Consider the following 887,470-nt stretch of genomic DNA (forward strand, 5'->3'; position numbering starts at 1 on the left):
GCAAGGGCCGCCGAGCGCTTGAGGCTTTCCAGAACGAAGGGCGCCACCGGCAGACGCAGCGACAGGGAGGTGCCGAAATCGCCTGACAGCACGCTGCTGAACCAGTGCCAGTATTGCACGAGCACCGGCTGGTCGGCGCCGAGCTGCCTGTTCAGCGCCGCGACGGCCTCGGCATCGGCGAACGGCCCGAGCATGAGGCGACCGACATCGCCGGGCAGAACCTGCCCGGCGAAGAATACCAGCATGCTGACCAGCCACAGCGTGAGCAGAAGCGAGGCTGCCCGCGCCGACACAGTGCGGCCGGTCAGCATCGGATTTTAGTGCCCGGAGTGGCTGGACGTCTCGCAATCATGCCTGGGCGAACGTCACGCGGTCGAGCAGCAGATGCGAGATCGCCGTGAAGCGGACGCCCTCGACCTTCGACGAGACGATGCGGCTGTATTGCGAGAAGTAGCTGATGATCAGCGGCGTCTCGTCCAGCAGCAAGGTCTGGATCTTGCCCGCGGCAAGGCGTTGCGCCTGAAGGTCGCGGGCCTTGCCGTATTCGAGCAGCAGCCCGTCATAGGCCGGGTTGTTGAAATGCGCGGCGTTCCAGGCGCCCGAACTCTTCAGCGTCGCGTTGAGGAAGATGTCGGGCGTGCCGCGATGTCCGAAATCGGTGATGCCGAGATTGGAATCGAGCCATGGCGACGAGCCGAACTTCGCCGAGCCATAATAGGCGTCCTGCGGCAGCACGTTGAGCTTGATGTCGATGCCGGCCTTCTTGGCGAAGTTCTGGATCAGCACCGCATAATCGGGAATGTCATAGGCGCGTTCGGTGGTCAGCGTCACCGGGAAGCCGTTCGGCACGCCGGCCTCGCCAAGCAGGCGCTTGGCCTCGGCGATGTCCTGCTTGCGCTGCGGCACCGACGGATCGGCCGAGGGGAAGATCGGCGCGAACGGGGTGTCGTTGCCGACGATGGCGCGGCCCTTGAGCAAGCCCTTGACCACCGCCTCGCGGTCGATGGTGAGCGCCAAGGCGCGGCGGATGCGCTTGTCGGTGAACGGCGCCTGGTCGGTCCGCAGATGCACCTCGTCATGCGAACTTGCCTGCACGCTGAGCAGCTTGAAGTTGGGATTGCCCTCGATCGCCAGTTCGAGCCGGGTCGTGCTCGGGATGACGTCGAGCTGGCCGGCCTGCAGCGCCAGCACCTGCGCCTGCTCGTCGTCGAAGAACTTGATCTCGACGCGGTCGGGCAGCGCCTTGTCGCCCCAATAGTCTGGGTTGCGCACGAAGCTGGCGCCCTGCTTGGGGCGGAAGGATTCGAGCTTGAACGGGCCGGTGCCGTTGAAATTCTTCTCGAAATCGCCGGCATAGTCGGCCGGCAGGATGACGGCATTGTAGACGTCGGACGAGACATAGAAGGGGAAGTTGCTGTTGGGCCCGTCGAGATCAAAGGCGACTGTCTGGTCGTCGACGACCTTGGCGCCGCCCTTGGACAGGATGCCCTTATAGGCAGACAAAGCGGACGAACCGCTGGCCGGATCGACCAGCCGCTCGAAGCTCGCCACCACATCCTTGGCGGTGACGGTGCGGCCGTCGTGGAATTTCACGCCCGGCCGCAATTTGAAGGTCCAGCGGCTGGCGGTCTCGTCGGCCTCCCACGACAGAGCGAGCTTGGGCTGCAGACCGTCCTTGGGATCGTCGAGGATGAGATATTCGCCGACCTGGCTGATGACGCCGATGCTGGCCGGATCGGTGATGGAGACGGGATCGATCGCCTTGGTCGGCTGTCCGAGCCCAACGCGGACCGTGCCGCCGGCGCCGGCAGCGCGCGCAGTGCCGAAACCAGCAAGTCCCTGCGAGGCGGCAAAGCCGGTGAGGCCGATCAAGGCTGCGTATTTCAGCAGATCGCGGCGCTTGAGGAAGCCGGCCTGGTGCTCATCGACGGCGACGTTCCAGATGTCGCCGGACAGATTGCGAAGCGTATCGATGTCGTTGCGTTTGGTCATTTTGAAACCCCTGTCTGAAATGACTGTTGAATGGCTTAAGCGACTGGTTCGCCGTCGAGATGGATGCGGTCGACGGCTTGCGGGTAAAAGGCGATGAGGCCCCTGATCTTGGGCATTTCGGCAATGGGATCGCGGTAGCTCCAGGCGACATCGGGGCTTACCGAGCCGTCGGCGCGCCGGCCCGACCAGTAGGAGGCGATGCCCTTGTAGGGACAGCGCGTCGTGCTGTCCGAAGCGACCAGCCGGTCGAGCCTGACATCGTCCGGGTGCAGGTAGAAACGCGTCGGTAGATGCGTTTCGAACAGCAGCACCGGGCGATGGCTGTCGGCGATCAGTTCGCCGTCGAACCAGATTTGGACGTGACTTGAACTCTGCAGCACATCGATGCGTGCGTATGGATCGCGGGCGTGGACGAAGACCTCTTCTTCCTCCTCGAACCATTGGTCGACCGCCTTCCAGGTGAAGGCGATACGCCCGGCCAGCGGCGACAGATTTTCATCCGGCGGCGCGACAAGCGACCAGGCCGCGTTGGGCGAAGCTTTTTCTCCCGTCTCCAGGTTCCAATAGGTGGTTTCGCCACCGACGGGATGGCGCTGGCTATGCTCGGACGGCTTTAAGAGCGAGCGGTCCACCGAGGAGGCCGGGAAGAAATAGATCGGCAGAAAATGGTTGGAGCGCAGCACCAGGACGTTGCGGCTGTCGGCGATGGTGCGGCCGGCGAATTTGACCCGAATGCGCTTGGGGCTGTGCAGAACATTGATGAGCTGCGGAGCCGTGGCTTCGCGGGGCTGAAGTTTTGGCGCTGCGGTCATATCAATTGCCCCAAGTCAGGATACGGCGCGCACATTGTCGCGCTGTTCGGCGAAGCGGTTGGCCGGCCGAGCCAGGCCGAAACGGTCACGCAGCGTCCCCGGCGCATATTCGGTGGGGAATACGCCGCGGCGCTGCAGTTCCGGCACGACCTGCTCGGCAAAATTCACCCAATCCTCCGGGAGCAGCGGGAACATCAGGTTGAAGCCGTCGGCGGCACCTGCCTCGAACCAGTCCTGCAGCTGATCGGCGATCTGGTTCGGTGTGCCGACGACGGTCGGCACCGAACCGCTGTTGGCGAGCTTGCGAGCGATCTCGCGCAGAGTGAGGTTCTGCTTCGACCATTCCTTGACGCGATTGAGCGAGGTGCGGCCGCCATTGAAGGTGCTCTCGTCCGGCAGCGGCGGCAGCGGGCCGTCCGGCGGATATACGGAGAGATCGACGCCGCTCCAGCTCGAGAGAAGGTCGATGCCGACCCTATCGGGAAGCAAGCTCTGCAGATACTCCTGCCGCTCGCGTCCCTCCGCTTCGGAAGCTGCGACGATCGGCAGGATGCCCGGCAGGATCTTGAAGCTCTCGGGCTTGCGACCGTAACGGGCGAGGCGCTCGTTGATGTCCTGCCTATAGTTGATGCCGTCTTCCTTGGTGCTGTAGATGGCAAAGTGCGCATCGGCATGCGCGGTAGCGAAATTCTTGCCGTCTTCGGACGAGCCGGCCTGGACGATCAGCGGATGGCCCTGCGGCGGGCGCGAGACATTGAGCGGTCCGCGCACCTTGAAGTGCGGGCCCTTGTGGTTGATCGCATGGACCTTGTCGGGATCGGCGAAATAGCCCGATGCCTTGTCGATAAGCAGGGCTTCGTCTTCCCAGCTGTCCCACAGTGCCTTGACGATATCGAGGAATTCGGTGGCGCGCTCATAGCGAAAGGCGTGCTCGATATTGCCGTCGCGGCCGAAATTGCGGGCCTCCTCGTCCATGGCCGACGTCACCACATTCCAAGACGCCCTGCCCTTGCTGATATGGTCGAGCGAGGCAAACATGCGGGCGACATTGTAGGGCTCGCTGTAGGAGCTCGAGGCGGTCGTGATGAGGCCGATATGCCTGGTCACGCCGGCAAGCGCCGACAACAGCGTCAGCGGTTCCAGGCGGGCATTGGCGTAATGGGCGACGCCGCTCTGTACGGAATCCCAGATCGCGACATGGTCGGCGACGAAGATCGTATCGATCCTGGCGCGCTCGGCAGACTGGACGAGATCGCGGTAGAAGTCGAAGTCGAGCACTTCGCGGCCGGGCGCGCGCGGATGGCGCCATGACATACGATGATCGCCCTGCGGGTTGAAGAAAAACGCGCTGAGGATCATGTGGTCGCGTGCCATGCCGGTCTCCTTGCAGAACTGCTCCAAGGGACCGTCGCGACGCCTCGACCGGCTGCGACAATCTCTCCTGAGCGATGAAAGGTAGATTGCGCTCCAGCTTAATTCGAGTAATTTTATAGAGATTGTGCGTTGCGAAAGCGGAAGCGATTGCCCTTGAAGGCCGCGCCGAAAGAAAGTGGTTTCAGCAAGACATGTCGTCATCGGTTCTGAACGTCGAGCAGCTCACCGTCGCCTATGATGGACGCCGGGGATCGCGTCCGGCCGTCAACGGCGTATCGCTCGCCATCGGCGAAGGCGAAGCGCTCGGCCTTGTCGGCGAGTCCGGATCGGGCAAGAGCTCGGTGGCTCTCGCTATTCTGCGCTATCTGCCGCGCAACGCCCGGATCGCCGCGTCGGCGCTCGAATTCCAGGGTCGCGAGATCCGCAGTCTCTCCGGCGAGCAGCTTCGCCGGCTAAGGGGCGATCGCATCGCGGCCGTCTACCAGCATCCAGGTGCGGCACTCAATCCGGCCATGACGATCGGCCGGCAGATCACCGAAACGATCATGCGGCATCGCCCGGTTCGGCAGGACGAAGCACGCACCCGCGCCGCCGAGCTGCTGAGCCGTGTCAGGGTGAGCAATCCGGAACGGGTGCTCGATCTCTATCCGCACGAATTGTCGGGCGGCATGCAGCAGCGCGCCAACATCGCGATTGCCATTGCGCTCGACCCGTCGCTGCTGGTGCTGGACGAGCCGACGACGGCGCTTGACGCCAGCGTCCAGTCCGAGATCGTCGCCATCCTGCAGGACTTGCGCCGCGATCACAAAACCAGCGTTCTGCTGATCAGCCATGACATCAACATGGTCCGCCGGGCCTGCGATCGGGTGGCCGTGATGCAGTCGGGGACTGTCGTCGAAAGCGGCATCGCCAACGATGTCTTCGAGAACCCTGTTCACGCGTACACCAAGGCGCTGATCGCCTCGATCCCGGCGCTCAACTTCACCAAGCGCGACGGCAGGCTGGCCGAGATGCACACAACCGGCCCGTCGAAGCCTGTCCGCAGCGATCAACCGGAAGCCGCGCGTCCGATCGCCGTCGCCTGCAAAGGCATCAGCCACGCCTTCGGCTCCCAGGCCGTCCTGCACGATATCGACCTGGAGATAGCCCAGGGCGAGACGTTCGGGCTGATCGGCGAATCCGGCTCCGGCAAGTCGACATTGGCAAGGATCGTGACTGGCCTCCAGACGCCGGACGCTGGGTCGGTCGAGCTGTTCGGCAGCACTGTCGCGCCGCGCGTCGAGAAAAGAAGCCTGAGCGAACGGCGCGACGTGCAGATGGTGTTCCAGTCACCCGACCGCACGCTCAATCCGCGCCAGCGGATCGGCAGGATCCTCGGCCGTCCGCTGCGGCGGCTCGCCGGCTTTAGCCGCAGCGAGGTGAAGCAGCGTGTCGGCGATCTCCTGGCCTCGGTTCGTCTTGCCGCTACGACCGTCGACCAGAAGCCGAGATCGCTGTCTGGTGGCCAGCGCCAACGGGCGGCGATTGCGCGCGCCTTTGCCGGCGTGCCGAAGCTCGTGGTGTTGGACGAGCCGACCTCTGCGCTCGACGTTTCCGTGCAGGCGACCGTGCTCAATTTGCTCAACGACCTGCAGCGCGACAAGGACACCACCTATCTGTTCATCAGCCACGACCTCAGGGTGGTGCGCTATATGGCCGACAGGATCGGCGTGCTCTATCGCGGCCGGCTGGTCGAGGCGGGGTCATCCGAGCAGATTTTCCGTGGCCCCAACCACCCCTACACGAAGCTGCTTCTGGCCGCCTCCTCGGATGAGACGGCGCCGAGGGCTCCGGCTCAGCTCGACGTCGCGGCACACGATGCCGAAACCTCCGGATGCTCCTTTGCCGCCCGCTGTCCTGTCGCGCTGCCCGATTGCCGAAAGGCGCAACCACCCGTCAGGCAGGCCGGCGACGGTCATCTGATCGCCTGCTGGAGAGACGGCGACGATCTCTGATCGCAAAGCGGGCCAGGCTGACCGACAAGCCTGCATTCGAAGAGATGTCCCCATATTGTGAAGGATTTCGGTGCCGTCCGCGCGCTGGACAATGTCTCGCTCGACGTCATGAGGGCGAGGCTTTTGGCCTGGTGGGTGACAATGGCGCTAGAACCGGCATCGCATCCTCCCATGTCAATTTGTAAGTTTTTGATACAAATTATCGTTTGAAACTTGGGTCAACAGATTCAGAACGCCGAACATTTTGTTACAATGCGCCCCGTTTGACCCTTTCAAATCGCATAAAAAATCTATTAGTATGGCAATCAAACAAATCGCGGAGGAAGACGTGCTGGTGTCGACCGATCTTCGGCCGAATGAAACGCGGGCCCTTGCGGCGCTGTTTCGTGCCGGCGCGTTGAGCCGGGCGGCGCTCGCACGCGATCTCGGCCTGACCCGGTCGACCACCGGCGCCCTGGTGCTGGGACTGATCGAAGCCGGTCTGGCGCGCGAGCGCTCGGATGAAGGGGATGACGAGCAGGACGGCGAGGGCCGGGTCGGCCGCCCCGGAATCCTTGTCGAGATCGAAGGCAATGGCGGCTTCTTCCTTGGCGCCTATATCGGCGTCAACTGGATCGCTGCCGTGGCTGTCGACCTTGCTGGCACGCAGCGTGCCGCAGCATCGAAGGCCTTTGCCGGCCCGGGTAGTACGCCTGCCGCTGCAGTCGCCATCATCGAGGAACTCGTTGGCGATGTCCGATCGCAATTGCCTGAGAGCACGCGCCCCTACGGGCTCAATGTCGCCGTGCCCGGCTTCCCCGCCGCTGATGGCGTCTCATACCATGCCACCATCCTTGGCTGGCACGGGGTCAATCTGGCTGAGCTTTTGGGCAACGCCTTTGGCGACGATTTTCCGATCCTGCTGGAAAACGATGCCAATGCCGTCGCTGTGGCCGAGACATACTGGGCGCAGCCGGGAAAGGACGATGAGGATGCGCTGATCATCCTGATCGAGAACGGCGTCGGCGGCGGCATCATCAATGCCGGCAGGCTGCATCGCGGCCGGCTCGGCGGCGCCGGCGAGATCGGTCATTTGCGCATTGGCGACGAAGGTTTTGTCTTCGACGCCAAGCGCCCGGGCCGGCTGGAATCATATGTCGGCAAGGATGCTTTGCTGGCGCGCTATTTGCACATAAGCGGGCGGCGCGCCGGCGTGGATGAGTTTGTCGCAGCGCTGGCCGGCGGCGATCCGGCAGCCGTCGCCACCGCGCGCGACTGGGCGCTGTGGTTCGGTCGCGGCCTGGCGACGCTTGCCTGCACCTTGCAGCCGGAGCGCATCATTCTCTCCGGCTCGGTCAATGCCATCTATCCCTTTGTCGCCGAACAGGTGGAAGCTTTCCTCTCGGACTTCCTGGCTGAAGGTTATCCCGTTCCCACGGTCGAACTGTCGCGCGTCGGCGCCGACGGTCCGGCATTGGGCGCTGCCTGTCTGCTGCATCAGGCAGCTTTGTCGGGCGATCCGCAATTTCAACTTCGCGGCCTCGCCGCGCGCTAATCAGGAGAGATTCCATGCCTCGCAAAGACGAAAAGCGGCTGCGTGTCGGCGTGCTCGGCTGCGGCCCGATTGCGCAGGCCGCGCATTTCGAATCCTGCACCAAGGCGCGCAACGCCGACCTCTATGCCATCTGCGATGTCGCCGACGATCTGCGCGACAGGATGGCCGCGACCTACGCGCCCGAAAAATCCTATGCCGACTACGGCCAGATGCTGGCCGATCCCGACCTCGATGCCGTCATCATCGCGACCTCGGACACGTTCCACGTCAAGGCCGCCGAACTGGCGCTGGATGCCGGCAAGCACGTGCTGTGCGAGAAGCCGCTGGGCGTTTCGGTCGAGGAAGTCGAAGGCTTGCGGGCCGCACTCGACAAGAGCGGCAAGGTGCTTCAGGTCGGCCATATGAAGCGCTTCGATCCAGGCATCCAGGCGGCAAAGGCCTTCGTAGATAACGAGATGGGCGAGCGTCTGGCATTCAAGGGCTGGTATTGCGACAGCACCCACCGCTACCCGATGACCGATGCGGTGCAGCCGCTCATCATCACCAGCGCCAAGGCACGCAAGCCCTCCGTCAATCCCAAGGCGGATCTGCGCCAGTATTATATGCTGGCGCATGGCAGCCATCTCATCGATACGGCGCGCCATCTGCACGGCCCAATCGAGGCGGTCGAGGCCCGGCTCACCGAGCGCTACGGCGCCTATTGCTGGTTCGTCACCACCATCTTCGCCGACGGGTCGGTCGGCCATCTCGACCTGACGGTTGCCGTGCGCATGGACTGGCACGAAGGGTTTCAGATCTACGGCCAGAACGGCAGCGTTCTCGCGAAGACCTATAACCCGTGGTACTACAAGAGCAGCGAGGTCGACATTTTCCGCGAGGCCGATGGCAGTTGGCACCGCACGCTTGGCGCGGATGGCCACTTCTATCGCCGGCAACTCGAAGGCTTTGCCGATGTCGTGCTGAATGGCGCGCCCATGGTTGGCGCCGGCATCGAGGACGGCATCGCCTCGGTCAGGGGCATGGCGGCCATAGCCCGCTCGGCCGCTGCCGGCGGACGCGCCGTCCGTCTGGCCGATGTCGACGGGGTCGTGTGATGCAGCTTGGGATTTTCGCCAAGACCTTCGCTGCCACCGGCGCCTTGCCGGTTCTGCGCGCGGTCGCGGACGCCGGCTACGCGGCGGCGCAGTTCAACATGGCGTGCCTAGGACTGCCGTCGATGCCGGACAGCATCGAGCCGGATGCGGCCCGGTCCGTCGCTGAGGCGAGCGGCGAGGCCGGCGTTTCGATCGCAGCAGTTTCGGGAACCTACAACATGATCCACCCGGATCGCTCGGTTCGCATCCAGGGACTCGCCCGGCTTGAGGTACTGGCCGAGTCATGCGCCGATATGGGCACCCGTCTGATTACGCTGTGCACCGGCACAAGGGATGCGCAGGATCAGTGGCGCTGGCATCCCGACAATGCAAGTGAGGCGGCATGGAGCGATCTGCGGATGGAGATGGAAGCGGCGATCGCGATTGCCGAGCGCTTCGACATCGAGCTTGGCATCGAACCGGAACTGGCCAATGTCCTCTCCAGCGCCCGGGCCGCACGCCGCCTGCTCGACGAAATGAACAGCAAGCGCCTGCGCATCGTGCTCGATCCGGCCAATCTGTTCGAAGTGGCAGACAGCGCGGAGCGTCATCGCCTCATCGACGAAGCCATCGATCTGCTGGCCGCCGAGATCGGCATGGCCCATGCCAAGGACCGCCATGCCGATGGCAGCTTTGCCGCGGCCGGACAGGGCGTGGTCGACTTCCCGCATTTCATCGGCCGCCTGAAGGCTGCCGGGTTCGACGGCCCCTTGATCACACATGGCCTGACAGAGGCCGAGGCGCCAGGTGTCGGCGCCTTTCTGCGCACCGTACTGGAAGAGAGCGAGCGCGCGTGAAAGAGACCTTCAGCCGCGATGGCGTCGATCTTGCCTACCGGGACGTCGGCGCCGGGCTTCCCGTCATCTTTCAGCACGGCCTAGGCGGCGACGACGCGCAGGTCGCCGACGTGTTTCCCGATCTGCCGGTGACCCGGCGGGTGACGCTCGAATGCCGGGGCCAGGGCGGATCCAGCTACGGGCCGGTCGAGCGGCTTTCGGTTGCGACGTTTGCCGAAGACGTCGAAGCGCTGGCCGACGCTCTCGGCATCGGCTCGGCCGTCGTCGGCGGCATCTCGATGGGTGCCGCACTGGCGCTGCGCCTGGCGGTGCACAAGCCGGCTCGTGTGCGGGCGCTGGTGCTCGCCCGACCAGCCTGGGTGTCAGAGCCTGCACCCGCCAATATGAGGCCCTATGCCGTGGTCGGCGATCTCCTGATGCGCCATTCGCCTGACGCCAGGCGTCTGTTCGATGACAGCGCAGTTGCCGCAGAGCTAGCGAGGCTGGCGCCGGACAATCTCGCCAGCCTGCAAGGCTTCTTCAATTGCCCGGACCCGGTTCTGTTCGGTAGGTTGCTGGTGGCGATCGCGGGCGATGGTCCGGGCGTGAGCGAGGCGGACATCCGCGCTATCGCGGTGCCGACCCTTGTCATCGGCCATGACCATGACCTCGTCCATCGACTGGACGACGCACAGACGCTGGCCGGGCTCATCCCGTCGGCCCGGCTTTGCACCATCACAGCCAAATCGCAGGATCGCGCCGCCTACCGGCGGGAATTCCGCGCCTGTCTTTCGGAGTTCCTGGAAGCGCTGGCGTGACGCATCAAACGATGGACGACACGATCGCCGTGGTCGAGATCGGCGGCACGTCGGTCAAGGTTGGCTTTGCCGACTACGGCATCCCGGTGGATTTTGCCCGCACCTACCCGACCGCGCAACTGCGCCAGGGCGCGCCTGTGGCGGGGTTGGCCGATGCGGTCACCGCAGCCTGCCGCGATGCCGGGCTCAAACCTGCACGGGTCGTTGCGACGGTGCCTGGGTTCATCGACCGCGACTTCGACACGGTGCTGCACACGGCCAACATTCCCGAGCTGAACGGCATCCGGCTGGGTACGGAACTGGCATCGCGGCTCCGCGTTCCCGTGCGGCTCGAACGCGACGTCGTGCTGCAATTGCTGGGTGAAAGCGTCGCCGGCGCAGTGAAGCGGCAAAAGGAGGTGCTGGCGGTCTATCTCGGCACCGGCATCGGTGCGGCCTATCTCGGCAAGGACGGCATTTTCAGGGGTGGCGGCTGGGCGCTCGAGATCGGCCACATGCCGATCTACCGGCCCGACGAAAGCGGTCCGCCAAACCGGGTCGAGACCTATGCCTCAGGGGCAACGCTCGTCGAACTCGCGACAGACTACGATATCCCGGTGGCCGATCTGTTTTCGGCGGCCGGGCAGCCGCCATCGCTGCGCGAATGGCTCGATGAGATCGTCTGGCAGCAGGCGGTGACCATCGCAACGGCAGCAGCCCTGTTTTCCCCGCAGACGATCCTGATCGGCGGCGGTATCGTCGACATGAAGGCCTATCCCCGCAAGGCGCTCAAGCAGCGCATCGCGGAGAGCCTGCCGCATTCGCTTGTTGTAGAGCCTCTGGACATACGCTGGGCGGCCCTGGGCTGGCAGGCGGCGATCCACGGCGCGGTGCTGCTCGGTACGGTATGATCGCCGTGGTTGCTGTCGGCGAAGGATTACTTGATCGTCTTCCCGTCCGCCCCAAACCGGTATGTCTTACCCGGCTCCGGCGTTGCATACAGCGTCGCACCTGGCTCGGCGTCGTAGACACCGAAAATGCGGACCGTGATCAGCCCGGCCTTTTCGCAGTCGAGATAGAGGTTGGTGTCGGCGCCGAGATGTTCGGCATGCACCACCGTTCCCTTCCACGCGCCGGACCTTGGATCCACGGTCAGATGCTCCGGCCGCACGCCGATCGTCTTGGCCGTCTCGCCCAATCTGGCGCCGTCGATGAAATTCATCTTCGGCGAGCCGATAAAGCCGGCGACGAACTCGTTTGCCGGCGAATTGTAGAGCTCCATCGGGCCGCCGATCTGTTCGATCTTTCCCGCATTGAGCACAACGATCTTGTCGGCCAGCGTCATCGCCTCGACCTGGTCGTGGGTGACGTAGATCATCGTCGCCTTCAGCCGGCGATGCAGCTGCGCGATCTCCAGCCGCGTGTTGACGCGAAGCGCTGCGTCCAGGTTCGACAGCGGCTCGTCGAAGAGGAACAGTTTTGGCTCGCGCACCACGGCGCGGCCGATGGCGACGCGCTGGCGCTGGCCGCCCGACAGCTCCGCCGGCCGCCGCTCGAGATAGGGTTCGAGCGACAGCATCGACGAGGCGACGCCGATGCGCCGCTCGATCTCCGGGGCGGGCGTGCCGGCCTGCTTGAGGCCGAGGCCCATATTGTTCTTCACCGTCAGATGCGGGTACAAGGCATAGGTCTGGAACACCATGGCGATGCCGCGTTTTGCCGGCGGCGTGGCGGAGACATCGGCGCCGTCGATCATCACCCTGCCGGAGGTCGAATCCTCCAGCCCGGCGATGACCCTGAGCAAGGTTGACTTGCCGCAGCCAGATGGGCCGACGAAGACGACGAATTCGCCGTCGGTCACTTCGAGGTTGATGCCTTTCAGCACCTCGACCGGCCCGAAGGCCTTCTTCACATTCTCGATTACCAGCGAGCCCACGGCTTCGTCCTTGTTCTAGAGTTTGCCCTACTAGAGCTTAACTGGGGCGCCGCTGCGCACGCTCTGATCGGCGGCAAGGCAGACGGCGAGCGATTTCACCGCGTCGTCCATGTGGCGGGTCAGGTCGATGTCTTCCCGGATCGCCTTCAGCACGAAGGCCTGTTCGAGGTCACAGAGGTCCTGGTGGCCGGGTTCGCCTTCCATGGACAGCATCTCGTCCGGCCTGGCGAACTTGCCGTCCGCGCCGGTCGCCGCACTGTGCAGGCGGATGGTCGAGGTCTTGGTGTGGGTGTCGATGTCGTCCGACTTCACACCTTCCTTCATGACGATCGACACGCAGCCATTGGGCGACATCACGTCCTTCACGAAGAACGCCGTTTCCGAAATCATCGGTCCCCAGGCAGCTTCGTACCAGCCGACCGAACCGTCATCGAACAGCACCTGCAGATGGCCGTAATTGTACATGGTCGGCGCGATTTCCTCGGTCAGCCGCAGCCCCATGCCGCGCACCTCGACCGGCTTGGCGTCGGTGATCTGCAGCATGACGTCGAGATAGTGCACGCCGCAATCGACGATTGGCGAGGTCGTCTGCATCAGTTGTTTATGCGTCTGCCAGGTCGGGCCTGACGATTGCTGGTTGAGGTTCATGCGAAACACGTAAGGGCCGCCGAGCTTGCGCGCCTCAGCGATCAGCCTGACCCAGGACGGGTGGTGGCGCAGGATGTAGCCGATCACCAATTTTCGGCCGTTGGCCTTGGCCGCGGCGACGACGCGCTTGGCGTCCGCCACCGTCGTTGCGAGCGGCTTCTCGACGAAGACGTGGCAGCCGGCCTCGAATGCCTTCACCGCATAGTCGGCATGGCTGTCGGAATAGGTGGCGATGCAGGCGACATCCGGCTTTTCATCGCGCAACGCGTCGTCGAAGGAGCGCCTGATGCCATAGCCCGACAGCCCGTCCGGTAACGGCACGTCGGAGCGGTTGATCAGGGCCGCGATCTCGAAGCCCGGATTAGTGTGGTAGGCCAGCGCATGGCTACGCCCCATGTTACCGAGGCCTGCGACGACGACGCGAAGGGGCGATTTAGAGGTCACCTAACTACTCCAGATGTTCCAGTTGTTCCTTCTGAGAGGGTGTCACCCCACCCGGCGCTTCGCGCCGACCTCCCCATCGAGGGGAGGTAGGACGTTGGCGCGAACACCCTCACTGCCAAAGAAGCTTCTCCGAAAGTCGCCCTTTGGCGGTCGTGAATGAAGCCACGACCTTTTACCTCCCCTTGATGGGGAGGTCGGCGCGCAGCGCCGGGTGGGGTGAAGGCTCCAGCAGAGATTTGTAGGGCTCCGCTCACTTGACGGCTCCGGATGTGATGCCGCGGATCAGCTGCCGCGAGAAGATGACGTAGAAGGTCAGCACCGGCATGATCGCCAGCGAGAGTGCGGCCAGGATGGCGTTCCAGTTGGTGACGAACTGGCCGAGGAACAACTGCGCGCCGAGCGTCACCGTCTTGGTCTCTTCCGACGGCGCCAGGATCAGCGGGAACCACAGATCGTTCCAGATCGGGATCATGGTGAAGACGGCGACCGTCGCCATCGACGGCCGCACCAGCGGCAGCACCAGCCGGAAGAAGATCGTGTATTCCGACAGGCCGTCGATGCGGCCGGCATTCTTCAGATCGTCGGACACCTGCTTCATGAATTCCGACAGGATGAAGACGGCCAGCGGCAGCCCCTGCGCGGTGTAGACCAGGATCAGCGCCGTCAGCGTGTTGACCAGCCCGCTCGCCACCATCAATTGCAGGATGGCGACGGTGCCGAGCCGGATCGGGATCATGATGCCGAGCGCGAGGTAAAGCCCCATCAGCGTGTTGCCGCGGAAGCGGTATTCCGAGAGCGCGAACGCCGCCATCGCGCCGAACAGAAGCACGAAGAACAGCGAGGCGACGGTGACGACCAGGCTGTTCTGGAAATAATGGATGAAGTCGCCCTGGCCGATCACCGTGGTGTAGCCGATCAGGTCGAAGGTTTTTGGCGTCGGCGGCGTCAGCGGCTCGCTGAAGATGCCGGCGCGAGATTTGAACGAGTTCATGATGACCAGGATCACCGGAAACAGCGCGATCGCCGTGTAGGTCAACAGGATCGCGTGGGCGCCGATGGTGCGGGGCAGCGAACGGGTGGCGGTGCTCATTGGAAGGTCTCCTGACGAGCGATGACTGTTGAGGTCGGCACCAAGGCACCCCCCTCTGTCCTGCCGGACATCTCCCCCGCAAGGGGGGAGATCAGATGCCGCGACTGCTTTCGCCAATCGCCAACGTTGCAAGACGAGCGGCAAGGCCAGAGCTGCCAATCTCCCCCCTTGCGGGGGAGATGGCCGGCAGGCCAGAGGGGGGTGTTCAAGCTCGACATCTCGCCCCTCAGAACTGGTAGCGACGCAGGCGCGTCTGGACGAGGAACAGGTAGACGCAGACGCCGCCGAGGATGATCAGGAACATCATCGTGGCGATCGCCGCGCCCATATTGGGATCGCCGGTCTGCAACTGAAAGCCGAAGAAGGCGCGGTAGAGGAAAGTGCCCAGAATATCGGTCGAATAGTTCGGGCCGGCGAGCGCCCCTTGCGCGGTGTAGATCAGGTCGAAGGCGTTGAAATTGCCGACGAAGGTCAGGATCGAGATGATGCCGATCGACGGCAGGATCAGCGGCAGCTTGATCTTCCAGAACTGCGACATGCCGGTGATGCCGTCACATTCGGCCGCCTCGATCACCTCTTCGGGGATCGACAAAAGGGCTGCATAGATCAGCATCATCGGGATGCCGACGAACTGCCACACCGAGATCAGGCTGAGCGCGGTCAGGGCATATTGTTCTTTGCCGAGCCACGGCGTGAACAGGCTTTTCAGGCCGACCAGATCCATCAGATGCGGCGCCACGCCCCACAACGGCGACAGGATCAGTTTCCAGGCGAAACCGACGATGACGAAGGACAGGATGGTCGGCACGAAGATCGCGGTGCGGTAGAAGGCGGCGAATCTCAGCCTCGGGCTGGACAGCAATGCCGCCAGCATGACACCGATCGGGTTCTGCACCACCATGTGGATGATGAAGAACCAGGTATTGTTCCGCAGCGCGTTCCAGAAGCCGACCGACCAGTTGGGGTCGCCGAACAACGTACGGAAATTGGTGAAACTGACGAACACCTGATGCTGATCGACATTGCGGAACAGCGACAGCTGCAGCGTGCCGGCGAGCGGCAGGATCATGATCGCCGTATAGACCAGCAGCGCCGGCGCCAGGAAGACGCCGATATGCCAGCGGAACGGTCGTTTCGGTCGTGTTTGTGCGGCCATGAGTGCGGTCCCCGCCGATCAGGTTTAGCAATGCCTTCGACGGCAGCGCTGCCCCTCACCCTTACCCTCTCCCCGTGAAGGACGGGGAGAAGGGGCGCCTGCGTTTCGGCTGATCCTTCTCCCCGTCACTATACGGGGAGAAGGTGCCGGCAGGCGGATGAGGGGCGGCGCCGTCGTTCGTAGTCGATGATGCTATCGAAAAACGCAGGGCCGTCCACTTGGGGCCCTGTCTGTCTCTGAGCTTACTTGCCCGGCTTGTACCAGCTGTCGAGGCCGTCCTGCAGCTTCTTGGCCGCAGCTTCCGGCGTGTCGGTGCCGTTGATGACGTTGGCCGATTCAACCCACGTCTCGTTTTCGAGGTTCGGCGTGCCGCGCGACAGGATCTGGTAGGTCGAGCGGATCGTCGACTTGCACTTGTCGCGCCAGGAGACGAATTCCTGCGCCAGCGGGTCTTCCATCTTCACCGGGGTGGAATTTAGGCTGAAGAAGCCCGGCAAAGCGTTGGCGTAGATGGTGGCGAAGTCCGGCGAGGCGACCCAGGACAGGAAGGTCTTGGCCGCGTCGGCATTCTTCGACGCCGCATTCAGGCCCATGCCGATATCGGTATGGTCGGAGATGTAGCAGGTGTCGCCGGCCTTCTCGACCGGCGGCGGGAAGGCGCCCATCTTGAACTGCGCCTGGGTGTTGAACAGGCCGATCTCCCACGATCCCGCCGGGTAGATGGCGGCGCGGCCAAGCGTGAACAGGTTCTGGCTGTCCGGATAGGTCTGGGCCTCGAAGCCGTCGCCGAGATAAGGCTTCCACTTGGCCAGTTCCTCATAGGGAGCAACCCAGTCCTTGTCGGTCAGCTTCTGGTCGCCCTTGATCAGCGCTGCGCGGCCCTCTTCGCCCTTCCAGTAGTTCGGACCGATGTTCTGATAGCCCATGGTCGCGGCTTCCCAGAGGTCCTTGGTGCCCATAGCCATCGGGATGTAGGTGCCGTCGGCCTTGATCTTGTCGAGCGCGGCGAAGAACTCGTCACGCGTCGTCGGCACCTTGAGGCCGAGCTTGTCGAAGGCGTCCTTGTTGTAGATGAAGCCGTGAATGACCGAGGCCATCGGGACGCAGAAGCTCGCCTTGCCATCGTCGGTCTGCCATGCCGCCTTGGCGACCGGTGAGAAGTTCTCCATGCCGGGCAGCGAAGACAGATCGGCAAGGTTGCCCTTCTTGAACAGTTCGAGCGATTTGTCGAACGGGCGGCAGGTGATCAGGTCGCCAGCCGAGCCGGCGGCGAGCTTGGCGCCGAGTGCGGCGTCATACTCGGTCGGCGCCGACGGTGCGAACACCACTTTGATGCCCGGGTTCTTGGCCTCAAAAGCCGGGATCAGCTTGTCCTTCCAGATGGCAAGGTCGTCGCCGCGCCAGCTTTCGATATTGAGCGTTACGTCATCGGCGTGAGCCAACCCGGCGGTGCCGAGAATGCTGGTGCCGAGAAGCAGTGCCGTCAGTAATCTCGTTGTCATGCTAGTCTCCCTGTTGACCTTTTTCAGGTTCGGTTTTGAGAACAGGGGCCTTCGCGCCCTTGTTCCCCTCGATCGCGGAAAGGGCCGGCCGCAGCTTCTGGCCGGTCCCTTCCAGTATCTTCTCGGCCGCAACGGCGTTGGCAGCGCCGGCGGCGAGCAGAATGGCTGTCTTGACGACGCCGCCGCTCGCTTCGAGCAGCCGCACGGCGTCTTGCCGGTCGCGGCCGCTGATAGCGGCGACGATGCGAGCCGCGCGGTCGCGCAGCTTGATGTTGTCGGCGGTGAGATTGACCATGTAGCCGTCATGGACATGGCCGAGATGGATGGCGGTAAGCGTCGACAGCATGTTGAGCGCGATCTTCTGGGCAGTGCCGGCGCCCATGCGCGTCGAGCCGGCAATCACCTCCGGTGGCGTCTCGAGCAGGATGGCGACGTCGGCCAGCCTGAGCAGGGGCGTGTCCTTGTTGTTGGCAATGGCGATGGTTGCCGCGCCCCGGCTGCGCGCATCCTTCAGCGCCTGCACCGCATAGGGCGTCGAGCCGCTGGCCGAAATCGCGATCAGGCAGTCGCCCTTGCCGATGCCGGCGCCGGCAATTGCCGTCGAGGCTTCGTCGGTGTCGTCTTCCGGTCCGCCGGCCAGGGTCTTGAAAGCGTCGTCGCCACCGGCGATGAGGATGGCGATGCGTTCGCGCTTGATGCCGAAGGTGCCGGGCAACTCCAGCGCGTCAGCCAGCGCCATCAGGCCGGAGCTGCCGGCCGCAGCATAGGCGAGCTTGCCGCCGCCGTTCAGCCGCCCGGCGATGATTTCGGCTGCGGCGGCGATGGCGGGAATGGCGTCGCGCACAGCCTTGGCGGCCTCGATCTGCGCATTGACCAAAGAAGAAAGGATGGCGTCCGGGGCCTGGATGTCCAGTCCCTCGGCATTGCTGTGAAGCGCTTCGGTGCGCGGTTCGGCCATCCCTGTCCCTCCGATGGAAGAACAATACCAAAAAAATACCACTTGTCCACACGCATTAACGAATTGCGAACTGGAAATCGTTGAGCCGGCGAAATTCCCGGGTTTTTCAACCTGATACGCCTTAATCTTTTTGAAACGGAATTAATCCCTTGGCTATTGGTATTTTATTGGTATTATCCGCCCGGAGGAGACATCGCGTGAAATTCGTGCTCGGTATCGACGGCGGCGGCACCAGCTGCAGGGCAGCCCTTGCGACAGGCGATGGCGTTGTCATTGGCCGTGCCAAAAGCGGCGCCGCCAACATCCGCACCGATCTCACCGGCGCTCGCACCCACATCGTCGAGGCTGCTCGTCAGGCCTTCATCGCCGCCGGGCAAGATCCGGACCTGATCCCGCAGACACCAGCCATTCTCGGCCTTGCCGGCGCCAATGTCGGCACCTACCGCCAGCAGCTTGAAGCAATCCTCCCGTTCAGCATCAGCCGCGTCGAGACGGACGCCGAGATCGCGCTCGAAGGGGCAGTCGGCTCTGGTGACGGCGCCATGGCCATCCTCGGCACCGGCACCGCCTATATGGCGCGCAAGGGCGGCACGTCGCGCGCCATCGGCGGCTGGGGCTTTCAGGTCGGTGATCAAGGCAGCGGCGCCCGGATCGGCCGCGACCTGCTGGAGCAGACGCTGCTCGCCCATGACGGCGTCCGGCCGCGCTCAGTCCTGACCGACAGCATGATGGGCATTTTCCGCAACAATCCCGAAGACGTGGTCGAGTTCACCACCAATGCCAAGCCCGGCGATTTCGGCGGCTTCGCGCCCAAGGTTTTCGAGCATGCCGAGAAGGGCGACAGCGTCGCCAACTGGATCGTGGACAAGTCGGTTGCCGATGTCGAGGAGTCGCTCCACGCGCTCGACCTCTCTGATGACGCCCCGCTCTGCCTGCTCGGCGGGCTGGCGCCGCTCTATGGGCCGCGCCTTTCCCAGCGCTACCAGGCGCTGGTGAAAGCGCCGCTCGACGATGCGCTGGGCGGCGCCGTGCAGATGGCGGCCCGCATCTTCGCCAAAGCGGAGGCGACGCGATGAGCGACGCCGCCGACCAGATCTTCGCCACGCTGAAGCAGTCGTCGCAGAGCGGCGCCCCGCTCTATCTGCAGCTCAGGAAAAGCATCGAGGACGCCGTCAATCGCGGCCTGATCGGGCCGGGCGATGCGCTGCCTTCCGAGCGCGACATCGCCACCAAGGCCGACATTTCGCGCGTCACCGTGCGCAAGGCGGTGCAGGATCTGGTCAAGGGCGGCATCCTCGTGCAGCGCCACGGCTCCGGCACCTTCGTCGCGCCGCGCATGGAGCGCGTCGAGCAGTCGCTCTCCAGGCTCACTTCATTTACCGAGGACATGGCAAGGCGCGGCATGGCGGTGCGTTCAGCCTGGCTCGATCGCGACCTCTACCCGCCCTCGCCCGACGAGATGATGGTGCTCGGCCTGTCGTCGAACGAGCTGGTGGCGCGCGTGGCGCGCCTGCGCATCGCAAACGACACGCCGCTGGCCATCGAGCGCGCCTCGTTGTCGGCCAGCGTGCTGCCGGATCCGGCCGGGATAGGCTCGTCACTCTATGCGGCGCTGCAACTGACCGGTAACCGGCCGGTGCGGGCGGTGCAGCGCATATCGGCCGCCAATCTCGGCGACGCCGATGCGCGTCTGCTCGAAGTGCCATCCGGCATTGCCGGCCTGCACATCGAACGCATTTCCTATCTCGCGAGCGGCAAGGTGATCGAGTTCACCCGCTCCATCTACCGCGGCGATGCCTATGATTTCGTCGCCGAATTGCGCCTGACAGGGCCGAGCGAAGAGGGCCGACCATGATCCCCAAGACCACCCATATGCGGCGCGAGATCGACGAAATTCCGCAAGCCGTCGCTCGCCTGCTCGATGGCTCGGCGGCGGTGCTGACCGAGGCCGGACGCGGCATTCGCGAGCGCGATCCGAGCTTCGTCGTTACCGTCGCGCGCGGTTCGTCCGACCATGCCGCCACCTTCATGAAATATGCCGTCGAACTGACCGCCGGCCTGGCCGTCGCTTCGGTCGGTCCATCGGTCGCCTCGATCTACGGCGCCAAGCTCAAGCTCGCCGGTTCGGCTTGCCTCGCCATCTCGCAATCCGGCAAAAGCCCTGATATCGTCGCCATGGCCGAGACGGCACGAGCCGGCGGTGCGCTCACCGTCGCCATCACCAACACCGCCGATTCGCCGCTGGCGCGGGCTTCGGATTTTGCCATCGACATTCTGGCCGGCCCCGAGCGCAGCGTCGCGGCGACCAAGACATTCGTCAATTCGGCGGTCGCCGGCCTGGCGCTGATGGCGCATTGCACCGGCGACGACAGACTGCTGGCCGCCCTTGCCCGCCTGCCCGAGCATTTCAGCAAGGCGATCGCCTGCGACTGGATGGCGCTGGCCGGCGCATTGGAGACACCGCAATCGCTGTTCATCCTGGGACGTGGCCCGTCGGCGGCGATGGCCAACGAGGCGGCGCTGAAATTCAAGGAGACCTGCGGCATGCATGCAGAGGCCTATAGCGCCGCCGAAGTCATGCACGGCCCGCTGGCCCTGGTCGGGCCAGGCTTCCCGGTGCTGGCGCTCGCCGCCCGCGATGCCTCCGAGCCGTCCGTGGCAGAGGCTGCCGACAACCTTGCCGGCAAGGGTGCAGCAGTTTTTGTAACCTCGGACAAAGCCAAGAGCGCGGCGCGGCTGCCGCATGTCGCCACCGGTCATCCCTTGACTGACCCGCTGACGCTGATCGTCTCCTTCTACGGCTTCGTCGAAGCCTTCGCCCGCCATCGCGGCCTCGATCCGGATGTACCGCGCAATCTGCGCAAGGTGACGGAAACCGTATGAGCGACCGTTTTGCCCTGACTGGCGCCCGAATTTTCGATGGCGACGACTGGCATGACAACGCCGCCCTTGTCGTGCACGGCGATGTGGTCGAAGGCATTCATCCCGTCGGCGCCATTCCGTCGGGCGTTGCCCGCATCGACGCCGGGGGCGGCATGCTGGTGCCGGGTTTTGTCGACCTGCAGGTCAATGGCGGCGGCGGCGTCATGCTCAACGACCATCCCGATGTCGCCTCGCTGGCAACAATCTGCCGGGCGCATGCGCCGTTCGGCACGACCGCACTGCTGCCGACGCTGATCACAGATACGCCTGACATCACCGCCGCGGCCATTGCCGCCGGCACCGGGGCGGCACGGCAAAAACTGCCGGGATTTCTCGGCCTGCATCTCGAAGGGCCGCATCTCTCCGTCGCCCGTAAGGGCGCGCATGAACCGGCGCTGATCCGGCCGATGACGGATGCGGATGAAGCGGCGCTGGTCGCGGCACGCAAAAACCTGCCGGTGCTGCTGACGACGATAGCGCCTGAATCCGTCGAGCCTGCCCGCGTTGCGGCCTTGGCCAAGGCCGGTGTGATTGTCAGCCTCGGCCATTCCGACACCGGCTACGCCACGGCCAGAGCCTTTGCCGATGCCGGCGCCAGCGTGGTCACACATCTGTTCAACGCCATGAGCCAGATCGGCAACCGTGAGCCGGGGCTGGCGGGTGCGGCCATCGACATAGGCAGTCTGTCGGCCGGGATCATCGCCGACGGCATCCATGTCGATCCCGCCACCATGGCAATCGCGCTGCGCGCCAAGCAGGGGCCGGGCAGGATCGTGCTGGTCACCGACGCCATGGCGACGATCGGCACCGACATGACGTCGTTCACCCTTAACGGCCGCATCATCTATCGCAAGGATGGCAGTCTGCGGCTGGCCGACGGCACGCTGGCCGGCGCCGATCTCGATATGATCTCGGCCGTCCGCTACATGCACAGGATCGTCGGGCTGGACCTGTCGGAAGCGTTGCGCATGGCCTCGCTCTATCCGGCGCAGGCGGTCGGCCAGGCCCACCGGCTCGGCCGCTTCGCCAATGGCACGGCTGCCGATATCGTCGCTCTGTCGGACGCCCTCGACGTCAACGGCGTCTGGATCGGCGGCGACAAGGTTTTTGCAGGCGCGGACAGTCCGCGCTAAAGTCCACCCATGCATGATGTCGACTGCGTTGTCGCCGGAGCCGGTGTTGTCGGCCTCGCCATTGCCCGCGCGCTGGCGCTGTCGGGCCGCGAGGTGCTGGTGGTCGAGAAGGCCGCAGCCATCGGCACGGGCACCAGTTCGCGCAATTCGGAAGTCATCCATGCCGGGCTTCATTATACGCCGGGCAGCCTGAAGGCCCGTCTCTGCGTCAACGGCCGCGAGCGTCTCTATGCCTATTGCCGCGAGCACGACGTCGCCCATCATCGCACCGGCAAACTGATCGTTGCCGTCCAACCCGAGCAGTTGGACAAACTGCAGGCGATCCAGATCAACGCGGCGCAATGCGGAGTCGGTGACCTCAAGCTTTTGACGCGCGCAGAGGCTGAAAGCCTGGAACCGGCGCTGAGCTGCGCCGGCGCGCTGCTGTCGCCGTCAACCGGCATCGTCGACAGCCAGGCGCTGATGCTGTCATTGCGTGGAGACGCGGAAGCGGCCGGCGCATCTTTCGCCTTGCTCACCGTTGTCTCAGGCGCGAGCATCGAAGCCGACGGCATCCGGATCGACACGCGCGACGCCGATGGCGAGGGTTTCACCTTGAAGACCGGCGCCTTCATCAACGCCGCCGGCCTCGACGCGCAGGCGCTCGCCGGCCGCATCGAAGGCCTCCCGCAAGACCGTGTTCCGCCGCTGTGGCTGGCGCGCGGCAATTATTTCGCGCTTTCCGGCCGCTCGCCCTTTTCGCGGCTGATCTATCCGGTGCCGGTCCATGGCGGCCTCGGCGTGCATCTGACCCTCGACATGTCGGGGAGCGCGCGCTTTGGCCCGGATGTCGAATGGATCGATCGCGTCGACTATACCGTCGATCCCGCACGAGGCGCTGCCTTCTACGACGAAATCAGGCGCTACTGGTCCGGCCTGGCGGACGGCGCCTTGCAACCGGCCTATGCCGGCGTCAGGCCGAAACTGTCCGGTCCGGGCCAGCCGCCCGCCGACTTCGTCATCCAGGGACCGGCTGACCACGGGGGCGGTCAGATCGTCAATCTGTTCGGCATCGAGAGCCCTGGCCTTACCGCCAGCCTCGCCATGGCAGAGCATGTCGTTGGGCTTTTATATCCGCAATGACGGACGTTTCCTGAAACGTCGGGCAGGCGCATACCATGAAACCTTTTGATATGGAGGTCGTTGTCGGGGCATATGTCCGAGGCAAAACCCAAATCGGAACCGACCGACGGTGTCGGAGCGCGCGATGCCACGAAGTCGCGCCGGGAAAAGCCGTCACGGCAAACGCGCGGAGATGGACCGCGCGAGGACACGCCGCGCGAGAAAAAAGCATCGACAGTGGAAGCCGCCTCCGAGCCCGTTGGCGAGGCTGCGCCGCCGCCGGATGCCGTCGAACCCGATCCCAAGCTGACGCCTGAGCAGGCCGAGCAGGCGCGCAAGAAATATCTGCTGCGGCGTTTCTGGATCAGCGGGCGCGGCTATTGGGGGAGGCATGGCGACAAGCTCGCCTGGCCTTTGACGATCGGAGTGCTGCTGCTGATCTGCATCAACATCGGTTTCCAGTATGGCATCAATGTCTGGAACCGCTCGATGTTCGATGCCCTCGAGCAGCGCAACGCCCGCACGGTCTATCTCCTCAGCGCCGTATTCGTGCCGCTGGTGATCTGCAGCGGCAGCCTTGTCGTCGCGCAGGTCTACCTGCGCATGACGATCCAGCGCCGCTGGCGTTCCTGGCTGACCACCGGGGTGGTCGCGCGCTGGCTGGCAAACGGCCGCTACTACCAGCTGAACCTCGTGGGCGGCGACCACCAGAACCCCGAGGCCCGCATGACCGAGGACCTGCGCATCGCCACCGAGTCGCCGGTCGATTTCACCGCCGGCGTCCTCAACGCGTTCCTGTCGGCCTCGACCTTTATCGTCGTGCTGTGGACCATCGGCGGCGCGCTCACCCTGCCGATCGGCGGCGAGAGCATCACCATTCCCGGCTTTCTGGTCATCACCGCGATCATCTATGCCGCCATCACCTCGACCTCGATGGTGGTCATCGGCCGCGATTTCGTCCAGCTCTCCGAGCGGAAGAACCAGGCGGAGGCCGAACTGCGTTACACGCTGACGCGCGTGCGCGAAAACGGCGAGAGCATCGCCTTGCTGGGAGGCGAGGACGAGGAGCGCAGCGGCATCGACAGAAATTTCGGCCACGTGCTGAGGCAATGGGCTCTGCTGACCGGACAGCACATGCGCACGGCGGCGGTGTCGCAGGGATCGAGCCTGTTTGCGCCGGTCGTGCCGATCCTTTTGTGCGCGCCAAAATTCCTCGAAGGCTCGATGACGCTTGGCGAGGTGATGCAGGCGGCGTCTGCCTTTGGCATCGTGCAAGGCGCGTTCGGCTGGCTGGTCGACAACTATCCGCGCCTCGCCGACTGGAACGCCTCCGCGCGGCGCATTGCCTCGCTGATGATGTCGCTAGACGGGCTCGAGCGCGCCGAGCAGAGCGATGCGCTCGGACGCATCAACCGAGGCGAAGCCGAAGACGGCGCCATCCTCAGCCTCGACAATCTTTCCGTGACACTCGACGACGGCACCTCCGTGGTCAAGGAAACCGAGGTCGTGATCGAGCCGGGCGAGCGGGTGCTGGTTTCAGGCGAATCCGGTTCAGGCAAGTCGACGCTGGTGCGGGCCGTCGCGGGCCTGTGGCCATGGGGCGGCGGCAGCGTCAATTTCCACACCGACAGGCGCCTGTTCATGCTGCCGCAACGCCCCTACATCCCTTCCGGAACGCTTCGCCGCGCGGTCGCCTATCCCGCGGCGGCGGACAAGTGGACCATCAAGCAAATCAAGGCTGCCCTCGACAAGGTGGGGCTTGGCTATCTCACCGGCAGGATCAAGGAAGAGGCGCCATGGGACCAGACGCTGTCGGGCGGCGAAAAGCAACGCCTCGCCTTCGCGCGCCTGCTGCTGCATCGCCCCGATATCGTGGTGCTGGATGAAGCGACTTCGGCGCTCGACGAGAAGAGCCAGGACACGATGATGTTGACGGTGATCCGCGAACTGCCTGACGTCACCATCATCAGCGTGGCGCATCGTGCGGAGCTCGAAGCCTTCCACAGCCGCAAGATCACCCTGGAGCGGCGCGAGGGCGGCGCCAAGCTCGTCAGCGACGTCGACCTCATCCCGCGCAAGCGCAAACGCAGCCTGCTGAACCGCGCTTTGTGGGGTTCCAGCACTCGGGTGAAAAAGCCGCGCAGGTAAAAGGCGCCACTGCCGAACCGCGAACAGATGTCCAGGCGAAGCGCTTGGGCAAAGACATTAGCCGGCTATGGATTAGCCGTAGAGACCCTTGTAGGTCTCGCGCAGCAGGTTCTTCTGCACCTTGCCCATCGTGTTGCGCGGCAGCTCATCGACGAAGATCACCTGCTTCGGGTGCTTGTATTTGGCCAGCTGGCCGGCAATGGCGCCAACGATCTCGGCCCCGGTGATCTGCGATGCCGGCGCCCGCACCACGACAGCGGTGACGCCTTCGCCGAAATCGGGATGGGCAATTCCGATGACGGCACTTTCCAAGACGCCGGCAACGGCGTCGATCTCGCTCTCGATCTCTTTGGGATAGATGTTGTAGCCGCCGGAGATAATGAGATCCTTGCCGCGGCCGACGATGTGGACGTAGCCGTCCGCGTCGATGATGCCGAGGTCGCCGGTGATGAAGAAGCCGTCCTTGCGAAACTCCGCCTTGGTTTTTTCCGGCATGCGCCAATAGCCGGAAAAGACATTCGGACCTTTGACCTCGATCATGCCGACTTCACCCTGGCCAAGCGCATCGCCGCTGTCAGGGTCGGCGATGCGCAGCGAAACGCCGGGCAGCGGGAAGCCGACCGTGCCGGCCCGACGCTCGCCCTCATAGGGGTTCGACGTGTTCATGTTGGTCTCGGTCATGCCGTAGCGCTCGAGAATGGCGTGGCCGGTGCGCTCGCGCCAGGCCTTGTGCGTTTCGGCGAGCAGCGGCGCCGAGCCGGAAACGAACAGGCGGATGTTCTTCGCCGCCTGGGCATCCAGCCCGTCCTGCTGCAGGAGCCTGGTATAGAAGGTCGGCACCCCCATCATCACTGTCGCGCGGGGCAAGAGCGAGACGATGCGGCCGGCGTCGAATTTCCGCTCGAACAGCATCGAGGCGCCGGCCATCAGGGTGACGTTGGTGGCGACGAACAAGCCGTGCGTATGGAAGATCGGCAACGCGTGGATCAGCACGTCATCCCCGGTGAAACGCCATTGCTCGACCAGCACGCGCGCATTGGAGGCCAGGTTTTCATGGCTGAGCATGGCGCCCTTGGAGCGTCCGGTGGTGCCGGATGTGTAAAGGATTGCGGCCAGATCGTCCGGCCCGCGCGCCACGGCGTCGAAATCCGTGGGCTGTTGTGCCGCCAGTGCGGTCAGCGAGCCCTCACCATTGCTGCCAAGCGTGACGGTGGCAGCACCCGACGCCTGCGCCAACGGCGCGATAGCGCCGGCGCGGGCCGGGTCGCAGACGACCAGCCGCGGCTCGGCATCCCCGAAGAAATAGCCGAGTTCGGCCAGCGTGTAGGCGGTGTTGAGCGGCAGGAAGACCGCGCCGGCGCGCAGGCAGGCGAGGTAAAGGAAAATGCATTCGGGGCTTTTTTCGACCTGCACGGCAACGCGGTCGCCAGGCTCGACGCCGAAATGCCTCAGCGCATGTGCCAGCTGTGCCGATTGCGCCAGCATGTCGCGATAGGCGATCGCGCGTCCGTCATCGGTCGCCATCAGGATGCGCTCGGAGGCTGAAATCCGGCTGCGGAACGCGTCGAACAGGTGATTGGTCATGCGCCTTCCCTAGAGCATGATGCCGAAAAGTGTGAAGCGGTTTTCGGAGGACATGCTCTACCCTTTGATTTAGCCGGATGATTTCAGGTCGATTCGGCCTGAAATCATCCGGCTCTAGCGCATGGCCTTGGAACAAAGGAAACGATTTCGCCTCCGTCCGGCAAAAACGTGAAATCGGGTTTGCCGCCGATCAGATGAAGGCAAGCGGACTTGGATAGCGGGCGATTTTGGATAGCGGGCGGATTTTGGATAGCGGACCGGAAGCGCTTCTATCTGCGGCTGCGCAGCGCCTTGGTGGCGCTCACGCGTGGATCGCCGCTGTCGTTGAAGCGCTCCATGCACATGGCTGCCGTCAGACGGTAGTGGTTGAGGAGGGCTTCAACGGCGCCGTCCGCATCGCCATCCACCGTGCGCTCCGCAATCAGCCGATGTTCACTGATTTCGTCGCGCTCGCTGCCGTCCTGGGAGATCAGCCGGTAACGGGAGGCCTGATCCGAAAGCTGGTCGCAAAAGCCGGTCAGCCAATGCGAGCGGCAGCCTGCGATCAGTGCCCGATGGAAGGCGCGGTGCAGCTTTTCCCATTCCGGATTGTTCGAGGACGGATCCTCCGGCAAGCGGCGCGGGGCACGCGCCAGGCGATGCAAGGCCAGCACGAGCTGCTCTTCCCATTCGCCGGTGCGGTTGGCAATGGATTCACGCAGCGCCCGCTCTTCCAGCCAGCAGCGGGTGCGCGTCAATTCCTCGAGTTCTGGGGCGCTGACCGGCATGATGAAGAAACCGCGCTGGTCGTGGCGGCCGAGCAGGCCTTCCGAAGCAAGTCGGTTGAGGGCCTCGCGAACCGGTGAGGCGCCGGCGCCGTAACGGGAAACCACCCATTCGACACGAAGCTTGCTTTCACTTTCAAACACGCCGCGCAGGAGATCGTCGCGAAGCTGTTGATAGACCGTACTAGCGAGTGTGCTCTTGGGTCCCGCGCCTTCGCTCACATCGGCAGATCCGTAGGTCAATACGACTCCTGTAGCTCTCCCATGCTCCGCTAGCCCGTTCGCGAAGCAAACGATTTCCCCTGTAAATTTACTGTAACTCCTAAGACATCCGCCCCTCAAGCGAAAGATCACGATATTCGACTTAAAGAGGAAGGTTGACCGCATCTTATCCGCCGGAAGTAACTAAAATCGTGAAAAACTTGTTCTTCTGAAGAAAGTTTGTCTGCCAGCATGGCAGGTGCCCTCGAGAAACAGCTTCGAGATCCCGAATACGGATAATTTTTTCTTAACGCGCGTCATGCCGCCGGATTGACCTCTCCCCGCATGCAGATCCCTTCGGCAGTTATCCACTAGATTTATGGGCCAAAACTAGTGCCGGATGCCGCGATCCTGTCGCTTGCCGCGATGCCCTTGCGGCTGCCACCCGTTGACGGCTTTTTGGGAGATCGAAGGATCAGGCAGGGAGATCAGGCCGAGGAGAACCTACCAGCCGGGAACTTGCCCTGGAACTGATGTCAGCCGGCAGCCCGGTCGGCCGCGGTTCGGATGGCTTCTATATTGGCCCGGTAGGCTTCGACGCTGCCGCCCTTGAAGATGGCGGCGCCTGCCACCAGCACATCGGCGCCGGCTGATGTGACCAGGGGGGCGGTTTCCGGCGACACGCCGCCGTCGACCTCGATGCGAATCGGCCGGTTGCCGATCAGCGCTTTCACCCGCTTGACCTTGTCGACCATGGCCGGGATGAAGGCCTGGCCGCCAAAGCCCGGATTGACGGTCATGATCAGGATCAGGTCGAGCCGGTCGAGCACATATTCGATCGCACTTTCCGGCGTCGCCGGATTGAGCGATACGCCGGCCTTCTTGCCGAGACCCTTGATGGTCTGAAGCGAGCGGTCGAGATGCGGTCCGGCCTCGGCATGCACGGTCATGCCGTCGCAGCCGGCATCGGCAAAGGCGGCCAGATAAGGATCGGCCGGCGCAATCATCAAATGGCAGTCGAAAAAGGCCTTGGTGCGGTTGCGGATGGCCTTGATCACCGGCGGGCCGAAGGTGATGTTGGGCACGAAATGCCCGTCCATCACGTCGAGATGGATCCAGTCGGCGCCGGCCGCCGTCACCGCCTCGACCTCGTCGCCGAGCTTCGAGAAATTCGACGCCAGCACCGATGGCGCGATCAGGGTCTTCCTGCTCATGATGCGGCCCCTTTGGGCGCCCTGTTTGCGGGCGCGGCCTTGACGACTGCTAGAGCAATTCCAAGAAAAGTGGGAACGGCTTTCCGTCCGGAATTGCGTGAAAACAAAGAGATAGAGCGGTTCGGCTTTTCCACCAAACGATGAACTGCTCTAGACCATGATCCCGGAAAGGGAAAGTCGGTATTTGCTGCGCCCGGCAGCGGGTTCGGCGAATACCTGGCCGCCCGATCGCCGCAGCGCGCCCAAGGAAAAACCCCGCCGGATCGCTCCGGCGGGGTTCTGAATTTTGACTCGTATCCAGATCCTATGGCTTGAAGTTGGCCGCCGGATCCCTTTGCGGCTGTACCTGCGTCTGCGGCGTGCGCTTCGGTATGAACTGCTGAAGGACACCTGGATTGAGCAACAGGGTCGGATCGAGCGACGGCTGCTGCCGGATCGCCCTGCAGTTCGGGAACCGACCAACCGTGCCTTCGGGGCAGCGCCGCTTGATGATCGGCACGCACTGGCCGCCGACCATCTGCGAGCCCGGGGCGCAGTCTCCCACCTGCGGCCTCGGCTTGCGGCATGCGCCGTCGATCACCTGGGTGCCGCGCGGGCAAACACACTCGCCGCGCTTGTTGTGCACCTGGCCGCGTATGTCGCACTGTTCCAGCACAGGCTTCTTCTGCCGGCAGGCATTGCCTTGCACCTCGGTACCCCGCGGGCAGACACAATTGCCGTTGGCGTCGTGGACCTGGCCGCGGATCGAGCACTGCTCGGGCTTCGGCCGGATCGGCCGGCAGACCTTGCCCCTGACTTCTGTGCCGTCCGGGCAGACGCAATCGCCATTGGCGTTTTGGATCTGACCACGGATCGAGCATTGTTCAGGCTTTGGCCGGATCGGCCGGCAGGCTCCATTGCGCACCTCTGTCCCACGCGGGCAGACACAATCGCCATCGGCGTCATGAACCTGGCCGCGTATGCCGCACTCCTCGGGCTTCTGCTTGTCGCGCACGCAGGCATTTGCCTGTCGGTCGAGATGCGTACCTTCCGGGCAGTAGCAGCCATTGCCGTCCGACGTCGGGACCGAACCGGGGATGGTGCAGCCAGGCTTGTCGGTCTTGATGCAAGCGCCGTTCTCAAGCTCGGTTCCGCGGGGGCAGACACAGCGTCCATCCTCGGTGCGGATCTGGCCCTTGAGCAGCACGCAGGGCCTTGGATCCTTTGGCTGGATGATGACGCCGCCGTCGGGCGAGCACTGGCCGTTGCGGAACGTCGTGCCTTCCGGACACACGCACCGACCGGCATCGTTCATGACGAACCCCGGCGAGCATTCCTTCTTCACCTCGCGCTTGATGGTGAAGGGATGGCAGGCATAGGCCTTGCCGCGATCGCCCTGGATATTGGTCAGGTCGCCGGGCAGTACGTCGCCGCCGCCTTGCACCCTGGTGTCGGGAGACAAGACCCCGACGCAGTTCTGGCCGCTGACGTTGCCCCGCAGATTGGCCAGGGGAGCGTCGGGAAGGACCACGGTGACCTTGTGCACATGGCTTTCCCCGGCGCCGAGCGTCAGGTTGGCAATGCAGGTCAACGGCAAGGTCGTCGGTTCGGGCGAGCAGCCGAAGGGCGGCTCGATCGAGGTGATCGCGACGCCTTGCAGCCGCCCCAGCCCGTCCACCCCGATCGCATCGCCGATGCGGACCGGACCGGAGAAGGCGGTCTGGCCATCATTGGTGATGGTGATCTCGAACGAGCAGGGTTGCCCGGGCTGGCACTCGGCATCGCCGGTCTTCTTGACGCTGATGGTGGACGTGCCGCCGCCCTTGGCGCAGGCCTGGCCGATAGGGTAGACGATATCGTCTCCAGGGGCCGGGCCATACGAGCCGCGTGCGCAGTTCTCGAACGCGCCATTGGCCGAGACCGTCACGTCGAAGTGCCTCGATGTTCCGGGAGTCATCACGGCGCCGGGAATCTGGCACGACAGCGCATTGGCCGGAACCGCTCCGCAGGCCCATTCCGCACCGTCGGGTGTGACGGTCTGGATCTGGACCGGCGCGCCACCCGATATCAGCGTGGCAGCATCGTTGACCCGCACCGGACCGGTGGGGGCAGAGGTGCCAAGGCTGATGACGGTGATGCGGCAGGAAACCACCGCCGCACCGGCGAGCGAGCCATTGCAGACCTTGGTGATGCGTAGGGTCGGCTTGCCGCCATTGGGATGACGGAAGCGTTCCTTGGCGCAGGCCTTGTTGTTGGTGAGGTCGACCTCACCGGGGACGGGCTTCAGCGCCGCGCAGTTCTCGACCGAATCCGACTGGTAGCCGGCCGGCATGACCGCCCTGACGACGATCGGCGTCGAGGCGCCCGGCATCAGCACGATGCCTGCATTGTCGCAGCGGAACTGGCCGGGACCGTTCGGTCCGCATGTCCAGGGCGGAGACGGGCCGAAGGTCGAAGAGGCCGGCGCGCCGCCCGGGTAATTGTCGATAACCGTCAGCGGCCCATTATAGGGGACGCTGCCATTGTTGATGATGTCGATCACGAAGTAGCAGATGCCGTCGGGTGTGCAGACCGGGATGCGGGCACGCTTCTTCAGGATCAGGTCGACCTTCTTGTCGACCGGGGGCCGGCAATCGCGGTCGCGGTCGCCACGCCGGCAGATCGGGATCGAGGCACAGCCGCGATCGTTCTGCTGGCTGCCGAACAGCGGCTTGCCGCTGGCGCCGTAATTATAGGTGGCGCAGTTGCGCAGCGCGCTGCCTTGCCAACCACCCGCCGGCTTGAAGCCGAGCTTGAGGTTGATGGAGGCCCCCGGATTGAGCGTGGTCACCGGATAGGTGCACGTCATCGGGGTCACGCCGGGCATGCATACCCAGGGCGGATTGGGCCCCGAATCCAGCGTCGAGCCGGCCGGCAGCGTCACCTCGTCGAGCACGATCTTGCCGTGATACGGCCCGTCGCCGACATTGGTGACCCGGATGGTGAAGTCGCAGCCGCCGCCCATCGTGCAACGCGTCACATCGGCGCGTTTCTCGACCTTGAGGTCCGGTTCCTTGTCCTTGGGCGGACATCTCAGGTCACGCGGGATGATGATGTCGATGGTCTGCGTGCAGCACAGGCCCCAACCCTCCTTCGGGCCGGCATAAGTCTCGATGCCGGTGACGATGAGGTGGATGACGTCGCCGGGCGATGCGCCGACGATCTTCCAGTTCAGCACACCGCCGCCCGCCGGCACCAATTGCGTGTCGGGGATGATGATGATGCCTGGGGTCGTCGTCGATACCTGCACCCATTTGCCGCCCATCTCCGGGCCGACAGGCATGTGGTAGATGAACGCGCCGCCGCCTTGCACGCAATCGACCGTGCCGCGCTCCACCTTGAAACATTCCCGGTCGGGAGGCGGAGGCCGCTTGTCACAGTTGGTGAGGTCGATCTTGATCGAGGTCTTGGCCCCGGTCTTGTAGTAGCCGTCGTCGGGCTTGCCCGGATCCTGCGACGGGATGATGGCCCCCGTGCCGACGCCCGGCGTCACCTTGATCATGCCCTGGTTGTCGACGATGGTCGGCGAAGGAAACGCCGCATGGTCGATCTTGGCGGTGATCTTGAAATTGATGACGCGTTCATTGCCAGCCCCAGCGCCGTCGAGATCGGTGGCGGAAATCCGGAAATCGGAAACCATTGCCGTATCGTTCGGATTAGCCGAGGTGCTGATTGTCGCACCCGGCAGCGGTCCGCCAGACGCATCCGTGCCGTCGCCGGACACGTTGACGTTGACGATCGCAAGACCGTGCGGAAGCTGATCCTTGAAGTCGAGTTGGAGTTTCTTCAGCCTGGCCGAAAAGCTTGGGTCGGCAAAGCCTTGCGGGTCGCCGCGCAGGCCAAAGCTCAGAGAGTAGACGACGTAGTCGCAGCTCCTCTGTGTGCCTGTTTTGGTGAAGAACGGCACGATCCGTTCCGGCCTCGGATTGACGATTTTTGAATTGTCGAGGTCGAGCCGCAGTTCCGGAGTGATCGGGACTGCATCTTCGGCGTGGCTTGCCACAGGGGTGAACATGGCGACCGCGATACCGGCCGCCATCAGCCAGCGCGCGCCGCGCCTGGCATATGACAGGGGTTTCATGATGGTCTCCATGACGGTTGGCTGCTTGCCGGTGGATTGACTGCTCTTCGCGGTCGGGGAAAGTGCGAGATTTTTCATCTTTCCCTCCTCAACGTTCGCAGCTGACGGCTGGGGTTCTGAGCGGCAGAGTCATCTTGCAGCAAGGGTAGTAGCCACCCTTGTCCTTGTCGGACTGCCTGTAGAAGCAAAGTCCAACATCGACTCTGTCGCCCGGAGAATGGCCGGTGATGTCGACCGTGTAAGGCTTGCCGTGAGCATGCGACTGGGGTGATGTCACCCCGACGCCTGGTGTCATGGACTGGACTTTGATCGAATCGCCGCCAAAGCCGGCATGGTCATGGAGATAGAGGTCGGCCTGGAGGCCGCGAGGCGTGCAGTAGAACTGAACATCCTCGACATCGATGCACGGAGGCAGATCGCCGGGCGGTGGGAAGCCCGGCGGATAGAACGGCGGCAGATAACCGCCGGGGATCTCTTCATAATAGCCGGCACGGCCGTCGCAGGGGTGCCAGACCTCGACGTCGCCGACATGGCCTTCCACTTCTGGGTCTTCGAAATAGCCGTCGAAGTCGACGAACCACGAGCCGAAAGGCGGCACGTTGGCCGGCTTGACCAACGGCGTCGGCGTGATCTGCACGCCGTGCACGGCAAGCGGCCCGCCGGCGGCGAGCTGGTCGGCAAGTGTCGGGTTGTCGCGCAGCTTGTCGCCGGTGTTGACCAGCGTGTCGGTGCACACGCCGGTGTCGAGATTGCCGTCGGCGTCATAGCCATATTGCAGGTCGAGCCCACCGGCCGACTGCCGGTTGCCTTGCGGGAAGCCGACCGCATATTCCTGCGGCTCTTCCACCCAGACCGATTCCGTCGCCGGATCGTCCGGGTTTTCGCGCCAGTAGCGGATGACCTCGCCCTTGCCGGAATCGGCGAACTGGCTGTAATCGTAGCGATTCTCGACCGGGCCGCGCTGCGCCAGATACATGAAGCCCTGGTTGTCGAAGGCGATGTCGGTGACGGCGTAGTCCTTGTCGGCCTTGACCGTCAGCTCCCAGCGCGGATCACCGGCAAAGCTGCCATCGCGGGCAATGCCAACCGACCAGATCTCGGCCTTTTCGCCGACCGAATAATAGAGCCGGCCGCCATGATAGGCGACGGACCAGACGCGGCGTTCGTCCTGCGTGTAGCCCCATGTGTCGGGGTCTTCCGAGTCGAAGGCAGCACCCTGTATGTCCATCACCGCACCGTCATCGGCGACGGGAGCCAGCCCATGCGCCGGCCGCCCGGCAACGCCGTGATCGAATGTGTCGATCAGCGTGCCGTTGGCGTCGAGGCGGTGGATGAAGCCCGTGTCGAGGTCGCTGGCGAAGAACTCGCGGTGATTGCTGTCGAAGCTGATGTCGCCGATGCCGGAACCGCTGTTGGTGTCAATGTCGGCGAATTTGGAGACCGCGCCGGTGATGCCGTCGATCTTCCAGATCGTGCCCGGACCGCCACCGCTTTCGGTGCCGAACTGGCCGTCCATGAAGACGGCGCCTGCGGTTCCGCGGCGCTGTCGCTCGGGCCGACCGTCGGCATCTTCGTCCGGGGTGACGATACGGATGCCGTGCAGCGAGGTCGCGCCGGCATAGAGGTTGGGGACGCCCGTGGGAACGCCGTCGCGCACACCGTCATCATAGGTAATGGCGAACACCTGGCCGATCTGTTCGGCCGTCACCTCGAAAGGCGGCGGCGTGTAGACGAGCTGGCCGGAAGCCGGTCCGCCGAGCGCCGAAACGTCGAAGACGCGCAAGGTGGCGCGCGTCGTGTCGATGAAGGTTTCGTCGACCGGGTCGACGCCGGGCGGCAGCCCCCCCCTTTCGGAATCGGCAGAGTCGAAATTGGGAATGACGGTGCCGGAAAATCCGGTGACCGCCATCGAGCCGGGATAGACGATCTGGGTTTCCTGCGCTTGGGCGGCTGTGCCCAACCAGAGCGTGGCGCTCAGCGCCAGGGCAAGCAAACCGCCGCCCAGATGGAGCGAACGGCGGAAACCGCTTGGAAACGACATGGACGCGCCGCGATCGCAGGACATAAAACTCCCCCCGAAGTTTTCGGGAGGAACATCCGGTCCGGCCGCGCGAAACAGGGCAAGGCGCGGCGTTCCGGCACGTTCGTCCCTGATCGAATTGTCTGCTTTCCTCATCTTCACGATACGCCTGCTCCTGCGCAGGGTCAACGGAATCAGCCGAAAGCCCAGCGCATCGACTCCATCCCGAAGGCGGTGGTCGCGCTGAGCTTGCGTTGGTCCCGGAGACCGTGGAGCCTCTGGGGTCCTGGTCATGGGGCATCCTTTCCGGCCCGCACCATGCGGCGCCTGGTCGTCAGTCGCCGGCTGGAGCAGAAAGGTTCATGCAAAACGGCGGCCGGGTCTGTCCGCCATTTCACAGAGGCGCGGCTAATTCCTTGTGTCAACTCAATGTGGAAAACAGTCTTGGCGCGCGAAAGACCGGCCGGCTTACTTACCGTCAGTGCCGGCTTCTGCTAGCGTCTTCCCAACCCTGGGGGGTATCATGACACGCAGGCACTTCGTTCTATTGCTGGCGGCGCTTTTTCCATGTGCGTTGCCGGTCCATCAATCCTTAGCCAAGACCTTGGTCTACTGCACCGAGGTTAGCCCCGATACGTTCGATCCCGCACTCGCCTCCGGATCCCGCGACGCCTCGGTCACCGCTCTCTACAACCGCATGGTCGAGTTCGAGCCCGGCACCACCAAGGTGCGCCCCGAGCGCATGGCCGAGACGCTGATCGCCTTTGTCCGCGGCTGAGCCGTTCACCAGATCCAGTCGCCTCTGCACAGCACCGACACCGCCTCGACGATACGGTTGAAGCTGGCGCGGGCCCGGCCAACCGTGTGCCTGGCCCGGAGATAGCCGTGCACCAGTCCCGGCTCCTCGAACCAGGTGGCATGGCCGCCGGCAGCGAGGACGCGGTCGCGATAGGCCTCGCCGTCCGACGACAGTGGGTCACACTCAGCGGTGATCAGCACTGTCGGTGGCAGGCCGGTAAAATCTGCGTCGGCCATTGGATACAAAGTGATGTCGCCGGTCCCATCGACGCCGCCGGTGCGGATATCCCTGTAGAAGTCGAGATCGCGCACCGTCAGCATCGGCGCTTCCGCATGCGTCAAATAGGAGCCTTGCGAACGGTCGCCGCCGAGGCCGGGATAGATCAGCACCTGGCCGATCGGCTTTTTGACATGGCTGCGCGTTGCGTGGGCGACAGCCGCGCAGAGATTGCCGCCGGCGCTGTCGCCGCAGAGCAAAATAGGGCAGTCGTAGTTCGAGGCCGCCCATTCGAAGGCATGCAGCGCATCGTCGAAGGCGGCAGGGTGCAGATGCTCTGGCGCCAGCCGGTAGCCGATGGAGACCACTTCGAAGCCGGTCCGGGCGCACAGCTCGGCGCAGACATCGTCATGGCTGTCCAGCCCACCGAGGATGAAGCCGCCGCCATGGATGTAAAGCACCATCGCGTCCCGGTTGGGTGAGGCAGAGCGATAGATGCGGATCGGGATGTCGTGGGCGGCAATGATTGTCGTTTCCGCCGTCACGCCATCGGGATAGCCGGCAAAAAACTCGCGGCACATCCTGTCATAGATCGCACGCTGTTGGGCGATGGTGTAGTCGATCGTGTCGGGAGGATAGTAGGAGTTGGTCTTCTCGATGAAGGCCCAGGTCTCGGCGTCGATGAGGGTTTTGTAGTCGGTCATGCAGCTCCTTTACCTCCCCCTTGATGGGGGAGGTCGCCGCGAAGCGGCGGGTGGGGGGTGGTGGCGCATCACCCCACCCCGGACCTTCGGTCCGACCCTCCCCATCGAGGGGAGGGTAAAGAGGCTACTTCCCCTTCCACACCGGGTCGCGCTTTTCCGCGAACGCACGAAACCCTTCCATATTGTCCTCCGAGCCATACAGCGCATCGACCGTCGCCAATTGCCGACGCGTCACGCGGTTCATCGCGTCCTGGAAGGTCAGCGCCTCGGCCACCCGCGCCGTCTCCTTGATCGCGGCAAACACCAGCGGCGGGCCGCTGGCGAGCAGCCGGGCGATCTCCCAGACGCGCTCCTCGAGCTTGTCCTTGGGCAGCACTTCGTTGACCAGGCCCCAGCGATGCGCTTCCGCCACATCCATCCAGCGGCCGGTGAGCAAGAGGTCCATGGCGACGTGATAGGGAATGCGCTTCGGCAACTTGATCGTCGCGGCATCCGCCAGCGTGCCGGCGCGGATTTCGGGCAGGGCGAAGGAGGAATGGTCGGAGGCGAAGATGAGGTCGCAGGACAGCGCCAATTCGAAGCCGCCGCCCACCGCCATGCCGTTGACGCAGGCGATCACCGGCTTGTTCATGTCGCGCAGCTCCTGCAGGCCGGCAAAGCCGCCGACGCCATAGTCGCCGTCGACCGCATCGCCACCGGCTGCTGCCTTCAAATCCCAGCCGGCGCAGAAGAACTTGTCGCCGGCGGTCTTGACGATGGCGACGCGCAGTTCCGGATCGTCGCGGAACGCCTTGAAGGTCTCGCCCATCAGCCGCGACGTTTTCAGGTCGATGGCGTTGGCCTTGGGCCGGTCGAGCGTGACCTCGAGGATGGTGCCTTCGCGGCGAGTTGAAATGACGTCAGACATTCTTCTTCTCTCCCAGCACCAGCAGCGCGTCGGCAATCCAGGCGCCCTTGCCTTCGGCGCAGACGATCAGCGGGTTGATGTCGAGTTCCTCGATCTCGCCGGCATTCTTCTGCACGAAGCCGGCAATGCCTGCGATGGCGTCGATGGCCGCGGCGACATCGGCCTTCGGCCGGCCGCGATAGCCCTCAAGCAGAGGGAACAGTTTCAGGCCGCGTAGCGCCGCCTCGATATCGTCGCGCGTTGCCGGCAGCATCAAGGTCACGCTGTCGCGCAACAGCTCGACCAGCACGCCGCCAGTTCCCAGCGTCATGACGGCGCCGAACATCGGGTCGCGGGTAAAGCCGACAATCAGCTCGGCGACGCCGTCGCGCACCATGCGCTCGACATAGAGCCCGGTGCCGAGCGGCAAGAGATCGTGCGCCGCGGTGCTGACGGATTCGGCGTCCTTGAGGTTAAGCCTGACAGCGCCGACCTCCGACTTGTGGGTGACGCCAAGCGCCTTCAACGCCACCGGGAAGCCGAGCGCCATCGACGAAATCACCGCTTCGACGGCATTGGCGGCGCGTTCGGCCTTCGGCACCGGCAAGCCGGCCTCGATCAGCCGCGCCTTGGCCTCGGCCTCATCAGGCGTGACATGGTCGCCTCCGGCCGCACCTGCAGCCGTGGTGTCGATCGGCTGCGCCTGCGGCTCGGCCCAGGCCCAGCCGATGAAGGCTGCCGCGCCTGCGGCGTCCATGGCCTCGGAAATGCCGAACAACGGCACCATGCCGCGCGCCATCAGTTCGGCGGTGTATTCCTCCGGCAGGTTCTCCGGCAGCGAGGAGACGATCGCACCATGCGCATTGTTGGTCTTCAGCGCCGATTCGAAGGCGCGCAGCGTCGCCCACCAGTCGGTGACCGAGCAGCGGTCGGGGCGTGGAAAGTCGAGCACCAGCATGTTGAGGTCGAAGCCGCCCGACACCATGGCGGTGAAGGTGGCGGTCATCGCCGGTTCGTTGTTCCAGATGAAGGTGTGATAGTCCAACGGGTTGGCGACCGCGACCAGCGGCCCGAGCGTCGATTTGACATGGGCGCGGTGCTTGCTGGTGAGCTCCGGGAAATTGACCCAGCGGCCTTCGGCGCTGTCGGCCATGACCGAGGCTTCGCCGCCGGAGCAGCTCATCGACGACAGACGATAGCCGGGCAGCGGCCCGGTGACATGCAGCAGCTTCAGCGCCTCGATGAAAGCGGGGATGGAATCGACGCGGGCAATTCCGAGCCGCCGCAGGAATGCGCCCGAGGCAGCGTCCGAGCCGGCCAGCGATGCCGTGTGCGAGACCGTCGCCTGCCGCGCCTGTTCGGAGCGACCGACCTTCATGGCGATGATCGGCTTCTTCAGTTCGCGCGCGCGCGCGGCCAGCTTCTCGAAGCCGGCTACCGAATCGAAGGCTTCGATGTGCAGGCCGAGCGAGGTGACGCGCTCATCCTCGATCAGGCCAAGCGCCATTTCGGAGAGGCCGGTCTGCGCCTGGTTGCCGGCGGTCATCAGGAAGGCGATCGGCAGGCCGCGCTTCTGCATCGTCATGTTGATGGCGATGTTGGAGGACTGGGTGATGATGGCGACGCCTTTGGCGCCTTCGGGCAGCCGGATGCCGCCATGCTGGTCGGGCCACAACAGCGCGCCATCGGCATAGTTGATCAGGCCGTAGCAGTTCGGCCCGATGATCGGCATCTGGCCGGCCGCGGCCACCAGTTCGGCCTGCAGCCGCTCGCCGTCGTCGTCATAGGCCTCGGTCTCGAGAAAGCCCGCGGCAAAACAGACGGCGCCGCCGGCGCCGCGCTCAGCCAGCGCCTTGATTACCTCGATGGTGAGATGCCGGTTGACGCCGACAAAGGCGGCGTCGGGCGCCCCGGGCAATTCGGCGACCGAGCGATAGGCCTTGCGGCCGGCGACCTCGTCCTTGTTCGGATGCACCGGCCAGATTTCGCCGACAAAGCCCATCTTGATCGATTGGGCGACGACGGCGGCGGCCTGGGCCCCGCCGAACACCGCGATGGATTTTGGGCGCAACAGACGCTCGAGCTTGTGCATGGGTTATGCCCCGAACGGGCGCAGCAGCGCCCGCGAAATGATGTGGCGCTGGATTTCCGACGTCCCTTCCCAGATGCGCTCGACGCGGGCGTCGCGCCAGATGCGTTCCAACGGCAGGTCGTCCATCAGCCCCATGCCACCATGGATCTGGATGGCTTCGTCGGCAACGAAGGCGAGCATTTCGGTAGCCTTCAGCTTCGCCATGGCCATGTCCTGATCGGTGACGGTGCCCTGATCGTACTTCCAGCCGGCTTCGAACACCATCAGGTCCGCCGCCTTCAATTCGGTCGCCATGTCGGCGAGTTTGAACGACACGCCCTGGAACTTGCCGATCTGCTGGCCGAACTGCTGGCGCTGCGCGGAATATTCGATGGCATGACCGAGCGCCCGCTCGGCGCGGCCGAGACAGGTGGCGCCGACCTGCAGGCGCGTGGCGCCGAGCCAGGAATTGGCGACGTCGAAGCCCTTGTGGACCTCACCCAGCACCTGGCTTGCCGGCAGGCGGCAATCGTCGAATTCGAGGATGGCGTTGGTGTAGCCGCGATGCGAGACGTTGCGGTAGCCGTCGCGCACGGTGAACCCCTTGGTGCCCTTGTCGACGAAGAAGGCGGTGATCTTCTTGCGCTTGCCGCGCGGCGTTTCTTCCTCGCCCGAAGCCATGAAACAAATCGCGAAATCGGCAAGATCGGCATGGGAGATGAAATGCTTGGTGCCGTTAAGGACCCAGTCGTGGCCGTCCTGCACCGCGGTCGCCTTCATGCCTCGCAGGTCGGAGCCGGCGCCGGGCTCGGTCATCGCCAGGCAGTCCCACTTCTCGCCGCGGATGCACGGGAACAGGTACTTTTCGCGCTGCTCGGGCGTGCCGGCGAGCAGGATGTTGGAGGGGCGCGCGACGCAGGTCCAGTGCAGCGCATAGTTGGCGCGGCCGAGTTCCTTCTCGTAGAGCAGCCAAGTCACCGTATCGAGGCCGGCGCCACCGACATCGGCCGGCATGTTGGCCGCATAGAGCCCCGCTTCGATTGCCTTGACCTTGATCTCCTCGATCAGCTCGCGGCGCAGCACGCCGGTGCGCTCGACCTCGCGTTCATGCGGGTAAAGCTCGTTCTCGACGAAAGCGCGCGTCGTCTCGACAATGAGCTTCTGTTCCTCCGACAGCCCGAAATCCATGGTCTTCAGCCCTTCTTCTTTTTCTTCGGTTTTTCCGCCTTCTTTACCGGCTTGGATGCCTTGGACTTCTCGGCGGCCCTGGATGCGGCCGGCTTCTTCGCCGCCAGCTTGGCCAATTGCCTGGTATAGTCCTTGTGCAAGGCGCCGGCGCCCCAGCCCTTGCCTTTGTTCTGTTTCGACAGAGCATCCATAATCGCGACCAGATTGTCGTCGCGGATCTTTTCCAGCTCACGGATCGACAGGCCATGCGCCTGGTCGTCCGACTGGGTGGCGATCAGATCAACCAGCTCGTCGTTGAACTCCGGGACGTCCATCAGCTTGGTCCACGGCCATTTCAGGCACGGCCCGAACTGCGCCATAAAGTGGCGCATGCCGGCCTCGCCGCCGGCGACGCGGTAGACCTGGAACATGCCCATCTGAGCCCAGCGCAGGCCGAAGCCATAGCGCATGATGTCGTCGAGTTCCTCAACGGTGCAGATGCCGTCCTTGATCAGCCACAGCGCCTCGCGCCACGCCGCCTCCAGCAGGCGGTCGCCGACAAAGGCCTCGATCTCCTTACGGATCACCACCGGCTTCATGCCGATCGAGGCATAGATTTCCTTGGCAACCTCGATCGCTTCGGGGAACGTCTGCTCGCCGCCGACGATCTCGACCAGCGGCAGCAGGTAGACCGGGTTGAAGGGATGTCCGACAACCAGACGCTCCGGATGCTTCTTCATCGCGACCTGCATGTCGGTCGGCTTGATGCCGGAGGTAGACGAGCCGACTATGGCGTTCGCCGGCGCATAAAGGTCGATCTCGGCCAGCACGCGGTGTTTGAGGTCGAGCCGCTCCGGCACGCTCTCCTGGATGAAATCGGCGTCGGCCACCGCCTCGGCGATGGTCTTGGCAAAGGTCAGTCTGCCTTCCCTGGGCAGGCCGCCTGGAACCATCTGCTTGTAGGCGCGGCGCGCGCCCTTCATCACTTCCGAGACCTTGCGCGATGCCTCCGGATCGGGATCGAAGATCGACACGTCGATGCCGTTGAGCAGCAGCCGCGCCACCCAGCCGGCGCCAATGACACCGCCGCCAATGGCGGCTGCCTTGTTGATGATGCTCATGGTCAGGCTCCGGTTCTTGTCTTGGCGGTTTCGGGGTCGATGAGAGGCACGCGCTCGCCGGAGCGGATCACGAAGGGGTCGTAGGCCTTGCGGGCGAAGACTTCGAGCACGAAGGGCCAGAAGAATTCGATCGGCAGCGTGTCGTAGTCCGGGTCGAAGCTCGACTGGTCCCAGCGTTCGCAAAACTGGTCGCAATCGTCGAAATAGGCATGGCCGGCGAAGCGGTCGCGAGCGTGGCGGTTGCCGCCGAGATGATGCGCGTAATAGAGCCGCTGGAAGTCGCCATGCTTTTCCACCACCCAGGTGCATTGCTCGCGCACGAAAGGTTTCAGGATCGAGGCGGCGTATTCGTCGTGATTGTAGGGAGCGTAGATGTCGCCGATGTCGTGCAGCAGCGCGCAGGCGATCCAGTCGGTGTCGGCGCCGTCACGCCAGGCCCGCGTCGCCGCCTGCAGCGAATGGCCGAGCCTGGTGATCTTGTAGCCCGACAGGCCTTCGTCGAGTTGCACCAGTGCGTCGAGCAGCCGCTCGCCGGTCCTGGCGGCATAGTCGATCTCATGGGCGGTCAGGAACTCATAGTCTTGCCTGTCGCCATCCTTCATCGCAGTGAATTTGACGGTAGCCATGATCCGCTCCCGTCTTAAGCAGCCGCTGCGATCGGCGCCCGCTTGGTGAGGTTGAGCTTCCTGCGCACTTCCTCGGGTCCCAGAATCCTGGCGCCGAGATTGGTGACGATGCTGGCGGCGCGCTCGACCAGTTGCGCATTGGTGGCCAGCACGCCCTTGTCGAGCCAGAGATTGTCTTCGAGACCGACGCGGACATTGCCGCCGGCGAGCACTGCAGCGGCTGCATAGGCCATCTGGTTGCGGCCGATGGCGAAGGCCGACCAGTTCCAGGTCGACGGCACGTTGTTAACCATGGCCATGAAGGTGTTGAGGTCGTCCGGCGCCCCCCACGGCACACCCATGCAGAGCTGCACCAGCGCGTCGGGATTCAAGACCTTTTCTTCGACCAGCTGCTTGGCGAACCAGAGGTGGCCGGTATCGAAGGCTTCGATCTCCGGCTTGACGCCGAGCGCCGTCATCATGCCGCCCATGGCGCGCAGCATGCCGGGCGTGTTGGTCATGACATAATCGGCCTCGGCGAAGTTCATGGTGCCGCAATCCAGCGTGCAGATTTCCGGCAGGCACTGGCGCACATGTTCCATGCGGTTGGTGGCGCCGCCCATGTCGGTGCCGTTTTCATTGAGCGGCAGCGGCGCTTCCGGTGAGCCGAACACCATGTCGCCGCCCATCCCGGCGGTCAGGTTCAGGATCACATCGACTTCTGCCGCGCGGATGCGGTCCGTCACTTCGCGGTAGAGATGGATATCGCGGCGCGGCTTGCCGGTCTCGGGGTCGCGGACATGGCAGTGGACGATGGCGGCACCGGCCTTGGCCGCATCGATCGCCGAATCGGCGATCTGCTTGGGCGAGCGTGGCACATGCGGGGAGCGGTCCTGCGAGCCGCCGGACCCGGTCACGGCACAGGTAATGAAAACCTCACGGTTCATCGCGAGCGGCATGGACATCTCCTCCCATAGAAACAGACCCAACAATGCCCGACTTGCCGGAAACTGTTTTGCGATTTACGAAGCTCTCATGATCAAGAGCGAAAAACCGACCATCTTTCGCGCCGAGCGATCGCCGCTCAAGGTGACGCTGCTGGTGTTTTCAGGCTCGTCCATCATGTGCGTGGCGTCGGCCGTCGACCCGCTGCGCGCCGCCAATCGCATTTCCGGCGAGACGCTGTTCGATTTCAAACTGGTCTCGGTCACCGGCGAGGCGCCGGTCACCACATGCGGCCTGCCGGTGGCGGTCAGGGGCCGCTTCGATGCGGCCGAGCCGACCGACGTGCTTGTCGTCGTCGCCGGCTTCGGCACCCAGAATTACGCGACATCGGCTCTGCTTTCCGGATTACGGCGAGCGGCCCGCGCGGCTCGCGCCTGCGGCGGCGTCGAGGCCGGCACATGGCTGGTGGCGCGCGCCGGCCTCCTCGAAGGCCGCAGCGCCACCACCCATTGGGAAGACATGGAGGATTTTTCCTCCGCCTTTCCCGGCGTCGACGTGCGTCCGGACCGCTACGTCATCGACGGACCGGTGTTCACCTCGGGCGGGGCGTCGCCGACCTTCGACCTGATGCTGCATCTGATCCGCACCCGGCTCGGCATGGCCGTCGCGCTCGATGTCGCCAGCGTCTTCATCTACGACCAGGCGCGCGCCGCGACCGACGCGCAGCCGCTGGTCTCGCTCGGCCGGCTCGACGGCTACGACCCGCGTCTGGCGCAGGCTATCCGGCTGATGGAATCGCATGTCGACCAGCCGCTGACCATCGACGCGGTGGCAAAACGCGCCGGGGTGACGGCGCGGACATTGGAGAGCATTTTTCGCAAGTCGATCGGCGAGACGCCGGGCGCATATTATCTCAGGCTGCGGCTGGGCGCGGCGCGGCGGCTGGTGGTCGACACGCGGATCGCCATGGCGGATATTGCCGGGCGGACGGGGTTCTCGTCCGCCGCGGCATTTTCCAGAGCGTTTTCAAGAGCGTTCGGCGAAGCCCCGGTCAGGCTGCGCCGAGGTTGATGCATGTCGCCCAAAAGTGTGTCGCGGTTTTGGGATAACGACATGCACAGACAAAGGGAGATCAGGCTGCGTTCTGTCGATCGCTGCCGGCGTCCATCTGCGAGCGCATCTGCCTCGCCAGACGGACTTCAAATCGGCTGCTGACAGCACGATCCCATTCGTTTTTCACGCTGTCGGTCGGCCGCGGCAGCGCCATCAGCCGGTCGATGATCGATCCGGTCTCGCCGGATGAGAGCAGGGCGTCGATTTCGCGTTCATGCTGCATATCGGTTCGCCTCCTTCCTTTTCACCCGCCACAACCGCATCCTTATACGAGATACGTGACGGCAGTTTGAAGGCAAGAGCGAGGTCATTGAGGGGCGCCAAAGGGCAAACCCTTGTCGTCGGATAGGGTCTTGCGCAAACCCCGTTCCGGGGCGGCCGGAATGTTATCCAGCCACCCTTGAGCACAACGAATCGGCTTTCCGCCCTCAGACGTAGCGGTTGACGATGTTTTCCAGCAACTCCTGGCGGCCGGAGCGTGGCTGCGGCTCGATCTTCTTCTTCACCACGCGCTCGGCGATGTCTTCCAGCGAGCGCTTGCCCGACAGCATCGCCTTGCCCTCGGCCGTGTTCCAACCGGCATAGCGCTCGGCCAGCGGACCCGACAGCGCCTTGTCCTCGACCATCTTCGCGGCTGCCTTGAGGCCTCGTGCGCAGGAATCCATGCCGCCGATATGGCCGATCAGCAGGTCCTGCGGGTCGAGCGACTGGCGGCGCAGCTTGGCGTCGAAATTGGTGCCGCCGGTCTTGAAGCCGCCGGCCTGCAACACCTGGTAATAGGCCAGCGCCATCTCCGGCACATTGTTGGGGAACTGGTCGGTGTCCCAGCCCGACTGGTAGTCGTTGCGGTTCATGTCGATCGAGCCGAAGACGCCGAGCGCATTGGCCAGCGCCAGCTCGTGTTCGAAGGAATGGCCGGCGAGAATCGCGTGGCCCTGCTCGATGTTAAGCTTCACTTCCTTCTCCAGCCCGAAGCGCTTGAGGAAACCGTAGACCGTGGCGACGTCGTAGTCGTACTGATGCTTGGTCGGCTCCTGCGGTTTCGGCTCGATCAGGATCGTGCCTTTGAAGCCAATCTTGTGCTTGTAGTCGACGACCAGGCTGAGGAAGCGCCCGGCCTGCTCCTGCTCGCGGGCAAGATCGGTGTTGAGCAGCGTTTCATAGCCCTCGCGCCCGCCCCACAGTACATAATTCTCGCCCTTCAGCCGCTTGGTGACGTCGATGCAGCTTTTCACCGTCGCCGCCGCATAGGCGAAGACATCCGGATCGGGATTGGTGGCGGCGCCCGACATGAAGCGGCGGTTGGAGAACAGGTTGGCCGTACCCCAGAGCAGCTTGACGCCGGTCTTCTTCATCTTGGCGGCAAAATAGTCGGCGATCTCGTCGAGCCGCGCGGCACTTTCGGAGAAATCCTTTCCTTCGGGCCGCACGTCGGCGTCGTGAAAGCAGAAATAGGGGGCGCCGAGCAGCGAGAACATCTCGAAGGCGACGTCGGCTTTCAGCTTGGCCAGTTCCATCGTGTCGACGCCGCCAGCCTTGGGAAACCAGGGCCGGTCGAAGGTCTGGCCGCCAAAGGGATCGCCGCCCGGCCAGGCGAAAGAATGCCAGTAGGCGACGGCGAAGCGCAGATGGTCTTCCAGCCGTTTGCCGGCCACCACCTCGTCGGGATTGTAGAAGCGGTAGGCCAGCGGGTTGATCGAATCCGGCCCCTCATACTTGATCGCTTTGATGTCGCCGAAAAATCCGCTGCTCATGATTTCTGTCCTCTCTCGAATAGTTCACCCTGATTACCTCAGGCGTAATTGGTTTCGCTCTCGCTTGGGGTGAAAAGCCTCGTGTCAAAGCCACTCAACGAAGGAGACAGACCATGACCGACCTCAACACGATCGCCCAGAACTACATCACCGCCTGGAACGAGGCCGATGCGGATCGCCGTGCCGAACTGCTCAAGGCCACCTTCACCGAAGACGTCAGCTACCGCGATCCGCTCATGCAGGGCGACGGCCACGCCGGCGTTGCTGGGCTGATCGACGGCGTACAGCAGCGCTTCGCCGGCTTCCGGTTCTCGCTGAGGGGCCAGCCGGACGGGTTTGGCGACCGCATCCGCTTCTCGTGGAACCTTGGGCCGGAAGGCGTGCCGTCGGTTATCGAAGGCACCGATATCGGTGTTATCGAAAATGGGCGCCTGAAGAGCGTCACCGGGTTTCTCGACAAGGTGCCGGCGCAGTGATCGATTAAGGGTGGCGCGAGACACCCCCCTCTGCCCTGCCGGGCATCTCCCCCGCAAGGAGGGAGATTGGCTGGCATCCACGCCTTCGCTAATCACCCACCTTACAAGACTGGCATACCCGCCGACGCTGCCGATCTCCCCCCTTGCGGGGGAGATGCCCGGCAGGGCAGAGGGGGGTGCCTCGCGCCGACTCACGCGGTCATGCCTTTGATCGCCGGGTATAGCGCCCGGTAGCGCTGGTACGCATCGGCATACGCCCCGCCAAGCGCAGCATCCGGCTCGATCGTCGCATCCGTCCTAGGCGCCGTGCACACCGCCAGCGGATCAGCCCCTGTCGCCGCGATCAGACCAAGCCTCGCCGCGCCAAAGGCAGCACCGAAATCGCCGTCGGCCGGAATGTCCACGGGCACCTGCAGCGCCGTAGCGATCGCCTTCAGCCAGTAGCGCGAGCGCGAGCCGCCGCCGATTGCCGTCACCCGCGTCAAATCCGTGCCGGCGGTCTTCAAGGCTTCGAGACTGTCGCGGAATGCGAAGGCGACGCCCTCGAGCACGGCCTGCGTCAGCACTGCGCGCCCGGATTCATGCGCCAGTCCGGTGAAGGACCCACGAATGGCGGAATCATTGTGCGGCGTGCGCTCGCCCGAGAGATAGGGCAGGAACGACACCCCGCTAGGCGCTTTCAGCACATCGCCAAGTTCGGCGGTCAATTCGCCGGCCTTCTTGCCTGAAATCTCCGACAGCCAGTTCAGCGAATCGGTCGCCGACAGGATGACGCCCATCTGGTGCCAGGTGTTTGGCAGCGCGTGACAGAAGGTGTGCACCGCGCTGGCCGGATTGGGCAAATAGGACGCGTTGGCGGCAAACAGCACGCCGGATGTGCCAAGCGACACGAAGGCATGGCCGGCGCCGACCGTGCCCATGCCGCAGGCCGAAGCAGCATTGTCGCCGGCGCCGCCGGCAACCGGGGTGCCCGATGCTATGCCCCAGCTGGCGGCCAGTTCGGCGCGCAAGGCGCCGGCCTTCTCCGTGCCTTCGACCAGCGACGGCATCTGCCTTTCGTCGAGCGATGTCGCCGCAAGCAATTCGGGGGACCAGCGCCGTTTGCCGACATCGAGCCAGGAGGTGCCGGCCGAGTCGGACATTTCTGAGATATGCTCGCCGGTCAGCCACAGCCGCAGGAAATCCTTCGGCAAAAGCACCTTCGCCACTTTGGCGAAGACGGAGGGCTCATTGTTCTTCACCCAGGCGAGTTTCGGCGCCGTGAAGCCGGGGAAGACGATGTTGCCGGTGAGTTGGCGAAAGCGAGGGTCGGCATCGAGCGCCGCGGCCTCGGCGTGGCTGCGCGTATCGTTCCACAGAATGCAGGGGCGCAGCACCTGGTCGCCGGCGTGGAGCAAGGTGGCGCCATGCATATGGCCGGAAAGGCCGATGCCTTTGACTGCGGCAAGCTCTTTCGGGTGCGAGGCTTTCAGCTCGGCAATGGCCGTCTCGCAGGCGCGGATCCAGTCGGCGGGGTTTTGTTCGGACCAGCCGGGATGCGGCCGCGATACGTCAAGCGAAGCATGGCCGGAGCCGATGATCTTCTGCCCGGCATCGATCAACAGCGCCTTGACGCCCGACGTGCCGAGATCGAGGCCGAGATACATGCATTCCTCCCATCGCCATTAATTTTTTCGGGTCTCGAAAAAATCTGGCTTGCCAGTTTTTAAAACAAGATCCGCCGCGGGTCAATTCTCTGACAAATTGGCGGCGCGTTGCGAAAACAGCGCCGACAGCGGACTGTCCGGCCGGACCAGTGCGCGCTCGGCCGTCAACGCCCAGGCAAGCGCCGTGTCGTCGGCGCGCAACGCCGCCTCGATCAGCGTGAGATCAATCACATCGCGCTGGGCGTGGCTGCCGCCAAAGCGATGGGCAATGGCGCGGATCGGTCGGATCAGGCGCACCGCTTCGCTATAATTGCCCTCGCCGAATGCCTTGATGCCTTCCGTCAGTGGCTGGCCGACATCCCGGGTAAAGGCGGCGTTGTCGTCGCTGCCGCGCATCGCCTCGTGCTGGGCTTCGAGCAAGATCTTGACCGGCGCTTCGAGACCGGCGCCGACGAATGCCATCATCGCATGCGCATCGTTGAAGGCGTAATTGCCGGCTCCAGCCTTCGGCGCCCAGTTGGCAGCGAGCGCTGCCCAGCGGTCGCCGACATCGACACCGCCGAGATAAAGCCGCCACAGGATCGCAGAGGCGTCGATCATGTTCAGCGCCAGCGTCGAACGCTCGCCATAGATCGGCCCGTCATAGAGCTTGAGCACCTCGTCGGTCTCGCCGAGATCGTAGTGGAACAGCGCCAGATGCCACCAATTATGCACCTGCAGGAAGCTTTCCTTCGTCCACGCCTCGGGGTCGGCGCGCATCCAGGCGATGCCGTCCCGTTGCCGGCTCTGCATCTCCATGACATGGGCGACCGCATGCTGCGCCCAGCCGTCTCGCGGCTCGATCTCGATCGCCTGTCGGCCGAAACTTTCGGCTCTGACATAGTCGCCCATCTCCTCGAGACCGAAGGCCTGCATACCGATAATGGCGTGATAACCTGGCATGCCGCTCTGCCAGGACGGTAGCGCGCGGCCGATACGGTCGCGCAGCATGCGGGCATTGCCGGTGAAGAAGTCGATCTGGTGGCCGACCTGCAACGCCACCGCGTCGAGCGGGTTGTCGATGGCGATATCTTCGAGCAGGCGCGCGGCGTCATGCCAGCGTCCCTCGGCAAGGTGGCCAAGGGCCGCCACATGCGCCTGTTCGCGCGGCGTCGCGGCAAGCGGCAGTGCCGCAGCATGGCATTCCTGGGCGACCGCCGTTGCCTCGCGTTCGGTGGCGAGGCCGAACAGATACCCCTTGAAGACATGCGCCATGACGAAACCGGGATCCGCCGATATGGCGCGGTCAACGGAGCCGACCGGGTCGCCGACGAAGCATTGCAATTCATGCACGGCCTGGCTGTAGGGTGAAAACCCGGCCTCGGTCGCGCCCGAAAACATTAGGCCGAATGGATCTCTTACTGCCATATCGGCCCTGATGCTCCGCAGTTCCTAATTGCCCGAGCGCATCGCCACCGTGGCGATCCCGGCGCCGACCAGCAGCGTGCCGCCGGTGCGGTTGAAGATGCGGATCGCCTTGGGGTTGCGTACGACGTTGCGGGCGCGCGCCGCGATCAGCGCGTAGCCGAAGGCATTGGCGAAGGCGAGCGCCAGGAAGGTCGCTTCGAAGATCAGCATCTGTGTCCAGAAATCGGCTTCCCGGTTGAGGAACTGCGGCAGGAAGGCGACGAAGAAGGTGATGCTCTTCGGGTTGAGTGCGGTGACCAGCCAGGCGTGCGCCATCATCTTGGCGGCCGAGACGGCATCTGTGCGTGGTTCGGCTTTGAGCGCGCCGCCGGCGCGAAACAGTTTTACCCCGAGATAGATCAGATAGCAGGCGCCGATCAGCTTCAGAATGGTGAACACGGTCGCCGACGCGGCCAGCAGCGCGCCGATGCCCAGCATCGACAGGGTCATGGCGGTGAAGTCGCCCAGCGCCACGCCGACGGCCATCGGCAAGGCGGTGCGCCAGCCCTGGCCCAGCGCATAGGACACGACCAGAAGAATGGTCGGGCCGGGAATGATGAGCAGAACGGTGGAGGCGGCGGCGAAGGCGGCCCAGTTTTCGAACGACATCTTTGTCTCCTTGAGCGCAAAGAAAAGGATAAATCCTCGTGTGCGGAGGAATGTAAAGAGCCCTCTCCCAAAAATGCACGGCGGACCATTTCGCCAGATCGCTGCGGCTATTGGCGGCACAGGCTTAAGACCGGTCGTTGGGCCTTCACCCTTTTTCAACCATGTTTGGCGAAACTGCCTGCTATCCGGCCGGACCGTGTTTCCCGCCGACAGCGTAGGGTTTGGGTGCATGCGTGAGTTGCCGCAGAATGTGACGCCGCCAGCAAATGGCGACGCAAACGAGACCGAACATCTCTATTCCCGCCGCTTCGTCCTGTCAGGGGCCGGCGCCATGACGCTGCTCGGCATGGCCGGCTGCAGCACTTCGACGCTCGAGCTGCCGCAATTCCAGCTGGATGACACGGTCACCGGCTCGGTGCGGCCGATCCGTCCGGCGATCAGCGTCGACAAGAACGTCACCGGCCCCGATGTCATGTACGCTTCGCTCAACGATGGCGGCTTCGAAGTGCCGGCGGTGCCCTATCAGAAGGTCAAGCCGGAGTTCCGCCGCCAGATCGTCGTCAACGAGACCGGCGAGGCGCCCGGCACGATTGTCGTCCATCTGCAGGAGCGAAAGCTCTATCTGGTGCAGGAGGGCGGCGACGCCATCCGCTACGGCGTCGGCATCGGCAAGGACGGCTTCCGCTGGTCCGGCCGCGCCAACATCCAGTACGGCAAGGAATGGCCGACCTGGACGCCGCCGCCGGAGATGATCCAGCGCAAGCCGGAACTGGTGAAATGGCAAAACGGCCAGCCCGGTGGCCTCACCAACCCGCTCGGCGCACGCGCCCTCTACATCTACCAGGACGGCAAGGACACCGGCTACCGCATACACGGTTCGCCGGAATGGGCGAGCATCGGCCAGGCGATGTCGTCGGGCTGCGTGCGCCTGATCAACCAGGATATCATCGACCTCTACAGCCGCGTTTCCAAGAAGAACCCGGTCGTGGTCGTCTGATCCTGTGCGGCGGTTTGGCGCCGCTGGAAACTCCCGTTGCGCGATGCGGCAAGCTAGGCCAAGGTGCCTTGAAAACCACAGCGCCGGGAGAGATCGAGCATGGCTGGAACGTTTGTCATCGCACAGGGCGGCGGCCCGACCGCCGTCATCAACCAGACGGTTGTCGGGGCCACGCTGGAAATCCGCAAGCGCCATCCCGGCGCCAAGGTGCTGGGCTCGCTCCACGGCGTGCGCGGCATTCGTGACGGCAACTATGTAGACCTCTCCGCCATCCCCGAGGACCGGCTGCGGCTGATCGCCGGCACGCCGAGTGCAGCCCTCGGCTCGACGCGCGACAAACCGGATGCCGCCTATTGCGAAGTCATCCTCAACGGGTTGAAGAAGGCCGGCGCCGACGCTTTCATCTACATCGGTGGCAACGACACGTCGGGCACGCAGCAGATTCTGACCGACGCCGCCGGCGGCAGCATTGCTTTCGTCCATGCGCCAAAAACCATCGACAACGACCTCGAGGAAAACGACCACACGCCGGGCTTCATCTCGGCGGCCGAATTCGTCGCCGGCGCCTTCCTGTCCGTCGATCTCGATTTCCGCGCATTGCCCGGCATCTATGTCGGCATCGTAATGGGTCGGCATGCCGGCTTCCTCACCGCGGCGGCTGCAGCCTGGCAGCTCGATCCCGACAGCGGCCCGCATCTGGTCTACGTGCCGGAACGGCCGTTCTCCGCCGCCGGTTTCATCGACGACGTGCGCGCCACGCTCGACCGCCACAAGCGTTGCATCGTCGCCGTCTCCGAAGGTGTCAGCACCGCCGACGGCAAGGCGCTGGTCGAAAGCCTGGTGCCGCCGGAGAAGCTCGAGCGCGACGCGCATGGCAACGTCAAACTGTCGGGCAGCGACCTGCCGTCAGCTCTGGAACGTGCGCTCGCCGAAGGCCTCCCGGGCAAGCGCGCCCGCGTCGATGCGCTTGGCTACATGCCGCGCGGCTATGTCGGCGCGATCAGCGCCGTCGACGCGCAGGAGGCTTTCGACGCCGGCGCCTTCGCGGTTGCCGTTGCCGGCGAAGGCGGTGGCTCGGTGGCGCTGCAATATGACGGCACGAAAACCGTGCTGAAGAAGGTGCCGCTGAAGAACGTCGCCGGCAAGACGCGCCATATGCCCGACGATTTCATGAAGCCCGATGTCAACCAGCTGTCGGAAGCGGGCATGGCTTACCTGAAGCGGCTGGTGCCGGAAAAATACAAGGTGGGAAAGCCCTTCGTCTGATGGGCGGCCGTTTTGGCGGCACCCGTTTTGGTGGCGAGCGCGTTGTCGGCGACTGGTTCGGCAAGACGATCATCGACGACCGCACGACGATGCTGACCGAGCCGTTCGTGCATGATTTCGTGCGCGCCAACATCTGGCATTTCAGGGGACGCGACGCCGACCTGCTGGTCGACACCGGCATGGGCATCTGCCCGCTGGCGCCTGAGATCGACACGCCCGAGGGCAAGCCGCTCATCGTTGTCGCCACCCACATCCATCTCGACCATGTCGGCTCGCTGCACGAGTTTCCGCTGCGCGCCGGGCCGCGGCACAGTGCCGAGCATTTCGAGACCATGAACGATCAGGTGACCTACGCCTACATGTTCAACAATCTCGACGGCGCCGTTTCGAAATTGCCGGCGCCGGGCTGGACGGCGGCCGACTACAAGATCCCGCCGGCGCCGCTGACGCGCACGCTGGACGAGGGCGACATCGTCGACCTCGGCGACCGGCAGTTCCGCGTCCTGCATCTGCCCGGACATTCGCCGGATTCGATCGCTTTGTTCGAAGAGACGGACGGGTTGTTCTTTGCCGGCGACGCCATCTACGATTCCATGCTGATCGACGACCTGCCGGATTCCTGCCGGCCTGATTATCGCCGTACCATGCAGCGGCTCCTCGATCTGCCTGTCCGTCTCGGCCATGGCGGCCATGGGCCGAGCTTCGACGGCAACCGGATGCGCGAGATCGCCACAACCTATCTCAGGCGCACCGAAGGCCGCTGACGACATTGTGATCGGAACCAGCGTGGCGCCGTGGTCGAGCGTCCGGACAAGGCAGCCGCCAATGCCGGCCTGCAGCCGGGCGACGTCATCGTCGCCGTCGACCAGTCGCCGGTGCGGAATGCGCGGCAAGCCAACCAGGCGATCGCCGAGGCCGGCAGATCGGGCCGGAAGTCGGTGCTGCTTTTGATCGATCGCGGCGACGCGCAAATCTTCGTCGCCGTATCCTTCGCCGCCGGTTGAGACATCATGGCAGGCTCGCCGGACCACCGACAGGCCTGCCGCACGGCCGCCGAAATTCCTGTTGCCCGCCGCGACATCTTCGAGAACATTACGGCAGGCCGGCAATGGCCTGCTAAAAACGGACAGTCAAATGGTCACTCGCGGTTTTTCCTCCGGTCGAAAGCCTCCGACGGAGACCGATGCGCGCATTCCGCCCGGTCAGTATCTCGAACAGGGCTTTCCGGTGCTGTCGGCGGGGCCGACGCCGCGCGTGCGCACCGAGGACTGGTCGTTCACGCTCAGGCACGGGCCACGCCCGATCAAGAAGTGGAACTGGGCCGAGTTCAACGCGCTGCCCTTGACCAAGATGACGCGCGACATCCATTGCGTTACCGCCTGGACCAAGTTCGATACCGCCTGGCAAGGCGTGCTGGTCGACGACATCCTTGCCGATGCCGGTATCGAAGCGCCGACCGGCTTCCTGCTGGCGCATGGCTATGACAGCTACACCACCAACGTGCCGGCCAAGGATCTCACCGCGGGGAAGGCGATGGTGGCGCTCCTTTATGAAGGCAAGCCGATCACTGCCGACCATGGCGGCCCGGCGCGGCTCCTGGTGCCGCATCTCTATTTCTGGAAATCGGCCAAATGGCTGAACGGGCTGCAGTTCACCGAGCGCGACGAGCCGGGCTTCTGGGAATTGCGCGGCTATCACATCTATGGCGACCCGTGGCGCGAGCAGCGCTATAGCGGCGATCCATGAGCGAAGCGCCGCAATCTCCCTGGCAGACGGCGAAAATCACCCGGATCGAAAAGCGGACGCCACGCGTCACCAGTTTCTTCTTCGCGCTGTCACGGCCATTCGCCTATCGCGCCGGACAGCATGTCGACGTCAGGCTGACGGCGCCTGACAGCTACCAGGCGCGCCGCTCCTATTCCATCGCCTCGGCGCCGGAGAGCGGCGCCACGATCGAGCTGGCGATCGAGAAGCTCGACGACGGTGAAGTCTCGCCCTTCTTCCACGACATCGCCGCGGTCGGTGACGAGATCGAACTGCGCGGGCCGCTCGGCGGCCATTTCGTCTGGTCCGATGGGGATGGCGGGCCGCTGCTTCTGGTCGGCGGCGGCTCCGGCGTGGTGCCGCTGATGGCGATGGTGCGGCATCGAACCTTGCGCAAATCGGCGGTGCCGGTGGCGCTGATGTTTTCGGTGCGGGTCTGGGACGAGGTGATCTTCCGCGACGAGCTGATCGGTCTCGGTGACCGCCGCGACGGGTTCGAGCTGGTGCTTACGCTGACGCGCGAGGCGGCACGGCGCCCGTCCGACTATTCGAGGCGCATCGACACGGCAATGGTCATGCAGGCGCTCACGCGGCTGCCGCGGCCGCCGGCGCTCGCCTTCGTCTGCGGGTCGAACACCTTCGTCTCGGCGGCTGCCCGGGCGCTGATCGACGCCGGCATACCAGCGGAAATCATCCGCACCGAGCGCTATGGCGTCTGAGAGGGCCACAGTGGTTCACCGTTTCATGGAGACAGCGAACCGCTCTCAGGCGGGTGAAAACCTTGCCGACAGCAATTGGAACGGCAGCGCGCCATAGGCGGCGACTTCGGCCTCATTGTCCCAGTTGCGGAACTGGCGCGATGGCCGTGCCTCGATCACCAGAGGCCGGCCGGTGTCGTCCACCGTTACCTTGCCGCGAAAGCGCAGCACACGTCCGCCGCCGGCGCGGCTGATCACCATGGAACGCAAGCGGGCGACGTGACCGCTGCCGGCATTGATTTCCATCTCGATGCGGCGGCGGACTGGCGGAACGACGATCCTGACGGTGACGTCCAGCATCATCTCTCCAGTCCTGTCCGGACGCGGCAGGGCCTGAGAAAGCGCGAACGGTTCCGGCGTCGCTCTTGCCTTGCGCAATGTCGGCCTGCCGCGCCAGACGGCAGCAGGCGTCGGATGCTGCAGTCGGCCCTTCTTGCGTTTCAGGCGCAACTGCTTGGCAAAGCCGCGCGACAGCCAGACGAGACCGCCGAAATCGGTGCGCGGCTTGGCCTGCAGCACCGAGGACCAGCGCGACAGGCCGGCGTGATCGGCGTTCGCAACCGTCCGTGCCAGTTCAGCCGGCGGCACTGCAATGCCGATTTCCAGGCTGAGGTAGGACAGCGCCACCGCCGCGGCTACGGCCAGGTGGCGCCTGGCGACGATATCGGCGAACACGTCCCAGTCGACCTCGTCGCCCTCGATGGCGACGGCGCAGTCGACCAGCCAGTCGCTGTGGGTGTGGGCATCGAGGCCGCCATGTGCGATGGCGAGCGCCATGCGGTCGGCCGGAGAGGGAACAAGCACGCGGACGCCATTGAAATCGGCTGACAGCGCCCGCTGCCAGATCGCCAGATCATCTTCCGCGCTTTGCTGCGACCCGTCATAAGCGAGCTGGTGCAGGTCGATGTCGCCGAAACTGCCCTTGAAAAAATTCATCGAACGCAAGGACGCCAGCCTGGTGCGCAGATATTGCGGACTGACGCCGGTGGCGATCTGCCAGTCGCGTTCGCTAAGCACATCGAAGGCGGCAATCATGGCCTGCGAGCGCACCAGTATGTCGATGTCATGCGCCACCCGGCCGCGCTGCGCCGACGCGTTGACGGCGATGCGGCTGGCGCCTTTGATAAGCATCACCGCGCAGCCGGCGTCGATCATGGCCTGTAGCGCCGGCTCGGCCTCGCGCGCAGCCAGTCGCGATTTGGTCCACAGCATCTTTTGCAGGCCGACAAGACGTGGATAGGCCGGATGCCCAGCGAGCTTGCGGCCGAACCTGTCGGAGATCGCGGCCAGCAGCCGATGCTCGCGGAAAGCAGCATGGTCGATATCGTTCTCGTCGAGCCAGCGCGCCGCATAGCCCCCGGCCGCCTCTTCATCGGGGAGCAATGCGGCCTTCAGCAACTGGTCGAGGCCGCCAGTGGGCCATGACCAACCATAGTCCGGAAACCGACGGCCGATACGGCGCATGGCATTGGCCATCAGTCGGCGCTCGCCTTTTTCGCTGCTCGCCTTTGCATGGCCAGCCTTACGACTTCGACATAACCGCGGTCGCGCACGGGGTCGCGTCCATAGGACATGCTGTCGGGCCGGATGCGGCGCAAGGTTAGGACATCGTCGAGCATGGCAAGCGCAAAGCCCGCCTCGCGGACACGGGCGATCCAGTCGACCATGTCGCCGCGACCGCCTTGCGGGTCGATGATCGGACCGACGGCCTCGGCTACCTCCCGGCGGATCATCATCGTCGTGCGCGACCAGCCCGCCACGGCCACGTCCTGTTGCACATCGGGCTTGTCATCGCGAAACGTCCGCCAGTGGGCAAAGACTCCTGCCGTCGCGGGAAACCGCTCGAAATGCTCCAGCTGCCTTTCGATCTTGGTCGGCAGCCACAGATCGTCCGCATCGAGCGTGGCGACGAAGGGCGTCGCCAGCGCGGCGATGCCCCTGGTGGTGGCGCTGCCTGGTCCGGCATTGTCCTGGCGCAACACCTGCACCGGCATGCCCAGCGCATTGACCACCGCGACCGTATCGTCGGTCGAGCCGTCATCGACGACGATTATGGCGTCGGGCTGGACCGTCTGGGCCGCGACCGATCGCAGCGTCTCGGCGATGGTGGCGGTCGCGTTGAAGGCCGGAATGACGACGCCGTAGCTGGCCATCACAGGAAACGCCAATTCGCAAGTTCCTTGAAATCGAAGATGCCGTCGACAGGGTGCAAGGAGCGGTCGGCCTCGCGCCGTTTCATCGACTTGTAGACGGCGCGCATGAATTCGCGAAAAGGAACATCGGCCTGCCTGGTCATGTTGCCGGGATGGCGCCGGTAATAGAGCGCAACAGTGTCGGGCATCGTGAATTTCGGCCCGCTTTCGAAAGTGCGCAGCAGATAGTCGGTGTCCTCGGCCTGGTGGAAATCCTCGTCGAAGCTGCCGATGCGTTCGACCAATCGCCGGACGAAGATGGCGGGAGACAGGTGAATGCCGCGAACCGTCACCGAGTGGCTGTCGGCTGTCGGCTCCAGCGTATCGTCATCTATGTCGTCGACCAGCGTCATGCGCGAATAGGTGAGCTCGAGGGTGCGGTCTGCGTCGAAACAGGCCAGATCCGCCTTGAAGCGGCCCGGCGGGGAAATGTCGTCGGAATCGAGAAACGATACCAGCCCGGTCTGCGGCAGCAATTGCCGCAAGCCCGCGTTGCGTGCCCGCGTCACCCCGGCATTCTGCTGCTGGAAAAGGCGAATGCACGGCGCCTCCGCGATCAGCGAGCGCATGACCGCCACCGAACTGTCGGTCGAACCGTCATCGATAACGATGATGTCGAGATCGGCGGCATCGCGCTGCCTCAGCAGCGAGCGCAGCGCCGAGCCGACATGGCGTTCGCGGTTGTAGACCGGCATGATCACGCTCAGCTTCACGCACGCATTCCAGGCTGTGATCTATTCATTCTTTCACCACTCTGCCGGGCGCTTGATCTCGAAAAGCCCCTCGACCGGGCGCCGCGACGGATCGGCCTTGCGCCGCCGCAAGGATTTCTGAATTACACGTAGGTATTCGCGCACCGCCACATCCCTTTGCTTGGTCAAATTGCCGGGGTGGCGCCGGTAGTATACCGCGACGGTGTCGGGAAAAATGTGCTTTGGGCTGGTTTCGAAAATGCGCAGCAGATAGTCGGCGTCTTCGCCCTGCCGGAACTCCTCGTCGAAAGCACCTGTACGGTCGATGAGTGCCCTGCGGAATATCCCGGCGCTAAGGCTGACGCCGCGCACGGTGGGACCTGCGCCGCCCGGTGCCGGCTGAAGGGCTTCGTCGTCCATGAGATCGACGCGCGTCATCAGCGAGTAGGTCAGCTCGAGCGCAGGGTCGGCCGCGAACAGGGGTAGGCCAGTCTTGAATCGTCCAGCCGGCGAGACGTCGTCCGAATCCAGGAACGACACCAGTTCGGTTTGCGGCAGCAACTGCCTCAGCCCTGTGTTGCGCGCGTTGGCCACGCCCTGGTTTGCCTGCTGGAACAGGCGGATGCACGACGCTTCCCGCATGATGGCGCGGACTGCTTCAACGGAGCTGTCCGTCGAGCCATCGTCGACAACGATGATATCGAGATCGGCATCGTCGCGTTGCCTGAGCAGGGACCGCAACGTCGAAACGACATAGATCTCCCGATTGCAGACCGGCACGATGACGCTCAACTTCATGCGGAGCCCCGAAGGACGAAATCCGCAATCGTGCCGGCGATCTCGCGCGGCTCGGTCCCCAGCGACAGCCGGTAGCATGGCAGATCGCGGGTAAGCTCGCTGAAAAAGCGAAAGCCCGCTTCCCGCTCGCCCGGCATCTGCACGATTCCTGACGGCGCGAGGGCGATCATGGCATCCTTGCGCGATATGGGCATGACCGAGCTTCTCGCACCTCCCCTGATATGGGGCACTATCAAAGCAATAATGTCCAGACTTGGAGGAGTTGGTCGAGGCGCGATCTCGTTGATGTGAAAGGCATGCTTGCCTTGCCAGTTCAGCGGTTGGTACGACTTTAGCCGCTCCTCCAGCTTCAGCCGCTTGAAGCCCTCCGGATCCTGCTTGAGCGTGGCAAACAGCGGATAGGCCGTCACCCCCCCGGTCCGGTCGATCAGCACATAGTCGTCGCCGACGCTATCGAGCCCATTGAGCAGGCCGGCGACGACTGTTCCCGATTTTCCGGCTCCCCCGGAGCCCGCCAGCAACACGCCCTTGCCATCGATGCCCAGCGTGCCGGCATGGGTAAGCCGCATGCCGCGCGCCGCATATTCCCAATGCAGGAAGGCGCGCAGCGGCGCCGCCTGTTCCCATGGCGGAAAGGCCTCGGCCGCCATCATCAGCTGCGCCCCGACATGGCGTTGCGGATCATGGAACTGCCAGAAATCGAGGTCATGATAGTAGCTGCCGCGCAATCCGGCCTCTTCCAGCCGGTTGGCAAAGGCATGATGGTTGTAATCGCCTCGGCCCCAGGTGGCCGGGGCGAGGACGCCATCGATGCCCGGGTGGGCGACGAAAATGCGGCAGCCGTCAGATGCAGACGGATTTTCCGGGGCCGGTATGAAGGCATGGCTCATGGCTTCCGCCAGCGTGCCATGGTCGAGGTGGACACTCAGCTCCAGTCCCGGCAACCGCACGCTGGCGGTAACGGGATAGAATGCGGCGGCGCTTTCCGCGGCCGCCAGCACATGGCGGGCATAATCCGGCAGGGTTTGCAGCGTGATCAAAGGCATGTGTTGGTTGTTCAGCGTCCAGAATTGCGCCGGGTCGCCTGATGCATGTCGCTCGGGGTGGCCCCGGTTTTGAGACGACGACATGCATAAAATCAGATCTAAACCGCGTCGCCTGAGTCCGTTCAAACGCGACGCGCTTTAGGGAAACGATTATGCCTGTTTCACCGCCGGCCAGCCGAGAGGTTCCTCGACCTCATGGATCGGGTCGACAATGATGAGATCGGCAAGGTCGTCATGGACATCGACCTTGAGCGGCTCATTGCTGGCAGCAAGCGCAGACGACAGCTCGCCCGAAAGCGGTTGTGCCGGTGTTTCGGCTGGCGCAAGCAACCCGAAATCGAGCAGTCGGGCAACGAAGCTTTCGAGGTCGGCCAGGCTTATTTTTGCGGCGCCCGCGGCAGCTCCGACCAGCGCTTCAGTGGCGACGCCGGACGACAAAGCCTGCCAGACCCGGCTGCCGGAATCGGAAAAGCCGAAATACTTACCGTTCGAAAGATCGAGAACGACGGCTTCGCCATCGAATGATTCGAAAACGATGTCCTTGCTTGCGACCGCGTAGACCCGCTGTTGCATCGCTCTGTCCCCCGTTCCATGCGCCCATGAAGGGATGCGCCGGTTTCACGGTCTGCCAGCCCTTCCTAAGTGCGTCTAAATCACTCGGCCTATGCTTGGCAAGACAAAGACCCGCGAACACAACGCCTGCGTCGGCGACCGTTGCGGTGATATCGGCGCCGCTCAAACCTCGATTTCGAGCGCCGACAACGGTTTCGAGCAGCAGGCAAGGATGAAACCGTCATCGATCTCGTGGTCGAGGATGCCTCCATTGTGGCTCATCTCGACTTCGCCGGAGACCTTCTTCACCTTGCAGGTGCCGCACAGGCCGAACTCGCAGGCGGCGGGAATCCGCACGCCCGAGCTGCGCGCGGTCTGCAGCACGGTCTGGCCGGCGACGCAGCCGGCATCGACCTCCGAAAGCGAGAAGCGGATCGGCGTCACGGCTTCGACAGGTGCAGCGATGCCGTCCTCGACCGGGGAGGCAAACGGCGCCGGAATTTCCTCCATCACAGGCGCGGCAAAGCTCTCCTGATGGTATTTCGTCATGTCGAAGCCGGCGGCATCCAGCATGCCGCGCACGGCGCGCATGAACGGATCGGGGCCGCAGCAGAAGATTTCGCGCTCGCGGAAATCCGGAGCCAGCAAGGGCAGCCGGATCGCGTCGATGCGCCCCATATGACCGTACCAGCCCTCGCGGCTGGAACGTTCCTCGATCATGAAGCCGAGCGACAGGCCGGGCATATGGCCGCCGAGCAGTTCGAGTTCCTTGCGGAAGATGATCTCTTCGGCACGCCGCGCGCAGTTGACGAAACCGACATCGGTCCATGGCGCGCAGTCGTTCAGCCAGCGCAGCATCGACATCATCGGCGTCACGCCGGAGCCGGCGGAAATGAACAGGTATTTGGCCGCCGGGTGGCTGTGCAACGAGAAGTCGCCGGCCGGTCCGTAGGCCTTGACATGCGAACCGGGCACCAGATTGTCGAACATCCAGCGCGTGCCGATGCTGCCGGCCTGCGCCTTGACCGTCACCGCGATCGAAAACGGCCGCGATGGCGACGACGACAGCGTATAGGTGCGCATCAGTGGCCCGTCCGGTGTCGGCAGTTCCAGCGTCAGGAACTGGCCCGGCTTGTAGCGGAACCAGGTCTGGTTGTCGGAGCGGAAGGTGAAGGTCTTGACGTCGGGCGCCTCGTCGCTGACGCCGATCACTTCCAGCACCTGCAGCCTATCGTTCCACGGCGCCATCTGGTCGAGATGGCGATAGAGCCCAAGATCCGTCATCGCATTCATCCTCTGGTCCCTCTTCGCCTGCTCCAGTTCACGCGACGCTGCGCAGCGCCGGCCGGCCGCCTTCGGCAAGGCGCGGGCCGATGAAGGCCGCGTACCATTCGACGAACTGGATCACGCCGCCCTCATGCAGCTCCGAATAGGGGCCGGGCTCATAGGCCGGCGACAGGATGCCGAAGGCGTTTTCCTCGACGATGCGGCGGTCCTGGTCGTTGGTCTCGGTCCAGACATGGGTGAGCTCCTCAAGGTTGTAGTCGACGCCCTCGACCGCATCCTTGTGCACCAGCCACTTGGTCGTCACCGCGGTTTGCGTGGCGCTGATCGGCAGCACCCGGAAGGTGACCGCATGGTCGATCAGGATGTGGTTCCAAGTCGTCGGATAGTGGTAGTGCATCAAGGTGCCGATGCGGTCGGCGGCAACAGTGTCGGACAGGTTCTTCGTCACCGCGCGCTTTCCCGACATCGTGTAGCTGACGGCATCGCGCAGCAGCGGCGCGCGGGTGGCGCGGTATTGCCCGGCCGGATCGATGCGGAACTTGCTCGGCAGGCCCGCCGCCTCGCATTTCGCCCAGTGCGCCAGCATCTCCGGATCGCTGTCGGCGCCCTGCACGCCGGTCACCGTCGGCGCTTCGGGGAATGTCTTGCACAGCTCTGGATGATTGCCGGCGCAGTGATAGCATTCGCGGTTGTTTTCCCAGACCAGCTTCCAGTTGCCCTTCTCGATGATGGTGCTCTCGAAGGCGACCTTGGCTTCATTCAGCCCGTGCGGCTTGAGGTAGGGCTCTATCATGGCGCGCATCGGCGCAAAGTCGGCAGGTTCTTTTGCCAGGCAGATGAAGATATAGCCGCCGACGCTCTCGCAGGCGACGGGCTTCAGGCCGAACTGGCTCTTGTCGAAACCGTCGGCCATCTGGCGGGCAAACAGCAGCCGGCCGTCAAGCTCGTAGGTCCACTGGTGATAGGGGCAGACAAGCTTTGCCGCCATGCCCTTCTCAGTGTTGCAGACACGGCTGCCGCGATGGCGGCAGGAATTGTGAAAGGCGTTGATGTTGCCCTTCTGGTCGCGGACCAGCACCACCGGATAATCGCCGATCTGCACGGTGATATAGCTGCCGGGCTTCGGCAGTTCGCAATCATGGCCGATGAACAGCCAGTCGCGATACCAGATAAGCTCCATGTCGAGCTTGAAATAGTCCGGGTCGGTGTAGAAGGGCTGTTCCAGCGAAAAGCCTTGCTTGCGGCCGTTCAGGAGCCTCAGCATGTCGTTGCGCGTATCCATAGTTCTGTCCTCGTGGGTTAAGGACTGAACTTGGTGGTGATGGAGGAAGGATCGGACGCAGGCCGGCGCGGCGCCGGACATGCACTATCCACCTCTTGACCGCCCACCGCGATCAGTCGAGTCTATGCATCTCGGGCTGGTTTCCGGGCTCTGGAGTTGTCCTTGCGGACCATCGCGACACCTTCCCAGGCTCTTGCCCAGTGGTCTCCCGTTGCGACTTCAACTCCACCACCGTTGCGGGGGCAGCGCCGGATTCTGACCGGCTTCCCAATTCTCCGCTGCGTCGTCACGAAGCGGCACCTGAGATGCCATCATCTAATCACGGCAGCGATCGCGACGTCGGCATGAAAGCGACATCATATCCATGCGGCGCGACACGCGCGGCATACGCCCCCCGCCGCCGGTCAAAGAGCTGAGACGTTTCTTGCGACGCCATCATCGCCGTTTCGAATCGCTGCGGATCCAGTTCCGATCGGGGGCAAAAAGGGCTCAACGGTATCGAAAAGTTACTATTAGCAATCTCTAATCGAACCGAACGGTTCGTTTCTGTTGACAATGCGTGCAGGACGGTGTGAACGACGGCCCGGAAACCGACACCGGAGCGAACCACTCGGTTCGACATAAGCAGCTGAAAACAATGCGATAAATGACCATAGAGGAACTTCCTGGCACAATTTCAAGGTGCAGGACCGTGGTCCACACGGAACAACTTCGTGATTGGAAACCAGCCTATGGCTTTCCCACATCGGGGCTGTCCGAACGACGCGAATTCCTCCCAAGACACGCCGCTAGACGGACAGACAAACTGGAGTACTAAAAATGAAAAAGATCATCCTCACTGCCGCAGCCGTTTTGGCGATCACCGGCAGCGCCTTCGCCGGTAGCGACAATTACGCTTCCAATGGTGCGAACCAGCCAGCCGTCTCGGTCGACAGCTCGTATACGGCTTCCATTCAGAAGCCGGCGCACGCTGACAAGCAGCCTGTCGTTCAGGGCGCCGACCGCGACCTCTACGGCAATCGCTGATCCCGACCAAAGAAGGGCGGCTAACCCGTCGCTCTCGGGATCCCAAAAAATTCAGGAGTATTTGAAATGAAAAAGATCATCCTTGCTGCCGCCGCCGTTTTGGCCATCTCCGGCAGCGCTTTCGCCGGCAGCGACAACTACGGTTCGAACGGCGCCAACCAGCCTGCGATTACGTCGACCGATAGTGGCCATACGGCTTCGGTTGAGAAGTCGGCTCCAGCCGAGCAGGCGCCTGCCCACGGTGCCGACCGTAACCTTTTCGGCCGCTAAAAGCCGGTTTCCAGCACGTGGCGGGCTTATCCGCTGCAGCTGGCGGCATCAGAAAAATTCAGGAGACTAAAATGAAGAAGATTGTTCTTGCCACCGCAGCCGTTCTGGCTGTTTCGAGCGCTGCCTTTGCCGGCAGCGACAATTATGGCTCCAATGGCGCCAACCAGCCGGCCGCTGCCGTCGACACCACCCGCACTTCGTCGACCGGCACCAACTCGGCGGTCTACAAGCTGCTGAACTCGTCGAACGACCAACAGAAGTTCGTTCCTCAGAGCAGCGACAGGGATCGGTTCGGCAACAACTAACAGCCGAAGCTTAAAAAAGAGCGGCGGGCCTGGCCCGCCGCTCTTTTTTCATGCCTGTACGACGCAGCTATCTCAAGCCGCCTTCACTTCCACCGGCTTGAGCGAGAAGGAGTGCCCATCGGCGTCGAAGATGTGCAGGTCCCCGGCATCCGCGGTCAGTCGCAGCTTTGCCCCGCGCTTGACCTCGACATTGCCGGGCAGCTTGGTCACCAACGGCAGGTCAGCGCGGCCGATATCGACATAGACAAGCTGCACCTCGCCGAGTTGCTCGACATAGTCCACCACGCCCTCGAAAAGATATTCCGCGCCGGTGGCGGCCGACAGATCCTCCGGCCGCACGCCGAAGCTGACTGCCGCACCCTTTGCTGACGCCGGCGTTGCGATCGGCACCGTTGCCTTGCGGCCGCCGACATGGCTGACGATTGTCGGGTTGCCCGTCCTGTCGATTGTCGCCGGCAGGATGTTCATGGCCGGCGAGCCGATGAACTGGGCAACGAACAGATTGCCGGGCTTCTTGTAGAGGTCCATCGGCGTGCCGACCTGCTCGATATGGCCATCCTTCAGCACGACGATGCGGTCAGCCAGCGTCATCGCCTCGACCTGATCGTGGGTGACGTAGATCATGGTCGTGGCAGGCATCGATTCCTTCAGCTTGGCGATCTCGATGCGGGTGGCGACGCGCAGCGCCGCGTCGAGGTTCGACAGCGGCTCGTCGAACAGGAACACTTTCGGGTTGCGCACGATGGCCCGGCCGATGGCGACGCGCTGGCGCTGGCCGCCCGACATGGCCTTGGGCAGGCGGTCGAGATATTTGGTCAGCTGCAGGATTTCGGCGGCCTGCCGCACCCGCTTGTCGATCTCGGCCTTGCTTTCCTTGCCGATCTTCATCGAGAAGGCCATGTTGTCGTAGACGGTCATGTGCGGATAGAGCGCATAGGACTGGAACACCATGGCAATGCCGCGCTTGGAAGGCGGCACGTCGTTCACCACCTCGCCGGCGATCTTCAGCTCGCCGGAGGTGATCTCCTCAAGCCCGGCGATGGACCGCAGCAAGGTCGACTTGCCGCAACCCGACGGGCCGACGAAGACGATGAACTCGCCCGACTTTATGTCGAGGTCGATGCCGTGGAGAATGTGCAGATTGCCGTATGATTTCTTCACCTGTCTCAGCGTGACATCGGCCATAATTTCCTCCCAGTGATTTCCCTAGAGAACCTGGATTTCCTCAAAAAATCCAGTTTCGTCAAAAACTCAGTCGATGCGCCCGAACCAGGCGCCGTAGCCGCCGAGGCGGATGGAACCTGTGCCGGATTGTCCCGAAAAACCGTGCCCGGCCAATGGCAGCAGCGCCTGACCACCGAGATCGACCTCGGCCGGCTTGCTGGCCAGATTGAAGACGCAGACGATCTGCTCATTGCCCTCACGGCGGGTGAAGGCGACGGTGTCGCCCTCGCTTTCGATGAACTCGATGTCGCCTTTGGCCAGGGCCGGATGCTGGCGGCGGAAACCGAGAAAGCGCCGGTAGTGCTCGAGCAGCGAGGCCGCGTCGCCCTGCTGAACATTGACCGCTTGCGACAAGTGCTTGCCCGGCACCGGCAGCCAGGGCTTGGCCGTCGAAAAGCCGGCATTGCTGGCGGTTGCATCCCACACCATCGGCGTGCGGCAGCCGTCGCGGCCCTTGAATTCGGGCCAGAAGCGAATGCCGTAGGGGTCCTGCAGATCCTCGAACTGCAACTCGGCTTCGCCAAGCCCAAGCTCCTCTCCCTGATAGAGGCAGACCGAACCGCGCAGCGACATCAGCAGCGCCGAGATAACCTTCAGATAGGCGGCCGGGTCGGCCTCGTCGGCGGCCCAGCGCGAGGCCGGACGCATCACGTCGTGGTTGGAAAAGGCCCAGCACGACCAGCCGTCGCTGGCGACCTTGCCGAAGGCTTCCAGCACCTGGCGCACCTTGGCGGCGCTGATCTTTTCCGGCGCCAGGAAATCGAAGGAATAGCACATGTGGACGCGTTTGCCGCCGGCGGTGTAGGCGGCGACCACTTCCAGCCCACGCTGCGAATCGCCGACTTCGCCGACCGCGGCGGCCGCCGGATATTCGTCGAGCAGCGCCCGGAACCGTTCGAGGAAGGCAAGGTTTTCCGGCCGGCTCTTGTCGTAGATATGGTCCTGGTAGTTGTAGGGATTGACCGCAGGTGCTGTCTGGTCGTTGCGCTCTTCGGGCGGCAGCGGCGGATTGTTCTCCAGCCCCTGGCTGTGGAAGTAGAAATTGATGGTGTCGAGGCGGAAGCCGTCGACGCCGCGCTCCAGCCAGAAGCGGGTGACGTCGAGCAGCGCGTCCTGGACTTCCAGATTGTGGAAGTTGAGGTCCGGCTGCTCGGACAGGAAATTATGCAGATAATATTGCTGGCGGCTGGTGTCCCACTGCCAGGCCGAGCCGCCGAAGATCGACAGCCAGTTGTTGGGCGGCGTGCCGTCCGGCCTGGCGTCGGCCCAGACATACCAGTCGGCCTTGGGATTGCTACGGCTGGCGCGGCTCTCCTTGAACCATGGATGGTTGTCGGCGGTGTGCGACAGCACCTCGTCGATCATCACCTTGAGGCCGAGGTGATGGGCTTCCGCAACCAGCGCGTCGAAATCGGCGAGCGTCCCGAACATCGGGTCGACGTCGCAATAGTCCGAGACGTCGTAGCCGAAATCCTTCATCGGCGACTTGAAGAAGGGCGAAATCCAGATGGCGTCGACGCCGAGCGAGGCGATGTAGGGCAGCCTGCGGATGATGCCCTTGAGGTCGCCGATGCCGTCGCCATTGGAGTCCTGATAGGAGCGCGGATAGATCTGGTAGATCACCGCGCCCCGCCACCAGTCGCGATCGACGGCGAGATCGGGCTTCGAGGTCGCCTTCAAAGCGGCTTGCATAAGTCTCAACCTCCTTTGACCGAGCCGGCCAGCAGCCCGCGGACGAAATAGCGCTGCAGCGAGAAGAACACGATCAGCGGCACGATAATGGTGACGAAGGCCGATGTCGTCAGGATTTCCCAGTCGCCGCCGCGCGAGCCGAGCAGTGCGTTGAGCTTCGCGGTCAGCACGATCTGATCCCCTTCGGTACCGAGGAAAACCATTGCCACCAATAAGTCGTTCCACACCCACAGGAACTGGAAGATTGCAAAGGACGCCAGCACCGGGAAGGACAGCGGCAGCACGATCTTGACGAAGATTTCGAAATCGCTGGCGCCATCTATGCGCGCCGATTCCATGATCTCGCGCGGCAGGCCGGCAATATAGCTGCGCAGGAGATAGATGGCGAAGGGCAGGCCGAAGCCGGTATGCGCCAGCCAGATGCCGAGATAGGTTTTCGACGGCACACCGAAGAAGATGCCGACGCCGTTGTAGATCTTCAAAAGCGGGATCAAGGACATCTGCAGCGGCACGACCAGCAGGCCGATGATTGTGGCGATCAGCAAGGCGCGGCCGGGAAAACGCATCCACGCCAATGCATAGGCGGCGAAGGCGGCGATCAGGATCGGGATGACCGTCGCCGGGATGGTAACGGTCAGCGAGTTTATGAACGAGCGGCCGATGCCCTCCGAAAACAGCACGGTCTTGTAATTGTCGGTGGTGAATTTCGGTGGCGCCGACGAGGCGTAATAGACGCGCTGGCCACGGTCGCCTTCGAAAGCCTTGGGCGAACTCATGACGAACGTGCCGTCGGCATTGAGCTGCAAGGTCACGCCGTCGCCGAGATCGGCAGTGGTGCCGGCCGGATATTGCGTCGGTGCCGCCGACTTGACGCCGAAGGCGCTGATGTTGCGCGCAGCACCGTCGCCGAAGATGTTGCCGGCAAGCACGAACTTGCCGTCCTTCTCGACCTGCGCCGAGGCCGGCGGCAGGCGGCCAGCTTCAGTCTGGCTGGAGCTGGAGAACGAGTTCCACCAGCCCGAGGCGATGATCTGGTCCTTGTCGCGCAGCGACGAGACCAGGATGCCGAGCGTCGGCACGGTCCAGATGGCGACGAAGAGGAGCACGGCGATGTGGACGCCGAAGCGGCTGGCAAAGGACTTCCCGGTCGCGACGGCCATCTCAATGTCCTCCCGTCTCTTTGTTCGCCTGGCGGATGTTCCAGACCATGATCGGGATGACCGCGATCATGATGATGATGGCGATGGTGGCGCCGCGGCCGAAATCGCCGCCGCCGCGGAACATCCAGTCGAACATCAGATTGGCCAGCACCTGGCTGTTCCACTGGCCATTGGTCATGGTCAGCACGATGTCGAACACTTTCAGCACCAGGATGGTGATCGTCGTCCAGACCACGGCGATGGTGCCCCAGATCTGCGGCACCATGATCTTCCAGAAGATCTGGAACGGATTGGCGCCGTCGATGACCGCGGCTTCAAGCGTCTCTTCGGGGATGCCGCGCAACGCCGAAGACAGGATGACCATGGCAAAGCCGGTCTGGATCCAGATCAGGATGATCATCAGGAAGAAATTGTTCCAGAACGGCAGCGATATCCAGACCTGCGGCTGGCCGCCGAAATACTGGATGATGGCGTTGAGCAGGCCGATCTGCGTCTGGCCCTCGCCGCGATATTCGTAGATGAATTTCCAGATCACGCTGGCGCCGACGAAGGAGATCGCCAGCGGCAGGAAGATCAGGCTCTTGGCGATTGTGCCCCACCAGATCTTGTCCGTGAGCACGGCGATTATCAACCCTAGAAAGGTGCAGGCGGCGGGCACCACCGCCAGCCAGATGATGTTATTCAGGATCGAGTTGCGGAACTCGCGGTCGCCGAACGCCCATTCATAGTTGGCGAAGCCGACAAAATGCTGGCCGCCGCGGTCGAGGAAGGACAGCCAGAGCGTCGCCACCACCGGATAGATCAGGTAGACGGTGAGGATGATCATCGCCGGGCCGACGAACAGCCACGGACGGACCAGTCCTTGCCGGCGCAGATTGTCGATGGCCGCAGCCCCGGCCACGCCGCGCGACGGGAATATCAGGTCGACCAGCTTGTTGGCGCCCCAGAAATAGGCGACGCAGCCGCCGACGCCGATGATGATGACAAAAATGGCCGATAAGATCTGAGCAGCCATGGGTCCCTCTTCCCTGCGCATGATCGGCCGGGCCTTGAACAGCCCTGGCGATGTGGCTCTGCGCCGATTTAAGTTATTCTGAAACGAACGAACGCAAATCGGTCCGGCGTAAGGCGCCGGTCGGATCCGGGCCATAGCGGCCCGGACCCAGTCTGTGGAGGAAGTCCTGAATTTGCCGCCAAAGCGGCTGATTACTTGGCAGTGGTTACTTGCCAGCTGACTGCTTGCCAGCTGACTACTTGATAGCGTCCCAGCTCTTCTGGATGTCGGTGGCGACATCCTGCGCCGACTTGCCGCCGACCAGATCGATCATGCCGGTCCAGAAGGCGCCGGCGCCGATCTTGCCCGGCATCAGGTCCGAACCGTCGAAGCGGAAGGTCGAGGCATTGGCGAGGATATCGCCCTGCTTCTTCAGCGCGTCGCTGGCATAGGCATCCTTGTTGACCGACTTGAGCGGCGTGACGAAGCCGCCCTGGGCCATCCAGATTTCATGTGCCAGCGGCATTTTCAGGAATTCGATGAACGCGCGTGCACCCTTCGAATCCTTGGTGATCATGGCCAGCGTGCCGGCGCCGAGCACAGGCGTGCCCAGCTCGGGCTTGGATGCATAGGGCGGGAAGTAGAAGAAGTCGGCGTCCTGTCCAACCTTTGTGCCTTCCGGGAAGAAGGTCGGGATGAACGATGCCTGATGGTGCAGGTAGCATTTCGGCGGCACCGAGAAGAGGCCCTTCGGGCTGTCGCGGAAGTCGGTCGCGGCAACCGCCTTGGCCCCACCGTCGACCATCTTGTCGTCGGTCGCGATCTTGCCGAAAATGTCGATGGCGTTGACCACCGCCGGATCGTTGAACGGGATCTCGTTCTTTACCCACTTGTCATACACGTCGGGCGCCTGGGTGCGCAGCATGATGTCTTCGACCCAGTCGGTCGCCGGCCAGCCGGTAGCGCCGCCTGAGCCGAGGCCGATGCACCACGGCGTGCCGCCGTCGGCGATGATCTTCTTCTCGAGGTCGGCGAGCTCTTCCTGGGTCTTGGGAACCTTGTAGCCGGCTTCCTCGAAATTGTCGGGCGAATACCAGACCAGCGATTTCACGTCGGCCTTGTAGGGGAAGGCGAAGAAGCCCGGCTTGCCGTCCTTGTCCTTGAAGGTGCCGAGATCGACCCATGACTGGCCGGCGCCGTAATTGTCCTTGATCCATTTGGCGGTGTCGTCGCCCAGCGGCGTCAAAAGGCCCTTGGACGCCAGATCCTGGATCAGGCCCGGCTGCGGCAGTACGGCGATATTGGGCGGGCTGCCGGCCTGGGTATCGATGACGATCTGCTGTTCGTAATTTTCCGACGAGGAGTATTTGATCTCGGCGCCGGTGGCTTCCTGAAAATATTCGAGAACAGTGCGGATGAGGCCTTCGTCCTCGCCGCGCCAAGGCCCGAAGATGGTCAGCGTCTCGCCCTTGAGATCGACCTTCTTCAGCTCTTCGTAATTGGCCCAGTTGAAGCGCTTGTCTTCCCCGGGCTTGAACTTCAGTTCGGCTTGCGCCGGCAGGGACAAGGCGAGCGTGGCAAACGCTGCGCCAAGCAGAAGCATCTTCTTCATCGGTATTCCTCCCAGTGTGGACACATACACCCGGGCGGAACCTCCATTCCGCCCGCCGACGCTGCAGGACTGTGACTCGTTCAGAAAGGAACCGCAACCTTTCGAAGAGTCTTCCAAAGCGCTTTGGTCTTTTTGATCTCGCCATTGAATCGGCTGGAAGTCAAGAGGGCGGTGGGCTAATCGATTTAATTGCGGGCCGCAAGACTTGGTAAAGTGCACTGCAGCACAGTTTTACGGCGGTGCAGCACCGTATTAAGCTTCAAACTGGCCGGACCAGTGCGTATGGTCGACCAGCTCGGCCGCGCCCTTGTGGCGCCGCGTGGCTTCAAAATTAAAAGCGCTTTGAGGCTTGGAGGCCTGCCAGTGAACCTGAAGCAGCTCTCTCATATGCTGGCCCTGTCGCAGACAACGGTAAGCCGTGCGCTTAACGGCTATCCCGAGGTCAACGAGGAAACCCGCCGGCGTGTGGTGGATGCCGCCAAGCGCCACGGCTACCGGCCCAACCCGAGCGCGCGCCGGCTGGCGACCGGCAAGACGGGCATGATCGGGTATGTGCTGCCGACGGGCGCCTCCGTCGACATCGACCCGCATTTCGTCGAGTTCCTGTCGGGTCTCGGCGACTATGCCCGCTCGCACGAGCTCGACCTGGTGCTGTCGCCGGCCGATGCCGACGACCAGGAAACCACCTATCGCCGCATCGTCGCCAACCGCCAGGTCGACGCCGTCTACATCTCCTCGCCGCGCCCGGCCGACCGGCGGGTGGCGCTGGTCAACACGCTCGGCATTCCCTTCATCGTCCATGGCCGCAGCGAAGGCTTCGATTTCGACTACCCCTTCACCGACATCGACAATGAGGGCGGCTTCCACGACGCCGCCCGGCTGCTGGTTCAGCTCGGCCACCGCCGGCTGGCGCTGATCAATGGCGACGACCGCGAGACCTTCGCCATCCACCGCGAGCGCGGCATGCGCAGGGCGCTGGCCGCGAGCGGCCTGACGCTCGGCGAGCGCCATGTCTGTTCACTCACCATGACCGAGGAGAACGGCTACCGCGCCGCCAGGCGCCTGCTCGAACAGAGCGAGCGGCCGACGGCGATCGCCTGCTCCAGCCTGATCATGTCGCTCGGCGTCGTGCGCGCGGTGCGCGACCTTGGCCTGACCATTCCCGGCGACCTGTCGTTGATTGCCCATGACGACGTCTTTCCATGGCTGAAGCCGGAGAATTTTTCCGTGCCGCTGTCGACGACGCGCTCGTCGATCCGCCTCGCCGGCGCCCGCATCGCCGAACGCCTGGCAGCGCGCATTTCCGGCTTGGAAGAAGGGGCGCGGGGCGAGGTCTGGCCTGTCGACCTGGTGGTGAGAGGCTCGGTCGCCGGCGCGCCGGTTTAGGGATTAATCCAATTGCTCCGCTGGGCAAGTTCACCCATGTGGATGTTGCCCGCAGATAGATTGACTTCGTTGGGACAACGGTCTGCCTGGACCTGTCCTTGATTTGGCTTCGAGTGGGTGGCAACCAGTAAGCCAGAGCCATCAACCAGTCCTCAGGGTGCGCCACTTGCCCATATTCCCGTTCTCCGAAACGGATCCAATCCGGCATCCTGGCCCACCGCCGAAAACGTCGGAGGTGGTCATTGTCGGTGGCGGCATCATCGGTGTGACGACGGCGCTTTTCCTGGCACAGCGGAACATCCCGGTGACGCTGCTGGAAAAAGGACGCATTGCGGCCGAACAGTCGTCCCGCAATTGGGGCTGGATCCGAAAGCAGGGACGCGACGCCGACGAGTTGCCCATCGTCATAGAGGCTATTCGCCTGTGGCGGCAACTGGCTGAGGAATGCGGCGAGGACATCGGCCTGACCCAGACAGGTGTGACCTACCTGGCGAAGACCGACAAGGACATGGCCGGCTTCGAAGCATTCATGAAGATCGCTGCGACGCATGCGCTCGACACCCGTCTCCTGGATGCAGACGAAACCGCGGCACTCATCAAAGGCATGTCGCGCAAATTCAAGGGCGCGATGACGACGCCCTCCGACATGCGGGCGGAGCCTTGGCTGGCGGTGCCCGCACTTGCCCGGCTCGCCGCGCGAAAAGGCGTCAAAATCGTCGAGAATTGTGCGGCGCGAACCCTCGAAATCTCAGGCGGCAAGATCAAGGGCGTGTGGACCGAGGCGGGGTATGTCGAGGCCTCCAGCGTGCTGGTCGCCGGCGGCGCCTGGTCATCTCTGTTCTTGCGCAGACACGGCATCTCCATCCCCCAGCTCAGCGTCAGAGTAACCGCAGCCGCAACGGAGCCCATGCCTGAGGTCTATGCAGGTGCGGCCGCCGACGAACACATCGCGTTCCGGCGCAGGCAGGATGGCGGATATACGCTCGCCGCGGGCGGCAGCCATTTGCTTTACCTGGGGCCTGACGCATTCCGGCACGCCACCAATTACCTTCCCGCCCTCAGGGACAATCCGTTCGGGACACGCTACTTTCCGTTCGCCCCGTCAGGCTACCCTGACGCCTGGTCGACGCCGCGCGATTGGGCGCCGGATTCCGTCAGTCCTTTCGAAAAAATGCGGGTGCTGAACCCGCCCCCTGAACGAGCCGGGCTGCGTTCCATAGAACGCAATTTCGGACGTCTTTTTCCACAGCTCGAAACAGTTCGCCTGAAGGCAGGCTGGGGCGGCATGATCGACGCCATGCCGGACGTCGTCCCCATCGTGGATCATGTGCAGGCCGTCGGCGGTCTTTTCGTCGCGACGGGAATGAGCGGTCACGGCTTCGGTATCGGGCCTGGCATAGGCCGGGTCGTTGCCGACATGATCCAGGGAAACCAGACCGGGCACGACCTCAGCCGCTTCCGGCTGTCGCGCTTCCATGATGGCAGCCCTGTTCGGCTGGGTCCGGCGCTCTGAATTGGGTGGCGCGAAATTCGCCCGGTTTACTTGTTCGCCGCCGCCTTCGTATCCAGCAGCCCATAACCGAAATCATTGTCCCGTCCCTTCGGACCGAGATCCCTGGCGGTGGCGGCCAGCGCCTTTTCGATATCGTCGGCCGAGCGCTCGGGTGAGGCGTGGATCAGGTTGGCGATTGCGCCGGACACGATCGCGGCGGCAAATGAGGTGCCGGTGACGACGTCAGAGCCGGCGCCGCTCGGCGCCACCATCTCGACGCCGGGCGCCGAGATGAAGACATAAGCGCCGCGATTGGCCTGCTGCATCAGCCCGTCCTTGGCGTCGGTGGCGGTGACCGCGATCACGCCGTCATAGGCGGCGGGGTAGCCATAGGGCGCTTTCGGCCCGTTGTTGCCGGCAGCAGCGACCAGGATGATGCCGAGCCCGCGCGCATTGCGGCAGGCGGTGGCGAGCAGATCGTTCTTGGGGCCGACGAAACTCATATTGATGATGCTGACATTCTGGTCCGCCGCCCAGTCGAGCGCCGACAGGATGACATCCATGGTCGACCTGCCGTCCTCGAAGGCGCGGGCGTGATAGATCCTGGCGCCGGGCGCCATGCCTTCGAGCGCGCCGACGCCGGCGATCAGCCCGTCGACCGAGGTACCGTGGTCACGCTTTTCGACCGGCACGTTGGGCATGGCGTCGAACTGGTCGGCAATGACGCCGGACAGCGCCGGATTGGTGTCGTCTATGCCGGTGTCGATGACGGCGATGCGCACGTTTTCGCCACTGGCTTGCTTGTTGTCGAGCTGAATGCGCTCGAAGGCATAGTTGACGATGCCGGCCGCCTGCTGCAGCGAATAGACATGGTTGGGCTCGCGCCGCAGGGTGCGGCCATCGGCGGCCAGTTGCGCCAGCACGGTGCCGACCGGGCGACCGTCGGGGATGCCGAAGCGCACCAGCGTGGTGCCGAGCAGCCGCGACTGGCGCTGCGAGCGCACTTCGAGGCCGAAGGAGGCAGCTATCTGCTGGACGGCGCCGACGTCGCCGTCGACGGTCACCAGCACCTCGTCGGGCACGAACTCGCCGGCGATGGCACGCCTGGGAGCGGTCGCGACAAGATCGGTCGGCGAAACGATGGGGCCACCGGCAGGCGGTCCGGCCTGCGTGTCGGCCGGCGGCGCTGACGGCCGTGGCGTCGGCACGGGCGCCGCGGCAGCGGGTGGATTGGGAAACAGGTCGACGATCAGGGCCGGAAGGGTAACAGCACCTTGCTCTCCGGCGCCCGCACCGCCCTTGGCGTCATTGCCGTCTTTCGGGCAGTCGGCGGCCGTCGCTCCGGTCGCGCCGGTGCAGTCGGTTTTCGTCCGACCGGCATTGGGATCATTGGTCTGCGCCGACGCAGGCACGGCGGCGATTGTCATCGCCGCCGCCAGGATCGCCGCAAATCGAGTGACCGCCTTAGCTGCCATCAACCGGTTTCCTTCCCTCGATCACAGTTTCCGCGAAAGGCTGGGCGGCAATAAGGCCGACGAGCTTGGCATAGTCTGCTCCGGTCTTGGCCGGGATGGCGATACGGAAGACACCCGAGGCGGTCGGCCCGCCGGCGATCTTCAGCCCGTTCTGGTCGAGGAAGACAGCGATGTCGGACATCTTCGCGTCCGGCTTGAACTTGATCAGGGCGAACGGCAGTTTCGCCAACTCGTCCTCGGCCCCGGCAATCTCGAAATCATTACCCTTGCCGCCGGTCTGCACGTAGGACTGCACCACGACCAACGCCAGCAAGACAGCGGCCGCCGCCCAGGCGACACCGACCGGCACCGCCATGACACGGCCGAGCGCCTGCGACAGCCAGGAACGGCCCGCCGGCGCGCGGACCGGTCCGGCTTCGGCGTCAAGCGCCCTGGCAAAGCGGCTGAGCGCATCGGCCGGTGGCCGGATCGCTTCGTTGGCGGCGGTGGCGCCGGAGAATTCCGCCTCAGCCTCGCCAAGCGCCGCCGTCGCCGCCGGATCGCTCGCCAGCCATTCCTCGACGGCTTCGAGGTCCGAGCCTTCCAGCGAGCCGTTCAGGTAGAACGGCAGCAGCGTTTCCATTTCGTCACGGCGTGACATTTTTCCAGCGGCGCTCATATCTTCAGGATTGCTCATGGCCACCCCCTGTCGTAACCGGCGGCCTTGAGGGCTTCGCCGAGTTTCTTGCGGGCGTAGAACATTCGGGTCTTGACGGTGGCGACCGGGATGCCGAGCACCTCGCCGATCTCCGTCACCGACTGTCCATGGTAATAGGCAAGGTCGACCACCGAGCGGTGTTCCTCCGGCAAGGCATCGACGAAGCGCCGCAAGGCGGCGCCCTTGTCTTCCTTCATGGTGGCGACTTCCGGCGTGTCGGCGCCATCGGGAACCTGCGCCGCATCGTCGTCATCGATCCAGTCTTCTTTTTTCTTGCGCAGCATCGACAGCGCCTTGAAGCGGGCGATGCCGAGCAGCCATGTCGAGACTTCCGAGCGCCCTTCGAAACCGGGCGCCTGGCGCCACAGCTCAAGAAAGACCTCGTTTGCGATATCGTCGGCCATCATTTCCGATCCCGTCTGGCGCACCACGAAGCGGTAGACCCGCGCGTGGTGACGCATGAACAGCAGCCGAACAGCGGCACGGTCGCCCTTCGCGACCCGGTCGACAAGCGCGCGATCAGTCTCGGTCGCTGCCGTCATGGCCGGTCGAGCCGCCTGGCTCCTGTCTGCTCTGTCGCCGATAGGTTCAAAAAGGTTCATCCTTCCGCCAAGGAATTTTGGCGAAGCTAACCGAAGAGAGGGAGTGTTGCCAGAGCGTCTCCCTTCTCCCCGTCACTATACGGGGAGAAGGTGCCGGCAGGCGGATGAGGGGCGGCGCCGGCGTTGGGGTATTTATTTTGATGTTAGCGCTGCCCCTCACCCTTACCCTCTCCCCGTATAGCGACGGGGAGAGGGGGTAGCGAACGGCGGGACCTCCGTCACCCCAAAAACGGCTTAGCCTTCATGGTCTCCGGCACCGGCACACCCAGCCGCTTCAGCACCGTCGGCGCCAGTTGCAGCTGATCAAGCAGCGTGTCCGGATCCGGCCCTTTGCCGGCTCCGAAATAATACAGCGCGAAATCCTGCATTTCATCGTCACGGCCGCCATGATGGCCGCGGTCTGTCTGGCCGTGGTCGGCGGTTACGATCACCTCGTAACCGGCCTGCCGCCAGCCCGGCAGGAAGGCTGCCAGCATGCCGTCCATCGCATAGCAGGCATGGTCCATTTCGTGGCAGTCATGGCCGAAGCGATGGCCCATCGAATCCAGCGTGCAGGTGTGCAGGATCCCGTAGTCGATGGCGTGGCGCCGGGTCAGCTGGGTCAGTGTCGCAAACAAATCGACATCGCTCGGCGTCATCTGGTTGCGCAAATTGTAGCCGGTCATGGTGTGGAAGCGGCCATGCGCGATCGGTCCGTTGGGCTCGTCATACTCCATGTCCTCGACCAGATCGAACGGATAGGAACGAAAGAATTCCGACCAGTAGGAATGCGTCACCGCGCCGGTCTTGCCGCCGGCCTTGCTGACCTCGGAGAAAATATCCGGCTTGTTGACGAGAAAACGGTTCTCGTTGGATAGGATGCCGTGCTCCTGCGGCGAAACCCCGGTGTGGATCGAGGCATAGCAGCAGGCCGAGGTCGACGGCAGCACCGAGCGCATCTTCCACACCTGCGCCTCGCCCGACTGCACCCAGCCCTCGAGATTGCCCATCAGCCGGCGCCAGTTCCGGTAGGGCACGCCGTCGAGAATGATGAGCAGCAGTTTGGTCTTGAGCGCCATGGGCGGCTCCGGAAAGCTTTTGCCGTTGAAGGAAGTTTTCGCGACAAAGGCCGCGAATTCCCTACTAATTCCCCGCGCTCGCCATGCGCCGTCCCTTGATCGCCTTTTCCAGCCAGCCGATCTCCATCTCGGGAACGGACGACAGCAGCAGGTCGGTATAGGCGTCGAAGGGCGGCGTCAGCACCTTGCTCTTGGCGCCATAGCGCACCACCTCGCCGCGGTACATCACCGCGATCGAATCGGCGATCGACTTCACCGTCGCCAGATCGTGGGTGATAAAGAGGTAGGCGACCTTCTCGTGCTGCTGCAGGTTGAGCAGCAGCTTGAGAATGCCGTTGGCCACCAGCGGGTCGAGCGCCGATGTCACCTCGTCGCAGATGATCAGCTTGGGCTTGGCGGCGAGCGAGCGGGCGATACAGACGCGCTGTTTCTGGCCTCCGGAGAGTTCGGCCGGATAACGATCGAGAAAGCCCTTGCCCATCTCGATCTCGTCGAGCAGTTCGGCGACGCGCTTGTCGCGCTCGCGGCCGCGTATGCCGAAGTAGAATTCCAGCGGCCGGCCAATGATGGTGCCGACGGTCTGGCGCGGGTTCATCGCCACGTCGGCCATCTGATAGATCATCTGCAACTGGCGCAGATCCTCCTTCGGCCGGTCGGCAAGCCGGTTGGCGAGCGGCCTGCCATCGAAGGTGACGGTGCCTTCCTCGGGCGGCAACAGCCCGGTGATAGCGCGCGCCAGCGTCGACTTGCCAGAGCCGGATTCACCGACGACCGCCAGCGTCTGTCCCGGATAGATCTCGACCGAGACGTTCTTCAGCACCTTGACGTGGCTGCCGCCGTAAGCGGCGGTGACGTTCTTGACCGACAGGAACGGCGCGGCGCCGGGCTTCTGCTCGGCATGCTCGATCTCATGCACCGAGACCAGCGCATTGGTGTATTCCTGGCGCGGCTCCTTGATGATCTGGCGAGTGCCGCCCCATTCGACCAGCCTGCCATGGCGCAGCACCATGATCTCGTCCGAGACCTGGGCGACGACGGCAAGATCGTGGGTAATGTAGAGCGCCGCGACATGGGTGTCGCGGATGGCGTCCTTGATCGCCGCCAGCACGTCGATCTGCGTCGTCACGTCGAGCGCCGTGGTCGGCTCGTCGAAGACGATCAGGTCAGGTTCCGAACACAGCGCCATAGCCGTCATCACGCGCTGCAATTGGCCGCCTGAGACCTGGTGCGGGAAGCGTTCGCCGATGATTTCGGGGTTTGGCAGGCTGAGCTTCTTGAACAACGCCACGGCACGTTTCTCGGCCTCGGCGCGTGTCGCCGTGCCGTGCAGCAGCGTTGCTTCCACCACCTGGTCCATCAGCTTGTGCGCCGGATTGAAGGCCGCGGCCGCCGACTGCGCGACATAGCAGACCTCGCGGCCGCGCAATTTGCGGAAACCTTCCTTGCCGCCCTTGAGAATATCGCGGCCGTTGAGCAGCACCTCTCCGCCGGTGATGCGCACGCCGCCACGGCCATAGCCCATCGACGACAGGCCGATGGTCGACTTGCCGGCGCCGGACTCGCCGATCAGGCCGAGCACCTTGCCCTTTTCCAGCGTCAGCGAGACATCGTGGACCAAAACGATGTTCTTCGGCGCCTCGCCGGGCGGAAACACTGTCGCTTCGATGCGCAGATTGCGGATATCGAGCAGCAGGCCGGGCTTTGCTTTTGTGTCAGCCATCACCCGCGTCCTCCCTTCAGGCTTGTCGTGCGGTTGAGCACCCAGTCGGCGACCAGATTGACCGAAATCGCCAGTGCTGCGATCGCCGCGGCGGGGATGAGTGCCGCCCCGATACCGAAGACGATGCCGTCCTTGTTTTCCTTGACCATGCCGCCCCAGTCGGCATCCGGCGGTTGCACGCCAAGGCCGAGAAAGGACAGCGTCGACAAGAACAGCACCGCGTAGATGAAGCGCAGGCCAAGTTCCGAGACCAGCGGCGACAGCGCGTTGGGCAGGATCTCGCGGAAGATGATCCAGCCGCTGCCTTCGCCCCGCAGCTTGGCGGCCTCGACATAATCCATGACGTTGATGTCGACGGCCACCGCGCGCGACAGCCGGTAGACGCGGGTCGAGTCGAGGACGCCCATCACCAGGATCAGCGTCACCAGATTGGTCGGCAGCACCGAAAGCACGACGAGCGCCATGATCAGGGTCGGGATCGACATCAGCAGATCGACAAGGCGCGACAGAAGCGTGTCGAACCAGCCGCCGAACACCGCCGCCGAAAAGCCGAGGATGGCGCCAAGCGAGAATGACAGCGCGGTGGCCAGCACCGCAATGAACAGCGTGATGCGAGCGCCGTAGATCATGCGCGACAGAAGATCACGGCCGAGATTGTCGGTGCCCAGCCAATGCGCTGCGGACATCGGTTCCCAAGGAACGTCGCTGACAATCTCGGCATTGCCGTGTGGTGCGATCCATGGCGCGAAGACAGCCGCCACGACGAACATCGTCGTCAGTACGATGCCAATCAGCGCGGGAATGGGGATGCGTTTGATATCGAGCATGCCCGCCGCCTATTTCGGATGTCTGAGGCGCGGATTGGCGACAATCGCCCCGATGTCCGCGATGATGTTGAGAGTGATGTAGACAGCGGCAAAGATCAGGCCGACGGCCTGCACCACCGGCACGTCGCGCTTGGTGACGTGGTCGACCAGATATTGCCCCATGCCGGGATAGACGAAGATCACCTCGACCACGACGACGCCGACGATGAGGTAGGCGAGGTTGAGCATGACGACATTGATGATCGGCGCGATGGCGTTGGGGAAAGCATGCTTGCGGATGACGTTGAAGGCCGACAGGCCTTTCAGTTCAGCCGTCTCGACATAGGCCGACTGCATGACGTTGAGGATGGCCGCGCGGGTCATGCGCATCATATGCGCCAGCACAACCAGCGTCAGCGCGGCGGCCGGCAACGCGATCGCCTGCATACGCTCGCCGAACGGCATGCCGTCATAGACCGTGGAAATGGCCGGGAACCATTGATACTTCACGGCAAAGAAGTAGACGAGCACATAGCCGATGAAGAATTCCGGGAAGGAGGTCGAGGCGAGCGCCAGGCCGGAGATCAGCTTGTCGACCCAACCGTTGCGGTAACGCACGGCGATCAGGCCGAGGATGATCGCCAGCGGCACGGCCACGACCGCCGCCCAGAAGGCGAGAAACAGCGTGTTCCACAGCCGCCCCTTGATCGAGGTCGCGATATCCTGGCCGCTCGACATCGCCGTGCCGAGGTCGCCGGTGAGTGCACCGCCGAGCCAATGGAAATACCTGATGTAAGCCGGCTGATTGAGGCCGAGCTGCTCGCGCAAATTGGCGAGCGATTCCGGCGTCGCCGACTGTCCGAGAATGGCTTGCGCGACGTCGCCGGGCAGGATCTGGGTGCCGGCGAAGATCAGGACCGAAACGGCCAGCAAGAGGACGATGCCCAGCGCAACGCGCTGGGCCACAAGTTTCACGACGGGTGAGGACATATCCGCAAAGCCGGGCTCAGGCTTCGAGCCAGCACTTCGCCAGCGCGTAGCCGTTCATCAGCTCCTGATGCGGATCGTCGACCCAGCCGCCGACCTTGGCGCCTGTCGCATCGATGAACTGATTGAACATCGGCAGGATCAGGCCGCCCTCGTCGCGCACCAGCACGGCCATGTCGTGGTACATCTGCTTGCGCTTGGTCTCGTCGAGTTCGGCGCGTGCGGCCAGCACCAGCTTGTCGAAGTCCGGACGCTTGAAACGGGTGTCGTTCCAGTCGGCGGTCGACAGATAGGCGGTCGAGTACATCTGGTCCTGGGTCGATCGGCCGCCCCAATAGGAGGCGCAGAAGGGCTGCTTGTTCCAGACCTCGTTCCAGTACCCGTCGCCGGGCTCGCGCTTGAGCTCGATCTTGATGCCGGCCTTGGCCGCGCTCTGCTGGAAGAGCTGCGAGGCGTCGACCGCGCCCGGGAAGGCGACGTCGGAGGTGCGCAGCAGCACGGTGCCGTCATGGCCCGACTTCTTGTAGTGGAACTTGGCCTTGTCGGGATCATATTTGCGCTGCTCGATCTCGGAAAACAGCGGATAGGACGAATTGATCGGGAAGTCGTTGCCGAGCGAGCCGTAGCCGCGCAGCACCTTGTTCAGCATCTCCTCACGGTCGATCGCGAGCTTCAGCGCCATGCGCAGGTCGCTGTTGTCGAAGGGCGCGGTGTTGCAATGCATGATGAAGACATAGTGGCCGGGGCCGGCATGGTTGCGGATGGTGACGCCCGGTACACGCTTGATCAGGTCGACGATCTTCGGCTCGACGCGGTTGATCATGTTGACCTGGCCGCCCTGCAGGGCCGCCGTGCGCGCGGTCGCGTCGTTGATAACGATGATCTCGATCTGGTCGGCATGGCCCATCTTGTCGGCCTGCCAGTAATTGGCGAAGCGCTCGCCGCCATGGCGCACGCCGGGCTCGTTGGTGGTGACCTTGTAGGGTCCTGCCGAGATGCCGGCATCCGCCTTGTCCTTGCCGCCGTTGGGCTGGACGATGAGGTGGTAGTCGCTGAGGAGATAGGGAAGGTCGGCGTTGGCCTCCTTCAGCGTCAGGACGACTTCCTTGCCACTGGCTTTGATGCTGTCGATGCCCTTCATGTAGCCCAGCGCGCCGGACTTCGACTTTTCATCAGAATGGCGCTCGAGCGTTGCCGCCACATCCTCAGCGGTCACCGTCTTGCCGTTGTGGAATTCGACGCCGTCGCGGATTTTCAGCGTCCACACCTTGGCGTCGTCCGACGAGCCGATCTCTTCGGCGATGCGGTTCTCGAGTTTGCCTTCCGGAGACAGCTCGACGATCAGTTCGCCCCACATCTTGCCAAAGGCGAACGGCACTTGCGTCATGAACAAAGCCGGGTCCAGGCTGTTCGTGGATTCGCCGCCGACGAGGCCGGCCTTCAGCGTGCCGCCCTTGACCGGGCCTTCCGCGCGAGCCGCACTGGAAAGCAGCATATTGGCGAAGGGCGCTGTGACGCCGAGTGCTGCGGCGCGGCCGAGGAAATCACGACGGCTCAGCTTGCCGGACGCAACGCGCCGGCTCAGATATTCGAGTTCGTTGGACATTTGAGTTCCTCACTCTGTTGGTTCGACCTTATGGTCGTTTTTTGCTTGTTGTTACCAAAGGGATATTGACCGGAAGGCAAAGCCGTAAGCAAGACGGAATGCGACATGCCGTGGCGTAAATCGTGCGTCGCAACTGGACCAGTCGGGTCGACGCTCAGAGCAGGTCGCGCGGGATCGTCTCTTCGAAATCGCGTTCGAAAACCAGCGTTTCGCCCTCATAGGCTTCGATTCTGGCGCTGACGATGAAGTTTTGCGCATCGCAGCGCATTTCAGCCGACGTCTCGGTGCGCACCGACCATCCGTTTCGCGACAAGGTCTGCGTCCAGTGCGTGCGACCCGAGGCAGACAGCGGGTCGTCGGGGTGGATCGTCCAGCTCTCGCGGGCAATGCTGCCATTGGCCAGTCCATGCGCGAGATCGCGCACTTCTCCGAAATCATCCGTGATCGACAGCGTGACGATGCCGGTCTTCTCATCGCGATCGACGTGACGCTCGGAATTCGCTGCACGAACTGTCGCGGTTGCCCAGGGTGTTGCGCCTTCGGGAGACTGGAACGAGGTCTCGTCGGCTTTTGCGAGCGGGCGCAGCGGCAGCCTCAGCGTCGCCGCTGAAAGGTCGAGCCGCACCGGCTCCGGCGACGGCCAGATCATCGGCCAGTAAGCATTGGAAACCGCGATGCGCAGGCGGTGTCCGGCCGGCACGCGGTAGGCGCACTGGTCGAGAATAACGCGCGCCGAAACCGTTTCGCCCGGCACCAGCGCTTGCGGCTGTTCGTGCGAAGAACGATGCGTCAGGTTGAGCACGCCGTAGGAGATCAGTTCCGAGGCGCCGTCGGGGTGCACGTCGCACAGCCGCACCGCGATGTTCGCCTGCGGGCGATCGGACGACACCCGGATGAGAAGCTCCGGCGCGCCGACGATGTCGAGTGCCTCGGCAAGCACAGGCTGATCGAAGCAGACGGACAGCGCGTCGTCCGGGCGCTGGTCGCCCGGCAGTTCCGGGCCAAAGGTGAAGGGAAAATATTCGCCGCCGGCGAGCCCGCAGCTTTGCGGGGTCGCCACGATCGCCGGCCTGACGCCGTCAGCAATGAGTTCGATCGCCCCGACCTTGATGTTGGGAGACGGCCATTCCTGTTCGGCCACCCAACGGCCCGGCCGCTCCGGGTGCCAGCGCGCCGGCCGCACACTGTCCATGACATAGGCGCGGTAGTCCGGGTCGGCCTCCACGCCGGTCTCGACGCCCTTCAACCAGCTGTCCCACCAGCGCAACGCCTCCTGCAGGAAGCCGATGGCGGGTTTGGGTTCGGCATAATGCGGGTATTTGTGGATCCATGGCCCGACAATGCCCTTCACCGGCGCCTGGATGTTGGTGACCAGATGCGAAATCGTGTTGCGGTAGCCGTCATGCCAGCCGCCGATCGACAGCACGGCGGCTTTGACCGCGGAGAAATCCTCGCAGATCGAACCGCGTTTCCAATAGGCGTCGCGATGCTGATGGCTGAGCCAGAGCGGCAGAAGGAAAGACTGGTTCTCCAGCCGCGTCAGCCAGAGGTCGCGCCAGCGATTGTCGCCAGCAATCAGCGGATCCGGCGGTCGCGACGAATAGGACAACATGGTCGAGGCCCAGCCGAAATTTTCCGTCAAAAGGCAGCCGCCCTTGTAGTGGATGTCGTCGGCGTAGCGGTCGACGGTCGAGCACAGGCTGATCACCGCCTTCAGCGCCGGCGGCTGCTTGGCCGCCACCTGCAGGCAGTTGAAGCCGCCCCAGGAAATGCCCATCATGCCGACACTGCCATTGCACCAGGGCTGTGCTGCCGCCCAGGCAATCACATCGCAGGCGTCCTGCAATTCCTGCTCGGAATATTCGTCGTCCATCAGACCTTCGGAATCGCCATTGCCGCGCATGTCGACGCGGATCGAGGCGTAGCCGTGGCCGGCAAAATAGGGATGCGTCAGTTGATCGCGAAAGATGGTGCCGTCGCGCTTGCGATAGGGCAGGTGCTCGAGGATCGCCGGCACCGGATCGCTGCTGGCGTCCTCCGGCATCCAAACCCGCGCCGACAGCCGGCAACCATCCGGCATGACGATGCCCATATCGGGGAATTCGACGACCTTGCGGGGAAATTCGGTGATGGTTTTCATGCGATGCTCCAGGATGTCAGTGACGCATGAAGCGGGCATGTCATGAAGTCAAACGGGCGACGGCCGGTGTCGCCGCGACGACGCCACGATATGTAGCCCGATTGTTTTGCCCTGATGTTGCAGGATATAATTAATGATTACATTTATTAACTGAACCCAACGTGATGAGGATGGTTTCGCCTGAATCGTTTGGGATGAGCCAAAGCGCGTGACGAACCTCGACAGCCGGGGTCTCGATTTTGCCGAACTCGATATTGAGTTTTTTGCGACTTCAACCGTCCTTCCAGCCAAGGCCGACCGGTTCAAGGCGATTGGCGAATTCGGAGAGATCATCCTGGCCGTGATTTTCAAGCCGCTTGGTTCGAAGGCGATTCGGTGATCTCGATGCGCCGTGCCAGCCGAAAGGAAAGGTCAGTATATGAACAATCCTAAATCGCGTGTTCGACCGCTTACCGATGCGGAGGAAGTGGAAATTCAAAGACAAATTGTTGATGATCCCGACGATGCGGAGACGACAGACGAACAGTTGGCGCAAGCCAGGCCTTTCGCGGAAGTGTTTCCAGAACTTTTCGAGAGCATAAGGCGTGCTCGTGGCCGGCCAGCCGTGGAGAAGCCTAAGCAAGTCGTGTCCATCCGTCTGGATCAGGATGTCATCAGTAAATTCAAGGCGACCGGCAAGGGCTGGCAGGCCAGGATCAACGAGGTGCTGAAAAACGCGAAGGTAGGCTAGGCAATCCGCGTCAGTTCAGCGGAATGTCGTTTTCGGACTTGCGCGCCTGATAAGCGGCGGACAGTTCGTCGTAGCGGGTGGAAATATTGCCGATCCTTGCCTCAAGCCGGCCGCGCTCGGCCTCGGGCAGCGCCCGCACCAGCCTGCGAATGGAAAAACTCTTCCAATAAGCGTTCTCGGCATTGTAGCCGCCGGGATCAAGAGTGAAGACCTCTTTCAGGATTTTCAGATCGTGCGGGATCGCAAAGCTGTCGCGTGAATCCTCGTGGCTGAAGAGGTAGTAGAAATTGTCGAAGCCGGTCCAGGTGATCGCCGACAGGCAGAGCGAGCAGGGCTCATGCGTGGCGATGAAGATGGCGTCCTTGGTGTCGACGCGCTCGGCTTTCGGCATTTCATAGAAACGCTTCAGGCAGTGCACCTCGCCATGCCAGAGCGGATTTTCCATCTCGTTGTTGGTTTCGGCCAGCACCAGCGAGCGGTCGCCCTTCCGCAGGATGGCGGCGCCGAACAGCTTGTTCCCATGGGCCACGCCCTCTGCCGTTTTCGGCACGATGTCGTGCTCGATGACATCGAGCAGGCGGTCGATCAGCGATATGTCGGTCATTTCTCAGGTCTCGTTGGGGAGATGGATTTCGTAGGGGTGCGAGAAATGGAACTCTTCGAGGTTGGAGCCGTCACCGCCGCGGTCGACGATGACGAAATCCTGCGCTTCGCCGAGCGGCGTCAGCACGCCGTGCCAGAGATTGCGCGGATAGTTGACGCCTTGCCCGGGTGCGGTGATGAAGGCGTGCGGCTCGCCCGGACCGTCCTTGCCGTCATGGCAGACGACGACCAGGAAAGGCCGCGGTGACAGCGGGATGAACGCCTGGCTGCCTAAGGGATGGCGCTCGACCATGGTCAGCTTCAGCGGCAGGTCGTAAGGCGTGCCGCGCGCCATCGAGATCAGCACGCAGGCATTCGGTCCCGCGGCTTCAGCGGTGGCGAGATTGTGGTAGCGCTCGGTCTTGCCGCCATTGATCGGGTAGTGATTGCCGCCGCCCATGTCGATGACATCGCCGAAGCCGGCAAAGCTTTCGCGGGTCAGCGGCCGCGCTGTGATGCGGGTCACCGCGCGCGACCGCCAATGCCCGCCCCGCCGAGCTTGGCGTGCCGGTTGACGTCCTTGTAAAGGAGATAGCGGAATTTGCCTGGGCCGCCCGCGTAGCAGGCCTGCGGGCAGAAGGCGCGCAGCCACATGAAGTCGCCGGCCTCGACCTCGACCCAGTCCTGGTTGAGGCGGTAGACCGCCTTGCCTTCCAAGACATAGAGCCCGTGCTCCATGACATGCGTCTCGGCAAACGGGATGACGGCGCCGGGCTCGAGCGTGACGATGGTGACATGCATGTCGTGGCGCATGTCGGCCGGATCGACGAAACGGGTCGTCGCCCAGCGGCCCTCGGTGCCGGGCATCGGCGTCGGCGCCACTTGCTGGTCACTGCTGAACAGGGCTTCCGGCGCGTCGATGCCGTCGACGGCCTCATAGGCCTTCCTGATCCAGTGGAAGCGTACGGCGTCGCGACCTTCGTTGCGCACCGTCCAGCCGCTGGCCGGCGGCAGGAAGGCAAAACCGCCGGCTTGAAGCACGTGCTTCTTGCCGGCCAGCGAAACGGTCAACTCGCCCTCGACCACGAACAGCACGCCCTCGGCGCCGGCGTCCGGCTCGGGCCGGTCGCTGCCGCCGCCAGGCAGGATCTCGACGATGTACTGCGAAAATGTCTCGGCGAAACCCGAAAGCGGCCTGGCGATGATCCAGGCCCTGGTCTCGTCCCAGAACGGCAGTGGGCTGGTGACGATGTCCTGCATCACTCCCTTCGGTATGACGGCATAGGCCTCGGTGAAGACGGCGCGGCCGGTCAAAAGCTCAGTTTGGCCGGGATGGCCGCCATGCGGTGCATAATAGGTTTTCTGGTCAGTCTTGATCATATCCATTGGGTCCTGACCCCTCAGTCATTTCATTAGAGCGGGAGCATGTCTTTCAGGCGGAGCAGCGCGATGCGCTCGACCTGTTTGCAGGAGGTATCGAGTTCTACGCCACGGCTGTTGCCGATGCGCGCCTCGAACTCGGCGAGGATCTCCTCCTTGGTCTTGCCCCGCACCGCGATGATGAAGGGAAAGCCGAAGGTGGTGACGTAAGCGGCGTTGAGCTTGGAAAACAGCTCGCGCTCCTTGTCGGTCAGCGCGTCGAGGCCGGCGGAGGCCTGCTCGCGTGTGGATTCCGCAGTGAGGCGTCTCGCTTCGGCCAGTTTGCCAGCGAGATCGGGATGGGCGTTGAGGACGCCGATCCGCTCGGTTTCGCTGGCGGCGCGGAAGACGCGGCAGAGCGCATTGTGCAGGCCGCCGGCGCTGTCATGCGCCGGCCCAAGCTCCAGCTCATAGGCACGTTCGGCGATCCAGGGCGAATGTTCGAACACGCCGCCGAAAGTGTCGACGAAGGTTTCGAACTCCATCTTCGACGGCTTGAGCGCCGCCGGCTGGTAGGGGTGGTTCTTCTGCCAGTGCCTGGCGATATCGATCCGCCGCGCCAGCCAGACCTTGTCGTGCGATTTCACATAGTCGACGAAGCGCTTCAGCGCCGCCACCCGACCAGGACGTCCGACGAGGCGGCAATGCAGGCCGATGTTCATCATCCGCGGCCGGCCCGCTTTGCCCTCGGCAAAGAGCGTGTCGAAACTGTCCTTCAAATAGGCGAAGAACTGGTCGCCGGAATTGAATCCCTGCGGCGTGGCGAAACGCATGTCGTTGGCATCGAGCGTGTAGGGGATGACGAGTTGCGCGCCGCCGCTGTGCTCGAACCAGTAGGGCAGTTCGTCGTCATAAGTGTCCGACACATAGTCGAAGCCGCCCTCTTCGGCCACCAACCGCACCGTATTGACCGAGGTGCGGCCGGTGTACCAGCCGGTCGGCCGTCGGCCCGTCACCTCGTAGTGCAGCTTGATCGCCGCTTCGAGGTCGCGGCGCTCGTCCTCGGCGCTGTGGTCGCGGTAGTCGATCCATTTCAGGCCGTGCGAGGCCATTTCCCAGCCGGCCTCCTGCATCGCCGCCACCTGGTCGGGCGACCGGGCTAATGCTGAGGCGACCCCATAGCAGGTCACCGGCACTTGCGCCTCGCTGAACAGGCGCAGCAGCCGCCAGAAGCCTGCCCGCGCGCCATATTCGTAGATCGATTCCATGTTCCAGTGGCGCAGGCCGACCCAGGGCGCGGCGCCGACGATTTCCGACAGGAAGGCTTCCGAGGCCTTGTCGCCGTGCAGCACGCAGTTCTCGCCGCCTTCCTCGTAGTTGACGACGAATTGGACGGCCACATGCGCACCGCCCGGCCATTTCGGATCCGGCGGATTGGCTCCGTAGCCGCGCATGTCTCTAGAGTAACGCATTGCCCCTCCCCGCCGGACGCTGCCGGAAGTTGTGATCAGGATAGTCGAAAGGGTTGCTCGCGCATTCCCCCGAAATTTTTGAAAGTGTTTTTGTGCCACTCCGCTCGACCGGGACTTATGCATCGCCTTTAATTGGCGCACAATTCACTGCTTTGTTCGGCTGTATCGGAAATGGGAGGCGCCAGTGGCAGAAACGTCGAAAGCCGATGGCGGACGTCTGACGACGCATGTGCTCGACACCGCGACCGGCAAGCCGGCGGCGGGCCTGTCGATCGCGCTTTATCATCTTGAGAGCGACGCGCGGATACATTTGAAGACCGTCGTCACAAATGCCGACGGCCGCTGCGATGCGCCGCTGCTGGCAGGAGCGGAATTCCGCCTCGGCGAATACGAACTGGTGTTCGCCGCCGGTGACTATCTACGCGGCCAGGGCACCAAACTGCCGGAACCGGCCTTCCTCGACAGTGTGCCGATCCGCTTCGGCATGGCGGAATCCGTGCATTATCATGTGCCGTTGCTTATCTCTCCTTATGGCTACTCGACCTACAGGGGGAGCTGACGCATGGCCAAGATCACAATACGCAACGAGATCCGCTTCATCCTCAATGGCAGGGATGTCGCGCTGTCGTCGGTGGCGCCCGACGCGACCTTGCTCGACTGGCTGCGGCTCGACCGCTCGCTGCGCGGCACCAAGGAAGGCTGCGCCGAGGGCGATTGCGGCGCCTGCACGGTCCTGGTCGGAAAATTGTCCGCCGGCAAGCTGGTTTATGAAAGCGTCAACGCCTGCATCCGTTTCCTCGGTTCGCTCGACGGCACCCATGTCGTCACCGTCGAGCATCTGCGCGGCGCGCCTGGCCAATTGCATCCGGTGCAGCAGGCGATGGTCGATTTCCACGCTTCGCAATGCGGCTTCTGCACGCCGGGCTTCGTCATGTCGCTCTACGGCTTGTGGATGAAGTCGCCGGACCCGTCGAATGCGGCGATCGAGAAGGCCTTGCAAGGCAATCTTTGCCGCTGCACCGGCTATGAGGCAATCATGCGCGCCGCGCGTGCCATCTCCAGCTACGGCAAGGCGGCGAAGGATCCGCTGGCGGCCGAGCGCAAGGCGATCACCGCCAGGCTCGAGGCTATGCATGACGGTGCCCGCGTCGAAATCGGCGCCGGCAAGCTGAGGTTGGTCGTCCCGGCCAACGCCGATGATTTCGCCGCTGTACTGGATAAGGAACCCGACGCCACTGTTGTCGCCGGCTCGACCGACGTCGGCCTGTGGGTCACCAAGCACATGCGCGACATCTCACCGGTAGTCTTCATCGGCAATCTCGAGGGGCTGTGCGCGATCTCCGAAGACAATGACGTCATCACCATCGGCGCCGGCGTTACCTACACCGACGCCTTCGCGACACTGGCCAAGCGCATCCCCGCGCTCGGGCCATTGTTCGACCGCATCGGCGGCGAACAGGTACGAAACATGGGCACCATCGGCGGCAACATCGCCAATGGCTCGCCGATCGGCGACACGCCGCCGCCCCTGATCGCGCTTGGTGCGCAACTGACGCTGCGCCGCGGCAAGAAGCGGCGCACCATCGCGCTCGAGGATTTCTTCATCGCCTATGGCAAGCAGGACCGGCAGCCAGGCGAATTCGTCGAGGCCGTGCACGTTCCCGTGCCGGCCAAGGGCACGAAGTTTGCCGTCTACAAGATCACCAAGCGCCGCGACGAGGACATCACCGCAGCCCTTGGCGCCTTTTTCCTCGACTTGGCCAAGGACGGAACCGTGGCCGATATATGCATCGCCTATGGCGGCATGGCGGCCACCCCGAAGCGGGCTTTCGGTGTCGAAAAAGCGCTGCTCGGCAAGCCGTGGACGGAGACAACGGTGGAAGCGGCCATGGCTGAATATGCCGGCGATTTCACCCCGCTGACCGATATGCGGGCATCGGCCGAGTACCGGGCGCTGGCGGCCAGGAACCTGCTGCTGCGCTTTTTTGCCGAAACCAGCGGCAGCAAGGCGCCGTTCCAGGTGTCACGCAACGAGGCGGCCTGATGAACAAGCACGCCTCTCCAGATCTCAAGGCGCAGAAGATTTCCGGTGGCGTCGCCGCCGACCAGCGCCACGATTCCGCGCACAAGCATGTCAGCGGCAGCGCGGTCTATATCGACGATATGCCGGAACCGGCGGGCATGCTGCATGGCTGCCTCGGCCTGTCCACGGCGACGCATGCGACGATCAGCAAAATGGATCTGTCGGCGGTGCGCGCGGCGCCGGGCGTCGTCGATGTGCTGACGGCCAAGGACGTTCCGGGCGAAAATGACATTTCGCCGACCGGTCGACACGACGAGCCGGTGCTGGCCGACGACAAGGTGCAGTTTTATGGTCAGCCGATCTTCTGCGTTATTGCCAAGACGCGCGAACAGGCGCGCCGCGCCACCCGGCTGGCCAAGGTCGAATACAGTCCATTGCCTTTCGTCACCGACATTGGCGATCTCGACCCCCGCAAGGACAAGCTGGTCACGCCGCCGCTCACGCTGAAGCGTGGCGATGCCGCTGCCGCGATCAAGGCGGCGCCCCGCCGGCTGAAGGGCAAGATGCGCATCGGCGGCCAAGAGCATTTCTATCTCGAAGGCCATATCGCAGTGGCCATTCCCGGCGAGGACCAGGACGTCACCATCTATTCCTCGACCCAGCATCCGAGCGAAGTCCAGCATATGGTCAGCCATGCGCTGGGCGTGCCGAGCAATGCCATCACGGTGGAAATCCGCCGTATGGGCGGTGGCTTCGGCGGGAAGGAGACGCAAGGCAACCAGTTTGCGGCATTGGCGGCGATCGCCGCCAAGAAACACCATCGCGCGGTCAAGATTCGGCCCGACCGTGACGACGACATGATTGCCACCGGCAAGCGCCATGACTTCCTCGTCGACTACGAAGTAGGTTTCGACGACGCCGGCAACATTCTTGGCGTCGACTTCATGTTCGCGGCGCGTTGCGGCTTTTCATCGGACCTGTCCGGCCCGGTCACCGACCGCGCGCTGTTCCATTGCGATAACACCTATTTCTGGCCGGCGGTGCATGCGCAATCGGCGCCGCTTTACACCAACACCGTGTCGAACACGGCGTTTCGCGGCTTCGGCGGCCCGCAAGGGATGGTCGGTGCCGAACGCGTCATCGACGAGGTTGCCTTTGCCGTCGGCAAGGACCCGCTCGAAATCCGCAAGCAGAATTTTTATGGCACCAGTGGTGATAAAGACGGGGGCCGCAACGTCACCCCGTATCACCAGACGGTCGAGGACAACATCATCCACCGCATCGTCGCCGAGCTGGAGGCGAGCGCCGACTATGCGGGGCGCCGCCGCATCATCCAGGCCTTCAACGCCAACAGCCGCTTCATCAAGCGCGGCCTGGCGCTGACGCCGGTCAAATTCGGCATCTCTTTCACGGCCACCCACTACAACCAGGCCGGCGCGCTGGTGCATGTCTACACCGACGGTTCGGTGCATCTGAATCACGGCGGCACCGAGATGGGGCAAGGCCTCTACGTCAAGGTGGCGCAGGTGGTGGCGGAAGAGTTCCAGATCGACCTCGACCAGGTCAAGATCACCGCGACGACCACCGGCAAGGTGCCGAACACTTCGGCCACCGCGGCGTCGTCCGGCACCGACCTCAACGGCATGGCGGCGCAGAACGGCGCCCGCCAGATCAAGGAACGGCTGACCGACTTCGCCGCCGAAAAATACCAGGTGCCGCGCGAGCAGGTGCTTTTCCTGCCCAACCGGGTGCGCATCGGCAATCAGGAGATCGCCTTCACCGACCTCGTCAAGCAGGCCTATATGGCCCGCATCCAACTGTCGGCGGCGGGTTTTTACAAGACGCCGAAAATCCACTGGAACCGTGACAAGGGCGAGGGCCGTCCGTTCTATTATTTCGCCTATGGCGCCTCGTGCTCGGAAGTCTCGGTCGACACGTTGACCGGCGAATATGTCGTCGAGCGCACCGACATATTGCATGACACCGGCCGCTCGCTGAACCGCGCCATCGATCTCGGCCAGATCGAGGGCGGCTTCATCCAGGGTATGGGCTGGCTGACGACGGAGGAACTGTGGTGGGACGACAAGGGCCGGCTGCGCACGCACGCGCCGTCGACCTATAAGATCCCGCTCGCGTCCGACCGGCCGAAGATATTCAACGTCACGCTGGCCGACTGGCCGGAGGCCAACGAGCCGACGGTGCACCGTTCCAAGGCGGTCGGCGAACCGCCCTTCCCGCTCGGCATGTCTGTGCTGCATGCGCTGTCGGACGCGGTGGCAAGTGTGGCCGATCATAAGGTCTGTCCGCGTCTCGACGCTCCTGCAACACCAGAACGGGTGCTGATGGCGATCGAACGGCTGAAGGGTGAAGCCAAGAATAGCGCCTGACTCTGACCTGGATTCTGGCAAAACGTGCAATTCAGACTGAAAAACCCTATATTTCCCGTACGGGAATGCGAAATATGAAGTCGAAAGTGCAAAGCCTCAGAGCTTTTCTCGCCAGCGCCGACCGGTTTGCCTTGGTCGAAGTGGCCAGTACCAAGGGCTCGACCCCCCGCGAGAAGGGCGCCTTCATGCTCGTCTCGCAGGCGGCGACTTTTGGCACGATCGGCGGCGGTCAGCTCGAGTACATCGCGATCGACAAGGCGAGGCAGATGGTGGGGTCTTCACCCTCCCCCTTGTGGGGAGGGTCGGCCGGCGAAGCCGGCCGGGGTGGGGGTGCGGACGATCGTGCCAAGCCACCCCGTTTCGCTGACGCCGCCACACGGCGTCCGCTCACCGACCCTCCCCACAAGGGGGAGGGTAAAGAAGCCCGCATCGGCTTCGACGAAGTCTGCGCCACGCTTGACGTGCCGCTAGGCCCCGAGATCGGCCAGTGCTGCGGCGGGCGCGTCGAAGTCTTGATCCGTGTCGTCGATGCCGCGCTTACTGCCGAGCTGATCGCGGCCGCAGAAGCCGAGGAAGCCCACCTGCCGCATGTCTATATCTTCGGCGGCGGCCATGTCGGCCGGGCGCTGGCCTCGACTGTTGCACTTCTTCCCGTGCGTGGTGTCGTCATCGAGACGCGGGCCGAAGCGCTGGAAGGCATGCCGGAAACCGTCGAGACGCGGCTGACGCCGATGCCCGAGGCCGAGGTGCGAAACGCCCCCGCCGGCACCGCCTTCGCCATCCTCACCCACGACCATGCGCTGGATTTCCTCATCGTCGCCGAAGCGCTGAAGCGCGACGACGCGGCCTATGTCGGCATGATCGGCTCGAAAACCAAGAGAGCGACGTTCAGGAACTGGTTCCTGAAATCGGCTGAGGGTACGGAGGCTGAGTTCGCCCGCCTCGTCTCGCCGATCGGCGGCGATGCGGTCAAGGACAAGCGCCCACCGGTCATAGCTGCGCTGGCCGCGGCCGAGATCATGACGGCGCTGGTCGCGCACGGCGCGGCACCGGCGGTAAGCCAGCAGGCGCGGCAAGGCCAAGAGGTAGCCGGCTAATCTTTTTTATCCGACCGCTTCAGGCCAAGATGATCTCGCAAGGTGCTGCCTTCGTATTCCCGACGGAACAGTCCGCGTCGCTGCAGTTCCGGCACCACCAGCGTGGCAAAGGCATCGAGCTCGCCGGGGAAGTATGACGGCATGACGTTGAAGCCGTCCGCGCCGCCGCCCTCGAACCGCGCCTGCAATTCGTCAGCGATCCGCGCCGGCGTGCCGACGATACGCCAATGGCCACGTGCGCCGGCGAAATGGCGCGCAAGCTGGCGGATCGACAGGCCGTCGCGGCGCGATTGTTGGATGACCAGCGCCTGGCGGCTTTTCATGCCCTCGGTCTCCGGCAGTTCGGGCATCGGTCCGTCGATCGGATAGCTCCCGAGATCGGAGATGCTGAGATAGCTGGACAGTAGCGCCACGCCGACATCGTCGGGGATCAGCGCCTGCAATTCCTCCTGTTTCTCCCGCGCTTCGGCCTCGGTGTCTGCCACCACCGGGGAGACGCCGGGCATGATCTTGATGTCGTCGGGTTCCCGCCCATAGCCCGCCATACGGCCCTTGAGGTCGTCGTAAAAGGCCTTGGCTTCCTCGAGGGTCTGCGCCGCCGTGAACACGACGTCGGCGGTGCGGGCGGCAAGGTCGCGGCCGACATCCGAGGCGCCGGCCTGCACCATCACCGGCGCGCCCTGCGGCGAGCGCGGCAGGTCGAGCGAGTCGCGCACCGAAAAGCTCTGGCCGTTGTGACCGTGAAAGCCGCTGCCTTGCCAAAGTCCTGATACCACCTCGGCGAATTCGCGCGCCCGCTCGTAGCGGTCGGCATGCGGTTTCAGGCCCGTCGCGCCGAAATTGGCGGCTTCGATGGGACTGGCCGACGTCACCAGGTTCCAGCCAGCCCGGCCACCACTCAGATGATCGATCGAGAGAAAGGTGCGCGCCAGCCCATAGGGCTCGTTGTAGCTGGTCGAGGCCGTCGAAACGAGGCCGATGCGGCTGGTCTGGACGGCGAGCGCGGACAGCAGGCTGATCGGCTCGAAGCCGATCGAGCGTGAGGTCTGGCTGGCGATGCCGACATTGGCTTCGCGCAGGCCGGCGGCGTCCTCGCAGAACACCATGTCGAACTTCGCCGCTTCCGCCGTGCGCGCCAGCCGGATGTAATGATCGATGTCGATGCCTGCCGTGACATGCGCCTTGGGGTGACGCCAGGCGGCGATGTGGTGGCCCGTCGCCCACAGGAAGGCGCCAAGCTTCATCTGGCGGGTCATTGCGCTCCTCCGGCAAGTCTGAGATGCGAACGCAAGGTGGTGCCGGGATAATCCGGTCGGACGAGGCTGCGGCGCTGCAATTCCGGCAGCACGCGGCCGATGAAACCGTCAATCGCGGCAGGCGGTATTGCGATGTTGAACCCGTCGCAGCTTTGCGAGCTGAACAATGTTTCGAGCGCGTTGGCAGCGACATCTGCGCCAACGTTCAGCAGCAGCTTGACCGCACCCGGATCGCGTCCGCAGGCCACAACGCGGCGCTTGAGATCGTCATGGCGCGCCTTGGCGTCCTCTGTGGGTCTGTCCAGCAGGACGACATCGGCGGTGCGGGCGGCGATATCCAGGTCGGCCTCGGACAGGCCGGACAGCACCAGCACCGGCGTATCCTGCGGCGAGCGCGCGACGTTCAGCGGCCCGCGCACGGAGAAAAATTCGCCCTTGTGGTCGAGCAGGTGCATTTTTTCGGGATCGTGGAAGCGGCCGCCGATCTTGTCGAACAGCAGCGCGTCGGCATCCCAGCCCTGCCACAGGCGCTGAACGATGCCGATGTATTCCTGCGTGCGGCGGCGGAACACATCGTCGGAAAATCCATCCGGCCGGCTGAAATTGGCGGCTTCCCGTGGCGCCTGCGCCATGGTCGCGTGCCAGCCGGCGCGGCCATGGCTGATGATGTCGAGCGAAGCAAAACGGCGCGCCAGATTGTACGGCTGGTGAGCCACCGTCGAGGCTGCAGCGACAAGGCCGATCCGACTTGTCACCGTCGCCAGCGCCGCCAGCAAGGTCGTCGCTTCGAAAGAACTCGACCCGGCGCTGTTCGGCGCGGAATCATCGAGGACAATCATGTCCAGCCCCGCCGCTTCCGCTTGCTTGGCAAAGCCGGCCAGGTCGCTAAACCCGAGCGGCTGCCCGGAAGTAATGTTGAGCGAAACGGCAAGATGCATTGTGGCTTGCTGGTCAGTCGGCATGGGACCATCGATCATAGGGCGGCGTATGCGAACCTAAGGTCACCTGCTTGTAAGACAACCCTGGCGACTGGGCCAACAGCCCCTCACTTGCCGGCCAGCAAATCCTTGATCAGCCGCTGGCAACGCTCGGCCATGAAGTCGAGCAACAGCCGCACCTTTGGATCCTGCAGCTTCTTGTGCGGATAGACGGCGGCGAACTGCACCGGCGTTGGCGGCGTGCTGGCCAGGATGACCTGCAGCCGCCGGTCGCGGATGAAGGGTTCGACCTCGAAGCGCGGCTTGTTGATGATGCCGCGGCCCGACAGCGCCCAGCCGGTCAGCACATCGCCATCGTCGGTGTCGTAGGGGCCGTGCACCTCGAATTTCTGCGGGCCGGACGGCGTCTGCAGCGTCCAGACATATTCGCGCGCCCCGGAATAGCGCAGCATCAGGCAGTCGTGCTTCTTGCCGATCAGCTCCTGTGGCTCCACCGGCTCGCCGCGCGCTTCGAGATATTTCGGTGCCGCCACCAGCACGCGTTCACATTCCATGATGCCGCGCATCCGCAGGCTGGAATCCTCGATGATGCCGAGCTTGAAGGCGACGTCGATGCCTTCCTTCATGATGTCGATATTGTGGTCGGAGAGCCTCAGCCGCACCTCGATATCGGGGTATTTGTCGTGGAAATCCGGAATGCCCGACGCCACCAGCCGCCGTCCGAGGCCGAGCGGTGCGGTCACCTTGATGGTGCCGCGCGGTTGGCCGGAAAGCGCCGAAACCGCGGCTTCCGCCTCGGTGATCGCCTCCAGCACCTGCTTGGCGCCGGAGTAGAACACCGTGCCATGCTCCGTCGGCATCAATTGCCGTGTCGTGCGGTTGAACAGCCGCACGCCGAGGTGTTTTTCCAGCTCCTTGATGCGGTTGGAGGCGACCGCCGGCGAAATGCGCATGTCGCGGCCTGCCGCCGAGAGATTACCAAGCTCGACGACGCGGACGAAGACGGCGATGTTGTCGAGATAGGCCATTCGTGGCTGTTTATGTGGCGGCGTACGTGGTCAGCCTAGTATTTTCCATTTTTTTTTGAAAGTCATCGTACACCTCGCCTCTTTTCGTTTGCGCCCCACACCGTAAAGTCAGCCGATCGGCAGGGACGATTTCACATGATGGATTTCGCGATTTTCTGGGACTGGCTGAGTTTCGCCGTGCGCTGGCTGCACGTCGTCACCGGCATCGCCTGGATCGGCTCGTCCTTCTATTTCGTCGCGCTCGACCTTGGCCTGCGCCAGCGCCCCGGCATGCCGGTCGGCGCATTCGGCGAGGAATGGCAGGTGCATGGCGGCGGCTTCTACCACGTCCAGAAATATCTGGTGGCGCCGGCCGAAATGCCGGAACACCTGACCTGGTTCAAATGGGAATCCTACGCCACCTGGCTGTCCGGCTTCGCCATGCTGTGCGTGGTCTACTATGCCGGCGCCGACCTGTTCCTGATCGACCCCAATGTTCTGTCCATGTCGGTTCCCGTGGGCATCCTGCTGTCGATGGCGACGATCGGCGTCGGCTGGGTTGTCTACGATCTGCTCTGCCGGTCGCCGCTCGGCAAAAGTGACACCGGACTGATGCTGGTGCTCTATGGCGTTCTGGTGTTCATCGCCTGGGGTCTGACGCATCTGTTCACCGGCCGCGCCGCTTTCCTGCATCTGGGCGCCATCACCGCCACTATCATGTCGGCCAATGTCTTCATGGTGATTATTCCAAACCAGAAGATCGTCGTCGCCGACCTGATTGCCGGCCGAAAGCCCGACCCGAAATACGGCAAGATCGCCAAGCAGCGCTCGCTGCACAACAACTACCTGACGCTGCCCGTGCTGTTCCTGATGCTGTCGAACCACTATCCGCTGGCGTTTGCGACGGAGTTCAACTGGGTCATCGCCTCGCTGGTGTTCATCATCGGCGTCTTGATCCGGCACTATTTCAACACCGTGCATAAGCGTGCCGGCAACCCCCACTGGACCTGGATGGCGGCTGCGGTGCTATTCGTCATCATCATGTGGCTGTCGACAGCGCCGAAAATACTGACCGGCGAGCCCAAGGCATCCGCCGCGGCCGAAGTCTATATCGCCTCGTCGCATTTCCCGGCGGTGCGCGACACCGTGCTTGGCCGCTGCTCGATGTGCCATACGGCCGAGCCGGTCTATGAAGGCATCTACCATGCGCCGAAGGGCGTGATGCTCGACACCGACGCCAGCATTGCCGAGCATGCGCGTGAAATCTATTTGCAGGCCGGGCGCAGCCACGCCATGCCGCCCGCCAACGTCACCCAGATCAGCGACAAGGAACGGGCGCTGCTGGTCGCCTGGTTCGAAGGCGCAGGGAAATAGGGATGACCTCCACACTTCTGCGCGGCCGCACCCTAAGTTTTTTGCGCTGGCCCGAAGCCATCGACGACCATGCCGCCTGGCGCTATGAGGAGGATGGCGGCCTGCTGATCCGCGACGGCCGGATCGTTGCCGTGGGCAGCTACACGGAAGTCGAAAAGCAAGCGGGCGACGGTGCGAAAAAGATCGATCATCGGCCGCATCTGCTGCTGCCCGGCTTCATCGATGCGCATGCGCATTTCCCGCAGATGCAGGTCATTGCCTCCTACGGCGCCGAACTGCTCGACTGGCTGAACACCTACACCTTTCCCGAAGAGACCAAATTCGCCAACGCCCAGCATGGCCGCCGCATCGCCCGGCTGTTCCTGGACGAGATGGTGCGCCACGGCACGACGACGGTCGCCGCCTACTGCTCGGTGCACAAGGCGTCTGCCGAAGCGTTCTTTGCCGAATCGCATGCGCGCGGCATGCTCAACATTGCCGGCAAGGTGATGATGGACCGCAATGCGCCGGCAGGCGTGCTCGACACGCCGCAATCCGGCTATGACGATACGAAGGCGCTGATTGCGGAATGGCACGGCAAGGGCCGCCAGCTTTATGCGATCACGCCGCGCTTCGCCATCACCTCCTCGCCCGAGCAGCTGGAGATGGCCGGCACGCTCTGCCGCGAAAACCCCGACCTCCACATGCAGACGCATCTGTCGGAAAACCACGCCGAAATCGCCTTCACGCAAAAACTCTATCCGCAGGCGCGCGACTACACCGATGTCTACGAGCAGTATGGCCTGCTGGGGCCAAAGAGCCTGTTCGGCCACTGCATCCATCTCTCGGAACGAGAGGCCGATGCGCTGTCGGACTCAGGCTCGGTGGCGGTGTTCTGCCCGACCTCGAACCTGTTCCTCGGCTCCGGCCTGTTCGACTACCAGCGCTTTCGTCGCCGCGACAAGCCGCTCAGGATCGCTGCCGCCACCGATGTCGGCGGCGGCACCAACTATTCGATGCTGCGCACTATGGACGAGGGCTACAAGGTGATTGCGCTGAATGGCGAAAAGCTGAACCCGTTCCAGTCCTTCTGGCAGATAACGCGTGGCAATGCCGAGGCGCTGTCTGTGGCGGACAAGGTCGGCACGCTGGATAAAGGCACCGACGCGGACATCACCGTGCTCGACGCCCGCGCCACGCCGGCGATGCGGCTGAGGATGGAGACTGTGGAGACGCTGGCGGAGGAGCTGTTCCTGCTGCAGACATTGGGCGACGACCGCGCGGTGCGCGAGGTCTATGTTGCGGGGCGGCCGGCCAAGATCGATATGATCGTGGGGTAGGACCCATCATCCGCGCGGGACAAGATGATGATTGCGCCTGGTTGCCAAGTGGTTCCCCCACTCCGTCGCCGCTTCGCGGCGCCACCTCTCCCCCCTCCGGAGGGAGAGGAAGGGAGCCTTTGCTTCGGAGGACGGGCGCCGGTTCGGACAGCTTGGCGCCCTTCCTCTACCCCGTCGATCGGGGGAGAGGTGTCGAGAGAAGCTCGACGGAGTGGGGGTCGACCCTGGCGGGGCAAGACCACCACCGCGACGAGACCTTGACCGGGCGGAGCTTGTCGTACACACGATTTGTGACTGACTTCGGAGAACAAAATGGCCGCTGCCGACGACATCGCTCTGATCCAGAAACAGGAAGAGACGCTGGTCTTCCCGGCCTTCGACGAGGCCGTCGCCTTCAAGGTCGGCGCGGCGATCCGCGAGCGGGCGCTGGCCGAAAAGCTGCCCATCATTGTCGATATCAGGCTGTGGGATCGGCCGCTGTTTTATGCCGCGATGCCCGGTTCAAACGCCTCCAACCCCGACTGGGCACGACGCAAGATCAATGTGGTCAAGCGCTACCTCAGGAGCACCTATCGTCTGGTGCTGGAACAGCAGCGACCGGACCGCACCTTCAAGGTCGGCGAGGGGCTGGATATTGCTGATTACGTACTGGCCGGCGGCGGGTTTCCGGTGACTGTAAAGGGGGCTGGCGTGATCGGCGTCATCGCCGTCTCCGGCCTGCCGGAACGCCAGGACCACGGCGTCGTCGTCGATGCACTGTGCGATCATCTCGGCGTTGATCGGACACAATTGGCGCTGCCGCCGGAAGATAAATCGTGACGCTAGCGCTGCCCCTCATCCGCCTGCCGGCACCTTCTCCCCGTATAGTGACGGGGAGAAGAGAAGCACCCCAACGCCGGCGAACCCCTCTCCCCGTCTCTATACGGGGAGAGGGTAAGGGTGAGGGGCGGCGCCGGCTTTTCGGAAGCTCGCAAACCGCGGATGGCGGCCAATTATGACCGTGCTCGACCCAAAATCCTTTCTCATCTCGATCTTCAATGCCGCTGTTGCCGCTGCCGATCCGGAACGAACGATCAGGGATCACCTTCCGGCCAAGCCGAAGGGCCGCACCATCGTCATCGGCGCCGGCAAGGGCTCGGCGCAGATGGCCGCCGCGTTCGAGAAGGTGTGGGATGGCCCAATCGAAGGGCTGGTCGTCACCCGCTACGGCTATGGCGCCAAATGCGAGCGCATCGAAATCATCGAGGCGGCACATCCGGTGCCGGACGCTGCCGGTCTTGAGGCGTCGCGGCGCCTGCTCGAAAAGGTGCAAAGGCTGACTGCGGACGACCTGGTAGTGGCGCTGATATCGGGCGGAGGATCGGCGCTGCTGCCGTCGCCTGCCGCTGGCCTGACGCTCGCCGACGAAATCGCCGTCAACGAGGCGCTGCTCGCCTCCGGCGCGCCGATCGCGGCCATGAACACCATCCGCAAGCATGTCTCAACCATCAAGGGCGGCCGGCTGGCAGCTGCCGCCTGGCCGGCCAAACTGGTATCACTGGTTGTCTGTGACATTCCCGGCGACAACCCGGCCCTGGTGGCCTCCGGCCCGACCGTGCCCGACTCCGGCAACCGCGCCGATGCGCTGGCCTCGATAGCGGCCTATGGCATGAAGCTGCCCGACGCCGTCATGGCGCACATCAACTCGCCAGAGGCCGATGCGCCAGATACGGATGACCAGCGCTTTTCACGCAATGAAGTGCACCTGATCGCCTCGGCTGGCGTATCGCTGGAAGCGGCAGCCGCTGAGGCAAAACGGCAAAGCATCGAAGCCGTCATCCTCTCCGATTCCATCGAGGGCGAGGCGCGCGAGGTCGGTGGCGTGCATGCAGCCATTGCGCGCGAAGTGGCGACGCGCAACCGGCCGTTCCAAAAGCCGGTGCTGATCCTGTCCGGCGGCGAGACGACCGTGACTTTGCGGGCCCCTGTTGACGGAAAAAGGGGCAAGGGCGGCCGCAACTCCGAATTCCTGCTCGCCTTTGCCATCGGCATCAGCGGCGCGGAAGGTATTCATGCACTGGCCGCCGATACCGACGGCATCGATGGCTCGGAAGACAATGCCGGCGCCTTTGCCGATGGCTCGACCGTCTCGCGCATGCGTGCCGCCGGCATCGACGCCAAGGCGATGCTGGCCGGCAACAATGCCTGGACGGCGTTCAACGCGATCGGCGATCTGTTCGTGCCGGGGCCGACGGGTACGAATGTGAATGATCTGAGGGCAATCCTGATCAGTTAATTCGGCCGTGGCGGCCGAAGTTTCCAACGTTGGATTCACGACCGTGAAGCCACTCAGCTTCGTCATCCCTGGGCGAAGCAGGAGCGAAGCTCCTTGTTCCGCCCGCGGATGACGATGTCGCTGAGGCTTTCGCTCATCTCACGACCCCATCAGCCGCTTCACCTCTTTCATATCCTTTAGGAACCGCTCGCGCTCAGCCTCCTTGTCCGTCGGCTCGTGAATGCGCAGGATAAAGGACGGGTGGATGGTGATGAACACGCGCAAGCCATCCTCGCGTTCGATCAACTGGCCGCGCATTTTCGTCACGGCAATGGCCTTGCCCAGCAGCGACAACGCCGCCGTTGCCCCAAGCGCCACGGCGAGGTCCGGCTTGATCAGCTCAAGCTCCCGGCCGATCCACCAGCGGCAGGCCTGGACTTCGCCGGTATTTGGCTTCGAGTGGATGCGGCGCTTGCCGCGCGGCTCGAACTTGAAGTGCTTGACGGCGTTGGTGACGTAGACTTTTTGCCGGTCGACGCCTGCGTCATCGAGAATTGCATCGAACACTTTGCCCGCTGGCCCGACAAAAGGTTTGCCGGCGAGATCTTCCTGATCGCCAGGTTGTTCGCCGACGAAGACCACTTTGGCGTCATCCGGCCCCTCGCCGAACACGGTCTGTGTCGCGTCGCGCCAGAGCGGGCAGCGACGACAACCCTTTGCAGCCTCGCGCAAATCGGAAATCGTCTTGGCATCGTCTTCATCCGGCGCCTCGGCCGGCTCGGGCTTCGGCCAATGTCTTGCCTGCAGCTTGGCGTGGTGCGGCGCCGGCGTCGTCGGTTGTCTGGCAATCATGGCTATAGCGGCCTCGTCCGCTCCTGCGATCAGATCTGGAATGAGCGAGGCCTCGGGAAGGTTCCGCCAATATTTCTTCGGCATCTCCTTCTGCATCGCCTTCACCTTGAGCCGCGCCGGGTTGAAGATGTTCTGGAAATAGGTCAGCCACAACGCCTCGGTGTCGTCCTGATCGGGTGCATCGCCCTTGGCCGCACCCGGGCCGATCGCCAGCCTTTCGCCATTCCAGTCGGCGGAGGCATAGGGCGTCAGGACGGTCCAGCGCATGCCGGTGAACCGCCGGACGAAGAAATCCGCGTTGCGCTCGACAATGAAATGCTCCGGCTCGAACCAGGCGACGTAGCGCTCGTCCTCGCCGTAGCCGATCTTCCGGAAGCGTACGAAGGCATGCATCTTATGGCTGTCGCGCCGCACCGCCTTTTCCATGGCTTCGAGCCGCCTGGTGTCGGGATCGGATGCGATCGCCAGCAGTTTCGGCTCGGTGCGCAGGCGACAAAGCATCCAGTAGAGAAAGGCAAACCGGCCGGGGTCGGAGTGGCAGAAGGCGGTTTCGGCATGGGCGATGAACTCGCGCGGGACGGTAAGCTGCGCGCCCTCTGGCACCGCCGGCAAGGCATCTCGAGGATCATTGGCGTCGGACCCGACACCCCAACTAATATCCTCAGGCCGGACCTCATTCAGCGTCAGACGCCGTGCCGCATCGCGCCAACCGGCGAAATCGGTCTGGCTCGCTAGCCGGACAGTGTATCGGGCAAGGTCGAGCTGGGCCGGCTGCATGGTCAAAACAGCGACAGTTGTTCGCAGGACTTTACGATCGTATCGCGCAGGCCTGTCTTGTCGGTGAGTCCGCCCGGCGACCAGCCTTCGGCGATGATGAAGGGCCTCAGCTTGGCGATCGAATGGCAGATCCGTCCGACATCTTCCAGCCGCATACGTCGGTGGCGGCGGGTTTCAAGGATCTTCGCCACCACCTTGGTGCCCAGACCCGGAACCCGCAGCAGCGCTTCCCGATCGGCGCGGTTGATGTCGACGGGAAACCTCGCCCGATTGCGCAAAGCCCAGGCGAGCTTGGGGTCAATGGCGAGATCGAGCATGCCGTCGCTGCTGCCGGCGAGGATTTCCGGCTGCGAAAAGCCGTAGAAGCGCATCAGCCAGTCGGCCTGATAGAGCCGGTGCTCGCGCATCAGCGGCGGTTTCTGGAGCGGCAGCGACGATGACGAATCCGGGATCGGGCTGAAGGCGGAGTAATAGACGCGCCGCAGATGGTAGCTGCCATAGAGCCGCGCACTGGAGTGCAAGATACCGTCGTCGGATGTCTTGTCGGCGCCGACGATCATCTGCGTCGACTGACCTCCGGGCGCAAAGCGTTCGCGCTTCTTGGTCCGCAACGTCGGCTCGGCCTTTTCCTCCATCTTCCGGCGCAGGTTCGCCATGGAAAGCCGGATCGTTTGCGGCTTCTTCTCCGGCGCCAGTTTCTTCACGCCCTCATCGGTCGGCAGTTCGACATTGATAGACAGCCGGTCGGCGTAGAGCCCGGCCTGCTCGACCAGTTCGGCCGAGCTTTCCGGAATGGTCTTCAGATGAATATAGCCGGAGAATTTTTCGTCCAGCCGCAGCCGCCGCGCCACCTCCACCATCTCGGCCATGGTCTCGTCCGGGGAGCGGATGACTCCTGAGGACAGGAAGAGGCCCTCGATGTAGTTGCGCCGATAAAAGTCCATGGTCAGCTTCACCACCTCGTCGATGCTAAAGCGGGCGCGGCGCACATTCGATGACGAGCGGTTCATGCAGTAGCTGCAATCGTAAATGCAGAAATTGGTGAGCAGGATTTTCAGGAGCGAAATGCAGCGGCCATCCGGCGCGTAGGAATGGCAGATGCCCATGCCTTCTGTGGAGCCGATACCGCCGGATTGGAGCGAATCCTTCTTCGCCGAGCCGGACGAAGCACAGGAGGCGTCGTATTTGGCGGCGTCAGACAGGATTGCCAGCTTTTCACGGACGGTGGGCGCGCTCATCCGTTCATGATATGTTCTTGAAGGCTGCAGCGCCACCTCATTTGATGCAGGCGGCGAAAAAGTGATCGCCGCCCGCCGTCAGGGCAATCAGAGACCGTTTCGAAATTCGCTCTGGCGAGTCATATGGTGGTGGTTTCGAGAACCGAAGCGCAGCGGACATTTGGTCCGTGAGCATCGGAAGCGCAGAAACCACCATCGATGGCCGCCGGAGTAGAATTTCGAAACGGTCTCTCAGACCTCGTGCAGGTAGAGGTGGTAGTCCAGCTCGCTCACCGTACGCGCGACGCGCAGATACTCCGACTGCTTGATCGCCACGAAGGTGCGATGCAGATCCTCGCCAAGCGCCTCTTTCAGGAAGCTCGAGGCCCGCGCCGCCTCGATCGCGGCGCGCCAGTCGACCGGCATGGTCGTGCGCGTGACAGCGGCTTCATAGCCATTCCCAGTGGTTTCAGGGCCGGGGTCGAGGCCTTCGTCCAGACCCTTGATGATGCCGGCCAGCACCGTTGCCGCGATCAGGTAGGGATTGGCGTCGACGCCCGACGGCCGGTGCTCGATGCGCCGGTTCTTGGCGTCGCCGGCCGGCACGCGCAGCGCCACCGAACGGTTGTTGACGCCCCAGGTCGGCGCCACCGGCGCATAGGACTGCGAGACGAAGCGCCGCCAGGAATTGGCGTGCGGCGCAAACACCAGCATCGATTCGGCCATGGTCTGGATCAGCCCGCCGAGCCCCTGCAGCAGCGGCAGCGACCAGCTTTCGCCGCCGGCTTCGGCAAAAACGTTGCGGCCGTTCTTGTCCTGCAGCGAAACATGGAAATGCATGCCGGAGCCGGCATATTTTTCGATCGGCTTGGCCATGAAGCAGGCGGTAACACCATGGCGGCGCGCCTGCGCCCGCACCAGCCGCTTCAACATGACGAGGTCGTCGGCCGCCCGCATGACATCCTTGCGGTAATTCAGCGTCAGCTCGTACTGGCCGGGCGCGTATTCCGAAATCACCGTTTCGGCCGGAATGCCTTGCGCCTTAGCCGCGGCATAGATGTCGGAAAACAACGGCTCCATGCCGTGCAGATGGTCGACGGAATAGACTTCCGTCTTGGCCGAGCGGCGGCCGTCGAGCACGGCGTCCGCCGGTTTTACCTTGCCGTCGGCGTCACGCTCATTGGCAAGCAGGAAAAATTCGAGTTCGAAGGCGCCGGCGGGATAGAGGCCCTTGGCCGCCAAGATGTCGACCTGCCTGGCCAGCGCCAGCCGTGGGTCCGACGACATAGGCTGTCCCTCGAGATGGTACATCGCCATCAGCAACTGGCCGCGCGGCGGGTTCGTGCCGTAAAGCGGCACCAGCGTGCCGGGGATCGGCCATGCCCTGAGATCGCCGTCTCCAGTCGTCCAGATCAGCCCGGTTTCGTGCACATCCTCGCCGGTGATGTCGAGGCCGAGGATCGAGATCGGCATGTGGCGGCCGCCCTCGAAGATGCTTTTCAGCTCATGCCGGCGCACGATCTTGCCGCGGCCGACCCCGTTGGCGTCGGTCAAGACGATATCGAAGGCTTCGATTTCGGGATGGGCGTCGAGAAAGGCTTGCGCCTCGGCGGGCGTCGAGCCCGAAGGTGAAGTCATGATTAGTGTACTCGAGTTTGGCTTGGCAGCTTGTCTCATGCCGTCAGCCTTGCCGCAACCGTGGCGAAGGCGGTGATCAGCCGGTTGACCTGGGCGCCGGTGGTGGCCGGTGAGATCAGCATCATGTTGTGAAAGGGCGCGATCAGCACGCCCTGGTTGACCAGCGCGACATGGATAGCCGCCTCAAGCTCCGGCGCATGGGCAGTCTCGGCTTCGGCGCCGTTCCTGAGCGGGCCAGGGGCGCAGATGAACTCGACGCGGGCGCCGACGCGGGCGACATGCCAGGGCAGATTGTAGCGATCGATGACGCCGGTCAGCCCGGCATCGAGCCGCAGGGCGAGGCGATCCATCCGGGCATAATTCTCCTGCGTCATCACCTCTTCGAGCGTTGCGCGCATGGCTGCGAACTGCAGCGGGTTCGCCGACAGCGTCGTGCCCATGCCGGAATAGCCCGGCTCCTTGGTTCGGTTGTAGTCGGCATAGCGCGAGGCGACCTCGTCGCTCATGCCCCACACGCTTGCCGGCACGCCACCGGCGATCGGCTTGCCCAGCACGAAAAGGTCGGGCTGCAGCCCGAATTTTCTGGTGTAGCCCCCTGGGCCGGTCGAGATGGTGTGGGTCTCGTCGATCAGCAGCAGCGTTCCTGCCGCGCGCGTCAGTTTGCGCAACGCGTCGTGAAAACCCGGATCGGGCAGCACCATGCAGGAATTTGTCAGCACCGGCTCAGCAATGACGCAGGCGACATCCTTGTCCTTGAGCGCTGCTTGCAGCGCGGCGACATCGTTGAACTCGATGACCTTCGCCATCTTGGTCAGGTCGCGAAACTCACCCGCCAGCCCCGGCCGATTCACGGGCTTGCCGTCGACCATCCGGACCATCGTCTCGTCGACCGAGCCGTGATAGCAGCCGTTGAAGACCAGGATCTTTTCGCGGCCGGTGACGGCGCGGGCGACGCGCAGCGCGAAGCGGTTGGCGTCGGTGGCGGTGGTGGCGATCTGCCAGAACGGCAGACCGAAACGCTGTGTGATCAGCGGCCCGATGGCCAGCGCATCTTCCGAAGGCAGCATATAGGTCAGGCCGCGCCCGGCCTGGCGGCGGATGGCGCGCGCCACCGGCGGCGGCGAATGGCCGAACATCGAGCCGGTGTCACCGAGGCAGAAATCGTCCAGCCTGTTGCCGTCGATATCCGTGATGGCGGCGCCCTTGGCGCTTTCGACCAGGATCGGGAATGGCGTCGGCCAGTCGTTCATCCAGTGCATCGGCACACCGCCGAAGAAGCCTGGCAGGCCGTTACCGACCTTGGCCTGCGATTTCGGCCGCGCCTTGCGGAAGGTGTTCGCCTCGCTTGTCCGCAATGCAGCGATGCGGTCACGGCTGATACCGTCGATGGATGCTTTTGAACTGTTCGTGCTGTGCATGAAATCCCTCTCGGCCGGCACACTACCCAATTGGCGACGGCAACCGCAATTGGCCGTGTTGGTGCCCTGCATTGGGTCAGCAGCAAGTTCGGCAGACTTGACCTTCCGGCGCAGTCGGGCGCCAATGCGATCGGGTCTGTGGTTTGGGGAGAAAAATGCGGACGATCATCTGCGCTATTGCGCTACTCTTGTCGGCCGCTGCGGCTTCCGCATCGGGCGGCGTCTGGTGTTCCGTCGATGACAAAGCGGTGCAATTCGAGGTCGGCGCCGGGGTCACCAGAGGTATGGGCGGCCCGACCTTCAATTTTCGCGGCGATCTCGAGATACTTGGCCGGCCGGAAGGCGACAGTCTGCGCAAGACCGTCTTCGAGGATTCCGACCTCACCCAGTACTGGCTGGACGACAAGGAGTTGCGGCTGAACGTCTACCACGAGCATCAGCTCGGAGATAAATTCAACTCTGTCGAACTGACGATCCTGACCAAGACCAGTGACGAGGGCGTCTATGACGGCCGGTACACGCTTGCCGTCTACGACAACGCCGCCGACACGGAACAGGACGGCAAGCCGAAAGAATTGACCGGCAAGGTGTCGTGCGGAGCCGAATAGGTCACGCCGAGATATCGATGACGCCGCAGTCGCCGGCGGCACTGCCGAAGGCGACCCGGCGCTCTTCCTTATCCCACATCATCGCGGTGATGGCGCCCTTGCCCGGGCGGCGCAACAGCACCTCTTTGGCATCGGTAAAGCGCACCGCCATGACCATGCCGTCATCATAGCCGACGGCGACGACATCCTGGCTCGGATGGCAGGCAACCGATGTCACCATGGCGTTGCCGCGCGTGCCGAGCTCCAGCGGCGCCTTGCCCATCGGGCCGTCCTTGCCCGAAAACGGCCAGACGATCGCCGCCGGCGCGCCGGAACTCGCCAGCCATTTGCCCTTCACGCTCCACGACAGGCTTTTGACCTTGCCGGGATAGCCGGTCATGCGCATGTGCTTGCCGTCGGCGAGCTTCCAGCCATGCAGCGCGTTTTCCTGCATGGTGGTGACGAGGAAGGCGCCATCCGGCGAGAAGGTGACGCCGGTATGGGCACCGGCCCATTCCAGCTCCACCGGCTTGCCCTCGGCGGCCGGGAAATGCAGCGTCGCGCCATTGTAGCGGGCGACGCCGAAGCGTATGCCCTTGGGGGAGAAGGCCAGCCCCTCGACCGAACGCGGATGGGCAAACTCTTTGGTCTTGCCGTCGGCAAAGCGCACGAACGCAGTCTTGCCTGTGGCATAGGCGATAGCGCCTTGCGGCCCGGCGGCGACGCTGGTGATCCACTTCTTGCCGGCGCTCGCCAATTCGCCGACGGTGCCACCTGCGGTGACAGCAAAAATCTTGCCGTCCTCGCCGCCGGTGATCAGGCGGTCGTTGGCGGCGTCATGGAACGTGGAGAGCAGGCCGTCATTGGCCTGAATTGCCTTGTGGCCGTTGTCGAGCCTATGAACTGTCCCATCGGCCAGCGCAAAATGCGGCACGTTGTCGAGGAAGACGGCGGCAAGGCAGTGACCTTCCAGGTCGAGGGGAGCAACTGTGGGCATCAGGACCATTCCAATGAAGCTGTCACCACTCCCGGGAAGCCATTGAGGCGGCCAGGCCTGGCGTCAACCTTCCCCTTTGTGGGAGAAGGTGGATCGGCGCGCAGCGCCGAGACGGATGAGGGGTGTTGGACGGATCGCCGTCGGTGCCGAGCTGGAGCACCCCTCATCCGACCTCGCTTCGCGAGGCCACCTACTCCCACAAGGGGAGAAGGAAGAGCGGGCAGCGCTAGCGCCATAGAGTCCGGAAATCAAGCCGCCTGGCAGGCGTCAAAGCTCTTCTTCAGCCGTTCGGCGTCAAGCTCGCGGCCGATGAACACCAGCCGGCTCTCATGCTTTTCGCCGTCTTTCCAGGCGCGCTGGTGGTCGCCTTCGATGATCATGTGCACGCCTTGGATGACATAGCGCTCGTCGTCGCCCTTGAGCGCGATGATGCCTTTCAGCCGCAGGATGTTGGGACCTTCCATCTGAGTGATCTTCTCGATCCACGGGAAGAATTTCTTCGGGTCCATCTCGCCGCCGCGCAGCGACACCGACTGCACGGTCACGTCATGGATGTCGGAGGGATGCGCGTGATCGTGATGATGATGGTCGTGATCATGGTCGTGGTGATCGTGGTCGTGATCATGGTGGTCGTGATCATGATCGTGCGCCTCGAGAAAATGCGGATCGTTTTCCAATGCGCGCGACAGGTCGAAGGCGCCGCGGTCGAGCACTTCCGACAGCGCCACGCCGGCGCGCGTCGTGCGGTGGATCCTGGCCGCCGGGTTGATGGCGCGGATGGTGGCTTCGACCTTGGCCAGCTCTTCGGGCGTCACCAGATCGGTCTTGTTCAGCACGACAACATCGGCGAAGGCGATCTGGTCCTCGGCTTCCTTGGAATCCTTCAACCTGAGCGGCAGGTGCTTGGCGTCGACCAGGGCCACGACAGCGTCGAGTTTGGTCTTGGAGCGCACGTCGTCGTCCATGAAGAAGGTCTGCGCCACCGGCACAGGATCGGCGAGGCCGGTGGTCTCGACGACGATGGCGTCGAAGCGGCCGGGACGGCGCATCAAGCCTTCGACGACGCGGATCAGGTCGCCGCGCACCGTGCAGCAGACGCAGCCATTGTTCATTTCGTAGATTTCCTCGTCGGATTCCACGATCAAATCATTGTCGATGCCGATCTCGCCGAATTCATTGACGATGACGGCATAACGCTTGCCATGGTTTTCCGACAGGATGCGGTTGAGCAGCGTCGTCTTGCCGGCGCCGAGATAGCCGGTGAGAACGGTCACGGGGATTTGCGTCTGTGCTTCGCTCATATCTTGCCTCGAAATGGCTGGGCCACGGAATTGCGGGCCGCAAGAAGGGATTGTTGGCCTGATATAGGATGTGTGCCGGCCTTTTGCACGAGGCAAACCGCCTGGGTGTTTGACCCAGGATTGACGAAGCGGATGGGTAGACCCGAGAGGCCGAGTGCGAGGGATGCCGACCATCAACGTGTTGCCGGAAACGCCTCTTCGTTGACCTGTGCTAAGCCGCGCCGCGTCAAACCGTTACAATCGCCTTGGCGGAAACTCGTTTGTCATCTAACTGAAATAAACATCTGGCATCACCATTTCGAGCACCACAAATGCTTGCCGGCAAAGCTGTTTCAAAAGCCGGAATCTTTTTGATCGTCGATTGCCAAACGGCCGGCTGCGTCTATGCTGCACGCACCGGTACGGCCGAAGAGGGATCACCATGGCCAAGGCGGACAAGACTGCAACGATGAGCCGGCTGCATTCGGCGGCAAGGCTGGCAAGGACCGCGCTGGCGGCGCGGCTTCTGGCGCACGGCTTCTATGCCGGCCAGGACCAGATCATGCTGACGCTCGACCGCGAGGACGGCCAGACGCCCGGCAATCTCGCCGGCCGCCTCGGCGTTCGCCCGCCGACCATCACCAAGACCATCAACCGGCTGCAGGCCCAGGGCTTTTTGGAAAAGCGCGCCTCTTCCGCGGATGCACGCCAGGCGCATATCTTTCTCACCGACACCGGCCGCGAGATCATCCACGCCATCGAGAAGTCGGTGAAGAAGACCGAGAAGCAGGCGTTGAAGGGCCTCGACAAGAAAGAACAGAAGACGCTGTTCAAGCTGCTCGCCCGCATCGAGGCCAATTTGTCGAACGAGGAGCTGGTGCTTGTCGACGACGATGGCGACATCGACGATTGATCTTCCTGACCTAGGCGGCTACCGAAGGCCCGCGCACCAGGGTCGACCAGCGGCCGGGCGTCAGGCCGAATGCTTTCTTGAAATGCCTGTTGAAATGGCTCTGGTCGCTGAAGCCGGCGCCAACGGCAATCTCGGCCAGCGGCTCGCCCACCTCGATCATCCGTCTTGCCTTTTGCAGCCGGCGCATCAGCAGGAACCGATGCGGGCTGGTGGAATAGGTCGCGCGAAAATGGCGTGACAGCGCATAGCGGTCGAGCCCGGTGACGGCTTCCAGCTCATCGGAACGAACGGACCGCTCGGCATTCTCCTCGAGATAGCCGCGCGCCAGCGCTGCCGCACGCGAGGCCGACTTCCCCATCGGCTTTGCTTTCTGTCCCGCATGACGCCCCAGATGCTGCGCCAGCTCCGCAACGAAATCGGCGACGAACAGCTCGTCCAGTTCCTCATCGAGCGGCGACAGGGCCGAAAGCAGCGTGCCACGCAAGGCAGGATCGCTGACCACAGCATCCCTGACGAAAGGCAGCGGCGCGCCGTCGAGGCAGTCGAGCAGCAGTGAGGGTTCCAGATAGAGGATCCGGTAGCGCAGACCATCCTCGGTCCCGGCGCCGCCATCGTGCACTTCGTCGGGATGCAGCACGATAACCTGGCCGGGCAGGCTGTGGTTGACAGTGCCCCTGTAGTGGAAGCGCTGCACACCGGAAAGCGTCACGCCGACGGCAAGCGTATCATGACGGTGTAGGTCGAAGGCGTTGCCATGGAAATGCGCCTCGATGCGCTCGATGCCGGTGCTGCCTGGCGCCGAGACGATCCGGTCTTCATCCGCGCACGAACGTCCAAGACCCTGTGTCGCCTCACCGTCTAGATCGTGCGTCATCACCTATCCCTGCCCTTCATGGGCGTGCTCCGGAGTCCTCATTTTGGTGTTCGATACGAAATTTGCAATCGTGCTGCGGGACGATCTCGCCGTCTGGCAAAAGCTCAACGTCACGGCCTTCCTGACCAGCGGCGTCGTCGCGCAATTCCCCGACATTATCGGCGAACCCTACCGCGACCGCGCCGGCAACCTTTACAATCCTCTGTCGATCCAGCCGGTCATCGTGCTTTCGGCCGATGGGCCGACGCTCAACTCCATCCACCGGAAGGCGCTGGAGCGGGGCGTGACGGCGTCAGCCTATGTCGAGGAGATGTTTGCCACCGGCTTCGATGCGGCCAACCGCGCCGTCTTCGCCGAGTTCGGCCCTGAGGACGCCAAGATCGTCGGCATCGCGCTGCGTGCCGACAAGAAACTCGTCGACAAGATCACCAAGGGCGCCCGCATGCACGCCTAATTCAGCAGGAAGCGTGTAACGGCGCTCATGAATTCAGTCGGCCGCTCGACGTTCAGCATATGGACGCCCGGAAGCAGTGTAAGCGTGGCGCCGGGGATGCTGGCTGCGATCGCCTCGCTGTGGCTTGCCAGCGTTACCTTGTCGTCTTCTCCACCGATCACCAGAGTGGGGGCGGTAATGAGGGAGACAGTCCGGCGCAGATCGCAATCGCGTACGGCGGCGAAGCATCCCGCGAGACCTTGGGGCGGCGTCGCCAGGACCATCGCGCGGAACGCGTCGACGGTTTCGTTTGGGCCGGCAAGCATCGAGGCGGGAAACCAGTTGTGCATGAACATGTCCGCGGCGGCCGACATGTTGCTCGCAGCAAGGACAGTACGGATCTGCTCGTCAAAGTAAGAAGCCGGCCCGAGATGTGGCGAGGTGTTGGAAAGGATGAGACGCTCGATGCGGTCCGGGGCATGGATACCCAGCCACTGCCCTACGAAGCCGCCCAGCGACAGCCCGCAGAAATGCACGCGGGCGATCTGAAGCGCATCCAGCAACTCAAGGACGTCGCGGCCCAGCCGATCGAGCGAATAGGCTCCGGCCGGAGCATCGGAACTGCCGTGGCCGCGCAGATCATAGCGCAGCACCCGGAAAGATCCGGCAAATTCCGCAAGCTGCCGGTCCCACATATGCAGGTTCGTCGCAATGGAATTCGAGAGCACAAGCACAGGGCCGGCCCCCGCCAGCTGATAGGCGATCCGGCAGCCGTCGCCCGTCGTAAAATAAAGCGTGTCAGTCATCTGGTCCTCATCTCACCCTGGCGAAAGGAGTTCGATGCTCCCGCCGCCCTTTGAATGAGCCACCCTAGGCCTCGTAATTATCCAGGAAAATTACTATGATTGGACAATCTCAGTAGGTTTTGGCGATAATGAATGGTCTGAAACTCCACGACCTACGGTGCTTTGACGCCGTGGCAAGCGAGGGCAGCTTCCAGGCGGCCGCCCTTGCCTTGAACCGATCGCATCCATCCGTCTTCGCCGCTGTCGCACGCCTCGAGCAGTTGCTCGGGCTCACACTTCTCGACCGCAGCGGATATCGGGTGGGGCTGACGGAGGCGGGCCGCGAGTTTCACGCGCGAGCGCAGCTGACATTGCGCGAGCTCGACCATCTGCGAACCTATGCGGGCCAGTTGGCGAGTGGCGAGGAGACGGTCCTGCGTGTCGTCATGGGTGATCTCTGCCCGCGACCGCAAATCCTGCGTATGCTCAGCGGCTTCTTTGCCGAACGCACCGGGACACGCCTGCACCTGGAGTACGAGGCGGTCGGCGGTCCGCTCGAACGGTTGACGGAAGGCTCGGCTGACCTCATCTTCCATCGCGCGGATCCTTCCGATCCGCATCTCGAGCGGATCGATCTCTGCGCGGTGCCCCTCGTGCCGGTGGTGGCGCCTGGGTTCCTTCCGTTCGCGCCTGGCCGCGAGATTGCGCCGGAGCAGATGCGGCCCTTCACCCAGTGCGTGATCCGCGACACGGCGCGGCGGCCAGCGCCGGAGAGCTATTTCCTCATCGACGGTGCGCATCAGTGCTCGGCGCCGGATCATCTGATGAAGAAGGAACTGATCCTTCACGGACTGGCCTGGGGCCATCTGCCGGCATGGCTGATCGAGGACGAACTGCGGGATAGGAGGCTGATCTCGATCGCTGGTGCACATCTGCCCGGCCGGACGGAGATCCTGGCGGCGGTGCGCCGGCGCGACCGACCGCATGGACCCGTCGCCGAGGCGTTGTGGCTTCATCTCCAGGCGCAAGTGGCATCCGACGGCAAAGCACCGGATGTCAGAACGTCGCAGCGGAACGCAAAGCGCCTTAGCTGGCATCGGATCGGCCTGCGCTGAACCTGTCTCAGACGCCTGTTGTGCCAGTCGCTTTTGGCTTGCCGGGCGCAGGCGATTGCCGCAAAGGTTAAGCGTTGATCCTCCCTGCCCGGCCTGACATTTGAACGTTCCCGCAAAATCAGACGAAAGCGCAACGCCGCCCGCGGCGATGCTGTTCATGCTTTCGACCTATGTCTTTTTCACCTTTCTCGACACCTCGAGCAAATATCTGGTGCTGGCCGGCGTCTCGGCGCTGATCGTCGCCTGGGCCCGCTTCACCGTCCATGTCCTGCTTGTCGGCGTCTTCCTGCGCGGCTGGCGCGAGCCGTCGCGCTTCCGCGCCAACAATTTGCCGGCCCACATCCTGCGCGGCGGTCTGCTGTTCGGCTCGACCATGTGCAACGTCATGGCGCTCAAAACGCTTCAACTGGCCGAGACCACCTCGATCTACTTCTTCGGGCCGATGGTGATCACCGCCCTTGCCGGACCGCTGCTTGGTGAATGGGCCGGCTGGCGGCGCTGGCTGGCAATCCTGTCGGGCTTTGTCGGCGTGCTCGTCATTACAAGGCCGGGCATCGGCGTGTTCGGCATCGGCCATCTTTTCGCGCTCGGCTCGATGCTGTCGAACAGTTTTTACGTCATCATGACGCGGCGGATGTCAGCCAGCGAAACCTCGGAAAGCCTGATCCTGTTTTCGGCGCTGGCGCCGGCCGTGCTGCTTCTGCCGATGCTGCCGTTCTCGCATGGGCTGCCGCAGGATGGCTGGCACTGGTTCATACTGGTGATGCTGGGCGTGTTCGGCGCCGGCGGCCACTGGCTGCTGGTGCAGGCCTACCGCCTGGCGACCACCACGGCGCTGGCGCCGTACCCCTATTCGCAGATGGTCTGGATGATCCTGTCCGGCTGGATCATCTTCCACCAGTTCCCCGACCGCTGGACGCTGGTGGGTGCTGCCATCATCGTCGCCAGCGGCCTTTACATCATCCATCGCGAGCACCGTTTGCGGCTGCGCAATCGCACGACCGTCGATGCCGAGGCGGAGGCGCTGGCGAAAAAACTTTGATTTGCTCCGAATCCGATGGCATAACGCCGCATTTAAAAAATTTTAAAAAAACTCGGGGAGCGAAGGGCTGGCACAAAAGATCAAGCTTTCGACGATCGCGGATGCGCTTGGCGTGTCCACGGCCACGGTCTCCCTCGCCTTGCGCGACAGCCCGCTGGTCGCCGGCGCCACGCGTGACCGCATCAAGGAACATGCGCGGGCCATCGGGTATATCTACAACCGCCGCGCCGCCTCACTGCGCACCTCGCGCTCGGGCATTGTCGGTGTCGTCGTGCACGACATCATGAACCCGTTCTTCGCCGAGATCCTGCGCTCGATCGAAAGCGAACTCGATCGCAGCCGGCAGACCTTCATCCTGTCCAACCATTATGACCAGTTGGAAAAGCAACGCACCTTCATCGATACGCTGCTGCAGCTTGGCGCCGACGGCGTCATCATGTCGCCGGCCATCGGCACGCCGGCTTCCGACATCGTCATGGCCGAGGAAAACGGCCTGCCGGCGGTGCTGATCGCACGCAGCGTGGAAGGCGCCGACGTGCCGGTGTTTCGTGGTGACGATGCCTATGGCACGGCACTTGCCACCAATCATCTGATCTCGCTCGGGCACAAGCGCATCGCCATGATCGGCGGCACCGACCAGACCTCGACAGGGCGCGACCGCTACCAGGGCTATCTCAACGCCATGGAGGCCGCCGGGCTTGAGGTCAGGCCGTCCTGGCGCATCGCCGGGCCGCGCACCAAGCAGGGCGGATTCGAGGCGGCTGGACAGTTTTTGGCACTTAAAGACAAGCCAACCGCCGCTTGCTGCTGGAATGATCTGGTCGCCATCGGCCTGATGAACGGCATTGCCCGCGCCGGCCTGGTGCCGGGCGCCGACATCTCGGTCACCGGCTATGACGATCTCGAGGAGGCGGCAATCGCGACACCGGCGCTCACCACAGTCTGGAATGGCCAGCGAGAGGTCGGCCGCCGTGCCGCCAGCGCGCTGCTCGACAAGCTGAACGGACAGGCGGTACGGCCGTCACAGGAACTGATCAAGCCGGAACTGCATGTGCGCCAGTCGACCGGCAAGCCGGTGGAGCGTGAATGACCAAGACTGATGCGTTGCAGACCGTCGCCGTTCTGGTGCCGGGACATTTCAACGACCATGCGGTCGAGCGCATCGACCGCACCTTCAAGCGGGTCAAGATAGAGCGAGCCGATCCCGCCCTGGTCACCGAGGAGATGCGCCATGACGTGCGCGCCATTGCGTCCTTTGCCGGCGTCAATGCGGCATTGATGGATGCATTGCCCAACCTCGAACTCATCGCCTCCTTCGGCGTCGGCTATGATTCGGTCGATGCCGGCCATGCGGCCAAGAAAAACATCATGGTCACCAACACCCCCGATGTTTTGACCGAGGAGGTCGCCGACACCACGATCGGCCTTTTGCTCAACACCGTGCGTGAACTTTACAACGCCGAGAAATGGCTGCGCGACGGCAGTTGGGTGAAGAAGGGCAACTATCCCCTGAGCCGGCTGACCTTGCGCGGTCGGCATGTCGGCATTTTCGGCATGGGCCGCATCGGCCTTGCCATTGCGCGCCGGCTGGAAGCGTTCGGGCTGCCGGTGGCCTACCACAACAGGCGCAAGGTCGAAGGTCTGGCTTATGAATACCACCCGACGCTGAAGGGCCTTGCCGAAGCGGTCGATACGCTGATTTCCGTAGTGCCGGGCGGCGCTTCCACGGAGAAGGCGGTCAATGCCGAAATCCTGGCGGCGCTTGGCGCCAACGGCGTTTTCGTCAACATCGGCCGTGGCAGCACGGTCGACGAGGCAGACCTCGCCGCAGCGCTTGCCAACGGCACCATCGCCGCGGCCGGGCTCGATGTTTTCGCCGATGAACCGAATGTGCCCAAGGCTTTGCTGGAGGCGCCCAACACCTCGCTTTTGCCCCATGTCGGTTCGGCCTCGCACCACACGCGCCGCGCCATGGCGGATCTGTGCGTCGACAATCTGGTATCCTGGTTCAGCGAGCGCCGGCCACTGACCCCGGTGCCGGAGACGGCGCAAGTCAAGCCACGAAGCTGAGCGGCTGTCTGCCACACTCGTTAACGTCGGCTTAACGCTTTGGAATCATTCTGCATCTGCGCCGGGGGGCGCGGAGTGCAAGATGACGAAACTTCCGGCATTGATTGCGGCAGCGGCACTTTTCGCCGGCTTTCAGCTGTTTCACGGCGGCAGCAGTGAAAGTTCGGCCAATGAAGCAAGGCCGGCAACCACCTTCAGGCTGGTCGCCAATGGCGACGAAGGCGACTGCGCGGTTAGCCGCGGCGCCGCGATTGACGATGGCCTGTCGCTGTTGACCGTGGCGCCGAACTGCCGCGGGCTGCTGCCGGGGATCGAGCGGGCAAAATTCTGGCGAGAGGGCGAGGACGGCACGATCGCGTTCAGCGCCGACGGCACCGACCCGATCGTCACCTTCTCGGTTGCGGATGGCGACGGCTACGAATCCTACGCTCCGGCCACGCCGCTGCTTTCGCTGGCGACAACCGGCGAACGGGATCAATCCGCCGGCAATTGATCGTCGGGATTTATTCCGCCGCCGCCCGCGCGCCGGCCTTCGCCGCCGCATGCAGGCGCACCGCATCGCCGAAGGCGCGGAAGATCTTGGCCGAGTTGCCGTCCGACTTGACCCAGTATTCGGGGTGCCATTGCACGCCGACGGCGAAGGCGCGGGCGTCCTTCACCGAAACTGCCTCCACCGTGCCGTCGCCGGCAACCGCCTCGACCTGCAGCTTCGAGCCGAGCCGGTCGATGCCTTGGCGGTGCAGCGAGTTGACCTTGATGTCGCCGGCGCCAAACACGCCGGCCAGGCAGCTGCCCGGCTTGATCGAAATGGTCTGGTGAATGGCGAAGCGTTCGTCCTGGTTGTCGCTCACCGGCGCGCGATGGTCGAGCGAGCCTTCGCGCTCCTGGATCTCGGTGCCAAGCGTGCCGCCCAGCGCAACGTTCAACTCCTGGATGCCGCGGCAGATGGCAAGCAGCGGCACGCCGCGCTCGATCGCCTTGCGGATTAGCGGCAGCGTGGTGGAATCGCGCGCCGGGTCGTAGGGGCCGTTGGCTTCGCTGGCGTCGCCGCCATAGAGCGATGGATGCACGTTGGACTTCGAGCCAGTGACCATGACACCGTCGACCGAAGACAACAGCTCGTCGAAGTCGAGCCGGTCACCGAATGACGGCACCAAAAGCGGGAACACGCCGGCGCCGGAAAGTGCTGCCTCGATATATTGCTGCGGGACGGCATGCCAGGTGTAGTTGTCGAACTGACGGACGTCGGTTGATATGGCGACGAGCGGCTGGTGCATTTTGGGTCCGGATTCCATTTGGCGCGAAGCGAATAGCTATTGTGCCTGCAAAATAGGCGATCCGAAGGCGCTTTTCCATGGCAAGTTTCGCCATCTCGCATGGGCCACGCGGCGAACGTTAGACTATAGTTGCAGGCTGGCCGGCCGGCCCGCGGATTTGTCGCCAGCGCCGCCGTCAAATCCCGCCACCATGCTGGACTCGACCTTTTGCCCGTGTATTGTTTCGGGCAAATCGATACCGGACGTGAGGAGATGTCCCTGATATCGGTTGTTGGTCCAATAGGGAGGAACTGCATGGATCGTCGTTCATTCATCCGCAAGGCCGGGGTCACCGGCGTGGGCGCAGCGGCGGCTGCCGCTACGCTAGCCGCACCGGCAATCGCCCAGTCCAATCCGAAAGTGACGTGGCGGTTGGCGTCATCCTTTCCCAAGTCACTCGATACGATCTATGGCGGCGCCGAAGTCTTCTCCAAGATGCTGTCTGAGGCGACGGACGGCAATTTCCAGGTCCAGGTCTTCGCCTCCGGCGAACTCGTGCCCGGCCTGCAGGCCGCCGACGCCACCACTGCCGGCACCGTCGAGGCCTGCCACACGGTGTCATACTATTATTGGGGCAAGGACCCGACATGGGCGCTCGGTGCGGCGGTGCCGTTCTCGCTCAACGCGCGCGGCATGAACGCCTGGCACTATCATGGCGGCGGCATCGACCTGTTCAACGAGTTTCTTGCCACGCAGGGTCTTTTCGGCCTGCCCGGCGGCAACACCGGCGTGCAGATGGGCGGCTGGTTCCGCAAGGAGATCAACACCGTCGCCGACCTGTCCGGCCTCAAGATGCGCATCGGCGGCTTTGCCGGCAAAGTGGTGCAGAAGCTCGGCGTCGTGCCGCAGCAGATCGCCGGTGGCGACATCTATCCGGCGCTGGAAAAAGGCACGATCGACGCCGCCGAATGGGTCGGCCCCTATGACGACGAGAAGCTCGGCTTCTACAAGGTCGCGCCCTACTACTATTATCCCGGCTGGTGGGAAGGCGGCCCGACCGTCCATCTCTTGTTCAACAAGGCCAAGTACGAGGAGCTGTCGCCCGCCTACAAGTCGCTTGTGCACACCGCCGCGCAGGCGGCGGACGCCAACATGCTGCAGAAATACGATTTTCTCAATCCTGCGGCGGTGAAGCGGCTGGTGGCCGGCGGCGCGAAATTGCGCCCGTTCAGCCAGGACATCATGGCCGCCTGTTTCGAGAAGGCCAATGAGGTCTACACCGAAATGGAAGCCACCAACGCACCGTTCAAGAAGATCTGGGACTCGATCAAGGGCTTCCGCAAGGAGCACTATCTGTGGGCGCAGGTGGCCGAGTACAATTACGACACCTTCATGATGGTCCAGCAGCGCAACGGCAAACTGTAGGCTGGGATCTGTCCCTTCTCCCCGTCACTATACGGGGAGAAGGTCCCGGCAGGTGGATGAGGGGCGGCGCAAACTTCGGCGATCGATCGCCTTGGGCTTGGTAGCCGCCCCGAAATTATAGCTTATTTTTCCGAGCGTTGACGCTACCCCTCACCTGCCTGCCGGCATCCTGTCCCCGTATAGTGACGGGAGAGGGGCGCGGTCATCGCCGTTTCGCCAATCGCCAACGCCGCAGGATTGAGGCTGCCCTTCATTCCATGCCCGGCACCACCAACACCTTGACCTCGCCGGGCGCTGCCGGATTGGCGATCACCGAGGCGGCTTCCTCCAGGCCGACCTGCCTTGAGATGAGCTTGTCGATCTCGATTGCGCCGGACGCGACAAGGTCCGCCGCCCGCCTGTGGGTGAAGGGGTTGATGAACGAGCCGAGAACCTTCAGTTCGCGAAACAGGATGTCGAACGGTTCGAAGGGCACTTTCACGCCTTGCGGCATCACGCCGACGATCACCACCGAGCCGCCGGACTTCGCCAGCCGCATCGATTGTTCGACGGTATCGGGGACACCGGCGCATTCGAGCACCACGTCGGCCCCGCCGGGCACAAGACCGGCTGGGCCGGCGATCGCCTCGATCGGGTCGACCGCGTTTGGGTCGACCGTCGCCGTTGCACCGAGTTCTTCAGCGAGCGCCCGGCGGGAGGCCTGCCGCGTCGACAGGATGATGGTCGCCGCTCCTGCGAGCCTCGCCAATTGCACGGTAAGCAGGCCGATGACGCCGCCACCAAGCACCACCACGGCAGCGCCGGGTCTGATTCCGGCGAGGTCGACAGCGTGCAGGCAGCAGGCCAGCGGCTCGCAGAAGGCGCCATGCGTTGGCTTGAGGTTCGCAGGCAGAAGAAAGGCCTGGCTCTGCGGCATCACGACGTAGTCGGCGAAGCCGCCGTCGCGATGGATGCCGATGGCCCTGAGATTGCTGCACAAATTGACCCGGCCAGCCCGACAATGACTGCAGCGTCCGCAGAAGATGTTGGGATCGCCGGTAACACGGTCACCGATGGCGATGCCGGAAACCGCATCACCGACAGCCTCCACGATGCCGCAGAATTCGTGACCAAGCGTCACCGGCGGGCTCGAAGGGAATTCGCCGTGGAGGAGGTGACGGTCGGTGCCGCAAACGCCGCAGGCTTCGACGCGCACCAGAACGTCCTGCGGTCCCGCAACAGGCTTGTCGACCTCCCGTAGCGCAATGCTGCCCACGGCTTCCAGGCGCACGGCTCTCATGACATCCTCACTCAGGTTCTCAGTGTTCACACATCAGTTGAAGTTCGGCGGCTGCGACAGGTCGGTCGCCGGCGCCGCCGGCTTGGCGGGCGGCGTCTCGCCGAAATTCGGCGGCTGCGAGAGATCGTTCGACGGTGGCGCCGCGGGTGATGGGCCACCGTTGGCTGGTGGTGGTGTGCCGAGAGGCGCAAGGCCTGGCATATCAGGCAAGTTGATCTCGATCGTTCCCGGATCGACGGCCGCACCCTTGTAGCGCATGACCATTTGCGGGAAGGCGATGGTCAGCCCGATCATGATCACCTGGATGCAGACGAAGGGCACGGCGCCCCAATAGATCTGGCCGGTGGTCACCGGCGCGATCTGCTTGCCGGTGAGGCGATCGAGATAGGGCACGCGCGCGGCGACCGAGCGCAGGTAGAACAGCGCAAAGCCGAAAGGCGGGTGCATGAAGGAGGTCTGCATGTTGACGCCGAGCAGCACGCCGAACCAGATCAGGTCGATGCCGAGCTTATCGGCTGCCGGCGCCAAAAGCGGCACGATGATGAAGGCGAGCTCGAAGAAATCGAGGAAGAAGGCGAGCACGAAGACCAGGATGTTGACGCCGATCAGGAAGCCGACTTCGCCGCCCGGCAGCGACGTCAACAAATGCTCGACCCAGACGTGGCCGTTGACGCCGTAGAAGGTCAGCGAGAACACCCGCGCGCCGATCAGGATGAACAGCACGAAGGAGGAAAGCCTGGTCGTCGAAGCCAGCGCCTGCTTGATGACCTCCAGCGACAACCGCCCCTTCATTGCCGCCATCGCCAGGGCGCCAACCGCGCCCATGGCGCCGCCCTCCGTCGGGGTTGCGATGCCGAGGAAGATGGTGCCCAGCACCAGGAAGATCAGTGCCAGAGGCGGGATCAAAACGATGATCACCTGCTGCGCCAGCCTGGACATCATGTTGATGTTCAGGCCCTTGTCGGCGATCGCCACGATATAGATCAGGATCACGCCGATGCTGGCGCCAAGGATATCGGCATTGTCGCCATGCGCCGGCGCAAGGTAGCGATAGGCCGCATAGGAAGCCGCGACTGCCACCAGCAGTGCCGCGAGCAGCGACAGCACGCCGTGGCCAAGCGTGCGGGCCGCCAGCGGCAACGCCGGCATCGAGTTCGGCCGGACGACCGACATGATCAGGATGTAGAGCGTGTAAAGGCCGGTCAGCACCAGGCCGGGGATCAGCGCGCCGGCATACATGTCGCCGACCGAACGGCCGAGCTGGTCGGCCAGAACGATCAGCACCAGCGACGGCGGGATGATCTGGGCGAGTGTGCCGGATGCCGCGATGACGCCCGACGCCAGTCGTCGGTCATAGCCGTAGCGCAGCATGATCGGCAGCGAGATCAGGCCCATGGCGATGACCGAAGCCGCGACCACGCCCGTGGTCGCGGCAAGCAGCGCGCCGACGAAAATCACCGCATAGGCAAGGCCGCCGCGAACCGGGCCGAACAGCTGGCCGATCGTGTCGAGCAGGTCCTCGGCCATGCCCGATCGTTCCAGCACGATGCCCATGAAGGTGAAGAACGGGATTGCCAAGAGCGTGTCGTTCGACATCACCCGGCTGCCGTAGAAATTGTCGGGCAGCGCATGCAGCAGCGGCCACGCCAGGTTGATCGAGCCGCCCGAATAGGGCGACAGCACGACACCGATGAAGAAGAACATCAGGCCGTTGGCGGCGAGCGAGAAAGCGACGGGGTAGCCGATCAGCAGGAAGATGATCAGCGAAGCGAACATGATCGGCGCCATGTTCTGGGCGATGAACTCGATCATGGGCGCGCCTCCTGGGCGAGCGCCTTGGCTTCTTCGGCAAGGGCTTTCGCCTCGAGCTCGGCCTGTTCGTGCACCGAGATGAACGGATTGGGATCGTCCATGTCGCCGCGCATGATGGCGATCTTCTTGATGATCTCGGAGATGCCCTGCAGCGCCAGCAGAAAGAAGCCGACGAGCAGGATCGCCTTGGCCGGCCAGATGATCAGGCCGCCGGAATTGTTCGACATTTCGCCGCTGCGGAACGACAGCGACACGTAGGGTATAAAATAGATCACCATCAGCGTCACGAACGGCATCAGGAAGAAGACATGGCCGAGCAGGTCGATCCAGTGCTGCACGCGGCGCGACCACATGCCGTAGACGATGTCGATGCGGATATGGTCGTTCTGTTTCAGCGTGTAGGCGGCGGCCAGCATGAAGGCGGCGCCGAACAGGTACCACTGCAGTTCCAGCCAGGCATTCGACGAGACGTCGAAGACCTTGCGGATGATGGCATTGGCGGCGCTGACCAGGATTGCCAGCAGGATCAGCCACGATATCCACCGGCCGATGAACTCGTTCATACGGTCGATCGTTCTGGATAGAGCGAGCAGCCCTGCCATGCATTTCCTCCCTGAGGTCGAAGGCGCGCCGGCTCCCCTATTTTCCGTCGCGCCGCTGTGGCCCAACGGTATGCCGTGCGTGGTTCGGCGGGTCAACATGGCATGGGCGCGATCAACGCCGTCGTGACGGGAGGCAGGGGATAAGTGCCGACCGGCTGCTGCGTCATGCAACCAAAGTCTGACAGCGGATGCGGCGATCAGGCGATCTTCTGCTGGTCGCGGCCGGGACCGATCAGCACAAGTGCCGCGACCAGGAACAGATACATCCAGCCATCGCGCCATTCGATCGGGAAATAGCCGGCCCATAGCGACTCCGCCATGCCGAAGGCGGCCGCACCGAGCGCGGCCCGAGGCGGAGAGATATAGCCGCCCACCGCCGTCACGAACAGGATTTTCAGCCCGTAGACGAGGCCGGAGCCGAAGCTGACATTGCCGTAGTAAAGGGCGGCCATGATTCCGGCCAGCGCGGCGCAGAAACCGCCGAACAGCACCGCATGCCGGAACACTGCGCGCACGTCCACGCCGCACATGGCAGCCGCTTTGGGATCGTCGGAGACGGCGCGCCAGCGGCGGCCGAAGCCCGAGCGGGCAAACGCCCATGCAGCGAGCATGATTGCCGCCAGAACCACCGCGCAATCGATGAGCTGGATCAGCGTCAGCGTCGCCTGGAAGCCGGCATCCTGAGCAAAAACGATGGGCTGCGCCAGCATCGGCGGCAGCCACCAATCATGCGTGTCGGCGGCGATACGGCTTGCTTCCGACAGCACCAGCAGGATGCCGAGCGTCGTCACCACAATGGCATTGGGCGTGCGGTCGGCCAGCGGTTCGAAGACGCTGCGCGACAGCACGTGGCCGATCAGCGCGGCATAAAGGAAAGCCGTGACGACGCCGAGCACCACTGCCGCCAGCAAGGTCAGCCACAATACCTGATAGCCGAAGGCCACGGTCAGGATCATCGTCTGGCCGCAAAAGGCGAACAGCGCGCCATAGGCGAGATTGGTCCGGTGCAGGATGCCATTGGTCAGCACGTAGCCGAAGGCAAGCAGCGCATAGAGCGCGCCGGAATGCAGCCCGTTCAGCACCTGCTGGAAGAAATAGAGCATAGACAGCTTTCCGGGCGCCGGAGCCCGCGCCAAGGTTTGCATCGTAAAATCTAACTTGTCAAACGCGATTTATCGGTTAGATTTCTGATATGACAGTATCTTGGAGCCCACATCGCTTCACCGGCGGCATTCTTGCGCTCGATACGGCCAACACCGTGGTGTTGCGCAACGATCCGGAAAAGACTTTCGACCGTTTTGCCGATCCGGCCGAGATCGCGCGCTTCGCCAACGCCGCAACCGGCTTTCGCGGTGCCGAGCTTGGCGGCAGACCGCTAGAGGCGACCTCGCCGGACAGCATCGCGCCGGTGGTGCTGGCGATCCGCGAGACGACCGACCGCCTGTTTCGCGGCGCGGTGTCGAAAGGTGCGCTTGCCGCCGGCGACCTCGCCGCTTTTCTCAAGGCCTGCGCCAACGGCCTCGATCGGAGCCCTGCCGAAATCGGCGCACCGGGTAGACCGTTCGGCGATCCATCGACGCCGATCGCGTTCGAGGCGGCGCTGGCGGTTTCGGCCTTGTCGCTGCTGCGCGACGACACGGTCGCCAGGCTCAGGATCTGTCCCAATTGCCGCTGGCTGTTTCTCGACAGGAGCCGCAATTCCAGCCGCCTTTGGTGCGATATGGCTGTGTGCGGCAACCGCCAGAAAGCAAGCCGTCACTATCGCCGCCGCACGGCGGCACATGAGGTCAACAATGCTTAGGGTTGTTTTTCGTTCAATCCTTGTCGGTGCTGCGCTCATTGCAGCCGTTGCGCTTGGCGCCTGCCGCGACACCGGCGGCGACGGCAAGCTGTTCGAGGTTTCCGGCAAGGTCGTCGTCTTCAACTACCGTCTCGCCCGGGCGACCTATGTCGTGACGCTGCGGCCCCTGCAGCCGATGGGCGAAGGCCAGGTGGCGGTCGCCAGTTTCCAGAATCCGGCCGGCGGCCCTCCCCTGGTAGTCGAGCAGAAGGTCTGGCCGAAGCTCGACAAGGTCAGCCTGGAGAGCCCGGCGCTCACCTGCATCGTCAAGGACAAACCCTATGCGATCTCCATCAGCATCAGGGGTCCTGACGGCACGTTCCTGCAGAAGATCGACACGACGCTGATGTCGAGCGAGGACCAGTCGATCCTTCCCGACCGGCCGCTGGTGGTCGACCAGCTCTATACGGCCAATCCCGATCTTGCCGGCCATCCCGACGGCAAGCTGCCGGGTGAGCCGAAGCCGGATTGCTCGAAAGGCTGACGCGTCTTTGCCGGGCGCGACTGCGTGGAAATTTTCGGTCGCCGGACAACCGCCGCGGACCGATTTCGTGCCGGATACGCGACGGCAGCGGATCGTTCGTTGCGCTTTGCCTGGCACTTTCGATTTCGTTTGACCTGCCTTGCAAGCGGAGAAAGACTGCGCCATCTCACTCCTACGTTGGCTGCGCGCCCCCCGGTGCTGCCTCCGCCGAGGAAATGCCTGATGACGCTGCACGACGTCGCGCTCGACGACAAGTTCGATCTCGGTAAGGAGCGCATCTTCCTGTCCGGCGCACAGGCGGTCATCCGCATGCTTTTGATGCAGCGCGAGCGCGACCGCCGGGCCGGCCTCAACACGGCCGGCTTCGTGTCCGGTTATCGCGGCTCGCCGCTCGGCGGCCTCGATATGCAGCTGTGGCGGGCGAAAAAGCAGCTGGCGCAGGCCGACATCGTTTTCCAGCCCGGCCTCAACGAGGAGCTTGCCGCCACCGCCTGCTGGGGCTCTCAGCAGACGGAATTGCTGGGCGAAGGCAAGCATGACGGGGTATTTTCGGTCTGGTACGGCAAGGGTCCGGGCGTCGACCGCTCCGGCGACGTTTTCCGCCACGCCAACCTCGCGGGATCGTCGAAGTATGGCGGCGTGCTTGCGCTGATGGGCGACGACCATATGGCCGAATCATCGACCAATGCGCACGCCACCGAATTCCTGTTCGTCGACACCATGGTGCCGATCCTCAACCCGGCCGGCGTTCAGGAGATCATCGACTACGGCCTCTACGGCTTTGCCATGTCGCGCTTCGCCGGCACCTGGGCGGCTATCAAATGCGTCAAGGACAACATCGAATCCACGGCCTCCGTCGATGCCGCGCTCGAGCGCCTGAACATCGTCGTGCCGGAGTTCGATATGCCGCCCGGCGGCCTCAACATCCGCGATGAGATCGACATGCTCGGCCAGGAGGAGCGGCTGCATGAATACAAGCGCGCCGCTGCATCCGCCTTCATCCATGCCAACGGCCTGAACCGCATCGTCTATTCGGGCGGCCGCGCGCCGAAGCTCGGTATCATCACGCTCGGCAAGAGCTATCTCGATGTCCGCCAGGCGCTGGAAGACATCGGCATCGACGAGGCCGCCGCCGGCCGCATCGGCATCCGCCTGTTCAAGGTCGGTTGCCCATGGCCGCTCGACCTGCAGCATATCGCCGAATTCGCCCGCGGCCTCGACACCATCGTCGTCGTCGAGGAGAAGCGCTCGCTGATCGAGGTGCAACTGCGCGAAAACCTCTACGGCACCGCCACCCAGCCGATGATCGTCGGCAAGAAGGACGAGCGCGGCGACTGGCTGTTCCCGGCCAAGGGCGCGCTCGACCCCAACGAGATCGCCATTGCGCTGGGCGAGCGCATCCTGCGCACAATCGGCCCTTCGGAAGAGATCACTGCCAAGGTGGCAAAGCTGCGCCAGTTCCAGGCGATGCTTGCCGACACCAGCGATATCGGTTCGCGCACGCCGTTCTTCTGCTCCGGCTGCCCGCACAATTCCTCGACCAAGGTGCCGGTCGGCTCGATCGCCGCCGCCGGTATCGGCTGCCATTTCATGGCGCTGTGGATGGACCGCAACACGGTCGGCTTCACCGCCATGGGCGGCGAGGGCGCACAATGGGTCGGCCAGGCGCCATTCTCCAAGCGCGGCCACATTTTCCAGAATCTCGGCGACGGGACCTACAATCACTCCGGCACGCTGGCGATCCGCTTCGCGCTGTCGACCGATGCCAACATCACCTACAAGATCCTCTACAACGACGCCGTCGCCATGACCGGCGGCCAGCCGCATGAGGGCGGCCTGACTGTCGACATGATCGCCAGGCAGGTGCGCGCCGAAGGCGTCGAGCGCATCGCCATCGTCACCGACGAGCCGGACAAATATGCGGGGAAGGCCGAATTCCCCTTCGGCGCCACCATCCACCACCGCGACGACCTCGACCTCGTCCAGCGCGAGCTGCGCGACGTCAAGGGCGTCTCGGTGCTGCTCTACGACCAGACCTGCGCCGCCGAAAAGCGCCGCCGCCGCAAGCGCGGCACCTTCCCGGATCCCGACAAGCGGGTCTTCATCAACGAACTGGTCTGCGAGGGCTGCGGCGATTGCGGGGTGCAATCGAACTGCGTCTCGATCCAGCCGGTCGAAACCGAGTTCGGCCGCAAGCGCAGAATAGACCAGTCGAGCTGCAACAAGGACTTCTCCTGCGTCAACGGCTTCTGCCCGTCCTTCGTCACCGTGCACGGCGCCAAGATCAGGAAGGCCGAAGGCATTGCCGGGCGCTCAGACCCGCTTGACGGCGTGCCGGTGCCAGCCGAATTCCCGCTCAGTAGCGAGGGTTGGGCGGCGATCATCGACGGCGTCGGCGGCACCGGCGTCGTCACCATAGGTGCTGTGCTCGGTATGGCCGCCCATCTCGAGGACAAGGGCTGCGGCATGATCGACATGGCCGGCCTCGCCCAGAAGGGCGGTTCGGTGTTCACCCATGTCCGCATCGCCCGCACGCCGGACGACATCCACGCGATCCGCGTTTCGGCCGGCAAGGCCGACCTGGTACTCGGCTGCGACCTTGTCGTGTCCGGCGCCAAGAAGGTGCTTGGCGCGGTGCGCGAAGGCCATACCATCTTCCTTGCCAACACCGCCGAGATCATGCCTGGCGAGTTCGCCCGCTCGGCCGATTTCTCGCTGCCCATCGAGCGCCTGAAGAAGGCGATCCGCGCTGCCGCTGGCGACGACAAGACGCATTTCTTCGACGCGACGGGCACCGCCACCCAATTGTTCGGCAATTCGCTCGGCGCCAACATGTTCATGCTCGGCTTCGCTTTCCAGCATGGCGGGCTGCCGCTGTCCGCGCAAGCCGTTGAAAGAGCGATTGAATTGAATGGCGAGGCGGTGGCGATGAACATCGCCGCCTTCCGCTGGGGCCGGCGCGCCGCGCATCAGCCGGAGTTTGTGCGCGGCCTCATCGCGCAACCGAGCAAGGCCACTGAGATCGCCGAGACGCTGGACGATATCATCGCCCGCCGCGTCGCTTTCCTCTCTGCCTATCAGAATGCCGCCTATGGCAGGCGCTATGTCGAGCGGCTGGCGGTCCTGCGTGCCGCCGAGGCAAAGGCCGTGCCCGGCTCGACCGCGGTGACCGAGGCAGCCGCCAAAAATCTGTTCAAGCTGATGGCGATCAAGGACGAATACGAGGTGGCGCGGCTCTACACTGACGGCTCCTTCGCTATGGAGCTGTCAAAACAGTTCCAGAGCTACGAAAAGCTCGAATTTCATCTGGCGCCGCCGATCATGGGCAGGCGCGGCAATGACGGCAAGCCGAGGAAATCGAGCTTCGGCCCGTGGATGATGAAGGGTTTTCGCCTGCTGGCGGCGCTGAAAGGCCTGCGCGGCACGGCCTTCGACGTGTTCGGCTACAGCACTGAGCGGCGCATCGAGCGGCAGCTTCTGGCCCGCTATGAGGCCGATCTGGAGCTTGTCGCCAAAGCACTTGCGCCAGGCAGGATCGAGGCCGCCATCGCCCTTGTCTCGGTGCCGGCGCTCATTCGCGGCTACGGCCATGTCAGGCAAGCCAGCGCCGAAAAGGCGGCGGATGAACGAAATCGCCTTCTTGAACGATTCAAGTTGCCGGTGCAGCCAAGCGCATTACAAGCCGCTGAGTAGCCAAAAGGGCCGGAAAAACAGGCCCTTCAGCGCGAGCTAAAGGTTTTTTAATGGGACTATGCCAAGGCTGTGGTTCAGTTGGGCGCCAGTAATGGGCAGAACAAAGACCGATAACATCCCTGTGGATGTTTATATCCAGTTTGTGCGCTCGTTGTTCGACAACGCGCATATGCTGGTCATTGGCGCGCTTTGCCACGCAACCGCCAGCCTTATGGTCTATTGGCGCAACGGCCAGCCTGTCTTCCTGGTTCTTGCCGGAGCACTGCTTGGCATCGGCGTTTGGCGGTATTTCAGCTTGCGGCGGTTCCATCGCCTGGGTGGTTCCATCCACGATGCCTTGGATGCGACACGATGGGAGCGCGAATATATCCTGAACGGCAGCATCCAGGGGCTGATGCTGGGCCTGTTCTGCTTCATTTCGATCTATGTCTACTCGGATGCGTATGCCGAGATCGCAGCGCTCGCCATAACGCTTGGCTCTCTGGTCACGGTCGTAGGCCGAAACTACGGCTCGCCCCGCATGGTCACGATCTTCGCGGTAACCTTCGTCGGGCCGATCGCAGCAGCCCTTATCCTCAGGTTTGACATCCCCAGTGTCGTGCTTGGGCTGCTCATCATCCCGTTCATGTTCATCATCAAGGGCAGTGCCGACCATGTGCGCAACGTGCTGTTCTCGGCCGTGGTCGGGCATAAGCAGGCGAGGCAAATCGCGCAGCGCTTCAACCGCGCACTCAACACCATGTCGCATGGCCTGGTTATGCTCGGACCCGACGGCAAGGTCGTGGTCGGCAATGCCGAAGCAGCGCATCTGATGTCGCTGCGCTCGCCCGACCAGCTGCTCGGGCGGTCGATCCATTCGCTGCTCCTGCGCGGCGTTGCGGGCGGCATGCTGGCGCCGAAAGACTGCCGCTATGTCGAAGCGCAGCTGACGCGCGCGTTGCGCGAAGGCCGTGACCGCAAGGTGCTGGTCTCCTTCTCCAATGGCCAGCACTACGAGTTCTCGGCCCGCGAGGGCAATCAGGACCTCGGCGTCATCACCTTCGAGGACGTCACCGCCCGCGTCGAGTCCGAAGAAAAGATCCGCTTCATGGCGCGCTATGACAGCCTCACCGGCCTGCCGAACCGCGCCTATTTCCATGAGCTCGTCGGCGAGGCCATGGCGTCGGGCAGCCGCGACCGGCTGTGCGCCCTGGCGGTGCTCGATCTCGACGATTTCAAGAGCGTCAACGACACACTTGGCCATCCGGTCGGCGATGGGCTGATCTATGCCGTTGCCGAGCGACTGGCGGCCGTCGCCGGGCAAGGCGTCAATGTCAGCCGCTTCGGCGGCGACGAGTTCATGATCTTCTTCGACCGCGTCGAGGATGAAAGCCATCTGACCGGCCTGCTCGACCAGATCTTTGCCGATCTGCAGGGCGAAGTCGATGTCGCCGGTCACAGCCTGCGCATCCAGGCAAGCGCGGGCACCGTGCTGTCCAGGGTCGAGGACACCGATGTCGACGCCATGATCGTCAAGGCGGATCTGGCGCTCTACAAGGCCAAGGAACTCGGCAAGAACAACTGGCGACTGTTCGAGGCGGCGATGGATGCGGCGTTCCGCAACCGCCAGATGATGAAGGCCGACCTGCGCACGGCGGTCGAAGGCAAGGCGCTGCGGGTGGTCTATCAGCCCATCGTGGCGATGAACACCATGCGCATCGCCAGCTGCGAGGCGCTGTGCCGCTGGGATCATCCCGACCTCGGGCCGGTTTCGCCCAGCGTCTTCATTCCGCTGGCCGAAGAAATGGGCATCATTTCCGAGATCAGCACCTTCGTGCTGGCGGCTGCCTGCGCCGAATGCGCCAAATGGCCCGCACAGACCAGCGTCTCGGTCAACCTTTCGGCCAAGGATTTCCGCAGCCGCGACGTCGTCCAGAAGGTTCGCGACGCGCTTGCCACTTCGGGGCTCGCCGCCGGCCGCCTCGAGATCGAAGTCACCGAAACCGCGCTGCTCGACGACAAATCGCTGACGCGCCAGTATATCGAGGAACTGAAGCAGCTTGGCGTGCGCATCGCGCTCGACGATTTCGGCACCGGCTATTCAAGCCTGAGCTACCTCCACAAGCTGCCGCTCGACAAGATCAAGATCGACCGTTCGTTCCTGATGGACGTGACCCAGAACAAGCGTTCGCTCGACTTGTTGAAGGGCATCGTGGACCTGACCCGCGTGCTCGGGCTGACCGTCACCATCGAAGGTGTGGAAACGTTCGAACAGCTGAAGATCCTGGTGCATTCGGTGAAACCCGACCTCGTCCAGGGCTTCCTCTTCGGCGCAGCTCTCAGCGCGTCCGGCATCGAAACGATGTCCAGTGTGACCTGGCCCTTCGCCGCGGAATTGCGGCCCGTCGCCAAACTCGCGACCACATGAAGCCCAACCTTTAAATCGCGCTTGGAAGCCGTCAAAAAAGCTGTGAATTGCCAAAACGTTAACCTATTGTTAACGTTAATATTCGGTAAACACAGACGATTAGAGTTTCATCTTCTTGTTCATTCGGTCGTCCGGTATGGTTTAGTTGCGACGGCACGAGGGTAACAATGGAAACTCAGCTAGCAGGTATGCCTCTGGTGGCTTCTAGGGCCACCGCTCAGTCTCCTTCGGTGTTTTCTCGTCATATCATGGACGTCCTGGAGCACGTCGAGTATCGCCTTTGCGACGGTGCCGAGGATTTGGAAGCCATCTATCGACTTCGCTACAAATCCTACCTTCATGCTGGCATGGTGAAGCCCGATGCCTCGCGTATGGTAAAGGACGACTTCGACGATCTGCGCAATTCCTACCGATTTGGCGTGTTCTTCGATGGTGTTCTGGTCAGCACCATCAGAATCCACTACGCCTGCGCGAAATACCCTGTTTCCCCCAGCACGGCCGTGTTCGGCGACACGCTGGCGCGGCGGCTGGCAGTTGGCGAGACGTTCGTCGATCCAAGCCGTTTCGCTGCCGATATCGAGTGGTCGACCAGCCTGCGCGTGCTGCCCTACGTGACGCTCAGGCTTGCGGTCGTAGCTTGCAGCCACTTCAAACCGACATATTGCCTGACGGCGGTCAAGGAAGAGCATGCCGGCTTCTATCATCGCATCTTCCGTTCCGAGCAGGCGGTGCCCCCCCGCATCTATCCCGGTCTCACCGTTCCCGTGCATCTGTTCCAGTCGAAGTGCTCCGAAAACATGCAGGCGACGCTGGATCGCTTCCCGTTCTTCAACTCCACGGCGTTCGAGCAGCGCATGCTCTTCCAACGCCCCAAGAGCGGCGAACTCGCACCGCTAACCATCCTGCCCACCGCCAAGTTTTTCCGCGAAGCCGCCTGACACCACTGAAGCCTGCGCAATTTGGCACGCGAGCTCTGGAGCTTTCCCGCCGCTTCCGCGTTCTGGATGACGCCGACGCGGCCATAGAAAGGAACCGACATGCATATTCCCGAGCTCGCGCTTACCCCGCTGATCTCGCTGATTGCCGGCGTGCTGATCCTGGTGATGCCGCGGCTGCTCAACTACATCGTCGCGCTCTATCTGATCGTCATTGGGCTGCTCGGGCTGTTTCCGCATCTGGCCGGTTGAAGCGCAAACCCTTAACGTTCGACGCCAGGCCGGCGACAAGAGCCCATACCGCCGGCTTTCAACATTCTTTGAGGCTGTTGTCGCTGGTCGTGCGGCAATAGCGCCATTGCTCTTGGCCTGGCTTTTCGCTATGTGCCTCAAAGATGTCTTCGAAGGGGTATTCCTATGGCTGATCACACGCCGACCGGTCCTGTCGAACTGGGCGCGAAGATGGACTATGCCGAACATGACCGCACCTATCATGGCTTTCTGGCGCTGGCCAAATACGGCTCGCTGTTCTGCGGCGCCCTGCTCCTGGCCATGGCTTTCGGCTTCTTCGCAGGCGGCTTCTTCTCCGCGACCATCCTGTTCGTGCTGATCCTCGCCCTCGGCGCCTTCATTCTCCGATAGTCTCTTCAGACCCTTGCCAAGGGCGTAGCCGGACATCCGGCCGCACTCTTTCGCAAAGCCGCACTCTTGCGCAAACAGGTTCCAGCCGAAAGGATCATGCGGTGGGACAGACGGTTTTCATCCCTCGCGAGCTCGATGCCAGCGAGCCTCGTGTCGCGGCCTCGCCCGATACCGTGAAGCGGCTGGCGGCGCTGGGCTTCGACGTCACCGTCGAGACGGGCGCCGGCACCAGGTCGCGCATTCCCGATGAGGAGTTCGCCAAGGCGGGCGCCGCGATCGGCAAGGCTTCGGATGCGAGCCGGGCGGATGTGGTGCTGAAGGTGCGCCGGCCGACCAACGCCGAGCTGAAGGGCTACAAATCGGGTGCGGCGGTCATCGCCATCATGGATCCCTACGGCAATGATGCCGCGGTCGCGGCGCTTGCCGAGGCTGGGGTCACCGCCTTCTCGATGGAATTCATGCCGCGCATCACCCGCGCCCAGTCGATGGACGTGCTGTCGTCGCAGGCCAATCTCGCCGGCTACCAGGCCGTGATCGACGGCGCATCGGAGTATGACCGCGCGCTGCCGATGATGATGACGGCGGCCGGCACCGTGCCGGCAGCGAAGATCTTCATTATGGGCGTCGGCGTTGCCGGCCTGCAGGCGATCGCCACGGCGCGCCGTCTCGGCGCCGTCGTCACCGCCACCGACGTTCGTCCCGCCGCCAAGGAACAGGTGGCGTCGCTCGGCGCAAAGTTCCTCGCCGTCGAGGACGAGGAGTTCAAGGCGGCCGAGACCGCCGGCGGCTACGCCAAGGAAATGTCGAAGGAGTATCAGGCCAAGCAGGCAGCGCTCACCGCTGAGCACATCGCCAAGCAGGACATCGTCATCACCACGGCGCTGATCCCCGGCCGTCCGGCGCCGAAGCTGGTGTCGGCGGCGATGGTCGCCTCGATGAAGCCGGGCTCGGTGATCGTCGACCTCGCCGTCGAGCGCGGCGGCAATGTCGAAGGCGCAGTTGCAGGCCAGGTGGTGACCACGGCCAATGGCGTGAAAATCGTCGGCCACCTCAACGTGCCCGGCCGCGTCGCCGCATCGGCCTCGCTGCTCTACGCCAGGAACCTGTTCGCCTTCCTCGAGACGCTGGTCGACAAGACCAGCAAGACGCTCGCCATCAACCGCGAAGACGATCTGGTCAAGGCGACGATGCTGACCGACGCTGGCCGCGTGGTGCATCCGGCCTTCGCCAAGGCGGCGGAACAGCCCCATGTCGAACCGGCGGCCATTCCGGCGGAGACCATGGTGGCTGATGCCACGCCGAAGAAGGCTGCACCGAAAAAGGCGTCCGACAAAGCCACTGCCGGCAAGTCCGCCGCCAAGCCGAAGGGGATCGCGTGATGGATCAGACCTTGCAGAAAGCCCTCGATCAGCTCGACCAGGCAAGTGCCGCCGTCCGGCTGGCTGTGCAGAACCTGGCCAACGCGCCCGGTGGCGCCGATGCGGCGGGCGATGCCGCGCACGCACTGTCCGGCGGCGCCATCGATCCCTTCGTCTTCCGCTTCGCCATCTTCGTACTTGCGATCTTCGTCGGATACTACGTCGTCTGGTCGGTGACGCCGGCGCTGCACACGCCGCTGATGGCGGTCACCAACGCCATCTCCTCGGTCATCGTCGTCGGCGCGCTGCTGGCCGTCGGCATCTCGGCCTCCGGCATTGCCACCGGCTTCGGCTTCGTCGCGCTGATGCTGGTCTCGGTCAACATCTTTGGCGGCTTCCTGGTCACCCAGCGCATGCTGGCCATGTACAAGAAGAAGGACCGATAGAGAGCCATGAACGCCAACTTCGCGTCCTTCCTCTACCTGGTCTCCGGCGTCCTGTTCATCATGGCGCTTCGCGGCCTATCGCATCCGACCACCAGCCGCCAAGGCAATCTCTACGGCATGATCGGCATGGGCATTGCCATCGCCACCACGCTGGCGCTGGCGACTCCGTCCGCCGGGCGCTTCGGCCTGATCGTGCTTGGTCTGGCCATCGGCGGCGGCGTCGGCGCCGTTACAGCGCGCCGCATCGCCATGACGTCGATGCCGCAGCTGGTCGCCGCCTTCCACTCGCTGGTCGGCCTTGCCGCCGTCATGGTCGCGGCAGCCGCCATCTACGCGCCGGAAAGTTTCGGCATCGGCACGAATGGCGACATCCACGCCCAGGCGCTGATCGAGATGAGCCTTGGCGTTGCCATCGGCGCCATCACTTTCACCGGCTCCGTCATCGCCTTCCTCAAGCTCGATGGCCGCATGTCGGGCAAGCCGATCATGATCGGCGGCCGTCACATCATCAACGCGGTCCTCGGCATCGCGCTGATCGTGCTGATCGTGCTTCTGGTCACCACCGAGGCCAAGCTGGTGTTCTGGCTGATCGTCGCGGCGTCGCTGGCGCTCGGCGTCCTCTTGATCATCCCGATCGGCGGCGCCGACATGCCGGTAGTCGTCTCGATGCTGAATTCTTATTCCGGCTGGGCCGCCGCGGCACTCGGCTTCACGCTTGGCAATCTGGCGTTGATCATCACCGGCGCGCTGGTCGGCTCGTCCGGCGCCATCCTGTCCTACATCATGTGCAAGGGCATGAACCGGTCGTTCATCTCGGTCATCCTCGGCGGCTTCGGCGGCGAGACCGCGGCGGTTGCCGATGACGGCATCGAACGCACGGTCAAGCAGGGCTCGGCCGACGACGCTGCCTATCTGATGATGAACGCACAGAAGGTCATCATCGTGCCGGGCTACGGCATGGCGGTCGCCCAGGCCCAGCACGCGCTGCGCGAAATGGCCGACAAGCTCAAGGCCAATGGCGTGGATGTCAAATACGCCATCCACCCCGTGGCCGGCCGCATGCCCGGCCACATGAACGTGCTGCTCGCCGAAGCCAATGTTCCCTATGACGAAGTGTTCGAACTGGAAGACATCAACTCCGAGTTCGCGCAGGCCGATGTCGCCTATGTCATCGGCGCCAACGACGTCACCAATCCGTCCGCCCGCGACGACAAGTCGTCGCCGATCTACGGCATGCCGATCCTCGACGTCGACAAGGCCCGCACCTGCCTGTTCGTCAAGCGCTCGCTCGGCTCGGGCTACGCCGGCATTGACAACACGCTGTTCTACAAGGACGGCACCATGATGCTGCTCGGCGACGCCAAGAAGATGACCGAGGAAATCGTCAAGGCGATGGATCACTGATCCCGCCGCAACCTTCCACTGGAAGGTTGTCGGTCCATCATCGGAAACAAAAAAGCCCGGTTCGACCGGACTTTTCTATGTTGAAGACCGGTTCAGCGGCTGGTCAGGAAAACCGCTTCCTCGTCGTCGCGCTGCCTGCCGCCCAGTGCTGCCGCAGCGCTGGCGATGAAGGCGCCGATAACCAGCGACAGGGCGCCAAGCAGTGCGAAGGTGGCGCTGCCTTTCCGGGCGGCGTCGGCGGCCTGCTTGGCCTTGACCTTGGCGTCCTCGACCCTGGCCACCAGGGCGTCGACACGCGCCTTGGCGTCAGCCTCGGAAAGCCCGGTGCGGGCGGCGACGAGCTGCGACAGATAGGTCTTGTCGTCAGCCGAAATTTCGCCTGCCGCCGCACTGGCGATGAGGATGCGCGAAGCCTGCCCGGCCGCAGCCGCATCGCTGTCCGGATTGGCCGCCGCGAGCCTGGCGGCATCAGCCGGACGGAACAGCGTATCCACGAGATAGGATGTCGCATTGTCGGTCGGTGCGCTGCCGGCATTGGCGGACGCGCCGGCCGAAGCACCCATGGCGGCGCCCGAGCCAACAGTAGAAGCCGCCTGCACGCCTGAACCAAGCACTGCCGACAGCGCCGACCCGAGAATGCCGACGACCAGCAATGTCGCCAGCGCCCAGGCGAGGAGGCCGTGCGCGGTGTCACGGAAATAGACCTCGTCGGTGTGGATGCCGACCCATTTGGTGCGCAGGCGTCCGGCAAGATAGCCACCGACCCCGGAGGACAGCCATTGCACGATGATGAGCCAGATGGCGCCGGACACCGCGAAGGTGGTCAGCGAGGCACTGGCGCCGGACCACGGCGAGACCATGGTCAGCCCCAGCCCCGAACCGAGCAGCATGAGGATGAAGGTCAGCGTCGAGGCCGCGAAGGCGCCGGCGATGATCGGACCCCAGCTGACGGCCGGGGCGGAGGATTCTGTTGAGGCGGATACGTCGACAGCCGATACGGTGGACTGCATCGACGCCTCCTACCGTACGAACAGCATGATGAGAATGATGATCGGGATCGGAATACCGAGCAACCAGAGCAAAATACCGCGTCCCATAAAGAGCCTCCCTGCGAGAAATTGATCGATGTCGTCACAATGTTCCTGAGCGATTTCCGTTCCGAAGGGCAATGAAATGATTTGCTTGCCGGGAACGGAACTATTTTCCGCGCGGCCCGAGGCACGACTGCGAAACTGTGGATTGGTTCACGGAGTTCCACATGGGCTGCCGTGTATTGTTGGCTCGGTGAGCCGGGGGTAGCATGAGCGATCCCGCCGTCGGATGTCGTCAACGGAGACGCTGATGCCCAAGACTGTCGCATCGCTGGCTTACAAAAAGGCGCAGCCCGGCCAGGCGGTGGTGATCGTGCACGGCATGGGCGAGCAGCGGCCGATGGGTACGCTGAGGGGATTCGTCCAGGCGGTCTGGAGCAGCGATCCCACCCGTGCTCCACCCTACGCCCAGATTCCCGATCCGGCCGTTTCCGGCGCCACGATCAACCAGAGCTGGATCACGCCCGACAGCCGGACCAAGTCACACGAGCTGCGCCGCATCACCACGCCCTACGACGTCGATGGCCGCCGTACCGATTTCTACGAGCTTTATTGGGCCGACATCACGCAAGGCACGACGCGCGGCAGGCTGGCCGCCTGGGTTACGAACCTGTTGTGGCGCAAGCCCGCCGACATTCCGCTCGACGCCCGCAAGCTTTACGTCGCCACACTTCTGATCGTTATCGTCATTCTGGGCGCAGCACTCGTGCTGGCAACATCGGTCTGGCAACAGGCCGTTACCTTGACGACCGGCCTGATGATCACCACCCTCGCTTCTTTTGTCATCTGGGCGGTGGATCAGTTCGCCCTGCCCTATTTCGGTGACGTCGCCGCTTATGTGCGCGCCGAGGCGGCGACGATCGAGAAGCGTGCGCTGATCCGCGACCGCGGCCTGACGTTGCTCAAGACGCTGATGAAGGACGATGCTTACGACCGCATCGTGCTAGTCTCGCACAGCCTGGGGTCGATCATCGCCTATGATTTGCTGCAGATCCTGTGGGCCGAGTTCCGGCCGCGAAGGCTGGAAGCGGTCCGCGACAAGGCCAAACTGGCGGCGGTCGAGGCCATCGACAAGGCAACGCTCGGCTCTGATGGGTCAGCGTGGCCAAAGAACCTTGAAGACCTCGCCGGGTTCCGGCGCGGCCAATGGGCGCTCTACCAGCAGCTTCGGGCCAAGGACGCCGACCACCCGCTGCCCTGGAAGATCAGCGATTTCGTCACGCTTGGCAGTCCGCTCTCCCACAGCGAATTCCTGGTGACCTACAATCTCGCGGAATTCAGGCGTGGCCTTGCCGAGCGCCTGTTCTCGGCCTGCCCGCCGATTGCCGATGACGGGCGCCCCGGCGGCACCGTGCTTTACCGGGAAGGACACAGCCAAGGCAAGGCGCAGCGCGCAGTGCATCATGGCGCGGTGTTTGCGGCAACGCGCTGGACCAACGTCTACGACCGCGGCAATGGCTGGGCGACAGGCGATCCGATTTCCGGTCCGATGACGGAAAACTTCGGCCCCGGTGTGGAGAACATCCAGATCGAGCTTCGCAGCTCACTTGGCCGTATCTTCACGCACACGCTTTATTGGTCATCGACGGCAAACGGCGTTGAAATCGCCCCGCCGGCGGGCACCGCGCCGCGCTCGCATCTGCAAGTGCTGCGCGACGTGGTGGACCTCGGGCGAAAGCTGGAACCAAAGGCCTGACCCCGGAGTGGAGCTTCGGCGGCAAGGCCCCCGCCATCAAATGTCCAGATTGGCCACCGACAGCGCATTGTCCTGGATGAATTCGCGCCGCGGCTCGACCTCGTCGCCCATCAGCCGCGAGAACAAGCTGTCAGCATCGGTTGCGTCATTCACCTTGACCTGCAGCAGCGAGCGCACATTCGGGTCGAGCGTGGTTTCCCAGAGCTGCTCGGCGTTCATCTCGCCGAGGCCCTTGTAGCGCTGCATAGTCAGGCCCTTGCGGCCGGTCGCAAACACCGCGTTGAGCAGCGCCAGCGGCCCCGAAATGGTTTCGGAGACATCCTTGCGGCGCAGCACCGGCGGCTCGCCATAAACCTCCATGAGGCGCGGAGCATAGCGGTCGAGCTGGCGTGCGTCGGCTGAATTTATCAGCCCGGCATCGAGCTGCGCGAATTCCTTGACGCTGCGCACCGTGCGTTCGAACACGTAGCCGCCGACGCCTTCATTGGAGGTCGACAGCCGGCCGGTCCAGCCGCGCTCGGTGTCCTCGGCGATGATGTCGAGGCGCTGGGCGACGCGTTCGGCCATGGCGTTGGCGCGGCCGAGATCGTTCAGCACATCGGCATTGAGCGCACCGGCGATCGCCGCCTGTTCGACCACACCCCTGTTGTATCGCGTATGCAGCCCGTTGATGAGCTGGCGTACTGCCAGTGCATCGTCGATCGAGCCGCGCAGATCCTGTCCGGCCCGCGCCTCGCCGGAGGCAAGCGTCAGCGACGCCTCTTCCAGCCCGGAGCCGATCAGGAATTCCTCGAAGGCGCTCTCGTCCTTGATGTATTGCGAGCTTTTTCCGCGCGTCACTTTGTAGAGCGGCGGCTGGGCGATGTAGAGATGGCCGCGCTCGATCAGCTCCGGCATCTGGCGGAAGAAGAAGGTGAGCAGCAAGGTCCTGATATGGGCGCCGTCGACGTCGGCGTCGGTCATCAGGATGATCTTGTGGTAGCGCAATTTGTCGGCGTTGAACTCGTCCTTGCCGATCGAGGTGCCGAGCGCGGTGATCAGCGTGCCGATCATCTCGGAGCCTAGCATGCGGTCGAAGCGGGCGCGCTCGACATTGAGGATCTTGCCGCGCAGCGGCAGGATCGCCTGGTTCTGGCGCGAACGGCCGCCCTTGGCGGAGCCGCCGGCCGAGTCACCCTCGACGATGAAGATTTCGGATTTCGCCGGGTCGCGTTCCTGGCAGTCGGCAAGCTTGCCGGGCAGAGAGGTGACGCCGAGCGAGCTTTTGCGGGTGATGTCGCGGGCCTTGCGCGCGGCTTCACGCGCCGCGGCCGCCTGGATCACCTTGTCGATGACCACCTTGCCCTCGGTCGGGTGTTCTTCCAGCCATGTGCCAAGCGCCTCGTTGACCAGGCCTTCGACCACGGGCCGCACCTCTGACGAGACCAGCTTGTCCTTGGTCTGCGAGGAGAATTTCGGGTCGGGCACCTTGACCGACAGCACCGCCGTCAGGCCTTCGCGGCAGTCGTCGCCGATCAGCGCCACCTTTTCCTTCTTGGTCAGGCCCGACGATTCGCCATAGCCGGTGATCTGGCGCGTCAGCGCGCCACGGAAGCCGGCCAGATGGGTGCCGCCATCGCGCTGCGGGATGTTGTTGGTGAAGGCCAGCACGTTCTCGTGGTAGCTGTCGTTCCACCACATCGCCACTTCGACGGTGATGCCGTCGCGCTCGGCCTTGATGGCGATCGGCTTGTCGATCAGCGGTTTCTTGACCCGGTCGAGATATTTGACGAACTCTTCCAGGCCGCCATCATAGTGCAGTTCGTGGCGCACGAGATCGGCATGGCGGGCATCGGTCAAAATGATGCGCACCCCGGAATTCAGGAAGGCGAGCTCGCGCAGCCGGTGCTCCAGCGTGCCGAAGTCGAATTCGACCATGGTGAAGGTTTCGGACGACGGAAAGAAGGTGATCTCGGAACCGCTGCGGCCCTCATAGGTGCCGGGCTGCTTGTTCTGCTCATAGCTGCCGGTGGCCTTGAGCGGCGCATCGGCATTGCCATGCGTGAAGCTCATCTCGAAAATCTGGCCGTTGCGGCGGATTTTCAGCTTCAGCCAAGCCGACAGCGCATTGACCACCGAGACGCCGACGCCGTGCAGGCCGCCAGACACCTTGTAGGAATTCTGGTCGAATTTGCCGCCGGCATGCAGCTGCGTCATGATCACTTCGGCCGCCGAAATGCCTTCGCCAGTGTGAATATCGGTCGGAATCCCGCGGCCATTGTCGATAACGGTGACCGAACCGTCGGGATTAAGCGTCACCGTGACCAGGTCGGCATGGCCGGCCAGCGCCTCGTCGATGGCGTTGTCGACCACCTCATAGACCATGTGATGCAGGCCCGAGCCGTCGTCGGTATCGCCGATATACATGCCCGGCCGCTTGCGGACAGCGTCCAACCCCTTCAAAACCTTGATGGAATCGGCGCCGTATTCGGCCTCAGCGCCGTTGGCGTTGTCGCTTTGATCGCTCATGAAAACCTGTCTGATTGATGCCGCATGCTCAGCGCGAAAAAATGGCTTCGAATCACGCCGCTTTGATGTCCTAGATATAGGCGCAAAAGGCGGTTTTTCCAAGGTTTGCGGGCATTTCAGGGCTGAATCCCGAGCTGGCAGCCGGCTATTTTTTCGCGGCTTTCAATTTGGCCAGAAGACGGCGCAGATATTTGATCGTGGGTTTGTCCCTCGGCGCCAGTTTGCCTGTGCGGTCAAGCTCCAGCGTCAGGTCTAGCGCCTGCGACAACACAGCCTTCGGATTCTTCGCCACATAGGCATAGTTGATGTAGGCCTGTACCAGATCGAATTGCCAGATCGCATTGTCCGGATCGGACAGGGCCAACCGCTGGCGGATGGCCAGGCTGGCTTCGAAGGCCTTCTTCGAGCCCTCATAGTGGCGCTGCTTGGTCTCCAGCAGGCCTATTTCCTCGAACGTGATCGACAGGTCGCGCTGCCAGTCGGAATTGCCCGGGTCGAGCTTTGCCAACCGGTCGGCAATGACGAGACTGTCCTGGTAGTTCTGCAAAGCACCGGCGATATCGCCCTGGGCATCAAACACGCCGGCAATTTTTTCCAGACAGACTGACAGGTCGCGCTGCCAATCGGTGTTGCCTGGGTCGCTGGCGGCAAGGTCTCGCGCCGTGGCCAGCGCCTGCTGGTAGGCCTCCAACGCGAGTGGCCAGTCCTTCTGGTCGCCGTAAGCATTGCCGATCTTGGCGTAACCGACCGACAGGTCGCGCTTCAAATCGGTGTCGTTTGAGTCGCGGCGCACCAGCGCTTCGGCGATTATTTGGCTCTTGTTGTAGGCGTCGAGCGCGCCCGCAGCGTCGCCACGCTCGCGCAGGACGTCGCCGATCCTGGTGTAGCTGACGGAGACGGCGCGCTGATGCCTGGGGTCGTCGGGGTTGTTCTGCGCCAGCGCCAGCCGAATTCTCAGGCTCTCTTCGAATGCAGTCTGGGCGCCATCCAGCTGGCCGGCGGTGCGGGCAAGACCGCCGATTTCGTCGTAGGTAATGGTCAGGTCGCGCAGCAGATAGACGCTGTTCGGCTCGGCATCGGCCAATTGCTGCTTGATGAACAGGCTTTGCTGGTAGGCTTGGGCTGCCGCACCCACATCGCCTTGCGTGGCCAGCACATTGCCGATCTTGTCATGGGCCATGGCGAGATCGCCGAGCCAGTCCTTCTTGTCCGGCACGTTTGTGGTCAGGCCCTGCAACATGTCCCTGGCCGCCTCATAGTTTTGCAGGGAGGCCGGCAGATCGCCTTGCGCCATCTTGATGTTGGCGAACTTGATATGGCCGATGGCGAGGTCGCGCTTGACGCTGGGATCGGTTTCCTGACGTGACCGCTGCTCGAGATTGGCGACCAGCGCCGCAAAGGCGCGGCCGGCGGCGTCGGTGTTGCCGACCGTTGTGTAGAGGATGCCGAGCTCTTCCAGCGTGCGGCTTTGGCGGTCGGCCTGTTCCAGGCTGAGCGAGGTCTGCCCGGCTTCGCCATAGAGCGCCAGCACCGTTTCATAGTCCTTGATGGCGGTTGCATAGTCCAGGGTGGCACGCGCCGCGCCGCCCGAGAGAAATCGCGTCGCGGCTTCGGACAGGGTGCGGCTGACGAAATTGGCCTTCAACGCCTGGCGCGAGACATTGTCGACGTCGGCGGCCTTGGCGAGGATCACGCGTGCACCATCGAAAGCGCCGAGCGCCAACTGTTCCTCGGCCTGGCGGCGCAGTTCGGTCACCTGCGGGTCGTCGGCGGCCAGCGTCTTCATCTCGCCGCGCACCTTGACGAAGGCGTCGGCGGCCTCGCGCAATTTGGCGTCCAGGCTTTCGCCGGAGAGATGGCTGGTGTCGGAACTGATCAGCGCGCCATAGAGCGGCGCCAGCGGCATGTCGGCATCGGTGGCGACCCGTTCGACCGCGCCGCGCATTTCCGGCGTCACATCGGCCATGGCAAGCAACAGCCGCTCGCGCTCCGGCAGTTGTTCCTTGGCCGCCGAGGCGAAGAACAGCTTCGGCAGCCCGCTCTCGACGTAGGGCAGCTGTTTTCCGCGCGAAAGGTCGTAGACCTCCTGCTGCACCAGCGTCAGCACCGAGCGGATTTCGAGCCCGTCGGCGCCGAGGTATTTGATCAGCGCCGCTGTAAAGGGCGAATTCGCACCGGTACCGTCGGCAGCCGTCTCGCCGGGCGCCGCCGAAAAGGCGAACAGGATGTTTTCCGCCTTGCCGACGCGTCCGAGGCCCGGCTTGATCTTGTCCACCAGGTCCTTGATCAGCGATGTGGCGCCACGCCCGTCGCCGTTGCCGCCTGTGAACGGATCGCTGCGGCAGGCGTCGAGCACGATCAGCCCGACCTTCGCCGTGGCGGCAACCGCATCGCGCACTTCCTCCAGCGGCAGGCTGGTCTTCTCCAGCTGGTCGAGCGAGGAGGCATCGGCATCGACCGGCAGAAGACGGTTGTCGCCGGAGATTTCGACGCCATGGCCGGAGAAATACACCAGCGCCACGTCGGCGCCCATGGCGTCCTCGCGAAAATCGTCGAGAGCCCGGCGCATGCGCCTGAGATCACGATTGGTCTCGACCACGACCTCGAAGCCGAGCTTCTTCAGCGCCGCTTCCATCGCCTCGCCGTCGTTGACCGGATTGGAGAGCTTCCGCACCAGCCGGTAGTCGTCCTCGGCAATGACCAACGCCACGCGCCGCTCCGCCACCGCTGTGGCGGTGGTCGCAAGCATCAACAGCAAGGCAAACAACAGGCGCAAATCGAACCGCCCCCGGCTCAGTCACCTGCCGACCATTCCACCTCTTTATGGCATGAGCAAGCCGGGGCCGGCTGCGTTACGCAGCCCGCATCGGCTTCAGCGCCCCGCTCCAGCGCGAGAGCTCGTCCAGCATGGTCTTGGTCCCACCCTCTACCTGCTCACTAGCCTGGAAGGAGCCGTCGCTCTCCAGCAGTTTCTGATACATCGGCAGCGCGACGCCTTCCGAGATGGGCATGACGCCCACCGCGGTCAGCAGTGGCTTCAGCGCCTGCGCGGCGCGCAGGCCTCCGGAAACCCCGCCATAGCTGAAGATGGCGGCAGGTTTGTATTTCCATTCGCGCGATAGATAATCGATCGCGTTGACGATCGCCGGAGCGACGAAATAATTGTATTCCGGCGCCACGAAGACAAAGGCGTCGGCGGCGTCGATTGCCTTCGACCAGGCCTTCGTATGGTCCTTCTCGTATTTGCCGAGTTTCGGATGGTGCGGTTCGTCCAGAACCGGCAGCTGGAATGCGGCAATGTCGGTCAGCACTGGTTCGAATTTGCCGTGCTCGCGGGCAAAATCCTCCAGCCAGTGGGCGAAGACCGGCCCGGCGCGGCCCGGCCGCGTGCTGCCGATTATGATGTTCAGCTTGTGCTTCAAGCGGACTCTCCTGGGCGATTGGCAGTAGCTGTTGGTAACTGTCACCTATGGCAGAGTGTCCAACCGGACAAGCCGCAACCGTTTCACCGGCGGTCACGATCCGATGAACACACCGTCTGTCGGGCACACCGGGCGCTGCAGCGTTTCAGTTTGCCGTTCGGTCACATGGACGCCCGGATTTCCAGCCACTACATCTGAGCTATCAGCGGAGCACCTCATGGACACGCAGCCCGTCCCCTTCGTGCCGTCGGCGCCCAAGCCGCGCACGACGCCGCCTTCGACGCTGGAGATGATGCGGATCGTCTACCGCAATCCGCTCGAACTGTGGGGCGAGCACACCTACAACGAGCCCTGGATTTCGGCGAATGGCGTCGGCGGGCATCTGATCGTCGCCAACGATCCCGGCCTTATCCGTCACGTGCTGATCGACAACGCCAAGAACTACAAGATGGCGACGGTGCGCCAGATGATCCTGCGACCGATCTTGCGCGACGGGCTGTTGACCGCCGAAGGCGAGGTGTGGAAGCGCTCGCGCAAGGCGATGGCGCCGGTGTTCACGCCGCGGCATATCTTCGGCTTCGCCGAGCCGATGCTGCGCCGCACGATGCAGTTCGTCGCCCGCTATGACGAAGGCGGCATGACCGATGTCGCCCATGACATGACGCTGCTCACCTACGATATCCTGGCCGAGACGCTGTTTTCGGGCGAGATTGCGGGCGAGCCCGGCAGTTTCGCGCAGGAGATCGACCGCCTGTTCGAGACCATGGGCCGCGTCGATCCGCTCGACCTGTTGCGCGCGCCCGAATGGCTGCCGCGGCTGACCCGCATCCGCGGCCGCAAGACCATGGCCTATTTCCGCAAGATCGTCACCGATACGGTCAAGATGCGCGAGGAGCGGCTGAAGCGCGACCCCGACACCGCGCCGCAGGATTTCCTGACGCTTCTGCTGCGCGCCGAAGGCCCCGACGGGCTGACGCGGGCGGAAGTCGAGGACAACATCATCACCTTCATCGGCGCCGGCCACGAGACCACCGCGCGGGCACTGGGCTGGACGATCTACTGCCTCGCCGAAGCGCCGTGGGAGCGCGAAAAGGTCGAGCGCGAGATCGAGGCCGTGCTGGCGCGCGAACCCGACCCAACGAAATGGCTCGAGGCAATGCCGTTCACCCGCGCCGCCTTCGAGGAGGCGCTGCGGCTTTATCCGCCGGCGCCGTCGATCAACCGCGAGCCGATCGAGACGGAGACCTGGAACGATCTGGTGCTCCCCAAGCGCGCGGCCGTACTGGTGATGCCTTGGGTCGTCCACCGCCACAGAAAACTGTGGGACATGCCCGACGCCTTCATGCCCGAACGCTTCCATCCGGGAAACCGCGAGAAGATCGACCGCTTCCAGTATCTGCCGTTCGGCGCCGGTCCGCGCATCTGCATCGGCGCCAGCTTCGCCATGCAGGAGGCGATCATTGCGCTGGCCATCATGCTGTCGCGCTTCCGCTTCGATGTGACCGCCGAGACCAAGCCGTGGCCGGTGCAGAAACTGACGACACAGCCGCAGGGCGGCCTGCCGATGCAGGTCACGCGGCGCGTTTAACGGCGCAACGCCTTGTTACGCGATCCCGGCAGGCTTGCGCTGGAACTGGCCTGCGGCGCGGAAGCGCCAGAGATAGCTGGGCAGGATTGTGCCGATAGACTGCGGCTGGATGTCGAGGCCGGCAAGGTTCCGGTTGGCCTTGTTGGCCTCCTCCGACACAATATTGGGCTGGCGCAGCAGCAGCACCTGGTCCTTGGTCAGCAACGGGTTGGGCAGCAGGCCGACGATCGAGGCCTGCAGATTGGCCATCCACCACGGCACCGGCACCAGGAGCCGCTTGCGCTCGATGACGGTGAGCAGCTCTTCCATGCACTGCTTGAAGGTGAGCACTTGCGGCCCGCCGAGTTCATAGATCTGGCCGCCCTTGATCTTGCCCTCGACCGAACGCGCCACTGCTTCGGCGACATCGCCGACATAGACCGGCTGGAACTTGGTCTGGCCGCCGCCGATCAGCGGCAGCACCGGCGAATAGCGCGCCATGTCGGCGAAGCGGTTGAAGAAACTGTCCTCAGGTCCGAAATTGATCGACGGTCGGAAGATGACGGCGTCCGGGATCGTTTCCAGCACGGCCTTTTCGCCGAGCGCCTTGGTGCGCGCATAGTCGGACTCGGCGTTGAGGTCGGCGCCAAGCGCCGAGATGTGGGTGAGCCCTGCGCCGACCGAGCGTGCGGCTTCGGCGACGGCGCGGGCGCCGAATTCGTGCACGGTGTTGAATTTCTGCCGGCCGCTTTCATGCGGGATGGCGACCAGATTGATGACATGGTCGGCGCCCTGCACGGCGCGGTCGACGGACCAGCGCACGCGCACATTGGCCTGCACCGGCTGGATCTGGCCGACATTGCCGAGCGGCTGCAGATGTCCCGCCAGATCGGGCCGGCGCACCGCCACCCTGATGCGGTAGCCGCGCTTGGCCAGCGCCCGCACGATGTGGCGGCCGACGAAGCCGGAGCCGCCGAAGACGACCACGAGCTTGGGGATCTGCAGGATTTCGGTCATGGCTGGCTCCGGCGCTCGAAAGCTTGGCTGAAGCCGTTTCATAGTCCGTTTTGGGCCAAAGGCAAAGGGTGACGCGTCGTCGCTGCCCCCCTCTTATGGACCCTTCAGAACGCCTTGCCGAGGCGCGCGTCGACCGACTGGCGGTTGCCGCCGCGGATAACGAAGAACAGCAGGATCGCCGCCCATAGAAGCGACTTTTCAGCGCCGGAAAAGCCCTGGCCGACAGTGATCCAGTGGAACCAGACGGTGACCAGCAGCACGATCATGCCGGCAAAGGCGGCGGGCCGAGTCAACAGGCCGATGGCGATCAGAATGCCGCCGAAGAATTCGGTGCAGGACACAAGCAGCGACCAGAACGCGCCGGGATAGAAGCCGAGGCCTTCGACCATCTCGGCGGCGCCGAAAGGATTGGTGATCTTCTGCGAGCCGTGAATGGTGAGAAACCCGCCGGCGACGACGCGCAGAAGGGTTTCGGCGCCATCATGCAGCGACGAATACAGGCGGCCAAACACCGGAACGATAAGTTTGCCCCGGGAAGCGTCGGTGGTTGCGGACATCGTAGCTCCTGTTGTTGTGACGATCCCTTGCAAACGCCCGATGGTTCCGGCAAGTCAAGTTCACAAAAGTTAACTGCCGCCATCATGTTTTAGCACACAGAGCACGAACGCAGAAAACCCCGCCGAAGCGGGGTTTTCCGGGTGACGCAACGGTCGAGACAGAGCGCAACGGGGCGGATAAGCTGAGACGGCATACGCCCGCCCGGGCCCTAAACGCATCCGACAGAAGACACCGACCGGGCAAACCCGACCCGGCAGCTATTGGTCGTTGCGATCGGTAGAAAGGTTCAGCCAGGTCGCGTAAAAATCCGTTGTCGCAGGACTGCTTCAGCCCGAATAGCGCTCGGCGAATTCGGAAATGCGCTGCACCACGGCTTTGGGGGCATTGATGCCGCGCGCCTGCGCCTTCTCGGCCGCTTCGGCCCGCGCCCGGCCCGGCACGTGCACGCCAAAGCGCCGGCGCAGCCGGTCGAGCTGGTCCTTCATGCGTTGCTCGAAATCCGGGTCGAGCAGCTTGGGCTCGACGGCGAGCACGAACAGGCCGGTTCCCGGGCTGTCCGGTCCGCCGGAGAACCAGGGCGCGTCGAGCGACCAGTTGGCGCCCGACAGGCCAGCCGCCAGCACTTCGACCATCAGCGCGATGTTGGCGCCACGCTGGCCGCCGAAGGCCAGCATGGCGCCCTTCATGGCAGCGGCCGGATCGGTGGTCGGATTGCCGCTGGCGTCCAGCGCCCAGCCTTCGGGGATCTTCTTGCCGTCCTCGGCCGCCTTGCGGATGTTGACGAAGGCGGTGGCGCTCGACGACTGGTCGATGACCAGCGGCGCGCCATCGGCGGCGGGTGCCGCAAACGACATCGGGTTGGTGCAATAGACCGGCTTGACCGAGCCCGAGCCTGCCAGCACCGCCGGCCCGTTGGTGGCGGCGAAGGAGACCAATCCCAGCTGCGCCAGACGCCCGGTGAAATAGCCTAGTGCGCCGCACGTATAAGCGTTCTTCTGCGAGAAGATGGCGACGCCGAACAGCTTTGCCGCCTTGGCGAGGTCGTCGATGGTGCGGTCGAAGCCGGTATGGGCGAGGCCGCCACGCGCATCGGAGAGATAGACGGCGAGCGCCGGCCTGGTGATCACCGGATCGGCATTGCCGTCGATGCGGCCGGCTTCCAGCGCTTCGAGGTAATCGATGAAATGGGTCAGCCCGACGGTCGAAAGCCCTTCCGCCTCGGCGGCAATGATCGAGGCGGTGAGCGACCGCGCCGCCTCCTCATTGGCGCCGGCGCCGAGCGCCGCCATCCGGCACAGCCCTGTTGCCTGGTCGAGAGAGAGTTGCATGGTGCGGACCCGATTGGTGGTGAGAGTGAGTAGGGAGTAGTCAGTAGGGAGTAGCGAAAGCAAGCGGTTTCCCGGTCATATGCTGACTACTCACTACTGCCTGCTCACTATTCCCTAGCCCACCTTGTTCGGTATGCGCGCCTCGATCTTGCTGAATGCAAACACCAGTATGCCGGTGATGATCATGTAGATCAGCGCCAAAAGCAGCAAGGGTTCGTAGGTGAGATAGGTGTCCTGCCGGACCTTGGACGAGACGGCGAAGATGTCGATGACGCTGATCGTCGCTACCAGCGGCGTCGACTTCAGCTGCAGCACGGTTTCGCCGGTCAGCGTCGGCAGCGCCCGGTAGATGGCCTGCGGCAGCCAGATGCGGCGGAAAATCTTCCAGCGGCTCATGCCGAAGGCGCGGGCTGCCTCGAGCTGCCCCTTCGGCACGCCGGCAAAGGCGCCGCGCATCACCTCGCCCTCATAGCCGGCGAAGGACAAGGTCAACGCCAGCACGCCATAGGGCCAGGCTTGCCTGAGATACGGCCACATCCAGGATTCGCGAATCCACGGATATTGCGGAAACAGCGAGCCCAGCCCGTAATAGAGCAGCCATAGCTGGATCAGCAGCGGCGTGCCCCTGATGACGGTGCAGAATGTCCTGGCGGGGGCGGAAAGCCAGAACGGGCCGGCGGCCTGCGCCAGCCCGAGCGGCACGGCGAGCAGGAAGCCGAGAAAGCAGGTGACGGCCAGGATCCACAGCGACCGCCAGATGCCGAGAAGCCCCATTTCGTAATATTGCGGCAGCCAATCCCAGCGCATGAAGAAGGCTGCGCCGAAAACCAGCGCGATCGCGACCAGGATCAGCACGATGCGATGCGGCTGCAGCCACAGCGACGTGCGCGCGGCAGCGTTGATGATGGTCGCTTCTCCGGCCATCAGCGCGCATCCTTGAGCGACGGCATACCGCGCCGCGACCAGGCCTCGACGCGGCCGATGAGCAGGTTGGAGACCAGCGACAAGATGAGATAGAGCACGCCCGCGGCGAAAAAGAAGGTGAAATAGGCTTTGGTGACCCCCGCAGCCTGCCGCGTCGCCAGCGCCAGCTCGTAAAAGCCGACGACCGCCAGAAGGGCCGTATCCTTGGTGGCGATCAGCCACAGATTGGCGAGCCCGGGTATGGCGAAGGGCAGCATCGCCGGCAAGGTGATGCGCCGCAGCATGAGCCCGGGTGACATGCCATAGGCGCGGGCGGCTTCGATCTGGCCCTGCGGTATGGCTAGGATGGCGCCGCGGATCACTTCGGTCGAATAGGCACCCTGGACAAAGCCGAGCACGGCGATGCCCGCGGCAAGGCCGCTGATGTCGACGCGCTGGTAGCCCATTGCCGTCAGCGCCTGGTTGATCAGGTCCGTCCCGGCATAATAGAGCAGCAGGATCAGCACCAGTTCGGGCACGGCGCGCACGATGGTGGTGTAAACCGCCAGCAGGTCGCGCACGACAGGACCGCCGTAAAGCTTGCCAAAGGCGCCACCGGTGCCGATCAGAAGACCGAGGACCGTGGCGCCGAGCGCGATCTCGATCGAATGGAGCAGCCCAAGCAACAGCGTGCCGCCCCAGCCCGGCGGATTGGGCGAGAGAAGTTCTATGATGCCGGCCGCCGAGGCCGAAAGAAGTGCGTCGATCAGCGTCGCCCCCGGATTGCTGGGTCCAACCACCGCCGACGGCAGCGCCGGCGGCAAGCATGTCTGGGAAAGGTCGGGCAGGAGGGGCATGGCGTTGGCGCCATGCCCCTCAGCTCATGCGAGGATCGTCAGTTCGACTGCGCGCCGCCACCACCGTAAATGTCGAAATCGAAGTATTTCTTCGATATCTCGTCATATTTGCCGTTCGAGCGGATCGCCTTGATGCCGGCGTTGATCTTGGCCTTAAGGTCGGTGTCTTCCTTGCGCACGCCGGCGCCCACGCCCGGTCCGAGCACTTCATCGTCCGGAGCCACCATGCCCTTCAGATCGCAGCAGGCCTTGCCCTGGTCCGACTTCAGGAATGCGTCGAGCGCGATCGAATCCGCCTGGACGGCGTCGAGGCGGCCTGCGGCCAGATCGTTGTTGGCTTCGTCCTGCGTCTGGTATTCCTTGATCTCGGCGGCCGTGGGGCCGAAATGCTTCTTGGCATAGGCCGAATGGGTGGTCGACACCTGCACCCCGAGCACTTTGCCCTTGAGATCGTCCGGCGTGGCGCCGAATTTCTGGTCCTTCGGCCCGATGATGGCGGTCGGCGTGTTGTAGTACTTATCCGAGAAGTCGATGGTCTTCTCGCGTTCGGCGGTGATCGACATCGAACTGGCGATGACGTCGATCTTCTTGGTCGTCAGCGCCGGGATGATGCCGTCCCAGGCGACAGGCGTGATGACGCAGTCGAGCTTCTCCTCGGCGCAGACGGCGTCGATGAACTCGATTTCCCAGCCAACCCATTTGCCGGAAGCGTCCGGCGAGGTGAAGGGCGGATAGGGCTCGGCGGCGACGCCGATCTTGACCGGATCGGCCTTGGCCACGCCCATGGCGGCGACGCCGAGCAGCAGCGCTGCGGCGAATGTTTTCAGAACAGTCTTCATGTCACGACTCCCAGTTTGTTGTTGGTTCCCGGTTTTCTTCCGTCCCGGCTTGTCCTAGCCGATGTTGCGGATGAACTGCTTCAGCCTTTCGGATTTCGGTGCGCCGAATATCTGCTCCGGCGGCCCCTCTTCCTCGACCAGCCCGTTGCAGAGGTAGACGACATGGGTCGCGACCTCGCGGGCGAATTTCATTTCATGCGTGACCAGCACCATGGTGCGGCCCTCGCGCGCCAGGTCGCCGATCACCTTCAGCACCTCGCCAACCAGCTCCGGGTCGAGCGCCGAGGTCGGCTCGTCGAACAGCATGACGCGCGGGTTGATGGCCAGGGCGCGGGCGATCGCCGCGCGCTGCTGCTGACCGCCGGAGAGATAGGCCGGATAGACGTCGCGCTTTTCGGCGAGGCCGACGCGCGCCAAAAGCTTTTCGGCTTCCCTGATCGCCACGTCGCGCCTTACGCCCAGAACATGCACCGGAACCTCGATGACGTTCTCGATCAGCGTCATGTGGCTCCACAGGTTGAAGTTCTGGAACACCATGCCGAGCTTGGCGCGGATGCGTTCGATCTGCCGGCGGTCGGCGGGCACGGTGTGGCCGTGGCTGTCGGCCTTGAGTTTGATCTCCTCGCCATTGACGCGGATGATGCCGCTGGTCGGGTTTTCCAGGCAGTTGATGCAGCGCAGCAGCGTCGACTTGCCGGAACCCGAGCCGCCGATAATGGCGATCACTTCGCCGTGGCGCGCCGACAGCGAAACGCCTTTCAGCACATGCAGCTGGCCGAATTTCTTGTGCAGGTTCTCGACATGGATGGCTTCGGCGGCGCCGTCCTGCGCCTTGCCGGATTGGACTGCGGCGGTTCCCGCCGCGCTCACCGGGGAACCTCTGCCACAGGGTCCACGGCAGATCGTCGAACGTCTATCCGGCTAATCAACATACGCTGTAATGCCCACTCCAGACTTCAGCATGGACCCAACAGCGCGAGCCCGTCAATCCCGCTCATTACGGCACTTGCGGCCTTATTGTGCAAGTGTATAAATAGCCTCCGATGAAATTTTTTCCATTTTTTTCACCTTGAACACGGCATTGAAAAGGGCACTGATGAGCGCTTTCGGATCACAATCCATGGCGGCGCCGTTGCGGCGCGTGCTGATGCGGTCGGCGGCCAATGCCATGCGCGGTGCCGACCGGGCTACCTGGCACTATGGCCCGGGTTTCGACCCGGCGAAAGCGGCGGCGCAGCACGCGGCTCTCGCTGAGCTGGTGGCGGCGTCCGGCGCCGAAATCGAATGGATCGATGACAAGGCCGACGGGCTGTCGGATTCCGTATTCACCCACGACCCGTCGCTGATGACCGACCGCGGCGCGCTGATCCTGTCCATGGGCAAGCCATTGCGCGCCCGGGAGCCATCGCTGCATGAGGAAACCTACACACGCCTGGGTATTCCCATCCTCGGCCGCGTCCAGGCTCCCGGCCAGGTAGAAGGCGGCGATTGCGTATGGCTGGATGCCAGCACGCTGGTGATCGGGCGCGGGGTGCGCTCCAACCAGGAAGGCATACAGCAGGTTTCCAATCTGCTGACGCCGCTCGGCATTTCCGTCTACGGTTTCGATCTGCCGCTGTGGCAGGGCGAGGAGGCGTGCCTGCATCTGATGTCGGTGATCAGCCCGCTGGCCGACGACCTGGCCCTGGTCTATTCACCGCTTTTGCCGGCGCCGTTCTATCAGTTGCTGAAGGCGCGCGGCATCCGGCTGGTGGAAGGCGACGCCGAAGAGTTTGCCGCGTCCAACGGCCTCAGCCTGAACGTGCTGCCGACCAGCCCGCACAAGGTCATTGCCGTCGCCGGCTTTCCCAAGACCAGGGCCGCGATGGAAGCCGCCGGCTGCACGGTTCAAATCTTCGAGGCGGATGCCCTCTGCATCGCCTGCGAAGGTGGGCCGACATGCCTGACGCGGCCCATCCTGCGGCAATGAATGAGCGCCGCAAGTTCCGCCGCGAGGGCGAGGAGCGGCGGCGGCAGGATCTGATTGACGCGACCCTGGACAGCGTGGCCGAACATGGGCTGGAGGGCGCCAGCCTGCGCACCATCGCACTGCGCGCCGGTGTCACCGCCGGGCTGATCCGGCACTATTTCCCCGGCAAGGAAGACTTGCTGCAGGAAACGTACGCGGCGCTGATGGGCCGCATGACCGAGCGGGCGAAGGCGGCATTGCTCATGGAAGACGCCTCGCCGCGCCAGCGCCTTGCGGCCTTCGTTACCGCCAACCTCAACGCGCCGATCATCGATGCACGCGTGTTTTCGCTGTGGGCAACCTTCATCGGCCGCGCCGGCGCGGATCCGAGCCTGGCTCGCGCCCACCGCGAAGGCTATCTTGGCTTTCGCAACGAGGTGGAAGCAGTCGTTGCCGAAGTGCTCGGCGCCGAGCAGCGCAGGCCAAACGCAAATGAACTGCGCCGCCATGCCATTGCCATCAACGCGATCATCGACGGGCTCTGGATCGAAGGCTGTCTGGCCGCAGAGATGTTCTCGCCTGGCGAATTGGCGGCGATCGGCGTCAAAGCCATAGAGGCCGAGCTCGGCCTCGCGCCGCAAAAGGGAGAGAAGCTATGACCACCATCGGCGAAGCGCTGATCACGCTGCTCGAAGCGCATGGCGTCGACACCGTTTTCGGCATTCCTGGCGTCCACACTGTCGAGCTTTACCGCGGGCTGGCGCGTTCAAAGATACGCCATGTCACGCCGCGTCACGAACAGGGCGCCGGCTTCATGGCCGACGGCTATGCCCGTGCCAGCGGCCGGCCGGGCGTTGCCTTTGTCATCACCGGACCGGGGCTGACCAACACCATCACCGCAATGGGCCAGGCGCGCGCCGATTCGGTGCCGATGCTGGTGATTTCGGGCGTCAACGCGATGCCGACGCTGGGAAAGGGGCTGGGCTTCCTGCACGAACTGCCGGACCAGCGCGGCATGATGGAGAAGGTGGCGCTGTTTTCGCAACGTGTCACCGAGGCCAGCGAATTGCCTGGCGCTTTGGCGCGGGCCTTCGCGCTGTTTTCGTCGTCGCGGCCGGGCCCCGTCCATATCGAGATCCCGACCGACGTCATGGTCAAACCGGCCGACGGCATCGCTGCTTCGCTCACCAATGCAGCGCCGCCGGCGCCGGATGGCGCGGCAATTGCCGAGGCAGCCAAACTGATCGCAGCCGCGCGCCGACCGCTGATCCTTGCCGGTGGCGGCGCCAAGCGCGCCGAACAGCCACTGCAGCGCCTGGCCGAGCGGCTCGGCGCACCTGTCGTCCAGACCGCCAATGCGCGCGGTCTGCTGCACGCGCATCCGCTTTGCGTGCCGGCCAGCCCCAGCCTGAAGGCGGTGCGTGCGCTGATGGCAGACGCCGATCTGGTCATCGCCGCCGGCACCGAATTCGGCCCGACCGACTATGACGGTTACAGCGACGGCGGATTCGTGCTGCCCGCCAATCTGATCCGCATCGATATCGGCGCGGACCAGCTCGCCCGCCGCCCGGTGAGCGTCGGCATCCAGGCCGATTGCGCGGAGGCGCTTGGTGCACTGCTAGGCGCGCTCCATCCTGATCATGCCGCAGCGAAGGACGGCGAGAGCCGCGCAGCCGCGTCGAGAAAGGCGGCCTTTGCCGAGCTCAGCCCGGCCTATGCCGCGCAGGTGCGTGCGGTGGAAACCATCCGCGACGCACTGCCGGGCGCCGTCATCGTCGGCGATTCCACGCAGCCGATCTACGCCGCCAATCTCTATTACGACCATGACCGGCCAGGCAGCTGGTTCAACGCCGCCACCGGTTTCGGCGCGCTCGGCTACGGGCCGCCGGCGGCGATCGGCGCAGCGCTCGCCATGCCCGGCGTGCCGGTGGTTTGCCTGACCGGCGACGGCGGCTTTCAGTTCACCTTGCCGGAGCTGGGCGCGGCGCTCGATGCACCCGCACCGGTCATCTTCGTCGTCTGGAACAACAGAGGCTATCGCGAGATCGAAACGTCGATGCTCGATGTCGGCGTCGAGCCGATCGGCGTGTCCCCGGCGCCGCCGGATTTCTGCAAGCTGGCCGAGGCCTATGGTATATCAGCCGAGCGGCTTGCCGGTACTGCCGGTCTCGCCGATGCGCTCAAGCGCGCACGCGCAACCAGACTGCCGCACGTCATCGAAATCACCATCGACTGACGCCTGGCCGCGCGCCGTACGTCCATGCGCGGGGGTCGGAAGGGGCGGTCGGCGGCTTCGAGCGATGCAAAGACGCAACAACTGCCATGTCGAGATGTCGGTTGAGTGATCGTGCAAAAGGCGCGACGCTCTGCGTCGGCGCGGCACGACAAGCGACATAATATAAGAAACGACAGGAGCGTCCAGGATGACGGAAACAGTTCAGGGCAAGCATATCGTGGTGACCGGTGGCACCGGGGCGCTGGGTGCCGCGGTCGTCGGCAAATTGCTGGCGGACGGCGCGATCTGCCATGTGCCCAATGCCCACGCGTCGGCCCCCTCGCATTTCCCCTTCGCGGCCCATGATCGCGTCCGGCTGGCGCATAATGTCGATCTCGCCGATCCTGCCAAGGTCGATGCCTTCTATGACAGCGTCCCCGAATTGTGGGCCTCCATCCATCTGGCCGGCGGCTTTGCCGCAGCCCCGGTCGAGAAGATCGAATCTGCATCCTTTGCCGAAATGATGGACACCAACGCCCGCACCGCCTTTCTGTGCTGCCGCGCGGCGGTGCGCTCCATGCTGGGCTCGAACACAGCGGGCCGCATCGTCAATGTCACGGCGCGTGCTGGGCTCGACCCGCGCCGTGGCGCCGGCATGGTCGCCTATGCCGCCAGCAAAGCGGCGGTGGCAGCGATGACCGTGGCGATGGCGGAAGAGCTGAAGCACAAAGGCATACTGGTCAACGCGGTGGCGCCCTCGACGCTCGATACGCCGGCCAATCGCGCCGACATGCCGGACGCCGATTTCGGCAAATGGGTCAGCCTCGAAGCCGCCGCCGAGGCAATCGCCTATCTGGCATCACCGGCCAATCTGGCGATGAACGGCACGCTGGTGCCGCTCTACGGCCGCGCCTGAAGTTCCGCCGCGCAGAGCGGCTCATTTGGCTTGGCTTCCCGATGGCGGCCTTTGCCGACCTCGCCTGATCTACAGCGGAGGTTGGCCATTCAATCATGGCGACCGCCGACGCCTCCACGGCATTAGAAGGCCTGCGACTACGTCAGGTTCGAGACGCCCGCTTCCACGACCTCGACTGCGTCGCCGATGGCGATCGCGCCGGCGTTGTTGGGAATGGCATTCTGGCCGAAGATGATGCCGCCCTTGGCGGAGCGGTGGAGTTTGCCAAGCGTCTGCAACGGCTCGCGCGGGTCCGGCTGCTCGCCGCTCAACGGATCTCGGGTGGTGATGACGCAGCGCGAGCAGGGCTTTGCGATCCGCAACTCCACCGTGCCGATGCGGATCGTCTTCCAGCTGTCTTCAGGCCATGCGCCTTCTGCGTCGACGACGATGTTTGGCCGGAACCGCGCCATCTCGATGGGCCTGGCAAGATGGCTGTTCAGATGGTTCAGCGAGCCCGTCGTGGCGATCAGCAGCGGAAAACCGTCGGCAAAGCCGACGTAATCGCCAGGCTGGCCGAATTCCGCATCGACCGGCCGGTTTCGCGGATCGTCGAAATAGACGAGATCGACGGGCCGGCCAAGAATAGCCGAGAGATATGCACCGGCGGCCGGATCGCCCGGCCGCGCGGCAGCCATATCCTTCCAGATCTTGACTTGCCGGAGCGTGGTGCCGGGAGCCGGAGCCTCGACGAAGTGCGAGCCATGCCTGTCATGTTTCAACAGGATGCCCGTTCCGCGATGCTCGACGTCGATCGTCGTCATATCAGGTATCTGGCGAATGGTGAGGAACTGCCCATCCTTGTCGACGACCATCCAGCGGCGGTCGCCTTCCATGCCCATTGTCTCGATGTCGGCGCTCGGCACGGCATGGCCGCGCAGGCTCTTGACCGGATAGCGATAGAGTTCGACGACCTTCATCCCGCATGCTTCTCCGTTGACCGAAGGGCCGGACTTCCGTGTTTACGTCTGCAACGACGGCCGAGCCTACAACCGCGCGTGTGGAATTGAAGGGGTTGCACAGTCTTAGTCTAGTGCCAATCGCGCAGCCGAGCATGAAAAACCCGCGAGCCTTGCGGCCCGCGGGTTTTCTTGTTCAGGCTGCGCGCGAGGCGCAGCCGAGGCTTACGCTTGCGCGAAGCGGCTTACGCGCTGCGCGCAAAGCGGCTTAGCTGCCCTGCTTCTTCAGCGCGGCGCCAAGGATGTCGCCCAGCGAAGCGCCGGAGTCGGTAGAGCCGTACTGTGCGACGGCTTCCTTCTCTTCGGCGATTTCCAGCGCCTTGATCGAGACCTGCAGCTTGCGGGTCTTCTTGTCGAAGGCGATGACGCGGGCGTCCAGCTTCTGGCCGACCGAGAAGCGCTCGGGGCGCTGCTCGTCACGGTCACGGCTGAGGTCGTTGCGCTTGATGAAGGTCTCTATGCCGCTGTCGACCAGCCGCACTTCCAGGCCGCCATCCTTGATGCCGGTGACTTCGCAGGTGACGACCGCGTTCTTGCGCAGTTCGCCTGAAGTCGCCGCTTCGCCGACCGTATCCTTGGCCAGCTGCTTGATGCCGAGCGAGATGCGCTCCTTGTCGATGTCGACGTCGAGCACCTGCGCCTTGACCATGTCGCCGCGATTGTACTCTTCGATGACCTGCTCGCCTGGACGGGTCCAGTCGAGGTCCGAGAGGTGCACCATGCCGTCCACGTCGCCTTCAAGGCCGATGAACAGGCCGAACTCGGTCTTGTTCTTGACCTCGCCCTCGACCTGGCTGCCGACCGGATGGCTCGCGGCAAAAGCCTGCCACGGATTCTCGAGCGTCTGCTTGAGGCCGAGCGAGATGCGGCGCTTGGCCGGATCGACCTCGAGCACGACCACGTCGACTTCCTGCGTCGTCGACAGGATCTTGCCGGGGTGCACGTTCTTCTTGGTCCACGACATTTCCGAAACGTGGATGAGGCCTTCGATGCCCGGCTCCAGCTCGACGAACGCGCCGTAGTCGGTGATGTTGGTGACGGTACCCTTGATCTTCTTGCCGATCGGGAACTTGGTGCCGATCTCGGACCACGGATCGCTCTCGAGCTGCTTCATGCCGAGCGAGATGCGGTGGGTTTCCTGGTTGATGCGGATGATCTGCACCTTGACCGTCTGACCGATGTTGAGGATCTCGGTCGGGTGGTTGACGCGGCGCCATGCCATGTCGGTGACATGCAGCAGGCCATCGATGCCGCCGAGGTCGACGAACGCACCGTAATCGGTGATGTTCTTGACGACGCCTTCGACAACCTGGCCTTCTTCGAGGTTCTGCACGATTTCCGAACGCTGTTCGGCGCGGCTTTCCTCGAGCACGGTGCGGCGCGACACCACGATGTTGCCGCGGCGGCGATCCATCTTGAGGATCTCGAAGGGCTGCGGGTTGTGCATCAGCGGAGAGACATCGCGGATCGGGCGGATATCGACCTGGCTGCGCGGCAGGAAGGCCACGGCGCCGTCGAGGTCGACGGTGAAGCCGCCCTTGACCTGGTTGAAGATGACGCCTTCGACGCGCTCACCCTTGGTGAACTTCTCTTCGAGCTTGACCCAGCTCTCTTCGCGGCGGGCCTTGTCGCGCGACAGGACGGCTTCGCCCAGCGCGTTTTCGATGCGCTCGACCATGACCTCGACCGTGTCGCCGACCTTGAGCGTCGAGTCCTTGCCCTTGACGCCGAATTCCTTCAGCGGCACGCGGCCTTCGACCTTGAGGCCGACATCGATGATGGCCATGTCTTTTTCGATCGCCAGGATCGTGCCCTTGACGACCTGACCTTCGCCGGAGTGGCCGGCGGTAAATGATTCTTCGAGCAGGCTCGCGAAATCGTCGCGAGTGGGATTTGCAGCTGACATATTTTCTCCTGGAGTGCCCCGCATCTCTTGCGGGACGGGCGCCGTGGGTTAGCGTTGCGTTGGCCTGCCGGCGTTCCGGGCTACAAAAGCCCTGGGCCGCCTAAGCGGCAATTCCGGCGCATGAAGAATGCTGGCAGGCTGGTTCGTGCCCGATATGGGTATTTTCTTCGCTTCCGGCAATCGGTGGAGCGGGAAAACCCTGGATCAGGCTTTGTCTCTCTTGGCCAGGGCGTCGTCGATGATCGCTTTGGCCGCTAGAAACGCGGCCTCTATAGCCATTTCGGAGGTATCAAGCAAGTGCGCGTCCGCCGCCGGCTTCAGCGGCGAGTCGGCGCGGCCCATGTCGCGCTCGTCGCGGCGCACAATATCGGCAAGGATTTCGGCGAAATCGGCGGTGCCGCCGATGCTTTCGATCTCGGCCAGCCGGCGCTGCGCCCGCACTTCGGCGCTCGCCGTCACATAGAGCTTTATGTCGGCGTCAGGGCACACGACCGTGCCGATGTCGCGCCCGTCGAGCACCGCGCCTGGCGGTGTCCTGGCGAAATCGCGCTGCTTTTCGACCAGGATGCGCCGGACGGTAGGGTAAATCGCGACCTTCGAGGCCGCCTCGCCAACCGCATGCGCCGACAGCACCGCACGGTCGAGCTTTGCCAGATCGACCTGGCGTGCGGCGGTTTCGGCTGCCGAGACATTGTCGAGTGGCAGCGCGTGCCGGATCAACGCATAGGCGACGGCGCGGTAGGTGAGGCCGGTGTCGAGCAGATTGAGGCGGTAGTGGTCGGCGAGCCGCCGGGCCAGCGTGCCTTTGCCTGCGCCGGCGGGGCCGTCGATGGCGATGGTGAAGGTTGGGGTCATTGTAGGGCCGACGAGAGACGCGATGAACACGACAAGCGCCGCGATCCTTCCCACCCCCCTCTGTCCTGCCGGACATCTCCCCCGCAAGGGGGGAGATTGGCGGCTTTGGCGCTCCGCTCAATTTTGCAACGTTGGTGATTGGCGAAAGCCAAGAAGATAGCTGATCTCCCCCCTTGCGGGGGAGATGTCCGGCAGGACAGAGGGGGGTGCTGTCCCGCAAGCGTTCCAGTTCGGCTCAAGCCCATCAACCTACCCGATCTCCGCGCCCAGCCCCGTCATCAGCCCTATGAACTCCGGGAAGCTCGTCGCGATCATGGCGGCGTCGTCGATGGTCACCGGCTTTTCCGTTGCCAGCCCCATTACCAGGAAGCTCATGGCGATACGATGGTCGAGATGCGTCTGCACCGTCGTGTCCTGGCCATTGGGATGGCCGCCCAGCCCCTTGCCGCCGGGCTTTCCGCGCACCGCGAGCGAAGCTTCGCCTTCGGTGCAGTCGACGCCGTTGAGCTTCAGCCCATTGGCAACCGCTGCCAGTCGGTCGGATTCCTTCACCCGCAACTCTTCCAGCCCCTGCATAAGCGTCTCGCCCTCGGCGAAGCTCGCAGCAACAGCCAGCACCGGGTATTCGTCGATCATAGACGGCGCCCGCTCGGGCGGCACGGTGACGCCCTTGAGCTCGGAGTAGCGCACGCGCAGATCGGCGACATCCTCGCCGCCGGCATTGCGCGGGTTCAAGATGTCGATCTGGCCGCCCATTTCCTGCAGCGTTAAAAGCAGCCCGGTGCGGGTCGGGTTCATCAGCACGTTCTCGATGACGATGTCCGAACCCGGCACGATCAGCGCCGCGACCAGCGGGAAGCCGGCCGAGGAGGGGTCGCCGGGCACGGCGATGGTCTGCCCCGTCAATTTGACCTGGCCCTCGATGAAGATGTGGCGCACGCCGCGCTCGTCGGTCTCGACCGAGAGATTGGCGCCAAATCCCCTAAGCATCTTTTCGGTATGATCGCGCGTCATCACCGGCTCGATCACGGTGGTGATGCCGGGCGTGTTTAGGCCTGCCAGCAGCACGGCCGACTTCACCTGCGCCGAGGCCATCGGCACGCGGTAGGTAATGGGTGCGGCGTGTTTCGGCCCATGCAGCGTGATCGGCATGCGGTCGCCCGGCGTCGCCTTCAGCACCTGCACGCCCATTTGGCGCAAGGGTTCGAGCACGCGGCCCATCGGCCGTCCCGACAGCGATGCGTCGCCGATGAAGGTCGTTTCCATGTCGTAAGTGCCGACGAGGCCCATTGTGAGGCGGGAGCCGGTGCCGGCATTGCCGAAATCGAGCGGGCCTTCCGGCTGCAGCAGCGCGCCATTTCCGGTGCCGCGGATCACCCACTCGGCGCCGCGCTTCTCGATATGCGCGCCCATCGCCTTCATGGCGGCCGCCGTGCGCATCACATCCTCGCCTTCGAGCAGGCCGGTGACGCGGGTTTCGCCGGAGGCAAGGCCGCCGAACATCATGGAACGGTGCGAAATCGACTTGTCGCCCGGCACGCGAGCGGTGCCGGAAAGGGCGGATGATTTGCGGGCGGTGGCCGGCTTGGCAGCGGCGGCGTGAGACATGGAATTTCCCTGGACGGAATGCCGGCGCACCGGCGCTTTTCATTTGTTGCGGCGGTCTCGTATCACGGCGGGCACGAATGGTCATCCCCATGGTCGTCGCTTGGCGCGAGGCCTTTCAGTGCTTGGTTTTGTGACGCCGGCTTTTCGCTTTGACAGCGCGGTAAACTGTGGTTAAGGGGACCACTCTTTTACTGACGAGGCTTGACGTGGCAAAAAACGAACTTGGCACAAAGCGTGTCGACCCTGAAACGGGCCGAAAATTCTACGACCTGAACAAGGACCCTATCGTCTCGCCCTATACGGGCAAGACGTATCCGCGTTCCTATTTCGAGGACGGCAAGATCGCCGCCCTCGAAGAGGAAGAGGAAGTGGCCGAGAAGGAAGTGGACGCCGAGGAAGAAGAAGGCGTTGAAGTCGTCTCGCTTGAAGAGGCCGACGAAGACGTCAAGGCCGGCGACGAGCTTCCCGACCTGGGCGACGACGAGGACGATGTCGATCTAGGCGACGATGAGGACGATACTTTCCTTGCCGACGAAGAGGAAGAAGACGACGACGTCGCCGACATGATCGGCGTCGGCGACGACGACGACGAAGTCTAGGAACGCTTCGAACGCATGCATTTAGCGGCGTTGACGGGCTATGACGAAAAAGCGGCCCTCGAAGGCTTGATCTTCAGGGAAGGCGGGGTTAGAAGCCGCCTGCACTAAACGGCGCGGTCCTGAAACCCGCGCCGGACCTCTCGCCGGCAACGGCGACGGCTGACTGCCGGAGTGGGGCCATAGCTCAGTTGGGAGAGCGCTTGAATGGCATTCAAGAGGTCGTCGGTTCGATCCCGATTGGCTCCACCAAACAGTCTGCAATGTTTCCATGCATTTAGCATCGCGGCCGGGTTAACGCTGCTACTGTGATCAGTTCCGGGGCACCGCAGGGGCACCCCAGCGTTTCACGTCGGCGGATTCCACTGCGAGCACACTTTGCCGACAGGTGTGGCTTCCTAGCTACATACAGAGTTGCAGGCGTATTCTACTAGGTACTTGACATTGCGCTGGGGATTCCAATGAAGGCATTTTTTTTCGCTTCACTTATCGCGCTTTCGGTGACCGCGCCGGCAATCGCCGCCGACACCATTACTGCTCCTGTGGACACCCCTGAATGGACCTGGCAAGGACCATACGCTGGTATCTTCGGCGCGGGGACGCTGGAACACTATAAGATACATGAGCCGAACATTGGCGCCGGTGCTACCCACAGCCCCGGCTCGGCAACAATCGGCGGCTTCGCGGGCTATAACTTCCAGTCCGGCACGATTGTCTACGGCCTCGAAGGCGAGCTTGGGTATCGTTTCAAAAAGAACACCTTCAACGACATTCCAGGACCAGGCGTCCTCGACGCATCCACCGGGTTGTTCGGCTCTGTAAAGGGTCGAGTCGGCATGGACATGGGCGCGTACATGCCGTTCGTCACTGCGGGTGTAACCGCGGCGAAGTTGAAGACGTTCTATCCAGGTGGCGACGCGGAGCGTGATGCTACCTTGGTCGGCGGCATCGCTGGGGCAGGTTTAGACGTCGCGCTCACCCATAACGTGTTCTTGCGCGGAGAGTACGATTTCTCCTTCTTTGGGAAGAAGTCACTAGAATACTGCGGCGGCGGGTGCACACTTGAACACACTCTTCAGACGCACGACTTCCGCGTCGGCGTCGCGATGAAATTCTAAATGTTGAGAGGCTCTAGCTGGTTTCCGTCTCCGGGACTTGCCTAGACACAAGCGGTCGGACTCTCCCGAGGGGGGCGCGACAAATCACGGGAAGCCCGTCGCTTAGCTGCGATGGGCTTTTTCATGCCTGCGCTTGTAAGTCATAAGGATGTGGTGGCGATTGAGGGGCGAACACATTAGACCAACCTAAATGGTTCCATAAACTCTGCTGTACCGGTTGCGGCAGTTAGCCACGCTTGGGAGTCGAAACTAAGTTTTGTTGCACCTCGTTCATCGGCGAAGGGCTCGGGGTGGATTAATCAGACAAATGGCAGATGCATTGATTGCGGAGCTCAGGGCGAGCCCACCGCGTGACCGACGCCGCCCGTCATTCATTCCCTCCAGATTGGAACGCGGTTGATCTTAATCGCGATCAGGCGGCGGATGCGAAGGCCCACTGCCTCGCGGCCAGTCGGTGAGAACGCTTCGACATTGAGCGTTCCATGGTCTTTGCCGTTTTCGCATTTCATTCGATGCGCCAGGGAGTCTACGTCAACATCGCCGAAAATCTGAATCAAGTCATCGGGGAAGTAGTTGTGCAGCCGCTTGCAATAGCGGCACTGGATGCGCACTAGCCGCCGTCCATCGTTCAGGTTGGACAGCGGGTAGTCTCGTCGTTTCGGCGCATAGGTCTCGGGCATGCCCTGAAATGAGGAACTTATTCCCGTCGGGTCAAGGGTCTCTTGACTCTTTTGTTCTCATTTTGTTCACTGATGGAAAAACAGAGACAGAGCCATGCAACCGATCATTGCGACCGAGGCCGAGCAGCCTGAGATTTGCGCCACGATAATGCGCGAGCGCCCTGCCATCCGCAGGGAACGCAAGAGAGCCTTCGCGCGTCACTGATATGGTTACGCGCAGCCGCAGCATCCCGGCCCCGTCAGTCATCGACCAGAAATGGCCACACCAGGTCGCGCTGCCTGATGACCTCTGCACCGATCGGAACCGGACCACGATCCACGACTACTGTCAGAAGCGTGGAATGACTTTCCAAATCAGGCACGTGCAAGCGGTTTGGCCAAACGGCAAATACGAGGAATATCGATTGCACTGCTTCGCGGATCCAGCCGAAGCAAAGGCATTCCTCGACCATTTTCGAGGCGAGCCCTTTGATGCGAAGCGGGATCGGGAGAACGGCAAGATACGCGGCGTCTGGCGCCGCAGCGACGAGTATAGGAGAATTCTCGACCTTGGCCCGCTCAGCGTGCCTGAACTCCTGCGCAATTGAGACAGAGCCATGTGCGGACGTTACACCAAATATCTGTCGTGGTCGGAAATCCACCGGCTCTACAGACTGACTTCGCCTGCGGAGACAGGCCGCAACGACGAGCCGCGATACAACATTGCGCCTACACAGGATGTGCCGTTCGTCACCGCTGGCGAAGATGGCAATCATAAGCTCCGCGAAGGGCGCTGGTGGCTGGTTCCTTTCTGGGCAAAGGAAATGCCCAAGGCGGCGATGTTCAATGCCAGGATTGAGGGCGTCGACACGGCGCCCGCCTTCCGCGACGCCTTCAAGTCCAAGCGCTGCCTCATCCCTGCCGATGGCTTCTACGAGTGGACGATATCGCCAGCCGACGGCAAGAAAGACCCTTGGCACATCTACCAGCCAGGCCACGCGCCTTTCTCGTTCGCCGGGCTTTGGGCTTACAATTCCAATCTCGACATAACCAGCTGCACCATCATCACCGAGCCCGCCGCAGAACCGATGAAGCAGTTGCATGATCGGCAGCCTCTCATTCTCGACCCGGCCTACTATGACGCCTGGCTGGACCCGGCGACGCCCAAGGACAGCCTCAAGGACATTCTCAGCCACGACATCGACGGTCAGCTGCAGTTCAACCGCGTTGGACGTGAGGTGAACACGAGCGCCGTCAACAAATTGCCCAACGACCATCCCGGCCTGGTCGGGCCGATCAACCCGTTATGAGCGACGAACCGAGCCGGCTTGCCGAAGGGATGACCGTGATTCCGCGCGATCGACGACGCGTTGACAATCATGCGTGCGAGCACCCGGGCTGCGGTGAGGATGGAGGCTTCGGCTTCGCCCGACCGAGGCAGCCATCGCATTGGTTCTGCATGAAGCATCGCGACGACGGCGAGCGATACCTATAAGCGCATCAATATCGCTACCTCATACGGTGACTAAGCGTGGAATGTGGCAACTTCACCGCAGGCACATGTGAGCTTGCGCACGTAGAGTTGGTTCATTAGAGAGGTCTCAAAGACAAGGGACCAACACATGACCGACGAAGACAACCAAGCTGTCGAACTGGCGGAACTTACAGCGGACGTCGTTTCCGCATACGTAGCCAATAACCCACTACCGGTTGCCAACTTGCCCGACCTGATTGCATCTGTGCACGCTTCATTGTCAGGTTTGAGCAGCCAAATCGCACCGGCTGCGAAAGAGCTTGTGCCTGCGGCAAATCCAAAAAAGTCTGTGTTCCCGGATTACATCATCAGCCTGGAAGGCGGCCGGAAATTCCAGTCTATGAAACGCCACCTTGGCCTACTTGGCATGACACCCGACGAATACCGTGAGAAGTGGGGCTTGTCTCGCGATTACCCCATGGTCGCGCCGAACTACGCCGCGAAGCGATCGGCCCTTGCGAAGGCGTCTGGTCTAGGTCGGAAGGCTGAGGTTAAGGCGCCGGCGAAACGGGCGAAGAAGGCGTAGTTCGAACCCCACCTGACGCTACGTCAAGAATCAGGTATCGCTAGAGCCGCGGCGGATCTGATTTTACCGCCCGGCCGGCGCTGATCAGGCAATGCTCCCATTGCGGCGCCGGCCATCTTCGCTGGCGGCGATCGGAGCGCCTCGCGCCACAATGGGCAACTGTTCGGCTACCCATTTTCGAGAAACTTCCTGCCGCGAACACTCATTCGGTCAAGCCGGGATCAAAGTGCACCACAGCATCGACAAGCGTTCGATATAGGCTGTCAACTTCTTCGTCGATCTCTTCGCGCCTGATCCCCAGCGCTTTAGCGTCGGCATACATCTTGTGTGTGAGTTCACTTATCGAGACGGCATCGGCGTGAGCCGTCTCGGGAACATTGTTGCCGATCCAGCGATCGAGGAAGTTGATGCCACGCGTGCTCATGAAGACTTAAGCCCCATCAGGCGCTTAGGTTCCGGCTGTTCGGTCGCTAGGTCATAGACTAGGCTGTCCGCAGTCGCCGAAGTTGCTTTTGACCTTCAACCAAGCCGCACGTCGGCCCCAATCACCATGAATTGGCTTCGCATCAAAATCCTTGTGTGAGATGTAAAGGCATTAGCCGCGATGAGGGGCCGGCGATGCCGTTGGGACGTTACCGTGGGGTATTCGAACCCGAGGATCTCGACTTGCTTCAGCGGGTGCTCGACAAACTGTGCGGCGAGCGCGGGATAGATCGAGACGACAGCGACCAAAGGGAAGTCCTGGCTTGGGGAGTCATCCTCCTTTTTCAGAATGGCATTACCGACGAGGCGGAACTGCTCCAGGCGTGCCGGTTGCGCTGACCGCTAACGCCCGCCATTGAGAAGCCGTGCCTCACGAAGTAGCGAATTCCAGTCGGTGCCAATCAGTTCGATGAGCTGACGTGATTGCTCTACCGAAATACCTGTCTCTTTCGCCAACCGCGCAGCGAGTGCTTCCACCTTCATTCCCTGACGCAGTTTTTCCATGAGCCTGCTCCGCAACCCGAACTGGTTTGCGGCAACAAGGTTCCCGGACCTCCATCTCACCATCTGCCCTGGCGGCTAATCTTTTTGCGCATCCGCGACGCTATTGCCGTCGCGTTGACGTTGACGAAGGCGCTTCAGCAGTTCGCGTGAGGCTTGGATCGCCCTGCGCGATTGATCCATGTTCTGGCGAAACGTGGCGCGTTCCTCCATGGACTTCTGCCACTTCAGCAAGGTGGCCGTAGTCGCAGTAGCGGCTTGAGCGATTTCTATGGGCGTTGCAACCATCGCATCCTCCCAAAAGGCAATGGCAAACGCCATCTTTATAGGCCCGCCGAAACCTTTTCTTCAATCAAAAACGACCGTACAGATTCATACGCCAAATGGCTATTCGGCGGGCCGCTCGACGGCGGCTTCGTCGACCTCGGCTTCCATCTCGTCGCTGACAGTTCACCGTCGAAGCCTTGTAGCCACACGTCGGCATGCTCCTGCCAGTAAGGCGGCGCGGCGCGCTCCTTGCTATCCTTCTGCGCCTGCGCGCCATACATCCATGCATAGGTGGCGCGCTCCTGATCTTTCTTAGCCACGGCCATCTCTGTCGTCCTCTCGAAAATCTTGCAACGACGCGTGCCGCAAATCTTCCTCACCACGCAAGTGCTTCACGCGGCCGATGATGCCGGGCTTAACCCACTGTGTCGCCGGCCGCTTCACGCCCTTCGGCGCCGGCCCAGCGTGCTCTTGGACGCGCTTCCATAGCCGTTCGCGGATTGCCCGGCTGGAGTTGATGAACGCTGAGCCGACATACTGCCCCGTCTTCCGGTCGGCCATCAGCGCAAAGGCCGGCTTGCCGGGTTCACGCTCGACGCCAAGCAAATCGTATTCTTCCACCATGTAGCTTTTCACCTTCAGCCAGGCGGTCGACCGGCCGCTGCGGTATTTGCTATCGCGGCGCTTCGACACCATGCCCTCGATGCCCGCCTCGTCGATCAGGTGGAATATGGCTTTGGCATCACCAGGCAGGGCCTGGCTGAACTGGATACGGTCATCCGGCGAGATGAGGCCTTCCAGGATTTCGCGTCGGTCTTCGAGATCCATGTCCCGCAGATCGTGACCGTTCAAGTGGAGGAGATCGAAGGCGACGAAGTAGAGGTCATGCTGGCGGCTGGTGATGGCTTTGCGCAGCGCCTGATAGTCCGAAAGGCCAGCTTCGTTGAGCACGACTATCTCGCCGTCAAGGATGGCGCTCTCGACGCCGAGCCGCTTTGCCGCGCCGGCCAGATCGCGATATTTTGCCGTCCAATTGTGGCCGTTGCGCGTGAAGATGCGCACGTCATGATCGATGATGATTTGGCTGCGGTAGCCGTCGAACTTGACTTCGTGAATCCATTCGTCGCCTTCGGGAGGCTTCTCGACCAAGGTCGGCAGCAAAGGCTCGACGAACTTTAGACGCATGAACTCACCCGCACCCGGCGATTCAATTAGCTTGTGCTGAAATGGTTCCGAAACAGGAAACCGGCTTTTGGTGCAACAAACACGCTAACTGAACGTTGCTCGATATTCGCAGGAGGAATCGATGGCCGATGACAAGAGCAAACGGGATTTTCGCGATCGGGACCGTGTCTCAGCCGACGAGGATTATGAAGTTGAATATTTCGCAACAAAGACCGGCATCACACCCCAGCAGGTCAAAGAGTTGATTGCGAAGCACGGCAACCAACGCGAGACGTTGGAGCGGGAAGCCAAGGCGCTGCGGAAACAATGACCAGGCTATCTGATCTCGGCAGACCACTGATCGGGCATGGCACTAAGCAGCTATATAACGGGCTGTAAGCTTTCTGGTCCATGATTCCGGGGCTCTGTTGCCCGTAATCGATGTTCCTTGGGCCGCACAAAAAGCCCGCCAGCGTGAGCCAGCGGGCAGTCGGTCTGGATGTAGACCACGACCGGCGGGTAGGTCCCCCTTCAGCTGGCTGGCTTACCAGCCACCGTTCTCTAGGGCTCCCTTAAGATCTACGCCTGCTAACGTCATCACATCGAGCGCGCGAGTGGCCGGCGATGGGATTGTTTCCCACGTACCCCTCGGATCATTGTGCAGCGGAAAGTGGAACAGCGAGGAGCGCGTACTGGCAGGCACATACCTCATCATTTCGTGCATGTTCTGATCGGGATAGATGTCGCGCATAAGCATCTGGCGTTCATAGTGGAGCCATTCTGAATATGCGCGCAAAAGCTCATCTCGCGGAACGTCAAGCTGAGCCAAGTCGGCGGAGGGTGGCGGCGAAACAGGTTTCTGTTCACCCGCTATTCGCCGGATGTCGGCTGCGATCGAGACGTAGGCGTCGTTCTCAGCGAGGTTCTCAAGACCAAGCCTATCGCCGGCCCTGATCTTCACCATCACGCCTTCCAACGTGTACGCTTCAACAGCGAGGATTTGCATCCCGATCCCCCACTCTTCGTCACAGGCTCTCTGAAACTCGGCTTCTTTGTCATCGTAGCTGACCGCCGAATACGCCTGAGTACGTTTTCGGCTGTAATCGTCCCAGACGGCTTGAATTGCGCAACGTTCATCATCGATCCTGGCTTGCCATTCAGCGACTGGCGCGGGCTGCCATGCCTTGCCGCCCGTAACGTCGCCGAACGTCGCCGCCTTGAGGGCTGACTGATGCATCTCCCAAAGGCCGTCAGGCATAGCTGGTGCTTTCCAATCCGTTGGATGAAGGGGACGCGGACCGCAGGTCTTTTCGGCCTTCTTTCCGAGGCGCCTTTGCGCTCGCTCGATTTTTTTCATGCGGTCGGTCGCCAACTTCATCGTCGCTTCCAATTGGAATAACTGGGCGTCGGGGTGCGAAGCAATATCCGAGACTTCACCCTTGGCCTCCGCCCGTTGAGAGACACTTACGACGGCCAACGCAGTGGCTGCTGCAACCGATGAAGCAAGAATTGCGCGACGATCAACATGCTGGTTCATAAAACGCTCCTGTACTGATGGTTGGTCTAGGCATGGTCTGACTGCGCGCGAACTCCAGCGCACCAGCAGTTCACGTACGAAGCCGAAACGTTGTGGATTGCGGGGATAACAAGGCAAACCTTCGGCGGGCGCCCGAACTGCGACTTGCGACATGGCCATCTCCCTAATGGTGATATTTACACCATTAATGGTAATCCCATAGCCTATTTGATGTCAACCGCTTTTGGTGATAAAAACACCATATGAAGCCAGTTCAATGTCGCATGGGGCGCGCAGCCCTCAATTGGAGCACTCTTGACCTCGCCAAAGCGGCGGGCGTCGGAGGGAATACAGTCAATAGGTTTGAAGCCGGCCAAGATGCTCGCCTAAGCAGCGTCAACAAGATGCAAGCTGCGTTGGAGGCGGCGGGAGTGCTCTTCATACCAGAGAATGGCGGTGGCGCAGGCGTTCGCCTTCGCGACAAGCCCTGATTTTATAGTTTGATGTCTGGATCGGCTTTGCTCCGGGGGGACTTCACCGGAGGCTTCTTTGTTTTCTTTCGAGCGGCCGTCCTCGGGACGCTGGCTTGGCGGCTGATCCTATTGGCTTCTGCAAGGCGCTTTCGGGTCGCATCCCGCGTTCTTACAATGTCGTTGACGCCGTCCATCATCTCCGAGCGGCCGCGTTGCTCCTGTGTGTTCTGGCCAACTAAGCGAGAGGCGGTGACTTGAAGAGCGCCGCGCAGAATTGTCTCTCTGGCATGCTCACGTTCCCATGCCTCGTCATTTCCACCGGAGTAGCTATCGCGCCTGATCGAGAGCGCTTGCTCGATTTCCCAACTGGCAGGCCAATGCCCGACCATCTCCCGGTAATGTCGAAACGCTTCAACGACCGCGCCGCACTGCTCACTGATTTCATATGATTTGCCGGCGCCGCGAACGGTTCGGATGATGTTGGCTGCCAACTCTCTCAGCGGCCACCCGATCTCGCGTTTTGCGGATTCCCTGTCGATGTCGCGCTGACTGTTCTCGACGGCTAGTCGCAAGTGTGATTTTCGGTCGTCGTCACCGTTCATTTTTACCCCGACTCAGAGCTGCGGAAGCGTATCAAGGATGCAGTGATACTGCAGACTCTCGCTCCGTTGCCGTCAAAGTACCCTGGAGCACGGCGGAGCGGCCAGAAAGGGTGGCGCCAAGTTCGAAGGGTTTTGCGTTCAGCAAAAATGGGACACTCGCACCGGGCGGTACAACGACAGATCTCTTTCGAACGTTCCCGCTGAAGTCTATTTTGTACTCCACCAAGAAGTTGTCATCGCTGTTTATCGATACGGTGACCGTAGCCCCGACCGTGGGGGAGATGACCACATCGCCACCGAGCGGGTGGGCTATCCCCGGCCCTCCGGCAACAAAATCGGAACTCTTGTCAGCAAAGTGCGTGCCGAAAAACTGCGTCGTTCCGAAGGCCGGGTCATTGGGATGCAGGGAGTAGCTGATCAGAAGGAACTCGCAATGCAGTTGGTAAGGCAGCAGTGGGCTGTCGAATGGCGTATTCACTGAAGTTTGCCCCATCCAAACTCGTTGCTGCGATTGATCAACTATCGCTTACGTTGCTGGGGTGGGCAAGCGGCATCATGCCGATAATTAGGTTCAGTCGAAACCTCAAACCCACGGCCGCCTTCTTCATGATGTGCATGGACGTGATCGGCGTTCGGCAAGTCAGCTTCGACGTGTAGGGCTTAGGCCCTCTTCCAGCTAATTCGGACGACTTCGCTTTTCGCAAGTTTGTTGACCCTTACGTGATAGAGATTTTGGACCACCTCAATCGGCATGTCGGTCAGAGCGCCATTAAGCTCTCGTCTAGCCTTTAAAGACTTAGGCAAAGCGTCAATGGGGAATTCTAGAACGATGTGCATGGACATAAAGTTGTAATTTGGCGCCTGGAAACGCATCGCAGGCAGATCAACATTGTGCTCATCTAGGTATGAGAGGCTTGTTCTTCTTTTAACCAGCCTCTTCCTGAGAAAATGCGGCAAATCATCGTAGTTTCTGCTTACGAAGTAGTTCGGTATAAGCGGCATGTACCACATGCTGGGTAGAGGCTTGTTGAAGAGTTGCAGAAGCTCGATCCCGTCCCCCTCCATCTTGTTTAACTCGATTTCGGAAGTAAGGGGAAACGCCTCGCAATAAACGTCGGCTTTCATTGAATCAAGGACAAGCGTTCCATAATCTGGAGAATGTATTGTTCTGTAGGACGTGACGTTTGGGTGGTTTGCGCGAAGGACGAACGTGCCCTCTACTATAGTCTTGCTCCATTCATTATTGGCTAGCGTAGCCTTTATATCGGCGCTCAAAATGGTAACTGGCCTGTTGCGGTTATAAAACGTTAATGTGACAACGTAGAAACCGCAAAACAAGAGAAACGCCAGAAGCCAACGCATGGCAAAGCTTTGCGTCATCTCTGGATGGAAAAGAGAAATTAAAATCTGAGTTAGGCCGATCTTTTCGTCAAATATGGCTGGATATAATATTCCAATCCCGCCACCCAATATCAGTACGCCGCTGAAAAGCGTAGAAAGCCTAGTCCACATGAATCAAAAACCCCCGCCTTTGAGCGAGGGTTTTGATATCATCTTTCAGATCAGTAGTCGAACGGCTTTGCCGCGCGGTACTAGATTGTATCCTTGGATCTCAACATGGGTATGCCTCCTAAAGGCTTCGCATTTCCGATTGTGAACCGCAATGGTTGATAAACGGTCTAGGCCGAAAATGGTTTCGTTTCTATGCCCTGTTTCACACGGGCTCGCAATAGCCTCGGGAAATCAAGAGCGGTATGCCATGATATGTAGGGCTATCCGACCGATGCGACAACGTCGCTAACAATGGTAAACATCATCATATTTGGCGAGTTTGCTCCAAGCCATTAACCGCGCAACAGCCGCCCGGCCGACTGCCGGGCTTCATCTATCAACGCGGCGACAGCTTGCCGGCTGGCTATTGCGTCACACGTGAACCGGCCGTTTTTGTACATCCCATGGGCAGCGCCGCGTGGCGCGCCGCCGCCGGCGCCATGAAAGCGACAAACGCTCCATCAACGCTTTGCCGGGTCTGGAGTGCCTATGTGCCGAAGATGCGCCGACCCTGGGCGGAAACATGAACCATGAGCTGACCCAAGGTCTTGGGCTGCCCCGGCACCAGCCGGATGATGAAAACACCATCGCCATCCGGGTCTGCGCCCTCAGATAGCAGCATTGAACGCGCCGCCGCTTCCTCCTGGTCGTTCGCGACGAGGTGGATTTTTCCTAGCCTGACTTCCGGTGGGGACACCAGAGCCTCCAGCTTCTTCAGGCGCAGCGTTGGGGTCATCACCTCGCTCCTAGCTTGGCTTCGAGTGCATCGAGGCGGGCAGCTATGTCCCCTGCCTCGATTGCCTTCCTTTGAACGTCCAGCAATCCAGCGATGATGGCGCCCTCTTCGGGAGATATCTCACCATCGGCCACCTGGCGATTGATCGACGCCATCGCAGCGGGCAGGTCTGCAGCTCCGGTCACCACAGGCAGATCGAACTGCACTCGCGCGCCTTTGCGGGGAGGCCATATCCGGTCAAGAATTGGCCTGGCGGCCACCGCATCGCCTTCCTTTGCCTTTTCTATCATGGCACGCACAATGGCCTCGGCCTCACCTTCGGCAAGAGCCTCCAGGGCGACCAGTGCGGCAGGGCGAGAACCTAAGGGCCTTCCTTTGGGGTTGCCTGACTGGCCCGGTTTGAACTTGCTCACATGCTCACCTGTTCAAAGGACTGTTTTGGCAGGGTCAATGCTTGACGACGCCGAGTTGATGGATGCCGATCGCCATTAGGTCCGCAAGGGCGTCTATGGCCTTGGTGAGGAGGTCTTGGCCCATGGCGCGATATAGGCCCGCGCCTTCATGGTCCCCCCGCTCTCTACATGCCTCCGCCAATGCGTGGCAGCCTTGGCTGTACGCGATGTAGTTGAACAGATCGGTCTCGGTTGCCGCCGTGCACGTGAAGACATCCGAAAGGCTCTGTGCAAGCTCCTCGTCCATCTCCGCTGATGCAGCTTGCATCCGGCCTTCTACAAAGTGCCTGTAGTTACCAAGAGTTGGAATGGTCATCGGTCTTTCGCTTTCGTCGTTTCCCGCCTATCTTGCGAGGATGGACATCGATCACAATCCTAAGGAGCGGCGCACTGCCAACACTATCTGGTGGGTGCTCTGGCCGATCATCGGGCTGTTATGGGCTAGCAACCTGTATTTCGGTCTCATCGATAAAATGTCGGTGCTGCTCGGGCTTGGGACAGGGGCCGTTCTTGCAACATGGGCCATCGAGATTACGGGCAACAGAGCCCCGGAATCATGGACCAGAAAGCCTCCCCGCTCCTGATGCATTCAGTCTCGTCAAAACAGTGCTGAGAGCAGCCCTACGGGTTGCTGAATTGACGTTCTGGCTGGTTCCTGCCCGCAACAGCATCCGCGCGGCAGTCGGGTCTGTTTCCATGAGAGCGCGCGAGAGTTGCGTAAGCACCGTTGGCGGCAATCCTCGCGACTCGTTTAGAGCCTTAGTAACTGCCGTCACGACAGCGGCCACAGGCCGGCCATGCAGCAGATTGGTCATGATCGACGGGTCGAACTTGTTCATATCTGCGGCGTCAGCAAGATTGTCGGCTGTTTTTGATCCACCAAGAGCCGAATTGGCTGTCTCAAACATGCGCTGCTCGCGGGCTATGCGCGTTCCCATGCGGTCGGCCTGGCCGGGAACAGCAAACGCGGGAAATTCTTGCCCAGTCTTCTCCGTCATCAGCATTCGCGCTTTGTTGGTCGTTGGCGAGATCGAAGAGCTTTCGACCTTGGCAATCATCGGGTCAACGTAGCCTGCACGAAAGGCGTTTTGCTCATCCGGGTTCATGCCGCCGAAAGTCTGGATGTTATCAGCTGCGCGAGTACGGCCAGAGGCAGCACCAGTGCCAGTGTCAACGGCATCAATCACGCGGCTTTGCGCCCTGAAAGTGTCATTCGCCTGCCTATAGCCTGGCGAGGCCTGTTCCAAAGCGGCATCGAGGCGGCTGTTGATCTGCGAGAGTAAGCGGACCTGATTGTTCCTGCCGGCGCGCTGCGCTGCCGATATCTGATCGGCGATATCCTGCTTGGCCCGCAAGACGGAGTTGAAGTCCGTGATCTGTGACTTGCCATCAGTCAAAAGTGACTGCGCACGGCGCACGGCGCCTTCAAGGCTATCATCGGCAATGCCAGAGCCCGGATTTGCCATGCGGGTTATACCTGGCGTCAGAACATCATTTGCAGCCGAGATTGCACCGGAAACATCGACTGGACCGGCACTATCGCGGGCAGCAGGATAGTTCACATCGGCAGAGGCAGCCCGCTGACCAGTCAGTGACGCCGTGCGCTGCGCAGCGGTGTCAGGGGCGCCGAAGCCTTCCGCGAGCGTGTTGCTCAACCTTTCGCCCTGGCCCATCTGGCGGGCCTGTAGCGTCTCGATAAGCGCCTGTCTTCCGTCGTTTGGATTGCGGGCTGCAGTGGACAGCATGCGCTGCCCGGCATTGCCCATTGCGTCAGCCACCGTGAACATGCCCTGGTTGTCTTGCTGGGCCGCTTGGAGCCGTGCCGCAATTTCATCCGCAGTTGATCCGGAACGGCGCAATCCCTCCCCTAGAGCAGCGTTTGCATACTGCTGAGGGCGCAGCCGAGCCATGATAGGAGCGACCAGCGGCTTCAATGCAGCAGATACACCGGCGATAGCATAAGGAGCGGCGGCACCAAGTCCAAGCCCGGCCGCTCCACCCACTCCGGCGCCCATGGCGCGGCTTTGCGCGTCCGTGCCATTGCCAGCGCCGTTGATACTGCCAAGAATTGCACCATCAGCCGCACCACCCATGGCGAGACGCGATAGCGGTACGGAAAGTTCGCCCACTCTCGGTGCCGCCGCACGGGCCAGAAACGAGAGCCCGCTCTTAGCCAGGGCTGCACCGCCCGCAACGCCCGCGCCGACCATTCCAGCATCGTACGACTTCCAATTGTCGTCATAGGCCTTCTGTTGATTGGCGCGAACTTCCTTGAGGACATCGGAGAAGTTCCGGCCCTTGCCGCCGGGGAGTTTGTCTAGGAGGTAGCCGATGCCGGCCGTGCCTTCGTCGCCAAATCCCATAGTGGCCATATCAGCCGCGCCCATGACCGCCGAGCCAGCCTTACCGTATTTCTGGACCTCGCCGGTCTGCGGGTCATAACCGGGAACGCCAGGATTAAACGCAGGCACGCCTTGCGGCTGGTTGGTGGTTGGATCAACCTTCGGCTGGTCCTGCGAAGCCCGCATCGCGGCTTCGGCAAGAGCGATAGCGCGCTGTTGTTCGATGGTCATTGCCATAGCTTGCGCTGCTCCGGCGTCATGAATTTCCAGAGTTTTGGATCGCCATCATAGGTGTGAGGCGGGGCATCGGCGGCTGCAGGCTGCTGACCTTGCGCTGCTGGCGCGGATGGTGCGCCACCCGCCTGGTGCTGCGCACGGGCCACGCCAGTCTTGATCACATCCTCAAGGTCAGTAATGGCCTGCAGGTAGTCCTGATCGCTCAGGCGCTGGTTGCCAAGCCGCGAGATGGCATTCGTGGCCTTTGCGCCTTCGATGTCCGTGATGGCGCCACCGCCCTTGAGAGACTGGAAGGCCTGCAGGAATGTTTGTCCCTTGGTCTGATCCACCAAGGATTGAAAATCGACCTGCTCGGACGTGCGCGACGGGATCAGTCCCTCGATGAAGCCAGTCGAGCCTTCACGGCCAGGGTGGTTCTTCATCTTGTCCAGCGTATCCAGAATCTGGTTGGCGTTCTGCTCAACGCGCGGGAGATCGAACGCGGCAGCGCCCTGTGCGGTGCCTTGCGCAGTTTGCGAAGCAGCGCCGGCGAGATCCTTCGGGATGCGCCCGACAGGCTGGCGGGTGATGGGGTCAAGCAATATCCATTCGGTGCCAGCATCGAGTTTGATAGGCGTTTTCGAGAGCGTCACGCCCGGAGGCATTTGTGACTTGACGACTTTGCCATCCTTACCGAGCTGAAGCAGCGCCGGATTGCCCTGGTCATCGACGCCAAACTGCGGCTGGAGACCTAGCTCGGCATTGCCACCCCTTGCCTGCGGGAGATTGCCCGTCAGGATGAAATCACGGCCATCAGGCGTATTCGGGTCAAGCCCGTATTGCTGCGCAGCCTGAGCGCGTTGATCGAACGCGGTTGCTCCGCCGCCGCCTTGGGCTCGCTTCAGCAGGTACTGCTGCAACGCCGGCTTGCTCGACGCAAACATGGTAGCCGTGCCTTCGTCCATGCCCTGCTGCCTCAGCCAGGAAATGGTCAGGTTCTTTCCGGCATCCTGCGGATTGAGCAGATTGGACAGAAACCCGCCGATGCCACCGCCTGAAGGTGCCTGGGATGCCATAGGGGCGGGCTGTGGGGCGCTTTGCGGCATTGGCTGGGCTTGTGGAGCCTGCTGGGGCATCGGCGCCTGCTGCTGGCCCTGAGGCGCGGCAAGCCCCTGAAAGAGCGCAGCCGGGTTCGCATGGTCGCCAACCTGCTGTGCAGGTGCGCCGGCCATGGCAAGCTGGTTCGGAGCCTGCTGAGAGCCGCCGGGGTTCAACAGCGAGGCTAGGATTTCCTGAAGCGTCATGCCCATGCCCTCACGACAAGCTTCCAACTGGCGTTGGTGATGGTCAAAATAAAGGACCCGTCTGCTGATAGGATTCGCCACGGGGAAGCGGCAAATTGGAGGTTCATGTTCGTGGCGTCTGGGGTGAACGTAACTCCACGAGCTGTGGTGTCCGTGGTCGACATGTTAGAGCCGAGGGGCACTTCTGCACCGGCAATGTACCCACCATCGGTCGTGATGCACTTCAGAAACACCGCCGTAAGTTTCGGGACAGCGCCGAGGCTGTGGGGAAGCGCTAAGGTGCCGCTGTTTGTGATGGTCTGCTGGGCGCTTTCGAACGACGCGGTAAACGGCAAAGTTGCCCACGCCGGGGCCGTCGCTCCGGCATTCATCAGCAGGGCTTGTGAAGCTGTGCCCTTGGCACGACGCGCCCACGTTCCTGCGCCGCTCGCATAGATGATATCGCCCGCAACAGCAGTGCCAATGCCCGACAAAGCCGTGAGGACCGCTGAGGCTGCCTGATAGACGCTCGACAGGGCGGCAATCGCAGTAGCGATGCCTCCGGTGACGAATGCAGTGGTGGCGATCGAAGTGTCATTGTCGCCTGCGATAGGCGTGGGTGCGGTCGGGTTGCCCGTAAAGACAGGGCTGGCCAGAGTCGCGAAAACCGTCAAATCGGCTGGCGTCGGATTGACCAGCACCCAGCCGCCGGCAGCGCCATTGACCGCTTCCGAGTAGTTGACCAGATAGATGCCGTCAGCCTGAATTTCGGCCCCGGCAAGCGGGCTATCACCGGCAGAGGTCATCTTGCGGATGGACTTCGCGCCGATGCCGTTGACGTTGAGCGTGGCCGCCGCCGTATTGTCCAGCGCCGCCCGGAAGGCGAGATATCGTCCATTGACGTTCGTGGTGAAAGCGGAATTGGTTGTGACTGTGAGGGCATTGGCCGTACCACCCGCAACCAGCGAGCCGCCCATGTCTTTCACAATTTCGGCATTGCGACCCATGATGGCACGGGCGCTATTGTTTACGGTGCTGGGAAACTGACCCTCCGCCCAATTGATGCCGGAATCGGAATTGGCATTGCTTGCCGGGGTCGTGCTCCAGTCGAAAATGCTTGACACTATAGGCCCCCTGCTTGCTGCACCATGGAGGCCTGCGCGGTACAATTTGGCGTCATGGCAGCCAGGGCCGCCCGTGAATCGATGACGCTGAAGCCAAACCCGCTAGGGAGAGGTTCGATGCCTGGCAGAGTGCCGGCGCGCGCATCGGCCACGATTGAACCGATCGCACGGCATTCAGCCCTGTGAAGGCGCCAAAGCTGCATGAGGGTCATCGGAGGGGCTTGTAAAAACGACATGCTATGCGGCCGCCCGCTGTGAGGCTTCGGTGGTCGCTTCGCGAATGTATTCTGACAGCGTAAGCCCCCGCTTCGAAGCTGCAACACGAAGGGCGTGCTTCTCTTCGGGCGAGACACGAAGCCGGATATTTTCGATCATCGCTGCGCTGAGGCGCATGAGTAATCTCCTGTAAATGACACGTTGGAGATTATCAGCGCTGGCTATTGTTGGCGTTCCGCATCATCGGCAATGTCCGACATAATCCGCATGGCCAAATACTGGTCGTCATGATAGCGTCACTGACCGCTTGGAGGGGGAAACAATGAAACGCCTGTTAATTGCGCTTGTGCTGTTGTCGTCAACTTCTCTTGCCCATGCCGCGTGCTTTGGAAGCGACGCGTTCAAGACCTGCACGGACAACAGTGGCAATTCTTACAACGTCCAGCACTATGGAAACACAACCAACGTCACCGGCTATAATTCGAACACCGGATCAAACTGGTCTCAGAACAGCACCTCATTTGGAAACACCACCGTCACGAACGGCACCGCTGCGGACGGCAACTCCTGGAACATGCAGCAGCAAAGGGTCGGAAACTCGACGTTCTACTCTGGCACAGACTCTGATGGGAACGCTTTCAGCGGCTCATGTGGTCCATACGGCTGCAACTGAGAACCCCTTGGACATTGCCGCTACGCCGAACCTTGTTCTTTGTACCGGCTAAGCGCAGCGGCATCGCCCGCCGCGACGATGGATAGTCCCGTCGGATCAACCCGCCACGGCGCTTTGCTATGAAGTTGCTTGCCTATCCCATACCGTTTGCACCACCTGGCAACCGTGTCGGGTGAAACTCCGGCGATGCCAGCGGCCTGCTGAAGCGTGAGCGTCTTTGGCCTATCCATGACGGCCTCCGTCCAGCGCAGCGGCCTTTTCCGCCAGATAGGTCGCGATGCTGATAGAGCGAACCGGCGAGGCCGAGCCGAATGTGCCGGTTAGCTTGGAATGGGGCGCTGCAGCCCTCGCATCGACCGGTTTCGGCGGACAAAGCGTCCGTTGGATCTTCAGCAGGGCCGGGAATAGCGGTTCCAGGCGATGCGGCATCTTCTTCCCCTGCCGGCCAAGGCTCTTGGCCAGCCAAAGCGCCTGGCGTTCGCTCTTGAGGGCGCCGACATCGACGCCGTGTCTACGGAGCCAATCCCGTAGAGGGTAAAGCTGTTCGGGCCATTGGTAGGCGCGGCTATCTTTGCTTCCTGCCTTGAGGTCGTAGAGCGCTGCCGTTGAAGGCTTGCGCCCTTTCTTCCCTCCAGAGCCCCTTGCCGACGATGAGGGAACGCCTTCGTTCGGGATTTTGACGGTCTCAGTAAAAGTCTCTCTTTCAGTTTTGTTTCGGTCTCCCTCTCGGTCTCTGTCTGTGTCTAGTCTCTGTCTCTGTATATCGGAGAGCTTGGAAAGGGCTTTCATAGCGCTATGCCCTCCGGCCATTGAGGAACTGAGATCCAGCGAGTCTGTCGTTGGCACCGGAGAGGGCTATCGAAGCACTTGCCGACACGTTCTTGCTCTCTTCGTGTTCTTCAAGCTCGATCTCGGCCGCCTCGCGGACTAGATCGCTATCCAGCTCTGAAATGAGCCGCCTGACGCCTTGGCGATGTTTCACGTTGGTCGTCGGGTTGTGGCGAAACCAACGAGCGATGAAATATTCAAACGTCGCTGCATCATGGACAATGAAGTCGCCGACGAGCGGCGCTCGCGCGGTCTCCAGGCGGTCGACAGACCAATTCAGATCCGCTGCGGCATAGGCGTCGGGGAGCCTGAAGCACCCCGCGCTTGATTGATGCTCACACGAGAGCAGGAACAGGTAAAACAGCCTGGAGTCATCCATTTCGAGGCTGCGGAACCTAGGCGAGCGCCAAACCTTCGGGCTGATCTTGGAATACTCGCGCATCTCAGCCTCCCCCAATCCGATCGGAAACTGACTTGAGGAATTGCAGGCGCTCGTTGTAGCCCTGGATGGCCGCTTCCCGCAGATCCGCCACGACTTCGGAGGAGAAAACCGCATCCCCGCCCATGATCGAAACGATTGATGCGGCCGTCTCTGCGATGCCTCCCGGACCGTGGTAAACGCCCGCACATATATCGGCATCAGCCACAAGCTTGGCGAAGCTTCGTGCCGACTCTCTGACAAAAGGGTCATTGGGCATCATGCTGCTGCCCTCGCCGTTTCGCTGTCCTCGATGATTGCCACATGCGACCGGAGCACGTAGCGCGCATGCGAGCCTGCATATGGGCCAGCGTGGGTCTCGTGGACGGTGTCAATTACGAGGCCGAACTTGTGCTTCAGGTCGTGAACGTACGCGCTCCACCGAGGCGCCGGCTGTTCAATGGGTGTGCATCCTCGATCGCCAGCCTCGATTAGCCTCCGAAGGCACCACGCTTCCCGGCCGTAAATCGTCATGGGTTCGCCATCGGGCATAACCCTGGCGCGAACCCAGATCTTGTCCTTAGTGCGGCTCATGACGCACCTCCCAAACCGGAGAGAGTGCAAACAACGCGCGCCGTTTCGATTCGAAGCCGAAAACGGGTGGTCAGCTTCGCTGCGGCGTAATCGAAGCTTGTTGCGATATCGCCGGCTTTTTGGTAATCCTGAGGCACCACACCTTTCGAGACTACCGAGCCGCAGGCCAGCCAGCCTGCGGTTTCATTTTTTGGGGTCATGGCCGCACCTCACGCAGCCACTGAAGTTGATTTGCGGCGGTTGCCTTCCATCCAAGCGTCTAGGTCGGTTGTGCTGTAGACCACCGTGCGGCCGAGCTTGATGTACTCGGGGCCGTCACCGGTCAGTCTGAGCTTTTCGAGCGTGGACACTGAGAGTCCGACATGGAGGGCCGCACCATCGGTGCGGAGCCTGCGGGCGTCTTGAGTATTAGTGTTCATTTCGTTCTCCGTGCAACGCCGCGAAGGAGCGGCTAACACGATGAAATTGAACGGGATTTCGCCATTTTGTTAGAGAAAAGAACGGGAAAGAGCGGGCGCCCACTTTGTGGCCTTACAGCCCGTTATATACCTGCTTAGTGCCCGCTAATTCCCGACATTTCCCTTATTGCCTTTCTTATTGTCTTCGGATCGGGCCTGAGCGGGGACTTGGCTACGTTCTCAGCGTAATCATGCAAGTCGCCCGTTCGCTGGTCTTCTGTCATGTGGGCCGGGGGAATCCCTCCATGCCTCTCATATAGCCAGTTCTCAATTAGCCCATACTGGCCGGTGCGTCGCTTCCTCTGGGGGGGCGCCGCTATCGCGACCGCCCCGGGTAATATTGGCGCATTCAAAGCAGTCTTGAACCGATCGAGACTATCCCGGGTCACGAAAATGAGGTGATTGTCTTTCGGACCGCTTCCAAATGGGTTCATTGGCATCTGGCAAAATGTAAACCGCCCAAATGCCTGCTCCGTGCTCCAGTCTGTCGGCTTCACCGGTTCTGAAAATCCGCCGCCAATCAGTGGCCGAAGAACCGACACCAATGCCCCCCCGGCGATTCCGTCACGGATCTTGTTCTGGACTGTGAGAAACCTGGCCCAGGAATCATTTCTCTCCGCGTCGATATCGTGCGCCATCGCGCAACCAATGCGCCATACCTCGTCGTTGAAATCATAGGTCTTGCCTTTGTAGGCATGCGTAGACACTTCGATCGCTATCGGCGGGCTCCTGCTCAAGAGTAGGCGGCGAACTGCCTCGCGCTCCCAAGCCTTCGCTGAGGAAGCGCTACATTTTGGAAAGCTGATCGGTGCGGGCAGCTGCTGGCCTTTGGCGTCCGTCTTGTACTCAAGCCAAAGGTCGTATCGCTCAAGGGGGGTAAGGGGTTCCGAGCCGGTCCAATCATCAGCAAACAACGCTTCCCCGGTCTCATCAACAGCCGCAGCCAAAAACACATTGCTACCGCCGTAGTCGCGAGGCCATGCCTGCTTTGCGATCCAAAACGTCTGCCAGTCTTCCATCGCTGCACCTTTCGCGCGATGCACCTTCAGGACCGCAGGGAAACCGGTGGTGCTGCGCCGGCTTGTCGGATGGCCGTCCTATCCCTGCGGGTTCTGCCTTACCCCTTAGCGGGGTGAAGTTTCACGACGTTCTCTGTCACCGACGGAGTAGCATCGCCTAGAGCTTCAGATATTCTCTTGCCGATAGCATTTGAAGCCTTGCGCAACGGGTCGGCTTCAAGATGCGCATAGCGTTCTGTCGTGCGCGATTGCGTATGGCCAAGCAACTTGCCGACGATCGGCAGGCCAAGATTGGCGCCGACGCCTATTGAGGCATGGGTGTGCCGCAAATCGTGGATGCGGACCCTAAAACCCGGATTGTCGGCCTGAGCAGCCAAGCCAGCGCGCTTGCGGATCATCAGCCACGGTCGCTTGAGGTCGGCACGTGGCCTACTTTCCATCTTGCCGTTCTTGAGCTTTCTAGGTTTGCCCGGGATGACGTAGCGGTCGATCCTCAACAGTTCAGACAAAACCATCTGTGCCGGCGCGTTCAAGATGATGGTCTTCTGGCCGGTCTTGCTATCGGGCAGGAGCAGGAGACCGCGCTCAAGGTCAACCATCTCCCATGTGAGGTGAAGGATTTCGCGCAGCCTGGCGCCGGTCAGGATGAACAACCGCAGAGCGGCGGCCGATGCCGGGTCTAGCTTGATCAGCCGATTGCCGGCCTTGGGGGCGTGTTTGATCTTTTTCGCGGGGTCCGGCTCCCAAGGAATGCCAACGGTCTCAGCTTCTCGGATAGCGGACCCGAGCCGCAGGATTTCTTCCGACGACAGGAACCGCTCCCGCTTGGCCTCCCGATATTTGGCGATGCCGGCAGCTGGGTTTTCCATCTTAGGCAGAACCTTGCCCTTGATCGCCCAGCCGTACATTGAGCTGACAACGTCGCGTACCCGGTTCGCGGTCGTCGGCTTTGCCTTCATGCTGATGTGCAGTCCGGCAATATCGCTCGGGGTCACTGCTACTGCCTTGCGAGTTCCGAACTGCGGCACCGCATAAGCGTTGAGCATATGGGCGTACTGAGCGTGGGTGTTCGCCTTCTTCAGGGCTTCGATATGATGCAGGAACGCATCCGCCAGTTTGGCAAACGTGATGGCGCCGCGTTCCTCGGCTCTATCGCGTGAAGGGTCTTGTCCCTTGACGACAGAGGCCAGGAGGTCTTTGGCCACGTCGCGGGCTTGGTCTGGCGTCACCTTGCCAACCTTGGCAATTGTCACGCGCTTGACCGGGGCCGAGCGGCCGGTGCCGGCACGATAGCGGACGATATAGGACATGCCGCCAGTGGCGCGCACACGAAGGCCAAACCCGATCAACTCGCTATCGAACACATAGAAGTCTGTGCCGTTCGGCTTCGTGGCGTCCACCACGCGCTTCGTGATTTTGACTGACTTGGCGCCTTCGGACATACTGTGCCACCACTTAGAGGGTCGGGGCACCGCCAGGGCACCATAAAATAGGAAACCCGGCGATGCTTGCGGAAACACCGTAGCTGATTTGCGTTGAAAACAATAGCTTTCCGGATACTAGCTGCAACGAACGGAAGCAGAACGAAAGAAAGGCCCTATGAATGGCATTCAAGAGGTCGTCGGTTCGATCCCGATTGGCTCCACCAAACAGTCTTTTTCCGACGCTCGGTTTCGCGGCATTCGTGCTTGTCGCCTGCCAGTCGGCGCCTGAACCATCATCGCCGCCGCCAACGCCCGCACCTCAGCCCATGGCGCCTGCCGCGATCTCTGCTCCTGATGGTGCGGCGGTCCTCGATCCATCCGTGCGGGTTATGCCGCCCGGCGAAGGCGTCCCGGCCAAGTATGTCGCGTTTTCCGGCATATGGGGCGGACAGCTGGACGGGATGTATGACGGCAAGCTCGCCGTGCTGACGATTACGCGCGGCGGCAATGTCACCGCCACCTATGCCTGGGGCGATGTCGCCGACAACAAACCGGGCGTGGCCGACGGCGAAGGCAAGATTTTCGGCAACACGTTGAAACTGCGGCGTCTTCCCAATGGCGCGGACGTCAGCGCGGTCATTCAGGCGGACGGAACGCTGGCCGTCACCTATGGGCTTGCCGACCGAACCTATACGGGCACGTTCACCAAGCAATAATTGCGAGAGCTAATCTTCCGGGGGAGCCACGGCTGGCCCCTTCCCCGATCAGTGCAGGCCGAATTCGCGCAGCAGTTCTTCGCGATAGCGCACGAAGCGGCTCTCGCTGCGCTCGCGCGGGCGTGGCAGGTCGATGTCGATCAACCGCGCCGCGCCGCCTTTCTCCTTGGGCAGGATCAGCACCCGGTCGGCAAGATAGATCGCCTCCTCCAGATCGTGGGTGACCATCACCATGGTGACGTTCTCCTCGCTCCAGATGCGCGCCAGTTCCTCCTGCATGCCGATCTTGGTCATGGCGTCCAGCGCCCCCAGCGGCTCGTCGAGCAGAAGGATCTCGGGCTGCACGGTGAGCGCCCGGGCGATGCCGACGCGCTGCGCCATGCCGCCGGAAAGCTGGCTCGGAAAAGCATCGGCGAATTCGGCAAGGCCGACCAGGGCGACGTAGAAGCGGGCGCGTTCCTCGGCCTGCCTCTTGGGAACACCGCGCACTTCGAGGCCGAACGCGACATTGCCGAGCACGCTCAGCCACGGCAGCAGCCGCGGCTCCTGGAAGATCACGGCACGCTCGGCGCCGACGCCATGCACCGGCTGGCCGTCGATCGCGACACCGCCGCTGTCGGCCGCCTCCAGTCCGGCCAGAATACGCAGCAACGTGGTCTTGCCGGAGCCGCTGGCGCCGACAATGACCAGGCATTCCCCCGAACGAATGTCGAGGTTGAGCGTCCGCAGCACGGCAAGCTGGCGCCCGCCGAGGCTGAAGGATTTGGACAGGTCGCGGATCGAGACCTCCCCGCCGCGGTTGGAACCGGTCATCTCATCTCTCAGCTATTTCAGAGCTCAGTTGATCTTGGTTTCGCCGGGCCGGTACAGGATGTCGGCGGCTTTCAGCTTGCCCTTGGCCAGACGGCCGTCGCGCTCCAGCACGGCGACCCAGAAGTCGATGTCGCGGTCGGTCGCCTGCGCACCTTCGCGCAGACCAAAGCCGGTCCAGTAGCGGGCGAGATCGCCGTTTTCACCGCGCTTGTCGAGGATAGTGGCCAGCACCTTGCGGGCTTCGTCCGGGTTCTGGCGCGACCAGTCCGAGGCGCGCGCCGACTGTTCGACGAAGTTGCGCGCCGCATCCGGGTTGGCGGCAATGAAGTCGCGCCTGAGTACGACGAAGCCGCCGGCGAGTTCGCCGAGCACCTGCGTGTCGTCGAACACGCCGCGCACGCCGCCATTGGCGACCAGCGCGCCGGCAAAGGTCGCCTGCCAGTAGCCGAGGCCGGCAATGTCGACCTGGCGCGAGCGCAGCGTCTGCTCAAGCTGCGGGCCGGGCACGACAATGAGGTTGGCGGCGGTCGGCGGCAGGCCGACGCTGTGCAGGGCCTCACGCACCGTATAGTCGAGATGAGCGCCGAGCGTGTTGACAGAGATGGTCTTGCCGGCAATGTCGGCGATCGATTTGATCGGGCTGTCTTCCAGCACGTAGAAGACGCTCTTCACATCCTTGTTGATGCCGTTGCTCGGATACGCCGCGACGAAGTCGTTGCCGCCCGAGATCGAGTTGATCACCGCTGCGGTGGCGGCCGAGCCGATGTCGACGCTGCCGGAAGACAGCGCAAACAGCGATTCCGGTCCACCCGAGGAATAGCCGACATTCTCCAACTCGACGCCGAGCCCTTTGAAGTAGCCGAGCTCGTCGGCCATCTCGTGCGGGGAGATGCTGCCACGGCTGGCGAGGTAGCGGAACTTGACGGCTGCGGCTTGCGCAAAGGCCAGGCGCGGCAGGCCGGCGGCGATGAGGCCGGCGGCAAGCGGCGCGCCGGCAAGCAGCGAACGGCGGGTGATTTTCATGATCGGGTCCTTGTGAGGTAAACGGTGAGGGGCGGACTGCTCAGTTGACAGGATTGCTCCAGCGACAGAGCCGCCGCTGCAGGGTGACCAATGCCTGGTTGGCGATCAGGCCAAGCCCGGCGAGGATGACGATTGCCGCAAACATCAGCGGGATCTGGAAATTGTACTGCGCGTTCATCACCTGGAAGCCGATGCCCTTGTTGGCACCTATCATCTCGGACGCGATCAGCAGCAGCAGCGCCGTGGTGGCGCTCAGCCGCAAGCCGACGAAGATCGACGGCACGGCGCCCGGCAGTACGACGCGGCGAAACACGGTGAGCCGGCTCGCACCATAGACGCGCGCCATTTCAAGCAGCTTGGGATCGACTTCCTTGACGCCGCTGGTGGTATTGAGCAGCAGCGGAAACAGCGTCGCCCAGAAGATGACGAAGATCTTCGAGGTCTCGCCAAGTCCCAAGAGCAGGATGAACACCGGGTAGAGCGCCAGTGCAGAGGTCTGCCGGAACACCTGCAGGATCGGATCGAGCGCGGTTTCGACCGGGCGCACCTGGCCCATGAACAGGCCGAGCGGAATGGCGACGGCCACGGCTGCGGCAAAGGCGATGCCGGCGCGCTGCAGGCTGATGGCGATGTCGCCGAGCAGGCTGCCGCCGGCAAGCCCCTTCCAGAGCGCTTCGACGATCATGTCGATCGGCGGCAGCACCGCCGCGTTGACCCATCCGACGCTGCTCGCCACCTGCCAGAGCGCCAGGAAGCCGGCAAGCACGCCGTAGCGCTTCAGGAAGCGAACAGCAGCCCGGCCGCCGAGGCGCAGAAAGTCGGTGCCGAGCCCGGTTTCGCCACCACTGCGGCGAACCGTGATTTGCCGATCGATGTGCTGCAACGTCATTGCTTCACCCCTTCGATGCCAAGGTCATTCGGCGGCAAGGACGGTCGAGCGGGCGACGGTCCATGGATTTTCCGGGCGCCTGAGACCGAGATTCTCGCGCAGCGTGCGGCCTTCGTAAGCCGTGCGGAACAGGCCGCGCCGCTGCAGCTCGGGAATGACCAGGTCGACGAAATCGTCGAGCGCGCCGGGCAGCCAGGGCGGCAGGATGTTGAAGCCGTCGGCCGCCTCGCTGGTGAACCATTCCTCCAGCTGATCGGCGACCTGCGTGACGCTGCCGACGATGGTGTAGTGGCCGCGCGCCGTCGCTACCCATTGGTAAAGCTGGCGGATGCTGAAATTGTGCTCGTCGGCAATCTGCCGGATCAGCGCCTGGCGGCTTTTCATGCCTTCGGTTTCCTTGCTCGGCGGCAACGGGCCGTCGAGCGGATAGCCCCTGATGTCGAGCGTCTGGCCGGCCAGCCCGTTGAGCAGGGCGACACCGTCCTCGGGCAGGATAAGGTCGTTAAGCTGTTGGTATTTGGCACGGGCCTCGTCCTCGGTGCGGCCGACGAAGGGCGCGACGCCCGGCATGATCAGCACCTGGTCGGGATCGCGGCCGACTTCAGCCACGCGCGCCTTGATGTCGCGGTAGAATTCCTGCGCCGTCTCGAGCTTCTGATGGGCCGTGAAGATGACCTCGGCCGAGTGCGCGGCAAGCCCACGGCCGTCTTCCGACTGCCCCGCTTGTACGACAACCGGATGTCCTTGCACCGGGCGCGGCACGTTGAGCGGACCCTTGACGCTGAAATGCTCGCCCTTGTGGTCGATGTCGTGCAATCTGTCCTTGTCGTAGAAACGGCCCGACTGCTTGTCGCGGATGAAGGCGTCATCCTCCCAGCTGTCCCACAGCGCCTTGACCGTCTCGACATGCTCATGCGCCCTGGCATAGCGCTCGGCATGGCTGGGCTGGACGTCGCGGTTGAAATTGCGTGCCGTTTCGTCGCCGGCCGAGGTCACCACGTTCCAGCCGGCGCGGCCGTTCGACAACAGGTCGAGCGAAGCGAATTTGCGCGCCAGCGTGTAAGGCTCCTCATAAGTGGTGGACGCCGTTGCGATGAAGCCGAGATGCGTCGTCAGCGGCGCCAGCGCCGCAAACAGCGTCACCGGCTCGAAACCGGCGATCTTGGCATTGCCGCCCTCGCGGGCGCCGAGGCCGACGGTCAGGTTGTCGGCCAGGAAATAGGCGTCGAACAGGCCGCGCTCGGCGGTCAGCGCCAGTTGCTTGTGGAACTCGAAATTGGTGGCGCCGTCGGCCGGCGCATCGGGATGACGCCAGGCGGCGATATGCTGCCCGCCGCCGGGCAGGAAGGCGCCGAGCTTGATCTGCCGCGGCCTGCTATCGGACTTGCTGGCTCGAGTCATTGCAGGCGTCCTTCTGGTCTATGCGGGATGGACTATTGCGTCGCGGATCGTGGTTTCAGGCGGCAAGGACGACGCTGTAGGGCACGCCGGCCACCCGGCATGCCTCGGCGACCGCCTGCCGGGCTCGCGCCTTGACTGCCTCTGACACCAGCACGCCATCTGCAAAGTCCTTGTCCGAGGCGTAGATCGCGGTCGGCAGGGTCTGCGCCTCGAAGAAGCCGAACAACGGCCGCAACTGGTGTTCGACGACAAGCGAATGACGCTCGCCGCCGCCTGTTGCCGCCAGGATGATCGGCTTGCCGCGAAGCGACGACGGGTCGAGCAGGTCGAAGAAGTGCTTGAACAGCCCGGTGTAGCTGCCCTTGAAGGTCGGGGAGCCGACCACCAGCACGTCGGCGCCGAGCAGCTGCTCGATAATACCGCGCGCCGCCGGATCGAGATCGCCAAGCTGTCTTGCAGGCGCAAAGGACGGGCCGAGATCCTCGATGTCGAAAACGCTCAAAGCCGAGCCGGCCCGGCTCGCCACCTCACCGGCGATGTGGCTGACGAATGCCTTCGTCTTGGACGGACGGGTCAGGTTGCCGGACAACCCCACCACCAGCTTTTTTGACATCCGAGGCTCCTTCTCGCAGACGCACTATCCGCATTAAGCCTACCGATTTTGTAGAATTAAATGAGCGAGAAGATTTCAAAACCGGGCTCTGAAGCGAATGGAGTTTGCGGTACATCGCCTTTGGTTGGTTCATTTGGCCCCAAAAGCGCCGCGGCAGATGCTGACGCGGTCGCGCAAGGCATCGCCGGGGACCATGGCCTTGGTCCTTTGCGCACCGATGGGTATCGTTGCGAAACCGTCAAGGGGCGGCGGCATTGACACTGCGTTGTGTGAGTGTCGATTGAACCCGATCGCGTGGGCGACGAAGTAGGCAACTGGAATCAAAGAACAGGATGCGCGCATGAAAAAGATCGGCTTTCTTTCCTTCGGCCATTGGTCGCCCTCGTCGCAATCGCAGACGCGCTCGGCGTCCGACGCGCTGCTGCAGTCGATCGACCTGGCCGTCGCCGCCGAGGAGCTGGGCGCGGACGGCGCCTATTTCCGCGTCCATCATTTTGCCCGCCAGCTCGCTTCGCCGTTTCCGCTTCTGGCCGCGGTCGGCGCCCGCACCAGCCGCATCGAGATCGGCACCGCCGTCATCGACATGCGCTATGAGAATCCGCTGTATATGGCCGAGGATGCGGGTGCTGCCGACCTGATCGCCGGTGGCCGGCTGCAGCTTGGCATCAGCCGCGGTTCGCCGGAGCAGGTGATCGACGGCTGGCGCTACTTCGGCTACGTGCCGCAGGACGGCAAAAGCGATGCCGACATGGCGCGCAACCATGCCGAGGTGTTTCTGGACGTGCTGCGCGGCGAAGGTTTCGCGCAACCCAATCCGCGGCCGATGTTCCCCAATCCTCCGGGAATGCTGCGGCTCGAGCCATTCTCGGCCGGCCTGCGCGACCGGATCTGGTGGGGTGCCGCTACCAACGCCACCGCCGAATGGGCGGGCAAGCTCGGCATGAACCTGCAAAGTTCAACGCTGAAGTTCGATGAGAGCGGCCAGCCGCTCCACATCCAGCAGGCCGAACAGATCCGCGCTTATCGCGCGGCGTGGAAGGAGGCCGGCCATGCGCGCGAGCCGCGCGTGTCGGTCAGCCGCAGCATCTTTGCGCTGGTGAACGACCGCGACCGCGCCTATTTCGGCGGCGGCAGCAGCGAAGATCATTTCGGCTATATCGAGCCTGAGAAGCTTGCCGTCTTCGGCCGCTCCTATGCCGCGGAGCCCGATGTGCTGATCGATCAGCTGAAAGAGGACGAAGCGATCGCCGAGGCCGACACGCTGCTTCTGACCGTCCCCAACCAGCTCGGCGTCGAGTACAACGCCCACTTCATCGAGGCGATCCTGAAGCACGTCGCGCCGGCTCTCGGCTGGCGCTGACAAGAGGCGCCAGCCGCCGGGGAAACAAAGAGATTGAGCGTTTCGCCGGCAAACGGTGAAACGCTCAAGAGAAGAGATGGCTAAACATCCGCCTTGAAGGTCTGCTTCTGCTGGCCGAGCCCCTCGATGCCCAGTTCCACCACATCGCCAGCCTTCAAGAACACCGGCGGCTTCATGCCCAGCCCAACGCCGGGCGGGGTGCCGGTGGAGATGATGTCGCCAGGATGCAGCGACATGAACTGGCTGAGATAGGAAACGAGATAGGCGACGCCGTAGACCATGGTCCTGGTCGAGCCGTTCTGCATCGTCTTGCCGTTGACCGTCAGCCACATTTTGAGGTTCTGCGGATCGGCAACCTCGTCCTTGGTGACAAGCCACGGCCCGGTCGGACCGAACGTGTCGCAGCTCTTGCCCTTGGTCCACTGGCCCTGGCGCTCGGCCTGGAAGGCTCGCTCGGACACGTCATGGGCAACGGCATAGCCGGCGACATAATCCAGCGCCTCGGCTTCGCTGACATATTTGGCTTTTCTGCCGATGACCACGGCGAGTTCAACCTCCCAGTCGGTCTTTTCCGAACCGCGCGGGATCAGCACATCATCGTCGGGGCCGACAATGGCCGAACTCGCCTTCATGAAGATGATCGGCTCCGGCGGCACGGTGGCGCCGGTTTCGGAGGCATGATCGGAATAATTCAGGCCGATGCAGATGAACTTGCCCGTGCCGGCGACGCAGGCGCCGAGGCGCGGCTTGCCGGAAACCACCGGCAGCGACTTCGGATCGAGCTTCGACAATGTCTCGAGCGATGCCGGATCGAGCGCCTTGCCGGCAATGTCGGCGACATGACCTGAAAGATCGCGGATCGTGCCATCCGCATCGAGCAGGCCGGGGCGTTCGTTCCCTATCTCGCCATAGCGCAGCAGTTTCATCTTGCTCTCCAAATTGTGGCCCAAGGCCGTTTTCAAAACTCGCTCCGCCAAGCGATGACTGGGCGGACTCTGGCTATCGGACCCGACCTGGGGCAAGCCGGACTTTAGAACTGTTCGAGCCTGGACCTGCGGATCAAGGCTATTGCTCAGATCGACCAGCCGCCGTCGATATTATAGGCCTGCCCTGAGGTGTACGTGGCACCGGCCAGATAAACCGCAAGATCGGCGATTTCCTCGGGCGTGCCGAGACGGCCCATCGGCTGGCGGGCGATGAAGGCCGCCCGGGCGGCGTCATAGTCGCCCTGCGCATGCATGCGGTCCTGCAGCGACGGGCTTTCGACTGTGCCGGGGCAGATGGCGTTGCAGCGAATGCCCTTGGCGACATAGTCGGCGGCGACCGCCTTGGTCAGGCCGATCACGGCCGCCTTGGTGACGCCATAGGCGAAACGGCTGGGCACACCCTTGCCGGCGCCGGCGACGGACGACATGTTGATGATCGAGCCATCGCCGCGCTCCAGCATGCCGGGCAGCACAGCCCGAATGGTGCGGATCATGGCCCGGACATTGAGATTGAAGGCGAAGTCGAGATCGGCATCCTTCATCTCGAGGATCGAGCCGGAATGAACGAAGCCGGCGCAGTTGAACAGCACGTCGACGCGGCCGATTTCGGCGAAGCCCGATGTCACGGCATCATCGTTGAGGACGTCGAGCTTGCGGGTCTTGATGCCGGAGGTCTTGGCGAGTTCGGCCAGCAGCGCCTCGTTGATGTCGGTGGCGTGCACGATGGCACCTGCCTTGGCGAAGGCCAATGCGCTCGCTCTGCCGATGCCTTGTGCCGCCGCGGTGACGACAACGACCTTGCCTGCCAGATCCGCCATGCGTTTCTCCTCGCCCTCTTTGGCCACTGCTCGGCCCGATTTACTGCCGGCTGACTGGGGCGTCCTGTGCCAGACAGGCGCGACTATGCGGCCTGCACAATCCATCAGTCCTTAAATAACAAATGTTTTTTCTGGTTAAAGAACACATGTCCAAGCGTCAAGCCCGAACGCGATCACCTTCGCGACGGCTGATGTAATGCACATCGCTTGCTCTGATGCAACAACATGTATGACAACCGGACAAGAGTCACGCTGCCATGGTTCACTCAAGCACAGCGCGCTTCGGCGGCATTAGTCGCCGTATGGCACCCAGACGTTCTTCACTTCGACGGCGCGGCGCAGCAGGGCATCGCCGGCGGCCTCGTCGGACGCCCAGTCGAGGCTGCGGCCGTTGCCGGTCCAGACGCGCTTGAGATTGCCGACGGAATCGGCCTCCGCTTTGGCGCAAGTGTCGGCATCGGCAAACAGCCAGAGCCCGTCGACATCGTCATGCTTGGCCAGCACGCCGGCAAGCTCCGCCGTGCGGCCGGTGACGATGTTGATGGCGCCTGCCGGAACGTCGGAATATTCGATCACCTGGTAGAGATCGGTGGCAAGCAGCGGGTATTTTTCCGACGGCACGGCCACCACCGTGTTGCCCATGGCAAGCGCAGGTGCGATCAGGGAGATCAAGCCGAGCAGCGGCGCGCTGTCCGGGGCGACGATGCCGAGGACGCCGACCGGCTCGTGCAAAGCGAGCGTGACGGCGCGGGCCGGTGGCTGATGCACCCTGCCCTCATACTTGTCGGCAAGGCCGGCATAGAGGAACAGGCGCTCGATCGATTGTTCCACTTCCTCCCGCGCGGCCTTGGCGTTGGCGCCGGTCAGTTCGGTCAAGCGTGCGGTAAACTCGCCGGCACGGCCGGACAGATTTTCGGCGAGATAATAGAGCACCTGGGAGCGATTGTAGGCGGTCGCCTCCGGCCACGCCTTGCAGGCGCGGGCGGCGGCAACGGCGTCGCGGATGTCCTTGCGGCTGCCGAGACCGACTTCGCCGGCGAGCTTGCCCTTGGCAGTGGCTATCGCCAGCGAATAATTGCCGTCGGGCCGCACCTGCTTGCCGCCGATGAACAGCTTTGCGGTACGATCGATGGCGCCGCCATCCGATTGCTCGACCGGCTGCGCCGAAGACGCCGTCGGCTTGATCACGGGACCAAGCGGCAGTTTCACCGACAGATATTCGAACATGCCCTCGCGGCCGCCTTCACGGCCAAAACCGCTTTCGCGGTAGCCGCCGAAGCCGCAGGCTGCATCGAACATGTTGGTGCCGTTGACCCAGACGACGCCGGCCTTCAGCTGCGGCGCGACATGCAGCGCGAGATTGATGTTTTCGCTCCACACCGAGGCGGCCAGCCCATAGCGCGTGTTGTTGGCAAGCTCGATCGCTTCCTCGGTGTTGCGGAAGGTCATGGTGGCCAGAACCGGACCGAACACCTCTTCCTGCGCCAATATATTTGCCGGCGAAACACCGGTGGCGAGCGTCGGCAGGTGGTAGTAGCCGGAAGACGGCAGCACCGCGTCGGGCTGCCAGCAGACGGCGCCCTGTCTGGCGCCTTCGGCGACCAGGCCCTTGACGCGGTCGAGCTGTGTGGCGTCGACCAGCGGTCCGATATCGGTGTTCTTGTCGAGCGGGCTGCCGACGCGAAGCCGGCTCATCCTGACCTTGACCTTTGCGATCAACGCGTCGGCAATGCCTTCCTGCACCAGAAGCCGCGAGCCTGCGCAGCAGACCTGGCCCTGGTTGAACCAGATGCCGTCGACCAGTCCTTCGACGGCGCTGTCGAGATCGGCGTCCTCGAAGACGATGAAGGCCGATTTGCCGCCAAGCTCCAATGACAGCTTCTTGCCCGATCCAGCCGTGGCTTTCCTGATGATCTTGCCGACCTCCGAAGAGCCGGTGAAGGCGATCTTCTGGATGCCGGGATGGTTGACGATGGCGACGCCCGCTTCCGGCCCGCCCTGGACGATGTTGACGACGCCCTTGGGCACGCCGGCACGCTCGCAGATCTCGGCAAACAGGATGGCGGTGAGCGGCGTGAACTCGGCCGGCTTCAGCACCACCGTGCAGCCGGCGGCGAGCGCCGGCGCAATCTTCCAGGCCAGCATCAGCAGCGGGAAATTCCATGGGATGATCTGGCCGACGACGCCGACACCCTTGTGGCCTGGGAAATCCTTGTCCAGCGCCTGTGCCCAGCCGGCATGATGGATGAAATGGCGGATGGCCAGCGGCACGTCGATGTCGCGGCTTTCGCGGATCGGCTTGCCGTTGTCGATTGACTCAAGCACTGCGAACAGGCGCTGATGACGCTGCATCGCGCGGCCAATGGCGTAAAGCACTTTTGCGCGCTGGTAGCCCGAGGATGCCGACCATTTCGGTAAGGCCCTGGTGGCTGCGGCGACGGCTGCGTCGATATCGGCGGCGCCGGCATCGGAGATCTTGGCCAGCAGCTTGCCGGATGAGGGTTCGCTGGTCTCGAAGGTCTTGCCGCCGCCTGCTGCCTTCCAGCCGCCGTCGATGAACAGCGCCTTGCCGAAATCGCGTCCGGCAAGCCAGGCATCGGCCTCGGTGCGGGCTTCCGGCGCCGGGCCGTATTCCATGGCGTGATAGCGTTCGAGAATGTTCATGACGCGCTCCAGATAATCGTCTTGGCAGGCGCTCTGTGGCGCCCCCCTCTGTCCTGCCGGACATCTCCCCCACAAGGAGGGAGATTAGCCTTCGCGCCTGTCGGCTCTGAAACGTCGACAATTGGCGAAATCGCCGACGTTAGCCAATCTCTCCCCAATCGGGGGAGATGTCCGGCAGGACAGAGGGAGGCGCGAAGGAACTCGACGTTCAAGGCCTTCTCCGCCTCACGCCATCGCGTGGCGGTGATTGGCCGAATAATGCCCGGTCAGATGGTGCTCGAGCTGGCGCTCGATGTCGGTGAGCAGGCTCGAGGCGCCGAAGCGGAACAGGTCTGGCTCCAGCCATGGCCGGCCGAGCTCCTCCTTCATCAGCACCAGCCAGTCGAGCGAAGCCTTGGCTGTAGAGATGCCGCCGGCCGGCTTGAAGCCGATGAGAAAGCCGGTCTCCTCGAAATAGGCTCGGATGGCGCGCACCATGGCGAGGCCGACGGGCAGCGTGGCGTTGACGCTTTCCTTGCCGGTCGAGGTCTTGATGAAATCGGCGCCCGCCATCATCGCCACCATCGAGGCCAGCATGACATTTCGCAGCGTGGCGAGGTCGCCGGTGCCGAGGATAACCTTGAGATGCGCATCACCGCAGGCTTCGCGCATCGAGACGATCTCGTTGTAGAGCTCCTGCCATTTGGCGCCGAAGACGAGGCCGCGCGGGATGACGACGTCGATCTCGTCGGCGCCGTCGCGCACCGAAGCCTCGATCTCCTGCAGGCGGGTCGACAGCGGCGCAAGGCCGTGCGGGAAAGCGGTGGAAACGGCGGCGACATGGATGCCGGTGCCGCGCACGGCATCAACAGCCGTCGCGACGAATGGATAATAGACGCAGACCGCCGCCGGGCGGATTTTTTCGCCCTCGATGCCAAGCCCCTCGACGATGTCGCGGCGGAACGGGTTGATCGCCTTGGCGCACAGGCGGCGGACGCGCTCTTCGGTGTCGTTGGAATTCAGCGTCGTCAAATCCATGCAGGAGACGGCGCGCAGCAGCCATGCCGCCTGGTTGTCGGCCTTGATCGAACGACGCTTGGTCAGGCTGGCGACGCGGCGCTCCAGCGCCGAGCGATTGACCGAGCGCACCGATTCCATGAAGCCGAGATCGAGCCGCATGCCGGTGTTGCGGGCGATGCCATGCGATTGCGGAACGGGCGTGTTGGCTGCGGCACGCGCCGGCAGCGGCGTGACCTTGGACCCGCCGAGATCGGCTTCGCGGATTGTGCTGCTCATCTCCTGCCCTTTCGCTCGACGATTTTACGTCGTGGTGCGTGTCGTTGCTCCCGGACCGCATGGCGGCTTTAGGCGACGCACACCGAAGATAGCCCGTGAAGCATCGCTTCACGAGTCCTTCAAGCGGTCATAGCGGAAAAAGGCGGCGAAAGCAGCTGAATTTTGACCGCATGGTCAAAATTCCAATCGAGAAGCAGGCGCCGAGGCGCCTGCTGATGTCAGCCGACGAAAGCGCGCTCGACGACGAAGGTCGAGGGATGGCTGAGCGAGCCCTCATGGAAGCCGAGGCTTTCGGCCATTTCCTTGACGTCCTTCAGCATATGCATCGAGCCGCAGATCATGATGCGGTCCGTCTCCGGATTGAGCTTCTCGATGCCGAGGTCGGCGTAGAACTTGCCCGAGCCGATCAGCGCCGTGATGCGGCCCATGCACGCCGATTCTTCGCGGGTCGTCGAATTGTAGAGGGTGACGCGGCCGCCGGTCAGTTCGCCGATCAGGGGATCGTTCTCGAGCGCGGCCACCAGTTCCTGGCCATAGGTCAGTTCGGCATTGTCGCGGCAGGTGTGGGTCAGGATGACCTGATCGAATTTTTCGTAGGTATCGGGGTCGCGCAGAAGGCTGGCGAAGGGCGCAATGCCGGTGCCGGTCGAGATCATGAACAGGCGCTTTGCCGGGGTCAGCGCGTCGACAACCAGCGTGCCGGTCGACTTCTGGCGCATGATGACGGTGTCGCCGACCTGGATCTTCTGCAGTTCGGAGGTCAGCGGACCATCCGGCACCTTGATCGAGAAGAATTCCAGCTCCTCGTCCCAGGCCGGGCTGGCGACCGAATAGGCGCGGTACACCGGCTTTTCGGCATTGGGCAGACCGATCATTACGAACTCGCCGGAGCGGAAGCGCAACGACTGCGGGCGGGTGATGCGGAACGAGAACAGGCGGTCGGTGTAATGCTTCACCGAGACGACGGTTTCGGCATAGACATTGGCCGGAATCGGAAACTGCAGCGGACGGGCGCCGGCTGTGTTGAGTGCGGATGTGGTGTTCATCAATCCAACTCTGTCTTGCCCACGCCTGTGCGGGCGCCAAACCGTTTCCTGCGCGCCCAGACCATTCAGGTCCCGGCGAGCCGTTCACACACTCCAAAGCAGTGAGCTCTTGTGTCCCAAATTTATTAGTATACAAACGATATTTGTGTCAAGATACCACGCTAAAACAGCTTTCCAAACTGCGGCATATTCGTAGTTCCGCCATTTCGGATTTCGACAATGAAAGAGAATTTTTCGGTGCAACAACCGGATTCCCTGGGTCACGTCGTTGCCGGCATCGATGTTGGCGGAACCTTCACCGACCTCATTTTGATCGACGGCAAAGATGGCGGAAAGGTGCATATCGCCAAGACGCCGACCACCGTCGACAACCAGGCGTTCGGCGTGGTTTCAGCGCTGGGCGCCACCGGCTTTGCCATAGACGGCATCGACCTCATCGTGCATGGCACGACCACCACCACCAATGCGGTGCTGGAACGCCGGCTGGCGAAAACCGGCATGATCACCACACGCGGTTTTCGCGACGTGATCGAGCTTGGCCGCCGCACACGGCCGCAGCCCTATGGCATGACCGGAAGCTTCGTTCCGATCATCCCGCGTGATCTCAGGCTGGAAGTTTCGGAGCGCGTCGAGGCGTCGGGCGCGGTGCGCACGGCGCTCGACGAGGCCGAGATGCGCGACGCCGTGAAGACGCTGATCGCGGCCGGCTGCGAGTCCCTCGTCATCCATTTCCTGCATTCCTACGCCAATCCTGGACATGAGCGGCGCGCGGCCGAAATCGCCGCCGAGCTTTGGCCGAACGGCTACATCACGACTGGCCATGCGCTGCTGTCGGAAGCCCGCGAATTCGAGCGCGGCGTTACCGCCGCGGTCAACGCCTCGGTGCAGCCGATCCTCGAGCGTTATGTCGAGCGGCTGCGCAAGGAATTGGCCGCCAAGGGCTATGCCCGCGACTTCCTGATCATGAACGGCAATGGCGGCATGATCTCGGCCCGTTTCGTCACGCGCGAGTCGGCCAAGACCGTGATGTCCGGCCCGGCCTCCGGCGTCATCGCCGCCGCCTATACGGGCAAGCGCGCCGGCTTTGAAAACCTCGTCACCTACGACATGGGCGGCACCTCGACCGATGTGGCGCTGATCCGCAACGCCGAGCCGGCGGTCTCCAACGAGATCGAGATCGAATATGCGATGCCGATCCATGTGCCGATGGTGGCGGTGCATACGGTCGGCGCCGGCGGCGGCTCGATCGCGCGCGTTGATGCGGCCGGCCTGATCCAGATCGGCCCGGAAAGTGCCGGCGCCAATCCCGGTCCGATCTGCTACGGCCGCGGCGGCTTGGAGCCGACCATCACCGATGCCAATCTGGTGCTGGGACGGCTGGCGCCGAAAAAACTGCTGGCGGTCGAAAATCCGGTCACCGTCGAGCGCGTCACCGGCATTTTCGAGAACAGAATAGGCAAGGCCACCGGCCTCTCCGGCGTCGAGGCGGCGGGTGCAATCCTGCGGCTCGGCAACATGAAAATGGCCGGCGCCATCCGCATGGTCTCGGTGTCGCGCGGCCATGATCCGCGCGATTTCGCGCTGTTCGCCTTCGGTGGCGCCGGGCCGCTGCATGCCTCCGCCCTGGCGCGCGAACTCGGCCTGCCCCGTGTGCTGGTGCCGGCGCGTCCGGGCATCACCAATGCGCTCGGCTGCGTCGTGGCCGATCTGCGCCATGACTTCGTCAACACCATCAACCAGCCGGTCGCCGTGCTCGATGAAGCCAGGCTTCGCGAGGTGCTGGAACGTCACCGCGGGGAAGGCGAGGAACTGATCGGCAAGGAAGCGGTGAAGCCGGAAACGATCCGCGTCACGCACTCTGCCGACATGCAGTTCGTCGGCCAAACCCACATCATCAACGTGGCGCTGCCGTCTTCATCGGTGACAAGGCAAGAGTTGCAGGCGCTGTTCGAAAAAGCCTATTTCGCCCGCTTCAAGGTCGAGTTGCCGGAGATCCGCGCCAATCTGGTCAACCTCAACACGTCGGTGACGGGCGTGCGGCCGGCGATCGACCTGTCACGGCTGATCGACCCGGCCGGACGTACAAAGACGCTAGACGAGGCGCTGCGCGAAACAAGGCCTGTCTGGTACGCAGGGCGCTGGCACGATACGCCGATATACGCACGCGAAAAGTTGCCGCCCGATGCCGTCATCGAAGGGCCGGCGATCCTCGAACAGATGGACGCCACCACCGTGCTCGAACCCGGCGACCGCGCAAGATCGGACGCCGACGGCAACATCATCATCGATATCGGCGAGGCCTGAGATGCAAAAGCTCGACGCCATCACGCTTTCGGTCCTGCAGGCAGCCTTGCAGCAGGTCTGCGACGAGATGGATCTTACTTTCTCCCGCGCTGCCTTCTCGCCTGTCATCGCCGAAGCAAATGACCGCTCCGACGGCATCTACTCCGCCGTCGACGGCTCGTTGATCGCACAAGGCAGCCAGGGCCTGCCGGTGTTCGTCGGCGTCATGCAGTATTCGACCAGGACTGTGATCGAGATGATCGCCAACGGCCGCTGCCTGCCGCCTGAGCCGGGCGACATCTATATCGTCAACGATCCTTATCTCGGCGGCACACATCTCATGGACGTGCGCTTCGCCATGCCGGCCTACCGCGACGGCAAGATATTTTGCTGGCTATCGAATACCGGCCACTGGCCCGATATCGGTGGCTCGGTGCCGGGCGGCTTCTCCGCCTCCGCCACAGCCGTCGAGCAGGAAGGCCTGCGGCTGCCGCCGGTCAAGCTGTTCAAGAAGGGCGTGCTCGACACCGAAATCTACGCCATCATCTGCTCCAACATCCGCGTCGCCGACCAGCGCATCGGCGATATAAGAGCGCAGGCCGCAGCACTGCTGATCGGTCAGGACCGGCTCAATGGAATCCTCGATCGTTACGGCGACGAAACTGTCGTCGGGGCGATCGCCGAACTGCGTCGCCGCGCCGCCGAGCAGATGCGCGCCAACATCTCCGCCATTCCCGACGGCACATACAGTTCGAAGGCCTTTGTCGACTCGGACGGCGTGGTCAACGAACCGCTGACCATCGCGCTCGCCGTCGAGAAGCAGGGCGACACGCTGACCTTCGATTTTACCGGCTCGTCAAAACCATGCGCGGGGCCGATGAACAGCGTGCTGGCGACGACATTGTCGTCGGTCTATCTCGCCATGCGCCATATTTTCCCTGATGTGCCGATCAGCGCCGGCGCTTTCGAGCCCCTGATCGTCAAGCGGCCGGAAGGCACGTTCCTCGACGCCAAATACCCGCGTCCCGTCTCCGGCTGTGCGGCTGAAGTCTCGCAGCGCATCGCCGAGGCGGTGTTCGCGGCGATGGTGCAGGCGCTGCCGGAAAAGGTGACGGCCGCGCCCGCCGGCTCCAGCGGCAATTTCGCGCTGGGCGGCAACGATCCGGCGCGCGGCCGCGACTATGTGATGTATCAGATCTCCGGCGGCGGCTATGGCGGCAATTCAGGCCATGACGGCCTGACCAATGGCTGCTCGACCATCGGCATTTCCAAATCGCCGCCGGTCGAGATCATGGAGCAGGCGTTTCCTGTGCTCTACCGCCACTATGCCTTGCGCGAAGGCTCGGGCGGCGCCGGCAAGCAGCGCGGCGGCTTCGGCCTCGCCTATGAGGTCGAGATCTTGCGAGGCGAAGCGCGCGCGTCCTTCGTCATGGACCATGGCCGTTTCGGCCCGCAGGGCGCGCTCGGCGGCAAGGACGGCGCGGTGAACACGGTGACCGTGTTCCGCGACGGCGAGGCACATGTGCCGCCGCATCTGTCCAAGGAACAGGACATCGCGCTCAAGGCCGGCGACCGCGTGAGGGTCGGCACGCCCGGGGGCGGCGGCTATGGTGATCCGCGTGAGCGCGACCCGAAACTGGTCGCCGAAGACATCAGGCTTGGTTACTACACCGTTGAACAAGCCAAAGAGCTGTTCGGAACCTGACAGCCGACAGGCCCGAGCCGCGTCAGGTTTGCAGCTTGGCCTTCAGCGCATCGGCGAATTTTTGCGCGATCTTCTTGAAGCCGGCGGGATCGGGATGCAGTTCGTTGGCCCAGTCGGCCACCTTCAACGTTCCCTGCGTGTCGACCAGATGGAAATTGTTGTTGGGATCGTCGGCCAGGCGCTTCACCACATCGCGGAACGCCGCCAGCGCGTCGTGAACGATGACCGTGCCCTTGGCGACCGTCCAGTTGCAGAAATCGAGCGACGGTTTCAGCCACGGGCCGACACAGGACGGATGCGCTCCGTTCGGGATCGGAAAATCATAGCAATGGCCAAAGATCGGCACGCCTGGCGCGACGCGGTCGCGCAGCGCGAACAAATCGAGATAGCAGGCCTCGACCATGCCGAGCGCCTTGGTGAAGCGGTTCTTGTTCAGCCCGGGGGCGTGGCCGTCATTGAAGTCGAGGAAGATGCAGAACTGGTCGCCGGCAATGTCGTTGCCACCGGCAGAGAACAGGATGGCATCGGGCTTGCCGTCCAGCCAGTTGGCCTTGTTGCGCAGGGCGGCGATCATGCGCTGCTGCTTGGGCAGCGACATCTCGTCGGTCGCCGCATCGCCATGATGGGCAAGGTTGAGGATGGTCGGCGGCATCGAGCCGATGCGGCGCAGCTGCGCGATCACGTCGGTGTCGACGAACGGAAAGCCGTTGCCGGTGAGCGGATAGTCGAACCAGGAATCGCCCTGCGCCAGCATCACCAGCGGCCGGTTGGCGACGGCCGCCTCGAGATTGCCGGCGCTTTCCCTTGCGGTTTCGAGCCGCTCGATGTTGGCCTGGTGAACCTTGATGCGCTTGGCGATGTCGTCGTCTATGCGCCGCTGCGCGGCTTCCTGCACGAATTCCTGCTGGTCCATCCCCAGGTCCCTCCCACGACCGTCTACTTCGAGCTGAACATGCGCCCATGTCCATGATCGGTCTGTAATTTAGATCACAGTAAGATTCCTGGGGAAGGACGGCTTGCCGCGCCGTGATCGCCGCAGAGCATGTCGTTTCCGTCTCCGTGGGGCCTGCAAAAGACCATAGACTTCTATCCTTGTTTTCGCGCAATTCCGGACGGGAAACCGCCAACACCTTCCCTGGAATTGCTTAGTCAACGGAGATCAGGAACATGCGTCTTTTCGGTCGTTTCGTGCTTGCCGCTTCCGCCGCCCTGCTGCTTGGGACCGGTGCTGCCTCCGCCGAGAAACTCAGGATCGGGACCGAGGGCGCCTATCCGCCTTTCAACTATGCCAATTCGGACGGCACGCTGGGCGGCTTCGACATCGACCTCGGCAAGGCGCTGTGTGCCGAGATGAAGGCCGAGTGCGAATTCTCCGTACAGGATTTCGATGGTTCCATTCCGGCGCTGCAGGCCGGCAAGTTCGACGCCATCATCAACATCACCATCACGCCGGAACGGGCCGAGAAGGTCGAGTTCACCCACAAATATTACCAGACGCCGCCGGCCATCGCCGTGCCGAAGGATTCGACCATCGCCGGCACATCGCCGGACGATCTGAAGGGCAAGGTGCTGGGCGTGCAGAGCGCAACCATCCACCAGAATTTCGCCGAGCAGAAATACTCCGGCTCGACCGTGAAAGCCTATCCGACGGGCGACGACGCCCGCACCGACATGGCCAATGGCCGGCTCGACGCGATGATGGACGGCTCGATCATCCTGACCGAATGGCTGAAGAAGCCCGATGGCGCCTGCTGCAAATTGCTCGGCACGCTGACCGCCGATCCGGCCATTCACGGCCCCGGCGTCGGCATCGCCCTGCAAAAGGGCAACAAGGAACTTGCCGACAAGTTCAATGCCGCAATCGAGGCGCTGCGCGCCAACGGCAAGTACAAGGAAATCAACGACAAGTACTTCGCCTTCGACGTCTACGGGGGTTAATCCCTCAGCCAACCCGACCTCGGCAGCGCCACCCGGCGCTGCCGTTTTCATGCAGGACGGAGAAGTTTCGTGGTTGAGCGGCGCTCCCCTTTCTACAACAGCATCGTCGGCCTGGGCGCGACGATGGGCCGGGTCGGCGGCGAGTTCGTCTCGGCCAAAACTTATTCCGGCATCGCCGACGAGCACCTGAACACGCGCAAAAATGTCGGCGTGCAGGATCTCAGCACCATGGGCAAGATGGACATCAAGGGGCCGGAAGCCGAGGCGCTGGTCAACCACGTCATCGTCAACGATGCCGCCGCGATGAAGCCCGGCCAGGTGCGCTATTCCACCGTCTGCCGCGACGATGGCGGCATCATGGACGACCTCACCGTGTTTCGGCTGGCATCAGAGCATTTCATGCTGGTGACCGGCTCGGTCAACCGACTGAAGATGCTGCCCTGGCTGCAGCATCATGCTGAAGCGCGAAAGGCCTATGTCACCGACATTACGGCGGCCGTCGCCTTTCCGACGATACAGGGGCCGCGTTCACGCGAGCTGCTGAAAGCACTGGTTTCGGATGCCGATCTCGATGAGTTGAAACGCTGGGCGTTCACTTCAGGGCGCGTCGGCGAGACCAAAGTCCTGATCTCACGCACCGGGGTGACCGGCGAGCTCGGCTTCGAACTGTTCGTGCCGGCGGACGAGGCCACTTCCGTCTGGGACGCGCTGATGCGGACCGGTAGCGATTTCGGCCTGAAGCCATACGGCGCGCTGGCCATGTTCACGCTCGGGCTGGAAAAGGCCTATCCGGCGCATGGCATCGACATGGACGAGAGCCGTACGCCCTTCCATGTCGGGCTCGATCGCTGGATCAAGTTCGACAAGGGCGAGTTCATCGGCCGCGAGGCATTGCTCACAATTCGCGGCAAGGGGCTCGACGAACGCTGGACCGGGCTGATTCTCGACGGTGACAAGCCGGCCGCGACGGATGCCAGGGTTTTCGCCGACGGCGAGGATGCCGGCGTCGTCACCTACAGCGATCACGGCTATTCCTTAGGCAAAGTTCTGGCGACGGCGCATTTGCGGCTGCCGTTCACCGCCATCGGAACCGAGCTCAGCATCGACATCGACGGCAAGCCGACACGGGCGGTGGTGGCGCCGATGCCGTTCTTCGATCCCGAAGGCGCGAGGCTGCGCGCCTGATTGCTCAGGCCAACTTTGCCAGCAGCCGCATAAAGGTGGCCGCTTCCTTGGCGGTCAGCGGCGCCAGCGTTTCCTGGGTGATGGCGCGGGCCAACGGGATCAGCCGTTCGATCGCCTCGCGTCCCTCTGGCGTGAGGTTGACCAGCAGCCGCCTCTTGTCGACCTCGTGCTTGGTCAGGTCTACTAGGCCTCGCGCCTTCAGCCGGTCGATGACGCCCTTGACCGTCGCCGCATCCATGGCGATCAGCGTGCCCAACTGGTTCTGCGAGGTCTCGCCGACATCGTGCAGCTTGGCAAGTGCAGCGAATTGCGGCGGCGTCAGGTCGCTGATCTGGGCGGCAAAGATCGAGACATGGCGCTGATGCGCCTTGCGCAGGATGAAGCCGACCTGCTCCTGCAGGCGGTAGTCATGTTCGTCGGGCTCTTCGGCCTCGACCAGTTTCAGCAGATTGTCCCCGCCGCTCATCGCAAGCCATCCCAGACCTTGATGTCGCCTGCAGCCAGGCCGCCCATGCGGTCATGCACGCGCGGGCCGCAGCTCATGGCGAGGCAAAACAGGATTTCGTTGGCACGCGGCCCGTCGCTGAGGCCGACCTCCATGGCGTCGAAATGGCTGCGGACATAGGCGGCGTTGGTGTGGCCGAGCGGCACGTCAAGCCGCGAGCCGAAGGCGCCGACCTTGGTTGCCGACGGCACGATCGCCTTGGCGTCGCCCAGCCGCTCGCGCATGGCGTAGCCGCCAGGAACGTGCCACAGCGCGCCGTGCTCCAGCTCCCCCGACGAGCCGACAATGGTGCCCTTGCCGTAGGCGTCGATCTGCTTGATGTCGCCGCCCAATGCGGCAATGAGCTTGTCGGTGAGCAGCAGGCCAAGCGGCTTCAGATCGTCCATGGCGCTCTGCAGTTCTTCGACGTAGCGGCCGGCGAACGGGTTCTTCACCAGCGCCACGGCCGCCGCGCGGCGGCGCGGCGCAGCTGCGACCGGGCCGCCATCGTGAAAAATCTCTTCGGTCAGAACCGCGATCTTGCGGATCGGAAACTCAGGCATGGGCAACTTCCTTCCCTGGATTTTTGTTGGGCGCGGCAAGCGCCATGGAACCACTGATGCGGGCTTCCCCACCTAGAAACAGCGCCGATGCGGCAATCAGGCCGCGCCGGCGAAAATCTTCGGCGACGGCAAGGCCATTGTCCAGCGCCCGCTCCACATCGCCACGCGCGAGCATGCCGACGGCTTGTGTCACCAGCCGCGCGCCGAGATCGCTGTCGGGCGCCAAGTCCTGCGCGGGAATGCGCTTGATGGCGGGATTGCCGGGCAGGTCGACGGCGTTGGCAATGAGTGTCGCGGCCGCATCGGCCTCGGCGCCGGTGTGCGCCAGCACGGTGACGGCGTCGGCAATGCCAAGCGAGAACGAACGGCCGCGCCAGCCGCTGGTGGCGACGCCGCGCACGCCGTCCGCCGAGCGAATGGTGAGGCGGTCGGCCATGCCGTTGCCGGTGCCGGCGATCGCCAGGTTCATCGACTGGCCCTTGCCGATATGGAGGGCGCTGTCGCCGCCATTGTTGACATAGGCCCGGTCGAGCTTGCGACCGGCAAGCAATGCCGAGAGCATTTCGTCGGCTACCGATCCGGCGACGGCGGCCATCGGCGTGATGAAGCATTCCGCCAAGGGCATGACGGCTGCTTCCATGCGCCGCGCCGTCGGGCCGGCGAAGGTGCGCGGCGCCAGGAAAAATGCCGGCAGCCGCAATTCGGGAAGCTCCTCGACCAACTCGATCAGGATCGTCTGGAAGCGCTCGATCGCCTGATCGTAGGCGGCACGACACTCAGCCGCCTCACCAAAGGCTTCGACGATCAGGTCGATCGGCCCGTGGTTGAGGTGCAGCCGCTTACCGTCCTGCAGCCAGTGGACTTGCGGGCCTTGCATCAAGAGGCCCCGTTCGAGCCGACGCGGCGCAATTGCGCGAGCGGCGGCCATGGGTTTTGAGCCTCGGCGGCTGAGCCGCGACGCGGGTTGAGATACTCGCCGCCTTTGGCAACGATATCCTCGACGCTTCGTATCTCGGCCTCGTAGCCGCCCAGCCGGACATAGTCGTCGCGACGCAGCGTGAATTCGATCGGCGCCACCAGTGCCGGGGTCGGGACATAACCGAACGCGCCTTCCGGCACGCGCATGACGTCGACCATCAGCGTGATGCCGCCGCCCGGCCAGACATAGACCGGCGCGCCGCCAACGGTAACATAGGTCTTCAAGCCCTGCACCGAGCGGGTGAGATTGACCGGGTTTTCGGTGACGCCGGCGCGCAGCGAACCGCCGGCGCCGCCGATGAACAGCACGGTGCAGAGCGCCGGCTCGCAATTGTCCTCGATCAGGCCGACCGATTTCTGCAGCCGCTCGGGGAACGGTTTTTCAACCGGCTTCAACTCGTCGTCGAGTTCGTAATAGGCGAACTGCTCGCCGGTGGTCGACACCATCAGCAGCGACAGGCCGGGGCGGGCGCCCTTCTTGGCGTTCCATCCGCCGAGGATCGACAGCGGGTCGGAAATCGAGGTGCCGCCCCAGCCAAGGCCGGGCTCGGAGACCTTGAAATAGCGGCCCGGCGTCGAGCGGCGGCCGATGATCTTGATGCCGGTGTCCTGCCAGCCCAGCACCTTGCCGGCCTGATGCTCGGAGACAACGCCGGTGATATGGTCGTCGACCACCACCACCTCGTCGACTAGGCCGCGCCATTGCGTGGCGAACATGCCGATCGTGGCCGAGCCGCAGCCGACCCGCATACGGTGTTCCTGCTTGCCGTCGATGACAGGTGGTTTGCCGGCTTCGACGATGATGGTGGCGCCGCCATCGATGGTCAGTTCGACCGGCTTGCGATTGCACAGACTGAGCATCGCGTCACAGGTTGCCCGGCCTTCGGCCTTGGAGCCGCCGGTCAGATGATGCACGCCGCCCAGCGACAGCATCTGCGAGCCATACTCGCCTGTCGTGACGTGGCCGATCGGCTCGCCTTGCGCGCGCACGATTGCCGTTTCGGGACCGAGATGGCGGTCGGTGTCGATCTTCACCTTGACGCCGCAGTACGAAAAAATGCCTTCGGTGACCACGGTCACCAGATCGACGCCCTCGACCTCCTGGCTGACGATGAAGGGGGCCGGCTTGTAGTCGGGATAGGTGGTGCCGGCGCCGATCGCAGTGACGAAGCGGCGGCCGGTGTTGACCAGTTCGCCGTCCCATTGCTCGCCCTCGGCGGTGAAGGGCACGACCGCGGCGCCACTCTCTGCCGCATGGTCGAGGATGGTCAGCGGGTCCATACGCACGATGCGGCCACCGACATTGCCGTAGCGGTCGCAGGCGCCGGTGCGGCCATCGGCGATGTAGCACATCACCGGACAGGCATCGCAGCGGATCTTTTCCGCCACCAGCTTTTCGCCCGGATCGTGGGTTTCGAAGCGTTCGGCAAGCTCGCTCATCGGCGTGCCTCCTTGTCGCGGATGCCATCTTGTTCGCGGATGGCGGCGCGGATGCGCGTCGGCGTCGCCGGAACCTTGGTGATGAGAACGCCGGTGGCGTGGCGTATGGCGTTGAGGATGGCGGGTGCGGTCGGGATCAGCACATGCTCGCCCAGGCCCTTGGCGCCGAACGGTCCCTCCGGATCGGGAACCTCGATCAATATGTGCTCGATCTCAGGCACATCGCCGATGGTCGGGATGAGATAGTCGTGCAAATTCTCGGTGCGACCGGGGATGTATTCCTCCATCAGCGCCATGCCGATGCCTTGCGCGATGCCGCCTTCGATCTGGCCTTCGACCAGCAGCGGGTTGATAGCCTTGCCGACATCGTGCGCGGCGGTGATTTTCAAGAGCTTCACCGTGCCGAGCTTGAGGTCGACCTCGAGTTCGGCGATCTGCGCGCCATAGCCGTAGACGGCGTAAGGCTTGCCCTGGCCCTTGGCATCGAGCGGCAGCGTCGGCGGATCGTAGGTCTCCTCGGCGCGGAAGACGTAGCCGTCCGCATCGACATCCAGGGCGGGGAGATCGATGCGCCGAGTGGCTTCGCCCTCACGAATGACGATCGCCGGGCCGTCCAATTGCAGGGCCGCGTTCTCCGAGACATTGGCAAAGCGCAGGATCTTTTCGCGCAAGGCGCGGCCGGCTTTTTCGGCCGCCTTGCCGGTGACAAAAGTCTGGCGCGAGGCCGATGTTTTGCCGGCGTCCGGGCTGATCGCGGTGTCGGCGCTTCTCAGCTTGAATTTTTCCAGCGGCAGGCCAAGTGCGTCGGCGCAGATCTGGGCAATGACGGTGTTGGAGCCCTGGCCGATATCGACGGCGCCCTGATGCAGGATGACCTCCCCCTCTGGCGAGATACCGACCCTTATGGTCGACGGATTGGGCAGCGAGGTGTTGCCGCAGCCATACCAGCAGGACGCGATGCCGACGCCGCGCTTTTTGCTCGTATTGGCATTGTTGAATGTATCTGCGTCGGCCGTCGCGCGAGCCCAATGCGGCCGCAAGGAGTCGAGGCACTCGAATATGCCGACGCCCGACTCCAGTCGCTGTCCGGTAACCGTTTCGGATCCGTTCCGAAGGCAGTTCTTCAGCCGAAAATCGAGCCGGTCCATGCCAAGCTTGCCGGCGAGCTCATCATAGAGCGTCTCCTGCATGATCGTCGCCTGCGGCACGCCGAAGCCACGGAAGGCGCCGGAAATCGGCCCGTGGGTGTGGATGGCGCGGCCTTCGGCGCGGTAGTTCGGCGTCGCATAGGGACCGGAGGCATGCACCGGCACGCGGTTGGCGACGGTCGGGCCCCAGCTGGCATAGGCGCCGGTGTTGAAATCGCCTGTGAAGACCATGCCGGTGACATGGCCCTCGGCATCTACGCCGATGGTCGCCTTCATCTCGGCGGGATGTCGCTTGGTGGTCGACATCATCGATTCGGTGCGGGTGTAGGCAAGCGCCGCCGGCCGGCCGGTCTTCAGCGCCACAAGGCCGATGAGCGGCTGCAGTGAAACGTCCAGTTTCGAGCCGAAGCCGCCGCCGGTCGCGGCCGGCACGATGCGCACCTTGTCGACGGCAAGACCGAGCACCTTCGCCGTTTCGTCGCGGTCCATATAGGGGGCCTGGGTGCAGGCGACGACGACCAGCGTGTCGTCGTCCATGTAGGCATGGCCGGCTTCCGGCTCGATGTAGGCGTGCTCGACATAGGAGGTGTCGATGGCACCGGACACTGTGAAGGCAGCCTCGCCAAGCGCCGCCTCGGGGTCGCCGCGCTCGACAAAGCCCTTGGTCAACAAATTGGCCGGGCGGTTCGCGTGGATGAGCGCCGCCCCTTCTGCCTCCGCGTCGCCGGGCTGCAGAAAATGCGGCAGCTCGGTCCAGCGGACCGGGAAATCCTGGAGGTCGAGATCGAGCATGGCCTCGCGCTCGCCGGCGACCAGCGCCACTGCCTCGCCGCGCAGCCGCGCAAAGCCTTCGGCCAGCGCCGGCTGGTCGGCAAACGGACCGATGACGCCGAAACAGTTTTTTCCCGGAATGTCGGCGGCGGTGAAGACGCCGACGATGCCGGGATGCGACTTCACCCAGCCCTCCAGGTCGCCGAAGGCGAAGCCGGCATGATAATGCGGCGAGCGGACCACCAGCACGGCCAGCGCATCGGCGGGAAAGGCATCGGCGCCGAATTTTTCAGCGCCGGTGACTTTTGGCACGCCGTCGAGCCGGACCGGGGAGGCGCCTACAGCATTCCCTGTGGTTGGCATTCTACGTTCAAAGTTGAATTCCAACGAATGACGTTGGCGCTGCCCCTCACCCTTACCCTCTCCCCGTGAAGAACGGGGAGCGGGGAGCGTCGGCGCTGGAGCACTTCCCTTCTCCCCGTCACTATACGGGGTGAAGGTGCCGGCAGGCGGATGAGGGGCAGCGCCGTCGGTCGACGTCTCGAACCGTCCCGCATCCATCACTGCCGCGATGATCTTTCTGTAGCCGGTGCAACGGCAGAGGATGCCGCCCAGCGCATCCTGCACCTCGGTCTCGGTCGGATTCGGCGTGCCATCCAGCAGCGCCGTTGCCGCGACCAGCAGCGCCGGCGTGCAGATGCCGCATTGCGCGGCGCCATGCGCCAGGAAAGACGCCTGCAGCGCCGAGAGAAGGCCATCGGCGAGGCCTTCGACGGTCGTTACGGACGTCCCGGCTGCGGAGGCCGCCGGCATCAGGCAGGCGCAGACGGCGTCGCCGTCGACCAGCACCGTGCAGGCGCCGCAATCGCCGGCATCGCAGCCGACCTTGGTGCCGGTCAGCTGCAATTCATCGCGCAACACCTGCGACAGCCGGCGCAACGGCGGCACATTGACCGAGACGGCGCCGCCATTGACCGCGAAGACGATGTCTACGCGCTCGGGGCCGAAACCCGGCACGAGATCAGGCAGGGCTTCAATCATCTCGGAGTGGCTCATGCCGCCACCATGCTGTTGTCGTTCGTCAGCCCGCAAGCCCCCAGCACGGCGCGGGCGACAAGCTCGCGCGCTGCGTCGAGCCGGTATTCGGCGCTGCCGCGCACGTCGGCAATCGGCGAGAGCTCGGCCATCGGCGCGGACAGGAGCGCATCGGCGAGTGCCGGGCCGACAGGCTTGCCCACCAGCACGGCTTCGACAGCGGCGAGCCGCCTGGCGACGGCCGAGCAGGACCCGACCGCGACAGCGGCTTCCATGACTATGCCACTCTCGGCAACGAGGCGCGCCGCCACCATGGCGATGGAGATGACGAGGTAGCGCCGCGCACCGAGCTTGACGAAGGCCGACGTGCCGGCAGAGGCCCGCTTCGTGATGCGGATGCCGGTGACCAGTTCGCCCGGCAGCAAAGCGGTGCGGCGGTTGCCGAGAATGAACTCCTGCAGCGGCAGATGACGCGTCGCGGCTGCAGAGCGCAGCTCGACCTCGGCGTCCAGCACCAGCAGTCCCGGAACGCCATCGGCGGCAGGCGAAGCATTGCAGAGATTGCCGGCGATCGAGGCGACATTCTGGATCTGCAGGGAGCCCACTTCGCGCGCGGCGTGCTTCAGCGCATCGAAAGCCGCCGGCAATGGATGGCGGACAAGGTCGGTCCAGGTGGTGCGGGCGCCCAAAACCCAATGGGTTTCGGTCTCGGCAATGCCGCGCAGCGAGACCAGGCCGTTAATATCGAGAACATTGTCGCGGAACGGTTTGGCGCCCTGCGCCGGATAGAAATCGGTGCCGCCGGCAAGCACGCGCCAGGCGCCCTCGCCCAGCAGAGCGAGCGCCTCGTCGAGCGTGGCGGGTTTCGCGTAACGGATCACCCTTTGCCTTCCAAAAAAATAGGCCTTCCCATTGGGGCCTTCAAAGGTGGGGACTTCCCGAACCCCGCCAGTGTCTGATCAGGCCAAATTCATTCGTATGCAAATGATATCAAGCTGGCGGAAATTGTCAAAGCCGGAGTTTAAGGGAACCCGGCCGCCATGCATTTGTTACGTCCGCGCACGATCCCCAAAAATCGGAATCGATTTTCGGAAAGGATCCTGCGCAAGGTAAAGTGCTACAGCGTCCTTTGCGCGTCCGAAGGGGACGCGCGGCGCTGTAGGAGGTTGACGCAGGCGGCCATCCGGTCAAGTTTCTGCATCCGGTCGCGTCAGCGGCGTATTTCACTCGATCCCCCGTTCGAGACGTAGAAGAGGAGAGGCGCCATGGCCGACGAAGCGCTTGTTGTCATTGACCTGCAAAACGACTTCTGCCCCGGCGGCGCGCTGGCGGTTGCCGGCGGCGACGAAATCGTGCCGCTGGTCAACGATCTGATCCGGCATGCCGAGCATGTCGTGCTGACGCAGGACTGGCACCCGGCCGGACATTCGAGCTTTGCCTCCAGCCATCCGGGGGCGCAGCCCTTCAGCGCAATCGAGATGCCCTATGGGCCGCAGACGCTGTGGCCGGACCATTGCATCCAGGGCAGCCTCGGCTCGGATTTTCACTCGGGGCTCGCCTGGACCAAGGCCGAGCTGGTGATCCGCAAGGGATTTCGCCCTGATATCGACAGCTACTCCGCCTTCTTCGAGAACGACCACAAGACGCCGACGGGGCTCGCCGGCTACCTCAAGGAGCGCAGCATCGACAGTGTGACCCTGGTTGGCCTGGCGACCGACTTCTGCGTTGCCTTTTCGGCCCTCGACGCGGTCAAGCAAGGCTTCAAGACGACGGTGCGGCTCGACGCGTGCCGCGGCATCGATCTAAACGGTTCGGTCGAGGCGATGCTGAAGAGGATGCGCGATGCCGGGGTGAAGCTCGAAGACCCGATCTCGGAGTGACTGGATCGTGACGCATCGAGGGGGCTGCACACAGTTGGGGAAGGCTTTCGCGGCAGGTGTACTCGCTTCCGCTGCGTCTCCGCAAATGGCCTTCGCGGCCGAGGCCCGCGGCCTGCCCGATGCTGCCATGTCGCTGTGGTGGGCGCTGCCTTTCGCCGGCCTGCTGCTCTCGATCGCCACCGGACCGCTGCTGTTCCACCATGTCTGGGAGCATCATTACGGCAAGATCGCCGCCGGCTGGGCAGCGCTGGCGATCATCCCCCTGATGGTTGCATTCGGCGTTCCGGTAGCCGGCGAAGCCGTGCTGCACACGCTGCTCACCGAATACATGTCGTTCATTATCCTGCTGTTCGCGCTCTACACCATTTCGGGCGGCATCCTTGTGGCCGGCAACATCCATGGCACGCCGCTGGTCAATGCCGGGCTGCTGCTCGTCGGGGCAATGCTGGCCTCGGTGATCGGCACCACCGGCGCCTCGATGATCCTGATCCGGCCGATGCTGCGCGCCAACGACAACCGGCAGTTCAACGCCCATGTCGTCATCTTCTTCATCTTCCTGGTGTCCAACATCGGCGGCTCGCTGACGCCCTTGGGCGACCCGCCATTGTTCGTCGGCTTCCTGCGCGGCGTCGACTTCTTCTGGACGACGGCGAACCTCTGGCGCGAGACGCTGTTTACCGGCGGCCTGGTGCTGCTTGTCTTCCTGGCCATCGACATCATGCTGCATCGCCGTGAAGGCGGCGCGCCGAAGATCAAGGATCCGACGCCGGATACGAAGGTGCGTCTGCGCGGCCTGGCCAATCTGCCGCTGCTGGCTGGCGTCATCGCCGCCATCCTGCTGTCGGCAGCGTGGAAGCCGGGCGTGAGCTTTTCAGTGCTGGGCGTCAGCCTCGAATTGCAGAACCTGGCGCGCGACGCCATCATCCTGGGGCTCGCCGGACTGTCGCTTGTCGTTTCCCTCAAGAGCCATCGCGAGGCGAACGGCTTCACCTGGGGCCCGATCGCGGAGGTGGCAAAACTGTTTGCCGGCATCTTCGTCTGCATCGTGCCGGTCATCGCCATCCTTCGCGCCGGCCATGACGGGGCGCTGGCGCCGCTGGTCGCGCTGGTGACGTCACCCACCGGCCAGCCCAATGATCTCGCCTATTTCTGGCTGACCGGCGGGCTGTCGTCCTTCCTCGACAATGCGCCGACCTATCTGGTGTTCTTCGAACTCGCAGGCGGCGACGCGCGGCACCTGATGACGGAGGCGGCCTCGACGCTGGCTGCCATTTCGGCCGGCGCGGTGTTCATGGGCGCCAACACCTATATCGGCAATGCCCCCAACTTCATGGTCTACGCCATCGCCCGGCATCGCGGCGTGAAAATGCCGGGCTTCTTCGGCTACATGGCGTGGTCGGGCGTGGTGCTGATCCCGATATTTCTGATTACAGGTTTTGTCTTCTTTGCGTGATGCGAAGGGCGCTGGGCCCTTACCTACCCCGTGTGGGGAGGTCGGACCGAAGGTCCGGGTGGGGGTCGGTGCCGCCCCCACCCGGCTGCTTCGCAGCCACTTGTCGGGGCGAGCCACGGGTCTCGCCCGTCCTTCGGACCCCCACAAGGGGGAGGGTAATCTTAGCCGACGCCCACATATCGGCGCACCGCCGACGGATCGGCGCGAAGCTGTTCGACATCCACCGTCTCGCGGTTACGGCCGTTTTCGATGAAGCAGACGCGGTCGGCGACGGACAGCACGGCGTCGACGCGCTGTTCGACCAGAATGGTGGAGACACCTAGCTCACGCAGCTTCACCACCGTCTCGCGGATCTTGGCGATCATCGACGGCATCAGCCCCTCCGTCGGCTCGTCTAGCAACAGCACCTGCGGCTCAAGGCAAAGCGCACGGGCCATGGCCAGCATCTGCTGCTCGCCGCCGGACAAAGTGCCGGAGCGCTGGCGCAGCCGCTGGCGCAGCAGCGGGAAGAGATCGAGCACGCTTTCGCGCGTCGCTCTGCCCTTGCCGCGCGCCATCAGACCGATCTCGATGTTTTCCGCCACCGTCATCTCGGCGAACAGCCGCCTGCCTTGCGGTACATAGGCGACGCCGGCCTTGGGCACCTCATGCGCCGGCAGGCCGGTCAACTCCTTGCCGGCGAGCCGGATCGAGCCGGCGCTCGACGGAACCAGCCCCATGATCGCTTTCAGCGCCGTCGTCTTGCCGGCGCCGTTGCGACCGAACAGGCACAGCACCTCGCCCTTGTTGAGCACGAGATCAAGCTCGTAGAGCACCTGGACCTCGCCATAGAAGCAATCGAGCCTGGAGATGGTCAACGCTTCAGTCTCGTGGGCCTCAGTCTTGGGGGCTTCGCTCATGGCGCCGTCCCCAGATAGGCTTCCTGCACCTGTGTGTTGGCGCGAACCTGTTCGGGCGTGCCTTCGGCCAGGATCCTGCCGGCGTTGAAGACGGTGATGCGGTCGGCCAGCTGCATGACGACCGGCATGTTGTGCTCGATCAGGAGCACGGTGGCGCTCTTGGCAATCTCGCGCACCAGTCCGATGAAATTGTCGATCTCGCTGTCGGCCAGCCCCTGCGTCGGCTCGTCGAGGATCAAAAGCCGCGGCTTAAGCGCCAGGCCCATCGCGACTTCCAGCAGGCGCTGGTGGCCGTAGGAAAGCTGGCCGGCCGGCATATGGGCGCGGCCGGCAAGTCCGGTGCGTTCCAGCGCGGCCATGACGCCGGTGCGCACCGCACCTTTCGAGCGGCCATCGGTCAGCGTGCGCTGCACCGGCAACGCGACATTATCGTAGGCAGAGAGGTTGGCGAAGACGCTGGTGATCTGGAAGGTGTAGGCGATGCCCCGGCGCACCCTGAGATAGGCCGGCTGGCTGGTGATGTCGGCGCCGTCGAAGACGATCATGCCGGACGATGGCTGAATGCGGCCGCTGACCAGGCTGACGAAGGTGGTTTTGCCGGCGCCATTGGGGCCGATGACGGCGCGGATCTCGCCCGGCATCAGCTGAAAATCGACACCATCGACGGCGCGCAGGCCGCCGAAACTGCGCGCCAGGCCTTTGGTGGTCAGCAACGGCATCATGGGAGCCACCCGAGCCAGCGCTGGCGGATGGTGCCCAGAATGCCTTTGGGGAAAAACAGCACCAGCAGGATGAGCGCAATACCGACGATCAGGAGATAGGCGGAGGTGTAGCCGCTGGCGGTGTCGATGACATAGTACATGAACACCGTGCCGAGCAGCGCGCCCAGCGTCGTGGCGGCGCCGCCGAGCAGCACCCAGAGCAGCGGCAGGATGGAATACTGCACCGAGGCAAAGCTCGAGCCGACATAGCCGAACAGCAGCGCATAGGCCGCACCCGAGGCGGCGCAGATGGTGCCGGAGACGACGACGGCGATCAGCTTGTTGGAGAAGGTGTCGTAGCCCAGCATTTTCGTGCGCTCCTCGTTCTCGCGCACCGCGACCAGCACGCGGCCATAGCGGGAGCGGACGATGGCGAGGGTGATCAGCAGCACGACCGAGAACAGCGCCAGCGCGCTCATGTAGCGCACGGTCGGGTTGGTTAGGTCGAGCGATGTCGCGCCGAAGGCCAGAACCCGCGCCGGCTGCGGCACGACCAGACCCTGGTCGCCGCCGGTCCAGGCGGCGAAATAGAGGATGACGAGGTAAAACACCTGCGCGAACATCATGGTGACGATCATGAAGGCGACGCCGGTGGTGCGCAGCGCCAGCAGGCCGATCACCAGTGCCAGCAGCGCGCCGCAGGCGATGCCGGCGAGGAAAGCCAAAGGCACGCTCCAGCCGAGATGGATGACCGCGAGACCAGCGCCATAGAGCCCGGCGGCGAAGAACATGGCGTGGCCGAGGCTGAGCAGGCCGACATAGCCGAACAGCATGTTGTAGCCCATGGCGAACACCGCCAGCACCATGATTCGGGCCAGCAGGCCATGATGGTAGTCGGGCAGGACGAAGCTCAGCGCAAACAGTAGCGCGATGACGCCGAGATGCAATGCATAGGCTTTTGCCGGCGAAGCTTCGCTCATCGCGACGCCTGCCCGAACAGGCCCTGCGGCCGGAATACCAGCACCATGGCCACCAGCAGCGTGGCGATGATCTTGGCCAAAGTCGGCGAAAAGAACACCGAGATGATGCCGTCGGACAGGCCGATCAGCACGGCGGCGACGACGGTGCCGCGCAGCGAGCCGAGGCCGCCGATGATGACGACGATGAAGGACAACAGCAGCGGGTCCTGTCCCATCAGATAATGCGCCTGACTGATCGGCACGATCAGCACGGCGGCGATGGCCGCCAGCATGGCGCCGAGCCCGAAGACGCCGGCATAGACGCGGTCGACCGGAATGCCGAAGGCCTGCGCCGTCTCGCTGTCATATTGGGTGGCGCGCATGATGAGGCCGATCTTGGTGCGCGTCAGCACCAGCCAGGTGGCGATGAGCAGAAGGGCCGAAGCGGCAATGATCGACAGCTTGTAGCCGGAATAGCCGAACCAGGGCAAAAGGATGCGGTAGCTGAAGGGCGGCTCCACCGGGCGGGCTTCCGGGCCATAGAAGCTCAACGCCAGCTGCTGGATGATGTAGAGCATGCCGATCGTGGCGACGATGGTGGCTTCCGGATTGTAATTGAGCCGGCGCAGCACAAGCCGCTCGGCGACCAGCGCAATGGCGCCGACAATCAGCGGCGCAATCACCAGCGCCGCCAGGAAGCCGAGCGTGGGATGGCCGGGTATCGCCGTCGAGATCGCCCAGGCCAGCACCGCGCCCAGCATGAAGAACTCGCCATGGGCGACGTTGACGACGCGCATGACGCCGAACACCAGCGACAGCCCAAGCGCCGTCAGCGCCAACACGGCGGAGGTGACAAGGCCTTCGAGGGCGGCGAGGAGGAGATGGGGTCCGAAATGCATTCAGGGCGCCCTTACCCTCCCCTTGTGGGGAGGGTGACCGCGCAGCGGTCGGGTGGGGGTTGGGCACGGGCCGTCGCGACCCCCACCCCGTCTCGCAAGCTTCGCAAAAGTGCGAAGCTTGCGTGCCGACCCTCCCCACAAGGGGGAGGGTAAGGCGCCTCACAGCGCCTGCGTCGTATAATCCCCTTCGGCCTCGTAAAGCCCGTCCTCGATCTTGGTCTTGTGGACGACATTCAGCTTGCCACCTTCGACCTTGGAGATGTTCTGGATGCCAAAACACTGGTGGATCTTGCCGTTGAAGGTCTTCGGCCCCTGCGGATGCTCCGGCCCTTCGGCGAATTCGGTCAGCGCCTCGGTCGCCTCGACCAGCTTGGCGCGGTCTTCCGGGCCCTTGTAGCCGGCGTCTTCCATCGCCTTCTTGACGACATAGAGCGTCTCCCAGCAGCCGAACATGTGGGCGGCGGTGGAGACGTCCTTGGGGTCGCCAACGGCAGCGCCATTTTCGTCGATGCCAACGGCGGCGCGGTAGGCTTTCTGCGCGGCCGAGTCATTGGCCTGGGCATAGCGCGGCGAGCCTTCCCAGAAATGGCTGCCGTCCAGGAATTCGAGGCCGGGGCTGTTGATGTCGGTGGCTTCGAGCGAATCGATGAAGCCGAACAGCTGCGGCCGGTTGGAGCCGTAGAACTCGCCGAGTTCCTTGACGAAGGTGAGCACGGCCGGGCCGACCATCACGTGGTAGATGACTTCGGTCTCGGCGGGTATCTGCGGGAAGTATTTCGTGAAAGACGACTCTGTCGGCGGGATGGCGATCTGGGCGATGACCTCGGCGCCTTGCGCCTTCAGCGCCGGCGGCAGGTAGTCGCGATGGTCGTAGCCGAAGGCGAAATCCGGGAAGATCTGCGTCACCTTCTTGCCGGCATTGGCCGCGATCCACGGCGCCATCGACTGGATCTGGCTCTTCACATCGGTGATGCCAGGCTGGAAGACGTAGCGGTTGAGCTTGGTCGAAGCGACGTGGTGGCCTTCGCTGACGACGAAATACGGGATCTTGTTTTCGCCGGCGGCCGGCGCCGAGCCGATCACCACATGCGAGAACAGCGTGCCGAAGACGATGTCGGTCTTGTGCTGGGTGGCGAACTTGCCGACCACCTCGGCGCCACGGCCGGGATCGGTGCCGTCATCCTCGATCACCAGTTCGACAGGTCGGCCATTGATGCCGCCGGCGTCGTTGATCGCCTTGACCGCGGCGGCACTGGTCTTTTCATACCAGCGGCCATAGGCGGCGCCGATGCCGGTGCGGTGCGACTGGAAGCCGATCTTGATTGGCGCCGAACTCTGCGCCTGGCTGTAGCGGACGAAGCCGGGCGCGAGCGTCAGCCCGGCGCCGGCGGCGAGACCTTTCAGCGCGGTGCGGCGGCTAAGGGTGGATTTGGAGAGATCGAAAAACCCATTCTTGTCAGTCACGGCAGTTCCCCTGTTTTTGAGTTTTGACTGTCTGTAACGAGGCAAGGCCACTCCCTTGCAGGAGGGGCAGAAATTGCATGTGTACAAACTAAATCACCAAAGCACAGAGCTTGCAAGCGGGCTTTCCGCAAAGGCATGTGGATCAGCTTGTCTCATCCGGCCGTCGGCGTGGCAAGCAACCACAGGCCGAAGATCGTGTAGGCAATCATCAGCATGGTGAGCGGCAACTGGCTGAGGGCGGCGCGCGATGGCACCTGGTGCAGTCGCCAGGCCAGTCCATGGGCAACGAGCACCGCCAGCATGTGCCCGGCGATGATGATGCCGGCCTGCAGGTTCCACAGCCACCAGGCGGAGTGGGCCCCGGCGACGATGCCGGCCTCGATCTGCATGTCGGCGGCGCCGAACAGGTTCCATCCCAGCGCGAACGGGTCGGACAAAGCGGCAATCGCATACTGGCCGTCGACCAGCAGCGCCGTCAGATAGTGCGCGACATGATAGGCGAGCGCGATCGGTACGATCGACCAGATCAGCAGCCCGGCGGCCTCGCCGTGGGAATGTCGGCTGCCGGCAAGGCGCTGGCCGAGTATGACGGCCAGCAGGAATGCCGCCGCGAGCAGGACGAAGGTCAGCACGAGGCCAAAGCTGCTTATGCCGATGAGCGCCGTGCGGCCGGGATATTCCAGCGGGTTGATGCCGAACAGGCCGAGCCAGAAGAAGGTTTTCGACAGGCCGTCGAAGGACACCGATGACAGGCTGAGCAGCAGGACGGCCATACCGCTTGCCGGCAGGGGCGCTGCGCCGAGCAGTTTTGAGCCCGGCCAGCAGAGAGCGAGGCGACCGTGTTCATCGCGCTCGACGATGGCGAAACGAGCCACCATGGCGAAAAAGATCGTCAGGAATTCGCCGCGCCGGCTCCAATCGCGGTAGCCAAAGGCGAGCATGGCGATGAAGGTAAGCAACCAGTAGAGGCCAGCGACATAGGCAAGCCGCGCCGGGTCGTCGGGCGCCGGGTAGATCAGTTCGAACCAGGCGAAGGCGAAGAACAGGATAACGGCCGGCCAGCGGCCGAGCCATGAAGGCAAACGCGATTTCTGTCCCTCACCGCCACGAAGCTTGAACAGGCGGCTTACGATCCGCCACGGGCCATACCATGGATTCAGCCACGACCAGAGATCGCCGAACAGGCCTTGGGCGATGGCAAGGCCGACCCAGAGCAGCGTCCAGATGATCAGGGGCAGCGGATTGGAGAGCGGGTCGCGGCTGCCGAACAGGCCGGCGGCGACGAGGGTTGCGAAGCCGGCAAAGGAGATGAGGCTGATGATTGTGCGGGCGGTGTCGGCGAATGGGAAGAGCGGCAGGCGGCGGCGCCAGAAGCGGTCGAGGGTTGCGGGTGGCAGCAGGGCGAGGACGAGGAAGCTGAGGGCGACGGCGAGCGCGCCGCCGGCGATGTAGTAGCCGGTGGGCAGGAGGAGGACGTGGCCGCGGTCGGAGGCGTGGGCGAAGGCAGGGTTGGGGAGGAGTGTGAGGGTGGGGGAGCAGGCGACATATGTCAGCCTGATGCGATCCTTCACACCCCCCTCTGGCCTGCCGGCCATCTCCCCCGCAAGGGGGGAGATTGGATGTCGCCGGGGCTTTCGCCAACTTTCAAGGGTAAAGAAAGAGGCGCGGTACTCGACGCTGCCAATCTCCCCCCTTGCGGGGGAGATGTCCGGCAGGACAGAGGGGGGTGGGCGGGAACTCACGCTATCGCGATTTCCATTTCGTCCAGCAAGGCACCCGCCGACCCTCAAACCTTGACCAGCTGCTCCACGCGGTCCTTCGCCCCAAAAATCCGGAGATAGCGCTCGATCTCCTTCTTGTCGCCCGTCGCTTTCGCCGGATTGTCCGACAGCTTCACCGCCGGCCGGCCATTGGCCTCCGTCACCTTACAGACCAGCGATATCGCATCCAGGCTGTTGGTTTCGGTCGGCGCGCAGCCTTCGAAATCGTTGGTGAGGTTGGTGCCCCAGCCGAAGGACATGCGCACCTTGCCCTTGAAGTGCCTGTAGGTCTCCTCGATGGTCTCGACCTCGAGCCCGTCGGAGAAAATCAGCAGCTTCTGCCTGGGGTCCTTGCCCTTCTCGCGCCACCAGTCGATGATTTTTTCGCCGCCTTCGATCGGCGGCGCACTGTCGGGGCGGAAGCCGGTCCAGTCGGCGACCCAGTCCGGCGCGTCGCGCAGGAAGGATGCGGTGCCGAAAGCGTCGGGCAGCACGATCAGCAGGTTGCCGCCATAATAACGCTGCCAGTCCTGCAGCACCTTGTAGGGCGATTCCTTCAATTCCTTTTCCGACTTGGCAAGGGCGGCAAAAACCATCGGCAGTTCATGCGCGTTGGTGCCGAGCGCTTCGAGGTCGTTGTCCATGGCCAGCAGCACGTTGGAGGTGCCGGTGAAGGCTTCGCCAATACCTTCTTTGAGCGCCTCGACGCACCAGCGCTGCCACAGGAAGGAATGGCGGCGGCGGGTGCCGAAATCGGAGATGCGGATGCCGGGCAGCGCCTTCAAGCGTTCGGTCTTGGCCCACATCTTCCCCTTGGCGCGTGCATAGAGCACGTCAAGCGCGAAGGGACCGAAGGCGCGCATGGCGGCGCGGGAGCGAAGCTCATTGATGATCGCCAGCGCCGGGATTTCCCACAGCGTAGTGTACATCCAGGGGCCACTGAAGGAGAGCTCGTACTGCCCGTCGCGCTTGGAGAGCTCGTAGTCGGGCAGCCGAAAACCTTCCAGCCAGGCGAGGAATTCCGGCTCGAAGATCTGCTTGCGGCCATAGAAATTGTTACCGCCAAGCCAGATCATCTCCTTTTTGGAGAAGCGCAGCGTGCGGGCATGGTCGAGCTGGTCGCGCAATTCGCCTTCGTCGATGTCGTCGGCCAGGCGCACCGAGGTGGTGCGGTTGATCAGCGAAAAGGTGGCGTCGACCTTGGGGTACATGCCCCAGATCATCTGCAGCATCAGAAGCTTGTAGAAATCGGTGTCGAGCAGGCTGCGGACGATCGGGTCCAGCTTCCAGGTGTGGTTGTAGACGCGCCGCGCTATATCGGTTCTTGCCATGTCCTGCCGTCGCCTTCGCTGCTCACGTCTTCTTACGCAATTCCGGACGGGAAACCGCCGCACAGTTTTCCTGGAATTGCCGGGCAAGAGCTTATTAGCATTGAATTTTTGAAAGCGCTTCCCGCTTTCCGGGCTGGCCCGACAAAAAGCAGTCGCTCCGGTCCAGCCTCAACTCTTGGCGCCCACCACCCGCAGCGCCGGACGCTTCCGGCGGCTGCCGATGCGGCCGGCCACCGGCGCGTCGGCCCGGCTGTCGGCCTGTTCCTTTTCGGCAAACAGCCAGTCGACGAACAATTGCACGATCGGCGCCGAACGCATCTCGTTGCGGCAGACGACGTAGAAATCGTCGACTGCCGGCACCGACAGGCTGAACGGCGCCACCAGCAGGCCCCTGGCGAGCAGCATGCTGGCGGTGACGGAATCACCGAGCGCCACGCCATGTCCGTGCACCGCGGCTTCGATCGCCGTACGGGCGTCGCCGAGATGGTGGCGGCGGCCACGTTCGAGGTCGAGCCCATCGGCGGCGGCCAGCCAGGTGTGCCATTCGCGGCCATCATCGCCATGCAGGATGACATGGCCAGCAAGATCCCGGCAGATGCGGAGCGGCCGGTTGTTGATCAGCGTCGGACTGACCACCGGGAACAGTTCGAGGCCCGACCATTTGCGCATCCAGCAATCGGTCCAGCTGCCGTCGCCATAGAGCACGCAGACATCGACCTGTGGGGCGCGGATGTCCTTGGGGTCGTTGGACGGGATCAGCGTCAGCCTGATGTCGGGGTATTGCGCCATGAAGCTGCCGAGCCGCGGCGTCATCCATAGAAGCAGCAGCGCCGGCACGCAGGACACCGACAGTGTACCGGCGCTGGCTGGCCTGGTCATGCGCTGGGTGGCGGCGGCGATGCCGTCGAAGGCGGTCGAGACCGCCGGCAGCAATTCGGCGCCGTGCGGGGTGAGCTTTACCCGCTGTCCGGTGCGTTCGAACAGTTTTACGCCGAGTGATTGCTCGAGCGCCTTGATCTGGTGGCTGATCGCGCCGTGGGTGACGTTGAGCTCACTCGCCGCCTTGGTCAGCGAGGCATGCCGCGCCGTCGCCTCGAAGGCGCGCAAGGGATTCAAGGGGGGCAGACGCTTGGCCATGAGCAACCGGATACTCTGTGAGATTTTCTCACAATCAGCACCGTAACAATATCAATTGATTTTTCAATGCGGCTGCCGGACACTTTGGCAGGTCAACAGCATTAATGACGTGAAATCTACAGGCAGCCAGCGGGACAGCGACCCGGCCGGATGATGGTCAGTTTGCAGACGCTGCCGCATGCACCAGCCCGGCAGGAGGAGACCGACATGGGTTATGACAGAGGCAAGCTCGACGCGCTGCGCCGCAAATATGGCGAGAGCCATGGCGGCGAGATGTTCGACCCGAAGTTCCGCAAGGTCGCCGACAAGATCTTCTCCAAGAGCGGCACCCGACTCGCGCCCTATGCCGGCATCCCGACCTTCCTCGCCGCGCCCTACCGTGAAATCGCTGCCGACAATCCGGATTTCGGCGATTTGCAGGTGGCGATCATCGGCGTGCCGATGGATCTCGGCGTCACCAACCGGCCCGGCTCGCGCTTCGGGCCAAGGGCGCTGCGCGCCATCGAGCGCATAGGCCCCTACAATCATGTGCTGGAATGCGCGCCGACGCATGAGCTTCGCGTCGCCGACATCGGCGATACGCCGTTCCGCAGCCGTTACCGGCTGGAGATCAGCCACGAGGATATCGAGCGCCGCACCAACCAGATCGTCGATGCCGGCGTGCTGCCGCTCTCGGTCGGAGGCGACCACTCGATCAGCCATCCGATCCTGAAGGCGGTCGGCAAGAAGGCGCCGGTCGGCATGATCCACATCGACGCTCATTGCGACACAAGCGGGCTGTTCGACATGACCAAGTTCCATCATGGCGGACCGTTCCGCAACGCGGTGCTGGACGGCGTGCTCGACCCCACCCGCACCATCCAGATCGGCATCCGCGGCTCGGCGGAGTATCTGTGGGAGTTCACCTATGAATCCGGCATGACGGTCGTGCATGCCGAAGAGGTGACGGGTCTCGGCATTCCGGCCATCATCGAGAAGGCGCGCAGAATAGTCGGCGACGGCCCGACCTACATTTCCTTCGACGTCGACAGTGTCGATCCGGCCTTCGCGCCGGGTACCGGCACGCCGGAAATAGGCGGCCTGACGACGCGCGAGGTGCTCGAACTGCTGCGCGGCTTGAAAGGCCTCAACATTGTCGGCGGCGATGTCGTCGAGGTGGCGCCGCAATATGACGCGACCACCAACACCGCCCATGTCGGCGCCCAGGTCCTGTTCGAGATCCTGAGCCTGATGGTGTTCAGCCCGGCGATCACCGGCAAGGGGGCCTGACGGATTTCACATGCAAAGGCGGCCGCCGCGCTGGAGCCGGCGGCCGTTTCCAAAACAAACAAGCTTCCAGAAGGGGAATACCAATGACAATCCATATGAAATCAACTATCGCCGCTGCGCTGATGCTCGCCGGCCTCGGCTTCGCCTCCCAGGCCAATGCCGATGCCGTCGACGACATCACCAAGGCCGGCGCCATCAATGTCGGCATCTTCTCCGACTTTCCGCCCTTCTCCTCGGCCAGCGCCGATATGAGCATCAAGGGTTACGACGTCGACGTCGCGCAGGCGATCGCCGATTCACTTAAGGTGAAGCTCAATCTGGTCAGCGTCACCGGCCAGAACCGCATCCCGTATCTCACCGACAAGCGCGTCGATATCCTGATGAGCGTCGGCTATTCCAAGGAGCGCGAGGAGGTCATCGATTTCGCCGCCGCCTATGCGCCCTATTACATCGCCGTCATCGGTCCGGCAGCGCTTTCGATCAAAGGCAAGGAAGATCTCGCCGACAAGTCGATCGCCGTCAATCGCGGCACGCTGGAGGATACGTCGCTGACCGAAGCGGCGCCGGCATCGGCCGACATCAAGCGCTTCGACAACTACAATTCCGTCATCCAGGCCTTCATCTCGGGCCAGACCCAGCTGATGGTGGTCGGCAATGATGTCGGCGCCCAGGTGCTGGCCAAGCAGGACGCGCTGAAGCCGGAGCAGAAGTTCCAGCTTCTGACCTCGCCTTCGCATATCGGCCTCAACAAGAAAGAGGACCGGCTGAAGACGGCGGTCAATGATGCGGTTGCCAAGATGCTGGCCGACGGCAAGCTCGATGAGAGCTCGAAGGCCTGGCTGAAGACGCCGCTCAATCCCGACAACCTCAAGGATTGAGTTCTCGTGGCCTTTGCCTGGCTCCCAGGCGCTGTGGGCGACATCGCGCGCGGCGCGGCCACGACGATCCTGTTGATCGTCGTGACCACGCTCGTGGGCACGCTGCTCAGCATCCTGGGCGCTGCCGGCCGGCGCAACGGCCCGGTATTCGTGAAGCGCGCCATCGCGATCTATGTCGAGGTGATGCGCAACACGCCGTTCCTGGTGCAGCTGTTCTTCATCTTCTTCGGCCTGCCCAGCCTCGGCATAAGGCTCGATCCGATCCTCGCCGCCATGCTGGCAATGACGCTCAACATGGCGGCCTACACAATTGAAATCGTCGGCGCCGGTCTCGATGCCGTGCCCGGCGGACAGACGGAAGCCGCCTTGGCACTCGGGCTTCGGCCACGCCAGGTGTTTGTCAAGATCGTGCTGCCGCAGGCGCTCAAGGTGATCTACCCGGCGCTGACCAGCCAGATCGTCATCATGATGCTGGAATCGGCCGTGGTGTCGCAGATCGCCGTGCGCGAGCTGACCTATGAGGCCGACATGCTGCAAGCCCGCACCTTCCGGTCCTTCGAAACCTATTTCGTCGTGACCCTGGTCTACCTCGTCCTGTCCATGGCCTTGCGCCGGCTGCTGGTCACAGGCGGGCGCCGCGTGTTGGGGGCAGGAGTCACATGATCGAATTCACCTTCTGGGACATCGTTCGCAATCTGCTGCTCGCCGCCCGCTGGACGGTGCTGTTGTCGCTGGCCGCCTTCGTCGGCGGGGCGCTGGTCGGGCTGATCGTGCTGTTCTTCAGGATCGCAGAGAATAAATGGAGCCAGCGGGTCGCTTCGGGCTACATCGCCCTGTTCCAGGGAACGCCGCTGTTGATGCAGCTGTTCCTGATGTTCTTCGGCCTGCCGATGCTCGGCCTGCGCATCGAGCCATGGACGGCAGCAGTGCTCGGCCTGACCTTCTTCGCCAGCGCCTATCTGGCCGAGATCTGGCGCAGCGGCGTCGATGCGCTGCCGCGCGGACAGTGGGATGCCGGCGCCAGCCTCGGTCTGCACCGCCTGCAGGAGCTCAGGCTGATCATCCTGCCGCAGGCGTTCTCGATCACAAGGGCGCCGATCGTCGGCTTCCTGGTGCAGTTGATCAAATCGACGGCGCTGACCTCGATCATCGGCTTCGAGGAGTTGGTCAGAACCTCCAACGCCATCAACAACGCCACCTTCGAACCGTTCAAGGTCTACGGGCTGGTGGCGCTGATCTTCTTCGTCATGTGCTTTCCACTGACGCAATACGCCCGTACGCTCGAACAACGAGCGGCGGCCCACTGACGCCAGGCGGCGACAGTGCGTGAAGGGAACCTGCCGGAATAGAACGGCATCAACTGAGGAGAAACCAGATGAACAGACTGATTGGAAAATCCCTGACACGGCGCGGCGTGCTTGGTGCGGGCCTCGCTACAGCCGGCGTGCTCGCCATGCCGTCGATCCTGCGCGCGCAGGACAAGTCGCTGAAGGTCGGCGTCTATGGCGGCTATTTCAAGAAATCCTTCGACGAGCACGTCTTCCCCGATTTCACCAAGGCCACCGGCATTGCAGTGGAATCGGTCGCCGAGCCGACCGGCGAAGCCTGGCTGGTGCAGCTCGAACAAGCGTCCAAGGCCGGCCAGGCGCCGGCCGACCTTTCGATGATGTCGCAGACCTCGACGCTGAAGGGCCAGTCGACCGAATTGTGGACGCCGCTCGATACGTCGAAGTTCAAGCACTACAACGACCTCTTGCCGCGCTTCGTCAACAAATATCCGGATGGCCGGGTCGCCGGCATCGGCGCCGTCGCCTGGTGGATCACGCTGGTCTCCAACACCGACGTCTACAAGGATGCGCCGACCTCATGGGAGACTCTGTGGGACAAGGCCAATGAGGACAAGCTTGGCCTTCTGGCACTTGCCTCGAACTCGTTCCTGCTCGAAGTGACAGCCAAGACCTTCATGAGCGGCACCAATGCGCTCGACACCGAGGACGGACTGAACAAGGCGTTCGAAAAGCTCGCCGAGCTCAAGCCGAATGTCCGGCTGTGGTATCGCGACGAGGCGCAGTTCGAGCAGGCGCTGAAGTCGGGCGAGATCCCGATGGGCCAGTATTATCACGACGTCACCGGCCTCGCGGTCGCCGACGGCTTCCATGTCCGCTCGACCTTCCCGAAGGAAGGCGGCATCCAGGACTCCGGCAATTGGGTGCTGTCGCGCGCCTCGACCAAGGTCGACGAGGCGCATGCCTTCATCGACTATATGAGCCAGCCGTCGATGCAGGGCCTGATGTCGCGCAAGGTCGGAACCACGCCGACGCTGAAGAAAGAGGTGCTCGACCTCAAGCCGGAAGAGTTCGCAGCCGTGTCGTCGGATATCGATCCGATCATCCCGCGCTACGACCTCTATACGTCGAAGGCCGACTGGATCAACCAGAAGTGGACCGAGCTGATCGTCGGCTGAGCCGCCCGTTCCGCTTGAAAACTGATCGGCCGCCGGATTTCCTCCGGCGGCCATTTCCTGGAATTGCTCCAGCGCACAGCCTGAGAGGGATGAGCATGTCCGGACTAGATATCAACGCCGTCACCAAAAAATTCGGCAACTTCGCCGCCGTCGACAATGTCCAGCTCAACGTGCCGCATGGCACGTTCGTGTGTCTGCTCGGCCCATCGGGCTGCGGCAAGACCACGCTGCTGCGCATGATTGCCGGACTGGAGGAGCCGACCAGCGGCGCCATCGTGCTCGACGGCGAGGACATCACGCCTTTGCCGACGCACAAGCGCAATCTCGGCATGGTGTTCCAGTCGCTGGCCCTGTTTCCGCATCTCTCTGTTGGCGACAACATCGCCTATGCGCTGCGCATTCGCGGCGCCTCGAAGGAGGAGCAGAAGAAGCGCGTCGACGAGTTGCTGGGCCTCATCCATCTGACCGGCTTTGCCGACCGCCCGGTGGCCAAACTGTCGGGCGGTCAGCGCCAGCGCGTGGCAATTGCACGGGCCTTGGCGCTGTCGCCGAAACTGTTCCTGCTCGACGAGCCGCTGTCGGCGCTCGACGCCAAACTGCGCGAGGCCATGCAGGTGGAACTGCGCCAGTTGCAGCAGCGGTTGGGCATCACCACCATCGTCGTCACCCACGACCAGCGCGAAGCCATGACCATGGCCGACCTGGTCGTCGTCATGGGCCACGGCAGAATCCTGCAGGCGGCGCCGCCGATCGAGATCTACCGCAAGCCGGCCGACGCCTTCGTCGCCGACTTCATCGGCATCACCAATCTGCTGCCGGCCGAGATCGACAGCACCGGGCGTACCACCATTCTGGGCACAGCCATTCCAGGTCTTGCCATGCCGGCGGGTCAGACCAAAGCGTCTGTTTCGGTCCGCCCGGAGGACGTGCATCTGGGCAGCCCCGGCGGCTCGGCCATTACCGGCGAGGTGAGTTTCGTTCGCGATCTCGGCGGCACCATCGAGACCTTCGTCGACGTCGGCGGTACCAGCATCATTGCGGTAACGACGCCGCGCGAGCGGCATGACGTGCCGGTCGGCGCCAAGGTCGGCGTAACATTGCCACCGGCAAGCTGCGTGGTGCTCGGCGCATGAGACGCGAACCCCCGAAGTCGATAGCCGACTACACGCCGCTGTTCTTTCCGGCGCTGATGCTGGTCGTCTTCTTCGTCGTGCCGTTCTCGACGATGATCGCGGTCAGCTTCTTCAAACGCAACCCGTCCGGTTTCTACACGCCGGACTTCGTGTTCGACAATTACGCCCGCTTCCTGTCGGTGTTCTTCGGCGGCGTGCTCGGCTTTTCGCTGATGCTGGCGGTGCTGGTCGCCGTCTGCTGCGTCGCCATCGCCTTCCCCTTCACCTACCTTTTGACCCGTCGGCCGCGCCGCGTGCAGACGCTGTGGCTGGTCGGTCTGTTATCGGTGCTATCGCTGTCTGAGGTCATCATCGGCTTTGCCTGGTCGACGCTGTTTTCGCGCACCGCCGGCATCACCAATTTGTTCGTGGCGATCGGGCTGATGGACAAGCCGGTGGCGCTGCTGCCGACCTTTGGCGCGGTGCTGACCGGCATGGTCTACCAGGCGCTGCCCTATACGATCCTGGTGCTGTACCCCGCCCTCGTGCGCCTCGACCCGACATTGCTCGAGGCAGCGCGCACGCTCGGCGCCTCGCCGATCCGCGCCTTCTTCAACGTCGTCGCGCCGGCGCTCCGCAACACCATCGTGGCGACGCTGATCATGGTCTTCGTGTTCGCCCTCGGCTCCTATCTGCTGCCGCAGATTCTGGGACGGCCTCAACACTGGACGCTGTCGGTGTTGATCACCGACCAGGCGATCTACCAGTCCAACATGCCGTTCGCGGCCGCAATGGCGGTGTTCCTGGTGCTGATCTCGCTGGCGCTGGTCGGATTGACACTGCTCGTCGGACGAAGGGAGAACGCCCTATGACCGCGACCTTGCTGCGCCGTGTCTATTTCACCATCGTCGCGCTGTTCCTGGCGGCGCCGCTGATCGTCGTCGCCGGCGTGTCGGTCAATTCGCGCCAGGAGCTCTCCTTCCCGCCGGTCGGTTTCTCGCTCGCCTGGTACGCCCAGATCTTCACCGATCCGGAATGGCGGCTGGCGCTGATCCATTCGGTGACGCTGGCCGTCTGCTCGGCGGCCATTGCCGTGGCGGTCGCGCTGCCGCTGGCTTGGTTCCTGTGGCGGCGCATCGCGCCATGGGCGAACATTTTTCAGGTGCTGGGCCTCGCGCCCTTCATCCTGCCGCCGGTCATCACCGCGCTCGGCTTCCTCTCCTTCTGGGCGACGGTCGGGCTGTTCGGCCAGTTCTTCACCGCCATAATCAGCCACGCCATCTTCTTCGTGACGCTGCCGCTGGTGACGCTGTCGCTCGGCTTTGCCTCGATCGACCGCTCGCTGGTCGAGGCCGCGGCGACCATGGGCGCCGATGACCGCACAGTGCTGAAAACCGTGGTGCTGCCGTTGATCCTGCCCTACCTCGTCTCGGGCTACGCCTTCGCCTTCGTCTTGTCGCTCAACGAATACATCGTCGCCTACATGACGATCGGCTTCACCACCGAGACGCTGCCCATCAAGATCTTCAACGCGCTGCGCTATGGCTACACGCCGACCATGGCTTCGGTGTCGGTGTTCTTCGTCGCGGTGGCGGCACTGGTGTTCGGCTCGATCGCCAGGTTCGGCGATATTCGCAGATTGCTCGGCGCGATGTCGTCCGACGGGAGCTGAGCGCAATCATTCTAAGTAACAGCACCAGTACAGCACCCCTCGATCGCTGCTCAGACCACCAATGCCATGAAGGTGTTGAGTGCACCCTATGCACTCGCGCAGGCGGCAGCTTCGCGCCTCATCTCGGACTCAGGGGTGAACCTAAGTGCTCCTCGAAAGCGGACAACTGACTTCTTCGCCCGACTATTCGCCAGGGTCGAACTCACCTTTGAACAAGACCGTCTCCACCGGCCCGAGGGGATTGACGATCCGGCTCTCCAGGACTTCGACAAGTTTGCGTCCGACACCCGCTATGTCCACGAAATGAACGCCGATCTTCGCAGGCAAGAAACGTGACAGCCGCGTGCTGTCCCGAGTGACAATGTGGATGTCACTCCCTGGCGCGAGACCTCTTCTGCCAAGAGCGTGTAGTGCCCCCAAAAGGCCCAGTTCGTTGGCGCAAGCCAAGCCCGTCGGCGGATCTGACCAGGCCAGCATGCGATCGAACCAGGCTGCGCTCGATTCCATGGTGAACATTCCATGACCGATCAGCGACTGGTCGATCGGAATACCAGCCTCGGCCATTGCCCTTCCATACCCGGAAAGACGCATGGCACTCGCCTGGTCGCCCGGAACGAGAAGTTGCAGCGCAATGCGTCGGCAGCCCTTGTCCACGAGCCGCCGGGTCGCCTCGTAGGCAATCTGTTCATTGTCGATGTCGACATAAGGATATGCTGTATCCAGGTCAGTTCTTCCAAACGCGACGAATGGCATGCCTCTATCCAGCAATAGCTTAACGCGTGGATCACCCGAGACCATGCGCGTGATAATCAGTCCGTCTGTGCTGCCCGCCTGAAGCTGTCGCTGCACACTCTCGATGGGGTCATCATCGGGCGTGGTGGAGTAGATGGATAGACTATAACCCGCTTGCCGCGCCGCCAGCGTCATGCCTTCGATTAACGGAAGCTTCAACAGATCGGACAGATGATCTTGTGTTTCCATCGGGTAGATTGCTGTCATCGTCAGCGTGCGGCCAGTTTTGAGCGCGAAGCCATGATGATTTGGCACATAGCCGACCCGCTGCGCCACTTCCTTGACGCGAGCGATGGTGGCGGGATGAACCTCCGGCCCATCCTTCAGCGCGCGGGATACCGTGGTCACCGAAAGGGAAAGTTCCGCCGCGATCTGTTTCAGGTTGGTCATGTCGCCCGACCTCATTTGCGAAAGCGCCGGCTGATTTGCTGACTTCCACTACGTGACCGAATTCCACCTCACGGTCAATCCAAGCTCTCGCTAAAGCAGCTTGACTCTCCTGCAATTGAATGCAATCGTAACGTTACGATTGGCAAAAATTGGCCATTTTTAGCGCGTCTCAACAAATTCTAGGGAGGAGAACCTATGTCTTGGTTACGCATTTCCTTGGCGGCATTCGCATTCTCGGCCGCCGTGCCGGTCTATGCCCAATCAGTCACCATCACGACCGCGGGCGGCGATTATGGCAACGCCATGAAGGAAGCCATGTGGGGCCCCGCTGCAAAAGAGCTTGGCTATGATGTCGGCGAGGAGACCCTCAGCGACGGCTTGGCCGCCCTGAAGATGCAGGTTACCTCGGGCGCGGTCACAACCGACGTCATTCACCTGGGCTCACCGGAGGGCGCGCAGGCCGCCGCACAGTCGCTGCTGGAGCCGCTCGACTACACGATCATCGACCCAAAGGCCGTGCCGGACGGCGCAAAGTCCGACTACTGCTATCCATTCGACTCCTATGGCACCGTCTTGTCGTGGAACACCAAGACCTATGGCGAAAACCCGCCGAAGACATGGGCGGAGTTCTGGGACGTTGCCAAATTCCCCGGCCGTCGTGCGCTGCGTGCCAATGCCCAGGACTCGATCGAGATCGCGCTGCTCTCCGATGGCGTAGCACCGGCGGACGTCTATCCCGTTCTCAGCACGCCAGAGGGTCTGGATCGCGCTATCAAGCGGCTCGAAGCACTCAAGCCGAATGTCGCCGTTTGGTGGACCTCGGGAGCGCAGTCGGCGCAGTTGCTGAAAGATGGTGAGGCGGATTTGGTCGTTACCTGGAACGGGCGGGCCCAAACCGTAAAAGCAGATGGCGGCGCGGCCGACTACACGTTCAAGGGTTCCGTCATTGGCACCGACTGTCTTGCGGTGCCGAAAGGGGCGCCGAACAAGGAAGCAGCTATGAAGCTCATCGCAGCGATGACACAGCCCGCGCGCGTGGCGAAGCTGACCGACTTCATAGCCTATGGCCCAGTCAATCCTGCTGGCTATGAGGGTGGCCTTATCCCCGAGGACCGTCTCAAGACGCTGGCGACCGCGCCTGAAAATGCCGGCACTTCGGTGTTTTCGAATTCAGAATGGTGGGTCAGGAATGGCGAGGCTGCCCAAAAAGCCTTCGATGAGATGATGGCCCGCTGAGTCTCAGCTCTAAGGCTTGAGCACATGATGAAGTCGCTCCCGATCACCATCGACAGCGTGCGCAAGACCTATGGATCTTACGTCGCGCTGGACGATGTCTCGCTCGACATTCGGGCTGGCGAATTCCTCACGCTGCTGGGGCCATCGGGATCGGGCAAGACCACGCTGCTCATGGCTCTGGCCGGCTTTGTCCGGCCCGATCGAGGTAAACTCTTGTTGGGCGATCGCGACATTACCCGCCTGGCCCCGAACAGGCGCAACATCGGCATAGTCTTCCAGAACTACGCCCTGTTTCCCCACATGAACGTTCTGGCAAATGTTGAGTATCCGCTGGTGCTGCGCAAGGTACCGAAAGCCGAGGCCCGCCAGCGGGCGCTCGACACTTTGGACCGCGTGAAGCTCGAAGGTTTGGCGGAGCGCAACATTGCCGCATTGTCCGGCGGCCAGCGCCAGCGGGTTGCGTTGGCGCGGGCGATCGTCTTCGAGCCGCGCGTGATGCTGATGGACGAGCCGTTGTCGGCGCTCGACAAGAATTTGCGCGAAACCATGCAGTACGAGATCCGGCGTCTGCACGATGATCTGGGGATCACCACGATTTATGTGACGCATGACCAGCGCGAAGCACTGATCATGTCAGACCGGGTCGCGGTGATGAATTCCGGCCGTATTCAGCAGATCGACACGCCACAGCGGATTTATGATCATCCATCGACCCGCTTTGTCGCGGGGTTCATGGGTGAGGCCAACATTGTGGCCCCGGGCGCGGTGCGCAGAATAGACGGCGCCGATGCATCAAGCGAAGCTCTGATGATCCGCGCCGAAAGCTTCCATCTTGATGCGAAGCTCGTCGGGCGAGACGGGGTGGCGCTCGAGGGAACGCTGCGCGCCAAGGCGTTTCGCGGCGAGAACTGGCTTTTGACGCTGGCGCTTGACGGCGGGCAAGAGATTCTTGTCTGCGTTCCGGCGGCGATGGCCAGCGGCTGCGGCGAGCTTGCGACCGGTCAGCGAGTGACCGCATATGCACCGGCAGCGAAAGTTCACGCGATACCGGGAGCAGGAGCGTGACCGTCATCGCCGATCCTGCGCTCGCGGCAGACGCACGACGCGAGCGGCGGTTCTTCCTGTCGCTTTCAGTGCCCGCGCTTTTGATCGTTGGGCTGGCGGCGATCCTGCCCATCGTCTGGATTATCCGGCAATCCTTCCTCACCACAGCGGGTGAATACACCGTCGGCAACTACGAGAAAGTGCTTTCGAGCGGACTGACATGGTCGGCACTCGTCACCACCCTTGAGCTGTCCGTGGGCACGCTGGCGATCTGCATTCTACTCGGTACCCCCTTGGCGCTCGCCCTGGCCAGCACCAGACCAAGGGTGGCCAATTTGCTGATGGCCTTCGTTATGCTGCCGTTGTGGACCTCCATTCTGGTGCGCACCTATGGCTGGCTCGTTCTGTTGCGACGCGATGGCCTGATCAACGCGGCTTTGACCGGTTCAGGCCTGACAGCTGAGCCCTTGCCGCTGGTCTACAACTTAACGGGAACGCTCATCGGCATGGTTCACTACATGCTGCCGCTCTTCCTGCTGCCCGTTTATGCGGCGATGCGCGATATCGATGCAAACCTCGTTCGCGCGTCGGCGAGCATGGGCGCCACGCTCGGACAAACGATCCGCACGGTCATTCTGCCGCTTTCGGCCGGCGGCATCTTCTCGGGTTCGATCATCGTCTTCATTTACACCATAGGGTTCTTCATCACGCCCGCGGTGCTTGGCGGCGGCAAGGTAAACCCTCTTTCCACCCGGATCGAGCGCACGCTATCGACCTTCCAGGATTGGGGCTCGGCGAGCGTCCTGGGCATCCTGCTCCTCGTACTAATGGCGTTGGTGGGGGTGATGTTCCTGGCTGCGCGGCGGCTGATTGCCGGACGCAGCATCGGCACAGCCCATGCTTGAAGCCTATCCAGATAGCAGGCTGGCCCGCATCCTCCTGTGGAGCTTTTGCGCGGTCGTTATGGCGTTCCTGATGCTGCCGACGCTCGTCGTCGTGCCGCTCTCTTTTTCGGCGTCCAATCTTTTGGAGTTCCCGCCGCGCGCATACTCGTTGCGCTGGTACGAGGCTTTCTTCGGTTCGGCGGCATGGATGGCCGCACTCAGGACGAGCCTGATCCTTGGCACATTGACGGCGATGATCGCAGTGCCCCTGGGGCTGCTGGCCTGCATTTCGATAAATCGGCTCGGCGGAAAGGCCGCCATTGCCATTCAGGGTATTCTGCTAACCCCTTCTATCGTGCCGGGAATCCTGCTCGCGATTGGTCTCTTCTTTGTTCTGGCGGCCCAACGTCTGGTCGGAACGCTGTTCGGTGTCCTGGTCGGACATGTGGTGCTGGCCATTCCGGTCGCCTGCATTGTGTTGGTGCCCGCCTTGGCCCGCTTTGACTGGAACCAGGTTCAGGCGGCGCGCAGCCTGGGCGCAAACTGGGCAAGAGCCATTGGCGGAATAATTGTCCCCCAACTTCGGATAAGTCTGTTGTCGGCCACGCTGATGGCCTTCCTGACCTCGCTCGATGAATCCGTCATTTCGATTTTCGTCGCGAGTGGTCAAAACAGCACGCTGCCGAAGCTCATGTTCCTGTCCCTGCGCGATCAGATCGACCCGACCATTGCGGCGATTTCGACCTTGTGGACCGTCATCGTCGTGGTCGTTGTCCTCGTCGTGACCCTTCGCCAAAAATCCTGACCGAGATTGGAAACATGCCCAACAATCATCATGCAGCCGACGATCTGGCGGATCATTCAACGGACATACCCCAGGTGGGGTTGGCGATCATCACCGGCTCGGCGAATTGGGGTCTCGCCTTTCCGGAAGATGTCGAAGTCGATGGCGTCCGCACCTTGCAACGAGACATGAGTTTCGAAACCCCTTTCGGTCCCAGCGACAATTGGAAACTGCTCGAATTCGATGCATCTATTACCGTCGAGGGCAAAACGAAACGTGCCCTGTGCATGTATTCGCACGGCAATCCCCGAGACCATATCGACCATTCCTGTCATCGCCGCGCGTTCTGGGTCTTGATGAAAGCGGGTGTAAGGCAAGTGCTGGCCTGCTCGACCGTTGGCGCCGTCAACAAGGCGATCCAGCCCGGCGACATAGTCGTAAACGCCGATATCATCGAACTGTCGCAGACCCCGTTTTCACTTCTGCCTGGCCGCCAGAGCTTCGACTGCTCGGGCAAGCAGATCGTATGTCCAAGATGTGCGGCGTTGTTGGCCGAGACCGCCCGGCGCCATTGGCCAGCCGAATGCCGCGTCCATGGCATCGAGCAGCAGTTGGTGGCTGCCCACTGCTACGGGCCGCGACTGACAACTCCCGCCGAAGCTCTGGCGTATCGAAACATGGGAGCGGACGTGCTCAACCATTCGATCGCCCCTGAGGCCACCTTATCGCGCGAGATCGGCGCCTGTTTCGTGCCCCTGGCGTTCGTCACGGCCGGCTTCAACGACTATATGGACCGCGAGCGCCAGAAATTGCTGCAGGAGCACGTGCTGCCGAGCCTCTCTATGACAGCCTCGCGGGTTGCGCTGGAGACCGCGGCGCGACTTCCGGCCAATCCGGAATGCTCTTGCCACGGCTTGAAGTCGCCCCAACCGGCAGAGCGTTCTACCCGGTTCTGAAAAGCAGCGAGAGTTCTGGGATCGTTCACTCGCAACGATGCTCGCGTCGAACTGAGAGTCCGCTTTTGAAGATCCCACGCCCGAAGCGTTCGGCCGCTTCCGGTCCAAAAGGCGACACCAGACATCTGCTCTGCAGTGACTGCTTCGGGCAGCTGGCGGACCGCTTGGTGCGCCATTAATGGCTGAAGACAAGCGGTGGCGCTATCCGATCCCGCCGCAGCCAGCGCGCCAGGAGCAGCACCGCCACCACGGCCAGACCTGACGCCAGGCCGATCCAGATGCCCACGCCGTGCAGGCCGAAATGGAAGGCGAGCAGCACGCCGAGCGGCAGGCCGATGCCCCAATAGCCGATGGCGGCATAGATCATCGGCACCTTGGTGTCGTGCAGGCCGCGCAGCATGCCGGCGGCAACGGCCTGCGCGCCGTCAAAGATCTGGAACAGCGCGGCAAAGGCCAGGAACGACACGGCCAGCGCGATCATCCTGGCATTGGCCGGAGCGGCCATGTCGATGAAGGCGCTGATCAACAGATGCGGCCACAGCACCATCACCAGCGCCATCAGCGCCATGGACGAGACGCCGATGACGAAGGCGGTCCAGCCGGCGCGCGAAACGCCTGCCGGATTGCCTGCGCCATGGGCCAGCCCGACGCGCACGGTGACGGCCTGGTTGAGGCCGAGCGGCACCATGAAGGAGATCGAGGCGATCTGGATGGCGATGGCGTGCGCGGCCAGCGAATCCGCATCGATCAGGCCCATCAGCAGGGCTGCCGCGTTGAAGATCGTCACCTCGAAGGCGAGGATGCCGGCGATCGGCATGCCGAGCCGCAGCAGACCCTTGAAACGCGGCCAGTCGGAGCGCCAAAAGCGGCCGAACAGGCGGTAGCGGCGGAACTTCTTCTCCAGCATCACCACGGCTGCCAGGCCGCAGAACATCAGCGTGCTCGACAGCGTCGTCGCCAGCCCCGAACCGGCAATGCCCATCGAGGTGACGCCGAGATTGCCGAACATGAACACCCAGTTGAAGAAGGCGTTGCAGGCGACGGCGACGAAGACGATGATCAGCGCCCAGCCCGGCCGCTCCAGCGCCGAGATGAAGGAACGCAGCACGATATAGCCGTAGAAAGGCAGCACCGCCCATTCCAGCCAGCGCAGATAGATGCCGGCCTGGTGGGCGAGCGCCGGCTCCTGGCCCATGGCCAGCAGAATGGCCTCGCCATGCCACAGCACGATCCAGATCGGGATCGAGATCAGGATCGCCAGCCACAGGCCCTGGCGCACGGTACGGCGCAAATCGCGCACCGAATAGCGGCGGCGGCCAAGCTCGGTGGCGATCATCGGCGAGGTCGCCAGCATCAGGCCGAGGCCGAAGATCAGCGGCATGAAATAGAGGTTGGCGCCGAGCGCGCCGCTGGCCAGCGTGTCCGCGCCCAGACGCCCCATCATCATGACGTCGGTGGCGGTCATCGCGGTCTGGCCGAGATTGGTGAGCACCATCGGCCAGGCCAGCGCCAGCGTCGCCCTGATTTCCTGACGCCAAAGATTTTCCGGCGCACGAGCGCCGGCTTCGATCGCAGACATTGTCCTGCTCTTTCCGATTGCGGCGCGTCGGCAACGAGGCCGGAAGCCGCACTTCCAAACGGCAAAACCTTCGGTTTCGCAGCGTTTGCGTCGTTCTATTGGACGAAATGCGGCATGAAGGCAAGGGAGGACGGGCAGCCGGCGATTGAGCCAGAGGCGGGAACCCTCCTATCCGGCTGCCTTTGGATCAACCGATGCTTTCGCCGCCGTCGATCACCAGCGCCTGGCCGGTCATGAAGGATGAGCGGTCCGAGACGAGGAACAGGATCGCTTCGGCGATCTCTTCGGCGCTCGCCCAGCGCCCCATCGGGATCTTGGTGCGGACATAGGTCTCGATCGCCTCGCGGCCGCCCATCTGGGCGATGAACGGTTCGTTGAAGGGGGTGTCGACCCAGCCGGGGCAGAGCGCGTTGACGCGCACATTGTGCCGGGCATAGTCGAGCGACATCTGCCTGGTCATCGCCACCACGGCATGTTTGGACGTGGCATAGGCGATCATCTCGCGGTCGTAGAAGACGCCCGAATTCGAAGCCGTGTTGAGGATGACGCCGCCGCCTTGCGCGACCATTGCCGGCATGACCAGCCGCGCGGCCAGAAACTGCGCCCGTACATTGATGCGCCATGACGCATCCATACCATCGACCTCGACCTCGGTCAGCGTGCCGCCGACCTGGATGCCGGCGTGATTGTGCAGAATGTCGATGCGGCCATACTTGCCGAGAGTGCCTGTGATGAGCTTCTCGACCGCGGCGTCGTCAGAGACGTCGGTGACAATCGCCTCGGCCTGCCCGCCCACTGCCCGGATGTCCGCCGCTGTCGTCTCGCCGCTGGTCTTATCCCGGTCGGCGATGACCACCACAGCGCCTTCGCTGGCCATGATCATGGCGCCGGCGCGGCCGATGCCGGAACCGGCGCCCGTCACCACGGCGATGCGGTCTCTAAGGATCATGAATTTGTCTTTCAGCTGGATGGCTTGTTCAGTTTGACGGCTGGCGCTGGCGCAGCTGCCATTGGGCAAGCACCACCAGAAGAACCGAGGCGACGAGCACGATGGTGGCGATGGCGTTGATTTCCGGCGTCACGCCGCGCCGGATCGAGGCGAAGACATAGATCGGCAGCGTCGTCTGCGCGCCGGCGACGAAGAAGGCGACGATGAAATCGTCGAAGGAGAAGGTGAAGGCGAGCAGGAAACCGGCGACCACAGCCGGCATGATCTGCGGCAGCACGATCGAGCGAAACGTCGTCAGCGGCGTGGCGTAGAGATCGCTCGAGGCCTCGACCAGGTTGCGGTCGAGGCTGGCGAGACGCGTGCCGACGATTATCGTCACCAACGCCATCGAAAACAGGCCGTGGGCGGCGATGATCGATCCATAGCCGAGCGACAGGCGCGGCGGCTGGTCGTTTGGCCAGATCGAGGCGAGGAACGGGTTGAGCACGCCAAACAGCTGGACCAGCGCGACAAGCGTCGAGATGCCGATGACGACGCCGGGAACGACGATCGCGGCACCCATCAGCGCGTCGAAGACGGCGCGGGTTCTGAGCCCGACCCGCGCCAGGCCGAGTGCCGCCGCCGTGCCGCACACCGCCGCCAGAAGGGCGCTGGTGGTGGCGATGAACAGGCTGTTCTTCAACGCCTCGACCAGGAACGGGTTCGACAGCGCCGTGCCGTACCACTGCACCGAAAAGCCGGTGAACTCGCTGGCATGGCGGCCGGCGTTGAAGGAAAACAGCACGACCAGCGCGATCGGCAGATAGAGGAAGGCGAAGACGGCTGTGACGAAGGCGCGCATCAGATCAGATCCACCCTGCGGGCGCCCGACACCCGTGTCGAAATGCGGTTTGCCGCGATCAGCACCACCACCGAAACCGCCACCAGCGTGATGGCGATGGCCGATCCGAACGGCCAGTTGCGCGACTGCAGGAACAGGTCGACCAGCGCATTGCCGATGAAGAACACCTTGCCGCCGCCAAGCAGCGTCGGGATCAGGTATTCTCCGAGCAGCAGGATCATGACCAGCGAGAAGCCGGTCATCACGCCCGGCAGCGACAGCTTCAGCGTCACTCCCAGAAAGGTTGAGAGCGGGGTCGCGCCGAGATCGGCGGAGGCTTCCAGCAGCCTTCGGTCGAGCCGCTCGAGACTGACATAGATCGGCAGGATCATGAGGGGCAAATAGCCATAGACGATACCGAGCAGCACGGCGCCCGGCGTGTTGATCAACCTGACATCCTCGATGCCGACAAAGGCCAGCAGTGCGGGAATGCCGCGTCCGCCCAGAATGTACATCCAGGCATAGGTGCGCATCAAAAGGCTGGTCCAAAAGGGAATGACGACGAGCGCAAGCAGGATCAGTCGCCAGCGTTGCGGCGCCTTCAGGGCGAGGTAGTAGGCAACCGGGTAGGCGACGAGCAGACAGGCAAGCGCGCCCACCGGCGCCAGCATCATCGTGTTCCAGAAAGCAGTCGCCCGCGCCGGAAGATTGGCATACTGCGCCAGCGTGAAGGCGGCCTGATAGCCGCCCTCCGGCGCCCGCTCGCCGACGCTGAACACGGCAATGGCGATGAACGGCAGCACAAGGAACACCACCAGCCACGCCGTGGCCGGTGCGAGCAGCAGCGCCGTCAGAAAATTGTGCCGAAATCTGTTGCCGTGCATTGAACCGCCCCGAGGCCGGCGGACCTAGGCCCGCCGGTTTTCCGTTTGCGTCAGGTCGGCATCAGGCCGACTTGAAGCGCGCCATCAGCTCGGCGCGGCCGGGATCGGTCAGCGTCGCCGCTGCACCGAATTCCAGCGGTGTCAACAGGTCGGCCGCCGGGTAAAGGATCGGATTGTCGAGCACTTCCTTGGGCAGCAGTTTGTTGACCCGCGCGTCGGTCGAGGGCGCGCCATTGGCGAGATGCTCCTTCACAGCAACCTCCGGGGTCATCAGATAATTGAGCAAGGCATAGCCGGCCGGCTTGTTCGGCGCGTCCTTCGGGATGGCGTAGAAATCGGTCCAGATTTCGCCGCCCTCCTTGCCCAGCACATAGGCGATCTCTGGAATATCGCGATGCAGCTGTGCGCCATCATTCGTCCAGCACATGGTCATCCAGGCGTCGCCCGCCCGCATGCCCGGCTGGTAGTCCGAAGAGACCGCGAACAGATGCGGCTTGACCTTGAGCAGCAGTTCCTCGGCCTTGGCGAGTTCGTCCTGCTTCAGCGAGTTGAAGGAATAGCCGTAATATTTCAGCGCGTTGCCGATGGTGGTCAGCTGGTAGTCATGCACCATGGTGCGGCCATCGCCCTCAGCCATGGCGACGTCCCAGAATTCCTTCCAGCTCGTCATCGGCTTGGCCAGCTTCTTGGTGTTGACGGCAAAGCCCGTGGTGCCCCAGTTCTTCGGCACCGCGTAGGTCGTGCCGTCGATCGTGCCTTCCGAGGTGAAGCGCGGGTCCTCCTGGGAGCCGTCGAAATTCGGCAGCTTGGCCATATCGAGCGGATCGATGATGCCGAGCTTCTTGTAGGTCGAGATCGTGTAGTTGGTCGGCACGAACAGGCTCCAGCCCGAGGCGCCGGCCTGCAGCTTGGCCAGCATCTCCTCATTGGAGCCGAACACGTTGACCTCGACGGCGACGCCGGTGTCCTTCTTGAAATTCTCGAAGGTCTGCGGGTCGTGATAGTTCGGCCAGGTGGCGATCGACATGCGGTCGCCGAGGTTTTCGGCGGCGAAGGCCGGCGTCGGCATGATGCCGAGCTCGCGCGCCATCACCGCGGTTGCGATGCCAAGGCCGGTGAGGCCGAGGAAGTCGCGGCGGCCGATCGAGCCGCGCTTCAGGCGCATCAGCTGGTCGACGAAGTTCTCAGGGCTAATCGGCAGTCCGTCACGATATGATTTCGACATTTTTTGCTACCCTCTGGTTGGTCCCGTTGTTCTTGGTCTCCGGAAACGCCAGCGGCGTCCCGGAGGCAAAGCCGATGGCGACGGGTTCACCCGGCTTGAAGAGGTTGCCATGGCCGATCACATGGTCGGCCTTGGCCAGCAGCGTTCCGATGCCCTGCACCTCGATGGCGTATTCCGCCGTTGAGCCCAAGAAGATCCGGTTGCGTACGATGCCCTTGAAAGGGCTGCCTTTGGTGGCGCCGAGGCTTAGCGATTCAGGACGCAGGCTGACAGAAACGGTCTCGCCCTGCTGCAAGGCGGTTCGTTTGCGCGCGGCAATGACGGTTCCGTCCGCCAGCGCCACATTGACAAGATCGCCTGTATGCCCGGCAACCTTGCCGCTCAACAGATTGGTCTTGCCGACGAAGTCGGCGACGAACAGGTCGGCCGGCTCGTCATAGATCTCGCTTGGTTGCCCGAGCTGTACGATGCGGCCGCCGTTCATGACGCAGACGAAGTCGCTCATCGACAGCGCCTCCTCCTGGTCGTGGGTGACCAGCACGAAGGTGATGCCGATCTCGCGCTGCAGGTTCTGCAACTCGATCTGCATGTCGGTGCGCAGTTTCTTGTCGAGGGCCGCCAGCGGCTCGTCGAGCAACAGCACGGCCGGCTTGTTGACCAGTGCGCGCGCCAGCGCGACGCGCTGCTGCTGGCCGCCGGACAGTTCGTGGATCTTGCGGCCGCCATAGCCGGCGAGCCGCACCATTTCGAGCGCCTCGCCGGCGCGACGGCCGATTTCCTGCGACGACAGGCGTGGCCGTGCCTGGCGCAGCCCGTAGGATACATTGGCTTCGACATCGAGGTGCGGAAACAGCGCATATTGCTGGAACACCATGTTGACCGGGCGGCGATAGGGCGGTGTGCCGGCCATGTCTTGGCCGCGGATGAACACCTGGCCTTCGCTCGGCTGCTCGAAGCCGCCGATCATGCGCAGGCATGTGGTCTTGCCGCAGCCGGACGGTCCGAGAAGGGCGACAAAGGCGGAGGGCGGCACAGCCAGATCGATGCCGCTGACAGCGGTCACGGCGCCATAGCGCTTGGTGACGCCGCGAAACTCGATGTCGGGCACTGCGGTCAAAGTGCTGGCTCCAGCAACAGGGCTATTTCAGGACGCTACCAGAGCCGATGGCGGCTAGTATATACCTCGCAGGTGGTATATCTGATCTATTTTCTCGTTTGAGGGGGTATAGGTTGAGTGCGTCCCGCAGCGACGAATACAGCCGGCTCGCAGCCCTTGTCGCGGCAACGCGAGAGACCAGCGGCGAAATGTTCGGCCAGGCAATGGTCGATTGGCTGAGCCAGCATGTCAGCTTCGACCACTGCGTTATCTTCGGCTATCGCGGCGCATCGCGACCGCCGCTGCTGTTCGAAACCTTCTCGCCGGCCGAGAGCCATGTCTTCGTCACGCTCTATCAGGAAGGACCTTATCTGCTCGACCCATTTCATCACGCGGCGGTGGAGCGCAAGGAGGGGTTCTGGCGCATGCGCGAGCTGGCGCCCGACCGCTTCTATGCCAGCGAGTATTTTCGCACCTACTATAGCCAGACAAGGCTGGCCGAGGAGGTCGGCTTCTTCGTGCCGCTGCCCGGCAAGGATGCGCTGGTGCTGTCGCTGATGCGATTGCACGCCTCGGGTCCCTTCGGCACCGCCGATGCCAGGCTGCTGCGCGACATGGCGCCGGCGGTCATCAACTTCGCCCGGTTGCGCTGGCCCGCACTTTCGGCCGAGGAGCAGGACGAAGCGGAGCAGGGCGAGACGATCGCCGCCGTCAACGAGTTCGACCGCGCCCACATTTGGGAAAGCCTGTCGCTGACCCCGCGCGAAAAGCATGTCGTCGATCTGGTGCTGCAGGGGCATTCCACCGAGTCGATCGCGAGAGCCATGCGCATCGTACCGGGAACGGTGAAGGTTCACCGCCGCAACATCCATCGCAAACTCGGCGTCAAATCCCAGGCCGGGCTGTTCGCCCGCTTCATTGAGATCATCGAGAGCCGGCGTTGAAATCGCTGAGGCAGACATCGTTCACTTGCGGGCGACAGACTGCTACGGATTACCCGAAACCAGTCGCTTCCTCATACGCCCCGGAGAGCAGACGATGGCATTCAGGCGCAGAAAGAACACGGCCGCGATCCCTCGCACGGTGCCGGCTTTCGAGCACATCGTCACCGAGGCGAGCGACAGTTTCCTGTGGCGGCTCGACGACTATCCCTGGGAGCGCAATGTCTGGAATTTTCATCCGGAATACGAGATCCATCTCCTGCGGAAGTCTTCCGGGGTCGCGCTGGTCGGCGATCACATCGGCGAATTCGGGCCGGGCTACCTGAGCATCGTCGGCGGCGGGCTGCCGCATGACTGGGTGACATCGGTGCAACCCGGCGAGCTGATCGAAGGACGCGACATCGTGCTGCAATTCGATCCGCAGCGGCTGCGCGGCTCGGCGGGACTGCTGCCGGAGCTGCGCGAACTGGAACCGTTCCTGGAGCGATCGCTGCGCGGCATCGTCTTCCATGGCCGCGCCGCGCTCGACGGCGCTGCGCTGATGGAACGGATGGGCACCGTGCACGGGCTCGCCCGGTTTTGCCTCTTCCTCGAACTGGTCGATCTGCTGGCCAGGACAGACGAATACGAGCTTTTGTCCTCGCCGGATTTCTCACCCGCGCTCGACGCAACCTCGCTGGACATCATCCAGCGCACGCTGACCTATCTCTTCCAGCATTTCGCCGAGGATCTGAAGCTGCCGGAGGCGGCGGAGCTGGCCGGGATGAGCGAAAGCACGTTTTCGCGCTTCTTCCAGAAGAACACCGGCAACAGTTTCAGCGACCACATCGCCAAGCTCCGGCTCTGGCAAGCCTGCAAGCTGCTGGCGGACACCGATATTCCGATCACCGACATCTGCTTCCAGGTCGGCTACATGAACATCTCCAACTTCAACCGCGCCTTCCTGCGCAAGCACCGGATGACGCCGTCATCCTACCGCAAGCTGTCGAAGCAGCGGATGACGATGCGCGCCTGAAAACCGGCCTTCCTCACTCCATCGGTACTCATGTGACAGAGGCCGTGCAGGCGGGCCGGATTTTGCAGCGCACAATGCATAAAAGTACAGGTCTGCTGCAACGGGGCTTCTAGCGCGGCCTTTAGCAACTCCTCATTTTGGCGATGGGTGGCTTGTCGCTCGGGCGATGGCGAGGATCGCGCAACCGAAGACTTCCGCTTCCTGCGACTGTTCCTGGAGGAGAAAATCAATGAAACCAATTCGGCTCGCTGCGAGCATAAGCGCAGCTTTCATGCTTACCACGACCCTCTCGACCATGGCGCTGGCGGCGCCGGTCTGCTCGGCGCCGGTCAAGGTGCTGGCGCAACCGCGTGACGGGCTGACGCTGCTGGAGGCGTCCAAGGACGAGTTCCAGAAACTGGCCGGCGCCAGCTTCCAGATCGACTATCTCAACGAGAACGACCGCCGGGCGAAATCGCGCGCCGATGCGTCCACGGTGGGCAACTACAACGTCTACTATGTCGACGAAGCCAATGTCGCGCTGTTCGCCTCGTCGAAATGGATCGTGCCGCTCACCGACTATTACCCGGCTGACTACGACTACGCCGATTTCGACCCGGGCCGGCAGAAGGTCGCCACCTATGACGGCAAGGTGTGGTTCGCGCCGCTGACCGGCGGCGGCGACCTGATGGTCTACCGCAAGGACATTCTGGAAGCCGCCGGCATCCAGCCGCCGAAGACGCTGGACGAGTTGATCGCCGACGTGCCGAAGCTGACTGATCCCGACAAGGGCATGTACGGCATCGCGCTGCGCGGCGCGCGTGGCTCGGGCGCCAATGTCTGGCGCTGGATGCCGTTCTTCAAGGCCTATGGCGGAAAATGGTTCGACGGTGACAAGCCGGCTTTCAACTCCGAGGCCGCGGTCAAAGCGACCGAGACCTATCTTAAACTGTTCAAGGATTCAGCGCCCGGCACGCAGACCGGCAGCTGGGATGAATCGACCGGCGCCTTCCTGTCGGGCCAGGTTGCCATCTTGGTCGAATCGACGCCGCTGTCGGGCATGGCGGTCGACCCGACGACCTCGCAAGTGGTCGGCAAGATCGGCTTCCTGCCGCCGCCCTCGCCACTGACCGGCGGCGGCTACGGCCACGGCCTCGCCATCGCCGCCAAGGCCAATGCCGATGACGCCGCGAAGCAATGCGCCGGCCTGTTCATCGCCTGGGCGACGTCGAAGGAGAACGAGAAGCGCCGGCTCGACGCGCACCAGTTCGGCGAGCTCAACCGCACCAGCGTGCTGTCCAGCAAGGAGTTCGCCGACATCTATGGCGCCGATCTCGGCCAGGCGCTTGCCGATACCGGCAAGGTGACGGCGGTGAACTTCTGGCAGGATCCGCGCTGGCCGGATCTCGGCGACCGCTGGGGCATCATCCTGGAAGAGCTGGTCACCGGCACGCGCACCGACGTCAAGGGCGGCCTCGACGAACTCGAGGCCTACGCCAACGAGCTGGTGAAGAAGAAGTAATCCTCCCGCCCGCGGCGCGCGGTCCACGGCATTCGACCGGATGCCGGGACCTGTGCGCCGCGGGTTCTCCCCAAAAAGGCACAGCCCGAGGATAGGCAATGCGCCGACGCTCTTCCCTGCCCGTGACGTTTCTGGTTCCGACGCTCGCCATTCTTCTGGTGCTGTCGATGGTGCCGACGCTGTACGCCATCGTCATTGCGCTGCAGAACCGCGAGCTGAGCTCGTCGGACTATTCCTGGGTCTGGCTGTCGAACTTCATCGACCTGTTCGCCGACCGGCGTTTCCTCAACGCGGTCTGGGTTTCGGTGAAGTGGGAAATCGTCACCGTGGTGGCGACGATGATGGTGGCGATCGGGCTCGGCGTGCTGATGTTCGAAGTAGCGTCGCCGCGGCTGCGCAACATCTACTGCCTGCTGTTCATCATCCCGGTGCTGTTGCCGCGTGTCTCGGCGGCCTTCGTGTGGAAGTTTGCCTATCATCCGCTCTACGGCATCGCCACCTATCCCTACAGACTGATCACCGGCGGGCTGATCTTCGACCCGCTGTCGAAGCCGTCGACGGCCCTGTTTGCCGTCGCCTCGGTCGATGTCTGGCAGTGGGGACTGTTCTTCGCGGTCATCGTGCTGAAGCTTCTGGAGACCTTGCCGCCGCAGCCGATCGAAGCGGCGCGGCTCGACCACGCCAAACGCTGGCAGATCCATGCCTATGTGACCTTGCCTATGCTGAAGGCGCCGCTGATCAGCCTGATGTTCGTCAAGATGATCGAATCGCTGCGCTCCTTCGACCTGATTTATGTGATGACGCGCGGCGGGCCGGGCGTGGCGACCGAGACGCTCGACATGTACGCCTTCTCGCAAGGCTTCATCGAATCCGGCAAGGTGTCCTATGCCTCGGCCATGGCGGTGCTGATGATGATCGCGACTGTCATCACCTTCACCATGCTGTGGAAGCGGGTGCAGGCATGAGGCCGTATCGCATGAGACCGGGCCGCCTCATCGGCAAGATCATCCTAGCCTTCGCCGGCTTCATGGCGGTGTTTCCGCTCGCCTGGACGGCGGTCAATTCGCTGAAGAACAATGTCGACATCATCACCCGCGTGCCGCGCCTGGTGTTTACCCCGACCTTCGACAATATCAGCTACATCATCGGCCGCGACAGCGTCATGACCGGTCTCTATAACTCGGTCATTTCCTGCGGCGTCGCCGTGCTGATCGGCGTCATGCTCGGCCTTCCGGCAGCCTATGCGGTGGCGCGCTATCCCAATCGCTTCGCTGGCGACATCCAGTTCTTCGTGTTGTCGCTGCGCTTCCTGCCCCCGGTGGCGGTCGCCATTCCGCTGATGGTGATCTGGCTGCAGATCGGGCTCTACGACACCTTGCCGGCGCTGATCGTCACCTATTCGCTGCTCACCATCTCGGTGATCATGTGGCTCGCCATTCCCGCCTTCCAGGCCGTGCCGAAGGAAATCGAGGAAGCCGCTTTCGTCGACGGCTACGGCGCTTACTCGGTGTTCTGGCGCATTGCGCTGCCGGTAGCGGCGCGCTCGCTGATCGGCGCCGTCGCCTTCAGCTTCGTGCTGGTGTGGAACGAATTCCTGATCGCGCTGATGCTGTCCAGTTCCAACGCCAAGACATTGCCGATCGTCGCTTCCGAACTTTCACAGCAAGGCATGAACGTGCCGTGGGGAATCCTCAACGCCTCGGTCGTGCTGTTGTCGCTACCGCCGCTGCTGTTCCTCGGCGTGCTCAGCGGCTTCCTGAATTCCGTTTTCCGGCAAAAAAAGACTTGATGCGAGGACTTACCTATGCGGGCACTGGTGCTTGAGAAAAAAGGCGAACTGTCGCTGCGCGAGATCGCGCTGCCGCTCGACGTCGGACCGGGCGATGTCAAGATCGCCATCCACACGGTCGGCGTCTGCGGCAGCGACGTGCACTATTACACCCATGGCGCCATCGGCAGCTATGTCGTGCGGGCCCCGATGGTGCTCGGCCACGAAGCCGCGGGAACGATCGTCGAGATCGGCGCCAATGTCGGCACGCTGAAGGTCGGCGACCGCGTCTGCATGGAGCCGGGCGTGCCGAACCTGTCGTCGCGCGCGACCAGGCTCGGCATCTACAATGTCGACCCTGACGTCTCCTTCTGGGCGACGCCGCCTGTGCATGGCGTGCTGGCGCCCTATGCCGTGCACCCGGCCGCCTTCACCTACAGACTGCCGGACAATGTCACCTTCGCCGAAGGCGCGATGGTCGAACCCTTTGCCATCGGCATGCAGGCGGCGCGCCGCGCCCGCATCGTGCCTGGCGACGTCGCCGTCGTCGTCGGCTGCGGCCCGATCGGCATCATGATCGCGCTGGCGGCGCTGGCCGGCGGCTGCTCGAAGGTGCTGATCTCCGATTTTTCCGCACCCAAGCTCAAGATTGCCGCGCAATATCCCGGCATCGTGCCGGTCAATATAGGTGAGCAATCGCTGGTCGACGCAGTCTCCGCCGCGACCGACAATTGGGGCGCGGATATCGTGTTCGAGGCGAGCGGCAGCCCGAAGGCATTCTCCGACCTGTTCGATGTCGTGCGGCCGGGCGGCGCGGTGGTGCTGGTCGGACTGCCGGTCGAACCGGTCAGCCTCAACGTTCCGGCGGCGATCTCCAAGGAAGTGCGCATCGAGACGGTGTTCCGTTACGCCAACATCTTCGACCGCGCGCTGCAGCTGATCGCCTCGGGGAAGGTCGACCTCAAGCCGCTGATCACCGGCACTTATGATTTCTCGGACAGCATCGAGGCCTTCGAGCGGGCGGCGCAAGGCAAGCCGCAAGACGTCAAGCTGCAAATCCTTCTTACCGGCGAGAAGGGCTGACCATGTCCGCGATCGTTTGCTCCCATGTCGACAAGGCTTACGGCGCCACTACCGTCATTCGAGACCTCAATCTCTCGATCGAGGAGCACGAATTCGTCGTATTCCTCGGCCCGTCCGGCTGCGGCAAGTCGACCTTGCTCAGGATGCTGGCCGGACTGGAGGATATCAGCGGCGGGGAAGTGTCGATCGGCGGCAAAGTGGTCAACGATCTCGAGCCCGGCGAGCGCGGCATTGCCATGGTTTTCCAGAACTATGCGCTCTACCCGCATATGACGATCTTCGACAATATCGCCTTTGGGCTCAAGCGACAGAAAGTGCCCCCGGCCGAGATCCGGAAGCGGGTCGAGGCGGTGGCAACGACGCTCGGCCTCGAACCTTACCTCGCCCGCAAGCCGACCGAACTTTCCGGCGGCCAGCAGCAGCGCGTGGCGATTGCGCGCGCCATGATCAAGACGCCGAAAGTGTTCCTGTTCGACGAGCCGCTGTCGAATCTCGACGCCAAACTTCGCAACCATATGCGGGTCGAAATCGCCCGCCTGCACCAGTCGCTGAAGACCACTACCGTCTATGTCACCCACGACCAGCTCGAAGCGATGACGCTGGCCGACCGGATAGTGCTGCTCAGGGATGGCGTCATCGAACAGATCGGCTCGCCTGCGGAGATCTATCGCCAGCCGGGCAATCTGTTCGTCGCCGGCTTCATCGGTACGCCGAACATGAATTTCATCGACGTGGCCGTCGGGCGGAAGGACGAACGCTGGACGCTGACAGGCGGCGGCTCGACCTTCTTCATAGAAGGCCTGGGCTTCGATCTGCGCGGCGTCCATCGCGCCGTGCTTGGAATCCGACCGCCGGACCTGAAGACCGCCGGTGCTCAGAGCATCAATCTTCTGCAAGGCACCGCCGACCTCATCGAGTTCCACGGCAATGACGCGCTGGTGACGTTCGCCTGCGGCGGCAAGGAGGTCGGCGCGTTGGTATCGGCCCGCGAATGCCCGGCGTTGCGCGCGCCTGTGCGCTACACATTCGAGGAGGAGAGCGTGCATCTGTTCGACGCGGCGACCGGCGCATCCTTGCGCCGGCGAGAGGAGGCCTAGATTTGGTACGCAATTCCGGACGGAAAACCGTTTCACGCTTTTCCTGGAATTGCTCTAGTTGATGGCGTCGAGCGCCTGCCGCTGGCGGTGCATTTCGAGGAAGATCCTGTAGTCGCGGTCGAAGCGGCCTGACGCGGTCGGGTTCGAGGTGCGCGCCCTGCCGCCTTGCTGCATGGCGACGCAGGCGGCATTCAGGTCCGGGAACAGGCCAGCGGCAGTGGCGGCGACCATGCCGGTGCCGAGCAGAACGGCTTCGTCGGCCAGCGGCTCGATCACCGCGCAGCCGGTGGCGTCGGCATAGAGCTCCATCAGCAACGGGTTCTTGGTGTGGCCGCCGGTGACATGCAGCGTGTCTATGAGATAGCCGTTCTCGTTCAGCGCCTCCAGCACATGGCGCACGCCGAGCGCGATGCCGACGGCGGTGCGCCAATACAGCTTGCACAGACTGTCGAAGGAGGAATCCAGCGTCAGCCCGCTGACCACACCGACCGCATGCGGATCGGCAAGCGGCGAGCGGTTGCCATGGAAATCCGGCAGCACATGCAGCCTTGCCGCCAGCTTGTCACCTTCGGTGCTGCGCAGTTCGGCGACGCGCCTGGCGATTTTTGCATGCATGGCCGCGTCCGGCTCGCCGCCGGCGCCGTGCCAGCGGATGATATGGTCGAGCAGCGCACCGGTCGCCGACTGGCCGCCTTCCGACAGCCAGAGTTTTGGCAGTGCGGCGCCATAGTATGGACCCCAGACGCCGGCGAAAGGCTGCGGGTCGGGCGACATCGCCATGACGCAGGACGAGGTGCCGGCGATCAATGCCAGATGGCGGCCGATATTCTGCTCGTCGCCAGCAAAGCCGCCGAGCACGCCAAGCGCGCCGGCATAGGCATCGATGACGCCGGCGCCGACCCGACAGTTTTCGCTCAAGCCCAACTCCGCCGCCGCTTCAGGGGTGAGCGTGCCGATGTCTGCGCCGACAGCACTTGCCTTCTCCGGCAGGCTGCCGTGTTCGAACAGATCGCCAAGCCCGACCCTGTCGAAGAAGTCACGGCGCCAGCCGGTTTCCTCATGCGCCAGATAGGTCCATTTGGCGGTCAGCGTGCATTGCGAGCGCGCCAGCGACCCGGTCGCCTTCCAGGTCAGGAAATCGGTGAGGTCGAATAGGTAGCCGGCTTCATGCCAAGTTCCCGGCAGATTGCGCTTCAGCCACATCAGCTTCGGCGTCGCCATTTCCGGCGACATGACGCCACCGATATAGTCGAGTACGGCGTGGCCGCTATCGGTGCATTCATCTGCCTCGGCGATGGCGCGATGGTCGAGCCAGACGATGGTGTCCCAGCGCCGTTCGCCCGTCACCGAGACGCTGAGCTGGCCGGCATTCCTGTCCAGCACCACCAGCGAGCAGGTGGCGTCGAACGACATGCCGACAATATCGTCGGCTGACACACCGGCCTTTTCGCGCGCGGCACGCACCGCGATGCAGACCGCCGACCAGATATCCTGCGAATTGTGCTCGGCGTGATCGGCCTTCGGCTGGTTCATGACGATCGGATGCTCGGCGCGTCCGAGCAAGGTGCCTGACGTATCGAGAATGCCCGCGCGGGCGCTCCCGGTGCCGACATCGACCGCGCAAACGAAGCTTTTCGTCAAGATGCCTTTACTCTCGCTCCCTAGAGCCGGATGATTTCAGGTCTGTTCGACCCGAAATCTGAATCCGTCTCTAAATCAAAGAAGTAGAGCATGATGTCGTTCCGAAAACCGATTCACACTTTTCGGCATCATGCTCTAGCCTGCAATCAGATCGGGCAATTGCAGCATGTCCGCGAATATAAAGTCCGGTTCACTCGACGCAAGCCGCGCTTTCAAGGCCGGGTTGCCGGCGTGCGAACCGCCGGTGAAAGCAAAGACGCGCATGCCGGCCGCACGCGCCGCTGCGATGCCGGCAGGGCTGTCCTCGATTACGATGCAATTACCGGGATGCGCGCCCATGGCGGCGGCGGCATGGAGAAAAAGATCCGGCGCCGGCTTGCCGCGCGCGACCATGGCGGCACTGAACAGATGCGGCTCGAGCAGGCCGAGCAGACCGGTGACGTCGAGCGCGTAGCGTATCCGGTCGAGCGTGCCGGAGGAAGCGACGCAGCAGGGTACGCCCAGCCTCGGCAGGATGTCGCTGATGCCGGGAATCGGCTTCAACTCCTCGCGGAATTTGCGCATCAGTTCGACGCGCATGTCGGTCAGATGCACGTCGGTGATGTCGATGGTGAAATCGCGAAGAAGTATCTCGCGCACGCTCTTCATGCTCTTGCCTAGGAAATGCTCGTAGGCGGTATCTTCGCTGACCGAGCCCCCGGCGGCAGAGATCATGCCGAGCAGAGCCGAAACCGACAGCGCCTCGCTGTCGACCAGCACGCCGTCACAGTCGAAGATGACCAGTTCGGGCGTCATTGCGGCTGGCGTCAGAGCTTGCCGGAGATGTAGCGCGTCAGCGTCGCGCGCGTGCCATTCGCCCACAAGACGTTGAGCGCATGGGCAAAGGCCTCGGCGAACGGCGCCGAGCGGCCGACACCGCCATAGATATCCTCCATCGCAAGCCAGGCACCGGGCTTATCCTTCGCCGCCTTCGCGCTTGCCTGCAGCCGGTCCCAACTCGGGTCGTTGGCCTCTATGACCGCGCCGCTGTCTGTGGTGCCGAAACAGTAGCGGCACCACAGCGCGGACTCGAGCGCCAGACCCGCGACGCCTTTGCCGGCCTTCAGCCGGTCGGCAATGGTCGGGATGATGAATTTCGGCTGCCGGTTGGAACCGTCGAGGCAAAGCCGACGGATGGTGTCGCCGATCTTCGGGTTGGAAAAGCGGTGCTCGATGAGCTGGTAATAATCCTCCAGCACGGTGTCCGGCACCGGCGGCACCGTCGGGATGATCTCGTCATGCTCGAGCTTGGCGAGGAAGCCGCGCACCAGCGGCTCCTGCATCGCCTCATGGACGAAATGGATGTCCATCAACCCTGCGGGATAAGCGATCGTGGCATGACCGCCATTGAGGATGCGGATCTTCATCAGCTCATAGGGCGCGACATCCCTCACGAATTGCACACCGACCTTTTCCAGCGGCGGGCGGCCGTCGGTGAAACGGTCTTCCAGCACCCATTGCCTGAACGGCTCGCAGAACACCGGCCAGTTGTCCTCGAGGCCGAACTCGGTGGCGAGAATGCCGCGCTCGCGGTCGGAGGTGGCGGGGGTGATGCGGTCGACCATGCCGTTGGGAAAGGCGACATTGTCGCTGACCCAGTTTGCCAGATCCTCATCGATCAGCCGGGCCAGCCCAATGACGCCATCCGAGGTGACATGGCCATTGTGAGGGATGTTGTCGCAGGACATGACGGTGAACGGCACGATGCCGTCGGCCCGGCGGCGCATCAGGCCCGCAAGGATGAGGCCGAACACCGTCTTCGGCGTCGTGCCTGCCTGTGCGTCGGCGACGATGTCGGGGTGGGTCGGGTTGAACTTGCCGGAGGCCGGATCGATGAAATAACCGCCTTCCGTGATGGTCAGCGAGACGATCTTGATCGCCGGATCGGCGAGCTGGTCGATGATGGCATCGGCATCGCCGGGCGTCAGGAAGTCGATCATGACGCCGGTGACGCGGGCGCTCATATGGTCGGAATCCTGCTCGACCACGGTGGTCAGCCAGTCCTGCTCCTGCAGCTTGGAACGGCCGATTTTTTCGCCCTCGAAGACCCCGGCGCCGACCAGCGCCCAGTCATGGCCGATGCCTGAATTGAAGAGATCGTCGAGGTAGACCGCCTGATGCGAGCGATGGAAATTGCCGACGCCGAAATGGACGATACCGGGTTTGAGCCTGGAGCGATCATATCTGGGACCGGCGACCTTGGCGGGGAGTTCCGAGAGGATCGAGGAGGAGAGTTTCACGGTCATTTTTTTACCCTTTTGGCCGGGCTGCGGCCTTCGTGATCCCGGCCCATCAACTCATCCATTGGCCGCCATCGACATTGTAGGTCTGGGCGACGATGTATTCGGCGTCGTCGCTGGCCAGGAATACCGCCATGCCGGTCAGGTCCTCCGGCTTGCCCATGCGGCCATAGGGCACGCCCTCACCGACCAGCCGCCTCTTCTCGCCTTTCGGCCGGTTCTCATATTTGGCGAACAGCGCATCGACCTCATCCCACATATCGCTGTCGACGACGCCGGGCGCGATGCCATTGACGTTGATGCGGTGCTTGATCAGATCGAGCCCGGCGGACTGGGTCAGCGAAATCACCGCGGCCTTGGTGGCGCAATAGACGGCGACCAGCGGCTCGCCGCGGCGTCCTGCCTGGCTGGCGATGTTGATGATCTTGCCGCCCTTGCCCCTTGCGATCATCGAACGCGCCGCTGCCTGCAGCATGAACAAGGTGCCGCCGACGTTGACGGAGAACAGGCTGTCGTAGCTTGCTTTGGTGATCTCGACGATCGGCGCCAGGTCGAACAAGGCAGCGTTGTTGATCAGTATGTCGAGGCCGCCGGTCTTTGTTTCGACCGCCTTGACCGCCGCCTGGATCGAAGCGAGGTCGCTGACGTCGAGCCTGACCGGATAGGCGTCGGCGCCAATCTCGGCGGCCGTCTTTTCGGCAGCCGCCAGATTGATATCGGCAATGGCCACCGTGGCGCCCTCGCGCGTATAGGCTTCGGCAAAAGCCCTGCCGATGCCGCGCGCGGATCCGGTGATCAGCGCCGATTTGCCTTTCAGTCTCACTGCGTCAGCGCCTTTCCGTCGGGGCCGAAGCGATGCATGCGGACCTTGTCCGGCGTCAAATAGATGGTGTCGCCGTGGCGTACGGCCAGTTCGCCATCGGCGCGTACCGTCAGCGGACCGACGCCGTCGGCCTGGACATGCAGGAAGGTGTCGGAGCCCAGATGCTCGGCGACGCCGACAAGGGCTTTCCAGTCACCCGCGGTGGTCGATATCCCCATATGCTCAGGACGAATGCCGATGGTCTTGGCGTTGTATTTGGCCGCCGGCGCACCTTCGATCAGGTTCATTTTCGGCGAACCGATGAAGCCCGCCACGAACAGGTTCTTCGGCGACTTGTAGAGTTCCATCGGCGAGCCGACCTGTTCGATGTTGCCGGCGTTGAGCACGACGATTTTGTCGGCCATGGTCATGGCTTCGATCTGGTCGTGGGTGACGTAGACCATCGTCGTCTTGAGCTGATGGTGCAGCTCGCTGATTTCGAGCCGCATGGTGCCGCGCAGTGCGGCATCGAGGTTGGACAGCGGCTCGTCGAACAGGAATGCCGAGGGCTGGCGCACGATGGCGCGGCCGATGGCGACGCGTTGCCGCTGGCCGCCGGAGAGCTGGCCGGGCCGGCGTTCGAGATAGTTGGTGAGGTTGAGGACCCGGGCTGCGTCCTTCACCTTCTTGTCGATCGTCGCCACATCCTCGCCCGCCATCTTCAGCGGGAAGCCGATGTTCTTGGCCACCGTCATATGCGGATAGAGCGCATAAGACTGGAATACCATGGCCAGCTTGCGCTTGGCCGGCGCCTCGCCGGTGACGTCACGGCCATCGATGTTGATGGTGCCCCCGCTGGTGTCCTCGAGCCCGGCGATAAGGCGCAGCAACGTGGACTTGCCGCAACCCGACGGCCCGACGAAGACAACGAACTCGCCATTCTCGATGACCAGGTCGAGGCCTGGAATGATGACCGTCGATCCGAAATGCTTGGAGACGTTCTTGAGCGTGATGTTTCCCATGGTTTCCTCCCCGAGGGGTTATTTGGCCGGATTGCTTCAGGCAACGTCCGTTATTTTACCGCGCCGAATGTCAGGCCGCGCACCAGCTGCTTCTGGCTGAACCAGCCCATGATCAGGATGGGGGCGATGGCCAGCGTCGAGGCCGCCGAAAGCTTGGCCCAGAACAGGCCTTGCGGGCTTGAGAACGAACTGATGAAGGCCGTCAGCGGCGCCGCCTCGGTGGTGGTCAGGCGGATGGTCCAGAACGCTTCGTTCCACGCCAGGATGATGTTGAGCAGCATGGTCGATGCGATGCCCGGCACGGCCATGGGGGTCAGCACATAGACGATCTCGCCCCACAGGGTGGCGCCGTCCATGCGTGCCGCCTCCAGGATTTCGCCGGGGATTTCGCGGAAGTAGGTGTAGAGCATCCAGATCACGATGGGCAGGTTGATCAGCATCAGCATGATCATCAGGCCGATGCGGCTGTCGAGCAGTCCGGCATCGCGGAAGATGAGGTAGATCGGGAACAGCACGGCAACCGCCGGCATCATCTTGGTCGAGAGCATCCACATCAGGATGTCCTTGGTCCACTTGCCCGGCGAGAAGGCCATCGACCAGGCGGCCGGAACCGCGACTATCAGGGCCAGGATGGTCGAGCCGACCGAGAGCAGCACCGAGTTGAAGAAGAACTTGAAGTAGCCGCTCTGCGCCTGGACCTCGGTATAGCTCTCGAACGTCCCCGACGGGATCAGCGCGAAGCCCTGGATGGCCTCCTGCTCCGACTTGAACGAGGTGATGATCGTGTAGAGGATCGGGAAGAAGATCAGCAGCGCGACGATCCAGGCGGCGCCTGTCGCAATGACCTTGTGTTGGGTGGTGACTGCACGTGCCATCGTATCCTCCCTTACTTGTCCAGGTTCTTGCCCACCGCGCGCATGGCGAAGAAGGCGACGATGTTGGCGAGAATGACGGCGATGACACCGCCGGCCGATGCCTGGCCGATTTTGAACTCCAGCAATGCCTTCTGGTAGACGAGGAAGGGCAGGTTGGTGGAGGCATAGCCGGGTCCGCCATTGGTGGTGACCAGGATCTCGGCATAGACCGACAGCAGGAAGATGGTCTGGATCAGGATGACGACGGTGATGGCGCGCGACATGTGCGGCAGCGTCAGATAGATGAAGCGGCTGACGAAGCCGGCGCCGTCCATCTCGGCGGCTTCCTTCTGCTCGCCGTCGAGCGACTGCAATGCGGTCAGCAGGATCAGCGTGGCGAAGGGAAGCCATTGCCAGGCGACGATGATGATGATGGCCAGCATCGGATGCTGCCCGAACCAGTCGATCGGTTGAGCCCCGAAGAAGCGCGCAATGTCGGCAAAGACGCCGTATTGCGGGTGCATGATCATGTTCTTCCAGACAAGTGCAGCCACCGGCGGCATGACGAAGAACGGAGAGATGACGAGGATGCGGACGATCCCCTGTCCCCACATCGGCTGATCGATCAACAGCGCCAGCATGATGCCGCCGATCACGGTGATCAGCAGCACGCTGCCGACCAGGACGAGCGTGTTCAGGATCGATTGCAGGAATGCCGGGTTGGAATAGAACAGCGAGTAGTTCGAGAACCAGACGAAGCCGTCGCGGATCGGGTTCAGCGGATTGTATTGCTGGAAGGAGAACCAAAAGGTGATGACCAGCGGCACGATCATCCAGACGAACAGCAACACGACGGACGGCGCCATCATGAAGCGGGCAAGCGAACGGGTCTGCTGAGTAGCCATGACGGTCACCCTTCACTAGTCGGACTGAATTTTCACAGCGGGGAAAAAGCGGCCGCCCGAACTGGGACTCGGGCGGCCATCGCCGGTCAGGAGGCGACCGGCGTTCGGCACCGGGAGGAGCCTTACTTGATATAACCGCCTTCGGTCATGGTCGCCGTGGCGGCGTCCTGCGCCTGCTTGAGCGCGTCGTCTACGCTGGTCTGGCCGGCGAGCGCCGCCGAGAACAGCTGGCCAACGGTTGTGCCGAGGCCCTGGAACTCAGGAATGGCGACGAACTGCACACCGACATAGGGCACCGGCTTGACCGTCGGATGCGCCGGATCGGCGGCATTGATCGAGTCCAGCGTCATCTTGGCGAACGGGGCCGCCTTCTGGTACTCGGGATTGGCGTAGAGCGAGGAACGCGTTCCCGGAGGAACGTTGGCCCAGCCTTCCTTGGAAGCGACCAGTTCGGCATAGTGCTTGCTCGTCGCCCATGAGACGAACTTCTGGGCGGATTCCGCCTTCTGCGTGCCTGCGGGGATCGCCAGCGACCATGCCCAGAGCCAGTTGGCGCGCTTGCCGAGGCCATTGTCCGGCGCCAAAGCATAACCGACCTTGTCGGCCACCTTCGAGGCCTTCGGATCCGAGACGAAGGACGCCGCCACGGTGGCGTCGATCCACATGCCGCACTTGCCTTGCTGGAACAGAGCCAGATTCTCGTTGAAGCCGTTGGACGAAGCGCCTTCCGGACCGTCGGCCTTCATCAGGTCGACATAGAACTGCAGTGTGTTCTTCCATTCCGGCTGGTCGAACTGCGGCTTCCAGTTCTCGTCGAACCAGCGGGCGCCAAACGAGTTGGACATGGCCGTCAGGAACGCCGTGTTCTCGCCCCAGCCGGCCTTGCCGCGCAGGCATACGCCGTTCACGCCATTGGCGCGGTCGGTCATCTTGTCGGCGGCCTGCTTAATGAAGTCCCAGGTCGGGGCATCGGGCATGGTCAGCCCGGCCTTCTCGATCAGGTCCTTGCGGTACATGACGAACGAGCTTTCGCCGTAGAAGGGCGCGGCATAGAGCTTGCCGTCGACCGACAGGCCGCCGGCGATGGCCGGGATGATGTCCTTGGCGTCATAGTCGTCGCCGAGCTTGTCGAGCGGCAACAGCCAGTTCTGCTTGGCCCAGATCGGAACCTCGTAGGTGCCGATGGTCATAACGTCATACTGGCCGCCCTTGGTGGCGATGTCGGTGGTGACGCGCTCGCGCAGCACGTTCTCTTCGAGCGTGACCCAGTTGAGCGTGACGTCGGGGTTAGCCTTGGTGAAGTCGTCGGTCAGCTTCTGCATGCGGACCATGTCGCCATTGTTGACGGTGGCGATGGTGATGGATTCGGCATGCGCGGCAAAAGCGAAAGCGCTGGCCGACAACAAGCCCAAAGTGAGCGTGCGCAGTTTCATCAAATTCCTCCCATGAACCAAGATGAGCATTTGCCTTGGTAATGGGCAATTACTCACTTGGCATAAATTATGTCAAGCCAGATTCGATGCTGCAGCGCAGCACGCAAGGCGGAGCGCGGCGTTGCGCGCGTAGAGGATATTGAATGGATTTGGGAAGCTGTTTGCACGGGATGTGAGAGCGGGTTGATGCCGACCCATCGCAACCCAATCATGGCGCCAAGGGAGCGATAGGGCCCAGCCCGTCAACCGTGGGACGGGTAGCTTCCGACGGAATATTCGAAAACCCTGCCGTCGCGTGTTTGCTTGGCTCTGGTCAGCACTTCCGTCACCTGGATCCAGCTGGGCTCGTCCTTGCGCAGCCTAACTTCCCGGCCGATTGCCTTCACGGCAGCTTGAAACGGCGTAAATGCTTCGATCACCTGCGTCGTGCGCACGGTGTTGTTTTCGATTTCTTCGACGCGATAGACTTTCATCAGCCGGCTGATCGACCCTGTTTCAATCTGTAGACGATTGATCCTGCTCAATTGGGTCGTCACAAGCACAAGCCTATGCCGGGCGAGTGATATCGACAGCGTTTTTGTCAAGCTTGGTTAACCGGGTGGCCCGATCGCAGCTGTTTGTCCGCGAAAGCGAGCATTCGTCGCGGATCCATGGCTCGCTTTGCATCTCGGAAATCAATCCGCGAGTCGCTCGCCCTCAGGCGCAGGCGATCTCGGCCAGGATCCAGTCCCGGAAGGCTTTTATCTTCGGCACGTTGCGACGCGCCGTCGGGTAGACCAGCCAATAGGCGTGGCCGTCGTCGCCGACCAGGTCGAAGGGCTGGATCAGGCGGCCGGCGGCGAGCTCGGTCTTGAACAATGCGGTGGTCAGGATCGCCACACCATGGCCGGCGATGGCCGCGTTCGCCTCATAGGCCTGCGCGCCCATGCTGGTGCCGGTGCGCCTGGCAAGTTCGTCCGCCGGGACGCCGGCAAGGGCGAACCATTCCCGCCACCAGATGTCGCCGGGATCGAGAATGGGCAGCTTGAACAGGTCGGCGGGTTCGTGGACGCCACCTATGGTGGCAGCGAGTGCCGGGCTCAGCACCGGGGTGAAATCGGCCTTGAACAAAAGATGGGTCTCCACTCCAGGCCACTTGCCGCTGCCGGAGCGGATAGCGATGTCCATGTCCTCGCGGGCAAAATCGATCACCCTGTTCGAGGTATCGACGCGCACCGCCAGCGACGGATGCGCGACCTGGAAGGAGCCGAGGTGCTGCGCCAGCCAGTTCGAGGCAAAGGTCAGCAGCGTCGAGACGCACAGCACACCATCGGCGCCCCCACGCGCGGCGGAATAGGCGCTTGAGAGCAGGCTGAACGCCTCGCTGACGGCGGGCGCCAGGCGCTGGCCGGGTTCGGTCAGCACAATCTGGCGCGGCTGGCGCAGGAACAGCGGCGAACCGATGCGCTCTTCCAGAAGCTTGATCTGATAGCTGGCGGCGGCCTGCGTCATGCCGAGTTCCTGCGCGGCCTTGGTGAAGGAGAGATGCCGCGCGACGGCTTCGAACACTCTGATGGCCTGCAGCGGCGGCAACTGGGCGAGCTGTGGTGCCTTGAGATCGGGCATAAGCCCTCCTTATGGGTCTTGATCGACGTTTGATTGGAAGCCGGAGCCGATCAGACTGATATTTGGTGTCGAGGAACAATCCAGTTCAAGCATAGCGGAGGCTGAAGATCATGACCACGGTACAGGAAAAGCTGCATTCGGCCCCGGCGCGGAGCTGGTTTTCCGTGCTGGCGCACGAATTTTCCCTGCTGGTACGCCGCCGCCGCAGCTATGTCGACGTCAGGGAATTGTCGCCGCATCTGCAGCGCGACATGGGTTTCCTCGATGGAAATGATGTTTGCGGACGGCACAAATAGCAGTGCCGATTTTATCACCAGATCAGGCGCCGTCGAGTAGGGCCGTGGCGGTCCGCTCGTCGGTGATGAGGCCATTGACCAGCCGGCGGTTCACAGCGGCCAGGATGCCCGGCAATTTGCGCTCGCCCATGGCGAGCGCAATGACCAGCGACTTTTCGCGTGACGGCAAGGCTGCCGACGATACCCGGTCGTTGGTGATGCCCTCGATCATGCGGCCTTCCCGATCGAACACCCAGCCGACGATCTCGGCGACGCCGCCAGCCTTTTGCAACGCCTTCAGCTCGCTTTCCGAGATAAAACCGTCCTCGTAGAGCGGCGCCTTCGGGCCGAGATCGCCGATGCCGACAAAGGTCACGTCGGCTTCCGCGGCCAGCGCCAGCGTCGGTTGGATCATCGGCTGGGCAAGCAGCATCTCGCGCTCTTCCGGCGACGAGGCGATGACCGGCAGCGGCATCGGGAACGAGCGCGCCTTGACCCGGTCGGCCATGGTGAAGATGACGTTGTAGAAGGCGGCCGAACCGTCGGGCGAGATGTTGCCGGTCAAGGACACAACCTTGTGCTGCGAGCATTCCATCGGCGGCAATTGCTCGATCGCCGCCTTCAGCGTGCGGCCGGTGCCGATGGCCAAGACGATGGGCGTCGGTGACCGCAGCCGCCGCTCGATCTCGGCCGCGGCCGCCTCGGCAATGCCGATCGTGGTCGAGGATGAGGTTGGATCGCTCGGCACCACTTCGACGAGGTCGAGCGCGAAGCGTGACTTCAGTCTAGCTGCGAGATCAAGGCAATTGGCGATCGGGTGATCGACGCGAACCTTGATCAGCCCCTCCGACACCGCCAGCGACACCAGCCGCTGCGCCGTCTGCCGGGAAATGCCGAGCGTGGCGGCGATCTGGTCCTGGGTGTTGCCGGCAACATAATAAAGCCAGCCGGCGCGCGCTGCCTCGTCCAGCCTGCTGCTGCCGCCGTCTTGCCGCGAATTCAAAATGTGCCTCCAGCCCTGCCCCTTTGCCCGCCCTTAGGCGAAGCGTCATAGTCTTGCAGGGAATGTGTCGGCGCGCAATTGTCTATCGGCAGGGCAATTGCTTGCTGCTTCGATCCGGCCGCCGCGCGGCAACCAACCCAGCGAAAATCGCCAGCGGACGGGCTCGGCGGTTTATCTCCTGATACAAACGCTTTAAGGGGATCGGCAAAGGAGCCTCGCATGACGCCGAAAGCGGTTTTCTGGGATATGGACGGCACGCTGGTCGACAGCGAGCCGCTGCATGAGGCGGCCTTGGTGGCGGCGCTGCGCAGCGTCGGTATCACGCCGCCGGCCGACCTGCATGAGCGGGTGCTGGGCGTCGCCGCCGCACCGGTCTACGAGATGCTGCGCAGCGAGTTCGGCCTCGACCTGCCCTTCGACGACTGGATCGTGCGCAAATACGATCACTACATGCCGATGGCCGAGACGCTGAAGCCGCGCCCCGGCGCGATCGAAGTGTTCAACGAATTGCGCGCGCTCGGCGTGCAGCAGGCGGTGGTGTCCAATTCCGACCGGGTGATCGTCGATGCAAATCTGAGCGCCGTCGGCCTGATCTATCCCGGCATGCGCACGATCAGCCGAAACGACGTGCGCGAAGGCAAGCCGCATCCCGAACCGTTCCTGCGCGCCGCATGGCTGGCCGGCGTCGATCCTTCAGACGCGGTGGCCGTCGACGACAGCGTTACCGGCGCCACATCAGGCCTGGCCGCGGGGATGCGGACGATCTTCTGGCCGGAAGCGCCGATGGCAGGACCGAAGGGCGCTGTCGTGATCAACAGTGCGGAAGAGTTGCGGGCTCAGTTGGGACTCTGAGTGAGCCTATGAACGTCGGCGCTGCCCCTCATCCCCCTGGCGGGACCTTCTCCCCGTGAACGGGGAGAAGGGTGAACTCATTCAGCTGCGGTACACCGGCTCTTCGTCGTCGAGGATCGCCTTCAGCTCGGCGAGGTGACGCTCCGCCTGGCCGGGATAGTCGTCCATTTCGCTGGCGGCCTTTTCGGCAATGGCGTCGGACAGCGTGCGCAGCGGACGGCCGGTCCACAGCGCCTTGATGTAGGTCTCGGCGGCGCGTTCGAAATAGAACATGCGGTTGAAGGCGTCGGCGACGGTGTCGCCGATGACCATGACGCCGTGATTGCCCATCACCATCACCTTGACCTTAGGGTCGGTGAGCAGTTGCGAGCAGCGCTCGCCCTCTTCCTCGAAGGCCAGCCCGCCATAATGGGCGTCGACGACGTGGCGGTTGAAGAACATGGCCGAGTTCTGATCGATCGGCGGCAGGGTCGAGTCGGCCAGCGATGCAAGCACGGTGGCATGAATGGAATGCACATGCATGGTGCAGCGCGCATGCGGCACGTTGCGGTGAATGGCGCCGTGCAGGCCCCAGGCGGTAGGGTCAGGGGCGTTGGGACTGGTCAGCGTCTCGGGATCGTTGGCGTCGATCAGCAAAAGGTCGCTCGCCTTGATGCGCGAGAAATGCACCTGGTTGGGGTTCATCAGGAATTTGCTGCCGTCCTCGTTGACCGACAGCGAGAAGTGGTTGGCCACCGCCTCATGCATGTTGAGCCGCGCCGTCCAGCGGAAGGCGGCGGCAAGGTCGACGCGCTCCTCATAATAGGGCAGGTTGGTCAGCGTTTCCTTTTGCAGGCGGGCGATGCTCATCCGAAAACCTCCGTTTTTAAGAGAATGCCGCGCTCGGCCGTGGCCAGCAACCGCAAACTGCTGGGGCAGGCTGTCTTCGCATTGTCCGTTGTCCCAAAACCGCTACGCACTTTTGGGCGACATGCATTACGCCGCCGAGCGGGCCGACTGCAGCCCGCCATGTTCGACGATGAAGTCGATGACTTCCTGCAGGCCCTTGCCGCGCGACAGGTCGGTGAAACCGAACGGGCGCTTGCCGCGCATGCGGGCGGCATCGCTCTCCATGACATCGAGGTTGACGTTCACATAGGGCGCCAGATCGCTCTTGTTGATGACCAGGAAATCGGAACGGGTGATCGCCGGCCCGCCCTTCCTGGGGATTTCCTCGCCCTGGCAGACCGAGATGACATAGAGGGTCAGGTCGGCGAGGTCGGGCGAGAAGGTGGCGGCAAGATTGTCGCCGCCGGATTCGATGAAGACGATGTCGAGGTCGGGGAATTTCCTGTTCAGTCCGGCGATCGCCTGCAAATTGATCGAGGCGTCCTCACGGATGGCGGTGTGCGGGCAGCCGCCGGTCTCCACGCCGACGATGCGGTCCTCAGGCAGCGCCTGCAGGCGGGCCAGCATCATGGCGTCTTCCTTGGTGTAGATGTCGTTGGTGACGACGGCGATGGAGAAATCGTCGCGCAGCGCCTTGCAGAGCTTCTCGGTGAGCGTCGTCTTGCCGGAGCCGACGGGACCGCCGATGCCGATACGCAGGGGACCGTTGGCCTGAGTCATAGCGAAAAATCCGTCATGCCGAAAACTCCGTGATGGCGAGGATGGCGAAGCTGAGCCCGATCAACAGGCAGAGCGGCGAATAGAAGCTGACATCGAGCCGCGCAAAAGGCTGTTCCGGCGCCAGACGGCGCCACCACGGCGTGAAGCCGGCAATGCCGCGGCCGAGGAAGACCAGCCCTATGAGCAGCGCTGTGGCGGCAAGGCCTTCCCTTGGAAAGGGGGTGGCGAAGACCCCGGTCAGCGCCAGCGGCCACAGGGTTGCGAGGCACAGGCACGCGGCAACGGCGAGACAGGCAAACGGCGTCGGCATCTCGTCGACGCCGCGAAAGCCGACGACGGCGTGGGCGCAGGAGACGCCGTCCCTGCCCGGCCAGATGCCGCCAAGGCCCCAATAGACATGCAGCGCGGTGATCAGCAGCAGGACGGCCGAGAGGGCGAAGGCGAGGACGATCATGAGCGGAACAGCCTGGAATACTGCGTCTCGTGCTTCATCGCCATGATGTCGGAGATGAAGGCGCAGCCGCCGAGATCGTCCAATGTCGAGCCGGCGGCGCGCGCGGCCGTCGACAGCGCCAACGGCTCGAAGCCGGCGAGCAAGGCCATAGCGTCCGTCTGGCCGACGATTCCGAGTCGGATCGCCGCCTGGACGAGGTTGGAGAAGAAGGCCTGCAGGAAGGCCGACATCGCGTCCTGAAGCGCGATGCCGTTGCCGCCGGCAACGGCGCCGACGGCGACACAGTAGGCGCATTCGGCCGGCAGGCGGCCCAACACCGGATTCGCCCAAGCCGCTGCCGCTTTCAGGAAGGCGGCGCCTTGCAGCATGGTTTCGGTGTGACGCTCACGCGAGCCGGCCAGCGCTTCGGCGAGATCGGCAATTTCATGGAGATCGCCGCCGTCGCGGGCGCGGCGCCAGGCTTCCGTGAAGAGCACGGCGTCGTTCCAGCCCGAGCCCATCTCGACCAGCGTCTCCAGCCAGAAGGCGAGGCTGGCGGTATCGGCAACCAGCCCGTCTTGCCCGGCGCGTTCGAGGCCATGGCTGTAGGCAAAGCCGCCGACCGGAAAGGCCGGCGACAGCCACGCCATGAGCCGCAGCAAAGCGATGCCGGATGGCTGGTCAGTCATGATCGTGATGGTGCCCGTCATGGGAATGGCTGTGCGAATGCGACTCGCTGTGTGCGTGGGAACGTCCATCATGGGAATGCGCTTCGGCGTGCGCATGCGCATGGCCATGATCGTGACCATGCGCACCTTGGGCGGAATAGGCGCCGCGCACCGGCTTGAACGGTTCGGAGACTTCGCGGACCGTGGCGCCCAGCCCTTCCAGCATAGCCTTGATGACATGGTCGCGCAGGATCAGGATGCGGCCGGGCTCGATCGCTGCCGCCAGATGGCGGTTGCCGATATGCCAGGCAAGCTCCGTCAGATGCACCGCATCGCGGGCGCGGATATCATAGACCTCTTCGGGTGCCGCGGTGATCTCGACCTGGCCGCCATCCTCCAGCACCAGCCGGTCGCCATCGTTCAAGGTCACGGGCTCGGGCAGATCGACCAGCACCTTGCTGCCGTCGGCAAGCTCAATGGCGCGGCGGCGCAAATGACGCTCGTCATGGGGCAGGACGGCACGGCCGGATGGCGGCGTAGTTCCGGCAGTGCCGGCAGGCACCACCGAGACGGCCCGGGGGAACTTGGTGAAGTCGGTGTTCAGGTTGAGTTTCATCGCATGGCTCCACCGTTAGCCTGGGCTCTCGCACGGGCAGGCCGCGCCAGGACGCGGTCGAAATACGCGTTGACGCGCTCGGATTCGATCGGAAATTTTCCGGCGCGGGCCCAGCCGCCCATGTCGCCCAACAGCACGTCGACGGCGGAAAACCGGTCGCCCAGCGCAAACTCCCGATCCCCCAGCCGGCCGTCGAGCGCCTTGGCCTCCGAGGCGAAATCGTAGGCGGCGGCGGGGCCGACATCGACCCGCACGTCCTTCGGCAACAGGAAGCGGTGGCGCAGCTTGTTCCACAGCGGCGCTTCGAACTCGGACTGGGCAAAATGCATCCAGGAATCCATTTCGGCGCGTCCGGCCACACCTGGATTGGCGCCCATGCCTTTGTCGGCGTGCTTGTCGGCGAGATAGACGCAGATTGCCGCCGAATCAGTCACCGTCAGTTCGCCATCGATCAGGATCGGCACCTTGCCCGACGGGTTGAGCGCATAGGCTTCGGGCGAACGCAATTTGACCTCGACGAATTCATAGGGCTGCCCGAGTTCCTCGAGCATCCACAGAACGCGGCTGACGCGGGATCCACGCGATCCGATGGCCTTGTACATGGTTGAACCCTCTTTCCTGCGACCCTAAACCATAGCCACTGTTCAGACGATGGTGTCGAAGAGCCGCAGGATGAACGATATCTGATAGATCAGCGTGCCGGCGACGAATGCGATGTGGAAGCGGCGGTCACGCACCAGTATGGCGGCGATGCACAACACCACGAAAACCGGCGTTCGGAACAGATATTCATTGCCGTAGCGGGCGAAATGCTCGGGACCCTTCAGCAGCGTGTCGACGACGTCGAGCAGATAGGTCGTCGCCAGCAGGCCGAAGAACCAGCCACGGCGTGAATAGAAGAAATCCTCGTAGCTGGTGTAGTCGAGCATCGAATCCGGAAACAGCAGCGCGCACAGCAGGAACAGCGTGATGGCGTAGAAGATCAGGAACAGGTACTTGCCGAAAGTCCAGACCTCTATGGTGTAGAGGCCGAACTCCCACCACCAGAAATGCACCAGCAGCAACAGCATGGAGGCGACCCAGCCGAGGTGCACGGGATAGAGCCTGTACTGGCCGGGATGCTGGACGATTCGCGCCACCCCCGACAGCAGGCGAGCGACGCCAAGTCCGATCACCATGCCCATGACGATGCGGATATGCGGGAAGATGTCGTGGGCGGAGGCTATTTCGGTGACCATGACCTGCTACGCGGTTCTTTGAGCCGCATATTGCGGTGGGACCGACCGGGTCGCAACGGAATTTGCCGGGTCGATCAAATCGCCCCTCGCCTCAAAACAGGAAATACCGCTGCGCCATCGGTAGCACGCTTGCCGGCTCGCAGGTCAGTAGCTCGCCATCGGCGCGCACCTCGTAAGTCTCCGGGTCGACTTCGACATGCGGCGTAGCGTCGTTGAGCACCATCGAATGCTTGCCGATGCCGCCACGGGTGTTTTCCACGGCCACGAACTGCTTGTCGACGCCGAGCCGGCCATGCAGGCCTGAGTCCAGAGCCGCCTTGGAAACGAACGTCACCGACGAGTTGGTCCTGGCCTTGCCATAGGCGCCGAACATCGGGCGGTAGTGCATCGGCTGCGGTGTCGGGATAGAGGCGTTTGGGTCGCCCATCGGGGCTGCGGCTATCATGCCGCCGATCAGCACCATGTCCGGTTTGACGCCGAAGAAGGCTGGGTTCCACAGCACCAGATCGGCGCGCTTGCCGACCGCGATCGAACCGATGTCCCTGGACAGGCCATGCGCGATGGCCGGGTTGATGGTGTATTTGGCGATGTAGCGGCGGACGCGGAAATTGTCGTTGTTGCCGGTCTCCTGCGGCAATGACCCGCGCTGGCGCTTCATCTTGTCGGCGGTCTGCCAGGTGCGGATCGCCACCTCGCCGACACGGCCCATGGCCTGCGAGTCCGACGAGATGATCGAGAAGGCGCCGATATCGTGCAGAATGTCTTCCGCCGCGATGGTCTCCTTGCGGATGCGGCTTTCGGCAAAGGCGATGTCTTCAGGGATCGACGGCGACAGATGGTGGCAGACCATCAGCATGTCGAGATGCTCGGCCAGCGTGTTGACGGTGTAGGGCCGGGTCGGGTTGGTCGAAGACGGAATGACGTTGGGCAAGCCGCAGACCTTGATGATATCGGGCGCATGGCCGCCGCCGGCACCCTCGGTGTGGAAGGCGTGGATGGTGCGGCCCTTGATGGCGGCGACGGTGTTCTCGACAAAGCCGGATTCGTTCAGCGTATCGGTGTGGATCATCACCTGCACGTCGTAATCGTCGGCAACCGACAGGCAGCAGTCGATGGCCGCCGGCGTCGTGCCCCAGTCCTCGTGCAGCTTCAGCGAGCAGGCGCCGCCCAGCACCATTTCCTCCAGCGCTGCCGGCAGCGAGGCGTTGCCCTTGCCGGACAGGCCGATGTTCATCGGGAAAGCGTCGAAGGACTGGATCATGCGCGCCATGTGCCAGGGTCCAGGCGTGCAGGTGGTGGCCAGCGTGCCATGCGCCGGGCCGGTGCCGCCGCCGAGCATGGTGGTGATGCCCGACATCAGCGCTTCGTCGATCTGCTGCGGGCAGATGAAGTGGATGTGCGCGTCGAAGCCGCCGGCGGTCAGGATCTTGCCCTCGCCCGCGATGATCTCTGTACCGGGGCCGATGACGATGGTGACGCCGTCCTGCGTGTCGGGATTGCCGGCCTTGCCGATCGCCGCGATGCGGCCGTCCCTGAGACCGATGTCGGCCTTGAAGATGCCGGCCGTGGCATCGACCACCAGCGCGTTGGTGATGACCGTGTCGACCGCGCCGCCGGCGCGCGACACCTGGCTCTGGCCCATGCCGTCGCGGATGACCTTGCCGCCGCCGAATTTCACCTCCTCGCCATGGACGGTGAGGTCCTTTTCGACCTCGATAAACAGCTCGGTGTCGGCCAAGCGCACTCTGTCGCCGACCGTCGCGCCATACATCTGCGCGTAGGCGGCGCGGGTAATTCTAGCCATCAGTCAATGCTCCCCAAACGAGAGGCCGGCCGCAGCCGAACTCCACATCGTCGCCATCCAATGGTCATGCAATGACCCGCCCGGCGACACCTTCTGATCCCATTTGGCCGTTGAGGTGGCCGTGCCACCCCAAACCGCCCGTTTGCCAAACCCTTGGCCAAATCGATGAAAGGAAAATACATGCGCAAAATCATCGTTCTTGCAGCCGCCGCCACGCTGGCCTCCGCAACCGTAGCCGGCGCCCAGCAGCAGCCCACGCCGCAACCGAAGCCGGCAGCGCCCAGCGCTCAGCCGGCGGCGCCGGCGATCCAGAAGGTCAACATCGTCGATATCAGCGAATTGCCCAAAGCCACCCAGACGCAGGTCAATCAGGTGATCGCCCAGCGTGGCGATGCCGGGCTGCAGAAACTGCGCTCTTCGATCGACGCGACGCCGCAGATCAAGTCGGCGCTCGAAGCCAAGGGGCTCACCTCGGCACAGGTGGTCGCCGCCAGCATGACCACCGATGGCGCGCTGACCCTTGTCACCAAGAAGGCAAGCTGAAAGAAGCGCTTGGCGGGCCGGCACCCGGCCCGCCAGCCCACAGGGAACCTTCGCCCGACAGGAGGCGTTTCGTCCCTTTGGCGCCGAACGGCGTTGCACAGAAAAGTCCACCAGGAGCGAGCAATGCCTGTCTTTGCCGACACCAGATGGCTCCAGAGCCTTGCTGCCTGCGCATTTCTCGCAGCTTTCGGCCCGCAAGCCGCGCAAGGTCTTGAAAGCGCTGACGCCGTCAACCGGGCCGACACCGTCAACAGGATCGTCGGCTCCGATGTCCGGCAGGAGGAGGCGCGGACGGAACCACAGACCAACAAGATCATCACCGCGATCGAGCGGACGCGTGAGAACATCGGCGCCGTGCGCAAGACGTCCAAGCTCGATACTGTGGATATCGTCTTCCTCACCGACGCGGCGCGCAGCGAAGGCGGCCCGCCGCCGGCCGTCGAGAGCAAGGTCGAACAGCATCAGGACGACATTGCGGAACTGCGCAAGGAGATCGACGCCAACGCCTTGCTGTTCAACGCCATCGATTCGCGGCGCGTGCTTACGGAAGACGTCCTTGCGGTGGAATTCGACGGCTCGGCAAGAATCGTCATCTACGCGGCGGCCAGGCCGTCGAACTGACCTCAGGGCGCTCGACCCCGTCGATCTCACAGCCTGCCCATGATCTTCTGCTGAAAACCGTAGACCTCGCGTTTTCCTCCGAACGGCACCAGCGTGACGTCCCGCTCTTGTCCCGGTTCGAAGCGCATCGCGGTGCCGGCGGCAATGTCCAGACGCATGCCGCGCGCTTTGTCGCGGTCGAATTTCAACCCCTCATTGGTCTCGAAGAAATGGTAGTGGCTGCCGACCTGGATCGGCCGGTCGCCGCTGTTGGCGACCTTCAGCGTCACCGTCGGCAGCCCCTTGTTGAGCTCGATGTCGCCGCTTGCGGTGATGATTTCGCCGGGAATCATCGTTAGCCTCACAAAACGCCGAAGACCAGGCCGCCGCCGACTGCAGCACAAGCGGCGCCAGCGGCGCGGGCAAGCCCGCGAAAGCGCATGCCGAGGCCAAGGCCGGCAGCGATGCCCATGGCATGGAGAAGTGCGGTGGCAACGGCAAAGCCGGCCATATAGTCAAGTCCACCGGCATTTTCCGGCACTTCGGTGCCGTGGGCATGGCCATGGAACAGCGCGAACAGGCCGATGATGGCGACTCCGGCCGAGACCGGCAGATCGACCGCCAACGCCACCAGCAAGCCAAGCGCGACGACGGAGGCAAGGATGCCCGGTTCGACGAAAGGCACCGGCACGTGGAGCATGCCGAGCGCGCCGCCGACCAGCATGACGCCGACAAAGGCCAGCGGCCAGGCCCAGATTGCCTTGCCGCCCTTGAGCGCCGCCCACAGGCCGACGGCTACCATGACGGTCATATGGTCGAGGCCGGACAGCGGATGCGCGAAGCCCGCCGCGAAGGACGAGGTCGTGCCGATGCCGACATGGGCATAGGCGGGCATCGCCGCCGCCAGCAGCAGGATCGCTGCAAGCGTGGTGCGTTTGGTTGAAGCAGAGATCATCGGTCTTCCCTTCGAAGTCACGAAAACAATCACGCAGCCTTGCGCGGGCCGCAGCCCTCGGCCTTGAGCACGCGTTGGGTCGAGGCCGGATATTTCACCAGTTTCTCCACTGGGCGGATCGGGCGTGCGGAAAAATTGCCGCCGCAGTTCGGGCAGACGCCGCCCAGCACATGTTCAGCGCAGTCAGCGCAGAAGGTGCATTCAAAGGTGCAGATCAGCGCGTCCGCCGCTTCCGGCGGCAGGTCCTTGTCGCAGCATTCGCAATTCGGTCGCAGCTCCAGCATCGTTTTCTCCTCACCTGATCGGTTCGTGAACGGTCACCAGCTTGGTGCCGTCGGGAAAGGTCGCCTCGACCTGCACGTCGTGGATCATCTCGGCGATGCCTTCCATCACCTGCGCGCGGGTGATGACATGGGCGCCGGCCTCCATCAGTTCGGCGACCGGGCGGCCGTCGCGGGCGCCCTCGACGACGAAATCGGTGATCAGCGCGATCGCTTCGGGGTGATTGAGCTTGACGCCGCGTTCCAGCCGCTTGCGCGCCACGATCGCCGCCATGGCGATGAGCAGCTTGTCCTTTTCACGCGGCGTCAGGTTCATGCGCTTTCCTGGATTTGGCCTGTATTTGGCTCAGAGTGACCATAATTTGGGCAGACCCGCCCGCCCGTTGAGCAGTTCGACGAGCGGAACCAGCCGCTTGCGCAGCTGATAGCCGTCCTCGGCAAACAGCCTCGCAAGAAGCTTGCCAGATTTTTTGACGCTCCAGGCGCTGGCATCGCCGTCGGCGCCGACGATGTCGCGGGCCGGATCGAGCAAGGCTTCGGCCTGCGGCGAGACCATCAGCAGCGTCGCAGCGGCAATGGCGCCGCCGGCGACCGCCGGGCGGCCAAGTGCCGCCGCGATAGCCGGCCCGATGCGGAAATCCTCGGCATGAACGAGCGCACCATCCTGGCGGACACGCCAACGGTCGTGGAAATGGCCGTGCGCGGCCTCTTCGCCCATGGCGAGGCGGCCGAATATGGTGGCTTCAAGCAGCAATGCCTCGGCGCCTGCGGCAAGCTCGACCTCGAGCGTGCGGGCAAAGGCCGAGCGGTCGAAGACGATGGTTTCCTGGGGCAGCCAGGCGATACGCCCGCCCGCGCCGACGCTGAGCTTCACCCGAACTTCGGCGCGGTCGCTAGCGGCACGATAGATCTTTTCGCAGGCCTGGGTGGTTATCGAGGCGGAGGCACCTGGCCCGACATCGATTTCCCAGCCGAGCCGATCGCCGCCGGTCAGACCGCCGGCGGTGTTGATGAGCACGGCTTCGAGCGGATCGGCCGCAACGGCCGGCATGCGGATTTTGGCCGAGCCGTCCTGATAGAGGCGCAAAAGCCGGGTGCGTCCATCCCTGACGCCGCACGCAAGCCGGGCCGCCCCGGCCGCGCGCTGGGCCGGAAGAGCTGGGATCAAGACATGCTGCAACGTATCCACGGCGCTAACGTTAAGCACTCCCGGCGCTTTGTCGATATGGTGCTTGTTGATATAGCTTGTTGCTTGACAGCGTTTCCGTTTCTATAGAGGGAGCCTCTTTGGAACGGTCATGCTGCGCCTGGCGGGTTTTTGAAGGCGACGGCGATTTCAGTCCAGGCAACAGGGGCGCCAACCAATCGGCACCGCGACGTTATAAAATTGGGGAAGGAATCGAATGGCTGACGAGCTGGCAACGGAAATCATCGCCAAGATCAGGGCACATGCGGAGCCCGGTGGCGAAGAGATCACCACCAATACGGAATTGACCGCGCTTGGCATCCATTCCCTGGAACTGACCGAGATCATCTTCGATCTCGAGGAGCAGTACGGCATCGAGATCGAGATGAACACGGTCGATGCCTGGAGCAATCTCAAGAATGTCGGCGATATGGTTGAGGCTGTTCGCGCGCTGATTGCGAAAAAAGCCTGAGCTGAATGCAAAAGCGCGTCGTCATTACCGGCATCGGCGGCATATGCGGGCTCGGCGCCAATGCGCCTGCAATCTGGAACGAAATGCGGGCCGGCCGATCGGCCATCGGTCAAATCAGCAATCCCGGTTTGCATGATCTGAAGGTCAAGGTCGGCTGCGAAATCAAGACGCTGCCCGACCATGGCATCAGCCACAAGCAGACCGTGTCGATGGACCGCTTCAGCCTTTTGGCGACGATTGCCGCGCGCGAAGCCATGCAGCATGCCGGCCTGACATCGAATGAAGCAACCACCTACCGGATGGGCGCGGTTGTCGGCGTCGGCGTCTGCGGCTGGGAGGCGATCGAGGAGAACTACCGCGCCATCCTGGTCGACGGCAAGAACCGGGCCGGCATCTTCACCGTGCCAAAAGTGATGCCGAGTGCGGCGTCCGGCCATGTCAGTATGAATCTCGGCCTGCGCGGGCCGGTGTTCGGCGTCACTTCGGCCTGCTCCTCGTCCAATCACGCCTTTGCCTCGGCGGTCGACCAGATCCGGCTCGGCCGCGCCGATGTCATGGTCGCCGGCGGCACCGACGCGCCGCTGCTCTGGGGCATCCTGAAAGGCTGGGAAGCCCTGCGGGTGCTGGCGCCCGATACCTGCCGGCCGTTCTCAGCCGATCGCCAGGGCCTGTCGCTCGGCGAAGGTGCTGGAATGGCGGTGCTGGAAACCTATGAACACGCCATGGCGCGAGGCGCTACCATTCTGGCCGAATTTGCCGGCGCCGGCCTTTCCGCCGACGCTTCCGATATCGTCGCGCCGACAGTCGAGGGACCGACGGCGGCGATGCGCGCCTGCCTGGCGGACGCCGGGCTCAATCCCGAGGACGTCGATTATCTCAACGCCCACGGCACCGGCACCAAGGCCAACGACCAGATCGAGACGGCGGCAATCAAGCGCGTCTTCGGCGACCATGCCTATAAGCTGTCGGTGTCGTCGACCAAGTCGATGCATGCCCATTGCCTCGGCGCCTCGGGCGGCCTGGAAATGATCGCCTGCGTGATGGCGATCCGCGAAGGCATCGTGCCGCCGACGGCCAATTTCCGGCAGGCCGACCCCGACTGCGATCTCGACATCACGCCGAATGTGGCGCGCGAGCGCAAGGTGCGCGCGGCGATCAGCAACGGTTTTGCCTTCGGCGGCACCAATGCCGTGGTGGCGTTCAAGGCGGTCTGACGGCAAGCGACTGGCCCTGAGCGACTGGCCCTGAATGACTGCGAAGACGGTGTGTGCACCGTCGGCCGGTTGATCGGCAAAGACGCCGAGGATAATCCTTCGCAACACGCCAGATGGCGCGATACCGCGCCAAATTCCCGACCGGAGCTTTCGATGACCGACCTGTCCGCCTTTCCGATCACCAAGCGCTGGCCGGCCAGCCACCCCGACCGCCTGCAGCTCTATTCCGCGACGACGCCGAATGGCGTGAAAGTCTCGATCGCGCTGGAAGAACTCGGCCTGCCCTACGAGGCGCATCTGGTGGATATCGGCAAGGACCAGAGCTGGACGCAGGAATTCCTGTCGCTGAACCCGAACGGCAAGATACCTGCGATCATCGACCCCGACGGTCCAGGCGGCAAGCCGCTCGGCCTGTTCGAATCCGGCGCCATCCTGCTCTACCTCACCGACAACACCGGCAAGCTGATCCCTGCCGATCCGGCGCGGCGCTACGAGACCATCCAATGGGTGTTCTTCCAGATGGCGGCGATCGGACCGATTTTCGGACAGGTCGGGTTTTTCAACAAATTCGCCGGGCGCGAGATCGCCGACAAGCGGCCGCTGGATCGCTACCGCAATGAATCGCGGCGGCTGATCGGGGTGCTGGAGACGCGGCTGAAGGGTCGAACCTGGATCATGGACGACGACTATACGATCGCCGACATTTCGATGCTGGGCTGGGTGCGCAATCTGATCGGCTTCTACGAGGCGCGCGAACTCGTCGGCTTCGACGACTTCCCCACCGTCGCGGCATGGCTGGAGCGCGGGCTGGCGCGGCCCGCGGTGCAGCGCGGCCTGACCATTCCCGCCAGGAATTGACCTCGGCCAGCCGAAGCAGCCGGGTCTATTTCGCCTTGGCCTTGCTTTTCGAGCCGCCCTTGCCGATGACGGACGCAGCGAGCGACGCAGCGCCCCTGGCTGTCGCCGCCACCGCACCAGCGGCGACATTGGCGGTCGCCTTGACGGTGCGCATCGCGCCGCCGGCCACCGAGCCGCTGCTTGCCGGCTTCTTGGGTTTGGCGGTTTTCGCCGTCACCTTTGCCGTCGCCACCGGTTCTACCTTCTTTGGCGCCGCTTTGCCGAAAGCCGGCTTTGCGTCCTTGGACCGCTCGGCGATCGCCGGGCCGGCGCCTGCCTTCGCCTGCGTGGCCTTTGCCTGCCTGGCTTTGGGTTGAGCGGTCTTGCTCTTGGCGGGTGTTTTTGCCTTGGTTGCCATCTGACGGTTCCCTCACGGCGGCACGATTGCCGATGAGAGATAACGACCTGAAAGTCTTAAGGTTCCCGTTCCGAAGTCCAGCGAACTATGCGGGATCGCCAACAACCAGGTCGGCGGACCTGCGACGGCCGAGCACGCGATCGATGTTGGGCATGTCGTTGGAAGCGATCCAAGCGCGGGCGTCTTCGTCGGAGCGGCCATGCTCGTGCCAGCGCACCAGAAGGCGGCGCTCGAGTTCGGCACGCGGCACATCGACAAAGATGGTGAAGTCGAACAGCGGCGCCAGCCGCGACCACGGCTCCTCGTCCAGCAGGAGGTAATTGCCTTCGACCAGGATGAACTTGGTCTCGGCGGCAACGATGGAGGCGGCGGCGCGCGACAATTCCATGCTGCGGTCGAACACCGGAATGGCGATGTCTGGCTCGCCCGAACGGATGCGCTTCAACAGCGTCTCGAAGCCGGCGAAGTCGAAAGTCTCCGGCGCGCCCTTTCTTGACCGCAGGCCGCGCTGGTCGAGCACGATGTCATCATAGTGGAAGCCGTCCATCGGCACGACTTCAGCCGCGCCCTCCGGCAACAGATCATGCAGGCCGGCCGAGAGCGTCGACTTGCCGGCGCCGGGCGGGCCGGCAATGGCGACGATGAAGCGTTTCGCCTTGCCGGCGCGCTTGAAGATGGTGGCGGCGAGATGGGCGATTTCGGACATTGGGCGCTTCCAGCTATGCTTTGCATCTTGTCGGCAGTTTGAGGAAATTTCAAACCGCGATTTGGGCAATCTCACGACATCCGCCACGTCAGCGCCGCCCCTCGTCGCCCTGCCGGTGTCCAGCCGATAGATGGGTAACACTTCTCCCCCTATGCGTCCGCCGCAGCGCCAAGCAGATTGGTTGGCGCGGCGGTGCGGCGGACAAGCTCCATGTGCCGTGTGTCGAGGATGCCGGCAGGCAGGTGAGGGGCAGGGCCAGCGTTCGAAAATCAGCCGGGCTGGCCGATCCGCAGGAAATCGCTGTCGAACCTGACATCGCGGGTCGAACCATCGGCTCCGGTGAGATGCATGTGACCTGAGGCTGTCCCGATAGCGCGCGGCGGCTCGCCGTTTGCCTGCGGCAGCGCGCCGATGACATGGCGGAAGGAGACTTCGCCGCCGAGGGTAAAAGCGGTCGCGATCCCTTCGCGCTTCAGCCAATTGTCGTCGATCGATGCGGCATGGCCGATGGCGGCGCGGCCGTCCTCGATGCCGAGCACGCCGCGATGGCGGCTGCTCCACGGCGCGTAGTCGCGGCCGCCATTGCTGAACCACAGCATGGTGACCGGAAGCTCCGCCGGGTTCTTCAGCACCAGCACCAGATCCTGTTCGGCCCGGCGCGCCAGCGCCGTCCAGCCCGGACCGTCATGATCGGCTTCGACCAGGGTGATGAAATCCTCGCGCTCATCCTCCATGCGGTAGTCGGTGAGATCGAGCGTGCCGCCGCCAGTGGCTGGAAAGCGCGTCAGATCGGTCGAGCGGGCGGGATAGGAAAGCTTGAAGCGACCGCGGGCCGGATCGGGCTCCAGCGGTGCGTCCAGTGTCCCGGCAAAGCGCTTCGGCGAAAAGGCCAGCCGGCCGCCATCGCGCATCGCCGCCATCGGATGGTGGGCGGCGGAGACAGCGCCGGAACCGCCGGAAAAGACATGCTCCTGATAGAGGAAGGGATGACTGTTGCGGAGCGTGAAGATCTTGTCGACCGTCGCGCCCATCACCGTGCGGCGCAACCGGAAGACGGCCCGCCAGCCGTCGGATATCGCTTCGCTGGCGGTGACATCCCAGGCGCTGTTGGCCGGCCAGCCATGCAGCGGTGCGGCCTCGATGTCGCTGGCCGAAAACGGTGCGCATAGGAAATCGCCAGACAGCCGCACCGTGCCTTGAGGCAGATCCGGCGGCAGCGTCTCGCCGGCATCGATCCAGGGCGCGCGGTGCAGCGGCTTCAGCTGGCGGCCATCGCTGTCGACCGTCATTTCGGCGATATGGCCGACAGTGAGATCGAGCGTGACCGAAATGCCCTTTGCCTTGATCGTGACCGTATCCATCCGCGCACCTGCTGATTCTGATGGCAGCGAACAAACCCGCTCCGCGACGGATGCGCAAGCACAGCGACCGGCATTTTGCATCAGGGCGATTTTTACCCTCCCCCTTGTGGGGAGGGTCGGCGAGCGATCGGAGCGAAGCGGAGATCGATCGACGGGGTGGGGGTAGCGCCCTACAAGGACCCCCACCCCGATCCGCTACGCGGATCGACCCTCCCCACAAGGGGGAGGGTGGACGCCTACTGCCGCTTATACTCGCGCACCGGCGACTTGGTGCCGTCGGTGTAGGTGACCTGCACCGCCATCGAAGTCACGTTGTCGGCGACCTTGAAGTAAGGCTGGTAGTCATAAGGAATGGCGTACGGGTCCTTCTTGTCGCAAGGCGGCAGCTTGATCTCCTTGTCGAGCGCCGTGCCGTTCAAGCTGTAGCGCACCTCCTTGATGCCGCAGCGGAATGACAGCATCTGGGAGAAATAGACCAGGCCGTGATTGCCGCTGGCGTCGAAGGCGATCCACGACGTCCAGAACTGGTCGAGGATCTGTTTGTTGCCCTGTTGCAGCGCCGCGTCCGGATCGAAACTTATGTCGAACGGCCCGGTCTCGCGGCCCCTGAGATCGAGATATTTGACCCCGATGGTGGTGGCCGTGGTGCTGTCGGGCAATTCGAAGCTCGGATTGGGCATCGGCTTGCCGGTGCGCTGGTCGTTCATCGCCATCAGCCCGGTGTCGGTGAACGGACCTGACACACCCATGCGCCAGGAAATGCCGGTCGCGGCCTCGGGCAGCGAGATGGAGATCGTCCAGCCGGCATTGGAGCGCATCGGCGTCAGCGTCGGGGCAAAGCGTGCTGGGTCGAGCACGTCGCCAAGCGCCGTCAGGCGGGTACGGCTGCGGTCGAGCCAGTCGGCGAGCTGCGTCTGGTCGACGAAATATTTGAGCAGCCCGCCTTCCTTTTCATAGGAGACGAACTTGGTCAGCGCCTCGGCCTCGCTGCGCTTGTCGGACAGCGACTGGACGCCGAGGCGATCCTCGGAAAACTCCTGCGCGAGCAGGTAATAGGCCGGTGCGAAATCCGGATTGGCCGCGATGAAGGCGTTGAGCTTGTCGAGACGTTGGGCATCGTCGAACTGCAGGATATGGACCAGCTTGATCGACAGCGCCTTGGCCTTGTCGGCCAGGGCGCCGAACACTTCGCGGGCGCCGGCCTTGCCGTCCTGCACGCGCAGCAGGGTGGCGAAGCGTGTGTAGGGATCGACGGCGTCGACGTCGAAACCGGCGACAGCGAGATAGGAGCGCCGCGCATTCAGCATGTCGCCGGAAAGCTCGTAGACGCGGGCATTGTGGTAGAATTCGTCCGGCCGCTTCGGCTCGGCGATCGTCCCGCCCTGCGCGGCCAATGCGGCAAAGCCCTTGGCGATGGTGTCGATCGAGGCGGCGATCTGCTCGGTGGTCGCCTGAAGCTTGTCCGCCTGCTCGGCCTGTTTCTGCTGGCCGGCAGCGAGCGTTTCGGTCGTCTGCTTGACCGCCTCTACCGACTTTTGCGTCTGCGCGCCCTGCTCAGCCTGCTGCTGCTGGGTCGACGCAATTTCCTCGGTCTTCTTCGCCACCGCGTCGGTCGATTGCTTGACCTGGTCGACCGCCAGCTTCGTCTCGGTTACCGTTTGCTCGATCCTGGCCACCCTGGCCGAGACGATGCCCATCTGCTGCTGCAACTGGGCGATGGCCGGCACCAGGCCGGCGATCACACCGTTCTGCGAATTGGTCTGCTGCTGCAGGCCATAGACGCCGCCGGCGACGGCGGCAGCGCTGGTGGCAAAGATCAGCGCCGGCAGCGCCTTGGCGGCCAGCACCAGCCGCAGAACGATGGCAATGGCGATGATGGCTGCGGCAACCGAAGCGACCAGCGCGATATAGGCGGCGAACGGCGCCAGCGGATTGAGGATGTCGGAAGCAGCGCCGCCGATGAAAGCGACGCTGCCGGCCCATTTGCCGGTGCGGCTGAGCGAAGCCCTGATAAGAGATGGCGCAGCCGCGCCGATGTCACCGGTCATTGTCAAATCCCCCAAGCAATTGCCGCCTCTATAGCAGCACCGCGACCCCGCAGGCAAAACAGGACAGGAAGCAGGCGATTTCGGGCGGGTGGGCGGATGTCGAGGTTGCCGTTTCAGCGCCGATGATTGGCGAAGCCGAAGCGACATCTGATCTCCCCCCTTGCGGGGGAGATTGGCAGCGTCATCGGCAGCTCCGCCGTTAACCAAATGGACGAACACAATGGGTTAGGCTAGGTTCCGGCCCTCTCAGCAACGCCGGACTTGCCTTGCCAAACTTCCATTTCCCCTCCCTCATACAAAAATTCGTCGCGGCCTTGCTGCTGCTCGTCTTCGTTGCCGGCTGCAGCACCACCGCGCCGCCCGACAGCGTGCTGGCGGTGCCGGCGCCGCAGGAGAAATATGCCGCCATCGTAATCGATGCCGGCAGTGGCAAGACGCTGTTCGAGGTCAGTTCGAGGGCGCAACGCTATCCGGCGTCGCTGACCAAGATGATGACGCTCTACCTGCTGTTCGAGGCGCTGGAGTCCGGCCGTGTCTCGAAGGAAACGCAGATCCCGGTCTCCGACAATGCCGCCCGGCAGCCGCCGACCAAATTGCGCTTCAAGCGCGGCGAGAGCATCGATGTCGATTCGGCGATCCGGGCGATCGTTGTCAAGTCGGCCAATGACGTGGCGGTGGCGGTGGGCGAATATCTCGGCGGCTCGGAGAACCAGTTCGCCGCCATGATGACCTCGAAGGCGCGCCAGATCGGCATGAGCAGCACCGTCTTCCGCAATGCCTCCGGCCTGCCCGACGATGGCCAGCACACATCGGCGCGCGACATGGCGACGCTGGGGATGGCGCTGCGCGCCCGCTTCCCGCAGCAGTTCCACTATTTCTCCGAAAGCGACTTCATGTTCCGCGGCCGGCTGGTGCGCGGCCACAACGACATGCTCGGCCGGGTGCGCGGCGTCGACGGCGTCAAGACCGGCTATATCAGGGCATCCGGTTACAATATCGTCACGTCCTACAATGCCGACGGCCGGCATCTGATCGTGGTGGTGATGGGCGCCGACAGCGCTAGGCAGCGCAACGACCATGTCGAAGCGCTGATCCAGCGCAGTCTGTCGCCCGCCATGGCCGATACGAAGACGCGGCTGATGTTTGCGGGAGATCAGCCGGCCGCGTCGCCCGGCCTGCCGCCGCCTGGTTTGCCGGCGCAGGGGTCGCAGTTGCCCGGTTTACCGCCGCAATAGAACCCGTCGTTGGGTGGAGGAACTCTGAAACGCCGGCGGGACAGCACCCCCCTCTGGCCTGCCGGCCATCTCCCCCTCAAGTGGGGAGATTAGCAGCTTCGGCGTCTCGCCTCTTTTTCGTGTTTGGCGAAGCCATGGCGACATCTGATCTCCCCCCTTGAGGGGGAGATGTCCGGCAGGACAGAGGGGGGTCGTGAAGGATCGCTGCCTCATCTTAACTCTGCAGCAGGCGCGACCTCCGTCGGCAACAGCACTTCGGCGGTCTGGTTGCCGAGCAGCAGGCGAGCGAGGCCCCGGGGGGCTGCGCCGCCACAGGCAATTGCAGCAGGCATTCATCACAAGCGCTTGCACAAGCCCCCAATCTTCACCGCCACAGTGGCTATGCCGCCTCGCCTTGGCGTATCGTGGGCGCGACAGCAGGAGCCGGCATCATGAGCCCAAACCCATCCGAACAGGCCGACAATGAAAACGACAGCGGCGGCGAGTATTTCGAGGCGCCGACCGACCACGACGCCGAGCTGGTGGCCGACGAGGCGCTGGAAGCGCCCGATGTGCCGGACTCCGAACCCCATGGCCGCCTGAAGCCGAAGCGGAAACCATCGGCGATATCGGGCCGCAAATTCCGCAAGCGCGACCTGGTGCGCATCGACGACCTGCGGCCAAGCCTGGCCGACCGCATCCGCTCCGACCATCCCGACCTGCCGCGCGGCGCCCGCATCAGCCGCGAAGAGCTCGGCCGCTATCGCATGCGCTACATGGAGGAGTTGCTGCAGCAGGAGCATGGCGAATTCTCCGAGCTCGACCGCCAGGTGGTCGAATCGATCGCCAGGCAGGACACGATTTCGGAAAACTCGGAAGAGGAGTTCGAGGAGCACCGCTCGTTCGCCGACCGCGTCTCCGACAACATGGCGGCTTTCGGCGGCAGCTGGTGGTTCCTGATCTCGTTCGGCAGCGTGCTTGCGGTGTGGATCGGCATCAATTTGATCGCGGGCGTGAGCAGCGCCTTCGACCCCTACCCCTTTATCCTGCTCAACCTGCTGCTCTCCTGCATCGCCGCCATCCAGGCGCCGATCATCATGATGAGCCAGAGACGGACGGAGGCCAAGGATCGCCTGCGCTCGTTCAACGACTACCGGGTCAACCTGAAAGCCGAGCTGGAAGTGCGCCATTTGCACGAAAAGCTCGACTATCTGATCTCGCGCCAATGGACGCGGCTGGCTGAAATGCAGCAGATGCAGCTGGATGCGATGCACGAACTGACCGGCGCGAAGAAGGCGAAGCGGGCGCCGCGCAGGGTGCGCAGGCGGGTGGCGAAGGTGGAGGTGGCGGGGTGAGTCCCGGGCTGAGGCTGCAGGGCGGACGCGAAGTTGCCAAGCCGCGCGACGTGGCTTCGAAAATATCGCCACGCCAATTGCCCGTTGAAGCCCGGCGCGGCTTCCGCTAAGAAGCCGTGGCTGGCCGGCCTATCGGCTGGTTCGTTTTCAGGTTCCTTGAAGGCACCCGTAGCTCAGCTGGATAGAGCGCTGCCCTCCGAAGGCAGAGGTCACAGGTTCGAATCCTGTCGGGTGCGCCAACTTACCGATGCATTACAATAGCTCAGATAACCCTAAAGCGCGTCGCGCTGAAACGGATTCATGCGACGCGCTTTAAAGTCTTTGTTTAATGCATGTCGTTGTCCCACAACCGCGGCACTTCTGGGCGACATGCATGAGTGCCCGGGTCTAGGCACGGGCGATCAGTCGATATTCGGTGTTATTGGCGCGTCGATTACCACTTCCGCCCGTTCAGTCAGACGCTATGCTGCTGACCGTGACACCAAGGCGCGCGTTCCGTTCGTGATGAAGCAAAGTCAACACCGCTTGCATGAGCGGATGACCATTCGCGGCCACCTCGAACCCGCGTCCTTCCTGCCCTGGATCATGCGCCATGCGGCCAAGCTCGGTCTCGCGCACCACATCGCTCATGCAAGCACCGATCGCATCGAACTCGATATTGCCGGTGCGGCGGAACTGATCGACATGATGGAGATGGGATGTTCGCTTGGGCCCATTGAAGTCTGGGTCGAGACGATCGACCGCGCGCCTGTCGAGCAAAAAAACATATAGCTTTGCGTGTGGTTACCCTCCGTTTGCACTTAATTTAATCAATATTGCAATTGCGAAATAATTATGCATACGTCAGCCGCATCGAGCGGTTCGCCAACTCCTTGCGCCGGCATCTCTCTGGTCGGGAAACAGTAGTATCAGTACGGAAAGTAAGGTCATGCTGTCCGACAAGACGGACACCTGGGTGCCGGTCGCCCTTTCCCAGGATCTGCCAACAGGACAGGTAATGCCGGGGCGGACGCCCGCCGGTCCCATTGCCCTCTGGCGAAGCCAATCGGGGCGCTTGGCGGCATCGGCGGATCGCTGTCCGCATCGCGGCATGCGCCTCTCCCATGGCTTCGTGCGCGGCGAGGCGCTCTCCTGCATCTATCACGGCTGGACCTATTCGCAGGCCGGTCAGTGCCTGCGCATTCCTGCCCATCCCAGCCTCACGCCGCCGGAGACGATTCGCGTTGCGACCCGGTTGGTCGAAGAGGCCGGCGGGATCATCTGGGTCGCTGATGGAGAGCCTGATGGCAACCCACCCCTTTTTGAGGGTTACGTGCCGCTCCGTTCATTGACGGCCCGTGCCGGACATTCGGCGCTCTCGGTCGCTGCCGGTACGAAGGCCACCGTTGAAGGATACGTCTGGCAGGCACCCGGCGCGCCGGCAATTCGCCTGCTGCCTATCCCGCAGGAAGCCGGCGAGACGCTGATCCACGTCCTTGTTCCAGCCGATTGCGATGCGTCCGAGCGCATCGCCGCCTCGCGAGCCGCCGAGAGCCTTCGGCGCATGGCCGAAGGGATCGAGGCGAAAGGGGCTGTGCCATGATCGACGATGCGATGCGCGACGAATGGTATCCGGTCGGGCTTTTCAGCCGGCTCGACCGCTATGGGCGCGAGACCACCCTGATGGACGAGCGGATCAAGGTTGCGCTCGACGCCAATGGCGCGGCGAAAGTGACAGGCGAAAACGGGCGCGTGCTGCCGGTTTCGGTGCGCTATGGCCATATCTGGTCGTCGCTCGGCGAACCGAAGAAACCGGTCTTTCCGATTCCCGAGGCAGACCAGCCCGGGCGCCGCTTCGTCGATGTCGGCGTGGTGCGGGTGCGCTGCTCGCCGCTCCGTGCCGTCGAGAACTTCCTCGACATCGCACACTTCCCCTTCGTCCATACCGACATCCTCGGCTCGGAGCCACATACCGAGGTCGAAAACTACAAGGTCGATATCCGCGAGGAAGAGGATGAGGTCTGGGCGACCCAGGTGAAGTTCTACCAGCCGCAGGCGGCGAAATCCGCGAGCGGAGGTATCACGACGGAATACATGTACCGCGTGCCGGCTCCGACCTGCTCAGTCCTCTACAAGACCTGCCCGCCGCGCCCGGGCGAATGGGATGTGATTGCGCTATTCGTCCAGCCGCTTGCCGAGGATCTCTGCGACGTCTGGCCGTGGATGGCGCTTTTTGATGACGAGACGCCACAGACCGACCTCATCCATTTCCAGCAGACGATTTTCCTGCAGGACCGCTCGATCCTCGAAAACCAGATCCCGCGTCTTTTGCCGCTCGATCCCGGCATGGAAATCCCGACGCGCGCCGACCTGACCTCGGTCGCCTATCGCCGCTGGCTGAAGCGCCACAATTATACCTACGGCGCGCAATTGGTGGCACAATGAAGCTTTACGACTACATCCTCTCCCCAAGTTGCTACAAGGTGCGCCTGATGGCGATGCTGTCAGGTGTGAAGCTCGAAATCCGCCCGGTCGACTTCCATCCCGGCGCCGAGCATCGCGGCCCCGAGCTTATGGCGCTTAATCCGGGAGGCTCCATCCCGATCCTTGAAGACGGCGACCTAATCCTGACCGAGTCTTCCGCCATGCTTGGCTATCTCGCCGCGAAGGCAGCACCGGCCTGGCTCGGCAGCGGCGCCCCCAAGGAGACGGCGCGCCTCCAGCAATGGCTTTTCTTCTCGCACAGGCTGACCGCCAACCTCGGCGGCGCGCGCCTGCATGAGATGCTGCTGCGCCCCGGTGACATCGGTGCGCTTCAGGCAAATGGCATAGCGGCACTACGTGAGCTGGAAGCCGGCCTCTTCGAACAAAAAATGCGTGGCGATCGGTTTCTCGCATCCGACCGGCCGACGATTGCCGACATTGCTTGCTTTCCCTATGTCGCGCTCGCGCCCGACGGTGGCGTTTCCCTCGATCCGTATCCCACGATCCGGCTCTGGTCGCGAGCGCTCCGCAGCCTCGACAATTTCATCGAGATGCCCGGTATCCACCGGCTGCACGAGTTGAAGCCCGAACCGCGACCCATACCGGACGAGGCGTGAGGTGACCGGCTATCTCCTGAAGAATTGCGCAGCGGTCATCACCGACGAGGGCAGGGGTCCGAGCGTCCGGCGCAATGTCGATGTGCTGACGAATGGCCCGCAGATCGAGGCAATCGGGCAAGGCCTGCACAGAAGCGAGTTGCCGGCCGGTACTATCGTGCAGGACGCCGACGGCTGGTTCGTCTATCCCGGCCTCGTCAACACGCACCATCACTTCTTTCAGTGCTTTGTGCGCAACCGTGCCGACCTCGACTGGACGAAGCTGTCGGTCATCGAATGGCTCGACCGGATCTATCCGATCTTCTCCCGGCTCAACGAGGATTGTTTCTACCACGCCTCGATCACGGCGATGGCAGAGTTGATAAAGCACGGTTGCACGACGGCCTTCGACCACCAGTACAATTTTCCGCTCCATGCCGGAAAACGGCTCATCGACCGGCAGTTCGAAGCGGCCGACCTTCTCGGCATGCGTTTCCACGCCGGCCGCGGCGGCAACACGCTGCCAAAATCGGAAGGCTCGACCATTCCAGACGAGATGCTGGAGACCACGGACGAATTCATTGCCGACTGCGCACGCCTCATCGACACTTATCACGACACCGGTCCCTTCAGCATGCGTCAGGTCGTGGTCGCTCCCTGCCAGCCGGTCAACTGCTACCGCGAGACCTTCGTGGAATCGGTTTCGCTGGCGCGTGATCGCGGGGTGCGGATGCACACCCATGTCGGCGAGGGCGAAAGCCCGATCATCGAGGCCCGCCATGGCATGCGTACGGTGGACTATCTCGAGGACCTCGGATTTGCCGGCCGAGACACTTTCTATGCCCATTGCTGGGAGCTGACGCATGACGAACTGCGGCTGATGGCGGCGAGCGGCACCGGTGTCTCGCATTGCCCGGAGCCGGTCTATCTGGTGGGTGCGGAGGTGACTGATATTCCCGCCATGTCCGCCTTTGGCCTGCGCGTCGGTCTCGGCTGCGACGGTGCTGCCTCGAACGACAATTCCAACCTCATGCACTGCATCCATTCCGCCTACATGCTGCAATGCCTGGCGGCCTCGACGCGCGCTCATCCCGTGCCTGCGCCGGTCGATTTCCTCGGCTATGCGACAACGGGCGGGGCCGCGCTTCTGGGCCGCAATGACATCGGCCGACTGTCGCCCGGCATGGCCGCCGACCTCTTCGCGATCGACACGCGCCGCATGGATTATGTCGGCACGCGCCACGATCCATTGAGCCTGATCGCCAAGGTCGGCATCGGCATGCCCACCGACATGACCATGATCAACGGCCGCATCGTCTGGGAGAAGGGTGCGTTTACCGGGCTGAACGAGACCCGGCTTGCTGCGGACGCGGAAGCCGCTTTTGCCGCGGTGGAATTCTAACAACTTAAGACAGGGGAACTGACATGCTGAACTATCTGACCCGCAGAACTCTGATGAAGGGCCTTGCCGCGACAGGGCTTGCCGGCGCGCTTGGCAGCCGTCCCGCCTTTGCGGCCGACGAGCCGCTCGGTATCACGCTCGTGCTCCCGTCGCCGGTCGGCGATGTCGGCTGGGGCCATGCGCTCGCCGCCGGGCTCGAGCCGGTCAAGGCCGCGTACGGCGACAAGGTGAAGATCACCGTCATCGAGAACATCGCCGAAGGGCCGGACGCCGACCGGATCATGAACAAGACCGTCGTCGACGGCAACAAGTTCCTGATCGCCGGCTCATTCGGCTACCAGAATGGTGCATTACAGATCGCCCGCCGCGATCCTGGGGTCACCGTGCTGCATGCCTCCGGCTTCCAGACCGCGCCGAATTTCTCGCCCTTCGCGGCGAAGTATTTCCAGGGCACTTACCTGCTCGGCATAGCCGCCGCGGCTCTTTCCAAGACCGGCAAGCTCGGCTCCGTCTCGGCCTTCGCCATTCCGGAGCTGATCACCTCGATCAACGCATTCACGCTCGGCGCACAGACTGTAAATCCCGATATCGAGGTATCGGTCGTCTGGGTGAACTCCTGGTTCGACCCGGCCAAGGAACAGGAAGCCGCCAAGGCGCTGATGGCACAGAACTGCGACGTGATCTTCTCGAACGCGCAGGACACACCCTCCGTGATCTCGGCCTGCGAGGAGGCTGGCGTCTACGCGTTCAACCTCAATTCGTCGATGAAGAAATATGCGCCGAAGAAATATCTCGGCTGCATCGCGACGGACTGGTCGCCCTTCTTCAAGGCTTCCGTGGATGCCCATCTCGCCGGAACTTTCAAGGGCGCCAACACCTTCCTCGGCGTCGCGGAAAAGGTGGTGGAGGTCGTGGACTGGAACTCAGATATCCCAGCCGACACGATGACGAAGATCAAGGAAGTGGCGGCGAAGATCGCCGACGGCAGCTTCTCGCCCTTCACAGGTCCAATCACCAAGGCCGACGGCAGCGAAGCCGCCGCCGCCGGTGCGACGATAGCGGATCCCGAGATCGTCGCGATGGACTGGCACGTCAAGGGTGTCACCACACCACTGCCGAAGTAAGTCATGACCCCGCCCCTTCTGTCGCTCCGCGGCATCTCGAAGAGCTACGGCCAGATCCGGGCTAACGAAGCCATCGATCTGGACGTGGCGCCCCAATCGATCCATGCGATTCTCGGGGAGAATGGGGCGGGCAAATCGACGCTGATGAAGCTCATCTATGGCGTTGAACAGCCGGACGAAGGCACCGTCGTCTGGAACGGAGAGCCTCTGCGCCTTGCCTCGCCCGCTGAGGCACGGCGCAGGGGCATCGGCATGGTCTTTCAGCATTTCTCGCTGTTCGAGACGCTGACTGTCGTCGAGAACATCCAGCTCGTCGTCCCCGGCGGCAAGGCGGAGCTGGCGGGGCGCATCCGCAGCCTCGGCCAGGATTTTGGCCTTGAAGTAGATCCTCTCGCCGATGTGCACGCGCTCTCGGTCGGCGAACGGCAGCGGGTGGAGATCATCCGCTGCCTGATGACGGACCCGAAGCTGCTCATTCTCGACGAGCCGACCTCGGTCTTGCCGCCGCAGGCGGTGAAGAAGCTGTTCGACACGCTCAGGCGCCTTCGCGACCGCGGCGTGTCCATCCTGTTCATCTCGCACAAACTGGAGGAAATTCGCACGATCTGTGACCAGGCGACCGTCCTGCGTGGAGGGCGCGTTATCGGCACCGTCGACCCACGCGACTATGATGCGCACGACCTCGCCCGGATGATGATCGGCCGCGACATGCCCGAGGTGATGCCCGCGTTGGCCATGCCCGAGGGGGAGAAGCGGCTGGAAATAATCGGCATGGACTACACGCCGGACGACCCCTTTGCCACGCCGCTCTCCGGCATCAGCCTCACGGTACGATCAGGCGAGATCCTTGGCATAGCCGGAATATCGGGCAATGGCCAAGGCGAGCTTGCCGCGCTCATCTCGGGCGAAGCGATGCTGCTGAAGGAACAACGCGACCGGATTTACATGATGGGCCGCGACGTAGGCACACTCGATGCGGCCGCGCGCAGGAGATTTGGCTTCGCCTTCGTGCCCGAAGACCGGCTGGGACGCGGCGCGGTCCCTGAAATGTCGCTCGTGCTCAACACCGTTCTTACCGCCCATCCTTTCGATCTCGTGAGGCGCGGCCTCATCAACAGCGCCGCAGCGACGGCTTTTACCAGCGAATGCATCCGTCAGTACGACGTCCGCGCCTCCGGCCCGCATGCCGAAGCGGGCTCGCTGTCCGGCGGCAACTTGCAGAAATTCATCGTCGGTCGCGAGATGATGCTGTCGCCAAAACTGCTTTTCGTGGCGCAGCCGACCTGGGGTGTAGACATTGGCGCTGCATCCGCCATCAGAAGGCGGCTCATCGCGTTGCGCAACCTGGGCGTGGCGATCCTCGTAATTTCCGAGGAACTCGAGGAACTTTTCGAACTCTGCGATTTCATCCAGGTGCTCCATCATGGAATGCTGAGTCCGCCTCTGGTCACGCGGGACACGCGCCCCGAAGACATCGGCAGATACATGATCGGAGCACATGCCTCGCCAGAGAAGGTTCCTGCATGAGCTTTTGGGCCGCGCCGTTCCTCCCCGCGCTCGTCCGCCGGGAGCATGCCTCGCTCGTCGCGGCCATGCTGGCCCCGGCTGTCGCGCTTGGCATGGCGATCATCCTCAATCTGGGCCTTTATGTGCTGATAGGCCGAGATCCGGCGGCCGTCCTGTACGCGATGCTTCTCGAGCCGTTCCTCTCCTGGGCATCGTTTGCGGAGGTGCTGCTGAAGGCGGGGCCCCTTCTCCTCATTGCTCAGGGGCTGGCGATCGGTTTCCGCGCAAAAGTGTTCAACATCGGCGCGGAGGGCCAGTTTATCCTGGGCGCTATTTTCGCCTCGGCGATCCCCGTCTGGTTTCCGCAGGCGACCGGGCAGTGGATCTGGCCGCTGATGCTGCTTCTCGGTGCCCTCGGCGGTGCGCTTTGGGCATCTATCACCGCCTTCTGGCGCGTCAGGCTCAATGCGAACGAGATCCTGGTCTCCTTGATGCTGAGCCTCGTTGCGGCGCAAGTCCTCAACTACCTGCTGCTCGGCCCATGGAAGGACCCGGCCGGCTTCAATTTCCCACAATCCGTCATGTTTCAGAACGACGCGATGGTGCCGACCCTGATCACCGGTACCCGAGTCAACGTCTCGCTGCTCATCACACTTGCGCTCTCGCTGGTGGCCTGGGTTTTCATGCAGCGAAGCTTCATGGGGTATAAGCTCAAGGTCGGCGGCCTTGCCCCGCGCGCGGCCGGTTACGCCGGCTTCAGCGAAGGGCGTGCGATTTGGCTATCGCTTCTGATTGGTGGCTTGGCGGCGGGACTGGCAGGCGCCGCGGAAGTCGCGGGTCCGCTCGGCCAGCTGCAGCGCTCGATCTCGACCGGCTACGGTTATGCGGCCATAATTGTCGCCTATCTCGGCGGCTTGCATCCAGTCGGCATCATCTTTTCCGCGCTCTTTATGGCTGTCCTCTATATCGGCGGCGACAATGCGATGGTGTCGGCAAACCTGCCGATCGCCGCCGTCCGCGTCTTCCAAGGCAGCTTGCTGCTCGCCTATCTCGGTGCTGTGGCCTTCGTGCGCTACCGCGTCGAGTGGCGCCGCCCCCATCACCTGAGCCAGCCATGAACGCCGTCGAGTTCATTATTTCGGGCATGCTCGCAGCGGCAACCCCCTTTCTCCTTGCCGCACTCGGCGAGTTGGTGGTCGAGCGCGCCGGTGTTCTTAACCTCGGCGTAGAGGGCCTGATGGCCCTCGGCGCGGTGCTCGCGTTCATCGTCGTCTACCACGGCGGTGGACACCTGCTGGGGTTCGTTGCCGCCGGCCTCGGTAGCGCCGTCCTGTCCCTCGTCTTTGCAGTGCTGGCACTCGGATTCCGGGCAAACCAGGTCGCGACAGGCCTTGCGATCGGCATTCTCGGCCAAGGCCTTTCGGCGCTGTTCGGCAAAAGCTACGAGAGCTTGACGGTGAAGGGGCTCCCGAAACTTGTCTTTCCCGGCCTCTCGGAAATCCCGGTAGTCGGCAGGCTGTTTGTCCAGGACGTCGTCGTATGGCTTTCCCTTGCCGTGACGTTTGCGATCTGGGCGATGTTTGCCTATACGAGAGTCGGCCTTGTCGTGAGGGCAATCGGCGAGAATCCCAAGGCAGCCCACGCCATCGGCTATCCGGTCATCGCTATCCGTGTCGCGGCCATAGCTTTTGGTGGCATGATGGCGGGTTTTGCCGGCGCCTATGCGGCGGCGGTGTACACGCCCCTTTGGGCGGACGGTATGATTGCCGGACGTGGCTGGATCGCGATCGCACTCGTTGTCTTTGGTACGTGGCTCGCTGGCCGCATCTTCCTGGGTGCCTGCCTCTTCGGCGCGGTTTCGCTGATGAGCCTCGCCGCCCAGGCGACCGGTCTGGACCTGCCATCGCAACTGCTTTCCAGCCTTCCCTATCTCGTTACGATCGTCGTGCTCGGTGTCATCTCGGCGGACCGCCGCTTGCTCAGGCTGAACGGTGTCGCCTCGCTTGGCGAACCCTTCGAACGTTAGCCGGGATGCAAAGTGGATTTGCGAAACTCGACGTAAGTTGAAGAGATTCGAAACGCCAGCGGACGATCGGCATCCGATCCAAAGGGCAGAAACGCCAAACGGGGCGAAGGTATGCCCGCAAGGGTAGCGCTGACGCCGTCGACTGCGAGCAGCGGAACGATGTGGCGCACAACGCGCCCGACATCGGTGGAGATCGTCGCGGGTTTCTTGGATCGTCCCCTTTTCTGCAGTACGAGCCCCATTCTCGAGGGTCCATTCTCCACCGCAGCCTAGGGAAGCGGCGTCGCAAGATGGCCTGAGGCATGCGCCCGGCAAATTCCCGCATGCGAGCACTCGTCCTGCCTGTCTAAGGTTCCGAGTCTAAACGCAAATCCTCGATTTTTTCCGCCAATTCTAAAATATATATTCCGATCGCCGCAAGCAGCCATAACAACGATTTCCAATACAACCTATTCTCGCAGAAACTAAAAACGCTACACTCGCGTAATCATATTGGTAACGGATGCTGTTCAACCTGCGTACAGGCAACCAGCACGGGGAGCGTCATTATGGATTTCTTTAAAAGTTTAACAAAGGCCTTGGCCGGTGGCGCTGTTGCCGTGGCTTTGTGCTTTCCGGCTGGCGCGGGCGGGCTCAGTGTGGGCATCGGCGGCAGCGGTGGGGTGGGTGTTTCGGTCGGCGGCAGTGGCGGCGGGCTTGGCGTCGGTGTCTCGGTCGGCGGGAGCAAGGGCGTCAATGCCGGAGCGACGGTCGGAGGCACCAGCGGCACCCCCGCCAGTGTCGGCGCCTCGGTTGGCAGCGGCGTTACCGCCGGCGCCGGCGTATCGGTCGGCACGGGCGTCGGGGTCGGGGTCGGCGCAACCGTCGGCAGCAGTGTCGGGGTCGGCGCCGGGGTCGGGGTGGGCAGTGGAGTGACGGCCGGGGTCGGCGTCGGCATTGGCACACAGACAACGTCCACCAGCCCCAGGGATCCCAACACGCCGGCGGTGCCGACGCGACCGGCGGTGGTTGCCATCAGCGCCATGTCGGCCGGCCAGATCGCCAAGATGAAGAAACGCTGCGCCAGCGTGCTCAGCGGCAAGGGCACCTACGACCGGGACCTGAAGGAGCTCTGCCGGATATTGGCGCGGCGCTGAGTACCGCAACATCGCATGTGCCGTGGGGCATCAGTCTCTCAGCCAGCCCCAATGCCGCAAGGTGGCGGGCATTCTTAGGGAGAGAGCTTTGCCGAGCGGTTCAGCGTTTCGCGGAAAGGCGGAACCGGTCAGGCTGTGCGCTTTCATCGGCGGCATTCTGCATGGCTTGGTCACCGAGCCGAAGGAAGCGCGCCGCCCGGTTGCGGCCTTAATCTGACCTCTGCCGTCCGTCCGGTCACCCGTTTGGGCCGGCTCGAAGATTCGCCTCTGGCCTTTTGTATCACCCGCTCTAGCTGCTTTGTGTTAGGCTCGTCATGTTAGCCTTGTCTTGCTGATGGAGGTTTTGATGGATCGGCGATCATTCTTGACAGCATTGTTCGGCGTTGCGGGGGCCGCGGCGCTTGCTACCGCGGTTCGGCCTCTCGAGGCCGTGGCCGGGGTTCCCAATATCGGTAACGGCATTCTCGATGAACTCGACAAGCAGGATGCCAATTCGTTTGATGACGACGAAGGCCCGGGCGATGTCGAGCAGATATCGCATCGGCGATGGCACCATCGTCGCCACCACAGGCGGCATGTCTGGAGACGGCACTGCCGCACGTTCTGGCGGCATGGCCGGTTACGCCGGCGCTGCTATCGCAGGCGCTCCTTCGTCGTCTTGCGGTTCTAACCGCGGCACGTTCCCGGATAGACCCTGCCCTGAGGCGCAAACACCAAACAGACCCATCCCGATTTGCATCGGGATGGGCTGGTTCAGCTTTATCCAGCCACAGCTGCCACCGAATCCCGCTGCACCAGCGGGCATTCCAGCTTGGTGATTGGATAGCGGCCGCGGCCGGGAGGCGCCGGCACTTCGAGCTGTTCGATCGCCCATTGGCCCATCGCCATGTGCGGCAGGATCGATGTCGTCAGCGGCGGGAACAGATGGCGGGCGATCTCCTCGTCGTCATAGCCGACGACGGAGATGTCCTGCGGGATGTGCAGGCCCGCCTCCTTCAGCGCTTCGTAGCAGCCGATGGCTGTGCGGTCGTTCTGGCAGAAGATGGCGGTCGGGCGCTCCTTCAGCGCCAAAAGCTTCACGGTCGCGGCATAGCCGGCGCTCGCCGACCAGTCGCCCTCGACCACCAGTTCGGGATCGAACGGGATGTCGGCGGTGGCGAGCGCTCTGCGGTAGCCTTTCAGCCGGTCCTGCGCGGCCTGCATCCACGGCTCGCCGGTGATGGTAGCGATGCGGCGGTGGCCGTGGCCGATCAGATGCCGGGTCGAGTTCTGGCCGCCGGCGATCTCGGACGGCACCACGGCCGGGAAGGCATAATCGGCCGTGTAGCAGTTGAGCAGGATGACCGGGATGTCGAGGCCGTAGAGGAAGTCCGGCGCCGTGATCTCGCGGGTGAAGATGGTCATGTAGATCAGCGCCGAGATGCCGCGCCTGGTGAGCGCCGCAATGGCGCGCGGCTCCATGACGGCGTCGCTCATCGTCTGCGCCACGAGCAACACATTGCCGGCGTTCCACGACGCCTGGCGCGCGCCCTCGATGGCGACAACGGCTTCCGGGCTTGTCGCCAGCTGGTCGACAGCGAAACCGATGACACCGTCAAGTCCATCGAAGGCGGGAACAGGTTTGCGCAGCGCCGAGAAGGCGGGTGCTGCGTAGCCGAGCGAGCGCGCGGCGTCGATCACCCGCTCGCGCGTCTGCTGCGACAGCCGGATGCCGGGCGAATCGTTGAGCACGAAAGAGACGGTCGCCTGCGAGCAACCGGCTGCCCTGGCAATGTCGGTCATGGTGACGCGGCCGCCCTTGGCAGCTCTCGCCGGCGCCTTGCGCCGCTTCGCCGTGTCGTCCGGATCCCTCGTCTCGCTCATGGCATTGCGTCCCAATCCCCAGCCTGTCTAGTCGCAAGCCTGCCACACCGACAAGATGGTGTCGCGCCGTCGACCAATGGAAATAGTCGAAGGCGTTTATCTTTATTAGCAGCTTTGAAGTTCGCCGCCATGCCGCTTCGGGCCGCGTGAAATTCGAGGACTGCAAGGCATCTGCTTGCGCGAAGCCGTGCTGCACCTGTTCGGGCAAATTAGACCTAGGGCCACCCCCGAGTGTCCGCGCGAGACCTCTGCTAATAGTGTTTACTAATACAAAACGACGCTGTAACGTCAATCCGCCGTGTCCGGTCAGGTGGGACCCGTGCGGCGAGAAGTGCACGTGAACGGCCCGATGGTGAGCGGGGTTTGCCTCCGCAAGCCTGGTCTCGGACATGTGATATGTCAGACAAATCAGACTATTTACGAGCACGGGATGAGTCTCTAAAGTCCGTGATCGCGACCGACGACGCCATTCTTCAGCGCCGGGAACCCCTGAGGAGGAGGGCGTCCAAATCGCGAGCGGCAAGTCAGTGAATGCAAGATCGGTTCAGTCCGACGACTGAGCCAAAACGGGAGGTTGAACATGAAATCCTTGATACGACATGCATCCGTGGCCACCGCAGCCCTGCTGCTCGGCCTGACCGCGACAGCCATTGCGCGCGCCGACGACAAACCGACGCTGGCCTTCGTCGTCAACGGCGCTTCCGATTTCTGGAAGGCCGCCGAAGCCGGCGTCAAGAAGGCGCAGGCCGAATTGCCCGACTACAATCTCGAACTCAAATATCCCGAGCAGTCCTCGGTCGCCATCCAGCAGCGGCTGATGGACGATCTGGTGACCGCCGGCGTCAAGGGCATCATGGTCTCGGCCGTCGACCCCAAGACCTCGACCGACGGCCTGAACAAGATCGCGTCGGAAACGGCGCTGTTCACCACCGACTCCGATGCCCCGCAGACCAAGCGCGTCGCCTATATCGGCTCGTCCAATGTCGACGCCGGCAAGCAGGCGGCCGAGATCGCCAAGAAGGCGATGCCGGACGGCGGCAAATGCCTCGGCTTCGTCGGCCTGCTCGGCGCCGACAATGCCAAGGAGCGCATCCAGGGCATGAAGGACGGCCTCGCCGGCAGCAAGATCGAACTGGTGGACGTGCGCGGCGACGACATCGACCAGGCGCGCGCCAAGAAGAATGTCGAGGACGCGCTGGTCGCCAGCCCCGACATCACCTGCATGGTCGGCTTCTATTCCTACAACACGCCGCGCATCTATGAAGCGCTGCGCGACGCCGGCAAGCTCGGCTCGATCACCGTCGTCGGCTTCGATGACGATCCGATCACGTTGGGCGGCGTCAAGGAAGGCACCGTGGCGGCCACCGTCGTGCAGCAGCCCTTCGAATGGGCCTATCAGGGCATGAAGCTGATGGCCGCCTATCTCAAGGGCGACAAATCAGGCATTCCGGAAGGCGGCCTGATCATCATCCCGACCAAGATCATCGGTAAGGACGATGTCGACACCTATGCCGCCAATCTGAAGGCGATGTCCGGAAACTGAGACCACGAGCAGTTGCGCCGGCTCAGGGTTCGCCTTGAGCCGGCGATCGTGTTGACGGGTCGGCCAAGGCCCGTCAGTCTGTAGCCCACCGGCTGCTGGCAAGCCTGATCAAATATGGCGTGATGAATTATTCCGACCCATCTATCGTCGCAACCACCCCGTTCCTCGGCCTCGAGAACGTGCGCAAGACCTATCCGGGCGTGGTGGCGCTGGACGGCTTTTCCATGGAAGTCAGGCCGGGCGAGGTGATCGGCCTGGTCGGCGAAAACGGCGCCGGCAAGTCGACCTTGATGAAGATCCTCGGCGGCGTCACCAGGCCGGACAGCGGCGCCATCACCGTCGACGGCGTTGCGCATGACGGGCTCACCGTCGAAGGCAGCCTGGGGTCGGGCATCGCCTTCGTCCACCAGGAACTCAATCTGTTCGAAAACCTCGATGTTGCCGCCAATATCTTCTTCGGCCGCGAGCCGTTGCGCGGCGGGCCGCTGAGATTGGTCGACCGCGCCAAGCTGCGCGAAATGGTGGCGCCGCTGCTAAAGCGCGTCGGCGCCAATTTCTCCGCCGATACGCCGGTTGCCTCGCTGTCGCTGGCGCAGCAGCAGATGGTCGAGATCGCCAAGGCACTGTCGATCAAGGCGCGGCTGGTGATCCTCGACGAGCCGACGTCGAGCCTGCCGCTCGCCGAAACCGACAAGCTGCTCGACGTCATCAAGGCGCTGAAGGCCGATGGCATCAGCGTCATCTTCATTTCGCACCGGCTGCATGAGGTCGAGCGCGTCGCCGACCGCGTCGTGGTGCTGCGCGACGGCATGCTGGCTGGCACCTTGCCGAAGAGCGCCATCAACCACGACCAGATGGTCAAGCTGATGATCGGCCGCATGCTGAAGGAGCGCGAGAAGGCCTCCGAGGCGGCTCGGGCGCCGGGCGCCACTGCGCTCTCGGCCAAAGCCATCCGCACCCCCGCCTACCCTGCCCGGCCGGTCGACCTCGACATCAGGCGCGGTGAAATCCTCGGCCTCGCCGGCCTTGTCGGCTCCGGCCGCACCGAACTGGCGCGGGTGTTCTTCGGCATCGACAGCACGCTTGGCGGTGGGCTCGAACTCGACGGCAAGCCGCTTGTGCTGGGTTCGGCGGCCGATGCGGTCGCGCATGGCATTTTTCTGGTTCCGGAAGACCGCAAGCTGACCGGCATTTTGCTTGACCTGTCGATCGCGCAGAACATCTCGCTGCCCAACCTGCCGGCGCATGCGAAGCGTCGACTGGTGTCGGCAAGCGCCGAGACCGCCACCGCCGAGAAGCAGAAGAGCAATCTCGGCATCAAGGCGCCGTCGGTGCAGACGCGAACCGGCACGCTGTCGGGCGGCAACCAGCAGAAGGTGGTGCTGGGCAAATGGCTGGCGATGAACCCGAAGGTGATGATCCTCGATGAGCCTACGCGCGGCATCGATATCGGCGCCAAGGCCGAGATTTACGGGCTGATGCGAGCCTTGGCCGATGCCGGCGTCGCCGTGCTGATGATCTCCAGCGACATGGAAGAGGTGATCGGCGTGTCCGACCGCATCGCCGTCATGCATGAGGGCCAGATCTCGGGCATTCTCGACAAGGAACAATTCAGCCAGGAAAACGTGCTGTTGCTGGCGGTCGGCAAGCCGGCAAACTAGCGGGCTTCAGGCGATTGCCGGTCCGGCGCATTGGGGAGAAGACGATGAGCAAAAAAGATCTCGGCCTGCTGATCCTGATCCTGGTGGTCGGCGCCGTGGTGACCGCCATCAACCCGCGCTTCCTTTTACCGATCAACCTCGCCAACACCTCGAACCTGATCGGCCTGTTTGGGATCCTCGCCATCGGCCAGGCCTTCGTCATCATCACCGGCGGCATCGAATTGTCGGTGGGATCGCTGGTGGCGCTGCTCGGCACGCTGTTCATCGATTTCATCGCCGTGCGCGACATGCCATGGCCGGTGGCGCTGCCGCTGATCCTGGTGCTGGGCGGCATCATCGGGCTGGCGCATGGCTGGCTGATCACAAGGCTGAAATTGCAGCCCTTCGTGGTGACGCTGTGCGGCCTTTTGATCTATCGCGGGGTCGCCCGTTTCTATACCGCCGACGGCACCGCCGGCTTCGCCTTCGGCCAGAATTTTCCCGAGCTCGAATTCCTCACTGCGGGCCGCAGCTATGGCGTGCCCAACAGCTTCATCGCACTGATCGTCATTTCGATCGTCATGTGGGTGGTGCTGCACCGCTCGGTGTTCGGACGCTACCTCTATGCCATCGGCAAGAACGAAGAGGCGGCGAAATATTCAGGAATTCGCACCGGCCGTGTCGTCATGGCCGCCTATGTCATCTGCGGCGTGCTGACGGCGCTGTCGGCGATCTATTTCGCCATGTACACGCGCTCGATCTCGCCGGCCAGCCACGGCCAGTTCTACGAACTCTACGCCATTGCCGCCGCCGTTCTCGGCGGCTTCTCGCTGCGCGGCGGCGAAGGCTCGCTGGTCGGCGTCATCCTGGGCACCGTGCTGCTGCAGGAGTTGCAGAACCTGGTCAATCTGCTCGGCATCCCGTCCTCGCTCAACTTCGCGGTGATGGGCGGCGTGATCCTGATCGGCGTGCTGGTCGACCAGCAATGGGGCGTGTTCCGCGCAAGGCGGCTGATGCTCGATGCCAGCCGCAAGACTGTCGCGGCGGAGTAGCGCTACATCACGCCGGATATATCCGAGAAGGCCATCGCCTTGCGCAGCACCTCGACGAAGCGTTCTCCGGCGGCTTCGCGCTGGCCGCCGTTGTCGATGGAGGTGACACCGGGTCCGGACAAAGCGACATTGGCGCTGCGGGCGAGCCGAGCCAGCACTTCGCCGCGCGATTCGCGGCCGCGCTGGGCGAGACGCTCGGCGAGGATTTCCGGCGAAGCGGTGATCTCGACGACAGCCAGATTGGCATAGCGCTCCCGCAGCACCGGGATGACTGCGCGCGAGACATTGGCCACGGCGACATGGCCATTGGCTATCGACCAGTCGACATCGGCCGGGATGCCATAGCGCAGGCCGTGCGCCTCCCAGGAAATGGCGAAAGCGCCGTCGGCCTGGGCCTCGGCAAAGGCGGCGTCGGCCAGCGTGTCGTGATCCTCGCTTGCGGCGTCGCTCGGCCTGGTGATGACCCGGCGGACGAACTCCAGCCTCGTCTCGTCGGCAAACAAGGTGCGGGCATAGCCGATTACCGTATCCTTGCCGGCGCCGCTCGGGCCGACGACGGCGACAAACACGCCGTTGCGGAGCGGAAAGGCCTCGCTGCTGAGTTCGCGGTCGATCGACGCCGAGACCATCAGGCGACCCGGCGCCCTTGGCGCCAGACAGTGCGCACGACCGGCACATGGTCGTCGACCCGCACACGCACCAGATCGGCGCGGCGGCCCTGTTCGATGACGCCGCGGTCGTTGAGGCCGATCGCCTCGGCCGGATTCTTCGACACCATCGCAACCGCCTGCGGCAGGGAAATGCCCTCGACGACGTCGCCGAGGAAGAAGGCCGACTGGATCAGGCTGAAGGGAATGTAGTCGGACGACAATATGTCGAGCAGGCCGTCGCCGGCCAGCGTGCGGGCCGAGACATTGCCCGAATGCGAGGAGCCGCGCATGACGTTGGGCGCGCCCATCAGTACGCCGAGCCCGGCATCCTTCGAGGCCTTGGCGGCTTCCAGCGTGGTCGGGAATTCCGCGACGCGCACGCCCTGCTCGATCGCTTCGTCGACATGGCCCGATGTGGCGTCGTCATGGCTCGCCAGCACAATGCCCCGCTCGTTGCAGGCGGCTGATATCGCCACCCGGTTCGGTCCCGAATTCTTCGCTGATTCCGACATCCGCTTTTCGCAGAACAATTGGAAGTCGCGATCGGTCAGCTTCAGCTTGCGCTGGTAGTAATAGGCGTAGGTCTCGAGATTGACGAACTGGCGCTGTCCCGGCGCATGGTCCATCAGCGAGGCCAGTTTGACCCGCTCGTCGCCATCGAAATTGGCGAAAGCCCGCAAGCAATCCGGCGCCGAGACCTCGCAGCGCAGGTGCAGGAAATGATCGGCCCGCAATCGGTCTTTCGCGACGCTGTCCTCGATCGCATCGGCCAGCTTGCGGATATCGTCGGAGGTAAGGTCGGCGTCCTCGTCCATGCCGACGCGCAAGGCGTCGAGGACGGTGGTGATGCCGGCGGTGGCCACCTGCGCGTCATGGGCAAGGACGGCGGCGATCGGGTTCCAGCGCACTTTCGGCCGCGGCGCATAGTGGCCTTCGAGATGGTCGGTGTGCAGTTCGACCAGGCCGGGAATGATGTAGTCGCCGCCCATATCCTCGCCAGCCATGTTCCCGCCGGTGTGGCCGGTGCCGGCGTCGATGCCGGAGATAAAACCGTCGCGCAGCACGAGCGACCCTTCGACGATCTCGTCGGCAAGCACGATGCGGGCGTTGTGGAGAACAGTTTCGGCGGTCATTCAGGCAGTCCTTGCTTACTCGGACGAATTGCGGTCAGGCGGTTTTTCGGGCAGCGCGGCGGCCGAGCGCATGATGCGAAAGCACCATGAACGGAGCGCCCGGTTCGGTTTCGACGAACAGCGTCAGCGCATCCACCAGCACCGGCTGCTGCAGCACATCGGCGAACAGGCTGTCAATTGCCGCGCGCAGACGTTGGCTTTCCTGCGGCCCGGCCCGGCCGGACAGTGTCATGTGGAAGCGAAAGGTCTCAAACACATAGGGATAGCCCCACTGGCAGAGATTGCGGAACTCGGCCGGCTTCAGCGAATCCGGGCTGCGCCGCTCGATCTCGGCCTCGGTGAGCGGCGCGCGAAAACGGTCGAAGCTAAGCACGACATCATCGGCGAAACGGTTGAGCGGCGGCAGCGGGCCTTCCGGCAGCAAAGCGAAGAAACCATCGATCTGGCTGACGACCAGGCGCGGGATGGTGACCGTCGGCGTTGCTTCGGCAAAGGCGTCCAGCGCCGCGCGCAACGAGCTTTCAGTTTCGTTGGCGGCCAACCGGAAGGGCGCTTTCAGCGTCGCATGAAAACCGTAGCGCCGCGCCGATGCGGTGTGAAAGGCGACTTCGGCCGCCGACAGCTCGCCCACCGCCTCGACCGGCCTGGTGGCGGCGCCAAAGGGGTCGCGACCCAGCCAGTTGGCGGCGATCCGCGCCAGCGGCTCGTCCTGCATCGGGGTGAAATAGATGGCGTAGCGCATCGAAAATCCTCGTCAGCCCGCTGCCATAGGTGATTTCCATGACGGATTGACGAAGCTTATGCGGGTTTTCGAAGGCAAATCGACCCCGCAGGTCCTTAGCCGACGATTTTTCGCTGCTGGACCAACAGCTTCCGCCGCAAGCGAAGGCCGATCAGGCCTTCATCAGCCACTCGTGCTCGGGCGCGTTGTGGAACTTCCACGTCCGCTTCGGCCCGGCCATGACGTTAAGGTAATAGAGGTCGTAGCCGTGACAGGCCGCGCACGGATGATAGCCCTTGGGCACCAGCACGACATCGCCGTCCTCGATCGCCATCGCCTCGTCCAGTTCGCGGGCGCCCGACTTGTCGGCGTCGGTGTAGACCCGCTGGAAGGCAAAGCCCTGCGGCGGGTTGAGGCGGTGGTAATAGGTTTCCTCAAGATAGGATTCGGCAGGGAGATTGTCCTGGTCGTGCTTGTGCGGCGGGTAGCTCGATGTGTGGCCGCCGGGCGTGATGACCTCGACCACCAGCAGCGAGTCGGCGGGCTTGCCCTCGGGCAATATGTTGGTGACGTAGCGCGTGTTGGTGCCTTTGCCCCGAGTCTCCTGGCCGAGGTCGTCGGGTGCGATGACGCGAACGGGCAAGCCGCCGCCCAGGCCCGGCGCCGAGCAGACCGCGAGTTCGAGATCGGTGTCGGCGGTGACCGACCAGTCCGAACCCTCCGGGATATAGACCGACCACGGCTTGCCCTCGAAGGGCGACATGCGCTCGCCGAGCAGGCCGAGTTCCCGGCCGCCGGCCTTTGCCGTGCCCTTGCCGGTGACGAACACCAGGCAGACTTCGCGATCCTGCGTCTTGCCGGATGCGGTCTCGCCCGGCTTCAGCCGGTGCAGGTCGAAGCCGACATAGGTCCATCCGGCGCTGTTGGGCGTGACATGCGCGACGCGGCCATGGCCCTTGTCGGCTTTGACGAGCAGTTTCGACATGTTTTGTCTCCTATCGCAAGTCTTCGAGGTCGGCCTCTCAACTTCGTCATCCTAGGGCGAAGCAGGAGCGAAGCTCCGTCGCGAAGACCCTAGGATGACGAAGCGAGGGACATTCCGGCAATCACCGACGTAGGCGATACGCCAGGTGTCGAGTGTCCGACCCGCAAGCTCTTCCGAGCCGCGGCCGCTTCATTCCTTCGGTTCGGCGTCCGCCTTCGCTTCGCCGGTCTTCGGTCGATCAGGCGCAGCCTTGCTCTCCTCCACCGGCTTGTAAAGATAGAAGAACTGCCACACCGCGTAGGCAGCAAAGCCGAGCGCGATGACACCCCAGAACGGCGTGCCGGAGGCGACTTCTATTCCCGCCCAGATCACGCAGACGGCGACGACGGCAACGCGCCGCCACAGCGGCCGGAAGAACGGGTGCTCGTAATCCTTCATCGGATCGCCTCAGGCATTGGGAAAGCCTTGCGTTTCCACCGTGTAGCCGGCCGCCGTCATCACCCGCATCAGCTCCTTGTAACCCACTTGGGCCATCTTCAGCGGCGGGTTCTTCTTCGGGTCCTGCTCGGCCTCGACGACGAACCAGCCTTCATAGCCATGGTCGGCGAAGCGCTGCACGATGGCGCCGAAATCGAGCGAACCGTCGCCAGGCACCGTGAAGGCACCGAGCGCCACGGCGTCGAGAAAGGACTGCTTCGTGCGGTCGAGCCCGTCGATCACGCCCATGCGCACATCCTTCACATGGACATGGCTGATGCGCTTGTGGTGGTTGTCGATGGCGCGCAGCACATCGCCACCGGCAAAGGCGAGATGCCCTGCATCGAGCAGCAACGGAATGCCTTCGCCGGAATGGCGCATGAAGGCATCGAGCTCCGGCTCGGTCTCGACCACCGCCGCCATGTGATGGTGATAGGACAGCGGCATGCCTTGCTCTGCGCACCATTCGCCGAACTCGGTGAGGCGCCTGGCATAGGCCTTCATTTCGTCGTTCGACAATTTCGGCTTGGTGGCGAGAGGCTTGGAGCGATCACCCTGGATCGAGCGGCCGACCTCGCCATAGACGATGCAAGGCGCATTCACCGCCTTGAACAGGTCGATCATCGGCTGGATGCGATCCCTGTTCTTGCCCATATCCTCATCGACCAGCGTGCCGGAGAACCAGCCGCCGCACAGCGTCACGTCGGCCTTTTTCAGGATCGGCAGCATGATTTCGGGGTCGTTTGGGAAACGCCGGCCCATTTCCATGCCGGTGAAGCCGGCAGAGCGCGACTGGCGCAGGCACTCTTCCAGCGAGACGTCGTCGCTGAGTTCGGCAAGATCATCGTTCCACCACGCAATGGGGGACATGCCCAGTTTGGCTTTCAAGTTTTAGCTCCGGTTTCTTGTTCACCCTCCCGTTGTGGGGAGGGTCGCTGCGAAGCAGCGGGGTGGGGTGCGGCGCCAGACCCCCACCCGGACCTTCGGTCCGACCTCCCCACAAGGGGGAGGTAGGGGGCAGCGCTGACTTAGCATCAATCGCCAATAGTCTGCATCTGCCGCTTTTCGTCATAGGCCTTGCGGGCTGCGTTGACCTGCGGCCGTGCGGAGACTTCCGGCACCGCGACATCCCACCAATGGCCGCCGGCATCGGTGGAAATCAGCGGGTCGGTGTCGATGACCAGCACGGTGGTGCGGTCGTTGGTTTTCGACTTTTGCAGCGCGGTCTCCAGGCCGGTGATCGACGGCACCTTCTCGGCAATAGCGCCCATGCTGGCCGCATGCGCGGCGAAGTCGATGTCGGGCAGGATCTCGTGGCGCGCGTCCTTCAAGAGGTTGTTGAAGTTGGCGCCGCCGGTGGCCATCTGCAGCCGGTTGATGCAGCCATAACCCCTGTTGTCGAGCACCACGATGGTCAGCTTCAGGCCAAGCATCACCGACGTGGCGATTTCGGAATTCATCATGAGGTAAGAGCCGTCCCCGACCATGACGACTATCTCCTGGTCGGGCTTGGCCATCTTGGCGCCGAGCCCGCCGGCAATCTCGTAGCCCATGGTCGAGAAGCCATATTCGCCATGGTACGAGCCGGGCGCGCCTGCCTGCCAGAGCTTGTGCAACTCGCCCGGCAAACCGCCCGACGCATTCAGCAGCGTCACGCCTGAGCCCAGGGCGCGCTGCACGGCGCCGATCACCTGCGCGTCCGAAGGGAAGGCGGCGTTGGTCGACGCCGTCACCTTGCCGGCGTCAACCTGCCAGGCCTTCTTGCCGGCAGCCGAATTGTCCGTCCAAGTCGCCGGTGCTTTCCAGCTCCCCAGCGCCGCACCCAGTTCGACAAGCCCTTCGGCCGCATCGGCGACCAGCGGCAGCGCGCGGTGCTTGCCGGCGTCGAAAGGCTGGACGTTGAGCCCGATAATGGTCTTGCCGGAATTCTTGAACAGCGCCCACGAGCCGGTGGTGAAATCCTGCAGGCGCGTGCCGATGGCGAGCACGACATCGGCTTCCTCGGCCAGCCGGTTGGCGGCCGAGGTGCCGGTAACGCCGACCGCCGCCATGTTGAGCGGATGCGTGTCGGGCAGCGAGGACTTGCCGCCCTGCGTCTCGCAGACCGGAATGCCGGCGCTCTCGGCGAATTTCGCCAGTTCATCCGAAGCCTGCGAATACAGCACGCCGCCGCCGGCGATGATCAGCGGCTTCTTCGCGCCCTTCAGCGCCGCAACCGCAGCGGCAAGCTCGTTCCGGTCCGGACGCGGCCGGCGCTGGTGCCAGACGCGCTCGGCGAAAAAGCTCTCGGGATAGTCATAGGCCTCGGCCTGCACGTCCTGGCAGAGCGACAGCGTCACCGGGCCGCATTCCGCGGGATCGGTCAGCACCTGCATGGTCCGCGCCAATGCCGGGATGATCTGCTCGGGACGGGTGATGCGGTCGAAATAGCGCGACACCGGACGGAAGCAGTCATTGACCGTCGCGGTGCCGTCGGAAAAGTCCTCGGCCTGCTGCAGCACCGGATCGGGGATGCGGTTGGCGAAGACATCGCCCGGCAAAAACAGGACGGGCAACCTGTTTACGTGGGCGAGCGCCGCCGCCGTCACCATGTTGAGCGCACCGGGGCCGATCGAAGAGGTCGCGGCCATGAAGCGGCGGCGGAAATTGGCCTTGCCATAGGCGATCGCCGCATGCGCCATCGCCTGCTCATTGTGGGCGCGGAAGGTCGGCAATTCGTCGCGCTGCTGGTACAGCGCCTCGCCGATGCCGGCGACATTGCCGTGACCGAAGATCGCCCAGACACCGCCGAAGATGGGCACTCGTCTGCCGTCGATCTCGGTCATCTGCTTGCTGAGAAAGCGGGTCAGCGCCTGCGCCATCGTCAGGCGGATTGTCTTGCTCATGGTGTTTTCCTCCGCAGTCCTCTTGCCGCGCCTTTATGCTGCTTTACGGCCACGCGCGGCAAGCCACGCTTCGGTCAACTGTTCGAAGCGCGCGGCCATGTCGGCGATAGCCTCGTCATCCGTCATCTTGCCGGCCAGCCATTGTTCCGCGGCGTGGACGAAGATGGTGCGGCCGACGGCAAAGCCCTTGACGATCGGCGCCTTGGCGGTGGCGGCAAAGGCCGCTTCCAGTTCGTCCTGCGGCGCTTCGAGACCCAGCAGCACGACGCCGCGGCACCACGGATCATGCTTCAGGATCACCGCTTCGATCTTGGCCCAGGCGCCGGCCGACGCCTGCGGTTCGAGCTTCCACCAGTCCGGCTTGATGCCAAGCGCATAGAGTTCTTCCAGGGCGCGCGGGATCGTCGTGTCATCGAGCTTGCCGTGCTTGCCGGCGATGATCTCGACCAGAAGCTCCCGGCCGACCTTCCGCGCGGCTTCGAACAGCGAGCGCAGCTTCTGCTGCTGCTCTTCCTTGAGCGCTGCCGGATCGTCGGGGTGATAGAAGCACAGGCATTTGATGCAGTGGTCGACCGGCCATTCCACCAGTTGCGAGCCGATGTCCTGCGAGAACTCGAAGCGCAGCGGCCGCGAGCCCGGCAGTTCGACGGGACGGCCGAGCCAGGCAAAGGGGTGGCGGGCGAATTCGAACATCGCTTCGCGGCCATGCTTCTCGTCGATCAGCATGCCATAGCCGTCGCGGCCGGCGGCGACTTTCGCCGCGGCCTTGACCGCCAGCACCTTGAAATCGCGGATGCGCGCCGGATCGGCGCCGGTCTTTGCCGCGACGTCCTCAAGCTGCACACGGTGGTCGCAGGCGAGCGCCATCATCGAGGGGATATCGCGGCGGCGGGTCGTCGCCCAATGGATGTGGTTGATCGCCTCGTCCTTGCGCAACGCTAAGTGCTTGCTGCCGTTCTTGAGGAAGAACTGCAATTCCTCGAAGGTCGGATATTCCGGCGCGCAGAGCAGCCGCGACACGGCGAAGGCGCCGCAGGCATTGGCCCAGGTCGCCGCCGTCGCGTGGTCTTCGCCACCCAGCCAGCCGCGCAGGAAACCGGACATGAAGGCATCGCCCGCGCCCAGCACATTATAGATCTCGATCGGAAAGCCCTTGCCGACGACACCGTCTTCCAGATCGTCGCTGATCGGCCCGTCATAGACGATGCAACCCATGGCGCCGCGCTTCAAGACGATGGTCGCCGAGGACAGAGCGCGGATGGTCTTCAACGCACTCAGGCAATCGTCGGCGCCCGAGGCGATCATGATCTCTTCCTCGGTGCCGACGATGAGATCGCAATCGGGCAGCACCGTCTTCAGCTGGGCCGAGACGCGGTCGGATTTGACATAGCGCTCAAAACCTTCGGCATGGCCGGCGAGCCCCCAGAGGTTGGGGCGGTAGTCGATGTCGAACACCACCTTGCCGCCCTTGGCCTTGATGATGCGGATCGCCTTGCGCTGGGCGGCGTCGCTGTTGGGCCGGGAAAAATGCGTGCCGGTGACGACGATCGAGCGGGCCGAGGCGATGAAGGCTTCATTGATATCTTCTTCGGCGAGCGCCATGTCGGCGCAGTCGCTGCGATAAAAGATCATCGGCGAGACGCCTTCGCTCTCGACCGAAAGCAGCACCAGAGCCGTCAGCCGTTCCTTGTCGGTCTTCAGCCCGTCGACATTGACGCCTTCGCGGCTGAGCTGTTCGCGGATGAAGCGGCCCATCTGCTCGTCACCGACGCGGGTGAGCAGCGCCGAGCGCAGGCCGAGCCTGGCCGTACCGACGGAGATATTGGCCGGGCAGCCGCCGACCGATTTGGCAAAGGAGCCGATGTCCTCCAGTCGCGAGCCGATCTGCTGGCCGTAAAGGTCGACGGAAGCGCGACCGATGGTGATGACATCGAGCGTCGCCTGTTTGGCGTCCATGGCTTCGCTCATTGGAACCTCCCGTCGGTCTTGTTGTCTTGAGCAACGTAGTTGGGGGACACGCGCGAGCGGCAGCGTGGCGCCGGGAATATGAAATAATAATTCCAATCTATAGTCAATATGGAATGAGCATTCCTTCCGGGAATTCGAGCGCCCGGCGCCGGCCTAGGCTTTGCGCTTCTTGCCCGTGCTGCGCCGCTTCTCGCCGACGCCGACGGTGAGCGCCATGGCCAGCGCCATGGTGGCCGACAGCGAGCGGAAGCCGGCAAAATCGGCCTCGGCAACCTCGAACCAGACCTTGGCGAACTGCGCTAGTGGCGAAAACGAACTGTCGGTGATGGCGATGATCGGCACGCCCTGTTCGGAAATGGTGCGGGCCTCCTCGATGGTGGCCGGCGCATAGGGCGAGAAACTGATGGCAATGACGGCGTCCGCCGGGGTGGCGAAGGCGACCATCTCGGCATTGAGGCCGGCGGCGGATTCGATCAGCTGGTTGCGGATCTTCAGCTTGCCCAAGGCATAGGCAATGTAGCTCGCCACCGGGTAGGAGCGGCGCTTGGCCAGGACATAGATGGTCTCGGCCTTGGCCAGCAGCGAGATCGCGTCTTCCAGATGCGCCTCGTCCAGCGTTCGCGAAATATCGTTGAGCGAAGTGCTGGCGGCGGCGACGAAGCCGTCGAAGATGGCTCGGTGTCCAGCACCCGCATCGGCCTTGGCGCGCAGCGCCTGCAGGCGTTCGTCATAAGAGGAATTGCGCTCGCGCAGCCGCTCGCGAAACACCTGCTGCAGGCTGGTGAAGCCGTCAAAGCCTAGTTGCTGGGCAAAGCGGATCAAGGTGGACGGCTGCACGCCCGCCGAAGCGGCGATGCTGGCGGCGGTGCCGAAGGCGATGTCATCGGGATTGTCGAGCGCATAGGCGGCGATCTGGGCGATGCGCTTGGGCAAGGTTTCACGGCGATCGAGGATCGTGGCGCGCAGCGTCTCGAAGTCGCGAGGTACCCGTTCGTCCATCGTCGCCCCGTCCAAGCTCACTTAAAGCGCGTCGCGGTGAAACGGATTCGTGCGATGCGCTTTAAGTCTTTGTTTTGATGCATGCCGTTGTCCCAGAACCGCGGCACACTTCTGGGCGACATGCATTAGAGCATGATGCCGAAAAGTGTGCAGCGGTTTTCGGACGACATCATGCTCTCTTTAACTCAAGTGACGTCCTCTCTGCCCCATCATAGCGAGCCTGCGCAAGAAGGCCATAAAAAATGAGGCAGACATTCCATTCGGAGAAGAAATGGACTAATTCATCCATCGATCGCTTCAGTTATTGGGAGAAAGAAATGGTCGGCGTTGGTCTTATCGGCACGGGTTTCATGGGCAAATGCCACGCCATTGCGTGGAGCGCCGTCGGCGCCGTCTTTCCCGATGTCGCCAAGCCGAAGCTGGTCCATCTCGGCGAGGTCAACGAGGAGCTGGCCAAGCGCAAGGCCGGTGAGTTCGGCTTCGCCAAGGCGTCGGGCGACTGGCGTGCCGTCGTCAACGACCCCGAGGTCGATATCGTCTCGCTGACCACGCCCAATCAGTTCCATCCGGAGATGGCCATCGCTATTCTCGAAGCCGGCAAGCATCTGTGGTGCGAGAAGCCGATGGCGCCGAGCTTTGCCGAAGCAGCGGCGATGGCGGCCGCGGCGAAGAAGTCCGGCAAGGTCGCAGCGCTTGGCTACAACTACATACAGAGCCCGGCCATCCGCCACATCGGCGCGCTGCTCGAGGAAAAGATCATCGGCGAGGTCAACCATCTGCGCATCGAGATGGACGAGGACTTCATGGCCGACCCCGAAGCGCTGTTCTTCTGGAAGCATGAGGCCGCATCCGGCTATGGCGCGCTCGACGATTTCGCCGTGCATCCGCTGTCGCTGGTCTCGACACTGTTCGGCCGCGTCGCAAAAGTCATCTGCGACATGGCCAAGCCCTATGCCGACCGCAAGCTGGCCGGCGGCGGCCGCCGTGCGGTGGAGACCTACGACATCGCCAGCGTTTTGATGCATCTGGAAAACGGCATTGCCGGCACGCTGCTGGTCAACCGCTCGGCCTGGGGCCGCAAGGGCCGCATCGCCATACAGATTTTCGGCTCCAAGGGATCGATCCTGTTCGACCAGGAGCGGATGAACGAAATCCAGCTCTACGTCACCGCCGATCGCCCGACCGAACAGGGCTACCGCACCATATTGGTGGCGCCGCACCACAAGCCTTACGACGCCTTCCTCCCGGCGCCGGGCCATGGGCTCGGTTTCAACGACCTCAAGATCATCGAGTGCCACGAATTGCTGACGCGGCTTGCCGGCAAGCCGGCACGGGTCATCGAATTTGCCGAAGGGCTGGAGATCGAGCGCACCGTGCACGCGATGGCGAGGTCGTTCGAGGAGAAGCGCTGGGTGGATGTGCGGTAAGATCCGCTTCAGCCGCCAGCGACAGCGTTCGCCTCCCAGCCACTGACCCAGACCTGCCGCAGGCGATCGCCTTCGCCCTTGAAGCGCAGCCCGGTCGCCCGGCAATTCGCGATGCGGTCGCTGCGGAAATTGCGGATGGCCTGGCGCAATTCGCACCAGGCGACGATGTTGGCGGTCTCTGAATAGTAGATCAGCGCGATCGGACGGATCAGCCGCTCGGAGGCGCGGCAGATTTCGTCGCGATAGGACAGGTCGAGCTTTTCCTCGTCGCGGATTGCGCGGCGCACCAGCGCCAGATCGATGGTGCCGATTGCCGGTGCAGCGAACCCCCAGACATGCAGTGCGTTGGCGTCGAACGCCTGGCGCAACGGCGGCGGCACGGCGCCGGCGATCTTGGCGCTGACGCGCTTGGCCGCCTGCTTGAGCTCGCTGTCTCCCGTGCGCTCCAGCAGCGCCAGCGACAGGACGATCGCCTCCATCTCCTCGATCGAAAACATCAGCGGCGGCAGGTCGAAGCCGGGCCGCAATATATAACCGATACCGCGCCCGCCTGCGATCGGCACGCGCATTGCCTGCAGTGCGGCGATGTCGCGATAGATCGAACGCATCGTGACTTCCAGCTGCCCGGCGATCATGGCTGCCGTCACCGGCTGCCGCGCCAGCCGCAGGATCTGGATAATCTCGAACAGCCGCGACGCCTTGCGCATTTCCTCTCCCTGATGAACGCTACTGACACATCCCCGTCAGTTGGGATGATTTATTGGACTGCCTATCGGGTTGAAAATCAACAAATTCCTCCACGGCACCCCAGCAGGAAGCGACAGGCAACTGACATGAGCTACGCGGAAAATCTCTGGCTGTTCTTTATCCTGCTGTCCGGCATCATCATCGTACCCGGGATGGACATGCTGTTCGTGCTTGCCAATGCGCTCACCGGCGGCCGCGACCGGGGCCTCGCCGCCACCGGTGGCATCATGGTCGGCGGCATCGTGCACACGCTGAACGGCGCCATCGGCGTCGGCCTGCTGATGCATTTCGTACCGATCCTGTACAAGCCGCTGCTGATAGCCGGCGCCGCCTACATGGCCTTCATCGGCATCTCGCTGATGCGCAGTTCCATCACCGTCGGCCATGACGGGCCCGCCGGCAGCCGTACGGCCTGGAAGGCCTTTCGCCAGGGACTGGTGACCTGCCTGATCAACCCGAAGGCCTATCTCTTCATATTTGCCGTCTATCCGCAGTTCCTGAAGCCGGATTACGGCCCGATCTGGATGCAGGCGACGGTCATGGGCTTGCTGACGGTGGCGACTCAGGCCGCGATCTATGGCGGGCTCGCCATCACCGCCGGCCGCAGCCGCAATCTGCTGGTGGCCAATCCGCGGACGACCGCGTTTGCGGGCCGGGCGGCCGGACTGCTGCTGTTTGCGGTCTCGGTGTTCACGGCATGGGAGGGGTTGAGGGCGGCGTGATCCCGATCAAGCGATGACGCCGCGTTTCTTCGCCTCGGCGCTGCGCTTGCGGATCACTGTCCCGGTCTTTTCGTCGTCGAGGGCGGCAGCAACCCGTCCCGGAGATCGATGACGTCATGACCGCCTCACGCTCTCGCCCAAGACGACGAGAAGCTCGTCCAATTGCTCGAACGTCTCGCCCATCGCATCCGCCGCCCCGGTACCGGCCGCGTCGAGAGCCTCCTTCGAGGGATAGAGTTCGTGCATGACCAGCAGCGTATTGCCACCCTTTTCCTCGAAGGTCAGCGTGGTGACGGGTCCACCGTCACCACCTTCGTCATTGGTCCAGACAAGGCGTGAGTGCGGTGTCACTTCGATATACCTGCCGAAGAATTCGTGAAGGTCCGAGGCGTCGTGGCCGAACACCAGGCGGTACGTGCCTCCGGTACGAGCATCCATCTCACATGAACGCAGGAACATGCCCATCGACTTCGGCACCCACCACTGCTTGAACAGCTCGGGCTTCGTCCACGCCTCGAACACGATGCGCGCCGGAGCGTTGACTGTTCGCGTGACGACCAGCTCGCGCTCGGACTTCCGTTCGACCGTCGTGCGGTTGTTCGTGGGCTCACTCTCGGTTCTTTGGCGCATCGGCTTTCTCCTTCCGTTTCAATTCCTCGACAACCTTGTCCAACTCGTTGAAGCGTGCGTCCCAGAGCAGGCGGTGCCGCTCGATCCAGGCCGCCTCTTCCTCCAGTCCGCGCAGGCCGAGCTTGCAGGTCCGCACGCGGCCAACCTTCTGCGTGGTGACGAGCCCCGCCTGCTCCAGGACGCCGACGTGCTTCTTCATGCCCGTGAGGGTCATGTGGAACTTTCCGGCAAGCTCGGTGATCGAAGCGTCTGCGCGTCCGAGCTGCTCCAGAACGCCACGCCGGGTGGCGTCCGAGAGCGCGGCGAACGAGGAATCCAAGTCGGTATACTGAACCATACGGTTCAGTATTTAGCAGACCGGTTGCCGGGGTGCAAGGGGAGCCGCAGCGTCCTTCCCGCGCATCGCCTCGTATCAGGCGGCGCCCGGCCGGTTCTCCATCATGGCGCGGCGGGCTGAGCGGCGCCATTCTACGGCGCCGGCGAGGCCGTGCAGCACCGTCTCTGTGGTCGCCCAGTCGATGCAGCCATCTGTGATGCTCTGGCCATAGACGAGCGGCTTGCCGGGCACGACATCCTGACGGCCGGCAACGAGATTGCTCTCGATCATGAGGCCGATGATGCGTTCGTCGCCCGCCGCGACCTGACCGGCGACATCCGCCGCCACCTTGGGCTGGTTCTCCGGCTTCTTGGCCGAGTTGGCGTGGCTGACATCGATCATCAGACGGGGGGCGACGCCGATGCGGGCAAGTTCGACCGAGGCCGCCTCGACGCTCGCCGCATCGTAATTCGGCTGAACGCCGCCGCGCAGGATGACGTGGCAGTCCTCATTGCCGGTAGTAGTCGCAATGCCGCTGCGTCCGCCCTTGGTCACCGCCATGAAATGATGCGGCTGGGCGGCGGATTTCACCGCCTCGGCGGCGATCCTGAGATTGCCGTCGGTGCCGTTCTTGAAGCCGACCGGGCAGGACAGGCCGGAAGCCAGTTCGCGGTGGATCTGGCTCTCGGTGGTGCGCGCGCCGATGGCGCCCCAGGCGACGAGGTCGGCAATGTATTGCGGCGTCGTCATGTCGAGAAATTCGGTGGCCGAGGGCAGGCCGAGATTGTTGACCGCCGACAGCACGTTGCGCGCCATCCGCAGCCCCTTGTCGATGTTAAAGCTGCCGTCGAGATCGGGATCGTTGATAAGGCCCTTCCAGCCGACAGTCGTGCGCGGCTTTTCGAAATAGACCCGCATGACGATCTCCAACCGGTCGGACAGGGTCTCGCGCAGCGCCACTAGCCGGCTGGCATAGTCAACGGCCGCGACCGGGTCGTGGATCGAACACGGGCCGACGATGACAAGCAGCCGGTCGTCGGTGCCGTTCAAGATGGCATGGGTGGCGTTGCGTGATGCGCTCACGGTGCGCGTTGCCGTCAGCGTGCGCGGGATCTCCCGCATCACCTCGTCCGGCGTACTCAATTCTCGGATTTCCTTGACCCGAAGATCGTCTGTGGTGGTCAACACGGCTTTCTGCTCCTGTTTTTAGGAGACCTGCCGGCTGATACAAAAAAGCCGCCAGGTCTGGCGGCTGTTCGGACTTGTTGCTGCAATCTTCAGATCGAGCGCAATCCTCCCGCCGCCAGCGAGCTCGTAAAGTACCAATAGGTGGCGGTCAGGTTGATCATGAGGTTCATATAGTCGATGCCGAGGCGCTTGTCACGTGGGGTATGCGGAGACAATTCGGGATTGGCCGAATCCTCGCGATTTCGTCATCCCTGGGCGGAGCAGGAGCGAAGCTCCGTCGCGGAGACCCTGGGATCCATTCCGTGACCTGGGCCGTGGAGTGCGGCAGAGCAGAATTCTGGACCGTAGCAGCGCTCTGAAGTCGCGGCATGGATCCTCGGGTCTGCGCTGCGTCGCCACGCTCCTTGCTCCGCCCGTGGATGACGAAGTGCCGGCGGTTCGCCAATCGCCAACACGTATAACGCGGAGCGGCTCATGCGGTCCAGGGATCGAAGAGTTCAAGCCCAAAGCCTTCGAAATCTTTCGTATTGCACGTTGCCAAGGTGAGCTCGTGCGCAATCGCAGTGGCTGCGATCAGGCCGTCCATCGACGACAGACCACGACCGCGGCGCTTCGCAAGACCCATCAGGTCGCCCCAGGCCAAGGCAACCGCATCGTCCACCGGCAAAACCCGCTGTTCGAAGCGCTGGGGCAGGTCCCGGGCGAGCGATTCGGCCAGCGCCTCGCGTTTGCGGCCCTCATCCATCAGAGAGACGCCGCGCCGGATCTCGGCGATCGACACTACGCTGATGAAGGAGCGGTCCTCATCAAGCTCGTCCAGCCAGCCCAGGACACGTGCGTCAGGCGCTGGCCTCGTCACCTCGGACAGGACATTCGTGTCGAGCAGCAGTCTCACTGCGGCAGGTCACGCGGTTCGTCGCGCTGACGTTCAAGCTCGAGATCGGCGCCGCGCAGCGGCGAGTCCAGCAGGAACTCGGCAAGCGTACCCTTGCGTGCGATCTTGCGCTGCCATTCCTCGGCCGAGACGACAACCACGCTTGGTTTGCCGTTCTTGGTGATCGTCTGCGGCAAGGACTGTGCGCGCTCGATGACCTCGGAGAGCCGGGCTTTTGCCCCGGCAACCGTCCAGTTGGTGTCTTTGGATGACGTTAGCATCGCATGCTCGTGACTAGCCTGACTATCAGGACTATGTGGGAATGGCGATGTTGCTGCAACAGGGTTTGAGGCTACTCCGGCGAGGTCCCCGCGACGTTCTGGTCGTAGTCAACCAGCGAGCCGGTCATGACACCGGATTGCGGGCTGGCCATGTAGCTGATCAGCCGCGCCAGTTGGTCGGGCTTCACCAGTTGGCCCATGGGCTGGCCGGCCTCTGCCTTTGCCAGCCAGTCGTCGGAGGCACCGTGCCATTTCTTCTGCACGATGTCCTCGCCCTCGGTGTCCATCCAGCCCGGCAGCACGGCGTTGCAGCGGATGCGGTTGAAACGATAGGCGTTGGCGACGTTCTTGGTCAGCGTCGCCAGCGCGCCCTTGCTCGAGGAATAGGGCGCAAGGAACGACTGGCCGCAATGTGCCGACATCGACAGCACGTTGACGATCGAGCCCGGCGCCTTCTTGTCCAGCAGATGCGCCACCACGCCCTGCATCAGGAAGAAGGGACCACGCACATTGGTGTGGAAAATCTGGTCGAAGGTCTCCTCGGAGGTTTCGACCAGCGACCCGCGCGCGGAGGTGGCTGCGGCGTTGACCAGCGCGTTGATGGTGCCGAAATGCGAGACGGCGGTGGCGACGGCACGCTTGCAGTCGGCCACCTTCGAAACGTCGGCGCTGATGAAGATCGCGTCGACGCCGGCCTTCTTGAAGTGGGCGACCGCCTTGTCGCCCTTCTCCTGCGAGCGGCCGATGAGCGCCAGCGCTTTGCAGCCCTCGTCGGCCAGCGCTTCGGCGACGGCAAAGCCGATGCCTTGCGCGCCGCCGGTGACGATGGCGCGCGTCTTCGAATTGCGATCGGCGGATGTGCTCATCGCTCTGCTCCTGTGCCTTGGTTCCGGTTCTTACTTGTCGAGACGGACGGTCTTGCCCGATGTCGCCGACTTCAGCGCGGCATCGGCCAGTTTTAGCGCCACGAGGCCGTCGGCGCCGCTCGGCGATGCCTTCTTGCCCGAGGTTGCAGCAGTGATGAAAGCGGCAATCTCGATGGCGTAGGCGTCGAGATAGCGGGTCATGAAGAAGTCGTGCAGCGGCGGGCGCGTATAGCCCTTCTCATTGGCGACCTCGATCGACACCGGCCGCTGGTTCTCGGCGGCGACCATGCCCTTGGAGCCATGCACCTCGATGCGCTGGTCGTAGCCATAGGTGGCGCGGCGCGAATTGGAGATGACGGCCTGCTTGCCGGACGCGGTTTCGAGGATGACGCTGACCGAATCGAAATCGCCGGCCTCACCGATCTTCTCGTCGACCAGAACCGAGGCATGGGCGCTGACCGCGACCACCTCTTCGCCGAGCAGGAAGCGCGCCATGTCGAAATCGTGGATGGTCATGTCGCGAAAGATGCCGCCCGAGCGCTTGATGTAGTCGACCGGCGGCGCACCTGGATCGCGCGAAGTGATGGTGACCATCTCGACCTTGCCGATCGCGCCGTCGTCGATCGCCTTGCGCACGGCGGCGAAATGCGGATCGAAGCGGCGGTTGAAACCGACCATCAGCGTCGCCTTGGCCTTGTCGACCACGGCAAGGCATTTCTCGACACGCTTGACGTCGAGGTCGATCGGCTTCTCGCAGAAGATCGCCTTGCCGGCCTTGGCGAAACGCTCGATCAGATCGGCATGGGTGTCGGTCGGCGTGCAGATGACCACGGCGTCGACGTCCTTGGCCTTCTCGATCGCGTCGATGGTGCGCACTTCGGCGCCATAGGCGGTTGCCAACTCGGTCGCCGCCTTTTCAAAAGCGTCGGCAACGGCCACCAGTCTGGCCTGCGGGTTGGAGCCGACGGCGCGGGCATGGACCTTGCCGATGCGGCCGGCACCGAGGAGGGCGAAACGAACAGTCATGGGGTATTTCCTCTAGGGGGATGGGTTCGAGAGAGTTGTGTCTCCACCTTCCTTTTGAGAAAGGTGGCAAGATAATTTTTCGAGCACGCCAGAAAACAGGATGACCATCCTGTTCAGGCCGCGAGTTCCGCCTCCCCGGTCTTGGCGCCGGTGATGTAGGAGACGATGTCGTTGCCGTCGGTGTTTTCCTTGCGCAGGTTGGCGACGATGCGGCCGCGCCGGAAGACGACGATACGGTCGCACAGGTCGAACACCTGGCGCATGTTGTGGCTGATCAGGATCAGCGGTTCGCCATTGTCCTTCAGCGTGCGGATGATGTTTTCGACCTGCGCGGTCTCCTGCACGCCAAGGGCTGCCGTCGGCTCGTCCATGATGATCAGCTTGGAGGCGAAGGTCGCCGTCCTGGCGATGGCAACGCACTGGCGCTGGCCGCCCGACATGTGGCGGATGGTGTTGGAGAGGTTGGGGATTTTCACTGCCGTGCGGATCAGCGCCGCCTCGGTCGCCTTGCGCATGTATTTGCGGTCGAGGATCGAGAACGGCCCGAGATTGAACAGCACCTTTTCGCGGCCGAGGAACAGGTTCGACGGCACGTCGAGATCGTCGGCCAGCGCCAGATTCTGGAACACGGTCTCGATGCCCGCCGTGCGCGCTTCGATCGGCCCGGCAAAATTCACTTCCCTGCCGTCGAACCAGATCTGGCCGCTGGTGCGTTGCTCGACGGCGGTGATCTGGCGCACGAAGGTGGATTTGCCGGCGCCATTGTCGCCCATGATGGCGACATGCTCGCCCTTGCGCAGCTCGAAATTCGCGCCTTCCAGCGCATGGACGCCGCCATAGCGTTTGGTCAGGTTTTCGGTCTTCAGGACGATGTCTGTCGTGGAGATATCTGGCATGGTCAAGCCCTCAATGCCCGCATGCGCTGGCGCCATTGGTCGAGAACGACCGCGCCGACGATGATCACGCCCTTGACCATCTCCTGATAGTAGGCGTCGAGGCGCAGGAAGGTGAAGCCGGAAATTATGACGCCGAAGATCAGCGAGCCGATCACGGTGCCGACGATCGAGCCGCGGCCGCCCGACAAAGAGACGCCGCCGATGACCGCCATGGCGATGGCGTCGAGCTCGTACATGAGGCCCATGCCGGACTGTGCTGTCAGGTTCTTGGAGGAGAGCACGACGGCGGCCAGCGCGGCGAGGATGCCGGCAATGACATAGACGAGGATCTTGTGGTTGGCGATCTTGATGCCCGACATGCGCGCGGCATCCTCGTTGGAGCCGATGGCGTAGCAGTGCTTGCCGTAGCGTGTGTAGGTCATGATCAGCTGGAACAGCACCGCCAGCGACAGGAAGATGATGACCGGCATCAGGCCCTTGCCGATACCAGCGAAACTTTCGGTCGGAAACGAGATCGGCTGACCCTTGGACCACCATTTGGCAATGCCGCGCGCGGTCACCATCATGCCGAGCGTGGCGATGAACGGCGGAATGCGCGTGTATGCAATCAAGGAGCCGTTGACGAGACCGGCGAGCAGACCGCAGCCGATGGCGACCAGTACCGGCACGATGACCGGCAGGTCGGTCCAGCCTTGCGCCAGGAACATCGCCTTGGGGTTGGGGTTACCGTTGACCGTCGCCACCTGGGCAAAACTCATGGCGATCATGGCGGTGGCGCCGACGATCGAGCCCGAGGACAAGTCGATGCCGCCGCAAATGATCACCTGAGTGACGCCGATGGCGATGATGCCGACGATCGACACCTGCAGGATGATGATCTGCAGGCGGGCCTCATTGAAGATCCCGGCGACGTTGTCGCGCGTGTTGAACAGGAAGCTGTCGCCAAGAAAGATGCGGCCGATCAGTTCGAAGATGACGACCAGAATGACCAGCGCCAGGAAGACGTTGAATTCGGCCGGCCATGTCCGCCTCTTCGCGTCATAGCTGACCCCGCCGACGCCATGAGATGTCTGTGACATGCCTTGTCCTCCGTGAGGCCGCATTTGCCCTTCCGCCCCTCAGGGCGGTGGGGGAAACGGGAGCGGCGCGGTTGCGCCGCTCTCTTGTTTGTTTGTCGCAATTCCGGACGGAAAACCGCTTCACACTTTTTCCTGGAATTGCTTACGCGTGAGTTGCCGGCTCAGTTCTTCTTCAGGAACTTGTCGATGTTGGCCGGCGTAACCAGCTGGAAGGGCACGTAGACCTTGTGCTCGACCTTCTCGCCCTTGGCGAGCTTCAGTGCCGCGTCGAGCGCGCCGGCGCCCTGGCCGGCCGCATCCTGGAACACGGTGGCATCGAGGTCGCCGGCCTGCATGGCGGCAAGCGCGTCCTGCGTGGCGTCGACACCGCCGACGACGACCGTCTTCATGTCGATGTTGGCGGCCTTCATCGCCTGGATGGCGCCGATGGCGCTTTCGTCATTGTTGGCGATGACGCCGTCGAACGGCTTGCCGGTTGACAGCCAGTTGGTCATCAGGTTCTGCGCTTCGTCGCGGTTCCAGTTCGAAGTCTGCTTGTCGATGATCTTGATGAAGCTGCACTCCGGCGTGGCGATCACCTCTTCGATGTCCTTGGTGCGCTGCACGGCGGCCTGGTTGGAAAGCTCGCCCATGATGACATAGACATTGGCTTCCTTCTTGCCGGCCTCGGTGAACAGGCGGCAGACTTCCTTGGTCTCGAGCGTGCCGGAATCGGCCTCGTTCGACGCGACGAAGGCCTGGTTGTCCGGCAGCGTGTCGACATTGACCGGCTGGCGGTTGACATAGACCAACGGGATCTTGGCGGCTGCGGCGGCGTCCGACATCGCCTGCGTGGCCGAGGTATCGACCGGGTTGACGATGATGGCGTCGACGCCCGAGGCGGCGAAGTTCTTGATCTGGTCGAGCTGCTTGGCGACGTCGTTCTGCGCGTCCTCGACCTGCAGTTCCACGCCGCTCATGCCCTTGGCCTGCTCGATCATGCCGTTGCGCAGCACGGTGAGGAAGTTGTCGTCGAACTTGGCCATCGACACGCCGACCTTGGCGGCAAAAGCGGACGAACTCATCAGCGCCGCAAAGGCGACGCCCAAAATCAGTTTCTTCATTGTGTTTCTCCTCCACATTGGTGTCCGGCTGCACCGATCTACCCGGAATCCCCGATAGCCCGAGGAATCTCTCCCTGATGCCTTCCTGTTCCGTATGGCGTTTTGTCCAAGGGATGGAACGCCAGGCTCCCAGTTTGAAACAGATGTTCCGGAACGAAAGAACCAAAATACCAATCTGATGAAATATTTATTCCATTTTTTCGCGAGACGTCAAGAGCGATTCCTAAGTCGGAAAGCGGATTTTCGGTCGCCGCGCCGCAATTTCACGTCGAATCGAGGCCGACAGCGGCCCAGGCCGAGTCTGAAGGCAGAATCTGATAGATTCTATCATCGCCGGAGAGCCCGCGCCGAACGGGTCGGCGCGGCAACGCGTTAGATATTTTCCGGCAGATAGATGTCGAAGGGCAGAAAGGTCTGGCCCGGCGCGTTGGCGGCGCCGGCCTCGATGGAATGCGCCATCAGGTCGACAAGCTCGCGGCACAAGGCGGCGAGCGGCGTCGAGATCACCATTGTCAGGATGTTGTCGGCGAGTGCCGCGCGCGATTCGGCGTTGATCTCGTTGCAGACGACCACCGGCATGTTTGCGGGCTTCGCTGCGCGCAGCGCCGACACCGCGCCTTCCATGCCGCCGCCGGCGACATAGCAGCCGGCAAGATCCGGATACCGCACCAGGAGATCGATCATCGCATCGTGGGTGACCTGGTTGGCTTCCAGATTGACCAGCGTTTCCATCACCGTGAAGTCCGGCGCATGTTCGCGGAAGAAGGAGCGAAATCCGATCTCGCGCAGTTCATGGCCGTGGAAGCGATGACTGCCGACGAAAAGGGCGACCTTGCCGGGGTTCTTTGCCGCCCTGGCGATCATCCAGGCCGCGGTGCGACCGACCTTGCGATTGTCGAGGCCGACATATCCCTCACGGATGCCAGCGGCAAAGTCGGACAGCAGCGAGAAGACAGGTTGCCCCCTCGCTTTCAGCGACTCCACGACCGCCGTCAGCGTCGGATGGTCCGGACCGACAACGGCGATTGCTCTGGATTTCGCTGCCAGCTTGCGCATCTGGGCGGCGATCTCGTCGGCGGCTAGCGAGCTGGCGAAATCGATGGTGGCGACGCCGCGGAAGCGCTGCGATTGCGAGACCGCCATTTCTAGCTCCCTCGCGAAATCGCCGTAAAAAACATCATTGCCCCGCAGCAGCAGAAAGCCGAGGCGGTATTCCGGCAATTCCTGGCGCATGCGCCGCTTGATCAGCCCGGCGGCGTGGTAGCCGATGCCGGTCGCCGCCTCATAGACGCGGCGCGCGGTTTCCTCGCGCACCGGCAGCCGGTTGTTCAGCACCCTGTCGACAGTGGCGACGCTAACGCCGGAGATGCGCGCCAGATCGGTGATGGTTGGCCGTTTTGCCATGACTGTCCCGCATGAGTGCCTGCAACTGCTTACATCGTTCTGATGGAAAATGATAGAAACTATCTTTGTGATATTGAGACTATCACCGCATGGCGCTATTTTGCGCTCGGACACAGGCGCCTGTAATGGACATATCCGTCCTGACGGATGCTGTGGCCGACGGAGGCAGCCCCTATGGAAGCGACACTATCCACACCACCGTCCCGGCGCGACTACAGCCTGATCGGCCGCGATTCCAAGCTCGCCGTCGAGACCGGCCTGTCGGCGGCCGAGTGGTATCACACCGATATTCCGCGCAAGCAGATGAAGGAGCTGATGCAGCGCTCCGATGGGCCGGCGATCCGCGACACCACGATCTGGCTCGCCGCGCTGATCCTGAGTGCCGCCGGCGGCGCCTGGTTCTGGGGCAGCTGGTGGTGCGTGCCGTTCTTCTTCGTCTATGGCGTCCTCTACGGCTCGTCCACCGATTCACGCTGGCACGAATGCGGCCATGGCACTGCCTTCCGCACGCAGTGGATGAACGACGCGGTCTACCAGATCGCCTGCTTCATGATCATGCGCAATCCGGTGACCTGGCGCTGGAGCCACACCCGCCACCACACCGACACCATCATCGTCGGCCGCGACCCGGAAATCTCCGTTATGCGGCCGCCGGATCTGTTCCGGGTCGCGCTTGGCTTTATCGGCGTGCTGGATGCCTGGCATGCGATGTCGGACATGCTGCGCAATGCCGCCGGCAATATCAGCGCGGCGGAAAAGACTTTTATCCCCGAACAGGAGCAGCCTAAAGCCATTCGCATCGCCCGCATCTGGACGGCGATCTATGCCGTGACGATCGCGCTGGCGCTTTATTTCGGTTCATGGCTGCCGCTGATGCTGGTCGGGCTGCCCCGGCTCTACGGCGCCTGGCATCATGTCATGGTCGGCCTGCTGCAGCATGGCGGGCTCGCGGAAAATGTCATCGACCACCGGCTGAACAGCCGCACCGTCTACATGAACCCGGTCAGCCGCTTCATCTACTGGAACATGAACTATCACGTCGAACACCACATGTTCCCGATGGTGCCCTATCATGCGCTGCCTAAACTGCATGCGCTGATCAAGCACGATCTGCCGGCGCCGACGCCGTCGATCCTGGCCGGCTATCGTGAGATGATCCCGGCCTTTTTGCGCCAGCTGCGCAACGAGGACTATTTCCTCAAGCGCGAACTGCCGCCAACGGCGCGGCCCTATCGCGAGGAACTCCACAACGACGCCGTCGCCGCCGCGGCGGAATGATCGCGCGATTAAGCTTTTGTTTTGACGCAACTCCGAACGGAAAACCGCAACGCACTTTTCCTGGAATTGCTTTTGGGAGGAACACATGAGCGACTGGATCGAAGCCTGTGCTGCCGGCGACATCGACGAAGAAGATGTGATGCGCTTCGACCATGGCGGCCGCACCTTCGCCATCTATCGCAGCCCTGACGACGATTATTTCGCCACGGATGGCCTGTGCACGCACGAAAAGGTGCATCTGGCCGACGGGCTGGTGATGGACGACATCATCGAGTGCCCCAAGCACAATGGCCGCTTCAATTACAAGACGGGGGCGGCACGGGGCGCGCCGGTTTGCGTCAATCTCGCCACCTATCCGGTAAAGGTCGAGGCCGGCAAAGTGCTGATCCAGATCGGATAGGACCATGCAGGCGGGAATGGTCATCATTGGCGCCGGCGAGTGCGGCGGGCGGGCAGCGCTGACACTGCGCGAACTGGGCTATGACGGGCCGGTGACGCTGGTGGGTGACGAACCCCATCTGCCCTATGAGCGGCCGCCCCTGTCCAAGGACGCAATGACGAGCGACGCGGCCGAGATCAAGACGATCGCCAGCGACGAAATTCTGGCCGAGAAATCGATCCGGCATATCCATTCCGTTCAAGCGGTGGCGATCGACCGCCCGGCGCATATGGTGCGGCTGTCGGACGGTTCGGCCCTGGCCTACGACAAGCTGCTGCTGGCGACCGGCTCGACACCGCGCAAGCTGCCGATGCCGGGATTGGGGTCGCGCTGCGTCTACCTCCGCACCTTTGCCGACGCGCTGGCCATTCGCGCCCACCTCAGCCCGGCAAACCGCATCGCCATCATTGGTGGTGGCTTTATCGGCCTGGAGCTCGCCGCTTCGGCGCGCAAGCTCGGGGCCAGCGTCACGGTCATTGAGGCGCAGCCGCGCATCCTCATGCGCGGGGTGCCGGCGGAGATCGCTGAAATCATCCATCAGGCGCATGAGGCCGAAGGCGTGACCGTGCTCACCGGTCAGGGCATCGCTGATATCGCCGACGACGGCGCTGAGGTGCACATCATGCTCGCCGATGGGCAGGACATCGTCGCCGATCTCGCCGTCATCGGCATCGGCGCCGTGCCGGTGACCGGGCTTGCCGCGGAAGCGGGCCTGACCGTCGATAACGGCATCGCCGTCAATGGCGAACTCCAAACAATCGATCCCGACATCTTCGCCGCCGGCGATTGCTGCTCGTTTCCGCTCGCTGTCTATGCTGGCCGGCGGGTGCGGCTGGAAGCCTGGCGCAATGCGCAGGAACAGGGTGCGCTGGCCGCGAAGAACATGCTGGGCGCCCGCGAAGCGCATGCCGCGGTGCCATGGTTCTGGTCGGATCAGTATGGTTTGTCGCTGCAGATCGCCGGCCTTTCGGACGAGGGCAAAAGCACGGTCCGCCGCGATCTCGGCGACGGTGCTTTTATTCTGTTTCATCTGGCCGAGGATGGCAGGCTGGTGGCGGCGAGCGGCCTCGGTACGGGCAATGCCGTGGCGCGCGACATCAGGCTGGCCGAGATGCTGATCGCGAAACGGGCACAGCCGGCGCCGGAGGCGTTGGGGTCGCCGGATGTGAAGCTGAAGTCGTTGCTGGCAGCGTGAAGGGCTGACTTACCCTCCCCCTTGTGGGGAGGGTCGCTGCGAAGCAGCGGGGTGGGGGTGCGGCACCGGCCCCCACCCGGACCTGCGGTCCGACCTCCCCACAAAGGGGGAGGTAGACGGCTGAGCTAAGCCCGCTAAAACAGCGCCTTCAGCTCGTCCAGCTTGTCGTTGACCAGCCAGCCGTAATAATTCTCCTCGGGCAGTTTGACCGTCTCACCCGCCGCGCGGCGCTTGTCGTTCTCTGCTTTCAGCGCATAGGCGCGCTGCTCGGGATTGCCGACATTGTAGAGCGTGGCGGTCAGCCCCGGATTGCCTGAGATGTCGAAGCCGGCAATGTTTTTGTAGGCGTCGATCGACTTCCTGATCGTCGCTGCGACGTAGGGCAATGTCAGATCCGGATCCATGATGGTCTTGTAGACCCCATTGGGATCGCCGACATCGAGTTCGGGCAGCCCCGACACCTTGTGCACGAGATCGCTCATCTGCAGCGCGGTCAGCGGGTTGAGCTGGCCGAGGCCAAAGGTCTGGCCGGCATAATAGGGCTGGAAGAAGGTTGCGCCGAAGCGGTCGTTGGGAAAGCTTGTGCCGCCGACGGTCTTGCCGCGGAAGGAGCGGTTCCACACCTGTTCGCGGCATTCCCACAGGTCGTAGCTGTCCGACATCGTGCATTTCTTGAATTCCGGCCGTTGCACGAAATCGGTGATGTCCTCGCCGTCATAGGCGAAGGACAGCTTGCTGGAGAGGTAGGAAATCGCCTTGACGTAGTAGGTCTGCAGCCGGTCGTAGGCGTCGACATTGTAGGTGTGCTCGCCGACGATGGCGCCGACGATGTGCAAAGGATTGATGCCGTAAGCGGCAGAGGCCTTCCTGATCTTGGCGCGCAGTTCGGCGTCGTTCTGAAGCAAGGCGTAGACCTTGCGGTATTTGGCCTGGAAGGTGGTGTTGGTCGCCTGGGTGCGGCGGCTCGAGGCGCCCGGTATGTCAGGTTGCACGGCATTGCGGTTGCCCGCCGGCACCAATGTCGCCGCGTCAGCCGCGAACAGCGTCGCCGCCAGCGTCAAGCCGAGAATGAGCAGGATCAGTTTTTTCATGCGCCGCCGCCTAGAGAATTGCCGCGCAAATTAGGTAAAGCTCCCGGTCGAGTCGAGAGCGCCCTTGCAGCCAGCAAGACGAAAGGTGGCCGCATGATACCATCCGGCCACACACGATGATGTTTGCCGGAAACTGTTGCCTAAGCATCGGCCCAAAAATCGAAACCGATTTTTGGAAAGTCCGATGCGTCGATTCAATACTGTTAGAGCGACCTTTGCGCGTCCAAAGGACGCGCGGCGCTCTAATACCGGCGCCGGATGAACCGGCGCCCTCGTTTAAAGGATGAATCGCGACAAATCTGTGTTTCGCGAGAGGTCGCCGACATGCTTTTCCACATAGGCGGCATCGATGGCGACGCTGGTGCCGTTGCGGTCGGGCGCGTCGTAGGAGATCTCGTCTAGCACGCGCTCCATCACCGTCTGCAGGCGTCTCGCTCCGATGTTTTCGACGCTAGCGTTAAGGTCGACAGCGATGCCGGCCAGCGAATCGATGGCATCGTCGGTGAAGGTGAGGTCGACGCCTTCGGTCTTCATCAGCGCGATATACTGCTTGATGAGGCTGGCCTCGGTCTCGGTGAGGATGCGAATGAAATCGTCCTTCTCCAGCGCCCGCAACTCGACACGGATCGGCAGGCGGCCCTGCAATTCCGGCAACAGGTCGGACGGCTTGGAGACATGGAAGGCGCCCGAGGCGATGAACAGTATGTGGTCGGTCTTCAACGGTCCGTATTTGGTCGCCACCGTCGTGCCTTCGATCAGCGGCAGCAGGTCGCGCTGCACGCCTTCGCGCGAGACGCCGGCGCCCATGCCGCCTTCGCGCGAGGCGATCTTGTCGATCTCGTCGAGGAAGACGATGCCGTCATTTTCGGTCGCGTCGAGCGCCCGGCGCACCACCTCGTCCTGGTCGAGCAGCTTGTCGGACTCGTCGTTGACCAACAGCGCGTAGGACTCCTTGACCGTCGTCTTGCGCGCCTTGGTCTTCTTGCCACCCATCGCCTTCGACAGCATGTCGTTGATGTTGAGCACGCCGATATTGGCGCCCGGCATGCCGGGGATCTCGAAGCCGGGCATGCCGCCGGTGCCGGTGTCGGCAACCTCGATCTCGATCTCCTTGTCATCGAGCTCGCCGTCGCGCAGCTTCTTGCGGAAGGAATCGCGGGTCGCCGGGCTCGCCGTCTTGCCGACCAGGGCTTCCAGCACGCGCTCCTCGGCATTGAGGTGCGCGCGCGCCTTCACGTCCTCGCGCATCTTCTCGCGCACCAGGCCGATGGCGATCTCGACCAGGTCGCGGATGATCTGCTCGACATCGCGGCCGACATAGCCGACTTCGGTGAACTTGGTGGCCTCGACCTTGACGAAAGGCGCACCGGCGAGCCGCGCCAGGCGGCGCGAGATCTCGGTCTTGCCGACGCCGGTCGGGCCGATCATCAGGATGTTCTTCGGCATCACCTCTTCGCGCATCTGGCCTTCCAGCTGCTGGCGGCGCCAGCGGTTGCGCAAGGCAATGGCCACGGCGCGCTTGGCGTCCTTCTGGCCGATGATGAAGCGGTCGAGTTCCGAAACGATTTCACGGGGAGAGAAGGTGGTCATATCACTGAATTCCACTTTGCCACTGCTTGATGGACTCGAACGGATGCAGCAGCATGATCACGTTGAGCGTCAGATTGTCCCGGATGAGGTAGCCGACACCCAGTTCGAAGATGAGGGCGAGGCCGACGACCACCCATATAGGTAGCTTTCTGGCCATCACAAACCCCAGCACCATGGCCAGCGTGTCGGACACCGAATTGATGATCGAGTCGCCATAGTAATCCAGCGAAATGGTGCCGGCGCGGTAGCGCTCGATGATGAACGGGCTGTTTTCCAGGAGTTCCCAGCCGCCCTCGATGACGACGGCGAATGCCAGGCGCAGACCGATTGGCGAGCGCGGGAACAGGAACCAGGCCAAGGCGTAGAACAGGAAGCCGTGGATGATGTGCGAGAACGTGTACCAGTCGGAAATATGCTGGGAATTCTCCGAACTGTTCACCACACCGTGCCAGAGTTTGACATAACCGCAGGTGCAGATCGGCGTGCGGCCCATGCCGTAAAGCGCGCCGGCCTGGAAGATGAGCAGAGCGAGCACGAGCAGAAGCCCCATCCGCCAGCTGTCTTCGTAGGCCGAGTAATTTTTGGCAGTGCCCGGTGTCGCCATCAACTCATTCCCCTTCTTCCGCGTCGCTCTCTTCGGCATCGACGGCCATCAGCACGACGTCCCCATATCTAGAGTGTCTGCGATCGATAGCCCTGAAGCCCGCTTTTTCATAGGCGCGGATGGCGCGGCCATTGTCGGGATGCGGATCGATGATGACGCGTGGCGCGCCTTCCTCGAACAGTTGCTCGACGAATTGCCTGACGATCGCCGAGCCATGACCTCTGCCGACCAGGTCCGGCACGCCGATCGACAGGTCGATGCCGAGCGTGCCAAACGGCTGGTCGGCATAGGGATGGCCGTCTTCCAGATGCGGATCGTAGCTCTGCAGATAGGCAATCGGCCTGCCGTCGAGCTCGACGATCAGCGGCTCTACAGAAATAGAGTCGATGTGCTCCCGGATTTCGGCGATTTCCGTCTCCGGATCGTCCCACCATTCGGCGACATGCGGCTCGGCCAGCCAGCCGGCGATCATCGGCAGGTCTTTTTCGGTAACCGGTCGAAAATCATAGAGCACCGGCGGGTTAGCCGGCATCGAGCGTTTCGACAACAAAGTTGTTGTTGGTATAGACGCAAATGTCGGAGGCGATCTGCATCGCCTTGCGGGCGATCTCCTCGGCATCCTTGTCGCTGTCCATCAGCGCGCGGGCAGCGGCCAGCGCATAGTTGCCGCCGGAACCGATGGCCATGACGCCGAATTCGGGCTCCAGCACGTCGCCGGTGCCGGTGAGCGCCAGCGAAACCGACTTGTCGGCCACCAGCATCATCGCTTCCAGCCGGCGCAGATAACGGTCGGTGCGCCAGTCCTTGGCGAGCTCGACGCAGGCGCGCGTCAACTGGTCGGGATATTGTTCGAGCTTGGCTTCCAGCCGCTCCAGAAGGGTGAAAGCATCCGCCGTGGCGCCGGCGAAACCCGCAATGACATTGCCGCCTTTGCCGATGCGGCGCACCTTTTTGGCGTTGCCTTTCATGATGGTCTGGCCAAGGCTGACCTGGCCGTCGCCGGCGATCACCACCTTGTTGCCCTTGCGCACCGTCACGATGGTCGTGGCGTGCATGCTCAGTTCATTCGACATTTTTAGCTCCGATTCGCGCGATCCCGATAAGGCGATTGGCGCGCGGTACGAGTGATTTCGATCGGCCATATGTATGCATGGGGCGGGTGATTGCAAACGGCGTCCGCCATGGCCGGTGGCTGTCCGCATCGCAACTGGCAATCGCCGGATCATGCTGCTAGAAGGCTTTCGTTTTCAAGCAAATGACAGCTTGGAACCCCGTCTTGAGTTTCGAACCCCTCAGCCAAGGACAAGGTCATGGCGTCCCGTTCCGCCGAAGTCAGCCGCAAGACCAAGGAAACCGAGATCAGCGTCTCGGTCCATGTCGACGGCACCGGAAAATCCGACATGTCGAGCGGCGTCGGCTTCTTCGACCACATGCTGGACCAGCTGTCGCGCCACTCGCTGATCGACATCACGGTGAAGGCCAAGGGCGACCTGCACATTGACGACCACCACACGGTCGAGGACACCGGCATTGCGATCGGCCAGGCGCTGGCCAAGGCGCTGGGCGAGCGGCGCGGCATCATGCGCTACGCCTCTGTCGACCTTGCCATGGACGAGACGCTGACGCGGGCCGCGATCGACGTGTCGGGCCGTCCGTTCCTGGTCTGGAATGTCGCCTTCTCGTCGCCCAAGATCGGCACGTTCGACACCGAACTGGTGCGTGAATTCTTCCAGGCGCTGGCGCAGAATGCCGGTATCACGCTGCATGTCACCAATCATTATGGCGCCAACAATCACCATATTGCCGAGACCTGCTTCAAGGCGGTGGCGCGCGCGCTGCGTTTCGCACTGGAGCGCGACCCGCGCCAGCCGGAAGCGGTTCCCTCCACCAAGGGATCTCTGAAAGGGTAGGCTGATGGCCATCTATGTCGTGATGGAACCGCCAGGCCGCACCGAGGCGGCCGACGCAACCGTTTTGGTCCGCGACGGTTTTTCCTGGCTGGCTTTCCTGGTGGCGCCGCTGTGGCTCGCCTGGCACAGGCTGTGGATCGAGGCGGCGCTCGCCTTCGTCGCCATGGGGCTCATCTCGGTGCTCGGCCAATGGCTGGGACTGGACTGGGCCGGCTCCGCACTGTCTTTACTGGTCTCGCTCTATATCGGGCTGGAAGGCCAAGGGCTGCGGATCGCAGCGCTGCGCCGCCGCGGCTGGCATGAATGGGGCGTCGTCGAAGCCGACAATCCTGACGATGCCGACATCCGCCAGACACTGGACGCCCAGGCGCTTGCCGACGAGCCGGCGCCGCTGCCGCGCATCGTGCCGGACGCCAGCCTGGCCCGGCCGACGCAGACCGGGCTGACGCTGGGCCTGAGCCATACGCCGGGAAAAGCCTGAGATGCGGGTTGCCATCATCGATTACGGGTCGGGCAATCTGCGCTCGGCCACCAAGGCCTTCGAGCGCGCCGCGCATGAAGCCGGCATTGCCGCTGCCATTGAGCTAACCGCCGACGCCGAGCGGGTGCGCAGCGCCGACCGAATCGTTTTGCCCGGCGTCGGCGCCTATGCCGATTGCGCGGCGGGCCTGCGCGGCGTCGCCGGCATGTGGGAAGCGGTGGAAGAGGTAGCGATCGCCAAGGCGCGGCCGTTCCTCGGCATCTGCGTCGGCATGCAGCTGATGTCGCAGCGCGGCCTGGAAAAGACCGTGACCAAGGGCTTCGGCTGGATTGCCGGCGACGTCAAGGAGATCACGCCCGCCGATCCGGCACTGAAGATCCCGCAAATCGGCTGGAACACCATCGATCTGGAGCGCAAGCACCCGCTGTTTTCGGGTATTGCGACCGGGCCTAAGGGTCTGCACGCCTATTTCGTTCATTCCTACCATCTCGACGCGACAAGGCCGGACGAAGTGCTGGCCGTCGCCGATTATGGCGGCCCGGTAACGGCGGCGGTCGCGCGCGGTAACCTTGCCGGCACGCAATTCCATCCGGAAAAGAGCCAGGCGCTCGGCCTGGCACTGATCACCAACTTCCTGCGCTGGAGGCCTTGAGATGAGCAAGAAGGGCTACTGGATGGCGATGGTCGATGTGACCGATCCGGAAAACTATCCGAAATACATCGCCGCCAACAAAGCGGCGTTCGACAAATACGGCGCGAAATTCCTGACGCGAGGCGGTCAGTCGTCAAGCCCGGAAGGGCCATCCGGCAATCGCCATGTGATCGTCGAGTTCGAAAGCTACGAGGTCGCGCTGGCTTGCTTCCATTCTCCCGAATACCAGGCAGCGCTGAAATTCCGGCGCGCTTATTCGACCTCGCATTTCGCCATTGTGGAGGGGGTCTGAACGGTGATCCTGTTTCCGGCCATCGACCTCAAGGACGGCAAGTGCGTGCGGCTGAAGCACGGCGATATGGCGACCGCGACCATCTACAATGACGACCCTGCGGCCCAGGCCAAGGCCTTCGAAGAGCAAGGGTTTGAATGGCTGCATGTCGTCGACCTCAACGGCGCCTTCAAGGGCCAGAGCGTCAACAGCGCGGCGGTCGGCGCCATCCTCAAGGCGACGAAAAACCCGGTGCAGCTCGGCGGCGGCATCCGCACGCTGGCGCAGATCGAGGACTGGCTCGACCGCGGGCTGGCCCGCGTCATCCTCGGCACGGTGGCGGTGCGCGATCCCGACCTGGTCCGGGAAGCCTGCAAGGAATTTCCTGGAAAGATCGCCGTGGGCATCGACGCCAAGGACGGCAAGGTGGCGGTCGAAGGCTGGGCCGAGGCCTCCAGCCTCGGCGTCATCGAACTGGCGCGGAAATTCGAAGGCGCCGGCGTTGCCGCCATTATCTACACCGATATCGACCGCGACGGCGTTCTGACCGGCATCAACTGGGATGCCACGATCGATCTCGCCGACGCGGTGTCGATCCCGGTCATCGCCTCGGGCGGGCTGGCCTCGATCGCCGACATCGTGCGCATGACCATGCCCGACGCAAAGAAACTCGAAGGCGCCATCTCCGGCCGCGCGCTCTATGACGGGCGCATCGATCCGGCCGAGGCGCTTGCGGTGCTGCAGGGCAAGGCGATGGAGACCCGGCCGTGAAAATCTCCATCATCCTGGCCTCCTATGACAGCGGCCACTATCACGGCGGCATGGGCCGAGGCCCGGATGCACTCATCGCCGGCGGGCTTGTCGACGCGCTGACGCTCTCCGGGCATGACGTCGTCGTCACCGATATCGGCAGGGTTGGCGACGAACAGCAGCGCGAGATCGCCACCGGCTTTGCCGTGTGCGGTGCCCTCTCCGGCGAGGTCCGCATCGCCATAGACCGCGGCCGGTTTCCCATCGTGCTGGCCGGCAATTGCCTGACATCGGCCGGTGCGGTTGCCGGCGAGGATGCCGATGCGATCATCTGGGCCGACCAGCATGGCGATCTCAACACCCCGGAGACGTCCATCTTCGGCTTTCTCGATGGCATGGCGCTGGCCACGGTTCTCGGCCTGTGCTGGAAGCCGATGGCCTCGGCCATCCCCGGCTTCAGGCCGATCGATCCGGCGCGCTGCGTGCTGGTCAACGCGCGCGATCTCGATCCGGCCGAAACGGAGCTGCTGAAGACGTTGCCGGTCATCCGCACCGAATGCCCGGACTGGGCCACGGCGTGCGGCAGGCTGAAGGCGCCGGATGCGAAGCGGGTGCACCTGCATCTCGATCTCGACGTGCACGACCCCGGGGCGCTGCAGGCCAACCGTTACACCACGCCCGGCGGCCCGGAGCCGAAACAGCTGCGCCAGGCTGTCTGCGGCATGGCCGGCCTGCTGCCGATTTCCGGCATCACCATTTCCGCCTACGATCCGGCGTTCGATGCGCAGGCCGAGGTTCCGCCGCTGGTCGGCGAACTGCTCAGCGAGTTGCTGGCGACGATGGAGAAGGGCTGATGCTGAAGGCCCGAGTCATCCCTTGCCTCGACGTCAAGAACGGCCGCGTCGTCAAGGGCGTCAATTTCGTCGACCTCATCGATGCCGGTGATCCGGTCGAGGCGGCCAAAGCCTATGACGCGGCCGGCGCTGACGAGCTTTGCTTTCTCGATATCACCGCGTCGTCCGACAACCGTGAAACCATCTTCGACGTCGTCGCCCGCACCGCCGAACAATGCTTCATGCCGCTGACCGTCGGCGGCGGCGTGCGCCAGGTGGCCGATATTCGCAAACTGTTGCTGGCCGGCGCCGACAAGGTGTCGATCAACACTGCGGCGGTGAAGAACCCGGATTTCGTCGCCGAAGCCGCCGACAAGTTCGGCAACCAGTGTATTGTCGTCGCCATCGACGCCAAGAGGGTGTCGGCGCCAAATGAGGCCGACCGCTGGGAGATCTTCACCCACGGTGGCCGCGAAAAGACCGGCATCGATGCGGTCGAGTTCGCGCGAAAAATGGTCGATCGCGGCGCTGGCGAGATCCTGCTGACCTCAATGGACCGCGACGGCACCAAGGCCGGTTTCGACATTGCGCTGACCCGCGCGATAGCGGATGCGGTGCGCGCGCCGGTGATCGCGTCGGGCGGAGTCGGCACGCTCGATCATCTGGTCGAGGGCATTCGCGACGGCCATGCCGGCGCCGTGCTCGCCGCCTCGATCTTCCATTTCGGCACTTACACGATTACGGAAGCCAAGGCGCATATGGCCGAGGCCGGGCTGCCGATGCGGCTGGACTATCCGGTTCAATCCACTCCACAAAGGCTGTAGACTGCGCCATGGCTGAATTTTCGCTGTCCGATCTGGAAACGATCATTGGCGAACGCGCCCGTTCCGGCGACCCGGACTCGTGGACGGCAAAACTGTTCGCCAAAGGCATCGACAAGGCGGCGCAGAAGCTTGGTGAAGAGGCAGTCGAGACGGTGATTGCCGCCGTCAAAGGCGACAAAAATGCCCTCGTTTCCGAAAGTGCCGATCTCATATATCATTGGCTCGTCGTGCTTGGCATGGCCGGCGTTTCGCTGGGCGAGGTGCTGAAGGAGCTTGAGGGCCGTACCGGCCGTTCGGGCGTCACTGAAAAGGCATCCCGGCCGAAAGGCTGACCGCGAGAGCCGGATGATTTCGGGCCGAGGCCTTAAATCTGAATCCGTCTCTAAATTGATAGAGGGGAGCATGATGTCGCCCGAAAACCGCTTCACACTTTTCGGCCTCATGCTCTAGAGGGCAGGAAACTCGATGGACCAGCTCGCTCCGACCGAGAAATATTCCCCCTATCGTTTCTTCTCGGCCGAGCAATGGTCGAACTTCCGCGCCGACACGCCGATGACGCTGGGCGAAGACGAGATCAACCGTCTGCGCTCACTGAACGATCCGGTCGACCTGGAAGAAGTCAAGCGCATCTATCTGTCGCTCTCGCGGCTGCTTTCGGCGCATGTCGAGGCCAGCCAGTTGCTGTTTCGCCAGCGCCAGGCCTTCTTCAACGCGCTGGATGTGGTCAAGACACCGTTCATCATCGGCATTGCCGGTTCGGTTGCGGTCGGCAAATCGACCACGGCGCGCGTGCTGAAGGAGCTTCTGGCGCGCTGGCCGTCGAGCCCCAAGGTCGATCTCATCACCACCGACGGGTTCCTGCTGCCCAACAAGGTGTTGCGACGCGACAATCTGATGGAGCGCAAGGGCTTTCCCGACAGCTACGATGTCGGTGCGCTGCTGCGTTTCCTCTCGGGCATCAAGTCGGCCCAGCGCAATGTCCGCGCGCCCGTCTATTCGCATTTGACCTATGACGTCATTCCCGGCGAGTTCGTCACCATCGACCGGCCAGACATTCTGATCTTCGAAGGCATCAACGTTCTGCAACCCGGCAAATTGCCGAAGGACGGCAAGATAGTGCCGTTCCTGTCGGATTTCTTCGATTTCGCCATTTATATCGACGCCGACGAAAAGCTGATCCACCAATGGTACATCGCCCGCTTCATGCGCCTGCGCGAGACGGCCTTCCGCAATCCGGACTCCTTCTTCCACCGCTATTCGCAGCTTTCGGAAGACGCCGCGCGTGCCATTGCGGAAGGCTTGTGGGCCAACATCAACCTGAAAAACCTGCGCGAGAACATCGTGCCGACACGGGCGCGGGCCGACCTCATCCTGCGCAAGGGCGCCAATCATCTGGTCGAGGAAGTGGCGCTCAGGAAACTGTGACCGCCGCCTCCGGGCTGGTCGCGATATCGGCCGATTGCGTATCCTGCGCCGGTCGCCGGACGTAGCGCCGGTCGGCCGGGACGAGTTTGCGCGCCGCGACATAGACAATCACCGAGACAGCAGCTGCGGCATAGCCGTCGATTGCATAGTGCCACGCCAGATAAACCGAGCTGACGGCAACAAAGGCCACATAGACAAACGCTACAGCGCCGAGACGGCGATTGTACTCCCATGCAAAAAGTGCGTTGAGCATCGCCAAGCCGACATGCACGCTGGGAAAGGCCGAAATGCCTGACGCGAAACCGGTCTGCCTGGCCTCATGAAGCCTCCACAAATATTGCTGGTAGGAAACAGCGGAATTGGAGGATTCGGCGCCGCGGGCCAGGAATGCGAGCTGTTCGCCAAACCGCGCCGTGTCGCCCGTGACCATCCCGTAAAACGCCGGACCAGCCGACAGGAACAGTCCAGCCAATATGTTGCCGACGACGATCCAAACCACCATGAAGCAGATGACATAGCGCGTTCGAACCGACGCCGTCCGGGGCGATGTCGCGACGAAGAACAAGGCGCCAAAATTGAGGACAAACCAGAATACGTTGTAATTCCACTCGATGGCAGCCCGCACGAAATCGTTTTTGGCCACCAGATAGAGCCAGCGCCACGGATCGGCGCCGAAATGCAGGAACGCATCGATGTCGGCATGCAGCACGTCAAATGGAAAGCCGTCCTGCCAGACCGGCATTCCGTTCTTCACCGAGGTGAATGTGCCTTGAAAGATCATGAGCGCCATGAGGAGGCATAGACCCGAGAGCGAATATGCCAGCCGCGATGTCGAGAACACATATTTCGCCGCCAGACGGCGCCTGATGTCGGTGCGATGTATAAGCAGGCTTATGTCAACAATAATGGCGAAGGTCGGCAGCATCAGGCCGTTCAACAATATCCACCGCCCGAAATATATCGAATACGCGCTGCGGTCGGCCGCGCCTATTGCATACAGAAAAACCAGTCCGGCCAATGTGTAGACGACGATGAACAGATAAACGCCTGAATCCCGGCGAATCAGCGGGATCGCTTGTTTGATGACTGCCCACAACTGACGGAAAACCACACTGCTCTTTGTCATTGTCCCGAGCCGACGTTGCAATGCCCGGGCACTTTATAAGGAAAATCTGTAGAATCGGTTAGTGCTGTGCGAGGACGCGCTCGCTCAAGAACGTGTCGTCATTCGCCAGCCCCAATTTGCCACAGCCCCACCAGATGGCGAGCGCCGCGGCAATGCCGACAATTCCGTCCACGGCATAGTGCCACCCGAGGTGAATCGAGCCGAAGAACAACAAGACGCCAAAGGCCAGCATGGCGTGACCGAACCTGCGATCAATTGAGTACGCGACAGCCACAAACAGCGCCGCCTGCGCGTTGTGCATGCTGGGCATGGCCGAAATGCCACCGGGCAAATCGACACGGCCAGTATAGACCTCCCAAAGAAAATCCTGTGTCAAGGATGACGACAGCGGATAGATCGAGGCAACCTCGTCGAGATAGCGCATCAGATCGGCATATGGCGAGGGTGCGCCCGGCACCATTTCCGCAAAGTAACAAGGTCCTGCCGAGGAGAACAACGTTGCTATGACCAGGCCGATCAGGATCCACGAAATGACCGTCGCCCGCCAGTAGCGAAGGCGGATCCGCTCAGGCACGCGCGGACTGACAAGCAACCCCACCCAGAACAAGAACACCAGCAGCATCCACAGAGTGTACACTATGTCCAACAGGCGAGTTACCCAAGGCATGCCGACGACCGGCTGAATGATTTGCCACGCCTGATTCCCACCCAGGAGATTTGCATCCCAGTGGGAGAAAGTTTCGTCCCACTGGAAGGGGGCGACAATCGGAATCATCATTTTGTTGTAGAGGAATCATGAAGAGAGCCAACACGACGCTAGCGCAGAAACCCCGCGCAAGGGTATTCGACATGCCTCCGAGGGAAGCGACCGCGATGCTGACTGGTGACCCATGGCGACCCTGAACGAGCGCGCAGGAACCAACCACGGCAACAAGGATAGAGCCCAGCAAAGGCAAAAAGCGCACAATTCGACCGGTATATTCAACAATATGGGGCAGGATCGAATCGCCCCTGATTGTCGCGATGAGAAAGGTCAACACGACAAATGCGAAGATCATTGCACTGCGGCGGCCCTCACGCGCGAGCCATGCGGGAAACCGGTCCACATGCGAAGGACTTTGCACGATTTCAGAGGAAGCCATAGGAACGGCCCCAATCTTTTTGAGAACATTCCTTTGTGTCGCACCTATACTTTAACAAACAGTAAGTCGAAGAATACCTCTACTGCTCCAGGGTACGGTTGACCCGCCGCAGCGTCAGATTGATCCGGCCGCCATTTTTCAGCAGCGCCGAGGTCGACGGATAGATGCGGTCGACGCCGTGGAAGCAGAGCCGGCCTTCGCCGCCGAGCACGACGACGTCGCCGCTTTTCAGGCGGAACGATTTGGTACCGCCGTCGCGTGTGGCCCCCCTGCCCGTCACTTGGCCGACCCGGAACAGGCAATCGTCGCCAAGTGACACCGAGACCACTGGGGCCGAGAAATCGGCTTCGTCGCGATCCTGGTGCAGACCCATTTTGGCGTCCTGCGTATAGAAATTGACCAGGCAGGCCTCCGGCGGATTCGGATAGGCGGCGACCTCCCGCCACAATTGCAGCAGCGCGTCCGGGATCGGCGGCCATGGCTCTCCGGTGAGTGGGTGCGTTGGCTGGTAGCGATAGCCCAGCTCCTTGTCGGTGACCCAGCCGAGCGTGCCGCAATTGGTCATGCGCACGCTCATCTCCTTGCCGGTCCGCGGCATCGCCGGCACGTACAGCGGCGCCCGCTGTACAATTGTCCTCACCTCTTCGACCAGCGCTTCCTGCGCCGCGCGGGACAGATAACCAGGCAAGTGGCGGACGCCTTTGGGCAGAACGAGCATGACTTCGCCTCCGGTTGATACTGAAACCATGCCACCGCCAATCAGAAACGGCGACCCGAAAGCCACCGTTGTCGGCCTCCCTTTCTGTGGCAATGGCGAAACCTTGCGGCTGCGGCAGGGGAGGCCGCTTTATGCGCAGTCGGCGCGGTCCTTAGTCGTTCTCTACCCGGCCGCGCAGCTTTTTGATCGTGCCGCGCCCTGCCTTGCTTTGCAGCCGCCGCTCCACCGAGCCTTTCGACGGCCTGGTCTTCTTGCGCGGCGGCGGCGGCGGTTCCGCGGCCTTGGCGACCAGCGCCGTCAGCCTTGCCCGGGCATCGGCCCGGTTCTGCTCCTGGGTGCGGAAGCGGCCGGCCTCGATGACGATGACGCCGTCCTTGGTGGCGCGCTGGCCGGCGAGCTTGATCGTGCGCGCGCGCACGCGTTCGGACAGGCCAGCTGCATTGGCGGCGTCGAAGCGCAATTGGACGGCGGTCGCCACCTTGTTGACGTTCTGGCCGCCGGGACCCGACGAGCGGATGAAATCCTCGTGCAGGTCGCCCGGATGGATTACGGCTTCGTCTGATATGATGATGTCGTCGATAGGCATGCCGCAGTCATGGCGCGGCGGACCAAAAAAGAAAAGGCCCGATCGAGACCGCGCCTTTCAAGGATGCTTCGGTGAAGATGCCTGGACTATTCCGCAGCTTCCTGCAGGCGGGGTGCTGCGCCGAGCACGACGGCATCGACATGGCTCTCGAATTTCTCGAAGTTGACGGCGAACATGCCGACCAATCGCGCTGCCTGCCGGTCATAGGCTGCCTTGTCGGCCCAGGTCGAACGCGGGTCGAGAATGGCGCTCTCGACGCCAGGCACAGCAACCGGCACCTCGAAGCCGAAATTGGCGTCAGTGCGGAAACCGGACGCCTTCAGCGAACCGTCAAGCGCTGCGGCCAGCAAGGCGCGCGTCGCCTTGATCGGCATGCGCTTGCCGGTGCCGTAGGCGCCGCCGGTCCAGCCGGTGTTGACCAGCCAGCAATCGGCGCCGTGGCGGGCGATCAGCTCGCGCAGCAGATTGCCGTATTCCTTGGGGTGGCGCGGCATGAACGGGGCGCCGAAGCAGGTCGAGAAGGTCGCTTCCGGCTCGGTAACGCCCTTCTCGGTGCCGGCCACCTTGGCGGTGTAGCCGGAGAGGAAGTGATACATCGCCTGCGCCGGGGTCAGCCGTGCGATCGGCGGCATGATGCCGAAGGCATCGGCGGTCAGCATGATGATGTTTTTCGGGTGGCTGGCCCGTCCGCTCTTCGAGGCATTGGGGATGAAATCCAGCGGATAGGCGCAGCGCGTGTTTTCGGTGAGCCGGCCGTCGTTGAAGTCCGGCACGCGGTCGGCGTCGAGCACGACATTTTCCAGCACCGTGCCGAAGCGCTGCGTGGTGGCGAAAATCTCCGGCTCGGCCTCGGCCGACAGCCGGATCGTCTTGGCGTAGCAGCCGCCTTCGAAGTTGAAGATGCCGTGCGGTCCCCAGCCGTGCTCGTCGTCGCCGATGAGCGTACGTGACGGATCGGCCGACAGCGTCGTCTTGCCCGTCCCGGAAAGCCCGAAGAAGATCGCCGCGTCGCCGGCCGCGCCCTCATTGGCCGAGCAGTGCATCGGCATGACGCCCTTTTCCGGCAGCAGATAGTTGAGCATGGTGAACACCGATTTCTTCATCTCGCCGGCATAGGAAGTGCCGCCGATGAGCACGATCTTGCGGGTGAGATCGACCGCAATCACCGTTTCGGTGCGGCTGCCGTGGCGGGCCGGATCGGCGCGGAAGGACGGCAGGTCGATGATCGTCATCTCCGGCAAGAAACCCTCGAGCTCGGCGGCCTGCGGGCGGATCAAAAGATTGCGGATGAACAGCGAGTGCCAGGCGAATTCGGTGATGACCCGCGTCGGCAGCTTCAGCTCGGCATCGGCGCCGCCGACGAGGTCCTGCACATAGAGATCGCTATTCGCGGCGTGGACAAGGAAATCGGCGAGCAGCATTTCGAACTGGCCCGCCGAAATCGCCTTGTTGTTGTCCCACCAGACATGGGGCTCGGTGGCGCCATCGCGGACGACAAACTTGTCCTTGGGCGAGCGGCCAGTGTGCTGGCCGGTCTCGGCAAGCAGCGCGCCGCCGGCGGTCAACCGGCCCTCGCCACGACGGATCGCTGCCTCATAAAGGGCGGCCGCACCAAAATTATAATGCACCGTGCCGGTGGTTTTCAGGCCGATACGATCGATCGCGCAAGCAGAATTGCGTTTGCCGACTTCCGACATCAAGGGTCCCTTCTTCTGGATTCGCCGCACTTTGCCGGCGCGTTTCCGGCGAGCCCGCGTTAGGGGCTGAGACGGTGAGAACCAGAAAACTCGAATGATATCAAATCATTAATCGATTTAAAAATTTTGAAAGTTGTTTAAATCGTTTATATGTGCAAAAAATCACGGTGGTTGCCCAAAGGATTGGCACACAGTGTTCGTCCAACCCGTGTAGAGGTTCCGATGGGGCCGCCGGCAAGCCGTCCGCGACAGCGGGTGGAGCCTGTGCCACATTTTGTACCTAATTTGTCCTGCAAAAGCCCCTTCTCTAAGACAGAAGGGACAGCTCATGAGGGAGCCGCTTGAAATGGCAACAATCGCGCTTGTCGATGACGACCGCAACATTCTGACATCGGTGTCGATCGCCCTCGAGTCCGAGGGGTATCGCGTCGAGACCTACACGGATGGTGCGTCGGCGCTGGAAGGCCTGGCGGCGCGGCCGCCGAATCTCGCCATCCTCGACATCAAGATGCCGCGCATGGACGGCATGGAGCTGTTGCGCCGGATGCGGCAGAAGTCCGACCTGCCGGTGATCTTCCTGACCTCGAAGGACGATGAGATCGATGAGCTTTTCGGCCTCAAGATGGGCGCCGACGATTTCATCCGCAAACCGTTCTCGCAGCGCCTGCTGGTCGAGCGGGTGCGCGCCGTGCTGCGCCGCGCCAGCGCCCGCGAAGCTGCGGCAAAGGCGCCCAGCCAGCAGGCCCGTTCGCTGGAACGCGGCCAGCTCGTCATGGACCAGGAACGCCATACCTGCACCTGGAAGGGCGAGCCGGTGACGCTGACGGTCACCGAATTTCTCATCCTGCACTCGTTGGCGCAGCGCCCAGGCGTGGTAAAAAGCCGTGATGCGCTGATGGATTCCGCCTATGATGAGCAGGTCTATGTCGACGACCGCACCATCGATAGCCACATCAAGCGGCTGCGCAAGAAGTTCAAAGCCGTCGATGACGACTTCGAAATGATCGAAACCCTTTACGGAGTCGGATACCGGTTCCGCGAAGCTTGAGTTGATGCATGTCGCCCAAAAGTGGTCGCGGTTTTTGGGACGACGACATGCATAAAACCAAAGACTAGGCGGGAGCTGCTATTCGATGGCAGTGGATGTACAGCGGAGCAGACGAACGAGCGCTGTCAGGCGGTCGCGGATTCTGCCCGCATTCCTGTCGAGGTTGACGGTGCCGATGCGCCGCTTCCTCGGCCACCACATCTTTTCCAGCCTGACCCGGCGCATCCTGTTCCTCAACCTGGCCGGCCTCGCCGTGCTGGTCACCGGCATCCTCTATCTCAACACCTTCCGCGACGGGCTGATCGACGCCCGCGTCGAAAGCCTGATGACGCAGGGCGAGATCATCGCCGGCGCCATTGCCGCGTCGGCAACGGTCGAGACCGATTCGATCAGCATCGATCCGGAAAAACTGCTCGAACTGCAGGCCGGTGAAAGCCTGGGGCCGGGCTCCGACCAGCTCGACAATCTGGATTTCCCGATCAACCCCGAGCGCGTCGCGCCGGTGCTGCGGCGGCTGATTTCGCCGACGCGCACCCGGGCCCGCATCTATGACCGCGACGCCAATCTGCTGCTCGATTCGCGCCATCTCTACTCGCGCGGCCAGATCCTGCGCTACGACCTGCCTCCGGTCGAGGACGAGCAGCCGGATATGCTGGAGCGCGTGCAGAAATTCGTCTTCGACTTCTTCCGCAACAAGGACCTGCCCGTCTACCATGAGCAGCCCGGCGGCAACGGTGCGGCCTTCCCGGAAGTGGTCAAGGCGCTGACCGGCAGTCCGTCGACGATCGTGCGGGTGAGCGAACAGGGCGAGCAGATCGTTTCGGTGGCGGTGCCGATCCAGCGCTTCCGCGCCGTTCTCGGCGTGCTGATGCTGTCGACGGAAGGCGGCGACATCGACAAGATCGTCGCCGCCGAGCGCAAGGCTATTTTGCGCGTGTTCGGCATCGCCGCCCTGGTCACCGCCATCCTGTCGATGCTGCTCGCATCCACCATCGCCAATCCGCTGCGCCGGCTATCGGCGGCGGCAGTGCGGGTGCGGCGCGGCGTCAAGAGCCGCGAGGAGATCCCCGACTTTTCCGACCGCCAGGACGAGATCGGCAATTTGTCGGTCGCAGTGCGCGACATGACCAATGCGCTCTATGCCCGCATCGAGGCGATCGAAAGCTTCGCCGCCGATGTCTCGCACGAGCTGAAGAACCCGCTGACCTCGCTGCGCAGCGCGGTGGAGACCTTGCCGCTTGCCAAGAACGACAATTCACGCGGCAGGCTGATGGAGATCATCCAGCACGATGTCCGGCGTCTCGACCGGCTGATCACCGACATTTCCGATGCCTCGCGCCTAGACGCCGAACTGGCGCGTGAGGATGCCGCCACGGTCGATTTGAAGAAATTCATCACCGATCTCGTCGCCGTGTCGCGCGAAGCGACGCGCAACAAAAAGGCTGTCGAGATCGAATTCAAGGCCGCCAAGCTGCCGCAAGGCGTCAAAGGCTATTTCGTCACCGGCCATGATCTGAGGATCGGCCAGGTCATCACCAATCTGATCGAGAATGCCCGCTCCTTCGTGCCGGAGGACCACGGCCATATCGCCATTTCCCTGGCACGCTCGGGCAAGGTCAACATCGTCACCGTCGACGACAACGGCCCCGGAATCCGCGCCGACGCCATCGACCGCATCTTCGAGCGCTTCTACACCGACCGCCCGGCCGGCGAGGCGTTCGGCCAGAATTCGGGGCTTGGCCTGTCGATATCCAGGCAGATCGTCGAAGCCCATGGCGGCACGCTGACCGCCGAGAACATCCCCGGCACCAAGCCCGGCGACATCAAGGGCGCGCGCTTCGTCGTTACGCTGCCGGCCGAAGGCTGATCGCGGCTGCGCATGCCCGATCCCACCGCGGAACCCGAGAACATCCATGCCACCGCAGTCCTGATTGGCGAGCGGGGCGTCCTGATCACCGGGCCGTCCGGCTCGGGCAAGACAACGCTGGCGCTGGCGCTCATCGACCATTTCAGCCGGCTCGGGCTGTTTGCGCGGCTGATCGGCGACGACCAGCTGTTTGTCGCGGCGCGTTTCGGGCGGCTGGTCTGCCATGCGCCCGCCAGCATTGCCGGCCTCGCAGAGGTGCCCGGACTTGGTCCGAAGCCGCTTTTGTTCCAATCTGTGGGAGTCATCGACCTTACGATCCAGCTGGTTGCCGCTAACGCTGTGGAGCGTTTCCAGGAAGAGTCGAGCGCGACCATTGCCGGCTGTGTGGTGCCGCGCATCGACCTCGTTCAGCGCAACGTCACTGCGGCTTTGCCGGCGGTAATGGCGCGGCTGGCGATTGCGCCTTTCGTATGATCCGCCGCCGGTTTTTTGCTGCAATGCGTCAAATTGGCCATGGCCGACGCAATTTTGGGCTTGTCAACGCGCCGCGCGTCGACAAGATAGCGCTCCCGCCGCCTGGGATGGCCGGCGAGCATAAAAAGCGCCTGTGAAGCGGCGATGACGGGAGCCACCATAGAATGATCGGACTCGTGCTTGTAACGCACGGTCAACTGGCCGCCGAGTTCCGCCATGCCGTGGAACATGTCGTGGGGCCACAAGACAATTTCGAAACCGTGGCAATCGGCGCCGATGACGATATGGAGCAGCGTCGGCGCGATATCGTCGACGCCGTCGGCCGCGTCGACACCGGGACCGGCGTCATCGTTCTGACCGATATGTTCGGCGGCACGCCTTCCAACCTCGCCATTTCGGTGATGGAATCCGGTCGCACCGAGGTCATCGCCGGCATGAACCTGCCGATGCTGATCAAGCTGTCGTCGATCCGCAAGGGCGACAACATGGCGACCGCGCTCGACGAGGCGCAGGCCGCGGGGCGCAAATACATCAACGTCGCAAGTCAGCTGCTGAGCAGCAAATGAACGCGCTGTCGCCCGGTGAGATCGTGCGCGAGTTCCCGATCGTCAACCAGCGCGGCCTGCATGCGCGCGCCTCGGCGAAGTTCGTCCAGGTCGCCAGCGGCTTCGACGCCACCGTCCATGTCGAGAAGGATGGTCTCAAGGTCGGCGGCACCTCGATCATGGGGCTGATGATGCTGGCGGCGAGCCCCGGTTATTCGATCCGCGTCACAGCCAGCGGCGCTGAAGCCGCAGCGGCGATGGACGCGCTGGAGCAGCTGGTCGCCTCGCGCTTCGGCGAAGAGTGCTGAAGCTCTTTTTTGTTTGAGCATGATCTTGTCCGAAACCGGCTTCCACTTTTCGGGATCATGCTCCGCAAACACATGCGCGCATAAAGATTTCTTTATATCCCATTGTCGTCTTGGCGGCGATCTGCTAGTCAGGCCGGCATTCCGCGCCCTTCGACGCGCCGTGTGGCGCAGGCGCATTCTGAAGACAAATCGCACCGGAGCACTGCCATGACAGGTAGCAAGGACTATGTGGTTGCCGACATCTCGCTTGCCGGCTGGGGCCGCAAGGAACTCGATATCGCCGAAACCGAAATGCCGGGCCTGATGGCCTGCCGCGAAGAATTCGGCGACAAGAAGCCGTTGAAAGGTGCGCGCATCACCGGCTCGCTGCACATGACCATCCAGACGGCGGTGCTGATCGAGACGCTGAAGGCGCTTGGCGCCGATATCCGCTGGGCCTCGTGCAACATCTTCTCGACCCAGGACCATGCGGCCGCGGCCATCGCCGAGGCCGGTATCCCGGTGTTCGCCGTCAAGGGCGAGTCGCTCGAGGAGTACTGGGACTATACCGACAGGATCTTCCAGTGGGCCGATGGCGGCCTCTCCAACATGATCCTCGATGATGGCGGCGACGCCACCATGTACATACTGATCGGCGCCCGCGCCGAAGCCGGCGAGGACGTGCTGTCCAACCCGCAGAGCGAGGAAGAGGAATACTTCTACGCCCAGGTCAAGAAGCGCCTGAAGGCCTCGCCCGGCTTCTTCACCAAGCAGAAGGAAGCCATTCGCGGCGTCACCGAAGAGACGACCACGGGTGTCAACCGGCTATACCAGCTGCAGAAGAAGGGTCTGCTGCCGTTCCCGGCGATCAACGTCAACGACTCGGTCACCAAGTCGAAGTTCGACAACAAATATGGCTGCAAGGAATCGCTGGTCGACGGCATCCGCCGCGGCACCGACACCATGATGGCCGGCAAGGTTGCGGTCGTCTGCGGCTATGGCGACGTCGGCAAGGGCTCGTCGGCTTCGCTCAAGGGCGCCGGCGCCCGCGTCAAGGTCACGGAAGTCGATCCGATCTGCGCGCTGCAGGCGGCGATGGACGGCTTTGAAGTCGTCACGCTGGAAGATGCCGCACCAACCGCCGACATCGTCATCACCACCACCGGCAACAAGGATGTCGTCACCCTCGACCACATGCGCTCGATGAAGGACATGGTGATCGTCGGCAATATCGGCCACTTCGACAATGAGATCCAGGTCGCGTCGCTGCGCAACCTGCAATGGACCAACGTCAAGCCGCAGGTCGACATGATAACCTTCCCGGACGGCAAGCGGATGATCCTGCTGTCCGAGGGGCGCCTGCTCAACCTCGGCAACGCGACCGGTCATCCGAGCTTCGTGATGTCGGCTTCGTTCACCAATCAGGTGCTGGCGCAGATCGAGCTCTACACCAAGCCCGGCCAGTACCAGAACCAGGTCTATGTGCTGCCCAAGCACCTCGACGAGAAGGTGGCGCGTCTGCATCTCGATAAGCTTGGAGCCCGCTTGACCGAACTTTCCGGCGAACAGGCCGCCTATATCGGCGTGACCCCGCAGGGTCCGTTCAAGCCGGAACACTACCGCTATTAGCCAAAGCGGCGTTTACCACTAGATATTGAAGCCGGGCGATTGACTTTTCGTCCGGCTTCTTTTTTGCGCGGATGATTCTTCACGCCGATTCCAGCACGCGCTATTGTGCTGATTCGTGGGCCGGGGACGAGGCTGGCGTACGCATCGAGAGCATGATTCGAACCGAAGGACCGCGTCAGCGAAAAGTGGGAAGCGGTTTTCGGAAAAGATCATGCTCTTTAGAAAAGAGTTAGGTCAGAAGGGCGTTTCCATCAAACGTGATCCTGATCTAGGCGGTCTTGCATTCAGGCGGCGAAGAGGACCAAGGCATGCCGGGGGAAAACCCGCCTCGCGCGGGATCGGCCGTTTCCGGCGGCCATGACGATTCCGATAGCAATGGCTCCGTCACGACAGGCGGTGGCCTGAAGAGGCGCGTCGGCGCCCGCACCGCCGGCTTTCTTGCCACCTCAGCTCTTGCCGGCCCGCTCACCTCGTTTGCCGCCCATGCCGAGCCGGCCATTGCGCAGAAGGCCGGACTGTCGGTCAGCGCGGTCGAAGTCATCCAGCTCGCCATGTTCGTCGGCGTCATGGGCGCGGCACTGGTCTCGGCCATCTTCCTGATCCGCGAAAGAGCCCGCACCTCGGCGCAGAATGTCGAACTCAGAGCCCGCATTGCCGACATCAATGCGGCGCTGCAGCGCTCCGAGGCGCTGCTCAATCTGCGTGACCAGCGCGTCATCGTCTGGGCGTCGGAGAACAAGAAGCCGGAGCTGATTGGCACGCTGCCGCTGGAAAGCGGTGCGCCGGACGACCGTGCAGCCTTCCTCGCCTTCGGCCGCTGGCTGATGCCGCGCTCGGCGGCGGCGCTCGAAAATGCCGTCGCTGGTCTGCGCGAGAAAGCGAAACCCTTTGATCTCGTGATCGAATCGCAGGCCGGGGCGCCGCTTGAAGTGCATGGCCGCAAGAGCGCCGCGCATGTGCTGGTGCGCTTCGTCTCGCTGTCGGAGACGCAGCGAAGCCAGGCCAGGCTGAAGATCGAGAACCAGCGGCTGGCCGCCGACTACGAGACGATGATCGGCCTGCTCGACGCCTTGCCGATGCCGGCCTGGCTGCGCGCCACCGACGGGCGGCTGAAATGGGTCAACCGTGCCTATGCCGGAGCGGTTGAGGCACCGAACGCCGAGACCGCGGTGCGCGAAGCCAAGGAATTCCTCGGCGCCCAGGCGCGCGAACAGATCGCCGCGCAGCACAAATCGCGCCCAATCTTCGAACAAACGCTGTCGACAGTGATCGAGGGCGACCGCCGCGTGTTCGCCGTCACCGACTTCGCCGGTGCCGACGGCTCGGCCGGCCTTGCCTGCGACACCAGCGCCACCGAAACCATTCGCGGCGAATATGAGCGCACGGTGCGCAGCCATGCCGACACGCTCGACCAGCTCAACACGGCGGTGGCGATCTTCGATGCCAACGAGAAGTTGCGCTTCTTCAACCAGGCGTTCCAGAAACTGTGGGGGCTGGACCCGGGCTTCCTGCACAGCGCGCCCGACAATGCGCTGCTGCTCGACCGGCTGCGCAGCGAAGGCAAGATCGCCGAGCAGCCGGAATGGCGGCGCTGGAAAGAAGGCCTGCTTGGTGCCTACCGCGCGGTGGAATCGCAAGAGCATTGGTGGCATCTGCCCGACGGCAAGACCATCCGCGTGGTGGCCAACCCGCAGCCGAAGGGCGGCGTGACCTGGGTGTTCGAGAACCTGACCGAGAAGATGGACCTGGAAAGCCGCTACCAGACGGCGGTGCGGGTCCAGGGCGAAACGCTCGACAATCTGGCCGAAGGCGTCGCCGTGTTCGGTCCCGATGGGCGGCTGCGCCTGTCGAACCCAGCCTTTGTCGCGCTGTGGGGACTGAGCCAGGATGTGATCAAGCCCAACGTCCATGTCTCGGCGATCCGCGATCTCAGCGACCAGCGCGCCGTCGACAGCCCGTGGGGCGGGTTCGTCGCCGCCATCACCGGTTTCGACGACGAGCGCCGCGACCGCCATGGCCAGACCGAACTGAAGAACGGCACAGTGCTCAGCTACGCCGTCATCCCGCTGCCCAACGGCCAGGTGATGATGACCTTTGTGGACGTCACCGACAGCGTCAATGTCGAGCGCGCGCTGAAGGACAAGAACGAAGCGCTGCAGAAATCCGACCAGCTGAAGAACGAGTTCGTGCAGCATGTCTCCTACGAGCTGCGCTCGCCGCTGACCAACATCATCGGCTTCACCGAGCTTCTGTCGCTGCCGGCGACCGGGCCGCTCAGCCCAAAGCAGCGCGAATATGTCGAGCATGTCGGCTCGTCATCCTCGGTGCTGCTCACCATCGTCAACGACATACTCGACCTCGCCACCGTCGACGCCGGCATCATGCAGCTCGACATTTCGGAAGTAAGCGTCGAGCGCACCATCGAGGCCGCGGCCGAACTGGTCGCCGACCGGCTGCAAGAGCATTCGATCAAGCTCCGGATCGACGCCGCTGCGGCGCCGAAGAGTTTTCACGGCGACGAGACCCGGGTTCGCCAGATCCTCTACAATCTGCTCAGCAACGCCGCCAATTACGCGCCGGAGGCGAGCACTATCACGCTTGCCTGCCGGCATTTGGAGCAAGGTGTGGAATTCTCCGTCCATGACAACGGCCCCGGCATGCCGCCGGACCTGCTCGATTCGGTGTTCCGCCGCTTCGAGCCGCGCACCAATGGCGGGCGCCGGCGCGGTGCGGGCTTAGGCCTGTCGATCGTCAAGAGCTTTGTCGAGCTGCACGGCGGCAGCGTGCGCATCGAGACCGGCAAGGACAAGGGCACCACCGTCATCTGCACCTTCCCCGATGCACCGTCGGGCATCCGCGCCGCGGCCGAGTAGCGCGCTCGATGACCGTTGTTGTGCTGGAGCGTTTTCTCGCCGACGAGGCTGCGACCGCAAGGCTCGGCGAGGACCTGGCCATGGCGCTGCGGCCGGGCGACGTGCTGGCGCTCAAGGGCGATCTCGGCGCCGGCAAGTCGACGCTGGCGCGGGCCCTGATCAGGGCGCTGGCCGACGATGCCGGCATCGATGTGCCGAGCCCTACCTTCACCTTGGTGCAAAGCTACGACACGCGCATCCCCGTGCACCATTTCGATCTCTATCGCCTGTCCTCGGCCGGCGAGATGGACGAGCTGGGTTTCGACGAGGCGCTGCTGCAGGGCGCTGCCCTTGTCGAGTGGCCGGAACGGGCGGAGGCCGCTCTGCCCAGGACGTCGATCTGGATCGAACTCGTCCATCAGGGCGAAGGCCGCCTGGCGAAACTATCGGGCCAAGGCGTTGCCTTCAAACGCGTGGCCCGATCGCTGGCGATGCGCGATTTCCTCAAAACGGCCGGTTGGGGCGACGCCGCGCGGCGCCATTTCGTCGGCGACGCCTCGGCGCGCTCCTATGAGATCGTCTCGCGCGCCGGCCTTGCGCCGCGCGTGCTGATGAATTCGCCGCGGCTGGTGCTGGGGCCGCCGGTGCGCGACGGCAAGCCCTATGCCGTGATCGCCCACACCGCGCAGTCGGTCACCGCCTTCGTCGCCATCGACAAGGCGCTGCTGGCGCAAGGTGTCAGTGTCCCAAAAATCCATGCCGAGGATCTCGAGCAAGGGTTTCTGCTGCTGGAGCATCTGGGCTCGGAAGGTTTTCTCGACGGCAATGGTGAGCCGGCGGCCGAGCGCTACACGGCAGCAGCCGAATTGCTGGCCATGATGCATGGCAAGACCTGGCTGCAGCGCATGGAAGCCGTCCCAGGCGTCTTCCACGAGGTGCCGCCCTTCGATCGCGACGCCATGCTGATCGAAGCCGATCTCTTGGTCGATTGGTATGTGCCGATGGTGACCGGCAGCCCGGCAAGCGAGGCTTTACGCGCCGGCTATCACAGGGAATGGAACGCGGTTCTCGATCGGCTGGACACACAGGAATACACGCTGATGCTGCGCGACTTCCATTCGCCCAACATCATCTGGCGCGGTGACCGCAAAGGCCACGACCGCCTCGGCATCGTCGACGTCCAGGACGCGCTGATGGGTCCGGCGGCCTATGACGTTGCGTCGCTGGCCATGGATGCCCGCGTCACCGTTTCGCCTGATATCGAGCAGCGGACCGTGGACGCCTATGTCGCTGCGCGCCACGCCGCCGGCGGCTTCGATGAGGACGCCTTCCGCGCGGCCTATGCGATCATGGCGGCGCAGCGCAATTCGAAGATCCTCGGCATTTTCGTGCGGCTCGAAAAGCGCGACGGCAAGCCCTATTATCTCCGACACCTGCCGCGCATCCGCGATTATCTCAGGCGGGCGCTGGCGCACCCGGCGCTGGCTCAGCTGAAGGAGTTTTACATGGCACATGGCCTGCTGGAGGAACGGCTCCCGTGACCTTGACCACAGCGATGGTGCTGGCGGCGGGTCTTGGCAAGCGCATGCGGCCGATCACCGACACCATGCCGAAGCCGCTGGTGCGGATCGCCGGCAGGACCTTGCTCGACTGGGGGCTGGACAGTCTCGAAGCGGCCGGCGTCGAGAAAGCCATCGTCAACGTGCACTATCTGCCGGACCAGATCGTCGCCCATATCGCCCACAGGCGGGCGCCAAAGATCGTCATTTCCGACGAGCGCGACGCACTGCTGAATTCGGCGGGTGGCATCGTCAAGGCATTGCCGCTGCTGGGCAGCGACCCCTTCTACATCATCAACGCCGATACGTTCTGGATCGACAGCGGCCAGCCCAGCCTCGAGCGCCTTGCCCTTGCATGGGACGGCGCGAAAATGGATATTCTGCTGATGCTTACCGATCTCGACTCGGCCACCGGACACGGTGTCGGCACGGATTTCCTGATGGCGCCGGATGGCGGCCTGCGGCGCTCGAAAGGCGATCCGGCCGGGTTGATCTATGCCGGAGCGGCAATCGTCAATCCCGCCATCTTCAGGGATGCGCCGGCCGGGGCGCATTCGCTCAACACCCATTTCGACAAGGCAATCGCCTCTGGCCGTCTGTTCGGCATGCAGATGCGCGGAAGCTGGATCACCGTCGGCACTCCCGACGCCATTCCGCAGGCGGAAGCGGCCGCCGCCGAAGCTCTCGCGAAGGTGGTATGAGCGGCGCGCGCCGCGTTCTTTCGATCCCGCCCGGAGCGCCATTCCTGCCGACTCTGGCCGAGGCCTTGCTGGCCGGACGGCTGGTGCCCGGCTTCCGGTTCGACGGCGATCCGCTGGCGCTGGCTGATGTCACCATCTATGTGCCGACACGGCGCGCGGCCCGTGCGCTGCGCGGCGCTTTTGTCGACGCGCTTTCGGGACCGGAGGGGAGCCGCCGTTCGGCGATCCTGCCGGTCATCCGCCCGCTCGGAGAGTTCGACGAGGACGAAGCCGCCTTCGACGCCGGCACGCCGACCGAGCTTGAAATGGCGCCGCCGATCGCAGCCATCGAACGCCTGCTGCTACTGGCGCCGCTGGTGCGGGCCTGGAAGCGCACCTTGCCGGCGCATGTCCTTGATATGTTCAACGAAGAGATCGTCGTGCCGGCCTCCGCCGCCGATGCGATCTGGCTGGCGCGTGACCTCGCCCGGCTGATGGACGAGATCGAAACCGAAGGCACGGACTGGACCAGGCTTGCCGATCTGGTCACCGGCAATCTTGCCGGATGGTGGCTTGTGACGCTCGATTTCCTCCGTATCGTCACCGAGGCCTGGCCGAAATTACTGGAGGAGCGCGACCGCTCCAACCCGGCCGCGCACCGCAATGCGCTGATCCGGCGCGAGGCGAAGCGGCTGGAACGCAACCCGCCCAAAGGCCCGGTGATCGCCGCCGGCTCGACGGGCTCTATTCCCGCCACGGCCGAACTGCTTGCCACGGTCGCCAGCCTGCCCAACGGCGCCGTGGTGCTGCCCGGGCTCGATGGGATGCTGGACGAACCGTCTTTTGCCGCGATTGGGGCGCCCGGTGCGCGGCCGGCACTGCTTGGCCACCCGCAATACGGCATGGCCAAGCTGATCGGCAAGATTGGCGTGCTGCGTGGCGATGTCGAGGAAGTGGTCTCCGCCGAGCCCGCACTGGCGCTCCGCGCGGCCCTTGTCGGCGAGGCGCTGCGGCCGGCCGAGACCACGGAATTATGGGCCGAGACCCGCATATGCTTCAACGCCGTAGACATCGCCGAGGCCTTCGCCGACGTGACGCTGGTCGAAGCCGCCAGCGAACGCGACGAGGCGGCGGCGATCGCCATCGCGCTGAAAACCGCCGTGGAACAGCCGGGGCACAGGGCAGCGCTCGTTACCGGCGACCGCGGGCTGGCGCGGCGCGTCTCGGCCGAGCTGTTGCGCTTCGGTGTGATCGCTGACGATTCCGGCGGCACGCCGCTCGCCAACACGCCTGCAGCCAGCCTGCTGCGGCTCACACTTCACGCGGTATTCCGGCCCGGCGATCCCGTCGGCCTTTTGTCGCTGCTCAAGCATCCGCTGCTCGGGCTCGGACTTGAGCGCACCGGCGTGCGCCATGCCGCCGAGCTCATCGAACTCGTGGCGCTGCGCGGCGGCACCGGACGCCCCGACATCGCCGCCTTGCCAGCACTGTTCGAGGAGCGTCTCGCCGGGCTGAGCGGGGACAAGCGCCAGCCCTTCTGGTTTTCGCGCCTGAGCGTGCGCGGCATCGACGATGCCCGCGATATGCTGAGCCGGCTTGTGACGGCACTGGCGCCGCTGACCGCCTTTCGCGGTGAAGAGAATGCCGATCTTGTCGCGTTGACCAGAGCGAGCGTCGCCGCGCTGGAAAATCTCGGCCGCACGGCGGAGGGCAGCCTGGCTGAATTTTATGCCGGCGACGCCGGCGAGAAACTCGCCGAGCTGCTGCGCGGTGTGGTCGCGGCCTCGGCGTCGTTCGACTTCCCGGCCGACGAATGGCCTGATGTGATGGACGCGCTGGTAGCACCGGAAACGGTCAAGCCCGGGCAAGGCACCGACCGCAACATCGCCATTTGGGGGGCGCTGGAAGCGCGGCTGCAGAATGTCGACACGATGGTCATTGGCGGGCTGAACGAGGGCGTGTGGCCACGCAAGCCGGAAAGCGATCGCTTCATGTCGCGGTTGATGAAGACCGGCATCGATCTCGAGCCGCCGGAGCGCCGTATCGGCCTTGCCGCCCACGACTTCCAGATGGCGATGGGGGCGAAAAAGGTGGTGCTGACGCGCTCCGCCCGAGCCGGCGACGCACCGGCGGTGCCGTCGCGCTGGCTGCAGCGCATCCTCACCTTCATCGGCAAGGATCCGGCGGCCGCATTGCGCGGGCGCGGCGACGAATTGCTTGCCTGGGCGCGCGCGCTCGATGCCGGCGAGCGGCAGCATTTCGCGCCGCGACCGCAGCCGAAACCGCCGCTGAGCATGCGGCCGCAGCATTTCTCGGTGACTGAGATCGAGACGCTGCGCCGCGACCCCTATGCAGTCTATGCCAAGCGTATTCTGAGCCTTCTGCCGCTCGAGCCGGTGATCCGCGACCCCGGCGCGGCCGAGCGCGGCACGCTGTTTCATGACATCCTGCATCTGTTCTCGACAGAGATAGCGGATCCCCGTGCGCCCGAAGCTCTGGAACGCCTCATCGCTGCCGGCCGGACCTGCTTTGCCGAGATCGCCCTGCCCGCCGATGTCGAGGCTGTGTGGTGGCCGCGCTTCGAAAAGCTTGCCGCCAACATCATCGAATGGGAGCGCGGCCGCGCTCCCGCCGTCGCTCGGCGGCATGCCGAGGAGCGCGCCGAAAAAACCGCTGTCGGCCGCACCGGCGTGACGCTGTCCGGCTATGCCGACCGCGTCGACCTTTTGGCCGGTGGCATGGCCGACATTCTCGACTACAAGACCGGCTCGTCCCCGTCCAAGGCGCAGGCCCACACGCTGCTGGCGCCACAGCTGGCGCTCGAAGGGGCGCTGCTCCGGCGCGGCGCCTTCAAGGGGCTTGGCGCGCGCGAGCCCTCCCAGCTTGCATTTGTGCGGCTGAAGCCGAATGGCGAAGTGTTCGAGGAATCCATCCTCGACTACAACCGCCAGCCCCGGACCGCCGAAGACCTCGCCGAGGAGGCCTGGGCGCGGCTGGAAAAGCTGCTGGTCCATTATGCCGATCCAACGACCGGCTACCTGTCGCGGGCGCTGCCGTTTCGCGAGGGCGAGAGCGATGGCGATTACGACCATCTGGCGCGCGTGCTCGAATGGTCGGCCGGCGGCGACAGCGATGACGAGGCGGGGGAGACATGAAAAAAGCCTATCCCATCCCCAGCGAAACCGCCGCCAGCCAGGCGCGCGCTTCCGACCCGAAGAACTCGGCCTGGGTGTCGGCCAATGCCGGCTCGGGCAAGACGCATGTGCTGGCCCAGCGCGTCATCCGGCTGCTGCTCAACGGCACCGATCCGTCGAAGATCCTGTGCCTGACCTATACGCGGGCGGCCGCCGCCAACATGTCGAACCGCGTGTTCTCGACCCTGTCGGAATGGACGGCGCTCGGCGATGCCGAGCTTGCCACAAAGATTGAGGCGGTGGACGGCCGCCGGCCCGACCGCGACACGATGCGGCGGGCGCGCCGGCTGTTTGCCGAAGCGCTGGAAACGCCGGGCGGGCTGAAAATCCAGACCATCCACGCCTTCTGCGAATCGGTGCTGCACCAGTTCCCGCTGGAGGCCAACATCCCGGCGCATTTCGAAATGCTCGATCCGCAGATGGAGGCCTCGCTGTTTGCCGGCGCCCGCCGCGACATGATTTCGGGCACGTCAGCCGGAGACGCCGGACTGGCCGAGGCCTTTGCCACCGTGCTGGAGCGCGGCGGCGAACACGGACTCGATGCGCTGCTCGCCGAAATCGTGCGCAAGCGCGACGGCTTACGCGGCTTCATCGATGCGGTCCGGCGCGACGGCGGCGGCTTTCAGGCCCTGTTCGACGAATTCCATTTTCGCCCCGGGCAGAGCGCCGAAGACATAGCGGCATCGGTATGGCCGCTGCCGGGTTTCCTGCCGGACTTCTTTGCAGTGTTCGCCAGTGCCGCCGAGGCCACCGACGCCCGCACCGTGCTCAACAATCTCTTGCCCTATGCCCGCTTGGCCTTTGCCGAGACGGACCCGACCCGCCGGCTGCAGATGCTCGGCAAAGCCTTTCTCAAGGCCGATGGCGACCCCTATGATCCCTCAAAGTTGTTCAAGAAGGCGCTGCTCGGCCGGCTGCCCGACCTTCCCGAGCGCTATCTGGCGGCCGTCAAGGCGATAACAGACGTCTCCGACCGGCTGGCGCTGTTCCGGATGCTGGTAGGCACGGTCGCGGCGTTGACCATAGCCGACTGGCTGATCGTGCGGTACGAGCGCCTGAAGCGCAGCCGCGGCTTTCTCGACTTCAACGACCTCATCACCCGCACCGTCAACCTTCTGGCGCGGCCGGATGCCGGACCCTGGGTGCAGTACAAGCTCGACCAGGGTATCGACCACATCCTGCTCGACGAGGCGCAGGACACCAGCCCCGACCAATGGGAGGTGGTGAAGCGGCTGGCGGAGGAGTTCTTTGCCGGCCACGGCCAGCGCGGCACGACCAATCGCACGGTGTTCGCCGTCGGCGACGAAAAGCAGTCGATCTATTCCTTTCAGGGTGCCGCGCCGGATTCCTTCGCCGACAGCCGGCTCTTGTTTTCCGGACGCGTGAACGCCGCCAATGCTTCGTTTGCCGACCTGAAACTGACCTGGTCGTTCCGGTCGACCGACGACGTGCTTGCCGCCGTCGACCGCGTCTTTGCCGATCCGGGCGTGCGGCGCGGCATCAGCCATGACCCCGATCCGCTCGACCACAAGGCGATCCGCAACGACGCGCCTGGCTATGTCGAGGTCTGGCCGTCGCTCGGCGCTGACGCCGTCGAGGAGCCCGACGACTGGACGTTGCCGGTCAATCATGCCAGCGCGCCGGCTGTGCGGGTGGCCGAGCACGTGGCTGCGACCATCCAGACCTGGCTCAAGGACCGCGAGATCATCGAGGGCAAGGGACGCAGGCTGAGGGCCGGCGACATTCTTGTGCTGGTGCGCAAGCGCGACCGCTTCGTCCATGCGCTGTCGCGCGCGCTGAAGGACCGCGATATTCCCGTCGCCGGCGCCGACCGGCTGAGCCTGCCCGGCCACATCGCGGTCAAGGACCTGATCGCACTCGGCCATTTCCTCATCCAGCCGCAGGATGACCTGTCGCTCGCCGCCGTGCTGCGCAGCCCGGTTTTCGACGTGTCGGAGGAGACGCTTTTTACGCTTGGCGCCGGACGGCCAGCCGGAACATCGCTGATCGCCTCATTACGCCAGCATGCTGGCGACAATACCGCGCTGACCGATGTCGTTGCCCGGCTCGACGGCTGGGCCAACGAGGCGGCGTTCCGGCCGGTGTTCGAATTCTACGCCGGGGTGCTGGCGCGCGACGGCCTGCGCAAGAAGATGATCGCCCGGCTCGGCCCGGAGGCCGGCGATATTCTCGACGAGTTCCTGAGCTTCTGTCTGGCCGAAGAACGCACCGGCTTGCCGGGGCTGGAGGCTTTCCTGGCGACGCTGGAAAACACCGGCCCGGAGATCAAGCGCGAGATGGACCAGACGCGCGACGAGGTCCGCGTCATGACCGTGCATGCCGCCAAGGGCCTGGAAGCGCCTGTTGTCTTCCTGGTCGATGGCGGTTCGGCGCCGTTCAGCGACCAGCATCTGCCGCGGCTCATGCCGTTCGACGCTTCGGGCCGCAATTTCGACGGCAAGGGCTATCTCTGGCGCTCAGCCGCCGATGTCGCCAACGGCTTCTCAAAGGCAGCCTCGGCCAGGGCGCGGGAGCTTGCCGACGACGAATACCGGCGGCTGCTCTATGTCGGCATGACACGCGCCGAGGACCGGTTGATCGTCTGCGGCTATCACGGCAAGCGTCAGCCCAGCACCGGCACCTGGCATTCGATCGTCAGCCGCGCGCTGACAGGTGCACCCGAAAGCACCGAGCGCCGCCACCCCGCCAGCAGCGGGCCGGTGCATCGTTTCGTCATGACCAAGCTTCCGCCGGTGGCGCAGGCGGCAGCCGACGAGTCGCGGCTGCCGCAACAGGTGCTGCCGCTGCCGGTGGGCTTGTTCCGGCCCTTGCCGCCTTACGAAGATCTGCCGCGCCCGCTGTCGCCGTCCGGCGCGTCGGCGCTGATCGACGAGGGCAAGGAAGCTGTTGTCGATACCCGCTCGCCGGTGCTGGACGGCGAGGCGGAGCCGGGCTTTGCGGTGATGCGCGGGCTGGCGCTGCACAAATTGCTGCAGATGCTGCCCGGCTTCCCCGAGGATGAACGGCAAGCTGTGGCGTTGCGATATCTCAACCGTGCCGGCGCCGACTGGCCCAAGGCCGAGCGTAACAAGGCGCTGGCCTCGGTGATGGCGATCTTTGGGGATGTGCGCTTTGCCGAGCTGTTCTCACCCAGTTCCCGCGCCGAGGTGGCGGTGATGGGTAGCCTCGAAGTCAAAGGCAGATTGCGCTCGATCTCGGGCAAGATCGATCGGCTGGCGGTGATGCCCGAGCGCGTATCGATCGTCGACTACAAGACCAACCGGCCGGCGCCAGCCTCGCTGGCGCAGGTGCCGCCGGCCTATGTCCTGCAGCTGGCGCTCTACCGCGCGCTGCTCGAGCCGCTTTACCCCGGCCGCGTGGTGACGGCGGCGCTGCTGTTCACCGAGGCGCCGAGGCTGATCGAACTCCCGGCGCAGGCGATGGACGACGCCCTTGCCCGACTCACGGGAGCGTGACACAAGTTCTGCTTGAAGAAGGGCAGCTCAACCACCACATTTGGTGCGAGATAAGTTTCGAAAGGATTTTCGCATGGCCACCGTCAAGGTCGACAAGAGCAATTTCCAGGCCGATGTGCTCAACGCCTCGCAGCCCGTCGTCGTGGATTTCTGGGCCGAATGGTGCGGCCCCTGCAAGATGATCGGTCCGTCGCTGGAAGAGATCGCCAATGAGCTCGGCGACAAGATCAAGATCGCCAAGCTGAACATCGACGAGAACCCCGAGCTTGCCGCCCAGTTCGGCGTGCGCTCGATCCCGACGCTGATGATCTTCAAGGGCGGCGAAGTCGCCGACATGAAGGTCGGCGCCGCGCCGAAGACCGCGCTGTCGCACTGGATCAATGGCAGCCTCGCCTGATCTGGCTTTGTTTTGATGCATGTCGTCCTCCCAAAACCGGGACCACTTTTGGGCGACCTGCATTAGTTCCCGAGATCGAAGCCCGGCCCTCGCGCCGGGCTTTTTCTTTGGCGTCATCGCCCGGCCGCCTCTGGCCCTCGCATCGGCGCACTCCATGTCATCTGCTTGAGGCAGGACAGGGAGAAACAGAATGACCGGATCCGCCAAGGCCACCGTCTTCATCGACAATGAGCGCGTCATCGTCACCGAATACCGCTTCCAGCCCGGCGACAACACCGGCTGGCACCGGCATGGCCATGACTACGTCGTGGTGCCGCTGATGGACGGCAAGGTGAAGCTGGTGACCAAGGACGGCGAGAGTTTTGCTGAAATGAAGAAGGGCGCGCCCTACTTCCGCAAGGAAGGCGTCGAGCACGACGTCATCAGCGCCAATGACGGCGAATACGCCTTCATCGAGATCGAGCTGAAATAGGCCTCAGACTGGTGCCGCGGCCGCCGATGTCTATTTAGTTTGAGCCACGGTTTTTTTGGCCTGCCTAGGCTTGCCGGGCTTCCGTCCGGTCGCGGGCTTCAGGACCTGCCCATATCCCTCTATAGCGCCCGTATACACACGATAGAGAAACGTCTCTCGGCTTACGAAATACGCGACACTGGGCTGGCCGGATGCATCATTGGGGCGCGTCGGTCTGTGGGCCACTCGAACAATTGGGTGCGGTGGCTCGATGGCTCCCGGTAACATCACATGATCGCCGACCCGCGGAGCATATTCAAATATCAGCTCCTCCGGCGGGTCGTTGTCGACGGTAACAAGACACTTCACAACCATTCGAGCTTGCCTCCATGCTTCGCCAAGCATATCGGGGCTTCTGCCCGAGGGGCAACCGCCCGATAGATTCCCCGGGCCAAAATACTACCAGTCGGCGATGCGATCCCCGCCGGTGAATTGCGCGCTTTTTGCGGTGTATTCGAACAGCTCGATCTTCACGCCGTTGGGGTCGCGGATCCAGGCCTGAAACGTGTCGTCGCAGGCATGCTTCTTGGCCGTGATATCAATGCCTTTCGACTTGATGTGGGCGATCGCCGCATCGATGTTTTCCACCTCAAGGCAGAAATGGTTGATCTGGTTGAGCTCGCTATGGCTGGTGCCGTCCTTCTGGAACACCTCGACATGGCTGCGATCGCCGCAATTGAGGTAGAAGCCGAACACCTTTCCGTGGCGCAGGAAGTTGAACTGCGTGTCGAGGCCGAGCACGTCGCGGTAGAAGGCCCGCGTCGCTTCCAGATCATGCGCGAAGATGCAGACATGGGCGAGTTGCTTGACCTTGATCATGATGGGCTCCTCGCAGTGAAATGGCTTCAGGTTGGCGGCGTGCCGTTTTCGGCCAGCACCGCGCCGGCGAGATATAACGACCCCCCGATCAGGATGCGTGGCGCCGGCCCGTCCCAGGTGTCGCGCAGCAGCATCAGCGCACTGGCGACGGAACTGACCGGTTCGGCCGTGAGGCCGGCTTCGGTCGCCCGCACCGCCAGCTCGTCATTCGGCACGCCGGCATCGCTCATGCTCACCGGCACGGTGTAGACGTGCCGAGCCAGGCCCTTGAAGGCGTGGAAGTAGCCGCTCTGGTCCTTGGTGTTGATCATGCCGGAGATCAGAAACAGCGGCCGCGGGTTCTTTTCCTCCTGCTCGGCCAGCGCCTCGGCAATGACCATGCCGGCGCCCGGATTGTGGCCGCCGTCGAGCCAGATGTCGGCGCCCTTGGGCGCCAGCTCCATCAGCCGGCCCTGTACCAGTTTCTGCATGCGGCCCGGCCATGCGACGCTCGCCATCGCCTTCTCAGTGGCGCGATGACTGATTTCGAAACCGGTGGCCTTGACGGCGGCAATCGCTGCCGCCGCATTGGCGAACTGGTGGCGCCCGGGCAGGCGCGGTGGCGGCAGGTCCATCAGCCCGTCCTCATCCTGATAGACCATGCGGCCGTTTTCCTCGAAGGCGAGAAAATCCTGGCCGTAGACGAAGGTCGGGCAATCCAGCCGCTCGGCGGTTTCGATCAGCACTTGCAGCGCCGTCTCGCTCTCCTGCGCGCCGATGACCACCGGGCAGCCGCGCTTCATGATGCCGGCCTTTTCGGCGGCGATCAGTTCGACCCGGTCGCCGAGATAGGCTTCGTGATCCATCGACACCGGCATGATCACCGACACCGCCGGCCGGGCAACGACATTGGTGGCGTCGAAGCGGCCGCCAAGGCCGACCTCGATGATGGCGGCGGCAGCCGGATGCTCGGAAAACAGGATGAAGGTGACGGCGGTTAGGATTTCGAAGACGGTGATCTTCTGGCCGGCATTGGCCCGGGCGACGCGGGCGATGGCCTCGGCGAAGGTCTCGTCGTCGACCAGCCGGCCGCCGCCCTCGGCCGCCAGCCGGTAGCGCTCGGCCCAGTTCACCAGATGCGGCGAAGTGTGGACATGGACAAGGTGGCCGCCGGCTTCGAGCAGCGCGCGCGAAAAGGCCGCGCACGAGCCCTTACCGTTGGTGCCGGCGATATGGATGACCGGCGGCAGCCGCTCCTGCGGATTGCCGAGGCGTTCGAGCAGCCTTGTGATGCGGTCGAGCGAAAGGTCGAAGCCTTTCGGATGCAGCGCCATCAGGGCTTCGATTTCACGATCTGCGGCAAGCGTTGTCATGAGCGAATCCTACGCATGCGCGCAGGTGCACGCAATCGCGGTTTGCGGCCAGAAATGTCGCGTCAGGCTTGCGGGCGGGCTTCCGTCGGGATGACCGACGGCGGCAGGATTTCCGGCTCCAGCGGCTTTTGCTCCTGCGGCAGTTTGAGCAGGATTTTCAACAGCCGTGAAATCGTCTCGCGCAGTTCCAGCCGCGACACCACCATATCGACCATGCCGTGCTCCATCAGATATTCGGAGCGCTGGAAACCGTCCGGCAGTTTCTCCCGGATGGTCTGCTCGATGACGCGCGGGCCGGCAAAGCCGATCAGCGCGCCGGGCTCGGCAATGTGGACGTCTCCCAGCATGGCGTAGGAGGCGGTAACGCCGCCGGTGGTCGGGTTGGTCAAGACGACGATGTATGGCAGGCCGGCTTCCTTCAGCCGGTCGACGCCGATCGTCGTGCGCGGTAACTGCATCAGGGACAGAATGCCTTCCTGCATGCGCGCGCCACCGGAGGCGGCAAACAGGATCAGCGGCCGCTTGCGCTGCAAGGCGACCTCGAAACCGTGCACAATGGCGTCACCCGCGGCCATGCCGAGCGAGCCGCCCATGAAGGCGAAATCCTGCACCGTCACCACAACCGGCAGGCCTTTGACCGTGCCCAGCGCGTTGATGATGGCGTCTTCCAGGCCGGTCTTGGCCTTGGCGTCCTTCAGCCGGTCCGTGTAGCGCTTCTCGTCGCGGAACTTGAGCGGGTCCTGCATGACCTTGGGGTTCTCAAGCTGCTCGTATTTGCCGTCGTCGAGGAAGAATTTCAGCCGTTCCTTGGCCGAAATCTTCATGTGATGGCCCGATGACGGGATGACGAACTGGTTGGATTCCAGGTCCTTGTGAAACACCATCTCGCCGGTCTCGGGATCCTTGATCCAGAGATTCTCGGGCATGTCGGTGCGCCGACCGAGCATCGAATTGATCCTCGGGCGAACGTAATTGGTGATCCAGTTCATCGCTTCGGCTCCTGTCCTGACGAAGAGTTGGCTCGTGCATGTCGCCCAAAAGTGGGAACCGGTTTTGGGATAACGACTTGCACAAGGCCTAAGTAGGGAAACTATTCGGCAGCAGCAAGGCGGGCCGAACGCACGCCCTGAGACAGTCCGCTGACCAGGGTGGCGACGGCCTCGGCCGGGTCGGCGGTCTTCTCGCCCTTCGGTCCCAACACATTGGCGACCGCGTTGACGATCGCGGTGCCGACGACGACGCCATCGGCATTGGCGCCGATAATGCGCGCCTGCTCGGCGGTCTTGACGCCGAAGCCGACGCAGACCGGCAGATTGGTGTGGCCCTTGATGCGCTTGACCGCGGCGGCAACCTTGCCGGTGTCGGCCAAAGCCGAGCCGGTGATGCCGGTCATCGACACGTAATAGACGAAGCCCGACGTATTCTGCAGCACCTTGGGCAGGCGCTTGTCGTCGGTGGTCGGCGTTGCCAAGCGGATGAAGTTGATGCCGGCCTTCAGCGCCGGAATGCAGAGTTCTTCGTCCATCTCCGGTGGCAGGTCGACGACGATCAGCCCGTCAATGCCGCTGGCGATGGCGTCCTTGAGGAAGCGATCGACACCGTAGATGTAGATCGGGTTGTAGTAGCCCATCAGCACGATCGGCGTTTCATTGTCGGTGGCGCGGAAATCAGCCGCCGTCTTCAGCGTCTTGACCAGGGTCTGGCCACCTTTCAGCGCCCGCAGGCCAGCGGCCTGGATCGCCGGTCCATCGGCCATCGGATCGGAAAACGGCATGCCCATTTCAATGATGTCGGCGCCGGCCTTGGGCAGCGCCTTCATGATCGACAAAGCGGTGTCATAGTCGGGGTCGCCGCTCATGAAATAGGTGACGAGCGCCGGGCGGCCCTCGGCTTTCAGTTTTGCCATGCGGCGGTCGATGCGGGTCACCATGATCAGATCTCCATGCCCAGCATCGAGGCCACTGTGTGCACATCCTTGTCGCCGCGTCCCGACAGGTTGACGATGACGATCTGGTCCTTGTCCATATCAGGCACGATCTTCACCGCATGCGCGATGGCGTGGGCGGATTCCAGCGCCGGGATGATGCCTTCGACGCGCGTCGTCAGCTTGAAGGCTTCCAGCGCCTCGTCGTCGAGGATCGGCACATATTCGACGCGGCCGGAATCGCGCAGCCAGGAATGTTCGGGGCCGACGCCGGGATAGTCGAGGCCGGCTGAGATCGAATGGCCGTCGAGGATCTGGCCGTCGGCGTTCTGCAAGAGATAGGTGCGGTTGCCGTGCAGCACGCCGGGCGCGCCGGCATTCATCGAGGCGCAATGCTCGATGCCGTCAAGGCCGCGGCCGCCGGCTTCGATGCCGATGATGCGGACTTCTTTGTCATCCAGGAACGGATGGAACAGGCCGATGGCGTTCGAGCCGCCGCCGACAGCCGCGATGATGGTGTCGGGTAGCCGGCCTTCCTGTTCGAGGATCTGGGCGCGCGCCTCGATGCCGATCACCGACTGGAAGTCGCGCACCAGCTCCGGATAGGGATGCGGGCCGGCGGCAGTGCCGATCAGGTAATAAGTGTCCTCGACATTGGTGACCCAGTCGCGCAACGCTTCGTTCATGGCGTCCTTCAGCGTGCCGTGACCGGCGGTCACCGGCCGCACTTCGGCGCCGAGCAGCTTCATGCGGAAGACGTTGGGGCTTTGGCGGGCGACATCGGTGGCGCCCATATAAACGACGCAGGGAAAGCCGAAGCGCGCCGCGACCGTGGCCGCGGCAACGCCGTGCTGACCAGCGCCCGTCTCGGCGATGATGCGCTTCTTGCCCATGCGCTTGGCGAGCAGGATCTGGCCGAGGCAGTTGTTGATCTTGTGCGAACCGGTGTGGTTCAAATCCTCGCGCTTGAAGTAGACTTTGGCGCCGCCCCCGAGGCCCTTCGCCGAGGAAACCTCACGAAGGTGTTTTGTGAGCCCTTCGGCGAAATACAGCTTTGATGGCCGACCGGCATAATGGGTCGACAGGTCGGTCAGTTCGGCCTTGAAGTCCGGATCGTTCTTGACCTCGTTCCAGTGCCGTTCGAGGTCGAGGATCAGCGGCATCAGCGTCTCGGCCACGAAGCGGCCCCCGAAGATGCCGAACATGCCCTGTTCGTCGGGTCCCGTGCGGAAGGAATTGGGTGTCGCCGGCTTGTTCATCGCCGATCTCCTGGTCTTGGTTCTGAGCATGTCTTATCGGAAAACCGGTTCCCACTTCTCCGGAACATGCTCGGGTTCGAAAGAAGTGCCTCAGGCAGCGCGGTCGTCGCGCGCGGCCCTGACGGCCCGGAAGAACTGCTCGATCAGCGCCGGATCCTTGACGCCCGGGCCGCTTTCCACCCCCGACGAAATGTCTATCGCGGGCGGATTGGCTGATATCAGGGCGTCGCCGATATTGGCGGCGTTGAGCCCACCGGAAAGCATGTAATCGAGCCCGGCGTCAAGGCCGGCCAGGATGCGCCAGTCAAAGGCGACGCCATTGCCGCCCGGAAGTTGCGAGCCCTTTGGTGGCTTGGCATCGAACATGAAGCGATCGGCAACGCCGATGAACGGCTTTAGCCGCTCGAGATCGGCTACCTCACTGACGGAGAACACCTTCATGACAGGCAGGCCGTAGCGAGCTTTCACCTCGGCCACCCGCTCGGGCGTCTCCGTGCCGTGCAACTGCAGCATGTCGGGGCGCATCTTTGCGACGATCTCATCCAGGAACGCGTCATCGGCATCGACCGTCACGGCGACCGCCCTGGCCTTGCCGATTGCCGCCTCGCGCAGGCGGCCGGCTGCCGCAGGCTCGACATAGCGCGGGCTTTTAGCAAAGAAGATGAAGCCGACATGGCTGGCGCCGCCGGCCAGGGCCGCGGCCATTGCCTCATCGGTCTTCAATCCACAGATCTTGATATCGAGCGCCATGGCGCGGGGCTTGGCACGAAACCGGCCAAGAGTCGAGAAAAAGCATGCTGTTTGCCGGCAACGCCAAAGGCGCTACCTATTGATGGGAGAAGGAAGGCGGAGCAGACGAATGGCCGACCAGAGCATAGCCGAACTCAGGCAGAAGATCGCGCAAGCGCGCGACGTCATCGCCCATCTGATGCAAAAGGCCGCCTTCGACGGGGCGGAAGCGCACCGGGTCCTGGATTATTTCGGCAGCGATGCGTTCGAGCAGAATTTCCTGCCATGGCCGCGCCATGGCGACGAAGGGCTGCGGCCTGAAGAGCTTAATGCGGCCAATGATGATTGAGCGCGGCGCTGGCGCAGGCTAATCGAACACAATCGCCTGCAATGCCCCACCATTCCGCTTCAGCCAGTCCTTGCAGCGGTCGGTGTCGGGGCAGAGCTGCTCGCACAGTTTCCAGAATTTCGGGCCGTGGTTCATCTCCTTGAGATGCGCCACCTCATGCGCGACCAAGTAGTTTATCACCGGCGTCGGCGCCATCATGATGCGCCATGAGAAGGACAAATTGCCGTCGGAAGTGCAGGAGCCCCAGCGGCTCGACGTGTCCTTGAAGCGGATCGCCTTGGCGCGCTTGCCGATGGCCTCGGTATGCTTGACCACCAGCTTCTCGATGTCCTTCTTGGCCTCACGCTTGAGGAAATCGGCGATGCGGCGCGGCAAATGTATCCGCTCGCCATGGACGATCAGCAGCGGACCGCGCTCGTCGCGCGACACGGTGACGGTGCCGCGTTTCGACGGTTCGTGGACGATGCGATGCGCGACGCCGCGTATCGGGATCTTGATGCCGGGGCGCACTTGCGGCCGTGTCGGCACCTTGGCCAGACGCTGCTCCAGCCAGTCCTGGTGGCGGTGAAGGAATTTCTCCACCTCGCCGCGGCGCAAGCCCGGCGGCACGGTGATGCGCAGCCCCTGGCCGCCCGAATCGATGCGCAGCGTCAGCCGCCGTGCGCGGGCGCTCTCGACGATCCTGAGCGGCAGTGTGCGGCCGGCAACGACGTGCTCTCGCTCTTCGACAGGCGAGGGTTTTGGTTTGGTCAGGTTGCGGAAAAAGCCGAAGGACATGGCTGAACGATACGCGATTCGAGGAAAACGACCAGAACAAAAAAGAAACGGCGCCGCTCGCGCGACGCCGTCCATCATGCCAAGGCCTGTCTTAGAGCGCCGCGCGTCTCTGACGCGCAAAGGACGCTGTAGCACTCTAATTCGGCGCATGAACCTTTCCGAAAATCGGTTTCGATTTTCGGGGTCATGCGCGCAGCCTCAGTCGTCAAGCAGGTTCGGGCCCTTGCGCTTGGGCGTCGCGGGCTTGGCCGTTTCGGCCGAGCCTGTCTTTGCAGGCGCTGTCGACTTGTTGCGGTTGGCCATGAAGCGGTCGAACTCGTCCTGGTCCTTGGCGCGGCGCAATTCGCGGGCGTACTCATCGAACTCGCTCAGCATCTCATCGAGCTTGCGACGCTCTTCGGCGAGGCGTTCGAGTTCCTTCTCGCGCCAGTCGTCGAAAGCGACATTGCCGGTGCGGGCCGAACCGTGGCCCCAGCGCGCGGCCTTGTCGGAACCGCGACGGCAGCCGGCGAAGATGCCGTCGGTGGCCCGGTTGACGTCGCGCTTGAAGCCGTCAAGCCGGTCGCCCCAGATGATGTAGGCGAGCATGGCGAAGCCAAGCGGCCAGAACACCATGAAGCCGATCACCATCAGCGCGATGGTCGCCGGCGTCCAGGCCGGGCGGATCAATGCGGATGTGTTCATTTTCTCCCATTCCTTCGGTTGGAGACAGCCAAGAGCGGCTGCGTGGATTCGAAATGGGATGAGAAAAACGGCGATTCAAGACAACGTCCGCCAAAACCGGACAAGGTCCTGAATCGATTATCGCTTTTTGACCGCTTCGAGGAAAAGCACGACCAGGCCGGCGACCAAGCCCCAGAAGGCGGCGCCAACGCCGAACAAAGTCAGCCCCGACGCGGTGACAACGAAGGTGACAGTAGCCGCCATGCGCTGGTCCTCGTCCTTGAGCGCGATCGCCAGCGCGTTGGCCAGCGACCCCATCAACGCCAGGCCGGCCACCAGCACGATCAGGCTTTGCGGCAGCACTGCGAAGATCGCCACCAGCGAGGCGCCGAAAACCGCGAAGATCAGATAGGCAAGTGCATAGAAGGGTCCGGTCTTCCAGCGCTCGGCCGGGTCGGGATGGACGTCCGGCCCGGTGCAGATCGCCGCAGAGATCGCGGCCAGATTGGTGGTCGAGCCGCCAAACGGCGCCGACAGCAGCGAGAACAGGCCGGTGACGCCGATCAGCGGGCCGGGTTCGGGGTGATAGCCGGCGGCGCGCAAGACGGCGAGACCCGACAGGTTCTGCGACGCCATGGTGACGAGGTAGAGCGGCAGCGCCAGGCCGATGACAGCTGCGGCGCTGAAATGCGGGGCAATCAGCGTCAGCGTCGACAGTTCCGGCGCCGGCAGTCCGCCGACGCGGCCTGTCAGGAAGGCGGCGATGCCGCCGCCGATCAGCACCGCCAGCACCGACAGCGCCGGGTTGAACAGGCGAATGACGAAGAAGGCCGCGATCAGCGGCAGGATCAACCAGGGGTCGACCGGAATGGTCTTGACGGCATTGAGCGCGAAGGTGACGACGATGCCGGCCAGCATGCCGGACGCGACCGACGTCGGTATCCTTGATATAAGCTGGGTCAGCGGCTTGAACAGGCCGGTGGCGATCAACATTAGGCCGGTGACGATGAAGGCGCCGACCGCATCGGCCATGGTAAAGCCGCTCGATGCCGCCATCAGCGCCAGGCCTGGTGTCGACCAGGCGGTGATGATGGGCATTTTCGTGCGCCAGGACAGCCACAGGCATTCGATCGCCATCGCCACGCACACTGCTGTCACCCAGCTCGCGGTCTCGGCCTGGGTGGCGCCAACCGCCTTGGCGGCGGCAATGACGACGGCGAGCGTGCCGCCGAAGCCGACGATTGCCGCGACAAAGGCGGATATCGGGATGGAAATGCGCATTCTTGCCTACCCCGCCCGCTGAACCATGTCGCCCACCGCCCTCAGCAGCATGTCGAGATCCTGCGGCCGCGACAGGCGGTGGTCGCCGTCGGGAATGAGCGACAAGGTGACGTCGTCGGCTGGCAGCAGCGAGACCAGCTTCAGCGCATGGCTTGCCGGCACGTCGGCGTCGGCCAGACCCTGCAGGATGTGGACCGGGCAATGGGTATCGATCGGCCCGGTCATGACCCGGTTCGCCCTGCCGTCCTCGATCAGCGCGCTTGTGTAGATGTAAGGCTCGGCGGAATAGTCCGAAGGTTCTTCGAAAAAGCCTTTCTCCCGGAGGTCGCGCCTCTGTTCCTCCGTCAGAGCCGGCTCGACCAGCTCGGCGGTGAAATCCGGCGCCGGCGCGAGCAGCACCAGGCCAACCACATTGCTGTCGCCCGCCTTGCGCATTTCCTGCACCATGCGCAGCGCGATCCAGGCGCCCATCGACGAGCCGACCAGGATTTGCTTGCCCTCGGTGAAACGCCGGAAGGCGGCGAGGCTCTCGCCAAGCCATTTCGAGATGGTGCCGTCGGCAAAGGCGCCGCCGGATTCGCCATGGCCGGAATAGTCGTGGCGCAGATATGCGCGGCCTTCCCTGGCCGCCCAATCCGACAACGTTTGCGCCTTCGTGCCCAGCATGTCGGATTTGTAGCCGCCGAGCCAGACGACGCCGGGCGTTGCGCCCGAGGAATGGCGAACCGCGATATCAATGCCGTCGACATCCAGTAGGGTTGGGGTGGTCGCGGTCATGGCTGTGGATCAATCCTGGTTCTGGGGGCCTGATTGTGGGAGCCTGATTTTACTCGCCGGTCTTTTGACACAGGCACAGGCGAGGCGGAAAGTGCTCGCGACATCCTTTGTTTGGTGCAGGCCTGCGATCAGGGTGATTTTCTGTCAGCGCTGTGCTATTGACTCCGCCCGCGCGCTCACCACATTGGCGCGTCCTGAACATTCTAGATTGAAACCCTGAACGAAACGGCCAAGGAGACCACGACCATTCGCAGACCTTTCAAAGCAGCGGCGCCCACCAAAGATGGCCCGCGCTCCAACCGTGATATCCGGGTTCCCCGGGTCCAGCTGATCGACGCCGATGGCCAGAACCGCGGCGATATTTCCATCAACGACGCATTGCTGCTCGCCGAAGAGGCAGGGCTCGATCTGGTCGAGATCTCGCCCAATGCGGTGCCGCCTGTCGTCAAAATTCTCGATCTCGGCAAATTGAAATACGCCAACCAGAAGAAGGCGGCCGAGGCGCGCAAGAACCAGAAGGTCATCGAGATCAAGGAGATCAAGATGCGCCCGAACATCGACAGCCATGACTACGAAACCAAGATGAAGGCCGTGCGGCGCTTTTTCGAGGAAGGCGACAAGGTCAAGCTGACGCTGCGCTTCCGCGGCCGCGAGATGGCGCATATGGAACTCGGCATGCAGCTCCTGAACAAGGTGCGCGAGGAGACGGCTACCATCGCCAAGGTCGAAGCCGAGCCGAAGCTGGAAGGCCGCCAGATGATGATGGTGCTGGCGCCGCGCTAGATCAGTTCGGGCGTTGCGCTCTAAATCCGCCTGAATCCTGTCTCATGGCGTCCCGGCGATCGGCGGGACGCCGATTCTCCTGTCCAGACGCCGCGATCGCCGGCAAAGCTTCTCGACGATCGGATTCCCGACATGGCCAATGAAATCAACCCTGCGCCCATCAAGGAGCTGGGCGGCTACCAGCACATGCGCCGCATGGTCCTTGCGGTGCTGGTGGTGGTGCTGTTTGCGGCACTGCTGTTCGGCCAGTCGACCTTCCCGCCCGATACCCCGGTGCATGAAACGATCGAGATGGTCGGCGTGCTGCTGATCTTCCTTGGCGTCGTAGGCCGCTTGTGGTCGACACTCTATATCGGCGGGCGCAAATCCTCCGAAGTGGTCACCGGCGGACCCTATTCGATCACCCGCAATCCGCTCTACGTGTTCTCGACCGTTGCCGCCGCCGGCGTCGGGGCGCAGATCGGCTCGTTCTCCGGCATCGTCCTGTTTGCGCTTTTGTGCGCCGGCGCCTTCCACATCGTCATCCTGCGCGAGGAACGGTATCTCAAGGAGGTTCTCGGCGCGCCCTACACAGCCTATCTGGCGCGGGTGCCGCGTTTCTTCCCCAAGCTGTCGCTCTACCAGGAAGGCGACACCGGCAGCTTCAAGCCGCGCCTCTTGCTGACCACCTTGCTCGACGGGCTGGTGTTTCTGGTGGCGTTGCCGGTGTTCGAGACCATCGATGGCGCCCAGCAATCGGGTATACTCCCGGTGCTGTTCAGGCTCCCCTAGGTAGGCTGATATTCAGGTGAGGCCGACCTGCAAACGGCCGATCCCTGCGCTTCCGGTGTTCACGTACTTAAGTACGCTCCGCTCCGGTTCTCGGCATCAGCCGTTTTCGGCTCGGCCTGACCTGAATCTCGACCCACCTATCGGAGCCCAGGCTTGCACCGTGAATTAAGACAGAGCGTCGCAGCCGCTCGGGTGTTGCGCGCCAGCCCGCTTTGAAGTATAGGACCGCCGTTCCAAGAAAACCGCCCGGCAGGGCATGCCGTGGCGGTTTCATTTGCTTTTCGGGCTTTTGGTCCGCCCGAAGCGAACAAGAAGCGCGATTGTGCGCCACCAATACGGAGTAGCAAAATGCCCAAGATGAAGACCAAATCGGCCGCCAAGAAGCGGTTCAAGATCACAGGTACGGGTAAAGTCCTGTCGGCTGCGGCCGGCAAGCGTCACGGCATGATCAAGCGTTCCAACAAGTTCATTCGAAATGCCCGCGGCACGATGGTTCTGGCTGAACCGGATGGCAAGAAGGTCATCAAGAATTTTCTGCCGAACGGCCTCTGAGCATTCGGTTTCAGGAACAGCGTTTAAGGAGATCATGACATGGCACGCGTAAAAAGAGGCGTCACCTCGCACGCCAAGCACAAGAAGGTCCTGAAAGCCGCGAAAGGCTTCTACGGCCGCCGCAAGAACACCATTCGCATCGCCAAGCAGGCGGTCGAAAAGTCGATGCAGTATGCGTATCGCGACCGCAAGAACCGCAAGCGCTCGTTCCGCGCGCTGTGGATCCAGCGCATCAACGCCGCGACGCACGAGCATGGCCTGACCTATGGCCGCTTCATCGACGGCCTCAACAAGTCCGGTATCGAGATCGATCGCAAGATCCTGTCCGACATGGCCATCCATGAACCGCAGGCGTTCGCCGCACTCGTGGCCAAGGCCAAGGTCGCGCTCGAATATCTGAAGAACACCACCCCGAATGCTTTTGAAAGCGCTGTCGCCTAAGACCAGCGCTTCCCAGCATTCGCAATTCTGATTGGGGAACCCGCGCTGGCACGGCTGGCGCGGGTTTTTCTTATGGCTGAACTTTCAACTTGAAAGTGACTTTCACCTCAAAGTTGACTCCCAACACAGCGAGTTTGACCGTGAACGACATAGCTACCGGCTTGGATACTCTCGAAAACTCCCTGATGGCCGACGTCGCGTCGGCCGCCGATGAGGCTGCTATCGAAGCCGTGCGCGTCGCGGCTCTCGGCAAAAAGGGGTCGATCTCGGAATTGCTGAAGACACTGGGCGCGATGAGCGCCGAGGAGCGCCAGGTCAAGGGCCCCGCGATCAACGGCCTGAAGAACCGCGTCACCGAAGCGCTGACGACACGCAAGGTCGAGCTGAAGGATGTGGCGGTCACGGCGCGCCTTGCCGCCGAGACGGTCGACGTGACGCTGCCGGTGCGGCAATCGCCGGCCGAGCGCGGCCGCATCCATCCGATCAGCCAGGTCATCGACGAGATCGCGGCGATCTTCGGCGATCTCGGCTTTGCCATCGCAGAAGGTCCCGATGTCGAGAGCGACTATTACAATTTCACCGCGCTGAATTTCCCCGAAGGGCATCCGGCGCGCGAGATGCACGATACCTTCTTTTTCCAGCCGGACGAAAAGGGCGAGCGCAAGCTGTTGCGCACGCACACCTCGCCGGTACAGATCCGCACCATGGAGAAGCAGAAGCCGCCGATCCGCATCGTCATTCCCGGCAAGACCTACCGGCAGGATTCCGACGCTACCCACTCGCCGATGTTCCATCAGGTCGAGGGGCTGGTGATCGACAAATCGGCCAATGTCGCCAACATGAAGTGGGTGCTGGAAGAATTCTGCAAGGCTTTCTTCGAGGTGCCGCAGGTCAAGATGCGCTTCCGGCCGTCCTTTTTCCCGTTCACCGAGCCCAGCCTCGAGGTCGACATCCAGTGCGACCGCTCGCGGCCCGGCGAAGTGCGATTCGGCGAAGGCTCCGACTGGATGGAGATCCTCGGCTGCGGCATGGTCCACCCCAATGTGCTGCGCGCCGGCGGGCTCGATCCCGACGAATATCAGGGCTTTGCCTGGGGCATGGGCATCGACCGCATCGCCATGCTGAAATACGGCATGCCGGACCTGCGCGCCTTCTTCGACGCCGATGTGCGCTGGCTGTCGCATTACGGTTTCAGGCCGCTCGACATGCCGACGCTGTTCGGAGGTCTTTCCGCATGACGGCGCCGCACACGGGTGGCTGCCGCTGCGGCGCGGTACGGTTCGAGGCATCAGTCGAACCGCACCATATCAGCTATTGCCATTGCGGCGATTGCCGGCGCGCCAGCGGCGCGCCGGTGTCGGCCTTTGTCGGCTTCCTGACCGAGCAGGTGGCTTTCACCGGCAAGGCGCTGAAGATGTACGAGAACGGGCCGGTGACGCGCTCGTTCTGCGGCATTTGCGGCTCGCCTATCGCCTATGTCGACGAGCGGCTGGAAGACCACATCTATTTCATGCTGGGCGCCATGGACATGCCGGCCTATTTCCGGCCGACGCACCATGCCTATGTGCGCGAGCAGCTGCCCTTCGTGCATATGCCCGACGACTTGCCGCGCCATTTGAAGACAAGCGTACCCAGACCCGATGGACAAGGTCCGGGCGGGTACAGACAAAACGGAACATAGTGATGAAACTCACCCTTTCCTGGCTCAAGGATCATCTCGACACCGACGCCACGCTCGACGAGATCGTCGAGAGGCTGACCTCGATCGGCCTCGAAGTCGAGCATGTCGACGACAAGGCCGGCCTGAAGCCGTTCGTCATCGCCAAGGTGCTGACGGCGGTGCAGCATCCCGACGCCGACCGGCTGCGGGTGCTGACCGTCGACACCGGCAATGGCGCAGCCCCTGTCCAGGTGGTGTGCGGTGCGCCGAATGCCCGCGCCGGCTTGATCGGCGCCTTCGCCGCGCCCGGCGCCTATGTGCCCGGTATCGACGTGACGCTGACCGTCGGCAAGATCCGGGGCGTCGAGAGCCATGGCATGATGTGTTCCGAGCGCGAGCTGGAGCTGTCGGATGAGCACAATGGCATTATCGACCTGCCGGCCGATGCGCCTGTCGGCACCAGCTTCGCGGCTTACGCGCATCTCGACGATCCGGTGATCGAGATCAATCTGACGCCGAACCGGCCGGATGCGACCAGCATTTACGGCGTCGCCCGGGACCTGGCGGCAAGCGGGCTTGGCCGGCTCAAGACCGCGCCGGTCGAAGCGGTCCTTGGCAAAGGTGAAACGCCGGTCAAGGTGACCATCGAGGCGCCGGAGCTCTGCCCCGGTTTCGCGCTGCGCCTGGTGAAAGGCGTGAAGAACGGGCCGTCGCCGAAATGGCTGCAGCAAAGGCTGATCGCCATCGGCTTGCGCCCGATCAGCGCGCTGGTCGACATCACCAACTACGTCACCTTCGACCGTGGCCGGCCGCTGCATGTGTTCGATGCCAAGAAGGTCGCCGGCAATCTCGTCGTGCGCCGCGCACGCGACGGCGAGAAGGTGCTGGCGCTTGACGGGCGCGAATACACGCTGACGCCGCAGATCTGCGTGATCGCCGACGACAATGGCGTCGAATCGATCGCCGGTGTCATGGGCGGCGAGCATTCCGGCTGCGACGAGAACACCACGGACGTGCTGATCGAATCCGCTCTTTGGGATCCGATCACCACGGCCCGCACCGGCCGTACGCTCGGCATCATCACCGATGCCCGTTACCGTTTCGAGCGTGGCGTCGACCCGGAATTCATTGTGCCCGGCGTCGAGCTGGCGACAAAGCTGGTGCTGGAGTTCTGCGGCGGAGAGCCGACCGAGACGGAGGTGGTCGGCTATGCCGGCTACAAGCCGAAGATCGTTTCCTTCCCGATCTCGGAAGTGAAGCGGCTGACCGGCATCGAGGTGCCGAAGGCGGAAAGCCTCGACATCCTGACCCGCCTCGGCTTCAAGCCGTCAGGCTCGGGCGACGTCGTCGATGTCGCTGTGCCGTCCTGGCGTCCTGACGTCGACGGCAAGGCCGACCTGGTCGAGGAAGTGATGCGCATCCACGGCGTCGACAACATCGCGCCGCAGCCGCTCGGCGCGCATGACGCGGTCAACTCCAAGATACTGACGACGCTGCAGGTTCGCACCCGCACTGCCAAGCGCTCGCTCGCCGTGCGGGGCATGCTGGAGGTTCTCACCTGGTCGTTCATCCCGGCCAAACACGCCGAACTGTTCGGCGGCGGCCAGACGGCGCTGAAGCTCGCTAATCCGATTGCAGCCGACATGTCCGATATGCGGCCCTCGTTGTTGCCCGGCCTGATCGTCGCCGCGCAGCGCAATGCCGACAAGGGCATCGGCGATGTCGCGCTGTTCGAGGTCTCCGGTACCTATGAGGGCGACGGCCCCGACCAGCAGCGGCGCGTTGCCGCCGGTGTGCGCCGCGGCACCGCCAAGCTCGACGGTTCCGGCCGCAGTTGGGCCGGCAATTCCGGTCCGGTCGGCGTGTTCGACGCCAAAGCCGACGCGATTGCAGCGCTGGAAGCCTGCGGCGCGCCGGTCGACAGGCTGCAGATCGAGCCAGGCGGTCCGGCCTGGTATCATCCCGGCCGCTCCGGCACGATCAAGCTCGGCCCGAAGACAGTGCTCGGCACCTTCGGCGAGTTCCACCCGAAGACGCTGGAGGGGTTGGACGTTTCCGGACCGATCTGCGGTTTCGAGGTCTATATCGACGCCGTGCCCGAGCCGAAGGCCAAGCCGACGAAAACCAAGCCAAAGCTGGAGCTGTCCGCCTTCCAGGCGGTGAAGCGCGACTTTGCTTTCGTCGTCGACAAGACGGTGGAGGCCGGCGCGCTGGTGCGCGCGGCGCTCGCCGCCGACAAGAAGCTGGTCACCGGCGTTTCGGTGTTCGATGTGTTCGAGGGGGCATCTCTCGGGACCGCCAAGAAGTCGATTGCCATCGAAGTATCTATCCAGCCGGTTGAAAAGACGCTCACCGACGAGGATTTCGAGGCGCTGGCCAAGCGCATCGTCGACAATGTCGGCAAGCAAACGGGCGGCATGCTGAGAACGTAGAGCGGCTAACGCCGCCCTACGTATTTCGACTTCACGCAATTCTTAGGGAAAGCGCGTCTTAGGGAAAGCGCGGCGCGCTTTCCCAGTAAAACCGCTACACACTTTTCCTGGAATTGCTTCTGAGGATTGCCGGCAGTTGCGAATCGCTCTCCAAAGGGCGATGGACCATCTGCGCTATTCCGGTCTGCCGTTCGAAGCCCAGCGCGAAGCGTTTCTCCCCATGGTGTTGGCGGATGCGCTCGTCAGCGACGCGCTGGAGCGGGCCCGCACGCTGGCGTTGCCGGACTGGCTGGTGGTGTCCGGCGCGCTCTACAACAGCGTCTGGAACCACCTGACCGGCAAGGCGCCGGGCTACGGCATCAAGGATGTCGATCTCTTCTACTTCGATGACAGCGACCTGTCCTACGAGGCCGAGGACGCGGTCATCCGTCGAGCCGCGCAGCATTTCGAGGGGCTGGCTCTGCCGGCCGAGGTGCGCAACCAGGCACGGGTGCATCTGTGGTATCCGCAGAAATTCGGCCAGCCCTGCCCGCGCTATACGAGTTCCAGCGAGTCGGTGAGCTATTTTGCTTCGAAGACGCATGCGGTCGGGGTGCGATACGATGCCGATGGGCAGCTTGAGGTCGTGGCGCCGTTCGGGCTGGATGACCTCTTCGCGTTTCGCATCACGCCCAACCGGCTGATGGATAACAGGCGCACGCATGAGGCCAAGGGGGCGAGGGCGAAGGCGTGCTGGCCGGAGATTACGGTGGTGCCGTGGTGAGACTTACCCTCCCCGTTGTGGGGAGGGTCGGCTCGCTGTCGCAGCGAGGCGGAGACAGAGAGACGGGGTGGGGGTGCGCCTCACGAGGACCCCCACCCCGATCCGCTTCGCGGATCGACCCTCCCCACAAGGGGGAGGGTAAAGGCACTCACCCATTCACCAGCGCCAACAGCTCCTCCGTATAGCGCTTGCCAACCACCTTGTCCGGCGACAGCGCATCGCCGATCGCCGCGACCTCAGCCGCGCTCAGCTCGATCCCGACCGCCGCCGTGTTCTGCTCGAGATGGCGTATCTTTCTTGCGCCGGGGATCGGCACGATGAAGTCGCCCTGGTGCAGCACCCAGGCCAGCGCCAGCTGGGCCGAGGTGACGCCTTTTTCCACCGCCAGCTTTTCCAGCGTCGCAACGACCTTGGCATTAGCGGCCATGGCGTCGGCCTGGAAACGCGGCAAGGTCCGGCGCCAGTCGTCGTCGCTGAGGGCCTCGGGCTTGGCGATGGTGCCGGTGAGCAGGCCGCGACCGAGCGGGCTGTAGGGGACGAAGCCGATGCCGAGTTCGCGGCAGACATCGAACACTTCGTCTTCGGGGTCGCGGCTCCAGAGCGAATATTCACTCTGCACGGCAGCGATCGGATGCACGGCGTGCGCCCGGCGGATGGTGGTGGCACTGACCTCCGACAGGCCCAGCGCCCGCACCTTGCCGTCGCGCACCAGTTCCGCCATGGCGCCGACCGTGTCCTCTATCGGCACGCCGGGATCGACGCGGTGCTGGTAGTAGAGGTCGATGACATCGGTATCGAGCCGTTTCAGCGAGGCTTCCGCCACTGCCTTGACGTGCTCCGGGCGGGTCGACGCCAACCATACGTTCGAGGCCTGAGCCTTCCTCGGAAATCTTGAAGCCGAATTTGGTGGCGATCGTCACCCTGTCGCGCACCGGCTTCAACGCCTTGCCGAGAAGGATTTCGTTCTCAAAGGGACCATAGACTTCAGCGGTGTCGAAAAACGTCACGCCGATCTCGACAGCGCGGCGCAGCGTGGCGATTGCGTCCGCCTCGGCCTGACCGCCATAGGCGAAGCTCATGCCCATGCAGCCGAGGCCGACGGGGAAGACTTCGAGTTCAGTACCAAGTTTGCGGGTTTTCATGGCGCGTCTCCTTGTTGCGATGAAAGAGAGATAGCGCTTGGCTTTACGTTCGATAATTGGCTGTCATTCGCACGGGCTGTTCTATAAAATAGAGCAATGAACCGAGCGCATCTTTCTCAACTCGCTGTACTGGCAACAGTCGCCCAATGCGGCAGTTTTCGTGGCGCGGCGCGCGAACTGGCCATAGCGCCCTCGGCAGTGAGCCATGCCGTGTCCAGCCTGGAGGCGCGGCTCGGCGTGCGGCTTTTGGCGCGCAGCACCCGCAGCGTAGCGCCAACGGAAGAGGGCGCGCAGTTGCTCGAACGGCTGCGGCCGGCGCTGTCCGAGATCGATCTGGCGCTGGAAACGGCTATCGAGGCGCGCGACCGGCCGGCCGGGAACCTGCGGCTGACCGTGCCGCGCACCGCGGCCCACCTGGCATTGACGCCCAGGCTCGGCGGCTTTGCCGCGGCCTATCCTGACATCGTGCTGGAAATCGTCATCGAGGATCGCTTCACCGACGTCGTCGAAGGCGGCTTCGATGCCGGCGTGCGGCTCGGTGAGAGCCTGCAGCGCGACATGATCGCGGTGCGCATCGGACCGGACCTTCGCGGCGCCGTGGTCGGCGCGCCATGCTATTTCGCGACCATGCCAAGACCCCGCCATCCGCGCGATCTTGCCGACCACCGCTGCATCCGCTTCCGTTTTTCCAGCGGCATTCTTTACCGCTGGGAATTCGAGAAGGATGGCGAAGAGATCGAGATCGCGGCGCAAGGGCCGCTGATCCTCGACGAAGACCATCTGATCGCCCAGGCGGCGGTCGACGGCGCTGGGCTCGCCTTCGTCTTCGACGATTATGTGCGCGCGCCGCTCGCCGACGGTCGCTTGATCCGCGTGCTGGAAGACTGGTGTCCGCCCTTCGACGGTTTCTTCGTCTACTACCCCAGCCGCCGCCAGATGCGCCCGGCGCTGCGGGCGTTTGTGGATTTCTTCAAGGTCGGTGCTTAGCCACCTCCCCCTTGTGGGGAGGGTCGATCCGCGTAGCGGATCGGGGTGGGATCTTCGTAGGGCGCTACCCCCCACCCCGTCGCTTCGCGCCGACCCTCCCCACAAGGGGAGGGTGGAAGAAAGCCCAGCTGCCATTCGTTCACCAACCATGCCGGCATTCATCACCAACAACTCAACCCGCTACGGCTGGGCGGCGATCGTCCTCCACTGGCTGATCGGCATCCTGTTCATCGGCCAGTTCATGCTCGGCTTCATCATGGTGCGGTTGACCAGCCAGCGCACCGCCTTCGAGCTGATCCAGCTGCACAAATCCTTCGGCTTCCTGCTGCTCGGCCTCCTCATCCTGCGCATTGCCTGGCGGCTCGGCAATGCGGCCCCGGCCTTGCCGGCCTCGGTCGGAGGGCTGGAGCGTCGGACGGCGCCGCTGGCGCATCTGGCACTTTATGGCTTCCAGCTCGCGGTGCCGCTGTCCGGCTGGGCACTGGTTTCGGTGTCGATGCTGGAGATCCCCAGCATGCCGTTCAACCTTTTCGTGATGCCGAACCTGCCGCTCGGCGTGTCCGATGCGGCGGAAAACTTCTGGGCGGTAGCACACTGGTATCTCGCCTATGCCGGCATTGCCTTGGTCGCGCTGCATGCGCTGGCGGCGCTGCGGCATCATTTCTGGCTGCGCGACAGCGTGCTCACGCGCATGATCACGCCTTCGTCAGATCAGGACATGGAATAGGGCGCGCCGCGCATTCGTTCATTGGGGTGAGGGCGCAACACTTCGCTTGCCCCAGAAGGACAAAACCCATGTATGCGCGCATCTTCGGATTGGCGGCTGTTGCCGCTTGCCTTGCCATGCCTGTCTCCGCCGCTGTGGACCTCGGCGACGCCGCCGGCAGCTACACGGTCAACCCGGCCAGCTCCAGCATTCGCTTCTCCATCGGCAAGGTCGGTGGCGGCGGCCTCGACGGCGCCTTTGGCCGCTTCAAGGGCTCTATCCGCATCGACAACAGCGATGTCGGCCGTTCCGCGGTCAACTTCACCATCTATCCCGAAAGCGTCGGCACCGGCCAGGGCCGCATCGACGCCTTCCTGCGCTCCGATGCGGTGTTCGACGTGGCCAACAGCCCCGAAATCCAGTTCCGCTCGACCAGCGTAACCCGAACCAGCGACACCACGGCGCTGGTCAGCGGCCGGCTGACGGCGCGCGGCAAGACGTTTGCGGAAAAGTTCACTGCCGAGCTCGGCGGGCTGAAGGGTGGCGTCATTAAATTCCACGTCACCGGCAAGGTGCTGCGCTCCCGCTACGGCATGGATGTCGGCACGCCGATCTATTCGAATATTGTCGATTTCGACATGACGCTGACGGGCAAGCGAGGCTAGCAGGACCAGCGATCCGCATTGGCTTTTCCCGCAATTTCGGGCAAACCTCTTCGCCTGTAAATCGATAGGAGAAGCCTGATGTTCCGATGGGGTGTTTTGTCGACGGCCAAGATCGGCCGCGAGCAATTGTTGCCGGCAATCGTCGAGGCCGAGAATGGCGTTTTGTCCGCGATCGCCAGCCGCGACCTGTCGAAGGCCGAGGCCCTGGGCGAGCGGTTCGGCGCCAGGCATGCCTTTGGTTCGTATGAGGAGCTGCTCGCTTCGAAAGACGTCGACGGCGTCTACATCCCGCTGCCGACCTCGCAGCATGTCGAATGGACGGCCAAGGCCATCGAAGCGGGAAAACATGTGCTGGTGGAGAAGCCGCTGGCGCTCGACGCCAAGGACATCGCGCCGCTGATCAAGCTGCGCGACAGCAAGAAGGTGCTGGTCTGCGAGGCCTTCATGGTCATCTACCACCCGCAATGGATCAAGGTGCGCGATCTCATCGCCGATGGCGCCATCGGCCGGCTGCGCCATGTGCAGGGCGCCTTCTCCTATTACAATGTCGATCCCACCAACATGCGCAACCAGCTCGATCTCGGCGGCGGCGCGCTGCCTGATATCGGCGTCTATCCGACGGTGTCGACGCGGTTTTCGAGCGGCAAGGAGCCGCTGCGCGTGCAGGCGACGATCGAGCGCGACAAGAAATTCGGCACCGACATCTATTCCTCGATCCGCGCCGATTTCGGCGATTTCGAACTGTCCTTCTATCTGTCGACGCAGATGGCGGCGCGGCAGGTGATGGTGTTCCACGGCGAGAAGGGTTTCATCGAGGTGTTCTCGCCGTTCAATGCCGGGCTCTACGACCATCACCGCATCGAATTGCACAACCAGAACCACACCGAGGCGCAGGTGTTCCGCTTTCCCGGCACGCAACAGTACCGGCGCGAGGTCGAGACGTTTGCCAGGGCGGCACAGGGCGGCAAGGAGCGTATCTTCACGCTGGAGGAGTCCGTACTCAACCAGAAGGTCATCGACGCCATCTTCCGCGCCGGTGCCAAGGAAGACTGGGAGGCCGTCTGATACACCAATCTTAGCCGGTAATTTCATGGGAGAAGGGCATTGTGCATGCGGACGCTCCTTTCCTATTGGACTGACGATCTCACGCGCCTCTGAGCGTCAGGTGCAAGGTCTCGGCGAAGCGATCGGGATAGGGCGCAAAGCCCATATGGTCGCCGGGGAAGGCGGCGCGCTTGCTGCCGAGCCTGTCGGCCAGCGCCTTGCCCATGCCGTCGATCGGCTGGCCGATGGACTCTTCGCCGATGCCGACCACGACCGGGCGGCCGCGCAGCGCCTCGATATCAGGACGGTAGAGCGACAGCGGCATGACGCCATGCGCCAGCCAGTATTCGAAATGCCGCTGACCCTGGCAAAGGTCTCGGCCTCCTCGGGCGACGGTTCGAACGAAGGCGGTCCGTCCTGCGGCCCGGCTTCATCCTGACCCGGCCCTTCCGACAGGCTGTTCTCGCTGAAGAATTTCTGCATCGCCGCCTCGACACCCTGGCTGCGATAGGTGTCGTGCAGGTCGCGCATGCCGGCCAGTGACGGCGACGGGTCGTGGAGCAGCATCATGCTGGGCGGCTCATGCGCCACCAGTGCACGAACCCGGCCGGGATGGCGGGCGGCGAGGTTGAGCCCGATCTGGGCGCCGCCGCTGGTGCCGAACACATAGGCCGGTCCGGCGCCAAGCGCCTCGATCAATCGCGCGGCATCGTCGCCATGGACATCGAGGTCCTGCTCTTGCGGCTCTCCGTCGAAGGTGCTGCGCGAATTGCCGCGCGGATCATAGGCGACCACCGTGTAGCGGTCGGCGAGGTGGCCCGCGACATCGGCGAAGACGCCGGCGTCCTGCGGTCCGCCGGGGATTATCAACAGTACGGGGCCGGAACCGCGCATCTCATAATAGAGGCTGGCGCCCGGTACTTTCAGCGTCGACGTTTGGGGGGTCATGTCCATCTCTCCTGTTGTTCTCATGTCAAAGTTCGGCTTTGCGCCGGGTCCGATCATTTGCCGGTCACAACCATGCGGTTGCCCTCGCTGTCGCGGAATTCGGCGACCGTGCGGCCCCGCTGCCAAGGCGCTTCCTGCGGCTCGGTGATGATTTCGACGCCGCGCGCCTTCAGGCCCGCGACCGTTGCCTCGACATCGCCATCAACGAGCACCAGCACGGGCTCAGTGCCCGGCGTGTCATCGGGGCGTTTGACGAAATGCAAATTGGTGACGGCGCCGGGAAATGTCAGCTCGATCCAGCGCCAGCCGCTGTCGCCCATCAGCTGGTCCTCCGCCACCTGGCAAGCAAGATGTCCGGTGTAGAAGGCCTTGGCGCGGTCCTGGTCGAACACCGGCAATTCGGCAAACTGGATGTGCATGATGGGTCTCTCCTGCTCCTGGACGGCTGCCGCGCAGCCGTCGACGGGAAAGACGATCCGGACGATCGAAAAGATTCGCCGGGCGACGAATCTTTTCGAGGCCGCGAAACGTCTTCTCCGTGCAGAGTTGAAAATAGGAGACGACAATGGGCTACAATCTCATCCGCTACGGCGTGAAGGACGAAAGCATCGCCGAGAACCGTATGCTGGTTGCACAGGTGTTCGAGGCACTCGACGACACGAAGCCGCAATCCGTGCGCTACCTCGTCCTGGAACTGGAGAATGGCGAGTTCATCCATCTTGTCAGCCAGGATGGCGACGGCCTGACGGGGCTCGCAGCCTTCAAGGCCTTCAGCGCCGATCATGCCGGACGCCGCTCGACGCCGCTTGCCAGATCGCCGGCAAAGATCGTCGGCAATTATCGTATGCTGGCCGGCGAGGTCGTGCCGGCTTGAATGCAAAGACCGGCATTTTGGGAACGGACAGGATGAACACAGCAAAACTCGACCGCGTTGCCCTGGAGGCGATGCTCGGCTCCTTGCGACCGAAGCTGCACCGCTACTGCGCCCGCATGGCCGGCTCGGTGATCGATGGCGAGGACATCGTCCAGGAGACACTGATCAAGGCACTGCAGGCCATCGACGGCGACGCCGCGGTCGAGCGTCCGGAGCAATGGCTGTTCCGCATAGCCCACAATGCCGCGCAGGATCATCTGCGCCGGCGCCAGCGGGAGCAGGCGCGCATGAGCGAGACCGACATGACGACGATCGAAGACCCCTCCGCAAGCGCCGATGCGAGGCTCGCCACCGCCGCCAGCCTGCGAAGCTTCATGCAGCTGGCAACAGTGCAGCGCAGCGCCGTGATCCTTGTCGACGTGCTTGGCCTCAGCCTGCACGAAACCTGCGAAGTGTCCGGCGCGACGCTGGCCGCGACCAAGGCAGCGCTGCATCGCGGGCGGTCGCAGCTGCGCCTGCTGGCGTCACAGGACGAGCAGGCGCCTGCCCCAAAACTCGACGCCGGTGACGAGCGGCGCCTGCGCCGCTATGTCGACCTGTTCAACGCGCGCGACTTCGACGCCGTGCGCGCGTTGATCGCCGAGGACATCCAGCTTGAAGTCGTCAATCGCACCCGCATGCGCGGCAAGGCGCAGGTTTCCAACTATTTCGGCAATTACGACCGTGTCCAGGATTGGGCGCTGTCGCTCGGCTTCGTCGACGGCAGGCCGGCCATCCTGATCCGCAGCCCGCAAGCGGGAGATGACGCCGTGCGCGGCTTCATGCTGGTCGAATGGCAGGATGGAAAGGTCAGCCATATCCGCGATTTCCGCTACGCGCCCTATTGCCTTGCCGATGCGGACATCCGCTTCATCGACGAGTAAGCATCGGCCAGAGAGCGCGGGCTTCGCGCCTCAGGCGAGGCTTTGCAAATTGGCGTCCTGCAGCTTGGAGCCGGCGAGCAAGGCCTCGAGCACCTGCTTCTTGAGCGACAGGCACTGCGAACGGGCAAGCTTTGCGATGGCCGAGACTTCGGCCAGTTCGCAGGCAAGCACCAACTCCTTCTGCTGGCCGATGATCGCTTGCGTGAAGTCGCGCGATTTGAAGCCGAGATGGAGGACACGCTCCGACTGGTCGAGCGTTTGGTCGAGCAGGCGAACTAGGCGCAGATTGCCGGAGAGTTCAGCCAGGGCCAGGCGAAAGGCGCGGTCGGCCGCTAGAAAGGCGACATGGCTGCGCAGCGTCTCCGGCTTCAGCACCTTCTGCGCCGCCAGCCTGATGTCGTCGAGCCCGCGTTCGGTGAGGTTTGCCGCGGCCACCCGGAACACTTCCGGTTCGATCAGGCTGCGGAGGTCGAAGATCTCGTTGACGTCGCGCAGGCTAAGCGGTGCAATGACATAACCGCGGCGCGGCTCGCTCTTGATCAGCCCTTCCTGCGTGAGGCGGGCCAAAGCCGAGCGGATCGTCGCCTTCCTGATCTGGTAGCGGTCGCCGATCTGCTTTTCGGTCAGGCTTTCGCCGGGTTGCAGGACGCAGGCGACGATGTCGCTCTTCAGCTGCTCATAAGCTTCCTCGCTGCGCAATATGTCGGCGGTCGACGGCGCCTTGACGGCGGACGGTGACACTGATTTCGGAAGAGCCATATCTGCCTGCCCGTTTGGTCTGCCCGCGTGGTCTGACCGCGTAGTCTGCTTGCCCGTTTCGACCATCCGGTTGACGGGTCTGCCGGCATTCGCTAGCCTGAGCATCTCAGTTGTATTGGCTGAGCTTCCCAATGGAGATGACGAGAAATGTCTCTTGCCGCCAACTCGCCTCTCTACGCCGTAACCGCCGATATCGTCAACGCAGCCAAAGGTGCTCATGCCTTCGAACGGGTCAAGGCGGTGCTGCGCGAACACACCGATCGCTTCCATGCATCAGGCGTGCTCGCGCATGAGGAAGACGACGATGAGGTGCTGCTGCATGCCAGCCCTGACTTGACCATCTACCACATCACGCTGTCGCCCGGCCTGCAGTACCCGCCGCACAACCATCTGATGGATGCGCTGATCGGCATCTACAAGGGCAGCGAGACCAACTTCATCTATCCCGTCGACGGCAGCGAGATCGATGCGCCGGAACGCCACGACATCGCGGCGCCCGCGGTGGTGCACATGACCCCTGATACCGTGCACGCGGTGGCCAACACCGGCATCGCCCGCTCAGGCGCGCTGCATGTCTATCTCGGCAATCTGACCGAGACCCACCGCCACATGTGGAGCCCGGGCAGCACCCACGCCGAGCCGTTTGACAATGAGCGGTATCTGGCTGGAGCGAGGCCTATTGGGCCCTGATCCGGGAAAGGCGGAAGAAAAGTGAGCGTGCTGCGCGGCGGCGTGAATGAGCATTCAGCGTCGCTGCGCCCAGATAACGGTCGCCGCGTACTCTCCCGTTTCAAGAACATCGCAGCGCGTTTATAGCGCAGTCAGGCTGACGACTGGGGTAATAAATGAAGAAGCCCGGAATAGGCGGCGTCCAGTTCTCCAGCACTCGGATGAGGCGGTGCTCGGCAACGTGTTCCGCGACCTGCTCTTCATATGCGAGCCCAAGACCGGCTAGCGGATCGCAGGAAATCGCAGATTCGGCGGAAATGGCGCGCCCGAAGAGATTCGAACTCCTGACCCCCAGATTCGTAGTCTGGTGCTCTATCCAGCTGAGCTACGGGCGCGCAACAGGCCATGCTTTACATAGCCCCGCTAACCGATCCTGACGACCGGCCGCGACAAGACGTGTTCCCTAGCGACTGAATTTCCGAAAAGCAAGCCAATCCGGCAAAAGTTTTGTCGCAGCTGCTTTCGACGGTGCCGATCAAAGGGGTGCTGAGATTCAGCTCAGTCCGGCTTCGGCTGAATATCAATACAGCTCAGGCAGGGCGGCGCAGGCCGTTGCGGGCCTGGTCGAGGCGGACCGGCTGGTCGGGGATGGTGACGGCGAAGGTGGTGCGGCCGCCGATCGATTCGACCAGTTCCACCGTGCCGCCATGGGCGCGGATCAGCTCGTGCGCGATGGCCAGGCCAAGGCCGGTGCCGCCGCTGCGGGCCGAGCCTCGAAACGCCGCGAACAGGTTTTCTCGCGCCTTCGCCGGCAGGCCGGGACCGGTGTCGGTGACAATGATGCGGCTTACGCTGCCTATGCGCTCGGCCGATACGGCGAGCCGGCGCACCAGCGCGCTCTCGGCGTCGGCCGCCATCGCCTGCACCGCGTTTCGGCACAGATTGGTGAGCACGCGAAACAGCTGGTCGGAATCGGCATCGACCTCGAAGGCGAGCTCGACGGCATTGACGAATTCGATGCCGTCCTCGATGTCGAGCAGGCCGTGGACGTCGTCGACCAGCTGGCGCAGCCGCAAGCGGCGGCGTGAGGGCGCCGGCTCCTGTGTGCGGCCATAGTGGAGCACACCTTCGGAATAGGAGACGGCTCGGTCGAGCGCGCGCAACAGCTTTGGCGCGAAGGCCTGCACCGTCGGGTCCTTGACCAGGCGCAAGCGGTCCGACATCAGCTGCGCCGAGGCCAGGATGTTGCGCATGTCGTGGTTGATCTTGGAGACGGCGAGGCCAAGATCGGCAAGGTGCTTCTGCTCCGACAGCATCTTTTGCAGCCGTTCCTGCATCTGCGACAGTTCGCGCTCGGCAACGCCGATCTCGTCGGCGCGGGCGGCCGGGTGGATGATGCGCCCTGGATCGTCGGGCGCCTCGGAGAAGGACAGCATCGAGCGCGTCATGGTGCGGATCGGGCCGATCATGATCAGGTCAATCGCGGCATAGACCAGCATTGCGGTGAACAACGAGATCAGCAGCGAGACGAAGGCGACGTTGCGCGAATAGCGCAGCATGGCGTTGCGCAGGGAATAGTCGGGCATGATCAGCTCGAATTCCTTGTCGCTGTCGCCGACCGGGCCGAACACCCTGAGCATGCGCTTGCCGCCGAAGAACAGCGTATCCAGCGCCCCGGTCATGCCCTTGATCATGCCGACATTGGCGATGTCGATATGCTCGTCGACCTGCGGCGGCATCTCGGCCACCACCAGCAGGCGCGACACGCCGCCGTCGCGCACCGCGATCGCCTTGGCGCCGATTGCCATCAGCACGTCGTTCTGGGCGGCGCGGGAGAGCGAATTGGGCTCGCCCTGCACCAGCACGATCGACACCGCGGCAGCGGTGCTTAGCCGCTCCTTCAGCCAGGCCAGGCGGTAGCTGGCGATCCAGGGCAGGAAAATGAGGACTTCGGCCAGGAGCACGAAGACAATGGTGAGCAAGAGCAGCTTGGTCGACAGGCCGCGCGCCAAGGGCACTGAACGATTGGGCACCGAACGGCTCGCAACCGGGCGAACGGTCGCCGGGCTGGCATCGGCTGTCGCCGGGCCGCTCCCTTCATCCGCTGATGCAACTTCGCTCATTAAGGCCTGTCTTCACAAACGCTTGATCGGTTGAGATTAGGTGATTGCGGCTTTTTTGCCAATTTCATCCTTCGTTGGACGATGGTGCCAGCAATAAAAGACCGCCTCGAACTGGGTGTTCGCGCTGCGACGAACTGACGTTCGCGATGCGACGAACTCATAGTTCGCGCTGCGACGAACTGGCGTTCGCGCTGGATTGACTCCCAAAACCCTTCTTTCTATAAGCCGCTCACGCTCGGGCCATTCGTCCCGGCGCGGTTTCGATCGCGCCAATGCCGGCCCGGCAAAGCTCCTGTTACACTGTGACAGAATCAAGAAGGGCCGCACCCCGCGGTATTAAAACAAATGAAGCGTACCTACCAACCGTCCAAACTCGTCCGCAAACGCCGGCACGGTTTCCGTGCTCGCATGGCCACCAAGGGTGGTCGCGGCGTCGTCGCAGCTCGCCGCAACCGCGGCCGCAAGCGGCTCAGCGCCTGAACGGAAGACGAGATCGTTGCCCGCAACCGGCAAGCCAGTGGGACCAAACCCCAAGCGGCTTCTGAAACGTGCGGAATTCCTGGCCGTCCGCCGCGGTGAAAAGCGGCGCGGGCGGCTTTTTCTCGTTGAAGTTCTCGACCGCAAAGACGGTCTGCCGCCGCGCGTCGGCTTCACCGTCACCAAGAAGGTCGGCAATGCGGTTGTCCGCAACCGCGTCAGGCGGCGGCTGAAAGAAGCCGTGCGCACCCATGCCGCAAGTGACATGGCGCCCGGCAATGACTATGTCATCGTCGGGCGTGAAGACGTGCTCACCATTCCGTTCGGCCAGTTGAAGGCCGAACTCTCCCGCCGTCTCAGCGGAACACGATAGGCCAAGGGCTTTCGATGGAAAACAACCGGAACTTCTACATCACCATCGTCTTGTCGGTGCTGATCCTCGGGCTGTGGCAATATTTCTATGTGCTGCCGCGCAGCGAACAGCAGCGCGAGGCGGCCCGCATCGAAGAGCAGCGGGCGGCGGAGCAGAAGAAGGCGGCCGAGGCCGCCAACCCCGGCGGCACGCCGGCGCCCGCAGCGCCCGGCGCCATTCCAAACGCGCCCGGCACCTATGTCACGACGCCGGAAGGCCGCGCGCAGGAAGTGGCCAAGACGGCCCGCGTCAACATCGACACGCCGAGCCTGTCGGGCTCGATCAACCTCACCGGCGCCCGCCTCGACGACCTAAAGCTCAAGCACTATACCGAGACGGTCGACAAGACATCGCCGCAGATCCAGCTGCTCAATCCGCAGGCGCTGCCCACCGGCTATTATGCCGAGATCGGCTTTGTCGGCAGCGACACGACCGGCACGGTGCCGGGCCCGGAAACGGTCTGGAGCGTCGACGGCAATGCGACGCTGACGCCGGCGACGCCAGTGACGCTGACCTTCACCAACGACAAGGGCCTGACCTTCAAGCGCACGATCTCCGTCGACGGCGACTACATGTTCACCGTTTCCGATGCGGTGCAGAATTCAGGCTCGACCCCCGTCACGCTGTCCAATTACGGCCGCGTCATCCGTTTCGACAAGCCGGCCGTCGCCAGCTCCTATGTGCTGCATGAAGGCCTGATCGGCGTCACGGGAACCGAAGGCCTGCAGGAGCACAAATACGCCGACATCGAGAAGAACAAGCTCTATACGCCGAGCAAATCGACCGATGGCTGGCTTGGCATCACCGACAAATATTGGGCGGTCACCCTGGTGCCGACCGAGAAGCAGCCCTTCCAGCCGCACTATGCCTATTACGACAATGGCCGCCCGCGCTACCAGTCGGACTTCCTCACCGACCCGATCACCATTGCCGCCGGGCAGTCGGCGACGGTCGAGACCGAGATCTTCGCCGGCGCCAAGGAAGTCAACAAGATCAACGCCTACGCCCAGGATCGCCAGATCAGGCTGTTCGACCGGCTGATCGATTGGGGGTGGTTCATCTGGATCACCAAGCCGATGTTCTACCTGATCGACACGCTGTACAAATTCTTCGGCAATTTCGGTCTGGCCATCCTTGCCACCACCGTCGTCGTCAAAACCCTCTTCTTCCCGCTCGCCAACAAATCCTATGCGTCGATGGCGAACATGAAGAAGGTGCAGCCCAAGATGCTCGAGATCCGCGAGAAATACGCGGACGACAAGATGAAGCAGCAACAGGCGATGATGGAGCTGTACAAGACCGAGAAGATCAATCCGCTCGCCGGCTGCTGGCCGGTGGCACTGCAGATCCCGGTGTTCTTCTCGCTCTACAAGGTGCTCTACATCACCATCGAGATGCGGCACGCGCCGTTCTTCGGCTGGATCCAGGATTTGGCCGCGCCCGATCCGACCTCGGTCTTCAACCTGTTCGGCCTGCTGCCCTTCGCGCCACCGGCATTCCTGCCGCATATGGGCGCCTGGGCGGTGGTCATGGGCATCACCATGTTCCTGCAGATGCGCATGAACCCGACGCCGCCGGATCCGACGCAAGCGCAGATCTTCACCTGGATGCCGGTGATCTTCACCTTCATGATGGGCAGCTTCCCGGCCGGCCTCGTCATCTACTGGGCCTGGAACAACACGCTGTCGATCCTGCAGCAGGGCGTGATCATGAAGCGCCAGGGCGCCAAGATCGAATTGTGGGACAATCTGACGGCATTGTTCCGAAAGAAACCCTCGCCGGCTGAATAGAAGGCGCTATTCCGGCAATCAAAGCCCCGGCTCGTCCGGGGTTTTTGTGGACGAGGCGCGCATCACGTTCCCGTGAGGCGCGAAACTTGCGGCGTGCAACCGGCGTGGCTGCTGCTTGTACCGCCAAGGCCGATCAACACCGATCAGCCCTAATCCGAAGACCGCTGTTTTTGATCCGTGACCCCGTCATGTCCATCGCGGGGATGCGGCTCGTGGGATGGGCATTCGCCTTTAAGTATCTGTTATTATTATTGTTTTTACTCTGCATCGAAACTTTCCCGCAATCGCCGCGTAACTCTTCCCGACAATCGAATCAACAATTGTCGCACCAGAAGGGTTCTCCAATGGCAAAGTCCATCCTCAAGGCATTATGCTTTTCCGCCGGCCTGGCTCTATCGGGCCTCGCAGCGACGACGGCCTATACGCTCGCCAATCCCGCCGTTGGCGGCGCTGCGATGCTGACCTCCAAGAACATCGTCGAGAACGCCCTCAACTCGCCGATCCACAAGACGCTGGTTGCCGCCGTCAAGGCCGCCGGCCTGGTCGACACGCTGGAAAGCGCGGGACCCTTCACGGTGTTTGCGCCGACCGATTCCGCCTTCAAGAAACTGCCGGCCGGCACCGTCGCCACGCTGGTGAAGCCCGAAAACAAGGACAAGCTGACCAAGATCCTGACCGCCCATGTCGTGGCCGGAAAGATCTCGGCCAAGGAGATGATGACCAAGGCCAAGGCGATGGGCGGCAAGTATGAGATGAAGACCGTTAGCGGCGACACGCTGATCGCCGAGGTCAAGGGCGGCTCGCTCTACATCGTCGACGAGTCCGGCGGCGCCGCCAAGGTGAGGGTCGCCGACGTCAACCAGTCGAACGGCGTCATCCACGTCGTCAACAAGGTGCTGTTGCCGAAGTAACGGCTTTACGCAACAGGGAATGACGGCGGGCTGCGACGGGCTTTCTCGGTCTGCCTTCCCCACCTCACGAGGAGGTGCCATTCTTTTGAAGCCGTCTTCGACACCACCGGGGTCCTGCTTGTCCTTCGCAGGGCCCCGTTCTTTTGGGTTTCAGGGCGCCTTAGCCGACGGCGGCGGTCGACCTGATCGTGATCTGCCGCGGCACGAACTGAACATCGAAGCCCAGCAGGGCTCGCTCATCGGGCGATTGGTGCTATAGGGCGGATCACGCCATCTAGAATGGCGGCTTTAATTTGCGCCACTCTCGACGGATCTCGCCATGGACGGACCCAACCCAGACATCAAACACCCGATCCCGATGCACACCCGCGTCGGCTTCCTCAAGCCCCTGGTCACCGCGCCGAGTATCGAGATCGGCGAGTTCACCTACTATGACGATCCTGACGGACCGGACAAATTCGCCGAGCGATGCGTGCTGCATCATTATCCCTTCATCGGCGACAAGCTGATCATCGGCAAGTTCTGCGCCATCGCCGAGGGCGCGCGCTTCATCATGAACGGCGCCAACCATGCCATGTCCGGCTTTTCCACCTATCCGTTCAACATTTTCGGCCATGGCTGGGAGCAAGGCTTCGACCCGAAGACGTGGTCGCAGGAACTGCGCGGCGATACGGTGGTCGGCAATGATGTATGGATCGGCATGGATGCGGTGATCATGCCCGGCGTGTCGGTCGGCAATGGCGCCATCGTGGCGGCGAAATCGGTGGTGACGCATGACGTGCCGGCCTATGCGATCGTCGCCGGCAATGCGGCAAAGGTGGTGAAGATGCGTTTCGACGACAGGACGGTCAGGCGGCTGCTTTCCGTGGCGTGGTGGAACTGGCCGGTGGACAAGATCGGCCGCAACCTCAACGCCATTCGGGGCGCCGATATTTCCAGGCTGGAGGCAGCGATTTGAACGCGCTGGGCAACACCGTCATCGGCACCGACCTGTTCACCAAGGGGTGGATCTTCATCCGCGGCGTGCCGGCGATGAAGTTCCTGCCGCCGGAGGGGCCGCCTGAGATCGCCTTTGCCGGCCGCTCCAATGTCGGCAAGTCGTCGCTGATCAATGCGCTCGTCGGCCATAACGGGCTGGCGCGCACCTCCAACACGCCGGGCCGCACGCAGGAGCTCAACTATTTCGTGCCGGGCGGGTTTTCCGGCGAAGGCACCGACCTGCCGCCAATGGCGCTGGTCGACATGCCGGGCTACGGCTATGCCAGCGCGCCGAAGGAAAAGGTGGACGACTGGACCAAGCTGGTCTTCGACTATCTCAAGGGCCGCGTGACGCTGAAGCGGGTCTATGTGCTAATCGATTCCCGGCATGGCATCAAATCCAAGGACGACGAGGTGCTGTCGCTGCTCGACAAGGCGGCGGTGTCCTACCAGATCGTGCTGACCAAGACCGACAAGATCAAGGCCGCCGGCGTGCCGCGGCTGGTCGAAGAGACATTACTGAAGATCAAGAAGCGACCGGCGGCGTTTCCGTTCGTGCTCGCCACGTCGTCGGAAAAGGGCGAGGGTCTGGACGAACTGCGCGCGGCGATCGTGCTGGCGGCCAATGGCGGTTAAAAGCAACTCCGGGAAAAGTGTGAAGCGGTTTTCCGTCCGGAGTTGCGAAAAAAGACCTTTGGCTAACTAGGCCTTTGCCTTGGACTTCGCCTCGAGCGCGATCATCTGATGGCTTTCTTCCTCGGCAAGCTTTTCGGTGCCGTAGGACTTCAGGAACAGGCTGACGCCCGACCGCACGATGTGGTCGATTTCATCCTGGCTCGGCGCCTTGGTGCGGTAGGCGAAGATGCACTGGCGAAACAGGCCGGCGAGGCACAGTTCGGTGAATTGATAGGCGGCAAGATCGACATCATCGATCTTGAGCAGGCCGCGTTCGATGGCTGCATTGAGGAACTTGACCACCTTGTCGTGGCCGCGTTTGGGGCCGCGTTCGTAAAACCGCGCGCCCATGTCCGGTATCCTGTCGGAGGCGCCGATCACGGTGCGTTGCGCCTGGATGACCTTGGCCGAGGTGATCTTCATCGACAGCACCTTGCCGAATTTCACCAGCGTCTGGCGCAGATCGTCGGCGCGGTCGAGCATGTCGTACATGTTCTTGAAGATGGTGCCGCGCTCTTCCTCGATCAGCGCCTCGAACAGCTCTTCCTTGTTGGCGAAGTAGACATAGATCGTGCCCTTGGAGACGCCAGCCTCGCGGGTAATGTCGTTCATCGACGCCGCTTCGAAGCCCTTGTCGATGAACACGCGCCGCGCGCCCTCGATGATCTGGCTGCGCTTGACCGGATCCTGGCCCGCCGCCGGGCGGCCGCGACGCGCACTATCCAGCACATCGCACGGATCATTTTCGACGTCGGGTAACGTGTCGGCCATTAAAGTCACACCTCGCGAAATAATTCGAACCGAGCGGTTCGATTGCTCTTGATATGGGCCTGCTTTAGCGCTATGTCAACGTTCGCATCGAACCGAACGGTTCAGTATAACACATTTTCCTTATGTAGCTACGGTAGCGAGATATCATGTCCTCGAACACGCCAACCACCGCCGAAGTCCGCCCCTTTCCCAACGCCAAGGTCTCGCCGGTTATCGAAGCGCCGGAAGCGCCCATCAAGCCTGCCGCCGAAGTTTTGGCCGAGGTGCCGGCCAAGAAGAAGCGGTCGGCTCGCTCGTTCATGCTGCCGATCATCGGCCTCGCTCTGCTCAGCGCCGGCGCCTGGTATGGCTATAATTACTGGACCGACGGCCGGTTCCTGATCTCGACCGACGATGCCTATGTCCAGGCCGACATGTCGTTCGTCTCGCCGAAGATTTCCGGCTATGTCGATCAAGTCAAGGTCTCGGAGAACCAGCAGGTCAAGGCCGGCGATCCGCTGCTGACGATCGACGACGGCGACTACAGAATAGCCGTTGCCCAGGCGGAGGCGCAGATCGCCACGCTGGCCAAGACGCTCGACCGTATCGACGCGCAGACCAAGGCGGCGCAAGCTTCGCTGCAACAGGCGCAGGCGCAGAAGGTCGCCGACCAGGCGGCAGCCGACAACGCCGCTCGCGCCCAGCAGCGCGCCGCGCAACTGGTCAAGACGCATGTCGGCACACAGGCGCAACTGGACGATGCCCAGACCGCTCTCGACCAGGCCAATGCAGCCCTCGTCGGCGCCGACGCGCAGATTGCAGCCGCACAGGCCAATATCGGCGTGTTCGAAGCGCAGCGCGCCGAATCGGCCAGCACGCTGGCTTCGCTGCGGCTGAACCGCGACAAGGCCGCGCGCGATCTGTCCTTCACCGTGCTCAAGGCGCCTTATGACGGCGTCGTCGGCAACCGCTCGGTCGAGCAGGGCGACCTCGTCAGCCCCGGCCAGAAGCTCGCCGTCGTGGTGCCGCTGGACAAGCTCTACATCGTTGCCAACTTCAAGGAGACGCAGCTGGCCAAGCTGGTGCCCGGCGAGAAGGTGCGGGTCTCGGTGGACGCCACGGACGGCCATGATTTCGAAGGCACGGTGTCGTCGCTGGCGCCGGCTTCGGGTGCGGTGTTCTCGCTGCTGCCGCCGGAAAATGCCACCGGCAACTTCACCAAGGTGGTGCAGCGCATCCCGGTTCGCATCGACGTGCCGGCCGATGTGCTGAAGGCCGGCAGGCTGCGCGCCGGCCTGAGCGTCGTCGTCGCCGTCGACAGCCGCACGGCTCCGGCCGCGGCGAACTGAGCGGCCGCAAGGGGATAACGCCATGGCAACCGCAACCATAACAGCAGGAGCGGCCCCTGCCATGCCGGCGGTACCGACGACCATCTCGACGCGCCGCCTCATCGCCTTCCTGGCGATGGTGTTCGGCATGTTCATGGCGATCCTCGACATCCAGATCGTCTCAGCCTCGCTGGCCGAGATCCAGGCCGGCCTCAGCGCCAGTTCCGATGAAATCCCATGGGTGCAGACCGCCTATCTGATCGCCGAAGTGGTGATGATCCCGCTGTCGGGCTTCCTCAGCCGGATGCTGTCGACGCGCGTGCTGTTTGCAGGCGCCGCGGCCGGCTTCACGGCGGCCAGCGCGCTGGCCGCGACCGCCACCAACATCGACCAGATGATCGTCTACCGAGCCATCCAGGGCTTTATCGGCGGCGGCATGATCCCGAGCGTTTTCGCCGCCGCCTTCACCATCTTCCCCCCGTCGCGCCGCGCCATGGTGTCGCCGATGATCGGCCTGGTGGCGACGCTGGCGCCGACCATCGGCCCGACCGTCGGCGGCTATATCAGCCATGCCATGTCGTGGCACTGGCTGTTCCTCATCAATGTCATTCCAGGCATTCTGGTGACGGTCACGACCTGGACCCTGATCGATTTCGACAAGCCCAATCTCGGCCTGTTCAGCAAGTTCGACTGGTGGGGCCTTGCCGGCATGGCGGCGTTTCTCGGCTGCATGGAATATGTGCTCGAGGAAGGTCCGAACCATGACTGGCTGCAGGAACAGGCCGTGTTCATGTGCGCCATCATCATGGTTGTCGGTGCGGCGCTGTTCTTCTGGCGTGCCTTCACCGCCGAGGAGCCGATCGTCGATCTCAGGGCCTTCACCAACGTCAATTTCGCCTTCGGTTCGCTGTTCTCCTTCGTTATCGGCATCGGCCTGTACGGTCTGACCTATCTCTACCCGGTGTTCCTCGGACGCATCCGCGGCTACGATTCCTTGATGATCGGCGAAGCCCTGTTCGTCAGCGGCCTGGCGATGTTCGTCACTGCGCCGATTTCCGGCATCCTGTCGAGCAAGATGGATTTGCGCATCATGATGATGATCGGGCTGTTCGGTTTCGCTGCCGGCACATGGTGGATGACGCATCTGACCGCCGACTGGGATTTCTGGGAATTGCTGATCCCGCAGATCCTGCGCGGCAGCTCGATGATGCTGTGCATGGTGCCGATCAACAACATTGCGCTCGGCACCTTGCCGCCGGACCGGCTGAAGAACGCGTCGGGCCTGTTCAACCTGACCCGCAACCTCGGCGGTGCGGTCGGCCTTGCCGTCATCAACACCGTGCTGATCGATCGCAGCGCCTTCCACTACGCCAGGCTGGCCGAGCATGTGGAATGGGGCAGTGCGGCGGCGCAGACCAAGCTGCAGAACATGACGCTCGACTTCCAGCAGACTCCCGGCCTCGACGCCACCAAGGCGGCGATCTCCAAACTGTCGGGCATGGTCCAGCAGCAGGCGTCGCTGCTGTCGTTCATGGACGTGTTCACCATGCTGACCGTGCTGTTCGCGACCATGGCGGTCTTCACCCTGGTCATCGCCAAGCCGGCGCCGCCCGCGGGCAGCGGTGGCGGAGGCCATTGAGCGCGCCGGATCCCCCGCCTGGCGCCCTCATGTGTGACCCCGGAAATCACCCCCGATTTCCGGGGTCACGCTTAAGCATCGATCGTTGTCAAGCTCCTTGGTCGAGGCGGCCCAAACCATTTGGTCAGCGAGTCGGTTAGCCCGGCTGCTTCAGGGCCGCCGACCCAGGCCACATAACCGTCAGGCCGGACCAGCACTGCGCGTGGGGCTTCGACTGCCCCCAGCACCGGAAGCTCCCATGCGCCATCGTAGCTGGCGTCGACCAGCTGAATCCGCTCCACCCACTGGCCGATACCAAAAGCGCCGGGCTCACCAAGATTAAGCAGCAGCGGCCGAGCGTCGTGCAGCAGGGCGAAAACCGGCAGCGGACCGGCAGCGGTGACGAGGTCGAGATCCGGCATGCGACGCCCCAGCAGCGGATGCCCCTCGCCAAGATCGTAGTGGATGTCCAGGCCGGACAACATGCCGGCAAAACGCTTGCGCGGCTCTTCCATGCCGAGAAGTTCCGACACTGTATCGCGCAGCGCCTTGGTGCGCTCGTCTTCGCGACGGAGCACGACCGACGCCATGGTGTTTTTCATCACACGCGCGGCAATCGGGTGGCGCTCTGCCTGGTAGCTGTCGAGCAGGCTTTCGGGCGCAGTTTTCCTGACCACTTGGGCGAGCTTCCAGCCCAGATTGACCGCGTCCTGCACGCCGGTCTGCAGCCCCTGTCCACCGTCCGGTGGATGCACGTGCGCGGCGTCGCCTGCCAGCAGCACCCGCCCCTTGCGGTATGAGGCTGCCTGCCGGGTCATGTCGGTGAAGCGGGCCAGCGATGTTGGATTGTGGACGCCGTAATCGGTGCCGTAGACGGCAATGAGCGCCTCGCTGAGCTCATGCAATGTGGGCACGCCGCCGGCCCCGACCTCGCGTTCGGTCACCAGCACCCGCACCGTACCGTCTTCCAGTCTGCTGAGGCCGTGAATTCCGATGGCATCGCGGTGGATACCCCATTGCGGCTCTTCCGTTACCTCGATCTCGGCGATCAAATTGCTGGTTGTCGGCTCGGAACCGGGGAACTCGATGCCCGCCGCCTTGCGCACGAGGCTTCTGCCGCCGTCGCAGCCGACGAGATAATCGGCACGAAGCGACCCGCCATCGCTCAGCGCGACATCGACGCCGCCGCCATCCTGCACCAAGCCTGTCACCTCGCGGCCACGGTAGAACGTGACGCCAAGCTCCTCGACCCAGTCAGCAAGGATGCGCTCTATGTGCTTTTGCCACAGCGCCAGCCCGTAATTGTGGCGGGTGGGGAAGTCGCTGATATCAAGCGAAACGCCGACGAAGCCTGCGACCTGTGCGGTCTGGCCTTGCGACAGGAACCGATCGGCAATGCCGCGCTGGTCGAAGATCTCGATGGTGCGCGAATGCAGGCCGCCCGAGCGCGCGCCGGCGAGGTCCTGGTTCTCGCGCCGCTCGACGATGGCGACATCGATGCCGGCCAGGGAAAGCTCGCCGGCCAGCATCAACCCGGTCGGGCCGCCGCCGGCGATCACCACGGAATGGGATATTCGCGGCCGGTCCGCATCAACACCGTCGGTCGATTTGGCGGTCGATTTGGGCTCGCCGTCGCGAGCCCGTGCTTCAGTTCGTTGCATAGGTTCTGGCCCTCTCGTTAAGGGCTGCGGAATCTACGCATAAAAAGCCGTCTGCCAATTCTTGAAGTTGACTGTTTTCGCCCCATTTCAAGAGATAGGAGGCGGTCGTCACACCGGCGCCAAATCCCCAATCCCGCTAAAAGACGCCGAACGGTCAGGCAGTGGCCGGCTTGAAGCTGAGCGCCACGCCGTTGATGCAATGGCGCAGGCCGGTCGGCGCCGGGCCATCGTCGAAGACATGGCCGAGATGGCCGCCACAGCGGCGGCAGTGGACCTCGGTACGCGTCATGCCGAGCGAACGGTCCTCGGTCTTGCCGACGGCGTTGGCAATCTCCTGCCAGAAGCTCGGCCAGCCGGTGCCGGATTCGAACTTGGTCTCCGAGGAATAGACCGGCAGGTCGCAGCCGGCGCAGGCGAAAATGCCCTTGCGGTGCTCGTTGAGCAGCGGGCTGGTGCCGGGATATTCGGTGCCTTCCTTGCGCAGCACATTGAAGGCTTCATCCGACAGGATGGCGTGCCACTCGGCGTCGGTCTTGGTGACCTCGAAGGTTTCGGCAGCTCTGGCGGACTGGGTTCCGCCCAAGCGTAGCGTTGCCAAGGCGCCGGCGACGGCCGCAAAGGCGACGCCACTCAAAAGCAAGTCGCGACGGTGCATGACGGAAATCCTCCTGCGGATCATTTTGCCAGATTTGGCCGCCACTGGAAAATCAAAAGCCGGTGACGGTTGCCCTGCAAACCGAACGCTCCAAACCGGCTCCGCGTTTTGTGGCGGACGGCGTGGAGCGCTCGGAAGATTGCGCGGCCCGCGAAGGGGGAGCCGCGCAATCAGAGAGCTTACCGCCTGTTCGTCGGCGGCAGGGGCTTTGTTACATCTTCGGCAGCAGGACCTTGTCGATGACGTGGATGACGCCGTTCGACTGCTCGACATCGGCGATCGTGACATTGGCGACATTGCCGTTCTCGTCGGCTACGGTGACCTTGCCGCCATCGGCCTTGAGCGACAGCTCGCAGCCGCCGACCGTCTTGACCTTGTGGGTGCCGCCATCGGCCTTGGCCATCGAGGCGACATCGGCGCCCATCGCCTTGGCGCCGATGACATGGCAGGTCAGGATCTTGGTGAGCTTGTCCTTGTTCTCGGGCTTGAGCAGCGACTCGACCGTGCCAGCCGGAAGCGCGGCGAAGGCCTCATTGGTCGGCGCGAAGACGGTGAACGGGCCGGCGCCCTGCAGCGTCTCGATCAGGCCGGCAGCCTTGACGGCGGCGACCAGTGTCGTGTGATCCTTCGAATTGACGGCGTTCTCGACGATGTTCTTGTTGGCGTACATGGCGGCGCCGCCAACCATCGGATTCTCGGCATAGGCGATTGTGGCGAGGGCGGAGACGGCAATGGTACCGGCGAGCAAAAGGGTGGCGATTCTACGCATAGTGTTCGAACTCCTCGGGGTTATTGTTTCCTCTTTCGGAACAGAGGAGATACGAAATAGAACTGCCTGAGTTTCCGCGCGCCGGGAAAAATTTCCTTTATTTTGTCGGCGAATTAATCTCCCAGATCGAACCTCTAATCTCCAGCAGCGTATCCAAAACGAAAACAGCGGAAGATGTACTTCCGCTGTCTTCATTGTCACGTCATGGTTTTACGATCTATCAGATGCCCTTCAGGTCGCCCGCGGCAACGACCGGTCCGGTCGGCTGTCCCGTCGTCGAACCGCCCGTCGGCTCGACGCTGACAGCAAGCACGGCGCCTTGCGCCAGCTTCTGCTGCACGGCCGGGGTAACCGGGATATGGGCGACCTGGCCGGCGGGGATGACGCCCATCGAGACCGGCGCATTCTTGCCTTCGATCATCCACAGTTCGAAGTCCTTGCCGGCGGCGCGTTCGCCCGAAACCAGCGACAGGCCGACATCGCGGCGGGAAGCGTCGTAGACGACAAGGTATTTGACATCGCTGCCTTCGGCAGCCAGCGAGGCGACGAGGCGCTCCTGCGGCACGACGACCGGCGACCTGACGTAAGGCACGGCGACATAGAGCACCAGGGCCGCGAGAGCCGCTGCGGTGAGGCCGCGCCAGAAGCTAAGGCTGGACCACAGGCTGCCGCTCGGGGCCGTCGTCGACGCCGCGGTGGAGGAGAACAGCCGGCGATCGATAGCCGGCTTGATGGTGGCCGGCGGCTGTACCTCAGCATAAGCGGCAGCCATCGGCGAGAGGTTTACTTCCCAGGAATCGACGAGACGGGCAAAGCCGGTCTCCGCGTCGATGCGTCCGGAGGCTATCTGGCGCTCATCCGCCGGCAGCACGCCGAGAACGTATTCGGCTGCGAGCAGGTCGTCGCCTCCACGTTCCGGTCCATTTTCTTCTGCCAGGGTCATCTTTCCAGACATTCTCTAAGTTTCAACAGGCTGCGGCGCAGCCATGTCCGCATCGTGTTGAGCGGAACCTTGTGACGTTCCGCGAGCTCGGCGTAACTTTCGCCGTTCAAATAAGCACCCCGAACGGCTTGCGCCCGGTCTTGTTCCAACTCTTCAAGGCACTGATAGATGCGCTCGGATTCACCGCCCGCAACAACCATAGCCTCTGGCCCCGGACCGGGGTCAGCCACGTCGAGCGCGGCATCGATATCGGCAGCGGGCTTGCGTCGCGACCGGATGCGATCAATCGCATGATTGCGTGCTATGGCCACCAGCCAGGAGATTGGGCTTAGATCGGAAACAGCGAAACGGTCCGCCTTCGTCCACACTTTGACGAAGACCTCTTGCAGCGCTTCTTCCGCATCTCCGCGATCCTTCAATACACGAAGGCACACGCCGAAAAGTTTCGCACTGGTTTGCCGGTAAAGCAGATCGAACGCAGTCCGATCCTTCATCGAGGTCCGGACAATCAGGGTGGAGATATCCTGCGGCGTCATACGGACAAGCTAAGCGATCACGATTTATTTGCAAAGGCAGAAATCTTGTTGTCCACGCAATCGATGTCCGCGCCCGATCGCCAGTAATCGCCGGTCGGTTGCCAAGGAAATCGGCTGTCGTTAGCCTCCCGCAGATAGGGGAACAGCAATGTCGGCCGAACGGATGCTGTGGGAGAACGATGCGACCGGCTTGGCAGAGCTGTTGCACAGAGGCGAGATCTCGCCGCCAGACCTTGTCGATGCTGCGATCGCGCGCGCCGAGGCAACCCGATCATTGCGCATCCGCCGCTTGCCTGAGGCGCCATGGACCCGAAGGGGGCCGACGAGCTCATCGAAAACCTGCTCGACAAATTGCATTTGACCCGTCTCTTGGAGATCAGATCCTTGTTTGGGCAATTGATGGACAAGAGCCTGTGGTTCACCACTGGCCGGCGATCCAGAATGTCAGCGGCCAGCCGTCGATCGCGCTGCCGGTCCATGTCACCGATGCCGGCCTGCCGCTCGGCATCCAGGCCGTCGGCCGCCCCGGCGACGAGCAGGACGCTTTTGTCGCTTGCTGCGCAGATGGAGAAGGTTTCCGGGTGGCTGACGCGGCGGGCGCCGCTCAAGGTGCCGGCCTGATCCGGCAGATTTCATCATCGTGATAGCAAAGCTGTTTGCGGCCTGGGCCAATTCCCGCTAAGACGCCGCCGTCCTTACCCACATCCAGGGAACCATGCCGATGACGGAGATCACCGCCACCGCCGAAATGCAGGCCGCCCTGCTCTCGCGGGCCCTGCCCTATATGCAGCGCTACGAGCACAAGACGGTGGTGGTGAAATATGGCGGTCATGCCATGGGCGATATCGAGCTCGGCAAGGCTTTCGCCCGTGACATCGCGCTGCTGAAGCAGTCCGGCGTCAACCCGATCGTCGTCCATGGCGGCGGGCCGCAGATCGGCGCCATGCTGGCCAAGATGGGCATCGAATCCAAGTTCGAAGGCGGACTGCGCGTCACGGATCAGAAGACGGTCGAAATCGTCGAGATGGTGCTGGCCGGTTCGATCAACAAGGAGATCGTCGCGCTGATCAACGCCGAGGGCGAATGGGCGATCGGCCTGTGCGGCAAGGACGGCAACATGGTGTTCGCCGAAAAGGCGCGCAAGACCATGATCGACCCGGATTCCAACATCGAGCGTGTGCTCGATCTCGGTTTCGTCGGCGAACCGGTCGAAGTCGACCGCACCCTGCTCGACCTGCTGGCGCGCTCCGAAATGATCCCGGTGCTGGCGCCGGTGGCGCCCGGCCGCGATGGCCATACCTACAACATCAATGCCGACACCTTCGCCGGCGCCATCGCCGGCGCCTGCCAGGCGACGCGCCTTTTGTTCCTGACCGACGTGCCCGGCGTGCTCGACAAGAACAAGAAGCTGATCGACGAGCTGACGGTGGCCGAAGCCAAGGCGCTGATCAAGGACGGCACGGTGTCGGGCGGCATGATCCCCAAAGTCGAGACCTGCATCGAGGCGATCGAGCGCGGCGTCGAAGGCGTCGTCATCCTCAACGGCAAGACGCCGCATGCGGTGCTTCTGGAACTGTTCACCGAACACGGCGCCGGCACGCTAATCGTGCCCTGATCGGCAACTGGCTTGGCGGCCAGTTGGTCGGCTGGCCAGCCCTTAGGCAGGCTGGGGCAGGCGCGCGATGACCTTTATCTCGAAGTCGAAGCCGGCTAACCAGTTGACGCCGACCGCCGTCCAATTGGTGTAGGGCGGTTCACCGAACACCTTCAGCCGAACGGCATCGATCACGGGCCATTGCGTTGCCGGATCGGTGTGGAAGGTGGTCACGTCGACTATATCGTCGAACGTGGCGCCCGCTGCTTTCAGCACTGCCGCGAGATTGTCGAAGGCAAGCTGGACCTGCTTTTCGAAGACAGGTTCGGGCGACCCGTCCTCGCGGCTGCCGACCTGGCCCGAGACAAACAAAAGATCGCCCGATCGGATTGCAGCAGAATAGCGATTGATCTCGTAGAGAGCCTGCCTGCCGGCAGGAAAGATCGCGTCACGTTTGGTCATTTTCACTCCATTGTCCGGGACACTCACATACGTCCCGTATGCATGAGGTGGGTACATACGCCGCGTATGTCAATACGCATACGGTACGTATCTATGAATGGCAGCGAGCCGGTCAGGTGCCGGCCGAGATCGCGACAGCCGCTTCGGCCGGCTTGAGCGGCGGGCGCATGACGACCATGGATTCCTCATCGGCATCCTGCGGCGCGCCCCAGAACTCAGCCAGCGTCGGACCATCCTTGAGGCGGCGGTCGCGGGCCAGGAAACCCCAGACCTCGCGGAACCACACGCGGCGGCCCATTTGGGTGTACCAGCGCATCGAATGGCGCTGTTCGGGATCGGGGTGGAAGAGAATGCGCGCCAGCGCCTTCGGCCGCGACTGCACCGCGACCTCGATCAGCTTGACCGAGAAGAACAGCATCCACGGTTTCAGCCGGGTCATCTGCAGCACCTGGTGCTTGTAGTCCCACAGCCGGGCATCCGTCTGGATCACCTTGCGGTCCTTGGCGATGCGGAAGAACGGCGTCCAGCGGTGCGGCGTGACATAGAGCGCCTGGATCTGGTCGGGGTCGTAGGCAAGCAGCTGGCGAAAGCCGCGCCACAGATCGCGAAAGGTCTCATCCTCGAACCCCGCCACCCAGGTCGCCATGGACAGTATGCCATGCTGGCGGAGCAGCCGGATCGCCTCGCGGTCGGATGAGGTGCTGCCGCCCTTGCGGATCAGTTGAAGCGTCTGCTGGTCGGTGTTTTCCATGCCGAGCAGCCAGCGGATGACGCCGGCCTTGCGATAGAGGTGCAGGATGTCGGCATCGCGCACGATGTCGTCGGCCCGGGTCGAGCCGACGATCAGCACCGGCACGTTCTCGGCGATCAGCGCATCGAGAAAGGCGCGCCAAACCTTCTTCGATACGGTCGGGTTTTCGTCGGCGAGGTTGATCAGTTCGACGCCGTGCTGGCGGTGCAGCCAGGCAATCTCCTGCGCAAATTTTTTGGGGTCGCGGTGCCGCCAGCGGGTCCAGAAACCGCGCTGGCCGCAATAGTTGCACAGATGCGGACAGCCCCGCGAAAACTGCATGACCACGGCGCGCTTGCCGCCCCAATAGCTGTAGCGGCGGTGATCGATCAGCTCCCAGCCGACGCGGTACTCGTCCAGATTGGCAGTGGTCCCGGCCGGCCGCGTCGCGAAGGGGCGGCCGAGATCGTCGCGATAGGCGATACCCGCGACATCGCCCAGCGGCCGGCGATTGTCCAGTGCCACGACCAGGGCAAGGATGGTTGCCTCGCCCTCGCCGCGCACGATGAAGTCGAAGACATCGCTCGCCGCCAATATGTCGCGCCAGTGATAGGTCGGGAACACGCCGCCATAGATCACCAGCGTCGCCGGCTCGAGCGCCTTGACCATGCGGGCGATCGCGAGCGCGGTGGGATGCGCCGAGGTCGAGCCGGAGTGGCCGATCAGGATGCAATCGGGCTGGCCGCTGAGCGCATCGCGCACCAGAGTTTCCAACGGCATCGGCCCGAATTCGGCATCGACCAGCCGGACTTTATGGCCGGCGTCGATAAGCGGGCCGCCCAGTGCCAGCAGGCCGAGCGGTGGCAGATGGTCATCGGGCACGCGGCTGCCGATGGCGGTGTGCGGCGGATTGATCAGCACGATGTTCATGACGGACCTTTGAGCGACGGTCCGCATGGCGTAGCCGGCGTTTCAGTTTCGCATTTGGGCTCCGTTCAGCAGTTTGCGTGCAGCTTTTCCGCAGAAATGGCGGTGCGTGTCCTACCGCCTGAGGTGGGCGAGCGGCACGTGGCCCGGGCCCTTGATGTTCTGCAGCACCAGCTGGGTGTGAACGTCGCGCACGCCGGCAAGGCGCATCAGGCGGTGCATGACGAAGGCGTTGAGTTCGTCGACCGACGGCACCATGACGTGCAGCAGGAAATCGTGGTCGCCGGTCATCGTCCAGCATGACGACACTTCGTCCATGCGTTGCACGGCGGCGATGAAGGTTTCGGGCGAACCGTCGCTGTGGCTGGTGAGCCGCACCTGGATGAACACCTCGACCATCAGGCCGACGGCGCGGCGGTTGAGCACGGCGGCAAAGCCCTTGATGATGCCGGCCTCCTGCAGCGCCTCGAAGCGGCGGGCGCAAGGCGTCGTCGACAGGCCGATCTCCTGCGCCAGTTCGGACACGGGCTTGCGTCCATCGCGCTGAAGCACATCCAGCATCTTGATCTCGAAATCGTCGAACTGAGGCATTTTCACTCTCTTTCAGCTTCTGCTTGGTGATTTTTACCTCAAATCATGGACCCAAGCCATCATCAAAGCTGAATTGCCTCGCCGGCCGCCGCTAGACTCTGCGGACAGATTCAAGTGTCACGATCAGGGGAGAAGAACCATGACGACGATGAGCGTTGCCGAATATGCCCGTGATTGCGCGGCGCAAGGCCTGCGTGGCGACTATTCAGTGTGCCGTTCCGATTTCACCGTGGCGCAGGGCTATGATTACAGCGCCGACGAACAGGCGGTGTGGCGCACGCTGTGCGACCGGCAGACCAAGCTGACGCAGAAGCTGGCGCACCATTCCTATCTCGATGGCGTCGCCGCACTCGGCCTGCTCGACAAGATCCCGGATTTCGGCGCGGTCTCAGACAGGCTGCGCAAGCTGACCGGCTGGGAAATCGTCGCCGTGCCTGGCCTCATCCCGGCCGCGCCCTTCTTCGACCATCTCGCCAACCGGCGCTTTCCGGTGACCAACTGGCTGCGCACCAAGGACGAGCTCGACTACATCGTCGAACCCGACATGTTCCACGACTTCTTCGGCCATGTGCCCATCCTGACACAGCCGGTGTTTGCCGACTTCATGCAGATGTATGGCGAAAAGGCTGAGAGCGTGATTGCGCTGGGCGGTGACGAGATGATCACCCGGCTCTACTGGTACACCGCCGAATACGGGCTGATACAGGAGGAGGGCCAGAAGCTGAAAGCTTTCGGCGCCGGGCTGATGTCGTCGTTCACCGAATTGCAGTTCGCCGTCGCGAGCCCGGACGCGCACCACGTGCCCTTCGACCTCGAAACGGTAATGCGCACCGGTTACGAGATCGACAAGTTCCAGCGCGCTTATTTCGTGCTGCCGTCCTTCGACGTGCTGCGCGATGCGTTCCGGACCGCCGATTTCAAGGCGATCGTTGCCCGCCGCAAGGGGCAGCCGACCCTGGATCCAGCGACGGTTTAGCAAATCCTGAAGGGTTTGCGCGGCACCTATCCCCACCCTTAATCCTCCCCACAAGGGGGAGGGAGATCTCGTTGGCGCTGATTTCCGAGGGTTTCGACACCAAGGCATGGGTAGCGCCGGCAGCAATCCTGTCGCGCCGTTCGCTTTTTTGACATCAGACGGTAATGACTTCGTCACACCGTGGATGACTTCGTCACACCGTGATTACTTTGGTCAGATGGTCGCCTAGCCGGCAGGCAAGTGCGGTGATTGTCGTCGTCGGGTTGCATTCGCCCGACGTGCAGAACACCGACGAGCCGCCGACATAGAGATTGTCCATGCCGTGCACCTTGCAGTTGGCGTCGACCACGCTCTTGGTGATATCGGTGCCCATGCGCGTGCCGCCCATGTGGTGGTGGCCGGCCAGTTCCTCATCCGTCGGGTAGTCCTCGCCATTGGTCAGCCAGTCCATGATGCGGACGCGGCCGAGGTCCTTCTCGATCAGCGTCGTTCCGAACAGCTTGAGCCCCTCGAGGATGGTGCGGCGCTCCAACGGCGACTTCTTCCAGTGCAGCTCGATGCGCGGCACGCCGGCACGGTCGACATCGGTCTTCGACAATTCGATATGGTTCGAGGCCAGCGGCGCCTGTTCCCAGGCGACGTAGAGCTGGGCGGCGCAGCGCAGGTTCTGGCTGAGCTGGTAGGCGATCCATTCGGCGGCCTCGGGCGCGGTGCAGGCGAGGTCGGCAATCAGGCTCTTGACGCCGGCATAGGGCGTCTCGATCAGGCGTATGCCGAAATTCATGATCTGCAGCCGCTCCATGGCGGCGAGCGTCGGCGAGAAGAACGCCTCGTTGACGGCATCAACCTCGAACTCCCTGTAATCGGCCAGGATGGCATTGCCGCCCTCGAAGGTCGGGTGCTCCATCCAGTAGCGGCCAAGTGCCGTGGCGTTCGGCACCACGCCGCCATTCGAGCGCTGGTTCGACCATAGAAGCAGCCGCGAATTCTCCAGCCCGCCGGCGCAGACGATGAAACAATCGGCGCTGAAGGCGCCGGCATCCTTGCCGTTCGACCACAGCCTGGCGCCGGTCACTCGTTTGCCGTCCCCGGCAAGTTCGGTGGCATAGGTGTTGAGCACGAGCGCTATGTTCTTGCTCTTGTCGAGCTCGTCGGAGAATTTCTCGCCAAAGCGCACGGCCGGGCTCTTGATCAGCTGCACCCAGCGTATGTCGTCTGAAATCGGCACATCGGGCTTGAAGTCGGGAAGCTCGAGTATGTCGTGCACCTCGGACAGATAGGGCTCGATGTCGGTCCGGGCGATTGGCCAGCCGGTGTCCGGCGCCCATGCCTTGGGCTCAAAGTCCTGCTTGTCGAGCACGCGGCACCAGCCGGCCCAGTGGTTCGACGACCCGCCCATGAAGCGCAGCCGGGTGATGTCGAGATCGAAATATTGATCGCCGACCGTGGAGCCGCGGTAGAAATCCTGCGACTCGTCGCTGAATTCGCGTGCGCCGGCCTCCAGCACCACGACCGGAATGCCGGCGGCGCCGAGCTTTCTGGCAATGGTGGTGCCGGCCGGCCCGGAGCCGAGAATGCAGACCTTGGGCTTGAAATCCGAGGCTCGAAACGCCTCATAGCTGTCGAAGATCATGCCAGGTCGCTCCGCTTCAGGATCCAGCCATTGACCACGACGATCTCGTCGGGATCGGACGGGGGGCGGTCGCTGTCAGGCTGCTTGCGAAAAAGCTGTAGCGCCGGCATCGCAATCAGCGCCTGCACGATGGTGCGGCGCGATATTTTCCTGATGAAGAAACTCATGACACGTCTCTGGATGGGGGCTTCGATCCACGCATGGCGTTCCCTGAACGGCACACGTACCGGCCAGACATGCCATTCCCGTGCCAAGCCTTGCCTATAAACGAGTTACAACCCGGTAAACGGCGCAGTTGCGTGGAAACAATGTTGGCGATCCGTTAACAGCCCCACCACCAACACCTCAGGCAGCTTCGGAAATATCCCGGTCTAGGATCGACAAATTGCGGCCGCGGTGCTTCGCCTCGTAGAGCCGGCGGTCGGCGGCGCGCATCAGGTCCGAGACATCGGCATCTTGCGCACAGGTGATGCCGCCGATCGAGACGGTCAGCGGCACCGTGCGCTCGTCGACCGGACGAAAGCGGACCAGCTCGACTTCACGGCGGATGCGCTCGGCCACGCGCCGGGCTTCGGCTTCCGTAGCGCCGACCAGGAAGGCGCCGAACTCCTCACCGCCAATGCGGCCGAGCACGTCGCCGCTGCGGACGCCGCGCTCGATGGCGCTGGCGATCAACACCAGTGCGTCATCGCCGGTCAGATGGCCGAAACTGTCGTTGATCGCCTTGAAATGGTCGGCGTCGATGATCAGCAGCGCGCCGCGATCGGATTTGCGCCGCGAGCCGTCCAACGCGGCAAAGAAGCTCTCGCGGTTGAGCATGCCGGTCATGTCGTCGCGGCTCGCCTTCGCCGACAGGCGCCGATGCGCGGCGGCGAGCTGGGCATGCGCGCGGGCGAGATCGCGATGCGCGTTTTTCAGTCGGTCGCTCTGCCAGAAGGTGCTGGCGCAGGCGATCCAGGCGAGCGCCAGCGGGCACACCGTCGATGTCAGCCAGACAGTGCGGTCGACCGGAAAACCCATGGCGGGAACGATGATCAGCGTCAGCAAAAGCGAGATGGCTACCGAGCCGAATGCGACCGCGGCGGACTTTAAGACTATGCGACTCATCGCTGGCTCCCACTGAACCGTCTCTGTGCCAGCAAGCCCTGAAGGCCACCTTTCCGTGATGGCTAAAATTTGAATGGTGAGCCCATTTTTTACAACTCTAGATGCACATAGGTTGTGGATAAGCTCTACATCAGAAAGGGGTTCGAACGGCAGATATTTCATGCCATAAGGACGCCATGACCACGCTGCCCGATCCCGCCCGCTTCGCCCATGTCACCGACTGGGTGTTCGACCTCGACAACACGCTTTATCCGCACCATTCGAATCTGTTTTCGCAGATCGACGTCAAGATGACGGCCTATGTCGGAGAACTGCTCACGCTGCCGCGCGAGGAAGCGCGCAAGCTGCAGAAGGAACTCTATCAGGAATATGGCACGACGCTGAACGGGCTGATGACGCGTCACGGCATCGACCCCGACGACTTTCTCGAAAAGGTGCATGATATCGACTATTCGTGGCTGGTGCCGGATCCGGTGCTGGGCACCGCCATCCGCCAGCTGCCCGGCCGCAAGTTCATCTTCACCAATGGCGACCGCAGGCACGCCGAGCGCACCGCGCGCCAGCTCGGCATACTCGACCATTTCGACGACATTTTCGATATCGTCGCCGCCGGGCTGACGCCGAAGCCGTCGCGGCAGACCTATGAGAAGTTTGCCGAACTGCACGCCGTCACCGGACACAATGCGGTGATGTTCGAGGATCTCGCCCGCAACCTCGAGGTGCCGAAATCACTGGGCATGACCACGGTGCTGGTGGTGCCGCGCAATTTCGAGCCGACCTTTGCCGAGATCTGGGAACGCGATCCGGCCAATGAGGACGACGTCGATTTCGTCACCGACGATCTCGCGACGTTTCTGACGGGGATAGTGGAGGGGGTAGAGGAATTGAGGAGCTGAAGAATTGAAGAACTGGTGAAAGGGAGACCGATCCGGACCTCCTTTTCCTCAATTCTTCAGTTCTTCAATTCCCGGTTCCCCTACTCCCCCAACTTGTAGAAGCGGCTGATGATCCCCCAGGCCTCGTCGGCGGTGTCGACAAAGTCGATGATATCCTGGTCGCCGGGCGTGATGGTGCCTTGTTCGGCCAGGAAATCGAGGTCGATCGCGCGCTGCCAGAACGCCTTGCCGAACAGGATCACCGGCACGCGCTCCATGCGGCCGGTCTGGATCAGCGTCAGCGTCTCGAAGAATTCGTCCATGGTGCCGAAGCCGCCCGGAAACACCGCGACGGCCTTGGCGCGCATGACGAAATGCATCTTGCGGATGGCGAAATAGTGGAAGTTGAAGCACAGCTCCGGGGTCACATAGGCGTTCGGCGCCTGCTCGTGCGGCAGGACGATGTTGAGGCCGATCGACGGCGCGCCGACATCGTCGGCGCCGCGATTTCCCGCCTCCATGACGCCTGGACCGCCGCCGGTGACGACGACGAATTCGCGGTAGTAGGACGTGGCCGATTGCTGTGAGCAGAGGCGGGCGAATTTGCGCGCCTCCTCGTAATATTTGCTGTTTTCCTCGAGGTTTTTCTTCTGCGTCTCGTTCTTGGCGGCCCAGGCCTCGCCGCCGGGCTCGGGAATACGCGCGCCGCCGAACAGGATGACCGTCGAGCGGATGCCGCGCTCGGCCAGGATCATTTCGGGCTTCAAGAGCTCAAGCTGCAAGCGCACAGCGCGCAATTCCCGGCGCGTCATGAAGTCGGGATCGTTCCAGGCCAGCCGGTAGGTTTCGGCGCGCGTCTGCGGCGTGTCGGGAACGCTTTTCGAGCGCTCCAGATCCTCGTCCGAATGCGGCAGCGGCGTCCATCCCGCCTTTTCCATAGGAGTCATATGCTTTCTACCCGTCCCAACAGTTCACTTGCGCCGTCCCATGGCGCACGCGCGATTGACCCCCAATACGCCTTAACATAGGGTCCGCGCGACTTTCAAAACAAGGTTAAGGCCGACGGCCTTAACAGCGTGGTAACGGAGCGAATTCATGTCGAAGCCTGATCTGGCCAGCCTCGAAAAGACGATCGAGAAGGCCTTCGAGGAGCGCGACACGATTTCGACCGCGACCCGGGGCGAAACGCGCGACGCCATCCAGTCCTCACTCGACCTGCTCGACCGTGGCATCGTGCGCGTTGCCGAGCGCCAGGCCGATGGCAAATGGCATGTCAACCAATGGCTGAAGAAGGCGGTGCTGCTCTCGTTCCGGCTCTATCCGATGGAGATCATCAAGGGCGGCCCCGGCCAGGCGGTCTGGTGGGACAAGGTGGCGTCGAAGTTCGACGGCTGGAGCGCGGTCGATTTCGAGAAGGCAGGCTTCCGCGCCGTGCCGTCTTCGATCGTGCGCCGCTCGGCCTATGTCGCGCCGGGCGCGGTGCTGATGCCGTCCTTCGTCAATGTCGGCGCCTATGTCGACAGCGGCACCATGGTCGACACCTGGGCCTCGGTCGGCTCCTGCGCCCAGATCGGCAAGAATGTGCACCTCTCGGGCGGCGTCGGCATCGGCGGGGTGCTGGAGCCGATGCAGGCCGGCCCAACCATCATCGAGGACAATTGCTTCATCGGCGCGCGCTCCGAAGTGGTCGAGGGCTGCATCGTGCGCGAAGGCTCGGTGCTCGGAATGGGTGTGTTCATCGGCCAGTCGACCAAGATCGTCGACCGCGCCACCGGCGAAGTGTTTTATGGCGAGGTGCCGCCGAATTCGGTCGTCGTCGCCGGCTCGATGCCGGGCAAGGCCTTTCCGAACAACGAGCCGGGCCCTGGCCTCTACTGCGCCGTCATCGTCAAGCGCGTCGATGCCAAGACCCGGTCGAAAACCTCGATCAACGAACTGCTGCGTGATTGATCCTGTCCGAGCAACCAGAGCGCTCCAGATTGCCCAACACACCACCACTTCCCTGGCTTTTCTTCAGCCTCTCAGGGCGCGTCAGCCCAAGTGCCTACGTGCTCGCCGGGCTGCTGCTGGTGCTTGCACAGTTTTTCCCGCTCTACCAGTTGTCGAGACTGGAACCCGGCACCGCAACCAGCCAGAACTGGGCACTTGTGTTCTGGGTCGTTTTGCTGATCTCGACATGGTCGAGCTTTGCGGTAACCGCAAAGCGGTTTCATGATTTCGGCAAGCCGACTTATTACGCGTTGATCTCTCTTATCATCGGCCCCATTCTTCTCATCGTTCTAGCGTGTTTCCGCGGTGACCCCGGTCCGAACCGCTACGGCAAACGCAGCAACGCGCCGGCTGAACCATGAGCGCCGACCGGATATCTCGCCATGCGCTACCGCACGCTTGATCCGAAACTGATCATCGACACCGCCGAGCGGCTGGAAGAGCGCGTCGCCGAGCGTTTTCCCGATGCCGGCCTGCGCGGCGTCGCCGCCGAACTGGTGTCGCTGTCGCGCGACCTGGCCAAGGCGGCGCAGGCGCTGGAAGCGCCGATCTGGTGGCTGCGCGGCGCCATCGTTGCCGCTGTTGCCGCCGGCGCGCTGATCTTCCTATTCGTCGGCACCATCCTGCCGCTCATCCATATCTCGCAGGCCGACGATGCGGTGCAGTCGGTGCAAGGCATCGAAGCCACGATCAACATGATGATCCTTGCCGTGCTCGGCCTGCTGGCGCTGATCCGCACCGAGGAGCGCATCAAGCGCAAGCGGGTGTTTCGCCAGTTGCATGGGTTGAGATCGCTGATCCATGTCATCGACATGCACCAGCTGACCAAGGATCCGGCAGCATTGTCCGCCAATTTCAGGCCGACCGCGCATTCGCCGGCTCGCATCACCAATGCCGCCGACCTGGCGCGCTACCTCGACTATTGCTCGGAAATGCTGTCGATCACCGGCAAGATCGCGGCGCTGTTTGCGCAGTCGGTCAATGACGATGTGGTCATCGACGGCGTCAACGACGTCGAGAACCTGGCGTCCAACCTGTCGCGCAAGATCTGGCAGAAGATCACGCTGATCGAGAACCACCCGGCGGCGCAGCCCCTGCCGGCGCCAGGCCCGGCGAGCAAAGCGCCGGCTCCGAGGCGCGCACCAAAGCTGTGACGCGGCGGGCCCACGCGCCTGTTTTCGGGCTATGCGGGCCAAGGCCCGAGGCTCGCGGCAAGTAGACTATCCAGTGACGGCTTCCGGCGTCAGCCCGGGTGAGCCGCGCTTTTCCCGCTCGGCCTGCCGCACCAGCGCGGTGACCCGCTTCAGCAGAGGCGCCGGCGTGCCGGCCTTTTCGGCGAGGCTCAGGACGGCCCCCTGCAGGTCACCGATCTCGGTCGGCCGACCGCGCTGGAGGTCGTCCCACATCGACGAGCGCGCCTGCGGGTCGATCGCGAGCATGCGGCGGGCGACCAGCCGGAACAGCCAGTCCGGCAGCCGGAGCAGTTTCGGCAGCAGGCCGGGACGCAAGCCGCCGATCCGCGCCGGCGCGATATGTAACGCCTTCATCGCCGCCAGGGCCTCGTCGATCTGACCGGCCAGGATCCGCCGCCAGCGGCGGTCGGCAAGTTCGCTCGCCAGCGGCAGGCCGGACAAGGCGACAAGCGCGTTGTTGAGGTTGATCAGCAGCTTGCCCCACTGAACGGCTTTCATGTCGGGATGGGTTTCCACGCCAAGCCCTTCGACATCGAGAAGGCCGGCAAGGCCGGTCACGCCAACTTCGATCATGACCTTGCCGTCGCTGGCGCGATGCACGTGAAGCGGCAAATTGCCTATGGCCGACTGGACGACATTGAACGGCACCATGCCGGCGAGCACAGTCCGTCCACCGAGCCCGGCGCGTAACCGGTCGGCATTGCCGACGCCGTTCTGCAGGCTGACCACCACGACATCGCCGCGCGCATGTCCGGCAACAAGCGACGCCATCTCGTCGGTAGCGCCGTTCTTGACCGTCACCAGCACCACGTCGGCGCTGGCGAGGGCAGCGGCGGGATCGGTGGTGACGGACTCCGGCCGGATGGATCGGTCGCGACCATCGACATCGGTGATGCGCAGGCCACCGCCCAGCAAGGCCGTCGCGATGCCTGGCCGCGCCAAAAACACCACCTTGAGTCCGGCCAGCGCCAGGCAACCGCCGACATAGCAGCCGATGCTGCCGGCGCCGGCAATGACGATGGTCTTTTCGGCGTTGGCCATGCGATTATCTCGTGTTGGCCTGCACTATACGACAGGAAAACCATAATGTCGGCGGCAGGACCGGTCCTCATCTCTGGCCGTGACAGGCCTTTCGCTTTCGACTATCGCTTTGCCCATGAAACTGCCGACCGATCCCGCCGCCAACCTCGCGACCCTCATACGCTGCGCCTCCGTAACGCCCGCCGAGGGCGGCGCGCTGGCTGCCCTGGAAGGCATGCTGAAGCCGCTCGGCTTTTCCGTCGAACGCCCTGTGTTTTCCGAAGACGGCACCCCCGACATCGAGAACCTCTACGCGCGTCGCTCCGGCAACGGGCCGCATCTGATGTTTGCCGGCCATACCGACGTGGTGCCGGCGGGCGACGAGGCGTCGTGGACGCATCCGCCCTTCGCCGCCGAGATCGCCAAGGGCGAGATGTATGGCCGCGGCGCCGTCGACATGAAGGGCGGCATCGCCTGTTTCATCGCCGCCGTGGCGCGCCATGTCGAGAAAAAGGGTGGTCCGAAAGGCTCGGTCTCGCTGCTGATTACCGGCGACGAGGAGGGGCCGGCGATCAACGGGACGACAAAACTGCTCGACTGGGCGGCGGCCAAGGGCGAGAGATGGGACGCCGCGATCGTTGGCGAGCCGACCAATCCGGACACGCTCGGCGACATGATCAAGATCGGCCGGCGTGGCTCGATGTCGGGCAGTGTCACGGTCAACGGCCGCCAGGGCCATGTCGCCTATCCATTGCTCGCCGACAATCCGGTGCGCGGCCTGATCAGCCTGGTCGACGCCTTGCTGTCGCCCGTCTTCGACAAGGGCACGAAGGATTTTCAGCCGACCAATCTGGAAGTGACCTCGATCGATGTCGGCAACCCGGCGACCAATGTCATTCCGGCCAAGGCGACAGCCACCTTCAACATCCGCTTCAACGACACATGGACTGCCGAGACGGTGCAGGCCGAGATCCATAACCGCCTCGACCAGGCGGCGAAGCGCAAGAAATACCGGACCGGCAAGACGCCGGTCGACTACGAGCTGATCTGGCGCGACCGGCCGAGCCATGTCTTCCTGACGCGCGACGACAAGCTGATCGAGACGCTGCGCGGGTCGATCAAGGCGACAGTCGGCAAGGAGCCGGCGCTGTCCACCTCGGGCGGAACCTCGGATGCGCGTTTCATCAAGGACTATTGCCCGGTGGTCGAGTTCGGCCTGGTCGGCAAGACCATGCACATGGTCGACGAGCGCGTCGCACTGGCCGACCTCGAGACGCTGACCCAAATCTACCAGCGCTTCATCGATGACTGGTTCGAGCAGGGCTGATCATGCTTTCGGTTGACGAGACCTCTTCATCGCTTAACGGCGCCTGGCGGCTGATGCTCGGAAAGGCCGACGGCTTGCGGCTGCTCGACCTTTCGGCGGACGGCTTCTGGAATTCCTTCTTCGCCATCGTCGTCGCCGCGCCGGCGATGATCGTCGGGTGGGTCGGCACGGCCAACGAGATCGGCGATCCCAATGCGTTCGCCGGTCGGCTGGGCATGTTGGTTCGCCTGGCGACCGTCGACCTCGGCTCGTGGCTGCTGCCCCTGTTTGTGCTTGCCCTGGTCGCATCGCGCGCCGGCATTGGCGACCGCTTCGTCCACTATGTCGTCGCCAGCAACTGGGCGTCGGCGATCACCGCCTGGATGCTGCTGCCTTCAGCGCTGATCAGGCTTTTCCTGCCGTCCGGCAACCCGGTTGCCGAATTGGTGTGGCTGGTTCTGGTGGTGCTTTCGCTGGTACTCTCCTGGCGGATGACCAACGCCGCGATCGGCAAGGGCGCGGCTGTCGGCAGCGCCGTGTTCGCAGGCATGTTGGTGGTGTCTCTGGCCGTGTTGTTCGGCCTGGTGGCGCTGCTCGGCATCACTGTGCCGACCGCCGCTCCGGCCTAGAACTTTTCCGGATAGTCTACACCGACGAGAAAAAGCCCGTCGGGCGGCGCCACCTGGCCGCAGGCGGCGCGGTCTTGCGCCGCGAGCGCGGCCTTGAGGTCGGCGGCGGTCCAGCCGCCGTCGCCGACGCGTTTCAGCGAACCGACCATGGAGCGCACCTGGTTGTGCAGGAAAGAGCGCGCCGAGGCCCTGACTTCGATCAGGTCGCCCTGGCGGCTTACATCGAGCAGCTCCAGCGTCCGCACCGGACTGTTGGCCTGGCATTGCGTCGAGCGGAAGGTGGTAAAGTCATGTCGGCCGAGCAGGACTTGCGCCGCTTCGTGCATGGCGTCCGCATCGAGCCGCTTCGGCACCCACCAGACCTTGCCCTTTTCCATCGCTGCAGGCGCGCGCCGGTTGAGGATGCGGTAGAGATAGTGCCGTCCGCTGGCCGAGAAACGGGCGTCGAACTCATTGGGGACAACCGTCGCCTGCAGGATGGCGATGCGCGCGCCTGCCGCCTGCAGGTGCGCGTTGACGGCGTCGCGCACCTTGTCGTTTGGCCATGCCTTGGCGAGGTCGACATGCGCCACCTGGGCGGTCGCATGCACCCCGGCGTCGGTGCGGCCGGCGGCGCGTATCCGCACCGCCTCACCGCAGAATTTCTCGATCGCCTGCTCTATCGCCTGCTGCACCGAAGGCTGATCCGCCTGGTGTTGCCAGCCGGCGAAAAGGCTGCCGTCATATTCGATATCGAGACGAAAACGCGGCATACACCCTTCGTTCAGGCGGCGAGTGCGGTAAAGGCCTGGGCGTAGACCAGTTTGCCTTTTTCGGGTGCGTCACCCCAGGCCAGCGCCTGCAGCGCTTCGCCCTGATATTCGCTCTCGAACTTTTCGGCGCGCGCATGGCTGTAGCCGAAGCGGCCGTAATAGGCCGGATCGCCCAACACAACGGCGAGCGTCTCGCCGCCATCCCTGAGGCGGATATGCGCCTCGCGGATCAGCGCACCGCCAATGCCCGAGCCGTGGAACGAAGGTTCCACCGCCAACGGCGCCAGCGCCACGGCTGCGAACTGCTTGCCGCCGTTCTGGACGAACAGCCTGGAAAACAGGATGTGGCCGACCACCTGGCCGTCTTCTTCCGCCACCAGTTCGACAACGGCGTCGCCGCCGGTGACCAGAGCGTCGACCAGCCCGGCCTCCGCCTGCTGGCCGAATGCGTGTTCCTCGACCAGGCGTATGGCCTCGCGGTCCCGCGGCGTCGCGCCGCGTATCGACATCATGCTCATGAGAACTTCATTCCTTTTTCGATCTTGGCCCCGCGCAGAAACTCCTGCGCGGCAGCAGGCTTTCCGCCCGCCCGTTGAACTTCGACCAGCCTGACCGCGCCCGACCCGCAGGCGACCGTCAGCCGGTCATCGAGAATTCCTCCCGACTCGCCCATGCTTTCAGAAAGCGTGCCTTCAGAAAGCGTCGAGCGAAGCAGTTTCAGCCGTTCCGTGCGGCCGCCGATGTCGGCCTCGCACCAGGCGCCCGGGAATGGGGACAGGCCGCGAATGTGATTGTGGACCTCCGCAGCCGGGCGCGTCCAGTCCACACGTGTCTCCGACTTATCGATTTTCCTGGCGTAGGTCACCCTGTCAGCCGCCTGCAAAGTCGATGCCAGGGTATTTGTCTCCAATCGGGACAGCGCTTCCACCATCAGCGTGGCAGCAATATTCATCAAGCGGTCGTGCAGATCGCCGGCCGTCATGTCGGGCTCTATGGCGCATTTTTCAACCAGTGCCACCGGACCGGTGTCCAGGCCCTCTTCCATGCGCATCACCATCATGCCGGTTTCGACGTCGCCGGCCATAATGGCGCGCTGGATGGGAGCTGCACCACGCCAACGCGGCAAAAGCGAGGCGTGGCCGTTGAGGCAGCCGAGGCGCGGAGCCTCCAGAATACCCTTCGGCAACAGCAAACCATACGCGACGACGACCGCGACATCGGCACGCAACGCATGGAAAGCAGCTTGCTCGGCCTCGCCCTTCAGCGACAGCGGCGTGCGCACTTCGATGCCCAGCCGCTCAGCCTCGCGCTGCACCGGCGACGGTTTCAGCTCCAGCCCGCGGCGGCCCGCGGCGCGCGGCGGCTGGGTGTAGACGGCTGCTATCTCGTGCCCGGCCTCGGCAATCGCGCGCAGCACCGGCACCGAAAACTCCGGCGTGCCCATGAAGATGACGCGAAGCGGCATCTTCCCTATCCCACCAGCTTGCCCGGCGCCTTGTCCTTGGCGAGCTTCTTGAACTTCTTGACCACCATGTCGCGCTTCAGCTTCGAGATGTGGTCGATGAACAGCACACCGTTGAGATGGTCGATCTCGTGCTGCAGGCAGGTCGCCATCAGGCCTTCGGCCTCGATCTCCTGCAGCTTGCCGTCGCGGTCGAGATATTTCACGCGCACCGAGGCGGGACGCTCGACCTCGGCGTAATAGTCCGGGATCGACAGGCAGCCTTCCTCGTAGACCGAGCGAGCGTCGGCGCTTTCGAGGATTTCGGGATTGATGAAGACATGCGGCGCCGGCGGCTCGTCTTCCTTGGCGAGGTCGATGACCAGCATGCGCAGCGGCTCGCCGATCTGGATTGCGGCCAAGCCGATGCCCGGCGCATCATACATCGTCGCCAGCATGTCGTCGGCCAGTTTGCGCAAAGGCGCGTCGACGCGTTCGACCGGTTTGGAAACCTGGCGCAGGATAGGATCGGGAAGGATGATGAGCGGCTTGATCGACATGGCGCCTCACCTAAAACGTCGCAGGAGAAGCGTCAACCGGTGCGAATCGGTCTCGTTCACGTTTTGATCTGTGCCAGGTCTGCGAATCGGCTATGCTGGCGGGATGAACGACCTGAGCACCATCCTTTCCGAACCCGTTGCCCGGCTTGGCGCCACGACGATCACGCTCGGCCATGCACTGGCCCTCGGCGCGCTGGTGTTTCTCGGCCTGTTCCTGGCGCTTGTCGTGGCGCTGTGGCGATCGGCCAAGGCGCGCACCATCGCCGCGGCGGAAGCCGCCGACCACGCCCGCGACGCCGAGGCGCGGATGGCCGGCATTTTGCAAAGCCAGGCCGAGATGCAGGGCCGCATGGGCGCCATCGCCGACGTGTTCGGCGCAAGGCAGGCCGAACTCAACCAGTCGATCGGCCAGCGCCTCGACGCCATGACCGGCAGGCTCGGTCAAACCATGACCGAACAGACCAAATCGACGCATGAGAGCCTCGCCAAACTGCAGGAACGGCTGGCGGTCATCGACACCGCGCAAGGCAACATCCAGTCGCTGGCCGGCCAGGTCGTGCAATTGCAGGCGATCCTGTCCAACAAGCAGACGCGCGGCGCCTTCGGCCAGTCGCGCATGGAGGCGATCGTCGCCGACGGCCTTCCGATGGGCGCCTACGAGTTCCAGGCAACGCTGTCAAACGGCAGCCGTCCCGACTGCCTGGTCAGGATGCCGAACGGTGCGCCGCAGCTTGCCATCGACGCCAAGTTTCCGCTGGAAGCCTGGAACGCCATCCGCGCCGCCGATGGCGCCGAACAACAGAAGATCGCGGCCCAGGCTTTCCGCCGCGACATCGAAATTCACGTCCGCGATATCTCGGAAAAATACCTGATCCAGGGCGAGACGCAGGACACCGCCTTCATGTTCGTGCCGTCGGAATCGGTGTTCGCCGAAATCCACGAGAATTTCGACGCCGTGGTCCAGAAGGCGCACCGGGCGCGTGTCATCATCGTCTCGCCGTCGCTTTTGATGCTGTCGATCCAGGTCATCCAGGCCATCCTCAAGGACGCCCGCATGCGCGAACAGGCGCATCTGATCCAGGGCGAGGTGATCCGGCTGATGGAGGACGTCGCGCGCGTCGACGAACGCGTGCGCCGGTTGCAGACGCATTTTGGCCAGTCGGCCAAGGATATCGACGAGATACTGGTGTCGACGTCGAAGGTGACCAAGCGCGGCCAAAAGATCGAAGCGCTGGAGTTTGGCGAAAGCGAAGCCGAAGTGCGCGGTGGCGGCCCCGCCAAGGCCGAAGCCGGGGTGCGGGTGGCGGATTCCAAGACGGGGCAGCTCAGGCTACGTGTCGTCGAAGGCGACGATTAAAGCGCGTCGCGCTGAACGGATTCATACAACGCGCTTTAAAAGTCTTTGTTTTGATGCATGTCGTTGTCCCAGAACCGCGGCACACTTCTGGGCGCCATGCATTAGACCGTAGCCACGATCACGTGCGCCTGGATCTTGGCCGCAACCTCGCCGCTGCCGTGTCTGGCTGCAATCACGGACGCGGCGTGATCGGTTGCGGCTTCCAGTTTTCCTCTAGCCTCGATTTCGTTGCGAAGCGGAGTTCCCTGGCAATAGGCAACCGCCGGAAGGAGCGGCGAGGAGGCACGGCTTTGTTCGGCCCTCGTGTCGATCACCACACGGGAGAAACCTGCGGCTTCCAACTCGCCGCGGATCAATGCAGTGTCATTGTAGCCGTGCGGCGTGCGGGCGAGAAAGCGGGGCGGATCGTTCGGAAAAATCTCCGCAAGAGCATTCGTCACATCATTGGCGAATACATTCTCTTCGATGCGATCCCACACGTTGAACAGGAAATGGCCGCCGGTCTTCAGGACCCGCTTTGCTTCGCGATAGCCGGCGGCTCGGTCGGGAAAGAACATCGCGCCGAACTGACAGCAAACGAGATCGAAAGCCGCATCTTCGAACGGCAGCGCCAGAGCATCCGCCTGACGCCATTGTATGCGACTGTCGGGAGCTTGTCGCGAGGCCGCGTAGTCGAGCATAGGCTGGTTCAGGTCGGTCACGACATAGCTTGCGCCCGGAGACAGTTTTGGAGCCAATGCGCGGGTGACAACGCCGGTGCCGGCGGCGACTTCCAGGACGGCGCCGGGCGACAAGGACGCTGCCCGTCGTGCCAAATCCACGGCGAACGGCTCGAAGATCAACGGCACCATGTAGCGGTCGTAGTTTTCCGGAATCGAGCCGGCAAACACTTTGTCCGTTTCCGACATTGCTATCCCCGCCATCCGTTTGATGGGTAGCCTAGCACATTATTGGCTGGTTTGGGCCGCGTTTAACCGGGAGGCAGGTGCTACTGCGCCTCTACGATGCTTACGCCCTCGAATTCCGGAAGCCAGTGCAGGGCCGATCGGTGCCATTTCTGTTGGGTCGGAACGAGATCCTCGCGTTGCCGCGCGGTCCCCGCCCTGATCCCATAGACCTTCGGCCCGTCGCCAACCGACGTTGCGTAAAGATGCGAACCGCAGTCGCCGCAGAACGCCTGGGCACGCTTGGCGCCGCTCGATCCCGTCTTGATATAAACCTTCGGTGTGCCCTTTGTGATCCTATAATGATCCTCAGGCGCGGGAACAGTGACACGAAAGGCGGTACCGGTCAGTTGCTGGCAGTCGGTGCAATGACAGATTGAGGTCTTTTCCGGGTCGACGTCTGCTTCATAAGTTATGGCGCCGCAATGGCACCCACCATCGATTTTCATGGTTGATTCTCCGAAATCCGTCGGGTGATCTTAGCGGGACCAGGCGATGGGACCAACGGTGCACTGCTGGTCCAGAACTAGTCCGACGCCGCCTCGACCTGCTTGCGCCGGTGCTCCCACGTTCCGGTCGTCTGCGGCTTGACGAACAGTCTGGTGATCTCCGGCATTTCTTTTTTCAAGAGCGCCTCGATGCGCTCGACACAGGCTTCGATCTCAGGCGCCGTCAGATGGTCCTCGAATTCGATGCTCAGCCCAGCGACGATCTGTTGCGGGCCGAGATGGACGGTGAGAACGCCGTTGGCCCGCTGCACTGCCGGATCCTGCTGGGCGCTGGCCAGCACCTTGGCCTGCACTTCCGGCGAGGCGGGCTCACCGATGAGCAATCCCTTGCTTTCGCTCGCCAGAAAGATGGCGGTGGCGCCGAGGATCATCGCGATGCCGATCGAGGCGACGCCGTCGAGTTCGGGCATGTCGAGGAGTTCGGCCGCCAATATGCCGGCGAAGGCGACGAACAGACCGAGCAGGGCGGCGCTGTCCTCGAACAGGATCGTGTAGACGCTCGGATCCTTGCTCGATTGCACGGCCTGCAGCCAGCCTTGGTTGCCCTTCTGCTGGCGGAACTCCTTCAGCGCCACGTACCAGGAGCTGCCCTCGAACAGCATTGAGAGGCCCAGCACAATGTAGTTGATTTTGGGATTGGCGACCGGCTCAGGCGCCATGATGTGGACAACGCCTTCATAGAAGGACACGCCGGCGCCGAGCGCAAAGACGAGCAGGGCGACAATGAAGCTCCAGAAATACAGCTCGCGGCCATGGCCGAGCGGATGCGTGCGGTCCGGCGGACGGGCGGCGCGGTGCATGCCGTAGAGCAGCAGCCCGCCATTGCCGGTATCCACCAGCGAGTGCACGCCTTCCGACAGCATCGCCGAGCTGCCGGTGAAGAAGGCGGCGACGAATTTGGTAACAGCAATAGCTAGATTACCGGCGAGCGCCGCGTAGATGACCGTCTTCGGCCCGGCATGTGCTGCCATGCTGTCCCTCCAAGGAACCTGATGTAACGCCCCTGAGCTCCACAGGCATCACAACGCACGAATCGCCCGGTCGTTCAGGGTCTTGTAGGCCAGCTTGCGAAAAGACGCCCCTATTCGATGATCTCGTCCGTCCACACCTTGAAACCAGCCAGCGTGCCCGGTCCGAAGATGTGGGTGAGCGGCACGTCGGCGGCGTCGCGGCCCGACGCGATCAGGATGCGGCCGATGCGCGGCGAATTGTTGCGTGGATCGAAGACATGCCAGCGGCCGCCGAGATAGACCTCCATCCAGGCTGCGAAATCCATGCTCGCCCAAGGTTTGGGCAGGCCGATGTCGCTGATGTAGCCGGTGCAGTAGCGGGTCGGGATATTGAGCGCACGGCAGAAGGTGACCGCAAGGTGGGCAAAGTCGCGGCAGACGCCGCTTTGCTCGCGATAGGCTTCGGCCGCGGTGCGCGTCGGTCGGGCATTGCCGTAGCTGAAGACGATGTGGTTGTGGACGAAATCACAGACCGCCTGGACGCGGGCAATACCGAGCGGAGTGTGCCCGAACAGCCGCCAGGCTTCGCTGGCCAGCAGATCGCTCTCGCAAAAGCGGCTGGGCAACAGGAACAGCAATGTGTCCGACGGCAGGTCGCGCACCTCATGCTGCCAGGCCATCAGGTCGCCCATCTCGAAGGTACCGGGGTCGCGGATTACCGAATCGGTGCCGAAGGTGAAGCGTCCGGGCGGGGCGACGAAACGGTTGCACCAATTGCCGAAACTGTCGCGGTAGCTCTGGATCGGCACCGGCGGGTTGGAGGTCAGGAAATCCGGGCGCTCGAGATCGGAGGCCCTGGAGTAGTGGACGTTGAGCATCGCGATGAGCGGCGTTTCCTGCGGAAAATCGAAACTCATCTCGCTGCCGATGCGGATTCGCATTGTCGTCCTGACCGCACTTCCTGATCATCGCCGGGCGAAGGCATGGCCGATGCTGCAGTGCGAAGGCAACCATGGCACGGACCGGAATGGTTTACGAGCAAATTAGAAACCGGTTGAAAGCGGCCCGCCGGCGCCGGCGACGGACGCCCGCCCCCTTGCAGTCCGGCGTTTCTCTTGTTTCACTTGGCCTCCCAGCAACTGGAGGAACGAATCATGGCTAAAGGTGCGATGAAGGCGGGCAAGGAAGCTCGCAAGCCGAAAAAAGACGCCAAGAAGCCCGCCGCGGCTCCGGCACTCAAGGCGCCGCCCGTCAAGGCGATGAGGCTCAAGGAAAAGTAAGCCCGCCTTAGGTCGTCAATATCTTGGGACGGTTGAGATCCGGGCAAACCGTTTCGGCGCAGATTTTGACGCCGGCGGCATGAACGATGCTGCCGGCGTTTTGTTGATCGGACCGGCGCAGCCGCTTATACCGAAGCGGCGAGGACGACCTCGCGCCTTTCTCAAAAGTCCGGCCGGGACGGCCCGCCATGCTCATGGAATGGAGTGCATCCCGATGTCGTGGATTTTTCTGTTTTTCGCTGGTCTGTTCGAAATCGGCTGGGCGATCGGCCTCAAATACACCGACGGCTTCTCGAAGCCGTTGCCGACGGTGCTAACCGTCGCCTCGATGATCATCAGCCTGGGCCTGCTTGGCCTGGCGCTGAAGACGCTGCCCGTCGGCACGGCCTATGCGGTGTGGACCGGCATCGGCACGGTCGGCACGGCGCTGCTTGGCATCTGGCTGCTGGGCGAGCCTGCGACGGCCATCCGGCTCGCCTGCATTGCGCTCATCGTCTGCGGCATTATGGGGCTGAAGCTCGCCGCCTGAGCTCCGAGGCATCAAACCCTTAAATTAGGCAAACGCCTTCAGGGCCGCTGCAAGGCGACCCTGATGTCCGATCGTTTCGATCGAAGCGTTAGCGGGCGGAGAAGCCCGGAGGCGTCCTGCCGGTACGCTGCTTGCGCGCCGCATAGCGTGCGTCGCGCTTGGCCTTGCGTTCGGCTTCGTCGGCCAGCAAACGGGCGATGCGCTCGTTTTCTTCGGCTTCCTTGATCTTCGCTTCAGCCTGCGCTGCCTCTTCGGCCGCAATACGCGCCGCTTCGGCTGCTGCCTCGCGCTCGGCCTTCTCGACCGCCTCGCGTGCCAGCTTTTCCTGCTTCAGCCTGGCCTTTTCGGCCTCGCGTATCTCGCGAGCCTCAAGAATCGCCTTGCGTTCGGCCTGTTTGGCCAGAACCGCAGGATCATCAGCCGCCGGCTTTGACTTGAAGCGCTCCAGAAGCGCCTTCTTTGCCTCGTTCGCGGCATTGCGCCGCTCGAAAATGTCTTTTTCCCTGTAGATAGCCAAGTCCACTTCCCTGAAGTCAATTCGCGACGCTTACATACGCGCGAAAACCGAGAGTTCAAGCGCCAAAACGGTATGCCAGCCATGAAAGTTTATGCTGTTGCAGCCGGGAGACGCGTTTTCCCTGAAACAAAGCCGGCCGAAACCGACATGCACTGTTCACCATCCGCCCCTCTGGCGGCCGGGGCGGCTCGCCGCTACCTCTAGCGGCAAATCAGAACATTTGGATGACATGCCATGGAACTCGGTCTCTACACTTTCGCCGACGTCAGCCCGGAGCCCGGCCCCGGCGCGATCGGCCCGCATCAGCGACTACGCAATCTGATCGAGGAGGTCGAGCTGGCCGACCAGGTCGGCCTCGACGTCTTTGGTCTGGGCGAACATCACCGCCCCGACTATGCCGCGTCCGCGCCGGTGGTGGCGCTGGCCGCTGCCGCCGAACGCACCAAGCGCATCAAGCTGACCAGCGCGGTCACCGTGCTGTCCTCCGACGATCCGGTGCGCGTCTTCCAGCAGTTCGCAACGCTCGACCTTTTGTCGGGCGGCCGGGCCGAGATCATGGCCGGGCGCGGCTCGTTCATCGAATCCTTCCCGCTGTTCGGCTACAATCTCGAGGACTATGACGAGTTGTTCGCCGAAAAGCTCGATTTGCTGCTGGCCATACGCGACAGCGTCAAAGTCACCTGGTCCGGCAATCTGCGCGCGTCGATCAATGACCGCGGCGTCTATCCGCGGCCGCTGCAGGACAAATTGCCGATCTGGATCGCAATAGGTGGAACGCCGCAATCTGCGGCGCGCGCGGGCGTGCTCGGTTTGCCGCTGGCACTGGCCATCATCGGCGGCGAGCCGGCGCGGTTTGCACCGCTGTTCGACATTTATCGCGATGCCGCAAGGCGGGCCGGTACCGACCCCTCGGGCCTTGCCACCAGCATCAATGTGCACGGCTTCATCGCCGGCACCACTGAACAGGCGGCCGACGATTTCTATGGCCCGCAGGCCGAAGTGATGAACCGCATCGGCCGCGAGCGCGGCTGGGGCCCGACCTCGCGGGCGCATTTCGATCAGTCGCGTGGTCCGAACGGCGCGCTGTTCGTCGGCGATCCGGAGCAGGTGGCGGAAAAGATCGTCGCCCAGCACAAGATCTTCAACAATGACCGCTTCCTGCTGCAGATGGCGATCGGCGCCATGCCGCACGCCAAGATCATGAAGGCGATCGAACTGTACGGCACCAAGGTGGCGCCGATCGTACGCAAGGAGACCGCCAAGCCCGGCGTCGCCGTCGCAGCGCCAGCCGCCTGAGCGACGGGCGGCCCGGATTGAGGGCCTTGCCGGCTAACGGAACCTTGGGCTTGCAGAGGCGTTTCCGTCAGGGGAAAGCACCAATTGCGGTGCGCCGCTGAGGGAAAATCATGAAAGCCGAACCCGCCGCTTTGGGTGCTGGCCTTGCCGAGACCGAAGAGGCGAGAGTTGTGGCGCGTGCCGACACGCATCTGATGCGTTCGCTGCTCATCGGGATCTTCCTGTTCATGGCCATCTACGCGCTGTATTTCGCGCGTGCTTTCTTCATGCCGGTCATCCTCGCCTTCCTGCTGACGCTGACGCTGACACCAATCGTGCGCTTCCTGCGCAAGCGCGGCATTCCGGAAGTGGTTTCGGCGACAATGTTGGTCGTGCTGTCGATCTGCGTCTTCGGCGTTGCCGGCTATCTGCTCAGCGGCCCGGTCATCGACCTTCTCAACAACACCTCGTCGATCGGCCAACAACTTACCGAACGGCTGGCGCAATTGCGGCGTCCGCTCGAGAGGATCATGCAGATCTCGCATCAGATCGAACAGATGACGGAGACCTCGCAGGAGCCGGGCATCCAGAAGGTGGCGATGGCGCAGTCCGGCGTCCTGTCGGCCGCCGCCAGCAACGTCCTGTCGGCGGGGACAAGCCTGACCATCATCTTCGTGCTGTCACTGTTCCTGCTGGCGTCGGGCACGATGTTCTATGAGAAGATCATCCAGTCCTTCGCCAGCCTCAGCGAGAAGAAGCGGGCCTTGCGCGTCGTCTATGACGTCGAGCGCGAAATCTCGCATTATCTGCTCACCGTCACCGTCATCAATGCCGGTCTCGGCGCGGTTATCGGCCTTGGCCTGTGGGCGCTCGGCATGCCCAACCCGCTCGTCTGGGGAACGATGGCGGCGCTGCTCAACTTCCTGCCCTATGTCGGCGCGCTGATCACCATCGTGCTGGTCAGCGTCATTGCGATGATCAGCTTCGACTCGATCACCTACGCCCTTTTGGCGCCGGGCTTCGTGCTTTTGTGCGACATCGTCGAAGGCCAGTTCGTTACGCCGATGGTTGTCGGCCGACGCCTCGAGATCAACGCCGTGGCGATCTTCATCGCCATCGCCTTCTGGTCTTGGCTTTGGGGCTTTGTCGGCGCGCTGATGGCGGTGCCGCTGCTGGTCGTCGTCAAAGTGTTCTGCGATCATTTCGATGGCCTCAGCCATGTCGGCAATTTTCTCGCCGCACAGCAGACGGCCGTGGTGGAGGAGGAAGCGGCCGAAGAGAACGGAAAGGCCGCGCCATAAGCTTGCCGCGCCTGTCCGTCATCCCGCATTTGTTGTCTTCAGGCGGAGTGCCTATATCGAGCCGGTCAAGCCGGACCCTGCGATGAACGATGCCTCCTTCGACCTCGATTCCTATTTCGACCGCATCGGCTATCGCGGTCCGATCGATGCGTCGCTCGACACGCTGAGCGCGCTGCATCGCCAGCATCCGCAGGCGATCCCGTTCGAGAATCTGGACCCGTTGCTTGGTGCCAGCTCGACATCGTCATTCCCGACCGCGCCTTCGAAACCAGGGTCAGGCAGTTGAACATCGTAAAGGCTTGAGGCCCATGACCGCACTTTCCGTTCTCGACCTGTCGCCGATCGTCGAAGGCAGCGACGCCTCGCAATCGCTGGCAAATTCGCTCGACCTGGCCCGCCATGCCGAGCGGCTCGGCTACAGGCGCTACTGGCTGGCCGAGCACCACAACATGCCGGGCATCGCCAGCGCGGCGACCGCCGTGGTCATCGCCCATGTCGCAGGCGGCACCAAGACCATCCGCGTTGGCGCCGGTGGCATCATGCTGCCCAACCATGCGCCGCTGGTGATTGCCGAGCAGTTCGGCACGCTGGCGGCACTGCACCCCGGCCGCATCGACCTCGGCCTCGGCCGCGCGCCCGGCACCGATATGGGAACAGCGCGCGCGCTGCGCCGCAATCTCGAGGCGTCAGACAATTTCCCCCAGGATGTCGTCGAGCTGATGGGCTATTTCCAGCCGGCCGCGGAAGGCCAGCGTATCCACGCCGTGCCCGGCGAAGGCCAGAAGGTGCCGGTCTGGATCCTCGGTTCCAGCCTCTATGGCGCGCAGCTCGCCGCCATGCTCGGCCTGCCCTATGCGTTTGCCTCGCATTTCGCGCCGGCCGAACTCGACCATGCGCTGGAGATCTACCGTTCGCGCTTCCAGCCTTCGGAACAGCTGGACAAGCCCTATGTCATGCTCGGCCTCAACGTTTTCGCCGCACCGACCGATGGAGAGGCCAAACTGCTGTTCACCTCGTTGCAGCAGGCCTTCGTCAATCTGCGCACGGGGCGGGCCGGCCGCCTGCCGCCGCCGGTCGAGGGCTATGACCAGACGCTCGAGCCGATGGCAAAAACCATGATTTCGCAGGCGCTGTCCTGCGCCGTCGTCGGCTCCCCCGAAACCGTCCGGCAAGGCATAGACGCGTTCGTGCGCCGCACCGGCGCAGACGAGCTGATGGTGACCGCGCAGATCTTCGACCATGCGGCACGCGTGCGCTCGTTCGAAATCCTGGCCGAGGCGCATAAATCGCTGTCGCAGGCCGCGTGACGCTTTTGCCTGTGTCTGCTGTGGGCAGGCGCCTTCCTCAGCCAGGAGCCGCCTCTCTCACGCATAGGTGACGTTTTCTTGTGGTTTCGAAGCCCTGACTGGGCGCTTCGCCGGGGGATCGCGCAGATCCTGGGGTTTTGAGCGCGGTTTGAGCACATCCGGGCCGCCGGGCGGCTGTTCAAAGGCGCCAAGCGCGGCGCGGTGGATGCCATGCGCAGAATGCTTGCGCCCGATGCCGCCTGTTCTTATATACGCGCCAAGCCGCCCAGTGCCGGAATGCCGGTTGCCGGAGCGGAATTTCTTGTGAACAGGGGCTTTCGTCGGAACGCCTTACGGGTCCTGAGAGCCTGCTTAGCGGAGAGACTAGAAAAATGGCAAAAGTAATCGGTATCGATCTCGGCACCACCAACTCCTGCATCGCCATCATGGATGGCAAGGAGCCCAAGGTCATTGAAAATGCGGAAGGCGCGCGCACGACGCCTTCCATCGTCGCCATCTCGGGCGACGGCGAACGTCTCGTCGGCCAGCCGGCCAAGCGCCAGGCGGTCACCAATCCTGAAAACACCATCTTCGCGGTCAAGCGCCTGATCGGCCGCCGCTATGACGACCCGGTGACGGAGAAGGACAAGAAGCTTGTCCCCTACAAGATCGTCAAGGGCGACAATGGCGATGCCTGGGTCGAGGCCGGCGGCAAGAAGCAGTCGCCCAGCCAGATCTCGGCCATGATCCTGCAGAAGATGAAGGAAACGGCGGAGGCCTATCTCGGCGAGAAGGTCGAGAAGGCGGTCATCACCGTTCCGGCCTATTTCAATGACGCCCAGCGCCAGGCCACCAAGGACGCCGGCAAGATCGCCGGCCTTGAGGTGCTGCGCATCATCAACGAGCCGACGGCTGCAGCACTTGCCTACGGCCTCGACAAGAAGGATGGCAAGACCATTGCCGTCTATGACCTTGGCGGCGGCACGTTCGACATTTCGGTGCTCGAAATCGGCGACGGCGTGTTCGAAGTGAAGTCGACCAATGGCGACACCTTCCTCGGCGGCGAGGATTTCGACATGCGTCTCGTCGAATACCTGGCGGCCGAGTTCAAGAAGGAACAGGGCATCGACCTGAAGAACGACAAGCTTGCGCTGCAGCGCCTCAAGGAGGCGGCTGAAAAGGCCAAAATCGAGCTGTCGTCGACGACGCAGACCGAAATCAACCTGCCCTTCATCACCGCCGACGCGACCGGCCCCAAGCACCTGACACTGAAGCTGACCCGTGCCAAGTTCGAGCAGCTGGTCGACGATCTCGTCCAGCGCACCATCGAGCCCTGCAAGGCAGCGCTCAAGGATGCCGGGCTGAAGGCTGGCGAGATCGACGAAGTGGTCCTGGTCGGCGGCATGACCCGCATGCCCAAGATCCAGGAGATCGTGAAGCAGTTCTTCGGCAAGGAGCCGCACAAGGGCGTCAACCCGGATGAGGTCGTCGCACTCGGCGCCGCAATCCAGGCCGGCGTGCTGCAGGGCGACGTGAAGGACGTGCTGCTGCTCGACGTGACGCCGCTGTCGCTCGGCATCGAGACGCTGGGTGGCGTGTTTACCCGCCTGATCGAACGCAACACGACCATCCCGACCAAGAAGAGCCAGGTGTTCTCGACCGCTGAAGACAGTCAGTCGGCCGTGACCATCCGCGTCTTCCAGGGCGAGCGTGAAATGGCTGCCGACAACAAGGCGCTCGGCCAGTTCGACCTGGTCGGCATTCCGCCGGCGCCGCGCGGCGTGCCGCAGATCGAGGTCACTTTCGACATCGACGCCAACGGCATCGTCAACGTTTCGGCCAAGGACAAGGGCACCGGCAAGGAGCACCAGATCCGCATCCAGGCCTCTGGTGGCCTTTCGGACGCCGACATCGAGAAGATGGTCAAGGACGCCGAAGCCAATGCCGAGACCGACAAGCAGCGGCGCGCCTTGGTCGAGGCCCGCAACCAGGCCGAGGCGCTGGTGCACTCCTCCGAGAAGTCGCTGAAAGAATATGGCGACAAGGTTTCGGAAACCGAGCGCACGGCGATATCGGAGGCTATCACGGCGCTGAAGGCTGCTGCCGAAGGCGACGATGCCGCCGACATCGAGGCCAAGTCGCAGACGCTTGCCGAAGCATCCATGAAGCTCGGCCAGGCCATGTACGAAGCTTCGCAGAAGGAAGCGGCGGAAGCCGACGCCAAGGCGGACGCGGCCAAGGATAGCGATGTGGTCGACGCCGATTTCGAGGAAATCGACGAAAACGACGAGAAGAAGAAGTCGGCCTGACCGGTTGACGGCAAATAAAGCGGAAAGCCCGGCGCAAAGCCGGGCTTTTTTGCAACCCTCGCTGAAAAAGTGCGGGCCTTGCCGAAAAAGTCACTGAAAAACACAGGCACAAGCGCGCCGGCCCTAGCATCCGGGCAGCACCGCTCCTAAATCGAGACAACGTGCCGGCAAACGACGCAACATGCATCAAGACGTTGAGCATCCGGACTGCGGGAAAAGATGAAAGCTGATTTCTACGAGACGCTGGGCGTGCAAAAGGGCGCCGACGAGAAGGAGCTCAAGAGCGCTTTCCGCAAGCTGGCCATGCAGTTCCATCCCGACCGCAATCCCGGCGATCACTCATGCGAGCATAAGTTCAAGGAAATCAACGAAGCCTACGAAACGCTGAAGGACCCGCAGAAGCGCGCGGCCTATGACCGTTTCGGTCACGCCGCCTTCGAGCAGGGCGGCATGAATGGCGGCGCGCAAGGTTTTGGCGCCGGCGGCTTCGCCGACATTTTCGAAGATATTTTCGGCGACATGATGGGCGGGCGCCAGCGCCGCTCGTCGGGCGGCCGCGAACGCGGCGCCGATTTGCGCTACAATATGGAAATCACGCTGGAAGAAGCGTTTGCCGGCAAGACCGCGCAAATCCGCGTGCCGGCCTCGATCTCATGCACGGAATGCTCCGGGACCGGCGCCAAGCCCGGCACCCAGCCGGTGACCTGCTCGATGTGCCATGGCCACGGCAAGGTACGAGCGACGCAAGGCTTCTTCTCGATCGAGCGTACCTGCCCGCAATGCCAAGGCCGCGGCCAGACGATCAAGGACCCGTGCCCGAAATGCGCCGGCCAGGGCCGCGTCACCGAGGAACGCTCGCTGTCGGTCAATATCCCGGCCGGCATCGAGGACGGCACCCGCATCCGGCTTGCCAATGAGGGCGAGGCGGGCCTGCGCGGCGGCCCATCGGGCGACCTCTATATTTTCCTGGCGGTGAAGCCGCATGAATTCTTCCAGCGCGACGGCGCCGATCTCTACTGCAAGGTGCCGATATCGATGACGACGGCCGCCCTTGGCGGCTCGTTCGAGGTGACGACGCTGGACGGCAGTCAGACCAAGGTGAAAGTGACCGAAGGCACGCAGAACGGCCGCCAGTTCCGCCTCAAGGGCAAGGGCATGCCGGTGCTGCGCCAGCCCAATGTCGGCGACCTCTATATCCAGACCGCGGTCGAAACGCCGCAAAACCTGTCGCGCCGCCAGCGCGAGTTGCTGGAAGAGTTCGAGCAGCTGTCGTCGAAGGACAATTCGCCCCAGTCGAGCGGCTTTTTCGCCCGCATGAAGGACTTTTTCGAATCCTTCGGCGAGCACTGAACCCAAGCCAAGGCCGCCACGCTTCCCAAACGTCATCAACATCTTATGCCAGATCGCGCCTTGCCTTGGACCTGTTAGCTGCTAAGTAGCGTTCGGGGAGTGTTGAGGAGAACTTGCATGGCACGTGGTCCGGGATTGCGGAAGGCGCTGGCGGAAAAGTTCGACGACGAACTCAAATTCTTCAAAGGCTGGATCGACAAGCCGAAGTCGGTCGGTTCGATCGTGCCGACAAGCTCCGTCACCGCCCGCAAGATGGCTTCCATCGTCAATCCGAAGTCCGGCCTGCCGGTGCTTGAAGTCGGCCCCGGCACAGGCGTCATCACGCGTGCAATCCTCGCCCAGGGCGTTAAGCCCGAAAACCTCTACGCGGTCGAATATTCCACCGATTTCGTGCGCCATCTGCGCCAGCTCTATCCCGGCGTCAACGTCATCGAGGGCGATGCCTTCAATCTCAACGCCACGCTTGGCGAGAAGAGCGGTATGGTTTTCGATTCCGTCGTCTCCGGCGTGCCGCTGCTCAATTTCCCGGTCGCACAGCGGATCGCCTATATTGAAAGCCTGCTAGACCGCATCCCGGTTGGACGGCCGATCGTGCAGCTGACCTATGGGCCGTTGTCGCCGATCCCGCCCGGCCGCGGCAATTACACGGTCAAGCATTTCGACTTCATCTTCCGCAACATCCCGCCGACGCAGCTGTGGATCTACCGGCGCGAAGCGCATTAGCTGGTATTGGGGGCGGGAGAAGTCTCTGGCGCCTTGTAGAGGATCGACGTCTCCCGAAGGAAGCTCGATTGAGGGTCGATCCTTGACTGTTATCCGCCTCGCAAACTCGTGGCGACCTCTCTGATCGCCGCGCACATGGCCCGCACGGCCGTTGCTTCGGCGCTGCTGGAGAACAGAAGCAGCAGAGGCCGACGCGCACGCGGCTCCAGAGGACGCCTCGCGACGGTTCGCTGCCAATCGGCCGGAAACGCCAGGCCTGGCGCAATCGACAAACCGCGCCCGGCCCCAACCAGAGCAAGCAGCGCCGCCATATCGCTCGCCGACAGGATGACAACTGGCGCAACGCCAAAATCCTGGAACAATTCGGCAAGCATTGGTCCGCAGCCGCCGCTCGACATGATGAATGGCTGGCCGTCGAGAGCGCGGATCGGAAATGACCCGCCTTGGACTGAGTTCTTTTGCGATGACGCTACAAAGAGTTCGTCGTCGACAAGTTCCTCGGCTTGGCAATTGCCGGCGATGTAGGACAGTCCAATATCGGCGGCACCGCGATCGACCCACTCCGCCACCTCGGTATCCGTGCCCAAGAGCAGTTCGACAGCAAGCTCCGGGTGCCGGACGGAAGTAATGTTCAACGCATATGGAGCAATCTTTACCGAGGCGCTGCTGACCAGCGCGAGCCGTACTCTGCCTTTGATGGAGTGTTCCCGTAGGCCGACAAGACGGCCTAAAGCATGCAAAGCGGCGCGCGCCGCGTCCAAAGCCGCCTCGCCGGTTGCGGTGAAAGCGACACCGCGCCGATCACGTATGACGAGGGGCGCGCCAACGATCTCCTCCAGCGCCTTCATTGCATGGCTTATGGCCGATTGAGAAAGACAGAGCCGCTCGGCGGTTTTGGTGAAGCTGCGCGTCTCGCTGAGCGATGTCAGGACGCGCACCATCGTGATGTTGATATTAGCTTTGTTCATGGCTGCCGAAATATCTTTCATTTCGCTCATATTAAAGAGCGCTGTAGGTTTTGTGAAGGTGAGGGAAACGACCCTCGAAATCGCGGCGAGCGGCTTCCTGGCCTCTCTGGCATGCAGGCGTGCGGTACGACGAGCCTGAAATTGGAGCTTCGCATGAGCTACCTTCCGCAATTCCTGACACTTGCTTCAGTGTTCCTGCTCGGCGCCATGAGCCCAGGACCCGATTTTGTAGCCGTGACTTCCCATGCGCTGATCAGCCGTCGCGCGGGGTTCCATGTGGCGCTTGGCATTGCCGCAGCGGTCATGGTGTGGGCGGCTCTCGCGATGTGTGGCCTGGGCCTCGTACTGACGCAGATTGCATGGGCTCACCTTGCCGTCCGGATCGCCGGTGCCGTGTATCTCGGTTACCTGGGCAGCAAGATCCTTTTGTCGGCTTGGCAGGCGCAGCCACCGCTGGCCGTCAGTGGCGCAGAGACTACGGCTCCTTGGCGAAGCGGCTTCGTTGTCGGAATTACAAATCCGAAGACGGCCGCCTTCTTCGCGAGCCTGTTCATATCGGTATTGCCGATGCAGGCTCCGATCTGGGTCCAGGCAGTGTCGCTGGCCATAATCGGGCTGGTCGCGATGGCGTGGTTTGGGCTTGTCGCGCTAATGTTCTCCACAAGAACGGTTCGGGCGGTATATGGCAGCGTCCGCAGGCCGATAGATGCCTTGCTCGGAGTTGCACTCATCGCGCTGAGTGCAAGAATTGCGGTCACCCACTAGCAATAGCCCAGCTGCTCGGCACACCTTCGCGCGCCTGCCCCCCGATCGTTTCCGTTTTTTGAGCCAGTGCGTTGATTTGCGCAGCCTCTGGCTGTACCTGTCCGGGAACAAGAGTGGCCAATGGCTGTGATCGCGAAAATCCTCGTCTTCGCCGGCTCGGTGCGCAGCGGCGCCTTCAGCGGCAGGACCGCCGATGTGGCGCAGAAGGAGCTGGCCATGCAAGGCGCCGAGGTGACGCGCATTTCGCTGGCCGACTATCCGCTGCCGATCATCGACGAGGACCTCGAAAAGGAAAAAGGCGTTCCCGACAACGCCGTGAAGCTCGGCCGGCTGATCGCCGCCCATGACGGGCTGCTGATCGCGACGCCGGAATATAATGGCTCGATCCCGCCACTGCTCAAGAACACGATCGACTGGGTAAGCCGGGTGCGCCTCGATGGCGGCTGGCCGGTGAGGCCGCTTGTCGGCAAGGTCGCCGGCCTGTGCTCGTCTTCCAACGGACATTTCGCCGGGATCCGCTGCATCAACCATCTGCGCGCCGTGCTGGTGCGCTGCCAGTTGGAGATGGTGACGCCGGAATGCTCGGTATCCGATGGCGGCAGTGCCTTCGACGGCGACGGCAATTTCAGGGATGAGAGACTGACCAAATCGATGGAGCACCTATGCCGCACGCTGATCGAAACCTCGCGCATGCTGTCGACCCGGACCGGGGCATGATTTCCACAGCCATGCAGGCCCATACCATGAGAGAAAGGCTGATCGTCGGCCTCGACGTGCCGACGGTGAAAGAGGCCGAACAGGCGGTGCAGGAGCTCGACGGCGTCGTCTCCTTCTACAAGATCGGCTATCAGCTGGCCTTCGCCGGCGGGCTCGACTTCGCCAGGGAGTTGGCCAGCGGCGGCACGAAAATCTTCCTCGACATGAAGCTGCTCGACATCGACCACACGGTGGCGAAGGGTGTCGAGAACATCGTGCGCATGGGCATGACCATGCTGACCATCCACGCCTATCCCAAGGCGATGCGAGCCGCGGTGGAGGCCGCCAGGGGCAGCGACCTCTGCCTGCTGGCGGTCAGCGTGCTGACCTCGATGGACGAGCAGGACGTGATCGACGCCGGCTATGAATACGACCCTCACACGCTGGTGCTGAGACGCGCCGAACAGGCGCTGCATGCCGGCATGGGCGGCGTCGTCTGCTCGGCCGAGGAGGCGGAAGCGGTGCGCCGCATCGTCGGACCCGACCTGGCGGTGGTGACACCGGGGATACGGCCCAAGGGCAGCGACCATGGCGACCAGAAACGCGTGGTGACGCCCGGCCAGGCGATCCGCAACGGCTCCAGCCATCTTGTTGTGGGCCGGCCAATCGTGGCGGCAAGCGACAGGCGCGCGGCGGCGGAAGTCATACTGGAAGAGATGCGCGCCGCGTAACGAGGAGAAGAAAATGCCCAAGGGATACTGGATAGCCCGCGTCGATGTGCGCGACGCCGAAGGCTACAAGGACTATGTCGCTGCCGCCAAGCTCGCTTTCGACCGTTTCGACGTGAAGTTCCTTGCCCGTGGCGGTGAGCATGAAAAGGCCGAGGGGCCTGGCCGCGCCCGCAATGTCATTATCGAGTTCGAATCGCTCAGCGCGGCGCACGATTGCTACCACTCGCCGGAGTACCAGCGCGCCGTCGCCATCCGTCAGAAAGTAGCCGATGGCGAGATCGTGCTGGTCGAGGGTATCTGACGCGCGAAGCTGCTCTGCTCAGTGCGGCGCTTCCTCCTGCGCCAGCACCTCCAGTTGATGGCGGTGCCCCGACAGCTCATAGCCGACAACGGTGACGGCCGGCGCTAGCGTGAGTAAGATGAGGCAGACCGCCATGTCGACGCCGGCAAGGGCGGCGATGATGGCAAGTGCGACGACCGCAGCCGTTCCCGCCAGCAGCCAGACATGGAGGGGATCGAAGCGCTGGACGAGATAATAAAAATACAGCGCGTACATCGCCCCCAGGAACACGCCTAGCGGAATGGCGACCGAGAGCAGGGTCGCTACCGGGCCGATATGGGCCTTGTGCTCGATGAAATAGGCCGCGACATGCAGCCCGGCGCCGGTGGCGACGATGGCCGCCACGATCAGCATCTGGCCATAGCCCCAGACAAAAGAGCGATTGCGGTGCTGGTGCAGCACCGTCCCCGAGGGCAGCATGTAGTAGACCCACCACATGCCGAAGGTGAGACCCATTCCGGCAATGCCGATCAAGGCGGCATCGAGGTTCCAGCCCTGCTCCTCGACCGCGGCCGACAGCGTCGCCAGCGTGCCGACCACCCCTTCGCCCAGCGCGATGATGGCGAACAGGCTGTAGCGCTCGGCGACGTGATGCGCGTGCCAGGGCGTGCCGCCATCCCGGCGTTCGGCGATGACCGGTCCGGCAAGCTCGATGAGAAGCAGGACCGCGCCGAAGGCCAGGCTCGTCGCCAGCGAGAAATCGACGAGGATCTGCACCACCCAGCCGATCTGGGCGATCGCGATGGCGATGGCATAGGTGAGACAGGCACGCCGCCGCCCAAGGTCCTGCCGCGCCGCGCGCAGCCATTGGAAGATCATGGCGACGCGCATGATGACGTAGCCCAGCACCATGACCGAATTGTTGAGGTGTTCGCCATGCTCGATCGAGGCGAACATGCGCGGCAGGCCGATGGCCAGCACCAGCACGCCGATCATCTGCACCATGGTGACGAGGCGGAAGATCCAATCGTCGGTGTCATAGGCGGAGGAAAACCAGGAGAAATTGATCCACGCCCAGCAGATCGCGAAGCTGGCAAAGCCGAAGCCGATCAGCGCCGCCGCGTAGTGGCCCTCGGCCAAGGCATGCGCCAGTTGCGACGAGGCAAGGCTGAAGGCGGTGACGAAGGTCAGATCGAACAGCAGCTCGAGCGGCGTGGCGACGCGATGCGCCTCATGCGGATCGCGCCCGGCCATGCGCCTTATGTGATGATGGAGGGAGCTTGCTGGTGTGCTCATCGCGCGGCCTTGCCTGAGGACTGTCCCGCGACACTAAAGGTGGAGCAAAAGCCGTCAAGGCGCGGTAGGTCGTGCCGGTCCCCGCGGCCTTTCAGATCGCCTGTCGGTTCAGTCGGTTCGCCGCCGTCTCGGCAACCGCATCGGCCAGCGTCATGCTCCATTGCAGCCGGCAATAGGCGCGGAAATCGAAGCAGGGCAGGCCGGGACAGACTTCGAACTCGATGAGGTGGGCATGATCGGTGGCCTCGACCCTGAAATCGATGGAAAACACGTCGCGCAGGCCAAGTCCGCTGACCAGCCGCTCGGCGATGCGGCGGATGGTTGCCGCGGCTGCCGGCTGGGTGTCGGCAACCGCCTCCAGCACCGGCTCGCTGTATAGTCCAGCCGCCTTGGCGGCCTCGCCGGTGTCGCCGTAGAGCGCCATCGAGTCCGCCATGGTCTGGAAATCGCCGCCGGAGTCGACGAACGCAATGCCGAGCGCTTCCGCCCCGGCATCCGTTTGCAGCCCAAGGAAGCTGGCGCGGACATTGCGACCGCCGACATAGGGCTGGACGACGACATCGTCGCGATAAGCGGCATAGACCCGCCGGCTAAGCTCCAGCGCATGGGCCAGGTCGTTGCAGCGTGAATCCGGCCAGATGCCTACCTTGGAGCCGAGCCGGTTCGGCTTGACGAACCAGCCGGCTTCCGAAGCTGGCGGGGCGGCCAGCCAGCGGCCGTCGCGGGCCAGGCCTGCCTGCGGCGCCGGCAGGCCGAGCGCGCAAAGCACGGCGCCGGAGCGGAACTTGTCCTGGCAAAGCGCGAACAGCGCATCGTCGGCTCCGATGGTTCTAAGCCCATTCAGCCTGGCAAGTGCGGGCGCTGCAGCACCGCGGAAATAGGCAATGCCGTCGGTCAGCGTCCAGACAAGCGTGGTTGCGGGATCGGCCTTCGCCAGCGCGCTTGACGCATCGTCGAGTGCAACCGGCATGAAGGCGAGGCCGCGCCGCCCGCAAGCGGCGGTGATTTCATCGAATTCGGGCGCGAGATCGGTCGATTGCGCCAGATAGGACGAGATTTCCAGGGCGCGCTCGGCGGGAAAGCCGTCGGCGACCAGCCGGTCGAGACAGGCCTTTTCCGGCTCATGGACGAGGATCAGGGTCGGGCGCGGCATGGATCAGGACCTTCGGTGGTGTTGTCCCACCATGGCATGGCCCCTGCTTCAGACTTGCGCGAAACCGACCGAGCCGGACGCCTGCGCGACAGCGCTCAGGCGATGACCACGCGCGGCTCGAAGCGGCCGTTGACGGGGATGTCGAGCAGGAAGGTCATGCCGGCCTGTGGGTCGAGCTTGCGCTGCTTGTCGTCCTTGCCTTTCCAGGCCGAGGTCACCGCCAGCCGACCGGCCTTGGCCCCGACAAAGGCCGGGCACGAGGACTGCCCCGCCGGCACGGCAATTTCGCGCAACAATGTGCCATCTGGCGAATAGGCCTTGACCGCCTTGCCGCCCCAGACGGCGTTCCACAGCACGCCGTCGCGATCAACGACCGAGCCGTCGACAAAGCCCTTGGACGAGCGATGGTCGACGAACACTTTGGACTCGCCGACCGGCAGGCCAGTCGCCGGATCGCAGGCGACCCGCATCAAGAGGCCGGTCGAGGTATCGGTGTAATAGGCAATCGAGCCGTCTTCGGAAAAACAGATCGAATTCGATACTGTGATGCCGGTGTAAAGCGTGCGCAATTCGCCCTTGAAGAACCAGTAGATGGCGCCGGCGCCCTTCTCCTCACCCTTGCCCATCGTGCCGACCCAGAAGGCGCCGCACGGATGGACGCGCGAATCGTTGGAGCGGGTCAGCGCATTGTCGGCCTCGATAGGCGTATGCAGCGTCAGCTTGCCGGTCGAGACGTCGCGGACATGCAGGCCGGTCTCGGTGGCGATGAGCTGGCGATTGTCGTCGATAATGGCGATGGCGCTGGCCATCTGGCCGAGCTCATGGACCTTCCGCGCGCTGGACGTGACACCCTGCTCCAGCAAAAGCCCGTTGACGATGTCGAACCAGAACAGCGTGTCGGTGGCGGGATCGTAGCTCGGCCCCTCGCCGAGTTCACAGACATGGTCCGAAAAAACCGAAACCTTGTCCATCATGCCGCTCCGCCGAAGGCCGCATCCCAGGCCGTCACCGCCGCCTGCGCGCGCGAGGCCACCTCGTCGACGCTGATGCCGGGTTTGAACAGGCTGGAGCCAAGACCAAAAGCAGTCACCCCAGCGGCTTTGTAGCCGGCAAAGTCTTTGTCGGAAACGCCGCCGACGGCGCCGACCACGGTATCGGCCGGCAGCACGGCCCGCATGGCCGAAATGCCGCTAGGCCCGAGCACGCTTGCCGGGAAGAATTTGAGCGCCGAAGCCCCAAGCCTAATCGCCTGAAAAGCTTCGGTGGGGGTGAACACGCCTGGCATCGTCACCATGCCATGGTGCATGGCGCGGGCCATGACGTCGGCATCGATGTTGGGGCTGACCAGCAGCCGCCCGCCGGCCTTGGCCAAGGTGTCGACATCGGCTGAAGTCAGCACCGTGCCGGCGCCGACCAGCGTTGTCTTGGGCAAAGCGGTGACAATGCTGGCGATCGATGAAAACGGCTCCGGCGAATTGAGCGGCACCTCGATGGCTTCGATGCCGGCGTCAAACAGCGCCTGGCCGATGGCAACCGCCTCGCTGGGTTTGAGGCCGCGCAGAATGGCGACAAGACCACGCTTGAGCTTCGGGAAGGGGGCGGTCTGGGTCACGCTGTCACTCCACTCTGGTGAGTCATTTGGCGATCATGCCATTTTCCCGCGCTGCCTCGATAAGGCCGGCACGCACCGCCTCGTCGGCGTCGACCGTCCTGACGGCAAGCCCTGCAAGGTCTAGCGCCTGGCGGTAGAGGGCTGCTAGCGAGCCGGACGCAACCAGCACGATTGCGGTGGTGCTTTCGCCATAGCGGCGGCCCGCCGAGGCGATCTCGCCGCCGATCAGCAGGCCGGACAGGCAAGCGGCGGCATCGTCGGCCTTGAGGTTCTGCAGCAGGCCGGCGGCGCGGATCGAGAACAGCCGCGAGGTGACATCGCCGCCCTCGGCCAAAGCCTTGCGGCACCATTCCTGGAAGAACGGATTGTCCGGAATGACCGGCTTCGGGCTCTCGCCCAGCGAATGGCGCAGGATCGAGTGAGTGGCCAGCACCGAAAACAGCTCGCCGGTCGGCCAGGTGCAGAAGCCGTCGACCGCGCCGTCTTCGACCAGAACCCATTTCGAATGGGTGCCGGGCATGCAGACGAGATGGCGACCTTTTGCCGGCAAACCGGCGCCGGCAAGCTGGGTTTCCTCGCCGCGCATTACGTCCGGCGCATCTTCCAGGCGCTGCGCCAGGCCAGGCACGATGCGGATGTCGCGGCTCTGGCCGGGAATGCGGGCGGCCCCCGCGAGGATGGCACTGAGCGGCGCCGGCACGGTGACGTAAGGCGCTTCCAGCCAACCCTGGCGCGAGCCGGCCATGCCGCAGATGATGACCGGCAGTGTGTCAGGTGCGCCGAGCGCCGCCAGATGGCCCTCGAGGATGATCGAAAAGCCTTTTTGCTGCGCGGTGATCAACCCATCATCGCCGCGACGCTCGGCAAGCACCCCGCCCGCCTCGTCGACCAGCCAGACCCGCATGCGGGTCGTGCCCCAGTCGACGGCGGCGACTGCCGGCGTGCCTTTTGCCGGATTTTGATTCACCGGGCTCACAGGAAACCCCCGTCGACGATCAACATCTGCGCCGTCAGCATACGTGAGGCGTCGGAGGCCAGGAACAGCACTGTGCCGACGATGTCGTCGGGCTGCATGACCTGCTTGATGCATTGCTTGGCGACATGGGCGGCGAGCCTCTCCTCGGTGACCCAGAGTTCCCGCTGCCGCTCGGTGATCACCCAGCCCGGCGCAATCGCATTGACGCGGATGCCGTCGACCCCAAGCTTGCCCGCGAGACCTTTGGTGAGGCCGAGTATGCCGGCCTTGGCGGCGGTGTAGGCCGGCATATCGGGGTGGTTGATGAGATAGGAGGTTGAGGTGAAGTTGATGATCGAACCGCCGCCGGCCCGCTTCATGCCCGGCGCGACCGCCTGTGCGGTGAAGAAATGCGGGCGCAGATTGACGGCGAGATTGTTGTCCCAGAACTCGACGGTAACGTCGGCGACCTCGTGGCGTTCGTCCCAGGCGGCATTGTTGACCAGCACGGTGACGTCGCCATGCGCCTCAGCCGCTTTGGCGGCCGAAGCGCGCAACGCCTCGACGTCACGCAAATCGGTCTTGAGGTAGAGCGGTCGCCGGCCAAGTTCTTTTTCGACGCGGTCGGCAAGCAGCGTGCTTAGGCCATCGGCGATGTCGATGAAGGCGACATGGGCGCCCTGGCGAACGAAGCCCTCGGTCAGTGCCGCACCAATTCCGGAACCGCCGCCGGTGATCAGCACCGAGGCTCCCCTGAGGTCGGCAAAATCGGCCGATGGCATCATATTTTTCTCTCCCGATCCGGTCGGCGCGCATCCTATCCAGCCAAGTCCGGGGAGCAAGGGCGAAAACGGCGATTTGTTTGGCTTATGTCAGACAAAAGGACGCAAGATGGCGGCCACAGTCGATCTTGGCTCGCACCGCTGACTTGCTCGACGCAGGCAAGACCGCCGGTCAGACTGCCTTGGCGTAGAGGGCGCCGCGATAGGAATCGCGGAGGTAGCCGAGCGTGGCGTCGGCGTCGACCGGTTTGCCGAAGAGATAGCCCTGGCCGCCGGCGCAGCCGAACTGGACGAGGCGGTCGGCCTGCGCCTCCTCCTCGATGCCTTCGGCGACGACATCCATGCCGAGCCCTTCGCACATGGCCAGAATGGCGCGGATGATGTGTTCCGACGGGCGGTCGTCGAGGATCGAGGAGACGAAGGCGCGGTCGATCTTGAGCTTGTCGAAATGGAATTCGCGCAAGCGGCCGAGCGAGGACTGGCCGGTGCCGAAATCGTCGAGCGAGACTCGGATGCCGACGCGACGCAGGTCCTCGACGATCTTCTCGGCCGAGGCCGGATCGTTCATCAGGCCGGTTTCGGTGATCTCGATCTCCAGCCGTCGCGGATCGAAGCCGGTGCGGTCGAGGATCGACAATATGTGCAGGCCGGTGTTCTGGTCGACGAGTTGCGAGGGCGACAGGTTGAAGGACAGGAACAGGTCCTTCGGCCAGCTGCGCGCCGCTTCGGTCGCCTTGCGCAGCACCAGCTGCGATAGCGGGCCGATGATGCCGCGCTCTTCGGCGATCGGGATGAACACGGTCGGCGGCACCACGCCGAGGTCGCGATCGGTCCAGCGCGCCAGCGTCTCGAAGCCGATGGTGCGGCGGGTGGTCAAATCGACGATGGGCTGGAAATGCGGTTCGACCTCACCGGCCGAGACGGCACGGCGCAGCGCCTGTTCGATGCGGGTGACGCGCTTGGCCGCCTCTTCCATTTCGCGGGTGTAGACGACGACCCGGCCACGGCCCGAACGCTTGGCGTGGTAGAGCGCCGTTTCGGCCTTGTTGACGAGGATTTCCGTGGTTTCGTCGCCGGAATAAAAGAGCGAGCAGCCGACCGAGGCCGAAAGCCTGGCGGTGCGTTCGCCGACATCGTAGGGCGCCGACAGGATTTCGATCATCATGCGCGACTTCTCGGCCGCCGCTTCCTCCGAGAACACCATCGGATACAGGAAGGCGAATTCGTCGGCGCCGATGCGGCAGACCGTAGAGTGGCTGTCCATCGAGGCGCGCAGCCGCATCGCCACCTGGATCAATATGTCGTCGCCGGCCTTGTGGCCGAACAGATCGTTGATCGGCTTGAAGCCGTCGAGGTCGAGAATGCCGACCGTGAACGGCGCGGGATCGTCTGCACGGTCGCTGATCAGGCGATCGACCTTGTCGAAGAAGCGGCGATGGTTGCCAAGCCCGGTCAGCGCATCGGTGAACGCCAGATCCGAGTTTTCCCTGCTTGCCTGCCCGGTGCCAAACGTCGTTTGCATCGGTATCCCTGTTTGTGACGCCCGAAATTTAGGCTGAGACTGGCAGCAAAGCGTTTAGGAAGCGTATCGCGAAATCGATTTTTCGCTGGCGAATGATGCTTTAGCGGACGCGGTAGAGTTCGACCGGGGTTCCGCGCGTTTCGGCCACCGGTTCGAGCCAATCGGGGACGCTTCCCTGCATCAGCCTGGCCAGGAAGCCTTGCGGCGCCTTGGCGGCAAGCATCTTGCTTTCGGCGCTGCCGCGGCAGAGCGCCATCAGGCCGACGTGGTGAGCCGCCGCGATCATCCTCGCCTGGTCCGCCGATCCGAGGAAGGCATCGAGCGCAAGCAGGTCGCCGGCGATGTTGCGATGATAGGGGCCGGCAAAGACGCGGTGCCCGGAATAGGCCAGGATGGGCGAGCCGAGATTGGAAATGGCAAGCACCGTGGTGTCCGGCAGCCGGGCCAACGCCGCGAAGGAGGCCTTGCGCTCGCAGGACGGATCGCTGTCGGTGTCCTGTGCCTCGACCGAGACCTTGTTGGCCTCGAATACGCTCGACGTCGCGGCGGCAGCACCGGCCCAGACGGCATTCACCGACACCACCCAGACCGCCGCCATGCGCAGCGATACGCTGCGCGCAGGGCTGATCCTCGCCCGTTCGCGCCAGCTTGCGATCCAGGCCGACAGCGGGATGGCGGCAAAGGCGATCGAGAATGTCGAGCCGCGGACCTGCCAGGCGCTGACGATGAAGGCGCCGACCAGCAAGGCGCCGACGAGGCTGTCCTGGCGGCGCCATGGTCCGCGCAGGCGAAGCGCCATCAGCGCGATCGCCACCAGCGGCGTGACATAGCGCGCCGCCAGCGAGGCCGGCTCATTGACGGCAATACTGAACAGCGACTGCGCCTCGTCGATGTGATCGAGCCACAATTCCTTGAGGCGCGGATCGAGGTTTGCGTAGGGAGCCGCAAGGCATTGCGGAAACAGCGCCACGACGACGGCGCCCAGCACAAGCGCGAGCAGGCTAAGCGAGATCAGGCGGCGGCTGGCCGTGCCATTGGACACCGTGAGCGACGTCACGGCGGCAAGCCCCAGTCCGGCGATTGCCGCCACCACGAACTGCACAGCCGAGAAGGCATCGCACTGCGGCTGGCCCATGGCCGATGGCGGGATGGTGGTGACGAAGACGAGGGCTGAAACCCCGGCAAAGCCGAGACCGAAATCCCTGGCGATCCGGCGTTCGCCGCCGGGATCGACGACGAACAGCAAGGCGATGCAGGCGCCGATGGTGGCGACATAGGGCGCGGTTTCCATGCCGACGGCCAGCGTCAGGGCCGCGCACAGGCCGGAAATCAGCGCCGCCCAGCGACGCGCCGGCGCCTCGAGCAGCAGGCTGAGGCTGGCCATGGTCAGCGTCAGCTGGACATTGTGATGATCGAGCGCACCCGGCAAGAAAATGCCGATGAAATGCAGCGCCGCCGCGCCGATGACGATAGCGGGCAGCACGGCGCCGACGCCGGCGAAGCTGCGTGCCGCACGGGCCGTAAAAAACACCGCCAGGCAAAACAGCAGCGACGGCCACAGCACCTGTGCGATCGCTTCGGCCATGGCCATGCTGCCGGTCAGCGCCGAGGCGGCGAGGATGATGGCGGCGAGCGGTGCGTCGACCAGCCGCGACCAGTGCATGACGAAACCGCCTTCCGGCCCCATCCTGTACTGATGCAGGTCGAACCAGCCCTGGCCGGCCAGCATGTCGCGAACCTCGACCAGCCGCAGCAGGCTGTCATTGTCGCCGCCGGCATTGCTCAATTCGCGAAAGCCCGTGGCGGCATTGACGGCCAGCACCACCAGCATGGCAAGCAGCGCCAGCGTCATATCGGACTTCCAGGAGGAAGCACCCGCCTTGGCTGCGTTCATCATCATGACCTTCGTCGGAAAGACTGCGGCCTTAAACCTAGCCTTAACAGCTTCAATAAATAGTAAAGTCGCCTGAGCGAGGCCGCATATGAGCGCGGCCGGAGGCTCCGCCGGGCGTCGGGAGACGGAAATGCCGCACGAAGTCCGCCATGAGCCGGCCATTGCCGTGCTCCTGCCTTGCTACAATGAGGAACTGACCATCGCCGAGGTGGTGCGGCGCTTTCGCGAGACGCTGCCATCGGCCGACATCTATGTCTATGACAACAATTCCAGGGATTTGACCGCGCTCAAGGCGCGCGCAGCGGGCGCCATCGTCGTCCGCGAGCCGCGCCAGGGCAAGGGCAATGTCGTGCGGCGCATGTTCGCCGACATCGATGCGGACATCTATCTGATGGCCGATGGCGACGGCACCTATGCGCCGGAAGATGCCTCGCTGCTGATCAACATCCTGCAGACCGAGCGCTGCGACATGGTGGTTGGCACCAGGCGCGGCGTCACCGACGATGCCGGCCGTTCCGGCCATGCCTTCGGCAACCGCATCTTCAACAGCCTCTACAAGCGGCTGTTCGGCGCCGACTTCACCGACATCTTCTCCGGCTACCGCGTCTTCTCGAGGCGTTTCGTCAAGAGCTTTCCCGCGGTTTCCGGCGGCTTCGAGATCGAGACCGAAATGTCGGTGCATGCCTCGCAGCTCAAACTGCCGGTGAGCGAGATCGCGCTCGATTATGGCCGCCGGCCTGAGGGATCGTCGTCGAAGCTGTCGACCTATCGCGACGGCGCCAGGATCCTGTGGATGTTCGCCATGCTGATGAAGGAAACGCAGCCGCTGCGCTTCTTCGGCGCCTTCGCGATTTTCTTCCTGGCGTCGAGCCTTGCCCTGATGACGCCGGTGCTGATCGAATTCGCCCAGACCGGCCTCGTGCCGCGCATGCCGACCTGGGTGCTGTCGGTCGGCCTGCTGCTGCTCTCGATGCTTGCGATGGTGACCGGACTGATCCTCGATTCGGTATCGCGCGGACGCGCCGAGCAGAAACGCATTTTCTATCTCTCGGTTCCGTCGGGCCGGGTCGAACGGCGCGAACGCACGAGCGAAACAGCGAAGGCCGAACCGGGCAAGACGCCCCGGGCCGCCTGAGGCCGTGAGCCGGCTCGCCCGCTTCGTCCTGGCCGGCGGCGTTGGTTTCGTCGCCGATGCCGCGGTGCTCTGGCTGCTCTTGGCGGTGACGCCGCTCGGTCCCTTCGTCGCCCGTGTCCTGTCGATCGGCTTTGCGCTGTGCGTCACCTGGCAGATCAACCGGCACCTGACCTTTTCGCCGTCGAGCCGCGGCGTGGCGCAGGAGGGCGCGCGCTATGGCGGCGTCGGCATCGCCACCAGCATTGTCAACTATCTCGTCTACTGCGCCATCCTGTTCGCGCTGCCGGCAATGCCGCCGCTGGCGGCACTTGCCGTCGCCTCGCTGGTCGCCATGGCGCTGTCCTTCCTCGGTTACTCCCGGCTGGTCTTCGACCGGTAAAGGTCTGGGCCAAGCAAGCGCGATTGGCAGAAGCCGCCAAGTTCCGTATATCGGCGACTTGCCTTGCCGCAATTCCGGACGGAAAACCGCTACGCACTTTTCCTGGACTTGCTCGACCCGCTGGAGACCAAAAGATGACCCTGAAGATCGCCGTCCAGATGGACCATGTCTCCACCGTCTCGATTGCCGGCGACACGTCTTTTGCGCTGTCGCTGGAGGCGCAGCGGCGCGGCCACCAATTGTTCCACTACACGCCCGACCGGCTGTCGATGCTGGGCGGCAAGGTGTTTGCCCGCATCGAAGAGATGAAGCTCCGCGACGAGAAGGGCAATCATTATACGCTGGGCGACAAGGTGCGCACCGACCTGTCGGAGATGGATGTGATCCTGCTGCGCCAGGATCCGCCCTTCGACATGAATTACATCACCACCACGCACATTCTGGAGCGCATTCGCCCGAAGACGTTGGTCGTCAACGACCCGGCCTGGGTGCGCAACAGCCCGGAAAAGATCTTCGTCACCGAATTCCCCGATCTGATGCCCGAAACGCTGATCACCAAGGATCCCCAGGAGGTCGCGGCGTTCAGAAAAGAGTTCGGCGACATCATCGTCAAGCCGCTCTACGGCAATGGCGGCGCCGGCATCTTCCATCTCAAGGAGGGCGACCGCAACCTCGCCTCACTGCTCGAAATGTTCGCCCAGCTGTCACGCGAGCCCTATATCGTCCAGCGCTATCTCAAGGATGTGCGCAAGGGGGACAAGCGCATCATCCTGATCGACGGCGAGGCGGTCGGCGCCATCAACCGCGTGCCGGCCGACCACGATTCCCGCTCCAACATGCATGTCGGCGGCCGCGCCGAAAAGACCGAGCTGACGCAACGCGAACGCGAAATCTGCGCCCGCATCGGCCCGTCCCTGAAAGAACGCGGCTTCATCCTGGTCGGCATCGACGTGATCGGCGACTACATGACCGAGATCAACGTGACCTCGCCAACCGGCGTGCGCGAAGTGCAACGCTTCGGCGGCGCGGATATTGCAAGCCTGTTCTGGGACGCGGTGGAGGCGAAGCGGCGGAATTTGGCCGCGTAGTGTGCGTTGCTACGGAGAACTTTGGTGGGTCCAGAGAAGCATCGAAAGATGCTCTTTATCGGGTAAGACTGCCGAGCAAGCGGCTCATCAAATCAAACTATGTCCCGGAAGCGCCGAGGCCTCAGTTTCGGAGGAAGGAGACCGATAAGTCTGGTCTGCAATTTTCGCTGAGGTGTTGCCCAGTCTTTCAGCAGAAAACCCGCATCGGAGTTCTTTTCCAGCAATGCAAAAGCCGCAGACAGTCCGATCAGGTCGACCAAGGTCCTGCGCATTGAGTGGCGGGAGATTAAATGCGCCAGTCCCGGCGCCACTTCGCACCAACGATTGGCCAGTGCCCGCCGTATCGCTATTTCAGTATCAGGCGACATCCTGCCGAGGCCAACTCCGGTACCCAGGATGCGCCCGTCCGCCCAGCCATTGCCGCCGTGAAGCCGATAACTGCCAAGAGCCCGCCCAATCCTCACGGTTCCGCCGATCATATGGGCGGCACGAGCCATATAACCATCGGCACATATCCTTATTTCGTCCGGATCGGATGGACGCATGATTTCAAGCGGAGCTCGACGAAACATCATCCCCGATGTGGTTGACCAAAACCAACCCACGGTACCCCGATCAATAAATAATAATGTCGGGTCAGCTTCGGTGTCGACATGCAGGTAGCCGCTCATTTTCGGCATCGATCGCGGGTCGTTCAGGTGGAATACGGGATGACCGCCCGCAAGCAGGTTGCCGGCCGTATCTATCACCACCTCATCGGAGCTCGACATTGCCGCGATACGGGTTTGGTTGAGATGCGCTCTCACATGGCATTCTATGAAGTCAGGATGCCAAGCATCGTCACCGTCAAGAAACGAGATCAGGGGCCCGGCTGTCGCGTCAAGCCCGGTCATCATTGCTGTCAACTGCCCGCCATTTTGCAGTCGGGGCAGAAAGCGGAAACGACTGTCGCCAAGCTGGGACAGACACTCTTCAATCCTTCGGCGGGAACCGTCGGTCGAAAAATCATCGACCACCACGCATTCGAACGCAGTGTATGTCTGCGCCGCTACGGATCGGATCGCAGTGTCGATGAATGCCTCTTGATTGAAACAGCCTACGCAAACGGATACGGTTGGTAGCGCGATGTGAGAACCAGCTCCGCTTGGGACGATGTTTTCTTTCAAGAGGCGCTTCTCCGTACACCAGATTTGATCGCCTGAGATATTCCGTCGATCAACTGGCGGTGTTTCTTTGCCAGATTTCTCTCTATCGAAGCGAGTTTTTCTCCGCACTCAAGATCGCAATTGCCGCATGTTGACCCTACAGCACGGGTATCGCCCTCCTACCAAATTCGAGATTGTCAGAGCCATGCTGCGTCATGGCCACAACCTCAGAAAAGGGCACCCTTCCGCGAAGTCGCAACCTGCTCTTCAGGCCAGTTTGCTGTCGGACGATCCGTTCATATCTATTCGGGAATGTCCGGTACGCCGCTCGGACTAGCAAGTCATATGCCTTTCCGTCCACGCAGCCACCGCGCCTGGTTTCTCATCTCGCCAACCTGGTCCATCGAAAACAGTGCTAGCGTCAAAACCATCCGGACCTATGCCGTTCTGCATAGACTCAAGAACCCCCGTCACTCGCTAATCTTCCTATCCAACACTCAGGCAGAGGCTGATCTGTTGAACCAGTCCGGCGAGGCCGCCGTCCTGCACAACAAGACGTCAACAACCTCCGAACACATATTCAGGCCTCTCGATGACGTCCCTGTAGAATTTGATGCAATCTACAATGCGCAGCTGGCTCCGTGGAAGCGCCATGACTTGTCGCTTGGCATCCAGCGTTGCGCATTTGTCTTCTATCGAGATTCAAGCGGATCCTCCACGACGGAGTCGGAAAGAGCGCGAATAAATCGGCATAGGGAGCTCGCGCCGCATCACGTCTTTATCAACGAGTTTGACGGCACCGGCAAGCCTGTCCGATTGGCACCGGCTCAGGTGAACACGCATCTAAATCGTGCAGCCGTGGGAATCTGTCTCTCTCACCTGGAAGGACCAATGTTCGCAAGCACGGAATATCTTCTCGCGGGGCTTCCAGTGGTCACGACGCCGAACCATGGCGGCCGAGACCTTTATCTGGATGATGACTATTCGCTTACAGTTCCACCCGATCCTCGATCCATCGCGGAGGCTGTCTTAGCGCTGAAGGAGCGACGAATTCCCCGGGATTACATTCGTTCGCAAACTTTGAAACGAATCGAACGAGACCGCGGGCGGTTCATAGACCTTGTAAACGAGATTTTTCTGGAGAGCGGCTCTTCGCGCCGGATCGCCCTGCCTTGGCCTTTCAGATATCCTGTCATGGAGTGGCTTCCACCGCAGGTCGCGATCGATCGATCGCTTTCAGGTTCGGTCGATGCCTTCATCACCGCTTAGAAGCAACACCCTCAGATTGCCGAAGGGCCTAGGCGCTTGTTAACGCGGTCGAGGAGGCGGAGCAGCCGTTCCATTTGGCTTAACCATCTTCCGTTTTTGCAACCGGCACAGCGCGCTGCAACCACGATCGCATGTTCCTGTAATGTTCTTGCCTTGGCCTGAAATCTATGGTTGTCTTGTCCCTGACTTCGCTCGCGGTCTGAACCACGAGGCCGAGGCGAGCTGATATCCGGGGGCAGAGCAAGATGGTGGCGCGGGTTCGCACGGTTGCTTTCCAGGGCATCGAGGCCGTACCGGTCGATGTCCAGGTGATGATCGCGCCGGGCAAGGTCGGCATGCAGATTGTCGGCCTGGCCGACAAGGCGGTGGCCGAAAGCCGCGAGCGGGTGCAGGCGGCGCTGCACGCTTCGGGCCTGTCGATGCCGTCGAAGAAGGTGACGGTCAAGCTGGCGCCTGCCGACCTGCCCAAGGAAGGGAGCCATTACGACCTGCCGATCGCGCTCGGCCTGATGGCGGCACTCGGCGCCATTCCGGGCGATATGCTGGCGTCTTATGTCGTGCTGGGTGAATTGTCGCTCGACGGCACCATTGCCGCGGTGGCCGGCGCGCTGCCGGCGGCGATCGGCGCCAATGCCGAGGGAAAAGGCCTGATCTGCCCGTTCGGCTGCGGGCCGGAAGCGGCCTGGGCGGGCAAGGATTTCGACATATTGGCGCCGCGCAGCCTGATTGCCATCGCCAATCATTTTCGCGGCACGCAGGTGCTGTCGCGGCCCGAGCCCGGCATCCATGTCTCGGCCCGCGACCTGCCCGACCTTTCCGACATCAAGGGCCAGGAAAGCGCCAAGCGGGCGCTGGAAGTGGCGGCGGCCGGCGGCCACAATCTGTTCATGCTGTGTACAAAAGACCCTCGCCTCATCAAGGCCTTCTCAAGCCGCACTTAGGCCCCGTCTCACGTCCTCGACATACCACTGGACAGCCAGCCACGGATCATTTTTCAAGTCCGCCGCTGTAGCCTTGGCTTGGTCTTCACCCTGCGCGTTTCTGACATCCCGCAGGAAGTCGCCCTGCCATGCTGCTACCGCTGCCCCTAGATTGGTGAAGTCAACTTCCATGCTGGTCTGCTCCTAATTTGTGCCACCCCAACACGGCGCAGCCCGACAGACATAGGGGCGGCCCGTCAGACGGGTCAATTCAAATAAATTCAATGCGTTAGCGGAACTGTTCCCTTAGCGGAGACGTCGCCCCAGTGGAGCGATTTCTGTCCCAAAGGACCCGCCCCGACACACCTCTTGGGGCGGCACATCGGGGGCAGGGAAGGTCATCGTTCATTCGTCTCCTTGGTTGTTGAGTGCAGTTCTGATCCGCTGGGCATGCTCCGCGATGGCCTTCCAATCGCCCCTGACGACCAGCGAGCGGATAGCCGGAAGGTCCGCCTCGTCACAGCAGTCGAGGTAGTCGCTGAGGGTGAGCCCGACAGGTGCCAAGCATTCGCTCGTCATGCGGTTCTCAAATGCCTTCACGGTCGCGTCGAGGGTCTGCTGATCAACCCCGACGACGTTTGCGTCGAGCGTCCCGTCAAGGGTGAACTTGGCCACGATCAGTTCCGCCGTGTCGCGGTCCACTGTCTCGTTGAACGTCGTGATCGCCTGATCTGCAATCGCCTCGATCTCGGCAGGGTCGGCGGTGTCGAGGTCTAACGCCTCGTCGGCCTCGCCAGCCTTGTCATCCACGGTAGGCAACGGAGCGGCATCGACCGCCCCGTCACTCTCGGCCCCCGTGGTTACCTGAAACCCCGTGGTGCCGCGTAGCCACGGGCAGCCAACCCGTCAACCACGGCCCTGTTGAACTCTGCCTGCGTGATCTGCCCGACCTCGGCCATGTCCTTGGCCTGCTGGTAAGAGACCTCGATACCGCCGAGAACCTTGACCGTTGTCTTCTCGATCTCAGCCATGGGCGGCACAACCCCGACGTCCTGAGACCGGATTGCGCCTTGGGTCTTCACGCCCATGCGCTGGGCGGCGATTTGCTGGTTGAACTTGGACATCGACAGTTCGACAGCGCGGTCAATTTCTTCCTGCTTGGCCCGCCCTGTCGCCTCGGCAGCAACCGCGTGCTGCTTGGCCTTGTCAGCTTCTGCTTGTGCTTCCTGAGCCCGGAACATGGCCTGAGCCACGAGGGTGTTGTCGGTCTGGTACTTGTTCGGGTTGTCGTCATACTGGGTCATGTTATTCGTTCCTTCTGGTCGTCGTTGGTCGCCCCGGCGCGTCATTGCTCCAAGGTGCGGTAGGTTTGGTGGTGGGGTGGTGGTGGTGGCGCTATGCCCGACGGGTGAACCCGTAGGTGTCCTGTGCCGTAGAGCCCTCAGGATGCGCGTTAGGTGTGGCTGTGGTTGACGGTCGGGAAACGCCGTCGCTGCCTCCGGCGACCCCTCCGCGCGGCGCTGTGTGGCTGGGTCTCATCGACACCTCGGCTATGCGTCGGGCACGGGCCACAGCCTCCAGTTCGGGATAGCCATAGACCTCGAAACATCGCTCGGCAGCCGTGCAGAAATCGTCGGTCCAAATGATGCCGATCCCCGCGAGCCTTCGGTCGAGCTTGGTGGTCGTTTCCCAGTCGTCGGCCTTGATCCACTCGACCAAGGCAAGGGCCGCTTCTCGTGTCGGATAGGTCGCCACCCAGTCCCGCCGCCTGATGTCATCGAACGTCATGCCCGGTCGCCCTTGGCGGTCATCCGGCCCATTCGGTAGAGATACGCAATCGGTGACCCCTCGGGGTTCTCGATCTCGTCCACCGCGAACGGGTCGAGGGTGCCCATGGCAACCAGCCGGTCAATCGTCTGATGGTATTGCTTGACGTCGGTCGGGCTCATTGTCCGCCACTCATCCTTGCTCGGCTGGACCACGATGCCTTGCGCTATCATTCGTCTCGATTTCCTTCGCTCCTGTGCTGCTTTCAGTGACTTCGTTCGGCGCATCTTGGCGCGCTGTGAAAGGGCCTCGTCGGGTATCACCCGCTGGCCCGGTAGTCGGTCGAGCGTCAACCGCTCCCGACCTCCACGCTCGGCTCTGTCGTCATGGCCGTGCTTGTGCCGCTTGCCCCGCCTGTCCTCGTCCTGGCGGACCTTGGCCTCGGCAATCTTGCCTGCAACCATCTGGTCCCAATCGGCCTTGGTGAAGCTCTCGGACGTGGTGGAGGTCATGACCAAGAACAGCACTTCCCTGTTGGTCAGCCCTGCGGGGTCGTCATGCGCCTGCATGATCTGGAACGCGGTCGCGCAATAGACGCAACTGCCGATCTCACTCACCAGCCCCTGCCAACCTCGCACATGGTCATGCTCAATGGTCGAGATGCCGTCGGGATGCTGGTCGAGGTATTGCGCCATGAACGCCGTAACGGTCTCATGGGTGACGTATCGGTCTACGTGGTCGTTCGGGTCCCATCCGGGCAACCGCAGCGTGACCAACGCTTTCTCATCTGGGTTCATTGTCTCCTTTCGATGCCGGTCGTAGGCCTAAGTTCGTCTTAGCCCATTCTGGGTGCAGGATGGTGCAGAACTTCACTCATCCGACCTCAACGATTTCAATTACTTAGACGCTATTTTGGGGCATGTTTCCGGCCCAATACATGAAATTTCTGGGAGCAGCTTCTCAGGCAAACGGATCGGGCACTCTAGCTGTCACCTTATCCGCCCCTTCGCGAACTATTTCCGCCGCCATCCGACGATAAGTGTCGAATGTCAGGGTCTTGTGAAGGTTGTCGATAAACTCGACCGCCTTCTGAATGTCCCGCAGCACCTGTTCATTCTTCATGGTGTCCTCATCAAGCTGTAGCTCTTCTCCATCTTCATTGTCGAACGGCTTCATGCCCTCATTCTCTTGCTCAAATAACGCTCGGCACGTCTTCGGGCTCACCTCTTTAAGCCACTTCCAGAATGTCCTGTCAGCGCACCCTCCGATCTCCCTGCGGATCACTTCGGATGACTTGAATGGCTGCCTTTTGTGTCGCCCGCCACGCGCGCCTGCCTCCCGGTGAAGCCCTGCCTTGATGTAGCGTTTCAGCAGGGCTTTCTTCTCGCTCGGCTTCAGCGGGATACCGTGGTGAAGGTTCGCCTTGCCGGCCTCGACAAGCCGCGCCTCATGGTCCCGCTCAGGCACCACGCGGGCCTCGATATGGGTCCTTCCAGCTCGCTTGGCCGCTGCCACGCGGTGGAACCCGTCGACCAGCCAGAAGGTGACCCCGCCGCCTTCCCTGACGATTTCCTCAACGTCCACAGGCGGGAACCCTCGAGCAACGTGATCGTCCTGCCCTGTGAACGTCTCGATCACGCCGGCATACTCCCTGACCTTGGCCGGAGATGTCTTGGTCCTGATCTGGGTCCGCTCTCCGTCGAGGAGGTCGTCAACCACCATGTCGGCAATCGGGATCGTTCTGACGTCCCCAGCGCTCACTTGACCCACACGTCATTGGGCTCCTCGGTCTCGCCCATGAGCCACGCTCTATTGGCCCATGCCATGGTCTCGCCGGTGCCTGGGTAGGTGTCGCTGATCGCGTCTCGTATTGGGTCCCTTGAGCCAGCCCCGACATGGCCTTGAACGGCCTTCTTGATGGTCCTCAGGTAGGGCAGATTGCCTTGGTCTTCGCTCATGTTTCGTCGCTTCCTTTCTGCGTTAAATGGTCTTCGGTTGAACCTGTCCCCCTTGAAACACACGGATAGGCAGACACGCGTCTGAACATTCCGCGATGCCTGCGAAGCCTCCGCGCCTCATCAAGACCGACCACCCCGAACGCGGAGCGCGAACGCTTTGCGGCGACACCTTCAGACGCGCTCGGAAGGAGCAACGAGGGTGCCTGTCGGGTCTGCTACAGGATGGTCGGTCTGGGTGAAGAGCGTTGCGTAGGTGCTAGTCGGTGGGTTATTCGAAATCGCCACGGCAGAGCGCGCGTATTTGCGTTCCGTAGCTAGTGGAAGGGGTATGGCCCGAAGGGAGCAAATCGCCTTCGTAGTCCTCGTGGAGGCCTTATTCGGCTGCCTGCCTCGCAAGGATGCGGCTGACAGTCTTCATGTCCATACGGACCGCAGCGCCAATCTTATTGAAGCTCGCTCCGTCGTTGCGCATCGCGACCATCTTGGCGAGGGTGGCCTGCTCTGCCCCGTTCGGCACCAGCCGTTTGTCCTTGCCCTCTCCCACGACATCAAACCCGAAAGGCTTCTTGCCGCCGTTATAGAGGCCCCGAGAGGCCATGCTCCGCTTAACGTCCCTGATGCGTTCCCTTATGCGGTCTCGCTCGTTCTCGGCCACGGCTGACAGGATCGTGAACACCAGCTTGGAGATGCCGTTCCCACACACGTCGCCACCAAGGTCCAGCATGTGCAACTCGACCTTGGAACCCTTCAGCTCCTCCAGCGTCACAAGCGCATCGGTCGCGTTGCGAAACATGCGGTCGAGCTTTGGGGTAATGATGATGTCGGCAGACGCTGTCCCGGCCAACATCCGCTGACCCTCTGGGCGGTCGGCCAACGGGATGGACCCAGACACGCCGGCTTCAACGAAAGTCTCCGTAATGGTCCAGCCCTTCATCATCGCGTAGCCTTCGATGGCTCGCTTTTGGGTCTCAAGGCTCTCGCCTGAGTTGGCCTGCTCAAAGGTCGAAACGCGGCAGTACCCATAGACATTCATGGCTCATCCTTATGGCTGTGCAGTAGCAATGCCATAAACTACCCAATGCCATAGACGAAATCAAGGGGTTGGTGAGGCCGGATGCGTCGGGGCTGTTGCCCTGTGGTAGTGGAAGGCTCAGTCGTCCGCGCCGCTGGTCTGGGCTCTTCGATAGAACCTGACCGGGTACGGGGGGTCGGCGCGCGTGCCTGTTATCCGATCACCCTCGGACATTTTTTTCTGGAAGATTTGGCGATGATGCCGGAACCCGTCGCGCCTCGGCAAGTCCAATGGTATGCCTTGGGTTGCCCAGCAAGGGAGTTCGTCGATGAACCTTCCACAAATCTATCTGCAGCCCACAGCCACAATCGTCTCTGCCTTTCTGGGCTTCTTCTTTGGTGCCTTGTTCAACCACTATCTTTCAAACCGAAGAAAGCAGCGCGAAACAGACGAGGGTGTGGTGGCGTTGATCCAGACTGTGATAGCAGACCTGGGTTCTATTTCGCTGCAAGTCGCGATTGTCCGAGACATTCTCGCAGTTAGGGCAGGCGTCAAGAAAAGCGTCACTCTAGGGGAAGAAAGCGCGTTTGACTTTACGCTGCTGACCCTCAAGAACATGGATTTCTCTCATTCAAAGTACTTCATCCAGCGAATGCCTATGATCGGCTGGGAAACGTTGTCCGCCGTGTTGAGCCAGTATCGGGATGCGCAAGCGATGACGGCCATGGCCCTACAAGCGGTGGAGGGGCAAGTCGAATTAAAGACGTTCCTCGACAGCTTCGACGGATTTAACCAAGACGCTCACATGATCGAGAACAACCTGTTCCTACTTCAGGTAAAATTCCTCAATCGCTCCGACTACAGAGCCCACAAGAGGCAGTACTATAAGGACTTTCACTCTGCCTTAGCTGACGGCAGGACCCCCGACATCAGTAAGGAGCGGCTCGACAAGGCGTTCAATCGCAGGTGGCCGTTTGGATGACTTCGACGCCTGCTCGGCCTCCTCATTTGCCCTTGGTGGCTTTCTCAGCAGCCTTCCTCCGCCGCTCTTCAATGGCGGCGAATTTCTCGGGGCCAATGTTCAAGACCAGTTCCTGCAACTCTTTCCTTTCTGTGATCGCCCAACTCACAATCAAGCTGGCCAGACGAAACAGGGTCGACACGGTCTTTGCGTCATCGGAACCGTAGAGCCTTCCGCCATGCAGTGCCTCATTTCCCGTGAGCCTGACAACGTCCATTGCCACCGTGACCGGCGTCGGAATGCCCTGCCGCTCAAGTTCCACTATGGCATCCTCGAATGTGTCCTTGCCGGCGACCGTCTTACAGAGCCCTTCGATACACATTCGGAGCAGGGCAGCCGCCGCCCTCGGGCTTGCGCTGGCGATTGCCGCCGCTTCTTCAAAGTCCTTTCGTACCTCTGCTGGCAAATCCTCAGGAACCTGATGGGCAATCGCCTGAGACGGATAGACCAATTGGCCCTCGAACCACAGACACTTGGCACTGCATGCGTCACAGGTCGAAAGGCCAAGATCGGTGATCATTGCGTCCATCGCCACATAGCCGTTGATGGTCTTCTTCGCGTTCTTTTTGAACACGCCCGTCCAGATTTGCGCAGCAACAACGCTGCACCGTGGACACTTGAACTTCTTCCCGTTGAACTCGGGCTTGTAGTCGGCCAGAACGCCGGGATTGCGAAGCCCGCTGACTACAGCTTCTTGGGGCGGCGACGATGGAAGATTGGCCATTACTTTACCTCAACTACAAGCAGCACTGTGCGCTAAGGAGAGGTCCCGTGCAATCATCGGAAGGCGTTCTCAACCATCCTCCCTCGGCCACGCGTACATGACCCCGGTCGTCTCCCCCGGAGCATGCTTCCAGTGGAACACAAGGTGCCCGCTCGGCCAGTCCACCTCGACCTTGCTGAAGAGTTGCCTCAGGGTCGCGTTAATAAGCGCCACGTTTCGCGGCTCCTCGGCCTCAGTCGCATCTACAAACTGCGCCGCAGTCACCTGAACGCGGTTCGTCAGGGTGTCCGCTATGCGCCGCTCAAGGCCTGCAATGGTGCGGCGAATGTCCTCCCGCGCTGCTTCGTTCTGCCTGAGGCGGTCGAGCAATGCCGGCGAGTGCCCCGTCTGGCCAATGGCCGCGACTACGTTCTCAATCTCGTCACTCACCGCCATGTCCAGATTGTTCGCCCCCTCCAGCTCCATTTGCAAAGCTCCCTCCGTGGCTGGTAGCGATGCGTTCAGCCATCCGGCCTTGTCGATGATCGCTGCCTCAACGTCCTCAATGCGGACCTGTCGGTATTCGCAACCGGCTCCAGCCTTGGCCGTGGTGCAAACCAAGTAAGGCCTCCCACCCTTCTTGCCGCCCTTGTTGACACGGGTCATCGTCGCCCCACACTTCGGGCACTTAGCTAGACCCGCAAGGATGTTCGCCATGGCGCTGCTGCCCTCCCTGACGCTCCTCCCGCTGGATAGGGCGTTGACCCTCTCGAACACCTCATGGTCGACCACGGCAGGGAAATACCCTTCCACGGTCTCGGTTGGAATGCGCCGCTTCTTACCTCCCACGGTCTCGACGCGGTGGGGTGTGAATGCTCCGATGGTCGAGGCGTCGGCCAGCATCTTCTTGATGTAGCTCCGGTGCCAATGACTGCCACGGCCAAACATCGGGACACCTTCCCTGTTGAACGCCTCGGCAATCGCGTGCTGCCCCCTGCCTGCCAACGTCATGTCAAAGACCCGGCGCACGACCTCGGCCCGCTCTGGTACGAGGTCAAAACCCGTCTCGTCCTCCCTGAGGCGGAGCCATCCGGGGCATAGCGCAGACAACGGCTTGGTGGCCGCATTGCGCCGTTTGTTGGCCCATGCCTCCCCGACGCGCCGGCCCTTCTTGGCGCTCTCCTCGTTCGCCCTGGCTGCCACCAGAAGGGCGACCATGAGCGCCGTAGGGTCATCGTCCAGAACGGCCTCGGTGTAGACGCGCCCATCATCGAGCGTGACCACCGTGATCCCGGCCTCGCAAATCCGCTCCAGCACCTTGACGGCCTTGCGTGGCTTCTGCCGGCTCAGACGGTCGAGACTTTCAACGAGGAGGTAGCTCCCCGCCTTGATGTCCTGATACTCGACGGCAGCGAGGAACTCGCCCAGACGCCCTGTCTCTTCGTTCGCGCCCTTGAAGGCAGACACGCCAAGGTCTCGAAACGTCAGCTTGTCGTCGAGGTCGAGCCCGTGAAGCGCGGCGTATCGTGCTGCCCCTTCCGTCTGTCGCCTCAAGCTGTCGCCACGCTCTTGCTCCGGCGTCGAGAAACGGACGTAGGAGTAGGCTTTGGGTCGGTTGGTGAGCGGGGCGCGGGGCGCGTGTTTCGTCATGGGCTGGGCCTTACAAGAGTGAGGGTCCTCTGTCCATAACATGTTGATGGTCGGGCCTCCCGGCTCGGGAAAATCGATGCTGGCGCAGAGGCTGCCTTCAATTCTGCCGCCACTGGCACCGAAGGAACTTCTTGAAGTCTCGATGATCGCCTCGGTGGCCGGCGAGCTCGGCGAAGGCAAGCTCACCGACCGGCGGCCGTTCCGCGCCCCGCACCATTCGGCCTCGATGGCGGCAATGGTCGGCGGCGGCATCAGGGCGCGGCCGGGCGAAGTATCGCTTGCCCATAACGGCGTGCTGTTCCTCGACGAGTTTCCCGAATTCACGCCGCAGACCTTGGATGCGCTGCGCCAACCGCTGGAGACCGGCGACTGCATGATCGCGCGCGCCAACCACCGCGTCACCTATCCAGCGCGCATCCAGCTGGTGGCGGCGATGAACCCGTGCCGTTGCGGCATGGCCGGCGAGCCCGGCTATCGCTGCCTGCGCGGCGAACGCTGCCGCACCGATTACCAGGCGCGCATTTCCGGCCCGTTGCTCGACCGCATCGACCTCAGGATCGAGGTACCGGCGGTCTCGGCCGCCGACCTGATCCGGCCCGACCGAGCGGAGAAAAGTGCAGCCGTCGCCCAGCGCGTGGCGCGCGCCCGCACCATCCAGCGCGAACGCTTCGAGCGGCTCGGCGTCACCAGCGCGACCACCAACGCGCATTGTTCGCCATCCGTTATCGAGGACATCGCGATGCCGGATGCCGCCGGCCTGTCGCTGTTGAAGGACGCCAGCGAAAAGCTCGGCTTTTCGGCACGCGCCTATCACCGGGTGCTGAAAGTCGCGCGCACGCTGGCCGATCTCGAAGCCAGAGAAACCGTCGGCCGCATTCACCTGGCCGAGGCGATTTCCTACCGCATGATGTCGGAGCGGGTGGCGCAGGCGGCGTAACGCTCCTCCTTGAGGGGAAGGTGGCCCCGAAGCGGCAGGGTGGGGGTCGCCGAAGAATGGTCGATCTTTTTGGAGCCGAGCCGAGAAAGGGCCTCTGCAATGACATTGCTTGTAGTGTCGTCCGAAGGGAGTCGCCGCACTTCACGCAGGACCCCACCCGGCCCTTCGGGCCACCCTCCCCTCAAGGGGGAGGGAAACGCAGGCGCTAATTCGCCCGCTCTTTCGCCTTCAGCTCCAGCCGCCGTGTGTGCAGCACCGGTTCCGTATAGCCATTCGGCTGTTCGCGGCCTCTAAACACCAGGTCGCAGGCGGCCTGGAAGGCGATTGAAGCGTCGAAGTCGGTGGCCATCGGGCGGTAGAGCGGGTCGCCGACATTTTGGAGGTCGACGATCGCTGCCATGCGCCGCAGCGAATCCATCACCTGAATTTCGGAGCAAACCTTGTGGTGCAGCCAGTTGGCGATGTGCTGCGAGGAGATGCGCAGCGTGGCGCGGTCTTCCATCAGGCCGACATCGTTGATGTCGGGCACTTTCGAGCAGCCGACGCCCTGGTCGATCCAGCGCACGACATAGCCCAGAATGCCTTGCGCATTGTTGTCGAGCTCGCGCTGGATCTCGTCGGGGGTCCAGTTCGGCCGCACCGCCACCGGCACCGACAATATATCATCGAGCTTCGCCTTCGGCCGGCTCTTCAGCGCCGCCTGGACGGCATGGACATCGACCTTGTGATAGTGCGTGGCGTGCAACGTCGCCGCCGTCGGCGACGGCACCCAGGCGGTGTTGGCGCCGGCCTTGGGATGCGCGATCTTCTGTTCCAGCATCGCCGCCATCAGATCGGGCATCGCCCACATGCCCTTGCCGATCTGGGCATGGCCGGCCAGCCCGCATTCGAGCCCGGCGTCGACATTCCACGCCTCGTAGGCGGAGATCCAGGCGGCCTGCTTCATGTCGCCCTTGCGGATCATCGGCCCGGCTTCCATCGAGGTGTGGATCTCGTCGCCGGTGCGGTCGAGGAAGCCGGTGTTGATGAACACGACGCGTTCCTTGGCGGCGCGGATCGCCTCCTTGAGGTTGACGGTGGTGCGCCGCTCCTCGTCCATGATGCCCATCTTGATGGTGTTTGCCGCCATACCGAGCAGCGCTTCGACGCGGTCGAAAATCTCGACTGCGAAGGCGACTTCCTCCGGCCCATGCATCTTCGGCTTCACCACATACATCGAGCCCGCGCGGGAATTCATCCGACGCCCGTTGGCGCCGACATCGTGCAGCGCGATCAGCGCCGTCATCGCCGCATCCAAGATGCCTTCCGGCACCTCGTTGCCATCGCGGTCGAGGATGGCCGGATTGGTCATGAGGTGACCGACGTTTCGCACCAGCATCAGCGAGCGGCCAGGCAAGCTCAGCGCGCCACCACTGGGCGCGGTCCAGGCGCGGTCCGGATTGAGCTTGCGCGTGAAGGTTTTGCCGCCCTTGCTGATTTCCTCCGCCAGATCGCCCTTCATCAGGCCGAGCCAGTTGCGGTAGACGATGACCTTGTCCTCGGCATCCACCGCCGCGACCGAATCCTCGCAGTCCTGGATGGTGGTCAGCGCCGATTCCAGGATCACGTCGGCAATGCCGGCCGGGTCGGTGCGGCCGATCTGGTTGGTGCGGTCGATGAGGATCTCGATGTGCAGGCCGTTCTGGACCAGCAGGATGGCTTCCGGGTTGGCGCCGTCGCCGCGGTAGCCGGCAAATTGTTTCGGGTTGGCCAGTGTGGTGCCGCCGGCGCCGGCGCCGAGCCGCAAGGTGCCACCCGAAACCGTCAGCCCGTTCACGCCGGCCCATTTGCCCGAGGTGAGCGGCACGGACTCGTCCAGAAAACTCTTCGCCCAGGCAACCACCTTGGCGCCGCGCACGGGGTTGAAGCTTTTACCCTTCTCGGCGCCACCGGTCTCGGCAATGGCGTCGGTGCCGTAGAGCGCATCGTAGAGCGAGCCCCAGCGGGCATTGGCGGCGTTGATCGCATAACGCGCATTCATCACCGGCACCACCAGCTGCGGCCCGGCAACGGTGGCGATCTCGGGGTCGACATTGTCGGTCGACACGGAAAAGGCCGGCCCTTCGGGCACGAGATAGCCGATCTCACGCAAGAAGCTTTTGTAGGTCTCCATATCGATGGGCGCGCCATTGGCGCGGTGCCAGGCGTCGATCTGTTCCTGCATGGCGTCGCGTTTGGCCAACAACGCCCGGTTCTTCGGCGCGAGATCATGGACGATAGCCGAAAAGCCGTTCCAGAAGGCGTCGGCGGCAATGCCGGTACCCGGCAGCGCTTCGCCGACAAAGTCATGCAGTTCGCGGGCAATCCGCAATCCGGCGATCTCGACGCGATCGGTCATCAGGGCTTCTCCAGATGAAAGGCTTTGCGGCCTTTGGCATGTCAGGGGTGAAGGGTCAATTCAGCTTAGGGTGAAGGCGGGGAATTTGAAGCTGCTGATCTCTCCCCAAGGGGACCCCAAGGGGGGAGATTACCTAAACCGCAATCCTCGGCCGACCCGATGCAACCGCCACCACATGCGCTTCGATAAACATCCGTTGGGCCTCAACGGTAGACACCTTGAACTCGGTCGAAACGTCGATCTCGGCATTATCCGTGCCGGCATCCTTCGCCCGCTCGGCTACGATCGCCCGCACATCAGCCTCCGCTGCCGCGATCGCCTTGGCCTCGTCCGTGAAGTCGCGCACCGTTTGCCCCGACGCGACCCGGAACAAACCTTCCTTGGGCTGGCTGACGCGGGCTTCGGCCGAGACGCGGACCTGGCCGACGACGGCGCCGAGCGCGTTGGCGACGTCGGTATCCTCCGGCACCACGCACTCATTACCGACCAGCTCGGCCAAGCCGGCATAGTGCAGCGGCGCCGAGGCGCCGAGGCCAATGACCGGACGATCGAGCGCGACGCTGAGCCTTGCGATGCCGGGATGGGAATCGACGGCGCGCTGCACCAGCGCGTGCGCGACGGTGGCTGCACCATCCAGCCCATCCTCGGCAAAGGCTGTCTCCAGAATGTATTCGGCCGACCAGCGCGTGAGCGTCAGCAGCACGCGTTCGGAAATCACCTCCGGAGACGGCGCGATGTACTGGCCTCGCCCATCACGCTTGCGGGCAAACAGTTCGGCCCCGAGCCGGGCCGCAAGCGGGTCCCAGTTGGCCTGCTTGCCCAGCACATGGGCGGCATCCGAGGGGGTGAAGCCCGAGATATGCACCAGCCCGCGCGACACCAGCCGGTTTAGCGTCGCGTTCTGGGCGTTCGAGGTCAGCAGCCTATCGATGGCGAGCGGCACAGCGCCGATCTGCTCGTAGAGCTTTGCCTCGGGCGCGGTCAGGCCGGCGGCGAGCCGGTCCGGCACGCCGGTGCGCAGCGCGAAGCGGCCATCCATGCGGCCGGGGTTGGGCGCCCTGAGCTGGCGCTCGAGCTCCGATGTCACGGAAACACCATGCATCATGCCGGCCAGCGCCAGCGGCACCAGGCGGCGCGGCCCGAGCAGGATTTTCGGGTTGAGCGCGCCATCTTCCAGTGCCACCTCGGAATCGCCGCCGAGGCCGAAAGTGCGCATGGCGACCGCCTCGACCATGGTGCGGAAGCCGCCGACAGTGGCGCCTTCGGGATCGAGCCGAGGACGGCCGCCGTCGAGCACGGCGACATCGGTGGTGGTGCCGCCAATGTCGGACACCATGGCGTTGTCCAGGCCCGTCATGTGGCGGGCGCCGACCAGGCTGGCGGCCGGGCCGGACAGGATGGTCTCGATCGGCCGCTGGCGGGCAAACGCCGCCGAAACCAGCGCGCCATCGCCGCGCACCACCATCAGGGGGGCTACGATGTTGCGGGCCTCCAAAAATCCTTCGGTTGCCGCCACCAGCCGGTCGATCATCGAGATCAGCCTGGCGTTGAGCAAGGTGGTGAGCGCGCGGCGCGGGCCGCCGAGCTTGGCCGACAATTCGTGGCTGGCGGTGACCGGCAGGCCGGTCTTTTCGCGGATGAAGTCGCGCGCGGCGAGTTCATGCGCCGGGTTGCGGGTGGCGAAATAGGCGCAGACGGCAAAGCCCGACACCGAGGCGCCGAGTTCAGGGATCGCCGCTTCCAGATCCGACAGATCGAGCTTGGCCGCATTGCCGTGCACGTCATGGCCGCCCGGACAAAACACCACCGGATCGGTGCCGAGCGCGGTCTTCAGCCCGTCGCGCGCAAGGTCGGCCCCGGTAAAGCCGATCATGATGAGCGCCACACGCCCACCCTGGCCCTCGACCAGCGCATTGGTGGCGAGCGTCGTCGACATCGACACGAGTTTGATGGCGGCCGGATCAGTGGCCGATTTATCCAGCACCGCATCGACCGCGCCGGAAATGCCGACGGCAAGATCGTGCCGCGTCGTCAGCGCCTTGGCCTTGGCCAGCACCTTGCCTTTTGGCCCGCCTTGTTCCGACCACAGCACGGCATCGGTATAGGTGCCACCGGTGTCAATACCGAGGAACAGGGGTTTTGGCTTGGCGGTCATTTCTGGCGGTCCGGAATTCTGCTCCCCGCCCTTAGCCGATACGGCCCGGCGGATAAAGGCGGGAGAGGTGGGCCAGTTTGACCTCGTCGCCGCTCATGCCCGTCAAACTTTGTAACGGTCACATTTTTTCATTGGTGCGTGGCCTGCCTTTGCGTGCACCATGCTCCGAACTCATCGCTTTCAGGACTTCGCCATGACCACGCTTCCCGGCATCGCCGACATCCATGCCGCCGCCGCGCGGCTCTCCGGCCTGATCGCCGAAACGACCTTGATCGAATCGCTGGAACTCAACAAGCGCTTCGGCGGCCGCATCCTGTTCAAGCCGGAGACGCTGCAGCGCACCGGCTCGTTCAAGTTCCGCGGCGCCTACAACAAACTGTCTTCGCTGAGCGAAGAAGAGCGCAGCCGCGGCGTCGTCGCCTTCTCCTCCGGCAACCATGCTCAGGGCGTCGCCGCGGCGGCTGCCATGTTCGGCGTCAAGGCGGTCATTGCCATGCCGGCCGACGCGCCGGCGATGAAGATCGCCAATGTCCGCAAGATGGGCGCCGAAGTGGTGCCGTTCGACCGCTTTCGCGACGACCGCATGACGGTGGTGCGACCCTACATGGACAAGGGCATGGTGCTGGTGCCTCCTTTCGACGATCCGGCCATCATCGCCGGCCAGGGCACGATCGGTCTCGAACTGATGCGCCAGGCAAAAGCGCTCGGCGTCAGCCTCGACGCGGTCGTCATTCCCTGTGGAGGCGGCGGCCTGACGAGCGGCATTTCGATCGCCGTCAAGGATGCCTCGCCGGCCACGGCAGTCTGGGCCGTTGAGCCCGAGCATTTCGACGACACCCGCCGCTCGCTGATCGAGGGAAAAAGGGTTTCCAACGAGCCCGGCCACAGTTCGATCTGCGATGCCATCCTCACCGCAGAGCCCGGTGCCATCACCTTCGAGATCAACCGCAAGAACCTCGCCGGCGCCATCGCCGTCTCCGACAAGGCGGCCGCACAGGCGGTGCGCGACGCCATGGCCTATCTCAAGCTGGTGGTCGAACCCGGCGGCTGCGTGGCGCTGGCGGCGCTCTCGTCAGGCGAGATCGAACTGTCGGGCAAATGCGTCGCCGTCGTGCTGTCAGGCGGCAATGTCGATTTCACCACCTATGCCGAGATCATGGCCGCGGCCTGAGAACCGATATGGCAGACGCTGAGATAAGGGCGGCTCTCGATCGCCATTGGGCTGCCTCCGATGCCAATGATCTCGAGACGGAGCATCAGATCTATCGCGAGGACGCGGTGCTCGATTATCCGCAATCAGGCGAGCGCATCAGCGGACGGCACAACATCCAGTCGTCGCGCGCCACGCAGCCCAACCGGAAGCGCTTTGCCGTGCGGCGGATCACCGGGTCAGGCGACCTCTGGATCACCGAATATGTCCTGACCTATGACGGGATTCCGTCCTATACGGTGAGCATCATGGAGTTCGTCGATGGCAAAGTGGTTCGCGAGACCCAGTATTTCGGCGATCCGTTCGAGCCGGGGCAGTCGCGCGCAATGGGTCGAACGGATACCTTGAAACACGGCGGCGGTAGCATGACCGGCCACCATCCGCTCGATCGTGCCGAACTGCCTGATGATACGGCCGATCTCGCCCGCTATCTCATCGGCAAGCTCGTGGTGCGGGAGCTGCCGGAAGGCATCGTCAGCGGCCGTATCGTCGAGACCGAGGCCTATGTCACCGGCGACGCCGCCGGGCACGGCTATCGCGGCATGACGCCGCGCAACCGTTCGCTGTTCCTCGGGCCCGGACACGCCTACGTCTACCTCGCCTATGGGGTCTCCTGGATGCTCAATGTCTCGAGCGAGGGGCCGGGCACCGGCACCGGCGTGCTGATCCGGGCGCTGGAGCCGCTCGAAGGCATCGCCATCATGCGGCTGAACCGGGGCGTGGAGCGCCTGCGCGACCTGGCGCGCGGGCCGGGGCGGCTCGCCCAGGCATTGCGGATCGACCGTTCGCTGGACGGCCTCGATCTGTGCCGCCAAGGCCCGCTATGGCTGGCAGCCGACGAGCATCAGGCCAGCGACATCGGCCAAGGCATCCGCATCGGCATCACGAAGGATGCGGACCGCCCGCTGCGGTTCTATGTCAGGGGCAGCCCGTTCGTCAGCGGTCCGCGATCGCTCAATTCCTGAACGCTCAGTCGAGCGTGCGCCTGAACCGCACCAATGCGACGCCGGCAAACAAGGCCACGAACCCGACCAGCCAGGCGATCTCGCCCGCAACCGCCGGCAGTTCGGCGCCCTTCAGCATCACCGCGCGGGTGATGCGCAGAAAATGCGTCAGCGGGAAAATGTCGCCGAAGGTCTGCGCCCAGCCCGGCATGCCGCGATAGGGGAACATGAAGCCGGACAGCAGGATCGACGGCAGGAAGAAGAAGAAGGTCAGCTGCAGCGCCTGCATCTGCGTGCGGGCGATGGTCGAGATGGTGTAGCCAAGCAGCACCAGCGCCAGCACGAACACCAATACGGCTGTAAGCAGCAGCGACATGGAACCGGTGAAGGGGATGGCGAACAAGAGCTTCGACGCCGCCAGCACCACCACCACCTGGACGCCACCGACCACAAGATAGGGCAGCACCTTGCCCAGCATGATCTCGAACGGGCTGGACGGCATGGCGAGCAGGTTTTCCATCGTGCCGCGCTCGGTCTCGCGGGTCAGTGCGATCGAGGTCATCATCACCAGGGTCATCTGCAGGATGACGCCGAGCAGGCCGGGCACGATGTTGTATTGCGAGATGCCTTCCGGATTGTAGCGCTGGTGCACCACCACATCGAGCTGGCCCCTGGCGGCCTCACTCGCCGCCTCCTGCATGCCTTGCGCCCGAAGCAGCGCCTGGCTGGCCACTTTGCTTAGCGTCGAGATGGCGCCGCTGGCGGCGGCCGGGTCGGTGGCGTCGGCCTCGATGAGTATCTGCGGATTGTCGCCGCGCTCCACCCGGCGGCCGAAATCGGCCGGGATGGTGACGACGAAGGCGACATCGCCGCGCGCCATCAGGAATTCGGCAGCCTCGGCACTTTGCGCAACATGGTCGAAGCGGTAGTAGCCGGTCGTCTGCAGGGCCGCGACAATGGCGCGGGTGTAGGGGTCATTGCTGGTCGCCACCAGTGCGGCAGGCAGGCTTTTGGGATCGTTGTTGATGGCGTAGCCGAACAGCACCAGCTGCAAAAGCGGCACGCCCAGCATCATGGCGAAGGTGATGCGGTCGCGCCGCATCTGGATGAATTCCTTGATCAGCAGCGCACCGAGCCTGGCGAAGGAGAAGACGCTGTTCATGCCATATTGTCCTTCGAGCCGGACATGAACTGGATGAAGACGTCCTCGAGGCTGGTCTCGCCGGGTTTTACGCTGACGCCCTTGTGCTCCTTCTCGACATCGGCGAGCGCCTTTTCGAGCTTTGCCTTGTCGGAGCCGACGACATGCAGCGTCGCGCCGAACGGCGCCACCTGGTCGACGCCGGGCCGGTCCCTGAGTGCATCGGCGACCTGGTCGAGGCGCGGTCCCTGCAGCACGAAGGTGGTCAGACCGGCATTCGTCACCACCTCGTCCACCGTGCCGGTGGCCAGCATCTTGCCGTAGGAGATGTAGCTGATGCGGTGGCAGCGCTCGGCCTCGTCCATGTAGTGGGTGGACACCAGCACGGTCAGACCGCCGCTCGCCAGCCGGTGGATCTCGTCCCAGAATTCGCGCCGCGCCTTCGGATCGACGCCGGCGGTCGGCTCGTCGAGCAGCAGCAGCTTCGGCTTGTGCATGATGCAGGCGGCCAGTGCCAGCCGCTGCTTCCAGCCGCCCGACAGCGTGCCGGCGAGCTGGTTGCGGCGGCTCGTGAGGCCAAGCTCTTCCAGCGTTTTCGACACATGCTCCTCGACCGGCTTCAGTCGGTAGAGCCGCGCCACGAATTCGAGATTCTCGCCGATCGTCAAATCCTCGTAGAACGAGAATTTCTGCGTCATGTAGCCGACTTCGCGCTTGATGCGGAGCGACTCGGTGCGGATGTTGAAACCCAGAACCGTACCTTCGCCCTCGTCGGGCGTCAGCAGGCCGCACATGATGCGGATGGTCGTCGTCTTGCCGGACCCGTTGGGCCCGAGAAAGCCGACGATCTCGCCCTCGGCCACCGTCATCGTCACATGGTCGACGACAGTCTTGTCGCCGAAGCGCTTGACCAGCCCATGAACGTCGATGGCGTTCATTTTGCGGAGGCCGCCAGCTCGACATCGACGATCTGTCCCGGCTGCAGCGCTTGCGCCTTGCCCTCAGGCCGCGCCTCGACGAGGTAGACCAGCTTCTGCCGGTTCTCGAGCGAGTAGATCACCGGCGGGGTGAATTCCGGGTCGGGCGAGACATAGCTGACGCGCGCCTTCACCTCCGGCCCGCAGCCGTCGCAATGGACGACAAGCAGCGTGCCGACCTTGATCGACGAGAACGCACTTTCCGGGACATAGACGCTGAGCTTTACCGCACCGTCCGGCAACATCGAAATGACAGGCGCGGTCGGACCGGCGGTGTCGCCGGGATTGCGGATGACGTCATTGATGCGGCCGGGCGAGGGTGCCGCCAGCACGCGCTTCGACAGCCGCCACTCAGACTGCTTCAACGCCGACTGCGCCTGTTTGACCTGATTGTCTGCCGCCTTGATCGTTTCGGGACGCGCAGGCAGACCGCCGACGGCAAGGTTGGCCTGCGCCTGGCCGACCTGCGCATTGGCGGTCTCCAGCGTCGCGGCGGCGGTGTCGTAGTCGGCCTGCGTGCCGGCGCCACGCTTGAACAGGTCGGCGGCGCGGTCGTATTTGCGCTTGGCATCCGTGGCCTGGGCCTTGGCCATGTCGACCTCGGCCTTCAGCACCGCGATCTCCTCCGGCCGCTTGCCGATCTGCAGGTCGGCAAGCTGCGCCTGCGCCTGGGCGAGCGCGGCCCCTGCCTGGGCGACGGCGATTTTTGCGTCGGCGCTTTCGAGAGTCACCACCGGCGTGCCTGATACAACACGGTCGCCGCGCTTGACCGCGACGGTCTCGACCTGCGCCACCTCGATCGGAGCCAGCAAGACATAGTCGCCCTCGACATAGCCGACGGCAAGCGGCGCTGCCGGCGCGCAGGCGCCGAACAGCTTGGCCGCGAGAGGCAGGGAACAGAGAAAACTCATCGCTTGCCCTCCTTGCGGGCGACCGGATTGCGGGCCGCCAGTATGGCGCCAAGATTGCCTGTCACCGCCGCCACCACCTTGGCGGCCTCGGTGTTGCCGATCTCGCGCCAGCCCATACGACGCATCACTGCTTCGCGACCGATGCGGAAATAGATGACCTGGCCGATCAGCGTGAAGACCACGAGCTTGGTGGCCTCGCTTTCGGCCGGCTCGCCCGTCGCCTGTTCCCAGATCTGGCAGAGGCGGCGATGCGTCGGTTCGAACACCCCGTCATAGATGCGGTCGAGTGCGGCGGTCGGATGCGTCAATTCCCTAAGTACAAATTGTACGATATCGCCAGCTTCCGGTCTGGCTACGATAAACGCCACCATCGCTTCCAGCGCGGCGAACAATTGTGCCCTCGCCGCCTCCGGGCCGGCTTGACCCGGCAATTGCGTGCCGCCGAGCGCCTGGCCGGCAACCGACTGGATGGTTTCGACGATGTGGTCGGCGGCGGCCGCGCGCAACCCTTCCTTGCCGCCGAAATGATAGGCGATCGAGCCGATGTTGGCCTTGGCCTCGGCGGCGATCTCACGCGTCGACGTGCCGTCGAACCCTTGCCGTCCGAACAGCTTGAGCGCCGAAAGCACGAGTGCGGCGCGCGTCTGCTCTGCGGGGGATGTCTCCTGGCGGGGCGTTTTATCGGCTACGGTTTTGATCATGCTGGGCACTTAATCAATCGATTGATTAAAGTCAAATTGATTATCCGCGGCGGCTTGCCATGTCGGGCCGCAGACGCTTTAGTGGGCGGCCATGGGCAAGGAAGTCGAACGCAAGTTCCTGGTCTCCAGCGCCGAATGGCTGGAAATGGCCGAGGCGAATATACGCATTCGCCAGTTCTATCTTGCCGCAACACCCGGCCGCACCGTGCGCGTGCGCATCAGCGACGGCAGTTCGGCGAAGCTGACGCTTAAATTCGGCAGCAAGATCCGCGAGCGTGACGAATACGAATATGAAATTCCACTGGCGGACGCAGAGGAGATGCTGGCCTTCGCCATCGGACATGTCATCGAGAAGACACGCCACCATGTTAGGCATCGCGGCTATCTCTACGAAGTCGATGTTTTCGGCGGGATTCTAGCCGGCCTTGTGGTGGCCGAACTGGAGACGCCGGAGGATGTACCTGACGAAATGCTGCCTGATTGGCTCGGCCGCGAAGTGACCGGCGAGCAGAGATTTTACAACGCGTCGCTCGCCCTAGAGCCGGATGATTTTAGGTCGGGTCGACCTAAAATCGGAATCCGGCTCTAAATCAAAAGAGATGGAGCATGATGTCGTCCGAAAACCGCTTCACACTTTTCGGCATCATGCTCTAGGGGGATTCCGGAGATCGCCGCATGAGCTTTCGCATCGATCCGCGCCTGTCGCTGACCGGCGAGGTCAGGCGTATCCTTGGCGAGGAGATCGGCAAGGCGCTTGCCCATCTGGCCGTCGCGCGCGACCAGCCGGAGCAGGCATTGCACAAATGCCGCAAGCGGCTGAAGAGCGCGCGCGCCTTGCTGCGGCTGGTCCGTTCCGGAAATGAAACATTCTGTCGGACTGAGAACCAATGCTACCGTCAGGTGGCGGCGCTGCTTGCCGGGCCGCGCGAGGCGACCGCTCTGGTCGAGACCGTCGACCGGCTGGCAGCCGCCTTTCCCGAGCAGGTTGCCGGCGGCGGCCTCGACAGCGTGCGCGACCGGCTGATTGCCCGCCAGCATGAAATGCATGCCGGCGCCGGCCTCGACGCCGCCATAGGCGCGGCCACCGCCGCCTGCGAGGAAGGCCTCATCAGGATAGAGCGGCTGCTGCTCCCCGATCTGCCTGAGCATGCAGCCGATGTGCTTGCGGAAGGCGCTCGCAAGACCTTGCGCCGTGCCAGGAAGGCGCTGGACCGGGCGGGATCGCGCGGCGAAGCAGAGGATTTCCACGATCTGCGCAAGGCTGCCAAGACCCACTCGATGCATTTGTCGCTGCTCGGCCGGCTGTGGCCGACGCCGATCAAGGTGCGGCGCAAGGCAGTTGATGAACTTGGCGAAAAACTCGGCGAACTGCACGACGTCTTCGTCATGCGCGTGTTGCTCGAGGCCGACGGTGAGCCGCTCGGCGATGCGCAGGACACAAGGCTTCTTGGCAAGCTTTTGAAGCGCTCGGAAAAAAGCCTGAAGAAGAGCTGCCTCGCCGGAGCGGCCGAGCTGTTCGGCGACAGCCCCAAGCGCTCGACAAAGAAACTCGCGCGCAATGCGCGCGACGACCTCGCCGGCCCGGTATTGTCGAAAGAGGTCCCGGTCGGTTGATCATGGCCGAGGACGTCACCTCGTGCTAGTCACACTTTACCATGACCGCGCCGCGCGACACGCTTCTCGACCGACTTGGCCGCTGGCTTGCCGGCCGGCTGCAGGACGAATCCTCGGGCTATGAGCCCTACACGCCGTCCGACGCCGAGACGTTGCGGCGCACGCTCGAGCCCGGCGACATCCTGCTCATCGAAGGCAACCAGAAGATCTCGGCGGCGATCAAATACCTGACCCAGTCGACCTGGTCGCATGCGGCCTTCTATATCGGCGATGCCTTGTCCGAGCCGGAGGACGGATCGGAACGGCGTCGGCTGATCGAAGTGACGCTCGGCGAAGGCTGTGTCGCCGTGCCGCTGTCGCGCTACCGCACCTACAACACCCGTATCTGCCGGGCGAGCGGGCTGACCCCGGAAGACCGCGACCATGTCGTCGCCTTCATGATCGGCAAGCTCGGCCTGAAATACGATCTCAAGAACATTTTCGACATGCTGCGCTTTTTCCTGCCGACGCCGCCGGTGCCGGTGCGCTGGCGCCGCCGCATGCTGGCTTTCGGTTCCGGCGATCCGACGCGCGCCATTTGCTCGACGCTGATCGCCGAAGCCTATGGCGAGATCCGCTACCCGATCCTGCCCGAGATCACCCGCGCGCCCGGCCGCGCCTCGGCGCAGTCGAACTATTCGCGCCGCGAAATCCTGCACATCCGCCACCACTCGCTTTACACGCCGCGCGACTTCGACCTGTCGCCCTTCTTCCGCATCGTGAAACCGACGCTGGAATTTGGTTTCGACTACAGGGCGGTGACCTGGGAAGATAGGGCCGCTGAGGCGAAGGCCGCCGAATAGCAACCATTCAAACCGGCGCCGGTGGCGAGTGGCGCCCTATGAGATCATTCGAGACAGTGTCGATGATCTCAGCGGAAAGCGTCGGATCGGGCACGACGCGGGAGAGGATCACCGATCCGACCATTTCCGCTAGGAATGCGATCGCGGCACTCCGCTTCGCGGCCGGGTCGCTTCCCGGCAGGAGTGAAATGATCAACGCGACATAATTGCTGACGATGCTTCCGAAGAACGATCGAAGCGCTGGATCGTCGTGCCGGGCGGCATCGGCCGCCAGTGCGGTGAGGCTGCATCCGTGCCCCGGATTGTCGCGATGATGGTCCGAGATGTAGTGGCGCACGAGCGTCTCAAACGGAGTATCGGTCGAAGCGAGCCGGGCGGATAGATCGGCGCTCATGTCACTGAAGGCCCGCTGCATGGCCTGAACGATGAGGTCGTCCTTCGACTTGAATTGTCGGTAGAAGCCTCCGTGGGTAAGCCCGGCCGCGCTCATCAGATCGGCAATGCCGATCCCGTCGATCCCTTGTTCGCGGAAGAGCTTTGCGGCGGTATCGATGACCCGCTCTCGATTTAACTCGACCATCTCCTTGCTCACCTTCACGACCGCATCCTCTCCTATTGATGATGATCGACATATAAGACGTGGCGGAGGCGCTTGACAATGATTATGGCGGTCATTATCACCTAATGATTACGATCATAATCATTAGGCAGGAAAGTTGAGATGACACAAGTTCAGTCGCGCGCCGAGAAGATCGCGCTGATCACCGGCGCTTCGGGTGGCATCGGGCATGCGGCCGGACTTGCGCTCATCCGGGCGGGGTATCGCGTGTTCGGCACCAGCCGCCGAGCTGCGCCCAACGAAGTGCGTCAGGGCATTCACATGGTCCCTTGCGACGTCACCGATGATGGGTCCGTCAGAGACGCCATCAAGCAAGTTGTCGCCCTCGCCGGCCGGATCGACGTACTGGTAAACAATGCGGGCCGCAGCCTGATCGGCGGCGCCGAGGAATCATCGGTCGCTCAAGCCCAAAGCCTGTTCGACATAAATGTCTTCGGCATCGTTCGCATGACCAATGAAGTGCTGCCCATCATGCGCAGACAGGGCGAGGGCCGGATCATCAACATCAGTTCGGTGTCCGGTTTCCTGCCGGGGCCATTCACCGCCCTCTACACCGCCACCAAACACGCAGTCGAAGGATATTCCGAGTCGCTCGATCACGAACTTCGAACGTTCGGCATCAGGGTTTCCCTTGTCGAGCCCGCCTTCACCCGCACCGGACTGGAAGAGAACGCCGAACAGCCTGACCGGATTTCCGGCGTCTACGAACAGGGGCGCTCAGCCATGAATTCGACCTGGCGCAACAGAATCGCGAGCGGCGATCCGGTGGAAGCCGTGGCCGACAAAGTGGTACAGGCAGCCACCGAAAAGACGCCGAGCATGCGCTATACGCCTGGCAAAACGGCAGGCCGTCTTCGCTTCATGCGGCGCTTCGTGCCCGAAAACATGTTCGACAAGAGCTTCCGCAAGCAGATGGGCGTGGCCGATTGATCTAAAATCACGGCATCGCCAGGCCAGTCCGGCAGGCGAGCCTCCTTTCGCCGAGGAGCGACGAATGAAGTCCTATTTGTGCAAATATATTCCGCCGCGTTCCGACTTTCTGGCAACGATGACCACCGATGAGGAAGAGTGGATGAAGGAGCACGGAGCATTCCTGGATGACCTGCTTGAAAAGAGGCTTATCGTCGCGCACGGCCCCGTGATGGACCCGGCTGGCGGTTATGGGGTGTCGCTCTACCGGATTGCCGATGATCTGGACATAGAGGCGATCACCTCGGAGGACCCGATCGTGAAGAATGGCGCCGGGCACTACGAACACCATCCGATGCTGCATTTGAAAACGCACGGCTAACCATTTCGACCAAACCGCATCGATGCGGCAGCGAAAGTCGCTCTCGAACGGGCCAGCTTTGCGCACGCTGGCGGGCGCGATCCTGTCGAGGTTTCTGGCGTCCATCCTGCCGAGGTGCAGGCGTCTCACATGGCGGCCTGCATCACGCCGAAACCGCGATGGCGCCCTGGTTTTCGGCCCTGTGTTCGACCCAGACATGGACCGGTTCGTCCCGGCCGCGGATGCTCACCGGCCCATGATCGCGCGCATTCAACCGTGTCGTTGGCGATTCCGCCTTCGCGGCCTCAATCAGTCGTGACCCAAAGCAAATATTCGCCTGAAGTTCCCGGCAGAGCGCCTGCAAACGGCTGGCGACGTTGACGGTGTCGCCCACCACCGCGAAGGACAGGTTGCGCTCGCTGCCGACCGCGCCGAGGACGACGGCGCCATATTGTGCACCGATCCGAACGTCCAGCGGCGGATATCCCCTGGACACACGCTGGACATTCCAGTCTTCGATAGCGGCGATCATCGCTTCAGCGCACCGGATGGCCCGGGTTGCGTCGTCATGGCTGGCTTGCGGAACCCCGAAGGTCGCCATGATGCAATCGCCGATATAGTTGTCGACGGTGCCATGGTGGTCGAAAACGACCTGCTCCATGCGACGGTGGAACTGACGCAGTAGTTCGAACACTGCTTCGGCCGGATGATCCTCGGAATAGTGTGTGAAGCCGACGATGTCGGCGAACAGCACCGCGATATCCTGCCGGCGGACCGGACCGAAGGGCTCGTCATCCGAGGCGAGCTGGTCGACGACATTGGGCGAAAAATGCCGGGCGAGATTGGCGCGGGCGCGCTCTGCCTTGACATAGTCTTCCGACAGATGCCGGGAACGGGAGACGACCAGCGCCATGATCGCGCCGATAATCAGGACAACCAACACATTGGTCGCCTGCGCGAACGTATCGACGAAATTGGGGTTGAGATAGAGATTCAGTCGCTCTGTCATCGGCAGCGAATAGAGGTTCGTTGCCGGAATGACGGTTCCCGCATGCAAAACCACCCATCCCACCCCGATCGTCCACGTCAAGGCCGCGAGCGCGCCGAGATAGAGCGCCAATCGCGTCGAAAGGGTCAGCGCGCCTAGGCATACGAAAATCAGCAGGAATTTGAAGCTGCCCTCGCGCAGTTGCATCGCAGCCGGCGCGACCTCGAGGGAAAACGGGTTGGGCGTTACCAGCAGAACGGTCAACAGAATGATGTCCAGCGTACCGACGAGGTAACCGATCCACCATGGCGCGTTGCGACGGCGCGCAAAGCGAAACTGGATCAGGCCGACGAGCTGGAACAGCGCTAGGCCCGCCAGCACGAAGAGCAGCGAGGCCTCCCAGCGGCTGATCAAGGAAAAGAAGCAGGAGATCACGGCGAGCGATGCCGTGCGCGCCCAGAACTGCAATGCAGCACCCTGGCGTTCTGCGCGCTCCCGCAAATTTTTCAGGCGCGAATAGCGGCGAAGTTCAAGTGTTGGCGCGGTCGGCATAGGATCACTTCGATTTTGCGGGGACGGTCACGCATTCGGCAAACCCGCCCCGTACAGTCTGGCAAATCAGCGCGCGAACTCTATCATGGTTTCGTTTTTGAAACGCGGCTGGCGCGTCAAGCCGGCAACGGGCGGCGTCCCTTTGCCGGAGCGGTGGGCCGGTCGGACGCACCGGCATCCCTGGGGTGCGGGCCGATCGGCATGATCGCCGGAAACGGGGTTGCGCCAAAAGCAAATGTCCATTTGTAGCCGGTCAGCCCGTCTTCCGGCGTCGTGTGCTGGTCGTGATGGGCGAGCAGTTTGGCGCGCTCGGCCAGTTCCTCCGCCTCGCGCTTCACCATCTCCGCCGTCTCCGGCCGCATCCGCCTGGAGAAAGAGACGAAGGTCGCTTCCCGCTCCAGATGGGTGATCGCCCAGCCGATGAAATTCTTGTTTGTCATCTCGAATAGCGGCCTGAGCGGCCCTTCGAAATTCCACTGGATCGGTGTGTCGACCAGCAGCCGTGCCGACAACCCGCTGCCCAGCGCAATGAGGCCGAGCGCTTCGAGATCGCGCAGATAGAGGAACATCGACGCTTCGCTCAAGCCTTGCGAGCGCATGACGCCCTCGGGCGTAAATTTCTCCGACAGCATGACGAAGATGAACAGCAGCGCCGGCCGTCCCGCAAGCTTGCGCTCGACCTCCGGCGCGATGCGGTTGACCGGTCCCGGCCCCCGGTTCATCGACCCCAGCACGTTTTCCAGCTCGACGCCGGCGGCAGCGCAGATCCCGACGAGACGGTCGAGCTTGCAGTTGCGCTCGTGGAAGATGCGCTTGACCGTCGGCTCGGAAACGCCCATCCGCCCGGCAAGCTCACGATACGTGACGCCCTTGGCCTTCAGCGTCCGCTTCAGCGCCTCGAAGATCAGGCTGTTCATGGAATGCACCTCTTTTGCGCCATTTCGTATCGGTTTCCGATACTAGCTCGAATCGTCCTTCCGGAAAGTATCGAAACTCCTAGCTCTCCGCCATCCATCACAGGAGACCTGGCCATGAAAACCCTCATCCCCTCTATTTGTCTCGCCGCCTTCGCTATCGCGCTCGTGCCTGCGGCCGAGGCCGCCGAACTCTGGCGCGCATCGGGCTTCGAGCAACCGGAATCGGCGCTGTTCGATGCCGCCAACCACCGCATCATCGTCTCCAACATCGTCGGCAATCCCGGTGAAGCCGACGGCAACGGCTATCTCTCGGTGCTATCGCTGGACGGCAAGGTCGTTAGCCGGCACTGGACCGCCGGCATGGATGCACCGAAGGGCTCGGCGATCTCCGGCGGCAAGCTCTACGTCGCCGACATCACCAAGGTGCGCATCGTCGATCTCGCCAGCGGCAAGCTCATCTCGACCATCGATGTGCCCGGCGCCGTTTTCCTCAATGACGTGACATCGGACAGTTCGGGCAAGGTTTATGTCACCGACATGCTTGCCGATGCGATCTACCGCATTGACGGCGACAAGCCGGAACTTTTCGTGAAGGATGCGAAGCTCGCCGCACCCAACGGCATCTTTGCCGATCGCGACCGGCTGATCGTGGCGTCCTGGGGCAAGGGCATCAAGCCGGACTTCAGCACTGCCGCGCCCGGGGGCCTGCTGTCGGTCGATCTCGCGACGAAAGCCGTGACGCCGCTGCCTGGCGCACAAAACTTTGCCGACCTTGATGGCGTCGTCGCCATCGGCGACAGCATCTACGCCACCGCCTACATGACCGGCAGGCTCTATCGCTACAAGGTTGGCGGCACGCCGGAGGCTGTGGCGCAGTTCAAGCGGGGTAGCGCCGACATCGGCACCGACGGCAAATCCGTGATCTATGTGCCGCTGATGAACGAAGGCGAGATCGCGGTGCTGAGCCTGGACTGACGGCGCACACTTGCCGGCTCAGCCAGCGGGCGCGGCTTTGAGTTGCGCCCGCGCATCCTTGATCGAAGCGGCAAAGGTCACCAGCGGCCGCTTGACCCCGTGGTTGATCAGCATGCGCCGTGTCTGCGCCGAGGCGCCGGCGATGATGAAACGCACCCCGGCGCGCTTCGCCTTGTGTGCCGCGCCCTCGATGACATTGGCCGCGGTGGAATCGAAGAACGGCACCGCCGAACAATCGAGGATGAAGTTCTTGCGCTGGTCGGCGATGCGGTCGAGCACCGTGCCGACAGTCGAGGCGGCGCCGAAGAAGAAGGCGCCGGAGATGCGATAGACGACGGTGTCGGCGTCGCTTGCCTCGCTTGCATCGTAGGCGCGGCCGCTGCTGTCGGCGACATCGTCCTGCACCAGCGGCAAATCCGCCTCCACGGCGATCGACTTGGCCATACGATCGATGAACAGGATCGAGCCTAGCGCGAAACCGACGACGATGCCTTCGGTGAGGTCGCGGAAGACGACGATCAGGAAGGTTGCCATCAGCACCAGGGCGTCGCCGCGCGAAGCGCGCAGCAACGTGGCGAAGGCCTGCTTCTCGAACATGTTCCAGCAGACAACCGCCAGCACACCCGCAAGGGCGGCAAGCGGGATGTAGCTGGCCAGCGGTGCGGCCACCAGCATGAAGACCAGCAGAAAAAGCGAATGCAGCATGCCGGAAACCGGCCCATGCGCGCCGGCCCGCACATTGGTGGCGGTGCGGGCGATGGTGCCGGTGGTGCAGATGCCGCCGAACAGGGCAGACGCGATGTTGGCAAAGCCTTGCGCCACCAGTTCGCAATTGGAACGGTGACGCCGCCCGGTCATGCCATCGGCGACCACGGCCGAGAGCAGCGATTCGATGGCGCCGAGCAGCGCAAAAGCCACCGCATCCGGCAGCACCGCAAGCGCCTTGTCGAGGTTGAGTGCCGGCAGTGCCGGCAACGGCAGGCTGCGCGGAATGCCGCCATAGCGGGTGCCGATCGTTTCCGCCGGCAGCGAAAGCAGCGCCACGACAAGGGAGGCCAGTCCGACGGCGATCAGCATGCCCGGCCAGCCGGGCCGCCAGCGCTTCACCCCGACGATGGTGGCGATGGTCAGCGCCGCCACCAGCGTTGCCGAGATATTGAGCGTGCCGGCCGCGTGGCCGATCGCCATCAGCTTCGGCAGCAGCGGCCCGGGCTCCGGCCCGGCAAGCCTCAGCCCGAACAGTTCGACGATCTGGCCGGAGAAGATGATGACTGCGATGCCGGCGGTGAAGCCGACCGTCACCGGGTAAGGGATGAATTTGATATAGGTTCCGAGCCGGAGATAGCCGATGGCGAGCAGGAAGATGCCGGCCATCATCGTCGCCAGCAGCAGTCCGTCAACGCCTTCGCGCTGCACCGTCGCCGCCACCAGCACGATGAAGGCGCCGGCCGGGCCGCCGATCTGGAAGCGGCTGCCGCCGAGCGCCGAGACGATGAAGCCGCCGACAATGGCCGTGAACAGGCCGCGCTCCGGCGTCACGCCCGAAGCAATCGCAATCGCCATCGACAGCGGCAACGCGACAATAGCGACGGTCAGCCCGGCCATGAAGTCGGCCTTGAACTGCGGCAGGCGGTAACCTTCGCGCCAGACCGTCACCAGCTTGGGCGTGAACAGCTCTGAAAATGTCGGCTTTGCCGACTTCTGGGCCGGTTGATGCACTGCCCGCCGGATCTGATCCATGGACTGCCTTCCGCTTGCGTGAAGGCGGCGGGATCGTCGGCAGGACTGTCGGCGGTCGCCGTCGCGACTATATGCCGGCTCAGCCTTGCGGGTTCGGCGGCGCGACCGGCTTGAGGCGCACGCCCCGGCCGCCGCGCTCGCTGGTCTGGTTCTCGCCGATGAGCTCCACCCCGGCCTCGTCGAGAGCCTGGATAACCTTCATCAGCGTATCGACCACACCCCTGACCACGCCGTCACTCGCTTCCATGCGCTGGATTGTCGGAAGCGAAACGCCGGCACGCTCGGCGAGTGTCTTCTGATCGATGCCGGCCAGCGCCCTCGCGGCGCGCATCTGGGCGGCAGTGATCATCGGTCGGAACCCCCGTCTGAGTCTGCGGAGACGACGTGTAATACAATCATAGTGATGTTTCAACCATCATAAAGCATACATGAAACATGATCTCCTCACAAAGCCGGATGGCGGGATACGGGATGAGCATGCTACGTTAACCGCCTTGGCTCTTTGGCGGGGAAATATCAGTTGAAGATTTTCAGGACCTTGACGACGTCGGCAGCCTTGCTGTCGGCGGTTTTTCTGCTGGCAGGCTGCGGACACGGGCTGATCAACCGGCTGATTTGAATGTCGCTCCGGATCGTCAATCTTCGGGCTCGTTGCCACCGGCCACCGCCTTGTTCCGCTGCAGCATTCGCGCCGCCAGCCAGCACAGCGTCGCCCAGGTGAAGCCGGCGCACCATCCCGCCAGCACGTCGGAAGGCCAGTGGACGCCGAGATAGACGCGGCTGACGCCGACCAGCAGCGTTACCAGCACCGCCAGGCTGAGGACATAGATTTTCGTCGTTCGTCCCGGCAGGAAGCGCGCTGCCAGCGAGCCCAGCGTGAGATAGGTCACCGCCGACAGCATGGCGTGGCCGCTGGGAAACGACAGCGACGTCTCGTTGGCCAGGTGCGAGACAAGATCGGGGCGCGGCCGGTCGATGCCGGCCTTGAGCAAGGTCGACAGCAGCTGCCCGCCAGCCACCGCGACAAAGATCAGCAGCGCCGTCCTCGGCCTACGGATCAGCAGGAGGTAGACGATCACCGCCGTTACGATCAGCACCAGCACGCTGGAGCTGCCGAGGCTGGTGATGTCGCGCATCGCGCCTTCCAGCCATGCCGGGCCGACGGGAACATCCGGCTGACCCACTTTTCGGAAAGCGAGCAGGATCTCAGTATCGAAAGCGTGCGGCGTGGTGGCCCGCGCCACCTCCATCAGTTCCTCGAAGCCCCACAGCCCGGCGGCTATCACCAGCCCGGCCAGCAGCACCGGAAATTCAAGCCAGTTGGTGAACGCACGCGGGGTCTTCATCGGATTACAGTCGCCCCTGCAGGTAAGGCCCGAGCGAGATCAGCACCACCGCCGCGATGGCCAGCACGATGCCGGTCGCCTGCAAGGCATTGACGCGTTCGCCGAAGAACACCAGCGCCACCACATTGACCGCCACCAGCTGGATCACCGCCGACAGGCTGAACGACACCGACATGCCGAACTCACGAACCAGCCGCAGCATCATCAGATTGCCCGCCGTATAGAGCGCCAGTGTCAGCACGATCTTGCCAAGGCTTGGCGCCAGCCCCCATTGCTTGGCCGCGATGGCCGCCAGCAGGAAGATCACCGTCGAAATGACGAGCTGCGCCAGTCCCCAGAAACTCACTTTTGTGCCTCGCTGTCCTTTGTGGCAGCTCTTGTTTCGCAAGCGTGGCGGCACGTCAAGCAGACTGCGGCGGAACAGGCCACGGCCGAGGTGCTGAATGAATGGCAGCGCGATCGCGGTCTGACTGCCACGCTCGGTCGGATTCGTGCAAACCCAGGCAGCTGCGCTCAAGCATTAGAAAAGAATGGACTTTTAAACATGGCGTCCTACGTCTTCTGGAGGAGACTGCGATGCCAAAGTCCGTCTATGACCGTGGCCTGCTGAAACCCGACGACATCGCCAGGCTGCAACGCGTGTTCGACGAAGCCTGCCGCAGGCGCGACGTGCATCCCGATTCCGCGGATGCGCGGGAGATCGCGCTGAACCTGCTTGCGCTGCACAATGCCGGCATGGTCGAGGAAGATATGCTTATGGAAACCGTGGGTTTCCGCCGGTTGGAGCCGAAATCAGCCTGAGGCCTGCAAGGCGGCCTGGAGCAATTCCAGAAAAGTGTGAAGCGGTTTCCGTCCGGAATTGGGTAAAAAACAAAGGCCTCTAGCCGGCGCGCTGCACGACGGCCACATTCATCTCTGCCCTCAGCCTGAAGCCGATGGACTCGTACAACCGGACCGCGCCGGCATTGCTGGCATAGGCATGCAGGTAGGGAATTTCGCCGCGCGCAAAAATTCGGTTGGCCACGAACACCGACAGCAGCCGGCCGAGGCCGCTGCCGCGAAATTCGGGATGCGAGCAGACGCCGCTGAGTTCGCTGTAGCCGGGCTGCTTCATGCGCTCGCCGGCCATCCCCGCCAGCCGGCCGCCGATCTTCACGCCCCAGAACTCGCCGAGGCTCAGCGCCTTGAGCGTGAACGGGCCGGGCTTGGTCAGTGACGCCAAAGCAAGCATCTCGGCCGCGTCGTCCTGCGTCAGCTGCTGCACACGCTCGTCCGACACGGAAGGCAATGGCGCCTCGGCAACCATCTGAACGCCGAAGGCGGTCACGGTCGCGGTCAGTTCCGGCGGCAAGGCAATGGGGTCCGCCTGGAGCATGAACACGCTCTGACCTGCAGGAATGAGGCTTGCGAGCGCCTGCAGGCTCTCAGCGCCGTCTGCCCCGGAAGCCGCGAAGGGGACGATCGAGGAGGGATAGCGCCTGGCGAGCCTGTCGCCATACGCAAAGATCCGATGCCGCGTGTCGAGCGCGCTCCAGACCGGACGATCGAGGACATGGCTCATGGCGCAGCATCCTGCTTCACACGACGATCGAGCGGGGCCGCCGCCAGGCCGTCCTCCATTGCCGAGAGTTGTTCGAGAAGCGGCCCTGCAAGGCCTTTGCACAAGTCGGCAACGGCGTTCTCGATGCGCGGCCAAACGTTCCGCTTCGCCTTGTCGACCAGGCGCTGGCCGTTCGCGGTCAGCGAGATCATCCTGCGGCGCTGGTCGTCGTCCGATGGCGCGGCCTCGACCAGCCCCAACTCGGCCAGCAGCGCCACGCTGCGCGTCACCCCCGGCTGGGTGATCCCCAGTGACTGCGCCAGTTCGCCGACAGGCAGCGGCCCAAGCCGGTCGAGCGCGGCCAGCAGAGGATACTGGCTGGACTGCACCGGCACCTCCAGCCCATCGAGCATGCGCTGCGTATCGGCCTGCAACTGCTCGCCGATGCGCTTCAGCCTGCTGCCGAGGGTGAGATAGCCAAGGGATCGAATGATGTCTTCCATGGGTGGTCCGTCTCCTGGATAAGTATAACATGTTATATAATAATGCAATGAACGAGTTCAAGCGCCTGTTTTGGAAGTTGGCCGCAAGCATCTCAACTTCGTCGTCCTTGGGCGAAGCAGGAGCGAAGCTCCGTCGCGGAGACCCAGGGGTCATGCCTTGGCCGTGGAAGCAGCGGAGCAGAACCTGCAACGCAGCGTAGCTCAGAAGTCACGGCATGGATCCTCGGGTCTGCGCCGCGTCGCTACGCTCCTTGCTTCGCCCGTGGATGACGACGGGATCGGCGTTTCAGCCAATCGCCAGGATATTCGATCCCGTCTTGCAGATGCGTTGAACCACCAGTCCGCGCCACAGCAGCAGCCCGAAGTGCGGTGGTTCTCCGTCCAGAAGCGCTCGTCTACAACCCCTTGGCGATCTGACGGGCAATCGCTTCGGCCTGCAGGCCGGCGCTGTGAAAATAGCTGGTCAGGCTTGGCCGCATGCCAATGAACCACAGGCCGGGCTGGCCGCTCGGGATGCCGCCATTGGCCTTCGGCACGCCCTTGGCGTCGAGCACGCCGAGATCGCCCAGCATGGCCTCCAGGCCGGTGCGATAGCCGGTTGCCGCAATCACCACATCCGGCTCGAGCACCGTGCCGTCGTTCAGCCGCACGCCAGCGCCTTCGAAAGCCGCCACCGGCGCCACCACCGAAATCCATCCGGCCTTCAGCGCGGCGACGGCGCCGTCATCAACGGCAATCGCGATCTGCTCGACACCGAGCCGGCTGGCGCCGCCCTTCGGCGCTGGCGGCAGGCCGAAGCGGGTGAGGTCGCCGAACACCAGCCGCTGCGTCGCGGCAATCGCGGCATCGGCAATCCAAGTCGGCAGCATCGCCATGAAACCGCCGAAGCGCGCCACCGCGACCTTGCCGATCCGCTTCGGCATCAGTGACGGACCCTGCCTGGCTGACAACCAGATGGCCTTGGTGTCGGCACGGGCGAGGTGGTTGAGCACGTCGAAGCCGGAATTTCCGGCCCCGACCACCAGCACGCTTTTGCCCACATAGTCCTGCGCTGTGCCGAAATCGGCGGCGTGGACAAGTTTGCCAGTGAAAGTCGCCTTGCCTTGCCAGTCCGGCGTCCATGGCAAGCGGTCGCGGCCGGTGGCGACGATGACATTGCGGGCGCTCAGCGTTTCCCGGCCCGTATGGACGAGCCAGCCATTGCCTCTGCGTTCGATCCGCTCGACGGCGGTGCCGAATTCGACCCTTATGCCGCGCCCGCGGGCAAAATCCTCGAGATAACCGACGATGGCATCCTTGTTCGGAAAGGCGGCGGTGCGTGGCGGATAGGCAAGGCCGGGCAGGGCCGACAGCGCGCGATGCGTGTTGAGGGTCAGCTTCTCGTGCCGCCGTCGCCACGGTTCGGCGATCCGCGGCTCCTTTTCAAGCACGACGACCCGCACGCCGCGCCGGCCAAGCGCGTCGGCGGCCGCCAGCCCCGCCGCTCCGGCGCCAATGACGATAACCGTATCGTCGAGTCCTTTCGGCCCCAGGACGATAGGCATCGTTTCGCTTGTCGCAGCCGCCATTCGGTCGAGATTTCCTTTCAGGTGCGCCATGGGGACCCGTCCTATATGGCACGTCCCATATGGCACAGGGGCGATATGATCGATAATGAGGTCGCGTCAATGCGACTGATTCGAGGCCTTGGGGGCAAGCCTCTGTTTATCATCGGCACGCGGAAGCTCGACCATGCCCTCCTTGCGCATCTTTCTCGACAGACTGCTGGAGGGCGCCGCAGCCAAGGTGCCGCGCCAGGATTTTTCGCATGTCGAGCGGCTGGCGCTTGTCCGCCGGCACGGCGACTTCTCGCTGGCCTATTCGACCGCCGTGCAGCAAAAACTGTCCTATTTCGGCGACGCCGACGGCTACATCGCCTTCGGCACCAAGATGAAGCACCATTTCGCGCTCGGTGACCCGGTCGCCCATCCGGCCGATCGGCCCGACTATATCAGGCGCTTTGTCGAAGCCGCCGACAGCCCGTGGTTCGTGCAGATCGGCGAACCGACGGCGCGCGTTCTGGCAGGGCTCGGCTACCAGGTCAACCGCCTCGGCGTCGACACGCGGCTGGAGCTGCCGGCTCACGATTTTTCCGGCAAGCGCAACGAAACCGTGCGCTATTCCGAACGCTGGCTCTTGAAGAAGGGGTTTTCCTTTGGCGAAGGAGCGGTCTATCTCGACGAGGTCCAGCGCCTGTCACAGAACTGGCGGGCCGACCGCATCGTCAAGCGCTGGGAGATGGCGTTCCTCAACCGCCCCTTTGCCGATCATCTCGGCATCGATATGCGCCGTTTCGTGCTCTACAGCCCGGAAGGCGAGCTCGTCGCTCTGCTCGATTTCGATCCGATGTTCCGGGATGGCAAGGTGATCGGCTACACCACCTCGTTCAAGCGCAAGCACATCGATGCCTCGCCGCATGCCGAAATCGGGCTGACCAAATTCGCCGTCGACCGGTTTCGCAATGAGGGCATTTCGGTCGTCACGCTCGGCCTGTCGCCGATGCTCGATGTCGGAGCCAACAGCTTTGCCGAATCGAGCTTCTGGCGCAACGCCTTCGAGCGGGCCTATGAGTCGCCCTGGGTCAACCGCAGCAAGTTCAACCTCAAGGGCCAGGCGGCGTTCAAGCGCCGCTTCCATGGCGTCGAAGAACCGACCTACATCGCCTTCCGCGAGGGCAGGCTGATCGAGATGCTGGGGTTGCTGCGCCTCATCAAGGCGATCTAGCAAGAAGCGTGGCGGCCAACGTGGCCAATTTGCCCCCAGCAAAACTGTTGATTTGACCGGCGCACGGGCGATCGCCTATTTGCATGTCGCTCAAAAGTGGTCCCGGTTTTGAGCAAACGACATGCATAAGAACAAAGACCTAATGCGCGTCGCCTGAGTCCGTTCAAACGCGACGCGCTTTAGAGCGGCAGGGTCAGTTGCGCAGCCGGTAGCCGGTGCGGAAGATCCAGGCGACGATGGCGATGCAGATGGCGAGGAACACCATCGTCATGCCCAGGCTGACGGCGACCGAGACATCGGAGTTGCCGTAAAAGCTCCAGCGGAAACCGCTGATCAGGTAGACGACCGGGTTGAACAGCGTCACCGTGCGCCAGGTCTCGGGCAGCATGTTGATCGAATAGAAGCTGCCGCCGAGGAAGGTCAGCGGCGTGATGATCAACAGCGGCACCAGCTGCAATTGCTCGAAGCTTTTCGCCCAGATGCCGATGATGAAGCCGAACAGGCTGAAGGTCACCGCCGTCAAGACAAGGAAGGCCAGCATCCAGAACGGATGCTGGATGGTGAGCGGCACGAACAGCGAGGCCGTCGCCAGGATGATCAAGCCGAGGATGATCGACTTGGTCGCGGCGCCGCCGACATAGGCGATGACGATCTCCAGATACGACACCGGCGCCGACAAGAGCTCGTAGATGGAGCCGACGAATTTCGGGAAATAGATGGCAAAGGAGGCGTTGGAGATCGACTGCGTCAACAGTGAGAGCATGATCAGGCCGGGCACGATGAAGGCGCCGTAGCTGATGCCGTCGATCTCGGTGATGCGCGAGCCGATGGCCGAGCCGAAGACGACGAAATAAAGCGATGTCGAGATCACCGGCGAGACGATGCTCTGCAGCACGGTGCGGAACGCACGCGCCATCTCGACCCGGTAGATCGCCCATACTGCTCGCCAATTCATGGCTCTTGCCTCAATAGATTGACGAAGATCTCCTCGAGCGAGCTGTTTTGCGTGTCCATGTCGCGGAACTGGATGCCTGCCGTCTCGAGTTCGCGCAGCAGCGATGCGACGCCGGGGCGTTCGCTCTGGTTGTCATAGGTGTAGGTCAGCTGTGTGCCATCGTCCGACAGCTCCAACGCGTAGTGCGAGAATGCACCGGGAATGGCGGTGAGCGGGTTGCGCAATTCGACGATCAGGCGCTTGCGGCCGAGCTTGCGCATCAGTTCGGCCTTGCCCTCGACCAGGATGATCTCGCCGCGGTTGATGACACCGACACGGTCGGCCATCGCCTCGGCCTCTTCGATATAGTGCGTGGTGAGGATGATGGTGACGCCATCGTCGCGCAGCCGCCGCACCATCGCCCACATGTCCTGGCGCAGTTCGACGTCGACGCCGGCCGTGGGTTCATCGAGGAACAGGATGCGCGGCTCATGTGACAGCGCCTTTGCAATCATCAGCCGCCGCTTCATGCCGCCCGACAGCGTGATCGCCTTGGCGTCCTTCTTGTCCCACAACGACAAGTCGCGCAGCACCTTTTCGACGAAGCCCGGATTGGGCGGCTTGCCAAACAGGCCGCGACTGTAGGTGACGGTTGCCCAGACGCTCTCGAACGCGTCGATGGTCAGCTCCTGCGGCACCAGCCCGATCAGGCTGCGCGCGGCGCGGTAGTCTCGGTTGATGTCGTGGCCGTCGACGGTCACCGTTCCCGACGAACGGTTGACGATGCCGCAGACGATCGAGATCAGCGTCGTCTTGCCGGCGCCGTTCGGCCCCAGCAGCGCGAAAATCTCGCCGCGTTCGATGTCGAGGTTGATTTCCTTCAGCGCCTTGAAGCCGGTGGCGTAGGTCTTGGTGACCCCGGAAATCGAAATGATGGAAGGCAAATTCGTGGAAGACATGAGGCCGAAAACGACTGTTTGAAAGAGGCGGGGATTATTATTGCGCTGAATGTCGGTGCGCACGGCGCGAAGTCAATGCCGCTGCTGACAATTGTGGACAAACGTTCCCCTTTTGCCGTTTCGTATGGGGGTATCGGGGCACTGACGGATTGATCCCATCTGCTGCGACAACGCGCCCCGCGTGACGCCAAGCCGCTTTGACCGGACCGCATCCGCCGCCTATTCTGCGCCAACAAACAGCAGCCGGAGCCCGCATGGACCCGCTCATCCTGTCGCGAATGCAGTTCGGGGCGAATATCTCGTTCCACATCCTGTTTCCGACCATCACGATTGCGCTTGGCTGGGTGCTGCTGTTCTTCAAGCTCCGCTACAACGCCACCGGCGATTCCGCCTGGATGCGCGCTTATTTCACCTGGGTAAAGGTGTTCGCGCTGTCCTTCGCCATGGGCGTGGTCTCGGGCGTCACCATGAGCTTCCAGTTCGGCACCAACTGGCCGGGCTATATGGAGCATGTAGGCAACATCGCCGGGCCGCTGCTTGCCTACGAGATCCTCACCGCCTTCTTCCTCGAAGCGGCCTTCCTCGGCATCATGCTGTTCGGCTTCCGCCGCGTCTCCAACCGCGTCCACACGCTGGCGACGGTGTTGGTCGCCGGCGGCACCACGCTGTCGGCCTTCTGGATCATCGCGCTGAACTCCTGGATGCAGACGCCGGCCGGCTTCGAGATGATCGACGGCAAGGCGCATCCCGTCGACTGGTGGGCGATCGTCTTCAACCCGTCCATGCCCTACCGTCTGACGCATATGCTGCTTGCCTCCGGCCTGACGGTGTCGTTCCTGATCGCCGGCCTGTCGGCGCTGCGCTACCTCACCGGCGACCGGTCGGAATCGATGTGGAAGGCGCTGCGCACCGGCGTCTTCACCGCCGCCATCCTGATCCCGATCCAGATCTTCGCCGGCGACCAGCACGGGCTGAATACGCTGGAGCACCAGCCGCAGAAGATCGCCGCCATGGAGGCGAACTGGAATACCGGCCCCAACGTGCCGCTGGTGCTGTTTGCGCTGCCCGACGAGGCGGCGAAGGAAAACAAATTCGAGATCGCCATTCCCGACGGCGCCAGCCTGGTGCTGCGCCATTCCACCAGCGGTATGGTGCCGGGGCTCAACGACTATCCCGGCCTGCATCCGCCGGTCTTCCCGGTGTTCTGGGGCTTCCGCATCATGGTCGGCACCGGCATTTTGATGCTCATCGTCTCGTGGTCGGCGACCTTCTTCCTCAAGCGCCGCCACAGCCTGCCCAAGCCGCTGGCCATGCTGATGGTGCCGATGGCGCTCTCCGGCTGGCTGGCGACGCTGGCCGGCTGGTACACCACCGAAATCGGCCGCCAGCCCTGGCTGGTCACCGGCGTGCTGAAAACCGCCGACGCTATCGGCCCGGTCGCCGGCAGCCATGTCGCGCTGACGCTCGCCATCTATCTCATCCTCTATGTGCTGCTGCTGATCGCCTATCTTGGCGTGCTGGTGCACCTGGCGCTGAAGGCCGCCAAGGACGGCGATACCTCGCCGCTGCCGGGCGTCATGAAGACGGCGATGTCGCAACCGGCCGCAGCGGAGTGAGGAATGGTCCGCGTAGCGGACGAAAAGCCAACGATTTGGCTTTCCGAATGACGAACGCCCGGAGCCATAGCGAAGGGCAGAACCGTTGATGAGAGGGATGACAGACCGATGAGCTTCGACTGGCCAACCGCGCTGCCCCTGATCTTCGCCGGCCTGATGGGCCTCGCCATCCTGATCTACGTCATTCTCGACGGTTTCGATCTCGGCATCGGCATCCTGTTCTCGGTCGCCGAAGATGCCGAGCAGGACACCATGATCGCGGCAATAGGCCCGTTCTGGGATGCCAACGAGACCTGGCTGGTGCTGGCCGTCGGCCTGCTCCTGGTCGCCTTTCCGCTGGCGCATGGCGTCATCCTCACCGCGCTCTACATTCCGGTCTTCGTGCTTTTGGTTGGCCTCATCCTGCGCGGCGTCGCCTTCGATTTCCGCGCCAAGGTGCCCGCCGGCAAGAAGCATCGCTGGAACCGCATTTTCTTCCTCGGTTCCGTCATCGCCTCGCTGGCGCAAGGCTATATGCTCGGCGTCTATGTGCTCGGCCTCGATGTCGGTTTTGGCGGCACCGCTTTCGGGGCGCTGGTGGCGCTCTGCCTGTCGGCGGCCTATGCAGCGATGGGCGCGGCCTGGGTCATCTACAAGACCGAGGGCGAATTGCAGAGGAAGGCGGTGGCCTGGCTGCGCACGGCCCTTGTGCTGACCGCGCTCGGCATGGCGGCGGTGTCGCTGGCGACCCCATTCGCCAGTCCGCGTATCTTCGCCAAATGGTTCGTCTGGCCCGAAATGCTCTATCTGTCGCCGCTGCCGATCCTGTCGGCGCTGCTGTTCCTGTGGCTGTGGCGGCAGACCTTCCATCTGCCCAAGCCCGACGATCGCCACGCGCTGCGGCCGTTCCTGACGCTCGCCGCCATCTTCGCGCTCGGCTTTGCCGGGCTTGCCTGGTCGTTCTACCCCTTCGTGGTGCCCGACAGGCTGACCATCTGGCAGGCGGCGTCGGCGACGGAAAGCCTGGCCATCATCCTCGCCGGCACGGTGGTCGTGCTGCCGGTGATCATCTTCTATTCGTTCTATGCGTATCGGGTGTTCGGGGGCAAGGCGACGGATCTGACGTATGATTGAGGGGAGCTGATCTCCCCCCTTGAGGGGGAGATGGCCGGCAGGCCAGAGGGGGTCGCCGCGCGTGGAGCGCTAACCTTCTTCTGCCGCAGGAGGTCGCGTCCGGTCGGACCGACCCCCTCTGTCGCCTCCGGCGACATCCCCCCTCGAGGGGGGAGATTAGGTGCTCAGCTCTTCCCCGCCAGCACGAGCACCGGCTTCTCGCTATACAACCCCGGGAACAGCGCCTTCAAATTCGCCACCTTGGGCAGGTCGTTGTAGACGATGTAGGGGTAGGTCGGGTTCAGCGTCAGAAAGTCCTGGTGATATTCCTCGGCCGGATAGAAGGTTTTGCCCGTCTCCAGCGTGGTGACGATCGGCTTGGCAAACACCTTGGCCTGGTCGAGCTGGGCGATGTAGCTCTGGGCGATCTTCTGCTGCTCGCCATTCTCGGCAAAGATGGTCGAGCGGTACTGGGTGCCCGAGTCCGGCCCTTGATAGTTCAGCTGCGTCGGGTTGTGGGCGACCGAGAAATAGACCTGCAGCAGCTGGCCGTAGGTCACCTTGGACGGATCGTAGGTGATCTCGACCGATTCGGCGTGGCCGGTGCGGCCGCTGCCGACCGTTTCGTAGACGGCGTTATCCTTGGCGCCGCCGGTGTAGCCGGAGACGGCCTTGGTCACGCCCTTGACGTGCTGGAACACGCCCTGCACGCCCCAGAAGCAGCCGCCGGCGAAGATAGCCTTCTCGCTGCCGCTGGCGGCCTTCTCGTCCATTGCCGGCGGCGGGATGACCACCGCGTCCTCGGCCGAACGCGCCGGGCTCTGCCAGAAGGCGGCCGCGGCGGCGGCGACGATGAGCGCGGCAAGCGCGCTCTTGAAGATCGGCGTTCTCGTCCTTGCAATGCCGGTCATGTCTGATCTCCTTGATGGTGGCGAAGACTATACGACAGAACGTCCCGCCTGGTTTCTCAAATTGCCGTGCCATGGCCCGGCCACTGTGCGGCCGGGCCATGGGATCAAGTCTTATTGCGCGGGCGCCATGGCGTCCGCCGGCTTCATCGCATCCGTTGCGGGTTTCATGGCATCGGCCGGCTTCATGGCGTCGGTGGCGGGTTTCATCGCATTCGTCGCCATTGGGTCGGCTGGCTTCATGGCATCGGTCGCCGGCGCCATGGCATCGGTAGCGGGCTTCATCGCCTCGGTTGCCATCGCCGGCTTCATGGCGCTGGTCGCGTCTTCGGCGCGGGCGCCGGCGGCGAAGGCGGTCATCGAAAGCGCAAAGGCGAGTGCGGTCAGGATCTTGGTCATGATGGTATTTCCTCCTTGAAGAGGGCGCGCGGATGCGGGCCCGGTTATGCCGCGCTAGCGGCGTTGCGTAGAAAAAGAATCAGTCGGCGGCTGCAGCCAGGATCGGCCCACCACCCGGCGACTGCACCAGCACCGCGGTGCTCAGCCCGCCGCTTGCCGCCGGCAGCGGCAGTGTGGTGGCGTCGCCGCTCCAGCTGCCGAGTTTCTCCAGCGAGTGCACGACATTGGCATGCGGCAGCGTGCGCCCGGTATTCTCGCCGCGCGCCACCGGCACTTCGATGACGCCCTTGTTGTAGCGGACCAGCCAGACATCGGCGCGGCCGGCCGGCGCGGAACCGGCGCCGATGCTGATCTTGCCGCCGTCGAGCGACAGCGTCGGCCCGTTCGTGTGACCGCTCGCGGAAATCAGCTGCTCGATCTCGCCGGGCGCTGCACCCACCGCATCGGCACCGCCATTGACCACGACCTGCGGCGTGAACGGGCCGGAGCGGCCGAGCGACGGCTCATAGCGCACCTGGCGCTGGGTAAATTCCTCGCGGCCGAAAATGTCCTTCCAGCCGAGATAGTCCCAGTAGGTGACGTTGAACGACAGCGCCAGAACGCCCGGCTCGTCCTTGACCTTGATCAGATTGGCATTGGCCGGCGGGCAAGACGAACAGCCCTGGCTGGTGAACAATTCGACCACGGTGAGCGGCTGGGCGAAGGCGGTGCCGCCAAGCATCATCAGCGCGGCGCCTACGGCAGCCAGCATGCCGGCGCGTTTTGGGTTAAGTCCAGTCATCGGGGGTCTCCGTTGCGGCGGGTTCATCCCACACTTCGCCGCTGCCCGAGGCTTCGTTACATGGTTCACCGCTTCGTGATTGGGGGCGGACGCGTCGTTGCCTTCTCCCCTTGTGGGAGAAGGTGGATCGGCGCGAAGCGCCGAGACGGATGAGGGGTGTTCCAGCGGAGTGAGACGTTGGTTAATCTAACGTCATGCCACATCAGCCCGTTCGCTCCTGCCAAACGAAACTTTGCCCATTCGCTCCGACGTGAAATGACGGAGGCGGAAGACAAACTGTGGCACGAACTACGTGACCGCAGGCTCGATCGGATCAAATTTCGGCGCCAAGTTCCTGTTGGAAAATACGTCGCCGATTTCGCTTGTCTTGAATCACTCCTCATCATCGAGATCGATGGGAGTCAGCATGCGGACTCAGAGTCAGACCAGGCCCGTAGAACGGAACTGGAGGCGAGAGGCTTTCGTGTGTTGCGCTTTTGGAACGACGATGTCCTGAAAGACATGGACAGCGTCTGCACCACGAAAATCGCTTATGTAAGGGATGTCAGTTTGCAGCCATGGCGGTGAAAGAACGCCGGCGTCAAGCTGGAACACCCCTCATCCGTCTCGGCGCTGCGCGCCGATCCACCTTCTCCCACAAAGGGAGAAGGCAAGGGCACCGCCACCGCCCGCTTGCCCCTGCAACCCGCCCCTGCTAAAGCGCGCGCCATGAGCACGCCTCTCGACCACATCCGCAATTTCTCCATCGTCGCCCATATCGACCATGGCAAATCCACGCTTGCCGACCGGCTGATCCAGTCCACCGGCGGGCTGGAGCTGCGCGACATGAAGGAGCAGGTGCTGGACTCGATGGACATTGAGCGCGAGCGCGGCATCACCATCAAGGCGCAGACGGTGCGGCTGAAATACCGCGCCAACAATGGCGAGGACTATATCCTCAACCTGATCGACACGCCCGGCCATGTCGACTTCGCCTATGAAGTGTCGCGCTCGCTGGCCGCCTGCGAGGGTTCGCTGCTGGTCGTCGACGCCTCACAGGGAGTCGAGGCGCAGACGCTGGCCAATGTCTACCAGGCCATCGACAACAACCACGAGATCGTCGTGGTGCTGAACAAGGTCGACCTGCCGGCCGCCGAGCCCGAGCGCATCCGCGAGCAGGTCGAGGAGGTCATCGGCATCGATGCCTCCAACGCCGTGCTGATCTCGGCCAAGACCGGTCTCGGCATTCCCGATGTGCTCGAAGCCATCGTCCACCAATTGCCGCCGCCGCGCGAGGGCGATGCGTCAGCACCGCTGAAGGCCATGCTGGTCGACAGCTGGTACGACGCCTATCTCGGCGTCATCGTTCTGGTGCGCATCATCGACGGCGTGCTGAAAAAGGGTGCGACCATCCGCATGATGGGTACCGGCGCAAAACATCTGGTCGAGCGCACCGGCGTGTTCACGCCCGCCCGCATCAATGTCGACGAGCTCGGCCCCGGCGAGTTCGGCTTCTTCACCGGCTCGATCAAGGAAGTGGCCGACACACGCGTCGGCGACACCATCACCGAGGACAAGCGCCAGACCGCGCACGCGCTGCCCGGCTTCAAGCCGGCGCAGCCGGTGGTGTTTTGCGGCCTGTTCCCGGTCGACGCCGCCGATTTCGAGGATCTGCGCGCCGCCGTCGGCAAATTGCGCCTCAACGACGCCAGCTTCTCCTATGAAATGGAGACCAGTGCCGCGCTCGGCTTCGGCTATCGCTGCGGCTTCCTCGGTCTGCTGCACCTGGAAATCATCCAGGAGCGGCTGGAGCGCGAGTTCAACCTCGACCTGATCGCCACGGCGCCGTCCGTCGTCTACCGGCTGCTGCTCACCGACGGCTCGACGAAGGAGCTGCACAACCCCGCCGACATGCCTGACGTGGTGAAAATCTCGGCCATCGAGGAGCCGTGGATCCGCGCCACCATCCTGACGCCCGACGACTATCTCGGCGGCATCCTGAAGCTTTGCCAGGACCGGCGCGGCATCCAGGCCGACCTCTCCTATGTCGGCAAGCGCGCCATGCTGATCTACGACCTGCCGCTCAACGAAGTCGTGTTCGATTTCTACGACCGGCTGAAGTCGATCTCCAAGGGCTACGCCTCCTTCGACTATCACCTGACCGACTACAAGGAAGGCGATTTGGTGAAGATGTCGATCCTGGTCAATGAGGAGCCGGTCGACGCGCTGTCCATGCTGGTCCACCGCACCGCGGCGGAAAAGCGCGGCCGCCAGATGTGCGAGAAGCTGAAGGAGCTGATCCCGAACCACCTCTTCAAGATCCCGATCCAGGCCGCCATCGGCGGCAAGGTCATCGCCCGCGAAACCATCTCGGCGCTGCGCAAGGACGTGACCGCGAAGTGCTACGGCGGCGACGTGTCCCGCAAGCGCAAGCTGCTCGACAAGCAGAAAGAGGGCAAGAAGCGGATGCGGCAGTTCGGCAAGGTGGATATCCCGCAGGAGGCGTTTATTCAGGCGCTTAAGATGGGCGACTAGTAGTCCTCACCCCACAGATTGACGAATAGTCAAATTCAGTTCAGTTTGTTCAAGGGGGTGACCATGTCGATCAAGCCATTCTTAAAATGGGCTGGTGGAAAGCGTTGGCTGGCGAAGCGGGATAGCTTTCAGATTTCTCAATATTCTGGACGATATTTTGAGCCGTTCCTCGGAGGAGGAGCGATCTATTTCGCCCACAGCCCCAAGAGGGCAGTGCTGTCCGACCTAAATAGTAGGTTGATCGATGCGTACACCGCCATTCGCGAGAATTGGGGCAAGGTACAGTGCCTTCTAAATTCACACCAGAAAGCACACAGTTCCGAATATTATTACGGCGAAAGAAGTAGGCAAGCATCCGATTTATTTGATCGAGCTGCTCAGTTTCTATATCTGAACAGAGCGTGCTGGAACGGCCTCTATAGAGAAAACCTGAAAGGGGAATTTAACGTCCCAATAGGCACGAAACAGAAGATTGTTTTTGAGGACGACGATTTCGCAAAAGTATCAGAACTCCTGAAAGGAGCTGATATAATTTGCAGCGACTTTGAAGCCGTTGTGGATTTAGCGACGGATGGGGACTTTTTATTTATTGACCCGCCGTACACGACAGCCCACAATATGAATGGATTTGTGAAATACAATGAAAAGATCTTCTCTTGGGAAGATCAAGTAAGGCTGAGTCAAGCTCTAAGACGGGCCGCGGAGCGGGGGGCTGAGTTTTTGATGACGAACGCGAACCATCAATCTATTTTGGATTTGTATCATGACTTTGAATCATTTGTAACTCTGCCTCGGCAGTCCGTTATTTCAGGCTCGTCGCGGGGCAGGCAGATCACAACCGAAGTGTTGATAAAGAGCTATGAAGATCCGAGCTGAGCATTGGCTGAAGGCCTTGTATAGGGCCGATAGAGAGACCTGGTCTAACTCTATCAAAGAAGTTGTTACGATAGGACTAGTGTCGCTGATGCCGCTAATTTTGGCGGCGTTTGCCGTATACCTGAGGTATCTTATAGAGCATCCCGAACCGTCAAAGGAATTTCCTCCGCTGGGATTTTGGGAGGTACTCTCGACCACATTGTTTAATGGGCAATTGCTGTTTTATGCCATGTCATTTGTTGCGGCCGTGGTGTGGTATTCGTCGGCGGACCTAAAGAGGGACTTTCCGCTTAGAATTTACTTTTGGCTTATATCTCTGGCATTCTGTGTTGTTTGCGCGACAGTGATTGGTATCGATCCGACCTCGAACAAGATAGCCATCGGGCCGGTAAAGGTGACATCAATTGTTGTGTATCTGACGTCTGCAGTGCTCTACCTGTTGATACTTATGTTTCGGCAACTGGATCCGGCAGATGTCGATAGGGACTTTAGAGACGGCGAGGATGAAACCGAGCGGAGTTTACGCGAGCTCCGGGAGAGCGCGAAATGATTCGCGAAAGTTCAAAGTCGCTCGCCGTTCCTGTTGTGAGGGTGACCCAACCAATCGGCGACTTCTACGTGGGTGCGATCGGGTCTCGCGACTTATTTGAGATAACCTATTTCGACATCAGAAAGATTTTGATTGAAGACGGACTCGATACCTATTTGGGAATTCAACGGCAGTTGAACCCAAAACGGGTAGACGAAATTCGGCAGTATGTGCGTTCAGCCGACGCGACGTTCCCAACGGCCGTTATTCTAGCTGTGCCAGAAAATTGCGTGGAATTGTCTCCCGTAGAGAAGAATGGCGATAGATTTTTTAATATGAAACTGTCTAATTTTCCCGCCCCGGAAAGTGAGGATGAGCGGATCCTATATAGGCAAATTGCCCGCGTGATTGATGGGCAGCATCGTATTGCGGGCCTTGAGAAGTATCCGGAAACAAACTTCGAGGTAAACGTCTCGATATTTGTCGGCGCGGACATTGCGGACCAGGCGAATATTTTTGCGACTGTCAATATCAACCAGAATAAGGTTAATCGGAGTCTCGTGTACGACCTGTTCGAGTACAGTAAATCGAGGAGTCCGGAGAAGACGTGCCACAATATCGCAGTGGCACTCGATAGAACCGAGGGGAGCCCGTTCTATAAAAGAATCAAGCGTCTGGGTATCGCCACCGAAGGCAGATACAATGAGACACTTTCGCAGGCTACGGTTGTGCAGGGTGTGTTGCAGTACATTTGCGCCAACCGCATACAGATCTTACAAGATCGCGATATCGGCAGACGCGGAAATCGCTGGCCCCGCGTCACTCCTCAAGAGGCGGAGAAGCTTGTTCTAAGACCGATGTTTGTAGAAGAGCGAGACGGTGAGATTGCTAATCTAATTTGGGAATATTTTAGTGCCGTTCAACAAAGATGGCCTACCGCTTGGGGGAATTCCGGTCGAGGGATCATGTTGAATAAAACGAACGGATTTGATGCGCTGATGCGTTTCTTCAGGAACGCATACCTGCACGTCACCTCACCGGGGAGTCCTGCAAAAAAGGACGATTTTCTGGCCATATTTTCAAGAGTTAAGCTAACCGACGATGATTTTAACATAGAGAGATATGTGCCAGGCACATCTGGGTCTGCAAAGTTATATAGAGATCTTCGTGAGACGTCTGGAATTGCCTACTAGCCGAATGGCTGCCGATGGCTATCGTGAAGCTATTTTCGCCTGACGCTCTGGTTGCCGCGATGCGCCCTTGCCGACCTCGGCGCCGCTGCCCGCCGCCGGCTATCCGTTCCTTGGTGCTGACGTTTGCCGGGTGGATCTGGGCCTTGCTGAAGACGCCGGGTGATTGACGCGATCTGGCGGCTGGCGCCGCTGCGCTAATCTCCCCCCTTGAGGGGGAGATGTCACCGAAGGCGACAGAGGGGGTCGCCTCGCGTGAAGTGCTAGCTTCGATCTGCGGCAACAAGGTTGAGCCCAGTCGGACCGCCCCCCTCTGGCCTGCCGGCCATCTCCCCCTCAAGGAGGGAGATTACCCGCTCGACCGCCTCGCGTCGCTTCTCCGCTCATGCTCTAGTTCCCGTCTCCGATTCGGGATCCCATCATGCTCCGCCTCACCCTTGCCGCCCTGCTCATCGCCACCCCGGCGCATGCCGCCGATATGGCGTTCTTCGTCAAGAACCTGCGCAGCCAGGCGGTGGCGGTGGAACTGTTCAGCCATGACCGCAAGATGTCGTGGCCGGGCGGCGACCAGGTGTTTCTGATCGAGCCGAGCTCGCAGAAATCGGTGCCGATCTCGTGCAATTCGGGCGAGAGTATCTGCTATGGCGCCTGGGTGAACGGCAATGATGCGGTCTCCGCCGGGGTCGGGCCGGATAATGACCAGCCGTGCGATACATGCTGCTTCATCTGCGTGGAGAAGACGACCGAGACGATCGATCTGGTGGAGTGAGGGGCGGGGTGCCGAGCTGCTAATCTCCCCCTTCGTGGGGGAGATGTCCGGCAGGACAGAGGGGGGCGCGAAGGATCGCCAGCGTATGGATCAGCAAGCCTAAAATTGAAATGACGCGGCTGCAGGAATGAGAGGTCGGCGGGACAGCGCCCCCCTCTGCCTTGCCAGGCATCTCCCCCGCGAGGGGGGAGATCAGCAGTTCCGCCCTTCGCCAATCACCCCAAAATCAGTCAGCCGCTCCCCTTCAATGTCAGCCGCCATCATGCGATGCTGGCCCCCTCGGCCGGGGGGCCGATTGCCTCGGGGGAACACCATGTCTTTCACTTGTCTGCGCCGCGTCGTCGTCGCGCTGTCGCTTGCGGCGCTGTTTGCGCCGGCGGCTCACGCCGCCGACATCACCTTCGCCGTCAAGAACAGCCATCCCAACGCCATGCGCCTCGAGCTCTACAGCCAGGACCGCGACTATGTCTGGCCGGGCAACGACAAGGATTTCTATCTCGACGACGGCGAGACCAAGCAGATCCCGGTGTCGTGCGACGAGGGCGAGTCCATCTGCTACGGCGCCTGGGTCGACGGCGACGAGGGAACCTATTGGGGCGTCGGCCCCAACAACAAGGAAAAATGCGAGGATTGCTGCTACACCTGCAATGGCGGCGAGACGGAGGAAATTGAACTGACGCCGTAGGAAGTACAGCCAATCTCCCCCCAAGTGGGGGAGATGTCCGGCAGGACAGAGGGGGGCGCCATAGAGCGCAAGCCTCGGCAACCACCGAGCATCGTAATGCCGCACACGCCTCTACCGCCTCGACATCGCGCAAACGCCAGATCGATGCGCAAAGTCCTGACGCCAGCCGAACTCAAGCTCTGGAACGAACTTCGTGCCCACCGGCTGATGGGGCTTGGCTTCCGGCGACAATTTCCGATTGCCGCCTACCTCGTCGATTTCGCTTGCCCGGAGAAGAACCTGGTCATCGAAGTCGATGGCTCCCAGCATGCGGACGCCGGCGCGGCTGCCGGTGATGAAACGCGGACATCGCACCTCGAACAAGATGGCTGGACCGTCCTGCGGTTCTGGAATGACGACGTCATCCGCGACGTCGACAATGTCTGCCAGCATATTGTGATTGCGGCTGGGCTTGGCGGCGCATCCTGAACGGTGCCGGTGCTGGGCTTTAGGCAGGGAAAGGTCGGCGGGACAGCGCACCCCTCTGGCCTGCCGGCCATCTCCCCCACGAGGGGGGAGATCGGATTTCGCCTTGGCTTTCGCCAGTTATCCCATCAACGCCCTCTGCCGCTTCGGGCCGCCCGCCTTGCGCCAGGAATTGAACCGGTGCGTCGCGGCGGCAAACGAGATCTTCATCTGCTGGGCGACCGAATAGCGCGACTTGCCTTCGTCGAACAGGCGGTAGCAGCATTCGACGCCCTCCTCGGTCAGCTTGCCGTCGGGCGCCTTGTTGTGCGGATTGGCGGGGTCGAATTTTTCGACTTGCTGTTCGACCAGGCCTTTCAGCCGCTGCAAATCGGCCTCGATGCTGGCGATCAGATCGAGGACGGGTTTCGGATCGAAGTGGTCGTGCGGCTTTGCCGTCATCTTGCTCATGCCTTTCGCTTGCGTGTCGCGACAATATAGGTGAACATTTGCCGATAATGAAGAGCGCGTTGCAATCCGGCGCTTCAACATTTCTTGACTGGTGATTGACCGCGGAGACTGCAGCGCCTAGTTTAGAATTGTTCTAAACTGGGGTGAATTTCTCATGCTTTCCCGTGTCTTCGGTTTCGGCCGCCGTCCTTTCGAAACGCTGTCGGAACAGGAGATCCTGGCGCTGGCAATTTCGTCCGAAGAGGATGACGGGCGCATCTACCGCGCCTATGCCGACGGGCTGGCGGACAGTTTTCCGCAATCGGCGAAAGTGTTCGAGGTGATGGCGGAGGAGGAGGACGGGCATCGTGATTCCCTGATCGAGCTCTACCGCAAGCGTTTCGGCGAGCGCATTCCGCTGCTGCGCCGCGAGCACGTGAAAGGCTATTACGAGCGCAAGCCCGACTGGCTGGTGCGGCCGCTGGGCATCGAGCATGTGCGCCGCCAAGCCGAAGAGATGGAGCGGCAGGCCTATCGCTTCTATGTGGAGGCGGCCAAGCGCACCAGCGACGCCTCGACCCGAAAACTGCTCAACGACCTTGCAGCGGCCGAGCAAAGCCATGAGAATTCGGCGCATCGGCTGGAGCAGAAACTTGTGCCGGGCGAGGTGAAGGACGAGGAAGCCAGCGCCGAGCAGCGCCAGTTCATCCTGACCTATGTGCAGCCGGGACTGGCCGGGCTGATGGACGGCTCGGTGTCGACACTGGCGCCGATCTTTGCCGCCGCGTTTGCCACGCACGACACCTGGCAGACGCTGCTGGTCGGCCTCGCCGCCTCGATCGGCGCCGGCATTTCGATGGGCTTTACCGAAGTCGCTTCGGACGACGGCAAGCTGTCGGGGCGTGGCTCGCCCATCAAGCGCGGCCTGACTGTCGGCATCATGACGACGCTGGGTGGCCTCGGCCACGCGCTGCCTTACATCATCCCGCATTTCTGGACGGCGACGGCGGTGGCGGCCGTGGTGGTGTTCTTCGAATTGTGGGCGATCGCCTTCGTGCAGAACCGCTACATGCAAACCCCGTTCCTGCGCGCGGCGTTTCAGGTGGTGCTGGGCGGGGCGCTGGTGTTTGCGGCCGGGGTGCTGATCGGGAATGCGTGAGCGCCAAGCGCCCCCTCACCCAGCCTCCGCTTCGCTCGGCTGACCTCTCCCCGAGGGGAGAGGAGATTTTCGAAGCCTGCGCCAGTCTCTTCTCCCCAGCGGGGAGAAGGTGGCCGCGAAGCGGCCGGATGAGGGGGCCTGGCGCGACGCCGATACCTAGTCACCCATTCACCGCCCTGCTATCCTCTGGCGCCTCGTCCCTCTCCGTCAGCCCGTAATCCCGCACCACATGCGCAATCCGCAGCCGGTAGCCGGCAAATATTCCGCCGCGGCCCGCATGCTGCGCCTGCCGGTGCTCTTCCGTGTTGCGCCAGGCTTTCACCGCTTCCTCGTCGCGCCAGAAGGACAGTGACAGGACCCGGTTGGGATCGCCCAGGCTCTGGAAGCGCTCGATCGAGATGAAACCGTCTATGCCGTCGAGCAGCGGCCGCAGTTCGGCAGCGATGCCGAGATAGGCATCGCGCTTTCCCTCAGCCGGTTGCACCTCGAAGATGACAGCGATCATATCTCCTCCTTGACCGCGGTCTGGAACAGCTGCCGCGGTCCATGCGGCCCCGACACCAGCTTCAGGAAGATGCGGTCCTCTTTCAAGATGAACTTTTCGCGGCGGGCGAATTCGTAATTGGCCTTGCCCGCCGGATCCGCGGCGAGACGGGCGCGATATGCTTCGTAGGCGGCGAGGCTGTCGATGCTGTAGGCGGCGTAGGCGGTGGTGGCCGAGCCCTCATGCGGGGCGTAGTAGCCGATCAGATCGGCGCCGCAGCGCGGGATCGCCTGGCCCCAGGCCTTGGCATATTGCTCGAAGGCCGGCTTGCCGAACGGGTCGATCTCATAGCGGATGAAGCAGGTGATGGTCATCGTGATCTCCTTGGGTTTCGCATCGATAGTTCGAGCGGCGTCGAAACGTTGTGCCGCAGGGTCTGCTAAGCAAAAGCGCTGGCGGTCAGGCCTGCCAGAAGGATTTTGCGCATTCGCGGCGCACATCCTCACGGGTCAGGCCGAGATCGCGCAGCAGATGGTCGTTGACCTCCGCGAGGTCTAGCCGCTGCAGATGGCGGTCGTACCAGCGGGCGAGAAGCCGCCGTTGCAGCCAGGTGACGAACGGGAACGGCCGGCAGCTGGCGAGTGGGGCGGAAGCGGTTGGCATCGGCGTTCTCCTTGATCCCGCCCGACAATAATGCTTATCTGACGAGAATGCTTCGATGGAGGCCTAACTATGCGTGAAGGACCCGACATTGCCCGCATCGCCAGCCTGGTCGGCGATCCGGCGCGGGCAAACATGCTGAATGCGCTGATGGGCGGCACGGCTTTGACGGCGAGCGAACTGGCGCTGGAGGCCGGCGTCTCGCTGCCGACGGCGTCCTCGCATCTGTCGAAACTGATGGAGGGCGGGCTTTTAACTTTGGCCAGCCAGGGACGGCATCGCTATTACGGCCTCGCCGGGCCGCAGGTTGCCGGCATGATCGAGGCCATCACCGGGGTGGCCGAAGCGGTTGGTCCCAAGCGCGTGCGGCCCGGCCCGCGCGACGGCGCCATGCGCGTCGCCCGCGTCTGCTATGACCATCTCGCCGGCGAGCAGGCGGTGGCGATGCTGGACCGGCTCGTCGCGCGCGGCATCCTGTTGCGCGACGACAATGAGACCAAGCTCGGGGAGATCAGGCCGGGGCAGATCCGGCTCGGGCCGTCGGCGGCGTCGCATTTTTCCGCCCTCGGCATCGATGTCGGCGCCAGGCCGCGCCGGCCGGTCTGCCGCGCCTGCCTCGACTGGAGCGTGCGCCGCTCGCACCTTGCGGGAACGCTGGGCGCGGCTATTCTGGACAAGATCCTGGCGGAGAAATGGGCAAGGCGGGAGAAGGACAGCCGCGCGGTGGTGTTTTCACCGCCGGGGAAGCAGGCGTTCGAGCGGGTGTTTTTGGCGTAGAGGTTCGGCAGCGCTAATTGGGCGACGCTGGCGGGACAGCACCCCCCTCTGTCCTGCCGGACAGAGGGGGGTGTGACGGAACGCTTGCGTAGCAGGTGAGGCGCGCGACGCTCACCCCCACTTCAGCACCTTCGCCTGCTCGAAGAAATCCGCCCACGGATCGGCCTTCTCCAACTCCTTCAGCGTCGTCTTGTCGCCGATCGGGAAGGAATTCGGCGCCAACCCTTTTTCAACCTTCGCCCACGTTACCGGCACCGACACCGTCGCGCCCTTCTTGGCGCGGGAAGAGTAGGGCGCGACGGTCGTCGAGCCCCTGCCGTTGCGCAGATAGTCGACGAAGATTTTTCCCGTGCGCGCCTTTTTCGACAGCGTCGCGGTGTAGCGGTCGGGCGCGGCCTGCTCCAGCGCCTTGGCGAAATCATGCGAGAAGGTTTTGACCGCCTCCCAATCCGCCGACGGCTTCAGCGGCACCAGCACGTGATAGCCCTTGCCGCCTGACGGCTTGACGAAGTTCGGCAGCGACAGATCGTCAAGCTTGCCCCTGATGTCGAGCGCGGCCTCGCGCACCGCCTTGACGTCGACGCCTTCATCGGGATCGAGATCGAAGATGATCTGATCCGGCTTTTCCAGCTCCTCGATCTTGCAGCCCCAGATGTGGACCTCGACCACGCCATACTGGACCAGAGCGGCAAGGCCGTCGAAATCGCGGATGAACAGGATTTCCTCGCCATCGGTCGGGTCCTTCATCCGGGCAATCTTGTCGCTCATGCCGGCCGAAGCATGTTTCTGGAAGAAGCGCGGGCCGCCGATGCCATCCGGCGCCCGGACCAGGCTGAGCGGCCGATTGACGACGAACTGCTCCATGCGCGGCCAGACCAGCGCGTAGTGTTCGAGCAAGTCCTGCTTGGATATTTTTTCCTCGGGCCACAGCAGCTTGTCGGGATGGGATAGTTTTACGCTGGTCGTGATCGTCGCGGGCGCCTTAGCCCCGGCGGCCTTGCCGGCGCCGCCTGCCGCCGGCTTTGCCTTGTTTGCCGCCTTCGATGGCTTTTCCTGCACGACTTCCTCCCCCGGCTTGTCCTCGCGCAGTCCCTGGAACGACGCGTGGCGTATTATACGGTCCGAGGTCCAGCTGCGGAACTCCACTTCGCCGACAAGTTCGGGCCTGACCCAGACCAAACCCTTGCCCTTTGGCACCGCGGCGGCAAACGGCGAGGCGTCTGCCTTCAGCGCATCGAGTTTTTTCTTCAAATCGGTGGCGCTCCTGGCTGTGAAGCCCGTGCCGACGCGGCCGGCATAGTGGAGCTTGCCGCCCTCGTGGTAGCCGACCAGCAGCGAACGCAGGCCGCGGCCGGTCTTGTCCGAGGGCAGATACCCGCCGATGACGAATTCCTGGCGGGCCGTGCATTTCGACTTCACCCAGCTTGGGCCACGGCCGCTGCGGTAGGGCGCATCGGCGCGCTTGGAGACGATGCCTTCAAGGCCCATGCGGCAGGCGTGCTGCAGCATGATCTTGCCCGGTTCCGCGAAATGGTCGCTGAAGCGAACAGCGGCATTTTCGGCTGTCTCGCCGAGCAGCTCCTGCAGCGCCTGCTTGCGCTCGACCAGCGGCTCGCGGCGCAAATCCTTGCCGTCAAGCCGCATCAGGTCGAACACATAGTAGGTGAAGCGGTCGGTTCGATTGGCGGAGAGATCCTGCTGCAGCAGCGAGAAGGACGAAACGCCGCTGTCGGCGAGCACGACGATCTCGCCATCGATGATGGCGTCGCTGCATTTCAGCTGGGCGAGTTCCGCGACGATCTCGGGGCCGAATTTCCCCGTCCAGTCGAGGCCGGTGCGGGTCAGCAGCCGCACCTCCGTGCCGGCGATCTGCGCCTGCATGCGGTACCCGTCGAACTTCACCTCATGCAGCCAGTCCTCGCCGGGCGGCGCCTCGCGCTCCAGCGTCGCCAGCTGCGGCTCGACGAAGTCGAGGCGCTTGCCGGCTTTCGCCTTGCTGGATGCCGCGGGCTTGTTGGAGTGCCAGACCTTCGGCTTCTTGCCGTCGGCGGTCTTGCCTTCCGCGACCTCTTCGATGGTCAGGCCGGACTTCACCGATTTCGGTGCGTCCTTCAGGATATCGTCGCCGGGGCGGGCGGCGGCATCGTCGGATTTGATCAGCAGCCAGTTGTCGCGCTTTTCGCCCGGGCGGGGTCTTAACCTGACCAGATGCCACCGCCCATTCAGCTTCTGGCCGTTGAGTTCGAAGTCGATATGGCCCTTTTTCATCGCCTTGGCGGGGTCGATCTCTGGCGTCCATGTGCCTTCGTCCCAGACGATGACGGTGCCGCCGCCATACTCGCCCTTGGGAATGGTGCCCTCGAAGCCGGCATAGTCGATCGGGTGGTCCTCGACATGCACGGCCAGCCGCTTTTCGTGCGGGTCGAGGCTCGGGCCTCGCGTCACCGCCCAGCTCCACAACACGCCCTCATGCTCGAGGCGGAAATCATAGTGCAGCCTGGTCGCGTCGTGCTTCTGGACGACGAAGATGCCGCCGGGCTGCTTGCCGCGCGCGACCTTGCCCGCCGGCTCGGCCGTCTTCTTGAAATCGCGTTTGGACTGATATTGTTCGAGGTTGGCCACGGCGCCGACCCTCAAGCCGACTTGCGCTTGGGCGCAGAAGCTTTCGCCTTGCCGCTTTTTGCCGCCGGCTTGGCCTTCTTCGCCGAGCCTTCCGCCTGGCCGCCATCGGACAGGCTCTTCTTTAGCGCGTCGAACAGATTGACGACATTGGACGGCTTGGGCGCGGCCTGCGCTTTCGGAGCCTTCTTTCCGGCCTTCTTGGCGCGGATCAGTTCGAGCAGCGCGTCCTCATACTTGTCCTCGAATGTCGACGGATCGAACTTCCCCTTCTTCTTGTCGATGATGCGTTCGGCCATATCGGTCATCTCCTGGTCGGTCTTCACCGCCTTGATGTCGCCGAAGATGCTCTCCGGCTCCCGCACCGTGTTGCCGTAGCGCAAGGTGGTCAGCACCATGCCTTTGCCGCGCGGCTCGATGACCACGGGCCGCTCGCGGCTATAGAGCACGACGCGCGCCAGCCCGGCCATCTTCTTGTCCGCCATGGCATCGCGAATGACGGCAAAGGCCTCCTCCGACACCTTGTCGGCGGGCGTGACATAATAGGGCGTGTCGAGATAGATCTGCTCTATCGAGGCTTTGTCGACGAAGCCGTCCAGCGCCATCGTGTGCGAGGACTCGATCTGCACCGCTTCGATCTCTTCGTCCTCGATATGGACGAACTCACCGGGGCTCACCTCATAGCCCCTGATCTCGTCGCCATCGCCCAGCGGCTTGCCGGTTTCAGAATCGACATAGATGCGCTTGACCGTGTTGCCGGTCTTGCGGTTGAGCACCCGGAACGAAACTTTTTCGGCGTGGGTGACGACGTTGGTCAGTTCGACAGCGCAGGTGACCAGCGACAGTTTCAGATAGCCCTTCCAGGCGGGGCGAGGTGCCATGGCGAACTCCTGCGCGATGCGGTTCAAGCGAGAACGGGCAAGGCCCGTTCCGGTTCCGGGCGCGCAACCAGGGGCATTTCGGCAGCGAGCATGGAAATTTCGAGAGGCTCGCCAAATCTGAAACAGAACCGCGCCCAAGCGACATCCAGACGAAACATATGTGATGCAAAAGTCACAATGCCGGAAATGGCGACGAACCACACCGAAAGACCCCCAAACAGCCGCATTCCGGCCACGAAGCATGGGGTTTTCGACCAAAGATTAACATCGTGTTCACCGACTATTCACGCCTCGACACTATGATCCCCGCAATCGGACGGGACATCCGAAAATCGGGACAGGGACTTGAGTAAAATGAAATTCTGGGGCCACATCGCCGGCTATGCCGCCGCCATCCGCGAGTTCATCGCGCCGACCTATCGGCCGGAGCGCTACTACATGCGCGGCCCGGGTCCGGCCTGCGCCCGTCGCGGCAGCTCGCTCGGCGCGCATTGATCATGACATTCGAAACGCGTCACGACAGCCGGATCTGCAGACCGGAGGCCGATCCCCGCGCAACCACCTATCGCGCCGAGCGCCCCGCGCTGGCCGCGAGAAGCCGTGCGACAACGCCGCGGCTTTGATCCCGCTGCCGGCGGGCTTAGTGTCTGAAGACACAAGCTGCCGGACGTCCCGTGACTTCTTCTCCTGAACCCTTCGATGCCAGCCAGCCATTGATCGTTTTCGACGGCGTCTGCGTGCTGTGCTCGGGCTTCGTACGCACGGTGGTCGGGCTCGACCGCAAAAACCGCTTCCGCTTCGCCACGGCGCAGTCGCCCTTCGGCGAGGCGCTGTTCCAGAGATACGGGCTGCGCACCGACAGCTACGAGACCAATCTGGTCCTTGTCGGCGGCGCTCCCTTCATGCGGCTGGACAGTTTCATCGCGGTGATGGCCGAACTGGGCTGGCCGTGGCGGGCGGCGAAAGCGCTGCTGCTCATCCCGCGCCCCTTGCGTGACTGGCTCTACGAACGCATCGCCAAAAACCGCTACGCCATGTTCGGCCGCAAGGACAGTTGCGAGATCCTGTCCGCCGCGATACGTGCGCGCGTGATCGGCTAATCACATGTCACCCAAAAGTGACCTCGGTTCCGGGAACGACATACGCAAAAAGAGCGGCGCGATGAGGCTTCTGGTCGTTGGCGGCTATGGCATTTTCGGCGGCCGCATCGTGCAATTGCTGGAGAGCGAGCCACGCCTGTCCTGCTCGTCGCCGGGCGCTCACTGGCCAGAGCCGAGGCCTTGTGCAACGCCCGCACCGGCGCGGCGGCGCCGCTCGTGCCGGCGCGCTTCGATCGCAACGGCGACCTCGCGCAAGGCCGGCCTGTTCGTTCGCGCCTCAGTCCGGCAGCGCCGCGACGGCGACGATCTCGATGACGATGTCTGCCTGGGCAAGCGCTGCGACGCCGATTACCTCCGAAGGCGGCGGATTGTTGTCGCTGCAATGCTTCGGACAATGCTCGGCGAAAAACGCGTCCAGCACGTCGAGACGAAAATTAGGCGAGCTGAGGACGCCGCCGTCGGGAAATGGCCCTTTGACGAAAAAGGTCAGCCTGATGAGATGGTCGAGCCCGCTGCCAAGTTCTTCCAGATCCGATTTGATGTTGCCGAGAACTTCCCGCCACTGCGCCGCGGCATCGCCGGCGAAGCCGCCACCCTTCTTGCCGGCCGGATCGTAGTCAGCCGATGTCGCGGTGTTGCCGCAGAGATAGACGGTGCCTTTCGCACCGCTGACGACCGTGCCTTTGCCCCATGGCATCAACCGGCCGTTCTTGAATTTCTTGTGGGTCACGAGTTCCATTCTCTTCTCCCATGCCTCGTGTGACGTGCCCGCCAACGACAGAGGATAGTGCTGTGCGGAGCCACGGCCAGTCCGCTGCCGGTCATCCGCCAGCAGACGGAGGAACATCTGGTCCTTGCGAAATCTCCTGGCGGAGGCGAAAGTTTTTTCTGAAGCCTGTCGAAATCGGCCGCCGCCGCGCGACATACGTCTGGCCCCGCTAGGACGCGGCCTTCGAAACCACGGGAGAAGACCCATGCGATACATGCTTTTGATCAACAGCGACGAAGCCGCGCAGGCGAACACGCCAATCGAGAAGGCTCAGCAGATGAGCGCAGCATATGCCGCCTATACCGAAGCGTTGAAGAAATCCGGCGCATGGCTCGCCGGCGAACGGTTGCGCCCGACCCAGGCGACCACCTCGGTGCGGATCACAGACGGCAAGACCAACGTGATCGACGGCCCCTATGCCGACACCAAGGAGCAGCTTGCCGGCTTCTACATGATCGAGGCGGCCGATATCGATACCGCCATCGACTGGGCGGCGCGCTGTCCGGCGGCGAGCGCCGGCACGGTCGAGTTGCGGCCGATCTGGGAAATGGCCGACTACATGCCCAAGAAATGAAACCGTGATGGACAATCGCCCGGAGATCGCGCGGGCGGCGGCCGAAGCGGCCGCCCGGCAGAGTTACGGCAAGCTGGTCGCCTGGCTAGCGGCGCGCACCCGCGACGTGGCCGGCGCCGAGGACGCGCTGGCCGAGGCCTTTGCCGCGGCGCTTGAGCGCTGGCCACAGACCGGCGTGCCTGAGAAGCCTGAGGCATGGCTGCTGGCCGTCGCGCGCCGCCGTGGCGTCGATGCGGTGCGCCGTCGGCTGACCAGCGAGGCGAGCCGCGACCATCTCAAGCTGATGGCCGAGGAGATGGAGGCGAGCATGGAAGACGAAGACCTGCCCGACGAACGTCTCAGGCTGATGTTTGCCTGTGCGCATCCGGCGATCGAAGCCAGCGTGCGGGCGCCGCTGATCCTGCAGACCATTCTGGGTTTCGACGCGGCGACGATCGCCTCGGCCTTCCTGGTTTCGCCGGCGACGATGGGCCAGCGTCTGGTGCGCGCCAAGAGCCGCATCCGCGAGATCGGCATTCCGTTCCGCGTGCCGGATCGCGCCGAACTCGGCGAGCGGCTGGGAACGGTGCTGGAAGCGATCTACGCGGCTTTCGCCGAAGGCTGGACCGACCCGGCAGGGACCGAGACGAGAGCGCGCAATCTGGCGACCGAAGGCATCTGGCTCGGGCGGCTGGTGGCATCGCTGATGCCGGACGAACCGGAAGCGCTCGGCCTGCTGGCGCTGATGCTGTTTGCCGAGGCGCGCCGCCCGGCGCGGCGCGATGCGGCTGGAGATTATGTGCCGCTCGCCGAACAGGATTGCCGTCTTTGGGATCACGCGCTGATCGACGAAGCCGAGGCGCTGCTGGGCCACGCCGCCACCATGAGCGTCATCGGCCGCTACCAGCTCGAAGCGGCGGTACAATCGGTGCATGCGACGCGGCGACGGACCGGCCAAACCGATTGGGCGGCGATCCGTAACTTCTACGATGCGCTGTCGGCGATATCAGGCTCGCCGGTGATTTCGATCAACCGCGCCGTGGCGATTGCCGAGGCCGAAGGGGCGGCGGCAGGACTGGCGGCGCTCTACGTGCTGGGCGACGACAAGCGGCTCAACGACTATCAGCCTTATTGGGCCGCTCGCGCCGGCCTGCTGGCCAGGCTCGGCAATGCGGCGCAAGCGGTCGAAGCCTATGACCGGGCGATCGGCCTTGAACGCGACCCCGCCGTGCGCCGCTTCCTGCAGGCGAAACGGGCGATCCTGCGAAATTGAAGCGTCCGTTCAGGCCGGCCACATCTCATGCGTGGTGTTGAGCCGTTTCATCAGCGGATGCGCGCGCAGCGCCGACCATAAGCGTTCGATGTTCGGCCAGTCGGCTCGCGCCTTGTCCATATCGGGGTGCCAGGCCACCAGCATGACGAGGTAGACGTCGGCCAGCGACATCGCGTCGCCGACCAGCCAGCCGCGCCCCTCGAGGGCTGCATCGACAATGGCGAAGCCGCGGTCCATCTCGGCAATGGCTGCCTGCTTGACGGCTTTCTTGCCGTCGGCATCGGTGGTGTAGCGATGGGCATAGTAGAGGCGCAGGATGGCGGGGTAGAGCACCGATGACATGAACGCCATCCAGCGCAGGAAACCGGCGCGATCCGGCGATCCCGCGGCCGGCGCCAGACCCGCCTCCGGATGGCGCTCGGCAAGCAGGATGCAGATCGCCGCCGATTCGGTTATCGATTGACCGTTGGGCAAGGTCAGCACCGGAACCTGGTTCAACGGGCTGATGTCGAGGAAAGCCGGGTCCGGCGGATCCTTCTTCGGCACGTCGATCTGGTCGAATTGCGCGTTTGCCAGCGCCAATGCGGCCTCGACGACGAAACCGCCACTGCCTGGGCGCGTGTAAAGTCTGTACATGAATGTCCTCCCCGGCCCACGCGGGCCGTTGGAGATTTGCACCGGCAGAGCGCCGCGCTCAAGCGGGTCGGTGCGGTGCCACGCGGTATTTTGTGCGGTCCAGACGGGAGCAAGCGCTGGAGATGTCGGCGGACAGAGGGGGTGACGGACCGCTACCTATCCGTCCTTCCCGCTCCGCGAAAACTAAGCTCCCAGCCCGTCGAACAGGATCGTCGACAGATAGCGCTCGGCGAAGGACGGGATGATCACCACCAGGTTCTTGCCCTTGTTCTCCGGCCGCGACCCGACGGCGATGGCGGCCTGCAGGGCAGCGCCCGACGAGATGCCGACCGGCACGCCTTCAAGGCGGGCGACGAGGCGGGCGTTGGCGACCGAATCCTCGTTGGAGACCTTGACGATCTCGTCATAGATCGAGGTGTCGAGGATCTTGGGCGCAAAGCCGGCGCCGATGCCTTGGATCTTGTGCGGGCCGGGCTGGCCGCCCGACAGCACCGGCGAGGCCTCCGGCTCGACGGCGACGACATGCACCGAGGGCTTGCGTTGCTTCAGCACCTGGCCGACGCCGGTGATCGTGCCGCCGGTACCGATGCCGGCGACGAAGATGTCGACCCCGCCATCGGTGTCGTTCCAGATCTCCTCGGCGGTGGTGCGGCGGTGGATCTCCGGGTTGGCCGGGTTTTCGAACTGCTGCGGGATGACGGCGTCAGGCAGGGTGGCGGCCAATTCGTCGGCCTTGGCGATGGCGCCCTTCATGCCTTTCGGCCCTTCCGTCAGCACCAGTTCGGCGCCGAGCAGCGCCAGCATCTTGCGGCGCTCCACCGACATGGTTTCGGGCATGGTCAGGATCAGCTTGTAGCCCTTGGCGGCAGCGGCGAAGGCGAGCGCGATACCGGTATTCCCGGAGGTCGGCTCGATCAGCGTCGTCTTGCCGGGTTTGATCCGGCCCGACGCTTCCAGCGCCTCGATCATCGAAACGCCGATGCGGTCCTTGACCGAGGCGATCGGATTGAAGAATTCGAGCTTGGCAAGAAGGTTGGCAACTACGCCCTTCTCCTTGGCGAACTTGTCGAGCCGCACCAGCGGCGTGTCGCCGATCGTCTCGGTGATCGAGTTGTAGACACGGCCGCGGCCGGGCACGCGCGCGGAAGGCTTGTTCATTGGTTTCGCTCCCAAATCAGATCAGGCAATTGGCGTCGGCGGACAGAATAAGGCTTTCGCCCGCGCAAGATAGGCTGCCGGCCGAAAATATCGAGTGGGCCGCTTGCTGAAAACGCTTGCCTTCCGAAGCCGCATTTCCGGATGGACCGATCGGCGGAATGAATTGCCTGAACCGATCTACTGACGTGCGGCAATGGCTGCGGCCGCGCCCACCATGAAGCCAGCGGCGGTGCGGTTCAGCGCCTTCAGCGCGCGCGGCGATTTCAGGAACCAGCGCGCCTTGGCGGCCAGCGCCAGATAGGGCACAAGCACCACGAAGAGCACGATAACGGTGAGCGCGACCAGGATGCCATAGTCGGCGAGCGTGATGGTCTTCAGGTCGACGATGGTCGGCGTGATGGCGAGGTAGAAGACCATCGTCTTCGGGTTGCCCAGCGTGACGGTGAGGCCGGCAAGGAAGCTCGATACCAGGCCGCCCTTGCCTTTCCTGGCCTCGACAGTCTCGGGCGTGATCCCGGCCGTCCAGAAACGCCAGCCGAGGAAGGCGAGATAGGCGACGCCCAGCCATTTGATGACGAGAAACACCATGCCGAAGCTTTGCGCGACAAAGGCAAGGCCGAGCACCACTGCGGTGAGATAAATGAGGTCGCCGAGCATCAGGCCGAACGACATCGCCAGCGACGAGCGGAAGCCGGATCCGAGCGCCCGCGCCACAAGCGCGGTGACGCCGGGGCCGGGAATGGCGGCGGCGATGCCCAGCGCAGCACTATAGGCAAGGAAGCCGGTGAGGGTCATGACGGTCGCACCTCCTGAGCCGCTCTGATGCCATGAAAGCCTGCAACGGCAAAACGGATTCGATTGCGCCAAGCAGGACATGAACGCCGGTCATCCTCGCCTGAAAGCGAGAGATGGTTCACTTACGCCCCGAAGGCGGTCGGCTATCTCGCATGGCTCCGAACGGCAGGAGCACCCATGTTAGCCAAAAGACTTCACATCCAGCTCATGAAGTGGATGCCCAACAACTATTCCGAAGCACGCGGTCATGTCCACGAGCTGGAATGGTATCTGTGGTTCGAGGGGCGTCAGGCTTTCAGCCTGTTCGACAAGGGCGATAGCGATGTCGTTCCGCAGACTGGATATTTTACCGACAGCCGGGACCCTGGCGCTCACCCCATTCGTCCGATGATCTATCCGCTGGTCGTCAACAACCGGTTCAAGGTGCGACTGGTGGCGATGGAGCGTGACGGACCGCAAAAGATAGACCCCGACGACACCGCCAAAGGCGAATTCTACATCGACCTCGACACCAAATATCCGCCGGTCTCCGACTGGCGCATCATCGCTGCCGATCCGCGCAACACCGACCTCAACGTGGAAGCGTCGTTCCAGCTGCAATGGCTGGACTATGTAGATACCGCCGAGATTGCCGAGGATGGCCCGCCACGCATCATCGACAAGTCCAACTATCCCTATCCCTGGGGCGCCAATGTGATGGTGTTCGAGCACTGGCTCGGGCTTGGCCGCAAGGCGCCGCTCAAACTCATCGACCCGAACCGCGCTTCGCGCCGCGAATACTGGATGATCAATGGCAATGCGGCCCGGCGCATGGTGCAGGACCTCTATCGCTTCAACGTCAACCAGCTTGGCGTCGCCAACGACACCATCAGCAGTGTTTACGTGCCGAAGCTCAATGCCGGCCACGTCACGGTGACGCTTTACGAACACGATTTCAGCGACGGCCGCTTCGCGCAAGGGGCGAAGAAGTCCTTCGGCTCGGTCGGCCTCTTCAATCTCAGGGATACCGGTTTCGATGACCGTGTCTCATCGGCCGAGGTGATCCATACCTATCCCAAGGTGATCCATCGGGACGTACATTAGGGCCGGTTGCGCAGTTCGCCGGCTCAGGACGGGCCGTCGACATGGGTGATGCGCCAGATGGTGCCGTTGCCATCCTCGGTGACGATAAGCGCACCGTCCCTGGCCACCGCGACGCCGACCGGCCGGCCCCAGACGGCGTCGTCGGAGAGGACGAAGCCGGTGATGAAATCCTGGTACTCGCCGGTCGGCTTGCCGTCGCTGAATCTCAGCCGCACCACCTTGTAGCCGGTCCTCATACCACGGTTCCAGGAGCCGTGCAGGGCGACGAAGGCGTCATCCTTGTACTCTGCCGGGAAATTGCCGCCGTCATAGAAGGCGATGTTGAGCGGCGCCGAATGCGCCTGCATCAGCACGTCGGGCACGGTGACCGAGCCGGCGAGGTCTGGGCGCGCGCCCTCGTGACGCGGGTCCTCGTTGGCGCCGATATAATACCAGGGCCAGCCATAGAAGGCGCCGTCCTTGACTGAGGTGGCATATTCGAACGGCACATCGTCGCCGAGACCGTCGCGCTCGTTGACGACACACCACAGCGCGCCGGTGGCCGGTTGCACGGTCATGCCCGAACAATTGCGCAGGCCGGTAGCGAGGATGCGGCCATTCTTGCCGTCGGGGCCGAAGGCCAGCACGTCGGCACGGCCATCCTCGGAACCCCAGGTGGCGCCGAGTGGCTGTGATTTTGCCCAGGCGTCAAGGCCGCCCTTCGGTGCCTTCTGCATGCCCTCCGCGACGTTCGATCCGGAGCCGACCGAGAGATACAGCGTCTTCCCGTCCGGCGAGAAGGCGATATCGCGGGTCCAGTGGCCGCCGGTAGGGATGTCGGAGACAATCGTCTCCGGTTCGCCGAAGGCTTTAAGGTCGCCGTCGCGATAGGCGTAGCGGACCACGCTGTCGTTGTTGGCGACGTAGACCCATTGCGGCTTGTCGCCAGGCGGGTAGAAGGCGATGCCATAGGGCTGGTTGAGATTGTCGGCAAAAATGCCCTCTTCGGCCGGCTTCGCGCTACCCTTGGCCAGCCGATAGACGCGGATCTGGTTGGCGTCACTGTCGGCGACGAACAGGTCGCCGTTCGGCGCCACGCGCACGACCCGCGGATTGGAAATGCCGGAAGCAACCAGTTCGGCCGAAAACCCAGGCAGCAGGACGGGCTTCGCGCCCTCGGGCCGATCGCCAAGGCCGGCGCTGTTGGAGGCGGATTCGGTGATGTTGGGTCTTTTCAGATCATCCGGCCTAATCAGCCGGCGCACACCTGGCTTGTCGGCCTTCCAGTCGCCGAAAGCGTCCTTGCCGGTCAGCAGCAGTTGATCAGCCTGCTGGGCGAAGGCGCTGGTGGCCAGAAGCAGGGCAAGGCCTGCGAAGCCGGCAATCCGGATCATGCTGTTCTCCTCGAACTCGCGCCGGTCGGCGCGTCACGACAAGGGAGATATTGTGCGGCCGCCGCAAAAGAGAAGCGTGCGCGCGCAGATTCGACGAGAGAACCGCTCAACTTTCCTCTTCGACGTCCAGATCGTCGTCGAGACGCTTTTCCAATGCGACGAGATCTTCCGGCAGCGGCAAGCCCATGGCGCGCATTTCGCGCAGTTTTTCGCGCAGCTGCTCCTGGATTTCGTGCTCGTCCTCCGGCTGGTTGACCATTTCTTCGAGCAGCATGCTGATCTGGGCCTTGAACGATTCAAGCGCCATTCTGCGCCCTCCTTTACGGTGATCCCGGCTTCGGAATTATCTTAACATCCGGGTAATCAATTGCGCCGTGTAGTCGACCATAGGCACGATGCGGGCATAATTCAGCCTGGTCGGGCCGATGACGCCGAGCGCGCCGACGACGCGGGCGTCCTTGTCGCGGTAAGGCGCCACGACCAGCGACGAGCCGGAGAGCGAGAACAGCTTGTTTTCCGAGCCGATGAAGATCCGCACGCCGGGGCCGTCCTCGGCGAGGTCGAGCAGCTGGATCAGCCCGTCCTGCGTCTCCAGATCCTCGAACAGGTGGCGCAGCAATTCGATATCGGCCTGGGCGGTGACGTTTTCGAGCAAATTGGCGCGGCCGCGCACGATAAGGCGCGCCGGCAGGCCGCTGTCGGCGCCGGCCCACACCGCCAGGCCTTTCTCGACCAGGTCCTGCGACAACGTGTCCAGCGCTGCCCTGGTCTCGTCCTTGATGCGGGCGATCTCGATGCGCGCCTCGGCGAGCGTGCGGCCCCTGATATGGGCGTTGAGGAAGTTGGAGGCCTCGTGCAGCTGCGAGACGGTGATGCCGGCCGGCAGGTCGACGACGCGGTTCTCGACATCGCCATTCTGCGACACCATCACCGCCAGCGCCTTGGTCGGCTCGAGCTGGATGAACTCGATGTGCTTCAGCGCCACCTCGTTCTTGGTGGCGAGCACCAGGCCGGCGCCGCGCGACATGCCCGACAGCATCTGGCTGGCCTCGGTCAGCATGTGTTCCAGCGTCGCGCCCGAGCCGGAGGCGCGCACCTGCGCCTCGATGACCCGGCGTTCCTCGTCGGAGAGATCGCCAAGCTCCATGAAGGCATCGACGAAGAAGCGCAGGCCGGTCTGGGTCGGCAGGCGCCCGGCCGAGATGTGCGGGGCATAGATCAGGCCGAGATGCTCGAGGTCGCTCATCACGTTGCGGATGGTGGCCGGCGACAGCGACGACGGCAGGATGCGCGACAGGCTGCGCGATCCCACAGGCTCACCGTCCTTCAGATAGGATTCGACGATGCGCCGGAAAATGTCGCGCGAACGCATGTCGAGCGATTGCAGCGCGGGCGCCAGCAGACTGGGTTCGGTGACTGCCTTGGTCATTCGAGCCAAAAACCTCCGGCCCAAGGATATAGACTTCCATCGCCGCCGCGCAACCCGGCGTCGCACTTGCGATCGCCCCAGCGTCTGTGCCGGGGCCTTTTCCTTTGCGCCATGGGCTGCATGCGTCTACAAGCCGCCGACGCAACCATAAAAGAACAGAAAGAGGCCTCGATGCGCCCTTCCAAACGCCAAGCCGACGAAATGCGCGCCATCTCCTTCGAGCGCGGCGTCTCCAAACACGCCGAAGGCTCGTGCCTGGTGAAATTCGGCGACACGCATGTGTTGTGCACGGCGAGCCTGGAGGAAAAGGTGCCGGGCTGGATGCGCAATTCCGGCAAGGGCTGGGTGACGGCGGAATACGGCATGCTGCCGCGTTCGACCGGCGAGCGCATGCGCCGTGAAGCTTCGGCCGGCAAGCAAGGCGGCCGCACGCTCGAAATCCAGCGGCTGATCGGCCGCTCCTTGCGCGCCGTTGTCGACCTGCAGGCACTGGGCGAACAGCAGATCACCGTCGACTGCGACGTCATCCAGGCCGATGGCGGCACCCGCACGGCCTCGATCACCGGCGGCTGGGTGGCGCTCTACGATTGCCTGCGCTGGATGGAAGCGCGGCAGATGGCCAGCGTTGCCAAGGTGCTGAAGGACCATGTCGCGGCAATTTCCTGCGGCATCCACGACGGCAAGCCGGTCATCGACCTCGACTATATCGAGGATTCGTCTGCCGGCACCGACGCCAATTTCGTCATGACCGGCAAGGGCGGCATCGTCGAGATCCAGGGCACCGCCGAGGGCGAGCCGTTCTCGGAAGGTCAGTTCGCGGAGCTGATGGGGTTGGCCAAGAAGGGCATTCAGCGGCTGGTGAGCTTGCAGCAGATGGCTGTGGCCTGATTGAATTTAACGTGATGACGTCGGCGATCCTTCACACCCCCCTCTGGCCTGCCGGCCATCTCCCCCGCAAGGGGGGAGATCAGAGGTCGCTGCCGTTTTCGCCAACCATCAACGTTGAGACGCCGCCAGCGGAACTGCCAATCTCCCCCCTTGCGGGGGAGATGCCCGGCAGGGCAGAGGGGGGTGCCTGATGCAACCCTCCGCTATTCTTGAGTCAGCGCTTTACGTCACGGATCTCGCCGCTGCCGAGACCTTCTACTCCGATGTCCTCGGCCTCCCTCTCCTCGGCAAGGTCGACGGCCGCCATCTCTTCTTCCGCTGCGGCCCGGGCGTGCTGCTCATCTTCAACGCCGAAGCCACCAAAATCCCGCCGGCGCCCGATGCGCGGCTGAAAGTGCCGCCGCATGGCACGGTCGGCGAGGGCCATCTCTGCTTTGCCGCAAGTGAGGATGAACTCGCACAGTGGAAGGCGCAACTTGAGGCGAAAAACATCGCCATCGAAAGCGAATTCGAATGGCCGCAGGGCGGGCGCTCGATCTACATACGCGACCCCTCGGGCAATTCGATCGAATTCGCCGAGCCAAGGATCTGGGGCCTTTGATGCATTCTCTCGATGGAAAGAAGATCGTCGTTGCCAGCCACAATGAAGGCAAGCTGCGCGAATTCGCCGATTTGATGGGTCCGTTCGGCTTCGAGGCGAAGTCGGCCAAGGACTACGGCCTGCCGGAACCGGAGGAGACCGGCACCACCTTCGAGGAAAACGCCTACATCAAGGCCTTCGCCGCGGCTAAGGCGACCGGCCTGCCGGCGCTGTCGGACGATTCGGGCCTGTGCGTCGACGCGCTCGACGGCGCCCCCGGCGTCTACACCGCCAATTGGGCCGAAGCTCCCGATGGCAGCCGCGACTTCGGGATGGCCATGCAGCGCACCGAAGTGGCCTTGCAGGAGGTCGGCGCCGCCAAGCCAGCGCAGCGCAAGGGGCGGTTCGTCGCCGTCATCTGCCTGGCCTTCCCCAATGGCGAGGCTGAATATTATCGCGGCGAAGCTGAGGGAACGCTGGTGTGGCCGCCGCGCGGCGAACTGGGCTTCGGCTACGACCCGGTGTTTTTGCCCGACGGTTTCGACAAGACGTTCGGCGAGATGAGCGCTGAGGAAAAACACGGCTGGAAGCCCGGTCAGCCGACGGCGCTGTCGCACCGCGCCCGCGCCTTCCAGAAATTCGCCCGCGCCAGGTTAGGCTCAGCTTAATGTCGCTGGACCGCAGCCCGGGCTTCGGGGTCTACATCCATTGGCCGTTCTGCGCGGCCAAATGCCCGTATTGCGACTTCAACAGCCATGTCCGTCACCAGCCGGTCGACCAGGAGCGCTTTGCCCGCGCCTTCGAGAACGAGCTGAAGACCATGAGCGAGCGGACCGGGCCGCGCGAAGTGACCAGTATCTTTCTCGGCGGCGGCACACCGTCGCTGATGCAGCCGCAGACGGTGGCGGCGGTGCTGGACGCCGTGGCGAAGAACTGGACGGTGCCCGACGGCATCGAGGTGACGCTGGAAGCCAATCCGTCCTCGGTCGAGGCCGAGCGATTTCGCGGCTACCGCGCCGCCGGCGTCAACCGTGTGTCGCTCGGCGTGCAGGCGCTGAACGACAAGGATCTGCGCTTCCTCGGCCGGCTGCACAATGTCGACGAGGCGCTGCATGCAATTGGCCTGGCACGGGACATATTCCCAAGACTTTCCTTCGACCTGATCTACGCCCGCCCCGGCCAGACGCTGGATGACTGGCAGGCGGAGCTCGAACAGGCGATCGGCCATGCCGCCGACCATCTGTCGCTCTACCAGCTGACCATCGAGGAAGGCACGCCGTTCCATGCCCTTCATGCGGCGAACAAATTCATCATCCCCGATAATGACCGGGCCGCCGATCTCTATGCGCTGACGCAGGAGATCACCGCAGCGCATGGCCTGCCGGCCTATGAGATTTCCAACCACGCCAGGCCGGGCGCCGAGAGCCGGCACAATCTGACCTATTGGCGCTATGGCGAATATGTCGGCGTCGGACCGGGCGCGCATGGCCGCTTTATCGAGAACGGCCACCGCACCGTGACGATCGCCGAGCGGATGCCGGAGACCTGGGCCAATCTGGTGGAGGCCAGGGGCCATGGCGTCACCGGCGGCGAGATCCTGACGCGCTCCGAAGAGGCCGACGAGTTCCTGCTGATGGGGCTGAGGTTGGCCGAAGGCATCGACCTTTCCCGCTACGAGGCGTTTTCCGGGCGCGGCCTGTCGAGCGCCCGGCTGACCGTGCTGCAGGATGAGGGGCTGGTGGCGCCGATCGGCAATGCCAGGCTACGCGCCACGCCAGCCGGCATGATCGTGCTCGATGCCGTGGTGGCGGATTTGGCGCGGTGAGCCCACAGGGCAAATGGCCGGGCTGTTGGACGATTTATCGGCTTGAGCAAGGATGTTAGAAAGTCGACTTGTTGAACCGCTGGCGTGCCAGCGCCGCATCCGAGGTGACTCCTGCGATGACGTTCCTGATCCACGAGACCTTGATGACATTGAACACGGATGATGTGTTCGAGTTTGGATTGACCGAAATCTTGAGATCTCCAGAGCAAGACGACCTCTTTGAGGCTCAGGCGATTTTCATCAGGAACGCAACGGTCACATCGAAACTAAAATTGACCCACTTGAGCGAATTCAGCGTTGTCCTCAGTTTCATAACATATATTGGAAATAAGCTTCGCGGAATCGCCAAGGATGAGTTGCTCGAGTTTGATCTGAATGGACTCACATTTGATCAGTACATCCCTCTCAGCAAAAATCTGCGTAAGATCTGGGGTGAGTAGTCGGTGAAGAACGTCCTGTTCGTCTGCAGCCAGAACCGCTTGCGCAGCCCGACCGCCGAGCAGGTGTTCTCCAAACGTAGGGATATCGAGGTCGAGTCGGCCGGCACCAATCACGATGCAGACACGCCGCTGACGCATGAACTGGTCGCCTGGGCCGACATCGTCTTCGTGATGGAAAAAGCGCACCGCACCAAGCTGCAGAAGAATTCAAGGAGAGCCTGAAGAAGGCCCGCGTCATCTGCCTCGACATCCCGGATGACTACGGATCCATGGATCCGGAGTTGATCGACCTTCTGAAGGCACGGGCTTCGCGATATCTCGATTGAACTATGGGGGCTTCGCAACCACGCGTTCGTCATCCTCGAGTCTGCGCCGCGTCGCTTCGCTCCTTGCTCGCCCGTGATGACGAAGTGAGGGTGGTCCTCGCCAATCGCGAAGGTCAAGCGTCGTGCTTGAAGCGGCGCTTGCCGCGGTGTTTCTCGGCATGCGCCTCTCCGGTCCGGGCCGGCTTGGCGTCGCTCTTGTCCCGGCGGACGCTGTTCTGGTCGTTCATCGGATGCGGCGGCGCGCCTTCGCGGGCGCTCTTCGTTTCAAGACGGGTGATGAAGATATCGAAACGATTGGGCATCGTACGGTCAGTGCTCCGTCGTGCTGTCCGGTTTGTTGTCCGAAAGCCTGACATTCGTCGGCAAGGCGGTGGCCGCCCGACTGGCCAGGCCGGTGTCGCTTTCGGCGAGCGCACGCTTGCCCTTTCGCGCAGTGAAGCGCTTGCGCTCGGCATAATAGGGCTCGAAAACGTCCTGCAATTCCAGGCTGTCCATCCTGTCCTCCTCCTCAAGAGACTCAGGTATTCAATCCGCCAGCCACGCTTTCGTTCCCCACTGTGGCAAAGACATGGCCGCCGGGTTACATCGGCGTCAGGTTTGGCTCGACGTTCGGGATTTTGCAACCCGGCGCGCGCCGTGCCAAACAGGGCGAAATGGAGAGACCCCGGTGACCGGCGAGAAGCGCAGCTATGTGATTGGGCAGACCGAGGTCGCAGTCCGGCCGCTGGCGCCGGCGCTGTATCTGGTGGCGACGCCGATCGGCAACCTCTCCGACATCACGCTGCGCGCCTTGGAAACGCTGGCTGCCGCCGACATAGTCGCCTGCGAGGACACCCGCGTCTCACGCGTGCTGCTCGACCGCTACGGCATCCGCAGGCGCACAACCGCCTATCACGAACACAATGCCGGCGAGGCGGGACCGAAGCTGATCGCGGCACTCGAGGCCGGGCAGAGCGTGGCGCTGATTTCGGATGCCGGCACGCCGCTGATCTCCGACCCAGGCTACCGGCTGGTCGGCGAAGCGCTGGAGCGCGGCCTGCGCGTGGTGCCGATCCCCGGCCCATCGGCGCCGCTGGCGGCGCTGACGGCGTCGGGCCTGCCGTCCGACGCCTTCCTGTTTGCCGGGTTTCTGCCGGTGAAATCAGGGCAGCGGATGACAAAGCTGGAAACGTTCAGGGCGGTGCCGGCAACGCTGATCTTCTTCGAGTCGCCACGCCGGCTGGCCGAAACGCTGGTCGCCATGGTCGAGGCGTTGGGCGGCGCGCGCAAGGCCGCCATCGGCCGCGAGCTGACCAAGACTTTCGAAGAGATGCGGACGGGAACGCTGCAGGCGCTGGCCGATCATTATGCGGCGGCCGATACGCCGAAGGGCGAAATCGTCATCTGCGTCGGGCCCGCCGAGATCAAGGCCGACCAACCGGCCGACATCGACAGGCTGCTGCTGTCGCTGGCCGCCGAAATGCCGGCGTCCAAGGCGGCGGCGGAGGCGGCGAAGATGACCGGCGGGCAGAAGCAGGCGCTTTACCGGCGGCTGCTGGAACTCAGGGATGCGGTTGGAGAAGGTGAAGGTGGCTGAGCGCCCGGCCGCCAGCCGCCAAAAAGCCTATCGGCGCGGCCATCGCGGCGAGTGGCTGGCGGCAGCGGCGCTGATGCTGAAAGGTTATCGCATCCTCGCCCGCCGGCATCGCACCCGCTTCGGCGAGATCGACCTGATCGCCAGGCGCGGCGACCTGGTGCTGTTCGTCGAGGTCAAGGCGCGGCGCACGCTGATGGAAGCGATGGAGGCGATCGGCCACGAATCGGAGCGCCGCATCGAGGGCGCCGCCGACATCTGGCTGTCGCGGCAGCCGGACTACGGCAGATTGTCGATGCGCTTCGACATGATCGCGGTGCTGCCCTGGCGCTGGCCGGTGCATGTCGAGAACGCGTTTTTTGGGAGGAGTTAGCGGCCTTTACCCTCCCCCTTGTGGGGAGGGTCGGTGAGCAAGCGACGCGACGCGTCGTTGGCGAAACGGGGCGAGGGTGTGGCGCCCCCACCCCGATCCGCTTTGCGGATCGACTGACCGGGGCGAGCCGCCTGTCTCGCCCGTCCTTCGGACCCCCACAAGGGGGAGGGTAAAGCTCACCCCCAGATCATCAGCGCCACCAACCCCACAGTGCCCACCACCAGGCGCCACCAGCCGAAGAGCGAGTAGCCGTTGCGCGAGACGTAATCGAGCAGGAAGCGCACGACGATCAGCGCGGTAACGAAGGCGGCGATGAAGCCGATGGCGATGATCGGCAGGTCGGCGCTGCTCAGCACGTTGCGGTTCTTGAACAGGTCGAAGGCGAAGGCGCCGACCATGGTCGGGATGGCGAGGAAGAAGGAGAATTCCGCCGCCGCGCGCTTGTCGACGCCCAGCAGCAGCGCGCCGACGATGGTCGAGCCGGAGCGCGACGTCCCGGGGATCAGCGACAGGCACTGGAACAGGCCGATCTGCAGGTAAAGCCTTGTCGGGAAGCGCTCGACGTCGCGGTAGACCGGCTGCAGCTTCATGCGGTCGACGACCAGCAGCACGACGCCGCCGACGATCAGCATGATGCAGATCAGCCTTGGCGATTCGAACAGCACCGTCTTGATGAAATCATGCGCCAGCGCGCCGATGATGGCGGCCGGCAGGAAGGCAATCAGGATGCCGAGGACGAAATGCCGCGTCAGCCGGTCATGCGGCAGGTCGAGCAGCATCTGCCACAGGCGGCGGAAATAGACGCTGAGGATCGCCAGGATGGCGCCCAGCTGGATCAGGATCTCAAAAGCCTTGCCGGTGGAATGGAAGCCGAGGAAATGGCCGGCGAGCAGGATATGGCCGGTCGAGGAGACCGGGATGAACTCGGTCAGCCCCTCCAGCAGGCCGAGCAGCAGGGCTTCGACAATGGTATGGCTATCCATATGGCAACCTCGGCATTCAAGGGACGGAAGGAAACGGCTGGCAAAAGGGCTTGCTTGTCACGGCGCGGAAGTCCCCCTATAGGTCGCAGCACCGTGACGGCCGCATGACGGGCCGCCAAGACTTACCGGTGCGGACGGCGATTCGCCAGTGCGCCTTAATATCGCGGAATCATGCTGACGCTTTTCCATCACCCGATGTTCGCCACCTGCCGCTTCGTGCGCCTCGCCTTCGGCGAATATGGCGAGGAGCTGGCGCTGATCGAGGAAAAACCGTGGACGCGGCGCAAGGAGTTTTTGGCGCTGAACCCGGCCGGCACCTTGCCTATCCTGCTGGCCGAAGGCGACGTGCCGATCGTCGGCGCCATGGTGATCGCTGAATATCTCGACGAAACACGTGGTGTCCTGAAGCGCGACAAGCGCCTGTTTGCGGAAGACCCGATGCAGCGCGCCGAAATCCGCCGCCTGACCGACTGGTATCTCAACAAGGCCGAGAGCGAAGTGACCCGGCATCTGGTGCGCGAGCGCGTGCTGAAGCCGGTGATGCCGGAAACGGCGGGCGGCGGTTCCCCCGATTCGGCGGCGATCCGCGCAGCGCGCGCCAACATTCGCCAGCACATGAAGTACACCAACTGGCTGGCCGGCACCCGTCATTGGCTGGCCGGCAGCAAGGTCACCTATGCCGACCTGGCGGCAGCGGCGACGCTGTCGGTGCTGGATTATCTCGGCGAGATCGATTGGCGCGAGCATGCCGCGGCGCGCGAATGGTACACGCGGGTGAAATCGCGGCCGTCGTTCCGGCCGCTGCTCTCCGACCGGGTGCGCGGCCTGTCGCCGGTGTCGCATTATGCGGACCTCGACTTCTAGAAGCCAAACCCTGCGCGCGCTAGTCGACGCCGAGGCGCGGCGCGCCGGCTTCGATGCGGTTGCCGTCACCACGCCCGATGCGATCCCGCTGGCGCCAGCCAGATTGGCCGAATTCGTCGCCGATGGTTTTCACGGTTCGATGGCGTGGATTGCGGAGACGCTTCAACGCCGTAGCGAGCCTTCGACGCTGTGGCCCGAGGTGCGCTCGATCGTCGTGCTGGCAATGAATTACGGCCCCGACCACGATCCGCGTGCGCTGCAGGCAAGGCGCGATCGCGGCGCGATCTCGGTCTATGCGCAAAACCGCGACTATCACGAGGTGATGAAGGGCCGGCTGAAGGAGATCGCCGGCAAGATCGTCGCGCGGGCCGGCGGCGACGTGAAGGTTTTCGTCGATACGGCGCCCGTGATGGAAAAGCCGCTGGCTGAGGCCGCCGGGCTCGGCTGGCAAGGCAAGCATACCAATCTGGTCAGCCGCGAGCACGGCTCCTGGCTGTTTCTCGGCACCATCTTCACCACGGCTGAGCTCACGCCCGATGCGACCGAGGTAGACCATTGCGGTTCCTGCCGCGCCTGTCTCGACGCCTGCCCGACCGATGCCTTTCCGGCGCCCTATCGGCTCGATGCCAGGCGCTGCATCTCCTACCTGACCATCGAGAACAAGGGGCCGATCCCGCAAGAATTCCGCGAAAAGATCGGCAACCGCATCTATGGCTGCGACGATTGTCTCGCCGCCTGCCCGTGGAACAAGTTTGCCCGCGCCGCTTCGGAAGCCAAGCTTGCTGCCCGCGACGAACTGCGCGAGCCGCCGCTGGGCGAGCTGTTGCAGCTGGACGACACGGCGTTCCGGTCTTTCTTCTCGGGCTCGCCGATCAAACGCATCGGCCGCGACCGCTTTGTCCGCAACGTGCTGACCGCCGCCGGCAATTCCGGCGATGTTTCGCTGGCCGGCCCGGTGCGCGCCCTCCTTGGCGACGCCTCGCCGCTGGTGCGCGGCGCGGCGATCTGGGCGCTGGCGCGGCTGGTGCCGGCCGCCGAATTCAACAGGCAGGCGGCGATCTACTCGAACACTGAAACCGACACGACAGTGCGGGGCGAATGGCTGTCCGTATTGCCAATTGAGGCGCACGCATGAGCGAAAAACAGGTTTTTATCTTTGGCGCCGGCTATTCGGGCAAAGCCTTTGCACGGGCCAATGCGGGCTGGCACGGTTTGCGCACTACGAATACCCCCACCCCTAACCCCTCCCCACAAGGGGGAGGGGAACTCGCGGAAGCGCCTACCTTCGCAGACCCAGCGACTGGGATCGGTAAGAGCGCGCGGCAACGTTCCCTCCCCCTTGTGGGGAGGGGTAGTGTGGGCGCCCCTCTTCACAAGAATCTCATTTTTGGCACCACGCGCTCATTGGAAAAATTCGACGCGCTGCGGCAGGTCGGCATCGCGCCGCTGCTGTTCGACGGCGCCCTGACCCCTGAAATCGGCGATGCGCTGGAAAAGACCACCCATCTCGTCGTCTCGGTGGCACCGGAGGAGGCCGGCGACCCTGTGCTTCTCGCCGCGCGCAAGGCGATCGAGGCGATGCCGGCGCTTCGCTGGATCGGCTATCTCTCGACCGTCGGCGTCTATGGCAATTATGACGGTGCCTGGGTCGATGAAACGGCCGAATGCCGGCCGGTGTCGAAACGCTCGTCGATGCGAGTGGCGGCCGAGCGGGGCTGGCTGCAGCTTGGACTCGAGACCGGCAAGCCGGTGGCCATCCTGCGGCTTTCCGGCATTTACGGGCCGGGTCGCAACGCGCTGGTCAATCTGGAAAACGGCACGGCCAGGCGGCTGGTCAAGCCCGACCAGGTGTTCAACCGCATCCATTGCGACGACATCGCCGGCGCGCTCTGGCACCTCATCGGTGGCAATAGAGGCGGCATTTTCAACATCACCGATGACGAGCCGGCGCCGCCGCAGGATGTCGTCACCTATGCCGCTTCGCTGATGGGCGTCGAGCCGCCGCCGGAGATTCCTTTCGAGACCGCCCAACTTTCGCCCATGGCGCGGTCCTTCTATGGCGAGAACAAGCGCGTCGCCAACGCCGCGATCAAGGCAGCGGGCTACCGGTTCCGCTATCCGGACTACCGCCAGGCGTTCGATCGGATGTGGGCCGACGGCAGCTGGCGCGACGGCGAGCCGCGCAGCCCGATGAAGGTAGATAATCGAAACGCGAGCCCGAGGGTGATATGATTCGATTGTGTTGCGGACTTTTGCAGTGGGGTTCATGACGATTTCGATGCGATCCTTGACCGGCAGACGGCCGTTCCTGACGGCGGCGCTGGCGGTCGTGGCGCTGGCCGGGCTGGTGGCGGGCGCAATCACGGCCGAGCCACGGGCAAAAGACCTGTTCGGCGCCAAGAAGCTGCCGGCGGTGGCTGCGGCGCAATCCTTCGGCTTCTATTCAAAGGGCTGCTTCACCGGCGGCGTCGCCATTCCGATGGACGGCCAGAACTGGGAGGTGATGCGTCCCTCGCGCAACCGGCGCTGGGGTCATCCAACGATGATCGCGCTGATCGAGAAACTGTCGCGCGATGCCGCCGCCGACGGCTGGCCGGGGCTTCTGATCGGCGACATTTCGCAGCCGCGCGGCGGCCCGATGCTGACCGGGCACGCCTCGCACCAGATCGGCCTCGACGCCGACATCTGGCTGACGCCGATGCCCGACCGCAAGCTTACGACCCAGGAGCGCGAAAACATCAGCGCCACGCTGATGGTCGACGACAAGACGCATCTGGTGAAGGACAGGCTGTGGAAGCCGATACATACCAAGCTGTTGAAGCGCGCCGCGAGCTATCCGGAAGTCGAGCGCATCCTGGTCAATCCAGGCATCAAGAAGAAGCTGTGCGACACCGTCACCGGCGACCGTACCTGGCTGAGAAAAATCCGGCCGTTCTGGGGCCATGACTATCATTTCCACATCCGCATCGGCTGCCAGCCGGGTTCGTCCAACTGCAAGGGACAGGAAGCGACGCCCGACGATGACGGCTGCGGCAAGCCGCTGGCCTGGTGGTTTACCGAGGAGCCGTGGCGCCCCAACAAGAACCCGGATGCGCCCAAGGCGCGCGACCTGATGACGATGGCGAACCTGCCGAAACAATGCCAGTTCGTGCTCGACCAGCCCGACGCGGACTCGGCGGAAGCCGTCACCTATCGCGGCGGCGGCGTGCCGATCGCCGCCAGGGCGCCGGAACCCGACGCGCCTCCGCCCATAGCGGGCAATGCGGGCGGCTTGCCTGGCGCAGCCAACGCATTCACCGCCACGCCGGAGATCGGCATTCCCCTGCCGAGGCGACGGCCGCCGGCAAACGTCGGACAGTGATGGCGAACTGACGCTTTCCCTTTCCGGGGCCATGCGCTAGTCAATCGACTGAAAACCGGGCGATTGAAAACCGGGCGCTTGAAACGGTCGCAACGGCGCCGCAAAGGGGACGAGCAAGAGCATGTCAGGCGACGACGACACCGCGTTGCGGTTTCCAGTGCTGATCGGCGACATCGGCGGCACCAATGCGCGCTTTTCGATCGTGCTCGACGCAAATTCGGAAGCCGGTGAGCCGCATATCGTGCAAACCGCCAATTTCGCCACCATCGACGAGGCGATCCAGGCGGCGGTGCTGGACCGCTCCTCCATCCGGCCGAATTCGGCAGTGCTGGCCATCGCCGGACCAGTCGATGGCGACGAGATCCCGCTTACCAATTGTCCCTGGGTGGTGAAGCCGAAGCAGATGTTTGCCAATCTGGGCCTGGGCGACATCGTCGTGCTCAACGATTTCGAGGCGCAGGCGCTGGCCGTCGTGGCGCTCGGCGAAGAGCACATGGAAAAGATCGGCGGCGGCACGCCGGAGGAGAATGCCGGGCGTGTCGTGCTCGGTCCCGGCACCGGCCTCGGCGTCGCCGGGTTGGTTCATGCCCTCCATCACTGGATACCGGTGCCTGGCGAAGGCGGCCACATGGATATCGGTCCGCGGACGCCGCGCGATTTCGAGGTGTTCCCGCATATCGAAAAGCTGGACGGCCGCATTTCGGGCGAGCAGATCCTGTGCGGGCGCGGTCTGGTCAATGTCTACCGGGCGGCCGCCAAGGCCGACGGCAAGCCGGCGCCGTTCACCACGCCGGCCGAAATCACCGGGGCGGCGCTGGCCAAGACCGACCCGGTTGCCGAGGAAGCGCTGGCGCTGTTCGTCACCTGCCTCGGCCGCACCGCCGGCGACCTCGCGCTGGTGTTCATGAGCCGCGGCGGCGTGTTTTTGACCGGCGGCATCGCGCAAAAGATCGTGCCCGCGCTGAAGGAAGGCAATTTCCGCGCCGCCTTCGAGGACAAGGCGCCGCACAGCGCGCTGATGGCCTCGATGCCGGTCTATGTCATCACCCACCCGCTGGCGGCACTTCTGGGCCTTGCCGCCTATGCCCGCAACCCTTCGCTGTTCGGCGTCCAGACCGCGGGGCGGCGCTGGCGGGCATGATCCATTTCGTCCCGAAAACGGGTATTTTCTTGGAAATGGCTGCCGCTTTCGTGACCCCAACCTCGGGCCGCGACGAAGTTTCGCCATAGGCAAGCCGTAGCCGGGGCGCTAAGAGGGGCCGAATTCCAGCCTGGCATCCCTAGGGCCGGATGATTTCAGATCGAATCGACCTGAAATCTGAATCCGGCTCTAAATCAAAGAGATAGAGCATGATGTCGTCCGAAAACCGCTTCACACTTTTCGGCATCATGCTCTAGCAAACCACGAAGCGCCCGCGATTTGACCGCTCAAAGTCCACTCAAACTGAAAGTCCAGCCAGCTGAGGTCACTGCGGTGCTGCGCCGCATCCTGGCCGAAAACGGTAGTGAATATCGCTGGACCTATGTCGTTGCCGTCGGCTGCCTGCTGATTGTTTCCGCCACCACCGCCTTCACGGCGTGGATCATGGCCCCGATGATCAACGAGATCTTCTACGAACGACGCGGCGACATGATCGTCTGGATCTGCGCCGGGTTCATGGCCGCCTCCGTGCTGCGCGGCTTCGCCGGTTACGGCCAGGCGGTCGCGTTGGCCAAGATCGGCAACAATCTGGTCGCCCGCTACCAGAAGCGCAGCTTCGACCACCTGATGAAGCTCGGCGTCGACTTCTTCAACGATACGCGTTCCGGTCGGCTGGCGGCACAGGTCAACGAGAATGTCGGCGGCGTTCGCGATCTGCTGTCGCTGACGCTGACCTCCATCAGCCGCGACGCGGTCTCGCTGATCGCCCTCGTCGGCGTCATGATCTACCAGGATCCGGTGTTGTCGCTCAGCTCGCTGCTGATCGGGCCGCCGCTGATCTGGGCCGTCGTCTACATCACCCGCCGATTGCGGCGCATCAACCGGGAATCGGTGCTGATCAACTCGCGGCTGAACGGGTCCGTACAGGAGGCCACGCAAGGCATCGCCATCGTCAAGGCCTTCACCCTGGAAGCCGAGCTGGCGCGCCGGATCGGCATCATGGCCGATACGGCCGAGCAGCGTAACAACAAGATCGCCCGGGTCGCGGAGCGGCTGTCGCCGATTTCCGAGATTTTGGGCGGTCTCGCCATTACCTCCGTCCTTGCCTATTCCGGCTACCGGGCGCTGGTGCTCGGACAACCACCAGGCGCTGTGTTTTCCTTCATCACCGCGCTGATCATGGCCTACGATCCGGCACGGCGCCTGGCTCGTACGCAGGTCGGTATGGAACGTGCCCTGGTCAACGCCCGGATGATTTACGAGCTGCTCGACCTGGAGCCTAAACAGGGCGATGCGCCCGACGCGGTCGAAGCCAGGATCACCACCGGCGAGGTTCGCTTCGACAATGTGACGTTCGGCTACAGCGCCGACATGCCGGTGATCAGGAACCTGAGTTTCACCGCCGCGGCCGGCAAGGTTACGGCGGTGGTCGGGGCCTCGGGTGCCGGCAAGACGACGCTCGTGGCGCTGCTGCAGCGCTTCTACGATGTCGACAAGGGTTCGATCGAGATCGATGGCCAGGACATTTCCAAAGTCACCAAGCACTCGCTGCGCGGCTCGATCGCCTATGTCTCGCAGGCGCCCTATCTGTTCGAAGGCAGCATACGCGACAACATCCGTTTTGGCCGACTTTCGGCGACCGACGCCGAGATCGAGCGGGCGGCGGTGCTGGCGGCGGCCGACGAGTTCATCCGTCAGCAGCCGCAGGGCTACGACACGCCCGTCGGCGAGGGCGGCTCGACCCTTTCCGGCGGCCAGCGCCAGCGCGTCTCGATTGCGCGGGCGATCGTGCGCAATGCGCCGATCCTTTTGCTCGACGAGGCGACCTCGGCGCTGGACAACGAGGCCGAAGCCCGCGTCCAGGAAGCGCTGACCCATGTGATGGAAGGGCGCACCACCATCGTCATCGCGCACCGCCTGTCGACGGTCGTCAACGCCGACCACATCATCGTACTTGAAGAGGGCCGCTTGGTCGAGGAAGGCAACCATGCCAGGCTGATGGCCGATCCGCACAGCGTCTATGCCCGCTTCCACCGCGTGCAGGGCAAGAGCGGGTTGGGGCTTGTCGACGACGCCCAGCCAATCCAAACTCCGGCATAGCCGCGCCAGCAAGGCGATCGGGAGAACAGCATGAGCGAATCCGGCGAAATGGGCTTGGTCGTGGTGGGGGCGGCCGGCCGCATGGGCCAGACGCTGATCCGCGCCATCCATTCGATCCCCGGCGCCCGCGTCGTCGGCGCGGTCGAACGAACCGGATCGCCCTATCTCGGCAGGGATGCGGGCGAGCTTGCCGGCATCGGCATCATCAATGTGACGGTCGGCGACGATCCGCTGCCGGTGTTCGCCAAGGCCGACGGCGTGCTCGATTTCACCATGCCGGCAGCCACCGTCGAATTCGCAGGCTATGCCGCGCAGGCACGCATTGCCCATGTCATCGGCACCACCGGCTGCTCGGCGGAAGACGACGCCAGGATCGAGGCCGCGGCCCGCCACGCGACGATCGTCAAATCCGGCAATATGAGCCTCGGCGTCAATCTTCTGGCGGTGCTGGTCGAGCAGGCCGCGCGCGCGCTCGGTCCAGAGGATTTCGACATCGAGATCCTCGAAATGCATCACAAGCACAAGGTCGACGCGCCGTCGGGCACCGCCTTGCTGCTCGGCGAAGCGGCGGCGGCGGGACGCGGCATTTCCCTTGCCGGCAACGATGTGCGGTCACGCGACGGCCATACCGGCGTGCGCAAGCCAGGAACGATCGGCTTTGCCAGCCTGCGCGGTGGCTCGGTGGTCGGCGACCACAGCGTCATCCTGGCCGGAACCGGCGAGCGCATCATGCTGTCGCACCATGCCGAGGACCGCGCCATCTTTGCCCGCGGCGCGGTCAAGGCCGCGCTCTGGGCGCGCGGTAAAAAGCCCGGACTTTATTCCATGCGGGACGTGCTCGGCTTGAGCTAAACTATCCATAATTTTGAAGGAGCAAACATGTCGGGAACTCTCGTGCTCGTGCGCCACGGCCAGAGCGAATGGAACCTGAAGAACCTGTTCACCGGCTGGCGCGATGTCGACCTTACCGAGCAGGGCCACAAGGAGGCCAAGGAAGCCGGCCAGAAGCTCAAGGCACGCGGCTTGAAATTCGACATTGCCTTCACCTCGGCGCTGATCCGGGCGCAGAAAACCTGCCAGCACATTCTCGACGCGGTCGGCCAGAGCGATTTGAAGACGATCCGCGACCAGGCGCTGAACGAGCGCGACTACGGCGACCTCTCCGGTCTCAACAAGGATGACGCGCGTCAGAAGTGGGGCGAAGAGCAGGTGCACATCTGGCGCCGCTCCTACGACGTGCCGCCGCCCGGCGGCGAAAGCCTGAAGGACACCGGCGCCCGCGTCTGGCCCTATTATCTTCACGACATGCAGTCGCATGTGCTGAAAGGCGGCACCGTGCTGGTCGCCGCGCATGGCAATTCGCTGCGCGCACTGATCATGGCGCTGGACGGCAAGAGCGGCGAGGAGATCGTCAAGCTCGAGCTCGGCACCGGCGTGCCGGTGATCTACAAGCTCAACGCCGATTCCACTGTGGCGTCGAAGGACGTGCTGGAGGGGTGAGGTTTTCGGCCAACTCATTCGCCGAGTCGGCGCTGCCCCTCATTGCCCTGCCGGGCAGTTCTCCCGGTGTAGTGACGGGGAGAAAGGGCTGGCCGCAGCCTCGGCGCTCTTCTTGTGACGCAGGTGACCGGCGAAAATCATCGATGAGAGCGCCCCTCTCCCCGTCACTGTGCGGGGAGAGGATGCCGGCAGGCAGGTGAGGGGCGGCGTTGACCCCCGGGAAACTAAGCCGGCAGGCTGCGGCCCTCGAAAAAGCGCGTTGACACATATCGTTTGCCCGCTTACATGAGCCCGCACCAGCCCAGATGGCGGAATTGGTAGACGCGCACGGTTCAGGTCCGTGTTCCGCAAGGAGTGGAGGTTCGAGTCCTCTTCTGGGCACCAAATTCCCGTTTCGGATAAGTCCGAAATGATTTAGACGCGAAGCAAAAAAGCCCGGTTCCCGGGCTTTTTTGCTGATGGATGACAGATAGTCCAGCGGAGGGTCAATGCGGCGGGCGAACCGCTTTCATTGCTTCTTCTTCGAGTGTCTGGAGCTTCTCCCGAATCTCCTCCGGCTCGGCATGCTCCAAGCCGACGACATCGTTTCTGGTCTCATTCAGCGAAACGATAATCTCATCAAGCTTGGCGTGAATGGCGGCCGTGTCGCGGTAACCCTGGATCAGCACAACGCCGGTGATCACGATGGCCGCTACCGACAATGCGTAGGTGACCACATTGGTCAGGCCGAATGGCACCAACGCAGTACAGAGCAGCATGGCTACAAGAAGGACATAGAAGCCCGGTGGCCGGGATAGAAAGTCGCCCATCACAAACAGGAAGCGATTCATATCCAGGCCGCGGTCAAAAATGCCACGAGTGCGGTGACGGCTACGCAAATTGGAATTGCCGCGAGTAAGGCAGCTTCCAGGACCCAAGTTTCCTTGTCGCTAAACATCAGACATCCTCCCGTTGAGAAAAGGCTGCCCGTAGACTTTCACAGGGCAGCCACAGCCCGCCGCTCCAGACCGGAGCGGCGGGCTCGCGCGTTATTCGATGATCTGCACGACCTTGCGCGTGTCGGGATCGACGAGAACCGCATGATCTCCGACAACCGTATACTTGTAGCGGACATCCGGAACGTCGATTGCGTGGAGCTCGACAGTGTCTGGAAGTGCCGTGCCGACATTGAGTTCGACGCCGAGCAAACTGACTGAGGCCAGCTTCTGCTTATGGATATATTCGCGAATGACCGTCTGTTGTTCGGGCTTGAGAACAATAACATCCTCGGCAAACGAGGTGCCGATGCCCGCCATAAGGACGAGGGCGCCGGCGGCGCTGACGAAATATCTGGTCATGGGAATTTCCTTTCATAGGTCAGTTTGAAGGCGTGGATACGACCAGATCAGCCGCCACTCGCAGGGGCTGGGGCAGGTGCCGCAGGCTTTGCGGGTGCAGCCGGAGCTTCCACCTTTGGCGCTTCAACCTTGACGTTGATATCCTTGCCGCCGTCGCCGCGGATATTGATGACGCCGGTAAAAATAAGCAACACTACGACCGCAATAAGTGCAAGAACAACAGCAATCGCAGTGCCGCCGCCACCCCCAGAATTAACAACAGTTGGGCCGTCGGCCATGTGTTCCTCTCCTGTTTTATTTAGTTGCATTTGGGAAACGCCTGCCCCGCTTGAACGTTCCGCCTCGGGACTTGGGTCTTAGCTGATATCCGACTTTGGTCTGGTTCGCCGCGGACTGAAGTCACAGGAACAATCTGGCTGATCTCAAGTTCGGTCCCTCGGCGAACAGGCGTGGTGCCGTCGCCGGATTACGCGAGGAGAAAACCATGAAAATCCACTTTGCAAGTGCCGCTGCAGGCTTGTTGCTTTTGGCTGGGGTCGGCGCCGCCGCAGCTCAGGATGTCGTCATCACACCGGAGCAGGATACGGTCGTCCGCGAATACGTAAAAAAGCAGCCGCTGGCTTCGGTGAAGATCCCGGGCGTGGAGCTGAACGTCGGCAGTGCCTTGCCTGATACGGTCGAGCTGCACGAAGTTCCCAACGTCAAATACCGCTACGTCGTGGTCGACAACCGCACCGTCCTGGTCGATCCCAGCACCCGGAAAATTGTGAAGGTCTACGACTGATCGAATAGCTGCCGCCCGCCGCCGGCCATGGCGGCGGGCAGCGGATTTCACATTGCGCTCCAGGATGATCGAAGATGATCGATCACGTCGAGACATCGCCAGCCCTTGATACCCGCCTGGGTTCTCTCAGGGCGAGAATGCGCGATGCGCGCATAACAGAGGCCGACATGAAGACCTTTCAGAAAGTCGCATCCATCATGGTTGGCGGCAGTGGCCGCATCAGCGGCGATGACCTGATTGCAGCGTCGTTCGTCCTCGAGGACCAGCCGGAAGGCTTGTGAGGCGGAGTACTCACGTGTGCAGGCTCCCGCAACGCTGATCCCAAGTGTTCTGGTGCTGAACACATTCCTGCTACGGGCCGGCGTCGAAGGCGTGCCCGCTGGCGAGGTCGCGTCGCGCTCAAGCATCGTCCAGAACACCATGTCGCCGCATGTGACGATACTCGGCCATGCTAGCCGATGCGGGCGCCATAGAAAATCACCGTGGCCGGCAGAACCGGGCAGGCCGGTCCAGAGCGTCGCCACGCCTATGGTCAGAAATGTCACCGAGGCCAGTTTGGTGCAGATCGGATGATGGTAGCGAGCGATCGCCATATCGACCGTACGGGCGCCGGCCTGGGAAGGACCCACCAGCGCGCCGCCGCGCCCAGCGTGGTCGGCGCGCTGTTTGCCCTGCAACGCGGGGCTATGCGGCGTGCTCGCACAAGTTAGCTCCAACTTGAGGCACGGCGTGAAGTCTCGGTGCTTGCCCCCACGATGGCGAGGTACGAAGTCAAAAAGCGGTCAATGTGATTAGCGATCTACAGTCGACTTCAGCCGCCTTCGGATGATAGCGCCGCAATCACGAGATTTGTCGATAATAATCGATATTAGGCTGTATTCGCGACTATCCCTCATAGTGGGCGATTAGATAAAATTGATATGATATCCCAGATTTGAGGAGATCGATCCACTCGGGCCGGCATCAGCATGATTGAACCGCAGCTACCGCAAGTTGACAGCGATCATCGGGCGGATCTGGTTTTGTACGAAGTCTTAATACGTCTCACCTAAGGTCCAACTTTGACTTCGGGAGCGCGACGTTCGACAGACATATCTCCGCAGGTTACATTCGCCAGTCAGACAGCGCTCCGCACTCGAATGGATGTCTCTGAATGCCGGGCCTCACGCCTTCACGACCGCACCCGAGAACCTTGGGATGGATGGGCACGACAGCGCTCGCCATGGGTGGCAGCAATCAAAGCCTGTTTCTGATTGCCGCCCTTTTTGTCGGCCAGGGGAATATTCCCGGTCAAGGAAGCGCTGCGGTTCCTTTGCTCGTTGTTGGTCTGCTTCTAAGCTGGGCCGCCGCGCCTGCGTGGACCGAATTGGTTCTCATGTGGCCAAACCGCGTCGGCGGTATCTCTGCAGCGTGCGCCGAAGCCTTCCGACCTTACAGTCCCGTTCTCTCGGCTCTGACGGGCACCTGCTATTGGTGGGGTTGGGTGCCGACCTGCGGACTGACAGCGGTTCTTTCAGCGTCTGCAATACAGCAATGGTACCTGCCGGGCCTCCCCGTGGAGGCGGTCGCCTGCGGGCTCATCGCATTCTTTACGGCGGTCAACCTGTGTGGAATCAAGTGGGTGGTCCAACTGGCGATCCCGATCGCCACTGCCTCCGCGACGCTTGCGTTTCTCTCATCCCTCGTCCCGGTCATCAGTGGCTCGGTCGACTGGCGGCAGGCGACGGATTTTGCCCTGACCAGCCCGTTTACCGGCCTGTTCGGCGATATCACGTCGGTGATGGCGGGACTGTACCTGATCGGGTTTGCCGCACCGGCATTTGAGGCTGCAGCCTGCCATGTTGGCGAAACCATCGATCCCAACCGCAACATTCCTCTGGCGATGTGGGCCAGCGCCGCAATGGCCGGCGTCTATTTCCTGGTCCTGCCGGTTGTCTGGCTGGGTGTGCTCGGGCCGGAGCCGCTCGGCACCGACCTCGCCATAGCTCTCGGGCCCACCTTTGCGCCCTTGTTGGGGAGTTTCGGCAAGGCGGCCGCCATCTGGCTCATCATGCTGAACATGTTCCATGGAACGTTGCAGCCATTGGCAGGCGCCGCGCGGACCCTTGCGCAGCTGAGCGAAGACGGCCTGCTGCCGAGCTTCCTGGCCAGGCGCACCTCAACAGATTGTCCCTGGGCGGCAACGCTGCTCACAGCTGCCGCGGCAATCGGCTTCATGCTGTGCGGGTATCCGCTCTGGATGATCGCCGCGGCCAATTTTACGTACCTGATCAGCATCTGCATGCCAAATATCGCAGTCTGGCTCTTGCGCCGTGATAGTCCCGAAGCCGAGCGACCCTTCCGGGCTCCCAGGGGAACGATCATCCTTGGCGTAGGCGCGGCTGCAATATGGCTGTTGACCGCCATACTGGGATTTCAGCAATTTGGCCTTCCTACCGTCCTGTTCGGTCTGGCTTTGGCATATTCGGGTGCTGCGCTCTACGCCTGGCGCACGATGGAGGATCGATACGCACTCGGTCTACCCTTGCTGCCACATACGCTTCACCTGAAGCTTACCGGAGCCATGCTTTTTGTGCTCGTGCTTGACGGTGCCGGCTATTTCCTGGCGATCGGCAGCGTTCCCCAAGGCGACACTTCATTGGTCGCCGCGCTGGAGGACATTTTTGTCGTTGTCGCGCTGCTGACCATCAGCGTTGGCCTGATCTTGCCGGGAATGATCACCCATTCGGCGACCGAGGTGAGCAACGCGGCAAAGCGTCTGACATCCGGAACGCTGAAGGATTTCTCTCTCGCCATGGTCGCCCTGGGGCGGGGAGACCTCGCGGCGGCGCATGCCTCCGTGAATATCATGCCGGTTACGGTAAACTCTCGTGACGAACTTGGAGAGATGGCCGAAAGCTTCAACCTGCTCCAGGACAAGGTGAGGGAAGCCGCCCACGGCCTGGACGACGCGCGCGAGAACATGAACGTAGCGCGCACCGAACTGATGGCACGGCACGAGGAAATCGCGCATCTCGCGCACCACGATCCGCTTACCGGCCTGGCGAACCGAGCCGCGCTTGCAGCACACCTGGCCACGACGCTCGAGCGTGCAAAAGCAACGCACGCCAGCTTTGCCGTCTTCAGCATCGACCTTGACCATTTTAAAGAGGCGAACGACGTTTTCGGGCACGCCGCCGGCGACGATCTGCTTTGCACCATTTCCCGGCGTCTCCAAACCGCGGCGCCTGAGGCCTTTATCGCGCGCATGGGCGGCGACGAATTCACGGTTGTCCTGGCCATGGATGACCGGTCCGCGAGTGCCAAGGATGTTGCGGACCGTCTGTTCGAATCGGCGGCAGGCAAATTCGAAATCCGGGGCCAGCACATTTCGATCGGGGTGAGCATCGGGGCGGCGATCTATCCGAAAGACGGAGAGAATGCAGCGGCGCTGATGGCAAATGCCGACGCAGCGCTCTACCGGGCCAAGGCGGACGGTCGTCGGATGGTGCAATTCTTCGATCCTGAGATGGATAAGCGGCTAAGAGAGCGCTACGCCTTGCAGCGAGATTTGCGCTCTGCGGTCGCCCATGGCGAACTTGTGCTTCATTATCAGCCGCAAGCCAGGATGGACGGCGAAATCTTCGGCTTCGAGGCACTCGCCCGATGGCACCATCCAAAGCATGGGCTCATCTCCCCAAACGCGTTTGTCTCGCTTGCCGAACAGGATGGCACGATCGTTGAGATAGGTGAATGGACGCTCAGGCAGGCGTGCAGAGACGCGGCCTCCTGGCCCTCACCGCTGCAGATCGCCGTCAACCTCTCTCCCGTGCAGTTCCGTTTCGGGGATCTGGTAGGCCTCGTTCATTCTATCCTCTACGAGACCGGCCTTGCTCCGGGGCGGCTGGAACTGGAAATCACGGAAGGGGTTCTCATCCGCGACCGGGCAACTGCCTTGTCGGTTTTGCGGAGGTTGAAGGCGTTGGGCGTCAGGGTCTCGATGGATGATTTTGGCACCGGGTATGCCTCGCTGTCCTCGCTGCAGGCGTTTCCATTCGACAAGATCAAGATCGATCGCAGTTTTGTTTCGGGTGTCGGTTCGAATGTCCAATCGGCCGCCATCGTGCGCACGATACTCAGCCTGGGGAATGCGCTGGCCTTGCCTGTCATCGCGGAGGGTGTCGAAACAGAGGACGAGCGTGCCTTCCTGATGAAGGAAGGATGTCCCGAAATCCAAGGATATCTGGTGGGGCGCCCGCATCCGATAGCGCTCTACAAAGATGTGACGAATGGGATTTCGCCAGGATCTGCCTTCGGGGAGCCCAAGGATACCACCGCACCTCAGGCGCTTGGCGTAACGCGATAGCCCGGCGCCGACCGTCGGCGCGCTGCTCTTGCAGCATACTGGTGAGCGAGGACTGCTGGCGGTACTGCTCGGGCTCGCCCTTATAAAGGTCGCACTTGTCGGCGCACTGTTTGCCTTGCAGCTCGGGGCCATGCGAAGCATCCGCACCAGCTGGCGCGGGAGCCACCTCCCCTTCCGGCCAGTCCCCCAACAAACCACTTCAAACCCGGCCGTCTCGGCGCTACGCTCGCACCTATGGCCCCACCCACCCAGCCGATCACCGTCACCCGCCGCGACCAGATGTTTCCCATCCTGGGCGACGCCGATATCGAGCGCATGCGCCGGTTCGGCGAGGCGAGTTCCTATGCCGCCGGCGAGCATATCGTCACCGCCGGCACCGTGGCGCCGGGGCTGATCGTCATCCTGTCGGGCACGGTCGATATCACCCAGGATGTCAGGCCCGGCCGGCGCGAGACCATCGTCACTCATGGTCCCGGCAATTTCATCGGCGAGCTGGCGCAGCTTTCCAGCCGGCCGTCGCTGGTCAATGCGGAGGCGGCCGAGCCGGTCGAGGCCTTCGTCATCCCCTCGCAGCGGCTGCGCGACCTGATGGTGCAGGAGGCAAGCCTTGGCGAGCGGATCATGCGGGCGCTGATCCTGCGCCGCGTCGGGCTCCTGGAAAGCGGCAGCAGTGGACCGATCGTCGTAGGCCCGGCCGGCAACGGCGATACGCTGCGGCTGCAGGGATTTCTGCGCCGCAGCGGCCAGCCGCACCGCGCGCTCGATTCCGACAGCGACCCGTGCGCCAAGACGCTGATTGAGCATTTTCATGTTGACCCGCACCATCTGCCGATCGTGCTCTGCCCCAACGGCAAGCTGATGCACAATCCCGGCGAAACCGAACTTGCCCGCTGCATCGGCCTGCTGCGGCCGATCGATCCCGACATGGTCTATGACGTCGCCATTGTCGGCGCCGGGCCGGCGGGGCTGGCGGCCGCGGTCTATGCGGCATCCGAAGGGCTGTCGACCATCGTGCTCGATTGCCGCGCCTTCGGCGGCCAGGCCGGCGCCTCCGCGCGCATCGAGAACTATCTGGGTTTCCCCACCGGCATTTCCGGCATGGCGCTGATGGCGCGCGCCTACAACCAGGCGCAGAAATTCGGCGTCGAAATAGTCATCCCCGACGAGGCCAAGCTGCTCGGTGCAGCAGGCGAGGGCTACACGCTTACCGTCGGCGACGGTGAAAGCCTGCGCGCACGCACGGTGGTGATCGCCAGCGGCGCCCGCTACCGCCGCCTCGACATCGCCAAGCTGGCCGAGTTCGAGGGCACGTCGGTGCATTACTGGGCCTCGCCGATCGAAGCGCGGCTATGCACAGGGCAAGAAGTGGCGCTGGTCGGCGCCGGCAATTCGGCGGGGCAGGCGGCGGTCTATCTCGCCAGCCAGGTGCGCAAGGTGACGATGCTGGCGCGCCGCGGCGGCCTCAGGGAAACCATGTCGCGCTATCTGGTCGAGCGTATCGAGGCGCAACCCAACATCGAGGTGCTTGGCGAGACCGAGATCGAGGCGCTGGAAGGCGAAGGCGGCAATCTCACCCAGTTGCGCTGGCGCAACCCCGGCGGCGTCGAGATGCGGCCGATCCAGCATCTCTTCCTGTTCATCGGCGCCGACCCCAACACCGATTGGCTGGCTGGGTGCGATATCGCGCTCGACGCCAGGGGTTTCGTGCGCACCGGCTCCGACATAGCGGCGGGCCCGATGGAGACCAGCCGCAGCGGCGTGTTCGCCATCGGCGACGTGCGCGCAGGCTCGGTCAAGCGGGTCGCCGCCGCCGTCGGCGAAGGCGCCCAGGTGGTGGCTGCCTTGCACGCCTATCTCGCGCGACCCAACGCAGCAGCGCCCGAACTGGCCAGGAGAGCATAATGGATGAATGCAAACACACGCGCGACATCAAGACGGTGACGCCGAGCGCGCTCGGTTGCGAGGAGTGCCTGAAGAGCGGCTCGATGTGGGTGCATCTCAGGCTGTGCCGCACCTGCGGCCATGTCGGCTGCTGCGACGACTCGCCCAACCGCCACGCCACCAAGCATTTCCACGCCACCAAACACGCTATCATCGAAGGCTACGACCCGCCGGAAGGCTGGGCCTGGTGCTTTGTCGACGAGGCGTTCATCGACCTGGAAGGCGACGTGACGCCGCAGAACGGCCCGATCCCGAAGTTTTTCTGAGGCGGCCGTTCCCGGGCAGGCAAGCCGACGGCCGCGCCGCTATTTCACCGAGCCCGTAACCGTGCGGTCGAGGGCGTCGGAACTGTGGTCGTTGCCGGCAAGAGCGGCAATGACCAGAAGGCTGGCGACGACCGGAACGAACAGGATGGCCACGCGGGCCTGCACATAAAAAATGGCGCGCCATTCGCTGCGCTTTTCCGGGTTGTTGTCCATCACACTCACTCTCGCCATGCCTCCCCGGGGCGGGACATAGCGGCCAAGGGTTAAGCAAAGGCTGCTGAATGTGTTAACGCGCGGCGGATTGGGATTTAATCTCGACGGTCAGCGCCGCCCCTCATTGTCATCGGTACGCATCCGGTACGCCTACCCCCGCAACGCCTGCTCCAGATCGGCGATCAGATCATCGCCATCCTCTATCCCCGCCGACAACCGCACCAGCGAATCCGAAATGCCGATCGCGGCGCGCTTTTCGGCCGGGATCGAGCCGTGCGTCATCAGCGCCGGGTGTTCGATCAGGCTTTCGACGCCGCCGAGGCTTTCAGCCAGCGTGAACAGTTGCGTCCGTTCGAGGAAGCGTTTGGTGCCGGCGAGGTCGCGGTCGAGGTCCACCGAGATCATGCCGCCAAAGGCATGCATCTGCTGGACGGCGATGGCGTGCTGCGGATGGCTGGCCAGGCCGGGATAGACGACGCGGCGCACATCTTTTCGCGCCTCCAGCCACTGCGCAATCTTCAGGCCGTTCGTGGAATGCCGCTCCATCCTGAGCGCCAGTGTCTTGATGCCGCGCAGCGCGAGAAAACTGTCGAAGGGACCGGAGATGGCTCCGATGGCGTTCTGCAGGAATTTCAGCTGGGCGGCGAGATCCTTGTTGTCGCCGACGATGGCGACGCCGCCGACCATGTCGGAATGGCCGTTGAGATATTTCGTCGTCGAGTGCACGACGATGTCGATGCCGAGTTCCAGCGGCCGCTGGATGTAGGGGCTGCAGAACGTGTTGTCGGCGACCGTCAATACGCCCTTGCGCCTGGCGAGTGCCGCAACGCCTTCGAGGTCGACGATACGCAGCAGCGGATTGGTCGGAGTTTCGACCCAGAGCAGTTTTGTCTCCGGGCGAATCGCTGCTTCCACCGCCGCCAGATCGGTGAAGTCCACAAAACTCACCTGCAGATTGGCCGAGCGCTTGCGCACCCGCTCCATCAGCCGGAACGAGCCGCCATAGATGTCGTCGGTGGCGACGATATGGGCGCCGCTGTCGAGCAGCTCGAGCACGGTCGAGATCGCCGCCAGGCCGGAAGCAAAGGCAAAGGCCGCCGAGCCGCTCTCGAGATCGGCCACCGCGCGCTCGAAGGCAAAGCGGGTCGGGTTCTGGCTGCGGGCGTACTCAAACCCCTTGTGCACGCCGGGCGACTGCTGGCCATAGGTCGAGGTCGCGTAGATCGGCACCATCACCGCGCCGGTCAGCGGGTCATGGCTCTGGCCGCCATGGATGGTGCGCGTGGAAAAAGCCAGGCGGTTCTTGCCCGATGGGGATGTTTCAGCAGTCATCGTGCGCGCCTCAAATGGTTGATCAGGTCGATACGGGTTATCAGGCCGACGAACTCGTCGCCATCGAAGATGATGGCGACCTCGTTGCGGTCGAACACCGGCAGCAGCGCATCCAGCGTCTGGCTGGCCTGCAGCGTGTGCAGATTGGAGGTCATGGCGGTGCGCACCGGGGCGTTGAAGCGGTCCCAGCGGCCGTCATAGGGGCCGTCGACCTTGGCCAATATATCGCCCTCATCGATAATGCCGACCAGCTTGCCGTTGTCCAGCACCGGCAGCTGCGAGACATCGGAGCGGCGCATGCGGCCATAGGCGTTGAGCAGGCTTTCGTCGGGGCCGACATAAACGGTGTCGCCGGTGCGGTGCGAGCGCATGACGAGGTCGCGCAGATCGCCATGCTGTTCCTGTTCGGCCAGCCCCTGCTCGGCCAGCCAGAAATCGTCGAACACCTTGGACAGATATTTGTTGCCGCTGTCGCAGACGAAGGTGACGACGCGTTTTGCTGTCGTCTGCTCGCGGCAATAGCGAAGCGCGGCCGACAGCAGCGTGCCGGAAGACGAGCCGGCGAGAATGCCTTCCTTCGAAAGCAGGTCCCGCACGGCCAGCATGCTCTGCTTGTCTGGGATGGAATAGGCTTTCCTGACCAGCGACAGATCGGCATTGGGCGGCACAAAATCCTCGCCGATGCCTTCGACGGTCCAGCTGCCGGCCTCTTCCATCTTGCCGGTCTTGATCAGCGGCGCCAGCACCGATCCGACGGGATCGGCCAGCACCATTTCGGTCTTCGGCGATGTTCTGGCGAAGTAGCGGCCAAGCCCGGTCAGCGTGCCGCCGGAGCCGACGCCGACGACCACGGCGTCGAGGTCGCCGTCGAGCTGGGCAAGGATTTCCGGTCCGGTGGTGGTCTCATGCGCCTCGGGGTTGGCCGGGTTGGCGAACTGGTTGGCGTAGAAGGCGCCGGGCGTTTCCGATGCGATCTTCTCGGCCATGTCCTGGTAATATTCGGCATGGCCCTTGCCGACATCGGAGCGCGTCATGCGCACTTCGGCGCCGAGCGCGCGCAGATGCTGGATCTTTTCGCGCGACATCTTGTCGGGCACGACGAGGATGATGCGGTAGCCCTTGGGGATGCCGACCTGGGCGAGGCCGAGGCCGGTATTCCCGGCGGTCGCCTCGACGATGGTGCCGCCGCGCTTGAGCTTGCCTTCCTTCTCGGCCGCGGCAATCATTGACAGCGCAATGCGGTCCTTGATCGAGCCGCCTGGATTCTGGCTTTCGAGCTTGATGAACAGCCGGCACTTGCCGGTGTCGAATTTGGTCAGTTCGACCACCGGCGTCTGGCCGATGAGGTCGAGCACCGAGGCGTAGGGCGGACGCAGGCGGGATAACGCGCCGTCCGAACTGCCTGGCGCAGCTTTTCCGTGCTCGCTCATATCGATGTGCTCCCTTGAACAAGCGACCGCCTCGGGGGCAGAGCGGCAGCGTAGCTTCTTTTCCGGCCGTTTGCAGTCGGAATGAAGGTAGATCGTGCCAATCAACCGGCGAGAGGGGGAATGGAATTCCAGTTTTAGGCCGGCTTTGGACTCAAGCCCAACACCCTCCGTAGCGATCCTTCCCACCCCCCTCTGAGGGGCGTGCTATCCCGCCGACGTCAACAGCTTTACCCCAGCAGCTGCTTGCTCAGCCTAGCGCATTGCACGCGGATGTCGGGGATGGCGTCGATCTCGAAGAAGGTGCCGCGGGTCAGCGGCCCGACGGCGAGGATCTTGGCCGATGCGGTGCCGTCGCCGGCGATGATTTCGCACTTGGCCGTTACATCGAGGCCAAGCCGCAGCGGGTCGGGCCGCGCCAGGCCGCGGTCGACCAGCGAGCGCACGACGCTGTTCGACGTCGTCGAGATGTCGCGGGCGATGCCGGTGCAATCATAGATGCGGGCGACCTGCAGCGTTTCCAGCGCCTTTGTGTGGCGAGACTGGATGCCGACGGTGAATCCATCGCCAGCCTCGATGCCGACGACACGGCCGGCGACCGGGCGGATGCGGCCGGTGCGCACCGCTTCGGTGACGCGGGCATGCACCTCGGGCGCCAGCCGATGGCGATGGATGTCCCACCAGGCCTTGGTGTGCTCAACGAAGCGGCGCTTGGCCGAGGACGGCCAGTTCTGCCAGATCTTCTGATTGAAGGGTCGCAGCCCATCGACGACGTCGCGCCAGTCGATGCCGGCCTTCTGGTTTTCGCGGATCAGATCGCGGAACCAGCCGACGAAATAGGAGAGCTGCGTGCCGAGCGGAATGTCGGCGACGTCGAGCTTGATCGGGTTGCCCTTGCGGTGCGGCGACGGCAGCAGCCCGCGCCGCGATACGGCGACGATCTCGCCGCGATGGCCGCGCTGCTCGAGCGACAGGAAGGCATCGACCATGCTGAGCCCGGTGCCCAGCACCAGCACGCGGGCTTCAGGATCGAGCGCGGTGTCGGCCTCGGTGCCCATACGGATGGCGTGGCCCTGGCCGGCGCCGGGCTGCTCGTCATGGCCGGTGGCAAGCACCGCCAGATGCGCGACGACGCTGGTGCCGTTGGCCAGCACCACTTCGACACCGGACGATGTCGGCGAGATCGACAGGCTTTCCTCGCGAATCAGCCTGAGACGGCCGGTTTCCTTTTCGCGCGCTTCGAGCTCGTCGAGCACTTCCTTGAGGTAGCGGGCATAGACGCTGCGCGGTGCATAGAAGGGTGTCTGCGGCGTCTGTTCCTGGCTTATCAGGCCGCGCCCCTGCAACCAGCGCCAGAAATTCAGGGGATCGTCGGCATAGGCGCTCATCCCCGCAGCGCTGACATTCAGCACGTGCGCCGACAAAAGCGTCGAATAGGCGATGCCCTGGCCGAAATGCGGACGCTTTTCGATCAGCGTGACGCGAAGGTCCGGGTTGGGCGACTTCAGCAGATGCGCGGCCAACACGACGCCGCTGGCGCCGCCACCGACGATGATGATCGAGCTGCGGATGATCGAATTGGCGCGCGCGACGCTCATGCGAGCACGCTCAGGATCAGGCGGGGACCTTTTGCGCCGGCGCAAGCTCGTCGATGTCCCTCGCGACCGGAAGGTCGTCGAGGACGATGTCGCGCATCTCGGCCAGCGTGCGCTGGTCGAGCACCTCGGCGATCGCCTGCCGGACCTCGAGCATCAGATGTCGGACTTGGCATGTCGCCTCATTGCAGTCTTCACAGCGCTGATACTGAGTGCGGCTGGCGCAGGGGATGGGCGCCAGCGGTCCGTCGAGGACGCGCACGACATGGCCGACCTTGATCTCGTCGGCCGGGCGCGCCAAGCGATAGCCGCCATCCTTGCCCTTGCGGCTCTGGACGAAACCGGCATTGCGCAATTCGCCCAGAATGGCGTCGAGGAATTTCTTCGGGATGTTGTTGCCGCTGGCGATGTCGCCGACGAAGGCGAGCTGTCCCACCGGCAGATGCGCCAGATGGACCAGCGCCTTGAGGCCGTACTTGCCTTTTTTGGTGAGCATAGACCGAATGTTTCTCTGTCAGGCGATGGCCCAAACCATCGGTTGCGAAACGCCTGACGTGCCTCCCCGCCGCGTGCAAGCTGGCTTCGACACATAAATTCTACTGACATGATATACAAGCCGAGAAACCTTGATTTTGCTTCGTTTTCACGCCGCAGGGGCCACTTTAGCAAGGCTTTGTGCCGTTACGGTCACAGCCAGCCGCGAGCGATTGCGGCGATGAACGGCGGCTCCTGCTCCCAATGTCGATAAGATTACTATACTTACCCTCGAACACGCGGAACGTGTTTTCAAATCAACCGTCTTTTACAGCATGGATTTGCGCCATTTGGGGCTTTGCCGGGAATTTTGGGTCGCAGCCCGCGGATCGGCGAACATGACTCCCGACAACTCGGGCGCCGCCCTGCGCCCGATATCAGGACGCCGCCTTGCCGCTCTGAGACCGGGCGGCCTTGGCGGCCACCGGCACGCCGCTTGACCGCAGCATCCAGCGGTGGCCGTCGCTGCGGAAGTCGGTGAGGCTCAACGGCTCGACATCGATCCTGCGGCAGGCCGCAAGCGGCGCGCCGAGCGCCAAATCAGGCCTCTTCCGTAGGGAGGATTGGCAGAACCACCAACTCTTCAGCGCCTTTCGGGCGCCGTTTGCGTTTGTGCACGGTTCGACACGGGCCGGTCACCGCGCCCGCATCAGCCGGTGGTTTTTTTCTAACAAGTGCTTCTTGCTTGGAAGGATTTAACTCTACAAGAATGATAGAATTAGCTGACTATGAACAGGCATCCGGTTTTCTCATTTTCATGGAGCCTTTCATGTCCAGCATTTCGCGACGCATTGTCCTCCTGTCGTCGGCAGCTTTGGCGGGTGCGGCCTTCCTCGGCCCGGCCCAGGCGCAGGACCTCAACATCACCATCGGCTACCAGACGGTGGTCGAACCTTCCAAAGTAGCGCAGGCCGACGGCGCCTATGAAAAGGCGACCAAGGCCACGATCGACTGGCGCAAATTCGATTCCGGCGCCGATGTCATCGCCGCCGTCGCATCCGGTTCGGTCGATATCGGCTATGTCGGCTCGAGTCCGCTGGCCGCGGCCGCCAGCCGCGAACTGCCGATCCAGACCATCTTTGTCGTCGGCCTGATCGGCCAGTCCGAGGCGCTGGTCGCGCGCAACGGATCCGGCATCGAGAAGATCGCCGACCTCGCCGGCAAGAAGGTGGCGGTGCCGTTCGTGTCGACCACGCATTACAGCCTGCTTGCCGCGCTGAAGCACGAAAACGTCGACCCGAAGTCGGTCGAAATCCTTAATCTCAGGCCACCGGAAATAGCCGCCGCCTTCGCCCGCGGCGACATAGACGCGGCCTATGTCTGGGATCCGGCGCTCGGCCAGATCAAGACGACAGGCAAGGTGGTGCTGGATTCCTCGCAGGTTGCCGCCTGGGGCGCGCCGACCTTCGACGCCTGGATCGTGCGCACCGACTTCGCCGAAAAGAACCCGGACGCCGTGCGCGATTTCGTCAAGGTGACCGGCGAATCCTATGCCCAGTTCCTGGCCAAGCCCGAGGCATGGTCGGTTTCGTCGCCGGAAGCGGCCAAGATCGCCAAGATCACCGGCGCCAAACTGGAAGAGGTGCCGCAGCTCCTCAAGGGTTACGTCTTCCCGACATTGGAAGAGCAGGCTTCCGACAAATTCCTCGGCGGCGGCACGGTCAAGGCGATCGAGGCAGCTTCGGCCTTCCTCAAGGAGCAGGGCAAGATCGACGCCGTGCTGCCCGACTATTCGAAATACGTGTCGTCGAAATACGTGACCGAGGCTCTGGCCTCGAACTGATCTTCAGTTTTACGCAATTCCGGACGGAAAACCGCTTCACACTTTTCCTGGAATTGCTCTGAACACGCGCGGTTTCCTCTTCCCTGACGCCGCGTGCTGCCTGTCCCGGATCCGCTCAACGAGGGCCGGGGCAGGCTGATTTTCTTCCGGAGCCCCTTTTCATGCCGCATCTCGTACTCCACCCGCATCTCGTACTCGACAAGGTCTCGGTTCACTATGACGGCCAGGCAGCGCCGGCGGTCGACCGAGTTTCCATCGATGTCGCCAAGGGCGATTTCGTCGTGCTGGTCGGCCGCTCCGGCTGCGGCAAGACCTCGCTGCTCAATGTCGCCGCCGGCCTGGTCGAGCCTGCGCGCGGGGTCGCCACGATCGGCGGCAGGCCGATCACCGGCCCAGGCTCCGACCGGGCGGTCGTGTTCCAGAACGATGCGCTGTTTCCCTGGCTGACGGCCCGTGAAAACGTCGCCTTTGCGCTCAGGCTGCGCGGCGTGCCGCAAGCCGAGCGGGCGCGCCGCGCCGACCAGTTGCTGGCGCTGGTCAAGCTTGACGGCGTCGGCGACAAACGCATCTGGGAATTGTCCGGCGGCATGCGCCAGCGCGTCGGACTCGCCCGTGCACTCGCCGCCGAACCGGAATTCCTGCTGCTCGACGAACCGCTCGGCGCACTCGATGCGCTGACGCGCGAGCGCATGCAGACGACGCTGCTCGACCTGTGGACCGCAAGCCGGGTCGGCGTGCTGATGGTCACGCACGGCATCGAGGAGGCGCTGGTGCTGGCCACAAGCATCGTCGTTTTGGCGCCCGGACCGGGCCGCGTGGTGCGGACATTCGAGACCGGTTTCAGCCGGCGCTATGCCGCAGGCGAGCCGATCCGCGCCATCAAGGCCGATCCAGTCTTTGCCGCGGCGCGCGGCGAGCTGACCGATGCGATCTTCGAAGGAGAGGCGGCATGAGCGTCACCTCCTACAGCGAGCGGCCGGCCACCGGGACCGGCGAGGCCGATGCCATTTCGGTGCCGTGGTCGCGGCCGGTGCGGAAGCGGCGCGGGGTTTCCTCGCGGGCGATCAGCGCCGTCACCATCCTGGTCGTGCTGGCGGCATGGGCGCTGTCTGCGCGCCTGCAACTGGTGTCGCCGGTGTTCCTGCCGTCGCCCGCTGCCGTGTGGACCAAGTTCATCGTGGTGATCAAGGACGGCTTCGTCGACGCGACTTTGCTCCAGCACATCGTCGCCAGCCTCGGCCGCGTGTTCGCGGCGCTGCTCGCGGCCATCGTCATCGGCGTTCCGGTTGGGCTGGCTATGGGCATTTCGACGGTCGGGCGCGGCATCTTCGATCCCTTGCTCGAATTTTTGCGGCCGATCCCGCCGCTCGCCTATCTGCCGCTGGTCATCATCTGGTTCGGCATCGGCGAGCCGTCAAAGATCCTGGTGATCGCCATTGCCATGCTGGCGCCCGTGGCGCTGTCGACGGCCTCGGGCGTGCGCGGTGTCTCAAAGGAGCGCATCGATGCGGCCCGTTCGCTTGGTGCGACGCAGCGCCAAGTGGTGCGCCATGTCATCCTGCCCAGCGCGCTGCCGTCGATCCTCACCGGCCTGCGCATCGCGCTCGGCGCCGGCTGGTCGACGCTGGTTGCAGCCGAGCTGGTGGCGGCAACGCGCGGCCTCGGCTTCATGATCCAGTCGGCCGCCCAGTTCCTGGTCACCGATGTCGTGGTGATGGGAATAGTGGTGATCGCGACAATAGCCTTCGTGCTGGAATTCATCATCCGCCGGATCGAGCGTCAGCTGGTTCCGTGGGCGGGAAAGGAATGACAACAAGTTTCTGCCGGTTTGACCGGCTGCTTCCCTTCGCAGCACGGCGACCGCCGATCCGGAACAGAAGGAGTGATGTCATGACCCAGTCCACCGCGGTGCTGTTCGCCCACCTCGGCAACTGGCTGCTCGCCTGGCGGGAGAACTCGTCGTCGCAGCCGCAACCGAAATCGCCGGCCCCGGTGCAACTCGACGCCGAACGCGACCGCCTGCCGCCACGCGACGAGGGATTTTACTGGGCCTGGCAGTATTGGTCGCAGTGAGGTGATGGTGATTAGCGCCAGCCTTCGCGATTTCGTCATCCTAGGGCGAAGCAAGGAGCGAAGCGACGCGGCGCAGACCCTAGGATCCATGCCGAGACGCTGATGCTACGCTCCAGGGGAGCAACAAACCGGGCGCCTACCACCCGGTTCCGCGAAACAGCTCAAACCACTCCGGATTGGCCTTCTCTATCAGTTCGATCTTCCACTGTCTCGGCCATCGCTTCAGCGACTTCTCGCGTTGAATGGCATCGGTGATGTCGAAGAATTCCTCATACCAGACCAGCCGTTGAACACCGTAGCGGCTGGTGAAGCCTGCGCCCTGGCCGGATTTGTGTTCAGGCATGCGGCGGGCGAGATCGTTGGTGACGCCGATGTAGATCGTGCCGCGTTTTTGGCTTGCAGTCATGTAGACGTAGCCGGTCATGGTTTCAGGGTATCGAGCCTCGGTCCGCGCACAAGCGACATTCTGATCCGTTCCACTCTACGGCAAACGTCACGGCATGGATCCTAGGGTCTGCGCCGCGTCGCTTCGCTCCTTGCTTCGCCCTAGGATGACGAGCGCTGGGTTCTGAAGAAAATATTTCCACGTCAAGCAACCAACTCGCAAAATCGTTTCTCTACTAAATTTATAGACCTACCTAGCCTTGTCTCTCATCCACGGCAGGGAGCCCTTCCCGGCGCCGGTTCGCAGCGAAGGAAGAGGGATCATGTTCAGCCTGACCAGACGCGTTTTCGGCCTTGGCCTTTTGGCGGCGGGCATTGCTGCCTCGCTCAGTGCCTCGGCGCAGGAGTTGAAGCAGCTCAACATCGGCTATCAGAAGACCGGCCTGCCGGTCATCGCCCGGCAGCAGCAGGTGATCGAGAAGGCGCTGAGCGACAAGGGTGTCGCGGTGAAATGGGTCGAATTCACCGCCGGCCCGCCGCTGGTCGAGGCGCTCAATGTCGGCGCCATCGATGTCGGCTGGACCGGCGACGCACCGCCAATCTTCGGCCAGTCGGCCGGCGCCAACATCGTCTATGCGGCGGCACTGCCGGCCAATGGCGACGGCGAAGCGATCTTCGTCAAGCCGGCATCGCCGATCCAGTCGCTCGCCGACCTCAAGGGAAAGCGCATCGGCGTCGGCAAAGGCACCAGCGCGCACAATCTGCTGGTCGCGGCACTCGAAAAAGCAAACATCCCCTTCGACCAGATCACCCCGGTCTATCTCAGCCCGGCCGATGCTGCGGCGGCTTTCGCCAGCGACCAGATCGATGCCTGGGCGGTCTGGGATCCGTTCTACGCCATCGCCGAGACACGCTACCAGCCGCGCGTGCTGGCGCGCTCCAGCGAGGTGCTGAAGGTGAACACCTATTTCCTCGCCAACAAGGATTTCGCCAAGGCGCATCCGGAGACGATCGCCACGACGATATCGGCGCTCGGCGTGGCGGCGAAATGGGCGGACGCGAACCGCGACAAGGTTGCCGCGGCGCTGCATGAGGTGACCGGCGTGCCGCTCGATGCACAGACGATCGCGGCCAACCGCACCAAATTCGGCATCTTCCCGATCACCGACGAGATCATCGCCGGCCAGCAGGCGACAGCCGATCGCTTCTACAAGCTCAAGCTGATCCCGAACGCGGTGCGCATCTCCGACGCCGTGTGGACCGCACCGGGCAATTGAACTTTCTTGTGTGGCGCCGGGCGGAAAACGCCCGGCGCCTTTGCCGTTTCAAGCTTCAGGGATTTCGCCATGACCGCTTCATCAAGCCCGCAAGCCGGCCCGCTCGATTTCTTCTGGTTCATCCCGACGCATGGCGACGGCTCCTATCTCGGCTCCGAACAGCAGCAGCGGCCGCCGGAGTTCGCTTACTTCAAGGAGATCGCACAGGCCGTCGACCGGCTCGGCTTTCCCGGCGTGCTTTTGCCGACCGGGCAGAATTGCGAGGATTCCTGGATCACCGCCTCCGGCCTTGCAGCGCTGACGGAAAAGCTCAAATTCCTGGTGGCGCTACGGCCCGGCGTGACGTTGCCCACCTTCGCGGCGCGCCAGACGGCGGCGCTCGACCGGCTGAGCAATGGCCGCCTGCTGCTCAATGTCGTGGTCGGCGGCAACCCGACCGAGCTTGCCGGCGATGGCGTGTTCCTGCCGCATGACGAGCGCTATGCGCAGGCGCAAGAGTTCCTGACCATCTGGCGCGCCCTGGTGTCGGGCGAGAGCGTCAACTTCAACGGCAAATATTACCGCGTCGACAATGGCCGCCTTGACCTTCTGCCGCAACAGGAGCGGCCGCCGCTCTATTTCGGCGGCTCGTCCGATGCCGGCCAGGAGCTCGCCGCCGATCTCGTCGATATGTACCTGACCTGGGGCGAGCCGCCGGCGCAGGTGGCGGAAAAACTCAGCGCGGCGCGCAAAAAGGCTGAACGGCGCGGCCGCAAACTGCGTTTCGGCATCAGGCTTCATTTCATCGTGCGCGAGACCGAGGAAGAGGCCTGGCGCGCCGCCGACCGGCTGATCAGCCACGTCACCGATGCCCAGATCGAAAATGCCCAGGCCCGCTTCACCAGGGAGATGGACTCTGTGGGACAGCGGCGCATGGCCGAACTGCATGGCGGCCGCCGCGACAGGCTGGTGGTTTCGCCCAATCTGTGGGCCGGCGTCGGCCTGGTGCGCGGCGGCGCCGGCACAGCTTTGGTCGGCTCGCCCGAGCAGATCGTCGAGCGCATCCGCGAGTATCAGGCGATCGGCATCGACACCATCATCGGCTCCGGCTACCCGCATCTCGAGGAAGCCTACCGCGTCGCCGAGCTTCTGTTCCCGCGTCTCGGCCTGGGCACCAGGCGGGCACGGGCGCATGAGAACATCGCCAATGAATTCGCCGTCGGCTTCCACGGCGCCAACCGCCTTCAGGCGTCGTCATGAGCCTGGCTCAACGGGTCAAACAGAACGGCATCGGCTGGCTGCTGCCGGCGTTGGTCATAATTGGCTGGGAAGCCGCCAGCCGCGCCGGCGTGATGCCCGCCAATGTGCTGCCGGCGCCGAGCGCGGTGGCCGAGGCCTTCTGGCGGCTGACGCTGTCGGGCGAGCTGATACAGAACATCAGCGTCAGCACGCTGCGCGCGCTGGCCGGCTTTGCCATCGGCGGCTCGATCGGCTTTGCACTCGGCCTTGCCAACGGGCTGTCGGCGCTCAGCCGCGGCCTGACCGACACGACGCTGCAGATGATCCGCAACATCCCGCATCTGGCGCTGATCCCGCTGGTCATCCTGTGGTTCGGCATCGACGAGGAAGCAAAACTGTTCCTGGTGGCGCTCGGCGTGTTCTTCCCGATCTACGTCAACACGCTGCTCGGCATCCAGAGCGTCGACCCGCATCTGGTCGAGATGGGCCGGGTCTACGGCATGGACCGCCGCGCGTTGTTTTTTCAGGTGATCCTGCCCGGCGCGCTGCCGGCGATCTTCGTCGGCCTGCGCTATGCGCTGGGCATCATGTGGCTGACGCTGATCGTTGCCGAAACCATCTCGGCCAGTTCCGGCCTCGGCTACATGGCCATGCAGGCACGCGAATTCCTGCTGATCGATGTGGTCGTGCTGTCGATCCTGATCTATGCGCTGCTCGGCAAGCTTGCCGACAGCTTCGCCCGCCTGCTCGAGCGGCTGTCACTCGGCTGGCATCCCGCCTTCCAGAACGCCTGAGGGTTCGATGCCAACCGCCAGCCTGACCGCCATCCGTTCCTTCGTCGCCGCGCCGGAACCGTCACGGCCGGAGGAGGCCGTCGACAGGCAGCGCGCCTTTGCCTTCAAGGGCGTGAAAAAGCGCTTTGGCGACAAGGTCGTGCTCGACGGCATCGATCTCGACGTGCCCGTCGGACAGTTCGTTGCCGTCATCGGCAAGAGCGGCTGCGGCAAGAGTACGCTGTTGCGGCTGCTGGCCGGGCTCGATCGGCCAACCGCTGGATCCCTTACATTCGGGCCGGAGGCGAAGGCCGGCGCCGGCGAAGAGAGCCGCTTCATGTTCCAGGAGCCGCGGCTGCTGCCCTGGGCCAGCGTGGTGAAAAACGTCGAGGTCGGGCTGACCGGGCTTGCCACCGGTGCGGAAGCCAGGCGGCGCGCGCTCGCCATCCTGGGTGAAGTCGCCCTCGCCGACCGCGCCGACGAATGGCCCTCGGTGCTGTCGGGCGGCCAGAAGCAGCGCGTGGCGCTGGCGCGCGCCCTGATCGGCCAGCCTCGGATCCTGGCGCTCGACGAGCCGCTCGGCGCGCTCGATGCGCTGACCCGCATCGAAATGCAGCAGCTTCTGGAACGCATCTGGCTGGAGCAAAAATTCACCGCCGTGCTGGTCACGCATGACGTCGCCGAGGCGGTTGCGCTCGCCGACCGGGTGGTGGTGATCGAAGACGGCCGCATCGCGCTCGATCTCGACGTGTCGGTGGCGCGGCCGCGCCGGCGCGGTTCGGTCGAGCTTGCCAGGCTGGAGGGCAGGATTCTGGATCAGCTGTTCGGGTAGTGCTGTCGCGGGCAGGGCATTCTATCCGAACCGGATAGATCGGTAACAGAATGGACCGGCAATATGGGGTGGCTGTTTTCTTGCTCGCCGGGTTGGCCCTGTTTGCGACTGCGGGTTTGACCAGCGCCTTCCCCCACTCCGTCACCGCTTCGCGGCGCCACCTCTCCCCCCTCCGGAGGGAGAGGAAGGGAGCCAGGCCGCATAAGTTCGCGCCCCTGCAAGGCTCGCGCCCTTCCTCTCCCCCGTCGATCGGGGAGAGGTGTCGAGCGAAGCTCGACGGAGTGGGGGTCGATCTGTGGCGGTCGACTTTCGTCGCAACTCACCCCGGCGAACGGCTCGCCCATACCAGCCCGGCGAAACCGACCAGCATGGTCACGATGCCGATATAGAGCCATTGCGACTGGCCGGTCATGAAACTGCCGCCGACCACGCCAATGCCTTGCAGCGACCACAGCGCGCCGATGGCCAGTACGATCAGAGCCAGCAGATACTTGAACAGTCTCATCGTTGGAATCCCTTTTCAAAGTCGATCGTCACTGCGCCATGACCGTGATGACAGAGCGAAAGGACGGCGCCCAATCGCGCTCTCTTCTACTTGTACTATAACGTCCTGCCTTGCTCACGGAATCTGTGAAACAGCTCGCAATATCGCTGGCGATACGGCCGCGCCACACGAAAGATGCCTGACAAACTGTTTCCCAGCGACTCCAAACGTGTGCCGGTGCCACGGAACTGCCCGATGCTTGCCGCATTTCCCGCCTTATTCGGCACTTAACGGCTGGGGTCTGTCGAAAACGGAGCCAATCCCCCCAACATGAAGAAAACAAACCAGACCGCGCTTGTCGCGGTAACGATCGCGGCTGGCCTAATGGTCGGTGCATCCGCCTCCTCCGCCGCTGGCCAGTGCGGCCGCGCCTCCTGGTACGCACTGCATTCCAGGACCGCCAATGGCGAACGCATGAACCCGTCGGCGCTGACCGCCGCGCACCGCAGCCTGCCTTTCGGCACCAAGTTGAAAGTGACCAACCAGAATAATGGCCGCAGCGTCATCGTGCGCATCAACGACCGCGGCCCGTTCATCAAAGGGCGCGTGCTCGATCTGTCCAAGGGCGCCGCCGGCCAACTCGGCTTCATCGGCTCCGGCCATACCTCGGTGTGCATGGCGCGCGTCTAGATCTGTCCAAGTCCGGCCCGATCGGGCCGGACGCATCCTGCCCCGTTGTCCAACAGCCTTGCATTTTGCAGTGCACATTGAGCCGGCTCCAGCCGCCCAACGCGGTTTCTCAAGGCCTTGGACGAAAGATTGGCATATGTCACGCCACGTGACGTATTGCATCGCAGCAATATCTTGTTAACCTCCGCGCGAGACATTCAAGGCTCGGCGCTGTCCGTCGTCCCTTCGGTCACGGCAGCTGCGGAGTACCTGATGTTCTACCAGCTCTACGAAATGAACCATGCCGCCCTGCAGCCCGCGCGGCTTTATGCCGATGCAGTGCGGCTGTTCTACACCAACCCGCTCAATCCGTTTTCGCATACGCCGTGGGGCCGCTCGGTCGCCGCCACCGCCGAACTGTTCGAGCGCACGACGCGCCGCTACAGCAAGCCGCATTTCGGCCTGAGCAAGACCGTGGTCGACTGGAAGAGCGTCGAGGTCAGCGAAAAGACGGTGTGGTCGAAGCCGTTCTGCAATCTTACCCGCTTCGAGCGGTCGGTGCCCGCCGGGCGAAAGGCCGACCCCAAGCTTCTCATTGTGGCGCCGATGTCGGGCCATTATGCGACGCTGCTGCGCGGCACGGTCGAGGCGATGCTGCCCTATGCCGACGTGCACATCACCGACTGGGTCGATGCCCGCATGGTACCGGTGACTGACGGCCATTTCGACCTCGACGATTATATCGACTACATCATCGACATGCTGCATGCGCTGGGGCCGGACACCCATGTGATGGCGGTGTGCCAGCCTTCGGTGCCGGTGCTGGCAGCGGTGGCGCTGATGGAAAAGCGCGGCGATCCCTTCGTGCCCTCGACCATGACCTTGATGGGCGGGCCGATCGACACCCGCCGCAATCCGACCGCGGTCAATCTTCTGGCCAAGGAAAAGGGCATCGACTGGTTCCGCGACAACGTCATCATGCACGCGCCCTGGCCGGTGCCGGGCTTCGGCCGCGAAGTCTATCCGGGCTTCCTGCAGCTGTCGGGCTTCATGAGCATGAACCTCGACCGGCACATCACCGCCCACAAGGACTTCTTCATGCACCTGGTCAAGCATGACGGCGACAGTGCCGAGAAGCACCGCGATTTCTACGACGAATATCTGGCGGTGATGGACCTGACGGCGGAATTCTATCTGCAGACCGTCGACACGGTGTTCGTGCGCCATGCGCTGCCCAAGGGCGAGATGACGCATCGCGGCGAGGTGGTCGACACCAAGGCGATCCGCAATGTCGCGCTGTTCACGGTCGAAGGCGAGAACGACGACATTTCCGGCCTCGGCCAGACCCAGGCCGCGCATGATCTCTGCCCCAACATCCCGGCTGACCGGCATGCGCATTACATGCAGCCGGCCGTCGGCCATTACGGCGTCTTCAACGGGTCGCGATTCCGCTCGGAAATCGTTCCGCGCATCGTCGATTTCATCACAAGCTACGGCCGCCAAACACGCGTAGCGGTGAAACCCAAGCTGGTCCGCTCCGCCAAAAGCTGAGGCTCGATCCAGCTGCAGAGTGCATTGCCCGCAGCAGCGGGGCGATTTTGCGCGCCACAGGCGTTCTGTTGCACAATAGACGCTGTTGGGCGGGCGCGGGTAACCATGCCGAAGAATCTGGCTCCCCCGATAATTGACACGGAGTGTAAATCCCCTTTAACCTTTCGTTAACAACAAGGGCGAACGGGGACAATGACTTCCTCACCGATAGCACGGACGCTGCGCTTGTGGGCGGCAGCAGGGCTGGCGATCTCTGCGTGCGGGGCAGTGCCGGCACTTGCAGGCGGCGCCATGGCGACGGGCGGCATGACCTCGCAGCCGATCGGCCACTATGATTTCTGTAAAACCCAGCCCGGCGAATGCTCGATCCGGCCGAGCAACCTCAACCCCGCCGCGATGACCGACGCCTTCATGCGCAAGCTGATCAACGTGACGTCAAGGGTCAACGCCGCCGTAAAGCCGATGAGCGACTACGACATCTATGGCAAGGACGAGGTCTGGGCCTATCCCGACAAGGGCGTCGGCGATTGCGAAGACTATGTGCTGGAAAAGCGCCGCCAGCTCTCGCGCTCTGGCGTGTCGCTGGCCGATCTCTTGATCACCGTCGTGCGCAAGCCGGACGGCGAAGGCCATGCCGTGCTGACCGTGCGCACCGACAAGGGCGACTACGTCCTCGACAATCTGACCGACAAGGTGAAGATCTGGGACGCCACCGGCTATCGCTTCCTCAAGCGGCAGGCCATCGACAACACCGGCCGCTGGGTCTCGATCCGCGGCGGCCAGCAGGTACTGGTCGGCGCGGTTCAGTAAGGACACGACGCTTTCGCGCGCCATCTTCAGGATGAGTCAGCGCCGCCCCTCATCAACGCTGCGGAATAGGTGCCGGCGCAGCGGCTATCTCCCTTCCCCCGTCACTACGGGGAGAAGGTGCCGGCAGGCGGATGAGGGCAGCGCTGCCCTCGAAATCTTATCTCTCGAAACGCCTCCTCAAAAAATTTCGCTACCTGCGTGAACCAAACCGTCTCCAGCGGCGACACACAGCCGTAAACAGAAACCCAACCATGGAGACTTCAAATGACTGCTTTCCTGCGTAATGCTTTCCTCGCCGCCATCGCGGTATCGTCCCTGGCCGGATCCGCTATGGCCGACCAGACCGGCTGCGCCAAGAACAACCAGTGGGGCAATCGCTGTTGCGATCTCACCTCGGACTGCCTGGGTGGCGGTCGCGGCGGCGATCATGACAGCACTGGCGGCCGTGGCGGCCAGGCCGGCGCGAAGTAATCTCGCTATATGCCCGCTGGCTAACGGCCGGCGGGCATCGCCTTAGGATGAAATGCCGGCGCTATTGATGAGCATTCGTGGCCTTGGCGCCGCCCTACTTACGCCGCTCCAGTGCCGCCCGGATCGAGCCGGTGATGCGGGCAAGCTCGGCTTCGTCCAGCTTCTCGATGTTTTCGGCCAACAGATTGGCCAACTCGGTGGCAGCAGGACTGAGGCCGGACGTATCGAGTCTCACCCGCGGATGTGAGGCCTCGGCCAGACGCGCCAGCTCTTCGGCATCGTCCCAGATGACGTTGAAATAGCCGATGATCTTCTGGATCAGCGTCCAGGTCGGCGCGCCGCGGCGGCCATGTTCCAGCGCCGACAGATAGGCGGCGCTGACTCCGATCGCCTGCGCCATGTCCTTCTGGCGCAAGCCGCGCTCGGCTCGAAGCGCCCGCAGTTTTTCGCCGAACGGCGTCATCAGCGGGTTCGCCTGAGCCGAACGTAGAGCGCGCCCGAACCGCCGTGGTTGCGGGCGGCGTGATCGTGGCTGGAGACCAGCGGCCGGAAGGCAGGCGTCGACAACCAGGCAGGCACGGCGCGCCGCAAGACGCCGTCGCCGCCCGACGATGACCCTTTTCCCGTAATGACGAGGACATAGCGGACCCCGCCGGCATGGGCCCGGTGCAGGAACGAAAACAGCAGCGAATAGGCCTCGTCCTGGGTCATGCCATGCAGATCGACGCGGCCTTCGATCGGCAGCCGGCCCTTCTTCAGCTTGTCCAATGTCGGCTCGTCCAGCGCGTGCGATACATGCTGCGCCTTCGGCTTGGCGGCGAGGACCGGACCGACAGCGACTGGCGTCTGTGCCGGCTTGGGGTCGACGACAATGTCGGGAATCTCGACCGCAGTCCGGCCCTTCAACGGTCGGGCGGTGCGCGCCACCAGGTTCCACAGCACCCGGTCGTCTTCATTGAGTTTATCGGGGCGCTTGTTCATCGATTCGATTCCGAAACGAGAGCGCGTGGAACCAAGGCATAGAAATCGGCCGCATTGCGAACCACGCCGGCGATCTCGCCGGCCGCATCGCCGGAGCCGGCGAACAGATCGCCCCGCGCCGGTCCGGTGATGGCCGAACCGGTGTCCTGCGCAATCATCAGCCGCCGGAACGGTTTTCCATCGAAGGCGGTCAGCGACGGAGCGTCGATGTAGAAGGGGGTGCCGAATGTGTGCAGCAGCCGGTCGACCGCGAGCGAACGGCCGGGCGTCAACGGCACCTTGGCGGCGGCGATAGGACCGAGTGCGGCATCGTCGACATCGGCTTCGCGAAAGAAGATGTAGGAGCCGTTCTGCAAGAGGATCTCGTCGACGCGATCCGGATGCGCCCTGAACCAGGCGCGGATAGACTGCATCGTCACTTTTTCCAGTGGGATTTCGCCGAGTTCGGCGAGAATCTTCCCCGGACCGCTGAAACGTTGGCCGGATTTGGCGGCGTAGGTGACGCGGCAAAGCCGGCCGTCCGTCATCTTCAGCCTGGCCGCACCTTGCACATGGATGAAGAAGACGTCGACCTTGTCGGCAAGCCAGGCGATTTCCAGGCCTTGGCCGGCCAGCGCGCCTCTCTCGATCTCACTGCGGTCGAAATACTCCACCAGGCCCTGCGGCGTATCGCGGGCGAAGGCGAGATAGTCGTCCATGCCCTTGGGGCGGTTGGCGTCATCGATGTCGACGAGGTCGGCCGGTCGCGCCAGAAGCGGCACGGTGAATTCATCCGTGCGCACTGGTGAGGCCTCGGCCTCCGGCTCGTAGAAGCCGGTGACCAGGCCGAGGTTTTCGGATCGAATCTGGACCGGGGCGAAATGGCGCTCGAAAAAAGCCTTGGCCGCCGACCGATTCGCCGGCGAAACGGTGCGCGCCTCGTCATAGGCGCCGGCAAACGCGTTGAACCGGACGCCCAACGAACCGGTGCGGTAGGGCTTGTTCAGGACATGAAAGGCCGAACGGCGGAAGGCTTCGAAAGCGGGCAGATGGTCATCGGAATTCCAACCGGGAAGATCATCGAAGGACTTTTCCACGAAAAGCGGCGAGAGCGACACCTCAGCCTCGCCACTGCCGATGTTTGCCTGCATGTCGCTATCCCAAAAAAGCTGCCCGCACCGGGCGACATGCATAGGCTCAGTCTTCTTCCTCGGTGGCGACCAGCTTCCAGTTCGGATCGCGCGAGCGTGTGTCGCGGGCGAAGGTCCAGACATCCTTGACCTCGGCCACCGTCTCGGGATCGCCATCGATGACGGCACCCGCCTTGTCGCGGGTCGCCGAAATCAGTTCGCTCACGATGCGTAGCGTGATGTGGGCCTCGCCGCCCTTCATCTCGGCCGAGACGATGTCGGCCTTGTCGATGCCGACGAAGGAGGACTGGATCTTTTCGGCTTTCGCCTCGCGGTCGCCAATCGCGGCAACGAAGCCGTCAAAAACCTCGCGCGACAACAGGTTCTTCAGCGTTTTGCGGTCGCCATCGGCATAGGCCATGACGATCATCTCATAAGCCATCTTGGCGCCGTCGACGAAGACTTTGGGGTCGAAGGAGGGATCATTATCCTTGATCGCGCGCAGGCCCTTGTTGAGGTCGGTGTCGGGCTTGGCGAAGGCATCGATGGCCGCATAGGTCTCGGCAGCCGTCTCGCCCGGCATGCGCTTGCGCGGCAGCGAAACCACATTTTCGGGCTTCTGGGTCGCGTCCTTCTCGGTGCGGCTGGCCGTGTACGGATCGAAGGGCGGGCGCTCGCTGCCCGTGCGGCGGCCAAGCACGTTGCGCAGCTGGAAAAAGATCACCACCGCCGCAATCAGAAAGAAAATGGTGCCGAAGTCGAAGAATCCCATATCTTTCGCCAATCAATCCCTGACCTGGCCGGGACCGCCAGCCAATCCGGGCTGCGGTCGCATGGCGTTAAACATGCAAAGCATATAGAACGCATGGCGCAATCATTCAAATCAAAGGCAGGCATACCTATCTAACGGCCTCAGTGCCAGCGGCGATTATGCGCCGCCCGGCAAACATGGAAACGATCGGTCAAGATTTGCGCATTTCCTTCCTTCCTCTGTTCCTGCTTGCGCTGCCGCTGCTGGAAATCGCCGGTTTCGTCATTGTCGGCCGCGAGGTCGGGGCGCTCGCCACGGTCGGCCTGGTGCTGGCTTCAAGCATTGCCGGCGTGCTTCTGCTCCGGCACCAGGGTTTTGGTGTCATGGCGCGGGTCCGCGCCGAGATGGCCGGCGGCGGCGACCCCAGCCGCCAGCTCGCGCATGGCGCCATGATCGTGGTCGCCGCCATCCTGTTGATCATCCCCGGCTTCATTACCGATATTATCGGCCTGCTGCTGTTCCTGCCGCCGGTGCGCGACCTTGCCTGGCGCAGGCTCAAGGGCCGCATCGTCGTCGCGACCGATTTCACCGCCGGCGGTTTTCGCCGCAGGTCGCGCGACAAGGTCATCGACCTCGACGACGGCGACTATTCGCGCGAGGACGATTTCAAGCGCGGTCCCGACCATAACTCGCCGTGGCGCCGCCTGAAGGACGACTGAACGTCACCTTGCCAACGACTGACTATTGACCCCTTCCGGCCTGAAGGCGGCAAACCTTGTCTTGTCTTGCCGACCATGCTAGCCAACGCCCGATTTCAATTCGGTCAGCGCTGCTGTCCAGGCAAAAGGAACAAGGCTCATGGCCAGCAAAGATGACGCGCCGGTCGGCGCCGCCAACGGCAACGGCGAAACGGCGCAGCCGTCGCTCAACGTGCTTGCCCAGTATGTGAAGGACCTGTCCTTCGAAAGCCCCGGCGCGCCGAACTCGCTGCGCGGCCGCGACAAGGCCCCAGGCATTGCGATCAACGTCAATGTCAATGCCAACCCGCTCTCCGACAAGCAGTTCGACGTCAATCTGACCTTGAACGCTAAGGCGTCCTTCGACCAGGAAGTGCTGTTCAATGTCGAACTGGTCTATGGCGGCGTCTTCGCCATCGCCGGCTTCCCGCAGGAGCACATGCTGCCGATCCTGTTCATCGAATGCCCGCGGCTTTTGTTCCCGTTCGCCCGCCAGATCATCGCCGAAGCCACCCGCAATGGCGGCTTCCCGCCCCTGATGCTCGACCCGATCGATTTCGCCCAGATGTTCCAGCAGAAGCTGGCCGAGGACCAGGCGGCATCCAAGGTCAAGGTGAGCTGAACGCAAGCGTCGCGCGCATGAATTGAAAGTCCGGCTTCGTGCCGGGTTTTGTATACTGAGATGCTGGCGGGACAGCACCCCCCTCTGCCTTGCCAGGCATCTCCCCCTCAAGGGGGGAGATTGGCCGTCATCGCGACCTTCGCCAACTTTAGAGGTTGCAGGAATGGGCTGGAGCGGCGAAGCTGCTGATCTCCCCCCTTGAGGGGGAGATGGCCGGCAGGCCAGAGAGGGGTGTGACGGAACGCTACCTCCGCGATCCGTTCACCCCGCCGCCACCTTCAGCCACAGCGCCTTTTCACCGAGCGTCGCCACCAGCCCCGCATGCGCCGCTCGCTCGCCTTCAGTCAGGCGCGGCGGCAGGGCGATTGGCCTGGCGGCGATCGAGATGTCGATGTCGGCAACGTCGCCATTGCTGTTGAGCTGCACCACGACCGCGTCGAGGACAAGTGCGGCCTGCTTTCCGCCGATGAGTTCGATGTAGACTTCGGCCAGGAGCTCGGAATCGAGCAGCGCGCCGTGCTTGGTGCGGTGGCCGTTGTCGATGCCGTAGCGGCGGCAGAGCGCGTCGAGCGAATTGGGGCCCATCGGATGCTTGCGCCGCGCCAGCGCCAGCGTGTCAACGACGCGCCCGGTGTCTATGGCCGGCTGGCCGAGCCGCCCGAATTCCGTGTTGAGGAAGCCGATGTCGAAATTGGCGTTGTGGGCGACGAGCTTGGCGCCGTCGGTGAAGGCGAGCCATTCCTCGGCGATTTCGGCAAAGGTCGGCTTGCCGACGAGGTCGGCGGCGCTGATGCCGTGCACGGCTTGCGCCTCGACATGGACGGCGCGCCCCTGCGGATTGATGAATTTGTGGAAGGTGCGGCCGGTCGGGAAGCGGTTCACCAGCTCGACGCCACCAAGCTCGATGATGCGGTCGTCGCGCATGTCGAGTCCGGTGGTTTCGGTATCGAAAATGATCTCACGCATAGAATCAACCCACTCCTGGAGGAGTAGAATCATGGAGCGGAACAAAATGGCAATGAGTAATGCCGACAGCCTGCCGTCAGGAGCCTGATGGGCGCGACTTATCCCCCAGGAGTTAGCAGGCGAGCTCAGCGTCCTGAGAGCTCGGCAATGATCGCGCCCACCGCGGCGCGGGCGGCGTCCATGCCTTCACCGGTGTCGATCACGAAATCGGCCTGCCGGCGTTTTTCGGCATCGGGCACCTGCTTGGCCAGGATGGCCGCCAGCTTTTCCTCACTCATGTCAGGACGCGCCAGCACGCGGGCGCGCTGGATATCGGCCGGCGCGGTGACGACGACGACCTTGTCGACACGGGTGCGGCCGCCGGTTTCGAACAGCAGCGGAATGTCGAGCACGACGAGCGGCGCGCCGGCGGCGCGGTGCCTTGCCAGAAAGGCATCGGCATCGGCCCGCACCAGCGGATGGACGATCGCCTCCAATGTCTTCAGCGCAGCAGCGTTGCCGAGCACGCGGCGCGCCAACTCGGTGCGGTCGACCGAACCGGCAATCACGGTGCCGGGAAAGGCCGCCTCGACGAGAGGTGCTGCCTTGCCGGCATAGAGGCGATGCACGGTCTCGTCGGAGTCATGCACCGGCACGCCGGCGTCGACGAACATTTTCGCCGTCGTCGACTTGCCCATGCCGATCGATCCGGTGAGGCCGAGCACGGTCATCATTTGGCGCCCATCATTTGCGACCCATCATTTGGCGAGGATGTCGGCGACGATCATCTGTCGCAACTCAGGCGTGACCTGCGGCATCTTGCCGAACCAGCGTTCGAAACCGGGCACAGCCTGGTGCAACAGCATGCCGAGCCCGTCGACCGTCTTCAAATTTCTCGCGCGGGCAGCGGCAAGCAGCGGTGTTTCCAGCGGCACATAGACGATGTCTGCGACAATGGCGTGAGCTGGCAGGCCGGCCGGATCGGCGGCCAGCGTCGCATCGCCATGCATGCCAAGTGCCGTCGTGTTGATCAGCAAGCCGGCATCGCCAAGCAAGTCGCCGACCGCGCCATGCGCCGAGACGCCGGCCCCGAAGCGGTCGGCGAGTTCTTGCGCCCGCGCCAATGTGCGGTTGACGATGCGGATATCTTTGATGCCGCGCACTTTAAGCGCGTGGATGACCGCGCGCGACGCGCCACCGGCGCCGAGCACCACGGCCGGAGCGTTTCTCTCCCAGCCCCGGGCATGCTCGTCGAGATTGCCGGCAAAGCCGATCCAGTCCGAATTGCCGCCCCACAGCACGCCGTCGTCCAGCCACAGCATGTTGACCGCGCCGATCATCTCCGCCGCCTCGTCGCGGCGCTCGACCCGGGCGAAGGCGACTTCCTTGTGTGGAATGGTGACGTTGCCGCCCTGATAGCCATTGGCCTGGAGGGAAGAGAGGAACTCGGGAAAATCGGCCGGCGCGACATCGATCGCATGATAGCTGCCGTCGATGCCGTATGTGTTCAGCCAATAGCCGTGGATCTTCGGCGAGCGCGAATGCGCGATCGGATGGCCGGTGACGAAAGCTTTTTTCTCAACCATCGATGGCTCCGAGCGCACGCAATTCCGCCAGCACCGGTAACAGCGGCAGGCCGACAATGGTGAAATAATCCCCTTCGATCTTTTCGAACAGCTGGATGCCTTCGCCCTCGATCTGGTAGGCGCCGACGCTCGACAACGCCTTGGCGCCGACGCGGGCCAGGTGCCGGCCGACGAAGGCCGGATCGAGCTTGCGCATGGTAAGGCTGGCGATGCCGACATGGCGCCACAGCACCTTGCCGTTGCGGCAGAGCACGGCGGCGCTGTTCAGCTGATGCGTCTTGCCTGACAGCGCCAACAGATGGCGGCGGGCGCCTTCCATGTCGGCCGGCTTGTGGAACACTTCATCTCCCAGTGACAAAGTCTGGTCGCAGCCGAGCACCAAGGCGCCCGATCTGCGTTCGCTGACCTCGGTCGCCTTGGCTTCGGCGAGTATCAGGGCGACATCTTCCGGCGACACACCGCTGTCCTGCAACGGCGCCTCGAGCGCACGCTCGTCGACATCGGCAGGCACCGCTTCGATGCCGAGCCTGGCATTGATGAGCATTGCTTTGCGGAACGGGCTGCCGGAGGCGAGGATGATTTTTTCGGTCATGGGTTCTGGGCCTGGTCGATAGTGGTTGATTGGGGCAGGAGGTCGCGTTGCCATCCCATCATCTATTCTTCCCCCGCAGGGCAACAATGGCTGCCGCGGTCTCTTCGATCGAGCGGCGGCTGACGTCTATCATCGGCCAATTGTGGCGGGTGCAGATCTGGCGGGCATAGGCGAGCTCTTCGGCGATCGAGGCACGGTCGACATAGTCGGTCGCTTCGTAGGTGCTGCTGTTGCCGAGCACGCGGTTCTGCCGGACATGCGAGATGCGTTCGGCGGTGGCGATCAGCCCGACGATCAGCGGCTTGGTGGCAGCGACCAGGCTTTCGGGCACCGGCACGCCGAGCACGATCGGGATGTTGGCGGTCTTGATGCCGCGGTTGGCGAGATAGATGCTGGTCGGCGTCTTCGATGTCCTGGAAATGCCGATCAGCACCACATCCGCGTCGTCCATATTGAGCGGCAGCTGGCCGTCATCATGCTCCATGGTGAAATTGAGTGCGTCGATACGGTGGAAATAATCGGCGTCGAGCACATGCTGGGCGCCGACGCGGCGGCCGGCCGGCGTGCCAAGATAGGACTGGAAGACGGTGAGGACCGGCTCCAGCACCGAAACACAGGGCAGCCCCATGGTGGCGCAGCGCTCGTCAATGCCGCGCGCCAGCTTCTGGTCGACGACGGTGTAGAGGATGATGCCCGGTTCCTCCTCTATGTCCTCGAAGACTTTCGCCACCTGCTTTTCGGTGCGGATGAGCGGATAGATATGCTCGATGGCTCGCGCATCCTTATATTGCGCCGAGGCGGCTCGGCCGGCCGCCAGCAGCGTCTCGCCGGTGGCGTCGGAAATCAGGTGCAGATGAAAGAAGCTCTGGGGTTTGTTCACAGGGGGCGCCTCAGGCTGTGGGCTTGTGTGGATAAATAGGGACCGCAAAGGCGACCGGCTGGAGGCGACTGTATCAGAAGGCCAGTTGTCCACAATTCGATGCGCTGTCAGCTCCACGGTGCGGCTGGGGACAAATCTGGGGACGGGCGTTTTTGCCAGCGCTTCATCCACAGAGGCGGTTTTTCAGCGGCTACGTCAAACCATTGACTCCAGTGATGGAATCCTGGTCATCCACACTCTTTGCCAATCCGGCGGTAGAAACACGCGACAAAATGCTGGCTGGCCTTTTCCAGGGCAAAGCGGGACAGGTGACAACCACCGATACCAACAGACTCTTAGAATCAGAAGATTCTAGAAATAGACTATTTAATTTTAGAGAAGGCAGGGAAGAGAGCGCTCAATGCCCGAGAACCGCATCGTGCTGGACGTGCTGAGAGGCGAGGCAGTGTTTCCGCCGCCGCTCTGGATGATGCGCCAGGCCGGGCGCTATCTGCCGGAGTACCGCGAGACCAGAAAGCGCGCCGGGTCCTTTCTCGATCTTTGCTACAATCCTGATCTGGCCGTCGAGGTGACGCTGCAGCCGATCGAGCGCTTCGGCTTCGATGCCTCGATCCTGTTCTCGGACATTCTGGTCGTGCCGCATGCGCTTGGGCGCGATGTCCGCTTCGAGGAGGGCCGCGGGCCGCTGCTGACGCCAATCACTGCAGCTCAGATTTCGGCTCTCAACGGCGAAACGTTTCACGTGAATCTCGAACCCGTCTACGAGACGGTTCGCCGGCTGCGTGCAAGATTGCCTGACGAGACCACGCTGATCGGCTTCTGCGGCGCGCCGTGGACGGTGGCGACCTACATGATCGCTGGCCACGGCACACCCGACCAAGCGCCGGCGCGGCTGTTTGCCTATCGCAAACCGACGGCCTTCAAGCATCTCCTGAAAGTGCTCGCCGACCACTCCGCGGCCTATTTGATCCGCCAGATCGAAGCCGGTGCCGACGTGGTGCAGATTTTCGATTCGTGGTCCGGCGTGCTTGATGATGCGTCTTTCGATCAGTTCTGCGTGCAGCCGGTGGCGGAGATCGTCAGGCAGGTTCGTGCGGTTCATCCCGATGTTCCGATCATAGGTTTTCCCAAGGGCGCCGGCGCCCGCTACGAGACCTATCGTGAGAAGACCGGTGTCACGGGGCTGGGGATCGACTGGACCGTACCCCTGGCGGCGGCGAACGAACTGCAGCGCTCGGGTGCGGTCCAGGGCAACCTCGATCCCTTGCGGCTCGTGGCCGGCGGCAAAGCCCTGTCGGACGGCGTCGATGCGATCCTCAAGGCGCTGGGCGACGGACCGCTGATCTTCAATCTCGGCCATGGCATTACGCCGGAGACGCCGGTGGCGCATGTCGAGGCGATGGTGAAGCAGGTGCGGAGCGCGACACGCTGATGGCTCAATCGGAAAATACGGGCGGCAACAGCACTCGTGGGGCGATGATGCGCATGACCATCGGCATCGGAGTGCTGGTTGTTCTCACCGCACTTTTGTTTTTCTTTGCGCCTGAGGGTTTCTATCCCTGGGCGAAGGCAATCCATATCCTGGCCGTCATCTCCTGGATGGCCGGCATGCTCTATCTGCCGCGATTGCTGGTCTACCACGCCGACGCAGAGAAGGGGTCCGTCCAATCGGAGACCTTCAAGGTGATGGAGCGGCGTCTGCTGCGCGGCATCATCAATCCGGCGATGATCGTCACCTGGGTGTTCGGGCTTTGGCTTGCCTGGAAAGTGTTTGGCTTTCACGGCGGCTGGCTGCACGCCAAGATAGGCTTGGTGCTGTTGCTGTCGGGCGTGCATGGCTATCTGGCCGGTGCTGTCAGGAAATTCGCCGAGGACCGCAATGAAAAACCGGCGCGGCACTGGCGAATCGTCAACGAGATCCCCACATTGCTGATGATCGCCATCGTCATCCTGGTTGTCGTCAAGCCGTTCTAGGCCCATTTCGGTCGACAAAACGCAGCTTGCTCTTTCCCCCGACCGACGATAAAAGACGGGTCTTCCTTCCCGTCATGCGCCGCCCTTGATTGCTTTCGGCCGCGCCCGGCATTTATCGCATCCAGCCGATATATTTTCCCCAAAGCAGATTCAGAGTCCGTCTATGCAAGAAATGAAACTCGCAGAGTTCAAGAACAAGAAGCCGCCAGAGCTGATCGCCTATGCCGAATCGCTCGAAGTGGAAAACGCCAGCGTCATGCGCAAGCAGGAACTGATGTTTGCCATCCTGAAGAAACTGGCCGCCCAGGACGTCGAGATCATCGGCGATGGTGTGGTCGAGTTGTTGCAGGACGGTTTCGGCTTCCTGCGCTCAGCCAACGCCAATTATCTGCCGGGTCCCGACGATATCTACATCTCGCCCTCGCAGATCCGCCGCTTCTCCTTGAAGACCGGCGATACCGTCGAAGGGCCGATCCGCAGCCCAAAAGAGGGCGAGCGCTATTTCGCCCTTCTCAAGGTCAACACGATCAATTTCGACGATCCCGAAAAGATCCGTCACAAGATCCATTTCGACAATCTGACGCCGCTCTATCCGACCAAGCGGCTGAAGATGGAGATCGACAATCCGACCGGCAAGGACATCTCGTCGCGGGTGATCGACCTGGTGGCGCCGATCGGCAAGGGACAGCGCGCGCTCATCAACGCGCAGCCGCGTACCGGTAAAACGGTGCTGATGCAGAATATCGCCCACTCGATCACGGCCAATCATCCGGAATGCTATCTGATCGTACTTCTGATCGACGAACGGCCAGAAGAAGTGACCGACATGCAGCGTTCGGTGAAGGGCGAGGTTGTGTCCTCGACCTTTGACGAACCGGCGGTGCGCCACGTCCAGGTCGCCGAAATGGTCATCGAAAAGGCCAAGCGCCTGGTCGAGCATGGCCGCGACGTCGTTATTCTGCTCGATTCGATCACCCGCCTCGGCCGTGCCTACAACACCGTTGTGCCGTCCTCCGGCAAGGTGCTGACCGGCGGTGTCGACGCCAACGCGCTGCAGCGGCCGAAGCGCTTCTTCGGCGCGGCCCGCAACATCGAGGAAGGCGGCTCGTTGACCATCATCGCCACCGCGCTGATCGACACCGGCAGCCGCATGGACGAAGTCATCTTCGAAGAGTTCAAGGGCACCGGCAACTGCGAAATCCAGCTCGACCGCAAGGTCGCCGACAAGCGCATCTACCCGGCCATGGACATTTTGAAGTCCGGCACCCGCAAGGAGGACCTGCTGGTCTCCAAGCAGGATCTGCAGAAGATCTTCGTCCTGCGCCGCATCCTGGCGCCGATGGGAACCACCGACGCGATCGAGTTCCTGATAGACAAGCTGAAGCAGACCAAGACCAACGCCGATTTCTTCGATTCAATGAACACGTAAGCAGTTTCACCGGATCATCGGTCATGCATGAAACCCCGTTCCGGGAAACCGGGACGGGGTTTTTCATTGCGGGGGCAAACAGGTCGCATTTCCGACAGGGCGTGGCCTTGGGCGGCAATTTCCATCGCCGTCGTCATGCGAGTAATCCCGTCTCGAAGATCGGAGGCCGCATGAAGAAAACAATCCCGACCCTGATCGGCTTCTCGGCCATTCTGACATGGTCGTTCCTGGCGCTGCTTTCGACTGCGGCTGGACCGATTCCGCCCTTTCAGCTGGCGGCGATGACGTTTCTGCTTGGCGGGTTGGCCGGCGCGTCGAGCTGGCTTGTCCGTCCGGCGGCGACCAAGTCGCTGCGCCAGCCGTGGCAGGTCTGGGCGCTCGGCACAGCGGGGCTGTGCATCTATCACTGCGCCTATTTCTTCGCCATCCAGTCGGCGCCGCCGGTCGAGGTCAGCCTGATCGCCTATCTCTGGCCGTTGCTGATCGTCGTCTTTGCCGCCTTCCTGCCTGGAGAAAAGCTTAGGGCCCATCACGTCGCCGGCGTCGTGCTCGGCCTTGCCGGCGCCATTGTGGTGATCACCAAGGGCGGCACGATCGGACTGGCCAATGGTGTGATGAAGGGGCATGTCATCGCGCTGTTCTGCGCTTTCATCTGGGCCGGCTATTCGGTTTTATCGCGCCGCTTTGGCAAGGTGCCGACCGATGTCGTCGCCGGTTACTGCTTCATCACGGCTGCGGTCGCCTTGGTGCTGCACCTGACGCTTGAGGCTACCGTCTGGCCACAGACGGCGACGCAGTGGAGCGCCATCGTCATCTTGGGCGTAATACCGCTAGGCGCCGGCTTTTACGCCTGGGACTATGGCTGCAAGCACGGCGACATCATGATCCTCGGCGCCCTCTCCTACGCGGCGCCCCTCTTCTCGGTCATCGTGCTTCTGCTGGCAGGCTTTGGTGTGTTTCACTGGTCGGTGGCTGTTGCTTGCATCCTGATCACGGTCGGAGCGGTGGTCGCGGCCAAGGATTTGCTGTTCGCGCCGCGGCCGCTAGCCATTGATGTGACGCGGCTTCCTTCGGCCTTGGACGGAAACACGGGTTGAGCTACCGGCGTCGCAGCAGCGGCTCGGTTCCTACGGATCCGGCCCCACGGGCAGGATAGCCGGTACATAGCTCCGGTCTGCCGGTCTGCGGCCGGATGCCACTGGCCAATGTTAAGTCGATTCGCATCCGTTCCGATCGCGGAGACGATCGACGTGACGCGGGTCGGGATTTCCGATTCGCAACCGGAACGAGGCTTGCCTCATGAGGAGGTGGGCTCCAGCTTCACGGTTCCGGGCCAGGAACAGGCATTACGATGCCGGCCTGCCGTAGGGCTTGCTGGCCCGCCCAGAACTGCTTGGCGTCGGGATTAGGACCCGCCTGCTCGCACATGGATGACGAGGCGGCTATACAGATTTGGTAATGTCCGGCCGCTCCTCGCGATCGACCTTGATATTGACGAACAGCCGGTTCATGACGGCCGCGACACTGTGGGATTGTCGACCGGACAGCTAGGCGACCGGTGAGAAGGGCAAATGATTTCAGGCGATTCGATCGTTGCGCTTTCCAGCGGGCGCCTGCCCGCCGGCATCGCTGTCATCCGCATTTCCGGACCGAAGACTCGATTCGTCGTCGAAACGGTTGCCGGTGGTAAGGTCAAGGACCGGGTTGCAACCCTGCGCAAGCTCCGAACGGTGGACGGTTCGCTTATCGACAACGGCCTGGTGCTGTTTTTTCCTGGGCCGAACAGTTTTATCGGCGAGGATGTCGCCGAGTTCCACGTCCATGGCAGCCGCGCCGTCGCCAGCAAGATGCTGGAGATCATTGCCGGGTTTGACGGCGTGCGTCATGCGGAACCTGGTGAATTTACGCGCCGGGCTCTTCTCAACGGCAAGCTGGATCTGGTCGAGACGGAGGCGTTGGCCGATCTGGTCAACGCCGAAACCGAAGCGCAGCGGCGCTTTGCCGTGCAGAATGCCGAAGGAGTGCAAAGCGAACTCTATCTTGGCTGGCGCCGTTGGCTGATCCATGCACGGGCGATGATCGAGGCGGAAATCGACTTCGCCGACGAAGACGACGTGCCCGGTTCGGTTTCGGACACGGTTTGGTCCGATGTGCGCGCAATGGTGGGCGAGATCGGCCGGCATGTCGATGGCTTCCATGCCGCCGAGATCATCCGTGACGGGTTTGAGGTTGTCATCCTCGGTGCACCGAACGCCGGAAAATCTAGCCTTTTCAATGCGCTGGCCAGGCGTGAGGCGGCGATTGTTACCGACGAACCCGGCACGACGCGGGATTTGCTCGAAGTGGTGCTGGATCTCCACGGAGTGCGGGTCAGGGTAACCGACACCGCGGGCCTGCGCGAGGCGCCCGGCAAGATCGAAGCGATCGGTATCGAAAAGGCGCGGGCCAAGGCGCACACGGCTGACCTAGTGCTGTTGCTGGAAGATCTGGCGGACCCGACTGCGATCGGCAACATGCCTGTCGACGCCCCGGCCTTGAGAATCGGCACCAAGGTCGATCTCTTGAAAGGTTCGCCGCGATTGGAGGCCTATGATGCGTTGATCTCGACGGTGGACGGCACTGGTTTGGCTGAACTCCTGGCCGAGATCGGCAGGCGCGCCGCGGCTGCTATCGGCGATGCCGGTGACATCCTGCCGTCTCGGTTGCGGCATGTGGAGCTGCTCAATGAGACCAGGCACTTTCTGATCTCGGCTTTGTCCGGGCAAGAGCGCGGCCAGGAGCTACGGGCAGAGGAGCTGCGTCTTGCGGCGGACCGGCTTGGCCGGATTGTCGGCGCGGTGGATGTCGAGGACCTGCTGGACGTGATCTTTTCGCAGTTTTGCATTGGCAAGTGACTCACGTGAAACATGACGGGGCGCTGGTATGAGTGACTCACGTGAGACATAGGGGGGCCGCCAAGTGCGTTTCACGTGAAACGAGACGGTTGGCAAAAGGGCAAGTGGCCGAAAGCCTGCACCGCCCCTCATTGTCCCCGTTCATGGGGAGAAGATGCCGGAAGGTAGATAAGGGGCAGCGCCAAACGAGGCTTCGCTGCTCCCATGACTCACGTGAAACACCTCTGCGACTTTCAGCACTCCGGTCCACGTGAACGAATCAACCTGCAATCCTTGACAGCGTCCTCTCGTGGGGACATGTGTCGGGAAACTCTGAATCTGGAAGGGACAATGATCGATCACTATGATGTGGTTGTGGTGGGCGGCGGCCATGCCGGGTGCGAGGCTGCGAGCGCTGCCGCGCGCGCCGGCGCCAAGACCGCGCTGGTCACGCTGCGCTTTGACACGATCGGTGTCATGTCCTGCAATCCGGCGATCGGCGGCCTCGGGAAGGGCCATCTGGTGCGTGAGATCGACGCCATGGACGGGCTGATGGGCCGCATCGCCGATGCTGCCGGTATCCAATTCCGCCTGCTCAATCGCCGCAAAGGCCCTGCCGTGCGCGGGCCGCGCACGCAGGCCGACCGCAAGCTGTATCGGCTGGCTATGCAGGAAGCGATTCGGCAACACAACGGTCTCGACGTCGTCGAAGGCGAGGTACTGGACTTCGACATCGTGGATGGACGCATCGCCGCTGTGCTCCTGGCCGACGGGCGCCGGTTGGCTTGCGGCGCCGTGGTGCTGACCACCGGCACCTTTCTTCGCGGTCTTATTCACATTGGCGACAGGAAGATTGTCGCCGGGCGGATGAACGAGCAGGCGAGCCTTGGCCTGTCGGCGACGATGAGCCGCGCCGGTTTCGCGCTTGGACGGCTGAAGACCGGCACGCCGCCGCGGCTCGATGGCCGCACCATCGACTGGGCGTCGCTGGAAAGCCAGGCGGCCGACGAACATCCAGTGCCGTTCTCGCTGCTCACCGACACAATCAAGAATCCGCAAATCCATTGCGGCATCACGCGTACGACGCCGGCGACGCACGAGTTGATCCGCGCCAATCTCGACCGCTCCGCCATGTATTCCGGCTCGATCGAAGGCGTAGGTCCACGTTACTGCCCGTCGATCGAAGACAAGATCGTCAAGTTCGGCGATCGAGAAGGTCATCAGATATTCCTGGAGCCGGAAGGGCTGGACGATGACACCGTCTACCCCAATGGCATCTCGACCTCCCTGCCCGAAGACGTTCAACTCGACATTCTGAAGACGATCCCGGGCCTGGAACGCGCGACCATGCTGCAGCCCGGCTACGCCATCGAATATGACCACGTCGATCCGCGCGAGCTCGAGCCGACGCTTGAGGCCAAACGTATTGCGGGGCTTTTCCTAGCCGGTCAGATCAACGGCACCACCGGTTATGAAGAAGCCGGAGCGCAGGGCCTGCTCGCCGGGCTCAACGCCGCGCGCAAGGCGGCGGCCGACGACCAAATCGTGCTCAGCCGCACCGAAGCCTATATCGGTGTGATGGTCGACGACCTCACCAGCCGCGGCATTGCCGAGCCCTACCGCATGTTCACTTCGCGGGCGGAGTTTCGCTTATCGCTGCGCGCCGACAATGCCGATGAAAGGCTTACGCCTCTGGCAAATCGGCTTGGTATCGTGTCGCCGGAGCGGACGCAGCGGTTCAATCAAGTCACACAGGATCTTGATAGGGCGCGCGAACTCGCAGTTGCGACGACGATGACGCCCAACGAAGCGGCGCGGCACGGGCTGGAGATCAACAGGGACGGCGTGCGCCGCTCCGCTTATGAATTGCTCGCTCATCCCGGCGTCGATATAGCCTGGCTGGCCCGTGTTGCGCCGGCCTTTGGCGCAATCGACGTCAAAACCGCTGAGCGGCTCGAAACGGAAGCGAAATATTCGGTTTACCTTGATCGCCAGCAGGCGGATGTCGGACAGATCCGCCGCGAGGAAAGCCGGTTGATCCCGCCGTCGGTGGATTTCGCCGATGTTCCCGGCCTGTCCAACGAGCTGAAGCAGAAGATGCTAACGCGTCAGCCGCGTTCGATCGCTGACGCGCAGCGTATGGAAGGCATGACGCCGGCGGCGCTGGCAATCATCGTCGCGCACGTCCGCAACGCTGAATCGGCCGCGCAAAGGGCCGTTGCGTGAGCGCTGCCTCATGGGCGAGCCTGCAACAGGCCGCGGGACCGGTTTCACGTGAAACATTCGATCGGTTGGTGACGTTCGAACAGTTGTTCCTGAAATGGAACCGCAGCATCAATCTGGCCGCGCCGTCGACGCTGGACGATGTCTGGGGCCGCCATATTCTGGACAGCGCGCAGCTGGCCCGAATCGCCCCGCAGGCCAAACGCTGGGCCGATCTTGGTTCGGGCGGCGGTTTTCCGGGCCTGGTAATGGCCTTCTTGCTGGGCGAGCGCGACGGCGCGTCGATCGATCTGGTCGAGAGCAACCGCAAGAAAGCATCGTTTTTGCAGGCGGTCATTGGCCAGTTCGGTTTGCCGGCACGGGTCGTCGCCCGGCGCATCGACGACAGCTATGCGCTTGTTTCCGCACCGGAAATCATCACGGCGCGGGCGCTTGCCGCGCTGCCGGCGCTGCTCGATCTGTCGGCGCCGTGGCTGACCAAGGGATCGCGGGCGCTGTTCCACAAAGGCCGGGATTACCGCTCCGAGGTGGAAGAAAGCACTCACCGCTGGGCTTTCGATCTGGTAGAACATCCGAGCATGACCGACGCCCATGGCGTCATCCTCGAAGTGACCGATCTGCAGACTGCGTAAGCTCTCCTTCGCAACCTTGGCGACGCAATGAATACCTGGCCCACATGAATACCTGGCACAGACCCATGAAAACCGGACCTCGCATCATCACCGTCGCCAACCAGAAGGGCGGCGTCGGCAAGACAACCACCGCCATCAATCTGGCCACGGCGCTGGCCGCGATCGGCGAAAAGGTGCTGATCGTCGATCTCGACCCGCAAGGCAATGCCTCGACGGGTCTCGGTATCGACCGCAAGGACCGCACCGTCTCCTCCTACGATGTGCTGACCGGCGAACTGGGCCTGGAAGAGGCGGCCATTCCAACGGCGGTGCCCGGCCTGTCGATCGTGCCGTCGACGCTCGATCTGCTCGGCATCGAGATGGAAATCGCCTCGGCGCCGGATCGCGTGCTCAAGCTGCGCAACGCGCTGCGCGCCGCCACCGAGCGCGGTGCGCCGTTCGGCTATGTGCTGATCGACTGCCCGCCCTCGCTCAACCTTTTGACTTTGAATTCAATGGCGGCAGCCGATTCTGTTCTTGTGCCGCTGCAGTGCGAGTTCTTCGCGCTGGAAGGGCTAAGCCAACTCCTGGAAACGGTGGAGCAGGTGCGCCGTTCGATCAATCCGGACCTGATCATCCAGGGCATCGTGCTGACCATGTATGACGGCCGCAACAACCTCGCCAACCAGGTGGTTCAGGACGTGCGGGCACATATGGGCGACAAGGTCTACGAGACCATCATTCCTAGGAATGTGCGAGTGTCCGAGGCGCCCTCCTATGGCAAGCCGGCGATCCTCTATGACCTGAAATGCTCCGGCAGCCAAGCCTATCTGCAATTGGCATCCGAAGTGATCCGCCGCGAGCGAAAATTGCGCGCTGCATGATTAGGCAGGCTCGATAAACAAAGCGATCCGGCACCGAAACGATGAATTTGGAATTGAGATGAGCGACGACCTTTCGAGAAAGAGACTGGGCCGCGGACTGGCGGCGCTGATCGGCGAGATCGATCGCCCGGCAGCGACCGAAAAGCCGGGCTTGAATGCCGACGGCAAGGTGCCGATAGAGTTTCTGAGCCCGAACCCGAAAAACCCGCGCCGGCATTTCGGCGACGCCGATCTGACGGATCTCGCGCAATCGATCCGCGAACATGGCGTCGTGCAGCCGGTAGTGGCGCGGCCTTCGCCGACGCAGGCCGGGCGCTACGAGATCATCGCCGGCGAGCGCCGCTGGCGGGCGGCGCAGCGCGCCGGGCTGACCGAGATCCCGATCATCGTGCGCGACGTCAACGACCGCACAGCGCTGGAACTGGCGATCATAGAAAACGTCCAGCGCACCGATCTCAACCCGGTCGAGGAGGCGCTCGGCTACCAGCAGTTGATCGACGACCACGGCTACACACAGGCCGACCTCGGCAATGTCATCGGCAAGAGCCGCAGCCACGTCGCCAACACGCTCAGGCTGTTGAAGCTGCCCGACGTAATCCGCGACATGCTGGTCGACGGCGTGCTGTCGGCCGGCCATGCCCGGACGCTGGTGACGGCGCAGGATCCCGCCGGGCTAGCCAAGCAGATCGTCGAAGAAGGGCTTTCGGTGCGCCAGGCCGAGGCGCTGGCGCAGATGCCGGCGGGCGGCACGCCGCCCAAGGCAAAACCAGCACACGGCGCATCGGGCAAGGATGCCGACACGCTGGCGCTGGAAAGGCTGATGACCAACACGATCGGCATGATCGTGACCATCGAGCACAAGGGCAAAGGCGGCGCGATCCGCGTGGACTACCGCAGTCTGGAGCAGCTCGACGAGCTATGCCGGCGGTTGAAGGATGAGCGGTAGAGGGTTGGGGCTGCGCCATATTTAGCCGGCGAATGAAGTTCTGGCTTAGGATGAAGAAAGGGCTTGGCGGTTGCCGGCCCTTCTTTTTATTGGCGATTGCCGAAGGGATCGAACTGCTGATCTCCCCCCTTGAGGGGGAGATGGCCGGCAGGCCAGAAGGGTCGTCTCCCATCAAGCGCCGACCTCGTTTGTCGTTGCGAAAGGCGCCAGCGCTCCACGCGCCGCGACCCCCTCTGTCGCCTTTGGCGACATCTCCCCCTCAAGGGAGGAGATCACCGCTGCGCCAGCCTCGCGCTCTCCACCGCAATGGCGAGCAGCGCCTGCCGCGCCAGCGCTTCCGACAAATCCGGCCTGCGCCTGGTCTGCAGCACGGCAGATTGCAGCCGGTTCAGCGCGCGGCTGAGCGCCTCGACGTTCCAGCGCTCCAGCGCCTTCTCCACCAGCTTGCGCCGCGAGAAAAACACCGGCGGACGGGCGCCGGCCACTGCCGAGGCGGCGTTGCGGCCGGCGGTGTCCATCTGGCCGCGCATGACCTGAAGCTGCTGCAGCTGCCGCATCGCCGAGGACAGTACCAGGAAAGGAAGGCCGCCGGACAGGCAGTGGCGGGTGAAGGCGGTGTCGAAGTCACCGATCCTGCCCTCCAGCACAGCATCGACCGCGTCGTCGAAGGAGGCGCCGGAGACGTCGCCGGACATCGCTCTTACGTCGTCGAGGCTGATGTCCTTCTGGCCGTGGGCATAAAGCACCAGTTTTTCGATCTCGCCGCGTGAGGCCAACCGGTCGCCGCCGAGATTGCGGCGCAGCGCCTGGCGTGCGTCGAGCGCCATCGACATGCCGGCCTTGCGCAACTCGTCGTCGATGACGCTGTCGATGTCGCGGGCTTCATCGGCGTAGCAAGGCAGCGCCATGGCGGTGTCGGCGGCCTCGACGATCGCGCGCAGTCCGACGCCCTTTTTCAGGTCGCCGGCCTCGATGAGAATGATGGCGTCGCGCGCGGGCTCCGCGGTCAGCGCCTTGACGTCCTCAGCCAGCGGCTTCTGGCCGCTGGCGTTGCGCACCCACAGAAGCCGCCGGTCGGAGAACATCGGCACGGTGCGGGCTTCGTCCAGCAGCCGGCCCTGGTCGCGATCGACCTCCGCGCCGTCGAGCCGTACGACGGAAAACGGATCGTCGAGCGGCAGGCCGGTTTTCGCGGCAAAGGTTTTGGCCCGCTCGGCGACCAAGCCGCGGTCGGGTCCGTAAAGCAGGACGATCGATATGCGCGCGTCAGGCTTCGCCAGCCACGAATCGACCTCGTATCCTTTTTTCTGCGCCATGGAGGGTGGTTAGCATGATGCGGTCGCTGAGTGAACGTTCTCCAAAGCGTTCGAGACCTTGGCGTGTCCAGCCGATAGATGGGTAACACTTTGAACCGGATACATAGGTGACACTTCTCTCCCCCTATGCGTCCGCCGCAGCGCCAAGCGGATTGGTTGGCGCGGCGCTGCGGCGGACAAGCTTCATGTGCCGTGTGTCGATGATGCCGAGCGGGTGGGCATGGAATGAGAGTGTCCATTGTCCGTCTTCGGTCTCCAACGCAGCGACCGGTTCGCCCGCCAGCGCTTGCGAGACATATATGAAGCCGCCATTCCATCGGATCTCGCCATTGTGGCGCACGCGGCGGACCGAGGCCTCGGCCGGATAGACGGGCTCGGGTGGTGTCCTGGGCATGGCGCGCTGTGAGGACCGGTAGTGCTGGGCGGGCGTATCCATGCCCAGCGCCTCATGGGGACGTTCCTCATTGTAGCTGTGGCGGAAGGTCTCGAAGGCCTGGCCCTGTGCCGTTCGGTCGGCTTCCGGTGCCTCGGCCATCGGCAGCATGGTCAGGTGAAAGCGCTCGTGACGTCCGTTCTGCTGTGGCCTGCCGGGTGCGATCCGCTCCAAGGTGATGCCGAGCTTGATGAAGCGCACGACAAGCGGCGTCAGCCCGGTGACGCCGGCCGATGCGAAGGGCGGGCCATTGTCGCTTCTGAAGCGATCCGGCAGGCCATGCTCTTCAAACAGCCGTTCGAACACCGGCCAGGCTTCGCTATCGGCCGTCGACCCCGTCGCTTCGAGCGCCAGAAGATAGCGGCTCGACGCATCCATCACCGTCAAGGGTTCGCAACGCCAGCCGTCGCGGGTCCGGAACCAGCCCTTGTGATCGCCAGTCCACACCGCGTTCGGTTCTTGCGGCTGTGGCCAGGGTCCATTGCCGCAGGCCCGCAGGCGGGGTCGCTTGCGGGCGCGGACAAGCCCATGCCGCGCAAGGATCGCGCCGACCGTCGAGGCTGAAGGCCACATGAACTCGGGAGCCGTGCGACGATCTTCTTTGGACCCCAAAGCGGATGCAGCTCCTTGGCCGCCACAATCCGCTCAACCAGATCCTGAGCTGTCGCCCGGCCATGATTGAGCGGGGCTCGCGGCAGGTCGTGCAAACCCTCAGGCCCAAACGTCCGATAGCGTCCTAGCCATTTGTAGCCGTTCTTGCGTGAGATCCCGTAGGCCGCACAAAGCGCAACCATCGTCTCATCCCCAGAAAGACACTCCACAACAAACCGTAGCCGCTCGTCCATGATGCCAGTCTCTCGCCAAACCATCGCCGGTCCTCCGGCGGACAAGAAAACTGTCACCCATGCTATCGGTCCATTCTGTTACCTATCTATCCGGTTCGGACACGTCTCCCTTCCTCTCCCTCCGGAGGGGGGAGAGGTGGCTCGGCGAAGCCGAGACGGAGTGGGGGAGCCACGTGGCAATCGCCGCGAACGGACAAAGGAAGGGCTATCTCAAGCATTGCCTAGCGCCCAAGGGTCGACCCCCACTCCGTCGAGCTTCGCTCGACACCTCTCCCCCGAACACGGGGAGAGGAAAGCGCCAGTTCGCCGACCTTGATGCGTTCATCTCTCCCGGAGGCCGTGAAGTGACTATCTGCTGGAAATCCTGCAAAACTTTGCGCCTAATTGCGCGCCGCTCCCCAACATCGACAAGAAATTTCGCCGACATATCTGCATCTTGCGGTCGCCTGCCGGCCGTGACGCCGGATGGGTTGCGGCGCCCCATGAATTGGCGCTGTGCCGGGCGCGCGGATGTGCAAATATCGACGCCAGGCAAATGGGAGGACCATGGTCATGACCGATGCTGGGATGTTGCGGTTTCATGTGCCGGAGCCGGAAGTGCGGCCGGGCGGAACGCCCGACTTCTCCAACGTGCCGATCCCCAAGGCCGGCTCGGTGCCGCGACCGGACATCGATGTCGATCCGCGCACCATCCGCGACATGGCGTTTTCGATCATCCGTGTGCTCAACCGCACCGGTGAGGCGGTCGGGCCGTGGGCCGGGCTGCTCACCGACGAGGAGCTGCTCGAGGGGTTGCGCCACATGATGACGCTGCGCAGCTTCGATGCGCGCATGCAGATGGCGCAGCGCCAGGGCAAGACCTCGTTCTACATGCAGCATCTGGGCGAAGAGGCGGTGAGCTGCGCTTTCCGCAAGGCGCTGGCGCCAGGCGACATGAATTTCCCGACCTATCGGCAAGCCGGCCTGCTCATCGCCGACGGCTATCCGATGGTCACGATGATGAACCAGATCTATTCCAACGAGGCCGATCCGCTCAAAGGGCGGCAGCTGCCGATCATGTATTCGTCGAAGGAGCATGGCTTCTTCTCGATCTCCGGCAATCTGGCGACGCAATACATCCAGGCGGTCGGCTGGGCGATGGCTTCCGCTATCAGCAACGATTCGAAAATCGCGGCGGCGTGGATCGGCGACGGCTCGACGGCCGAATCCGATTTCCATTCCGCACTGGTGTTCGCCTCGACCTACAAGGCGCCGGTCATCCTCAACGTCGTCAACAACCAGTGGGCGATCTCGACGTTTCAAGGCATTGCGCGTGGCGGCTCCGGCACCTTTGCCGCGCGCGGCCTCGGCTTCGGCATTCCGGCGCTGCGCGTCGACGGCAATGATTATCTCGCCGTGCATGCCGTGGCCAAATGGGCGGCGGAGCGGGCGCGGCAGAATCTCGGGCCGACGCTGATCGAATATGTCACCTACCGTGCCGGCGCGCATTCGAGCTCGGACGATCCGTCGGCCTATCGGCCGAAGACGGAATCCGACGCCTGGCCGCTCGGCGATCCGGTGATGCGGCTGAAGAACCATCTGATCCAACGCGGCGTCTGGTCGGACGAGCGTCACGCCCAGGCCGAAGCGGAAATCCTCGAGACGGTGATCGCGGCGCAGAAGGAAGCTGAAGGCCACGGCACGCTGCATGCGGGCGGCAAGCCGTCGACGCGCGAGATGTTCGAGGGCGTGTTTGCCGAGATGCCGCCGCATCTCAGGCGCCAGCGCCAGCAGGCGGGAGTCTGACCATGCCGAGACGGACCATGATCGAGGCGATCCGCGACGCCATGGACGTGTCGATGGCGCGCGACGAACGCGTCATCGTCTATGGCGAGGATGTCGGCTTCTTCGGGGGTGTCTTCCGCTGCACGGCAGGCCTGCAAGCGAAGTACGGCAAGAGCCGCTGCTTCGATGCGCCGATCAACGAATCCGGCATTGTCGGCTCCGCCATCGGCATGGCCGCCTATGGGCTGAAACCATGCGTGGAAATTCAGTTTGCCGACTACATGTACCCGGCTTACGACCAGCTGACGCAGGAAGCAGCACGCCTGCGCTACCGCTCGAACGGCGATTTCACCTGCCCGATCGTTGTCCGCATGCCGACCGGCGGCGGCATTTTTGGCGGCCAGACGCACAGCCAGAGCCCGGAAGCGCTGTTCACCCATGTGTCGGGGCTGAAGACGGTGGTGCCGTCCAATCCTCATGATGCCAAGGGGCTGCTGATCGCGGCGATCGAGGATCCCGATCCGGTGATTTTTCTGGAGCCGAAGCGGCTCTATAACGGACCGTTCGATGGCCATCACGACCGACCGGTGACGCCATGGTCGAAGCATGAACTGGGCGAGGTCGCCGACGGCCATTACACGGTGCCGCTCGGCAAGGCGGCGATCCGCCGGGCGGGCTCGGCCGTCACCGTGCTCGCCTACGGCACCATGGTCTATGTCGCGCAGGCGGCCGTGGAAGAAACCGGCATCGATGCCGAGATCATCGATTTGCGGACCCTGCTGCCGCTCGATCTCGACGCGATAGTCGCTTCGGTGAAGAAGACCGGACGCTGCGTCGTCGTGCACGAGGCGACACTGACCTCCGGCTTCGGCGCCGAGCTGTCGGCGCTGGTGCAGGGAAATTGTTTCTACCATCTGGAAGCGCCGGTGGCGCGCGTCACCGGTTGGGACACGCCCTACCCGCATGCGCAGGAATGGGATTATTTCCCGGGGCCGGCCCGTGTCGGCCGCGCGCTTCTCGAAACCATGGGAGCCTAGGGATGGGCGAACACATCATCAAGCTGCCGGATGTCGGTGAAGGCGTCGCCGAGGCCGAACTTGTGGAATGGCACGTCAAGGTCGGCGACCTCGTGCGCGAGGACGCTTTGCTCGCCGCCGTGATGACCGACAAGGCGACGGTGGAAATACCTTCGCCGGTCGATGGCGAGATCCTGTGGCTGGGCGCCGAGATCGGCGACACGGTGGCGATCGGCTCGCCCATCGTGCGGCTGAAAGTGGCGGGGGAGGGCAATGTCGCCGAAGGCTCGAAATCGTCAGAGGTCACGGCGGCACCGACCCCCACCCCTGCCGGGGCGAGCCACGGGTCTCGCCCGTCCTCCGGACCCCCACAAGAGGGAGGCGTTTCGGCCACGAAATCCGACGCCAAGTCGCCACCACCTGCACCAGCAGCCAAAAGCGCACGGGCAGCTGAGACTGAATCCCCCTCCCCCTTGTGGGGAGGGGCTAAGGGTGGGGGTGCTGCGCCGACATCTAAAGGTGCGGCACCCTCCGGCGCGCCGCGCCCGGAGGGCGAAAAGCCCCTGGCGTCGCCCGCCATCCGGCTCAGGGCGAAGGAGGCGGGGATCGATCTGCGCCAGGTGTCGGGTACCGGCCCTGCCGGCCGCATCAGCCACGAGGATATCGAGGCCTTTCTCGCGCGCGGGCCGCAGGTAGCGAAGGCGTCGGGTCTGGCGCGCAATGACAGCGTCGAGGATATCAAGGTCATCGGACTGCGGCGCAAGATCGCCGAAAAAATGTCGCTGGCGAAGTCACGCATCCCGCACATCACCTATGTCGAGGAGATCGACGTCACAGCACTTGAGGAGTTGCGCGCGGCGCTCAACAAGGAAAAGCGCAAGGGTGTGGAGAGGCCGAAGCTGACGCTGCTGCCGTTCCTGATGCGGGCGATGGTCAAGGCGATTGCCGACCAGCCCAACATCAACGCGCTGTTCGACGACGAGGGCGGCATCATCCATCAGCATGGCGGCGTCCATATCGGCATTGCCGCGCAGACGCCGTCGGGCCTGGTGGTGCCGGTGGTCAAGCACGCCGAGGCGCGCGACCTCTGGGATTGCGCGGCCGAGCTCAACCGCCTGGCCGAAGCGGCGAAGTCCGGCACGGCCAGCCGCGACGAGCTGTCGGGATCGACCATCACCATCACCTCGCTCGGCGCCATGGGCGGCGTGGCGACGACGCCGGTCATCAATCATCCTGAGGTGGCGATCGTCGGCGTCAACAAGATGATGGTGCGGCCGGTGTGGGACGGCACCCAGTTCATCCCGCGCAAGATGATGAACCTGTCATCGAGCTTCGATCACCGGGTGGTCGACGGCTGGGATGCGGCGGTGTTTGTGCAGCGGATCAAGGCGCTGATTGAGACGCCAGCGCTGATATTTGTGGATTGAGGGGCGGAACAAGCGAGATGACGGCGGGACAGCGCCCCCCTCTGCCTTACCAGGCATCTCCCCCACAAGGGGGGAGATTGGACGTCACGCAGGGTTTCGCCAATCTCCCTCGTTGCAGCAATGAGCGAAGCGAAGAAGCTGCTGATCTCCCCCCTCGTGGGGGAGATGACCGGCAGGACAGAGGGGGCGCGAAGGATCGCGACGGAACATCCCCTCGCATCAAAGGGTCACGCCATGAAAGAAATCTCCTGCAAGCTGCTGGTCATCGGCGCCGGGCCCGGCGGCTACGTCTGCGCTATCCGTGCCGGCCAGCTCGGCATCGATACGGTGATCGTTGAAGCCGGCAAACCGGGCGGCACCTGTCTCAATGTCGGCTGCATCCCGTCCAAGGCGATGATCCATGCGGCGGAAGAGTTCGAGAAAGTGTCGCACATGGCCGGGGGCGACAGCCCGCTCGGAATTTCGGTGGCGGCGCCCGTGCTCGATCTTAACAAGACCGTTGCATGGAAGGACGGCATTGTTAGCCGGCTGACCGGGGGCGTTGCCGGGCTGCTGAAGAAGGCCAAGGTCAAGACCGTCTATGGCTGGGCGACGTTCCGCGACGGCAAGACCGTCGCGGTCGAGACCGAGACCGGCACCCAGATCATCCGCGCCGAAACGGTTGTGATCGCCACCGGCTCGGCGACGGTGGAACTGCCGTTCCTGCCGTTCGGCGGCCCGGTGATTTCATCCACAGAAGCGCTGGCTCTCGCCGAGGTGCCGAAAAAGCTCGCCGTGGTCGGCGGCGGCTATATCGGGCTGGAACTCGGCATGGCGTTCGCCAAAATGGGCGCCGCGGTGACCGTGGTCGAGGCGCTGCCGCGCGTGCTGGCGCAGTATGATGCGGAACTGACCCGGCCGGTGGTGAAACGGCTGGCCCAGCTCGGCGTCGAGGTGATGCTTGGCGCCAAGGCCAAGGGGGTCAAGGGCGACGCGCTGCTGGTCGAGACCGCGGACGGCAAGAGCACCAAAATCGCGGCAGACAAGATCCTGGTCACGGTCGGCCGCAAGCCGGTGACGGAGGGCTGGGGCCTCGATCAGATCGATCTCGACATGGCCGGCAAGTTCATCAAGATCGACGACCAGTGCCGCACCTCGATGCGCGGCATCTATGCCATTGGCGACGTCACCGGCGAGCCGATGCTGGCGCACCGGGCGATGGCGCAAGGCGAAATGGTGGCCGAGATCGTCGCCGGCCACAAGCGCAGCTGGGACAAGCGCTCGATCCCGGCCGTCTGCTTCACCGATCCGGAGCTGGTGACGGCAGGGCTAACGCCGGAGGAGGCGAAGGCTTCAGGCGAAATCAAGATCGGCCAGTTCCCCTTCGCCGCCAACGGCCGGGCGATGACGAAACTCGGCGAGGACGGGTTTGTTCGTGTTGTCGCCCGCGCGGACAACCATCTGGTGCTGGGCATCCAGGCGGTCGGGCAAGGCGTGTCGGAACTGGCGGCGGCGTTCGGCCTGGCGCTGGAAATGGGCGCGCGGCTGGAGGATATCGCCGGCACCATCCATGCGCATCCGACGCAGGGCGAGGGGTTCCAGGAAGCCGCGCTGAAGGCGCTGGGCCACGCGCTGCATATTTGAGGTGCGCTTACCCTCCCCCTTGTGGGGAGGGTCGATCCGCGTAGCGCAGCGGGGTGGGGGTCCTCGCCAACCGTCGGCGCTCACCCCCACCCCGTCTCGCCATCTCCGCTTCGCTCCGATTGCGCGCCGACCCTCCCCACAAGGGGGAGGGTGAAGTAGCTCAGCTTGCCAGCCGGCTTACCATCTCGTGCTGCGCATAAGCGCGCCCAAAACGATTGGCGAGAAACGCATCCAGCGCGATGTTTTCCTGCTTGACGAAGCCGGTCGCCGGCAAGGTGCCGTCGGCCAGCATGTCGAGCACGGCGCAGATGCCGGAGGCGGTGGTGATCTGGATTGCGCTGCGCACCTGGTTGCCGATGCGCTGCGAATAGATCTTGTTGGCGTAGGTTTCCTGCAGCAGGCGGCCATTGCGGCGGCCCGAGACGGTGACGAAGACGATGACCACATCCTGCAGCGTTGCCGGCAGGGCGCTCTCGAAGATATCCTTCAGCACGTCGCGGCGGTGGCGCAGGCCGAGGTCGTTGAGCAGCGCCTTCATGATCGCCGCGTGGCCGGGATAGCGGATGGTGCGGTAGTTCAGCGTGCGCACCTTGCCCTTCAGCGTCTCGGCCAGCGTGCCGAGACCGCCGGAGGTGTTGAAGGCCTCATAGGTGACGCCGTCGAGCGAGAACTCTTCGCGCTCCTCCAGCGGCGGCACCTCGATCAGCTCGCCCTCGACGATCGCCTCGCAGGGTTCGCAATATTCGTTGATGACGCCGTCGGTGCTCCAGGTCAGATTGTAGTTCAGCGCATTGGACGGGTATTGCGGCAGCGCACCGACGCGCATGCGAACGCTTTCCAACGTGTCGAAGCGGCTGGCGAGATCATTGGCGACGATCGAGATGAAGCCCGGCGCAAGGCCGCATTGCGGAATGAAGGCGCTCTTGCCCGAACGCGCCAGTTCCTTGACGCGGCGGGTCGAGACGACGTCCTCGGTCAAATCGAGATAGTGCACGCCGGTGGCGGCCGCGGCCTCGGCGATGCGAGAGGTCAAATGGAAGGGGGCGGCGCTCAGCACGGCGAAGGCGCCGGCAAGCGCGGCCTCGAGTGCGCCCGGCGCTGCGATATCGAGCTCCAGCCCCTCGACGCCGGCGGGAAGTTCGGCCGCGGCAAGCTGCGCCGCCGCGCGGTCGACAACGGTGACGTGGTAGTCGCCGCTGTCGGCGAGCATGCCTGCAATGGTCGAGCCGATCTTGCCGGCGCCGACGACGATGATTTTCTTCATGACCTTGCCCCTCGTGAAAACTCTTTGGCCCAGACCGCCGCGCGGTGGACGCGATGCCTTCAAGAATCGCAGCTTGCCTGTCGAAAGGAAGCGTGGGATCGTCCGAAATGAACCCTGCAATTGAACGATACGCCGACGAGGTTCGTCGAAATGCTCAGTGACGCCGAACAAAAACTGCTTTCCCTGCTACGCGCCAATGCCCGCGCGTCGACCACTGAGCTGGCGCGCCAGCTCGGCGTTTCGCGCACGACAGTGCAGAGCCGGATCGAGCGGCTGGAACAGCGCGGCATCATCACCGGCTATGGCGTGCGGATGGCGCCGGACTACGAGCAGGGGCTTGTGCGGGCGCATGTGCTGCTCACCGTCACGCCCAAGCTCGCCGACAAGGTGGTGCGGGCGCTGCAGGCGCTGCCGCCGGTACGGACGCTGCACTCGGTGAGCGGCAATTTCGACATGATCGTCATCGTCGACGCGCCGTCGATCAGGGATCTGGATGCGTTGCTGGACGAGATCGGCGCGATGGACGGGGTCGAGCGGACGTCGTCGTCGATTATTTTGTCGACACGGATCGATCGGTAGGTGGAACGCATGAGCCGCTAATCTCCCCCGTGCGGGCATAGGCGCTAAGATAGCTTTGGCATGGACTGAAACTTGCGCTTTCGTGGTGGCTCACGCCAGCGATATCGCAAGGCACGGAGATTGTGGCGCAGGGTTGCCAAGGGAGGTTGAGCGAAGATCGCTGCGATCAGAGAGGCGACGATCTGGCGGGTGGCGCGCCACAGCAGCGGGCGCCCGTCGCTCAAGGGGGAGAGACACCCAACTCCTGCGAGAGGGGTTCGGTCACGAGCGCGATGAGGAAGTGTGCAAGGATCCAAGGCTTTGCGATCCTTGGGTCTTTGGCGGGAGGAGAGCGCAGCCCGATCAGGCTCTTCAGGCGCTTGAAGGCGAGCTCGATGCGCCAGCGCATGCGGTAGAGCTTGAGGACCGTATCGGCGGGAAACTCCTCCCGGTCAAGCGAGGTCACAAGCAGAACGAAGCCGGCCGCAATCAGCGTCTGCGGTTGAACCTTGTTGCCCTTGGCCCTGGCTTCCTTGTTGATTTTGCGCCGCGCTTCTTGTGCCGCGGCCTCGGATTTGCGCAAGGCGATCAGGCGCATCTTCACAGGCTCGCCCTTCTTGAGTGCCAGCCGGGCAGGCGTTTCGCAGACTTCCTCCCGGCAGCTCTCCAGGTAGCCGATGAGATCGAACGCCCTGCCGTTGGCGTCGAGCCATCGCGCGTTTTTCCACGACGCGCGCACAACAACATCGCCGCCTTGCGCCATCACCTTGGCGATCCGCTCGGCCTGCAGATAGGCGCGGTCACCGATGCGGATCTCGCCCGCCACCACCGGCACGCGGTCGATCAGCTCGGCCTCGCTCTGGTCGGTGATCTCGATGAAGTCGAACTGCTCGCGCTCAAGCTCGAAGGCGCAGTGCATGCGCCAAAGACCATTGTTCTTCTTCTCATACGCACCGGCCTTGGCAACCGCTGTCGCATCGAGGATGCGAACCAGTCGGCCTTTGGCCAAACCTGCATCCTCGCGCTTCAAAAGGTGCCCAATCAACTGCTGCAGCCATGGTCCTGCATTGCGCAGCCGGCCGAGCAACGCCACGTCCGAAATGTCGGCAATCCCGCTCGCCGCCGCCCAGGCCACGACGCCCCGCATGCCAACCTTGCCAAGGCAGTAAGCCAGTGTCAGGCGCAACAGATCGCTCGCCGACCTGACGCCCCGCGGGCGCAGGAACGCCTTCGTCTCGCGGGCACTTCCTGCGATCAACTCTTCGCCGCCCAGAAGCTCAATCGTCTCGGCCCAGCCGTCATCAACAAGCGATTCGTGTGTCATCGCAGTGTAGAATCACACCCGATTCCGCAGGGCAATACCTATCTTAGCGCCTATGCCCACAGGGGGGAGATGGCCGGCAGGCCAGAGGGGGTCGGTTCGACTGGGCTCGGCCTACCTGCCGCTGCAGAAGGAGGTTAGCGCTCCACGCGAGGCGACCCCCTCTGTCGCCTTCGGCGACATCTCCCCCTCAAGGGGGGAGATAAGCTGCTAAGCCCGCCGCCTTTCCGGCCCGCTATCCAGCCACGCCACATCCTCCGCCGACAGCCTGATATCCAGCGCCTTCAAACTGTCCTCCAACTCGTCCAGCGTGCGCGGGCCGATCAACGGCACCGACGGAAAGGGCTGCGCCAGCACATAGGCGAGCGCGATATGGATCGGACTTTTGCCCAGGCGCTGCGCCAGCTCCATGGCGCGGTCGCGGCGGCCAAAGTTCTTCTCGGAATACCAGACCCGCACCAGCTCCTCATTGTCCTGCTTGTCGCGGCCGGCGCGGTCGGTGAAGAAGCCGCGGCCCTGGCTCGACCAGGCGAAGTTGGGCATCTGCCTTTTCGTCAGCCAGGATTTCCAGTCGTCGGTCGACGAGGTGATGCAGCCGGCCCAGATCGGCTCCAGCATCTCGGCCAGCGAGAAATTGTTGGAGAGCACGCCGGGCTTCTGCTTGCCGGTGCGCTCGGCATAGGCAATCGCCTCGTCCATGCGCGCCATCGTCCAGTTCGAGCCGCCGAACGGGCCACGGATGCGGCCGGCCTTGACCTCGGCGTCCATGGCATCGACGAATTCGCCGACCGGCACATCCGGGTTGTCGCGGTGCATGAAATAGAGGTCGACATGGTCGGTCTGCAGCCGGTCCAACGACTGGGCGAGCTGCTTGCCGATGACATCGGGATAGCAGAGCGGCGAGTGCGCGCCCTTGGCGATGATCACCGACTGCTCGCGCACGCCGCGATTCCTGAGCCACTGGCCAAGCAGCGTTTCGGTGTAGCCGGCGCCGTAGACATAGCCGGTATCGAACAGATTGCCGCCGGTCTCGAAGAAGGCGTCGAGCAGGATTGCGCCCGACGAGAAGGTGCGGAAATCCTCGAAGCCGAGCGCCACCACGGAGGCCGGCTTCGACAGGCCCGGAATCTTGCGCTTGCCAATGGCCGTGCCGCCGGTGCGCAGCGGCCGGCCCGAAAGGGTGTTGGTTCGCTTAGCCGGCTTTTCGATCTCATATTCGAGCCCGACGGCAGCGCGCCATTTGTCGAGCACACGCAGCGTGCCGAGACTGTCGGCCCAGCCCATGCCCGGCCAGGCGAATTCCTGTTTGCCGGCCAGGATCGCCTCGCCGGCTGCATCGACCTCGAAGGAATAGAGATGGCGGGTTTCGTTGACGCTGATGGTCTGGCTCGTGTCGTCGGCGAGAATTACATCGATCCGGCCAAGGCCGCCATCGCGGTTGCCGCCGCCGGCGAACCAGAAATCCGGCACTTCGATGCGGCCCTTGGTGCCGAGGATGCGCAGCACATTGTCCTGTTTGAGCGAGATGCTGCAGGATACCTCGGCGACGATGCCACCGGGAAAATGCAGCAGCGCCGAGGCCCATTCGTCGACGCCGGACTTGCCGAGATGGGCGGTGCCGACAACCTTGTCCGGCTCGGCGAAGGGTTTTCCAGTCGCAGCCCCGGCAATCAGCCGCACCATCGAGACGGGATAGCCGCCGACATCGAGGATGCCGCCGCCGGCGAGATCGTTGGCGTAGAGCCGGTGCTCGGGCATGAAGCCCGGCATGGCGAAGCCGAAGCTCGACTTCATCAGCCTGACATCGCCGATGACGCCCGACTTGATGAGTTCCACCAGCTTCGCCGTCTGCGGGTGCAGCCGGTACATGAACGCTTCGCCGAGGAAGGTGCCGGCCTTGCGCGCAGCATGGATCATGGCGTCGGCCTCGAAGGCGGTCAGCGCCAGCGGCTTTTCGCACAGCACATGCTTGCCGGCTTCCGCCGCCTTGATTGCCCATTCGGCATGGCCGGGATGCGGGATGGCGATATAGACGGCGTCGACCTCGGGGTCAGCGAGCAGCGCGTCGTAACCGTCGAGGATGCGGGCGCCGGGAAACGTCTCGGCCAGGCCTGCCTTGCCGGGATTGCGGGCGCCGAGCGCCACGATCGTGCCGGTGCGCGAGCCTGCCACGCCGCGGGCGAACGCTTTGGCGATGTCGCCGGGCCCGAGTACCCCCCAGCGGATGGGCGCGGTTGCAGTCATGGTCATTCTCCTTGCATAGCTGGAAGGTCAGCGCAGCCGCTGGCCGTTTTCATCGAACAGATAGGATTTGCGGATGGACACGGTGATCGCCTGGGTGTCGGGGACCTTTGCCGCGTCGCGCTGGATCACCAGGTCTTCGCCATGGGCGGTCCTGGCATAGATGAAGCTGGTGCCGCCGAGATGCTCGACCACGTCGATGCCGACGGTGAGGTCGGCGTCGCCTTCGCCGCCATTGCCGAAATGTTCGGGCCGCACGCCGACAATGACCTTGGCTCCTGTTTGCGGCACGGCGCCGGTCAACGGTTGCATAATGCGGGTCATTTCCTCGCCCACCAGCTCGACGGTGACGCTGCTCATGTTGCGCCCGACGACGCGGCCCTTGATGAAATTCATCTTCGGCGAGCCTACAAAGCCGGCGACGAACTGGTTGTCGGGATTGTCGTAGAGATCGAGCGGCCTGCCGATCTGCTCGACATGGCCACCGCGCAGCACGACGATCCGGTCGGCCAGCGTCATCGCCTCGGTCTGGTCGTGGGTGACATAGATCATCGTTGTGCCGAGTTCCTTGTGCAGGCGCGAGATCTCGACCCGCATCTGGACGCGCAGCTCGGCGTCGAGATTGCTCAACGGCTCGTCGAACAGGAAGACTTGCGGTTCGCGCACGATGGCGCGGCCAATGGCGACGCGTTGGCGCTGGCCGCCGGACAATTGCCTCGGCCGCCGCGCCATCAACTCTGTGATGCGCAGGATTTCGGAGGCCCGCTTCACCCGCCGCTCGGTGTCCTCCTTGGGGTTGCCGGTCATCCTGAGACCAAAGCTCAGATTCTGCTCCACGCTCATGTGCGGGTAGAGCGCGTAGGACTGGAACACCATGGCGATGCCGCGCTCGGCCGGCCCGACATCGTTCATCACCTTGCCGCCAATGGCGATCTCGCCGCCGCTGATATCCTCCAGCCCGGCGATCATCCTGAGCAGCGTCGATTTTCCACAACCCGACGGGCCGACAAAGACGACGAACTCGCCATCGGCGATATCGATGTTGGCGCCATGGATGATCTCATAGACGCCGAAGCGTTTTACGACATTGGTGAGGGTGACTGCCGCCATATCGCTGTTGTCCCTACTTGACGGCACCGGCGGCGATGCCGGCGATGAAATGGCGCTGCAGCAGCACGAAGACGACCAGCATCGGTACGGTCAGCATGACGGCGCCGGCCATGATGCCGCCCCATGAGACCTTGGTCAGGCCGATCAGCGTGCCGAGCGCCACAGGGGCCGTCATCGCGCCGGGCTGGCTGTTGATCAAAAGCGGCCAGAGATAATTGTTCCACGAGGCTAGGAACAGGATGATGGCGAGTGCGGCCAGCATCGGCCGCGCCAGCGGCAAAGCGACGAACAGGAAGATACGCCATTCCTTGACGCCCTCGACACGTGCCGCGTCGAAAAGGTCGGCCGGCATCATCGAGAAAGCCTGGCGCATGAACAGCACGCCCAGCGAATTGAACAAGGGTGGCACGATCAACGCAATCCAGGTGTTGGCGAGCTGGAAGTCGCGCGCCACCATGATGAATTGCGGGATCAGCACCACCGCATAGGGCAGCGTGATGGTGCCGAGGATGATCGCCACCACCGCGCCCTTGCCGAAGAACTGATAGCGGGCGAGCGCCCAGCCGGCCATCGAGGTCAGCAGCACCGAGAAGAAGGTGTAGGTCACCGCCACCGCCACCGAAATGCCGATGGCGCCGACGAAATTGGTGTCGCGCTGCAGGTTGTTGAAATTGTCGACGAAATTGCCGTGCGGCAGAAGCTCGATGCCGGGGCTGAAAATGCCGTTGTCGGGCATGGTCGAAAACACCACCATCATCCATAGCGGAAACAGCCAGATCACCGCCAGCGGCGTCAGGACCAGATGCAGCAGGACGCTGCGGCCGAGCCGGCGTTGCGACAGCGAACTCATTTCGGCTCTCTTGTTAGCCACAGCTGCACCAGCGTGATGGCGATGGCCAGCCCCGCCATGGTGTAGGCGACGGCCGAGGCGTAGCCGAAATTGAGCGAGCGAAAACCCTGGCGGTAGAGCAGCAGGCCAAGCGTCTCGGTGCCGCCGCCGGGGCCGCCGCGCTCCGTGATCAGGAACGGCTCGGTGAACAGCTGCATCGTGCCGATGATCGACAGCACGGCGCAAAACACGATGACCGGCTTGAGCAGCGGCAGCGTTATGTAGAAGAACTGCTTGAGCTTGCTGACGCGGTCGAGCGTCGCTGCTTCATAGACATCCTCGGGGATCGACTGCAGGCCGGCGAGCAGGATGATGGCGTTGTAGCCGGCCCAGCGCCAGGTCACCGCGATCATGATCAGCGCCATGGCCGGGGTGACGTTGGAGAACCAGTCGATCTTGGCCAGGCCGATGCCGGCGAGCAGCTTGTTGATGATGCCGAAATCGAGATTGAACATCAGCCGGAACACGGCGGAATAGGCGACCTCGCCGACCACCACCGGAGCGAAGAAGGCGAAGCGGTAGAGGCCACGTGCTTTCAGCAGCGGCGAGTTCAGCAGCACCGCCATGACGATCGCCAGCGAGATCATCACCGGCACCTGGATGACGAGGATGAGCAGCGTGTTCTTCAGCGCGTTGAAGAAAGCGGGGTCGCCGATCAGGCGGCCCCAGTTGAATGTCGGCGCAAAGCGCCAGGGCACCGTGCGCGTCGCCTGGAAGGAAATCATGAACGAGGAGATGATCGGCCACACCCAGAAGATGGCGAAGATCAGGAGGTAGGGCGTGAGGAAGCGATAGGCCGTGGCGTTCTGGTAGCGCATGGTTCCTCCTCCTTCCTCTTTCCCGGCTGATATCCGGCGTGTTGTTAGCCGGCGGACGCCGCCGGCGATTGGCGAACTGTTGGGCGAGAGCGTCCCCCTCTCCGTCACTATACGGGAGAGGATGCCGGCAGGCAGGTGAGGGGCAGCGCCAACGGTCCGGCAAATTGCCCTATATCTGGCCCGCCAGCATCACCGCCTTGGTCACTTGATCGGCAGTCCCGTCGCCGAAGCGATCTGGCTGGCGGCGTCGTCGAGGGCGGCCTTGGCATCGGGATAGCCGCCGCCGAGATATTTGGTCTGCACGGCGCGCATGATGATTTCGGCGTCGCTCTGGAACGGCGTGCCGCGGCTCGGCACCACCTTGGGCAGCGTGGCGAGAATGTCCTTCCACACTGCCTGGCCGCCCCAATAGGGCAGGCCTTGCGAGACATAGGGATCGTCGAGCGCCGAGATCAGTGACGGCACCAGGCCGAAATCCCTGAGCATGGTGATCTGGCCTTCATTGGTCTCGAGCGTGTATTTCAGATAGGCGTAGGCGGCCTCCTTGTTCTTCGAGGCCGAGGTGATGGCGAGCGACGAGCCTCCGAGATTGGCGGCGCGCGGGCCGTCGGCGGTCAGGCTCGGCATCAGATAGACACCCCATTTGCCGTTTTCGCCGGCGGATTCGGTGCGGATGGTGCCCTCATACCAGCCGCCATAGACCTGGGTGGCGACGGTGCCGGCGGTGTTGTTGGTGATCTTGGTGCCCCAGTCGGCCGACGAGATGATGCCGGCGTCCTTCATGTCCTTGATCTTGGCCAGCGTGTCGACGCATTTCGGCTGGTTGACGGTGATCGACTGCCCATCGGCGGCGAAATAGCCGCAGCCCTGTTCGTTGGAAATCATGCGGAAGAATTCGGTGTCGCCGTTGAAATCGGCATTGGTCATGGTGACGCCGGGATTGGCGGCCTGGACCTTCTTGCCGGCGGCGATGAAATCGTCCCAGGTCTTGATCGAGGCCGGATCGACCCCGGCCTTCTCGTAGAAGTCGCGGCGGTAGAAGGCGGCGACCGGGCCGGAATCCCACGGCATGGCATAGGCCTTGTCGCCGACCTCCAATTCGGTGCGCTTGAAATCCGGGAATTTCTTCTGGTCGTCGGCGGTGTAGCCCAGCGTGTGCAAATCGACGAAGCAATCGGGGAACTGGCTCCAGTAGTTCTCGGCCTCGCCGTTTTCGATCGAGACGATATCGGGCAGGCCGACGCCGCCGGCCGCACAGCCGGCGATCGACTTGTCATAGGTCGGCTGGTTGCCGAGATCCTGAACGGTGACCTTGACGTCGGGATACTGCTTGTTGAAGCCGGCCACCGTCGCCTTCAGCGACGAAGCGGCGATATTCCAGCTCCAGATCGTGATTTCGCCGGACTGCGCCAAAGCCGGGCCTGAGCCCAGGCCAAGCGCCAGCGCGGCACAGATCAGTGTCGTGCGCATTGAAATCCTCCCATTTCATTTGCTCTCTCTTCGCGAGCATGGCTAGACTAGGCGGCGCGGAAGGCTTGTCCCTGACAACGGGAATAAAAGATGGGCGGAAAGTAAGATGCCGGAACGGCCGTTTTACCAGCCTGGCGCCAGCAGCGTCGAAGGCCTGCCGATGGCTTTGCAGATGTTTCACAACCATCCGCTGGTGATGCTGAAGCCGCATTGGCATGCCCAGGTCGAGGTCAATTTCATCGTCCGCGGCAGCGTGCACTACCGCATGAACGAGCACGAGATCGCGCTCACGGCGGGCGACATGTGCCTGTTCTGGGGCGGGCTGCCGCACCAGATGGACGATCTCTCCGACGACGCCATCTATGCCGGCGCGCATCTGCCGCTGGTGCATTTCTTCCGCCTGCACCTGCCGACGGATGTCCGCCACCGGCTGATGACCGGCGCCACGCTGGTGACATCGGCGACCGACCAGGCCGACCATCACAATTTCGAACGCTGGAACCGCTATTTCCGCTCGGGCGATCCGGCGATAACCGAGCACGCCGTGAACGAGCTGCTGCTGCGGTTGGAGCGGGTGCGCTTCGAGCCCTACCGGCTGGTGCCGGAAACCGCCATCGGCCAGGAACCCGGCGGCCCGTTCGACCAGCAATCGCTGCGCAATGTCGGTCGCATGTGCGACTTCATCGCCGAGAATTTCCTCTACGACATAGACTGCGTCGACATCGCGGCGGCGGCCGACATCCATCCCAAATACGCCATGAGCATTTTCAAGAAGTCGACCGGCATGACGCTCAACGAATATATGAACCTGCTGCGGCTGAGCTATGCGCAGGCGCTTTTGATGCATGAAGACGCCAATGTGCTGCGCGTCGCCATGGATTCAGGCTTCGGCTCGCTCAGCGCCTTCAACAAATCCTTCCGCAAGCTGGCGGGGATGTCGCCCTCGGATTTTCGCCGGGGTGCGGTGGGCCGGTAGGTTCAACGGTCGTCTTGATCAACCCGCAGCCGTTCGGGTGGAAACATGTGCAAGGCTAATCGCGACCACCTTTGTCGACTGCGATCATCAACTTGGAGAATTGTCAGCGACTTCGCGTTTCATGAGCGCCTTCCCCCACTCCGTCGCTGCTTCGCTCGACGGAGTGGGGTCGACCTGGCTCTGGCGTTGTCATTTCAAGCCGGGACCGGTGCCCTCCGCCCGAGGAAACCCGACAATTACCGCCAGCCCAGGCCGGCGATCCTCCAGCGCAATCGTTGCACCATGCAGGTCGGCGATTGCCCGCACCAGGCTGAGGCCAAGGCCGCTGCCGGGCGTGGTGCGGCTGGAGTCGAGCCGGTAGAGCCGCTGGAACACTTTTTCGCGCTCCTGCGCCGGGATGCCGGGGCCATTGTCGGCGACCTCAGCCAGAATGCGGTCGCCTTGCCGCCGCACCGATAGAAGGATTGCCGTGCCATCGGGGCAATGCCGCAGCGCGTTCTCAACCAGATTGGCAAACAATTGCGTCAGCAGGTCGCGGTCGCCGTGGACCAGGCATGGCGTGCCGTGGACGATCGTGGCCGACAGCGACTTGCCGTCATCCTCGGCGACACCGGCGTAGATTTCGGCAATGGCATCGATGACGCCGGTGAGGTCGAGATCGACAAAGCGCGCCTTGCGGGCGCCGGCCTCGATCTGGGCAATACGCAACAGCGCATCGAAAGTATCGTTGATCTGCAGGCTTTCCCCACGTGCCTCCGCCAGCTCATCGGCAACGGCCTCACCCCGCGCGGTCCTGTCGGCCGCAGCTTCCAAAATCATCTGCAGCCGGTTGAGCGGCGTCTTCAGATCATGCGCGATGTCGGCGCTGACCTGGCGCATGCCGTCCACCAGCGCCGCCAGCCGCTCCAGCGCGGCGTTGACCTGGCGCGAGACGCCGTCAATGTCGTCGCCATTGCCGAGCAGTGGAATGCGGGCGTCGAGCCGGCCGTTGGAGACATCGTCCATGGTGGTGGCAATGCCGTCGAGGCGACGCTGCACACGCGACGCCAGCAAGGCGCCGCCAGCCACCGCCAGCCCTGAAATGATCAGGGTGGCCCAGCCGAAGTTCATCAAAACGATGCGTTCCAGCTCCTCGGTTTCGGAAAGCGAAAAGGCAATTGTCAGGCTGTTGGGCCCGACCGAACCGGTCCAGGCGCGGTACATAGTGTCCGGCGCAACGCCTGGCAGGGAAGCGGCAAAATCGGAAAAGCCATCCGGAAGGTCGGCGGCGGTGAAATTCCCGGCCAGGCGATTGCCGGCGGGATCGGTGAGCGAGAACAGCTGTTCCTTGCTCGGGCTGAGCGCGGCGTGGCTGTCGACTGCCGAAACCAGATCCTCCCGGTCGTTTCCGGCATAGGTCACCGCCACGACCGAATAGGTCTCCTTGACCGACTGGTCGAGCTGCTCGGCAAGATCCGCGCTCATCAGCTGGTAGACGATGGCGCCTGACAGGATGAAGGCGAGCACGAACAGCAAGGCGAAGGTCAGGGCCAGCCGAAACGGCGTGCTGCGCAGCAGGCGAGAGCCTGTCTCAGTCATAGTGCGTTTCAGTCATTGCAAGCTTCAGTCATGGCAAGTTTCTGTCATGCCGCGCCTCAGTCGTGAACACTGTAGCCAGTGCTGCGCACGGTGTGGATCAACGCGGTTTCGAACGGCCTGTCGATCTTGGCGCGCAGCCGGCTGATATGGGTTTCGACGACGCTGGTCTTGGGGTCGAAGTGAAAATCCCAGACCCGTTCCAGAAGCATGGTGCGGGTGATGACGCGGCCCTCGCCGCGCATCAGCACTTCGAGCAGGCTGAATTCGCGCGGCTGCAGGTCGATCGCCTGGCCCTGCCTGGTGACGCGGCGCTGGATCAGGTCCATTTCGAGGTCGGCGATGCGCAGCGTCGTCTTCAGCTCCTGCACCGCAGGGCGACGGCCGAGCGCGTTGATGCGGGCGAGCAGTTCGGAAAAGGCGAATGGCTTGACGAGATAGTCGTCGCCGCCGGCCTCGAGCCCTTCAACCCTGTCGTCGACGCCGCCGACCGAGGTCAGAAAGATCGCCGGCGTACGCACGCCCGCTGCCCGCACCGCCTTGATCATCGACAGGCCGTCGAGGCCGGGCAGCATGCGGTCGACGACGATCACGTCATAGGCGTCGCGTGTCGCGGCAAACAGCGCGTCGCGGCCATCGCGCCTGAGGTCGCAGATATGGCCTGCCTCGCCAAGGCCCTTGACGACATAGTCGGCGGTGCGTGGGTCGTCCTCGACAAGGAGAAGTCGCATCGTTGTTCCGATCGTTGGCGATTGAGCAGTTCCCGGCTCTCGAACCTTATCCGGTTGCGACAACAGGTCGACCACCAAGCACCCAGCCTTGCGGCTTTTTCTTGGCGGCAGATCGCTCCGCTCAGCAGGTTGCTCAAAGGGACATTGACACTCGAAAGCTGCGCTCTAGCGTGCGACACATCCGGTTACGCAATCATTAGGCTAATCGAGTCAGGGGACAAGAAATGACGACGATTGCCGATGTCGCGCGCCATGCCGGAGTGTCGGTCGCAACCGTCTCGCATGTGATGAACCGCACGCGCCATGTCGAGCCTGAGACGGCCGAGCGCGTGCATTCGGCCATCGCCGCCTTGCGCTACAGCCCGAACACGCTGGCGCGCAGCCTGAGGCGCGGCGAGACCAAGACCATCGGCCTGCTGCTGCCGGACAATTCCAACCCGTTCTTCGCCGGCGTGGCGCGCCAGATCGAGGATGCCGGCTTCCTTGCCGGCTATACTGTGATCCTGTGCAACTCCGACGGCAGCGCCGAGAAGGAGGAGCGCTACCTCCAGGTGCTGATGGCCAAGCAGATCGACGGGCTGATCTTCGCCGGCTCGTCGGATCATGCGCGGGTGTTCTCCAGCCTTCTGCCCGGCGTCCCGGCGGTGCTGCTCGACCGCGAGATCCATTCGGTCAATGTCGATTCGGTGCTGGTCGATCACGATCATGGCGGCTATCTCGCCGGCCGCTATCTGGCCGGGCTCGGCCACGAGAAGATCGGCGTCATCGGCGGCCCGCGCGATTCCAGCTCCAGCCCGGCCCGCCTGCGCGGCTTCGCCAGGGCGCTGCAGGAAGCCGGCCTCGACCTGCCGCCGGCCTCGGTGGTGGATTCCGACTACCACTTCGCCGGCGGCCGCACGGCGATGGAGCGGCTGATGGCGCAGGCGCCGGGGATCACGGCGCTGTTTGCCTGCAACGATCTGATGGCCATGGGCGCGCTGACAGTGCTGCGCGGGCGCGGATTGCGGGTCCCCGGCGACATGTCGATGATCGGCTTCGACGACATCCCCTATGCCGTCACCACCTGGCCGCCGCTGACGACGATCGCACAGCCGGTCGAGAAGATCGGCACCCGCGCCGTCAGCCTGCTGCTCGAGCGGGTTGCCGAGCCTGCGGCGCATTCGCGCCGCGAAGTGCTCACCCCGGTGCTCGTCGAACGGGAGAGCTGCGCGCCGTTGAGCGGCTGAAGTCCCTCAGGCGGCGGCCGGCTGCAGCGCTGCCCTGAGCAGCATGCCGAAGAGGTCGCGCGGCTCGTCGGGATCGGCGAGCAGGTCGAGCTCCTCGTAGAGGCCGGTGGCCTGAAGCTGGTCTCTGACATAGCGCAGCGCGGAAAAATCCTCGGTGGCGAAGCCGACGGAATCGAACAAGGTGATCTGTTCCGCCGTCTTGCGGCCTTCCGCCTTGCCGGTCATCACCTGCCACAACTCGGTCACCGGATGGTCGGCGTGGAGCTGCTGGATTTCGCCCTCGATGCGCGTCTGCGGCGAGAACTCGACGAAGATGTCGGAGCGCAAAAGGATGTCGCGGTGCAGTTCCGTCTTGCCGGGGCAGTCGCCGCCGACCGCGTTGATGTGCACGCCGGAACCGACCATGTTGTCGGTCAGAATGGTGGCGGACAGCTTGTCGGCGGTCACCGTGGTGATGATGTCGACGCCTTCCACAGCATCCTGGCCGGTCGCGCAGATGGTGATGTCAAAGCCTTTGCCGGCGAGGTTGCGGGCGCATTTCTCGGAAGCCGAGCGGTCGATGTCGTAGAGCCGCAGCCGGTCGATGCCGAGCAGCGCTTTGAAGGCGACAGCCTGGAATTCGGACTGGGCGCCATTGCCGATGATGGCCATCGAGCGCGCGCCTTTCGGCGCCAGATATTTGGCCGCGACAGCGGAGGTCGCCGCGGTGCGCAGCGCCGTCAGGATCGTCATTTCGGTGAGCAGCATCGGATAGCCGGAGCCGACATCGGCGAGCACGCCGAAGGCGGTGACGGTCTGGCGCCCCTCGCGCATGTTCTTGGGATGGCCGTTGACATATTTGAAGCCGTATAGCCGGCCGTCGCTGGTCGGCATCAGTTCGATGACGCCGTCATGGCTGTGCGAGGCGATGCGCGGCGTCTTGTCGAACAGCTCCCAGCGGCGAAAATCCTCCTCGATATAGGCGGCGAGTTCGGTGAGGAACCGCTCGACGCCGATGGTCAGCACCAGCTTCATCATGCGGTCGACGCTGACGAAGGGGACGATGGCAAGGCGGGAAGGCTGGGTCATGCAATGCTTCCGGAATGGCTGCGGGTCGGGCGGTCCATGATGCGCCGGCCCATCAGGCTGGCGGCGAGGTCGACAATCAGCGTGGCGGTGCGGCCGCGCTCGTCGAGGAACGGGTTGAGCTCGACCAGATCAAGGCTGGAGACCAGGCCGCTGTCGGACAGCATCTCCATCACCAGGTGCGCCTCGCGGAAGGTGGCGCCGCCGGGCACGGTGGTGCCGACGGCCGGCGCGATGGAGGGGTCGAGGAAGTCGACGTCGAGGCTGACATGCAGCAGGCCGTTTTCCTTTTCGACGATGGCCAGGAAGGCGCGCAGCAAAGGTGCGACGCCGTGCTCGTCAATGGTGCGCATGTCGTGCACGGTAACCCCCGCTTCGCTCAGCGCCCGGCGCTCCGCCGGATCGACGCTGCGCAGGCCCATGACGCAGATGTGGGCAGGGTCGACGGCGACAGGCAGGTCCGGGAAATAACCGTTGAAGCCCGGCCGGCCGCTGGCATAGGCGAGCGGCACGCCGTGCAGATTGCCGCTGACGGTGGTATCGAGCGTGTGGAAATCGGGATGTGCGTCGAGCCACAGCACGAAGAGCGGCCGGCCGCGTTCGGCGGCGCGGCGGGCTATGCCCGACACCGTGCCGGCCGATATCGCGTGGTCGCCGCCAAGGAAGATCGGCATGGCGTTCCGCGAAGCCGCATAGGCGGTCTCGGCTATCGCCGCCGTCCAGGCGGAAATCTCCGGTAGGGCCTTCAGCGCGAGATTGCCATGGACGATTGCGCGCACGGCGGCCGGTTGCACCGCGCCCCAGTCCTCGACCTCGTGGCCAAGTTCCGACAGCACCGAGACAAGCCCGGCCGTGCGCAGCGCGCTTGGCCCCATCTCGCATCCCATCCTGCCGGCGCCGTCCTGCACCGGCGCGCCAACGATCCTGCAGCGCATGTTTCTTGTTGTCCTTGTAAATTGATTGGGCGGTTGATGCGTGGAATGAACCATCCCGGCCCGGCAGTATGAACAGGCGAAATTGGCATTTCGAGAAGAATGATTTATCAATCCGATAAGTCAGTTTGGTCAAAGTGGATAGAATCATGGACTTGCTCGACGAAAGGCTGGTCACGCTGCTCAGGCATGATGCCCGGCGCAGCATCTCCGATCTCGCGGTCGATCTCGGGGTGTCGCGCGCCACGGTCAGGGCGCGCATGGAGCGGCTGGAAAAAACGGGCGAGATCATCGGCTACACGGTGGTGCTGCGCGCCGACGCGGTCGACCAGCGGATACGCGGCGTGATGATGATCGAGATCGAGGGCCATGCCGCCGACCGCGTGGTCCGGGCGCTCGGCGGCCTCGCCGAGGTTTCGACCATTCACACCACCAATGGCCGCTGGGACCTGGTGGTCGAACTCGGAACGGCGTCGCTCACCGATTTCGACGCGGTGCTTAGGCGGATACGGCTCATCCCGGGGATAACCGGCAGCGAGACAAGTCTGCTGCTGGCGACGCCGCGCACCACAAGGGCAAGGTTGGCGTAGCCGTCGTTCCGGCCGGCGTGTTCACGCAAAGCTTTGTGACGGATCTGGCGAATGGGTCGCCTGCCTGCGAAATCTCATTGAGGGCGGAGCTATCCTCCACGTGACGGAGGAAGCCGGCATGACGCGAGATTGCACCAGCTTGAACGGTGCAAGGACCGGATGCTTGCCACAGGCCAAGGCTGATGGCAGGATAAAAGGCCGCAACGTGCGGCCTCTGGCGGCCGTTGTGTTTCGATGGATTATGAAGCATTTTCCCAAGGTGCGGGTTCTCCTCACAATGTGCGGCAGCCTCGTTTCGCCTTGGTCGCCCTTGATTTTTCGCAATGTGCGCTTTGCCTGCCTCAGGCGGCAGGGCATTTAATTCCACGGGGTCAAGCCTCATGACAGAGATTTGTGCTCGGGCCGTCTATCGTCGGCGAAGACAAGGCATGGCGCCACAATCAGCGCCCCTGGCATTCGTGACCTGGTGAAGAATGCCGTTGCGTACCTCTCGCCCCCATGTTTCAAAACAGGTCGATAGACCCGTGAGAATGGTTTCGAAGCCTGCGGGGCTGCCCACGGTCCGGCGAGAATTCTAAAAGACGTTCACAATGACACAGCACGCAAAAGACGCACGAATTCTCATGTACAGCCACGACACGTTCGGGCTCGGCCATCTGCAGCGCTGCCGAACGATCGCGCATTCGCTGGTCGGGGATTTCCGCGGACTTCAGGTGCTAATCATTTCGGGCGCCACCATCGCCGGCGCCTTCGACTACCGCGCCCGCGTCGACTTCGTGAAGATCCCCAGCGTCATCAAGCTGCGAAACGGCGAATACACCTCGCTGGAAAAGGACATCGATCTGCACGAGACGCTAAGGATGCGGCAGTCGATTATCCGCCACACGGCCGAGAGCTTCCGGCCGGATATCTTCATCGTCGACAAGGAACCGCTGGGGCTGCGCGGAGAGATCGAGGATACGCTGTCCTACCTCAAGACGCGGGGCACCACGCTCGTGCTTGGCCTGCGCGAGGTGATGGACGCGCCGCATTTGCTCGAAGCGGAGTGGGCACGCAGGGATGTGATGCGCAAGATCGGCCTGTTCTACGACAAGGTCTGGGTCTATGGCCCGCCGGATTTCTACGATCCGCTGACCGGCCTGGAGGTGCCGCCGGCGGTCAGGGCAAAGATGAAGTTCGTCGGTTTCCTGCAACGGAGCCTGCAGCAGAACCAGTTGCCCGGCCACCGGCCCGAGGGCGACTATATCCTGGTTACCACCGGTGGCGGCGGTGACGGCGCCGACCTGATCCACAACGTCATCGAGGCCTATCAGCAGGATCCGCTATTGCAGCACCGGGCGCTGATCGTCCTTGGGCCCTACATGCCGGCGCGCAAGCGCAACAAGCTGGTCAGGAAAGGGGCCAAGATCCCCTACGTCAAGATCATCGAATTCGACAACCGCATGGAAGAGCTGATTGCCGGCGCCAAGGCGGTGGTGGCGATGGGCGGTTACAACACCTATTGCGAGATACTGTCTTTCGACAAGCCGGCGCTGATCGTGCCGCGCGTCACGCCGCGCGAGGAACAGCTGATCCGGGCACGGCGCGCAGCCGAACTCGGCCTCATCGAGATGCTTTTGCCCGAGGAGGCCGAGGATGCCCAGCGGTTTGCCGATGCGCTGCAGGTTTTGCCGGGCCGGCCCCGCCCATCGCAGAGCAATGCGCATCTGACTCTGGAAGGGCTGCCTCATATTTCCGAAATCGTCGCGGAACTGCTCGACCGGCGGGCCGGCCATCACCTTTCGGTCATTGAAGGCATGAACTGAGTTGCAACACCGCAAGATCGTCGTGGTTCTGAAGGGCTACCCGCGGCTGTCGGAAACCTTCATCGCGCAGGAGCTGCTCGGTCTGGAGCGTGCGGGGTTCGACCTGATACTTTTCGCGCTCAGGCGGCCGACCGACGCAAAACGTCATCCCGTGCATGATGAGATCAAGGCCCCCGTCCACTATCTACCGGAATATCTGCACAGAGAGCCGCTGCGCGTGGTTCGGTCGCTGTTTGCCTGTCTGCCGCGGCCTGGGTTCTGGCGCGCGCTCAAATCGCTGGCTGCCGATATCCGCCGCGACTTTACCCGCAATCGCGCGCGCCGCTTCGGGCAAGCGCTCGTGTTGGCCGCCGAATGGCCGCAAGACGCGGGATGGCTGCATGCCCATTTCGCGCACACGCCGGCATCTGTGACGCGCTATGCCAGCCAGCTTCGTGGCTTGCCCTGGAGCTGCTCAGCCCATGCCAAGGACATCTGGACGTCGGCGGACTGGGATCTGGCCGGCAAGCTTTCCTCGGCGCGCTGGACGGTCACGTGCACGAAAACCGGCTTCGACCATCTGAAAAAACTCGCCAACGGCAGTTCGTCCGTGCATCTGAGCTATCATGGGCTCGACCTTGACCGCTTCGGCAGTTTCGGCGAGGCGCGAAAACAGCGTGACGGCTCGGCGCCGGCCGAACCGGTCATGATCTTGAGTGTCGGACGCGCCGTTGAAAAGAAAGGCTATGATACATTGCTGGAGGCTCTTGCCCTCTTGCCTGGCGATCTGGCGTGGTGTTTCGAGCATATCGGTGGCGGCGAGGAACTGAAACGGCTGAAGGCGCTGGCGCAAAGGCTCGGGCTGGAGGGGCGCGTTTCCTGGAAAGGCGCGCTGGCGCAGGAGGAGGTGCTTGAGCACTACCGCAGCGCCGACATCTTCGCTTTGGCCTGCAGGATCACCGCGGATGGCGACCGGGACGGCCTGCCGAATGTTCTGGTGGAGGCGGCCAGCCAGCGGCTTGCCTGCGTGTCGACCGATATTTCCGGCGTGCCGGAGCTTTTATCGTCGGATGAAACCGGGCTGCTGATTCCCTCGGAAAACCCGACTGCCCTGGCACAGGCGCTGGAGCGCCTGATCCGCGATCCCGTCCTGCGCGTCCGCCTCGGCGACGCCGCGGAGCGGCGCGTGCGAAGCAATTTCGATCATGTGGCAGGCATTGGACAGCTCAAGGAACTGTTCGAGCGGGAGTGGCGGGCCGCCGAATGAAGCGGCTGCGCGCTTTCTTCTATGTTCAGCACCTGCTCGGCATCGGCCATCTCGCGCGCGCCAGCCGCATTGCGGCGGCTCTGGTCGATGACGGGTTCGACGTCACCGTCGTGACCGGCGGAGCGCCGATCGCGGGATTTCCGGGATCGGGTGTAAAATCCGTGACCCTGCCGCCTGTCACCTCCGGTGACGAAGGATTTTCCGGACTTGTCGACCTGCAGGGCAAAGCCATCGACGATGATTTCAAGACGCGGCGCTCAGAGATGCTGCTGCAGGCTTTCCGGGATTACAGGCCCGACATCGTCATTATCGAGGCGTTTCCCTTTGGACGCCGGCAGATGCGTTTCGAACTCTTGCCACTGATCGAGGCCATCGAAGCGACATCGCCCAGACCGCTGCTGGCGGCGTCCGTCCGCGACATCCTTCAGGAGCGCGTGAAGCCGAGCCGAAACGAAGAAACGGTCGATATCGTCAACAGGCATTTCGATCTTGTCATGGTCCATGGCGATCCGGCTTTCGCAACCATCGACAAGACATTTCCGCTGGCTGGGGCGATCAGGGCCGAGGTCGCCTACACCGGGCTCGTTGCCGCGCCGCCGGCGCAAGCGGCCTCAGAGCGCTTCGACGTTCTGGTGTCGGTTGGCGGCGGGGCGGCCGGAAAGAGCCTTGTCAGATCCACCGTCGCGGCGGCGCGAAGTGCCGATAACGCCTGGACATGGTGTTTGATCACCGGCCCAAACCTGCCGAAGGACGAGTTTGACGCGATTTCACGCGATGCCTCCCCACGCCTGTCCATCTTCCGGTTCCGCGGGGATTTCGCCAGCCTGCTGACCGGCGCCCGCCTGTCGGTCTCGCAGGCGGGTTACAACACGGTCTGCGATGTCATGCGCGCGGGGTGTCGCTCGCTGCTCGTTCCATTTGCAGCCGGCGGGGAAACCGAGCAGACGCGTCGCGCTCTGATGCTCGAAGAGCTCGGTCTTGCAACGGTGCTGACGGAACAGGACCTGACGCCTGAAGGTCTGGCGCATGCGATCGAGCAGGCGCTTGCCGGACCGCCGCCAGCCGCGCATCGTCTCGATCTGGAAGGGGCGCGGCGCTCGGCGCAAATCCTGCGCGAGCGCTTCAAACAGCTCCGATCAGCATGAAGCGTGTATAATTTTTTGTCGGCAATTCGCCGGAGAACCTGATCTGCCGCAGCGCCGCCATGGCTTCGAAGGCCGCAAGTGACGCCACGCAGTTGATGTGCGTCGGCTCGCTGAAATAATCGTTCGACTGCAGCAGCACGTTCGTACCCCGCGGAAGCAGGGCAAGCCAGGCGCTGAGATCGGCTATGTGTTCGCAGCTCGTATTGACCACCAGGTCAGGCCCGCCGGCGGCATAGTCGAGTGTGTACATATCTGCCGTCAGCGCTTGAAACCGCTCGCCGGCTTGCCGGTTGAGTGTCCGGGCGACCGCGCCGACTTCGGGATCGATGTCGATGCTGTCGATCGCCGCGATGTCGAAGCGGGCGTCGTTGAAAAGCATCGCCGGCAATACGCCGTACCATCCACCCAGAACCCATATGCGTTCGAACCGGCCGCCGCAGCTTTCGAACAGCCTGTCGAGCGCCCACATCTTGCAGGCGACCTGCTTGTGGTTGAAGGCATTGGCGATATCGGCCTGCGGATGCTTGGCGATGACGCGCGCCAGCCCGGCCACGAGAGGGTGGTCGACATAGGCGGCAATTCCCCGCGTGAGGTCCAGGGCTTGCTCATGCCCATCCATGCCGGCATTGCGTGGTTGCGTGACATCCATCATATTCGTCTTCTATGTTGGGATTTCGGGCGACACAACGCAATCTTGCCTCATGCAAGGCTGTTCGACTTGCGGACGCGATTGTGCCGCAAGCCGTTTCGCCATTGCCCGGAGGAGGCCGATTGCATTTGTCCGGACCATCGGCATCCATCCGCCTGGCGCGCAGCTGCCGCTTCGAGCTCGTCGTTGGCGGCGAAGACATGGCCGATACACCATTCGCCAGCAGGTGCCTTTACATTCCGCATCCTTCAAACTGACAATCGCATATGGAAACCAGCCTAGCCCGCTATATCTGGACGCACACCAGGAAGCAGCAGCTCTGGATATTGATGATCGTCGTGCTTTCGATGGTCCCGTATTTCATGTCGTTCGACCTGCCGAAGCTGATCGTCAACGGCCCGATCCAGGGCAAGGGGTTCGAGCAACCGGGCGCGACCCTGCCATTCATGAGGTTGCACTATAACCTGCCGTTCATCGGCGAGGTTCAGTTCTTCTCCGGTTTTCAACTGGACCGCACGTCGACGCTGCTTGCGCTCAGCCTTGTTTTCCTCTTGCTGGTCGTCATCAACGGCTTGTTCAAGCTCTACATCAACACTTACAAGGGCCGGCTCGGCGAACGCATGCTGCGGCGTATTCGTTTCGATCTGGTCGATCGTGTGCTGCGGTTTCCGCCGATTTACTTCAAGCGGGTGAAATCCGCCGAAGTGGCGACCATGGTGAAGGACGAGGTGGAGCCGCTGGGCGGCTTCATCGGCGATGCCTTCCTGCAGCCGGTGCTGCTCGGCGGCCAGGCGTTGACGGCCATGCTGTTCATCATGGTCCAGAACGTCTGGCTCGGAATGATAGCGGTCGTGATCGTGGCGATCCAGATTGTGCTTATCCCGCGAATGCGGCGGCGGCTGCTCGTGCTGGGGCGCCAGCGGCAGTTGACGGCGCGCGCGCTGTCGGGCCGAGTTGGCGAAATCGTTGACGGCATCGGCGCGGTTCACGTCCACGATACGTCGAATTACGAGCGCGCCGACATAGCAGCCCGGCTCGGGCTCATCTTCAAAATCCGCTTCGATCTTTACCAATGGAAATTCATGGTAAAGTTCCTCAACAATTTTCTCGCGCAGCTCACGCCCTTTCTGTTCTACATGATCGGTGGCTATCTGGTCATCCAGGGGCGGCTGGATGTCGGCCAGCTCGTGGCCGTGATTGGCGCCTACAAGGACTTGCCCGGACCGATGAAGGAACTGATCGACTGGGATCAGGACCGGCAGGATGTCCAGGTCAAATATCAGCAGGTCGTCGAACAGTTCACCGTCGAGAATATCATCGCGCCGGAAATCGGAGCACTGACGATCGACGATCCCGATCCGATGACCAAGCCGCTGTCGGCGGTCAGCCTGTCGATAGCCGACGATGGCGGCGCAATGCTCCTCAATCGCATCTCGCTCGAGGTCAAGCCCGGTGAGACGGTGGCGCTGGTCAGCACCGCAACAGGGGGAGCGGAGGCGCTTGCGGAAGCCTTTGCGCGGCTGACCTGGCCGGACAGCGGAAGGATCGTTTCGGGCTCCGATGACTTGCTCGATCTCCCCGAAGCCGTGACCGGCCGGCGCATGTCCTACGCTTCGTCGGATGTTTTCCTGTTCCAGGCAAGCCTGCGCGACAATTTGCTCTACGGGTTGAAGCATGCGCCGCTGACATCGGTGACATATGACGGCGCCGCGGCGGACCAGCACCGTTGGAATATCGACGAGGCGCGCCGGTCGGGCAATCCGGATCTCGATATCCGCAGCGACTGGATCAACTATGCCTCCGCCGGCGCCACCGGCCCGCACGACCTCTTTGAAGCCGTGCGCCGGGTGCTCGACGCGGTTCTTCTGTCGCGCGACATTCTGGATCTAGGCTTGCGCTCTTCGGCCGACCTCAAGCGCCACACGAAGCTTGCCGGGCGGATCGTCGAATTGCGTGCGGCGCTGCGAACCCGGTTGGAGGAAGAAGGCCTGAGCGCGCTGGTGGTTCCTTTTGAACCGGGCGCCTACAACAAGGAAGCGACGATCGGCCAGAACCTGCTCTTCGGCGCTGCGGCCGGCCCCGAACTGGCTCACAAGGCACTCGCGTCCAATCCCTATTTTGCTTCCGTGCTGAAGCAAGCCGGCCTCGACCGCACGCTCTACGAAATGGGCATGGAGATCGCCGAACAGGCGATCGAGCTGTTTGCCGACCTGCCGCCCGAACACCAGTTCTTCCAGCAGCTCGCCTTCATGAGCGCCGAGGAGATACCCGCCTACGAAACCTTGCTGCAACGGCTCAAGAATCGCCCCTACGATGCGGTTTCGGAGAACGACCGCGCCATGATGGTCACCTTAAGCTTTGCCTATATCGAGCCCCGGCATCGCTTCGGCCTGTTGACCGACGAGCTGATGAGCAAGATCATCGCTGCACGCAACCAGTTCTATGAAAACCTGCCGGCCGAGCTGCAGGAAGCTGTCGAACGGTTTGACCCTAGCAAATACATCGCCGCGGCCACCGTCATGGACAATGTCCTGTTCGGGCGTGTCGGCAACAACCATCCCGACGCGCCGGACCGCATTCGCTCCATCGTCTATGATATTCTTGACGAACTGGGGCTTTATGCGGAGCTTCTGGATGTCGGCCTGGACTTCAACGTCGGCGCCGCCGGCAGGCGGCTGACCGGCGGACAGCGACAGAAGCTCGATGTTGCCCGCGCCTTGCTCAAGCGTCCCGATTTTCTCATTCTCAATCGGCCGCTGTCGGCGCTCGACCAGCGCGTGCAGGACAAGGTGCTGCGAAATGTGCTCGACGAAGCCAGACGCGACGGCCATTCGCCGGCAATTGTGTGGGTGGTGACGAATCCGGCAATGGCGGCGATGTTCGATCGGGTTGTGGTCTTTGACTCAGGCCAATTGGTGGAAGACGGAACACACGAGACACTCTTGGCGGGAAACGGTATCTTCAAGGAACTTGTGTCATAGTCTGGCAAACGCGAATTCAGGAAGGTTTGCGACAATGCTGCTCAAGGATGAAGTTGGAATGCTGCAACGCGTTCCCTTGTTCTCTGGCATCGAGCCGACAAAGCTCAAGCTGCTCGCGTTCACGTCCGATCGCGTGAACTACAGTGCCGGCCAGATTCTTTTCCGGCAGGGCGACGAGGCAGACGCCGCCTATGTCATCCTTTCAGGCAGCGCGGATATTCTGGTCGATTCCGACAATGGCCCGATCAAAGTTGCCGAATTGCTGCCAAATTCGATCGTTGGCGAGATCGCCATATTGTGCAACAGCTCCCGTACTGCCACCGTCAAAGCGGCAAGTGAGTTGGAGGCCTTGAGAATCCGCAAGGACCATTTCCTGAGGCTTATGAAGGAGTTTCCCGAAATGACCATCGAGATATTGCGGGTTCTTGCCGATCGGCTAAGCAGTACGACCGCCGACCTGATCGACGCACGAACCGCCGAGAGCGATTCACAGTTGCACTGAAGCGGCGAGCCGCTCTGTCTCTTTGTTTTGATGCAGTTCCGGAACCGTGTCACACTTTCCTGGAACTACTCTGGCAGCAGTTGGTTGGCTACGATGGGCGAAAGGGTGCATGGACGACGATTTCTTCCTTGTCAGGTTTTGGGGCGTGCGCGGCAGCATTGCGGTATCGGGGCCAGAATTTGCTCGCTATGGCGGCAACACGATCTGCATCGAGATGCAATGCGGCAAGCATACGCTTCTGTTCGACGCGGGCTCCGGCCTGCGGCCTGCCGGCAAGACGCTTCGGGCGGCGGGCGTCACCGATTTCGACCTGTTTTTCACCCATTGCCACTACGACCACGTCATCGGGCTGCCGGCTTTCAAGCCTATTTATGAACGAGGGATCAAAGTTACGCTTTGGTCCGGGCATCTCGCTGGACGCATGACGACGCGGCAGATGGTCGATGAATTCATTCGGCCGCCATGGTTTCCGGTGACACTCGGTGTCTGCAAGGCGAGCCTCGACTGCCGCGATTTCGCATCCGGAGACGTGCTTCGGCCACGCGAAGGGGTGGTGGTCCGAACCGGTAGTCTTGCCCATCCGGGCGGCTGCATCGGCTACCGGGTCGAATGGGGTGGCCGCGTCGTGGCGGTCATCACAGACACCGAGCACGAGCCGGGCAAACTTGATCCGGCGGTGCTCGGCCTGATCGAGAATGCCGACCTCGTCATTTACGATTGCACCTACACCGAGGAGGAAATGGAGCGCTACCGCGGCAACGGGCACTCGACATGGCAACAGGGCGTCAAGCTCTGCGAGGCGGCCGGCGCGCGCGGGCTTGCGCTGTTTCACCACGATCCGGCACGCACCGACGATGAGCTGGACGAGATGGAGAAACTGGCCAAAGACAGATTTGCACGCGCTTTTGCGGCGCGGGATGGCCAGACGCTCACATTTCCAGTCTTGCACAAAAAGCGCTGAGCTATTTTCCGGCGCTGCGTTCTGTCAGTGTGCTGATCGGAAGCCATGCGCAGCCTTCTGCCCGCGCGGTGATCGTGAACAGCCGTTCGAGGAAAAGCCAGGCCGATTCATCATGGACGAGATGGTGGGTGAGCAGGCCGACCGGTTCGCCGCCGCCGAATGCACGCTGCAATTGCGCGACGATGGCCTGAACCAACAGACCATGATCGCGGCAGCCGCGCGTGCCATGCCAATCCATGATGTCGACATTGCTGTTGATGACCGCCAGGGAAGCCGGCCTTGGCGGCCCGAACACCGACAATGCCGCAAATCCTATCGATCCGAGGTCGGGTACCAGGCCGACATCGATCCGGTTCCAGGGCGGCACCAGCATCGGAACCGCACGTGCGCCGTGCAGGCCGGTTACACGCGACAGCCCGCCGGCCAGCTCATCCAGCACCACCTCGCGTGGCCGATGCGCGCCGAGCTCCTGCTTTTTTTGACCCTCGGGCGCATGATTTCGGTGCGCCCAGCCATGAATGGCGACCGTGGCATGCGGCGCGGCGTCAAGCCGGACGACAAGCTTCCCGTCGGTCTGGGCCGGAATGACGGCCAGAGTGACCGGAACCGCGAAGTCACCGGTGAGGTCGAGCAACCGATCGAGCGCCGGCGTCGGATCCACGGCGTCATCGTCGCGCAGCCAGAACTCTGCCTTGCGGCCCGCCCGTTGCCGGTGCGCCAGCTCGTCCACCAGGGGCTGCCAAGTCGGGTCGGATGTCATGACAACGGGATCATCTTGAGAAGTTCCGCAAGACGGGCCTTTGCAGCACCGAGAGAGCGTTCTTCGAGAACGAAACGTCTGGCTTGTGCAGCCATGATGGTTCTTTCGTCATTATTGGCCAGAAGCCTTGCAATGGCGGAAGCGAACGCCGCCACATCGCCCGGCGGGGTGAGAAACCCGGTCTGGCCATGCCGCACAACCTCCGGCACGCCGGCAATGTCCTGAGCCACCACCGGAAGGCCGGCGGCCTGTGCTTCAAGATAGGCAATGCCATAGGCCTCGCCGTAACCCGGCCAGACGTAGATTCCCCCGCGATAGAGGACATCCGGCACGGCGACCGGCTCAATCGCGCCAAGCCATTCGATACGGTCGGCGGGCAAGCCGGCGAATTGCGCCTTTACCTCGTCACGGGCAGGTCCGTCCCCGACGACCGACAGCGTCCAGGGGAGGTGGCCGATCAACCCGAGCGCCTGCGCCAGCATGCGATAGCTCAAGACCTTGTCGCCCGGGCGCATCATGGCCACGGTCACGAGGCGCGTCGGATAATCCAGTACCGGCATTTCGTGGAATGCCGATGTGTCGATGAAGGGTGAAAGCATACCGAGAGCGGCGTGGGGAACAGCATCCGCCAGCCCCTGGCGATCCCTTTGCGTGAAGCAGATGTTCAGCGCCGCCTGCTCGATGGCTCGCGCCACCAATGCCTGGCTATCGGCCCACGAACCGGCGTTGCGCCGTTCGGAATAGGAGGCTTCGGCCGTCACATAGGGGACGGCAAAGGCCAACGCCAGCTCGGGCCCGATCAGGTCGGGCGCCTTGTAGTAGGGATGATAGGAGAACCAGAGATCGGGCTTGCCTTCACGGTCCCAAAGCCTTGTCAGTCGCGCGGCTTCGTCCCGGGCCTCGATCATGAGCGCATCGAAACTTTTCGGTTCCGGCTGGCGTAGATAGAAGCGCAACTCCGATGCCAGTTCGACGCTATGCCCGCCATGCTGCAGCGCCCGGACCAGCATCCGTGCCATCTGGCGGTCGCCGGAGACAACGGGATGATTGGGCGACTTCAGCGGGGCGTAGAAGGCAATTCGCATCGCGCGATCCTATCATCGCAAAGCCTGCCCAAGTCAATTTCGAGGCGTGATCGACTTCACCTTCAAGCGCTGGAATGTGCTATCTGATGCTTATGGAAACAGCTGTCGCGTCCGACCCGTTCGTCGCTTCTTTGCCGGTCTTCGCAAAGTTCGAAAGCGTTGCCGATATCGACAACTATCGGCCTCTCCCCGATGGCTGGGCGCTGGCCACCGCCGACATCGTCGGCTCGACCAAGGCGATCGAGGCCGGGCGCTACAAAATCGTCAATATGGCCGGCGCCAGCGTCATTTCGGCGCTTCTCAACGCGCTGGGCCGGCAAGATCTTCCCTTCGTCTTCGGCGGCGACGGCGCGCTCGTGGCGTTTCCCGGCTCGGCGCTGGAGATCGCCCGTATCGCGCTGGCTTCTGTCCAGAGATGGGTGGCGGACGAACTGGACCTGACCTTGCGTGCCGCAATCGTGCCGATAAAGGACATAAGAGCGCAAGGCCTCGACGTTCGCGTGGCGAGGTTCCAGGCCTCCGAAGCAGCCTTCTATGCCATGTTCGCCGGCGGTGGCGGCAGTTGGGCGGAAGCCGAAATGAAAGCCGGGCGCTACCGCGTCGACCCCGCCCCGGCCGGCGCGCGGCCGGATCTGACCGGCCTCTCCTGCCGCTGGAACCCGATCGAAGCCCGGCATGGCGAAATTGTCTCGATCATAGCCGTGCCCGGGGCATCGCGCGACTTGCGTGGTTTCCAGTTTCTGGCTTCCGACATCATCGCCCTTGCCGGCAGGCAGGAGCGCGATGGCCACCCGGTGCCGGTGGACGGTCCGGCCTATAGTCTCTTGCCCGCCGGTCTCGATGTCGAGGCACGGGCCACGGCGCCGCCGGGGCGGCGGTGGCTGGCCAAGCTGTGGGTGATCTTCCTGATGACGCTTACGGCCGTCACCGACAAATTGGGCTGGACGATCGGCGGTTTCGACCCGAAGGTCTACAAGCGCGAGGTGGCCAGCAATTCGGATTTCCGCAAGTTCGACGACGGCTTGAAGATGACCATCGACGTCGACGCGGATGTGTTGCAGCGGATCGAGAACCGGCTGAAACAAGCGGAAGAGGCCGGCATCTGCAACTATGGCCTGCACCGCCAGAAGTCGGCCTTGATGACATGCCTCGTCATCTCGCCGCTGCAGCGCGATCATGTTCACTTCATCGATGGCGCCGCCGGCGGCTATGCAATGGCTGCCGCAAGCCTGAAGGCGAAGGCGCCGGTCTGATGACGGCTTGGGGAATCGATGTTCAGCAATGCGCCGCGGCCATGGTTCTTGGGACCCGGCGAGCCCGACGGTGCCTGAGCCGACCAATTATTTGCGCGATGTCAGGATCGGGATTGCACTTCGCCGGCAGCCTCGCCACATAGTGTTGCAGGTGATTTGTGCGGTCGACGTCTGCTTGCTTCCTGCAAGGACAGTCATTCGGGATATTCTTCGCCGGCTTCTGCCCCCGAAGCCGGTTTCATTGACTTCGAGAATTTTGCGGATCAAAGGAGATGGCTCGTCTTCGACGGGTTTCGAGATAGCATGAGCACAGCGCAAACAGAAATTTCCAACATTCTCATGGATAAGGTTGCCGATTGGCTGACCCAATCGGCGCTGGCGGGCGACGACCTGGAAACATTGGTCAAGGGTTTTTGTGAACGGCTGGCTGCTGCCGGCCTGCCGCTGAAGCGGGTGCATTTGAGCTTTTCGATGCTGCATCCGCTTTATGACGCGCTCGGTTTCACCTGGATTCGCGGCCAAGGCCTGGAAGTGGAAGGCTTCCGGAGTGAGAACGGCGTCCATTCCGACAGATTCCTGACCAGCCCATACTACCATCTGCTCAGCAACAAGCTCGACCATCTGCGGCGCCGGCTCGACCCGTCGGTGCGGTCGGAGTTTCCTGTTTTCGATGAGCTCAGGCTTATGGGCGTCACCGATTACATGGCTTTCGTCCATCCCTTCAACGGCGATACAAGTCAGGGCATGTTGGGGTCCTGGTCCACCGACAGTGCTTCAGGCTTCAGCGACAGCATGATTTCGGCGCTGCTGCGGATCCAGAACCATCTCGCTATAGCAAGCAAGATGGCGGTGCTCACCAAGCTCGCCGACAACATGATGACCACGTATCTCGGCGGTGACGCCGGCAGGCGCGTGCTGGACGGCCAGATCAAGCGCGGCGAGGGCGACACAATCCGGGCCGCGCTGGTGATGGGCGATATGCGCGGGTCGACAAGGCTCGCCGAAACCTCCGGCCGCGAAGTCTATATCGATACGCTGAACCAGTTTTTCGATGCCATCGCAGCACCTTTCAATCGCAAAGGCGGGCAGATCATGAGTTTCCTGGGGGATGGATTCATTGCCGTCTACCCCTGCGAAAGGCACCGGGCGCAGTCAGAGATCGCCTGCCAGGCTGCTCTTGCGGCTGCGCACAAGGCCAGCATGCGCATGATGGAGCTCAATCTGCGCAGAAAAGAGCAAGGACTGGGCGACATAAAATTTGGTATCGGCCTTCATGTCGGCAATGTGATGTTCGGCAATGTCGGGCTTACCGACCGACTCACATTCTCCGTCTTCGGCTCGGCTGTAAACGAGGTCCAGCGTCTCCAGACCCTGACTAAGAAATATCCGCACAGCGTTCTCGCCAGCAAGGACTTCGCCGGCTATTGCGGGGCCAACAGCTGGCTGACGCTCGGCGAGGAGGAACTGGCGGGCAGCAAGCAGAAGCTGACGGTGCTTTCACCCGATCTGTCGGGTGCTCTCGCACTCGATGAAGACGCTGCGCTGCAGCCGTTTCACGATCGGATATCGGACGCCGAGCAGGTCATGCTGCTTCATCGCGATGCCGCGCGGCTGTCGGCGGGCGACCGGAGGAAGCTCCAGTAGTCACCACCATCCGATCTGGACGCCCTGGTATGCTGTCCGGCCGCCGGTCGCCGGGGAATTCGTTTCGAATCCAAGTTGCTCTGCGCTGACAATGCGCTAGTCTTGCTTTTTGGGGCCGGTCGGGAGGCGCCAGATTGGGGCTGGTGTGGGAATGGATGCAGGCGTTGATCTGCTGCGGATCGAGGATGTTGGCATCTCTTTTGCCATTGTCGGGGGACCGTTGCATGCCGTCAGGCGGGCAAATCTTCGCGTCCTGCCCGGCAAGGTCACCGCACTTGTCGGTGAGTCCGGTTCCGGAAAATCGGTTCTCAGCCAGGCCGTGATGGGCATCTTGCCGAACACGGCCCATGTTCGCGGCCGTATCCTGTTTTCCGATCCCAAAAAGCCCGGCACGACGCAGGATATCCTGCAGATGCCGCGAGACGGACCCGAAATCCGGGCGTTGAGAGGCAGCCGCATCGGCAAGATCTTTCAGGAGCCGATGACATCGCTGTCGCCGCTGCACACGATCGGCAACCAGGTCAGCGAATCCCTGCAGATTCATACGTGCATGGATCGGACGGAGCGCAAGGCACGGACCGAGGAAATGCTCGGGCTCGTCGGGTTTCCCAATCCCAAGCGCGCCTACGACATGTATCCGTTCGAACTTTCGGGAGGATTGCGGCAACGCGCCATGATAGCCATGGCGCTTATCTGCCGGCCCGCTCTGTTGATCGCCGATGAGCCGACGACGGCGTTGGACGTCACCATCCAGGCGCAAATCCTGCAATTGCTTCGTGGGCTCCAGACCAAGCTCAACATGGCAATGCTGCTGATCACGCACGACCTCGGCGTGGTCGCCAATGTCGCCGACGAGGTGGTCGTCATGTACCATGGCGAGATCATGGAAGCGGGCCCTGTGGAGGCAATATTCCGCCGGCCAGGCCACCCTTACCTGAAGGGCCTGATGGCAGCCGTTCCGCATTTCGACCTGAAGCCTGGCGAAAGACTGAAGGCGCTCCGCGAGGTGCCGGTGAATGTCGGGACCCTGCTGGGCAAGCAGACGGCGCCGGAAGCGAAAGGGCCGGACGACATTCTGCTGTCGGTCAGGGATCTGAAAAAGGTCTACACCATCCGCAACTCCGGATGGTTCAGCGGGAGCCATCAGACCTCTGTTCGCGCCGTGGACGGCGTCAGCTTCGACATCAGGCGAGGTGAGTGCCTGGGCCTGGTTGGCGAAAGCGGTTGCGGCAAAACCACCGTCAGCAAGATCCTGATGCGGGCCGTCACCCCTACCGGTGGCTCCGTGATCTTCAACGGCCGCGACGGACCGATCGACGTCCTGGAAGCCGAGGGAGACGCCCTGCGCTTGCTGCGCGCGAAACTCCAGATGGTCTTCCAGGATCCGGTTTCGTCACTTTCGCCACGCATGACAGTGGAAAACATCTTGAGCGAGCCGCTGGAAATCCATCAACGTGGCAATGCTGCGTCCCGGCTAGCCACGGTCAAGAGCCTGATGCAGGCAATCGGGCTCGATCCGCGCTTCATCCAGCGCTATCCCCACAGCTTCTCCGGCGGGCAGCGTCAGCGTATCGGCATCGCGCGCGCGTTGGCGCTGGGGCCTGAACTGCTGATCTGCGACGAGCCGGTTTCGGCGCTCGATGTCTCCGTGCAGGCGCAGATCCTGAACCTTCTGAAGGACCTGCAGAAGGAACTGGGCCTGACCTACCTGTTCATATCCCACAATCTGGCGGTGGTGGACTACATGGCGGACCGCATCGCGGTGATGTGCGGCGGGCGTATCGTCGAGCTTGCACCGCGCGAAATTCTGCTCAGGAAACCGATCCACCCCTACACGCGCTCGCTGCTCGCCGCAGTCCCCTTCCCCGATCTCGACCGGCCGATGGATTTCAAGACGCTGAAGCTCGGCGGCGCTTCCGACACCAGCGCATGGGGCCCGCAATTCCGCGACGAGGGCGAAGAGGATATGCTGTCGCCGCTCGATCTCGGCGGCGGCCATCTCGTGCTGGCCCGACGTTCGGCCGATGTCAGCGAGTTACGCCATTGATCAGCCGCCGCACTGTCCTTGGTCTCATGGCTTCGGCATTTCTGCCGGGCACGGCGCGCGCCGGCGATCTGGAGCCGGATTTTCTTCAGCCGCAGCTGAAAGCCAGGGCTCTGCCGCCACTCGCGGAGCGCCTGCCCAAAAGCCCGCGCGCGTTGAACCTCGCGGCGATGGGCCGGCAGCCCGGCCAGTATGGCGGCACGCTGCGTACGATCATCGGCAGCCAGAAAGATATCCGGATGATGACGATCTACGGGTATTCCCGGCTGGTCGGCTATGACGAAAAGCTTAACTTTCAGGCCGACATTCTCGAAAGTTTCGACGTAAAGGATGATCGCGTCTTCACGTTCAAGATTCGTGAAGGCCATAAATGGTCAGACGGCAGCCTGCTGACGCCGGAGGATTTTCGTTATTGCTGGGAAGATGTCTGGCTGAACGATGAGCTTTCGCAAGGGGGGCTCGCCCCTGCCCTGCTGGCGGACGGCAAGCCGCCACGTTTCGAGATCGTCGATCCGTTGACGGTGCGCTACAGTTGGGACGCGCCCAATCCCGACTTCCTGCCCAAACTTGCCGCTGCTTCGCCGACACCGCTTGTTTTGCCAGCCGCCTATCTCAAGCAGTTCCACAAGAAATATCAGGATCCATTCCGGCTCGCCGGCCTGATGAAGGAGAACCGGACCGCAAAATGGACGCTGCTGCACATCCGCATGTCGCGGCAGTATCGCCCGGAGAACCCGGATCTGCCGACACTCGACCCCTGGCAGAACCGGACCAAGCCGCCGGCCGAGCAGTTCATCTTCGAGCGCAACCCGTTCTTTCATCGAACAGACGAGAACGGCCGGCAACTGCCCTATGTCGACCGGATCATCATGAATGTCAGCTCGTCGGCGATCATCTCCGCCAAGACCGGTGCGGGCGAGAGCGACCTGCAATGCATGGGAATCGACTTCAGCGACTACTCCTTCCTGAAGGACGCGGAGAAGCGCTACCCGGTGAAGATGCATCTGTGGAAACGCACACAGGGTTCGCGGCTGGCGCTCATGCCCAATCTGAATTGTGCCGACCCGGTGTGGCGTGGCCTTTTGCGTGACGTGCGCGTGCGCCGCGCACTTTCGCTCGCTGTAGACAGGCGCGAGATCAACATGGCCGTCTTCTACGGATTGGCGCAGGAAAGCGCCGATACGGTCTTGCCGGAGAGCCCGCTCTACCGGCCGGAATTCGCGAAAGCCTGGGTCGCCCACGATCCCGACCAGGCCAATGCACTGCTTGACGAGGTCGGGCTTCAGGCCCGTGACGATGACGGCCTGCGGCTACTTCCCGATGGACGCCCGGCGCAGATCATCGTGGAAACGGCCGGCGAAAGCACGCTGGAAACCGATGCGCTCGAACTCATCACCGATCACTGGCGCAAGATAGGCATCGCTTTGTTCATCCGGACTTCGCAGCGCGACATCTTCCGCAGCCGCGCGCTTGGTGGCCAGATCCTGATGTCGATGTCGTCGGGCATCGACAATGGCGTGCCGACCGCCGACATGAATCCATACCAGCTGGCCCCCACCATCGACGACCAGCTGCAATGGCCGCTCTGGGGCGCTTACTATCTGTCGCATGGCAAGATGGGTGAGGCGCCCGATGTTCCTGAAGTGGTCGAGTTGATGGCTTTGCTCAAGCGCTGGAACGGATCGACCCAATCCAGCGAGCGCGCCGAAATCTGGAACTCGATGCTGTCGATCTACACCGATCAGGTGTTCTCTATCGGTACGGTGAACGAAACACTTCAGCCGATTCTGGTATCCTCGCGGCTGCGCAACCTGCCTGACAAAGCACTCTACGGCTACGACCCGACCTCCTATTTCGGTGTCTACATGCCGGACACATTCTGGCTTGGAGGCTCCTGAGCGTGCTTCGATATCTTGTCTGGCGCATCGCCGTGATGGTTCCAACGCTGCTGGTCATATCGGCGCTTGTGTTCACCATCATCGAACTTCCACCGGGCGACTATTTCGACAGCTATGTCGCCGAGCTTCGGGCCCAGGGCGAAGCGGTGGATTCCGACCGCATCCAGATGATGCGCAAGGAATATGGTTTCGACCAGCCGCCGGTCATTCGCTACTTCTACTGGGTGGGCGGGATGCTGCACGGCGATTTCGGCTATTCCTTCGAATATGAGCTGCCGGTTCGCGACGTCGTCGGCGACCGAATGTGGCTGACCGTGCTGGTTTCCTTCGTCACGATCATCTTCACCTGGCTCATCGCCTTTCCGATAGGCATGTACTCCGCCACGCATCAATACAGCTGGGGCGACTACGGCCTGACTTTCTTCGGCCTTCTCGGCCTTGCCATTCCGAATTTCATGCTGGCGCTGATCCTGATGTATTTCGCCAACATCTGGTTCGGCACGTCCATCGGCCACCTCATGGACCAGCAATATCTCGGCGAGCCGATGAGCTGGGCCAAGGCGAAGTCGATCCTCGCCCATCTCTGGATCCCGGTCCTGATCATCGGCACCGGCGGCACGGCGAGCATGATCCGGCGGCTGCGCGCCAATCTGCTCGACGAACTGCACAAGCAATATGTCGTGACGGCGCGCGCCAAGGGCCTGCATCCGTTCAAGGCGCTGGTCAAATATCCGCTGCGCATGGCGCTCAATTTCTTCATTTCCGACATCGGCTCGATCCTGCCGGCCATCATCTCCGGCGCTGAGATCACGGCTATCGTTTTGTCTTTGGAAACGACCGGGCCGATGCTGATCAAGGCGCTGCAAAGCCAGGATATGTATCTGGCAGGGTCATTCCTGATGTTCCTTGCCTTCCTGACGGTTATCGGCGTGCTGATTTCCGACCTGGCGCTGGCGCTGCTTGATCCACGAATTCGTTTGCAGGGTGGCAGCACCAAATGAAGCAGGACTCGCCGCTGCCCGCTCCGGGTGCTCCACTGCAACACTACATTTCCGGCGCGCCCTTCGACCTGCAGTCGGTCGAGGCGATGACGCCGGAGCAATCGAAGGTCTTTCAGGCATCGCAGTTGCGGCTGATGTGGTGGAAATTCCGCAAACACCGGCTTGCGCTTATATCCGGCATATTCCTGGCAGTGCTGTATTCCGGGATACTGATCTGCGAGTTCCTGGCGCCCTACAATCTGCACTCGCGCAACATGGACTACATCTATGCGCCCCCGCAGCACGTGCATCTGTTCCACAATGGCGAGTTCGTCGGGCCGTTCGTCTATGGCCGCCAGATGACGCTGGATATGGACACGCTCAAGCGGAACTACATCGAGAAGCACGACGATGTTCAGCGGCTCCGTTTCTTCTGCAAGGGCGACACTTATCGGTTCTGGGGCCTGATCGAAGGTGACAGGCATTTTGTCTGTCCTGCCGAAAACGGGCAGCTGTTTCTGGCCGGCACCGACAGGCTGGGGCGCGACGTGCTCTCGCGCATGATCTATGGCGCACGCATTTCACTGACTATCGGCCTCGTCGGCATCAGTTTCAGCTTCCTGCTCGGCATCGTCATCGGCGGGCTGGCCGGCTATCACGGCGGTATCTTCGACCTGATCGTCCAACGGATAATCGAAGTCCTGCAATCGATTCCCAGCATTCCGCTATGGCTGGCCCTGGCGGCGATCATGCCGATAACCTGGAGTCCGATCCTGATCTATTTCGGCATCACCGTCATCCTCGGGCTGCTCGACTGGACCGGACTGGCGCGGGCCGTGCGTTCAAAGCTTCTGGCCTTGCGCGAGGAGGATTACGTTCTGGCCGCGCAGTTGATGGGCGCCGGGAGCAGCCGCATCATCAGGCGGCATCTCATTCCCGGCTTCATGTCGCATCTGATCGCGACGGCGACGCTCTCCATCCCTGGCATGATCCTGGGCGAAACGGCGCTGAGCTTCCTCGGGCTCGGCCTGAGGGCGCCGATAACCAGCTGGGGCATCCTGCTCACCGAGGCGCGCAGCGTCAGCGTGATCGCGTTCTATCCATGGCTGCTTTTGCCGATGCTGCCGGTCATCCTCGTCATCATGGCGTTCAACTTCCTCGGCGACGGCTTGCGGGACGCCGCAGACCCCTACAAGTGATATCGCTGTTCCACCGCGCGGCCTGCCGAACACTCCACCCGGTATGACGCTTGTCGGCGGCCGGTTGCGTTATTGCAGGGTTCGTCGTTCGCCTTTATATGCAGCAAGCCTCGATCGGGGCTGCTGGTTCAGGACACACAATCGCATATGAGTCGCCTCGATAATTTCATCAGCAGGATGACCGCGCAGCGCGACATTCTCAATCGAATCTGCCCCGAGGTGGCGAAGATGGAGGGGCTTGTGCTTGAACTCGGCCTCGGCAATGGCCGGACATTCCACCATCTGCGCGAGCTTCTGCCCGGGCGCCGGATCGTGGTGTTCGACCGCGAAGTTGGCGCGCACACTAGCTCAATTCCCGAAGCTGAAAACCTCGTGCTCGGCGAAATACGCGAGACGGGCCGCAAGTTCATTGGCATCGAAGCCGCCCTTGTTCATGCCGACATCGGCACCGGCTATGACGATCGCGATGCAGTGACCGCTACCTGGCTTCCCGATCTGATTGCGAGCCTGCTTCGCGTCGGCGGCTTCGCGGTCAGTGGCACGCCGCTCGATCACCCGCTGCTGCAACACCTCCCGGCGCCCACTTCGGAGCCCGCCGACCGTTATTTCCTCTGCAAGCGCGTGTGAGCGGCAGAGAACTCTTCAGGGGATCGTATAAACCGCAATCTCCCGCTCGATGCCGCGCAGCGAGACCTCGTGCGGCACGGGCGTCAGCGCGTTCCTGTGCAACAGATCGGCGGTGAGATTATCGTCGACCACCGCACGCGTGGCGAAGATCGCCTGTGCGTTGGCGAGGTTCTGGACCCGCGAAGCAATGTTGACCGTCTGGCCGAAATAATCCTGCCGCTCGTTCATGGACACGGCTATGCAGGGGCCGGCATGAACACCGATCTTGAGCAGAAGGTCCTCGCGCCCGCTTTTGTCATTGAGCGCCCGCATGGCGTCGCGCATCCGCAGCGCCGCGGCAATCGCACGGTCAGGCGTCGCGAAGGTCGCCATCACCGCATCGCCGATCGTCTTCACAACCGCGCCTGCCTCCGCCGCGACGATCTCGTGCAGAACCTGGAAATGCTCGCGCACGAGATCGAAGGCTGAAAGATCGCCCACCCGCTCGTAAAGCTCGGTCGATCCGCGCAGATCGGTGAACAGGAAGGTCAGGCTGGTGATCTTCAGGCGCTGGTTGATGTCGAGCGTATCCGTGCGATAGAGATCCCGGAACGTCTGGTTGGTGAGCAGGCGCTTGGCGGTCACGAAGGGCCGGCGCTTGCCCAGGAAATCATGCAATACCGGGCAGGCGATGAAGACCGTCGGCAGCACGCGCGTGTCGGTCCTGTTTTCCAGCGAAATGCGCAATGGGCCGGGCTGCATCTCCAGCGTCTGGCTCTGGACATGGTCGCGGTCGAAGGCCAGAGAGAGGTTTCGCCGCTCTTTTGCCGGTTCGCCCTTCGCGTCGATGAACTGGGCCGAATGCGTGACCGGCTCGAAGACGATGATAAATTGGGGCGGAAGCTGGATGTGCAGAACCGCCTTTTCACCGGGCGCAAGCTCGATATCTTCCAGCGAGAACGCTTCCATCTTTTCCGCCAGATCCTCGTCCGGCAGATCGGCCCCGGACGCCCAGTAGATCTGGCGGTAATATTCCACCAACGGCAGTTCGTGTGGATTGTGGGCGGCAATCCTGCGCACACGGGGACTGACGGTGAATGTCACCTCGACCATCTCGTCGAGTGTCGGCGAATAGCCCTGGGAGCACAGCGCGCAGGTGTATTCGTCCTTCTGCATGGTTTTCAGCGTGGCGTTGGTGTCGAGCACGCCGCCACAGCCGGGGCACAGAACATTCCAGGAAATGTCGAAGATGCCCACCCGCGCCGCATGGAGAAAGGCGCTTATGGTGCATTCCTCGTCGAGGCCATGCTTGCTGGCGAAGGCCAGCGCATTGATGCGGCAAAGTTCGCGGTCCTTGCCCTCGGCGATGGTTTGCCGGATTGCGTCGATTGCCTGCGGATCGACATCGGTCGATTGCCGCAGAAGCGAGAACAGATCCTGAGCTTCGGTCATCGTGCAGGCTCCGGAAATTGCGCCGTTAGGGCATGATGCCGAAAAGTGTGAAGCGGTTTTCGGACGACATCATGCTCTATTTCCTGATTTAGAGGCGGATTCAGATTTCAGGTCGGACAGACCTGAAATCATCCGGCTCTAGGCGTGTTGGCCGGACCGATCTTCGACCCGAACGCTCCATCATACTGCGAAATGGACCGTACGGCCATTCGAATGGACAAGCCTGGTGACAGGTCAATTTCCATTTGTTGAATTCCAAACTATGATAGCCCATGGGGCATTCATCTCTGGGGTTTTCTCCATGCCGACACGCGACAACCCGCCGTTTCCGGCGGCCCTGCGCCTTTTCTCGGCGGGGGTCATCATCGTCCTGATCGTCGGGGCCGGCCTGTTTTTCGCGCCCGCGCTGGTCAAGCCGCGCTGGCCCTGGGCCGTCACGCCGTTCAATGCCCGCTTCCTCGGCGGCTTCTACACCGCCGAAATGGCAGTGATGGCGGCGCTGCTGGTCTGGAATCGCTGGTCGCCCGGCAGGCTCGTGCTGGTCATGGCCTTCATCTTCACCGTCATCGTGTCGGCGGCTTCGTTCATCAACCTTGGCTATTTCAACTTCGAGCGCAAAGCCCCCTGGCTCTGGTTTCTGGTCTATCTTGCGTCAGCCGCGGTATCCGGGCTGTTCCTGTGGCTGGCAAGGGCTCGCCCTTCTGCAAAAGGCGTGATCTTGAACTCCGCATGGCGCGCCTACCTACCGGCGGAAATGGCAGTCCTGGGGCTCTACGGCGTCGGCCTGTTGCTGTTTCCCCTGACATTCGGTGGCTTCTGGCCATGGCCGATCGATGCTTTTCACGCCCAGGTCTACAGCGCCATCTTCCTCGCCGGCGCCGGCGGTACCTATCTCGTCTGGAGAAGTGCACCGCGTGAGGAATTGCTGGTGCTCGGCCTGGCGCAGTTTCTGGTTGGCCTGCTTGCTGTTCTTGGCCTCTTCATCACCGACGCTGCCGTGCACCGGATCGACTGGACGGCGGCCGGGACATTGTGCTGGCTCGCCCTTTTCGGCTGGATCGGCATCAGCGGTATCCTCAAACTCTGCGCCGCCCCCCGGCATTTTGCCGCGCAATCGGCATAGGTCGCAGAGACGGCTGGATTTTCAGGTGACGTCCGGTGCATCGTGCCGGGCATATTGCCTCTGTCGCTTTGTTCTGACGCAATTCCGGACGGAAAACCGCTCACACTTTTCCTGAAATTGCGTTAGGCGGGAAAGCCATGACCAGCACGACCTCCTTATCCGAGAAAATCCAGCCGCAGCTCCGGGCCGTCCGGCCAAGCGATGCCGAGGCGCTGTGCGCTATCTTCAATATGCCGGGGTTCCGCTGGGGCACGCTCAGGATGCCGTTCGAGATGGTGGAGCAGGTGGAGCGGCGCATCGCCAAGTCCGGCCCGGAAACCACCTGGATCGTTGCGGAGCTGGACGGCAAGGTTGTCGGCCATGGCAGCCTGGTCGCGCAGGGTTCGCCGCGCCGCTCGCATATCGGCGAGATCAATATCGGCCTTGACGATGGCTTTGTCGGCAGAGGCATCGGCTCTGCCATCCTTGGCGCGCTGCTTGACGTGGCCGACAACTGGCGCGCCCTGAAGCGGGTCGAGTTGACTGTCTATGCCGACAACGAACCGGCCATCCGTCTCTACACAAGCCACGGCTTCGAGGTCGAGGGACGGCATGTGAAGGCCGGTTTTACCGACGGGCAGTACCACGACCTCCTGAGCATGGCCCGGCTGCGGTTCTGATGACCGCCGTCCCTGCCCCTGCGCCTCCGGTGGACATTTTGGCCGTGCTGTCGCTGCTCTGCCCGGAGGTCGTGCGTGACATCGAGCAGAACTGGAATGCGCCGGTTTCCGATTATGCCCGCCATCTGTGGCGGCCGGTGGCAAGGCCTGGATCGGCCCCGTCGATCGCTGCCCGCTCGATCCTGCGCGACGTCCTGCAGCAGCGCCTCGGTGCGATCATGCAGCCCGAAGCGATCGACAAGGCCCTCGACGAATTCGACCACAGACCGGTTATCCAGTCCGGCCTGCACTGCCTGCTTCTGATGGATCGCATCACCTTCGATGCCCTGCTGCTTGCCTGGCTCGGCGCGGTCGAAAACGGGCTGTCGGCTTTTTTCGGCTTCATGGGAACGACGATGACCATGGAGACAACCGGCCGGGAGGGGCCGGGATGGCTCGATGTCGGCGACGACAAGGTCAATTTGTTTGGCATGGGGCGCCACAAACTGTGCCGCAAAAGCGCCTGCGCGGCCGGTCCCGTTACCCTCAACGGGCGCGCGCTCGAAACGGTGGGCAATGAGACGGATGCCAGAAGCTGGCTGGGCACGCTGCTTGCCAGCCAGGGCAAGGTATTTGCAACAGCCGCCGATGCGCTGACAGAACTCAACGAGGATTTGGTCGCCGATTGGGATCGTTCCGGCATGGCCCGGCCGGTTTTCGTCGATGATAGGCTGGCCGCGACTGTCGTGGCGCGGCATCTGGAAGATGAAGGCAGCCTCCTTTCCAGGCTGCTCCTCGAGCCCGCAAGGCGCCGGCGTCTCGACCATGCCTTGCAAGAAGCCGCATCGGGCCCATTTGGCAGGTTCCTGCCCAATGCCACGGCCTATTTCTGGGGCATCCGCGAGCAGCGCGTGCGCAAGCTCGTCCTCGAGAACGGGCGGCTGATCGAGCCTGACAGGCCGCATGGTCTTTCCATCCCGTTCGAGCGGCCGCATCTCCAGCAGGCACTGCTGGACGGCATGCTTTTGCCGGACTTGTTCCTGATGTTCCTTGCCCTTGCCATATTGCCGCGCGTGCGGGTTGTGGGCGGCCTGAGACAGATTGGCTATGTCGCGCTTTTCCACTCGATCCTGCTGGCTGCGCTGGATGAACACGCGCCAGAAGAGCGCGATCTGGCCGCCGAGCTGCAGGTTCGGGAAAATGCCTGGGGCATGCGGGTCATCGATGAAAAGATCTCGGTCCGCGAGCAGCTTGCCGGCCTGCCGGAAGGGGCGCTCTTCCCGGACCTGCTCCGGCAATACCGGTTGCGGACATTTGCCGAGACGACCGACGACCTGAAACCGGTTCGCGAAAACCCCCGATGGCGCAAGATCGGCCGGGCCTCACGCCTCTGATCCGGCCGGGCTTTAGCCCGTCATTGCACCACACCGGCCTTGCGGAGCCCCTCGACCATGAGTTCGAAATCGGCAGGGTTCTTGTAAGGCAAGACCTTGCGGCGGTGTTCCAGCGAATAGGCGGGATTGACGCGAAGCAGGTCCTGCCATGCCGTATGGGCCTCCTCCAGACGGCCCAGATGGCCGTAGGTGGCGGCCAGAAGCGCGCGCGAGAGGTCGGTGACAGCGTTGCGAGCCAGCCGTTGCAGCAACAGGTCGACCGCCTCTTCGTACCTTCCCAGTTGAAACGATGCCAAAGCCTGGAAGTGCAGAAGCACATCCGGGAAGTATGGATTCAAGGTCTTTCCCCGGGCGAAACTCTCTAGCGCCTCCGCGGGTCTACCCGAATAATACAGCGCCTCGCCGCGGGCGACGTGCGCTTCGGCGAAGTTCGGATTGAGGGCTATCGCGCGCTCCACCTCGCCGATGGCCTCATCGTGCCGTCGTGTGTAAAGCTTGGCCGATGCCAGCGCCCAGTGCGCCCAGGGATCGCTGTCATCCAGCGTTACCGCTCGCGTTGCTGCCTCTTCCGCTTGCGCCATCGAGTCCGACGCACCCCACCTGTTGAGGTAATCGAGCCCGTACGTGAGGGCTAGGAAAGCGTGGGCAGAGGCAAATTTCGGGTCCAGTTCGATGGCCCGCTGCAAGAGCTCGCGGGCCGCGACGTTCGTGTCCTTCGTCAGCCGGTGCCATAGCTCCCGGCCCCGCAGGAAACAGTCATACGCCTCCGGGTTGCGCTGGTGTTCGGGCGCCAGCCGCAGACGGTCATCCTCGGTCAGATTGAGCGCCAGTGCACCGACGATGTGCTGCGTCACGTCATCCTGCACGGCGAAAATGTCGGTCAGATCGCGATCGAACCGCTCCGCCCAAAGATGGCCGCCTGAGATTGCATCGATGAGCTGCGCGGTGATGCGTACCTTGTTCCCCGACTTGCGTACGCTGCCTTCAAGGACATAGCGCACGCCGAGCTTCGTGCCGACATCCTGCACATGGACGTTCTGGCCCTTGAAGATGAAGGACGAATTGCGAGCGATGACGAAGAGCTGTGACAGTTTGGACAGCGCCGTGATGATGTCTTCGGAGATGCCGTCGGCGAAGTAGTCCTGTTCGGCATCACCGCTCATATTGGCGAACGGCAGCACGGCGATCGACAGTTTCGGCGGCGCTGCCGCAGCCGGAGGGCTCGTCGGGGTTTGCGAGGTCACGGCCACCTTGGCCCCGGCGCCGACCTGCAGCGAATACACCCGGATCGGCTCGGCGATGTTCTTGAGCTGTGTGCTGCCGAGATCGCTGACCGAGAGGTCAAGCCTGGCCTTGACCTGGCGATAGGCATCCTCGGACAGGCAGATGGCGCCGGGCGCCGCAACGCCCTCCAGACGCGAGGCGATGTTGACGCCGTCACCCATCAGGTCGCCATCGCTCTCTTCGACCACGTCGCCCAGATGGATGCCGATCCTGAACTCGATGCGGCGCTCCTGCGGTACGCCGGCATTGCGCTCAACCATACCGTTTTGAATCTCAACGGCGCAGCGCACGGCATCGACCACACTGCGAAACTCAACCAGTGCCCCATCTCCGGTACGCTTGATAACCCGCCCGTGGTGCACTGCAATGATCGGATCGATCAGGTCGCTGCGCAGTGCCCGCAACCGCGCCAAGGTACGATCTTCGTCCGCGCTCGCGAGCCGGCTGTATCCGACCACATCTGCAGCCAGGATTGCGGCCAGCTTACGGTTCTCGCTCATGGGTCGCCTCCTCATCTCCATCATAGCAGGAAGACGGCGGGACGAGGGAATTTTCGCAAATCACGGCCACGCGGCCACGCTACCGGCAGCGCTCTGACACCAGCCCACGCGGATGCCATTTGCGCTGCCGCACCGACCAGTTCGGTGTTTATCCGAGCACGGCCTCGACAGTGGCGACAAAGTCATCGAGCGAGCGGTCGCCGCGAATCTCGATGCGCGGAAGGTCGATGAGATCGCTATCGAGGTCCGCCGGCCCGTGTTTGCGGCCGAAGCCTATTCGATAGCCGCACTCCCTGGCCAGCCGGCCAAGCCGTCGGTCGGTGACGGAGAAGGGTGCCGCGAACGCCGTGGTTGGCCGACCGGTCCACCGTTCGATGAACATACGAGAGCGCAGGAGCTCGGCGGCCAGGTCAGCGCTCGACAGACCATCTATGGCGCGATGCGTCGCCATGTGGCTGCCGAAGAAGGCGCCTTCGGCAGCGAGGCGTCGCACCGTCCCGGCGCCCATAAGCGGCGTCGGCGGACCGATGTCGGTGTCCCACTTTGCACTTTCGCCCACCAGGTCCGTCACCAGGAACACTTCCGCAGTCAGGTCGTTGGCGCGCAAGATCGGCCAGGCACGGTCGGCGAAGTTCTGGAAGCCGTCATCGAAGGTGATGAGCACCGGGCGGCCGACGAAAGGCTGACGGTTGGCGATGGAGGCTTCCAGCTGCTCGGAGCCAATGGCGTGAAAGCCATTGGCGCGCAGCCATCCCATCTGGCTGGCGAATGCGGCGGGCGTGAGCCGAAAGCGAGCGAGCGCGGCCGGACCTTCATCGGCAACGCCGTGATACATGAGGACAGGGATATGCTGGTGCTGCTCGTTACGTGCGACGTCGCGGCGCAAGGCTCGCGCCCCACCCCAGACGATATTTCGCGCGACGCCGATTTCGATGGGCGCGCGGATCGGCACATGATCGATCACCGGGTCCGTCGCCACATCGCCCGGCGATAGGCGGCGGAAGCGGTCTATGCGGTAGAGCTCGGTCTGGATCGATTGCTCGAAGACGAGGCCTTCGGTCGCTGCTAGTGTCTCGGAGATCGCCTGGGCACCGAATGTATTCCAGTCGAAGCCCGTCTTTTCGACATTGTCACGCAGCACGAATGCGTGTGCGCTGATGAAGCTGCCGCCAGGCGCCAACGCCTCGGCGAATTTCCTGGCGATGCGCCGTAGCTCGGCGAGGTCATCCAAGTAGTAGAGCACTTCCGAACAGACGATCAGATCCATCTCACCCGGCAGCGTGTCGGCAGCGAAATCGAGTACGCCGAACTCGACATTCGGCTGATCGTTGCATCGGGCGCGGGCTCGCTCGACGGCTATGGCGGAAATGTCGGTTGCGGCCAGATGGCTCACACGCGGAGCCAGCTGCCGCGTGAAGTGGCCCTCCGCGCAGGCCAGTTCAAGCGCCCGCCCGATGGGACCGGGAGGCAGGATTTCGAGCTGGCGCTCGTATTTCTCCTGCTCATAGGACGAACCGTAGTTCCACGGATCCTCGGTCGCGAAATAGCTGTTCCAGAACGCCGTGCGATCCTTGTCGTGCTTGTCCGCGACCCGTGCGCGGCGCGGCGCAACAGGCTCTGACGGTTCAGCGCTCGACCGAACCAGGTCATGCGCCTGTGCGGCCAATTGCGCGAGTTTGCCGAAGTGGCTGTCCTGATCGGGCTCGTTTCCCGCCATGGCAAACGATGCCTCGGCTGCAGGCGTGTTTGACGTGGTCGCGCCGCCCTTTTGCGGTGCAGGCGATCCTCCCGCAAGCCGCTCAGCAGGCACTACATCCAGGATCAATTCAATCCAATGATCGCTTGTCACCGTCCCGAGTGCACCGAACTGCACTACAGCCTCGATCCGGCCATCCAGCATCAGATGGGCATAGATCTGATCGATGCCTTCCGGCAGTTCGGTCGGGGTCGGATTGCGAGCGTCGACGCGAATTCCGAGCGTTCGCGCCAGCCTGCGCGGCGTGGCAAGATCGTCGGGTTCGAGAAGCATTTGCTCAAGCTGGTACTGGACGCGGCGAGCTGCTGCGGGATTGTCCCAGATCGTGCCGAGTTCGATGATCAACGCGGTGGTTGCGCTGCCGAACCTCGCCCATCCGGCAGCCAATTGCGCCGGCACCGACAGGCTTCCTGCCATGAGGCCATCGAAGATTACCTTGGCAATCTCATGCGCCCACTTGCGTCCCGCCGGGAGTGCGCGCAGGGGCTGCGGGTCGATCAAGCGCGAGCCTGAGCCGCATTCGGACGCGGCGTTCCGCAACGCCAGCCAAGCAAGCGCTTCGGATGCGGTGCCGCCTTTCGCCGAAATTGAACCCGAGGGATTGTGCGCCACGCCGTCTTACCTGCGCCTGGTTCTGAGGGAGAACAAGTGTCCCGCAACGCGCTTACATCGCCGGTCTGGAAAAAGCAAAAGGCGCCCCGAAAGGCGCCTCTTCATCGCTTGATTCCCCTAGAGGAAACTGGAGCGGGTGAAGCGATTCGAACGCTCGACCCCAACCTTGGCAAGGTTGTGCTCTACCCCTGAGCTACACCCGCTCACACGGCCCTTTGGCCGCAAGCCGGGCCTATATGGCTGAAGAGCGCGGCGATTGCAACAGGGAAATGACGGGCTTTTTGGTCGCGCCAAATCGCTTGGCGGAACCTTGTCGGCCACGCGGGTGGTTCATCGACTTCCCGCATGACGGTCTTGTCTCGGCGGCATCATTGGCCGTAAACGGCTTTGCCGCGCGCCGATACAGGGGAAGACCACCAATGCCGAAGACCGAAGCCGAGCTTTTCGCCTTTCTTGCCGATCTCGGCATATCAGTGTCGACCGTGCGCCATCCGCCGCTCTATACGGTGGCCGATTCGCAGTCGCTGCGCGGCGAGATACCGGGCGGGCACACGAAAAATCTGTTTCTCAAGGACAAGAAGGACAATTTCTTCCTGGTCAGCGTCGGCGAGGAGGCGGTGGTCGACCTGAAGCAGATCCACACGATCATCGGCGCCGCCGGCCGGGTGTCGTTCGGCAAGCCGGAGATGCTGATGGAGCTGCTCGGTGTCATTCCGGGCGCGGTCACCGTGTTCGGGCTGATCAACGACACCGAAAGACGGGTCAAGGTGGTGCTCGACCAGGATTTGATGGCACATGCGACAGTCAACGCGCATCCGCTGACCAATGAGGCGACGACGTCGATCGCGTCCGCCGACCTCATCAGATTCGTCGAGGCAACCGGACATGATGCTGCTATCTTGAAAGTCTCGGCTTGATCGCCACATGGATGGCGAAAACTGACCTCTAGTTAAGGACGTCGCGCTGCTCCGCTGGGCGCGACCGGAAGGGCGACGACATGAGCGACAACAACAATCCGTTTGGCGGCCAATTCGGCGGCAATTCGGGCCAATACACCACTTCCGCGCAATATGGCGGCGCCGAGCCGGCCAAGTCGGCACTTGGCTCGACACCCGGCGCAGCACCTGCCGCTGGTGAGCTGATCAAGGACACCACGACCGCCACTTTCGCCGCCGACGTTATCCAGGAATCGCGCAAACAGCCGGTACTGGTCGATTTCTGGGCGCCGTGGTGCGGGCCCTGCAAGCAGCTCACGCCGCTTCTGGAAAAGGCGATCAAGGCCGCCGGCGGCAAGGTCAAGCTGGTCAAGATGAACATTGACGATCATCCCTCGATCGCCGGCCAGCTCGGCATCCAATCGATCCCGGCGGTCATCGCCTTCAAGGACGGCCAGCCTGTCGACGGCTTCATGGGCGCCATCCCCGAGAGTCAGATTGCCGAGTTCATCACCAAGGTCGGCGGCAAGGGCAATGGCGCGCCGCCCGTCGCCGAAGCACTGGCCGCGGCGGCGGAAGCGCATGCGGCGGGCGATGCGCAGACCGCAGCCGACATTTACGACGCCATCCTGGCGCAGGCGCCGGAGACGATCGAGGCGATTGCCGGGCTGGGCGAGCTTCTGTTCGAGGCCGGCGACAGCGACGGCGCCGAGGCGCTGCTGGCAACGGCGCCGGAGGCCAAGAAGAATGCGCCGGCACTTGCCGCGCTGCGTGCCAAGATGACGCTGGCTGCGGAAGCGGCAGCACTTGGCAATCCAGCTGAATTCGAGCAGCGACTGGCCGCCAATCCCGGCGACCACCAGGCGCGTTTCGACCTCGCCATGATCCAGAACGCCAAGGGCGAGCGCCATGCGGCGGCCGACAATCTTCTGGCGATTATAAAAGCCGACCGGACGTGGAACGAGGACGGCGCCAGGGCGCAGCTGCTGAAACTGTTCGAGGCCTGGGGCATGACCGACGAGGCGACGCTGGCGGCACGGCGCAAATTGTCGTCGCTGCTGTTTTCCTGAGCCGTTTGCCGGCCAAATTGCCGGGGCGTGGCTGTCGGGCCTTGCGGTCGGCGGCCGCCGCGCCAGATTAGGCCGATAACATCGCGCCCGAAGCGGGTCGGAGGAGTGAAGGTGCAGGTCGGAAACGCATTTTACCGGGTCGGCAAGGATCTGCCGGCAACCATTCCGGTGTTTCCGCTTGCCGGCGCGCTGCTGCTGCCGGGCGGGCGCATGCCGCTCAACATTTTCGAGCCGCGCTACCTGCAGATGGTGGATGAGGCGATCGCCGGCGCGCGGCTGATCGGCATCGTCCAGCCCAGCCTCAATGGCGCGTTGCGCGCCGACGGGGAGCCGGAACTGTGCAATGTCGGCTGCGCCGGGCGCATCATCTCGATGGCCGAGAGCGGCGACGGCCGCTATCTGGTTTCGCTGCAGGGCGTCTGCCGTTTCCGCATCACCAGCGAATTGCCGGTGAAGACGCCTTTCCGGCAATGCAAGCTGGCGCCGTTCCTCACCGATCTTGCCGAAGACCAGGCGGCAAGCGAGGTCGACCGGCCGGCGCTGTTGAAAGCGTTTCGCGCTTATCTGCAGGCCAACGATCTCGAAGCCGATTGGGAAAGCGTCAGCCGCGCCGAGAACACCATGCTGGTCAATGCGCTGTCGATGATGGCGCCCTACGGACCGGCCGAGAAACAGGCGCTGCTGGAGGCGCCCGACCTGAAAGCCCGCGCGGAGACGCTGATCGCGATCACCGAAATGGCGCTGGCGCGCGAGAATGAGGACTTTGGCTCCAGCCTGCAATAAGGGCTGAGCCGATGGCTGAAGGGGGATCCAATGGCTGCGGATGGGCGTGACGGCAAGTCGGTCAATGTCGATCCAAAATTGCTGGAGCTGCTGGCCTGCCCGCTGACCAAGGGGCCGCTGGCCTGGGACCCGGTGCGCGGCGAGTTGATCTCGCGGCTTGCCAAGCTCGCTTATCCCGTGCGCGACGGCATCCCGATCATGCTGCCCTCGGAGGCGCGGACTATTTCGGCGGAAGACGTGCTGTCGCCGCCGCGATTGGGTGGGCCGGGCTGAAGGGCCAGGGGTGGTTCAAACGGACCTCAGCCTAAGAAGCCATTCTGTTGGCGATCCTTCGCGCCCCCCTCTGCCCTTGCCGGCATTAATGTCATGGGCTCCCGACCGCCCTGCACTTGCCTACTGAAAATTCCGCCCCTTGGGCATGACCCTTTCAGCTTTGTCCGAGAGGGTGGCAATGTCGGGCCGGGCAGCCGGCGTCATCTCTTCCAGCAGCACCGTCAGCCACGGCGTCAAATCCTCGATCTTCTCGGCGACGATGTGGATGACGTCGGATTCCGACTGCAGCTTGCCGGTGACCTTGACGAAGCGCGCGCCCATGACGATGGGCCGGAAACGGGTAAAGGTCCGCTCCCAGAAAATGACGTTGGCGACGGCCTTGTCGTCTTCCAGCGTCAGGAAGATCGCATTGCCCTTGCCGGGCCGCTGCCGCACCAGCACCAGGCCGGCGACCGAGACCCGCCTGCCGTCGCGCACCGAGCCGAGATTGGCATTGGGAATGACGCCGGCGCGGTCGAGCCGCTCGCGCAGGAAGGCGACCGGATGCGCCTTCAGCGACAGGCCGAGCGCGCGGTAGTCGTGGATGACGTGCTCGCCGAGCGGCATTGTCGGCAGTTTTGTCTCGGGCTCGAGTTCGCGCAGCCGGATCGCCGGCTGGTCGAACAGCGGCAGCCGTTCGGCGGCGCTCTTGCCATCCAGCGCGCGCACCGCCCACAAGGCTTCACGACGGTCGAGGCCGAGCGAGCGGAAGGCGTCAGCCTGCGCCAGTCTTTCGATTTCGCCGACATCGAGGCCCGAGCGCAGCCACACATCCCTGACGCTTGTATAGCCGGCGCCGCGCCGCGCGGTGAAAGCTTCCATACGCTTCTCGGCCAAGCCCTTGATCTGACGGAAGCCAAGCCGGACGGCGTACCGGGTCTTGATGACACCGCGCATTTCGGCATGGCGCCCCAGGATGCGGCCCGGATCGAATTGGGCTTTCTCCAGGGTGCAGTCCCAGTCGGAAAAATTGACGTCGACGTCGCGGATATCGACGCCATGGTCGCGCGCGTCGCGCACCAGCTGGGCCGGCTGGTAAAACCCCATCGGCTGCGAATTCAGGATCGCGGCGCAGAACACGTCGGGATAAAAGGTCTTGAACCAGCAGGAGGCATAGACGAGCAAAGCGAAGGAGGCGGCGTGGCTTTCGGGAAAGCCGTATTCGCCGAAGCCTTCGATCTGCTTGAAGCAGCGCTCGGCGAAGTCCTTGGTGTATCCCTTGCCGACCATGCCGTCGATCATGCGCTGGCGGTAATTGCCGATGGTGCCGGTGCGCTTGAAGGTGGCCATGGCGCGGCGTAGTTCGTCCGCCTCGCCCGGCCTGAAGCCGCCGGCGACGATTGCAATATTCATCGCCTGTTCCTGAAACAGCGGCACGCCGAGTGTCTTCTTGAGAATAGCCTCCAGCTCTGGCTTTTGATATTCAGCCGCTTCCTTGCCCTGCCGACGGCGCAGATAGGGGTGCACCATGTCGCCCTGGATCGGGCCGGGCCGCACGATCGCCACCTCGATGACCAGGTCGTAGAATTCGCGCGGGCGTAGACGCGGCAGCATCGACATCTGCGCGCGCGATTCGATCTGGAAGACGCCGAGCGTGTCGGCGCGGCAGATCATGTCGTACACGTCGTTCTCTTCCGGCGGCAGGGTGGCCAGCACATAGGGTCGGCCGTAATCATCCCGGGCCTTCGGATAATGGTCGGTGAGCAAGGTGAAGGCGCGCTTCAGGCAGGTCAGCATGCCAAGCGCCAGAATATCCACCTTCAGGATCTTCACCGCGTCGAGATCGTCCTTATCCCACTCGACCATCTTGCGCGCCTCCATCGCCGTCTTGACGATGGGGACGATCTCGTCGAGCCGGTCGCGGGTAATGACGAAGCCGCCGACATGCTGCGACAGATGCCGGGGAAAGCCCATGATCTCGTTGGCGTGGGCGATCACGTGACGGGTCGAGGTCTCGTTGCGGTCGAGGCCGCCGGCATGCGCCTCCTTCTCGCCGAGCTCCGAGGTCGACCAGCCCCAGATCGAACTGGAGAGCGCAATGCGGACATCGTCCGATAGGCCCATGGCCTTGGCCACCTCGCGCAGCGCCGAGCGGCCGCGATAGCTGATGACGGCGGCAGCCAGCGCGGTGCGCTTGGCGCTGTATTTGGAGTAGATGTACTGGATCACCTCCTCACGCCGCTCATGCTCGAAATCGACGTCGATGTCGGGCGGCTCGTTGCGCTCCTCGGAAATGAAGCGCTCGAACAACGTGTCGATGCGCTCGGGGCCGACCTCGGTGATGCCGATGCAGTAGCAGACGATCGAGTTGGCGGCCGAGCCTCTGCCCTGGCACAGAATGCCCTCATTGCGGGCGAACTGGACGATGTCGTAAACGGTCAGGAAATAGCGCGCATAATTCAGACGCTCGATCAGAGCGAGCTCCTCACTGATGCGCTGCAAGACGGAAGCGGGGACGCCCGCCGGATAGCGCGTGGCGGCCCCCTCCCTGGCCAGACGCTCTAGCTCGGCCTGCGGCCCAAGCCCTGATTGCGTCGGCTCGTCGGGATAATTGTACTGGAGGTCGCTGAGCGAGAAGGTCAGTTCGCCGGCAAAGCGCAGCGTCTCGGCCAGCGCCGGTGGATGGCGGCGGAAGAGACGGGCCATTTCCAGCGGCGGCTTCAGATGGCGCTCGGCGTTGGCCGTCAGCTCCAGCCCGACCTCGGCGACCGGCAAATTGAGGCGGATGGCGGTGAGCACATCTTGCAGCGAGCGGCGCTCGGCGCTGTGATAAAGCACGTCGTTGGTCGCCATCAGCGGCACGCCGGCGATGTCCGCCATGCCCGCCGCCTGCTCGATGCGGAAACGGTCATTGCCGCGATAATCCGGCGCCATGCCTAGCCGCAAATTAGCGCCGAAACGGTCTTTCAGTTGACGGACCAATGCCAGGGGATCGTCGGCATTCGCCGAGAGATCCGGCAGCACCGCCAGCGACAGCAGGTCGCCCCATTCGAGCAGGTCGCTGCGCTGGAGAAGGGTCGCGCCCTTCTCGTTTTCATCGCGCAAATTGGCTTGCGTCAGCATGCGGCAGAGATGGCCCCAGCCCTTGCGGTTCTGCGGATAGGCGAGAATGTCCGGCGTGCCGTCGCCGAACACCAGGCGGCAACCGGGGTGATAGGCGAGCTTCTCGACCTTGGCCTGCTGCCAGGCGCGCACGACGCCGGCCACCGTGTTGCGGTCTGCCAGTCCGATCGAGGAAAAGCCGAGGAATTTGGCCGCCACCACCAGCTCCTCCGGCTTGGAGGCGCCGCGCAGGAAGGAGAAGTTCGACTGGATGCCGAATTCCGCATAGGGGATGACGGTCAGCGCGTTCATGCGAAGACCCCATGCATGAACCAGCGCGGCGGCACCTGCGGGTTGCCATAGAGGCCTTGCCGGTAGAGCCAGTAGCGGCGGCCGTCGGCATCCTCGATCCGGAAATAGTCACGCGTCGATGTGAGCGGATCGCTTGACGTTTCACGCCACCATTCCGGCGCGATGCGTTCCGGCCCCTCGGCGCGCGCGACCCGGTAGAGCGCGCGGCGCCAGCGGAAATTCATCGGCGGACCCTCAGGCATTTCGGTGGCCGGCACCTCGATCGGCTCGGGCGAACGGAACAGCCGGATCGGCCGTTCCGGCGGGAAGATGGTTGCGCGCGGCGCGTCTTTCGAGCCCGGCTTCCTGAGCGGTGTTTTGCGTTGTGGCGCTTCCGAGAACGGGATGGTGGCGATGGCGCGCTCCGGCAGATGGCTCTCGAGGGCGACCGGTTTCAGCACCGCACTGTCGCCGAGCCTGGCGCGGATGCGGTCGGCAAAGAGTGCCATGTCGGCGCCGTCATCCTCGGTCTCGCCGGTCAAATCGGCCTGCTGCATGTCGAAGCCGGCGGCCGCCAGCACCGAAAGCCGCACCAGGTCGAAGCCGTAGCCGGCATCGATGTCCTGTTCGAGCGCGGCCAGCCGCTCATGGAACAGGCGCTGGATAAGCTTGGGTTCGCGCAACGGTCGCGAGGTACCGACAGCGATGCGGCTGACGGCGCCGTCGACGCGAAACAACAGCAGCGCCAGCATCCTTGCGCCCTCGCCGCGGCGTTCGAGATCGGCCTTCAGCGTCACCGCCAGCAAGAGCACCAGCCGTTCGATCTCGGCGGTCAGCACGACCGGCTCGGCCAGGTGGCGTTCGACCGAAAGCGGGGCCACGGGCAGGCGCGGCGATACCGCCTCGTCGAGACGGCCGAGCGCCTGGTCGAGCCGCAACAGCAAGGTCGCGCCGAAGCGACGGGCGAGCGGCGCGCGCGGCGCTGCCATGATCGCGCCGGCGGTCCGCAGGCCGACGCTTTCCAAGCTGGCGCGGATATCGGCTTCGATGCGCAGTGCCGCCAGCGGCAAGGGGGCGAGCAGCGCTTCCTCCTCGCCGGAGACAACGATGCGGTTGCCGCAGAAGCGCGCCGCCGCCCAGGCTGCACCCGGCGTCGCGGCCAACCCGGCGCGGACATCGAAACCCTGCTGGAAAAACCGCGCAAGGATGTCGTCCAGCATGGCGCGCTCGCCGCCGAACAGATGCGTGCAGCCGGTGACGTCGAGATAAAGGCCATCAGTACCGTCGAGCGCCACCAGCGGCGTATAGCGATCGCACCAGTCGGCGAGGCCTTCGAGCAGCCGGCGATCGGCGTCCGGATCGGCCTCGACGATGTCGATCGAGGGATGCATGGCGCGCGCATCGGCAATGCCCATGCCAGGCTTCAGATGCAGCGCCTCAGCCCGCTCGTCGAGGGCCGATATGCGCTGGGCGTTGCGGTCGCGATGGCTGATCACGAGCGGTGGGTGAGATGGCGGCAGATGATCCGAAGGCCGGGAACGCCACGACCGTCCCAGGCGCTGGCGCAGGATCCGTTCTGCCGCCAGATGCGGGAACCACAGCGACAGAATTCTCTGCCCGTTTTTCGCGGGGCTTTCTTTCTTCGAATGCGTGTTCATCGGGATTCCACTCCAGTGTGAATTGTCCAGGCAGAGCGGTGCGGCTCTTGCCGATGCTGACGGTGAAGGCAGGCCGGCCGATCGAGCCGGCGAGCGACCCGGCGATCGTCCGGCGGCTCGCCGCTGGTGCAGCCGACACGATGAGGCGCACCGGGGCGGCGGTCGGCTCGGCTTCGCCGGCCTGGCGCAGCAGGAACACCGGCCGGCCGGCGTTTTGGGCGCGCGCGTGCAGCCGGCGCGTCGCGGTGAGGTCGAGCCGCTGCGGGCTGCCACGGATTTCGAGGATGATTGCGGCGAGCGCCGTCATCTTCGCGGCCTCCTCGGCTACCCACAGCGCATCGGTGAGTTTCGGCGCCTCGGAAAACAGCAATTGCTCCGGTGCGATACCGAAAATGCCCTGCAATCCCCTGGCATAGGGAAAGCCGGCCTCGCGAAAAATCTCCGATGTGCCGATCCACAGCACGGGCAAGGGCTGGCCCTTGAGGATCAGGCTGACAAGCGACAGCACAAAGCCGGCGACGGCCCCGGCATTGCGGGTCTCAAGGCCATGGATTTCGCTCAAGGCGGCTTTCGGAAGGCCGCCGCTGAGGGCCGCATCGAGGCGCTCGACGCCGGTGGCCAGGAAAGCATCCGGCGAAGCCACGGCAAGCCCGCGCCGGATGATGGTGACATCGGCATCGGGTTCAGGCGCGGCGTCGAGACCGCCGCCAGGACCCGCGCGCAGCCCCTCGCCAGCCGGCGCGGCCAGGCGCTCGGGCAGCGTTCCCTCGATCTTCGCGATCTGGCGGCGCAGGGCAAAAACAGTCTCCCGCGCCACGGCTGATGTCGCCATGACGGTCAATTTCTCTCACAACTGTTCCTGTTATGTTCCTATAGATTCCAGAGGGTGCCGGAAGAGTCAAGCGGAGTCAGAAGGAATTTATTCCTTGATCAAAGGTGACGAGGCCAACCTTGGACTTTGGTCGCAGCCATTCGGCGCAAAGAAACAGTCATTGGCCAGGTACCCGGTCCATTTGCCGAGTCCGGAGGGAAAGCCTATATGCCGGATCAAAGGACAAAGCATGGCCCGCATCTACAAGACCCGCACCTGGCACGATGAACTCTCGCCTTCGATCGAGGAGATCGAGTTTCTGGCGCTGGAGGCGTACGCACATCTGCCCGACGATTTTCGCAAGCTGACCGGCGAGATCGTCATCATGATCGCCGAATTCCCGACCGACGAGATCATGGACGATCTGTCGCTGGAGACACCGTTTGATCTGCTTGGCCTGTTCGAGGGCCGCGGCATCGCCGAGCGCTGGAACCCGCAGACCGGCGAAGGCCCGAACCGCATCACCCTCTACCGCCGCGCCATCCTCGACTATTGGGCCGAAAACGAAGAGACGCTGGGCGACATCGTCACCCACGTGCTGATCCACGAGATCGGCCACCATTTCGGCCTGTCGGACGACGATATGGAAAAGCTTGAAGAGGCGGCGGAGTAAGGCTGTGCGATATTCAGGTGGCGAGCCTGCTTGTGAAATTATACAAGTTTTGATATAAAGTCTGTATGCCGACCAAGCGACTGGAGTTTCTTGGAGATTCTCTTGCCAAGCTCCGGGCTTTTCCAGAGGCGGTGCGCAAGGAAACGGGCGTTCAACTGCACAAGGTTCAACTCGGATTTGAGCCAAGCGATTGGAAGCCGATGACGACGATAGGCCTAGGCGTACGGGAAATCCGTGTCCGAGACGATGCTGGCGCGTTCCGGGTGCTTTACGTCGCCAGCATAGGTGACGCCGTCTTTGTCTTGCACGCCTTCCAGAAGAAGACGCAACAGACGGCGAAACGAGACTTGGCTCTTGCCGCATCGCGGTTCAGGCAAATTCAGTGAGACATGCTCATGGAACGTCAAAGCTTTGAAAATGTCTGGGATGCGCTGGAAGACACCCCGGCTCAGTCCGCCAACATGACTATGCGCTCCAATTTGCTGATCGCGATCGAACAGCGGGTGCGGAGTTGGGACGTTACCCAAGCCGAAGCAGCCAACCGGCTCGGGATTACCCAGCCACGCCTTAGCGATCTTCTGCGGGGCAGGATCGCGAATTTTAGTCTGGACACCTTGATCAATCTGGCCACACAGGCCGGACTTACAGTGCGTCTTGATATTGCCGAGGCAGCCTAGCGCTGTCTTAGACAGGCTGGCAAAGCTCGCCTACCAATCACTCAGCTTCGTATCCGGCCCGTATTCCTGGCCGTCGATATCCTTCACCACCGCCTGGCCGCAGCGCATCGATTTGGTCTTCTTGTCATAGGCGTAGGTCGGTGAGCCGTACAGGTGCCAGCCCTTGTTCAGCGCCGCGGTGACCTTGTGGCAGAAGGTTGAATCGTCGGGGGCGGACAGAAAGCGGTAAAGTCTCATGGGTCAGATCCTGTCGTGAGTTCGTCTTTTCGGGGCGGATCATGCGCCGATGGCGGCGGCCTTCGCCAGCAGTTTTTCGGCTTGCACCAGGTGCAGCCGTTCGACCATCCTGCCATCCAGCGCAATCACGCCCTTGCCGGCATTTTCGGGCAAGGCGAAAGCCTCTTTCACCGCGTGCGCCTCGGCCAAGGCTTCGGGCGCGGGCGCAAAGGCGCGGTTGGCGGTTTCGATCTGGGCGGGGTGGATCAGCGTCTTGCCGTCGAACCCCATGGCGGCGGCTTCCGTGCATTCGCGCGCAAACGCGTCGAGGTCGCGAAAATCGTTGGAGACGCCGTCGAGTATGTCGATGCCGCCGGCCCGCGCCGCCAGCACCATCTGCATCAGCCAAGGCACGAGGTAGCGCCGATCAGGCGTCGCCAGAATGCCGGTTTCCTTGACCAGATCGTTCGTTCCGGCAACGAAACAATTTAGCCGCGAAGCGCGATCGCGGCCGAGTTCGGCAATGGCGCCGATATTGAGCATGGCCTTGGGCGTCTCGATCATCGCCCAGAGCTTGACGCTGTCGGGGGCAAAATTGTCGTCGAGCACGTCGCCGACTTCGAGGATATCGCGCGGCGTGGCGACCTTGGACAACAGGATGCCGTCGGGCTCGAATTTCGCCGCGGTCAGCAGGTCATCGTTGCCCCATTCGCTGGACAGCGCGTTGACGCGCACGATCATCTCGCAGCGGCGTTTCGGTCGGCTGGCGAAAATGCCGGCCAGTTTGTCCCGCGCGGCGATCTTGTCTGAGGGCGCGACGGCGTCTTCGAGGTCGATGATCACGGCATCGCAGGCCAGCGTCGCGATCCTGGCCAGCGCCTTGTCGTTGGAGGCGGGGACGTAAAGCACCGAGCGGCGCGGGCGGTAAGGTTCGCTTGTCATGGCCGATCTATGCCGCGTGGGGGCGGGTGAGGCAAGCGTCCGACCGGTACCTGATGACGAGCCAACTGCGAAAGCTTGCGCTGCCCCGCCCGTCCCGCAGCAGTTGCGGAAGGGGGGCCTTTCCTCTCCCCCGTCGATCGGGGGAGAGGTGTCGAGCGAAGCTCGACGGAGTGGGGGTCGACCCATGCGCTCAGTGCCCTTCCGATGTCCGTTCGCGGCGACTGCCAGGTGGTTCCCCCACTCCGTCTCGGCTTCGCCGAGCCACCTCTCCCCCCTCCGGAGGGAGAGGAAAGGAGCCTGGCTGGGACAGCGCCAACGTCCGGAAAGATGGGGGGGGGAGCGCCCCGGCCGTAAGCACAGGTCCTGCACGAAAACTGCACATCCCTGCGGAAAACCTCCTCCGCTCCGCCCCGCCGTTTCCATGCGAGCCCGCGACAACAGCGGCATGCAACAGCGAAACGCTCACCTTTGGTCCTTGCCCTATCGCCTGCGCAGCGAAAGCTGGTGGTTGGTCGATCCGCCCCGGGCGGCGGCCCGCCCTTACCTGGAAGCGAGCCTGCTCCCTTTTATCCGCCCACCGGCCGAGCGGACCCAGCCCATCAGGAAAATCCGCGCATGACATCGTTTGCAAGCTTTTCCAGCCGCTTCGGCATCGCCGTCCTGCTCGTGGCGCTGGCGGATTTTTTCTTTTACGGCCAGCCCGCCGGGATCACGGTGCTGCTGTTTGCCATCCTGATCGCCGGCGCGGTGGTCGCTGTGCATCCTGCCGCACTGAATTCCACCCGACCCTGGCTCAAGCCGGCCGCTTTGTTCGTCGCGCTGCTGCCGCTGGCCGAGAACGTCAGCCCGCTGTCGGTGGCGATAGCTGTCGTGGCGCTGGTGGTGTTTGCGCTGTCCCTGTCCGGGCGGCTGCGGCACGGCATCGCCCGCATTGCCGGCCAGGTCGCGCTGTTCCTGCTGGCGGCGCCGCTGCGCCTTATCCGTGACTTTTTCCAATGGCGCCGCACGGTGCGCCGGCTTGGCGGCCGCCGCATCCACCTGGCGTCCATCATCGTCTGGGTCATGCCGGTGACGCTGGGCGCGGTGTTCCTGCTTTTGTTCGGCACCGCCAATCCGGTCATCGAATACTGGCTGTCGCTGATCGACCTGATGAAGCTGCTCGATCTCATCCAGCTGGCGCGGATCGTCTTCTGGCTGTTCGTGCTCGCCGGCGTCTGGGCTTTCCTGCGGCCTCGCCTGCCGCGCTTGCTGCGCCGACCCCCACGCCGCCTTCCACCTTTGGCGCCGCCTGCAGCCGTGGCCGCACCGGCCGCGACAAAATCCGCCACGACGATCGAGGCCGTCGTCTTCGGCAAGGCCGCGATCTTGCGCGCGCTGATCGTCTTCAATGCCCTGTTTGCGCTGCAGACCGGGCTCGACGCCGCCTATCTCTGGGGCGGGGTCGCCCTTCCCGACGGGTTGAGCTATGCCGCTTATGCGCATCGCGGCGCCTATCCGCTGATCGCCACCGCGCTGCTGGCCGCCGGCTTCGTGCTGGCGGCGCTGCGGCCGGGCAGCGAAACGTCAAGCGATCCGCTGATCCGCCGACTGGTCTATGCCTGGGTGGCGCAGAACATCGTGCTGGTCATTTCGTCGATTCTCAGGCTCGATCTCTATATCGGCGTCTATGCACTGACCTACTGGCGCATCGCGGCTTTCGTCTGGATGGGGTTGGTGGCGTCAGGGCTTGTACTGATCATTGCCCGCATCGCGCTTGGAAAATCCAACGAATGGCTGCTCTCCGCCAATCTTGCGACGCTATCGGCGACGCTTTATGCCTGCTGCTTCATCAACTTCGCCGCAATGATCGCCAATTTCAATGTCGACCATTCCCTTGAAATGACCGGCGACGGCACGCCTATCGATACCGAATATCTGCGCTCGCTCGGCGCTGCCGCCATGCCGGCGCTGGACCGCCTCTACATGCACCAATTCGGAAACCAAACCACCTATCTGGCCGACCAAATGATGATCGACGACACTATCGCCGAGCAGAAGCAGTGGCGCGCCTGGAGCTTTCGCGGCTGGAGGCTCGTGCAGGTTCTCGACAAGAGAGGTCCGCTCGTGCTTCCTCCACCTACCCAGCCCTCGCAACCTTCAGTGCCGGACCGTTAGATCCATGCCGCATCAGATCCTGGTCGCCGACGACGATCCGCACATACGCGAGATCATCTGCTTTGCGCTGGAGAGGGCCGGGATGAAGACGCAGGCCGTCGCTGACGGCGCAGCCGCCCTGCAGGCGATCGAAGGCCGCGAGCCCGACCTCGTCGTGCTCGATATCGGCATGCCGGAGATGGACGGGCTGGAAGTCTGCCGGCGGCTGAGGCAGCGCTCCGATGTGCCGATACTGTTCCTGTCGGCGCGAGACGAGGAGATCGATCGCATCCTCGGGCTCGAAATGGGCGGCGACGACTATGTGACGAAACCGTTCAGCCCGCGCGAGCTGGTGGCGCGCGTCAACGTCATCCTGCGTCGCGCCCGCCCGCTGGCGCCGGATCCGGCCGATGACAGGGCCTTTGCGCATGGCAAGCTCAGCCTGGTGCCGGCCAGCCACGGCGCCAGTTTCGACGGCAAGGCGCTGGCGCTGACGGCGATCGAATTCTCGATCCTGAAAGGATTTCTGGCGCGGCCGGCGCATGTGCTGGGGCGCGACCTGGTGGTCGCTAGCGCCTATGCCGCCAACATCCATGTCGCCGACCGTACCGTCGACAGCCACATCCGCAACATCCGCGCCAAGCTGGCGGCGGCAGGCTGTCTCGACGCCATCGAAACCGTGCATGGCGTCGGTTTCCGGCTTGGCCGATGCGGCGCCTGAGCGACGCCAAATGGATCGGCACCAAATGGCGGCCAAGGCTGGCCACGGTGGTCCTCGCCATCCTCATCATGGTGCTGGCGCTGCCGCTGGTCGGCCTGTTCTTCTTCCGGCTTTATGAAAACCAGCTGATCCGCCAGACCGAGGGCGAGTTGATCGCGCAAGGCGCCGTCATCGCCGCCATCTATGCGCAGAATATCAGTGACGCCGCCATTGCCCCGGAGAAGCTTGGGGTGCCGATGCAGGCTGACAGCGGCGAAGCCAGCCGCGGCGACGACACGCCTTACCAGCCGATCGAGCCGAGCCTCGATCTCGCTTCCGACTATCTGCTGCCGACCCGGCCCGCCGGCATTGCCGCCGCCACCGATCCAGCCTTCACGGCCATCGGCGCGCGACTGTCCGGCATTCTCGACACGACGCAAAAAACCACGCTGGCCGGCTTCCGGCTGCTCGATCCCAAGGGCGTCGTCATTGCCGGGCGCGACGAGGTCGGACTATCCCTGGCCAATGTCGAGGAGGTGCGCGAGGCCCTTGCCGGCCGCTATGCCAGCGCATTGAGGCAACGAATCCCCGATCAGCCGCCGCCGCCGCTCTATTCGGTCAGCCGCGGCACGAAAGTTCGCGTCTTTGTCGCCATGCCGATCGCGGTCGACGGCCATGTCGCCGGCGTGATCTACCTGTCTCGAACGCCGAACAACATCGTCAAGCATCTCTATGGCGAACGCGGCAAGGTGACGCTGGCGGCCATCGCCATGCTCTCTGGCACGCTGCTGATCGCGCTGGTGTTCCTGCGCACCGTGAGCCGGCCGATCTACGCGCTGATGGAGCGCACGAGGCGCATCGCCGCCGGCGACCGCGACGCGATCCGGCCGCTCGACCATCACGGCACGCGCGAAATGGCCGAGCTGTCCGCCGCCTTCCTCGACATGGCGGAAAAGCTGCAGGCGCGCTCCGACTCGATCCAGACCTTTGCCACCCATGTCTCGCACGAGCTCAAATCGCCGCTGACGGCGATCCAGGGCGCGGCCGAACTCTTGCGCGATTCCGGCGAGGCGATGGACGCGGCAGAGCGCAAGCGGTTTTCCGGCAACATCGTCAACGATGCCGGAAGGCTCAATCTGCTGGTACGGCGCCTGCTCGATCTGGCGCGCGCGGAAAACCTGGCGCCGAGCGGCGAAAGCACATCGCTCGATGCGGCGCTGGCATTGCTGCCGGTCGATGGCCGGCTGGCGGTCAACATTGAGGCGGGTGGCGAAATCGGCCTGCGGATATCAGCCGAGAATGCGGCGATCGTGCTTGCCAATCTGATCGACAATTCGGCCAGGCACGGAGCCACCCAGGTTCTTCTCTCTGCGGCCACCGCCGACGGCAAGGCGACCGTTGCGGTCAGCGATGACGGCGCCGGTATTTCGCCGAGCAACAGGGCCCGCATTTTCGAGCCGTTCTTCACCACGCGCCGTGAGTCCGGCGGCACCGGCATGGGCCTCGGCATCGTGCTGGCCCTCCTGAAAGCGCATGATGGCACGATCGCGCTGGTTGACTCCGGACGCGGCACGCGCTTCGAGATCATTGTGCCGGCGGCGTGAAGCATACCGGCGGCCGGATCGGAGAAAACGTGCGCTACGACATTGTCATCATCGGCGGGGCCATCGTCGGCTCCTCTGTCGCCTATTATCTGCGCGAGGAAGGCTTTACCGGCTCGATTGCGCTGATCGAACGCGATCCGCAATTCGCCCATGCGGCAACGACGCTGTCCATGGCCTCGATCCGTCAGCAATTCTCGATCCCGGAAAACATCCGGCTGTCGCAGTTCACGCTAAACCTGTTCCGGCGGCTGAAGGAGACCTTCGGCGCCGATGCCGATATCGGCTTTCGCGAGGGCGGCTATCTGATCCTGGCCGGCGAGGCCGGGCTGCCGATCCTGAAAGCCAATCACGAAGCGCAGGTCGCAGAGGGCGCCGACATTCTGCTCGAGGATGCCGACCAGCTGGCAAAGCGTTTTTCCTGGCTGTCGACGGAAGGCATCAGCGCCGGCGCCTTCGGCCGCACCGGCGAGGGCTGGTTCGACGCGCATGCCATGCTGACGCTGTTTCGCAAGGCATTGCGTGACAGACAAGTCGATTTCATCGCCGCCGATGTCACCGGCATCGAGCGCCAGGCCAACCGCGTTACCGGCGTGCGCCTCGACATTGGCGAAAAGCTGGAAGCCGGCATCGTCGTCAACGCCGCTGGTCCAAACGCCGGCAAGATCGCCGCTCTTGCCGGGCTCGCGCTGCCGGTCGAGCCGCGCAAGCGCAATGTCTTCGTCTTCGAGGCGCGGGAAAAATACGCCGACATGCCGCTGCTGGTCGATCCCTCCGGCATCTATGTCAGGCCGGAAGGCTCGGTCTATCTCACCGGCGGCGCCGAACCGGAGGAGGGCGATGGCCCCGCCGACCCCAGGGATTTCGACGTCGACTGGCCGCTGTTCGAAGAGGTGATCTGGCCCGTGCTGGCAACCCGCATCCCCGCCTTCGAGGCGATCAAGCCGACCCGCGCCTGGGCAGGCCATTACGACTACAACACGCTCGACCAGAACGCCGTGATCGGGCCGCATCCAGAGGTCGGCAATTTCATCTTCGCCAACGGATTTTCCGGCCACGGCCTGCAACAGGCGCCGGCGGTCGGCAAGGCGCTGGCGGAGTTGTTGGTGCATGGCGGGTATCGGACGGTGGATTGCTCGGCGTTTGGGTACGCCAGAGTGGCTGAGGGAAGGGCGTTTCGGGAATTGAACGTGATTTGAGGCGGCAAAAGCTCACTGTCGAGTTCCCGCCCACCCCCTCTGCCCTGCCGGGCATCTCCCCCGCAAGCGGGGAGATTGGCAGCTTCGGCGAAGGCGCCATTCTTGCAACGTCGGCGATTGGCGAAAGCGGTCGCGGCATCTGATCTCCCCCCTTGCGGGGGAGATGGCCGGCAGGCCAGAGGGGGGTGCTGTCCCGCGAGAGTCTAAGCAACCATCGCACTGACAGCCATCGCGTTGCCCAGCGCATGCCCGTTGGCCGTATTGTCAAAAATCCCCCACACCTCGGCGCCGGAATCTGCTGCTGCTTCCACTTGCCGCGCAAACCGGTCGAGCGTTTCGGCATCGTAACCCGAATAGTAGATCCGCGGCGCGCCGTGCCAGCGGAAATAGGCAAGGCCGGGCCAGCCACCTGGCCCTGCTGCCTCCGGAACCGAAGCCGGGTCGGCGGCGACCCGTGCGACCTGGTGACCGGCCAGCAGTGCGTCCGCCTCGGCACCGAACCAGGTGGGATGGCGCGGCTCGCATGCCAGCCTTGCCCGGATACGCCTGCCCAACATGTCGAAGAAGCCGCCGGCGACCTCCGGCTCGAAGGGCAAGCTCGGCGGCAGCTGCACCAGAAGCACGCTCAGCTTTTCGCCGAGACCTTCGACCTGCCCGAGAAAGTCCTCTGTCAGCCCCTCGCAATCGGCGAGGCGATGATCATGGGTCATGTTCTTCGGTGCCTTGACCGCGAAGCGGAAGTGCTCCGGCACGGCGTGCGCCCAGCGCTCATAGGTCTCGCGGCGGTGCGGCTTGTAGAACGTGGTGTCGATCTCGACGGCCGGAAAGCGTTTTCCGTAACGTTCGAGATGCGAACCGGATTGCGGAAAGTCAGCCTTGTATCGAGACGGAATTCCCCAGCCGGCGGTGCCTATCAGAGATCGGCGATTTCCCATCCTGCGGATTTGGACCGGATGAAGCGCGGGTCAAGGGCGACAAAGGAGGCGTTGCTCCGCGGTGTCCTGAACACCGTTCCGCATTGCCGAGAACCTTGCCCGCCTTGACTGCCCAACCCGATCGGCAATTGCGCTCGACGCTCGTCAGCCCTCGCGGGAGAACCAGAACGCGTCGGCCATTCGCGTCATGCCGATACGCTCATAGAAGCCGACGGCGTCGGGCATCGAGATCAGGCTGATGGCGACCGAAGGCCCAAGCTGCCGGCGGGCCGCGTCCATCAGGCCCTTGCCGATGCCGAGGCCTTGCGCAGATTGGGATACGGCGAGCTCTGAGACATAGCACACCCAGGAAAAGTCGGTGATGGCCCTGATAACGCCTATCAGCGGCCTGCCTTCGATGTCGAGCCGCGCCGTCAGCACCAGGTTCGCGGCCGAAAGCATCGCCTGCAGCCGGGCGTCGTCATCGACGGGGCGTGTTTCGCCGAGCGTGGATTCGACCAGCACGCGGCGGAATTCGGCGACGTCGAGCTCAGGCTCCCGGGCATAGATAATCTTCGATTGTGCGGTCATGGGCGTAAGGTGCACCAACGGCAGCTGGTTTTAAAGACAGTGCCGCGCCGATCTTTCGATCGGGGCCGCGCACCAACAGTTGCCTTTTATTTGCCGGCGGCTTTGTGTAAACCGGGCGCCAGCAAACCCTGACGCAACGAATTATCGATCAAGAACGGGCAAAAGCCATGGAAAAATTCACCAAGCTCACCGGCGTCGCCGCACCGATGCCGATCGTCAATGTCGACACCGACATGATCATCCCCAAGGATTATCTCAAGACGATCAAGCGCACCGGGCTCGGCAGCGGCCTGTTCGCCGAAATGCGCTACAAGGACGATGGCTCGGAAAACCCCGACTTCGTGCTCAACAAGCCAGCCTACCGCAAGGCGCAGATCCTGGTCGCCGGCGACAATTTCGGCTGCGGTTCGAGCCGCGAACACGCGCCGTGGGCGCTGCTCGATTTCGGCATTCGCTGCGTCATCTCGACGTCGTTCGCCGACATTTTCTACAACAACTGCTTCAAGAACGGCATCCTGCCGATCACCGTCAGCCCCGAAGACCTGGAGAAGCTGATGGACGACGCCTCGCGCGGCTCCAATGCGACGGTGTCGGTCGACCTCGAGGCCAAGGAAATCCGCGGCCCCGACGGCGGCGTGGTCACCTTCGACCTCGACGACTTCAAGCGCCACTGCCTGCTGAACGGTCTCGACGATATCGGCCTGACCATGGAGAAGGCCGGCGCCATCGCCTCGTTCGAGAAGAAGAACGCTGCCGAGCGTCCTTGGGCCTGAGTGGTACGAGATGGCCCGGCCGCCACAAAGCCGGGTTCGTGGCGGCTGAACGGAGGGGACAGTCATGACACGTTTTCTTCTTGCCGGCGCCTGCGCGCTGGCGTGGATGCTGATGCCGGTGGCCGGCGCGCAAGCACAGACCGACACGGTCCTCGTGCCGGCAGAAGATCCGTCCGCCGCCGATCCGGGCGCGTCGAGCAATGCGGCCCTGGCGGACGATGACAGCCAGGGGCCGGTCCCGTTCGAGGGCGGGCAGCTGACCATTACCGAGCCAGAGCAGGATGGCGAAAAGGTGCTGGCCTATGACGGCAAGCAGCTGGCCAGCAATTACGACGTGTTCTTCGACAGAACAGTCAAGGTCGGCGGCGTCAACGTGGCGCTGGTCGATGTTGGCGACGGCGGCAACCAGTGCGGCCCGGCCAAGGTCATCGTCTGGAAACCGGAAGGCGGCGAGATACAAAGCCTCAAGGTCGAACAGGACGAATGCGGCGCGCCGCCGGCGGCGGTGGCCGACAACGCCATCTATTTCGTGCCGTATCTGTTGCCGGGCGATACGAAGCAAGCGCTGCAATGGTCGCCCAGCGATGGGCTGACGATCTCGGGCGACCTGACCTACGCGCCGGAGCCGGGTACGGACTGGAAGGACGTCGATCCGGCCAAATACCAGAACATCATCGACGCCTTCCACAATGAGGCCGTCTACAAGGCGGCGCAGACGCTGCTCGGCGACACCATGCCCGACATGGCGACCAGCCTGCTGGTCGGCGGCGGCACCGAAAAGACGGCGTCGGGCGCCTTCTACGCCACCGGCTGCGTGCCGCACGCATGCGGCAGCAATGACGGTTTCATGGCGGTCGACCCGGCCAAGCACACGCTCTACTTCGCCCGGCGCGGCGACAATGGCGAGCCGCAGGCGTGGCCTGACGTGAAGACCTGGCCTGCGGATGTGAAGGAAGCAATGGACAAGGCGCAGGAGTCGGGGAACTAGAGTTCGCGGCAGCGCGGCGAACACTCGGTGTTCATGCTTGTTTCGTCGCGATCCGTCACACGCCCCTCTGCCCTGCCGGGCATCTCCCCCTCAAGGGGGGAGATCAGACGTCACTCTGGCTTTCGCCAATCGCAAATGTGGAAAGCGAGAAAGGCGTCCGAACTGCTAATCTCCCGCCTTGAGGGGAGATGGCCGGCAGGCCAGAGGGGGGTGCTGTCCCGCCGACGACCAAGATTTGCACCTGACTTGGCCCATGGCCTAGCCGGCCCTTTCCCTGCAAAGTGTCCGAAACCACAGCGAGGCTCCATGCGCACACTCATCTCCACCGGTTCGCCCTTCGAAAAAACCGCCGGCTATTCGCGCGCGGTGGTGCAGGGCGACTGGTGCTTCGTGTCGGGAACGACCGGCTACGACTATGCGACGATGACCATGCCGGAAACGGTGGAGGCGCAGACGCGCAATTGCCTGGCGACCATCGCGGAGGCGCTGAGGGATGGCGGCTTCGACATGGCCGATGTGGTGCGGGCGCATTACTACATCACAGACCGGGCCATCGTGGACGTCGTCTTCCCCATCCTCGGCGAGGCTTTCGGCGAGATCAGGCCGGCGGCGACGATGATCGTGTGCCAGCTCAACAAGCCGGAAATGAAGATCGAGATCGAAGTCACGGCGCTGCGGCGCACGGCTTGAGGAGGCCAAAGCCATGACGGTCCGGCGCATCGTAGCCAATATCGGGACGCAGGACGCGGCGGCGGCGAAACGCTTCTATCAGGACGTGCTTGGCCTCGATGTGCTGATGGATCAGGGCTGGATCGTCACCTACGGGTCCGACGAACGGATGCAGGTGCAGATCAGCTTCATGGCCCAGGGCGGCTCCGGCACGCCGGTGCCGGACCTCTCCATCGAGGTCGACGATGTCGATGCGGCGCTGCAAGGCATGAGGGCCGCCGGCTTTGCCATCGAATACGGTCCGGCCGACGAGCCGTGGGGCGTACGGCGGTTTTATGTGCGCGATCCGTTCGGCCGGTTGGTGAATATTTTGTCGCACAAGTGATTTGTTCCTCTCCCCCGCCTCTGGCCACGGCGAGGAACCCAGGTCTTGAGAGGCGGGCGCCGTCGTAGCGTTCTTCATCCCCTTGCGCCGCAAGCTCTTGGCGTTTAGCAAGGCCGCGGTTTCTCCAAACAGCATCGGACGGTTCTCCATGGCTTCGAAAAATCTTCTCCTGCTCGCCGGCGACGGCATCGGCCCCGAGGCGATGGCCGAGGTGAAGAAGCTGATCGCGGCCATGAACGCAAAGCTCGGCAGCGGTTTTGCCACTGATGAAGGCTTGGTCGGCGGCTGTGCCTACGACGCGCATGGCGCGGCGATTTCGGATGGCGACATGGCAAAGGCGATGGCTGCGGACGCCGTGCTGTTCGGCGCCGTCGGCGGGCCGAAATGGGACAAGGTGCCTTACGAGGTGCGTCCCGAGGCCGGGTTGCTACGGCTGCGCAAGGATATGGAGCTGTTCGCCAATCTCCGGCCCGCCATCTGCTATCCGGCGCTGGCCGCGTCGTCCTCGCTGAAGCAGGAAGTCGTCGAGGGCCTCGACATATTGATCGTGCGCGAGCTTACCGGCGGAGTCTATTTCGGCGAGCCGAAGCAGATCATCGATCTCGGCAACGGCCAGAAGCGCGGCATCGACACGCAGGTCTACGACACGTTCGAGATCGAGCGCATTTCCGGCGTCGCTTTTGAGCTGGCGCGCACGCGCAAGAACCACGTGACATCGATGGAAAAGCGCAACGTGATGAAATCCGGGGTGCTGTGGAACGAGGTCGTCACCCAGACCCACGCAGCCAGATATGCCGACGTCAAGCTCGACCACATGCTGGCCGATGCCGGCGGCATGCAGCTGGTGCGCTGGCCAAAGCAGTTCGACGTCATCGTCACCGACAATCTGTTCGGCGACATGCTGTCCGACATCGCCGCCATGCTGACCGGATCGATCGGCATGCTGCCGTCGGCCTCGCTCGGCGCGCCCGATGTGAAGACCAGCAAGCGCAAGGCGCTGTACGAGCCGGTGCATGGCTCGGCGCCCGACATTGCGGGACAGGGCATCGCCAACCCGATCGCCATGATCGCGTCGTTTGCCATGTGCCTGCGCTACTCCTTCGGCATGGTCGATGAGGCCGACAAGCTCGAAGGCGCCATAGCCGCCGTGCTCGACGACGGGCTGCGGACGAAGGATATTTTGTCCGAGGGCATGACCGAAGTCGGCACTGTCGCAATGGGCGATGCCATCATCGCCAAGTTCCTGGCTTAGCGGCCGACTCAGCGGATCTCGCCGGCCAGCCGTTTCAGCAGGCCGACGAGTTGCGCCTCATCCACGGTTGAGAAAAAAGCAGCGTCGGCGGCTTCGACGGCGACGATAGCGCGCTGGACTGCGGCCGTCCCCGTCGTGGAGACGCGGATCACCTTGGCGCGGGAATCCCGCGGGTCGGTGTCCCGCACAATCAGTCCCTTTGCCTCAAGCCGGGCGACGACGTCCGACGTCATCTTCACCTCGGTGCCGGCCTGGGCGGCGAGTTGGACCTGGTTGGGCGGCTCGCCATAGCGGCCGAGCCACATCGCCGAAGCCAGCAGCACGAACTGGACATGGGTAAGGTCAAGCGGGGCCAGCGCCGCCGTCATGACGCGCTGCCAGCGCATGGTGGTTCGCCAGAGCAGCAAGCCGGGGCTCTCGGATGGTCCGCTGAAGCGCGTGTTCAGATCCCCTTGATCAGCCACCGTTCGCCAACACCATTGCCTGCTCGAACAGTTTGGCCATCGAAGTGTCGAAATCGCCGCTGATCTGCGGCCCGAGCTCTGGTCCGACCTCGGCGGCCGATGGGCCGGAAATCTCGAGGCGATGAGTCACTTGAGTGCCACCCTCGACCGGCGTCAGCGTATGCCTGAACAGCAGTTTCGTGTCGCCGAACGAGGTCTCGTCGGCATAGGTTACAGCGTCGACGAGGTCGACGATCGTCGATTGGAAGGTGTCCTGCCCGACGGGCGTTACAGAGACGCGGGTGCCCTTGGCGAACGGGCCGTGCAGCACGAAGGTATCGGACCCTTCGTAGGTGAGGCGGCCTTCGTGCAGCGCCTTGAGCGCGTTCCAGATGGCCTGCGCCGAAAGGGGGGAAATTGCGGTGTACTCGTTGGTCCACATTTGTCTTGGCTCCATCATCCGTTTTCGATCGTCGATTTGATGATTGCACAGATTATCTGTGCACAGACTAAATGGCAAGAGAAATATTTCGTTCGTTCGGTCAAAACAGCAGCTGCCTTCCCGGCTGCGACCTAAGCCATTGTTATAGCACGGCTGTCCGCAAACAGCCGGCTGCTCATTTCTTGGTGCGGGTCTAGGCTCCGCCTCCTCTAGGCACCGGCCCCCACTGGTTTTCGTGGGCCTGGGTCGGGATCAATCCGAGTATCAGCGCGAGGATCAGCGTAGCCGGAGCGAACATGAAGGTGATTGCGAAGTAAGGTATTAACAGCCAGCCGGTCAGGCCGATGTCGTGCAAGCGGCGCACGACGAGCCCGACCCAGGGCAGGAACGTCGCTAGCCAAAACAGCCCCCAGACGCCGATCATCACAATCGGCCAGTTGCCGGCATCGAAATTGCCGACGGCCTGGTCGGCGAGGGCGCCGGCAATTCCGACCAGGATGAAGCTGACGGTCCAGAACAGGCAGTAGCCCCAGAATTCCTTGCGGCGGGCGCGTTCGGCGAAGTTGATGTAGTTGCGCGTCACGCCTCGCCAGAAATAACCCGGCAGTCCGCTATCGCGAACCGCGCCGTCTTCCGCCAGGCGGCCGAAATGCTGTGGGGCGGCTGAAGCGGCAGCCGCCTTGGGCGGCGCGGCGCTTGCCGCTGGCGCAGCGGTGGCGGGACTGGCGGGCTGGGCGCGGATTGAAAAAACGTCGCGCGCCTGACCGCTTGCCGGCAGAAACTCGACCACAGCGCCGTTCGCGATCACGGTATCACGGCGCAGTTCCTCGCGCGCGAAGGTGTAGCGGTTGCCGTCCGCCCCGGTGATGAAGCCGAAACCCTGGGCCTCGTCATAGTGAAGAACTTCGCCGCGCATTTAGCCTCGCCCCCGTGCAGGCACAGACTGTTCAAAGTTGCGGCGGACTGCAAGGGGGTGGACGAAATGGAGGGCAAACGGTTCAGGCATGAGTTGCTTTATTTTCCGGTGCGTTGGCGCTGCCCCTCACCTGCCTGCCGGCATCCTCTCCCGTATAGTGACGGGGAGAGGGGTCGCTGTTATCGACGATTCCGCCAATCACCAACGCTGCAAGAAGAGCGCCAAGGCTGCGGTCCGCCCTTTCTCCCGTCACTATACGGGGAGAAATGCCCGGCAGGGCAATGAGGGGCAGCGCCTGCATTTGTAATTGGCCGATAAGAGCCTCAAACCGGCCGCTTCTTCGGCTTCTTGTTCTTCGGCGGTCCCGCCTTGTCGAATTTCGGTTTCCCGGCCCAAGGCTTTGCATCGCCGGCGGGCCGTTCCCGCTTCTCGAATTTCGGCTTGTGTGCGCTTTGCGGCGCCTCGAACGGGCGCTTGCCGCGATGCGGCTTCTTGTCGGGCTTCGGCGCCTGGTAGCCGGCCCGCGACAGGTCGGGCGTGCCGTCCAGGCGCTTCACCGCAATGTTGCCCTGCAATTTCTTGTCGGGGCCGACGGCGGCGAGGAAGCGATCGGCCCAGTCGGCCGCGATCTGCACGTAGGTCTCATCCTGCTGCATCTTGATGGAGCCGATCTCGCGCTTGGAGATGTTGCCGGTGCGGCACAGCATCGGGATCAGCCAGCGCGGCTCGGCATTTTGCTTGCGCCCGATCGACAGCGAGAACCAGACACTGTCGCCGAAGTCGTCGCGCCGGCTTGGCGCTTCATCGCGGCGCTCGAATTTTTCGCCCGCCGGTTTGTCACGCGAAGGCGTGAACGGTGCGACATCCGTAAGCTCCTCGGGCGCCGAGCGGCTGGCGCGGCATTGGCGCACGAAGGCGGCCGCAATCTGTTCGGCGCCATGCCTGGCCAGAAGCGTGTCGACGAAACCGCGCTCGTCCTCGGCTACCGGCTCGTCGAAGACTGGATCGGCAAGGATGCGCTCGTCATCGCGCTTGATCACGTCGTCGGCCGAGGGCGGGCTCGCCCATGTCGCCTTCAGCCCTGCATTCTGCAGCAGGCGCTCGGTGCGCTTGCGGGCGCCGTTGGGCACGATCAGCGCGCTGACACCCTTGCGGCCGGCGCGGCCGGTACGGCCGCTGCGATGCAGCAGCGTTTCGGGATTGGTCGGCAGATCGGCATGGATGACCAGTTCGAGATTGGGCAGGTCGATGCCGCGCGCGGCGACATCCGTGGCGATGCAGACTTTGGCGCGTCCGTCGCGCATCGCCTGCAGCGCGTGGGTGCGTTCGTTCTGGCTGAGCTCGCCCGACAATGCGACGACGGAAAAATTGCGGTTGTTGAAGCGTGCCGTCAGATGATTGACGGCGGCGCGGGTGTTGCAGAACACCAGCGCGTTCTTCGCCTCGTAAAAGCGCAGCACGTTGATGATGGCGTTCTCGCGGTCGGGATAGGCGACATTCAGCGCCCGGTATTCGATATCGAGATGCTGCTTTTCCTCGCCGCCGGCCGAGATGCGTACGGCGTCGCGCTGATAGCCTTGCGCCAGCGTGGCGATCGAGCGCGGCACGGTGGCCGAAAACATCAGCGTGCGGCGCTGAGCCGGTGCGGCATCGAGGATGAATTCGAGGTCCTCGCGAAAGCCGAGGTCGAGCATCTCGTCGGCCTCGTCCAGCACCACGGCTTTCAGCGCCGACATGTCGAGGGAGTTGCGGGTGATGTGGTCGCGCAGGCGGCCGGGCGTGCCGACGACGATGTGGGCGCCGCGCTCCAGCACGCGCCGTTCGGAGCGCATGTCCATGCCGCCGACACAGGACGCGACGGTGGCGCCGGTCGGCGCGTAGAGCCATTGCAGTTCGCGCATCACCTGCAGAGCGAGCTCGCGTGTCGGCGCCACGGCCAGCGCCAGCGGTGCGCCAGCCTGGTCAAAACGTTCGGCGCTGCCCAGAAGGGTCGGCGCCAAAGCGAGGCCGAAGGCGACGGTCTTGCCGGAGCCGGTCTGCGCCGACACCAGAGCGTCGGACTCGCCGAGCTCCAGCACCGCCTTCTGCACCGGCGTCAGCTCGGTATAGCCGCGTTTTTCCAGCGCCTCTGCCAGCGCAGGAACAATAGCTTCGAAATTGGACATCTCACTCTTTCGGAATTCAGGGTCTGGGCTCATCATGGAGCACATGCCGGGGCTGACGCACGCCAGCCAAACACTATTTGGGCGTTCGTACTTCTTGCGGCCGCTATTGTACAGAGCAGGCGTGTGCCTCCCGCAATTGACTCCTGACGCAAACCGCGTAAAAGCCGGCATCGAACGGGATCATTTTCGATGCGCGGCCTTCTGATGGCTCTTCTTGCATTCGACTTCCCCGGCCACAATCATGGGGCCGGGCGCGTTGGCGCGTCTTACCGTTCCAGCAAAACTATGGCCAAAACCACCACCAAAACGGTGTGATTCCCTTGGCCTAACCACCCTCTCCCGGGTCCGGCCTGGGGGACGAAACCCGCATTGGCCGGCGGGTTTTCTCCAAAAACCAAGCGGAGAGGGACAGGAGATTTCTGATGAGTTTCAAGGTTGCGGTAGTCGGCGCCACGGGCAATGTGGGTCGCGAAATGCTCAACATACTGGAAGAGCGCGGCTTTCCGGTAAGCGAAGTCGTGGCGCTGGCCTCGCGGCGCAGCCAGGGCACCGAAGTGTCGTTCGGCGACCGTTCGCTGAAGGTCAAGACGCTCGACCAGTATGATTTTTCCGACACCGACATCTGCATCATGTCGGCCGGGGGCAACGTCTCGAAGGAGTGGTCGCCGAAGATCGGCAAGCAGGGCTGCGTCGTCATCGATAACTCGTCGGCCTTCCGCTATGATCAGGACGTGCCGCTGATCGTGCCGGAAGTGAACCCGGATGCGATCTCGCTGTTCACCCGCAAGAACATCATCGCCAATCCGAACTGCTCGACGGCGCAGCTGGTCGTGGCGCTGAAGCCGCTGCACGATGTCGCCACCATCAAGCGCGTCGTCGTCGCCACCTATCAATCGGTATCCGGCGCCGGCAAGGAAGGCATGGACGAACTCTTTACACAGACCCGCGCGGTGTTCGTCGCCGATGGCGTCGAGGTCAAGAAGTTCACCAAGCGCATCGCCTTCAACGTCATTCCGCATATCGACGTCTTCCTCGACGACGGCTCGACCAAGGAAGAGTGGAAGATGGTCGCCGAGACCAAGAAGATGCTCGACCCCAAGATCAAGCTGACGGCGACCTGTGTGCGCGTGCCGGTGTTCATCGGCCATTCCGAAGCCGTCAACATCGAGTTCGAAAAGCCGATCACCGCCGACGAGGCGCGCGATATCCTGCGCGAAGCGCCGGGCTGCCAGGTCTTGGACAAGCGCGAGGATGGCGGCTACATCACGCCGCTGGAATCGGCCGGCGAGGACGCCACCTTCATCTCGCGCATCCGCGAGGATTCGACCATCGACAACGGCCTGTCGATGTGGATCGTCTCCGACAATCTGCGCAAGGGCGCGGCGCTCAACGCGGTGCAGATCGCCGAGCTTCTGGTCGAGCGCGGCCTGATCCAGCCGAAGAAGAAGGCGGCATAGTTTATTCGCTCACGGGCCGTATCGCCGCTGCCGCGGCGGGCCCTCCGCGGGGGCGCCGGAAAGCCGGCGGCCCGCAGTCGCGGGCTCGGCCTTCGGCCGAAGCCTTCCTTCTCCCCGTTCACGGGGAGAAGGTCCCGGCAGGGGGATGAGGGCAGCGCTGACCTCTGTTGAGAAACGCCTTTGAACGATCCCACCAAAATCGTGCTGCGACCCGCCACGGCTTTGGATGCCGCGACCATCGCCATTGTCATGCGGGCCGCACTTGGCTCGTTCTCCTGGATGCCGGTCATCCACACGCCGGATGAGGATCTTGCCTTCATCCGCGAGATCGTGCTGTCCCGCCAGCAGGTGACGGTCGCCGAGGCCGGCACCGGCATTGTCGGCTTCATTGCCCTGAGCGGCGATTGGGTGGAACAGCTCTATCTCGACCCCGCCTGGACGGGGCAAGGCATAGGCAGCCGGCTGCTGGTGCAAGCGACCGCCGCGCTACGGATCGTTAAACTGCATTGCTTCCAGGCCAACACCGGCGCGCGTCGCTTCTACGAGCGCCATGGCTTTCGCCCCGAGGCGTTCGGCGCGGGCACCACCAACGAAGAAGGCCTGCCGGATATTCTCTACGTGCGTCGAGCTTGATATTCAGCCGGCGTTATCCTTGGCCAGTTGGCGCAATAACTCCATCGCTTCCTCGGCCCGCTCAGCGGGCACGAACAGATGGTCATGATAGAAAGCAGAGACCGGATTGACGCCCATGCCGGCGGCGGCCAGCCGGGCGGTGATGGCGGCGAGGAAGCCGACGGCTTCTAGCGAGGAGTGGACGTTCAGGGTGATCATGCGGCAGCGGAACGAAGCGGTCAGCCCGGCCGCCCGTGCCGCGTCCTCGGTCACGATCAGTGTCACACCCTCGCGCTCGCGAAAGACCATCACGGGATCGAGGCCTGCCTGCCGGCTGATTCCAGGTGTGAGCGTAGCGAACACGTAGACGTCCGGCAGCAGTTCCGGCGTCATCGCCGCCAGCAGCTTTTTCAGATCAGTCTCGCCGGCCATTCGCTCGTCTCTCGCCCAGCCCTATCAATAGCCGTGACTGGTGGATGTCGATAGTCCGTCAAGGTGGAGGGACAGCGCCCCCCTCTGCCCTGCCGGGCATCTCCCCCGCAAGGAGGGAGATCGGCGGTTTCGATGCTCCGCTCATTCATGGAACATTGCCGGAGCGGTCGAGCGTGTAATCTCCCCCCTTGCGGGGGAGATGGCCGGCAGGCCAGAGGGGGGTGTGAAGGATCGCCACGCAGCGGCTTTTGCTTGCTGCTACCCAAAAAGAATCCGCACCCTGTAGGATCGCCGCCCCATCGCTCGTCCTTGGTCCGAAGCCAGCAAACGGCTCGAACCACTTAGGAGGGAACACCCGTGAGTATTTCTCAAACCATGCCCGTCTCGTCGGGCGCCCTGTGGACCGGCCGCGTGCTCAGCGGCCTCATCATCCTGTTCATGATCTTCGATGGCGTCATCAAGCTGCCGCCGCTCGATGTCGTCACCCAGACCATGGTGTCGCTCGGCTGGCCGGCCGATGTCAATGTCGCGCGCACGCTCGGCATTATCGGGCTGATCTCGACCGCGCTCTATGCGCTGCCCCGCACCTCGGTGCTCGGTGCCATCCTGCTCACCGGCTATCTCGGCGGCGCCATCGCCACAAATATGCGCGTCGGCAGCCCGTTGTTTTCGCACACGCTGTTTAGCGTCTATCTCGGCATCATCCTGTGGGGCGGTCTCTATCTGCGCGACCCAAGCGTGCGCGCCCTGATCCCGTTCAGCCGTTAAGCGAGGAGAAAAACATGCTCAGCACCATTCTCATCCTCCTGGTCGTCATCATCGCCGCCGTGCTCATCAATGCGGCGACGAGGTCGAATGATTTCGTCACCGCCCGCACCGCCAGCATCAAGGCCGCGCCGGAAGCGATCTTTCCGCTGATCAACAATTTCAAGCACTGGCCGGAGTGTCACCCTACGAAAAGCTCGACCCCGAGATGAAGCGCACGCTGTCGGGCGCTGATGCCGGCAAGGGCGCCGCCTACGCCTGGGAAGGCAATGCCAAGGCCGGCAAGGGACGCATGGAGATCGTCAATTCCGTGCCATCCTCGCTGGTGTCGCTGAAGCTCGACTTCGAGAAGCCGTTCCGGGCCAACAACAGCGTCGACTTCACCCTGAAGCCCTCGGGCGACACCACCGCAGTCACCTGGGCAATGCGCGGCAGCCGGCCCTTCATTGCCAAGCTTTTGGGCCTCTTCATGAATTTCGATACGCTGATCGGCAAGGATTTCGAGGCTGGCCTCGCCAATCTGAAGAAGGCCACTGAAAGGTAAAACGTCCTGCATTTCAACAAGCTCGGCGGCGGTCGTTACGAATGTGACAGGCACGCGCACCGGGATCTCTCACGTCTTCGGGATCAAATCAGCTGTCTGGGAGTTAGAGCCGTGGCGGCGAGGACGGCGATCCGCGTGAGAGAGGAACGACAATGAAAAAAGCGATGATCATTCTGGTACTGGCGACCGCACTGGGTGCGTGCTCGCAAACCGAAAAGGGTGCCGCGGTCGGCGGTCTCGGCGGCGCGGCGGTTGGCGCAGCTGTGGCAAGTGATCCGGTTCAGGGCGCCGTCGTCGGCGGCGCCGTCGGCGCCGTAGCCGGCGCGCTGATCGGCCGTGCCAGCGAAAGCGGTCAATGTCGCTACCGCGGCCGCAACGGGCGCACCTATATCGCCAGCTGCCCCGACGGTTATTGAACACAGCCAGGTCCAACATCGGAAACCGGCGGCTATAGATCGCCGGTTTCGCTGTTGCCCAAGGCAGCTGGACCATGGCTGCCTGCGCTACTGCAATCCCCGGATATGCTCCCAAGCCAGGCGGCCCAGGCGTGTGTCGGCGTCGTCATTGCCGCCATGGGCGTGCAGCCCCGAGCGCGGCGTGTTTTCGCCCGGCAGCAGAATGCGGTGGCCGGCGTCGGGCACTGAGACGAGGCAGGTGGTCATTGCTGTGTCCTGGCGACGCCGAACGATCGACTGGGCAAAATCCAGCGATGGCCATAGCGCGTCGTCGCCGCCCGCAACCAGAACAATGTCGGCTGAAATAGCTTCGGCGGGAATGGCAGCCTTGGCCGCTGCGTCCTTGAAGGTTTGCAAGGCACGTAGGAAGAGCCCCCGGTAGGACACCAGACCATGGACATACTCAGCGTTCCAAGCGGGATTGCTTGGGACAAACGGCAACGGAATCCCTCGAGCGTCCACGACGATCGTTCCGGCCAGCTGACGCCGTCGCGGCCCGGCCCGATATTGCCCCAGACCACCGATGTCGGGCTGATCGCAACCACGAGGCCGATGCGTGGATCGTGAGCCGCCGCAAGCAGGGAGGCCTCGGCGCCTTTCGAGGTCCCGACATAGACGATGCGCCGGCATCCCATCTGGACAAGATAGTCGGTCGCCGCGAAAAACGTTTCGAGCGGGATCTCGCAAATGCCGGGCACCTGACCTTCGCCGTCAAACCATTGCAGCGCGAGAGCGGATGCTCCTTCCTTGGCAAAAGAGCCGGGCGCGGGTGACGTCGATGCGGCCGCTCGATCCGCTGAGCACGACGACGCCTGTCGTGGCGCCGGCGCATCGCAACAGCGTTCCGGCTACGCCGCCGAAAAGGGTCTCTTCCGTGACGGTCCGCTCAGTCATCTTTCGTTCGAACGCATATGACATCGCCGCACATTAGCAAAACGGCGGGCACAGGCCCGCCGTTTTGTCGATGCGATGACGCGATGCTTATTCGGCGGTGGCGGCTTCCGCTTCGGCCGGGGCTGCAGCAGCGGCGGCAACGGCGGCGGCAGCGTCTTCCTGGGCCTTCTTCAGCAGAGAGGCGCGTTCCTGCGCCTTCTTGCCGGGCTCGGCCTTCTTCGGGTTGGAGCGGGCTTCGCGCTTGAGGAGGCCGGCCTCATCGAGGAAGCGCAGCACGCGGTCGGTCGGCTGAGCGCCGTGCGACAGCCAATGCTTGACGCGGTCGGCGTCGACCTTGACGCGCTCGCCGTCCTTGGGCAGCAGCGGGTTCCACGAGCCGATCGACTCGATGAACCGGCCGTCGCGCGGCGAACGGGCGTCGGCAATGACGACGTGGTAGTAAGGGCGCTTCTTCGAGCCCGCACGGGCCAGTCTGATCTTCAAGGGCATTTCATTTCTCCTAAATTTCTGATTTCAGTGTTGGGTTAATGGCTTTGTCTGGTGCAGGTCGTTGTCCCAAAACCGCTGCGCACTTTTGGGCGACATGCACTTTGTTAGCCGGTTTTGCTTGCGCCGTTGGACGCGGCGATCTGCTCGTGATGGCGGATCACTTCGCGGACGACGAAGTTGAGGAATTTTTCCGCGAAATCGGGGTCGAGATGAGCGTCCTTCGCCAGCTGGCGAAGGCGGGTGATCTGCTCCTGCTCGCGCGCCGGGTCGGCGGGCGGCAGGCCATGCTCGGCCTTGAGCACGCCGACCGCCTTGGTGCAGCGGAAGCGCTCGGCCAGCATATGAATGAGGGCGGCGTCGATGTTGTCGATCGAGGCGCGATAGCCGGCCAGGATGGTGCGTGCGTCGGCCATGTCTTTTTCTTCGTTCATAGCGTCCTCACTTCTTCTTGCCGAGGCCGGGCAGACCACCGCCGCCAAGGCCGGGAAGCTTCATGCCGCCGGGCAGACCGGGCAGGCCACCGCCGCTCGGGGCGGGCAGGCCCTTCATGCCGCCAAGGCCGGGCATCTGCTTCTGCAAGGCTTCGAGTTGCTTGGGATCCATCTTGGATAGGTCGGGCATGCCGCCACCCATCATGCCGCCGGGGCCACCCGGCATCATGCCGCCGAGGCCCATCTTGGAGGCAAGGCCGCCCATCATGCCGCGCATCAGGCCGCCGCCTTTGCCCTTGCCGCCCATCGCCTTCATCATGTCGGCCATGCCGCGATGCATTTTCAAGAGCTTGTTGATCTCGGCCGCATCCGTGCCTGAGCCGGCGGCGATGCGCTTCTTGCGCGAATGTTTCAGCATGTCCGGATTGGCGCGCTCGGCCTTGGTCATCGACGAGATGATGGCGAGCTGGCGGCCGAACATCTTGTCGTCGAGGCCGGCGGCGGCCATCTGGTCCTTCATTTTGCCCATGCCGGGCATCATGCCCATGATGCCGCCCATGCCGCCCATTTTCGACATTTGCTGAAGCTGGCCGGCAAGGTCGTTCAGGTCGAACTTGCCCGACTGCATCTTCTTGGCCATCGCCGCCGCCTGCTCGGCGTCGATGTGTTCGGCGGCCTTTTCGACCAGCGAGACGATGTCGCCCATGCCAAGGATGCGGTCTGCAATACGCTTGGGGTGGAATTCCTCCAGCCCGTCCATCTTTTCGCCGGTGCCGATCAGCTTGATCGGCTTGCCGGTGACGGCGCGCATCGAAAGCGCGGCACCGCCACGGCCGTCGCCGTCCATGCGAGTCAGCACCAGGCCGGTGATGCCGACGCGCTCATCGAAGCTTTTGGCAAGGTTGACGGCGTCCTGGCCGGTCAGCGAATCCGCGACCAGCAGGATTTCGTGCGGGCTCGACACCTTCTTGATGTCGGCCATCTCCACCATCAGCGGCTCGTCAATATGGGTGCGGCCGGCGGTGTCGAGGATGACGACGTCATGACCGCCGAGCTTGGCTGCCTGGACGGCGCGCCTGGCGATGTCGACCGGGTTCTGGCCGGCAATGACAGGCAGCGTCGCGACTTTGACCTGCTCGCCGAGCTGGCGCAGCTGCTCTTGTGCCGCGGGCCGCCGCGTGTCGAGCGAGGCCATCAGAACCTTCTTGTTCTGGCGCTCGGTCAGGCGCTTGGCGATCTTGGCCGAGCTCGTCGTCTTGCCGGAGCCCTGCAGGCCGACCATCATGATGACGACCGGCGCCGGCGCATTGAGGTCGATGGCGACGCCCTCGGCGCCGAGCATGTCGACCAGCTCGTCATGGACGATCTTGACGACCATCTGTCCGGGCTTGATCGACTTGACGACGGCGGCGCCGACGGCCTTTTCGCGCACCTTGTCGGTGAAGGAACGCACCACTTCCAGCGCAACGTCCGCCTCGAGCAGCGCACGGCGCACCTCGCGCAACGCCGCCGAGACATCAGCCTCCGACAGCGCGCCGCGGCCTGTCAGGCCGTTCAGGATGGAGCCAAGGCGCTCCTGAAGTGATTCAAACATTGGTCAACCCGCCGCGCGAGAGCGCCTTGGATTCATGGTGATCCCTGTCGGGCCGATGGCCCTCCACGCCTCTTGTGCGCTCCTGCAGCGATTCAAACATTCCGTTTCCTTTTTCTCAGGCACCCCGATGGTGCCCGAGAGGTAGTGCGTTCGCGCCGCTCATCCAAGCAAAGCTCAAAACCAAAAAGCACCCGGGGGCGCTCAGCGCTGCCGGGTGTTGGCCTCCAGGATCTGTTTACAGCACCCACCTCAAAAGGTTTTGGCGTCCTGGTCGGCTTGCTCGGAGGGATACTCGTCGCGGATTTCGGGGCTGTAGACAGGAAATCGGCCGAAGAGTCAAGACAAGGGCGGCTTCCCGGTCTCTGGATCGGTCCCTGTTTAGTTCACCCTGCATCCCGAGGGTCGGCCGTAACCTTCAGCGGCGAGCGCGGGTGCAGAAGCAGCAGGATCGTCAGCAAGGTGCAGACGATACCGATGGCGGCGATGATGACGGCATCCGTCGTCGTCCAGTCCGGACCTTCTAGCGGCTTGGCGTTGAACAGGGCGAAGGAATTGTAGTTCTCCTGATGCGAGATCAGCAGGAAGCCGGTGAGATTGTTGCCGAGATGGGCGCCGAAGGCGGCGCCGAGATTGCCGGTGACATAAACCACCAGCGTCAACAGCAAGGCGAAGGCGGCGATCGAGGCCAGCACGCAGGCGTCGATGGCGGGGGTCGAGCCCGGGCTCCAATGCAAGGAGGTGAACAGCAAAGCGGGCAATAGCGCCCACACGTAAGGGCTCTCGAAGCGCCTGGCCAGGCCGCGCAGCAGATATCCGCGAAACAGCATCTCCTCGGACGAGGTCTGCAGCAGGGTCAGCGCCACGATCGGGAGCAGGAACAGCAGCCAGGTCGACAGGTTGATCGTGCCGCGGGCGATTTCGGGCTGTAGCCAGTAGAGCAGGATTTCGGAAAGCGCCGATGTGATCAGCACCGCGACCAGGCCCTTGAGGAAGCCCGACAAGGACACGCGGCGACTGGCGCCGAAAAGCGCCGAGAGCGGCTCGCCATGGACGAAACGCATGGCAAGCCAGAGGCCGAGCCAGATGCCGGTAAACGAGGTGAGTGCGGTGAGTATGCCGATGGGCGAGGCCAGAAAGCCCTGAAGCGGCCCGCGCGGATCGTCCGGCAATACATGCCAGACGATCGCGACATAGGTGCCGCCAAGCACCACAACCAGGGTGATCGCCACCCAGAACAGGACGACGACCGCCGTTCCAATTATCAGCCGCGGCAGGTTCGTCTTTTCGGTGGCCGTGTTGCTATAGCGCTCGAAGGCGGCTGGATCTGATATCACGCGAGTTCCTCTGCCGAACGCATCGGGTCGCATGATCTAGGGGATCGTCGGCTCTCGCGCAATTGCTGCTGTTCAGCGACCCTTTTGCCGCCCTCAGCCTCGGCAGGAGGGCGGCACGAGTTCACTTGTCATTCTTTCCAGGCAAAATCAGCGCACGACGTACATGATGCGCCGTGTCTGCGGGTCGACCAGCGCCTGCTGGCCATTCACATAGACGTAGCGGTAGCGGTAGTCGGGGATTTCGCGCAGTTCGACCGTGTCGGGCAAGGTGGCACCGGTCACCACCTCGCCCTCGAGATAGACAGGATCGAGCCGGTGCGTGCTGACATAGGTGCCGACTTCCGCCGGTGGCCTGTCGATGGCGTCGACGGGGCCGTCGTCGGACAGAATCGCACCGGTATAGGTATCGGGATAATCATCCTGCGGCGGTGTAACCACGGTGATGGCGGCGTCGGCGGGGCGGCGTGTCAGAACGACCCGGTTGCCGCCGAAATCGGCCGTGACATAGTCGGAATAGACCCAGCCTTGGCCTCCGGCTTCGGCAATGGTGCACCATTTGCTGTTTTCGATGCAGCCATTGAGCGTCGCCGACTGGCCGGCGGCGAGCACGCCGATCACAGGATATTGCGGGCCGGGGCCGGCGCGCACATTAAGATCGGTGACGGCCGAGACGGCGGTATCGGCGAGTGCCGCACCCGACATCGCGACAAGCGCCCCGGCGACGGCCGGAAACAATATGCGTCTCATGGTTTCTCTCCCTTTCATGGTCCCTCGCGACACCAAACGAAACCAGAACGCATGCGTTCCGGCTAAAATACCGACGCCAGCTCACGATTTGTTCCGGTTTCTTTCGGCAAACCAGTCAAAAGCTCATGCACGAAGCTGAGTTTCTGCGCCGTCACGTCCGAAATGACGAAGGGATAAAGGTCGGGCAGGCCCATGCAGCGGTTGATCGAGTTGGAGGCTTCCGAGAGTACCAGCCAGCGGGCGAGAATCTTTTCGAACGGCTCGGGCACGGCGTCAGGTTCCGCGGGCGCCGCCTGCAACCGGCCGCCGGTGTCGCCTTGCGGCAGCACATTGGTCTCCATCGTCTCAAGCTGGCCGAGTGGAAAATTCAGCGCGTGCACCATCTCCAGCGTGTCGGTGATGTGGAGATGGTGCGCCCAGGTCTCGGCCCAGTCTTCCCATGGATGCGACGTCGCATAGGCGGAGATGTGGTTCTGCTGCCAGTCGGGCGCAGCGCCATTGGCGTAATAGGCTTTCAGCGCCTGCTCGTAGTCGGGGCGTTCGTCGCCGAACAGCGCCCGGAAGGCATCGAGCCGTTGCGGCTCGTCGCGGATCAGCCGGTCCCAGTAGTAATGGCCAAGCTCATGACGGAAATGACCGAGCAGCGTGCGGTAATTTTCGCCCATCTCGACGCGACGCCGCTCGCGCTCGGCCGAGTCCGCCTCGGCGACGTTGAGCGTGATCAGGCCGTTGTCGTGGCCGGTAAGGATGCGTTCGCCGCCGGGACCGCCGCCGATCGGATCGGCAATGAAGTCGAAGGCGAGGCCGATTTCGTCGCCGTGCTTGTGCTTGGGCGCGACCGGAAGGCCGAAGGCGAGCAGCGAATAGACGGCGCGCTTCTTGGCCGCCTCGACGCGAATCCAGCGGCGGCGGTTGCCGTCGACGGAGAGGTCGGGGATCAGCTGGTTCAGCACGCAGGCGCGGCAGTAGGTATGACCCGGTTCGGCCATCCAGTTGCAGGCGCATTCATCCGCATTGGTGCAGTGGAAGATGCCGTCGACGTCAGACAAGGCAAAGCGCGCATGCTCGGGATCGTAAAGCACGAGACTCCCGCAATTCAGGCACTGCGCATTCTCGAAGTAGAGGCGGTGGCCGCAATGCGGGCAGTCGAACAGTTTCATGTCGATCTCGATGTGTCAGGCGTTGGCGTATGGCGTCAGAGGAGGAATATGGTGCGGAGCGGCGCCTCGCCCAAACGCCCGCCACGGGCCGCCGTTCCATGCCCCCGTCACCTCTTTTTACCCGAGCAGCGAATTCGCCTGCCCGGCGCCGGGCGTTTCGGCCACAATAAGCACTTGATCGTAAGCAAATTCCGCTGCATTGGCCAGGGTAGCGCCGGGGGTACGGTGACAATGGCGCGTTTCGCTGGCAAGTTCGCAACCGGGACGTGATTCAGGCAATCAGGAGAGAAAGCATGGCATTGCTTGCCAAGGGAAAGATTATTGCTGCCGCGGTGGTCGCGGTACTCGCGCTGGCGACGGGCGCGCAGGCGGCGGCCAGCTGCGGCAAGACCGGCGCGGGCTTCGAAGCGTGGAAGCAGGACTTTGCCGCGCAGGCCAGGTCCGAAGGTGTCGGCGGGAAGGGTCTGGCTGCTCTGGCCGGTGCCAGCTACGCGACAAAGACAATCTCCGTCGACCGCGCCATCCACAAGGCTTTCAGCGGTTCGGTGGACGCCTTCATGAAGCGTCGTGGCGGGGCTGCGATCATTTCCAGGGGCCGTGCGCTGAAGAAGTCGAATGCGGCGATGTTCGACAGGATCGAGAGCAATTACGGCGTGTCGCCGGGCGTGTTGCTGGCCATCTGGGGCATGGAAACCGGCTTCGGAGCCTCCCTGGGCAACCAGAACACGGTCTCCGCCATTCTGACACTTGCCTATGATTGCCGTCGCCCGGGGTTCTTTTACCCGCACGCCATTGCGGCGCTGAAGCTGGTCGATCGCGGCGCGCTCAGCGCCTCGTCGGTCGGCGCTGCGCATGGCGAGATCGGCCATACGCAGTTCCTGCCCGGCAATGTCCTGAAGTATGGCGTCGGCAACGGAAATCTGCGCGACAAGGCGACGGCCTTGGCTTCGACGGCCAACTTTCTCAAGGCTCATGGCTGGCGGGCGGGTGCGAGCGCGAGTGCGAATATGGGGGCCATCGCCGGCTGGAATTCCGCCAGCGTCTACCAGCAGGCCATCGCCCAGATCGCCGACGCGATCGACGGCGGCTGATAGAAATATCCAGATCGAAGAACGGAAAGCCCGGCCATGCGCCGGACTTTTCTGCAAGGACTGGAGCTTTTGGCGTTCAAACCGTTCAGCAGCCGAGCGGCTACCCGCCTTTTATGACCTTCCAGATGTCCGTGGACTGGTCGAACTGGAGGCGGTTTATGTCGGAGAAGGTCAGCCGGCCGCTCTTCATGGCATCGGCAAGGCGGCGGCACAGCAGTGGCGGCATGCGCTCCAGGGAAACGCCCATAAAAGCGGCGATCTCGTGTTTGGCCGATATATTCGATATGGCCACCTTGGTGATGCAGCGATCGAATGCCGCCTCGGGATCCTGTTTCACTTGCTCCTGCCCAGTCTGGCAACCGGCCAGCATGACGACCATTGCAGGCAGGGCCACAAACCACGGCTTCATTGTCAGCTGCCCCCATCGATTGTGAGGAGGCTAGATAAGGGCCCGAAAAGATCAAGCAGGAAAAGCACTGAGTTCTTTGCCGCCGCTCTATTTCTTTGTTTTTACGCAGTTACGGACGAAGTCGGGCATGCTCTTTCTCGAATTGCTCGATCGTTGGCGCAAATGCCGGCTGAGCGACTGGGCTCTCAATAATGTGCGTAGCCGCTCAACGGGCACTTCTGGGAAATAGGAACCTCGAAGGCGCCTTCAGTACCTTTGCAGCTCCGGAATTTGGAGTTGCGCAGCACCGGCGCGGCCCTGGCAGCCGCCTTTGACTTGCCCTTGATGACCAGCCATATCTCGGTCGGCAGGTCTAGCTGCACTCTGTTCAAATCGGAGTAGCTGATCCGCCCGCTGCGTACTCCTTCGGTGATGCGCTGGCAGAACAGGGCCGGCATGCGCTCCTGCGAGACGCCCATGAAAGAGGCGATTTCGTGCTTGAACGTGATGCTCCATAGATGGACGGCGGAGATGCACCCGTCCTGCTCGCGTTTTGCGGCCGCCTGCGAGGACTGGCACCCGGTAAAGACGATGGCCGCCGCAAGCAGGAGAAAAATGGCGTTTTTCACGATCAGAATCCCTCTGTCCCGCGAAGGAATTTAGATTAGGCTTTTAAAAGGTCAAACGGAATCCATGTCAGCCAGCTTGGCCTCTTATATTAGAGGTACCAAATAAAAACCCTGCGTGACCGCCGGGTTTTCCTGGAATAGTAGTTGGGCTCAACCCTTGCGGTTGCGCGCGGCCAGCGTCCTCAGCCGCAGCGCGTTGAGGCGGATGAAGCCGGCGGCGTCCTTCTGGTCGTAGGCGCCGCGGTCATCCTCGAAGGTGACCAGCGCGTCGGAATAGAGCGTCTTCTTGGATTTGCGGCCGGTGACCATGACATTGCCCTTGTAGAGTTTCAGGCGCACCGTGCCTTCGACGTCTTCCTGGCTCTTGTCGATCATCGCCTGGAGCATCAGCCGCTCGGGCGAGAACCAGAAGCCGTTGTAGATCAGCTCGGCGTAGCGCGGCATGAACTCGTCCTTGAGGTGGCCGGCGCCGCGGTCGAGCGTGATCGATTCGATGGCGCGGTGGGCGACGATCAGGATGGTGCCGCCGGGGGTCTCGTAGACGCCGCGCGATTTCATGCCGACGAAGCGGTTCTCGACCAGATCGAGCCGGCCGATGCCGTTGTCGCGGCCAAGATCGTTAAGCGCCGTCAGCATGGCGGCCGGCGACAGCTTCTTGCCGTTCAGTGCAATCGGATCGCCCTTCAAAAATTCGATCTCGATCTCGGTGACCTTGTCCGGCGCGTCCATCGGCGAGACGGTGCGCTGATGGACGAATTCCGGCGGCTCGTTCCACGGGTCTTCCAGCACCTTGCCCTCGGAAGAGGAGTGCAGAAGGTTGGCGTCGACCGAGAACGGCGCCTCCCCCCGCTTGTCCTTGGCCACCGGGATCTGGTGCTGCTCGGCGAAGTTGATCAGGTCGGTGCGCGACTTGAACGACCAGTCGCGCCATGGCGCGATGACCTTGATGTCGGGATTCAGCGCATAGGCCGACAGCTCGAAACGCACCTGGTCGTTGCCCTTGCCGGTGGCGCCGTGCGCAATGGCATCGGCGCCGACCTCCTGGGCGATCTCGACCAGGTGCTTGGAAATCAACGGGCGGGCGATCGAGGTGCCGAGCAGGTAGGTGCCTTCATAGACGGCGTTGGCGCGAAACATCGGGAAGACGAAATCCGAGACGAATTCCTCGCGCACATCGACGACGCGGATATCCTTGATGCCCATCATCTCAGCCTTCTGGCGCGCCGGCTCCAGCTCGCCACCCTGGCCGAGATCGGCGGTGAAGGTGACGACTTCGGCGCCGAGCTCGGTCTGCAGCCATTTCAGGATGATGGAGGTGTCGAGACCGCCGGAATAGGCGAGCACGACCTTCTTGACGTCTTTTGTCTTGGGCATTGCTGGGGACATTTTGGCGGTTCCGCGCGTGAGTTTCGCGGGCGAGGTATCACGGCATTTCCGGCCAGCGCAAGGGATAACGGGCGCCGGCCGCCGCAGCCGCTGGACCAGATGCGACGCCAGTCAGTTGCTGGCGTGAGCGGGGAGGCTGCGTTATAGACCGACGATCATTCGCCAGGGGCCACCGATGTCCTTCATTCCCGACACCACAACACTGATCCAGTTCGCCATCGCCACCATGATCCTGGCGATCACGCCGGGGCCGGATATGACGCTGTTCGTCTCGCGAACACTGAGCCAGGGCCGCGCCGCCGGCTTTGCCTCGCTGGCGGGTGCTCTGTTCGGCACGCTGATCCATACAACTTTGGTGGCGGTCGGCATCTCGGCGCTGATCGTCGCCTCGCCGATGGCCTTCCTGGTGCTGAAAATCTTCGGCGCCGCCTATCTGGTGTTCCTGGCCTGGCAGGCGATGACCAAGGGCTCGGCGTTTTCACCGCAGAAGAAGAACGGGCCGCAGATTTCGCTGTTCCGCAGCTGGGCCGCCGGACTCGGCGTCAATTTGCTCAACCCGAAGATCATCCTGTTCTTCATGACGTTTCTGCCGCAGTTCGTCTCGGCTCACGATCCGAACGCGCCGGGAAAACTGTTCTCCCTCGGCCTCATGTTCATCGTGCTGTCGATCCCTGTGACGGCGCCGATGGTGTTTGCCGCGGAAAGGTTTTCGGCGGCGATGAAGGCCAGCCCGCGCGTAACGCGGGTCGTCGACTATCTCTTTGCCGGTGTGTTTTCGGCCTTCGCGCTCAAGATCCTGACCGCTCAGGCGAAGTAGCGGCCTGCCACCAGCTTCCGGCCCAGCGGCCGGCGCTTAGCCAGTAGAAGATGCCGCCGACCATGCCGCAGCCGATCACCGCGGCGATGGCGCGCGGTTCGGTGACGTCGAAATCCACGTTCTGGTGGACGAAGCCGAGGAAGGCCGCGGCCACCAAGCCGCCCGCGAGTGCATAGAACAGCCAGTCGCGGCGGCTGAGGACCTCGGAGATCAGGATTGCGACCACCGCCGGTATGAAAGCGAAATAGGCGACAAACAGCGCCACGAACGGGATCGAAAAATACAGCGCCGCGGCCACCGCTGGGTGCGCATCGTCCGGCATATAACCGACGGAAGCCAGGAACAACACGTTGAGAAAGGCGCTCGCCGCCAATGAGGCGACGACATAGCCGAACAGGATGACAGCGAAACGGAGGATATAGGCGAAGAGGCGGCTCACGCCTCGCCATGCCCCGCAATCATCATGGCTTCCAGCGCCAGGCGGTCGACCTTGCGCATGCGTTCGGATTCGGATTTGAGCTGCCCGCAGGCGGCCAGGATGTCGCGGCCGCGCGGCGTGCGGATCGGCGAGGCATAGCCGGCATTGTTGATGTAGTCGGCAAACTTCTCGATCGTCTCCCAGTCCGAGCACTGATAGTTGGTGCCCGGCCACGGGTTGAACGGGATCAGATTGATCTTGGCCGGAATGCCTTTGAGCAGCTTGATCAGCCCCTTGGCGTCCTCGATGGAATCGTTGACGTCCTTCAGCATCACATATTCGAAGGTGATGCGCTTGGCGTTGGACAGGCCGGGATAGGCGCGGCAGGCCTCGATCAGTTCCTTCAGCGGATACTTCTTGTTGATCGGCACAAGCAGGTCGCGCAGATCGTCATTGGTGGCGTGCAGCGAGATCGCCAGCATGACCCCTATCTCCTCGCCGGTGCGGAAGATCTCGGGCACCACGCCGGAGGTCGAGAGCGTAATGCGGCGCTTCGACAGCGACAGTCCGTCGCCGTCGGAGGCAATCAGCAGCGCCTTCTTCACCGCCTCGAAATTGTAGAGCGGCTCGCCCATGCCCATCATGACGACGTTGGAGACTTTTCTGCCCTCGGCAGGGACGATGGCGCCGTCGGGTGTGTCGCGGTCGGGGAAATCGCCGAGCCGGTCGCGGGCGGTGAGCAATTGCGCCAGGATCTCTTCCGCCGTCAAATTGCGCACCAGCTTCTGCGTGCCGGTGTGGCAGAACGAACAGGTCAGCGTGCAGCCGACCTGCGAGGAGATGCAGAGCGTGCCGCGGCCTTCTTCGGGGATGTAGACGGTCTCGATCTCGACGGGACGGCCGGCACCGCGCGGCGGAAAGCGGAACAGCCACTTGCGCGTGCCGTCGAAGGAAATCTGCTCCTCGACGATTTCGGGCCGGGCGACGGTAAAATGCTTGTCGAGTTCGGCGCGCAGATCCTTGGAGATGTTGAACATGCCGGCAAAATCGGAGACGCCGCGCACATACATCCAGTGCCAGAGCTGCTGGGCGCGCATTTTCGCCTGGCGCTCGGGCACGATGCCGGCACTGACAAGGGCTTCACCGAGCTCGGCCCGGGTCAGGCCGATCAGCGACGGCTTCTCGGGCGTGGCGCGAGCGCGCAACGCGTCGCGTGCGCCCTCAGTGGTGAGATCGAAGGAAAGGGTCATATCAGCGCCAATATAAGCGAATTGCGGCCGATTTCATCCATCGTGCCGAAAAGAAGCGCGGCGCATAGCACAGGTTGCGGCGAGAGTCATGCGGCGGGAACCGCGCTAGCCTACTTGCACTTGGCGATCGACGTCAGCGCGGCCGAGATGCCTTTCAGCGAAAACACATAGGTCGTCGGATTGCCGCGGCCAGACTTCGCCGAGACCTTCATGTCGGTGCCGGTCTTCATGGCGGCGATCAGCACCGGCTCTTCGGCGGCGTTCTCGACCCAGGCCGACTTGCCGCGGGTGAACATCGAGAACGTCTTCTTGTCGATGGTGACGGTGGCCTTGGAGCCTTCCTGGAATGTGTAGCCGGCGATGAATTGCGGCTCGTAGGACACTTGCTGGCCCGGCCGCTGGCTGACGAAGAAGAACATGTCGCCGTGATCGAGCGTCGGCGGCTGCTTGTCGGTCGGCACGGTGAGCACATAGCAGACCTTGCCGCCCTGCGCCTGGTAGCTGTAGGTGCCCCAGGCATTGTGCTGGCCGATCTTGGTCGCCTGCTGCGCCAGCGCCGGCGCGGCAAAAGCCACCAGGACCAGGCTCGAGACTAGTGCAATCAATCCGCGCATCGCTTTTCCCGTATTCCAAATGGTGCGGGGCAGGCCGGCTTGGCGTCCTGCCCGTCGCTTCATTTTGATTTAATCTGGGTTACCAAACGGTGAATTTCCCTCGGAAAAGGACATTCACCCATGGAAACCACCGCCATTTCCGCGCCGCTTCTTGAAAAAACGGCTTTCGCAATGTCCCTGCGGCGACTTGGAGGCCACGAAAGCGGCAAGAGTTTGACTTTTCGAACGGCCGCAGCGGAACCCGAAGCCAAGCCGCTATCGTCCTGTTTGAGCGGAGGATTTCTTCTGAACCCAGTTGCCAACGCGACGCCGATTCAGCTCTTGTCGGCGATCGCCTCCTTGGCGGCCTTGCGGTGCGCAGGGGTGATATGGGCGCTTACCGCGGAGATCGCGGCGGTCAGCACGGCGATGTCGTCGGTGAAGCCGAGGCCGAAGACGAAATCGGGTATGACATCGACCGGCAGCACGAAATAGCCAAGCGCTGCCAGCAATATGCCCTTGGCACGCAAAGGCGTCTTCCTGTCGAGCGCGCAATAATAGCCGGCGACGACCTCTTCCATGAACGGAATCTGCCGGGCGGCCTTCTTGGCCGTGCGCCAGAATTTGGCGCGCACTTCACTCTCGTCGCCGAGCTCGCTGCCGAAGCCGAAGAAATCAAAACCGGGCTGCTGCGCCATCAATCCTCTCCTTGCCGGCCGTCGCGCTACGCGTTGCGCGCGGCCGCCACGGAAAATGTGGTGAAAGTCCCGGTCCACTGCAAGAGGATGGCGCCGATTTGGCGTTGCCGCCCCAGCGTTCAGCCGCCTGCACACCCATTCATCTTCTTGGCCAGCGCGATGTCGAGCGCAGTGACACCGCCGGCATCATGGGTGTTGAGCGTCACGTCGACAGTCTTGTAGACGTTCGACCAGTCGGGATGATGGTCCATCTTCTCGGCGGCCAGCGCAACGCGGGTCATGAAGGCGAAGGCTTCGGAAAAATTCTTGAAGTCGAAGCTGCGCTTGATGGAGGCGCCATCGGCTGCCTGCGACCAGCCGGGCAGTTCGGCCAGTGCGGCGGCGATGGCGTCCTTGCTGAGTTTTTCTCTCGTCATGATGATTTCCCGTGCTATCCCAGTTATTGACCCTCACCATAATGCAAGTCGCCCAAAAGTCCTTTGCGTTTTGGGCTTCCAAATGCACGAACGGCGCATATCGAATGAGCGTAAAGCCGATAAATTCCATACTCTTCGTCTGCCTCGGCAACATCTGCCGCTCACCCCTGGCCGAAGGCGTGATTCGCGCCGTGCTGGCGGAACGCGGCCGCGACATGGTGCTGGACGACATCGTGCTGGACTCTGCGGCGACCGGCGGCTGGAACCTCGGCGAAGCGCCCGACCCGCGCTCGATCGCGATTGCGGCCCGCCACGGCCTCGACATATCAGGGCAGCGGGCACGCAAGGTCAGGCCGGAGGATTTTTCGCGCTTCGACCTGATCCTCGGCATGGATCGGCAAAATGTCCGCGACCTCAAGGCGTTGGCGCCGGCCGGTGCGCGGGAACGTATTCATCTCTTGGCAGAGTTTGCGCAGGGCAAAACCCGCGACGTGCCGGATCCCTATTATGACGGGGCCGAAGCGTTCGCTTCGGTCTACCGCATGATCCGCGAAGCGTCGGAGGCGCTGGCGACGAGATTGGTGGCGCGGGCGTCGACGCCGGAGAGCGGCCACGCCTCCTCGACAATGTAGGGACCGCCGCCGACCGAATCGCGCGACGACATCAGCACGAAGCGGCCGACGCGAAACGGTAGCGTCGCAAAATTGCCGCGCGCCGACAGGTACTGGGCGACGTCGAGCGGGCTCGAATTGCGCAAGCGTGCCAGCGTAACATGCGGGGTGAACTTGCGCGGGTCGGCGGGCAGGCCGAGCCGCTGGCAGATGCGGTCGATTTCGCTCTGCAGCGCCGAAAGGTCGGGCGAGGCGAAGACGCCGGCCCAGACGGCGTGCGGCTTCTTCTGGCCGAAAGCGCCAACTCCGGACAGGGTGAGCGAGAAGGATGGGCGGTGCACCCGGTCGAGCGCGTTGGCGATTTCGTCGGCGATATGGCCTTCGACGTCGCCGATGAAGCGCAGCGTCAGATGGTAGTTTTCGACATCGATCCAGCGGGCTCCGGGCAGGCCGCCCCTGAGCAGGGACAGCGAAAGAGCGGCGTCACGCGGTATTTCGAGGGCGGTGAAAAGACGCGGCATGGTGAGCCTCCCTTCCTCGAATCGAACTGTGCCCCTAGCGAATCATCGATAGTCAAACGGGGCAAGTGGTTTGTTGGTTGCAGGCATTTTTACGAACAGGCGCCTCCAAGCGATGAATAAGCACTATTGCCGTGCCGCTTCGGCGCTTGCATTACCCAGATGCTGCATATGCTCTTCGAGCGCAGCATGAATGACTCGGGTCATCGGCAGCCCGGTCTTTTGTTTCAAAGTTCGCGCGAGGCGAACGCCGCGTTATTCTCGTCAGGCCGGCGTTCAACCGCCACCCTGAACTGCCGCAACAGCCTTCTCCACGGCGGGCAGGATGCGCTCGACCATCACTGCGACGCCCTTCGGATTGGGATGCAGGCCGTCCTCCAACTGCAGGCCGGACTGTGCGGCGACGCCATCGAGAAAAAACGGATAGAGCGGCACATCGTATTTCGCGGCCAGCTTTGGATAGATCGCATCGAAGGCGTTCTGGTAGTCGGCGCCGAGATTGGGAGCGGCGCGCATGCCGGCCAAAAGCACCGCGATCTTGCGCGCTTTCAGCTTCGCCAGCATGTCGTCCAGGTTCTTTTCCGTAATGCTGGGCGAGACGCCGCGCAGCATGTCGTTGGCGCCGAGTTCGAGGATAACCAGCCTTGTCCCATTCGGCACCGACCAGTCAAGCCGCGCCAAGCCGCCGCTCGAGGTGTCGCCTGAAACGCCGGCGTTGGCTACGGTGACGTCATGGCCTTTGGCCCGCAGCGCAGCTTGCAATTTGTCGGTAAAGCCATCGCCAGGCCCGAGGCCGAAACCGGCCATCAGGCTGTCGCCGAAGCCGACGATGGTGAACGTCTCGGCGCGCACGGACGAAATGGCGCCGCAAAGGGTGACGAAAAGGACGAGCCCTGCGGCATTCAAGCGTTTGAAAGATATCTTGCGTTTGAAAGACATGTGGCAGGCCCCATATACCCGAGGAATTCTTCCGGCGACGGCTTCCGGCAAGCAGAGCCTTCATCCTGATATAGGACGCTTTAATTGTGACAGAAGCCGTCATCGCGCTGAAAGACATATCCCTGACCCTTGGCCAAGGGGCTTCGTCCGTGCATGTGCTGAAAGGCGTCAGCCTTGACGTGACGCGCGGCGAGGCGACCGGCATCGTCGGCCCTTCGGGGTCCGGCAAGTCGACCTTGCTGATGGTGCTTGCCGGGCTGGAGCAGGTCGATTCGGGGACGGTGCGGATCGCCGGCGAATTGCTGAACGGCAAAAGCGAGGACGAGATCGCATCGTTTCGGGGCCGAAACATCGGCATCGTCTTCCAGTCGTTCCATCTCATTCCCAACATGACGGCGCTCGAAAATGTCGCGGTGCCGCTGGAACTGGCCGGCCATGCCGATCCGTTCGGCGTCGCCGCGCGGGAGTTGGCGGCCGTCGGCTTGAGCGACCGCGTCACCCACTATCCGGGCGAGCTGTCCGGCGGCGAACAGCAGCGCGTGGCGATCGCCCGCGCGCTGGCGCCGTCGCCGCGCATTCTCATCGCCGACGAGCCGACCGGCAATCTCGACCAGGCGACGGGGCGGCAGGTTGCCGACCTTTTGTTCGCCAAGGCGGCCGAGCGCGGCATGACCTTGGTGCTGGTCACGCACGATCCGGCCCTTGCGGCGCGCTGCTCGCGCCAGGTGTCGATGCGCTCGGGCCGCATCGAGGATGCGCCGGTAGCGCAGGTCAAGGTGCCGGCCTGATGCCACTGTCGCAGACGCTGAAGCTCGCGTTCCGCTTCTCGCTGCGCGAGATGCGCGGCGGGTTGTCGGGTTTCCTGATCTTCCTTGCCTGCATTGCGCTCGGCGTCGCTGCAATCGGCGGGGTCAATTCGGTGGCGCAGGCGATCACCGCAGGCGTTGCAGACCAGGGCCAGACGCTGCTTGGCGGCGACTTGCGCTTCCAGCTCAACCAGCGCGATGCGACGCCAGCCGAAAGCACCTTCCTCGACCGCCTCGGCACTGTGTCGCACAGCGCCAATATGCGCTCGATGGCGCGGCTGGATGACGGCTCCGACCAGGCGTTGGTTGAGGCCAAGGCCGTCGACGACGCCTATCCGCTCTATGGCGCGCTCGAGACCGCGCCGCAGCTTGGCAGAAAGGATTTGTTCGGCGAGAAATCAGGCGTCTTTGGCGCCGCCGCGCCCGACCTGTTGTTCGACCGGCTGAATGTGGAGATCGGTGACCGGCTGAAGGTCGGCAGCGCGACATTCGAATTGCGGGCCAGGCTGGTGAGCGAACCGGATGCGGTGTCGGACGGTTTCGGCTTCGCGCCGCGGCTGATGGTCTCGACGCAAGGGCTTGGCGCGTCCGGCCTGATCCAGCCGGGCAGCCTGGTCGAGAATGCCTACAAGGTTCGGCTGCCGGCCGGTGCCGGCGAGGCCGATCTCAAAGCCATCCAGGATCGGGCGGCGAGCGATTTCCCTGAATCCGGCTGGTCGATCCGCACGCGTTCCAATGCGGCGCCGGCGCTGTCGGCCAACATCGAGCGCTTCTCGCAATTCCTGACGCTGGTCGGGCTGACGGCGCTGGTGGTCGGCGGCGTCGGCGTTGCCAATGCGGTGCGCGCCTATCTCGACGGCAAGCGCGGCGTCATCGCCACCTTCAAGAGCCTTGGCGCCTCGGGCGGCTTCGTCTTCACCGTCTATCTCGTGCAAATCCTGATGATCGCCGGCCTCGGCATCGCGCTTGGCCTCATCCTCGGCGCCGCCATGCCGTTTGCGGCGAGTGCGGCGCTTCAGTCGGTCATTCCGGTGCCGGCGCAAGGCGGTCTCTATCCGGACGCGCTGGCTATGGCGGCGCTGTTCGGGCTGCTGGTGACGCTGGCTTTCGCGCTGTTGCCGCTCGGCCGCGCCCGCGATGTGCCGGCGACCGCTTTGTTTCGCGAAATGGGGTTCGAGGGCCGCGGTTTTCCGCGCCTGCCCTATCTCACGGCGGCAGTCGGTATCGCGCTCGCTTTGGCGGCGCTCGCCATCCTGTTTTCCGGCGACCGGCGCATCGCCACGATCTTCGTCGGCGCGACGATCTTTGCCTTTCTGGTGTTGCGCCTGGTCGGTGCGCTGGTGCAGTGGGTGGCGCGCAAAAGCCCGCGTGTGCGCTCGGTCGCGCTCAGGCTCGCCATCGGCAACATCCACCGGCCCGGCGCGCTGACGCCGTCCGTCGTGCTGTCGCTGGGCCTCGGGCTGACGCTTTTGGTGACGCTGGCGCTGATCGACGGCAATCTCAGGCAGCAGATCTCCGGCAGTCTGCCGGAACGGGCGCCGAATTTCTTCTTCGTCGACATCCAGAATAGCGAGGTCGATGCCTTCTCGACACTGATCGGCAAAGAGGCGCCGAAGGGAACGCTGGTCAAGGTGCCGATGCTGCGCGGCCGGGTGATGGCGCTGAACGGCGTTAGTGTCGACAAGGCCAATGTGCCATCGGAAGGCGCCTGGGTGCTGCGCGGCGATCGCGGCCTGACCTACGACGCCAAACAGCCGGCCAATGCGACATTGACCGAGGGCAGCTGGTGGCCGGAGAACTACAGCGGCGAACCGCTGGTCTCGTTCTCCAACGATGAAGGCAAGGCGCTCGGCCTGAAGCTTGGCGATACCGTCACCGTCAATGTGCTCGGACGCAATGTGACGGCCAGGATCGCCAATTTCCGAGAGGTGCAATGGGAGACGATGGGCATCAATTTCGTCATGGTGTTCTCGCCCAGCACCTTTGCCGGCGCCCCGCATGGCTGGCTGGCGACGCTGACCGAAAAGGATGCCACGGCAGCAGAGGATGCCCGCCTGCTCAACGCCGTCACCCGCGCCTTCCCGGCGGTGACGACAGTTCGGGTCAAGGACGCGCTCGACGTCGTCAACCGGCTGGTCGGCCAGCTCGGCACGGCGATCCGGGCCGCGGCCGGCGTGGCGCTGATCGCTTCGGTGCTGGTGCTGGCCGGCGCGCTCGCCGCGGGAAATCGCGCCCGCATCCACGATGCCGTGGTGCTGAAGACGCTGGGCGCCACGAGGCGCACGCTGATCGCGGCGTTTTCGCTGGAATACATGCTGATCGGCCTGGCCACCGCGGTGTTTGCGTTGGCTGCCGGCGGCATCGCCGCCTGGTACATCGTTGCCCGCATCATGACGTTGCCGTCGCATTTCATGCCGGAGGTGGCAGTGGCGACCTTGGTGTTTGCGCTGGTGATCACGGTCGGCATCGGCCTTGCCGGCACCTGGCGGGTGCTCGGGCACAAGGCGGCGCCGGTGCTGCGCGACCTCTAGGCCCCAAGCGGCAAGGTTGGCCGAATCTGCGGTTTCCGATTAAATCTTGGTAATGTGCAGTCATGGAAGCCCAAGAAAACCGGCTTCCTGCGATTCACCAAGCGTTGCAGCCTGTTACGGTCTTGTTCTTGACGTCAAGAACCATCATATTTCGCCACAGGCATGCTGGAGCCCCGCCAGCGGCGCCCAGGTCCGAAAGGGCCTGACACCGTACGGGGCAGAAGCAACAGAGGATTCCAATGGCTGAGCCCATTCGCAACTACCAGACTTCGGCCGTGCCGGGCGCGCGCGCCGACATCGACCAAGGCCTGCGCACTTACATGCTCAAGGTCTACAATTTGATGGGGCTTGGCCTCCTCATCACCGGCGTCGCCGCCTGGGGCGCTTTCCAGCTCGCCGTCACCGGCGACGGACAGCTGACCGCTTTCGGCACGCTGATCTATGCCAGCGCCTTCCGCTGGGTGGTCATCCTGGCTCCGCTCGCCGCCGTCTTCTTCCTGTCGTTCAGGATCCAGTCGATGAGCGTGGCCGCGGCGCAAACCACCTTCTGGGTCTATTCGGGCCTGGTCGGCCTGTCGCTGTCGACCATCTTCCTGGTCTACACCGGCGCCTCGATCACCCAGACCTTCTTTGCCACGGCGGCCGCCTTCGGCGCGCTGTCGCTCTACGGCTACACGACCAAGCGCGACCTTTCGGCCTTCGGCTCGTTCCTGGTCATGGGCGTGGTCGGCCTGGTGATCGCCATGCTGATCAACATCTTCCTGCAGTCGTCGGCGCTCGGCTTCGCCATCTCGGCGATCGGCGTGCTGATCTTCGCCGGCCTCACCGCCTACGACACGCAGACCATCAAGGAAATGTACTACGAAGGCGATCAGGCCGACGTTGCCGGCCGCAAGGCGATCATGGGCGCGTTGAGGCTATATCTCGACTTCATCAACCTGTTCATGTTCCTGCTGCAGTTCATGGGCGATCGCCGCTAGGCGGTCTTCCCATCAGGCAACTGGACCAGCTGATATCAAGAGGGCGGCCCAACGGCCGCCCTTTTCTTTTGTGCCGGCCTTTGCTGTCATGGAGGCAGAAATTATGAGCACTATTTCCATCCGCGCGGCCTTGGAAGGCGACCTCGGCCGAATCACCGAGATCTACGCTGACGCCGTGACGCATGGCACCGCGAGCTATGAGCTGGAGCCGCCCAGCCGCACTGAGATGGGTACGCGCTTCGACAGCCTGACGGTGGGGGGCTTTCCCTATCTGGTGGCGGAACGAGGTGGCGCGCTGCTCGGCTACGCCTATGCCGGCGCGTTCCGGCCGCGCCCGGCCTACCGCTTCATCGTAGAGGATTCCGTCTATGTCGCGCCTGATGCGAAGGGCCAGGGCGTCGGGCTGCTGCTGATGCAGGCGCTGATTGAAGCCTGCCGTATGGCGGACTTTCGCCAGATCGTCGCGGTGATCGGCGACGGCCATGCAGACAGCGCCTCGGTGCGGCTGCATGAAAAGCTCGGCTTTCGCCATTCCGGTCGCCTGGAAGGCTCCGGCTACAAGCATGGGCGCTGGCTTGACACGGTGTTCATGCAGCTGTCGCTGAATGGCGGCGTAACGGTTCCGCCCGATCCGCATTCGCTGCCGGAGCGGAAGTTTCGTGAGAGCCTGAGGAGGGGGAATTGAGGAGTTGAAGAACTGAAGAATTGAGGATTTGAATAGCTGAGAACAAACCCGGCGGTATTTCGACCGTTACATCCTCTTTTTTCAATTCTTCAGTTCTTCAATTCCCCAATTCTCAATTAGGCCTGGACAATCTTCAGCTTAGCATCGAAGACGTTGAGCACGCGACCGAGTTCCTGGCCGCGCTTGAGGATTCGGCCGCCGGCGGCGATGACGGCGAAGGCGCCTTGCCGGCGCGCCAGTTTCGGATCCTTGACGATCTGGAACAGCGGCACTTCGCTGGCCCGGCGGAAGACTGAAAACACAGCCCGATCAGACAGATGATCGATGGCATAGTCGCGCCATTCGTTGGCGGCGACCATGCGTCCGTACAGCCTCAGGATCTCGTCGAGTTCACGCCGGTCGAAACGGACCGGCTGGTCGAGGCGTTCGCGTCGCGCCTCGTGCAGCGGGATCAATATTGCGGATGCGTCCCCATCCTCCGTCCCACCGCTGCGATCGGTCATCCCGCGATCCCTTTGAAAATGAATCTCGCTTGCAGAAGTTGGCGTGTTCGCCGTGGAATTGCAAGGCCCGGCTAACCATCCCGGGACTGCGCTGTTTTCGCAACGTCCAGTCACTTTTATAAAACGCGGTGTTTGAATTGGTGATGCCTCGCCACATTTCCGCCTTTTTTTATCCGCGCTCATGCCCCAATGTCCGACGAATTTACCGGCGTTGCCTGAGACGGTTCGGTCCGGCACCGGCTCGTAAACCCCAAGCCCCCCGCCCACGGGTCTGCGTCGGATCGAACCAACCTCGGACTTTCCTCAGGGAGAGACCGGGTGCGACGATCCCAAAACCTAAATGACCGACGTCAGAAGCAAGCTGACGTCGGTTTTTTTGTTTTTGGCTGCTTGAAGAATTTGCCGGAGGCTGCGGTGCCCAGTTTGCGGGCGCATCCCCTCACCCGGATTGCCAGCCGAATTGCAACAGCAATTCGGGCCAATCCGACCTCCCCCGAGCGGAGAGGAGTTCGCGCCAGCGCTGATTCAGCCCCTTCTCCCCTCGGGGAGAAGGTGGCCGAGAGCGGCCGGATGAGGGGGCCTCTTAAGGCTTGTGAATAAACGCAGCGCCCAGAATAGGGCCCGGCAGGCCGTCCTTGCCGACCGACTGCAGCAGCACGGCGCAGCCGCCTTTCTTGGCGATCTCCGTCATCGGCAATTCGTAGCGCTGCGCCTTGCCGTGCCACATGCCGGCGGTCTGGATGCCGGTGACGGCGTTCCAGTAGGTCATGCTGCGGCCGGTGTTCTCGCCCTTGGCGATGGTCACCGTCTGCGGTGGTTCGAAATAGACGATGACGACATGGGCGTCGCTGGGGCCGCTACCGGCGTCGCCGGCATCGATCATGACGCGATCGCTGGTGCGGCTGACCTTGACGCTGACCCGCATGCCTTCACCGGATTTCTCCATGCGGGCAAGCGCGCCGTCGACCTCCTTGCGGCTGGCGCCGTTGACATGGCTGCGACCATTGATGACGGCTTGCGGCGTGTAGACGGAGCGGGTGCCGAAGGCGCGCATATAGTCATATTGCCGGTCGGTATTGTCCTTGCTGCTCAGCGTGTCCTGCCAGCCGAGATAGTCCCAGTAATTGACGTGGTAGGCGAGCGCGACGACGTTGTCCTTGGCCGCCAGTTCGGCAAAGAACGCGTCCGCCGGCGGGCAGGAATTGCAGCCCTGGCTGGTGAACAGCTCGACCACGCCCAAGGGCCTGTCAATCTGCGGTTTGTCGGTCTGGGTCGTTCCCGATTCCTCGGCGAACCCGGTACCGGCAAGCGCCGAGAAGGCCAGCGCAAAAGCCGCAAGCCGCAGAGGGTGTCGAGGTGCCATGATCGTTCCGATTCCCGCCGGTGACGCCGGCCTTGTTCTGGTTGCCCAGATTTGTGGCAGAAGCGACAGTCAACGGGAAGTCACGTTGCGGTGAAATTTTTGCTGCCGCAACCATGGGTATGGCCCCTACAGGCGGAGCACTTCACCGCCCGGTTCGATCGGGAGCATGGCATCATGAGCGTGGGGCAGATCTTGCTGAGCCCAGCCGGTTTTTACTCCTGTCGTACAGGGCGGAGCTTCGATCGGGTCGGGCAATGCTTTGGAAAGGCTGGGAGTAGGGAGTAGGGAGTAGGGAGTAGGGAGTAGGGAGTAGGGAGTAGGGAGTAGGGAGTAGGGAGTAGGGAGTAGGGAGTAGGGGGATGTCGTTCCCCGCTACCGCCCAATCCCTACTGCCTAAGCCCTGGCCGCTACGCGGCCAGATCGCGCAGCACGTATTGCAAAATGCCGCCATTCTTGAAGTAATCGAGTTCGTCCAGCGTATCGATGCGGCAGATGATCGGCACGTTCTTCACGGTGCCGTCGCCATAAGTCACCTTGGCGATCATCGTCTGGCGTGGCTTGATGGTGCTTATGCCGTCGATCTCGACCAGCTCGTCACCCTTGAGGTTGAGCGAGGCCCATGAGGTGCCTTCCTCGAAGACGAAGGGGATGACGCCCATGCCGACTAGGTTGGAGCGATGGATGCGCTCGAAGGACTGGGCGATGACGGCACGGACACCGAGGAGATTCGTTCCTTTAGCTGCCCAGTCGCGCGAGGAGCCGTTGCCGTATTCGACGCCGGCGAAGATGACCAGCGGCACGCCTTCCTTTTTGTATCTCATCGCCGCGTCGTAGATCGATTCCTCTTCCTTCGACGGGTAGTGGATGGTGTAGCCGCCCTCGCGGCCGTTCTCGCCCAGCATGTGGTTGCGGATGCGGATGTTGGCGAAGGTGCCGCGCATCATCACCTCATGGTTGCCGCGCCTTGTGCCGTACTGGTTGAAGTCGGCAACGCCGACGCCATGGTCGGTGAGGTATTTGCCGGCCGGGGAAGCGGCCTTGATCGAACCCGCCGGTGAGATGTGATCGGTGGTGATCTTGTCGCCGAACAGGCCGAGCACGCGCGCGCCCTTGATGTCGCCGATCTTGCCGAAACCGGAGGTCATGCCGGCGAAATAGGGCGGGTTCTGCACATAGGTCGAGTTGTCGTCCCAGGCATAGGTCTGGCCTTCCGGCGCCTTGACGTTCTGCCAGTATTCGTCGCCCTTGAAGACGTCGGCATATTTGCGGGCGAACAGCTCACGTGTGACGTTCTTCTCGATGAACTCCTGGATCTCGGCCGAACTCGGCCAGATATCCCTGAGATAGACCGGCTTGCCGTCACGGCCTTCGCCGATTGGCTCGGTGGTCAGGTCCTTGGTGACGGTGCCGGCCAAAGCATGGGCTACCACCAGCGGCGGCGACGCCAGATAGTTCGCCTGCACGTCAGGCGAAACGCGGCCTTCGAAATTGCGGTTGCCGGAGAGCACCGCGGCGGCGATCAGGCCCTTATCGTTGATGGTCTTGGAGATCGGCGCTGGCAACGGGCCCGAATTGCCGATGCAGGTGGTGCAGCCGAAACCAACCAGGTTGAAGCCGATCTGGTCGAGCTCCTTCTGCAGGCCGGACTTTTCCAGATATTCGGCGACCACCTGGCTGCCCGGCGCCAGCGAGGTCTTCACCCACGGCTTCTGCTTGAGGCCGAGCCGGTTGGCGTTGCGCGCCAAGAGGCCGGCGCCGATCAGCACGCTCGGGTTGGAGGTGTTGGTGCAGGACGTGATGGCGGCAATGACGACATCGCCATGACCGAGATCATGGTCGGTGCCTTCGACGGCATAGCGCTTGTGGATTTCGGCAGCCTTCTTGTACTCGGTCTCCATCGCCTTGGCGAAGCCGGCCGGAATGCCTTCGAGCGGAACGCGGCCTTCGGGGCGCTTGGGACCTGCCATCGACGGCACGACGCTGTCGAGCTCGAGTTCGAGCAGGTCAGTGAAGACAGGGTCGGCCGAGCCGGCGTCACGCCACATGCCTTGCGCCTTGGAATAGGCCTCGACCAGGGCGATGCGGCTTTCCTCGCGGCCCGACATTGTGAGGTAGCGGATGGTCTCGCCGTCGACCGGGAAGAAGCCGCAGGTGGCGCCATATTCGGGCGCCATGTTGCCGATGGTGGCGCGGTCGGCCAGCGTCATGTTGGACAGGCCCGGGCCGAAGAACTCGACGAACTTGCCGACGACGCCCTTCTTGCGCAGCATCTGGGTGACGGTCAGTACGAGGTCGGTGGCGGTGATGCCCTCCCTGAGCTTGCCGGTAAGGCGGAAGCCGATGACTTCGGGCAACAGCATGGAAACCGGCTGGCCGAGCATCGCCGCCTCGGCCTCGATACCGCCGACGCCCCAGCCGAGCACGCCAAGGCCGTTGATCATAGTGGTGTGCGAATCGGTGCCGACGCAGGTGTCGGGATAGGCGGTCGTTTCGCCGTCTTCCGTGTTGGTCCAGACGACCTGACCGAGATATTCGAGGTTGACCTGATGGCAGATGCCGGTGCCGGGCGGCACGACGCGAAAATTGCGGAACGCCTGCTGGCCCCATTTCAGGAATTTATAGCGCTCTTCGTTGCGCTCATATTCGAGCTCGACATTCCTGGCAAAGGCCAGTGGCGTGCCGAATTCGTCGACGATGACGGAGTGGTCGATGACGAGGTCGACCGGCACCAGCGGATTGATCTTCTGCGGATCGCCGCCGAGCGCCTTGAGGCCGTCGCGCATGGCGGCCAAGTCGACCACCGCCGGGACGCCGGTGAAATCCTGCATCAGGACACGCGCGGGGCGATAGGCGATCTCGACGCCGGCGGTGCCCTTGTCGGTCAGCCAGCCGGCAACAGCCTGGATAGAGTCCTTGGTGACGGAGCGGCCGTCTTCATTGCGCAAAAGGTTTTCCAGCAGCACCTTCATCGAATAAGGCAGCTGGGCAATGCCGGTGAGGCCGTTCCTCTCGGCCTCGACCAGATTGTAATAGACATAGTCCGCGCCACCCACGGTGAGGGTGCGGCGGCAATTGAAACTGTCGAGGGATTTTGACACGTGCGGTCCGTCCTTGTCTGTTCAGCCTGAAAGGGAACGGACGCCGATGGGCATGCAATCACGCGCAAAGGTGCGGGTACGGCCATTTCCGCTGTCCGTTCCCAGCCAACCCGAGCCGTTCAAGGCGGCGCGTGCGCTGGTTCGGCGCAAATTCTGTTCCCGTGCCGACCGCTGGCACGGATGTCCCGCATATAGAGAATTTTCTGGAATAGTTCTAGACAGTTGCGGAGCAAATTTGTGCGATGCGGCAGCTATCGCGCGGTAAAGTTTTCGGGACGGGCAGGCATGCGGCTGATTGCCGAAAATCTGGGCGGCGAACGCGGCGGCGAGACGGTCTTTTCCGGCATCGGTTTTGCGCTCGACAAGGGCCAGGTGCTGGTCGTCACCGGGCCGAACGGCTCGGGCAAATCGACGCTGCTCAGGGTCATCGCCGGGCTGCTGCCGAAGGCGCAAGGCGATGTGCGCATCGAGGGCGGCGAGAGGTTTCCGACGATCGCTTCGGCGGTCCACTATCTCGGCCACCTCAATGCAATGAAGACGGCGCTCAGCGTGGCGGAGAATCTGCGCTTCTGGCGCGATTTCAACGGCGACGGGCAGTCGGGTGTGGGGGAGGCGCTGGAGACGGTTGGTCTCGGCGGCATCGGCCATCTGCCTTTCGGATATTTGTCGACCGGGCAAAGGCGGCGGGCGGCGATTGCGAAATTGCTGGTCAGTCATAAGCCGCTGTGGCTGCTGGATGAGCCGACGGCTGGGCTGGACAAGGCCTCGGAGGCGCGGTTTGCGGGGCTGATGACGAGGCATTGCGCGGAGGGCGGGATTATTGTCGCGGCGACGCATTTGCCACTGGGATTGGATGGGGCGAAGGAATTGAGGATGGGAGCAATAGGGTGATGTCGGCATTCCCGCCCACCCCCCTCTGCCCTACCGGGCATCTCCCCCGCAGGGGGGGAGATCAGATGTCATGCCGGCTTTCGCCAATCACCGGCATTGAAAAAGAGGCGTCAGCAACGGAACTGCCAATCTCCCCCCTTGCGGGGGAGATGTCCGGGAGGACAGAGGGGGGGGTGAAGGAACGCCACCTTCGGCAAGATGGCGATCAAACCGCAGGCGCGGCTCGCCAATGCTAGCCCTCTTCCTGCGCGACGTCCGTCTCTCAATCCGTGCCGGGGGCGGGGCGCTCACCGGCGTCATCTTCTTCCTCGCCGTCATCGCCACCATCCCCTTCGGTGTCGGACCGGACCTGAAGCTGCTCGCCCGCATCGGTCCGGCGATCCTTTGGATCGGCGCTCTGCTCGCCTGCCTGCTCGGCCTCGACCGGCTGTTTCAGGCCGATCGCGAAGACGGTTCTCTCGATCTTCTGGTGCTCGGCAATGACCGCCACATGCTGGCGCTGACGGTGCTGGTGAAGTGCCTGGCGCACTGGATGGGCAGCGTTCTGCCGCTGGTGGTCGCCGCTCCTCTGCTCGGCCTGTTCATGAACATGGAGCCGCTCAGCATCGGCGCCACCGCGCTCACGCTGCTGGTCGGCACGCCGGCGATCACTTTCATCGGCGCGGTCGGGGCGGCGGTGGCGGTGGCGCTGCCGCGTGGCGGGCTGCTGATCTCGGTGCTGGTGCTGCCGCTGACCATCCCGGTGCTGATCTTCGGGGTGTCGGCGAGCTACGGCGCGGTGGCCGATCCTGATCCATTCCTGCAGCCCTTCCTCATCCTTGCCGCGCTGACGCTGTTTCTTGCCGTGCTGGGTCCGGTGGCGGCAGCACTGGCGCTGCGGCATGGAACGGATTGATATGACCGCTGCGGCGCGACGATCAATTGCGAAGCTCCAGCCGCAAAGCTAAGAAAGCCGCAAAGCCATGGGAAGGCCATGATCGAGCACGACGAAGTGACGGTGGAAGGGGAGCGAAGCGCATGAGTGCACACGCACTCTATGTCGCGGCCGCCTATGGCATTACGGTGATCGTGCTGGCCGGGCTGATCGGCTGGATCCTGCTCGACCAGCGGACCCGCAAGCGCGAACTGGCAGACCTCGAAGCGGCCGGCGTGCGGCGTCGCTCGGACAAAGCCGGTACTGGGGCCAGCACTGGGGCCAGCAAGCCATGAGCACGGAAAGCGAAACGCCGGCGTCGCCGCGCCGCCGCCTGATCGTGCTGTTGCCGCTGCTGGTTTTTCTCGGCCTCGCCGGATTGTTCCTGTCGCAGCTTTTGTCGGGACGCGACGAGGCGGCAGTGCCGTCGGCGCTGATCGGCCTGCCTGCACCGCAGACCAACCTGCCGGCGATGGAAGGGTCAAACCTGCCCGGGCTGGATTCAAAAGCCTTCGCCGGCAAGGTAACGCTGGTCAACGTCTTTGCATCGTGGTGCGCGCCGTGCCGGGAAGAACATCCGGTGCTCTTGCAGCTGTCGCAGGACAAGCGCTTCGTCATGGCCGCGCTAAACTACAAGGACCAAGCGCAAAACGCGCGCCGGTTCCTTGGTGATCTCGGCAATCCGTTCCAGGCGATAGGTGTCGACGAGGCCGGCCGCACGGCCATCGACTGGGGCGTCTACGGCGTGCCGGAAACCTTCGTCATCGGCAAGGACGGCAAGATTGCCTACAAGCATGTCGGGCCGCTGACAGGGGAGTCGGCGAGGGATGTTCTGTTGCCGCAGATTGAAAAGGCGCTCGCGGCACCGGGCTGACGTTGGCGCCATGCCCCCTCATCGGGCCGCTACGCGGCCCCCTCCTCCCCGTGGGGGAGAAGAGGGAAGCATCGGCACAGGCTAGCTCCTCTCCCCGAGGGGAGAGGTCGGATGCCCGAATTGCTCATGCAATTCGGTTTGGCAATCCGGGTGAGGGGCGGTGCCCCGCTGACGTCTGAAATGCTCAGCCGTAGATCTGCTTGTGAACCTGGTAGAGCATTTCCGAGCGGTCGGCGCGCAGGTCGGCCAGATCGCGGCTCGTCAGGTTTTCGATTTCCGCGACGAGGCGGTTGTAGTGGCGGCGCTTGGCCATGGAGGAGCGCGCGCGGGAGAAGAGGTTGTCAAAAGCCATAGCAAGGGTCCTTTCGTGCCGCATATCAGCGGTGAATTTGTTCCTCCCTTGGTCGTTCGCACCATGACATAGGAATGGTGCGATGCAAAAAGAAGATGTTGCAATGCACCATTGCACAGGGCGCATAGCGGGTTAATACAGCGCTACAGCACCATAAACGGCCGGACAGGCTGGCGGGCCATGCCGGCCGGGCACCTTTTGTCTTACAAATTGCGCCTGCGCCACCTTGCCATCGCGCCCGCAGGCTGGCTTGATCCGCGCGTCACGTGATGCCCGGAGGAAATGCATGGCGACCGCAGACTATTACGAAATTCTCGATCCACGTTTCGCGCGGCTGTTCAACGGCAACGCCCAGGTGGAAAAGCTGTTTACCGGATGTCAGTGGGCGGAAGGACCGGCCTGGTTCGCCGCCGGCCGCTATGTCGTCTGGTCCGACATCCCCAACAACCGCATGCTGCGCTATGACGAGACCGACGGCAATGTCAGCGTGTTCCGTCAGCCCTCCGGCAATTCCAACGGCAACACCGTCGACCGCCAGGGCCGACTGGTGACGTGCGAGCATTCCGGCCGCCGCGTGAGCCGTACCGAGCATGACGGCTCGATCACCACCATCGCGGCCGAATGGAAAGGCAAGCGGCTGAATTCGCCCAATGACGCGGTCGTGAAATCCGACGGCTCGATCTGGTTCACCGATCCGAGCTATGGCATCGACACCGACTATGAGGGCGACAAGGCCGAAAGCGAGATCGGCGCTTGCAATGTCTACCGGGTCGATGCGGATACGGGCGAGGTCGAGGCCGTCATCACCGACATGGTCCGGCCGAACGGGCTTGCCTTTTCACTGGATGAAAGCCAGCTCTATGTCGTCGACACCGGCCGCACCCATGGCGCGCAGAACCCCGCGCATATGCGGGTCTTCAACGTCGGCAAGCACGGCAAGAAGGTCTCGGGCGGGAAGGTGTTCGCTGACTGCACGGCCGGCCTATTCGACGGCTTCCGGCTCGACGAGGCCGGCCGCATCTGGACCAGTGCCGCCGACGGCATCCATTGCTACGATCCCGACGGCACGCTGATCGGCAAGGTCAAGGTGCCGGAAGTGACCGCCAATTGCGTGTTCGGCGGCAACAAGCTGAACTGCCTCTACATCGCCGGCACCACGTCGCTCTACATGGTGCGGCTGATGGTGAACGGAGCGAAGACGTATTGAGGCTGCTGGAAACGCTTCTCTGGCGGCCCTTGATGGCGTTTCTGCGCATGTCCGCGGCGCCTGTTGCGCGGCGGCCGCCGGAACGACCGACAAGCGATTCGCCGGAGCGGATTTCGGAGCCGCGGCGCGGCGCTATCAGACACAATTCAAGGGGAGGACATCATGCCATTCGTCAACATCCGCATCGTCAAGGAAGTGATCGCCGCTGATCCCGCTGGCAAGAAGGCCGACATTGCCAAAAAGGTCACGGCGGCCATCATGGACGCCACCGGGCTTAGCAATGACGACGTCTGGGTGGTGTTCGAAGAGGTCAACGCGCGCGACTGGTATGTCGGTGTGACCGATGTCGAGACGTTGCGGAAGGGGTAGCACAGCGGCACGTTGGGGTGCGCCGCCCCCTTTCGTTCGTCATCCTAGGGTCTGCGCCGCGTCGCTTCGCTCCTTGCTCCGCCCTAGGATGACGAGGCAACGTTTGCGCGTATAAAACTCGCGAAAACCTGCACCGCTTCGCGCATGGCCCGCAGGTTCTCGTCCTCTCCCAGGATCGCTTCTATCTCCGGCGGTTTCTTGCCGAGCAGGGCAATCTCCAGAACCGCATTCTCACAAAGCGCGAACGACATGGTGCGCATGATCTCGGCCAGCGCGGCGCGGGCATAGAGCGAGCGCGCGGAGGCGTGGGCCAGCATGGCGGGCTTGCCGACGGCGGCGTCGCGCGAGACCAGCCAGTCGAGCGCGTTTTTCATGCCGCCGGGCACGCCATGGGCATATTCGGGGCAGGAGACGATGATGCCGTCGACGCTGGTGACGACCTCGATCAGCCGCATGGCCTCGGCCGGTGTGCGCTCGCCTTCGTCATCCGGGTTGAAGATCGGCAGCAGGCCGAGCCCGTCATACACAGTTACGCGGCAATTCGAAGGCGCGTTCGCGGACAGCGCCGCCAGCAGCGCCGAATTGGTCGAGGCGGCGCGCAGGCTGCCGGAGATGGCGAGGAGTTCGATCAAGGGCAAACAGGGCTAGCGAAAACCGGCAAAGGACCGCAATGGCGAATCGTACCCGAAATCTACCACAGGGTCTTGCTGTAGGCTTCGTCCAGCGAGCGGTCGAAATCGTCGGCAGTTTCGGCATGCGCCATCTGATCGGACAGGATCTGACCGAGCGTCGGCAACGTCGCGCGGTCGTGCCAGCTGTCCGGCTTCCACAATTCGGAGCACATGAAGGCCTTGGCGCAGTGCATGTAAGCGGCCTTGACGCTCACCACGACGACGCTTTGCGGTTGCTTGCCGTCGACGGTGAGGCGCTCGCGCAAACCGGCATCGACGGTTATGCGGGCGTCGCCATTGATGCGCAGCGTCTCGTTCATGCCGGGGATAAGAAAAAGCAGCCCGACCGAAGGGTTGAGCAGGATGTTTTCCAGCGTATCCAGCCGGTTGTTGCCGGGCCGGTCGGGAATGGCGATGGTCTTGTCGTCAAGGACAAGGGCGAAGCCGGGCCTGTCGCCTTTCGGCGTCACGTCGGCATTGCCTGCGCCGTCGGAAGAACCGATCAGCACGAAAGGGCTCTTGCCGATGAAAGAGCGGTAGTGGCCGTCGAGCGCCCTGAGTTCCTTGCGCATCGAGGTGTCGGTCGGCCGCGGCGTCTTGTAGATCGTCCTCAGTTCATCGCGCGTGGTAACGAATTCCATGGCCGTCTCCGTTTATTCGGGCGCAATTCCGGACGGAAAACCGCTTCACACTTTTCCTGGAATTGCTCTACTTGCCGGCTTCTTCCACCTTCTCGGTCTTATCCTCGATCGAATGGTGCAGGATCAGCGGCATCTGGCTGAAGGTGAACAACAGGGTGATCGGCATGATGCCCCAGACCTTGAAGGTAACCCAGAAGTCGGTGGAAAAATTCCGCCACACCACTTCATTGGCAAGAGCCAGGAACAGGAAGAACAGGCCCCAGCGGAAAGTCAGCTTGCGCCAGCCTTCGGCATCGAGGCGAAAGGCCGAATCGAAGACATAGCCGAGCAGCGATCGGCCGAAATACAGACCGCCGAGCAGCACGCCGCCGAACAGGGTGTTGACGATGGTCGGCTTCATCTTGATGAACACGTCGTCCTGCAGATAGAGCGTCAGCGCGCCGAAGATGAAGACGACGACGCCCGAGACCATCGGCATGATCGGCAAGGTGCGCAGCAGCAGCCAGGAGGCGATCAGCGCGATCGCCGTCGCCGCCATGAAAAGGCCGGTGGCGACGAAGATCGGCCCGCCGAATTCGGCCAGGACAGGAAATTTCTGCACCAGCCAGGCGCCGCGTGCATTGGCGAAGAAGAACACCATCAGCGGCCCGAGTTCCAGCACCAGCTTGAGCAGCGGATTGACGCTTTCTTTCTTCTTTCGCGGATCGGACGGGTCGCGTTCGAGGATGGGTGAGTTCATGACTTCCTTCTGACGCATGATCTTGTCCAAAAAGCCGTCAGCTCTTCGGGATCATTGCCTGTTACGCTACGCCGGCGATCGCCCTGGCGAATTCGCCGGCCGAGAATGGTTCGAGGTCGTCGACCTGTTCGCCGACGCCGATGAAGTAGACCGGCAGTTTGTGCTTTGCCGCGATCGCGACCAGAATACCGCCGCGCGCCGTGCCGTCCAGCTTGGTCATCACCAGGCCGTTGACGCCGGCGACATTGCGGAAGATCTCGACCTGATTGAGCGCATTCTGGCCGGTGGTGGCGTCGACCGTCTGCAGCACGGTATGCGGCGCTTCCGGATCGAGCTTGCCCAGCACGCGCACGATCTTTTCCAGCTCCGCCATCAGTTCGGTCTTGTTTTGCAGCCGGCCGGCGGTGTCGATGATCAGCACGTCGGAGCCGGCCTCCTTGGCGCGTTCGAAAGCGTCGTAGGCGAGGCCGGCGGCATCCGCGCCTATCTTCGAGGCGATGACCGGCGACTTCGTCCTCTCGCCCCAGATCTTCAGCTGCTCGATGGCTGCAGCGCGAAAGGTATCGCCGGCGGCCAGCATCACCGACAGGCCACCATCGGTAAGTTTGGCGGCGAGCTTGCCGATGGTCGTGGTCTTGCCGGTGCCGTTGACGCCGACCACCAGAATGACATGCGGCTTGTGCGACAGGTCGAGCTCCAGCGGCATGGCGACATGGGCCAGCACCTTCTCCACCTCGGCCGCCATGATGGTGCGGACATCCGCGTCGGAGACATCCTTGCCATAGCGGCTGGCGGCGAGCGCATCGGTGACGCGCAAGGCTGTTTCCATGCCGAGATCGGCGCGGATCAGCACGTCTTCGAGGTCCTGTAGCGTCTCTTCGTCGAGCTTTCGCTTGGTGAAGACGCCGGCAATGTTGCCGGTGAGTTCTTTCGAGGAGCGGGCAAGCCCGTCGCGCATGCGCTGGAACCAGGAGCGTCGCGGCGCCGGTTCGGGCGCCTTTTGCGGCTCGGCTTTCTGCTCGACCTTTTTGGTGACGGTGACTTTGCCGGGAGCTGGTTTTGACTGTGGCGAAGGTTGCGCGGCCGGCGCGGGCGCTAGCTCGGCAACGATGGTCTTGGCTTCGACCGGCGCGGGTACAGCTTCAACCGACGTGCGCTTTACCTCCCCCTTGATGGGGGAGGTCCCAAGCGAAGCTTGGGGGTGAGGGTGATTTGCGCTGGCGTCGGCGCCATCACCCCACCCCGCCGCTTCGCGTCGACCCTCCCCATCGAGGGGAGGGTGGGGCGCCTCGTCCTTCTCCCCGTGGCTATACGGGGAGAAGGTGCCGGCAGGCGGGGCGGCGCTGACCTCTGAGGTAGGCTGTGCGGGAGGCGCGGACGGTTGCGGCACTTCGATCGGCGCTGGTGCTTCGGCCGGCTCCTCGGCAGGCGTTGGTACTTCAACGGGGGCCGGTTCCGGCTGCCTCTCCGGGCGCGCTGGTTCAACCTCCGGCTTGGCCGGTGCGGCCGGAACTTCTTGCGGCTGCGGTTCGGGCGCGGGCTTCGGAACAGCCGGCGGCGCGGGAACTTCCTCGGGCTCCGGCGGCTCGGCAGGCGTCTCAGGTTCGGGGGCTTCTTCCGGCGCGGGCTCCGGCAACGGTTCCGGCTCGGATGGGACGACCGGTTCCGGCGCGGGCGGGATGGTCGGCGCGGGTTCGGGCTTCGGTTCTTCTGGCGCCGACTGCGGCGCAGGCTTTACCTCCCCCTCGATGGGGGAGGCCACAAGCGAAGCTTGGGGGTGAGTGGCGCCGGCGTCGGCGCTCTCACCCCTCTCCGCCACTTCGTGGCGACCCTCCCCATCGAGGGGAGGGTGGGGCGTCGGCGGCTCGGGCTCCTCGCGCTTCAAGAACTCCGGAACGACCTGCTCGGCCGCCGGCTTCAGCGCCTCAAGCGCATCCCATTTGATCGGCGGCAGGGGAGCGGTTTCGTCGATGCGCTCCTCGACGCCTTCCTTCTTGCCGAACGAAAATATGTTCTTGAAAAAACCGGCCATGCTTCAATCGTCTCAGGCGGCGCGGGCAGTGAGGGGCGAGGCTATCAGGCGCGCCCCATCATGGCCGGTGATGTCTGCCTCGACGATCTCGCCCGGCGCGCCTGTGCCTAGCGCGGCAAGCGTGAACCCTTCGGTGCGGCCGAGGCCGTCGCGCTCGACCAGGATCGACTGGCGCGTTCCCGGGAGCGACGACAAATGGCGGCGATAGGCGGCCTCGCCGACGGCGCGCAGCTGGGCCGCGCGCTGCTTGACCAATTCGCGGCGGACCTGCGGCATGCGCGCGGCGGGCGTGCCTTCGCGCGGCGAAAACGGGAAGACATGCAGGTGCGTCAGCCCACATTCCTCGACGATCTTTATCGAATTCTGAAACATTTCCTCGGTCTCGGTCGGGAAGCCGGCGATGATGTCGGCGCCGAAGACGATTTCGGGGCGCAGCTTGCGCACATCCTCGCAGAAGCGGATCGACTGGTCGCGCAAATGCCTGCGCTTCATGCGCTTCAGGATCATGTCGTCACCTGATTGCAGCGACAGATGCAGATGCGGCATCAGCCTGGGCTCGGTGGCGATGGCGTCCAGCAGATCGTCGTCGGCTTCGATCGAATCGATGGAGGACAGCCGCAGCCGCTTCACGTCAGGCACCTGCTTCAGGATGGTCTTCACCAGCTTTCCCAGCTTCGGCGCGCCCGGCAGGTCGGCGCCGAAAGAGGTCATGTCGACGCCGGTCAGCACGATCTCGGCATAGCCGTTGCCGGCCAGACGCTTGACCTGCTCGACCACGGCGCCCATCGGCACCGAGCGCGAATTGCCGCGGCCGTAGGGGATGATGCAGAAGGTGCAGCGGTGGTCGCAGCCATTCTGCACCTGCACGAAAGCGCGCGCCCGGCCCTCGATGGCGTCCACCATATGACCGGCGGTCTCGCGCACCGAGAAAATGTCGTTGACGCGCGCCTTCTCGGTGTCGTTGACGCCGAAATCCGGCAGCGCGCGGTAGGAGTTGGCCTTCAGCTTCTCTTCGTTGCCAAGCACGAGGTCGACCTCGTCCATGGCGGCAAAATTCTGCGGTTCGGTTTGCGCGGCGCAGCCGGTGACGATGATGCGCGCCGCCGGATTTTCGCGGCGGGCCCTTCTGATCGACTGCCTGGCCTGGCGCACCGCTTCGGCGGTGACGGCGCAGGTGTTGAAGATAATGGCGCCGCCTTTGAGCGCGCCGAGACCTGCGCTTTCGGCCTCGCGGCGCATCACTTCGGATTCATAGGTGTTGAGACGGCAGCCAAAGGTGACGACGTCTATGCCTTGGGAGTTGGGGCCCTTGGTATCGGCAAGTGCAGACATCAGGCCGCGCTTTCGGTGTCGCGGGCCCAGGTGCCGGTCGACGGATCGAAATTGCCGGAAAACTCCCATTCGGCAGCGCCGGTCAGGATGACGTGGTCGTCGTCGCGCCATTCCACATGCAGCGAGCCGCCGCCGGGCGTCATCAGCGTAACGCTGCGGCCGGTGCGCCGGGTGCGGGCAGCGGCGACGACGGAAGCGCAAGCGGCCGAGCCGCAAGCCTTGGTCAGGCCGGCGCCGCGCTCCCAGGTGCGGATGATCATCGTCTCCGGCGACGTTACCTGGGCGATGGTGATGTTGGCGCGCTCGGGGAAGATCGGATGGTTTTCGAGCAGCGGGCCGAAACGCTCGAGTTCGTAGGACCAGACATCGTTGTCGACCCAGAAGATAGCGTGAGGGTTGCCCATCGAGAGAGCCGAAGGCGAATGCAGCACCGGCGCGTCGATGGGGCCGATCTGCAACTCGATCATGCGGGTGTCGCGGAATTCCTCGGCCAGCGGAATGTCCTGCCAGCCAAAGCGCGGAGTGCCCATGTCGACCGAGATGGTGCCGTCGGCATGTTCGACGGCGTTGAGGATGCCGGCGCGGGTCTCGAAGGTGAAAGTCTTCTGGCCGGTTTCGGCGGCCAGCGCCTGGACGACACAGCGCATGCCGTTGCCGCAGGCCTGCGCGCCCGAGCCGTCGGAATTCAAGATGTCGATGTAAAAGGCGGTGCCCGGCGTGCGCGAATCGTGGACCGCCATGATCTGGTCGAACCTGGTCGCCGCATCGGCGTTCAGCGCGACAGCCGACGCCGCCGTGACCCTATCGGCACGGCCACGCATGTCGGCGACGATGATTTCGTTGCCGATGCCGTTCATCTTGGCGAAGGGGGCAGTGCCTGCCATGATCTGAGGTAATTTCCTGTACGTTTCGCCGCTATATGGCGGAAACGGGCGGGAATTACCAGTGTGGGCTGCGTTTAGGTTACCGCGAAAACGCCGAGCACGATCAGCAGGAAGATGACGAGAACGATGCCGATCAGCACGCGCGCGCCGGTGGCGGCGGCACCGGCCAGCGCCGGCATGCCGAGCAGGCTGGCGGCGGCAGCAACGATGAGAAGAATGATGATCCATTTGATCATGGACAATGCCTCGCAAATTGACTGGCCTGCAGCCGGCTTAAGAACGCATCTGCGGCGCTCTGGTTCCGTTGCCGCGATGCTCTTTCCGACTGGGCGCGCTATTCGGCAATCTCGAAGTCGGTCGTGAAAGGCGCCGCCTTTTGCGAGTTCTCGTCATGCATGAGGAAATCCGCTCGGTATTTGCCGGGGGGAACGCCATCCAGGGAGACGTTTAATTTGAAGAACATCTCTCGGTTATGCGAGCGCGAGGCGAGCTGGACCCGGCCAAGCTTTTCGACGGTTCCCAGCTTCTCGCCCGACTGGGAAAGCACGGTAAGGTCAACGTAAAGCGCGATCTGGTTGTTGCCGAGCCCATCCGAGCCGTAGCCGTAACCGACCGGCTCCATATAAAGCACAATCTCTTCGCCCGGCTTGTAGACATGGTTCGGGCGCTCGGCGTAGGCGCCGAACCCGCTGGCCGACATGATATGCTTCACATTTTGCACGCCAAGCGGCATCGCTTGCCACAGAGCGTCCTCGGCGCTGCGGAATTTGTCCAGCGCGCCGGCGCCATCACCCGCCTGCAGTGCCTTTTCGGCTTCAGCGGCGCGATCGGTGATTTCACCCGCGAAAGCGGCCGGCGTCGAAATTACCAGCGCGATCAAAACTGCCAAGATTGATTTCATCTGTTCCCCCTGTTGCGATAGACCATCGGCTAAAATGGCAGTGCCGTAAACGGCCAAATGCAGACTCCAGCCGCGCTCGATCTCGGGAACGTCCCAAACCTCGCCCGGACGCAAGGCGCGAAACCGCTCACGCGCCAGGCCTTGCGCCTCAAGCGCTTCAGTCAGTTTTGCGCCGGCAGTTGCGCTCGACCGCCGATGCGCCGACCTGCTGCGGGCTCCGGTGCCGCTTTCGCAACCAATGTACCGGTTGGAACCGCGCTAGAGCGAAGACATGCCTTTTGTCCGCCAGCCATTTTGCGACAAATTTACAACAATTCGTGGTGCAAACCCTATTTTAACCATATCGGGTTGAAATTTCGCCACCTTCTCCATCTTGGTGAGGGGTGAGATTGTGCGGACGGCTTCCCCCCCCCCAGCCGGATCCGACGGAGGTTTGAATGATTTTTTCGAGAAGCGGGCTGATGGCCGTATCGCTGGCAGCGCTCGTTGCGAGCGGCTGTTCGACCTCGCGTTTTTCATCGATGGATGACCAGCAGCCCGCCCCGCTGCAGCCCGCGCCCGCCGGCACGGTGAGCGGAAGCCAACTGCCGCCCCCGGCAGCGCCGGGCACCACCGACCCATCGCAATTCCCGACCGCGCCGGCAGGCGCGCAGGTCGCCTCGCTGCCGCCGGACGGATCGGCGCCGGCCGGAGCCTCCGACCTTACCGCTGCGAGCGTTGCCGGCGTCTGGAACGCCAGCGTGTCCGGACAGAGCTGCAAGGTGGCGACGCCGCAGACCAAATTCGGCGCCGGCTTCCGCGCCGGGCCGCTGCATTGCCCGCCGCCCATCGACGGCATCAAATCGTGGAACGTCGCCGGCAAGCAGCTGACGCTCTATGACGAGAATGGCGGCACGCTGGCGCGGCTCTATTCCTCGGGCGGTTCGAAATTCGACGGCCAGACTACCAACGGCTTGCCGATATCGCTTACAAGGTAGGCAGGGTATGCTGATATTCAGGTGAGGCCGGCCTGCGAACGGCGGCTTCCTGCGCTTCCGGTGCGTACTTAAGTACGCTCCGCTCCGGTTCTCAGGAGCCACCATTCTCGGCTCGGCCTGACCTGAACCGCAACACACCCTGATCTTTCCTGGAGCAATCCGCTCAAAGTAAGTGACGTGACCGATGCATCTGCGTGACGGCCTCCAGACCCATGCGACCGTCAGGCAGCGCTACGACCATCTGGTCGCAACCGGCGCCATCGAGCGCGATCCTGCGCAGGAGCGCATCGCCGCCGCGCTCGACCGGCTGACCGACGAGATCTCGGTCAAGCGGCTGGCGCACAAGTCGAGCGCGCTCGGCTGGCTGTTTGCCCGCAAGCGCGAGACGCGCGAGGTCGTCAAGGGCCTCTACATTCATGGCGGCGTCGGTCGCGGCAAGACCATGCTGATGGATATGTTCTTCGAGCTGTTGCCGGTCAGGCGCAAGCGCCGCGTTCATTTCAACGACTTCATGGCCGATGTGCAGGACCGCATCCAGAAGCACCGGCAGGCGCGCAAGAACGGCGACGTCAAGGAGGACGACCCGATCCCGCCGGTCGCGCTTCAGCTTGCCGAACAGGCCTGGGTGCTGTGCTTCGATGAGTTTTCGGTCACCGACATTGCCGATGCGATGGTCCTGTCGCGGCTGTTTTCGGCGCTGTTCGCCAATGGCGTGGTTCTGGTCGCCACCTCGAATGTCGCGCCGCAGGACCTTTATCGCGACGGGCTGAACCGCCAGCTTTTCCTGCCCTTCATCAGCATTCTCGAGCGCCACGCCCATGTGCTGACGCTTGATGCCGACAAGGACTACAGGCTGGAAAAGCTCGCCCGCACGCCGGTTTATGTCACCCCGGCGGATGCCGAAGCCGACCGTGTGCTCGACGAGGCCTGGCAGGCGATGACGCGTGGAGCGCTGACGGCCGAGACCTCGCTGACGCTCAAGGGGCGGCAAGTGAGGATACCGGCTGCCGCCGGGGATGCAGCGCGGTTTTCCTTCGCCGACCTCTGCGAAAAGCCGCTCGGCGCACGCGATTTCCTGGCCATTGCCGGCCGCTTCTCGACCGTCTTCATCGATCACGTGCCGGTGCTGGGCGAAGGCAAGCGCAACGAGGCCAAGCGCTTCATCCTGTTGATCGACACGCTCTACGATCATCACACGCGGCTGGTGGTGAGCGCTGAGGCTCCCCCGCCTGAGCTTTACACGGCCAGGCGCGGCGTCGAGGTGTTCGAATTCGAACGCACCGCCTCGCGGCTGATCGAGATGCAAAGCCGCGACTGGCTGGAGGACTGGGCGGAACGGCAGAAGGACAACGCGGAAGCGCAGGTCTGAGGGTTCCAAGAGGTCATTATGTAGTGATCCTTCGCCCCCCCCTCTGTCCTGCCGGACATCTCCCCCACACGGGGGGAGATTGGCGGTTTCGGCGCTCCGCTCATTCCTGCGGCCATTGGAGATTGGCGAAAGGTCGCGTGACGTCCGGTCTCCCCTCTCGTGGGGGAGATGCCTGGCAAGGCAGAGGGGGGGCGCTGTCCCGCCGACGCCTAAAGCTCGTACACATACATCACAAACGACTCCGCCGGCCCATGCACCTCCTCGCGCGATTCATAAAGCGAGCGCGCTGGAACATTGTCCGGTTCGGTGCCGACCCAGGCTTCGCCGCATCCCTGCTCGCGGCCGAGCGCGAACATGGCGTCGAGCATCTTTCGCGCGATGCCATGGCGCTGGAAGGCCGGCGAGACGCCGACTTCGTCGATGTAGAGTTCGGTCACCTTGTCGGGATGGCGGTGGATGATGGCAGCGCATTGGCCGACGACGACGCCGTCTGCCAGCGCGACAATCATTAAATGACCCGGCGAGGCGAGGTAAGCGGCAAGCCTGTCGGCCCGCACCGGCTCGTCGAACACGTCTTCGGCGATGCGCTTCACAAGGGCGTCATCGCCTGGACAGAGTCTTCTGATTTCCGCGTTCATTGTATAAAACCTCTCAAGTCGGCCTACAAACCTTGACGTTTACGTAAGTCCCAATGTTTCTAACCGATTGAAATCATTCACCCGAAAATAATCGATTGAATATATTTTCCACCGGGGCTACTGGATGCGGCGAAATCTAGCTGAGACCATAGCATTCCGGCCTCTTCCTCGACGCCGTCAACAGATCGCCAGGGATTTTGGGCGTCGTCACAGACAAAGGGAAAATTTCCTCACATGGCACGCAACAAGATAGCGCTCATCGGCTCCGGCATGATCGGCGGCACGCTCGCTCACATGATCGGCCTCAAGGACCTCGGCGACGTGGTGCTGTTCGATATTGCCGAGGGCATTCCGCAAGGCAAGGGGCTCGATATCGCGCAGTCGTCGCCGGTCGACGGTTTTGATTCCCGGCTGACCGGCGTCAATGATTATGCCGGCATCGAGGGCGCCGACGTTTGCATCGTCACCGCGGGCGTGCCGCGCAAGCCAGGCATGAGCCGCGACGATCTGCTGGGCATCAACCTCAAGGTCATGGAACAGGTCGGCGCCGGGCTGAAGAAATATGCACCCAAGGCCTTCGTCATCTGCATCACCAACCCGCTCGACGCCATGGTCTGGGCGCTGCAGAAGTTTTCCGGCCTGCCCAAGACCCATGTCGTCGGCATGGCCGGCGTGCTCGACAGCGCGCGCTTCCGCTATTTCCTCGCCGAGGAATTCAAGGTCTCGGTCGAGGACGTTACCGCCTTCGTGCTCGGCGGCCACGGCGATTCCATGGTGCCGATGATCCGCTACTCCACTGTGTCAGGCATTCCGTTGCCCGATCTCATCAAGATGGGCTGGACCTCGAAGGAAAAGCTCGACCAGATCGTCCAGCGCACCCGCGACGGCGGCGCCGAGATCGTCGGTCTGCTCAAGACCGGCTCGGCCTTCTACGCGCCAGCCGCCTCGGCGATCTCGATGGCCGAATCCTACCTCAAGGACAAGAAGCGCGTGCTGCCTTGCGCGGCGCATCTCTCGGGCCAGTATGGCGTCAAGGGCACCTATGTCGGCGTTCCCGTTGTGATCGGCGCCGGCGGCGTCGAGCGCATCATCGAGATCGACCTCAACAAGGCCGAGCAGAAGATGTTCGACGCTTCGGTGGCGACAGTGCAGGGCCTGACCGAGGCTTGCGTCAAGATCGCCCCGCACCTCGCCTCGAAGTAATCCCCCAAAGCAGCCGATCCGGAGACCATCCAGATGAACATCCATGAATATCAAGGCAAGGCGCTGCTGAAGTCGTTTGGTGCGCCGGTGGCCGAAGGCGTGCCGGTGTTCAAGGCAAGCGAGGCGGAAGCCGCGGCACAAGCGCTGCCCGGCCCGCTCTATGTGGTGAAGAGCCAGATCCACGCCGGTGGCCGCGGCAAGGGGAAGTTCAAGGAACTGTCGCCCGACGCAAAGGGCGGCGTGCGGCTGGCTAAGTCGGTTGCCGAAGTCGTTGCCAACGCCAATGAGATGCTCGGCCACACGCTGGTGACCAAGCAGACCGGCCCCGCCGGCAAGCAGGTCAACCGTCTTTATATCGAGGACGGCGCCGACATCGAGCGCGAGCTTTATCTGTCGATCCTGGTCGACCGCTCGGTCGGCCGCATCGCTTTCGTCGTCTCGACCGAGGGCGGCATGGACATTGAAGGCGTCGCCCACGACACACCGGACAAGATCATCACCCGCGCCATCGATCCGCTGGCCGGCGTGACGACCATCGACGTCGACATATTGGTGGAAGCGCTGGGACTAAACGGCGATGCCGCCAAGGATGCCGGCACGCTGTTCCCGATCCTCTACAAGGCCTTTGTCGAGAAGGACATGAGCCTGCTCGAGGTCAACCCGCTGATCGTGATGAAAAACGGCCCCCTGCGCGTGCTGGACGCCAAGGTGTCGTTCGACAACAACGCGCTGTTTCGCCACCCCGAACTGATGGAATTGCGCGACACCACCGAAGAGGACGAGAAGGAGATCGAGGCGTCGAAATACGACCTCGCCTATGTCGCGCTCGACGGCAATATCGGCTGCATGGTCAACGGCGCCGGCCTTGCCATGGCGACGATGGACATCATCAAGCTCTACGGCGCCGAACCCGCCAACTTCCTCGATGTCGGCGGTGGCGCGTCGAAGGAGAAGGTGACGGCGGCGTTCAAGATCATCACCCGGGATCCGGCGGTCAAAGGCATTTTGATCAACATCTTCGGCGGCATCATGAAGTGCGACATCATCGCCGAGGGCGTGATTGCCGCGGTCAAGGAAGTCGGCCTGGAAGTGCCGTTGGTGGTGCGCCTCGAAGGCACAAACGCCGAACTCGGCAAGAAGATCATCAACGACAGCGGCCTCAACGTCGTGTCGGCCGACGATCTCGACGACGCAGCCAAGAAGATCGTGGCGGCGGTGAAGGGCTGAAGGCGAATGCCTCCGAGCAAGATAAACCTGGTCGAGGCGGCGGATCGAACGATCACCAAGGTCTTCGATCCGCATATCGCCGGCGACGTCAATGACAGCCAGGCGAAGGTCGCCAAGTTCGGCGAGACCTTCGACTGGCATGCACATGAGCATGAGGACGAGGCCTTTCTCGTGCTGCGCGGACGCATCGCCATCGATTTTCGCGACGGTCCGGTCGAGCTCGGCGAGGGCGACTTCATCGTCGTGCCAAGGGGTGTCGAGCACCGGCCGCGGTCGCTGACCGCCGAGCCCGTGGTGCTGATGTTCGAGCCGGCAACGACGCTCAACACCGGCAATGCCAAGAGCGACCTCACCGTCACCGACCTGAAGCGGCTCTGACCATGAACGCGGCTTCCTTTTCCTCGCTCTCGGCCGATCACCAGCGCCTGCAGGCGCTGGTCGGCGCGTGGCGCGGCGAGGAAGAGGTGGCGGAAACGCAATGGGCCGATGGCGGCACGGCGACGTCGGAGGTGCTGGCGGAGGCGCAGTTCGGCGGCCTGTTCGTGGTGCAGCGCTATCGCCAGCGCCGCGACGGCACGGTCTCGTTCGGGTCGCACTCAGTGTTCGGCTTCGACCAGCCAAACAGCCTCGTCACCATGCATCAGTTCGATTCCATGGGTTTTATGCCGGCCTCGCCGGCCACAGGTGCATGGAACGGCGCAGAACTGATTCTGGAGCGGTCATCGCCGCGCGGCTCAGCGCGCGTGACGTATATTTTCGACACTCCCGATGCCTACCGGATGCGACTGCATTTCAAACCTGCCGGCAGCGACAGCTGGCAAGACATGGTGAGCGGCGTCTACCGGCGCGTTTCGCCTTCCTCGATCAACGGTTTTTAGAAAAGGGCTCCGATGTCCATTCTCATCGACAAGAACACCAAGGTGCTGGTTCAGGGCCTGACCGGCAAGACCGGCACGTTCCACACCGAGCAGGCCTTGGCCTATCACGGCACCAGGATGGTCGGCGGCATCCATCCCAAGAAGGGTGGCGAGACCTGGACCGGCGCCAAGGGCGAAAACCTGCCGATCTTCGGTTCCGTTGCCGAGGGCAAGGAAAAGACCGGCGCCAATGCCTCGGTGGTCTATGTGCCGCCGGCGGGCGCCGCCGAAGCCATCCTCGAAGCCATCGAAGCCGAGATCCCGCTGATCGTCTGCATCACCGAAGGCATTCCGGTGATGGACATGGTTAGGGTCAAGGCGCGGCTCGACCGCTCGACCTCGCGGCTGATCGGCCCGAACTGCCCCGGCGTGCTCACCCCCGACGAATGCAAGATCGGTATCATGCCCGGCAACATCTTCCGCAAGGGCTCGGTCGGCGTTGTTTCGCGCTCGGGAACGCTTACCTATGAGGCAGTGTTCCAGACCACCAATGTCGGCCTCGGCCAGACCACCGCCGTCGGTATCGGCGGCGACCCCGTCAAAGGCACCGAGTTCATCGACATGCTCGAAATGTTCCTCGCCGACGACGAGACCAAGTCGATCATCATGATCGGCGAGATCGGCGGTTCGGCCGAGGAAGACGCCGCGCAGTTCCTCAAGGACGAGGCCAAGCGCGGCCGCAGGAAACCGATGGCCGGCTTCATCGCCGGGCGCACCGCGCCGGCCGGTCGCACCATGGGCCATGCGGGCGCGGTCATATCCGGCGGCAAGGGCGGCGCGGAAGACAAGATCGCGGCGATGGAATCGGCCGGCATTAAAGTATCGTCATCGCCGGCGCGTCTGGGCACGACGCTGGTCGAGGCGATCAAGGCCAAGTGAGTAGCGAGTAGTGAATAGCGAATAGGGAAAAGAGAGTAACGGCGCGACCCGGGAAAAATCCCTACTCGCTATTCGCTACTCACTATTCGCTTTTGAAAAGGAGACGGAGCCAGGCTCCGCGGACAAAAATGGCAAGACAAGATCAGGCCAACGACCAATTTTCGCTCACCTCTTTCCTGTATGGCGGCAATGCCGACTATATCGACGCGCTGTACGCCTCCTATGAGGATGATCCAGAGTCGGTAAACCCCGAATGGCAGGACTTCTTCGCCGGGCTGAAGGACGACGCCGGCGATGTGCGCAAGAACGCCAAGGGCGCTTCCTGGGCAAAGCCGTCCTGGCCGCTGCAGGCCAATGGCGAACTGGTGTCGGCGCTCGACGGCAATTGGGGCATCGTCGAGAAGCATCTGGAAAAGAAGGTCAAGGACAAGGCGGTCACCAATGGCGTCGTGCTGTCGGATGCCGACGTGCATCAGGCGACGCGCGATTCGGTGCGCGCCATCATGATGATCCGCGCCTTCCGCATGCGCGGCCATCTGCACGCCAATCTCGACCCGCTCGGCATCGCCAAGCCGCTTGAGGACTATAACGAACTGTCGCCGGAAAATTACGGTTTTACCGCAGCCGACTACGACCGGCCGATCTTCCTCGACAATGTGCTCGGCCTCGAATTCGGCACCATCCGGCAGATGCTGGAGATCCTGACCCGCACCTATTGCTCGACGCTCGGTGTCGAGTTCATGCACATTTCCGATCCCGAGGAGAAGGCCTGGATCCAGGCGCGCATCGAGGGTGCCGACAAGGAGATTTCCTTCACCGCTACGGGAAAAAAAGCGATCCTGCAGAAGCTGGTCGAGGCCGAAGGCTTCGAGCAGTTCATCGATGTCAAGTACAAGGGTACCAAGCGCTTCGGCCTCGATGGCAGCGAAGGCCTGATCCCGGCGCTGGAGCAGATCATCAAGCGCGGCGGCCAGCTCGGCATGAAGGAGATCGTGCTCGGCATGGCGCATCGCGGCCGGCTGAACGTGCTGTCCCAGGTGATGGCCAAACCGCATCGCGCCATCTTCCACGAATTCAAGGGCGGCTCGGCCGCTCCTGACGAGGTCGAGGGCTCGGGCGACGTCAAGTACCATCTCGGCGCCTCGTCGGACCGCGAATTCGACGGCAACAAGGTGCATCTGTCGCTGACCGCCAATCCCTCGCATCTGGAAATCGTCGATCCGGTTGTGATGGGCAAGGCGCGCGCCAAGCAGGACTATCTGTTCGGCCGCAGCCGCGAGGAGATCGTGCCGCTGGAAGAGCGCGCCAAGGTGCTGCCGCTGCTTCTGCATGGCGATGCCGCCTTTGCCGGCCAAGGTGTGATTGCCGAAATCCTCGGCCTGTCGGGGTTGCGCGGCCACCGCGTCGCCGGCACGCTGCATTTCATCATCAACAACCAGATCGGCTTCACCACCAATCCGCGCTTCTCGCGCTCGTCGCCCTATCCGTCCGACGTCGCCAAGATGATCGAGGCGCCGATCTTCCACGTCAATGGCGACGACCCGGAAGCGGTGGTGCATGCCACCAAGGTGGCGATCGAATTTCGCATGAAGTTCCACAAGCCGGTGGTGGTGGACATGTTCTGCTATCGCCGCTTCGGCCACAATGAGGGCGACGAACCGGCCTTCACGCAGCCGATCATGTACGCCAACATCCGCAACCACAAGACGACGGTGCAGATCTATGGCGACCGGCTGATCGCCGAGGGCCATATCAGCCAGGCCGAACTCGACAAGATGAAGGCCGACTGGCGCGCCCATCTGGAGTCCGAATGGGAAGTCGGCCAGCACTACAAGCCCAACAAGGCCGACTGGCTGGACGGCGCCTGGTCTGGTTTGCGCACCGCCGACAACCAGGACGAACAGCGCCGCGGCAAGACCGCCGTGCCGGTCAAGGTGCTGAAGGACATCGGCAAGAAACTGACCGAGGTGCCGAAAGGTTTCGAGGCGCACAAGACCATCATCCGCTTCCTCGAAAACCGCCGCCAGGCGATCGACTCCGGCGAAGGCATCGACTGGTCGACGGCCGAGGCGCTGGCCTTCGGCGCCATCCTGCTCGACGGCAATCCGATCCGGCTCTCCGGCCAGGATTCAGAACGCGGCACCTTCTCGCAGCGCCATTCCGTGCTCTACGACCAGCGCGACGAGACCCGCTACATCCCGCTCAACAATCTCTCGGCCGCACAGGCCGGCTACGAAGTCATCAACTCGATGCTGTCGGAAGAGGCGGTGCTCGGCTTCGAGTATGGCTACAGCCTGGCCGAGCCTAAGGCGCTGACGCTCTGGGAAGCGCAGTTCGGCGATTTCGCCAACGGCGCCCAGGTGGTGTTCGACCAGTTTATCTCGTCGGGCGAGCGCAAGTGGCTGCGCATGTCGGGCCTGGTCTGCCTGCTGCCGCATGGCTATGAGGGCCAGGGGCCGGAACATTCCTCGGCCCGGCTCGAGCGTTTCCTGCAGCTCTGCGCCGAAGACAATATGCAAGTCGCCAACTGCACCACGCCGGCAAACTACTTCCACATATTGCGCCGGCAACTGAAGCGCGACTTCCGCAAGCCGCTGATCCTGATGACGCCGAAGTCGCTGCTGCGCCACAAGCGGGCAGTGTCGACGCTGCCGGAGATTTCGGGCGAAAGCTCGTTCCACCGGCTGTTGTGGGACGACGCCCAGCTGTTGCAGAACCAGGCGATCAAGCTCACCAAGGATTCCAAAATCCGCCGCGTCGTGCTGTGCTCGGGCAAGGTCTATTACGACCTGTACGAGGAACGCGAGAAGCGCGGCATCAACGACATCTATCTCTTGCGCGTCGAACAGCTCTATCCGTTCCCGGCCAAGGCGCTGATCACCGAACTGTCGCGCTTCCGCAATGCCGAGATGGTGTGGTGCCAGGAGGAACCCAAGAATATGGGCGCCTGGTCGTTCATCGATCCGTATCTGGAATGGGTGCTGGCGCATATCGACGCCAAGCACCAGCGGGTGCGCTATACCGGACGTCCTGCGGCGGCATCGCCGGCGACCGGCTTGATGTCGAAGCATTTGGCGCAGCTCGCCGCCCTGCTCGAAGACGCGCTCGGCGAATAGAACAAACCCGGCGAATAGAACAGACAGAGAAGAAACGGAACAGGCACAATGGCTACCGAAATCCGCGTTCCCACTCTCGGCGAATCCGTCACCGAGGCGACCATAGGCAAGTGGTTCAAGAAGGTCGGCGATGCCATTGCCGTCGACGAGCCGCTGGTCGAGCTCGAAACCGACAAGGTGACGGTGGAGGTGCCTGCCGCCGCCGCCGGCACGCTGGGCGAGATCACCGCCAAGGAAGGCGAGACCGTCGGCGTCGGCGCGTTGCTGGGTTCGATCTCGGCAGGCGTCGCCACGGCCGCCCCGGCGTCCAAGCAGGAGACCAAGCCGCAAGCTGTGTCGCAGGCGTCGAGCCCCGACGCGGCACATACGACCAAGCAGGCCGCGGCCGAGACCGCCAAGATAGCCGGCGATGCCGGGCCGGTCGAGCCGCGCACAATGCCGCCGGCGCCAGCTGCCGCAAAGCTGATCGCCGAGAACAATCTGTCGGTCGACCAGGTTTCTGGCTCGGGCAAGCGCGGCCAGGTGCTGAAGGGCGACGTGCTCGACGCGATTTCCAAGGGCGCGCCGTCGCAGCCGGCCGAAATTCCGAAGGCCGCACCGGCTCCGGTCGCCGTGCGTGCGCCGTCCTCGGGCGACGATGCGTCGCGCGAGGAGCGCGTGCGCATGACCAAGCTGCGCCAGACCATTGCGCGCCGGCTCAAGGAAGCGCAGTCGACCGCCGCCATGCTGACCACCTTCAACGAGGTCGACATGTCGGCGGTGATGGCGCTCAGGACCAAGTACAAGGACATCTTCGAGAAGAAGCACGGCGTGAAGCTCGGCTTCATGGGCTTCTTCACCAAAGCGGTTACGCACGCATTGAAGGAAATCCCCTCGGTCAATGCCGAGATCGACGGCACCGACATCATCTTCAAGAACTATGCCCATATCGGCGTTGCCGTCGGCACCGAAAAGGGTCTCGTCGTGCCAGTGGTGCGCAATGCCGACCAAATGTCGATTGCCGAGATCGAAAAGGATATCGGCCGGCTGGGCATTGCCGCGCGGGACGGCAAGCTGTCGGTCGCCGACATGCAGGGTGGTACGTTCACCATCTCCAATGGCGGCGTTTACGGCTCACTGATGTCGACGCCGATCCTCAATGCGCCGCAGTCCGGCATTTTGGGCATGCACAAGATCCAGGACCGGCCGGTCGTGGTCGGCGGCCAGATCGTGATCCGGCCGATGATGTACTTGGCGCTGAGCTACGATCACCGTATCGTCGACGGCAAGGAAGCCGTGACCTTCCTGGTCCGCGTCAAGGATAGCCTGGAGGATCCCGAACGGCTGGTGCTCGATCTGTGAGTGATCCGGGATGGCCGAGCCCGCCCAGCCGATCGACCTGTTCGAACTCCTGACGACTGGCCGCGCGGGTCCTCTCGAACTCGGCAAAAGCAGCCGTGAGGCGGTTCGACAACTGATCGACGCGGAGGATGTGCGGGTGGACGGTCATTATCGCCACGGGGACACGGAGTCCGCGTGGTGTATCTATGGCGCCAATTGCGAATTCTTCTTCAGCCCCGATTTTCGCTTGCGATCGATCAGCGTCGAGCCTTCCAAGACCGCCTTGGCACTCAATGGCATGATGGCGACCTGGCGCGGCGATTTCGAACTCAATCTGGGAAGACATCCAACCATTCTGGCTGGCAACGACCCGATTGCATTTCACGCGTTGCCGAAAGCGCTGCAGGTCCTGAACAAGCCTGAGTTCAATTGGGCAATCGGTGGCGGCGATGAGCGCGACATCTATATCGAACTGTCGGAAGGCTCCCGCTATTTGACCCTCAAGTATGAGATCAACACCATTCCGGTGGACGGGGATGCGAAAATTGTCTTTGAGATAGATTACTTTCTAGCAGCGGTCTTCCTTGTCGACCGGGATGTTCAGGGCGACGAATGACAATCCGGTCCTTCCGCATTTCGCAGCGTGTTCTGGCCCTGTCGCTAGCAGCAGCGGTGGCGACGCCGATCCCCGCACACGCCGCCTGCCCTCTGGCCCTTGCCGTTTATGGCGATGCCGAGAGCGAGGCCGGCATTGATTTCCGGCCGACGACGGATGCGGTCACCGTCACCAACTCGTTCAAGATGGTGCTCGACAAGGGCATCGTTCTCGACGGCATCGTCATGTGGACATCGGGCGTTTCGCGGCCGCACGGATCGCTGATGTACAAATGCCCGACCGGCGACGTCACCGGTGACGAGCTTGCCGGCTGCACGGTGTGGCAGGGTGTCGTCTACAGCGCCGACGACAAGGGCAACATTGCGCTGTTGGCAGCCGAAAGCACGGACGCGCCGCAGAGCCTGATCTTCCCCGATCTCGGCCCGTCGCTGCAGATGTCGTCGGCCTTCGGTCCGAAAGGCTTCTCGAAACTGCCGTGGGATGTGTTTCTGCTGAAGGGCTGCCAGGAATGAGTGCATCGCAAAAAGTGCTTCTGGTCACCGGCGGCAGCCGCGGCATTGGTGCGGCCACTTGCCGGCTTGCGGCGAAGGCCGGCTACCGCGTCGCGGTCAACTATGCCGCAAACGAGGCCGCGGCCCAGGCGCTGGTCGCCGAGATCGAGGTCGGTGGCGGTGAAGCGATAGCGGTCAAGGGCGATGTCGGCGTCGAGGCTGACATCGTCGCCGTGTTCGAAGCCGTCGATAGCGCCTATGGCCGGCTCGACGCCCTGGTCAACAATGCCGGAATCGTCGACGTCAAGGCGCGCGTCGATGAGATGAGCCTGGCGCGGCTGGAGCGCATGATGCGCATCAACGTCATCGGCTCGTTCCTGTGCGCGCGCGAAGCGGTCAAACGCATGTCGAGCAAGCATGGCGGCCAGGGCGGCGCCATCGTCAATATATCGTCGGCGGCGTCGCTACACGGCTCGCCCGGCGAATATGCCGACTATGCAGCGTCCAAGGCGGCGATCGACACTTTTACGCTCGGCCTGGCGCGCGAAGTCGCGACCGAAGGCGTGCGCGTCAACGCGATACGGCCGGGCATCATCGACACCGAGATCCACGCCTCGGGCGGCCAGCCGGACCGGGTCGAGCGGTTCCGCGACATGCTGCCGATGAAACGCGCCGGCACGGCCGATGAAGTCGCGCATGCGGTTCTCTATCTTTTGTCGGATGAGGCGTCCTATACGACGGGCGCGATCCTGAATGTCAGCGGCGGCCGCTGAAGGCCACAAATCAAAGGGATAAAGCATGATGTTCTCCGAAAACCGCTTCACACTTTTCGGCATCATCCTCTAGGCAAGAAGGACACCCATCATGGCTTATGACGTCGTTATCATCGGATCGGGACCGGGCGGCTATGTCTGCGCCATCAAGGCGGCGCAGCTCGGGCTGAAGGTCGCGGTGGTCGAGAAGAACGCGACCTTCGGCGGCACTTGCCTCAACATCGGCTGCATCCCGTCCAAGGCGCTGCTTTATGCCTCGGAGATGTTCGCCGAAGCGGGCCATTCCTTCGATACGCTGGGCGTCGAGATACCGGCGCCGAAACTCAATCTGAAGAAGATGATGGCGCACAAGGATGCGACCGTTTCGGCCAACGTCAACGGCGTCGCCTTCCTGTTCAAGAAGAACAAGATCGACTCGTTCCGCGGCACCGGCAAGGTGGTCGCCGCCGGCAAAGTGTCGGTGTCGGGCGAGGACGGCAAGGTCGAGGAGATCGAGACCAAGAACATCGTCATTGCCACCGGCTCCGATGTCGCCGGCATTCCCGGCGTCAAGGTCGGCATCGACGAGAAGGTGATCCTGTCGTCGACCGGAGCGCTGTCGCTGGAGAAAGTGCCTGGCCATCTGGTGGTGGTCGGCGGCGGCGTCATCGGGCTGGAGCTTGGCTCGGTATGGGCGCGGCTCGGCGCCAAGGTCACCGTGGTTGAATTCCTCGACACCATCCTGGGCGGCATGGACGGCGAGGTTTCCAAGCAGTTCCAACGCCTGCTTTCGAAGCAGGGTTTCGAGTTCAAGCTCGGCGCCAAGGTGACCGGCGTTGCCAAGGCCAAGAAGGGCGCGACCGTCACCTTCGAACCGGTCAAGGGCGGGGCGGCCGAGACCATCGAGGCCGACGCGGTGCTGATCTCGACCGGACGCCGCGCATATTCGGACAGCCTTGGACTGAAGGAAGCCGGCGTCGAGGTCGACGAGCGCGGCCGGGTCAAGATCGACAGCCATCTCAGGACAAACGTCGCCGGCATCTACGCCATCGGCGATGTCATCGCCGGACCGATGCTGGCGCACAAAGCCGAGGACGAAGGCGTGGCGGTGGCCGAGACCATTGCCGGCCAGGCCGGCCATGTGAACTACGACGTCATCCCGAGCGTCGTCTACACCAGCCCGGAAATCGCTTCGGTCGGCAAGACAGAGGAAGAGCTGAGGAAGGCCGGCATCGAATACAAAACCGGCAAATTCCCGTTCACCGCCAACGGCCGCGCGCGCGCCATGCTGCACACAGACGGCTTCGTGAAGATCCTCGCCGACAAAGCCAGCGACCGCGTGCTCGGCGTCCACATTGTCGGCTTCGGCGCCGGCGAGATGATTCATGAGGCGGCGGTGCTGATGGAATTCGGCGGCTCATCCGAAGACCTCGCCCGCACCTGCCACGCGCATCCGACAATGTCGGAAGCGGTCAAGGAAGCGGCGCTGGCGACGTTCTTCAAGCCGATCCATATTTAGGGAAACGCTGGAGGGACAGCACCCCCCTGTGTCCTGCCGGCCAATCTCCCCCTCAAGGGGGGAGATTGGACTTCACCGCCGCGTCGCGAGCTTTCAAGTTTCTCACGTTTCTAACCCGGCGCTGTTCGTGAGACAGCCGATCTCCCCCTTGAGGAGAGATGTCCGGCAGCACAGAGGGGCGGTGAAGAATTCGCGACGCTCGCTGATAGGCACCCAAACAAAACGGCCCGCTTTTCAGCGGGCCGTTCTTGGTTGGAATCAAGATGCCAGATCAGTTGGCCAGATTATGGGCTCGGCGCCGGAGCAGGCGCGGGCGCCGGGGCTGGCGCAGGAGCCGGTGCGGGCGCAGGGGCTGGTGCGGGAGCCGGTTCGGCGGGCTTCATCGGCTCAGCCGGTGCAGGTGCGGGCGCCGGTGTGCTGGCTGCCGGCGGCTCTGCGGGCGCAGGATGTTCGCCGCTTCTGCCGAAAACATAGTACGCGACAATCGCAAGGATGACGACGACCAGCGCAATCAGCCAGCCGCTGCCACCACCCGACCTGGGCGCTGGATCGTTAGGGTTCGCCATAAAAGTGTCCTCCGTGGATGAAAAGCATCAATCAACACCCCTCAACGCGCAACCGTTGAACGGGTTCATACTAGGCCTTCAAATTGACGAACGCAGGAAAATTCTGATTCGCAACCGCTTGTTGGCCTGTATTTCCCCCGCAAAATCAATCACGAACGAGGTAGAACGAGCTTAGCTGGCCTTTTCCGCCAAAAATAGGGCCAACCGCCTCCGCTTTGCGAATCAGTTGCGCACCGCACAGAGCCGGCTTACGTGATTCGGTATTCAAGACGGGCGCTGCTCAGTCGACGGCGGTGACGGTATAGCCGGCCTTGCGAAAATCCTCGACCAGGCCTTCGGGGCCGGGAAGATGCATGGCGCCGACGGCCATGAAGGCATTGCCCTTGGCCAGGATCCGTGCGGCATGGTCGGCCATGACCTTGTTGCGGCCGGTGATCATCGTCCGGTCGAATTCGGCGTAACCTGCGTCGTCTTCGTCGGGCGAGATCGAACGCAACAGCGGCCAGAAGGTGCCGGTGTCGCCGCGCTGGTAAAGCACGATCATGGTTTCGTTGATGTCGTTTATCTTGTCGCCGAGCTTCAGGGTCTCGACCAGCCCCTTGATGTGGAACGCAAGCGGCAGCGAGGCCATGGCGCGCAGCTGGCTGGCTGCGGTCTCCAACCCTTCCACCGGCTTGCCATTAGCCTTGGCGTCCTGCGCCAGCTTGACGTCGAGAACCGGTGCGCCGCCTGCCTGACGGGCGACCTCACAGACCGGCAGCGCGACCATGGCCGACAGCAGCCACGGCTTCATCTTGGAGACGCTCGCCGGCGGAATGCCGCGCGCATCGAGCCCTTTGTTCACCACCGCCGCATCCTCCGCCGACAACAGCGACGACAACGTCGTGTTGTCGGTGAACATCATCAGCTCGGGTTCCTTGAGCATGGCCTCCATCATCTTCTGCTTGTCGAGCACGTCGGTGGTCTCGATGATGATGGTGCCGGCAGCGTCATAGGCTTTCCTGGCTGCCGGCGGCAGAGTGGTCACGCGCGGGTCGGTCATGTGCATGGTGCCGAACAGGAAGGATGGCTTTTCGCCTGATTTCTCCAGCTTCCACAACAGGCCCTTGCCGTTCAGCGTCGCTGCTGCTTCCGTCTCGATCCTGGAATAGGTGGCGGGGTCTTCCTTCTGCAGGGCCGACAGCAGATCGGCGCCGGCGCAGGCCGGGGCTTCGGCATGCGCCCTGCCCATGGCAAGCAGCAGCACGATGAGGAAAGACAGGAAAAACAGGGCGTTGAGCGCGACGAGCAGCTTCAGCGACACAAGGGCGGCGCGGTCGGCGATGGCAAGGGCGCGTTTCATGGTGCGGTTCTAGGACTGAAAAGCGGCGAAACGGTTAACCGACGTGGGGAAATTGTCCTGGACTAATACAGTGTCACGCGCGGGGATGGGCGGATTCGTAAATCTCGAGCAGTCTTGCGGTGTCGACGCCGGTATAGACCTGCGTCGTTGACAGGCTGGCGTGGCCGAGCAGTTCCTGGATGGTGCGCAGGTCGCCGCCGCGCCCGAGCAGATGGGTGGCGAAGGAATGGCGCAACGCGTGCGGCGTCGCGGTGTCGGGCAGGTTCAGCGCCGAGCGCAGCCTGGCCATGTCGCGCTGGACGATGGCCGGGTTGAGCGGCCCGCCGCGGGCGCCGCGAAACAGCAGGCCCTTGGGATCGAGATGATAGGGACACAGTTTTCGGTATTCGGCGATTGCCCTGAGCGCCACCGGCAGCACCGGCACCAGCCGTGTCTTGCCACCCTTGCCGGTGACGCGCAGCACGGTGTCGGCTTCCGATGCCAGGTCGGCGGCGCTGAGGCCCAGCGCTTCGGAAATGCGCAGGCCCGATCCATAAAGCAGCGTCAGCACGGCGGCGTTGCGGGCGGCGATCCAGGGCTCTTCAGCCAGCTGGCCTTCCACCGACACGACATGTTTGGCATCGCTGGCGGTCAGCGGCTTGGGCAGCGATTTCGGCTGGCGCGGCGCGCGCAACGCAGCGGCACCGGCGGCATTGGCGAGACCGCGCCGTTCGAGGAAGCGCAGCAGCGAGCGGATGCCGGCGAGGCCGCGTCCGAGCGTGCGGGCGCCGGCGCCGGCGTTGCGCCGCGCGGCAAGAAAGCCGCGCAGATCGGCCGGGCGCAGAGTGGCGATGTCGGAAAGACCAGGCGAGCCGCCGCAATGCCCTGTGAGGAAATGCAGGAACTGGCGCGTGTCGCGCTCATAGGCTTCGACGGTCGCCGGCGCCAGCCGGCGCTCGCGCGCCAGCATCTTCAGCCAGCTTTCGCGCGCTGCCTGGAGGTCGGGTTTTGCCGGGATGAGAAATTCCTGCATGCCGCCATTGTCAGGCAGCCGGGTTAGGAAGCGGTGAAGAACCTGTCATTGAAATGGCCACGGGCGATCATTGAAATGACGCCGGTAGGGCGTTAGAGCAGGGCAAAGGATATCAGCCATGTCGAAGCCCCAGAACCCCGTGCAAATGGCCGTGATCGGCGCCGCCCACGGCATCAAGGGCGAATTGCGGGTGAAGACTTTCACTGGCGAGCCGATGGCGCTGGCCGATTATGGGCCGCTCTATGCCAAGGACGGCCGCGCCTTCCAGATCATCGACATCAGGCCCGCCAACACCGTCGTGGTGGTGCGCTTCAAGGGCATTGCCGATCGCAATGCCGCCGAGGCGCTGGCCGGAACCGAGCTGTTCGTCGACCGCTCGATGCTGCCCGACGATGGCGAGGAGGACGAATTCTACCACGCCGATCTCGTCGGACTTGAAGTCCGCGACGATAAGGGCGCGGTCATCGGCAAGGTGGTGGCGGTGCATAATTTCGGCGGCGGCGACATTCTCGACGTTACCCTCGGCGGGCGCAAAGGCGTGCTGATCCCGTTCACCCAGGCCGCCGTGCCTCAGGTTTCGATCGCCGAAGGTTTTCTCCGCGTCGACCCGGCAGCCGCCGGCCTTGTCGAGGATGAGGATGGCGACGCGCCGCGCGAAGAAGATTTCGACGCGAAGGGCCGACCGCGCGGGCCGCGCGAAGCCGGAGGCAACCGGTGACGTTCAAGGCTTCGGTGCTGACGCTCTATCCCGAGATGTTTCCGGGCGGGCTAGGCCTGTCGCTGGCCGGACGGGCGCTCGAAGTCGGGACATGGTCGCTGGAAGCTATCCAGATCCGCGACTTCGCCAGCGATCGCCATCACACCGTCGACGACACGCCGGCCGGCGGTGGCGCCGGCATGGTGATGCGCGCCGATGTGCTGGCCAAGGCGATCGACCACACGTCGCCGGCGGGCGATCCGCGGCCGCGTTTGCTGATGAGCCCGCGTGGAAAGCCGCTGACGCAGGCGCACGTGCGCGAACTGGCTGGCGGGCCAGGCGCCGTCATCGTTTGCGGCCGGTTCGAGGGCGTCGACCAGCGGCTGATCGAGGCGCGTGGACTGGAAGAGGTCTCCATCGGCGATTTCATCCTGTCGGGCGGCGAGCCGGCGGCGCTCGTACTGCTCGACGCCGTTGTGCGGCTGTTGCCCGGCGTCATGGGCAATGCGGTGTCGGGCGAGGAAGAAAGTTTCGAGAACGGCCTGCTCGAACACCCGCATTACACGCGGCCACAGGAGTTCGAAGGCCGCCCCATCCCCGACGTGCTGGTCTCCGGTAATCACAAGAAGATCGCCGCGTGGCGGCGCGCCGAGTCCGAGAAGCTGACCAGGGAGCGCCGGCCGGATTTGCTCGCCGCTCAGCCCTTGGCAAAATAGTAGACGGCGAGAAACAGGCCGACGGCGATGACGAAGCCGCGTACTGCGTTTTGCGGCACGCGCTTGGCGATCCAGACGCCGGCATAGCCGCCGAGCGCGCCGCCGGGGATCATGACGATTGCCTGAGGCCAGGCAACAACGCCGCCGGAAACGAAGACCAGTATGGCAACGGCGGCGATGACCACGGCCAGCATGTTCTTCAGCGCGTTCAGCCGGTGATAGTCGCCGGATTGCGTCAGGCCGAGCGTCGCCAGCATCATGACGCCCATGCCGGCGCCGAAGAAGCCGCCATAGATGGCGGTAGCGAACTGCGCCAGCGAACCGGCCAGAGAGCCGACCGTGGCTTCATGCCCAGGCTTCGGCGTTGGTTTCAGCCACGGCCCGGCGGCGAACAAGGCGGTTGCGGCCAGCAGCAGCCACGGCACGAGGGCGCGGAACGACGGATTTGAGAGCGCCAGCAGGATGAGCGCACCAGCCAGCGCGCCCAAAGCCGAGATCAGGCAAAGCAGCAGCGCGCCGCGCCAGAAATGCTTGATGTCGGTCCAGTAAGCCAGCGTCGAGGTGATGTAACCGGGAAACTGCGTTACCGAGGACGTGGCGTTGGCGACGATCGGCGGCAGGCCGGCCAGCGTCATGGCGCCGAAGGTTATGAAGGTGCCGCCGCCGGCAACCGCGTTGACGGCGCCTGACAGAAAACCCGCGAGGAAGAGCAGGACTGCGTCGAAAACAGACATTGTGAGGCCGCCGGACAAGTGTGCTGCTCCCGGATTAGGAAGCTTGAAGGGCCGGCGCAACCCTGCACTGGACGATTGCGTGGTGGCATGCGACCAAAAAAGACAGGGCCAAGGCGTGACAAGTCAGTGAAATAGCTGTATGTGCCCGCCCGTACTGGCGAGAAAAATCTCCCGGACCCGTCAACAATGACGGTGTAGTCGCCCCTGCCCAATGTTTCGAAGACAAGATGTCTCGGGGACAAAGGGCATAGCCGAGCGGTCAATGGAACTGCAAGGCGAGTGTCGGACGCTCTGACTGTCGGAAGAACAAGAAGTGGACTATTGAGATGGATATCATCCGTCAGCTCGAGGCCGAACAGGCCGCCAAGATCGAAGCCAAGCGCAAGCTTCCCGAATTTCAGCCCGGCGACACCGTGCGCGTCCAGGTCCGCGTGACCGAAGGCACCCGCACCCGCGTCCAGGCCTATGAGGGCGTCGTCATCGCCCGCGCCGGCGCCGGCTTCCAGGAAAATTTCACCGTCCGCAAGATCTCCTACGGCGAAGGCGTCGAGCGCGTTTTCCCGGTCTACTCGCCGATGGTCGAAGGCGTCGAGATCGTGCGCCGCGGCAAGGTGCGCCGCGCCAAGCTCTATTATTTGCGCGACCGTCGCGGCAAGTCGGCCCGTATTTCGGAAAACACCGGCGTGCGCGCCCGCAAGCTGAACGATGAGGAGCGCGACGCGCTGAACGCTGAGAAGGCCCGCATCGAGGCCGAGAAGGTCGCCGCCGTGCAGGCGCTGGCAGCCGAGAAGGCCGCGCAGGAAGCCGCCGAGAAGAAGGCCGTCGACGAAGCCGCCAAGGCCGCCGACGAGGCTGCAAAGGCGGCGGAAGCGACCCCGGCCGAATAAACCTGGTCCAAGGATTTTGAAAAGGCGGCTTCGGCCGCCTTTTTTCGTTTCACCAGACTGTGAACGATTGCCGGCCGAGAGTTTGGCCATGGCTGTTGACTCGAATTATCTTGTACACTAAATGATAGTGTAACAAATAAAATGGAGAACTGACATGGCACTCTACACCACACAGGCTCGCGTCACCGGCGGCCGCGCCGGCCACGGCGAGACCAGCGACGGCCTGCTGAAGGTCGACCTCGCTTTGCCGAAGGAGCTCGGCGGACAGGGTGGCGCCACCAATCCCGAGCAGCTGTTCGCGGTCGGCTATGCCGCCTGCTTCGAAAGCGCCATCCGCTTCGTCGCGCGCAAGCAGAAGCTGCCGCTGGACGATGCGGCGGTGAGCGCCACCGTCAGCCTGCTTCCCAATGGTGAAGGCTTCAAACTTGGTGTCGCACTGGCCGCGGAGACCAAAGGCCTTGATCAGGCTGCGGCGGAAGCGCTTGTATCGGCAGCGCATCAGATTTGCCCCTATTCCAATGCGATCAAAGGCAATATCGAGGTGGCGCTTTCGACCGTGGCGCTTCCGGCAAAGGCAGCATGACGACGAAGACCGAAACCAGGGCCAGCGAAGTCCCGGCGGACACCGCCGGGAGGATCGCCGTTCCGCGCCTCGACCAGCAGCTCTGCTTCGCGCTCTATTCGGCGAGCGGGCTGATGACCAAGCTCTATCGGCCGCTGCTTGACCCGCTCGGCCTGACCTATCCGCAATATCTGGCGATGCTGGCGCTGTGGCAGCGTGCGCCGAGCACGGTCGGCGAACTCGGCGAGGCGCTGGGGCTGGATTCGGCGACATTGACGCCTCTGCTCAAGCGGATGGAAGCGGCTGGTCTCGTCACCCGCCGTCGCGATCCAGCCGACGAGCGCCGCGTGCTGGTCGAACCGACTGCCAAGGGCCAGGCGCTGCGCGCCCGCATCAAGGACGTATCCGCAGGCCTTGCCTGCGCCATGCCGCTGGAAGTCGAGGAGCTGAAGTCGCTGCACCGGACCTTGACCGGATTTGTCGCCAAGCTGCGTGAGGCTACGTCACCATCCTGATCCGTCATCTGACGGGTTCCCGTGTCCAGGAGGGGCCTGGTTTGCCGGCGGCGCAATCACGGAATAAATTCCGACCACGGGGCGTTCTAAAACCGCGTTGGTTGAAGGCATTGGAATCCGCTTTCACCGGACGCTGAGCACCGGACCGGCTTGCAAGCCGTCTGCGGACGGCTAAAGTCGCGCCTGGATTTTCATGCGAGCCCGGCTGCAAGCGGGCTTCTCATCCTGGAGCGTGTCATGACCAAATCGAAGCTGCTGCTGGCCGCCCTCGCGGCCTGTTTCCTCGCGCCCGTCGCTGCATGGGCGGCCGATGCGCTGCCCGATCTCGGCGGCAAGAAGGTCGTGGTGGTGACGGAAAACGCCTATCCGCCGTTGCAGTTCATCGACGCCAAGACCGGCAAGCAGATCGGCTGGGAGTATGACGCGATGGACGAAATCGCCAAGCGGCTGAACTTCAAGGTGGAGTACCAGAACACCTCCTGGGACGCGATGATCCAGGCGGTTTCCGACAACCAGTACAACATTGGCATGACCGGCATCACCATCAAGGACGACCGAAAGGAGAAGGTCGATTTCTCCGACCCCTATATGCGTTCGGAGCAGTTCATGCTGGTGCGCGCCGATGAAAGCCGCTTCACCGACGCCAAGACCTTCGCCGCCTTCAAGGACGGGTTGATCGGCGCGCAGGCCGGAACGACGCCGTTCTACACCGCCGTCTACAGCGTGCTCGACGGCAATGAGCAGAACCCGCGCATCAAGCAGTTCGAGACCTTCGGCGCTTCGGTGCAGGCACTGAAATCCGGCGACGTCGATGTCGTCCTGACCGACGGCACCGCCGGCAAAGGCTATGTCGATGCCTCCGGCGGCAAGCTCAAGCTGATCGGCGGCCCGCTCGGCACCGAGGATTTTGGCTTCATCTTCCCGAAGGGCTCGGACCTGGTGAAGCCGGTCAACGCGGCGATCGCGGCGCTGAAGGCCGACGGCACGATCGAGGCGCTCAACAAGAAGTGGTTTCTCGACTACAAGATGGGGCAGTGATGTCCGACTCCTTACCCTCCCCCTTGTGGGGAGGGTCGATCCGCGAAGCGGAGCGGGGTGGGGGTGCCAGCGCCGGCGCTTTGTCACCACCCCCACCCCGGCTCACCAGCTTTGCGATGCAAAGCTTGTTCGCCGACCCTCCCCACAAGGGGGAGGGTGAAGCGCCCTGATGGCCACGCCCCACGCCTCAACCCCAAAATCCGATTTCCCCTGGTGGCTTGCCGCCGCGATCGCGCTCGCCGTCGTCGCTGCGCTCTCCATTGCCGCCAGCGATCTCTACGCCCAGGTTTTTGCCACCGTCGCCAAAGGCATCGGCATCACCATTCTTGTCACCGTGGTCGCCTTCGCGCTGGCTTCCGCCGTCGGGCTCGGCATTGCGCTGATGGGGTTGTCGGGGTCGCGTTGGCTCAAGCAGATCGCTCGTTTCTATGTCGAGATCATCCGCGGCGTGCCGATCCTGGTGCTGTTGTTCTGGATCGCCTTCGCCGGCGCGCCGGCCTTCGTGGCTGCGTGGAATGCGCTGACCGCGCCGCTGCAAAACGCCGGCTATCTCGGCGAGCTTTTGGTGCGCGACGTGTCGCTGTTGTGGCGTGCGATCATGGCGCTGACCATCGGTTATTCCGCCTTCATCTCCGAGGTCTTCCGCGCCGGCATCCAGTCGGTCGAGAAAGGCCAGATCGAGGCTGCCAAGGCGCTCGGGCTGACGCGCACGCAGCGCTTCCGGCTGATCGTGTTCCCACAGGCGATCCGCACCATCCTGCCGCCGCTCGGCAATGACTTCGTTGCCATGGTCAAGGATTCCTCGCTGGTCTCGGTGCTCGGCGTCGCCGACATCACGCAGATGGGCAAGATCTACGCCGCCGGCTCGTTCCGCTTCTTCGAGACCTATTCGATCGTCGCCTATATCTATCTCATCCTCACCGTCAGCCTGTCGCTGGCGCTGCGGGGGCTGGAGCAACGACTGCGGCGGGCGCAGCAGGAATAGAAGTCCGACGCGGGCACGGCTACGATCGCGGAGGACAGGATTCCGGAGGATGCAGGCGATGACGATCGACAAGGCCAATGCGGCGCTGGGTACCGTCTATTCGGCCGATACGCCGGAAGGGCTGGCCAAGGCCTATGCAGACTGGGCCGCGACCTATGACGGCGAGACCGCTTCGCTCGGCTATCTGCTGCCGTTCCTGATCACCGCCTGGGTGGCGCGCCATGTGAAGGTGGGTGAAGGCCCGCTGCTCGACGCCGGCTGCGGCACCGGCCTGTCAGGCCCGTCATTGAAGGCGCTGGGTTATCACGACATTGCCGGCCTCGACCTCTCCGACGACATGCTGAAGATCGCCGGCAGCCGCAATGCCTATGGCGATCTGAAGCAGGCCATGCTCGGCGGGCCGCTACCCTGGCCGGACGGGCATTTCCGCGCCTTCTTCTCGACTGGCGTGTTCACCATCGGCCATGCGCCGGCGTCCGGCCTGCACGAGCTTGTCCGCATCACCAGGAAAGGCGGCCACGCCATCTTCACCGTGCGCGACCAGGTTTTCGAAAGCGGCGGCTTCCAGGACGTGTTCGACGGGCTGGAACGGGCCGGGAAATGGCAGCCGGTCGAGCAAAGCCCATGGTTCCGCTGCTATGCGATCGCCGAGCCGGATGCGTTGGTAAAGACTTTTGTGTTCGAGGTGCTTTGAGCGCCGCCCTCTTCGCCTTCTCTCACAAGGGGAGAAGCGAAAACACGCCGCAATTGCCGAAAACCGAAAACATTGGTATGAGCCACGCCATGGAAGAGCTTTTTGGCGATCCGGCCTATAAGGGTTTCGTGCTGCAGGACCGAAAACGCCTGCCGTCGCGTTTCTCTTCGCGCATTTCCGGCGCGCTCACCAGCCGACTTAGCTAAGCCGCTTTCGCCGGGCCGAAGGCTTCGGCGCGTCTGCCCTTCCCCTTTTTGCAAATCGACGGATTTACGCACATGAGCGCACCGCGCACCCTCTACGACAAGATTTTCGACGACCATGTCGTCGATCGCCAGGATGATGGCACCTGTCTGCTCTACATCGACCGCCATCTCGTCCATGAAGTGACCAGCCCGCAGGCCTTCGAAGGTCTGCGCATGACCGGCAGAAAAGTCCGGCATCCGGAAAAGACGCTGGCCGTGGTCGATCATAATGTCTCGACCTCGCCGGAGCGCAAATTCGGCATCAAGAACGAGGAAAGCCGCATCCAGGTCGAGGCGCTGGCCAGGAACGCTAGGGATTTCGGCGTCGAATATTACTCCGAAAACGATATCCGCCAGGGCATCGTCCACATCATCGGGCCGGAGCAGGGCTTCACGCTGCCCGGCATGACCATCGTCTGCGGCGACAGCCACACCTCGACGCATGGCGCCTTCGGCGCATTGGCACATGGCATCGGCACCTCCGAGGTCGAGCATGTGCTGGCGACCCAGACGCTGATCCAGCGCAAGGCCAAGAACATGCTGGTGCGTGTCGATGGCCAGTTACCGGAAGGCGTCACCGCCAAGGACATTATCCTCGCCATCATCGGCGAGATCGGCACCGCCGGCGGCACCGGCTATGTCATCGAATATGCCGGTGAGGCGATCCGCGCGCTGTCGATGGAAGGCCGCATGACGATCTGCAACATGTCGATCGAGGGCGGCGCGCGCGCCGGCCTGATCGCGGCCGACGAAACCACCTTCGCCTATGTCAAGGGCAAGCCGCGCGCGCCGAAGGGCGCGTCGTGGGACGCCGCGCTCGAATACTGGAAGACGCTGCAGTCCGACGAGGGCGCGCATTTCGACAAGGTGATCGTGCTCGACGCGGCCAAGCTGCCGCCGATCGTCTCCTGGGGTTCCTCGCCCGAGGACGTCGTTTCGGTGCAGGGCGTCGTTCCCAATCCGGAAGAGATCACGGACGAGAACAAGCGGACGTCAAAGATCCGCGCGCTCGACTATATGGGGCTGACGCCGGGCACGAAGATCACCGACATCACGCTCGACCGCGTCTTCATCGGCTCCTGCACCAATGGCCGCATCGAGGATCTGCGTGCGGTGGCCAAGGTGGTCGAAGGCAAGACGGTGAGTGCGCATGTCGATGCGATGATCGTGCCGGGCTCCGGTCTGGTCAAGGAACAGGCGGAGGCCGAGGGTCTCGACAAGATCTTCATTGCCGCCGGTTTCGACTGGCGCGAGCCGGGCTGCTCGATGTGCCTGGCCATGAACGACGACCGGCTGAAGCCGCATGAGCGCTGCGCCTCGACCTCGAACCGCAATTTCGAAGGCCGGCAGGGCTTCAAGGGCCGCACCCATCTGGTATCGCCGGCCATGGCGGCGGCGGCGGCGATCGCCGGCCATTTCGTCGACATCCGCGACTGGAAATAGCGCAGACTGGTTCAAGCCTGATCTGAGCGTATGCAAAACCCCGAACGGCAACACCGTTCGGGGTTTTGTTTAAAGCGCGCCGCTCTAAGACCCTTGGGGTATTATGCCCTAGCCGGCACGCCGGATGATTTCATGAAATTCCTCCCGGCTGCCGGGTTCGTCGGCCGCGACCACCAGCGCCAGTTCGCGCTCGTCGAAGATCTTGAACCACTCGTCCCATTCGACCAGCTCGTAGCCGCCTGCGTTGACCGGGCGTTCAGGCTGATCCTGGTCCTGATAGGCGTGCTGGCCGAAGACGAGCCTCAGCAACGGCTGCGTTCCGGTTTCGGGCGATACATCGACGATCGCCGGAAATCCGGCGCGCCCTGCGGCCCATGAGCGAATTGCTTCGTGATCGGTCAGCGTGATCGTGTCGGCCATGAACAACTTCTCCTTGATTGCTGTCAGGAAACGCCGGCCTCAGGTCCCGGTTCCGTGCACCAGCTTCATGAGTGGCGACTTGCATATTCGTCCCGGCTTAACCGCTTGTTGGGGCTTGCGCTCTAAGGTCTTCCCGGACGTCAAGCGGGAAGTCACCGTCCTTTGGACACCGGCCTGTTCATAGCGCTGCTCAATCCGACGATCGCGCTGGCGCTCGGCGCGGCGTTCCTCGTGCTATGGTTCTATCAGCGCCACCGGCCCTATCTGGCTGTGCTCGGCACGAGCTATTGCGTGTCCGCGCCCGGCTTCCTGCTGCAGTATTTCACGCTGCCCGGCGGCATGGTGCTGACCAAGCTGGTCTCCAACCTCTGCTTCACGCTCGCCGCCTGCTGCCTCGTCGGTGCGATCATCTCGCGCTACGGCAGGCGCGTGCCCTATATCGCGATCGGCATTCTGGCGGGTGGCGGGATGGTCGCATTCTGCTGGTTCCTGTTCGTCCAGCCGGACTTAACTTGGCGCATCCTGTCGATCAATTTCGGCTTTGGCGGCCTCAGCCTGCTGGTCGCCGCCGAGCTGCGCGCCGTGCGCAAGAACGGCCCGACGGAAAAAATCCTGTTCGTACTGTCGCTGCTGTCCGGGCTGAACTTCATCGGCCGCACGCTGCTCGTCGTCATCTCGCACGGGCCGTTCACCAGCTATGACGGGTTTTATGGCTCGTCCTACTGGACGACGGCGCTTTTGACGCACGCGTTGCTGTCGTTGCTGATCGCGCTCTGCCTGTTCTCGGCAGCTGCGCTCGACGTGATGAAGGCGCTGAAGACCGAGACGCACACCGATCCGCTGTCTGGCCTGCTCAACCGCAGGGGTTTCGAGGAGCGCGCCTTGCTGGTGCTGCAGCATTGCGCTGTTACCAAGGTGCCGGTCGCGCTGGTGCTGGCCGATCTCGATCACTTCAAGGCGCTCAACGACAAATACGGACATGCCGCGGGCGACCAGGTGATCGCCGACTTCGCCGCCAAGCTTCGCGCGGCCGCCGGCACGCGTGCGGTTGCCGGCCGCATCGGCGGCGAGGAGTTCGCCGTGCTTCTGTCGCTGAGCGATCTTGCCACGGCGCGGCTGTTTGCCGAAGCCGTGCGCACGCACTATTCGGCCGGCAGTGTCGACGGGTTGCCGCCGGGCACCAGGGTGACCGCGAGCTTCGGCGTCGCGGCGCGCACCGGCGACGAAGGGCTGGAGCCGCTGATGCGGCGCGCCGACGAAGCGCTCTACAAGGCCAAGAAGAACGGCCGCGACAGTGTGCGATTGTCCTATGAGCGGGCGGAAACGGTGTTCATCCCGGATACAGGCAGCGTCGGTTAGCGTCTCGCTTAAACGGCCTCTCGGCCGTGCCGGATCATCAGCGGCAAGGGCTGAGGTTGGGCATTTCGCCATCGGAGAGGCCGTACATATAGGAGCGGCCCTTCACGAACACCGGCGGCTGGTAGCAGCCACGCCTGGAGATGTGATCCGCCTCGTCTTCATAAAGGACTTCCGGTTCCGCTTCCGGCTGCCCGGCGCTGGTGTAGTCGGACAATTTCTTGGCCAGCCTGCCTTGGCCGACAATGATGCGCTTGTAGCCGGCGGCGCTGTCGATGACGAGATTGCCCAGGGAATCGGCATAGACGCGGTCATGATGGCGCGACCAGGCCATTGCCGGGGCGGCGAAGCCGAGACTGGCTGTCGCCAGCACAAGCGCCGCAAGGCGCGCTCTTCCTGAATTCGAAAGCATGGTGTCCTCTCTGCTGTGGACCCGATCGAATCGGAAATTAACCTTTTCTTAACCTTTGTTAAGAGGGCAGGCGCATCCGGCGGCGATCTCTCGCCAAACATGGTTAATATCCGACGGGATGGAAAACCCGGGCGTCATCATTCGGCCATGCTTGCCCGCACCATCGGCCGCGACGCACACAACTACGCTGACGTCGGGTGAGCTTGATCTTGGTGGAACATCGCGGCTAGTTAGCCGCGCAGGAGGACAGCATATGGCGTTACGCCGGACGTTTCGGGTGACGCTGTTGTCGATCCCTTTGCTGACTGCCGCAGCCTGCGTGCCGCAGAACGGCGCGCCGACGGCGGTGAATACCGTACCACCCACTGTCGCGCCCGCGCCGGCTCAGCAGTCCGCCGCACCTGTGGCGCCCCCGGCTTCCGCAACGGCTCCGACAGCACCTGCCGCACCTTCAGCCAAGATCGTCACCGATCTTACCGCGCCGCGGTCTGCTGTCGGCACGGCAACTTACAGATGCGGCAATGGCGGCATGATCACCATCCAGAACCTCGGCACGGCGTTGCGTGTTGTCAGGCCCGACGGCACGACCGAGGAGTTTGCCGCATCACCCGCCAACCAGTCCAGCCGCTACCAGGAAGCCGCGTCGCATGACGCAATCGTGATCGACGCGCGCGAGGCGCTGGTGATGAAGAGGGGCTCGACACCACAGACCTGCAAACGATAGCCTGGCGTCGATTGCAAAGGAAATGCCGCACTGCAGCGAACGGTGCGCCGGCTTTCGACGGCGGCCAAATCGATTGAAGCGAAACAGCAGCCTTTTGTCAGACTAAATGACGTTTTCAAAACGATTTTCCGGCTTTGACGCGGTGCAAAAAGAGCATTAGAAACCGGCTGTCTGAAGTCATATATCGAGGCGGTGAGTGCCGCTTTCCACCGCGGCTCCGGACATCGAACTGGGGCAGCCATGAGCAAATCACCAGCCACCCGAACCGCCAGACGTGAACGGCCGCTCTCGCCGCACCTGACGATTTACCGCCCACCGATCACCATGACGATGTCGATCATTCACCGCATCACTGGCGGGGCGCTGTATTTCGGCACGCTGCTGGTCGCCGCGTGGCTGATGGCGGCGGCGAGTTCGCAAGGCGCTTTCGATTGGATCAACTGGGCCTTCGGCACCTGGCTCGGCCGGCTCATCCTGTTCGGCTACACCTGGGCGCTGATGCACCACATGCTGGGCGGCGTGCGCCACCTCGTCTGGGACACCGGCGCCGGGCTGGAGAAACACACGGCATCGAAGATCGCCTGGGCGACCCTCGCCGGTTCCATCCTGCTCACGCTGCTGATCTGGGTCGCCGGCTACATGGCGCGGGGAACCTTGTGATGAGCGGCACGAACAACAACGATATGCGCACGCCGCTGGCCAAGGTCCGCGGTCTGGGCTCGGCCCGCGAAGGCACCGGGCATTTCTGGCGACAGCGGCTGACGGCCTTTGCCAACATCCCGCTGATACTGTTCTTCGTCGGGTTCCTGATCGCGCTCAATGGCGCCGGCTTCGCCGAGGTGCGGGCGGCGCTCGCCAGTCCGTTCGTGGCGCTGGTGTTGGCGCTGGTGCTCGTTTCCGGTCTCACCCATATGCGTGTCGGCATGCAGGTCATTATCGAGGATTACGTGCATGCCGAAGGCATGAAGCTGGCGCTGATCGCACTCAGCACGTTTTTCACCATCGCGGTCGGCGTCGCCTCGATCTTCGCCCTGCTCAAACTGGCATTCGGAGGCTGATTTGGCCAAGGACGCGAAATCGGCCACCGGCTATACCTTTGTCGACCACAAGTTCGACGTGGTGGTCGTCGGCGCCGGCGGCGCCGGCCTGCGCGCCACGCTCGGCATGGCCGAGCAGGGCCTGCGCACGGCCTGCATCACCAAAGTGTTCCCGACCCGCTCGCACACGGTGGCGGCACAAGGCGGCATTGCCGCGTCGCTGTCCAACATGGGTCCGGACTCCTGGCAGTGGCACATGTACGACACCGTCAAGGGTTCGGACTGGCTGGGCGACGTCGACGCCATGGAATATCTGGTGCGCGAGGCACCGGCGGCGGTCTACGAGCTCGAGCATTACGGCGTGCCGTTCTCGCGCACCGAAGAGGGCAAGATCTACCAGCGGCCGTTCGGCGGACACATGATGAATTATGGCGACGGCCCGCCGGTGCAGCGCACCTGTGCTGCCGCCGACCGCACCGGTCACGCCATCCTGCACACGCTCTACGGCCAGTCGCTGAAGAACAATGCACAGTTCTTCATCGAGTATTTTGCGCTCGACCTGATCATGGAACCGGACGGCACCTGCACCGGCGTCGTCGCCTGGAACCTCGACGACGGCACTATCCATCGCTTCTCCGCCAAGATGGTGGTGCTGGCGACCGGCGGATATGGCCGCGCCTATTTCTCGGCGACGTCGGCGCACACCTGTACAGGCGACGGCGGCGGCATGGCGGCACGGGCCGGCTTCCCGTTGCAGGATATGGAGTTCGTGCAGTTTCATCCGACCGGCATCTACGGCGCCGGCTGCCTGATCACCGAAGGCGCGCGCGGCGAGGGCGGCTATCTCGTCAATTCCGAGGGCGAGCGCTTCATGGAGCGCTACGCGCCGTCGGCCAAGGACCTGGCCTCGCGCGACGTCGTCTCGCGTTGCATGACGCTGGAGATCCGCGAAGGCCGCGGGGTCGGCAAGAACAAGGACCATATCTTCCTGCATCTCGACCATCTCGATCCGGCCGTGCTGCATGAGCGGCTGCCGGGCATTTCGGAATCGGCCAGGATTTTCGCCGGCGTCGACCTGACCAAGGAGCCGATCCCCGTGCTGCCGACGGTGCACTACAATATGGGCGGCGTGCCGACCAATTACTGGGGCGAGGTGCTGAACCCGACTGTCGAGAATCCTGACCGGGTGTCACCCGGGCTGATGGCGGTCGGCGAGGCCGGCTGTGCCTCCGTGCACGGCGCCAACCGGCTGGGCTCGAACTCGCTGATCGATCTGGTGGTGTTCGGCCGCGCCGCCGCAATCCGCGCCGGCCAGGTCATCGACCGCAATTCGGCGATCCCTTCGCCCAACGAAGCCTCGGTCGAAAACATCATGGACCGCTTCGACCGGCTGCGCCACGCCAATGGCTCGACGCCAACCGCCGTTCTGCGTGAGAAAATGCAGAAGGCGATGCAGGAAGACGCCGCCGTGTTCCGCACACAGGAGTCGCTCGAAAACGGCTGCAAGCGCATTTCGCAGATATGGACCGAGCTCAAGGACCTGAAAGTCTCCGACCGCTCGATGATCTGGAATTCCGACCTGGTCGAGACGCTGGAGCTGGAAAATCTGATGGCCAACGCCATCACCACGGTCTACGGCGCCGAGGCGCGCAAGGAGAGCCGCGGCGCGCATGCGCGCGAAGATTTTTCGGCCCGAGACGACATTATCTGGCGCAAGCATACGCTGGCCCGGCTAAGCGAGGACGGCCAGGTGAGCCTCAGCTATCGTCCCGTGCACACCGAGCCGCTGGTGGCGGAAAAGGACGGCGGCATCAGTCTTGCCAAGATCGCGCCGAAGGCCAGGGTATACTGACCATGGTGCCGAAGCCCGTCATCCGAAAGGATCTGAGGTAATGGTCGAACTCACGCTTCCCAAGAACTCCAAGGTGCAGCCGGGCAAGACCTGGCCGAAGCCGGAGGGCGCCACCAACCTGCGGGAATACCGCATCTACCGCTGGTCGCCCGACGATGACGAGAACCCGCGCATCGACACCTATTTCGTCGACATGGACGATTGCGGGCCGATGGTGCTCGACGCGCTGCTCTGGATCAAGAACAAGATCGATCCGACGCTTGCCTTGCGCCGCTCATGCCGCGAAGGCATTTGCGGCTCCTGCGCCATGAACATCGATGGCTCCAACACGCTGGCCTGCACCAAGGGCTGCGACGACATTTCCGGCGCCGTCAAGGTCTACCCGCTGCCGCATATGCAGGTGGTCAAGGATCTGGTGCCCGACCTCACCAATTTCTACGCCCAGCACGCCTCGATCCAGCCATGGCTGAAGACAGTGTCGCCAGAGCCGGCCAAGGAATGGCTGCAGAGCCATGAGGATCGCGAAAAGCTCGACGGGCTCTACGAGTGCATCCTGTGCGCCTGCTGCTCGACCTCGTGCCCGAGCTATTGGTGGAACGGCGACCGCTATCTCGGCCCGGCGACGTTGCTGCAGGCCTATCGCTGGCTGATCGACAGCCGCGACGAAGCCACGGGCGAACGGCTCGACGATCTCGAAGACCCGTTCCGGCTCTACCGCTGCCACACCATCATGAACTGCGCCCAGACCTGCCCGAAGGGGCTCAACCCGGCCAAGGCGATTGCCGAGATCAAGAAGATGATGGTGGAGCGGCGGGTTTAGTTGAGGCGAGTTCGCTCGCGGCAATCTCGAACGCGGCGATCCTTCGCGCGCCCCTCTGTCCTGCCGGACATCTCCCCCACGGGTGGGGAGATATCCGGTAGGACAGAGAGGTGGGCGCTGTCTCGCCGGCGCTAGAAAGGATACTCAACCCAATGAGCGAAGAGCTTCCAATCCTTAATCCGATCGAAGTCCGTGTGCTCGGCTGCCTGATCGAGAAGAAGGAGCTGACGCCGGATGTCTATCCGCTGACGCTGAATGCAGCACTTGCAGCCGCCAACCAGAAGACGGCGCGCGAGCCTGTGATGGCGCTCGAGCCGACAGAGGTGCATCGGACGCTGAAGCTGCTCGAGCAGAAGGGGCTGGTGCGTCAGATGTTCGGCTCGCGCGTCGAGCGCTATGAGCATCAGATGGCGCAGCGCTTCTCGCTGACGAGGCCGCAGACTGCGGTGATCGGCCTGCTTTTGCTGCGCGGGCCGCAGACGGCGCATGAGTTGCTGGCGCGAGCTGAGCGCATGGCGCGGTTTTCGTCGATCGAAGACCTGCGCGCTGAACTCGACATGCTGATCGGCCGCCGACCGCCGCTGATCCAGGAAATACCGCGCGGGCCAGGCCAGCGCGAGGACCGCTACGTGCATCTGCTCGCAGGACCGGTGGACGTCGCGGCGTTATCGGTGCAGCGGAGCGCGCCGGCCTTGCCTGCTTCCGACCTGGAAGCGAGATTGGAGGCTCTGGAGCAGGAAGTCGCAGCCCTTCGCGCCCGGCTTGATGCGCTGGGCGCCTAATAGTTATCCGAGACGTTGGTGGGACAGCACCCCCCTCTGGCCTGCCGGCCATCTCCCCCTCAAGTGGGGAGATCAGATGTCACGCCGGCCTTCGCCAATCACGAACGTCGAAAGAAAGTGCCAGCTACCGAGCTTCCAATCTCCCCGGGAGATGCCCGGCAGGGCAGAGGGGGGCGCGAAGAATCGCTACCCCGGGCAAAATCGGCGGATCACCCCAGCTTCGCGTCGAGCGACACTGCGATGGCCCCCAGTGCCTTCGAAACCGGGCACTCCGCCTTGGCCTTCTCGGCCAGTTCCTTGAACTTCGCCGCATCAATGCCCGGCACCTTGCCGATCAGGGTGATGGCGCTGCCGGTGATGCCGGTGCCGGGCACCAGCGTCACCACCGCCTTGGCGTCGAGCTCGGTGGCGGGCGTGCCGTTCTCGGCCAGGAAATGCGACAGCTGCATGGCGTAGCAGCCGGCGTGTGCCGCCGCGATCAACTCTTCGGGATTGGTGCCGGATTTGCCGCTCTCGTCCTCGAAGCGAGCCTTGAACGAATAGGGCGTGCCCTTCAAGGTGCCGCTCTGGCTGTCGAGCGTGCCCGTGCCCTCCTTCAGATTGCCTTTCCAGACGGCGTTTGCGGTACGGTCCATAGAATTCTCCTTGATTACAGCGACAGCGCCGGCCACGCGGCGTTCCCTCCAACTATAGCGCGGCGGCAGGGGAAGACCACCGCGCTGTTTCGGCCGGATGCGACGCCGGCGTGCCCTGCAAATTTTTCTGAAAAAATGTGCGTGCAAAAATGTCGACTTGCATCGGCGCCGGCCGTCCTGCGAGCGTCCACGGATTCTCGTGGCGGATGGAGATCCAAGATGAACAATCTGTTTTCTGCCCATTGGAACGACGCCGACAAAAGCGCGCGTCTACACGAGATCGAGTGCTCGCGACCTTCCGGCTTCGGCCGGCTGCTTGCTGCGGTCGCCGTGATCGGCATTGCGGTCTGCGTGCTCGACCACGCTGCTGCCGGCAAGGATGCCGCCGGCGCCGTGATCACCTATGGTTCGTCACAGCAAGGGAGCTGGAAATGAAATATGTCTGTCTGGTCTACGGCGAGGAAAAGGACCTCCATGCCATGACGCCTGAGCGTCTGGCCAAGCTCGACGCCGATTCGATGGCCTATGACCGGTCATTGGACCAGCAAGGCAAGCTGATCATCGCGCAGGCGCTGCAATCGGTGAAGACGTCGAAGACGGTGCGGCGGCGCCAAGGCAAGCGGCTGATCACTGACGGTCCGTTTGCCGAAACCAAGGAGCAGTTGCTTGGTTTCGTCATGATCGAAGCCGACACTCTCGACAAGGCGCTGGAGATCGCCGGCAAAATTCCGCTGGCTGAAATCGGCACCGTCGAAGTCAGGGCGATCTACGACGTGCCGGGGTCATAGGCGGCGGCGACGTCATGCAGGCCGGCGGATCATATCCGCCGCCTTCTCGGCGATCATCACCACTGGCGAGGCGGTGTTGCCGGAGACGATGCGCGGCATGATCGACGCGTCGATGATCCGCAGCCCCTCGATACCGGTCACGCGCAGGTCCGGGCTGACGACGGCGCGGTCATCGATGCCCATCCGGCAGGTGCCGACCGGGTGGAAGATGGTCGTGGCGATCGAGCCGATCTGGTGCAGCAGGTCCTCGTCCGACTGGTGGGCGAGACCAGGCAGGATTTCTTCCGGATGGAAGCCGGCAAGAGCCTTGGCGGTCATGATGCTGCGCGCCTGGCGCACCGAACGCAGCGCGATCTCGCGGTCGCGCGCCGTAGAGAGGTAGTTCAGCCGGATCTCCGGCTGCACGGCCAGCTCGCGCGTCGTAGCGTGCACCGAGCCGACGCTCTCGGGCCGCAGATTGCAGACCGACATGGTGATTGCCGGGAACGGGTGCAGCGGGTCGCCCAGCCGGTCGGTAGACAAGGGCTGGACGTGGTACTCCAGGTCCGGCGTCGCCATCGACGGATCGGATTTCGAGAACATGCCGAACTGGCTCGGCGCCATCGACATCGGTCCCGAGCGGCCAAAGGCATATTGCAGCGCGATCTTCGCCTTGCCGCTCAGGCTGTTGGCTAGCGTGTTGAGCGTCAGCGCCGACGACACTTTGTAGACAGTGCGGATCTGCAGATGGTCCTGAAGGTTCTCGCCGACATCGGGGCTGGCGTGAACCACATCGATGCCGAGCGCGGCGAGGCGATCCGGCTCGCCGACCCCGGAAAGCTCCAGCAGTTTCGGCGTGTTGATCGAGCCGGCGGTCAGCAGCACCTCGCTCCTGGCCTTTGCCTCGATGGTTTGGCCGCCGACGCGATAACAAACGCCGATAGCACGCTTGCCCTCGAACAACACCGTCTCGACATGCGCGTTGACGACCAGCCTGAGGTTCGGCCGTCGCAGCGCCGGGCGCAAGAATGCCTTGGCTGTGTTCCAGCGCACGCCCTTGCTCTGGTTGACTTCGAAGAAGCCGGACCCCTCATTGTCGCCGTCGTTAAAATCCTCGCGCGGCATGATGCCGAATTCCTTGGCCGCCTCCTGCACGGTGTTCAGGATCGGCCACGACAGGCGTTGCCGCGCCACTTTCCATTCGCCGCGGGAGCCATGCAGCTCGGTCTTGCCGCCATGATGGTCCTCGGATTTGAGGAAGTAGGGCAGCACATCGTCCCAGCCCCAGCCGACATTGCCCATCTGCCGCCAGCCATCGTAGTCCGCCGCCTGGCCGCGCATGTAGATCATGCCGTTGACCGAGGTGCAGCCGCCCAGCACCTTGCCGCGGGGATAGACCAGCGAGCGGCCGTTCAGGCCGGCTTCGGGGGCAGTCTTCATCATCCAGTCGGTGCGCGGATTGCCGATGCAATAGAGATAGCCGACCGGGATATGCACCCAGTGATAATTGTCGCTGCCGCCGGCCTCAAGCAGCAGCACGCGCGTCGCCGGGTTTTCGCTCAGCCGATTGGCCAGCACGCAGCCCGCCGTGCCTGCGCCGACGATGATGTAGTCGTAGTCGCCATCGAGCCGTTGGGTCATTGCGGTGGTTTACTCGGCGGTGTTCTACTCGGTTCTGCCGCCTGTTCGGCCCAGAACGATCGCAGCGTATCGGCAAGGCCGCAATAGGCGCGATAACGCCTGTTGTAATGGTCCTGCATGGCCGGGTTCGGACGGTAGGCGGCGCTTGACCGGGTCATGGCGTCAACGCCGGCCTCGTAGTCGGCGAACAGGCCGGCCGCGACCCCGGCGCCGATTGCCGCGCCAAGCGCGCCGGTCTCGCGCGCCTCAGGCACGGTGATCGGCACCCCAAGCCCGTCGGCGAAGATTTGCAGCCAGTGCTCGCTGCGCGAGCCGCCGCCGGACAGGACCGCCTTGTCGAAGCTGACACCGGCGTCCTTCAGGACATTGATGTGGCGCCTATGCTCGAACATCACGCCCTCGAACAGCGCGCGCAGCATATGGCCTTCCTTGTGCCAGCCGGCAAGGCCGTAGAAGCCGGCGCGGTATTCCGCCCCTTGCCCCGACCCGTAGAGAAACGGGTGGAACATCGGATCGTCCCAGGCTGGCGTCACCGCGCCGGCAGCCGCGTTGCAGTGGCCGAACGGATCGTCATGATGGGCACCGCGCTCGATGCGAAGTCAGCGTTATCGCTAAGCGGTTGCATCATTAGTGCCCGTGACGAGCGACCTGCACCCAGGACGCCCGATCTCGGCGTCTGGATGATTAGGGGGCCAGCTCTGTTTTCTCATCAGATACAATTCTTGCGTGTTGAAGCAACGCCGGAGTTCTCCTATCGTCGCCGCAATTTTCGGGGGAATTCGACATGCCTTTCCTGATTGCTATTCTCGGCGTGCTGGGAGCCGGGGCGTTCTGGTGGTATCGCATGAAGGCTATGAACGAAGCCGCGCGCGAGGTCGCCGACGTCGTCGGCCGCGTCCAGGGCAACATAAGGCGCAAGAAGCTGCGCAAGCAGGCGGCGCTGTCGCCGCTGACGGCGATCGACGATCCGGTGGTGGCGGCAGCAACGCTGATCATGGCAATTGCGGCGGAGCATGGTCCGATCCTGCCGAAGCGCGAAACGGTTATCCGCGAGGTGATCTCGCAGATTGCGGACAACCAGAAGAAGACCGATGAAGCCGTCGTCTACGCCAAATGGGCCGCGGCGCAGATCGACGACACGACGATCGTCATCGACAAGCTGGCGCCCTTCCTGCGCGAGCGCCTCGATCCCCACGAGCGCGAAGATCTGCTGCAGATGGTGGATCGTGTTGCCAAGAGCGGCGAGCAGAGTTTCAAGGTCGCCGACCAACGCATGCTGCGACTGCGGCAGAAGCTGGGGTTTGAGGTCAACTGAGAAACAGCCCGGGCGCATGTCATTCTGGATAGCGAGCGTGGCAGGATCGGCTGCCGCTTACCTTATCGGCTCTACGCCTGCCGGCTATCTGCGGGGAAACTGCTTAAGGGCATCGATATCCGGGAGCACGGCTCCAAGTCCACCGGTGCGACAAATGTATTGCGCACACTCGGGAAATGGCCAGCATTGGTGGTGCTTCTGGTGGACGTGCTGAAAGGGGCGGCAGCGGTCATCTTTGCCCGTTGGTTTTGTTTCTAGTCTTCCGCAACGCCGCCGTCGGCAATATCTGATATGCCCGTTTGGGCTCCTTGGGTTGTATGCCTGGCCGGACTCGCTGTTTTGCTTGGGCATAGCCGTTCGATCTGGCTGAATTTCACCGGCGGCAAATCGGCTGCGACGGGGTTGGGTGTTTTGTTGGCGATGTCCTGGCCTGTGGGTCTAGGCGCGGCGACGGCATTTGCCGTGGTGTTGGCAGTTTCCCGAATTGTGTCCCTGAGTTCGATGCTGGCGGCGCTCACCGCGATCGCCCTCGTCGGCGGCATGGAACAACCATTGCCCTACCGGTTGCTGGTCATCGCCGGCGGCATCTACGTGATCGTGCGCCACCGCGCCAACATTGCGCGGCTGATGTCAGGAGCCGAGCCGCGTCTATGACAAAGCGGCACTCATTCCCGGCCTAAATCGCCTCACCCTTGAGCAGCCGTGGTGTGCCGTTGGACAACCCCGACGCCTGGCGGATGAAGAACTCCTTCAGCCTGGGCATCCGTTCGACAAGGCCGAGGCCTATGTCGCGGAGCTGGCGCAGCGGGCCGATGTCGTTGGAAAACAGCCGGTTCAGCACATCTGTGGTGACGCCCATCTGCACCGTGTCGAAGCGGCGCCATTGCTGGTAGCGCTCGAGCACGTCGAGCGCGCCGATATCCTGTCCCAAGCGATCGGCCTCGACCACCACTTCAGCAAGGGCCGCCACATCCTTGAAGCCGAGATTGAGGCCCTGGCCGGCGATCGGGTGGATGCCGTGCGCGGCGTCGCCGGCAAGCGCGATGCGCGGGGCGACAAAGGCGCGCGCGATGGTCAGGCCGAGCGGCCAGGCGCGCGGCTTGTCGGTGACGCGGATTTCGCCGAGCTTCAGGCCGAAGCGCAATTCAAGCTCCTGCTCGAAGACGAGGTCGTCGCCCGAGACCAGCTTTTCGGCATCCTCGGAACGTTCGACCCAGACCAGCGACGAACGGTTGGTGCCGTCCTCGGTCGGCTTGAGCGGCAGCGTTGCAAACGGGCCGGCCGGCAGAAAATGCTCTTCGGCGCGGCCATTGTGCGGGCGCTCATGCGCCACCGTGCAGACGATGCCGGACTGGCCATATTCCCATTTCACCGTCTTGATGCCGGCCATGTCGCGCAATTTGGAATTGACGCCGTCGGCGGCGACCAGCAGCCGCGCCTCAATCGCCGCGCCGTCGGCCAGATGCACGGTGATGCCGGCGCCATTGCCGTCGAACGATGCGACCGCGACACCTTCGATGATGTCGATGCCGAGCTTTTGCGCGCGGCGGCGCAAGGCGCTGTTCAGGTCCTTGTTGGCGACCATGTGGGCGAACGGTTCGCCCGGCGCGACCTCGCCATCGAAGGTGAGAAACACCGGACGCACCGGATCGGCGGTGCGCGAATCGGTGACGATCATCTCGGTGATCGCCTGCGATTGCCCGACGATTTCCTGCCAGACGCCGAGCTGGTCGAGCATGCGGCAGGCGGCGGCGGCGATCGCCGAGGCGCGGCGGTCCTTCTGCCAGACGCCGGCGGGGGCAGCATCAACGACCGCCACGGCGAGGCCCGGCCGCGCCTGTTTCAGCGACACGGCGGCGGCGAGGCCGACATAGCCGGCGCCAGCGACCAGCACGTCGAGCGGGGTTTTTGCGTCCGGGTTGCGGTTCGCCATGTCAATTCCTTTCGAAGTCTCGACCATCCCCGCCCACTGGGGCATTCCGGCCTTGACTGCCCGCCATTCCTGTCGGAAACCGCCATAGCATCTTACGGCGAGGTCACGAAGCATGACGGCGGCCATGGACGAGCTTCTCAGCATTCTCGACCTCGAGCAGCTTGAACACAATCTGTACCGTGGTCGCAGCCCCAAGCTCGACTGGCAGCGCGTTTTCGGCGGCCAGACCATCGCCCAGGCGCTGGTCGCCGCGCAGCGCACCGTCGAGCCCGAGCGCCACGTGCATTCGCTGCACGGCTATTTCATGCGGCCCGGCGACACCAAGGTGCCGATCGTCTACGAGGTCGACCGCATCCGCGATGGCGGCTCCTTCACCACGCGGCGCGTGGTGGCGATCCAGCACGGCCAGGCGATCTTTTCGCTGGAAGCCTCGTTCCAGCAGGACGAGGTTGGCCTTGAGCATCAGCTGCCGATGCCGCGCGACGTGCCGCCGCCCGACAGCCTGTTGTCGCAGCGCGAATTGCTGGGCAAGTTCGGCGAGGCGGTGCCGGACGGCATCAAGCGCTACTGGGAGCGTGACCGGCCGATCGAGATGAAGCCGGTGATGCTGAAGCATTACACCAGCCGCGAAAAGCTGGAGCCGCAGCAGAACATCTGGATCCGCACCACCGGCCCGGTGCCGGCCGACCGCGGCATCCAGGCGGCGGTGCTTGCCTACCTCTCCGACATGACGCTGCTCGACACCTCGACCTTTGCGCACGGCCGCGCCATTTTCGACCGCGACATCCAGGCGGCGAGCCTCGACCATGCGATGTGGTTCCATCGCAGCCATCCGCTCGATGACTGGATCCTGTACACGCAGGACAGCCCGTCGACGCAGGGGTCGCGCGGCTTCACCCGCGGCTCGCTGTTTGCCCGCGACGGCACGCTGATCGCCTCGGTTGCCCAAGAAGGCCTGATCCGGCTGAAGCGGCCGCCTGCGGAATAGGCATTTTCGAAAAATTGCCTACTTTTTAATCAGTGACTGTCCGTTGACTGTGCGCACCGTGGCGCCGGGACTCGAGCGATCCGTTTGTTTACAATGAGTTAACACCCTGCTTCGGCAACTGGCACGGAGCTTGAATCCTGTTGGGCACTCTCCGGGCTTTTTGGGATCGGTGAAGGTGTGCAAACGCGGGGGACCGCAACAGCAAAGGGTGAAACCTTATGAAAATCGTGATGGCAATCATCAAGCCGTTCAAGCTCGACGAGGTGCGCGAAGCGCTCACCGCCGTCGGCATCCAGGGCCTGACCGTCACCGAAGTCAAAGGCTACGGGCGTCAGAAGGGACACACGGAAATCTATCGTGGGGCGGAATACGCGGTCAGTTTCCTGCCGAAAATCAAGATCGAAGTCGCGGTTAGCACAGACCTGGTCGACAAGGCCGTCGAAGCCATCACGGCGGCGGCCAAGACCGGCCAGATCGGCGACGGCAAGATCTTCGTCTTCGGCATCGATCAGGCGGTGCGCATCCGTACCGGCGAAACAGACACCGACGCACTTTGAGCGGCGAACACGTATTCCAATGGAGAGTTCAATGAATATACCTTCCACCTTGAAGTCAGTGGCGCGCTCCGCGCTGCTGGGCTCCTTAGCGCTCGGAGCATTGGGCACGGTTGCTGCCTTCGCGCAGGAGGCGGCTCCCGCCGTCGCGGCGGCAGCGCCAGCAGCGCCGGCTTTTACCGTCGACAAGGGCGACACCACGTGGATGATGATTTCCACCGTGCTGGTGCTGTTGATGACCATTCCCGGCCTTGCGCTTTTCTACGGCGGCCTGGTTCGTACCAAGAACATGCTGTCGGTGCTGATGCAGGTCTTCACCATCACCAGCGTGGTCATGATCATCTGGGTCTTCTACGGCTACAGCCTCGCCTTCACCCCGGGCAACGCCTTCGTCGGCGGCCTTTCGAAGATGTTTCTCTCCGGCGTCAACGTATCGACGCTTTCGGAAACCTTCAGCAAGGGCGTCGCCATTCCTGAACTGGTGTTCGTCGTCTTCCAGATGACCTTCGCCTGCATCACGCCCGCCCTGATCGTCGGCGCATTCGCCGAACGCGTCAAATTCTCCGCCTTGATCCTTTTCGTTATCCTATGGGTGACGTTAATCTACTTCCCGATCGCGCACATGGTCTGGTTCTGGGGCGGCCCGAGCGCCTATGCCGACCCGTCCGGCCTGATCTTCAGCTTCGGCGCCATCGACTTCGCCGGCGGCACGGTCGTTCACATCAATGCGGGCATTGCCGGTCTCGTCGGCGCGCTGATGATCGGCAAGCGCATCGGCTACAAGAAGGACATCATGGCGCCGCACTCGATGACGCTGACCATGGTCGGCGCTTCATTGCTGTGGGTCGGCTGGTTCGGCTTCAACGCCGGTTCGAACCTCGAAGCGAACGCCTATGCGGTGCTGGCGATGATCAACACCTTCGTCGCCACGGCGGCGGCGGCAGTGGCCTGGATCGTGCTTGAATCGCTGCTGCGCGGCAAAGCCTCCATGCTCGGCGCTGTTTCGGGCGCGGTCACCGGCCTCGTCGCGATTACGCCGGCTGCAGGTTTTGCCGGCCCGATGGGCGCTATCGTGCTTGGCATCGTCGCCACCTTCGTCTGCTACTTCTTCGTCTCGGTGGTGAAGAACACGTTCGACTATGATGACAGCCTCGATGTCTTCGGCGTCCACTGCGTCGGTGGCATCATCGGTGCGCTAGGCACTGGCATTCTGGTCAATCCCGCCCTCGGCGGCGCCGGCATCGTCGACTATTCGACGGCCGACTTCGCCGCCGGCTATGCCGGCACGGCCACGCAGCTCCTGGCGCAGGGCAAAGGCGTCCTGGTAACCCTGCTGTGGTCGGGCATCGGCAGCGCAATCCTCTACAAGGTCGTCGACTTGATCATCGGTCTGCGTCCGACAGCCGACGCCGAGCGCGAAGGCCTCGACCTGACTTCGCATGGCGAAGCGGCCTACCACTCGTAAGCCTTGCGGGGCGGCCTCGGCCGCCCGCATTCTCCCATCCCGTCGTGACGCTCCCGAAAGGAGTTCACGCTTTGAGGCCCGGGTCATTCCGGGCCTCTCTTTTTGGCAACCGTGCTGGCAGGCCTCGGTCCCTGCGCAATCACGTTCTAGTGATGGCCGCCGGCGGGGAGACGTCGACCGGATTGGTTCCGAACTGTTGAGACTGCCTACAGTGGAGTGAGCAAGATCGTGGCACCGGCTGCCGTATAGTTAATGCGGCCTTAACCTTCCCCCCGATAGTCTGACATCCGAATCTGCCGGAGTGCGTCATGCGCCCGGCCAGTCCATGACAGACGGGGAACGAAGCATGCGTTCAGGGGCTTCAGCACCGCTCGCGCTGACCGATACGGGGTACGGCATCCAGGCATTCGCGCGGCGCCAGGTCGGGCGGCTGGTCGGCGCCGGCCTGTTTGCGCTGGTCGCCTTTGGCGTCGCGGCGCTGGCGACCTGGAACGTCGCCGATCCCAGCTTCTCGCACGCCACCGACAACATCGTCACCAACGCCATGGGCTATGCGGGCGCGGTATTCTCCGACCTCGCCATGCAGTTCTTCGGCCTTGCCGCGGTCGCCGCCCTGGTGCCGGCGGTGATCTGGGGCTTTCTCCTGTTTTCGGCGCGCGGCGTCGACAGGCTGCCGAAGCGCGGCCTTGCCTGGTTCGGCTTCGCGCTGCTCGCGGCGGCGATGGCCGGCTGCGTGGTGCCGCCCAAGACGTGGCCGTTGCCGACCGGCCTCGGCGGCGTGTTCGGCGACATGGTGCTCAATATTCCGGGCCTGGTCATTGGCGGCTACCCGACCGGCATCGTTGCCAGCGTCATTGCCATGGTGCTCATTGCGCCGGCGCTGTGGCTGTTTGCCTATGGCTCGGCGCTGATTGCGCGCAAGAACGGCTTTGCCGTCATGGAGCGCACCGCGGAGCCCGATCCCCGAGAGGACGACCTGCTCTTCGACGAAGACGAGGACGAGGGCGACGAGGGGATACTGGCGCTCGGCGCCGTTACCCACTGGTGGCTGTCTTTCCGCGCCTGGATGCATCGCCGGGCTGTGCGCCGCCAGCAGGAGCGCGACGAGTTCAAGCCGGAGATGGAGCAGCGCTCCACCGCATGGCGCCGCGCCGCCGAACGGGTCGAATCGGCGGAATTCGCCGAAGCGCGGATGAGCCCGGATGGCCGCGCCCGCGTCGAGCCGGAATTCTTCGCCGCCATGGTCAATGACCGCAGCGTTTCCGTCGATCCGGACGATGACGACGTCCTCGATGCCGGTTTCGACAATGGCGACCAGGAGGTCGAACTCGACGACGGGCCGGTCCAGCGCCGTGCCGCGCCGAACGCCAAGGTGCAAAACTTCCGGTCAGATGCGGCGACCCGCGTCGCCGCACCTGCGCCGCGTCCCGCTCCCGGCGCGCGCGTCCAGCGCGAGGCGCAGACCTCGCTGATCGGCTCGGAAACATTCGAAATGCCGTCGCTGCATTTCCTGTCGGAGCCGAAGAACGTGGTGCGCGACGCCAGCCTGTCCAAGGACGCGCTGGAGCAGAATGCGCGCCTGCTCGAAGGCGTTCTGGAGGATTTCGGCGTCAAGGGCGAGATTATCGCGGTGCGGCCCGGCCCAGTCGTCACGCTCTATGAACTGGAACCGGCGCCCGGCATCAAATCGTCGCGCGTCATCGGCCTGTCCGACGACATCGCCCGCTCGATGAGCGCGATTGCCTGCCGCGTCGCCGTGGTGCCCGGCCGCAACGCCATCGGCATCGAATTGCCGAATGCCAAGCGCGAGACCGTCTATCTCCGGGAGATCCTGGCCAGCCGCGATTTCGAGACGACCAAGTCCAAGCTGGCGCTGGCGCTGGGCAAGACCATCAATGGCGAGGCGGTGATCGTCGACATCGCCAAGATGCCGCATGTGCTGGTCGCAGGCACCACCGGCTCCGGCAAGTCCGTCGCCATCAACACCATGATCCTGTCGCTGCTCTACAAGCTGACGCCGCAGGACTGCCGGCTGATCATGATCGACCCGAAGATGCTCGAACTTTCCGTCTATGACGGCATCCCGCACCTTCTGACGCCGGTGGTCACCGACCCGAAGAAGGCGGTGGTGGCGTTGAAATGGACCGTGCGCGAGATGGAGGACCGCTACCGCAAGATGTCCAAGGTCGGCGTGCGCAACATCGACGGCTTCAACGCGCGCGTGCAGTTGGCTGAAAAGAAGGGTGAAAAAATCTCGCGCACCGTGCAGACCGGCTTCGACCGCCAGACCGGCGAGGCGATCTACGAGACCGAGAACCTCGATCTCGAGCCGATGCCCTACATCGTCGTCATCATCGACGAAATGGCCGATTTGATGATGGTCGCCGGCAAGGACATCGAAGGCGCGGTGCAGCGCCTGGCACAAATGGCGCGCGCGGCCGGCATCCATGTCATCATGGCGACGCAGCGCCCGTCGGTCGACGTCATCACCGGCACCATCAAGGCCAATTTCCCGACCCGTATCTCCTTCCAGGTGACGTCGAAGATCGACAGCCGCACCATCCTGGGCGAGCAGGGCGCCGAGCAGCTGCTCGGCATGGGCGACATGCTGTACATGGCCGGCGGCGGCCGCATCCAGCGCGTGCACGGCCCGTTCGTCGCCGACGACGAGGTCGAGAAGATCGTCGCCCATCTGAAGCTGCAGGGCGTGCCCGAATATCTCGACGCCATCACCGAGGATGACGGCGAGGACGATGACGAGCCGTCGGGCAAGGGCGGCGCTGGCGGTGGTGGCAACAGCAATTTCGAGGATTCCGACGATCCCTACGACCAGGCGGTCTCGGTCGTGCTGCGCGACGGCAAGGCGTCGACCAGCTATATCCAGCGCCGGCTCGGCATCGGCTACAACCGCGCCGCCTCGATCATCGAGAAGATGGAGAAGGAAGGCATTGTCGGCCCGGCCAACCATGCCGGCAAACGCGAAATTCTGGTGCCGACCGAGGACGACAAGTTCTGATCAGCCGATACGGCCCGGCGGCAACCTTGAACCTTTTGGCGCGTTACAGCGACTGAGCGCTGTCCGGCCCGCCAAACTTAAGTCTAACTGGGGGTCCACGGACTGCAACGAGACACACACCACACGAGAGTGACCGGCATGAAAAACGATCTTTCCGCGATCAGCGATTTCGCTCCAAACCGTCGCCAGTTGCTTGGCCTTGGCCTGATGCTTGCCGGCGCCGCGGCCATCAACGTCGTGCCGGGGTTCCAGCTCTTGGCCTCGGCGCAGGCGGCGGTGCCGCCGACGGCGCAAAAGATCGCCGACCATTTCTCCTCGGTCAAATCGATGAGCGGCGAGTTCGTCCAGTTCGGCCCCAACAACCAGCAGACCGGCGGCAAGTTCTTCCTTGAGCGGCCAGGCAAGATTCGCTTCAACTATGACGGCAAGTCGAATTTCCGGGTGATTTCCGACGGCAAGTCGGTGGTCATCCTCAACAAGCGGCTGAAAACGTCCGATCTCTATCCGTTGTCGAAGACACCGCTGAAGCTGTTGCTCGACACCAAGATCGACCTCTCGGGCGGCCGCGTCAAATCGATCAAGGAAGAGAGCGACCTCACCACCATCCAGCTTGCCGACAAGTCGGTGTTCGGCAATTCGAAGATCACCATGATGTTCGATCCGAAATCCTATGATCTGCGCCAGTGGACCATCACCGACGCGCAGGGCAAGGACACCACGGTGATGATCTACAACACCAAGGAAGGCGTCAGCTTCCCTGCGGATACGTTCGCCATCGACTATACGGCGAACCGCGAGCTGAACACCAACCACCGCTAGATCCGGTGAGGCCGGCCTGCAAATGGCGATCTCCTGCGCTTCCGGTGCTCACGTGGTTTAAGTACGCTCCGCTCCGGTTCTCGGAGACCACCATTTTCGACTCGGCCTGACCTGAATCAGGGCCGCCGCCCGCAAAGGCTGGCTTGTGTTTGTGGCGCTCGGCTGGCAGTAGATCGGCGACCTTGTTCGGATCGCCGCATGCCCTTCTCCATCGCCACCTGGAACATCAATTCCGTGCGCCTGCGCATGCCGATCGTCGAGCGGCTGCTGACGGAGCAGGCGCCCGATGTGCTTTGCCTGCAGGAGACGAAGGTTCCCGACGAGCTGTTTCCGGAAAAGGCGTTCCGCAAGGCCGGCTACGAGCACATCGCATTCCATGGCCAGAAGGGCTATCACGGCGTTGCGACGGTGGCGCGGCGGCCGATCGAGATTGTCGAGAAACGGCGTTTCTGCGAGATCGATGACAGCCGGCATCTGTCGGTCAAGGTGCAGGCCGGCGGCAAGGCAATCCTGGTCCACAATTTCTACGTGCCGGCCGGCGGCGACGAGCCCGATCCGGAGATCAACCGCAAGTTCCGCCACAAGCTCGATTTCGTTGCCGAGATGAACGCCATCCACGCCGCGCATGACGAGGTGTCGGCTTCGATCCTGGTCGGCGACCTCAACATCGCGCCGCAGGAGCACGATGTCTGGTCGCACAAGCAATTGCTCAACGTCGTCAGCCACACGCCGGTCGAGACGCAAAATTTCGACGCGATGCGGATCGCCGGCGACTGGGTCGACCTGATGCGGCTCGACGTGCCGCCAGAGCAGAAGCTCTACACCTGGTGGAGCTATCGCGCGCGGGACTGGGAAGCCTCGAACCGCGGCCGCCGGCTCGACCATGTCTGGTCGTCACCGAACCTGGTGCCGAGCTTTGCCGGCTATGAGATCCTGCGAGAGGCGCGTGGCTGGGAGCGGCCCTCGGACCATGTGCCGGTGATTGCGCGGTTCGACCTGGATTAGGCGTGCCGATATTCAGGTGAGGCCGGCCTGCAATGGCCGATACCTGCGCTTCCGGTGCGTACTTTGAGTACGCTCCGCTCCGGTTCTCGGTATCAACCATTTTCGACTCGGCCTGACCTGAATCTCGACACACCCAAGCGTGAGCGCGGTCGCGGGGACCTACCCGCCAAACCTTGGGGCCAACTTCTCGATGCGGGCGATCATGGCCTGAAAATCATCGAGGATTCGCTGGTGCAGTTTCACCGCCACTTCGGGATATTCCTCCAGGATGCGGCGAAACATCTTGCGGCTCAACCTTATCACTTCCGAATCGGTCTCGGCCGAGGCGCTGGTCAGCCGTCTTGAGTCGGCGATCAGCGCCAGTTCGCTGAGGATCGTGCCGGGGCCGGCGGTGCCGATCGGGATGCGGTCGCCGTCATGCTCGCGGTAGAGCACGATGCGGCCACTGACCACGATATAGGCTGAGTCGGCTTCGTCATCCTCGCGGTACAGCTTGCGGTCGGCCTGCAGATGGGTGGCTTCGGCGCCGAAGGCGAGCAGGCGCAGCTGTTCCTGCGTGAAACCCTCAAAGAGCTTCACGGCGGACAGGATGCGGATGTCGTCATCCAGCGCCATCTCTAGCTGCGTCCCCGAACGGTCAGTCCAATCCCTCCCTTAGAGCGCCGCGTGTCCAATTGGAGGCGCAAAGGACGCTCTAACACTTCAATCTGCGAAGCGGGCCGATCCAGGCTCCCCCAGCCGGATCCTCCCCGAAACAGTCCCGCCCCGACCGCCTATTGAACAATGAAAAGTTTAAGGAACCAGCTTGTAGCCGCCGCTTTCTGTCACAAGAATTTCAGCATTGGAAGGATCGCGCTCGATCTTCTGGCGCAGCCGGTAGACGTGCGTTTCCAGCGTGTGCGTGGTGACGCCGGAATTGTAGCCCCACACTTCCTCAAGCAGGACGTCGCGCGTCACCACCTTCTGGTCGGCTCGATAGAGATATTTGATGATGGAGGCTTCCTTCTCGGTCAGCCGCACCTTGCCGCCGCGCTGGTCGATCAGAAGCTTCTGGCTGGGCTTGAACGTGTAGGGCCCGACCGAAAAGGTGGCGTCCTCGCTCTGCTCGTGCTGGCGCAGTTGTGCGCGTATGCGGGCGAGCAGCACGGCGAAGCGGAACGGCTTGGTGACATAGTCGTTGGCGCCGGCCTCGAGGCCCAGAATTGTGTCGGAATCGGTATCGTGGCCGGTCAGCATGATGATCGGCGCCTTGTAGCCGCCCTTGCGCAGGATCTTCACCGCCTCGCGGCCATCCATGTCGGGCAGCCCGACATCCATGATGAGCAGGTCGATGAGCCCGCCGCGCGCCGCGGCGACGCCTTTGGCGGCGGTCGCTTCCTGCAAGACGTCGAATTCTTCGTAAAGGGCCAGTTGCTCGACGAGGGTTCCGCGCAGGTCGTCATCGTCGTCAACGATCAGAATGGTACGTGATGTCATGGATCAATCCATTGTTTTGAAAAGAATTTTCAGTTGACCGCCCCCCATTTATGCGGAAGCTGACCGGCGCAACAGTCCGATCACAGTGATTTGTTCCGTGACACGATCATACAAGAAAAAACGCGATCGCAATGCAGCCGGCGCAATTTTGCCGAAAGGGCTGCGTGTGCTGGTGGTTCGGGCGAGGCCGGGCAACCCCAGCCAGGGGATATTGCAGGCCGGCAGCAAGGTGTTTGCCTGTGCGCTCGGACGCGGCGGCATCTCGGCCAATAAGCGCGAAGGCGACGGTGCGACGCCGCTTGGCGAGATGCGGATTTTGTCAGGATATTTTCGGGGCGATCATTTCGCGGCCGGCCGCAAAACCCGGCTGGCGATGGCGCCGATCGGCGCCGATCTCGGCTGGTGCGAGGTGCCGGACGACCGCAACTACAACCGGCCGGTGAAAATCCCTTATGGCGCCAGCCATGAGCGAATGCGGCGCGACGACCGCCTCTATGACGCCTGCCTGGTGCTCGACTGGAACATGGCGCCGCGCCGGCGCGGCCGCGGCAGCGCCATCTTCTTCCATCTGGCGCGCCCAGGCTTCACACCGACGCAAGGCTGCGTGGCGGTGACGGCGCGGACAATGGCGCGGCTGTTGCCGCTGGTGTCGGACCGGACGGTGGTGAGGGTGGTGAGGTAGGGAGTAGGGAGTAAGGGAGTAGGGAGTAGGGAGTAGGGAGTAGGGAGTAGGGAGTAGGGAGTAGGGAGTAGGGAGTAGGGAGTAGGGAGTAGGGAGTAGGGAGTAGGGAGTAGGCTGGTGTCGGCGCCGTTTCAATCCTTCACTACTCACTACTCACTACTCACCATTGCCTAACGCCTTCTCGGCTTCTGCCACCCAGTGTCCAGCAATCCAAGCCGGCCGAGTTCCCGGTCCACGGCCCGCGTCACGTCCTTGCGCTGCGCGCCGACATCGCGCAGCTGGCGATCCGACAGATCCTCCACGTCCTGGCGCGGCAGGTTGACGGCGACTTTCGCCTGGCGAAGCCAGTCCGTTACGGCATGGAACCAGTTCGAGCGAGCTGCTGGCGAGTTCAAAACGAAGATGGACATGATGCGCTCCGTGTTCCGCCGGATATCAAATCCGGCTTGATGGTGTTTCGATGGATGCATCATGCCGCATTGAAATCCATAAGAGAAACGAGTAGTTCTTTTCGGATCGTCAAGTTTTATTTGAGGATACGGTGATGTCCCGTCTGTTGCCCGGAACGCGCGCGCTGAGGACTCTGGAAGCCGCCGCCCGCCACCTCAATTTCACCCGCGCTGCCGACGAGCTCGGGCTGACGCCGGCGGCGGTCAGCCACCAGATCAAGGAAATCGAGGATCAGCTCGGGCTGGTGCTGTTCACGCGAACCAGTCGTACCATCCGGTTGACCGAGGCAGGTACGGTGCTGTTCGAGGCCTCGATCGATGCGCTCGACCTGCTCAACCGGGCGGTGTCGCGGGCGCGCAAGCTGACGCGCGGCACGGCATTGCTGAAGGTAACGCTCGACGCGCAGTTCGCGTCAAAATGGCTGATGCGGCGCGTCGATGATTTTCGCAAACTTCAGCCCAATATCGAACTGAGGTTCGACATCGGCTACGAAGTGCGCGATTTCGAACTCGACGATGTCGATGTCGGCATCCGGTTCGGGGTTGGCAAGTATCCGGGGCTTCGCGCCCATCGCCTGTTCGACAACATCCTCATTCCGGTGTGCAGCCCGAGCCTGCTGACCTCCGGCCCGCCGCTGCGCGAACCGCGCGACCTCTTCAACCACACGCTTGCCCATATCGAATGGTCGCGCCAAGGCGTGACATGGCCGAACTGGCGCATGTGGATGGCGGCGGCCGGTATCAACGATTTCGACGACAGCCGGACCATCGTGTTTGGAACCTCTACCGATGCCGTGCAGGCGGCGCTCGACGGCAATGCCGTGGCGCTCGCCGAGTTCGCCATGGTGGCAAACGACCTTTCCCAGGGAAGGCTGGTGCAGCCCTTTGAACTCGGTCTGCGCGTAGGGCCGGAGTTCGGCTACTTCCTGGTCTATCCCGAGAGCACTGCCAACGATCCGCGCATCATCGCTTTCCGTGAATGGATCCTCGACGAAGTCGCCAGGACGCAGACCTGACGACTTCTGCAGGCCTCAGCCGGCGACCGGCGTCCCGAACCAGCCGATCACCGCGCCGATGATCAACAGCACGCCGAGCCAGTGGCCGCCGTCGATGACGGTCAGGTCCCAGCCGAAATTCTCATAGCGATGGTTGGCCGTCAGCGTCGTGGCGACGAAACCCAGCCAGAGGACGAAGCCGAAGACCAGCCCTGCGACAAGGACCGGCTCGCCGCCGGTCATCGCGCCGACGACCAAGGCTAAGACCAGCGCCATGATTAGCTCGGCGATGAAGGAGATGATGAAGGGCAATATCGATTTCTTTGACGTTGACGGATCGATCCTGGCCGCCCTCATCCAAGGCTTGCTGAGGGCCGTGTACCAGACGGCGCCAAACAGCCACGCCGCGACGGCCGCGACAACCACCGCCAGCCAGTTCACCACTGAAAAATCCATAAAGTCCTCCCCTCAAGCATGCAGCCCAAAGCCTGACGGTTCTGGGATAACGACATGCGTATTCTTCAAATCAATGCGCGATGGAACGCCTGTTCGGCAATGCCGTCAAGCGAAGCGCCACACCGTGGTGCGCTTGACCAGGGCGTCCTCCAGCGCCCGCGTCACCGCCACTTCGTAGACGGCGAGCGGCTCCAGTCCCGCCTTCGGCATGTAGGAGCGGCCCGGATCGCCGACGAGGATGTCAGCGCCGCGCGCCTTCAGTGTCGAAAACCACGGCATCAGCGTGTCGGCGAAGGATTTGTCGTAGAAGACGTCGCCGGCCAGCACCACGTCCCAGCCGGCGTCGGTGCCGATGCAGTCCGTGCCGCAAAAGTCGATGGCAACGCCATTGGCCTCTGCGTTGAGGCGGACCGCCGTTTCGCAGAACGGGTCGATGTCGGCGGCGATCACGTGCGCCGCACCCGCCTTGGCGGCGGCGATGGCGACAAGGCCGGAGCCGGAGGCGAAGTCGAGCACGCGTTTGCCCCGCACATCCGACGGATTGTCCAGCACGTAACGGGCAAGGCCCTGACCGCCGGCCCAGGCAAAGGCCCAGAACGGCGGCGGCAGGCCGATTTCAATCAGCTCGTTCTCCGTGCGCTGCCAGAGGTCATGCGCTTCGTCGGCAAGATTGAGGACAATCTCCGGCACATGCGGCGGCGACATAAGCGCCGTGTTGTCGAGAATGAACTTTTTCGCGCTGTTCGGCGTGAGGACCGTCACGGAGCCGGCGTCAGGCCGCCCATGCGGCAGACTTCCTTCCATTCGGCCGGCGTCACCGGCTGTACGGAAAGCCGTCCAAGCCGCACCAGCGCCATCTCGGCAAGCTTCGGATTGGCCTTGACCTGCTCCAGCGTCGGCGGGTTCGGCACGTCCTTGAAGGCGCGGATGTCGACGCATTCCCAGCGCGGATCGTCGGTGGTGGTATCCTGATGGGCAAGCGCGCAGACCTCGGCAATGCCGACGACGTTCAGCCCCTCATTGGAGTGATAGAAGAAGCCTAGATCGCCGATCTGCATCGCCTTCATGTTGTTGCGCGCTGCATAGTTGCGCACGCCGTCCCACTGCGTGCCGGCCTTGCCCTTGGCCTTCAGCGCCTCGAAGGAGAAGACCGAAGGTTCGGATTTGAACAGCCAGTAGTTCATGTCTTTGCTCCAACTACTATTTTTGCGCAATTCCGGACGGAAAACCGTTACACACTTTTCCTGGGATCACCCTAGGCGCCGCCGGAACTAACTAGCCGCCGGCTTGTTGAAGGTCCAGTTCCACTGGCGGATTTCGACACTTTCGAACAGCCCGGCCTTGGCATAGGGGTCGGCAGCCGACAGCGCCTGCGCACCGGCGAGGTCGGGCGCTTCCACGACGACGAGGCTGCCATTGGGCTTGCCCTCGGCGTCCAGGAACGGGCCGGCAAAGGCCAGTTTGTTGTCGGCGTTCAGGCGTTCGAGAAAGGCGACGTGGACCGGCCGCGTATCGACCCGCACCTGCAGGCTGCCCGGCTTGTCCTTGCAAATCAACGCAAACAGCATGTTAAACTCCGGTTTGTTTGGGGATCAGAGGTCGGTTTCGGTTTTCAGGGGTCGCGTCATCAGCGCGGACACAGCCTGCCGAATGGTGATCGTGCCGTCCAGTATCGCCGACACCGCAGCGATGATCGGCGCGTCGATGTGGCGCTCGGTGGCGATGCGGGCGGCGATCGCCGCCGTCGGCACGCCTTCGGCGAGTGGCAGTCCCGACAAGGGCTTACCTTGCCCCAGCGCCAGCCCATAGGCGAAATTGCGCGACTGGGCGGAAGAGCAGGTGAGCAAAAGGTCGCCGAGGCCGGAAAGCCCCATCAGCGTCTCCGGCTTGGCGCCGAAGGACGCGCCGATGCGGCGCAGTTCGACGAAGCCGCGCGTCACCATGGCGGCCTGCGCGCTGGCGCCGAGCCCGGCGCCGGTGACGGCGCCAGCGGCAATGGCGAAGACATTCTTCAAAGCGCCGCCGATCTCGACGCCGATCAAATCGTCGCTGGAATAGCAGCGCAGATTCTGCGCCGAAAAGCGCGCGGCAAGCTCGGCCGCCAAGGCGTCGTCGGGGGCAGCAACCACGACAGCGGTCGGCAGACCCCTGGCCACATCGGCGGCAAAGCTCGGACCGGACAAGGCCGAAACCGGAGTTTCGGGCAGGATCTCACCAACGATCGCCGACAGCAGCGCGCCGGTGTCGCGCTCGATGCCCTTGGCGCAGAGAACGAGCGGGATGCCTTTCGGCATATGGGGCTTCGCCGTCGTCAGTATGGCGCGCAGCGCCTGCGCCGGCGCTACGGCCAGCGCGCAATCGGCATCAGTCAGGGCCGTGCCGATATCGCTGGTCGCCGCAATGCCTGCTTCAATGGCGATGCCGGGGAGATAACGCGGGTTCTCGCCGCGGCGGATCGCGGAAACCGTCTCTTCGTCGCGGGCGTAGAGCCGGACATCGTGACCGGCGCGCAGCATCGCCAGCGCCAGCGCCGTGCCCCAGGCGCCGCCGCCAAGCACGGCGACGCGCCAGCCGGTTCTGTCCCTGCCGCTTGTCTTGCTGGCGCTCATGCTTTCGCTCCGCGCCGGCCAGAGCCGACCATCGGGGCCGAAATGCTGTCCAGCGGCCAGCGCGAACGCGGCACGAAATCGAAGCCGTTCTCTTGCGACAGGCCTGCCCGCAACCGCTCGATGCCGGCCCAGGCGATCATCGCCGCATTGTCGGTGCACAGTTTGAGCGGCGGCGCGACAAAGACGAAGCCGGCCTCGGCGCACTGCTTCTGCAGCGTCTCCTTGATCGCTCTGTTGGCGGCGACGCCACCGGCAACGACCAGCGCCGGCTCGGCCTTGTCCGGGAATTCGTCGCGGAAGCGGGCCAGCGCGCGGGCCACGCGGTCGCCCAGCGCATCGGCTACCGCCGCCTGGAACGAGGCGCAGATGTCGGCGACATCCTGCTCACTCAGCGGCTGGATGGCGGTCGCCGCCTGGCGCACCGCGGTCTTGAGGCCGGAGAAGGAGAAATCGGGCTGCGCCGAGCCCTTCATCGGCCGCGGAAGGGCAAAGCGCGCCGCATCGCCCGACATTGCCGCCTTTTCGACGTTCGGGCCGCCGGGATAGGGCAGGCCGAGCATTTTGGCCGTCTTGTCGAAAGCTTCGCCGAGCGCGTCGTCGATGGTCGTCGCCCAGCGCTGGTAGTCGCCGACGCCGCGCACGGCGACGATCTGGGTGTGGCCGCCGGAAACCAGCAGCAGCAGATAGGGAAAGTCGAGCCCGTCGGTCAGCCTTGCGGTCAGTGCGTGGCCTTCCAGATGGTTGATGGCGATCAGCGGCTTGCCGGCGGCCGCTGCAATCGCCTTGGCCGTCATCAGGCCGACGATCAGCCCGCCGACCAGGCCGGGGCCGGCAGTAGCGGCAATGGCGTCGATGTCGGCCAGGGCTACGCCCGAATCCGCAAGAGCGGCCTCGACAATGCCGTCCAGCGCCTCGACATGGGCACGCGCGGCGATCTCCGGCACGACGCCGCCGAAGGCGGCGTGCTCCTCGATCTGGCTGAGCACGATGTTGGACGCAATCACCGGCACGGAATCGCCGTCCAGCGTCACCACGCTGGCGGCGGTCTCGTCGCAACTCGTCTCAATGCCCAGAACGCGGATCAATTCGTCGCTGTCTCCAGAGATTGTGTCGCCGGACTTTCCTAGTTAGTAGAGGCGGGCCTCGTTAGGGAGAGCGCCGGAAACGCAAAGCCAGCCGGGGGTTATCACGGACCGCGCGCCATGCAAACTTTGAAAATCGGAACACGCGGCAGCCCGCTGGCGCTCGCCCAGGCGCATGAAACGCAGGCGCGGCTGATGGCAGCGCACGGCATGCCGGCGGAAGCCTTCGAGGTCGTCATCATTTCGACCAGCGGCGACCGCATCCAGGACCGGCCGCTGTCGGAAGCCGGCGGCAAGGGCCTGTTCACCAAGGAGATCGAAGAGGCGCTGCTGGCCGGCACGATCGATATCGCCGTGCATTCCTCCAAGGACATGCCGACAGTGCTGCCGGACGGGCTGGAGCTGTCCGCCTTCCTGCCGCGCGAGGATGCGCGGGACGCCTTCATCGGCAAGGCGGTGAAGCGCATTATTGATTTGCCGCAAGGCGCCAAGGTCGGGTCGTCTTCGCTCAGGCGCCAGGCGCTGATCCGGCGCATGCGGCCGGACCTAGACGTGGTCATGTTCCGCGGCAATGTGCAGACCAGGCTGCGCAAGCTGGAGGAAGGCGTCGCCGAAGGCACGATCCTCGCTTTTGCCGGGCTGAAGCGGCTGGGGCTCGGCCAGGTCGTCACCGATCTGATGCCGCTCGATGCTTTTCCGCCGGCGCCGGGACAAGGCGCAATCGGCATCGAAACCCGCATCGGCGACAGCGAGGTCGAAAAGATGCTGGTGGCCATCCATGATGTGCCGACAGGCCAGGCGCTGGCCTGTGAGCGCGCCTTCCTGGCGGCGCTCGACGGCTCCTGCCGCACGCCGATCGCCGGCTATGCGACGATCTCGGGCGGCAGGCTGGTTTTCGCCGGGCTGATCATTTCGCCCGATGGCACGCAATCGCATGAGGTCAAGGCCGAAGGCTTGGCGCTGGATGCCGCTGACATCGGCACGGACGCGGCCAGGATGGTGCGGGTCAAAGCGGGCGAAACCTTCTTCGACGGCTGGGTCTGATATGCGTGTCCTGGTGACGCGGCCGCAACCCGGGGCGTCGCGAACCATGCGGCGGCTGCAGGAATTGGGATTTGAGCCGCTCCTTCTGCCGCTGACCGAAACGGTGACACTGCCGGTTGGCGCCGATGCTGCGAGCGACAATGCCGTGGCCGTCGCTGTGACCAGCGCCAATGCCGTGCGGCATGCGCCGAAAGAACTCATTCGTGCGCTCGCCGCCTTGCCTTGCCATGCCGTCGGACGCAGGACGGCTGAAGCGGCACGTTGGGCAGGGTTCTTGTCGGTCAGCGAAGGGGCGGGCGACGCCGAGCGGCTGGCCGAGGCGATTGCTGCCGGCCTTTCCGGCAAGGCGGTCGTCTATCTCACAGGGCGCGTGCGGTTTCCGGCCTTCGAGGCGCCGCTGCGAAAGGCCGGCGTCGAGGTCCGCACCGTCGAAACCTACGACACGATTTCGCTCGATTATTCCGATGATGAAATCCGTGCACGCCTGTCCCATCAGGCGGTCGACGCGATGCTGCTCTATTCAGCCAAGGCGGCGGCAGCGTTGCAGGCCTTGACCGACCGGGCGGGGCTGCGAGATCTCTTTGAAAACATGCAGGTTTTTGCGCTCTCCGAGCGCGTGGCAGCGGCGTTTGACAATGCCGCCGGCAAAAAAATACGCATTGCGCGGGAACCGCAGGAGGAGGCGCTGCTTGAGCTGTTGCACCGCGGCGACTGAGCCCCGTGTCATCACGCCGCCCCTTTTCACCTGATGATGATGTGCTAGACCATTTTTCAAACCATCACGCGCCGTCGGGCGCCCAGACGAAGCAGGATTGCGGAGCCCAGGCATGGTCAAGACGCCGAAGATGCGACATTCGAAAAGCCACCGCGAGCCGGTGACCATCGAACTCGAACCCGGCGCTGTCTCGCGCATTGCCGATGCGGATGCCGCCAAGACGGATGTCGCGAACTCGGACGACGTCGAGGCCCCGGCAGGGTCGGTTGCGGCTGAGGATGCGGCTGCCATGGCCAATGCGCAGCCGGAGACGCCTGACGAGCCCGTTCATGCCGATCAAGCCGATCTCGAGCCGTGGGAGCACTCCGACGCCGCGGCGCAGGCCGCTCCCGAAAGCGCCGATGCGAAGGCGTCCACCCAGGCGGAGCAGCCTTACCCCACCGCTTCGGATGCGCCACCGCGCGCCAGAACCTCCGACTACAGTTTCGAGGATGCCTCGCCCAAGCCGGGTGCACCCAAGGAAACCCCAAGGACAGCCGGGAACCAGCCCATGGCCGCGCAACCGAAGCGCACGAACGGCATTGCCGCCGGCATCATCGGCGGTGTCATCGCGCTGGCTGCCGCCGGGGGGCTGCAGTTTGCCGGCGTGCTTGGCGCTCCGGGCTCAGGGGCGGGCACGGTCTCGCTCGACGGCGTCAATGGCGAGATCGCTTCGCTGAAGCGCGAAATCGCCGACCTCAGGGAAGCCAGCGGCAATGGCGCCGCAACGGCCAAGGTCGACGGGCTGTCTTCGGCGCTGGATCAGGTCAAGGCCGATGTCGCATCGCTGAAATCGGCGGTCGAAAAGGGCGGCGCCGGCGACAATGCCGGGCTTGCAGCGCTTGGCGACAAGGTCAAGCAGATAGAGACGGCGGTCGCCGCCCTTGGCCAGGCCGGTGGTGCAGCGCCCGTCGATCTCGCGCCGCTCAATGAAAGACTGGCGGGCCTCGACGCACTGGTGAAATCGGCCGGTGAGGCAGCCAAGACGCAGGAAGGCAAGATCGCCGCGCTGGAGCAGTCGGTGACGCAGCTCGCCGGCAAGGTCGATGCGCAGGCCTCGCAGCCAAAGATCGCGATGGCCATCGCCGCTTCGGCCTTGAAGGCGGCGCTTGACCGCGGCGCGCCGTTCGCCGCCGAGTTGGAGACCTTCGCGGCGATCTCGCCCGATGCACCGCAGATTGCAGCGCTGCGCCCCTACGCTGAAAAGGGCGTCCCGACCCGCACCGAGATCGCCGGCGAGGCCGACGCCGCGGCCAATGCGATGGTCGCGGCGGCGACGCCGGTCGATGAAAATGCCGGCTTCTTCCAGAACCTTTTGTCGAGCGCCGAATCGCTGGTCAAGGTCCGGCCGATCGGCGCCGTCGAAGGCGCCGGCGCGCCGGAAACCGTGGCGCGCATCGAAGTGGCGGTCAATCAGGGCGACTACGCCAATGCGCTCAGCGAATACGCAACGCTGCCGGATGCGGTCAAGGCTGCCGGCGCCGACTTTGCCGGCAAACTGAAGGCGCGCATCGACGTCGAGACGCAGGTCGACGCGCTGATTGCAGGTGCGATGAAGGCATGAGGACGACACGATGATCCGCATTCTCATCTTTCTCGCCGCCGTCTTCGCCCTCGGTCTGGGCTTTGCCTGGCTGGCCGATCGTCCCGGCGAGATGGTCGTTACCTTCAACGGTTACCAATACCAGGTCAGCCTGATGGTGGCGGCGGTGGCGATCGTTGCCGTCGTCGCAGCGGTGATGATCGTCTGGTGGCTGATCAAGTCGCTGTGGAACAGCCCATACACGATCTCGCGCTATTTCCGCGTGCGCCGCCGCGACCGCGGCTACCAGGCGCTGTCGACCGGCATGATCGCAGCCGGCGCCGGCGACGGCGCGCTGGCCCGCAAGAAGTCCAAGGAAGCCGCCAAACTGATCCGCTCCGACCAGGAGCCGCTGATCCAGCTGCTCGAAGCGCAAGCCTCGCTGCTCGAAGGCGACCATGAGGGCGCGCGCGAAAAATTCGAGGCCATGCTCGACGACCCCGAAATGCGGCTGCTTGGCCTGCGCGGGCTCTATCTCGAAGCCGAACGGCTCGGCGACCGCAACGCGGCGCGTCACTATGCCGGCCGCGCCGCTTCCGTCGCGCCGCAACTGGCTTGGGCCGCCGAATCGACGCTGGAGGATCTGACCGGACGCGGCGACTGGGACGGCGCGCTGAAGCTGGTGGAGGCGCAGAAGTCGACCAGGCAGATCGAACGCGACGCCGCCAATCGCCGCCGCGCTGTGCTGTTGACCGCCAAGGCGCAGGCGCTGACCGACAGCGACCCCAATGCAGCCAAGGCAGCTGCTCTCGAGGCCAACAAGCTCGCGCCCGATTTCGCGCCGGCCGCGGTTGCAGCCGCCAATCTTCTGTTCAAACAGAACGATGTGCGCAAAGGCTCGAAGATCCTTGAGGCAGCCTGGAAGGCGGAGCCGCATCCCGAGATCGCCGAGCTCTACACCCATGCAAGGCCGGGAGATGCCGTGGTCGATCGTCTCAACCGGGCGAAGAAGCTGCAGGAGCTGAAGCGCAACAATGCCGAATCGTCGATGACGGTGGCGCGCGCCGCGCTCGATGCGCAGGATTTTTCCACCGCCCGCCGGGAGGCGGAAGCGGCGATCCGCATAGATCGCCGGGAAGGCGCTTACCTGCTGCTGGCCGATATCGAGGAGGCAGAGACCGGCGACCAGGGCAAGATCAGGCAATTGCTGTCCAAGGCGGTCAGGGCGCCGCGCGATCCGGCCTGGGTCGCCGACGGCGTCGTCTCCGAACGCTGGGCGCCGGTATCGCCGGTCAGCGGCAAGCTCGACGCTTTCGCCTGGCGCGCACCGATGGAGCGGCTGGGCCAGCTCATCGACAGCCATGAAGACGAAGCCGATGTGCCGGTGCTTGCGGCACCCGCCAAGCCGACAAAGGAAGCCGAAGTGATCGATCATCCCGCCGTTGCCAAGACGATCAGCGAGGCGCCGACCGAGCCGAAGCCCGCTGTGGGCGATGACCAGGTCACGCCGGTCACCGCCGCCGCTTTCGCCGCAATACCAAACGACGCCGAACCCGTCGAACCTGCCGAGGAACTGGCGCGGCTGCCCGACGACCCCGGCGTCGACCCCGATGACGAAGCGGAGAAGTCACCGCGCCGCTTCCGCCTGTTTTGATCCCTGAAGCATGATCCCAAAAAGTGGATACCGGTTTTTGGAAAAGATCATGCTCCAATAATGTGAAGTGAGCACCATGTTCGAACGCGTCCTGGCCTTTCTGAAAGACCTGCCCTCCGGGGCTGGGGCTCGCGCCAATGCGGACGATCCGCGCGTTGCGGCGTCGGCTTTGCTCTATCATGTGATGAATGCCGACGGCGTGCGCCAGGATGTCGAGTGGGAGCGGTTCAAGCAGGTGCTGGCGCAGAGCTATTCGATCAGCGGCGACGAGCTCGATGCACTGGCTGCCGCCGGCGAGCGCGCCGACAATGAGGCGATCGACCTCTATGCCTTCACCAGCGTCTTGAAGCGCCATCTCGACGCCGAGGCGCGCAAGGCTTTCATCGGCCTGATGTGGGAAATCGTCTATGCCGACGGCGAACTGCATGAACTGGAGGACAACACCGTCTGGCGCGTTGCCGAACTGATCGGCGTCGAGCGCCAGGATCGCGTCGAGGCGCGCCGCAAGGCGGCGGCCGCCGCGCCCGGCGCCAGCGGAACGTCGAGCGACGAATAGGATTCCGCCTTTCCATGCCGTCCAGACCGAGCTCGAAACCAAAAATCCTGATCGTGCTGCATCAGGAGACTTCGAGCCCCGGCCGGGTTGGCCACATGCTGCTCGAGGAAGGTTTCGACCTCGACATCCGCCCGGCCGCCTCTCGGCGACAGCCTGCCGGAGACGCTGGAGGGACACGCCGGCGCCGTGGTATTCGGCGGGCCGATGAGCGCCAATGACGAAGATGAGTTCGTCCGCCGCGAGACCAACTGGCTCAATGTTCCGCTAAAGGAGAACCGGCCCTTCCTCGGCATCTGCCTTGGCGCGCAGATGCTGGCCAATCATCTCGGCGGCAAGGTCGAGGGGCATGGCGAGGGGCTGGTCGAGATCGGCTGGTATCCGCTGAAGCCGACCGAGGCCGGCAAGAAACTGCTGCCTTGGCCCGACATCACCGCGAAGGCTTTTCGCTGCCCAGGGATGCGACGCTGCTGGCGACGGCGGAAACCTACCCCAACCAGGCTTTTCGCTATGGCGACAATGCCTGGGGCATCCAGTTCCATGGCGAACTGACCCGGTTGATGATGCAGCGCTGGGTGGTGCGCGGCGCGCACCGTTTCGAATTGCCCGGCGCGCAGCCCGGCCGCGACCATCTCGGCGGCCGGCTGATCTGGGATATGCACCTCAAGCGCTGGCTGAGCGAATTTTTGAGCCTGATCTTCGGCAAGCCTACTGAGGGATAGAGCAAAATCCAACTACTCTGAACGGCCGAGCTTGCCAAAGACGACTTACCTCTGGGAGGCGTGTACGATGGATCCGGGACCTTAGCCCGTTCCCGCAGATTTGGATTGCGCCCCAAACACTCCGATGGATCGAAAAACTCCGTGGCGCATTTAAGCTTCGGCTAATAACGGCCCCAGGAGAGAACCAATGAAGAAGACGCTGCTCATTTTAAGCCTACTCATTCCGCTCGCGGCATGCTCCCGCACCGAACAAGGCGCTGCCGTCGGTGGTTTGGGTGGCGCAGCTGTAGGCGCAGCAGTGGCCGGCGACCCGGTAAAAGGGGCGGTTGTTGGCGGGGCGGTCGGAGCGCTGGCCGGGGCGGTCATCGGGCACGCCAGCGAAGCCGGCCAGTGCAGATATCGCGGTCGGAACGGTCGAGTTTACGTTGCTCAGTGCCCGGACGGCTACTGATCTCAAAGGCGCGTGATCTCTTTCGATCACGCGCCTGCTCGGGGTAGGATAACTGAATGGCATATAACAGCAAAAGACTGCTGGCTTTCTGGTTAGCCGTTGTCAGCGCTGTCGCGATAAACGCCGAACTTTCGACCGCGGCCTTGGCCGCACCTGTAGAAGCGAAGACGATTGCCGATCACTTCTCATCGGGTAAAGTCCATGTCCGGGGACTTTGTCCAGTCGGGCCCAAGAGCGGAAAGGACCAAAGGGAAATTTTTCCTCCAGCGGCCGGGCAAGATCCGGTTCAACTATGCAGGCCAATCAGGGGTCAGCGTAATTGCAGATGGAAAATCCTTGGTGGTCTATAACAAGAAGCTCAAGACATCGCGGCTTATGCTCTCTCGAAGACGCCGCTCAAGCTGCTCCTCGACAATCAGGTCAACTTTTCCGGCAATCGCCTCAAAAGTATCAGGGACGATGGCGCCCAGGTGATCATCAGGCTGGCCGACAAGTCGGCCTTCGGCAATTCGAATGTCAATATGGTGTTTGACAGGGAATCGCTCGATCTACGCAGATGGACCCTGACTGACGAGAGGGGCCTTACCTCGACAGTCACCATATCCAACGTGAAGCAGGGCGTTCGCGCTCCTGCGGGCACCTTCACTATCGACTATGCCGCAAACCGTGAATTCAACACCAAAACGAAATAGTCGGCAGCGCCACGAACTGCCCGTGTAACACTACTCGGCGGCCGTCTCGGACGGCACCTCTGCCGGTGCCGAAGGCTCGGCCTCGGCATGCGGATTGCGCCGTGAAAACAGCGACCTGAGCGTGACGTAGAACACCGGCGTCAGGAACAGGCCGACGAAGGTGACGCCGAGCATGCCGGAGAACACCGCGGTGCCGAGCGACTGGCGCATTTCGGCGCCCGGGCCCGTCGCGATCATCAGCGGCACGACGCCGAGGATGAACGAGAAGGCGGTCATCAGGATCGGCCGCAGCCTGAGCCGGCAGGCTTCGACGGCAGCCTCGGCGGCCGACAGGCCGCGTTCCTGCGCCTGCCGCGCGAATTCGACGATGAGGATCGCGTTCTTGGCGGCAAGTCCGATCAGCACGATTAGGCCGATCTGCACGAGGATGTTGTTGTCCAGCCCTCGGAACGACACGCCGAGCAACGCCGCGAGCACGCCGAGCGGCACCACCAGCACGATGGCGAACGGCAGCACCCAGCTTTCATATTGCGCCGCCAGCGCCAGGAACACGAACAGCACCGACAGTCCGAAGATATAGACAGCGGCATTGCCGGTGTTACGCTCCTGATAGGCGAGTTCGGTCCATTCGTAGGAGGTACCGGCCGGCAACGTCTGTGCCGTGATCGCTTCCATCTTGGCAAGCGCATCGCCGGTGGAAACGCCGGGCGCGGCGTTGCCCTGCAGCGGCACCGAGACGTACATGTTGTAGCGCTGGACCAGCGCCGGGCCGGTGACGTCGCGGATCTCGATCAACGTGCCCAGCGGAACCAGCGCGCCGGTCGCCGAGCGCACCTTCAGTTTCAAGATGTCGGCGCGATCGAGGCGGAACGCCTGGTCGGCCTGCGCGCGCACCTGGTAGACGCGCCCGAAAGCGTTGAAGTCGTTGACGTAGGCGGTGCCCAGATTGATCGACAGCGTCTCGAAGATGTTGGGGATCGGCACGTTCAGGATGCGCGCCTTGTCGCGATCGATCGCCAGGAAGAATTGCGGGCTGGACGCGGAGAAGGTGGTGAACACGCCGGTCAGCCCCGCCGTCTTGTTGGCCTTGCCGGCAATTTCATAGGCAAGCGCCAGGATCTGCCGCATGTCGGCGCTGTTGCGCTCCTGGATCTGCAGCTTGAAGCCGCCGGCATTGCCGACGCCGCGGATCGGCGGCGGCGGCAGTGCGATAATGAAGGCTTCCTTGATGCTTTGCAGGCTGCCGAACAGATTGCCGATGACCTGGGTCGCCGATTGGCCGGCTTCCAGTCGCTCGTCAAACGGCTTGAACCTGGCGAAGATCACGCCCGCGTTGCTGGCATTGGTAAAGGTGGCGCCGGAGAAGCCGGCGAAGGCGACCGCGTAGTCGACGCCTGGCGTTTTCTGGATGATCTGCGACGCCTGCTGGATGACCGCATCGGTCCGCGATAGCGAGGCGCCGTCCGGCAACTGGACGACGACGATCGCATAGCCCTGGTCGAGCGACGGAATGAAACCGCGCGGCACCGTCTGCACCATATAGACCGTGGCGTAGATGAGGGCCGCGAAAACGGCCAGCGTGGCGGCGATCGCTATCCGCGAGCCGACCAGCACGCGCACGATGCTCGAATACCAATGGGCGACCTTGTCGAAGCCGCCATTGAAGCCGTCGGCGAGCGCCCGTCCGAACCGCGCCAGGAAAAAGCGCGGCGGCGCCGCAGCAGTGTGGTGCGGCTTGAACAGCAGCGCGGCCAAGGCCGGCGAGAGCGTCAGCGAATTGAATGCCGAGATCGCCGTCGACACCGCGATGGTGATCGCAAACTGCAGGTAGAACTGCCCGGAAATGCCGGGGATGAAGGCTGTCGGCACGAACACGGCTATCAGCACCAGCGAGATCGCGATGACCGCCGTTCCGACTTCGTCCATGGTCAGATGCGACGCCGGATTGGGCGCCAACCCCCTGGCGATATTGCGCTCGACGTTCTCGACCACGACGATCGCATCGTCGACGACGATGCCGATGGCCAGAACGAGGCCGAACAGCGTCAGCATGTTGAGCGAGAAGCCGGCCGCGTAAAGCACCGCCAGCGTGCCGATCAGCGACACCGGGATGGCCACGATCGGCACGATCGCCATGCGCCACGATTGCAGGAAGACGATGATGACGATGATGACCAGAACCATCGCCTCGAGGATCGTCTTGTAGACCTCCTGGATCGACTCGGCGACGAACTCGGTCGGATTGTAGACGATGTCGTAGCTCAATCCCTTCGGGAAGTCCTGGGAAAGCTCCTTCATCTTGTCCTGGATCTCCGCGGCTGCGGCGAGCGCATTGGTGCCTGGCCGCTGGAAGATGGCGAGCGCCACCGCCGGTTTGCCGTTGAGATAGGAGTTGGTGACGTAATCCTTGGCGCCGAGCTCGATGCGCGCCACGTCCTGCAGCTGGATCAGGCGGCCGTCTTCGGCCGATTTGACGATCACGTATCGGAAGTCGCGTGCGTCGTTGAAGCGGCCTTGCGTGGTGACCGTGTACTGGAACGCCGTGCCGGTATTGGTCGGCGGCGCGCCGATCGAGCCGCCCGACACCTGGACGTTCTGGTCGCGCAGCGCCTGCACCACATCGCCCGAGGTCATCCCCAGGGCGGACAGTTTTTCCGGATCGAGCCAGATGCGCAGCGAATATTCGCGTTCGCCAAAGATGATGAGGTCGCCGACGCCGTCCAACCTGAGCAGTATGTCGCGCACCCGCGAGCGGGCGTAGTTCGAGACGTAGAGCTGGTCGTAGGTATTGTCGGGCGACAGCATGTGCACGACCATCATCAGGTCGGGCGAGCTCTTGATGGTGGTGATGCCGAGGCGGCGGACTTCTTCGGGCAGGCGCGGCTCGGCGACCGACACGCGGTTCTGTACCAGCACCTGCGCCTGGTCGAGATCGGTGCCTAGCTTGAAGGTGATGGTCAGCGCCATCGCCCCGTCGCCCGACGAATAGGACGACATGTAAAGCATGCCCTCGACGCCGTTGATCTCCTGCTCGATCGGCGTTGCGACCGTCGCTGCGACCGTCTCGGCGTCGGCGCCCGGGTACTGGGCGCGAACGACGATGGTCGGCGGCGCGATCTCGGGATATTGCGCGATCGGCAGCTGGGTATAAGCAATCCCGCCGAGGATCAGGAGGACGATCGAAACCACCGATGCGAAGATCGGACGGTCGACGAAGAAATGGGCGAACCTCATTGCTGCAACCCGGCGGTCTCGACCTTGGGCGGCAACGTCACCATCTCGACTTTCACCTTGGTGCCGGGCCTGGCGTGCATCAGCCCGTTGACGATGATCGTCTCGTCGCCGGTCAGGCCCGCGCGGATCACCCGGTAGCCGTCGAGAAGCGGGCCGGTGCGCACGGGCTTCGCCGACACCATCCCGGCCTCATCCACCAGGTACACGATGCGGCGATCCTGATCGGCGCCGACCGCCTCGTCGGGCACCAGGACGCCGCTATGCGGCAGCGACCCCGGCACGTTGATGCGCCCGAACATGCCTGGCTGGAGAACGCCGTCGGCGTTGGCAAACCTTGCACGCACCCGCATGGTGCCGGTCGCGTTGTCGATCCGGTTCTCGGCAAAATCGAGCTTGCCCTTGAATACCGCCTCCGCGCGGTCGGCGACGCGAACCACCACCTCGAGCCCGCCGGCGCCTTCCTGCATGCTGCCGCCGCGCTCCTTCGCGTCGCGGGCGTAGCTGAAATACAGGCGCTCATCGACGTCGAAATAGAAGTCGATCGGATCGCGCGTGACGATAGTCGTCAGCAAGGTGGAATCCGGCTGCACGAGGTTGCCGACCGACACCAGCCGGCGGTCGATGCGGCCGGACAAGGGCGCCTTGATCTCGGTGAACTCCAGGTTCAGGTTGGCCGTCGTCAGCGCAGCCGTCGCGCCTTGCATCTGCGCCTGCGCCGAAAGGTATTCCCGCCGACGGTCGTCGACCGTCGCGGCCGAGATATTGCCGGTCTTGGCGAGTTCATCGGCGCGATCCAGCTGCATCTTGGAGAATTCGAGCAGGGACTTGGCGACGTCTACTTGCGACTTGGCGGCATCGTAGGCCGCCTGGTACGGACGCTGGTCGATGGTGAAGAGCAGGTCGCCCTTGTTGACCAGTGCGCCGTCCTGGAAGCTGATCTTGTCCAGATAGCCGCTGACGCGCGAACGGATGGCGACCTCGTCGACGGCTTCGAAGCGCCCGACGAACTCATCGTCTTCGACGATTTCACGCACCACCGGCTTGGCCGCCGTCACCACCGGCAGTTGCTGGTCCTGCGCAAACGCGTTGCTGCTGAAAGCCATGCCGAGCAGGAATGCCACTGGGACGGCGGAGCGGGCCAGCCAGCCGGCCGATCGGCTGGGTCGCCCGCTTGCGTCGCGATGCGATTGCCGATTCCCTGAAGTGTCCATTTGCGTCCCCGCTAGCTGGACCCGGAGGTCGGGTGGTTCTCTTCTATATTTAAGGTTTCTCGTCGAGACCAGAGCACTGCAGTATTGTGCATGGCAACATAATCATTTTCCATATGGACTGAAATGTCCACCCTGTGGCTGCCCCGCCATCTGGCTAGTTCGCCCAGAACCGGCCCATCCGCTTCCGGCCCATCTCAGCCGTCATCGGCGCAAGCTGATTTGGACCGAGCGCCGGATCCTGCGGCTTACTCGATCAGTTGCGGCTGTTGAGATGCCGCACCCTTCGCAGTTGCGGAAACAGCACCGCCCACAGTCCGGCGACGGCAATCGCACCGACGCCGCCGATCACCACCGCCGGCACGGTGCCGATCAGCGCCGCCATGGTGCCGGCGCGGAACTCGCCGACTTCGTTGGAGGCGCCGACGAAGACCTGGTTGACGGCGTTGACGCGGCCGCGCACCTCGTCGGGTGTCCACAGCTGGATCAGCGTCTCCCTGATATAGACGCTGAACATGTCGGTGGCGCCGAGGCCGGCAAGGGCCAGGATCGACAGCCAGGTGATGGTCGAGACGCCGAACAGCACGGTGAAGGCGCCGAACCCGGCGACGAAGCCGAGCATGATCTTGCCGGCACTGTCGCGCAGCGGATGCCCGGCAAGCCAGACCGCGACACAGATGGCGCCGATGCCGGGCGCCGAGCGCAGCAGGCCGAGGCCCCACGGGCCGAGTTCCAGAATATCGCGGGCATAGACCGGCAGCAGCGCCGAGGCACCGGACAGAAGCACGGCGAAGAGGTCGAGCGAGATGGCGCCAAGGACGATCTTCTCGCTCCAGATGTATCGGAAGCCGGCAAACAGCGTCTCCATCGTCGGCTTGTCGGTGGCGCTCTGCTGGGCCGGTTTCGGAATGGTGAAGATCAGCAGACCGGCCACCAGCATCAGCACGGAGGCAACGGCGTAAGCGGCTTCGGCCGAGACGCCATAGAGCAGGCCGCCGGCGACCGGGCCGACAATGGTCGCCGTTTGCCAGGCGGACGAGTTCCAGGCGATCGCATTGCCGAAATCTTCCGGCGGAACAAGGTTGGCGAACAGCGACGACGAGGCCGGCCCATAAAAAGCGCGCGCCAGGCCGAACATAGCCAGCACGATGAAGATCGGCAGCGGGCTGACGAGACCGCGCAGCGTGAAGTACAACAGGACAAGCGCACAACCTGCCTCGACTACCGTCGCCAGCGCCATGATCAGGCGGCGGCCGAAACGGTCGGCGACAACGCCGGTGACCAGCACCAGCAGCAGCGACGGCAGGAACTGGACGATGCCGACAATGCCGAGATCGAAGGGATCGCGCGTCAGATCATAGATCTGCCAGCCGACGGCGACGGACACGATCATGGTGGCGAAGGTGGTCAGGAAACGCGCCGCCCAATAGCTCAGGAAGGAGCGATGGCGGAAGGCGGCGTAACGCCGGTCAGGCGGTGTATGGGAATGGGATGTCATGGATACAGGCCCCGTTGCTTGCATTGGCCGGCGGGGCACTTCCCGGAAATGGGCGCTGTTCCGGCCAATGAAACTTATCAAAGTTCGGGGCGCGTATGCGTGAAAATCGGGCCTGGATCAAGCGGTTTTCCAGCCGCTCGCCCGATTGCACGCGGACGTTACTGCCTCAGCGCGGCGGTGATGGCGTCGAGGCCGCCCTGTAATTCCGCCTCTTTCGGCCAGCCGAAACCGACGCGGAAGAAGCGCTTGGGCATATCGAACCAGTGGCCGGGACCGACATAGGTGCCGTGGTTTTCCAAGAGATTGACGTAGAAACGGTCGAGGTCGAAGTCTGGACTGACATTGAGCCTTGGAAATCCGACGACGCCGCCTTGTGGCCGCACCCAGTCGACCAGCGGCTCGCGGTCGATCCAGTCTTGCACAATGTCGCGGCGTTTCGCCATCTCGGGCAGCAGCGCGCCCAAGAAAGCGTCGCGGCGCCCCAGCATGCCGCGCGCAATGCCTTCGTCGATGACGCTGCCGCAAATGCCGATCTGCTCCTTGGCGGCGAGGAAGCGCTCCTGCAGTTCGGCATCGCTGGTGATCAGCCAGCCAATGCGGATGCCGGGAATGCCGAAGGCTTTCGACAGCGACGAGACGCTGATCGCCTTGGGGCTGAGAGAAGCCGCCGCCGGCAGGCGCTGTCCATAGGAGAGGTCGCGATAGGTCTCGTCGACCAGCAGATGGCAGCCGCTCGCTTCAGCCAGCGCAATCAGCGCGTCGAGATCGGCCCGGCCCATCATCGTGCCGGTCGGGTTGTGCGGGCAGGTGACGCTGATCAGCTTGGTGTTCGGTTGCATGCTGGCGGCGACGCGGCCGAAATCGATGGCAAAGCCTGCGTCGAAATCGAGATCGACATAGGAGATGGCGCAGCCGATCGCCTTGGGGGTCTCGATGTTGGTGGCGTAGTTCGGCCGGACGACGACAAGGTGGTCGCGCTCCGACAGAAGCGAGGTCGAAATGATGAAGAGCGCGCCCGCCGCACCGGCGGTCACAAGAACATCGTCAGGCGAAATGCCGGAATCCTGCGCCGCGATCAGCGCCCGCAACTCCTTGTCGCCGCGATGCTCGCCGTAGAACAGCGTGAGATCCGGCAGCGACAGGCCGACGTCGGAGAGTTTCTGATCGGCGATCGAGCTTTCGGAGAGATTGAACCGAATGCGATCGTAGCCGTATTCCTCCGGCGCCTCTTTCTCGATCACCATTCTGGCGTAGTTCATGGCTGCTCCCCCAAAGTCCTGACACTCAGAGGTACAAGCCATAAAAGCACGAAGCCTGCCAAGGCTCATTCGCCGGCAGGCTTCTGTTCCAGTCGTCCAAACGATTGGCTCAGGGCCGAGGCGCTGATCCCACTCAGGCCGGAACTTTGGCCTTCCGACCCTTGGCTTTCGCCGGCGCGGCCACTGCAGCCTTGCGGCCGAGGCCGATCGACTTGGCCAGCTCGGAGCGCGACGCCGCGTAGTTGGGGGCAACCATCGGATAGTCGGCCGGCAGGCCCCATTTGGTACGATAGGCTTCCGGCGTCAGGTTGAAATGGACGCCGAGATGGCGCTTCAGCGATTTGAATTTTTTGCCGTCCTCGAGGCAGATGATGTAGTCCGGCGTCACCGACCGCTTGGGATTGACGGCCGGGATCTGCGGCGCCGCCACTGGGGCCGGCGGCTGGCTGAGCCCGCCGATCGACGCCGCAACGCTGGCGATGAGATCGCTCAGGCCGGCAACGGGCAAGCGGTTCTTCTCGACGTAAGCGGACACGATATGGGCGGTAAGCTCGAGCAGGTCGATGTCCTTGTCAGAGTCGTTGCTGTCGTCGGCCAATTTATCTCTCCGTCGCTAGGGGGGTGGCGGAAACTCCCAGAGTGGTCCCAGCGGAGCCGGAAATCCGCTCTAGTCATTTGTCTTGCCGCATATGTGCGGTTGCGCCAGATGATTCCATCCGGTGCCACCGATCTAATCGCCAAATCTGCGTAACGCAATGACTTCGTATCGCGCCACACGTCATTTTGAACAACTATACTGAATTTTAATACTATCAGACGATGAGCGCCTTGTCGCGCCATAGTCGAAAACCGCCCTCGAAAGCGCGCGTATTGTCGCCGCGCCTGGATGTGGCGGGCAATTCATCCAGTCTGTCGACATTGCCGCCGCCGATCACGACATAATCCGGCTGCAGCGCCGCACGCAGCCGCCCGACGACGTCGAAAACGTATTTGCGCCATTTCTTCTTGCCGTATTTCTCCAGGCCGCGCTCGCCGACATAATCTTCGAAACTGCCGCCCTTGCGGTACGGCAGATGCGCCAGTTCCATCGGCTGGCCGACATTGTTGAGGATCATCGCCGCGCCCAGGCCGGTGCCGAGGCCGAGGAACAGCATGCGCCCGCCATCGTAGCTGCCGATCGCCTGCAGCAGCGCGTCGTTGACGACCTTGACCGGCTTGCCGAAGGCGGCGGCAAAATCGTAGCCGTCCCAGCCCTTGCCGAGATTGGCGGGATCGAGCGAAGGCCTGTTGTGCCTGACCGGGCCGGGATAGCCCATCGAGATCACGTCATAGGGCAGCCCTTCGGCCAGCGTCTTCACCGTGGCGACCATCTGCTGCGGCGTCAGATCCGGTCCGGAATCGGCCCGGCGCATCTCGCCGCCTGCGCTGGTGAGGATTTTTACGTGCGAGCCGCCGACATCGATCGTCAGCACGATCGGTTCCGCCTTGGCCTTCGCGGGCCTGGCTGCCTTGGCCATGTCGTTTCCTCCGCTCACTTGGCGCGTTCCCCGTTTCAGGGAAACGGGGGAATGCTCCAACTCTTTGTTTTTACGCAATTCCGGACGGAAAAACCGCTCGCACTTTCCTGGAATTGCTCAAGTCGGATTGATCCAGCCGTTGGGCGGCCCGAAGCTGGCCATGGCGTCGGCAGGCCCCCAGGTCTTCGGCTCATACATATGCGGCGGCGTGGTGTCGCCCAGCACCGGGCCGACAATGCGCCAGGCAAGCTCGCTGGCATCCTGGCGGGTGAACAATTGGCCATTGCCGTTCATGGCATCGCCGATCAGCCGCTCATAGGGCGGCATGTCGCCCTTCGAATCGTCGAGCGCGGTGAGCTCGACCTGCTCGCCGACCATATCGTCGCCGGGCGCCTTGCGTTGCGCGCCGATCGAGATCGCCACCTGCGGGTCGATGCGGAAGCGCACGTAATTTGCGTCGCTGGGCTTGATCGGATCGAAGACGTCGAGCGGCGGCCGCTTCAGCCGCACGATCACTTCGGTCACATGCACCGGCATGTTCTTGCCGGTGCGGATGAAGAACGGCACGTCCTGCCAGCGCCAGGTGTCGACCATGAAGCGCACGGCAGCAAAGGTTTCGACCGGCGAGTTCGGCTTCACGCCGGGTTCAGCGAGGTAGCCGGTGAACTGGCCGCGCACGACGTCGTCCTTGGTCAGCGTGCGGATGGCGCGCAGCACCTGCACCTTCTCGTCGATCAGATCGTCGGCCGAGCGGCCGACCGGCGGTTCCATGGCGAGCAGCAAAAGGATGTTGAGCAGATGGTTCTCGATCACATCGCGGATAGCGCCGACATCGTCATAGAATTTGCCACGGCCTTCGACGCCGAAGTCCTCGGCCATGGTGATCTGTACGCTTTCGACGAAGTTGCGGTTCCAGATCGGCTCGAGAAAGGAATTGGCAAAGCGGAAATAGAGCAGGTTCTGGATCGCCTCCTTGCCGAGATAGTGGTCGATGCGGAAGATCGACTGCTCTTCGAACACCAGATGCAGCACGCGGTTCAGCCAGCGCGCCGATTGGAGATCGTGGCCGAACGGCTTTTCCACCATCAGCCGCGCGCCATGCGCGGTACCGGATTGCTCCAGCCCCTGGACAACGGTCTCGAACATGGTCGGCGGCACCGCCATATAGTGCAGCGGCCGCTGCGCCGAGCCGAGCGCCGTCTTCAGCTTCTCGAAGGTCGCGCCGTCGCGGTAGTCGCCGCTGACATAGCGCAGCAGACTGGCGAATTTGGCGAAGATCTTTTCGTCGATCTTGCCGACAGCGTTGACGATGCCGTCGCGGGCCCGCGCCTGCAATTGGTTGATGTCCCAGGCATCGAAGGCGACGCCAATCACCGGCTCGGTCAGCGTCCCCTTGGCTACCATCTGGTAGAGGGCCGGAAATATCTTCTTGTGGGCAAGGTCGCCGGTTGCTCCGAAGAGCACCAGCGTGTCGGACCGTTCCGGGCTCATCTTGCGCGTCTCCCCTGCGGCCTTCACTTGCCGGCCTTCGGCTTTTCGACATGGCCGCCAAAGGCATAGCGCATGGCCGACAGCAGCTTGTCGGCGAATTCGGATTCGCCCTGCGAGGAGAAGCGGTCGAACAAAGCCGAGGACAGAACCGGCGCCGGCACGCCGGTGTCGATCGCCGCCTTCAGCGTCCAGCGGCCTTCACCGGAATCGGAGACGCGGCCGCCGAACTGGGCCAATGCCGGGTCGCTCTTCAGAGCGCCGGCGGTGAGGTCGAGCAGCCAGGAGCCGATCACACTGCCATGGCGCCAGACCTCGGCCACCTGCGGCAGGTCGATGTCGAACTGATAGTATTGCGGGTTTTCCAAAGGGCTGGTCTCGGCGTCCGCAGTGCGCTGTCTTTTGCCGGCATTGGCCGATTTCAGGATGTTCATGCCTTCGGCGTAGGCGGCCATGACGCCATATTCGATGCCGTTGTGGATCATCTTGACGAAATGGCCGGCGCCGCTCGGTCCGCAATGCAGGTAGCCAAAGGGTGCGGTCCCGCCCGCCTTGTCGGGCGTGGCGCCGGCATCGGCGCCGGGCGCCAGCGTGGCGAAGATCGGATCGAGGTGTTTGACCGCCGTATCGGGGCCGCCGATCATCAGGCAGTAGCCGCGCTCCAGGCCCCAAACGCCGCCGCTGGTGCCGACATCGACATAGTGCAGGCCCTTGGCCGCAAGCTCGGCCGCCTGGTCGACAGCGTCGTGATAATAGGAATTGCCGCCGTCGATAATGATGTCGCCGGGCTCCATCAATGCTGCCACCTGGTCGGCGATCTTGCCGGTGATCGCCGCCGGCAGCATCAGCCAGGCGCTGCGCGGCTTGGAAAGCTTGCCGACGAACTCCTCCATCGATGCGGCGCCGATGGCGCCATCGGCAACCAGGGCGGCAACGCTTGCCGGGTTGATGTCGTAGACGACGCATTGATGGCCGTCGCGCATCAGGCGGCGCACCATGTTGGCGCCCATCCTGCCCAGTCCCATCATTCCGATCTGCATGGTGTTGTCCTAGTCGCTTGAGGAAAGAAATTGCTGGCGAGTTAGTTCTCAATGCCGACGGTGAAGTCGACATTCTCCCAACGGTCGCCGTCGGGCCAGAAAAAAGTGAAGACGATCGTATTACCTCGCGGAATATCGGTCACCGGCAGATCCGCCATATGGACGCCAAAGACATTCACGGACGTGTTGATTTCATGGCTGGTCTGCCACTGGTCGCCGCTCCAGCGGATCAGTGCCGGCTGCAGCAGTTCAACCCGCAGCGTCTTGCCGGCTTCCATGGTGCGCAGCCTGTTGTTGAAGCGCCATATCCTCAGCGGCGAGCCGGTCTTGTCCCTGACATAGCGCTTGACGCCTTGCGGCGGCATGTCGAAGACGGCGCCGTCGCGGAGCGAGCGCAACAGCTTGATGTGTTCCGAATGCGCCCAGACCAGCGGCATGGCGCTGCCCGACGGCTTGCCCAGCCACAATTCGCGCTCCGGTATGTCGGCGCCGTCCCAGACCTGTTCCGGCAGCAGACCGCCCACACCAGCCGAAGCCTCGAATGTCCTGAGCAGGCTTGCCGCCTTGTCCTTGTTACCGGCGGCCAGCTCGTAGTGGGCGCGTTCGCCGGCCAGCAACGGCCAGGGCCGGCCCTGGCCGTTGCCGTCGAAGGGCGCGCCGTCGGCGTGTTCGCCATAACCGTCGCTGGTGTAGCGATACCAGAGAGTCCCTTGCGGCAGGTCGCAGCGCAGTTGCGCGTCGATGATCTTGACCGTGCCGACGATGCGCGGATCGTCCGCGGCCCTGAGGCCGAAGCGGACCAGCGCCAGCGCGTCCGGGCTGACAATCGCTTCGGCCGGCTTGTCGGTATCGCCCGGCGGACGGTTCTTGATCGGTACGAAGCCGTCCTTCGGCGATGCGGCGCCTGAACCATCGGCCGGCGCGATGCGGATGTAGTAGCCGTCGACGCCAGCCTCATGGCACTCCGGTGTGCCGCTGACATAGGTCCAGCGCTCGATCTGGTCGTTCCAGCAATCCGCGACCTCGCGCAAATAGTTAGCCGGCTCGGGTTTGCCGTCAACGTCGAACAGATCGGCGGCGCCAAGCAGTGCCGATATTTCGACGGCGAGCGTGAATGGGCTGTAGCCGGCATCCTCCTCCCAGCGGTCCTGCCCGGTGACGGGGCCGTTGCACACGACGTAGGACGCTGCTTTCTCGACCATGGGCATGAAGGCGGCGAGCTTGGCGCGCGGCAGATGGCCGGCGCGGTGCAGCGCATCGGCAAGCAGCAGCGGGAAGGCGCATTCGTCCATCTGGATGCCCGGCCAATAGAGCGAGCCGTCGAGCCACACATTTTGTGGCCAGTGGCCGTCCGGCTGCTGGATGGAACGGAGATAGGCGAGGATCTCAAGCGCCTGCGCCGGATCGCCGGCGGCGACGAAGCCGCCCGCGGTTTCGACGAGGTCGCGCGGCCAGACCAGATGATATCCGCCAAGATCGTCGTCGCCCTTGCTCGCTCCCCACGGGATCGACAGGCTGGCAACGGCCGCGCCGGGCCTCGCCAGCGACAGGTGCGTCGCCAGCACCGCTGTGCTGACGCGGTAGGTGTTGAGGCCGGATGCATCATGGTGGTCGAGCGGCGTCAGGCCTGCCTGCCATTTCCGCCATTTCGCGACATAGGCCTTTGCCGCCGGCTCAAAACCGCGTTTCAGGCTGGCGGCGGCGTTTTCGGCCGCTTCATCCGGCGTCGCCCCAAACCCAAGCGCAAGCAAGGCTTCGCTGTTGGCTAAAGAAAAGCCGATCTCGCCGGTCAGCGCGACATTGCCGTCCTCCGCGCTTTGGCAGGTCGGATCGAGCCGGCCGGCGCGGCTGAGTTGCTGCCAGCCGTCGGAAAAGCCTGCATAGCCGGCCGAGCAGTCGCCCCAGGGCAGCGAGGAGGCAAGCGCCAAGCAGGCGCCGTGCCCGGACGCAAACAGCATCGGCTTGCCCTTGTGCTCGCCGATCCAGGCGGTGTTGCCCATGCCGGCATTGACCAGATGCGGCGCCAGCAGGGCGTAGACGCGGTAGTCCGTGGCCACGCCCTCGAGTGCCGTGAAGCTGATTTCCTGCAGCAGGGCCGGGCGCGCCGGATCCGCCAGGATGCGCTTTTCGATCCGGTAACGCGCCGTCGCGTTGACCAGCCGGTAGGCGGGCACGCCTTCCTCGAACGGCTCGATGGCATGCGTGGCGTCACGCTTCTCCTCGGAAAACCAGCCGCCGAGGCCGGTGACCAGCAGTCCCATGTCGCGCGTGCAGGCGCTGTCGAGGCCGGGATAGTAGACTTCATTGACGATGCCATGGCTGAGCGTGAACCAGACGCGACTCGCCGTTGAAAGCGCGGCACCTACGCCGCTCTTGGCGCTTGACGTCCAGCGCGCCGGAATTCCGGGCGCGCCCATTCTTTTGGGTGCACTGGGGGGAAGGGTCGGCGGCGTCGCTGCCATGCATGGTCTCCTGGGCCCTTCCCTAGACCAGCAGGCGAAGGCTTTTCAATCATCGCACCTGAAGTTGATCGCCAAAGCGTAACCGATCGCAGTTGACAAGCGAGCTCATCTGCATTTGTCTGACAATAGATAAAAAACAGGCAGCCAAAGCCAAAACCATCAGCAACAGTCGGCGGGGCCGACAATCCATGGGAGGATTATGACATGAAGAAACTGCTCGTCCTGAGCGCTCTGGCGGCGATGCTCGCCTCGGGCACGGCGCTTGCCGACACCAGCGGCAAGAAGATCGCCTTCTCCAACAATTACGCCGGCAACTCGTGGCGTCAGGCGATGCTCGACAGCTACGGCATCGTCACCAAGAAGGCGGTTGAGGATAAGATCGTCGGCGCCGCCGACATCTTCACCACCGCCGACAAGGAAGTGCCGACCCAGGCTGCCCAGGTGCAGAACCTGATCCTGCAGGGTTATGACGCCATCGTCATCAATGCCGCATCGCCGGATGCGCTGAACGGCGCCATCAAGCAGGCCTGCGATGCCGGCATCGTCGTCGTCTCCTTCGACGGGACCGTCACCGAACCTTGCGCCTACCGCGTCGTCGTCGACTTCAAGGACATGGGCAAGCAGGAAGTCGAGCAGATGGCCAAATTCCAGCCCAACGGCGGCAATTTGCTGGAAATCCGCGGCCTTGCCGGCACCTCGATCGACGATGCCATCCATGCCGGCATCCTCGAAGGCGTCGCCGCCCATCCCGAGTTCAAGATCGTCGGTTCGGTGACCGGCGACTGGGACCAGACGACGGCGCAGAAGGCGGTCGCGACGATCCTGCCTTCGTTGCCCGACATCGTCGGCATCGTCGACCAGGGCGGTGACGGTTATGGCGCGGCACAAGCCTTTGCCGCCGCAGGCAAGCCGCGTCCGACCATCATCATGGGCAACCGCCAGGACGAGCTGAAATGGTGGAAGGAGCAGAAGGACAAGGATGGCTACCAGACCTGGTCGGCCTCGATCGCGCCCGGCGTGTCGTCGCTGGCCTTCTGGGTGGCGCAGCAGGTGCTCGACGGCCGCACCGACATTCCGCATGACCTTTTGGTGCCGTATCTCGCCTTTACCCAGGACAATTTCGAGACCGAGCTGCCGAAAATCAAGGAGGGCGGCGTCGCCACCCACGAATACAGCCAGGAAGACGCAATCGCGGCGATCAAAGCCAATATCAAGTGATGCATTGCATTCATTGCCAGCGGCATGACCGACCGGATATCGTTGAGCATGCCTGAGGCCAATACGGACATCATCAGACTGGGCGGCGCCGAAAAACATTTCGGCGCCGTTCGGGCGCTTAACGGCGTCGACTTCCATGTTGTATCAGGCGAATGCGTCGGGCTGGTCGGCCACAACGGAGCCGGCAAATCGACGCTGATGCATATGGTGGCCGGTACGCTGCAGCCCGATGGCGGTGAGATCGCGGTGCGTGGCAATGCCGAAACCGACTACTCGGTGGCGCGCGCGCTGAAACTCGGCATACGCTGCGTGTTCCAGGAACTGTCGCTCTGCCCTAACCTCAGTATCGCGGAGAATACGTGCATCAACCATCCGGCGCTCACCGGCTTCGGCTGGCGACGCAAGGCGGCTGCTCTCATTGCCGCCAAGCTGGACGAAATCTTTCCGGATCACGGCATCTCGGCAGACGACATTGCCGGCGATCTCTCCATCGGCCGGCGGCAGATGGTCGAGGTGGCGCGCGCCTTCACGGTGACGCGCGATCCGCTCGACTTGGTCATTCTCGACGAGCCGACCTCTTCGCTGGACGCGCATACTGCGGGCCAGCTGCTTGCCTTCGTGCGCCGTTTCGTAGCCACCGGGGGCAGCTGCATCCTGATCTCGCATGTGCTGGGCGAGGTGCTGCAGAATGCCGACCGCATCGTGGTCATGCGCGACGGCAAGGTGGTCGCCACGGACGTTGCAAAAGCGTTCGACCGCGACCGGCTGGTGGCCACCATGGGCGGCGCGGAAGCGCGCGAGAAGATCGCGGCGGAGATCGCCGCCAGGCCGGCGGCGGGCCCGCTCAGGGTGCGGGCGCGGCCCGAGCGGCAGCAGGACGGCAAGGAGCTTGTCGCTCGCGCCGGCGAGATCATCGGGCTTGCCGGGCTTGCCGGCCATGGCCAGACCGACCTGTTGCTGGCGATCTTTGCCGCCGCGACGCGTAGAAGGCTTGATATCGAGGTGACCGCCCCGGTGGCGCTGGTGGCCGGAGACCGCCAATCGGACGGCATTTTCCCGCAATGGTCTATTGCCGAAAACATCGGCATCCGCTCGCTGGCGCGGCTGCGCAAAGGGTTGCTGATCTCGCCGCAGCGCGAGGCCGAGCTTGCTGAGTTTTGGAAGCAGAAGATCGGCATCCGCACGCCTGACATGACCAACAACATCTTCTCGCTGTCCGGCGGCAACCAGCAGAAGGCGCTATTTGCCCGCGCACTGGGTTCCGATGCGCAGATCGTGCTGATGGACGATCCGATGCGCGGCGTGGACATCGGCACCAAGCTTGAGGTCTACGATCTCGTGCGCGAGGAGGCGGCCAAGGGCCGGACCTTCCTCTGGTACACCACCGAGACCGAAGAGCTCGACAATTGCGACCACATCCATGTCTTCAAGAACGGCCGCATCGTCGCCAATCTCACGCGCGACGAGCTGACCGAGGAAAAGATCATCCAGTCCTCATTCGGCGACGCGGCCTGAGATGACGGCAGTCGCTCCCGGCCCTACGTCCTCGCCGCGCAGCAGCGCGGCCCGCGCGCGCCTGCTGCGCAGCCTGTTGCCGGCGCTGTCGCTGGCGCTGGTGGTTATCGCCATCGCCTGGCTCAACCCACGCGCCATCAGCTATTTCGGCTTCAGCCTGATGTTGAACCTCGCTATTCCGATCGCGCTGGCGACGATCGCCCAGATGTTCGTCATCGCCGGCAATGAGCTCGATCTGTCGATCGGCACCTTTGTCGGCTTTGTCGGCTGCGTCACCGCGACCTGGCTGAAGGACGCGCCGCTGCTCGGCGTGATCGTCCTGCTCGGCTCCATAGGCGTTTATGCGCTGCTCGGCGCACTGATCCATCTGCGCAATCTGCCGTCGATCGTGGTGACGCTGGGCATGAGCTTCGTCTGGCAGGGGCTTGCCATTCTGGTGCTGCCCAAGCCCGGTGGCAAGGCGCCGGACTGGCTCTTGTCGCTGATGGCCTTCAAGCCGCCCTTCATTCCGTTCCCTATCATCGCCGCGCTGGCGATCGCAGCGGTGGTGCATTTTGGGCTGATGCGCACCTCCTATGGCGTCATCCTGCGGGGATCCGGCGGCAATCCGGCGGCGCTCAGGCGCGCTGGCTGGTCGCTGCTTCGAACCAAGATCGTGCTGTTTGCGCTGACCGGCCTATTCGGCGTTCTGTCCGGCATGGCGCTGATCGGCATCACCACCTCGGCCGACGCCAATATCGGCAATGGCTACACGCTGCTGGCAATCGCCGGCGTCATTCTCGGCGGCGGCGAGTTCGTCGGCGGCCGGGTGTCGCCGATCGGCGCCGTGCTCGGCGCGCTGACACTGGCGCTGGCGGCATCGCCTCTGCTCACCTTCATGCACATTCCGCCGGACTGGCAGGTCGCGGCCAACGGCGCCATCCTGATCATCGTGCTGGCAGCCCGCGTCCTGATCAGCCGCAGGGAGAGGTAGCGATGACGCTGGTTAAATCGCTTGTCGCCAAACCCTGGATCTGGTCGTTCATCGGCGCGATGTTCGTCTGGCTGGCGACCATCGCTTTCACCGGCGGCTATGGCGGCGGCGGCATGATCACGGCGGCACTTTCGCTTGCCGTGTTCACCGTCATCGTCGGCGTCGGCCAAATGTTCGTCATCACGCTCGGGCCAGGCAATGTCGACCTGTCCCTGCCGGCCAATATCGGGCTCGCCAGTGCCGTCGCCATGAAGGTCATGGGCGGCAGCGATTCCATGATCGTGGTCGGGCTGCTCGCCGCGCTCGCCTGCGGCGCTGCCATCGGTGCCGTCAACTATCTCCTGATCTGGGCGCTGAGGATCCCGCCGATCATCGCCACTCTTTCGGCCAGCTTCATCATCCAGTCGATCGACATCAGCTATGGGCGTGGCCTGCAGATCAAGCCGCCTCCCGGCTTTGCCGATTTTGCCAACTGGCAAATCCTGGGCATTCCAGTGCTGGCGATCCTTACCGTATTGTTCACCATCGGTGCGGCCATCGCCTTGCAGCGCATGATCTATGGCCGCTCGGTGCTGGCGATCGGCCAGAACATCCGCGCCGCGTGGCTTGCCGGCGTCAATGTCGGCCGCACCCGCTTCCTCACTTACACGCTGTCGGGCGCGCTCGGCGGCATGGACGGGGCGCTGCTCGCCGGCTATTTCCGCGGCGCCAATGTCGATATCGGCAACGAGTACCTGCTGGCCTCGATCGCCGTCGTCGTCATCGGCGGCACCTCGGTCGCCGGCGGCAAGGCCAATGTTCCCGGTGTCTGGGGCGCGGCGCTGTTCCTGGTGCTGCTTCTGACCATGCTCAACACGTTCGGCGTCAGTGCCGGCGTTCGGCTGTTGCTGACCGGGCTGATCATCGTCGGCGTCATCACCGTAGCCGGTGGCGAGAAGGCGGTACGCTAGCGCCGGCTCCTGCCAGCGACACCGCCAAATTTGACCATGTGGACAAAAGTCCGCACCCGTTCCATAGTTCCGCGTCTGATTTCGGAACAGCCGGCTCGACACGGATGTCAAACAGAGGGGCACTAGATGGAAAACCGGAAAAACAAATCGCAATCGACCGGCCTGTCGCGGCGCGACGTGCTGGAACTCGGCGCACTTGGCCTGGCCGCAGCCATGCTGCCGGGTGCAGCCTTCGCCAAGGACAAGAAGCTGAAGGTGGCGGCGATCTTCGCCACGCCGATCGAGGAGCCGTGGGACAACCAGATCCACGTCGCCCTGCAGAAGGCCGAGAAGGAACTCGGCATCGAATACAAATGGTCGGAAAAGGTGCAGACCGCCGATTTCAGCCGCGTCATGCGCGAATATGCGCAAGGCGGGTACCAGCTGGTGCTGGGCGACGCCTTCGCCGCCGAGCGTGAATCGCGCCGCACGGCAAAGCAGTTCCCGAAGACGGCATGGCTGTTCGGCTCGGGCGCCGGCCCGGCCGAGCCCAATTTCGGCGTCTTCGACAACTGGATCCACGAGCCGGCCTATCTCTCCGGCATGATCGCCAGCAAGATGTCGAAGTCGGGCACGATCGGCGCGGTGGCGGCGATGGGCATTCCGGAAGTGAACCGGCTGGTCAACGCCTTCTTTGCCGGCGCCAAGGAGGTCAATCCCAACATCAAGAAGAAGGTCGCCTTCATCGGCTCGTTCTTCGATCCGCCCAAGGCCAAGGAAGCGGCGGTCGCCCAGATCGATGCCGGCGTCGATGTCATCTATGCCGAGCGCTTCGGCGTCATCGAGGCGGCGGTGGACAAGAAGATCCTCGCCATCTCCAACATGTCCGACCAGTCGAGCCTCGGCCCCGACACGGTCATAACCGGGCCGGTCTGGGACATGTATCCGACGGTCGAGCAGGCGATTAAGCTGGTCAAGGCCGGTGTCTTCACCGCGCAGGATTATGGCGATTTCTCGCGCATGGCCAAGGGCGGGTCGTTCCTGGCGCCCTACCATAAATTCGACAAGACGCTGCCGGCGGATGTGAAGGATCTGGTCGAGAAGAAGAAGGCCGAGATCCTGGAAGGCAATTTCCGGGTGGATGTCGACGAGAACACTCCGGTTTCGGATTAGCTCGGCGTACCCCTCCCCCTTGAGGGGAGGGTGGCCCGCAGGGCCGGGTCGGGTCCTCCGCGAAGTGCTCCATCCTGCTAAGTCATAGGTTGAGGCAGTTGAGGTGACCCCACCCGCCTCGCTTCGCTCGGCACCCTCCCCTCGAGGGGGAGAGGTATCTCCGCAGGAGCATCCTTGTCCGCCCCTCTCATCGAAATGCGCGGCATCACCAAGAGCTTCGGCGCCGTCAAGGCGAATGAGGCTGTCGATCTAAGCGTCGCCCCAGGTGAGATCCTCGGCCTGCTGGGCGAAAACGGCGCCGGCAAGACGACGCTGATGAATGTGCTGTTCGGCGCCTATGCGCCGGATGCCGGCGAAATTCTTATCCAGGGCAAGACCGTGCGGATCACCAGTTCGGCCGATGCGCTGGCCGCCGGCATCGGCATGGTGCACCAGCATTTTCATTTGGCGCCAAGGCTGACGGTCCTGGAAAACCTTCTGATTGGCATTCCCGGCAAATCCGGCCGCATCGACCGCGCCGGCGGACTTGCCCGGTTGTCCGACATCAGCCGTCAGCATGGGCTGACGCTGGACCCCAACCTGCCTGTCTCCGCGCTGTCGGTCGGCGAGCAGCAGCGGCTCGAAATCGTCAAGGCGCTGTTTCGCGGCGCCAGGCTGTTGATCCTCGACGAGCCGACGGCGGTGTTGGCGCCCAGCGAGGTCGACGGGCTGTTTTCGGCGCTGCGCTCAATGGCGGCGCAGGGGCTCGGCATCATCTTCATCTCGCATAAATTGAACGAGGTGCGGGCGCTCACCCATCGCTGCACCGTATTGCGGCACGGCCGCGTCGCCGGCCGTGTCGACGATCCGGCGAACACGACATCGGCAGAAATGGCGCAGCTGATGTGCGGCCATGAGATCGTGCCGCCGGCAAGAGGACCTTCGACCCCAGGCGCGGCGGTGCTGACGCTCGACGGTATTTCCACCTCACGGCATTCGGGGACGCCGCTGCGCGACGTATCGCTTGCCGTTCGCGCGGGCGAAATCCTCGGCATTGCCGGGGTCTCCGGCAATGGCCAGCGGGCGCTGGCCGAGGTGATTTCCGGCACGCGCGCGCCCGACGCCGGCGCGATGACGATAGCCGGCAAACCTGTTACGCGGTTCTCGCCGCGCGAGGTGCAGGCGCTCGGCCTTGGCCGCATCCCGGAAGACCGTATGACGACCGGGCTGGTCACCAATCTGCCGCTCGCCGATTCCATGGTGTTGCCGCGCATTGGTACTGCGGCTTTCAGCAGCCGGGGCCTGCTCAAGCCAGATGCGATCCGCGCCTTCGCCGAAGAACAGATCAAGGCCTATGACATCAGGTGCCCCGGGCCGATGACCCGCGCCGGCGCGCTGTCGGGCGGCAATCTGCAGAAGGCGCTTTTGGCGCGCGAACTGGCTTTCGACCCGAAGGTGCTGATCGTCTCGCAGCCGACGCGCGGCCTCGACATCGGTGCCGCCCGCTTCATCCACGAAAAATTCCTCGACATGCGTGCCAAGGGCTGCGGGATCATCGTCATCGGCGAGGATCTCGAAGAGCTGCTGGTGCTCTGCGACCGCATCGCGGTGATGTATGAGGGCCGCATCGCCGGCACGCTGGACAGCGCCGATGCGACCATCGCGCGGCTTGGGCTGCTGATGACCGGGGCGGAGGGCAGAGCCTAGATGGACTTTCTCGCTCGGTTCCTCGCAGAAACTTCAAATAATACTGCCCGCTTTTGGCTGACTTTAAGCGTCAGCGCTGCCCCTCACCTGCCTGCCGGCACCTTCTCCCCGTATAGAGACGGGGAGAGGGGCTCTCACCCATGGTTTCGCCAATCGCCACAGCTGCAAGAGGGGAGTTGCCATAGGGCCCAGATCCCTTCTCCCCGTGTCTATACGGGGAGAAGGTGCCGGCAGGCGGATGAGGGGCGGCGCGACCGTCTGGGCGGCGGAGGGGCATAGCTGATGTTCCGCCTCGAAGCCCGCAGTTCCACCCCCGCCTGGTTCAATCTCGCTTTGCCGCTGCTGGCCATCGGCGCAGCGCTGGTCCTGTGCAGCGGCCTCATCGCGCTGGCCGGCGCCGGCGTGCTTGAGGCCTATGGCGTGATGCTGTCGGCCTCGTTCGGCGACAGCTATGCCATCACCGAAACGCTGGTGCGCGCCGCCCCGATGATCTTCACCGGGCTGGCTGTGGCCGTCGCCTTCCGGGCCAAATTCTGGAACATCGGCGCCGAGGGCCAATTGCTGGCCGGCGCCGTGGCCAGCTGCTTCGTCGGCGCCATCCCGATGCCGGGCGCGCTGGCGATCCTGTCGATGGCGCTGGCGGGCGGTGCTGCCGGTGCCGCGGTAGCGCTGGTGCCCGCGACGCTCAGGGTCAAATTCAAGGTGGATGACGTCGTCAGCTCGCTGCTGCTCAACTCGGTCATCTACTATGCGCTGATGGCGCTGATCGAGGGGCCGTGGAAGGACTCGTTCAGCGGCTATCCGATCTCGCCGCCGATCGAGGATTCGGCGAATTTCCCGGTGCTGCTCGAAGGCACAAGGCTGCATCTGGGTGTCATCGCCGCGTTGATCGCAGCACCGTTGATCTGGTTCCTGATCGTGCGGACCACGCTCGGCTTCCGGATCAGGGTCACCGGCGAAAGCCCGGAAGCCGCCCGCTATGGCGGCATCCACGTCGAGCGGGTGCTGATTTCGACGGCGCTGCTGTCGGGCGCGCTGGCCGGGCTTGCCGGCGTCGGCGAGGTCGGCGGCGTGCATTTCCAGGTGATGAGCGACATTTCGCCGGGCTATGGCTATTCCGGCATCGTCGTTGCCATGCTGGCCAGGCTCAATCCGCTCGGCGTCGTACCGGCGGCGATCTTCCTGGCCGCCGTGATGACCGGCGCCGAAGCGATGTCGCGCGCCACCGGCGTACCGGCGTTCCTCAGCGATGTCATCCAGGGCACGGCGCTGCTCGCCATGCTGGTGGCGCTGCTGTTCACGGCCTATCGCATCCGCCGCGTCGGTGCCGCCTTATGAGCGCGGTGTTCGAACAGATTTTTCAGGTCGGCTTCCTCGCCGCCATTATCCGCATCGCCACGCCGCTGGCATTTGCCACGCTGGGCGAGATGTTCTCCGAGCGGGCCGGCGTGCTCAATCTCGGTATCGAAGGCATCATGCTGCTCTGCGCGATGACCGGCTTCACCGCCGCCAGCCTCAGCGGCAGCCTGTGGCTCGGCGTGCTGGCCGCGGTGTTGACCGGCATGGCGATGAGTGCGCTGCATGCGCTGTTCACCGTGGCGCTCGGCCTCAGCCAGCATGTCTGCGGCATCGGCGTTACTTTGTTCTCGTCCGGCCTTGCCTATTTCCTCTACCGTCTGACCTTCGGCCAGCAATCGGTGCCGCCCAGCATCAAGGGTTTTCAGACGGTGCCGATCCCGCTGCTGTCGGATATTCCGGTTCTGGGGTCAGCGGTTTTCAACCAGTTTGCGCTGGTCTACTTGGCAATCATTGCCATCCCGCTCGCTGCTTTCGTGCTCTACCGCACGCCTTGGGGGCTGTCGGTGCGGATGGTCGGCGAGAACCCGCGCGCCGCTGATTCCGCTGGGGTCAGCGTCATCGCCACGCGCTTCCAGGCGGTCATCCTCGGCGGTGCGCTGATGGGGCTTGCGGGTGCCTTCCTCACCATGGCACAGTTCAACGCCTTCACCTTTGGTGTGGTGTCGGGCCGTGGCTGGGTGGCGATCGCGCTGGTCGTGTTCGGCCGCTGGGACCCGTGGCGCTCTGCGGGCGCGGCGCTGCTGTTCGCCTTCGTCGATGCGCTACAATTGCGCATGCAGGCGAGCGGCCTCGGGCATATTCCCTATGAGGCGTTCTTGATGCTGCCGTTCATTTTCACCATCGTCGCGATGGCCGTGATGTCACGCAACGCGGTTGCGCCGTCGGCGCTGCTGAAGCCGTTTCGACGAGAAGAGCGGTAAGGCGAGTAGGACTTGGCGCCCTTCCTCTCCCCCGGGGGAAGAGGTGGCGCTGCGAAGCAGCGACGGAGCGGGGAACCACCTCGCCACTGTTGCCAACGGGTGCGCATGAATCTTCCTTGCGCCAAGGGTCGACCCCCACTCCGTCGAGCTGCGCTCGACACCTCTCCCCCGATCGACGGGGGAGAGGAAGGGCGCCAAGCCTGGGATACTCACATCGCCGTAAAACCATTTATCGACAAACAGATGCGTGCCATTGACGAAGCTGGACTCATCGCTGGCGAGGTACAGCGCTGCCTTGGCCACTTCCTCCGGCTCACCGATGCGGCCCTGCTGTGCGGCCAATGCGGCGCCCGATACGTCGACGCCGAGCTTGCCGAGATCGGCGACCTCGCGCAGGCCGTGCGGCGTGCGGATGAAGCCGGGACAGACGGCGTTGCAGCGTATGTTGCGGTCGCGGAATTCGACTGCGATGGCGCGCGCGAACATGTGGCAGGCGCCCTTGGTGGTGTCGTAGAGCACCTCCATGGGTGTGGCCGCCACAGCCGAGATCGACGAGGTGCAGACGATCGAACCGCCACCGGCAGCGATCATGCCCGGCAACACGGCGCGCGTCATCAGGAACATCGAGCGGACATTGACCGCATGCAGCCAGTCCCATTCCTGCACTGTGGTCTCCAGGAACGGCTTTATCACGATGGTGCCGGCATGGTTGAACAACACCGTGGCCGGGCCGAGCCTGACCGTCGCCGCCTTCACTGCGGCCTCGACCTGCGCCTCGTCCGAGACGTCGGCCACCCAGTGTTCGGCGATATGTCCCCGCGCGCGTATCGCCGCCGCAGTGGCTGCCGCCGCCTCGCCATTGCGGTCGATGATCGCCACCTTGGCGCCTTCGGCGGCGAACAATTCCGAGGCCGCTCCGCCCATTCCGGTCGCGCCGCCCGAGATGATTGCAATCTTGCCGGCTAGTCTTGTACCCATGTTCTGTTCCCCGTTCCCGATCGAAATGATCCGCATTTACGCCGGAATGGCGATGCTATCGCCTATGCAGACGTCGGCCAAGCTTGTCGCTCGCTTGTCGCCAACAGGGGGCTCCCAGCAATGCCAAACCAAATAATAAGGAATACTGAGAAAATCGTTCTACATATCCCCAAAAAATAGCACTCGACAAAGTCTACTGATTTTATAGATTAATCCGCAAGACGGAGGTCGATATGTCCTATATCCAGAACGCCGAGACAGACCGCACCAGCCAGAGGCTGGCCAATAGCCAGGCTTTTCGCCCGGCCTATGCCGGCGCTTTCGCCTATCTCGTCTTTGCCCTTGCGTTCGTGTTCACCGGGGCAGTCGTGCTCGGCTTGATTCCCTGACCGATCAGGCCGAAAGGGTGGCGACCTAGCGCTTTCAGTGAGTGACCGGAGTTGATGAACCGAACGCGGACGCGCTTTGGCGCTGATGCTTGTTTTTACGCATGTCGTCGTCTCAAAACCGGGGGCGACATACATCCAACGTGATGGAGGAGATGGCAATGCCGATCGAGTTCACGCATGTTCCCGGTAAAACGCACGCCGCCGATGCCGGTTCGGCCGTACCGTTCTTCTATGATTTCGTCGAGACGGCGACCAAGCTGTCGCTGATCGAGGATTCCGGCTTCCAGAACATCGTCGTCGACGACCCGGCCGGGCTGTTGACCAATATGGACATCGCCGCCCAGGCGCTGGACCGCACCTCGTCGCTGGAAGTGGTGCTGACGCACTGGGCCGGCGTGATCGCGCCAGCCGTTGCGGCGCGGCAACTGGCGGCGCTCGACGCCAGGAGCGGCGGCCGGCTGGCGCTGAGGATGCTGAGCGAGCCGCTGGATGACGACGATGCCGAGACGCGTCCGGTCGGCCACACCGTGGTCTGGCAGCGCATCGACGAATATCTGGTGCTGCTGAAGCGGCTGTGGTCGAACGACCGGCCCTTCGACCATGAAGGTGCATTCTACAGCATCAAGGGTGGCTATGTGCCGCGCAAGGGGCCGCATGGCGTCGACGTGATCATCCGCATGGGTGGCCAGTCCGGCACCGCGCTCAAGGTCGCCGGCCGCCATGCCGACGTGTTTGAACTCACGGCTGGTTCGCTCGACGAGATCCGCCAGCTGATGGAACGGGCGCGCAGCGCCGCCGCCGAGCATGGCCGCGCCGGCAAGCTGCGTTTTGCGCTTCCGGTCCGGGTCCGCTCGGAGGGTGGCGCCTCTACCGTCGGCCACAAGGCGGTCGAACTTTCCGGACCACCGGCGCAGATCGCCCTGTCGCTGCTGCCCTATGCGGCGCTGGGCATCAGCGAGTTCATGATCGTCGGTGTCGACCGGCCGCGCGAGATCGCCAGCGTCGGCCGCGAGACGATCGCGCTCTTGCGCAACTCGCTGGCACGCCGGGAGGCGGAGGTGCCGCAGCCCGGCGCGTTTGCCTCGCGGGGCGGGTCGGATATTCACGCAGGGTGAATTTGCGGGTGGAATGAAAGCTATTTCGTAGCGTTCCTTCACACCCCCCTCTGCCCGGCAGGGCAGAGGGGTGCTGTCCCGCCAGCGTCTAATCACCACTCAGCACTGCCAGCGCCTCCAGCACCGCGCCAGATTCCGTCAGCGCACCAAACACCCCGTCCTCCACCGTCACCATATGCAGCGCCGCGTCATGCGCGTATTGGTCGCCGCTGGCGCAGGCGTCGGCGATGGTCAGGCACTGGAAATTGAGGTCGCAGGCCTCGCGCAGCGTCGTGTGCACGCAGACATCGGTCGTGCAGCCGGGAAAGATCAGATGGGTGATGCCGCGTGCGCGCAGCACAAGCTCCAGATCCGTATAGGTGAAGGCGCTGTTGCAGGTCTTGTCGACGATGATGTCGTGCGGCGCGACGTCGATCTCGGCGACGATCTGAAAGCCGGGGCCGGAGCGCAGCAGCACGTCGGTGCCTTCGAGACCCGCCCGCTTGCGGCGCCATCTCTCGTACGGCGTCATGTCGGCCATGTCGCCGCGATATCCCTGCCTGGTGTGAATGATGGTGAGGCCGGCCGTGCGTGCCGCTGATATCAGTCGGTTGACCGTAGGCAGGATGGCTCGCAGCGGCGCGGGTCATAACCCTTCCTGGCGAAATAGCCGGTCGGCGAGAGGAAATCCTCCTGCAGGTCGATGACCAGCAGCGCGGTGTTTGCCGGCACCAGCCGGCCGTCATAGGGGAAATCGAACGGTATCGCCTTGATCATCGCAGCCTGCCTCAATTGCTGCTCGGCATCGTGGCCCAGCAACCCTGGGCCGTCCATCCCTCGGTGCGACGACACCAGGTAGACCGATGCCAGGACGATGTGCCGTTGAGACATCGCGCCCACAATCGTCGGCCAAAAAGCCATCTTGTTTGTTGACTACAAAGCTCATGTTTTATAGTCAAGCAGGGGCACTCGGCCGCCTGAATTGTTTTCCAGCGGCGGTGCCGCGTTTGAGAGAAGCCAGAATCCGTGGCTGGAGTTTTCGGGGTCGAGATGGGGGTGTTCCCGCATCCCGTCACCGGCCAGCCGATCGGTTACGTGCAATGACGAAGCGAGGACGAAGCGTGTCCAGAAATGGTTTGTTGGCGGCGCTGGCCGCGGTCATGCTGTCGGCCGGCAGCGCTGCTGCGCAAGAGCAGCCAAACACGCAGCCCAGGGTGACGACTGTGCCCGCTGCAGATCCCCAGTCGGCGCCAACCGTAGTCGAACAGCCCGCACCGGCTGCGCCTGTCGCGCCGGCTTCGCCAACTGCCGGGCAGGCGGCGCCGACCGCGCCACAGCCGGCAACCCAGCCCGGTGCATCCGCGCAGGCCGAGGCTTCGGCAATATCGCTGACGCTGCCGCACGATCTGTCGCCCTGGGGCATGTTCATGGCCGCCGACATCATCGTCAAGGCGGTGATGATCGGGTTGGCCTTCGCCTCGCTCGTCACCTGGACGGTGTGGCTGGCCAAATCGCTGGAGATTCTCTTCGGCAAGCTCGGCGCCCGGCGCGCTGCGCGCGCCATCGGCAATGCCGCCACACTGCGCCAGGCCGGGCGCTCGCTTGGCAACAGTGGCGGCCCCGGTGCGCTTTTGGTGCGGGCAGCCGAGGAAGAGACTGCCCTTTCGGCCGGTGCGCTCGGCCATGTTACCGGCGACGGGCTGAAGGAACGCGTGACGTCGCGCCTGTCGCGCATCGAGGCGGCGGCGGCGCGGCGCGTGTCGCGCGGCACCGGCGTGCTGGCGACGATCGGCTCGACGGCGCCCTTCGTGGGCTTGTTCGGCACCGTCTGGGGCATCATGAACGCCTTCATCGGCATCTCGCAGGCGCAGACCACCAACCTCGCGGTCGTCGCGCCCGGCATCGCCGAGGCGCTGCTCGCCACGGCGATGGGCCTGGTCGCGGCCATTCCCGCGGTGGTCATCTACAACGTCTTTGCGCGGTCGATAGCCGGCTACCGGCAGCTTCTTGCCGATGCCTCGGCCGGGGTCGAACGGCTGGTCAGCCGCGATCTCGATTTCCGCACGGTGCCGCAGGCGCCCGCGCTGGCGGCGGAGTGATGGGCCATGGCGGCTAGAATTCGCGAAACTATCGACGGCGATCTCGAGGAAAACCACGAGATCAACGTGACGCCGTTCATCGACGTCATCCTGGTGCTGCTGATCATCTTCATGGTCGCTGCCCCCTTGGCGACAGTCGACGTCAATGTCGATCTGCCGGGTTCGACCGCGACACCGGCGCCCCGGCCGGAAACGCCGCTGTTCCTGACGCTGAAGGACGATCTGACGCTGGCGATCGGCAATGACAGCGTGTCGCGCCAGGCTTTCGCCGCGGTGCTCGACGGCAGAACCAAGGGCGACAAGCAGACCCGCATCTTCCTGCGTGCCGACAAGGCGGTCGGTTATGGCGAGCTGATGGAGGTGATGAACCTGCTGCGCGGCGCTGGTTATCTGAAGATCGCGCTGGTGGGGCTGGAGACGGTGCCGGCGGACGCATCCGCGGCGCACCGGGGCGCCGCCCCGTGACGCAACTGGCCGCCGCCGCACCCGCGGCCGACCCGCCACGCGCCGGCCTGCGCGAAATTGGCTTGTGGGCGGCTGCGGCCATTGTCATTGTCGGCGCGCATGTCGCGATCGCCTATGCCGTCCAGAGCTTCAGCCTGGCCAACATGGCCGATGGCGGCCCGCCGCCGGCTGTGGCTATCGAGCTGTCGCCGATGATGGTGGCGCCGGCGGTGCAGGAGGACTCGATGGCCGACGTGGTGACGCCTGAGCCGCCGAACCAGATCGAGGAGGCGGTTGCCGAACTGAAGCCCGTCGTGGAGCCCGAGCCCGGTCAGCCGGGGCCGGTCGCCGAGAAGACGGAAGCGGTTCAACCCGCCGCTCCGATCGAGACGGCAGCGGCCGAGCAGCCCGATCAATCGCCGCCGCTGGATGAGGTGGTGCCCGACATCGTCCCGACCATAGCGCCGGATGTGGTCATTCCGCCGCCCCAGACCAAGCCGGCGGAGACCAAGCCGGCGGAGACCAAGCCGATCGAGAAGGCGAAGAAGGCTGCCGAAAAACCCAAGCCGAAAGCAAAGAAAGAGAAGAAGGAAAAGGCCGCGCCGGCGAAAGCGGTCGTGACCGCCAGTGTCGATCAAAAGGCAGCGGCGAAGGCGTCGGCGCCGAAGGCTTCGCAATCGAGTGGATCATCAGTCAGTGCAAGCAAATGGAACTCCCAGCTGATCGGATGGATCAATCGGCACAAGCGCTACCCGAGCGCGGCAAGGTCGCGGCGCGCCGTGGGTACCGCAAATGTGACCTTCGTCGTCAGCGCTTCGGGCAAGGTGACCTCCGTCCGGCTGACACGATCTTCGGGGGACGCCGATCTCGATCGCGCCGCGCTCAGCATTCTGCAGGGTGCGACGGTGCCCGCGCCACCGCCTGAGAAGGCCGGTACGGCTGTCGTGGCGCCTTTGATGTTCACGCTGCGGAACTAGAAGCAGCCGGACAAGGCCGATCCCATGACCACGTACTTTCCCGCTTGACTGACCCGCCGGACCGAATACGCTAGCGCAAAATACCGGCCTTGGTCGCCGGGCGGCAAATATGCCTCGTATGCCTCGCCCTCCGGCGCTGGCTGCGGGGCATTGTCATTTCTGAGGATCGGTTTGAAACGGCGTATCGAGATCGGCATCCTGTATTCCCGCTCGGGCAGCTACCAGCTGGTCTCCGATGCGTGCCGGATGGGCGCCATGCGCGCCATCGCCGACATCAATGCCGATCGGAGCTATGGCATCGAACTGGTTCCGGTCGAGCGCGATCCGCAAAGTAATGCCGATCGCTACGCGACTTTGTGCGAGGACATTTTCAGGACCAGCAGCGCGCGCCATGTCGTCGGTTGCGTCACCTCGTGGAGCCGCAAGGAAACCATCCCGGTGCTGGAGAAGGCCGGCGGCATGCTCTGGTATGCCTGCCCCTATGAAGGGTTCGAGGCCAACGAGCATGTCGTCTACATGCACGCCTGCCCCAACCAGCATCTGGTTCCGCTGATGGCGCATGTCGTGCCGCGTTTCGGCGCCAACGGCTTCCTGCTCGGCTCGAACTACATTTGGGGCTGGGAGATGAACCGCGTGGCGCGCGACCTGATCGCGGATGCCGGCGGCAAAGTGCTGGGCGAGCGCTATCTGCGCATCGGCGAGACCGACGTGTCGCGGTTGATCGCGGAAATCCGGGCGACGAGGCCGAGCTTCATCCTCAACAATCTGATCGGCACCTCGTCGTATGCCTTCCTGGCGGCTTACCGCGAGTTGGGCGATGAGGATGCGGCATTCAGGCCGGAAAACTGCCCCGTCATCTCCTGCAACCTCACCGAAGGCGAGTTGCCGGCGATCGGCGAGACAGGGAAAGGGCATCTGTCGGTCGGGCCCTATTTCGCGCCCCGGCCGGCTGCCTTCGCTTCGTCCTTCGAGGCCTCCGCCTATGCCTCGGTGCAGGTGATGGCCGACGTGCTGTCGCGCGATGCCGATGCCGGCCCGGCGGAATTTTCCAAAGCCTTCGCCGAGCGGCGCTTCTCGACCCGGCTCGGGCCGATCGCCATCGACGCGCATTCCCAGCACGCGACGCTGCCGGTGATCATCGGCCGGATCGCCGATGGCTTCTTCGAGGTCGTCAGCCAGGAGGATGAGGTCGCGCCGGATCCATATCTGTCGCGCTACGACCCCGCCAAGACGTTCGGCCGTCCGCGTCTGAGAGTGGTGTCATGACCCGGACGCGCATCCCCAATCTCGGCGGCGCGCGGGCTTTCATCCTGCATCGCCCGCATCCGACGGTGCAGGCCATCACCAGGCAATTGTCGGCCATCGGCCTGGCTACGATCGACTGCTGGCCGGAATTGCCGCCGGAAGCTCTCGCCGCCGATTTCGTCTTCTTCGATGCCGATCTCGGTTTCGACGAGCAATTCCCGTGGAAGCCGGGCGAGGCGCCGATGCCGCTGGTGGCGCTGATCGGTTCCGAGGCGCCGGGGCGTATCGAATGGGCGCTGTCGCACAAGGCCGATGCGCAGCTGCTGAAGCCGGTCGGCAATGCCGGTGTGTACAGCGCATTGCTGATCGCAAGGCAGAGCTTCGAGGCACGGAAGCATTTAGCCGGCGAGATAGCGTCGCTGCGCCAGCGCGTCGCCGAGCGCCAGACCATTGTGCGCGCGGTGACGGCGCTGTCGAAAGGCAGCGACGACGAGCGTGCCTATGCACAACTGCGATCGCTGGCGATGAGCTGGCAGATCAGCGTCGAGGATGCCGCGCGTCGCATCGTGGCAATGCAAAGCGAGGAAGCAACGGGGGAAGAAGGCGGCGATGACCAGTCCCATCGCGCCTGATCTGCCGGTGCGCATGCCGGTCAAGCCGCGCGCCGGTGTCTGGCGCCGGCTGGTGAAACGCCGCCTCGCGCTGCTCGGCCTGGTCATCGTCGCCATTGTCCTTGCCGGCGCTGTGCTGGCGCCCCGGCTGACCGGCTATGACCCCAACGAGCAGATGTTCGACGGCCTGACCATCGAGGGCTCGCCGCTGCCGCCCAGCGCCCAGTACTGGCTCGGCACCGACCTGCTCGGACGTGACCTCTTGACCCGCATCCTCTACGGCGCCCGCACCTCGCTGATCATCGGCATCGTCGCCAATGGCGTGGCGCTTTTGATCGGCACTTTGGTGGGCGTCACCGCAGGCTATTTCCGCGGCTGGATCGGCAGCGCGCTGATGCGCTTCACCGATCTGATGATGGCGTTCCCGGCGCTGCTGCTCGCCATCTGCCTGGCGGCAGTGTTTCAGCCCAGCCTGTGGATCGTCGCCATGGTCATCGCGCTGGTCAACTGGGTGCAGACGGCGCGTGTCATCTACACCGAGACATCGTCGCTGGCCGAACGCGAGTTCATCGATGCCGAGCGCAGCATCGGGGCGAGTGCGCCGCGCATCCTATTTCGCCACATCCTGCCGCATCTGCTGCCGACCATCATCGTCTGGGGCACGCTCGGCATCTCGACCACGGTTCTGCTCGAGGCGACGCTTTCCTTCCTCGGCATCGGTGTGCAGCCGCCGACCGCGTCGTGGGGCAACATCATTTTCGAGAACCAGACCTATTTCCAGGCCGCCCCCTGGCTGGTGTTCTTCCCCGGCGCCGCAATCCTGGCGTTGGCGCTGGCCTTCAACCTGATCGGCGACGCATTGCGCGACATCCTCGATCCGACGCAAAGGGGCCGGGAATAATGGGGGGCCGGTCATGATCGCCTATCTCGGCCGCCGGCTGATCCAGTCGCTGCTCATCCTGCTTGGCGTCTCGCTGATCACTTTTGCGCTGCTCTACCTCTTGCCGGCCGACCCGGTGCGGCAGATCGCCGGCCGCAGTGCTACGCCGCAGACGGTGGAAAACATCCGCCAGCAACTCGGCCTCGACCAGCCTTTCGTGGTCCAGTATTGGCACTACCTGACGAAGCTCGTCAGCGGCGATCTCGGCCGCTCCTACATACAGCGCTCCGAGGTCACCGAGCTCATCGTCTCGCGGCTGCCGGCCAGCCTGCTTTTGATGGTAGGCGCCATCCTGTGCGAACTGCTGATCGGGCTCTCCATGGGCCTGATCGCCGCCGTCAAGCGCGGCACCGCCACCGACCAGACCCTGATGGTGGCCTCCTTCGTCGGCGTCTCGGCGCCGCAATTCGTCGTCGGCCTGTTGCTGCTCTACGTCTTTGCCGTGCGTCTCAGCTGGTTCCCGATCGGCGGCTATGGCACCTGGCGCCATCTGGTGCTGCCGTCGCTGACGATGGGCATACTCGGCGCCGGCTGGTACGCGCGCATGATGCGCTCGTCGATGATTGACGTCCTGCGCCAGGATTATGTCCGCACGGCGCGGGCCAAAGGCCTGGCGCGCAGCGCCATCATATTCCGCCACGCACTGCCGAATGCCATCCTGCCGGTCATCGCCATGATAGGCATCGACATCGGCATCTTCATGGGCGGCATCGTCGTCGTCGAAAGCGTGTTCGGCTGGCCGGGTATCGGTCAGCTGGCGTGGCAGGCGATCCAGCGCGTCGACATTCCGATCATCATGGGCGTCACGCTGGTGTCGGCCTTCGCCATCGTGCTCGGCAATCTGCTCGCCGACATCATCGCGCCGTTCATCGATCCCCGCATCAAGCTCAGATGAAAATGAAACAGAGAAAGGGAACACAACAATGAAAAAGTTTCTCGCATCCACAGTCGCGGCATCGGCCTTGGCCCTCATGCTCGGCATGACAAGCGTCCGCGCCGAAGACACGGTCGATCCCAACGCCAAGCAAGGCGGCGCCATCACCATCACCTACAAGGACGATGTTGCGACCCTCGATCCGGCGATCGGCTATGACTGGCAGAACTGGTCGATGATCAAGAGCCTGTTCGATGGGCTGATGGATTACGAGCCAGGCACCACCAATTTGAAGCCCGATCTGGCAGAAAGCTACGAGATTTCGCCCGACGGCCAGACCTTCACCTTCAAGCTGCGCCATGGCGTGAAATTCCACAATGGCCGCGAGATGACGGCCGACGACGTGAAATATTCGCTCGACCGCGTCACCAATCCGAAGACGCAGAGCCCCGGCGCCGGCTTCTTCGGCTCGATCAAGGGCTATGACGATGTCGCCGCCGGCAAGGCCGAAGGCCTGTCCGGTGTCACCGTCATCGACCCCTACACGGTCAAGTTCGAACTGACCCGGCCCGACGCCACCTTCCTGCATGTCATGGCCATCAATTTCGCCCATGTCGTGCCGAAGGAAGAGGTCGAGAAATATGGCGCCGATTTCGGCAAGCATCCGGTCGGCACCGGCGCCTTCAAGCTCGCCGAGTGGACGCTGGGACAGCGCATCGTCTTCGAGCGCAATGCGGACTATTGGCACAAGGGCCTGCCGCATCTCGACAAGATCACCTTCGAGATCGGCCAGGAGCCGATCGTGGCGCTGCTGCGCTTGCAGAAGGGCGAGATCGATGTTCCCGGCGACGGCATTCCGCCGGCCAAGTTCCAGGAGGTGATGGCCGATCCCGAGCAGAAGGCGCGTGTCGTCGAAGGCGGTCAGCTGCACACCGGCTACGTCACCATGAACACCACCATGGCGCCGTTCGACAATGTTAAGGTGCGTCAGGCCGTCAACATGGCGCTCAACAAGGCGCGCATCATCCAGATCATCAACGGCCGCGCCGTGCCGGCCAACCAGCCGCTGCCGCCGTCGATGCCGGGCTACGACAAGGACTACAAGGGTTATCCCTATGACGTAGCCAAAGCCAAGGCGCTGCTGGCCGAGGCCGGTCATGCCGATGGTTTCGACACGCAGCTGTTCGCCATGAACACCGATCCCAACCCGCGCATTGCCCAAGCGATCCAGCAGGACCTGGCGGCGATCGGCATCAAGGCCAGCATCCAGTCGCTGGCGCAGGCCAATGTCATCGCCGCCGGCGGTGACAAGGCCGGCGCGCCGATGATCTGGTCGGGCGGCATGGCCTGGATCGCCGACTTCCCCGATCCGTCGAATTTCTACGGCCCGATCCTCGGCTGCGCCGGCGCGGTGCCCGGCGGCTGGAACTGGTCGTGGTATTGCAACAAGGATCTCGACGCCAAGGCGGCCGAGGCGGATTCGGTGGTCGACCCGGCAAAGGCCGGCGAACGCGACAAGATGTGGAGCGCCATCTACGACAAGGTGATGGAAGACGCGCCCTGGGCGCCGGTCTTCAACGAACAGCGCTTCACCATGAAATCCGCGCGCATGGGCGGCGCCGACAACCTCTATGTCGACCCGGTCCATATCCCGATCAACTACGACAATGTGTACGTAAAAGATGTGCAATAACTGCGACTACACCATCCATGGGCGCCACCACCATTTCGGCTGGGACAATTCCTTTGTCCCGGCCGAGCGGGTGGCGCCCGGCGCGACCATCGAGTTCCAGTGCCTCGATGCCGCCGGCGGCCAGCTGAACGCCGACAGCACGGTTGCCGAAATCGCCAAGCTCGACTTCGCCGGGGTCAACCCGGTGACCGGGCCGATCTTCGTCGAGGGCGCCGAGCCGGGTGACGCGCTCAAGGTGACGATCGAGATGTTCAAACCGTCCGGCTTCGGCTGGACGGCGAACATTCCGGGTTTCGGCCTGCTCGCCGACGACTTCACGGAACCGGCGCTGAACATCTGGAAATACGATGCAGCCGCGCTCGAACCGGCGCTGTTCGGGAAAAACGCGCGCGTACCACTGAAGCCGTTCGCCGGCACCATCGGCAATGCGCCGGCTGAGATGGGGCTTCACTCGGTGGTGCCGCCACGGCGGGTCGGCGGCAATCTCGACATCCGCGATCTCGCTGCCGGCACGACGCTCTATCTGCCGGTTGAGGTGGCCGGCGCGCTGTTCTCGGTCGGCGATACGCACGCCGCACAAGGCGATGGCGAGGTCTGCGGCACGGCGATCGAGAGCCCGATGGACGTCGTGCTCAAGCTCGACCTTGTCAAGGACGCCAGGCTGAAGACGCCGCGCTTCACCACCGCCGGTCCGGTGACGCGCCATCTCGACGCCAAGGGCTATGAGGTGACGACGGGTATCGGGCCGGACCTGATGACCGGCGCCAAGGAGGCGGTGGCGCAGATGGTCGATCTGCTTGCTGGGCGGTATCAGATCGATCCGGTCGAGGCCTATATGCTGGCCTCGGTGTGCGGGGACCTGCGCATCAGCGAGATCGTCGACATGCCGAACTGGGTGGTGTCGTTCTATTTTCCGCGTTGCGTGTTTGAATGACGGTACGTCGGCGCCGCACCCCCACCCCGCTGCTTCGCAGCGACCCTCCCCACAAGGGGGAGGGTAAAGCGCTGCCACCCTACCTCCCCCTTGTGGGGAGGTCGGACCGGAGGTCCGGGTGGGGGTCAGCGCCAAGGTTTGTGCGAATGGTGCGACGGAACCAATCCGTCGCAGGGCTCCACCCACAATGACCCTCGCCGACAACCCCATCCTCTCCATCGCCAACCTCTCCGTCAGCGTGCGCGGCGAGGACGGCGAGCGCGATGTCGTCTCCAACCTGTCGCTGACGCTGGCGCGCGGCGAGACGCTCTGCATTGCCGGCGAATCCGGCTCCGGCAAGTCGATGACCGCGCTGGCGATCATGCAGCTTTTGCCGCAGCCGGCGGCGCGCATATCGTCAGGCATGATCCGTCTTCGGGATGGGAATCGGGGCGACACCGACCTAGCAACCCTCGACGAACGCCAGATGCGGCGCATTCGCGGCGACCGCATCGCCATGATCTTCCAGGAGCCGATGACCTCGCTCAACCCGGTTCTGTCGATCGGCCGGCAACTCACCGAATCAATCGAGGCGCATACCAGCCTGTCGTCGGCGCAAGCCCGCCGGCGCGCCATCGAGGCGTTGAAGGCGGTGCGCATTTCGGAGGCGGAAAGCCGGTTAAAGCAGTTTCCGCACGAACTCTCCGGCGGCATGCGCCAGCGGGTGATGATCGCCATGGCGCTGGCGCTCGAGCCCGACGTGCTGATCGCCGACGAACCGACGACGGCGCTCGACGTCACCGTGCAAGGCGAAGTGCTGGAGCTGTTGCGCGACCTGCAGCGCCAGCATGGCACCAGCGTCATCCTGATCACCCACGATATGGGCGTGGTTGCCGAAATGGCCGACCGGGTCATCGTCATGCGCGACGGCCGCATGGTCGAAGAAGGCACGACATCGGATATTTTTGTCCAGCCGCAGGCCGACTATACGCGCGAACTGCTGGCTGCCGTGCCGCGCATCGGCAGTGGCGTCGGTCGACAGAAATCCAGGGATGCGATTGACGTCTTGAAACCGGCCAATGTCGCCGAGATCAACGACCTGCATGTCCGCTTCGATCTGCGTGGCGGCATCTTTGGCCAGGTCACCCGCCGCGTCCACGCCGTCGAGGGCGTCAGCTTCTCGATCGCGCCCAACGAAACGCTTGCTCTGGTCGGCGAATCCGGCTGCGGCAAGTCGACGACCGCCAAGGCGCTGGCCGGACTGGCGCCGTATAGCGGCGACATCGTCATTGGCGGGCGCAATCTCTCCGGTCTTGGCCGCGACGAGCGCAAGGCGGTGCGCCGTGACGTCCAGATGATTTTCCAGGATCCCTTCGCTTCGCTCGATCCGCGCATGCGCGTCGGCGAGCTCGTCGCCGAGCCGCTGGTGATTCATGGCATCGCCTCCAAGGACGAGCGCCGCGAACGAGTGGGGGCGCTGTTCGAGCGCGTCGGCCTGTCGGCCGACCAGATGGAGCTTTACCCGCACGAATTCTCCGGTGGCCAGCGCCAGCGCGTCTGCATCGCCCGAGCGCTGGCGCTACGACCAAAACTGATCATCGCTGACGAAAGCGTCTCCGCGCTCGACGTCTCGGTGCAGGCGCGTGTGCTCGATTTGCTGAAGGAATTGCAGCGCGAATTCGGCGTCGCCTATCTCTTCATCTCGCACGACATGGCGGTGGTCGAGAACATTTCCGACCGCGTTGCCGTCATGTATCTCGGCCAGATCGTCGAGATGGGCACGCGCGACCAGGTGTTTTCCAACCCGCGCCATCCCTACACCAGGCGGCTGATCGACGCCGTGCCGGTGCCCGATCCGGCGCAGCGCAGAACGCGCTTCGCGCGCCTCGACCAGGAAATCCCGAGCGCCACCCGCAGGATCGGGGAGGCGCCGCTGAAGCTGGCGCTGAACGATGTCGGCGGCGGCCATCTGGTTGCTGCGGAAAGCTGAGCCCGCACTGGCTGGCAGCTGTTCTTTTACTTTGTTGAGTACAACCAAGAACTGCCGTCTCGGGTTTACCGCGTCTTAGGTGGACGGCGGCCACTATACGGTCGGAGTTCTTGCCACGGGGAAAAATAGTGCTCAAGGCGGTTCTGCAGCTGCTGCCGGGTCGGTTCATGGATGTGCGCATGCGCGTATCCGCCGACTACGAGACGCGTGTCGTGGAGCGGCCCGGGCGCTGGATGAAGGCGGCCGAGCTGGAGCAGTTGAGCAGCGATCTGCGGCTGGTGGCGTCGAAGACGCTGAAAGTCGGCAGCCTGACCTACGGTGTGTTTTCCGGCGACCGCAGCCGGCTGGAACATTCCATCATCACCATCGTCTATCGCCGCAGCGACGGGCGGCCGATCGCCTTCAACGCGCTGGCGCTGATGGAGATTTCGCTGGCCGGCAAGCCCTATGAAGTCTTGCACCTCGGTCTGGTCATGATCGATCCGGACGAGCGCAGCCGCGGTCTCAGCTGGATCCTCTACGGCCTGACCTGCTTCCTGATGTTTTTGCGCAACCAGTTCAGACCGATCTGGATCTCCAACGTCAGCCAGGTGCCGGCCGTCGTCGGCATGGTCGCGGAGGCGTTCAGCAATGTGTTTCCCGGACCGCATGCCGGCGCGCGGCGCTCGCTGACCCATGTGCTTCTGGCGCGGCAGATCATGGCGCGGCACCGCCATGTCTTCGGCGTCGGCCCCGAAGCGGGTTTCGACGAAGAGCGTTTCGTCATCACCAATGCCTATACGGGCGGCTCGGACGATCTGAAGAAAACCTTCGACGAGACGGCCAAGCACCGCGAGGAGACCTTTAACGAGTTCTGCCGCAAGGAACTCGACTACGGGCGCGGCGACGATGTGCTGCAGATCGGCCAGATGAGCTTCCAGTCGGCGCGCACCTTTCTCGCCGACACGGTTCCGCGCCGCTCGCTTGCAGCACTTGCCGTGGCCGGCGCGGCCGCCACGCTGCAGCGGCTGGTGCTGCCGGTGGTTCACTGGGCCGATAGCACCCGCCAATGGAATGTGCTGAGACCATGGACACGCTGATGGCTTCATTCGTGGCGTCTCGGTTTATCCGCAAGCTGATGGCAGCCGGCCGATGATGAACCTCGACGGCACGCTCGTCGCCGACACCATCACCTCGCTAGCGGCGCTGGTTGGCCTGCTTGTCGTGATATCGATCATAGGCGGGCGCGACACGGGCGATCCGCTGTCGCGGCGCTTTCTATTCGGCCTCAAGGTGCTGGCAGTGCTGCTTGCCTGCCGCATCCTCGACTGGACCACGGGTCTTGCCTTTTTCCGGTTCGTCACCATCACGGCGGCGGGTCTGCTGCCGCTGGCCGCACTGCTGCTGACCGAAGGCCTGCTGCGCCGGCACGCGCCGTTCGCTCTCAAATTGTTCGCCGCCGGCGGTGCCCTGCTGTTCTTCCTTCTGGCGCCGATCCCGGCACGTTTCGCTGAACCATGGCGAATGGCGGTACTACTTGCCTTCCAGTTCGGAGGTTTTCTCGCCATCGGCTGGCTGGTGATGACGCGCGATCGCGACAGCCTGTCGGCGGCCGAAAACCGCACGGTCGAGCGCATGGCGCTGTCGCTGCTGTTGATCATTCCGTTCATGGTCACCGACTACCGGCCCGGCCTGTTCGAAGTGCCGGTTCGGCTTGGCGGCATCGCCATCCTGTTCCTGTGCTGGCTGACGATCGGCCTTGGACGCGCCAGCCTCGGCCATCGCGACACGATCGGCGCCTTTACCGTGATTACGCTGAGCTCGGTTTTCGCCGGGCTGGCGCTGGGCGGCATCGACGATCTCGGCTGGCGCGGCAGTGTGCAGGGCGTGGTGATCGTGCTGTCGGCGACGCTGCTGGCAGTCATCTACAATGACAGCGTCAGCCTCACCGCGGAGAAGCGCCGCGACTCGTTGCTGAAGCATATGGCCGAGGGCGACCTCACCGATTCGGCGCGCTTCCTGCGCGGCCTGCAGAGCCATATTCTTGTCGACGGTGCGCTGATCCTGCCGGCAGCCGACCTCGGTGATTTCGACCTGAAGGTGCTGGCCCGTGCACTGGAGCAGGAGCCCGTGCGCTCGCTCGCCGATACGCAGCCGGGGGCGCCAGTCGACCAGGATATACGCGAGCAGCTGGCCTGGCTGTTCGAGAAATTTGAGGCGACCCATGTGCTGCTGGCGACGCTCGAGCCGTTGACCGTGGTGGCGCTCAACATGCCGGCGCTGGCATCGTCGCCGGGCGTGGAAATGGAGCTGCGGGCAGTCCAGCGCATGGCGATGCTGATCTCGCAGCGGCATGCGAAGGGTTGATCATACTGAACGGGCCGGCTCTTGCGTCGGCCCGTTGCCGTAGCCGGGTCAGGCGGCCTTGGTCTTCGAGGCTTCTTCGTCGCGCACCATTTTTGTCACGGCGGCGAAGTCGAGCTTGCCGGAGCCAAGGACCGGTACCTTTGAGACCACCCGCACTTCGGCCGGGACCATCAGGTCCATGGCGCCGTTGGCCTTGGCGTAGGCGAGGAATTCCGCTCGTGTGGCGCCGGATGCCTCGGTGATGAGGATCAGCTTTTCGCCCTTGCGGGCGTCGGGCACCGTAGCGACCGCCGACAGCGAGCCCTTCCACAATTCGCCGGCCAGCGCTTCGACAGCAGCCAGCGAGATCATCTCGCCGCCGATCTTGGCGAAGCGCTTGGCGCGGCCGCGAATGGTGATGAAGCCACCCTCGTCGATAGCGACGACGTCGCCCGTGTCATGCCAGCCGTCCTCGAGCGGTTCGAGCACGCCGGGCTTCTCGGCCCGGAGATAACCGGCCATGACATTGGGACCGCGCACGAACAGCCGGCCGCCTTCGTCGACGCCGGGGACCGGATCGAGGCGGTATTCCATGCCGGGCATGATCTTGCCGACGGTTCCTGAGCGATTGTACATCGGCGTGTTGATGGAGATCACCGGCGCCGTCTCGGTGACGCCGTAGCCCTCGAGGATGCGTAGGCCGAACTTCTCCATATAGGTCATGCGCGTCGCTGTCTTGACCGGCTCCGCGCCGGCAAAACAATAGCGTATCGAGCGGAAGTCGTAGGGGTGCGCGGTGCGGGCATAGCCGGAGAGGAAGGTGTCGGTGCCGAAGATGATCGTCGCGTTCGAGCCGTAGATCAGTTCCGGCACGAGGCGGTAGTGCAGCGGCGAGGGGTAGAAATAGACCGGCACGCCGGAGATCAACGGCAGCACCGTGCCCGCGGTCATGCCGAAGGAGTGGAAGATCGGCAGCACGTTGAACACCTTGTCGCCCGAATGGAAGTCGATACGCGACGCCGCCTGGGCGGCGTTGGCCAGGATGTTGCGGTGGGTCAGAACGACGCCCTTCGGCGTGCCTTCCGAACCCGAGGTGAACAAGATCACCGCCGCATCGCCGGGCTTGCGTTTCGCGCGCGGCGTCGACTTGCGCAGCAAGCCGAGCAGCTTATCCTTGAGACTGATGGTCTTTCTGAGATCGTCGAGCCACACGATGTCGACCGAGCGACCGAGTTCCTCGACTACAGCGCCGAGCTTTGCCTGTTCGACGAACGCGCGGGAGGTAAGCACGGTGCGGACTTCGGCGGCCTTGCAGGCGGACAGAATATTGGCAGCACCTGCGGTGAAGTTCATCATCGCCGGAACCTTGCCGGCGGACATGACGCCGAGCAGTGTCGCGCAAGAGCCGTTGGCGTTGGGCAGCATGATGCCCAGCGTCTGCTGGTCGGCATAAAGGTTCTGGAACTTCTCACCAAGCACGGCGGCAGCCGTGAGCAGCTTGCTGTAGCTGAGAGAACCGGTGACCGGATCCTGAACTGCGAGCTGTTTCATGCCGCGTTCGTTCGCCGTCTCGATGATCTTTTCCAGTACGGTCTTGTCTATGTCCTGGGTGCGGAAAACGAGATCCGACATCACCTGGTAGAGCGCGGAACCCGCCGCGGCGCGGCGCTTGCGGCCCTTCAGCTCCTGCGGCACCTCGAGCTTGACCGGTTCCAGAATAGTCACCTTGACCTTCGGGAACAGGCGGCGGCGCACATGCTGCGAGCTCAGCCGCGAGAAGTAGGTCTTCTCCAGCCCGTCGATGCGCACCGGCACAACCATCGAGCCGGTCTTGTCGGCAACCATGGCGGCGCCGTCATAGACCTTCATCAGGCCGCCGGTCACGGTGATGCGTCCCTCCGGGAAGATCACCAGCGGGTCGCCGCCCTGCACGATCTTGATCAGCGTGCGGGTCGACATCGGCTTGGCCGGGTTGAGCGGCAAAGCGCGGGCAAGTTTCATGAACGGCTTCATCCACCAAGCCTGGGCAATGGTGTAGTCGATGGCGAAGACCGGTTCCTCATCGGTCAGCGTCAAGGCGAGCGGACCGTCGAGGAAGCTGACATGGTTGAGCGCCAGGATCGGCGCCTTGCCGGCCGCCTTGAGGTTTTCCATGCCCTCGACTTCGAGGCGCAGGAAAGCGCGGAACAGGATGGAGACGAAGTCACGGAAGGGGTTCGTCGGCAAATATTTCAGCATCAGCCAGGCGGCAATCGCATTGGCCGCGACGAGGCCGAACAGGATGCCGCCGGTCGAGACCTTCGTCTGGATCAGGGCCATGATGATGCCGCCGCCAGTCATGAAGCCGGCATTGACGATACTGACGGCGGCGACGACCCGGGCGCGCCGCGCTTCGGGCGACCAGGCCTGCACGGCGGCGAAGGTCGGCACCACTAGGAAAGCGGCTGCAATGGCCATGCCGGCGAGGTCGATGGCGACGCGGATCGTGTTTGGGCCGGCGAAGAATGCGCCAAGGGTTTCCGCCTGGGGCGACGGCGTCATGCCGGAGATGGTCCAGGCGAGATGCAGGCCGAACAGGGCGAGCAGCGCCGTGCCGACCGGTGCCGGCAACAGCACGATGCGGCCCTGCGACATCCAGGCGGCGATGGCCGAACCGATGGCGATCGAGACGGCGAACACGGCGAGGTAGACGGTGACGGCCATTTCGTTGCCGCCGAGCGAATCCTTGATCAGGACCGGCAGGAGCGAGAGCACGATGGCGCCGATCAGCCAGAACCACGACGTCATCAGGCCGGCGCGCCAGATGCGCGTGTCGGTGCGCAATTCGGTGACCTGGCGCCAGGTCGAATGGAAGATGTTCTTGTCGATGACAAGGTCGGGCGCCGCCGAACCGGTGGACGGGATGTAGCGGCTGACGAGCCAGCAACCGACGGCGAGCGCCATCATGATCGGTCCGAACACCGCGACGCCGATGCCATCGGCGGAAACGACGCCGCCGGCTATGGTGCCGCCGAGAATCGCGGCAAACGTGGCTGACTCGATCCAGGCGTTGGCCTTGGGCAGTTCCTTGCGTTCGAGGTGATCGGGCAGGATTCCGTATTTGATCGGTCCGAACAGCGCCGAGATAACGCCGAACATCAACAGCGCCGTCATCAGCACGGGAATGGACGACAGGGCGATGCCGACGACGGAGACACCCGCCGCGGCGATCTCGGCGAATTTCAGACGCTTGGCTATGAGAGCCTTGTCGAAGCGGTCGGCGAGCTCGCCGCCGAGCGCCGACAGGAGCAGGAAGGGGGCCATGAAGACGGCGCCCGCCAAGGTGACCAGTGATGCCGCCTGGTCCGCCGCCAGCGTGAACAGAATAAGGAACACCAGCGTGTTCTTGAGGAAATTATCGTTGAAGGCGGACAGGAACTGCGTCCAGAACAAGGGCGCAAAGCGCCTGGACGTCATCAGATGAGCTGTCGGTCGGTTGATCGGGGCGATTTCCATAGCGGCGACTTCCATTGGGCATGACCGATTAAAATCCTGGCTGGATTGATCAGCGGTCTTGCGCGTTGAGCCTTGTTTAGCGGGAACCCGGTTACACTTCGTTACTGCGGCTGACATCCATCAGCAACTTCTCGGTCTTGGCGTCTTCCAGCCGGTTGATGAAGCGGCTTGCCTCTTCCGAGTCGCGCAGCGTCTTGGTGATGGTGATCGAGGTGTGCACGAGCATGATGGCGGCCATCGCATAAAACCCCTTGGCGGCGAAGCTCGCCTCCATGAAGTAGATGCCGCCGGCCATCATTGTGGTGGCAACGGCGAAACTGGCCATGGTGAAGGTCTTCCAGGCGCTTGAGTCCTTGAGGGAATAGGTGTTCGGGGTCATCGATATGGTCCTTTCGTTTCAAGGTTAGGTTGGTTGGGCGTGGGTCTGTTTCAGGCTGGATACAATCAGGCCGGCTTGGTCATGGTCTTCGTGAGCCGTTCGAGCACGGCGTCGGCGCTGCTTCTCAGCGGCGCGCCGCAGCCGGCGGCCGCAAGCTTCTCTGAGACCGCGGCAGGATCGCCCGACTGTTCCATCTCGGCCATGGCGGCCGCGGTGGCGTCGATCTGCTTTTGCCTGGTGCGCAGGCGCAGCAGCGTCTCCTCGGCGTCCCTGAGCGCCGACAGGCTGGAGCCGGGCGCGCTTTCTCGCAGGCGCTGGGTCGAGTCGACCGCGACAACGATGCGCTGGCCGCGCTGCAATTCGCGCAGGCGCATTTCGGAGACGCGGATGATCCGCTTGAGACGCTCGATCTCGGTGCCGAAGCTTTTCTGCGCCTCGGCGGAGGCGTCGCGTTCGGCTTCCAGCATGGCGATGGTTTCGGCGGCTTCGCGGGCCAGTTCATTCTGTCCCTGCTCGATCGCGGCGATCGTGCGCTTCTCCAAATCGTCGATGCGGAGGACAAGCTTCTTGAACTGCGCGACTTCCTGTTCGTTCTGGGCGATGGCAATTGCAACCGCCCGGCGGGCGGCCGCGATAGCGTCGGCGCAATCGCGGATCTGCTGGCGCAGGATTATCAGCGCGTTGCGGTCGACGACCGCCTCGGCGGCTTCGTAGCTTCGGCCGCGAACGAGAGCAAAAAACTGTTTCAACATTTCCGTTTCTCCTCTATGAACGTTGTTCACGACGCAACGTAGCACACTGTGAACGGCGTTCAAGGATAAAATGAACGCTGTTCATGACTTGCGCATAAGGAAGGTTAATGACCGCAAAACGGGACGCCAAACGCGAGTATCTCAAAGGCAGGCTGATCGAGGCCGCGCACGCGCGCATTCAAGCCTCGGGGCTCGCCGGCCTGCGCGCACGCGACATCACGGCCGATGCCGGCTGCGCGCTCGGCGCGCTCTACACCGCCTTCGCAGACCTCGACGAGCTCATCCTGCACGTCAACTCGATCACGCTGGCAAGACTTGGGGCGGCGTTGGAACAGGAGGCGACCGGCGCGGCCGAGCCAAGGGCCAAGCTGAGGGCTCTGGCCAAAGCCTATCTCTCTTTCGCGCGCGACAATCGCATGGCGTGGAAGGCGCTGTTCGAGCATCGCATGGCGCCAGGCGTGGCGGTGCCCGGATGGCATCTGGCCGAACATGCGGTGCTGATCCAGCATCTGGTCGAGCCGCTGGCCCAGCTGCTCCCGGCGCTGGACACGCCAGAGCTGCTGGCGCGGACCCGCACGCTGTTCTCCGCCGTGCATGGGATCGTCGCCATCTCGCTCGAAGACCGTTTCATTGGCCTGGCGTCCACCGATCTCGAAAGTGAGCTGCTGGGTTTCGTTGGCACGCTGGTGAGCGGACTGGAGACGGAAAGGGAATGAACTGCTGCGATCGGCTCTTGCCTCACGGCACTCTGCCCTTATGAAGATCGTGGCGCGGACTGCCGGTTGATCCAGGCCGGCTGAGACTGTTGGGGATATCCGGTGACAATCGATCAGAACCGTCGGTTTCGACCCGAAATACAGGGGCTGCGCGGCTTGGCGGTCGCGCTTGTCGTGGTCTATCACATATGGCCGGATGTGCTGCCTGGCGGATATGTCGGCGTCGACGTCTTTTTCGTCATCTCTGGCTATCTGATCACGGGCCTGCTGGCGCAGATGGCGCTGCGCGGCGGCCGGATTTCACTGATCGAATTCTACTCGCGACGGGTGCGACGGTTGTTGCCGGCAGCAACCCTGGTGCTGCTGGTGGCATTGCTGGGCACGCTGCTTTTCATCTCAAAGGCGCGCTGGGAGGAAATGGGCAACCAGATCGTGGCGAGCGCTCTTTATGTCGAGAACTGGCGGCTGGCCTCGATTGCGGTCAGCTATCTCGAGGCCGACACCTTGCCGAGCCCGGTGCAACACTACTGGTCGCTTTCCATCGAAGAGCAGTTCTACATCGCCTGGCCGTTGGTGATGATCGGCGTGATCTGGCTGGCGCGCCGCCGTGACCTTCCGCTGAGGGCCTGCTTGATCGGGGCGTTGTCGCTCATTTTCGCGGCATCACTTGTTGCCTCTGTCGTTTTGACGGCGACGGATCCGGCCCAGGCCTATTTCGTCAGCCATACCCGCCTGTGGGAATTGGCGCTGGGTGGTCTGCTGGTGCTGACCGAACACCAGTTTCGACTGGCGGCACTCACTAGACAGTGGCTGGCGATCGCCGGCATCCTGGGCATCGTTGCGTCCGCCTTGCTGTTTTCCGCTGCAACTCCATTTCCCGGCGTCAGTGCGTTGTTGCCGACCTTGGCCACAGTGCTGGTCATCCTGGCTGGCGAGGTTGAAGTCGGCCGGTTTCGTGGGCTCGATTCGTTGCCACTTCGTTTCATCGGCGATCGCTCCTACTCGGTCTATCTATGGCATTGGCCGCTGATCACCATCTCCCAGGCGCAGGGTCATTCGCTGACCCTTGCCGGCGGTTTCGGCCTGATTGCGGCGACCCTGCTTCTATCGGATCTGTCCTATCGATATGTTGAGCAGCGCTACCGGCAAGCTCGGGGCGGCGCCTGGTGGAAGCCGCTGGGATACGGCACCGCGGCGGTTCTCACATGCGTGGCCGCATCCGGCAGCCTGCTGCTCTTTCTGAAGACCGAACGCATCGACACCGCGCTGATCGGCACGCCTTCCTACCCTGGGCCCGCCGCTCTCGTCTCCGGCGCCGTGGTCCCGGACGGTGTGAACCTTCTGCCGCCGCTGGCCCGGCTGAGGCGGGACGTGCCGGTCGTGTATGCAAGGAAGTGCCACCAGGAGGAAAGCTCGGAGCCCAAACGATGCTCTCTAGGCGATCCCACGGGTGCGAAAACAATGGTTCTGGTGGGAGATTCTCATGCAGCCCAGTGGGTGCCGGCACTGGACAAGATCGCAAAGGACCGCAACTTCAAACTGGTTACCTTTACAAAATCCGCCTGCCCATTCACCCGCGTGGCCATCACGGCGGATGGCAAACCCAACGTCTTATGCGCGCAGTGGCACGAAAAGGTGCTGGCCGAGATCCTAAAGCTGAAACCGGATCTGATCTTCACCAGCCAGTCCAATTACGGAGCGGTTCAGCAAGACGTGATGATCGAGGGGCTGCGAAGTCTCTGGGGCGGGCTGACGGACGCCGGCTCGCAAATCGTTGCCATCCGCAACACGCCCTATATGAAATTCGACCCGGGCGAATGCCTGAGTTCGACCCCAACGAAATGCGTCACCAAACTGAGCGATATTGAGCGGAGCAACGTGTTGGCGCTGGCCGCGGAAGGACAGAAAAATGTGCGCGCCATCGATATGCTCGATGCCATTTGCGGGCCGCAACTATGCCCGGCAGTTGTCGGCAACATCATCGTCTGGCGGGACAGTCATCATCTGACCGCCAGCTACTCGCTTGCCCTGGCGCCCTATCTCGCAGCGAAGGCGGGGCTTTGACGAGACGTCTCGGAACTTAGATGTGTCGACAGGCAGGAAAATTCCGCTGGTGGAGCTGAGGAGGATCGAACTCCTGACCTCGTCATTGCGAACGACGCGCTCTCCCAGCTGAGCTACAGCCCCGTCCAGCGGATGGCGCATTTATCGAAGGCTGCGGTTTCCTGTCAAGGCGGGGTTTTGCCGAAATCCCTTGTGCCCGATGCTTGTAGGCGACCGGCCCTTGCCGGTTTCGCGCTCAATGGCTACATGTCGGCAACAATCGGAGACCGGCATGCTCGCCCTCATTCAAACAATCGTCATGGCGCTGGACCTGTACTGGTGGGTCATCATCGCCTCGGCGATCTTTTCCTGGCTCTATGCGTTCAACGTCGTCAACTCGCGCAATCAGTTCGTCGGCAGCATCGGCAACATGCTCTACCGGCTGACCGAGCCGGCGCTGCGTCCAATCCGTCGGTTCATGCCCGACCTTGGCGGCGTCGACATCTCGCCGATCATCCTGCTTCTGCTCCTGTTCTTCCTCAGGCAGCTCATTCTCACCACGATAGCGCCGCTGGTCCTGTGAACCCGACGATGGCATGAACGCGCCATTCCGCTTGCGCGCCGACGGCATCGACCTGTTTATCCGGCTGACGCCGAAGTCTTCCGTGGACAGGCTCGGAGGCGCCGAAAAATCGGCCGACGGGCGCAGCCATTTGAAGGCGCGCGTGCGCGCCGTGCCGGAGAATGGCGCGGCCAATGCGGCGCTGGAACGGCTGGTGGCCAAGGCGCTGGGCGTTCCGGCATCGGTCGTGTCGGTCATTGCAGGCGGCACGGCGCGGCTGAAGACGGTGCGTGTGGTTGGCGAACCATCGACGCTGGTGAAGAGCATCGAGGCACTGGCCGCCGGATAATCCTCAATCCCCCAGCGGCAACTTTGGATCGTCGACCTTCAGCGTGTTCACGCTCTGCTTGATGCGGCGCAGGTTTTCGAGAACCCTGGGTCCGCGCGTTTCGGCCACGGAGGTGACGATCATGTCGACGATCGACAGCAGCGCATAGCGCGACGAGGTCGGCTTGTAGATGTTGCCGTCTTCCAGCGACTGGAACTGGATAACGGTATCGGCGGCCTTGGCGAGCGCTGATTCCGGCGGGGTTACGGCGATGGTGCTGGCGCCATATTGCTGGGCCACCTGCACGGCGTCGATCACCGAGCGCGCATAGCCGGACACCGAGAACGCGATCAGCGTCGTCTCCGATGTGGCGACCGCGGCATACATGCGCTGCAATTGCCCGTCGATCTGCGCCAGCACCGGCACGCCGAGCCGAAACAGCCGGTTCTGCATCTCGGTCGCCATCATCGAGGAAATGCCGCCGGAGCCGATGCACAGCACATTGCCCGAACTGACGATGCGCGCGGCCACGCCCACCAGCGTCTTCATGTCGAGGTTTTCGCTGGCGCGCTGGATGGCGGCGATTGCCGCTTCGGTGATGGCCGACGCAATGCGCTGCTCGCGCGCGTCGCGGTTCAGCGGTTCGGGCGACAGATACTGGCCGCCAATGGCAATCGCCTGCGCCAGGTAGAATTTGAAGTCGCGCAGACCCTCGCAGCCGAGATTGCGGCAGAAGCGGGTGACTGTCGGCTCGCTGACGCCGACGCGCGCGGCAATCTCGGAGATTGCCGCCTTGGAGGCGAAGTCGAGATCGGTCAGCACGAGGCCGGCCAGGCGGCGGTCCGATTTGGTGCCGTCCTGCGACATCAGTTGCAGCCGCGTGATGATGTCGGCCGGCGTTTTCATTTCTGGGTTGTCGTCTTCATCGTGGTATTTTCGTTTTCATGCCGGCGCTCATAGCGGCAGGCCTGTCGCCGTGTCGAACAGATGGATGTTGCCCGGCGCTACCGAGACCGGCAGCAGTTCACCCGGCTTGACCTGGATCCGGTCGCGGAACACGGCGCGCACCGTGTCGGCACCGATCGCACCATAGACATGGGTTTCCGAGCCGGTCGGCTCGACGACATCGACCTTGATCGCCAGGGCGTCGACAGCCTCGCCGATGACGAAGTGTTCGGGCCGTATGCCGGCCTCGACCGTGCTGCCAGCCGGCACCGTCTTGCTGCCGAGCGCCAGTCGCCCTCCGCCGGCCGATTCGAACCAGCTTTTCTCGGGCGTCGTCTTCAGGGCGCCGGAGACAAAACTCATCGACGGCGAGCCGATAAAGGAGGCGACGAATTTGTTGGCGGGACGGTCGTAGAGCTCCAGCGGTGCGCCGACCTGCTGGATCTTGCCGCGGTCCATCACCACGATGCGGTCGGCCATGGTCATGGCCTCGATCTGGTCGTGGGTGACATAGACGATGGTCGATTTCAGCCGCTGGTGCAGCGCCTTGATCTCGGTGCGCATCTGCACGCGCAATTGCGCGTCGAGATTGCTGAGCGGCTCGTCGAACAGGAACACCGAGGGTTCGCGCACGATGGCGCGGCCCATGGCGACGCGCTGGCGCTGGCCGCCCGACAGTTCCCGGGGATAGCGGTCGAGATAGGAGAACAGGTTGAGGACGCCAGAGGCCTTTTTCACCTTGGCGTCGATTGCCGTGCGGCTTTCGCCGCGGATCTTTGGGCCAAAGCCGATATTGTCGGCCGCTTTCAGGTGCGGAAACAGCGCATAGGACTGGAAGACCATCGCGATGTTACGCTGCTGTGGCGGCAAATCGTTGGCGCGCACGCCGCCGATCAAGAGGTCGCCTGCGGTGATCGGCTCCAGCCCGGCCAGCATGCGCAGCAAGGTCGACTTGCCGCAGCCGGAAGGGCCGACCAGCACGACGAACTCGCCGCTCTTGATGTCGAGGCTGATGTTTTCGAGGATCTTGTGGCGTCCGAAAGATTTCGACAGGTCGCGGAACTCGACATCGGTCATGGTCAGGCTCCCAATATGTCGTCGATGAAGGGCAGGAAGCCGGCGGTCAGTCCGGCGTCGACCGGCACCACCGCGCCGGTTATCCCCGATGCGCGATCCGAAACAAGGAAGGCCACCGCTTCGGCCACTTCCGTGGCGTCGACGATGCGGCCGAGCGGATAGAGCCGCTTGAGCTTGCCGAGAACATCCGGGTTCTTGGCCAGCCGATGGTCCCATGCGGCGGTGCGGATCGAGCCGGGGCAGACGACATTGGCGCGCAGCCCGTTGCGGCCGAGTTCCACAGCGACCGCTTTGGCATAGGCATTGATGCCGGCCTTGGCCGCGGCATAGGCCGGGTTGCCGAAGTGGGCGATGGCGTTGACGGAAGAGATGAAGACGACGCTGCCCGAACCGCGCGCGGCCATTGCCTTGATCAGCGGATCGGCGAACAGCATCACCCCGGTCAGATTGAGGTCGAGTTCATGCGTGATCTTGTCGGGGGTCAGCGCTGCAAGAGTCTCGGCGCGCGTCCAGCCGGCATTGTTGATCAGGATGTCGGGCACGCCGTCTTTCTCGAGGATCGCCGTGATCGCGGCATCGGTGGAGATCCGGTCGAGAAGGTCGAAGACGTGGCGCGACGCCAGATGCGGACTGCCGAGCTGGTCTTGCGACTGGTCGCAGCCGACGACGCGCGCGCCTCGTTCGGCCAGCAGCGCCACAATAGCCGAGCCGAGCCCGCCGCCGGCGCCGGTCACCAGCACGGTCTTGCCTGCGAATTCGGCCGTTGAAACCACGCTGCGCGCCTCCCTGGGATCTACGATAATCGGAAAACGCTATTTTAAGAAATGTAATTAAGCAACAGGATAATCCGCTTGCACAGCGCGAAACCATGGATAATGTAGGAAAGTCACATAAAGCCGTGGCCGCCTCAAAGCCGCAAGAGTGCAGACGCAATCAAATGGGAGAGATCGAATGAAGCTTGCAAAATGGACTGTCGGCGTGATGGCCGGAATGAGCCTGCTCGCCCTGGCCGCGCAGGCAGATGCCGGCGAGGTGCGCGTAACCGTCGCCGAATACAGCGCCAAGACCGGCCCGTATTTCGAAGCGGTGAAAAAGGAATTCGAGGCAGCCAACCCGGGTATCACCGTCAAGTTCGAAGTTGTGCCGTGGGACGTGCTGCTGCAGAAGCTGACCACCGACATCACGGCCGGTACCAATGCCGACCTGTCGATCATCGGCACCCGCTGGCTGATCGATTTCGTCCAGCAGGATGTCGCCGAGCCGCTCGACGCCTACATCAAGCCAGACTTCAAGGACCGCTTCATCGACACCTTCCTGTCGCCGTCGATCATGGAGGGCAAGACCTATGGCCTGCCGATCGCGGCCTCGGCGCGCGCCATGTACTACAACAAGGAATTGTTCGAGAAGGCCGGAATCGCCAACCCGCCGGCAACCTGGACCGAGTTGCAGGAGGATGCGCGCAAGATCAAGGCACTGGGCACCGGCACGTTCGGCTTCGGCCTGCAGGGCAAGGAGATCGAGACCGACGTCTATTATTATTATGCGATGTGGTCGCAAGGCACCGAGATTCTCAACAAGGATGGCACGTCGGGCCTCGGCACGCCGGGCGCGCTCGAAGCCGCCAAGCTCTACAAGTCGATGATCGACGAAGGCCTGACGGAACCCGGCGTCACCTCCAACAACCGCGAGGACGTCCAGAACCTGTTCAAGCAGGGCAAGGTCGGCATGATGATCACCGCGCCCTTCCTGTCCAACCAGATCAAGGACGAGGCGCCGAACCTGAAATACGGCGTGGCCGCTATCCCCGCCGGACCGACCGGCGCGCGCGGCACGTACGGCGTCACCGATTCCATCATCATGTTCAAGAATTCCAAGAACAAGGATGAGGCCTGGAAGCTGCTCGACTTCCTGTTCACCACCGAACAGCGCGCCAAGTTCACGCAAGGGGAAGGCTTCCTGCCGGTGAACAAGGAAGAGGCCAAGATGGACTATTACGTCAACAATGCCGATCTGGCAGCGTTCACCGCGCTGCTGCCCGACGCCCGCTTTGCGCCGGTCATCCCCGGCTGGGAAGAAGTCGCCCAGATCACCTCGGATGCCATGCAGAAGATCTATCTCGGCGGCGACCCCGAGGCAGGCTTGAAGGAAGCGGCTGCCAAGGCCAACGCCGTGATCAAGAAATAGGGCGTATCTCCCTGCGCCCGGCGCGCCCCTGAGATCGGGGCGCGCCACACTTTCCTCTCCCTCCGGAGGGGGAGAGGTGGCTCGGCGAAGCCGAGACGGAGTGGGGGAACCACCTGGCAACCGCCGCGAACGGACATAGGAAGGGCAATAGGGGCAAACATCACCTCGCCTTGCGCCCCAAGGGTCGACCCCCCGAGCTTCGCTCGACACCTCTCCCCTGATCGACGGGGGAGAGGAAAGGCATTCTTCTGAAGCGCTGCTAAAGACCGATATGCAAGATTGATCCGAGCTGGCGTGCCAGCGCCACAGAACCACGGTACAAAACCGGCCGATGCAAAATCGCTTCTTGCCCTATCTGCTGACCTTGCCCAGCCTGTTGCTGGCGGCGGTCGTCATCTTCTGGCCGGTCTGGGACCTGATCCAGATCTCGACGCATGACGTCAGCCGCTTCGGCCAGCTACGCGACTTCAACGATTTCGCCAATTATTCAGCCTTCCTCGCCGATCCCGATTTCCTGGCGGCACTCTGGCGCACCGGCCTGTGGACGTTGCTGGTGGTCGGCGGCGCGCTGCTGTTGTCGGTGCCGGTGGCGATGATCCTCAACACCGATTTCTACGGCCGCGGCATTGCCCGCGTCATCATCATGCTGCCCTGGGCGGTGTCGCTGACGATGACGGCGGTGGTCTGGCGCTGGGCGCTCAACGGTGAAAGCGGCATGCTGAACTCGGCGCTGATCGGGCTCGGCCTGATCCATGAAAACATCCAGTGGCTGGCGCGCGCCGAGACGGCATTCCCGATGCAGGTGCTGATCGGCATATTGGTGACGGTACCGTTCACCACGACCATCTTCCTCGGCGGCCTGTCGTCGATCCCCGACGACCTCTACGAGGCGGCGGCCCTGGAGGGGGCGACGCCGCTGCAGCAGTTCCGCGAGATCACCTTTCCGCTGCTGAAGCCGTTCATCAACATCGCCATCGTGCTCAACACCATCTACGTCTTCAATTCCTTCCCGATCATCTGGGTGATGACGCAGGGCGGGCCGGCCAACTCGACCGACATATTGGTCACCCATCTCTACAAGCTGGCCTTCCGCATCGGCAAGCTGGGCGAAGCATCGGCGGTGTCGCTGCTGATGTTCGCCATCCTTTTGATCTTCACCATGATCTATGTGCGGCTTGCCATGCGGGAGCAGCGCACATGACGCCCAAGCTGAAGCGTACGATCATCGCCTGGCTGCTGCTTTCGCCGCTGCTCGTGGTGACGATCTTCCCCTTCGCGGTAATGTTTTTGACCGCGGTCAAGCCGCGGCAGGAGGTGCTGTCGCCGACCTGGTGGCCAAGCGAATTCCACTGGTCGAATTTTGCCGACATGTGGGTGGCGACCGGCTTTGGCCAGGCGCTGGCCAATTCGCTCTATGTCTCTGTTATCGCCACCGTCGGCGCCATCCTGATCTCGGTGCCGGCCGCCTATGCCATGTCGCGGTTTCGCTTTGCCGGCTATGGCGCCTTCCGCCAGTTCCTGCTGATCTCGCAGATGATCTCGCCGATCGTGCTGGTGCTCGGCCTGTTCCGGCTGATGGCGGCCTGGGGTCTGATCGAATCCACGACCGCGCTCGGCGTCATCTACATGGCTTTCAACGTCGCCTTCACCGTGTGGATGCTGCAAAGCTATTTCGACACCATCCCGCGCGATCTCGAGGAAGCAGCGTGGATGGAAGGCGCCGGCCGATGGCTGACCTTGCGAAAAGTGTTTCTGCCGCTTTGCCTGCCGGCAATAGCGGTGACCGCCATCTTCACCTTCATCAACGCATGGAATGAGTTCGTCGTTGCGCTCACAATGCTGCGCAGCCAGGAAAGTTACACGCTGCCTATCCAGGTGTTCTCGCTGGTCGCCGGCCGCTACACGATCGAATGGCACCATGTAATGGCGGCGACGCTGCTGGCGACGCTGCCGGTGGCAATCCTGTTCATCTGGCTGCAGCGCTATCTCGTCCGCGGGCTGGCGCTCGGGGCGGTCAAATAACGGCGCCATTCACAACGGAGCTTTCATGCGCATCTTCACCGCCTCGCTGGCGACCGAAACCAACACCTTCTCGCCGGTGCCGACCGACCGGGCGTCGTTCGAGATGGCGTTCTATGCCGGGCCGGGCAAGCATCCAGACACGCCGACCTTGTGCTCCTCGCCGATGGTCGCGCTGCGCCGGCGTGCGGCTGCCGAAGGGCTGACCGTCATCGAAGGCACCGCCACCTGGGCGGAGCCGGGCGGGCTGGTGCAGCGGCAGACCTATGAGTCGTTGCGCGACGAGATTCTCGGCCAGTTGAAGGCAGCCTTGCCGGTCGACGCCGTCATCCTCGGCCTGCACGGCGCCATGGTGGCGCAAGGCTATGACGATTGCGAAGGCGATCTGCTGGAACGGGTTCGCGCAATCGTCGGGCCCGACGTGGTGATCGCGGTCGAGCTCGACCCGCACAGTCATCTGACCCAAAAGCGCGTCGCGGCATGCAATGTCATGGCCTATTTCCTCGAATTCCCGCACACCGACTTCTATGAGCGCGGCGAACATGTCGTCGAGCTTGGATTGGCGGCGGCGCGCGACGAGATCAAGCCGGTGATCTCGACGTTCGACTGCCGCATGATCCAGGTGCTGCCGACCAGCCACGAGCCGATGCGCTCCTTCGTCGACCGCATCAAGGCGCTGCACGGCAAGGACGGCGTGCTGTCGGTCTCGGTCATCCATGGCTTCATGGCCGCGGACGTGCCGGAAATGGGCACGCGCATCCTGGTCGTCACTGACAATGACAAGGCCAAGGGCGATGCGCTGGCGGAGAGGCTAGGGCACGAGCTTTACGCCATCCGCGAAAGGACGGCGATGACGATGCTGAACACCGAGGACGGCATCGCGCGGGCACTGGCCGTGCGCAAGGAAAATCCCGGCAAGCCGGTTGTGATTGCCGACATCTGGGACAATCCCGGCGGTGGCGTCGCCGGCGACGGTACGGTCGTGCTGCGCGCCATGCTGGAACAGGGCGTGGACAATTTTGGCGTGGCGACGATCTGGGACCCGATCGCTGTCACCTTTTGCCAGGCGGCAGGCGAAGGCGCCGTCATCGACCTGCGCTTCGGCGGCAAGGCCGGGCCGCTGGCCGGCGAACCGATCGATGCGCGCGTCAAGGTGTTGAAAGCCGTCCCCGAGGGCTGGCAGAGCTTCGGGCCGAGCCGGGTGACGCTCGGACCGACGGCGCTGGTGCGGCTCGAAGGCACCGAAATCGACATCATCCTCAACACCAACCGCACGCAGACCTTCGAGCCGGATGTCTTCTCCAACATCGGTGTCGATCCGTTGTCGAAGGACATATTGCTGATCAAGTCAACCAACCATTTCTACGCCGGCTTTGAACCGATCGCGGCGGAGATCATCTATGTCTCGGCGCCGAGCTCGTATCCGAGCAATCCGGCGGTGACGGATTACAGGAAGCTGACGCGGCCGGTGTGGCCACGGGTGGCGGATCCTTGGCGCTGGTGATCTCCCCCTCGAGGGGGGAGATAAGGCGGCGCTATAGCAATCCCCGCTTCACCATCATCGCTTCCGGCGAAGGCATCTTGCCGCGGAACGCCGTGTACAGCTCCTCCGGATCCTTCGACCCGCCAGCGGCATAGATATTCTTCCGAAGCCGTTCCGCCAGCGCCGGGTTGAAGGGATCGCCGGTCTCCTCGAAGGCGGCGAAGGCGTCGGCGTCGAGCACTTCCGACCACATGTAGGAATAGTAGCCGGCTGAATAACCGTCGCCGGAGAAGATATGGCCGAAATGCGGGGTGCGATGACGCATGGCGATGGTGTCGGGCATATCAAGCTTTTCCAGCGTTTCGGCTTCGAAACGCAGCGGTTCCGCCGGCGCATCCGGCCGCGCGTGATACGCCATGTCGATCAGCGCCGACGCTGTGAACTCGACCGTGGCGAAACCGGCGCCGAACGTGCGGGCGGCCAGCATCTTGTCGAGCAGCGACTTCGGCATCGGCTTGCCGGTCTTAACATGCAGCGCATGCTTTTCCAGCACTGCGGGCACCGTCAGCCAGTGCTCGTAGAGCTGCGAAGGCAGTTCGACGAAATCGCGGGAAACCGAGGTGCCCGCCACCGACGGCCAGGTGACGTCGGTCAGCATGCCGTGCAAAGCATGGCCGAACTCGTGGAACAGGGTCTTGGCCTCATCGACCGACAACAGCGCCGCTTCCCCCGCCGGCGGCTTGGCGAAGTTCATGATGTTGTAGATCACCGGCTTGGAGCCATCCCCAAGCTTGTAGCCAGACTTCAGCGCGCTCATCCAGGCGCCAGAACGCTTCGAGGATCGGGCGAAATAGTCGGCGAGGAACAGGCCGCGCTCGCTGCCATCGGCGTTCTTCACCACGAAGACGCGCGCGTCGGGATGCCAGGCGGCGATGCCCTTCTTCTCCTCGAAAGTGATGCCGAACAGTTTTGTGGCGACGTCGAAGCAGGCGTCGATGACCCGGTCGAGTTGCAGATAGGGTTTCAGTTCCGCCTCGTCGAAGTCGAATTTTTCGGCGCGCAATTTCTCCTGGTAGAAGCGCCAGTCCCAGGCGGCGAATTTTTCGTTGCTGCCTGCCTTGGTCGCAAGCCGCTCCAGCTCCTTCTGGTCGGCGGCGGCCTTCTCCAGCGCTTTCTCCCAGACCGGGTCGAGGAGGTCGTGCACAGCCTTCGGCGTCTTGGCCATGGTGTCGTCGAGTTTCAGCGCGGCGAACGAGGCATAGCCGAGCAGCCTGGCCTTTTCGGCGCGCAGTTTCAGCATGTCGCGCACCACTGCGGTGTTGTCGCTGGCGCCGCCATTCTGGCCGCGCATGGTGAAGGCGCGGAAAGCGGTCTCGCGCAGATCGCGGCGTTCAGAAAAGGTCGTGAACGGCTCATAGATTGAGCGCGACAAAGTGACGGCGTAGCGGCCCTTCTGGCCGCGCGTCTCGGCGGCTTCGGCCATCGAACTCTTCACGAAGTCCGGAAGGCCGGCAAGATCAGCCTCGTCGAGGAACAGCGCCCAGTCGCGCTCGTCGGCCAGCACGTTCTGGCCGAAAGTGGTGCCGAGCGAGGACAGCTCCTCGCTGATGTTGGCCAGCCGCTTCTTGCCGTCGGCGTCGAGTTTTGCGCCCGATCGCACAAAGCCTTTCCAGGTCTTCTCCAGCACCCGCAGCGTCTCGACGTCGAGTTTTAGCGTCTCCCGGCGCTGGTAGAGGTCGTCGATGCGGGCAAACAGTTTCTCGTTCATCGAGATCGCCGAGAAATGCCGCGACATCTTCGGCGAGATCTCACGCTCCAGCGCCTGGATCGCATCGTTGGTGTGGGCGCCGGCCCGGCACCAGAAGATCGACGAGACATGGTCGAGCGGCTCACCGGCGAGTTCGAGGGCTGCCAGCGTATTCTCGATGGTCGGCGCATCCTTGTTGCCGGCGATCGCATCGATTTCGGCCTCATGTGCCTTCAGCGCCGCGTCGAACACCGAGGAGAAATCGTCGTCGCCGATGCTGGCAAAATCCGGCAGGCCGAGCGGCCCTTGCCATTTGGTCAGCGGATGGGCGGCGAGATCGACGGTTTTCGTGGACGGCATGGGGGATCTTTCGATGATTGGCGGAGCTTGCTGGACCGATGTAGGGCGATGACTGGCGCGGCGCAACAGCGCGGCCGTTCAAGCCCGCGTCAGAAGCCGTCGCAATTTTCCGCGATCGCCGCTTGCGAACTGGCGGTGATGCGGTTGCCGGTGACGGCGAACGTTTCCTGCATCAGCATGTCATTGTTGGGGAAATCATAGCAGGCGATGACAGTGGTGACGCCGGCCTCGCTCTTTTCGACGCGATGCCGGATTGCGGCGCCGGCGACCGCGCCCTTCCATTCGTCGATCGACGCGATGAACTCCTGCTTCGACTGCACGACGCCGAGATCGTCGAGCTTGATGCGGACATCGTCGGCGAGCAGGTCCGACAATTCGGTGCGATCGGCGACCAGCAGCGCCGAATACCAGCGGTCGATAATGGCGCCGTCATCGGAGCGGGCAGGGACGAGCGAAATCAGCAGTGCCGCTACGGCGAAAGCGATCGCACGCCAAACCCGCATTCTTCCCTCCTCTTATTTGACCATGCCCTTATCCGAAAACCGGTTCCCACTTTTCGGGATCATGGGTCTACGTCAAATCCGGCCGCTCGAAGTCGCCAGTGTCCTTGTTCATCACCCAGAGCTCGCCTGTCGAGATGTCGAACCAGGCGCCATGCAGCGACAGCCGCCCCTTGCCTTCGAGGATGGAGACGCAAGGGAAGGTCCTGAGATTGGCGATCGAATAGCGGATGGAAATCCGCTCGAGCGCCGTCTGCCGTTCGGTTGTCGTCATGAACGTGCTGGACGAAACGGTTTCGGCCGCCGGCGCGATCAGGCTCATCCATTTGCCGATGAAGTCGCCGGGCGACAGCGGCGCCGAATTGGTGTCGAGCGCGGCGCGGATGCCGCCGCAGCGGCCATGGCCCATCACTACGATGTTTTTCACCTTCAGGCTCTGCACGGCGAATTCGAGCGCGGCCGAGGTCGAGTGGAACTCGCCGTCCGGCGCATAGGGCGGCACCAGATTGCCGACATTGCGCAGGACGAACAGTTCGCCCGGACCGGCGTCGAAGATCGCCTCGGGGGCAGAGCGGGAATCGCAGCAGGCAACGATCATGGTTTCGGGCGCCTGCCCTTCGCGGGCGAGCTCGCGATAGCGTCCGCTCTCGGTGAGATAGCGGCCATTCATGAAGTTGCGGTAGCCGGTCCAAAGATGTTCGGGGAGATGGGGCATGGGCTAGGGATGAAGCCTTTCGGGGTTAGCGACGGCAGCTCATTTCAAGTTAGAAAGGCTCTAACGGCAAATGCCCGTCGCGGGCAATGCCGAATTGCGGATGGCTTCGTCGCAAATCGCCATGCCGCACGCATGGCTCGCCGCTTGCCTCACGCCCAGATCGCCAGGGGAATGCCCAAACGGTCGGCAAGCGGCGGGTCGGGAAACGGCTTTGCCTCGCCGCCGGCAATGCGTCCGGCAATCAGCATCATCGCTGCGGCGTCGAGGAAATCGTCGGCGGCAGCACCGCGTGGCGGCGGCTGGTCGAGGAAAGCTCTGGTATAGCCGTGCCGGCACAGCAGCGCCTTGCGTTCTTCCATCCCGGCCGGATTGACGGCGCCCTTGATCTTCTTCGGCAGTGTCATCGGTTTTTCGCCGTTCAGCCGGCAGAAGGCCACTTCGGGATGCGATTCGAAGACGCGGCGGCGCAGTTGCGGACGTGCGATCAGCAGCGCGTCGATCTCGCGTATCTTGGCAAAGATGCCGAAGGCCTGGATCGAGACGCCGCGTGGCGGATCGGAGGTCGCCTTGGCCACCTCGCTGGCGCGCCGATGTGCCTCATACCAGGCCTCGACCGTGGTGAAGCCGCTGGTGTCGGCGTAGAGGGCCGGGCGGGACGGGATAGAGAAGACGCTGGATTGCCGTGCTCCGAGCATTGGCCGTACCAAGGTCTCCGGCCCGCGCCCGCCTCTTTGCGAGACGTCCGGCAGGCCGATCGGCATGTCGACGACCACTGTCGCATCGGCGGGCAAGGCGTCGAGCAGGGTCGCAAAGCTGGGAAAGACGCGGACTGACGGCGCGGCATCCAGATCGCGGCGGACGGCGATCCAGCCGGCCTTGCAGCCGTCGACGCCGACGACCACGGTCGAGGTCACGCCCGGCGGTCCCGCCCCGGATGCGTGAGGTGGCGCAGTTGCACCATCGCCATCGGATGCGACAGGCTCTGGGCATCGGTTTCAAGCTGCAACTCGTCGCCGCCACGCTTGGCGGTTCGCGCCAGGATTTCGTAGACGGCGGCGGTGGTCGATTGCAGCGCCTTGATCGGCGGCTGCCCCGACAGGATGCGGGCGAGGTAGACGGCCGCAGTCAGGTCACCGAGGCCATTCGGCGGCTTGTCGATGAGGCGGTGTTCGGCCAGCAGCGCCTGGGTGCCGTCAAGCAGCAGATTGCCGGTGCCGCCGGTCATCATCGACTGTGCCGACGTCACCAGCATTGTTGACGGTCCGGCATGGAGGGCGGCCGAGATCACCGATTTCAGATCGGGCAAAGGCGCGCCGGCCATCCACTCCAGCTCATAGCGGTTGGGGGTGGCGATGTCGGCGATCGGCATCAGCCGGTCGCGCATCGCGGCGGCCGTCGGCTCGGGCACATAGAGCCCGCCGGAATCGCCCATCACCGGATCGCATATATAGATCGCTTCCGGCGTCTTGGCCTTGACGGCCGCGACCAGCGAAGCGACGGCGTCGGCCTGGCCGGCCTCGCCGAGATAGCCAGACAGCACCGCACCGACCTCACCCAGCCAGGGCGCGCGCTCGAGATCGGCCATCAGCGCCTTGAACTGGTCGAGCGGCGGCACGATGCGCGTGGCGCGGCCGTGGCCCGGATGCCAGGGCAAGATGACCGTCGGTACCGCCCACACCGGAAAGCCCAGCGTCTCCAGCGCAAACACGGCGGCGCGGTTGCCGACCGAGCCGCGGGCGACATGGCTGGAAATGACGATGACCGCGCGCGGCGCGTCGGCTTTTTCGCTGTTCATGGAAAATCCTAGATACGGATAATTTTTCGTTGAATCGTCATCCTGATCTATCTCTTTGGTTGGAGCATGATCTCCGGACAAAACGGTTCCCGCTTGTCCGAGAAAACCGGTTCCCACTTTTCAGGATCATGCTCTAGCTGCCCCGGGAGACGTAGTACACGAGCCAGATCAAAAGGCCGAGGGCGACGATGAGCCCAAGTGTGCGGCCGATGCGGGTGCCCCAGACCTCGATCGGATCGGATCGGTCGGCCTCGGCTGCGGTAACATGATCGCGGGCGCCTTTCGCTGCCCGTGACACCAGCGATGCGCCGCCAAGGCCGCCCTCGTTCGCCACGCGCTCAATAATGCGGCGCGATTCGCTGTCATCGTCGCGGCGTTCCGCCATGATCCTGTCCTGTTTGCCGGCAACCATATCGTGTTCGCGCGATCAATCACAGGGCCTCGCCGGCGCATGAATGCGCGCCAGGAATGCGCGCCAGCGGCAGACATTTTCTTGAGCGCGGATTGTGCTAATGCTTCGCATGCAACTTCTGTCGAGGGACCTCACCATGTTTGCCCAGCGCCTTGCCTTCCCTTTCCGCAGTCTGCCGGCCGTGCTGATGATGGCCGTCGTGCTGCCTCTGCTCGCCGGCTGCGGCTTCAACACCATCCCGACGGCGGAGGAAAACGCCAAGGCGGCATGGAGCGAGGTGCTGAACCAGTATCAGCGTCGGTCCGACCTCATTCCCAATTTGGTCGAGACGGTGAAGGGCTATGCCTCGCATGAAAAGGACACGCTCGATGCGGTGGTCGAAGCGCGCGCTAAGGCGACGCAGATCACGGTGACGCCGGAAACGCTGAAGGACCCCGAAGCGCTCAAGAAGTTCCAGGATGCGCAATCAGGGCTGACCAGCGCGCTATCGCGGCTGATCGCGGTGTCGGAGGCCTATCCCGACCTCAAGGCCAACCAGAATTTCCTGGCGCTGCAGGCGCAACTCGAAGGCACCGAGAACCGTATCGCCGTGGCGCGGCGCGACTACATCCTGGCGGTCAAGGATTACAATCTGACGCTGAGGACCTTTCCGTCGGTGCTATGGGCAACCTTCTGGTTCCGCAGCAACGAGCCCTTCGCCAACTTCACCGTCGAAGAAGACAAGATGCAGCCGCCGAAGGTCGATTTCGGCACGAAGCAGGGCGGGTGATGACGTCTGGGTGAGCTTGGCCTTTGCCAGCCTTGCGTTCCTTCACACCCCCCTCTGTCCTGCCGGACATCTCCCCCTCAAGGGGGGAGATCAGCTGTCTTCTGTCCTTGCGCCAAATATCAGCGTTGCCGGCTGAGCGTCGGCAGCGAGATTGCCAATCTCCCCCCTCGAGGGGGAGATGTCCGGCAGGACAGAGGGGGACGCGAAGGAACGCCAACCTTGGTGTTCTTCTCGCCTTTCTGGCCGTCTTCCTGCCCCTCACCGCCTTCGCCGCCGACCTCCCCGCGCTGACCGGCCGCGTCGTCGATAACGCCGGCATTATCGACGCGGGAACCAAAGCCGCGCTCACCCAGAAACTCGCCGACTTCGAGACAAAAGGCTCCGACCAGATCGTCGTCGCCACCATCCCCAGCCTCGACGGCGAGGAGATCGAGCCTTACGCCAACCGGCTGTTTCGCTTCTGGAAGCTCGGCCAGGCCAAGGAAAATAACGGCGTGCTGCTGCTGGTGGCGCCGAACGACCGCAAGATGCGCATCGAGGTCGGCTATGGGCTGGAAGGCACGCTGACCGATTTGCACACCAAGCTGATCATCGAAAACGACATGGTGCCGGCGTTCCGCGCCGGCGATTTCTCCGGGGGCATTTCCAAGGCCGTCGACGACATGGTGATGGTGCTGGAAGGCAATCCGGAGGAATTGGAGGCGCGCGGCGAGCGCAACCAGAAGCCGCCCATCAATACCGACAATCTGTTCTTCGGCGTCTTCATCAGCATCTGGGCAATCATCTTCTTCGGCAGCATGGCCGCCTCCATCCTGCCGCCGATCTTCGGCCAAAAACTCGGTCCCGGCCGCTATCGCTGGCTCGGCATGACATTCGAGCCGGGCCGGCGGTCGTCCAGCGGCGGCTGGTCTTCGGGCGGGGGCGGCTGGTCGTCGGGTTCAAGCGGTGGTGGCGGCTTTTCCGGCGGCGGCGGTTCGTCCGGCGGCGGCGGCTCCTCGGGAAGCTGGTGACGAGATGACAACACGCATCGCCAATCCCTGGCATGGCCGCTTCGCCACGATGACCGGCGCTGCCTTGCTGGTCTTGCTCGTCAGCTTCGCGGCGCTGGCGGCGGAACTGCCCGCCCTCACCGGTCGTGTCGTCGACAATGCAGGCATCATCGATGCCGCGACCGAGGCGGCGCTCACCCAAAGACTGGCCGATTTCGAGACCAAAGGCTCCGACCAGATCGTCGTCGCGACGGTTCCCAGCCTCGACGGCGAGGAGATCGAGCCTTACGCCACCCGGCTGTTCAACGCTTGGAAGCTCGGCCAGAAGGCCAAGAACAATGGCGTGCTTCTGCTGGTGGCCGTGAACGACCGCAAGATGCGCATCGAGGTCGGCTACGGGCTGGAAGCCACGCTCACCAACCAGCACGCCACACGGATCATTGAAGGCATGGTGCCGGCCTTCCGCGCCGGGGATTTCTCCGGCGGTATTTCCAAAGCGGTCGACGACATGATCATGGTGATTGAGGACAGTCATGGTGGTTGAGGGGAACTGGTGACGGCATGACAGTACGCGTCTTCAATCCGCCAAGACCTGGCCGCGCAGCCGCGACGATCGGCATCGCGCTGTTGACGATGCTCACCATGCTGTTTGTAGCTTTGGCGGCAGACCTGCCGGCACTCACCGGGCGGGTGGTCGACAATGCCGGTATTATCGACGCCGCGACCAAGGCGGCACTGACGCAGAAGCTCGCGGATTTCGAGACCAAAGGCTCCGACCAGATCGTCGTCGCCACCATCCCCAGCCTCGACGGCGAGGAGATCGAACCCTACGCCAACCGGCTGTTCCGCTTTTGGAAACTCGGGCAGGCCGGCGAAAACAACGGCGTGCTTCTGCTGGTGGCCAAGAACGACCACAAGATGCGCATCGAGGTCGGCTACGGGCTGGAAGGCACGCTGACCGACCTGCACACCAAACTGATCATCGAAAACGACATGGTGCCGGCGTTCCGCGCCGGTGATTTCTCCGGCGGCATTTCCAAGGCCGTCGACGACATGGTCATGGTGCTGGAAGGCAACCCGGAAGAGCTGGAGGCGCGCGGCAAGCGCAACCCGGCCGACCGCAGCACGCCCATCGATCCCGTCGTCGCGGTCTTCCTGATCCTGTGGGCGGCGATGTTCTTCGGCGGCCTGGCGATGGCCTTCCTGCCGCCGATCTTCGGCACCAAGCTGTCGCCGGGCGTGTATAAATGGCTGGGCATGACCTTTCGCTACGGCCAGGGGCCGAGCGGATCGTCCTCGGGCTCCAGCAGCTGGACAACAAGTTCGTCGTCGGGCAGCGGATGGTCATCGGGAAGCTCGGGCAGCAGCTGGTCTTCGGGCTCAAGCAGCGGCGGCGGGTTTTCAGGCGGCGGCGGTTCGTCTGGCGGTGGCGGGTCTTCAGGGAGCTGGTGAGAGAAGATGGCAACACGACCGATCAGCCCACAGGACCATGAGCGCATCGCCACCGCGATCCGCGCGGCCGAGGCCAAAACCGACGGCGAGATCTACTGCGTCGTTGCGCATGCCAGCGACGGCTATTTCTTTCCCGCCGCCTTCATGGCGACATCAGGCATGCTGATTGCCAGCCTCGCCGTCGCTTATGGGCTGGAAGCCTGGTGGCTGTCGATCCGGCTGCCGCATTTCGTCATTGTCCAACTGCTGGCACTGGCCTCGGTGTTGGTGCTTTTGTGGGCGCTGCCGGGCTTGCGCATCCATCTGGTGCCGCGCCGGCAGCGTTATCAGGCGGCACATCACAATGCGCTCAGGCAGTTCCTCGCCCGCAATGTCCACCGCACCACGGCGCGCACCGGCGTGTTGGTCTTCGTGTCGATCGCCGAGCGTTATGCCGAAGTGGTCGCCGATTCGGGCATCGACAGCAAGGTCGGCCAGCATGTCTGGGACGGCGTGGTGCGCGATCTCCTGCAGCATGCCGGTGACGACCGGCTCGCCGACGGCTTCGTCAAGGCGATCGGGCAGGTCGGCGCGGTGCTGGCCGAGCATTTCCCGGTGACGTCGGGCGACGCCAATGAGCTGGACGATCATCTCGTCGAGATCTGAAGAGCCTGCACGCGCTACCCGGACGGACGCCTGACCGCGCCGGCTGGGCGCGTTTTCCAGGCAGGCTTTGCCCATTGTCAGCAGTGTCGCGATCGGCTGTGAGAAAGCGGTCGGCGGGCTGACCTCGAGTCTTGCAAATGGCCGATGCGGGTTTATGGTTAACAAATCATGAATACGCTGAGCATCGACGTCAGGAAAGCCGAACCGCGCGACGCCGGCGCCATTGCCGACGTGCACCAGCTGGCCTGGGAGGGCGCCTATTCCGGCATCATCCCGCATCGCTCGCTGACCTCGATGATCAACCGCCGCGGCGCCGACTGGTGGGCCAACGCCATCCGCCGCGCCGCCACCGTTCTGGTGGTCGAGATCGGCGGCACCATCGCCGGCTATGCCACGATCGGCAAGAACCGCGCCCGCGAGCTGAAGCAACAGGGCGAAATCTACGAACTTTACCTGCGTCCGGAATATCAGGGCATCGGGCTCGGCAGCCGGCTGTTCAAGGCGGCGCGGGCGCGGCTTGCCGACCACGGGCTGAAGGGAATGGTGGTGTGGGCGCTGGAAGACAACCAGAACGCACTTTCCTTCTATGCCGGCGCGGGTGGCCGTGACGTCGCCGAAGGCGTCGAGATTTTCGAGCAGAGGGCGCTCAAGAAGGTCGCCTTCGTCTGGGAATGACCGGCCTCGGTTACAAATCATCATAAACCGTGCGCTTCCGTTAGCGCTTCGCACCAATCGCCGCATTGCACCATGCCGCGCCGCCCGCTATCGATCTTGGACATCGAGAGAGGGATTTAAGCCATGCGAATCGAAGCCATTGCCATCGGAAAGAACCCGCCCGAGGACATCAACGTCATCATCGAGGTGCCGATCGGCGGCGAGCCGATCAAGTACGAGATGGACAAGGAGGCCGGCACGCTGTTCGTCGACCGTTTCCTGCATACGTCGATGCGCTACCCCGGCAATTACGGTTTCGTGCCGCACACGCTGTCGGGCGACGGCGACCCGATCGACGTGCTGGTCTGCAACACGCGCGCGCTGGTGCCGGGCTGCGTCATCAATGTGCGGCCGATCGGCGTGCTGGTGATGGAAGACAATGCCGGCCAGGACGAGAAGGTCATTGCCGTGCCCTCGCCGAAGCTGACGCTGCGCTACGAAAACGTCACCGAATACACGCAGCTGCCCGAGATCACCCGCGACCAGGTCCAGCACTTCTTCGAGCACTACAAGGATCTCGAGCCCGGCAAATGGGTCAAGATCGAAGGCTGGCACGATTCGAAATACGCCAAGAAGATGATCGTCGACGCGATCGCACGGGCGAAGGCGGCGAAGTAGCGCCGAGAGAGGCCTGCGTCTCGTTCAAGTAAGCGGCAAACGCCAGCGCGAGGCACCCCCCTCTGGCCTGCCGGCCATCTCCCCCTCAAGGGGGGAGATCGGATGTCGCAACGGCTTTCGTCAATTTTCAGCGCCGAAAGAAAAGCGCCGCCAGCGAAGCTGCCAATCTCCCCCCTTGAGGGGGAGATGCCCGGCAGGGCAGAGGGGGGTGCCTTGCACCCACGTGGCTAGTTATCCACCCGACCAAACGCCGGCACGTTGCCGATGACGGCGTGCTTGTCCTTGCCACAGGCGAAACTCTTCGCCTTTTCGTCCGCCAGCTTGCGCGCCTGGTCGTTGGCCTGAGGGTTGCCGGTGGCGAGCACGAGGCCGATGGTGCAGCCGTCGCGGGCTTCCATCTGGGCGACCTTGGCGACGAGCAGCACTTCGGTCGGCTTGTTCTCATCCTCGGGATTGCTGATCGAGCGGCGGTGGATCACCGCGAAGGGAACGGCAACGTCGCCCTTGGTCTCGATGCGCCATTCGACCTTGGCGCCGGACGAGTTGAAGCCGGAAAAGCTCTCCCAGACCGAGGTCATCTCGCCGCCGGGCGGAAACCCGTAGAATAGCGATTCACGGGCGTCGTCGTAGGCGATCAGCACGGGATAGCCGCGATAGCCGGAGCAGGCGAGTTCGGCCCAGTCGCCATCGCCTTCCTCGGCCTGCGCATAGGTCACGCAATCCTTTTGCGAGTCGAGGTCGGTGTAGACGCTGGATATGCCATCGGCATGGGCTGCCTGGCAGAGGGCGGCGAGGGCGAATGGAACAAGCAGCAGGGTTCGCATGCGGACTTTTCCCTTGAGGTTGGCCCCAGCCTATCGCCAAATTTGCGGCCGGCCTAGCGTGCCAATCTCAACGTTGGCGCCGCCCAAATCGCCCTGCCGGGCAATTCTCCCCCTGAACGGGAGAAAGTGGCCGGCTGCGCCGCTGGCGACAACCTTGCAACGCTGGCAATTGGCGAAATCGTGATGAGAGCGTTCCTCGCCCCATTTCCGGGAAAGGATGCCGGCAGGTGAGGGGCGGCGCCAACGTTCGAAATGTTATTTCTTCAAGCTCGCCTCGATCAGCAGGTCGGCGTTGTGGGCGACCGCCGCCGCCGGGCCTCCGAGGCCGAAGAGCTGGCCACTGATATAGGCGCCTTCGATCAACAGCAGCAGGCCGTCGCCGAGCGTGTCAGGGTCTTTAGCGCCCATCGCTGCGGCCATCGCGCGCAGGCGGTGGCGCAACTCCTGCTTGTTGGCCTCGCTGACGACGCGCGCCGGATGGCCATGTTCGGGATATTCCACCGCCGCGTTGGTCATGCCGCAGCCGCGATAGTCCGGCCTTTGCGTGCGCTTGCCGACGCGAGTCAGGAAAGCCCTGAGCTGTGCCCGTGGGTCGCCGGGATGGGCAGCCACGGCTTCGTCGAAACGCTCCCAATACTCACGGTCATATTGCCTGAGATAGGAAGCGGCGAGCTCGTCCTTGGAGGGAAAGCTGCGGTAGAGGCTGGGCTTGGTGACGCCGGCGCGCTTGACGATCTCGTCGACGCCGATCGCCCGGATGCCGCGGCGGTAGAACAGGTCGTAGGCCACGTCGAGGATTTTCTTGGCAGCCTTGGGCGGTGCGGCTGCATGACCGTCCTTGATGGTCAGTTCAATATTTTTGTCCGTTGGCATGGTATGACTCGATTGACGTGTTACCGATCGGTACGTATACATGTCCTCACCCTGCAACGTACCGGTCAGTAACATGATAGCTCAATCCCGTCCCTTTGGCCAGCGCTACGCTTTCGTCGTGGTTGGCGTCATCTTCCTTTGCCTATTGATCGCGGCCGGGCTTCGTTCCGCACCCTCGGTGATGATGCTGCCGTTGGATAAAAGCTTCGGCTGGGGGCGCGATACGGTTTCGATTGCCGCTGCGATCGGCATCTTCCTTTACGGCCTGACCGGGCCGTTTGCCGCCGCATTGATGGAGCGTATCGGCTTGCGCCGCACGCTGCTTGCCTCGCTTGTGATCATGTCGGGCTCGACCGCGCTCAGCCTACTGATGACCGAGCCCTGGCACCTGTTCCTCACCTGGGGCGTGTTTTCCGGCATCGGCTCCGGCGCGGTCGCCACCGTGCTCGGCGCCACCATCGTCAACCGCTGGTTCAAGACCAATCGCGGCTTGGTGATGGGGCTGATGTCTGCCTCCAGCGCCACCGGCCTGTTGGTGTTCCTGCCGCTGCTGGCATCGCTCGCCCAGTCGGGCGGCTGGCAGCCCGTCGCTACCGCCGTCTCGATCGCCACCGCCTGTCTTCTGCCGCTGGTCTGGCTGTTGGTTCCGGAGCGTCCCGCTTCGATCGGCATGGTGCGCTATGGCGCCGGGGCCGATGACGTGCCGCCGGTATCGCCGGCATCGCAAGGCAATTTCCTGGCGCATACGCTCAACACGCTGCGCCGCGCCGCCGGCACCCGCGTCTTCTGGTATCTGTTCGCCACCTTCTTCATCTGCGGCTTCACCACCAACGGGCTGGTCGGCACGCATCTGATCTCCTTCTGCGGCGACATGGGCATCCCCGAGGTACAGGCCGCGGGCCTGCTGTCGCTTATGGGCATTTTCGACCTGATCGGGACGACGCTCTCGGGCTGGCTCACCGACCGTTTCGACCCGCGCAAGCTGCTCGGCGTCTACTACGGCATTCGCGGCCTAGCGCTGATCTATCTGCCCTATTCCGGCTTCTCGGCGACCAGCCTGATCATCTTCGCCGTGCTCTACGGTCTCGACTGGATCGCCACCGTGCCGCCGACGCTCAGGCTCGCCAACGAGGCGTTCGGTGACCGCAGCGGCCCGATCGTGTTCGGCTGGATCGTAGCCGGCCACCAGGTCGGCGCCGCCACCGCCGCTGCCTTCGGCGGCACCATGCGCGAATTGCAGGGCAATTACGAACTGGCCTTCCTGATCGCCGGCATGACGGCGATCGTGGCTGCGTGTCTGTCGCTGCTGATCAATACGAGCAGGCCGGCTTTCGATCCGGAGCCGCAAGCGGCGTAGGGCGCGGTACTAATCTCCCGCTGGTGACGCTCGATCCGGTGCGGTCGGCGTAAGCCTTTGGGTCGGTGCGAAGGATCGCTACGCCTGGAATGGGCAGCCGTCAGTCCGGGTAGCAAACCGTCGGAATCTTCGGCCAAACCGCGCTGTCGCAACCTGCAACCTGCTGCCTCTGCTTGAAAGAGGCGCTGACCGGGCCAGTGACCATTGGGTCGACGCCATCAGGGGCGTCGGCAAACATCTGCTCGGCCGTCCGGTCGGACGACGAAGCCGGATTGGCTTCCTTCACCGTGGCGGCCGATTGAGCGGCATTGGCCGCCAGCACGGCAGCGAATGCGACCGAAGCGATGAGGGGCCAAAATCGGTTGAGTTTGTCGGTCATGAATTTCGAACTACCCGGGCCCAGAAAGGTTCCCGCCTTGGTTAACAAAACCATCTCACACCGAGATGCTTAAGATTTGATGAGTATTTGGTGGTGCGCCTCCTCTTTCGCAATTGCGAAAAACCCTGTATGAGCCGCCCAACCGAAAGAGGCGGCGCCTTTTGGCCTGCTGCCTGCAACGCTCCCGAGACCACAAAATGAAAATTCGTAATATCGCGATCATCGCGCACGTCGACCATGGAAAAACCACCCTCGTCGACCAATTGCTGCGGCAATCCGGTTCCTTCCGCGACAATCAGCGCGTCGCCGAGCGCGCCATGGATTCCAACGACCTCGAAAAGGAACGCGGCATCACCATCCTGGCTAAGGCGACCTCGGTCGACTGGAAGGACACCCGCATTAACATCGTCGACACACCCGGCCACGCCGATTTCGGCGGTGAGGTCGAGCGCATCCTGTCGATGGTGGATTCGGCGATCGTGCTGGTCGACGCCGCCGAAGGCCCCATGCCGCAGACCAAGTTCGTCGTCGGCAAGGCGCTCAAGGTCGGCCTGAAGCCGATCGTCGTCATCAACAAGATCGACCGTCCGGACGCCCGCCACGTCGAGGTGGTCAACGAGGTGTTCGACCTGTTTGCAGCGCTTGACGCCACCGACGAGCAGCTCGACTTCCCGATCCTCTACGGTTCTGGCCGCGATGGCTGGGTCTCGGAAAATCCGGAAGGCCCGAAGGACCAGGGCCTGGCGCCGCTGTTCGACCTCGTCATCAAGCATGTGCCGGAGCCAACCGTTCATCCCGGCCCGTTCCGCATGATCGGCACCATCCTGGAAGCCAATCCATTCCTCGGCCGCATCATTACCGGCCGTATCGAGAGCGGCACGCTGAAGTCCAACCAGGCGGTCAAGGTGCTCCACCATGACGGCACCCAGATCGAAACCGGGCGCATCTCCAAGATCCTCGCGTTCCGTGGCCTCGAGCGCCAGCCGATCGAAGAGGCGCAGGCGGGTGACATCGTGGCAATTGCCGGCCTGTCGAAGGGCACTGTCGCCGACACGTTCTGCGACCTGGCGGTGACCGAGGCGTTGCATGCGCAACCGATCGATCCGCCGACCGTCACCATGTCTTTCCTGGTCAATGATTCGCCGCTCGCCGGCACCGAAGGCGACAAGGTGACCAGCCGCGTCATCCGCGACCGCCTGCTGCGAGAAGCCGAAGGCAATGTCGCGCTCAAGATCGAGGAATCGCCCGACAAGGATTCGTTCTTCGTTTCCGGCCGCGGCGAATTGCAGCTGGCCGTGCTGATCGAGACGATGCGCCGCGAAGGCTTTGAAATCGCCGTGTCGCGTCCGCGCGTCGTCATGCAGAAGGGCGAGAACGGTGAATTGCTGGAGCCGGTCGAGGAAGTCGTCATCGACGTCGACGAGGAGCACGCCGGCATCGTCGTGCAGAAGATGTCGGAGCGCAAGGCCGAGATGGTCGAGCTGCGGCCTTCGGGCGGCAACCGTCAGCGCATCGTCTTCCACGCGCCGACGCGCGGACTGATCGGCTACCAGTCGGAACTGTTGACCGACACGCGCGGCACCGCCGTGATGAACCGGCTGTTCCACGCCTACCAGCCCTACAAGGGCGAACTGCCGGGCCGCACCAACGGCGTGCTGATCTCCAACGAACAGGGCGAGGCAGTGGCCTATGCCATGTGGAACCTCGAAGACCGCGGCCCGATGGTCATCGACCCGGGCGTCAAGGTCTATCAGGGCATGATCATCGGCATCCATAGCCGTGACAACGACCTCGAAGTGAACGTGCTGAAGGGCAAGAAGCTGACCAACATCCGCGCCGCCGGCAAGGACGAGGCGGTGAAGCTGACGCCGCCGATCCGCATGACGCTGGAGCGCGCGCTGGCCTGGATCCAGGACGACGAGCTGGTCGAGGTGACGCCTAAGACCATCCGCCTGCGCAAGCTCTATCTCGACCCGAACGAGCGCAAGCGCTTCGAGAAGTCGGCCAAGGTTGTGGGCGCGGCGTAATCGCCTGATTGTCTAGATTCAAGAGGGGCGAAGCACCGGTGCTTCGCCCCTCTTGTCATTCACCCATGGCAGCCGAAATGATGGCTTCACGATCCGGCTCGTCGGCCAGGGCAATGCGAATCGCCGTGCCGTCGCGGGCCGGCTTGCGCAAAGCTCTGGCGCCTTCGGGAAGAACAACCAGCAATCGTTTCTCCTCCAGCGCCTGAAGCCTTGATCGGGAGATGCCGAGTTCGCCGGCGAGCAGACGGTCGAGCCGCAGCGATGTCGGCATTTCCAGCCCAAGCCTGATTTCAAGCGCGGCTGCGGGTCGGCCTTCGCCGCCGAGCCGGTGTTTGTGAACGGCGACATCGGGAGACTCCTCGACGCGGCCGACCCGGTTTCGCAACGCCACGACATCGAAGGCATGGCGGCGGGCGAGGGCCGGATCGTTGCTTTCGAGCGCTGCCAGCAGCGCGGGTTCGATGTCGCGGCGGTTGCAGCGTTCGAAAATGCCGAAATTCCACGAATTGTCGCAGTCGATGCAGCGATAGATCAGCCAGACATCAATGCGTTTGCCATTGGCGTTGACGCGGAATTTGTCGCTGCAGCGATAGGCTTTCACGGCGCTGCAGCGGTTGCAGTGGACCAGGGGTCGAGGCGCGATTTCGGGCGCGATTGCCCAGTAGATAGCGAGATGTTGGGACAAGCCGGAAGACCTTCCAGTGTGGAAGTTCTTCAGGTCGGCAATGTCGAGATGCCCATGCGGGCACGGCGTGGCGAGAGCTAGCTATGTCGGAAATCAGCTGTCACGGGCGGCAAAGCGCGCGACAACGGTTCAGCAGTGCCAAACCGGTCTCGAACCGCCGCCTGAGGAACACGTGAAATGGAGCAGGCACCGCTTAATGCGGCGCCCTGCCAAGTGTGATCAGGGGAGTTGGCGAGACCGGCGGTTACTGAGGCAAAATGAAGCTCGAAATGAATGTCGGGACGGTTCTTCTAGCGGCAAGACGCCGAGCGGGCAAGGTTCATAGGGTGTCTCGCCCTGCTCAGGCGAAGGCGATCTGTACCTTCATCGATTTGTTGCGGTCGCCGGCGATCTCGAAAGCCGCAACCGCCTCGTCCATCGGATAGATGCCGGTCAGCAGCGGCTTGACGTCGACGCGACGGTTGTTGATCAGATCGACGGCCAGCGCGAACTCGTCGTGGAAACGGAAGGAGCCGCGCATTTCGATCTCCTTGGCGACGATGAGATTCTGAGGCAGCGACATGTCGCCGCCTAGGCCGAGCTGCACGAGCACCCCGCGCGGCTTCAGCACATCGAGCCCGGCTCGCACCGCGCGCTCATCGCCGGAGCATTCGAACATGACGTCGAAACTGCCCTTCTCGACATTGTAGCCAGCGAGCTTGTCGGCATCTGTGGCGACATTGATGGTGCGGTCGGCGCCGATCTCGTTGGCCTTGGCCAGAACCGCGTCCATGACATCGGTGACGACGATCTCACGCGCGCCGTGGACACGTGCGGCAAGGATGCTGAGCGCACCGATCGGCCCGCAGCCGGTGACCAAGACCCGCTTGCCGAGCAGCGAGCCGGCGCGGTTGACGGCATGCAGCGTTACCGCGAACGGCTCGGCAAAGGCGGCTTCGTTGATGGAGACATGGTCGGCGATCTTGTGGCACTGCCAGGCCTCGGCGGCGAGGCACTGGCGGAAGGCGCCCTGTATATGTGGCATCGGCATGGCGCTGCCGTAGAATCGCATGTTGAGGCATTGGTTCTGCACGCCCTGCAGGCAGTACCGGCACGCATTGCAGGGCCGGCTGGGCGAAATCGCAACGCGGTCGCCGACGACAAGGCTGGAAACGCCGGCGCCAAGTGCCTTCACCGTGCCGGCGACCTCATGGCCGAGGATCATCGGCTCGCGCAGGCGCACCACGCCGAAGCCGCCATGATTGTAATAGTGCAGGTCCGAGCCGCAGATGCCGCCGGCCTCGACCGATATCTCGACCTGTCCGGCGCCAGGCGCGCCGGGATCGGTCTCTTCGATGCGAAGGTCTTTTGCCGCGTGGATGACGATTGATTTCATGGCCGCGATCCTTTCTCAAACCACCAGCGCGGGCAAGGTCTGACCGCCGAAATTTGCCGCGTCGGCTGGCCCACTAGGCTGCAGGGTGCCAAATCGCCACCGATCGGATATTCTTCGCCATCCAACGCTCGAAGGCTCCGTCATGCACCTCACCTCGCTCCTGATCTTCGCTGCCGCTTTGTTCGTCGCCGCCGGTTCGCCCGGCCCGTCGATCGCAGCCCTTGTCGCCCGCGTCATCTCGAAAGGCTTTCGCGACGTATTCCCGTTCCTGCTCGCCATGTGGATCGGCGAGGGCATCTGGCTGTCGCTGGCGGTGTTCGGGCTGGCGGTCGTGGCGCAGACTTTTCACTTCGCCTTCGTCGTCGTGAAATGGGTTGGTGTTGCTTACCTCGCGTACCTCGCCTGGAAGATGTGGACCGCACCTGTCGACGCGAAAGAAGGCGAGATGCCGCGCGAGGATTCGGCGATAAAGCTGTTCTTTGCCGGCATGGCGGTGACGCTCGGCAACCCCAAGATCATGATGTTCTATCTGGCGCTGCTGCCGACGATCATCGACCTCGCTTCGGTCAGCGTCATCGGCTGGGTCGAACTGACGGCGACGATGGCGGTTGTGCTCATCGCCATCGATCTCGCCTGGGTGGTCGCGGCGTCACAGGCGCGCAAGCTGTTGAAAAGCAAGCGCGCGATGAAGATCGCCAACCGCGTCAGCGCCACGACCATGGCCGGCGCTGCCGCAGCCATCGCGGCGCGATCCTGATCGCCTTTCTATGGCACCTCAAAACTAGACTTTGTCCAACAGGTCCATGCTGTCGCCGGTGCCTACTTTCCAGCCGGCGAAGCATCCCAAAACGCCACAGGCCGCGCATCGTTCGCCAACATAAAGCCAGCGAACGCCGCCACGTTCCGGGTAGATGGAAAACCCGACGCCGATGTTTGCAGCTTCGGAGCCGCACTCGGTGCACGCCCATCGTTCCGGCTGGGCTTCGTCCCAAAATTCCTCGCTGTCGCAGATAAGATGCTCGGAGCCACCGGCTGTGCATGTTCGTCGCGCTACACCCTTGTCATCGTCGGCATCGAGGAGAAACGAGATGGAACCGCACTTGCAGCGGGCGAGCCTGAAGTCGTGAACCTCATATCCTTCGGAGGCATACCCCTCCAGGTATTCTGCGATGTCCGTGGGTTCCCTCCCAACCCACCATTTGCCTGAGGTGTCTATGGTCATGAGTTACCTCGTCTATGGTGTGATATCGTTCGTTCGGCCGCATATCGATGGCCGCCGTTACGACTCTCTATTTAGCTGTCGGCGTAACAGTTATGTTCCATATGTCGCCGAACACCTTTGTCCTGTTCTGCCCAATTGCCTCAAGCTTTTCCTCGTACAAAACATGTCTGGTCACGCCGCTATCGATGTCGACCGTGCAGTCAGCTGTGTTTGATTTGTGAACCGCAGCATCGGTACGGACGATCTGCTTCTCCGTTTTACCCGTTTCTGGATTCAGTTTCTCGACCGTGTCGACAAGAACCCCGGAGAGTTTCTCGGCATCCGAGGTCATGTGGAATTTCAACGTTGCCGTCCGCGCAATCTGATCGACGCCAACGAGCAGACTCGAGCGCGAATTGGCGAAGGGGTCACCGGCTTCATTTAGCGTCGTGTCGGTCGACGCTGTTTCCCTGCCTATGGGTAGATCGCTGTTCTGGCAGGCCGCTATGATATCAAGTTCCTGTAGGAAGTAAGGAACAGCCGTCTCGGGAGTTAGACCCGCGAAAAACTTACGAATCGTATTTTGAGCTGCTTCGTGATTGGCGTATTTGGGCAGTGCGAACAGCTCCTTCTCGACGACGTCTCGAACAGCTGGCCAACCCTTCAGGGCAACAGGCGCTCCCCGAATGTCGGTATCGAACTCGATGCGCATTCCGCGAAGCGCCGAGACGGTAGCCCAATTGTAAAGCGGGACTGGCCCGCTGCTAAGTTCTGTAATGGTCCAGGCAGAGGAATAGCCGCCTTCGCGGCTTTCTATCACTTCATATCGACCGCTGATCCTGCCTCTTTCCGTTGAGGTGACGCCGCGATCGGCAATCGTCTTCGTCCGCTCTATTTCGACAAGCCAGACTTGTCCCGCGGTTGGTTGGTAGGGAAGGGAAATGGATGCGCCGGCGGGGGCGGTTGTCTCACCATGCGTTTCATGGCCTACCAGCAAAACCGATACGATGGCGGCTGCAAAGATAGAAGCTCGAACCATTTAATCCTCACCTCGCCATGGCGTGGTATTCATCGTTCGGCCGCATGTCGATGGCCGCCGCCACGCGGTTCGACATGTTGAAGAAGGCGGCGGTCGAGGCGATGTCCCAGATGTCGCGGTTGGTGAAGCCGGCGTTGCGCAGTGCTTCCCTGTCCGCCTCGACGATCTTTGCCGGCTCTTCCGTCAGCTTGACGGCGAATTCGAGCATCGCCGTCTGTTTCGGTGAAAGATTGGCAGCGCGGAAGTTCATCACCATCATCTCGCCGAGAGCCGGATCGCCGAAGAGCTGGCGCACCGCCGCGCCATGCGCGGCCAGGCAATAATAGCAGTTATTGATCGAGGAAACGACGACCGCGATCATCTCCCGTTCCAGCTTCGACAGGCCGGATTCACCCAGCATCAGATCATTGTAGGTGTCGGTAAAGGCGCGCAGCTTCTTCTCGTCGAAGGCATAGGCAAGAAGCACGTTGGGAACCAGGCCGAGCTTTTCCTCGCATTTGGCGAAATAGGCTTTTGTCGCCTCGCTCAGTTCCGCGATACCGAGGTCAAGTGCGCTGATTTTGCCGGACATGGGGTCTCCTCCTGGTTCACCGCCGCCTGGCCGTCGAATTCCTGTAATTCTTATCGAGCCGTCAAACCTTTGTCGCCAAACAGCGGTCATCTGCTACCATAGTCGTAAAAGCATGTGACGGGAGGACAACATGGCGAGCGTGAAATCCGCAGCTAAGCCGAAGAAAACAGCCAATGCCGGGGTGAAACCCGACAGGAAGCCGGCCAGGCTCGCCGACTATCTGCTGGCCCGCGCGCCGGCCGAAGACATTGCCGCCTATGACGCCGCCGACCTGGAGCGCGCCGCCGACCTGGCAGGACGTGCGGTCGCCGCCCACAAGAAGGGCCAAAGTGTCGTCGCCGTCGATGCCGGGTCGGGCGTCTCCCGCGAGGGCCGCCCGATGACGATCATCACAGTCGTCAACGACAACATGCCGTTCCTGTTCGATTCGATCCTCGGCGAGATCACAGAAACCGCCGGCGAACCGACTTTGGTCACCCATCCGGTCATCGTCGTGCGTCACGGCAAGGCCGGCGTCGACGAGATCCTCGGCGACGGCAGCGCCCTCAAGGACGATGGCAATCACGACCGCCTGAGCGTCGTCCATGTCCATATTCCGCGCCTGACGGCGGAGCAGGCCGACGCGCTGGCCGACCGCCTGCGCAAGATGCTCAACCAGGTGCGCGCCGCCGTCAGCGACTGGAAGCCGATGCTCGCCCGTCTCGACAAGGCGATTTCCGAATTCCGCTATTCCGCCGTGCCGCTCGACAAGAAGAGCGTTGCCGAGGCCATCGCCTTCCTTGAATGGCTGCGCGACGACAATTTCACTTTCCTTGGCATGCGCGAGTTCAAATATTCCGGCGGCGCGGAGAGCGGCAATCTGGAGCGCGCCGACAAACCCGGTCTCGGCATCCTCGCCGACCCGGATGTGCTGGTGCTCCGGCGCGGCACCGAGGCGGTGACGACGACGCCCGAAATCCGCGCCTTCCTGCATGGGCCGGAGCCGCTGATCGTCACCAAGGCCAACGCCAAGTCGCTGGTGCACCGCCGCATTTATCTCGATTATATCGGCGTCAAAACCTACACCGCCAAGGGCACGCTTGCCGGCGAGTTGCGCATGGTCGGCCTGTTCACCTCGACTGCCTACACGCGCTCGGTGATGAAAATCCCGTATCTGAGGTCAAAGGCCGAGACCATCATCGCCAAGTCCGGCTTTGACCGGCACGACCATTCCGGCAAGGCACTGATCAACGTTCTGGAGAGCTATCCGCGCGACGAACTGTTCCAGGTGCCGGTGCCGATCCTGAAGAAGCACGCCGCGGCCATTCTCGGCCTGGTGGAGCGGCCGCGGGTGCGGGCGCTGGTGCGCGCCGACCAGTTCGACCGCTTCGTCTCGATCCTCGTCTTCGTGCCGCGCGACCGCTATGACAGCGTCGTGCGCGAGAAGATCGGCACCTATCTCAAGACCGTCTTCGAAGGCCGTTTGTCGGCTTATTATCCGGCGTTTCCGGAAGGCGGGCTGGCGCGTGTGCATTTCATCATCGGCCGCTCGGGCGGCAAGACGCCGAAGGTCGAGCAGGCGGTGATCGAAGCGGCGATCCGCGATATCGTGCGAACCTGGGACGACGCGCTGGCCGAAGCCGCGGAAGCCGTCGGCGGCGATCCATCGCTGAAGGCGATCGCCGCGCGTCTGCCTGAGAGCTATCGCGATTCCTTCAGCGCGGCCGTCGCGCTGAAGGATGCGGGGCGCATCGCCGGCATCAGCACCGCCAACCCGATCGCCATCGACTATTACCGCCATGCCGAGCAGAAACCGCATCAGGCAGCGCTGAAGATCTACCACCACGGCAGCCCGGTAGCGCTGTCGCGTCGCGTGCCGGTGCTGGAAAACATCGGCTTCCGCGTCATCAGCGAGCGCACCTTCGAGGTTGGCGAGGACGGCGGCGACACCGTCTTCGTCCACGACATGGAGCTGGAGAACAGCTACGGCAAGCCGATCGACCTCAGCGATGGCGGCGCGCTGTTCGAGGACGCGTTCCTGTCGGTCTGGCGCGGCGACATCGACAATGACAGCTATAACGGGCTTGCCCAGACCGCCGGCCTGTGGTCGGGCGAAGTCAGCATTCTGCGCGCCTATGGCCGCTACCTGCAGCAAGCCGGTATCCCGCAGAGCCAGGATTTCATCGCGGCCGCGCTCAACCGCTATCCCGACATTGCGCGCGGCCTGCATGCACTGTTCGTCGCTCGTCTCGGCCCGACCGCCGAGACGGAAGGCGTCATCGCCGCCAAGCACCTCAAGGCCAAGATCAAGGACGCGCTGGAGGAAGTCCCCAACATCGATGACGACACCATCATCCGCCGCTATCTCAACCTGATCGAAGCCTCGTTGCGCACCAATCATTTCGTTGCGGGAACGAAGGCGCGGGGCCAGTCGCTGGCGATCAAGCTGGACTCGCAAGCGGTCGAAGGCCTGCCGGCGCCGCGGCCGTGGCGCGAGATCTTCGTCTATGGGTCCGAGGTCGAGGGCGTGCATCTGCGCTTCGGCCCGGTTGCGCGCGGCGGCCTGCGCTGGTCGGACCGCGCCCAGGATTACCGCACCGAGGTGCTCGGCCTGGTCAAGGCGCAGCAGGTCAAGAACGCCGTCATAGTGCCGGTCGGCGCCAAGGGCGGCTTCTATCCGAAGAAGCTGCCGATGAGCGCCGGCCGCGACGCCATCTTCGAGGCCGGCACCTCGGCCTACAAGAATTTCGTTTCCAGCCTGTTGTCGATTACCGACAATATCGGGCTGGACGGTGTCATCCCGCCGGCCGGCGTTGTCAGGCGCGACCCCGACGATCCCTATTTCGTCGTCGCCGCCGACAAGGGCACGGCGACCTTTTCCGACACCGCCAACGCCGTCAGCGAAAGCCACGGCTTCTGGCTCGACGACGCCTTCGCCAGCGGCGGCTCGGCCGGTTACGACCACAAGAAGATGGGCATCACCGCCAAAGGCGCCTGGGAAGCGGTCAAGCGGCATTTCCGCGAGATCAACCGCGACATCCAGGCCACCCCCTTCACCGTCGTCGGCGTCGGCGACATGTCGGGCGACGTGTTCGGCAACGGCATGCTGCTGTCGCCGCAGACCAGGCTGATCGCCGCCTTCGACCATCGCGACATCTTCATCGATCCCGATCCAGACAGGGTGGCGTCGATGGCCGAGCGCGAGCGCATGTTCGCGCTGCCGCGTTCGTCCTGGCAGGACTATGACAAGACCAAACTGTCGGAAGGCGGCGTCATCGTCTCGCGCAGCCAGAAGTCGATCACGCTGCCTGCGGCAGCGGCGGCGGCGATTGGCCTCGCCAAGACCACCGCGACACCGGCCGAGATCATGACCGCCATCCTCAAGGCGAACGTCGACCTTCTGTGGTTCGGCGGCATCGGCACGTATTTACGGGCCTCGGGCGAAACCAATGCCGAAGTCGGCGACCGCGCCAACGACGCCATCCGCATCACCGCGCTCGATGTGCGGGCCAAAGTGATCGGCGAGGGCGCCAATCTCGGCGTCACGCAGCGTGCCCGCATCGAATTCGGCATGAATGGCGGTCGCTGCAACTCCGATGCCATCGACAATTCCGGCGGCGTCAACTGCTCCGACGTCGAGGTCAACATCAAGATCGCGCTGGCGTCCGCCATGCGCAAGGGATCGCTGACCCGGCCGGCGCGCAACAAGCTGCTGGCCGAGATGACCGACGAGGTCGCCGGCCTCGTGCTGTCCAACAATTACGAACAGACGCTGGCGCTTTCCATCGCCGGCAAGCGCGGCCTTGCCGACATCGCGCACCAGAGCCGGTTCATGGCGGCGCTGGAGGCTCGGGGCCTGCTCGACCGCGCTGTCGAGACGCTGCCGTCGCCGGCCGCCCTTGCCGAGCGCGAGGCGCGTGGCGAGCCGCTGACCCGGGCGGAGCTTGGCGTGCTGCTCGCCTATGCCAAGATCGTGCTGTTTTCCGACATCGTCGCCAGCGACGTGCCTGACGACGCGCATTTCGACCGCGACCTGATGGGCTATTTCCCTGACCGGATGACGAAGAAATATGCGGCCGAGATCCATGGCCACCGGCTGCGCCGCGAAATCATCGCCCGCGTCGTCGCCAACGATCTCGTCAATCGCGGCGGACCGTCATTCGTCAACCGGCTGCAGGAAGCCACGGGGCGCAGCGCGGCCGACGTGGTGCGCACCTTCGCCGTGGTGCGCGACGGCTTCGCGTTGCCGGCGCTCTATCGGGAGATCGATGCGCTGGACAGCCACATCGACGGCCAGGCGCAGCTCGATCTCTACCAGTCCGTCAGCCGGCTTATCTTCGTGACCAGCGGCTGGTACCTGAAGAACGATGCCGGCACCGCAGCGCTCGGCCAGCGCATTGCCGAACTGCAAGAAGCGCGCATGGCGCTGGAGCCGAAGCTGCTCTCGCTGCTGCCGGCCTTCTCCCGCGAGCGGGTCGAGGAGAGGCGGGATGGCCTGTTCAAGGCCGGCGCCCCGGAAAAGCTCGCCGGGCAGCTGGCAATGGCCGATGTGGCGGGACTGATCCCCGACATCGCACTGACGGCGCGCACGGCCAATGCCGACGTCGTCGCCTCGGCCAAGGCGTTCTTCGCCGTCAGCGATGCCTTCCGCATTCCGCGCGTCGAAGAGGCGGCGCGTTCAATCACGCCGTCGGACTATTACGACCAGCTGGCGCTGTCGCGCGCCACCGACACGATCGGCGCGGCGCGGCGCGGCATTGCGGTGGCGGCTCTCGCCGGCCATGCCGGGACGGCGGATCCTGTGGCGGCCTGGCTGGAAGCCGGAGGCGAGCGCGTGGCGCGCATCCGCGAGCGGCTGCAGGCGCTGACCGAAGGCGGGGATATCACCGTGTCCAGGCTGTCGGTGGCTTCGGGGCTGATGAGCGATCTGACGGGGATGTGAGGCTCGGGACTTTACCCTCCCCCTTGTGGGGAGGGTCGCTGCGAAGCAGCGGGGTGGGGGTGCGGCACCGACCCCCACCCGGACCTTCGGTCCGACCTCCCCACAAGGGGGAGGTAGGGGCGCGGCGCCTTTCTTCGCGTCTCTATGCAGGTAGACAGCGGCGACATCCAGGTGAGGGGCAGCGCGAATCTTTGGCGGTTTGCATGAGCATTCGAAACATGCAGACATGGCGTCCGACAAGCGCGGTGTCCGGGGGAATCATCATGGCGGCGGTAGATGCAGTGCAGCGGGCATCCGGGCGTGGCATCTGGGGATGGATGTTCTTCGACTGGGCGGCGCAGCCGTTTTTCACCGTCGTCACCACCTTCATCTTCGGGCCTTATTTCGTCTCGCGCATGGCGAGCGATCCGGTCTCAGGCCAGGCGGCCTGGGGCTACGGCATCGCTGTTGCGGGCCTGGTCATTGCCGTTTTGTCGCCCATCCTCGGCTCGATTGCCGACCAGACCGGGCCGCGCAAGCCGTGGATTGCGTTCTTCGCCTCGATCAAGATCATCAGCCTTTGCCTGCTATGGTTCGCCGCTCCCGGCTCGAACCTTTTCCTGGTGGTGCTGTTCTTTTCTCTCGCTTCGGTCGCGGCGGAATTCTCGACCGTGTTCAACGATTCGATGATGCCGCGCCTGGTGCCGAAGAGCGAGATCGGCCACGTCTCCAACATTGCCTGGGGACTTGGTTATCTCGGCGGCATGATCGCGCTGATCTTTGTCGTCGCCTGTCTGGCGGGTTCGTCGGAGACCGGCAAGACGATCATCGGCATCGACCCGCTCTTTGGGCTCGACCCGAAACTCGGCGAGGACGCGCGCGCCACCGGGCCGCTGTCGGCTGGCTGGTATTTCCTGTTCATCCTGCCGATGTTCTTCTTCACGCCGGACGCCATCAAAGGCATTCCGATCGGGCCGGCGGTGCGCGAGGGGCTGTCGGAGCTGAAGTCGACGCTGACTGAAGTGCGCCGGCGCAAAGGCATCTTCCGCTTCCTTGTCGCCCGCATGATTTATCAGGACGGCGTCAATGCGCTGCTCGCTTTGGGCGGCACCTTTGCGGCAGCGATGTTCCATTGGTCGATCACCGAGATCGGCATGTTCGGCATTATTCTCAACGTCGTCGCCATCGTCGGCTGCCTGGTTGCCGCATGGCTGGACACCGCGCTTGGCTCCAAGACCATCGTGATGATTTCGCTCGTCCTGCTCAGCATAGCCACCATCGGCATCGTTTCGACCGGGCCAGGCTACACGCTGTTCGGCGCCTGGATGATGCCGGGAGCCGATAGTGGCGGCCTGTTCGGCACGGCGGCGGAAAAGGCCTACATTTTCTATGGCCTGTTGATCGGGCTGGCGTTCGGACCGGTGCAGGCGTCGTCACGCTCCTACATGGCGCGCAGCGTGACCGCAGCCGAATCCGGCCGCTATTTCGGCATCTATGCGCTGGCCGGAAGGGCGACGAGTTTCCTGGCGCCGTTCATGGTGGCGTCGATCACGCTCGCCAGCGGCTCGGCGCGGCTGGGCATGGCGGCAATCGTGCTGTTCCTCGGCGTGGGGATCGCGATATTGATCTGGACGCCGTACCCGGCGGATCAGCCGGTGGAATAGCGCGGCTCTTCCTTCTCCCCTTGTGGGAGATGGTGTCGCCGCAGGCGACGGATGAGCGGTGTTCCAGAAGACACCAACGTCTCACTCCGCTGAAACACCCCTCATCCGCCTCGGCGCCTAATGCCTAAAATGCCTCACGCCCGCAAACACCATGGCGATGCCATGTTCATCCGCGGCGGCGATGACGTCGTCGTCGCGCATCGAGCCGCCGGGCTGGATCACCGCCGTGGCGCCGGCTTCGATGGCTGAGATCAGCCCGTCGGCGAAAGGGAAGAAAGCGTCGGAGGCGACCACCGAGCCCTTGGTCAACGGCTCCGCGAGGCCAGCTGCTTCCGCCGCGTCGAGCGCCTTGCGTGCGGCGATGCGCGAGGAATCGACGCGGCTCATCTGGCCGGCGCCGATGCCGACCGTGGCGCCGTCCTTGGCGTAAACGATGGCGTTCGACTTGACGTGCTTGGCGATGCGGAAAGCGAATTTGAGGTCGGCCATCTCGGCCGCACTCGGTGCGCGCTTGGTCACCACCTTGAGCTCGAGATCGTCGACCACCGCGTTGTCGCGGCCCTGGACGAGCATGCCGCCAGCGACGGATTTCACAGTGATGCCGCCGGCGTGCGGATCGGGCAGACCGCCGGTGACCAGCAGTCGCAAATTCTTTTTGGCGGCGATGATGCGGACAGCGTCCTCCGACGCGTCCGGCGCGATGATCACCTCGGTGAAGGTTTTTACGATCTCCTGAGCCGCTTCGGTATCGAGGATGCGGTTCATGGCAACGATACCGCCAAAGGCCGAAACCGGGTCGCAGGCCAGCGCTCTCGCATAGGCAGCAGCCAGCGAAGCGTCCTCGGCGACGCCGCACGGGTTGGCGTGCTTGATGATGGCAACGGCGGCGCAGCGGTTGGGATCGAACTCGCCGACCAGCTCGAAGGCGGCATCGGTGTCGTTGATGTTGTTGTAGGACAGCTGCTTGCCCTGCAACTGGCGAGCCGTGGCGACCCCGGGCCGCTTGTCGCCATTGACGTAGAAGCCGGCGCTCTGATGCGGGTTCTCGCCATAGCGCATGACGCTTTCCAGCCTGCCGCCGAAGGCGCGCCAGGTCGGGTGCTCGATCTCAAGCGTTTCGGCGAACCAGCCGGAGATCGCCGCATCGTAGCTGGCGGTGCGGGCAAAGGCCTTGGCCGCCAGCTTCTGGCGGAAATCCAGCGACAGCGAGCCGATGTTCATCTCCAGCGCGTTCAGCACCGAGGCGTAGTCGCCGGGATCGGTGACGATGGCGACATAGGCGTGATTCTTGGCCGAAGCGCGGATCATCGCCGGGCCGCCAATGTCGATGTTCTCGACAACAGCGGCATAGTCGGCGCCGGAACGGCGGACCTCCTCGAACGGGTAGAGATTGCAGACGAGCAGATCGATCGGCTCGATGCGGTGATCGTGCATCGCCTTGGCGTGTTCGGGATCGTCGCGCACGCCGAGCAGTGCGCCATGCACCGACGGGTGCAGCGTCTTGACGCGGCCGTCCATGATCTCGGGAAAGCCTGTCAGTTCCGAGACGTCACGCACCGCCAGCCCCGCCTCGGCGATCGCCTTTGCCGTACCTCCGGTCGAGACCAGCTCGACGCCGGCCGCGACCAGCCCTTTGGCGAAGTCGGTCAGGCCGGTCTTGTCGAAGACGGAAAGCAGGGCGCGGCGGACCGGAACGAGGTCGGGTGCCGGAATGTTCTTAGCGGCGACGGCCATGGGCTGGCGGCCTTTCAGGGCTGATGGAGAGCGTTGCCGGGCCGTAGCACATGAGGTCAGGAAATCAAGCCGGAAGCTCGATCAAGCCGGCGCCGGCAACGGCGCTCAGCTGTTCTCGGGATAGCCGGCGATGCCGGTGCGCGTGAGCTGCCAATGCACCTCGGCGATCTCCGAGGCCTTGAAGGCGAGCACGATCTGGCGGCTGCGGCGTGGGCCGCCAAGGCCGGCGAAATAGATCGATTCCTCGACCTCCGGCACCACTTCGGTGCAGGTGAACACCCAGGTGTCGGCCTGGTCGGCGGTCAGCACCAGGCGGTCATGCTCGTCCTGCAAAAGGTTGATATCAGGGTGGATGTGGAAGCGCACCACGACGAAGTCGCGGCCATTGTTGCGGATCGCCGCACCGCCCGGGCGGAGGAAGCGATCCCTGCCGGCGAGCACATTGCCCTCGCTCGACAGTTTCAGCTCGCGCTCATGCAGGAAGCCAAAGCGCTGCATATAGCCGTCATGGCGGGCGATGAAGCCTTGCGTGCCCTTCTGGTCGATGCGCTTGCAAGGCACATGCTGCGGGCCGCCGAGCAAGGGCGAGCCGAGCAGGTCGTTGACGCGCAGCGAATGGGAAAACCGCGCCGACGAGGTGTCGTTGATGGTGGCGGTCGAATGCGCCGCGGTGGCACGGGCCAGCGGTCGGAACTCGGCGGCGCCATAGGTGTCGATGCCGGCATTGACGATATAATGCTGGCGACCGGACGAGAGTTCGAAGGCCAGGCACCCGGCATGCGCGGCGTTGGACACATCGACGGCCGGCGACGGGCCGGTATCGGCAATCACCGTCACGCCGCCCATCGACAGGCGCTCATAGCCGGAATGCGGCGCGTGCAGCAGCGGCGCGCCGGCGGTGTCGTCGTGGCGCAAGATGGTGGCTATACGGTCGTGGATGGTGGCGCCCATGCCGTTGAAGCGGGCCAGGCTGCCATCCTGATGGCGGAAGAAACGGAGCGCCGGCAGCATGCGGTCGATGGCGCCCATCAGGGCTGCCGGTGGCGTTTCGGCCTGGTTAGCATAGGTCTGGCGCAGCGGCAGGAGATCGGCGAGCAGTTCGAGAACCGCCATCGGGTTGCGCGAAATATGGCCGCCGTCGGGAAGGATCTGGCGGTCGAGTTCTTCCGCCAGGTTGCGGGTGGCGCCGCGCAGTGCCGAGGCCGGCGCCGGCAGCGACAGCGCGGCGAAGGCAAGCGCGATGCGAGCGCGCAGCCTGTCCTTGCCGTCCGGCATCTCGCGCGCCATCGAGCGGAGATAGCGGATCTGCACGGCGAGCGATTTCAGGAAGGCGCGATAGAACGGAAATTCGGCCCCTTGTAGGACAACCGAGGAGTGTTGCAACCAGGCAATGACTCGCTTGGCGGTAGTGCCGGGCTCCCAGGCTATGCCGGAAATCTGGTTGCCATGCATGGCGATCCAGTCGGAGACAAGCGCGCGTGCATTGGCGGCGGCCAGCTCGGTGCCGGCGGCGCGCATATGGCGCAGCCAGCGAAAGCCGTGCAGCGTCTTCACCCAGCCGCGATTGGCGACATCGATCTGGAATGGCGATTTGCCGCCGGTCTCGACGAGGTGTCCCGACAGCGGATAGCGGCCATAGTAGATCTCGAGCGCGATCTGCGGATCGGCGAGCCTGAGGTCGGGCGGTGCAATCAGGACGCGTTCGGGCGTGCGCCCGGAATAGCGCCAGCGATAGACTGGCCCTGCGCGAAGGCGCCGGCGCGTCTTGCGCCAAAACTCCTTAGCGACAAGCGTCCACAGACGTGTCGTGCTGCCGGCAGCCAGTGCCAAAACCCCTCCTCGTCGCCTGGAGATAGAGCATGCTGTCGCCCGAAAACCGCGTCGCAGGTTTCGGCATCATGTTCCGGTACCCCAGCACAAGCTTATATGATTCAAGAACTTGTGCGAAGTCGAATTCCGCCGACGTGAAGCGCCTCACGCTGCCGGCCACCGACCCACCCCGAAAAAAGTCAAGTGCTTCGCGGGGTTAAGCCTGGCAATCCGGCACTCACTTGCGGTTGTGGCGAGACCGAAATTCGCTGGGCGAACAGCTTTCGCGGTCGCGAAACAGACGGGAGAAATAGAAGGCGTCGTGGATGCCGACGGCGGCCGCAATGGACTCGATGGGCGAATCGGAGGCGGCCAGCATCTGTTTGGCGCGGTCGAGCCTCGTGGGCAGTTGGAAGGCCTTGGGCGACATGCCGGCTGCCCGCGCAAATCTGCGCCGCAAGGTTGCCGGCGACATCGAGAATTTCGCGGCGAAGGCATCGAGATCCACCGGGTCGCACGCGCAGCGGCGCAATTCGTCGATGATGGGCTGCATGTCGGCATGCTGGAAGCCGGGATTTCGTTGACGGTTGTTCCAATCCATTGCCTGGCGGGCAGCACGCACGACGATGCGATGCATCGTGGCGGCGGCTTCTGCCTGGCTCAGCATCGTATCGAGCGACAGCTCACCATGCAGCCTGTCGAACAGCCGCTGCATTTTGCCGAGGTCGCGCAAGGGGACGACAGGGGCGTCCTCGGCAATCAGCCGCAGCCGGGTGAAATCGCGTATCAAGGCGCCGTCGAAGAGCGCCCAGCGTTCGAGCCAGCCCGATGCGTCCGGCCCGTAGGAATGCATCCTCCCGGGAAGCAGCCAGAACAGGGCCGGCGCTTGGATCATCTGCATGCCGGCAGTCTTGGTTTCAAGCCAGCCTTGACCGTTCTCAATCAGCACCACGGCGAATTCCGGCAATTTGCGCGCTTGGATCGCCTGCGTGACGCGATGCCGACCAATCCCTGTAACCGACAGGCCGCCGGCCGCGGCCGGTGCGGATCTGTAGAGCGCGTAAGGGTGATCGTTCATGAGCGAAAAGTCCATGGCTTCGTTCCGTCCATGGGCGAGCGTGCGAACAGTATGGCATTTCCAGCTAAGGATGGAAAATCGCAGGTGGCTGAAATGTCAAGCTCAACAGGTGGCACGCAACGACGGATTCCTGTTGCGTCAATCGATCTGAACGCCAACGGCAAGACATTATCGATGGCGCCGAACCGGTTGGGTCATCTCGTGCCAACCGACGCCGGGGTCGGCATCGATGCCATTCGCGGCCTCCTTGCCGAGCAAGGCTATGTCTGGCTGAAAAGTATGCTGCCGCGCCGCGACGTCATCGATTTTCGCGGCTGGGTGTTTTCGTATCTGGCCGACACCGGCTTGCTGCAGCCCGGGTCCGATCCCGCGCTTGGCCTGGCGGCGGCCGCCGGAACGTTCGACCGTCAGCTCGCCGATCGCCGGTTGATGGCGCTGGTTCGCTCCACCGCCTATGAAGGGTTCTGCGCACAGCCCCTGATGGCCCGGCTAATGGATGCGTTCGTCGGCGGGCTGTCCTATTTGCACAAGCGCAAGATCATGCGTTTCACCCAACCGGGCACCACCGTGGCGACGCCGGCGCATTACGACCTCGTTTATCTGCGCGGCGGCACCAGCCGCATCGTCACTGCCTGGATCCCGATCGGCGACGTTCCCGTCGACATGGGCGGCCTGGTCTATCTCGAGGGATCGCACGCCATCGGCCTCGACATGGAGGCCCGGTTCGCCAGGGAAAATGCCGGGCTGAGCCCGCAGGAGCGCATCAGCGCCTACAACAGGAACATGAGCGAGGGCGGCTGGGTGTCGAAGGACCTGCCCGACATGGCGGAGCGGTTCGATACACGCTGGCTGATCGCGGATTTCGAGGCCGGCGATGTCGTCCTCCACTCGCCCTATATGATCCACGCCTCGACGACCAACCAGAGCGCGGAGGGGCGTATCCGGCTCTCCACCGATATCCGCTACCAGAATGTCGATGATGAGATCGATGCAAGGTGGGGGAAGCACTGGAGTCTGAACGACATGCTTTAGGCATGTCGTCGCGTCGGAGTCAGGCCAGACGTCGCATGCGGGCGGCGAAGAAGCCGTCCAGGCCGGAAACCCCTGGCGAACCAAGGTCAAGATCGGCGGGTGTGGTGCGCAGCGTGCCTTGCGGGGTCAGGAAGGCGTCGATGCCAGCGATTTCGCCGGGCTGCAGCGGATCGTCGGCGACGGTCTTGTTGCCGGCCAGAAAGGCGCGATACAGATCCTCGCCTTCGATCGGGTCCAGCGAACAGTTGGAAAAAACAATCCGGCCGCCCGGTTTGACCAAAGTGACGGCGCGGGCGAGCAGCTTTGCTTGCAGATCGGCTAGCTTTTCGACGTCGGCTACCGTCTTGGTCCATGGCACGTCCGGGTGGCGCCGAACCGTGCCGGTGGAAGAGCAGGGCGCGTCGAGCAGGACGGCGTCGAAAAGCTCCGCCGGCTGGTATTTCAGCAGATCGGCCTGCACGATCTCGGCGGACAGCCCAAGCCGTTCGAGGTTCTGCGTCAGCCGCGCCAGCCGGTTCTTCGAGGTGTCCAAGGCGGTGACTTTGGCGCCGGCAAGGATAAGCTGAGCGGTCTTGCCGCCGGGGGCGGCGCAGAGGTCGGCGACGCGTAATCCTTTGACATCGCCGAACAGCCGCGCCGGAAAACTGGCGGCGGCGTCCTGGACCCACCATGCGCCTTCGCTGAAGCCCGGCAGTTCGGTGACGGAGGCGCTGAGCTTTTCCACTCGCACCGTGCCGGTCGGCAGCACGATGCCGCCGAGCTTTTCGGCCCACAGTTCGGGATCGGCCTTGACCGTGAAATCCACCGGCGCCTCAACGCGATGCGCCGCCAGGATCTGTCTGGTCATCTCAGGGCCATAGGCAGCTTTCAGGCGATCGGAGAACCATTTTGGCGCCTCATCGGTGGCGGCAAGAGCTGCCGGCAGTTCGGTTTCCTTGGCGCGCACCAAAGTGCGCAGCACGCCGTTGACGAGGCCGGAAAAGCGCTGCGTGCGTGGGTCCGACTTGGCGTGGGTCACAGCCAAATCGACGGCGGCGCTGTCGGGGATGTCGAGGAACAGGATCTGCGCCGCCGCAACATGCAGGATTTGCGACAGCGCTGTGGCGTTGGGCGGCAGCGGCTTTTCAAGGCGGCGGGCGAGGAGCCCGGCAATGGTCATGCGGTAGCGCAGCGCGGTCACCAGTATGGCGCGCACCAGGCCGCGGTCGCGCAGGTCGAGCACCTTGTATTGCGGGTGGCCGTTCTCGTGGTCCGTCAGCCCGTCGAGCGGCGTTTTGGCGTCGATAACGGCGGCCAGCAGCCGCGCCGCGGCCTTGCGCGCGGCGAGGCCGGCGACGAATTCGTCCGAGCTGTTTTCGCGATCGCCTGAATGTGCGGGCCGGGATCTGGCGCCGCTCACGACCACGGACCTTTGGGTCCGGTCGGATTGCGGCCCCACGGATTGGCTTTCGGCTTGGCCGGTTTGGTCGGCTGCGTGGGGCGTGCTGCCTTACCCCACGGACCTTGCTCGGCATCGGCCGGCAATTCTTCGATCGGCTCTGGCGTCGGCGCCTGGCGCGGCGCCGGCTGGCGGCCTGCCATGTCGCGCGCCATCGCCTGCAGCGCGGCGATGCGGTTGTCGGTGTTCGGGTGGGTCGAAAACAGGCTGTCCATTCGCTCGCCGTGAAGAGGATTGATGATGAAGAGATGCGCGGTCGCGGGATTGCGTTCGGCATCCGGGTTGCGGATGCGTTCGGCGCCGCGGGCGATCTTGTCAAGCGCTGATGCCAGCCAAAGCGGATTTCCAACGATTTCGGCGCCGCGCCGGTCGGCCTCGTATTCGCGGGTGCGGCTGACCGCCATCTGCACGATCATGGCGGCGAAGGGCGCGACCAGCATCGCCACCAGCACGCCGACAAAGCCGAACGGGTTGTTGTTGTCGCGGCTGCCGCCGAAGAAGAAGGCGAAATTGCCGAGCATCGAGATGGCGCCGGCGAGTGTCGCGACAATGGTCATGGTCAGCGTGTCTCGATGCTGGATGTGGGCCAGCTCATGCGCCATGACTGCCGCCACCTCCTCATGCGACAGGCGCTCCAGCAGCCCGGTCGAGGCCGCGACCGCGGCGTTCTCGGGATTGCGGCCGGTGGCGAAGGCGTTCGGCTGCGGATTGTCGATCAGATAGGTCTTGGGCATCGGCAGGCCGGCCTGCTTGGCCAACGCCTCGACGATGGCGTGGAATTCGGGCGCGTTCTTCGCGTTGACCTCGACGGCGTGGTTCATCGACAGCACCATCTTGTCGGCATTCCAGTAGCTGAACAGATTGGTGCCCGCGGCGACCAGGAAGGCGATCATCATGCCGCCGGTGCCGCCGATCAGAAAACCGACGCCCATGAACAGCGCCGTCATCGCGGCCAGGAGCATGGTGGTGCGTAGCGTGCTCATCATCTGCTCCCTGTGCGGCCGTGGCAAAAAAAGGTCGATCGGGGTGAACTCATGGCTATATGATGGGAAACGCCGCCCTTCGTTTCAATCCGCCCGGACTATCGCATGACCGACCAACCCAGCAAAGCTGATGCCGACCGGGAGAAGGACCTGACGCCGGCGGCCAGCCGGGCGCTGGCTGAAGCCGAGGCGCGCCGTGAAGCGTATCGCCAGAAGGAAGCTGCGTTGCCGAAGGAAATCGGCGGCCGCGGCGGCAAGGAACCCGGCCGCTACGGCGACTGGGAAGTGAAGGGACTGGCTAGCGATTTCTAGGGGTTCAGGAACGGAAGAACTGGGGAACTGGTGAACTGAAGAGTTGAAGAAAAAGGCGCATAGCAGTCCTCCAGTCCTCCAGTCCTCCAGTCCTCCAGTCCTCCAGTCCTCCAGTCCTCCAGTTCCTCAGGCCGCGCTGCGCTGTGCCCCCAGCGTCATCCAGCCGCTGTCATCGATCGCGATGGAGACGGTTTCGTAGCCGCCAATCGAGTTGTGCTGAGTCGTCATTGGATGCTGGTGAGTGGCGCTGATCACCATCACCGACGCGCCCGCTGCTTCCGCCGCCGCGATACCGGCCGGTGCGTCCTCGAAGACCAGACAGTCGCCGATATCGACGCCGAGCCGTTTTGCCGCCAGCAGGAAACAGTCGGGCGCCGGCTTGCCGTGCGACACATCCTCGGCCGCGACCACCAAGGCGGGAACCGGGATGCCGGCGGCCCGCATGCGCAGCAGCGCCAACAGGCGCGGCGCCGAGGTGACGATCGCCCAGCGCTCTGGCGGCAAAGCGTTGAGGAACGGCACGGCGCCGGCGATCGGCAGCACGCCTTCGACATGGTCCGACTCCGCCTGCAACAGCACAAACGCCTCATGCACCGGGTCGACGCCGGGAAGCGCCAGCCTGGTGATGGTCTCGACCGCCCGCACGCCATGGATCGTCGGCAGGAAGGCTTCGACGTCGAGACCGTGCTTAAGCGCCCACGCCGCCCAGACGCGCTCGGCCGAAGCGATCGAATTGAGCACCGTGCCATCCATATCGAACAGGAACGCGGCGAATTTTCTGCCTGCAAACATCAGATTTTCCATGGGGTTAGGGATCGTTTCGGGAGGGTCAAAACATGTCGTGCGACCGTAACGTCGCCACGCTTGCCTGGGAAGCCGCGGGAGAGCCTTTTCGATAGTTCCAGGGAACCATGGTCCCGCCTCTGGCGTTTTGAGCATACTGTTTTCCACGGGATCGAAGGGGCAATCATTGTGCTGATCCGGCTCGGCTACGAAATCGCCATTGAATGCGTCGGCGCCACGCCGGTCATCTCGCTGCTTGATATCCACAGGGATCGTCAGGCCGACATCAAACGGCAGACGCGCGTGCTGACGTCGCCTTCAGTGCCGAGCAAGGTCTATCACGATCTGTTCGGCAATACCTGCCGCCGCTTCACCGTACCCGCCGGCAGTTTCCGCATTCTCTATGACGCAGCCGTCGAGGACAGCGGCGAGCCTGACGCGGTCAACACGCTGGCCAGGGAAGTCCCGGTGGCGGAACTGCCGGACGATGTGCTCGGCTACCTCCTCGGCAGCCGCTATTGCGAGACCGATCATCTGAGCAGTCTGGCCTGGCAGCTTTTCGGCCATGTTCCCTCTGGCTGGGCGCGGGTGCAGGCGATCGTCGACTATGTCCACAACCGGCTGTCCTTCGGCTATGGCTATGCGCGGTCGACGCGCACCGCGGCCCAGGCGCATGAGGAGCAGGTTGGTGTATGCCGCGACTTCGCCCATCTGGCGATCACGCTCTGCCGCTGCATGAACATCCCGGCCCGCTATGTGAACGGTTATCTCGGCGACATCGGCGTACCGGCTGACCCGGCGCCGATGGATTTTTCGGCCTGGATGGAAGTGTTCCTCGACGGCAAGTGGTACACGTTCGACCCCCGTCATAATCGTCCGAGGATAGGCCGCGTCGTCATCGCGCGCGGTCGTGATGCCACGGACGTGCCACTGCTGCACAGCTTCGGGCCGCATCAGCTCTCGCTGTTCAAGGTCTGGACCTATGAGCAGGAAGGCAATCTGTTCAACCCGCCCTATCACGGCGTCGACAAGACCGTCAGCGCGCGGATGCTGGCGTGACCGGATTCTGATCCGCTTCGACACACAATCCGGAATGGAAAAGGCCGCCGCTTCTTGACGAAGCCGGCGGCCTTCCGTGTTTCCGTCCGTGGCGCGGCCAATGGCGGCGACCGAGGTCACCCGCCGCGCTTATCGCGCCTTAACGGGAAGACTGCTTCCCGAAAGTGCAATCCGCTGAGGCCACGTTCTGGAAAACGAAATCACTCGACATCGGATCACCTCCTTTCGATTTGTTGAACACGTACAGATGATGGGGTGCGTTGCAGCAAAAAACAAGATGCCGATTTGAAATAGCTGGCGAGCCGCCTTTTGCGCCGGGTTGCGAAGAGCCGCGAGGGCGGGCAAAATCCATGCAAGGTGGATTGTCAGGACTCGGGAGGATGGCCATGGAGGCAGCCGAGAAGGCCGCGCGCATCGTGCGAACGGTGATCGAAACGCTGAAGCCGGGTTTTGCGGTCAAGCTGTGGACCGGCGAGCGAATCGGTCCCGCCACCGGGCCCGTGCTCACCATCAACGACCAGGACATCGTCTGGCAGGTGGTGAAGCGGCCATCGTTGTCGACGCTGATCGAGATGTGGATCTCCAAGACGATAGACATCGAAAATGGGACGATTTTCGATTTCTACGCACTGCCGTCGCAAGGCAAGCTCAGGACCAAGCTCAAGTCGCTGCCGAAGCTGGCGATCCTGCGCGACCTGCCGGCGGTGCTCCTGTCACGCAAGCAGATGAGCGCACGCACCGATCTGTCGGGTCGCAACCCCTATGTCAGCGGGTCGAGCCAGGAGGCGATCCAGCATCACTACGACATTTCGAATGCCTTTTACCGGCTCTTCCTCGACGAGCGCATGGTCTACAGCTGCGGCTACTTTACGGATTTCGGCAATGGCATCGACCAGGCGCAGGCCGACAAGCTCGACCATATCTGCCGCAAGCTCAGGCTGAAATCGGGCGAAAAGCTGCTCGACATCGGCTGCGGCTGGGGCGCCATGCTGATCCATGCGGCCAAAAATTACGGCGTCGTCGGCCATGGCGTGTCGCTGTCGCAGGCGCAGACCGATCTCGCCCGCGAGCGCATCCGCGCCGAAGGGCTGCAGGACCGCATCACCATCGAGATCAAATCCTATGCGGAACTCAAAGGCTCCTTCGACAAGATATCGTCGATCGGCATGTTCGAGCATCTCGGCCTCGCCAACCACGCCAGCTATTTCAAGACCATCCATCGCTTGCTGAAGCCCGGCGGCATCTATCTGCACCACGCCATCACCAGGCGAAGCAAGGGCGACTTGAAGAAAACCTTGCGCAAGGGGCCGGAGTTCAAGGCGCTGCTCAAATACATTTTCCCCGGCGGGGAACTCGACACGATCGGCATGACGCTGGGCAATCTGGAGGCGCATGGCTTCCTGGTCTACGACGTCGAGAATCTGCGCGAGCACTATGCGCGCACCTGCCGGCTGTGGGCCCAGCGGCTACAGGCTCGCTTCGACGAGGCGGTCGCCGAAGTCGGCGAGGCCAAGGCACGGCTGTGGCTGCTTTATCTCACCGGCTGCTCGATCACCTTCGAGCGCGCCTCGGCGCAGATTTTTCAGACCGTCGTCACCAAACGCGCACGCGGCCCGAGCGGGCTGCCGCCGACACGGGCGGATCTGTATCGGTAGGGATAGGATTCGGGGCCGAACCCCACGCTTTCCAAGGTCTGCGATTCGCTGCCTCGCGGTAGAGGCCTACACGAACCGCATCGGCGCGCCGATCTCGACACGGGCAGGCCTGTCCACAGTGCAATAGACGCCGAGATTATGGGCGTTGTGGCGGACCAGATTGCGCAGGATGCCGGGATCGTGGTCGAAGCCGTCCTGGCTGATGATGGTGAAGCCGCAGCGGCGGCACGGCTCCGAGACGGTCACCAGCAGGTCGCCGATGGCAAGCTTGCGGCCAATCCATTCGGTCTCGGGAAACGAGCCTTCGACCGCCGCCATGTCGACGACGATGGTGGGGCGGAAGCGGCGCGGATCGGGAATGCCTTCGGGGTGCAGCGCCTTGAGCCGGGCCAGCGATGCGGTGGTCAAGAGATGGATCGGCGCTTTGCGGTAGCGCGCCGCGGTCAGCGGGCCGGTGTAGCCGGGAGCGTTGTCCTGGCTGAACGGCCGGATCGAGGCGGCGAAGCCGAGATAGGTCGAGACGGCGCTGTCGCATTCAGCGCCCGGCGCTACCAGCCAGTCGCCGTCGGGAACGGCGATCTCCAGCTTGCGGTCCTTGCTCAGCCGGGTGCGGATGCGCGGCACCTTGTGCCACTTGGCGTCGCGGTCGGGCCGCGCGATCTCATTGTCCGAGACATCGACAAGGCCGAACAGCCGGTCGCCGTCGATGGTTTCAAGGCCGACCGAAATGGCGTCCTGGCGTTCGCCGGCAAGCGAACTTGCAGGGTAACGCCAGAGCTCCGTGACTGCGCCCAGTGCAGCCATCAAATCCCCTCAGCCCTTCTTGTTCTGGCGGTTGGCGATCAGATCATCGACCACGGCCGGATCGGCCAGTGTCGAGGTATCGCCGAGTGCGGAAAAATCGTCCTCGGCGATCTTGCGCAGGATACGGCGCATGATCTTGCCGGAGCGGGTTTTCGGCAGTCCGGGCGCGAACTGCAGCTTGTCGGGCGAGGCGATGGCGCCGATCTCCTTGCGGACATGGGCCACGAGCTCCTTGCGCAGTTCCTCGCTCGGCTCCACGCCTTTCATCAAGGTAACGTAGCTGTAGATGCCCTGGCCCTTGATGTCGTGGGGATAGCCGACGACAGCTGCTTCCGACACCTTCTCATGGCTGACGAGCGCCGATTCGACCTCGGCCGTTCCCATGCGGTGGCCGGAAACGTTGATGACGTCGTCGACGCGGCCGGTGATCCAGTAATAGCCATCGGCGTCGCGGCGACAGCCGTCACCGGTGAAGTATTTGCCCTTGTAGGTGGAGAAATAGGTCTGCACGAAGCGGTCATGATCGCCATAGACGGTGCGCATCTGGCCGGGCCAGGAATCGGCGATGCAGAGATTGCCGTCGGCCGCCCCTTCCAGCACCCTACCTTCGCCGTCGACCAGCTGCGGCCTGATGCCGAAGAAGGGCCGCGTCGCCGAACCAGCCTTGAGGTCGGTGGCGCCGGGCAGCGGCGTGATCAGGATGCCGCCGGTCTCGGTCTGCCACCATGTGTCGACGATCGGCACCTTGCCGTTGCCGACGATGTTGAAATACCACTCCCAGGCTTCCGGATTGATCGGTTCGCCGACTGAGCCCAGCACGCGCAGCGACTTGCGCGAGGTCTTCTTCACCGGTTCGTCGCCGGCGCCCATCAGCGCGCGCAGTGCCGTCGGCGCAGTGTAGAAGATGTTGACCTTGTGCTTGTCGATGACTTCCCAGAAGCGCGACTGCGAGGGGTAATTCGGCACGCCCTCGAACATCAGCGTGGTGGCGCCGTTGGCGAGCGGGCCATAGACGATGTAGCTGTGGCCGGTGACCCAACCGACATCGGCGGTGCACCAGTAGATATCGCCATCATGGTAGTCGAAGACATATTGGTGGGTCATCGAGACATAGACGAGATAGCCGGCGGTGGTGTGCAGCACGCCCTTCGGCTTGCCGGTCGAGCCTGAGGTATAGAGGATGAACAGCGGATCCTCGGCCTTCATCTTCTCCGGCTTGCAGTCGCCTTTCACCGTGGCGATCTCGTCATGGTACCAGATGTCGCGTCCCTGAACCCAGCCGGTCTTGCCGCCGGTGCGGCGCACGACGACCACCTTATCGACCTTGGTGCCGGCCTTGGCGGCGATTTCGATCGCTCTGTCGGTGTTTTCCTTCAGCGGGATCGGCTTGCCGCCGCGCAGGCCCTCGTCGGCCGTGATGACGAAGGTCGACTTGCAGTCATCGATGCGGCCGGCCAGCGCGTCCGGTGAAAAGCCGCCGAAGACGATCGAGTGGATGGCGCCGATGCGGGTGCAAGCCAGCATCGCGTAGGCCGCTTCCGGGATCATCGGCATGTAGATGGTGACGCGGTCGCCCTTCCTGACGCCGTGCTTCTTCATCACATTGGCGAGCCGGCAGACATGCTCGTAGAGCTCGTTATAGGTGATCTTCTTGTCGTCGTAGGGATTGTCGCCTTCCCAGATGATGGCTGTCTGGTTGCCGCGCTTCTTCAAATGGCGGTCGATGCAGTTGTAGGAGACGTTGGTTTCGCCGTCCTCAAACCATTTGATCGAGACCTTGCCCTCGAAGGAGGTGTTCTTGACCTTGCTGAACGGCTTGAACCAGTCGATGCGCTTGCCGTGCTTGCCCCAGAACTTGTCCGGATTCTTCACGCTGTCGGCATACCATTTGAGGTAGGTGTCGTTGTCGATCAGCGCATTCTTCTTCCACGCCGGCTGGACGCGGTGGATCTTCACCTCGGACATGTCTTCACTTTCCTCCCAAACGAGCCCGCCGGCTTGACCTCAGCCAGGATCACGGCGACGCAGCCGCGAATTCGGCGGCATTATTAACAGTTCCGCGCTGACGGCAACATTAGACGTTGGATTCGCGTGGCGGGATGCCGCAGCTCCCGTTTCGGTTGCATCAGCACTCGGCAGCGGTCGCTGCTAACTGCATGTTTTCGTGCATAAAACCCGACTGGGATCAGGAAAATCATAGACAGTTAAGGAACGGCGCGCACAATTCGGTGTTGGGAGAATGGAGAATCAACTAGGCCAAGGGGCTGTCATGCGCGATCATTCCGAAATGGACCTGATGCTCAAGGGGTATGGCCTGACCACGGCCAAGATTCTGTACCATTTTCCCGACCACCCGCATCTGCTGCAGAGCTTCATCTGGCAGGATTACGATCTGGCGCCGAAGTTTCCGGTGCTGATCAAGTTCATCGAGTTCTGGAAGGCCAGGCTCGACGGGCCGCTGCATTCGATCAGCTACACGCACCAGAAGCTGATCGCGCCGAACGAATGGCGGAAGGTGGATGGGGAGTTCGTGCTGCACTGAGCGGCAGTATAGCTGATCTCCCCCGCAAGGGGGGAGATTGGCAGCTTCAACGTCGTGTGATCACACCGCAGGCGGGTTCAGCCGGGCGAAACCTTCCTGGCGGAGATAGGGGAAGTACGGGTAGGGCGCGGTCACTTCGCTTGCCATGTCGAGCTTTTTGACCTGCTCCGGCGTCAACGCCCAGCCGACGGCGCCGAGGTTCTGGCGCAGCTGTTCCTCGTTGCGGGCGCCGATGATGACGGAGGACACGGTCGGGCGCCGCAACAGCCAGTTGATGGCGATCTGCGGCACGGTCTTGCCGGTCTCTTCAGCCATCGCATCAAGCGCATCCATGACCCGGTAGAGATGTTCGTCCGCGACCGGCGGGCCGAAATCGGCGGTGTCGTGCAGCCGGCTCTTTTCCGGCAGGGGCTGGCCGCGGCGGATCTCGCCGGTCAGGCGGCCCCAGCCGAGCGGGCTCCACACCAGCGCGCCGATGCCCTGGTCGATACCGAGCGGCATCAGCTCCCATTCATAGTCGCGACCGACCAGCGAGTAGTAGACCTGATGCGCGGCGTAGCGCGGGTAGCCATGCTTGTCGGCTTCCGCCAGCGATTTCATCACCTGCCAGCCGGAGAAGTTGGAGACGCCGACATAGCGCAGCTTGCCGGCGCGCACGAGGTCGTCCAGCGTCGACAACACCTCCTCGATCGGCGTGCCGGCATCGAAGGCGTGCAGCTGCAACAGGTCGATGTAATCGGTGCCCATGCGCTTCAGGGCGGCGTCGACGGCTTTGATCAGCCGCGAGCGCGACGAGCCGTAGTCGGCCGGTCTGTCGCCCATCGGCAGCGAAGTCTTGGTCGAGATCAGCACCGCGTCGCGGCGGCCTTTGATGGCTTCGCCAAGCACTTCCTCGGAGGCGCCGTTCGAATAGACATCGGCGGTGTCGAACAGATTGACGCCGGCCTCGAGGCAGATGTCGATCAGCCGCCGCGCTTCCTTGGCATCGCTGTTGCCCCAGGCCCCGAACAGCGGCCCGGAGCCGCCGAAAGTGCCGGCGCCGAAAGAGAGTGCGGGCACTTTCAGGCCCGATGCGCCGAGACGTCGATAATCCATTTTATGCTCCTTGATGATGTCGAAGAAGGATTGCGCGTGATGCTCATGACTGGGCGCAGACCGGCACCCCGATTGTGGGGGCGCGATCGAGGCGCAGCGCCAGGGCAGCGACGCCAAGAGCCGCGACCGGCAGCAAAGCGGCGATCCAGGTTAGTGAGCCGAGGCCGAGGTCATGGGCAATCACCGCGCCGCCAAGCCAAGCGCCGGCGGCATTGCCGAGGTTGAAGGCGGCGATGTTGAAGGACGAGGCGAGGCTCTGGCCCGCGCCTTGCGCCTTTTCCAGCACCCACATCTGCAGCGGCGCCACGGTGGCGAAGGCGGCGGCACCAAGCAGGCCGACATAGATGACGGCCAGGATTTGGCTGTGGACGGCGAAGGTCATTGTGGCCAGCACCAACGCCAGCACCACGAGGCTGCCGAGCACCGCCGGCACCAGCCAGCGGTCGGCGACCTTGCCGCCAAGCAGATTGCCGGCGATAAGACCGCCACCGAAGACGAGCAGGATCGGCGACACGGCGGCTTCCCCAAAACCGGTGATCTCGGTGAGCAGCGGGGCGATGTAGGTGAAGACGGCGAAGACGCCGGCATAGCCGAGCACGGTGGTGGCGAGGCCGAGCAGCACCGGCGTGCGGCGCAGCACTGCGAGGTCGGCGCGCAGATTGGTCTTCTCGGGCGCTTCCTTGCTGCGCGGCACCAGAAGCAGGATGACGGCAAAGGCTGCCAAGCCGACCAGGGTTACGGCCCAGAAGGTGGCGCGCCAGCCGAAGGTCTGGCCGAGCCAAGTGCCGAAGGGCACGCCGAGGATGTTGGCGATAGTCAGGCCGGTGAACATCAGCGCGATCGCCGAGGCTTTCTTGTTGGGCGCGACCAGGCCGGTGGCGACCACCGAGCCGACGCCAAAGAAAGTGCCATGGGCAAAGGCGGTGATGATGCGGGCGCCCATCAGCGTCCAGTAGTCGGGGGCGATCGCACAGGCGAGGTTGCCGAGCGTGAAGATCGCCATAAGGGCCAGAAGGACGGTCTTGCGGGGCCAGTTGCCGGTGGCGATGGTCAAAAGCGGCGCGCCGATGACGACGCCCAACGCGTAGCCCGAAATCAACTGGCCGGCGGCCGAGATCGAGACTCCGAGATCTTTGCTGACATCGATCAGCAGCCCCATGATGACGAATTCGGTGACACCGATGCCGAAGGCGCCGGCAGCGAGGGCGTAGAGAGCAAGAGGCATGGCGGTTTCCAGTTCGAACTCGATGAACGCGACCAGACCCGCGCCCCGACCGCAGAGATCGTGTTGCCATGCCTTGTGAACCAGACTTGCCTTGGGCATATTTCCTGTGAAATAGATTCACAAATGGCCAGACCCGATATCAACCGTTCCGGCGAGATCGAAGTGTTCGTCCGCGTCGTCGAGGCGGGCAGTTTCTCGGCTGCGGCTCGTTCGCTGCGTATGACACCGTCGGCGGTGAGCAAGCTGATCGCGCGACTGGAGGCAAGGCTCGGCGCGCGGCTGGTCACGCGCTCGACGCGCAAGCTGCAGCTGACGCCGGAAGGGACGGCGTTCTATGACAGCGGGGTGCGCATCCTGGCCGATATGGCGGCGGCCGAGCGCGAGGCGGCCGTGGGTGCCGCGCCGCGCGGACGGCTGCGCGTCAACTCCTATGTGCCCTTCGGGGTGCATCGGCTGATCCCGCTGCTGCCTGATTTCCTCGAACGCTACCCCGGGATTTCGGTCGATCTGGTGCTGACCGACAGCGTCATCGATTTGATGGCTGAGCGTGCCGACGTCGCCATCCGCGCCGGGCCGCTCGGCGAGTCGCGGCTGGTGGCGCGCAAGCTCGGGCAAAGCCGGATGACAGTCGTTGCCGCACCGTCCTATCTCAAGACGCATGGCACGCCGCTGGTTCCAGCAGATCTCGACCGGCACAATCGCATGGCTTTCGGCTTTGTCCGGCATGTCGATGGCTGGTCGTTTGTCGATGCAACCGGGAACGCCGTCATGGTGCCGATCACCGGAAACACGCTGGTCGGCGATGGCGAGTCGATGCGGTTGATGGCGGTCGGCGGCGCCGGCATCGCCCGGCTGGCACACTGGCATGTGGCCGATGACATCGCGGCGGGGCGGCTGACGGCGCTGCTGGAGGATTTCAATCCGGGCGACGAGGAGCCTACCCACGCCGTCTATGTCGGCCAGGGCCGGCATTTGCCCGCACGGGTGCGGGCGTTTCTCGACTTTCTGGTCGAGAGCGTGCGGATGAGCTGAAAAGACGTTGGGGAGCCAGATGACCCCCCAAGCATCAGGCGACAGCGATGACTATTTCTTCGGGGTGAACGGCGCCGGGCGGCAACCGGCGCCCTGACGCTCCAGCATCCAGCCGGGATATTCGGCCGGCAGCGCGCTGACCTCATCCAGTTTGGCGAGATCGTCGGCGTCGAGCTTCACCTCGGCCGCGGCTAGGTTCTGCTCGAGCTGCTCCATGCGGCTGGCGCCGATGATGACGCTCATGACGAAAGGTTTGGCCAGGACATAACCGAGCGCGACCGTAGCGACGCTGACATCGTGCTTTTTGGCGATGTCGCGCATGACGGCGACGGCTGCCCAGGCGCGGTCCTCATCGACCGGCGGGAAGTTGAAGGCGGCGCGGCGGCCCTCGCCATTGCCGGGCGCGCCGGGACCGTATTTGCCCGACAGCAGGCCGCCGGCCATCGGCGACCACACCATCAAGCCGAGCTTCTCCTCGTTGATGAGCGGCACGATCTCACGCTCGAGATCGCGGCCGGCGATCGAGTAATAGGACTGGATGGTCTCGAAGCGGGAGAACCCCTTGCGCTCGGCAATGCCCAGAGCCTTGGCGATGCGCCATGCCTGCCAGTTGGAGACGCCGACATAGCGAACCTTGCCGCTGGCAACCAGGTCATCAAGTGCCCGTAGCGTCTCGTCGATCGGCGTCACCGTATCGGTGCCGTGCAACTGATAGAGGTCGATATGGTCGAGCTGCAGCCGCTCCAGGCTGCCCTCGACCGAATCCATGATGTGGCCTCGCGAAGAGCCGCGCTCGTTCGGGCCCTGGCCCATGGCGCCATGCACCTTGGTGGCAATGACGACGTCCGAGCGCTTGACGCCGAGATCCCTGAGCGACTGGCCGAGCAGGCGCTCGGACTGGCCGAAGGAGTAGACGTCGGCGGTGTCGAAGAAATTGACGCCGGCGGCGATCGAACGGCCAACGATGTCGTTGACGCCCTTCTGGTCGAGGCTGGCGATCAGACCCCATTGGGCATTCTCGCCGGCGGCGCCGAAGGTCATTGTGCCGAGGCAGAGTTCGGAGACGAACATCCCCGTATTTCCGAGTTGATTGTAGCGCATCGTGGCAGCTCCAGAAGATTTGGTGATTACGCAAAGCAAATAGGAACGGTACGTTTCGTTTCCAGTGGTGGCGTAATCGACCGGATGCATCTGGCCCCATAGAACTCGTCAACCGTGGCGAGATGCGCGAGGCGATGTTTGTGTCGAAAATCTATCAGAATTCCACGGGTCGGATCATCGTCTCTGAGCGGCGGTTGACCTCCTCGACGAAATCGTCGTCCCATGCGGGACCGGAGAGGAGATATTCCGCAAGCGAAGGCTTTGCGCCGATCAGTTGGTCATAGTCATCAGGAGACAACACGACGGCAGCTGGCTTTCCGCGCAAGGTGATGGTTTGCGGCCCTTCTTCGCGCGCCTGTCGCACAAGCTTCGAAAGATTGTTTCGTGCGTCCCTGAGGTGCCAGTCCAAGAAGAATAGTCCTCGCTAACTCGGCCGGATGTGCTCGATACATTAGCTCGAAAAATCGGGGATCGACAGGTGTCTCGCGAAGCCGACGACTACCGGCTCCCAAAAATCGCCGAGCCGACCCGGACGCTGGTGGCGCCGAAGGCGATCGCGGTCTCGTAGTCGCCGGACATGCCCATCGACAGTTTGGCGACGCCGGCCTCCTTGCCGAGCTTTTCCAGCAGGGCGAAATGCGGGCCGGGATTCTCGTCCGCCGGCGGGATGCACATCAGGCCTTCGATGGCGAGGCCGTGGACATCGCGGCAGCGGGCAACGAAGGCAACGGCGTCGCGCGGCTCGATGCCGGCCTTTTGCGGCTCCGAGCCGGTATTGACCTGGACATAGAGTTTTGGTGCACGGCCTTGCCTAGCGATCTCCTTGGCGAGTTCGGCGGCGATCTTCTCGCGGTCGACGGTCTCGATGACGTCGGCGAGCGCGACGGCTTCCTTCGCCTTGTTCGACTGCAGCGGGCCGATCAGATGCAGCTCGATGTCGGGGAATTCAGTTTTCAGCGCCGGCCATTTGCCTTGCGCCTCCTGCACCCGGTTTTCGCCAAAGACGCGCTGGCCGGCCTCGATGACCGGGCGGATGGCGTCGGCCTCAAAAGTCTTCGACACAGCAACCAGCGTCACGGAGCCGGCGTCGCGGCCGGCCTCGCGCTCGGCGGCAGCGATCCTCGTCCTGACGGCGAAAAACTGTTCGACGGCGCTCGCCATGCCTATATCCTGCCTGTCTTTCTAGCCCTCGCCGGCTCACCGCAGTTGACGGGTCCGGCAATCCATGGTGAACACCGCCACGACATTTACCTTGGCCACCGGGCCTTGTCCGGCGGTCTGCGCCTGCTTTTAAGTGAAAATCATCCGATGGCAACCGAACGATACAATCCGCGCGCGTCAGAGCCCAAATGGCAGAAGGCCTGGGCCGAAAAGAAGCTGTTCGAAGCGCAGAACGACGACCCGAAGCCGAAATACTACGTGCTGGAGATGTTCCCCTATCCCTCGGGGAAGATCCATATCGGCCACACCCGCAACTACACGATGGGCGACGTGGTGGCGCGCTACAAGCGGGCCAAGGGTTTCAACGTGCTGCACCCTATGGGCTGGGACGCTTTCGGCATGCCGGCCGAAAATGCGGCGATGCAGAACAAGGTCCATCCCAAGGAATGGACCTACGCCAACATCGCCGCCATGCGCGAACAGCTCAAGATGATGGGCCTGTCGCTGGACTGGACGCGTGAGTTCGCCACCTGCGACGTCGACTATTACCACCGCCAGCAGATGCTGTTTCTCGATTTCGTCGAGAAAGGGCTGGTGACGCGCAAATCCTCCAAGGTCAATTGGGACCCGGAGGACATGACGGTGCTCGCCAACGAGCAGGTCATCGACGGGCGCGGCTGGCGCTCGGGCGCGCTGGTCGAACAGCGTGAGCTGACGCAGTGGTTCTTCAAGATCACCGATTTTGCGCAGGACCTGCTGGACTCGCTGGACGGCCTCGGCGAATGGCCGGAAAAGGTCAAGCTGATGCAGCAGAACTGGATCGGCCGCTCGGAAGGGCTGCTGGTCCGCTGGCCGCTGGCTGCTCCGGTTGGGGACACGCACGAGCTGGAAGTCTACACGACCAGGCCCGACACCATTTTCGGCGCCTCCTTCATGGCTGTCGCCGCCGACCATCCGCTGGCCAGGAAGGCCGCCGAGACCAATGTCGAACTGGCCAAGTTCATTGACGAAATCAGACATATGGGCACCTCGGTGGCCGCGCTTGAGACGGCGGAGAAAAAGGGCTTCGACACCGGCATCCGCGTCGTTCATCCGTTCGACGACTCGTGGACGCTGCCGGTCTATGTCGCCAATTTCGTGCTGATGGAATACGGCACCGGCGCCATATTCGGCTGCCCGTCGGGCGATCAGCGCGACCTCGACTTCGCCAACAAATACGGCCTGCCGGTCATCCCGGTGGTGATGCCCGAAGATGGCGACGCCAAGACCTTCCAGGTCACGGAAGAGGCCTATGTCGACGATGGCGTGATGATCAATTCGCGCTTCCTCGACGGCATGAAGCCGGAGCAGGCGTTCGACGAGGTCGCAAAGCTCCTGGAGCAGAAGACCATCGGCGGCAGGCCGATGGCCGAGCGCAAGGTGAACTTCCGCCTGCGCGACTGGGGCATTTCGCGCCAGCGCTACTGGGGCTGCCCGATCCCGATGATCCATTGCGAGGATTGCGGCGTGGTGCCGGTGCCGAAGGCCGACCTGCCGGTCAAGCTGCCCGACGACATCGAGTTCGACCGTCCCGGCAATCCGCTCGATCGTCACCCGACCTGGCGGCATGTGACGTGCCCGCAATGCGGCAAGGATGCGCGGCGCGAGACAGACACGATGGACACGTTCGTCGATTCGTCCTGGTATTTCGCGCGCTTTACAGCACCCTGGGCCAATGACCCGACGGAGCCGAAGGCTGCCGATGACTGGCTGGCCGTCGACCAGTACATTGGCGGCATCGAGCACGCGATCCTGCATCTGCTCTATTCGCGCTTCTTCACCCGCGCCATGCGCGCGACCGGTCATCTCGACCTGGCCGAGCCGTTCAAGGGTCTGTTCACGCAAGGCATGGTGGTGCATGAAACCTACCGCGTCGGCGGTGCGTCGAACAATGGGCGCTGGCTGTCGCCGGTTGAGGTCAGGGTCGAGGATATCGGCGGCAAGCGCCGTGCCATCGAGATCGCCACCGGCGAAGAGGCGGCGATCGGCTCACTCGAAAAGATGTCGAAGTCGAAGAAGAATACGGTAAGCCCGGAAGACATCACCGACGGCTACGGCGCCGACACCGCACGCTGGTTCATGCTGTCGGATTCGCCGCCCGAGCGCGACGTCGAATGGACGGACGATGGCGCCGCCGGCGCACATCGCTTCATCCAGCGTGTCTGGCGCCTGGTGTCCATTGCCGCCGAGACGCTTGACGGCGCCAAGCCGCAGGCGGCGCCGGAGGGCGAGGCGGGGGCCGTTTCCAAGGCCGCGCACAAGATCCTGAAGGCTATCGGCGAGGATATCGAGAAGCTCGGCTTCAACCGGGCCATCGCCCGCATCTACGAACTGGCCAATGCCTTGACCGCGCCGCTCAACGACGTCGCCGAGGGCAAGGCCGACGCGGCGCTGAAAGGCGCCTGCCGCGAGGCGGTGGAGATCCTTGTGCATGTGGTCGCGCCGGTCATGCCGCATCTGGCTGAAGAGTGCTGGCACACGCTCGGCGGCACCGATCTGGTCGCCGAACGGCCTTGGCCGGTCTACGATCCGGCACTGGTGGTCGACAACGAGATCGTGCTGCCGGTTCAGGTCAACGGCAAGAAGCGCGGCGATTTGACAATTGCCCGCGACGCGGACCAAGGTGCGGTCGAAAAAGCGGTTCTGGCTCTCGACTTCGTGCAGAAAGCGCTGGAAGGTAAGGCGCCCCGCAAGGTGATCATCGTGCCGCAGAGGATCGTCAATGTCGTTGCTTGACTTCAGAAGGATGGGGCCCGATCTGGAAAAGACGACGCGCTTGCTGCGCCGCACCGCGCTCTGCGGGCTGGTGGCCTCGATGACGCTGATTTCGGCCTGCACGGTCAGGCCGCTCTATTCGAGCGCGCCGCTGACGGCAGGCTCGACTGTCAGCGCGTCGGCGGAGCTCGCCTCGATCGCGGTCAAGCCGGTCAAGACCCGCTATGCCCAGCAGGTCCGCAACAATCTGATCTTCGCCTTCGGCCAGGGTGCCGGCGAAACGACGGCACCGGTCTACATGCTCGATCTCGGTGTCACCGAACTGGTCGAATCGGCCGCGGTGGTGCAGATCCAGACCGACGAAGACGAACCGACGGCAGGCACGGTGACGCTGACCGCAAACTATGTGCTGACCGATGCCAGGACCGGCGTGGTGATCGCCACCGGCAAGCGGTCGATCCCATCATCCTTCGACAAGCCGACGCAGGAGTTCGCTTCCTACCGGGCGCAGCTCGACGCTGAGAACCGCGCCGCGCGTGAACTGGCTGAAATGGTGAGCCTGTCCGTCGCCCAGGACTTGGTCAGGCACGGCAAGAAAGCCTGAGCATTCCCTGGCGCTGCCAACTCGACTTTAGCAGTCCGCAATAAAAAGGCCGGTTTCCCGGCCTTTTTGTATCGAACCCGATCTCAGCCGATCTTCTGGCCGGTCTTGGCCCAGTCGGCAGCGAACTGATCCAGGCCCTTGTCGGTCAACGGGTGCTTGACCAGCGCCTTCAGCGTCGCGGCCGGCGCGGTAACGACATCGGCGCCGATCAGGGCTGCCTGCTTGACGTGGTTCACGGTGCGAACCGAAGCGACGAGGATCTCGGTGTCGAAATCGTAATTGTCGTAGATCTGCCGGATCTCCTGGATCAGTTCCATGCCGTCCGCGCCGGTATCGTCGACGCGGCCGACGAAGGGCGAGATGAACGAGGCGCCGGCCTTGGCCGCCAGCAGCGCCTGGTTGGCCGAGAAGCACAGCGTTACATTGACCATGCGGTTCATCTCGGTGCGGATCGTCTTGCAGGCGCGCAGGCCGTCGAGCGTCAGCGGCACCTTGATGCAGACATTGTCGGCGATCTTGGCCAGGATGTTGGCCTCGGCCATCATGTCCTTGTATTCGACCGCAACAACCTCGGCCGAAACCGGGCCCTTGACGATGTCGCAGATCTGCTTGGTGACCTCGGCGATCTTGCCGCCGGATTTCAGGATCAGCGAGGGATTGGTGGTCACGCCGTCGAGCAGCCCCAGGTCGTTCAGTTCCTTGATGTCCTTGATGTCAGCGGTGTCGACAAAAAATTTCATGGGGGTCTCCTGAAAGATTTCCATGTGCATGCCATGCACATTCGGGGTTGCCCTTTGATCTAGACCAAAGTCGGGGCAAGGTCACGCCCGATGATCGAAGATTCGCCCTTTGTCGCAGCCGCGCCGGTGCTGGTGCCGATGCCCGCCGAACGGCCCTATACCTACGCTGTGCCCGCCGGCATGCGCGTGGTGCCGGGCTCGATCGTGCGCGTGCCGCTCGGTCCGCGCCAGGTTGCCGGCATCGTCTGGGATGGTGCGGTCGAGAATATCGACGCCAAAAAGCTGCGCCCGATCGAACAGGTCTTCGACTGCCCGCCGATCGACCGCGGCATGCGCCGCTTTGTCGACTGGCTGGCGCAGTACACGCTGTCGCCGCCCGGCATGGTGGCGCGCATGCTGTTGCGCGCGCCGGAGGCGTTCGATCCCGAACCATGGATCGAGGGCCTGCAGCGGACCCTCGTCATGCCCGACCGGATGACGGATGCCAGGACGCGCGTGCTGGAGACGGCGGAAGGGGGGCTTGCCTGGACGCGATCCGGCCTGGCGCACGCGGCGGGCGTGTCGTCGACGGTGGTCGAGGGGCTCAAGGCGCAAGGCGTGTTCGAGACGGTGATGATCCCGCCTCGACCGGTGGTCGCCGCGCCCGATCCCTCCTACGCCATGCCGGAGCTGATGCCGGACCAGGCAGACGCGGCCGCCATGCTGCGCGCCAATGTCACGGCCGCTGCTTTCAACGTCACGCTGCTCGACGGCGTCACCGGTTCAGGCAAGACGGAAGTTTATTTCGAGGCGGTGGCGGCAGCCCTCGACCAGGGCAAGCAGGTGTTGATCCTTTTGCCGGAGATCGCGCTGACGCATGCCTTCCTCGAACGCTTCCAGCAGCGCTTCGGCGCCAAGCCGGCGGAATGGCATTCCGACCTGCCGCCCCGAATGCGCGAAAAGGTCTGGCGACAGGTGGCGGAAGGCGGCGTGCGCGTCGTCGCCGGCGCACGCTCGGCGCTGTTCCTGCCGTTCCGCGAGCTCGGGCTGATCGTCGTCGACGAGGAGCACGACCCTGCCTACAAGCAGGAGGACCGCGTCTTCTACAATGCCCGCGACATGGCGGTGGTGCGCGGCCATATCAGCGGCTTCCCGGTGGTGCTGGCATCGGCGACGCCATCGGTCGAAAGCCGGGTCAATGCGCAGCAGGGCCGCTACAGCAGGGCGGTGCTGTCGGCGCGCTTCGCCGAGGCCGCGCTTCCCGATCTCAAGACGATCGACATGCGGCGTGCGCCGCCGGCCCGCGGCGGCTTCCTGTCGCCGCTGCTGATTGGAGAGATGCAGCGCACGCTGGAGAGACAAGAGCAGTCGCTGCTGTTCCTCAACCGGCGCGGCTACGCGCCGCTGACACTGTGCCGGGTCTGCGGCCACCGCTTCGGCTGCCCGGTCTGCTCGGCCTGGCTGGTCGAGCACCGCTTTCGCGGCCAACTCGTCTGCCACCATTGCGGGCACAATGAGAAGCGGCCGGAGGCCTGTCCCGAATGCGGCACGCTCGACCATCTGGTGGCATGCGGGCCGGGCGTCGAGCGCATCGCCGAAGAGGTGGTGGCGCATTTCCCTGACGCGCGCACCATCGTCTTGTCATCCGACCTGATGGGCGGCGTGCGGCGGCTGCGGCTGGAACTCGAAGCCATTGCCAATGGCGAGGCTGACATCGTCATTGGCACCCAGCTGGTCGCCAAGGGGCATAACTTTCCCAACATGACGCTGGTCGGTGTCGTCGATGCGGATCTCGGCCTCGCCAATGGCGATCCGCGCGCCGCCGAGCGCACCTTCCAATTGCTCAGCCAGGTGACCGGGCGCGCCGGCCGTTCCGGCAAGAAGAGTTTGGGGCTGCTGCAGACTTTCCAGCCGGACCATCCGGTGATGCGGGCGATCGTTTCGGGCGATGCCGAGGCATTTTACGAGCGCGAAATCACGGAGCGCGAACGGGCCGCTCTGCCGCCCTTCGGCCGGCTCGCCGGCGTCATCGTCAGCGCGGTGACGCGGGCCGAGGCCGAAGGCCATGCGCGCGGCCTGCGCCGTGCAGCACCCCAGGCCAGCGACCTGTTCGTACTCGGCCCGGCCGAAGCGCCGCTGTCGCTGCTCGGCGGACGCCACCGCTTCCGCTTGCTGATCCAGGGTGAAAAGCGCGCCGACATCCAAGGCTTCATCCGCACCATACTCGCCGAAGGGCCGAAGCAGCGCGGCTCGGTTCGCGTCCAGGTCGACATCGATCCGCAGAGCTTCTTGTAAGCACAAAGGCTAAAGCCGCCGCCGGCGCCCCTGTGCCGTTTTGTCAAGAGAACTCAGCACCTTAGCACATGCTAAAATGCGCGCTGCTCATGTACCCAGCTCCCGTCCGTTCGCTGACTAATCCTGATTTAAAAAGTCATAAAATAAATGTTGACTCGTTTTATCATGAATTATAACTGGGCCTTTCCGCTTTGGCACTGGGGACCAGGGCATGGATGAGGGCAGCATGCGCAGATTTTGCATTTCACTTCTTTGGTCATCGGCTTTGGGTTCGTCGATTATGGCAGGCGCGGCATTTGCCCAGGAAGCCGCCCCGACAGGCACGCAGGAAGGGACCGTGCTCGACCAGATCCTGGTCACCGGCCGCAATGAAAGGTCCATTTCCAGCGTTGCCCAGTCCGTTCAGGTCGTGGAACGGGAACAGGTCGAGGAAGCCGCGCAGGAAAACATCGACGCCGCGACGCTGATCAGCCGCATCGTTCCCGGCTACGCGCCGCGCAACCAGACCATTTCGGGCGCCTCGGAAACCTTCCGCGGCCGCAGCGTGCTCATCATGGTCGACGGTGTGCCGCGCAACACGCCGCTGCGGGACGTGTCACGCATCCTGTCGATGATCGACTTGAATTCGGTCGAGCGCATCGAAGTCATCAACGGCGCGTCGAGCCTCTATGGCGCCGGCGCCACCGGCGGCACGATCAACTTCATCACCAAGCGTGGCGACAGCGACAAGCCGAAGGTGACGGTGCGCACCGGCGTCACCGCCTTCACCGAAAATCCCGGTAAGTCGGCAGGGCCCAGCACAAGCGTTTCGGTCGAGGGCAAGAAAGGCGATTTCGACTATTTCTTCTCGGCCTCCGGCGATCTGTCGCGCCGCACCTATGACGGCCACGGCAACGAGATGGCTTCGGACGCCATGCTCGGGCAAGGCGGCGGTGACCGCACCGGCACGGGCAATCTGTTCGGCGTGGCCGGCTACCAGTTCGATGCCCGCCGCTTCGAGGTCAGCGTCGACTGGACCTATGCCAAGCAGAAGCCGGACTGGTTCACCGATTACACGACCAACCCCGTCTCCCCGGATTTCGGCGATCCCTATGAAGGCAAGCCGCTGGAGGAAGATTCGAAATACCTGACCGCCAAATACACCGACAGCGACTTCGCGCTCGGAAACCTCGAGGTCAAGGCGTTCTACAACGACATCTTCAAGCAGTCGCCCTTCACCAAATTCTCGGCCGTCAACAGCCAGGTCTACCTGCCGACGAACCCGACGCGGCCGGTGATCCTGCCGCCGGGCACCGACCCGACCGCCGACTTCAACCAGACGGCGCTGCAGTCGCGGCGCAGCGGCGTCAACCTGACCGTCAACACGCCGATGGACTTTCTCACCCAGGGCAGCACGCTGACCTGGGGCGCCGACTATGTCTTCGACGCCACCGATCAGCAGTTGACCAACGGCCAGGACGCCATCTCGCCCACGACCCAGAACTCGGTTGCCTTGTTTGCGCAGGGTGAAATTCCGGTGACGGATCGCTTTCGCATCAGCGGCGGCGCGCGCTACGACCAGTTTTATCTCAACGTTGAAGACTTCACCCGGCCTGCCGCTGCCGTTCTGCTAGGCCGGAACATTATCGGCCTGCCGGCGATCCAGGTGACCGGCGGCTCGTTCGACTACGACTCCGTCACCTTCAACGCCGGCGCCGTCTACGATCTGACCGAAAGGATGCAGCTTTTCGGCAATTTCTCGCAAGGCTACAGCCTGACCGACATTGGCGGCTTCACCCGCCGGGCCGGGTTGAATTCCAACGCCGAAACCTGCGACGCCTATGGCACCGCCATCCGGCCGCTGCTGCCGTGCACCAACGCGCCGGATTACGCGATCAGCTATGCCGATATCGCGCCTGAACCCCAGCTGGTGAACACCTGGGAAGCCGGTCTGCGCGGCGATTGGGGCGACTATCGCGGCGGCGTCAGCACCTATCTGTCGACCTCGGACAACGGCGTCAGCTACGACATCGTCAACAACCGGGTATCGCAGCAGAAGGAACGTATCTGGGGCGTCGAAGCCAATCTCGAGGCAGACCTCAGCGGCATGTTCACGCTGGGCGGATCGGTCGGCTATGTCGAAGGCAAATACGACGCGGATCGCGACGGCCACATCGAAGCGAACGAGTATCTGCCGAACAACCGTGTCCCCTCGACCTACAAGGGCCTGGTCTATCTCACCACCCGTTTCGAGAACGAGCTGACCCTGCGCAGCGAGTTGGAGCTGTTTTCCGGACGCGACCGCATCGCCACCCAGGAACTGGACGGTGCAGCACTGGTCAATCTCGCCGTCTCGAAGACGTTCGGCAATGAAAGCGTGCTGAACCTTGCCGTGCGCAATGTGTTCGACACCTACTACATCAACCCTTCCGCATCGGCGACCCGCGGCGCCGACGTTCCGGGTCTAGGACGTTCGGTTGCGTTGTCCTACCAGATCACATTCTGAGGGGCGGCGGTGGCGGTCTCTCTCCAACGAAACGGTGCATTGGTCTCGCTGCTGGCAGAAGCGCCAGCCGATCCGGCGGATGGCGCGCGCTATATCGAGGCGCTCGGCCGCCTTTCGCAGGAACGGGAGCCGTTCGTGCTCCTGGTCGATATCCGCATCGAGATCGCGCTGAGCGACGCCCAGCGCAAGGCGCAAAACCTCTGGTACAAGGCGGAACGCGAGCAGCTCGAAAAAGCCTGCCGCGCCTGTGCGCTGGTGCGCCCCGCCGCCGACGAGAACATGCAGCGCGTCTGGCAAAGCCTGTTCGGCTTTCCAGTGCTCGTCACCCGCAGCCGGGCGGAGGCCGGCGCCTTCCTGAAACGGTTACGCACCGAAGGACTATGTCAAATGAGCGCCGACGCAGACCGGCCGGCGCCCGCCGGGCTTTCGCGCCTGCGGCTTTTCGTCGTTCTCGCCTGCCTTTATCTGGCGCAGGCCATCCCGAGCTATCTGTTTGCCGCGGCGATCCCGCCGATCCTGCGCGAGCAGGGCGTGTCGCGCACCGCCATTGGCTTGATGGCGCTGCTGATGCTGCCGCTGGTGCTGAAATTCCTATGGGCGCCGCTGGTCGACCGCTTTCGGCCAATGGCCCGCGCCCATCGCGCCGGCTGGGTCATCATCACCCAGATCGGCGTCATCGCCGGCATCGCGGCCATGCTTTGGATCGAGCCGACCGATGTCGCCGGTATCTTTGCCGTCGGCCTTGTCGTGAGCCTGTTGATGTCGACCCAGGACATCGCCACCGACGGCTACGCGGCCAAATATCTCGACCCGAAGGACAGGCCGATCGGCAATGCGATCCAGGGCGGCGCCGTCGCGCTCGGCGTCGTTCTCGGCGGCACGCTCGGCCTGTTGGTTTATCATCATGCCGGCTGGCAAACCATGGTGGCCATGGTGGCCGCGCTGTCCGTCATCCCGCTGTTTGCTGCCTTCGCCATGCGCGAGACCGATCCCGTCGCCAGCGCGCTGCAGGCGGCCATCGACCGCCCCTCGATCCTGCGTTTCCTGCGCCGGCCCGAGGCACGCCAGATCCTGTGGATCGCGCTCATCTACCGCGCCAGCGAGGGGCTGGTGAAGTCGATGGAAGGCTCCTATCTCGTCGATGCCGGCGTGCCGCTCGACATCATCGGTTATCTCTCGGGCGGTGCCGCGCTCACCGTCGGGCTTGGCGGCTCGGCGCTGGCGGCGTGGCTGCTGCACAAGCGCGGCGCCGCCTCGGTGCTGGGCCTGCTCGGCGCGCTGCGCACCATCTGCTTCCTGATCTTTGCACTGCATGCTTTCGGCGCTATCGCCGGCTTCTGGCCGATCTTCGGCGCCTCGTTCCTGCAGACGCTGGTGCGCTACATGGAGATCGTGGCGCTCTACAGCCTGTTCATGGCCGTGACGTCGTCGGACCAGCCGGGCACCGACTTCACCATCCTGTCCTGCGCCCAGCTTATCGTCTACCTCGTCGGCTCCATGCTTGCCGGGCGCCTCGCCGACATGCTCGGCTACTCCGCGCTGTTCACCCTGGCGACCGTGCTGTCGGGCATAGCCGTGCTGGCGACCTATCGCATGTTGAATGCCCATTTCGCCGATGCCGCAAAGACCCAGCCAGGAACGCCGATGCCGCTGCCGGAGGTCGCCGAATGAGCGCGGGTTCGCTAGTGCTTATGAACCATGGCTGCAAGACCGGCTGCGGCCAGAGCCAGCGCCGCGCAGCCGGCCACCGGCGCAAAGGGCCAGAGCGTGAAGGCGAAGCCGCCGGCCAATGCGCCGATGCTCTGGCCGAGCACATGGGTGCTGGTGAGCCAGCCGGCCGCCGCGCCCTGCTCGCCGCGCTCCAGGCGCATCATCAGCCAGGCGGTGTAGCCGGGTGTAGCCAGGGCAATGCCGGCCGCCGCCACCACCAGAGACGCTGCCGAGGCAACATGGCTGGCCGTGACGGCCAGCGCCGTCATGCCGACGCAAACCATGAGACAGCCGACGATGACGCTGTTGCGCTCCGTCAGCCGCAGGCGCGCCATGAGCAGTCCCTGGACCAGAACCATGACGACTGCGACCAGCATCAGGGCCAGGCCGGTCAACGTCGTGGCCTGCGTCGCACCAAGGCCAAAACGCTGCTGGGTCATGGGGCCGAGCATCATCTGCACCTGTCCGAAGCCGAGCGTCAGGCACAAGCCCGTCGCCAGGCAAGGCAGAGCGCGGCGATCGAAGGGCGATATTCCACGGCCGACGTCGGCCGCCCTGCCGTCGGTCCGTCCGCCGGCTTCCCCTTTGCCCCGCGCGAGCCACAGCAACAGCGGGCTGAGCAGGAACAGGATGGGCGGCAGCAGCGGCGACAGGACGGCAGCAGTTGCCGCCAGCGCGCCGGCCAGCCGCCCCATGCTGACGCCGGCGCCAAGCAGTCCCAGCGCGGCCTGTCGCCTGTCATCGGCAACCGAGCGGCTGGCCCAGACCTGCGCCGTCGGCATGACGCCGGACGCGGCAAAACCGTACACGGTTCGCGAAAGCATCAGCAAAGCGATGCCGAGCGCGGCTCCCATGCCGGCTATCAGCAGAATGGCGAACACCGCCTGGCCGGCCAGCATGGCGAGGCCGAGCAAGCGCAGCAGCCTGGCATGGCCAAGCCGCTCGCCCATGCGGCCCCACAGCGGCGAGCCGACCAGAAAGGCCGCCGCGCCGACAGCAGTTGCCGCGCCGATGGCAAACGTATCGAGCCTCAGCCGCTCCATCACCAGGGGAACGAGCGATACGAAGGCCGACTGGCCGAAGCCGATTGCCGAGACCGCGATCGCCAGGCGGCGCAGAAGCGAAGATCGATTTTTCATACCGGTCGTCATAAGACCAAGCTTATTTCTTGTTTAGAACAGATAATCAACACAAATGTTTAAGGACGACAATGTATAAACGTAATGCATTCAGTATTATCAGGATTTATGGGGATGCACATGGAACAAGTAAAACCTGAATCGTCCTCTGCATTAAGCCCGTTACTCAACGCGTTGCTGCGTGAATGGGATGGCTGGGAATTCGTCGACGCCAGGCAAACCGGGCTGTTTCGGCCGCAGGCAGCCGTGCTGCGTCTGAATTTCCCTGCCTCGCGCGCGGCGGTGCTCGTCGAGGCGCGGCATCGCTCGAAGGTTGGTTACCACGATTTAGCGATGCCGCTCTGGCGCCTCGATGTTAGTAACGAGGGGGCCGATGGCGAAGCGACCGAGATCGACCTTTTCAGCCTTTTGGCGCTGATCCTGGCGGATCCCGACATTGCCGGCCGGGCGACAGCGAAAAGCCGACTGACCTTCCTGCGCCGCAGCCTGGCCAGCATCGCCGCAATCGCTGACGCGACTGCGGCGCGTGGATCGTCGCGGCCCTTCTCCGAAGGCGATCCTGATTTCATCGATGCCGAAAGCGCCCTGCGCTTCGGCCATGCCGTGCATCCGGCGCCGATGAGTCGCGAAGAGTTCACGCACACGGATTCCGCGCGCTTCGGGCATGAATACCGCAATGCGTTCAAATTGCGCTGGTGGGCCGTCGACCCGACCATCCTCACTGGGGGCAGCGTCGAGCCGCTAGATGTCACCGAGATGGTCCGCGGGCTTGCCGCCAGCGATCCGCAGCTGCTTGCTCGGGCTGGCAAGCAACAGGGCAAGGTTCTCGTTCCGATGCATCCGTGGCAGGCCGTACGGCTCATGCTGGAAGACCGCGTCGAGCGCCTGTTTTGCGCCGGCCGTATCGTCGATGTTGGGCTCGGCGGACCAGCGTGGCGGGCCACGACCTCGCTGCGCACGGTTCATTCAGCTGAAGCCGAGTGGATGCTGAAATTTTCGCTCAGCCTGCGCCTGACCAATTCCAGGCGCATCGTCGAGGAGCATGAGTGCCGGCGCGGCCTTTCGGTGCACCGGCTGGTCAAGGGCAAGCTCGGCTATGCCTTGCAGCGGCGCTGTCCGACCATGACGGTGCTGGGTGAGCCCGCCTGGTTCGGCCTGCGTGGCGAAGACGGCCGGCTGATGACGGATACCATCGTCTCGTTTCGCGAAAATCCGTTTCGCGGCACGGGCAATCCGCCGGCTGCCGTTCTCGGCGCGCTTTGCGAGCGCCATCCCGGCCGTACCGAAAGCCATCTGTCCGACCTGGTCCACCGTATCGCCCGCGACGAGAAGCGACCTGTCGAGGAAACGGCGCGTTTGTGGTTCGAGCGTTTCCTTCATGCCGCCATCGAGCCGTTTATCGTTGCCTTCTCGGAATTCGGCCTGCTGTTCGGCGCCCATCAGCAGAACCTCGTCGTCGGTCTTTCCGGAGGCTGGCCGAATGCGCTCTATTTTCGCGA

The 887,470-nt window shown here is 63.4% G+C and carries 865 protein-coding genes, 6 tRNA genes, 17 pseudogenes and 1 riboswitch (2 of these 889 cut by a window edge); of the genes and pseudogenes, 438 read left to right on the top strand and 450 right to left on the bottom strand.

From position 1 onward, the window contains the following. The 4 genes in view from ACYG9R_RS08340 to ACYG9R_RS08355 are tightly spaced (at most 37 nt apart) and all read right to left on the bottom strand, a layout consistent with a single transcriptional unit that may run on beyond the window. Positions 1–311, bottom strand: the beginning of a protein-coding gene (locus tag ACYG9R_RS08340) for an ABC transporter permease (RefSeq protein ID WP_031199323.1). It extends 649 nt beyond the left edge of the window; 311 of the gene's 960 nt are visible here — the first part of the coding sequence; its start codon is at positions 309–311; its stop codon lies beyond the left edge, outside the window. Positions 312–348: 37 nt separating this feature from the next. Next, positions 349–1,992, bottom strand: a complete 1,644-nt coding sequence (locus tag ACYG9R_RS08345; RefSeq protein ID WP_023738076.1) for an ABC transporter substrate-binding protein — start codon at positions 1,990–1,992, stop codon at positions 349–351. Positions 1,993–2,027: 35 nt separating this feature from the next. Further along, positions 2,028–2,804 carry a DUF427 domain-containing protein gene (locus ACYG9R_RS08350; RefSeq protein ID WP_023738075.1) on the bottom strand — a complete coding sequence of 259 codons (777 nt, stop codon included), beginning with the start codon at positions 2,802–2,804 and terminating at the stop codon, positions 2,028–2,030. A gap of 15 nt (positions 2,805–2,819) precedes the next feature. Further along, positions 2,820–4,178 (bottom strand): LLM class flavin-dependent oxidoreductase, encoded by a 1,359-nt coding sequence (locus tag ACYG9R_RS08355; protein ID WP_023823838.1) that lies wholly within the window; start codon positions 4,176–4,178, stop codon positions 2,820–2,822. A gap of 191 nt (positions 4,179–4,369) precedes the next feature. Between ACYG9R_RS08355 and ACYG9R_RS08360 the strand changes: the two genes are divergently transcribed. From ACYG9R_RS08360 to ACYG9R_RS08385, 6 genes are all read left to right on the top strand, one after another. After that, positions 4,370–6,172: a dipeptide ABC transporter ATP-binding protein gene (locus tag ACYG9R_RS08360; RefSeq protein WP_023823839.1), complete on the top strand. Its 1,803-nt coding sequence runs from the start codon at positions 4,370–4,372 to the stop codon at positions 6,170–6,172. A 298-nt stretch (positions 6,173–6,470) separates the two neighbouring features. Then, the gene (locus ACYG9R_RS08365) at positions 6,471–7,706 is read left to right on the top strand and encodes an ROK family transcriptional regulator (protein ID WP_050590517.1); all 1,236 of its coding nucleotides are present in this window, start codon (positions 6,471–6,473) and stop codon (positions 7,704–7,706) included. Between the two features lie 14 nt (positions 7,707–7,720). Beyond that, on the top strand, positions 7,721–8,800 hold the full coding sequence (locus ACYG9R_RS08370) for a Gfo/Idh/MocA family protein (RefSeq protein ID WP_023823841.1): 1,080 nt from the start codon (positions 7,721–7,723) through the stop codon (positions 8,798–8,800). Beyond that, positions 8,800–9,636 (top strand): sugar phosphate isomerase/epimerase family protein, encoded by an 837-nt coding sequence (locus ACYG9R_RS08375; protein ID WP_023823842.1) that lies wholly within the window; start codon positions 8,800–8,802, stop codon positions 9,634–9,636. The genes ACYG9R_RS08370 and ACYG9R_RS08375 overlap by 1 nt, the downstream gene beginning before the upstream one ends. After that, positions 9,633–10,433 carry an alpha/beta fold hydrolase gene (locus tag ACYG9R_RS08380; RefSeq protein WP_023823843.1) on the top strand — a complete coding sequence of 267 codons (801 nt, stop codon included), beginning with the start codon at positions 9,633–9,635 and terminating at the stop codon, positions 10,431–10,433. Before ACYG9R_RS08375 ends, ACYG9R_RS08380 begins: the two co-directional genes overlap by 4 nt. Next, positions 10,430–11,323: an ROK family protein gene (locus tag ACYG9R_RS08385; protein WP_023823844.1), complete on the top strand. Its 894-nt coding sequence runs from the start codon at positions 10,430–10,432 to the stop codon at positions 11,321–11,323. The genes ACYG9R_RS08380 and ACYG9R_RS08385 overlap by 4 nt, the downstream gene beginning before the upstream one ends. A gap of 26 nt (positions 11,324–11,349) precedes the next feature. Here ACYG9R_RS08385 and ACYG9R_RS08390 read toward each other — a convergent pair whose 3' ends face one another. The 6 genes from ACYG9R_RS08390 to ACYG9R_RS08415 all read right to left on the bottom strand — a co-directional run bounded on the left by ACYG9R_RS08390 (position 11,350) and on the right by ACYG9R_RS08415 (position 18,146). After that, positions 11,350–12,348 carry an ABC transporter ATP-binding protein gene (locus ACYG9R_RS08390; protein WP_023823845.1) on the bottom strand — a complete coding sequence of 333 codons (999 nt, stop codon included), beginning with the start codon at positions 12,346–12,348 and terminating at the stop codon, positions 11,350–11,352. Between the two features lie 30 nt (positions 12,349–12,378). After that, entirely contained in the window at positions 12,379–13,440 is a 1,062-nt protein-coding gene (locus tag ACYG9R_RS08395; RefSeq protein WP_023823846.1) for a Gfo/Idh/MocA family protein, read from the bottom strand. 250 nt (positions 13,441–13,690) lie between these two features. Further along, positions 13,691–14,530: a carbohydrate ABC transporter permease gene (locus ACYG9R_RS08400; protein WP_023823847.1), complete on the bottom strand. Its 840-nt coding sequence runs from the start codon at positions 14,528–14,530 to the stop codon at positions 13,691–13,693. 226 nt (positions 14,531–14,756) lie between these two features. Further along, entirely contained in the window at positions 14,757–15,686 is a 930-nt protein-coding gene (locus ACYG9R_RS08405; protein ID WP_023822104.1) for a carbohydrate ABC transporter permease, read from the bottom strand. 242 nt (positions 15,687–15,928) lie between these two features. Then, on the bottom strand, positions 15,929–17,188 hold the full coding sequence (locus ACYG9R_RS08410) for an ABC transporter substrate-binding protein (RefSeq protein WP_023823848.1): 1,260 nt from the start codon (positions 17,186–17,188) through the stop codon (positions 15,929–15,931). Position 17,189: 1 nt separating this feature from the next. After that, positions 17,190–18,146 (bottom strand): N-acetylmuramic acid 6-phosphate etherase, encoded by a 957-nt coding sequence (locus ACYG9R_RS08415; RefSeq protein ID WP_023696935.1) that lies wholly within the window; start codon positions 18,144–18,146, stop codon positions 17,190–17,192. Positions 18,147–18,343: 197 nt separating this feature from the next. Here ACYG9R_RS08415 and ACYG9R_RS08420 point away from each other — a divergent pair, with 197 nt between their 5' ends. From ACYG9R_RS08420 to ACYG9R_RS08445, 6 genes are all read left to right on the top strand, one after another. Continuing rightward, on the top strand, positions 18,344–19,222 hold the full coding sequence (locus ACYG9R_RS08420; protein WP_023702502.1) for a glucosamine kinase nucleotide-binding domain-containing protein: 879 nt from the start codon (positions 18,344–18,346) through the stop codon (positions 19,220–19,222). Then, positions 19,219–20,001, top strand: coding sequence for a GntR family transcriptional regulator (locus ACYG9R_RS08425; RefSeq protein ID WP_023696933.1), 783 nt, complete (start codon positions 19,219–19,221; stop codon positions 19,999–20,001). Before ACYG9R_RS08420 ends, ACYG9R_RS08425 begins: the two co-directional genes overlap by 4 nt. Continuing rightward, on the top strand, positions 19,998–21,029 hold the full coding sequence (locus ACYG9R_RS08430) for an SIS domain-containing protein (protein ID WP_023684262.1): 1,032 nt from the start codon (positions 19,998–20,000) through the stop codon (positions 21,027–21,029). The genes ACYG9R_RS08425 and ACYG9R_RS08430 overlap by 4 nt, the downstream gene beginning before the upstream one ends. Next, positions 21,026–22,201 (top strand): N-acetylglucosamine-6-phosphate deacetylase, encoded by a 1,176-nt coding sequence (gene nagA, locus ACYG9R_RS08435; protein ID WP_023806186.1) that lies wholly within the window; start codon positions 21,026–21,028, stop codon positions 22,199–22,201. Before ACYG9R_RS08430 ends, nagA begins: the two co-directional genes overlap by 4 nt. 9 nt (positions 22,202–22,210) lie before the next feature. Continuing rightward, the gene (locus ACYG9R_RS08440) at positions 22,211–23,323 is read left to right on the top strand and encodes an NAD(P)/FAD-dependent oxidoreductase (RefSeq protein ID WP_023696931.1); all 1,113 of its coding nucleotides are present in this window, start codon (positions 22,211–22,213) and stop codon (positions 23,321–23,323) included. A 72-nt stretch (positions 23,324–23,395) separates the two neighbouring features. Beyond that, positions 23,396–25,450 carry an ABC transporter ATP-binding protein/permease gene (locus tag ACYG9R_RS08445; protein ID WP_027049251.1) on the top strand — a complete coding sequence of 685 codons (2,055 nt, stop codon included), beginning with the start codon at positions 23,396–23,398 and terminating at the stop codon, positions 25,448–25,450. A gap of 72 nt (positions 25,451–25,522) precedes the next feature. On the opposite strand, the gene ACYG9R_RS08450 is transcribed toward ACYG9R_RS08445, so the two are convergent. The 5 genes from ACYG9R_RS08450 to ACYG9R_RS08470 all read right to left on the bottom strand — a co-directional run bounded on the left by ACYG9R_RS08450 (position 25,523) and on the right by ACYG9R_RS08470 (position 35,353). After that, the gene (locus ACYG9R_RS08450; protein ID WP_031195257.1) at positions 25,523–27,034 is read right to left on the bottom strand and encodes a malonate--CoA ligase; all 1,512 of its coding nucleotides are present in this window, start codon (positions 27,032–27,034) and stop codon (positions 25,523–25,525) included. 269 nt (positions 27,035–27,303) lie between these two features. Next, complete coding sequence (locus ACYG9R_RS08455) at positions 27,304–28,041, bottom strand: GntR family transcriptional regulator (RefSeq protein WP_023694237.1); 738 nt, start codon at positions 28,039–28,041, stop codon at positions 27,304–27,306. A gap of 494 nt (positions 28,042–28,535) precedes the next feature. Then, complete coding sequence (gene rpe / locus ACYG9R_RS08460) at positions 28,536–29,213, bottom strand: ribulose-phosphate 3-epimerase (RefSeq protein ID WP_023823849.1); 678 nt, start codon at positions 29,211–29,213, stop codon at positions 28,536–28,538. Positions 29,214–29,517: 304 nt separating this feature from the next. Then, positions 29,518–33,390 carry a DUF7929 domain-containing protein gene (locus ACYG9R_RS08465; RefSeq protein ID WP_023823850.1) on the bottom strand — a complete coding sequence of 1,291 codons (3,873 nt, stop codon included), beginning with the start codon at positions 33,388–33,390 and terminating at the stop codon, positions 29,518–29,520. 10 nt (positions 33,391–33,400) lie between these two features. Next, positions 33,401–35,353: an NHL repeat-containing protein gene (locus ACYG9R_RS08470; RefSeq protein ID WP_245260051.1), complete on the bottom strand. Its 1,953-nt coding sequence runs from the start codon at positions 35,351–35,353 to the stop codon at positions 33,401–33,403. A gap of 502 nt (positions 35,354–35,855) precedes the next feature. Here ACYG9R_RS08470 and ACYG9R_RS08475 point away from each other — a divergent pair. Next, complete coding sequence (locus ACYG9R_RS08475) at positions 35,856–36,110, top strand: hypothetical protein (protein ID WP_196813587.1); 255 nt, start codon at positions 35,856–35,858, stop codon at positions 36,108–36,110. A gap of 5 nt (positions 36,111–36,115) precedes the next feature. On the opposite strand, the gene ACYG9R_RS08480 is transcribed toward ACYG9R_RS08475, so the two are convergent. The 7 genes from ACYG9R_RS08480 to ACYG9R_RS08510 all read right to left on the bottom strand — a co-directional run bounded on the left by ACYG9R_RS08480 (position 36,116) and on the right by ACYG9R_RS08510 (position 43,860). Then, positions 36,116–37,051, bottom strand: coding sequence for an alpha/beta hydrolase (locus ACYG9R_RS08480; RefSeq protein WP_023823853.1), 936 nt, complete (start codon positions 37,049–37,051; stop codon positions 36,116–36,118). A 124-nt stretch (positions 37,052–37,175) separates the two neighbouring features. Then, positions 37,176–37,958, bottom strand: a complete 783-nt coding sequence (locus ACYG9R_RS08485) for a carnitinyl-CoA dehydratase (protein WP_023819477.1) — start codon at positions 37,956–37,958, stop codon at positions 37,176–37,178. Next, positions 37,951–40,029 carry an acetate--CoA ligase family protein gene (locus ACYG9R_RS08490; RefSeq protein ID WP_023823854.1) on the bottom strand — a complete coding sequence of 693 codons (2,079 nt, stop codon included), beginning with the start codon at positions 40,027–40,029 and terminating at the stop codon, positions 37,951–37,953. The genes ACYG9R_RS08485 and ACYG9R_RS08490 overlap by 8 nt, the downstream gene beginning before the upstream one ends. Before the next feature lie 3 nt (positions 40,030–40,032). Next, positions 40,033–41,196, bottom strand: coding sequence for an acyl-CoA dehydrogenase family protein (locus tag ACYG9R_RS08495; protein WP_023694246.1), 1,164 nt, complete (start codon positions 41,194–41,196; stop codon positions 40,033–40,035). 5 nt (positions 41,197–41,201) lie between these two features. After that, positions 41,202–42,296 (bottom strand): carnitine 3-dehydrogenase, encoded by a 1,095-nt coding sequence (locus tag ACYG9R_RS08500; RefSeq protein ID WP_023696920.1) that lies wholly within the window; start codon positions 42,294–42,296, stop codon positions 41,202–41,204. A 2-nt stretch (positions 42,297–42,298) separates the two neighbouring features. Continuing rightward, entirely contained in the window at positions 42,299–42,922 is a 624-nt protein-coding gene (locus ACYG9R_RS08505; protein WP_023715529.1) for an HD domain-containing protein, read from the bottom strand. A gap of 14 nt (positions 42,923–42,936) precedes the next feature. Continuing rightward, positions 42,937–43,860: a beta-keto acid cleavage family enzyme gene (locus ACYG9R_RS08510; protein ID WP_023738056.1), complete on the bottom strand. Its 924-nt coding sequence runs from the start codon at positions 43,858–43,860 to the stop codon at positions 42,937–42,939. A gap of 76 nt (positions 43,861–43,936) precedes the next feature. Here ACYG9R_RS08510 and ACYG9R_RS08515 point away from each other — a divergent pair, with 76 nt between their 5' ends. Beyond that, positions 43,937–44,917 carry a GlxA family transcriptional regulator gene (locus ACYG9R_RS08515; protein WP_023736239.1) on the top strand — a complete coding sequence of 327 codons (981 nt, stop codon included), beginning with the start codon at positions 43,937–43,939 and terminating at the stop codon, positions 44,915–44,917. Between the two features lie 61 nt (positions 44,918–44,978). Here ACYG9R_RS08515 and ACYG9R_RS08520 read toward each other — a convergent pair whose 3' ends face one another. Both ACYG9R_RS08520 and xylA read right to left on the bottom strand, forming a co-directional pair. Further along, positions 44,979–45,182: a hypothetical protein gene (locus ACYG9R_RS08520; RefSeq protein WP_023668865.1), complete on the bottom strand. Its 204-nt coding sequence runs from the start codon at positions 45,180–45,182 to the stop codon at positions 44,979–44,981. Positions 45,183–45,387: 205 nt separating this feature from the next. Further along, positions 45,388–46,713, bottom strand: coding sequence for a xylose isomerase (xylA, locus tag ACYG9R_RS08525; RefSeq protein ID WP_023703616.1), 1,326 nt, complete (start codon positions 46,711–46,713; stop codon positions 45,388–45,390). 113 nt (positions 46,714–46,826) lie between these two features. Between xylA and ACYG9R_RS08530 the strand changes: the two genes are divergently transcribed. Further along, positions 46,827–47,189, top strand: a complete 363-nt coding sequence (locus ACYG9R_RS08530) for a nuclear transport factor 2 family protein (protein WP_023806199.1) — start codon at positions 46,827–46,829, stop codon at positions 47,187–47,189. A gap of 191 nt (positions 47,190–47,380) precedes the next feature. Here the strand turns inward: ACYG9R_RS08530 and xylB are convergent, their stop codons facing one another. The 3 genes from xylB to ACYG9R_RS08545 form a co-directional block, all read right to left on the bottom strand. Continuing rightward, positions 47,381–48,835: a xylulokinase gene (gene xylB / locus ACYG9R_RS08535; protein WP_023823855.1), complete on the bottom strand. Its 1,455-nt coding sequence runs from the start codon at positions 48,833–48,835 to the stop codon at positions 47,381–47,383. Between the two features lie 81 nt (positions 48,836–48,916). Further along, entirely contained in the window at positions 48,917–50,242 is a 1,326-nt protein-coding gene (locus ACYG9R_RS08540; RefSeq protein ID WP_023823856.1) for a tetratricopeptide repeat protein, read from the bottom strand. Between the two features lie 24 nt (positions 50,243–50,266). After that, complete coding sequence (locus ACYG9R_RS08545; protein WP_023696914.1) at positions 50,267–50,890, bottom strand: LysE family translocator; 624 nt, start codon at positions 50,888–50,890, stop codon at positions 50,267–50,269. A 229-nt stretch (positions 50,891–51,119) separates the two neighbouring features. Here ACYG9R_RS08545 and ACYG9R_RS08550 point away from each other — a divergent pair, with 229 nt between their 5' ends. The 6 genes and pseudogenes from ACYG9R_RS08550 (at position 51,120) to ACYG9R_RS08575 (ending at position 55,636) form a co-directional block, all read left to right on the top strand. Continuing rightward, positions 51,120–51,887, top strand: coding sequence for a L,D-transpeptidase (locus ACYG9R_RS08550; RefSeq protein ID WP_023668871.1), 768 nt, complete (start codon positions 51,120–51,122; stop codon positions 51,885–51,887). Between the two features lie 99 nt (positions 51,888–51,986). Beyond that, positions 51,987–53,153, top strand: a complete 1,167-nt coding sequence (locus tag ACYG9R_RS08555) for a diphosphate--fructose-6-phosphate 1-phosphotransferase (RefSeq protein ID WP_023711298.1) — start codon at positions 51,987–51,989, stop codon at positions 53,151–53,153. Continuing rightward, a complete protein-coding gene (locus ACYG9R_RS08560) occupies positions 53,153–53,917 on the top strand; it encodes an MBL fold metallo-hydrolase (RefSeq protein ID WP_050588119.1) in 765 nt (254 codons plus the stop codon). Before ACYG9R_RS08555 ends, ACYG9R_RS08560 begins: the two co-directional genes overlap by 1 nt. Before the next feature lie 15 nt (positions 53,918–53,932). Then, positions 53,933–54,157, top strand: a pseudogene (locus ACYG9R_RS08565) (PDZ domain-containing protein); the annotation flags it as partial. A 130-nt stretch (positions 54,158–54,287) separates the two neighbouring features. Further along, positions 54,288–54,899 carry a molybdopterin-dependent oxidoreductase gene (locus ACYG9R_RS08570; protein WP_023823857.1) on the top strand — a complete coding sequence of 204 codons (612 nt, stop codon included), beginning with the start codon at positions 54,288–54,290 and terminating at the stop codon, positions 54,897–54,899. Then, on the top strand, positions 54,896–55,636 hold the full coding sequence (locus tag ACYG9R_RS08575; protein ID WP_023823858.1) for an FAD-binding oxidoreductase: 741 nt from the start codon (positions 54,896–54,898) through the stop codon (positions 55,634–55,636). The genes ACYG9R_RS08570 and ACYG9R_RS08575 overlap by 4 nt, the downstream gene beginning before the upstream one ends. A gap of 45 nt (positions 55,637–55,681) precedes the next feature. Here the strand turns inward: ACYG9R_RS08575 and ACYG9R_RS08580 are convergent, their stop codons facing one another. From ACYG9R_RS08580 to ACYG9R_RS08615, 8 genes are all read right to left on the bottom strand, one after another. After that, a complete protein-coding gene (locus ACYG9R_RS08580; RefSeq protein WP_023823859.1) occupies positions 55,682–57,151 on the bottom strand; it encodes a nucleotidyltransferase family protein in 1,470 nt (489 codons plus the stop codon). Continuing rightward, a complete protein-coding gene (locus ACYG9R_RS08585; RefSeq protein WP_245260052.1) occupies positions 57,151–57,843 on the bottom strand; it encodes a glycosyltransferase family 2 protein in 693 nt (230 codons plus the stop codon). Before ACYG9R_RS08585 ends, ACYG9R_RS08580 begins: the two co-directional genes overlap by 1 nt. Next, positions 57,828–58,580 (bottom strand): glycosyltransferase family 2 protein, encoded by a 753-nt coding sequence (locus tag ACYG9R_RS08590; protein WP_023823860.1) that lies wholly within the window; start codon positions 58,578–58,580, stop codon positions 57,828–57,830. Before ACYG9R_RS08590 ends, ACYG9R_RS08585 begins: the two co-directional genes overlap by 16 nt. 33 nt (positions 58,581–58,613) lie before the next feature. Beyond that, positions 58,614–59,357, bottom strand: coding sequence for a glycosyltransferase family 2 protein (locus ACYG9R_RS08595; RefSeq protein WP_023742566.1), 744 nt, complete (start codon positions 59,355–59,357; stop codon positions 58,614–58,616). Continuing rightward, positions 59,354–60,403, bottom strand: a complete 1,050-nt coding sequence (locus ACYG9R_RS08600; protein ID WP_023745156.1) for a hypothetical protein — start codon at positions 60,401–60,403, stop codon at positions 59,354–59,356. The genes ACYG9R_RS08595 and ACYG9R_RS08600 overlap by 4 nt, the downstream gene beginning before the upstream one ends. Positions 60,404–60,553: 150 nt before the next feature. After that, the gene (locus ACYG9R_RS08605) at positions 60,554–60,976 is read right to left on the bottom strand and encodes a PqqD family protein (RefSeq protein WP_023696905.1); all 423 of its coding nucleotides are present in this window, start codon (positions 60,974–60,976) and stop codon (positions 60,554–60,556) included. Positions 60,977–61,138: 162 nt separating this feature from the next. Then, on the bottom strand, positions 61,139–62,239 hold the full coding sequence (locus tag ACYG9R_RS08610; protein ID WP_023823861.1) for an FAD-binding oxidoreductase: 1,101 nt from the start codon (positions 62,237–62,239) through the stop codon (positions 61,139–61,141). 37 nt (positions 62,240–62,276) lie between these two features. Next, positions 62,277–63,524 (bottom strand): aromatic ring-hydroxylating oxygenase subunit alpha, encoded by a 1,248-nt coding sequence (locus ACYG9R_RS08615; protein ID WP_023823862.1) that lies wholly within the window; start codon positions 63,522–63,524, stop codon positions 62,277–62,279. Between the two features lie 117 nt (positions 63,525–63,641). Next, positions 63,642–63,843, bottom strand: a riboswitch (cobalamin riboswitch). A 500-nt stretch (positions 63,844–64,343) separates the two neighbouring features. Here ACYG9R_RS08615 and ACYG9R_RS08620 point away from each other — a divergent pair. From ACYG9R_RS08620 to ACYG9R_RS08630, 3 genes are all read left to right on the top strand, one after another. Then, a complete protein-coding gene (locus ACYG9R_RS08620; RefSeq protein WP_023823863.1) occupies positions 64,344–64,550 on the top strand; it encodes a DUF680 domain-containing protein in 207 nt (68 codons plus the stop codon). A gap of 66 nt (positions 64,551–64,616) precedes the next feature. Then, positions 64,617–64,820: a DUF680 domain-containing protein gene (locus tag ACYG9R_RS08625; RefSeq protein ID WP_023668886.1), complete on the top strand. Its 204-nt coding sequence runs from the start codon at positions 64,617–64,619 to the stop codon at positions 64,818–64,820. A 71-nt stretch (positions 64,821–64,891) separates the two neighbouring features. Then, positions 64,892–65,125 (top strand): DUF680 domain-containing protein, encoded by a 234-nt coding sequence (locus ACYG9R_RS08630; protein ID WP_023715518.1) that lies wholly within the window; start codon positions 64,892–64,894, stop codon positions 65,123–65,125. A gap of 72 nt (positions 65,126–65,197) precedes the next feature. Here ACYG9R_RS08630 and ACYG9R_RS08635 read toward each other — a convergent pair whose 3' ends face one another. The 5 genes from ACYG9R_RS08635 to ACYG9R_RS08655 all read right to left on the bottom strand — a co-directional run bounded on the left by ACYG9R_RS08635 (position 65,198) and on the right by ACYG9R_RS08655 (position 71,807). Further along, the gene (locus tag ACYG9R_RS08635; protein ID WP_023668888.1) at positions 65,198–66,310 is read right to left on the bottom strand and encodes an ABC transporter ATP-binding protein; all 1,113 of its coding nucleotides are present in this window, start codon (positions 66,308–66,310) and stop codon (positions 65,198–65,200) included. 66 nt (positions 66,311–66,376) lie between these two features. Continuing rightward, positions 66,377–68,041, bottom strand: coding sequence for a beta-galactosidase BglA (gene bglA / locus ACYG9R_RS08640; RefSeq protein WP_031198273.1), 1,665 nt, complete (start codon positions 68,039–68,041; stop codon positions 66,377–66,379). Between the two features lie 5 nt (positions 68,042–68,046). Continuing rightward, on the bottom strand, positions 68,047–69,201 hold the full coding sequence (locus ACYG9R_RS08645; RefSeq protein ID WP_023823864.1) for a carbohydrate ABC transporter permease: 1,155 nt from the start codon (positions 69,199–69,201) through the stop codon (positions 68,047–68,049). Between the two features lies 1 nt (position 69,202). Beyond that, positions 69,203–70,216, bottom strand: a complete 1,014-nt coding sequence (locus ACYG9R_RS08650; RefSeq protein WP_023668891.1) for a carbohydrate ABC transporter permease — start codon at positions 70,214–70,216, stop codon at positions 69,203–69,205. Positions 70,217–70,451: 235 nt separating this feature from the next. Beyond that, positions 70,452–71,807, bottom strand: coding sequence for an ABC transporter substrate-binding protein (locus ACYG9R_RS08655; protein WP_023668892.1), 1,356 nt, complete (start codon positions 71,805–71,807; stop codon positions 70,452–70,454). 363 nt (positions 71,808–72,170) lie between these two features. Between ACYG9R_RS08655 and ACYG9R_RS08660 the strand changes: the two genes are divergently transcribed. Both ACYG9R_RS08660 and ACYG9R_RS08665 read left to right on the top strand, forming a co-directional pair. Then, positions 72,171–73,193, top strand: a complete 1,023-nt coding sequence (locus ACYG9R_RS08660; protein WP_023684299.1) for a substrate-binding domain-containing protein — start codon at positions 72,171–72,173, stop codon at positions 73,191–73,193. 166 nt (positions 73,194–73,359) lie between these two features. Next, entirely contained in the window at positions 73,360–74,706 is a 1,347-nt protein-coding gene (locus ACYG9R_RS08665; RefSeq protein WP_023696898.1) for an NAD(P)/FAD-dependent oxidoreductase, read from the top strand. Between the two features lie 26 nt (positions 74,707–74,732). Here the strand turns inward: ACYG9R_RS08665 and ACYG9R_RS08670 are convergent, their stop codons facing one another. From ACYG9R_RS08670 to ACYG9R_RS08710, 9 genes are all read right to left on the bottom strand, one after another. Further along, on the bottom strand, positions 74,733–76,160 hold the full coding sequence (locus tag ACYG9R_RS08670; protein WP_023823865.1) for a S8 family serine peptidase: 1,428 nt from the start codon (positions 76,158–76,160) through the stop codon (positions 74,733–74,735). Then, the gene (locus ACYG9R_RS08675) at positions 76,150–76,818 is read right to left on the bottom strand and encodes an anti-sigma factor (protein WP_023823866.1); all 669 of its coding nucleotides are present in this window, start codon (positions 76,816–76,818) and stop codon (positions 76,150–76,152) included. The genes ACYG9R_RS08670 and ACYG9R_RS08675 overlap by 11 nt, the downstream gene beginning before the upstream one ends. A gap of 14 nt (positions 76,819–76,832) precedes the next feature. Next, positions 76,833–77,399 (bottom strand): sigma-70 family RNA polymerase sigma factor, encoded by a 567-nt coding sequence (locus tag ACYG9R_RS08680; protein WP_023725917.1) that lies wholly within the window; start codon positions 77,397–77,399, stop codon positions 76,833–76,835. Between the two features lie 278 nt (positions 77,400–77,677). Further along, positions 77,678–78,517, bottom strand: coding sequence for an alkaline phosphatase family protein (locus ACYG9R_RS08685; protein WP_023823867.1), 840 nt, complete (start codon positions 78,515–78,517; stop codon positions 77,678–77,680). 64 nt (positions 78,518–78,581) lie between these two features. Next, a complete protein-coding gene (locus ACYG9R_RS08690; protein ID WP_023725919.1) occupies positions 78,582–80,237 on the bottom strand; it encodes an ABC transporter ATP-binding protein in 1,656 nt (551 codons plus the stop codon). After that, positions 80,237–81,064 (bottom strand): ABC transporter permease, encoded by an 828-nt coding sequence (locus ACYG9R_RS08695; RefSeq protein ID WP_023703637.1) that lies wholly within the window; start codon positions 81,062–81,064, stop codon positions 80,237–80,239. Before ACYG9R_RS08695 ends, ACYG9R_RS08690 begins: the two co-directional genes overlap by 1 nt. A gap of 9 nt (positions 81,065–81,073) precedes the next feature. Next, positions 81,074–82,033 (bottom strand): ABC transporter permease, encoded by a 960-nt coding sequence (locus tag ACYG9R_RS08700; RefSeq protein ID WP_023823868.1) that lies wholly within the window; start codon positions 82,031–82,033, stop codon positions 81,074–81,076. A gap of 16 nt (positions 82,034–82,049) precedes the next feature. Further along, entirely contained in the window at positions 82,050–83,636 is a 1,587-nt protein-coding gene (locus tag ACYG9R_RS08705; RefSeq protein ID WP_023671387.1) for an ABC transporter substrate-binding protein, read from the bottom strand. Positions 83,637–83,790: 154 nt separating this feature from the next. Next, positions 83,791–85,776 (bottom strand): CocE/NonD family hydrolase, encoded by a 1,986-nt coding sequence (locus tag ACYG9R_RS08710; protein WP_023823869.1) that lies wholly within the window; start codon positions 85,774–85,776, stop codon positions 83,791–83,793. A 184-nt stretch (positions 85,777–85,960) separates the two neighbouring features. On the opposite strand from ACYG9R_RS08710, the pseudogene ACYG9R_RS08715 reads away from it, so the two are divergent. Both ACYG9R_RS08715 and ACYG9R_RS08720 read left to right on the top strand, forming a co-directional pair. Then, positions 85,961–86,208, top strand: a pseudogene (locus ACYG9R_RS08715) (BrnT family toxin). Beyond that, positions 86,195–86,506 (top strand): BrnA antitoxin family protein, encoded by a 312-nt coding sequence (locus ACYG9R_RS08720; RefSeq protein WP_023671384.1) that lies wholly within the window; start codon positions 86,195–86,197, stop codon positions 86,504–86,506. Before ACYG9R_RS08715 ends, ACYG9R_RS08720 begins: the two are co-directional and overlap by 14 nt. Before the next feature lie 10 nt (positions 86,507–86,516). Here ACYG9R_RS08720 and ACYG9R_RS08725 read toward each other — a convergent pair whose 3' ends face one another. From ACYG9R_RS08725 to puuE, 4 genes are read right to left on the bottom strand one after another with little or no spacing between them, the layout of a single operon-like run. Beyond that, positions 86,517–87,110 (bottom strand): nucleoside deaminase, encoded by a 594-nt coding sequence (locus ACYG9R_RS08725; protein WP_023823870.1) that lies wholly within the window; start codon positions 87,108–87,110, stop codon positions 86,517–86,519. A 3-nt stretch (positions 87,111–87,113) separates the two neighbouring features. After that, positions 87,114–87,614, bottom strand: a complete 501-nt coding sequence (locus ACYG9R_RS08730; protein WP_023694737.1) for an ureidoglycolate lyase — start codon at positions 87,612–87,614, stop codon at positions 87,114–87,116. Then, complete coding sequence (locus tag ACYG9R_RS08735; RefSeq protein WP_460221814.1) at positions 87,611–88,468, bottom strand: bifunctional allantoicase/(S)-ureidoglycine aminohydrolase; 858 nt, start codon at positions 88,466–88,468, stop codon at positions 87,611–87,613. The genes ACYG9R_RS08730 and ACYG9R_RS08735 overlap by 4 nt, the downstream gene beginning before the upstream one ends. Before the next feature lie 32 nt (positions 88,469–88,500). Next, on the bottom strand, positions 88,501–89,919 hold the full coding sequence (puuE, locus tag ACYG9R_RS08740) for an allantoinase PuuE (protein WP_023823871.1): 1,419 nt from the start codon (positions 89,917–89,919) through the stop codon (positions 88,501–88,503). 184 nt (positions 89,920–90,103) lie between these two features. Between puuE and uraH the strand changes: the two genes are divergently transcribed. The 4 genes from uraH to xdhC all read left to right on the top strand — a co-directional run bounded on the left by uraH (position 90,104) and on the right by xdhC (position 95,426). Continuing rightward, positions 90,104–90,478, top strand: coding sequence for a hydroxyisourate hydrolase (uraH, locus tag ACYG9R_RS08745; RefSeq protein ID WP_023694734.1), 375 nt, complete (start codon positions 90,104–90,106; stop codon positions 90,476–90,478). Between the two features lie 3 nt (positions 90,479–90,481). Then, positions 90,482–91,963 carry a xanthine dehydrogenase small subunit gene (gene xdhA / locus ACYG9R_RS08750; protein WP_023823872.1) on the top strand — a complete coding sequence of 494 codons (1,482 nt, stop codon included), beginning with the start codon at positions 90,482–90,484 and terminating at the stop codon, positions 91,961–91,963. Continuing rightward, positions 91,963–94,329, top strand: a complete 2,367-nt coding sequence (gene xdhB, locus ACYG9R_RS08755) for a xanthine dehydrogenase molybdopterin binding subunit (protein WP_023742580.1) — start codon at positions 91,963–91,965, stop codon at positions 94,327–94,329. The genes xdhA and xdhB overlap by 1 nt, the downstream gene beginning before the upstream one ends. Positions 94,330–94,403: 74 nt before the next feature. Further along, positions 94,404–95,426 carry a xanthine dehydrogenase accessory protein XdhC gene (gene xdhC / locus ACYG9R_RS08760; protein ID WP_023823873.1) on the top strand — a complete coding sequence of 341 codons (1,023 nt, stop codon included), beginning with the start codon at positions 94,404–94,406 and terminating at the stop codon, positions 95,424–95,426. Here the strand turns inward: xdhC and ACYG9R_RS08765 are convergent. From ACYG9R_RS08765 to ACYG9R_RS08775, 3 genes are all read right to left on the bottom strand, one after another. Continuing rightward, positions 95,423–96,682, bottom strand: coding sequence for an LLM class flavin-dependent oxidoreductase (locus ACYG9R_RS08765; RefSeq protein WP_023823874.1), 1,260 nt, complete (start codon positions 96,680–96,682; stop codon positions 95,423–95,425). The two genes, xdhC and ACYG9R_RS08765, sit on opposite strands and share 4 nt — an antisense overlap. Further along, positions 96,679–97,620 (bottom strand): LLM class flavin-dependent oxidoreductase, encoded by a 942-nt coding sequence (locus ACYG9R_RS08770; RefSeq protein ID WP_023822084.1) that lies wholly within the window; start codon positions 97,618–97,620, stop codon positions 96,679–96,681. The genes ACYG9R_RS08765 and ACYG9R_RS08770 overlap by 4 nt, the downstream gene beginning before the upstream one ends. 107 nt (positions 97,621–97,727) lie before the next feature. Continuing rightward, positions 97,728–98,648: a LysR family transcriptional regulator gene (locus ACYG9R_RS08775; protein ID WP_023671373.1), complete on the bottom strand. Its 921-nt coding sequence runs from the start codon at positions 98,646–98,648 to the stop codon at positions 97,728–97,730. Positions 98,649–98,783: 135 nt separating this feature from the next. Here ACYG9R_RS08775 and ACYG9R_RS08780 point away from each other — a divergent pair, with 135 nt between their 5' ends. The 4 genes from ACYG9R_RS08780 to ACYG9R_RS08795 all read left to right on the top strand — a co-directional run bounded on the left by ACYG9R_RS08780 (position 98,784) and on the right by ACYG9R_RS08795 (position 103,595). Continuing rightward, positions 98,784–100,001 (top strand): urate hydroxylase PuuD, encoded by a 1,218-nt coding sequence (locus ACYG9R_RS08780; protein WP_023823875.1) that lies wholly within the window; start codon positions 98,784–98,786, stop codon positions 99,999–100,001. A gap of 2 nt (positions 100,002–100,003) precedes the next feature. Further along, positions 100,004–101,320: a guanine deaminase gene (gene guaD, locus ACYG9R_RS08785; RefSeq protein WP_023815958.1), complete on the top strand. Its 1,317-nt coding sequence runs from the start codon at positions 100,004–100,006 to the stop codon at positions 101,318–101,320. Positions 101,321–101,632: 312 nt separating this feature from the next. Further along, positions 101,633–102,139 carry a heme-degrading domain-containing protein gene (locus ACYG9R_RS08790; protein WP_023695952.1) on the top strand — a complete coding sequence of 169 codons (507 nt, stop codon included), beginning with the start codon at positions 101,633–101,635 and terminating at the stop codon, positions 102,137–102,139. A 175-nt stretch (positions 102,140–102,314) separates the two neighbouring features. Beyond that, a complete protein-coding gene (locus ACYG9R_RS08795) occupies positions 102,315–103,595 on the top strand; it encodes a glycerate kinase type-2 family protein (RefSeq protein ID WP_023823876.1) in 1,281 nt (426 codons plus the stop codon). Between the two features lie 138 nt (positions 103,596–103,733). Here the strand turns inward: ACYG9R_RS08795 and ACYG9R_RS08800 are convergent, their stop codons facing one another. From ACYG9R_RS08800 to ACYG9R_RS08815, 4 genes are all read right to left on the bottom strand, one after another. Then, positions 103,734–105,203, bottom strand: coding sequence for a UdgX family uracil-DNA binding protein (locus tag ACYG9R_RS08800; protein WP_023823877.1), 1,470 nt, complete (start codon positions 105,201–105,203; stop codon positions 103,734–103,736). A 2-nt stretch (positions 105,204–105,205) separates the two neighbouring features. Then, a complete protein-coding gene (locus ACYG9R_RS08805; RefSeq protein ID WP_023707780.1) occupies positions 105,206–106,441 on the bottom strand; it encodes a putative DNA modification/repair radical SAM protein in 1,236 nt (411 codons plus the stop codon). Positions 106,442–106,672: 231 nt separating this feature from the next. Further along, complete coding sequence (locus ACYG9R_RS08810) at positions 106,673–108,058, bottom strand: glutamine synthetase family protein (RefSeq protein WP_023683505.1); 1,386 nt, start codon at positions 108,056–108,058, stop codon at positions 106,673–106,675. 35 nt (positions 108,059–108,093) lie between these two features. Continuing rightward, positions 108,094–109,476 carry an aspartate aminotransferase family protein gene (locus ACYG9R_RS08815; protein ID WP_023823878.1) on the bottom strand — a complete coding sequence of 461 codons (1,383 nt, stop codon included), beginning with the start codon at positions 109,474–109,476 and terminating at the stop codon, positions 108,094–108,096. Positions 109,477–109,631: 155 nt separating this feature from the next. On the opposite strand from ACYG9R_RS08815, the gene ACYG9R_RS08820 reads away from it, so the two are divergent. Then, complete coding sequence (locus ACYG9R_RS08820) at positions 109,632–110,084, top strand: hypothetical protein (protein ID WP_023683507.1); 453 nt, start codon at positions 109,632–109,634, stop codon at positions 110,082–110,084. 1 nt (position 110,085) lies between these two features. Here the strand turns inward: ACYG9R_RS08820 and ACYG9R_RS08825 are convergent, their stop codons facing one another. Both ACYG9R_RS08825 and ACYG9R_RS08830 read right to left on the bottom strand, forming a co-directional pair. After that, complete coding sequence (locus ACYG9R_RS08825) at positions 110,086–111,060, bottom strand: WD40 repeat domain-containing protein (protein ID WP_023689246.1); 975 nt, start codon at positions 111,058–111,060, stop codon at positions 110,086–110,088. Between the two features lie 248 nt (positions 111,061–111,308). Then, entirely contained in the window at positions 111,309–112,361 is a 1,053-nt protein-coding gene (locus tag ACYG9R_RS08830) for a CobW family GTP-binding protein (protein ID WP_023689243.1), read from the bottom strand. Positions 112,362–112,782: 421 nt separating this feature from the next. Between ACYG9R_RS08830 and ACYG9R_RS08835 the strand changes: the two genes are divergently transcribed. Then, positions 112,783–113,253 carry a MarR family winged helix-turn-helix transcriptional regulator gene (locus tag ACYG9R_RS08835; protein WP_023671361.1) on the top strand — a complete coding sequence of 157 codons (471 nt, stop codon included), beginning with the start codon at positions 112,783–112,785 and terminating at the stop codon, positions 113,251–113,253. Positions 113,254–113,263: 10 nt separating this feature from the next. On the opposite strand, the gene ACYG9R_RS08840 is transcribed toward ACYG9R_RS08835, so the two are convergent. Beyond that, a complete protein-coding gene (locus ACYG9R_RS08840; RefSeq protein WP_023736881.1) occupies positions 113,264–114,127 on the bottom strand; it encodes an AraC family transcriptional regulator in 864 nt (287 codons plus the stop codon). A gap of 46 nt (positions 114,128–114,173) precedes the next feature. Here ACYG9R_RS08840 and ACYG9R_RS08845 point away from each other — a divergent pair, with 46 nt between their 5' ends. Next, complete coding sequence (locus ACYG9R_RS08845) at positions 114,174–114,581, top strand: DUF2000 family protein (RefSeq protein WP_023694715.1); 408 nt, start codon at positions 114,174–114,176, stop codon at positions 114,579–114,581. Here the strand turns inward: ACYG9R_RS08845 and ACYG9R_RS08850 are convergent. After that, positions 114,578–115,366, bottom strand: coding sequence for an alpha/beta fold hydrolase (locus ACYG9R_RS08850; RefSeq protein ID WP_023689240.1), 789 nt, complete (start codon positions 115,364–115,366; stop codon positions 114,578–114,580). The two genes, ACYG9R_RS08845 and ACYG9R_RS08850, sit on opposite strands and share 4 nt — an antisense overlap. A 128-nt stretch (positions 115,367–115,494) precedes the next feature. Here ACYG9R_RS08850 and ACYG9R_RS08855 point away from each other — a divergent pair, with 128 nt between their 5' ends. The 5 genes from ACYG9R_RS08855 (at position 115,495) to ACYG9R_RS08875 (ending at position 120,065) form a co-directional block, all read left to right on the top strand. Continuing rightward, positions 115,495–116,460, top strand: a complete 966-nt coding sequence (locus ACYG9R_RS08855) for a LysR family transcriptional regulator (RefSeq protein WP_023823879.1) — start codon at positions 115,495–115,497, stop codon at positions 116,458–116,460. 157 nt (positions 116,461–116,617) lie between these two features. Beyond that, positions 116,618–117,502, top strand: a complete 885-nt coding sequence (locus ACYG9R_RS08860; protein WP_032886143.1) for a DMT family transporter — start codon at positions 116,618–116,620, stop codon at positions 117,500–117,502. Between the two features lie 67 nt (positions 117,503–117,569). Further along, positions 117,570–118,592 (top strand): LacI family DNA-binding transcriptional regulator, encoded by a 1,023-nt coding sequence (locus tag ACYG9R_RS08865; protein WP_023752463.1) that lies wholly within the window; start codon positions 117,570–117,572, stop codon positions 118,590–118,592. Continuing rightward, complete coding sequence (locus ACYG9R_RS08870) at positions 118,589–119,572, top strand: 2-hydroxyacid dehydrogenase (protein ID WP_023671354.1); 984 nt, start codon at positions 118,589–118,591, stop codon at positions 119,570–119,572. Before ACYG9R_RS08865 ends, ACYG9R_RS08870 begins: the two co-directional genes overlap by 4 nt. A gap of 82 nt (positions 119,573–119,654) precedes the next feature. Continuing rightward, positions 119,655–120,065, top strand: coding sequence for a hypothetical protein (locus ACYG9R_RS08875; RefSeq protein ID WP_023683514.1), 411 nt, complete (start codon positions 119,655–119,657; stop codon positions 120,063–120,065). A gap of 10 nt (positions 120,066–120,075) precedes the next feature. Here ACYG9R_RS08875 and ACYG9R_RS08880 read toward each other — a convergent pair whose 3' ends face one another. Beyond that, positions 120,076–120,849 carry a gamma-glutamyl-gamma-aminobutyrate hydrolase family protein gene (locus tag ACYG9R_RS08880; RefSeq protein ID WP_023703661.1) on the bottom strand — a complete coding sequence of 258 codons (774 nt, stop codon included), beginning with the start codon at positions 120,847–120,849 and terminating at the stop codon, positions 120,076–120,078. Positions 120,850–121,143: 294 nt separating this feature from the next. Between ACYG9R_RS08880 and ACYG9R_RS08885 the strand changes: the two genes are divergently transcribed. Next, on the top strand, positions 121,144–122,253 hold the full coding sequence (locus tag ACYG9R_RS08885) for a TRAP transporter substrate-binding protein (RefSeq protein ID WP_023671351.1): 1,110 nt from the start codon (positions 121,144–121,146) through the stop codon (positions 122,251–122,253). Positions 122,254–122,503: 250 nt separating this feature from the next. Here the strand turns inward: ACYG9R_RS08885 and ACYG9R_RS08890 are convergent, their stop codons facing one another. From ACYG9R_RS08890 to ACYG9R_RS08905, 4 genes are all read right to left on the bottom strand, one after another. Further along, entirely contained in the window at positions 122,504–123,532 is a 1,029-nt protein-coding gene (locus ACYG9R_RS08890) for a zinc-dependent alcohol dehydrogenase family protein (protein ID WP_023694709.1), read from the bottom strand. A 33-nt stretch (positions 123,533–123,565) separates the two neighbouring features. After that, positions 123,566–125,344: a TRAP transporter large permease gene (locus ACYG9R_RS08895; RefSeq protein ID WP_023815966.1), complete on the bottom strand. Its 1,779-nt coding sequence runs from the start codon at positions 125,342–125,344 to the stop codon at positions 123,566–123,568. Further along, positions 125,341–125,946 carry a TRAP transporter small permease subunit gene (locus tag ACYG9R_RS08900; protein WP_023671348.1) on the bottom strand — a complete coding sequence of 202 codons (606 nt, stop codon included), beginning with the start codon at positions 125,944–125,946 and terminating at the stop codon, positions 125,341–125,343. Before ACYG9R_RS08900 ends, ACYG9R_RS08895 begins: the two co-directional genes overlap by 4 nt. 197 nt (positions 125,947–126,143) lie before the next feature. After that, complete coding sequence (locus ACYG9R_RS08905; protein WP_023823880.1) at positions 126,144–127,049, bottom strand: branched-chain amino acid ABC transporter permease; 906 nt, start codon at positions 127,047–127,049, stop codon at positions 126,144–126,146. Between the two features lie 89 nt (positions 127,050–127,138). On the opposite strand from ACYG9R_RS08905, the gene ACYG9R_RS08910 reads away from it, so the two are divergent. The 10 genes from ACYG9R_RS08910 to ACYG9R_RS08955 all read left to right on the top strand — a co-directional run bounded on the left by ACYG9R_RS08910 (position 127,139) and on the right by ACYG9R_RS08955 (position 139,155). Beyond that, entirely contained in the window at positions 127,139–127,747 is a 609-nt protein-coding gene (locus tag ACYG9R_RS08910; protein ID WP_023823881.1) for a CGNR zinc finger domain-containing protein, read from the top strand. Next, entirely contained in the window at positions 127,740–128,270 is a 531-nt protein-coding gene (locus tag ACYG9R_RS08915; protein WP_023694704.1) for a hypothetical protein, read from the top strand. The genes ACYG9R_RS08910 and ACYG9R_RS08915 overlap by 8 nt, the downstream gene beginning before the upstream one ends. A gap of 222 nt (positions 128,271–128,492) precedes the next feature. Then, entirely contained in the window at positions 128,493–131,963 is a 3,471-nt protein-coding gene (locus ACYG9R_RS08920) for an indolepyruvate ferredoxin oxidoreductase family protein (RefSeq protein ID WP_023823882.1), read from the top strand. A gap of 91 nt (positions 131,964–132,054) precedes the next feature. After that, complete coding sequence (locus tag ACYG9R_RS08925; RefSeq protein WP_023739659.1) at positions 132,055–134,370, top strand: putative bifunctional diguanylate cyclase/phosphodiesterase; 2,316 nt, start codon at positions 132,055–132,057, stop codon at positions 134,368–134,370. A gap of 167 nt (positions 134,371–134,537) precedes the next feature. After that, positions 134,538–135,308, top strand: a complete 771-nt coding sequence (locus tag ACYG9R_RS08930; RefSeq protein WP_023683521.1) for an N-acyl amino acid synthase FeeM domain-containing protein — start codon at positions 134,538–134,540, stop codon at positions 135,306–135,308. A gap of 99 nt (positions 135,309–135,407) precedes the next feature. Beyond that, positions 135,408–135,557, top strand: a complete 150-nt coding sequence (locus tag ACYG9R_RS08935; RefSeq protein ID WP_023671341.1) for a DUF3096 domain-containing protein — start codon at positions 135,408–135,410, stop codon at positions 135,555–135,557. 165 nt (positions 135,558–135,722) lie between these two features. Beyond that, positions 135,723–135,947 carry an aa3-type cytochrome c oxidase subunit IV gene (locus ACYG9R_RS08940; protein ID WP_023671340.1) on the top strand — a complete coding sequence of 75 codons (225 nt, stop codon included), beginning with the start codon at positions 135,723–135,725 and terminating at the stop codon, positions 135,945–135,947. Between the two features lie 101 nt (positions 135,948–136,048). Further along, the gene (locus ACYG9R_RS08945) at positions 136,049–137,326 is read left to right on the top strand and encodes a Re/Si-specific NAD(P)(+) transhydrogenase subunit alpha (protein ID WP_023739660.1); all 1,278 of its coding nucleotides are present in this window, start codon (positions 136,049–136,051) and stop codon (positions 137,324–137,326) included. Then, positions 137,326–137,751 carry a proton-translocating transhydrogenase family protein gene (locus ACYG9R_RS08950; protein ID WP_032885960.1) on the top strand — a complete coding sequence of 142 codons (426 nt, stop codon included), beginning with the start codon at positions 137,326–137,328 and terminating at the stop codon, positions 137,749–137,751. The genes ACYG9R_RS08945 and ACYG9R_RS08950 overlap by 1 nt, the downstream gene beginning before the upstream one ends. Before the next feature lie 6 nt (positions 137,752–137,757). Then, a complete protein-coding gene (locus ACYG9R_RS08955) occupies positions 137,758–139,155 on the top strand; it encodes an NAD(P)(+) transhydrogenase (Re/Si-specific) subunit beta (RefSeq protein ID WP_023671337.1) in 1,398 nt (465 codons plus the stop codon). Between the two features lie 92 nt (positions 139,156–139,247). Here the strand turns inward: ACYG9R_RS08955 and ACYG9R_RS08960 are convergent, their stop codons facing one another. Beyond that, positions 139,248–140,165 (bottom strand): membrane protein, encoded by a 918-nt coding sequence (locus ACYG9R_RS08960; protein ID WP_023823883.1) that lies wholly within the window; start codon positions 140,163–140,165, stop codon positions 139,248–139,250. Positions 140,166–140,496: 331 nt separating this feature from the next. Between ACYG9R_RS08960 and ACYG9R_RS08965 the strand changes: the two genes are divergently transcribed. Further along, positions 140,497–141,942, top strand: coding sequence for a hypothetical protein (locus ACYG9R_RS08965; protein WP_031199333.1), 1,446 nt, complete (start codon positions 140,497–140,499; stop codon positions 141,940–141,942). 36 nt (positions 141,943–141,978) lie between these two features. Here the strand turns inward: ACYG9R_RS08965 and gyrB are convergent, their stop codons facing one another. From gyrB to ACYG9R_RS08980, 3 genes are all read right to left on the bottom strand, one after another. Then, positions 141,979–144,450 carry a DNA topoisomerase (ATP-hydrolyzing) subunit B gene (gene gyrB, locus ACYG9R_RS08970; protein ID WP_023671333.1) on the bottom strand — a complete coding sequence of 824 codons (2,472 nt, stop codon included), beginning with the start codon at positions 144,448–144,450 and terminating at the stop codon, positions 141,979–141,981. Between the two features lie 145 nt (positions 144,451–144,595). Then, positions 144,596–147,226, bottom strand: a complete 2,631-nt coding sequence (locus ACYG9R_RS08975) for a caspase family protein (protein WP_023823885.1) — start codon at positions 147,224–147,226, stop codon at positions 144,596–144,598. Between the two features lie 76 nt (positions 147,227–147,302). Then, positions 147,303–147,872 carry an NADPH-dependent FMN reductase gene (locus tag ACYG9R_RS08980; protein ID WP_023823886.1) on the bottom strand — a complete coding sequence of 190 codons (570 nt, stop codon included), beginning with the start codon at positions 147,870–147,872 and terminating at the stop codon, positions 147,303–147,305. A 217-nt stretch (positions 147,873–148,089) separates the two neighbouring features. On the opposite strand from ACYG9R_RS08980, the gene ACYG9R_RS08985 reads away from it, so the two are divergent. Beyond that, positions 148,090–149,460, top strand: a complete 1,371-nt coding sequence (locus ACYG9R_RS08985) for a cytochrome P450 (protein ID WP_023823887.1) — start codon at positions 148,090–148,092, stop codon at positions 149,458–149,460. Between the two features lie 15 nt (positions 149,461–149,475). On the opposite strand, the gene ACYG9R_RS08990 is transcribed toward ACYG9R_RS08985, so the two are convergent. The 8 genes from ACYG9R_RS08990 to ACYG9R_RS09025 all read right to left on the bottom strand — a co-directional run bounded on the left by ACYG9R_RS08990 (position 149,476) and on the right by ACYG9R_RS09025 (position 156,111). After that, positions 149,476–150,456, bottom strand: a complete 981-nt coding sequence (locus ACYG9R_RS08990; RefSeq protein ID WP_023823888.1) for a complex I NDUFA9 subunit family protein — start codon at positions 150,454–150,456, stop codon at positions 149,476–149,478. 104 nt (positions 150,457–150,560) lie between these two features. Further along, positions 150,561–151,013: a DoxX family protein gene (locus ACYG9R_RS08995; RefSeq protein WP_023823889.1), complete on the bottom strand. Its 453-nt coding sequence runs from the start codon at positions 151,011–151,013 to the stop codon at positions 150,561–150,563. Positions 151,014–151,340: 327 nt separating this feature from the next. Continuing rightward, positions 151,341–152,342, bottom strand: a complete 1,002-nt coding sequence (locus ACYG9R_RS09000; protein WP_023714560.1) for an Ldh family oxidoreductase — start codon at positions 152,340–152,342, stop codon at positions 151,341–151,343. A 114-nt stretch (positions 152,343–152,456) separates the two neighbouring features. After that, complete coding sequence (locus ACYG9R_RS09005) at positions 152,457–153,266, bottom strand: ABC transporter permease (RefSeq protein WP_023689221.1); 810 nt, start codon at positions 153,264–153,266, stop codon at positions 152,457–152,459. Beyond that, positions 153,266–153,979: an ABC transporter permease gene (locus tag ACYG9R_RS09010; protein WP_196814080.1), complete on the bottom strand. Its 714-nt coding sequence runs from the start codon at positions 153,977–153,979 to the stop codon at positions 153,266–153,268. The genes ACYG9R_RS09005 and ACYG9R_RS09010 overlap by 1 nt, the downstream gene beginning before the upstream one ends. 161 nt (positions 153,980–154,140) lie before the next feature. After that, entirely contained in the window at positions 154,141–154,941 is an 801-nt protein-coding gene (locus tag ACYG9R_RS09015; RefSeq protein ID WP_023671323.1) for a transporter substrate-binding domain-containing protein, read from the bottom strand. Between the two features lie 54 nt (positions 154,942–154,995). Beyond that, positions 154,996–155,811, bottom strand: a complete 816-nt coding sequence (locus ACYG9R_RS09020; protein ID WP_023823890.1) for an ABC transporter ATP-binding protein — start codon at positions 155,809–155,811, stop codon at positions 154,996–154,998. A gap of 144 nt (positions 155,812–155,955) precedes the next feature. Then, entirely contained in the window at positions 155,956–156,111 is a 156-nt protein-coding gene (locus tag ACYG9R_RS09025; protein ID WP_196813600.1) for a hypothetical protein, read from the bottom strand. On the opposite strand from ACYG9R_RS09025, the gene ACYG9R_RS09030 reads away from it, so the two are divergent. The 4 genes from ACYG9R_RS09030 to ACYG9R_RS09045 all read left to right on the top strand — a co-directional run bounded on the left by ACYG9R_RS09030 (position 156,038) and on the right by ACYG9R_RS09045 (position 160,020). Beyond that, complete coding sequence (locus ACYG9R_RS09030) at positions 156,038–156,910, top strand: dimethylarginine dimethylaminohydrolase family protein (protein ID WP_023823891.1); 873 nt, start codon at positions 156,038–156,040, stop codon at positions 156,908–156,910. The genes ACYG9R_RS09025 and ACYG9R_RS09030 overlap by 74 nt on opposite strands. Next, on the top strand, positions 156,880–157,548 hold the full coding sequence (locus tag ACYG9R_RS09035) for a TetR family transcriptional regulator C-terminal domain-containing protein (protein ID WP_023823892.1): 669 nt from the start codon (positions 156,880–156,882) through the stop codon (positions 157,546–157,548). The genes ACYG9R_RS09030 and ACYG9R_RS09035 overlap by 31 nt, the downstream gene beginning before the upstream one ends. Then, positions 157,545–159,125 (top strand): 5-guanidino-2-oxopentanoate decarboxylase, encoded by a 1,581-nt coding sequence (locus tag ACYG9R_RS09040; protein WP_023823893.1) that lies wholly within the window; start codon positions 157,545–157,547, stop codon positions 159,123–159,125. Before ACYG9R_RS09035 ends, ACYG9R_RS09040 begins: the two co-directional genes overlap by 4 nt. 187 nt (positions 159,126–159,312) lie before the next feature. Continuing rightward, positions 159,313–160,020, top strand: coding sequence for an SDR family NAD(P)-dependent oxidoreductase (locus tag ACYG9R_RS09045; RefSeq protein ID WP_023823894.1), 708 nt, complete (start codon positions 159,313–159,315; stop codon positions 160,018–160,020). A gap of 137 nt (positions 160,021–160,157) precedes the next feature. On the opposite strand, the gene ACYG9R_RS09050 is transcribed toward ACYG9R_RS09045, so the two are convergent. The 4 genes from ACYG9R_RS09050 to aroA all read right to left on the bottom strand — a co-directional run bounded on the left by ACYG9R_RS09050 (position 160,158) and on the right by aroA (position 165,387). Continuing rightward, complete coding sequence (locus ACYG9R_RS09050; protein WP_023823895.1) at positions 160,158–160,979, bottom strand: MOSC domain-containing protein; 822 nt, start codon at positions 160,977–160,979, stop codon at positions 160,158–160,160. Between the two features lie 247 nt (positions 160,980–161,226). Next, positions 161,227–162,924: a 30S ribosomal protein S1 gene (rpsA, locus tag ACYG9R_RS09055; RefSeq protein ID WP_023703671.1), complete on the bottom strand. Its 1,698-nt coding sequence runs from the start codon at positions 162,922–162,924 to the stop codon at positions 161,227–161,229. 204 nt (positions 162,925–163,128) lie between these two features. Continuing rightward, positions 163,129–163,779, bottom strand: a complete 651-nt coding sequence (gene cmk / locus ACYG9R_RS09060) for a (d)CMP kinase (RefSeq protein WP_023823896.1) — start codon at positions 163,777–163,779, stop codon at positions 163,129–163,131. Positions 163,780–164,028: 249 nt separating this feature from the next. Next, positions 164,029–165,387: a 3-phosphoshikimate 1-carboxyvinyltransferase gene (aroA, locus tag ACYG9R_RS09065; protein ID WP_023823897.1), complete on the bottom strand. Its 1,359-nt coding sequence runs from the start codon at positions 165,385–165,387 to the stop codon at positions 164,029–164,031. Positions 165,388–165,593: 206 nt separating this feature from the next. On the opposite strand from aroA, the gene ACYG9R_RS09070 reads away from it, so the two are divergent. From ACYG9R_RS09070 to ACYG9R_RS09080, 3 genes are all read left to right on the top strand, one after another. Further along, a complete protein-coding gene (locus ACYG9R_RS09070; RefSeq protein ID WP_023683538.1) occupies positions 165,594–165,986 on the top strand; it encodes a TIGR02300 family protein in 393 nt (130 codons plus the stop codon). 173 nt (positions 165,987–166,159) lie between these two features. After that, positions 166,160–166,235, top strand: a tRNA-Ala gene (locus tag ACYG9R_RS09075). 209 nt (positions 166,236–166,444) lie between these two features. Next, entirely contained in the window at positions 166,445–167,101 is a 657-nt protein-coding gene (locus tag ACYG9R_RS09080; RefSeq protein WP_031199337.1) for an outer membrane protein, read from the top strand. 371 nt (positions 167,102–167,472) lie between these two features. Here ACYG9R_RS09080 and ACYG9R_RS09085 read toward each other — a convergent pair whose 3' ends face one another. Further along, complete coding sequence (locus ACYG9R_RS09085) at positions 167,473–167,781, bottom strand: hypothetical protein (RefSeq protein ID WP_023823899.1); 309 nt, start codon at positions 167,779–167,781, stop codon at positions 167,473–167,475. A gap of 206 nt (positions 167,782–167,987) precedes the next feature. Between ACYG9R_RS09085 and ACYG9R_RS09090 the strand changes: the two genes are divergently transcribed. From ACYG9R_RS09090 to ACYG9R_RS09100, 3 genes are all read left to right on the top strand, one after another. Beyond that, positions 167,988–168,368, top strand: coding sequence for a hypothetical protein (locus ACYG9R_RS09090; protein ID WP_023823901.1), 381 nt, complete (start codon positions 167,988–167,990; stop codon positions 168,366–168,368). A gap of 9 nt (positions 168,369–168,377) precedes the next feature. Beyond that, the gene (locus tag ACYG9R_RS09095; protein ID WP_460221815.1) at positions 168,378–169,070 is read left to right on the top strand and encodes an SOS response-associated peptidase; all 693 of its coding nucleotides are present in this window, start codon (positions 168,378–168,380) and stop codon (positions 169,068–169,070) included. Between the two features lie 312 nt (positions 169,071–169,382). Next, positions 169,383–169,820 carry a Ros/MucR family transcriptional regulator gene (locus ACYG9R_RS09100; protein ID WP_460221816.1) on the top strand — a complete coding sequence of 146 codons (438 nt, stop codon included), beginning with the start codon at positions 169,383–169,385 and terminating at the stop codon, positions 169,818–169,820. Positions 169,821–170,022: 202 nt separating this feature from the next. Here ACYG9R_RS09100 and ACYG9R_RS09105 read toward each other — a convergent pair whose 3' ends face one another. After that, entirely contained in the window at positions 170,023–170,244 is a 222-nt protein-coding gene (locus ACYG9R_RS09105) for a DUF768 domain-containing protein (RefSeq protein ID WP_023823904.1), read from the bottom strand. Positions 170,245–170,438: 194 nt separating this feature from the next. Between ACYG9R_RS09105 and ACYG9R_RS09110 the strand changes: the two genes are divergently transcribed. Continuing rightward, the gene (locus ACYG9R_RS09110; protein ID WP_023823905.1) at positions 170,439–170,642 is read left to right on the top strand and encodes a hypothetical protein; all 204 of its coding nucleotides are present in this window, start codon (positions 170,439–170,441) and stop codon (positions 170,640–170,642) included. A 3-nt stretch (positions 170,643–170,645) separates the two neighbouring features. On the opposite strand, the gene ACYG9R_RS09115 is transcribed toward ACYG9R_RS09110, so the two are convergent. The 4 genes from ACYG9R_RS09115 to ACYG9R_RS09130 all read right to left on the bottom strand — a co-directional run bounded on the left by ACYG9R_RS09115 (position 170,646) and on the right by ACYG9R_RS09130 (position 172,256). Beyond that, entirely contained in the window at positions 170,646–170,807 is a 162-nt protein-coding gene (locus tag ACYG9R_RS09115) for a hypothetical protein (protein WP_196813589.1), read from the bottom strand. A 75-nt stretch (positions 170,808–170,882) separates the two neighbouring features. Next, entirely contained in the window at positions 170,883–171,125 is a 243-nt protein-coding gene (locus ACYG9R_RS09120) for a hypothetical protein (protein ID WP_460221817.1), read from the bottom strand. 2 nt (positions 171,126–171,127) lie between these two features. Next, complete coding sequence (locus tag ACYG9R_RS09125) at positions 171,128–171,397, bottom strand: hypothetical protein (protein ID WP_245260053.1); 270 nt, start codon at positions 171,395–171,397, stop codon at positions 171,128–171,130. Beyond that, positions 171,384–172,256 (bottom strand): ATP-dependent DNA ligase, encoded by an 873-nt coding sequence (locus ACYG9R_RS09130; protein WP_460221818.1) that lies wholly within the window; start codon positions 172,254–172,256, stop codon positions 171,384–171,386. The genes ACYG9R_RS09125 and ACYG9R_RS09130 overlap by 14 nt, the downstream gene beginning before the upstream one ends. A 121-nt stretch (positions 172,257–172,377) precedes the next feature. Between ACYG9R_RS09130 and ACYG9R_RS09135 the strand changes: the two genes are divergently transcribed. Further along, positions 172,378–172,566 (top strand): DUF3606 domain-containing protein, encoded by a 189-nt coding sequence (locus ACYG9R_RS09135; protein ID WP_023823908.1) that lies wholly within the window; start codon positions 172,378–172,380, stop codon positions 172,564–172,566. A 213-nt stretch (positions 172,567–172,779) separates the two neighbouring features. Here the strand turns inward: ACYG9R_RS09135 and ACYG9R_RS09140 are convergent, their stop codons facing one another. The 7 genes from ACYG9R_RS09140 to ACYG9R_RS09170 all read right to left on the bottom strand — a co-directional run bounded on the left by ACYG9R_RS09140 (position 172,780) and on the right by ACYG9R_RS09170 (position 177,881). Then, a complete protein-coding gene (locus ACYG9R_RS09140; protein ID WP_155923255.1) occupies positions 172,780–173,772 on the bottom strand; it encodes a hypothetical protein in 993 nt (330 codons plus the stop codon). A gap of 472 nt (positions 173,773–174,244) precedes the next feature. After that, positions 174,245–174,826 (bottom strand): hypothetical protein, encoded by a 582-nt coding sequence (locus ACYG9R_RS09145; protein ID WP_023823911.1) that lies wholly within the window; start codon positions 174,824–174,826, stop codon positions 174,245–174,247. A gap of 31 nt (positions 174,827–174,857) precedes the next feature. Further along, positions 174,858–175,304, bottom strand: a complete 447-nt coding sequence (locus tag ACYG9R_RS09150; protein WP_155923256.1) for a hypothetical protein — start codon at positions 175,302–175,304, stop codon at positions 174,858–174,860. Positions 175,305–175,486: 182 nt separating this feature from the next. Beyond that, positions 175,487–176,338 (bottom strand): hypothetical protein, encoded by an 852-nt coding sequence (locus ACYG9R_RS09155; RefSeq protein WP_031199344.1) that lies wholly within the window; start codon positions 176,336–176,338, stop codon positions 175,487–175,489. Positions 176,339–176,864: 526 nt separating this feature from the next. Beyond that, positions 176,865–177,113, bottom strand: coding sequence for a hypothetical protein (locus tag ACYG9R_RS09160; RefSeq protein ID WP_023823914.1), 249 nt, complete (start codon positions 177,111–177,113; stop codon positions 176,865–176,867). After that, positions 177,113–177,526: a DUF5681 domain-containing protein gene (locus ACYG9R_RS09165; protein ID WP_023823915.1), complete on the bottom strand. Its 414-nt coding sequence runs from the start codon at positions 177,524–177,526 to the stop codon at positions 177,113–177,115. The genes ACYG9R_RS09160 and ACYG9R_RS09165 overlap by 1 nt, the downstream gene beginning before the upstream one ends. A gap of 34 nt (positions 177,527–177,560) precedes the next feature. Continuing rightward, positions 177,561–177,881 (bottom strand): hypothetical protein, encoded by a 321-nt coding sequence (locus tag ACYG9R_RS09170; RefSeq protein WP_155923257.1) that lies wholly within the window; start codon positions 177,879–177,881, stop codon positions 177,561–177,563. On the opposite strand from ACYG9R_RS09170, the gene ACYG9R_RS09175 reads away from it, so the two are divergent. Next, positions 177,874–178,149, top strand: a complete 276-nt coding sequence (locus tag ACYG9R_RS09175) for a hypothetical protein (RefSeq protein WP_031199347.1) — start codon at positions 177,874–177,876, stop codon at positions 178,147–178,149. The two genes, ACYG9R_RS09170 and ACYG9R_RS09175, sit on opposite strands and share 8 nt — an antisense overlap. Here the strand turns inward: ACYG9R_RS09175 and ACYG9R_RS09180 are convergent. The 4 genes from ACYG9R_RS09180 to ACYG9R_RS09195 form a co-directional block, all read right to left on the bottom strand. Next, positions 178,120–180,144, bottom strand: coding sequence for a hypothetical protein (locus tag ACYG9R_RS09180; RefSeq protein WP_245260054.1), 2,025 nt, complete (start codon positions 180,142–180,144; stop codon positions 178,120–178,122). The genes ACYG9R_RS09175 and ACYG9R_RS09180 overlap by 30 nt on opposite strands. After that, positions 180,135–181,427 carry a hypothetical protein gene (locus ACYG9R_RS09185; protein WP_155923258.1) on the bottom strand — a complete coding sequence of 431 codons (1,293 nt, stop codon included), beginning with the start codon at positions 181,425–181,427 and terminating at the stop codon, positions 180,135–180,137. Before ACYG9R_RS09185 ends, ACYG9R_RS09180 begins: the two co-directional genes overlap by 10 nt. Further along, a complete protein-coding gene (locus ACYG9R_RS09190) occupies positions 181,424–182,530 on the bottom strand; it encodes a hypothetical protein (protein WP_023823920.1) in 1,107 nt (368 codons plus the stop codon). The genes ACYG9R_RS09185 and ACYG9R_RS09190 overlap by 4 nt, the downstream gene beginning before the upstream one ends. 237 nt (positions 182,531–182,767) lie before the next feature. Next, the gene (locus ACYG9R_RS09195; protein ID WP_081726844.1) at positions 182,768–182,923 is read right to left on the bottom strand and encodes a plasmid mobilization protein; all 156 of its coding nucleotides are present in this window, start codon (positions 182,921–182,923) and stop codon (positions 182,768–182,770) included. Between the two features lie 145 nt (positions 182,924–183,068). On the opposite strand from ACYG9R_RS09195, the gene ACYG9R_RS09200 reads away from it, so the two are divergent. Next, positions 183,069–183,419, top strand: coding sequence for a hypothetical protein (locus tag ACYG9R_RS09200; protein WP_081726845.1), 351 nt, complete (start codon positions 183,069–183,071; stop codon positions 183,417–183,419). 222 nt (positions 183,420–183,641) lie between these two features. Here the strand turns inward: ACYG9R_RS09200 and ACYG9R_RS09205 are convergent, their stop codons facing one another. From ACYG9R_RS09205 to ACYG9R_RS09240, 8 genes are all read right to left on the bottom strand, one after another. Continuing rightward, positions 183,642–184,208 carry a hypothetical protein gene (locus ACYG9R_RS09205; protein WP_155923259.1) on the bottom strand — a complete coding sequence of 189 codons (567 nt, stop codon included), beginning with the start codon at positions 184,206–184,208 and terminating at the stop codon, positions 183,642–183,644. Positions 184,209–184,212: 4 nt separating this feature from the next. Next, on the bottom strand, positions 184,213–184,689 hold the full coding sequence (locus ACYG9R_RS09210) for a hypothetical protein (RefSeq protein WP_031199352.1): 477 nt from the start codon (positions 184,687–184,689) through the stop codon (positions 184,213–184,215). A 1-nt stretch (position 184,690) separates the two neighbouring features. Next, a complete protein-coding gene (locus ACYG9R_RS09215; protein ID WP_023823924.1) occupies positions 184,691–184,948 on the bottom strand; it encodes a hypothetical protein in 258 nt (85 codons plus the stop codon). Further along, complete coding sequence (locus tag ACYG9R_RS09220; protein ID WP_023823925.1) at positions 184,945–185,259, bottom strand: winged helix domain-containing protein; 315 nt, start codon at positions 185,257–185,259, stop codon at positions 184,945–184,947. Before ACYG9R_RS09220 ends, ACYG9R_RS09215 begins: the two co-directional genes overlap by 4 nt. Next, entirely contained in the window at positions 185,256–185,459 is a 204-nt protein-coding gene (locus ACYG9R_RS09225; RefSeq protein ID WP_155923260.1) for a hypothetical protein, read from the bottom strand. The genes ACYG9R_RS09220 and ACYG9R_RS09225 overlap by 4 nt, the downstream gene beginning before the upstream one ends. Positions 185,460–185,468: 9 nt before the next feature. Next, positions 185,469–185,678: a helix-turn-helix transcriptional regulator gene (locus ACYG9R_RS09230; RefSeq protein ID WP_023823926.1), complete on the bottom strand. Its 210-nt coding sequence runs from the start codon at positions 185,676–185,678 to the stop codon at positions 185,469–185,471. Positions 185,679–185,812: 134 nt separating this feature from the next. Further along, the gene (locus ACYG9R_RS09235; RefSeq protein ID WP_023823927.1) at positions 185,813–186,736 is read right to left on the bottom strand and encodes a hypothetical protein; all 924 of its coding nucleotides are present in this window, start codon (positions 186,734–186,736) and stop codon (positions 185,813–185,815) included. Between the two features lie 98 nt (positions 186,737–186,834). Next, positions 186,835–188,178, bottom strand: coding sequence for a site-specific integrase (locus tag ACYG9R_RS09240; RefSeq protein WP_023823928.1), 1,344 nt, complete (start codon positions 188,176–188,178; stop codon positions 186,835–186,837). Between the two features lie 308 nt (positions 188,179–188,486). On the opposite strand from ACYG9R_RS09240, the gene ACYG9R_RS09245 reads away from it, so the two are divergent. After that, positions 188,487–188,876 carry a hypothetical protein gene (locus ACYG9R_RS09245; protein ID WP_023683541.1) on the top strand — a complete coding sequence of 130 codons (390 nt, stop codon included), beginning with the start codon at positions 188,487–188,489 and terminating at the stop codon, positions 188,874–188,876. 48 nt (positions 188,877–188,924) lie between these two features. Here ACYG9R_RS09245 and ACYG9R_RS09250 read toward each other — a convergent pair whose 3' ends face one another. Genes ACYG9R_RS09250 through msuE form a run of 5 tightly spaced genes read right to left on the bottom strand, consistent with a single transcriptional unit; the run spans position 188,925 to position 193,615 of the window. Then, positions 188,925–189,689, bottom strand: a complete 765-nt coding sequence (locus tag ACYG9R_RS09250) for an ABC transporter ATP-binding protein (protein ID WP_023683542.1) — start codon at positions 189,687–189,689, stop codon at positions 188,925–188,927. Between the two features lie 24 nt (positions 189,690–189,713). After that, complete coding sequence (locus ACYG9R_RS09255) at positions 189,714–190,712, bottom strand: ABC transporter substrate-binding protein (RefSeq protein WP_023823929.1); 999 nt, start codon at positions 190,710–190,712, stop codon at positions 189,714–189,716. Positions 190,713–190,752: 40 nt separating this feature from the next. Further along, on the bottom strand, positions 190,753–191,601 hold the full coding sequence (locus ACYG9R_RS09260; RefSeq protein WP_023683543.1) for an ABC transporter permease: 849 nt from the start codon (positions 191,599–191,601) through the stop codon (positions 190,753–190,755). 24 nt (positions 191,602–191,625) lie between these two features. Beyond that, positions 191,626–193,002 (bottom strand): LLM class flavin-dependent oxidoreductase, encoded by a 1,377-nt coding sequence (locus tag ACYG9R_RS09265; protein WP_023683544.1) that lies wholly within the window; start codon positions 193,000–193,002, stop codon positions 191,626–191,628. 55 nt (positions 193,003–193,057) lie between these two features. Beyond that, the gene (gene msuE / locus ACYG9R_RS09270) at positions 193,058–193,615 is read right to left on the bottom strand and encodes an FMN reductase (protein WP_023683545.1); all 558 of its coding nucleotides are present in this window, start codon (positions 193,613–193,615) and stop codon (positions 193,058–193,060) included. Between the two features lie 60 nt (positions 193,616–193,675). Here msuE and ACYG9R_RS09275 point away from each other — a divergent pair, with 60 nt between their 5' ends. Both ACYG9R_RS09275 and ACYG9R_RS09280 read left to right on the top strand, forming a co-directional pair. Beyond that, on the top strand, positions 193,676–193,873 hold the full coding sequence (locus ACYG9R_RS09275; protein ID WP_155923261.1) for a hypothetical protein: 198 nt from the start codon (positions 193,676–193,678) through the stop codon (positions 193,871–193,873). 82 nt (positions 193,874–193,955) lie between these two features. Next, on the top strand, positions 193,956–194,975 hold the full coding sequence (locus ACYG9R_RS09280; RefSeq protein ID WP_023823931.1) for an LLM class flavin-dependent oxidoreductase: 1,020 nt from the start codon (positions 193,956–193,958) through the stop codon (positions 194,973–194,975). 80 nt (positions 194,976–195,055) lie between these two features. Here ACYG9R_RS09280 and ACYG9R_RS09285 read toward each other — a convergent pair whose 3' ends face one another. The 5 genes from ACYG9R_RS09285 to ACYG9R_RS09305 form a co-directional block, all read right to left on the bottom strand. Further along, entirely contained in the window at positions 195,056–195,901 is an 846-nt protein-coding gene (locus tag ACYG9R_RS09285) for a fumarylacetoacetate hydrolase family protein (protein ID WP_023823932.1), read from the bottom strand. Between the two features lie 146 nt (positions 195,902–196,047). Next, a complete protein-coding gene (locus tag ACYG9R_RS09290) occupies positions 196,048–196,779 on the bottom strand; it encodes an SDR family oxidoreductase (RefSeq protein WP_023703679.1) in 732 nt (243 codons plus the stop codon). 291 nt (positions 196,780–197,070) lie between these two features. After that, positions 197,071–199,443, bottom strand: coding sequence for an aldehyde dehydrogenase family protein (locus tag ACYG9R_RS09295; protein WP_023823933.1), 2,373 nt, complete (start codon positions 199,441–199,443; stop codon positions 197,071–197,073). A 225-nt stretch (positions 199,444–199,668) separates the two neighbouring features. Then, the gene (deoC, locus tag ACYG9R_RS09300) at positions 199,669–200,718 is read right to left on the bottom strand and encodes a deoxyribose-phosphate aldolase (protein WP_023823934.1); all 1,050 of its coding nucleotides are present in this window, start codon (positions 200,716–200,718) and stop codon (positions 199,669–199,671) included. Positions 200,719–200,936: 218 nt separating this feature from the next. Continuing rightward, positions 200,937–201,764, bottom strand: a complete 828-nt coding sequence (locus tag ACYG9R_RS09305) for a ferredoxin--NADP reductase (RefSeq protein WP_023823935.1) — start codon at positions 201,762–201,764, stop codon at positions 200,937–200,939. A gap of 219 nt (positions 201,765–201,983) precedes the next feature. Between ACYG9R_RS09305 and ACYG9R_RS09310 the strand changes: the two genes are divergently transcribed. Both ACYG9R_RS09310 and ACYG9R_RS09315 read left to right on the top strand, forming a co-directional pair. Next, positions 201,984–204,068 (top strand): hydantoinase/oxoprolinase family protein, encoded by a 2,085-nt coding sequence (locus tag ACYG9R_RS09310; protein ID WP_460221819.1) that lies wholly within the window; start codon positions 201,984–201,986, stop codon positions 204,066–204,068. Between the two features lies 1 nt (position 204,069). After that, positions 204,070–205,752 (top strand): hydantoinase B/oxoprolinase family protein, encoded by a 1,683-nt coding sequence (locus ACYG9R_RS09315; protein ID WP_023823937.1) that lies wholly within the window; start codon positions 204,070–204,072, stop codon positions 205,750–205,752. 22 nt (positions 205,753–205,774) lie between these two features. Here ACYG9R_RS09315 and ACYG9R_RS09320 read toward each other — a convergent pair whose 3' ends face one another. Further along, positions 205,775–206,665: an SGNH/GDSL hydrolase family protein gene (locus tag ACYG9R_RS09320; RefSeq protein ID WP_023671297.1), complete on the bottom strand. Its 891-nt coding sequence runs from the start codon at positions 206,663–206,665 to the stop codon at positions 205,775–205,777. A gap of 254 nt (positions 206,666–206,919) precedes the next feature. Between ACYG9R_RS09320 and ACYG9R_RS09325 the strand changes: the two genes are divergently transcribed. Continuing rightward, positions 206,920–207,690 carry an ABC transporter substrate-binding protein gene (locus tag ACYG9R_RS09325; protein WP_023671296.1) on the top strand — a complete coding sequence of 257 codons (771 nt, stop codon included), beginning with the start codon at positions 206,920–206,922 and terminating at the stop codon, positions 207,688–207,690. A gap of 69 nt (positions 207,691–207,759) precedes the next feature. Then, positions 207,760–208,875 (top strand): aminomethyltransferase family protein, encoded by a 1,116-nt coding sequence (locus ACYG9R_RS09330; protein ID WP_023823938.1) that lies wholly within the window; start codon positions 207,760–207,762, stop codon positions 208,873–208,875. A 4-nt stretch (positions 208,876–208,879) separates the two neighbouring features. Here the strand turns inward: ACYG9R_RS09330 and ACYG9R_RS09335 are convergent, their stop codons facing one another. The 6 genes from ACYG9R_RS09335 to ACYG9R_RS09360 are packed head-to-tail and all read right to left on the bottom strand — an operon-like array spanning position 208,880 to position 216,175. Then, positions 208,880–209,341: a MarR family winged helix-turn-helix transcriptional regulator gene (locus ACYG9R_RS09335; protein ID WP_023671294.1), complete on the bottom strand. Its 462-nt coding sequence runs from the start codon at positions 209,339–209,341 to the stop codon at positions 208,880–208,882. Continuing rightward, complete coding sequence (locus tag ACYG9R_RS09340) at positions 209,338–209,922, bottom strand: amino acid synthesis family protein (protein WP_023823939.1); 585 nt, start codon at positions 209,920–209,922, stop codon at positions 209,338–209,340. The genes ACYG9R_RS09335 and ACYG9R_RS09340 overlap by 4 nt, the downstream gene beginning before the upstream one ends. After that, positions 209,915–210,799 carry a UPF0280 family protein gene (locus ACYG9R_RS09345; protein WP_023729752.1) on the bottom strand — a complete coding sequence of 295 codons (885 nt, stop codon included), beginning with the start codon at positions 210,797–210,799 and terminating at the stop codon, positions 209,915–209,917. Before ACYG9R_RS09345 ends, ACYG9R_RS09340 begins: the two co-directional genes overlap by 8 nt. Further along, positions 210,799–212,340, bottom strand: a complete 1,542-nt coding sequence (locus ACYG9R_RS09350; protein WP_023823940.1) for a hypothetical protein — start codon at positions 212,338–212,340, stop codon at positions 210,799–210,801. Before ACYG9R_RS09350 ends, ACYG9R_RS09345 begins: the two co-directional genes overlap by 1 nt. Beyond that, on the bottom strand, positions 212,337–215,300 hold the full coding sequence (locus ACYG9R_RS09355; protein ID WP_031199355.1) for a molybdopterin-dependent oxidoreductase: 2,964 nt from the start codon (positions 215,298–215,300) through the stop codon (positions 212,337–212,339). Before ACYG9R_RS09355 ends, ACYG9R_RS09350 begins: the two co-directional genes overlap by 4 nt. A gap of 11 nt (positions 215,301–215,311) precedes the next feature. Next, positions 215,312–216,175 carry an FAD binding domain-containing protein gene (locus ACYG9R_RS09360; RefSeq protein ID WP_023823942.1) on the bottom strand — a complete coding sequence of 288 codons (864 nt, stop codon included), beginning with the start codon at positions 216,173–216,175 and terminating at the stop codon, positions 215,312–215,314. Positions 216,176–216,559: 384 nt separating this feature from the next. Between ACYG9R_RS09360 and pncA the strand changes: the two genes are divergently transcribed. Continuing rightward, complete coding sequence (pncA, locus tag ACYG9R_RS09365; RefSeq protein WP_023683560.1) at positions 216,560–217,174, top strand: bifunctional nicotinamidase/pyrazinamidase; 615 nt, start codon at positions 216,560–216,562, stop codon at positions 217,172–217,174. 85 nt (positions 217,175–217,259) lie between these two features. Continuing rightward, positions 217,260–218,627 (top strand): sodium:proton antiporter, encoded by a 1,368-nt coding sequence (locus tag ACYG9R_RS09370; protein WP_023823943.1) that lies wholly within the window; start codon positions 217,260–217,262, stop codon positions 218,625–218,627. Positions 218,628–218,788: 161 nt separating this feature from the next. On the opposite strand, the gene ACYG9R_RS09375 is transcribed toward ACYG9R_RS09370, so the two are convergent. The 8 genes from ACYG9R_RS09375 to gcvA (ACYG9R_RS09410) all read right to left on the bottom strand — a co-directional run bounded on the left by ACYG9R_RS09375 (position 218,789) and on the right by gcvA (ACYG9R_RS09410) (position 227,777). Beyond that, positions 218,789–219,526, bottom strand: a complete 738-nt coding sequence (locus ACYG9R_RS09375; protein ID WP_023707773.1) for an ABC transporter ATP-binding protein — start codon at positions 219,524–219,526, stop codon at positions 218,789–218,791. Continuing rightward, positions 219,523–220,248, bottom strand: a complete 726-nt coding sequence (locus tag ACYG9R_RS09380; protein WP_023693111.1) for an ABC transporter ATP-binding protein — start codon at positions 220,246–220,248, stop codon at positions 219,523–219,525. The genes ACYG9R_RS09375 and ACYG9R_RS09380 overlap by 4 nt, the downstream gene beginning before the upstream one ends. Then, complete coding sequence (locus ACYG9R_RS09385; RefSeq protein ID WP_023689192.1) at positions 220,245–221,207, bottom strand: branched-chain amino acid ABC transporter permease; 963 nt, start codon at positions 221,205–221,207, stop codon at positions 220,245–220,247. The genes ACYG9R_RS09380 and ACYG9R_RS09385 overlap by 4 nt, the downstream gene beginning before the upstream one ends. Beyond that, complete coding sequence (locus ACYG9R_RS09390; protein ID WP_023671284.1) at positions 221,204–222,085, bottom strand: branched-chain amino acid ABC transporter permease; 882 nt, start codon at positions 222,083–222,085, stop codon at positions 221,204–221,206. The genes ACYG9R_RS09385 and ACYG9R_RS09390 overlap by 4 nt, the downstream gene beginning before the upstream one ends. Positions 222,086–222,244: 159 nt before the next feature. Continuing rightward, positions 222,245–223,549, bottom strand: coding sequence for an ABC transporter substrate-binding protein (locus tag ACYG9R_RS09395; protein WP_023689191.1), 1,305 nt, complete (start codon positions 223,547–223,549; stop codon positions 222,245–222,247). A gap of 152 nt (positions 223,550–223,701) precedes the next feature. Continuing rightward, a complete protein-coding gene (locus ACYG9R_RS09400; RefSeq protein ID WP_023823944.1) occupies positions 223,702–225,144 on the bottom strand; it encodes a hypothetical protein in 1,443 nt (480 codons plus the stop codon). A gap of 191 nt (positions 225,145–225,335) precedes the next feature. Further along, the gene (pncB, locus tag ACYG9R_RS09405) at positions 225,336–226,640 is read right to left on the bottom strand and encodes a nicotinate phosphoribosyltransferase (protein WP_023683568.1); all 1,305 of its coding nucleotides are present in this window, start codon (positions 226,638–226,640) and stop codon (positions 225,336–225,338) included. 168 nt (positions 226,641–226,808) lie between these two features. After that, entirely contained in the window at positions 226,809–227,777 is a 969-nt protein-coding gene (gene gcvA / locus ACYG9R_RS09410; RefSeq protein ID WP_023671280.1) for a transcriptional regulator GcvA, read from the bottom strand. A gap of 207 nt (positions 227,778–227,984) precedes the next feature. Between gcvA (ACYG9R_RS09410) and speB the strand changes: the two genes are divergently transcribed. The 8 genes from speB to ACYG9R_RS09450 all read left to right on the top strand — a co-directional run bounded on the left by speB (position 227,985) and on the right by ACYG9R_RS09450 (position 235,172). Beyond that, a complete protein-coding gene (speB, locus tag ACYG9R_RS09415) occupies positions 227,985–229,046 on the top strand; it encodes an agmatinase (RefSeq protein ID WP_023736903.1) in 1,062 nt (353 codons plus the stop codon). An 83-nt stretch (positions 229,047–229,129) separates the two neighbouring features. Then, entirely contained in the window at positions 229,130–229,924 is a 795-nt protein-coding gene (locus ACYG9R_RS09420; RefSeq protein WP_023703697.1) for a transporter substrate-binding domain-containing protein, read from the top strand. Between the two features lie 6 nt (positions 229,925–229,930). Continuing rightward, a complete protein-coding gene (locus ACYG9R_RS09425; RefSeq protein WP_023823945.1) occupies positions 229,931–230,587 on the top strand; it encodes an amino acid ABC transporter permease in 657 nt (218 codons plus the stop codon). Next, positions 230,584–231,231: an amino acid ABC transporter permease gene (locus ACYG9R_RS09430; RefSeq protein WP_023695893.1), complete on the top strand. Its 648-nt coding sequence runs from the start codon at positions 230,584–230,586 to the stop codon at positions 231,229–231,231. The genes ACYG9R_RS09425 and ACYG9R_RS09430 overlap by 4 nt, the downstream gene beginning before the upstream one ends. Positions 231,232–231,299: 68 nt before the next feature. Further along, complete coding sequence (locus ACYG9R_RS09435) at positions 231,300–232,388, top strand: ABC transporter substrate-binding protein (protein WP_023823946.1); 1,089 nt, start codon at positions 231,300–231,302, stop codon at positions 232,386–232,388. A gap of 95 nt (positions 232,389–232,483) precedes the next feature. Continuing rightward, the gene (locus ACYG9R_RS09440; protein WP_023671274.1) at positions 232,484–233,521 is read left to right on the top strand and encodes an ABC transporter ATP-binding protein; all 1,038 of its coding nucleotides are present in this window, start codon (positions 232,484–232,486) and stop codon (positions 233,519–233,521) included. Then, positions 233,518–234,372, top strand: coding sequence for an ABC transporter permease (locus ACYG9R_RS09445; protein ID WP_023736905.1), 855 nt, complete (start codon positions 233,518–233,520; stop codon positions 234,370–234,372). Before ACYG9R_RS09440 ends, ACYG9R_RS09445 begins: the two co-directional genes overlap by 4 nt. Then, positions 234,369–235,172, top strand: a complete 804-nt coding sequence (locus ACYG9R_RS09450) for an ABC transporter permease (protein ID WP_023671272.1) — start codon at positions 234,369–234,371, stop codon at positions 235,170–235,172. The genes ACYG9R_RS09445 and ACYG9R_RS09450 overlap by 4 nt, the downstream gene beginning before the upstream one ends. 183 nt (positions 235,173–235,355) lie before the next feature. Here the strand turns inward: ACYG9R_RS09450 and ACYG9R_RS09455 are convergent, their stop codons facing one another. Further along, complete coding sequence (locus ACYG9R_RS09455) at positions 235,356–236,354, bottom strand: LacI family DNA-binding transcriptional regulator (protein ID WP_023739701.1); 999 nt, start codon at positions 236,352–236,354, stop codon at positions 235,356–235,358. Positions 236,355–236,549: 195 nt separating this feature from the next. On the opposite strand from ACYG9R_RS09455, the gene ACYG9R_RS09460 reads away from it, so the two are divergent. The 5 genes from ACYG9R_RS09460 to ACYG9R_RS09480 are packed head-to-tail and all read left to right on the top strand — an operon-like array spanning position 236,550 to position 241,258. After that, positions 236,550–237,590 carry an ABC transporter substrate-binding protein gene (locus ACYG9R_RS09460; RefSeq protein ID WP_023815996.1) on the top strand — a complete coding sequence of 347 codons (1,041 nt, stop codon included), beginning with the start codon at positions 236,550–236,552 and terminating at the stop codon, positions 237,588–237,590. Positions 237,591–237,617: 27 nt separating this feature from the next. Then, positions 237,618–238,655, top strand: coding sequence for an ABC transporter ATP-binding protein (locus tag ACYG9R_RS09465; protein ID WP_023823947.1), 1,038 nt, complete (start codon positions 237,618–237,620; stop codon positions 238,653–238,655). After that, the gene (locus ACYG9R_RS09470; protein WP_023703702.1) at positions 238,652–239,539 is read left to right on the top strand and encodes an ABC transporter permease; all 888 of its coding nucleotides are present in this window, start codon (positions 238,652–238,654) and stop codon (positions 239,537–239,539) included. Before ACYG9R_RS09465 ends, ACYG9R_RS09470 begins: the two co-directional genes overlap by 4 nt. Then, positions 239,532–240,323: an ABC transporter permease gene (locus ACYG9R_RS09475; protein WP_023700446.1), complete on the top strand. Its 792-nt coding sequence runs from the start codon at positions 239,532–239,534 to the stop codon at positions 240,321–240,323. Before ACYG9R_RS09470 ends, ACYG9R_RS09475 begins: the two co-directional genes overlap by 8 nt. Before the next feature lie 14 nt (positions 240,324–240,337). Further along, a complete protein-coding gene (locus tag ACYG9R_RS09480; RefSeq protein ID WP_023700447.1) occupies positions 240,338–241,258 on the top strand; it encodes a phosphorylase family protein in 921 nt (306 codons plus the stop codon). Positions 241,259–241,433: 175 nt separating this feature from the next. Here ACYG9R_RS09480 and ACYG9R_RS09485 read toward each other — a convergent pair whose 3' ends face one another. From ACYG9R_RS09485 to ACYG9R_RS09510, 6 genes are all read right to left on the bottom strand, one after another. Further along, complete coding sequence (locus tag ACYG9R_RS09485; RefSeq protein WP_023823948.1) at positions 241,434–242,837, bottom strand: MATE family efflux transporter; 1,404 nt, start codon at positions 242,835–242,837, stop codon at positions 241,434–241,436. A gap of 187 nt (positions 242,838–243,024) precedes the next feature. After that, entirely contained in the window at positions 243,025–243,786 is a 762-nt protein-coding gene (locus ACYG9R_RS09490; protein WP_023823949.1) for an SDR family NAD(P)-dependent oxidoreductase, read from the bottom strand. 28 nt (positions 243,787–243,814) lie between these two features. Then, entirely contained in the window at positions 243,815–244,627 is an 813-nt protein-coding gene (locus ACYG9R_RS09495) for an ABC transporter permease (protein WP_023725981.1), read from the bottom strand. Then, positions 244,627–245,490: an ABC transporter permease gene (locus ACYG9R_RS09500; protein ID WP_023729767.1), complete on the bottom strand. Its 864-nt coding sequence runs from the start codon at positions 245,488–245,490 to the stop codon at positions 244,627–244,629. Before ACYG9R_RS09500 ends, ACYG9R_RS09495 begins: the two co-directional genes overlap by 1 nt. 61 nt (positions 245,491–245,551) lie before the next feature. Continuing rightward, positions 245,552–246,715 (bottom strand): ABC transporter substrate-binding protein, encoded by a 1,164-nt coding sequence (locus ACYG9R_RS09505; protein ID WP_023683578.1) that lies wholly within the window; start codon positions 246,713–246,715, stop codon positions 245,552–245,554. Then, positions 246,696–247,832, bottom strand: coding sequence for an ABC transporter ATP-binding protein (locus ACYG9R_RS09510; RefSeq protein ID WP_023823950.1), 1,137 nt, complete (start codon positions 247,830–247,832; stop codon positions 246,696–246,698). The genes ACYG9R_RS09505 and ACYG9R_RS09510 overlap by 20 nt, the downstream gene beginning before the upstream one ends. Positions 247,833–247,945: 113 nt before the next feature. On the opposite strand from ACYG9R_RS09510, the gene ACYG9R_RS09515 reads away from it, so the two are divergent. The 7 genes from ACYG9R_RS09515 (at position 247,946) to ACYG9R_RS09545 (ending at position 255,216) form a co-directional block, all read left to right on the top strand. Further along, a complete protein-coding gene (locus ACYG9R_RS09515) occupies positions 247,946–248,755 on the top strand; it encodes a helix-turn-helix transcriptional regulator (RefSeq protein WP_023725984.1) in 810 nt (269 codons plus the stop codon). Positions 248,756–248,849: 94 nt separating this feature from the next. After that, on the top strand, positions 248,850–249,767 hold the full coding sequence (locus ACYG9R_RS09520; RefSeq protein ID WP_023671262.1) for an AraC family transcriptional regulator: 918 nt from the start codon (positions 248,850–248,852) through the stop codon (positions 249,765–249,767). 229 nt (positions 249,768–249,996) lie between these two features. Beyond that, positions 249,997–251,268 (top strand): ABC transporter substrate-binding protein, encoded by a 1,272-nt coding sequence (locus ACYG9R_RS09525; protein ID WP_023823951.1) that lies wholly within the window; start codon positions 249,997–249,999, stop codon positions 251,266–251,268. A gap of 98 nt (positions 251,269–251,366) precedes the next feature. Beyond that, positions 251,367–252,233: a carbohydrate ABC transporter permease gene (locus ACYG9R_RS09530; RefSeq protein ID WP_023683583.1), complete on the top strand. Its 867-nt coding sequence runs from the start codon at positions 251,367–251,369 to the stop codon at positions 252,231–252,233. Between the two features lie 11 nt (positions 252,234–252,244). Beyond that, positions 252,245–253,057 carry a carbohydrate ABC transporter permease gene (locus ACYG9R_RS09535; RefSeq protein ID WP_023671259.1) on the top strand — a complete coding sequence of 271 codons (813 nt, stop codon included), beginning with the start codon at positions 252,245–252,247 and terminating at the stop codon, positions 253,055–253,057. A 15-nt stretch (positions 253,058–253,072) separates the two neighbouring features. Next, positions 253,073–254,119 (top strand): NAD(P)-dependent alcohol dehydrogenase, encoded by a 1,047-nt coding sequence (locus tag ACYG9R_RS09540; RefSeq protein ID WP_023700456.1) that lies wholly within the window; start codon positions 253,073–253,075, stop codon positions 254,117–254,119. 2 nt (positions 254,120–254,121) lie between these two features. Further along, positions 254,122–255,216: an ABC transporter ATP-binding protein gene (locus ACYG9R_RS09545; RefSeq protein WP_023700457.1), complete on the top strand. Its 1,095-nt coding sequence runs from the start codon at positions 254,122–254,124 to the stop codon at positions 255,214–255,216. A 54-nt stretch (positions 255,217–255,270) separates the two neighbouring features. On the opposite strand, the gene ACYG9R_RS09550 is transcribed toward ACYG9R_RS09545, so the two are convergent. The 10 genes from ACYG9R_RS09550 to ACYG9R_RS09595 form a co-directional block, all read right to left on the bottom strand. Further along, positions 255,271–256,857 carry an FGGY-family carbohydrate kinase gene (locus tag ACYG9R_RS09550; RefSeq protein WP_023823952.1) on the bottom strand — a complete coding sequence of 529 codons (1,587 nt, stop codon included), beginning with the start codon at positions 256,855–256,857 and terminating at the stop codon, positions 255,271–255,273. Between the two features lie 135 nt (positions 256,858–256,992). Continuing rightward, positions 256,993–257,652, bottom strand: a complete 660-nt coding sequence (locus tag ACYG9R_RS09555; protein WP_023729776.1) for an HAD family hydrolase — start codon at positions 257,650–257,652, stop codon at positions 256,993–256,995. A gap of 11 nt (positions 257,653–257,663) precedes the next feature. Further along, positions 257,664–259,142 carry a mannitol dehydrogenase family protein gene (locus tag ACYG9R_RS09560; protein ID WP_023823953.1) on the bottom strand — a complete coding sequence of 493 codons (1,479 nt, stop codon included), beginning with the start codon at positions 259,140–259,142 and terminating at the stop codon, positions 257,664–257,666. A gap of 46 nt (positions 259,143–259,188) precedes the next feature. Further along, complete coding sequence (locus ACYG9R_RS09565; RefSeq protein WP_023823954.1) at positions 259,189–259,959, bottom strand: L-iditol 2-dehydrogenase; 771 nt, start codon at positions 259,957–259,959, stop codon at positions 259,189–259,191. After that, positions 259,956–260,960 (bottom strand): ABC transporter ATP-binding protein, encoded by a 1,005-nt coding sequence (locus ACYG9R_RS09570; RefSeq protein ID WP_023689168.1) that lies wholly within the window; start codon positions 260,958–260,960, stop codon positions 259,956–259,958. The genes ACYG9R_RS09565 and ACYG9R_RS09570 overlap by 4 nt, the downstream gene beginning before the upstream one ends. Before the next feature lie 50 nt (positions 260,961–261,010). Then, positions 261,011–261,835 (bottom strand): carbohydrate ABC transporter permease, encoded by an 825-nt coding sequence (locus ACYG9R_RS09575; RefSeq protein ID WP_023671250.1) that lies wholly within the window; start codon positions 261,833–261,835, stop codon positions 261,011–261,013. 11 nt (positions 261,836–261,846) lie between these two features. After that, on the bottom strand, positions 261,847–262,719 hold the full coding sequence (locus ACYG9R_RS09580; protein ID WP_023711367.1) for a carbohydrate ABC transporter permease: 873 nt from the start codon (positions 262,717–262,719) through the stop codon (positions 261,847–261,849). Positions 262,720–262,841: 122 nt separating this feature from the next. After that, a complete protein-coding gene (locus ACYG9R_RS09585; RefSeq protein ID WP_023823955.1) occupies positions 262,842–264,152 on the bottom strand; it encodes an ABC transporter substrate-binding protein in 1,311 nt (436 codons plus the stop codon). 242 nt (positions 264,153–264,394) lie between these two features. Then, the gene (locus ACYG9R_RS09590) at positions 264,395–264,736 is read right to left on the bottom strand and encodes a hypothetical protein (protein WP_155923262.1); all 342 of its coding nucleotides are present in this window, start codon (positions 264,734–264,736) and stop codon (positions 264,395–264,397) included. A gap of 112 nt (positions 264,737–264,848) precedes the next feature. Further along, positions 264,849–265,757 carry a LysR substrate-binding domain-containing protein gene (locus tag ACYG9R_RS09595; protein WP_023671245.1) on the bottom strand — a complete coding sequence of 303 codons (909 nt, stop codon included), beginning with the start codon at positions 265,755–265,757 and terminating at the stop codon, positions 264,849–264,851. Between the two features lie 110 nt (positions 265,758–265,867). Between ACYG9R_RS09595 and ACYG9R_RS09600 the strand changes: the two genes are divergently transcribed. After that, positions 265,868–266,053, top strand: coding sequence for a hypothetical protein (locus ACYG9R_RS09600; RefSeq protein WP_023732685.1), 186 nt, complete (start codon positions 265,868–265,870; stop codon positions 266,051–266,053). A gap of 22 nt (positions 266,054–266,075) precedes the next feature. On the opposite strand, the gene ACYG9R_RS09605 is transcribed toward ACYG9R_RS09600, so the two are convergent. Beyond that, the gene (locus tag ACYG9R_RS09605; RefSeq protein ID WP_023689163.1) at positions 266,076–267,035 is read right to left on the bottom strand and encodes a sugar-binding transcriptional regulator; all 960 of its coding nucleotides are present in this window, start codon (positions 267,033–267,035) and stop codon (positions 266,076–266,078) included. Positions 267,036–267,254: 219 nt separating this feature from the next. On the opposite strand from ACYG9R_RS09605, the gene ACYG9R_RS09610 reads away from it, so the two are divergent. Continuing rightward, positions 267,255–267,887 carry an HAD family hydrolase gene (locus ACYG9R_RS09610; protein WP_023671242.1) on the top strand — a complete coding sequence of 211 codons (633 nt, stop codon included), beginning with the start codon at positions 267,255–267,257 and terminating at the stop codon, positions 267,885–267,887. Positions 267,888–267,968: 81 nt separating this feature from the next. On the opposite strand, the gene ACYG9R_RS09615 is transcribed toward ACYG9R_RS09610, so the two are convergent. The 8 genes from ACYG9R_RS09615 to ureC form a co-directional block, all read right to left on the bottom strand. Further along, positions 267,969–268,736, bottom strand: coding sequence for a class II aldolase and adducin N-terminal domain-containing protein (locus ACYG9R_RS09615; protein WP_023683596.1), 768 nt, complete (start codon positions 268,734–268,736; stop codon positions 267,969–267,971). Between the two features lie 126 nt (positions 268,737–268,862). Next, complete coding sequence (gene ureG / locus ACYG9R_RS09620; protein WP_023671240.1) at positions 268,863–269,495, bottom strand: urease accessory protein UreG; 633 nt, start codon at positions 269,493–269,495, stop codon at positions 268,863–268,865. Between the two features lie 13 nt (positions 269,496–269,508). Further along, complete coding sequence (locus ACYG9R_RS09625; RefSeq protein ID WP_023683597.1) at positions 269,509–269,949, bottom strand: DUF3995 domain-containing protein; 441 nt, start codon at positions 269,947–269,949, stop codon at positions 269,509–269,511. Further along, positions 269,946–270,617 carry an urease accessory protein UreF gene (locus tag ACYG9R_RS09630; protein ID WP_023683598.1) on the bottom strand — a complete coding sequence of 224 codons (672 nt, stop codon included), beginning with the start codon at positions 270,615–270,617 and terminating at the stop codon, positions 269,946–269,948. Before ACYG9R_RS09630 ends, ACYG9R_RS09625 begins: the two co-directional genes overlap by 4 nt. Beyond that, a complete protein-coding gene (ureE, locus tag ACYG9R_RS09635; protein WP_023683599.1) occupies positions 270,610–271,212 on the bottom strand; it encodes an urease accessory protein UreE in 603 nt (200 codons plus the stop codon). The genes ACYG9R_RS09630 and ureE overlap by 8 nt, the downstream gene beginning before the upstream one ends. Further along, positions 271,209–271,814, bottom strand: coding sequence for a glutathione S-transferase family protein (locus ACYG9R_RS09640; RefSeq protein ID WP_023683600.1), 606 nt, complete (start codon positions 271,812–271,814; stop codon positions 271,209–271,211). Before ACYG9R_RS09640 ends, ureE begins: the two co-directional genes overlap by 4 nt. 42 nt (positions 271,815–271,856) lie before the next feature. Continuing rightward, positions 271,857–272,450, bottom strand: coding sequence for a hypothetical protein (locus ACYG9R_RS09645; protein WP_023683601.1), 594 nt, complete (start codon positions 272,448–272,450; stop codon positions 271,857–271,859). A gap of 91 nt (positions 272,451–272,541) precedes the next feature. Continuing rightward, positions 272,542–274,254 (bottom strand): urease subunit alpha, encoded by a 1,713-nt coding sequence (ureC, locus tag ACYG9R_RS09650; protein WP_031193890.1) that lies wholly within the window; start codon positions 274,252–274,254, stop codon positions 272,542–272,544. Between the two features lie 180 nt (positions 274,255–274,434). Here ureC and ACYG9R_RS09655 point away from each other — a divergent pair, with 180 nt between their 5' ends. Next, positions 274,435–274,797, top strand: a complete 363-nt coding sequence (locus tag ACYG9R_RS09655; RefSeq protein ID WP_023671233.1) for a hypothetical protein — start codon at positions 274,435–274,437, stop codon at positions 274,795–274,797. Between the two features lie 123 nt (positions 274,798–274,920). Then, the gene (locus ACYG9R_RS09660; RefSeq protein WP_023671232.1) at positions 274,921–275,418 is read left to right on the top strand and encodes a hypothetical protein; all 498 of its coding nucleotides are present in this window, start codon (positions 274,921–274,923) and stop codon (positions 275,416–275,418) included. Positions 275,419–275,444: 26 nt separating this feature from the next. On the opposite strand, the gene ACYG9R_RS09665 is transcribed toward ACYG9R_RS09660, so the two are convergent. From ACYG9R_RS09665 to ACYG9R_RS09685, 5 genes are read right to left on the bottom strand one after another with little or no spacing between them, the layout of a single operon-like run. Then, the gene (locus ACYG9R_RS09665) at positions 275,445–275,750 is read right to left on the bottom strand and encodes an urease subunit beta (protein WP_023671231.1); all 306 of its coding nucleotides are present in this window, start codon (positions 275,748–275,750) and stop codon (positions 275,445–275,447) included. Positions 275,751–275,758: 8 nt separating this feature from the next. Beyond that, entirely contained in the window at positions 275,759–276,352 is a 594-nt protein-coding gene (locus ACYG9R_RS09670; protein ID WP_023671230.1) for a HupE/UreJ family protein, read from the bottom strand. Between the two features lie 29 nt (positions 276,353–276,381). After that, the gene (locus tag ACYG9R_RS09675) at positions 276,382–276,636 is read right to left on the bottom strand and encodes a DUF1272 domain-containing protein (RefSeq protein ID WP_023671229.1); all 255 of its coding nucleotides are present in this window, start codon (positions 276,634–276,636) and stop codon (positions 276,382–276,384) included. Between the two features lie 10 nt (positions 276,637–276,646). Further along, positions 276,647–276,949, bottom strand: a complete 303-nt coding sequence (locus ACYG9R_RS09680; RefSeq protein ID WP_023671228.1) for an urease subunit gamma — start codon at positions 276,947–276,949, stop codon at positions 276,647–276,649. Between the two features lie 30 nt (positions 276,950–276,979). Continuing rightward, positions 276,980–277,801 carry an urease accessory protein UreD gene (locus ACYG9R_RS09685; RefSeq protein WP_081726189.1) on the bottom strand — a complete coding sequence of 274 codons (822 nt, stop codon included), beginning with the start codon at positions 277,799–277,801 and terminating at the stop codon, positions 276,980–276,982. 235 nt (positions 277,802–278,036) lie between these two features. Here ACYG9R_RS09685 and ACYG9R_RS09690 point away from each other — a divergent pair, with 235 nt between their 5' ends. From ACYG9R_RS09690 to ACYG9R_RS09700, 3 genes are all read left to right on the top strand, one after another. After that, a complete protein-coding gene (locus ACYG9R_RS09690) occupies positions 278,037–278,291 on the top strand; it encodes an acyl carrier protein (RefSeq protein WP_023671226.1) in 255 nt (84 codons plus the stop codon). Positions 278,292–278,296: 5 nt separating this feature from the next. Beyond that, entirely contained in the window at positions 278,297–279,505 is a 1,209-nt protein-coding gene (locus tag ACYG9R_RS09695) for a beta-ketoacyl-[acyl-carrier-protein] synthase family protein (protein WP_023683604.1), read from the top strand. 153 nt (positions 279,506–279,658) lie between these two features. After that, on the top strand, positions 279,659–280,363 hold the full coding sequence (locus ACYG9R_RS09700) for a glutathione S-transferase family protein (protein WP_023823956.1): 705 nt from the start codon (positions 279,659–279,661) through the stop codon (positions 280,361–280,363). Between the two features lie 25 nt (positions 280,364–280,388). Here ACYG9R_RS09700 and ACYG9R_RS09705 read toward each other — a convergent pair whose 3' ends face one another. The 4 genes from ACYG9R_RS09705 to ACYG9R_RS09720 all read right to left on the bottom strand — a co-directional run bounded on the left by ACYG9R_RS09705 (position 280,389) and on the right by ACYG9R_RS09720 (position 284,875). Next, positions 280,389–280,760: a hypothetical protein gene (locus ACYG9R_RS09705; protein ID WP_023683605.1), complete on the bottom strand. Its 372-nt coding sequence runs from the start codon at positions 280,758–280,760 to the stop codon at positions 280,389–280,391. A gap of 85 nt (positions 280,761–280,845) precedes the next feature. After that, a complete protein-coding gene (locus ACYG9R_RS09710) occupies positions 280,846–281,466 on the bottom strand; it encodes a nucleoside triphosphate hydrolase (protein ID WP_023671222.1) in 621 nt (206 codons plus the stop codon). Between the two features lie 269 nt (positions 281,467–281,735). Continuing rightward, positions 281,736–282,827 (bottom strand): hypothetical protein, encoded by a 1,092-nt coding sequence (locus tag ACYG9R_RS09715; protein WP_023823957.1) that lies wholly within the window; start codon positions 282,825–282,827, stop codon positions 281,736–281,738. Positions 282,828–283,063: 236 nt separating this feature from the next. Continuing rightward, the gene (locus tag ACYG9R_RS09720; protein WP_023823958.1) at positions 283,064–284,875 is read right to left on the bottom strand and encodes a methyl-accepting chemotaxis domain-containing protein; all 1,812 of its coding nucleotides are present in this window, start codon (positions 284,873–284,875) and stop codon (positions 283,064–283,066) included. A 266-nt stretch (positions 284,876–285,141) separates the two neighbouring features. On the opposite strand from ACYG9R_RS09720, the gene ACYG9R_RS09725 reads away from it, so the two are divergent. The 13 genes from ACYG9R_RS09725 (at position 285,142) to ACYG9R_RS09785 (ending at position 297,697) form a co-directional block, all read left to right on the top strand. Continuing rightward, positions 285,142–286,110 (top strand): D-alanyl-D-alanine carboxypeptidase family protein, encoded by a 969-nt coding sequence (locus ACYG9R_RS09725; protein ID WP_023823959.1) that lies wholly within the window; start codon positions 285,142–285,144, stop codon positions 286,108–286,110. Positions 286,111–286,541: 431 nt separating this feature from the next. Further along, positions 286,542–287,444 (top strand): DUF1003 domain-containing protein, encoded by a 903-nt coding sequence (locus ACYG9R_RS09730; RefSeq protein WP_023752512.1) that lies wholly within the window; start codon positions 286,542–286,544, stop codon positions 287,442–287,444. 162 nt (positions 287,445–287,606) lie between these two features. After that, positions 287,607–287,683, top strand: a tRNA-Arg gene (locus tag ACYG9R_RS09735). A gap of 298 nt (positions 287,684–287,981) precedes the next feature. After that, positions 287,982–288,215, top strand: a complete 234-nt coding sequence (locus ACYG9R_RS09740) for an acylphosphatase (RefSeq protein WP_023727819.1) — start codon at positions 287,982–287,984, stop codon at positions 288,213–288,215. A gap of 157 nt (positions 288,216–288,372) precedes the next feature. After that, the gene (locus ACYG9R_RS09745; RefSeq protein ID WP_023823961.1) at positions 288,373–289,026 is read left to right on the top strand and encodes a Rieske 2Fe-2S domain-containing protein; all 654 of its coding nucleotides are present in this window, start codon (positions 288,373–288,375) and stop codon (positions 289,024–289,026) included. Next, positions 289,023–289,868: an aromatic ring-hydroxylating oxygenase subunit alpha gene (locus ACYG9R_RS09750; protein WP_023699367.1), complete on the top strand. Its 846-nt coding sequence runs from the start codon at positions 289,023–289,025 to the stop codon at positions 289,866–289,868. The genes ACYG9R_RS09745 and ACYG9R_RS09750 overlap by 4 nt, the downstream gene beginning before the upstream one ends. Beyond that, positions 289,865–290,524 (top strand): glutathione S-transferase family protein, encoded by a 660-nt coding sequence (locus tag ACYG9R_RS09755; RefSeq protein ID WP_023823962.1) that lies wholly within the window; start codon positions 289,865–289,867, stop codon positions 290,522–290,524. Before ACYG9R_RS09750 ends, ACYG9R_RS09755 begins: the two co-directional genes overlap by 4 nt. 1 nt (position 290,525) lies before the next feature. Continuing rightward, a complete protein-coding gene (locus ACYG9R_RS09760) occupies positions 290,526–291,905 on the top strand; it encodes an amidohydrolase (protein ID WP_023823963.1) in 1,380 nt (459 codons plus the stop codon). A 26-nt stretch (positions 291,906–291,931) separates the two neighbouring features. Next, positions 291,932–293,029 carry a BMP family ABC transporter substrate-binding protein gene (locus ACYG9R_RS09765; protein WP_196813599.1) on the top strand — a complete coding sequence of 366 codons (1,098 nt, stop codon included), beginning with the start codon at positions 291,932–291,934 and terminating at the stop codon, positions 293,027–293,029. A 3-nt stretch (positions 293,030–293,032) separates the two neighbouring features. After that, positions 293,033–294,556, top strand: coding sequence for an ABC transporter ATP-binding protein (locus ACYG9R_RS09770; RefSeq protein WP_023823965.1), 1,524 nt, complete (start codon positions 293,033–293,035; stop codon positions 294,554–294,556). Then, positions 294,553–295,653, top strand: coding sequence for an ABC transporter permease (locus tag ACYG9R_RS09775; RefSeq protein WP_023823966.1), 1,101 nt, complete (start codon positions 294,553–294,555; stop codon positions 295,651–295,653). The genes ACYG9R_RS09770 and ACYG9R_RS09775 overlap by 4 nt, the downstream gene beginning before the upstream one ends. Beyond that, the gene (locus ACYG9R_RS09780; protein WP_023734807.1) at positions 295,650–296,561 is read left to right on the top strand and encodes an ABC transporter permease; all 912 of its coding nucleotides are present in this window, start codon (positions 295,650–295,652) and stop codon (positions 296,559–296,561) included. The genes ACYG9R_RS09775 and ACYG9R_RS09780 overlap by 4 nt, the downstream gene beginning before the upstream one ends. Positions 296,562–297,109: 548 nt before the next feature. Continuing rightward, a complete protein-coding gene (locus ACYG9R_RS09785; protein ID WP_031199366.1) occupies positions 297,110–297,697 on the top strand; it encodes a hypothetical protein in 588 nt (195 codons plus the stop codon). 358 nt (positions 297,698–298,055) lie between these two features. On the opposite strand, the gene ACYG9R_RS09790 is transcribed toward ACYG9R_RS09785, so the two are convergent. Both ACYG9R_RS09790 and ACYG9R_RS09795 read right to left on the bottom strand, forming a co-directional pair. Beyond that, positions 298,056–298,310, bottom strand: coding sequence for a hypothetical protein (locus tag ACYG9R_RS09790; protein ID WP_196813590.1), 255 nt, complete (start codon positions 298,308–298,310; stop codon positions 298,056–298,058). Positions 298,311–298,456: 146 nt separating this feature from the next. Continuing rightward, on the bottom strand, positions 298,457–299,560 hold the full coding sequence (locus tag ACYG9R_RS09795) for a LacI family DNA-binding transcriptional regulator (protein ID WP_031199367.1): 1,104 nt from the start codon (positions 299,558–299,560) through the stop codon (positions 298,457–298,459). Positions 299,561–300,140: 580 nt separating this feature from the next. Between ACYG9R_RS09795 and ACYG9R_RS09800 the strand changes: the two genes are divergently transcribed. The 3 genes from ACYG9R_RS09800 (at position 300,141) to ACYG9R_RS09810 (ending at position 303,795) form a co-directional block, all read left to right on the top strand. Continuing rightward, a complete protein-coding gene (locus ACYG9R_RS09800) occupies positions 300,141–301,103 on the top strand; it encodes a sugar-binding protein (protein ID WP_023672352.1) in 963 nt (320 codons plus the stop codon). A gap of 122 nt (positions 301,104–301,225) precedes the next feature. Further along, positions 301,226–302,764: a sugar ABC transporter ATP-binding protein gene (locus ACYG9R_RS09805; RefSeq protein WP_023672351.1), complete on the top strand. Its 1,539-nt coding sequence runs from the start codon at positions 301,226–301,228 to the stop codon at positions 302,762–302,764. A gap of 44 nt (positions 302,765–302,808) precedes the next feature. Then, positions 302,809–303,795 (top strand): ABC transporter permease, encoded by a 987-nt coding sequence (locus ACYG9R_RS09810; RefSeq protein WP_023684050.1) that lies wholly within the window; start codon positions 302,809–302,811, stop codon positions 303,793–303,795. A 2-nt stretch (positions 303,796–303,797) separates the two neighbouring features. Here the strand turns inward: ACYG9R_RS09810 and phnN are convergent, their stop codons facing one another. From phnN to ACYG9R_RS09855, 9 genes are all read right to left on the bottom strand, one after another. Further along, a complete protein-coding gene (phnN, locus tag ACYG9R_RS09815; protein WP_023823969.1) occupies positions 303,798–304,427 on the bottom strand; it encodes a phosphonate metabolism protein/1,5-bisphosphokinase (PRPP-forming) PhnN in 630 nt (209 codons plus the stop codon). Next, complete coding sequence (locus ACYG9R_RS09820) at positions 304,424–305,578, bottom strand: alpha-D-ribose 1-methylphosphonate 5-triphosphate diphosphatase (RefSeq protein ID WP_023823970.1); 1,155 nt, start codon at positions 305,576–305,578, stop codon at positions 304,424–304,426. Before ACYG9R_RS09820 ends, phnN begins: the two co-directional genes overlap by 4 nt. 34 nt (positions 305,579–305,612) lie before the next feature. Next, entirely contained in the window at positions 305,613–306,320 is a 708-nt protein-coding gene (locus ACYG9R_RS09825; protein ID WP_023744938.1) for a DUF1045 domain-containing protein, read from the bottom strand. A gap of 151 nt (positions 306,321–306,471) precedes the next feature. Beyond that, positions 306,472–307,284 carry a 5-deoxy-glucuronate isomerase gene (gene iolB, locus ACYG9R_RS09830; protein ID WP_023823971.1) on the bottom strand — a complete coding sequence of 271 codons (813 nt, stop codon included), beginning with the start codon at positions 307,282–307,284 and terminating at the stop codon, positions 306,472–306,474. 189 nt (positions 307,285–307,473) lie between these two features. Then, entirely contained in the window at positions 307,474–307,722 is a 249-nt protein-coding gene (locus ACYG9R_RS09835) for a hypothetical protein (protein ID WP_023823972.1), read from the bottom strand. A 9-nt stretch (positions 307,723–307,731) separates the two neighbouring features. Beyond that, on the bottom strand, positions 307,732–308,649 hold the full coding sequence (gene iolE / locus ACYG9R_RS09840; RefSeq protein ID WP_023823973.1) for a myo-inosose-2 dehydratase: 918 nt from the start codon (positions 308,647–308,649) through the stop codon (positions 307,732–307,734). A gap of 146 nt (positions 308,650–308,795) precedes the next feature. Further along, positions 308,796–310,646, bottom strand: a complete 1,851-nt coding sequence (gene iolD, locus ACYG9R_RS09845) for a 3D-(3,5/4)-trihydroxycyclohexane-1,2-dione acylhydrolase (decyclizing) (protein ID WP_460221820.1) — start codon at positions 310,644–310,646, stop codon at positions 308,796–308,798. Positions 310,647–310,679: 33 nt separating this feature from the next. Continuing rightward, a complete protein-coding gene (locus tag ACYG9R_RS09850; protein ID WP_023823975.1) occupies positions 310,680–312,614 on the bottom strand; it encodes a bifunctional 5-dehydro-2-deoxygluconokinase/5-dehydro-2-deoxyphosphogluconate aldolase in 1,935 nt (644 codons plus the stop codon). A 153-nt stretch (positions 312,615–312,767) separates the two neighbouring features. After that, on the bottom strand, positions 312,768–313,613 hold the full coding sequence (locus ACYG9R_RS09855) for a MurR/RpiR family transcriptional regulator (protein ID WP_023823976.1): 846 nt from the start codon (positions 313,611–313,613) through the stop codon (positions 312,768–312,770). A 317-nt stretch (positions 313,614–313,930) separates the two neighbouring features. Here ACYG9R_RS09855 and ACYG9R_RS09860 point away from each other — a divergent pair, with 317 nt between their 5' ends. Further along, a complete protein-coding gene (locus ACYG9R_RS09860) occupies positions 313,931–315,040 on the top strand; it encodes a Gfo/Idh/MocA family protein (RefSeq protein ID WP_023814498.1) in 1,110 nt (369 codons plus the stop codon). A gap of 8 nt (positions 315,041–315,048) precedes the next feature. On the opposite strand, the gene ACYG9R_RS09865 is transcribed toward ACYG9R_RS09860, so the two are convergent. Further along, positions 315,049–315,747: a helix-turn-helix transcriptional regulator gene (locus tag ACYG9R_RS09865; RefSeq protein WP_023823977.1), complete on the bottom strand. Its 699-nt coding sequence runs from the start codon at positions 315,745–315,747 to the stop codon at positions 315,049–315,051. Between the two features lie 126 nt (positions 315,748–315,873). Between ACYG9R_RS09865 and ACYG9R_RS09870 the strand changes: the two genes are divergently transcribed. Further along, positions 315,874–316,509, top strand: a complete 636-nt coding sequence (locus tag ACYG9R_RS09870) for a LysE family translocator (RefSeq protein WP_023823978.1) — start codon at positions 315,874–315,876, stop codon at positions 316,507–316,509. Between the two features lie 114 nt (positions 316,510–316,623). Here ACYG9R_RS09870 and ACYG9R_RS09875 read toward each other — a convergent pair whose 3' ends face one another. From ACYG9R_RS09875 to ACYG9R_RS09930, 12 genes are all read right to left on the bottom strand, one after another. After that, positions 316,624–317,139 (bottom strand): SRPBCC domain-containing protein, encoded by a 516-nt coding sequence (locus ACYG9R_RS09875; protein ID WP_023823979.1) that lies wholly within the window; start codon positions 317,137–317,139, stop codon positions 316,624–316,626. Further along, positions 317,117–317,476 carry an ArsR/SmtB family transcription factor gene (locus ACYG9R_RS09880; RefSeq protein WP_023672338.1) on the bottom strand — a complete coding sequence of 120 codons (360 nt, stop codon included), beginning with the start codon at positions 317,474–317,476 and terminating at the stop codon, positions 317,117–317,119. The genes ACYG9R_RS09875 and ACYG9R_RS09880 overlap by 23 nt, the downstream gene beginning before the upstream one ends. Before the next feature lie 75 nt (positions 317,477–317,551). Beyond that, positions 317,552–318,643 carry a 3-deoxy-7-phosphoheptulonate synthase gene (locus ACYG9R_RS09885; protein WP_023823980.1) on the bottom strand — a complete coding sequence of 364 codons (1,092 nt, stop codon included), beginning with the start codon at positions 318,641–318,643 and terminating at the stop codon, positions 317,552–317,554. A gap of 89 nt (positions 318,644–318,732) precedes the next feature. Next, positions 318,733–318,858 carry a hypothetical protein gene (locus ACYG9R_RS09890; protein WP_280800225.1) on the bottom strand — a complete coding sequence of 42 codons (126 nt, stop codon included), beginning with the start codon at positions 318,856–318,858 and terminating at the stop codon, positions 318,733–318,735. A gap of 257 nt (positions 318,859–319,115) precedes the next feature. Beyond that, on the bottom strand, positions 319,116–319,538 hold the full coding sequence (locus tag ACYG9R_RS09895) for a type II toxin-antitoxin system VapC family toxin (RefSeq protein WP_023823981.1): 423 nt from the start codon (positions 319,536–319,538) through the stop codon (positions 319,116–319,118). Continuing rightward, entirely contained in the window at positions 319,535–319,798 is a 264-nt protein-coding gene (locus ACYG9R_RS09900) for a type II toxin-antitoxin system Phd/YefM family antitoxin (RefSeq protein WP_023672335.1), read from the bottom strand. The genes ACYG9R_RS09895 and ACYG9R_RS09900 overlap by 4 nt, the downstream gene beginning before the upstream one ends. 71 nt (positions 319,799–319,869) lie before the next feature. Beyond that, positions 319,870–320,664 (bottom strand): SDR family oxidoreductase, encoded by a 795-nt coding sequence (locus ACYG9R_RS09905; protein WP_023823982.1) that lies wholly within the window; start codon positions 320,662–320,664, stop codon positions 319,870–319,872. A gap of 30 nt (positions 320,665–320,694) precedes the next feature. Further along, the gene (iolG, locus tag ACYG9R_RS09910; protein WP_023703752.1) at positions 320,695–321,690 is read right to left on the bottom strand and encodes an inositol 2-dehydrogenase; all 996 of its coding nucleotides are present in this window, start codon (positions 321,688–321,690) and stop codon (positions 320,695–320,697) included. Positions 321,691–321,803: 113 nt separating this feature from the next. Further along, entirely contained in the window at positions 321,804–322,586 is a 783-nt protein-coding gene (locus ACYG9R_RS09915) for an ATP-binding cassette domain-containing protein (RefSeq protein WP_027049093.1), read from the bottom strand. Between the two features lie 2 nt (positions 322,587–322,588). After that, positions 322,589–323,665, bottom strand: coding sequence for an ABC transporter permease (locus ACYG9R_RS09920; RefSeq protein WP_023823983.1), 1,077 nt, complete (start codon positions 323,663–323,665; stop codon positions 322,589–322,591). A gap of 161 nt (positions 323,666–323,826) precedes the next feature. Next, a complete protein-coding gene (locus tag ACYG9R_RS09925; RefSeq protein WP_023684065.1) occupies positions 323,827–324,768 on the bottom strand; it encodes a sugar ABC transporter substrate-binding protein in 942 nt (313 codons plus the stop codon). A 372-nt stretch (positions 324,769–325,140) separates the two neighbouring features. After that, entirely contained in the window at positions 325,141–326,172 is a 1,032-nt protein-coding gene (locus ACYG9R_RS09930; RefSeq protein ID WP_023684066.1) for a LacI family DNA-binding transcriptional regulator, read from the bottom strand. Positions 326,173–326,346: 174 nt separating this feature from the next. Between ACYG9R_RS09930 and ACYG9R_RS09935 the strand changes: the two genes are divergently transcribed. The 3 genes from ACYG9R_RS09935 to ACYG9R_RS09945 all read left to right on the top strand — a co-directional run bounded on the left by ACYG9R_RS09935 (position 326,347) and on the right by ACYG9R_RS09945 (position 329,084). Continuing rightward, entirely contained in the window at positions 326,347–327,450 is a 1,104-nt protein-coding gene (locus tag ACYG9R_RS09935) for a fatty acid desaturase family protein (protein ID WP_460221821.1), read from the top strand. Between the two features lie 85 nt (positions 327,451–327,535). Continuing rightward, on the top strand, positions 327,536–327,850 hold the full coding sequence (locus ACYG9R_RS09940) for a MocE family 2Fe-2S type ferredoxin (RefSeq protein WP_023672328.1): 315 nt from the start codon (positions 327,536–327,538) through the stop codon (positions 327,848–327,850). Between the two features lie 4 nt (positions 327,851–327,854). After that, positions 327,855–329,084 (top strand): NAD(P)/FAD-dependent oxidoreductase, encoded by a 1,230-nt coding sequence (locus ACYG9R_RS09945; RefSeq protein WP_031199371.1) that lies wholly within the window; start codon positions 327,855–327,857, stop codon positions 329,082–329,084. A 134-nt stretch (positions 329,085–329,218) separates the two neighbouring features. Here the strand turns inward: ACYG9R_RS09945 and ACYG9R_RS09950 are convergent, their stop codons facing one another. The 5 genes from ACYG9R_RS09950 to hslV form a co-directional block, all read right to left on the bottom strand. After that, positions 329,219–330,175, bottom strand: coding sequence for a DUF1402 family protein (locus ACYG9R_RS09950; protein ID WP_023702085.1), 957 nt, complete (start codon positions 330,173–330,175; stop codon positions 329,219–329,221). Between the two features lie 276 nt (positions 330,176–330,451). Next, positions 330,452–331,765, bottom strand: coding sequence for an ATP-dependent protease ATPase subunit HslU (hslU, locus tag ACYG9R_RS09955; protein ID WP_023672325.1), 1,314 nt, complete (start codon positions 331,763–331,765; stop codon positions 330,452–330,454). Between the two features lies 1 nt (position 331,766). Continuing rightward, positions 331,767–332,369 (bottom strand): DUF2585 domain-containing protein, encoded by a 603-nt coding sequence (locus tag ACYG9R_RS09960; protein ID WP_023672324.1) that lies wholly within the window; start codon positions 332,367–332,369, stop codon positions 331,767–331,769. Positions 332,370–332,373: 4 nt separating this feature from the next. Further along, the gene (locus ACYG9R_RS09965; protein WP_023744924.1) at positions 332,374–332,901 is read right to left on the bottom strand and encodes a GNAT family N-acetyltransferase; all 528 of its coding nucleotides are present in this window, start codon (positions 332,899–332,901) and stop codon (positions 332,374–332,376) included. Next, on the bottom strand, positions 332,891–333,442 hold the full coding sequence (gene hslV, locus ACYG9R_RS09970; RefSeq protein WP_023672322.1) for an ATP-dependent protease subunit HslV: 552 nt from the start codon (positions 333,440–333,442) through the stop codon (positions 332,891–332,893). The genes ACYG9R_RS09965 and hslV overlap by 11 nt, the downstream gene beginning before the upstream one ends. 237 nt (positions 333,443–333,679) lie before the next feature. Between hslV and hisB the strand changes: the two genes are divergently transcribed. The 9 genes from hisB to coaA all read left to right on the top strand — a co-directional run bounded on the left by hisB (position 333,680) and on the right by coaA (position 339,515). Further along, positions 333,680–334,279 carry an imidazoleglycerol-phosphate dehydratase HisB gene (hisB, locus tag ACYG9R_RS09975; protein WP_023672321.1) on the top strand — a complete coding sequence of 200 codons (600 nt, stop codon included), beginning with the start codon at positions 333,680–333,682 and terminating at the stop codon, positions 334,277–334,279. A 4-nt stretch (positions 334,280–334,283) separates the two neighbouring features. Beyond that, positions 334,284–334,760: a DUF2628 domain-containing protein gene (locus ACYG9R_RS09980; protein ID WP_023672320.1), complete on the top strand. Its 477-nt coding sequence runs from the start codon at positions 334,284–334,286 to the stop codon at positions 334,758–334,760. A 1-nt stretch (position 334,761) separates the two neighbouring features. Beyond that, complete coding sequence (hisH, locus tag ACYG9R_RS09985) at positions 334,762–335,412, top strand: imidazole glycerol phosphate synthase subunit HisH (protein ID WP_023672319.1); 651 nt, start codon at positions 334,762–334,764, stop codon at positions 335,410–335,412. A gap of 1 nt (position 335,413) precedes the next feature. Further along, on the top strand, positions 335,414–335,704 hold the full coding sequence (locus ACYG9R_RS09990; RefSeq protein WP_023672318.1) for a DUF1330 domain-containing protein: 291 nt from the start codon (positions 335,414–335,416) through the stop codon (positions 335,702–335,704). 3 nt (positions 335,705–335,707) lie between these two features. Beyond that, positions 335,708–336,454, top strand: a complete 747-nt coding sequence (hisA, locus tag ACYG9R_RS09995) for a 1-(5-phosphoribosyl)-5-[(5-phosphoribosylamino)methylideneamino]imidazole-4-carboxamide isomerase (RefSeq protein ID WP_023823985.1) — start codon at positions 335,708–335,710, stop codon at positions 336,452–336,454. Then, on the top strand, positions 336,451–337,287 hold the full coding sequence (locus ACYG9R_RS10000; protein ID WP_023672316.1) for an arginase family protein: 837 nt from the start codon (positions 336,451–336,453) through the stop codon (positions 337,285–337,287). The genes hisA and ACYG9R_RS10000 overlap by 4 nt, the downstream gene beginning before the upstream one ends. Then, the gene (gene hisF, locus ACYG9R_RS10005) at positions 337,284–338,090 is read left to right on the top strand and encodes an imidazole glycerol phosphate synthase subunit HisF (protein ID WP_023823986.1); all 807 of its coding nucleotides are present in this window, start codon (positions 337,284–337,286) and stop codon (positions 338,088–338,090) included. Before ACYG9R_RS10000 ends, hisF begins: the two co-directional genes overlap by 4 nt. A gap of 8 nt (positions 338,091–338,098) precedes the next feature. Further along, positions 338,099–338,422: a phosphoribosyl-ATP diphosphatase gene (locus tag ACYG9R_RS10010; protein WP_023672314.1), complete on the top strand. Its 324-nt coding sequence runs from the start codon at positions 338,099–338,101 to the stop codon at positions 338,420–338,422. Positions 338,423–338,555: 133 nt separating this feature from the next. Beyond that, entirely contained in the window at positions 338,556–339,515 is a 960-nt protein-coding gene (gene coaA / locus ACYG9R_RS10015; protein WP_023672313.1) for a type I pantothenate kinase, read from the top strand. On the opposite strand, the gene ACYG9R_RS10020 is transcribed toward coaA, so the two are convergent. From ACYG9R_RS10020 to ACYG9R_RS10040, 5 genes are all read right to left on the bottom strand, one after another. Then, positions 339,502–340,641, bottom strand: a complete 1,140-nt coding sequence (locus tag ACYG9R_RS10020; protein ID WP_023694619.1) for a phosphatase PAP2 family protein — start codon at positions 340,639–340,641, stop codon at positions 339,502–339,504. The genes coaA and ACYG9R_RS10020 overlap by 14 nt on opposite strands. A gap of 58 nt (positions 340,642–340,699) precedes the next feature. Then, positions 340,700–341,416: a phosphatase PAP2 family protein gene (locus ACYG9R_RS10025; protein ID WP_196813591.1), complete on the bottom strand. Its 717-nt coding sequence runs from the start codon at positions 341,414–341,416 to the stop codon at positions 340,700–340,702. A 446-nt stretch (positions 341,417–341,862) separates the two neighbouring features. After that, positions 341,863–342,501 (bottom strand): alpha-ketoglutarate-dependent dioxygenase AlkB family protein, encoded by a 639-nt coding sequence (locus ACYG9R_RS10030; protein ID WP_023823988.1) that lies wholly within the window; start codon positions 342,499–342,501, stop codon positions 341,863–341,865. A 151-nt stretch (positions 342,502–342,652) separates the two neighbouring features. Beyond that, entirely contained in the window at positions 342,653–343,087 is a 435-nt protein-coding gene (arfB, locus tag ACYG9R_RS10035) for an alternative ribosome rescue aminoacyl-tRNA hydrolase ArfB (RefSeq protein ID WP_023672309.1), read from the bottom strand. An 86-nt stretch (positions 343,088–343,173) separates the two neighbouring features. Beyond that, the gene (locus ACYG9R_RS10040) at positions 343,174–344,784 is read right to left on the bottom strand and encodes a phosphoenolpyruvate carboxykinase (protein WP_023823989.1); all 1,611 of its coding nucleotides are present in this window, start codon (positions 344,782–344,784) and stop codon (positions 343,174–343,176) included. Between the two features lie 346 nt (positions 344,785–345,130). Between ACYG9R_RS10040 and ACYG9R_RS10045 the strand changes: the two genes are divergently transcribed. From ACYG9R_RS10045 to ACYG9R_RS10105, 13 genes are all read left to right on the top strand, one after another. Beyond that, positions 345,131–345,832 (top strand): response regulator transcription factor, encoded by a 702-nt coding sequence (locus ACYG9R_RS10045; RefSeq protein ID WP_010912942.1) that lies wholly within the window; start codon positions 345,131–345,133, stop codon positions 345,830–345,832. Positions 345,833–345,917: 85 nt separating this feature from the next. After that, on the top strand, positions 345,918–347,699 hold the full coding sequence (locus ACYG9R_RS10050; RefSeq protein WP_023672307.1) for a sensor histidine kinase: 1,782 nt from the start codon (positions 345,918–345,920) through the stop codon (positions 347,697–347,699). Between the two features lie 12 nt (positions 347,700–347,711). Then, positions 347,712–348,173: an HPr kinase/phosphorylase gene (locus tag ACYG9R_RS10055; protein ID WP_023687429.1), complete on the top strand. Its 462-nt coding sequence runs from the start codon at positions 347,712–347,714 to the stop codon at positions 348,171–348,173. A gap of 164 nt (positions 348,174–348,337) precedes the next feature. Beyond that, entirely contained in the window at positions 348,338–348,739 is a 402-nt protein-coding gene (locus ACYG9R_RS10060) for a PTS sugar transporter subunit IIA (RefSeq protein WP_023672304.1), read from the top strand. Next, entirely contained in the window at positions 348,736–349,026 is a 291-nt protein-coding gene (locus ACYG9R_RS10065; RefSeq protein ID WP_023672303.1) for an HPr family phosphocarrier protein, read from the top strand. The genes ACYG9R_RS10060 and ACYG9R_RS10065 overlap by 4 nt, the downstream gene beginning before the upstream one ends. 207 nt (positions 349,027–349,233) lie before the next feature. Then, the gene (gene ahcY, locus ACYG9R_RS10070) at positions 349,234–350,634 is read left to right on the top strand and encodes an adenosylhomocysteinase (RefSeq protein ID WP_023681401.1); all 1,401 of its coding nucleotides are present in this window, start codon (positions 349,234–349,236) and stop codon (positions 350,632–350,634) included. A 308-nt stretch (positions 350,635–350,942) separates the two neighbouring features. Further along, a complete protein-coding gene (locus ACYG9R_RS10075; RefSeq protein WP_023672300.1) occupies positions 350,943–353,507 on the top strand; it encodes a sensor histidine kinase in 2,565 nt (854 codons plus the stop codon). An 8-nt stretch (positions 353,508–353,515) separates the two neighbouring features. Then, the gene (tsaE, locus tag ACYG9R_RS10080; protein ID WP_023823990.1) at positions 353,516–355,027 is read left to right on the top strand and encodes a tRNA (adenosine(37)-N6)-threonylcarbamoyltransferase complex ATPase subunit type 1 TsaE; all 1,512 of its coding nucleotides are present in this window, start codon (positions 353,516–353,518) and stop codon (positions 355,025–355,027) included. A gap of 14 nt (positions 355,028–355,041) precedes the next feature. Beyond that, the gene (locus ACYG9R_RS10085; RefSeq protein WP_027049083.1) at positions 355,042–355,746 is read left to right on the top strand and encodes a nucleotidyltransferase family protein; all 705 of its coding nucleotides are present in this window, start codon (positions 355,042–355,044) and stop codon (positions 355,744–355,746) included. Further along, complete coding sequence (addB, locus tag ACYG9R_RS10090) at positions 355,743–358,880, top strand: double-strand break repair protein AddB (protein WP_023823991.1); 3,138 nt, start codon at positions 355,743–355,745, stop codon at positions 358,878–358,880. Before ACYG9R_RS10085 ends, addB begins: the two co-directional genes overlap by 4 nt. Continuing rightward, positions 358,877–362,395, top strand: coding sequence for a double-strand break repair helicase AddA (addA, locus tag ACYG9R_RS10095; RefSeq protein WP_023823992.1), 3,519 nt, complete (start codon positions 358,877–358,879; stop codon positions 362,393–362,395). The genes addB and addA overlap by 4 nt, the downstream gene beginning before the upstream one ends. 73 nt (positions 362,396–362,468) lie before the next feature. Continuing rightward, a complete protein-coding gene (gene trxA / locus ACYG9R_RS10100; RefSeq protein WP_023672297.1) occupies positions 362,469–362,792 on the top strand; it encodes a thioredoxin in 324 nt (107 codons plus the stop codon). Between the two features lie 190 nt (positions 362,793–362,982). After that, positions 362,983–363,264 (top strand): cupin domain-containing protein, encoded by a 282-nt coding sequence (locus ACYG9R_RS10105; RefSeq protein WP_023681396.1) that lies wholly within the window; start codon positions 362,983–362,985, stop codon positions 363,262–363,264. A gap of 438 nt (positions 363,265–363,702) precedes the next feature. Here ACYG9R_RS10105 and ACYG9R_RS10110 read toward each other — a convergent pair whose 3' ends face one another. The 6 genes from ACYG9R_RS10110 to ACYG9R_RS10135 form a co-directional block, all read right to left on the bottom strand. Then, on the bottom strand, positions 363,703–364,122 hold the full coding sequence (locus ACYG9R_RS10110; RefSeq protein WP_023823993.1) for a VOC family protein: 420 nt from the start codon (positions 364,120–364,122) through the stop codon (positions 363,703–363,705). A 26-nt stretch (positions 364,123–364,148) separates the two neighbouring features. Continuing rightward, positions 364,149–365,474 carry a bifunctional folylpolyglutamate synthase/dihydrofolate synthase gene (locus ACYG9R_RS10115; protein ID WP_023672293.1) on the bottom strand — a complete coding sequence of 442 codons (1,326 nt, stop codon included), beginning with the start codon at positions 365,472–365,474 and terminating at the stop codon, positions 364,149–364,151. A gap of 62 nt (positions 365,475–365,536) precedes the next feature. Further along, complete coding sequence (accD, locus tag ACYG9R_RS10120) at positions 365,537–366,463, bottom strand: acetyl-CoA carboxylase, carboxyltransferase subunit beta (RefSeq protein WP_023672292.1); 927 nt, start codon at positions 366,461–366,463, stop codon at positions 365,537–365,539. Positions 366,464–366,564: 101 nt separating this feature from the next. Beyond that, entirely contained in the window at positions 366,565–367,404 is an 840-nt protein-coding gene (gene trpA / locus ACYG9R_RS10125; RefSeq protein WP_023693067.1) for a tryptophan synthase subunit alpha, read from the bottom strand. 2 nt (positions 367,405–367,406) lie between these two features. Beyond that, on the bottom strand, positions 367,407–368,657 hold the full coding sequence (trpB, locus tag ACYG9R_RS10130) for a tryptophan synthase subunit beta (RefSeq protein ID WP_023681393.1): 1,251 nt from the start codon (positions 368,655–368,657) through the stop codon (positions 367,407–367,409). Positions 368,658–368,747: 90 nt separating this feature from the next. Beyond that, a complete protein-coding gene (locus ACYG9R_RS10135) occupies positions 368,748–369,407 on the bottom strand; it encodes a phosphoribosylanthranilate isomerase (RefSeq protein WP_023681392.1) in 660 nt (219 codons plus the stop codon). 109 nt (positions 369,408–369,516) lie between these two features. Between ACYG9R_RS10135 and ACYG9R_RS10140 the strand changes: the two genes are divergently transcribed. Beyond that, complete coding sequence (locus tag ACYG9R_RS10140) at positions 369,517–369,735, top strand: hypothetical protein (protein WP_023672288.1); 219 nt, start codon at positions 369,517–369,519, stop codon at positions 369,733–369,735. Positions 369,736–369,753: 18 nt separating this feature from the next. Here the strand turns inward: ACYG9R_RS10140 and ACYG9R_RS10145 are convergent, their stop codons facing one another. The 4 genes from ACYG9R_RS10145 to ACYG9R_RS10160 all read right to left on the bottom strand — a co-directional run bounded on the left by ACYG9R_RS10145 (position 369,754) and on the right by ACYG9R_RS10160 (position 373,233). Then, on the bottom strand, positions 369,754–370,512 hold the full coding sequence (locus ACYG9R_RS10145) for a M48 family metallopeptidase (protein WP_023702070.1): 759 nt from the start codon (positions 370,510–370,512) through the stop codon (positions 369,754–369,756). 198 nt (positions 370,513–370,710) lie between these two features. Further along, entirely contained in the window at positions 370,711–371,196 is a 486-nt protein-coding gene (locus ACYG9R_RS10150; RefSeq protein WP_023672286.1) for a DUF2852 domain-containing protein, read from the bottom strand. A 117-nt stretch (positions 371,197–371,313) separates the two neighbouring features. Continuing rightward, positions 371,314–372,456 carry a benzoate/H(+) symporter BenE family transporter gene (locus ACYG9R_RS10155; protein WP_023672285.1) on the bottom strand — a complete coding sequence of 381 codons (1,143 nt, stop codon included), beginning with the start codon at positions 372,454–372,456 and terminating at the stop codon, positions 371,314–371,316. 6 nt (positions 372,457–372,462) lie between these two features. Then, positions 372,463–373,233 (bottom strand): alpha/beta hydrolase, encoded by a 771-nt coding sequence (locus ACYG9R_RS10160; protein ID WP_023744912.1) that lies wholly within the window; start codon positions 373,231–373,233, stop codon positions 372,463–372,465. A gap of 246 nt (positions 373,234–373,479) precedes the next feature. Between ACYG9R_RS10160 and infC the strand changes: the two genes are divergently transcribed. From infC to ACYG9R_RS10200, 8 genes are all read left to right on the top strand, one after another. Further along, positions 373,480–374,016, top strand: a complete 537-nt coding sequence (gene infC / locus ACYG9R_RS10165; protein ID WP_023744911.1) for a translation initiation factor IF-3 — start codon at positions 373,480–373,482, stop codon at positions 374,014–374,016. Between the two features lie 132 nt (positions 374,017–374,148). After that, the gene (locus ACYG9R_RS10170; RefSeq protein WP_023755491.1) at positions 374,149–374,787 is read left to right on the top strand and encodes a methyltransferase family protein; all 639 of its coding nucleotides are present in this window, start codon (positions 374,149–374,151) and stop codon (positions 374,785–374,787) included. A gap of 348 nt (positions 374,788–375,135) precedes the next feature. Beyond that, positions 375,136–375,339, top strand: a complete 204-nt coding sequence (gene rpmI, locus ACYG9R_RS10175; RefSeq protein WP_006201248.1) for a 50S ribosomal protein L35 — start codon at positions 375,136–375,138, stop codon at positions 375,337–375,339. A 39-nt stretch (positions 375,340–375,378) separates the two neighbouring features. Then, entirely contained in the window at positions 375,379–375,780 is a 402-nt protein-coding gene (rplT, locus tag ACYG9R_RS10180; RefSeq protein ID WP_023672281.1) for a 50S ribosomal protein L20, read from the top strand. A gap of 185 nt (positions 375,781–375,965) precedes the next feature. Further along, complete coding sequence (gene pheS, locus ACYG9R_RS10185; protein WP_032885996.1) at positions 375,966–377,018, top strand: phenylalanine--tRNA ligase subunit alpha; 1,053 nt, start codon at positions 375,966–375,968, stop codon at positions 377,016–377,018. Further along, positions 377,015–377,461 carry a GFA family protein gene (locus ACYG9R_RS10190; RefSeq protein WP_023696009.1) on the top strand — a complete coding sequence of 149 codons (447 nt, stop codon included), beginning with the start codon at positions 377,015–377,017 and terminating at the stop codon, positions 377,459–377,461. The genes pheS and ACYG9R_RS10190 overlap by 4 nt, the downstream gene beginning before the upstream one ends. A 2-nt stretch (positions 377,462–377,463) precedes the next feature. Beyond that, the gene (pheT, locus tag ACYG9R_RS10195) at positions 377,464–379,872 is read left to right on the top strand and encodes a phenylalanine--tRNA ligase subunit beta (protein ID WP_023823994.1); all 2,409 of its coding nucleotides are present in this window, start codon (positions 377,464–377,466) and stop codon (positions 379,870–379,872) included. 160 nt (positions 379,873–380,032) lie between these two features. Further along, entirely contained in the window at positions 380,033–380,635 is a 603-nt protein-coding gene (locus tag ACYG9R_RS10200) for a nucleotidyltransferase family protein (RefSeq protein WP_023823995.1), read from the top strand. Positions 380,636–380,783: 148 nt separating this feature from the next. Here the strand turns inward: ACYG9R_RS10200 and ACYG9R_RS10205 are convergent. Then, positions 380,784–381,777: pseudogene (locus tag ACYG9R_RS10205) on the bottom strand (aldo/keto reductase). A gap of 96 nt (positions 381,778–381,873) precedes the next feature. Here ACYG9R_RS10205 and ACYG9R_RS10210 point away from each other — a divergent pair. The 4 genes from ACYG9R_RS10210 (at position 381,874) to ACYG9R_RS10225 (ending at position 385,200) form a co-directional block, all read left to right on the top strand. Further along, complete coding sequence (locus tag ACYG9R_RS10210) at positions 381,874–382,764, top strand: LysR family transcriptional regulator (protein WP_023752338.1); 891 nt, start codon at positions 381,874–381,876, stop codon at positions 382,762–382,764. Positions 382,765–382,912: 148 nt separating this feature from the next. Next, on the top strand, positions 382,913–383,491 hold the full coding sequence (locus tag ACYG9R_RS10215) for a cytochrome b (protein WP_023687445.1): 579 nt from the start codon (positions 382,913–382,915) through the stop codon (positions 383,489–383,491). 68 nt (positions 383,492–383,559) lie between these two features. After that, positions 383,560–384,135: a YceI family protein gene (locus ACYG9R_RS10220; protein ID WP_023672273.1), complete on the top strand. Its 576-nt coding sequence runs from the start codon at positions 383,560–383,562 to the stop codon at positions 384,133–384,135. A 78-nt stretch (positions 384,136–384,213) separates the two neighbouring features. Next, positions 384,214–385,200 (top strand): Gfo/Idh/MocA family protein, encoded by a 987-nt coding sequence (locus ACYG9R_RS10225; RefSeq protein ID WP_023823996.1) that lies wholly within the window; start codon positions 384,214–384,216, stop codon positions 385,198–385,200. 96 nt (positions 385,201–385,296) lie between these two features. Here the strand turns inward: ACYG9R_RS10225 and ACYG9R_RS10230 are convergent, their stop codons facing one another. Then, positions 385,297–386,127, bottom strand: coding sequence for an alpha/beta fold hydrolase (locus ACYG9R_RS10230; RefSeq protein WP_196813592.1), 831 nt, complete (start codon positions 386,125–386,127; stop codon positions 385,297–385,299). 53 nt (positions 386,128–386,180) lie between these two features. Continuing rightward, complete coding sequence (locus ACYG9R_RS10235) at positions 386,181–386,546, bottom strand: VOC family protein (protein WP_023693054.1); 366 nt, start codon at positions 386,544–386,546, stop codon at positions 386,181–386,183. Positions 386,547–386,692: 146 nt separating this feature from the next. On the opposite strand from ACYG9R_RS10235, the gene ACYG9R_RS10240 reads away from it, so the two are divergent. Further along, complete coding sequence (locus ACYG9R_RS10240; RefSeq protein WP_023681378.1) at positions 386,693–387,001, top strand: hypothetical protein; 309 nt, start codon at positions 386,693–386,695, stop codon at positions 386,999–387,001. A 32-nt stretch (positions 387,002–387,033) separates the two neighbouring features. Further along, positions 387,034–387,924 (top strand): sigma-70 family RNA polymerase sigma factor, encoded by an 891-nt coding sequence (locus ACYG9R_RS10245; protein WP_023823997.1) that lies wholly within the window; start codon positions 387,034–387,036, stop codon positions 387,922–387,924. A 30-nt stretch (positions 387,925–387,954) separates the two neighbouring features. On the opposite strand, the gene ACYG9R_RS10250 is transcribed toward ACYG9R_RS10245, so the two are convergent. After that, the gene (locus tag ACYG9R_RS10250) at positions 387,955–388,683 is read right to left on the bottom strand and encodes a GntR family transcriptional regulator (RefSeq protein ID WP_031199375.1); all 729 of its coding nucleotides are present in this window, start codon (positions 388,681–388,683) and stop codon (positions 387,955–387,957) included. Positions 388,684–388,830: 147 nt separating this feature from the next. Here ACYG9R_RS10250 and ACYG9R_RS10255 point away from each other — a divergent pair, with 147 nt between their 5' ends. Next, positions 388,831–389,373, top strand: a complete 543-nt coding sequence (locus ACYG9R_RS10255) for an autotransporter (protein ID WP_023823999.1) — start codon at positions 388,831–388,833, stop codon at positions 389,371–389,373. A 100-nt stretch (positions 389,374–389,473) separates the two neighbouring features. On the opposite strand, the pseudogene ACYG9R_RS10260 reads toward ACYG9R_RS10255, so the two are convergent. The 3 genes and pseudogenes from ACYG9R_RS10260 to ACYG9R_RS10270 form a co-directional block, all read right to left on the bottom strand. Further along, positions 389,474–389,638, bottom strand: a pseudogene (locus tag ACYG9R_RS10260) (LysR family transcriptional regulator); the annotation flags it as partial. 32 nt (positions 389,639–389,670) lie between these two features. Further along, positions 389,671–389,747: transfer RNA gene (locus ACYG9R_RS10265), tRNA-Arg, on the bottom strand. A gap of 195 nt (positions 389,748–389,942) precedes the next feature. Further along, positions 389,943–391,475: an ATP-binding protein gene (locus ACYG9R_RS10270; RefSeq protein ID WP_023672265.1), complete on the bottom strand. Its 1,533-nt coding sequence runs from the start codon at positions 391,473–391,475 to the stop codon at positions 389,943–389,945. Positions 391,476–391,820: 345 nt separating this feature from the next. Here ACYG9R_RS10270 and rpmH point away from each other — a divergent pair, with 345 nt between their 5' ends. The 6 genes from rpmH to yihA all read left to right on the top strand — a co-directional run bounded on the left by rpmH (position 391,821) and on the right by yihA (position 396,679). Next, positions 391,821–391,955 carry a 50S ribosomal protein L34 gene (gene rpmH / locus ACYG9R_RS10275; protein WP_008833937.1) on the top strand — a complete coding sequence of 45 codons (135 nt, stop codon included), beginning with the start codon at positions 391,821–391,823 and terminating at the stop codon, positions 391,953–391,955. Positions 391,956–391,971: 16 nt separating this feature from the next. After that, positions 391,972–392,325, top strand: a complete 354-nt coding sequence (rnpA, locus tag ACYG9R_RS10280) for a ribonuclease P protein component (RefSeq protein ID WP_023736958.1) — start codon at positions 391,972–391,974, stop codon at positions 392,323–392,325. A gap of 14 nt (positions 392,326–392,339) precedes the next feature. Continuing rightward, a complete protein-coding gene (gene yidC / locus ACYG9R_RS10285) occupies positions 392,340–394,154 on the top strand; it encodes a membrane protein insertase YidC (protein ID WP_023728099.1) in 1,815 nt (604 codons plus the stop codon). A 344-nt stretch (positions 394,155–394,498) separates the two neighbouring features. After that, a complete protein-coding gene (locus ACYG9R_RS10290; RefSeq protein WP_023824000.1) occupies positions 394,499–395,065 on the top strand; it encodes a fasciclin domain-containing protein in 567 nt (188 codons plus the stop codon). A 319-nt stretch (positions 395,066–395,384) separates the two neighbouring features. Further along, entirely contained in the window at positions 395,385–396,023 is a 639-nt protein-coding gene (locus ACYG9R_RS10295) for a CatB-related O-acetyltransferase (RefSeq protein WP_023824001.1), read from the top strand. Beyond that, positions 396,020–396,679: a ribosome biogenesis GTP-binding protein YihA/YsxC gene (gene yihA, locus ACYG9R_RS10300; RefSeq protein WP_023824002.1), complete on the top strand. Its 660-nt coding sequence runs from the start codon at positions 396,020–396,022 to the stop codon at positions 396,677–396,679. Before ACYG9R_RS10295 ends, yihA begins: the two co-directional genes overlap by 4 nt. 66 nt (positions 396,680–396,745) lie before the next feature. Here yihA and ACYG9R_RS10305 read toward each other — a convergent pair whose 3' ends face one another. Further along, positions 396,746–397,489, bottom strand: a complete 744-nt coding sequence (locus tag ACYG9R_RS10305) for a TetR/AcrR family transcriptional regulator (RefSeq protein ID WP_023681357.1) — start codon at positions 397,487–397,489, stop codon at positions 396,746–396,748. A gap of 146 nt (positions 397,490–397,635) precedes the next feature. Here ACYG9R_RS10305 and ACYG9R_RS10310 point away from each other — a divergent pair, with 146 nt between their 5' ends. Both ACYG9R_RS10310 and ACYG9R_RS10315 read left to right on the top strand, forming a co-directional pair. Beyond that, a complete protein-coding gene (locus ACYG9R_RS10310; protein ID WP_023687455.1) occupies positions 397,636–398,817 on the top strand; it encodes an HlyD family secretion protein in 1,182 nt (393 codons plus the stop codon). Positions 398,818–398,839: 22 nt separating this feature from the next. Beyond that, complete coding sequence (locus tag ACYG9R_RS10315) at positions 398,840–400,435, top strand: DHA2 family efflux MFS transporter permease subunit (RefSeq protein WP_023710411.1); 1,596 nt, start codon at positions 398,840–398,842, stop codon at positions 400,433–400,435. A gap of 71 nt (positions 400,436–400,506) precedes the next feature. On the opposite strand, the gene ACYG9R_RS10320 is transcribed toward ACYG9R_RS10315, so the two are convergent. From ACYG9R_RS10320 to ACYG9R_RS10340, 5 genes are all read right to left on the bottom strand, one after another. Beyond that, positions 400,507–402,075, bottom strand: coding sequence for an FAD-dependent monooxygenase (locus tag ACYG9R_RS10320; RefSeq protein WP_032886001.1), 1,569 nt, complete (start codon positions 402,073–402,075; stop codon positions 400,507–400,509). 154 nt (positions 402,076–402,229) lie between these two features. Then, entirely contained in the window at positions 402,230–402,730 is a 501-nt protein-coding gene (gene msrB, locus ACYG9R_RS10325; RefSeq protein ID WP_023824004.1) for a peptide-methionine (R)-S-oxide reductase MsrB, read from the bottom strand. Between the two features lie 211 nt (positions 402,731–402,941). Next, positions 402,942–403,499 carry a fasciclin domain-containing protein gene (locus tag ACYG9R_RS10330; protein ID WP_023752344.1) on the bottom strand — a complete coding sequence of 186 codons (558 nt, stop codon included), beginning with the start codon at positions 403,497–403,499 and terminating at the stop codon, positions 402,942–402,944. 220 nt (positions 403,500–403,719) lie between these two features. Then, on the bottom strand, positions 403,720–404,442 hold the full coding sequence (locus ACYG9R_RS10335) for an anti-sigma factor (RefSeq protein ID WP_023824005.1): 723 nt from the start codon (positions 404,440–404,442) through the stop codon (positions 403,720–403,722). Next, the gene (locus ACYG9R_RS10340) at positions 404,439–404,978 is read right to left on the bottom strand and encodes a sigma-70 family RNA polymerase sigma factor (RefSeq protein ID WP_023673234.1); all 540 of its coding nucleotides are present in this window, start codon (positions 404,976–404,978) and stop codon (positions 404,439–404,441) included. Before ACYG9R_RS10340 ends, ACYG9R_RS10335 begins: the two co-directional genes overlap by 4 nt. A 413-nt stretch (positions 404,979–405,391) precedes the next feature. Here ACYG9R_RS10340 and ACYG9R_RS10345 point away from each other — a divergent pair, with 413 nt between their 5' ends. Both ACYG9R_RS10345 and argB read left to right on the top strand, forming a co-directional pair. After that, positions 405,392–405,622 (top strand): amidase family protein, encoded by a 231-nt coding sequence (locus ACYG9R_RS10345; RefSeq protein ID WP_023696030.1) that lies wholly within the window; start codon positions 405,392–405,394, stop codon positions 405,620–405,622. A gap of 77 nt (positions 405,623–405,699) precedes the next feature. Next, on the top strand, positions 405,700–406,593 hold the full coding sequence (gene argB, locus ACYG9R_RS10350) for an acetylglutamate kinase (RefSeq protein WP_013528489.1): 894 nt from the start codon (positions 405,700–405,702) through the stop codon (positions 406,591–406,593). A 42-nt stretch (positions 406,594–406,635) separates the two neighbouring features. On the opposite strand, the gene ACYG9R_RS10355 is transcribed toward argB, so the two are convergent. The 3 genes from ACYG9R_RS10355 to ACYG9R_RS10365 all read right to left on the bottom strand — a co-directional run bounded on the left by ACYG9R_RS10355 (position 406,636) and on the right by ACYG9R_RS10365 (position 409,282). Then, a complete protein-coding gene (locus ACYG9R_RS10355; protein WP_023687463.1) occupies positions 406,636–407,034 on the bottom strand; it encodes a RidA family protein in 399 nt (132 codons plus the stop codon). Positions 407,035–407,146: 112 nt separating this feature from the next. Beyond that, positions 407,147–408,694 carry a magnesium-protoporphyrin IX monomethyl ester anaerobic oxidative cyclase gene (gene bchE / locus ACYG9R_RS10360; RefSeq protein WP_023703792.1) on the bottom strand — a complete coding sequence of 516 codons (1,548 nt, stop codon included), beginning with the start codon at positions 408,692–408,694 and terminating at the stop codon, positions 407,147–407,149. A 111-nt stretch (positions 408,695–408,805) separates the two neighbouring features. After that, entirely contained in the window at positions 408,806–409,282 is a 477-nt protein-coding gene (locus ACYG9R_RS10365; protein ID WP_023687465.1) for an Lrp/AsnC family transcriptional regulator, read from the bottom strand. A gap of 139 nt (positions 409,283–409,421) precedes the next feature. On the opposite strand from ACYG9R_RS10365, the gene phhA reads away from it, so the two are divergent. Continuing rightward, positions 409,422–410,258 carry a phenylalanine 4-monooxygenase gene (gene phhA / locus ACYG9R_RS10370; RefSeq protein WP_023687466.1) on the top strand — a complete coding sequence of 279 codons (837 nt, stop codon included), beginning with the start codon at positions 409,422–409,424 and terminating at the stop codon, positions 410,256–410,258. Positions 410,259–410,451: 193 nt separating this feature from the next. On the opposite strand, the gene ACYG9R_RS10375 is transcribed toward phhA, so the two are convergent. The 3 genes from ACYG9R_RS10375 to ACYG9R_RS10385 form a co-directional block, all read right to left on the bottom strand. After that, the gene (locus ACYG9R_RS10375) at positions 410,452–411,891 is read right to left on the bottom strand and encodes a GMC oxidoreductase (RefSeq protein ID WP_023703794.1); all 1,440 of its coding nucleotides are present in this window, start codon (positions 411,889–411,891) and stop codon (positions 410,452–410,454) included. Next, entirely contained in the window at positions 411,888–412,058 is a 171-nt protein-coding gene (locus tag ACYG9R_RS10380) for a hypothetical protein (protein WP_023687468.1), read from the bottom strand. Before ACYG9R_RS10380 ends, ACYG9R_RS10375 begins: the two co-directional genes overlap by 4 nt. A gap of 178 nt (positions 412,059–412,236) precedes the next feature. Next, on the bottom strand, positions 412,237–412,998 hold the full coding sequence (locus ACYG9R_RS10385) for a GGDEF domain-containing protein (protein WP_023681345.1): 762 nt from the start codon (positions 412,996–412,998) through the stop codon (positions 412,237–412,239). Between the two features lie 176 nt (positions 412,999–413,174). Between ACYG9R_RS10385 and ACYG9R_RS10390 the strand changes: the two genes are divergently transcribed. Beyond that, the gene (locus tag ACYG9R_RS10390) at positions 413,175–413,894 is read left to right on the top strand and encodes a pyrimidine 5'-nucleotidase (protein ID WP_023681344.1); all 720 of its coding nucleotides are present in this window, start codon (positions 413,175–413,177) and stop codon (positions 413,892–413,894) included. 80 nt (positions 413,895–413,974) lie between these two features. Here the strand turns inward: ACYG9R_RS10390 and ACYG9R_RS10395 are convergent, their stop codons facing one another. Then, on the bottom strand, positions 413,975–414,820 hold the full coding sequence (locus ACYG9R_RS10395; RefSeq protein WP_023681343.1) for an LOG family protein: 846 nt from the start codon (positions 414,818–414,820) through the stop codon (positions 413,975–413,977). 148 nt (positions 414,821–414,968) lie between these two features. Here ACYG9R_RS10395 and dapD point away from each other — a divergent pair, with 148 nt between their 5' ends. Genes dapD through ACYG9R_RS10410 form a run of 3 tightly spaced genes read left to right on the top strand, consistent with a single transcriptional unit; the run spans position 414,969 to position 417,016 of the window. Further along, positions 414,969–415,823 carry a 2,3,4,5-tetrahydropyridine-2,6-dicarboxylate N-succinyltransferase gene (dapD, locus tag ACYG9R_RS10400; protein ID WP_023824006.1) on the top strand — a complete coding sequence of 285 codons (855 nt, stop codon included), beginning with the start codon at positions 414,969–414,971 and terminating at the stop codon, positions 415,821–415,823. Then, a complete protein-coding gene (locus ACYG9R_RS10405) occupies positions 415,820–416,224 on the top strand; it encodes a DUF805 domain-containing protein (RefSeq protein WP_081725464.1) in 405 nt (134 codons plus the stop codon). Before dapD ends, ACYG9R_RS10405 begins: the two co-directional genes overlap by 4 nt. A gap of 21 nt (positions 416,225–416,245) precedes the next feature. Next, positions 416,246–417,016: a hypothetical protein gene (locus tag ACYG9R_RS10410; protein ID WP_023752346.1), complete on the top strand. Its 771-nt coding sequence runs from the start codon at positions 416,246–416,248 to the stop codon at positions 417,014–417,016. Positions 417,017–417,082: 66 nt separating this feature from the next. Here ACYG9R_RS10410 and ACYG9R_RS10415 read toward each other — a convergent pair whose 3' ends face one another. Beyond that, entirely contained in the window at positions 417,083–418,096 is a 1,014-nt protein-coding gene (locus ACYG9R_RS10415; RefSeq protein WP_023824007.1) for a 2-dehydropantoate 2-reductase, read from the bottom strand. Between the two features lie 115 nt (positions 418,097–418,211). Here ACYG9R_RS10415 and dapE point away from each other — a divergent pair, with 115 nt between their 5' ends. Both dapE and ACYG9R_RS10425 read left to right on the top strand, forming a co-directional pair. Then, on the top strand, positions 418,212–419,402 hold the full coding sequence (gene dapE / locus ACYG9R_RS10420; RefSeq protein WP_023696037.1) for a succinyl-diaminopimelate desuccinylase: 1,191 nt from the start codon (positions 418,212–418,214) through the stop codon (positions 419,400–419,402). A 2-nt stretch (positions 419,403–419,404) separates the two neighbouring features. Further along, positions 419,405–420,010: a hypothetical protein gene (locus ACYG9R_RS10425; protein WP_023696038.1), complete on the top strand. Its 606-nt coding sequence runs from the start codon at positions 419,405–419,407 to the stop codon at positions 420,008–420,010. Here the strand turns inward: ACYG9R_RS10425 and truA are convergent. The 4 genes from truA to def are packed head-to-tail and all read right to left on the bottom strand — an operon-like array spanning position 420,007 to position 422,763. Further along, positions 420,007–420,762, bottom strand: a complete 756-nt coding sequence (gene truA, locus ACYG9R_RS10430; protein ID WP_023824008.1) for a tRNA pseudouridine(38-40) synthase TruA — start codon at positions 420,760–420,762, stop codon at positions 420,007–420,009. The genes ACYG9R_RS10425 and truA overlap by 4 nt on opposite strands. An 11-nt stretch (positions 420,763–420,773) precedes the next feature. Continuing rightward, positions 420,774–421,280, bottom strand: coding sequence for a GNAT family N-acetyltransferase (locus ACYG9R_RS10435; RefSeq protein ID WP_023673215.1), 507 nt, complete (start codon positions 421,278–421,280; stop codon positions 420,774–420,776). Further along, positions 421,277–422,227, bottom strand: coding sequence for a methionyl-tRNA formyltransferase (fmt, locus tag ACYG9R_RS10440; RefSeq protein ID WP_023824009.1), 951 nt, complete (start codon positions 422,225–422,227; stop codon positions 421,277–421,279). Before fmt ends, ACYG9R_RS10435 begins: the two co-directional genes overlap by 4 nt. Before the next feature lie 5 nt (positions 422,228–422,232). Further along, the gene (gene def / locus ACYG9R_RS10445) at positions 422,233–422,763 is read right to left on the bottom strand and encodes a peptide deformylase (RefSeq protein WP_023673213.1); all 531 of its coding nucleotides are present in this window, start codon (positions 422,761–422,763) and stop codon (positions 422,233–422,235) included. Between the two features lie 103 nt (positions 422,764–422,866). Between def and ACYG9R_RS10450 the strand changes: the two genes are divergently transcribed. Then, a complete protein-coding gene (locus ACYG9R_RS10450) occupies positions 422,867–424,120 on the top strand; it encodes a DNA recombination protein RmuC (protein WP_023692996.1) in 1,254 nt (417 codons plus the stop codon). Positions 424,121–424,221: 101 nt separating this feature from the next. Here ACYG9R_RS10450 and ACYG9R_RS10455 read toward each other — a convergent pair whose 3' ends face one another. The 4 genes from ACYG9R_RS10455 to ACYG9R_RS10470 all read right to left on the bottom strand — a co-directional run bounded on the left by ACYG9R_RS10455 (position 424,222) and on the right by ACYG9R_RS10470 (position 427,464). Continuing rightward, positions 424,222–425,028: a class I SAM-dependent methyltransferase gene (locus ACYG9R_RS10455; RefSeq protein WP_023824010.1), complete on the bottom strand. Its 807-nt coding sequence runs from the start codon at positions 425,026–425,028 to the stop codon at positions 424,222–424,224. Positions 425,029–425,108: 80 nt separating this feature from the next. Next, on the bottom strand, positions 425,109–425,513 hold the full coding sequence (locus ACYG9R_RS10460; RefSeq protein WP_023673210.1) for a GFA family protein: 405 nt from the start codon (positions 425,511–425,513) through the stop codon (positions 425,109–425,111). Positions 425,514–425,590: 77 nt separating this feature from the next. Further along, positions 425,591–426,544: a cation diffusion facilitator family transporter gene (locus ACYG9R_RS10465; protein ID WP_023824011.1), complete on the bottom strand. Its 954-nt coding sequence runs from the start codon at positions 426,542–426,544 to the stop codon at positions 425,591–425,593. 110 nt (positions 426,545–426,654) lie between these two features. Further along, a complete protein-coding gene (locus tag ACYG9R_RS10470) occupies positions 426,655–427,464 on the bottom strand; it encodes a transglutaminase-like domain-containing protein (RefSeq protein WP_023687480.1) in 810 nt (269 codons plus the stop codon). Positions 427,465–427,677: 213 nt separating this feature from the next. On the opposite strand from ACYG9R_RS10470, the gene ACYG9R_RS10475 reads away from it, so the two are divergent. Both ACYG9R_RS10475 and sugE read left to right on the top strand, forming a co-directional pair. Then, positions 427,678–427,803, top strand: coding sequence for a hypothetical protein (locus ACYG9R_RS10475; protein WP_006200611.1), 126 nt, complete (start codon positions 427,678–427,680; stop codon positions 427,801–427,803). Between the two features lie 214 nt (positions 427,804–428,017). Next, positions 428,018–428,332, top strand: coding sequence for a quaternary ammonium compound efflux SMR transporter SugE (gene sugE / locus ACYG9R_RS10480; protein WP_023681326.1), 315 nt, complete (start codon positions 428,018–428,020; stop codon positions 428,330–428,332). 88 nt (positions 428,333–428,420) lie between these two features. On the opposite strand, the gene ACYG9R_RS10485 is transcribed toward sugE, so the two are convergent. Next, positions 428,421–428,849 (bottom strand): DUF6481 family protein, encoded by a 429-nt coding sequence (locus ACYG9R_RS10485; protein ID WP_023673205.1) that lies wholly within the window; start codon positions 428,847–428,849, stop codon positions 428,421–428,423. A 234-nt stretch (positions 428,850–429,083) separates the two neighbouring features. Here ACYG9R_RS10485 and ACYG9R_RS10490 point away from each other — a divergent pair, with 234 nt between their 5' ends. From ACYG9R_RS10490 to pmtA, 7 genes are all read left to right on the top strand, one after another. After that, on the top strand, positions 429,084–430,145 hold the full coding sequence (locus tag ACYG9R_RS10490; RefSeq protein WP_023824013.1) for an LLM class flavin-dependent oxidoreductase: 1,062 nt from the start codon (positions 429,084–429,086) through the stop codon (positions 430,143–430,145). 110 nt (positions 430,146–430,255) lie between these two features. Then, positions 430,256–431,425: an AI-2E family transporter gene (locus tag ACYG9R_RS10495; RefSeq protein WP_023681324.1), complete on the top strand. Its 1,170-nt coding sequence runs from the start codon at positions 430,256–430,258 to the stop codon at positions 431,423–431,425. 82 nt (positions 431,426–431,507) lie between these two features. Further along, positions 431,508–431,711, top strand: coding sequence for an arylamine N-acetyltransferase (locus tag ACYG9R_RS10500; RefSeq protein WP_023681323.1), 204 nt, complete (start codon positions 431,508–431,510; stop codon positions 431,709–431,711). Between the two features lie 22 nt (positions 431,712–431,733). Further along, positions 431,734–432,732, top strand: coding sequence for an LLM class flavin-dependent oxidoreductase (locus ACYG9R_RS10505; protein ID WP_023673201.1), 999 nt, complete (start codon positions 431,734–431,736; stop codon positions 432,730–432,732). 371 nt (positions 432,733–433,103) lie between these two features. After that, positions 433,104–435,020 (top strand): molecular chaperone DnaK, encoded by a 1,917-nt coding sequence (dnaK, locus tag ACYG9R_RS10510; RefSeq protein ID WP_023673200.1) that lies wholly within the window; start codon positions 433,104–433,106, stop codon positions 435,018–435,020. Between the two features lie 219 nt (positions 435,021–435,239). Beyond that, positions 435,240–436,370: a molecular chaperone DnaJ gene (dnaJ, locus tag ACYG9R_RS10515; protein ID WP_023681322.1), complete on the top strand. Its 1,131-nt coding sequence runs from the start codon at positions 435,240–435,242 to the stop codon at positions 436,368–436,370. A 117-nt stretch (positions 436,371–436,487) separates the two neighbouring features. Then, a complete protein-coding gene (gene pmtA, locus ACYG9R_RS10520; protein ID WP_023681321.1) occupies positions 436,488–437,093 on the top strand; it encodes a phospholipid N-methyltransferase PmtA in 606 nt (201 codons plus the stop codon). A gap of 89 nt (positions 437,094–437,182) precedes the next feature. On the opposite strand, the gene ACYG9R_RS10525 is transcribed toward pmtA, so the two are convergent. Further along, positions 437,183–438,091: a LysR family transcriptional regulator gene (locus ACYG9R_RS10525; protein ID WP_023681320.1), complete on the bottom strand. Its 909-nt coding sequence runs from the start codon at positions 438,089–438,091 to the stop codon at positions 437,183–437,185. Between the two features lie 123 nt (positions 438,092–438,214). On the opposite strand from ACYG9R_RS10525, the gene ACYG9R_RS10530 reads away from it, so the two are divergent. The 4 genes from ACYG9R_RS10530 (at position 438,215) to ACYG9R_RS10545 (ending at position 440,554) form a co-directional block, all read left to right on the top strand. Then, complete coding sequence (locus ACYG9R_RS10530) at positions 438,215–438,826, top strand: LysE family translocator (protein WP_023681319.1); 612 nt, start codon at positions 438,215–438,217, stop codon at positions 438,824–438,826. A 120-nt stretch (positions 438,827–438,946) separates the two neighbouring features. Further along, on the top strand, positions 438,947–439,543 hold the full coding sequence (locus ACYG9R_RS10535) for an NADPH-dependent FMN reductase (protein ID WP_023673195.1): 597 nt from the start codon (positions 438,947–438,949) through the stop codon (positions 439,541–439,543). Then, positions 439,540–440,253 (top strand): orotidine-5'-phosphate decarboxylase, encoded by a 714-nt coding sequence (gene pyrF, locus ACYG9R_RS10540; RefSeq protein WP_023681318.1) that lies wholly within the window; start codon positions 439,540–439,542, stop codon positions 440,251–440,253. Before ACYG9R_RS10535 ends, pyrF begins: the two co-directional genes overlap by 4 nt. Before the next feature lie 13 nt (positions 440,254–440,266). Continuing rightward, a complete protein-coding gene (locus ACYG9R_RS10545; protein WP_023681317.1) occupies positions 440,267–440,554 on the top strand; it encodes a DUF1330 domain-containing protein in 288 nt (95 codons plus the stop codon). 18 nt (positions 440,555–440,572) lie between these two features. Here the strand turns inward: ACYG9R_RS10545 and ACYG9R_RS10550 are convergent, their stop codons facing one another. From ACYG9R_RS10550 to ACYG9R_RS10585, 8 genes are all read right to left on the bottom strand, one after another. Next, entirely contained in the window at positions 440,573–441,829 is a 1,257-nt protein-coding gene (locus tag ACYG9R_RS10550; protein ID WP_031199378.1) for a low temperature requirement protein A, read from the bottom strand. A 91-nt stretch (positions 441,830–441,920) separates the two neighbouring features. Next, positions 441,921–442,982 (bottom strand): D-alanine--D-alanine ligase family protein, encoded by a 1,062-nt coding sequence (locus tag ACYG9R_RS10555; protein ID WP_023681315.1) that lies wholly within the window; start codon positions 442,980–442,982, stop codon positions 441,921–441,923. A gap of 95 nt (positions 442,983–443,077) precedes the next feature. Continuing rightward, positions 443,078–443,953, bottom strand: coding sequence for an SMP-30/gluconolactonase/LRE family protein (locus tag ACYG9R_RS10560; protein WP_032886011.1), 876 nt, complete (start codon positions 443,951–443,953; stop codon positions 443,078–443,080). Next, positions 443,953–444,594 (bottom strand): 2-dehydro-3-deoxy-6-phosphogalactonate aldolase, encoded by a 642-nt coding sequence (locus tag ACYG9R_RS10565; RefSeq protein WP_023824015.1) that lies wholly within the window; start codon positions 444,592–444,594, stop codon positions 443,953–443,955. Before ACYG9R_RS10565 ends, ACYG9R_RS10560 begins: the two co-directional genes overlap by 1 nt. Before the next feature lie 22 nt (positions 444,595–444,616). Next, positions 444,617–445,561 (bottom strand): 2-dehydro-3-deoxygalactonokinase, encoded by a 945-nt coding sequence (locus ACYG9R_RS10570; protein ID WP_031199379.1) that lies wholly within the window; start codon positions 445,559–445,561, stop codon positions 444,617–444,619. A gap of 5 nt (positions 445,562–445,566) precedes the next feature. Next, positions 445,567–446,334 (bottom strand): SDR family NAD(P)-dependent oxidoreductase, encoded by a 768-nt coding sequence (locus ACYG9R_RS10575; RefSeq protein WP_023701956.1) that lies wholly within the window; start codon positions 446,332–446,334, stop codon positions 445,567–445,569. Between the two features lie 169 nt (positions 446,335–446,503). Then, positions 446,504–447,853 (bottom strand): putative bifunctional diguanylate cyclase/phosphodiesterase, encoded by a 1,350-nt coding sequence (locus ACYG9R_RS10580; protein ID WP_023681311.1) that lies wholly within the window; start codon positions 447,851–447,853, stop codon positions 446,504–446,506. Positions 447,854–447,953: 100 nt separating this feature from the next. Further along, entirely contained in the window at positions 447,954–449,753 is a 1,800-nt protein-coding gene (locus ACYG9R_RS10585; protein WP_023824017.1) for a hypothetical protein, read from the bottom strand. A gap of 124 nt (positions 449,754–449,877) precedes the next feature. Here ACYG9R_RS10585 and ACYG9R_RS10590 point away from each other — a divergent pair, with 124 nt between their 5' ends. The 3 genes from ACYG9R_RS10590 to gshB all read left to right on the top strand — a co-directional run bounded on the left by ACYG9R_RS10590 (position 449,878) and on the right by gshB (position 452,349). After that, complete coding sequence (locus ACYG9R_RS10590; RefSeq protein WP_023755346.1) at positions 449,878–450,882, top strand: glycosyltransferase; 1,005 nt, start codon at positions 449,878–449,880, stop codon at positions 450,880–450,882. A 4-nt stretch (positions 450,883–450,886) separates the two neighbouring features. Next, positions 450,887–451,261 carry a GtrA family protein gene (locus ACYG9R_RS10595; RefSeq protein ID WP_023681308.1) on the top strand — a complete coding sequence of 125 codons (375 nt, stop codon included), beginning with the start codon at positions 450,887–450,889 and terminating at the stop codon, positions 451,259–451,261. A gap of 134 nt (positions 451,262–451,395) precedes the next feature. Beyond that, the gene (gene gshB, locus ACYG9R_RS10600; RefSeq protein ID WP_023824018.1) at positions 451,396–452,349 is read left to right on the top strand and encodes a glutathione synthase; all 954 of its coding nucleotides are present in this window, start codon (positions 451,396–451,398) and stop codon (positions 452,347–452,349) included. A 92-nt stretch (positions 452,350–452,441) separates the two neighbouring features. On the opposite strand, the gene ACYG9R_RS10605 is transcribed toward gshB, so the two are convergent. After that, positions 452,442–453,515, bottom strand: a complete 1,074-nt coding sequence (locus ACYG9R_RS10605) for a glycosyltransferase family 2 protein (RefSeq protein ID WP_196813593.1) — start codon at positions 453,513–453,515, stop codon at positions 452,442–452,444. Between the two features lie 495 nt (positions 453,516–454,010). Here ACYG9R_RS10605 and ACYG9R_RS10610 point away from each other — a divergent pair, with 495 nt between their 5' ends. After that, positions 454,011–454,763, top strand: coding sequence for a glycosyltransferase (locus tag ACYG9R_RS10610; protein ID WP_155923264.1), 753 nt, complete (start codon positions 454,011–454,013; stop codon positions 454,761–454,763). Between the two features lie 245 nt (positions 454,764–455,008). Continuing rightward, positions 455,009–455,656 (top strand): annotated as a pseudogene (locus ACYG9R_RS10615) (magnesium chelatase domain-containing protein); the annotation flags it as partial. A 33-nt stretch (positions 455,657–455,689) separates the two neighbouring features. On the opposite strand, the gene ACYG9R_RS10620 reads toward ACYG9R_RS10615, so the two are convergent. The 8 genes from ACYG9R_RS10620 to ACYG9R_RS10655 all read right to left on the bottom strand — a co-directional run bounded on the left by ACYG9R_RS10620 (position 455,690) and on the right by ACYG9R_RS10655 (position 460,441). Next, positions 455,690–455,875 (bottom strand): hypothetical protein, encoded by a 186-nt coding sequence (locus ACYG9R_RS10620; RefSeq protein WP_023824022.1) that lies wholly within the window; start codon positions 455,873–455,875, stop codon positions 455,690–455,692. A gap of 213 nt (positions 455,876–456,088) precedes the next feature. Further along, positions 456,089–456,493 carry a hypothetical protein gene (locus ACYG9R_RS10625; RefSeq protein WP_023824023.1) on the bottom strand — a complete coding sequence of 135 codons (405 nt, stop codon included), beginning with the start codon at positions 456,491–456,493 and terminating at the stop codon, positions 456,089–456,091. A gap of 50 nt (positions 456,494–456,543) precedes the next feature. Continuing rightward, positions 456,544–456,987, bottom strand: coding sequence for a hypothetical protein (locus tag ACYG9R_RS10630; protein WP_023824024.1), 444 nt, complete (start codon positions 456,985–456,987; stop codon positions 456,544–456,546). A 91-nt stretch (positions 456,988–457,078) separates the two neighbouring features. Beyond that, a complete protein-coding gene (locus tag ACYG9R_RS10635; protein WP_023824025.1) occupies positions 457,079–457,471 on the bottom strand; it encodes a hypothetical protein in 393 nt (130 codons plus the stop codon). After that, on the bottom strand, positions 457,468–458,247 hold the full coding sequence (locus tag ACYG9R_RS10640; RefSeq protein WP_023824026.1) for a hypothetical protein: 780 nt from the start codon (positions 458,245–458,247) through the stop codon (positions 457,468–457,470). The genes ACYG9R_RS10635 and ACYG9R_RS10640 overlap by 4 nt, the downstream gene beginning before the upstream one ends. Before the next feature lie 163 nt (positions 458,248–458,410). After that, complete coding sequence (locus tag ACYG9R_RS10645) at positions 458,411–459,172, bottom strand: ParB N-terminal domain-containing protein (protein WP_023824027.1); 762 nt, start codon at positions 459,170–459,172, stop codon at positions 458,411–458,413. A gap of 35 nt (positions 459,173–459,207) precedes the next feature. Beyond that, positions 459,208–459,408, bottom strand: coding sequence for a hypothetical protein (locus ACYG9R_RS10650; protein WP_023824028.1), 201 nt, complete (start codon positions 459,406–459,408; stop codon positions 459,208–459,210). A 373-nt stretch (positions 459,409–459,781) separates the two neighbouring features. Next, on the bottom strand, positions 459,782–460,441 hold the full coding sequence (locus tag ACYG9R_RS10655) for a recombinase family protein (RefSeq protein WP_023824029.1): 660 nt from the start codon (positions 460,439–460,441) through the stop codon (positions 459,782–459,784). Positions 460,442–460,748: 307 nt separating this feature from the next. Here ACYG9R_RS10655 and ACYG9R_RS10660 point away from each other — a divergent pair, with 307 nt between their 5' ends. Then, positions 460,749–461,402 (top strand): hypothetical protein, encoded by a 654-nt coding sequence (locus ACYG9R_RS10660; protein ID WP_023824030.1) that lies wholly within the window; start codon positions 460,749–460,751, stop codon positions 461,400–461,402. Positions 461,403–461,424: 22 nt separating this feature from the next. Here ACYG9R_RS10660 and ACYG9R_RS10665 read toward each other — a convergent pair whose 3' ends face one another. Both ACYG9R_RS10665 and ACYG9R_RS10670 read right to left on the bottom strand, forming a co-directional pair. Beyond that, complete coding sequence (locus ACYG9R_RS10665) at positions 461,425–462,165, bottom strand: DUF4145 domain-containing protein (RefSeq protein WP_023824031.1); 741 nt, start codon at positions 462,163–462,165, stop codon at positions 461,425–461,427. Positions 462,166–462,234: 69 nt separating this feature from the next. Next, positions 462,235–463,794 (bottom strand): recombinase family protein, encoded by a 1,560-nt coding sequence (locus ACYG9R_RS10670; RefSeq protein ID WP_023824032.1) that lies wholly within the window; start codon positions 463,792–463,794, stop codon positions 462,235–462,237. Between the two features lie 34 nt (positions 463,795–463,828). Here ACYG9R_RS10670 and ACYG9R_RS10675 point away from each other — a divergent pair. Beyond that, positions 463,829–464,731, top strand: a pseudogene (locus tag ACYG9R_RS10675) (YifB family Mg chelatase-like AAA ATPase); the annotation flags it as partial. 205 nt (positions 464,732–464,936) lie between these two features. On the opposite strand, the gene ACYG9R_RS10680 reads toward ACYG9R_RS10675, so the two are convergent. After that, a complete protein-coding gene (locus ACYG9R_RS10680; RefSeq protein WP_023824033.1) occupies positions 464,937–467,108 on the bottom strand; it encodes a malate synthase G in 2,172 nt (723 codons plus the stop codon). Positions 467,109–467,241: 133 nt separating this feature from the next. Next, complete coding sequence (locus ACYG9R_RS10685) at positions 467,242–469,263, bottom strand: hydantoinase/oxoprolinase N-terminal domain-containing protein (RefSeq protein WP_023824034.1); 2,022 nt, start codon at positions 469,261–469,263, stop codon at positions 467,242–467,244. 193 nt (positions 469,264–469,456) lie between these two features. Here ACYG9R_RS10685 and ACYG9R_RS10690 point away from each other — a divergent pair, with 193 nt between their 5' ends. The 3 genes and pseudogenes from ACYG9R_RS10690 (at position 469,457) to ACYG9R_RS10700 (ending at position 471,438) form a co-directional block, all read left to right on the top strand. Further along, positions 469,457–470,434: a threonine ammonia-lyase gene (locus tag ACYG9R_RS10690; protein WP_023824035.1), complete on the top strand. Its 978-nt coding sequence runs from the start codon at positions 469,457–469,459 to the stop codon at positions 470,432–470,434. 8 nt (positions 470,435–470,442) lie between these two features. Continuing rightward, positions 470,443–470,691, top strand: a pseudogene (locus ACYG9R_RS10695) (nuclear transport factor 2 family protein); the annotation flags it as partial. Positions 470,692–470,838: 147 nt separating this feature from the next. Beyond that, the gene (locus ACYG9R_RS10700) at positions 470,839–471,438 is read left to right on the top strand and encodes a DNA-3-methyladenine glycosylase (RefSeq protein WP_023748245.1); all 600 of its coding nucleotides are present in this window, start codon (positions 470,839–470,841) and stop codon (positions 471,436–471,438) included. Between the two features lie 4 nt (positions 471,439–471,442). Here the strand turns inward: ACYG9R_RS10700 and ACYG9R_RS10705 are convergent, their stop codons facing one another. The 4 genes from ACYG9R_RS10705 to ACYG9R_RS10720 are packed head-to-tail and all read right to left on the bottom strand — an operon-like array spanning position 471,443 to position 475,147. Then, complete coding sequence (locus ACYG9R_RS10705) at positions 471,443–472,579, bottom strand: ABC transporter permease (protein ID WP_023824036.1); 1,137 nt, start codon at positions 472,577–472,579, stop codon at positions 471,443–471,445. Next, a complete protein-coding gene (locus tag ACYG9R_RS10710) occupies positions 472,576–473,496 on the bottom strand; it encodes an ABC transporter ATP-binding protein (protein ID WP_023673289.1) in 921 nt (306 codons plus the stop codon). Before ACYG9R_RS10710 ends, ACYG9R_RS10705 begins: the two co-directional genes overlap by 4 nt. After that, positions 473,493–474,446 (bottom strand): HlyD family secretion protein, encoded by a 954-nt coding sequence (locus tag ACYG9R_RS10715; protein ID WP_023824037.1) that lies wholly within the window; start codon positions 474,444–474,446, stop codon positions 473,493–473,495. Before ACYG9R_RS10715 ends, ACYG9R_RS10710 begins: the two co-directional genes overlap by 4 nt. Next, a complete protein-coding gene (locus tag ACYG9R_RS10720) occupies positions 474,443–475,147 on the bottom strand; it encodes a CerR family C-terminal domain-containing protein (RefSeq protein ID WP_023728788.1) in 705 nt (234 codons plus the stop codon). Before ACYG9R_RS10720 ends, ACYG9R_RS10715 begins: the two co-directional genes overlap by 4 nt. 91 nt (positions 475,148–475,238) lie before the next feature. On the opposite strand from ACYG9R_RS10720, the gene ACYG9R_RS10725 reads away from it, so the two are divergent. From ACYG9R_RS10725 to ACYG9R_RS10735, 3 genes are all read left to right on the top strand, one after another. Then, positions 475,239–475,736: a CYTH domain-containing protein gene (locus tag ACYG9R_RS10725; protein ID WP_023728787.1), complete on the top strand. Its 498-nt coding sequence runs from the start codon at positions 475,239–475,241 to the stop codon at positions 475,734–475,736. Positions 475,737–475,822: 86 nt separating this feature from the next. Continuing rightward, positions 475,823–476,761: a CHAD domain-containing protein gene (locus ACYG9R_RS10730; protein WP_023824038.1), complete on the top strand. Its 939-nt coding sequence runs from the start codon at positions 475,823–475,825 to the stop codon at positions 476,759–476,761. 41 nt (positions 476,762–476,802) lie between these two features. After that, positions 476,803–477,603, top strand: coding sequence for a C40 family peptidase (locus ACYG9R_RS10735; RefSeq protein ID WP_023755335.1), 801 nt, complete (start codon positions 476,803–476,805; stop codon positions 477,601–477,603). A gap of 7 nt (positions 477,604–477,610) precedes the next feature. Here ACYG9R_RS10735 and ACYG9R_RS10740 read toward each other — a convergent pair whose 3' ends face one another. After that, entirely contained in the window at positions 477,611–478,201 is a 591-nt protein-coding gene (locus ACYG9R_RS10740) for a TetR/AcrR family transcriptional regulator (RefSeq protein WP_023732785.1), read from the bottom strand. Positions 478,202–478,324: 123 nt separating this feature from the next. On the opposite strand from ACYG9R_RS10740, the gene ACYG9R_RS10745 reads away from it, so the two are divergent. Together ACYG9R_RS10745 and ACYG9R_RS10750 are read left to right on the top strand one after the other, a co-directional pair. After that, positions 478,325–479,152, top strand: a complete 828-nt coding sequence (locus tag ACYG9R_RS10745) for an oxidoreductase (protein ID WP_023673282.1) — start codon at positions 478,325–478,327, stop codon at positions 479,150–479,152. A 64-nt stretch (positions 479,153–479,216) separates the two neighbouring features. Then, positions 479,217–479,513: a YciI family protein gene (locus ACYG9R_RS10750; RefSeq protein ID WP_023673281.1), complete on the top strand. Its 297-nt coding sequence runs from the start codon at positions 479,217–479,219 to the stop codon at positions 479,511–479,513. A 142-nt stretch (positions 479,514–479,655) separates the two neighbouring features. Here ACYG9R_RS10750 and ACYG9R_RS10755 read toward each other — a convergent pair whose 3' ends face one another. Both ACYG9R_RS10755 and ACYG9R_RS10760 read right to left on the bottom strand, forming a co-directional pair. Then, positions 479,656–481,032: an adenylate/guanylate cyclase domain-containing protein gene (locus ACYG9R_RS10755; RefSeq protein ID WP_023824039.1), complete on the bottom strand. Its 1,377-nt coding sequence runs from the start codon at positions 481,030–481,032 to the stop codon at positions 479,656–479,658. Positions 481,033–481,148: 116 nt separating this feature from the next. Continuing rightward, entirely contained in the window at positions 481,149–481,949 is an 801-nt protein-coding gene (locus tag ACYG9R_RS10760) for a helix-turn-helix domain-containing protein (RefSeq protein WP_023714447.1), read from the bottom strand. Positions 481,950–482,063: 114 nt separating this feature from the next. On the opposite strand from ACYG9R_RS10760, the gene ACYG9R_RS10765 reads away from it, so the two are divergent. After that, the gene (locus tag ACYG9R_RS10765) at positions 482,064–482,924 is read left to right on the top strand and encodes an SMP-30/gluconolactonase/LRE family protein (protein ID WP_023824040.1); all 861 of its coding nucleotides are present in this window, start codon (positions 482,064–482,066) and stop codon (positions 482,922–482,924) included. 18 nt (positions 482,925–482,942) lie between these two features. Here ACYG9R_RS10765 and ACYG9R_RS10770 read toward each other — a convergent pair whose 3' ends face one another. The 4 genes from ACYG9R_RS10770 to ACYG9R_RS10785 all read right to left on the bottom strand — a co-directional run bounded on the left by ACYG9R_RS10770 (position 482,943) and on the right by ACYG9R_RS10785 (position 486,356). After that, entirely contained in the window at positions 482,943–484,664 is a 1,722-nt protein-coding gene (locus ACYG9R_RS10770; protein WP_023824041.1) for a SulP family inorganic anion transporter, read from the bottom strand. Positions 484,665–484,743: 79 nt separating this feature from the next. Continuing rightward, positions 484,744–485,013, bottom strand: coding sequence for a helix-turn-helix domain-containing protein (locus tag ACYG9R_RS10775; RefSeq protein WP_023673276.1), 270 nt, complete (start codon positions 485,011–485,013; stop codon positions 484,744–484,746). 286 nt (positions 485,014–485,299) lie between these two features. Continuing rightward, the gene (locus tag ACYG9R_RS10780) at positions 485,300–486,010 is read right to left on the bottom strand and encodes a phosphatase PAP2 family protein (RefSeq protein ID WP_023710371.1); all 711 of its coding nucleotides are present in this window, start codon (positions 486,008–486,010) and stop codon (positions 485,300–485,302) included. Positions 486,011–486,014: 4 nt separating this feature from the next. Continuing rightward, positions 486,015–486,356 carry a hypothetical protein gene (locus tag ACYG9R_RS10785; RefSeq protein WP_023681268.1) on the bottom strand — a complete coding sequence of 114 codons (342 nt, stop codon included), beginning with the start codon at positions 486,354–486,356 and terminating at the stop codon, positions 486,015–486,017. A 230-nt stretch (positions 486,357–486,586) separates the two neighbouring features. Here ACYG9R_RS10785 and ACYG9R_RS10790 point away from each other — a divergent pair, with 230 nt between their 5' ends. Then, positions 486,587–486,811: a hypothetical protein gene (locus ACYG9R_RS10790; protein WP_023687518.1), complete on the top strand. Its 225-nt coding sequence runs from the start codon at positions 486,587–486,589 to the stop codon at positions 486,809–486,811. Positions 486,812–486,890: 79 nt separating this feature from the next. On the opposite strand, the gene ACYG9R_RS10795 is transcribed toward ACYG9R_RS10790, so the two are convergent. From ACYG9R_RS10795 to ACYG9R_RS10805, 3 genes are all read right to left on the bottom strand, one after another. Next, positions 486,891–487,571, bottom strand: a complete 681-nt coding sequence (locus ACYG9R_RS10795; protein WP_023824042.1) for a GNAT family N-acetyltransferase — start codon at positions 487,569–487,571, stop codon at positions 486,891–486,893. Continuing rightward, positions 487,568–488,053, bottom strand: coding sequence for a MarR family winged helix-turn-helix transcriptional regulator (locus tag ACYG9R_RS10800; RefSeq protein WP_023714444.1), 486 nt, complete (start codon positions 488,051–488,053; stop codon positions 487,568–487,570). Before ACYG9R_RS10800 ends, ACYG9R_RS10795 begins: the two co-directional genes overlap by 4 nt. A 395-nt stretch (positions 488,054–488,448) precedes the next feature. Then, entirely contained in the window at positions 488,449–489,651 is a 1,203-nt protein-coding gene (locus ACYG9R_RS10805; protein ID WP_348528135.1) for a flavin-containing monooxygenase, read from the bottom strand. A 133-nt stretch (positions 489,652–489,784) separates the two neighbouring features. On the opposite strand from ACYG9R_RS10805, the gene ACYG9R_RS10810 reads away from it, so the two are divergent. Further along, complete coding sequence (locus ACYG9R_RS10810; protein WP_023673268.1) at positions 489,785–490,816, top strand: phosphatidylglycerol lysyltransferase domain-containing protein; 1,032 nt, start codon at positions 489,785–489,787, stop codon at positions 490,814–490,816. Between the two features lie 193 nt (positions 490,817–491,009). Here ACYG9R_RS10810 and ACYG9R_RS10815 read toward each other — a convergent pair whose 3' ends face one another. Both ACYG9R_RS10815 and ACYG9R_RS10820 read right to left on the bottom strand, forming a co-directional pair. Then, a complete protein-coding gene (locus tag ACYG9R_RS10815) occupies positions 491,010–491,771 on the bottom strand; it encodes an ABC transporter permease (RefSeq protein ID WP_023824043.1) in 762 nt (253 codons plus the stop codon). Then, positions 491,768–492,694: an ABC transporter ATP-binding protein gene (locus ACYG9R_RS10820; RefSeq protein ID WP_023805831.1), complete on the bottom strand. Its 927-nt coding sequence runs from the start codon at positions 492,692–492,694 to the stop codon at positions 491,768–491,770. The genes ACYG9R_RS10815 and ACYG9R_RS10820 overlap by 4 nt, the downstream gene beginning before the upstream one ends. A 269-nt stretch (positions 492,695–492,963) precedes the next feature. On the opposite strand from ACYG9R_RS10820, the gene ACYG9R_RS10825 reads away from it, so the two are divergent. Further along, positions 492,964–494,325, top strand: a complete 1,362-nt coding sequence (locus tag ACYG9R_RS10825) for a cytochrome ubiquinol oxidase subunit I (RefSeq protein WP_023824044.1) — start codon at positions 492,964–492,966, stop codon at positions 494,323–494,325. Positions 494,326–494,433: 108 nt separating this feature from the next. After that, on the top strand, positions 494,434–495,438 hold the full coding sequence (locus ACYG9R_RS10830) for a cytochrome d ubiquinol oxidase subunit II (protein WP_023824045.1): 1,005 nt from the start codon (positions 494,434–494,436) through the stop codon (positions 495,436–495,438). Positions 495,439–495,602: 164 nt separating this feature from the next. On the opposite strand, the gene msrA is transcribed toward ACYG9R_RS10830, so the two are convergent. The 3 genes from msrA to ACYG9R_RS10845 all read right to left on the bottom strand — a co-directional run bounded on the left by msrA (position 495,603) and on the right by ACYG9R_RS10845 (position 497,505). Further along, on the bottom strand, positions 495,603–496,328 hold the full coding sequence (msrA, locus tag ACYG9R_RS10835) for a peptide-methionine (S)-S-oxide reductase MsrA (RefSeq protein WP_023824046.1): 726 nt from the start codon (positions 496,326–496,328) through the stop codon (positions 495,603–495,605). 111 nt (positions 496,329–496,439) lie between these two features. After that, the gene (locus tag ACYG9R_RS10840) at positions 496,440–496,724 is read right to left on the bottom strand and encodes a hypothetical protein (protein WP_023824047.1); all 285 of its coding nucleotides are present in this window, start codon (positions 496,722–496,724) and stop codon (positions 496,440–496,442) included. 79 nt (positions 496,725–496,803) lie between these two features. Next, positions 496,804–497,505 carry a DUF1223 domain-containing protein gene (locus tag ACYG9R_RS10845; RefSeq protein ID WP_023824048.1) on the bottom strand — a complete coding sequence of 234 codons (702 nt, stop codon included), beginning with the start codon at positions 497,503–497,505 and terminating at the stop codon, positions 496,804–496,806. Positions 497,506–497,760: 255 nt separating this feature from the next. Between ACYG9R_RS10845 and ACYG9R_RS10850 the strand changes: the two genes are divergently transcribed. The 8 genes from ACYG9R_RS10850 (at position 497,761) to ACYG9R_RS10885 (ending at position 504,536) form a co-directional block, all read left to right on the top strand. Then, a complete protein-coding gene (locus ACYG9R_RS10850; protein WP_050590520.1) occupies positions 497,761–498,072 on the top strand; it encodes an endonuclease domain-containing protein in 312 nt (103 codons plus the stop codon). Positions 498,073–498,213: 141 nt separating this feature from the next. Next, positions 498,214–500,019, top strand: coding sequence for a translation elongation factor 4 (lepA, locus tag ACYG9R_RS10855; RefSeq protein WP_023824050.1), 1,806 nt, complete (start codon positions 498,214–498,216; stop codon positions 500,017–500,019). A gap of 63 nt (positions 500,020–500,082) precedes the next feature. Continuing rightward, complete coding sequence (locus ACYG9R_RS10860) at positions 500,083–500,895, top strand: DNA adenine methylase (protein ID WP_032886162.1); 813 nt, start codon at positions 500,083–500,085, stop codon at positions 500,893–500,895. Beyond that, the gene (locus ACYG9R_RS10865) at positions 500,879–501,445 is read left to right on the top strand and encodes a hypothetical protein (protein WP_023824052.1); all 567 of its coding nucleotides are present in this window, start codon (positions 500,879–500,881) and stop codon (positions 501,443–501,445) included. The genes ACYG9R_RS10860 and ACYG9R_RS10865 overlap by 17 nt, the downstream gene beginning before the upstream one ends. Next, complete coding sequence (locus ACYG9R_RS10870) at positions 501,442–502,617, top strand: DGQHR domain-containing protein (protein WP_023824053.1); 1,176 nt, start codon at positions 501,442–501,444, stop codon at positions 502,615–502,617. Before ACYG9R_RS10865 ends, ACYG9R_RS10870 begins: the two co-directional genes overlap by 4 nt. A 418-nt stretch (positions 502,618–503,035) precedes the next feature. Continuing rightward, entirely contained in the window at positions 503,036–503,383 is a 348-nt protein-coding gene (locus tag ACYG9R_RS10875) for a hypothetical protein (protein WP_023824054.1), read from the top strand. Between the two features lie 313 nt (positions 503,384–503,696). Then, positions 503,697–504,068 carry a hypothetical protein gene (locus ACYG9R_RS10880; RefSeq protein ID WP_023703874.1) on the top strand — a complete coding sequence of 124 codons (372 nt, stop codon included), beginning with the start codon at positions 503,697–503,699 and terminating at the stop codon, positions 504,066–504,068. 96 nt (positions 504,069–504,164) lie between these two features. Next, positions 504,165–504,536: an endonuclease domain-containing protein gene (locus ACYG9R_RS10885; protein WP_023824055.1), complete on the top strand. Its 372-nt coding sequence runs from the start codon at positions 504,165–504,167 to the stop codon at positions 504,534–504,536. A 117-nt stretch (positions 504,537–504,653) separates the two neighbouring features. Here the strand turns inward: ACYG9R_RS10885 and ACYG9R_RS10890 are convergent, their stop codons facing one another. Then, complete coding sequence (locus tag ACYG9R_RS10890) at positions 504,654–504,974, bottom strand: hypothetical protein (protein WP_023692961.1); 321 nt, start codon at positions 504,972–504,974, stop codon at positions 504,654–504,656. Positions 504,975–505,137: 163 nt separating this feature from the next. Here ACYG9R_RS10890 and mbfA point away from each other — a divergent pair, with 163 nt between their 5' ends. Next, positions 505,138–506,121, top strand: coding sequence for an iron exporter MbfA (gene mbfA, locus ACYG9R_RS10895; protein WP_023824056.1), 984 nt, complete (start codon positions 505,138–505,140; stop codon positions 506,119–506,121). Positions 506,122–506,281: 160 nt separating this feature from the next. On the opposite strand, the gene ACYG9R_RS10900 is transcribed toward mbfA, so the two are convergent. The 3 genes from ACYG9R_RS10900 to ACYG9R_RS10910 all read right to left on the bottom strand — a co-directional run bounded on the left by ACYG9R_RS10900 (position 506,282) and on the right by ACYG9R_RS10910 (position 507,268). Beyond that, a complete protein-coding gene (locus tag ACYG9R_RS10900; RefSeq protein WP_023692960.1) occupies positions 506,282–506,626 on the bottom strand; it encodes an antibiotic biosynthesis monooxygenase family protein in 345 nt (114 codons plus the stop codon). Next, a complete protein-coding gene (locus ACYG9R_RS10905) occupies positions 506,623–506,979 on the bottom strand; it encodes an NIPSNAP family protein (protein ID WP_023692959.1) in 357 nt (118 codons plus the stop codon). The genes ACYG9R_RS10900 and ACYG9R_RS10905 overlap by 4 nt, the downstream gene beginning before the upstream one ends. An 85-nt stretch (positions 506,980–507,064) precedes the next feature. Continuing rightward, positions 507,065–507,268 carry a DUF1127 domain-containing protein gene (locus tag ACYG9R_RS10910; RefSeq protein ID WP_023824057.1) on the bottom strand — a complete coding sequence of 68 codons (204 nt, stop codon included), beginning with the start codon at positions 507,266–507,268 and terminating at the stop codon, positions 507,065–507,067. Positions 507,269–507,337: 69 nt separating this feature from the next. Between ACYG9R_RS10910 and ACYG9R_RS10915 the strand changes: the two genes are divergently transcribed. Beyond that, entirely contained in the window at positions 507,338–508,042 is a 705-nt protein-coding gene (locus ACYG9R_RS10915; RefSeq protein WP_023824058.1) for an ArsR/SmtB family transcription factor, read from the top strand. Between the two features lie 111 nt (positions 508,043–508,153). Here the strand turns inward: ACYG9R_RS10915 and ligD are convergent, their stop codons facing one another. Together ligD and ku are read right to left on the bottom strand one after the other, a co-directional pair. Further along, positions 508,154–510,664 carry a DNA ligase D gene (gene ligD, locus ACYG9R_RS10920; protein ID WP_023824059.1) on the bottom strand — a complete coding sequence of 837 codons (2,511 nt, stop codon included), beginning with the start codon at positions 510,662–510,664 and terminating at the stop codon, positions 508,154–508,156. Positions 510,665–510,675: 11 nt separating this feature from the next. After that, positions 510,676–511,542: a non-homologous end joining protein Ku gene (ku, locus tag ACYG9R_RS10925; RefSeq protein ID WP_023824060.1), complete on the bottom strand. Its 867-nt coding sequence runs from the start codon at positions 511,540–511,542 to the stop codon at positions 510,676–510,678. A 345-nt stretch (positions 511,543–511,887) separates the two neighbouring features. On the opposite strand from ku, the gene ACYG9R_RS10930 reads away from it, so the two are divergent. Both ACYG9R_RS10930 and ACYG9R_RS10935 read left to right on the top strand, forming a co-directional pair. Beyond that, positions 511,888–512,037, top strand: a complete 150-nt coding sequence (locus ACYG9R_RS10930; RefSeq protein ID WP_196813601.1) for a hypothetical protein — start codon at positions 511,888–511,890, stop codon at positions 512,035–512,037. A gap of 179 nt (positions 512,038–512,216) precedes the next feature. Further along, positions 512,217–512,642, top strand: a complete 426-nt coding sequence (locus ACYG9R_RS10935) for a thiol-disulfide oxidoreductase DCC family protein (RefSeq protein WP_031199395.1) — start codon at positions 512,217–512,219, stop codon at positions 512,640–512,642. 277 nt (positions 512,643–512,919) lie between these two features. Here ACYG9R_RS10935 and ACYG9R_RS10940 read toward each other — a convergent pair whose 3' ends face one another. Further along, complete coding sequence (locus tag ACYG9R_RS10940) at positions 512,920–513,381, bottom strand: RidA family protein (protein ID WP_023687546.1); 462 nt, start codon at positions 513,379–513,381, stop codon at positions 512,920–512,922. A 235-nt stretch (positions 513,382–513,616) separates the two neighbouring features. Here ACYG9R_RS10940 and ACYG9R_RS10945 point away from each other — a divergent pair, with 235 nt between their 5' ends. Beyond that, positions 513,617–513,985, top strand: coding sequence for a YciI family protein (locus ACYG9R_RS10945; RefSeq protein ID WP_023681239.1), 369 nt, complete (start codon positions 513,617–513,619; stop codon positions 513,983–513,985). 7 nt (positions 513,986–513,992) lie between these two features. Beyond that, positions 513,993–515,237 carry an RNA polymerase sigma factor gene (locus ACYG9R_RS10950; protein ID WP_023824061.1) on the top strand — a complete coding sequence of 415 codons (1,245 nt, stop codon included), beginning with the start codon at positions 513,993–513,995 and terminating at the stop codon, positions 515,235–515,237. A gap of 9 nt (positions 515,238–515,246) precedes the next feature. Here the strand turns inward: ACYG9R_RS10950 and ACYG9R_RS10955 are convergent, their stop codons facing one another. The 3 genes from ACYG9R_RS10955 to ACYG9R_RS10965 all read right to left on the bottom strand — a co-directional run bounded on the left by ACYG9R_RS10955 (position 515,247) and on the right by ACYG9R_RS10965 (position 517,826). Continuing rightward, complete coding sequence (locus ACYG9R_RS10955; RefSeq protein WP_023824062.1) at positions 515,247–515,873, bottom strand: glutathione S-transferase family protein; 627 nt, start codon at positions 515,871–515,873, stop codon at positions 515,247–515,249. Between the two features lie 183 nt (positions 515,874–516,056). Then, positions 516,057–517,031, bottom strand: coding sequence for a cysteine synthase A (cysK, locus tag ACYG9R_RS10960; protein ID WP_023672045.1), 975 nt, complete (start codon positions 517,029–517,031; stop codon positions 516,057–516,059). Positions 517,032–517,208: 177 nt separating this feature from the next. Continuing rightward, positions 517,209–517,826: a LysE family translocator gene (locus tag ACYG9R_RS10965; protein ID WP_023824063.1), complete on the bottom strand. Its 618-nt coding sequence runs from the start codon at positions 517,824–517,826 to the stop codon at positions 517,209–517,211. A 177-nt stretch (positions 517,827–518,003) separates the two neighbouring features. Between ACYG9R_RS10965 and ACYG9R_RS10970 the strand changes: the two genes are divergently transcribed. Further along, positions 518,004–518,909: a hypothetical protein gene (locus tag ACYG9R_RS10970; protein WP_023741988.1), complete on the top strand. Its 906-nt coding sequence runs from the start codon at positions 518,004–518,006 to the stop codon at positions 518,907–518,909. Between the two features lie 23 nt (positions 518,910–518,932). Here ACYG9R_RS10970 and ACYG9R_RS10975 read toward each other — a convergent pair whose 3' ends face one another. The 3 genes from ACYG9R_RS10975 to hrcA all read right to left on the bottom strand — a co-directional run bounded on the left by ACYG9R_RS10975 (position 518,933) and on the right by hrcA (position 521,711). Then, positions 518,933–520,282, bottom strand: a complete 1,350-nt coding sequence (locus ACYG9R_RS10975) for a PQQ-dependent sugar dehydrogenase (protein WP_023824064.1) — start codon at positions 520,280–520,282, stop codon at positions 518,933–518,935. Between the two features lie 106 nt (positions 520,283–520,388). Continuing rightward, a complete protein-coding gene (locus ACYG9R_RS10980) occupies positions 520,389–520,589 on the bottom strand; it encodes a hypothetical protein (protein WP_023672050.1) in 201 nt (66 codons plus the stop codon). A 36-nt stretch (positions 520,590–520,625) separates the two neighbouring features. Continuing rightward, the gene (hrcA, locus tag ACYG9R_RS10985) at positions 520,626–521,711 is read right to left on the bottom strand and encodes a heat-inducible transcriptional repressor HrcA (RefSeq protein WP_023681233.1); all 1,086 of its coding nucleotides are present in this window, start codon (positions 521,709–521,711) and stop codon (positions 520,626–520,628) included. A gap of 171 nt (positions 521,712–521,882) precedes the next feature. On the opposite strand from hrcA, the gene rph reads away from it, so the two are divergent. The 6 genes and pseudogenes from rph (at position 521,883) to ACYG9R_RS11015 (ending at position 525,770) form a co-directional block, all read left to right on the top strand. Then, positions 521,883–522,599, top strand: a complete 717-nt coding sequence (gene rph, locus ACYG9R_RS10990; RefSeq protein ID WP_023710344.1) for a ribonuclease PH — start codon at positions 521,883–521,885, stop codon at positions 522,597–522,599. A 190-nt stretch (positions 522,600–522,789) separates the two neighbouring features. Continuing rightward, positions 522,790–523,200: a VOC family protein gene (locus ACYG9R_RS10995; protein WP_023824065.1), complete on the top strand. Its 411-nt coding sequence runs from the start codon at positions 522,790–522,792 to the stop codon at positions 523,198–523,200. Next, on the top strand, positions 523,200–523,847 hold the full coding sequence (rdgB, locus tag ACYG9R_RS11000; RefSeq protein ID WP_023692946.1) for an RdgB/HAM1 family non-canonical purine NTP pyrophosphatase: 648 nt from the start codon (positions 523,200–523,202) through the stop codon (positions 523,845–523,847). Before ACYG9R_RS10995 ends, rdgB begins: the two co-directional genes overlap by 1 nt. Beyond that, positions 523,847–525,004 (top strand): radical SAM family heme chaperone HemW, encoded by a 1,158-nt coding sequence (gene hemW / locus ACYG9R_RS11005; RefSeq protein WP_023681230.1) that lies wholly within the window; start codon positions 523,847–523,849, stop codon positions 525,002–525,004. The genes rdgB and hemW overlap by 1 nt, the downstream gene beginning before the upstream one ends. 68 nt (positions 525,005–525,072) lie before the next feature. After that, entirely contained in the window at positions 525,073–525,444 is a 372-nt protein-coding gene (locus ACYG9R_RS11010; RefSeq protein ID WP_023824066.1) for a hypothetical protein, read from the top strand. A gap of 3 nt (positions 525,445–525,447) precedes the next feature. After that, positions 525,448–525,770, top strand: a pseudogene (locus ACYG9R_RS11015) (low molecular weight protein tyrosine phosphatase family protein). 113 nt (positions 525,771–525,883) lie between these two features. On the opposite strand, the gene ACYG9R_RS11020 reads toward ACYG9R_RS11015, so the two are convergent. Together ACYG9R_RS11020 and ACYG9R_RS11025 are read right to left on the bottom strand one after the other, a co-directional pair. Then, the gene (locus ACYG9R_RS11020; RefSeq protein ID WP_023672058.1) at positions 525,884–526,072 is read right to left on the bottom strand and encodes a hypothetical protein; all 189 of its coding nucleotides are present in this window, start codon (positions 526,070–526,072) and stop codon (positions 525,884–525,886) included. Between the two features lie 7 nt (positions 526,073–526,079). Beyond that, positions 526,080–526,265, bottom strand: coding sequence for a hypothetical protein (locus ACYG9R_RS11025; RefSeq protein WP_023687558.1), 186 nt, complete (start codon positions 526,263–526,265; stop codon positions 526,080–526,082). Between the two features lie 172 nt (positions 526,266–526,437). Between ACYG9R_RS11025 and rsmI the strand changes: the two genes are divergently transcribed. Further along, positions 526,438–527,346, top strand: coding sequence for a 16S rRNA (cytidine(1402)-2'-O)-methyltransferase (rsmI, locus tag ACYG9R_RS11030; protein WP_023706955.1), 909 nt, complete (start codon positions 526,438–526,440; stop codon positions 527,344–527,346). Further along, entirely contained in the window at positions 527,339–527,716 is a 378-nt protein-coding gene (locus tag ACYG9R_RS11035; RefSeq protein WP_023698068.1) for a YraN family protein, read from the top strand. Before rsmI ends, ACYG9R_RS11035 begins: the two co-directional genes overlap by 8 nt. A 176-nt stretch (positions 527,717–527,892) precedes the next feature. On the opposite strand, the gene ACYG9R_RS11040 is transcribed toward ACYG9R_RS11035, so the two are convergent. Continuing rightward, positions 527,893–528,699: an undecaprenyl-diphosphate phosphatase gene (locus ACYG9R_RS11040; protein ID WP_023702420.1), complete on the bottom strand. Its 807-nt coding sequence runs from the start codon at positions 528,697–528,699 to the stop codon at positions 527,893–527,895. Positions 528,700–528,870: 171 nt separating this feature from the next. Between ACYG9R_RS11040 and ACYG9R_RS11045 the strand changes: the two genes are divergently transcribed. From ACYG9R_RS11045 to ACYG9R_RS11085, 9 genes are all read left to right on the top strand, one after another. After that, positions 528,871–529,563: a glutathione S-transferase family protein gene (locus tag ACYG9R_RS11045; protein WP_023672063.1), complete on the top strand. Its 693-nt coding sequence runs from the start codon at positions 528,871–528,873 to the stop codon at positions 529,561–529,563. After that, positions 529,544–530,698: a tRNA epoxyqueuosine(34) reductase QueG gene (gene queG, locus ACYG9R_RS11050; RefSeq protein ID WP_023824067.1), complete on the top strand. Its 1,155-nt coding sequence runs from the start codon at positions 529,544–529,546 to the stop codon at positions 530,696–530,698. Before ACYG9R_RS11045 ends, queG begins: the two co-directional genes overlap by 20 nt. Next, the gene (locus ACYG9R_RS11055) at positions 530,695–531,795 is read left to right on the top strand and encodes an SDR family oxidoreductase (protein ID WP_023672065.1); all 1,101 of its coding nucleotides are present in this window, start codon (positions 530,695–530,697) and stop codon (positions 531,793–531,795) included. Before queG ends, ACYG9R_RS11055 begins: the two co-directional genes overlap by 4 nt. Positions 531,796–531,841: 46 nt before the next feature. Then, a complete protein-coding gene (gene mepA / locus ACYG9R_RS11060; protein ID WP_460221822.1) occupies positions 531,842–532,924 on the top strand; it encodes a penicillin-insensitive murein endopeptidase in 1,083 nt (360 codons plus the stop codon). A gap of 121 nt (positions 532,925–533,045) precedes the next feature. Next, positions 533,046–534,065, top strand: a complete 1,020-nt coding sequence (locus ACYG9R_RS11065) for a glucokinase (protein WP_023824069.1) — start codon at positions 533,046–533,048, stop codon at positions 534,063–534,065. A gap of 279 nt (positions 534,066–534,344) precedes the next feature. Further along, complete coding sequence (locus ACYG9R_RS11070; protein ID WP_050590521.1) at positions 534,345–536,165, top strand: ABC transporter ATP-binding protein; 1,821 nt, start codon at positions 534,345–534,347, stop codon at positions 536,163–536,165. Between the two features lie 30 nt (positions 536,166–536,195). Further along, complete coding sequence (gene dapB, locus ACYG9R_RS11075) at positions 536,196–537,017, top strand: 4-hydroxy-tetrahydrodipicolinate reductase (protein ID WP_023702425.1); 822 nt, start codon at positions 536,196–536,198, stop codon at positions 537,015–537,017. A gap of 27 nt (positions 537,018–537,044) precedes the next feature. Next, positions 537,045–537,665 carry a 2,3-bisphosphoglycerate-dependent phosphoglycerate mutase gene (locus ACYG9R_RS11080; protein WP_023672068.1) on the top strand — a complete coding sequence of 207 codons (621 nt, stop codon included), beginning with the start codon at positions 537,045–537,047 and terminating at the stop codon, positions 537,663–537,665. 299 nt (positions 537,666–537,964) lie between these two features. Beyond that, positions 537,965–538,049, top strand: a tRNA-Leu gene (locus tag ACYG9R_RS11085). Between the two features lie 101 nt (positions 538,050–538,150). On the opposite strand, the gene ACYG9R_RS11090 is transcribed toward ACYG9R_RS11085, so the two are convergent. The 3 genes from ACYG9R_RS11090 to ACYG9R_RS11100 form a co-directional block, all read right to left on the bottom strand. Beyond that, a complete protein-coding gene (locus ACYG9R_RS11090; protein ID WP_023672069.1) occupies positions 538,151–538,495 on the bottom strand; it encodes a low affinity iron permease family protein in 345 nt (114 codons plus the stop codon). Between the two features lie 198 nt (positions 538,496–538,693). Then, positions 538,694–539,002 carry a DUF1236 domain-containing protein gene (locus tag ACYG9R_RS11095; protein ID WP_023681217.1) on the bottom strand — a complete coding sequence of 103 codons (309 nt, stop codon included), beginning with the start codon at positions 539,000–539,002 and terminating at the stop codon, positions 538,694–538,696. Positions 539,003–539,049: 47 nt separating this feature from the next. Further along, a complete protein-coding gene (locus ACYG9R_RS11100) occupies positions 539,050–539,280 on the bottom strand; it encodes a hypothetical protein (protein WP_033001362.1) in 231 nt (76 codons plus the stop codon). Between the two features lie 206 nt (positions 539,281–539,486). On the opposite strand from ACYG9R_RS11100, the gene ACYG9R_RS11105 reads away from it, so the two are divergent. After that, positions 539,487–539,786 (top strand): DUF1236 domain-containing protein, encoded by a 300-nt coding sequence (locus ACYG9R_RS11105; RefSeq protein ID WP_023681215.1) that lies wholly within the window; start codon positions 539,487–539,489, stop codon positions 539,784–539,786. Between the two features lie 47 nt (positions 539,787–539,833). Here the strand turns inward: ACYG9R_RS11105 and ACYG9R_RS11110 are convergent, their stop codons facing one another. Next, on the bottom strand, positions 539,834–540,463 hold the full coding sequence (locus tag ACYG9R_RS11110; RefSeq protein ID WP_196813594.1) for a hypothetical protein: 630 nt from the start codon (positions 540,461–540,463) through the stop codon (positions 539,834–539,836). 476 nt (positions 540,464–540,939) lie between these two features. Between ACYG9R_RS11110 and ACYG9R_RS11115 the strand changes: the two genes are divergently transcribed. The 3 genes from ACYG9R_RS11115 (at position 540,940) to ACYG9R_RS11125 (ending at position 546,338) form a co-directional block, all read left to right on the top strand. Beyond that, on the top strand, positions 540,940–544,131 hold the full coding sequence (locus ACYG9R_RS11115) for an amino acid permease (RefSeq protein ID WP_081726857.1): 3,192 nt from the start codon (positions 540,940–540,942) through the stop codon (positions 544,129–544,131). 234 nt (positions 544,132–544,365) lie between these two features. After that, the gene (locus ACYG9R_RS11120; RefSeq protein ID WP_023824072.1) at positions 544,366–546,033 is read left to right on the top strand and encodes an FAD-dependent oxidoreductase; all 1,668 of its coding nucleotides are present in this window, start codon (positions 544,366–544,368) and stop codon (positions 546,031–546,033) included. Next, entirely contained in the window at positions 546,033–546,338 is a 306-nt protein-coding gene (locus tag ACYG9R_RS11125) for a UBP-type zinc finger domain-containing protein (RefSeq protein WP_023824073.1), read from the top strand. Before ACYG9R_RS11120 ends, ACYG9R_RS11125 begins: the two co-directional genes overlap by 1 nt. Positions 546,339–546,377: 39 nt before the next feature. On the opposite strand, the gene ACYG9R_RS11130 is transcribed toward ACYG9R_RS11125, so the two are convergent. The 6 genes from ACYG9R_RS11130 to ACYG9R_RS11155 all read right to left on the bottom strand — a co-directional run bounded on the left by ACYG9R_RS11130 (position 546,378) and on the right by ACYG9R_RS11155 (position 551,978). Next, positions 546,378–546,569, bottom strand: coding sequence for a hypothetical protein (locus ACYG9R_RS11130; protein ID WP_196813602.1), 192 nt, complete (start codon positions 546,567–546,569; stop codon positions 546,378–546,380). A gap of 132 nt (positions 546,570–546,701) precedes the next feature. Further along, positions 546,702–547,883, bottom strand: a complete 1,182-nt coding sequence (locus ACYG9R_RS11135) for a trans-sulfuration enzyme family protein (protein ID WP_023824075.1) — start codon at positions 547,881–547,883, stop codon at positions 546,702–546,704. Then, the gene (locus ACYG9R_RS11140; RefSeq protein WP_023692936.1) at positions 547,880–549,313 is read right to left on the bottom strand and encodes a pyridoxal-phosphate dependent enzyme; all 1,434 of its coding nucleotides are present in this window, start codon (positions 549,311–549,313) and stop codon (positions 547,880–547,882) included. Before ACYG9R_RS11140 ends, ACYG9R_RS11135 begins: the two co-directional genes overlap by 4 nt. Positions 549,314–549,540: 227 nt before the next feature. Continuing rightward, complete coding sequence (locus ACYG9R_RS11145; protein ID WP_023672083.1) at positions 549,541–550,908, bottom strand: FAD/NAD(P)-binding protein; 1,368 nt, start codon at positions 550,906–550,908, stop codon at positions 549,541–549,543. A 16-nt stretch (positions 550,909–550,924) separates the two neighbouring features. After that, positions 550,925–551,401, bottom strand: a complete 477-nt coding sequence (locus tag ACYG9R_RS11150; protein ID WP_023672084.1) for an RrF2 family transcriptional regulator — start codon at positions 551,399–551,401, stop codon at positions 550,925–550,927. 415 nt (positions 551,402–551,816) lie between these two features. Next, positions 551,817–551,978: a hypothetical protein gene (locus ACYG9R_RS11155; protein WP_023824076.1), complete on the bottom strand. Its 162-nt coding sequence runs from the start codon at positions 551,976–551,978 to the stop codon at positions 551,817–551,819. 230 nt (positions 551,979–552,208) lie between these two features. Between ACYG9R_RS11155 and tauA the strand changes: the two genes are divergently transcribed. The 4 genes from tauA (at position 552,209) to ACYG9R_RS11175 (ending at position 555,295) form a co-directional block, all read left to right on the top strand. After that, positions 552,209–553,222: a taurine ABC transporter substrate-binding protein gene (gene tauA / locus ACYG9R_RS11160; RefSeq protein WP_023710332.1), complete on the top strand. Its 1,014-nt coding sequence runs from the start codon at positions 552,209–552,211 to the stop codon at positions 553,220–553,222. A 161-nt stretch (positions 553,223–553,383) separates the two neighbouring features. Then, positions 553,384–554,175 carry a taurine ABC transporter ATP-binding protein gene (locus ACYG9R_RS11165; protein ID WP_023686044.1) on the top strand — a complete coding sequence of 264 codons (792 nt, stop codon included), beginning with the start codon at positions 553,384–553,386 and terminating at the stop codon, positions 554,173–554,175. Further along, the gene (locus tag ACYG9R_RS11170) at positions 554,172–555,032 is read left to right on the top strand and encodes an ABC transporter permease subunit (RefSeq protein WP_023824077.1); all 861 of its coding nucleotides are present in this window, start codon (positions 554,172–554,174) and stop codon (positions 555,030–555,032) included. The genes ACYG9R_RS11165 and ACYG9R_RS11170 overlap by 4 nt, the downstream gene beginning before the upstream one ends. An 80-nt stretch (positions 555,033–555,112) precedes the next feature. Then, positions 555,113–555,295 (top strand): hypothetical protein, encoded by a 183-nt coding sequence (locus ACYG9R_RS11175; RefSeq protein WP_023672089.1) that lies wholly within the window; start codon positions 555,113–555,115, stop codon positions 555,293–555,295. 136 nt (positions 555,296–555,431) lie between these two features. Here ACYG9R_RS11175 and ACYG9R_RS11180 read toward each other — a convergent pair whose 3' ends face one another. After that, the gene (locus ACYG9R_RS11180; protein ID WP_023710330.1) at positions 555,432–555,719 is read right to left on the bottom strand and encodes a GIY-YIG nuclease family protein; all 288 of its coding nucleotides are present in this window, start codon (positions 555,717–555,719) and stop codon (positions 555,432–555,434) included. A gap of 283 nt (positions 555,720–556,002) precedes the next feature. Here ACYG9R_RS11180 and ACYG9R_RS11185 point away from each other — a divergent pair, with 283 nt between their 5' ends. From ACYG9R_RS11185 to ACYG9R_RS11200, 4 genes are all read left to right on the top strand, one after another. After that, positions 556,003–556,956 (top strand): sulfonate ABC transporter substrate-binding protein, encoded by a 954-nt coding sequence (locus ACYG9R_RS11185; RefSeq protein ID WP_023687582.1) that lies wholly within the window; start codon positions 556,003–556,005, stop codon positions 556,954–556,956. A 69-nt stretch (positions 556,957–557,025) separates the two neighbouring features. After that, the gene (gene ssuD, locus ACYG9R_RS11190) at positions 557,026–558,195 is read left to right on the top strand and encodes an FMNH2-dependent alkanesulfonate monooxygenase (RefSeq protein WP_023702435.1); all 1,170 of its coding nucleotides are present in this window, start codon (positions 557,026–557,028) and stop codon (positions 558,193–558,195) included. Further along, positions 558,192–558,968: an ABC transporter permease subunit gene (locus ACYG9R_RS11195; protein ID WP_023824078.1), complete on the top strand. Its 777-nt coding sequence runs from the start codon at positions 558,192–558,194 to the stop codon at positions 558,966–558,968. The genes ssuD and ACYG9R_RS11195 overlap by 4 nt, the downstream gene beginning before the upstream one ends. 7 nt (positions 558,969–558,975) lie before the next feature. Next, positions 558,976–559,779, top strand: coding sequence for an ATP-binding cassette domain-containing protein (locus ACYG9R_RS11200; protein WP_023824079.1), 804 nt, complete (start codon positions 558,976–558,978; stop codon positions 559,777–559,779). A gap of 319 nt (positions 559,780–560,098) precedes the next feature. On the opposite strand, the gene ACYG9R_RS11205 is transcribed toward ACYG9R_RS11200, so the two are convergent. Further along, positions 560,099–560,284: a hypothetical protein gene (locus ACYG9R_RS11205; RefSeq protein ID WP_023750996.1), complete on the bottom strand. Its 186-nt coding sequence runs from the start codon at positions 560,282–560,284 to the stop codon at positions 560,099–560,101. A gap of 309 nt (positions 560,285–560,593) precedes the next feature. On the opposite strand from ACYG9R_RS11205, the gene ACYG9R_RS11210 reads away from it, so the two are divergent. From ACYG9R_RS11210 to ACYG9R_RS11225, 4 genes are all read left to right on the top strand, one after another. Beyond that, complete coding sequence (locus tag ACYG9R_RS11210; RefSeq protein WP_023672096.1) at positions 560,594–560,953, top strand: septal ring lytic transglycosylase RlpA family protein; 360 nt, start codon at positions 560,594–560,596, stop codon at positions 560,951–560,953. A gap of 252 nt (positions 560,954–561,205) precedes the next feature. Beyond that, positions 561,206–562,483 carry a polyhydroxyalkanoate depolymerase gene (locus ACYG9R_RS11215; RefSeq protein WP_023824080.1) on the top strand — a complete coding sequence of 426 codons (1,278 nt, stop codon included), beginning with the start codon at positions 561,206–561,208 and terminating at the stop codon, positions 562,481–562,483. 192 nt (positions 562,484–562,675) lie between these two features. Then, positions 562,676–563,293, top strand: coding sequence for a transglutaminase-like cysteine peptidase (locus ACYG9R_RS11220; RefSeq protein ID WP_023805854.1), 618 nt, complete (start codon positions 562,676–562,678; stop codon positions 563,291–563,293). 264 nt (positions 563,294–563,557) lie between these two features. Continuing rightward, positions 563,558–563,764 (top strand): hypothetical protein, encoded by a 207-nt coding sequence (locus tag ACYG9R_RS11225; RefSeq protein ID WP_023672099.1) that lies wholly within the window; start codon positions 563,558–563,560, stop codon positions 563,762–563,764. Between the two features lie 94 nt (positions 563,765–563,858). Here ACYG9R_RS11225 and ACYG9R_RS11230 read toward each other — a convergent pair whose 3' ends face one another. From ACYG9R_RS11230 to ACYG9R_RS11245, 4 genes are all read right to left on the bottom strand, one after another. Then, positions 563,859–564,227: a helix-turn-helix domain-containing protein gene (locus ACYG9R_RS11230; protein ID WP_023672100.1), complete on the bottom strand. Its 369-nt coding sequence runs from the start codon at positions 564,225–564,227 to the stop codon at positions 563,859–563,861. Then, positions 564,227–564,745, bottom strand: coding sequence for a Smr/MutS family protein (locus ACYG9R_RS11235; protein WP_023692923.1), 519 nt, complete (start codon positions 564,743–564,745; stop codon positions 564,227–564,229). Before ACYG9R_RS11235 ends, ACYG9R_RS11230 begins: the two co-directional genes overlap by 1 nt. After that, a complete protein-coding gene (mltA, locus tag ACYG9R_RS11240) occupies positions 564,742–565,842 on the bottom strand; it encodes a murein transglycosylase A (protein WP_023824081.1) in 1,101 nt (366 codons plus the stop codon). Before mltA ends, ACYG9R_RS11235 begins: the two co-directional genes overlap by 4 nt. A gap of 79 nt (positions 565,843–565,921) precedes the next feature. Beyond that, a complete protein-coding gene (locus tag ACYG9R_RS11245) occupies positions 565,922–566,626 on the bottom strand; it encodes a Tim44/TimA family putative adaptor protein (RefSeq protein ID WP_023672103.1) in 705 nt (234 codons plus the stop codon). A gap of 197 nt (positions 566,627–566,823) precedes the next feature. Here ACYG9R_RS11245 and ACYG9R_RS11250 point away from each other — a divergent pair, with 197 nt between their 5' ends. Together ACYG9R_RS11250 and secB are read left to right on the top strand one after the other, a co-directional pair. Then, positions 566,824–567,324 carry an FxsA family protein gene (locus tag ACYG9R_RS11250; RefSeq protein WP_023747432.1) on the top strand — a complete coding sequence of 167 codons (501 nt, stop codon included), beginning with the start codon at positions 566,824–566,826 and terminating at the stop codon, positions 567,322–567,324. Between the two features lie 139 nt (positions 567,325–567,463). Beyond that, positions 567,464–567,964 (top strand): protein-export chaperone SecB, encoded by a 501-nt coding sequence (secB, locus tag ACYG9R_RS11255; protein ID WP_023672105.1) that lies wholly within the window; start codon positions 567,464–567,466, stop codon positions 567,962–567,964. 261 nt (positions 567,965–568,225) lie between these two features. On the opposite strand, the gene dnaQ is transcribed toward secB, so the two are convergent. From dnaQ to ACYG9R_RS11280, 5 genes are all read right to left on the bottom strand, one after another. Next, positions 568,226–568,930, bottom strand: a complete 705-nt coding sequence (gene dnaQ / locus ACYG9R_RS11260; protein ID WP_023672106.1) for a DNA polymerase III subunit epsilon — start codon at positions 568,928–568,930, stop codon at positions 568,226–568,228. Between the two features lie 125 nt (positions 568,931–569,055). Next, complete coding sequence (coaE, locus tag ACYG9R_RS11265) at positions 569,056–569,640, bottom strand: dephospho-CoA kinase (protein WP_023824082.1); 585 nt, start codon at positions 569,638–569,640, stop codon at positions 569,056–569,058. A gap of 27 nt (positions 569,641–569,667) precedes the next feature. Next, complete coding sequence (locus ACYG9R_RS11270; RefSeq protein WP_023824083.1) at positions 569,668–570,495, bottom strand: shikimate dehydrogenase; 828 nt, start codon at positions 570,493–570,495, stop codon at positions 569,668–569,670. After that, on the bottom strand, positions 570,488–571,087 hold the full coding sequence (locus tag ACYG9R_RS11275) for a Maf-like protein (RefSeq protein ID WP_023824084.1): 600 nt from the start codon (positions 571,085–571,087) through the stop codon (positions 570,488–570,490). Before ACYG9R_RS11275 ends, ACYG9R_RS11270 begins: the two co-directional genes overlap by 8 nt. Before the next feature lie 58 nt (positions 571,088–571,145). Further along, positions 571,146–572,084 carry a pyruvate, water dikinase regulatory protein gene (locus ACYG9R_RS11280; RefSeq protein WP_373420152.1) on the bottom strand — a complete coding sequence of 313 codons (939 nt, stop codon included), beginning with the start codon at positions 572,082–572,084 and terminating at the stop codon, positions 571,146–571,148. A 283-nt stretch (positions 572,085–572,367) separates the two neighbouring features. On the opposite strand from ACYG9R_RS11280, the gene hemE reads away from it, so the two are divergent. The 4 genes from hemE to yddG all read left to right on the top strand — a co-directional run bounded on the left by hemE (position 572,368) and on the right by yddG (position 576,467). Continuing rightward, the gene (hemE, locus tag ACYG9R_RS11285) at positions 572,368–573,399 is read left to right on the top strand and encodes a uroporphyrinogen decarboxylase (RefSeq protein ID WP_023824085.1); all 1,032 of its coding nucleotides are present in this window, start codon (positions 572,368–572,370) and stop codon (positions 573,397–573,399) included. Then, positions 573,399–573,941, top strand: coding sequence for a protoporphyrinogen oxidase HemJ (gene hemJ, locus ACYG9R_RS11290; RefSeq protein WP_023824086.1), 543 nt, complete (start codon positions 573,399–573,401; stop codon positions 573,939–573,941). The genes hemE and hemJ overlap by 1 nt, the downstream gene beginning before the upstream one ends. A 163-nt stretch (positions 573,942–574,104) precedes the next feature. Then, positions 574,105–575,370 (top strand): transcription termination factor Rho, encoded by a 1,266-nt coding sequence (gene rho, locus ACYG9R_RS11295; protein ID WP_023672113.1) that lies wholly within the window; start codon positions 574,105–574,107, stop codon positions 575,368–575,370. Between the two features lie 170 nt (positions 575,371–575,540). Beyond that, positions 575,541–576,467: an aromatic amino acid exporter YddG gene (gene yddG / locus ACYG9R_RS11300; RefSeq protein WP_023824087.1), complete on the top strand. Its 927-nt coding sequence runs from the start codon at positions 575,541–575,543 to the stop codon at positions 576,465–576,467. 345 nt (positions 576,468–576,812) lie between these two features. Here the strand turns inward: yddG and ACYG9R_RS11305 are convergent, their stop codons facing one another. Then, positions 576,813–576,881: a DUF255 domain-containing protein gene (locus ACYG9R_RS11305; protein ID WP_084026271.1), complete on the bottom strand. Its 69-nt coding sequence runs from the start codon at positions 576,879–576,881 to the stop codon at positions 576,813–576,815. A 60-nt stretch (positions 576,882–576,941) separates the two neighbouring features. Between ACYG9R_RS11305 and mnmE the strand changes: the two genes are divergently transcribed. The 5 genes from mnmE to ACYG9R_RS11330 all read left to right on the top strand — a co-directional run bounded on the left by mnmE (position 576,942) and on the right by ACYG9R_RS11330 (position 582,907). After that, on the top strand, positions 576,942–578,264 hold the full coding sequence (gene mnmE / locus ACYG9R_RS11310; protein WP_023824088.1) for a tRNA uridine-5-carboxymethylaminomethyl(34) synthesis GTPase MnmE: 1,323 nt from the start codon (positions 576,942–576,944) through the stop codon (positions 578,262–578,264). 330 nt (positions 578,265–578,594) lie between these two features. Further along, positions 578,595–580,469, top strand: coding sequence for a tRNA uridine-5-carboxymethylaminomethyl(34) synthesis enzyme MnmG (mnmG, locus tag ACYG9R_RS11315; protein ID WP_023824089.1), 1,875 nt, complete (start codon positions 578,595–578,597; stop codon positions 580,467–580,469). After that, complete coding sequence (gene rsmG / locus ACYG9R_RS11320) at positions 580,466–581,098, top strand: 16S rRNA (guanine(527)-N(7))-methyltransferase RsmG (RefSeq protein WP_023824090.1); 633 nt, start codon at positions 580,466–580,468, stop codon at positions 581,096–581,098. The genes mnmG and rsmG overlap by 4 nt, the downstream gene beginning before the upstream one ends. Before the next feature lie 65 nt (positions 581,099–581,163). Beyond that, positions 581,164–581,961 (top strand): ParA family protein, encoded by a 798-nt coding sequence (locus tag ACYG9R_RS11325; protein ID WP_023672118.1) that lies wholly within the window; start codon positions 581,164–581,166, stop codon positions 581,959–581,961. 58 nt (positions 581,962–582,019) lie between these two features. Beyond that, positions 582,020–582,907, top strand: coding sequence for a ParB/RepB/Spo0J family partition protein (locus tag ACYG9R_RS11330; protein WP_023824091.1), 888 nt, complete (start codon positions 582,020–582,022; stop codon positions 582,905–582,907). 272 nt (positions 582,908–583,179) lie between these two features. Here ACYG9R_RS11330 and holA read toward each other — a convergent pair whose 3' ends face one another. Together holA and ACYG9R_RS11340 are read right to left on the bottom strand one after the other, a co-directional pair. Further along, positions 583,180–584,223 (bottom strand): DNA polymerase III subunit delta, encoded by a 1,044-nt coding sequence (holA, locus tag ACYG9R_RS11335; protein ID WP_023824092.1) that lies wholly within the window; start codon positions 584,221–584,223, stop codon positions 583,180–583,182. A 124-nt stretch (positions 584,224–584,347) separates the two neighbouring features. Beyond that, positions 584,348–585,525 (bottom strand): annotated as a pseudogene (locus ACYG9R_RS11340) (integrase core domain-containing protein). A 528-nt stretch (positions 585,526–586,053) separates the two neighbouring features. On the opposite strand from ACYG9R_RS11340, the gene ACYG9R_RS11345 reads away from it, so the two are divergent. From ACYG9R_RS11345 to lpdA (ACYG9R_RS11360), 4 genes are all read left to right on the top strand, one after another. After that, positions 586,054–587,286 (top strand): 3-methyl-2-oxobutanoate dehydrogenase (2-methylpropanoyl-transferring) subunit alpha, encoded by a 1,233-nt coding sequence (locus ACYG9R_RS11345; protein ID WP_023687602.1) that lies wholly within the window; start codon positions 586,054–586,056, stop codon positions 587,284–587,286. Between the two features lie 2 nt (positions 587,287–587,288). Then, positions 587,289–588,302 carry an alpha-ketoacid dehydrogenase subunit beta gene (locus ACYG9R_RS11350; protein ID WP_031200028.1) on the top strand — a complete coding sequence of 338 codons (1,014 nt, stop codon included), beginning with the start codon at positions 587,289–587,291 and terminating at the stop codon, positions 588,300–588,302. 2 nt (positions 588,303–588,304) lie between these two features. Beyond that, a complete protein-coding gene (locus tag ACYG9R_RS11355) occupies positions 588,305–589,708 on the top strand; it encodes a dihydrolipoamide acetyltransferase family protein (RefSeq protein WP_023825288.1) in 1,404 nt (467 codons plus the stop codon). A gap of 234 nt (positions 589,709–589,942) precedes the next feature. Beyond that, a complete protein-coding gene (lpdA, locus tag ACYG9R_RS11360; protein ID WP_023825289.1) occupies positions 589,943–591,331 on the top strand; it encodes a dihydrolipoyl dehydrogenase in 1,389 nt (462 codons plus the stop codon). Between the two features lie 160 nt (positions 591,332–591,491). On the opposite strand, the gene ACYG9R_RS11365 is transcribed toward lpdA (ACYG9R_RS11360), so the two are convergent. Then, positions 591,492–592,595, bottom strand: a complete 1,104-nt coding sequence (locus ACYG9R_RS11365; protein ID WP_023825290.1) for a saccharopine dehydrogenase family protein — start codon at positions 592,593–592,595, stop codon at positions 591,492–591,494. A gap of 120 nt (positions 592,596–592,715) precedes the next feature. Between ACYG9R_RS11365 and ACYG9R_RS11370 the strand changes: the two genes are divergently transcribed. Then, positions 592,716–593,174 (top strand): Lrp/AsnC family transcriptional regulator, encoded by a 459-nt coding sequence (locus ACYG9R_RS11370; RefSeq protein WP_023702536.1) that lies wholly within the window; start codon positions 592,716–592,718, stop codon positions 593,172–593,174. Between the two features lie 220 nt (positions 593,175–593,394). Here the strand turns inward: ACYG9R_RS11370 and ACYG9R_RS11375 are convergent, their stop codons facing one another. The 6 genes from ACYG9R_RS11375 to ACYG9R_RS11400 form a co-directional block, all read right to left on the bottom strand. Beyond that, on the bottom strand, positions 593,395–594,477 hold the full coding sequence (locus ACYG9R_RS11375) for a transposase (protein WP_352967966.1): 1,083 nt from the start codon (positions 594,475–594,477) through the stop codon (positions 593,395–593,397). Between the two features lie 207 nt (positions 594,478–594,684). Beyond that, positions 594,685–596,718: an aldo/keto reductase gene (locus ACYG9R_RS11380; RefSeq protein WP_023824403.1), complete on the bottom strand. Its 2,034-nt coding sequence runs from the start codon at positions 596,716–596,718 to the stop codon at positions 594,685–594,687. 27 nt (positions 596,719–596,745) lie between these two features. Continuing rightward, a complete protein-coding gene (locus ACYG9R_RS11385; protein WP_023824402.1) occupies positions 596,746–597,825 on the bottom strand; it encodes an ABC transporter ATP-binding protein in 1,080 nt (359 codons plus the stop codon). 13 nt (positions 597,826–597,838) lie between these two features. Then, the gene (locus ACYG9R_RS11390; RefSeq protein WP_023672164.1) at positions 597,839–598,675 is read right to left on the bottom strand and encodes a carbohydrate ABC transporter permease; all 837 of its coding nucleotides are present in this window, start codon (positions 598,673–598,675) and stop codon (positions 597,839–597,841) included. After that, on the bottom strand, positions 598,672–599,532 hold the full coding sequence (locus ACYG9R_RS11395; RefSeq protein ID WP_023726710.1) for a carbohydrate ABC transporter permease: 861 nt from the start codon (positions 599,530–599,532) through the stop codon (positions 598,672–598,674). Before ACYG9R_RS11395 ends, ACYG9R_RS11390 begins: the two co-directional genes overlap by 4 nt. A gap of 201 nt (positions 599,533–599,733) precedes the next feature. Beyond that, complete coding sequence (locus ACYG9R_RS11400) at positions 599,734–601,002, bottom strand: ABC transporter substrate-binding protein (RefSeq protein ID WP_023672162.1); 1,269 nt, start codon at positions 601,000–601,002, stop codon at positions 599,734–599,736. A gap of 106 nt (positions 601,003–601,108) precedes the next feature. Here ACYG9R_RS11400 and ACYG9R_RS11405 point away from each other — a divergent pair, with 106 nt between their 5' ends. After that, entirely contained in the window at positions 601,109–601,978 is an 870-nt protein-coding gene (locus ACYG9R_RS11405) for a helix-turn-helix domain-containing protein (RefSeq protein ID WP_023706782.1), read from the top strand. Between the two features lie 189 nt (positions 601,979–602,167). On the opposite strand, the gene ACYG9R_RS11410 is transcribed toward ACYG9R_RS11405, so the two are convergent. Then, the gene (locus tag ACYG9R_RS11410) at positions 602,168–603,556 is read right to left on the bottom strand and encodes a HAMP domain-containing sensor histidine kinase (RefSeq protein WP_023816117.1); all 1,389 of its coding nucleotides are present in this window, start codon (positions 603,554–603,556) and stop codon (positions 602,168–602,170) included. A 56-nt stretch (positions 603,557–603,612) separates the two neighbouring features. Further along, positions 603,613–604,284, bottom strand: a complete 672-nt coding sequence (locus tag ACYG9R_RS11415) for a winged helix-turn-helix domain-containing protein (protein WP_023742038.1) — start codon at positions 604,282–604,284, stop codon at positions 603,613–603,615. A gap of 224 nt (positions 604,285–604,508) precedes the next feature. Here ACYG9R_RS11415 and ACYG9R_RS11420 point away from each other — a divergent pair, with 224 nt between their 5' ends. Beyond that, positions 604,509–605,510 (top strand): LacI family DNA-binding transcriptional regulator, encoded by a 1,002-nt coding sequence (locus tag ACYG9R_RS11420; RefSeq protein WP_023742039.1) that lies wholly within the window; start codon positions 604,509–604,511, stop codon positions 605,508–605,510. Between the two features lie 6 nt (positions 605,511–605,516). Here ACYG9R_RS11420 and ACYG9R_RS11425 read toward each other — a convergent pair whose 3' ends face one another. Then, entirely contained in the window at positions 605,517–606,578 is a 1,062-nt protein-coding gene (locus ACYG9R_RS11425; protein WP_023706788.1) for an ornithine cyclodeaminase, read from the bottom strand. Next, on the bottom strand, positions 606,575–607,510 hold the full coding sequence (gene rocF, locus ACYG9R_RS11430; protein ID WP_023754932.1) for an arginase: 936 nt from the start codon (positions 607,508–607,510) through the stop codon (positions 606,575–606,577). Before rocF ends, ACYG9R_RS11425 begins: the two co-directional genes overlap by 4 nt. 146 nt (positions 607,511–607,656) lie before the next feature. Here rocF and ACYG9R_RS11435 point away from each other — a divergent pair, with 146 nt between their 5' ends. The 4 genes from ACYG9R_RS11435 (at position 607,657) to ACYG9R_RS11450 (ending at position 612,293) form a co-directional block, all read left to right on the top strand. Continuing rightward, positions 607,657–608,097 (top strand): Lrp/AsnC family transcriptional regulator, encoded by a 441-nt coding sequence (locus ACYG9R_RS11435; protein ID WP_023685065.1) that lies wholly within the window; start codon positions 607,657–607,659, stop codon positions 608,095–608,097. A gap of 590 nt (positions 608,098–608,687) precedes the next feature. After that, positions 608,688–609,902, top strand: a complete 1,215-nt coding sequence (locus ACYG9R_RS11440) for a glycosyltransferase family protein (protein WP_023754931.1) — start codon at positions 608,688–608,690, stop codon at positions 609,900–609,902. Between the two features lies 1 nt (position 609,903). After that, entirely contained in the window at positions 609,904–611,148 is a 1,245-nt protein-coding gene (locus tag ACYG9R_RS11445; protein ID WP_023687620.1) for a glycosyltransferase, read from the top strand. After that, positions 611,145–612,293: a glycosyltransferase family protein gene (locus ACYG9R_RS11450; RefSeq protein ID WP_023824401.1), complete on the top strand. Its 1,149-nt coding sequence runs from the start codon at positions 611,145–611,147 to the stop codon at positions 612,291–612,293. The genes ACYG9R_RS11445 and ACYG9R_RS11450 overlap by 4 nt, the downstream gene beginning before the upstream one ends. Here the strand turns inward: ACYG9R_RS11450 and ACYG9R_RS11455 are convergent. Further along, entirely contained in the window at positions 612,271–612,945 is a 675-nt protein-coding gene (locus tag ACYG9R_RS11455) for a methyltransferase domain-containing protein (RefSeq protein ID WP_023824400.1), read from the bottom strand. The two genes, ACYG9R_RS11450 and ACYG9R_RS11455, sit on opposite strands and share 23 nt — an antisense overlap. 263 nt (positions 612,946–613,208) lie before the next feature. Here ACYG9R_RS11455 and ACYG9R_RS11460 point away from each other — a divergent pair, with 263 nt between their 5' ends. The 3 genes from ACYG9R_RS11460 to ACYG9R_RS11470 all read left to right on the top strand — a co-directional run bounded on the left by ACYG9R_RS11460 (position 613,209) and on the right by ACYG9R_RS11470 (position 617,386). Further along, positions 613,209–615,923 (top strand): ABC transporter transmembrane domain-containing protein, encoded by a 2,715-nt coding sequence (locus ACYG9R_RS11460; protein WP_023824399.1) that lies wholly within the window; start codon positions 613,209–613,211, stop codon positions 615,921–615,923. 34 nt (positions 615,924–615,957) lie between these two features. Continuing rightward, entirely contained in the window at positions 615,958–616,425 is a 468-nt protein-coding gene (locus tag ACYG9R_RS11465; protein WP_023672144.1) for a cyclic nucleotide-binding domain-containing protein, read from the top strand. Between the two features lie 109 nt (positions 616,426–616,534). Beyond that, positions 616,535–617,386, top strand: coding sequence for an MBL fold metallo-hydrolase (locus tag ACYG9R_RS11470; protein ID WP_023824398.1), 852 nt, complete (start codon positions 616,535–616,537; stop codon positions 617,384–617,386). A 1-nt stretch (position 617,387) separates the two neighbouring features. Here ACYG9R_RS11470 and ACYG9R_RS11475 read toward each other — a convergent pair whose 3' ends face one another. Further along, entirely contained in the window at positions 617,388–618,146 is a 759-nt protein-coding gene (locus ACYG9R_RS11475; RefSeq protein WP_023824397.1) for a polysaccharide deacetylase family protein, read from the bottom strand. Next, positions 618,143–619,231, bottom strand: a complete 1,089-nt coding sequence (locus tag ACYG9R_RS11480) for a glycosyltransferase family 4 protein (protein ID WP_023824396.1) — start codon at positions 619,229–619,231, stop codon at positions 618,143–618,145. Before ACYG9R_RS11480 ends, ACYG9R_RS11475 begins: the two co-directional genes overlap by 4 nt. 74 nt (positions 619,232–619,305) lie before the next feature. Here ACYG9R_RS11480 and ACYG9R_RS11485 point away from each other — a divergent pair, with 74 nt between their 5' ends. The 7 genes from ACYG9R_RS11485 to ACYG9R_RS11515 all read left to right on the top strand — a co-directional run bounded on the left by ACYG9R_RS11485 (position 619,306) and on the right by ACYG9R_RS11515 (position 628,876). Continuing rightward, entirely contained in the window at positions 619,306–620,484 is a 1,179-nt protein-coding gene (locus tag ACYG9R_RS11485; protein WP_196813607.1) for a DUF3095 domain-containing protein, read from the top strand. 303 nt (positions 620,485–620,787) lie between these two features. Next, positions 620,788–622,128 carry an adenylate/guanylate cyclase domain-containing protein gene (locus ACYG9R_RS11490; protein WP_023726703.1) on the top strand — a complete coding sequence of 447 codons (1,341 nt, stop codon included), beginning with the start codon at positions 620,788–620,790 and terminating at the stop codon, positions 622,126–622,128. Between the two features lie 151 nt (positions 622,129–622,279). Next, on the top strand, positions 622,280–624,175 hold the full coding sequence (locus ACYG9R_RS11495) for an ABC transporter ATP-binding protein (RefSeq protein WP_023706796.1): 1,896 nt from the start codon (positions 622,280–622,282) through the stop codon (positions 624,173–624,175). After that, positions 624,172–626,070 (top strand): ABC transporter substrate-binding protein, encoded by a 1,899-nt coding sequence (locus ACYG9R_RS11500; RefSeq protein ID WP_023692891.1) that lies wholly within the window; start codon positions 624,172–624,174, stop codon positions 626,068–626,070. Before ACYG9R_RS11495 ends, ACYG9R_RS11500 begins: the two co-directional genes overlap by 4 nt. Before the next feature lie 2 nt (positions 626,071–626,072). Beyond that, positions 626,073–627,071 carry an ABC transporter permease gene (locus ACYG9R_RS11505; RefSeq protein WP_023672136.1) on the top strand — a complete coding sequence of 333 codons (999 nt, stop codon included), beginning with the start codon at positions 626,073–626,075 and terminating at the stop codon, positions 627,069–627,071. Further along, positions 627,068–628,249 (top strand): ABC transporter permease, encoded by a 1,182-nt coding sequence (locus ACYG9R_RS11510; RefSeq protein WP_031196756.1) that lies wholly within the window; start codon positions 627,068–627,070, stop codon positions 628,247–628,249. The genes ACYG9R_RS11505 and ACYG9R_RS11510 overlap by 4 nt, the downstream gene beginning before the upstream one ends. 147 nt (positions 628,250–628,396) lie before the next feature. After that, complete coding sequence (locus tag ACYG9R_RS11515; RefSeq protein ID WP_023672134.1) at positions 628,397–628,876, top strand: class I SAM-dependent methyltransferase; 480 nt, start codon at positions 628,397–628,399, stop codon at positions 628,874–628,876. A gap of 15 nt (positions 628,877–628,891) precedes the next feature. Here ACYG9R_RS11515 and ACYG9R_RS11520 read toward each other — a convergent pair whose 3' ends face one another. After that, positions 628,892–630,307 (bottom strand): adenylate/guanylate cyclase domain-containing protein, encoded by a 1,416-nt coding sequence (locus ACYG9R_RS11520; RefSeq protein ID WP_023824393.1) that lies wholly within the window; start codon positions 630,305–630,307, stop codon positions 628,892–628,894. Between the two features lie 301 nt (positions 630,308–630,608). Between ACYG9R_RS11520 and ACYG9R_RS11525 the strand changes: the two genes are divergently transcribed. The 3 genes from ACYG9R_RS11525 to ACYG9R_RS11535 all read left to right on the top strand — a co-directional run bounded on the left by ACYG9R_RS11525 (position 630,609) and on the right by ACYG9R_RS11535 (position 633,462). Then, positions 630,609–631,430 (top strand): hypothetical protein, encoded by an 822-nt coding sequence (locus tag ACYG9R_RS11525; protein ID WP_023824392.1) that lies wholly within the window; start codon positions 630,609–630,611, stop codon positions 631,428–631,430. Positions 631,431–631,567: 137 nt separating this feature from the next. Beyond that, positions 631,568–632,089, top strand: coding sequence for a GNAT family N-acetyltransferase (locus ACYG9R_RS11530; RefSeq protein WP_023685080.1), 522 nt, complete (start codon positions 631,568–631,570; stop codon positions 632,087–632,089). 29 nt (positions 632,090–632,118) lie between these two features. Beyond that, positions 632,119–633,462 (top strand): hypothetical protein, encoded by a 1,344-nt coding sequence (locus ACYG9R_RS11535; protein ID WP_023824391.1) that lies wholly within the window; start codon positions 632,119–632,121, stop codon positions 633,460–633,462. A gap of 20 nt (positions 633,463–633,482) precedes the next feature. On the opposite strand, the gene ACYG9R_RS11540 is transcribed toward ACYG9R_RS11535, so the two are convergent. The 3 genes from ACYG9R_RS11540 to ACYG9R_RS11550 form a co-directional block, all read right to left on the bottom strand. Beyond that, entirely contained in the window at positions 633,483–635,246 is a 1,764-nt protein-coding gene (locus tag ACYG9R_RS11540; RefSeq protein ID WP_023702561.1) for an adenylate/guanylate cyclase domain-containing protein, read from the bottom strand. A 148-nt stretch (positions 635,247–635,394) separates the two neighbouring features. Then, positions 635,395–637,614 carry an SAM-dependent methyltransferase gene (locus ACYG9R_RS11545; RefSeq protein ID WP_023824390.1) on the bottom strand — a complete coding sequence of 740 codons (2,220 nt, stop codon included), beginning with the start codon at positions 637,612–637,614 and terminating at the stop codon, positions 635,395–635,397. 128 nt (positions 637,615–637,742) lie between these two features. Continuing rightward, positions 637,743–637,817 (bottom strand) — tRNA-Gly (locus ACYG9R_RS11550). A 216-nt stretch (positions 637,818–638,033) separates the two neighbouring features. Between ACYG9R_RS11550 and ACYG9R_RS11555 the strand changes: the two genes are divergently transcribed. The 4 genes from ACYG9R_RS11555 to ACYG9R_RS11570 all read left to right on the top strand — a co-directional run bounded on the left by ACYG9R_RS11555 (position 638,034) and on the right by ACYG9R_RS11570 (position 640,675). Next, complete coding sequence (locus tag ACYG9R_RS11555; RefSeq protein ID WP_023710270.1) at positions 638,034–638,531, top strand: prolyl-tRNA synthetase associated domain-containing protein; 498 nt, start codon at positions 638,034–638,036, stop codon at positions 638,529–638,531. A gap of 80 nt (positions 638,532–638,611) precedes the next feature. Continuing rightward, on the top strand, positions 638,612–639,619 hold the full coding sequence (gene trxA / locus ACYG9R_RS11560; RefSeq protein ID WP_023824389.1) for a thioredoxin: 1,008 nt from the start codon (positions 638,612–638,614) through the stop codon (positions 639,617–639,619). Between the two features lie 111 nt (positions 639,620–639,730). Continuing rightward, positions 639,731–640,402 carry an LON peptidase substrate-binding domain-containing protein gene (locus tag ACYG9R_RS11565; RefSeq protein WP_023685086.1) on the top strand — a complete coding sequence of 224 codons (672 nt, stop codon included), beginning with the start codon at positions 639,731–639,733 and terminating at the stop codon, positions 640,400–640,402. Positions 640,403–640,432: 30 nt separating this feature from the next. Further along, entirely contained in the window at positions 640,433–640,675 is a 243-nt protein-coding gene (locus ACYG9R_RS11570; protein ID WP_023672122.1) for a Trm112 family protein, read from the top strand. Positions 640,676–640,795: 120 nt separating this feature from the next. Here ACYG9R_RS11570 and ACYG9R_RS11575 read toward each other — a convergent pair whose 3' ends face one another. The 3 genes from ACYG9R_RS11575 to ACYG9R_RS11585 are packed head-to-tail and all read right to left on the bottom strand — an operon-like array spanning position 640,796 to position 646,537. Continuing rightward, positions 640,796–644,068, bottom strand: a complete 3,273-nt coding sequence (locus ACYG9R_RS11575) for an error-prone DNA polymerase (RefSeq protein ID WP_023824388.1) — start codon at positions 644,066–644,068, stop codon at positions 640,796–640,798. Then, positions 644,065–645,543: a DUF6504 family protein gene (locus ACYG9R_RS11580; protein ID WP_023736736.1), complete on the bottom strand. Its 1,479-nt coding sequence runs from the start codon at positions 645,541–645,543 to the stop codon at positions 644,065–644,067. Before ACYG9R_RS11580 ends, ACYG9R_RS11575 begins: the two co-directional genes overlap by 4 nt. After that, on the bottom strand, positions 645,485–646,537 hold the full coding sequence (locus ACYG9R_RS11585; protein WP_023747409.1) for an ImuA family protein: 1,053 nt from the start codon (positions 646,535–646,537) through the stop codon (positions 645,485–645,487). Before ACYG9R_RS11585 ends, ACYG9R_RS11580 begins: the two co-directional genes overlap by 59 nt. 229 nt (positions 646,538–646,766) lie before the next feature. Here ACYG9R_RS11585 and ACYG9R_RS11590 point away from each other — a divergent pair, with 229 nt between their 5' ends. The 3 genes from ACYG9R_RS11590 (at position 646,767) to ACYG9R_RS11600 (ending at position 647,866) form a co-directional block, all read left to right on the top strand. Next, complete coding sequence (locus tag ACYG9R_RS11590; RefSeq protein WP_023673918.1) at positions 646,767–647,189, top strand: metallopeptidase family protein; 423 nt, start codon at positions 646,767–646,769, stop codon at positions 647,187–647,189. A 65-nt stretch (positions 647,190–647,254) separates the two neighbouring features. After that, on the top strand, positions 647,255–647,575 hold the full coding sequence (locus ACYG9R_RS11595; RefSeq protein WP_023673919.1) for a type II toxin-antitoxin system RelE/ParE family toxin: 321 nt from the start codon (positions 647,255–647,257) through the stop codon (positions 647,573–647,575). A gap of 9 nt (positions 647,576–647,584) precedes the next feature. After that, complete coding sequence (locus ACYG9R_RS11600) at positions 647,585–647,866, top strand: helix-turn-helix domain-containing protein (protein ID WP_023673920.1); 282 nt, start codon at positions 647,585–647,587, stop codon at positions 647,864–647,866. Between the two features lie 30 nt (positions 647,867–647,896). On the opposite strand, the gene ACYG9R_RS11605 is transcribed toward ACYG9R_RS11600, so the two are convergent. Both ACYG9R_RS11605 and ACYG9R_RS11610 read right to left on the bottom strand, forming a co-directional pair. Then, a complete protein-coding gene (locus ACYG9R_RS11605; protein ID WP_023673921.1) occupies positions 647,897–648,103 on the bottom strand; it encodes a DUF1737 domain-containing protein in 207 nt (68 codons plus the stop codon). A 39-nt stretch (positions 648,104–648,142) separates the two neighbouring features. Further along, positions 648,143–649,024: an HpcH/HpaI aldolase/citrate lyase family protein gene (locus ACYG9R_RS11610; RefSeq protein ID WP_023673922.1), complete on the bottom strand. Its 882-nt coding sequence runs from the start codon at positions 649,022–649,024 to the stop codon at positions 648,143–648,145. A 615-nt stretch (positions 649,025–649,639) separates the two neighbouring features. On the opposite strand from ACYG9R_RS11610, the gene ACYG9R_RS11615 reads away from it, so the two are divergent. The 4 genes from ACYG9R_RS11615 to ACYG9R_RS11630 are packed head-to-tail and all read left to right on the top strand — an operon-like array spanning position 649,640 to position 654,657. Next, positions 649,640–651,178 (top strand): DUF4153 domain-containing protein, encoded by a 1,539-nt coding sequence (locus tag ACYG9R_RS11615; protein ID WP_023702573.1) that lies wholly within the window; start codon positions 649,640–649,642, stop codon positions 651,176–651,178. A 4-nt stretch (positions 651,179–651,182) separates the two neighbouring features. Further along, on the top strand, positions 651,183–651,878 hold the full coding sequence (locus ACYG9R_RS11620) for a response regulator transcription factor (protein WP_023702574.1): 696 nt from the start codon (positions 651,183–651,185) through the stop codon (positions 651,876–651,878). Further along, positions 651,866–653,461: a sensor histidine kinase gene (locus ACYG9R_RS11625; RefSeq protein WP_023824387.1), complete on the top strand. Its 1,596-nt coding sequence runs from the start codon at positions 651,866–651,868 to the stop codon at positions 653,459–653,461. The genes ACYG9R_RS11620 and ACYG9R_RS11625 overlap by 13 nt, the downstream gene beginning before the upstream one ends. Positions 653,462–653,490: 29 nt before the next feature. Beyond that, the gene (locus ACYG9R_RS11630) at positions 653,491–654,657 is read left to right on the top strand and encodes an NAD(P)/FAD-dependent oxidoreductase (protein ID WP_023824386.1); all 1,167 of its coding nucleotides are present in this window, start codon (positions 653,491–653,493) and stop codon (positions 654,655–654,657) included. A gap of 203 nt (positions 654,658–654,860) precedes the next feature. Here the strand turns inward: ACYG9R_RS11630 and ACYG9R_RS11635 are convergent, their stop codons facing one another. Further along, positions 654,861–655,592, bottom strand: coding sequence for a DUF72 domain-containing protein (locus ACYG9R_RS11635; RefSeq protein ID WP_023824385.1), 732 nt, complete (start codon positions 655,590–655,592; stop codon positions 654,861–654,863). A 144-nt stretch (positions 655,593–655,736) separates the two neighbouring features. After that, positions 655,737–656,162 carry a GNAT family N-acetyltransferase gene (locus ACYG9R_RS11640; protein ID WP_023687647.1) on the bottom strand — a complete coding sequence of 142 codons (426 nt, stop codon included), beginning with the start codon at positions 656,160–656,162 and terminating at the stop codon, positions 655,737–655,739. A gap of 167 nt (positions 656,163–656,329) precedes the next feature. On the opposite strand from ACYG9R_RS11640, the gene leuD reads away from it, so the two are divergent. The 5 genes from leuD (at position 656,330) to leuB (ending at position 660,229) form a co-directional block, all read left to right on the top strand. After that, the gene (gene leuD, locus ACYG9R_RS11645; RefSeq protein ID WP_023694556.1) at positions 656,330–656,935 is read left to right on the top strand and encodes a 3-isopropylmalate dehydratase small subunit; all 606 of its coding nucleotides are present in this window, start codon (positions 656,330–656,332) and stop codon (positions 656,933–656,935) included. 64 nt (positions 656,936–656,999) lie between these two features. Further along, positions 657,000–657,923 (top strand): hypothetical protein, encoded by a 924-nt coding sequence (locus ACYG9R_RS11650; RefSeq protein WP_023740124.1) that lies wholly within the window; start codon positions 657,000–657,002, stop codon positions 657,921–657,923. 306 nt (positions 657,924–658,229) lie between these two features. After that, positions 658,230–658,613: a RidA family protein gene (locus tag ACYG9R_RS11655; RefSeq protein WP_023683820.1), complete on the top strand. Its 384-nt coding sequence runs from the start codon at positions 658,230–658,232 to the stop codon at positions 658,611–658,613. A 13-nt stretch (positions 658,614–658,626) separates the two neighbouring features. Continuing rightward, the gene (locus ACYG9R_RS11660; protein ID WP_023824384.1) at positions 658,627–658,977 is read left to right on the top strand and encodes a VOC family protein; all 351 of its coding nucleotides are present in this window, start codon (positions 658,627–658,629) and stop codon (positions 658,975–658,977) included. A gap of 148 nt (positions 658,978–659,125) precedes the next feature. After that, the gene (leuB, locus tag ACYG9R_RS11665) at positions 659,126–660,229 is read left to right on the top strand and encodes a 3-isopropylmalate dehydrogenase (protein ID WP_023824383.1); all 1,104 of its coding nucleotides are present in this window, start codon (positions 659,126–659,128) and stop codon (positions 660,227–660,229) included. 8 nt (positions 660,230–660,237) lie between these two features. Here the strand turns inward: leuB and ACYG9R_RS11670 are convergent, their stop codons facing one another. From ACYG9R_RS11670 to ACYG9R_RS11685, 4 genes are all read right to left on the bottom strand, one after another. Continuing rightward, positions 660,238–660,636, bottom strand: a complete 399-nt coding sequence (locus ACYG9R_RS11670) for a MarR family winged helix-turn-helix transcriptional regulator (RefSeq protein WP_245260091.1) — start codon at positions 660,634–660,636, stop codon at positions 660,238–660,240. A gap of 49 nt (positions 660,637–660,685) precedes the next feature. Further along, complete coding sequence (locus ACYG9R_RS11675) at positions 660,686–661,114, bottom strand: SRPBCC family protein (protein ID WP_023824382.1); 429 nt, start codon at positions 661,112–661,114, stop codon at positions 660,686–660,688. Between the two features lie 193 nt (positions 661,115–661,307). Next, on the bottom strand, positions 661,308–662,030 hold the full coding sequence (locus ACYG9R_RS11680; protein WP_023824381.1) for a DUF805 domain-containing protein: 723 nt from the start codon (positions 662,028–662,030) through the stop codon (positions 661,308–661,310). Positions 662,031–662,353: 323 nt separating this feature from the next. After that, positions 662,354–664,195, bottom strand: coding sequence for a DEAD/DEAH box helicase (locus tag ACYG9R_RS11685; protein WP_023824380.1), 1,842 nt, complete (start codon positions 664,193–664,195; stop codon positions 662,354–662,356). Positions 664,196–664,617: 422 nt separating this feature from the next. Between ACYG9R_RS11685 and ACYG9R_RS11690 the strand changes: the two genes are divergently transcribed. Next, entirely contained in the window at positions 664,618–665,652 is a 1,035-nt protein-coding gene (locus ACYG9R_RS11690; protein WP_023671698.1) for an aspartate-semialdehyde dehydrogenase, read from the top strand. Positions 665,653–665,832: 180 nt separating this feature from the next. After that, positions 665,833–666,285 (top strand): GNAT family N-acetyltransferase, encoded by a 453-nt coding sequence (locus tag ACYG9R_RS11695; RefSeq protein WP_023671699.1) that lies wholly within the window; start codon positions 665,833–665,835, stop codon positions 666,283–666,285. 3 nt (positions 666,286–666,288) lie between these two features. On the opposite strand, the gene ACYG9R_RS11700 is transcribed toward ACYG9R_RS11695, so the two are convergent. Next, positions 666,289–666,696: an ACT domain-containing protein gene (locus ACYG9R_RS11700; RefSeq protein WP_023671700.1), complete on the bottom strand. Its 408-nt coding sequence runs from the start codon at positions 666,694–666,696 to the stop codon at positions 666,289–666,291. Positions 666,697–667,053: 357 nt separating this feature from the next. Here ACYG9R_RS11700 and ACYG9R_RS11705 point away from each other — a divergent pair, with 357 nt between their 5' ends. The 4 genes from ACYG9R_RS11705 to ACYG9R_RS11720 all read left to right on the top strand — a co-directional run bounded on the left by ACYG9R_RS11705 (position 667,054) and on the right by ACYG9R_RS11720 (position 668,421). Continuing rightward, positions 667,054–667,464: a DoxX family protein gene (locus ACYG9R_RS11705; protein ID WP_023738030.1), complete on the top strand. Its 411-nt coding sequence runs from the start codon at positions 667,054–667,056 to the stop codon at positions 667,462–667,464. 14 nt (positions 667,465–667,478) lie between these two features. Beyond that, positions 667,479–667,673, top strand: a complete 195-nt coding sequence (locus ACYG9R_RS11710) for a hypothetical protein (RefSeq protein ID WP_348528151.1) — start codon at positions 667,479–667,481, stop codon at positions 667,671–667,673. Next, a complete protein-coding gene (locus tag ACYG9R_RS11715; RefSeq protein WP_348528150.1) occupies positions 667,640–668,005 on the top strand; it encodes an SRPBCC family protein in 366 nt (121 codons plus the stop codon). The genes ACYG9R_RS11710 and ACYG9R_RS11715 overlap by 34 nt, the downstream gene beginning before the upstream one ends. Positions 668,006–668,157: 152 nt before the next feature. Continuing rightward, positions 668,158–668,421 (top strand): YMGG-like glycine zipper-containing protein, encoded by a 264-nt coding sequence (locus ACYG9R_RS11720; protein WP_023824379.1) that lies wholly within the window; start codon positions 668,158–668,160, stop codon positions 668,419–668,421. 87 nt (positions 668,422–668,508) lie between these two features. Here ACYG9R_RS11720 and ACYG9R_RS11725 read toward each other — a convergent pair. The 7 genes and pseudogenes from ACYG9R_RS11725 to ACYG9R_RS11755 form a co-directional block, all read right to left on the bottom strand. Continuing rightward, a pseudogene (locus tag ACYG9R_RS11725) lies at positions 668,509–669,354 on the bottom strand (acyl-CoA thioester hydrolase/BAAT C-terminal domain-containing protein). A gap of 87 nt (positions 669,355–669,441) precedes the next feature. Beyond that, positions 669,442–669,843, bottom strand: a complete 402-nt coding sequence (gene rpsP, locus ACYG9R_RS11730; protein WP_023671705.1) for a 30S ribosomal protein S16 — start codon at positions 669,841–669,843, stop codon at positions 669,442–669,444. A gap of 104 nt (positions 669,844–669,947) precedes the next feature. Beyond that, positions 669,948–670,274 carry a chorismate mutase gene (locus ACYG9R_RS11735; RefSeq protein WP_023671706.1) on the bottom strand — a complete coding sequence of 109 codons (327 nt, stop codon included), beginning with the start codon at positions 670,272–670,274 and terminating at the stop codon, positions 669,948–669,950. A gap of 7 nt (positions 670,275–670,281) precedes the next feature. Then, a complete protein-coding gene (gene ffh / locus ACYG9R_RS11740) occupies positions 670,282–671,868 on the bottom strand; it encodes a signal recognition particle protein (RefSeq protein ID WP_023824378.1) in 1,587 nt (528 codons plus the stop codon). Between the two features lie 383 nt (positions 671,869–672,251). Continuing rightward, entirely contained in the window at positions 672,252–673,202 is a 951-nt protein-coding gene (locus ACYG9R_RS11745; protein ID WP_023824377.1) for a CPBP family intramembrane glutamic endopeptidase, read from the bottom strand. A gap of 147 nt (positions 673,203–673,349) precedes the next feature. After that, positions 673,350–673,949, bottom strand: a complete 600-nt coding sequence (locus ACYG9R_RS11750) for a DUF1236 domain-containing protein (RefSeq protein ID WP_023683834.1) — start codon at positions 673,947–673,949, stop codon at positions 673,350–673,352. Positions 673,950–674,011: 62 nt separating this feature from the next. Then, positions 674,012–675,109: a zinc-binding metallopeptidase family protein gene (locus tag ACYG9R_RS11755; protein WP_023730269.1), complete on the bottom strand. Its 1,098-nt coding sequence runs from the start codon at positions 675,107–675,109 to the stop codon at positions 674,012–674,014. A gap of 293 nt (positions 675,110–675,402) precedes the next feature. Here ACYG9R_RS11755 and ACYG9R_RS11760 point away from each other — a divergent pair, with 293 nt between their 5' ends. Beyond that, positions 675,403–676,200, top strand: a complete 798-nt coding sequence (locus ACYG9R_RS11760; protein ID WP_023671711.1) for a lytic murein transglycosylase — start codon at positions 675,403–675,405, stop codon at positions 676,198–676,200. Positions 676,201–676,300: 100 nt separating this feature from the next. Here ACYG9R_RS11760 and ACYG9R_RS11765 read toward each other — a convergent pair whose 3' ends face one another. The 3 genes from ACYG9R_RS11765 to ACYG9R_RS11775 all read right to left on the bottom strand — a co-directional run bounded on the left by ACYG9R_RS11765 (position 676,301) and on the right by ACYG9R_RS11775 (position 678,591). Further along, positions 676,301–676,609: a hypothetical protein gene (locus ACYG9R_RS11765; RefSeq protein ID WP_023755653.1), complete on the bottom strand. Its 309-nt coding sequence runs from the start codon at positions 676,607–676,609 to the stop codon at positions 676,301–676,303. 185 nt (positions 676,610–676,794) lie between these two features. Continuing rightward, positions 676,795–677,217 carry a hypothetical protein gene (locus ACYG9R_RS11770; protein ID WP_245260090.1) on the bottom strand — a complete coding sequence of 141 codons (423 nt, stop codon included), beginning with the start codon at positions 677,215–677,217 and terminating at the stop codon, positions 676,795–676,797. Between the two features lie 150 nt (positions 677,218–677,367). Further along, complete coding sequence (locus ACYG9R_RS11775) at positions 677,368–678,591, bottom strand: argininosuccinate synthase (RefSeq protein ID WP_023824374.1); 1,224 nt, start codon at positions 678,589–678,591, stop codon at positions 677,368–677,370. A 187-nt stretch (positions 678,592–678,778) separates the two neighbouring features. Here ACYG9R_RS11775 and ACYG9R_RS11780 point away from each other — a divergent pair, with 187 nt between their 5' ends. Next, positions 678,779–679,420, top strand: a complete 642-nt coding sequence (locus ACYG9R_RS11780; protein ID WP_023706760.1) for a LysE family translocator — start codon at positions 678,779–678,781, stop codon at positions 679,418–679,420. Here ACYG9R_RS11780 and ACYG9R_RS11785 read toward each other — a convergent pair. From ACYG9R_RS11785 to ACYG9R_RS11805, 5 genes are all read right to left on the bottom strand, one after another. Further along, on the bottom strand, positions 679,392–679,859 hold the full coding sequence (locus tag ACYG9R_RS11785; protein WP_023824373.1) for a hypothetical protein: 468 nt from the start codon (positions 679,857–679,859) through the stop codon (positions 679,392–679,394). The two genes, ACYG9R_RS11780 and ACYG9R_RS11785, sit on opposite strands and share 29 nt — an antisense overlap. Then, complete coding sequence (rlmN, locus tag ACYG9R_RS11790) at positions 679,856–681,088, bottom strand: dual-specificity RNA methyltransferase RlmN (protein ID WP_023824372.1); 1,233 nt, start codon at positions 681,086–681,088, stop codon at positions 679,856–679,858. Before rlmN ends, ACYG9R_RS11785 begins: the two co-directional genes overlap by 4 nt. Positions 681,089–681,198: 110 nt before the next feature. Next, a complete protein-coding gene (locus ACYG9R_RS11795; protein WP_023671718.1) occupies positions 681,199–681,702 on the bottom strand; it encodes an invasion associated locus B family protein in 504 nt (167 codons plus the stop codon). A 314-nt stretch (positions 681,703–682,016) separates the two neighbouring features. Beyond that, the gene (locus tag ACYG9R_RS11800; RefSeq protein ID WP_023824371.1) at positions 682,017–682,379 is read right to left on the bottom strand and encodes a YkvA family protein; all 363 of its coding nucleotides are present in this window, start codon (positions 682,377–682,379) and stop codon (positions 682,017–682,019) included. A gap of 119 nt (positions 682,380–682,498) precedes the next feature. After that, positions 682,499–682,795, bottom strand: coding sequence for a 4a-hydroxytetrahydrobiopterin dehydratase (locus ACYG9R_RS11805; protein WP_023824370.1), 297 nt, complete (start codon positions 682,793–682,795; stop codon positions 682,499–682,501). A gap of 104 nt (positions 682,796–682,899) precedes the next feature. On the opposite strand from ACYG9R_RS11805, the gene ACYG9R_RS11810 reads away from it, so the two are divergent. Then, entirely contained in the window at positions 682,900–683,427 is a 528-nt protein-coding gene (locus ACYG9R_RS11810; protein ID WP_081726893.1) for a low molecular weight protein-tyrosine-phosphatase, read from the top strand. On the opposite strand, the gene thpR is transcribed toward ACYG9R_RS11810, so the two are convergent. Together thpR and ACYG9R_RS11820 are read right to left on the bottom strand one after the other, a co-directional pair. Next, on the bottom strand, positions 683,331–683,927 hold the full coding sequence (gene thpR / locus ACYG9R_RS11815; RefSeq protein WP_023671722.1) for an RNA 2',3'-cyclic phosphodiesterase: 597 nt from the start codon (positions 683,925–683,927) through the stop codon (positions 683,331–683,333). The two genes, ACYG9R_RS11810 and thpR, sit on opposite strands and share 97 nt — an antisense overlap. 273 nt (positions 683,928–684,200) lie before the next feature. Further along, complete coding sequence (locus ACYG9R_RS11820; protein WP_460221823.1) at positions 684,201–684,863, bottom strand: arylesterase; 663 nt, start codon at positions 684,861–684,863, stop codon at positions 684,201–684,203. Between the two features lie 86 nt (positions 684,864–684,949). On the opposite strand from ACYG9R_RS11820, the gene ACYG9R_RS11825 reads away from it, so the two are divergent. From ACYG9R_RS11825 to ACYG9R_RS11840, 4 genes are all read left to right on the top strand, one after another. After that, positions 684,950–685,651, top strand: coding sequence for an ABC transporter ATP-binding protein (locus tag ACYG9R_RS11825; RefSeq protein WP_023687673.1), 702 nt, complete (start codon positions 684,950–684,952; stop codon positions 685,649–685,651). Next, entirely contained in the window at positions 685,651–688,200 is a 2,550-nt protein-coding gene (locus ACYG9R_RS11830) for an ABC transporter permease (protein WP_023824368.1), read from the top strand. Before ACYG9R_RS11825 ends, ACYG9R_RS11830 begins: the two co-directional genes overlap by 1 nt. 239 nt (positions 688,201–688,439) lie before the next feature. Further along, the gene (locus ACYG9R_RS11835) at positions 688,440–689,180 is read left to right on the top strand and encodes a Bax inhibitor-1/YccA family protein (protein WP_023671726.1); all 741 of its coding nucleotides are present in this window, start codon (positions 688,440–688,442) and stop codon (positions 689,178–689,180) included. Between the two features lie 103 nt (positions 689,181–689,283). Next, positions 689,284–689,865: a GNAT family N-acetyltransferase gene (locus tag ACYG9R_RS11840; protein ID WP_023824367.1), complete on the top strand. Its 582-nt coding sequence runs from the start codon at positions 689,284–689,286 to the stop codon at positions 689,863–689,865. 116 nt (positions 689,866–689,981) lie between these two features. Here ACYG9R_RS11840 and ACYG9R_RS11845 read toward each other — a convergent pair whose 3' ends face one another. The 3 genes from ACYG9R_RS11845 to acnA all read right to left on the bottom strand — a co-directional run bounded on the left by ACYG9R_RS11845 (position 689,982) and on the right by acnA (position 694,829). After that, a complete protein-coding gene (locus tag ACYG9R_RS11845) occupies positions 689,982–690,368 on the bottom strand; it encodes a DUF2794 domain-containing protein (RefSeq protein WP_023683844.1) in 387 nt (128 codons plus the stop codon). Positions 690,369–690,951: 583 nt separating this feature from the next. Beyond that, positions 690,952–691,731, bottom strand: a complete 780-nt coding sequence (locus ACYG9R_RS11850; protein ID WP_023683845.1) for a DUF1223 domain-containing protein — start codon at positions 691,729–691,731, stop codon at positions 690,952–690,954. A 407-nt stretch (positions 691,732–692,138) separates the two neighbouring features. Next, the gene (gene acnA / locus ACYG9R_RS11855; protein ID WP_023824366.1) at positions 692,139–694,829 is read right to left on the bottom strand and encodes an aconitate hydratase AcnA; all 2,691 of its coding nucleotides are present in this window, start codon (positions 694,827–694,829) and stop codon (positions 692,139–692,141) included. Between the two features lie 285 nt (positions 694,830–695,114). Between acnA and ccmA the strand changes: the two genes are divergently transcribed. The 4 genes from ccmA (at position 695,115) to ACYG9R_RS11875 (ending at position 697,507) form a co-directional block, all read left to right on the top strand. Then, entirely contained in the window at positions 695,115–695,720 is a 606-nt protein-coding gene (gene ccmA, locus ACYG9R_RS11860) for a heme ABC exporter ATP-binding protein CcmA (protein WP_023824365.1), read from the top strand. Positions 695,721–695,949: 229 nt separating this feature from the next. Then, positions 695,950–696,615: a heme exporter protein CcmB gene (ccmB, locus tag ACYG9R_RS11865; RefSeq protein ID WP_023824364.1), complete on the top strand. Its 666-nt coding sequence runs from the start codon at positions 695,950–695,952 to the stop codon at positions 696,613–696,615. Positions 696,616–696,737: 122 nt separating this feature from the next. Beyond that, complete coding sequence (ccmD, locus tag ACYG9R_RS11870; RefSeq protein ID WP_023671735.1) at positions 696,738–696,929, top strand: heme exporter protein CcmD; 192 nt, start codon at positions 696,738–696,740, stop codon at positions 696,927–696,929. Next, positions 696,926–697,507 (top strand): DsbE family thiol:disulfide interchange protein, encoded by a 582-nt coding sequence (locus ACYG9R_RS11875; RefSeq protein ID WP_023824363.1) that lies wholly within the window; start codon positions 696,926–696,928, stop codon positions 697,505–697,507. The genes ccmD and ACYG9R_RS11875 overlap by 4 nt, the downstream gene beginning before the upstream one ends. Positions 697,508–697,691: 184 nt before the next feature. Here the strand turns inward: ACYG9R_RS11875 and ACYG9R_RS11880 are convergent, their stop codons facing one another. Beyond that, positions 697,692–697,859: a hypothetical protein gene (locus ACYG9R_RS11880; RefSeq protein ID WP_023818334.1), complete on the bottom strand. Its 168-nt coding sequence runs from the start codon at positions 697,857–697,859 to the stop codon at positions 697,692–697,694. Positions 697,860–698,145: 286 nt separating this feature from the next. Here ACYG9R_RS11880 and ACYG9R_RS11885 point away from each other — a divergent pair, with 286 nt between their 5' ends. Together ACYG9R_RS11885 and ACYG9R_RS11890 are read left to right on the top strand one after the other, a co-directional pair. Next, positions 698,146–699,066: an SMP-30/gluconolactonase/LRE family protein gene (locus tag ACYG9R_RS11885; RefSeq protein WP_023824362.1), complete on the top strand. Its 921-nt coding sequence runs from the start codon at positions 698,146–698,148 to the stop codon at positions 699,064–699,066. Positions 699,067–699,228: 162 nt separating this feature from the next. Continuing rightward, positions 699,229–699,435 (top strand): tautomerase family protein, encoded by a 207-nt coding sequence (locus tag ACYG9R_RS11890; protein WP_023683852.1) that lies wholly within the window; start codon positions 699,229–699,231, stop codon positions 699,433–699,435. A gap of 83 nt (positions 699,436–699,518) precedes the next feature. Here the strand turns inward: ACYG9R_RS11890 and ACYG9R_RS11895 are convergent, their stop codons facing one another. The 8 genes from ACYG9R_RS11895 to ACYG9R_RS11930 all read right to left on the bottom strand — a co-directional run bounded on the left by ACYG9R_RS11895 (position 699,519) and on the right by ACYG9R_RS11930 (position 706,692). Beyond that, on the bottom strand, positions 699,519–700,067 hold the full coding sequence (locus tag ACYG9R_RS11895) for an NADPH-dependent FMN reductase (protein ID WP_023715758.1): 549 nt from the start codon (positions 700,065–700,067) through the stop codon (positions 699,519–699,521). A 59-nt stretch (positions 700,068–700,126) separates the two neighbouring features. Further along, a complete protein-coding gene (locus ACYG9R_RS11900) occupies positions 700,127–700,747 on the bottom strand; it encodes a pyridoxamine 5'-phosphate oxidase family protein (RefSeq protein ID WP_023736758.1) in 621 nt (206 codons plus the stop codon). A gap of 67 nt (positions 700,748–700,814) precedes the next feature. After that, entirely contained in the window at positions 700,815–701,486 is a 672-nt protein-coding gene (locus ACYG9R_RS11905) for a septation protein A (protein WP_023726033.1), read from the bottom strand. A gap of 61 nt (positions 701,487–701,547) precedes the next feature. Then, a complete protein-coding gene (gene ftsY, locus ACYG9R_RS11910) occupies positions 701,548–703,518 on the bottom strand; it encodes a signal recognition particle-docking protein FtsY (RefSeq protein WP_023824361.1) in 1,971 nt (656 codons plus the stop codon). A 12-nt stretch (positions 703,519–703,530) separates the two neighbouring features. Next, positions 703,531–704,850 (bottom strand): tRNA (N(6)-L-threonylcarbamoyladenosine(37)-C(2))-methylthiotransferase MtaB, encoded by a 1,320-nt coding sequence (gene mtaB / locus ACYG9R_RS11915; protein WP_023683857.1) that lies wholly within the window; start codon positions 704,848–704,850, stop codon positions 703,531–703,533. Beyond that, positions 704,850–705,734 carry a diaminopimelate epimerase gene (dapF, locus tag ACYG9R_RS11920; protein WP_023683858.1) on the bottom strand — a complete coding sequence of 295 codons (885 nt, stop codon included), beginning with the start codon at positions 705,732–705,734 and terminating at the stop codon, positions 704,850–704,852. Before dapF ends, mtaB begins: the two co-directional genes overlap by 1 nt. Before the next feature lie 74 nt (positions 705,735–705,808). Further along, positions 705,809–705,970, bottom strand: coding sequence for a DUF1328 family protein (locus ACYG9R_RS11925; protein WP_023683859.1), 162 nt, complete (start codon positions 705,968–705,970; stop codon positions 705,809–705,811). A gap of 98 nt (positions 705,971–706,068) precedes the next feature. Further along, positions 706,069–706,692: a hypothetical protein gene (locus ACYG9R_RS11930; RefSeq protein ID WP_460221824.1), complete on the bottom strand. Its 624-nt coding sequence runs from the start codon at positions 706,690–706,692 to the stop codon at positions 706,069–706,071. A gap of 380 nt (positions 706,693–707,072) precedes the next feature. On the opposite strand from ACYG9R_RS11930, the gene ACYG9R_RS11935 reads away from it, so the two are divergent. After that, positions 707,073–707,612: a protease inhibitor Inh/omp19 family protein gene (locus ACYG9R_RS11935; protein WP_023687689.1), complete on the top strand. Its 540-nt coding sequence runs from the start codon at positions 707,073–707,075 to the stop codon at positions 707,610–707,612. A gap of 184 nt (positions 707,613–707,796) precedes the next feature. Next, the gene (gene zapE / locus ACYG9R_RS11940; RefSeq protein ID WP_023699243.1) at positions 707,797–708,981 is read left to right on the top strand and encodes a cell division protein ZapE; all 1,185 of its coding nucleotides are present in this window, start codon (positions 707,797–707,799) and stop codon (positions 708,979–708,981) included. Positions 708,982–709,190: 209 nt separating this feature from the next. Here zapE and ACYG9R_RS11945 read toward each other — a convergent pair whose 3' ends face one another. Continuing rightward, positions 709,191–709,619, bottom strand: coding sequence for a GNAT family N-acetyltransferase (locus tag ACYG9R_RS11945; protein ID WP_023824359.1), 429 nt, complete (start codon positions 709,617–709,619; stop codon positions 709,191–709,193). 234 nt (positions 709,620–709,853) lie between these two features. On the opposite strand from ACYG9R_RS11945, the gene mdh reads away from it, so the two are divergent. The 11 genes from mdh to lpdA (ACYG9R_RS12000) all read left to right on the top strand — a co-directional run bounded on the left by mdh (position 709,854) and on the right by lpdA (ACYG9R_RS12000) (position 721,659). After that, a complete protein-coding gene (gene mdh, locus ACYG9R_RS11950) occupies positions 709,854–710,822 on the top strand; it encodes a malate dehydrogenase (protein ID WP_023670541.1) in 969 nt (322 codons plus the stop codon). Positions 710,823–710,855: 33 nt separating this feature from the next. Further along, the gene (gene sucC / locus ACYG9R_RS11955; RefSeq protein ID WP_023824358.1) at positions 710,856–712,049 is read left to right on the top strand and encodes an ADP-forming succinate--CoA ligase subunit beta; all 1,194 of its coding nucleotides are present in this window, start codon (positions 710,856–710,858) and stop codon (positions 712,047–712,049) included. A gap of 6 nt (positions 712,050–712,055) precedes the next feature. Then, positions 712,056–712,427, top strand: coding sequence for a cupin domain-containing protein (locus ACYG9R_RS11960; protein ID WP_023824357.1), 372 nt, complete (start codon positions 712,056–712,058; stop codon positions 712,425–712,427). Between the two features lie 2 nt (positions 712,428–712,429). After that, a complete protein-coding gene (locus tag ACYG9R_RS11965; RefSeq protein ID WP_023752711.1) occupies positions 712,430–712,927 on the top strand; it encodes a DUF1579 family protein in 498 nt (165 codons plus the stop codon). Between the two features lie 12 nt (positions 712,928–712,939). After that, entirely contained in the window at positions 712,940–713,845 is a 906-nt protein-coding gene (sucD, locus tag ACYG9R_RS11970; RefSeq protein ID WP_023824356.1) for a succinate--CoA ligase subunit alpha, read from the top strand. Between the two features lie 128 nt (positions 713,846–713,973). Beyond that, a complete protein-coding gene (locus ACYG9R_RS11975) occupies positions 713,974–716,961 on the top strand; it encodes a 2-oxoglutarate dehydrogenase E1 component (protein WP_023670536.1) in 2,988 nt (995 codons plus the stop codon). Between the two features lie 48 nt (positions 716,962–717,009). Next, on the top strand, positions 717,010–718,302 hold the full coding sequence (gene odhB / locus ACYG9R_RS11980; RefSeq protein ID WP_023683869.1) for a 2-oxoglutarate dehydrogenase complex dihydrolipoyllysine-residue succinyltransferase: 1,293 nt from the start codon (positions 717,010–717,012) through the stop codon (positions 718,300–718,302). Positions 718,303–718,312: 10 nt separating this feature from the next. Then, positions 718,313–718,897: a hypothetical protein gene (locus ACYG9R_RS11985; protein ID WP_023702620.1), complete on the top strand. Its 585-nt coding sequence runs from the start codon at positions 718,313–718,315 to the stop codon at positions 718,895–718,897. Continuing rightward, positions 718,894–719,409 (top strand): hypothetical protein, encoded by a 516-nt coding sequence (locus tag ACYG9R_RS11990; RefSeq protein WP_023824355.1) that lies wholly within the window; start codon positions 718,894–718,896, stop codon positions 719,407–719,409. The genes ACYG9R_RS11985 and ACYG9R_RS11990 overlap by 4 nt, the downstream gene beginning before the upstream one ends. Then, positions 719,406–720,161, top strand: coding sequence for an SDR family oxidoreductase (locus ACYG9R_RS11995; protein ID WP_023726044.1), 756 nt, complete (start codon positions 719,406–719,408; stop codon positions 720,159–720,161). Before ACYG9R_RS11990 ends, ACYG9R_RS11995 begins: the two co-directional genes overlap by 4 nt. Before the next feature lie 91 nt (positions 720,162–720,252). Beyond that, complete coding sequence (gene lpdA, locus ACYG9R_RS12000; RefSeq protein ID WP_023824354.1) at positions 720,253–721,659, top strand: dihydrolipoyl dehydrogenase; 1,407 nt, start codon at positions 720,253–720,255, stop codon at positions 721,657–721,659. An 846-nt stretch (positions 721,660–722,505) separates the two neighbouring features. On the opposite strand, the gene ACYG9R_RS12005 is transcribed toward lpdA (ACYG9R_RS12000), so the two are convergent. Both ACYG9R_RS12005 and ACYG9R_RS12010 read right to left on the bottom strand, forming a co-directional pair. After that, entirely contained in the window at positions 722,506–723,567 is a 1,062-nt protein-coding gene (locus tag ACYG9R_RS12005; RefSeq protein ID WP_023726046.1) for a TraB/GumN family protein, read from the bottom strand. 73 nt (positions 723,568–723,640) lie between these two features. After that, the gene (locus ACYG9R_RS12010) at positions 723,641–724,579 is read right to left on the bottom strand and encodes a tyrosine recombinase XerC (RefSeq protein ID WP_023747380.1); all 939 of its coding nucleotides are present in this window, start codon (positions 724,577–724,579) and stop codon (positions 723,641–723,643) included. 118 nt (positions 724,580–724,697) lie between these two features. Between ACYG9R_RS12010 and rimM the strand changes: the two genes are divergently transcribed. Then, the gene (gene rimM / locus ACYG9R_RS12015) at positions 724,698–725,297 is read left to right on the top strand and encodes a ribosome maturation factor RimM (RefSeq protein ID WP_023715860.1); all 600 of its coding nucleotides are present in this window, start codon (positions 724,698–724,700) and stop codon (positions 725,295–725,297) included. Then, positions 725,294–725,992 (top strand): tRNA (guanosine(37)-N1)-methyltransferase TrmD, encoded by a 699-nt coding sequence (gene trmD / locus ACYG9R_RS12020; RefSeq protein ID WP_023726048.1) that lies wholly within the window; start codon positions 725,294–725,296, stop codon positions 725,990–725,992. Before rimM ends, trmD begins: the two co-directional genes overlap by 4 nt. Here the strand turns inward: trmD and ACYG9R_RS12025 are convergent. Then, positions 725,974–726,726, bottom strand: a complete 753-nt coding sequence (locus ACYG9R_RS12025; protein ID WP_023683874.1) for a sulfite exporter TauE/SafE family protein — start codon at positions 726,724–726,726, stop codon at positions 725,974–725,976. The two genes, trmD and ACYG9R_RS12025, sit on opposite strands and share 19 nt — an antisense overlap. 326 nt (positions 726,727–727,052) lie before the next feature. Between ACYG9R_RS12025 and rplS the strand changes: the two genes are divergently transcribed. The 7 genes from rplS to leuC all read left to right on the top strand — a co-directional run bounded on the left by rplS (position 727,053) and on the right by leuC (position 733,095). Further along, positions 727,053–727,613, top strand: coding sequence for a 50S ribosomal protein L19 (gene rplS / locus ACYG9R_RS12030; RefSeq protein ID WP_023726049.1), 561 nt, complete (start codon positions 727,053–727,055; stop codon positions 727,611–727,613). A gap of 154 nt (positions 727,614–727,767) precedes the next feature. After that, entirely contained in the window at positions 727,768–728,196 is a 429-nt protein-coding gene (locus tag ACYG9R_RS12035) for an organic hydroperoxide resistance protein (RefSeq protein WP_023694503.1), read from the top strand. Then, positions 728,193–728,690 (top strand): MarR family winged helix-turn-helix transcriptional regulator, encoded by a 498-nt coding sequence (locus ACYG9R_RS12040; RefSeq protein WP_023726050.1) that lies wholly within the window; start codon positions 728,193–728,195, stop codon positions 728,688–728,690. The genes ACYG9R_RS12035 and ACYG9R_RS12040 overlap by 4 nt, the downstream gene beginning before the upstream one ends. Positions 728,691–728,927: 237 nt before the next feature. Further along, positions 728,928–729,728: a transporter substrate-binding domain-containing protein gene (locus tag ACYG9R_RS12045; protein ID WP_023687705.1), complete on the top strand. Its 801-nt coding sequence runs from the start codon at positions 728,928–728,930 to the stop codon at positions 729,726–729,728. Positions 729,729–729,897: 169 nt separating this feature from the next. Further along, entirely contained in the window at positions 729,898–730,713 is an 816-nt protein-coding gene (locus ACYG9R_RS12050; RefSeq protein ID WP_023710216.1) for an amino acid ABC transporter permease, read from the top strand. Between the two features lie 58 nt (positions 730,714–730,771). After that, positions 730,772–731,407, top strand: a complete 636-nt coding sequence (locus ACYG9R_RS12055) for a class I SAM-dependent DNA methyltransferase (RefSeq protein ID WP_023710215.1) — start codon at positions 730,772–730,774, stop codon at positions 731,405–731,407. A 278-nt stretch (positions 731,408–731,685) separates the two neighbouring features. Continuing rightward, a complete protein-coding gene (gene leuC / locus ACYG9R_RS12060) occupies positions 731,686–733,095 on the top strand; it encodes a 3-isopropylmalate dehydratase large subunit (protein ID WP_023752703.1) in 1,410 nt (469 codons plus the stop codon). 108 nt (positions 733,096–733,203) lie between these two features. Here the strand turns inward: leuC and ACYG9R_RS12065 are convergent, their stop codons facing one another. After that, entirely contained in the window at positions 733,204–733,515 is a 312-nt protein-coding gene (locus tag ACYG9R_RS12065) for a hypothetical protein (RefSeq protein WP_023670517.1), read from the bottom strand. Positions 733,516–733,677: 162 nt separating this feature from the next. Here ACYG9R_RS12065 and ACYG9R_RS12070 point away from each other — a divergent pair, with 162 nt between their 5' ends. Further along, complete coding sequence (locus tag ACYG9R_RS12070; protein WP_023698369.1) at positions 733,678–734,874, top strand: GGDEF domain-containing protein; 1,197 nt, start codon at positions 733,678–733,680, stop codon at positions 734,872–734,874. Positions 734,875–734,911: 37 nt separating this feature from the next. Here ACYG9R_RS12070 and ACYG9R_RS12075 read toward each other — a convergent pair whose 3' ends face one another. Further along, complete coding sequence (locus ACYG9R_RS12075; protein ID WP_023687709.1) at positions 734,912–735,283, bottom strand: hypothetical protein; 372 nt, start codon at positions 735,281–735,283, stop codon at positions 734,912–734,914. A 253-nt stretch (positions 735,284–735,536) separates the two neighbouring features. Between ACYG9R_RS12075 and ACYG9R_RS12080 the strand changes: the two genes are divergently transcribed. The 6 genes from ACYG9R_RS12080 to ACYG9R_RS12105 all read left to right on the top strand — a co-directional run bounded on the left by ACYG9R_RS12080 (position 735,537) and on the right by ACYG9R_RS12105 (position 740,498). Then, complete coding sequence (locus ACYG9R_RS12080; RefSeq protein ID WP_023687710.1) at positions 735,537–736,007, top strand: hypothetical protein; 471 nt, start codon at positions 735,537–735,539, stop codon at positions 736,005–736,007. A 240-nt stretch (positions 736,008–736,247) separates the two neighbouring features. Continuing rightward, positions 736,248–736,667 carry a succinate dehydrogenase, cytochrome b556 subunit gene (gene sdhC / locus ACYG9R_RS12085; RefSeq protein ID WP_023683884.1) on the top strand — a complete coding sequence of 140 codons (420 nt, stop codon included), beginning with the start codon at positions 736,248–736,250 and terminating at the stop codon, positions 736,665–736,667. After that, positions 736,667–737,065 carry a succinate dehydrogenase, hydrophobic membrane anchor protein gene (gene sdhD, locus ACYG9R_RS12090; protein ID WP_023710213.1) on the top strand — a complete coding sequence of 133 codons (399 nt, stop codon included), beginning with the start codon at positions 736,667–736,669 and terminating at the stop codon, positions 737,063–737,065. The genes sdhC and sdhD overlap by 1 nt, the downstream gene beginning before the upstream one ends. Position 737,066: 1 nt before the next feature. Continuing rightward, the gene (gene sdhA, locus ACYG9R_RS12095; protein ID WP_023687711.1) at positions 737,067–738,896 is read left to right on the top strand and encodes a succinate dehydrogenase flavoprotein subunit; all 1,830 of its coding nucleotides are present in this window, start codon (positions 737,067–737,069) and stop codon (positions 738,894–738,896) included. A 40-nt stretch (positions 738,897–738,936) separates the two neighbouring features. Next, positions 738,937–739,716, top strand: a complete 780-nt coding sequence (locus ACYG9R_RS12100) for a succinate dehydrogenase iron-sulfur subunit (protein ID WP_023670510.1) — start codon at positions 738,937–738,939, stop codon at positions 739,714–739,716. 152 nt (positions 739,717–739,868) lie between these two features. Further along, positions 739,869–740,498: a YceH family protein gene (locus tag ACYG9R_RS12105; RefSeq protein ID WP_023683887.1), complete on the top strand. Its 630-nt coding sequence runs from the start codon at positions 739,869–739,871 to the stop codon at positions 740,496–740,498. 209 nt (positions 740,499–740,707) lie between these two features. Here ACYG9R_RS12105 and ACYG9R_RS12110 read toward each other — a convergent pair whose 3' ends face one another. Further along, positions 740,708–741,133 carry an OsmC family protein gene (locus ACYG9R_RS12110; protein ID WP_023807689.1) on the bottom strand — a complete coding sequence of 142 codons (426 nt, stop codon included), beginning with the start codon at positions 741,131–741,133 and terminating at the stop codon, positions 740,708–740,710. Between the two features lie 219 nt (positions 741,134–741,352). Between ACYG9R_RS12110 and ACYG9R_RS12115 the strand changes: the two genes are divergently transcribed. Both ACYG9R_RS12115 and ACYG9R_RS12120 read left to right on the top strand, forming a co-directional pair. Then, complete coding sequence (locus ACYG9R_RS12115; RefSeq protein WP_023698372.1) at positions 741,353–741,568, top strand: hypothetical protein; 216 nt, start codon at positions 741,353–741,355, stop codon at positions 741,566–741,568. Next, on the top strand, positions 741,565–741,921 hold the full coding sequence (locus ACYG9R_RS12120) for a YciI family protein (protein WP_023698373.1): 357 nt from the start codon (positions 741,565–741,567) through the stop codon (positions 741,919–741,921). The genes ACYG9R_RS12115 and ACYG9R_RS12120 overlap by 4 nt, the downstream gene beginning before the upstream one ends. Positions 741,922–741,933: 12 nt before the next feature. On the opposite strand, the gene ACYG9R_RS12125 is transcribed toward ACYG9R_RS12120, so the two are convergent. Together ACYG9R_RS12125 and ACYG9R_RS12130 are read right to left on the bottom strand one after the other, a co-directional pair. Then, positions 741,934–743,541 (bottom strand): GMC family oxidoreductase, encoded by a 1,608-nt coding sequence (locus tag ACYG9R_RS12125; protein ID WP_023742127.1) that lies wholly within the window; start codon positions 743,539–743,541, stop codon positions 741,934–741,936. Beyond that, positions 743,538–744,128 (bottom strand): annotated as a pseudogene (locus ACYG9R_RS12130) (FGGY-family carbohydrate kinase); the annotation flags it as partial. The gene ACYG9R_RS12125 and the pseudogene ACYG9R_RS12130, both read right to left, overlap by 4 nt. Before the next feature lie 197 nt (positions 744,129–744,325). Between ACYG9R_RS12130 and ACYG9R_RS12135 the strand changes: the two are divergent. After that, the gene (locus ACYG9R_RS12135) at positions 744,326–744,856 is read left to right on the top strand and encodes a hypothetical protein (protein WP_023824352.1); all 531 of its coding nucleotides are present in this window, start codon (positions 744,326–744,328) and stop codon (positions 744,854–744,856) included. 16 nt (positions 744,857–744,872) lie between these two features. Continuing rightward, positions 744,873–745,510 (top strand): annotated as a pseudogene (plsY, locus tag ACYG9R_RS12140) (glycerol-3-phosphate 1-O-acyltransferase PlsY). Between the two features lie 22 nt (positions 745,511–745,532). On the opposite strand, the gene ACYG9R_RS12145 reads toward plsY, so the two are convergent. Further along, positions 745,533–746,789, bottom strand: a complete 1,257-nt coding sequence (locus ACYG9R_RS12145) for a ubiquinone biosynthesis hydroxylase (RefSeq protein ID WP_023726060.1) — start codon at positions 746,787–746,789, stop codon at positions 745,533–745,535. Between the two features lie 112 nt (positions 746,790–746,901). On the opposite strand from ACYG9R_RS12145, the gene tesB reads away from it, so the two are divergent. The 6 genes from tesB (at position 746,902) to xth (ending at position 754,636) form a co-directional block, all read left to right on the top strand. Further along, positions 746,902–747,777, top strand: a complete 876-nt coding sequence (tesB, locus tag ACYG9R_RS12150) for an acyl-CoA thioesterase II (RefSeq protein ID WP_023687727.1) — start codon at positions 746,902–746,904, stop codon at positions 747,775–747,777. A gap of 218 nt (positions 747,778–747,995) precedes the next feature. Further along, complete coding sequence (locus ACYG9R_RS12155) at positions 747,996–748,334, top strand: P-II family nitrogen regulator (protein WP_023670499.1); 339 nt, start codon at positions 747,996–747,998, stop codon at positions 748,332–748,334. 13 nt (positions 748,335–748,347) lie between these two features. Further along, positions 748,348–749,796: an ammonium transporter gene (locus ACYG9R_RS12160; RefSeq protein ID WP_373420142.1), complete on the top strand. Its 1,449-nt coding sequence runs from the start codon at positions 748,348–748,350 to the stop codon at positions 749,794–749,796. Between the two features lie 346 nt (positions 749,797–750,142). Continuing rightward, a complete protein-coding gene (locus ACYG9R_RS12165; protein WP_023824351.1) occupies positions 750,143–752,812 on the top strand; it encodes a DNA translocase FtsK in 2,670 nt (889 codons plus the stop codon). 138 nt (positions 752,813–752,950) lie between these two features. Continuing rightward, positions 752,951–753,631 (top strand): outer-membrane lipoprotein carrier protein LolA, encoded by a 681-nt coding sequence (locus ACYG9R_RS12170; protein ID WP_023683897.1) that lies wholly within the window; start codon positions 752,951–752,953, stop codon positions 753,629–753,631. A gap of 198 nt (positions 753,632–753,829) precedes the next feature. Further along, positions 753,830–754,636: an exodeoxyribonuclease III gene (gene xth / locus ACYG9R_RS12175; protein WP_023698380.1), complete on the top strand. Its 807-nt coding sequence runs from the start codon at positions 753,830–753,832 to the stop codon at positions 754,634–754,636. Between the two features lie 159 nt (positions 754,637–754,795). Here xth and ACYG9R_RS12180 read toward each other — a convergent pair whose 3' ends face one another. Both ACYG9R_RS12180 and ACYG9R_RS12185 read right to left on the bottom strand, forming a co-directional pair. Further along, a complete protein-coding gene (locus ACYG9R_RS12180) occupies positions 754,796–755,251 on the bottom strand; it encodes a cyclic nucleotide-binding domain-containing protein (protein ID WP_023670494.1) in 456 nt (151 codons plus the stop codon). A 177-nt stretch (positions 755,252–755,428) separates the two neighbouring features. Continuing rightward, positions 755,429–756,112, bottom strand: a complete 684-nt coding sequence (locus tag ACYG9R_RS12185) for a response regulator transcription factor (protein ID WP_023670493.1) — start codon at positions 756,110–756,112, stop codon at positions 755,429–755,431. A gap of 145 nt (positions 756,113–756,257) precedes the next feature. Here ACYG9R_RS12185 and ACYG9R_RS12190 point away from each other — a divergent pair, with 145 nt between their 5' ends. Then, positions 756,258–756,794 carry a L,D-transpeptidase family protein gene (locus ACYG9R_RS12190; RefSeq protein WP_196813612.1) on the top strand — a complete coding sequence of 179 codons (537 nt, stop codon included), beginning with the start codon at positions 756,258–756,260 and terminating at the stop codon, positions 756,792–756,794. A gap of 170 nt (positions 756,795–756,964) precedes the next feature. Here ACYG9R_RS12190 and ACYG9R_RS12195 read toward each other — a convergent pair whose 3' ends face one another. Then, entirely contained in the window at positions 756,965–757,204 is a 240-nt protein-coding gene (locus ACYG9R_RS12195; protein WP_023824350.1) for a hypothetical protein, read from the bottom strand. Between the two features lie 134 nt (positions 757,205–757,338). On the opposite strand from ACYG9R_RS12195, the gene gcvA (ACYG9R_RS12200) reads away from it, so the two are divergent. Continuing rightward, entirely contained in the window at positions 757,339–758,259 is a 921-nt protein-coding gene (gene gcvA / locus ACYG9R_RS12200; RefSeq protein WP_023670490.1) for a transcriptional regulator GcvA, read from the top strand. A gap of 15 nt (positions 758,260–758,274) precedes the next feature. Here the strand turns inward: gcvA (ACYG9R_RS12200) and ACYG9R_RS12205 are convergent, their stop codons facing one another. The 6 genes from ACYG9R_RS12205 to tsaD all read right to left on the bottom strand — a co-directional run bounded on the left by ACYG9R_RS12205 (position 758,275) and on the right by tsaD (position 762,385). After that, positions 758,275–758,694: a DUF1761 domain-containing protein gene (locus ACYG9R_RS12205; RefSeq protein ID WP_023824349.1), complete on the bottom strand. Its 420-nt coding sequence runs from the start codon at positions 758,692–758,694 to the stop codon at positions 758,275–758,277. Positions 758,695–758,799: 105 nt separating this feature from the next. Further along, entirely contained in the window at positions 758,800–759,498 is a 699-nt protein-coding gene (locus ACYG9R_RS12210) for a class I SAM-dependent methyltransferase (RefSeq protein WP_023670488.1), read from the bottom strand. Continuing rightward, positions 759,453–759,878, bottom strand: a complete 426-nt coding sequence (locus ACYG9R_RS12215) for an EVE domain-containing protein (RefSeq protein WP_023670487.1) — start codon at positions 759,876–759,878, stop codon at positions 759,453–759,455. The genes ACYG9R_RS12210 and ACYG9R_RS12215 overlap by 46 nt, the downstream gene beginning before the upstream one ends. An 87-nt stretch (positions 759,879–759,965) precedes the next feature. Continuing rightward, positions 759,966–760,262 carry a YciI-like protein gene (locus ACYG9R_RS12220; RefSeq protein WP_023687732.1) on the bottom strand — a complete coding sequence of 99 codons (297 nt, stop codon included), beginning with the start codon at positions 760,260–760,262 and terminating at the stop codon, positions 759,966–759,968. 24 nt (positions 760,263–760,286) lie between these two features. Beyond that, complete coding sequence (locus ACYG9R_RS12225) at positions 760,287–761,303, bottom strand: NAD(P)H-dependent glycerol-3-phosphate dehydrogenase (protein ID WP_023824347.1); 1,017 nt, start codon at positions 761,301–761,303, stop codon at positions 760,287–760,289. Continuing rightward, complete coding sequence (gene tsaD, locus ACYG9R_RS12230; RefSeq protein ID WP_196813611.1) at positions 761,300–762,385, bottom strand: tRNA (adenosine(37)-N6)-threonylcarbamoyltransferase complex transferase subunit TsaD; 1,086 nt, start codon at positions 762,383–762,385, stop codon at positions 761,300–761,302. Before tsaD ends, ACYG9R_RS12225 begins: the two co-directional genes overlap by 4 nt. Positions 762,386–762,505: 120 nt before the next feature. On the opposite strand from tsaD, the gene hemC reads away from it, so the two are divergent. The 8 genes and pseudogenes from hemC (at position 762,506) to ACYG9R_RS12270 (ending at position 769,777) form a co-directional block, all read left to right on the top strand. Next, positions 762,506–763,429 carry a hydroxymethylbilane synthase gene (hemC, locus tag ACYG9R_RS12235; protein WP_023824345.1) on the top strand — a complete coding sequence of 308 codons (924 nt, stop codon included), beginning with the start codon at positions 762,506–762,508 and terminating at the stop codon, positions 763,427–763,429. 1 nt (position 763,430) lies between these two features. Next, positions 763,431–764,144: a uroporphyrinogen-III synthase gene (locus ACYG9R_RS12240; protein ID WP_023824344.1), complete on the top strand. Its 714-nt coding sequence runs from the start codon at positions 763,431–763,433 to the stop codon at positions 764,142–764,144. Between the two features lie 112 nt (positions 764,145–764,256). After that, positions 764,257–765,747 (top strand): COG4223 family protein, encoded by a 1,491-nt coding sequence (locus tag ACYG9R_RS12245; protein WP_023824343.1) that lies wholly within the window; start codon positions 764,257–764,259, stop codon positions 765,745–765,747. 10 nt (positions 765,748–765,757) lie between these two features. Then, positions 765,758–767,359, top strand: coding sequence for a heme biosynthesis protein HemY (locus ACYG9R_RS12250; RefSeq protein WP_023824342.1), 1,602 nt, complete (start codon positions 765,758–765,760; stop codon positions 767,357–767,359). A 76-nt stretch (positions 767,360–767,435) separates the two neighbouring features. Then, entirely contained in the window at positions 767,436–767,915 is a 480-nt protein-coding gene (locus ACYG9R_RS12255; protein WP_023702389.1) for a tellurite resistance TerB family protein, read from the top strand. 14 nt (positions 767,916–767,929) lie between these two features. Then, positions 767,930–768,634, top strand: a pseudogene (locus ACYG9R_RS12260) (glutamine amidotransferase). A gap of 187 nt (positions 768,635–768,821) precedes the next feature. Next, entirely contained in the window at positions 768,822–769,085 is a 264-nt protein-coding gene (locus tag ACYG9R_RS12265) for a YMGG-like glycine zipper-containing protein (RefSeq protein ID WP_023670477.1), read from the top strand. Between the two features lie 56 nt (positions 769,086–769,141). Further along, a pseudogene (locus tag ACYG9R_RS12270) lies at positions 769,142–769,777 on the top strand (LolA family protein). Positions 769,778–769,807: 30 nt separating this feature from the next. On the opposite strand, the gene ACYG9R_RS12275 reads toward ACYG9R_RS12270, so the two are convergent. The 9 genes from ACYG9R_RS12275 to ACYG9R_RS12315 form a co-directional block, all read right to left on the bottom strand. Continuing rightward, positions 769,808–773,011, bottom strand: a complete 3,204-nt coding sequence (locus ACYG9R_RS12275) for an efflux RND transporter permease subunit (protein ID WP_023824340.1) — start codon at positions 773,009–773,011, stop codon at positions 769,808–769,810. Then, a complete protein-coding gene (locus ACYG9R_RS12280; RefSeq protein ID WP_023687741.1) occupies positions 773,008–774,114 on the bottom strand; it encodes an efflux RND transporter periplasmic adaptor subunit in 1,107 nt (368 codons plus the stop codon). The genes ACYG9R_RS12275 and ACYG9R_RS12280 overlap by 4 nt, the downstream gene beginning before the upstream one ends. A 361-nt stretch (positions 774,115–774,475) precedes the next feature. Continuing rightward, entirely contained in the window at positions 774,476–775,717 is a 1,242-nt protein-coding gene (locus ACYG9R_RS12285; protein ID WP_023670472.1) for an MFS transporter, read from the bottom strand. A gap of 158 nt (positions 775,718–775,875) precedes the next feature. Continuing rightward, a complete protein-coding gene (locus tag ACYG9R_RS12290) occupies positions 775,876–776,976 on the bottom strand; it encodes a pyridoxal phosphate-dependent aminotransferase (protein WP_023687742.1) in 1,101 nt (366 codons plus the stop codon). A 133-nt stretch (positions 776,977–777,109) separates the two neighbouring features. Continuing rightward, on the bottom strand, positions 777,110–777,574 hold the full coding sequence (locus ACYG9R_RS12295; RefSeq protein ID WP_023687743.1) for a Ros/MucR family transcriptional regulator: 465 nt from the start codon (positions 777,572–777,574) through the stop codon (positions 777,110–777,112). A 214-nt stretch (positions 777,575–777,788) separates the two neighbouring features. Then, positions 777,789–778,493 carry an ROK family protein gene (locus tag ACYG9R_RS12300; RefSeq protein WP_023715876.1) on the bottom strand — a complete coding sequence of 235 codons (705 nt, stop codon included), beginning with the start codon at positions 778,491–778,493 and terminating at the stop codon, positions 777,789–777,791. 117 nt (positions 778,494–778,610) lie between these two features. Beyond that, positions 778,611–779,984: a glucose-6-phosphate dehydrogenase gene (gene zwf / locus ACYG9R_RS12305; RefSeq protein ID WP_023737960.1), complete on the bottom strand. Its 1,374-nt coding sequence runs from the start codon at positions 779,982–779,984 to the stop codon at positions 778,611–778,613. 23 nt (positions 779,985–780,007) lie between these two features. Beyond that, positions 780,008–781,021: a phosphogluconate dehydrogenase (NAD(+)-dependent, decarboxylating) gene (gene gnd, locus ACYG9R_RS12310; protein WP_023683928.1), complete on the bottom strand. Its 1,014-nt coding sequence runs from the start codon at positions 781,019–781,021 to the stop codon at positions 780,008–780,010. A gap of 41 nt (positions 781,022–781,062) precedes the next feature. Then, positions 781,063–783,483 (bottom strand): glucan 1,4-alpha-glucosidase, encoded by a 2,421-nt coding sequence (locus ACYG9R_RS12315; RefSeq protein ID WP_023824339.1) that lies wholly within the window; start codon positions 783,481–783,483, stop codon positions 781,063–781,065. 204 nt (positions 783,484–783,687) lie between these two features. Between ACYG9R_RS12315 and ACYG9R_RS12320 the strand changes: the two genes are divergently transcribed. From ACYG9R_RS12320 to ACYG9R_RS12355, 8 genes are all read left to right on the top strand, one after another. Further along, positions 783,688–784,701: an ABC transporter substrate-binding protein gene (locus ACYG9R_RS12320; RefSeq protein WP_023824338.1), complete on the top strand. Its 1,014-nt coding sequence runs from the start codon at positions 783,688–783,690 to the stop codon at positions 784,699–784,701. Positions 784,702–784,749: 48 nt separating this feature from the next. Continuing rightward, on the top strand, positions 784,750–786,216 hold the full coding sequence (locus ACYG9R_RS12325) for a sugar ABC transporter ATP-binding protein (RefSeq protein ID WP_460221825.1): 1,467 nt from the start codon (positions 784,750–784,752) through the stop codon (positions 786,214–786,216). 1 nt (position 786,217) lies between these two features. Continuing rightward, positions 786,218–787,189 (top strand): ABC transporter permease, encoded by a 972-nt coding sequence (locus ACYG9R_RS12330; protein ID WP_023824336.1) that lies wholly within the window; start codon positions 786,218–786,220, stop codon positions 787,187–787,189. Between the two features lie 2 nt (positions 787,190–787,191). Next, a complete protein-coding gene (locus ACYG9R_RS12335) occupies positions 787,192–788,139 on the top strand; it encodes an ABC transporter permease (protein ID WP_023698400.1) in 948 nt (315 codons plus the stop codon). Positions 788,140–788,265: 126 nt separating this feature from the next. Then, positions 788,266–789,291, top strand: coding sequence for a BMP family protein (locus ACYG9R_RS12340; protein WP_023824335.1), 1,026 nt, complete (start codon positions 788,266–788,268; stop codon positions 789,289–789,291). Between the two features lie 174 nt (positions 789,292–789,465). Continuing rightward, positions 789,466–790,977, top strand: a complete 1,512-nt coding sequence (locus ACYG9R_RS12345; RefSeq protein ID WP_023824334.1) for an ABC transporter ATP-binding protein — start codon at positions 789,466–789,468, stop codon at positions 790,975–790,977. Between the two features lie 282 nt (positions 790,978–791,259). Continuing rightward, positions 791,260–792,315, top strand: a complete 1,056-nt coding sequence (locus tag ACYG9R_RS12350) for an ABC transporter permease (RefSeq protein WP_023824333.1) — start codon at positions 791,260–791,262, stop codon at positions 792,313–792,315. Next, positions 792,312–793,256, top strand: coding sequence for an ABC transporter permease (locus ACYG9R_RS12355; RefSeq protein ID WP_023687753.1), 945 nt, complete (start codon positions 792,312–792,314; stop codon positions 793,254–793,256). The genes ACYG9R_RS12350 and ACYG9R_RS12355 overlap by 4 nt, the downstream gene beginning before the upstream one ends. 209 nt (positions 793,257–793,465) lie before the next feature. Here the strand turns inward: ACYG9R_RS12355 and ACYG9R_RS12360 are convergent. Further along, a pseudogene (locus ACYG9R_RS12360) lies at positions 793,466–794,234 on the bottom strand (SDR family NAD(P)-dependent oxidoreductase). Between the two features lie 233 nt (positions 794,235–794,467). Between ACYG9R_RS12360 and ACYG9R_RS12365 the strand changes: the two are divergent. Together ACYG9R_RS12365 and ACYG9R_RS12370 are read left to right on the top strand one after the other, a co-directional pair. Next, positions 794,468–794,623, top strand: coding sequence for a hypothetical protein (locus ACYG9R_RS12365; protein ID WP_023670454.1), 156 nt, complete (start codon positions 794,468–794,470; stop codon positions 794,621–794,623). A gap of 158 nt (positions 794,624–794,781) precedes the next feature. After that, positions 794,782–795,738: an LLM class flavin-dependent oxidoreductase gene (locus ACYG9R_RS12370; protein WP_023726079.1), complete on the top strand. Its 957-nt coding sequence runs from the start codon at positions 794,782–794,784 to the stop codon at positions 795,736–795,738. Between the two features lie 88 nt (positions 795,739–795,826). Here the strand turns inward: ACYG9R_RS12370 and ACYG9R_RS12375 are convergent. Beyond that, positions 795,827–796,494: pseudogene (locus ACYG9R_RS12375) on the bottom strand (cysteine hydrolase family protein). A 344-nt stretch (positions 796,495–796,838) separates the two neighbouring features. Between ACYG9R_RS12375 and exbB the strand changes: the two are divergent. From exbB to ACYG9R_RS12435, 12 genes are all read left to right on the top strand, one after another. After that, positions 796,839–797,816, top strand: a complete 978-nt coding sequence (exbB, locus tag ACYG9R_RS12380; RefSeq protein WP_023824331.1) for a tonB-system energizer ExbB — start codon at positions 796,839–796,841, stop codon at positions 797,814–797,816. A 6-nt stretch (positions 797,817–797,822) separates the two neighbouring features. Next, on the top strand, positions 797,823–798,281 hold the full coding sequence (exbD, locus tag ACYG9R_RS12385) for a TonB system transport protein ExbD (RefSeq protein WP_023824330.1): 459 nt from the start codon (positions 797,823–797,825) through the stop codon (positions 798,279–798,281). Beyond that, entirely contained in the window at positions 798,278–799,237 is a 960-nt protein-coding gene (locus tag ACYG9R_RS12390) for an energy transducer TonB family protein (protein ID WP_023824329.1), read from the top strand. The genes exbD and ACYG9R_RS12390 overlap by 4 nt, the downstream gene beginning before the upstream one ends. 171 nt (positions 799,238–799,408) lie before the next feature. Continuing rightward, positions 799,409–800,503 carry a transporter substrate-binding protein gene (locus ACYG9R_RS12395; RefSeq protein WP_023824328.1) on the top strand — a complete coding sequence of 365 codons (1,095 nt, stop codon included), beginning with the start codon at positions 799,409–799,411 and terminating at the stop codon, positions 800,501–800,503. Then, positions 800,500–801,114, top strand: coding sequence for an ANTAR domain-containing response regulator (locus ACYG9R_RS12400; protein WP_023824327.1), 615 nt, complete (start codon positions 800,500–800,502; stop codon positions 801,112–801,114). The genes ACYG9R_RS12395 and ACYG9R_RS12400 overlap by 4 nt, the downstream gene beginning before the upstream one ends. Then, complete coding sequence (locus tag ACYG9R_RS12405) at positions 801,092–801,994, top strand: ABC transporter permease (RefSeq protein WP_023681457.1); 903 nt, start codon at positions 801,092–801,094, stop codon at positions 801,992–801,994. The genes ACYG9R_RS12400 and ACYG9R_RS12405 overlap by 23 nt, the downstream gene beginning before the upstream one ends. A 13-nt stretch (positions 801,995–802,007) precedes the next feature. Further along, complete coding sequence (locus tag ACYG9R_RS12410) at positions 802,008–802,928, top strand: ABC transporter permease (RefSeq protein ID WP_023815305.1); 921 nt, start codon at positions 802,008–802,010, stop codon at positions 802,926–802,928. 76 nt (positions 802,929–803,004) lie between these two features. After that, a complete protein-coding gene (locus ACYG9R_RS12415; protein ID WP_460221874.1) occupies positions 803,005–804,600 on the top strand; it encodes an ABC transporter substrate-binding protein in 1,596 nt (531 codons plus the stop codon). Then, positions 804,590–805,534, top strand: a complete 945-nt coding sequence (locus ACYG9R_RS12420; protein WP_023693232.1) for an acetamidase/formamidase family protein — start codon at positions 804,590–804,592, stop codon at positions 805,532–805,534. The genes ACYG9R_RS12415 and ACYG9R_RS12420 overlap by 11 nt, the downstream gene beginning before the upstream one ends. Before the next feature lie 187 nt (positions 805,535–805,721). After that, complete coding sequence (locus ACYG9R_RS12425; RefSeq protein ID WP_023715886.1) at positions 805,722–807,503, top strand: ABC transporter ATP-binding protein; 1,782 nt, start codon at positions 805,722–805,724, stop codon at positions 807,501–807,503. 128 nt (positions 807,504–807,631) lie between these two features. Beyond that, positions 807,632–808,582: a hypothetical protein gene (locus ACYG9R_RS12430; RefSeq protein ID WP_031196424.1), complete on the top strand. Its 951-nt coding sequence runs from the start codon at positions 807,632–807,634 to the stop codon at positions 808,580–808,582. 52 nt (positions 808,583–808,634) lie between these two features. After that, positions 808,635–809,849, top strand: a complete 1,215-nt coding sequence (locus ACYG9R_RS12435; RefSeq protein ID WP_023753215.1) for a hypothetical protein — start codon at positions 808,635–808,637, stop codon at positions 809,847–809,849. Positions 809,850–809,897: 48 nt separating this feature from the next. Here ACYG9R_RS12435 and ACYG9R_RS12440 read toward each other — a convergent pair whose 3' ends face one another. From ACYG9R_RS12440 to ACYG9R_RS12450, 3 genes are all read right to left on the bottom strand, one after another. Beyond that, positions 809,898–813,323, bottom strand: coding sequence for an acyl-[ACP]--phospholipid O-acyltransferase (locus tag ACYG9R_RS12440; RefSeq protein ID WP_023824325.1), 3,426 nt, complete (start codon positions 813,321–813,323; stop codon positions 809,898–809,900). A gap of 91 nt (positions 813,324–813,414) precedes the next feature. Then, entirely contained in the window at positions 813,415–813,702 is a 288-nt protein-coding gene (locus ACYG9R_RS12445) for a YiaA/YiaB family inner membrane protein (protein WP_023824324.1), read from the bottom strand. 65 nt (positions 813,703–813,767) lie between these two features. Further along, positions 813,768–814,454: a PspA/IM30 family protein gene (locus ACYG9R_RS12450; protein ID WP_023824323.1), complete on the bottom strand. Its 687-nt coding sequence runs from the start codon at positions 814,452–814,454 to the stop codon at positions 813,768–813,770. A 107-nt stretch (positions 814,455–814,561) separates the two neighbouring features. On the opposite strand from ACYG9R_RS12450, the gene ACYG9R_RS12455 reads away from it, so the two are divergent. Further along, positions 814,562–815,170 (top strand): TetR/AcrR family transcriptional regulator, encoded by a 609-nt coding sequence (locus tag ACYG9R_RS12455; RefSeq protein WP_023824322.1) that lies wholly within the window; start codon positions 814,562–814,564, stop codon positions 815,168–815,170. Positions 815,171–815,272: 102 nt separating this feature from the next. Continuing rightward, a complete protein-coding gene (locus ACYG9R_RS12460; protein ID WP_081726890.1) occupies positions 815,273–817,234 on the top strand; it encodes an acyltransferase family protein in 1,962 nt (653 codons plus the stop codon). A gap of 47 nt (positions 817,235–817,281) precedes the next feature. On the opposite strand, the gene ACYG9R_RS12465 is transcribed toward ACYG9R_RS12460, so the two are convergent. Continuing rightward, positions 817,282–817,357 (bottom strand) — tRNA-Ala (locus ACYG9R_RS12465). Positions 817,358–817,505: 148 nt separating this feature from the next. Here ACYG9R_RS12465 and ACYG9R_RS12470 point away from each other — a divergent pair. Together ACYG9R_RS12470 and ACYG9R_RS12475 are read left to right on the top strand one after the other, a co-directional pair. Next, a complete protein-coding gene (locus ACYG9R_RS12470) occupies positions 817,506–817,796 on the top strand; it encodes a YggT family protein (protein WP_023668602.1) in 291 nt (96 codons plus the stop codon). A 13-nt stretch (positions 817,797–817,809) separates the two neighbouring features. After that, positions 817,810–818,124 carry a DUF167 family protein gene (locus ACYG9R_RS12475; RefSeq protein ID WP_023668603.1) on the top strand — a complete coding sequence of 105 codons (315 nt, stop codon included), beginning with the start codon at positions 817,810–817,812 and terminating at the stop codon, positions 818,122–818,124. A gap of 3 nt (positions 818,125–818,127) precedes the next feature. Here the strand turns inward: ACYG9R_RS12475 and ACYG9R_RS12480 are convergent, their stop codons facing one another. The 3 genes from ACYG9R_RS12480 to ACYG9R_RS12490 are packed head-to-tail and all read right to left on the bottom strand — an operon-like array spanning position 818,128 to position 820,898. After that, positions 818,128–819,009: a MurR/RpiR family transcriptional regulator gene (locus ACYG9R_RS12480; protein WP_023668604.1), complete on the bottom strand. Its 882-nt coding sequence runs from the start codon at positions 819,007–819,009 to the stop codon at positions 818,128–818,130. 48 nt (positions 819,010–819,057) lie between these two features. Continuing rightward, complete coding sequence (locus ACYG9R_RS12485) at positions 819,058–820,125, bottom strand: ABC transporter ATP-binding protein (protein ID WP_023824321.1); 1,068 nt, start codon at positions 820,123–820,125, stop codon at positions 819,058–819,060. A 2-nt stretch (positions 820,126–820,127) separates the two neighbouring features. Next, entirely contained in the window at positions 820,128–820,898 is a 771-nt protein-coding gene (locus ACYG9R_RS12490; RefSeq protein WP_023688835.1) for an SDR family oxidoreductase, read from the bottom strand. A 178-nt stretch (positions 820,899–821,076) separates the two neighbouring features. Here ACYG9R_RS12490 and ACYG9R_RS12495 point away from each other — a divergent pair, with 178 nt between their 5' ends. From ACYG9R_RS12495 to ACYG9R_RS12510, 4 genes are all read left to right on the top strand, one after another. Then, positions 821,077–822,309, top strand: a complete 1,233-nt coding sequence (locus ACYG9R_RS12495) for an ABC transporter substrate-binding protein (protein WP_023736814.1) — start codon at positions 821,077–821,079, stop codon at positions 822,307–822,309. A 331-nt stretch (positions 822,310–822,640) separates the two neighbouring features. After that, positions 822,641–823,510, top strand: coding sequence for a carbohydrate ABC transporter permease (locus tag ACYG9R_RS12500; protein WP_023681441.1), 870 nt, complete (start codon positions 822,641–822,643; stop codon positions 823,508–823,510). After that, positions 823,507–824,331, top strand: a complete 825-nt coding sequence (locus ACYG9R_RS12505; RefSeq protein WP_023668609.1) for a carbohydrate ABC transporter permease — start codon at positions 823,507–823,509, stop codon at positions 824,329–824,331. Before ACYG9R_RS12500 ends, ACYG9R_RS12505 begins: the two co-directional genes overlap by 4 nt. A gap of 25 nt (positions 824,332–824,356) precedes the next feature. Beyond that, positions 824,357–825,832: a M81 family metallopeptidase gene (locus ACYG9R_RS12510; protein WP_023824320.1), complete on the top strand. Its 1,476-nt coding sequence runs from the start codon at positions 824,357–824,359 to the stop codon at positions 825,830–825,832. Between the two features lie 31 nt (positions 825,833–825,863). Here ACYG9R_RS12510 and ACYG9R_RS12515 read toward each other — a convergent pair whose 3' ends face one another. From ACYG9R_RS12515 to ACYG9R_RS12540, 6 genes are all read right to left on the bottom strand, one after another. Continuing rightward, positions 825,864–827,918 carry a M3 family metallopeptidase gene (locus tag ACYG9R_RS12515; protein ID WP_023681439.1) on the bottom strand — a complete coding sequence of 685 codons (2,055 nt, stop codon included), beginning with the start codon at positions 827,916–827,918 and terminating at the stop codon, positions 825,864–825,866. An 89-nt stretch (positions 827,919–828,007) separates the two neighbouring features. After that, on the bottom strand, positions 828,008–828,421 hold the full coding sequence (locus tag ACYG9R_RS12520; protein WP_023668612.1) for a hypothetical protein: 414 nt from the start codon (positions 828,419–828,421) through the stop codon (positions 828,008–828,010). Between the two features lie 67 nt (positions 828,422–828,488). Next, positions 828,489–829,133: a carbonic anhydrase gene (locus ACYG9R_RS12525; RefSeq protein ID WP_023668613.1), complete on the bottom strand. Its 645-nt coding sequence runs from the start codon at positions 829,131–829,133 to the stop codon at positions 828,489–828,491. 149 nt (positions 829,134–829,282) lie between these two features. After that, the gene (locus tag ACYG9R_RS12530) at positions 829,283–830,047 is read right to left on the bottom strand and encodes a DUF429 domain-containing protein (protein WP_023668614.1); all 765 of its coding nucleotides are present in this window, start codon (positions 830,045–830,047) and stop codon (positions 829,283–829,285) included. Then, on the bottom strand, positions 830,044–830,928 hold the full coding sequence (pdxY, locus tag ACYG9R_RS12535; protein ID WP_023824319.1) for a pyridoxal kinase PdxY: 885 nt from the start codon (positions 830,926–830,928) through the stop codon (positions 830,044–830,046). The genes ACYG9R_RS12530 and pdxY overlap by 4 nt, the downstream gene beginning before the upstream one ends. Positions 830,929–831,061: 133 nt before the next feature. Then, complete coding sequence (locus ACYG9R_RS12540; RefSeq protein WP_023732941.1) at positions 831,062–831,313, bottom strand: hypothetical protein; 252 nt, start codon at positions 831,311–831,313, stop codon at positions 831,062–831,064. Between the two features lie 163 nt (positions 831,314–831,476). Between ACYG9R_RS12540 and ACYG9R_RS12545 the strand changes: the two genes are divergently transcribed. From ACYG9R_RS12545 to ppa, 7 genes and pseudogenes are all read left to right on the top strand, one after another. Next, the gene (locus tag ACYG9R_RS12545) at positions 831,477–832,109 is read left to right on the top strand and encodes a LemA family protein (RefSeq protein WP_023681434.1); all 633 of its coding nucleotides are present in this window, start codon (positions 831,477–831,479) and stop codon (positions 832,107–832,109) included. 239 nt (positions 832,110–832,348) lie between these two features. Further along, positions 832,349–833,119 (top strand): TPM domain-containing protein, encoded by a 771-nt coding sequence (locus ACYG9R_RS12550; RefSeq protein WP_196813610.1) that lies wholly within the window; start codon positions 832,349–832,351, stop codon positions 833,117–833,119. Positions 833,120–833,168: 49 nt separating this feature from the next. Then, a pseudogene (locus ACYG9R_RS12555) lies at positions 833,169–833,624 on the top strand (TPM domain-containing protein); the annotation flags it as partial. A gap of 35 nt (positions 833,625–833,659) precedes the next feature. Beyond that, positions 833,660–834,550 (top strand): TPM domain-containing protein, encoded by an 891-nt coding sequence (locus tag ACYG9R_RS12560; RefSeq protein ID WP_023824318.1) that lies wholly within the window; start codon positions 833,660–833,662, stop codon positions 834,548–834,550. A gap of 6 nt (positions 834,551–834,556) precedes the next feature. Beyond that, entirely contained in the window at positions 834,557–835,195 is a 639-nt protein-coding gene (locus tag ACYG9R_RS12565) for a TPM domain-containing protein (protein ID WP_023668621.1), read from the top strand. Positions 835,196–835,363: 168 nt separating this feature from the next. Further along, positions 835,364–835,870 (top strand): GNAT family N-acetyltransferase, encoded by a 507-nt coding sequence (locus tag ACYG9R_RS12570; RefSeq protein ID WP_023824317.1) that lies wholly within the window; start codon positions 835,364–835,366, stop codon positions 835,868–835,870. A gap of 123 nt (positions 835,871–835,993) precedes the next feature. Next, positions 835,994–836,527: an inorganic diphosphatase gene (ppa, locus tag ACYG9R_RS12575; protein WP_023668623.1), complete on the top strand. Its 534-nt coding sequence runs from the start codon at positions 835,994–835,996 to the stop codon at positions 836,525–836,527. A 227-nt stretch (positions 836,528–836,754) separates the two neighbouring features. Here ppa and ACYG9R_RS12580 read toward each other — a convergent pair whose 3' ends face one another. Both ACYG9R_RS12580 and ACYG9R_RS12585 read right to left on the bottom strand, forming a co-directional pair. Beyond that, positions 836,755–837,351: a hypothetical protein gene (locus ACYG9R_RS12580; RefSeq protein ID WP_023824316.1), complete on the bottom strand. Its 597-nt coding sequence runs from the start codon at positions 837,349–837,351 to the stop codon at positions 836,755–836,757. A gap of 255 nt (positions 837,352–837,606) precedes the next feature. After that, the gene (locus ACYG9R_RS12585; RefSeq protein ID WP_023668625.1) at positions 837,607–838,224 is read right to left on the bottom strand and encodes a TetR/AcrR family transcriptional regulator; all 618 of its coding nucleotides are present in this window, start codon (positions 838,222–838,224) and stop codon (positions 837,607–837,609) included. A 73-nt stretch (positions 838,225–838,297) separates the two neighbouring features. On the opposite strand from ACYG9R_RS12585, the gene ACYG9R_RS12590 reads away from it, so the two are divergent. Then, positions 838,298–839,581: an MFS transporter gene (locus ACYG9R_RS12590; RefSeq protein WP_023835196.1), complete on the top strand. Its 1,284-nt coding sequence runs from the start codon at positions 838,298–838,300 to the stop codon at positions 839,579–839,581. A 100-nt stretch (positions 839,582–839,681) separates the two neighbouring features. On the opposite strand, the gene ACYG9R_RS12595 is transcribed toward ACYG9R_RS12590, so the two are convergent. Then, positions 839,682–839,960, bottom strand: a complete 279-nt coding sequence (locus ACYG9R_RS12595) for a hypothetical protein (protein ID WP_245260088.1) — start codon at positions 839,958–839,960, stop codon at positions 839,682–839,684. Between the two features lie 197 nt (positions 839,961–840,157). On the opposite strand from ACYG9R_RS12595, the gene typA reads away from it, so the two are divergent. Continuing rightward, the gene (gene typA, locus ACYG9R_RS12600) at positions 840,158–841,987 is read left to right on the top strand and encodes a translational GTPase TypA (RefSeq protein ID WP_023681424.1); all 1,830 of its coding nucleotides are present in this window, start codon (positions 840,158–840,160) and stop codon (positions 841,985–841,987) included. Between the two features lie 55 nt (positions 841,988–842,042). Here typA and ACYG9R_RS12605 read toward each other — a convergent pair whose 3' ends face one another. Both ACYG9R_RS12605 and ACYG9R_RS12610 read right to left on the bottom strand, forming a co-directional pair. After that, positions 842,043–842,672, bottom strand: coding sequence for a DUF1062 domain-containing protein (locus ACYG9R_RS12605; protein ID WP_023824315.1), 630 nt, complete (start codon positions 842,670–842,672; stop codon positions 842,043–842,045). Positions 842,673–843,012: 340 nt separating this feature from the next. After that, entirely contained in the window at positions 843,013–844,047 is a 1,035-nt protein-coding gene (locus ACYG9R_RS12610) for an L-idonate 5-dehydrogenase (RefSeq protein WP_023824314.1), read from the bottom strand. 142 nt (positions 844,048–844,189) lie between these two features. Between ACYG9R_RS12610 and ACYG9R_RS12615 the strand changes: the two genes are divergently transcribed. Then, positions 844,190–844,804 carry a LysE family translocator gene (locus tag ACYG9R_RS12615; protein ID WP_023824313.1) on the top strand — a complete coding sequence of 205 codons (615 nt, stop codon included), beginning with the start codon at positions 844,190–844,192 and terminating at the stop codon, positions 844,802–844,804. A gap of 24 nt (positions 844,805–844,828) precedes the next feature. Here ACYG9R_RS12615 and ACYG9R_RS12620 read toward each other — a convergent pair whose 3' ends face one another. From ACYG9R_RS12620 to ACYG9R_RS12630, 3 genes are all read right to left on the bottom strand, one after another. Continuing rightward, positions 844,829–845,269: a hypothetical protein gene (locus ACYG9R_RS12620; protein WP_023817142.1), complete on the bottom strand. Its 441-nt coding sequence runs from the start codon at positions 845,267–845,269 to the stop codon at positions 844,829–844,831. 67 nt (positions 845,270–845,336) lie between these two features. Beyond that, positions 845,337–846,287, bottom strand: a complete 951-nt coding sequence (locus tag ACYG9R_RS12625; protein WP_155923290.1) for a hypothetical protein — start codon at positions 846,285–846,287, stop codon at positions 845,337–845,339. A 7-nt stretch (positions 846,288–846,294) separates the two neighbouring features. Continuing rightward, the gene (locus tag ACYG9R_RS12630; protein WP_023824311.1) at positions 846,295–846,858 is read right to left on the bottom strand and encodes a peroxidase-related enzyme; all 564 of its coding nucleotides are present in this window, start codon (positions 846,856–846,858) and stop codon (positions 846,295–846,297) included. Between the two features lie 130 nt (positions 846,859–846,988). On the opposite strand from ACYG9R_RS12630, the gene ACYG9R_RS12635 reads away from it, so the two are divergent. Both ACYG9R_RS12635 and ACYG9R_RS12640 read left to right on the top strand, forming a co-directional pair. Next, positions 846,989–851,779: an NAD-glutamate dehydrogenase gene (locus tag ACYG9R_RS12635; protein ID WP_023824310.1), complete on the top strand. Its 4,791-nt coding sequence runs from the start codon at positions 846,989–846,991 to the stop codon at positions 851,777–851,779. 263 nt (positions 851,780–852,042) lie between these two features. After that, a complete protein-coding gene (locus tag ACYG9R_RS12640; protein ID WP_023824309.1) occupies positions 852,043–853,422 on the top strand; it encodes an MFS transporter in 1,380 nt (459 codons plus the stop codon). A 117-nt stretch (positions 853,423–853,539) separates the two neighbouring features. On the opposite strand, the gene purH is transcribed toward ACYG9R_RS12640, so the two are convergent. From purH to ACYG9R_RS12655, 3 genes are all read right to left on the bottom strand, one after another. Further along, complete coding sequence (purH, locus tag ACYG9R_RS12645; RefSeq protein WP_023824308.1) at positions 853,540–855,156, bottom strand: bifunctional phosphoribosylaminoimidazolecarboxamide formyltransferase/IMP cyclohydrolase; 1,617 nt, start codon at positions 855,154–855,156, stop codon at positions 853,540–853,542. A 105-nt stretch (positions 855,157–855,261) separates the two neighbouring features. Continuing rightward, the gene (locus ACYG9R_RS12650; protein WP_023693200.1) at positions 855,262–856,986 is read right to left on the bottom strand and encodes a heparinase II/III family protein; all 1,725 of its coding nucleotides are present in this window, start codon (positions 856,984–856,986) and stop codon (positions 855,262–855,264) included. A 217-nt stretch (positions 856,987–857,203) separates the two neighbouring features. Next, complete coding sequence (locus tag ACYG9R_RS12655) at positions 857,204–858,058, bottom strand: helix-turn-helix transcriptional regulator (RefSeq protein WP_460221826.1); 855 nt, start codon at positions 858,056–858,058, stop codon at positions 857,204–857,206. Between the two features lie 78 nt (positions 858,059–858,136). Between ACYG9R_RS12655 and ACYG9R_RS12660 the strand changes: the two genes are divergently transcribed. Next, positions 858,137–859,075 (top strand): phytanoyl-CoA dioxygenase family protein, encoded by a 939-nt coding sequence (locus ACYG9R_RS12660; protein ID WP_023668640.1) that lies wholly within the window; start codon positions 858,137–858,139, stop codon positions 859,073–859,075. A 19-nt stretch (positions 859,076–859,094) separates the two neighbouring features. Here the strand turns inward: ACYG9R_RS12660 and ACYG9R_RS12665 are convergent, their stop codons facing one another. Beyond that, positions 859,095–860,480 carry an RsmB/NOP family class I SAM-dependent RNA methyltransferase gene (locus ACYG9R_RS12665; RefSeq protein ID WP_023726114.1) on the bottom strand — a complete coding sequence of 462 codons (1,386 nt, stop codon included), beginning with the start codon at positions 860,478–860,480 and terminating at the stop codon, positions 859,095–859,097. Further along, the gene (gene htpX, locus ACYG9R_RS12670; RefSeq protein WP_023824306.1) at positions 860,471–861,496 is read right to left on the bottom strand and encodes a zinc metalloprotease HtpX; all 1,026 of its coding nucleotides are present in this window, start codon (positions 861,494–861,496) and stop codon (positions 860,471–860,473) included. The genes ACYG9R_RS12665 and htpX overlap by 10 nt, the downstream gene beginning before the upstream one ends. 105 nt (positions 861,497–861,601) lie before the next feature. Between htpX and ACYG9R_RS12675 the strand changes: the two genes are divergently transcribed. Beyond that, positions 861,602–861,808, top strand: a complete 207-nt coding sequence (locus ACYG9R_RS12675; protein ID WP_023688862.1) for a DUF1674 domain-containing protein — start codon at positions 861,602–861,604, stop codon at positions 861,806–861,808. A gap of 126 nt (positions 861,809–861,934) precedes the next feature. Here ACYG9R_RS12675 and ACYG9R_RS12680 read toward each other — a convergent pair whose 3' ends face one another. Further along, complete coding sequence (locus tag ACYG9R_RS12680; protein WP_023824305.1) at positions 861,935–862,600, bottom strand: HAD-IA family hydrolase; 666 nt, start codon at positions 862,598–862,600, stop codon at positions 861,935–861,937. Positions 862,601–862,780: 180 nt separating this feature from the next. On the opposite strand from ACYG9R_RS12680, the gene ACYG9R_RS12685 reads away from it, so the two are divergent. Both ACYG9R_RS12685 and ACYG9R_RS12690 read left to right on the top strand, forming a co-directional pair. Continuing rightward, positions 862,781–863,650, top strand: a complete 870-nt coding sequence (locus tag ACYG9R_RS12685) for a transglutaminase-like domain-containing protein (protein WP_023700201.1) — start codon at positions 862,781–862,783, stop codon at positions 863,648–863,650. A gap of 386 nt (positions 863,651–864,036) precedes the next feature. Then, a complete protein-coding gene (locus ACYG9R_RS12690) occupies positions 864,037–865,305 on the top strand; it encodes an SAM-dependent methyltransferase (RefSeq protein ID WP_023824304.1) in 1,269 nt (422 codons plus the stop codon). A gap of 66 nt (positions 865,306–865,371) precedes the next feature. On the opposite strand, the gene ACYG9R_RS12695 is transcribed toward ACYG9R_RS12690, so the two are convergent. Both ACYG9R_RS12695 and acs read right to left on the bottom strand, forming a co-directional pair. After that, positions 865,372–866,109, bottom strand: a complete 738-nt coding sequence (locus ACYG9R_RS12695) for an MOSC domain-containing protein (protein ID WP_023818256.1) — start codon at positions 866,107–866,109, stop codon at positions 865,372–865,374. Positions 866,110–866,118: 9 nt separating this feature from the next. Continuing rightward, entirely contained in the window at positions 866,119–868,074 is a 1,956-nt protein-coding gene (gene acs, locus ACYG9R_RS12700; protein ID WP_023693191.1) for an acetate--CoA ligase, read from the bottom strand. Between the two features lie 304 nt (positions 868,075–868,378). On the opposite strand from acs, the gene ACYG9R_RS12705 reads away from it, so the two are divergent. After that, complete coding sequence (locus ACYG9R_RS12705) at positions 868,379–868,651, top strand: usg protein (RefSeq protein WP_023668649.1); 273 nt, start codon at positions 868,379–868,381, stop codon at positions 868,649–868,651. Between the two features lie 60 nt (positions 868,652–868,711). Here the strand turns inward: ACYG9R_RS12705 and ACYG9R_RS12710 are convergent, their stop codons facing one another. Together ACYG9R_RS12710 and ACYG9R_RS12715 are read right to left on the bottom strand one after the other, a co-directional pair. Then, the gene (locus ACYG9R_RS12710) at positions 868,712–869,746 is read right to left on the bottom strand and encodes an aldo/keto reductase (RefSeq protein WP_023736831.1); all 1,035 of its coding nucleotides are present in this window, start codon (positions 869,744–869,746) and stop codon (positions 868,712–868,714) included. Positions 869,747–869,789: 43 nt separating this feature from the next. Beyond that, on the bottom strand, positions 869,790–870,971 hold the full coding sequence (locus tag ACYG9R_RS12715) for an MFS transporter (protein ID WP_286458483.1): 1,182 nt from the start codon (positions 870,969–870,971) through the stop codon (positions 869,790–869,792). A gap of 123 nt (positions 870,972–871,094) precedes the next feature. On the opposite strand from ACYG9R_RS12715, the gene ACYG9R_RS12720 reads away from it, so the two are divergent. Next, entirely contained in the window at positions 871,095–872,003 is a 909-nt protein-coding gene (locus ACYG9R_RS12720) for a LysR family transcriptional regulator (RefSeq protein ID WP_023700207.1), read from the top strand. A gap of 51 nt (positions 872,004–872,054) precedes the next feature. Here the strand turns inward: ACYG9R_RS12720 and ACYG9R_RS12725 are convergent, their stop codons facing one another. From ACYG9R_RS12725 to ACYG9R_RS12735, 3 genes are all read right to left on the bottom strand, one after another. Further along, positions 872,055–873,104, bottom strand: coding sequence for an aldo/keto reductase (locus ACYG9R_RS12725; protein WP_023824303.1), 1,050 nt, complete (start codon positions 873,102–873,104; stop codon positions 872,055–872,057). A 154-nt stretch (positions 873,105–873,258) separates the two neighbouring features. Next, positions 873,259–873,513, bottom strand: a complete 255-nt coding sequence (locus tag ACYG9R_RS12730; RefSeq protein ID WP_023700209.1) for a type II toxin-antitoxin system Phd/YefM family antitoxin — start codon at positions 873,511–873,513, stop codon at positions 873,259–873,261. Between the two features lie 89 nt (positions 873,514–873,602). Continuing rightward, complete coding sequence (locus ACYG9R_RS12735; RefSeq protein WP_023700210.1) at positions 873,603–874,265, bottom strand: YggS family pyridoxal phosphate-dependent enzyme; 663 nt, start codon at positions 874,263–874,265, stop codon at positions 873,603–873,605. Between the two features lie 147 nt (positions 874,266–874,412). Here ACYG9R_RS12735 and leuS point away from each other — a divergent pair, with 147 nt between their 5' ends. Both leuS and lptE read left to right on the top strand, forming a co-directional pair. After that, the gene (leuS, locus tag ACYG9R_RS12740) at positions 874,413–877,040 is read left to right on the top strand and encodes a leucine--tRNA ligase (protein ID WP_023824302.1); all 2,628 of its coding nucleotides are present in this window, start codon (positions 874,413–874,415) and stop codon (positions 877,038–877,040) included. After that, the gene (gene lptE, locus ACYG9R_RS12745) at positions 877,027–877,623 is read left to right on the top strand and encodes an LPS assembly lipoprotein LptE (protein ID WP_023815277.1); all 597 of its coding nucleotides are present in this window, start codon (positions 877,027–877,029) and stop codon (positions 877,621–877,623) included. The genes leuS and lptE overlap by 14 nt, the downstream gene beginning before the upstream one ends. Positions 877,624–877,706: 83 nt before the next feature. On the opposite strand, the gene fsa is transcribed toward lptE, so the two are convergent. Further along, positions 877,707–878,363: a fructose-6-phosphate aldolase gene (gene fsa / locus ACYG9R_RS12750; RefSeq protein WP_023688874.1), complete on the bottom strand. Its 657-nt coding sequence runs from the start codon at positions 878,361–878,363 to the stop codon at positions 877,707–877,709. Positions 878,364–878,453: 90 nt separating this feature from the next. On the opposite strand from fsa, the gene ACYG9R_RS12755 reads away from it, so the two are divergent. The 3 genes from ACYG9R_RS12755 to ACYG9R_RS12765 all read left to right on the top strand — a co-directional run bounded on the left by ACYG9R_RS12755 (position 878,454) and on the right by ACYG9R_RS12765 (position 884,793). Then, positions 878,454–880,637 (top strand): primosomal protein N', encoded by a 2,184-nt coding sequence (locus ACYG9R_RS12755; RefSeq protein WP_023815276.1) that lies wholly within the window; start codon positions 878,454–878,456, stop codon positions 880,635–880,637. Positions 880,638–880,917: 280 nt separating this feature from the next. Next, positions 880,918–883,122, top strand: a complete 2,205-nt coding sequence (locus ACYG9R_RS12760) for a TonB-dependent receptor (protein WP_023824301.1) — start codon at positions 880,918–880,920, stop codon at positions 883,120–883,122. A 387-nt stretch (positions 883,123–883,509) separates the two neighbouring features. Then, a complete protein-coding gene (locus ACYG9R_RS12765) occupies positions 883,510–884,793 on the top strand; it encodes an MFS transporter (protein ID WP_460221875.1) in 1,284 nt (427 codons plus the stop codon). A gap of 11 nt (positions 884,794–884,804) precedes the next feature. On the opposite strand, the gene ACYG9R_RS12770 is transcribed toward ACYG9R_RS12765, so the two are convergent. Further along, positions 884,805–885,971 carry an MFS transporter gene (locus ACYG9R_RS12770; RefSeq protein ID WP_023824300.1) on the bottom strand — a complete coding sequence of 389 codons (1,167 nt, stop codon included), beginning with the start codon at positions 885,969–885,971 and terminating at the stop codon, positions 884,805–884,807. Between the two features lie 120 nt (positions 885,972–886,091). On the opposite strand from ACYG9R_RS12770, the gene ACYG9R_RS12775 reads away from it, so the two are divergent. Further along, positions 886,092–887,470: the 5' portion of an IucA/IucC family protein gene (locus tag ACYG9R_RS12775; protein ID WP_460221827.1), read on the top strand. Its footprint extends 409 nt past the window's final position; only the first 1,379 of its 1,788 coding nucleotides appear in the window; its start codon is at positions 886,092–886,094; its stop codon lies off the right edge, out of view.

The sequence above is a fragment of the Mesorhizobium sp. RSR565B genome, assembly GCF_054719465.1.

What these genes read in the sequence shown, in the direction of transcription:
- ACYG9R_RS08345 (WP_023738076.1), bottom strand. Translation starts at nt 1,992, where the DNA reads ATGACCAAACGCAACGACATCGATACGCTTCGCAATCTGTCCGGCGAC.
- ACYG9R_RS08350 (WP_023738075.1), bottom strand. Translation starts at nt 2,804, where the DNA reads ATGACCGCAGCGCCAAAACTTCAGCCCCGCGAAGCCACGGCTCCGCAG.
- ACYG9R_RS08355 (WP_023823838.1), bottom strand. Translation starts at nt 4,178, where the DNA reads ATGGCACGCGACCACATGATCCTCAGCGCGTTTTTCTTCAACCCGCAG.
- ACYG9R_RS08360 (WP_023823839.1), top strand. Translation starts at nt 4,370, where the DNA reads ATGTCGTCATCGGTTCTGAACGTCGAGCAGCTCACCGTCGCCTATGAT.
- ACYG9R_RS08365 (WP_050590517.1), top strand. Translation starts at nt 6,471, where the DNA reads ATGGCAATCAAACAAATCGCGGAGGAAGACGTGCTGGTGTCGACCGAT.
- ACYG9R_RS08370 (WP_023823841.1), top strand. Translation starts at nt 7,721, where the DNA reads ATGCCTCGCAAAGACGAAAAGCGGCTGCGTGTCGGCGTGCTCGGCTGC.
- ACYG9R_RS08375 (WP_023823842.1), top strand. Translation starts at nt 8,800, where the DNA reads ATGCAGCTTGGGATTTTCGCCAAGACCTTCGCTGCCACCGGCGCCTTG.
- ACYG9R_RS08400 (WP_023823847.1), bottom strand. Translation starts at nt 14,530, where the DNA reads ATGAGCACCGCCACCCGTTCGCTGCCCCGCACCATCGGCGCCCACGCG.
- ACYG9R_RS08405 (WP_023822104.1), bottom strand. Translation starts at nt 15,686, where the DNA reads ATGGCCGCACAAACACGACCGAAACGACCGTTCCGCTGGCATATCGGC.
- ACYG9R_RS08410 (WP_023823848.1), bottom strand. Translation starts at nt 17,188, where the DNA reads ATGACAACGAGATTACTGACGGCACTGCTTCTCGGCACCAGCATTCTC.
- ACYG9R_RS08415 (WP_023696935.1), bottom strand. Translation starts at nt 18,146, where the DNA reads ATGGCCGAACCGCGCACCGAAGCGCTTCACAGCAATGCCGAGGGACTG.
- ACYG9R_RS08425 (WP_023696933.1), top strand. Translation starts at nt 19,219, where the DNA reads ATGAGCGACGCCGCCGACCAGATCTTCGCCACGCTGAAGCAGTCGTCG.
- ACYG9R_RS08430 (WP_023684262.1), top strand. Translation starts at nt 19,998, where the DNA reads ATGATCCCCAAGACCACCCATATGCGGCGCGAGATCGACGAAATTCCG.
- nagA (WP_023806186.1), top strand. Translation starts at nt 21,026, where the DNA reads ATGAGCGACCGTTTTGCCCTGACTGGCGCCCGAATTTTCGATGGCGAC.
- ACYG9R_RS08440 (WP_023696931.1), top strand. Translation starts at nt 22,211, where the DNA reads ATGCATGATGTCGACTGCGTTGTCGCCGGAGCCGGTGTTGTCGGCCTC.
- ACYG9R_RS08445 (WP_027049251.1), top strand. Translation starts at nt 23,396, where the DNA reads ATGTCCGAGGCAAAACCCAAATCGGAACCGACCGACGGTGTCGGAGCG.
- ACYG9R_RS08450 (WP_031195257.1), bottom strand. Translation starts at nt 27,034, where the DNA reads ATGACCAATCACCTGTTCGACGCGTTCCGCAGCCGGATTTCAGCCTCC.
- rpe (WP_023823849.1), bottom strand. Translation starts at nt 29,213, where the DNA reads ATGAGCAGGAAGACCCTGATCGCGCCATCGGTGCTGGCGTCGAATTTC.
- ACYG9R_RS08465 (WP_023823850.1), bottom strand. Translation starts at nt 33,390, where the DNA reads ATGAAAAATCTCGCACTTTCCCCGACCGCGAAGAGCAGTCAATCCACC.
- ACYG9R_RS08470 (WP_245260051.1), bottom strand. Translation starts at nt 35,353, where the DNA reads ATGTCGTTTCCAAGCGGTTTCCGCCGTTCGCTCCATCTGGGCGGCGGT.
- ACYG9R_RS08475 (WP_196813587.1), top strand. Translation starts at nt 35,856, where the DNA reads ATGACACGCAGGCACTTCGTTCTATTGCTGGCGGCGCTTTTTCCATGT.
- ACYG9R_RS08480 (WP_023823853.1), bottom strand. Translation starts at nt 37,051, where the DNA reads ATGACCGACTACAAAACCCTCATCGACGCCGAGACCTGGGCCTTCATC.
- ACYG9R_RS08485 (WP_023819477.1), bottom strand. Translation starts at nt 37,958, where the DNA reads ATGTCTGACGTCATTTCAACTCGCCGCGAAGGCACCATCCTCGAGGTC.
- ACYG9R_RS08490 (WP_023823854.1), bottom strand. Translation starts at nt 40,029, where the DNA reads ATGCACAAGCTCGAGCGTCTGTTGCGCCCAAAATCCATCGCGGTGTTC.
- ACYG9R_RS08495 (WP_023694246.1), bottom strand. Translation starts at nt 41,196, where the DNA reads ATGGATTTCGGGCTGTCGGAGGAACAGAAGCTCATTGTCGAGACGACG.
- ACYG9R_RS08500 (WP_023696920.1), bottom strand. Translation starts at nt 42,296, where the DNA reads ATGAGCATCATCAACAAGGCAGCCGCCATTGGCGGCGGTGTCATTGGC.
- ACYG9R_RS08505 (WP_023715529.1), bottom strand. Translation starts at nt 42,922, where the DNA reads ATGGCTACCGTCAAATTCACTGCGATGAAGGATGGCGACAGGCAAGAC.
- ACYG9R_RS08510 (WP_023738056.1), bottom strand. Translation starts at nt 43,860, where the DNA reads ATGCCGCTCGCGATGAACCGTGAGGTTTTCATTACCTGTGCCGTGACC.
- ACYG9R_RS08515 (WP_023736239.1), top strand. Translation starts at nt 43,937, where the DNA reads ATGATCAAGAGCGAAAAACCGACCATCTTTCGCGCCGAGCGATCGCCG.
- ACYG9R_RS08520 (WP_023668865.1), bottom strand. Translation starts at nt 45,182, where the DNA reads ATGCAGCATGAACGCGAAATCGACGCCCTGCTCTCATCCGGCGAGACC.
- xylA (WP_023703616.1), bottom strand. Translation starts at nt 46,713, where the DNA reads ATGAGCAGCGGATTTTTCGGCGACATCAAAGCGATCAAGTATGAGGGG.
- ACYG9R_RS08530 (WP_023806199.1), top strand. Translation starts at nt 46,827, where the DNA reads ATGACCGACCTCAACACGATCGCCCAGAACTACATCACCGCCTGGAAC.
- xylB (WP_023823855.1), bottom strand. Translation starts at nt 48,835, where the DNA reads ATGTATCTCGGCCTCGATCTCGGCACGTCGGGCGTCAAGGCGCTGTTG.
- ACYG9R_RS08540 (WP_023823856.1), bottom strand. Translation starts at nt 50,242, where the DNA reads ATGGCAGTAAGAGATCCATTCGGCCTAATGTTTTCGGGCGCGACCGAG.
- ACYG9R_RS08545 (WP_023696914.1), bottom strand. Translation starts at nt 50,890, where the DNA reads ATGTCGTTCGAAAACTGGGCCGCCTTCGCCGCCGCCTCCACCGTTCTG.
- ACYG9R_RS08550 (WP_023668871.1), top strand. Translation starts at nt 51,120, where the DNA reads ATGCGTGAGTTGCCGCAGAATGTGACGCCGCCAGCAAATGGCGACGCA.
- ACYG9R_RS08555 (WP_023711298.1), top strand. Translation starts at nt 51,987, where the DNA reads ATGGCTGGAACGTTTGTCATCGCACAGGGCGGCGGCCCGACCGCCGTC.
- ACYG9R_RS08560 (WP_050588119.1), top strand. Translation starts at nt 53,153, where the DNA reads ATGGGCGGCCGTTTTGGCGGCACCCGTTTTGGTGGCGAGCGCGTTGTC.
- ACYG9R_RS08570 (WP_023823857.1), top strand. Translation starts at nt 54,288, where the DNA reads ATGGTCACTCGCGGTTTTTCCTCCGGTCGAAAGCCTCCGACGGAGACC.
- ACYG9R_RS08575 (WP_023823858.1), top strand. Translation starts at nt 54,896, where the DNA reads ATGAGCGAAGCGCCGCAATCTCCCTGGCAGACGGCGAAAATCACCCGG.
- ACYG9R_RS08580 (WP_023823859.1), bottom strand. Translation starts at nt 57,151, where the DNA reads ATGGCCAATGCCATGCGCCGTATCGGCCGTCGGTTTCCGGACTATGGT.
- ACYG9R_RS08595 (WP_023742566.1), bottom strand. Translation starts at nt 59,357, where the DNA reads ATGAAGTTGAGCGTCATCGTGCCGGTCTGCAATCGGGAGATCTATGTC.
- ACYG9R_RS08600 (WP_023745156.1), bottom strand. Translation starts at nt 60,403, where the DNA reads ATGCCTTTGATCACGCTGCAAACCCTGCCGGATTATGCCCGCCATGTG.
- ACYG9R_RS08605 (WP_023696905.1), bottom strand. Translation starts at nt 60,976, where the DNA reads ATGCAACAGCGGGTCTACGCGGTCGCAAGCAAGGACATCGTTTTCGAA.
- ACYG9R_RS08610 (WP_023823861.1), bottom strand. Translation starts at nt 62,239, where the DNA reads ATGACGGATCTTGGGCTCTATCGCCATCTCGACCAGATGGCGCCGTGG.
- ACYG9R_RS08615 (WP_023823862.1), bottom strand. Translation starts at nt 63,524, where the DNA reads ATGGATACGCGCAACGACATGCTGAGGCTCCTGAACGGCCGCAAGCAA.
- ACYG9R_RS08620 (WP_023823863.1), top strand. Translation starts at nt 64,344, where the DNA reads ATGAAAAAGATCATCCTCACTGCCGCAGCCGTTTTGGCGATCACCGGC.
- ACYG9R_RS08625 (WP_023668886.1), top strand. Translation starts at nt 64,617, where the DNA reads ATGAAAAAGATCATCCTTGCTGCCGCCGCCGTTTTGGCCATCTCCGGC.
- ACYG9R_RS08630 (WP_023715518.1), top strand. Translation starts at nt 64,892, where the DNA reads ATGAAGAAGATTGTTCTTGCCACCGCAGCCGTTCTGGCTGTTTCGAGC.
- ACYG9R_RS08635 (WP_023668888.1), bottom strand. Translation starts at nt 66,310, where the DNA reads ATGGCCGATGTCACGCTGAGACAGGTGAAGAAATCATACGGCAATCTG.
- bglA (WP_031198273.1), bottom strand. Translation starts at nt 68,041, where the DNA reads ATGCAAGCCGCTTTGAAGGCGACCTCGAAGCCCGATCTCGCCGTCGAT.
- ACYG9R_RS08645 (WP_023823864.1), bottom strand. Translation starts at nt 69,201, where the DNA reads ATGGCCGTCGCGACCGGGAAGTCCTTTGCCAGCCGCTTCGGCGTCCAC.
- ACYG9R_RS08650 (WP_023668891.1), bottom strand. Translation starts at nt 70,216, where the DNA reads ATGGCTGCTCAGATCTTATCGGCCATTTTTGTCATCATCATCGGCGTC.
- ACYG9R_RS08655 (WP_023668892.1), bottom strand. Translation starts at nt 71,807, where the DNA reads ATGAAGAAGATGCTTCTGCTTGGCGCAGCGTTTGCCACGCTCGCCTTG.
- ACYG9R_RS08670 (WP_023823865.1), bottom strand. Translation starts at nt 76,160, where the DNA reads ATGGCAGCTAAGGCGGTCACTCGATTTGCGGCGATCCTGGCGGCGGCG.
- ACYG9R_RS08675 (WP_023823866.1), bottom strand. Translation starts at nt 76,818, where the DNA reads ATGAGCGCCGCTGGAAAAATGTCACGCCGTGACGAAATGGAAACGCTG.
- ACYG9R_RS08680 (WP_023725917.1), bottom strand. Translation starts at nt 77,399, where the DNA reads ATGACGGCAGCGACCGAGACTGATCGCGCGCTTGTCGACCGGGTCGCG.
- ACYG9R_RS08685 (WP_023823867.1), bottom strand. Translation starts at nt 78,517, where the DNA reads ATGGCGCTCAAGACCAAACTGCTGCTCATCATTCTCGACGGCGTGCCC.
- ACYG9R_RS08690 (WP_023725919.1), bottom strand. Translation starts at nt 80,237, where the DNA reads ATGGCTGACACAAAAGCAAAGCCCGGCCTGCTGCTCGATATCCGCAAT.
- ACYG9R_RS08695 (WP_023703637.1), bottom strand. Translation starts at nt 81,064, where the DNA reads ATGCTCGATATCAAACGCATCCCCATTCCCGCGCTGATTGGCATCGTA.
- ACYG9R_RS08700 (WP_023823868.1), bottom strand. Translation starts at nt 82,033, where the DNA reads ATGTCCTCACCCGTCGTGAAACTTGTGGCCCAGCGCGTTGCGCTGGGC.
- ACYG9R_RS08705 (WP_023671387.1), bottom strand. Translation starts at nt 83,636, where the DNA reads ATGTCCAACGAACTCGAATATCTGAGCCGGCGCGTTGCGTCCGGCAAG.
- ACYG9R_RS08710 (WP_023823869.1), bottom strand. Translation starts at nt 85,776, where the DNA reads ATGAAAACCATCACCGAATTTCCCCGCAAGGTCGTCGAATTCCCCGAT.
- ACYG9R_RS08720 (WP_023671384.1), top strand. Translation starts at nt 86,195, where the DNA reads ATGAACAATCCTAAATCGCGTGTTCGACCGCTTACCGATGCGGAGGAA.
- ACYG9R_RS08725 (WP_023823870.1), bottom strand. Translation starts at nt 87,110, where the DNA reads ATGACCGACATATCGCTGATCGACCGCCTGCTCGATGTCATCGAGCAC.
- ACYG9R_RS08735 (WP_460221814.1), bottom strand. Translation starts at nt 88,468, where the DNA reads ATGATCAAGACTGACCAGAAAACCTATTATGCACCGCATGGCGGCCAT.
- puuE (WP_023823871.1), bottom strand. Translation starts at nt 89,919, where the DNA reads ATGCGTTACTCTAGAGACATGCGCGGCTACGGAGCCAATCCGCCGGAT.
- xdhA (WP_023823872.1), top strand. Translation starts at nt 90,482, where the DNA reads ATGGCCAAGATCACAATACGCAACGAGATCCGCTTCATCCTCAATGGC.
- xdhB (WP_023742580.1), top strand. Translation starts at nt 91,963, where the DNA reads ATGAACAAGCACGCCTCTCCAGATCTCAAGGCGCAGAAGATTTCCGGT.
- xdhC (WP_023823873.1), top strand. Translation starts at nt 94,404, where the DNA reads ATGAAGTCGAAAGTGCAAAGCCTCAGAGCTTTTCTCGCCAGCGCCGAC.
- ACYG9R_RS08765 (WP_023823874.1), bottom strand. Translation starts at nt 96,682, where the DNA reads ATGACCCGCCAGATGAAGCTTGGCGCCTTCCTGTGGGCGACGGGCCAC.
- ACYG9R_RS08770 (WP_023822084.1), bottom strand. Translation starts at nt 97,620, where the DNA reads ATGCATCTTGCCGTTTCGCTCAACATTACTTCCGGGCAGCCGCTCGGG.
- ACYG9R_RS08775 (WP_023671373.1), bottom strand. Translation starts at nt 98,648, where the DNA reads ATGGCCTATCTCGACAACATCGCCGTCTTCGTCCGCGTCGTCGAGCTT.
- ACYG9R_RS08780 (WP_023823875.1), top strand. Translation starts at nt 98,784, where the DNA reads ATGATGGATTTCGCGATTTTCTGGGACTGGCTGAGTTTCGCCGTGCGC.
- guaD (WP_023815958.1), top strand. Translation starts at nt 100,004, where the DNA reads ATGACCTCCACACTTCTGCGCGGCCGCACCCTAAGTTTTTTGCGCTGG.
- ACYG9R_RS08790 (WP_023695952.1), top strand. Translation starts at nt 101,633, where the DNA reads ATGGCCGCTGCCGACGACATCGCTCTGATCCAGAAACAGGAAGAGACG.
- ACYG9R_RS08795 (WP_023823876.1), top strand. Translation starts at nt 102,315, where the DNA reads ATGACCGTGCTCGACCCAAAATCCTTTCTCATCTCGATCTTCAATGCC.
- ACYG9R_RS08800 (WP_023823877.1), bottom strand. Translation starts at nt 105,203, where the DNA reads ATGCAGCCGGCCCAGCTCGACCTTGCCCGATACACTGTCCGGCTAGCG.
- ACYG9R_RS08805 (WP_023707780.1), bottom strand. Translation starts at nt 106,441, where the DNA reads ATGAGCGCGCCCACCGTCCGTGAAAAGCTGGCAATCCTGTCTGACGCC.
- ACYG9R_RS08810 (WP_023683505.1), bottom strand. Translation starts at nt 108,058, where the DNA reads ATGACTTCACCTTCGGGCTCGACGCCCGCCGAGGCGCAAGCCTTTCTC.
- ACYG9R_RS08815 (WP_023823878.1), bottom strand. Translation starts at nt 109,476, where the DNA reads ATGCACAGCACGAACAGTTCAAAAGCATCCATCGACGGTATCAGCCGT.
- ACYG9R_RS08820 (WP_023683507.1), top strand. Translation starts at nt 109,632, where the DNA reads ATGCGGACGATCATCTGCGCTATTGCGCTACTCTTGTCGGCCGCTGCG.
- ACYG9R_RS08825 (WP_023689246.1), bottom strand. Translation starts at nt 111,060, where the DNA reads ATGCCCACAGTTGCTCCCCTCGACCTGGAAGGTCACTGCCTTGCCGCC.
- ACYG9R_RS08830 (WP_023689243.1), bottom strand. Translation starts at nt 112,361, where the DNA reads ATGAGCGAAGCACAGACGCAAATCCCCGTGACCGTTCTCACCGGCTAT.
- ACYG9R_RS08835 (WP_023671361.1), top strand. Translation starts at nt 112,783, where the DNA reads ATGGCCAAGGCGGACAAGACTGCAACGATGAGCCGGCTGCATTCGGCG.
- ACYG9R_RS08840 (WP_023736881.1), bottom strand. Translation starts at nt 114,127, where the DNA reads ATGACGCACGATCTAGACGGTGAGGCGACACAGGGTCTTGGACGTTCG.
- ACYG9R_RS08850 (WP_023689240.1), bottom strand. Translation starts at nt 115,366, where the DNA reads ATGACTGACACGCTTTATTTTACGACGGGCGACGGCTGCCGGATCGCC.
- ACYG9R_RS08855 (WP_023823879.1), top strand. Translation starts at nt 115,495, where the DNA reads ATGAATGGTCTGAAACTCCACGACCTACGGTGCTTTGACGCCGTGGCA.
- ACYG9R_RS08860 (WP_032886143.1), top strand. Translation starts at nt 116,618, where the DNA reads ATGCTTTCGACCTATGTCTTTTTCACCTTTCTCGACACCTCGAGCAAA.
- ACYG9R_RS08870 (WP_023671354.1), top strand. Translation starts at nt 118,589, where the DNA reads ATGACCAAGACTGATGCGTTGCAGACCGTCGCCGTTCTGGTGCCGGGA.
- ACYG9R_RS08875 (WP_023683514.1), top strand. Translation starts at nt 119,655, where the DNA reads ATGACGAAACTTCCGGCATTGATTGCGGCAGCGGCACTTTTCGCCGGC.
- ACYG9R_RS08880 (WP_023703661.1), bottom strand. Translation starts at nt 120,849, where the DNA reads ATGCACCAGCCGCTCGTCGCCATATCAACCGACGTCCGTCAGTTCGAC.
- ACYG9R_RS08885 (WP_023671351.1), top strand. Translation starts at nt 121,144, where the DNA reads ATGGATCGTCGTTCATTCATCCGCAAGGCCGGGGTCACCGGCGTGGGC.
- ACYG9R_RS08890 (WP_023694709.1), bottom strand. Translation starts at nt 123,532, where the DNA reads ATGAGAGCCGTGCGCCTGGAAGCCGTGGGCAGCATTGCGCTACGGGAG.
- ACYG9R_RS08895 (WP_023815966.1), bottom strand. Translation starts at nt 125,344, where the DNA reads ATGATCGAGTTCATCGCCCAGAACATGGCGCCGATCATGTTCGCTTCG.
- ACYG9R_RS08900 (WP_023671348.1), bottom strand. Translation starts at nt 125,946, where the DNA reads ATGGCAGGGCTGCTCGCTCTATCCAGAACGATCGACCGTATGAACGAG.
- ACYG9R_RS08905 (WP_023823880.1), bottom strand. Translation starts at nt 127,049, where the DNA reads ATGCTCTATTTCTTCCAGCAGGTGCTGAACGGGCTGCATTCCGGCGCG.
- ACYG9R_RS08910 (WP_023823881.1), top strand. Translation starts at nt 127,139, where the DNA reads ATGACAGTATCTTGGAGCCCACATCGCTTCACCGGCGGCATTCTTGCG.
- ACYG9R_RS08915 (WP_023694704.1), top strand. Translation starts at nt 127,740, where the DNA reads ATGCTTAGGGTTGTTTTTCGTTCAATCCTTGTCGGTGCTGCGCTCATT.
- ACYG9R_RS08920 (WP_023823882.1), top strand. Translation starts at nt 128,493, where the DNA reads ATGACGCTGCACGACGTCGCGCTCGACGACAAGTTCGATCTCGGTAAG.
- ACYG9R_RS08925 (WP_023739659.1), top strand. Translation starts at nt 132,055, where the DNA reads ATGGGCAGAACAAAGACCGATAACATCCCTGTGGATGTTTATATCCAG.
- ACYG9R_RS08930 (WP_023683521.1), top strand. Translation starts at nt 134,538, where the DNA reads ATGGAAACTCAGCTAGCAGGTATGCCTCTGGTGGCTTCTAGGGCCACC.
- ACYG9R_RS08935 (WP_023671341.1), top strand. Translation starts at nt 135,408, where the DNA reads ATGCATATTCCCGAGCTCGCGCTTACCCCGCTGATCTCGCTGATTGCC.
- ACYG9R_RS08940 (WP_023671340.1), top strand. Translation starts at nt 135,723, where the DNA reads ATGGCTGATCACACGCCGACCGGTCCTGTCGAACTGGGCGCGAAGATG.
- ACYG9R_RS08950 (WP_032885960.1), top strand. Translation starts at nt 137,326, where the DNA reads ATGGATCAGACCTTGCAGAAAGCCCTCGATCAGCTCGACCAGGCAAGT.
- ACYG9R_RS08955 (WP_023671337.1), top strand. Translation starts at nt 137,758, where the DNA reads ATGAACGCCAACTTCGCGTCCTTCCTCTACCTGGTCTCCGGCGTCCTG.
- ACYG9R_RS08960 (WP_023823883.1), bottom strand. Translation starts at nt 140,165, where the DNA reads ATGCAGTCCACCGTATCGGCTGTCGACGTATCCGCCTCAACAGAATCC.
- ACYG9R_RS08965 (WP_031199333.1), top strand. Translation starts at nt 140,497, where the DNA reads ATGCCCAAGACTGTCGCATCGCTGGCTTACAAAAAGGCGCAGCCCGGC.
- gyrB (WP_023671333.1), bottom strand. Translation starts at nt 144,450, where the DNA reads ATGAGCGATCAAAGCGACAACGCCAACGGCGCTGAGGCCGAATACGGC.
- ACYG9R_RS08985 (WP_023823887.1), top strand. Translation starts at nt 148,090, where the DNA reads ATGGACACGCAGCCCGTCCCCTTCGTGCCGTCGGCGCCCAAGCCGCGC.
- ACYG9R_RS08990 (WP_023823888.1), bottom strand. Translation starts at nt 150,456, where the DNA reads ATGACCGAAATCCTGCAGATCCCCAAGCTCGTGGTCGTCTTCGGCGGC.
- ACYG9R_RS08995 (WP_023823889.1), bottom strand. Translation starts at nt 151,013, where the DNA reads ATGTCCGCAACCACCGACGCTTCCCGGGGCAAACTTATCGTTCCGGTG.
- ACYG9R_RS09000 (WP_023714560.1), bottom strand. Translation starts at nt 152,342, where the DNA reads ATGCAACTCTCTCTCGACCAGGCAACAGGGCTGTGCCGGATGGCGGCG.
- ACYG9R_RS09005 (WP_023689221.1), bottom strand. Translation starts at nt 153,266, where the DNA reads ATGGCCGGAGAAGCGACCATCATCAACGCTGCCGCGCGCACGTCGCTG.
- ACYG9R_RS09015 (WP_023671323.1), bottom strand. Translation starts at nt 154,941, where the DNA reads ATGAAGACTGTTCTGAAAACATTCGCCGCAGCGCTGCTGCTCGGCGTC.
- ACYG9R_RS09030 (WP_023823891.1), top strand. Translation starts at nt 156,038, where the DNA reads ATGAGCGCTTTCGGATCACAATCCATGGCGGCGCCGTTGCGGCGCGTG.
- ACYG9R_RS09025 (WP_196813600.1), bottom strand. Translation starts at nt 156,111, where the DNA reads ATGGCATTGGCCGCCGACCGCATCAGCACGCGCCGCAACGGCGCCGCC.
- ACYG9R_RS09035 (WP_023823892.1), top strand. Translation starts at nt 156,880, where the DNA reads ATGCCTGACGCGGCCCATCCTGCGGCAATGAATGAGCGCCGCAAGTTC.
- ACYG9R_RS09040 (WP_023823893.1), top strand. Translation starts at nt 157,545, where the DNA reads ATGACCACCATCGGCGAAGCGCTGATCACGCTGCTCGAAGCGCATGGC.
- ACYG9R_RS09045 (WP_023823894.1), top strand. Translation starts at nt 159,313, where the DNA reads ATGACGGAAACAGTTCAGGGCAAGCATATCGTGGTGACCGGTGGCACC.
- ACYG9R_RS09050 (WP_023823895.1), bottom strand. Translation starts at nt 160,979, where the DNA reads ATGAAGGTCGTCGAACTCTATCGCTATCCGGTCAAGAGCCTGCGCGGC.
- rpsA (WP_023703671.1), bottom strand. Translation starts at nt 162,924, where the DNA reads ATGTCAGCTGCAAATCCCACTCGCGACGATTTCGCGAGCCTGCTCGAA.
- cmk (WP_023823896.1), bottom strand. Translation starts at nt 163,779, where the DNA reads ATGACCCCAACCTTCACCATCGCCATCGACGGCCCCGCCGGCGCAGGC.
- aroA (WP_023823897.1), bottom strand. Translation starts at nt 165,387, where the DNA reads ATGTCTCACGCCGCCGCTGCCAAGCCGGCCACCGCCCGCAAATCATCC.
- ACYG9R_RS09080 (WP_031199337.1), top strand. Translation starts at nt 166,445, where the DNA reads ATGAAGGCATTTTTTTTCGCTTCACTTATCGCGCTTTCGGTGACCGCG.
- ACYG9R_RS09085 (WP_023823899.1), bottom strand. Translation starts at nt 167,781, where the DNA reads ATGCCCGAGACCTATGCGCCGAAACGACGAGACTACCCGCTGTCCAAC.
- ACYG9R_RS09090 (WP_023823901.1), top strand. Translation starts at nt 167,988, where the DNA reads ATGGTTACGCGCAGCCGCAGCATCCCGGCCCCGTCAGTCATCGACCAG.
- ACYG9R_RS09095 (WP_460221815.1), top strand. Translation starts at nt 168,378, where the DNA reads ATGTGCGGACGTTACACCAAATATCTGTCGTGGTCGGAAATCCACCGG.
- ACYG9R_RS09100 (WP_460221816.1), top strand. Translation starts at nt 169,383, where the DNA reads ATGACCGACGAAGACAACCAAGCTGTCGAACTGGCGGAACTTACAGCG.
- ACYG9R_RS09105 (WP_023823904.1), bottom strand. Translation starts at nt 170,244, where the DNA reads ATGAGCACGCGTGGCATCAACTTCCTCGATCGCTGGATCGGCAACAAT.
- ACYG9R_RS09110 (WP_023823905.1), top strand. Translation starts at nt 170,439, where the DNA reads ATGCCGTTGGGACGTTACCGTGGGGTATTCGAACCCGAGGATCTCGAC.
- ACYG9R_RS09115 (WP_196813589.1), bottom strand. Translation starts at nt 170,807, where the DNA reads ATGGAAAAACTGCGTCAGGGAATGAAGGTGGAAGCACTCGCTGCGCGG.
- ACYG9R_RS09120 (WP_460221817.1), bottom strand. Translation starts at nt 171,125, where the DNA reads ATGGCGTTTGCCATTGCCTTTTGGGAGGATGCGATGGTTGCAACGCCC.
- ACYG9R_RS09125 (WP_245260053.1), bottom strand. Translation starts at nt 171,397, where the DNA reads ATGGCCGTGGCTAAGAAAGATCAGGAGCGCGCCACCTATGCATGGATG.
- ACYG9R_RS09130 (WP_460221818.1), bottom strand. Translation starts at nt 172,256, where the DNA reads ATGCGTCTAAAGTTCGTCGAGCCTTTGCTGCCGACCTTGGTCGAGAAG.
- ACYG9R_RS09135 (WP_023823908.1), top strand. Translation starts at nt 172,378, where the DNA reads ATGGCCGATGACAAGAGCAAACGGGATTTTCGCGATCGGGACCGTGTC.
- ACYG9R_RS09140 (WP_155923255.1), bottom strand. Translation starts at nt 173,772, where the DNA reads ATGAACCAGCATGTTGATCGTCGCGCAATTCTTGCTTCATCGGTTGCA.
- ACYG9R_RS09145 (WP_023823911.1), bottom strand. Translation starts at nt 174,826, where the DNA reads ATGAACGGTGACGACGACCGAAAATCACACTTGCGACTAGCCGTCGAG.
- ACYG9R_RS09155 (WP_031199344.1), bottom strand. Translation starts at nt 176,338, where the DNA reads ATGTGGACTAGGCTTTCTACGCTTTTCAGCGGCGTACTGATATTGGGT.
- ACYG9R_RS09160 (WP_023823914.1), bottom strand. Translation starts at nt 177,113, where the DNA reads ATGACCCCAACGCTGCGCCTGAAGAAGCTGGAGGCTCTGGTGTCCCCA.
- ACYG9R_RS09175 (WP_031199347.1), top strand. Translation starts at nt 177,874, where the DNA reads ATGGTCATCGGTCTTTCGCTTTCGTCGTTTCCCGCCTATCTTGCGAGG.
- ACYG9R_RS09170 (WP_155923257.1), bottom strand. Translation starts at nt 177,881, where the DNA reads ATGACCATTCCAACTCTTGGTAACTACAGGCACTTTGTAGAAGGCCGG.
- ACYG9R_RS09180 (WP_245260054.1), bottom strand. Translation starts at nt 180,144, where the DNA reads ATGGCAATGACCATCGAACAACAGCGCGCTATCGCTCTTGCCGAAGCC.
- ACYG9R_RS09185 (WP_155923258.1), bottom strand. Translation starts at nt 181,427, where the DNA reads ATGACGCTTCAGGAAATCCTAGCCTCGCTGTTGAACCCCGGCGGCTCT.
- ACYG9R_RS09195 (WP_081726844.1), bottom strand. Translation starts at nt 182,923, where the DNA reads ATGCGCCTCAGCGCAGCGATGATCGAAAATATCCGGCTTCGTGTCTCG.
- ACYG9R_RS09200 (WP_081726845.1), top strand. Translation starts at nt 183,069, where the DNA reads ATGAAACGCCTGTTAATTGCGCTTGTGCTGTTGTCGTCAACTTCTCTT.
- ACYG9R_RS09205 (WP_155923259.1), bottom strand. Translation starts at nt 184,208, where the DNA reads ATGAAAGCCCTTTCCAAGCTCTCCGATATACAGAGACAGAGACTAGAC.
- ACYG9R_RS09210 (WP_031199352.1), bottom strand. Translation starts at nt 184,689, where the DNA reads ATGCGCGAGTATTCCAAGATCAGCCCGAAGGTTTGGCGCTCGCCTAGG.
- ACYG9R_RS09215 (WP_023823924.1), bottom strand. Translation starts at nt 184,948, where the DNA reads ATGATGCCCAATGACCCTTTTGTCAGAGAGTCGGCACGAAGCTTCGCC.
- ACYG9R_RS09220 (WP_023823925.1), bottom strand. Translation starts at nt 185,259, where the DNA reads ATGAGCCGCACTAAGGACAAGATCTGGGTTCGCGCCAGGGTTATGCCC.
- ACYG9R_RS09225 (WP_155923260.1), bottom strand. Translation starts at nt 185,459, where the DNA reads ATGACCCCAAAAAATGAAACCGCAGGCTGGCTGGCCTGCGGCTCGGTA.
- ACYG9R_RS09230 (WP_023823926.1), bottom strand. Translation starts at nt 185,678, where the DNA reads ATGAACACTAATACTCAAGACGCCCGCAGGCTCCGCACCGATGGTGCG.
- ACYG9R_RS09235 (WP_023823927.1), bottom strand. Translation starts at nt 186,736, where the DNA reads ATGGAAGACTGGCAGACGTTTTGGATCGCAAAGCAGGCATGGCCTCGC.
- ACYG9R_RS09240 (WP_023823928.1), bottom strand. Translation starts at nt 188,178, where the DNA reads ATGTCCGAAGGCGCCAAGTCAGTCAAAATCACGAAGCGCGTGGTGGAC.
- ACYG9R_RS09245 (WP_023683541.1), top strand. Translation starts at nt 188,487, where the DNA reads ATGGCGCCTGCCGCGATCTCTGCTCCTGATGGTGCGGCGGTCCTCGAT.
- ACYG9R_RS09250 (WP_023683542.1), bottom strand. Translation starts at nt 189,689, where the DNA reads ATGACCGGTTCCAACCGCGGCGGGGAGGTCTCGATCCGCGACCTGTCC.
- ACYG9R_RS09255 (WP_023823929.1), bottom strand. Translation starts at nt 190,712, where the DNA reads ATGAAAATCACCCGCCGTTCGCTGCTTGCCGGCGCGCCGCTTGCCGCC.
- ACYG9R_RS09260 (WP_023683543.1), bottom strand. Translation starts at nt 191,601, where the DNA reads ATGACGTTGCAGCACATCGATCGGCAAATCACGGTTCGCCGCAGTGGT.
- ACYG9R_RS09265 (WP_023683544.1), bottom strand. Translation starts at nt 193,002, where the DNA reads ATGACTCGAGCCAGCAAGTCCGATAGCAGGCCGCGGCAGATCAAGCTC.
- msuE (WP_023683545.1), bottom strand. Translation starts at nt 193,615, where the DNA reads ATGTCAAAAAAGCTGGTGGTGGGGTTGTCCGGCAACCTGACCCGTCCG.
- ACYG9R_RS09275 (WP_155923261.1), top strand. Translation starts at nt 193,676, where the DNA reads ATGAGCGAGAAGATTTCAAAACCGGGCTCTGAAGCGAATGGAGTTTGC.
- ACYG9R_RS09280 (WP_023823931.1), top strand. Translation starts at nt 193,956, where the DNA reads ATGAAAAAGATCGGCTTTCTTTCCTTCGGCCATTGGTCGCCCTCGTCG.
- ACYG9R_RS09285 (WP_023823932.1), bottom strand. Translation starts at nt 195,901, where the DNA reads ATGAAACTGCTGCGCTATGGCGAGATAGGGAACGAACGCCCCGGCCTG.
- ACYG9R_RS09290 (WP_023703679.1), bottom strand. Translation starts at nt 196,779, where the DNA reads ATGGCGGATCTGGCAGGCAAGGTCGTTGTCGTCACCGCGGCGGCACAA.
- ACYG9R_RS09295 (WP_023823933.1), bottom strand. Translation starts at nt 199,443, where the DNA reads ATGAACATTCTCGAACGCTATCACGCCATGGAATACGGCCCGGCGCCG.
- deoC (WP_023823934.1), bottom strand. Translation starts at nt 200,718, where the DNA reads ATGAGCAGCACAATCCGCGAAGCCGATCTCGGCGGGTCCAAGGTCACG.
- ACYG9R_RS09305 (WP_023823935.1), bottom strand. Translation starts at nt 201,764, where the DNA reads ATGAACACCACATCCGCACTCAACACAGCCGGCGCCCGTCCGCTGCAG.
- ACYG9R_RS09310 (WP_460221819.1), top strand. Translation starts at nt 201,984, where the DNA reads ATGAAAGAGAATTTTTCGGTGCAACAACCGGATTCCCTGGGTCACGTC.
- ACYG9R_RS09315 (WP_023823937.1), top strand. Translation starts at nt 204,070, where the DNA reads ATGCAAAAGCTCGACGCCATCACGCTTTCGGTCCTGCAGGCAGCCTTG.
- ACYG9R_RS09320 (WP_023671297.1), bottom strand. Translation starts at nt 206,665, where the DNA reads ATGGACCAGCAGGAATTCGTGCAGGAAGCCGCGCAGCGGCGCATAGAC.
- ACYG9R_RS09325 (WP_023671296.1), top strand. Translation starts at nt 206,920, where the DNA reads ATGCGTCTTTTCGGTCGTTTCGTGCTTGCCGCTTCCGCCGCCCTGCTG.
- ACYG9R_RS09335 (WP_023671294.1), bottom strand. Translation starts at nt 209,341, where the DNA reads ATGAGCGGCGGGGACAATCTGCTGAAACTGGTCGAGGCCGAAGAGCCC.
- ACYG9R_RS09340 (WP_023823939.1), bottom strand. Translation starts at nt 209,922, where the DNA reads ATGCCTGAGTTTCCGATCCGCAAGATCGCGGTTCTGACCGAAGAGATT.
- ACYG9R_RS09345 (WP_023729752.1), bottom strand. Translation starts at nt 210,799, where the DNA reads ATGCAAGGCCCGCAAGTCCACTGGCTGCAGGACGGTAAGCGGCTGCAC.
- ACYG9R_RS09350 (WP_023823940.1), bottom strand. Translation starts at nt 212,340, where the DNA reads ATGAGCGAGCTTGCCGAACGCTTCGAAACCCACGATCCGGGCGAAAAG.
- ACYG9R_RS09355 (WP_031199355.1), bottom strand. Translation starts at nt 215,300, where the DNA reads ATGATTGAAGCCCTGCCTGATCTCGTGCCGGGTTTCGGCCCCGAGCGC.
- pncA (WP_023683560.1), top strand. Translation starts at nt 216,560, where the DNA reads ATGGCCGACGAAGCGCTTGTTGTCATTGACCTGCAAAACGACTTCTGC.
- ACYG9R_RS09370 (WP_023823943.1), top strand. Translation starts at nt 217,260, where the DNA reads ATGGCCTTCGCGGCCGAGGCCCGCGGCCTGCCCGATGCTGCCATGTCG.
- ACYG9R_RS09375 (WP_023707773.1), bottom strand. Translation starts at nt 219,526, where the DNA reads ATGAGCGAAGCCCCCAAGACTGAGGCCCACGAGACTGAAGCGTTGACC.
- ACYG9R_RS09380 (WP_023693111.1), bottom strand. Translation starts at nt 220,248, where the DNA reads ATGATGCCGTTGCTGACCACCAAAGGCCTGGCGCGCAGTTTCGGCGGC.
- ACYG9R_RS09385 (WP_023689192.1), bottom strand. Translation starts at nt 221,207, where the DNA reads ATGAGCGAAGCTTCGCCGGCAAAAGCCTATGCATTGCATCTCGGCGTC.
- ACYG9R_RS09390 (WP_023671284.1), bottom strand. Translation starts at nt 222,085, where the DNA reads ATGCATTTCGGACCCCATCTCCTCCTCGCCGCCCTCGAAGGCCTTGTC.
- ACYG9R_RS09400 (WP_023823944.1), bottom strand. Translation starts at nt 225,144, where the DNA reads ATGGCCGGCAGGCCAGAGGGGGGTGTGAAGGATCGCATCAGGCTGACA.
- pncB (WP_023683568.1), bottom strand. Translation starts at nt 226,640, where the DNA reads ATGGCAAGAACCGATATAGCGCGGCGCGTCTACAACCACACCTGGAAG.
- gcvA (WP_023671280.1), bottom strand. Translation starts at nt 227,777, where the DNA reads ATGGCCAAGCGTCTGCCCCCCTTGAATCCCTTGCGCGCCTTCGAGGCG.
- speB (WP_023736903.1), top strand. Translation starts at nt 227,985, where the DNA reads ATGGGTTATGACAGAGGCAAGCTCGACGCGCTGCGCCGCAAATATGGC.
- ACYG9R_RS09420 (WP_023703697.1), top strand. Translation starts at nt 229,130, where the DNA reads ATGACAATCCATATGAAATCAACTATCGCCGCTGCGCTGATGCTCGCC.
- ACYG9R_RS09430 (WP_023695893.1), top strand. Translation starts at nt 230,584, where the DNA reads ATGATCGAATTCACCTTCTGGGACATCGTTCGCAATCTGCTGCTCGCC.
- ACYG9R_RS09435 (WP_023823946.1), top strand. Translation starts at nt 231,300, where the DNA reads ATGAACAGACTGATTGGAAAATCCCTGACACGGCGCGGCGTGCTTGGT.
- ACYG9R_RS09440 (WP_023671274.1), top strand. Translation starts at nt 232,484, where the DNA reads ATGTCCGGACTAGATATCAACGCCGTCACCAAAAAATTCGGCAACTTC.
- ACYG9R_RS09445 (WP_023736905.1), top strand. Translation starts at nt 233,518, where the DNA reads ATGAGACGCGAACCCCCGAAGTCGATAGCCGACTACACGCCGCTGTTC.
- ACYG9R_RS09450 (WP_023671272.1), top strand. Translation starts at nt 234,369, where the DNA reads ATGACCGCGACCTTGCTGCGCCGTGTCTATTTCACCATCGTCGCGCTG.
- ACYG9R_RS09455 (WP_023739701.1), bottom strand. Translation starts at nt 236,354, where the DNA reads ATGACCAACCTGAAACAGATCGCGGCGGAACTTTCCCTTTCGGTGACC.
- ACYG9R_RS09460 (WP_023815996.1), top strand. Translation starts at nt 236,550, where the DNA reads ATGTCTTGGTTACGCATTTCCTTGGCGGCATTCGCATTCTCGGCCGCC.
- ACYG9R_RS09465 (WP_023823947.1), top strand. Translation starts at nt 237,618, where the DNA reads ATGAAGTCGCTCCCGATCACCATCGACAGCGTGCGCAAGACCTATGGA.
- ACYG9R_RS09475 (WP_023700446.1), top strand. Translation starts at nt 239,532, where the DNA reads ATGCTTGAAGCCTATCCAGATAGCAGGCTGGCCCGCATCCTCCTGTGG.
- ACYG9R_RS09480 (WP_023700447.1), top strand. Translation starts at nt 240,338, where the DNA reads ATGCCCAACAATCATCATGCAGCCGACGATCTGGCGGATCATTCAACG.
- ACYG9R_RS09485 (WP_023823948.1), bottom strand. Translation starts at nt 242,837, where the DNA reads ATGTCTGCGATCGAAGCCGGCGCTCGTGCGCCGGAAAATCTTTGGCGT.
- ACYG9R_RS09490 (WP_023823949.1), bottom strand. Translation starts at nt 243,786, where the DNA reads ATGATCCTTAGAGACCGCATCGCCGTGGTGACGGGCGCCGGTTCCGGC.
- ACYG9R_RS09495 (WP_023725981.1), bottom strand. Translation starts at nt 244,627, where the DNA reads ATGCGCGCCTTCGTCACAGCCGTCTTCGCCTTCCTCTATCTGCCGATC.
- ACYG9R_RS09500 (WP_023729767.1), bottom strand. Translation starts at nt 245,490, where the DNA reads ATGCACGGCAACAGATTTCGGCACAATTTTCTGACGGCGCTGCTGCTC.
- ACYG9R_RS09505 (WP_023683578.1), bottom strand. Translation starts at nt 246,715, where the DNA reads ATGTCGAAATCATATCGTGACGGACTGCCGATTAGCCCTGAGAACTTC.
- ACYG9R_RS09520 (WP_023671262.1), top strand. Translation starts at nt 248,850, where the DNA reads ATGGCATTCAGGCGCAGAAAGAACACGGCCGCGATCCCTCGCACGGTG.
- ACYG9R_RS09525 (WP_023823951.1), top strand. Translation starts at nt 249,997, where the DNA reads ATGAAACCAATTCGGCTCGCTGCGAGCATAAGCGCAGCTTTCATGCTT.
- ACYG9R_RS09530 (WP_023683583.1), top strand. Translation starts at nt 251,367, where the DNA reads ATGCGCCGACGCTCTTCCCTGCCCGTGACGTTTCTGGTTCCGACGCTC.
- ACYG9R_RS09535 (WP_023671259.1), top strand. Translation starts at nt 252,245, where the DNA reads ATGAGACCGGGCCGCCTCATCGGCAAGATCATCCTAGCCTTCGCCGGC.
- ACYG9R_RS09540 (WP_023700456.1), top strand. Translation starts at nt 253,073, where the DNA reads ATGCGGGCACTGGTGCTTGAGAAAAAAGGCGAACTGTCGCTGCGCGAG.
- ACYG9R_RS09545 (WP_023700457.1), top strand. Translation starts at nt 254,122, where the DNA reads ATGTCCGCGATCGTTTGCTCCCATGTCGACAAGGCTTACGGCGCCACT.
- ACYG9R_RS09555 (WP_023729776.1), bottom strand. Translation starts at nt 257,652, where the DNA reads ATGACGCCCGAACTGGTCATCTTCGACTGTGACGGCGTGCTGGTCGAC.
- ACYG9R_RS09560 (WP_023823953.1), bottom strand. Translation starts at nt 259,142, where the DNA reads ATGACCGTGAAACTCTCCTCCTCGATCCTCTCGGAACTCCCCGCCAAG.
- ACYG9R_RS09570 (WP_023689168.1), bottom strand. Translation starts at nt 260,960, where the DNA reads ATGGGAAACATCACGCTCAAGAACGTCTCCAAGCATTTCGGATCGACG.
- ACYG9R_RS09575 (WP_023671250.1), bottom strand. Translation starts at nt 261,835, where the DNA reads ATGGCACGTGCAGTCACCACCCAACACAAGGTCATTGCGACAGGCGCC.
- ACYG9R_RS09580 (WP_023711367.1), bottom strand. Translation starts at nt 262,719, where the DNA reads ATGGCTACTCAGCAGACCCGTTCGCTTGCCCGCTTCATGATGGCGCCG.
- ACYG9R_RS09585 (WP_023823955.1), bottom strand. Translation starts at nt 264,152, where the DNA reads ATGAAACTGCGCACGCTCACTTTGGGCTTGTTGTCGGCCAGCGCTTTC.
- ACYG9R_RS09595 (WP_023671245.1), bottom strand. Translation starts at nt 265,757, where the DNA reads ATGCCCGATCTCAAGGCACCACAGCTCGCCCAGTTGCCGCCGCTGCAG.
- ACYG9R_RS09600 (WP_023732685.1), top strand. Translation starts at nt 265,868, where the DNA reads ATGACCACGGTACAGGAAAAGCTGCATTCGGCCCCGGCGCGGAGCTGG.
- ACYG9R_RS09610 (WP_023671242.1), top strand. Translation starts at nt 267,255, where the DNA reads ATGACGCCGAAAGCGGTTTTCTGGGATATGGACGGCACGCTGGTCGAC.
- ACYG9R_RS09615 (WP_023683596.1), bottom strand. Translation starts at nt 268,736, where the DNA reads ATGAGCATCGCCCGCCTGCAAAAGGAAACGCTGACCAACCTGCCCTAT.
- ureG (WP_023671240.1), bottom strand. Translation starts at nt 269,495, where the DNA reads ATGACTCAGGCCAACGGTCCCCTGCGTATCGGCATCGGCGGTCCCGTC.
- ACYG9R_RS09625 (WP_023683597.1), bottom strand. Translation starts at nt 269,949, where the DNA reads ATGATCGTCCTCGCCTTCGCCCTCTCGGCCGTCCTGCTGCTGATCACC.
- ACYG9R_RS09630 (WP_023683598.1), bottom strand. Translation starts at nt 270,617, where the DNA reads ATGACTGACCAGCCATCCGGCATCGCTTTGCTGCGGCTCATGGCGTGG.
- ureE (WP_023683599.1), bottom strand. Translation starts at nt 271,212, where the DNA reads ATGAAACTCAACCTGAACACCGACTTCACCAAGTTCCCCCGGGCCGTC.
- ACYG9R_RS09640 (WP_023683600.1), bottom strand. Translation starts at nt 271,814, where the DNA reads ATGTACAAGGCCATCGGATCGCGTGGATCCCGCGTCAGCCGCGTTCTG.
- ACYG9R_RS09645 (WP_023683601.1), bottom strand. Translation starts at nt 272,450, where the DNA reads ATGGTCACCGAAATAGCCTCCGCCCACGACATCTTCCCGCATATCCGC.
- ureC (WP_031193890.1), bottom strand. Translation starts at nt 274,254, where the DNA reads ATGGCTAGAATTACCCGCGCCGCCTACGCGCAGATGTATGGCGCGACG.
- ACYG9R_RS09655 (WP_023671233.1), top strand. Translation starts at nt 274,435, where the DNA reads ATGCGCAAAATCATCGTTCTTGCAGCCGCCGCCACGCTGGCCTCCGCA.
- ACYG9R_RS09660 (WP_023671232.1), top strand. Translation starts at nt 274,921, where the DNA reads ATGCCTGTCTTTGCCGACACCAGATGGCTCCAGAGCCTTGCTGCCTGC.
- ACYG9R_RS09665 (WP_023671231.1), bottom strand. Translation starts at nt 275,750, where the DNA reads ATGATTCCCGGCGAAATCATCACCGCAAGCGGCGACATCGAGCTCAAC.
- ACYG9R_RS09670 (WP_023671230.1), bottom strand. Translation starts at nt 276,352, where the DNA reads ATGATCTCTGCTTCAACCAAACGCACCACGCTTGCAGCGATCCTGCTG.
- ACYG9R_RS09675 (WP_023671229.1), bottom strand. Translation starts at nt 276,636, where the DNA reads ATGCTGGAGCTGCGACCGAATTGCGAATGCTGCGACAAGGACCTGCCG.
- ACYG9R_RS09680 (WP_023671228.1), bottom strand. Translation starts at nt 276,949, where the DNA reads ATGAACCTGACGCCGCGTGAAAAGGACAAGCTGCTCATCGCCATGGCG.
- ACYG9R_RS09690 (WP_023671226.1), top strand. Translation starts at nt 278,037, where the DNA reads ATGGCTGACGAGCTGGCAACGGAAATCATCGCCAAGATCAGGGCACAT.
- ACYG9R_RS09695 (WP_023683604.1), top strand. Translation starts at nt 278,297, where the DNA reads ATGCAAAAGCGCGTCGTCATTACCGGCATCGGCGGCATATGCGGGCTC.
- ACYG9R_RS09700 (WP_023823956.1), top strand. Translation starts at nt 279,659, where the DNA reads ATGACCGACCTGTCCGCCTTTCCGATCACCAAGCGCTGGCCGGCCAGC.
- ACYG9R_RS09705 (WP_023683605.1), bottom strand. Translation starts at nt 280,760, where the DNA reads ATGGCAACCAAGGCAAAAACACCCGCCAAGAGCAAGACCGCTCAACCC.
- ACYG9R_RS09710 (WP_023671222.1), bottom strand. Translation starts at nt 281,466, where the DNA reads ATGTCCGAAATCGCCCATCTCGCCGCCACCATCTTCAAGCGCGCCGGC.
- ACYG9R_RS09715 (WP_023823957.1), bottom strand. Translation starts at nt 282,827, where the DNA reads ATGGATACGGTCACGATCAAGGCAAAGGGCATTTCGGTCACGCTCGAT.
- ACYG9R_RS09720 (WP_023823958.1), bottom strand. Translation starts at nt 284,875, where the DNA reads ATGACCGGTGACATCGGCGCGGCTGCGCCATCTCTTATCAGGGCTTCG.
- ACYG9R_RS09730 (WP_023752512.1), top strand. Translation starts at nt 286,542, where the DNA reads ATGAGCCCAAACCCATCCGAACAGGCCGACAATGAAAACGACAGCGGC.
- ACYG9R_RS09740 (WP_023727819.1), top strand. Translation starts at nt 287,982, where the DNA reads ATGACCATTCGCGGCCACCTCGAACCCGCGTCCTTCCTGCCCTGGATC.
- ACYG9R_RS09745 (WP_023823961.1), top strand. Translation starts at nt 288,373, where the DNA reads ATGCTGTCCGACAAGACGGACACCTGGGTGCCGGTCGCCCTTTCCCAG.
- ACYG9R_RS09750 (WP_023699367.1), top strand. Translation starts at nt 289,023, where the DNA reads ATGATCGACGATGCGATGCGCGACGAATGGTATCCGGTCGGGCTTTTC.
- ACYG9R_RS09755 (WP_023823962.1), top strand. Translation starts at nt 289,865, where the DNA reads ATGAAGCTTTACGACTACATCCTCTCCCCAAGTTGCTACAAGGTGCGC.
- ACYG9R_RS09770 (WP_023823965.1), top strand. Translation starts at nt 293,033, where the DNA reads ATGACCCCGCCCCTTCTGTCGCTCCGCGGCATCTCGAAGAGCTACGGC.
- ACYG9R_RS09775 (WP_023823966.1), top strand. Translation starts at nt 294,553, where the DNA reads ATGAGCTTTTGGGCCGCGCCGTTCCTCCCCGCGCTCGTCCGCCGGGAG.
- ACYG9R_RS09780 (WP_023734807.1), top strand. Translation starts at nt 295,650, where the DNA reads ATGAACGCCGTCGAGTTCATTATTTCGGGCATGCTCGCAGCGGCAACC.
- ACYG9R_RS09785 (WP_031199366.1), top strand. Translation starts at nt 297,110, where the DNA reads ATGGATTTCTTTAAAAGTTTAACAAAGGCCTTGGCCGGTGGCGCTGTT.
- ACYG9R_RS09790 (WP_196813590.1), bottom strand. Translation starts at nt 298,310, where the DNA reads ATGCCGCCAGAACGTGCGGCAGTGCCGTCTCCAGACATGCCGCCTGTG.
- ACYG9R_RS09795 (WP_031199367.1), bottom strand. Translation starts at nt 299,560, where the DNA reads ATGAGCGAGACGAGGGATCCGGACGACACGGCGAAGCGGCGCAAGGCG.
- ACYG9R_RS09800 (WP_023672352.1), top strand. Translation starts at nt 300,141, where the DNA reads ATGAAATCCTTGATACGACATGCATCCGTGGCCACCGCAGCCCTGCTG.
- ACYG9R_RS09805 (WP_023672351.1), top strand. Translation starts at nt 301,226, where the DNA reads ATGAATTATTCCGACCCATCTATCGTCGCAACCACCCCGTTCCTCGGC.
- ACYG9R_RS09810 (WP_023684050.1), top strand. Translation starts at nt 302,809, where the DNA reads ATGAGCAAAAAAGATCTCGGCCTGCTGATCCTGATCCTGGTGGTCGGC.
- ACYG9R_RS09820 (WP_023823970.1), bottom strand. Translation starts at nt 305,578, where the DNA reads ATGACCGCCGAAACTGTTCTCCACAACGCCCGCATCGTGCTTGCCGAC.
- ACYG9R_RS09825 (WP_023744938.1), bottom strand. Translation starts at nt 306,320, where the DNA reads ATGCGCTACGCCATCTATTTCACCCCGATGCAGGACGAGCCGCTGGCG.
- iolB (WP_023823971.1), bottom strand. Translation starts at nt 307,284, where the DNA reads ATGTCGAAACTGCTCGTCAAAGCCGACAAGGGCCATGGCCGCGTCGCG.
- ACYG9R_RS09835 (WP_023823972.1), bottom strand. Translation starts at nt 307,722, where the DNA reads ATGAAGGATTACGAGCACCCGTTCTTCCGGCCGCTGTGGCGGCGCGTT.
- iolD (WP_460221820.1), bottom strand. Translation starts at nt 310,646, where the DNA reads ATGAGCAAGACAATCCGCCTGACGATGGCGCAGGCGCTGACCCGCTTT.
- ACYG9R_RS09850 (WP_023823975.1), bottom strand. Translation starts at nt 312,614, where the DNA reads ATGAGCGAAGCCATGGACGCCAAACAGGCGACGCTCGATGTCATCACC.
- ACYG9R_RS09855 (WP_023823976.1), bottom strand. Translation starts at nt 313,613, where the DNA reads ATGGACGAACGGGTACCTCGCGACTTCGAGACGCTGCGCGCCACGATC.
- ACYG9R_RS09860 (WP_023814498.1), top strand. Translation starts at nt 313,931, where the DNA reads ATGGTCGGCGTTGGTCTTATCGGCACGGGTTTCATGGGCAAATGCCAC.
- ACYG9R_RS09865 (WP_023823977.1), bottom strand. Translation starts at nt 315,747, where the DNA reads ATGCGCAAGGCGTCGCGGCTGTTCGAGATTATCCAGATCCTGCGGCTG.
- ACYG9R_RS09870 (WP_023823978.1), top strand. Translation starts at nt 315,874, where the DNA reads ATGAGCTACGCGGAAAATCTCTGGCTGTTCTTTATCCTGCTGTCCGGC.
- ACYG9R_RS09875 (WP_023823979.1), bottom strand. Translation starts at nt 317,139, where the DNA reads ATGCGCCAAAGAACCGAGAGTGAGCCCACGAACAACCGCACGACGGTC.
- ACYG9R_RS09880 (WP_023672338.1), bottom strand. Translation starts at nt 317,476, where the DNA reads ATGGTTCAGTATACCGACTTGGATTCCTCGTTCGCCGCGCTCTCGGAC.
- ACYG9R_RS09900 (WP_023672335.1), bottom strand. Translation starts at nt 319,798, where the DNA reads ATGCTAACGTCATCCAAAGACACCAACTGGACGGTTGCCGGGGCAAAA.
- ACYG9R_RS09905 (WP_023823982.1), bottom strand. Translation starts at nt 320,664, where the DNA reads ATGAGCACATCCGCCGATCGCAATTCGAAGACGCGCGCCATCGTCACC.
- iolG (WP_023703752.1), bottom strand. Translation starts at nt 321,690, where the DNA reads ATGACTGTTCGTTTCGCCCTCCTCGGTGCCGGCCGCATCGGCAAGGTC.
- ACYG9R_RS09915 (WP_027049093.1), bottom strand. Translation starts at nt 322,586, where the DNA reads ATGCCAGATATCTCCACGACAGACATCGTCCTGAAGACCGAAAACCTG.
- ACYG9R_RS09920 (WP_023823983.1), bottom strand. Translation starts at nt 323,665, where the DNA reads ATGTCACAGACATCTCATGGCGTCGGCGGGGTCAGCTATGACGCGAAG.
- ACYG9R_RS09925 (WP_023684065.1), bottom strand. Translation starts at nt 324,768, where the DNA reads ATGAAGAAACTGATTTTGGGCGTCGCCTTTGCGGCGCTGATGAGTTCG.
- ACYG9R_RS09930 (WP_023684066.1), bottom strand. Translation starts at nt 326,172, where the DNA reads ATGGCAAAACGGCCAACCATCACCGATCTGGCGCGCATCTCCGGCGTT.
- ACYG9R_RS09935 (WP_460221821.1), top strand. Translation starts at nt 326,347, where the DNA reads ATGGAAGCGACACTATCCACACCACCGTCCCGGCGCGACTACAGCCTG.
- ACYG9R_RS09940 (WP_023672328.1), top strand. Translation starts at nt 327,536, where the DNA reads ATGAGCGACTGGATCGAAGCCTGTGCTGCCGGCGACATCGACGAAGAA.
- ACYG9R_RS09945 (WP_031199371.1), top strand. Translation starts at nt 327,855, where the DNA reads ATGCAGGCGGGAATGGTCATCATTGGCGCCGGCGAGTGCGGCGGGCGG.
- ACYG9R_RS09950 (WP_023702085.1), bottom strand. Translation starts at nt 330,175, where the DNA reads ATGAAAAAACTGATCCTGCTCATTCTCGGCTTGACGCTGGCGGCGACG.
- hslU (WP_023672325.1), bottom strand. Translation starts at nt 331,765, where the DNA reads ATGACCACCTTCTCTCCCCGTGAAATCGTTTCGGAACTCGACCGCTTC.
- ACYG9R_RS09960 (WP_023672324.1), bottom strand. Translation starts at nt 332,369, where the DNA reads ATGGCGACACCGGGCACTGCCAAAAATTACTCGGCCTACGAAGACAGC.
- ACYG9R_RS09965 (WP_023744924.1), bottom strand. Translation starts at nt 332,901, where the DNA reads ATGCCGGCTAACCCGCCGGTGCTCTATGATTTTCGACCGGTTACCGAA.
- hslV (WP_023672322.1), bottom strand. Translation starts at nt 333,442, where the DNA reads ATGTCGAATGAACTGAGCATGCACGCCACGACCATCGTGACGGTGCGC.
- hisB (WP_023672321.1), top strand. Translation starts at nt 333,680, where the DNA reads ATGGCGTCCCGTTCCGCCGAAGTCAGCCGCAAGACCAAGGAAACCGAG.
- ACYG9R_RS09980 (WP_023672320.1), top strand. Translation starts at nt 334,284, where the DNA reads ATGGCCATCTATGTCGTGATGGAACCGCCAGGCCGCACCGAGGCGGCC.
- hisH (WP_023672319.1), top strand. Translation starts at nt 334,762, where the DNA reads ATGCGGGTTGCCATCATCGATTACGGGTCGGGCAATCTGCGCTCGGCC.
- ACYG9R_RS09990 (WP_023672318.1), top strand. Translation starts at nt 335,414, where the DNA reads ATGAGCAAGAAGGGCTACTGGATGGCGATGGTCGATGTGACCGATCCG.
- ACYG9R_RS10010 (WP_023672314.1), top strand. Translation starts at nt 338,099, where the DNA reads ATGGCTGAATTTTCGCTGTCCGATCTGGAAACGATCATTGGCGAACGC.
- coaA (WP_023672313.1), top strand. Translation starts at nt 338,556, where the DNA reads ATGGACCAGCTCGCTCCGACCGAGAAATATTCCCCCTATCGTTTCTTC.
- ACYG9R_RS10020 (WP_023694619.1), bottom strand. Translation starts at nt 340,641, where the DNA reads ATGACAAAGAGCAGTGTGGTTTTCCGTCAGTTGTGGGCAGTCATCAAA.
- ACYG9R_RS10025 (WP_196813591.1), bottom strand. Translation starts at nt 341,416, where the DNA reads ATGATTCCGATTGTCGCCCCCTTCCAGTGGGACGAAACTTTCTCCCAC.
- ACYG9R_RS10030 (WP_023823988.1), bottom strand. Translation starts at nt 342,501, where the DNA reads ATGCTCGTTCTGCCCAAAGGCGTCCGCCACTTGCCTGGTTATCTGTCC.
- arfB (WP_023672309.1), bottom strand. Translation starts at nt 343,087, where the DNA reads ATGCCTATCGACGACATCATCATATCAGACGAAGCCGTAATCCATCCG.
- ACYG9R_RS10040 (WP_023823989.1), bottom strand. Translation starts at nt 344,784, where the DNA reads ATGTCGGAAGTCGGCAAACGCAATTCTGCTTGCGCGATCGATCGTATC.
- ACYG9R_RS10045 (WP_010912942.1), top strand. Translation starts at nt 345,131, where the DNA reads ATGGCAACAATCGCGCTTGTCGATGACGACCGCAACATTCTGACATCG.
- ACYG9R_RS10050 (WP_023672307.1), top strand. Translation starts at nt 345,918, where the DNA reads ATGGCAGTGGATGTACAGCGGAGCAGACGAACGAGCGCTGTCAGGCGG.
- ACYG9R_RS10055 (WP_023687429.1), top strand. Translation starts at nt 347,712, where the DNA reads ATGCCCGATCCCACCGCGGAACCCGAGAACATCCATGCCACCGCAGTC.
- ACYG9R_RS10060 (WP_023672304.1), top strand. Translation starts at nt 348,338, where the DNA reads ATGATCGGACTCGTGCTTGTAACGCACGGTCAACTGGCCGCCGAGTTC.
- ACYG9R_RS10065 (WP_023672303.1), top strand. Translation starts at nt 348,736, where the DNA reads ATGAACGCGCTGTCGCCCGGTGAGATCGTGCGCGAGTTCCCGATCGTC.
- ahcY (WP_023681401.1), top strand. Translation starts at nt 349,234, where the DNA reads ATGACAGGTAGCAAGGACTATGTGGTTGCCGACATCTCGCTTGCCGGC.
- ACYG9R_RS10075 (WP_023672300.1), top strand. Translation starts at nt 350,943, where the DNA reads ATGCCGGGGGAAAACCCGCCTCGCGCGGGATCGGCCGTTTCCGGCGGC.
- tsaE (WP_023823990.1), top strand. Translation starts at nt 353,516, where the DNA reads ATGACCGTTGTTGTGCTGGAGCGTTTTCTCGCCGACGAGGCTGCGACC.
- ACYG9R_RS10085 (WP_027049083.1), top strand. Translation starts at nt 355,042, where the DNA reads ATGGTGCTGGCGGCGGGTCTTGGCAAGCGCATGCGGCCGATCACCGAC.
- addB (WP_023823991.1), top strand. Translation starts at nt 355,743, where the DNA reads ATGAGCGGCGCGCGCCGCGTTCTTTCGATCCCGCCCGGAGCGCCATTC.
- addA (WP_023823992.1), top strand. Translation starts at nt 358,877, where the DNA reads ATGAAAAAAGCCTATCCCATCCCCAGCGAAACCGCCGCCAGCCAGGCG.
- trxA (WP_023672297.1), top strand. Translation starts at nt 362,469, where the DNA reads ATGGCCACCGTCAAGGTCGACAAGAGCAATTTCCAGGCCGATGTGCTC.
- ACYG9R_RS10105 (WP_023681396.1), top strand. Translation starts at nt 362,983, where the DNA reads ATGACCGGATCCGCCAAGGCCACCGTCTTCATCGACAATGAGCGCGTC.
- ACYG9R_RS10110 (WP_023823993.1), bottom strand. Translation starts at nt 364,122, where the DNA reads ATGATCAAGGTCAAGCAACTCGCCCATGTCTGCATCTTCGCGCATGAT.
- ACYG9R_RS10115 (WP_023672293.1), bottom strand. Translation starts at nt 365,474, where the DNA reads ATGACAACGCTTGCCGCAGATCGTGAAATCGAAGCCCTGATGGCGCTG.
- accD (WP_023672292.1), bottom strand. Translation starts at nt 366,463, where the DNA reads ATGAACTGGATCACCAATTACGTTCGCCCGAGGATCAATTCGATGCTC.
- trpA (WP_023693067.1), bottom strand. Translation starts at nt 367,404, where the DNA reads ATGGTGACCCGCATCGACCGCCGCATGGCAAAACTGAAAGCCGAGGGC.
- trpB (WP_023681393.1), bottom strand. Translation starts at nt 368,657, where the DNA reads ATGAACAAGCCGGCGACACCCAATTCCTTCCGCACGGGACCCGACGAA.
- ACYG9R_RS10135 (WP_023681392.1), bottom strand. Translation starts at nt 369,407, where the DNA reads ATGGCGCTCGATATCAAGATCTGTGGATTGAAGACCGATGAGGCAATG.
- ACYG9R_RS10140 (WP_023672288.1), top strand. Translation starts at nt 369,517, where the DNA reads ATGGCCGACCAGAGCATAGCCGAACTCAGGCAGAAGATCGCGCAAGCG.
- ACYG9R_RS10145 (WP_023702070.1), bottom strand. Translation starts at nt 370,512, where the DNA reads ATGTCCTTCGGCTTTTTCCGCAACCTGACCAAACCAAAACCCTCGCCT.
- ACYG9R_RS10150 (WP_023672286.1), bottom strand. Translation starts at nt 371,196, where the DNA reads ATGAACACATCCGCATTGATCCGCCCGGCCTGGACGCCGGCGACCATC.
- ACYG9R_RS10155 (WP_023672285.1), bottom strand. Translation starts at nt 372,456, where the DNA reads ATGCGCATTTCCATCCCGATATCCGCCTTTGTCGCGGCAATCGTCGGC.
- ACYG9R_RS10160 (WP_023744912.1), bottom strand. Translation starts at nt 373,233, where the DNA reads ATGACCGCGACCACCCCAACCCTACTGGATGTCGACGGCATTGATATC.
- ACYG9R_RS10170 (WP_023755491.1), top strand. Translation starts at nt 374,149, where the DNA reads ATGGCCAATGAAATCAACCCTGCGCCCATCAAGGAGCTGGGCGGCTAC.
- rpmI (WP_006201248.1), top strand. Translation starts at nt 375,136, where the DNA reads ATGCCCAAGATGAAGACCAAATCGGCCGCCAAGAAGCGGTTCAAGATC.
- rplT (WP_023672281.1), top strand. Translation starts at nt 375,379, where the DNA reads ATGGCACGCGTAAAAAGAGGCGTCACCTCGCACGCCAAGCACAAGAAG.
- pheS (WP_032885996.1), top strand. Translation starts at nt 375,966, where the DNA reads ATGGCCGACGTCGCGTCGGCCGCCGATGAGGCTGCTATCGAAGCCGTG.
- ACYG9R_RS10190 (WP_023696009.1), top strand. Translation starts at nt 377,015, where the DNA reads ATGACGGCGCCGCACACGGGTGGCTGCCGCTGCGGCGCGGTACGGTTC.
- pheT (WP_023823994.1), top strand. Translation starts at nt 377,464, where the DNA reads ATGAAACTCACCCTTTCCTGGCTCAAGGATCATCTCGACACCGACGCC.
- ACYG9R_RS10200 (WP_023823995.1), top strand. Translation starts at nt 380,033, where the DNA reads ATGGACCATCTGCGCTATTCCGGTCTGCCGTTCGAAGCCCAGCGCGAA.
- ACYG9R_RS10210 (WP_023752338.1), top strand. Translation starts at nt 381,874, where the DNA reads ATGAACCGAGCGCATCTTTCTCAACTCGCTGTACTGGCAACAGTCGCC.
- ACYG9R_RS10215 (WP_023687445.1), top strand. Translation starts at nt 382,913, where the DNA reads ATGCCGGCATTCATCACCAACAACTCAACCCGCTACGGCTGGGCGGCG.
- ACYG9R_RS10220 (WP_023672273.1), top strand. Translation starts at nt 383,560, where the DNA reads ATGTATGCGCGCATCTTCGGATTGGCGGCTGTTGCCGCTTGCCTTGCC.
- ACYG9R_RS10225 (WP_023823996.1), top strand. Translation starts at nt 384,214, where the DNA reads ATGTTCCGATGGGGTGTTTTGTCGACGGCCAAGATCGGCCGCGAGCAA.
- ACYG9R_RS10230 (WP_196813592.1), bottom strand. Translation starts at nt 386,127, where the DNA reads ATGACCCCCCAAACGTCGACGCTGAAAGTACCGGGCGCCAGCCTCTAT.
- ACYG9R_RS10235 (WP_023693054.1), bottom strand. Translation starts at nt 386,546, where the DNA reads ATGCACATCCAGTTTGCCGAATTGCCGGTGTTCGACCAGGACCGCGCC.
- ACYG9R_RS10240 (WP_023681378.1), top strand. Translation starts at nt 386,693, where the DNA reads ATGGGCTACAATCTCATCCGCTACGGCGTGAAGGACGAAAGCATCGCC.
- ACYG9R_RS10245 (WP_023823997.1), top strand. Translation starts at nt 387,034, where the DNA reads ATGAACACAGCAAAACTCGACCGCGTTGCCCTGGAGGCGATGCTCGGC.
- ACYG9R_RS10250 (WP_031199375.1), bottom strand. Translation starts at nt 388,683, where the DNA reads ATGGCTCTTCCGAAATCAGTGTCACCGTCCGCCGTCAAGGCGCCGTCG.
- ACYG9R_RS10255 (WP_023823999.1), top strand. Translation starts at nt 388,831, where the DNA reads ATGTCTCTTGCCGCCAACTCGCCTCTCTACGCCGTAACCGCCGATATC.
- ACYG9R_RS10270 (WP_023672265.1), bottom strand. Translation starts at nt 391,475, where the DNA reads ATGAGCGAAGTTGCATCAGCGGATGAAGGGAGCGGCCCGGCGACAGCC.
- rpmH (WP_008833937.1), top strand. Translation starts at nt 391,821, where the DNA reads ATGAAGCGTACCTACCAACCGTCCAAACTCGTCCGCAAACGCCGGCAC.
- yidC (WP_023728099.1), top strand. Translation starts at nt 392,340, where the DNA reads ATGGAAAACAACCGGAACTTCTACATCACCATCGTCTTGTCGGTGCTG.
- ACYG9R_RS10290 (WP_023824000.1), top strand. Translation starts at nt 394,499, where the DNA reads ATGGCAAAGTCCATCCTCAAGGCATTATGCTTTTCCGCCGGCCTGGCT.
- ACYG9R_RS10295 (WP_023824001.1), top strand. Translation starts at nt 395,385, where the DNA reads ATGGACGGACCCAACCCAGACATCAAACACCCGATCCCGATGCACACC.
- ACYG9R_RS10305 (WP_023681357.1), bottom strand. Translation starts at nt 397,489, where the DNA reads ATGGCCGACACGTTACCCGACGTCGAAAATGATCCGTGCGATGTGCTG.
- ACYG9R_RS10310 (WP_023687455.1), top strand. Translation starts at nt 397,636, where the DNA reads ATGTCCTCGAACACGCCAACCACCGCCGAAGTCCGCCCCTTTCCCAAC.
- ACYG9R_RS10315 (WP_023710411.1), top strand. Translation starts at nt 398,840, where the DNA reads ATGGCAACCGCAACCATAACAGCAGGAGCGGCCCCTGCCATGCCGGCG.
- ACYG9R_RS10320 (WP_032886001.1), bottom strand. Translation starts at nt 402,075, where the DNA reads ATGCAACGAACTGAAGCACGGGCTCGCGACGGCGAGCCCAAATCGACC.
- msrB (WP_023824004.1), bottom strand. Translation starts at nt 402,730, where the DNA reads ATGCACCGTCGCGACTTGCTTTTGAGTGGCGTCGCCTTTGCGGCCGTC.
- ACYG9R_RS10330 (WP_023752344.1), bottom strand. Translation starts at nt 403,499, where the DNA reads ATGCGTAGAATCGCCACCCTTTTGCTCGCCGGTACCATTGCCGTCTCC.
- ACYG9R_RS10335 (WP_023824005.1), bottom strand. Translation starts at nt 404,442, where the DNA reads ATGACCCTGGCAGAAGAAAATGGACCGGAACGTGGAGGCGACGACCTG.
- ACYG9R_RS10340 (WP_023673234.1), bottom strand. Translation starts at nt 404,978, where the DNA reads ATGACGCCGCAGGATATCTCCACCCTGATTGTCCGGACCTCGATGAAG.
- argB (WP_013528489.1), top strand. Translation starts at nt 405,700, where the DNA reads ATGACGGAGATCACCGCCACCGCCGAAATGCAGGCCGCCCTGCTCTCG.
- ACYG9R_RS10355 (WP_023687463.1), bottom strand. Translation starts at nt 407,034, where the DNA reads ATGACCAAACGTGACGCGATCTTTCCTGCCGGCAGGCAGGCTCTCTAC.
- bchE (WP_023703792.1), bottom strand. Translation starts at nt 408,694, where the DNA reads ATGAACATCGTGCTGATCAATCCGCCGCACACCGCCATCGGCAGCCGC.
- ACYG9R_RS10365 (WP_023687465.1), bottom strand. Translation starts at nt 409,282, where the DNA reads ATGCCTCAGTTCGACGATTTCGAGATCAAGATGCTGGATGTGCTTCAG.
- phhA (WP_023687466.1), top strand. Translation starts at nt 409,422, where the DNA reads ATGACGACGATGAGCGTTGCCGAATATGCCCGTGATTGCGCGGCGCAA.
- ACYG9R_RS10375 (WP_023703794.1), bottom strand. Translation starts at nt 411,891, where the DNA reads ATGATCTTCGACAGCTATGAGGCGTTTCGAGCCTCGGATTTCAAGCCC.
- ACYG9R_RS10380 (WP_023687468.1), bottom strand. Translation starts at nt 412,058, where the DNA reads ATGAGTTTCTTCATCAGGAAAATATCGCGCCGCACCATCGTGCAGGCG.
- ACYG9R_RS10385 (WP_023681345.1), bottom strand. Translation starts at nt 412,998, where the DNA reads ATGAGTCGCATAGTCTTAAAGTCCGCCGCGGTCGCATTCGGCTCGGTA.
- ACYG9R_RS10390 (WP_023681344.1), top strand. Translation starts at nt 413,175, where the DNA reads ATGACCACGCTGCCCGATCCCGCCCGCTTCGCCCATGTCACCGACTGG.
- ACYG9R_RS10395 (WP_023681343.1), bottom strand. Translation starts at nt 414,820, where the DNA reads ATGACTCCTATGGAAAAGGCGGGATGGACGCCGCTGCCGCATTCGGAC.
- dapD (WP_023824006.1), top strand. Translation starts at nt 414,969, where the DNA reads ATGTCGAAGCCTGATCTGGCCAGCCTCGAAAAGACGATCGAGAAGGCC.
- ACYG9R_RS10410 (WP_023752346.1), top strand. Translation starts at nt 416,246, where the DNA reads ATGCGCTACCGCACGCTTGATCCGAAACTGATCATCGACACCGCCGAG.
- ACYG9R_RS10415 (WP_023824007.1), bottom strand. Translation starts at nt 418,096, where the DNA reads ATGGCCAACGCCGAAAAGACCATCGTCATTGCCGGCGCCGGCAGCATC.
- dapE (WP_023696037.1), top strand. Translation starts at nt 418,212, where the DNA reads ATGAAACTGCCGACCGATCCCGCCGCCAACCTCGCGACCCTCATACGC.
- ACYG9R_RS10425 (WP_023696038.1), top strand. Translation starts at nt 419,405, where the DNA reads ATGCTTTCGGTTGACGAGACCTCTTCATCGCTTAACGGCGCCTGGCGG.
- truA (WP_023824008.1), bottom strand. Translation starts at nt 420,762, where the DNA reads ATGCCGCGTTTTCGTCTCGATATCGAATATGACGGCAGCCTTTTCGCC.
- ACYG9R_RS10435 (WP_023673215.1), bottom strand. Translation starts at nt 421,280, where the DNA reads ATGAGCATGATGTCGATACGCGGCGCGACGCCGCGGGACCGCGAGGCC.
- fmt (WP_023824009.1), bottom strand. Translation starts at nt 422,227, where the DNA reads ATGCCGCTTCGCGTCATCTTCATGGGCACGCCGGAGTTTTCGGTGCCG.
- def (WP_023673213.1), bottom strand. Translation starts at nt 422,763, where the DNA reads ATGTCGATCAAGCCGCTCATCATCCTTCCCGATCCTATCCTGCGCCAG.
- ACYG9R_RS10450 (WP_023692996.1), top strand. Translation starts at nt 422,867, where the DNA reads ATGAACGACCTGAGCACCATCCTTTCCGAACCCGTTGCCCGGCTTGGC.
- ACYG9R_RS10455 (WP_023824010.1), bottom strand. Translation starts at nt 425,028, where the DNA reads ATGTCGGAAACGGACAAAGTGTTTGCCGGCTCGATTCCGGAAAACTAC.
- ACYG9R_RS10460 (WP_023673210.1), bottom strand. Translation starts at nt 425,513, where the DNA reads ATGAAAATCGATGGTGGGTGCCATTGCGGCGCCATAACTTATGAAGCA.
- ACYG9R_RS10465 (WP_023824011.1), bottom strand. Translation starts at nt 426,544, where the DNA reads ATGGCAGCACATGCCGGGCCGAAGACGGTCATCTACGCGGCGCTCGCC.
- ACYG9R_RS10470 (WP_023687480.1), bottom strand. Translation starts at nt 427,464, where the DNA reads ATGCGAATCCGCATCGGCAGCGAGATGAGTTTCGATTTTCCGCAGGAA.
- ACYG9R_RS10475 (WP_006200611.1), top strand. Translation starts at nt 427,678, where the DNA reads ATGGCTAAAGGTGCGATGAAGGCGGGCAAGGAAGCTCGCAAGCCGAAA.
- sugE (WP_023681326.1), top strand. Translation starts at nt 428,018, where the DNA reads ATGTCGTGGATTTTTCTGTTTTTCGCTGGTCTGTTCGAAATCGGCTGG.
- ACYG9R_RS10490 (WP_023824013.1), top strand. Translation starts at nt 429,084, where the DNA reads ATGGAACTCGGTCTCTACACTTTCGCCGACGTCAGCCCGGAGCCCGGC.
- ACYG9R_RS10495 (WP_023681324.1), top strand. Translation starts at nt 430,256, where the DNA reads ATGAAAGCCGAACCCGCCGCTTTGGGTGCTGGCCTTGCCGAGACCGAA.
- ACYG9R_RS10500 (WP_023681323.1), top strand. Translation starts at nt 431,508, where the DNA reads ATGAACGATGCCTCCTTCGACCTCGATTCCTATTTCGACCGCATCGGC.
- ACYG9R_RS10505 (WP_023673201.1), top strand. Translation starts at nt 431,734, where the DNA reads ATGACCGCACTTTCCGTTCTCGACCTGTCGCCGATCGTCGAAGGCAGC.
- dnaK (WP_023673200.1), top strand. Translation starts at nt 433,104, where the DNA reads ATGGCAAAAGTAATCGGTATCGATCTCGGCACCACCAACTCCTGCATC.
- dnaJ (WP_023681322.1), top strand. Translation starts at nt 435,240, where the DNA reads ATGAAAGCTGATTTCTACGAGACGCTGGGCGTGCAAAAGGGCGCCGAC.
- pmtA (WP_023681321.1), top strand. Translation starts at nt 436,488, where the DNA reads ATGGCACGTGGTCCGGGATTGCGGAAGGCGCTGGCGGAAAAGTTCGAC.
- ACYG9R_RS10525 (WP_023681320.1), bottom strand. Translation starts at nt 438,091, where the DNA reads ATGAGCGAAATGAAAGATATTTCGGCAGCCATGAACAAAGCTAATATC.
- ACYG9R_RS10530 (WP_023681319.1), top strand. Translation starts at nt 438,215, where the DNA reads ATGAGCTACCTTCCGCAATTCCTGACACTTGCTTCAGTGTTCCTGCTC.
- ACYG9R_RS10535 (WP_023673195.1), top strand. Translation starts at nt 438,947, where the DNA reads ATGGCTGTGATCGCGAAAATCCTCGTCTTCGCCGGCTCGGTGCGCAGC.
- pyrF (WP_023681318.1), top strand. Translation starts at nt 439,540, where the DNA reads ATGATTTCCACAGCCATGCAGGCCCATACCATGAGAGAAAGGCTGATC.
- ACYG9R_RS10545 (WP_023681317.1), top strand. Translation starts at nt 440,267, where the DNA reads ATGCCCAAGGGATACTGGATAGCCCGCGTCGATGTGCGCGACGCCGAA.
- ACYG9R_RS10550 (WP_031199378.1), bottom strand. Translation starts at nt 441,829, where the DNA reads ATGAGCACACCAGCAAGCTCCCTCCATCATCACATAAGGCGCATGGCC.
- ACYG9R_RS10555 (WP_023681315.1), bottom strand. Translation starts at nt 442,982, where the DNA reads ATGCCGCGCCCGACCCTGATCCTCGTCCATGAGCCGGAAAAGGCCTGT.
- ACYG9R_RS10560 (WP_032886011.1), bottom strand. Translation starts at nt 443,953, where the DNA reads ATGGACAAGGTTTCGGTTTTTTCGGACCATGTCTGTGAACTCGGCGAG.
- ACYG9R_RS10575 (WP_023701956.1), bottom strand. Translation starts at nt 446,334, where the DNA reads ATGATGCCATCGGCCGATTTTGCCGACCTCAGGGGAGCCTCGGTGCTG.
- ACYG9R_RS10580 (WP_023681311.1), bottom strand. Translation starts at nt 447,853, where the DNA reads ATGCAAACGACGTTTGGCACCGGGCAGGCAAGCAGGGAAAACTCGGAT.
- ACYG9R_RS10585 (WP_023824017.1), bottom strand. Translation starts at nt 449,753, where the DNA reads ATGATGATGAACGCAGCCAAGGCGGGTGCTTCCTCCTGGAAGTCCGAT.
- ACYG9R_RS10590 (WP_023755346.1), top strand. Translation starts at nt 449,878, where the DNA reads ATGCCGCACGAAGTCCGCCATGAGCCGGCCATTGCCGTGCTCCTGCCT.
- gshB (WP_023824018.1), top strand. Translation starts at nt 451,396, where the DNA reads ATGACCCTGAAGATCGCCGTCCAGATGGACCATGTCTCCACCGTCTCG.
- ACYG9R_RS10620 (WP_023824022.1), bottom strand. Translation starts at nt 455,875, where the DNA reads ATGGAAGTTGACTTCACCAATCTAGGGGCAGCGGTAGCAGCATGGCAG.
- ACYG9R_RS10630 (WP_023824024.1), bottom strand. Translation starts at nt 456,987, where the DNA reads ATGACCCAGTATGACGACAACCCGAACAAGTACCAGACCGACAACACC.
- ACYG9R_RS10635 (WP_023824025.1), bottom strand. Translation starts at nt 457,471, where the DNA reads ATGACGTTCGATGACATCAGGCGGCGGGACTGGGTGGCGACCTATCCG.
- ACYG9R_RS10640 (WP_023824026.1), bottom strand. Translation starts at nt 458,247, where the DNA reads ATGAACCCAGATGAGAAAGCGTTGGTCACGCTGCGGTTGCCCGGATGG.
- ACYG9R_RS10645 (WP_023824027.1), bottom strand. Translation starts at nt 459,172, where the DNA reads ATGGTGGTTGACGACCTCCTCGACGGAGAGCGGACCCAGATCAGGACC.
- ACYG9R_RS10650 (WP_023824028.1), bottom strand. Translation starts at nt 459,408, where the DNA reads ATGAGCGAAGACCAAGGCAATCTGCCCTACCTGAGGACCATCAAGAAG.
- ACYG9R_RS10655 (WP_023824029.1), bottom strand. Translation starts at nt 460,441, where the DNA reads ATGAATGTCTATGGGTACTGCCGCGTTTCGACCTTTGAGCAGGCCAAC.
- ACYG9R_RS10660 (WP_023824030.1), top strand. Translation starts at nt 460,749, where the DNA reads ATGAACCTTCCACAAATCTATCTGCAGCCCACAGCCACAATCGTCTCT.
- ACYG9R_RS10665 (WP_023824031.1), bottom strand. Translation starts at nt 462,165, where the DNA reads ATGGCCAATCTTCCATCGTCGCCGCCCCAAGAAGCTGTAGTCAGCGGG.
- ACYG9R_RS10670 (WP_023824032.1), bottom strand. Translation starts at nt 463,794, where the DNA reads ATGACGAAACACGCGCCCCGCGCCCCGCTCACCAACCGACCCAAAGCC.
- ACYG9R_RS10680 (WP_023824033.1), bottom strand. Translation starts at nt 467,108, where the DNA reads ATGACCGATCGCGTCGAGATCGCCGGATTGCGGATTGCCCGCGAACTG.
- ACYG9R_RS10685 (WP_023824034.1), bottom strand. Translation starts at nt 469,263, where the DNA reads ATGACCGCCAAGCCAAAACCCCTGTTCCTCGGTATTGACACCGGTGGC.
- ACYG9R_RS10690 (WP_023824035.1), top strand. Translation starts at nt 469,457, where the DNA reads ATGACCACGCTTCCCGGCATCGCCGACATCCATGCCGCCGCCGCGCGG.
- ACYG9R_RS10700 (WP_023748245.1), top strand. Translation starts at nt 470,839, where the DNA reads ATGACCGGCCACCATCCGCTCGATCGTGCCGAACTGCCTGATGATACG.
- ACYG9R_RS10705 (WP_023824036.1), bottom strand. Translation starts at nt 472,579, where the DNA reads ATGAACAGCGTCTTCTCCTTCGCCAGGCTCGGTGCGCTGCTGATCAAG.
- ACYG9R_RS10710 (WP_023673289.1), bottom strand. Translation starts at nt 473,496, where the DNA reads ATGAACGCCATCGACGTTCATGGGCTGGTCAAGCGCTTCGGCGACAAG.
- ACYG9R_RS10715 (WP_023824037.1), bottom strand. Translation starts at nt 474,446, where the DNA reads ATGAGTTTTCTCTGTTCCCTGCCTCTCGCGGCCAAGCTGTTCGGCGCC.
- ACYG9R_RS10720 (WP_023728788.1), bottom strand. Translation starts at nt 475,147, where the DNA reads ATGATCAAAACCGTAGCCGATAAAACGCCCCGCCAGGAGACATCCCCC.
- ACYG9R_RS10725 (WP_023728787.1), top strand. Translation starts at nt 475,239, where the DNA reads ATGGGCAAGGAAGTCGAACGCAAGTTCCTGGTCTCCAGCGCCGAATGG.
- ACYG9R_RS10730 (WP_023824038.1), top strand. Translation starts at nt 475,823, where the DNA reads ATGAGCTTTCGCATCGATCCGCGCCTGTCGCTGACCGGCGAGGTCAGG.
- ACYG9R_RS10735 (WP_023755335.1), top strand. Translation starts at nt 476,803, where the DNA reads ATGACCGCGCCGCGCGACACGCTTCTCGACCGACTTGGCCGCTGGCTT.
- ACYG9R_RS10745 (WP_023673282.1), top strand. Translation starts at nt 478,325, where the DNA reads ATGACACAAGTTCAGTCGCGCGCCGAGAAGATCGCGCTGATCACCGGC.
- ACYG9R_RS10750 (WP_023673281.1), top strand. Translation starts at nt 479,217, where the DNA reads ATGAAGTCCTATTTGTGCAAATATATTCCGCCGCGTTCCGACTTTCTG.
- ACYG9R_RS10755 (WP_023824039.1), bottom strand. Translation starts at nt 481,032, where the DNA reads ATGCCGACCGCGCCAACACTTGAACTTCGCCGCTATTCGCGCCTGAAA.
- ACYG9R_RS10760 (WP_023714447.1), bottom strand. Translation starts at nt 481,949, where the DNA reads ATGAACAGCCTGATCTTCGAGGCGCTGAAGCGGACGCTGAAGGCCAAG.
- ACYG9R_RS10765 (WP_023824040.1), top strand. Translation starts at nt 482,064, where the DNA reads ATGAAAACCCTCATCCCCTCTATTTGTCTCGCCGCCTTCGCTATCGCG.
- ACYG9R_RS10770 (WP_023824041.1), bottom strand. Translation starts at nt 484,664, where the DNA reads ATGGATCAGATCCGGCGGGCAGTGCATCAACCGGCCCAGAAGTCGGCA.
- ACYG9R_RS10775 (WP_023673276.1), bottom strand. Translation starts at nt 485,013, where the DNA reads ATGATCACTGCCGCCCAGATGCGCGCCGCGAGGGCGCTGGCCGGCATC.
- ACYG9R_RS10780 (WP_023710371.1), bottom strand. Translation starts at nt 486,010, where the DNA reads ATGAAGACCCCGCGTGCGTTCACCAACTGGCTTGAATTTCCGGTGCTG.
- ACYG9R_RS10790 (WP_023687518.1), top strand. Translation starts at nt 486,587, where the DNA reads ATGCCAAAGTCCGTCTATGACCGTGGCCTGCTGAAACCCGACGACATC.
- ACYG9R_RS10795 (WP_023824042.1), bottom strand. Translation starts at nt 487,571, where the DNA reads ATGAGCCATGTCCTCGATCGTCCGGTCTGGAGCGCGCTCGACACGCGG.
- ACYG9R_RS10800 (WP_023714444.1), bottom strand. Translation starts at nt 488,053, where the DNA reads ATGGAAGACATCATTCGATCCCTTGGCTATCTCACCCTCGGCAGCAGG.
- ACYG9R_RS10805 (WP_348528135.1), bottom strand. Translation starts at nt 489,651, where the DNA reads ATGGCGCACCTGAAAGGAAATCTCGACCGAATGGCGGCTGCGACAAGC.
- ACYG9R_RS10810 (WP_023673268.1), top strand. Translation starts at nt 489,785, where the DNA reads ATGCCCTCCTTGCGCATCTTTCTCGACAGACTGCTGGAGGGCGCCGCA.
- ACYG9R_RS10815 (WP_023824043.1), bottom strand. Translation starts at nt 491,771, where the DNA reads ATGAATTGGCGAGCAGTATGGGCGATCTACCGGGTCGAGATGGCGCGT.
- ACYG9R_RS10825 (WP_023824044.1), top strand. Translation starts at nt 492,964, where the DNA reads ATGGACCCGCTCATCCTGTCGCGAATGCAGTTCGGGGCGAATATCTCG.
- ACYG9R_RS10830 (WP_023824045.1), top strand. Translation starts at nt 494,434, where the DNA reads ATGAGCTTCGACTGGCCAACCGCGCTGCCCCTGATCTTCGCCGGCCTG.
- msrA (WP_023824046.1), bottom strand. Translation starts at nt 496,328, where the DNA reads ATGACCGGCATTGCAAGGACGAGAACGCCGATCTTCAAGAGCGCGCTT.
- ACYG9R_RS10840 (WP_023824047.1), bottom strand. Translation starts at nt 496,724, where the DNA reads ATGACCAAGATCCTGACCGCACTCGCCTTTGCGCTTTCGATGACCGCC.
- ACYG9R_RS10845 (WP_023824048.1), bottom strand. Translation starts at nt 497,505, where the DNA reads ATGACTGGACTTAACCCAAAACGCGCCGGCATGCTGGCTGCCGTAGGC.
- ACYG9R_RS10850 (WP_050590520.1), top strand. Translation starts at nt 497,761, where the DNA reads ATGACGGAGGCGGAAGACAAACTGTGGCACGAACTACGTGACCGCAGG.
- lepA (WP_023824050.1), top strand. Translation starts at nt 498,214, where the DNA reads ATGAGCACGCCTCTCGACCACATCCGCAATTTCTCCATCGTCGCCCAT.
- ACYG9R_RS10860 (WP_032886162.1), top strand. Translation starts at nt 500,083, where the DNA reads ATGTCGATCAAGCCATTCTTAAAATGGGCTGGTGGAAAGCGTTGGCTG.
- ACYG9R_RS10865 (WP_023824052.1), top strand. Translation starts at nt 500,879, where the DNA reads ATGAAGATCCGAGCTGAGCATTGGCTGAAGGCCTTGTATAGGGCCGAT.
- ACYG9R_RS10870 (WP_023824053.1), top strand. Translation starts at nt 501,442, where the DNA reads ATGATTCGCGAAAGTTCAAAGTCGCTCGCCGTTCCTGTTGTGAGGGTG.
- ACYG9R_RS10875 (WP_023824054.1), top strand. Translation starts at nt 503,036, where the DNA reads ATGCTCCGCCTCACCCTTGCCGCCCTGCTCATCGCCACCCCGGCGCAT.
- ACYG9R_RS10880 (WP_023703874.1), top strand. Translation starts at nt 503,697, where the DNA reads ATGTCTTTCACTTGTCTGCGCCGCGTCGTCGTCGCGCTGTCGCTTGCG.
- ACYG9R_RS10885 (WP_023824055.1), top strand. Translation starts at nt 504,165, where the DNA reads ATGCCGCACACGCCTCTACCGCCTCGACATCGCGCAAACGCCAGATCG.
- ACYG9R_RS10890 (WP_023692961.1), bottom strand. Translation starts at nt 504,974, where the DNA reads ATGACGGCAAAGCCGCACGACCACTTCGATCCGAAACCCGTCCTCGAT.
- mbfA (WP_023824056.1), top strand. Translation starts at nt 505,138, where the DNA reads ATGCTTTCCCGTGTCTTCGGTTTCGGCCGCCGTCCTTTCGAAACGCTG.
- ACYG9R_RS10900 (WP_023692960.1), bottom strand. Translation starts at nt 506,626, where the DNA reads ATGATCGCTGTCATCTTCGAGGTGCAACCGGCTGAGGGAAAGCGCGAT.
- ACYG9R_RS10905 (WP_023692959.1), bottom strand. Translation starts at nt 506,979, where the DNA reads ATGACCATCACCTGCTTCATCCGCTATGAGATCGACCCGTTCGGCAAG.
- ACYG9R_RS10910 (WP_023824057.1), bottom strand. Translation starts at nt 507,268, where the DNA reads ATGCCAACCGCTTCCGCCCCACTCGCCAGCTGCCGGCCGTTCCCGTTC.
- ACYG9R_RS10915 (WP_023824058.1), top strand. Translation starts at nt 507,338, where the DNA reads ATGCGTGAAGGACCCGACATTGCCCGCATCGCCAGCCTGGTCGGCGAT.
- ku (WP_023824060.1), bottom strand. Translation starts at nt 511,542, where the DNA reads ATGGCACCTCGCCCCGCCTGGAAGGGCTATCTGAAACTGTCGCTGGTC.
- ACYG9R_RS10940 (WP_023687546.1), bottom strand. Translation starts at nt 513,381, where the DNA reads ATGGAACTCGTGACCCACAAGAAATTCAAGAACGGCCGGTTGATGCCA.
- ACYG9R_RS10945 (WP_023681239.1), top strand. Translation starts at nt 513,617, where the DNA reads ATGCGATACATGCTTTTGATCAACAGCGACGAAGCCGCGCAGGCGAAC.
- ACYG9R_RS10950 (WP_023824061.1), top strand. Translation starts at nt 513,993, where the DNA reads ATGGACAATCGCCCGGAGATCGCGCGGGCGGCGGCCGAAGCGGCCGCC.
- ACYG9R_RS10955 (WP_023824062.1), bottom strand. Translation starts at nt 515,873, where the DNA reads ATGTACAGACTTTACACGCGCCCAGGCAGTGGCGGTTTCGTCGTCGAG.
- cysK (WP_023672045.1), bottom strand. Translation starts at nt 517,031, where the DNA reads ATGAACAAGCCTTCCGCGCGCGTGCCCGGCCGCGGCCGTGTCTACAAC.
- ACYG9R_RS10965 (WP_023824063.1), bottom strand. Translation starts at nt 517,826, where the DNA reads ATGACCCTCACCGGCTTCCTTGCCTATAGTGCTGCGCTGGGCATCGCC.
- ACYG9R_RS10970 (WP_023741988.1), top strand. Translation starts at nt 518,004, where the DNA reads ATGTTAGCCAAAAGACTTCACATCCAGCTCATGAAGTGGATGCCCAAC.
- ACYG9R_RS10975 (WP_023824064.1), bottom strand. Translation starts at nt 520,282, where the DNA reads ATGATCCGGATTGCCGGCTTCGCAGGCCTTGCCCTGCTTCTGGCCACC.
- ACYG9R_RS10980 (WP_023672050.1), bottom strand. Translation starts at nt 520,589, where the DNA reads ATGGCGCTTGAATCGTTCAAGGCCCAGATCAGCATGCTGCTCGAAGAA.
- hrcA (WP_023681233.1), bottom strand. Translation starts at nt 521,711, where the DNA reads ATGACCAAGGCAGTCACCGAACCCAGTCTGCTGGCGCCCGCGCTGCAA.
- rph (WP_023710344.1), top strand. Translation starts at nt 521,883, where the DNA reads ATGCGCCCTTCCAAACGCCAAGCCGACGAAATGCGCGCCATCTCCTTC.
- ACYG9R_RS10995 (WP_023824065.1), top strand. Translation starts at nt 522,790, where the DNA reads ATGCAACCCTCCGCTATTCTTGAGTCAGCGCTTTACGTCACGGATCTC.
- rdgB (WP_023692946.1), top strand. Translation starts at nt 523,200, where the DNA reads ATGCATTCTCTCGATGGAAAGAAGATCGTCGTTGCCAGCCACAATGAA.
- hemW (WP_023681230.1), top strand. Translation starts at nt 523,847, where the DNA reads ATGTCGCTGGACCGCAGCCCGGGCTTCGGGGTCTACATCCATTGGCCG.
- ACYG9R_RS11020 (WP_023672058.1), bottom strand. Translation starts at nt 526,072, where the DNA reads ATGCCCAATCGTTTCGATATCTTCATCACCCGTCTTGAAACGAAGAGC.
- ACYG9R_RS11025 (WP_023687558.1), bottom strand. Translation starts at nt 526,265, where the DNA reads ATGGACAGCCTGGAATTGCAGGACGTTTTCGAGCCCTATTATGCCGAG.
- ACYG9R_RS11040 (WP_023702420.1), bottom strand. Translation starts at nt 528,699, where the DNA reads ATGGATAGCCATACCATTGTCGAAGCCCTGCTGCTCGGCCTGCTGGAG.
- ACYG9R_RS11045 (WP_023672063.1), top strand. Translation starts at nt 528,871, where the DNA reads ATGCTGACGCTTTTCCATCACCCGATGTTCGCCACCTGCCGCTTCGTG.
- queG (WP_023824067.1), top strand. Translation starts at nt 529,544, where the DNA reads ATGCGGACCTCGACTTCTAGAAGCCAAACCCTGCGCGCGCTAGTCGAC.
- ACYG9R_RS11055 (WP_023672065.1), top strand. Translation starts at nt 530,695, where the DNA reads ATGAGCGAAAAACAGGTTTTTATCTTTGGCGCCGGCTATTCGGGCAAA.
- mepA (WP_460221822.1), top strand. Translation starts at nt 531,842, where the DNA reads ATGCGATCCTTGACCGGCAGACGGCCGTTCCTGACGGCGGCGCTGGCG.
- ACYG9R_RS11065 (WP_023824069.1), top strand. Translation starts at nt 533,046, where the DNA reads ATGTCAGGCGACGACGACACCGCGTTGCGGTTTCCAGTGCTGATCGGC.
- dapB (WP_023702425.1), top strand. Translation starts at nt 536,196, where the DNA reads ATGAGCGAATCCGGCGAAATGGGCTTGGTCGTGGTGGGGGCGGCCGGC.
- ACYG9R_RS11080 (WP_023672068.1), top strand. Translation starts at nt 537,045, where the DNA reads ATGTCGGGAACTCTCGTGCTCGTGCGCCACGGCCAGAGCGAATGGAAC.
- ACYG9R_RS11090 (WP_023672069.1), bottom strand. Translation starts at nt 538,495, where the DNA reads ATGAATCGCTTCCTGTTTGTGATGGGCGACTTTCTATCCCGGCCACCG.
- ACYG9R_RS11095 (WP_023681217.1), bottom strand. Translation starts at nt 539,002, where the DNA reads ATGACCAGATATTTCGTCAGCGCCGCCGGCGCCCTCGTCCTTATGGCG.
- ACYG9R_RS11100 (WP_033001362.1), bottom strand. Translation starts at nt 539,280, where the DNA reads ATGGCCGACGGCCCAACTGTTGTTAATTCTGGGGGTGGCGGCGGCACT.
- ACYG9R_RS11105 (WP_023681215.1), top strand. Translation starts at nt 539,487, where the DNA reads ATGAAAATCCACTTTGCAAGTGCCGCTGCAGGCTTGTTGCTTTTGGCT.
- ACYG9R_RS11115 (WP_081726857.1), top strand. Translation starts at nt 540,940, where the DNA reads ATGCCGGGCCTCACGCCTTCACGACCGCACCCGAGAACCTTGGGATGG.
- ACYG9R_RS11120 (WP_023824072.1), top strand. Translation starts at nt 544,366, where the DNA reads ATGGCCCCACCCACCCAGCCGATCACCGTCACCCGCCGCGACCAGATG.
- ACYG9R_RS11125 (WP_023824073.1), top strand. Translation starts at nt 546,033, where the DNA reads ATGGATGAATGCAAACACACGCGCGACATCAAGACGGTGACGCCGAGC.
- ACYG9R_RS11130 (WP_196813602.1), bottom strand. Translation starts at nt 546,569, where the DNA reads ATGGCGAGAGTGAGTGTGATGGACAACAACCCGGAAAAGCGCAGCGAA.
- ACYG9R_RS11135 (WP_023824075.1), bottom strand. Translation starts at nt 547,883, where the DNA reads ATGACTGCTGAAACATCCCCATCGGGCAAGAACCGCCTGGCTTTTTCC.
- ACYG9R_RS11140 (WP_023692936.1), bottom strand. Translation starts at nt 549,313, where the DNA reads ATGAGCGAGCACGGAAAAGCTGCGCCAGGCAGTTCGGACGGCGCGTTA.
- ACYG9R_RS11145 (WP_023672083.1), bottom strand. Translation starts at nt 550,908, where the DNA reads ATGAGCGTCGCGCGCGCCAATTCGATCATCCGCAGCTCGATCATCATC.
- ACYG9R_RS11150 (WP_023672084.1), bottom strand. Translation starts at nt 551,401, where the DNA reads ATGCTCACCAAAAAAGGCAAGTACGGCCTCAAGGCGCTGGTCCATCTG.
- tauA (WP_023710332.1), top strand. Translation starts at nt 552,209, where the DNA reads ATGTCCAGCATTTCGCGACGCATTGTCCTCCTGTCGTCGGCAGCTTTG.
- ACYG9R_RS11165 (WP_023686044.1), top strand. Translation starts at nt 553,384, where the DNA reads ATGCCGCATCTCGTACTCCACCCGCATCTCGTACTCGACAAGGTCTCG.
- ACYG9R_RS11170 (WP_023824077.1), top strand. Translation starts at nt 554,172, where the DNA reads ATGAGCGTCACCTCCTACAGCGAGCGGCCGGCCACCGGGACCGGCGAG.
- ACYG9R_RS11175 (WP_023672089.1), top strand. Translation starts at nt 555,113, where the DNA reads ATGACCCAGTCCACCGCGGTGCTGTTCGCCCACCTCGGCAACTGGCTG.
- ACYG9R_RS11180 (WP_023710330.1), bottom strand. Translation starts at nt 555,719, where the DNA reads ATGACCGGCTACGTCTACATGACTGCAAGCCAAAAACGCGGCACGATC.
- ACYG9R_RS11185 (WP_023687582.1), top strand. Translation starts at nt 556,003, where the DNA reads ATGTTCAGCCTGACCAGACGCGTTTTCGGCCTTGGCCTTTTGGCGGCG.
- ssuD (WP_023702435.1), top strand. Translation starts at nt 557,026, where the DNA reads ATGACCGCTTCATCAAGCCCGCAAGCCGGCCCGCTCGATTTCTTCTGG.
- ACYG9R_RS11195 (WP_023824078.1), top strand. Translation starts at nt 558,192, where the DNA reads ATGAGCCTGGCTCAACGGGTCAAACAGAACGGCATCGGCTGGCTGCTG.
- ACYG9R_RS11200 (WP_023824079.1), top strand. Translation starts at nt 558,976, where the DNA reads ATGCCAACCGCCAGCCTGACCGCCATCCGTTCCTTCGTCGCCGCGCCG.
- ACYG9R_RS11205 (WP_023750996.1), bottom strand. Translation starts at nt 560,284, where the DNA reads ATGAGACTGTTCAAGTATCTGCTGGCTCTGATCGTACTGGCCATCGGC.
- ACYG9R_RS11210 (WP_023672096.1), top strand. Translation starts at nt 560,594, where the DNA reads ATGAAGAAAACAAACCAGACCGCGCTTGTCGCGGTAACGATCGCGGCT.
- ACYG9R_RS11215 (WP_023824080.1), top strand. Translation starts at nt 561,206, where the DNA reads ATGTTCTACCAGCTCTACGAAATGAACCATGCCGCCCTGCAGCCCGCG.
- ACYG9R_RS11220 (WP_023805854.1), top strand. Translation starts at nt 562,676, where the DNA reads ATGACTTCCTCACCGATAGCACGGACGCTGCGCTTGTGGGCGGCAGCA.
- ACYG9R_RS11225 (WP_023672099.1), top strand. Translation starts at nt 563,558, where the DNA reads ATGACTGCTTTCCTGCGTAATGCTTTCCTCGCCGCCATCGCGGTATCG.
- ACYG9R_RS11230 (WP_023672100.1), bottom strand. Translation starts at nt 564,227, where the DNA reads ATGACGCCGTTCGGCGAAAAACTGCGGGCGCTTCGAGCCGAGCGCGGC.
- ACYG9R_RS11235 (WP_023692923.1), bottom strand. Translation starts at nt 564,745, where the DNA reads ATGAACAAGCGCCCCGATAAACTCAATGAAGACGACCGGGTGCTGTGG.
- ACYG9R_RS11245 (WP_023672103.1), bottom strand. Translation starts at nt 566,626, where the DNA reads ATGGGATTCTTCGACTTCGGCACCATTTTCTTTCTGATTGCGGCGGTG.
- secB (WP_023672105.1), top strand. Translation starts at nt 567,464, where the DNA reads ATGGCCAGCAAAGATGACGCGCCGGTCGGCGCCGCCAACGGCAACGGC.
- dnaQ (WP_023672106.1), bottom strand. Translation starts at nt 568,930, where the DNA reads ATGCGTGAGATCATTTTCGATACCGAAACCACCGGACTCGACATGCGC.
- coaE (WP_023824082.1), bottom strand. Translation starts at nt 569,640, where the DNA reads ATGACCGTGCTCGGCCTCACCGGATCGATCGGCATGGGCAAGTCGACG.
- ACYG9R_RS11270 (WP_023824083.1), bottom strand. Translation starts at nt 570,495, where the DNA reads ATGGTTGAGAAAAAAGCTTTCGTCACCGGCCATCCGATCGCGCATTCG.
- ACYG9R_RS11275 (WP_023824084.1), bottom strand. Translation starts at nt 571,087, where the DNA reads ATGACCGAAAAAATCATCCTCGCCTCCGGCAGCCCGTTCCGCAAAGCA.
- hemE (WP_023824085.1), top strand. Translation starts at nt 572,368, where the DNA reads ATGCCCGAGAACCGCATCGTGCTGGACGTGCTGAGAGGCGAGGCAGTG.
- hemJ (WP_023824086.1), top strand. Translation starts at nt 573,399, where the DNA reads ATGGCTCAATCGGAAAATACGGGCGGCAACAGCACTCGTGGGGCGATG.
- rho (WP_023672113.1), top strand. Translation starts at nt 574,105, where the DNA reads ATGCAAGAAATGAAACTCGCAGAGTTCAAGAACAAGAAGCCGCCAGAG.
- yddG (WP_023824087.1), top strand. Translation starts at nt 575,541, where the DNA reads ATGAAGAAAACAATCCCGACCCTGATCGGCTTCTCGGCCATTCTGACA.
- mnmE (WP_023824088.1), top strand. Translation starts at nt 576,942, where the DNA reads ATGATTTCAGGCGATTCGATCGTTGCGCTTTCCAGCGGGCGCCTGCCC.
- mnmG (WP_023824089.1), top strand. Translation starts at nt 578,595, where the DNA reads ATGATCGATCACTATGATGTGGTTGTGGTGGGCGGCGGCCATGCCGGG.
- ACYG9R_RS11325 (WP_023672118.1), top strand. Translation starts at nt 581,164, where the DNA reads ATGAAAACCGGACCTCGCATCATCACCGTCGCCAACCAGAAGGGCGGC.
- ACYG9R_RS11330 (WP_023824091.1), top strand. Translation starts at nt 582,020, where the DNA reads ATGAGCGACGACCTTTCGAGAAAGAGACTGGGCCGCGGACTGGCGGCG.
- holA (WP_023824092.1), bottom strand. Translation starts at nt 584,223, where the DNA reads ATGGCGCAGAAAAAAGGATACGAGGTCGATTCGTGGCTGGCGAAGCCT.
- ACYG9R_RS11345 (WP_023687602.1), top strand. Translation starts at nt 586,054, where the DNA reads ATGACCGATGCTGGGATGTTGCGGTTTCATGTGCCGGAGCCGGAAGTG.
- ACYG9R_RS11350 (WP_031200028.1), top strand. Translation starts at nt 587,289, where the DNA reads ATGCCGAGACGGACCATGATCGAGGCGATCCGCGACGCCATGGACGTG.
- ACYG9R_RS11355 (WP_023825288.1), top strand. Translation starts at nt 588,305, where the DNA reads ATGGGCGAACACATCATCAAGCTGCCGGATGTCGGTGAAGGCGTCGCC.
- lpdA (WP_023825289.1), top strand. Translation starts at nt 589,943, where the DNA reads ATGAAAGAAATCTCCTGCAAGCTGCTGGTCATCGGCGCCGGGCCCGGC.
- ACYG9R_RS11365 (WP_023825290.1), bottom strand. Translation starts at nt 592,595, where the DNA reads ATGAAGAAAATCATCGTCGTCGGCGCCGGCAAGATCGGCTCGACCATT.
- ACYG9R_RS11375 (WP_352967966.1), bottom strand. Translation starts at nt 594,477, where the DNA reads ATGACACACGAATCGCTTGTTGATGACGGCTGGGCCGAGACGATTGAG.
- ACYG9R_RS11380 (WP_023824403.1), bottom strand. Translation starts at nt 596,718, where the DNA reads ATGACTGCAACCGCGCCCATCCGCTGGGGGGTACTCGGGCCCGGCGAC.
- ACYG9R_RS11385 (WP_023824402.1), bottom strand. Translation starts at nt 597,825, where the DNA reads ATGGCGGCAGTCACCCTCACCAATGTCGTAAAACGCTTCGGCGTCTAT.
- ACYG9R_RS11390 (WP_023672164.1), bottom strand. Translation starts at nt 598,675, where the DNA reads ATGAGTTCGCTGTCGCAACGCCGGCTCGGCCGCAGCGTCCTGCTGCAT.
- ACYG9R_RS11395 (WP_023726710.1), bottom strand. Translation starts at nt 599,532, where the DNA reads ATGCGCTACCAGAACGCCACGGCCTATCGCTTCCTCACGCCCTACCTC.
- ACYG9R_RS11400 (WP_023672162.1), bottom strand. Translation starts at nt 601,002, where the DNA reads ATGCGCACGACACTGATCTGTGCCGCGCTGGCGCTTGGCCTGGGCTCA.
- ACYG9R_RS11405 (WP_023706782.1), top strand. Translation starts at nt 601,109, where the DNA reads ATGCCGGAACGGCCGTTTTACCAGCCTGGCGCCAGCAGCGTCGAAGGC.
- ACYG9R_RS11410 (WP_023816117.1), bottom strand. Translation starts at nt 603,556, where the DNA reads ATGACTGAGACAGGCTCTCGCCTGCTGCGCAGCACGCCGTTTCGGCTG.
- ACYG9R_RS11415 (WP_023742038.1), bottom strand. Translation starts at nt 604,284, where the DNA reads ATGCGACTTCTCCTTGTCGAGGACGACCCACGCACCGCCGACTATGTC.
- ACYG9R_RS11420 (WP_023742039.1), top strand. Translation starts at nt 604,509, where the DNA reads ATGACGACGATTGCCGATGTCGCGCGCCATGCCGGAGTGTCGGTCGCA.
- ACYG9R_RS11425 (WP_023706788.1), bottom strand. Translation starts at nt 606,578, where the DNA reads ATGACCCAGCCTTCCCGCCTTGCCATCGTCCCCTTCGTCAGCGTCGAC.
- rocF (WP_023754932.1), bottom strand. Translation starts at nt 607,510, where the DNA reads ATGCGCTGCAGGATCGTTGGCGCGCCGGTGCAGGACGGCGCCGGCAGG.
- ACYG9R_RS11435 (WP_023685065.1), top strand. Translation starts at nt 607,657, where the DNA reads ATGGACTTGCTCGACGAAAGGCTGGTCACGCTGCTCAGGCATGATGCC.
- ACYG9R_RS11440 (WP_023754931.1), top strand. Translation starts at nt 608,688, where the DNA reads ATGACACAGCACGCAAAAGACGCACGAATTCTCATGTACAGCCACGAC.
- ACYG9R_RS11450 (WP_023824401.1), top strand. Translation starts at nt 611,145, where the DNA reads ATGAAGCGGCTGCGCGCTTTCTTCTATGTTCAGCACCTGCTCGGCATC.
- ACYG9R_RS11455 (WP_023824400.1), bottom strand. Translation starts at nt 612,945, where the DNA reads ATGATGGATGTCACGCAACCACGCAATGCCGGCATGGATGGGCATGAG.
- ACYG9R_RS11460 (WP_023824399.1), top strand. Translation starts at nt 613,209, where the DNA reads ATGGAAACCAGCCTAGCCCGCTATATCTGGACGCACACCAGGAAGCAG.
- ACYG9R_RS11465 (WP_023672144.1), top strand. Translation starts at nt 615,958, where the DNA reads ATGCTGCTCAAGGATGAAGTTGGAATGCTGCAACGCGTTCCCTTGTTC.
- ACYG9R_RS11470 (WP_023824398.1), top strand. Translation starts at nt 616,535, where the DNA reads ATGGACGACGATTTCTTCCTTGTCAGGTTTTGGGGCGTGCGCGGCAGC.
- ACYG9R_RS11475 (WP_023824397.1), bottom strand. Translation starts at nt 618,146, where the DNA reads ATGACATCCGACCCGACTTGGCAGCCCCTGGTGGACGAGCTGGCGCAC.
- ACYG9R_RS11480 (WP_023824396.1), bottom strand. Translation starts at nt 619,231, where the DNA reads ATGCGAATTGCCTTCTACGCCCCGCTGAAGTCGCCCAATCATCCCGTT.
- ACYG9R_RS11485 (WP_196813607.1), top strand. Translation starts at nt 619,306, where the DNA reads ATGTGCTATCTGATGCTTATGGAAACAGCTGTCGCGTCCGACCCGTTC.
- ACYG9R_RS11490 (WP_023726703.1), top strand. Translation starts at nt 620,788, where the DNA reads ATGAGCACAGCGCAAACAGAAATTTCCAACATTCTCATGGATAAGGTT.
- ACYG9R_RS11495 (WP_023706796.1), top strand. Translation starts at nt 622,280, where the DNA reads ATGGATGCAGGCGTTGATCTGCTGCGGATCGAGGATGTTGGCATCTCT.
- ACYG9R_RS11510 (WP_031196756.1), top strand. Translation starts at nt 627,068, where the DNA reads ATGAAGCAGGACTCGCCGCTGCCCGCTCCGGGTGCTCCACTGCAACAC.
- ACYG9R_RS11515 (WP_023672134.1), top strand. Translation starts at nt 628,397, where the DNA reads ATGAGTCGCCTCGATAATTTCATCAGCAGGATGACCGCGCAGCGCGAC.
- ACYG9R_RS11520 (WP_023824393.1), bottom strand. Translation starts at nt 630,307, where the DNA reads ATGACCGAAGCTCAGGATCTGTTCTCGCTTCTGCGGCAATCGACCGAT.
- ACYG9R_RS11525 (WP_023824392.1), top strand. Translation starts at nt 630,609, where the DNA reads ATGCCGACACGCGACAACCCGCCGTTTCCGGCGGCCCTGCGCCTTTTC.
- ACYG9R_RS11530 (WP_023685080.1), top strand. Translation starts at nt 631,568, where the DNA reads ATGACCAGCACGACCTCCTTATCCGAGAAAATCCAGCCGCAGCTCCGG.
- ACYG9R_RS11540 (WP_023702561.1), bottom strand. Translation starts at nt 635,246, where the DNA reads ATGAGCGAGAACCGTAAGCTGGCCGCAATCCTGGCTGCAGATGTGGTC.
- ACYG9R_RS11555 (WP_023710270.1), top strand. Translation starts at nt 638,034, where the DNA reads ATGCCGAAGACCGAAGCCGAGCTTTTCGCCTTTCTTGCCGATCTCGGC.
- trxA (WP_023824389.1), top strand. Translation starts at nt 638,612, where the DNA reads ATGAGCGACAACAACAATCCGTTTGGCGGCCAATTCGGCGGCAATTCG.
- ACYG9R_RS11570 (WP_023672122.1), top strand. Translation starts at nt 640,433, where the DNA reads ATGGCTGCGGATGGGCGTGACGGCAAGTCGGTCAATGTCGATCCAAAA.
- ACYG9R_RS11575 (WP_023824388.1), bottom strand. Translation starts at nt 644,068, where the DNA reads ATGAACGCGCTGACCGTCATCCCCTATGCGGAATTCGGCATCCAGTCG.
- ACYG9R_RS11585 (WP_023747409.1), bottom strand. Translation starts at nt 646,537, where the DNA reads ATGGCGACATCAGCCGTGGCGCGGGAGACTGTTTTTGCCCTGCGCCGC.
- ACYG9R_RS11590 (WP_023673918.1), top strand. Translation starts at nt 646,767, where the DNA reads ATGGCCCGCATCTACAAGACCCGCACCTGGCACGATGAACTCTCGCCT.
- ACYG9R_RS11595 (WP_023673919.1), top strand. Translation starts at nt 647,255, where the DNA reads ATGCCGACCAAGCGACTGGAGTTTCTTGGAGATTCTCTTGCCAAGCTC.
- ACYG9R_RS11600 (WP_023673920.1), top strand. Translation starts at nt 647,585, where the DNA reads ATGGAACGTCAAAGCTTTGAAAATGTCTGGGATGCGCTGGAAGACACC.
- ACYG9R_RS11605 (WP_023673921.1), bottom strand. Translation starts at nt 648,103, where the DNA reads ATGAGACTTTACCGCTTTCTGTCCGCCCCCGACGATTCAACCTTCTGC.
- ACYG9R_RS11610 (WP_023673922.1), bottom strand. Translation starts at nt 649,024, where the DNA reads ATGACAAGCGAACCTTACCGCCCGCGCCGCTCGGTGCTTTACGTCCCC.
- ACYG9R_RS11615 (WP_023702573.1), top strand. Translation starts at nt 649,640, where the DNA reads ATGACATCGTTTGCAAGCTTTTCCAGCCGCTTCGGCATCGCCGTCCTG.
- ACYG9R_RS11620 (WP_023702574.1), top strand. Translation starts at nt 651,183, where the DNA reads ATGCCGCATCAGATCCTGGTCGCCGACGACGATCCGCACATACGCGAG.
- ACYG9R_RS11625 (WP_023824387.1), top strand. Translation starts at nt 651,866, where the DNA reads ATGCGGCGCCTGAGCGACGCCAAATGGATCGGCACCAAATGGCGGCCA.
- ACYG9R_RS11635 (WP_023824385.1), bottom strand. Translation starts at nt 655,592, where the DNA reads ATGGGAAATCGCCGATCTCTGATAGGCACCGCCGGCTGGGGAATTCCG.
- ACYG9R_RS11640 (WP_023687647.1), bottom strand. Translation starts at nt 656,162, where the DNA reads ATGACCGCACAATCGAAGATTATCTATGCCCGGGAGCCTGAGCTCGAC.
- leuD (WP_023694556.1), top strand. Translation starts at nt 656,330, where the DNA reads ATGGAAAAATTCACCAAGCTCACCGGCGTCGCCGCACCGATGCCGATC.
- ACYG9R_RS11650 (WP_023740124.1), top strand. Translation starts at nt 657,000, where the DNA reads ATGACACGTTTTCTTCTTGCCGGCGCCTGCGCGCTGGCGTGGATGCTG.
- ACYG9R_RS11655 (WP_023683820.1), top strand. Translation starts at nt 658,230, where the DNA reads ATGCGCACACTCATCTCCACCGGTTCGCCCTTCGAAAAAACCGCCGGC.
- ACYG9R_RS11660 (WP_023824384.1), top strand. Translation starts at nt 658,627, where the DNA reads ATGACGGTCCGGCGCATCGTAGCCAATATCGGGACGCAGGACGCGGCG.
- leuB (WP_023824383.1), top strand. Translation starts at nt 659,126, where the DNA reads ATGGCTTCGAAAAATCTTCTCCTGCTCGCCGGCGACGGCATCGGCCCC.
- ACYG9R_RS11675 (WP_023824382.1), bottom strand. Translation starts at nt 661,114, where the DNA reads ATGTGGACCAACGAGTACACCGCAATTTCCCCCCTTTCGGCGCAGGCC.
- ACYG9R_RS11680 (WP_023824381.1), bottom strand. Translation starts at nt 662,030, where the DNA reads ATGCGCGGCGAAGTTCTTCACTATGACGAGGCCCAGGGTTTCGGCTTC.
- ACYG9R_RS11685 (WP_023824380.1), bottom strand. Translation starts at nt 664,195, where the DNA reads ATGTCCAATTTCGAAGCTATTGTTCCTGCGCTGGCAGAGGCGCTGGAA.
- ACYG9R_RS11690 (WP_023671698.1), top strand. Translation starts at nt 664,618, where the DNA reads ATGAGTTTCAAGGTTGCGGTAGTCGGCGCCACGGGCAATGTGGGTCGC.
- ACYG9R_RS11700 (WP_023671700.1), bottom strand. Translation starts at nt 666,696, where the DNA reads ATGGCCGGCGAGACTGATCTGAAAAAGCTGCTGGCGGCGATGACGCCG.
- ACYG9R_RS11710 (WP_348528151.1), top strand. Translation starts at nt 667,479, where the DNA reads ATGCTCAGCACCATTCTCATCCTCCTGGTCGTCATCATCGCCGCCGTG.
- ACYG9R_RS11720 (WP_023824379.1), top strand. Translation starts at nt 668,158, where the DNA reads ATGAAAAAAGCGATGATCATTCTGGTACTGGCGACCGCACTGGGTGCG.
- rpsP (WP_023671705.1), bottom strand. Translation starts at nt 669,843, where the DNA reads ATGCCCTTGAAGATCAGACTGGCCCGTGCGGGCTCGAAGAAGCGCCCT.
- ACYG9R_RS11735 (WP_023671706.1), bottom strand. Translation starts at nt 670,274, where the DNA reads ATGAACGAAGAAAAAGACATGGCCGACGCACGCACCATCCTGGCCGGC.
- ffh (WP_023824378.1), bottom strand. Translation starts at nt 671,868, where the DNA reads ATGTTTGAATCACTTCAGGAGCGCCTTGGCTCCATCCTGAACGGCCTG.
- ACYG9R_RS11750 (WP_023683834.1), bottom strand. Translation starts at nt 673,949, where the DNA reads ATGAGACGCATATTGTTTCCGGCCGTCGCCGGGGCGCTTGTCGCGATG.
- ACYG9R_RS11755 (WP_023730269.1), bottom strand. Translation starts at nt 675,109, where the DNA reads ATGAAACTGTTCGACTGCCCGCATTGCGGCCACCGCCTCTACTTCGAG.
- ACYG9R_RS11760 (WP_023671711.1), top strand. Translation starts at nt 675,403, where the DNA reads ATGGCATTGCTTGCCAAGGGAAAGATTATTGCTGCCGCGGTGGTCGCG.
- ACYG9R_RS11765 (WP_023755653.1), bottom strand. Translation starts at nt 676,609, where the DNA reads ATGAAGCCGTGGTTTGTGGCCCTGCCTGCAATGGTCGTCATGCTGGCC.
- ACYG9R_RS11775 (WP_023824374.1), bottom strand. Translation starts at nt 678,591, where the DNA reads ATGCCCAAGACAAAAGACGTCAAGAAGGTCGTGCTCGCCTATTCCGGC.
- ACYG9R_RS11780 (WP_023706760.1), top strand. Translation starts at nt 678,779, where the DNA reads ATGTCCTTCATTCCCGACACCACAACACTGATCCAGTTCGCCATCGCC.
- rlmN (WP_023824372.1), bottom strand. Translation starts at nt 681,088, where the DNA reads ATGACCCTTTCCTTCGATCTCACCACTGAGGGCGCACGCGACGCGTTG.
- ACYG9R_RS11795 (WP_023671718.1), bottom strand. Translation starts at nt 681,702, where the DNA reads ATGCGCGGATTGATTGCACTAGTCTCGAGCCTGGTCCTGGTGGCTTTT.
- ACYG9R_RS11800 (WP_023824371.1), bottom strand. Translation starts at nt 682,379, where the DNA reads ATGGCGCAGCAGCCCGGTTTTGATTTCTTCGGCTTCGGCAGCGAGCTC.
- ACYG9R_RS11805 (WP_023824370.1), bottom strand. Translation starts at nt 682,795, where the DNA reads ATGACGAGAGAAAAACTCAGCAAGGACGCCATCGCCGCCGCACTGGCC.
- ACYG9R_RS11810 (WP_081726893.1), top strand. Translation starts at nt 682,900, where the DNA reads ATGAGCGTAAAGCCGATAAATTCCATACTCTTCGTCTGCCTCGGCAAC.
- thpR (WP_023671722.1), bottom strand. Translation starts at nt 683,927, where the DNA reads ATGCCGCGTCTTTTCACCGCCCTCGAAATACCGCGTGACGCCGCTCTT.
- ACYG9R_RS11820 (WP_460221823.1), bottom strand. Translation starts at nt 684,863, where the DNA reads ATGTCTTTCAAACGCAAGATATCTTTCAAACGCTTGAATGCCGCAGGG.
- ACYG9R_RS11830 (WP_023824368.1), top strand. Translation starts at nt 685,651, where the DNA reads ATGCCACTGTCGCAGACGCTGAAGCTCGCGTTCCGCTTCTCGCTGCGC.
- ACYG9R_RS11835 (WP_023671726.1), top strand. Translation starts at nt 688,440, where the DNA reads ATGGCTGAGCCCATTCGCAACTACCAGACTTCGGCCGTGCCGGGCGCG.
- ACYG9R_RS11840 (WP_023824367.1), top strand. Translation starts at nt 689,284, where the DNA reads ATGAGCACTATTTCCATCCGCGCGGCCTTGGAAGGCGACCTCGGCCGA.
- ACYG9R_RS11845 (WP_023683844.1), bottom strand. Translation starts at nt 690,368, where the DNA reads ATGACCGATCGCAGCGGTGGGACGGAGGATGGGGACGCATCCGCAATA.
- ACYG9R_RS11850 (WP_023683845.1), bottom strand. Translation starts at nt 691,731, where the DNA reads ATGGCACCTCGACACCCTCTGCGGCTTGCGGCTTTTGCGCTGGCCTTC.
- ccmA (WP_023824365.1), top strand. Translation starts at nt 695,115, where the DNA reads ATGCGGCTGATTGCCGAAAATCTGGGCGGCGAACGCGGCGGCGAGACG.
- ccmB (WP_023824364.1), top strand. Translation starts at nt 695,950, where the DNA reads ATGCTAGCCCTCTTCCTGCGCGACGTCCGTCTCTCAATCCGTGCCGGG.
- ccmD (WP_023671735.1), top strand. Translation starts at nt 696,738, where the DNA reads ATGAGTGCACACGCACTCTATGTCGCGGCCGCCTATGGCATTACGGTG.
- ACYG9R_RS11875 (WP_023824363.1), top strand. Translation starts at nt 696,926, where the DNA reads ATGAGCACGGAAAGCGAAACGCCGGCGTCGCCGCGCCGCCGCCTGATC.
- ACYG9R_RS11880 (WP_023818334.1), bottom strand. Translation starts at nt 697,859, where the DNA reads ATGGCTTTTGACAACCTCTTCTCCCGCGCGCGCTCCTCCATGGCCAAG.
- ACYG9R_RS11885 (WP_023824362.1), top strand. Translation starts at nt 698,146, where the DNA reads ATGGCGACCGCAGACTATTACGAAATTCTCGATCCACGTTTCGCGCGG.
- ACYG9R_RS11890 (WP_023683852.1), top strand. Translation starts at nt 699,229, where the DNA reads ATGCCATTCGTCAACATCCGCATCGTCAAGGAAGTGATCGCCGCTGAT.
- ACYG9R_RS11900 (WP_023736758.1), bottom strand. Translation starts at nt 700,747, where the DNA reads ATGGAATTCGTTACCACGCGCGATGAACTGAGGACGATCTACAAGACG.
- ACYG9R_RS11905 (WP_023726033.1), bottom strand. Translation starts at nt 701,486, where the DNA reads ATGAACTCACCCATCCTCGAACGCGACCCGTCCGATCCGCGAAAGAAG.
- ftsY (WP_023824361.1), bottom strand. Translation starts at nt 703,518, where the DNA reads ATGGCCGGTTTTTTCAAGAACATATTTTCGTTCGGCAAGAAGGAAGGC.
- mtaB (WP_023683857.1), bottom strand. Translation starts at nt 704,850, where the DNA reads ATGTCTGCACTTGCCGATACCAAGGGCCCCAACTCCCAAGGCATAGAC.
- dapF (WP_023683858.1), bottom strand. Translation starts at nt 705,734, where the DNA reads ATGGCAGGCACTGCCCCCTTCGCCAAGATGAACGGCATCGGCAACGAA.
- ACYG9R_RS11925 (WP_023683859.1), bottom strand. Translation starts at nt 705,970, where the DNA reads ATGATCAAATGGATCATCATTCTTCTCATCGTTGCTGCCGCCGCCAGC.
- ACYG9R_RS11935 (WP_023687689.1), top strand. Translation starts at nt 707,073, where the DNA reads ATGATTTTTTCGAGAAGCGGGCTGATGGCCGTATCGCTGGCAGCGCTC.
- zapE (WP_023699243.1), top strand. Translation starts at nt 707,797, where the DNA reads ATGCATCTGCGTGACGGCCTCCAGACCCATGCGACCGTCAGGCAGCGC.
- ACYG9R_RS11945 (WP_023824359.1), bottom strand. Translation starts at nt 709,619, where the DNA reads ATGAACGCGGAAATCAGAAGACTCTGTCCAGGCGATGACGCCCTTGTG.
- mdh (WP_023670541.1), top strand. Translation starts at nt 709,854, where the DNA reads ATGGCACGCAACAAGATAGCGCTCATCGGCTCCGGCATGATCGGCGGC.
- sucC (WP_023824358.1), top strand. Translation starts at nt 710,856, where the DNA reads ATGAACATCCATGAATATCAAGGCAAGGCGCTGCTGAAGTCGTTTGGT.
- ACYG9R_RS11960 (WP_023824357.1), top strand. Translation starts at nt 712,056, where the DNA reads ATGCCTCCGAGCAAGATAAACCTGGTCGAGGCGGCGGATCGAACGATC.
- ACYG9R_RS11965 (WP_023752711.1), top strand. Translation starts at nt 712,430, where the DNA reads ATGAACGCGGCTTCCTTTTCCTCGCTCTCGGCCGATCACCAGCGCCTG.
- sucD (WP_023824356.1), top strand. Translation starts at nt 712,940, where the DNA reads ATGTCCATTCTCATCGACAAGAACACCAAGGTGCTGGTTCAGGGCCTG.
- ACYG9R_RS11975 (WP_023670536.1), top strand. Translation starts at nt 713,974, where the DNA reads ATGGCAAGACAAGATCAGGCCAACGACCAATTTTCGCTCACCTCTTTC.
- odhB (WP_023683869.1), top strand. Translation starts at nt 717,010, where the DNA reads ATGGCTACCGAAATCCGCGTTCCCACTCTCGGCGAATCCGTCACCGAG.
- ACYG9R_RS11985 (WP_023702620.1), top strand. Translation starts at nt 718,313, where the DNA reads ATGGCCGAGCCCGCCCAGCCGATCGACCTGTTCGAACTCCTGACGACT.
- ACYG9R_RS11990 (WP_023824355.1), top strand. Translation starts at nt 718,894, where the DNA reads ATGACAATCCGGTCCTTCCGCATTTCGCAGCGTGTTCTGGCCCTGTCG.
- ACYG9R_RS11995 (WP_023726044.1), top strand. Translation starts at nt 719,406, where the DNA reads ATGAGTGCATCGCAAAAAGTGCTTCTGGTCACCGGCGGCAGCCGCGGC.
- lpdA (WP_023824354.1), top strand. Translation starts at nt 720,253, where the DNA reads ATGGCTTATGACGTCGTTATCATCGGATCGGGACCGGGCGGCTATGTC.
- ACYG9R_RS12005 (WP_023726046.1), bottom strand. Translation starts at nt 723,567, where the DNA reads ATGAAACGCGCCCTTGCCATCGCCGACCGCGCCGCCCTTGTGTCGCTG.
- ACYG9R_RS12010 (WP_023747380.1), bottom strand. Translation starts at nt 724,579, where the DNA reads ATGCAGGAATTTCTCATCCCGGCAAAACCCGACCTCCAGGCAGCGCGC.
- rimM (WP_023715860.1), top strand. Translation starts at nt 724,698, where the DNA reads ATGTCGAAGCCCCAGAACCCCGTGCAAATGGCCGTGATCGGCGCCGCC.
- ACYG9R_RS12025 (WP_023683874.1), bottom strand. Translation starts at nt 726,726, where the DNA reads ATGTCTGTTTTCGACGCAGTCCTGCTCTTCCTCGCGGGTTTTCTGTCA.
- rplS (WP_023726049.1), top strand. Translation starts at nt 727,053, where the DNA reads ATGGATATCATCCGTCAGCTCGAGGCCGAACAGGCCGCCAAGATCGAA.
- ACYG9R_RS12035 (WP_023694503.1), top strand. Translation starts at nt 727,768, where the DNA reads ATGGCACTCTACACCACACAGGCTCGCGTCACCGGCGGCCGCGCCGGC.
- ACYG9R_RS12040 (WP_023726050.1), top strand. Translation starts at nt 728,193, where the DNA reads ATGACGACGAAGACCGAAACCAGGGCCAGCGAAGTCCCGGCGGACACC.
- ACYG9R_RS12045 (WP_023687705.1), top strand. Translation starts at nt 728,928, where the DNA reads ATGACCAAATCGAAGCTGCTGCTGGCCGCCCTCGCGGCCTGTTTCCTC.
- ACYG9R_RS12050 (WP_023710216.1), top strand. Translation starts at nt 729,898, where the DNA reads ATGGCCACGCCCCACGCCTCAACCCCAAAATCCGATTTCCCCTGGTGG.
- ACYG9R_RS12055 (WP_023710215.1), top strand. Translation starts at nt 730,772, where the DNA reads ATGACGATCGACAAGGCCAATGCGGCGCTGGGTACCGTCTATTCGGCC.
- leuC (WP_023752703.1), top strand. Translation starts at nt 731,686, where the DNA reads ATGAGCGCACCGCGCACCCTCTACGACAAGATTTTCGACGACCATGTC.
- ACYG9R_RS12065 (WP_023670517.1), bottom strand. Translation starts at nt 733,515, where the DNA reads ATGGCCGACACGATCACGCTGACCGATCACGAAGCAATTCGCTCATGG.
- ACYG9R_RS12075 (WP_023687709.1), bottom strand. Translation starts at nt 735,283, where the DNA reads ATGCTTTCGAATTCAGGAAGAGCGCGCCTTGCGGCGCTTGTGCTGGCG.
- ACYG9R_RS12080 (WP_023687710.1), top strand. Translation starts at nt 735,537, where the DNA reads ATGGCGTTACGCCGGACGTTTCGGGTGACGCTGTTGTCGATCCCTTTG.
- sdhC (WP_023683884.1), top strand. Translation starts at nt 736,248, where the DNA reads ATGAGCAAATCACCAGCCACCCGAACCGCCAGACGTGAACGGCCGCTC.
- sdhD (WP_023710213.1), top strand. Translation starts at nt 736,667, where the DNA reads ATGAGCGGCACGAACAACAACGATATGCGCACGCCGCTGGCCAAGGTC.
- ACYG9R_RS12100 (WP_023670510.1), top strand. Translation starts at nt 738,937, where the DNA reads ATGGTCGAACTCACGCTTCCCAAGAACTCCAAGGTGCAGCCGGGCAAG.
- ACYG9R_RS12105 (WP_023683887.1), top strand. Translation starts at nt 739,869, where the DNA reads ATGAGCGAAGAGCTTCCAATCCTTAATCCGATCGAAGTCCGTGTGCTC.
- ACYG9R_RS12110 (WP_023807689.1), bottom strand. Translation starts at nt 741,133, where the DNA reads ATGGACCGTACCGCAAACGCCGTCTGGAAAGGCAATCTGAAGGAGGGC.
- ACYG9R_RS12115 (WP_023698372.1), top strand. Translation starts at nt 741,353, where the DNA reads ATGAACAATCTGTTTTCTGCCCATTGGAACGACGCCGACAAAAGCGCG.
- ACYG9R_RS12120 (WP_023698373.1), top strand. Translation starts at nt 741,565, where the DNA reads ATGAAATATGTCTGTCTGGTCTACGGCGAGGAAAAGGACCTCCATGCC.
- ACYG9R_RS12125 (WP_023742127.1), bottom strand. Translation starts at nt 743,541, where the DNA reads ATGACCCAACGGCTCGATGGCGACTACGACTACATCATCGTCGGCGCA.
- ACYG9R_RS12135 (WP_023824352.1), top strand. Translation starts at nt 744,326, where the DNA reads ATGCCTTTCCTGATTGCTATTCTCGGCGTGCTGGGAGCCGGGGCGTTC.
- ACYG9R_RS12145 (WP_023726060.1), bottom strand. Translation starts at nt 746,789, where the DNA reads ATGGCGAACCGCAACCCGGACGCAAAAACCCCGCTCGACGTGCTGGTC.
- tesB (WP_023687727.1), top strand. Translation starts at nt 746,902, where the DNA reads ATGACGGCGGCCATGGACGAGCTTCTCAGCATTCTCGACCTCGAGCAG.
- ACYG9R_RS12155 (WP_023670499.1), top strand. Translation starts at nt 747,996, where the DNA reads ATGAAAATCGTGATGGCAATCATCAAGCCGTTCAAGCTCGACGAGGTG.
- ACYG9R_RS12165 (WP_023824351.1), top strand. Translation starts at nt 750,143, where the DNA reads ATGCGTTCAGGGGCTTCAGCACCGCTCGCGCTGACCGATACGGGGTAC.
- ACYG9R_RS12170 (WP_023683897.1), top strand. Translation starts at nt 752,951, where the DNA reads ATGAAAAACGATCTTTCCGCGATCAGCGATTTCGCTCCAAACCGTCGC.
- xth (WP_023698380.1), top strand. Translation starts at nt 753,830, where the DNA reads ATGCCCTTCTCCATCGCCACCTGGAACATCAATTCCGTGCGCCTGCGC.
- ACYG9R_RS12180 (WP_023670494.1), bottom strand. Translation starts at nt 755,251, where the DNA reads ATGGCGCTGGATGACGACATCCGCATCCTGTCCGCCGTGAAGCTCTTT.
- ACYG9R_RS12185 (WP_023670493.1), bottom strand. Translation starts at nt 756,112, where the DNA reads ATGACATCACGTACCATTCTGATCGTTGACGACGATGACGACCTGCGC.
- ACYG9R_RS12195 (WP_023824350.1), bottom strand. Translation starts at nt 757,204, where the DNA reads ATGTCCATCTTCGTTTTGAACTCGCCAGCAGCTCGCTCGAACTGGTTC.
- gcvA (WP_023670490.1), top strand. Translation starts at nt 757,339, where the DNA reads ATGTCCCGTCTGTTGCCCGGAACGCGCGCGCTGAGGACTCTGGAAGCC.
- ACYG9R_RS12205 (WP_023824349.1), bottom strand. Translation starts at nt 758,694, where the DNA reads ATGGATTTTTCAGTGGTGAACTGGCTGGCGGTGGTTGTCGCGGCCGTC.
- ACYG9R_RS12210 (WP_023670488.1), bottom strand. Translation starts at nt 759,498, where the DNA reads ATGGAAGGAAGTCTGCCGCATGGGCGGCCTGACGCCGGCTCCGTGACG.
- ACYG9R_RS12215 (WP_023670487.1), bottom strand. Translation starts at nt 759,878, where the DNA reads ATGAACTACTGGCTGTTCAAATCCGAACCTTCGGTCTTCTCCTTCGAG.
- ACYG9R_RS12220 (WP_023687732.1), bottom strand. Translation starts at nt 760,262, where the DNA reads ATGCTGTTTGCGTTGATTTGCAAGGACAAGCCGGGCAGCCTGCAGGTG.
- ACYG9R_RS12225 (WP_023824347.1), bottom strand. Translation starts at nt 761,303, where the DNA reads ATGAGCGCCAGCAAGACAAGCGGCAGGGACAGAACCGGCTGGCGCGTC.
- hemC (WP_023824345.1), top strand. Translation starts at nt 762,506, where the DNA reads ATGCAAACTTTGAAAATCGGAACACGCGGCAGCCCGCTGGCGCTCGCC.
- ACYG9R_RS12240 (WP_023824344.1), top strand. Translation starts at nt 763,431, where the DNA reads ATGCGTGTCCTGGTGACGCGGCCGCAACCCGGGGCGTCGCGAACCATG.
- ACYG9R_RS12245 (WP_023824343.1), top strand. Translation starts at nt 764,257, where the DNA reads ATGGTCAAGACGCCGAAGATGCGACATTCGAAAAGCCACCGCGAGCCG.
- ACYG9R_RS12250 (WP_023824342.1), top strand. Translation starts at nt 765,758, where the DNA reads ATGATCCGCATTCTCATCTTTCTCGCCGCCGTCTTCGCCCTCGGTCTG.
- ACYG9R_RS12255 (WP_023702389.1), top strand. Translation starts at nt 767,436, where the DNA reads ATGTTCGAACGCGTCCTGGCCTTTCTGAAAGACCTGCCCTCCGGGGCT.
- ACYG9R_RS12265 (WP_023670477.1), top strand. Translation starts at nt 768,822, where the DNA reads ATGAAGAAGACGCTGCTCATTTTAAGCCTACTCATTCCGCTCGCGGCA.
- ACYG9R_RS12275 (WP_023824340.1), bottom strand. Translation starts at nt 773,011, where the DNA reads ATGAGGTTCGCCCATTTCTTCGTCGACCGTCCGATCTTCGCATCGGTG.
- ACYG9R_RS12280 (WP_023687741.1), bottom strand. Translation starts at nt 774,114, where the DNA reads ATGGCTTTCAGCAGCAACGCGTTTGCGCAGGACCAGCAACTGCCGGTG.
- ACYG9R_RS12285 (WP_023670472.1), bottom strand. Translation starts at nt 775,717, where the DNA reads ATGACATCCCATTCCCATACACCGCCTGACCGGCGTTACGCCGCCTTC.
- ACYG9R_RS12290 (WP_023687742.1), bottom strand. Translation starts at nt 776,976, where the DNA reads ATGAACTACGCCAGAATGGTGATCGAGAAAGAGGCGCCGGAGGAATAC.
- ACYG9R_RS12300 (WP_023715876.1), bottom strand. Translation starts at nt 778,493, where the DNA reads ATGGCCAAGGCAGCCAGGCCCGCGAAGGCCAAGGCGGAACCGATCGTG.
- zwf (WP_023737960.1), bottom strand. Translation starts at nt 779,984, where the DNA reads ATGAGCCCGGAACGGTCCGACACGCTGGTGCTCTTCGGAGCAACCGGC.
- gnd (WP_023683928.1), bottom strand. Translation starts at nt 781,021, where the DNA reads ATGCAGATCGGAATGATGGGACTGGGCAGGATGGGCGCCAACATGGTG.
- ACYG9R_RS12315 (WP_023824339.1), bottom strand. Translation starts at nt 783,483, where the DNA reads ATGGCAGCGACGCCGCCGACCCTTCCCCCCAGTGCACCCAAAAGAATG.
- ACYG9R_RS12320 (WP_023824338.1), top strand. Translation starts at nt 783,688, where the DNA reads ATGAAGAAACTGCTCGTCCTGAGCGCTCTGGCGGCGATGCTCGCCTCG.
- ACYG9R_RS12325 (WP_460221825.1), top strand. Translation starts at nt 784,750, where the DNA reads ATGCCTGAGGCCAATACGGACATCATCAGACTGGGCGGCGCCGAAAAA.
- ACYG9R_RS12330 (WP_023824336.1), top strand. Translation starts at nt 786,218, where the DNA reads ATGACGGCAGTCGCTCCCGGCCCTACGTCCTCGCCGCGCAGCAGCGCG.
- ACYG9R_RS12335 (WP_023698400.1), top strand. Translation starts at nt 787,192, where the DNA reads ATGACGCTGGTTAAATCGCTTGTCGCCAAACCCTGGATCTGGTCGTTC.
- ACYG9R_RS12340 (WP_023824335.1), top strand. Translation starts at nt 788,266, where the DNA reads ATGGAAAACCGGAAAAACAAATCGCAATCGACCGGCCTGTCGCGGCGC.
- ACYG9R_RS12350 (WP_023824333.1), top strand. Translation starts at nt 791,260, where the DNA reads ATGTTCCGCCTCGAAGCCCGCAGTTCCACCCCCGCCTGGTTCAATCTC.
- ACYG9R_RS12355 (WP_023687753.1), top strand. Translation starts at nt 792,312, where the DNA reads ATGAGCGCGGTGTTCGAACAGATTTTTCAGGTCGGCTTCCTCGCCGCC.
- ACYG9R_RS12365 (WP_023670454.1), top strand. Translation starts at nt 794,468, where the DNA reads ATGTCCTATATCCAGAACGCCGAGACAGACCGCACCAGCCAGAGGCTG.
- ACYG9R_RS12370 (WP_023726079.1), top strand. Translation starts at nt 794,782, where the DNA reads ATGCCGATCGAGTTCACGCATGTTCCCGGTAAAACGCACGCCGCCGAT.
- exbD (WP_023824330.1), top strand. Translation starts at nt 797,823, where the DNA reads ATGGCGGCTAGAATTCGCGAAACTATCGACGGCGATCTCGAGGAAAAC.
- ACYG9R_RS12400 (WP_023824327.1), top strand. Translation starts at nt 800,500, where the DNA reads ATGACCCGGACGCGCATCCCCAATCTCGGCGGCGCGCGGGCTTTCATC.
- ACYG9R_RS12405 (WP_023681457.1), top strand. Translation starts at nt 801,092, where the DNA reads ATGACCAGTCCCATCGCGCCTGATCTGCCGGTGCGCATGCCGGTCAAG.
- ACYG9R_RS12410 (WP_023815305.1), top strand. Translation starts at nt 802,008, where the DNA reads ATGATCGCCTATCTCGGCCGCCGGCTGATCCAGTCGCTGCTCATCCTG.
- ACYG9R_RS12415 (WP_460221874.1), top strand. Translation starts at nt 803,005, where the DNA reads ATGCTCGGCATGACAAGCGTCCGCGCCGAAGACACGGTCGATCCCAAC.
- ACYG9R_RS12420 (WP_023693232.1), top strand. Translation starts at nt 804,590, where the DNA reads ATGTGCAATAACTGCGACTACACCATCCATGGGCGCCACCACCATTTC.
- ACYG9R_RS12425 (WP_023715886.1), top strand. Translation starts at nt 805,722, where the DNA reads ATGACCCTCGCCGACAACCCCATCCTCTCCATCGCCAACCTCTCCGTC.
- ACYG9R_RS12435 (WP_023753215.1), top strand. Translation starts at nt 808,635, where the DNA reads ATGATGAACCTCGACGGCACGCTCGTCGCCGACACCATCACCTCGCTA.
- ACYG9R_RS12440 (WP_023824325.1), bottom strand. Translation starts at nt 813,323, where the DNA reads ATGGAAATCGCCCCGATCAACCGACCGACAGCTCATCTGATGACGTCC.
- ACYG9R_RS12445 (WP_023824324.1), bottom strand. Translation starts at nt 813,702, where the DNA reads ATGACCCCGAACACCTATTCCCTCAAGGACTCAAGCGCCTGGAAGACC.
- ACYG9R_RS12450 (WP_023824323.1), bottom strand. Translation starts at nt 814,454, where the DNA reads ATGTTGAAACAGTTTTTTGCTCTCGTTCGCGGCCGAAGCTACGAAGCC.
- ACYG9R_RS12455 (WP_023824322.1), top strand. Translation starts at nt 814,562, where the DNA reads ATGACCGCAAAACGGGACGCCAAACGCGAGTATCTCAAAGGCAGGCTG.
- ACYG9R_RS12470 (WP_023668602.1), top strand. Translation starts at nt 817,506, where the DNA reads ATGCTCGCCCTCATTCAAACAATCGTCATGGCGCTGGACCTGTACTGG.
- ACYG9R_RS12475 (WP_023668603.1), top strand. Translation starts at nt 817,810, where the DNA reads ATGAACGCGCCATTCCGCTTGCGCGCCGACGGCATCGACCTGTTTATC.
- ACYG9R_RS12480 (WP_023668604.1), bottom strand. Translation starts at nt 819,009, where the DNA reads ATGAAAACGCCGGCCGACATCATCACGCGGCTGCAACTGATGTCGCAG.
- ACYG9R_RS12485 (WP_023824321.1), bottom strand. Translation starts at nt 820,125, where the DNA reads ATGACCGATGTCGAGTTCCGCGACCTGTCGAAATCTTTCGGACGCCAC.
- ACYG9R_RS12495 (WP_023736814.1), top strand. Translation starts at nt 821,077, where the DNA reads ATGAAGCTTGCAAAATGGACTGTCGGCGTGATGGCCGGAATGAGCCTG.
- ACYG9R_RS12500 (WP_023681441.1), top strand. Translation starts at nt 822,641, where the DNA reads ATGCAAAATCGCTTCTTGCCCTATCTGCTGACCTTGCCCAGCCTGTTG.
- ACYG9R_RS12505 (WP_023668609.1), top strand. Translation starts at nt 823,507, where the DNA reads ATGACGCCCAAGCTGAAGCGTACGATCATCGCCTGGCTGCTGCTTTCG.
- ACYG9R_RS12510 (WP_023824320.1), top strand. Translation starts at nt 824,357, where the DNA reads ATGCGCATCTTCACCGCCTCGCTGGCGACCGAAACCAACACCTTCTCG.
- ACYG9R_RS12515 (WP_023681439.1), bottom strand. Translation starts at nt 827,918, where the DNA reads ATGCCGTCCACGAAAACCGTCGATCTCGCCGCCCATCCGCTGACCAAA.
- ACYG9R_RS12520 (WP_023668612.1), bottom strand. Translation starts at nt 828,421, where the DNA reads ATGCGGGTTTGGCGTGCGATCGCTTTCGCCGTAGCGGCACTGCTGATT.
- ACYG9R_RS12525 (WP_023668613.1), bottom strand. Translation starts at nt 829,133, where the DNA reads ATGCCCCATCTCCCCGAACATCTTTGGACCGGCTACCGCAACTTCATG.
- pdxY (WP_023824319.1), bottom strand. Translation starts at nt 830,928, where the DNA reads ATGAACAGCGAAAAAGCCGACGCGCCGCGCGCGGTCATCGTCATTTCC.
- ACYG9R_RS12540 (WP_023732941.1), bottom strand. Translation starts at nt 831,313, where the DNA reads ATGGCGGAACGCCGCGACGATGACAGCGAATCGCGCCGCATTATTGAG.
- ACYG9R_RS12545 (WP_023681434.1), top strand. Translation starts at nt 831,477, where the DNA reads ATGTTTGCCCAGCGCCTTGCCTTCCCTTTCCGCAGTCTGCCGGCCGTG.
- ACYG9R_RS12560 (WP_023824318.1), top strand. Translation starts at nt 833,660, where the DNA reads ATGACAGTACGCGTCTTCAATCCGCCAAGACCTGGCCGCGCAGCCGCG.
- ACYG9R_RS12565 (WP_023668621.1), top strand. Translation starts at nt 834,557, where the DNA reads ATGGCAACACGACCGATCAGCCCACAGGACCATGAGCGCATCGCCACC.
- ACYG9R_RS12570 (WP_023824317.1), top strand. Translation starts at nt 835,364, where the DNA reads ATGAATACGCTGAGCATCGACGTCAGGAAAGCCGAACCGCGCGACGCC.
- ppa (WP_023668623.1), top strand. Translation starts at nt 835,994, where the DNA reads ATGCGAATCGAAGCCATTGCCATCGGAAAGAACCCGCCCGAGGACATC.
- ACYG9R_RS12580 (WP_023824316.1), bottom strand. Translation starts at nt 837,351, where the DNA reads ATGCGAACCCTGCTGCTTGTTCCATTCGCCCTCGCCGCCCTCTGCCAG.
- ACYG9R_RS12585 (WP_023668625.1), bottom strand. Translation starts at nt 838,224, where the DNA reads ATGCCAACGGACAAAAATATTGAACTGACCATCAAGGACGGTCATGCA.
- ACYG9R_RS12590 (WP_023835196.1), top strand. Translation starts at nt 838,298, where the DNA reads ATGATAGCTCAATCCCGTCCCTTTGGCCAGCGCTACGCTTTCGTCGTG.
- ACYG9R_RS12595 (WP_245260088.1), bottom strand. Translation starts at nt 839,960, where the DNA reads ATGACCGACAAACTCAACCGATTTTGGCCCCTCATCGCTTCGGTCGCA.
- typA (WP_023681424.1), top strand. Translation starts at nt 840,158, where the DNA reads ATGAAAATTCGTAATATCGCGATCATCGCGCACGTCGACCATGGAAAA.
- ACYG9R_RS12610 (WP_023824314.1), bottom strand. Translation starts at nt 844,047, where the DNA reads ATGAAATCAATCGTCATCCACGCGGCAAAAGACCTTCGCATCGAAGAG.
- ACYG9R_RS12615 (WP_023824313.1), top strand. Translation starts at nt 844,190, where the DNA reads ATGCACCTCACCTCGCTCCTGATCTTCGCTGCCGCTTTGTTCGTCGCC.
- ACYG9R_RS12620 (WP_023817142.1), bottom strand. Translation starts at nt 845,269, where the DNA reads ATGACCATAGACACCTCAGGCAAATGGTGGGTTGGGAGGGAACCCACG.
- ACYG9R_RS12625 (WP_155923290.1), bottom strand. Translation starts at nt 846,287, where the DNA reads ATGGTTCGAGCTTCTATCTTTGCAGCCGCCATCGTATCGGTTTTGCTG.
- ACYG9R_RS12630 (WP_023824311.1), bottom strand. Translation starts at nt 846,858, where the DNA reads ATGTCCGGCAAAATCAGCGCACTTGACCTCGGTATCGCGGAACTGAGC.
- ACYG9R_RS12635 (WP_023824310.1), top strand. Translation starts at nt 846,989, where the DNA reads ATGGCGAGCGTGAAATCCGCAGCTAAGCCGAAGAAAACAGCCAATGCC.
- ACYG9R_RS12640 (WP_023824309.1), top strand. Translation starts at nt 852,043, where the DNA reads ATGGCGGCGGTAGATGCAGTGCAGCGGGCATCCGGGCGTGGCATCTGG.
- purH (WP_023824308.1), bottom strand. Translation starts at nt 855,156, where the DNA reads ATGGCCGTCGCCGCTAAGAACATTCCGGCACCCGACCTCGTTCCGGTC.
- ACYG9R_RS12655 (WP_460221826.1), bottom strand. Translation starts at nt 858,058, where the DNA reads ATGGACTTTTCGCTCATGAACGATCACCCTTACGCGCTCTACAGATCC.
- ACYG9R_RS12660 (WP_023668640.1), top strand. Translation starts at nt 858,137, where the DNA reads ATGTCAAGCTCAACAGGTGGCACGCAACGACGGATTCCTGTTGCGTCA.
- htpX (WP_023824306.1), bottom strand. Translation starts at nt 861,496, where the DNA reads ATGAGCACGCTACGCACCACCATGCTCCTGGCCGCGATGACGGCGCTG.
- ACYG9R_RS12675 (WP_023688862.1), top strand. Translation starts at nt 861,602, where the DNA reads ATGACCGACCAACCCAGCAAAGCTGATGCCGACCGGGAGAAGGACCTG.
- ACYG9R_RS12680 (WP_023824305.1), bottom strand. Translation starts at nt 862,600, where the DNA reads ATGTTTGCAGGCAGAAAATTCGCCGCGTTCCTGTTCGATATGGATGGC.
- ACYG9R_RS12690 (WP_023824304.1), top strand. Translation starts at nt 864,037, where the DNA reads ATGGAGGCAGCCGAGAAGGCCGCGCGCATCGTGCGAACGGTGATCGAA.
- ACYG9R_RS12695 (WP_023818256.1), bottom strand. Translation starts at nt 866,109, where the DNA reads ATGGCTGCACTGGGCGCAGTCACGGAGCTCTGGCGTTACCCTGCAAGT.
- acs (WP_023693191.1), bottom strand. Translation starts at nt 868,074, where the DNA reads ATGTCCGAGGTGAAGATCCACCGCGTCCAGCCGGCGTGGAAGAAGAAT.
- ACYG9R_RS12705 (WP_023668649.1), top strand. Translation starts at nt 868,379, where the DNA reads ATGCGCGATCATTCCGAAATGGACCTGATGCTCAAGGGGTATGGCCTG.
- ACYG9R_RS12710 (WP_023736831.1), bottom strand. Translation starts at nt 869,746, where the DNA reads ATGGATTATCGACGTCTCGGCGCATCGGGCCTGAAAGTGCCCGCACTC.
- ACYG9R_RS12715 (WP_286458483.1), bottom strand. Translation starts at nt 870,971, where the DNA reads ATGCCTCTTGCTCTCTACGCCCTCGCTGCCGGCGCCTTCGGCATCGGT.
- ACYG9R_RS12720 (WP_023700207.1), top strand. Translation starts at nt 871,095, where the DNA reads ATGGCCAGACCCGATATCAACCGTTCCGGCGAGATCGAAGTGTTCGTC.
- ACYG9R_RS12725 (WP_023824303.1), bottom strand. Translation starts at nt 873,104, where the DNA reads ATGCGCTACAATCAACTCGGAAATACGGGGATGTTCGTCTCCGAACTC.
- ACYG9R_RS12735 (WP_023700210.1), bottom strand. Translation starts at nt 874,265, where the DNA reads ATGGCGAGCGCCGTCGAACAGTTTTTCGCCGTCAGGACGAGGATCGCT.
- leuS (WP_023824302.1), top strand. Translation starts at nt 874,413, where the DNA reads ATGGCAACCGAACGATACAATCCGCGCGCGTCAGAGCCCAAATGGCAG.
- lptE (WP_023815277.1), top strand. Translation starts at nt 877,027, where the DNA reads ATGTCGTTGCTTGACTTCAGAAGGATGGGGCCCGATCTGGAAAAGACG.
- fsa (WP_023688874.1), bottom strand. Translation starts at nt 878,363, where the DNA reads ATGAAATTTTTTGTCGACACCGCTGACATCAAGGACATCAAGGAACTG.
- ACYG9R_RS12755 (WP_023815276.1), top strand. Translation starts at nt 878,454, where the DNA reads ATGATCGAAGATTCGCCCTTTGTCGCAGCCGCGCCGGTGCTGGTGCCG.
- ACYG9R_RS12760 (WP_023824301.1), top strand. Translation starts at nt 880,918, where the DNA reads ATGGCAGGCGCGGCATTTGCCCAGGAAGCCGCCCCGACAGGCACGCAG.
- ACYG9R_RS12765 (WP_460221875.1), top strand. Translation starts at nt 883,510, where the DNA reads ATGAGCGCCGACGCAGACCGGCCGGCGCCCGCCGGGCTTTCGCGCCTG.
- ACYG9R_RS12770 (WP_023824300.1), bottom strand. Translation starts at nt 885,971, where the DNA reads ATGAAAAATCGATCTTCGCTTCTGCGCCGCCTGGCGATCGCGGTCTCG.